At 65.0% G+C, this 901091-nt stretch carries 870 protein-coding genes, 20 tRNA genes, 1 other RNA gene and 16 pseudogenes (1 of these 907 running past the window's edge); 307 read left to right on the top strand and 600 right to left on the bottom strand.

The window, feature by feature from the left end:
* The 4 genes in view from RS901_RS15690 to RS901_RS15705 are tightly spaced (at most 51 nt apart) and all read right to left on the bottom strand, a layout consistent with a single transcriptional unit that may run on beyond the window.
* Nucleotides 1-485: the start of a tripartite tricarboxylate transporter substrate binding protein gene (locus RS901_RS15690; RefSeq protein WP_316149713.1), read on the bottom strand. Its footprint begins 520 nt before the window's first position; the window shows 485 of its 1005 coding nt (coding positions 1-485); the start codon lies at nt 483-485; its stop codon lies off the left edge, out of view.
* 51 nt (nt 486-536) lie between these two features.
* Nucleotides 537-1157, bottom strand: a complete 621-nt coding sequence (locus RS901_RS15695; protein ID WP_316149714.1) for an NAD(P)H-dependent flavin oxidoreductase — start codon at nt 1155-1157, stop codon at nt 537-539.
* Nucleotides 1078-1686 carry a nitronate monooxygenase gene (locus RS901_RS15700; RefSeq protein ID WP_316149715.1) on the bottom strand — a complete coding sequence of 203 codons (609 nt, stop codon included), beginning with the start codon at nt 1684-1686 and terminating at the stop codon, nt 1078-1080. Before RS901_RS15700 ends, RS901_RS15695 begins: the two co-directional genes overlap by 80 nt.
* Nucleotides 1683-2912 (bottom strand): acyl-CoA dehydrogenase family protein, encoded by a 1230-nt coding sequence (locus RS901_RS15705; RefSeq protein WP_316149716.1) that lies wholly within the window; start codon nt 2910-2912, stop codon nt 1683-1685. Before RS901_RS15705 ends, RS901_RS15700 begins: the two co-directional genes overlap by 4 nt.
* A 148-nt stretch (nt 2913-3060) precedes the next feature.
* Here RS901_RS15705 and RS901_RS15710 point away from each other — a divergent pair, with 148 nt between their 5' ends.
* The 3 genes from RS901_RS15710 (at nt 3061) to RS901_RS15720 (ending at nt 6700) form a co-directional block, all read left to right on the top strand.
* On the top strand, nt 3061-4008 hold the full coding sequence (locus tag RS901_RS15710; RefSeq protein WP_316149718.1) for a LysR family transcriptional regulator: 948 nt from the start codon (nt 3061-3063) through the stop codon (nt 4006-4008).
* 242 nt (nt 4009-4250) lie between these two features.
* Entirely contained in the window at nt 4251-5678 is a 1428-nt protein-coding gene (locus RS901_RS15715; RefSeq protein ID WP_316149719.1) for an amidase, read from the top strand.
* 68 nt (nt 5679-5746) lie between these two features.
* On the top strand, nt 5747-6700 hold the full coding sequence (locus tag RS901_RS15720; protein ID WP_114135356.1) for a Bug family tripartite tricarboxylate transporter substrate binding protein: 954 nt from the start codon (nt 5747-5749) through the stop codon (nt 6698-6700).
* A gap of 30 nt (nt 6701-6730) precedes the next feature.
* Here the strand turns inward: RS901_RS15720 and RS901_RS15725 are convergent, their stop codons facing one another.
* Nucleotides 6731-8890, bottom strand: a complete 2160-nt coding sequence (locus tag RS901_RS15725) for a PQQ-dependent dehydrogenase, methanol/ethanol family (RefSeq protein WP_316149720.1) — start codon at nt 8888-8890, stop codon at nt 6731-6733.
* 299 nt (nt 8891-9189) lie between these two features.
* On the opposite strand from RS901_RS15725, the gene RS901_RS15730 reads away from it, so the two are divergent.
* The gene (locus RS901_RS15730) at nt 9190-9987 is read left to right on the top strand and encodes a crotonase/enoyl-CoA hydratase family protein (RefSeq protein WP_316149721.1); all 798 of its coding nucleotides are present in this window, start codon (nt 9190-9192) and stop codon (nt 9985-9987) included.
* A 14-nt stretch (nt 9988-10001) separates the two neighbouring features.
* Here RS901_RS15730 and RS901_RS15735 read toward each other — a convergent pair whose 3' ends face one another.
* The 3 genes from RS901_RS15735 to RS901_RS15745 form a co-directional block, all read right to left on the bottom strand.
* Complete coding sequence (locus RS901_RS15735; RefSeq protein ID WP_316149722.1) at nt 10002-10880, bottom strand: acyl-CoA-binding protein; 879 nt, start codon at nt 10878-10880, stop codon at nt 10002-10004.
* The gene (locus RS901_RS15740) at nt 10853-11788 is read right to left on the bottom strand and encodes an MASE1 domain-containing protein (RefSeq protein WP_316153531.1); all 936 of its coding nucleotides are present in this window, start codon (nt 11786-11788) and stop codon (nt 10853-10855) included. Before RS901_RS15740 ends, RS901_RS15735 begins: the two co-directional genes overlap by 28 nt.
* A 114-nt stretch (nt 11789-11902) precedes the next feature.
* Entirely contained in the window at nt 11903-12718 is an 816-nt protein-coding gene (locus RS901_RS15745; RefSeq protein ID WP_316149723.1) for an IclR family transcriptional regulator, read from the bottom strand.
* A 216-nt stretch (nt 12719-12934) separates the two neighbouring features.
* Between RS901_RS15745 and RS901_RS15750 the strand changes: the two genes are divergently transcribed.
* The 6 genes from RS901_RS15750 to purT all read left to right on the top strand — a co-directional run bounded on the left by RS901_RS15750 (nt 12935) and on the right by purT (nt 19735).
* Nucleotides 12935-14113 carry a thiolase family protein gene (locus RS901_RS15750; protein ID WP_114135306.1) on the top strand — a complete coding sequence of 393 codons (1179 nt, stop codon included), beginning with the start codon at nt 12935-12937 and terminating at the stop codon, nt 14111-14113.
* A gap of 45 nt (nt 14114-14158) precedes the next feature.
* The gene (locus RS901_RS15755; RefSeq protein WP_013956840.1) at nt 14159-14923 is read left to right on the top strand and encodes an SDR family NAD(P)-dependent oxidoreductase; all 765 of its coding nucleotides are present in this window, start codon (nt 14159-14161) and stop codon (nt 14921-14923) included.
* A 43-nt stretch (nt 14924-14966) separates the two neighbouring features.
* A complete protein-coding gene (locus RS901_RS15760) occupies nt 14967-15731 on the top strand; it encodes a crotonase/enoyl-CoA hydratase family protein (protein WP_316149726.1) in 765 nt (254 codons plus the stop codon).
* A gap of 118 nt (nt 15732-15849) precedes the next feature.
* Nucleotides 15850-16842 carry a tripartite tricarboxylate transporter substrate binding protein gene (locus tag RS901_RS15765; RefSeq protein WP_316149727.1) on the top strand — a complete coding sequence of 331 codons (993 nt, stop codon included), beginning with the start codon at nt 15850-15852 and terminating at the stop codon, nt 16840-16842.
* 181 nt (nt 16843-17023) lie between these two features.
* Entirely contained in the window at nt 17024-18268 is a 1245-nt protein-coding gene (locus RS901_RS15770; protein ID WP_410054122.1) for an MFS transporter, read from the top strand.
* A 261-nt stretch (nt 18269-18529) separates the two neighbouring features.
* On the top strand, nt 18530-19735 hold the full coding sequence (gene purT, locus RS901_RS15775) for a formate-dependent phosphoribosylglycinamide formyltransferase (RefSeq protein ID WP_316149728.1): 1206 nt from the start codon (nt 18530-18532) through the stop codon (nt 19733-19735).
* Nucleotides 19736-19749: 14 nt separating this feature from the next.
* Here the strand turns inward: purT and RS901_RS15780 are convergent, their stop codons facing one another.
* Both RS901_RS15780 and RS901_RS15785 read right to left on the bottom strand, forming a co-directional pair.
* Complete coding sequence (locus tag RS901_RS15780; protein ID WP_316149729.1) at nt 19750-21081, bottom strand: mechanosensitive ion channel family protein; 1332 nt, start codon at nt 21079-21081, stop codon at nt 19750-19752.
* 94 nt (nt 21082-21175) lie between these two features.
* Nucleotides 21176-21493, bottom strand: a complete 318-nt coding sequence (locus tag RS901_RS15785; protein WP_018313582.1) for a DMT family transporter — start codon at nt 21491-21493, stop codon at nt 21176-21178.
* Nucleotides 21494-21610: 117 nt separating this feature from the next.
* On the opposite strand from RS901_RS15785, the gene RS901_RS15790 reads away from it, so the two are divergent.
* A complete protein-coding gene (locus RS901_RS15790) occupies nt 21611-22519 on the top strand; it encodes a LysR family transcriptional regulator (protein ID WP_316149730.1) in 909 nt (302 codons plus the stop codon).
* 17 nt (nt 22520-22536) lie between these two features.
* Here the strand turns inward: RS901_RS15790 and RS901_RS15795 are convergent, their stop codons facing one another.
* The gene (locus tag RS901_RS15795; RefSeq protein WP_316149731.1) at nt 22537-23760 is read right to left on the bottom strand and encodes an HD-GYP domain-containing protein; all 1224 of its coding nucleotides are present in this window, start codon (nt 23758-23760) and stop codon (nt 22537-22539) included.
* Between the two features lie 224 nt (nt 23761-23984).
* Between RS901_RS15795 and RS901_RS15800 the strand changes: the two genes are divergently transcribed.
* Nucleotides 23985-24278, top strand: a complete 294-nt coding sequence (locus tag RS901_RS15800; RefSeq protein WP_010812104.1) for a putative quinol monooxygenase — start codon at nt 23985-23987, stop codon at nt 24276-24278.
* A gap of 115 nt (nt 24279-24393) precedes the next feature.
* Nucleotides 24394-25395 carry a cysteine synthase A gene (locus tag RS901_RS15805; RefSeq protein ID WP_316149732.1) on the top strand — a complete coding sequence of 334 codons (1002 nt, stop codon included), beginning with the start codon at nt 24394-24396 and terminating at the stop codon, nt 25393-25395.
* A gap of 13 nt (nt 25396-25408) precedes the next feature.
* On the opposite strand, the gene prpR is transcribed toward RS901_RS15805, so the two are convergent.
* Entirely contained in the window at nt 25409-27373 is a 1965-nt protein-coding gene (gene prpR / locus RS901_RS15810; protein ID WP_316149733.1) for a propionate catabolism operon regulatory protein PrpR, read from the bottom strand.
* A 281-nt stretch (nt 27374-27654) separates the two neighbouring features.
* Between prpR and prpB the strand changes: the two genes are divergently transcribed.
* From prpB to RS901_RS15840, 6 genes are all read left to right on the top strand, one after another.
* Nucleotides 27655-28563, top strand: coding sequence for a methylisocitrate lyase (gene prpB / locus RS901_RS15815; RefSeq protein WP_013956854.1), 909 nt, complete (start codon nt 27655-27657; stop codon nt 28561-28563).
* A gap of 87 nt (nt 28564-28650) precedes the next feature.
* Nucleotides 28651-29808 (top strand): bifunctional 2-methylcitrate synthase/citrate synthase, encoded by a 1158-nt coding sequence (prpC, locus tag RS901_RS15820; RefSeq protein ID WP_316149734.1) that lies wholly within the window; start codon nt 28651-28653, stop codon nt 29806-29808.
* Between the two features lie 122 nt (nt 29809-29930).
* Nucleotides 29931-32543 (top strand): Fe/S-dependent 2-methylisocitrate dehydratase AcnD, encoded by a 2613-nt coding sequence (gene acnD / locus RS901_RS15825; protein WP_316149735.1) that lies wholly within the window; start codon nt 29931-29933, stop codon nt 32541-32543.
* Between the two features lie 60 nt (nt 32544-32603).
* Entirely contained in the window at nt 32604-33794 is a 1191-nt protein-coding gene (prpF, locus tag RS901_RS15830; protein WP_316149736.1) for a 2-methylaconitate cis-trans isomerase PrpF, read from the top strand.
* Between the two features lie 26 nt (nt 33795-33820).
* Entirely contained in the window at nt 33821-35275 is a 1455-nt protein-coding gene (locus RS901_RS15835) for a bifunctional 2-methylcitrate dehydratase/aconitate hydratase (RefSeq protein ID WP_316149737.1), read from the top strand.
* A 227-nt stretch (nt 35276-35502) separates the two neighbouring features.
* On the top strand, nt 35503-36627 hold the full coding sequence (locus RS901_RS15840) for an asparaginase (RefSeq protein ID WP_316149738.1): 1125 nt from the start codon (nt 35503-35505) through the stop codon (nt 36625-36627).
* Between the two features lie 28 nt (nt 36628-36655).
* On the opposite strand, the gene RS901_RS15845 is transcribed toward RS901_RS15840, so the two are convergent.
* The gene (locus tag RS901_RS15845) at nt 36656-36916 is read right to left on the bottom strand and encodes a hypothetical protein (RefSeq protein WP_316149739.1); all 261 of its coding nucleotides are present in this window, start codon (nt 36914-36916) and stop codon (nt 36656-36658) included.
* 441 nt (nt 36917-37357) lie between these two features.
* Here RS901_RS15845 and RS901_RS15850 point away from each other — a divergent pair, with 441 nt between their 5' ends.
* Entirely contained in the window at nt 37358-38380 is a 1023-nt protein-coding gene (locus RS901_RS15850; RefSeq protein WP_316149740.1) for an NAD(P)-dependent alcohol dehydrogenase, read from the top strand.
* A 230-nt stretch (nt 38381-38610) separates the two neighbouring features.
* Here the strand turns inward: RS901_RS15850 and RS901_RS15855 are convergent, their stop codons facing one another.
* The 10 genes and pseudogenes from RS901_RS15855 to namA form a co-directional block, all read right to left on the bottom strand.
* The gene (locus RS901_RS15855) at nt 38611-39621 is read right to left on the bottom strand and encodes a LysR family transcriptional regulator (RefSeq protein ID WP_316149741.1); all 1011 of its coding nucleotides are present in this window, start codon (nt 39619-39621) and stop codon (nt 38611-38613) included.
* Nucleotides 39622-39655: 34 nt separating this feature from the next.
* Nucleotides 39656-40573, bottom strand: a complete 918-nt coding sequence (locus tag RS901_RS15860; RefSeq protein WP_316149742.1) for a LysR family transcriptional regulator — start codon at nt 40571-40573, stop codon at nt 39656-39658.
* 53 nt (nt 40574-40626) lie between these two features.
* A complete protein-coding gene (locus tag RS901_RS15865) occupies nt 40627-41601 on the bottom strand; it encodes a quinone oxidoreductase (RefSeq protein ID WP_316149743.1) in 975 nt (324 codons plus the stop codon).
* A 228-nt stretch (nt 41602-41829) separates the two neighbouring features.
* Nucleotides 41830-42105, bottom strand: coding sequence for a YciI family protein (locus RS901_RS15870; RefSeq protein WP_316149744.1), 276 nt, complete (start codon nt 42103-42105; stop codon nt 41830-41832).
* 94 nt (nt 42106-42199) lie between these two features.
* Entirely contained in the window at nt 42200-43729 is a 1530-nt protein-coding gene (locus RS901_RS15875; RefSeq protein ID WP_316153535.1) for a CoA-acylating methylmalonate-semialdehyde dehydrogenase, read from the bottom strand.
* Nucleotides 43730-43834: 105 nt separating this feature from the next.
* Nucleotides 43835-44776, bottom strand: a pseudogene (locus RS901_RS15880) (MFS transporter); the annotation flags it as partial.
* Between the two features lie 15 nt (nt 44777-44791).
* Nucleotides 44792-46141 (bottom strand): IS4 family transposase, encoded by a 1350-nt coding sequence (locus RS901_RS15885; protein ID WP_425476451.1) that lies wholly within the window; start codon nt 46139-46141, stop codon nt 44792-44794.
* A 137-nt stretch (nt 46142-46278) separates the two neighbouring features.
* A pseudogene (locus RS901_RS15890) lies at nt 46279-46947 on the bottom strand (MFS transporter); the annotation flags it as partial.
* Between the two features lie 232 nt (nt 46948-47179).
* Entirely contained in the window at nt 47180-48070 is an 891-nt protein-coding gene (gene mmsB / locus RS901_RS15895) for a 3-hydroxyisobutyrate dehydrogenase (RefSeq protein ID WP_316149745.1), read from the bottom strand.
* 712 nt (nt 48071-48782) lie between these two features.
* Nucleotides 48783-49829: an NADPH dehydrogenase NamA gene (gene namA, locus RS901_RS15900; RefSeq protein WP_316149746.1), complete on the bottom strand. Its 1047-nt coding sequence runs from the start codon at nt 49827-49829 to the stop codon at nt 48783-48785.
* 124 nt (nt 49830-49953) lie between these two features.
* Here namA and RS901_RS15905 point away from each other — a divergent pair, with 124 nt between their 5' ends.
* Nucleotides 49954-50337: a helix-turn-helix domain-containing protein gene (locus RS901_RS15905; RefSeq protein ID WP_316149747.1), complete on the top strand. Its 384-nt coding sequence runs from the start codon at nt 49954-49956 to the stop codon at nt 50335-50337.
* A gap of 363 nt (nt 50338-50700) precedes the next feature.
* Here the strand turns inward: RS901_RS15905 and tnpC are convergent, their stop codons facing one another.
* From tnpC to RS901_RS15925, 3 genes are all read right to left on the bottom strand, one after another.
* A complete protein-coding gene (gene tnpC, locus RS901_RS15915) occupies nt 50701-51051 on the bottom strand; it encodes a Tn3 family transposase post-transcriptional regulator TnpC (protein ID WP_316149748.1) in 351 nt (116 codons plus the stop codon).
* Nucleotides 51052-51080: 29 nt separating this feature from the next.
* Nucleotides 51081-54080, bottom strand: coding sequence for a Tn3 family transposase (locus RS901_RS15920; RefSeq protein WP_316149749.1), 3000 nt, complete (start codon nt 54078-54080; stop codon nt 51081-51083).
* A 109-nt stretch (nt 54081-54189) separates the two neighbouring features.
* Entirely contained in the window at nt 54190-55152 is a 963-nt protein-coding gene (locus RS901_RS15925) for a site-specific integrase (protein WP_316149750.1), read from the bottom strand.
* Nucleotides 55153-55346: 194 nt separating this feature from the next.
* On the opposite strand from RS901_RS15925, the gene RS901_RS15930 reads away from it, so the two are divergent.
* A complete protein-coding gene (locus RS901_RS15930; protein ID WP_316149751.1) occupies nt 55347-56369 on the top strand; it encodes a DNA-binding protein in 1023 nt (340 codons plus the stop codon).
* Nucleotides 56370-56451: 82 nt separating this feature from the next.
* Here RS901_RS15930 and RS901_RS15935 read toward each other — a convergent pair whose 3' ends face one another.
* Nucleotides 56452-57333, bottom strand: a complete 882-nt coding sequence (locus tag RS901_RS15935; protein WP_316149752.1) for a LysR family transcriptional regulator — start codon at nt 57331-57333, stop codon at nt 56452-56454.
* 183 nt (nt 57334-57516) lie between these two features.
* On the opposite strand from RS901_RS15935, the gene mmsB (RS901_RS15940) reads away from it, so the two are divergent.
* Nucleotides 57517-58422 carry a 3-hydroxyisobutyrate dehydrogenase gene (gene mmsB / locus RS901_RS15940; RefSeq protein ID WP_316149753.1) on the top strand — a complete coding sequence of 302 codons (906 nt, stop codon included), beginning with the start codon at nt 57517-57519 and terminating at the stop codon, nt 58420-58422.
* Nucleotides 58423-58438: 16 nt separating this feature from the next.
* Entirely contained in the window at nt 58439-58729 is a 291-nt protein-coding gene (locus RS901_RS15945; RefSeq protein WP_316149754.1) for a DUF1330 domain-containing protein, read from the top strand.
* A gap of 184 nt (nt 58730-58913) precedes the next feature.
* On the opposite strand, the gene RS901_RS15950 is transcribed toward RS901_RS15945, so the two are convergent.
* Nucleotides 58914-59819, bottom strand: coding sequence for a LysR substrate-binding domain-containing protein (locus RS901_RS15950; RefSeq protein ID WP_316149756.1), 906 nt, complete (start codon nt 59817-59819; stop codon nt 58914-58916).
* A 121-nt stretch (nt 59820-59940) separates the two neighbouring features.
* Here RS901_RS15950 and RS901_RS15955 point away from each other — a divergent pair, with 121 nt between their 5' ends.
* Complete coding sequence (locus RS901_RS15955; protein ID WP_316149757.1) at nt 59941-60720, top strand: alpha/beta hydrolase; 780 nt, start codon at nt 59941-59943, stop codon at nt 60718-60720.
* Nucleotides 60721-61330: 610 nt separating this feature from the next.
* Here the strand turns inward: RS901_RS15955 and RS901_RS15960 are convergent.
* Nucleotides 61331-61746: pseudogene (locus RS901_RS15960) on the bottom strand (Tn3 family transposase); the annotation flags it as partial.
* Nucleotides 61747-61897: 151 nt separating this feature from the next.
* Entirely contained in the window at nt 61898-62368 is a 471-nt protein-coding gene (locus RS901_RS15965) for a PaaI family thioesterase (protein WP_316149758.1), read from the bottom strand.
* A gap of 168 nt (nt 62369-62536) precedes the next feature.
* Here RS901_RS15965 and RS901_RS15970 point away from each other — a divergent pair, with 168 nt between their 5' ends.
* Complete coding sequence (locus RS901_RS15970) at nt 62537-62788, top strand: DUF1289 domain-containing protein (RefSeq protein WP_316149759.1); 252 nt, start codon at nt 62537-62539, stop codon at nt 62786-62788.
* Nucleotides 62789-62799: 11 nt separating this feature from the next.
* On the opposite strand, the gene RS901_RS15975 is transcribed toward RS901_RS15970, so the two are convergent.
* The 4 genes from RS901_RS15975 to RS901_RS15990 all read right to left on the bottom strand — a co-directional run bounded on the left by RS901_RS15975 (nt 62800) and on the right by RS901_RS15990 (nt 68371).
* A complete protein-coding gene (locus tag RS901_RS15975) occupies nt 62800-63519 on the bottom strand; it encodes an MOSC domain-containing protein (RefSeq protein WP_316149760.1) in 720 nt (239 codons plus the stop codon).
* Nucleotides 63516-64223 carry a glutamine amidotransferase gene (locus tag RS901_RS15980; RefSeq protein ID WP_316149761.1) on the bottom strand — a complete coding sequence of 236 codons (708 nt, stop codon included), beginning with the start codon at nt 64221-64223 and terminating at the stop codon, nt 63516-63518. The genes RS901_RS15975 and RS901_RS15980 overlap by 4 nt, the downstream gene beginning before the upstream one ends.
* A gap of 120 nt (nt 64224-64343) precedes the next feature.
* Nucleotides 64344-66806 (bottom strand): penicillin acylase family protein, encoded by a 2463-nt coding sequence (locus tag RS901_RS15985; protein ID WP_316149762.1) that lies wholly within the window; start codon nt 66804-66806, stop codon nt 64344-64346.
* A gap of 131 nt (nt 66807-66937) precedes the next feature.
* On the bottom strand, nt 66938-68371 hold the full coding sequence (locus RS901_RS15990; RefSeq protein WP_316149764.1) for an aldehyde dehydrogenase family protein: 1434 nt from the start codon (nt 68369-68371) through the stop codon (nt 66938-66940).
* A 206-nt stretch (nt 68372-68577) separates the two neighbouring features.
* Here RS901_RS15990 and RS901_RS15995 point away from each other — a divergent pair, with 206 nt between their 5' ends.
* Nucleotides 68578-69207 carry a hypothetical protein gene (locus tag RS901_RS15995; RefSeq protein ID WP_316149765.1) on the top strand — a complete coding sequence of 210 codons (630 nt, stop codon included), beginning with the start codon at nt 68578-68580 and terminating at the stop codon, nt 69205-69207.
* A 46-nt stretch (nt 69208-69253) separates the two neighbouring features.
* Here the strand turns inward: RS901_RS15995 and RS901_RS16000 are convergent, their stop codons facing one another.
* The 6 genes and pseudogenes from RS901_RS16000 to RS901_RS16025 all read right to left on the bottom strand — a co-directional run.
* Nucleotides 69254-70876, bottom strand: coding sequence for an ABC-F family ATPase (locus RS901_RS16000; protein ID WP_316149767.1), 1623 nt, complete (start codon nt 70874-70876; stop codon nt 69254-69256).
* A 274-nt stretch (nt 70877-71150) separates the two neighbouring features.
* Nucleotides 71151-72110 (bottom strand): muramoyltetrapeptide carboxypeptidase, encoded by a 960-nt coding sequence (gene ldcA / locus RS901_RS16005; RefSeq protein ID WP_316149768.1) that lies wholly within the window; start codon nt 72108-72110, stop codon nt 71151-71153.
* Nucleotides 72107-72709: a tRNA adenosine(34) deaminase TadA gene (gene tadA / locus RS901_RS16010; protein ID WP_316149769.1), complete on the bottom strand. Its 603-nt coding sequence runs from the start codon at nt 72707-72709 to the stop codon at nt 72107-72109. The genes ldcA and tadA overlap by 4 nt, the downstream gene beginning before the upstream one ends.
* 9 nt (nt 72710-72718) lie before the next feature.
* Nucleotides 72719-73195 (bottom strand): 6-carboxytetrahydropterin synthase, encoded by a 477-nt coding sequence (locus tag RS901_RS16015; RefSeq protein WP_316149770.1) that lies wholly within the window; start codon nt 73193-73195, stop codon nt 72719-72721.
* Nucleotides 73196-73318: 123 nt separating this feature from the next.
* The gene (gene queE / locus RS901_RS16020) at nt 73319-73954 is read right to left on the bottom strand and encodes a 7-carboxy-7-deazaguanine synthase (protein ID WP_035816887.1); all 636 of its coding nucleotides are present in this window, start codon (nt 73952-73954) and stop codon (nt 73319-73321) included.
* Between the two features lie 366 nt (nt 73955-74320).
* Nucleotides 74321-74564: pseudogene (locus RS901_RS16025) on the bottom strand (LysR substrate-binding domain-containing protein); the annotation flags it as partial.
* Nucleotides 74565-74710: 146 nt separating this feature from the next.
* Between RS901_RS16025 and RS901_RS16030 the strand changes: the two are divergent.
* Nucleotides 74711-75919, top strand: coding sequence for an MFS transporter (locus RS901_RS16030; protein ID WP_316149771.1), 1209 nt, complete (start codon nt 74711-74713; stop codon nt 75917-75919).
* A 169-nt stretch (nt 75920-76088) separates the two neighbouring features.
* On the opposite strand, the gene RS901_RS16035 is transcribed toward RS901_RS16030, so the two are convergent.
* From RS901_RS16035 to RS901_RS16060, 6 genes are all read right to left on the bottom strand, one after another.
* On the bottom strand, nt 76089-76454 hold the full coding sequence (locus RS901_RS16035) for a Bug family tripartite tricarboxylate transporter substrate binding protein (RefSeq protein ID WP_316149772.1): 366 nt from the start codon (nt 76452-76454) through the stop codon (nt 76089-76091).
* A gap of 89 nt (nt 76455-76543) precedes the next feature.
* Nucleotides 76544-77029, bottom strand: coding sequence for a hypothetical protein (locus tag RS901_RS16040; protein ID WP_316153537.1), 486 nt, complete (start codon nt 77027-77029; stop codon nt 76544-76546).
* Between the two features lie 135 nt (nt 77030-77164).
* Nucleotides 77165-77938, bottom strand: coding sequence for an anti-sigma factor (locus RS901_RS16045; RefSeq protein ID WP_316149773.1), 774 nt, complete (start codon nt 77936-77938; stop codon nt 77165-77167).
* On the bottom strand, nt 77935-78456 hold the full coding sequence (locus tag RS901_RS16050; protein WP_316149774.1) for a sigma-70 family RNA polymerase sigma factor: 522 nt from the start codon (nt 78454-78456) through the stop codon (nt 77935-77937). The genes RS901_RS16045 and RS901_RS16050 overlap by 4 nt, the downstream gene beginning before the upstream one ends.
* A 474-nt stretch (nt 78457-78930) precedes the next feature.
* Complete coding sequence (locus tag RS901_RS16055; RefSeq protein WP_316149775.1) at nt 78931-79437, bottom strand: DUF1993 domain-containing protein; 507 nt, start codon at nt 79435-79437, stop codon at nt 78931-78933.
* 104 nt (nt 79438-79541) lie between these two features.
* Nucleotides 79542-79721: a hypothetical protein gene (locus RS901_RS16060; protein WP_316149776.1), complete on the bottom strand. Its 180-nt coding sequence runs from the start codon at nt 79719-79721 to the stop codon at nt 79542-79544.
* Nucleotides 79722-79801: 80 nt separating this feature from the next.
* On the opposite strand from RS901_RS16060, the pseudogene RS901_RS16065 reads away from it, so the two are divergent.
* Nucleotides 79802-80131: pseudogene (locus RS901_RS16065) on the top strand (tripartite tricarboxylate transporter substrate-binding protein); the annotation flags it as partial.
* Nucleotides 80132-80363: 232 nt separating this feature from the next.
* Complete coding sequence (locus RS901_RS16070; RefSeq protein ID WP_316149778.1) at nt 80364-80765, top strand: hypothetical protein; 402 nt, start codon at nt 80364-80366, stop codon at nt 80763-80765.
* An 18-nt stretch (nt 80766-80783) separates the two neighbouring features.
* Here RS901_RS16070 and RS901_RS16075 read toward each other — a convergent pair whose 3' ends face one another.
* The 3 genes from RS901_RS16075 to RS901_RS16085 all read right to left on the bottom strand — a co-directional run bounded on the left by RS901_RS16075 (nt 80784) and on the right by RS901_RS16085 (nt 85066).
* A complete protein-coding gene (locus RS901_RS16075; protein WP_316149779.1) occupies nt 80784-81404 on the bottom strand; it encodes a DUF2239 family protein in 621 nt (206 codons plus the stop codon).
* 94 nt (nt 81405-81498) lie between these two features.
* Nucleotides 81499-83112, bottom strand: coding sequence for an ABC-F family ATP-binding cassette domain-containing protein (locus tag RS901_RS16080; RefSeq protein ID WP_316149780.1), 1614 nt, complete (start codon nt 83110-83112; stop codon nt 81499-81501).
* Nucleotides 83113-83293: 181 nt separating this feature from the next.
* Nucleotides 83294-85066 (bottom strand): alkaline phosphatase family protein, encoded by a 1773-nt coding sequence (locus RS901_RS16085; protein ID WP_316153539.1) that lies wholly within the window; start codon nt 85064-85066, stop codon nt 83294-83296.
* 674 nt (nt 85067-85740) lie between these two features.
* On the opposite strand from RS901_RS16085, the gene RS901_RS16090 reads away from it, so the two are divergent.
* Entirely contained in the window at nt 85741-87117 is a 1377-nt protein-coding gene (locus RS901_RS16090) for an MFS transporter (RefSeq protein ID WP_316149781.1), read from the top strand.
* A gap of 191 nt (nt 87118-87308) precedes the next feature.
* On the opposite strand, the gene RS901_RS16095 is transcribed toward RS901_RS16090, so the two are convergent.
* The 5 genes from RS901_RS16095 to RS901_RS16115 are packed head-to-tail and all read right to left on the bottom strand — an operon-like array spanning nt 87309 to nt 93711.
* Nucleotides 87309-87626, bottom strand: a complete 318-nt coding sequence (locus RS901_RS16095; RefSeq protein ID WP_316149782.1) for a DUF1330 domain-containing protein — start codon at nt 87624-87626, stop codon at nt 87309-87311.
* Between the two features lie 40 nt (nt 87627-87666).
* The gene (locus RS901_RS16100) at nt 87667-88647 is read right to left on the bottom strand and encodes a quinone oxidoreductase (RefSeq protein ID WP_316149783.1); all 981 of its coding nucleotides are present in this window, start codon (nt 88645-88647) and stop codon (nt 87667-87669) included.
* Nucleotides 88644-88946, bottom strand: a complete 303-nt coding sequence (locus RS901_RS16105; protein ID WP_316149784.1) for a DUF1330 domain-containing protein — start codon at nt 88944-88946, stop codon at nt 88644-88646. Before RS901_RS16105 ends, RS901_RS16100 begins: the two co-directional genes overlap by 4 nt.
* A gap of 9 nt (nt 88947-88955) precedes the next feature.
* Nucleotides 88956-90161, bottom strand: a complete 1206-nt coding sequence (locus RS901_RS16110) for a PLP-dependent aminotransferase family protein (RefSeq protein ID WP_316149786.1) — start codon at nt 90159-90161, stop codon at nt 88956-88958.
* Nucleotides 90162-90195: 34 nt separating this feature from the next.
* Entirely contained in the window at nt 90196-93711 is a 3516-nt protein-coding gene (locus RS901_RS16115) for an indolepyruvate ferredoxin oxidoreductase family protein (protein WP_316149787.1), read from the bottom strand.
* A 140-nt stretch (nt 93712-93851) separates the two neighbouring features.
* Here RS901_RS16115 and RS901_RS16120 point away from each other — a divergent pair, with 140 nt between their 5' ends.
* The gene (locus RS901_RS16120) at nt 93852-94322 is read left to right on the top strand and encodes an Lrp/AsnC family transcriptional regulator (protein ID WP_022534295.1); all 471 of its coding nucleotides are present in this window, start codon (nt 93852-93854) and stop codon (nt 94320-94322) included.
* Nucleotides 94323-94334: 12 nt separating this feature from the next.
* Here RS901_RS16120 and RS901_RS16125 read toward each other — a convergent pair whose 3' ends face one another.
* Nucleotides 94335-96011, bottom strand: a complete 1677-nt coding sequence (locus tag RS901_RS16125; protein WP_316149788.1) for a sigma-54 interaction domain-containing protein — start codon at nt 96009-96011, stop codon at nt 94335-94337.
* A 314-nt stretch (nt 96012-96325) separates the two neighbouring features.
* Here RS901_RS16125 and RS901_RS16130 point away from each other — a divergent pair, with 314 nt between their 5' ends.
* The 10 genes from RS901_RS16130 to RS901_RS16175 are packed head-to-tail and all read left to right on the top strand — an operon-like array spanning nt 96326 to nt 106353.
* The gene (locus RS901_RS16130; RefSeq protein WP_316149789.1) at nt 96326-97510 is read left to right on the top strand and encodes a CoA transferase; all 1185 of its coding nucleotides are present in this window, start codon (nt 96326-96328) and stop codon (nt 97508-97510) included.
* A 12-nt stretch (nt 97511-97522) separates the two neighbouring features.
* Complete coding sequence (locus tag RS901_RS16135; RefSeq protein WP_316149790.1) at nt 97523-98302, top strand: enoyl-CoA hydratase-related protein; 780 nt, start codon at nt 97523-97525, stop codon at nt 98300-98302.
* A 17-nt stretch (nt 98303-98319) separates the two neighbouring features.
* On the top strand, nt 98320-100002 hold the full coding sequence (locus tag RS901_RS16140) for a class I adenylate-forming enzyme family protein (RefSeq protein WP_316149792.1): 1683 nt from the start codon (nt 98320-98322) through the stop codon (nt 100000-100002).
* 2 nt (nt 100003-100004) lie between these two features.
* Nucleotides 100005-100775 carry an enoyl-CoA hydratase/isomerase family protein gene (locus tag RS901_RS16145; RefSeq protein WP_316149793.1) on the top strand — a complete coding sequence of 257 codons (771 nt, stop codon included), beginning with the start codon at nt 100005-100007 and terminating at the stop codon, nt 100773-100775.
* Complete coding sequence (locus RS901_RS16150) at nt 100768-101520, top strand: SDR family oxidoreductase (protein WP_316149794.1); 753 nt, start codon at nt 100768-100770, stop codon at nt 101518-101520. The genes RS901_RS16145 and RS901_RS16150 overlap by 8 nt, the downstream gene beginning before the upstream one ends.
* A 14-nt stretch (nt 101521-101534) precedes the next feature.
* Nucleotides 101535-102701 (top strand): acyl-CoA dehydrogenase family protein, encoded by a 1167-nt coding sequence (locus tag RS901_RS16155; RefSeq protein ID WP_316149795.1) that lies wholly within the window; start codon nt 101535-101537, stop codon nt 102699-102701.
* Between the two features lie 9 nt (nt 102702-102710).
* Nucleotides 102711-103586 (top strand): 3-hydroxyacyl-CoA dehydrogenase family protein, encoded by an 876-nt coding sequence (locus RS901_RS16160; RefSeq protein WP_316149796.1) that lies wholly within the window; start codon nt 102711-102713, stop codon nt 103584-103586.
* Nucleotide 103587: 1 nt separating this feature from the next.
* Nucleotides 103588-104244 carry a 3-hydroxyacyl-CoA dehydrogenase family protein gene (locus RS901_RS16165; protein WP_316149797.1) on the top strand — a complete coding sequence of 219 codons (657 nt, stop codon included), beginning with the start codon at nt 103588-103590 and terminating at the stop codon, nt 104242-104244.
* Nucleotides 104241-105353: a CaiB/BaiF CoA transferase family protein gene (locus RS901_RS16170; RefSeq protein WP_410054123.1), complete on the top strand. Its 1113-nt coding sequence runs from the start codon at nt 104241-104243 to the stop codon at nt 105351-105353. Before RS901_RS16165 ends, RS901_RS16170 begins: the two co-directional genes overlap by 4 nt.
* Nucleotides 105322-106353 (top strand): NADPH:quinone oxidoreductase family protein, encoded by a 1032-nt coding sequence (locus tag RS901_RS16175; protein WP_316149799.1) that lies wholly within the window; start codon nt 105322-105324, stop codon nt 106351-106353. Before RS901_RS16170 ends, RS901_RS16175 begins: the two co-directional genes overlap by 32 nt.
* A gap of 179 nt (nt 106354-106532) precedes the next feature.
* Here the strand turns inward: RS901_RS16175 and RS901_RS16180 are convergent, their stop codons facing one another.
* The 5 genes from RS901_RS16180 to RS901_RS16200 all read right to left on the bottom strand — a co-directional run bounded on the left by RS901_RS16180 (nt 106533) and on the right by RS901_RS16200 (nt 111291).
* Nucleotides 106533-107507, bottom strand: coding sequence for a branched-chain amino acid ABC transporter permease (locus RS901_RS16180; RefSeq protein WP_316153541.1), 975 nt, complete (start codon nt 107505-107507; stop codon nt 106533-106535).
* A gap of 68 nt (nt 107508-107575) precedes the next feature.
* Nucleotides 107576-108460, bottom strand: coding sequence for a branched-chain amino acid ABC transporter permease (locus RS901_RS16185; protein ID WP_316153543.1), 885 nt, complete (start codon nt 108458-108460; stop codon nt 107576-107578).
* 14 nt (nt 108461-108474) lie between these two features.
* A complete protein-coding gene (locus RS901_RS16190) occupies nt 108475-109200 on the bottom strand; it encodes an ABC transporter ATP-binding protein (protein WP_316149800.1) in 726 nt (241 codons plus the stop codon).
* Nucleotides 109201-109220: 20 nt separating this feature from the next.
* Nucleotides 109221-109991 carry an ABC transporter ATP-binding protein gene (locus tag RS901_RS16195; protein ID WP_316149801.1) on the bottom strand — a complete coding sequence of 257 codons (771 nt, stop codon included), beginning with the start codon at nt 109989-109991 and terminating at the stop codon, nt 109221-109223.
* Nucleotides 109992-110091: 100 nt separating this feature from the next.
* Nucleotides 110092-111291 (bottom strand): ABC transporter substrate-binding protein, encoded by a 1200-nt coding sequence (locus tag RS901_RS16200; protein ID WP_316149802.1) that lies wholly within the window; start codon nt 111289-111291, stop codon nt 110092-110094.
* A gap of 78 nt (nt 111292-111369) precedes the next feature.
* Here RS901_RS16200 and RS901_RS16205 point away from each other — a divergent pair, with 78 nt between their 5' ends.
* Nucleotides 111370-111861, top strand: coding sequence for a hypothetical protein (locus tag RS901_RS16205; protein WP_316149803.1), 492 nt, complete (start codon nt 111370-111372; stop codon nt 111859-111861).
* 66 nt (nt 111862-111927) lie between these two features.
* On the opposite strand, the gene RS901_RS16210 is transcribed toward RS901_RS16205, so the two are convergent.
* The 6 genes from RS901_RS16210 to RS901_RS16235 form a co-directional block, all read right to left on the bottom strand.
* Nucleotides 111928-113718, bottom strand: coding sequence for an acyl-CoA dehydrogenase (locus RS901_RS16210; protein ID WP_316149804.1), 1791 nt, complete (start codon nt 113716-113718; stop codon nt 111928-111930).
* Nucleotides 113719-113833: 115 nt separating this feature from the next.
* Nucleotides 113834-114604 carry an enoyl-CoA hydratase/isomerase family protein gene (locus tag RS901_RS16215; RefSeq protein ID WP_316149805.1) on the bottom strand — a complete coding sequence of 257 codons (771 nt, stop codon included), beginning with the start codon at nt 114602-114604 and terminating at the stop codon, nt 113834-113836.
* Nucleotides 114601-115422 carry an enoyl-CoA hydratase-related protein gene (locus RS901_RS16220; protein WP_316149806.1) on the bottom strand — a complete coding sequence of 274 codons (822 nt, stop codon included), beginning with the start codon at nt 115420-115422 and terminating at the stop codon, nt 114601-114603. Before RS901_RS16220 ends, RS901_RS16215 begins: the two co-directional genes overlap by 4 nt.
* Before the next feature lie 5 nt (nt 115423-115427).
* Nucleotides 115428-116195, bottom strand: a complete 768-nt coding sequence (locus RS901_RS16225) for a glucose 1-dehydrogenase (RefSeq protein ID WP_316149808.1) — start codon at nt 116193-116195, stop codon at nt 115428-115430.
* Nucleotides 116196-116218: 23 nt separating this feature from the next.
* The gene (locus RS901_RS16230; RefSeq protein ID WP_316149809.1) at nt 116219-117862 is read right to left on the bottom strand and encodes an AMP-binding protein; all 1644 of its coding nucleotides are present in this window, start codon (nt 117860-117862) and stop codon (nt 116219-116221) included.
* 25 nt (nt 117863-117887) lie between these two features.
* Nucleotides 117888-119909 carry an NADPH-dependent 2,4-dienoyl-CoA reductase gene (locus tag RS901_RS16235; RefSeq protein WP_316149810.1) on the bottom strand — a complete coding sequence of 674 codons (2022 nt, stop codon included), beginning with the start codon at nt 119907-119909 and terminating at the stop codon, nt 117888-117890.
* Between the two features lie 377 nt (nt 119910-120286).
* On the opposite strand from RS901_RS16235, the gene RS901_RS16240 reads away from it, so the two are divergent.
* Nucleotides 120287-120808: a MarR family transcriptional regulator gene (locus RS901_RS16240; RefSeq protein ID WP_316149811.1), complete on the top strand. Its 522-nt coding sequence runs from the start codon at nt 120287-120289 to the stop codon at nt 120806-120808.
* 90 nt (nt 120809-120898) lie between these two features.
* Here RS901_RS16240 and RS901_RS16245 read toward each other — a convergent pair whose 3' ends face one another.
* Complete coding sequence (locus RS901_RS16245) at nt 120899-121693, bottom strand: enoyl-CoA hydratase-related protein (protein ID WP_316153545.1); 795 nt, start codon at nt 121691-121693, stop codon at nt 120899-120901.
* Between the two features lie 433 nt (nt 121694-122126).
* On the opposite strand from RS901_RS16245, the gene aspA reads away from it, so the two are divergent.
* Nucleotides 122127-123554, top strand: a complete 1428-nt coding sequence (aspA, locus tag RS901_RS16250) for an aspartate ammonia-lyase (RefSeq protein WP_316153547.1) — start codon at nt 122127-122129, stop codon at nt 123552-123554.
* Nucleotides 123555-123670: 116 nt separating this feature from the next.
* On the opposite strand, the gene RS901_RS16255 is transcribed toward aspA, so the two are convergent.
* The gene (locus RS901_RS16255) at nt 123671-124570 is read right to left on the bottom strand and encodes a LysR family transcriptional regulator (protein ID WP_316149812.1); all 900 of its coding nucleotides are present in this window, start codon (nt 124568-124570) and stop codon (nt 123671-123673) included.
* Nucleotides 124571-124718: 148 nt separating this feature from the next.
* On the opposite strand from RS901_RS16255, the gene RS901_RS16260 reads away from it, so the two are divergent.
* The 8 genes from RS901_RS16260 (at nt 124719) to RS901_RS16295 (ending at nt 132178) form a co-directional block, all read left to right on the top strand.
* Complete coding sequence (locus RS901_RS16260; protein WP_316149813.1) at nt 124719-125153, top strand: VOC family protein; 435 nt, start codon at nt 124719-124721, stop codon at nt 125151-125153.
* Nucleotides 125154-125260: 107 nt separating this feature from the next.
* Nucleotides 125261-126682 carry an acetyl-CoA carboxylase biotin carboxylase subunit gene (locus RS901_RS16265; RefSeq protein WP_316149814.1) on the top strand — a complete coding sequence of 474 codons (1422 nt, stop codon included), beginning with the start codon at nt 125261-125263 and terminating at the stop codon, nt 126680-126682.
* Complete coding sequence (pxpB, locus tag RS901_RS16270) at nt 126679-127467, top strand: 5-oxoprolinase subunit PxpB (protein ID WP_316149815.1); 789 nt, start codon at nt 126679-126681, stop codon at nt 127465-127467. The genes RS901_RS16265 and pxpB overlap by 4 nt, the downstream gene beginning before the upstream one ends.
* Nucleotides 127464-128438 carry a biotin-dependent carboxyltransferase family protein gene (locus RS901_RS16275; RefSeq protein ID WP_316149816.1) on the top strand — a complete coding sequence of 325 codons (975 nt, stop codon included), beginning with the start codon at nt 127464-127466 and terminating at the stop codon, nt 128436-128438. The genes pxpB and RS901_RS16275 overlap by 4 nt, the downstream gene beginning before the upstream one ends.
* Complete coding sequence (locus RS901_RS16280; RefSeq protein ID WP_316149817.1) at nt 128431-129204, top strand: 5-oxoprolinase subunit PxpA; 774 nt, start codon at nt 128431-128433, stop codon at nt 129202-129204. The genes RS901_RS16275 and RS901_RS16280 overlap by 8 nt, the downstream gene beginning before the upstream one ends.
* 43 nt (nt 129205-129247) lie before the next feature.
* Nucleotides 129248-129487, top strand: coding sequence for an acetyl-CoA carboxylase biotin carboxyl carrier protein subunit (locus RS901_RS16285; RefSeq protein ID WP_316149818.1), 240 nt, complete (start codon nt 129248-129250; stop codon nt 129485-129487).
* 510 nt (nt 129488-129997) lie between these two features.
* Entirely contained in the window at nt 129998-131341 is a 1344-nt protein-coding gene (locus RS901_RS16290) for an MFS transporter (protein WP_316149819.1), read from the top strand.
* Nucleotides 131342-131368: 27 nt separating this feature from the next.
* Nucleotides 131369-132178: a putative hydro-lyase gene (locus tag RS901_RS16295; protein WP_316149820.1), complete on the top strand. Its 810-nt coding sequence runs from the start codon at nt 131369-131371 to the stop codon at nt 132176-132178.
* 169 nt (nt 132179-132347) lie between these two features.
* On the opposite strand, the gene scpA is transcribed toward RS901_RS16295, so the two are convergent.
* Genes scpA through RS901_RS16340 form a run of 9 tightly spaced genes read right to left on the bottom strand, consistent with a single transcriptional unit; the run spans nt 132348 to nt 141052 of the window.
* Nucleotides 132348-134441: a methylmalonyl-CoA mutase gene (gene scpA, locus RS901_RS16300; protein ID WP_316149821.1), complete on the bottom strand. Its 2094-nt coding sequence runs from the start codon at nt 134439-134441 to the stop codon at nt 132348-132350.
* On the bottom strand, nt 134438-135274 hold the full coding sequence (locus RS901_RS16305; protein ID WP_316149822.1) for a Pnap_2097 family protein: 837 nt from the start codon (nt 135272-135274) through the stop codon (nt 134438-134440). Before RS901_RS16305 ends, scpA begins: the two co-directional genes overlap by 4 nt.
* 1 nt (nt 135275) lies before the next feature.
* A complete protein-coding gene (locus tag RS901_RS16310; protein ID WP_316149823.1) occupies nt 135276-136562 on the bottom strand; it encodes an MSMEG_0569 family flavin-dependent oxidoreductase in 1287 nt (428 codons plus the stop codon).
* A 35-nt stretch (nt 136563-136597) separates the two neighbouring features.
* Nucleotides 136598-136885, bottom strand: a complete 288-nt coding sequence (locus RS901_RS16315; RefSeq protein ID WP_316149824.1) for an MSMEG_0570 family nitrogen starvation response protein — start codon at nt 136883-136885, stop codon at nt 136598-136600.
* An 8-nt stretch (nt 136886-136893) separates the two neighbouring features.
* Entirely contained in the window at nt 136894-137889 is a 996-nt protein-coding gene (locus RS901_RS16320) for a sll0787 family AIR synthase-like protein (protein ID WP_316149825.1), read from the bottom strand.
* Nucleotides 137886-138440 carry an MSMEG_0567/Sll0786 family nitrogen starvation N-acetyltransferase gene (locus RS901_RS16325; protein WP_316149826.1) on the bottom strand — a complete coding sequence of 185 codons (555 nt, stop codon included), beginning with the start codon at nt 138438-138440 and terminating at the stop codon, nt 137886-137888. Before RS901_RS16325 ends, RS901_RS16320 begins: the two co-directional genes overlap by 4 nt.
* Nucleotides 138437-139540 carry an MSMEG_0568 family radical SAM protein gene (locus tag RS901_RS16330; protein WP_316149827.1) on the bottom strand — a complete coding sequence of 368 codons (1104 nt, stop codon included), beginning with the start codon at nt 139538-139540 and terminating at the stop codon, nt 138437-138439. The genes RS901_RS16325 and RS901_RS16330 overlap by 4 nt, the downstream gene beginning before the upstream one ends.
* Nucleotides 139533-140549 (bottom strand): Nit6803 family nitrilase, encoded by a 1017-nt coding sequence (locus RS901_RS16335; protein ID WP_316149828.1) that lies wholly within the window; start codon nt 140547-140549, stop codon nt 139533-139535. Before RS901_RS16335 ends, RS901_RS16330 begins: the two co-directional genes overlap by 8 nt.
* Before the next feature lie 20 nt (nt 140550-140569).
* The gene (locus RS901_RS16340; protein WP_022537350.1) at nt 140570-141052 is read right to left on the bottom strand and encodes an MSMEG_0572/Sll0783 family nitrogen starvation response protein; all 483 of its coding nucleotides are present in this window, start codon (nt 141050-141052) and stop codon (nt 140570-140572) included.
* A gap of 415 nt (nt 141053-141467) precedes the next feature.
* Between RS901_RS16340 and RS901_RS16345 the strand changes: the two genes are divergently transcribed.
* The gene (locus RS901_RS16345; protein WP_316149831.1) at nt 141468-142859 is read left to right on the top strand and encodes a PLP-dependent aminotransferase family protein; all 1392 of its coding nucleotides are present in this window, start codon (nt 141468-141470) and stop codon (nt 142857-142859) included.
* Nucleotides 142860-142945: 86 nt separating this feature from the next.
* Here the strand turns inward: RS901_RS16345 and RS901_RS16350 are convergent, their stop codons facing one another.
* The 6 genes from RS901_RS16350 to catA form a co-directional block, all read right to left on the bottom strand.
* Nucleotides 142946-143641: an alpha/beta hydrolase gene (locus tag RS901_RS16350; RefSeq protein WP_316149832.1), complete on the bottom strand. Its 696-nt coding sequence runs from the start codon at nt 143639-143641 to the stop codon at nt 142946-142948.
* 109 nt (nt 143642-143750) lie between these two features.
* Nucleotides 143751-144536, bottom strand: a complete 786-nt coding sequence (locus RS901_RS16355; RefSeq protein WP_316149833.1) for a 1,6-dihydroxycyclohexa-2,4-diene-1-carboxylate dehydrogenase — start codon at nt 144534-144536, stop codon at nt 143751-143753.
* 17 nt (nt 144537-144553) lie between these two features.
* Nucleotides 144554-145573, bottom strand: a complete 1020-nt coding sequence (benC, locus tag RS901_RS16360; RefSeq protein WP_316149834.1) for a benzoate 1,2-dioxygenase electron transfer component BenC — start codon at nt 145571-145573, stop codon at nt 144554-144556.
* Between the two features lie 21 nt (nt 145574-145594).
* On the bottom strand, nt 145595-146110 hold the full coding sequence (gene benB, locus RS901_RS16365) for a benzoate 1,2-dioxygenase small subunit (protein ID WP_316149835.1): 516 nt from the start codon (nt 146108-146110) through the stop codon (nt 145595-145597).
* Nucleotides 146107-147531, bottom strand: a complete 1425-nt coding sequence (benA, locus tag RS901_RS16370) for a benzoate 1,2-dioxygenase large subunit (RefSeq protein WP_316149836.1) — start codon at nt 147529-147531, stop codon at nt 146107-146109. The genes benB and benA overlap by 4 nt, the downstream gene beginning before the upstream one ends.
* Before the next feature lie 104 nt (nt 147532-147635).
* Nucleotides 147636-148559 (bottom strand): catechol 1,2-dioxygenase, encoded by a 924-nt coding sequence (gene catA / locus RS901_RS16375; protein WP_316149838.1) that lies wholly within the window; start codon nt 148557-148559, stop codon nt 147636-147638.
* A gap of 146 nt (nt 148560-148705) precedes the next feature.
* Here catA and RS901_RS16380 point away from each other — a divergent pair, with 146 nt between their 5' ends.
* The 5 genes from RS901_RS16380 (at nt 148706) to RS901_RS16400 (ending at nt 152883) form a co-directional block, all read left to right on the top strand.
* A complete protein-coding gene (locus RS901_RS16380) occupies nt 148706-149623 on the top strand; it encodes a LysR family transcriptional regulator (RefSeq protein WP_010811734.1) in 918 nt (305 codons plus the stop codon).
* 113 nt (nt 149624-149736) lie between these two features.
* Entirely contained in the window at nt 149737-150882 is a 1146-nt protein-coding gene (locus RS901_RS16385) for a muconate/chloromuconate family cycloisomerase (RefSeq protein ID WP_316149840.1), read from the top strand.
* A 45-nt stretch (nt 150883-150927) separates the two neighbouring features.
* Entirely contained in the window at nt 150928-151206 is a 279-nt protein-coding gene (catC, locus tag RS901_RS16390; RefSeq protein WP_316149841.1) for a muconolactone Delta-isomerase, read from the top strand.
* A gap of 13 nt (nt 151207-151219) precedes the next feature.
* A complete protein-coding gene (gene pcaD, locus RS901_RS16395) occupies nt 151220-152002 on the top strand; it encodes a 3-oxoadipate enol-lactonase (RefSeq protein ID WP_316149842.1) in 783 nt (260 codons plus the stop codon).
* A 26-nt stretch (nt 152003-152028) separates the two neighbouring features.
* Nucleotides 152029-152883 (top strand): 3-keto-5-aminohexanoate cleavage protein, encoded by an 855-nt coding sequence (locus RS901_RS16400; RefSeq protein ID WP_316149843.1) that lies wholly within the window; start codon nt 152029-152031, stop codon nt 152881-152883.
* A 241-nt stretch (nt 152884-153124) separates the two neighbouring features.
* Here the strand turns inward: RS901_RS16400 and RS901_RS16405 are convergent, their stop codons facing one another.
* Complete coding sequence (locus RS901_RS16405; protein WP_316149844.1) at nt 153125-153820, bottom strand: TetR/AcrR family transcriptional regulator; 696 nt, start codon at nt 153818-153820, stop codon at nt 153125-153127.
* Between the two features lie 291 nt (nt 153821-154111).
* Between RS901_RS16405 and RS901_RS16410 the strand changes: the two genes are divergently transcribed.
* The 5 genes from RS901_RS16410 to RS901_RS16430 all read left to right on the top strand — a co-directional run bounded on the left by RS901_RS16410 (nt 154112) and on the right by RS901_RS16430 (nt 161713).
* Complete coding sequence (locus tag RS901_RS16410) at nt 154112-155836, top strand: AMP-binding protein (RefSeq protein ID WP_316149845.1); 1725 nt, start codon at nt 154112-154114, stop codon at nt 155834-155836.
* 71 nt (nt 155837-155907) lie between these two features.
* On the top strand, nt 155908-157089 hold the full coding sequence (locus tag RS901_RS16415; protein WP_316149846.1) for an isovaleryl-CoA dehydrogenase: 1182 nt from the start codon (nt 155908-155910) through the stop codon (nt 157087-157089).
* Nucleotides 157090-157153: 64 nt separating this feature from the next.
* Nucleotides 157154-158761 (top strand): carboxyl transferase domain-containing protein, encoded by a 1608-nt coding sequence (locus RS901_RS16420; protein WP_316149847.1) that lies wholly within the window; start codon nt 157154-157156, stop codon nt 158759-158761.
* 18 nt (nt 158762-158779) lie between these two features.
* Entirely contained in the window at nt 158780-160795 is a 2016-nt protein-coding gene (locus RS901_RS16425; RefSeq protein ID WP_316149848.1) for an acetyl/propionyl/methylcrotonyl-CoA carboxylase subunit alpha, read from the top strand.
* A gap of 21 nt (nt 160796-160816) precedes the next feature.
* The gene (locus RS901_RS16430; RefSeq protein WP_316149850.1) at nt 160817-161713 is read left to right on the top strand and encodes a hydroxymethylglutaryl-CoA lyase; all 897 of its coding nucleotides are present in this window, start codon (nt 160817-160819) and stop codon (nt 161711-161713) included.
* A 163-nt stretch (nt 161714-161876) separates the two neighbouring features.
* Here RS901_RS16430 and ftrA read toward each other — a convergent pair whose 3' ends face one another.
* Nucleotides 161877-162887, bottom strand: coding sequence for a transcriptional regulator FtrA (ftrA, locus tag RS901_RS16435; RefSeq protein ID WP_316153549.1), 1011 nt, complete (start codon nt 162885-162887; stop codon nt 161877-161879).
* 244 nt (nt 162888-163131) lie between these two features.
* Between ftrA and RS901_RS16440 the strand changes: the two genes are divergently transcribed.
* From RS901_RS16440 to RS901_RS16480, 9 genes are all read left to right on the top strand, one after another.
* Nucleotides 163132-163479 (top strand): DUF3088 domain-containing protein, encoded by a 348-nt coding sequence (locus tag RS901_RS16440; RefSeq protein WP_316153551.1) that lies wholly within the window; start codon nt 163132-163134, stop codon nt 163477-163479.
* 195 nt (nt 163480-163674) lie between these two features.
* On the top strand, nt 163675-164676 hold the full coding sequence (gene trxB, locus RS901_RS16445) for a thioredoxin-disulfide reductase (RefSeq protein ID WP_316149851.1): 1002 nt from the start codon (nt 163675-163677) through the stop codon (nt 164674-164676).
* Nucleotides 164677-164806: 130 nt separating this feature from the next.
* A complete protein-coding gene (locus RS901_RS16450) occupies nt 164807-165040 on the top strand; it encodes a DUF6356 family protein (RefSeq protein WP_013956919.1) in 234 nt (77 codons plus the stop codon).
* A gap of 66 nt (nt 165041-165106) precedes the next feature.
* Nucleotides 165107-166333 (top strand): pyridoxal phosphate-dependent aminotransferase, encoded by a 1227-nt coding sequence (locus RS901_RS16455; RefSeq protein ID WP_316149852.1) that lies wholly within the window; start codon nt 165107-165109, stop codon nt 166331-166333.
* A 5-nt stretch (nt 166334-166338) separates the two neighbouring features.
* Nucleotides 166339-167517: a cystathionine beta-lyase gene (metC, locus tag RS901_RS16460; RefSeq protein WP_316149853.1), complete on the top strand. Its 1179-nt coding sequence runs from the start codon at nt 166339-166341 to the stop codon at nt 167515-167517.
* Between the two features lie 45 nt (nt 167518-167562).
* The gene (locus RS901_RS16465) at nt 167563-168363 is read left to right on the top strand and encodes a transporter substrate-binding domain-containing protein (protein WP_316149854.1); all 801 of its coding nucleotides are present in this window, start codon (nt 167563-167565) and stop codon (nt 168361-168363) included.
* Nucleotides 168364-168444: 81 nt separating this feature from the next.
* Nucleotides 168445-169104, top strand: a complete 660-nt coding sequence (locus RS901_RS16470) for an amino acid ABC transporter permease (protein ID WP_013956923.1) — start codon at nt 168445-168447, stop codon at nt 169102-169104.
* Between the two features lie 52 nt (nt 169105-169156).
* Nucleotides 169157-169882, top strand: coding sequence for an amino acid ABC transporter ATP-binding protein (locus RS901_RS16475; RefSeq protein WP_316149855.1), 726 nt, complete (start codon nt 169157-169159; stop codon nt 169880-169882).
* A gap of 107 nt (nt 169883-169989) precedes the next feature.
* Nucleotides 169990-171006 carry a D-cysteine desulfhydrase gene (locus RS901_RS16480; RefSeq protein ID WP_316149856.1) on the top strand — a complete coding sequence of 339 codons (1017 nt, stop codon included), beginning with the start codon at nt 169990-169992 and terminating at the stop codon, nt 171004-171006.
* Nucleotides 171007-171128: 122 nt separating this feature from the next.
* Here RS901_RS16480 and guaA read toward each other — a convergent pair whose 3' ends face one another.
* The 3 genes from guaA to guaB form a co-directional block, all read right to left on the bottom strand.
* Nucleotides 171129-172748: a glutamine-hydrolyzing GMP synthase gene (gene guaA, locus RS901_RS16485; RefSeq protein ID WP_316149857.1), complete on the bottom strand. Its 1620-nt coding sequence runs from the start codon at nt 172746-172748 to the stop codon at nt 171129-171131.
* Complete coding sequence (locus RS901_RS16490; RefSeq protein WP_316149858.1) at nt 172723-173346, bottom strand: hypothetical protein; 624 nt, start codon at nt 173344-173346, stop codon at nt 172723-172725. Before RS901_RS16490 ends, guaA begins: the two co-directional genes overlap by 26 nt.
* 196 nt (nt 173347-173542) lie before the next feature.
* Nucleotides 173543-175006: an IMP dehydrogenase gene (gene guaB, locus RS901_RS16495; protein ID WP_316149859.1), complete on the bottom strand. Its 1464-nt coding sequence runs from the start codon at nt 175004-175006 to the stop codon at nt 173543-173545.
* Between the two features lie 135 nt (nt 175007-175141).
* Here guaB and RS901_RS16500 point away from each other — a divergent pair, with 135 nt between their 5' ends.
* A complete protein-coding gene (locus tag RS901_RS16500) occupies nt 175142-176101 on the top strand; it encodes a DMT family transporter (protein WP_316149861.1) in 960 nt (319 codons plus the stop codon).
* A 203-nt stretch (nt 176102-176304) separates the two neighbouring features.
* Complete coding sequence (locus RS901_RS16505; protein WP_316149862.1) at nt 176305-176826, top strand: DUF4124 domain-containing protein; 522 nt, start codon at nt 176305-176307, stop codon at nt 176824-176826.
* Between the two features lie 54 nt (nt 176827-176880).
* Here the strand turns inward: RS901_RS16505 and RS901_RS16510 are convergent, their stop codons facing one another.
* Entirely contained in the window at nt 176881-177228 is a 348-nt protein-coding gene (locus tag RS901_RS16510) for an RnfH family protein (RefSeq protein WP_013956940.1), read from the bottom strand.
* On the bottom strand, nt 177215-177652 hold the full coding sequence (locus RS901_RS16515) for a type II toxin-antitoxin system RatA family toxin (protein WP_010809580.1): 438 nt from the start codon (nt 177650-177652) through the stop codon (nt 177215-177217). The genes RS901_RS16510 and RS901_RS16515 overlap by 14 nt, the downstream gene beginning before the upstream one ends.
* Before the next feature lie 177 nt (nt 177653-177829).
* Here RS901_RS16515 and smpB point away from each other — a divergent pair, with 177 nt between their 5' ends.
* The gene (gene smpB / locus RS901_RS16520) at nt 177830-178282 is read left to right on the top strand and encodes an SsrA-binding protein SmpB (RefSeq protein WP_013956942.1); all 453 of its coding nucleotides are present in this window, start codon (nt 177830-177832) and stop codon (nt 178280-178282) included.
* A 39-nt stretch (nt 178283-178321) separates the two neighbouring features.
* On the opposite strand, the gene RS901_RS16525 is transcribed toward smpB, so the two are convergent.
* From RS901_RS16525 to ppsA, 3 genes are all read right to left on the bottom strand, one after another.
* Entirely contained in the window at nt 178322-179254 is a 933-nt protein-coding gene (locus RS901_RS16525; RefSeq protein WP_018309910.1) for an SPFH domain-containing protein, read from the bottom strand.
* A 105-nt stretch (nt 179255-179359) separates the two neighbouring features.
* The gene (locus tag RS901_RS16530) at nt 179360-179782 is read right to left on the bottom strand and encodes an NfeD family protein (RefSeq protein ID WP_316149865.1); all 423 of its coding nucleotides are present in this window, start codon (nt 179780-179782) and stop codon (nt 179360-179362) included.
* A 152-nt stretch (nt 179783-179934) separates the two neighbouring features.
* Nucleotides 179935-182319, bottom strand: a complete 2385-nt coding sequence (ppsA, locus tag RS901_RS16535; RefSeq protein WP_316149867.1) for a phosphoenolpyruvate synthase — start codon at nt 182317-182319, stop codon at nt 179935-179937.
* Between the two features lie 413 nt (nt 182320-182732).
* Between ppsA and ppsR the strand changes: the two genes are divergently transcribed.
* The gene (ppsR, locus tag RS901_RS16540; protein ID WP_010809585.1) at nt 182733-183536 is read left to right on the top strand and encodes a posphoenolpyruvate synthetase regulatory kinase/phosphorylase PpsR; all 804 of its coding nucleotides are present in this window, start codon (nt 182733-182735) and stop codon (nt 183534-183536) included.
* A gap of 50 nt (nt 183537-183586) precedes the next feature.
* Here the strand turns inward: ppsR and RS901_RS16545 are convergent, their stop codons facing one another.
* The 16 genes from RS901_RS16545 to rpsB all read right to left on the bottom strand — a co-directional run bounded on the left by RS901_RS16545 (nt 183587) and on the right by rpsB (nt 199811).
* Nucleotides 183587-184369: an RNA methyltransferase gene (locus RS901_RS16545; RefSeq protein ID WP_316149869.1), complete on the bottom strand. Its 783-nt coding sequence runs from the start codon at nt 184367-184369 to the stop codon at nt 183587-183589.
* Between the two features lie 25 nt (nt 184370-184394).
* On the bottom strand, nt 184395-185111 hold the full coding sequence (gene rnhB, locus RS901_RS16550; RefSeq protein ID WP_410054124.1) for a ribonuclease HII: 717 nt from the start codon (nt 185109-185111) through the stop codon (nt 184395-184397).
* On the bottom strand, nt 185111-186319 hold the full coding sequence (lpxB, locus tag RS901_RS16555; protein ID WP_316149872.1) for a lipid-A-disaccharide synthase: 1209 nt from the start codon (nt 186317-186319) through the stop codon (nt 185111-185113). The genes rnhB and lpxB overlap by 1 nt, the downstream gene beginning before the upstream one ends.
* A gap of 12 nt (nt 186320-186331) precedes the next feature.
* Nucleotides 186332-187135, bottom strand: a complete 804-nt coding sequence (gene lpxA, locus RS901_RS16560; RefSeq protein ID WP_013956949.1) for an acyl-ACP--UDP-N-acetylglucosamine O-acyltransferase — start codon at nt 187133-187135, stop codon at nt 186332-186334.
* 132 nt (nt 187136-187267) lie between these two features.
* The gene (fabZ, locus tag RS901_RS16565) at nt 187268-187717 is read right to left on the bottom strand and encodes a 3-hydroxyacyl-ACP dehydratase FabZ (protein WP_013956950.1); all 450 of its coding nucleotides are present in this window, start codon (nt 187715-187717) and stop codon (nt 187268-187270) included.
* Nucleotides 187718-187728: 11 nt separating this feature from the next.
* Complete coding sequence (lpxD, locus tag RS901_RS16570) at nt 187729-188820, bottom strand: UDP-3-O-(3-hydroxymyristoyl)glucosamine N-acyltransferase (RefSeq protein WP_316149873.1); 1092 nt, start codon at nt 188818-188820, stop codon at nt 187729-187731.
* 53 nt (nt 188821-188873) lie between these two features.
* Nucleotides 188874-189401 carry an OmpH family outer membrane protein gene (locus tag RS901_RS16575; protein WP_013956952.1) on the bottom strand — a complete coding sequence of 176 codons (528 nt, stop codon included), beginning with the start codon at nt 189399-189401 and terminating at the stop codon, nt 188874-188876.
* Between the two features lie 23 nt (nt 189402-189424).
* The gene (gene bamA, locus RS901_RS16580; RefSeq protein WP_189374630.1) at nt 189425-191758 is read right to left on the bottom strand and encodes an outer membrane protein assembly factor BamA; all 2334 of its coding nucleotides are present in this window, start codon (nt 191756-191758) and stop codon (nt 189425-189427) included.
* A gap of 100 nt (nt 191759-191858) precedes the next feature.
* A complete protein-coding gene (gene rseP / locus RS901_RS16585; protein WP_316149876.1) occupies nt 191859-193262 on the bottom strand; it encodes an RIP metalloprotease RseP in 1404 nt (467 codons plus the stop codon).
* A gap of 107 nt (nt 193263-193369) precedes the next feature.
* Entirely contained in the window at nt 193370-194551 is a 1182-nt protein-coding gene (gene ispC / locus RS901_RS16590; protein ID WP_316149877.1) for a 1-deoxy-D-xylulose-5-phosphate reductoisomerase, read from the bottom strand.
* Nucleotides 194552-194562: 11 nt separating this feature from the next.
* Nucleotides 194563-195384: a phosphatidate cytidylyltransferase gene (locus RS901_RS16595; RefSeq protein ID WP_316149879.1), complete on the bottom strand. Its 822-nt coding sequence runs from the start codon at nt 195382-195384 to the stop codon at nt 194563-194565.
* Between the two features lie 36 nt (nt 195385-195420).
* Nucleotides 195421-196191: an isoprenyl transferase gene (locus tag RS901_RS16600; protein ID WP_316149880.1), complete on the bottom strand. Its 771-nt coding sequence runs from the start codon at nt 196189-196191 to the stop codon at nt 195421-195423.
* Between the two features lie 44 nt (nt 196192-196235).
* Nucleotides 196236-196796, bottom strand: coding sequence for a ribosome recycling factor (frr, locus tag RS901_RS16605; RefSeq protein ID WP_010809598.1), 561 nt, complete (start codon nt 196794-196796; stop codon nt 196236-196238).
* 110 nt (nt 196797-196906) lie between these two features.
* Entirely contained in the window at nt 196907-197617 is a 711-nt protein-coding gene (pyrH, locus tag RS901_RS16610; protein ID WP_316149882.1) for a UMP kinase, read from the bottom strand.
* A gap of 271 nt (nt 197618-197888) precedes the next feature.
* Complete coding sequence (gene tsf / locus RS901_RS16615) at nt 197889-198767, bottom strand: translation elongation factor Ts (RefSeq protein WP_010809600.1); 879 nt, start codon at nt 198765-198767, stop codon at nt 197889-197891.
* Between the two features lie 297 nt (nt 198768-199064).
* A complete protein-coding gene (gene rpsB / locus RS901_RS16620) occupies nt 199065-199811 on the bottom strand; it encodes a 30S ribosomal protein S2 (protein WP_013956961.1) in 747 nt (248 codons plus the stop codon).
* 333 nt (nt 199812-200144) lie between these two features.
* On the opposite strand from rpsB, the gene map reads away from it, so the two are divergent.
* The 3 genes from map (at nt 200145) to RS901_RS16635 (ending at nt 205515) form a co-directional block, all read left to right on the top strand.
* A complete protein-coding gene (map, locus tag RS901_RS16625) occupies nt 200145-200963 on the top strand; it encodes a type I methionyl aminopeptidase (protein ID WP_316149883.1) in 819 nt (272 codons plus the stop codon).
* Between the two features lie 87 nt (nt 200964-201050).
* The gene (locus RS901_RS16630) at nt 201051-203633 is read left to right on the top strand and encodes a [protein-PII] uridylyltransferase (protein ID WP_316149884.1); all 2583 of its coding nucleotides are present in this window, start codon (nt 201051-201053) and stop codon (nt 203631-203633) included.
* A gap of 22 nt (nt 203634-203655) precedes the next feature.
* A complete protein-coding gene (locus RS901_RS16635) occupies nt 203656-205515 on the top strand; it encodes a pseudouridine synthase (protein WP_316149885.1) in 1860 nt (619 codons plus the stop codon).
* Nucleotides 205516-205604: 89 nt separating this feature from the next.
* Here RS901_RS16635 and def read toward each other — a convergent pair whose 3' ends face one another.
* Genes def through smc form a run of 4 tightly spaced genes read right to left on the bottom strand, consistent with a single transcriptional unit; the run spans nt 205605 to nt 213132 of the window.
* Nucleotides 205605-206138, bottom strand: a complete 534-nt coding sequence (gene def / locus RS901_RS16640) for a peptide deformylase (protein WP_316149886.1) — start codon at nt 206136-206138, stop codon at nt 205605-205607.
* A 14-nt stretch (nt 206139-206152) separates the two neighbouring features.
* Nucleotides 206153-208282: an NAD-dependent DNA ligase LigA gene (gene ligA, locus RS901_RS16645; RefSeq protein WP_316149887.1), complete on the bottom strand. Its 2130-nt coding sequence runs from the start codon at nt 208280-208282 to the stop codon at nt 206153-206155.
* 12 nt (nt 208283-208294) lie between these two features.
* The gene (locus RS901_RS16650; RefSeq protein ID WP_316149888.1) at nt 208295-209620 is read right to left on the bottom strand and encodes a cell division protein ZipA C-terminal FtsZ-binding domain-containing protein; all 1326 of its coding nucleotides are present in this window, start codon (nt 209618-209620) and stop codon (nt 208295-208297) included.
* Entirely contained in the window at nt 209617-213132 is a 3516-nt protein-coding gene (gene smc / locus RS901_RS16655; RefSeq protein ID WP_316149890.1) for a chromosome segregation protein SMC, read from the bottom strand. Before smc ends, RS901_RS16650 begins: the two co-directional genes overlap by 4 nt.
* 433 nt (nt 213133-213565) lie before the next feature.
* On the opposite strand from smc, the gene RS901_RS16660 reads away from it, so the two are divergent.
* Nucleotides 213566-214393 carry a ferritin-like domain-containing protein gene (locus RS901_RS16660; RefSeq protein ID WP_316149891.1) on the top strand — a complete coding sequence of 276 codons (828 nt, stop codon included), beginning with the start codon at nt 213566-213568 and terminating at the stop codon, nt 214391-214393.
* Nucleotides 214394-214407: 14 nt separating this feature from the next.
* On the opposite strand, the gene RS901_RS16665 is transcribed toward RS901_RS16660, so the two are convergent.
* The gene (locus tag RS901_RS16665; RefSeq protein ID WP_316149892.1) at nt 214408-215376 is read right to left on the bottom strand and encodes a DMT family transporter; all 969 of its coding nucleotides are present in this window, start codon (nt 215374-215376) and stop codon (nt 214408-214410) included.
* Nucleotides 215377-215570: 194 nt separating this feature from the next.
* On the opposite strand from RS901_RS16665, the gene dapC reads away from it, so the two are divergent.
* The 6 genes from dapC to prmB all read left to right on the top strand — a co-directional run bounded on the left by dapC (nt 215571) and on the right by prmB (nt 220616).
* A complete protein-coding gene (dapC, locus tag RS901_RS16670; protein WP_316149894.1) occupies nt 215571-216770 on the top strand; it encodes a succinyldiaminopimelate transaminase in 1200 nt (399 codons plus the stop codon).
* 69 nt (nt 216771-216839) lie between these two features.
* The gene (dapD, locus tag RS901_RS16675; RefSeq protein ID WP_316149895.1) at nt 216840-217667 is read left to right on the top strand and encodes a 2,3,4,5-tetrahydropyridine-2,6-dicarboxylate N-succinyltransferase; all 828 of its coding nucleotides are present in this window, start codon (nt 216840-216842) and stop codon (nt 217665-217667) included.
* A 92-nt stretch (nt 217668-217759) separates the two neighbouring features.
* The gene (locus tag RS901_RS16680; protein ID WP_011615476.1) at nt 217760-218143 is read left to right on the top strand and encodes a hypothetical protein; all 384 of its coding nucleotides are present in this window, start codon (nt 217760-217762) and stop codon (nt 218141-218143) included.
* A 22-nt stretch (nt 218144-218165) separates the two neighbouring features.
* Entirely contained in the window at nt 218166-218513 is a 348-nt protein-coding gene (locus RS901_RS16685) for an ArsC family reductase (protein WP_316149897.1), read from the top strand.
* A 19-nt stretch (nt 218514-218532) separates the two neighbouring features.
* Nucleotides 218533-219696, top strand: a complete 1164-nt coding sequence (gene dapE / locus RS901_RS16690; protein ID WP_316149898.1) for a succinyl-diaminopimelate desuccinylase — start codon at nt 218533-218535, stop codon at nt 219694-219696.
* 26 nt (nt 219697-219722) lie between these two features.
* A complete protein-coding gene (gene prmB / locus RS901_RS16695) occupies nt 219723-220616 on the top strand; it encodes a 50S ribosomal protein L3 N(5)-glutamine methyltransferase (RefSeq protein WP_013956975.1) in 894 nt (297 codons plus the stop codon).
* 255 nt (nt 220617-220871) lie between these two features.
* On the opposite strand, the gene RS901_RS16700 is transcribed toward prmB, so the two are convergent.
* Complete coding sequence (locus tag RS901_RS16700) at nt 220872-222230, bottom strand: IS1182 family transposase (RefSeq protein WP_316153348.1); 1359 nt, start codon at nt 222228-222230, stop codon at nt 220872-220874.
* A 345-nt stretch (nt 222231-222575) separates the two neighbouring features.
* On the opposite strand from RS901_RS16700, the gene RS901_RS16705 reads away from it, so the two are divergent.
* Entirely contained in the window at nt 222576-223838 is a 1263-nt protein-coding gene (locus tag RS901_RS16705) for an MFS transporter (RefSeq protein ID WP_316149899.1), read from the top strand.
* 6 nt (nt 223839-223844) lie between these two features.
* Here the strand turns inward: RS901_RS16705 and RS901_RS16710 are convergent, their stop codons facing one another.
* Nucleotides 223845-225167 carry a HipA domain-containing protein gene (locus RS901_RS16710; RefSeq protein WP_316149900.1) on the bottom strand — a complete coding sequence of 441 codons (1323 nt, stop codon included), beginning with the start codon at nt 225165-225167 and terminating at the stop codon, nt 223845-223847.
* Entirely contained in the window at nt 225160-225480 is a 321-nt protein-coding gene (locus RS901_RS16715; protein ID WP_013956979.1) for a helix-turn-helix domain-containing protein, read from the bottom strand. The genes RS901_RS16710 and RS901_RS16715 overlap by 8 nt, the downstream gene beginning before the upstream one ends.
* Before the next feature lie 326 nt (nt 225481-225806).
* Here RS901_RS16715 and RS901_RS16720 point away from each other — a divergent pair, with 326 nt between their 5' ends.
* From RS901_RS16720 to RS901_RS16730, 3 genes are all read left to right on the top strand, one after another.
* The gene (locus tag RS901_RS16720; protein ID WP_316149902.1) at nt 225807-226823 is read left to right on the top strand and encodes a tripartite tricarboxylate transporter substrate binding protein; all 1017 of its coding nucleotides are present in this window, start codon (nt 225807-225809) and stop codon (nt 226821-226823) included.
* A 65-nt stretch (nt 226824-226888) separates the two neighbouring features.
* Nucleotides 226889-228439 (top strand): class I adenylate-forming enzyme family protein, encoded by a 1551-nt coding sequence (locus RS901_RS16725; protein WP_316149903.1) that lies wholly within the window; start codon nt 226889-226891, stop codon nt 228437-228439.
* Between the two features lie 84 nt (nt 228440-228523).
* A tRNA-Val gene (locus RS901_RS16730) sits at nt 228524-228600 on the top strand.
* 64 nt (nt 228601-228664) lie between these two features.
* Here RS901_RS16730 and RS901_RS16735 read toward each other — a convergent pair.
* Genes RS901_RS16735 through RS901_RS16745 form a run of 3 tightly spaced genes read right to left on the bottom strand, consistent with a single transcriptional unit; the run spans nt 228665 to nt 231848 of the window.
* Nucleotides 228665-229813, bottom strand: coding sequence for a CoA transferase (locus RS901_RS16735; protein WP_316149904.1), 1149 nt, complete (start codon nt 229811-229813; stop codon nt 228665-228667).
* Between the two features lie 14 nt (nt 229814-229827).
* Nucleotides 229828-230841 (bottom strand): NADPH:quinone oxidoreductase family protein, encoded by a 1014-nt coding sequence (locus tag RS901_RS16740; RefSeq protein WP_316149905.1) that lies wholly within the window; start codon nt 230839-230841, stop codon nt 229828-229830.
* Nucleotides 230842-230852: 11 nt separating this feature from the next.
* Nucleotides 230853-231848 (bottom strand): tripartite tricarboxylate transporter substrate binding protein, encoded by a 996-nt coding sequence (locus RS901_RS16745; RefSeq protein WP_316149906.1) that lies wholly within the window; start codon nt 231846-231848, stop codon nt 230853-230855.
* A 241-nt stretch (nt 231849-232089) separates the two neighbouring features.
* Here RS901_RS16745 and RS901_RS16750 point away from each other — a divergent pair, with 241 nt between their 5' ends.
* A complete protein-coding gene (locus RS901_RS16750; RefSeq protein ID WP_316153555.1) occupies nt 232090-232989 on the top strand; it encodes a LysR family transcriptional regulator in 900 nt (299 codons plus the stop codon).
* A gap of 12 nt (nt 232990-233001) precedes the next feature.
* Here the strand turns inward: RS901_RS16750 and RS901_RS16755 are convergent, their stop codons facing one another.
* From RS901_RS16755 to RS901_RS16830, 16 genes are all read right to left on the bottom strand, one after another.
* Complete coding sequence (locus RS901_RS16755) at nt 233002-233964, bottom strand: phosphatidate cytidylyltransferase (protein ID WP_316149907.1); 963 nt, start codon at nt 233962-233964, stop codon at nt 233002-233004.
* Complete coding sequence (locus RS901_RS16760) at nt 233961-234587, bottom strand: lysophospholipid acyltransferase family protein (protein ID WP_316149908.1); 627 nt, start codon at nt 234585-234587, stop codon at nt 233961-233963. The genes RS901_RS16755 and RS901_RS16760 overlap by 4 nt, the downstream gene beginning before the upstream one ends.
* Before the next feature lie 6 nt (nt 234588-234593).
* Complete coding sequence (locus tag RS901_RS16765; protein WP_316149910.1) at nt 234594-235019, bottom strand: hypothetical protein; 426 nt, start codon at nt 235017-235019, stop codon at nt 234594-234596.
* Nucleotides 235009-236394 (bottom strand): phosphatase PAP2/dual specificity phosphatase family protein, encoded by a 1386-nt coding sequence (locus RS901_RS16770; protein WP_316149911.1) that lies wholly within the window; start codon nt 236392-236394, stop codon nt 235009-235011. The genes RS901_RS16765 and RS901_RS16770 overlap by 11 nt, the downstream gene beginning before the upstream one ends.
* Nucleotides 236391-238160 (bottom strand): bifunctional alpha/beta hydrolase/class I SAM-dependent methyltransferase, encoded by a 1770-nt coding sequence (locus tag RS901_RS16775; protein WP_316149912.1) that lies wholly within the window; start codon nt 238158-238160, stop codon nt 236391-236393. The genes RS901_RS16770 and RS901_RS16775 overlap by 4 nt, the downstream gene beginning before the upstream one ends.
* Nucleotides 238161-238164: 4 nt before the next feature.
* Nucleotides 238165-238791 (bottom strand): CDP-alcohol phosphatidyltransferase family protein, encoded by a 627-nt coding sequence (locus RS901_RS16780; RefSeq protein ID WP_316149913.1) that lies wholly within the window; start codon nt 238789-238791, stop codon nt 238165-238167.
* A 240-nt stretch (nt 238792-239031) separates the two neighbouring features.
* The gene (locus RS901_RS16785) at nt 239032-240102 is read right to left on the bottom strand and encodes a M14 family metallopeptidase (protein WP_316149914.1); all 1071 of its coding nucleotides are present in this window, start codon (nt 240100-240102) and stop codon (nt 239032-239034) included.
* A gap of 63 nt (nt 240103-240165) precedes the next feature.
* Entirely contained in the window at nt 240166-240930 is a 765-nt protein-coding gene (locus tag RS901_RS16790) for a hypothetical protein (protein ID WP_316149915.1), read from the bottom strand.
* 79 nt (nt 240931-241009) lie between these two features.
* Entirely contained in the window at nt 241010-241828 is an 819-nt protein-coding gene (locus RS901_RS16795) for a M55 family metallopeptidase (RefSeq protein ID WP_316149916.1), read from the bottom strand.
* Complete coding sequence (locus RS901_RS16800; protein ID WP_316149917.1) at nt 241828-242874, bottom strand: P1 family peptidase; 1047 nt, start codon at nt 242872-242874, stop codon at nt 241828-241830. Before RS901_RS16800 ends, RS901_RS16795 begins: the two co-directional genes overlap by 1 nt.
* Nucleotides 242875-242890: 16 nt before the next feature.
* Nucleotides 242891-243805, bottom strand: coding sequence for a glutathione ABC transporter permease GsiD (gene gsiD / locus RS901_RS16805; RefSeq protein ID WP_013956996.1), 915 nt, complete (start codon nt 243803-243805; stop codon nt 242891-242893).
* Nucleotides 243806-243812: 7 nt separating this feature from the next.
* Nucleotides 243813-244733 carry a glutathione ABC transporter permease GsiC gene (gsiC, locus tag RS901_RS16810; RefSeq protein WP_013956997.1) on the bottom strand — a complete coding sequence of 307 codons (921 nt, stop codon included), beginning with the start codon at nt 244731-244733 and terminating at the stop codon, nt 243813-243815.
* A gap of 158 nt (nt 244734-244891) precedes the next feature.
* Nucleotides 244892-246448: a glutathione ABC transporter substrate-binding protein GsiB gene (gene gsiB / locus RS901_RS16815; RefSeq protein WP_013956998.1), complete on the bottom strand. Its 1557-nt coding sequence runs from the start codon at nt 246446-246448 to the stop codon at nt 244892-244894.
* A gap of 38 nt (nt 246449-246486) precedes the next feature.
* Nucleotides 246487-248370, bottom strand: a complete 1884-nt coding sequence (locus RS901_RS16820; protein WP_316153559.1) for a dipeptide ABC transporter ATP-binding protein — start codon at nt 248368-248370, stop codon at nt 246487-246489.
* A 56-nt stretch (nt 248371-248426) separates the two neighbouring features.
* Nucleotides 248427-249401, bottom strand: coding sequence for an isoaspartyl peptidase/L-asparaginase (locus RS901_RS16825; protein ID WP_316149918.1), 975 nt, complete (start codon nt 249399-249401; stop codon nt 248427-248429).
* An 8-nt stretch (nt 249402-249409) separates the two neighbouring features.
* On the bottom strand, nt 249410-250372 hold the full coding sequence (locus RS901_RS16830; protein ID WP_316149919.1) for a MurR/RpiR family transcriptional regulator: 963 nt from the start codon (nt 250370-250372) through the stop codon (nt 249410-249412).
* A gap of 284 nt (nt 250373-250656) precedes the next feature.
* Between RS901_RS16830 and RS901_RS16835 the strand changes: the two genes are divergently transcribed.
* Entirely contained in the window at nt 250657-252591 is a 1935-nt protein-coding gene (locus RS901_RS16835; RefSeq protein ID WP_316149920.1) for an ATP-binding cassette domain-containing protein, read from the top strand.
* A gap of 87 nt (nt 252592-252678) precedes the next feature.
* Here the strand turns inward: RS901_RS16835 and RS901_RS16840 are convergent, their stop codons facing one another.
* The 4 genes from RS901_RS16840 to alr all read right to left on the bottom strand — a co-directional run bounded on the left by RS901_RS16840 (nt 252679) and on the right by alr (nt 256451).
* Nucleotides 252679-253164 (bottom strand): disulfide bond formation protein B, encoded by a 486-nt coding sequence (locus RS901_RS16840; RefSeq protein WP_316149921.1) that lies wholly within the window; start codon nt 253162-253164, stop codon nt 252679-252681.
* Nucleotides 253165-253305: 141 nt separating this feature from the next.
* The gene (locus RS901_RS16845) at nt 253306-253869 is read right to left on the bottom strand and encodes a GNAT family N-acetyltransferase (protein ID WP_316149922.1); all 564 of its coding nucleotides are present in this window, start codon (nt 253867-253869) and stop codon (nt 253306-253308) included.
* A gap of 3 nt (nt 253870-253872) precedes the next feature.
* Complete coding sequence (gene radA / locus RS901_RS16850) at nt 253873-255234, bottom strand: DNA repair protein RadA (protein ID WP_010810633.1); 1362 nt, start codon at nt 255232-255234, stop codon at nt 253873-253875.
* Between the two features lie 95 nt (nt 255235-255329).
* Nucleotides 255330-256451, bottom strand: coding sequence for an alanine racemase (gene alr / locus RS901_RS16855; RefSeq protein WP_316149923.1), 1122 nt, complete (start codon nt 256449-256451; stop codon nt 255330-255332).
* A gap of 570 nt (nt 256452-257021) precedes the next feature.
* On the opposite strand from alr, the gene lplT reads away from it, so the two are divergent.
* On the top strand, nt 257022-258341 hold the full coding sequence (lplT, locus tag RS901_RS16860; protein WP_316149924.1) for a lysophospholipid transporter LplT: 1320 nt from the start codon (nt 257022-257024) through the stop codon (nt 258339-258341).
* A 48-nt stretch (nt 258342-258389) separates the two neighbouring features.
* On the opposite strand, the gene RS901_RS16865 is transcribed toward lplT, so the two are convergent.
* From RS901_RS16865 to tsaB, 4 genes are read right to left on the bottom strand one after another with little or no spacing between them, the layout of a single operon-like run.
* A complete protein-coding gene (locus RS901_RS16865) occupies nt 258390-259529 on the bottom strand; it encodes a DUF1853 family protein (RefSeq protein WP_316149925.1) in 1140 nt (379 codons plus the stop codon).
* Entirely contained in the window at nt 259504-260373 is an 870-nt protein-coding gene (locus RS901_RS16870) for a uracil-DNA glycosylase (RefSeq protein ID WP_316149926.1), read from the bottom strand. Before RS901_RS16870 ends, RS901_RS16865 begins: the two co-directional genes overlap by 26 nt.
* Entirely contained in the window at nt 260370-260930 is a 561-nt protein-coding gene (gene rimI / locus RS901_RS16875; RefSeq protein WP_316149927.1) for a ribosomal protein S18-alanine N-acetyltransferase, read from the bottom strand. Before rimI ends, RS901_RS16870 begins: the two co-directional genes overlap by 4 nt.
* The gene (gene tsaB, locus RS901_RS16880) at nt 260927-261685 is read right to left on the bottom strand and encodes a tRNA (adenosine(37)-N6)-threonylcarbamoyltransferase complex dimerization subunit type 1 TsaB (protein ID WP_316149928.1); all 759 of its coding nucleotides are present in this window, start codon (nt 261683-261685) and stop codon (nt 260927-260929) included. Before tsaB ends, rimI begins: the two co-directional genes overlap by 4 nt.
* A gap of 130 nt (nt 261686-261815) precedes the next feature.
* Here tsaB and RS901_RS16885 point away from each other — a divergent pair, with 130 nt between their 5' ends.
* The gene (locus tag RS901_RS16885; RefSeq protein WP_316149929.1) at nt 261816-262085 is read left to right on the top strand and encodes an acyl-CoA-binding protein; all 270 of its coding nucleotides are present in this window, start codon (nt 261816-261818) and stop codon (nt 262083-262085) included.
* Between the two features lie 25 nt (nt 262086-262110).
* Here RS901_RS16885 and RS901_RS16890 read toward each other — a convergent pair whose 3' ends face one another.
* Together RS901_RS16890 and RS901_RS16895 are read right to left on the bottom strand one after the other, a co-directional pair.
* The gene (locus tag RS901_RS16890) at nt 262111-263592 is read right to left on the bottom strand and encodes a DHA2 family efflux MFS transporter permease subunit (protein ID WP_316149930.1); all 1482 of its coding nucleotides are present in this window, start codon (nt 263590-263592) and stop codon (nt 262111-262113) included.
* Complete coding sequence (locus RS901_RS16895) at nt 263589-264065, bottom strand: SRPBCC family protein (protein ID WP_316149932.1); 477 nt, start codon at nt 264063-264065, stop codon at nt 263589-263591. Before RS901_RS16895 ends, RS901_RS16890 begins: the two co-directional genes overlap by 4 nt.
* Nucleotides 264066-264200: 135 nt before the next feature.
* Here RS901_RS16895 and RS901_RS16900 point away from each other — a divergent pair, with 135 nt between their 5' ends.
* The 6 genes from RS901_RS16900 (at nt 264201) to RS901_RS16925 (ending at nt 267330) form a co-directional block, all read left to right on the top strand.
* Nucleotides 264201-264875, top strand: a complete 675-nt coding sequence (locus RS901_RS16900; RefSeq protein ID WP_316149933.1) for an SGNH/GDSL hydrolase family protein — start codon at nt 264201-264203, stop codon at nt 264873-264875.
* 114 nt (nt 264876-264989) lie between these two features.
* The gene (locus tag RS901_RS16905) at nt 264990-265397 is read left to right on the top strand and encodes a VOC family protein (RefSeq protein ID WP_316149934.1); all 408 of its coding nucleotides are present in this window, start codon (nt 264990-264992) and stop codon (nt 265395-265397) included.
* 154 nt (nt 265398-265551) lie between these two features.
* Nucleotides 265552-265800, top strand: a complete 249-nt coding sequence (locus RS901_RS16910) for an AbrB/MazE/SpoVT family DNA-binding domain-containing protein (protein ID WP_013957016.1) — start codon at nt 265552-265554, stop codon at nt 265798-265800.
* A complete protein-coding gene (locus tag RS901_RS16915; protein ID WP_316149936.1) occupies nt 265794-266114 on the top strand; it encodes a type II toxin-antitoxin system PemK/MazF family toxin in 321 nt (106 codons plus the stop codon). Before RS901_RS16910 ends, RS901_RS16915 begins: the two co-directional genes overlap by 7 nt.
* A 203-nt stretch (nt 266115-266317) precedes the next feature.
* Nucleotides 266318-267130: a MetQ/NlpA family ABC transporter substrate-binding protein gene (locus tag RS901_RS16920; protein ID WP_316149937.1), complete on the top strand. Its 813-nt coding sequence runs from the start codon at nt 266318-266320 to the stop codon at nt 267128-267130.
* 113 nt (nt 267131-267243) lie between these two features.
* Nucleotides 267244-267330: transfer RNA gene (locus RS901_RS16925), tRNA-Leu, on the top strand.
* A gap of 377 nt (nt 267331-267707) precedes the next feature.
* Here RS901_RS16925 and RS901_RS16930 read toward each other — a convergent pair.
* Nucleotides 267708-268532, bottom strand: a complete 825-nt coding sequence (locus RS901_RS16930) for a substrate-binding domain-containing protein (RefSeq protein WP_316149938.1) — start codon at nt 268530-268532, stop codon at nt 267708-267710.
* Between the two features lie 120 nt (nt 268533-268652).
* Between RS901_RS16930 and RS901_RS16935 the strand changes: the two are divergent.
* A pseudogene (locus RS901_RS16935) lies at nt 268653-269569 on the top strand (LysR family transcriptional regulator).
* Between the two features lie 103 nt (nt 269570-269672).
* Nucleotides 269673-269759 (top strand) — tRNA-Leu (locus RS901_RS16940).
* 213 nt (nt 269760-269972) lie between these two features.
* On the opposite strand, the gene RS901_RS16945 is transcribed toward RS901_RS16940, so the two are convergent.
* The gene (locus RS901_RS16945; RefSeq protein ID WP_316149939.1) at nt 269973-270191 is read right to left on the bottom strand and encodes a DUF1484 family protein; all 219 of its coding nucleotides are present in this window, start codon (nt 270189-270191) and stop codon (nt 269973-269975) included.
* A 356-nt stretch (nt 270192-270547) separates the two neighbouring features.
* Here RS901_RS16945 and RS901_RS16950 point away from each other — a divergent pair, with 356 nt between their 5' ends.
* Complete coding sequence (locus tag RS901_RS16950; protein ID WP_316149940.1) at nt 270548-272098, top strand: serine hydrolase; 1551 nt, start codon at nt 270548-270550, stop codon at nt 272096-272098.
* 41 nt (nt 272099-272139) lie between these two features.
* Nucleotides 272140-273003 (top strand): cytochrome c, encoded by an 864-nt coding sequence (locus RS901_RS16955; RefSeq protein ID WP_316149941.1) that lies wholly within the window; start codon nt 272140-272142, stop codon nt 273001-273003.
* Between the two features lie 25 nt (nt 273004-273028).
* Here the strand turns inward: RS901_RS16955 and RS901_RS16960 are convergent, their stop codons facing one another.
* The 6 genes from RS901_RS16960 to RS901_RS16985 all read right to left on the bottom strand — a co-directional run bounded on the left by RS901_RS16960 (nt 273029) and on the right by RS901_RS16985 (nt 280676).
* Nucleotides 273029-274015, bottom strand: coding sequence for a tripartite tricarboxylate transporter substrate binding protein (locus RS901_RS16960; RefSeq protein ID WP_316149942.1), 987 nt, complete (start codon nt 274013-274015; stop codon nt 273029-273031).
* A gap of 53 nt (nt 274016-274068) precedes the next feature.
* Complete coding sequence (eno, locus tag RS901_RS16965; protein ID WP_316149943.1) at nt 274069-275355, bottom strand: phosphopyruvate hydratase; 1287 nt, start codon at nt 275353-275355, stop codon at nt 274069-274071.
* Between the two features lie 10 nt (nt 275356-275365).
* Nucleotides 275366-276784, bottom strand: coding sequence for a pyruvate kinase (gene pyk, locus RS901_RS16970; protein WP_316149944.1), 1419 nt, complete (start codon nt 276782-276784; stop codon nt 275366-275368).
* Nucleotides 276781-278031: a glycerate kinase gene (locus tag RS901_RS16975; RefSeq protein WP_316153561.1), complete on the bottom strand. Its 1251-nt coding sequence runs from the start codon at nt 278029-278031 to the stop codon at nt 276781-276783. The genes pyk and RS901_RS16975 overlap by 4 nt, the downstream gene beginning before the upstream one ends.
* Nucleotides 278032-278082: 51 nt before the next feature.
* Complete coding sequence (locus RS901_RS16980) at nt 278083-279438, bottom strand: dicarboxylate/amino acid:cation symporter (RefSeq protein ID WP_316149945.1); 1356 nt, start codon at nt 279436-279438, stop codon at nt 278083-278085.
* A gap of 149 nt (nt 279439-279587) precedes the next feature.
* Entirely contained in the window at nt 279588-280676 is a 1089-nt protein-coding gene (locus tag RS901_RS16985; RefSeq protein WP_316149946.1) for a tartrate dehydrogenase, read from the bottom strand.
* Nucleotides 280677-280789: 113 nt separating this feature from the next.
* Here RS901_RS16985 and RS901_RS16990 point away from each other — a divergent pair, with 113 nt between their 5' ends.
* A complete protein-coding gene (locus RS901_RS16990) occupies nt 280790-281713 on the top strand; it encodes a LysR family transcriptional regulator (protein WP_114131015.1) in 924 nt (307 codons plus the stop codon).
* A gap of 47 nt (nt 281714-281760) precedes the next feature.
* Here RS901_RS16990 and RS901_RS16995 read toward each other — a convergent pair whose 3' ends face one another.
* On the bottom strand, nt 281761-282426 hold the full coding sequence (locus RS901_RS16995) for a response regulator transcription factor (RefSeq protein ID WP_316149947.1): 666 nt from the start codon (nt 282424-282426) through the stop codon (nt 281761-281763).
* Nucleotides 282407-284077, bottom strand: a complete 1671-nt coding sequence (locus RS901_RS17000; protein ID WP_316149948.1) for an MASE1 domain-containing protein — start codon at nt 284075-284077, stop codon at nt 282407-282409. Before RS901_RS17000 ends, RS901_RS16995 begins: the two co-directional genes overlap by 20 nt.
* 436 nt (nt 284078-284513) lie before the next feature.
* On the opposite strand from RS901_RS17000, the gene RS901_RS38865 reads away from it, so the two are divergent.
* A complete protein-coding gene (locus tag RS901_RS38865; protein ID WP_410054181.1) occupies nt 284514-284732 on the top strand; it encodes a hypothetical protein in 219 nt (72 codons plus the stop codon).
* Nucleotides 284733-284996: 264 nt separating this feature from the next.
* Here the strand turns inward: RS901_RS38865 and RS901_RS17005 are convergent, their stop codons facing one another.
* The 6 genes from RS901_RS17005 to RS901_RS17030 form a co-directional block, all read right to left on the bottom strand.
* Entirely contained in the window at nt 284997-286112 is a 1116-nt protein-coding gene (locus RS901_RS17005) for a CaiB/BaiF CoA-transferase family protein (protein ID WP_316149949.1), read from the bottom strand.
* A 129-nt stretch (nt 286113-286241) separates the two neighbouring features.
* Complete coding sequence (locus RS901_RS17010) at nt 286242-287234, bottom strand: tripartite tricarboxylate transporter substrate binding protein (RefSeq protein WP_316149950.1); 993 nt, start codon at nt 287232-287234, stop codon at nt 286242-286244.
* A 25-nt stretch (nt 287235-287259) separates the two neighbouring features.
* Complete coding sequence (locus RS901_RS17015; RefSeq protein ID WP_316149951.1) at nt 287260-287670, bottom strand: Zn-ribbon domain-containing OB-fold protein; 411 nt, start codon at nt 287668-287670, stop codon at nt 287260-287262.
* A 3-nt stretch (nt 287671-287673) separates the two neighbouring features.
* Complete coding sequence (locus RS901_RS17020; protein WP_316149954.1) at nt 287674-288969, bottom strand: acetyl-CoA acetyltransferase; 1296 nt, start codon at nt 288967-288969, stop codon at nt 287674-287676.
* 254 nt (nt 288970-289223) lie between these two features.
* Nucleotides 289224-290243, bottom strand: a complete 1020-nt coding sequence (locus RS901_RS17025; protein ID WP_410054125.1) for a hypothetical protein — start codon at nt 290241-290243, stop codon at nt 289224-289226.
* Between the two features lie 29 nt (nt 290244-290272).
* Nucleotides 290273-290860 carry a hypothetical protein gene (locus tag RS901_RS17030; protein WP_316149955.1) on the bottom strand — a complete coding sequence of 196 codons (588 nt, stop codon included), beginning with the start codon at nt 290858-290860 and terminating at the stop codon, nt 290273-290275.
* Nucleotides 290861-291067: 207 nt separating this feature from the next.
* On the opposite strand from RS901_RS17030, the pseudogene RS901_RS17035 reads away from it, so the two are divergent.
* The 10 genes and pseudogenes from RS901_RS17035 to RS901_RS17075 form a co-directional block, all read left to right on the top strand.
* Nucleotides 291068-291199, top strand: a pseudogene (locus tag RS901_RS17035) (lactate/malate family dehydrogenase); the annotation flags it as partial.
* Nucleotides 291200-291248: 49 nt separating this feature from the next.
* Complete coding sequence (locus tag RS901_RS17040) at nt 291249-292016, top strand: lactate/malate family dehydrogenase (RefSeq protein WP_316149956.1); 768 nt, start codon at nt 291249-291251, stop codon at nt 292014-292016.
* A 115-nt stretch (nt 292017-292131) separates the two neighbouring features.
* Nucleotides 292132-292206, top strand: a complete 75-nt coding sequence (locus tag RS901_RS38870) for a hypothetical protein (protein ID WP_410054182.1) — start codon at nt 292132-292134, stop codon at nt 292204-292206.
* Between the two features lie 88 nt (nt 292207-292294).
* A complete protein-coding gene (locus tag RS901_RS17045) occupies nt 292295-292429 on the top strand; it encodes a hypothetical protein (protein WP_316149957.1) in 135 nt (44 codons plus the stop codon).
* Complete coding sequence (locus RS901_RS17050; RefSeq protein ID WP_316149958.1) at nt 292420-292659, top strand: anion permease; 240 nt, start codon at nt 292420-292422, stop codon at nt 292657-292659. The genes RS901_RS17045 and RS901_RS17050 overlap by 10 nt, the downstream gene beginning before the upstream one ends.
* Before the next feature lie 247 nt (nt 292660-292906).
* Complete coding sequence (locus RS901_RS17055; protein ID WP_316149960.1) at nt 292907-293182, top strand: hypothetical protein; 276 nt, start codon at nt 292907-292909, stop codon at nt 293180-293182.
* 127 nt (nt 293183-293309) lie between these two features.
* Complete coding sequence (locus RS901_RS17060; protein WP_316149961.1) at nt 293310-293573, top strand: hypothetical protein; 264 nt, start codon at nt 293310-293312, stop codon at nt 293571-293573.
* The gene (gene mdtN / locus RS901_RS17065) at nt 293570-294619 is read left to right on the top strand and encodes a multidrug transporter subunit MdtN (protein ID WP_316149962.1); all 1050 of its coding nucleotides are present in this window, start codon (nt 293570-293572) and stop codon (nt 294617-294619) included. Before RS901_RS17060 ends, mdtN begins: the two co-directional genes overlap by 4 nt.
* The gene (locus RS901_RS17070; protein ID WP_316149963.1) at nt 294600-296579 is read left to right on the top strand and encodes an FUSC family protein; all 1980 of its coding nucleotides are present in this window, start codon (nt 294600-294602) and stop codon (nt 296577-296579) included. The genes mdtN and RS901_RS17070 overlap by 20 nt, the downstream gene beginning before the upstream one ends.
* On the top strand, nt 296566-298131 hold the full coding sequence (locus RS901_RS17075; RefSeq protein ID WP_316149964.1) for a TolC family protein: 1566 nt from the start codon (nt 296566-296568) through the stop codon (nt 298129-298131). The genes RS901_RS17070 and RS901_RS17075 overlap by 14 nt, the downstream gene beginning before the upstream one ends.
* Nucleotides 298132-298216: 85 nt before the next feature.
* Here the strand turns inward: RS901_RS17075 and RS901_RS17080 are convergent, their stop codons facing one another.
* The 5 genes from RS901_RS17080 to RS901_RS17100 form a co-directional block, all read right to left on the bottom strand.
* Nucleotides 298217-298681: a ferritin-like domain-containing protein gene (locus tag RS901_RS17080; protein WP_114131028.1), complete on the bottom strand. Its 465-nt coding sequence runs from the start codon at nt 298679-298681 to the stop codon at nt 298217-298219.
* Between the two features lie 69 nt (nt 298682-298750).
* On the bottom strand, nt 298751-299182 hold the full coding sequence (locus RS901_RS17085; protein ID WP_114131029.1) for a universal stress protein: 432 nt from the start codon (nt 299180-299182) through the stop codon (nt 298751-298753).
* A 133-nt stretch (nt 299183-299315) separates the two neighbouring features.
* A complete protein-coding gene (locus RS901_RS17090) occupies nt 299316-300299 on the bottom strand; it encodes a tripartite tricarboxylate transporter substrate binding protein (protein ID WP_316149965.1) in 984 nt (327 codons plus the stop codon).
* Nucleotides 300300-300518: 219 nt separating this feature from the next.
* Nucleotides 300519-300908, bottom strand: coding sequence for a hypothetical protein (locus tag RS901_RS17095; RefSeq protein ID WP_316149967.1), 390 nt, complete (start codon nt 300906-300908; stop codon nt 300519-300521).
* A gap of 314 nt (nt 300909-301222) precedes the next feature.
* Complete coding sequence (locus RS901_RS17100) at nt 301223-302140, bottom strand: LysR family transcriptional regulator (protein ID WP_316149968.1); 918 nt, start codon at nt 302138-302140, stop codon at nt 301223-301225.
* Between the two features lie 242 nt (nt 302141-302382).
* Between RS901_RS17100 and RS901_RS17105 the strand changes: the two genes are divergently transcribed.
* From RS901_RS17105 to RS901_RS17115, 3 genes are all read left to right on the top strand, one after another.
* Complete coding sequence (locus RS901_RS17105; RefSeq protein WP_316153564.1) at nt 302383-304146, top strand: ABC transporter ATP-binding protein/permease; 1764 nt, start codon at nt 302383-302385, stop codon at nt 304144-304146.
* 85 nt (nt 304147-304231) lie between these two features.
* Nucleotides 304232-305269 (top strand): transporter, encoded by a 1038-nt coding sequence (locus RS901_RS17110; protein ID WP_316149969.1) that lies wholly within the window; start codon nt 304232-304234, stop codon nt 305267-305269.
* 75 nt (nt 305270-305344) lie between these two features.
* On the top strand, nt 305345-305827 hold the full coding sequence (locus tag RS901_RS17115; protein WP_316149970.1) for a DUF4440 domain-containing protein: 483 nt from the start codon (nt 305345-305347) through the stop codon (nt 305825-305827).
* A 77-nt stretch (nt 305828-305904) separates the two neighbouring features.
* On the opposite strand, the gene phbB (RS901_RS17120) is transcribed toward RS901_RS17115, so the two are convergent.
* Both phbB (RS901_RS17120) and phaP3 read right to left on the bottom strand, forming a co-directional pair.
* Nucleotides 305905-306648 (bottom strand): acetoacetyl-CoA reductase, encoded by a 744-nt coding sequence (gene phbB, locus RS901_RS17120; RefSeq protein WP_316149971.1) that lies wholly within the window; start codon nt 306646-306648, stop codon nt 305905-305907.
* 267 nt (nt 306649-306915) lie between these two features.
* A complete protein-coding gene (gene phaP3 / locus RS901_RS17125; RefSeq protein ID WP_316153566.1) occupies nt 306916-307473 on the bottom strand; it encodes a TIGR01841 family phasin PhaP3 in 558 nt (185 codons plus the stop codon).
* Between the two features lie 393 nt (nt 307474-307866).
* Between phaP3 and RS901_RS17130 the strand changes: the two genes are divergently transcribed.
* On the top strand, nt 307867-308352 hold the full coding sequence (locus RS901_RS17130; protein ID WP_316149972.1) for a DUF5625 family protein: 486 nt from the start codon (nt 307867-307869) through the stop codon (nt 308350-308352).
* 141 nt (nt 308353-308493) lie between these two features.
* Here RS901_RS17130 and RS901_RS17135 read toward each other — a convergent pair whose 3' ends face one another.
* On the bottom strand, nt 308494-310911 hold the full coding sequence (locus RS901_RS17135) for a heavy metal translocating P-type ATPase (RefSeq protein ID WP_316149973.1): 2418 nt from the start codon (nt 310909-310911) through the stop codon (nt 308494-308496).
* A gap of 261 nt (nt 310912-311172) precedes the next feature.
* Complete coding sequence (locus RS901_RS17140; protein ID WP_316149975.1) at nt 311173-311616, bottom strand: CzcE family metal-binding protein; 444 nt, start codon at nt 311614-311616, stop codon at nt 311173-311175.
* A 307-nt stretch (nt 311617-311923) separates the two neighbouring features.
* Here RS901_RS17140 and RS901_RS17145 point away from each other — a divergent pair, with 307 nt between their 5' ends.
* Nucleotides 311924-312226: a hypothetical protein gene (locus tag RS901_RS17145; RefSeq protein WP_316149976.1), complete on the top strand. Its 303-nt coding sequence runs from the start codon at nt 311924-311926 to the stop codon at nt 312224-312226.
* A gap of 505 nt (nt 312227-312731) precedes the next feature.
* A complete protein-coding gene (locus tag RS901_RS17150; protein ID WP_316149977.1) occupies nt 312732-312941 on the top strand; it encodes a hypothetical protein in 210 nt (69 codons plus the stop codon).
* 70 nt (nt 312942-313011) lie between these two features.
* Here the strand turns inward: RS901_RS17150 and RS901_RS17155 are convergent, their stop codons facing one another.
* Together RS901_RS17155 and RS901_RS17160 are read right to left on the bottom strand one after the other, a co-directional pair.
* Nucleotides 313012-313395, bottom strand: coding sequence for a YybH family protein (locus RS901_RS17155; protein ID WP_316149979.1), 384 nt, complete (start codon nt 313393-313395; stop codon nt 313012-313014).
* Between the two features lie 151 nt (nt 313396-313546).
* Nucleotides 313547-313984: a YciI family protein gene (locus RS901_RS17160; RefSeq protein WP_316149980.1), complete on the bottom strand. Its 438-nt coding sequence runs from the start codon at nt 313982-313984 to the stop codon at nt 313547-313549.
* A gap of 267 nt (nt 313985-314251) precedes the next feature.
* On the opposite strand from RS901_RS17160, the gene RS901_RS17165 reads away from it, so the two are divergent.
* Entirely contained in the window at nt 314252-314572 is a 321-nt protein-coding gene (locus RS901_RS17165; protein ID WP_316153567.1) for a YnfA family protein, read from the top strand.
* A gap of 28 nt (nt 314573-314600) precedes the next feature.
* On the opposite strand, the gene arsB is transcribed toward RS901_RS17165, so the two are convergent.
* Genes arsB through RS901_RS17185 form a run of 4 tightly spaced genes read right to left on the bottom strand, consistent with a single transcriptional unit; the run spans nt 314601 to nt 317014 of the window.
* Entirely contained in the window at nt 314601-315677 is a 1077-nt protein-coding gene (arsB, locus tag RS901_RS17170; protein ID WP_316149981.1) for an ACR3 family arsenite efflux transporter, read from the bottom strand.
* A gap of 16 nt (nt 315678-315693) precedes the next feature.
* Nucleotides 315694-316188, bottom strand: coding sequence for an arsenate reductase ArsC (locus RS901_RS17175; RefSeq protein ID WP_316149982.1), 495 nt, complete (start codon nt 316186-316188; stop codon nt 315694-315696).
* Between the two features lie 15 nt (nt 316189-316203).
* Complete coding sequence (locus tag RS901_RS17180) at nt 316204-316686, bottom strand: ArsI/CadI family heavy metal resistance metalloenzyme (RefSeq protein WP_316149983.1); 483 nt, start codon at nt 316684-316686, stop codon at nt 316204-316206.
* 13 nt (nt 316687-316699) lie between these two features.
* Nucleotides 316700-317014, bottom strand: a complete 315-nt coding sequence (locus RS901_RS17185; protein WP_316149984.1) for a metalloregulator ArsR/SmtB family transcription factor — start codon at nt 317012-317014, stop codon at nt 316700-316702.
* Between the two features lie 211 nt (nt 317015-317225).
* Between RS901_RS17185 and RS901_RS17190 the strand changes: the two genes are divergently transcribed.
* A complete protein-coding gene (locus RS901_RS17190) occupies nt 317226-317870 on the top strand; it encodes a glutathione S-transferase family protein (protein WP_316149985.1) in 645 nt (214 codons plus the stop codon).
* A 26-nt stretch (nt 317871-317896) separates the two neighbouring features.
* Here the strand turns inward: RS901_RS17190 and RS901_RS17195 are convergent, their stop codons facing one another.
* From RS901_RS17195 to RS901_RS17205, 3 genes are all read right to left on the bottom strand, one after another.
* Complete coding sequence (locus tag RS901_RS17195) at nt 317897-318592, bottom strand: hypothetical protein (RefSeq protein ID WP_316149986.1); 696 nt, start codon at nt 318590-318592, stop codon at nt 317897-317899.
* A gap of 101 nt (nt 318593-318693) precedes the next feature.
* Nucleotides 318694-320082 carry an alkaline phosphatase gene (locus tag RS901_RS17200; RefSeq protein WP_316149987.1) on the bottom strand — a complete coding sequence of 463 codons (1389 nt, stop codon included), beginning with the start codon at nt 320080-320082 and terminating at the stop codon, nt 318694-318696.
* 26 nt (nt 320083-320108) lie between these two features.
* Nucleotides 320109-321560 carry an alkaline phosphatase gene (locus RS901_RS17205; protein ID WP_316149988.1) on the bottom strand — a complete coding sequence of 484 codons (1452 nt, stop codon included), beginning with the start codon at nt 321558-321560 and terminating at the stop codon, nt 320109-320111.
* Between the two features lie 242 nt (nt 321561-321802).
* Between RS901_RS17205 and RS901_RS17210 the strand changes: the two genes are divergently transcribed.
* From RS901_RS17210 to RS901_RS17230, 5 genes are all read left to right on the top strand, one after another.
* Complete coding sequence (locus tag RS901_RS17210) at nt 321803-322201, top strand: hypothetical protein (protein ID WP_316153569.1); 399 nt, start codon at nt 321803-321805, stop codon at nt 322199-322201.
* A 69-nt stretch (nt 322202-322270) separates the two neighbouring features.
* A complete protein-coding gene (locus tag RS901_RS17215) occupies nt 322271-323572 on the top strand; it encodes a TolC family protein (RefSeq protein WP_316149989.1) in 1302 nt (433 codons plus the stop codon).
* A complete protein-coding gene (locus RS901_RS17220; protein ID WP_316149990.1) occupies nt 323569-325113 on the top strand; it encodes an efflux RND transporter periplasmic adaptor subunit in 1545 nt (514 codons plus the stop codon). The genes RS901_RS17215 and RS901_RS17220 overlap by 4 nt, the downstream gene beginning before the upstream one ends.
* Nucleotides 325110-328280 (top strand): efflux RND transporter permease subunit, encoded by a 3171-nt coding sequence (locus RS901_RS17225; protein ID WP_316149991.1) that lies wholly within the window; start codon nt 325110-325112, stop codon nt 328278-328280. Before RS901_RS17220 ends, RS901_RS17225 begins: the two co-directional genes overlap by 4 nt.
* Nucleotides 328277-328621 (top strand): copper-binding protein, encoded by a 345-nt coding sequence (locus tag RS901_RS17230; RefSeq protein WP_316149993.1) that lies wholly within the window; start codon nt 328277-328279, stop codon nt 328619-328621. Before RS901_RS17225 ends, RS901_RS17230 begins: the two co-directional genes overlap by 4 nt.
* A gap of 136 nt (nt 328622-328757) precedes the next feature.
* Here RS901_RS17230 and RS901_RS17235 read toward each other — a convergent pair whose 3' ends face one another.
* Nucleotides 328758-329636 carry a LysR family transcriptional regulator gene (locus RS901_RS17235; RefSeq protein WP_316149994.1) on the bottom strand — a complete coding sequence of 293 codons (879 nt, stop codon included), beginning with the start codon at nt 329634-329636 and terminating at the stop codon, nt 328758-328760.
* Nucleotides 329637-329757: 121 nt separating this feature from the next.
* Between RS901_RS17235 and RS901_RS17240 the strand changes: the two genes are divergently transcribed.
* Complete coding sequence (locus RS901_RS17240) at nt 329758-330828, top strand: alkene reductase (RefSeq protein ID WP_316149995.1); 1071 nt, start codon at nt 329758-329760, stop codon at nt 330826-330828.
* Between the two features lie 42 nt (nt 330829-330870).
* Nucleotides 330871-331458 carry an isochorismatase family protein gene (locus tag RS901_RS17245; RefSeq protein ID WP_316149996.1) on the top strand — a complete coding sequence of 196 codons (588 nt, stop codon included), beginning with the start codon at nt 330871-330873 and terminating at the stop codon, nt 331456-331458.
* 126 nt (nt 331459-331584) lie between these two features.
* Here the strand turns inward: RS901_RS17245 and RS901_RS17250 are convergent, their stop codons facing one another.
* Nucleotides 331585-331911 carry a hypothetical protein gene (locus RS901_RS17250; protein WP_316153570.1) on the bottom strand — a complete coding sequence of 109 codons (327 nt, stop codon included), beginning with the start codon at nt 331909-331911 and terminating at the stop codon, nt 331585-331587.
* A 277-nt stretch (nt 331912-332188) separates the two neighbouring features.
* Between RS901_RS17250 and RS901_RS17255 the strand changes: the two genes are divergently transcribed.
* A complete protein-coding gene (locus tag RS901_RS17255; RefSeq protein ID WP_316149998.1) occupies nt 332189-332443 on the top strand; it encodes a hypothetical protein in 255 nt (84 codons plus the stop codon).
* A gap of 1 nt (nt 332444) precedes the next feature.
* On the opposite strand, the gene RS901_RS17260 is transcribed toward RS901_RS17255, so the two are convergent.
* From RS901_RS17260 to RS901_RS17270, 3 genes are all read right to left on the bottom strand, one after another.
* Nucleotides 332445-332861 carry a TraR/DksA family transcriptional regulator gene (locus RS901_RS17260; protein WP_316150000.1) on the bottom strand — a complete coding sequence of 139 codons (417 nt, stop codon included), beginning with the start codon at nt 332859-332861 and terminating at the stop codon, nt 332445-332447.
* Between the two features lie 236 nt (nt 332862-333097).
* Nucleotides 333098-333430 carry a glycine zipper domain-containing protein gene (locus RS901_RS17265; protein WP_316150001.1) on the bottom strand — a complete coding sequence of 111 codons (333 nt, stop codon included), beginning with the start codon at nt 333428-333430 and terminating at the stop codon, nt 333098-333100.
* A 327-nt stretch (nt 333431-333757) separates the two neighbouring features.
* Nucleotides 333758-334336: an elongation factor P gene (locus RS901_RS17270; protein WP_316150002.1), complete on the bottom strand. Its 579-nt coding sequence runs from the start codon at nt 334334-334336 to the stop codon at nt 333758-333760.
* Between the two features lie 329 nt (nt 334337-334665).
* Here RS901_RS17270 and RS901_RS17275 point away from each other — a divergent pair, with 329 nt between their 5' ends.
* Nucleotides 334666-335103 (top strand): universal stress protein, encoded by a 438-nt coding sequence (locus tag RS901_RS17275; RefSeq protein ID WP_316150003.1) that lies wholly within the window; start codon nt 334666-334668, stop codon nt 335101-335103.
* Between the two features lie 303 nt (nt 335104-335406).
* On the opposite strand, the gene RS901_RS17280 is transcribed toward RS901_RS17275, so the two are convergent.
* A complete protein-coding gene (locus RS901_RS17280) occupies nt 335407-336471 on the bottom strand; it encodes a VWA domain-containing protein (RefSeq protein ID WP_316150004.1) in 1065 nt (354 codons plus the stop codon).
* A 75-nt stretch (nt 336472-336546) separates the two neighbouring features.
* Here RS901_RS17280 and RS901_RS17285 point away from each other — a divergent pair, with 75 nt between their 5' ends.
* The 4 genes from RS901_RS17285 to RS901_RS17300 are packed head-to-tail and all read left to right on the top strand — an operon-like array spanning nt 336547 to nt 340625.
* On the top strand, nt 336547-337488 hold the full coding sequence (locus RS901_RS17285) for a S1C family serine protease (RefSeq protein ID WP_316150005.1): 942 nt from the start codon (nt 336547-336549) through the stop codon (nt 337486-337488).
* Between the two features lie 56 nt (nt 337489-337544).
* Nucleotides 337545-338558, top strand: coding sequence for a MoxR family ATPase (locus RS901_RS17290; protein ID WP_316150006.1), 1014 nt, complete (start codon nt 337545-337547; stop codon nt 338556-338558).
* A complete protein-coding gene (locus tag RS901_RS17295) occupies nt 338536-339570 on the top strand; it encodes a DUF58 domain-containing protein (RefSeq protein ID WP_316150007.1) in 1035 nt (344 codons plus the stop codon). The genes RS901_RS17290 and RS901_RS17295 overlap by 23 nt, the downstream gene beginning before the upstream one ends.
* Nucleotides 339567-340625, top strand: coding sequence for a VWA domain-containing protein (locus RS901_RS17300; protein WP_316150008.1), 1059 nt, complete (start codon nt 339567-339569; stop codon nt 340623-340625). The genes RS901_RS17295 and RS901_RS17300 overlap by 4 nt, the downstream gene beginning before the upstream one ends.
* A gap of 398 nt (nt 340626-341023) precedes the next feature.
* Here the strand turns inward: RS901_RS17300 and RS901_RS17305 are convergent, their stop codons facing one another.
* The 6 genes from RS901_RS17305 to RS901_RS17330 form a co-directional block, all read right to left on the bottom strand.
* Nucleotides 341024-342604, bottom strand: coding sequence for an isocitrate lyase (locus tag RS901_RS17305; RefSeq protein ID WP_316150009.1), 1581 nt, complete (start codon nt 342602-342604; stop codon nt 341024-341026).
* Nucleotides 342605-343167: 563 nt separating this feature from the next.
* Nucleotides 343168-343323: a hypothetical protein gene (locus tag RS901_RS17310; RefSeq protein WP_316150010.1), complete on the bottom strand. Its 156-nt coding sequence runs from the start codon at nt 343321-343323 to the stop codon at nt 343168-343170.
* Nucleotides 343324-343976: 653 nt separating this feature from the next.
* Nucleotides 343977-344351 (bottom strand): cupin domain-containing protein, encoded by a 375-nt coding sequence (locus RS901_RS17315; RefSeq protein ID WP_316150011.1) that lies wholly within the window; start codon nt 344349-344351, stop codon nt 343977-343979.
* Nucleotides 344352-346057: 1706 nt separating this feature from the next.
* Nucleotides 346058-346300 (bottom strand): DUF1214 domain-containing protein, encoded by a 243-nt coding sequence (locus tag RS901_RS17320; RefSeq protein ID WP_316150014.1) that lies wholly within the window; start codon nt 346298-346300, stop codon nt 346058-346060.
* A gap of 28 nt (nt 346301-346328) precedes the next feature.
* Entirely contained in the window at nt 346329-347753 is a 1425-nt protein-coding gene (locus RS901_RS17325; RefSeq protein ID WP_316150016.1) for a DUF2252 domain-containing protein, read from the bottom strand.
* A gap of 237 nt (nt 347754-347990) precedes the next feature.
* A complete protein-coding gene (locus RS901_RS17330) occupies nt 347991-348872 on the bottom strand; it encodes a transporter (RefSeq protein ID WP_316150018.1) in 882 nt (293 codons plus the stop codon).
* Between the two features lie 373 nt (nt 348873-349245).
* On the opposite strand from RS901_RS17330, the gene RS901_RS17335 reads away from it, so the two are divergent.
* Nucleotides 349246-350517 (top strand): patatin-like phospholipase family protein, encoded by a 1272-nt coding sequence (locus RS901_RS17335; protein WP_316150019.1) that lies wholly within the window; start codon nt 349246-349248, stop codon nt 350515-350517.
* 342 nt (nt 350518-350859) lie between these two features.
* Complete coding sequence (locus RS901_RS17340; protein ID WP_316150020.1) at nt 350860-351306, top strand: hypothetical protein; 447 nt, start codon at nt 350860-350862, stop codon at nt 351304-351306.
* A gap of 265 nt (nt 351307-351571) precedes the next feature.
* On the opposite strand, the gene RS901_RS17345 is transcribed toward RS901_RS17340, so the two are convergent.
* Nucleotides 351572-351817 (bottom strand): DUF1484 family protein, encoded by a 246-nt coding sequence (locus RS901_RS17345; RefSeq protein WP_316150021.1) that lies wholly within the window; start codon nt 351815-351817, stop codon nt 351572-351574.
* Nucleotides 351818-352344: 527 nt separating this feature from the next.
* On the opposite strand from RS901_RS17345, the gene RS901_RS17350 reads away from it, so the two are divergent.
* On the top strand, nt 352345-352956 hold the full coding sequence (locus RS901_RS17350) for a nitrogen fixation protein NifQ (RefSeq protein ID WP_316150023.1): 612 nt from the start codon (nt 352345-352347) through the stop codon (nt 352954-352956).
* A gap of 101 nt (nt 352957-353057) precedes the next feature.
* Here RS901_RS17350 and aceB read toward each other — a convergent pair whose 3' ends face one another.
* Both aceB and RS901_RS17360 read right to left on the bottom strand, forming a co-directional pair.
* Nucleotides 353058-354644, bottom strand: a complete 1587-nt coding sequence (gene aceB, locus RS901_RS17355; protein WP_316150025.1) for a malate synthase A — start codon at nt 354642-354644, stop codon at nt 353058-353060.
* Between the two features lie 50 nt (nt 354645-354694).
* Nucleotides 354695-355396 carry a haloacid dehalogenase type II gene (locus tag RS901_RS17360; protein WP_316150026.1) on the bottom strand — a complete coding sequence of 234 codons (702 nt, stop codon included), beginning with the start codon at nt 355394-355396 and terminating at the stop codon, nt 354695-354697.
* Between the two features lie 281 nt (nt 355397-355677).
* On the opposite strand from RS901_RS17360, the gene RS901_RS17365 reads away from it, so the two are divergent.
* Nucleotides 355678-356628 carry a LysR family transcriptional regulator gene (locus RS901_RS17365; protein WP_316150027.1) on the top strand — a complete coding sequence of 317 codons (951 nt, stop codon included), beginning with the start codon at nt 355678-355680 and terminating at the stop codon, nt 356626-356628.
* 176 nt (nt 356629-356804) lie between these two features.
* Nucleotides 356805-357239, top strand: a complete 435-nt coding sequence (locus tag RS901_RS17370; RefSeq protein ID WP_316150028.1) for a universal stress protein — start codon at nt 356805-356807, stop codon at nt 357237-357239.
* 82 nt (nt 357240-357321) lie between these two features.
* Here the strand turns inward: RS901_RS17370 and RS901_RS17375 are convergent, their stop codons facing one another.
* The 10 genes and pseudogenes from RS901_RS17375 to RS901_RS17420 all read right to left on the bottom strand — a co-directional run bounded on the left by RS901_RS17375 (nt 357322) and on the right by RS901_RS17420 (nt 366520).
* Nucleotides 357322-358083: a M48 family metalloprotease gene (locus RS901_RS17375; protein WP_316150029.1), complete on the bottom strand. Its 762-nt coding sequence runs from the start codon at nt 358081-358083 to the stop codon at nt 357322-357324.
* 204 nt (nt 358084-358287) lie between these two features.
* Nucleotides 358288-359292 (bottom strand): type IVB secretion system protein IcmH/DotU, encoded by a 1005-nt coding sequence (icmH, locus tag RS901_RS17380; RefSeq protein ID WP_316150030.1) that lies wholly within the window; start codon nt 359290-359292, stop codon nt 358288-358290.
* Nucleotides 359279-359560 carry a PAAR domain-containing protein gene (locus RS901_RS17385; RefSeq protein WP_316150031.1) on the bottom strand — a complete coding sequence of 94 codons (282 nt, stop codon included), beginning with the start codon at nt 359558-359560 and terminating at the stop codon, nt 359279-359281. The genes icmH and RS901_RS17385 overlap by 14 nt, the downstream gene beginning before the upstream one ends.
* 26 nt (nt 359561-359586) lie before the next feature.
* The gene (locus tag RS901_RS17390) at nt 359587-361614 is read right to left on the bottom strand and encodes a DUF2235 domain-containing protein (protein WP_316150032.1); all 2028 of its coding nucleotides are present in this window, start codon (nt 361612-361614) and stop codon (nt 359587-359589) included.
* Nucleotides 361615-361629: 15 nt separating this feature from the next.
* On the bottom strand, nt 361630-361827 hold the full coding sequence (locus tag RS901_RS17395) for a hypothetical protein (protein WP_316150033.1): 198 nt from the start codon (nt 361825-361827) through the stop codon (nt 361630-361632).
* Entirely contained in the window at nt 361824-362441 is a 618-nt protein-coding gene (locus RS901_RS17400; RefSeq protein WP_316150034.1) for a DUF3304 domain-containing protein, read from the bottom strand. Before RS901_RS17400 ends, RS901_RS17395 begins: the two co-directional genes overlap by 4 nt.
* A gap of 124 nt (nt 362442-362565) precedes the next feature.
* A complete protein-coding gene (locus RS901_RS17405) occupies nt 362566-362787 on the bottom strand; it encodes a hypothetical protein (protein WP_316150035.1) in 222 nt (73 codons plus the stop codon).
* 21 nt (nt 362788-362808) lie between these two features.
* Nucleotides 362809-362892, bottom strand: a pseudogene (locus tag RS901_RS17410) (DUF3304 domain-containing protein); the annotation flags it as partial.
* A 295-nt stretch (nt 362893-363187) separates the two neighbouring features.
* Nucleotides 363188-364048, bottom strand: a complete 861-nt coding sequence (locus RS901_RS17415; protein WP_316150036.1) for a DUF4123 domain-containing protein — start codon at nt 364046-364048, stop codon at nt 363188-363190.
* A gap of 21 nt (nt 364049-364069) precedes the next feature.
* On the bottom strand, nt 364070-366520 hold the full coding sequence (locus tag RS901_RS17420) for a type VI secretion system Vgr family protein (RefSeq protein WP_316150037.1): 2451 nt from the start codon (nt 366518-366520) through the stop codon (nt 364070-364072).
* A gap of 739 nt (nt 366521-367259) precedes the next feature.
* Here RS901_RS17420 and RS901_RS17425 point away from each other — a divergent pair.
* Both RS901_RS17425 and RS901_RS17430 read left to right on the top strand, forming a co-directional pair.
* On the top strand, nt 367260-367511 hold the full coding sequence (locus tag RS901_RS17425; RefSeq protein ID WP_316150039.1) for a hypothetical protein: 252 nt from the start codon (nt 367260-367262) through the stop codon (nt 367509-367511).
* A 7-nt stretch (nt 367512-367518) separates the two neighbouring features.
* Entirely contained in the window at nt 367519-367869 is a 351-nt protein-coding gene (locus RS901_RS17430; protein WP_316150040.1) for a hypothetical protein, read from the top strand.
* A 377-nt stretch (nt 367870-368246) separates the two neighbouring features.
* Here the strand turns inward: RS901_RS17430 and RS901_RS17435 are convergent, their stop codons facing one another.
* From RS901_RS17435 to RS901_RS17560, 26 genes are all read right to left on the bottom strand, one after another.
* Nucleotides 368247-368483, bottom strand: coding sequence for a hypothetical protein (locus RS901_RS17435; protein ID WP_316150041.1), 237 nt, complete (start codon nt 368481-368483; stop codon nt 368247-368249).
* Between the two features lie 62 nt (nt 368484-368545).
* On the bottom strand, nt 368546-369007 hold the full coding sequence (locus RS901_RS17440; RefSeq protein ID WP_316150042.1) for a pilin: 462 nt from the start codon (nt 369005-369007) through the stop codon (nt 368546-368548).
* 271 nt (nt 369008-369278) lie between these two features.
* Nucleotides 369279-369740, bottom strand: coding sequence for a lysozyme (locus RS901_RS17445; protein WP_316150043.1), 462 nt, complete (start codon nt 369738-369740; stop codon nt 369279-369281).
* Nucleotides 369737-370207: a hypothetical protein gene (locus RS901_RS17450; RefSeq protein ID WP_316150044.1), complete on the bottom strand. Its 471-nt coding sequence runs from the start codon at nt 370205-370207 to the stop codon at nt 369737-369739. Before RS901_RS17450 ends, RS901_RS17445 begins: the two co-directional genes overlap by 4 nt.
* A 76-nt stretch (nt 370208-370283) precedes the next feature.
* Nucleotides 370284-370508 carry a hypothetical protein gene (locus RS901_RS17455; protein WP_410054127.1) on the bottom strand — a complete coding sequence of 75 codons (225 nt, stop codon included), beginning with the start codon at nt 370506-370508 and terminating at the stop codon, nt 370284-370286.
* On the bottom strand, nt 370498-372402 hold the full coding sequence (locus tag RS901_RS17460; RefSeq protein WP_316150045.1) for a hypothetical protein: 1905 nt from the start codon (nt 372400-372402) through the stop codon (nt 370498-370500). The genes RS901_RS17455 and RS901_RS17460 overlap by 11 nt, the downstream gene beginning before the upstream one ends.
* A complete protein-coding gene (locus RS901_RS17465) occupies nt 372399-372812 on the bottom strand; it encodes a hypothetical protein (protein ID WP_316150046.1) in 414 nt (137 codons plus the stop codon). Before RS901_RS17465 ends, RS901_RS17460 begins: the two co-directional genes overlap by 4 nt.
* A complete protein-coding gene (locus tag RS901_RS17470) occupies nt 372809-375472 on the bottom strand; it encodes a DUF2341 domain-containing protein (RefSeq protein WP_316150047.1) in 2664 nt (887 codons plus the stop codon). The genes RS901_RS17465 and RS901_RS17470 overlap by 4 nt, the downstream gene beginning before the upstream one ends.
* A 12-nt stretch (nt 375473-375484) precedes the next feature.
* Entirely contained in the window at nt 375485-376687 is a 1203-nt protein-coding gene (locus RS901_RS17475; protein WP_316150048.1) for a hypothetical protein, read from the bottom strand.
* Between the two features lie 12 nt (nt 376688-376699).
* Nucleotides 376700-377899 carry a hypothetical protein gene (locus tag RS901_RS17480; protein WP_316150049.1) on the bottom strand — a complete coding sequence of 400 codons (1200 nt, stop codon included), beginning with the start codon at nt 377897-377899 and terminating at the stop codon, nt 376700-376702.
* A gap of 9 nt (nt 377900-377908) precedes the next feature.
* Nucleotides 377909-381574, bottom strand: a complete 3666-nt coding sequence (locus RS901_RS17485; protein ID WP_316150050.1) for a hypothetical protein — start codon at nt 381572-381574, stop codon at nt 377909-377911.
* A 3-nt stretch (nt 381575-381577) separates the two neighbouring features.
* The gene (locus RS901_RS17490) at nt 381578-381976 is read right to left on the bottom strand and encodes a hypothetical protein (protein ID WP_316150052.1); all 399 of its coding nucleotides are present in this window, start codon (nt 381974-381976) and stop codon (nt 381578-381580) included.
* Entirely contained in the window at nt 381973-385755 is a 3783-nt protein-coding gene (locus RS901_RS17495; RefSeq protein ID WP_316150053.1) for a tape measure protein, read from the bottom strand. Before RS901_RS17495 ends, RS901_RS17490 begins: the two co-directional genes overlap by 4 nt.
* Before the next feature lie 92 nt (nt 385756-385847).
* On the bottom strand, nt 385848-386615 hold the full coding sequence (locus RS901_RS17500; protein WP_316150054.1) for a hypothetical protein: 768 nt from the start codon (nt 386613-386615) through the stop codon (nt 385848-385850).
* 84 nt (nt 386616-386699) lie between these two features.
* Nucleotides 386700-387155: a hypothetical protein gene (locus RS901_RS17505; RefSeq protein ID WP_316150055.1), complete on the bottom strand. Its 456-nt coding sequence runs from the start codon at nt 387153-387155 to the stop codon at nt 386700-386702.
* Nucleotides 387148-387882, bottom strand: a complete 735-nt coding sequence (locus tag RS901_RS17510; RefSeq protein ID WP_316150056.1) for a phage tail protein — start codon at nt 387880-387882, stop codon at nt 387148-387150. Before RS901_RS17510 ends, RS901_RS17505 begins: the two co-directional genes overlap by 8 nt.
* Entirely contained in the window at nt 387882-388193 is a 312-nt protein-coding gene (locus tag RS901_RS17515; protein WP_316150057.1) for a hypothetical protein, read from the bottom strand. Before RS901_RS17515 ends, RS901_RS17510 begins: the two co-directional genes overlap by 1 nt.
* 1 nt (nt 388194) lies before the next feature.
* Complete coding sequence (locus RS901_RS17520) at nt 388195-389238, bottom strand: major capsid protein (protein WP_316150058.1); 1044 nt, start codon at nt 389236-389238, stop codon at nt 388195-388197.
* Between the two features lie 33 nt (nt 389239-389271).
* Entirely contained in the window at nt 389272-389625 is a 354-nt protein-coding gene (locus tag RS901_RS17525; RefSeq protein WP_316150059.1) for a head decoration protein, read from the bottom strand.
* Between the two features lie 3 nt (nt 389626-389628).
* The gene (locus RS901_RS17530) at nt 389629-390717 is read right to left on the bottom strand and encodes a head maturation protease, ClpP-related (RefSeq protein ID WP_316150060.1); all 1089 of its coding nucleotides are present in this window, start codon (nt 390715-390717) and stop codon (nt 389629-389631) included.
* Between the two features lie 36 nt (nt 390718-390753).
* Complete coding sequence (locus tag RS901_RS17535; protein WP_316150061.1) at nt 390754-390951, bottom strand: hypothetical protein; 198 nt, start codon at nt 390949-390951, stop codon at nt 390754-390756.
* Nucleotides 390948-392453, bottom strand: coding sequence for a phage portal protein (locus tag RS901_RS17540; protein WP_316150062.1), 1506 nt, complete (start codon nt 392451-392453; stop codon nt 390948-390950). Before RS901_RS17540 ends, RS901_RS17535 begins: the two co-directional genes overlap by 4 nt.
* Nucleotides 392453-392662: a phage head-tail joining protein gene (locus RS901_RS17545; protein WP_316150063.1), complete on the bottom strand. Its 210-nt coding sequence runs from the start codon at nt 392660-392662 to the stop codon at nt 392453-392455. The genes RS901_RS17540 and RS901_RS17545 overlap by 1 nt, the downstream gene beginning before the upstream one ends.
* 72 nt (nt 392663-392734) lie before the next feature.
* The gene (locus tag RS901_RS17550; protein WP_316150065.1) at nt 392735-394867 is read right to left on the bottom strand and encodes a terminase gpA endonuclease subunit; all 2133 of its coding nucleotides are present in this window, start codon (nt 394865-394867) and stop codon (nt 392735-392737) included.
* Nucleotides 394860-395249, bottom strand: a complete 390-nt coding sequence (locus RS901_RS17555) for a DUF1441 family protein (protein WP_316153574.1) — start codon at nt 395247-395249, stop codon at nt 394860-394862. Before RS901_RS17555 ends, RS901_RS17550 begins: the two co-directional genes overlap by 8 nt.
* Before the next feature lie 5 nt (nt 395250-395254).
* On the bottom strand, nt 395255-395500 hold the full coding sequence (locus tag RS901_RS17560) for a hypothetical protein (protein WP_316150066.1): 246 nt from the start codon (nt 395498-395500) through the stop codon (nt 395255-395257).
* Nucleotides 395501-396222: 722 nt separating this feature from the next.
* Between RS901_RS17560 and RS901_RS17565 the strand changes: the two genes are divergently transcribed.
* Nucleotides 396223-396678 carry a nuclear transport factor 2 family protein gene (locus tag RS901_RS17565; protein WP_316150067.1) on the top strand — a complete coding sequence of 152 codons (456 nt, stop codon included), beginning with the start codon at nt 396223-396225 and terminating at the stop codon, nt 396676-396678.
* A gap of 386 nt (nt 396679-397064) precedes the next feature.
* Here the strand turns inward: RS901_RS17565 and RS901_RS17570 are convergent, their stop codons facing one another.
* The 16 genes and pseudogenes from RS901_RS17570 to RS901_RS17645 all read right to left on the bottom strand — a co-directional run bounded on the left by RS901_RS17570 (nt 397065) and on the right by RS901_RS17645 (nt 406403).
* Nucleotides 397065-397535 carry a helix-turn-helix domain-containing protein gene (locus tag RS901_RS17570; RefSeq protein WP_316150068.1) on the bottom strand — a complete coding sequence of 157 codons (471 nt, stop codon included), beginning with the start codon at nt 397533-397535 and terminating at the stop codon, nt 397065-397067.
* 7 nt (nt 397536-397542) lie between these two features.
* Nucleotides 397543-397959 carry a recombinase gene (locus tag RS901_RS17575; protein WP_316150069.1) on the bottom strand — a complete coding sequence of 139 codons (417 nt, stop codon included), beginning with the start codon at nt 397957-397959 and terminating at the stop codon, nt 397543-397545.
* Nucleotides 397960-397970: 11 nt separating this feature from the next.
* Nucleotides 397971-398498, bottom strand: coding sequence for a hypothetical protein (locus RS901_RS17580; RefSeq protein WP_316150070.1), 528 nt, complete (start codon nt 398496-398498; stop codon nt 397971-397973).
* A gap of 126 nt (nt 398499-398624) precedes the next feature.
* Nucleotides 398625-399167: a hypothetical protein gene (locus tag RS901_RS17585; RefSeq protein WP_316150071.1), complete on the bottom strand. Its 543-nt coding sequence runs from the start codon at nt 399165-399167 to the stop codon at nt 398625-398627.
* Nucleotides 399168-399206: 39 nt separating this feature from the next.
* Nucleotides 399207-399425: a hypothetical protein gene (locus RS901_RS17590; RefSeq protein WP_316150072.1), complete on the bottom strand. Its 219-nt coding sequence runs from the start codon at nt 399423-399425 to the stop codon at nt 399207-399209.
* On the bottom strand, nt 399422-399802 hold the full coding sequence (locus RS901_RS17595; protein WP_316150073.1) for a hypothetical protein: 381 nt from the start codon (nt 399800-399802) through the stop codon (nt 399422-399424). The genes RS901_RS17590 and RS901_RS17595 overlap by 4 nt, the downstream gene beginning before the upstream one ends.
* Nucleotides 399803-399820: 18 nt before the next feature.
* Nucleotides 399821-400342 carry a hypothetical protein gene (locus tag RS901_RS17600; RefSeq protein WP_316150074.1) on the bottom strand — a complete coding sequence of 174 codons (522 nt, stop codon included), beginning with the start codon at nt 400340-400342 and terminating at the stop codon, nt 399821-399823.
* 1 nt (nt 400343) lies between these two features.
* A complete protein-coding gene (locus RS901_RS17605) occupies nt 400344-400802 on the bottom strand; it encodes a hypothetical protein (RefSeq protein ID WP_316153620.1) in 459 nt (152 codons plus the stop codon).
* The gene (locus RS901_RS17610; protein ID WP_316153622.1) at nt 400799-401239 is read right to left on the bottom strand and encodes a hypothetical protein; all 441 of its coding nucleotides are present in this window, start codon (nt 401237-401239) and stop codon (nt 400799-400801) included. Before RS901_RS17610 ends, RS901_RS17605 begins: the two co-directional genes overlap by 4 nt.
* A gap of 52 nt (nt 401240-401291) precedes the next feature.
* Nucleotides 401292-401522, bottom strand: a pseudogene (locus RS901_RS17615) (metallophosphoesterase); the annotation flags it as partial.
* Nucleotides 401470-401757 (bottom strand): hypothetical protein, encoded by a 288-nt coding sequence (locus tag RS901_RS17620; RefSeq protein WP_316153624.1) that lies wholly within the window; start codon nt 401755-401757, stop codon nt 401470-401472. The pseudogene RS901_RS17615 and the gene RS901_RS17620, both read right to left, overlap by 53 nt.
* On the bottom strand, nt 401754-402830 hold the full coding sequence (locus tag RS901_RS17625; protein WP_316150076.1) for a hypothetical protein: 1077 nt from the start codon (nt 402828-402830) through the stop codon (nt 401754-401756). The genes RS901_RS17620 and RS901_RS17625 overlap by 4 nt, the downstream gene beginning before the upstream one ends.
* 2 nt (nt 402831-402832) lie before the next feature.
* Nucleotides 402833-403252: a Ref family recombination enhancement nuclease gene (locus RS901_RS17630; RefSeq protein WP_316150077.1), complete on the bottom strand. Its 420-nt coding sequence runs from the start codon at nt 403250-403252 to the stop codon at nt 402833-402835.
* Between the two features lie 103 nt (nt 403253-403355).
* Nucleotides 403356-404327: a phage Gp37/Gp68 family protein gene (locus RS901_RS17635; RefSeq protein ID WP_316150078.1), complete on the bottom strand. Its 972-nt coding sequence runs from the start codon at nt 404325-404327 to the stop codon at nt 403356-403358.
* Nucleotides 404324-406042: a DNA cytosine methyltransferase gene (locus RS901_RS17640; protein ID WP_316150079.1), complete on the bottom strand. Its 1719-nt coding sequence runs from the start codon at nt 406040-406042 to the stop codon at nt 404324-404326. The genes RS901_RS17635 and RS901_RS17640 overlap by 4 nt, the downstream gene beginning before the upstream one ends.
* 13 nt (nt 406043-406055) lie before the next feature.
* Entirely contained in the window at nt 406056-406403 is a 348-nt protein-coding gene (locus RS901_RS17645) for a hypothetical protein (protein ID WP_316150080.1), read from the bottom strand.
* Nucleotides 406404-406533: 130 nt separating this feature from the next.
* Here RS901_RS17645 and RS901_RS17650 point away from each other — a divergent pair, with 130 nt between their 5' ends.
* Complete coding sequence (locus tag RS901_RS17650) at nt 406534-406713, top strand: hypothetical protein (RefSeq protein ID WP_316150081.1); 180 nt, start codon at nt 406534-406536, stop codon at nt 406711-406713.
* Here RS901_RS17650 and RS901_RS17655 read toward each other — a convergent pair.
* The 3 genes from RS901_RS17655 to RS901_RS17665 form a co-directional block, all read right to left on the bottom strand.
* A complete protein-coding gene (locus RS901_RS17655) occupies nt 406697-407203 on the bottom strand; it encodes a hypothetical protein (protein WP_316150082.1) in 507 nt (168 codons plus the stop codon). The two genes, RS901_RS17650 and RS901_RS17655, sit on opposite strands and share 17 nt — an antisense overlap.
* 34 nt (nt 407204-407237) lie before the next feature.
* Nucleotides 407238-407603: a hypothetical protein gene (locus tag RS901_RS17660; RefSeq protein ID WP_316150083.1), complete on the bottom strand. Its 366-nt coding sequence runs from the start codon at nt 407601-407603 to the stop codon at nt 407238-407240.
* Between the two features lie 108 nt (nt 407604-407711).
* Entirely contained in the window at nt 407712-408008 is a 297-nt protein-coding gene (locus tag RS901_RS17665; RefSeq protein WP_316150084.1) for a YdaS family helix-turn-helix protein, read from the bottom strand.
* Nucleotides 408009-408091: 83 nt separating this feature from the next.
* Between RS901_RS17665 and RS901_RS17670 the strand changes: the two genes are divergently transcribed.
* The 19 genes and pseudogenes from RS901_RS17670 to RS901_RS17760 all read left to right on the top strand — a co-directional run bounded on the left by RS901_RS17670 (nt 408092) and on the right by RS901_RS17760 (nt 418601).
* Nucleotides 408092-408883 (top strand): S24 family peptidase, encoded by a 792-nt coding sequence (locus RS901_RS17670; protein ID WP_316150086.1) that lies wholly within the window; start codon nt 408092-408094, stop codon nt 408881-408883.
* Nucleotides 408884-409087: 204 nt separating this feature from the next.
* Nucleotides 409088-409498, top strand: a complete 411-nt coding sequence (locus tag RS901_RS17675; RefSeq protein WP_316150087.1) for a hypothetical protein — start codon at nt 409088-409090, stop codon at nt 409496-409498.
* A gap of 8 nt (nt 409499-409506) precedes the next feature.
* A complete protein-coding gene (locus tag RS901_RS17680) occupies nt 409507-409785 on the top strand; it encodes a hypothetical protein (protein ID WP_316150088.1) in 279 nt (92 codons plus the stop codon).
* Nucleotides 409782-410123 (top strand): hypothetical protein, encoded by a 342-nt coding sequence (locus RS901_RS17685; RefSeq protein WP_316150089.1) that lies wholly within the window; start codon nt 409782-409784, stop codon nt 410121-410123. The genes RS901_RS17680 and RS901_RS17685 overlap by 4 nt, the downstream gene beginning before the upstream one ends.
* Nucleotides 410124-410231: 108 nt before the next feature.
* On the top strand, nt 410232-410357 hold the full coding sequence (locus tag RS901_RS17690) for a hypothetical protein (RefSeq protein ID WP_316150090.1): 126 nt from the start codon (nt 410232-410234) through the stop codon (nt 410355-410357).
* 118 nt (nt 410358-410475) lie between these two features.
* Nucleotides 410476-410703 carry a hypothetical protein gene (locus tag RS901_RS17695; protein WP_316150091.1) on the top strand — a complete coding sequence of 76 codons (228 nt, stop codon included), beginning with the start codon at nt 410476-410478 and terminating at the stop codon, nt 410701-410703.
* A 25-nt stretch (nt 410704-410728) separates the two neighbouring features.
* A complete protein-coding gene (locus tag RS901_RS17700) occupies nt 410729-411979 on the top strand; it encodes a hypothetical protein (protein WP_316150092.1) in 1251 nt (416 codons plus the stop codon).
* Complete coding sequence (locus RS901_RS17705) at nt 411976-412218, top strand: hypothetical protein (RefSeq protein WP_316150093.1); 243 nt, start codon at nt 411976-411978, stop codon at nt 412216-412218. Before RS901_RS17700 ends, RS901_RS17705 begins: the two co-directional genes overlap by 4 nt.
* A 1-nt stretch (nt 412219) precedes the next feature.
* Nucleotides 412220-412867 (top strand): ERF family protein, encoded by a 648-nt coding sequence (locus RS901_RS17710; RefSeq protein WP_316150094.1) that lies wholly within the window; start codon nt 412220-412222, stop codon nt 412865-412867.
* Nucleotides 412867-413112, top strand: a complete 246-nt coding sequence (locus RS901_RS17715) for a hypothetical protein (protein ID WP_316150095.1) — start codon at nt 412867-412869, stop codon at nt 413110-413112. Before RS901_RS17710 ends, RS901_RS17715 begins: the two co-directional genes overlap by 1 nt.
* On the top strand, nt 413100-413738 hold the full coding sequence (locus RS901_RS17720) for a lambda exonuclease family protein (protein WP_316150096.1): 639 nt from the start codon (nt 413100-413102) through the stop codon (nt 413736-413738). Before RS901_RS17715 ends, RS901_RS17720 begins: the two co-directional genes overlap by 13 nt.
* Nucleotides 413739-413756: 18 nt before the next feature.
* Nucleotides 413757-414644: pseudogene (locus RS901_RS17725) on the top strand (recombination-associated protein RdgC); the annotation flags it as partial.
* Complete coding sequence (locus RS901_RS17730) at nt 414645-414905, top strand: DNA translocase FtsK (RefSeq protein ID WP_316153575.1); 261 nt, start codon at nt 414645-414647, stop codon at nt 414903-414905.
* Entirely contained in the window at nt 414902-415615 is a 714-nt protein-coding gene (locus RS901_RS17735; RefSeq protein WP_316150097.1) for a hypothetical protein, read from the top strand. The genes RS901_RS17730 and RS901_RS17735 overlap by 4 nt, the downstream gene beginning before the upstream one ends.
* Nucleotides 415612-415740: a hypothetical protein gene (locus RS901_RS17740; protein ID WP_316150098.1), complete on the top strand. Its 129-nt coding sequence runs from the start codon at nt 415612-415614 to the stop codon at nt 415738-415740. The genes RS901_RS17735 and RS901_RS17740 overlap by 4 nt, the downstream gene beginning before the upstream one ends.
* Nucleotides 415737-416744: a hypothetical protein gene (locus RS901_RS17745; protein WP_316150099.1), complete on the top strand. Its 1008-nt coding sequence runs from the start codon at nt 415737-415739 to the stop codon at nt 416742-416744. Before RS901_RS17740 ends, RS901_RS17745 begins: the two co-directional genes overlap by 4 nt.
* A gap of 114 nt (nt 416745-416858) precedes the next feature.
* Nucleotides 416859-417215, top strand: a complete 357-nt coding sequence (locus tag RS901_RS17750; protein ID WP_316150100.1) for a hypothetical protein — start codon at nt 416859-416861, stop codon at nt 417213-417215.
* A 96-nt stretch (nt 417216-417311) separates the two neighbouring features.
* On the top strand, nt 417312-417509 hold the full coding sequence (locus RS901_RS17755; protein WP_316150101.1) for an excisionase: 198 nt from the start codon (nt 417312-417314) through the stop codon (nt 417507-417509).
* A gap of 6 nt (nt 417510-417515) precedes the next feature.
* Entirely contained in the window at nt 417516-418601 is a 1086-nt protein-coding gene (locus tag RS901_RS17760) for a phage integrase Arm DNA-binding domain-containing protein (RefSeq protein WP_316150102.1), read from the top strand.
* Nucleotides 418602-418781: 180 nt separating this feature from the next.
* On the opposite strand, the gene aceA is transcribed toward RS901_RS17760, so the two are convergent.
* The 3 genes from aceA to RS901_RS17775 all read right to left on the bottom strand — a co-directional run bounded on the left by aceA (nt 418782) and on the right by RS901_RS17775 (nt 422386).
* A complete protein-coding gene (aceA, locus tag RS901_RS17765; RefSeq protein WP_316150103.1) occupies nt 418782-420077 on the bottom strand; it encodes an isocitrate lyase in 1296 nt (431 codons plus the stop codon).
* A gap of 336 nt (nt 420078-420413) precedes the next feature.
* The gene (locus tag RS901_RS17770) at nt 420414-421367 is read right to left on the bottom strand and encodes an alpha/beta fold hydrolase (protein ID WP_316150104.1); all 954 of its coding nucleotides are present in this window, start codon (nt 421365-421367) and stop codon (nt 420414-420416) included.
* Between the two features lie 122 nt (nt 421368-421489).
* Entirely contained in the window at nt 421490-422386 is an 897-nt protein-coding gene (locus RS901_RS17775; protein ID WP_316150105.1) for a LysR family transcriptional regulator, read from the bottom strand.
* Between the two features lie 122 nt (nt 422387-422508).
* Here RS901_RS17775 and RS901_RS17780 point away from each other — a divergent pair, with 122 nt between their 5' ends.
* Together RS901_RS17780 and RS901_RS17785 are read left to right on the top strand one after the other, a co-directional pair.
* Nucleotides 422509-423495: a zinc-binding dehydrogenase gene (locus tag RS901_RS17780; RefSeq protein ID WP_316150106.1), complete on the top strand. Its 987-nt coding sequence runs from the start codon at nt 422509-422511 to the stop codon at nt 423493-423495.
* A gap of 62 nt (nt 423496-423557) precedes the next feature.
* Complete coding sequence (locus RS901_RS17785) at nt 423558-424016, top strand: SgcJ/EcaC family oxidoreductase (protein ID WP_316150107.1); 459 nt, start codon at nt 423558-423560, stop codon at nt 424014-424016.
* A gap of 84 nt (nt 424017-424100) precedes the next feature.
* Here RS901_RS17785 and RS901_RS17790 read toward each other — a convergent pair whose 3' ends face one another.
* From RS901_RS17790 to RS901_RS17935, 30 genes are all read right to left on the bottom strand, one after another.
* A complete protein-coding gene (locus RS901_RS17790; protein ID WP_316150108.1) occupies nt 424101-424517 on the bottom strand; it encodes a gamma-glutamylcyclotransferase family protein in 417 nt (138 codons plus the stop codon).
* Nucleotides 424518-424519: 2 nt separating this feature from the next.
* Nucleotides 424520-425017, bottom strand: coding sequence for a ribonuclease E activity regulator RraA (rraA, locus tag RS901_RS17795; RefSeq protein WP_316150109.1), 498 nt, complete (start codon nt 425015-425017; stop codon nt 424520-424522).
* Between the two features lie 48 nt (nt 425018-425065).
* The gene (locus RS901_RS17800; protein ID WP_316153576.1) at nt 425066-426799 is read right to left on the bottom strand and encodes a thiamine pyrophosphate-binding protein; all 1734 of its coding nucleotides are present in this window, start codon (nt 426797-426799) and stop codon (nt 425066-425068) included.
* A gap of 63 nt (nt 426800-426862) precedes the next feature.
* The gene (locus RS901_RS17805; protein ID WP_316150110.1) at nt 426863-428128 is read right to left on the bottom strand and encodes an MFS transporter; all 1266 of its coding nucleotides are present in this window, start codon (nt 428126-428128) and stop codon (nt 426863-426865) included.
* A 132-nt stretch (nt 428129-428260) separates the two neighbouring features.
* Nucleotides 428261-429085 carry a LytTR family DNA-binding domain-containing protein gene (locus RS901_RS17810; RefSeq protein WP_316150111.1) on the bottom strand — a complete coding sequence of 275 codons (825 nt, stop codon included), beginning with the start codon at nt 429083-429085 and terminating at the stop codon, nt 428261-428263.
* A 99-nt stretch (nt 429086-429184) separates the two neighbouring features.
* On the bottom strand, nt 429185-430363 hold the full coding sequence (locus tag RS901_RS17815) for a sensor histidine kinase (protein WP_316150112.1): 1179 nt from the start codon (nt 430361-430363) through the stop codon (nt 429185-429187).
* A 63-nt stretch (nt 430364-430426) separates the two neighbouring features.
* Nucleotides 430427-430795: a terminase gene (locus RS901_RS17820; RefSeq protein WP_010810506.1), complete on the bottom strand. Its 369-nt coding sequence runs from the start codon at nt 430793-430795 to the stop codon at nt 430427-430429.
* A 267-nt stretch (nt 430796-431062) separates the two neighbouring features.
* A complete protein-coding gene (locus RS901_RS17825) occupies nt 431063-432007 on the bottom strand; it encodes a CysB family HTH-type transcriptional regulator (RefSeq protein WP_010810505.1) in 945 nt (314 codons plus the stop codon).
* A complete protein-coding gene (locus tag RS901_RS17830) occupies nt 432004-433113 on the bottom strand; it encodes a sulfate/molybdate ABC transporter ATP-binding protein (protein WP_114134211.1) in 1110 nt (369 codons plus the stop codon). The genes RS901_RS17825 and RS901_RS17830 overlap by 4 nt, the downstream gene beginning before the upstream one ends.
* Nucleotides 433110-434039, bottom strand: a complete 930-nt coding sequence (gene cysW / locus RS901_RS17835) for a sulfate ABC transporter permease subunit CysW (protein ID WP_316150113.1) — start codon at nt 434037-434039, stop codon at nt 433110-433112. The genes RS901_RS17830 and cysW overlap by 4 nt, the downstream gene beginning before the upstream one ends.
* A gap of 1 nt (nt 434040) precedes the next feature.
* Nucleotides 434041-435003 carry a sulfate ABC transporter permease subunit CysT gene (gene cysT / locus RS901_RS17840; protein WP_316150114.1) on the bottom strand — a complete coding sequence of 321 codons (963 nt, stop codon included), beginning with the start codon at nt 435001-435003 and terminating at the stop codon, nt 434041-434043.
* Between the two features lie 158 nt (nt 435004-435161).
* A complete protein-coding gene (locus RS901_RS17845) occupies nt 435162-435833 on the bottom strand; it encodes an alpha/beta hydrolase (protein ID WP_316150116.1) in 672 nt (223 codons plus the stop codon).
* Complete coding sequence (locus RS901_RS17850; RefSeq protein ID WP_316150117.1) at nt 435830-436681, bottom strand: EAL domain-containing protein; 852 nt, start codon at nt 436679-436681, stop codon at nt 435830-435832. The genes RS901_RS17845 and RS901_RS17850 overlap by 4 nt, the downstream gene beginning before the upstream one ends.
* A gap of 187 nt (nt 436682-436868) precedes the next feature.
* The gene (locus tag RS901_RS17855) at nt 436869-437786 is read right to left on the bottom strand and encodes an ATP-binding cassette domain-containing protein (RefSeq protein ID WP_316150118.1); all 918 of its coding nucleotides are present in this window, start codon (nt 437784-437786) and stop codon (nt 436869-436871) included.
* Nucleotides 437787-437821: 35 nt separating this feature from the next.
* The gene (gene ssuC, locus RS901_RS17860) at nt 437822-438625 is read right to left on the bottom strand and encodes an aliphatic sulfonate ABC transporter permease SsuC (RefSeq protein ID WP_316150119.1); all 804 of its coding nucleotides are present in this window, start codon (nt 438623-438625) and stop codon (nt 437822-437824) included.
* Between the two features lie 13 nt (nt 438626-438638).
* Nucleotides 438639-439802 (bottom strand): FMNH2-dependent alkanesulfonate monooxygenase, encoded by a 1164-nt coding sequence (ssuD, locus tag RS901_RS17865; RefSeq protein WP_316150122.1) that lies wholly within the window; start codon nt 439800-439802, stop codon nt 438639-438641.
* A gap of 35 nt (nt 439803-439837) precedes the next feature.
* Nucleotides 439838-440866: a sulfonate ABC transporter substrate-binding protein gene (locus RS901_RS17870; RefSeq protein WP_316150123.1), complete on the bottom strand. Its 1029-nt coding sequence runs from the start codon at nt 440864-440866 to the stop codon at nt 439838-439840.
* A 158-nt stretch (nt 440867-441024) separates the two neighbouring features.
* On the bottom strand, nt 441025-441648 hold the full coding sequence (ssuE, locus tag RS901_RS17875; RefSeq protein WP_316150124.1) for an NADPH-dependent FMN reductase: 624 nt from the start codon (nt 441646-441648) through the stop codon (nt 441025-441027).
* A gap of 73 nt (nt 441649-441721) precedes the next feature.
* The gene (locus RS901_RS17880; RefSeq protein ID WP_316150125.1) at nt 441722-442726 is read right to left on the bottom strand and encodes a sulfate ABC transporter substrate-binding protein; all 1005 of its coding nucleotides are present in this window, start codon (nt 442724-442726) and stop codon (nt 441722-441724) included.
* A gap of 418 nt (nt 442727-443144) precedes the next feature.
* Complete coding sequence (clpB, locus tag RS901_RS17885; protein ID WP_316150126.1) at nt 443145-445733, bottom strand: ATP-dependent chaperone ClpB; 2589 nt, start codon at nt 445731-445733, stop codon at nt 443145-443147.
* 222 nt (nt 445734-445955) lie between these two features.
* Entirely contained in the window at nt 445956-446837 is an 882-nt protein-coding gene (locus RS901_RS17890) for a MaoC/PaaZ C-terminal domain-containing protein (protein WP_316150128.1), read from the bottom strand.
* Entirely contained in the window at nt 446837-448993 is a 2157-nt protein-coding gene (phaZ2, locus tag RS901_RS17895; RefSeq protein ID WP_316150131.1) for a D-(-)-3-hydroxybutyrate oligomer hydrolase, read from the bottom strand. Before phaZ2 ends, RS901_RS17890 begins: the two co-directional genes overlap by 1 nt.
* A 122-nt stretch (nt 448994-449115) precedes the next feature.
* Complete coding sequence (locus tag RS901_RS17900) at nt 449116-450660, bottom strand: long-chain fatty acid--CoA ligase (protein ID WP_316150132.1); 1545 nt, start codon at nt 450658-450660, stop codon at nt 449116-449118.
* Between the two features lie 14 nt (nt 450661-450674).
* Nucleotides 450675-451751: a branched-chain amino acid ABC transporter permease gene (locus RS901_RS17905; protein ID WP_316150133.1), complete on the bottom strand. Its 1077-nt coding sequence runs from the start codon at nt 451749-451751 to the stop codon at nt 450675-450677.
* A gap of 11 nt (nt 451752-451762) precedes the next feature.
* Complete coding sequence (locus RS901_RS17910; RefSeq protein ID WP_316150134.1) at nt 451763-452788, bottom strand: branched-chain amino acid ABC transporter permease; 1026 nt, start codon at nt 452786-452788, stop codon at nt 451763-451765.
* Nucleotides 452789-452803: 15 nt separating this feature from the next.
* A complete protein-coding gene (locus RS901_RS17915) occupies nt 452804-453544 on the bottom strand; it encodes an ABC transporter ATP-binding protein (protein ID WP_316150135.1) in 741 nt (246 codons plus the stop codon).
* Nucleotides 453537-454298 (bottom strand): ABC transporter ATP-binding protein, encoded by a 762-nt coding sequence (locus RS901_RS17920; RefSeq protein ID WP_316153578.1) that lies wholly within the window; start codon nt 454296-454298, stop codon nt 453537-453539. Before RS901_RS17920 ends, RS901_RS17915 begins: the two co-directional genes overlap by 8 nt.
* Nucleotides 454299-454390: 92 nt before the next feature.
* On the bottom strand, nt 454391-455578 hold the full coding sequence (locus tag RS901_RS17925; RefSeq protein WP_316150136.1) for a substrate-binding domain-containing protein: 1188 nt from the start codon (nt 455576-455578) through the stop codon (nt 454391-454393).
* Nucleotides 455579-455655: 77 nt separating this feature from the next.
* Nucleotides 455656-456438: an enoyl-CoA hydratase/isomerase family protein gene (locus tag RS901_RS17930; protein WP_316150138.1), complete on the bottom strand. Its 783-nt coding sequence runs from the start codon at nt 456436-456438 to the stop codon at nt 455656-455658.
* Nucleotides 456435-457088, bottom strand: a complete 654-nt coding sequence (locus tag RS901_RS17935; protein ID WP_316150139.1) for a TetR/AcrR family transcriptional regulator — start codon at nt 457086-457088, stop codon at nt 456435-456437. The genes RS901_RS17930 and RS901_RS17935 overlap by 4 nt, the downstream gene beginning before the upstream one ends.
* Before the next feature lie 241 nt (nt 457089-457329).
* Here RS901_RS17935 and RS901_RS17940 point away from each other — a divergent pair, with 241 nt between their 5' ends.
* On the top strand, nt 457330-458238 hold the full coding sequence (locus RS901_RS17940; RefSeq protein ID WP_316150140.1) for an alpha/beta hydrolase: 909 nt from the start codon (nt 457330-457332) through the stop codon (nt 458236-458238).
* Here RS901_RS17940 and crcB read toward each other — a convergent pair.
* From crcB to RS901_RS17975, 7 genes are all read right to left on the bottom strand, one after another.
* Nucleotides 458188-458568, bottom strand: a complete 381-nt coding sequence (crcB, locus tag RS901_RS17945; RefSeq protein ID WP_316150141.1) for a fluoride efflux transporter CrcB — start codon at nt 458566-458568, stop codon at nt 458188-458190. The genes RS901_RS17940 and crcB overlap by 51 nt on opposite strands.
* Nucleotides 458568-459086, bottom strand: a complete 519-nt coding sequence (locus RS901_RS17950) for a molybdenum cofactor biosynthesis protein MoaE (protein WP_316150143.1) — start codon at nt 459084-459086, stop codon at nt 458568-458570. The genes crcB and RS901_RS17950 overlap by 1 nt, the downstream gene beginning before the upstream one ends.
* 1 nt (nt 459087) lies before the next feature.
* Entirely contained in the window at nt 459088-459345 is a 258-nt protein-coding gene (moaD, locus tag RS901_RS17955) for a molybdopterin converting factor subunit 1 (RefSeq protein ID WP_010810478.1), read from the bottom strand.
* 32 nt (nt 459346-459377) lie between these two features.
* Nucleotides 459378-460616, bottom strand: coding sequence for a gephyrin-like molybdotransferase Glp (gene glp / locus RS901_RS17960; RefSeq protein ID WP_316150145.1), 1239 nt, complete (start codon nt 460614-460616; stop codon nt 459378-459380).
* Between the two features lie 173 nt (nt 460617-460789).
* Nucleotides 460790-462235, bottom strand: a complete 1446-nt coding sequence (gene thrC / locus RS901_RS17965) for a threonine synthase (protein ID WP_316150146.1) — start codon at nt 462233-462235, stop codon at nt 460790-460792.
* Nucleotides 462236-462256: 21 nt separating this feature from the next.
* Nucleotides 462257-463567, bottom strand: a complete 1311-nt coding sequence (locus tag RS901_RS17970; RefSeq protein WP_316150147.1) for a homoserine dehydrogenase — start codon at nt 463565-463567, stop codon at nt 462257-462259.
* A 49-nt stretch (nt 463568-463616) separates the two neighbouring features.
* Nucleotides 463617-464852: a pyridoxal phosphate-dependent aminotransferase gene (locus RS901_RS17975; RefSeq protein WP_316150150.1), complete on the bottom strand. Its 1236-nt coding sequence runs from the start codon at nt 464850-464852 to the stop codon at nt 463617-463619.
* A 344-nt stretch (nt 464853-465196) separates the two neighbouring features.
* Here RS901_RS17975 and RS901_RS17980 point away from each other — a divergent pair, with 344 nt between their 5' ends.
* The 5 genes from RS901_RS17980 to RS901_RS18000 all read left to right on the top strand — a co-directional run bounded on the left by RS901_RS17980 (nt 465197) and on the right by RS901_RS18000 (nt 469635).
* Nucleotides 465197-465580: an Mth938-like domain-containing protein gene (locus RS901_RS17980; RefSeq protein WP_018309168.1), complete on the top strand. Its 384-nt coding sequence runs from the start codon at nt 465197-465199 to the stop codon at nt 465578-465580.
* 126 nt (nt 465581-465706) lie between these two features.
* Nucleotides 465707-466171, top strand: a complete 465-nt coding sequence (locus RS901_RS17985; RefSeq protein WP_316150157.1) for a peroxiredoxin — start codon at nt 465707-465709, stop codon at nt 466169-466171.
* Between the two features lie 428 nt (nt 466172-466599).
* Nucleotides 466600-468303 carry a PhoH family protein gene (locus RS901_RS17990; protein WP_316150160.1) on the top strand — a complete coding sequence of 568 codons (1704 nt, stop codon included), beginning with the start codon at nt 466600-466602 and terminating at the stop codon, nt 468301-468303.
* Nucleotides 468304-468439: 136 nt separating this feature from the next.
* On the top strand, nt 468440-468901 hold the full coding sequence (locus tag RS901_RS17995) for a hypothetical protein (RefSeq protein WP_316150163.1): 462 nt from the start codon (nt 468440-468442) through the stop codon (nt 468899-468901).
* Between the two features lie 47 nt (nt 468902-468948).
* A complete protein-coding gene (locus RS901_RS18000; protein WP_316150166.1) occupies nt 468949-469635 on the top strand; it encodes a C40 family peptidase in 687 nt (228 codons plus the stop codon).
* 60 nt (nt 469636-469695) lie between these two features.
* On the opposite strand, the gene RS901_RS18005 is transcribed toward RS901_RS18000, so the two are convergent.
* The 8 genes from RS901_RS18005 to RS901_RS18040 all read right to left on the bottom strand — a co-directional run bounded on the left by RS901_RS18005 (nt 469696) and on the right by RS901_RS18040 (nt 475724).
* On the bottom strand, nt 469696-470703 hold the full coding sequence (locus RS901_RS18005; protein WP_316150168.1) for an anion permease: 1008 nt from the start codon (nt 470701-470703) through the stop codon (nt 469696-469698).
* Between the two features lie 13 nt (nt 470704-470716).
* The gene (locus RS901_RS18010; protein ID WP_010809517.1) at nt 470717-471343 is read right to left on the bottom strand and encodes a DUF47 domain-containing protein; all 627 of its coding nucleotides are present in this window, start codon (nt 471341-471343) and stop codon (nt 470717-470719) included.
* 191 nt (nt 471344-471534) lie between these two features.
* Nucleotides 471535-472926: a replicative DNA helicase gene (locus RS901_RS18015; RefSeq protein ID WP_013957138.1), complete on the bottom strand. Its 1392-nt coding sequence runs from the start codon at nt 472924-472926 to the stop codon at nt 471535-471537.
* A gap of 168 nt (nt 472927-473094) precedes the next feature.
* Nucleotides 473095-473547: a 50S ribosomal protein L9 gene (gene rplI, locus RS901_RS18020; protein WP_316150239.1), complete on the bottom strand. Its 453-nt coding sequence runs from the start codon at nt 473545-473547 to the stop codon at nt 473095-473097.
* A gap of 32 nt (nt 473548-473579) precedes the next feature.
* Nucleotides 473580-473858: a 30S ribosomal protein S18 gene (gene rpsR, locus RS901_RS18025; RefSeq protein ID WP_006163606.1), complete on the bottom strand. Its 279-nt coding sequence runs from the start codon at nt 473856-473858 to the stop codon at nt 473580-473582.
* Nucleotides 473859-473861: 3 nt separating this feature from the next.
* A complete protein-coding gene (gene priB, locus RS901_RS18030) occupies nt 473862-474161 on the bottom strand; it encodes a primosomal replication protein N (RefSeq protein WP_013957140.1) in 300 nt (99 codons plus the stop codon).
* A 77-nt stretch (nt 474162-474238) separates the two neighbouring features.
* Nucleotides 474239-474613, bottom strand: coding sequence for a 30S ribosomal protein S6 (gene rpsF / locus RS901_RS18035; protein WP_010809513.1), 375 nt, complete (start codon nt 474611-474613; stop codon nt 474239-474241).
* Between the two features lie 118 nt (nt 474614-474731).
* Nucleotides 474732-475724 carry an asparaginase gene (locus RS901_RS18040; protein ID WP_316150246.1) on the bottom strand — a complete coding sequence of 331 codons (993 nt, stop codon included), beginning with the start codon at nt 475722-475724 and terminating at the stop codon, nt 474732-474734.
* Between the two features lie 257 nt (nt 475725-475981).
* Here RS901_RS18040 and lexA point away from each other — a divergent pair, with 257 nt between their 5' ends.
* Together lexA and RS901_RS18050 are read left to right on the top strand one after the other, a co-directional pair.
* A complete protein-coding gene (gene lexA / locus RS901_RS18045; RefSeq protein WP_013957143.1) occupies nt 475982-476635 on the top strand; it encodes a transcriptional repressor LexA in 654 nt (217 codons plus the stop codon).
* Nucleotides 476636-476745: 110 nt separating this feature from the next.
* A complete protein-coding gene (locus RS901_RS18050; RefSeq protein ID WP_316150247.1) occupies nt 476746-476916 on the top strand; it encodes a hypothetical protein in 171 nt (56 codons plus the stop codon).
* Between the two features lie 39 nt (nt 476917-476955).
* Here RS901_RS18050 and RS901_RS18055 read toward each other — a convergent pair whose 3' ends face one another.
* The 4 genes from RS901_RS18055 to dusA form a co-directional block, all read right to left on the bottom strand.
* Complete coding sequence (locus RS901_RS18055; protein ID WP_316150248.1) at nt 476956-477300, bottom strand: hypothetical protein; 345 nt, start codon at nt 477298-477300, stop codon at nt 476956-476958.
* A 91-nt stretch (nt 477301-477391) separates the two neighbouring features.
* A tRNA-His gene (locus tag RS901_RS18060) sits at nt 477392-477467 on the bottom strand.
* Between the two features lie 107 nt (nt 477468-477574).
* The gene (locus tag RS901_RS18065) at nt 477575-477883 is read right to left on the bottom strand and encodes a hypothetical protein (protein WP_410054184.1); all 309 of its coding nucleotides are present in this window, start codon (nt 477881-477883) and stop codon (nt 477575-477577) included.
* 969 nt (nt 477884-478852) lie between these two features.
* A complete protein-coding gene (gene dusA / locus RS901_RS18070) occupies nt 478853-479917 on the bottom strand; it encodes a tRNA dihydrouridine(20/20a) synthase DusA (protein ID WP_316150249.1) in 1065 nt (354 codons plus the stop codon).
* A gap of 285 nt (nt 479918-480202) precedes the next feature.
* Between dusA and RS901_RS18075 the strand changes: the two genes are divergently transcribed.
* Entirely contained in the window at nt 480203-480388 is a 186-nt protein-coding gene (locus tag RS901_RS18075; protein ID WP_316150250.1) for a hypothetical protein, read from the top strand.
* Between the two features lie 80 nt (nt 480389-480468).
* On the opposite strand, the gene RS901_RS18080 is transcribed toward RS901_RS18075, so the two are convergent.
* Nucleotides 480469-481371 carry a reverse transcriptase domain-containing protein gene (locus tag RS901_RS18080; protein WP_425476452.1) on the bottom strand — a complete coding sequence of 301 codons (903 nt, stop codon included), beginning with the start codon at nt 481369-481371 and terminating at the stop codon, nt 480469-480471.
* Nucleotides 481372-481683: 312 nt separating this feature from the next.
* On the opposite strand from RS901_RS18080, the gene RS901_RS18085 reads away from it, so the two are divergent.
* Both RS901_RS18085 and RS901_RS18090 read left to right on the top strand, forming a co-directional pair.
* On the top strand, nt 481684-481848 hold the full coding sequence (locus tag RS901_RS18085; RefSeq protein ID WP_316150252.1) for a hypothetical protein: 165 nt from the start codon (nt 481684-481686) through the stop codon (nt 481846-481848).
* A complete protein-coding gene (locus RS901_RS18090) occupies nt 481838-484054 on the top strand; it encodes a recombinase family protein (protein ID WP_316150254.1) in 2217 nt (738 codons plus the stop codon). Before RS901_RS18085 ends, RS901_RS18090 begins: the two co-directional genes overlap by 11 nt.
* A 14-nt stretch (nt 484055-484068) precedes the next feature.
* Here RS901_RS18090 and RS901_RS18095 read toward each other — a convergent pair whose 3' ends face one another.
* On the bottom strand, nt 484069-484722 hold the full coding sequence (locus RS901_RS18095; protein ID WP_425476453.1) for a reverse transcriptase domain-containing protein: 654 nt from the start codon (nt 484720-484722) through the stop codon (nt 484069-484071).
* A 653-nt stretch (nt 484723-485375) separates the two neighbouring features.
* Between RS901_RS18095 and RS901_RS18100 the strand changes: the two genes are divergently transcribed.
* The gene (locus RS901_RS18100) at nt 485376-485669 is read left to right on the top strand and encodes a hypothetical protein (RefSeq protein WP_316150257.1); all 294 of its coding nucleotides are present in this window, start codon (nt 485376-485378) and stop codon (nt 485667-485669) included.
* A gap of 438 nt (nt 485670-486107) precedes the next feature.
* Here RS901_RS18100 and RS901_RS18105 read toward each other — a convergent pair whose 3' ends face one another.
* The 5 genes and pseudogenes from RS901_RS18105 to RS901_RS18125 all read right to left on the bottom strand — a co-directional run bounded on the left by RS901_RS18105 (nt 486108) and on the right by RS901_RS18125 (nt 490485).
* Nucleotides 486108-486293, bottom strand: a complete 186-nt coding sequence (locus RS901_RS18105) for a hypothetical protein (protein WP_316150258.1) — start codon at nt 486291-486293, stop codon at nt 486108-486110.
* Between the two features lie 470 nt (nt 486294-486763).
* A pseudogene (locus RS901_RS18110) lies at nt 486764-486913 on the bottom strand (DUF2514 family protein); the annotation flags it as partial.
* A 169-nt stretch (nt 486914-487082) separates the two neighbouring features.
* A complete protein-coding gene (locus RS901_RS18115) occupies nt 487083-487643 on the bottom strand; it encodes an NAD(P)H-dependent oxidoreductase (RefSeq protein WP_316150259.1) in 561 nt (186 codons plus the stop codon).
* A gap of 77 nt (nt 487644-487720) precedes the next feature.
* A complete protein-coding gene (locus RS901_RS18120) occupies nt 487721-488809 on the bottom strand; it encodes an enoyl-CoA hydratase/isomerase family protein (RefSeq protein WP_316150260.1) in 1089 nt (362 codons plus the stop codon).
* 110 nt (nt 488810-488919) lie between these two features.
* Complete coding sequence (locus RS901_RS18125; RefSeq protein ID WP_316150261.1) at nt 488920-490485, bottom strand: methyl-accepting chemotaxis protein; 1566 nt, start codon at nt 490483-490485, stop codon at nt 488920-488922.
* Nucleotides 490486-490722: 237 nt separating this feature from the next.
* Here RS901_RS18125 and RS901_RS18130 point away from each other — a divergent pair, with 237 nt between their 5' ends.
* From RS901_RS18130 to RS901_RS18140, 3 genes are all read left to right on the top strand, one after another.
* The gene (locus RS901_RS18130) at nt 490723-491586 is read left to right on the top strand and encodes a sterol desaturase family protein (RefSeq protein ID WP_316150262.1); all 864 of its coding nucleotides are present in this window, start codon (nt 490723-490725) and stop codon (nt 491584-491586) included.
* 186 nt (nt 491587-491772) lie between these two features.
* Entirely contained in the window at nt 491773-492816 is a 1044-nt protein-coding gene (locus RS901_RS18135; RefSeq protein WP_316150263.1) for a hypothetical protein, read from the top strand.
* Entirely contained in the window at nt 492797-493156 is a 360-nt protein-coding gene (locus RS901_RS18140; protein WP_316150264.1) for an autotransporter outer membrane beta-barrel domain-containing protein, read from the top strand. The genes RS901_RS18135 and RS901_RS18140 overlap by 20 nt, the downstream gene beginning before the upstream one ends.
* A gap of 75 nt (nt 493157-493231) precedes the next feature.
* Here the strand turns inward: RS901_RS18140 and typA are convergent, their stop codons facing one another.
* The gene (typA, locus tag RS901_RS18145; protein ID WP_153953615.1) at nt 493232-495052 is read right to left on the bottom strand and encodes a translational GTPase TypA; all 1821 of its coding nucleotides are present in this window, start codon (nt 495050-495052) and stop codon (nt 493232-493234) included.
* 188 nt (nt 495053-495240) lie between these two features.
* Between typA and RS901_RS18150 the strand changes: the two genes are divergently transcribed.
* The 9 genes from RS901_RS18150 to RS901_RS18190 all read left to right on the top strand — a co-directional run bounded on the left by RS901_RS18150 (nt 495241) and on the right by RS901_RS18190 (nt 504757).
* Nucleotides 495241-495729, top strand: a complete 489-nt coding sequence (locus RS901_RS18150; protein WP_316150265.1) for a MarR family winged helix-turn-helix transcriptional regulator — start codon at nt 495241-495243, stop codon at nt 495727-495729.
* A 107-nt stretch (nt 495730-495836) separates the two neighbouring features.
* Nucleotides 495837-497381 carry an efflux transporter outer membrane subunit gene (locus RS901_RS18155; RefSeq protein WP_316150266.1) on the top strand — a complete coding sequence of 515 codons (1545 nt, stop codon included), beginning with the start codon at nt 495837-495839 and terminating at the stop codon, nt 497379-497381.
* A 44-nt stretch (nt 497382-497425) separates the two neighbouring features.
* A complete protein-coding gene (locus tag RS901_RS18160) occupies nt 497426-498682 on the top strand; it encodes an HlyD family secretion protein (RefSeq protein WP_316150267.1) in 1257 nt (418 codons plus the stop codon).
* Nucleotides 498683-498684: 2 nt separating this feature from the next.
* The gene (locus tag RS901_RS18165; RefSeq protein ID WP_316150268.1) at nt 498685-500298 is read left to right on the top strand and encodes a DHA2 family efflux MFS transporter permease subunit; all 1614 of its coding nucleotides are present in this window, start codon (nt 498685-498687) and stop codon (nt 500296-500298) included.
* Nucleotides 500299-500495: 197 nt separating this feature from the next.
* Nucleotides 500496-501278, top strand: coding sequence for an IclR family transcriptional regulator (locus RS901_RS18170; protein ID WP_316150269.1), 783 nt, complete (start codon nt 500496-500498; stop codon nt 501276-501278).
* 18 nt (nt 501279-501296) lie between these two features.
* A complete protein-coding gene (pepE, locus tag RS901_RS18175) occupies nt 501297-502001 on the top strand; it encodes a dipeptidase PepE (RefSeq protein ID WP_316150270.1) in 705 nt (234 codons plus the stop codon).
* A 60-nt stretch (nt 502002-502061) separates the two neighbouring features.
* Entirely contained in the window at nt 502062-502985 is a 924-nt protein-coding gene (locus RS901_RS18180; protein WP_316150271.1) for a DUF1177 domain-containing protein, read from the top strand.
* Nucleotides 502982-503680, top strand: coding sequence for an AroM family protein (locus RS901_RS18185; RefSeq protein WP_316150273.1), 699 nt, complete (start codon nt 502982-502984; stop codon nt 503678-503680). The genes RS901_RS18180 and RS901_RS18185 overlap by 4 nt, the downstream gene beginning before the upstream one ends.
* A gap of 84 nt (nt 503681-503764) precedes the next feature.
* Nucleotides 503765-504757, top strand: coding sequence for a tripartite tricarboxylate transporter substrate binding protein (locus tag RS901_RS18190; RefSeq protein WP_316150275.1), 993 nt, complete (start codon nt 503765-503767; stop codon nt 504755-504757).
* Between the two features lie 37 nt (nt 504758-504794).
* Here RS901_RS18190 and truB read toward each other — a convergent pair whose 3' ends face one another.
* The 8 genes from truB to RS901_RS18230 form a co-directional block, all read right to left on the bottom strand.
* Nucleotides 504795-505742, bottom strand: coding sequence for a tRNA pseudouridine(55) synthase TruB (truB, locus tag RS901_RS18195; RefSeq protein WP_316150277.1), 948 nt, complete (start codon nt 505740-505742; stop codon nt 504795-504797).
* Between the two features lie 97 nt (nt 505743-505839).
* Nucleotides 505840-506208 (bottom strand): 30S ribosome-binding factor RbfA, encoded by a 369-nt coding sequence (gene rbfA, locus RS901_RS18200; protein ID WP_010809484.1) that lies wholly within the window; start codon nt 506206-506208, stop codon nt 505840-505842.
* A gap of 60 nt (nt 506209-506268) precedes the next feature.
* Complete coding sequence (gene infB, locus RS901_RS18205; RefSeq protein WP_316150281.1) at nt 506269-509157, bottom strand: translation initiation factor IF-2; 2889 nt, start codon at nt 509155-509157, stop codon at nt 506269-506271.
* 91 nt (nt 509158-509248) lie between these two features.
* The gene (gene nusA / locus RS901_RS18210; RefSeq protein ID WP_316150282.1) at nt 509249-510724 is read right to left on the bottom strand and encodes a transcription termination factor NusA; all 1476 of its coding nucleotides are present in this window, start codon (nt 510722-510724) and stop codon (nt 509249-509251) included.
* Nucleotides 510721-511209: a ribosome maturation factor RimP gene (gene rimP / locus RS901_RS18215; protein ID WP_013957170.1), complete on the bottom strand. Its 489-nt coding sequence runs from the start codon at nt 511207-511209 to the stop codon at nt 510721-510723. Before rimP ends, nusA begins: the two co-directional genes overlap by 4 nt.
* Nucleotides 511210-511510: 301 nt before the next feature.
* On the bottom strand, nt 511511-513424 hold the full coding sequence (gene rluB / locus RS901_RS18220; RefSeq protein ID WP_316150284.1) for a 23S rRNA pseudouridine(2605) synthase RluB: 1914 nt from the start codon (nt 513422-513424) through the stop codon (nt 511511-511513).
* A gap of 5 nt (nt 513425-513429) precedes the next feature.
* Nucleotides 513430-514284: an SMC-Scp complex subunit ScpB gene (gene scpB / locus RS901_RS18225; protein WP_316150286.1), complete on the bottom strand. Its 855-nt coding sequence runs from the start codon at nt 514282-514284 to the stop codon at nt 513430-513432.
* A 569-nt stretch (nt 514285-514853) separates the two neighbouring features.
* A complete protein-coding gene (locus RS901_RS18230; RefSeq protein WP_316150288.1) occupies nt 514854-515612 on the bottom strand; it encodes a sulfite exporter TauE/SafE family protein in 759 nt (252 codons plus the stop codon).
* Between the two features lie 78 nt (nt 515613-515690).
* On the opposite strand from RS901_RS18230, the gene fnr reads away from it, so the two are divergent.
* Entirely contained in the window at nt 515691-516416 is a 726-nt protein-coding gene (gene fnr, locus RS901_RS18235) for a fumarate/nitrate reduction transcriptional regulator Fnr (protein WP_316150291.1), read from the top strand.
* Nucleotides 516417-516478: 62 nt separating this feature from the next.
* Here the strand turns inward: fnr and RS901_RS18240 are convergent, their stop codons facing one another.
* The 18 genes from RS901_RS18240 to ugpB form a co-directional block, all read right to left on the bottom strand.
* Nucleotides 516479-516724 carry a hypothetical protein gene (locus tag RS901_RS18240; RefSeq protein WP_013957176.1) on the bottom strand — a complete coding sequence of 82 codons (246 nt, stop codon included), beginning with the start codon at nt 516722-516724 and terminating at the stop codon, nt 516479-516481.
* Nucleotides 516721-516930 carry a hypothetical protein gene (locus RS901_RS18245; RefSeq protein WP_316150295.1) on the bottom strand — a complete coding sequence of 70 codons (210 nt, stop codon included), beginning with the start codon at nt 516928-516930 and terminating at the stop codon, nt 516721-516723. Before RS901_RS18245 ends, RS901_RS18240 begins: the two co-directional genes overlap by 4 nt.
* A gap of 44 nt (nt 516931-516974) precedes the next feature.
* Entirely contained in the window at nt 516975-518447 is a 1473-nt protein-coding gene (gene ccoG, locus RS901_RS18250; RefSeq protein WP_410054128.1) for a cytochrome c oxidase accessory protein CcoG, read from the bottom strand.
* Between the two features lie 49 nt (nt 518448-518496).
* Entirely contained in the window at nt 518497-519414 is a 918-nt protein-coding gene (ccoP, locus tag RS901_RS18255; RefSeq protein WP_316150297.1) for a cytochrome-c oxidase, cbb3-type subunit III, read from the bottom strand.
* A gap of 2 nt (nt 519415-519416) precedes the next feature.
* The gene (locus RS901_RS18260; protein WP_010809472.1) at nt 519417-519581 is read right to left on the bottom strand and encodes a cbb3-type cytochrome oxidase subunit 3; all 165 of its coding nucleotides are present in this window, start codon (nt 519579-519581) and stop codon (nt 519417-519419) included.
* A 3-nt stretch (nt 519582-519584) separates the two neighbouring features.
* Entirely contained in the window at nt 519585-520247 is a 663-nt protein-coding gene (ccoO, locus tag RS901_RS18265; RefSeq protein WP_316150300.1) for a cytochrome-c oxidase, cbb3-type subunit II, read from the bottom strand.
* A gap of 18 nt (nt 520248-520265) precedes the next feature.
* Nucleotides 520266-521714, bottom strand: coding sequence for a cytochrome-c oxidase, cbb3-type subunit I (gene ccoN / locus RS901_RS18270; protein ID WP_316150302.1), 1449 nt, complete (start codon nt 521712-521714; stop codon nt 520266-520268).
* 155 nt (nt 521715-521869) lie between these two features.
* A complete protein-coding gene (ccoS, locus tag RS901_RS18275; RefSeq protein WP_010809469.1) occupies nt 521870-522016 on the bottom strand; it encodes a cbb3-type cytochrome oxidase assembly protein CcoS in 147 nt (48 codons plus the stop codon).
* A gap of 3 nt (nt 522017-522019) precedes the next feature.
* Nucleotides 522020-524590 carry a heavy metal translocating P-type ATPase gene (locus tag RS901_RS18280; protein ID WP_316150310.1) on the bottom strand — a complete coding sequence of 857 codons (2571 nt, stop codon included), beginning with the start codon at nt 524588-524590 and terminating at the stop codon, nt 522020-522022.
* 105 nt (nt 524591-524695) lie between these two features.
* The gene (gene zapE, locus RS901_RS18285) at nt 524696-525793 is read right to left on the bottom strand and encodes a cell division protein ZapE (RefSeq protein ID WP_316150311.1); all 1098 of its coding nucleotides are present in this window, start codon (nt 525791-525793) and stop codon (nt 524696-524698) included.
* Between the two features lie 104 nt (nt 525794-525897).
* Nucleotides 525898-527322 carry a dihydrolipoyl dehydrogenase gene (gene lpdA, locus RS901_RS18290; protein ID WP_316150312.1) on the bottom strand — a complete coding sequence of 475 codons (1425 nt, stop codon included), beginning with the start codon at nt 527320-527322 and terminating at the stop codon, nt 525898-525900.
* A 103-nt stretch (nt 527323-527425) separates the two neighbouring features.
* Nucleotides 527426-528673 carry a 2-oxoglutarate dehydrogenase complex dihydrolipoyllysine-residue succinyltransferase gene (gene odhB, locus RS901_RS18295; RefSeq protein ID WP_316150313.1) on the bottom strand — a complete coding sequence of 416 codons (1248 nt, stop codon included), beginning with the start codon at nt 528671-528673 and terminating at the stop codon, nt 527426-527428.
* Between the two features lie 90 nt (nt 528674-528763).
* Nucleotides 528764-531616 (bottom strand): 2-oxoglutarate dehydrogenase E1 component, encoded by a 2853-nt coding sequence (locus RS901_RS18300; protein WP_316150315.1) that lies wholly within the window; start codon nt 531614-531616, stop codon nt 528764-528766.
* A 328-nt stretch (nt 531617-531944) separates the two neighbouring features.
* A complete protein-coding gene (gene ugpQ, locus RS901_RS18305) occupies nt 531945-532715 on the bottom strand; it encodes a glycerophosphodiester phosphodiesterase (RefSeq protein WP_316150316.1) in 771 nt (256 codons plus the stop codon).
* A 2-nt stretch (nt 532716-532717) separates the two neighbouring features.
* On the bottom strand, nt 532718-533818 hold the full coding sequence (locus RS901_RS18310; RefSeq protein ID WP_316150318.1) for a sn-glycerol-3-phosphate import ATP-binding protein UgpC: 1101 nt from the start codon (nt 533816-533818) through the stop codon (nt 532718-532720).
* Between the two features lie 39 nt (nt 533819-533857).
* Nucleotides 533858-534706 (bottom strand): sn-glycerol-3-phosphate ABC transporter permease UgpE, encoded by an 849-nt coding sequence (gene ugpE, locus RS901_RS18315; RefSeq protein WP_013957190.1) that lies wholly within the window; start codon nt 534704-534706, stop codon nt 533858-533860.
* Between the two features lie 12 nt (nt 534707-534718).
* Nucleotides 534719-535600 (bottom strand): sn-glycerol-3-phosphate ABC transporter permease UgpA, encoded by an 882-nt coding sequence (ugpA, locus tag RS901_RS18320; RefSeq protein ID WP_316150320.1) that lies wholly within the window; start codon nt 535598-535600, stop codon nt 534719-534721.
* 153 nt (nt 535601-535753) lie between these two features.
* A complete protein-coding gene (gene ugpB, locus RS901_RS18325) occupies nt 535754-537070 on the bottom strand; it encodes a sn-glycerol-3-phosphate ABC transporter substrate-binding protein UgpB (RefSeq protein WP_316150322.1) in 1317 nt (438 codons plus the stop codon).
* Between the two features lie 195 nt (nt 537071-537265).
* Between ugpB and RS901_RS18330 the strand changes: the two genes are divergently transcribed.
* Nucleotides 537266-538057, top strand: a complete 792-nt coding sequence (locus tag RS901_RS18330) for an HAD-IIB family hydrolase (RefSeq protein WP_316150323.1) — start codon at nt 537266-537268, stop codon at nt 538055-538057.
* Nucleotides 538058-538129: 72 nt separating this feature from the next.
* Here the strand turns inward: RS901_RS18330 and ntrC are convergent, their stop codons facing one another.
* The 4 genes from ntrC to RS901_RS18350 form a co-directional block, all read right to left on the bottom strand.
* On the bottom strand, nt 538130-539677 hold the full coding sequence (gene ntrC / locus RS901_RS18335; RefSeq protein WP_316150325.1) for a nitrogen regulation protein NR(I): 1548 nt from the start codon (nt 539675-539677) through the stop codon (nt 538130-538132).
* Between the two features lie 88 nt (nt 539678-539765).
* On the bottom strand, nt 539766-540944 hold the full coding sequence (gene glnL / locus RS901_RS18340) for a nitrogen regulation protein NR(II) (RefSeq protein ID WP_316150326.1): 1179 nt from the start codon (nt 540942-540944) through the stop codon (nt 539766-539768).
* A gap of 4 nt (nt 540945-540948) precedes the next feature.
* Nucleotides 540949-541524 (bottom strand): DUF4124 domain-containing protein, encoded by a 576-nt coding sequence (locus RS901_RS18345; protein WP_316150327.1) that lies wholly within the window; start codon nt 541522-541524, stop codon nt 540949-540951.
* A gap of 141 nt (nt 541525-541665) precedes the next feature.
* The gene (locus tag RS901_RS18350; RefSeq protein WP_010809454.1) at nt 541666-543081 is read right to left on the bottom strand and encodes a 3-hydroxylaminophenol mutase; all 1416 of its coding nucleotides are present in this window, start codon (nt 543079-543081) and stop codon (nt 541666-541668) included.
* Between the two features lie 461 nt (nt 543082-543542).
* Here RS901_RS18350 and RS901_RS18355 point away from each other — a divergent pair, with 461 nt between their 5' ends.
* Nucleotides 543543-544007: a rhodanese-like domain-containing protein gene (locus RS901_RS18355; protein ID WP_114132567.1), complete on the top strand. Its 465-nt coding sequence runs from the start codon at nt 543543-543545 to the stop codon at nt 544005-544007.
* A 71-nt stretch (nt 544008-544078) separates the two neighbouring features.
* Here RS901_RS18355 and RS901_RS18360 read toward each other — a convergent pair whose 3' ends face one another.
* From RS901_RS18360 to hrpA, 6 genes are all read right to left on the bottom strand, one after another.
* Nucleotides 544079-544903 carry a competence/damage-inducible protein A gene (locus RS901_RS18360; RefSeq protein ID WP_316150328.1) on the bottom strand — a complete coding sequence of 275 codons (825 nt, stop codon included), beginning with the start codon at nt 544901-544903 and terminating at the stop codon, nt 544079-544081.
* 12 nt (nt 544904-544915) lie between these two features.
* Complete coding sequence (locus tag RS901_RS18365) at nt 544916-545815, bottom strand: EI24 domain-containing protein (RefSeq protein WP_316150330.1); 900 nt, start codon at nt 545813-545815, stop codon at nt 544916-544918.
* 129 nt (nt 545816-545944) lie between these two features.
* Complete coding sequence (locus tag RS901_RS18370) at nt 545945-546919, bottom strand: sterol desaturase family protein (RefSeq protein WP_316150332.1); 975 nt, start codon at nt 546917-546919, stop codon at nt 545945-545947.
* Nucleotides 546919-547779 (bottom strand): polysaccharide deacetylase family protein, encoded by an 861-nt coding sequence (locus RS901_RS18375; RefSeq protein ID WP_316150333.1) that lies wholly within the window; start codon nt 547777-547779, stop codon nt 546919-546921. Before RS901_RS18375 ends, RS901_RS18370 begins: the two co-directional genes overlap by 1 nt.
* Nucleotides 547780-547798: 19 nt before the next feature.
* Nucleotides 547799-548797 (bottom strand): cytochrome D1 domain-containing protein, encoded by a 999-nt coding sequence (locus tag RS901_RS18380; RefSeq protein WP_316150334.1) that lies wholly within the window; start codon nt 548795-548797, stop codon nt 547799-547801.
* Nucleotides 548798-548950: 153 nt separating this feature from the next.
* A complete protein-coding gene (gene hrpA, locus RS901_RS18385; RefSeq protein ID WP_316150335.1) occupies nt 548951-552988 on the bottom strand; it encodes an ATP-dependent RNA helicase HrpA in 4038 nt (1345 codons plus the stop codon).
* A 23-nt stretch (nt 552989-553011) separates the two neighbouring features.
* Here hrpA and argA point away from each other — a divergent pair, with 23 nt between their 5' ends.
* Nucleotides 553012-554478, top strand: coding sequence for an amino-acid N-acetyltransferase (argA, locus tag RS901_RS18390; RefSeq protein ID WP_316150336.1), 1467 nt, complete (start codon nt 553012-553014; stop codon nt 554476-554478).
* 99 nt (nt 554479-554577) lie between these two features.
* Entirely contained in the window at nt 554578-554850 is a 273-nt protein-coding gene (locus RS901_RS18395) for an oxidative damage protection protein (RefSeq protein WP_010809445.1), read from the top strand.
* 68 nt (nt 554851-554918) lie between these two features.
* Here RS901_RS18395 and rpiA read toward each other — a convergent pair whose 3' ends face one another.
* Nucleotides 554919-555605: a ribose-5-phosphate isomerase RpiA gene (rpiA, locus tag RS901_RS18400; protein WP_316150337.1), complete on the bottom strand. Its 687-nt coding sequence runs from the start codon at nt 555603-555605 to the stop codon at nt 554919-554921.
* A gap of 121 nt (nt 555606-555726) precedes the next feature.
* Nucleotides 555727-557427, bottom strand: a complete 1701-nt coding sequence (gene ltrA, locus RS901_RS18405) for a group II intron reverse transcriptase/maturase (RefSeq protein WP_316150338.1) — start codon at nt 557425-557427, stop codon at nt 555727-555729.
* A gap of 1305 nt (nt 557428-558732) precedes the next feature.
* Between ltrA and tal the strand changes: the two genes are divergently transcribed.
* The gene (tal, locus tag RS901_RS18410) at nt 558733-559689 is read left to right on the top strand and encodes a transaldolase (protein ID WP_013957205.1); all 957 of its coding nucleotides are present in this window, start codon (nt 558733-558735) and stop codon (nt 559687-559689) included.
* A 51-nt stretch (nt 559690-559740) separates the two neighbouring features.
* Here tal and RS901_RS18415 read toward each other — a convergent pair whose 3' ends face one another.
* The 3 genes from RS901_RS18415 to rnr form a co-directional block, all read right to left on the bottom strand.
* Complete coding sequence (locus tag RS901_RS18415; protein WP_316150340.1) at nt 559741-560508, bottom strand: NAD-dependent deacylase; 768 nt, start codon at nt 560506-560508, stop codon at nt 559741-559743.
* 4 nt (nt 560509-560512) lie between these two features.
* Complete coding sequence (gene rlmB / locus RS901_RS18420) at nt 560513-561256, bottom strand: 23S rRNA (guanosine(2251)-2'-O)-methyltransferase RlmB (protein ID WP_010809441.1); 744 nt, start codon at nt 561254-561256, stop codon at nt 560513-560515.
* Between the two features lie 80 nt (nt 561257-561336).
* Nucleotides 561337-563940 (bottom strand): ribonuclease R, encoded by a 2604-nt coding sequence (gene rnr, locus RS901_RS18425; RefSeq protein ID WP_316150342.1) that lies wholly within the window; start codon nt 563938-563940, stop codon nt 561337-561339.
* A gap of 70 nt (nt 563941-564010) precedes the next feature.
* On the opposite strand from rnr, the gene RS901_RS18430 reads away from it, so the two are divergent.
* The 3 genes from RS901_RS18430 (at nt 564011) to RS901_RS18440 (ending at nt 565597) form a co-directional block, all read left to right on the top strand.
* Nucleotides 564011-564097, top strand: a tRNA-Leu gene (locus RS901_RS18430).
* Nucleotides 564098-564484: 387 nt separating this feature from the next.
* The gene (locus tag RS901_RS18435; RefSeq protein WP_013957208.1) at nt 564485-564919 is read left to right on the top strand and encodes an Rrf2 family transcriptional regulator; all 435 of its coding nucleotides are present in this window, start codon (nt 564485-564487) and stop codon (nt 564917-564919) included.
* A 66-nt stretch (nt 564920-564985) separates the two neighbouring features.
* On the top strand, nt 564986-565597 hold the full coding sequence (locus tag RS901_RS18440) for an NAD(P)-dependent oxidoreductase (protein WP_316150343.1): 612 nt from the start codon (nt 564986-564988) through the stop codon (nt 565595-565597).
* A gap of 48 nt (nt 565598-565645) precedes the next feature.
* Here RS901_RS18440 and RS901_RS18445 read toward each other — a convergent pair whose 3' ends face one another.
* From RS901_RS18445 to ndk, 16 genes are all read right to left on the bottom strand, one after another.
* Entirely contained in the window at nt 565646-566212 is a 567-nt protein-coding gene (locus RS901_RS18445; RefSeq protein WP_010809437.1) for a phosphoribosyltransferase, read from the bottom strand.
* Between the two features lie 125 nt (nt 566213-566337).
* On the bottom strand, nt 566338-567678 hold the full coding sequence (locus tag RS901_RS18450; RefSeq protein WP_114132552.1) for an adenylosuccinate synthase: 1341 nt from the start codon (nt 567676-567678) through the stop codon (nt 566338-566340).
* Between the two features lie 85 nt (nt 567679-567763).
* Nucleotides 567764-568915 (bottom strand): ATP phosphoribosyltransferase regulatory subunit, encoded by a 1152-nt coding sequence (locus tag RS901_RS18455; RefSeq protein ID WP_018309238.1) that lies wholly within the window; start codon nt 568913-568915, stop codon nt 567764-567766.
* Nucleotides 568916-569114: 199 nt separating this feature from the next.
* The gene (hflC, locus tag RS901_RS18460) at nt 569115-570023 is read right to left on the bottom strand and encodes a protease modulator HflC (RefSeq protein ID WP_316150344.1); all 909 of its coding nucleotides are present in this window, start codon (nt 570021-570023) and stop codon (nt 569115-569117) included.
* A gap of 10 nt (nt 570024-570033) precedes the next feature.
* Nucleotides 570034-571395 (bottom strand): FtsH protease activity modulator HflK, encoded by a 1362-nt coding sequence (gene hflK, locus RS901_RS18465; RefSeq protein ID WP_316150345.1) that lies wholly within the window; start codon nt 571393-571395, stop codon nt 570034-570036.
* Between the two features lie 163 nt (nt 571396-571558).
* Nucleotides 571559-572821: a GTPase HflX gene (hflX, locus tag RS901_RS18470; protein WP_316150346.1), complete on the bottom strand. Its 1263-nt coding sequence runs from the start codon at nt 572819-572821 to the stop codon at nt 571559-571561.
* Nucleotides 572822-573046: 225 nt separating this feature from the next.
* Nucleotides 573047-573286, bottom strand: coding sequence for an RNA chaperone Hfq (gene hfq / locus RS901_RS18475; protein WP_010809431.1), 240 nt, complete (start codon nt 573284-573286; stop codon nt 573047-573049).
* A 211-nt stretch (nt 573287-573497) separates the two neighbouring features.
* Complete coding sequence (gene der / locus RS901_RS18480; RefSeq protein ID WP_035816329.1) at nt 573498-574841, bottom strand: ribosome biogenesis GTPase Der; 1344 nt, start codon at nt 574839-574841, stop codon at nt 573498-573500.
* A 219-nt stretch (nt 574842-575060) separates the two neighbouring features.
* A complete protein-coding gene (gene bamB, locus RS901_RS18485) occupies nt 575061-576236 on the bottom strand; it encodes an outer membrane protein assembly factor BamB (RefSeq protein ID WP_013957216.1) in 1176 nt (391 codons plus the stop codon).
* Nucleotides 576237-576304: 68 nt separating this feature from the next.
* On the bottom strand, nt 576305-576937 hold the full coding sequence (locus tag RS901_RS18490) for a tetratricopeptide repeat protein (RefSeq protein ID WP_013957217.1): 633 nt from the start codon (nt 576935-576937) through the stop codon (nt 576305-576307).
* Nucleotides 576938-577006: 69 nt separating this feature from the next.
* The gene (hisS, locus tag RS901_RS18495) at nt 577007-578377 is read right to left on the bottom strand and encodes a histidine--tRNA ligase (RefSeq protein WP_013957218.1); all 1371 of its coding nucleotides are present in this window, start codon (nt 578375-578377) and stop codon (nt 577007-577009) included.
* A gap of 39 nt (nt 578378-578416) precedes the next feature.
* Nucleotides 578417-579709, bottom strand: a complete 1293-nt coding sequence (gene ispG / locus RS901_RS18500) for a flavodoxin-dependent (E)-4-hydroxy-3-methylbut-2-enyl-diphosphate synthase (protein WP_114132548.1) — start codon at nt 579707-579709, stop codon at nt 578417-578419.
* Nucleotides 579710-579757: 48 nt separating this feature from the next.
* The gene (locus RS901_RS18505; RefSeq protein ID WP_316150349.1) at nt 579758-580726 is read right to left on the bottom strand and encodes a RodZ domain-containing protein; all 969 of its coding nucleotides are present in this window, start codon (nt 580724-580726) and stop codon (nt 579758-579760) included.
* On the bottom strand, nt 580719-581498 hold the full coding sequence (gene pilW / locus RS901_RS18510) for a type IV pilus biogenesis/stability protein PilW (RefSeq protein ID WP_316150350.1): 780 nt from the start codon (nt 581496-581498) through the stop codon (nt 580719-580721). The genes RS901_RS18505 and pilW overlap by 8 nt, the downstream gene beginning before the upstream one ends.
* Complete coding sequence (rlmN, locus tag RS901_RS18515) at nt 581495-582649, bottom strand: 23S rRNA (adenine(2503)-C(2))-methyltransferase RlmN (protein WP_013957222.1); 1155 nt, start codon at nt 582647-582649, stop codon at nt 581495-581497. Before rlmN ends, pilW begins: the two co-directional genes overlap by 4 nt.
* Before the next feature lie 53 nt (nt 582650-582702).
* On the bottom strand, nt 582703-583128 hold the full coding sequence (gene ndk / locus RS901_RS18520; protein WP_316150351.1) for a nucleoside-diphosphate kinase: 426 nt from the start codon (nt 583126-583128) through the stop codon (nt 582703-582705).
* A gap of 374 nt (nt 583129-583502) precedes the next feature.
* Between ndk and RS901_RS18525 the strand changes: the two genes are divergently transcribed.
* A complete protein-coding gene (locus tag RS901_RS18525) occupies nt 583503-584207 on the top strand; it encodes a Bax inhibitor-1/YccA family protein (RefSeq protein ID WP_114132543.1) in 705 nt (234 codons plus the stop codon).
* 70 nt (nt 584208-584277) lie between these two features.
* On the opposite strand, the gene rlmD is transcribed toward RS901_RS18525, so the two are convergent.
* The gene (gene rlmD, locus RS901_RS18530; RefSeq protein ID WP_410054185.1) at nt 584278-585606 is read right to left on the bottom strand and encodes a 23S rRNA (uracil(1939)-C(5))-methyltransferase RlmD; all 1329 of its coding nucleotides are present in this window, start codon (nt 585604-585606) and stop codon (nt 584278-584280) included.
* A 227-nt stretch (nt 585607-585833) separates the two neighbouring features.
* On the opposite strand from rlmD, the gene RS901_RS18535 reads away from it, so the two are divergent.
* The gene (locus RS901_RS18535; protein WP_316150352.1) at nt 585834-586688 is read left to right on the top strand and encodes an endonuclease/exonuclease/phosphatase family protein; all 855 of its coding nucleotides are present in this window, start codon (nt 585834-585836) and stop codon (nt 586686-586688) included.
* A gap of 27 nt (nt 586689-586715) precedes the next feature.
* On the opposite strand, the gene RS901_RS18540 is transcribed toward RS901_RS18535, so the two are convergent.
* The 5 genes from RS901_RS18540 to surE are packed head-to-tail and all read right to left on the bottom strand — an operon-like array spanning nt 586716 to nt 591298.
* Nucleotides 586716-587555, bottom strand: a complete 840-nt coding sequence (locus RS901_RS18540) for a 3'-5' exonuclease (RefSeq protein WP_035816316.1) — start codon at nt 587553-587555, stop codon at nt 586716-586718.
* The gene (rpoS, locus tag RS901_RS18545) at nt 587552-588730 is read right to left on the bottom strand and encodes an RNA polymerase sigma factor RpoS (RefSeq protein ID WP_316150353.1); all 1179 of its coding nucleotides are present in this window, start codon (nt 588728-588730) and stop codon (nt 587552-587554) included. The genes RS901_RS18540 and rpoS overlap by 4 nt, the downstream gene beginning before the upstream one ends.
* 6 nt (nt 588731-588736) lie before the next feature.
* Nucleotides 588737-589588: a peptidoglycan DD-metalloendopeptidase family protein gene (locus RS901_RS18550; RefSeq protein ID WP_316150354.1), complete on the bottom strand. Its 852-nt coding sequence runs from the start codon at nt 589586-589588 to the stop codon at nt 588737-588739.
* An 8-nt stretch (nt 589589-589596) separates the two neighbouring features.
* Complete coding sequence (locus tag RS901_RS18555; protein WP_316150355.1) at nt 589597-590517, bottom strand: protein-L-isoaspartate(D-aspartate) O-methyltransferase; 921 nt, start codon at nt 590515-590517, stop codon at nt 589597-589599.
* Nucleotides 590518-590545: 28 nt separating this feature from the next.
* Nucleotides 590546-591298, bottom strand: coding sequence for a 5'/3'-nucleotidase SurE (gene surE, locus RS901_RS18560; RefSeq protein ID WP_013957231.1), 753 nt, complete (start codon nt 591296-591298; stop codon nt 590546-590548).
* Nucleotides 591299-591505: 207 nt separating this feature from the next.
* Here surE and RS901_RS18565 point away from each other — a divergent pair, with 207 nt between their 5' ends.
* On the top strand, nt 591506-592480 hold the full coding sequence (locus RS901_RS18565) for an NADPH:quinone oxidoreductase family protein (RefSeq protein WP_010814246.1): 975 nt from the start codon (nt 591506-591508) through the stop codon (nt 592478-592480).
* A 196-nt stretch (nt 592481-592676) separates the two neighbouring features.
* Here the strand turns inward: RS901_RS18565 and RS901_RS18570 are convergent, their stop codons facing one another.
* Entirely contained in the window at nt 592677-593735 is a 1059-nt protein-coding gene (locus tag RS901_RS18570) for a porin (protein WP_316150357.1), read from the bottom strand.
* A gap of 220 nt (nt 593736-593955) precedes the next feature.
* Here RS901_RS18570 and RS901_RS18575 point away from each other — a divergent pair, with 220 nt between their 5' ends.
* Together RS901_RS18575 and RS901_RS18580 are read left to right on the top strand one after the other, a co-directional pair.
* On the top strand, nt 593956-594630 hold the full coding sequence (locus RS901_RS18575; protein ID WP_013957233.1) for a response regulator: 675 nt from the start codon (nt 593956-593958) through the stop codon (nt 594628-594630).
* On the top strand, nt 594627-596039 hold the full coding sequence (locus tag RS901_RS18580) for a sensor histidine kinase (protein ID WP_316150358.1): 1413 nt from the start codon (nt 594627-594629) through the stop codon (nt 596037-596039). The genes RS901_RS18575 and RS901_RS18580 overlap by 4 nt, the downstream gene beginning before the upstream one ends.
* A 62-nt stretch (nt 596040-596101) precedes the next feature.
* Here the strand turns inward: RS901_RS18580 and RS901_RS18585 are convergent, their stop codons facing one another.
* The 11 genes and pseudogenes from RS901_RS18585 to RS901_RS18635 all read right to left on the bottom strand — a co-directional run bounded on the left by RS901_RS18585 (nt 596102) and on the right by RS901_RS18635 (nt 609475).
* Nucleotides 596102-596893, bottom strand: a complete 792-nt coding sequence (locus tag RS901_RS18585; RefSeq protein WP_316150359.1) for an ABC transporter permease — start codon at nt 596891-596893, stop codon at nt 596102-596104.
* Nucleotides 596894-596925: 32 nt separating this feature from the next.
* On the bottom strand, nt 596926-597738 hold the full coding sequence (locus RS901_RS18590) for an ABC transporter ATP-binding protein (protein WP_013957236.1): 813 nt from the start codon (nt 597736-597738) through the stop codon (nt 596926-596928).
* A gap of 133 nt (nt 597739-597871) precedes the next feature.
* Nucleotides 597872-598915, bottom strand: coding sequence for an ABC transporter substrate-binding protein (locus RS901_RS18595; protein WP_013957237.1), 1044 nt, complete (start codon nt 598913-598915; stop codon nt 597872-597874).
* Between the two features lie 182 nt (nt 598916-599097).
* Nucleotides 599098-600114, bottom strand: coding sequence for a tripartite tricarboxylate transporter substrate binding protein (locus RS901_RS18600; protein ID WP_316150362.1), 1017 nt, complete (start codon nt 600112-600114; stop codon nt 599098-599100).
* A 48-nt stretch (nt 600115-600162) separates the two neighbouring features.
* Nucleotides 600163-601131, bottom strand: a complete 969-nt coding sequence (locus tag RS901_RS18605) for a hydroxymethylglutaryl-CoA lyase (RefSeq protein ID WP_316150364.1) — start codon at nt 601129-601131, stop codon at nt 600163-600165.
* The gene (locus RS901_RS18610) at nt 601128-602324 is read right to left on the bottom strand and encodes a CaiB/BaiF CoA-transferase family protein (protein ID WP_316150365.1); all 1197 of its coding nucleotides are present in this window, start codon (nt 602322-602324) and stop codon (nt 601128-601130) included. Before RS901_RS18610 ends, RS901_RS18605 begins: the two co-directional genes overlap by 4 nt.
* Nucleotides 602325-602503: 179 nt before the next feature.
* Nucleotides 602504-603409, bottom strand: coding sequence for a LysR substrate-binding domain-containing protein (locus tag RS901_RS18615; RefSeq protein WP_010814256.1), 906 nt, complete (start codon nt 603407-603409; stop codon nt 602504-602506).
* Between the two features lie 76 nt (nt 603410-603485).
* The gene (gene recR, locus RS901_RS18620) at nt 603486-604100 is read right to left on the bottom strand and encodes a recombination mediator RecR (RefSeq protein ID WP_010814257.1); all 615 of its coding nucleotides are present in this window, start codon (nt 604098-604100) and stop codon (nt 603486-603488) included.
* 8 nt (nt 604101-604108) lie between these two features.
* On the bottom strand, nt 604109-604441 hold the full coding sequence (locus RS901_RS18625; protein WP_013957243.1) for a YbaB/EbfC family nucleoid-associated protein: 333 nt from the start codon (nt 604439-604441) through the stop codon (nt 604109-604111).
* 69 nt (nt 604442-604510) lie between these two features.
* Nucleotides 604511-606871 (bottom strand): annotated as a pseudogene (locus RS901_RS18630) (DNA polymerase III subunit gamma/tau).
* 120 nt (nt 606872-606991) lie between these two features.
* On the bottom strand, nt 606992-609475 hold the full coding sequence (locus RS901_RS18635) for an adenosylcobalamin-dependent ribonucleoside-diphosphate reductase (RefSeq protein ID WP_316150371.1): 2484 nt from the start codon (nt 609473-609475) through the stop codon (nt 606992-606994).
* A 167-nt stretch (nt 609476-609642) separates the two neighbouring features.
* Between RS901_RS18635 and ffs the strand changes: the two genes are divergently transcribed.
* An RNA gene (ffs, locus tag RS901_RS18640) (signal recognition particle sRNA small type) lies at nt 609643-609741 on the top strand.
* A 161-nt stretch (nt 609742-609902) separates the two neighbouring features.
* Here the strand turns inward: ffs and RS901_RS18645 are convergent.
* From RS901_RS18645 to RS901_RS18655, 3 genes are all read right to left on the bottom strand, one after another.
* Nucleotides 609903-613532, bottom strand: a complete 3630-nt coding sequence (locus tag RS901_RS18645; RefSeq protein WP_316150372.1) for a UvrD-helicase domain-containing protein — start codon at nt 613530-613532, stop codon at nt 609903-609905.
* Nucleotides 613529-616396: a PD-(D/E)XK nuclease family protein gene (locus RS901_RS18650; protein WP_316150373.1), complete on the bottom strand. Its 2868-nt coding sequence runs from the start codon at nt 616394-616396 to the stop codon at nt 613529-613531. Before RS901_RS18650 ends, RS901_RS18645 begins: the two co-directional genes overlap by 4 nt.
* A gap of 138 nt (nt 616397-616534) precedes the next feature.
* Nucleotides 616535-616807: a hypothetical protein gene (locus tag RS901_RS18655; RefSeq protein ID WP_013957248.1), complete on the bottom strand. Its 273-nt coding sequence runs from the start codon at nt 616805-616807 to the stop codon at nt 616535-616537.
* A 443-nt stretch (nt 616808-617250) separates the two neighbouring features.
* On the opposite strand from RS901_RS18655, the gene trxA reads away from it, so the two are divergent.
* From trxA to RS901_RS18685, 6 genes are all read left to right on the top strand, one after another.
* Nucleotides 617251-617577, top strand: coding sequence for a thioredoxin TrxA (gene trxA / locus RS901_RS18660; protein ID WP_010814265.1), 327 nt, complete (start codon nt 617251-617253; stop codon nt 617575-617577).
* 179 nt (nt 617578-617756) lie between these two features.
* Nucleotides 617757-619019: a transcription termination factor Rho gene (rho, locus tag RS901_RS18665; RefSeq protein WP_010814266.1), complete on the top strand. Its 1263-nt coding sequence runs from the start codon at nt 617757-617759 to the stop codon at nt 619017-619019.
* Between the two features lie 98 nt (nt 619020-619117).
* Entirely contained in the window at nt 619118-619969 is an 852-nt protein-coding gene (locus RS901_RS18670; RefSeq protein WP_316150380.1) for a zinc-dependent peptidase, read from the top strand.
* A gap of 201 nt (nt 619970-620170) precedes the next feature.
* Nucleotides 620171-620431: a type B 50S ribosomal protein L31 gene (locus tag RS901_RS18675; RefSeq protein WP_010814268.1), complete on the top strand. Its 261-nt coding sequence runs from the start codon at nt 620171-620173 to the stop codon at nt 620429-620431.
* A 245-nt stretch (nt 620432-620676) separates the two neighbouring features.
* Nucleotides 620677-622464 (top strand): glycosyltransferase family 39 protein, encoded by a 1788-nt coding sequence (locus tag RS901_RS18680; protein ID WP_316150382.1) that lies wholly within the window; start codon nt 620677-620679, stop codon nt 622462-622464.
* Nucleotides 622465-622576: 112 nt separating this feature from the next.
* Nucleotides 622577-623929, top strand: coding sequence for an MATE family efflux transporter (locus tag RS901_RS18685; RefSeq protein WP_316150384.1), 1353 nt, complete (start codon nt 622577-622579; stop codon nt 623927-623929).
* Nucleotides 623930-624016: 87 nt separating this feature from the next.
* Here RS901_RS18685 and RS901_RS18690 read toward each other — a convergent pair.
* From RS901_RS18690 to gltX, 7 genes are all read right to left on the bottom strand, one after another.
* Nucleotides 624017-624093 (bottom strand) — tRNA-Asp (locus RS901_RS18690).
* Between the two features lie 68 nt (nt 624094-624161).
* Nucleotides 624162-624237: transfer RNA gene (locus tag RS901_RS18695), tRNA-Glu, on the bottom strand.
* Between the two features lie 105 nt (nt 624238-624342).
* Nucleotides 624343-624418, bottom strand: a tRNA-Ala gene (locus RS901_RS18700).
* Between the two features lie 198 nt (nt 624419-624616).
* Nucleotides 624617-624693 (bottom strand) — tRNA-Asp (locus tag RS901_RS18705).
* A 69-nt stretch (nt 624694-624762) separates the two neighbouring features.
* Nucleotides 624763-624838: transfer RNA gene (locus RS901_RS18710), tRNA-Glu, on the bottom strand.
* Nucleotides 624839-624905: 67 nt separating this feature from the next.
* Nucleotides 624906-624981: transfer RNA gene (locus RS901_RS18715), tRNA-Ala, on the bottom strand.
* 275 nt (nt 624982-625256) lie between these two features.
* On the bottom strand, nt 625257-626657 hold the full coding sequence (gltX, locus tag RS901_RS18720) for a glutamate--tRNA ligase (RefSeq protein WP_316150385.1): 1401 nt from the start codon (nt 626655-626657) through the stop codon (nt 625257-625259).
* Nucleotides 626658-626904: 247 nt separating this feature from the next.
* Between gltX and RS901_RS18725 the strand changes: the two genes are divergently transcribed.
* Entirely contained in the window at nt 626905-627828 is a 924-nt protein-coding gene (locus tag RS901_RS18725) for a patatin-like phospholipase family protein (protein ID WP_316150386.1), read from the top strand.
* A gap of 74 nt (nt 627829-627902) precedes the next feature.
* Here RS901_RS18725 and RS901_RS18730 read toward each other — a convergent pair whose 3' ends face one another.
* The 5 genes from RS901_RS18730 to RS901_RS18750 form a co-directional block, all read right to left on the bottom strand.
* Entirely contained in the window at nt 627903-628583 is a 681-nt protein-coding gene (locus tag RS901_RS18730) for a C40 family peptidase (protein WP_316150389.1), read from the bottom strand.
* Nucleotides 628584-628973: 390 nt separating this feature from the next.
* A complete protein-coding gene (locus RS901_RS18735) occupies nt 628974-630635 on the bottom strand; it encodes an ABC transporter ATP-binding protein (protein WP_316150391.1) in 1662 nt (553 codons plus the stop codon).
* Nucleotides 630632-631768, bottom strand: coding sequence for an ABC transporter permease (locus tag RS901_RS18740; RefSeq protein WP_013957256.1), 1137 nt, complete (start codon nt 631766-631768; stop codon nt 630632-630634). Before RS901_RS18740 ends, RS901_RS18735 begins: the two co-directional genes overlap by 4 nt.
* Entirely contained in the window at nt 631765-632814 is a 1050-nt protein-coding gene (locus tag RS901_RS18745; RefSeq protein WP_010814276.1) for a microcin C ABC transporter permease YejB, read from the bottom strand. Before RS901_RS18745 ends, RS901_RS18740 begins: the two co-directional genes overlap by 4 nt.
* Before the next feature lie 40 nt (nt 632815-632854).
* Nucleotides 632855-634756 (bottom strand): extracellular solute-binding protein, encoded by a 1902-nt coding sequence (locus RS901_RS18750; protein ID WP_316150394.1) that lies wholly within the window; start codon nt 634754-634756, stop codon nt 632855-632857.
* 212 nt (nt 634757-634968) lie between these two features.
* On the opposite strand from RS901_RS18750, the gene fabI reads away from it, so the two are divergent.
* Nucleotides 634969-635757, top strand: coding sequence for an enoyl-ACP reductase FabI (gene fabI / locus RS901_RS18755; RefSeq protein WP_013957259.1), 789 nt, complete (start codon nt 634969-634971; stop codon nt 635755-635757).
* A gap of 100 nt (nt 635758-635857) precedes the next feature.
* Here fabI and RS901_RS18760 read toward each other — a convergent pair whose 3' ends face one another.
* The 3 genes from RS901_RS18760 to RS901_RS18770 form a co-directional block, all read right to left on the bottom strand.
* The gene (locus RS901_RS18760) at nt 635858-637102 is read right to left on the bottom strand and encodes an MFS transporter (RefSeq protein ID WP_316150395.1); all 1245 of its coding nucleotides are present in this window, start codon (nt 637100-637102) and stop codon (nt 635858-635860) included.
* Nucleotides 637103-637268: 166 nt separating this feature from the next.
* Nucleotides 637269-637439 carry a hypothetical protein gene (locus tag RS901_RS18765; RefSeq protein WP_316150396.1) on the bottom strand — a complete coding sequence of 57 codons (171 nt, stop codon included), beginning with the start codon at nt 637437-637439 and terminating at the stop codon, nt 637269-637271.
* Complete coding sequence (locus tag RS901_RS18770; protein WP_316150397.1) at nt 637436-637570, bottom strand: hypothetical protein; 135 nt, start codon at nt 637568-637570, stop codon at nt 637436-637438. The genes RS901_RS18765 and RS901_RS18770 overlap by 4 nt, the downstream gene beginning before the upstream one ends.
* A 227-nt stretch (nt 637571-637797) precedes the next feature.
* On the opposite strand from RS901_RS18770, the gene RS901_RS18775 reads away from it, so the two are divergent.
* A complete protein-coding gene (locus tag RS901_RS18775; RefSeq protein WP_018309283.1) occupies nt 637798-638049 on the top strand; it encodes a DUF1488 domain-containing protein in 252 nt (83 codons plus the stop codon).
* A gap of 93 nt (nt 638050-638142) precedes the next feature.
* Here the strand turns inward: RS901_RS18775 and RS901_RS18780 are convergent, their stop codons facing one another.
* From RS901_RS18780 to RS901_RS18805, 6 genes are all read right to left on the bottom strand, one after another.
* Nucleotides 638143-638469, bottom strand: coding sequence for an EF-hand domain-containing protein (locus tag RS901_RS18780; protein ID WP_316150398.1), 327 nt, complete (start codon nt 638467-638469; stop codon nt 638143-638145).
* 249 nt (nt 638470-638718) lie between these two features.
* Entirely contained in the window at nt 638719-639168 is a 450-nt protein-coding gene (locus RS901_RS18785; RefSeq protein ID WP_316150399.1) for a potassium channel family protein, read from the bottom strand.
* Between the two features lie 11 nt (nt 639169-639179).
* A complete protein-coding gene (locus RS901_RS18790) occupies nt 639180-640229 on the bottom strand; it encodes a DUF2955 domain-containing protein (RefSeq protein ID WP_316150401.1) in 1050 nt (349 codons plus the stop codon).
* The gene (locus tag RS901_RS18795) at nt 640219-641346 is read right to left on the bottom strand and encodes an HlyD family secretion protein (RefSeq protein ID WP_316150403.1); all 1128 of its coding nucleotides are present in this window, start codon (nt 641344-641346) and stop codon (nt 640219-640221) included. The genes RS901_RS18790 and RS901_RS18795 overlap by 11 nt, the downstream gene beginning before the upstream one ends.
* Nucleotides 641347-641366: 20 nt before the next feature.
* Nucleotides 641367-642911: a TolC family protein gene (locus RS901_RS18800; RefSeq protein ID WP_316150405.1), complete on the bottom strand. Its 1545-nt coding sequence runs from the start codon at nt 642909-642911 to the stop codon at nt 641367-641369.
* A 17-nt stretch (nt 642912-642928) separates the two neighbouring features.
* Nucleotides 642929-644032 (bottom strand): AI-2E family transporter, encoded by a 1104-nt coding sequence (locus RS901_RS18805; protein ID WP_316150407.1) that lies wholly within the window; start codon nt 644030-644032, stop codon nt 642929-642931.
* Between the two features lie 278 nt (nt 644033-644310).
* Here RS901_RS18805 and RS901_RS18810 point away from each other — a divergent pair, with 278 nt between their 5' ends.
* Entirely contained in the window at nt 644311-645735 is a 1425-nt protein-coding gene (locus tag RS901_RS18810; protein WP_316150409.1) for a patatin-like phospholipase family protein, read from the top strand.
* A gap of 29 nt (nt 645736-645764) precedes the next feature.
* On the opposite strand, the gene RS901_RS18815 is transcribed toward RS901_RS18810, so the two are convergent.
* Both RS901_RS18815 and RS901_RS18820 read right to left on the bottom strand, forming a co-directional pair.
* Nucleotides 645765-645841, bottom strand: a tRNA-Arg gene (locus RS901_RS18815).
* Nucleotides 645842-645892: 51 nt separating this feature from the next.
* Entirely contained in the window at nt 645893-647152 is a 1260-nt protein-coding gene (locus RS901_RS18820) for a GGDEF domain-containing protein (RefSeq protein WP_316150411.1), read from the bottom strand.
* A 409-nt stretch (nt 647153-647561) separates the two neighbouring features.
* On the opposite strand from RS901_RS18820, the gene RS901_RS18825 reads away from it, so the two are divergent.
* Nucleotides 647562-647638: transfer RNA gene (locus RS901_RS18825), tRNA-Pro, on the top strand.
* Nucleotides 647639-647841: 203 nt separating this feature from the next.
* Here the strand turns inward: RS901_RS18825 and RS901_RS18830 are convergent.
* The 43 genes from RS901_RS18830 to RS901_RS19040 all read right to left on the bottom strand — a co-directional run bounded on the left by RS901_RS18830 (nt 647842) and on the right by RS901_RS19040 (nt 677715).
* On the bottom strand, nt 647842-648285 hold the full coding sequence (locus RS901_RS18830; RefSeq protein ID WP_316150412.1) for a lysozyme: 444 nt from the start codon (nt 648283-648285) through the stop codon (nt 647842-647844).
* Entirely contained in the window at nt 648282-648755 is a 474-nt protein-coding gene (locus RS901_RS18835) for a hypothetical protein (RefSeq protein WP_316150414.1), read from the bottom strand. The genes RS901_RS18830 and RS901_RS18835 overlap by 4 nt, the downstream gene beginning before the upstream one ends.
* Before the next feature lie 30 nt (nt 648756-648785).
* A complete protein-coding gene (locus RS901_RS18840; RefSeq protein WP_316150416.1) occupies nt 648786-649037 on the bottom strand; it encodes a hypothetical protein in 252 nt (83 codons plus the stop codon).
* 63 nt (nt 649038-649100) lie between these two features.
* Nucleotides 649101-649274: a hypothetical protein gene (locus RS901_RS18845; RefSeq protein ID WP_316150417.1), complete on the bottom strand. Its 174-nt coding sequence runs from the start codon at nt 649272-649274 to the stop codon at nt 649101-649103.
* Nucleotides 649275-649324: 50 nt separating this feature from the next.
* Nucleotides 649325-650371, bottom strand: a complete 1047-nt coding sequence (locus RS901_RS18850) for a hypothetical protein (protein ID WP_316150418.1) — start codon at nt 650369-650371, stop codon at nt 649325-649327.
* A gap of 11 nt (nt 650372-650382) precedes the next feature.
* Nucleotides 650383-651099, bottom strand: coding sequence for a hypothetical protein (locus RS901_RS18855; protein WP_316150420.1), 717 nt, complete (start codon nt 651097-651099; stop codon nt 650383-650385).
* Nucleotides 651100-651101: 2 nt separating this feature from the next.
* Nucleotides 651102-654302: a phage tail protein gene (locus RS901_RS18860; RefSeq protein WP_316150421.1), complete on the bottom strand. Its 3201-nt coding sequence runs from the start codon at nt 654300-654302 to the stop codon at nt 651102-651104.
* 2 nt (nt 654303-654304) lie between these two features.
* Nucleotides 654305-654730, bottom strand: a complete 426-nt coding sequence (locus RS901_RS18865; protein ID WP_316150423.1) for an NlpC/P60 family protein — start codon at nt 654728-654730, stop codon at nt 654305-654307.
* The gene (locus RS901_RS18870; protein ID WP_316150425.1) at nt 654731-655825 is read right to left on the bottom strand and encodes a DUF2163 domain-containing protein; all 1095 of its coding nucleotides are present in this window, start codon (nt 655823-655825) and stop codon (nt 654731-654733) included.
* A 4-nt stretch (nt 655826-655829) separates the two neighbouring features.
* Nucleotides 655830-656705 carry a DUF2460 domain-containing protein gene (locus tag RS901_RS18875; RefSeq protein ID WP_316150427.1) on the bottom strand — a complete coding sequence of 292 codons (876 nt, stop codon included), beginning with the start codon at nt 656703-656705 and terminating at the stop codon, nt 655830-655832.
* A complete protein-coding gene (locus RS901_RS18880; protein WP_316150428.1) occupies nt 656705-659416 on the bottom strand; it encodes a phage tail tape measure protein in 2712 nt (903 codons plus the stop codon). The genes RS901_RS18875 and RS901_RS18880 overlap by 1 nt, the downstream gene beginning before the upstream one ends.
* The gene (locus RS901_RS18885; RefSeq protein WP_316150430.1) at nt 659406-659843 is read right to left on the bottom strand and encodes an HK97-gp10 family putative phage morphogenesis protein; all 438 of its coding nucleotides are present in this window, start codon (nt 659841-659843) and stop codon (nt 659406-659408) included. The genes RS901_RS18880 and RS901_RS18885 overlap by 11 nt, the downstream gene beginning before the upstream one ends.
* Nucleotides 659836-660141 (bottom strand): phage tail assembly protein T, encoded by a 306-nt coding sequence (locus tag RS901_RS18890; protein WP_425476455.1) that lies wholly within the window; start codon nt 660139-660141, stop codon nt 659836-659838. The genes RS901_RS18885 and RS901_RS18890 overlap by 8 nt, the downstream gene beginning before the upstream one ends.
* Complete coding sequence (locus RS901_RS18895; protein ID WP_316150432.1) at nt 660132-660551, bottom strand: hypothetical protein; 420 nt, start codon at nt 660549-660551, stop codon at nt 660132-660134. The genes RS901_RS18890 and RS901_RS18895 overlap by 10 nt, the downstream gene beginning before the upstream one ends.
* Nucleotides 660552-660564: 13 nt before the next feature.
* Nucleotides 660565-661206: a phage tail tube protein gene (locus RS901_RS18900; protein ID WP_316150433.1), complete on the bottom strand. Its 642-nt coding sequence runs from the start codon at nt 661204-661206 to the stop codon at nt 660565-660567.
* A 78-nt stretch (nt 661207-661284) separates the two neighbouring features.
* Nucleotides 661285-661656: a DUF3168 domain-containing protein gene (locus RS901_RS18905; RefSeq protein WP_316150435.1), complete on the bottom strand. Its 372-nt coding sequence runs from the start codon at nt 661654-661656 to the stop codon at nt 661285-661287.
* 173 nt (nt 661657-661829) lie between these two features.
* Nucleotides 661830-662195, bottom strand: coding sequence for a phage head closure protein (locus RS901_RS18910; protein ID WP_316150437.1), 366 nt, complete (start codon nt 662193-662195; stop codon nt 661830-661832).
* Between the two features lies 1 nt (nt 662196).
* Entirely contained in the window at nt 662197-663045 is an 849-nt protein-coding gene (locus RS901_RS18915) for a head-tail connector protein (RefSeq protein ID WP_316150439.1), read from the bottom strand.
* A gap of 47 nt (nt 663046-663092) precedes the next feature.
* Nucleotides 663093-663542, bottom strand: a complete 450-nt coding sequence (locus RS901_RS18920) for a hypothetical protein (protein WP_316150440.1) — start codon at nt 663540-663542, stop codon at nt 663093-663095.
* Between the two features lie 67 nt (nt 663543-663609).
* Nucleotides 663610-664899 (bottom strand): phage major capsid protein, encoded by a 1290-nt coding sequence (locus tag RS901_RS18925; RefSeq protein ID WP_316150442.1) that lies wholly within the window; start codon nt 664897-664899, stop codon nt 663610-663612.
* A 111-nt stretch (nt 664900-665010) separates the two neighbouring features.
* Entirely contained in the window at nt 665011-665922 is a 912-nt protein-coding gene (gene sppA, locus RS901_RS18930) for a signal peptide peptidase SppA (protein WP_316150443.1), read from the bottom strand.
* Nucleotides 665919-667469 (bottom strand): phage portal protein, encoded by a 1551-nt coding sequence (locus tag RS901_RS18935; RefSeq protein ID WP_316150444.1) that lies wholly within the window; start codon nt 667467-667469, stop codon nt 665919-665921. The genes sppA and RS901_RS18935 overlap by 4 nt, the downstream gene beginning before the upstream one ends.
* The gene (locus tag RS901_RS18940) at nt 667469-667645 is read right to left on the bottom strand and encodes a hypothetical protein (RefSeq protein ID WP_316150445.1); all 177 of its coding nucleotides are present in this window, start codon (nt 667643-667645) and stop codon (nt 667469-667471) included. Before RS901_RS18940 ends, RS901_RS18935 begins: the two co-directional genes overlap by 1 nt.
* A complete protein-coding gene (locus RS901_RS18945; RefSeq protein WP_316150446.1) occupies nt 667642-669183 on the bottom strand; it encodes a terminase large subunit in 1542 nt (513 codons plus the stop codon). Before RS901_RS18945 ends, RS901_RS18940 begins: the two co-directional genes overlap by 4 nt.
* Nucleotides 669156-669608, bottom strand: coding sequence for a hypothetical protein (locus RS901_RS18950; RefSeq protein WP_316150447.1), 453 nt, complete (start codon nt 669606-669608; stop codon nt 669156-669158). Before RS901_RS18950 ends, RS901_RS18945 begins: the two co-directional genes overlap by 28 nt.
* 131 nt (nt 669609-669739) lie before the next feature.
* Nucleotides 669740-670006: an HNH endonuclease signature motif containing protein gene (locus RS901_RS18955; RefSeq protein ID WP_316150448.1), complete on the bottom strand. Its 267-nt coding sequence runs from the start codon at nt 670004-670006 to the stop codon at nt 669740-669742.
* 44 nt (nt 670007-670050) lie between these two features.
* Nucleotides 670051-670215, bottom strand: a complete 165-nt coding sequence (locus tag RS901_RS18960; RefSeq protein ID WP_316150449.1) for a hypothetical protein — start codon at nt 670213-670215, stop codon at nt 670051-670053.
* Nucleotides 670216-670552: 337 nt separating this feature from the next.
* A complete protein-coding gene (locus tag RS901_RS18965) occupies nt 670553-671128 on the bottom strand; it encodes a DNA-binding protein (RefSeq protein ID WP_316150450.1) in 576 nt (191 codons plus the stop codon).
* The gene (locus RS901_RS18970; RefSeq protein ID WP_316150451.1) at nt 671125-671430 is read right to left on the bottom strand and encodes a hypothetical protein; all 306 of its coding nucleotides are present in this window, start codon (nt 671428-671430) and stop codon (nt 671125-671127) included. Before RS901_RS18970 ends, RS901_RS18965 begins: the two co-directional genes overlap by 4 nt.
* Nucleotides 671427-671864 (bottom strand): hypothetical protein, encoded by a 438-nt coding sequence (locus tag RS901_RS18975; protein ID WP_316150452.1) that lies wholly within the window; start codon nt 671862-671864, stop codon nt 671427-671429. Before RS901_RS18975 ends, RS901_RS18970 begins: the two co-directional genes overlap by 4 nt.
* 253 nt (nt 671865-672117) lie before the next feature.
* Nucleotides 672118-672384 (bottom strand): hypothetical protein, encoded by a 267-nt coding sequence (locus tag RS901_RS18980; protein WP_316150453.1) that lies wholly within the window; start codon nt 672382-672384, stop codon nt 672118-672120.
* Nucleotides 672381-672614, bottom strand: a complete 234-nt coding sequence (locus tag RS901_RS18985; RefSeq protein WP_316150454.1) for a hypothetical protein — start codon at nt 672612-672614, stop codon at nt 672381-672383. Before RS901_RS18985 ends, RS901_RS18980 begins: the two co-directional genes overlap by 4 nt.
* Entirely contained in the window at nt 672611-673732 is a 1122-nt protein-coding gene (locus RS901_RS18990) for a hypothetical protein (protein WP_316150455.1), read from the bottom strand. Before RS901_RS18990 ends, RS901_RS18985 begins: the two co-directional genes overlap by 4 nt.
* Complete coding sequence (locus tag RS901_RS18995; protein WP_316150456.1) at nt 673729-674001, bottom strand: hypothetical protein; 273 nt, start codon at nt 673999-674001, stop codon at nt 673729-673731. Before RS901_RS18995 ends, RS901_RS18990 begins: the two co-directional genes overlap by 4 nt.
* Nucleotides 673998-674177 carry a hypothetical protein gene (locus RS901_RS19000; RefSeq protein ID WP_316150457.1) on the bottom strand — a complete coding sequence of 60 codons (180 nt, stop codon included), beginning with the start codon at nt 674175-674177 and terminating at the stop codon, nt 673998-674000. The genes RS901_RS18995 and RS901_RS19000 overlap by 4 nt, the downstream gene beginning before the upstream one ends.
* The gene (locus RS901_RS19005; RefSeq protein ID WP_316150458.1) at nt 674174-674521 is read right to left on the bottom strand and encodes a helix-turn-helix domain-containing protein; all 348 of its coding nucleotides are present in this window, start codon (nt 674519-674521) and stop codon (nt 674174-674176) included. Before RS901_RS19005 ends, RS901_RS19000 begins: the two co-directional genes overlap by 4 nt.
* Nucleotides 674518-674889 carry a hypothetical protein gene (locus RS901_RS19010; RefSeq protein ID WP_316150459.1) on the bottom strand — a complete coding sequence of 124 codons (372 nt, stop codon included), beginning with the start codon at nt 674887-674889 and terminating at the stop codon, nt 674518-674520. Before RS901_RS19010 ends, RS901_RS19005 begins: the two co-directional genes overlap by 4 nt.
* A 7-nt stretch (nt 674890-674896) precedes the next feature.
* Complete coding sequence (locus RS901_RS19015) at nt 674897-675172, bottom strand: hypothetical protein (RefSeq protein WP_316150460.1); 276 nt, start codon at nt 675170-675172, stop codon at nt 674897-674899.
* Nucleotides 675169-675702, bottom strand: coding sequence for a hypothetical protein (locus RS901_RS19020; RefSeq protein ID WP_316150461.1), 534 nt, complete (start codon nt 675700-675702; stop codon nt 675169-675171). The genes RS901_RS19015 and RS901_RS19020 overlap by 4 nt, the downstream gene beginning before the upstream one ends.
* Complete coding sequence (locus RS901_RS19025) at nt 675699-676844, bottom strand: hypothetical protein (protein ID WP_316150464.1); 1146 nt, start codon at nt 676842-676844, stop codon at nt 675699-675701. Before RS901_RS19025 ends, RS901_RS19020 begins: the two co-directional genes overlap by 4 nt.
* A gap of 10 nt (nt 676845-676854) precedes the next feature.
* Nucleotides 676855-677049, bottom strand: a complete 195-nt coding sequence (locus RS901_RS19030) for a hypothetical protein (RefSeq protein WP_316150465.1) — start codon at nt 677047-677049, stop codon at nt 676855-676857.
* A 79-nt stretch (nt 677050-677128) separates the two neighbouring features.
* Nucleotides 677129-677374 carry a hypothetical protein gene (locus RS901_RS19035; RefSeq protein ID WP_316150466.1) on the bottom strand — a complete coding sequence of 82 codons (246 nt, stop codon included), beginning with the start codon at nt 677372-677374 and terminating at the stop codon, nt 677129-677131.
* Nucleotides 677375-677505: 131 nt separating this feature from the next.
* Complete coding sequence (locus RS901_RS19040) at nt 677506-677715, bottom strand: hypothetical protein (RefSeq protein WP_316150467.1); 210 nt, start codon at nt 677713-677715, stop codon at nt 677506-677508.
* Nucleotides 677716-677809: 94 nt separating this feature from the next.
* Here RS901_RS19040 and RS901_RS19045 point away from each other — a divergent pair, with 94 nt between their 5' ends.
* Entirely contained in the window at nt 677810-678313 is a 504-nt protein-coding gene (locus tag RS901_RS19045) for a helix-turn-helix domain-containing protein (RefSeq protein ID WP_316150469.1), read from the top strand.
* A gap of 369 nt (nt 678314-678682) precedes the next feature.
* Here RS901_RS19045 and RS901_RS19050 read toward each other — a convergent pair whose 3' ends face one another.
* Complete coding sequence (locus tag RS901_RS19050) at nt 678683-679357, bottom strand: hypothetical protein (RefSeq protein WP_316150470.1); 675 nt, start codon at nt 679355-679357, stop codon at nt 678683-678685.
* Between the two features lie 199 nt (nt 679358-679556).
* Here RS901_RS19050 and RS901_RS19055 point away from each other — a divergent pair, with 199 nt between their 5' ends.
* From RS901_RS19055 to RS901_RS19135, 17 genes are all read left to right on the top strand, one after another.
* On the top strand, nt 679557-679688 hold the full coding sequence (locus RS901_RS19055; RefSeq protein ID WP_316150472.1) for a hypothetical protein: 132 nt from the start codon (nt 679557-679559) through the stop codon (nt 679686-679688).
* A gap of 10 nt (nt 679689-679698) precedes the next feature.
* Nucleotides 679699-679842: a hypothetical protein gene (locus RS901_RS19060; protein WP_316150473.1), complete on the top strand. Its 144-nt coding sequence runs from the start codon at nt 679699-679701 to the stop codon at nt 679840-679842.
* An 11-nt stretch (nt 679843-679853) separates the two neighbouring features.
* Nucleotides 679854-680201 (top strand): hypothetical protein, encoded by a 348-nt coding sequence (locus RS901_RS19065; protein ID WP_316150475.1) that lies wholly within the window; start codon nt 679854-679856, stop codon nt 680199-680201.
* On the top strand, nt 680198-680488 hold the full coding sequence (locus tag RS901_RS19070; protein ID WP_316150477.1) for a hypothetical protein: 291 nt from the start codon (nt 680198-680200) through the stop codon (nt 680486-680488). Before RS901_RS19065 ends, RS901_RS19070 begins: the two co-directional genes overlap by 4 nt.
* Before the next feature lie 145 nt (nt 680489-680633).
* Entirely contained in the window at nt 680634-680768 is a 135-nt protein-coding gene (locus RS901_RS19075; protein WP_316150479.1) for a hypothetical protein, read from the top strand.
* On the top strand, nt 680765-681106 hold the full coding sequence (locus RS901_RS19080) for a hypothetical protein (protein ID WP_316150482.1): 342 nt from the start codon (nt 680765-680767) through the stop codon (nt 681104-681106). Before RS901_RS19075 ends, RS901_RS19080 begins: the two co-directional genes overlap by 4 nt.
* Nucleotides 681103-681339: a hypothetical protein gene (locus RS901_RS19085; protein ID WP_316150483.1), complete on the top strand. Its 237-nt coding sequence runs from the start codon at nt 681103-681105 to the stop codon at nt 681337-681339. The genes RS901_RS19080 and RS901_RS19085 overlap by 4 nt, the downstream gene beginning before the upstream one ends.
* Nucleotides 681340-681392: 53 nt before the next feature.
* Nucleotides 681393-681737 carry a hypothetical protein gene (locus RS901_RS19090; protein ID WP_316150484.1) on the top strand — a complete coding sequence of 115 codons (345 nt, stop codon included), beginning with the start codon at nt 681393-681395 and terminating at the stop codon, nt 681735-681737.
* A gap of 36 nt (nt 681738-681773) precedes the next feature.
* On the top strand, nt 681774-682625 hold the full coding sequence (locus tag RS901_RS19095; RefSeq protein ID WP_316150485.1) for a DUF2303 family protein: 852 nt from the start codon (nt 681774-681776) through the stop codon (nt 682623-682625).
* A 47-nt stretch (nt 682626-682672) separates the two neighbouring features.
* Nucleotides 682673-682903 (top strand): hypothetical protein, encoded by a 231-nt coding sequence (locus tag RS901_RS19100; protein ID WP_316150486.1) that lies wholly within the window; start codon nt 682673-682675, stop codon nt 682901-682903.
* 112 nt (nt 682904-683015) lie between these two features.
* Complete coding sequence (locus tag RS901_RS19105; protein ID WP_316150487.1) at nt 683016-683204, top strand: hypothetical protein; 189 nt, start codon at nt 683016-683018, stop codon at nt 683202-683204.
* On the top strand, nt 683201-683554 hold the full coding sequence (locus tag RS901_RS19110; RefSeq protein ID WP_316150488.1) for a hypothetical protein: 354 nt from the start codon (nt 683201-683203) through the stop codon (nt 683552-683554). Before RS901_RS19105 ends, RS901_RS19110 begins: the two co-directional genes overlap by 4 nt.
* Before the next feature lies 1 nt (nt 683555).
* On the top strand, nt 683556-684086 hold the full coding sequence (locus tag RS901_RS19115; protein ID WP_316150490.1) for a hypothetical protein: 531 nt from the start codon (nt 683556-683558) through the stop codon (nt 684084-684086).
* The gene (locus RS901_RS19120; RefSeq protein WP_316150492.1) at nt 684083-684643 is read left to right on the top strand and encodes a hypothetical protein; all 561 of its coding nucleotides are present in this window, start codon (nt 684083-684085) and stop codon (nt 684641-684643) included. The genes RS901_RS19115 and RS901_RS19120 overlap by 4 nt, the downstream gene beginning before the upstream one ends.
* 376 nt (nt 684644-685019) lie before the next feature.
* The gene (locus tag RS901_RS19125) at nt 685020-685544 is read left to right on the top strand and encodes a DUF1643 domain-containing protein (RefSeq protein ID WP_316150495.1); all 525 of its coding nucleotides are present in this window, start codon (nt 685020-685022) and stop codon (nt 685542-685544) included.
* Nucleotides 685541-685759 (top strand): DUF4224 domain-containing protein, encoded by a 219-nt coding sequence (locus tag RS901_RS19130; protein ID WP_316150497.1) that lies wholly within the window; start codon nt 685541-685543, stop codon nt 685757-685759. The genes RS901_RS19125 and RS901_RS19130 overlap by 4 nt, the downstream gene beginning before the upstream one ends.
* A gap of 43 nt (nt 685760-685802) precedes the next feature.
* The gene (locus tag RS901_RS19135; RefSeq protein ID WP_316150499.1) at nt 685803-686858 is read left to right on the top strand and encodes a tyrosine-type recombinase/integrase; all 1056 of its coding nucleotides are present in this window, start codon (nt 685803-685805) and stop codon (nt 686856-686858) included.
* 385 nt (nt 686859-687243) lie between these two features.
* Here RS901_RS19135 and RS901_RS19140 read toward each other — a convergent pair whose 3' ends face one another.
* From RS901_RS19140 to RS901_RS19150, 3 genes are all read right to left on the bottom strand, one after another.
* Entirely contained in the window at nt 687244-688083 is an 840-nt protein-coding gene (locus RS901_RS19140; protein ID WP_316150501.1) for a sterol desaturase family protein, read from the bottom strand.
* A gap of 240 nt (nt 688084-688323) precedes the next feature.
* Nucleotides 688324-689067, bottom strand: a complete 744-nt coding sequence (locus tag RS901_RS19145; RefSeq protein WP_316150503.1) for a DNA polymerase III subunit epsilon — start codon at nt 689065-689067, stop codon at nt 688324-688326.
* 177 nt (nt 689068-689244) lie between these two features.
* Nucleotides 689245-689763, bottom strand: a complete 519-nt coding sequence (locus tag RS901_RS19150; RefSeq protein ID WP_316150505.1) for a hypothetical protein — start codon at nt 689761-689763, stop codon at nt 689245-689247.
* A gap of 611 nt (nt 689764-690374) precedes the next feature.
* On the opposite strand from RS901_RS19150, the gene infA reads away from it, so the two are divergent.
* From infA to RS901_RS19165, 3 genes are all read left to right on the top strand, one after another.
* Nucleotides 690375-690596 (top strand): translation initiation factor IF-1, encoded by a 222-nt coding sequence (infA, locus tag RS901_RS19155; protein ID WP_008641674.1) that lies wholly within the window; start codon nt 690375-690377, stop codon nt 690594-690596.
* A 245-nt stretch (nt 690597-690841) separates the two neighbouring features.
* The gene (locus tag RS901_RS19160; protein ID WP_316150507.1) at nt 690842-691318 is read left to right on the top strand and encodes a SixA phosphatase family protein; all 477 of its coding nucleotides are present in this window, start codon (nt 690842-690844) and stop codon (nt 691316-691318) included.
* A 344-nt stretch (nt 691319-691662) separates the two neighbouring features.
* Nucleotides 691663-692505 (top strand): GNAT family N-acetyltransferase, encoded by an 843-nt coding sequence (locus tag RS901_RS19165; protein ID WP_013957276.1) that lies wholly within the window; start codon nt 691663-691665, stop codon nt 692503-692505.
* 57 nt (nt 692506-692562) lie between these two features.
* On the opposite strand, the gene ppx is transcribed toward RS901_RS19165, so the two are convergent.
* Complete coding sequence (gene ppx, locus RS901_RS19170) at nt 692563-694095, bottom strand: exopolyphosphatase (RefSeq protein WP_013957277.1); 1533 nt, start codon at nt 694093-694095, stop codon at nt 692563-692565.
* A gap of 154 nt (nt 694096-694249) precedes the next feature.
* Here ppx and ppk1 point away from each other — a divergent pair, with 154 nt between their 5' ends.
* Nucleotides 694250-696376: a polyphosphate kinase 1 gene (gene ppk1 / locus RS901_RS19175; RefSeq protein ID WP_316150511.1), complete on the top strand. Its 2127-nt coding sequence runs from the start codon at nt 694250-694252 to the stop codon at nt 696374-696376.
* Between the two features lie 50 nt (nt 696377-696426).
* Here ppk1 and phoR read toward each other — a convergent pair whose 3' ends face one another.
* The 11 genes from phoR to RS901_RS19230 all read right to left on the bottom strand — a co-directional run bounded on the left by phoR (nt 696427) and on the right by RS901_RS19230 (nt 708629).
* Nucleotides 696427-697812: a phosphate regulon sensor histidine kinase PhoR gene (phoR, locus tag RS901_RS19180; RefSeq protein WP_316150512.1), complete on the bottom strand. Its 1386-nt coding sequence runs from the start codon at nt 697810-697812 to the stop codon at nt 696427-696429.
* 135 nt (nt 697813-697947) lie between these two features.
* The gene (gene phoB, locus RS901_RS19185; protein WP_013957280.1) at nt 697948-698655 is read right to left on the bottom strand and encodes a phosphate regulon transcriptional regulator PhoB; all 708 of its coding nucleotides are present in this window, start codon (nt 698653-698655) and stop codon (nt 697948-697950) included.
* 28 nt (nt 698656-698683) lie between these two features.
* On the bottom strand, nt 698684-699388 hold the full coding sequence (gene phoU / locus RS901_RS19190) for a phosphate signaling complex protein PhoU (protein WP_018309301.1): 705 nt from the start codon (nt 699386-699388) through the stop codon (nt 698684-698686).
* Between the two features lie 47 nt (nt 699389-699435).
* Entirely contained in the window at nt 699436-700224 is a 789-nt protein-coding gene (pstB, locus tag RS901_RS19195) for a phosphate ABC transporter ATP-binding protein PstB (protein ID WP_316150516.1), read from the bottom strand.
* A 52-nt stretch (nt 700225-700276) separates the two neighbouring features.
* The gene (gene pstA, locus RS901_RS19200; protein WP_316150517.1) at nt 700277-701176 is read right to left on the bottom strand and encodes a phosphate ABC transporter permease PstA; all 900 of its coding nucleotides are present in this window, start codon (nt 701174-701176) and stop codon (nt 700277-700279) included.
* Complete coding sequence (gene pstC, locus RS901_RS19205; protein WP_316150519.1) at nt 701173-702141, bottom strand: phosphate ABC transporter permease PstC; 969 nt, start codon at nt 702139-702141, stop codon at nt 701173-701175. Before pstC ends, pstA begins: the two co-directional genes overlap by 4 nt.
* Before the next feature lie 118 nt (nt 702142-702259).
* Nucleotides 702260-703291: a phosphate ABC transporter substrate-binding protein PstS gene (gene pstS, locus RS901_RS19210; RefSeq protein ID WP_316150521.1), complete on the bottom strand. Its 1032-nt coding sequence runs from the start codon at nt 703289-703291 to the stop codon at nt 702260-702262.
* Nucleotides 703292-703522: 231 nt separating this feature from the next.
* Nucleotides 703523-704866, bottom strand: coding sequence for a phosphoglucosamine mutase (gene glmM / locus RS901_RS19215; RefSeq protein WP_316150522.1), 1344 nt, complete (start codon nt 704864-704866; stop codon nt 703523-703525).
* A 58-nt stretch (nt 704867-704924) separates the two neighbouring features.
* Nucleotides 704925-705791 carry a dihydropteroate synthase gene (gene folP / locus RS901_RS19220; protein WP_410054130.1) on the bottom strand — a complete coding sequence of 289 codons (867 nt, stop codon included), beginning with the start codon at nt 705789-705791 and terminating at the stop codon, nt 704925-704927.
* A 135-nt stretch (nt 705792-705926) separates the two neighbouring features.
* Nucleotides 705927-707810, bottom strand: coding sequence for an ATP-dependent zinc metalloprotease FtsH (ftsH, locus tag RS901_RS19225; RefSeq protein WP_316150523.1), 1884 nt, complete (start codon nt 707808-707810; stop codon nt 705927-705929).
* Nucleotides 707811-707963: 153 nt separating this feature from the next.
* Nucleotides 707964-708629, bottom strand: a complete 666-nt coding sequence (locus RS901_RS19230) for an RlmE family RNA methyltransferase (RefSeq protein WP_316153597.1) — start codon at nt 708627-708629, stop codon at nt 707964-707966.
* A 298-nt stretch (nt 708630-708927) separates the two neighbouring features.
* Here RS901_RS19230 and RS901_RS19235 point away from each other — a divergent pair, with 298 nt between their 5' ends.
* The gene (locus RS901_RS19235; RefSeq protein ID WP_010814317.1) at nt 708928-709431 is read left to right on the top strand and encodes a YhbY family RNA-binding protein; all 504 of its coding nucleotides are present in this window, start codon (nt 708928-708930) and stop codon (nt 709429-709431) included.
* Between the two features lie 88 nt (nt 709432-709519).
* Here the strand turns inward: RS901_RS19235 and RS901_RS19240 are convergent, their stop codons facing one another.
* From RS901_RS19240 to gloB, 15 genes are all read right to left on the bottom strand, one after another.
* Nucleotides 709520-710023 (bottom strand): DUF4149 domain-containing protein, encoded by a 504-nt coding sequence (locus tag RS901_RS19240; protein ID WP_211979910.1) that lies wholly within the window; start codon nt 710021-710023, stop codon nt 709520-709522.
* Between the two features lie 54 nt (nt 710024-710077).
* Nucleotides 710078-710554, bottom strand: a complete 477-nt coding sequence (gene greA, locus RS901_RS19245) for a transcription elongation factor GreA (protein WP_316150524.1) — start codon at nt 710552-710554, stop codon at nt 710078-710080.
* 248 nt (nt 710555-710802) lie between these two features.
* Nucleotides 710803-714051 carry a carbamoyl-phosphate synthase large subunit gene (carB, locus tag RS901_RS19250; RefSeq protein WP_316150525.1) on the bottom strand — a complete coding sequence of 1083 codons (3249 nt, stop codon included), beginning with the start codon at nt 714049-714051 and terminating at the stop codon, nt 710803-710805.
* Nucleotides 714052-714151: 100 nt separating this feature from the next.
* Nucleotides 714152-714829, bottom strand: a complete 678-nt coding sequence (gene leuE / locus RS901_RS19255; protein WP_316150526.1) for a leucine efflux protein LeuE — start codon at nt 714827-714829, stop codon at nt 714152-714154.
* Between the two features lie 36 nt (nt 714830-714865).
* Nucleotides 714866-716002, bottom strand: a complete 1137-nt coding sequence (gene carA / locus RS901_RS19260; RefSeq protein ID WP_114132500.1) for a glutamine-hydrolyzing carbamoyl-phosphate synthase small subunit — start codon at nt 716000-716002, stop codon at nt 714866-714868.
* A 348-nt stretch (nt 716003-716350) separates the two neighbouring features.
* The gene (locus RS901_RS19265) at nt 716351-716761 is read right to left on the bottom strand and encodes a RidA family protein (protein ID WP_013957294.1); all 411 of its coding nucleotides are present in this window, start codon (nt 716759-716761) and stop codon (nt 716351-716353) included.
* Nucleotides 716762-716809: 48 nt separating this feature from the next.
* A complete protein-coding gene (locus RS901_RS19270; protein ID WP_013957295.1) occupies nt 716810-717235 on the bottom strand; it encodes an acyl-CoA thioesterase in 426 nt (141 codons plus the stop codon).
* Complete coding sequence (locus tag RS901_RS19275; RefSeq protein ID WP_316150527.1) at nt 717232-718932, bottom strand: AMP-binding protein; 1701 nt, start codon at nt 718930-718932, stop codon at nt 717232-717234. The genes RS901_RS19270 and RS901_RS19275 overlap by 4 nt, the downstream gene beginning before the upstream one ends.
* Before the next feature lie 59 nt (nt 718933-718991).
* The gene (locus RS901_RS19280; RefSeq protein WP_316150528.1) at nt 718992-720161 is read right to left on the bottom strand and encodes an acyl-CoA dehydrogenase family protein; all 1170 of its coding nucleotides are present in this window, start codon (nt 720159-720161) and stop codon (nt 718992-718994) included.
* A 6-nt stretch (nt 720162-720167) separates the two neighbouring features.
* Nucleotides 720168-721019, bottom strand: a complete 852-nt coding sequence (locus RS901_RS19285) for an enoyl-CoA hydratase family protein (protein ID WP_316150529.1) — start codon at nt 721017-721019, stop codon at nt 720168-720170.
* 34 nt (nt 721020-721053) lie between these two features.
* Complete coding sequence (locus tag RS901_RS19290) at nt 721054-721857, bottom strand: SDR family NAD(P)-dependent oxidoreductase (protein WP_316150530.1); 804 nt, start codon at nt 721855-721857, stop codon at nt 721054-721056.
* Nucleotides 721854-724208: a bifunctional salicylyl-CoA 5-hydroxylase/oxidoreductase gene (locus RS901_RS19295; RefSeq protein WP_316150531.1), complete on the bottom strand. Its 2355-nt coding sequence runs from the start codon at nt 724206-724208 to the stop codon at nt 721854-721856. The genes RS901_RS19290 and RS901_RS19295 overlap by 4 nt, the downstream gene beginning before the upstream one ends.
* A 173-nt stretch (nt 724209-724381) precedes the next feature.
* Nucleotides 724382-726274 (bottom strand): propionate--CoA ligase, encoded by a 1893-nt coding sequence (locus tag RS901_RS19300; RefSeq protein ID WP_316150532.1) that lies wholly within the window; start codon nt 726272-726274, stop codon nt 724382-724384.
* A 185-nt stretch (nt 726275-726459) separates the two neighbouring features.
* On the bottom strand, nt 726460-728142 hold the full coding sequence (locus RS901_RS19305; RefSeq protein ID WP_316150533.1) for a transglycosylase SLT domain-containing protein: 1683 nt from the start codon (nt 728140-728142) through the stop codon (nt 726460-726462).
* A 142-nt stretch (nt 728143-728284) separates the two neighbouring features.
* A complete protein-coding gene (gloB, locus tag RS901_RS19310) occupies nt 728285-729085 on the bottom strand; it encodes a hydroxyacylglutathione hydrolase (RefSeq protein ID WP_316150535.1) in 801 nt (266 codons plus the stop codon).
* Between the two features lie 12 nt (nt 729086-729097).
* Here gloB and RS901_RS19315 point away from each other — a divergent pair, with 12 nt between their 5' ends.
* The 7 genes from RS901_RS19315 to RS901_RS19345 all read left to right on the top strand — a co-directional run bounded on the left by RS901_RS19315 (nt 729098) and on the right by RS901_RS19345 (nt 733724).
* Nucleotides 729098-729898: a methyltransferase domain-containing protein gene (locus RS901_RS19315; protein WP_316150536.1), complete on the top strand. Its 801-nt coding sequence runs from the start codon at nt 729098-729100 to the stop codon at nt 729896-729898.
* A 71-nt stretch (nt 729899-729969) separates the two neighbouring features.
* Nucleotides 729970-730407, top strand: coding sequence for a ribonuclease HI (gene rnhA, locus RS901_RS19320; RefSeq protein ID WP_013957305.1), 438 nt, complete (start codon nt 729970-729972; stop codon nt 730405-730407).
* A 49-nt stretch (nt 730408-730456) separates the two neighbouring features.
* Complete coding sequence (gene dnaQ, locus RS901_RS19325) at nt 730457-731197, top strand: DNA polymerase III subunit epsilon (protein WP_316150537.1); 741 nt, start codon at nt 730457-730459, stop codon at nt 731195-731197.
* Between the two features lie 89 nt (nt 731198-731286).
* Nucleotides 731287-731361, top strand: a tRNA-Val gene (locus tag RS901_RS19330).
* A 269-nt stretch (nt 731362-731630) separates the two neighbouring features.
* Nucleotides 731631-732335 carry a hypothetical protein gene (locus tag RS901_RS19335; protein WP_316150539.1) on the top strand — a complete coding sequence of 235 codons (705 nt, stop codon included), beginning with the start codon at nt 731631-731633 and terminating at the stop codon, nt 732333-732335.
* Between the two features lies 1 nt (nt 732336).
* Nucleotides 732337-732981 carry a hypothetical protein gene (locus RS901_RS19340; protein WP_316150540.1) on the top strand — a complete coding sequence of 215 codons (645 nt, stop codon included), beginning with the start codon at nt 732337-732339 and terminating at the stop codon, nt 732979-732981.
* Between the two features lie 113 nt (nt 732982-733094).
* Nucleotides 733095-733724 (top strand): hypothetical protein, encoded by a 630-nt coding sequence (locus RS901_RS19345; protein ID WP_316150541.1) that lies wholly within the window; start codon nt 733095-733097, stop codon nt 733722-733724.
* Here RS901_RS19345 and RS901_RS19350 read toward each other — a convergent pair.
* Nucleotides 733721-734326, bottom strand: coding sequence for a cysteine hydrolase family protein (locus RS901_RS19350; RefSeq protein WP_316150542.1), 606 nt, complete (start codon nt 734324-734326; stop codon nt 733721-733723). The genes RS901_RS19345 and RS901_RS19350 overlap by 4 nt on opposite strands.
* Nucleotides 734327-734651: 325 nt before the next feature.
* Here RS901_RS19350 and RS901_RS19355 point away from each other — a divergent pair, with 325 nt between their 5' ends.
* On the top strand, nt 734652-736649 hold the full coding sequence (locus RS901_RS19355) for a sensor domain-containing diguanylate cyclase (protein WP_316150543.1): 1998 nt from the start codon (nt 734652-734654) through the stop codon (nt 736647-736649).
* Between the two features lie 40 nt (nt 736650-736689).
* Here RS901_RS19355 and RS901_RS19360 read toward each other — a convergent pair whose 3' ends face one another.
* The 6 genes from RS901_RS19360 to RS901_RS19385 all read right to left on the bottom strand — a co-directional run bounded on the left by RS901_RS19360 (nt 736690) and on the right by RS901_RS19385 (nt 742827).
* Nucleotides 736690-738417, bottom strand: coding sequence for an ABC transporter substrate-binding protein (locus RS901_RS19360; protein ID WP_316153599.1), 1728 nt, complete (start codon nt 738415-738417; stop codon nt 736690-736692).
* 119 nt (nt 738418-738536) lie between these two features.
* On the bottom strand, nt 738537-738845 hold the full coding sequence (locus RS901_RS19365; protein ID WP_013957313.1) for a DUF2160 domain-containing protein: 309 nt from the start codon (nt 738843-738845) through the stop codon (nt 738537-738539).
* A gap of 39 nt (nt 738846-738884) precedes the next feature.
* A complete protein-coding gene (locus tag RS901_RS19370; protein ID WP_316150544.1) occupies nt 738885-739715 on the bottom strand; it encodes a carbohydrate ABC transporter permease in 831 nt (276 codons plus the stop codon).
* Nucleotides 739708-740592: a sugar ABC transporter permease gene (locus RS901_RS19375; protein WP_316150545.1), complete on the bottom strand. Its 885-nt coding sequence runs from the start codon at nt 740590-740592 to the stop codon at nt 739708-739710. The genes RS901_RS19370 and RS901_RS19375 overlap by 8 nt, the downstream gene beginning before the upstream one ends.
* Nucleotides 740589-741695: an ABC transporter ATP-binding protein gene (locus RS901_RS19380; protein WP_316150546.1), complete on the bottom strand. Its 1107-nt coding sequence runs from the start codon at nt 741693-741695 to the stop codon at nt 740589-740591. Before RS901_RS19380 ends, RS901_RS19375 begins: the two co-directional genes overlap by 4 nt.
* A 1-nt stretch (nt 741696) precedes the next feature.
* Nucleotides 741697-742827, bottom strand: a complete 1131-nt coding sequence (locus RS901_RS19385; RefSeq protein ID WP_316150548.1) for an ABC transporter ATP-binding protein — start codon at nt 742825-742827, stop codon at nt 741697-741699.
* A 158-nt stretch (nt 742828-742985) separates the two neighbouring features.
* Here RS901_RS19385 and RS901_RS19390 point away from each other — a divergent pair, with 158 nt between their 5' ends.
* Nucleotides 742986-743756 (top strand): DeoR/GlpR family DNA-binding transcription regulator, encoded by a 771-nt coding sequence (locus RS901_RS19390; RefSeq protein WP_316150549.1) that lies wholly within the window; start codon nt 742986-742988, stop codon nt 743754-743756.
* A 91-nt stretch (nt 743757-743847) separates the two neighbouring features.
* On the opposite strand, the gene purU is transcribed toward RS901_RS19390, so the two are convergent.
* Together purU and RS901_RS19400 are read right to left on the bottom strand one after the other, a co-directional pair.
* Nucleotides 743848-744714, bottom strand: a complete 867-nt coding sequence (purU, locus tag RS901_RS19395) for a formyltetrahydrofolate deformylase (protein ID WP_316150550.1) — start codon at nt 744712-744714, stop codon at nt 743848-743850.
* 96 nt (nt 744715-744810) lie between these two features.
* Nucleotides 744811-745686, bottom strand: a complete 876-nt coding sequence (locus RS901_RS19400; protein WP_316150551.1) for an NUDIX hydrolase — start codon at nt 745684-745686, stop codon at nt 744811-744813.
* A 56-nt stretch (nt 745687-745742) separates the two neighbouring features.
* Here RS901_RS19400 and glpK point away from each other — a divergent pair, with 56 nt between their 5' ends.
* The 4 genes from glpK (at nt 745743) to RS901_RS19420 (ending at nt 749866) form a co-directional block, all read left to right on the top strand.
* The gene (gene glpK, locus RS901_RS19405; protein WP_316150552.1) at nt 745743-747314 is read left to right on the top strand and encodes a glycerol kinase GlpK; all 1572 of its coding nucleotides are present in this window, start codon (nt 745743-745745) and stop codon (nt 747312-747314) included.
* 41 nt (nt 747315-747355) lie between these two features.
* Nucleotides 747356-748960, top strand: coding sequence for a glycerol-3-phosphate dehydrogenase/oxidase (locus tag RS901_RS19410; RefSeq protein ID WP_316150553.1), 1605 nt, complete (start codon nt 747356-747358; stop codon nt 748958-748960).
* Nucleotides 748961-749038: 78 nt separating this feature from the next.
* Nucleotides 749039-749416, top strand: a complete 378-nt coding sequence (locus tag RS901_RS19415; protein ID WP_316150554.1) for an MliC family protein — start codon at nt 749039-749041, stop codon at nt 749414-749416.
* A gap of 69 nt (nt 749417-749485) precedes the next feature.
* Nucleotides 749486-749866: a hypothetical protein gene (locus RS901_RS19420; RefSeq protein WP_114132477.1), complete on the top strand. Its 381-nt coding sequence runs from the start codon at nt 749486-749488 to the stop codon at nt 749864-749866.
* A 55-nt stretch (nt 749867-749921) separates the two neighbouring features.
* Here RS901_RS19420 and RS901_RS19425 read toward each other — a convergent pair whose 3' ends face one another.
* From RS901_RS19425 to RS901_RS19450, 6 genes are all read right to left on the bottom strand, one after another.
* Entirely contained in the window at nt 749922-750203 is a 282-nt protein-coding gene (locus RS901_RS19425; RefSeq protein ID WP_041228006.1) for a hypothetical protein, read from the bottom strand.
* Between the two features lie 77 nt (nt 750204-750280).
* A complete protein-coding gene (locus RS901_RS19430) occupies nt 750281-750505 on the bottom strand; it encodes a hypothetical protein (protein WP_010814355.1) in 225 nt (74 codons plus the stop codon).
* Nucleotides 750506-750618: 113 nt separating this feature from the next.
* Nucleotides 750619-751026, bottom strand: coding sequence for a hypothetical protein (locus tag RS901_RS19435; protein ID WP_316150557.1), 408 nt, complete (start codon nt 751024-751026; stop codon nt 750619-750621).
* Nucleotides 751027-751136: 110 nt separating this feature from the next.
* Nucleotides 751137-751340, bottom strand: a complete 204-nt coding sequence (locus RS901_RS19440) for a hypothetical protein (RefSeq protein ID WP_316150559.1) — start codon at nt 751338-751340, stop codon at nt 751137-751139.
* A gap of 67 nt (nt 751341-751407) precedes the next feature.
* Nucleotides 751408-751812, bottom strand: a complete 405-nt coding sequence (locus tag RS901_RS19445) for a lysozyme inhibitor LprI family protein (RefSeq protein ID WP_316150561.1) — start codon at nt 751810-751812, stop codon at nt 751408-751410.
* Nucleotides 751813-751876: 64 nt separating this feature from the next.
* A complete protein-coding gene (locus tag RS901_RS19450) occupies nt 751877-752338 on the bottom strand; it encodes a CopD family protein (protein ID WP_316150563.1) in 462 nt (153 codons plus the stop codon).
* Nucleotides 752339-752643: 305 nt separating this feature from the next.
* On the opposite strand from RS901_RS19450, the gene RS901_RS19455 reads away from it, so the two are divergent.
* The 3 genes from RS901_RS19455 to RS901_RS19465 are packed head-to-tail and all read left to right on the top strand — an operon-like array spanning nt 752644 to nt 755035.
* Nucleotides 752644-753243 (top strand): YfiR family protein, encoded by a 600-nt coding sequence (locus tag RS901_RS19455; protein ID WP_316150565.1) that lies wholly within the window; start codon nt 752644-752646, stop codon nt 753241-753243.
* The gene (locus RS901_RS19460; protein ID WP_316150567.1) at nt 753240-754505 is read left to right on the top strand and encodes a diguanylate cyclase domain-containing protein; all 1266 of its coding nucleotides are present in this window, start codon (nt 753240-753242) and stop codon (nt 754503-754505) included. Before RS901_RS19455 ends, RS901_RS19460 begins: the two co-directional genes overlap by 4 nt.
* 8 nt (nt 754506-754513) lie before the next feature.
* Complete coding sequence (locus tag RS901_RS19465) at nt 754514-755035, top strand: OmpA family protein (RefSeq protein WP_316150569.1); 522 nt, start codon at nt 754514-754516, stop codon at nt 755033-755035.
* Nucleotides 755036-755051: 16 nt separating this feature from the next.
* Here RS901_RS19465 and RS901_RS19470 read toward each other — a convergent pair whose 3' ends face one another.
* Nucleotides 755052-755327, bottom strand: a complete 276-nt coding sequence (locus RS901_RS19470) for a hypothetical protein (RefSeq protein WP_013957332.1) — start codon at nt 755325-755327, stop codon at nt 755052-755054.
* A 51-nt stretch (nt 755328-755378) separates the two neighbouring features.
* On the bottom strand, nt 755379-756227 hold the full coding sequence (locus tag RS901_RS19475) for a D-amino acid aminotransferase (RefSeq protein ID WP_035818312.1): 849 nt from the start codon (nt 756225-756227) through the stop codon (nt 755379-755381).
* A gap of 201 nt (nt 756228-756428) precedes the next feature.
* Between RS901_RS19475 and RS901_RS19480 the strand changes: the two genes are divergently transcribed.
* On the top strand, nt 756429-757715 hold the full coding sequence (locus RS901_RS19480) for an IS701 family transposase (RefSeq protein WP_316150576.1): 1287 nt from the start codon (nt 756429-756431) through the stop codon (nt 757713-757715).
* Between the two features lie 213 nt (nt 757716-757928).
* Here the strand turns inward: RS901_RS19480 and RS901_RS19485 are convergent, their stop codons facing one another.
* Together RS901_RS19485 and RS901_RS19490 are read right to left on the bottom strand one after the other, a co-directional pair.
* On the bottom strand, nt 757929-758420 hold the full coding sequence (locus RS901_RS19485; protein WP_316150577.1) for a GNAT family N-acetyltransferase: 492 nt from the start codon (nt 758418-758420) through the stop codon (nt 757929-757931).
* Nucleotides 758421-759256: 836 nt separating this feature from the next.
* On the bottom strand, nt 759257-759847 hold the full coding sequence (locus RS901_RS19490) for a helix-turn-helix domain-containing protein (protein WP_316150578.1): 591 nt from the start codon (nt 759845-759847) through the stop codon (nt 759257-759259).
* A gap of 228 nt (nt 759848-760075) precedes the next feature.
* On the opposite strand from RS901_RS19490, the gene RS901_RS19495 reads away from it, so the two are divergent.
* The 5 genes from RS901_RS19495 to RS901_RS19515 all read left to right on the top strand — a co-directional run bounded on the left by RS901_RS19495 (nt 760076) and on the right by RS901_RS19515 (nt 764664).
* Entirely contained in the window at nt 760076-760240 is a 165-nt protein-coding gene (locus RS901_RS19495; protein WP_316150579.1) for a hypothetical protein, read from the top strand.
* Between the two features lie 463 nt (nt 760241-760703).
* The gene (locus RS901_RS19500; RefSeq protein WP_316150580.1) at nt 760704-761585 is read left to right on the top strand and encodes an HAD domain-containing protein; all 882 of its coding nucleotides are present in this window, start codon (nt 760704-760706) and stop codon (nt 761583-761585) included.
* A 748-nt stretch (nt 761586-762333) separates the two neighbouring features.
* A complete protein-coding gene (locus tag RS901_RS19505; RefSeq protein ID WP_316150581.1) occupies nt 762334-762753 on the top strand; it encodes an S-adenosylhomocysteine hydrolase in 420 nt (139 codons plus the stop codon).
* Nucleotides 762754-762759: 6 nt separating this feature from the next.
* Entirely contained in the window at nt 762760-763239 is a 480-nt protein-coding gene (locus tag RS901_RS19510; protein WP_316150582.1) for an HAD domain-containing protein, read from the top strand.
* 957 nt (nt 763240-764196) lie between these two features.
* Nucleotides 764197-764664 carry an RDD family protein gene (locus RS901_RS19515; protein ID WP_316150583.1) on the top strand — a complete coding sequence of 156 codons (468 nt, stop codon included), beginning with the start codon at nt 764197-764199 and terminating at the stop codon, nt 764662-764664.
* A gap of 537 nt (nt 764665-765201) precedes the next feature.
* On the opposite strand, the gene RS901_RS19520 is transcribed toward RS901_RS19515, so the two are convergent.
* The 7 genes and pseudogenes from RS901_RS19520 to RS901_RS19550 form a co-directional block, all read right to left on the bottom strand.
* On the bottom strand, nt 765202-765918 hold the full coding sequence (locus RS901_RS19520; protein ID WP_316150585.1) for a hypothetical protein: 717 nt from the start codon (nt 765916-765918) through the stop codon (nt 765202-765204).
* Between the two features lie 285 nt (nt 765919-766203).
* Nucleotides 766204-767181 carry a hypothetical protein gene (locus RS901_RS19525; protein WP_316150586.1) on the bottom strand — a complete coding sequence of 326 codons (978 nt, stop codon included), beginning with the start codon at nt 767179-767181 and terminating at the stop codon, nt 766204-766206.
* Between the two features lie 180 nt (nt 767182-767361).
* Nucleotides 767362-767748 carry a hypothetical protein gene (locus tag RS901_RS19530; RefSeq protein ID WP_316150587.1) on the bottom strand — a complete coding sequence of 129 codons (387 nt, stop codon included), beginning with the start codon at nt 767746-767748 and terminating at the stop codon, nt 767362-767364.
* A gap of 15 nt (nt 767749-767763) precedes the next feature.
* Nucleotides 767764-768732: an IS1595 family transposase gene (locus tag RS901_RS19535; protein ID WP_316150588.1), complete on the bottom strand. Its 969-nt coding sequence runs from the start codon at nt 768730-768732 to the stop codon at nt 767764-767766.
* 38 nt (nt 768733-768770) lie between these two features.
* On the bottom strand, nt 768771-769217 hold the full coding sequence (locus tag RS901_RS19540) for a hypothetical protein (RefSeq protein ID WP_316150589.1): 447 nt from the start codon (nt 769215-769217) through the stop codon (nt 768771-768773).
* Between the two features lie 381 nt (nt 769218-769598).
* Nucleotides 769599-769745, bottom strand: a pseudogene (locus RS901_RS19545) (IS3 family transposase); the annotation flags it as partial.
* A 21-nt stretch (nt 769746-769766) separates the two neighbouring features.
* Nucleotides 769767-770944, bottom strand: a protein-coding gene (locus RS901_RS19550; RefSeq protein WP_316149557.1) for an IS3 family transposase whose coding sequence is annotated in 2 segments (ribosomal slippage) — nt 769767-770677 and nt 770677-770944 — 1179 coding nt in all. Because the reading frame shifts where the segments join, the coding sequence is not laid out codon by codon here.
* 616 nt (nt 770945-771560) lie between these two features.
* On the opposite strand from RS901_RS19550, the gene RS901_RS19555 reads away from it, so the two are divergent.
* Nucleotides 771561-772646: a hypothetical protein gene (locus RS901_RS19555; protein WP_316150590.1), complete on the top strand. Its 1086-nt coding sequence runs from the start codon at nt 771561-771563 to the stop codon at nt 772644-772646.
* 199 nt (nt 772647-772845) lie between these two features.
* The gene (locus RS901_RS38875; RefSeq protein ID WP_410054186.1) at nt 772846-773196 is read left to right on the top strand and encodes a PKD domain-containing protein; all 351 of its coding nucleotides are present in this window, start codon (nt 772846-772848) and stop codon (nt 773194-773196) included.
* An 82-nt stretch (nt 773197-773278) separates the two neighbouring features.
* Here RS901_RS38875 and RS901_RS19560 read toward each other — a convergent pair whose 3' ends face one another.
* Nucleotides 773279-774082, bottom strand: coding sequence for a hypothetical protein (locus RS901_RS19560; RefSeq protein ID WP_316150591.1), 804 nt, complete (start codon nt 774080-774082; stop codon nt 773279-773281).
* A gap of 424 nt (nt 774083-774506) precedes the next feature.
* Between RS901_RS19560 and RS901_RS19565 the strand changes: the two genes are divergently transcribed.
* From RS901_RS19565 to RS901_RS19580, 4 genes are all read left to right on the top strand, one after another.
* Entirely contained in the window at nt 774507-774995 is a 489-nt protein-coding gene (locus tag RS901_RS19565; RefSeq protein WP_316150592.1) for a hypothetical protein, read from the top strand.
* Nucleotides 774996-775566: 571 nt separating this feature from the next.
* The gene (locus RS901_RS19570; RefSeq protein ID WP_316150593.1) at nt 775567-775791 is read left to right on the top strand and encodes a DUF2188 domain-containing protein; all 225 of its coding nucleotides are present in this window, start codon (nt 775567-775569) and stop codon (nt 775789-775791) included.
* Between the two features lie 172 nt (nt 775792-775963).
* Nucleotides 775964-776491 carry a DUF4142 domain-containing protein gene (locus RS901_RS19575; RefSeq protein ID WP_316150594.1) on the top strand — a complete coding sequence of 176 codons (528 nt, stop codon included), beginning with the start codon at nt 775964-775966 and terminating at the stop codon, nt 776489-776491.
* 15 nt (nt 776492-776506) lie between these two features.
* Complete coding sequence (locus tag RS901_RS19580) at nt 776507-776881, top strand: cupredoxin family copper-binding protein (protein ID WP_316150595.1); 375 nt, start codon at nt 776507-776509, stop codon at nt 776879-776881.
* A gap of 256 nt (nt 776882-777137) precedes the next feature.
* Here the strand turns inward: RS901_RS19580 and RS901_RS38880 are convergent, their stop codons facing one another.
* On the bottom strand, nt 777138-777356 hold the full coding sequence (locus RS901_RS38880) for a hypothetical protein (RefSeq protein WP_410054187.1): 219 nt from the start codon (nt 777354-777356) through the stop codon (nt 777138-777140).
* A gap of 383 nt (nt 777357-777739) precedes the next feature.
* On the opposite strand from RS901_RS38880, the gene RS901_RS19585 reads away from it, so the two are divergent.
* Together RS901_RS19585 and RS901_RS19590 are read left to right on the top strand one after the other, a co-directional pair.
* Complete coding sequence (locus RS901_RS19585; RefSeq protein WP_316150596.1) at nt 777740-778333, top strand: RBBP9/YdeN family alpha/beta hydrolase; 594 nt, start codon at nt 777740-777742, stop codon at nt 778331-778333.
* Nucleotides 778334-778716: 383 nt separating this feature from the next.
* Nucleotides 778717-779946: an ISAzo13 family transposase gene (locus tag RS901_RS19590; RefSeq protein WP_316149395.1), complete on the top strand. Its 1230-nt coding sequence runs from the start codon at nt 778717-778719 to the stop codon at nt 779944-779946.
* On the opposite strand, the gene RS901_RS19595 is transcribed toward RS901_RS19590, so the two are convergent.
* The gene (locus RS901_RS19595) at nt 779907-780461 is read right to left on the bottom strand and encodes an HD-GYP domain-containing protein (RefSeq protein ID WP_316150597.1); all 555 of its coding nucleotides are present in this window, start codon (nt 780459-780461) and stop codon (nt 779907-779909) included. The genes RS901_RS19590 and RS901_RS19595 overlap by 40 nt on opposite strands.
* 693 nt (nt 780462-781154) lie before the next feature.
* Between RS901_RS19595 and RS901_RS19600 the strand changes: the two genes are divergently transcribed.
* Nucleotides 781155-783170 (top strand): diguanylate cyclase domain-containing protein, encoded by a 2016-nt coding sequence (locus tag RS901_RS19600; RefSeq protein ID WP_316150599.1) that lies wholly within the window; start codon nt 781155-781157, stop codon nt 783168-783170.
* Nucleotides 783171-783274: 104 nt separating this feature from the next.
* Here RS901_RS19600 and RS901_RS19605 read toward each other — a convergent pair whose 3' ends face one another.
* From RS901_RS19605 to RS901_RS19635, 6 genes are all read right to left on the bottom strand, one after another.
* Nucleotides 783275-784792 carry a diguanylate cyclase gene (locus tag RS901_RS19605; protein ID WP_316150600.1) on the bottom strand — a complete coding sequence of 506 codons (1518 nt, stop codon included), beginning with the start codon at nt 784790-784792 and terminating at the stop codon, nt 783275-783277.
* A gap of 389 nt (nt 784793-785181) precedes the next feature.
* The gene (locus RS901_RS38885; protein WP_410054131.1) at nt 785182-785619 is read right to left on the bottom strand and encodes a c-type cytochrome; all 438 of its coding nucleotides are present in this window, start codon (nt 785617-785619) and stop codon (nt 785182-785184) included.
* Nucleotides 785620-786735: 1116 nt separating this feature from the next.
* Entirely contained in the window at nt 786736-787332 is a 597-nt protein-coding gene (locus tag RS901_RS19620; protein ID WP_316150601.1) for a GNAT family N-acetyltransferase, read from the bottom strand.
* Nucleotides 787333-789051: 1719 nt separating this feature from the next.
* Nucleotides 789052-789327: a hypothetical protein gene (locus tag RS901_RS19625; RefSeq protein WP_316150602.1), complete on the bottom strand. Its 276-nt coding sequence runs from the start codon at nt 789325-789327 to the stop codon at nt 789052-789054.
* Nucleotides 789328-789785: 458 nt separating this feature from the next.
* Nucleotides 789786-790529: an acetoacetyl-CoA reductase gene (gene phbB, locus RS901_RS19630; RefSeq protein WP_316150603.1), complete on the bottom strand. Its 744-nt coding sequence runs from the start codon at nt 790527-790529 to the stop codon at nt 789786-789788.
* Nucleotides 790530-790662: 133 nt separating this feature from the next.
* Nucleotides 790663-791229 carry a phasin family protein gene (locus RS901_RS19635; protein WP_316150604.1) on the bottom strand — a complete coding sequence of 189 codons (567 nt, stop codon included), beginning with the start codon at nt 791227-791229 and terminating at the stop codon, nt 790663-790665.
* A 1110-nt stretch (nt 791230-792339) separates the two neighbouring features.
* Between RS901_RS19635 and RS901_RS19640 the strand changes: the two genes are divergently transcribed.
* Together RS901_RS19640 and RS901_RS19645 are read left to right on the top strand one after the other, a co-directional pair.
* Nucleotides 792340-792714 carry a PHA-granule associated protein 4 gene (locus RS901_RS19640; protein WP_316150605.1) on the top strand — a complete coding sequence of 125 codons (375 nt, stop codon included), beginning with the start codon at nt 792340-792342 and terminating at the stop codon, nt 792712-792714.
* Nucleotides 792715-792946: 232 nt separating this feature from the next.
* On the top strand, nt 792947-793150 hold the full coding sequence (locus tag RS901_RS19645) for a cold-shock protein (protein WP_316150606.1): 204 nt from the start codon (nt 792947-792949) through the stop codon (nt 793148-793150).
* A 138-nt stretch (nt 793151-793288) separates the two neighbouring features.
* Here RS901_RS19645 and RS901_RS19650 read toward each other — a convergent pair whose 3' ends face one another.
* The 3 genes from RS901_RS19650 to RS901_RS19665 all read right to left on the bottom strand — a co-directional run bounded on the left by RS901_RS19650 (nt 793289) and on the right by RS901_RS19665 (nt 795502).
* Nucleotides 793289-793720 (bottom strand): GNAT family N-acetyltransferase, encoded by a 432-nt coding sequence (locus RS901_RS19650; RefSeq protein ID WP_316150607.1) that lies wholly within the window; start codon nt 793718-793720, stop codon nt 793289-793291.
* A gap of 330 nt (nt 793721-794050) precedes the next feature.
* Nucleotides 794051-795109 (bottom strand): J domain-containing protein, encoded by a 1059-nt coding sequence (locus tag RS901_RS19660; protein ID WP_316150608.1) that lies wholly within the window; start codon nt 795107-795109, stop codon nt 794051-794053.
* 120 nt (nt 795110-795229) lie between these two features.
* Entirely contained in the window at nt 795230-795502 is a 273-nt protein-coding gene (locus RS901_RS19665; RefSeq protein WP_316150609.1) for an H-NS histone family protein, read from the bottom strand.
* Between the two features lie 127 nt (nt 795503-795629).
* On the opposite strand from RS901_RS19665, the gene RS901_RS19670 reads away from it, so the two are divergent.
* Complete coding sequence (locus RS901_RS19670; RefSeq protein WP_316150610.1) at nt 795630-795953, top strand: DUF190 domain-containing protein; 324 nt, start codon at nt 795630-795632, stop codon at nt 795951-795953.
* On the opposite strand, the gene RS901_RS19675 is transcribed toward RS901_RS19670, so the two are convergent.
* The 5 genes from RS901_RS19675 to RS901_RS19690 all read right to left on the bottom strand — a co-directional run bounded on the left by RS901_RS19675 (nt 795902) and on the right by RS901_RS19690 (nt 798147).
* On the bottom strand, nt 795902-796129 hold the full coding sequence (locus RS901_RS19675) for a hypothetical protein (protein ID WP_316153601.1): 228 nt from the start codon (nt 796127-796129) through the stop codon (nt 795902-795904). The two genes, RS901_RS19670 and RS901_RS19675, sit on opposite strands and share 52 nt — an antisense overlap.
* Entirely contained in the window at nt 796090-796338 is a 249-nt protein-coding gene (locus tag RS901_RS38890; protein ID WP_410054132.1) for an HIT family protein, read from the bottom strand. Before RS901_RS38890 ends, RS901_RS19675 begins: the two co-directional genes overlap by 40 nt.
* A 3-nt stretch (nt 796339-796341) precedes the next feature.
* A complete protein-coding gene (locus RS901_RS19680) occupies nt 796342-796710 on the bottom strand; it encodes a DUF190 domain-containing protein (protein WP_316150611.1) in 369 nt (122 codons plus the stop codon).
* A gap of 362 nt (nt 796711-797072) precedes the next feature.
* The gene (locus tag RS901_RS19685; protein WP_316150612.1) at nt 797073-797366 is read right to left on the bottom strand and encodes a hypothetical protein; all 294 of its coding nucleotides are present in this window, start codon (nt 797364-797366) and stop codon (nt 797073-797075) included.
* 337 nt (nt 797367-797703) lie between these two features.
* Nucleotides 797704-798147, bottom strand: coding sequence for a hypothetical protein (locus RS901_RS19690; RefSeq protein ID WP_316150613.1), 444 nt, complete (start codon nt 798145-798147; stop codon nt 797704-797706).
* Between the two features lie 364 nt (nt 798148-798511).
* Between RS901_RS19690 and RS901_RS19695 the strand changes: the two genes are divergently transcribed.
* The 3 genes from RS901_RS19695 (at nt 798512) to RS901_RS19705 (ending at nt 800104) form a co-directional block, all read left to right on the top strand.
* Nucleotides 798512-798829 carry a hypothetical protein gene (locus tag RS901_RS19695; RefSeq protein ID WP_316150614.1) on the top strand — a complete coding sequence of 106 codons (318 nt, stop codon included), beginning with the start codon at nt 798512-798514 and terminating at the stop codon, nt 798827-798829.
* A gap of 81 nt (nt 798830-798910) precedes the next feature.
* Complete coding sequence (locus RS901_RS19700) at nt 798911-799342, top strand: GNAT family N-acetyltransferase (protein WP_316150615.1); 432 nt, start codon at nt 798911-798913, stop codon at nt 799340-799342.
* Nucleotides 799343-799582: 240 nt separating this feature from the next.
* Complete coding sequence (locus RS901_RS19705; protein ID WP_316150617.1) at nt 799583-800104, top strand: GNAT family N-acetyltransferase; 522 nt, start codon at nt 799583-799585, stop codon at nt 800102-800104.
* A gap of 218 nt (nt 800105-800322) precedes the next feature.
* Here the strand turns inward: RS901_RS19705 and RS901_RS19710 are convergent, their stop codons facing one another.
* Both RS901_RS19710 and RS901_RS19715 read right to left on the bottom strand, forming a co-directional pair.
* A complete protein-coding gene (locus RS901_RS19710; protein WP_316150618.1) occupies nt 800323-801189 on the bottom strand; it encodes a CHAD domain-containing protein in 867 nt (288 codons plus the stop codon).
* Between the two features lie 582 nt (nt 801190-801771).
* Nucleotides 801772-802218, bottom strand: coding sequence for a hypothetical protein (locus RS901_RS19715; RefSeq protein WP_316150619.1), 447 nt, complete (start codon nt 802216-802218; stop codon nt 801772-801774).
* Between the two features lie 1408 nt (nt 802219-803626).
* Between RS901_RS19715 and RS901_RS38895 the strand changes: the two genes are divergently transcribed.
* Nucleotides 803627-803965, top strand: coding sequence for a DUF3562 domain-containing protein (locus RS901_RS38895; protein ID WP_410054133.1), 339 nt, complete (start codon nt 803627-803629; stop codon nt 803963-803965).
* 139 nt (nt 803966-804104) lie between these two features.
* On the opposite strand, the gene RS901_RS19720 is transcribed toward RS901_RS38895, so the two are convergent.
* The 3 genes from RS901_RS19720 to RS901_RS19730 all read right to left on the bottom strand — a co-directional run bounded on the left by RS901_RS19720 (nt 804105) and on the right by RS901_RS19730 (nt 806995).
* Complete coding sequence (locus RS901_RS19720) at nt 804105-804428, bottom strand: hypothetical protein (protein ID WP_316150621.1); 324 nt, start codon at nt 804426-804428, stop codon at nt 804105-804107.
* Nucleotides 804429-804559: 131 nt separating this feature from the next.
* A complete protein-coding gene (locus RS901_RS19725; RefSeq protein WP_316150622.1) occupies nt 804560-806392 on the bottom strand; it encodes a phosphodiesterase in 1833 nt (610 codons plus the stop codon).
* Between the two features lie 54 nt (nt 806393-806446).
* Nucleotides 806447-806995 (bottom strand): hypothetical protein, encoded by a 549-nt coding sequence (locus RS901_RS19730; protein WP_316150623.1) that lies wholly within the window; start codon nt 806993-806995, stop codon nt 806447-806449.
* 219 nt (nt 806996-807214) lie between these two features.
* Between RS901_RS19730 and RS901_RS19735 the strand changes: the two genes are divergently transcribed.
* Nucleotides 807215-807790, top strand: a complete 576-nt coding sequence (locus RS901_RS19735; RefSeq protein WP_316150624.1) for a TetR/AcrR family transcriptional regulator — start codon at nt 807215-807217, stop codon at nt 807788-807790.
* A gap of 240 nt (nt 807791-808030) precedes the next feature.
* A complete protein-coding gene (locus RS901_RS19740) occupies nt 808031-808366 on the top strand; it encodes a GNAT family N-acetyltransferase (protein WP_410054134.1) in 336 nt (111 codons plus the stop codon).
* Nucleotides 808367-808784: 418 nt separating this feature from the next.
* On the opposite strand, the gene RS901_RS38900 is transcribed toward RS901_RS19740, so the two are convergent.
* From RS901_RS38900 to RS901_RS19760, 5 genes are all read right to left on the bottom strand, one after another.
* Nucleotides 808785-809459, bottom strand: coding sequence for a GNAT family N-acetyltransferase (locus tag RS901_RS38900; RefSeq protein ID WP_410054135.1), 675 nt, complete (start codon nt 809457-809459; stop codon nt 808785-808787).
* 91 nt (nt 809460-809550) lie between these two features.
* Nucleotides 809551-810618 carry a porin gene (locus RS901_RS19745; protein WP_316150626.1) on the bottom strand — a complete coding sequence of 356 codons (1068 nt, stop codon included), beginning with the start codon at nt 810616-810618 and terminating at the stop codon, nt 809551-809553.
* 672 nt (nt 810619-811290) lie between these two features.
* Nucleotides 811291-811584, bottom strand: a complete 294-nt coding sequence (gene hfq, locus RS901_RS38905; RefSeq protein WP_410054188.1) for an RNA chaperone Hfq — start codon at nt 811582-811584, stop codon at nt 811291-811293.
* Nucleotides 811585-811775: 191 nt separating this feature from the next.
* On the bottom strand, nt 811776-812000 hold the full coding sequence (locus tag RS901_RS19755) for a hypothetical protein (RefSeq protein WP_316150628.1): 225 nt from the start codon (nt 811998-812000) through the stop codon (nt 811776-811778).
* 827 nt (nt 812001-812827) lie between these two features.
* Nucleotides 812828-813142, bottom strand: coding sequence for a hypothetical protein (locus tag RS901_RS19760; protein WP_316153603.1), 315 nt, complete (start codon nt 813140-813142; stop codon nt 812828-812830).
* 175 nt (nt 813143-813317) lie between these two features.
* Between RS901_RS19760 and RS901_RS38910 the strand changes: the two genes are divergently transcribed.
* The gene (locus tag RS901_RS38910; protein ID WP_410054136.1) at nt 813318-813650 is read left to right on the top strand and encodes a hypothetical protein; all 333 of its coding nucleotides are present in this window, start codon (nt 813318-813320) and stop codon (nt 813648-813650) included.
* A gap of 359 nt (nt 813651-814009) precedes the next feature.
* Here the strand turns inward: RS901_RS38910 and RS901_RS19765 are convergent, their stop codons facing one another.
* Nucleotides 814010-814336: an H-NS histone family protein gene (locus tag RS901_RS19765; protein WP_316150629.1), complete on the bottom strand. Its 327-nt coding sequence runs from the start codon at nt 814334-814336 to the stop codon at nt 814010-814012.
* A 251-nt stretch (nt 814337-814587) separates the two neighbouring features.
* On the opposite strand from RS901_RS19765, the gene RS901_RS19770 reads away from it, so the two are divergent.
* Complete coding sequence (locus RS901_RS19770; RefSeq protein ID WP_316150630.1) at nt 814588-814962, top strand: PHA-granule associated protein 4; 375 nt, start codon at nt 814588-814590, stop codon at nt 814960-814962.
* 41 nt (nt 814963-815003) lie between these two features.
* On the opposite strand, the gene RS901_RS19775 is transcribed toward RS901_RS19770, so the two are convergent.
* The 7 genes and pseudogenes from RS901_RS19775 to istA all read right to left on the bottom strand — a co-directional run bounded on the left by RS901_RS19775 (nt 815004) and on the right by istA (nt 824771).
* A complete protein-coding gene (locus RS901_RS19775; RefSeq protein ID WP_316150631.1) occupies nt 815004-815633 on the bottom strand; it encodes a DUF429 domain-containing protein in 630 nt (209 codons plus the stop codon).
* 80 nt (nt 815634-815713) lie between these two features.
* Nucleotides 815714-816025, bottom strand: a complete 312-nt coding sequence (locus RS901_RS19780) for a hypothetical protein (RefSeq protein WP_316150632.1) — start codon at nt 816023-816025, stop codon at nt 815714-815716.
* A gap of 543 nt (nt 816026-816568) precedes the next feature.
* Entirely contained in the window at nt 816569-821185 is a 4617-nt protein-coding gene (locus RS901_RS19785) for a hypothetical protein (protein WP_316150633.1), read from the bottom strand.
* A gap of 279 nt (nt 821186-821464) precedes the next feature.
* Nucleotides 821465-821577: pseudogene (locus tag RS901_RS19790) on the bottom strand (transposase); the annotation flags it as partial.
* Between the two features lie 32 nt (nt 821578-821609).
* Nucleotides 821610-821936 (bottom strand): hypothetical protein, encoded by a 327-nt coding sequence (locus RS901_RS19795; protein WP_316150634.1) that lies wholly within the window; start codon nt 821934-821936, stop codon nt 821610-821612.
* A gap of 432 nt (nt 821937-822368) precedes the next feature.
* The gene (gene istB, locus RS901_RS19800; RefSeq protein WP_316150636.1) at nt 822369-823136 is read right to left on the bottom strand and encodes an IS21-like element helper ATPase IstB; all 768 of its coding nucleotides are present in this window, start codon (nt 823134-823136) and stop codon (nt 822369-822371) included.
* Between the two features lie 117 nt (nt 823137-823253).
* Entirely contained in the window at nt 823254-824771 is a 1518-nt protein-coding gene (istA, locus tag RS901_RS19805) for an IS21 family transposase (RefSeq protein WP_316150637.1), read from the bottom strand.
* Nucleotides 824772-825025: 254 nt separating this feature from the next.
* On the opposite strand from istA, the pseudogene RS901_RS19810 reads away from it, so the two are divergent.
* Nucleotides 825026-825220: pseudogene (locus RS901_RS19810) on the top strand (Arm DNA-binding domain-containing protein); the annotation flags it as partial.
* A 54-nt stretch (nt 825221-825274) separates the two neighbouring features.
* Nucleotides 825275-826219: a site-specific integrase gene (locus RS901_RS19815; protein ID WP_316153605.1), complete on the top strand. Its 945-nt coding sequence runs from the start codon at nt 825275-825277 to the stop codon at nt 826217-826219.
* Nucleotides 826220-826267: 48 nt separating this feature from the next.
* Here RS901_RS19815 and RS901_RS19820 read toward each other — a convergent pair.
* The 3 genes from RS901_RS19820 to acs all read right to left on the bottom strand — a co-directional run bounded on the left by RS901_RS19820 (nt 826268) and on the right by acs (nt 830576).
* Nucleotides 826268-826358, bottom strand: a tRNA-Ser gene (locus RS901_RS19820).
* Nucleotides 826359-826441: 83 nt separating this feature from the next.
* The gene (locus tag RS901_RS19825; protein WP_316150638.1) at nt 826442-828493 is read right to left on the bottom strand and encodes a VC_2705 family sodium/solute symporter; all 2052 of its coding nucleotides are present in this window, start codon (nt 828491-828493) and stop codon (nt 826442-826444) included.
* A gap of 100 nt (nt 828494-828593) precedes the next feature.
* Nucleotides 828594-830576: an acetate--CoA ligase gene (gene acs, locus RS901_RS19830; RefSeq protein ID WP_316150639.1), complete on the bottom strand. Its 1983-nt coding sequence runs from the start codon at nt 830574-830576 to the stop codon at nt 828594-828596.
* A gap of 299 nt (nt 830577-830875) precedes the next feature.
* On the opposite strand from acs, the gene RS901_RS19835 reads away from it, so the two are divergent.
* The 4 genes from RS901_RS19835 to murI all read left to right on the top strand — a co-directional run bounded on the left by RS901_RS19835 (nt 830876) and on the right by murI (nt 835124).
* Entirely contained in the window at nt 830876-831835 is a 960-nt protein-coding gene (locus RS901_RS19835; RefSeq protein ID WP_316150640.1) for a DMT family transporter, read from the top strand.
* A 113-nt stretch (nt 831836-831948) separates the two neighbouring features.
* Complete coding sequence (locus RS901_RS19840) at nt 831949-832491, top strand: TIGR00645 family protein (protein WP_316150641.1); 543 nt, start codon at nt 831949-831951, stop codon at nt 832489-832491.
* Between the two features lie 202 nt (nt 832492-832693).
* Entirely contained in the window at nt 832694-834217 is a 1524-nt protein-coding gene (locus RS901_RS19845) for a fumarate hydratase (protein WP_010814713.1), read from the top strand.
* A 97-nt stretch (nt 834218-834314) separates the two neighbouring features.
* Nucleotides 834315-835124 (top strand): glutamate racemase, encoded by an 810-nt coding sequence (gene murI, locus RS901_RS19850; RefSeq protein ID WP_316150643.1) that lies wholly within the window; start codon nt 834315-834317, stop codon nt 835122-835124.
* A 278-nt stretch (nt 835125-835402) separates the two neighbouring features.
* Here the strand turns inward: murI and RS901_RS19855 are convergent, their stop codons facing one another.
* Nucleotides 835403-837703: an AAA family ATPase gene (locus RS901_RS19855; RefSeq protein ID WP_410054137.1), complete on the bottom strand. Its 2301-nt coding sequence runs from the start codon at nt 837701-837703 to the stop codon at nt 835403-835405.
* A gap of 486 nt (nt 837704-838189) precedes the next feature.
* Between RS901_RS19855 and RS901_RS19860 the strand changes: the two genes are divergently transcribed.
* The 4 genes from RS901_RS19860 to RS901_RS19875 all read left to right on the top strand — a co-directional run bounded on the left by RS901_RS19860 (nt 838190) and on the right by RS901_RS19875 (nt 840646).
* Nucleotides 838190-838849 (top strand): energy transducer TonB, encoded by a 660-nt coding sequence (locus RS901_RS19860; RefSeq protein ID WP_316150645.1) that lies wholly within the window; start codon nt 838190-838192, stop codon nt 838847-838849.
* A 62-nt stretch (nt 838850-838911) separates the two neighbouring features.
* Complete coding sequence (locus RS901_RS19865; protein ID WP_013957343.1) at nt 838912-839640, top strand: MotA/TolQ/ExbB proton channel family protein; 729 nt, start codon at nt 838912-838914, stop codon at nt 839638-839640.
* Between the two features lie 21 nt (nt 839641-839661).
* Nucleotides 839662-840075 (top strand): biopolymer transporter ExbD, encoded by a 414-nt coding sequence (locus tag RS901_RS19870; RefSeq protein WP_316150646.1) that lies wholly within the window; start codon nt 839662-839664, stop codon nt 840073-840075.
* Between the two features lie 241 nt (nt 840076-840316).
* Nucleotides 840317-840646, top strand: a complete 330-nt coding sequence (locus tag RS901_RS19875) for a hemin uptake protein HemP (protein ID WP_316150647.1) — start codon at nt 840317-840319, stop codon at nt 840644-840646.
* 271 nt (nt 840647-840917) lie between these two features.
* On the opposite strand, the gene RS901_RS19880 is transcribed toward RS901_RS19875, so the two are convergent.
* From RS901_RS19880 to RS901_RS19890, 3 genes are all read right to left on the bottom strand, one after another.
* Nucleotides 840918-841325 carry a heme-binding protein gene (locus RS901_RS19880; RefSeq protein ID WP_041228012.1) on the bottom strand — a complete coding sequence of 136 codons (408 nt, stop codon included), beginning with the start codon at nt 841323-841325 and terminating at the stop codon, nt 840918-840920.
* A 158-nt stretch (nt 841326-841483) separates the two neighbouring features.
* Nucleotides 841484-841777, bottom strand: coding sequence for a hypothetical protein (locus tag RS901_RS19885; RefSeq protein ID WP_316150648.1), 294 nt, complete (start codon nt 841775-841777; stop codon nt 841484-841486).
* Nucleotides 841778-842050: 273 nt separating this feature from the next.
* The gene (locus RS901_RS19890; protein ID WP_316150649.1) at nt 842051-842398 is read right to left on the bottom strand and encodes a hypothetical protein; all 348 of its coding nucleotides are present in this window, start codon (nt 842396-842398) and stop codon (nt 842051-842053) included.
* A 162-nt stretch (nt 842399-842560) separates the two neighbouring features.
* On the opposite strand from RS901_RS19890, the gene RS901_RS19895 reads away from it, so the two are divergent.
* Nucleotides 842561-842647: transfer RNA gene (locus RS901_RS19895), tRNA-Leu, on the top strand.
* 94 nt (nt 842648-842741) lie between these two features.
* On the opposite strand, the gene RS901_RS19900 is transcribed toward RS901_RS19895, so the two are convergent.
* Nucleotides 842742-843836 (bottom strand): YeiH family protein, encoded by a 1095-nt coding sequence (locus RS901_RS19900; RefSeq protein WP_316150650.1) that lies wholly within the window; start codon nt 843834-843836, stop codon nt 842742-842744.
* A gap of 98 nt (nt 843837-843934) precedes the next feature.
* Here RS901_RS19900 and RS901_RS19905 point away from each other — a divergent pair, with 98 nt between their 5' ends.
* A complete protein-coding gene (locus RS901_RS19905; RefSeq protein ID WP_013957350.1) occupies nt 843935-844864 on the top strand; it encodes a LysR family transcriptional regulator in 930 nt (309 codons plus the stop codon).
* 18 nt (nt 844865-844882) lie between these two features.
* On the opposite strand, the gene RS901_RS19910 is transcribed toward RS901_RS19905, so the two are convergent.
* The 6 genes from RS901_RS19910 to uvrC all read right to left on the bottom strand — a co-directional run bounded on the left by RS901_RS19910 (nt 844883) and on the right by uvrC (nt 849888).
* Nucleotides 844883-846115 (bottom strand): cation:proton antiporter, encoded by a 1233-nt coding sequence (locus RS901_RS19910; protein WP_316150653.1) that lies wholly within the window; start codon nt 846113-846115, stop codon nt 844883-844885.
* A gap of 394 nt (nt 846116-846509) precedes the next feature.
* Nucleotides 846510-846583, bottom strand: a tRNA-Cys gene (locus tag RS901_RS19915).
* Between the two features lie 120 nt (nt 846584-846703).
* A tRNA-Gly gene (locus tag RS901_RS19920) sits at nt 846704-846779 on the bottom strand.
* A 60-nt stretch (nt 846780-846839) separates the two neighbouring features.
* Nucleotides 846840-846915 (bottom strand) — tRNA-Gly (locus tag RS901_RS19925).
* A gap of 172 nt (nt 846916-847087) precedes the next feature.
* Nucleotides 847088-847687, bottom strand: a complete 600-nt coding sequence (gene pgsA / locus RS901_RS19930; protein WP_316150654.1) for a CDP-diacylglycerol--glycerol-3-phosphate 3-phosphatidyltransferase — start codon at nt 847685-847687, stop codon at nt 847088-847090.
* A gap of 116 nt (nt 847688-847803) precedes the next feature.
* Entirely contained in the window at nt 847804-849888 is a 2085-nt protein-coding gene (gene uvrC / locus RS901_RS19935; RefSeq protein WP_410054138.1) for an excinuclease ABC subunit UvrC, read from the bottom strand.
* A 110-nt stretch (nt 849889-849998) separates the two neighbouring features.
* On the opposite strand from uvrC, the gene earP reads away from it, so the two are divergent.
* Both earP and efp read left to right on the top strand, forming a co-directional pair.
* Nucleotides 849999-851159: an elongation factor P maturation arginine rhamnosyltransferase EarP gene (earP, locus tag RS901_RS19940; RefSeq protein ID WP_316150655.1), complete on the top strand. Its 1161-nt coding sequence runs from the start codon at nt 849999-850001 to the stop codon at nt 851157-851159.
* Between the two features lie 209 nt (nt 851160-851368).
* Nucleotides 851369-851929 carry an elongation factor P gene (efp, locus tag RS901_RS19945; RefSeq protein ID WP_114132453.1) on the top strand — a complete coding sequence of 187 codons (561 nt, stop codon included), beginning with the start codon at nt 851369-851371 and terminating at the stop codon, nt 851927-851929.
* A gap of 88 nt (nt 851930-852017) precedes the next feature.
* On the opposite strand, the gene nagZ is transcribed toward efp, so the two are convergent.
* The 23 genes from nagZ to RS901_RS20060 form a co-directional block, all read right to left on the bottom strand.
* Entirely contained in the window at nt 852018-853067 is a 1050-nt protein-coding gene (nagZ, locus tag RS901_RS19950) for a beta-N-acetylhexosaminidase (RefSeq protein WP_316150656.1), read from the bottom strand.
* Nucleotides 853068-853096: 29 nt separating this feature from the next.
* Complete coding sequence (gene acpS / locus RS901_RS19955; RefSeq protein WP_114132452.1) at nt 853097-853504, bottom strand: holo-ACP synthase; 408 nt, start codon at nt 853502-853504, stop codon at nt 853097-853099.
* Nucleotides 853501-854283: a pyridoxine 5'-phosphate synthase gene (gene pdxJ / locus RS901_RS19960; protein ID WP_316150657.1), complete on the bottom strand. Its 783-nt coding sequence runs from the start codon at nt 854281-854283 to the stop codon at nt 853501-853503. Before pdxJ ends, acpS begins: the two co-directional genes overlap by 4 nt.
* Before the next feature lie 41 nt (nt 854284-854324).
* Nucleotides 854325-855212 (bottom strand): DNA repair protein RecO, encoded by an 888-nt coding sequence (gene recO, locus RS901_RS19965; RefSeq protein ID WP_316150658.1) that lies wholly within the window; start codon nt 855210-855212, stop codon nt 854325-854327.
* A gap of 19 nt (nt 855213-855231) precedes the next feature.
* Entirely contained in the window at nt 855232-856170 is a 939-nt protein-coding gene (gene era / locus RS901_RS19970) for a GTPase Era (protein ID WP_013957360.1), read from the bottom strand.
* Nucleotides 856167-856937, bottom strand: a complete 771-nt coding sequence (rnc, locus tag RS901_RS19975; protein WP_010814690.1) for a ribonuclease III — start codon at nt 856935-856937, stop codon at nt 856167-856169. Before rnc ends, era begins: the two co-directional genes overlap by 4 nt.
* Before the next feature lies 1 nt (nt 856938).
* A complete protein-coding gene (locus RS901_RS19980; RefSeq protein WP_316150665.1) occupies nt 856939-857331 on the bottom strand; it encodes a DUF4845 domain-containing protein in 393 nt (130 codons plus the stop codon).
* Nucleotides 857332-857381: 50 nt separating this feature from the next.
* Nucleotides 857382-858281 carry a signal peptidase I gene (lepB, locus tag RS901_RS19985; RefSeq protein ID WP_316150667.1) on the bottom strand — a complete coding sequence of 300 codons (900 nt, stop codon included), beginning with the start codon at nt 858279-858281 and terminating at the stop codon, nt 857382-857384.
* A gap of 95 nt (nt 858282-858376) precedes the next feature.
* Nucleotides 858377-860170: a translation elongation factor 4 gene (gene lepA / locus RS901_RS19990; protein ID WP_316150668.1), complete on the bottom strand. Its 1794-nt coding sequence runs from the start codon at nt 860168-860170 to the stop codon at nt 858377-858379.
* A 208-nt stretch (nt 860171-860378) separates the two neighbouring features.
* Nucleotides 860379-860663, bottom strand: a complete 285-nt coding sequence (locus RS901_RS19995; protein ID WP_316153607.1) for a glutaredoxin family protein — start codon at nt 860661-860663, stop codon at nt 860379-860381.
* 15 nt (nt 860664-860678) lie between these two features.
* Entirely contained in the window at nt 860679-862163 is a 1485-nt protein-coding gene (locus RS901_RS20000) for a DegQ family serine endoprotease (protein WP_316150669.1), read from the bottom strand.
* Between the two features lie 133 nt (nt 862164-862296).
* On the bottom strand, nt 862297-863376 hold the full coding sequence (locus RS901_RS20005; RefSeq protein WP_316150670.1) for a MucB/RseB C-terminal domain-containing protein: 1080 nt from the start codon (nt 863374-863376) through the stop codon (nt 862297-862299).
* An 8-nt stretch (nt 863377-863384) separates the two neighbouring features.
* Complete coding sequence (locus tag RS901_RS20010; RefSeq protein WP_316150672.1) at nt 863385-864014, bottom strand: sigma-E factor negative regulatory protein; 630 nt, start codon at nt 864012-864014, stop codon at nt 863385-863387.
* A gap of 115 nt (nt 864015-864129) precedes the next feature.
* Nucleotides 864130-864729 carry an RNA polymerase sigma factor RpoE gene (gene rpoE / locus RS901_RS20015; RefSeq protein ID WP_010814682.1) on the bottom strand — a complete coding sequence of 200 codons (600 nt, stop codon included), beginning with the start codon at nt 864727-864729 and terminating at the stop codon, nt 864130-864132.
* A 111-nt stretch (nt 864730-864840) separates the two neighbouring features.
* Nucleotides 864841-865386 (bottom strand): hypothetical protein, encoded by a 546-nt coding sequence (locus tag RS901_RS20020; protein ID WP_316150685.1) that lies wholly within the window; start codon nt 865384-865386, stop codon nt 864841-864843.
* Nucleotides 865367-866599: a beta-ketoacyl-ACP synthase II gene (gene fabF, locus RS901_RS20025; protein WP_013957369.1), complete on the bottom strand. Its 1233-nt coding sequence runs from the start codon at nt 866597-866599 to the stop codon at nt 865367-865369. The genes RS901_RS20020 and fabF overlap by 20 nt, the downstream gene beginning before the upstream one ends.
* A gap of 190 nt (nt 866600-866789) precedes the next feature.
* Nucleotides 866790-867029 carry an acyl carrier protein gene (gene acpP / locus RS901_RS20030; protein ID WP_008644813.1) on the bottom strand — a complete coding sequence of 80 codons (240 nt, stop codon included), beginning with the start codon at nt 867027-867029 and terminating at the stop codon, nt 866790-866792.
* 170 nt (nt 867030-867199) lie between these two features.
* A complete protein-coding gene (gene fabG / locus RS901_RS20035; protein WP_316150737.1) occupies nt 867200-867949 on the bottom strand; it encodes a 3-oxoacyl-ACP reductase FabG in 750 nt (249 codons plus the stop codon).
* A gap of 16 nt (nt 867950-867965) precedes the next feature.
* Nucleotides 867966-868895, bottom strand: a complete 930-nt coding sequence (fabD, locus tag RS901_RS20040; RefSeq protein WP_316150739.1) for an ACP S-malonyltransferase — start codon at nt 868893-868895, stop codon at nt 867966-867968.
* An 83-nt stretch (nt 868896-868978) separates the two neighbouring features.
* Nucleotides 868979-869959 carry a beta-ketoacyl-ACP synthase III gene (locus tag RS901_RS20045; RefSeq protein WP_316150741.1) on the bottom strand — a complete coding sequence of 327 codons (981 nt, stop codon included), beginning with the start codon at nt 869957-869959 and terminating at the stop codon, nt 868979-868981.
* A 52-nt stretch (nt 869960-870011) separates the two neighbouring features.
* The gene (gene plsX, locus RS901_RS20050) at nt 870012-871091 is read right to left on the bottom strand and encodes a phosphate acyltransferase PlsX (RefSeq protein ID WP_035818382.1); all 1080 of its coding nucleotides are present in this window, start codon (nt 871089-871091) and stop codon (nt 870012-870014) included.
* Between the two features lie 165 nt (nt 871092-871256).
* Nucleotides 871257-871436: a 50S ribosomal protein L32 gene (gene rpmF, locus RS901_RS20055; protein ID WP_010814675.1), complete on the bottom strand. Its 180-nt coding sequence runs from the start codon at nt 871434-871436 to the stop codon at nt 871257-871259.
* A 119-nt stretch (nt 871437-871555) separates the two neighbouring features.
* A complete protein-coding gene (locus tag RS901_RS20060; protein ID WP_013957374.1) occupies nt 871556-872146 on the bottom strand; it encodes a DUF177 domain-containing protein in 591 nt (196 codons plus the stop codon).
* A 207-nt stretch (nt 872147-872353) separates the two neighbouring features.
* On the opposite strand from RS901_RS20060, the gene RS901_RS20065 reads away from it, so the two are divergent.
* Nucleotides 872354-872953: a Maf-like protein gene (locus RS901_RS20065; protein ID WP_013957375.1), complete on the top strand. Its 600-nt coding sequence runs from the start codon at nt 872354-872356 to the stop codon at nt 872951-872953.
* Between the two features lie 16 nt (nt 872954-872969).
* Entirely contained in the window at nt 872970-873701 is a 732-nt protein-coding gene (locus RS901_RS20070; RefSeq protein WP_316150744.1) for an SAM-dependent methyltransferase, read from the top strand.
* Between the two features lie 57 nt (nt 873702-873758).
* On the opposite strand, the gene RS901_RS20075 is transcribed toward RS901_RS20070, so the two are convergent.
* From RS901_RS20075 to RS901_RS20090, 4 genes are all read right to left on the bottom strand, one after another.
* Nucleotides 873759-874940 carry a S49 family peptidase gene (locus RS901_RS20075; protein WP_316150745.1) on the bottom strand — a complete coding sequence of 394 codons (1182 nt, stop codon included), beginning with the start codon at nt 874938-874940 and terminating at the stop codon, nt 873759-873761.
* 79 nt (nt 874941-875019) lie between these two features.
* Nucleotides 875020-875418, bottom strand: coding sequence for a Rieske (2Fe-2S) protein (locus RS901_RS20080; RefSeq protein WP_316150746.1), 399 nt, complete (start codon nt 875416-875418; stop codon nt 875020-875022).
* Nucleotides 875411-876070 carry an HAD-IA family hydrolase gene (locus RS901_RS20085; RefSeq protein ID WP_316150747.1) on the bottom strand — a complete coding sequence of 220 codons (660 nt, stop codon included), beginning with the start codon at nt 876068-876070 and terminating at the stop codon, nt 875411-875413. Before RS901_RS20085 ends, RS901_RS20080 begins: the two co-directional genes overlap by 8 nt.
* A gap of 30 nt (nt 876071-876100) precedes the next feature.
* On the bottom strand, nt 876101-877105 hold the full coding sequence (locus RS901_RS20090; protein WP_316153609.1) for an RluA family pseudouridine synthase: 1005 nt from the start codon (nt 877103-877105) through the stop codon (nt 876101-876103).
* A 793-nt stretch (nt 877106-877898) separates the two neighbouring features.
* On the opposite strand from RS901_RS20090, the gene RS901_RS20095 reads away from it, so the two are divergent.
* The 5 genes from RS901_RS20095 (at nt 877899) to RS901_RS20115 (ending at nt 884730) form a co-directional block, all read left to right on the top strand.
* Nucleotides 877899-880994, top strand: coding sequence for an Rne/Rng family ribonuclease (locus RS901_RS20095; protein ID WP_316150748.1), 3096 nt, complete (start codon nt 877899-877901; stop codon nt 880992-880994).
* Between the two features lie 219 nt (nt 880995-881213).
* Nucleotides 881214-882338, top strand: a complete 1125-nt coding sequence (gene moaA, locus RS901_RS20100; RefSeq protein WP_316150749.1) for a GTP 3',8-cyclase MoaA — start codon at nt 881214-881216, stop codon at nt 882336-882338.
* 20 nt (nt 882339-882358) lie between these two features.
* The gene (gene mobA / locus RS901_RS20105; RefSeq protein WP_316150750.1) at nt 882359-882958 is read left to right on the top strand and encodes a molybdenum cofactor guanylyltransferase MobA; all 600 of its coding nucleotides are present in this window, start codon (nt 882359-882361) and stop codon (nt 882956-882958) included.
* 6 nt (nt 882959-882964) lie between these two features.
* Nucleotides 882965-884254, top strand: a complete 1290-nt coding sequence (gene glp, locus RS901_RS20110; protein WP_316150751.1) for a gephyrin-like molybdotransferase Glp — start codon at nt 882965-882967, stop codon at nt 884252-884254.
* 194 nt (nt 884255-884448) lie between these two features.
* Nucleotides 884449-884730: a hypothetical protein gene (locus tag RS901_RS20115; protein WP_010814663.1), complete on the top strand. Its 282-nt coding sequence runs from the start codon at nt 884449-884451 to the stop codon at nt 884728-884730.
* 81 nt (nt 884731-884811) lie between these two features.
* Here the strand turns inward: RS901_RS20115 and rmuC are convergent, their stop codons facing one another.
* The 6 genes from rmuC to RS901_RS20145 form a co-directional block, all read right to left on the bottom strand.
* On the bottom strand, nt 884812-886299 hold the full coding sequence (rmuC, locus tag RS901_RS20120) for a DNA recombination protein RmuC (RefSeq protein ID WP_316150753.1): 1488 nt from the start codon (nt 886297-886299) through the stop codon (nt 884812-884814).
* A 27-nt stretch (nt 886300-886326) separates the two neighbouring features.
* Nucleotides 886327-887322: a D-glycerate dehydrogenase gene (locus RS901_RS20125; protein WP_316150755.1), complete on the bottom strand. Its 996-nt coding sequence runs from the start codon at nt 887320-887322 to the stop codon at nt 886327-886329.
* 4 nt (nt 887323-887326) lie between these two features.
* Nucleotides 887327-888751: a sodium:proton antiporter gene (locus tag RS901_RS20130; RefSeq protein WP_316150756.1), complete on the bottom strand. Its 1425-nt coding sequence runs from the start codon at nt 888749-888751 to the stop codon at nt 887327-887329.
* A gap of 157 nt (nt 888752-888908) precedes the next feature.
* A complete protein-coding gene (locus tag RS901_RS20135) occupies nt 888909-889595 on the bottom strand; it encodes a lactate utilization protein C (protein ID WP_316150757.1) in 687 nt (228 codons plus the stop codon).
* A 108-nt stretch (nt 889596-889703) separates the two neighbouring features.
* Nucleotides 889704-890882: a nicotinate phosphoribosyltransferase gene (gene pncB, locus RS901_RS20140; protein ID WP_316150758.1), complete on the bottom strand. Its 1179-nt coding sequence runs from the start codon at nt 890880-890882 to the stop codon at nt 889704-889706.
* 75 nt (nt 890883-890957) lie between these two features.
* Entirely contained in the window at nt 890958-891530 is a 573-nt protein-coding gene (locus RS901_RS20145; RefSeq protein WP_316150759.1) for a hypothetical protein, read from the bottom strand.
* Nucleotides 891531-891845: 315 nt separating this feature from the next.
* On the opposite strand from RS901_RS20145, the gene fdxA reads away from it, so the two are divergent.
* From fdxA to RS901_RS20160, 3 genes are all read left to right on the top strand, one after another.
* On the top strand, nt 891846-892169 hold the full coding sequence (gene fdxA, locus RS901_RS20150) for a ferredoxin FdxA (protein WP_010814656.1): 324 nt from the start codon (nt 891846-891848) through the stop codon (nt 892167-892169).
* An 87-nt stretch (nt 892170-892256) separates the two neighbouring features.
* On the top strand, nt 892257-893366 hold the full coding sequence (locus RS901_RS20155) for an NAD(P)/FAD-dependent oxidoreductase (protein ID WP_316150760.1): 1110 nt from the start codon (nt 892257-892259) through the stop codon (nt 893364-893366).
* 242 nt (nt 893367-893608) lie between these two features.
* Nucleotides 893609-893684 (top strand) — tRNA-Asn (locus tag RS901_RS20160).
* A gap of 105 nt (nt 893685-893789) precedes the next feature.
* Here the strand turns inward: RS901_RS20160 and RS901_RS20165 are convergent.
* The 7 genes and pseudogenes from RS901_RS20165 to RS901_RS20195 form a co-directional block, all read right to left on the bottom strand.
* Complete coding sequence (locus RS901_RS20165) at nt 893790-894557, bottom strand: IclR family transcriptional regulator (RefSeq protein ID WP_316150761.1); 768 nt, start codon at nt 894555-894557, stop codon at nt 893790-893792.
* Between the two features lie 69 nt (nt 894558-894626).
* Nucleotides 894627-895790 (bottom strand): CoA transferase, encoded by a 1164-nt coding sequence (locus RS901_RS20170; RefSeq protein ID WP_316150762.1) that lies wholly within the window; start codon nt 895788-895790, stop codon nt 894627-894629.
* Between the two features lie 12 nt (nt 895791-895802).
* Nucleotides 895803-896969, bottom strand: a complete 1167-nt coding sequence (locus RS901_RS20175; protein WP_114132425.1) for an acyl-CoA dehydrogenase family protein — start codon at nt 896967-896969, stop codon at nt 895803-895805.
* Nucleotides 896970-897028: 59 nt separating this feature from the next.
* Nucleotides 897029-898006, bottom strand: a complete 978-nt coding sequence (locus RS901_RS20180) for a tripartite tricarboxylate transporter substrate binding protein (RefSeq protein WP_316150763.1) — start codon at nt 898004-898006, stop codon at nt 897029-897031.
* 50 nt (nt 898007-898056) lie between these two features.
* Complete coding sequence (locus tag RS901_RS20185) at nt 898057-898446, bottom strand: cupin domain-containing protein (RefSeq protein WP_316150764.1); 390 nt, start codon at nt 898444-898446, stop codon at nt 898057-898059.
* A gap of 172 nt (nt 898447-898618) precedes the next feature.
* Nucleotides 898619-899314, bottom strand: a complete 696-nt coding sequence (kdpE, locus tag RS901_RS20190) for a two-component system response regulator KdpE (RefSeq protein ID WP_316150765.1) — start codon at nt 899312-899314, stop codon at nt 898619-898621.
* Nucleotides 899315-899345: 31 nt separating this feature from the next.
* Nucleotides 899346-900920: pseudogene (locus tag RS901_RS20195) on the bottom strand (DUF4118 domain-containing protein); the annotation flags it as partial.
* Nucleotides 900921-901091 lie beyond the last annotated feature (171 nt).

Below are 901091 nucleotides of genomic sequence, written 5' to 3' on the forward strand. Positions count from 1 at the left end.
CGGCCGGGCCGTTCGCGCGCCCAGGCGACAAACTCCGCCAGCGTCCTGGCCGGCACCGATCCCGCCACCACGAATATGGCCGGCACCGCGGCCACGGCGCCGATGGCGCGGAAGTCCCTGACCCGGATCGAGGTCTGCGGATACAGGCTCTCGCTCACCGACAGCACCGGCGTGGCCGCGAGCAAGGTGTAGCCGTCCGGCTCGGCCCGCGACACGGCCTCAACGCCGATCTTGCCATCGGCGCCTGGGCGGTTTTCCACCAGGATGCGCTGCGGCATGGCCAGCGACATGCGGTCGGTGGCGGCGCGGATGGTGATATCGACCACGCCGCCGGCCGGATATGGCACCACGGCATGCACCACGCGGCCCGGGTAACCAGCCGGCGGAGGCGGCGCGGACGCGCGCGCCGCCGCTGGCAGCCATGCCGGCACGGACAGTCCCAGTGCCGCCTGCATTGTCGAAATGGTGAATTGTCTGCGGTTCATGCGGGTCTCCATGCGTGTCACGGTCTTTGCCGTTTGAAGGTCTGCGGGACGTCAGGCGCTGCGGGCATCCAGGTAAGGCCGCAGTGCCGCCAGCGCCTCGCGCGTCTGCTGCACCAGGCGGTGCATCACGGTTGCCACCGGCTCAACCTGGCGGACCCAGGCCACGCTCTGGCCGGCTGCCTCGTACATCAGCGGCACCACCGAGTGCTGTTCAACGGCTGCCAGCAGCCGCCCGGTGAGCGCCTGCTGGTATGGCATCTCCAGCGGGGCAGGCGCGCCCGGCTCCTCCCACGCGTCCGAGAAGGCGCTGCGCACCACGCGGCAAGGCTTGCCGCTATGCGCGCGCGTAATGACGGTGTCTTCGCTGCCAGCGGCGATCAGCTTGTCGGCCAGCGGGCCGGCCAGCTGTTGCTCGCTGGTGCCCAGCCACAGCGTGCCCAGCCATGCGCCTTGCGCACCCATTGCCAGCGCCGCGGCAATCTGCGCTCCGGTGCCGACCCCGCCGGCGGCCAGCACCGGCCGCCCCTGCGCCGCGGCAATGATCTGCGGCACCAGGGTGAAGGTGCCGATCGGGCCGGTATGGCCCCCGGCGTCATAGCCCTGTGCCACCAGGATATCGACGCCGGCCTCGATGGCCTTCTGCGCATGCCGCGCCGAGCCGACCAGCGCCATAGTGGTCCTGCCGGCCTTGCGCACGCGCGCCAGCGTGCCGGACCGGCGTCCCCACGCCGGCGGCAAAGACTTCGATGTCGCTCTGCGCCACGGCCTCGACCTGCTCTTCGAAGAGCGCCTGCGAGCGGACATACTGCGAGAAGAAGTTGCCCTGCGTGGCTGGCGGCACCGCGAAGCGGGCAAACAGGGTGTCGATGAATGCCTTGTGCCCTTCGGGCACCGCCGCGGCGACTGTGTCCGCATCCACCGCGCCCGGCAAGGCGGTGGGCAACAGCAGGTCCACGCCGACCGGGCGATCCGGGCACAGGCGGCGCAGGTCGCGCAGCTTGCCGGCCAGTTCGTCGGGGCCGTCGCGCGCGGCCGCGTAGACGCCAAGCCCGCCCGCATTGGAGATGGCGGCGGCCACTTCGATGCTGTGTGCCAGCCCATACACGGGCCAGCGGATGCCCAGCCGCCGGCACAGGGGATTGGTGAGCGGATCATGGCCGGCGCCCTGCTGCCGCACTTGCTCAGGCGTGTGCGTCATCATGCGGCTCCGAACAGGTCGGGTTCCAGGTCCAGGCACGGGTGGCATGGCATCGCCGCCGCGGTCTTCATCAGGTAGCGCCCGATCAGGTTCTTGTGCACCTCGCTGGTCCCCTCGCCGATCTGGTTCATCTTGGCGTCGCGCATGAAGCGCTCCAGCGGATAGGCCTTCAGGTAGCCGTTGCCGCCGAGCAATTGCAGGCAGTCCACCACCACCTTCATGCACAGGTCAGTGCTGTGCATCTTGGCGATCGAGGCATGGATCGAGGTATCGGGATCCTGCCGGTCGTAGCGCTGCGCGCAGGCATAGACCAGGCAGCGGGCGGCCTCGATGCGTGCGCCCATGTCCGCCAGCATCCACTGGATGCCCTGGTGCTCTCCCTCCGCGCGCCCGAATACCTGCCGCATATCGGCGTACTGGGCGGCGATCTGCAGCGCCCCGCTCATGCGGCCCAGCGCGATGGCGGCGTGCCCGATGCGCGCCCGCACCAGCGTGTCCTGCGCCAGCGCCATCCCCTGCCCTTCTTCACCCAACCGGTTCCCGACCGGCACGGCTACCTCATCGAAATACACCTGGGCGATCGGCACGCCGTTCCAGCCCATCTTGGGGATGGTCGGCGACACCGAGATCCCGGCGCTGGCGCGCGGCACCAGGAAGGCGCTCAGCCCCTTGCTGCCGGCCGGGCCGTCCGCCAGGCGCGCCACCACCACGTACATGTCGGCCACGCCCGCGCGGGTGATGAACTTCTTGGTGCCGTTCAGTACATAGTGGCCGCCGTCGCGGCGGACCGTGGCCTGCAGCCCGGCCAGGTCCGACCCGGCACCCGGCTCGGTCAGCGCAAAGGCCGCCTGCAGCTCGCCCGATGCCAGTTTCGGCACCACGGCACTGCACAGCGCATCCGAGCCGCCGGCGACGATCGGCCGCGACGACAGGTCCGTGCCGGTGACCAGCGACGCGGCCGTGCTGCATGCCCGCGCCAGTTCCTCGATGATGCGCACGCGCAGCAGCATCGAAGCCCCGGTGCCGCCCAGGCTGCGCGGAAAGGCGGTGGCGATGATGCCCTCGGCCGCCAGCAGCCGGAACGTGTCCCAGGCAAAAACGTCCTCGCGCCCGACCTGCTCGGCCTGCGGCCCGATCTGCTCCCGGACCAGGGCCTGGACCCGCGCCAGCATGTCGGCTTCCGGGGCTTCCAGTGAGATAAGCGGATGATGTTCGGCGTGGATTGGCATGCTGCATGTCTCCTTTTGGTCTGGCCATCGGGCACGGCCATGGCGTAGAGGGGACGATAGACGCCCCCGATGGCATCGATCAATGTCTACAATGCATAGCAGAATTCCACTGACAGCAAATCCAGGCTGACCTCGAAAACGCTCCAACATGCAAGACGAACTTACCCTGAAGGCACTTGGCATCTTTGTGGAGGTGGCCCGCACCGGCAGCGTCACCAGCGCCGCGGCACGGCTGGGGCTGGCGCAGTCGGTGGTCAGCCGGCAGGTCGCGGCGCTGGAGCGCCTGATCGGTGGCGCCCTCTTTTATCGCAACGGGCGCGGCGTGGCGCTGACTTCGCTCGCCGGCCAGTTGCTGGCGCAGGCCGTGCCACTGCTGGACGGCGCGACCGAGCTGCTGGACACCGCGCGCGGCCACGCCGGCCATGTCAGCGGCGTGGTCACCATCGGCCTGGTGCCAGCGGTGTCGCCAGCGCTGTCCAGTGCACTGCTGGCCGAGATCGGCACGCGCTATCCCGGTGTGCGTCTGCGCATCGTGGAGGGATATAGCGGCGATATCGAAACGCGCCTGTCGCAGGGCGAGATCGATCTCGGCGTGGTCAATCGCTACCGCGCCGCCGGGCGCAACAGCTACCGGCGCCTGTTCGAGACTCCGCTGATGCTGGTCGGGCACCGCGAGCGGCTGGCCGAACGGTGCCGCGAGCTGGGCATCGGGCCAGGTCCGCTGGCCACGCGGCAGCTGGCGCGTTTTCCGCTGGTGCTGCCGGTGCCGCCCAATGCCATCCGCACGCTGCTCGACGACCTCGCCACGCGGCAGAAATTCAGCCTGGCGGTGGTGATGGAAGCCGGCTCCTCCGCCGTGATCAAGCGGATCATGGCCGATCACATGGCCTTCAGCGTGCTGCCTTACCACGCCGTGGCGGAAGAACTGGCCAGCGGCCTGATGGATGCCCTGCCGCTGGGCGAGCGCGCCATGCGCCAGTCGGTGGTGCTGGCGGCCAGCAGCCTGCGTCCGTTCACCCAGGCTGCGCGCACGGTGGCGCAGTGCATCCCGGAGCTTGCCGAACGCTTCCTCGTCGATGGCACCTGGCGGCGATAGTCCCCGCGTGCGCGGGCCGGTTGTAAGATGGCTGTTCCAGGGCCTGTTCACATACCGGCGCATGGCGTCGTTGCCAGCCGCTTGCTTGGAATGACCAAGCGGCGCGACTGGCGCCTAGCCCTGCGCCGCGTATCCCCCTTGCGCGCGCACGTTTTATATGTGAACAGGCCCTGGCTTACCGCCATCACGCCTGCGCGCGCCGAAGCCGGCACGCGCGGCCATCTTCAGGAGACGCCCGTCCAATGAGCGAAGCGCTTTGTCTAGCCAGCGCCGCCGAACTGCAGCAGCGCATCCGGCGCAAGGAAATCTCGCCGGTGGAACTGACCGCTGCGGTGCTGGCGCGCGCCGAGCGGCTGCGGCCGGTGCTGAACTGCTTTATCACGCTGTGCGCGGACGAGGCCATGGCCGCGGCGCGCGCGGCGGAAGCGGAAGTGATGTCCGGCCGGCCGCTGCCCCCGCTGCACGGCATTCCCTTCACCGCCAAGGACATCGTCAACACCCGCGGCGTGCGCACCACCTTTGGCGCCGTGCCGATGCGCGACAATGTGCCGGCCGAAGACGCCGTGGCGGTGGCGCGGCTGCGCGCGCAGGGCGCGATCCTGGTCGGCAAGACCACCACGCCGGAATTTGGCTCCAAATGCCTGACTGATTCGCCGCTGTTCGGCCGCACCCGCAATGCCTGGCACGCCGGACGCACCAGTGGCGGCTCCAGCGGCGGCGCCGCGGTGGCGGTGGCCAGCGGCATCGCGCCGCTGGCGGTGGCAACCGATGGCGGCGGCTCAACGCGCATTCCTGCCGCCTGCAATGGCGTGGTGGGCATCAAGCAGAGCCAGGGGGTGATTCCGCACAGCCAGGCGCAGGACCTGTTCGGCAACCAGACCTACGTGACGCCGACCACGCGCACGGTGGCCGACACCGGCCTGATGCTGCAGGCCATGGCCGGCGAGCATGCTTGCGACCCGTGGTCGATCGGCGTGCCCGCCGCCGACTACGTGGCCGCAGCGCAGCCGCAGGGCGACCTGCGTGGCCGGCGCATCCTGTATTGCCTGGCGCCGCCGGGCCGCCCGGTGTCGGCGGACGTGGCGCACGCCTTCGAGGCCAGCCTGGACAAGCTGCGCGCGCTAGGCGCCGAACTGGAGCCGTTCGGCGGCGAAGGGTTCGACGTCGAACCCATCTGGCGTGCCATCAACCACACGGTCTGGCGCACGCGCTTTGCGCCGATCGTGGCGCAGCACCGCGCGGCGCTGAGCCCGACCTTCGTGCGCCAGGTGGAATCCGCCGCCGCATTCACCGCCGTGGAATACCAGCAGGCGATGTTCGAGCGCTCGCAGCTGTTCCTGCGCGTGCAGGCGCTGCTGGGGCGCGCCGACCTGCTCGCCATGCCCACCATCACACGCACCGCACTGCCACTGGAGCAAGACCTGTTCGGCCAGATCGAAATCAACGGCCAGGATTATCCCGATGTGCGCGCGAACTGGTTCCCCTGGACCATGCCGTTCAATATGACGGGGCATCCGGCCATCAGCCTGCCCTGCGGCTTTGGCAGCGACGGGCTGCCGATCGGGCTGCAGCTGGTCGGGCAGTTCCGTGGCGACGCGCAGCTGCTGCGTGCGGCGGCCTTGTACGAATCGGTCCATGACCTCACGGGCCAGTGGCCCACCCTGCCCTGACACCCTCTCAACATCGTTCCCTGACTGCCATGACTCATCACCTCCGATTGACGCGCCGGCTGCTGGCCATGACCGCTGTCGCCGCCGCCACCTTCGCCATGACCGCGCCGGCCGGCGCGGCCGATGCCGAGCCGATGCATATCATCGTCGGCTACGCCCCCGGCGGCGCCGCCGACAGCCTGGCGCGCCTGTATGCCGAGCAACTGCGCCAGGACGGCCACGGCACGGTGGTGGTCGAAAACCGCCCCGGCGCCTCGGCGCGCCTGGCGCTCGACTACGTGAAGCGCGCCAGGCCCGATGGCAAGACCGTGTTCATCGGCCCCTCGCCCCTGTTCACCATCTTTCCGCTGACCTACAAGAAGCTGTCATACGATGCCGACAAGGACCTGGTGCCCGCGGCGGTGCTGACCGATGTGCCGACCGCGGTCGCGACCGGCGTGCAGCAGCCTTACCAGAACATGAAGGAATACGTGAGCTGGGCCAGGCGCAACCCAGGCGGCGCCAGCCTGGGCCTGGCCACCATCGGCAGCGCCGGCCACCTGGGCACGGTGGCACTGGGCAAGGCCGAAGGCATCGCCATCACGCCCGCGCCGTATCGCGGCGCGTCGCCGATGCTGGTGGATGTGGTCAGCGGCAATGTGTCGATCGGCTGGGATGCCGTGGCCAGCATGATGCCGCTGTACAAGGGAGGCAAGCTGCGCTTCCTTGGGGTGAGCGGCACGCGCCGCGCCAAGGCGCTGCCCGAAGTGCCCACCATGAAGGAACAGGGCTTCAGCCAGTATGACCACGCCACCAGCTGGTACGGCGTGTTCGTGCCTGCCGGCACGCAGCCTGACGTGGTGGCGCAGGTGGAAAAGATGTTCCTCGCCGCCTCGGCCAACGCCGCCACCGTGGCCAAGCTGGAAGCGCTGGGCCTGGAAGTGGTGGCGCGCCCCGGCCAGGAAGGCCGCCGCCGCATCCAGCTGGAACGCGCCGCGTGGAAGCCGATCGTGGAGGCGACCGGCTTCCAGGCCGAGGACTGAGGCCCGGCCCAGCCCAGCCCAGCCCAGCCCTCAGGGCTTGGGCCGCACCGCGTCAGCGGTTCCCTGGATAAAGGCCTTGATCTTCTCGACATCGTCCGGCGTCAGCTTGCCGGTGAAGTCCGGCATGCCGCGCGCCATCGCCGGCCCCTTGAAGACCACCTTGTCCAGGTTCTCGATATAGGCGGCATCGATATAGCCCAGGTTGGGGATATTGCCGCCGCGGTCCACGCCGGGCACGCCGTGGCACAGGGCGCAGTTGCTGACGTACAGGCCGGTGCCCGCCTTGACCTGCGCCGGGTCATATTTCACGCCCTGCAGCAGCCTGGCGGCGCGGTACTCGGCAAAGGCCGGCAGCGGCGCCTTGCCGCCGAGGGCGAAGGTGTAGACCGTGCCCGGCCCCTGCCGGTTGGTGGCGCGCTGGGCCTGCCCGTAGACCCCGCCCCAACCCACGGCCACCGACACATACTGCTTGCCGTTCAACTCGAAGCTGACCGGCGCCGCCACCACGCCTGTGCCAGTGGGCGACTCCCACAGCTTGTCGCCGCTGCGCGCGTCATAGGCGACAAAGCGGCCGTCGGCGGTGCCCTGGAACACCAGGTTGCCGGCCGTGGTCAGCGTGCCCCCGTTCCACGGCGACACATGCTCCTGCGTCCACGCGGCCTTCTGCTGCACCGGATCCCAGGCGATCAGCCGGCCAAAGGGCTTGCTCTTGGGCGGCTCGGCATTCAGGAACTTGGCGGTGTTCCAGCCCACGTTGCCATGCGGGGTGCCGGGCTTGCCTTCATTGAAGTTCCAGGTCTTGTCGTCCATCAGGTTGATCGGCACGTTCTGCGCCGGCAGGTAGACCAGCCCGGTCTGCGGGTTGAACGACATCGGATGCCAGTTGTGCGCGCCGTACGGCCCGGGGACCGAGTCATAGGGCTTGTCGGTGGCGCGCGCCTCGGGCCGCTCGATGGGGCGGCCATTGGCGTCATAGCCGGTGGCCCAGTTCACGTCGACAAAGTTCTTTGCCGAGATGAACTTGCCGTTGGTGCGGTCGATGACGAAGAAGAAGCCGTTCTTGGGCGCGTGCAGGATGACCTTGCGCATCTGCCCGTCGAGCTTCAGGTCGGCCAGGATCATCGGCTGCGCCGAGGTGTAGTCCCAGTTGTCGCCCGGGGTTTCCTGGTAGTGCCAGACATAGTTGCCGGTATCCGGGTTGAGCGCGACGATCGAGGCCAGGTACAGGTTGTCGCCACCGGCCGGACTGCGCTTGCTGTGCGACCACGGCGCGCCGTTGCCGGTACCCACGTACATCAGGTCCAGTTCGGGGTCGAAAGCCAGCGTGTCCCAGGCCGTGCCGCCGCCGCCCGCTTCCCAGTACTTGCCGCTGGGATCCCAGGTCTTGGCCGCCGTGGCCATCGACTCATCCTCGAACGGCCTGGAGGGGTCGCCCGGCACCGTGAACCAGCGCCACTTCTGCTCGCCGGTGCCGGCGTCATAGGCGGTGATGTAGCCACGCACGCCATATTCGGCGCCGCCGTTGCCGATGATGACCTTGCCCTTGAACACGCGCGGCGCGCCGGTGATGGTGTACGAGTACTTGCGGTCGATGATGGTGTCCTTCTCCCACAGCTTGCGGCCGCTGGCGGCATCCAGCGCGATCAGCCGGCCATCGTAGGCGGCCACGAACACCTTGCCCTGGTACAGCGCCACGCCGCGGTTGACCACGTCGCAGCAGCCGCGATAACCGAGCGAGCGGTCCACCTTGGGATCGAAAGTCCAGAGCCGCTTGCCGGTGCGCGCATCGACCGCATGCACCACGCTCCATGACGCGGTGACGTACATCACGCCGTCCACCACCAGCGGAGTTGCCTCCACGCCGCGGGTCGACTCCAGGTTGTAGGTCCACACCAGGCCCAGGTCGCGCACGTTGGCGGCATCGATCTGCCTGAGCCGGCTGAAGCGGGTCTCGGCATAGTCCAGGCCGTGGCTGGGCCAGTCGCGGGCGGTGCTGGCGTTGGCACTGATGAAGGCGCCGTCAACCCTGGCTGCCGCATTGCGCGGCGCCGCCGCGCCGGCGGGCAAGACCTGCATCACCAGCGCCAGGGCCGCTGCCAGGAGGCCTGTGGCGCGCCTCATGGTGCGGCCGGTGTGCATCGCAACATCGGGGGCAACGGGGTCCGTCGCCTGCTTCAACGCATGGCTCATGTCGTCTCCTGTAGGGCATTCTTGTTGGAATTCGGGACTGCAGGATTACGGAACTGCGCGATGCCGGGCGGTGGCCGGGGCCTATAGATAATCGGTGAGCGATCCGATTATGGGTACAGGGATTACCCGCGGAAAGCCGTGCCGCCGGCGCAAGGCGGCTGGCGTCCCAAGCCTGCCGAGCGATATGTGCCGGATATTACTGATGAAGAAATGAATATTGGACGGTGTAGGCACGCCTCGCTTAGCCTTGGCGCCAAGGCAGGCAGCCAGCCCGCATCCCCGTATCCGGAGACACCAGCATGAGCAACTTCCTTCTCTACGAGCAGCAGGACCATATCGTCACCCTGACGATGAACGAGCCCGAGCGCCGCAACCCGCTGACCGGCAATACCGCCGTGGCGGAGTTCCTGGCCGCGATCGAGCGCATCCACGGCGACCGCAGCGTGCGCGCGGTGGTCATTACCGGCGCGGGCACGGCGTTCTCGTCGGGCGGCAATATCAAGGACATGGAACGCCAGGCCTCCGGCGCAGTGCCGGGCATGGAAATCCGGCAGGACTACCGCTGCGGCATCCAGCGGCTGCCGCTGGCACTGTTCAACCTGGAAGTGCCGGTCATCGCCGCGGTCAATGGCGCGGCCATGGGCGCGGGGCTGGACCTGGCCTGCATGTGCGACATCCGCATTGCCTCGGAGCGCGCGCAGTTTGCCGAATCCTTCGTCAAGCTCGGCATCATCCCCGGCGATGGCGGCGCGTGGCTGCTGCCGCGCGTGATCGGCCTGTCGCGGGCGGCGGAAATGACATTCACCGGCCAGCCGATCGATGCCAGGCTGGCGCTGGAATGGAACCTGGTGTCGCGCGTGGTCGCGCCCGAGGCGCTGCTGCCCACGGCCTATGAGCTGGCCGGCCGCATCGCCGCCAACCCGCCGCACGCGGTGCGCCTGGCCAAGCGCCTGATGCGCGAGGCCATGCATACCCGCCTGGATACGCTGCTGGAACTGTCCGCCGGCTTCCAGGCGCTGTCGCACCAGACTGCCGACCACCGTGAGGCGGTGCAAGCGTTCCTGGACAAGCGCACGCCGGTGTTCACCGGCAACTGAGGGTCAACTGAGCGTCAGGCGGACTGCGTCTCCGCCGACTTCAGCTGGTTGACCAGCGCCACGTAGTCGCGCATGGCCTGCTCGCGCGCCAGCCCGCGGCGCGCGGCCCAGGCGTCGTTCTTGGCGCGCCCGACCATGTCCATCATGCCCGGCCGCTCGCCGCTGACATCGCCCACGCTGCCCTGCTTGTAGAGCGCATAAAGGTCCAGCAGCGTGTCGTTGCCAGGCGCATGGCGCAGGGTCTTCGACAAGGCTGCTGCGGCTTCGAAGGCCTGCTTGGCGGGGCCTGGCCCCTGCGCCGTGGGCACGCCGCCGAAGTGCGCGTCTTCCAGCGCGATCTCGTCCGGGAACCAGCGCCCCTCCAGCAGCTTGCCGTCGCGCAGCGCAAACGCCAGCACGCCTTGCGAGGCCAGCGTGCCGCTGCGCAGCGTGGCCGGCACCACCGCCATGCCGGTATTGAGCACCGGTGCGCCGAACGCCGTAAACGCCACCCCCGTATCCGCCCACGCGCGCAGCCGCGGCAGCGCACGGCCGCTGGCGCGGTTGCTGCCGGGCTGGAACCACGCAAAATCGCCCTTGCCGCGCGCATACAGCACGCCAAAGTCGCCGCGTTCCAGGTCGGCGCGCGCGGCGGCGAGCAGCTCCGTCATCTGCGCCGGGCTCATGCGGGCGTCGTCGCTGGGCATGCCGAGCGAAATGGGGACGCTGGCCTCGAAGAATTCCAGCACGCTGCGTGCCACCAGTTCGCGGTCGTTGTCGACGCAGACCATGTGGTAGCTGTCTTCCAGCACCAGCATGCGCGCCTGGCCGGCACGCTTGCCCTGCCCGATCTGCTCGACCAGGTAGTTGGCCGAGCGCAGGCTGGTCAGCTCGTCCAGGCGCGCATGGACCACCAGTGTCGGGCAGGCGATGCGCTGCAGTCCCCCTGGCGCACGAAGCCGCGCAGGCGATCCACCTCGCGGATGCAGGCCAGCGGCACCCAGCGGTAATGGAAATTCTCGCCGCGCGCGAACTTGGCCTTGACGATCTCGCGCAGCTGCTCGTTCTTAATGCCGTACGGCTCTTCCTCGTCGACCTTCATGCGGTCGGGCACGCCGGGCACGCGGTAGAGCAGCGTGCGCAGCGCGCGGTACCAGGGCGTGGCCCAGCCGTCGATATAGACCGGCGGCGCCAGCGCCACCAGGCGGCCCTTGGTGTACTGCTCGCGCTTGGCCGTTTCCACCGCCAGCAGCGCGCCCATGCACATGCAGATGATGAAGGCGAGCCCGCCGGCGGCGAACTGCTGCATCGGCATGCCGCCCGAGCGGCGCACGCGAAAGCCGCGGAAAGCTACCACCACGGGGGCCACCAGCAGCAGCCCCGCGGCGGTGGAGAAAAACCAGGCACGCCACTCGATCGGCAAATCCAGCCCGGGCCGCTGCCAGCGCCACAACTCCACCGCCAGCGTAGCCCCCAGCGCGGCGCCCACCAGCGCGCCCGCGATCAGCAGCGTGGCACCGAGCGGGCTTTGCGGGTCGCGCCGGCCATAGGTGGCAATCCAGCCCGCCGTGCCCAGGCTGATCACCTCGATCAGCCCGAATGCCGCCGCGCCGGGCAGCGGCAGGCCATGGATCACCGCGCCCCACCCCGCCAGCGCGATGCCGGCGCCGGCCAGCACCGCCGGCCACGACCAGCGCGCGCACACCAGTAGCGCGGCAAGCGTGACGCCGCTGCCCAGCCACACCGGCACGGTCTCGGTGGCGGCGTGCCCGAGCATGCGCGACACGCACGCAGCCAGCAGCACCAGTACGCCAATCGTCACCGCCAAGCGAATCTGCTGCATCGGATTCCCCCCCCATGGCGCATGCGACTCAGAATAGTCGCAGGGCATGGCATGGGCACGTTAAGTCACTCGGAGCAAGCCAAGCCGTGGCGATTATCCGGCTACTCCCAGCGCCCCCTCTACATTGCGCACCAGGCTCACCAGGCGCGGGCCGATGTCCTCCTCCATCTGCTTGCTCTGCTGGCTGAACACCGGCACCGAGGCGGCAAAGATCCACGCCTCGCCGTCGCGGCGGGTGCGCATCGGCACGGCGACCGATTCCACCTCGCGGTGCAGGTCGCGGTGGCCGCGGCAGAAGCCGTGGTCTTGCAAGTCGCGGGCGGCATCGGCCAGGCGCTCCTGCAGCCAGTCGGCGCGCTGCGGATCGGCGGCGCGGAGCTGGGCGAGATAGGCCTCGCGCTCGGCCTCGGTCAACAGCAACAGGTAGCCGCGTCCGGAACCCGTGCGCGAGACCGACACGCGCGTGCCGACCTCGGGCCGGAACACATGGCTGCCCACGCCCTGAGCGATTTCGACGTAGGTCAGCGCATTGCCGCTGCCGACGATCAGCTCGACCTGCCCGGCGATATGGTCGGCCAGCTCCTGCATGGCCGGCCGCGCCAGCTGGCGGATCGTCATGCGTGCCAGCGCGGGCGCGGCCAGGTTGATCAGCCCGACCCCGGGCACGTAGCGCGACAGGCGCTCCGAATAATGCAGGAGGCCCAGTTCGCACAGGGTGTCGAGCAGCCGGAACAGGGTCGGCTTGGCCAGGCCTGTGCGCTCCATCAACTCACGGCTGCTGAGCTCCTGCATCGTCGGCGAAAAGCAGTTGAGGATCGAAATGCCCCGCGCCAGCGCGCTGACAAGGCGCGCCTCGCCGTCGGCATCGGCGGGCGGTGGGGTCAGGGAGGCGTGTGGTGCATTGGTCATATTATTGCCCAAATTCAAGGTTTTTTGATACGAGCGTCTCAAAACCCGGATGTTGCCCTTCGTTTTTTCCAAAGTCAAACCGGCTTATTTGGGTTTACACGACTCTTTTCCGAAGCCAGAATCCCAATTCATCGTATTGGACGATCACATTTCGGTACGGACGTCTCAATATCCCAGCCACGACTCGCAACGCTCAGCCTTTTCAGGAGACACCGCATGCAACAAGCCGTCATCGTCGACGCCATCCGCAGCCCGATGGGCCGCTCCAAGCCGGGCTCGGCCTTTACCGAACTCCATGCCACCGAACTGCTGGCCCAGGTGCTCAAGGGCCTGGTCGAGCGCAACAAGCTGGACCCGGGTTTGGTCGACGACGTCATCACCGGCTGCGTGACCCAGGCGGGCGAGCAATCCGCCGGCCCGGGCCGCGTGGCGTGGCTGGCGGCAGGCTTTCCTGACCACGTGCCGGCCACCACCATCGACCGCAAGTGCGGCTCCAGCCAGCAGGCGGTGCATTTCGCCGCGCAGGGCATCATGGCCGGCGCCTATGACATCGTCATCGCCTGCGGCATCGAGTCGATGAGCCGCGTGCCGATGGGCTCGGCCCGCATTGGCCAGAACCCGTACGGCCCGTCGATGGAAGCGCGCTATGCGCCGGGTTTGGTGTCACAGGGTGTTGCGGCCGAGCTGGTTGCCGCCAAGTACGAACTGTCGCGCCACGACATGGACAGCTATTCGGCCCGCTCGCACGAGCTGGCCGCCGCCGCGCGCGAAAGCGGCGCCTTCCGCCGCGAGATCCTGGGCATCAGCACGCCCAACGGACTGGTCGAGCAGGATGAGACCATCCGCCCGGGCACCTCGGTGGAGAAGCTGGGCACGCTGCAGGCCTCGTTCCGCAATGACGAACTCAGCGCGCGCTTCCCGCAGATCGGCTGGAATGTGACCGCGGGCAATGCCTCGCAGATCAGTGACGGCGCCTCCGCCATGCTGCTGATGAGCGAATCGATGGCGCAGCGCCTGGGCCTGAAGCCGCGCGCACGCTTTGTCGCCTTCGACGTGTGCGGCGACGATCCGGTCATGATGCTGACCGCCCCGATCCCCGCCAGCCAGCGCGCAATCAGGAAGAGCGGCCTGAAGCTCGACCAGATCGACCACTACGAGATCAACGAAGCCTTTGCCTGCGTGCCGCTGGCCTGGCAGCGCGCGCTCGGCGCCGACCCGGCACGCCTGAACCCGCGCGGCGGCGCCATTGCGCTGGGCCATCCGCTGGGCGCGTCCGGCGTGCGGCTGATGACCACCATGCTGCATGCGCTGGAAGACAGCGGCCAGCGCTATGGCCTGCAGTCGATGTGCGAAGCCGGCGGCATGGCCAACGCCACCATCATCGAGCGCCTGTAAGCGGCGCCTCCTACCGAACAACGTATCCAGTCAAGGAGACACAGCATGAAACTGACCAATATGTCCGCCGTCGTGACCGGCGGCGCTTCCGGCCTGGGCCTGGCCTGCGTGCGGCGCCTGGTGGAACGCGGCGTCGACGTCGTGATCGCTGACCTGTCGGAAGAGCGCGGCAACGCCGCCGTCGACGAGTTCGGCGGCAAGGTCCGCTTCCTCAAGGCCGACGTGACCGACACCGACCAGATGAACGCCGTCTACGACGCCGCCGAAGCCATTGCCCCGCTGCGCGCGCTGATCCATTGCGCCGGCCTGGGCGGACCGGTGCGCGTGGTCGAGAAGGACGGCTCGCCGGGTTCGCTGGAAAAGTACGAGTCGATCGTGCGCATCAACCTGATCGGCACCTTCAACGCGCTGCGCCTTGGGGCCGCGCGCATGGCCAAGAACGAACTGATCGACGGCGAGCGCGGTGCCTGCGTGCTGACCGCGTCGGTGGCGGCCTACGAAGGCCAGATCGGGCAGATCCCTTACGCATCGGCCAAGGCCGGCATCGTCGGCATGACCCTGGTGGCCGCGCGCGACCTGGCACAGCGCGCGATCCGCGTCTGCACCATCGCCCCGGGGCTGTTCGACACCCCGCTGCTGGCCAAGCTGCCGGAGAACGTGCGTGCCTCGCTCGGCGCCATGGTGCCGCACCCGCCCCGCCTCGGCGCACCGGATGAATACGCGTCCACCGCGCTGCACATCCTGGAGAACCCCATGCTCAACGGCGAAACCATCCGCCTGGATGGCGCCATCCGCATGGCACCGCGCTGAGCCGCGCGCTGCACCGATACCGACCAGTGACAAGGAAACCCGCATGAGCGACACGCTGCAACTGGAAACCCGCGGCAATACGCTGCTGATCACCATGAACCGGCCCCAGGCGAAAAACGCCATGGACTTCGAGACCGCGACCGCGCTGGCCGCCGCCATCGACCAGTTGGAAAGCCGCGACGACCTGAGCGTGGCCATCCTGACCGGCGCCGGCGGCACCTTCTGCTCGGGCATGGACCTGAAGGGCTTCCTGGAAGGCAAGCGCCCCAGCCTGCCCGGCCGCGGCTTTGGCGGGCTGACCGAGAAGCCGCCGCGCAAGGTGCTGATCGCCGCGGTGGAAGGCTATGCGCTGGCCGGCGGCTTCGAGCTGGCGCTGGCGTGCGACCTGATCGTGTCGTCGAAGGCGGCCAAGTTCGGCCTGCCTGAAGTCAAGCGCGGGCTGGTGGCCGGCGCCGGCGGCCTGATGCGCCTGCCGCGCCGGGTGCCGTACCACATCGCCATGGAATACGCGCTGACCGGCAATATGCTGGGCGCCGAACAGGCCCACGCCTTTGGACTGATCAACCGCCTGACCGAACCGGGCCAGGCGCTGGCTGGCGCGCTGGCGCTGGCCGACGAGATCGGCGCCAACGGCCCGCTGGCGGTTGCCGTCAGCAAGCAGATCGTGGCCGAGTCCGCCGACTGGAGCACCGAGGAGATGTTCGAGCGTCAGCGCCCGCTGCTGGCGCCGGTGTTCACCTCGGCCGATGCCCGCGAGGGTGCCGCCGCGTTCGCCGAGAAGCGCAAGCCGGTGTGGACGGGCAAGTGATGGCCCACGCCAGGCGGAGGGCATCGATGTCATCCGCCCTGGGCTAGAGAACGGCCGGCCGCAAGCCGGCCGTTCGCACATTCCAAGCAGCACACAGACCAGAACATGGAGGAGACCCATGAAACACAAGCTGCCAGAATCGCTGTTCAACACGTCCGCGGCCCTGCTGCTGGCGACCGCCGCCGCCACGCTGCCGCTGGCGGCCAGCGCAGCGGCCTGGCCCGAGCGCCCCATCACCATCATCGTGCCCGGCGCGCCGGGCGGCACCACCGATATTCCGACACGGCTGGTGGCGCAGAAGCTGGCGGCCATCCTGGGCCAGCCGGTGGTGGTCGACAACAAGCCCGGCAGCGGCGGCATCATCGGCACGCAGGCCTTCATGCGCGCGGCGCCGGACGGCTACACGCTGCTGGTCGGCAACACCGGCTCGCACGCGATCAACTACAGCGCCTACAAGCAGTTGTCTTACCAGCCGCAGGACTTCCTGCCGCTGACGGACCTGATCTCCTTCGCCAACGTGCTGGTGGTCGGCGCGCAGGCGCCGGTGCGCAGCGTGGCCGAGCTGGTGGCGCAGCTCAAGCAGTCCCCGGGCAAGTATTCCTATGCCTCGGCCGGCATCGGGCAGACCACGCACCTGACGGCGGAGCTGTTTCGGCTGCGCACGGGCACCGAAGTGATTCACGTGCCGTACAAGGGGTCGACGCCAGCCACGACCTCGGTGCTGGCGGGCGAAACCACCTTCATGTTCGACAACCTGACGCAGGCGCTGCCGCAGATCCGCGCCGGCAAGCTGCGCGCGCTTGCGGTGACCAGCGCCGAGCGCCTGCCTGCCCTGCCGGACGTGCCGACGATGGCGCAGGCCGGCGTGAAGGATTTCGTGGTGATGGGCTGGCTGGGCTTCTTTGCGCCGGCCAAGACCCCGCCGGCCATTGCCGCCACGCTGCAGGAAGCGCTGGGCAAGGCCATGCGCGACCCCGAGGTGGTGGCCAGGTTCCGCGACATGGGCGGCATCCCGGGCGGCGAACCGCAGCCGAAGTTCGCCGCGCTGGTAGGCGGCGAGATCAAGCGCTGGGGCGAGACCATCCGGGCATCCAAGGTCAGCCTGGACTAGCCAGGTGCGGGCCCGCCTTTGGCAAAGCGGAAGGCGGACCCGCCCAAAGCCAAATTGACACGGTGGGACCTGGGGCATACCCTCGCCTTACCCTGCGGTATATTCAGCGCACGCTTAAATGCAAAGACATGGAAAGCGCCCCGGGCGCTCACAACGATAACGACAGCGACGAGACCACACCGTGCCTACCCCCACCGCGCCTTCCCGCTACGAAGCCCTGCGCCCGGCCTTGCCGATCCTGATCGGCGCCTCCTTGATGCTCAGCCTGGCCATGGGCCTGCGACAGAGCCTTGGCATCTTCATGCCGCCGCTGACGCGGGATCTCGGTATCTCGGTATCGGATTTCACCATCGCCATCGCGGTACAGAACCTGGCGTGGGGCCTGCTGCAGCCGCTGGCCGGGGCCTGGGCCACGCGGATCGGCTTCCGGCCGCTGATGCTGGCCGGCTCGCTGCTCTATGTGACCGGACTGGTGCTGCTGGCGAGCGCGCACAGCATGGTCGGCGTCACGCTGGGCGCGGGCGTGGCCATTGGTGCATCGATGGCCTGCACCGGCAGCGCCCTGGCGATGGCAGTGGCGGCGCGGCCGGTGTCGGCGGCGCTGCGCAGCACGGTGCTGGGGCTGGTGTCTGGCGCGGGCTCGCTGGGCGCGCTGCTGGCGGCGCCGATCGGGCAGATGGTGACGCAGGCCTACGGCTGGCGCACCGGGCTGGCAGCGTTCGTGCTGCTGGCACTGGTGATGCTGCCGGCGGCGTGGTTTGCCGGGCGCGTGGACCGGCTGCCGCTGGTGTCGCCCGCAGGGCGCGGCCAGGACAGCGCGCGTGAAGCGCTGGGCACCGCGCTGCGGCACGCGCCGTTCGTGGTGATGGCGCTGGCGTATTTCGTCTGCGGCATGCAGCTGGTGTTCCTGACCACGCACCTGCCGTCATATCTGGACGTATGCGGCATGGACCCGATGCTCAGCGCGCAGGCGCTGGGCGTGATCGGCGGCTTCAACGTGCTGGGAAGCATCTTCTTCGGCTGGGCCGGCGGCCGCTTCAACAAGCTGATGCTGCTGGGCGGCATCTATACGATTCGCTCGCTGGCGCTGACCTGGTACTTCTCGTCGGCGCCCACGCCGCAGAGCACGCTGGTGTTCGCCGCGGTGATGGGCTTCCTGTGGCTGGGCGTGGCGCCGCTGGTATCGGGCTGGATCGCCGAGACCTTCGGCCTGCGCTGGCAGGCCATGCTCGGCGGCGTGGCGTTCTTCAGCCACCAGATCGGCAGCTTTCTCGGCGCCTTCGGCGGTGGGCTGGTCTACGACGCGCTGGGTTCCTACACCGTGGCGTGGCAGGTCGGCGTGACGCTGGGGCTGGCCGCGGGCCTGGCGCAAATTGCATTTGCCGTGGCGACGCGGCGGCAGCCGCCGCTGATGGCCACTTCCTGAAATACTGTGCCGGGCCGCCCCGAACGGGGGATGCGGAGGGCGCGCTTAGCACCTAGCATTGACCCTGAGCGGTCCGGTCTTGGATCCTCAGGCCTTTTCAAGCCCGCCCCCGCGCGGGTTTTTTTATGGTGCTTCGCTGAATTGGGTGACACGCCCGCCAGGCGCCCTTCCCTGGCCCATACCAATATGCGCCCCCGCCGGCGCCACAGACAGCCCCCAACACGTACAATCTCGGCTTTCCTTTCCGTCCCACCCGCTGCCATGACCACCCTCGGAACGCCTCTCTCCCCCTCTGCCACCAAAGTGATGCTGCTCGGCTCCGGCGAGCTGGGCAAGGAAGTGCTGATTGCATTGCAGCGCCTGGGTGTGGAAACCATCGCCGTCGATCGCTATGACAATGCGCCCGGCCATCAGGTAGCCCACCACGCGCGCACCATCGCCATGAGCGACCCGGACCAGCTCAAGGCGCTGATCGAGGCGGAAAAGCCGCACCTGGTCGTGCCCGAGATCGAGGCCATCGCCACGCCCATGCTGGAAACCCTGGAAGCCGCCGGCACCGTGCGCGTGATCCCCACCGCCCGCGCCGCGCGCCTGACCATGGACCGCGAAGGCATCCGCCGCCTGGCCGCCGAATCGCTCGGCCTGCCGACCAGCCCGTACAAGTTCTGCGATTCGCTGGATGAACTGCAGGCTGCCATCGACGGCGGCATCGGCTACCCGTGCGTGGTCAAGCCGGTGATGAGCAGCTCCGGCAAGGGCCAGAGCAAGATCGACGGCCCCGAGGGCGTCAAGGCGGCCTGGGACTACGCCATGGCCGGCGGCCGCGTCAGCCACGGCCGCGTGATCGTGGAAGGCTTTATCGATTTCGACTACGAGATCACGCTGCTGACCGTGCGCGCCATGGGCGCCAGCGGCCAGGTGGAAACGCAGTTCTGCGCCCCGATCGGCCACGTCCAGGTCAGCGGCGACTACGTCGAGAGCTGGCAGCCGCAGCCGATGCACCCCGCTGCGCTGGAAACCGCCCAGCGCATCGCGCAGGCGGTCACGGCAGACCTGGGCGGCATGGGCCTGTTCGGCGTGGAGCTGTTCGTCAAGGGCGAGCAAGTCTGGTTCAGCGAAGTCAGCCCGCGCCCGCACGACACCGGCATGGTCACCATGGCCACGCAATGGCAGAACGAGTTCGAGCTGCATGCCCGCGCCATCCTGGGCCTGCCGGTCGACACCACGCTGCGCAGCCCCGGCGCCAGCGCCGTGATCTACGGCGGCGTGGATGCCCAGGGGGTCGTCTTCGATGGCGTGGACCAGGCGCTGAGCGTGCCCCAGACCGAGGTGCGCCTGTTCGGCAAGCCCGAGAGCTTCGTCAAGCGCCGCATGGGCGTGGCACTGGCCTACGCGGACGATGTCGACACCGCCCGCACCCGCGCCAAGGAAGCCGCCAGCCGCGTGCGTCCGCGCGCGGTCGGCTGAGCATCAAGCGCTGGTCAGATCGGATGGCTGCCCGCGGCGGCGGCGTGGGCAGGCGCATGATGGACGCTGGCCTGTGCTGCCGCCACCTGCGCCGCGGCCAGCACTGGCGAGATGCGCACGCCGCTCAGGTCGGCGCCTGACGGCGCCTGGTACAGGCGCAGGCCCAGCTCAGGCAGGATCGCCAGCAGGTGGTCGAAGACATCGCCCTGGATGCGCTCATAGTCCATCCACGCAGTCAGCGCGGTAAAGCAGTAGATCTCCACCGGGATGCCCTGCGAATCGGGCTCCATCATGCGCACGTTCAGCAGCAGGTCGTGGTGGATCTCCGGGTGCGCCTTCAGGTAGGCAATGCCATAGGCGCGGAAGGTGCCGACATTGGTCAGCCGGCGCCGGTTGACCGGGTCATTGCCGGCGGCAGTCAGCAGGCGGTTGGCCTCGTCGACCTCGGCCTGCTTCTCCTCCAGGTAGTCGTGCAGCAGCCGGAAGCGCATCAGCGCCTGCACTTCGCGGTCCTCCAGGAAGCGCACACTGCCCGCATCCAGCCGCAACGTGCGCTTGATGCGCCGCGCGCCGGATTCAAACATCTGCCGGTAGTTGCGGTAGCTCTCGGAGAACAGCTTGTAGGTCGGGACCGTGGTCACGGTGTTGTCCCAGTTCTGCACCTTGACCGTATGCAGGGCGATGTCCTTGACGTAGCCGTCGGCATTGCACTGGGGCATCTCGATCCAGTCGCCGATGCGCAGCATGTCGTTGGAGGTCAGCTGGGTACTGGCCACCAGCGACAGCAGCGTGTCCTTGAACACCAGCAGCAGCACCGCCGACAGCGCGCCCAGGCCAGACAGCATCCACAGCGGCGAGCGGTTAATCAGGATCGACAGCACCAGCACCGAGCACACCAGCCCAAGCCCGAGCCGCCCCACCTGGATATAGCCCTTGATCGAGCGCGTCTGCGCCTCGCGGCTGCTGGCGTATACGTCCTGCCAGGCGCTCAGCACGCCGCCAAGCATCAGGAAAAAGCAGATCCACAGGCCGGCATGGGCCAGGCGCTCGATGGCCAGCGCATAGCGGCCCATGTGCGGCACTTCGCCAATGCCGACGGTGATCACCGCGAACCCGACCGCATAGCCGAAGCGCCGATAGGCACGATAACGCGTCAGCGCCTTGCTCCAGGGCGCCTTGCCCCATACCGTCAGCAAGCGATGGGCGATGCGCGACATCACATGGCCGAACAGCCACTGCGCCACCACGGCGATCAGCACCAGCACCAGCAGGTACAAGGCAATCTGGGCCCACGGATGGGCCGGAATACGTTGCTGGAACAGCTCCAGCAGGGCATCGAAACTCATGGAGGGGCGACTTGATAGCCAGTGGCTTGGCCAGATAGTGTACAGAACGTGCTTCCGCCACACCCCGAATCCGTAACGGATTCCCCCCAAGGTCCTACGCCGGCAGCAGCTTCAACCCGCCAATTCCCACAAAGATCAACCCGATCAACACCAGCCGCATTGGCGCCGCGCTTTCGCCCAGGAACAGGATGCCGATCACCGTCACCCCGATCGCCCCGATCCCGGTCCAGATTGCGTACGCCGTCCCGACCGGCAGGTGCCGCAGTGCCGCGCTGAGCAGGAAGATACTGGCCAGCGCCGCCCCGATGCCCAGTGCCGTCGGCCCGGGCCGCGTCCAGCCGTCGGTATGTTTGAGGGCCAGCGCCATCACGATCTCGATCAGGCCCGCCAGCACCAGCAGCATCCACGCCATTGCCATGTCTTTCATCCAGGTCCGCCGCCCGACACCCATTGCCGGGCACGCCATGCCACTGTAGGCTGTGCAGATCAGCACGAAAACTGGCGAATTCTGCAAAAGGGCTATGCAAACATGCAGGAAGCAGACTGGGACGACCTGAAGTACTTCCTTGCCGTGGGCCAGTCCGGCTCGCTCGCCGGCGCCGCGCGCGCCCTGCACGTGAACCATTCCACGGTCCTGCGCCGGCTGGCGCGGCTGGAAGAGACCCTGGGCACCCTGCTGTTCGAACGCCATGCCACCGGCTATGCCATGACCGCCGCCGGCGAGGCGCTGGCGCAACGGCTGGCCGGCGTCGGCGAGCAGATCGATGCGGCCCAGCGCCAGCTGTCCGGCCTCGACAGCCAGCTGAGCGGCCCGTTGCGCGTGACCACCACCGACACCCTGCTGGGCGGGTTGCTGATGCCGCTGTTCGCGGCGTTCCGGGCCATGCACCCGCGCATCCAGCTGCAGATCGTCATCAACAACAGCTTCCTGAGCCTGAGCCGGCGCGAGGCCGATGTGGCGATCCGGCCGGCGAATGCGCCGCCGGAGTACCTGGTGGGCCGCCGTATCGGGCGGCTGCAGACGGCGCCGTATGCGGCACGGCGCTACCTGGCGCAACTCGGGCTGCCAACGGAAGCCGACCATCCGCGGCTGTCGGACTGGCCGGCCTATGACTGGGTCGTGCCGGACGATGCGCTATCCCACCTCGCCCAGGCGCGCTGGGTACGCGACCACGTGCCGGAACCCCGCCGCGCTGTCAGCGCCGACAGCCTGGTGGCCATGGCGGATGCCGTGCGGCACGGCATGGGCGCCGGCATGCTGCTGTGTCTGCTGGCCGGGGGCGATCCAGACCTGGTGCGGCTGGCGCCAGTCGATGAAGCCATGGATACCGATTTGTGGGTGCTGACGCATCCGGATCTCAGGCACAGCGCGCGCGTGCGGGTGTTGGGCGATTTCCTGTATGAGCGGCTGAGGCAAGGGGGATGGGTGGCGGGCTGAACACTTGCCCCCCGGGTTCAGGCCGCCGCCGCATACATCTCCATCAGCTGCTCATCCGCATACCCCCAGTCAGCGGCATTCTCGAACGCCACCACAGTCTCGTCGCTGTGGCGCAGGTCGATCAGTTCGGTGGGCGTCGGTCTTGACTGCGATACGGAATAGAACGCCATCACCTTCGGCCGCAGCGGATCGGCCTCGTTCTGCGCGCAGACCACCGCCAGCCGGTTCGAACGCAGCCGCAGCACGGTGCCGAGCGGGTAGATGCCGACGGTGCGGGTGAAGGCCTTGAACACGCGCCGGTCGAACAGTGTGTCGACACGCACGGCCATGTATTCCATGGCGCGGGCCGGCGACCACGGCCGGTGGCCCGGGCGGCTGGAAGTGAGCGAATCATAGGCATCGCAGATCGCGCCGATCTTGGCGTGCACGCTCAGTTCGTTCCCCGCCAGGCCGTATGGGAAGCCACGCCCGTCCACGCGTTCGTGATGATGGACGCAGACATCGAGCGGGATGTTCGAATAGAGCCGGGCCTCGTTCAGGATGCGGTAGCCAGCCGACGGATGCCGGCGGTAGATCTCCTCTTCCTCGGGCGTGCGTTCGCTGGCCTTGTGCACCGGGGCCGCGGGCAGTGTCAGCTTGCCGATGTCGTGGACCAGGCCGGCCAGGCCGAGCTCGCGCACCTCGTCGTCGGGCAGGCCCAGCGTGCGGCCGACGGCGATCATCAGCGCGCAGACGGCGAAGGCGTGCAGGTAGTTGTCGTCGCCCCGCGCCTTGAGCCGCGCCAGCGCCAGCAACGCCTGCCCATGGCGCGACAGCGAGCGCGAGGCGGAATCGACCAGCAGCAGCGCGCCGCTGACCTCCAGCGCCCGGCCCATGCGGATGTCGGCGAACATCGAGCCGATCACGGCCTTGCCGGATTGCAGCAGCTCGCGCGCGCGGACGATCTCGGCATCAAGCGTGGCGGCGGGTTGCAGCGCGGTGGCCGGATCCATGGGCTCGGGTGTCGACTCCGGGGCCGGGACGGGTCCGGGTATTTCCGGCGTGTCCGGCCCCGGTACGTTGCGGCCCTTCAGGATGTCGATCCAGACCTCCTGCACCCCTGCCGACTGTATCTGCCGGACCTGGTCCTCAGTGGCGACCAGGAACTTTGCGCGCCAGAACGGATGGCTGATCCACGGGCCGCCAAGCCTGGCGACAAACATCCCGACCTGCAGTTGTTCCGACCGTATGCGTCTCAACATGCGTTACCCCCTCGGATGATGGTTTTCTTGTTGTCGATCCGGTTATCGGCGGCCGCCGGCAGGAGTTTAGCCCCATTGCGGGGAAGAACCGTGCCGCCCGCCCTTGTCAAGCGCCGCCCGAATGCCCGGACGGTGTCCTCGGGCATTGCCGGGGGGCGGTACCGCCGGCGCTACAATGGCCTGCCCAGTGCTCACAGACGCCAGCCAGTCGCCCCCGTTCACCCATGTCCGGAACGTACACGCTAGTCGGCATCGCCCGTGCCAAGACCCACCGCCGCGAGGCGCTGGTATCCCAGCTCACCACGCTGCGCTCGCGCGGGCTGACCGAGCCCGGCTGCCTGGACTACCACGTCGGGCAAGACGCCGAGGATGCGCGGGTCTTTGTGATCTATATGGTCTGGGATTCCAAGCGCGCGCTCGAATCGCACCTGAACCGGCCCTATATGCGCGATTTCCACGCCTCGCGCGCGGACTTCGTCGAAGGCGATTTCAGTTTCCGCTGGCTCAACGCCGCCTGATCCGCCTGGTCACGGGCAATCCCGGTCACTTCCGGCCGTCCCCCTGCTTGTCATTCCCGCCGCACCGATCTATCACTCAATGTGACGCCCGGAGCGGGCACGGCAGGAGTGCACCATGGAAGTCAGGGATGGATTTGCCGGCACCATCGGCCACACCCCGCTGATCCGGCTGGCCGGCCTGAGCGCCGAAACCGGCTGCGATATCTACGGCAAGGCGGAATTCCTCAATCCAGGCGGCTCGGTCAAGGACCGCGCGGCACTCTACATCATCCGCGATGCCGAACGGCGCGGGCTGCTGACGCCCGGCGGCACGGTCATCGAAGGCACCGCCGGCAATACCGGCATCGGCCTGGCCCACCTGTGCGCGGCGCGCGGCTACCGCTGCATCGTCGTGATACCCGACACGCAGTCGCCCGAGAAAATGGAGCGGCTGCGCATGCTCGGCGCCGAGGTCCGCGCGGTGCCCGCCAAGCCTTACGCCGATCCGGGCAACTACCAGAAGATTGCCGGCCGGCTGGCCGACGAAACCGACAACGCGATCTGGGCCAACCAGTTCGACAACCTGGCCAATCGCCAGGCCCACTACGAGACCACCGGACCCGAGATCTGGCACGCCACCGGCGGGCATATCGATGCCTTCACCTGCTCCACCGGCACCGGCGGCTCGCTGGCCGGCATCGCGCGCTGCCTGAAAGAGCACAAGCCCGGCGTGCGGATCGTGCTGGCCGACCCGCACGGCAGCGCCCTCTATAACTTCGTCAAACACCGCGAGCTCAAGGCCGAGGGCAGTTCGATCACCGAGGGCATCGGCACCAGCCGCGTCACCGCCAACCTGCAGGACACGCCCATCGACGACGCGGTGCGCATCGACGACCAGACCTGCGTGGACATGGTCTACCGCCTGCTGCGCGAGGAGGGGTTGTTCCTGGGCGGGTCGTCGGGAATCAACGTCGGCGCCGCGGTGGCGCTGGCGCGCGAGATGGGGCCAGGGCATACCATCGTCACGCTGCTATGCGACCGCGGCGACCTGTACATGGCACGGCTGTTCAATGAGGCCTGGCTGGAGGGCAAGGGGCTGCAGCCGATTCCGTTCCGGCGTGCCGGCCCCGCCGGGTAAATGCCTGCGCGGCTCACGCCGCCTTGAGCCGCCGCCACAGCGTGGTCGGGCTGATGCCAAGCACATGGCAGGCCGCGGCGCGGTCGCCGCCGCACTCGGCCAGCACGCGCCGGATATGCTCGACTTCGCTGGACTGCTTCACACCGGCCAGTGAACGGCGCGGGCGTGTTGCCGGCGCGGCGGGTTCAGCGCCGGCCTCAGCCGGCGCCAGCATGCCATCGCCAAACAGCTCAGGCACGGCTGCCTGCAGCTCGCGCTGCAGCGCGTCGCTGTCCAGCCGGCGCCCGGCCACCAGCACGGCGATCCGTTCGGTCACGTTTTCCAGCTCGCGGATATTGCCCGGCCAGCGGTAGCGCGCCAGCCGCGCGCGGGCCGCGGCGGGCAGGCGCTGCGGCCGGTCCATGCCCAGGCGCTCCTGGGCGCGCCGGTACAGCAGTTCGGCCAGTTCCTGCAGGTCTTCGGAGCGGTCGCGCAGCGGCGGCATCTCGATGCGCAGGATATTGAGGCGGTAGTACAGGTCCTGCCGGAATGAGCCATCGCGCACCATCGCGGCCAGGTCGCGGTGGGTGGCGCCGATCACGCGCACGTTGACCGGCACGGCGTCGAGCCCGCCGATCGGCAACACCTGCTTTTCCTGCAGCACGCGCAGCAGGCGCGTCTGCAGCGCGGACGGCATGTCGCCCACCTCGTCGAGGAACAGCGTGCCATTGTGGGCCGACTCGAACAGGCCGGCCTTGCCGCCGCGGCGCGCGCCGGTGAAGGCGCCCTCTTCATAGCCGAACAGCTCGCTCTCCAGCAGTGCCTCGGGGAAGGCCGCGCAATTGACCGCCACGAACGGGAAGGCGCGGCGCGGGCTGGCGTCGTGCATGCCCTGCGCCAGCACCTCCTTGCCGGTGCCGCTCTCGCCGCCGATCAGCACGGTGGAATCGACCGCCGCGTAGCGCCGCGCCAGCTCGCGCAGCTCGGTCATGGCCGCGGAGGTGCCGGCCAGGTCGTCCAGGCTGTAACGCACCCCGGCCGGCCGCGTGCGGGCGCGCGAGCGCAGGTTGCGGTCCACGCGCTGGATCGCGCTGGCGTCCTGGATGGTCAGCACGGCGCCGGTGGTGCCGGCCTCGCCGATGATGGGGATGCGGTTGACCACCACCATCTTGTCGCCGAGCTTGTGGATCGCTTCCAGTTCCTTGTCGCCGCTCTGCATCACGCCTTCGAGCGCCAGGTTTGGCGCCAGCGTCTGCAGCTTGCGCCCGACCGCGGCGGCGACGGAAGTGCCGAGAAAACGCTCCATCGCCGGGTTGAACGACTGGATGCGCCCTTCGGCATCCACCGCCGCCACGCCCTCGTTCAGGTGCGCCAGGATGGTGTTGACGTAGTCGCGCCGGGTGGCCTCGATGCGGCGCAGGCGGGCGGCCTCGATTGCGTCTTCCAGCGCCATGCGCACCGAGTTGCCGGAGTACAGGAACACGCCGGTCAGGCCATAGCGGTCGGCCAGGTCGGTCACCAGGCCGGGGCCGACCACGACCTGGATGCCCTCCTGCTTGAGCGCCTTTACGCGCGCGACGGCGTCGTCCTCGGTCAGGTAGGTATAGGCCGGGACCGACAGCGAGAACGCGCGCACGAATTCGTCCACCTCGGCATACGTCGACGCGTGCGTGACCAGCGCCACCCGCGGCGAAATGCGCCGCGCGGTGGCCAGTGCGCTCATCACGTCAAAACCCGTGACCTTGACCAGCACCACCGGCACATCCACGTGCTGGCGCAGGTAGGCGCCGTTGGAGCCGCCCGCCACCACCACGTCGAGCCGGCCCTCGCGCGCCTCGCGCGCCACGGCGCTGGCGGCGGCCTCGAAACCCTTGCCGACGATGCGGAATTCGGCCCGGTCGGCGTATGCCGGAATCAGGTCGGCGAAGGCGCGTGCCAGGCGGCTGATGCCGATGGCCCAGATGCGCGGACGGGCTTGCGTGGAAACGGGAGGAGCCATGGTGCAATGCGGAAAGAATGCGTGGTGAAACCCGGGACGAACAGGCGTACAGTGCTGGCACATTGTCCGCCACGCAGCCACGGATTTCAACTTTGAATTCCAAACTTGTTATTTTGAAATTCAATTGTGCTGAAAAGATGACATGAAATCGGCTGCGAGGCCAGCCGCCCTACCCGCCAGCCCAGCGCTGACAAGGGCTGGCCGATTTTCCGTGGGCTCGCCCAAGGGCTTGGCACACCCCTTGCAGTATTAGGCCCGTCCTGTTCACCAACGCATACGCCATGACCTACTCCGCTTCCGACCTCGCGCGCTCCGCTGGCGCCCGCTTCCGCCAGGCGCTTGCCGACGAGCATCCGCTGCAGGTAGTCGGCACCATCAATGCCAACCATGCCCTGCTGGCCAAGCGCGCCGGCTACCGGGCCATCTACCTGTCGGGCGGCGGCGTTGCGGCCGGCTCGCTGGGCCTGCCGGACCTGGGCATCTCGAACCTGGACGACGTGCTGACCGATATCCGCCGCATCACCGACGTGTGCGACACGCCGCTGCTGGTGGACGTCGACACCGGCTTCGGCGCCTCGGCCTTCAACGTGGCCCGTACCACCAAGTCGCTGATCAAGTTCGGCGCGGCGGCGATGCACATCGAAGACCAGGTCGGCGCCAAGCGCTGCGGCCACCGCCCCAACAAGGAAATCGTCACGCAGGGTGAAATGGTCGACCGCATCAGGGCCGCCGTCGACGCCCGCACCGACGAGAACTTCGTCATCATGGCCCGCACCGACGCGCTCGCCGTCGAAGGCCTGGACAAGGCCATCGAGCGCGCCGTCGCGTGCGTGGAAGCCGGCGCCGACGCCATCTTCCCGGAAGCCATGACCGACCTGGCCATGTACCGCAAGTTTGTCGATGCGGTGAAGGTGCCGGTGCTGGCCAATATCACCGAATTCGGCGCCACGCCGCTGTTCACCACCGAGGAACTCGGCGGCGCCGGCGTGTCGATGGTGCTGTACCCGCTGTCGGCCTTCCGCGCCATGAACAAGGCGGCGGAGAACGTCTACGCGGCCATCCGCCGCGACGGCACGCAGAAGAACGTGGTCGATACCATGCAGACCCGCGCCGAGCTCTACGAGAGCATCGGCTACCATGACTTCGAGCAGAAGCTGGACGCGCTCTTTGCACAAGGCAAGGGCAAGTAAGCAAGACTCACGCGCGGCCGGGCTTTGTCCCGGCCGCTTGCACGACAACAGACAGGCAATACCAGGCATCACACAAAGGAGACCCAGATGTCCGAAGCGCAACCGCTCGTCACTCCCAAGCCCAAGAAATCCGTCGCCCTGTCGGGCGTGACCGCCGGCAATACCGCGCTGTGCACCGTCGGCCGCACCGGCAACGACCTGCACTACCGCGGCTACGACATCCTCGACATCGCCGAGACCTGCGAGTTCGAGGAAATCGCCCACCTGCTGGTGCACGGCAAGCTGCCGACCAAATCCGAACTGGCCGCCTACAAGGCCAAGCTCAAGAGCCTGCGCGGCCTGCCCGCCAATGTGAAGGCCGCGCTCGAATGGGTGCCCGCCAGCGCCCACCCGATGGACGTGATGCGCACCGGCGTGTCGGTGCTGGGCACCGTGCTGCCGGAGAAGGAAGACCACAACACCCCGGGCGCGCGCGACATTGCCGACCGCCTGATGGCCAGCCTCGGCTCGATGCTGCTGTACTGGTATCACTACAGCCACAACGGCAAGCGCATCGAAGTCGAAACCGACGATGACTCCATCGGCGGCCACTTCCTGCACCTGCTGCACGGCGAGAAGCCGTCGGCGCTGTGGGAGCGCGCCATGAACACCTCACTCAACCTGTACGCCGAGCACGAGTTCAACGCCTCGACCTTCACCGCGCGCGTGATCGCCGGCACGGGCTCGGACATGTATTCGTCAATCAGCGGCGCGATCGGCGCGCTGCGCGGCCCCAAGCACGGCGGCGCCAATGAAGTCGCGTTCGAGATCCAGAAACGCTACGACAACCCGGACGAGGCCCAGGCCGACATCACCCGTCGCGTCGAGAACAAGGAAGTCGTGATCGGCTTCGGCCACCCGGTGTACACCACCGGCGACCCGCGCAACCAGGTGATCAAGGAAGTGGCGAAGAAGCTGTCGAAGGACGCCGGCTCGATGAAGATGTTCGACATCGCCGAGCGCCTGGAAACCGTGATGTGGGACATCAAGAAGATGTTCCCGAACCTGGACTGGTTCAGCGCGGTGAGCTACCACATGATGGGCGTGCCGACGGCGATGTTCACGCCGCTGTTCGTGATCGCGCGCACGTCCGGCTGGGCCGCGCACATTATCGAGCAACGCATCGACAACAAGATCATCCGCCCGAGCGCCAACTACACCGGCCCGGAGAACCTGAAGTTCGTGCCGATCAAGGATCGCAAGTAAGACCGGCTGCCGGTTTGCTCCGCGTCGGGTTGCATTGATCCGGGCCTGCGGGCAAGGGGGTAGTTGGTCGCTGACATGGGACCACTACCCCTTTTTCATACCTATATTGATTTCCCTACACCATGAATTCTGCAAACCGCAAACCGCTACCGGGCACCAAGCTGGATTACTTTGACGCGCGCGCCGCGGTCGAGGCAATCCAGCCGGGTGCCTACGACAAGCTGCCGTACACGTCGCGCGTGCTGGCAGAAAACCTGGTGCGCCGCTGCGATCCCGCCACGCTGACGGATTCACTGAAGCAGCTGATCGGGCGCAAGCGCGACCTCGATTTCCCGTGGTTCCCGGCGCGCGTGGTGTGCCATGACATCCTGGGCCAGACCGCGCTGGTGGACCTGGCCGGCCTGCGCGACGCCATCGCCGACCAGGGCGGCGACCCCGCCAAGGTCAATCCGGTGGTGCCGGTGCAGCTGATCGTCGACCACTCGCTGGCGGTGGAGTGCGGCGGCTTCGATCCCGATGCCTTCGCCAAGAACCGCGCCATCGAAGACCGGCGCAATGAAGACCGTTTCCATTTCATCGACTGGACCAAGCAGGCGTTCAAGAACGTCGACGTGATCCCGCCGGGCAACGGCATCATGCACCAGATCAACCTGGAGAAGATGTCGCCGGTGATCCACGCTGATAGCGGCGTGGCCTACCCCGATACCTGCGTCGGCACCGACAGCCATACCCCGCACGTGGACGCGCTGGGCGTGATCGCCATCGGCGTGGGCGGCCTGGAAGCCGAGAACGTGATGCTCGGCCGCGCCTCGTGGATGCGCCTGCCGGATATCGTCGGCGTGGAGCTGACCGGCAAGCGCCAGCCCGGCATCACCGCCACCGACATCGTGCTGGCCCTGACTGAATTCCTGCGCAAGGAAAAGGTGGTCGGCGCCTATCTGGAGTTCCGCGGCGAAGGCGCCTCGAGCCTGACGCTCGGCGACCGCGCGACTATTTCCAACATGGCCCCGGAATATGGCGCCACTGCCGCGATGTTCTTCATCGACGAGCAGACCATTGACTACCTGCGCCTGACCGGCCGCACCGACGAGCAGCTCAAGCTGGTCGAAACGTACGCCAGGACTGCCGGCCTGTGGGCGGATTCGCTGAAGAACGCCGAGTACGAGCGCGTGCTGAAGTTCGACCTGTCGAGCGTGGTGCGCAACATGGCCGGCCCGTCCAACCCGCACAAGCGCCTGCCGACCTCCGCGCTGGCCGAGCGCGGCATCGCCGTCGACCTGGACAAGGCCCGCGCGCAGGAAGCCGAAGGCCTGATGCCGGACGGCGCGGTCATCATCGCCGCCATCACCAGCTGCACCAACACCAGCAACCCGCGCAATGTGATCGCCGCCGCGCTGCTGGCGCGCAACGCCAATGCGCGCGGCCTGGCCCGCAAGCCGTGGGTCAAGTCGTCGCTGGCGCCTGGCTCCAAGGCTGTCGAGCTGTACCTGGAAGAAGCCAGGCTGCTGCCCGACCTGGAAAAGCTCGGCTTCGGCATCGTCGCCTTTGCCTGCACCACCTGCAACGGCATGTCCGGCGCGCTGGACCCGAAGATCCAGCAGGAAATCATCGACCGCGACCTGTACGCGACGGCAGTGCTGTCCGGCAACCGCAACTTCGACGGCCGCATCCACCCGTACGCCAAGCAGGCCTTCCTGGCCTCGCCGCCGCTGGTGGTGGCCTATGCCATTGCCGGCACTATCCGTTTCGATATCGAAAAGGACGTGCTGGGCACAGACCAGGACGGCAAGCCGGTCTACCTGAAGGACATCTGGCCGAGCGACGAAGAGATCGACGCGATCGTGGCAAAGAGCGTCAAGCCCGAGCAGTTCCGCAAGGTCTACGAGCCGATGTTCGCCATCACCGCGGCCAGCAGCGAATCGGTCAGCCCGCTGTACGACTGGCGCCCGCAGAGCACCTATATCCGCCGCCCACCCTACTGGGAAGGCGCGCTGGCCGGCGAGCGCACGCTCAAGGCACTGCGTCCGCTGGCGGTGCTGGGCGACAACATCACCACCGACCACCTGTCGCCGTCCAACGCGATCATGCTCAACAGCGCCGCGGGTGAATACCTGGCCAAGATGGGCCTGCCGGAAGAGGACTTCAACTCGTACGCCACCCACCGCGGCGACCACCTGACCGCGCAGCGCGCCACCTTTGCCAACCCGACGCTGATTAATGAGATGGCCGTGGTCGACGGCCAGGTCAAGAAGGGTTCGCTGGCGCGCATCGAGCCGGAAGGCAAGGTCGTGCGCATGTGGGAAGCCATCGAGACCTACATGGACCGCAAGCAGCCGCTGATCATCATCGCCGGCGCGGACTATGGCCAGGGCTCGTCGCGCGACTGGGCCGCCAAGGGCGTGCGCCTGGCCGGCGTGGAAGTCATCGTCGCCGAGGGCTTCGAGCGCATCCACCGCACCAACCTGATCGGCATGGGCGTGCTGCCGCTGGAGTTCAAGCCGGGCGTGAACCGCCTGACGCTGGGCCTGGACGGCACCGAAACCTATGACGTGATCGGCGAGCGCCAGCCGCGCGCCACGCTGACGCTGGTGGTGAATCGCAAGAACGGCGAGCGCGTGGAAGTGCCGGTGACCTGCCGCCTCGACAGCGACGAGGAAGTGTCGATCTACGAAGCCGGCGGCGTGCTGCAGCGCTTCGCGCAGGACTTCCTTGAGTCAACCCGTGCGGCTGCATAAGCTGTGACATGGGCCCGGGCGACATGCGTGCCGCCCGGGCCAACCAGGACAAAGATTTCCATGGCTCACGTACCCCAGATCAAGATTCCCGCCACCTATATCCGTGGCGGCACCAGCAAAGGCGTGTTCTTCCGCCTGCAGGATTTGCCGGAAACGGCACAAGTGCCCGGCCCGGCCCGCGACGCGCTGCTGATGCGCGTGATCGGCAGCCCCGACCCCTATGGCAAGCAGATCGACGGCATGGGCGCGGCCACATCCAGCACCAGCAAGACGGTGATCGTGTCCAAGAGCAGCCGGCCCGACCACGATGTCGACTACCTGTTCGGCCAGGTTTCGATCGACCAGCCCTTTGTCGACTGGAGCGGCAACTGCGGCAACCTGTCGGCAGCGGTCGGCCCCTTTGCCATCAGCGCCGGCCTGGTCGATGCCAGCCGCATCCCGCAGAACGGCGTCGCCGTGGTGCGCATCTGGCAGGCCAATATCGGCAAGACCATCATCGGCCACGTGCCCGTCACCAAAGGTGAAGTGCAGGAAACCGGCGATTTCGAGCTGGATGGCGTGACCTTCCCGGCCGCCGAAGTGCAGCTTGAGTTCATGGACCCGGCCGCCGAGGAAGAAGGCGCCGGCGGCGCGATGTTCCCCACCGGCAACGTGGTCGACGACCTCGAAGTGCCGGGCGTGGGCACGCTCAGGGCCACCATGATCAACGCCGGCATCCCGACCATCTTCGTCAACGCCGAGAGCATCGGCTACACCGGCACCGAGCTGCAGGACGCCATCAACAGCGACACCAAGGCGCTGGCGATGTTCGAGACCATCCGCGCCTACGGCGCGCTGCGCATGGGCCTGATCAAGAACGTGGACGAGGCCGCCAAGCGCCAGCACACGCCCAAGGTTGCCTTCGTGGCCAAGCCGGTCGACTACACGGCCTCCAGTGGCAAGAAAGTGGCCGCGGCCGACGTGGACCTGCTGGTGCGCGCGCTCTCCATGGGCAAGCTGCACCACGCCATGATGGGCACGGCGGCAGTGGCGATCGGCACCGCCGCGGCCATTCCCGGCACGCTGGTCAACCTGGCCGCCGGCGGCGGCGAGCGCAACGCAGTGCGTTTCGGGCATCCGTCCGGCACGCTGCGCGTGGGCGCCGAGGCGCAGCAGGTCGATGGCGAATGGGCGGTCAGGAAGGCCATCATGAGCCGCAGCGCGCGCGTGCTGATGGAAGGCTGGGTGCGCGTGCCCGGCGACGCATTCTGAGCTGAGCCACACCCGCGAGGCCGTTCATGTCCACCGACACGCCGTCCGCGCAACGCCCCGATCCGGACCAGGTGCTGGTCGACATCGTCGACTATGTCACCCGGTACGAGATCAAGAGCGGCCTCGCCTACGACACCGCCCGCAACTGCCTGATCGACACGCTCGGTTGCGGGCTCGAGGCCCTGTCCTACCCGGCCTGCGCCAAGCTGCTGGGTCCCATCGTCCCGGGAACGGTCGTGCCCAACGGCGCGCGCGTGCCGGGCACCCAGTTCCAGCTGGATCCGGTCCAGGCCGCGTTCAATATCGGCGCGATGATCCGCTGGCTGGATTTCAACGACACCTGGCTCGCGGCCGAATGGGGCCACCCGTCGGACAATCTTGGCGGCATTTTGGCCACCGCCGACTGGATCTCCCGCAATAACGTCGCCGCCGGGCGCCAGCCGCTGACGATGAAGGCGGTGCTGGCGGCAATGATCAAGGCGCATGAGATCCAGGGCTGCATCGCGCTGGAAAACTCGTTCAACCAGGTCGGCCTGGACCACGTGGTGCTGGTCAAGGTGGCCTCCACGGCCGTGGTCGCGCAGATGCTGGACCTCACGCGCGACGAGATCCTCAATGCCGTGTCACTGGCCTGGGTCGACGGCCAGAGCCTGCGCACCTACCGTCACGCCCCCAACACCGGCAGCCGCAAGAGCTGGGCCGCGGGCGACGCCACCAGCCGCGCGGTGCGCCTGGCGCTGATCGCGCGCACCGGCGAGATGGGCTATCCGTCGGTGCTGACGGCAAAGACCTGGGGCTTCTACGACGTCTTGTTCAAGGGACAACCGTTCCGCTTCCAGCGGCCGTACGGGTGCTACGTGATGGAGAACATCCTGTTCAAGATCTCGTACCCGGCCGAGTTCCACGCGCAGACCGCGGTGGAGGCAGCCATGCAGCTGCACGGTGCGCTGGCGCTCGCGGGGCGCAGCGCCGCGGACATTGCCGCCATCACCATCCGCACGCACGCGGCCTGCCTGCGCATCATCGACAAGCAGGGGCCGCTCGACAACCCCGCGGACCGCGACCACTGCATCCAGTACATGGTGGCCGTGCCGCTGCTGTTCGGCCGCCTGACCGCCGCCGACTACGAAGACAAGGTCGCAGCCGACCCGCGCATCGACGCGCTGCGCGGCAAGATCACCTGCGTGGAGGACCCCGCACTGACGCGCGACTACCACGACCCCGGCAAGCGCTCGATCGCCAATGCGCTGACCGTGACGCTGGCGGACGGCACCGTGCTGGACGAAGTGCTGGTCGAATACCCGCTCGGCCACAAGCGCCGCCGCGCCGAGGGCATCCCGCTGCTGGTGGAGAAATTCCGCACCAACCTCGCCCGCCGCTTCCCGCCGAAACAGCAGGCCGCCATCCTTGCCGTGTCGCTGGACCAGGCCCGGCTGGAGGCGGTACCGGTCAACGAGTACCTCGATATGTATGCGATTTGAGTTATCGCCCCGCCCTGTTCATGCCGAATCGGCATAACCCTCGCACGGCACCTCCCGCGCAAATTTCTCCTCACGTATAGTTTCTGCCGCTGCCCGAACCGGGCCCTGCACCACAGGCCCGGTTTGGTCAGCCACTGACTGAACACGGACGGCACCATTCCGCCCATAAGGTATGGCGCGCCGATTCCAGTACGGGCCACACGCTCGTATAGATACCGAGGAGAACCATGAAACCTATCGCCCGCGTCACCACGCTGGCCGCTGCCCTGTTGTCGGCGAGCCTGATCACCGCCACCGCCCACGCGCAGCTCGCACCCGCCGCCCAGCCTGCCGCCGCCGCTGCCACGGCCCCGGCGGAAGCCCGCAAGGCCAATATCGTCATCATCGGCACCGGCGGCACCATTGCCGGCGCCGGCGCGTCGGCGACCAACACGGCGGCCTACCAGTCCGCCGTGGTGCCGGTCGACAAGATCATCGCCTCGGTGCCCGAGATCGCCAAGGTTGCCAACGTCAAGGGCGAACAGATCTTCCAGATCGGCTCGGAGAGCTTCAACAACGAGCGCCTGCTGAAGCTGGGCAAGCGCGTGTCGGAACTGCTCAAGCAGCCAGACGTGGACGGCATTGTCATCACGCACGGCACCGACACCATCGAGGAAACCGCCTACTTCCTGAACCTGACGCTTAAGAGCGACAAGCCGGTGGTGGTGGTGGGCTCGATGCGCCCTGGCACCGCGCTCGGCGCCGACGGCGCGCTGAACCTGTACGACGCCGTGCTGGTCGCGTCCAACCCGGCGTCCAGGGGCAAGGGCACGCTGGCGGTGCTGAACGACGAGATCCACACCGGCCGCGACGTCACCAAGAGCAACACCTTCAAGGCCGAGACCTTCCGCTCGCCGTTCGGCCCGCTGGGCTACGTTGTGGAAGGCCGCACGCTGTTCTACCGCCTGCCGGCGCGTCCGCACACGATGCAGACCCAGTGGGATATCGACAAGATCGACAAGCTGCCGGAAGTGGCCGTGGTCTATGCCTACGGCAACGCCAACCCGGCAGCGGTCGACGCTGCGGTGAAGAGCGGCGCCAAGGCGATCATTTACGCCGCCACCGGCAACGGGAGCGTCGGCGACTACATGGTCGAGCCGCTCAAGGCCGCGCGCGCCAAGGGCGTGCAGATCGTGCGCGCCTCGCGCACGGGCAGCGGCGTGGTGGTCCGAAACGCCGAGCAGCCGGACGACAAGTACGACTGGATCGTCACCGAAGACCAGCTGCCGCAGAAGGCACGCATCCTGATGGCGCTGGCGCTGACGCAGACCAGCGACACCAAGGCGCTGCAGCAGGTTTTCTGGAAGTACTGATGGTGTCGTGGGGCAAGCGGTCTCGCCGCTAGACGCTCCTGCGCTCACCCCCAGCCCCTCTCCCGCCCGCGGGAGAGGGGCACAAACCGGCGGCTGCGCCGCCCGGCAGCAATTTCCCGGCCTCCCCGGCTTTTTCCCCTTCCTTTACAGCGGGGTCGTCCAGCACGATCTGGCGCATCGCCAGCGCCATCGCCTTGTCGATCCCTTCGTCCACCAGCGGGCTGCGGCTTTGCACGATCAGCAACGGCATGGCGTCAGCCAGCCGGCGGCTGCGTGCCATGCCTACCATGGGTCCCTTTGAATTCTCCGCAATTTACCGGTGTAGCGACTCCTGGCATTCATGCGGGTTTCCGGGCGATGCCTGCCTGAAATCCCCGTCAGATAAGGCATTTGCTGACTGGTCCTTTCCGCGCCGTCACCCAACGTTGCTGAGGCCTCCGCGGAGGCCTGGCACGGCTCGCCAGCGCTTCACGGCCCGTTTTGGTCAGATAACAGGGCGCGGGCAGCGCCGACGGTCGCGGCGATCGCACACGCCGAACGCCGCTGGCCCAGCCCTATTCGAGCATCCCATGCAGTTAACATGTGCACGTAACCGATCAACATCAAGTTGAATTTCCCCGGCTATGAATCCATGATGAATTCATGCCGCCCTCCATCGCAGCAAGCGCGAAGTGCCGGCTCATCCGAGACCCTCACGACAGTTACAGTCAGCAGAGAACCAGGAGAAGCCATGCGGGTATGCCAGATCGAAGGTGAATGGAAGAGGGAAAACATTCGCATTAGTGAACGTCCACTACCAATACCAAGGGACGGCCAGGTCCGGGTCAAGATCTCGGCGAACGCATTGAACTATCGGGACTTAATCATCCCACTTCGCGGCTACGGCAAACGCATGCAAGCGTTACCCCTGGTGATGCTAAGCGACGGTGCCGGCAGTATCGACGCAGTAGGGCCCGGCGTCTCGCAGGTTCAGGTGGGCGAACGCGTGTGTCCGGTCTTCTACCAAAGCTGGCTGAGCGGTGCGCCCGACAATGCGCGCTTCCGATATAGCCTGGGCTGTGAGCAAGATGGCACGATGGCGGACTATATCGTGCTCCCGGCAGAGGGAGTCTGTGCAGCGCCGAACCATCTGACTGACGTCGAGGCTGCAACGCTCCCGACTGCGGCGGTAACAGCCTGGCGGGCTTTGGTCACGGAAGGGCGAATCAAGCCGGGGGACACGGTGCTGGTCCAGGGGACCGGGGGCGTTTCGCTTTTCGCCCTGCAGTTCGCCAAGCTCCTGGGGGCTCGTGTCATTGCCACGTCTTCGAGCGATCAAAAGCTTGCGAAAGTGCGTGCGCTGGGTGCGGACGAAACCATTAACTATCGTGAGAACGAGCAATGGGGAAAAGCCGCACGAGATATCGCCGAAGGCACTGGCGTTGACCACGTCATTGAGGTTGGAGGTGCTGGAACTCTCGAGCAGTCCCTCCGTGCAATACGTACCGGGGGAACGATCAGCTTGATTGGTGTGCTCGCCGGCTCAGATTGCAAGGTGCCATTGGGGCAGGTCGTGACGCGTCACATCCGACTACAGGGCATTACCGTCGGCAGCCGGGATGATTTCGAAGCGATGGCCACCGCTATCGCCCAGCACAAGCTCCGCCCGGTGGTTGACCGAGTGTTTGCTTTCGATGAATTAGGCATGGCGCTTGATTACCTTGCCAGCGGGCAGCATTTCGGCAAGGTCTGCATACAACATGCGAAGGCCTAAATACCCTCGCATCGCATACGCGCTTATGGTGCTCGGCGCCCGCAGAATCCAAGACTTTCGATCATGACTCCGGTCAGGCACATCTATGTGGCAACCATGATTGCGGGCCTCGCTATCCTGGATTGCTGCTCCAGCCGGTCATCGTCCGCGGCACTGGTTGAGGTAACTGCTGCAAAAAAGATAACCGTGCAACGCCCGCAGCTATCTGGACGACGATCGGGATGCCACGATCATGCGTCTCGCATGAACAACGCGACGTTGTCCTGGACCAGTTTCGCGACAAAACTGGCCACCACGCGAATATGCGCCGCCTTGCGGTGGTCCTCGTGCACATGCATATGGAATGACCGTGTCAGGCTGAACTGCCCGGGCAGCACGGCAACGAGATCTGGAAACGACGCTGCAATATATGCTGGGAGGATCGCCAGCCCGTGTCCGCCCGCCGTTGCGAAAACTTGAGGCAGCAACGCCGAGCTCCGGATGCGTGGCTGAATACCTGCATCTATGGCGTGCAGATAGTTGAGTTCCGGAGCAAACAGTCCCTCCTCGACGTAACCGGCAAAGGGATGGTCTTTGAGGTCCTGCATCCCCCTGATCGGCGCCGCGTGACGCAGATAGGTGCTGGAGCCATACACAAACATGCGGTAATCGGTGAGCCGTCGTGACGCCACCCGCAGATGTTGTGCTCCGGAAAGGCTGATTGCGATATCCGCCTCCCGCTTCGACAGGCTGAAGATCCTTGGCGCGGCGAAGATTTCAATCTCCAGGCGCGGATTTGCTTCGGTCAGTTCATGAACCCGCGGTGCGAGAAAGTGTGAACCAAATCCGTCAGGCGCGCCGATGCGCACGACGCCTTCCACTTCATTGGTTTCAGCACCTGCCATCGCGCGAGAGGTGTAGAACGCGCTCTCGATGCCTTGCACGATTTCAAGCAACCGCTCTCCTTCTGGCGTGAGAACGTAACCTGTCGTGCTCTTATGGAACAGCCGGTTGTTCAGTCCACTTTCCAGTGAGCGAATACGCCGGGACACCGTCGTGTGTTCGGTGCCGAGCCGCTCTGCGGCCGCCGACAGCGTTCCGGTCCGCGCCACCGCAAGAAAATAGCGGTAGTCGTCCCAGTTTTCCGATAGCTTTCTGGATACCACGATGCACCTTCGATGGCTGTGTTGGTCTCCTGTAGTAATTCTGATCTGTGCAACACAAATCGAATAACTATGCTTCGACCGCATCTTCAAAATCATCGCCCGTCGTGAACGTCCTCACCGGGTTCCGTACTCAGGCCCATGGTGGCTTCTGAGCAAACCTCTCCTCAATCCATTGCTTGAAGAGCTTCAATTTTGCAGGAGTGTGCTTGATCGACGGCGTGACCAAATAAATGCCGGAGCGCGCATCAAGACGCCATTGTGGCAACACTCTGACGAGCTGCCCCGATGCGATATCCCGACTCATCAACCAGTCGCCACCCGCAATGATGCCGACCCCTCGCACCGCTGCCAGAAGCAGTGTTGAATTCTCGTTGCTGGAAAGGTTTCCGCGAACGGTAACCGTCTCCTTATGGCTTCCATCCGAAAGCTTCCACGCAGGATACGTGGCAAGCCCGGTGAACCCGAGGCAATTGTGACGGACCAGGTCAGCCGGCGTTTCCGGCATGCCCCGCTTGCGCAAATAGTCTGGCGAAGCACAGAGGATCCTTTGGTGGTCACATAGTTTCCTGGCCCGTAGCCGGCTGTCGCTCAACTCACCCACACGAATCGCCGCGTCGAAACTCTCACCGATGAGGTCCACGAACTGCTCGGAGTATTCCGCATGGACGATCAGATCAGGATTCATTGACGCGAACTCGGCAATCATGGGAGCCAGCCACATCCGCCCAAGCGCACCCGGCAGAGCGAGACGAAGCGTTCCCGTTGCCTGCACTGCGGATTCAGACACCTCGCGCTCGGCATCCGCCAGTACCGCCTCCGCTTCGCGCAACCGCTGGATGTACCGGATTCCCGCTTCGGTAAATCGGACATGACGCGTCGACCGTTCGACCAGGCGGACGCCAAGCCGTGACTCCAGTTCCGCGATACGCTTCGAAATCACGGTCGGATGTCGTTGCAGAATCTTGCCCGCCTGGACAAAAGTACCGCCCTCGTGCAAGGCAAGCAGTGCCCCGATTTGGTCGGCATATTGACTTTCGAATGCGCTCATTGTTGCGGCCGGCTAGACGGCATGCGCCGTCGTCAGCTCGGCTTCCCGTGACATCAGGGCTTCAGTATAACGGCCCCCTCTGCCTTGCCTTGCTCCAGCAGCGCATGAGCTTGGCGCACGTCGGCAAGGGAGAATGTGTGGCGGGGATCAGCGCGGATAACTCCTGCGTGGAGAGCGCGCAGCACCTCATGCGCGCGCTGCTGGTACACCTCTGCCGACGCTGTATGCGCCGCCAGCGAGGGGCGTGTCAGGTACAGGGAACCCTTTGCATTCAGCGTCGATACGCTGACGGGGGATGGAGCGCCTGAGGTCATGCCAAACGACACCATGAGGCCGCGCGGGCGAAGGCACTCCAGCGAGGCATCGAAAGAAACCTTGCCCACGCCGTCATACACCACGTCCGCCTTCCGGCCCCGCGTGATGTCCGCCACCTGTTCACCCAGTGTGGCTGCGTCAAATACCAGCACATGATCGCAGCCCGCCGCACTGGCCCGCTCGACACTCGCGGATCGCGATACCACGCCGATGACATGCGCGCCCAGATGCCTGGCCCATGGGACCATGATCTGCCCCAGTGCCCCGGCTGCGCCGTAGATGACCACCACTGTGTCATCCCCAACCGGGTAGGTAGTGGTCAGCAGATACTGCGCAGTAATCCCTTTGAACAGCACGGCAGCCGCCTCTTCAAAGCTCACGGCGTCCGGCAGCCTGACCAGCCGCTCGGCCGGATATCGTCTGCCGCTCGCATACGCGCCCAGCGGGCCCGTTGCATAGCCCACGCGATCCCCCACCCGGAAATCCGTGACGCCCTCGCCCACGGCACCAACGGTACCAGCGCCCTCGAGCCCGAGCCCCGACGGAAGTGTCACTGGCGCGTCTCCCCGGCGTTGACTGATATCGAGCGGGTTGACGCCGATCGCCTCCTGGTCCAGCCAGACTTCGCCAGGTGCCGGACTCTCTCGGCCGACCTCGCGGCATTGCAGCACCTCCGCGCTACCTGTTGCGGATATCCGAACCACTACAGCCATTTCGACTACTCCTTGTATTCCGGGAATGAAACTGTCTGTCCCTTACAGTAGGCGCTCGCGAGTTGCCTCGCAATAGCATCTCGCGCATCGATGAGCTGCACATGTTGCAGCAATCGGGAGTGAGTGGGGTTCACCGCCTCTGTCCGCGCCGGGTCAGGCTGAAGGGGTGCAGGACAAAAAAAGGGGCCGCGATACCATCGCGGCCCGAAGGACACCAAGTGGAAAAACTCAAATCGCCTTGATAAAGGGATGCACGTTCACGTCCTTCCAGACCTTGTTGATGTAGAACGGGTCGCCATGCCCAAAGGCGCGCGCTTCTTCCAGATCGCGGGCCTCGACGAGCAGCATGCTGCCGATGCGCCGCTCTCCCCGTGTATCGGTCAGCGGGCCCGCAGCAATGATGGGGATAGGCGCCGATGAAAGATAGGCACGATGTGCAGCATAGTGCTGGTCGCGCGCTTGTGGCGTCGCCGGGTCGTCCAGGCAATAAATGACGAAATGCATGAAATCTCTCCTTGTCCCTACCAGTTTGCCGGACTGGCGCGGGGCCCGCGAAAGCGATTCGGGCCATACCTGCCGCGCCGCCCGGCCATTCCTCCTATCGCAGGGCAATGGTGGTGTTTACGCCTTCATTGACGGTCGCATCGTCAAACCAGCGCGCCGTCACCGTCTTCGTCTGTGTGTAGAAGTGGACCACCTGCTTGCCATACGCGCCCAGATCGCCAAGCTTCGAACCGCGCGAACCGGTGAAGCTAAAGATGGGGACCGGCACCGGAATGGGAATGTTGATGCCGACCTGGCCCACATCGATCTCACTCTGGAACTTGCGCGCCGCCGCACCGCTTTGGGTAAAGATGCTGACACCATTACCCATCGGATTGCGATTGATCAGTTCGATAGCGTCGTCCAGCGAGTCCGCCTCCATCACACAGATCACGGGGCCAAAGATCTCTGTCTCATAGACGGTCATGCCCGGCTTCACATCCGAGAAGATCGTCGGACCGATGAAGTTGCCTTCGGCGTAGCCGTCGACCGCAATATCGCGCCCGTCGAGCGCGAGGGTCGCGCCTTCCTTCACGCCGGCGTCGATCAGGCTGAGGATGCGCGCCTTGGCCGCGCGGGACACGACCGGCCCGACGTCGGTACCCGGCTCCGTGCCGGCATTGACCTTGAGGCCGCGCGCACGGTCGACAAGATCCGGCAGCCATCCTTTAGACGCACCGACCAGCACCACCACCGACGTGGCCATGCACCGCTGTCCCGCGGCACCGAAGCCCGCACCAGCCAGTGCATTGAGGGTCTGCTCCTTGTTCGCGTCCGGCAGAACCACGGCATGGTTCTTCGCGCCCATCATCGACTGGACGCGCTTGCCATGCTGGCTGCCAAGGTTGTAGACGTGCGTGCCAACATGCGTCGAACCGACGAACGAGATGGCCTTGATGTCGGAATGCGTGCAGATGGCATCCACGACTTCCTTGCCGCCATGCACCACGTTGAGCACGCCAGCCGGGACGCCGGCCTCGAGTGCAAGCGCTACCAGTTCCATCGTGGACAAGGGATCTTGCTCCGACGGCTTGAGGACGAAGGTATTGCCGCAGACGATCGCCATCGGGAACATCCACAGCGGAATCATCGCCGGGAAGTTGAACGGCGTGATGCCGGCGCAAACGCCGATCGGCTGTCTTAGCGTATACGTGTCCACCTTGCCAGCGACATTCTCCGCGAATTCTCCCAGTTGGAGCGTGCCGACTGAGCACGCGTGCTCGACGACTTCGAGACCGCGGAAGATGTCGCCCTCGGCGTCCGGAAGCGTCTTTCCCTGCTCCGCGGTCAGCGTCTGCGCGATGCGCTTCATGTTCTGACGCACCAGGTCCTGGAACTTCAGCATCACCCGCATGCGCGTACCGATCGGTGTCACGCTCCACGTACGGAACGCCTTCTGCGCGGCCTCCACGGCGGCGTTCAGTTCGCCCATCGTGGCATACGGCACGCGGCCAATCACCGCCTGCGTCGCCGGATTGACGATGTCGCGCCATTCTTCACTCTTCGATTCGACGAAAGCGCCGTCGATCAGCAGCTTTGCGGTACGCAGGCCTTGCACGCCATGGACGTTTCTTTCAACAGCGATATTCACAGATCACTCCTTTTGATTGAACCCTCTTTCTCAAGCCTGGGCGGACACAGCGCAAGCAAGTTCCGCCCGCTGGCCTGCCGGACCAGCCGTACACAGCGGCTAGTCGACGCTGGTGCCGCGCGTTTCCCGCACGAAGAACAGGCAAACCACGCAGCTCATCGCCGCGATCACGATCGGGTACCACAATCCCGAATAGATGTTGCCTTGGGCCGCAACGATCGCAAAGGCGGTGGCAGGCAGGAAGCCACCGAACCAGCCATTGCCGATGTGGTACGGCACGGAAAGGCAGGTGTAGCGGATGCGCGCGGGGAAGCACTCCACCAGCATGGCTGCCATCGGCCCATACACCATCGTGCCGTACAGCATGAGGACTACGAGGATGAGGATGGTCATCGGCACATTGACGCGAGCAGGATCAGCGGCACGCGGGTAGCCTGCCTCGGTCAATGCCGTCACCAGTGCAGCGTTGAATGCAGCCGCCTTGGCTTTGGCGTTCTCCGAAGCCGCATCGTAGGAGGCAATCTGGACCGAGCCCACCACGATCGTTGCCGTCTGCGGTGCTGTTGCAGCCTGGTTTTCATAGCTCAATCCTGCTTTCGACAATGCGGCTTTTGCCACGTCGCAGGAACTCGTGAACTTTGCCGTGCCAACTGGATTGAACTGGAATGAACACTCCTTGGGATCAGCGATCAGGACAATCGGCGAGTTCTTCTGCGCGGTTTCCAGGGCAGGATTGACGTAGTGCGTCAATGCCTTGAACAGCGGCATATAGGTCAGCACGGCAAGCAGACAGCCGATGAACATGATCGGTTTGCGCCCGATCCGATCCGATAGCGTCCCAGCGACGACGTAGAACGGGGCGGAGATCAGCAGCGCAGCAATGAGGATCGTGTTCGTCATCGACCCTTCCAGCTTCAATGTTTCGGTAAGGAAGAACAGTGTGTAGAACTGGCCGGTGTACCAGACCACCGCTTCCCCGGCAGTGACACCGAACAGGGCAATGAGCATGAGCCGGACGTTTTTCCACTGCCCGAAAGCCTCCTTGACGGCATGCGGTTATACACAATTGTCCCCATCATCGACGACTCGTAATCCTCGCAAAGTCTTCGCAGCGACATGAACTTCTTTCAGGCCAAGCCAAATCGTCTTCACGCCGGGCTCCCCATCGCTCTTCCGGCCGAGGAAGCCGCCAAGGCGTGCAATCAGGCGAAGCACTTCATTCAGCGTTGGCTTAGCAGGCTGTTTGACACGGGTCAGCAGATAGGCGCCGCGTATTTCATCCGGGTCGAAGAACAAGTCAGCGTCCAGGTCCGGGCAAGTGCGTCCGAGCCGCATCAGATGCGCTATGCGCCAAGCGACGACCATGAACAGTGCCAAAGCGCGCTCAAGGCGTTCTATCGCCGACAACTGGAGCGCTTCAACGCGACAGGCGTTCTTCAGGATGTTGAACAGCGTCTCTATCTCCCAGCGCGCGCGGTACCAGTCAATAAGCTCAATCGCATCGTCCAGACTAGCTGCGCTGCGATTTGTCAGGAGGCGCCACTCGATTGGCTTGACGCCGGCAGGCGCATCAAACTCGCGTGCGACGATGCTCGTCGCCGCGACCGTCTTGCCCTTACCTGCTGGCAGATCAACCCGTTGCACCCAGAGTTGCTGACGCACGGTGCGGGCCTTGACGCCATGGCGCGATCCCATCGTGAAAGCGATCTCGCCAATAGGCTTGCCGCTGATGGTGCGCTGCCACAGCTTCTCGCCATCCGGCAGGCAGCGATTGTGGGCCGCACGTATGAGCCAGTCGGCGGGCGTACCGAGTTCTTGAGCATGCAGCATCAACGCCATCAAGTCGGCTTCGCGGTCTGCGACATAGACCAAGCGCGTGCTGGGGAGCTCCAGGGCCATTTCAGCGATGCGCTCGTAACCTTCAATCCAACGCAAGCTTTCCTTTGGCCCACCGCGTTTGCCGAATTTATCCCGCTTCTCACGCGCCCACATCCACGCGTCCAGCACACCAAGCGGTTCGCGTTGCGGCGTGACGGCGTAGGTCGGATGGAGATACATACCCCGCTGCGCCTCATAGCTCAGCGGCCCCAGACCGATAGCCCCTTGACCGTTAAAATCAAGTTCCGTCGTATCCTGAAGACACAGCACGACGGGTTCAGCCCCCATTCTCTGCCGGGTCTGCTGCCAGTGCGGCGCCAGAATATCGCGCCAGTCAACGCTGTCGTTGCCAAAGAAGCGATACGCTCCCATGGTCTCGCTCCAGCCGTGGCAAGCCTTCGGTACGCTGGCCATCGGATCGGCCGCAAATCGCTCCATCAACATCCTCGCTCGCTTGTCGAGGCGCGCATCACCGAGATCCAGGTGGGCAAACTCAGTCGCTGCCCAGTGTGTCGATTCAATCGTCAACGCGTCACCCAAAATGCGACAGTAAACGCGAGACTTAGAGAGTTTACAAGGGGCGCTTCAACTCGTTGAAAGTAAACGCTTTTCCCGGGCGCTCTGGTCGCTTTGGAAGGTCAGAGATGTGTAAAACCGCATGCCTTGACGGGTGCCTTGGACGTTTTACCTTCATCCACCATCTTCTGGAATGCCGGCGACTCGCTGAGCTTCAGGCGGATCCACACCGAGATTCCCAGCAGTACGATCGACAGCAGGAACGGGATGCGCCATCCCCAGGCACTGAATGCCTCTTCGCCGATAAGCGTCCGCACACCGAGAATGACAAGCAGCGAAAGAAACAGCCCCAGAGTTGCGGTCATCTGGATCCATGAGGTCCAGCCGCCCCGCTTGCTTGCTGGGGCATGCTCGGCCACGTAGGTTGCAGCGCCACCATACTCCCCGCCCAGCGCCAGACCTTGCACCAGCCGCATCGCCACGAAGAAGATTGGCGCAAAAATGCCGATCGTGGCGTAACCAGGCAGCAAACCTACGAAGAACGTCGAAGCACCCATCAGCAGGATGGTCACAAGAAACGTGTACTTGCGGCCAAGCATGTCGCCCAGGCGACCGAACACTACAGCACCAAGAGGCCGCACGGCAAAGCCGGCAGCGAAGCTTAGCAGGGTAAAGATGAAGGCGGCGGAGGGGCTCACCCCCGCGAAAATGGCCTTGCTGATAAAGGGTGCGAGCGCGCCGGCAAGGAAGAAGTCATACCATTCAAAGATGGTACCCAACGAGGACGCGAACACTACTGTGCGGCTGCGGCCCGTCATTTTCTCGGACCGCGCGGACTCTTCGATAGTTGTGGTTAGCATGGAATGTCTCCGGATTGGAAGTGGTTTTCATGAACCACTTTCCTATGGATGCAGCGTCGCAATTGGCACAGAATCGCCGGTATCGACCACGCGAACGGACTGAAGCTCGCGACCGATGCCCGGTGAGTGCCAGTGGCGACGGCGGCCCGCGCATGCGTGGCCGGCCGCGGCCATTGGCGGTGCGGGGTCCTCAGGCGTTTCTGGACAGGTGCAGAACCAGCGACGTTGCGTCGAGATCCGCACCACCGGCTTCCGCGTGCCTGGTCATCAGCGCGTATGCGGTTTCAGCGGTTTCCAGGCGGGCACCAACCTCGCGTCCTGCTTCGACGGCGAGGCTCAGATCCTTGGCCAGGAGCCAGGTCTTGAAGCCCGGTTTGTAGCCATTCGATGCCGGCGATGCCTCGACGACACCCGGTGCCGGATTCCAGAGGCGGAAGGACCAGTTGTCGGCAGACGACCGCGTAGCGATCTCGAAGAACGCCTTCATGTCGAGGCCAAGCCGTTGCCCCAGGGCCGTAGCCTCGCAGTTGACCGTGACGCTGACTGCCATGATCAGGTTGTTCACCACCTTGGCGGCCTGGCCTGCGCCCGGGCCACCCACGTACGCGATGTAGTCGCCAAGCGGTTGCAGCAATTCGGTCGCCTGCCCCGCATACATCTTGTCGCAGCCGATCATGAACGTCAGCGTGCCATCGCGGGCACCCTCGGTGCCGCCCGAAACCGGCGCCTCGACAAATACAACACCAGCCTTCTCTGCGGCGGCATGCAGCTTGCGCGCATAGTCGATGCCGATCGTCGAACAGTCGATCACGATTGTGCCGGGACGCGCGCTTGCAAACACGCCATTCGCCGACGTCATGACTTCGTGGACATCTGCGCCGGAAGGCAGCATGCTGTACACCACGTCAGCGTCCTTGCACGCCGCGGCGATCGTTTCGGCAACCAGCACGCCATTGGCAGCGGCGTTCTCGCGTGCCGTGGCGTCAATGTCTACACCGCGGACGGTGTAGCCCGCCTTGATCATGTGTTTGGACATGGGGTTACCCATCAGGCCGAGGCCAATCCACGCAATAGTGGGCATGGCGATGCTCCTTTTCTAACGATGTTTGGTAGTGGCAATGAAGTCCGATGCGTTGGAGCCCCTGCGTCTCCTGGACAGTGGCGGGCTCCTGGACTGCGACGAATCTTAGGATCCGGAATGCCGGAGGCACAGCGCACCGGCGGCCAATGGCTGTGCAAAAATGTGGGAACCGTGGAGCGCTGTGGAGCGGGGGATCAAATCAGACGCTCGCGTCGCGTACCGACACCCTTTTCATGCGCCGGTACGCTGCGTGGCGCTGGACATGCGGGTCGCCGCGTTCGATCCCGCACTGGCTGACGCCGCAGCGCGCCCCCGAAGGCCATAGCGATGGCGAGCATGCGCTGCTGCATCGCCAGTTATGCCAAGCTACGGGAGAGCAAGCACTCTGCCGCGTGTGCACCGTGAGATACTCGCCTGAATCGTTGTGAGACAGCTTCGGTGACAGGACGGACGTTCGGCAACCATTCCGGCGCCAGCGCCGGCTTACGCTTCAGCAATGCACGGCGATTGCAAAACTAGCGAGCGATCACCCGCATATCATTGCCGATATCGCGTGCCGCCTCGCGAACGCGCCTTCAGGAGAAATCTTGCTCGCCGATTAATTTGGCTGCGCGCTGACATTGTCGGTAATACCGGCCATAGGCGAAAAATGGCTCGCCAATTCATTGGCGAGCCATTTAAAGAGCCAATGGATATCTTGGCCTTATTCGGCTTACGCACTCAATCTGGTGTCTAGCCAGACCGAGCCGTAGCGGGTGTAGGGAGGAGGAGTTTCGATGTGTTCCTTCAAATCGTCAGCAGCGCTACGCACCCAGAATGGGTCCCGGAGCATCTGCCGGCCCACGAACACCAGATCGGCGCGGCCATTTTGCAGGATCTCTTCAGCCTGACGACCATTCTGGATCAATCCAACTGCGCCCGTGGCAATGCCTATCTCCCGCCGAAGCAGTTCGGCGGCCGGCACCTGGTACCCAGGATAAGCCTGTACCTTGATCATCTTGATACCGCCTGAACTGCAATCGATCAAGTCCACACCCTGCTCTTTCATCCAGCGGCCGTATTCGAGGAACGAATCCGGAGTGTTGCCCCCTTCGCTGTAATCGGTGCTGGAAATCCGGACGAACAGGGGACGGTCTCCCCAATGCCGTTTCACCTCTTCGATGATCTCACGCACGATTCGATAACGGCGCGCCGCGTCGCCCCCATATTCGTCATCGCGCGTGTTCGCCAATGGCGAGAGGAACTCGTTCAGCAGATAGCCATGCGCGGTGTGGAGTTCCAGCACGTCGAAACCGGCGTCGCGGGCACGGCGTGCTGCGCGGCCAAAGGATTTGACAAGCTCTGGGATTTCCTCCACCGCAATCTCGCGAGGGACAGGACTTTGCGGAGTGAATGGAATCGCTGAAGGGGCGATACGAACGACACCTGGCAAGTCCGCGTTACGGCCCGCATGACCAATCTGGGCGCCAACCTTGGCACCTAAGCTGTGCAGCAGATCGGTCAGGCCGCGCAGGCCCGAAACATGATCATCACTCCAGATCCCGAGATCGCCCTGACCAATTCGCCCGTCCTCGTGGACGGCTAAGGTTTCAAAGAAAATCAGACCCGCCTGGCCCAGGGCACGAGCGCCGTAGTGGACGCGATGCCAATCCGTAACCAGGCCGTCTTCCCCAGCGCTATGCATGCACATCGGGGACATGACGACGCGATTTTTCAGTTTGAGGCCTTTGATTTCAAAGGGGGATAACAACAGACTCATCTTGACGCTCCGTTAGGTTCTGATGTGAGCCGATGCTAAACTCAACCTGCGATTTTCGTAAGTTACGCACAATTTTGTGCAGTAGGCACATTTTTTATACCACTATCTGGGCGAGGCGCTTGAGATGAAGCTTGGAATTCCCCATGGAGAGGTCGAGGCATTCGCCTGCCCCGTTACATTTACAGTGGATGTGATTGGGGGAAAATGGAAATCCCTGATCCTCTTTCATCTCATGTCCGGAACCCGTCGCTTCAACGAATTAAGACGTCTGATGCCAGAAGTGACTCAGCGGATGCTTACGCTGCAACTGCGTGAGCTCGAGGCCGACAACATCATCACCAGGGAGATCTATCGGGAGGTCCCGCCAAAGGTGGAGTACTCATTGACGGCGCTTGGCTTGACGCTAGTACCTTTGATTAGCGCGATGCGCGACTGGGGAGCCGCCCATGAGCAGGTAATCGTGGCCCGCCGACAAGCCCTCAGGGGCGATAGCGGAGACGAAGCGTAGGCATGCAAGCATGCGACTCGACTGAGTTTCCATCGCCGCGCAGCAGCCGGCATTGGTGCCGGTCCTGTCCCCGGCGTTGGTGGTGACGCGCCAGTTCCGGCTGAATTGGCGTGAGGACCTGTACAAGCCCGGGGCGCATCACGGCATGATGGGTCTACCTGCGGACGGCCATTGACGAAAACGCGGCGCTACTGGCAGGCAATCGGCAGAGCTCAAGCTCGGCGAGAATTCATGGTACGCGTCCCGCGCCGCTGGACTACGCGACAGCAATTCATCGTTCACTCAGATTACGGGGTCATGCCGGGATAAAGCCGGAAATGACACTTAACACTAAAAGTAATATAGAACGCCGCTCTTATGCGATTAGTTGCGTGGCGTCAACTGCTCCAACGGCTCGATCTGACGGAGCCAGCCTTGCAGCATCGTGACGATTCGCAGCACTTCGGATAGCGTGTCGAACGCCAATTCCGGCAAACTTTCCTCGCCGGTTGCGACCGTCATCCCCGCGCCGTTGATGACGGTATGCGCCATCCCGTGCAGGCGCAGCAGCATATCGCGCAGCCCATCTTCGCCGCGGGCTTCGCTCAACATGGCGTCGAGATCGTCCACCATGCGCAGTAGGCTCGTGGTGTCATAGGTTTGCTGTGCTTGCACCAATGCTGCCCGGTCCAGGCGACCGTAGGCCGTCTCGACCGTATCGTCGGAATCGCTCATATCAAATCCTCCTGATTTGTTGTTGCTGCTCAACCATTGCCGGCGTCGGCGCGCGCTCGTTTCACGGCTTGGCGGAACAAGGATTCCTTGAGCCACGGCTCCGGCGGCCGCTTCAAATCGAGGTGGTAGTTGCCGAACCGCTTGACCCCGGTCGTGCCATACGGGCTCATGAAGGCGGCATCGGCCGCGGAAACCGGTTCGCCGGCGGCGTGAAGGTCTTGCATGATCCGCATCATGTCGACCGTATTCTGCAGAATCACGGCCGAGGCCACCAGATCGATATAGCGCACGCGCTTCTGCTGCTCGTTCGGATCGTTTTCGGTAATGACGTCGCCGCCGAAATCGAGCCATTTGGTGAAGGCGTGATACGACTCGATCTTGTTGGTGGTCGCCGTCACCTCCTGCCGCATGTCCTTCTGCGAGATCCAGCGCAGCAGGTAGACTGTGCGCAGCACGCGACCGAGTTCTCTTGCCGCCGCAAACAGTCGGTTGTGCCGGCCCTCGTGGCTCAGCTTACGCAGCAGCATCGGCGACATGACGCGGCCGGCCTGGATTGAAATCGCCACCTGCATCAGATCCTTCCAATGGCTGCGGATCAGCTGCCAATCGATGACATCGCTGAACAGACGGTCGATGTGCTTGTAGCGGATGCCCTTCTCCGCCTTGTAGAAGCGCAGATCCTTCCAATTGCGGATGCGCGGCATCAACTGGATGCCGTTCAGGTAGGTGAATGCAAAGACGGCTTCGGATTGGCCGTGCGTATCCGAATAGACGGTGTCGGCCTGGACACTCAAGCCGGCTTTCAGCAAGCCCTCGATGACGTAAATGGCCTCCAGCACGCCTGGCGGGATGAAGTGGCGGAACACCGCGATGTAATTGTCGGCCACATGCCGGTAGGCCACGGCGCCCATGCGGCGGTAGCGGAAATGCATGCCGACCAGAAGGTTCTGCTCGTAGAAGTCGTACTGAGTGCCGTCGGCGGCCACCTTCTTGCCTTCGCCCCACAGCTTCGGCAAATCAAGGCGTAGATACAGCTCGGTCAGGTCGCGGCAGGCATTGTCCAACTGCTCGAGGCCCATGTGGCGCTGATTCACGTACGACAACTGATGTGGCGTCACGCCGTTCGACAAGTGCCGCGCCGCCTGGTTGGGGCCGAGGTTGCAACCCATGGCAAAGACGGTAAGCAGATAGCGTTCGCGCGCGTTGCGCAGTTTCGGATCGTCGCCGGATTGCGGGCCAAAATGGCGGGTGAACCCCGTCCAGTGCTCGATGTTGGCGAGGATGTCCAGCAGATTGCGCGGCACGAGCCGGCTGTCGATGGCGGCTTGCAAGGCAATGGCCGACGGCGGGACTTCGCGCGCCGTGACACGCGTGAGCGTAGGCTCGCCGCTGGGGCTGATCGTCACGTCGCCGGCATGCTGTGGGAATTCACTGTCGACCTGTTCGGCCGTCTGGGTCAGCAGCTGCTTGAGGTCGTTGACAAAGCCTTGCGCATCGGACGCCAGGCCGATCCGGTCGCAATAGTCCTGAAGCAACGCCTGACATTCTTCCCACGGCATCAATTGCTGACGAAGGTCGGCAAAGTTACCCGATCCTTCGATGCAAACGTCGCCGCAGCGCAGATCGCCGGCGAGATGGGAAAACACGCACACCTCCAGGTAGCGCCGATTCGTCGGCTTGCCCAAGGTCTGCGAGCGGCGCACCAGCTTGCGCCAGCGCTCGGATGCGAACGACAGGTCCACCTCGTCGGCGAGCCAATCGGTCTTGCGGTGCTCGTTCTGCAGCACGACGTCCAACGCCTTGAGCAGTCGGCGGTCTTCGGTCGCCGCGACAAAGCGCAAGCCCTTCGCCATCTGGAACATCGCCGCACGCCATGATTTGAAAGGCTTCCACAGCAAAGGCAAGTGATTGCCGTCGCTCCAGACGCGGATCGCTTCGCAATCGGCCTGCAGCTTGTCCAGATCGCCATGCGGCGCCAGCAGCTCGCGCACGCGCTGTCCGGTATGGGCATCGTCCAGGTCTTCGGCCAGAATGCCGATGACCAGCTCGAGCGCGGCGACCAGCTCTTCGCTCAATTCGCGCTGGCGCGCCTGGATGATGTCAAGTTCTTCCTTGGCACTCTTGTGGATCGCCCCCATGCGGCGGATGAACATTTCCGCGATGTCGTCGCGCGCGCCGATGCGCATCTGGCGCACCAAGGCCAGGATCAGTGCGTGTCGCTTGGCGGGCCGCAAGTCCTTCATGTCGCCGGCGTCGAGGGCGGATGCCATGTTGGCCAAGTGTTTTAGTTTGGTCGCCGGAACGCTGTCGAGTAGCGTGTCGCTGTCAGGCAGCGATTCGAGCCACTCCAACTGGTCCAGCACCAGGTCGAGGTGTTTGCGCGTCGCCTTCTTTGCGGATCGCTTGATCTGCTGATAGAGCGAGCGCCGCGCCGGCAGCTCGGTTTCCAGCAGTTGATCGAGCCATTGGCGCTGGTCGGCGGACAGGCGCTGCGCGATCTGGCGATGGAGCGCGGCTTCGGCCATGGCATGGGCCTGCTCCGCGATCTCGTCGAGCGTCCTGAAGGCAGGCAGTTCGTAGCCCAGCCGAACCAGTTCCTCGATCGTGATGTTGATGATGTCCACGCGTGTGTCCACCACGCCGGCGGCTTCCTCGGTGAGTCGGATTGCGACGAGGCGCGTCTGGGCATCGGTGTAAGGCTTGATGCCCAACAAGGTGCGGATCACCTTGTGATGCCGATAGCGCGCGGTATGCGCGGCGGGATAGGTGATCTGCCGTACCGGCGCCATGCCCAGGCAGGCCGACACGTGCTCGATGACTTCCGGGGGAACCGCCTCCACCGCCGGAAAGTGGCGCAGGAACTGGAAGCACTTCAGGTTGACCAGAAGCGCGAGGCGCCGCTCCGCGGTGCGGGCGAAGCCTTGCGCCCACTCAATTTCCTCCGGCCGCGGGGTGAACGAGGTCTGCAGATCCTTGAGCGTGAGCGTACGCGGAAAACGCGGATAGGCGGTGCGTTCGATGCTGGCCATGCAAGGGACTCCCCAACATGCGTTCCTTGTTCGCAACGGCTCGTTGCGCGGATCGCGCGCAAAGGCGCCAGCATATTCTGCCGCTGCCTGAATGCCAAGCCTGCTGCCATTACGCGGGGTTGGGGCCTGGTAGCGCGCCCGGCAGCGCCGATTCGATCCGGCGTCGGGCAAACGGGTCGGCCGCTTCGACATAGCGCATGGCCGAGTGGACATCCTTCCAGCCGACATATTCCATCAAGGTTTTGAGGTCCCAACCGTTGGAGGTCGCCCAATTGGCGAACCCGCGCCGCAGCGAATGCCCGCTATACAGCTCAGCCGAGGCGATACCGGCGTGCGCCAGGATCGAGCGCAGCAGCGGCACCAGGCTGTCGGCATGCAGCCCCGCCTCGCCGACATGGCCCCAGCGATCAATCGCGCGAAACACCGGTCCGGACGTCAGCCGCGCCGCTTCCACCCAGGCCGCATAGGCCTCGACCGGGCACAGCCGCGACAGCGCCGGCGCCTTGAAGGTGGTGCCCTGGTAGTGGCGGTCGCCCTTCGTCTGCGGGAAATAGCAGGTCATGCCTTCTCCGGGCGCGATGGCGACATGCTCGACCAGCAGGCGCGTCAACTCGTCGCCACGGAAGCCGCGCCAGAAACCGAGCAGGAGCAGCGCCTTGTCGCGCCGGTGGCGCAACTCGGCGCCGCGGTCACGCTCGGCGCGTGCCGTCTCGCTGGCGGCATCGAGCCAGCGCACGACCTGGTCCAGCTGCGCGAGCTGCAGCGGTTTAGCGCGCTTTTCCTGGGCGGGGTGCAGCGCCTGAATGCCGCGGAACACCTTGCGCACCACCGGCGCCTTGGTGGGATCGGGGAAGCCCTGCTCGAGATGCCATTGCGCCAAGGCGGCCAAGCGCTGCCGTAGCGTGTTGACCGACAGCGTCTCGGCTTGGTCGGCCAGGTAGCGCGCGATGCTGTCGGCGGTCGCCGGCAGGAAGCCGCCCCAACCGACCTCGAAGTGCCGCACGGCCGACTGGTAGCTCTGCCGCGTGTTGTCGCGCGTGGCGGCCCGCAGGTACTGGTCAAGCTTGCTCATCGGGGGGGCTCCTGTCGCTGGGCGAAGGCCGTATTACGGATCAAAGGGGCCAAAGCTGGCCGAATTTGCGCATGATACCGGATAACGCCGCCTTATCCGGTGTGAGTTTCCTCCCAAATCGTCATTGTCATGTGCGGTATTTTGCTATGTAATTACGTGGTATGTAATCTATTACGATATTTCGAGGACGCCCGATGGCCCGCACCGGACTCTACAAATCCGAAGTGAAAAAGGCGCGCGACGCGCTCATCGCGCAAGGCAAGCACCCGTCGGTCGACGCCGTGCGCATCGCGCTCGGTAATACTGGCTCGAAGACGACCATCCACAAGTACCTGCGGGAACTCGAGACCGAGGACGGCGGTGCCGCCGGCCGCAAGGCTTCTATCAGCGAGGCGCTGCAGGATCTGGTGGAGCGGCTGGCCGCGCAATTGCAGGAGGAAGCCAATGCGGGGATCGATGCCGCGCGCGCCGAACACGCGGAACAGGAGCGCCGGCACACGGAGCATCTGGCCGCCGCACACCGCGACGCCGAGCAATTAGGCGGGCACGTGCAGCGCGTCGAGACGGCCCTGCAGCAGGAGCGAGACGCGCACGGCCGCGCCCGCGAGACGCTGCAGCAAGAAACGATCGCGCGCCACACGGCCGAGCAGCAAGTCGCCGACCTCAAGGAGCGGCTGGCCGAGAACGAAGCCCACCGGCGCTCCCTCGAGGAAAAACACCAGCACGCGCGCGAAGCCCTCGATCACTACCGCCAAGCGGTCAAGGACCAGCGCGACCAGGACCAGCGCCGGCACGAGCAGCAACTCCAGCAACTGCAGGCCGAATTACGCCAGGCGCAGCAAACCATCGTCGTCAAGCAGGAGGAAGTCACCCGTCTGAACCAGGACGGCGCGCGCCTGGTGGCCGAACTGTCCCATACGCGCCAGGCTCTTCAGCAGGCTCAAGAATTCAGTCGACGCCAGACGCAAAAGCTCGAAGCGCTGCAGCCGATCGAGCAGCGCAACGGCGTGCTGGCGACGCAGCTCGCCGACAAGGATGCCCACGCCCAAGCGCTGCAGGAACAATTGGCGGCAGCGTTGGCACAAGCTGGCAGCCTGTCGACGCAGGTGCGCGAGCTTGAGCTGGCCTTCGCGCAGTCACAGGCCAAATGCGAGGCGCAGCAAGACATCGTAGCCGAGTTGCGCACCTATCTCGTGGCCAGTGGGCGACCGACATAAAGATGCCGTTCTTTATTACTTTTGGGCTTATGTGTCATTTCCGGCTTTATCCCGGCATGACCCCATTACCGACAGCCTTGGCTTACGGGAGCAGCAGATGTTGGTCCCGCTGGGCGTAATCGCGCAACAGTTGCCAAGCCTTTTTGAATCGTCCGACATTCTTCAGTTCGGCATGCATGGTGATCCAGTAGCTTTTTCGGATCGCAATCTTGCCGTCAAGTACTTGAACCAATCCCATGTCAGCCGTCACCAGGTATGCGGGGAGAATGGCAATGCCCAGTCCCGCCTGTGCGGCAGAACGTTGGGCCAGGATACTCGTGCTGCGAAACCTGGTACTGCCGGGCCGCGTCAGATGGTTTGGATTTGGCACATCCTTTGCCAGCACCATCCCTGCAACATAGTCGATGAACGCATGGCCTGCGAGATCGTCTGTCTTCGCAATCGTCGGGACGGCCGCAAGGTATTGCGCAGAGGCGTACAGACCCAGGCTGTAATCAGCGAGCTTCGAAACAATGTAGGGACCACGCTGCGGCCGGTCGATGGTAATGACAATGTCAGCTTCGTTCCGGGGCAATGGAATCGCTCTAGGCAGGGCCAGAACATCGACAGACAGGTCTGGAAATTGGCGCATGATCTCCGCAGCATGCACGGGCAGCAGCGAAGTCCCATAGCCTTCATTGCAGCCAACCCGAATCAAGCCATTGATATCCGATGAAGGCAGACTTGCCTCCACAACGGCATAGGCTCGCTCCATCTCTTCCACTTTGGCCAGCAGCGCGATACCTCTATCCGTTAGTTCAAAGCCAGCCGCTGTCCGGACAAAAAGTGGGCTTTCGAGCGCCTTCTCCAAAGCGTGAATCCGCCTCGCTACCGTGGTGTGCTCCACGCCAAGCCTCCTGGCAGATACGGTCAGCTTTCCCGTACGTGCAAGCTCCAGAAAGAATCTGAGGTCATCCCAATTCATCGTGCGTTCCACATGGAGACATGTGCAAGTCTGCACAGTGAGTGTGCATGATACATGACGGATTCCGGAGCACTTGTCGTGATACGTTTAAGTCCTCGACGGGGCAATGCCGGCATCTATCCGTAATTGCGAAAAGTCGCTTAGTGTTGTCAACCGATAAATTCAACGAGCGGAGGCAGATTTATGTCAGTAATTGGTTTCATAGGGCTCGGCAATATGGGCCTGCCCATGGCGACGAATTTGCTCAAGGCTAACCATGCTTTGAAGGTCTTTGATCTAAATCCAGTTGCACTGGAGACGATCGGAAAATTAGGTGCCACGGTGTCGGCGCATGCCATCGATGCTTCGCAGGATGTGGATGTTGTGATCACCATGCTGCCGAACGGCAGCATCGTTGAGTCGACGTACCTCGGCGAGCATGGGATTCTGCAGCAGGCCAACCGTGAGCCAATCTATATTGACTGCTCCACCATTGCTCCGGAGTCGTCAAAAAGGATTGCCGAGGCAGCGAATCGACATGACCTCGAAGTCGTCGACGCGCCGGTTTCCGGTGGGATCATGGGTGCGCGCGAAGGAACGTTATGCTTTATCGTTGGCGGCGAAGCGGGAACGGTAGGAAAGATCAATCCGATACTTCGCGCAATGGGCAAGACAGTCATCCATGCCGGCGGACATGGCTCAGGGCAATTGGCGAAAATTTGCAACAACTTGCTCGCAGCCGTATTGATGACCGGCACCGCGGAGGCGCTGGCACTGGGAGTCAGGAACGGGCTGTCACCTCGCATCCTGTCGGATGTGATCCGGAACAGCAGCGGACGCAACTTTATGGTGGAGCGCTGGAACCCGTGGCCTGGCATCCTGCCAGATGTGCCATCAAGCCATGATTACAACGGTGGCTTCCAGGTCAATCTCATGCTCAAGGATCTGGGTCTGGCATTGGACTGTGCCCAAGCTTCACAGGCGAGCGTTCCACTCGGAGCCCTGGCCAGAAACCTTTTTACCCTGCATGGCGAGGCGGATGAAGATAATCCGCTTTCTGACATATCCAGTATCCAAAAATTGTATTACCCGAATCCTCAACAGAATTAAGGAAAGGCTGACTAAAATGACCAAAGCTTATTGGGTTGCACATGTAGACATTTTCGACGCAGAGGCCTATTCCATCTACGCAAAGGGAGCGACAGAGAGCTTTGAAAAATATGGTGGAAAGCCGCTGGCCAGGGGCGGATTTACGCAACATCTGGAGGGGGAAATCCGGCCAAGGAACGTAGTGATCGAGTTTGACAGCATGGAAGCTGCATTGGCGTGCTATAACTCGCCAGAATATCAAGCGGCAAAATCTCATCGTGAAGGTAAGGCTGTCGCCGATCTGATGATCATGGAAGGAACGGAATAACGGACGGCGAACGACGATTCAGGGCGGGCCGCAGAAGGCCCAAGAAGTCCAATTGTGGTGTCGCGGACAGTCAAAAGGCTAAGCACTCGCCAAGAGTGAGGGACCACGGCCGCGGCCGACCGTTAAGAGTCGCCCCCCCGAGCAGAAATACCGTTTCGTTCAACTTTTTTCTTTCGTGAGCCTCTCACGCTTCAGGCTCCATCCGATTCGCACCGAACTTCTGCACTGCAAAGTCCAGAAAACTCCGCAGCTTCGGCGTCATTCGTCTGTCAGACGCATACAGTGCATGCAACGGACGGGCAGCCGGCTCATACTCGGGCAAAAGTCTTACTAACCGCCCGGCCTCGATCTCTTCAGACACCAGCTCGTGCGGCTGCAGAAGTACACCCATACCTGCAACTGCAGCCGCACGAAGTGCCTCGCCGCTGTTGGTCGAGAATCTGCCGCTAATCGGCACGGACACGCGCCCGCGGGGCCCGTCGAACGACCAGTGCGTGCGAAGCGACGTGTGCGAAAAGACCAGGCATTCATGATGTCGAAGATCTTCTGGCGTACGCAGCTGTTCCGCTGACTTCAGATAGTCGGGTGACGCGCACAGGAGCAAACGATGCGGCGCCAAAGGTCTTGCGAGCAAGGAGCTGTCTGGGAGCGCCCCAGTCCGGAAGACAACATCGAAGCCCTCGTCCACCAGGTCTACCGTGCGGTTGGTGAGACATAGGTCCACGGAGACGTCCGGATGCTGCCTGAGATACCCCGGGATCTCAGGTGTAAGCGCGTGACTGCCAAAGGTAATCGGCGCGCTGATGCGAAGCCGGCCCCGCGGTTTCGAGCGAGTCTCCGCAATCATTGATTCGGCCGCCTCCATTTCCGCCAGGATGTTCTTCGCCTGCTCGTAGAAGACTTGACCGCTGTCCGTCAGGCTCTGACTGCGTGTCGTGCGGTTCAGCAGCTTGACGCCCAAGCTTTGCTCCAGCGCCCGTATCTGCTTACCCGCGAGCTGCGACGACAAGTTCAATTCGTTGGCAGCAGCGGAGATGGAGCCAGCTTCCACGGCTCTCACAAAGACCTCCATGCATTTCAGTCTGTCCATTTGAAACGTTCCGTTTATTGTCTTGGTCTTTTTTCATCATTTTACCCGCAACGTTTCATGCGTACACTCATCACGTCGAAACCTGCTGACCTGGGTCAGCTCAAACCTGGAAGAGAAACTGATGCAATCCATCTCTAAAAATGCAATCCTTGCGGCGACTTTGGGAACTGCTGCCTTGGCCTCGACTGCTGCACCGGTCAGCAACGACGACGTCCAGAAGCCTACTGTCGTGCTCGTTCATGGCGCATTTGCCGACGGTTCGTCGTGGAACAAGATCATTCCGATCCTTCAGGAAAAAGGGCTGCGGGTGGTGTCGGTCCAAAATCCGCTGAGCTCTCTGGCCGCCGACGTTGCTGCGACACGGCGCGCTCTTGACATGCAGACTGGTCCGGTGGTCCTCGTGGGACACTCGTGGGGTGGCGTCGTCATCACCGAGACGGGCCAGCATGAGAAGGTCAAGTCGCTGGTCTACGTCGCTGCGTTCGCTCCGTCAGTAGGGCAATCGGTGATCGACATGTCCAAGGACTATCCGACTCCCTCAGGTTTCAACCATATCGTCACGGACAAGGAGGGTTTTCTGACCCTCAGTCCTGAAGGTGTTGAGAAACACCTCGCCCAAGACGTTACGACGGAACAAGCAAGGCTGATGGCCGCTACACAAGGTCCCGTGCGCGGAACAAATTTCGAGGAAAGGGTTTCTGCCGCTGCCTGGATGACGAAACCTTCATGGTATGTAGTGAGCGAGCAAGACCGCATGCTGCAGCCGGCGCTACAAACAGCGATGGCACAGAAGATCTCGGCTCATGTCGTGAGCCTGCCGGCCGGGCATGTGCCGCAGCTGTCCCGGCCATCTGATGTCGCGAAAGTGATCCTCGCAGCCGCGGCGCACATGTCAAAGTAGCAGTGTGTTGAGGCGCTCGGATCGACATACGTCGGCCGTCGCGTGTGTTCAGAAGAATGAAGGCATCAGAATGACAGGCATGATCGTCGGACTACCCTGACGGTTCTCAGGTGGCGGGCTGGCGCGATGCGCTAGCGCTCTGATCCCTGCAGCTTGGACCGGGGCGACGCATACCAGCAAAACGATGCGGCAGATTGCTTACGGCGCGCGCCGTCAGGCGCGGCGGGACACGAGGTGCTCGCCCCGCCAACCATGCTGTTCAAAGGCTGAAAGTACCGGAGAGCCGGCTTCTGCGAAATAGTGGTGCGGTGTCCGGGAATGCGGAAGAATGCGTCCCTAATCGCCGGCGAGTCGATGCAGATGCATCCCGACACGGTGATCCATCGCTGTCAGGGCTATCGCGATCTCCGTGAATCTCAGTGACGATCTGGACTAGCGGCGTCCCTGGCCCATAGATGCCGAGGACGCCTTCTAGCCCCAGGGCGCGCCGCTGCGCCTCCGGAATAATCCCACCGACAAATACCCGGCACGATATCTCCGCGCTGCCGCAGGGCATCGAAGATCCCTGTTGGGTTCTCAAATTGTGCAGCAAGTGGGGGGCTGCGCAGCGCTAACCAGTCTGGATGCGACGCTGGGCTTGCTCCCCCGGCCCCGTCGCGCTTGGCAGGAGCCGGTGGGCGTAGCGAGCGATCGGAAACTCGAAGGTGCCCCGAAAATTGATGCCGTCGAGATGGGTCGGGCCGATCTGACGTAGGTCTTCGGTGCGCATCCTTTCTCCCCCGATGGCCCGATCGCATCCAGCGCACGTTGCATGTGCATCGTATTCCAGGCCATCAAAGCATTGGAGAGCAAGGTCAGGGCCGACGACACGGCCGCCAGCGATGCGTCATGTCGCGCCAGTTCGACCGGGATCTTGCCCTGATGGATCGCCCGCTGGATCACATGGAGGGCCTCGCCGCGGTTCAACGCGTGCTGCATCTCATGGCGGAACGCGGGAATGGTGAAATAGTCGATCAGGAAGATCGGTTTCAGGCACATGCTGCATCGCATTCCTTCAGGATCCAGCCTGGTCTCTGTTGGCAGATCGCGCCAGTGTGCTGGCGCGCCTGGATGTGGAGGTAAATTTATGGCGGTTAATTGCGTTTTAGTTGAGCAGTGCACCGGGCGCCGCACAATCCTAGAACATGGCGCTGCTCATCAACGCCTTGGCCACCAGCACACCCTCATCCGGCACTGCGGCGTACACCGAGACGTCCGTCACCACCTGCCTGCGGCCGCGCCGAACCACCATCGCCACGGCCCGCAGCGCCGTGCCCTGGGCCGGCGCGAGGTACTGGATCGACAGGGAACTGGTCGCCCCACCCTTCACCTCATCGGCGCTGGCACCAGACGCCGCCGCAGCCGCCCCGGCAATATCGACCAGCGTGGCTATCACGCCGCCATGCACGATGCTGCCGTGGGTCACGTTGGTCGGCAGGAACGGCATCTCCAGCTCGACATGATCGGGGGCCAGGCTGGTCAGCCGCACGCCGAGGGCGCGCGCCACGGGGGAGCCAATCAGGACGTTGTCGACCATAATGCGCATGCGGGGGTCGACCGCGGCGTGGCGATCGTGTTGGCGGGGCAAGGTGGCGAGGGCTTGGGACATGCTGGGCTCCTGTGAGCGGCTTAAGTCATGCCTGCAGCGTAACGGCATGGCCTACACAGCTCAATTACGTCAGACGTAATCCTCGCCAGCCCAGCCCGGCATTCCGACTGCCTGTCGCTCGTACCCGATATAATGGCCGGCCGTTTCACCCCAACCCCTCCCGCCACCATGCCGTCGCCCTCAGAATCCGCCCCGCTCCGCCCCGAACCGGACCACGGCACCACGGATTCCACGCTGTCCGAGCGCCCGGACAGCCCCTGCATCGGCATCTGCTCTACGCTGTTCGACGAGATCTGCCAGGGCTGCGGCCGCACCGCGGCCGAGGTCAGCAACTGGGTGTTCTTCAGCGAAGAGGAAAAACAGGTGGTCTGGGAGCGCATTACCCGCGAAGGCACGGGGAAGCGGTTCCGCCAGGGCTAAGGCTGCGGCGATCAGCCGCCCGCCAGCCGCCGCTCCATATCTTCGATTTCGCGCCGTTCCACGCGCTGCCGGGCAAGCTTGCGCCAGTTCACGGCCAGCGGTGCCAGCTCTGACATTTCCGCGAGCGCGGCATAGTCCAGCCGGTCGACATACAGCACCTGCAGCAAGCGCTGCAGCGACCATTGCGGACAGGGGCGCGCCACCAGTTCCAGCGTATCGCCCGCCGCCACGTCGCCAGTCTCCAGTACACGGTAGTACCAGCCGGTGCGCAGGCTTTGCTGCACGGCGCGCGACATGCCGGCATAGCCAAATCGATAATTGAGTTTCCAGCATGGCTGGCGGGCCTGCGATACCTCCACCAGCGCCGTGCCCAGACGGAAGCGGTCGCCGATGCAGACGGCGGCCTCGGTCAGCCCGGTGGTGCTCAGGTTCTCGCCGAAGGCGCCCGCAACATCGAGCACACCGTTGCCTTGCGCACCTTGCGCAGCCAGTTCCTCGCGCCACGCCGGGTAATGATCGAAGGCGTAGTGGTGCAGCGCCTTTTCCGGGCCACCGTGATGGCGCGGATCGCCCTGCCCGTCTCCTTCAAGTCCAAGCGCCGTCACGCGAATCCGCTCGCCAGCCGCGGTCTTGGCGATGCCGCTGGGCACGCCCTTGGGCCCGAACGGACGCACCTGTCCCGTCAACACGGCGCCGATCACCGCGCGCACAGGCGATGCCGGCTGGCTCATAGCCCGGCTTCCTCCAGCCAGCGCGCGAACATGCGCTCGCCCGCGGCCGCCACGGTGGCGCCGACTTCGGCGGTGCGCGTGCGGATGGTGCGCGGATCGACGCCGGCCTTGGCCAGCTCGACGGTATGGCCGATCAGCCAGGCCTCGATATCGCGCGGCATGACCTCAGGGTGGAATTGCAGCGCCAGCACCTGGCTGCCGATGGCATAGGCCTGGTTCTGTACCGCGGCGGTGGACGCCAGCAGTTGCGCTCCGGGCGGCAGGTCGAAGGTATCGCCATGCCAGTGCAGCACCTCCCAGTGGGCGGTGGCCAGTTCGGCCAGCGCGGAATCCTTTCCCGCCGGCGTGGGCGAAATCGGCGCCCAGCCGATCTCGCGCGTGCCCGCGTAGACGCGCGCGCCGGCAGCACGCGCGATCAGCTGCGCGCCCAGGCAAACCCCGATCATCTTGCCGCCAGCCGCCAGGCGTTGGCGGATCAAGGCGATCTCGGCCTCCAGCCAGGGATAGGCTTCGGTTTCATAGACACCGATGGGGCCGCCGAGGATCAGCAGCAGGTCGGCCGGATTGTCCGCGATAGGTGCCAGGTCATCGACACCGGCCTGGAACACCTGCAACGCGTGCCCGCGCGCGCGCAAGGCATTGCCGATCACGCCCGCATGTTCGAATGCGACGTGCTGGATCACATGGGTGGTACGCGTTGCCATCGGGGCTCCTGCCGGTCGAAAGGGGTCCCCATGGTAGCGTCAATTGCTGCGCCCCGCGAAGACCATGGCAGGATCTCGCCTAATTGCGAGCATTCTTAGCACGGCATGTCATGCCCTGCGCTATTTGGTCGCAGCCGGCACCAGGATCAGCGTATCTGGCGCAACCTGCTGCGGCGGCGATGGCACGGGCGGGATGGTCACGTACTCGACCGCCGCCCATTTGCCGGTCCAGTCGCGGTAGCGCGGCAACAGCGCGTTGCCTGACTGCCCGGTGGAGTCCATGAACCGAGACACCTCCAGGTCCGCCAGGTCATAGAGCGCACGCACGCTGGCCGCGTGGGTGTTCTCGAACGGCGCCTTGTCGTCGCGCAGGTTGTGCCGGCCGACATTGACCGTATAGGTATCGCCGCCGGTCGGCACGCGCAGGTTGAACAGCGGCGACAGGTACGCGACCTTGCCGAAGGGCTTGTGCTCGGAGCGGGCGGTGTGCGCCTCGCCCCAGCGCCAGCGGGCGGCGTCGTCACCATAGCGGCGCGACAGGTCCGCCATGGCCTGGGTCCAGGCGTCTGCGATGGCGTCGTCGCAGGTCTCGGCCGGGCGCGTATGCTGCCGGTCGCACCAGAACGCGCCCAGCGTACGCGGATCGCGCAGGATATTGAGCATGGGCTGCTGCACGTTACGCTGGTCCCACAGGCGGACAAAGATCGCCTCGCCCGCTTTTTCCTCGAACAGCCGCCGCGACAGCTCGCGCAGCCAGGCGGTGACCACCAGCGGCTCGGCGCGCGCCGGGTCCATGGTGCCGTCCCACTTGCGCAGCGCTTCCAGCAAGGCGCGTTCGCGTTCGGGCCGCGCTGCATCCCGGCTGACGGGCGCGGCCAGCAGCAGCGGCAAGGCATCGCGCACGGCCAGCGAGACCACGTCTTTCTGGATTGCCGCAAAGCTGTCGAAGCTGTGCCTGGGCGTGGCCGCCAGCAGCGACTGGATCCGGTCAAAGCGATACGGCACGGTCCATTCGCTGGTGATGAAGTACGGGTAGTCCGGCGCAACGACGCGCTGGTTGGCCGTCACGATCACGCCTTCGGCCGGGTTGTAGCGGTGCGGCAGTGCCTCGAACGGAATAAAGCCGGTCCAGTCGTAGCGCGCATCCCAGCCGGGCGCCGGCGCCAGCCCCTTGAGGTCGTTGTCGGCCCGGCGCAGCGGCACGCGTCCGGGCGCATAGAAGCCGATATTGCCGTCGACATCGGCATAGACAATGTTCTGCTGCGGCGAATGGAAGTCGCGCAGCGCCGCGGTGAAGCCGGCCCAGTCGCGCGCCTCGTTCATCCGCAGTCCCGCCTGGAAGGTGCGGTCGTCCGGGCGCAGCGCGGTCCACTGGAAGGCCACCACATACTGCGCGCCCAGCGGTCCCGCGGCAGCTGAAAGCGGCTCGGCCACATCGGAAATCACCGGGCCGTGGCGCGTGGCGCGGATCTTCAGCACCACGTCCGGGGCGCCCTTGACGCGGATGGTCTCGGTGCGGGTCTCGAAAGCCGCCCAGCCGTCCGGGGTCTGGTACTGGGTGTCGTTGCCGGGGCGCAGCCGTTCGATATACAGGTCCTGCACGTCGGGCGCGGTATTGGTCAGCCCCCAGGCGATGCGGTCGTTGTGCCCCAGCACCACCAGCGGCATGCCGGGCAGCGTGGCGCCGGTCACGTCCAGGCCGGGCGCCGTCATCCTGGCGAAATACCACAGCGCTGGCGCCTGCAGCCCGAGATGCGGGTCATTGGCCAGCATCGGCTTGCCCGATTGCGTATGCGCGCCCGACACCACCCAGTTGTTCGAGCCCATGCCCTCGACATACCCCGGCGGCGCCTTGTCGCCGACGCTGGCCATGGCATTCGCCAGCGGTGCCAGTTGCTTGTACAGATGGCCGTAATCCATGGTGCGCACCGGTTGCTCGCCCGGATACGGCGCCAGCAACTCGCTGATGCGGGCCACCGGCAGCACTTGCGCCAGCCGCATGCGCAGGGTTTCCTGGGTCCAGTTGCCGCCCAGGTCCCAGGCCATCATGGTCTGCCAGCCCAGCGTATCGGCCGGCTCCCAGCGCTCGGGCTGCGCGCGCAGCAGCAGGAATTCAGGCGGCAGCGGGCCCTTGCGATGGTCGATCCAGGCATTGACGCCGTCGGCATAGGCCTGCAGCGCGGCACGGGTCTCGGGCGAGGCCTGCGCCAGGATGGCCTCGGCATTGCGCCGCACGCCCAGCGTGCGCAGGAACTTGTCGGTATCGAGCGCGGACGGCCCCAGGATCTCCGCGAGCCGGCCTGCCACGACGCGCTTGTTCATCTGCATCTGCCACAGCCGGTCCTGTGCATGGACGTAGCCCAGCGCAAACCAGGCGTCCGCCTTGCTGGCGGCGCGGATATGCGGCACGCCATGGCCGTCGCGCACGACCGTGACCTGGCCGCGCAAACCCGCCAGCGCTTCCTGGCCGGAAGCCGGCGGCTGCGCCGCATGGCGATACCAGACCAGGGCCCCGGCAGCGCCGGCCACCGCCAGCACCAGCAGCACCACCACAAACCTGGCCAGCCGACCGAACCAGCGCATCGTTGCTCCTCTCTTATCCTTGTCGTCGTTGTATTGCTCGTGCCGCCCCGCCGGCAGCGCCGCGGCACGATTATCTCCATGAAAAAATGCCCGGACCAGCCGGGCATTTCCCATGTTGCACCAATGCCTCGTCAGGCGGCCGGCTTCTTGAGCTGCAGCGACTTGTACTCCAGGAATTCCTCCAGGCCGTACTTGCCCGCTTCGCGCCCGTTGCCGGACTGCTTGTAGCCGCCGAACGGCGCCTGCATGTTGAACGGACCGCCGTTGATATCGACCTGTCCCGTGCGAATACGGCGCGCCACGCGGATCGCGCGTGCCTCGTCACCGGACCAGACCCCGCCGCCCAGGCCATAGATGCTGTCATTGGCGATGCGCACCGCGTCTTCCTCGGTGTCATAGCAGATGATCGACAGCACCGGCCCGAAGATCTCTTCCTGCGCCACAGTGGCACGCGGCTCCACGTTGCCGAGCACGGTCGGCTTGACGTAGAAGCCCTTGTCCAGCCCTTCCGGGGTGTCCGGACCGCCAGCCACCAGTTCGGCACCCTCGTCCAGGCCCCGGCGGATATAGCCGGTCACACGGTCCTTCTGCACCGCGGAAATCAGCGGTCCCAGCTTGCTGGTTTCCTGCAGCGGATCGCCCACGGTAAAGCCCTCGACCACCTTCTGCGCGATCGCCTTCACTTCATCGTAACGGGCCCGCGGCACCAGCATGCGGGTGTGCGCCGAGCAGGTCTGGCCGGAATTCAGGAAGCAGGCATTGATGGTGCCCTTCACCGCCGACGGCAGGTCGGCGTCGTCCAGGATCACCGAAGCGGACTTGCCGCCCAGCTCCAGCGCCACGCGCTTGACGGTCTGCGAGCCCAGTTCCGACACGCGCTTGCCGGCACGGGTCGAACCCGTGAACGACACCATGTCGACTTCCGGGTGGCTGGCCAGCACCTCGCCCACCACCGGGCCATAGCCGGTCACCAGGTTGAACACGCCCGGCGGCAGGCCGGCGGCCTCGATCACCTCGGCCAGCACGAAGGCATTGAGCGGTGCCACCTCGGAGGGCTTGAGCACCACGGTGCAGCCAGCGGCCAGGGCCGGCGCCACTTTCAGCGTGATCTGGTTGAGCGGGTAGTTCCACGGAGTAATGGCACCCACCACGCCCACGGGCTCGCGCACCACCAGGGAGTTGCCGACCTCTTCCTCGAAGTGGAAACCGTCCAGCAGCTTGGCGGCCTGGCCCCAGTTGTAGACCGGCCCGCCCACCTGGATCGCGCGCGCCAGCTTGATCGGCATGCCGACTTCGCCGGCGATCAGCTGGGCCAGCTCTTCGCTGCGCGCCTTCAGGCCTTCAGCGATCTTGGTGATATAGCCGGCACGCACCGCCGGCGGCGTGGCCGACCAGTTGTCGAAGGCCGCGCGCGCCGCCTGGATGGCATCCTCGGCGTCGCGCGCCGAGCCTTCGGGGATGGTGCCCATCACCGCCTCGGTGGCGGAGTGGATGACGTCGATCTTGCCGTTGCCGTGGGGAGCGACCCACTTGCCGTTAATAAAGAGTTTGTCTCGTTGTTGCATGGCCACAGTTCTCGGTTTGGTGAATTGGCGATTGCAATTTTTTGTTACTTTTATGGTGCACGCACATTGTAGAGCGGATTCGGGACTATGTTTTTGCGCCGCGGAAAGCCGCGCATACCGCTCTGGACAAGAAGATGGCGATAATCGGCCGCACCACCTGACGGGGACTCTCGCCAAAGGGGGCCGGACATAACAAGGGGTGAGACATGGTCGATCCGATCTACCGCAAGACGGATGCGGGACAGGACGAGATCCGGACGCGTGCGCGCAAGCTTGACCACAAGCTGCGCGCGCTGCTGCTGATGGTCAACGGCGAGCGCCGCGGGCAGGAATTGCTGGCGCAGGTAGCCGGGATGGGGGTGGCCCCCGAGGCCATGGACACACTGGTGGCACAAGGCCTGGTCGAAGCCGTCCCGGAGCCGGCACAACCGCCCGCTGCAGTGACGCAGACGCGGGCACCGGCGCGTGTCACCCCTGCTGCCGACACCAACATGTTCTCCGTATATGCAATGCGGCACGCGCCCGCCACCGAGGTGCCGGAAGCGCCGCAACCGGCCGATACCGCGGTACATTCCCCCGCGGACATCGCGGCCTTCGAGAGCCTGTATCACTTCTATACCGACGTGATCGGGCAGCATCTCGGCCTGCGCGGCTACATGCTCCAGGTGAAGGTCGAAAAGGCCACCGACCTGCCCGCGCTGCTGGCGCTGCGCGAACCGCTGCATGCGGCGCTGCTCAAGGCCAAGGGCGACATCACCGCGCGTGCCATCACGAGCCAGCTCGACCAGATCGCCGATCGCATCGCCGCCGGCTGGCATTCCGGCGCAGCAATGTAAAAGGCCGCCCGGAGGCGGCCTTCCTGCATCATCAACGTCCCGACGCTCAGCCGTCGATACCCTGCGACTGCAGGTACTCGTCATACGTACCGAGGTAGTCCGTCAGCGTGCCATCCGTGCGCACTTCGATCACGCGCGTCGCCAGCCCGCTGATCAGCTCGCGGTCGTGCGAAACGAAGATCAGCGTGCCCGTGAACTTGTCCAGCGCGATCTGCAGGGATTCGATCGACTCCATGTCCATGTGGTTGGTCGGCTCGTCCATGGCCAGCACGTTGTGGCGGCCCAGCATCAGCTTGCCCCAGATCATGCGGCCCTTCTCGCCGCCGGACAGCACCTTGACCGACTTCCTGATGTCGTCGGCCGAGAACAGCAGGCGGCCCAGCGTGCCGCGCAGCGAGGTCTCGTCGTCGCCGGCCTGCGTCCACTGGCTCATCCAGTCCATCACGTCGCGGTTGTCCGGAAATTCCTCGTAGGTATCCTGCGGCATGTAGCCTACGTTGGCGTTCTCGGCCCACTTGACCGTGCCGCGGTCCACTTCCACGCCGCGCTGCACGCCGGTCTGCACCGCGCCGTTGAGCAGGCTGCGCAGCAGCGTGGTCTTGCCGGCGCCGTTTTCGCCGATGATCGCCACGCGCTCGCCGGCCTGGATCGCCAGCGACAGGCCGTCGACGATCTTGCGGTCGTAGGTCTTGGTGATGCTCTCCACTTCCACGGCCAGGTTGTGCAGCTTCTTCTCGAACTCGAAGCGGATGAACGGGTTCTGGCGCGACGACGGCTTGATGTCGTCGACCTTGATCTTCTCGATCTGCTTGGCGCGCGACGTGGCCTGGCGGGCCTTGGACTTGTTGGCCGAGAAGCGGCGCACGAAGTCCTGCAGCTCGCTGATGCGCTCCTTGGCGCGCGCGTTGGCGGATACCTGGCGCTCGCGGGCCTGCATCGAGGCTTCCAGGTAGTCGTCGTAGTTGCCCGGGTAGACCTTGAGCGTGCCGTAGTCCATGTCGGCCATGTGGGTGCAGACCGAGTTCAGGAAGTGGCGATCGTGGGAGATGATGATCATGGTGGAATTGCGCTCGTTGAGCACGGTCTCCAGCCAGCGGATCGTGTTGATGTCCAGGTTGTTGGTCGGTTCGTCCAGCAGCAGCACGTCCGGGTTCGAGAACAGTGCCTGCGCCAGCAGCACGCGCAGCTTCCAGCCCGGGGCCACGTCGCTCATGTTGCCCTGGTGCTGGGTGGTGGGGATGCCCACGCCCAGCAGCAGTTCGCCGGCGCGGGCCTCGGCGGTGTAGCCGTCGTATTCGGCGTACTTGGCCTCCAGCTCGGCGGCCTTCATGTAGTCTTCGTCGGTCGCTTCCGGGTTGGCGTAGATGGCGTCGCGCTCCTGCGCGGCGCCCCACATCTCGGTGTGGCCCATCATCACCACGTCCAGCACGCGCATGTCTTCATAGGCGAACTGGTCCTGGCGCAGCTTGCCCAGGCGCACGCCCGGCTCCAGCATGACGTTGCCCGACGACGGTTCCAGGTCACTGCCCAGGATCTTCATGAAGGTGGACTTGCCGCAACCGTTCGCGCCGATCAGGCCGTAGCGGTTGCCCTCGCCGAACTTGACCGAGATATTCTCGAACAACGGCTTGGGGCCGAACTGCATGGTGATGTTTGCGGTAGAAAGCACGTCTTGAACCTTGTCTGGAGATTGTGGCGCCGCGGCGCTGGCCGCGGCTTGCCGGTTTTGCACACGAGGCGCACCCCATGCCGCTTAGGGACGGGCCTTGCCGGAGATGCATCGCGCTGGCCCGGAGTACTCCGGCGGCCATGGCTGGCGATGCGGCACGGGCCGCGCCCGGTTCATGTGAGAACCCGGCAGGAAGTCAGGAAATAACCGCATATTCTATCATCCGGACGCATTCTTTGCGACCCGGATGCGCGGCATCGGACGATGCGGCCGGTCAGGCCAGTGCCGGCAGCACCGGATAGCCGGAAAACGCCATGCTGAAGCCATCCGCACGTGCGGCCAGCCGCACCTGCGCGCCGACCGGCAGCGTCAGCTTGCGCGCGCAGTGGCCGAACGGCAGCCCGGTCAGCACTGGCACCGGCAACTGTTCTCGCAGGTAGGCCACCACGGCGTCCATGTCGTAGCCGTTGTCGTAGTCGGTGACGCGGTAATTGGAGAAATCGCCCAGCACGATGGCACGTTGCGCGCCCAGCACGCCGGCCTGCTGCAACTGGATCAGCATGCGCTCCACCCGGTACGGCGGCTCGTTGATGTCTTCCAGGAACAGCACCCCGCCCCCCACCTGCGGCATGAAAGGCGTGCCCAGCAGGCTGCACAGCATGGCCAGGTTGCCGCCCCAGAGCGTGCCTTCCACGCTGCCGGAAAACGGTTGGCCGCCCGGCTGCGGCGCGGCCACGTCGACGCTGTACGCAGGGTTGCGCAAGATGCCTTCGAAATGCTCCCACATGAAGGGATCCACCACCTCGGCACCAAAATCCGCCAGCAGCATCGGCCCGGCAAAGGTGACGCCACCCGTCGCCGCCAGGTAGGCCAGCTGGAACGCGGTGAAGTCGCTGTGGCCGACGATGGGCGTGCCGCTGGCGCTGGCCTGCGCGGCGATGCGGGCAAAATCGACTTGCGCCAGCAGCCGCGCGATGCCATAGCCGCCGCGCACCGCCAGCGTCAGCTCGCGCGGCGCGCCAGTGCCGATGGCATGCAGATCGGCCAGCCGCTCCGCATCCGTGCCGCCAAAGCGCAGGTAGCGCCGCGCCAGCACGTCGGGGTTGGTCATGTGGTAGCCATGATGCTTGAGCCAGGCACACCCGCGCGCGGCGATGGCGACGTCGTGCGGATACCCGGACGAGGCGATCAGTCGGACTTCGGTATGCGGCGGCCTGCTGTTCGGCGTGCTCATGCTTCGGTGTCGTTGTTCTTGTCGGGATCGGTGACAGGCGCGGCGGCGTCCTGCTGTGCCGCCTTCTGCGCGGCTTTCTGGGCCCGGCGGCGCGCGCCGAAGAAATCCTTCAGCATCTGGCCGCAGGTGTCGGCCAGCACCCCGCCGGCAATGGTGGTCTGGTGGTTGAGCTGCGCCTGCTCGAACAGGTTGAGCACGCTGCCGGCGGCGCCGGTCTTGGGGTCGGTTGCACCGAACACCACGTGGCGCAGCCGCGCGTGCAGGATCGCGCCGCTGCACATGACGCACGGTTCCAGCGTCACGTACAGCTCGCACTCGGGCATGCGGTAGTTGCCGATCACCTGGGCGGCGGCGCGCAGCGCCTGCATCTCGGCATGGGCGGACGGGTCCACTGAGCGGATCGGCAGGTTGTGGCCGCGCGCGATGATGGTGTCGTTCCAGACCACCACCGCGCCCACCGGCACTTCGCCGGCGGCTTCGGCCAGGCGGGCTTCTTCCAGCGCGGCGCGCATGTAGCGCGCATCGCGCTCGGCAGCCTCGGCCGGGTCTTCAGGCAGGGCGCGCAGCGCGCGCATCGGCAGCGGTGGCGTCTCTGTCATCGTCCCCGCTCAGTCCTGCGCCGGCAGCACGGCGGGCGCGCTCACTTCCGCCCAGCAGTTGGGCGTTTCGAACAGCACCAGCCTGGTCAGCTGCAGGTGGTGGCCGAAGCAGTCCTTGAACACCGGCGCCAGGATGTCGAACGCGACCTGGGCCAGGTTCTCGACCGTCGGGATCGCGTCCAGCACCACGGTCTTGTGTCCTTCCATCGATTGCAGGAAGTTCAGCAGCGCGGTGTCGCCACGGTAGACCAGGAAGGCATGGTCCCACTTGTTGACCAGGTGCTCGTTGGCGAGCGCCTTGATGTCGCCGAAGTCCAGGATCATGCCGTCATCCGACGCGCCCTCGCGGTGCAGGACCTCGCCCGACAGGGTCAAGTCCAGCCGGTAGCGGTGGCCGTGGATATTGCGGCACTGGCCGCAGTGGTTCGGGATGCGGTGGCCGGAGTCGAACTCCAGCCGGCGGGTAATGGAAACTTGTTTGCTCATGTGTACCGGCGCCGGTGCCGGCCGCCTGCGTTGGAACGGACACTGCGCGCGCGTCCGAAGCCTGTATTGTGTACGTTTTGCCGCCCGTTGGGCGACCTGTCGATACCGTGGATGCCGCGCCGCTCAGCGGATGCCCAGCAGCTTGTGGGTCTGCAGCGACAGCCGCCAGCGCGGATGACGCTGGCAGAACGCCACCGCGGCGGCGGTATTTTCCCTCGCCAGCGGGCCATCCATGGCCTGCACCAGGAAATGGCGGAAATCAAGCTGCTCGTATGCGGCAAAGTCCTGGCCCTCTTGCGGGATCACGACTTTCAGCTCGTCACCACGCGTGACCACCAGTTCCGAGCCCATCTTGGGGCTGACGCAGACCCAGTCGATCCCCGGCGGCACGGCGATGGTGCCGTTGGTTTCGATCGCGATCTCGAAGCCCTGCGCATGCAGCGCGTCGATCAGCGGCGCGTCGAGCTGCAGCAACGGCTCGCCCCCCGTGCAGACCACCAGCGGCTGGCCGCCGGCGCCCTGTGGCCATTCCGACGCGACCACCGCGGCCAGCTCTTCGGCCGTGCGGTACTTGCCGCCGCGGGTGCCATCGGTGCCGACGAAATCCGTATCGCAGAACTGGCACACCGCGCTGGCGCGGTCGTCTTCACGGCCGCTCCACAGGTTGCAGCCGGCAAAGCGGCAGAACACCGCGGCGCGGCCGGCGTTGGCGCCTTCGCCCTGCAGCGTATAGAAGATTTCCTTGACGGCGTAAGTCATGCGTGGGGTCTCTCTGGGACCGTTTTTGGACCGTTAACGGGCATTCGGCCGCCCTTGGGCTGGCCGGGGTTTCAACAGGTATTGGGCAAAGGCCGGATAACAAGTATCACGGATCCGGGCTCGGGCTCCCGGATCGGCGCCGCATGGCTGGCAGCGCGGGCGGTGTGCACCGGGTATTCCGTGCAGGGCTCCGGGCACTGCCGGAGGAACCGCCTGTGGCCTGTCGCAGGCTGCGTCCGGCCGGTCCGGACGTATTGCAAGTATACCAGAGGGGTCAGGGTTTTCGCTTAGATGCTGGCGGGACGCGGCCCCGCCGCCGGTCAGGTGTGCGGCCAGGAAATCGAGGAAACAGGCAATCCGCGCCGACATGAAATCCGCCAGGCACACCAGCCCCCGGCCGGCCAGGGCCAGGTGGCGCAAGGTTTCGCCGCTGCATGCCGCCAGATGTGGCCGGATCGGCAACTCCAGGCCGTCGTCGGTACGCAAGGGCCAGCGGTTGAACCCCTCCGGCTGGGTAAAGCCCAGCAGCGCATGCCCGGCCAGGTCGGCCACGCTGCGCGGCCGCCCGTGCGCCCTTCAGGTAGGCGGGGCTGGCCACCACGCGCAGCCGCGCGATCAGGCAGGGTCAGCTTCATTCTTGAATTTTAGTCAAATATCTTCTGCAGATCACCGGGTTTTTCTGCAAAAGCATCCCAGGCACACTCCGCCCAGTTCCTGGCTCCTTTTGCCATTGTTGCCCTTACCGGAGGCTGCATCATGCCCATTGCCCTGTTCGCGCTGACCATCAGCGCCTTTGCCATCGGCACGACCGAGTTCGTGATCGTTGGCCTGATTCCCACCATTGCCGCCGACCTGCAAGTTTCCCTGCCATCGGCCGGGCTGCTGGTCAGCCTGTATGCGCTAGGCGTAGCCATCGGCGCCCCGGTGCTGACCGCGCTGACCGGCCGGCTGCCGCGCAAGCTGTTGCTGTTGTCGCTGATGGCACTGTTCACGCTCGGCAACCTGCTGGCGTGGAAGGCGCCCGGCTATGAATCGCTGGTGCTGGCGCGCGTGCTGACCGGTCTGGCGCACGGCGTGTTCTTCTCGATCGGCTCAACCATCGCCACCGGGTTGGTCTCGCGCGAGAAGGCCGCCAGTGCCATCGCCATCATGTTCACGGGCCTGACCGTGGCGCTGGTGACCGGCGTGCCGCTGGGTACCTTCATCGGCCAGCACTTCGGCTGGCGCGAGACCTTCCTGGCCGTCTCGGCGCTGGGCGCGGTGGCCTTTGTCGGCAGCTTGCTGTTCGTGCCGCGCACCATCGCGCATACGCCGCCGGCGTCGCTGCTGCAGCAGGCCCGCGTGCTGGCCGAGCCGCGGCTGCTGCTGGTCTACGCCAAGACCGCGATCGGCTATGGCGGCTCGTTCATCCCTTTCACCTTCCTCGCCCCGATTCTGCAGGACGTGTCTGGCTTTGACGCCGGCGCGGTCGGCCTGGTGATGCTGGTGTATGGTGTCTCGGTTGCCGGCGGCAACATCTGGGGCGGCCGCCTGGCCGACCGCCACGGCCCGATCCCGGCGCTGAAGCTGGTGTTCCTGCTGCTGGCCCTGGTGCTGTTCGTGCTGACCTTCACCGCGCCACATCGCTGGCTGGTGGTGGCGACCGTGCTGGCCTGGGGTGCCGTGGCCTTCGGCAACGTGCCCGGCTTGCAGGTCTACGTGGTCAAGCAGGCCGAACGCTTCACGCCTGACGCCGTGGATGTCGCATCCGGCCTGAATATCGCCGCCTTCAATCTCGGCATTGCCGGCGCGGCCTGGGCCGGCGGGCTGATCGTGACCCACCTGGGCCTGATGCAGACTCCGTGGATCGGCGCGCTGGTGGTGCTGGTGGCACTGGCCCTGACCGAGCTGAGCGGGCGCCTGGACCGCGCCGCGGGCTTCGATGCCCGCAGTGGCGGCGTTCCGGCCAGTGCCATGACGCACTGATCTGCCCCCTGCACCGACTCTTCCCGAACACCCCGAAAGCTGAGGAGAACCCCGCGCAGATTCCCGCCATCGGGAAGTCGGCCAGGCCATCGCCGGCAGCGGCGTGCCGCGCCAGGACCTCTTTGTCACCAAAATGACTTGACCACTACGGTGAGCAGCATGCCGCCGCTCACCGCCCCTCCCGCGCGCTACCCCTATACGGGCCGGCAACCAGCACGATCGGCACCGTGGTGGTCTGGCCGGTCGGCGCGAAGCCTTTGTTCACGTCGTAGTTCAGGTGCGGATAGATGGTCTGGCTGATCGCGTTCGGACCGACATTCGCCATCAGCAGCGTGCGGCCGTCCGCCGGCGATTTCGCCACCATTTCCGCAGCGATGTTGCCGTTGGCGCCAGGCCGGTTTGCCACCATGAAGTTGCCGCCGGTGACTTCCTTGAGCTTTTCGCTCAGCACACGTGCCGTGGTATCGGATGCGCCGCCGGGCGGATACGGCACAACGATGCGTACCGGCTTGTCCGGGTACGCTGCCGCGGTCATGCCGGACGCCAACGATGCGCGCCTGACCCGGGTTTGTGGTGGACTCCCCCCTGCTGGATCACTGGCTCGGCCGGTCGGATCACCCCTCCTCAGTGATGCATGCCGCCACCATGCGAGCCACCATGAGAGCCGCCATGCGAGCCACCTCCACCCCCACCGTGGAACCCCCTATGGAAACCGCCATGGAAGCCGGAATGAAAGCCGCCATGGAAACCACCACGAACGATCACGCCCGGCCTGCGGACGAACACATGGTGCATATGGTGGAAGTGATGGAAGCGGTCAACAAAGATCACGCTGGCACCAAAGCCCACGCCGACCGGCGCCCAGTACCAGGGATCATAGTAATAGGCCGGGGCCGCATAGGTGACCACCCCGCTCGCTCCGTCGACCAACTGCCACGTCCCGTCCGGCTGCAAGCAAGCCACCCCCGAGATCACCTGCAGCACGCCGTCAATCTCGGCCTGTCCAACCACTTGCTGGCAGGGCGCCGACACCAATTCCTCGGCCGGCGCGGCCACGCCAAAGCTGAGGCCTGCGCACACGGCCGCTGCGGCCGCCAAAACCTTGCCCATGATTGTCACCCTGACCTCAAAGTCCCGACGTATGTCCTCGCGGAGCGCATGGCACATCGGTTTGCCGCCGGCCCGCACTGCATGAAGTAAACGGATTAGCGGCACGTTTTATTCCACAGGCGGTGAGGTTGCGCCTCACTGCCATCCCTGCGGATTTCCGCCCACGCTGCTGCAGACGTCCATCGCGATCTCGCGCAGGCGCGGCTCGCTGCGCTGGCCCGAGAGCGCGTAACCGGCACCCGCACTGGCCCAATAGAACGTGCGCCGGTCCTCCTGGCGCAGCAAACGGAAGGAGGCGTGCTGCGGCGCAGCCTCGGTGATATACAGCGTGAGGCGCCCGCCCGCCTGGTTCTGATACATCAGCTGTGCCGCCGGACCGGCCGCGCCGGGCAAGAGCCGCCCACCCATCAGCGTGTAGCCGTATTCGTTCAGCGCTGGAATCGTCAGCGTGCGCGCCAGCCGGCGCGACAGCCACTCCACCAGGTGCGCCTGATCGGTGGCAGCCACTTCTACCGGGTGGCGCTGCTCCGGCGCGTAGACCGCGTAGGCAAGGTCGGCATGGCGGGAGAAAGCCCAGGGATCGGCCTCGCGCTCCGACAGCCACACGCCGCCGGTGCCTAGGATCATCCCCGCGCCGGCGCAGGCCAGCGCAGCCGACACGCGCCGCCACCACGCGCGGCGCGGCAGCACCAGTACATAGCGCATATCCGTCGGCAACGGAAACAGCGACCTGAGTGCGGCACCCTGACGCCTGTAATCCTCCACACGTGCGCAGGCCTGTACATCGTGCGCCAGCGCGGCCGCGACCTCGGCCTGCTCGTGCGGCGCAAGCTCGCCATCGACCAGCGCCGAGAGCCGCTCCAACTCCGGCCCTGTCGTCAGCGCGGTGGAACTTCGATCGTCAGTCATGGCCTCTGCCTCACGACTTTGAAAATCTCGGGCCAGCTTCCAGCATCGCTGCCGAGCAGCACGCGCAGGTGCTCGCGTGCCCGCGACAGCCGCGACATCACCGTCCCCACCGGCACCTGCAGGATGGCGGCGGCTTCCCGGTAGCTCAGTTGCTCCAGCGCCACCAGCAGCAGGACGTCGCGCTGCTCCAGCGGCAGGCGGTACAGCGCGCGCTGCAAATCAAGCAGTTGCAGCCCGCCGACCTCCCCGACCGGCGCTTCCAGCCTCTGCCACACAGGGTCATCGGCATCAAGCGCTAGCTCGCGGTGCTTGCGCAACTGATCGATATAGAGGTGACGCAGTATGGTCATCAACCAGGCGCGCGTATTGCTGTGGGCGCGCAGCATCGAGGTGCGCGCGAGCGCGCGCTCGAGCGTGTCCTGTACCAGATCGTCCGCCCATGCGGCATCACCCGTCAGCGCGCGCGCGTAACGGCGCAGCTGCGGCACGCAGGCGGCGAGGTCGTCGCGCAAGCTCACCGGGATGGACATTCCTCGGGCTGGCGGCCAGGACCAATTAGTAGCCGCCGCGATACATTGCGCCGCCAGAGCTCCGGCTACTGCCACTGCGAGATGAGGACGAACCGCCCGGTGGATCCGTGCCACTGTCGGTGGAGCACGCCGCCACCGCCATCATGGCAAGCAGCAGGCCAGAAATCAGATGGGGCACTTTCATTTCAGTCTCCAGGAGGCAGGCCGCGGCGCAGCATTCTCCACGTCGGGAACGCCGCGCCCGGGCAGCGCGATGTTGCTGCCGCCGGAACCCTGTCAACTGAGTAAACGCGCCGCGGCGGCGCTTTATTCCACTGTCATGGAGTATGTTTAAGCGGTGCCGCCCCAGAGTCGGCAGATTCCCGTCGCCGAAGCACCGGGCTGCCACGGGAAAGACCCACAAGCCCCGCGGCGTGGGAGGCTTCGCGCCCGGCATTTTTCCTATTGGCCCTGCTCGGCTTCTTACTTCAGCCCCAGATAGTCGCGCTTGCCGATCTGCACGCCCTTGTGGCGCAGGATGTCGTAGGCCGTGGTCACGTGGAAGTAGAAATTGGGCAGTGCAAAGCCCAGCAGGTAGGACTTGCCGTCGAACGTCATCGGCCCCTGGCGCAGCTTCAGCTCGATCGCGCGCTGCTCGCTGCCTTCCAGCTGCTCAGGCGAGATCTGCTCCAGGAACACGATGGTGCGGGCGATACGCTCCTGCAGTTCGGCAAAGGTGGTTTCGGTGTCGGCAAACGACGGCACCTCGATGCCTGCCAGCCGCGCGGCGCAGCCCTTGGCGGCGTCGCTGGCGCGCTGCACCTGTGCCGACAGCGCATCCATGTCGGCGATCAGCCGGGTCTGGATCAGGTCGGCCGGGTCCATGCCCTGCGCCTGGGCGTGGGCCGCGCCCTTGTCCAGGATCGCGGCCAGGTTGCCAAGCGCGCGGATGAACAAGGGAATCGAAACGTCGTACATCGAGAGTGCCATGGGAGTCTCCTGTGCAGGCCCTGGTTGGAAATTCTTGTTGTCGGGGGCCGTGTCGGGCCGCACCGCTGCCGCGAGCATAGACCGGATCGGCATTTGCTGCCGGACTACCCCTGCGCGCACGCGGCAGGCGGCTGGATGTCGCGCAGCACCTTGCCGACCGAGGCCAGGAAGCGGCGCCCCGCCAACGGCAGCGGCGCCAGGCTGGAATGGGTCGCCCGGATTTCCAGGCTGACTGCGGGCAACACCGGCCGCACCGCCAGCGCCGCGCGCATGGCCGGCGTCACGCTCCGCGCGCAGCTGCGCCAGCGCGCGCGGCACCAGCTGCTGCGCGAACGCGGCGCTGGGCACCACGCGCAGCGTGCCAGCCAAGGTACGGCCGCTGGCGGTCAGCAGCCTGAAACGCCTTGCGCTGCTGCCCGAGGTGCCGATGCTCGACGAGTCCGGGCTGAAGGGCTACGAGACCGTGGCCTGGGGCGGCGTGGTGGCACCGCGCGGCACGCCGGCGCCGGTGGTCGACAAGATCAACGCCGCGCTGCAAGCTGCGCTGCAGGCGCCGGACGTGCGCAAGGGCCTGGCGGCGCTGGGCGCCGAGCCGGCCGGCGGCTCGCCCGCGCAGTTCCGGAAGCTGATCGATGCCGAGACCGTCAAATGGCGTGCCCTGATTAAGTCGGCCCAAATCGAGCCGCTGGACTGAACCATGCCCGCCCGGCCAGGCATTGCCAGGGGCCCGGTGCGGGCCAAAGGCCAACAGGTGTGGGATAGCCGCGAATCCGGCGGGGCGCGGCCGGGCCAGGTGCCGCGGCCGGAGACCTGAGGGGCGGCGGGCAAGATGGTGCGCCCGCAGCGGGCAACCGGCGACCGGCAACCTGAATTAACATATCCGGTCATCGCCCCCGCTATCTTGCGGCCTTGTGGCCGCGCCCCACATGAACGCGCCGCACCCTCTTCGCACGGAATGCCCGCCCGGCGCCTGCATCTGCGGGCGCGAAGCCTTGCTGAGTGACCCCAACGCCGACTTGCGCGTGCTGCGGCTCACCCGCGCCGAGGAAAAGCGGCTGGTCGAACGGCTTGAGAGCCTGACCAGCCTGGCTGAATTGCAGCGCATGGAAAGCCTGATGCAGGCCCAGCTGGGCATCGTGCTGACCATCACCCCCAGCGCCCGCGGCGTGCGCACGGTGCGCGGCATCAGCATCCAGGTGCAGGAGCAGCCCGGCCTGTGCCGCAAGATCCGCCAGTCGATCCCCGCCGCCATCCGCCGCAGCATGGAAGAGCATCCCGAGATCGCCTATGCGATCGTGGATGCGCAGGACCTGCTGGGCGGCATCTGAACGGGACCGCGGAGCCGTTCAGGCATTGCTGTCCGCAAGGCGCATCGCGTGCTCGCGGATATCCACCGGCCATGCCTCGATCCGCTGGGCAAAGCCCGCCACATCGCCCGCGAACAAGGCCCGCGTGGCTTCCTCGAAGCCGGGCAGATCTCCCCCCATCGCCACCATGAAGTGGTAGGCCCGTTCGCTGGCGCGGCGGCCGCGGTCCTTGTCCGCGTTGTCCCGGCGCGCCTGCTCGACCAGCTTGCGCAGGGCCACGGATGCCCCGCCTGGCTGGGCGGCCAGCCATTCCCAATGGCGCGGCAGCAGCGTCACCTCGCGCGATACCACGCCAAGCTTCGGGCGCCCTCGGCCCCGCGGCTCGGCCACATCCGCTGCTTCGTCGTTGTCGCCGGCTGGCTGCCGCAGGGATTCGAGCTGCGCGGCACGCTCGGCAGTCCGCTCAAGTACGGCGGCCTCCGTCCCGCTCGTATCCAGGTCGATCGAGCGCCCGCTGCTGTCGTCGAAAACCAGCACGGGTCCGCCCGCGCCGGCTTCCAGCGCGCCCTTGAGCGCCAGCGCATTGACTTGCAGTGAACCCGTGGCGATACGCCGGTGGCCGTCGAAGGTGGTGTAGCTGTGAAGCGTTGCGTTGATCATGGGGATGCCCCTTGGAGACGATCCCTAAATATTACCCGGATAAAATAAGATGTCAATATCATCCGGGTATAAATAAAACCACCTCGCTGTCGGGTCACCAGGGTTCCAGCCTCCACCCATCCGACGTTGCCGCCAGGCGATGGGTCAGCCCAAGGCTGGCCATGAACACGTCGTCGTGGGACACCACCACCAGTGCGCCCTGATAGCCGCGCAGCATCGTCCCTACCGCCTGCACGGACGGCAGGTCCAGGTGGTTGCTGGGCTCATCGAACAACAGCAGCTGTGCCGGCGGATCGGCATACAAGGTACAAGCCAGCGCGGCCTTCAAGCGCTCGCCGCCGCTGAGCAGGCCGCTGGGTGCGGTGACCTTCTGCGCATCGAGATCCAGCAGCGCCAGCCGCGTGCGCAAGGCCGCCTCCCCGGCGGTGTGGTTGGCGGCCAGCATCTGTTCGATGGCTGAGCGCTGCGGCAGCAGGGCGGCCAGTTGCTGGTCGAGGTAGGCGCCATCGACATGCACCGCGCAGCGGCCAGCCAGCGGCTGCAACTGGCCGGCCAGCAGCTTGAGCAAGGTGGATTTGCCGCAACCGTTGGGGCCGACGACGCCCACGCGCTGCTGGCCAGTCAGCACCAGGCTGATGCGGCGCGTGGCGGCCGGCACGAACGGCAGATCGACCTCCTCCAGTTCAGCTACGCGGCGTTGCGCGGCCTGACTGACAGGCAAAGCGAGCAATACGATGGCGGCATCGTCCTCCACCTGTTGCGCGGCGTCGCGCACGCGCGCATCCAGCGCTTCGCGCGTGGCGGCTTGCTGCAGGCGCTGCCTGCCCGCCGATGCCTGGCTGCGCTCCTTCTGCCGGCCCAGCAGGATCCTGGCCTGGTTGGCATCGCGCGCCTGCCGATTGCCACGGGCCTGCCGCCGCTCCTGGCGTTCACGCTGCGCACGCAGCGACTGTTCTTCCCGCTTGCGTTCGAGCTTGCGCTGATCCAGCTGCTGCAAGGCGTTCTCTCGCTCCTGCGCCTTGCATTGCGCATAGAACGAATAGCCGCCGCCATAGCTGCGCAACCCGAGCGACGACAGTTCGACGATGCGCGCCATGCCCTCCAGCAACTGCCGGTCATGGCTGACCACCAGCAGGCCGCGCTGCCAGCGTTGCAGTTGCGCGATCAGCGCCAGCCGGTTCGGCCGGTCCAGATGATTGCTGGGTTCGTCGAGGATCAGGAAATCGGCATCCGACAGCAACGCGCCGATCAGTGCCACGCGCATGGCTTCGCCGCCGCTCAGGGTGCTCGCCGGGGTGTCCGCCTGCAGGTGGCCCAGGCCATTGCGTTCCAGCTCCTGCCGCAGCCGTTGCGGCATGTTCCAGTGCTCGCCGACGTCATCGAAGTCTTGTGCCGCGGTGCTGCCGGCCTCAAGGCGTTGCAGCGCATCCAGCACCGCTTGCACGCCAGCCAGCCCCGCCACCGACGTCTGCACGGCATGCGCAGCCTGCTGGGACAGGTAATGCACGCTGCCCGACCGCACGCAACGCCCCGCGGAGGGCTCAAGCTCCCCGCCCAGGATGCGTGCCAGCACGGACTTGCCGATACCGTTGCGCCCGACCAGGCCGGTGGGGCGACCGTCGAATTGTTCGGACAGTTCAGAGAAGAGCGTCCGGCCGTCGGGCAGGACGTAGGAAACGCTTTCCAGCGTCAGATTGGGATTTGACATGCAAGATTCCACGGATGCCAGGAACTCCCCCTGCTTGGGGGCGGTGGAGACTGGCCGTCATGCAGACGGCGGCATCAATGGCGCATGGTTTGAATCCTCCGCGGATGGGGTTTGAATCGGCGAGGCATGGGGACGCATGCCTGAGTACGTTGCCCCGCCCTATTCTCTGACTCGGCTAAAATTATAAGTTCACCGGATCGGTAGCCAGCAGGTGATTGGTGAACGCCGCCTTGGTCTCGCACCGCCACGTCGCCCACAGCTTGCAGCCGTTCGGGTTGTCCGTGCCCCGGTCCAGCTCGATGGCAAGCCAGTTCCTGGCCGGCATCACATACCGGTTGGATCCGGGAAAGAGCATCATTTCCGCAGACAGGTTGACATCCAGCGCCTGCTTCGACTGGGCAACGTTGTTCAGCACATGGAAGAACAGACGCTCCATGACCCCGACCAGCGAGGGATGCACCACGGCCGTACTGGTCAGCTGCTGTATCTGCGCCCAGTTGTCCTTCGGCCCCACGTCTTTCCTGTAGGCGACACCCCAGGCCGCGACATGGACATCACCGGAGATAATCGTCACGCGCAGCTGCTTCTGGCTGGCTGTCTTGAGCAACGTCTCTACCAGGCGCTTCCTCTCGCCCTCGTGATCGTCGTGGGTCCAGTGGTCCTTCAGGTCATCGGCACTGCTGTCGAGCACATGATCCTGGCCAAAGTTGTCCAGGAAGGCTTCTGCCAGCGACAGCTTGGGATGGACCACCGGCACGGAGGACAGCAGCAGCAGATGCTGGCAATTGATGCCGCCAGGGTTGGCGGCGTGGCCCGATTCGATCCCCGACAGCCACCGCTGCAGTGCGCCCCAGGTACCGGGTCCAAGCACCTGCTCCTGGGATCGTTCGGTCCTCAGGTCAGCAACGATCAGACTGACCGGGCCAGCCGAATGCGTGAACGTGAACCCCGGCTGCTCGTCCAGCAACGGCAGCGCAAGCTTGTCACCAGACAGCACCTGAGACCACTTGACCGGTTCGAACAATGGATCGTCAGACCGGACCCTGACGTCAGTGCGCGGCACCAGGTCGGGAAGCTGTTCGACGGCATGCTGCATCTGGAAGACCCAGAATGCCCGGCGCGCATGGAAGAACAGCCGCTGGAACAACGGACTGCGCTGCATCTCGGGGCTATAGGAACCCCAGCCGTCGAAGATGTCATGGTCATCCCACATCATCACCGTGGGGATCCGTGCCATGGCCTGGGCAGCGTCGAGCGGCTTGTCTGCACTACCCCACCCTGACCTGGCATGAGGCAGCCAGCGCTCACTGTAGAGCCTGAAATAGTAGTCCTCGATTTCTTTCTCGAGGTCAGCGTCCACCGGGTACTGCAGCTGCTCCTCTCGCGTCAACCCGATCCAGCGCTTCAGCAGCTTGATGTCTTCCCAGATCGAATCGAAGTAGATCTGGTCGCCGCCCATCAGCATCAGATGGAAGCGCTGATTGCCCTGGTCATGGGTACGCGCCTCGTGCCAGAGCTGCTCCTTGTCCAGCTCATAGCCTGCCGGACGGACTTCCTTGTCGTGGTTGCACAGCAAGTCCGCCCATACCGCATTCTCAGCCTTGACCAGCTTGCGCATGCCGCTCGGGTCGGAGAATCCGTTGCACGAAACATAGGCCATGCGCGGCGCGTAGCCCTTGCCGGGCACGGTAAAGTGCCACGCCTCTCCGACACCTTCGATGCTGTACGGTACCCGCCGTTCGTTCTTGCGCAGCTTGCAGGACAAGTCGTAGCGCAGATAGGTGCGGCCCGCATGCTGCAGCAGGGTCACCGGCTTGCCGGCCTTGCGGCCTTCCACGGTGACCTGAGGAACCCTGGCTTGATCTTCTATGCCAACGAGCGCCGTCACCTTCCATGAGCCATCCGTTCCGAGGCCACGAAACGACAGCACGGGTCCGAGCAGTAGCTTGCTCATTGTGATGGTCTCCCTTTGGTCACCCTTTATTGTTCGCTCGCGGGCTGCGCTGGCGCGATCGCTGCACAAAGCCTGGCGCCGGCAATGGGACGCCCGGCCATCCATGCCGGGGACATAAGGTGAACGAAGAGAGAATGCGCGTCAAGCGCCACCTGCTGATTGCGCCAGGCGCCAGCGCTTCAGGCCCGCCAACGTCTGTTCCAGCTCGCGACGATCCGCCTGCCGCGACGCGTCCGGTTACTTGGAGGAGTTTGGTCCGAATAGCAAACGGGAGGGTCCTAATCCGACCTCCAGTTCTTACCGCCACTTCTATCGCCAACCTGTTTTGCCAGCCGGCGATCTTCTCGGGCCATTGGAGCAGATTGGAGCGGTTCCCGCCTGATTTCGCGGCGCCTATACAGGCTCGCTGAGCCTGCCCGCCATCAGTGCCCCACTCGTCACAACCCGACGAAATCCGGCTGGATTAGTATCACCATGGTGATTTAATTGTCATACAAACAATGCATTAATACGGGAATTACCCGTATACGACACTGATATATAGATCATGATATTGACGCATCTCCGTCCATCAACCATATTTCGCTCCATCGGCGTGAGCGTCGTTGCCCGGCGGCGCCACGCTGGGACGTCATGAACGATTCCAAGGGCATAACTGGTGGAGGAGACACACAATGCAGCACATAGACGTGCATAAATTGGCCGATGAGGCCAGATTCAACAGATTTCATGCGCGGGTCCTGGCCTGGTGCCTGCTGGTGATCATTATTGATGGCTACGACATTGCCGTAGCGGGCGCCGCGCTGCCGTCGATCATGAAGGAAATGGGCGTCACTGCCTCGACGGCCGGCTTCATGGCCAGTTCAGCGCTGTTTGGCATGATGTTCGGCGCCATCTTCCTCGGTGCCCTGTCCGACAAGATCGGCCGTCGATGGACCATTTCGCTGTGCGTGTTCCTGTTCAGCGTGTTCACCGCGGCAGCGGGTCTCACCAGCGACCCGGTCACGTTCAGCGTGATGCGCTTTATCGCAGGCCTCGGGATCGGCGGCGTCATGCCGAACATCGTTGCGCAGATGACCGAGTATTCGCCGCGGCGGATCCGCAGCTTCATGACGACCGTGATGTTCTCCGGCTATGCGATCGGCGGCATCCTGGCCGCCGTGATCGGCAAGCAGTTCATCGCCGGGTTCGGCTGGCAGGTCGTCTTCTTTGCCGCGGGTGTGCCGGTGCTCCTGATCCCCTTCATCCTGAAGACGATGCCGGAGTCGCTGTCGTTCCTGGTGTCGCGCCAGAACGAGCGCGACCTGCGTCAAGTGGTGCGCCGCATCGATCCGCAACTGAGGCTCGATCCCGGCGTCACCTTCCAGCCACCGCGCCAGGACCGCGCCGCCGGCGCACCGGTGGCGCGCTTGTTCCAGGATGGCCGCGGGGTCAGTACGATCATGTTCTGGATCGCCTTCCTTACGGGCTTGTTCATGGTCTACGCGCTCAGCACGTGGCTGACCAAGCTGATGGCGATGTCGGGATACAGCCTTGGCTCCGCGCTGAGCTTTGTCATTGCGCTGAACCTCGGGGCGGTGGTCGGTGCGATCGGTGGCGGCTGGCTTGCTGACCGCTTCCACATCAAGTGGGTGCTGGTGAGCATGTACGCGCTCGGCGCATTCTTCCTGTACCTGATGACGTTCAAGGCCTCGACTGACGTGCTCTACCTGCTTATCGGTGCCGTCGGCGCTTGCACCACTGGCGCGCAGATCGTGGCCTATGCCTACAGCGGACAGTTCTATCCCATGTCGATCCGCTCCACGGGTGTGGGCATGGCTTCGGGTATCGGGCGGCTGGGTGCCATCGTGGCACCGGTGTTGATCGGCCTGATCGTCTCGCTCAAGCTGCCGTTGGAACAGAACTTCCTGGTGATCGGCGCGGCGGGCATCGTGGGTGCCCTGGCACTGGCCTGCATCAACCATCGGCTGTCCGCATCCGGGCAGCATGCCGATACGGCGATCAGCTTGAACCCGGCGCCGGCACCAGCGGCCGCGGACGCACGGATCTGAGCAGGGTGGCGCATCGCGAGGTGCGCCGCTCCGCCGAAAGAAATGCCAGGGGCAACGCGTCTTGCGTCAGGACCGCGAAAGCGAGCTTGAGGCCCGCACCGCTTCCGCATCGGAAGCGGCCCCCTGGCTGCCGCGTCGCCCTTGCGTGAGCGAGTGACGCGGGAAGAAGACAACTACACCGCCTTGACGCTTTACAGGCTCACGTCCTCCGGTTGCACGCCAGCGTAGCCTTCGACCACCACGACGTCTCCGGTCGATCCAGCCTTGCGCAGGCTGGCTGCGATCTGATACGCCGGTGACCGGTAGCATGCGAGTGCGGTTTCGTAGTCCTCGAACTCGATCACCACCAGGCGCGAGCGGAAACTGCCTTCCACCACGTCGGCATTGCCACCCCTGATCAGATACCGCCCCCCATACTTCCGATAGGCGATCCGATTGGCCTCGCTATACGCCGCGAACTTCTCCGGGTCGGTAATCTCTACCTGACCGATCCAATATCCCTTGGGCATCTGTTGCTCCTGGCTGTTTGCGGTTGGATGTTGCTGGTGTCTACGGAATCAATATGCTGGATCCGGTAGTTTTCCTGGCCTCGAGGGCGAGGTGAGCCTGTACGGCATCGGCGAGTGCATGGCGATTGCCGATGTTCGCCTTCACCGTTCCACTTTGCATCATGGAGAACAGGTCGGCAGCCATCTCGTCGAGGTCGCTTCGGCGGGCGGCATAGTGAAACAACTGCGGCCGCGTGAAAAAGAGCGAACCTCGCTTGGTGAACTCGAATGCCTCAATCGGCGGCAACGGCCCGGACGAGTTCCCGAAGCTGACGAAGGTGCCGAGCGGGGCCAGGCAATCGAGCGATCCGACATAGGTGTCCTTACCGATGGAGTCATAGACCACCGGCACCCCTTCCCCGCCGGTGATCTCACGCACTCGGCCGGTGAAGTCTTCGCGGGAATAGACGATGGGAAAGTCGCACCCGTTTGCGCGGGCCAGTTCCGCCTTCTCATCGGAGCTGACCGTGCCGATGACCCGCGCGCCCAGCGCCCTGGCCCACTGGCAGACCAGCAAACCCACCCCTCCTGCGGCGGCATGGATCAGGATCGTGTCGCCGGCCTTCACGCGATATGCCCTGCGCAGCAGGTATTGCGTCGTCAGGCCCTGCAGCGTCACCGCGGCAGCCTCTTCGAAATCCACGCTGTCCGGGATATGGATCAGTTCGCCCTCCGGAACCGCGCTTTCCTGCGCGTACGAGCCCGGCACGCTGCCCGCATAGGCCACCCGATCGCCAACGCGGAAGCTGGTCACGCCATCGCCGACGGCGGTGACCACGCCCGCTGCCTCCATGCCGATGCCGCCGGGAAGCGGCATCGGATACAAACCCGTGCGGAAATACACGTCGATGAAGTTGACCCCTACGGCGTGATGCCTGACCTGGACCTCGCCTGCGCGTGGCTCGCCAAGGTCCACGTCTACCCACTCCATGACTTCCGGCCCGCCGGTCTCGCGGATCCTGATCGCCTTTGTCTTGCTCATGCCGGCAGCCCCTCATATCCTTCGATCACGACGATGTCTCCCTGCGAATACGGCTCGCGCAGAGCCATCGCTGCCCGATACTCGGGCGACCGATAGCATGTCAGGGCCGTCTGGTAGTCCTTGAACTCGATCACCACCACGCGCGAGCGAAGCGATCCCTCCACGACCTCCTTCTCGCCGTTGCGGATGATGAAGCGCCCGCCGAATTTCTCGAACACGGCCTTGTTGGCCGCGATATAGCCTTTGTAGCCGTCGACATCGGTGACGTCGACCAATGCGATCCAGTAGCCTTTACGCATGGCTTCTCCTCACTGGACTGCCGCGACCGCATCAGCCGGCTGCAGCGCGCGGAGATGGCTCGCGACCAGCTCGCCGAGCCTGGCGATGCCCTCTTCGATCTTCTGCGGCGGCACCGTGACGAAGGCGAGCCGCAGCGTGTTGTTGCGTGGCGTGATGGCATAGAACGGCGCGCCGGGAACGAAGGCCACGTTCCTGGCCACCGCTTCTTCAAGCAAGGCCATGGTGTCGATGGCCGCCGGCAGTTCGACCCAGATGAACATGCCCCCTTCCGGCCTGCTCCACCGCACTCCCTCGGGCATGTGTCGCGACAGCGCATCCAGCATGGCTGCGCAGTGCTTGCCATAGAGATCGCAGACCGAGGCGATATGGCTGTCGAGCATGCCGGTCTTCAGAACTTCGTAAGCGACGCGCTGCGTGAAGCTGGGCGTGTGCAGGTCGGAAGCCTGCTTTGCCTGCACCAGCTTGGCGTGGATCGCCGGCGGCGCCAGCATGTAGCCAAGGCGCAGGCCCGGCGCCAGGACCTTGGAGAACGACCCCATGTAGATCACGCCTTCCGGGTTCAGCGAATGCAGCGACGGCAGCGGCGAGCGGCTGTAGCGCAGCTCGCCGTAGGGGTTGTCCTCGACCAGCAGCACACCAAGCTCCCCGGCTCGTGCCACCAGCTCCTTGCGGCGCTCGAGCGGCAGCCGGCGCCCCGTCGGATTCTGGAAATTCGGGATCGTGTACAGGAATCTGGCGCCGGTCGCGAGCGCTTCGGTCAGCGCCTCCGGCTGCAGGCCATGGTCGTCGGTCGGCACCTCGGTGTAGGCCGGTTCGGAAAGCGAGAACGCCTGCAATGCGCCAAGGTAGGTCGGCGCCTCCACCAGCACCTTGCTGCCCGGATCGATAAAGACCTTCGCCAGCAGGTCCAGTGCCTGCTGCGAGCCCGTGGTGATCAGCACATGGGCAACATCCACGCCGTGCTTCTCCGCCACCCACTGGCGCAGCGGCTGCAGCCCCTCGGTCGGCGCATACTGCAATGCCGCAGCGGGAGCGTCGGCAAACAAGCGCTCACATGCAGCCTGGAGAGCGTCCACGGGGAAGGTCTGCGCGGACGGGAGACCGCCGGCGAAGGAGATGATTTCCGGCTTCTCCGTAAGCTTCAGGACTTCGCGGATGACGGAGCTGGTCAGTGCCTGCGCCCGGCGCGAGAACTGGATGTCGTTGCTTTTCATGTCGTGGTTTTCCTTGTTTCCTTGGCCGCCTTGGTCAAGCAGCATTGATGCTGCTGAGTTGTTGCCTGCCGCTTTCACTGCCGGCACCGTCCATCAGCCCCGCCAGCGCCGCGGCACGCCGCGCGGCATGGGCCTCCATGGCCTGCGCCTTCACCGGGCCGAAGCCGCGAATCTCCATCGGCATTGCCGCAAATTCGACCGCCTGCTGGAGCGTCTGCGGCGTGAGCCGCGCGCAGACCTTACGGACATCGTGGAAGTACTCTGCGATGAGGCGTCGCTCCGCGCGTCGCTCGGCGGTGTAGCCGAAGACATCCAGCGGCGTTCCCCGCAGCCCTCGAAGACCGGAAATCGCCTTGAGCACAGGAAAGATCCACGGCCCGAACTTGCGCTTCTGCGGCCGCCCGGTCTTCGGATCGGTACGGGACAGCAGCGGCGGTGCCAGCCAGATCGATACCTTGTCCGCCTGCGAGAACTGGTTCTGCAACGATTCCCGGAAAGCCGGCGCGGTGTACAGGCGGGCCACCTCGTACTCGTCCTTGTAGGCCATCAGCTTGTAGGCGCTGCGGGCCACGGCCGTGGTCAATGCTTCGCTGCCCGGCTTCGCCTGGGTCTCGGCGGTCTTCACCAGGGCAATCAGGTCGAGATACTTCTTGGCATAGTCGTTGCCCTGGAATGCGATGAGCTGACGTCGATGCAGATCGATCAGCGCGTCCAGCGAGTCCGCTTCCGCGTTCGATGCAAGCGGCTGCTGCCCGATGGCATCCAGTGCATTCGGCCTGGCCGCGGCAATACGTCCCCAGTTGAAGGCCGACTTGTTCATCTCGACAGCCGCGCCATTGCGCTCGATCGCCTGTTCGATCGCTCCGCGGCTCAACGGCACCAGCCCCTGCTGCCACGCATAACCGAGCATCACGGTATGCGTCGGCAACGTATCGCCGAAGATGCGCTGCGCCAGCGCGCCGGCATCCATGGCATGGAACGATTCGCTGTGGCACCGGCTGCGGACCCGGTCATGCATCAGCCTGACCGGCAATGCGGCGTCCCGGTTGCGGATCACAACCGGCGTGGGCGTTTCCGCCAGGTTGAGGACGGCGGCGGTGCGGCCCGGCGCCAGCCGGGTCAGCGAGTCGACCGCCGCGGACACCACCAGGTCGGCGCCCAGCAACAGGTCGGCCTTGCCTTCGCCGATGCGCGACGCCGGGATCTGGAAATCGGCCATGGCGATACGCACCTGGCTGACCACGGCGCCGTTCTTCTGCGCCATGCCGGTGAAGTCGAGCACCGTAGCCGCCAGGTCGTCGAAGCTGGCCGCCGCGCCGAGCAAGGCGCCCATCGTCAGGACGCCGGAGCCGCCGATGCCGGTGATGTAGATATTGAACGGCTCGTCCGGCGCGGGGATCGCCGGTGCAGGCAGTTGCGCAACCAGCTCCGCCTCCGTGGCGGCGAGCCGCCGCCTGTCCGGCTTGCGCAGCGCGACACCTTCCACCTCGACGAAGCTGGGGCAGAAGCCTTTGACGCAGGAGAAGTCCTTGTTGCAGGCGCTCTGGTTGATGGTACGCTTGCGCCCGAACGGGGTCTCCAGCGGCTCGATGGAGATGCAGTTCGACTGCACCGAGCAATCGCCGCAACCCTCGCAGACCTGGTGATTGATAAACAGGCGCCGGTCCGGGTCCGGCATCTCCTTGCGCTTGCGGCGCCGACGCTTCTCGGCCGCGCAGGTCTGCTCGTAGACGATCGCCGTGACGCCGGCGATCTCCCTGAGCTGGCGCTGCACTGCATCGAGCTGGTCGCGATGGAAGACCTCTACCCCTGGTGCCAGCGCCTTGTTGCCCTGCCAGCGCGCGGGATCGTCGGTGACCAACGCAATCCGTCCCACACCCTCCGCGTGCAGTTGCCGCGTGATGCGGGCGGGATCGTTCACGCCTTCCGCGGGCTGCCCGCCGGTCATCGCGACCGCGTCGTTGTACAGGATCTTGTAGGTGATGTTGGTCTTCGCGGCGATGGCGGCACGGATGGCAAGCAGGCCTGAATGCTGGTAGGTGCCGTCGCCGAGGTTCTGGAACACGTGCGCCGTTTTGGAGAACGGTGCCGCGCCAACCCACTGCGCGCCCTCGCCCCCCATGTGGCTCATCACCTTCGTCTTCAGTTCCGGCTGGGAGATCGCCATCACGTGGCAGCCGATCCCGCCGCTGCTGATCGAGCCGTCCGGCGTGCGCGTCGAGGTGTTGTGCGGGCAACCCGAGCAGAAGTATGGCCGGCGGATGGGGATGACGGCGGCGGAAGGCTTCTTCGCAGCGGCGTCAAGGACGGCAAGGCGATCCTGCATCCAGGGCGCGTCGATGCCGTTGGCCAGCACCCGCCGCACCAGCACGCCGGCAACCAGGTGGGCACTCAGCTCCGATATCTCCGGAAGCAGCGCCGCACCATCTTCGTCGGTCTTGCCCGTTACGACGGGGCGTTCCGACGCGGGCCGGTGGAACAGCGCCTGCTTGAGCTGGGCCTCGACGTTGGCGCGCTTCTCTTCCACCACGAGCACTTCCCGGTGCCCCGCCGCGAAGGCGCACGCGCCCTCGGTTTCCAGCGGCCAGCTCATCGCCACCTTGTAGACGGAGACGCCCATGGCGCGCAGGTCGGCATCGGCCAGGCCAAGGTCGCGGCACGCCTGCATCAGGTCCTGGTGTGCCTTGCCGACGGTGATGATCCCAAGCCGCCTGGCGGGCGCTTTGACCACGACCCCGTCGAGCCGGTTCGCCCTTGCCCATGCGCGCGCGGCGGGAAGGCGTTCTTCAATGAGGCGGCGCTCAAGTTCCGCACGCTGGCCCGGCCATGCCACGCTCGGATCCCAGTTAAGTCCGTGCGCGGGCACGGTGAAATCGGCAGGTTCGACGAAGGCCGGCCAGGCACCCAGGTCGACGGTGGCAGCGGTTTCAACCACCTCCGCGATCGTCTTCAGCGATACCCACAGCCCGGAGAAGCGCGACATCGCGATGCCGGCGAGCCCGAGTTCGATGACCTCCCGCACATTGCCCGGCTGCAGCACGGGAATCGATGCCGAATGAAAGATGCCGTCGGTCTGGTGCGGAAACGTGGACGACTGCGCGGCGTGGTCATCGCCGGAAACGGCGAGCACGCCGCCCAGTTTCGAGGTGCCAAGCATGTTGGCGCAGCGGAAGACGTCGCCCGTGCGGTCTACGCCGGGTCCCTTCCCGTACCAGATGCCAAAGACGCCGTCGGCCTTGGTTTCGCCGAAGGCCCGGTGCATCTGCGCCCCCCACAGCGCGGTGGCGGCAAGGTCCTCATTGAGGCCCGGCTGGAACACCACATCATGGGCAGCGAGTTGCTTCGATGCCTTCCACAGTTGCTGGTCGTACGCGCCGAGCGGCGACCCGCGGTAGCCCGATACCAGGCCGGCGGTGCTGAGGCCGCGCGCACGGTCGAGCTCGCGCTGTATCATCGGCAGGCGAACAAGTGCCTGTATGCCAGTCAGGAATGTTCGTTGCTCGGCTGCTGCCGAACCCGATGCGCTGGGCAACGTCGCTTGATTAACCACGCGTGTCTCCGGGGGGATTTCATCTTGAAAATGGATGAGTTAGTTTAGGTTTCGGTCCGGAGCGATCTGCACCAAAGTGAATTACATTTGAGTTGTTTTGTAGTACGTTTGAACTATTGCAAGATGAGCGCACAGAGCAAATGAACTATGTCCACAATCTCGACAAACCCGACCTGCAGATCCTGCGGGAACTGGCGCGCGACGGGCGGCTGAGCTGGCGGGAACTGTCAGAACGGATCGGGCTGTCGCTGACCCCTACGCTCAAGCGCGTCCACAGGCTGGAGGAACAGGGGTATATCCGCGGCTATGTGGCGCGGCTGGACGAAGGCAAGCTGATCGGCGAACTCAATGTGTTCGTATCCGTCACGCTGGAGAACCAGTCGGAGGCCGCGATCGCCCGCTTCGAGAAGGAGATAGTTGTCGCACCGGAGGTCATGAGCTGCTTCACCATGACCGGCGATGCGGACTTCATTTTGCGTGTGGTGGTACCGGATATGGGCTCGTATCAGAACTTCCTGACCCGGACGCTGACGCGCATCAAGGGCGTCGAGCACATACGGTCCAGCTTCGCCCTCAAGGCTGTGCTGAACCGTACGTCTCCGATGCTATAGCCGGGTGAGCGGTCAGCGGGAGGCCGGCTCGTCGTCGCGAGCCTCCTCCATCATGCTCAGCCGCTTATAGAGGTAAGAGCGGGAGATGCCGAGCTCTTCCGCCACGCGCTTCTTGTTGCCACCCGTGCGCCGCATGGCCTCGAGGATCAGCTCGCATTCCACCCGCTCCTTGGCCTCCCGGATGTCCGCCTTTCCCTGTCCGGCCAGGCTGTCGGTGCCTGCCGGGCGCCTGCCCGGCGGCTGGTCGGCACCTTCGAGGCTGCCGAAGTCAGCGATGGACAACGCAGGACCATCGCAGAAGATCGCCGCACGCTCGATCGCGTGCTGCAACTGCCGGATATTGCCAGGCCAGGCGCAAGACTGCAGGTAGCGGATGGCCGACTCGGAAATGGCCTTCTTGGGGGCACCGTGCCGCGACGCAAATGCCTCAAGGAAGGTGTCGGCAAGTTCCGGAATGTCCTCGAGGCGATCGCGCAGCGCGGGCAGGCGCAAGGTGACAGCACTGATCCGGTAGAACAGGTCCAGCCGAAAAGTGGAGCTGGCGATCATGGACTTGAAGTCACGATTGCTGGCTGAGATGAGGCGGAAGTCCGAGTGCCGGGCCCGTTCGCCGCCGATGCGCTCGAACTGGCCGTCCTGCAGCACGCGCAGCAGCTTCACCTGCATGTCGATCGGCATGTCGCCGATCTCATCCAGGAACATGGTGCCGGTATCCGCCGCCTCGAACTTGCCCTTCCGCCCCTTTCGGTCCGCACCCGTAAACGCGCCGGGCTCATAGCCGAACAACTCGCTTTCCACCAGATTCGGGGGCATTGCCGCCGCATTGACGAGGATGAGCGGTTTGTCACTGCGGGGGCTCAGCATATGGATGGCATGGGCGACCATCTCCTTGCCTGTGCCGCTCTCGCCGGCTAGCAGTACCGGCACGTCAAGCGGCGCGACCCGCAGGATGTCCTCCTTGAGCCTGCGGACCGCATCGCTGCTGCCCACAATCTGGTCCAGGCCGTAGCTGCGATTGCGGATGCCGGAGAGCTCGCGCTTGTAGAAGTCCAGCTCCTGCTTGACGCGCGCCAGCTCGCCGGTCAGCTCCCGCATCGCCTCCGGCCCTTTGAACATCACCTGCCCGATGGCGGCCACCACCCGTTTGTTGCTGTCGAAGATCGGCAGGCGGGATACGACGCGCGTGACGCCATTCATCTCCTGCAGCTGTGCGACCTGCGCCTTGCCAGTCTTCACTACCTCCTGGAGCTTGGTGTTCTCGATGACCTCGGTCACCGGACGGCCGATTGCCTCGCCATGCTTGAGTCGGAAGAACCGCTCATGGACGGGGCTCATGTAGGTAATCTTGCCCGCGGTATCGACCACCACCATGGCCTTGTAGGGGTCGGTCACAAAGTGCCTGAGGATGTCCTCGGCCGAATCCACGCTGGCCAGGAATTCCGTCAGTTCGTCGGCTTCCTGCACGGCAAAGATCAGGAAGCAGACGGCATCGCGGGTAGGAATGGCCGCTACCGTCAGCGGGCGTTCCAGTTCCGTCATGGCGGAAAGCCGCTTGACGGGAACGCGGGCACGATTCTGCCACATGCGGCTCAGCGAACCGGAGACCAGCGTGTCGCGGCCCAGTCCGCTTGCAAATGTCGTCTTGCCCTCGTTGTCCAGTACGAGGATGCCTTCCGATTCTCGTTTCATGTCTCCACCACAAGGTGAGCCTTGCCGGAAGCCAAGTGTCTTCGCCGACGACACAAGTGCCTTTCCGACTACGCTCGAGTACAGCACGAATACAGTCCAATTCTAAGTCCTGCCGCAGCTGTCTGCCGCAATGATGCTGGCCCCTGGCGGCTTCCAGGCCAAGCAGGAATTGGGTCTCGGGAACTCGCAAGGGATCACTGCAAAGTGCATGCCAAAACACTGGCACGCCCTTTGCGGTTATCGGTGCGACCTTGTTCAACCGACCCGAAATGGACGCCCTGAATACACTCCCGCTGATGCCCCCGGGCCCTGGCATGCGCTGCCTCGAAGGCGTACGCGTGCTGGACTTCACCACCTCAGTCGCTGGCCCCTACGGCACCTTGCTGCTCGCCGACCTTGGCGCGGAAGTCATCAAGATCGAAAAGCGCGCGGGCGGCGACGATACGCGCAGCTGGGGGCCGCCGTTCCTGGATGGCGAGTCGCTGTGGTTCCTGAGCATGAACCGCAACAAGCAGAGCATGACGGTCGACCTGACCCGAGCCGAGGGTCGCGGCATCGCCCATCAACTGGTGCGCCAGGCCGATGTCGTCGTCCTGAATACGACGCAGCGGGTGCAGGAAAAGCTCGGGCTGGACTACGCCACGCTCAAGGCGATTCACCCGGCGCTGATCCATGTGTCCGTGACCGGCTTCGGCCTGCAGGGCGAGCGTGCCGACCTGCCCTGCTATGACCTGATCGCCGAAGGCTACTCCGGCGTGATGCATCTCACCGGTGAGGCAGGCCGGCCCGCACAGAAGGTCGGCACCCCCGCGGCCGATCTGCTGGCGGGCCAGGATATTGCCATGGCCACGCTCGCCGCGCTGTTCGAGCGGCAACGCACCGGTGCCGGCAAGCAGGTCGATGTCTCGATGGTTGCCACGGCCACGCGCTTCATGGCACCGCGCATCGTCCCGTTCCTCGGGTCCGGTGAGCCGCCGATGCGCTCGGGCGGCACCGACTCGGTCATTGCCATCTACCAGGTGTTCGAGACGGCCGACTTCCCCATCACGCTCGGCCTGGGCAACGACGCCATCTGGCAGCGCTTCTGGGACGCGGTCGAACACCCCACTTATGGCAAGCAGGCCGGCTTTGAAACCAACTCCCAGCGTCGCCAGGCACGAGACTCGATCGTGGCAGCTATTGCCGAGATCCTGGCCACCCGATCGCGCGAACACTGGCTGGCACTGTTCGCACGGCTCCGAATCCCGGCCGGCCCGATCCACAGCATCGACCAGCTGGTTGAGGACGCGCCGTTGCGCGCCGCGGGCATGTTCTTTGCCGGCCAGGGTGCCGCGGGCCGCGTCCCGCAGGTTGGCCTCGGCATCAGCTTCGACGGCGCCAGCGCTGTCTATCGCACCCCTCCTCCAACCCTCGGGCAGGACACCGAACGCATTCTCGCGGAACGTCTTGCCATGTCCGCGACGTGTATCGCAGGCCTCATCGACTCAGAAATCGTCTAACCAGGAGACAAAATGAGCTACTCGGAAATCCTCTACGAAGAAGACGGCCCCATCGGCACGATCACGCTGAACCGGCCGGAAGACGGCAACATGTTCACGGAAACCATGTGCCACGAGATCCGCGACTGCATCAACGCGATCCGCCGTGAAACCCGTACGCGCGTGATCGTGATCACCGGCGCCGGCGACAAGTTCTTCTGCACCGGCGGCCGCAAGGACGGCATGCAGGACACCACGCTCTATGCCGGGGTGCTGCCAACGCTGGAGATGTACGAGAGCATCGACCGATTGCAAAAGCCCGTGATTGCATCGGTCAATGGCTTCGCCGTCGGCGGGGGCAATGTGCTGCAGGTCGTCTGCGATCTGACCATCGCGAAGGAGTCCGCCATCTTCCGCCAGGTGGGCCCGATGGTCGGCAGCTTCGACGCAGGCTATGGCACCTGGTACCTGGAGGACCTGGTCGGAAAGAAGCGCGCCAAGGATATCTGGTACCGCAATCCCAAGATCAGCGCAAAAGAGGCGCTTGAGATCGGCCTGATTAACCGGGTCGTACCGGATGACCAGCTTCGTGCCGCCACGCGCGAGTATGCCCTTGAGGTCGCCGAGCGCGGCGCGTTCGCCCTCGCCTCGCTGAAGAGCGCCTTCAACGCGCGCCACGGCGGCGTGAGCGGCCTGTCGCGGATGGCGCACGACCTGCTGCTGCGCGGCTACCTCGAATCGGACGAGCACGACGAGCTGGCAGCCGCCTTCGCCGAGCGTCGCAAGCCCGATCCGTCGAAGTTCGGACATTGAAGTACGGGGTGACCATCATGCAGAACATCCTGACCCTTCACAACCCGCAGAATGCAAGGGACTACTACCTGTCTGGCATCTGGCAGCAGGAGACGCTGTACACGCTGGCCCGGCGCCATGCGCGCGAGCGTCCCACCTCCTGCGCACTGCGCGATGCCGATGTCAGGCTGACCTGGCGCGAAGTGGTCGACTGGGTCGACAGCGTCGCCGAAGCGCTCCATCGCCAGGGTATGAAGCCCGGCGACCGCGTCGGCATCTGGCTGCCCAACGTCGTGCAGGCGACCATCATCTTTCTGGCGTGCTCGCGCAATGGCTACGTCTGTTGCCCGTCGCTGCACCAGAACTACACCGTCGACGAGATCTGTACGCTGCTGAACCGGATCCAGTGCCGCGCGCTGTTTGCGATGCCGGGCTATGGCGCCGACTCCGACCGCAACTCCATCTTCGCCAGGGTGGCGGATATCCCGACGCTGGGGTGCGTATTTGCGCTGCCCAATCCGGCTGCCGGCAATGCCGCGTTGCCGGAGGGCGCCCTTCCGTTCCCGGACAGGCAGCCCCCTTCTGCCCTCTCCACGCCGGACCTGAACCCGGACAAGATCGTCTATCTGGCCTTCACATCTGGCACCACTGGCCTGCCGAAGGGCGTCATGCACAGCGACAACACGCTGCTGGCGAATGGCCGTGCGCTGGTAGAGGACTGGGGCCACACGGCCGATACCACGCTGCTGACGCTCAGCCCGATGAGCCACCACATTGCGACGGTCGCGATGGAGCAGATGCTGGTGGCCGGGCTGGAGATGGTGATGACCAACCTGCGCGCCGGCAAGCACGCGCTCGACTGGATCCTGGAAACGGGGGCGACCTACGTGATGGGCGTGCCCACCCATGCGATGGACATCCTGCAGGCGGTACGCGACCGCAGCATGACGTCGCTGGGCGAGGTCCGCACCTTCTACATGGCCGGCGCGGCCATCCCTCGCGAAGTTGCGCAGAAGTTCGTCAGCCTGGGCGTGACGCCGCAGAACGTGTATGGCATGACCGAGAACGGGTCGCACAACTACACCGTTCCGACCGACACGCAGGACACCATCGTGTCCACCTGCGGACGCGCATGCCGGGGCTACGAGGTGAAGCTCTGGAAGCAGGACAACATCGATGAAGAAGCGGAGGTCGGCGAAGTCGGTGAGATCGGCGGGCGCGGCGGCCTGCTGATGCTCGGGTACTTCAGCAACCAGGTGGCTACCGAGACCTCTTTCAACATCCATGGCTGGTTCATGAGCGGCGATCTCGGCATCGTCGACGAGAACGGCTGCGTGGTGATCGTCGGACGCAAGAAGGACCTGATCATCCGCGGCGGCCACAACATCCACCCGGCACGGATCGAGGAACTCGCCATGCGCCATCCCAAGGTGGAGCGCGCCGCGGCCTACCCGGTGCAGGACGAGCGCCTGGGCGAAAAGGTCTGCCTGGCGGTCATCGTGCGCGCCGGGCAGGAGCTGCCCGCGAACGACATGCTGGAACACCTGGCTGGCTGCGGCTTGTCCAAATACGACATGCCGGAGTACTTCCTCGGACTCGACAGCTTCCCGCTGACTGCCAGCGGAAAGATCCTCAAACGCGAACTGGTCGAGTTGACCCTGCGCGGACAACTGAAGCCGACTGCCGTCCGCTATCGGGCGCGGGCCGTCGCGGGAGCATAACCATGGCGATTGACATCAAGTATTCCGGCCCCTACGCGGTCCTGACGCTGAACCGGCCCGATGCACTGAATGCATTGCAGTTCACGATGATCGAGGCCCTGTCCTACACCCTCGACCAGGTGGCCGCATCCGACGCGCGCGCGCTCATCGTCACCGGCGCCGGCCCCAAGGCCTTCTGCGCCGGCGCCGACATCAAGGAGCTGATGGACAGGGACCTGATGGCACAGCGCCTCGGCGCCCAGCTGGGCCAGCGCACCTTCGCCAAGCTGGCCGCGCTGCGGATTCCGTCCGTGGCGGTGCTGCATGGCTACGCCTTCGGTGGCGGGCTCGAACTCGCCATGGCCTGCACCTTCCGCATCGCCACCATCAAGGCGCGCATGGGCCTGCCGGAGATCAAGCTTGGCCTGATTCCCGGCTACGGCGGCACCCAGCGGCTGCCGCGCCTGGTGGGCGAAGCGCGCGCCACCGAGCTGGTGATGTCGGGTAGGACGGTCGATGCGATCGAGGCCGAGCGCTGGGGCCTGGTCAACCGTGTTGTGCCGGACGGCCCGCCGGAGGAACTCGGCAAGGCCTTTATGGAGGACTTCATCGGCTACAGCCGGTGTGCGTCGCTGTTTGCCCGCGAGGCCGTGGCGCGTGGCATGGCGACCACGCTGGACGAGGGCCTGGACATCGAAGCCGACCTGTCCACGCTTGCCTACCAGACCGCCGATGCGGCGGAGGGCATGCGCGCCTTCCTGCAAAAACGCACTCCGGAGTTCAAAGATGCCTGAGATCAACGGTACGGTCATCGTGACGGGCGGCAGCCGCGGTATCGGTGCATCCATCTCCATCGAGCTTGCCAGCGCCGGCTTGCAGGTGGCATGCCTGTCCCGCTCCGGCGAGCTTCCCGATCTGCAAGGACTGGACGAGAAGGCGCAAGGCCGGCTGCGCGCCATGCGCTGCGATATCACTGACCCGGACTCGGTCCAGGCTGCGTTCGCCGCGGTGCCGGGGATGTTTGACAAGCCAGTGGTGGGCCTGGTCAACAACGCGGGCATCCATCTGCAAGGCGCGTCCGCAACCTTCCCGGTTGCAGACTTCGAGCGGGTGATGACGACCAATGCCACCTCGGTGCTGCTCGCCAGCCAGGCCGCCTATCCCTACCTATGCGAGAGCGGCTCGTCGCTCATCGTCAATATCGGATCGTTCTACGACAAGCTGGGCGTCAGGGGCAACGCCGCCTACTGCGCGTCCAAGGCCGCGGTGGGGGCGATCTCGCGCTGCCTTGCAGTGGAGTGGGCCCGCAACGGCATCCGCGTTCTCAATATCGCGCCCGGGTATATCGAGACGGACCTGAACCGGGAGGAGCTGAACGGGGAGGCGCTGCAAGCGTTCCTGAAGAAACGCATTCCCGCCGGCGGTCCGGGGCAAGCCGCAGATATCGGCCGGCTCGTCGCCATGCTGTACCGGCTGCCCGGACGCTTCCTGACCGGCGAAACGCTCTATGTCGACGGTGGCCAGGGCATGGCCCTTTGATCAAGGATGCAAACATGAACATTCTGGAACGACTGGACGCCCGGCTGCCCCTCTCCGAAGAAGAGCGGATGATCCTCGACAGCGCCAAGGATCTCTGTGCAACGCAGATCGCACCGCGTGCTGCGGAGTACGACCGCACCGGCACCTTCCCATGGGAGAACGTGCAGGCGATCAATGCGCTGGGACTGAACGCGATGTTCATTCCCGACGCCTATGGCGGCGCGCAACTCTCCTATCTCTGCTACCTCGCTTGCGTGCGGGAGATTTCCAAGGCTTGCGCCTCGACCGGCATCGTCTGGGCGACGAATTTCCATGCCATCAAGCCGCTGATCGAATACGGCAGCGAAGAACAGAAAGCCCGCCTGCTGCCGCGGATTGCCGAGGGCGGTCTCGCTGCGCTGGCGATCACCGAGCCGTCGGCCGGCTCCGACGCGACCGGCATGCGCACCAGCTTTACCCCTGACGGCGACGACATCGTCATCGACGGTGGCAAGACCTTTATCACCAACGGCGACGTCGCCGACCAGTACCTCCTGTTCGGCAAGTGGTCGGAGATCAGCGATCCGAAGGCAGCCATTTCGGTGCTGATCCTGGAGAAAGGCACCGAGGGGCTGCGCGTGCTGGGCACGGAGCACAAGATGGGCACGCGCGCCTCCAGCACCGCCAGCCTGGCGTTCGATGGCTGCCGCGTGCCGCGCGCCAACCTGATCGGCAATCCCGGGGATGGCCTGCGCATCCTGTTCGGCTCGCTGAACCGATCCCGGCCCAGCGTCGCGGCGCATGCGCTGGGCATCGCCCGCGCGGCCTTCGAGGATGCGGTTGCCTATATCAACGAGCGCCGGCAATCGGGCAAGCGGATCCTGGAATTCCAGGGCATCCAGTTCATGCTGGCCGACCTCGCCTCGGAACTGGCGCTGTGTGAATCGTGGCTATGGCGCGTCGGCGAGATGGTCGACGCGGGCGAGCAGGACTTCGGCGTGGAGGCCTCGATGCTGAAGCAGCGCGCATCGGATGCCGCCATGCGGATCACGACGGACGCGGTGCAACTGCTGGGTGGCTACGGATATTGCAACGACTATCGCGTCGAACGGCTGATGCGCGACGCCAAGATCACGCAGATCTGGGAGGGCACGAACCAGGTGCATCGCCAGCTGATCGGACGCAGTTTCTTGAAGAAGTAGGAGACAACGGTGACAACTATCCAAACCGTCGGCGTGGCCGGCGCCGGCACCATGGGGGCCGGGATCGCCATTGTGGCGGCCCGCGCGGGATTCCGGACCATCGTGTTCGATGCCAGGCAAGAGGCGCTTGACCGTGCCAAAGGCCAGACCGAGGCTTTCCTGAAGAAATCGGAGGAGCGCGGCAAGCTGCCGCCGGGCGCCGCCGCCGCCGCGCTGGACCGGTGGCAAGGCACCACCGAACTGGCGAGACTGGCAGAGTGCGACATCATCATCGAGGCCGTCTTCGAGGATCTTGCGGTCAAGCACCAGTTGTTCCAGGCGCTCGACCCGGTCTGCCCGGAGCGCACCATCTTTGCGTCGAACACCTCCACGATCTCCATCACCGAGATCGCCGGCGGCTCAGGCCGGCCGGACCGCTTCGTCGGCATGCACTTCTGCCTGCCGGCGCAGCTGATGAAGCTGATCGAGATGTCCCCCGGGCTGGCCACATCCGATGAGACCTTCCAGCGTGCCTGGGCCTTTGCCGAAGCCATGGGACAGAAGCCTGTGACCACGCAGGACACACCGGGCTTCATCCTCAACTACTTCCTGATCCCGTTCAACAACGACGCCATCAGGCTGGTCGAGCAAGGCGTGGCCGAGCCCGCCGATATTGACCTGGCGATCAAGACCGCGCTCGGCTATCCGATGGGCCCGCTCGAGCTGCTCGACCTGGTCGGCATGGATACCCAGAAGCTGCTGTGCGAGGCCATGCATGGCCTGACCCATGAGCCGCGCGCTGCCTGCCCGCCGCTGGTACGGCGCATGATCGCCGCCAACCGCCTTGGCAAGAAGACCGGCAGAGGTTTTCACGTCTACGGCGATACCAAGATGTTCGGAGCCTGATATGCGATACGAGATTGTTCGTGCCGGCGAGAGCCGCTCCTTCCCTGCCCCGCATGCCTTCCTGGAACAATCCACTGCGGATGGCGAGGGCCTGGTCTACCTCGGTGCCAACGCCGGCGCAGCCTATGCCGGCGGCACCGGCCATGAGGCCCGGATCTTTGTGGCCATTGAGCTCGATACCGAGTGCCTCGGGTTCCATACCGGCGAGAGCCGCGGCCTGGAAGGGTCAAACGTCGTTGGTTTCGCCCGCTTCCGGCTGGGCAATACCGACCCCAGCCCGCTGGTCGAACTGGTGCGGCAACCGGGCACGGATGCCGCGGCGATCGAGGCTGCCAAGGCGGCATTCCAGGCCAGCGGCCTGGTGGTCGCGGTCTGCAATGACTTTCCGGGACGCATCGTCGACCGGCTGATCCGGCCCTACTTCAACGCGGCACTGCGGCGCCTGGACGAAAAACTGGCCACCGCCGTGGACCTGGACAAGACCCTGTGCCTGGGCCTCGGCTATCCGGAAGGGCCGATCTCGCTGCTGGAGCGCACCGGGCTGGCACAGCACTACGCTGTCACCCAGGCGCTGTACGAGGCGCTGGGTCAGGAACCTTATGCGCCTGCACGCCGCGCCCGCGTCGCTGCCGAACGCGCCAAGGCAGGCACGCCATGACACAACCATTGACTGGGGTGAAGGTGCTGGACTTCAGCACCCTGCTACCCGGGCCGCTGTGTTCCTTGCTGCTGGCCGAGGCCGGGGCCGAGGTCATCAAGTTCGAGCGGCCCGGCCGCGGCGACGAAATGCGGTCGTACGAGCCCAAGGCCGATGCGGACAGTACCAACTTCGTGCTCCTCAATCGCGGCAAAAAGTCCGTCGCCATCGACCTGAAATCGCCGGCCGCGATCGACAGCCTTGTGCCGCTGATCCAGGAGGCCGACGTCCTGCTCGAGCAATTCCGGCCGGGTGTGATGGACCGGCTGGGGCTAGGCTACGCGGATGTCACGAAGATCAATCCTCGACTGGTCTACTGCTCGATCACCGGTTTTGGCCAGCACGGTCCGAGGGCGAACGAGGCTGCGCATGACCTGAATTACGTCGCCGCTGCGGGCATGCTGTCGCTGACCGCCGGCGCTGACGGCAAGCCGGGGCTGCCGCCGGCGCTGATCGCCGACATTGCCGGCGGCGCGTATCCGGCCATGATCAATATCCTGCTGGCCCTGCGCCAGCGCGAGCAGAGCGGCAAAGGCATCCATCTGGACATCGCCATGGCCGACAACCTGTTTGCGTTCCAGTACTGGGGGCTCGGTGCCGGTACGCGGGGCCAGTGGCCCCGCCCTGCCTCGGACCTGGTAACCGGGGGTTCGCCGCGGTATCAGGTCTACCGGACCGCTGATGGCGCTTTCCTTGCCGCAGCACCGATCGAAGAAAAGTTCTGGGGCAACTTCACCACGCTGATCGGACTGGACGCAGCGGCACTCGACCGGCTCTCGCCGGCAGAGGCGACCGAGGCCGTCGCCGCCGCGGTGGCAGAGCACACGGCTGACTACTGGATGGACCGCTTCGCGGGACAAGACGTTTGCACCAGCCGCGTGGTCAGCCTGGAGGAAGCGACCGCGGACCCGCATTTCGCTGCACGGCATCTGTTTGACCGGACCGTGAAGACCGCGGCCGGCACCACATTGCCCGCGTTGCCCGTTCCGGTGGATGCGGCATTCCGCAGCGCGAGCCCCGGGCAGACCTCGCCCGCCCTTGGCGCCGACAACCATCTTCTCGAACCATAAGATCGTCGACATGAAAGCTATCGTTATCCAGGAGTTCAATGAGCCCGAGCACCTGTCCATTGGCGAGCTGCCGGATCCGGTGCTCCCTGCCGATGGTGTCCTGATTGAAGTCCGCGCCGCCGCGGTCAACTATCCCGACCTGCTGGTGGTGCGCGGGAAATACCAGATCCTGCCCGAGCGCCCGTTTGCACCGGGCAAGGATGCCGCAGGGGTCGTGCGTGCGGTCGGCAGCGATGTCAGGAAGCTGCGTCCCGGCGACCGCGTGGTCGCGCAGCTCGAATACGGTGCCTTTGCCGAACTCGTCAGTGCCAGCGAGAACGCCTGTTTCCGAATCCCGGACAGCATGTCGTTCGAAGACGCCGCGGCGATGGGACTGGTTTACCAGACCGCATACTTCGCCCTCGTCGAACGAGGGGGATACCAGGAAGGTGAAACGGTACTGGTGACCGGCGCCGCCGGTGGCGTCGGCTCCGCGGCGCTCCAGATCGTGAAGGGACTTGGCGGTACCGCGCTCGCCGGCGTCAGCGGCGCCGGGCATGCGAAGGCCGTGATGGAGATGGGCGCGGACGCTGTTATTGACCTGGCGGTGCCGAACCTGCGGGATGCCCTGCGCGACCAAGTTCGCGCCGCAACGCAGGGGCACGGAGCGGATGTTCTGCTCGACACGCTTGGCGGCGACGTGTTCGATGCGGCCTTGCGCTCGATGGCGTGGTGCGGTCGGGCGGTGGTCATTGGCTTTGCCGCCGGCCGCATCCCGGAGATCAAGGCCAACTATCTGCTGGTCAAGAACATCAGCGTTGGCGGGCTGCAGTGGAGCGACTATCGGGAGCGGCAGCCCGGGAAGGTCCAGGCGGTGCAGGAAAAGCTCTTCAGCCTGTATGAGCAAGGGGCGATCCGGCCGCCGATTGCCGGCGTGCTGCCGCTGGGCCGTGCTGGTGAAGCGCTGACCAAACTGGCATCGGGGCAGGTCGCCGGGAAGTACGTTCTTACGCTCTACTGATCTCCAGCTTCAAGATCCGAGGCCGCCATGCATTGCATGGCGGCCTCGATTGCTGTTGGCGGCCGACGGCTGACAAACTGTCTACGTCGCCGGCGGTTTGCCCCCCCTCTCCCATAAATGGGAGAGGGGGGAAACACTCTCAGTTGCCGCCGCAATACCGCAGCCAATGGCGCAAGCGCCTAGCCCTGTCCCGACCCGCGACGCATCCACGCCTGCACCTCCCCCATGATCCCGCGGCGGAACGTGAGCACGCACAGGATAAAGATCACACCGGTCACCAGCGTGACCGACTCACCCAGCGCTGCAAACCACTCCACCCCCGTCATGCTGGCCAGCCCGGTGCCGATATCTCCAAGCTTGTTCTCCAGCACCACAATGACCAGCGCGCCAATCACAGGCCCAGTCAGCGTACCCAAGCCCCCCAACAGCGTCATCAAAATCACCGTCCCCGACATAGTCCAGTGGACATCCGTCAGCGTCTCAAAGCCAAGCACCAACGCCTTCATCGACCCCGCCAGGCCAGCCACCGCCGCCGACAGAACAAAGGCCAGCAGCTTGAAACGGTTGGCGTCGAAGCCCAACGACACCGCACGCGCCTCGTTGTCCTTGATCGCCTTGAGCAATTTTCCGAACGGTGAATGAACGATGCGCACGATCAGCGCAAAGGCAGCCACGAAGACCGCGACGACAACGTAATAGAACGTCATGTCGGAGGCCAGTGGCAGTGCGCCGAACAGGCTGCCACGCGGAATGCCCTGCATCCCGTCCTCGCCGCCGGTAGCCGGCGTCTGCAGGCACACGAAGAAGAACATCTGGGCCAGCGCGAGCGTAATCATCGAAAAGTAGATGCCCTGCCGGCGAATGGCGAGCGAGCCCATCAGCAAGCCAACCACAGTCGCGGTCGCGACGCCGGTCAGCAGGCCGACTTCCGCGGAGACGCCCCATGTCTTCATCGCATAGCCGGTTGCATAGCCGGCACCACCAAAGAATGCGGCATGCCCGAAGGACAGCAGGCCAGTGAATCCGAGCAGCAGGTTGAAGGCCGCGGCGAACAGTGCGAAGCAAAGGATCTTCATCACGAACACCGGATAGACGCCCGCCTGGGGCGCCAGCACCAGCATTGCCAGCAGCATGACGCCGAGGTACCTGGACATGCGCGTCGCGGCGCCCGGTGCGGCCCCGGTCGGCACTGCGAGACGGGAGGTGGAGAAGTATCCGCTCATCATTTTTCCTTCCCAAACAGTCCTGCCGGTTGAAATAGCAAGACGATGACCATCACGAGAAACACCACGGTCGAGGAGGCTTCCGGGTAGAACACCCTGGTCAGGCCCTCGACGACACCCAGGCCGAGCCCGGTCAGCACGGCGCCAAGAATCGAACCCATGCCACCGATCACCACCACGGCAAACACCAGGATGATCAGGTTCTGCCCCATCAGCGGGGATACCTGCGTGACCGGTGCGGCGAGCACGCCGGCGAGGCCGGCCAGCGCCACCCCGAAGCCATAGATCGCCGTAATCAGCAGCGGCACGTTGACGCCGAACGCCTCGACGATCTTCGGGTTCTCGGTTCCCGCGCGCAGCACGGACCCGAGCCTGGTCTTCTCGATCAGGAACCAGGAACCCAGGCACACCGACAGGGATGCACCGACGACCCAGGCGCGGTAGTTGGGCAGGATCATAAAGCCTAGGTTTGTCCCGCCGGAGAGCGCTTCCGGGGTCGAATACGGCAGGCCGGAGACCCCGTAGGCCGAACGCAATACACCCTCCACCACCAGGGTCACGCCGAGCGTCAGCAGCAAGCCATAGATATGGTCCAGTTTGTAGATGCGCCGCAGCAGCAGACGCTCCAGCACCACGCCCAGGATGCCGACTGCAAGCGGGGCCAGCAGCAGCATCGCCCAGTAGGACAGTCCCAGGTAGGTCGTGCCCATCCATGCCAGCACCGCGCCCAGCATGAACAAGGCGCCATGGGCGAAGTTGATGACGTTCAGCAGCCCGAAGATCACAGCCAGGCCGAGGCTGAGCATGGCGTAGAACGCGCCGTTGACCAGGCCGAGCAGGATCTGCGAGAGCAACGCCGGCAGCGGTATTCCGAGGATTTCAATAGGCATCGTCAGCCTCACACTCCAAGTAGTTCGTGCAGCACGGGCATCTTGACCTGCAGCTCACTGGCCGCGAAGCGCTCGACGATGCTGCCGTGCTCCATCACGTAGAAGCGGTCCGCCAGCGGCGCGGCAAAGCGGAAGTTCTGCTCCACCATCACCACCGTGTACCCCTTCTGCTTGAGCATCAGGATCATGCGCGCAAGCGCCTGCACGATCACCGGTGCCAACCCTTCCGAGATTTCATCGAGCAGCAGCAGGTTAGCGCCGGTGCGCAGGATGCGCCCGACCGCCAGCATCTGCTGCTCGCCGCCGGAAAGACGCGTGCCCTGGCTCTGGCGGCGCTCCTTCAGGTTCGGGAACAACTCGTAGATATCGGTCTCGCTCATGCCCTTGCTGGTGTCGGCGCCCTTCAGCACCGGCGGCAGCATCAGGTTTTCTTCGCATGAGAGGCTGGAGAAGATCGCCCGCTCTTCGGGGCAATAGCCAATGCCGTAGTGCGCGATCTTGTGCGTGGGCAGGCTGATGGTCTCGTGGCCATTGACCTTGATCGAGCCCTTGCGCGCGCCGGTCAGTCCCATGATCGCGCGCAGCGTGGTGGTGCGGCCAGCGCCGTTGCGGCCCAGCAGCGTGACCACTTCGCCGCGGTTCACGGTCAGGTCCACGCCGTGCAGGATGTGCGATTCGCCGTACCAGGCGTGCAGGTCCTTGATCTCGAGCGCGGGTGTGTTGGATGTCGTCATGTGTCGTTCCCCCGGCCGTCTCAGTGCGCGCCCTGCAGTTCCGCGTCGGCGGTGCCCATGTAGGCCTCCATCACGCGCGGGTCCCTGGACACTTCCGCATACGGCCCTTCGGCCAGGATCGCGCCACGCTGCAGCACGGTGATCTTGTCGGCGATCGACGAGACCACGCTCATGTTGTGCTCCACCATCAGGATGGTGCGGCCCGCCGAAACCTTCTTGATCAGCTGCGTGACGCGGTCCACGTCTTCGTGGCCCATGCCCTGCGTGGGTTCGTCGAGCAGCATCAGCTCGGGCTCCATCGCCAGCGTGGTGGCAATCTCCAGCGCGCGCTTGCGGCCGTACGGCAGGTTGACCGTCAGCGTCTGCGCGAACTCGGTCAGCCCCACCTGTTCGAGCAACTCCATGGCGCGGTCATTGAGCACGTCGAGCGAGCGCTCGCTGCGCCAGAACTGGTACGCCGTGCCGAGCTGCCGCTGCAGGCCGATGCGCACGTTCTCCATCACCGTCAGGTGCGGGAACACCGCCGAAATCTGGAAGGAACGGATCACGCCGCGGCGCGCAATCTGCGCGGGCTTCTCGCCAGTGATGTCGATGCCGTTGAAAAGGATGGTGCCGGTGGTCGGCTCCAGGAACTTGGTGAGCAGGTTGAAGCAGGTCGTCTTGCCGGCGCCGTTGGGGCCGATCAACGCATGGATCGATCCGCGGCGGACTTGCAGGTTGACGTCGCTGACCGCCGTAAAGCCCCTGAAGGCCTTCGACAGCTGCGTTGTCTGCAGGATGAGATCTGACATGGGGAAGTGGAAGCGCTCGGGTGAAGGACAAAGCAAGGGCCTCCGGTGGCCTTGGCCACCGGGATTCCCTTCAAGCGGGGTCAGGAGGCGACGCGGCGCGTCAGCCCTTCAGCGGGCAGGCGCTCTGTGCCAGCGGTTCGAACGCCTTGTCCTTCGGAATCACTTTCCGGATCTTCATCAGGTCCCACTCGCCCTTCGACTCCGCCGGTCCCTTGGCTTCGGCGAGGTACATGTCGTGGACCATCTGCCCGTTGGCCTGGATACGGCCGCCCTTGGCAAAGAAGTCGTTGACCGGCGTCTCGCGCATCTTCGCCATGACCTTGTCGGCATCCGCGCTACCGACGGCCTGCACGGCCTGGAGGTAGTGGATGACGGCGGAGTACATGCCGGCCTGGACCATGGTCGGCATCATCTTGGTCTGGGCGAAGTACTTCTTGCCGAAGGCCCGGGTCTCGTCGTTGTAGTCCCAGTAGAAGGCCGTGGTGAACTGCAGTCCCTGCGACGCCTTCAGGCCCATGCCCTTCAGGTCGCTATCGAAAATCAGCAGGGGTGCGACGACCTGCTTTCCTGTCCCCAAGCCAAACTCCGCCGCCTGGCGCACCGCGTTCTGGGTATCGCGCCCGGCATTGGCCAGCGCGATGACCTGGGCCTTGGACGACTGCGCCTGCAGCAGGAACGAAGCAAAGTCCGATGCCGAGAGCGGGTGCCGGACCTTCCCGCTCACCTTGCCGCCGGATTGCTCGACCACCGCGACGGCGTTGGCTTCCAGCGAATGACCGAAGGCGTAGTCAGCAGTCACGAAGAACCAGTCCTTCTTGCCTTCCTCGACGATCGCCCGCGCCGTGCCATTGGCCAGCGCATAGGTGTTGTAGACGTAGTGCACACCGTAAGGCGAGCACTGCTTGCCCGTCAGTTCGGTCGTGGCGGAACCCGCGAAGATGGTGATCTTCTTCTTGCTCGCGCCGAGCTTCTGCAGTGCCAGCGCCGACGCCGAGTCGGTGGACTCGATGATCATCTCGACGTTATTGCGGTCATACCACTCTCGTGCCCGGGTCGCGGACACATCGACCTTGTTCTGGTAGTCCGCGCTCAGGACCTCGATGGGCCTGCCGAGAACCTTGCCGCCGAAATCCTGGACCGCCATCTTGACCGCGGCGACCCCGCCCGGCCCGCCAATGCCTGAGTACACGCCCGTCATATCTACGAGGGCACCAATCCGGAAAGGCTCCTCCGCCAGCGCCGGATGGCAGAGCGTCGCCAGGCAAGCAAGCGCGCATGTGCGCAGCACCTTAGTCTTCATTGAATGTCTCCAGTCGTACGTTATCGTCGTGGGCTGCCGCTGGGGACAGGGCAGCCTTCTTCTTTCTCTGCAACAACGATGCCAGCCCTGGAACGCCTGAAAACCGGCAGAAATTGGCGTTTCATGTGTCTTCGCTGGCTTGGCAAGGACATTCGTGACCACGCACATGTCCTCGGAAACTACAGTCCTGGTGTTCTCGGAGGCCGTGACAGCGGCTCAGGACTCAACGACAAAGCGCCGGTGTCCGGCGCCGCCAGCGCGGGCACACCGATGGCGTACCGCCCAGACCACGGCGCGCATTGCCTTGCCACCACGGCGCTGGACCGTGCGCGTGCAACGCTCGAAGGCCACATCATCGGGAAAATACCGAAGCTCCGCGGCACTGCCGAGGATGACTGCAATGTCGAGGGGGGACTCCTGCTGGATAGCCAGCGCCAGCAGGCGGCTAAGCCGCCGCGTTACCGCATTGCCGTCGTCCGGCCTTTGCTGCCTCGCTTCAGACTGGATGGCACGCACCGCGGCCCGGATGTGGTGGAGCATCTCGGCAACACCCATCTCGGACTGCGTTGACTGTATCGATTGCCGTGCGCCTGCCACCGTCCACTCCTTGTATTGCAGCGCCTCGCCTGTGGGTTGTCAGAACAGCTCGGGCGGGATGGCCAGCACGCTGTCCGCCCCATGCAGAATGCGATGCCGGTGTGCACCGGCCTGTGCCAGTACGTGCTCGGCGAAGAAACGCGCTGTGGCCACCTTCGCCTCCATGAATGCCTTGTCTTCGCCACGCGCCAGGCAATCGTCGGCAACAAGCAACGCACGTGCCAAAAGCCATCCTGCCACCAGTTCGCCCGCCAGCGTCAGGTAGGGCACGCCTCCGGCATAGACCGCATTGGGAGCTTGTGCGCCCTCGCGCACGACATATTCGACGACATCGAGGAAGGCCTCCCGCGCATGCGCCAGCCCTGCCCTGACCGAGGCGGCGGCCGCGCCATCCCGTTGCGCGAGTTGCGCCTCGGTCTGCTCGATCTGCGCGGCGATCGCCCGCGCCGTCGCACCGCCATCGCGAATCGTCTTGCGGCCCACCAGGTCGTTGGCCTGGATGGCAGTGGTGCCTTCATAGATCGGCAGGATCCGCGCGTCGCGGTAATACTGCGCGGCGCCGGTTTCTTCGATGAAGCCCATGCCGCCATGGACCTGGATATTCAGCGACGTGACCTGCACGCCCATTTCCGTACAGTAGCCCTTGATCAGCGGCAGCAGGAACTCATAGAACGCGTGCTGGGCCTGCCTGACCCCGGCGTCAGGGTGGCGGCAGGCCTGGTCGTCGGCGGCAGCCGCGACCAGCAGCATCGCTCGGCAGCCCTCGATGCGCGCCCGCATTTCCATCAGCATCCGGCGGACGTCCGGGTGCCGGATGATGGGGACACTGCCCGCGGCCGATCCATCCACCGGACGGCCCTGCACGCGCTCGCTCGCATACGCCACGGCCTGCTGGTACGCGCGTTCGGCAATGGCGACGCCCTGCACGCCGACGGCAAAGCGTGCGGAGTTCATCATCTGGAACATGTACTCCAGGCCGCGGTTCTCCTCGCCAATCAGGTACCCGGTTGCGCCGCCATGGTCCCCGTACTGCATCACCGCCGTCGGACTCGCCTTGATGCCCAGCTTGTGTTCGAGGCTGGCGGCGTGCACGTCGTTGCGTTCGCCCAGGCTCCCGTCCGCCTGGACCAGGACCTTCGGCACCATGAACATGCTGATGCCCTTGATGCCCTCGGGCGCGCCCGCGACGCGCGCGAGCATCAGGTGCACAATGTTCTCGGTCAGGTCGTGGTCACCGTAGGTGATGAAGATCTTGGTGCCGAACAGCTTGTAGGTCCCATCCTGCTGCCGCTCGGCACGCGTGCGCACCAGCGACAGGTCACTGCCCGCCTGCGGTTCGGTCAGGTTCATGGTCCCGGTCCACTGGCCCGAAACCAGCTTGTGCAGGTAGGTCCGACCCATCGCCTCCGAGCCGACTGCGGCCAGCGCGGCGATGGCGCCGTCGCTGAGCAAGGCGCACAGGGCGAAGCTCAGGTTGGCGGAGTTGACCATTTCCGAGCACGCTGCGCCGATCACCTTGGGCAAGCCCTGGCCGCCGTATTCAGCAGGATGCTGGACGCCCAGCCATCCGGCTTCCGCGTACTGGCGGAAGGCCTGTCGCATACCGGGGCTCGTCTTCACTACCCCATCAACCAGGGTCGCCGGCTCGCGGTCGCCGCTGGCGTTCAGCGGCGCGATCACCTCCTCGTTGAAACGGGCGCACTCGTCCAGCACAGCGGCTGCCGTCTCGATGCCGGCGTCCTCGAAGCCATCCAGCCGGGCAAGCTCGTCCAGGCCAGCCAGGTGCTCGATGTTGAAGAGGAGGTCCTTGAGCGGCGCTACGTATGTCATTGGGGTCTCGGATTATCCTGGGACGCACGTGACCGACGCAGTGCCGTCGGCAGAGAAGTCCTGGATTTGGGTGAAGAAAGGCGCGGGGCGATATCGCCCCGGCTCAAGAGAGATTTCAGCGGCCCGTGAAGCGCGGAGCCCGCTTTTCCAGGAAGGCGTTGATGCCTTCGCCGGCGTCGCCTGTCTGCGTGGCCTGGACAAAGAGTTCGGCTTCCGCTCGCAGGCCGGCTTCAAGATCCAGCGTTGCCGCGCGCCGGACCGCCTCGCGGGCGAGGTGGATGGCGGCCGGCCGCCCATCGGAGAGCGAAGCGAGGAATGCCAGGCCAATGCTCACGGCATCGCCATCCTCGAACAGCTTGTCGACCAGGCCGATCTCCAGCGCCTCGTCAGCAGAGACAAGGCGACCGGAAAGGATCAGCTCCATCGCCTTGTCGGTTCCGACCAGGCGCGGCAGGCGCTGGGTCCCGCCATAGCCGGGTATCAGGCCGAGCTTGATCTCCGGCAAACCCAGCCTGGCGCCGGCAATCGCCACCCGATGGCTGCAGGACATGGCCAGCTCCAGGCCGCCGCCCAGTGCCGCGCCGCGGATCACCGCAACGGTCGGCACCGGCAATGCTGCCAGTTTGGAGAACGTGCCCTGTCCCAGCGCGGCACCATCAAGATGCTGCGACGCGGTCCTGCCGCACAGCTCACCGATGTCGGCACCGGCACAGAACGCCCGGTCGCCGCCGCCGACAACCAGCACTGCCTGGACGTCGGAATCGGCGATGGCATCAATGCACTTCGACAGTGTCTGGATCATGCTGGAGTTCAGCGCATTGAGCGCCGCCGGCCGGTCGAGTGTCAGCACCGCCACGTCGCCGGCATAGTGCAGGCCGATCGTCATGACTTGTTCTCCCCACTGTCGCCAGCAACCTTCCCCTGGTAGACGTCACGGAAACGCGGCCTGCGCTTCTCCAGAAAGGCATGCACGCCCTCCTGCGACTCGGCGGTGCCGTAGTACAGCGCCAGTGCCTGCATGCCCAGCCCGCCGATACCGCGGATCGAGTCCGTATCGGCATTGAAGGAGCGCTTGGCGATCGCCAGTGCGGTCGGGCTCATGGCGAGGATTTCCTGGCACCACTTGTCCACCTCGGCATCGAGCTGGTCGGCAGGTACCACGGCATTGATCAGGCCCATGGCCAGCGCCTCGTCGGCGGTGTAGCGCCGGCACAGGAACCAGATCTCGCGGGCGCGCTTCTCGCCGACGACGCGAGCCAGCAAGGCCGTACCGAAGCCGGGATCGACCGAGCCAACCTTGGGGCCGACCTGGCCGAACTGCGCGGTGTCCGACGCGATGGCCAGGTCGCAGCAGGTCACCAGCACGTTGCCGCCGCCGATGGCATAGCCATTGACGCGCGCGATCACGGGCTTGGGACATTCCCGGATGATGCCCTGCAGCTCCTCGACCGGCAGGCCGATCACGCCGCGGCCGTCGTAGCCACCGTCGTGCGCGGACTGGTCGCCGCCAGTGCAGAATGCCTTCTCGCCGGTACCGGTCAGCACGACCACGCCGACCGACTTGTCCCACGACGCCGCATTCAGCGCGTGGATCAGCTCGTCACAGGTGCGGCCACGGAAGGCGTTGTACTTCTGCGGACGGTTGATGGTGATGCGCGCCACACCTTCGCGCACTTCATAGAGGATGTCGGTATATTCGTTCATGGTTGTCAACCGTGCATGGTCAGGCCGCCAGAGACGCTGACAACCTGGCCGGTAATGAAGTTGGCGTCGTCACTGGCGAGGAATGCCACGATGCCGGGAATGTCGTCGGGCTGGCCCAGGCGCTTGAGCGGGATCGCGCGCTTCAAGCCCTCATAGATCTTCTGGCCAAACTCGCCCTCGCCCAGGAAGGACTGCAGCAGCGCCGTGTCGGTCGGGCCGGGGCACACCACGTTGACGTTGATGTTGTTGCGCGCGCATTCGCGGGCAATGGTCTTGCTGAAAGCAATGACGCCGCCCTTGCACGCCGAATACACCGACTCGCCCGACGAGCCGACGCGGCCCGCGTCCGAGGAGATATTGACGATCTTCCCCTGCTTGCGCTTGACCATCCACGGCAGCACGGCGTGGTGCAGGTTCAGCGGCCCCAGCAGGTTGATGCCGATCACCTTCTGCCAGAATTCCGGGGTGGTCTCCAGGAACTGCATGGCGACGTCCCAGCCAGCGTTGTTGACCAGCGCATCGATGCCGCCGTGCTTCTCAGCGACCTTGCCGATCGCCTCGGTCACGGCCGCGTGATCGGTAATGTCGAGCTGCAGCTGCGTGAGCTGCTTGCTGTGTTCCTTCAGCTCGGCGCTCAGATTCTCCAGCGCGCCCGCATTGACATCGACCGCGACCACATGCGCGCCTTCGTCGCAGAAGCGCTTGCACAATGCCTTGCCGATGCCACCGGCCGCGCCGGTGATCACGACGACCTTTTCGTTCAAACCTCGCATACTGTTACCTCCTGCTTCCATTTCTACTGAATTCGATTCGACAAGATTTCCGCGGCCATCTTGCGCAGCGCAAACTTCTGGAGCTTGCCCGTTGCCGTACGCGGCAAGGGTTCGAATACGACGTGACGGGGCGTCTTGAATCCGGGCAGCCGCTGGCGGCAGTACTGGATGACGTCCTCCGCGTTGAGCGTGCCGGCGTATTCGGGCTTGAGTTCCAGCATCGCGCACGGCACCTCGCCCCACTTCGCATCGGGGACGGCCACGACCGCCGCGTTCTGCACTGCCGGATGGGTATAGAGCACCTCCTCGACCTCAAGCGAGGAAATGTTCTCGCCGCCGGAAATAATGATGTCCTTGGCGCGATCCTTGATTTCGATATAGCCGTCGCCGTGGACGACAGCCAGGTCACCGGTGTGGTACCAGCCGTCGGCGAACGCTTCCTCGGTGGCCTCGGGATTCTTCAGGTATCCCTTCATGGCCAGGTTGCCGCGGAACATCACTTCGCCAATGGCCTTGCCGTCGCGCGGGATCTGGTTGAAGGCGGCATCGACCACCATCATCTCTTCCATCACCACGCTGCGCACACCCTGGCGCGACAGGTGCGAGAAGTAGCCGTCCTCGCCTTCGCCTTCCCATTCCCGCTGCGGCTGGCACAGGGTGTTGACGCCGTGCATTTCCGTCATGCCGTATACGTGCAGCAACGCAAAGCCGAGGGCCGAGATCCTGCGCAGGACCGCCGTCGGCGGCGAGGCCCCGGCACAGACGATCCGGATCGGCCGCGACGGCTTCGACCAGCCTTCAGGCTTGCCGTCGATCAGGAAATCGAGCACGGTCGGCGCGCAACACAGGTGCGTCACGCCATGCGTGGCGATGGCGTCGTAGATATCCGTTGCCACCACCTTGCGCAGGCAGATATGGGTGCCGCCCATGGCGGCCATGGCCCAGGCAAAGCACCATCCGTTGCAGTGGAACAGCGGCAGCGTCCATAGGTAGACCGGGTCGGCGCCGGCCAGTCCGGCATTGATCGATTGGCCCAGGGCGTTCAGGTAGGCACCGCGATGGTGGTAGACCACGCCCTTGGGGCTGCCCGTGGTACCGGAGGTGTAGTTCAGCGCAATGGCATCCCATTCGTCCTCCGGATATCGCAACTCGACGTCAGCTGCCGATGCCAGGAAGGCCTCGTAGTCGACGGCGCCGACCGTGTCTTCCGCGCCGGAGGCCGGATCCCGGATGTCGATCACCTGGATCGGCATGCCGGTCTGCGCCACCGCCTCCCGCACGGTTGCGGCGAATTGCGTATCGGCCAGCAGGATGCGCGTTTCCGAATGCTGCAGGATGAACGCAATGGCGGGCGCGTCAAGGCGGATATTGATGCTGTTCAGCACGGCGCCCGAAAGCGGCACGCCAAAGTGGGCCTCCAGCATCTCGGGAACGTTGGGGGCAATGATGGAGACCGTATCGCCCCGCTCCACGCCGGCGGTGATCAGCGCCCGGGCCAGCTGGTAGCACCGGTCCGCGTACTGGCGCCACGAATAGCGCCGGTCCTGGTAAATGACCGCATCCCGGTCGGGGAAGACATCCGCCGCGCGGCGCAGGAAATGCAGCGGTGTCAGGGGTACGAAGTTCGCCTGGCGTTTATGCAGGCCTTGATCGTATTTCGTCAGCATTGGTGTCTCCGGCTGCTGTTTTTACTTAAACTGCGACGGCAAGTCGGGTGGCCTGGTCGATGGCCCGCAGGGCATCCAGCTCGCTGGCGACATCGGCGCCACCGATCAGCCTTGGCGCTGCGCCCCGGGCCTTGAGCTGGTCGTAGAGATCGCGATTGGAGTTCTGGCCCGCGCACAGCACCACGTGGTCCACCGGCAGCACATGCGCCTTGCCATCGACCGTGTAGTGCAGCCCTTCATCGTTGATGGCGTCGTAGGTGGCACCGGCGGTCATGGCGATATTGGCCTTGCGCAGCTTCGCCTTGAGGATCCAGCCGGTCGATTTGCCGAGGCGCTTGCCAAGCGGCTCCGCCTTGCGCTGGAACATGTGGACGCTGCGCCGCGGTGCGGGATGGTCCGCCGCGGGTGCGAGTCCGCCGGAGTTCGAATTCGATGCGTCCACGCCCCAGGCGCGGAAGAATGCTTGCGCATCGAGCGACTCCTCGGCATCTCCCAGCAGGAACTCGGCGACATCGAAGCCGATGCCCCCTGCCCCGATGATCGCGACCCGCCGGCCGACCTCGACCTTGCCGGACAGGACATCGATATAGGACACAGCTTTCGGATGGTCGACACCAGCGAAGTCCGGCACGCGCGGCCTGACGCCGGTCGCCAGCACGATCTCGTCGAACGCGCCCCCGATCAGGTCGTCCGCAGTGGCCGGCTTGCCCAGGCGCAGCGTGACGCCAAGCTTTTCCAGCCGGACGCGGAAGTACCGCAGCATTTCGTGGAACTCGGCCTTGCCCGGCACCGACTTGGCCAGGTTCAGCTGGCCACCCAGTTGCTGGTCGGCTTCGAACAGCGTGACGTCATGCCCACGCTCCGCGGCATTGATCGCGAAGGCCATCCCGGCGGGGCCACCGCCGACCACGCCGATCCGCTTGCGCTTCAACGCCAGCCCGATCGGGAACTCGATCTCGCGGCCGGCGCGCGGATTCACCAGGCAGGTTGCGGTGCGCTCTGTGAAGATGCGGTCAAGGCAGGCCTGGTTGCAGGCGATGCAGGTGTTGATTTCGTTGGTGATGCCCAGGCGCGCCTTTTTGGCAAAGTCCGGATCCGCCAGCAGCGGGCGTGCCATGGAGACGAGGTCCGCCACCCCAGACGCAATCAGCTCCTCGGCCACTTCCGGCGTGTTGATGCGATTCGATGCCATCACCGGAATGCCGACCGATTGCTTGACATTGCGGATGGCGTCGCGCCATGCCGCGCGTGGCACGGTGGCGCCGATCGTCGGCACTGCGGATTCGTGCCAGCCGACGCCGGTATTGATCATGTCCGCGCCCGCCGCTTCAACTTGCCTGGCGAACGAAGCGATCTCCGCGCCGGTCATGCCGCCTTCGACCAGGTCAATCGAGGAGATTCGATAGATCAGCATCGGGGCCTGCCCGAGGCGTTCGCGGACTGCGCGCACCACCTCGAGCGGGAAGCGGATGCGCCCCTCGAGGCTGCCGCCGAATTCGTCGCTGCGCTGGTTGGTCAGGGCCGCGGTGAATTCATTGATCAGATAGCCCTCCGATCCCATGATCTCAACGCCGTCGTAACCCGCCTCAACAGCAAGCGCCGCGGTGTTGACGAAGTCGGCGACGGTGCGCCACACCTCTTCGGTGCTCAGCGCGTGGGGCGGATAGGTGTTGATCCGCGCCTTGCCCGGCGACGGCGCGACACAAGTCGGCACCTTGGCATAGCGGCCGGCGTGAAGGATCTGCAGGATGATCTTGCCGCCGGCCTGATGCACTGCCTGCGTCACCGCCCGGTGCTCATCGAGCTGATCCGGGCTGTTGAACATCGGGCCGCCTTCTTCCATCACGCCTTCCGGGTTCGGGGAGAAGCCGCCGCTCAGGATCAGGCCGATTTCTCCCGCAGCCCTGGCAGCGTAGAACGCTGCAAGTCGTTCATCGGGGCGATCCAGCGTCTCAAGTCGCGTATGCATCGCCCCCATGACCATGCGGTTGGCCAGCACGGTCGAGCCGACGGTCAGCGGGGTAAGGATCTTGTCGAGCGTCTGCATGGGGTGTCTCGTTATGTTTTGAGAGGGTTGAACACATACTAGGCACGCCCGGAATATACGTCAAGATCTTGATGTATTTTTATGGCAGAGCTGGGGGAATTCCCGATCTATTCCGCGTTATAAGGCGAAACACGACGCACCTCATATCACTTACATGTCATACTTTGGAGAACGGATATTGCGTAATGAGCACATGGATGCAGTGCTGCCGTCCCGCGTCTGGCACCCGTACGTACCGCCAGCCGAGGCCGAAGCGCGCTGGCACGGCCCCGGCGTGACCGCCGGGCCGGCATCAAAATAGGTGCGCGCCTCGCGGCGCCTTAAAATAGACGGCGTTACGGCGCTGCGCATGACCGGCGCCGGCCTCGAGCCAATCCATGACAAACATCGACCCCTCGTACGACCAGTCCGTCTCGTCAGTTCACAACCGGCTGTTCTTTCGCTTGTTCCAGGCGGGCAATACGCTGGACAGGCAGACGATCAAGGCGCTTGGCATCACCACGGTCCAGTGGTCCGTGCTTGGCGCGCTGTCGCGCTCGCAAGTGGCGGACGGCATGTCGTTCTCAGATCTTGCGGAGTACCTGGTCGTGAGCCGGCAGAGCCTGGATGGCGTGCTGAAAAGGCTGGAGCGTGATGACCACGTTATCCGCGTGGCAGACACGGTGGACAGGCGCGCCAAGAAGGTCGTGCTGACGCCCAAGGGGCGGGAATTCTGGAACAGCCTGCAGCCGAAGATCTATGAGTTCTATCGCCAGGCGCTGACGAGTTTCCGCTTCGACGACAAGGTGTCACTGGTTCACTTCCTGAACCAGCTCAATGCAGGGATGACGAGCGTCAGCCTTGACGAAGAGAGCTCCGGAGACAAACTGGACCAGCCGGTTACCTCGGGGCAAGACTGAGCACTCCGGACTGCTCCGCGCGGGCGAATGCTTTTCGGCCGTGCGGATGACATCCGGACGGCCGAAAAAAGACGGGATAAATGAACTAGCTCAGCGGCCCGTGAATCTGGCCGGGCGCTTCTCGGTAAAGGCGCTTACGCCTTCCTGGTAGTCCTCACTCCAGCCCATTTCGCGAATGTAGGTGGCCTCCATCGAGAGCTGCTGCTCCAGGGTGTGGCCGCGGGCCGCGTGCATCAGCTGGCGCGTGCGCACCAGTGCCTTGGTGGGCATGGCGGCCACCTGGGCAGCAAGGCGATCCACCTCCGCGCTGAACTGCCCGTCGTCGAATACCTGCCAGATCAAACCCCACTCCGCTGCTTTTTCAGCGGGGAGCTTGTCAGCCAGGCAAGCGAGACCGAGCGCCCGCTGCATTCCCACCTTGTGCACCAGGAACCAGGTGCTGCCGGTATCCGGTGTCAGCCCGATCCGGGAAAACGCCTGCAGGAAATAGGCCGATTTCGCCGCCACGACCAGGTCGCACGCCAGTGCCAGCGATGCGCCGCCGCCGGCCGCGAGGTCGTTCACCGCGGCAATGGTCGGGACCTGCAGGTTCTGCAGGCGCATGACCGTCGGCTTGAAATGCCGCTCCACCAGCGCGCCGATGTCAGGCAGCTTGCCATCAACCACCTGCATGGCCGGATCGGCCAGGTCCTGGCCTGCGCAGAAGGCTCGCCCGGCTCCGGTCAGGACCAGGACCCGCACTTCAGGACTTCCCTCCACGATGGCCAGCGCCTGGCCAAGCTCGACCATGGTCGCTTCATCGAGGCTGTTGAGCTTGTCCGGCCGGTTCAGCGTGATCGTCGCCACGCCCTCTTTTAGAGTGAACTCGATGCTGGTGAATTTCATCATGACCCCCGTGGGAATGCTGTGTCGATTTGCCAGTTAAGTCGCTCAGGTCGTCGCCGAGCAGGCGCTCGGCTGGAACGCGGCAATCGTAAGAGACCCAACCAATTATGTCAATATCTTTACTTACATTGAAAACACTGAACCTATCTTCGACCAATACCTTCGATCAATGTCGACTATTACCGACATCATGTTGTCACATATGCTGGATCGAGGGCGGACCATTGCACGGCCTTCAGGACAGTTTTGGCTACGCGGCTCTCGCAAGTGCGCAGGCGGCCGGTAGAACCGAATCCCGGTTATGCCATTTCCGCATAACCATGCACTGCGCTGCGACACCCATGAAATCTTGGCATCGAACGTGGTGCAGGTGCGGCCGATTCCCTAGACTTCGGCAGCAGTGCTGAAACAAATTTACGCGAGGAGCGTAACCATGACTGCCGGACCCTTCAGAACCGAACATGACCTCCTGGGCGACCGTGAAGTCCCTGTCCAGGCCTACTATGGCGTGCATACGTTGCGCGCCATCGAGAATTTCCCTATCACGGGCACCCCGATCTCCATCTACCCGGAGCTAATCAAGGCGCTGGCCGCGATCAAGCAGGCCGCGGCGCAGGCCAACCATGAGCTGGGCCTGCTCGACAAGGCGCGCTGCGATGCAATCGTTGGCGCCTGCCAGGAGCTGATTGCCGGAAAGCTGCACGACCAGTTCGTCGTCGATGTGATTCAGGGCGGCGCCGGCACCTCGACCAACATGAACGCCAATGAGGTGATCGCCAACCGCGCGCTCGAACTCCTCGGCCATCAGAAGGGCGAGTACCAGCACCTGCACCCGAACGAGCACGTCAACATCGGCCAGAGCACCAACGATGTCTACCCGAGCGCGCTGAAGGTCGCTACGTGGTTTGGTATCGCCGGTCTTGTGGACGCCATGGCGGTGCTGCGGCGGGCCTTCGAGGCGAAGGCCGACGAGTTCGCACACATCATCAAGATGGGCCGCACTCAGCTGCAGGATGCCGTGCCAATGACGCTCGGCCAGGAATTCAGCACCTACGCCGTGATGCTCGGAGAGGACGAGGCGCGCCTGCGCGAAGCCGCGATGCTGATCTGCGAGGTCAACCTTGGGGCCACCGCGATCGGCACCGGCATCACCGCGCATCCATCGTATGCGCCCGTGGTACTGCGGCGTCTGCGCGAGATCACCGGCATCCCGCTGGAGACCGCACCCAATCTGATCGAGGCCACGCAGGACTGCGGCGCCTTCGTGCAGCTCTCCGGCGTGTTGAAGCGCGTTGCCGTGAAGTTATCGAAGACCTGTAACGACCTGAGGCTGTTGTCCAGCGGTCCGCGCGCTGGCCTGGGCGAGATCAACCTGCCGCCGATGCAGGCCGGCTCCAGCATCATGCCCGGCAAGGTGAATCCGGTGATCCCCGAAGTCGTGAATCAGATCGCCTTCGAAGTCATCGGCAATGACGTCACCGTCAGCTTTGCGGCCGAGGCCGGCCAGCTCCAGCTCAATGCGTTCGAGCCGATCATCGCGCACAGTCTGTTCAAGAGCGTCAGCCATCTGCGCAACGGCTGCCTGACGCTCGCCGATCGCTGCGTCAAAGGCATCACCGCGAATGCCGACCGGCTGCGCGCCACTGTCGAGAACTCGATCGGCGTCGTGACGGCGCTAAACCCCTACATCGGCTATGCGAACGCCACCGCCGTTGCGCAGGAAGCGCACGCCACGGGCGGCAGCGTCTATGAAATCGTCTTGCGCAAGAGCTTGCTGTCGAAAGAGGAGCTCGACCGCATCCTGCGCCCCGAGACGCTGACCCAGCCGGTGCCGCTGGACTTTCGTGGGAAGGCGCACTGAGCAGGATTCCCTTGCTCTCCGTGCAGAATGAGATGTCCGACAGGGCGATGTCGAGCACCGACAGCCCATAGAAGATCGCCCCGCCGCGCCCGAAGACACGGAACCTGCGCTGCAGGTCAGGGCCGATCGCTTCGATCCGACGCCACCATCGCCTGCGCCGCCTTGCCGATATGGTCGGCAAGCCGGCTCGCGACTGGCTGCCGGCTGTGCCGCGCGCGCTCGACGAGTCCCACCTCGCGATAGAACGTGTCGTCGCCAAGCGGTAGTGCCGTCACGCCCGGCGGCCGCGCGCCACCGGCAAGCATGCGAGGCAACAGGCCCACGCCGAGCCCGCGCGCCACCAGTTGCACGATGCCTTCGAGTTCGTCGAGCTCGATGGCTTCCTGAGGCACGATTCGTTGCTTGCGCAGGAACTGGTCGACCAGCCTGCCGCCGAACGAAGCCCGGTCATAGCGGATAAAGGGCGCCGTGGAAATTGCGTCCCTCCAGTCCATGCTGGCCTGCGCGGCGGGCGCCAGCAGTTCGAAGGGCTCTTCCAGCAGCGGGCGCCATTCCAGTTCGGCGGGCAACGCATAGGGCGGCCGGATCATGACGGCGATGTCGATCTCGCCGGCGTCGACCTGGCCGAGCAGGTTGAGCGAAACGCCGGGCACCATGCGCACACGGCAGCCGGGCAGTTCGGCCCGGAACGCGGCAATGGCATCGGCCAGGAAGGTGGCTTGCGCCGAGGCGATGGCACCGATGCGCACCATGCCCGAGCCCTGGATGTCGAGGCCCTGGTGGCCGATCCGCTCGTAAAGCACGACCAGCTCCTCGGCCAGCGCCAGCGTTTCGCGCCCGGCGGTGTTCAGGCGCGCTGAACGGCCGGTGCGGTCGAACAGCGCGAAACCGAGCTCTGACTCCAGCCGCTGGATCTGCGCGCTGACGGCCGACTGCGTCAGGCCAATATGTGCGCCGGCGTTGGCGAAGGTCCCGTGGCGGGCGACGGCGATAAAAGTGCGCAGTTCTCGCAACATGTCGATTCATCAATTTTCGTGGAGCTAAGCTCAAAAATATATCGCTTTTATTAATTTTTTGCCATGCATAGACTTTGGTTCCAGGGCGGTGCGTTGCCACGCGCCGCACGCCCCCCACCACACATCCATTGCCAAGAGTCTCCACACCATGAGCGAATCCACCGCAGTCCTGCCCCCGTTCCACCTGGCCTTCCCGGTCCACAGCATCGCCAGCGCGCGCGAATTCTATGGCGAGTTGCTGGGCTGCCCCGAAGGCCGCAGCTCGGAAGACTGGGTCGACTTCAACTTCTACGGCCACCAGATCGTGGCCCACCTGGCGCCGGAAGAATGCGGCCATCGCCATACCAGCGCCGTGGATGGCGATGCCGTGCCGGTGCGCCACTTCGGCGTGGTGCTGCCAATGCACGACTGGCAGGCGGCTGCCGACAAGCTCAAGGCCGCCGGCATGCAGTTCATCATCGAACCGCATATCCGCTTCAAGGGTGAGGTTGGCGAGCAGGCCACCATGTTCTTCCTGGACCCGTCGGGTAATGCGCTGGAGCTGAAGGCATTTGCCAATATCGCCTCACTGTTCGCCAAGTAAGTCTGCAAACGCGCGGCCACGCCGCGCCCCGACCGGCCCGCAGGCCGGCATTCCACGCGGCGCCAAAGCAGCGCCGCGTGTCCGCCCCCAAGCAGCAAGAGTCTGACATGCGAAGAATCCTGGTAGCCAATCGCGGCGAGATTGCCTGTCGCATCATCCGCGCCGCGCAGGCGCTTGGCATCGAGACCGTGGCCGTGTGTTCCGAGGCCGACACCGGTGCCCTGCATTGCCAGATGGCCGACGTGGCCGTGCCCATCGGCCCCGCCCCCGCGGCACAAAGCTATCTGAATACCGAAGCCGTCCTGGCAGCCGGGCTGGCGCATGGCGCCGACGGCGTGCATCCGGGCTACGGCTTCCTCTCCGAGAACACTGCCTTTGCCCAGGCCGCCGAGGCCGCCGGCATGCGCTGGATCGGGCCTTCGGTCGAATCGATCGAAAACATGGGGGACAAGAACCGCGCGCGCGAGATCGCGGCCGCCTGTGGGGTGCCGGTTCTGCCGGGCAGCATCCGCTTCCTGCCCGGTGAGCTGGCCGGGTTGGAAGACGCTGCCGCGCAAGTCGGCTATCCGCTGCTGGTCAAGGCCGCAGGCGGTGGCGGCGGCATCGGCATGAAACGCGTCGATAGCCCCGACACGCTGGCAGCCACGGCGGCCTCCACGCAGGCGCTCGCGCTCAAGGCCTTCGGCGACGGCAGCGTTTACCTGGAGCGCTACGTCGCGCGCGCACGCCATATCGAAGTCCAGGTATTTGGCTATGGCGACGGCACGGCAGTGCATCTGTTCGAGCGTGAATGCTCGGTGCAGCGCCGCTTCCAGAAGATCATCGAAGAAAGCCCGGCACCCGGCCTGCCGCCCGCAGTGCTGGCACGCATGACTGCCGCGGCCGTCGCGCTGGCCGAATCGCAACGCTACCGCGGTGCCGGCACGGTCGAGTTCATCGTCGATGCCGACAGCGGCGAGTTCTTCTTTCTCGAGATGAATACCCGCATCCAGGTCGAGCACGGTGTCACCGAGGCGGTCACCGGCTGGGACTTGGTGCAGGCGCAGATCCGGCTTGCAGCCGGCACCCTCGCGCGGGTTGCGCAAGCCGACATCCGCCGCCAGGGCGCGGCGATCGAGTGCCGGCTATATGCCGAAAACCCGGCCCGCCATTTCATGCCGTCGCCGGGCAAGCTGTCGGCCTTCGCGCTGCCAGCGATGCCGGCGTTGCGCGTCGACACCGGCGTGCGCGCGGGCGACACCATCACGCCCTACTACGACCCGATGATCGCCAAGCTGATCACGCACGGCGCCGGGCGCGAGTCTGCGCGCCAGGCGATGCTGGACGCGCTGGCGCAGACGCGCATCGAAGGGATTCGCCATAACGTCGAGTTCCTTGGCAACGTGCTGGCGCACCCCGACTTCCGCGCGGGCCAGGTCGATAACGGCTTCGTCACGCGCGAGAGCGCCCGGCTGATCGGCGCGAGCGCGGCGCCGCACGCGGCTGCGCCTGCCGTCGCCAGCGAGGTGCAGCCCGAGGTGCAACCATGAACGCGCTGCCTCTCGACATGGCACCCGCCGCGGCCATCCCGTGGCGCATCGAACCGTCGGGCGATCGCCTGCTCGTGGTTGCATTCGAGGCCGGCCGTGATGCCACCGCATTGAGCACTGCCAATCGACAAGCCTGCGCCGCGGCGGCGCGCATTGGTGCCGCCGCATTGCCGGGCGTGACCGATGTCGTGCCCGCGCTGGCGACCGTGGGCATCCACTACCGTCCGTCCGCCGTTAGCGCCGCGCCAGGCACGGCACCGTTCCAGGCGCTGAGCGCAGCGCTGTCCGTGCTGCTTGCCGAGCCACTCGGCGCCTTGACCGCCTCCACTCGCGTGTTCGAGATCCCGGTCTGCTACGGCGGCGACCACGGGCCTGATCTTGAGGAGGTGGCCGCAAGCTGCGGGCTCGCGCCCGATGCTGTGATCGCGCTGCATAGTGCGGCGCCGGTCGATGTGCTGATGCTGGGTTTCGCGCCCGGCCACCCGTATGTGGGCAAGTTCGACGCACGCCTGGCCCCGCCACGGCGCACCACGCCGCGCACCGCCGTGCCCGCCGGCTCGATCGGGCTGGCCAACTGCCAGTCCGTGATCTATCCGATGGTGCTGCCCGGCGGCTGGAACCTGATCGGGCGCACGCCACTGGCCTTGTTCGATCCGCACCGCGATGCGCCTTGCCTGCTCAATGCAGGCGACCAGGTGCGCTTCGTGCCGGTCTCGGCCGCACAGTTCGACGACATTGCCGCGTCGCAAGGCACCCCCTCACCGGCCCATGGAGCGATTCGATGACCACTACACCGGTACAACCAACCGGCGCCGCCATCGAGGTGATCAAGCCCGGTGCGCTGAGCACGTTCCAGGACCTCGGCCGCGTCGGCTACCAGCAGCTCGGCGTGCCCGCCAACGGCGTCATGGACGAGCGCGCGCATCGGCTGGCCAATGCGCTGGTCGGCAATACGCAGGACACCGCGACCCTGGAGATCACACTGATGGGCCCCACGCTGCGCTTTGACGCGGCCACTGCCGTGGGGGTCTGCGGCGCCGATCTCGACGCAAGCATCGACGGCACGCCGCTGCCCACCGCGCAGGCATGCGTGGTGCCGGCCGGCGCGACGCTGAGCTTCGGCAAGCGCAAGAGCGGGCTGCGCGCCTACCTGGCAGTGGCAGGCGGCTTTGCGCTGGATCCGGTCATGAACAGCCACAGCACCTTCGTGCGTGGCGGATATGGCGGCTTGCAGGGCAAGCCGCTGCGCAAGGCCGATGTGATCGGCTTGTGCGCCCCGCGTGCCGCGCTGCCCGAGGCTCTGCCGCAGGCGCGCTTCGCCGCCGGCATCGTGGCAGCGCCCGAGGCCCCGCTGCGCGTGGTGCGCGGGCGCGAGTGGGATGCCTTCAGCGCCGCCGCGCTGGCGGCATTCACCAGCGCGGAGTTCCGTATCGGTGCGCAGTCCGACCGGATGGGCTACCGCCTCGAAGGGCCGGCGCTGGCCCTGTCCTCGCCGCGCGAGATGTGGTCCGAAGCGGTGGCATTCGGCACGATCCAGGTGCCGCCCGACGGCCAGCCGATCGTGCTGATGGCAGACCGCCAGACCACCGGCGGCTATCCCAAGATCGCCCATGTCTGCGCCGTGGACCTGCCGCGGCTGGCGCAGCGCATGCCCGGTGAGAGCGTGCGCTTCACCGTGGTCGAGCTGGAGGAAGCGCAACGGCTCGCGCAGTTGCAGGATGCGGCCTTCGCGGCGTTGGAGCGCGGCCATGGCTAAGATCGATTTCAACAGCGACCTGGGCGAAAGCTTTGGCATCTACCGCCTTGGCGATGACGCGGCGGTGCTGCACCATATCAGCTCCGCCAACATCGCCTGCGGCCTGCATGCCGGCGATCCGCAGACCATCGCCGCGACGGTGCGGGCCGCGGTGGCCCGGGGCGTGGCGGTTGGCGCGCATCCCGGCTTTGCCGACCTGCAGGGCTTCGGCCGCCGCGCCATGACGCTGTCGGCAGGCGAGATCTACAACCTGACCGTCTACCAGGTCGGCGCGGTGCAGGCCTTTGCCCGCGCCGCCGGCAGTTGCCTCGCCCATGTAAAACCCCACGGCGCGCTGTACAACATGGCGGCGCGCGACGACGGCATGGCGCGCGCCCTTGCTGAAGCCGTGCGCGACGTGAACCCTGCCCTGCTGTTCTTTGGCCTGGCCGGCTCGGCAATGGTGCGCGCCGCACGGGAGACCGGCCTGGCGGTCGCCGAGGAAGTATTTGCCGACCGCAGCTACCAGGCGGACGGATCGCTGACGCCGCGCGGACAGCCCGGCGCGATGATCACCGACGTCGGCACCGCGGTGGCGCAGGTGCTGCGCATGGTCCGCGACGGCGTGGTGCGCTCGCAGCAGGGCACCGACGTGCCGGTGCGCGCCGACACGCTGTGCATCCATGGCGATCAGCCCGGCGCGGCCGGCTTCGCGCGCGATATTCGCGCCGCTCTGGAGGCCGAAGGCATCACGGTCCGCGCCCCGCGTACCACGGCGGTTCGCTGACTGCCTCCATCCCTAATCCAGATCAACAAATCAAGAGCCCCCAATGCCAGACCAACCGAACGCCTTGCCCATCGTCGCGGAGACCACCGGTACGTTGTGGAAGATCGTGGCCGCGCCAAATGTTGCGCAAGCGCGCGATGCCACGCTGGTGATTATTGAATCCATGAAAATGGAAATTCCCGTGGAAGCGCCCGCCGACGGTTATGTGGCTGAGTACCTGGTTGGTGAGGGTGAGCCGGTCGAGGAAGGGCAGGTATTGGGCGCGTTTATTCCGGCGGGCTGATTTAACCACCGTCGTTCCCGCCTTCGCGGGAATGACAGTAGCTGTTGATGCGTTATCTGAACGGGAGCACGCGAATTACCTCGTTAATGAGCTGCCCGTACTGAAGCAATGAACAGGCAGTAATACGGCGGCAGCAGTGCATGCCGTGCCCCGCAAGAGAACACGGCATGCACCCAGACAGTTCATTCTGGCGCAACCGAATAAAAGGAGACAGCAAAATGGATGGTCATCACCGACCAGGACAAGTCGCGCTTATTCCCACGGAATTTCACAGTTGATTTTGACTGGCACGCTTGTTGCTGAATAAAACCAGCGCTTCCATGCGTGCATTAAGGCTGTGAATGCAGCAAGGACTGACCTGACAAAGCAGGCAGTCCATTAACAACAACAGGTACACAGCCGCGATTACAGCGGCGCAGCGTACCGGTATTCATGCTCAGACCCCGGGATCCGCAGGCTGCCACCGGCAGCCGGCGCGGCTTCTTTCACCCTGTTTCTGGAAACGTGATCATGTCCAACGCCCCCACTTCCACGCTGCCGCTGGCGGATGCCCCTGCCTCGGCCCCCATCTCGGCCCCAGTCACCGGCGATGTCGCCGTGGCCCGCAAGGCCGCGGTGGCCGCCGCTGCCGGCACAGCCATCGAGTACTACGAATTCGGCATCTATGGCTACCTGGCCGCCACCATCGGGCCGCTGTTCTTTCCGGGCGACAACGCCACCGCGTCGCTGCTGGCGATCCTGGCGGTTTTCGGCAGCGCCTTCCTGATGCGCCCGATCGGCGGCATCGTGCTGGGCCGGCTCGGCGACCGCATCGGCCGACGCGCCGTGCTGCTGGTCACCGTGATCGGCATGGGCGTTGCCACTGCCGCCATCGGCGTGCTGCCCGTTGCCGCGAGCGCGGGCCTTGCGGCGCCGCTGTTGCTACTGCTGATCCGGCTGGTGCAAGGGTTCTTCGCCGGCGGCGAAGTCACGGGCGCGGCGGCATACGTGGCCGAATCGGCACCATCCGGCAGGCGCGGCTTCTTCGGCGCGTTCACGCCGGTGGGTGTGGCCATCGGCGGCGCACTGGCGGCAACCGTGTGCGGGCTGACCACCTCCATCCTCGGCAGCGAAGCCATGACGGCATGGGGCTGGCGCATCCCGTTCCTGAGCGCCATCCCGATGGTGATGATCTCGTTCCTGGTGCGTAAGCGCGTGGAAGAGTCGGTGGCATTCCAGCATTTCCAGCAACACAACGAACCGCCCAAGGCACCGCTGAAGGAAGTGTTCAGCCAGCACACGCCCGCGGTGCTCAAGGTGCTGGTGTTGTCCTTCGGGCAGAATGTGGGCTACTGGGTGGGCCTGGTGTTCATGAACATCTACATGACCACCTACCTCAAGTACGACAAGGCTAGCGTCTACTGGATCATGGCCTTCGTCAGCCTCACCATGGCGGTGCTGATGCCGTTCTGGGGCGCCCTTTCCGACCGCCTGGGCCGGCGCAAGGTGCTCGCCATCGGCTTTGTCGGCTACATCGTGCTGGTGGTGCCGATGATGACGCTGATGGACCAGCAGAATATCGGCCTGGCCCTCCTCGCCATGCTGATCGTGGCGCTGCCGATGCCGATCGTGCAGTCCGTCGGCTATCCCACCTACGCCGAACAGTTCCCGACCCGCGTGCGTTATTCCGGCATGGCCTTCAGCTTCAACCTTGGCGCCATCCTCGGCGGGGGCGTGACGCCATATGTGGCTACCGCGCTGATCGGCGCCACCGGCAACCTGCTCTCGCCCGCGTACCTGCTGATGGGCGGCTCGGGCATCGCATTGCTTGGGCTGCTGCGCGTCAGGGAAACCGCGCGCGAGGCGCTGCGCTAATGCGCCACCGGCCTGGAGCGACCTGACATGCATGACGCTACCGTTGCGCTGCCCGGCTGGGCAGCCAGCCCGGCCACCGCGCGCGCCGCCATCCGCAGCGGTGCCTGGCACGGGCACACTGCCGGCATGGCGCCCGGCCGCGTGCAGGGCAACCTGATGATCCTGCCACGCCAGTGGGCCGACGATTTCCTCGGCTACTGCCGTGCCAACCCCGTGCCCTGCCCGCTGATCGGCATGACCGAGCCTGGCTCGCCGCTGGTGCCGGGGCTGGGCGAAGATATCGACCTGCGCACCGACCTGCCGCGCTACCGGATCTGGCGCGATGGCAAGCTGGCCGGAGAGTGCAGCGACATCGGCGCGTTGTGGCGCGACGACTTTGTCGGCTTCGTGCTGGGCTGCTCGCTGTCCTTCGAAGATGCGCTTCAGCGCGCCGGCCTGGCCGTGCGGCATGTCGATGAAGGCAAGGTGGTGCCGATGTACCGCACCAGCATCAAGACCACGCAGGTGGGGCCGTTCCGCGGGCCGATGGTAGTGTCGATGCGCCCCTATACGCCGGCACAGGCCGCGCGCGCCAGCGAGATCTGCGCAGCGTTGCCGGCAGCGCATGGCAAACCGGTGCATGCCGGCGATCCGTCAGCGATCGGCATTGCAGACGTCAACCGTCCCGACGAAGGCGAGCCCACCGCCATCCTGCCAGGCGAGATCCCGGTATTCTGGGGCTGCGGCGTGACGCCTCAGGCCGCGGCCGTGCAGACGCGGCTGCCGCTGTGTATCACGCATGCGCCCGGCTACATGCTGGTGGGCGACGTGGCGATCGAGGACGTCACGCTTATCTGAGGTTTCTGTTGGCGTTTTCGCGCTTGCCGCTCCCAGCACCGATCTCAGGAAGTGCATCGGCGCCAGTACGCAGATCATGCATCCCGCTGCGTGGTCCCGGGAAAGCTACAGAAACTCAGCTCAATGAGGAGATTTTTACCGTCATGGTCTGGATAGCAAACGGGAGGCGTCAATGGAAAGGCGCGGACGCCGTAAGCATCCTCGACAACGTGAGCGCAGCCACGATGGTGCTCACGATGATCTCCATCGGCGTGCCCGGTCCGAAAATCCCCTGCACACCGCACTGGCGCAGCAAGCGGCTGTGGGCTGCCGGAACAATGCCGCCGACGAAGACCGGCACATCGGAGTCGCGCTGCCGCAAGGCGTGTAGCAGCGCCGGCAGCAGATCCAGATGCGCGCCGCCAAGCGTGGAGATGCCGATGGCATCGAAGTCTCCATCGCAGGCGGCAGACGCAACCGCATCGGCGGACTGGAACAGCGGCGTCAGTTCGACGACGAACCCGGCATCGGCAAGCCCGGCCGCCACCGCTTTCGCACCGCGGTCGTGGCCATCCTGGCCGAGCTTGGCCACGAAGATCCGGGGCGCGCGGCCGAGCCGCTCGCGCAGCGCACTGACGCACTCGCAGGCCGCCAGCCATTCCTTGTTGCCGGCGCGAGTCGTGCCGTACAGCGCAGCGTCGTAGGACGCCCGGACCGTATGGCGCGGCCAGACCTGGAGCAGCGCCCGGGTACATTCCCCGACCGTGGCGCGGCAACGCATGGCGTCGATCGCACAGGCTAGCAGGTTGGGGCCGCCGTGCCTGGCGGCCTCGGTCAGCGCCGCCAGCGCATGCCTGACCGCGGCGTCATCGCGGCGGCCGCGCAGCGCGTCCAGGCGGCGTGCCTGTTGCACGCGCACCTGGGTACCGTCGATCTCCAGGCATTCCTGGCCATTGTCGTCGGGCTCCTGGTAGCGGTTGACACCCACCACGACCTCTTCCTGCGCATCGAGCCGAGCCTGCGTCCGCAGCGCATTCTGGTGGATGCGCCGCTGCACCCAGCCGGATTCGAGGGCTGCCAGAATGCCACCCTGAGCATCGATGCGCGCCAGCACCGCGCGCACCTCCGTCACCATGCGGCCGGTCAGCGACTCGATCAGGTAGGAGCCCGCCCACGGGTCCGCCACCTCGCACAGCCCAAATTCATGCTGGAGGATCAGTTGAGTATCGCGAGCCAGCCGCGAGGCCTGCGCGCCCGGCAATGCCAGCGCCTCGTCAAAGCCGTTGGTGTGAAGCAACTGCGTACCACTGAAGATCGCGGCCATCGCCTCGATCGTGGTGCGCGCGATATTGTTGAGCGGCTGCTGCGCGGCGAGGGTCCAGCCCGAAGTCTGGCAATGCATGCGCATGGCGGTGGCGCGCGCGCTGGTGCCGCCCAGCTCGCGCACGATGTCATGCCACAGGAGCCGCGCGGCGCGCAGCTTGGCGATCTCGACGAAGAATGGCTTGCCGACGCCGAAGAAGAAGCTCAGTCCGCCGCAGAACGCGTCGACATCAAGGCCGCGCTCGCGCAGCAGGCCGACATAGGTCCTGGCATTGGCCAGTGTCAGCGCCAGTTCCAGCACCGGATCGGCGCCCGCTTCCTGGAAGTGATAGCCCGAGATCGACATGCCGTTGAACTTCGGCGCATGCGCGGCCAGCCATTCGACCACGTCGGTGGCGATGCGCAGCGATGGCTGGGGCGCATGGATCCAGGTGTTCCGGACCATGAACTCCTTGAGGATGTCGTTCTGGATGGTGCCGCGCAGTTGTTCGAACGCAACGCCCGATTCCTCGGCCGCGACCAGGAACGCTGCCAGTATGGGAAGCACCGCACCACTCATGGTCATCGATACCGACACACGGTCCAGCGCAATGCCTTCGAACAGGCGCCGCATATCGTCGACCGAGTCGATGGCCACGCCGGCCATGCCGACATCGGCCTGCGCCTGGGGGTCGTCGGAATCGTAGCCGCGATGGGTCGGCAGGTCGAAGGCCACCGACAAGCCCTGCGCGCCCTGCTTCATGGCCTCGCGATAGGCGAGGTTCGAGGTCGCGGCGTCGCCGTATCCCCCGTACTGGCGGATGGTCCATGGCCTGCCGCGGTACATGGAGGGATAGGGGCCACGAACGAACGGGGCCTCGCCGGGCATGCCCCCCAGGTGGCCGAGGCCAGTCAGATCGTCGGGCCCGTAGACCGCCTTCAGCTCCAGGGCGCCTGCCGGGTCGTCTCCTTTCGCGTTCATCGTTGCCTCCAGCGTTTCCGCGTGACCACATCGGCGATCTTCTCGCCGTCGCGGCTGCGCCGGATCTCACACCAGTGCGTCAATCCCTCCTCGTCCTCGCGCAGCGCGGAAAAGGTCAGCTCCAGCGACTCGCCGACATTGACGTTGCCATGGAAGAACAGGTCCCGCGCGAACACCGTGGGCGGATCCGCGTCGCGGCGCCATTGCCATTCCGCGCGATCGACCATGGCCTGGAAGCTGGCGAAGTACAGCAGGTCGGCGCCGTTGAAGTCGTTGCAGGGGCACGGCAGATACTCGGCCGCGTGGCAGACGCGATGCCGGGCCTGATCGAGCCCGAGATGCGTGCCCCAATCCCCGCAGCGAAAACGCCGTGCCAGCAGCGACAATTCCGCCGCCTGTGCCGGCGGGCCGGCGCCGGCCCACCGCGCGGCCACGGTCGGCATGGTGCGCACGACCGAGCGGTTGTCCCGCTCACGCGTGCGACGGATGAAGGTGGACAGCATCGTCACGCTGGCGCGGCGGTCCCCCTGCATGTCGACCACATGTTCGCTGAGGTGCTTCACGCCGCCCGCTGGCACGATGCGCGAGCCGATGCTGAACTCGGCGTGCTCGCCGATCGTTTGCGGCGCGGCATCGCGCACGCGGATCGCGGTGAACGCCGCATACACCGGATTGCCCTCGGCATCCCGGAAGTCCGGCACCGCCAGGCCGACGCCGGCGGCCAGCTGGCGCCAGTGCAGGTCGCCGCAGGTCTTCAGCAGCCAGTTCTCTGACAGGCCGGTGTATGCCAACTGGGGCATGCCGGCGACATGGCGCGAGACAAGGGCTTCCATGTCAGGCGGCCAGCGCGGTGTCGTCCCGGCCTGCGGCGATCAGGGCGGCCAGGTACTCGGCGTCGCGGGCGATGCCGGAGAATCGCCCCGATCCCCACGTGTGCAGCCAGGGCAGGCCAAGGAAGTACAGGCCGGCGTGTGCGGTCACGCCGCGTTCGTGACCCGGATAGCCGCGGCCGTTGAACACCGGCACTTCGAGCCAGCTGAAATCCGGTCGGAAGCCGATGCACCAGATGATCGAACCGATGCCGGCTGCCTGGGGATCGAGTTCGGTGCGCTCGGCCGGCGGCGTCCATACGGGCGCATAGACGCTCGGCGGCGGCGCCTCGATGCCTCGCTCCGCGATGAACTTGTCGATGCTCGCGTTGATGCGGTTGTAGGTCGCATCGGCGTCGTCCAGGCTGCGACGCAGGTCCGGCGCAAAACGCAGTCGGCCGTCGAGGTAGTCGTCGAGCACGCCGTAGAGCTCCATGCCCTCAGTGGCAAACCTGCGCAGGTCGATATCGCGCCCGCCGTCGCGGCCGGTGACATAGTGATTGGTGTTGTCGCGCACGCCCTCGCGCAGCGGATGCTCGGTGACCGGCAGGTCGTAGTATTTCATGTCCGCGAGCCAGTCCACGACGTCCCGCCCGCGATAGAAGCGCGCGCAACGCGGCGCCTCGCCGACGGCCAGATACACCTTGCGGCCGGCCAGGTGCAGGTCTTCGGCAATCTGAGCACCCGACTGGCCCGAGCCGACCACGAGCACCGCGCCCTCGGGCAGCGACTCGGGATTCCTGTATTCGGACGATTGCAGCTGCCGGATCGACGCCGGCAGGCGCTCGGCCATGCGCGGCACGATCGGCGTGTGATAACCGCCCGAGGCCACCACCACCTGGTCCGCGGTGAATGCACCCTGGCTCGTCACCACGGAAAATCCCCCCTGCGCGCGCGCCTTAACTTGCCGCACCTCGCTATGCTCGAGCACCGGCGCGCCGACGGTCCGGATAAAGCCATCGAGATAGGCCGTGATTTCATCCTTCTTCATGAAGCCGTGCGGATTGTCACCCCGGTAGGGATAGCCCGGCAGCGCGCATTGCCAGTTCGGCGTCACCAGGCAGAACGCATCCCAGCGTTGCGTGCGCCAGGTATGCGTGACGGAGTGCTTTTCGATGACGAGATGATCGATGCCGGCCTGCTTCAGGAAGTAGCTGATTGATAGTCCGGCCTGGCCGCCGCCGACAATGATGACGCCGTAGTGCCTGGGCTCTGCGGCCTGGCCCGGATTGGTGTTGATGACGTGGGACATGTTGGATCCTTTGAGGCGAGGTATTTGAAGAACGGCTAGCTGCCAAAGCCGAGAAACCGGACGGTGGCGTCGTCCTGGCCCTGGAACCGCTGCGCGGCGACTTCCAGGATGCGGAGCTGGTCCATTGCGGAGGAGCAGGCGTAGCCATATCTGGCACGCACCCGCTCGGAAGCGGCGCCCAGCGCGGTACGCGCGCGCTCGACGAACTCGTCCAGCGGATACGCCGCCCCGGCGGCAAAGTGCTCCGTGACGATGGAGGATGGGGAATAGCAGGCCATCTCGGTCTGGTCAGGCCAGCGGATGCGGAAGTGGGTAACCGGCATGGCAGGTCTCAGGTTGGGGAATCGATCGGTGTGGCCAGGCGCGTCGGCAGGATGAACCCCGCCTCGCGGAAGTCCCACAACGTGGCCCGTTCGCCGGCGTGCGTGAGCGTGGCGACACGGGAATCGTCGATGGCGCCGATCTGGGCGCAGGCAATGCCGCGATCGAGGAAGCGGTGTTCGACCGCCTGCGCATCGTCGTCATCGACGGCCAGCAGGAAGCCATAGCTGGGGAATGCCGTCAGCCACCGCTCCAGCGGCACGCCATCGGGCCGGGGAATGCGCTCCAGCGCGATGCTGGCGCCCACCCCGGAGCATTCGAGCAGCATCAGCGCGGTGCCGAGCGCACCCGCCATGCTGATGTCCTTGGCCGCGGCGCAAAGGCCGTCTTCGGCCAGCACAGGCAAGAGTTCGAGATCCGCGCGCAATTGTTCGCCCGGTGCGCCCGTCGAGGCGTTCCAGAACGGGTACGGCTCCGCGAATGCGCCGCGCAGGTCCACCGCCATCAACAGGCGCTGCCCGGGACGCGCGGCGAAACTCGACAGCAGCTTGCGCGCCCGGCCAACGATCGCCACGGCAAGCTGGCTTTGCTCGCTGCGCGCGTTGCTGTGACCGCCGACGATCGGCACGCCATAGGCGGCAGACGCCGCGGCCATGCCCTTGAGCACTTCGGCGGCGTCGGCGGCGCCATGGCTCCATAGCGCATCGACCACGGCCGTCGGCCTGCCGCCCATCGCATAGATATCGCTGATGTTGACCATGACCGCGCTGTAGCCGGCGAACCACGGCATCGTGCGGATGAAATCGCTCACCAGTCCTTCGATGGCGAACAGCAGGTAGCCGTCGCCATCCCGCCATGCCGCGCAGTCGTCGCCAACATCGACAGCCATGGCCGCGTTGCGTCCGGTGGCCGCGGCGCCGAGCGGCGACAACATGGCCGGGATATCGGTCTTATGCGCAAAACCGCGGCTGCTGCGCAGGGTGTGTACGAGGTCGTCGAGGCTCATCGCACGGCCCTGCCTTCGGTAATCAGGCCCGCGTGCGGGGTATGGCAAGGCGGGTAATGGTTCAGGTCTGCCTGCATCAGGTGGTGAGGCCGCCCGAGCAGCGTCTCCTCTGCCAGGACGTGCCAATGCAAGCGCCTGAACAAGGGCACGTTCTGGCTCTGCACGTGCGCAAGGAAGCGCCGGCAGCCGATCGCGTGGGCGCTGCTCACCGCCAGGCGGATCAGCGTCGCACCGATCTTGCCCTGGCTGCGGTATGCCGCATCCACTGCCAGGCGCGAGCCGAACCACACGCCCGGCTCGCTTTCATGGATGCGCACGGTGCCCACCACGGTGCCGGGATGGCCCGGCAACTCCGGCTCGAAGCGCACCGCCACCAGCAGTTGCGCCACGTCGTCCACCGCGTCCCGGTCGTCGCCCGCGAAGATGCCCTGCTCCTCGCAGAACACAGCCTGGCGCAGGCGATAGGCCTGCTGCGCCTCCCAGGCGTGCTCCGCCCAGCGGATGCGGAACATCGGGATGCCCGGCACCTCGACGCAGAGATCGCTTCTCATGATGTCGCTCCGTCGGTCGCCAGTGCCGCGTCGCGCTCATAGGTGGCCAGCGACGAGCACGCGCCGCACTTGCCGCAACCCGCCTTGATATCGGACGAGCGCATGCCGGCGGCACCCAACATGGCGCCGAGCGGCTGCAGGATCGACTGCATGAAGGCCGGCGAGGGAGCCGGGTGGTCCTCCAGCGGCGTGCCGGAGATCGGCACGAAAGGCACCACGAACGGATACACCCCGAGTTCGATCAGCTCGCGCGAGATCGCCAGGATGGCTTCCGCGGTGTCGCCGAGTCCCGCGAGGATGTACGTGCTGACCTGCCCCCTGCCGAACACGGCAACGGCAGCCTTGAAGGCTTCCATGTAGCGGCTCAGCGGCACCGACGCCTTGCCCGGCATGATGCGTTCGCGCAGCGCCGGCGTGACGACCTCGAGGTGCATGCCGAGCGTGTCGATGCCGGCGGCCTTCATGCGCTCGAACCAGCGGTCGTCGTCGGGCGGCTCGCACTGCGCCTGGATCGGCAGGTCGACCGCGGCCTTGATGGCGAAGGCGCTCTCGCAAAGAATAGCCGCGCCCCGGTCCGGCGTCGGCGGCGTGCCGGTGGTCAACACCATATGCCTGACGCCATCGAGCAGCACTGCGGCGCGTGCCACTTCGGCCAGTTGCTCGGGCGTCTTGCGCGCCACCGTACGGCCTGCCGCCAGCGACTGCCCGATCGAGCAGAACTTGCAGGTCTTCTTGCGGCTCTCGTACCGGATGCAGGTCTGCAGGACGGTCGTGGCCAGCACGTCGGCGCCATGCAGCGTGGCGATATGCGAGTACGGAATACCCTCCAGGGTCTGCAGCGCCTGGAAACGCGGCGCCTTCGGAAAGCTGATGCTGGCAATCGGGATGGTTCCGCGCATCAGCGCGCTGCGCCCCGTTCCGTCGGGCGCCTGCGCCACGAACGGCGAGTGCCACGCCGTGCTGGTATGCACCGGCACCATGATGGTCACGCCGTCGATGGTGACCGCCTTGTGGTCGGACGGGCCCGCCCCGCCGCGGCGGCTGGCCGCGCCGGCATTCGGGTCTTCCAGGCGCAGCCCGACGGACTGCAGCTCAGTCATCAATTGCCGGCTCGAAGCCGGCACGGTCGCACTGGATGTCATCGCGGATGCTCCCATGGAAGTTGGAGAAGGCGCCTGCCATCGGCACTGCCGTCGCCGCCGGCCGCTCGTTGATGGCCAGGCTTAGCAGTTCCGGGCGCGCGTAGTGGCCCACCGAATCCATCATTCGCTTGCGCTTGGTGATGAGCGACATGTCGAGGTCGGCAATGACCATGCCCTCGCCCTCGCGCAACGGCGGCGCCAGGTGCTGGCCCTCCGGCGAGATGATTGCGGTGTTGCAGCCGCCACGCAGCGCCTTCTGCAGCGCCGGATCGGTGGTCACGGAGGCGATCTGCGCTTCGGTCAGCCACCCGGTGGCGTTGACGACGAAGCAGCCGGATTCCAGCGCGTGATGCCGGATCGTGACTTCGATCTGCTCGGCAAAAATCGGCCCGACCAGCGAACCCGGGAACTGGCTGCAGTGGATTTCCTCGTGCTGGGTCATCAGCGCATAGCGGGCCAGCGGGTTGTAGTGCTCCCAGCACGCCAGCGCGCCGACGCGGCCGATCGCGGTGTCCGCGACCTTCAGGCCGGCCGCATCGCCCTGCCCCCAGATCATCCGTTCGTGGAAGGTGGGTGTGATCTTGCGGCGCTTGACCGCGAGATTGCCCTCGGTGTCGAAGATAAGCTGCGTGTTGTACAGGCTGCCGTGGTCGCGCTCGTTCACGCCGAGCACCACGACCATGCCGTGCCGGCGTGCGCGCCCGGCGACGGCATCGGTAACCGGGCCGGGCACCACCACGGCCTGCTCGTACAGCCGCATGTGGTCGCTGCCGGAGTGCACCGGCGGCCGTACGAAGGAGAAGTACGGGTAGTACGGCACGAAGGTCTCGGGGAAGACGATCAGCTGCACGCCTTTCCCGGCAGCCTCGTCGATCGCCTCGCAGACCTTGGCCAGCGTGCCTTCGCCGCTCTCGAGGTCGGGCGCGATCTGGACCGCGGCCGCGCGCACAATGCGTTTCTGTGACATGGTGGCACCTGCCCTTTTTCTCAGACGGTCCAGGTGTCGATGATCAGCGCGTTCTCCTTGCGGTGCAGCAGCTTGAGGTCGAGCACATCGAGCGGATTGATCGGGCGGATGCCCTCGATCAGCGAGGCCTCCCCATGGCCGTACAGGGCCTGCAGGGCGAAGCGGCAGGCGTAGACCTTGCCGCCCTCTTCCATGAACTTGGTGAGTTGCTTGTTGAAGTTCATGTGGCCGGGAAACGCCTCGTCGCCAAGCGTCGGGAAGCCGCGCTGAACGCCGAGGTTGACGCCGGGGCCATACAGCAGGATCGAGGTCTCGAAGCCCTTGCGCAGCAGGCGCGTGGCCTGCAGCATGTTGACGAAGCCGATCGAGCCTTCGAAGGCGACGGTATGGAAGGTCACCAGCGCCTTCTCGCCGGCTTCGGCCTTTACGTCCTCGAATACCTTCTCTTCATAGTCGACCAGGAAATCGCCCTTCTTGTGGGCCGGTTTGCTGACAGCAGGCATGCTTCTCTCCGTTGCGTTGATGGGGCAGTGCGGTCGATCGATCCCATGCCGATCGACCGTCCGGCGCCAGGCCGAACACGCCAACATCCGCAACCGATGTGCCACGCAATGCCCGCAGTCATGCGATCAATCTCCAATCAAGCCGAAGCCGACCAAATGATCGGCCCAATGATCGCAACGGCTTTGGCCGTGGATGCCACCAGAGGCGCACAGCGCGCACCATGACGGCTTCGCCACAATGCACGTTTTTGAACGGGAGCAAGCCGCCCGGGTGCGCACGCGTGGTGCATGAGCGTTGATATCGCACCATCATTGAGAACTTCAGATGCGATCGCTTGAGCGGCTTGGTTAGCGATCATTCGGGTGCTACCCTCAGGGCACTGAATTCCATCGCATCGCGCAGCGGGAGACCACGGTGTCCAACCTGACCAGCCATTGGGTAAAACGTATCGCCGGCAGTGCCAAGCCTGCCTATCTGCTGATTCCGGACCTGATCGAGGAGGCACTGGCCGACGGCCAGCTGCGCGCGCGCGACCGGCTGCCGCCGCTGCGCGACCTGGCCGAAGCGCTGCAACTGAACTACACCACCGTGGCGCGCGGCTACAGCGAAGCGAGGAAGCGGGGATTGATCGACACCAAGGCAGGAAGTGGCACTTACGTGCGCGGACGTGCGCCCGCGATGCCGCTGCGCGGCGGTACGGGTGCGGAGATGACCATGAACATGCCGCCGGAGCCGCCCGCGATGACAGCGCGGCTTCGTGCCGCCATGGCGCAACTGCTGGAAGCTGCCGATCCCTACACGCTGCTGCGCTACCAGGACTTCGGCGGAACCCCGGCCGATCGCTCGGTCGCCGCGAAATGGCTGCGCCGCTGGGTGCCGGCATGCAGCGCGGACACCGTGCTGGTCACGCCCGGCATCCACAGCGCGCTGGTCGCACTGCTGTCGCAGCTCGCGCGCCCGGCGCAGACCATCTGTGCCGACGCGCTGGCCTACCCCGGCATCAAGGCCATCGCCGCGCAGCTCAATATCCAGCTACAGGCGCTGCCCGGCGACGAGGATGGCCCGTTCGCCCACGCTTTCGAGGCCATGTGCAGAGCACAGAAGCCAGCGGCGCTCTATTGCAACCCGACCATCCAGAACCCGAGCACGCGCACCATGCCGCAGGCACGCCGCGAGCAGCTCGTCGAAGTCGCGCTGCGCTACAGCGTGCCGATCATCGAGGACGATGCCTACGGCATGCTGCCGCTGCGGGCACCGCAGACGTTTGCCGCGCTCGCCCCGGAACTCACGTATTACGTCACCGGCCTGTCCAAATGCCTGGGCGCGGGGTTGCGCATAGCATTCCTGCACGCCCCCACCGCGCGGCAGGCGCAGCGCCTGGCTGGCACCCTGCGGGCAACGACGGTGATGGCGAGCCCCATCAACACACTGCTCGCTACATCCTGGATCAAGGACGGAACGGTAGACGACATGCTCAAGGCCATCCGCGCCGAAAGCGCGGCGCGGCAGTTGATTGCTCGCCATGTGCTCGAGGGCCTGGCCTATGACGCGGACCCGGAAGGCTTTCACCTGTGGCTGCCGGTGCCGGCGGCTTCAGCGTGGAGCCCGTCGGAACTGGCGCTGCACCTGCGCTCGCGCGGCATCGGCGCGGTATCGGCCGCCGCCTTCTCGACCGACGGCAACCCGCCCGATGCGATTCGTGTCTGCCTGGGCGGCCCGGGCGAGCGCGATGAGATCGAGGAGTCGCTGCGGATCATCGCGGAAACGCTCGACAATCCGCATCACTTGCATTCAGCGATGCTGTAGCCGGGGGCTCCCCTCGATTCCCGCGCAGCTTTCCGCTGTTCGGCGCACCGGGCAGCCTGGTCCGGCGGGCGCCGGCGTTCAGGGCGCTATCCCCTGACCGAGTCGGTCGCGGCTTCGTCGATCAACGCTGCAACCTCGGCTGGCTTCGAAGCCAGCGAAGCATGGCTTGCCGCCAGAGTCATGACCTTCCGGGGATTGAGCCGGGCCGACATCTTCAGTTGGTTTTCGGGGGCGATCATTCTGTCTTCGCTGGAAATCTGGTACCAGGACGGCTTCTTTTTCCAGGCCGGCGTCGTGATGACGTCGCCGAAGGTGCTTGCAAGCGGCGCCTTCTGCGTCACCGCCATCACCAGCGCGTCGTCGGGCGAAAGATCCTGGCAGAAGCTCTCATGGAACTTATCGGACTTGAGCCACAAGTAGCCGTCGCTGTCGGGTTCGAGATTGGGAGCCGCAACCGGAAGATGCTGCTGCGTAATGCCACCGGGGCTCTCCCCCGCATCTGGCGCAAACGCCGCGATATACACAAGCCCCACCACATTGGGCTGGTCACCCGCCTGGGTAATCACCGCACCACCGTACGAATGCCCCACCAGGAGGACCGGCCCTTTCTGCTGGGCAATCATCTTGCGGGTACGCTCGACATCGTCAGAAAGCGATGTCAGCGCCATTTCAACGGCGCGGACGCTCGAATACCCCTTTCGCGCCAGTTCAACGATGACTTTTCCCCAATGCGCGGCACCTCCCCAGAAGCCGTGCACCAGAATGATTGAGGGCTTGCTCATGAGCTGACTCCTATCTGCCAATGAAAGCGTTAAGCCGAACAATGCAACACGCTGCAGTCCCTCGGCGGTTGGACCGCGCTCCAATCGATGCCACCCAGACGCTGGCTCGTCAGCCCTGATCCCCGCCGCCAACTGGCAAGACCGTGCCGGTAATGTACGAAGCCTCGTCCGATGCGAGAAACAGGATGGCATGGACCTGCTCGTCGATCGTGCCATAGCGGTGCATCAGGCTCGAGGCTTTGGTCTGGTCGACGATGGCCTGGTACCAGATGGCCTCCTGCTCGCTCTGCGCTGCCATGTTGCGCGGAATCCTGCGCGGCGGCGCCTCGGTGCCGCCGGTCGCCACCGCGTTGACGCGCACGCCTTCGTGCGCATGCTCGAAGGCGAGGCTGGCCGTCAGTGCGTTGACGCCACCCTTGGCCGCCGCGTAAGGCACACGGTGGATGCTGCGCGTGGCAATCGACGACACGTTGACGATGACGCCCTGCCGGCGCGCGACCATGCCGGGCAGCACCGCCCGGCAGCACCACAGCGTGGGGAACAGCGAGCGCCGGATTTCGGCTTCGATCTGGTCCTCCTCATAGGCCTGGAAGGGCTTGGCCCAGATTGTGCCGCCCACGTTGTTGACGAGGATGTCGATGCGGCCGAAGGCGGCTTCGGCCGCCTGCGCCATTTGCGTGGCGCCGGCATAGCGCTCCAGGTCGGCGTGCACTGCGATGGCCTGCCCGCCTGCAGCGACGATCTGCGCCGCGACTTCATCGACCAGCGCCGAGCGGTCGACCAGCGCCACCGAGGCGCCCTCGGCGGCGGCGGCCAGTGCGACGCCGCGGCCGATGCCTTGCGCGGCTCCGGTCACGATCATGGCTTTGCCGGCAAAGCGTGTAGCAGTTCTCATGTTGTCGTGCTCCTCGCTCATGCCGCGTTGCTGGCCGAGAACTTCTCATAGTAGAAGCCGGCGGGCGTGATGCCGCTCTGCTGCAGCCAGCCGCGCACGGCCTCCACCATCGCCACGGGGCCACACAGGTAGATGTCGACATCGCCGCCGTTGAGCCATTCCGGCTCCACATGGGCTGTGACATAGCCCTTGCGGGCGTGGTTGCTGGCAGCGTCAGCCACGCAGGTACGGTATTCGAAGCCGGGCAAGGCACCCTGGGCCGCATCGATGCGCGACAGCGCCACCAGGTCGATGTCGTTGGTGACCCCGTAGACCATGCGCACCGGCTGCGCACAGCCGCTGGCAGCCAGCACATCGAGCATCGACAGGAAGGGGGCAATGCCAGTGCCGCCGGCCAGGAACAGCACCGGCCGCGCCACCTCGCGCAGGTAGAAGCTGCCGTAGGGGCCCGAAAACGCCACGCGCTCGCCTGATCTGGCCTGGCTGGTCAGCCACGTGCTCATCCGGCCTTCCGGCACGTTGCGCACCACGAAGCCGGTGCGCGCGCTGCCGGGCGCGGAGCTGAAGGAATAGGAGCGCGTCTGGCCGGTGCCCGGGATCTCGACATTGACATACTGGCCGGGCAGGAAGTCCAGGCCGGCGGCCTCGTCCAGGTCGATGGCAAAGCCGATGGTCGAATCGGAGAGCTGTTCCAGCTCGGCCAGCGTCCCCTGGTAGGTGGTGACGCCGGTCTTGCACGCGGCCGACGAGGCGGGCACGCGGATCACGCAGTCCGAACGCGGGCGGGTCTGGCAGGCCAGCACGTAGCCCTCGGCAGCTTCCTCCGCGGTCAGTGCATCCTCGATATAGCTCGACGCCGGCAGGTCATAGCTGCCCGACTCGCACAGCCCGCGGCAGGTGCCGCAGGCGCCGTCGCGGCAGTCCAGCGGGATATTGATCTGCTGGCGATAGGCGGCATCGGACAGGGTCTCGTGCTCGCCGCAGGTGATGAACCTGGTGACGCCGTCCTCGAATTGCAGGGCAATGGTGTGTTCCATGGCGCGTTCCTCCAGCCTGGATCAGATGTGATAGATGTCAATGACCTGGTTGATGTAGTCGTTCTTGAGCACGACATACTTGTCCAGGATGCGCGGCTGCCCGCCGGAGAGGTCGAGCGTGTAGCGCGACATGCCGAAGTAGCCGTAAGTGGTCTGGTAGCGATGGCTCAGCGTGTGCCAGTTGAAACGCACGGTGCAGGTGTCGCCCGCCACCCCGAGCACTTCGACGTTGCTCAGGTTGTGGCTGGTGCGCGTGTCCGGAATGGTGGCGCTGGAGCGCTCGGTCTTGATGCGGAACACGCGATCCTCCAGGCCCTGGCGGGTCGGGTAATAGATCAGTGAGATCTCGCGCTGCGGGTCGGTGATCAGCTTGCCGTCGTCATCCCAGCAGGGCATCCAGAACTTTGCGTCGGGGTGGTAGCACGCAAGCCATGCGTCCCACTCTTCGTCATCCAGCAGCCGTGCCTCGCGGTACAGGAACGACTGGATGGCCGCAAGGTCGACCGGTTTGTCGAGGATGGTGTCGGCGGTGCTCATGCTGCGCTCCCTGCGGCGGCGTCGGTGGCTTCATTCGCGGCTTCGGCGGATTGCTCTGCCACGGCCTTCTTCATCACGTCCAGCCAGTAGCGGTGCTGCACCGTGTAGAGGCCCTCGTCCTCGGTACGCACCCCGCTCATCACGGGCTTGAGTCCGATGCGCTGCGCGGCCTCGTCGGCACCGTCGATCCAGTGCTTCGCGCCGCGGCACATGTCGTTCCAGGCCAGTGCCTGCCCGGCGTAGCCCTGCTGGCAGGCGCGGAACTCCTCGAGGTCGTCCGGGGTGGCCATGCCGCTGACGTTGAAGAAGTCCTCGTATTGGCGGATGCGGCGCGCGCGCGCCTCGTCGGACTCGCCCTTCGGCGCGATGCAGTAGATGGTGACCTCGGTCTTGTCGACGGCCAGCGGACGCAGCAGGCGGATCTGCGAGCCGAACTGGTCCATCAGGTAGACGTTGGGATAGAGGCACAGGTTGCGCGAGTTCTGGATCATCCAGTCCGCGGTCTCCGCGCCGCAACGCTCGGCGAATTCCTCGCGGCGGCTGAAGTTGGGGCGGTCCTCCGGGTTGGCCCAGCGCGTCCACAGCAGCATGTGGCCATGCTCGAAGGCGTAGAAGCCGCCGCCCTGCTGCCCCCACTTGCCGGCGTCCATGGCGCGGATCTTGTCTTCCTGCGCGTTCTTCTGCTTGCGCTGGCTGGTGGTCGCGGCGTAGTTCCAGTGCACCGCCGACACATGGTAGCCATCGGCGCCGTTCTCGGCCTGCAGCTTCCAGTTGCCCTCGAACGTGTAGGTGGACGAGCCGCGCAGCACCTCAAGCCCGTCGGCCGACTGGTCGACGATCATGTCGATGACGCGCGCCGCTTCGCCGAGGAAGTCCTGCAGCGGCGGCACGTCCGCGTTCAGGCTGCCGAACAGGAAGCCGCGGTAGTTCTCGAAGCGCGCCACCTTCTTCAGGTCGTGCGAGCCTTCCTTGTTGAAGCAGTCAGGGTAGCCGGCGTTCTCGGGGTCCTTCACCTTCAGCAGCTTGCCGCTGTTGTTGAAGGTCCAGCCGTGGAACGGGCAGGTGTAGGTGGCCTTGTTGCCGCGCTTGTGGCGGCACAGCATGGCGCCGCGGTGGCTGCAGGCATTGATGAAAGCGTTCAGTTCGCCCTGGCGGTTGCGCGCGATCACCACCGGCTGGCGGCCAATATGGGTGGTGTAGTAATCGTTGTTGTTCGGGATCTGGCTTTCGTGCGCCAGGTAGATCCAGTTACCCTCGAAGATATGCTTCATCTCGAGTTCGAACAGGTCTTCGTCGGTGAAGGCCGCGCGGTGCAGCCGGTAGTCGCCGCTTGCCTTGTCTTCCACCAGGAAGGCGTCGAGGTCGAGGCGCCCGGCGCTGGGGCGAACGGGGGCCTTGCCCTCCGGATAGATGGGGATCATGGAGTTGTCTCCTGCCGATGTCTTGTCTGCGGGGCGGCGCTACGCATGGCGCTGCCGCCCGGACTGGATCTGCCGGCCCGCGCGGCGGGCGGCATTGCGGAAAATCAGGCGGCGGCGCGCTGGCGCTCCACCTCGGCGGCGGGGGCGCCGGCCTGCTCCGGCAGCAGCCGGAAATCGAAGTCGATCGAGGCAAACGGCTTGTCCACGCCGTGTTTGTCGAGCGCGGCGGCTTCGGTGACGCGGGTCACCGCCGGCACCAGCCCATCGCGGCTGGCGAAGGCGAAGTCGTCCCACAGGTATTCGTCGCCGTCGATGTTGATCTGCGTGGTCAGCTTGCGGTGGCCGTCCGCCGACACGAAGAAGTGGATGTGGGCCGGGCGCCGACCGTGGCGCGCGAGCTGGTCCAGCAGGCGCTGGGTGGTGCCTTGCGGCGGGCAGCCGTAGCCGTTGGGCACGTTGCTGCGGAACTGGTAGCGGCCATTGGCGTCGGTGACGATGGTGCGGCGCAGGTTGAAGTGCGACTGGGTCTTGTCGAAGAACGAGTAGTTGCCCATCAGGTTGGCGTGCCACACCTCGACCCTGGCGCCGGGCAGCGGCTTGCCGTCGGCGCCGTACACCGTGCCTTGCATGAACAGGACCTCGCCCTTGCCGTCGTCGCTACCGTCGTCGAGCCGGGCAAAGCCGGTGCTTTCCGGGGCGCCGGCCACGTAGAGCGGGCCTTCGATGGTGCGCGGCGTGCCGCCGGTCAGGCCGGCGCGGGCTTCGGCCTCGTCGGCGCGGACGTCGAGGAAGCGTTCCAGCCCCAGGCCGGCGGCGAGCAGGCCCAACTCCTGGGTGGCGCCCGCCTCGGCGAAGTACTCGATGCCCTTCCAGACTTCGCTGGCGCTCAGGTCGAGGTCCTCGATTGCCTTGAACAGGTCCGCGGTCAGGCGGACTACCACCTGCTGCACGCGCGGGTCGGGGGTGCCTTGCGTGCCGGTGGCGACGATAAAGCTGTGGACCAGGGCGTCGATTTCCGAGTGAGTCATGGGGGTCTCCATAGTTGTGGTTGGGTCCCGGACCATGCTTTGCAGGTATCGAGCTTGTCTTCCGGGTATGGATGGAGCATAGTCAACGCCAGTTTTGGCAGTCCAACACTGATTTAGTATCTGCTTGATACTCAGGAGGTATAGTCGTGGAATTGCGGCACCTGCGTTACTTCGTGGCCGTGGCAGAGGAACGCAACTTCACCCGGGCGGCCGAGCGGCTGCATATCGCACAGCCGCCGCTGTCGCGCCAGATCCAGCAACTGGAGGACGACCTGGGTGTGCAACTCTTCGAGCGCCACTCGCGCCCGCTGAAACTGACCGACACCGGGCGCTTCTTCTATACCCACGCGCTGCAACTGCTGGCCCAGACCGCGGAACTGCAGGCGATGACCAAGCGGGTCGGCAAGATCGAGCACAAGATGTCGGTCGGCTTTGTCGGCTCCACGCTGTACGGGATGCTGCCGCGCATCATCCGGCGCTTCCGGCAGATGCACGCCGATCTCGAACTGAGCCTGCACGAGATGTCGACCATGGACCAGATCAAGGCGCTCAAGGAAGGGCGCATCGACGTGGGCTTCGGGCGCATTCGCCACGAAGACCCGTCGGTGCGGCGCGTGGTGCTGCGCGAGGAGCGCATGATCGTGGCGCTGCCGGTCGGCCATCCGCTGGCTGACGCCAAGCCCGAGCTCGCGCTGCACGACCTGGTCGGCGAGCCGCTCATCATCTTCCCCAAGGCGCCGCGCCCGAGCTTTGCCGACCAGGTGCTGGCCGCCTTCCACGACCGCGCCCTGAAGCCGCGCCGCCTGCACGAGGTGCGCGAGCTGCAGATCGCACTCGGGCTGGTGGCGATGGGCGAAGGCATCTCGGTGGTGCCCAGCAGCGTCTACGGGCTCAAGCGGGGCGACGTGACCTACAAGGAACTGGACGATCCCAAGCTGGTGTCGCCCATTATCATGAGCACGCGCATGCTGGACGAGTCGGCCGACCTGCGCTCGCTGCGGGACATGATCTACCAGCTCTACGAGGATGAGGGCATGGCCTACCTGCCGCCGCCGAAGGAATAAGGCGCAACGGGCGCTCCATACTCTGGAGGTATGGAATCAGATGCCAACGGTCTTGGACACCCAAAAAATGGCCATCCATACTCCGATGCAACATCCAACTGCATCAGGAAGGTATGAAAGTGGCGACGCAGCAAAGCATCACGGCCATCGAGTCCATCGAGGCCATCCTGGTCGATCTTCCGACCATCCGGCCGCACCAGCTCGCCATGGCGACCATGCAGCGGCAGACGCTGGTGATCGTCCGGCTGCGCTGTGCCGACGGCATCGAAGGCCTCGGCGAGGCGACCACCATCGGTGGTCTTTCCTACGGCGACGAGAGCCCCGAGGGCATCAAGCTGACCATCGACAGCTACCTTGCACCGGCGCTGCTGGGCCAGGATGCGGCCAACGTGCATGGCGCCATGGCGCGCCTCGGCAAGGTCGCACGCGGTAACCGCTTCGCCAAGTCGGCGCTCGAGACCGCGCTGCTGGACGCGCAGGGCAAGCGTCTCGGCGTGCCGCTGGCGACACTGCTGGGCGGCGCCGTACGCGACACCCTGCCGGTGCTGTGGACGCTGGCCAGCGGCGACACCGCGCGGGATATCGACGAGGCGGAGCGCCTGCTCGCCGAGCGCCGCCACGACACCTTCAAGCTCAAGATCGGCCGGCGCAGCGTGCGCGAGGACGTGGCACACGTATCCGCGATCAAGCGCGCGCTGGGCGAGCGGGCGCGCGTCACGGTGGACGTCAACCAGGCCTGGAACGAAGCGGATGCCGCCACCGGCATCGCCACGCTGGAGGCCGCCGGCATCGACCTGATCGAGCAGCCCACGCCACGCGAACAACGCGCCGCGCTGGCGCGTCTGGCGGCGCGCTTCGTGGTGCCCGTCATGGCCGACGAAGCCGTGTGCGGGCCCGAGGACGCGATGGAACTGGCCCGCATCGGCGGCGCCGACGTGTTCGCACTGAAGATCGCCAAGTCGGGCGGCATCTTCGGCATGCTGCGCACGGCCGCGGTGGGCGATGCGGCCGGCATCGCGCTGTATGGCGGCACCATGCTCGAAGGCAGCATCGGCACCATAGCCGCCGCCCACGGCTTTGCGACACTGCCGCAACTGGCGTGGGGCACCGAACTGTTCGGCCCGCTGCTGCTGAAGGACGACATCGTGGCCGAGCGCCCCGTCTACCGCGACTTCGCGTTGCACCTGCCGCAGGGCCCCGGCCTCGGCATGGCGCTGGACGAGGACAAGCTCGCCCACTACCGGCGCGACCGCGCCTGAATCCCTGCAATCAGACCCCATCAGAATCGAGACGAGGAGACACCAATGCTGTATCTGGTACGAATGGATGTAAACCTGCCGCACGACATGCCCGCCGCGCAGGCGGAGGACATCAAGGCGCGCGAGAAAGCCTATGCGCAGGACCTGCAGCGCCAGGGCAAGTGGCAGCAGCTCTATCGCGTGGTCGGCGAGTATGCCAACTACAGCGTGTTCGACGTCGAGTCCAACGAGGCACTGCACACGCTGCTGTCGGGGCTGCCGCTGTTCCCGTACATGAAGATCGCCGTCACGCCGCTGGCGCCGCATCCTTCATCGATCCATTGAGGGAGCCCACGTCATGCGCTTTGCCACCCGCGACGGGCTTCGCCTTCACTATGAACTCCACGGTCCGGCCGGCGCGCCGGTGCTGGTCCTGTCCAACTCACTGGGCACCACCCTGTCGATGTGGGATCCGCAGATGCCGGCGCTGCTGGAGCGCTTCCGCGTGCTGCGCTACGACACGCGCGGCCATGGCGCCTCAGGCGTGCCGGCAGCGCCGTTCGGCATGGCCGAGCTCGGTGCCGACGTGCTGGCGGTGATGGACCATGCCGGTGTCGAGCAGGCCCGCTTCTGCGGCCTGTCGATGGGCGGCATGACCGGCATCTGGCTGGCACGCCATCATCCCGAACGCTTCGGCCGCTTCGTGCTGGCGAATACCGCGGCGCTGATCGGCCCGGCGTCCGGCTGGAACACCCGCATCGAGCGCGTCCGGAACGAGGGCATGGCGGCGATTGCCGAGGGCGTGCTGGCCCGCTGGTTCACGCCGGCCGCGCTGGCAGGCGATCCGGCGCACATCGCGCCCGTGCTCGCCATGCTCGCCTCCACGGATCCCGACGGCTATATCGCCAACTGCGCCGCCGTGCGCGATGCCGACCTGCGCGGCCTGCTGCCAGGCATCCGCTCGCGCGTGCTGGTGATCGCGGGCGTGCAGGATGCCGCCACCACGCCGGAACAGGGCCGCGAGCTGGCGCAAGGCATTGCCGACGCCGAATACCTCGCGCTCAACGCCGCGCATTTGTCCAACTGGGAGTTGCCCGAGGCGTTTTCGCACGCGGTGATCCGCTTCCTGTCACAGGCGTGATGCCATACATCCTTACCGGAGCCGACATGACCCAGCCCTGCATCATCTCCGTCGCCATCACCGGCTCGCTGCCGCGCAAGCGTGACAACCCTGCCGTGCCGATCACGGTCAGCGAGCAGATCGAATCCACCCAGGCCGCCTTCGAGGCGGGCGCCACGCTAGTCCACCTGCACGTGCGCAATGACGACGAGACGCCCTCCTCCGAGCCGGACCGCTTTGCCCGCGTGCTGGAGGGCATCCGCAAGCATGCGCCGGGAATCATCACGCAGGTCTCCACCGGCGGCCGCTCCGGCGCGGGAAGGGAGCGAGGGGGGATGCTGTCGCTGCGGCCGGACATGGCATCGCTTGCCACCGGCTCGGTCAATTTCCCGACCCGCGTCTATGACAATCCGCCAGACCTGGTGGACTGGCTCGCCGCGGAAATGAAGGCCTACGCCGTCAAGCCCGAGATAGAGGCCTTCGACCTGTCGATGATCTTCCAGGCGGTGGCCATGCAACAGGCCGGCAAGATCGGCGGCGCGCTGCATATCCAGTTCGTGATGGGGATCAAGAATGCGATGCCGGTCGATCGCGAGGTGCTCGCCTTCTACGTGCACACCCTGCGGCGCCTGGCACCCGATGCGACCTGGACCGGCGCTGGCATCGGCCGGGACCAGTTGACGATGGCGCGCTGGTCGCTAGAACTGGGCGGCCATTGCCGCACCGGCCTGGAAGACAATGTGCGGCTTGACAAGCAGACACTGGCGCCCTCCAACGCCGCGCTGGTCGGCCAGGTAGCGGCCTTGTGCGAGGAATATGGGCGCCCCGTGGCGACAGTGGCCCAGGCGCGCGCCCTCCTGGGGCTGCCATCAATGGAAATCGACGGGCGTTCGCCCTGGTAGATTAAGGCCTATTCGATGACGTGCAGGGCCGCTGCGCCTTGCTGGCAGACCAGCAACCCCGCCGCGTAGCTCGACACGCGGGTTTCCCGTTCAACGCGTCCCCGTTGCTCTGCAGGGAGGTGTCGCGCCCACGGCGCTTCCAGCAGGCGATCGCGCATGGCGGCGCATGAATCCGGCAAGGGTCCCTCGCAAGAACCAGATCAGTGGATTAGTGGACCGGCGCTTCAAGGCGCGCCGCACGTCAACCGTTGCCCGCCCTTCTCAACGCCGCGCCGACTTCTCCATGGAATGCGCGCAATTTCTCCACCTCGACGTCTACAGGCAGCAAGGCGGGCCACAACAACGCCACCATATCCCTGGCCGTCTTCTCGATATCCACTTGCCGCTGCCGGGCGATCGCGTCCCACAGGATGTGCTCCATCGGGCCGAGGATTGCCGAGCGCAGCAGGCTCAACGGCAGGTCATCCCGGATCTCGCCGTTGTCCCGCGCCCGCGCCAGCAAGTCCATCAACGGCGCCGTATAGCGGCGCTGCAGCGGTACGAACACCTCTCCCAGCCCCGGCCCTTTGGCACGCCCCTCCGACAACACCAGCGCACACAAGCCCGTCCCCTGGATCAGGAACAACCTCAGGTGTGTCCTGACATAGAACTCCAGCTGCACCTTTGTGCTCTGCCCGTGCGGCATGCCTTGTTCCACGGTGCCGATGATCTCGTCATACCAGTCCTCGATCACGCGTGCGCATAGCTCGCGCTTGCCATGGAAGTAGGTGAACACCGTGCCCTCGGAGATGCCCAGGCGCTGGGCGATCTCGGTGGTCGTGGTCCGCTCATAGCCGAGCTCGGCGAATACCTCGCGGCTGACGCGCAGGATGTCCCGGATGCGTTGTTCCGCCTTGGCGCCCGCCGGCACACGGCGGGGCGATGTGACGTCTTCCATCTTGATTGAGTCCTTGCTTGCCCGAAGGCGAGATTATAGGGCCGGCTCAACCCTGACTTGAGCTTTACTCAATTTTAGGTTGCCATTTCGATTGGCACCATGTATTTTTCGATCATCGCAGCAACGGGCGTCAGGCGAGCCTCGAAGAAATAGCTCAAAATAAGGCAAGCGAGCCGCAACTATCCGGGAAAACCCGGAGACGCCACCCCAGAATCCATCGATACGCTGTTTATTGAGTAACACTCACAAATATCCAACGTGACGAACCACAACCGGGCTTTGGAGACAAGTATGACGATGCAGGCCGAGTCCTCTCCCACCATCCTGCCGATCGGCGGGCTTTCGCATGTGAGAGGGGACACCACCATTCCGCTGTCGGAGCAAACCGTGCCGGAGTTGCTGGCGCAAGCGGTGGCTCGCTACCCCGAGCGGGAGGCCGTTGCCTTTCGCGAGCAAGGGGTGCGCTGGAACTGGCGCGAATTCTGCGACGCCGTGGACGCGCTGGCGGCAGGCCTGCACACGCTGGGGCTGGAGAAAGGCGACCGGGTTGGTATCTGGTCTCCCAACCGGGTCGAGTGGCTGGTCACCCAGTTCGCCACGGCGCGGCTGGGGCTGGTGCTGGTGAACATCAATCCCGCCTACCGCCTGTCCGAGCTGGAATACGCGCTGAACAAGGTGGGCGTCAAGGCCATCATCGCGGCGGAAGCTTTCAAGACCTCACGATACCTGGAGATGCTCCAGGTACTTGCTCCGGAACTGGCCACCTGCGCGCCGGGCGAACTTCAGGCGGCGCGGCTGCCGGCCCTGCGCTGCGTCATCCGCATGGGCGACGACCATACACCCGGGATGCTCCGCTATGCCGATGTGATTGCGCGCGGCACGGGCGTGGCGCGGTCGACGCTGGATGCCATCACGGCACAGCTGGACCGCCATGACCCGATCAACGTGCAGTTCACCAGTGGCACTACCGGTGCGCCCAAGGGCGCCACGCTGACCCATCGCAATATCGTCAACAACGCACGCTTCATTGCCATGGCGATGCGTTTCTCCGAGCAGGACAAGCTCTGCATTCCGGTGCCCTTCTATCACTGCTTCGGCATGGTCCTGGCGGTGCTGGCCTGCGTGTCCTCCGGCGCGGCAATGGTGTTCCCCGGCCAGGCCTTCGAGCCGGAAGCCACCATGCAGGCGGTCAGCGAAGAACGCTGCACGGCACTGCATGGCGTGCCGACCATGTTCATTGCCCAGCTCGATCACCCGAACTTCGCGAACTACGACTTCTCTTCCCTGCGCACCGGCATCATGGCGGGGTCACCCTGCCCGATCGAGACCATGAAGCGCGTGGTGTCACAGATGCACATGTCCGAGGTGACCATCGCCTACGGCATGACGGAGACCAGTCCGGTTTCCTTCCAGAGCAGCACCACCGATCCGCTGGACAAGCGCACCACCACGGTGGGCCGCATCCAGCCGCACCTCGAGGTCAGGATCGTGGACGCGACAGGTGCCACGGTCCCGGTAGGCGAAACCGGCGAGCTTTGTACCCGCGGCTATTCGGTGATGCTGGGCTACTGGGATGACGAGGCGCGTACCGCCGAAGCCATCCGCGACGGCTGGATGCACACCGGCGACCTCGCCACCATCGACGCGGAAGGCTACTGCAACATCGTTGGCCGCGTGAAGGACATGCTGATTCGCGGCGGCGAGAACATCTACCCGCGCGAGATCGAGGAGTTCCTGTTCCGTCATCCGAAGGTCCAGGCGGTCCAGGTGTTCGGCGTTCCCGACCAGAAGTACGGCGAGGAAGTCTGCGCGTGGATCGTGCTCAAGCCAGGCGCGAGCGCCACGGAGGACGAGATCCGCGATTTCTGCCGCGACCAGATCGCGCACTACAAGATCCCGCGCTACATCCGCTTTGTCGACGAGATGCCCATGACCATCACCGGCAAGGTACAGAAATTCGTGATGCGCGAGCGCATGACGCGGGACCTGAAACTCAGCGAATCCAGGACGGCCTGACGCGCTGGCGCCGGTGCACGGCGCCAGCCAATCCCACCGCTCCCACAGACAACACCAGAGACAACACCGCTATGAACACCCTCCCCGGCCTCAAGTTCGACCTCGGCGAAGACATCGAAATGCTGCGCGATTCCGTGCGCGACTGGGCCCAGGCCGAGCTGGCCCCGCGCGCCGCCGAGATCGACCGCACCGACCAGTTCCCGATGGACGCCTGGAAGAAGATGGGCGACCTAGGCGTGCTCGGCATCACCGTGGCCGAGGAGTACGGCGGCGCCAACATGGGCTACCTGGCGCACATGATCGCGATGGAGGAAATCAGCCGCGCCTCGGCCTCGGTCGGCCTGTCCTACGGCGCGCACTCCAACCTGTGCGTGAACCAGATCCACCGCAACGGCACCGCCGCGCAGAAGGCCAGGTACCTGCCCAAGCTGGTGTCGGGCGAATGGATCGGCGCGCTGGCGATGAGCGAACCCAACGCCGGCTCCGACGTGGTCAGCATGAAGCTGCGCGCGGAGCTCAAGGGCGACCGCTATGTGCTCAACGGCACCAAGATGTGGATCACCAACGGCCCGGACTGCGACGTGCTGGTGGTCTACGCCAAGACCGAGCCCGAGCTGGGCGCGCGCGGCATGACCGCCTTTATCGTCGAGAAGGGCATGAAGGGCTTCTCGGTGGCGCAGAAGCTGGACAAGCTGGGCATGCGCGGCTCGCACACCGGCGAGCTGGTGTTCCAGGACGTGGAAGTGCCGGTCGAGAACATCCTCGGCGCCGAGAACGGCGGCGCCAAGGTGCTGATGAGCGGGCTGGACTACGAGCGCGCGGTGCTGTCCGGCGGCCCGGTCGGAATCATGCAGGCGTGCATGGATGTGGTTACCCCGTATATCCATGACCGCAAGCAGTTCGGCCAGAGCATCGGCGAGTTCCAGCTGATCCAGGGCAAGGTGGCCGACATGTACACCACGCTGCAGGCCGCACGCAGCTATCTGTACACGGTCGGCAAGAACCTGGACGGGCTGGGCAGCGACCATGTGCGCCAGGTGCGCAAGGACTGCGCCGCGGTGATCCTGTACACGGCCGAGAAGGCCACCTGGATGGCGGGCGAGACCGTACAGATCCTGGGCGGCAACGGGTATATCAATGAATACCCGGCCGGCCGGCTGTGGCGCGACGCCAAGCTGTACGAGATCGGCGCCGGCACTTCGGAGATCCGCCGCATGCTGATCGGCCGCGAGCTGTTCTCCGAAACCATGTAAGCGCGCCTACCTTCGCCATCTGCCGACCGACAGCACCATCTCGCGGCACACCCGGAAGCACGATATGCCAATCATCGAAACCAAACTGAACGCCCGCTCCGAGTCCTTCAAGGCCAACGCCGAAGCCATGCAGGCCCTGGTAGCCGACCTGGAGGCCAGGATCGCGAAGCTCGCCGAAGGCGGCGGCAAAGACGCGCGCGACAAGCACCTGTCGCGCGGCAAGCTGCTGCCGCGCGACCGCGTGCAGCAGCTGCTGGATCCGGGCACGCCGTTCCTGGAGCTGTCGCAGCTGGCCGCATACGACATGTACGACAATGCCGCGCCGGGCGCGGGCATCATCACCGGCATCGGCCGCGTGGCCGGGCAGGAGTGCGTGATCGTCTGCAATGACGCCACTGTCAAGGGCGGCACCTACTACCCGATGACGGTCAAGAAGCATGTGCGCGCGCAGGAGATCGCCGAGGAGAACAACCTGCCGTGTATCTACCTGGTCGATTCCGGCGGCGCCAACCTGCCCAACCAGGACGATGTGTTCCCCGACCGCGACCACTTCGGCCGCATCTTCTACAACCAGGCCAACCTGTCCAAGCAGGGCATCCCGCAGATCGCGGTGGTGATGGGATCGTGCACCGCCGGCGGCGCCTACGTGCCGGCGATGAGCGACGAGTCCATCATCGTCAAGAACCAGGGCACCATCTTCCTGGGCGGCCCGCCGCTGGTGAAGGCCGCGACCGGCGAGGAAGTCAGCGCCGAGGACCTGGGCGGCGCCGACGTGCATACGCGCCTGTCTGGCGTGGCTGACTACTTCGCGCAGAACGACCACCATGCGCTGTCGCTGGCGCGCAATATCGTGCAGCACCTGAACCGCCGCAAGCCGGACCAGATCCGCCTGCACGAGCCGGTCGAGCCGCTCTATCCGGTGGAAGAACTGTACGGCGTGATCCCGACCGACACGCGCAAGCCCTACGACGTGCGCGAGGTGATCGCGCGCCTGGTCGACGGTTCCGAGTTCGACGAGTTCAAGGCGCGCTACGGCACCACGCTGGTGTGCGGCTTCGCGCGCATCTGGGGCTACCCGGTCGGCATCATCGCCAATAACGGCATCCTGTTCTCCGAATCCGCACTGAAGGGCGCGCACTTCATCGAGCTGTGCTGCCAGCGCAAGATCCCGCTGGTGTTCCTGCAGAACATCACCGGCTTCATGGTGGGCCGCAAGTACGAGAACGAAGGCATTGCCCGCAACGGCGCCAAGATGGTGACCGCGGTGGCCACCGCGCAGGTGCCCAAGTTCACCGTGATCATCGGCGGCTCGTTCGGTGCGGGCAACTACGGCATGTGCGGGCGCGCGTATTCGCCGCGCTTCCTGTGGATGTGGCCGAATGCGCGCATCTCGGTGATGGGCGGCGAGCAGGCCGCCAGCGTGCTGGCCACGGTGCGCCGCGACGGCATCGAGGGCAAGGGCGGCAAGTGGAGCACGGAGGAGGAAGAAGCCTTCAAGCAGCCTATCCGCGACCAGTACGAACACCAGGGCCACCCCTATTACGCCAGTGCGCGCCTGTGGGACGACGGCGTGATCGATCCCGCGCAGACCCGCACCGTGCTGGGCCTGGGACTGTCCGCGAGCCTGAATGCGCCGATCGAGGACATGAAGTTCGGCGTGTTCCGCATGTAATCACGACAAGGAAGACCGATGTTCAACAAGATCCTGATCGCCAACCGCGGTGAAATCGCCTGCCGCGTGGCCGCCACCTGCCGCCGGCTCGGCATCCGCACCGTTGCGGTGTACTCGGACGCCGACGCCGACGCGCGCCACGTCGCCTTCTGCGACGAGGCCGTGCATATCGGCGGCTCGGCCGCGCGCGACAGCTACCTGCGCGCGGACCACATCATCGAGATGGCGAAGGAGACCGGCGCCCAGGCCATCCACCCGGGCTATGGCTTCCTGTCCGAGAATGAAGCCTTTGCCGAGGCCTGCGCCGCGGCGGGGCTGGTCTTCATCGGCCCGCCGGCGTCTGCCATCCACGCGATGGGCAGCAAGAGCGCGGCCAAGCAATTGATGGAGAAGGCCGCGGTGCCGCTGGTGCCGGGCTACCACGGCGAGGACCAGGGTCCGGCGCTGCTGCGCCGCGAGGCCGACCGCATCGGCTACCCGGTGCTGCTCAAGGCCAGCGCCGGCGGCGGCGGCAAGGGCATGCGCGTGGTCGAGTCGGGCGATGGCTTCGACGCCGCGCTGACCTCGGTCAAGCGCGAGGCGTCGGCCAGCTTCGGCGACGACAAGGTGCTGGTGGAGAAGTACCTGACGCGCCCGCGCCATATCGAGATCCAGGTGTTTGCCGATACCCACGGCAACTGCGTCTACCTGTTCGAGCGCGACTGCTCGGTGCAGCGCCGCCACCAGAAGGTGCTGGAAGAAGCCCCCGCGCCGGGCATGACCGAGGAGCGCCGCCGTGCCATGGGCGAAGCGGCGGTGGCCGCGGCCAAGGCGGTCGGCTATGTCGGCGCCGGCACGGTCGAGTTCATCGCCAACCAGGACGGTTCGTTCTACTTCATGGAGATGAACACGCGCCTGCAGGTGGAGCACCCCGTCACCGAAATGATCACCGGGCAGGACCTGGTCGAATGGCAGCTGCGCGTCGCCGCCGGTGAAGCGCTGCCGCTCACGCAGGACCAGCTGCGCATCGACGGCCATGCGCTGGAAGCACGCATCTACGCCGAGAACCCCGACAAGCAGTTCCTGCCGTCCACCGGCACGCTGCGCTTCCTGCGCACGCCGCCGGCGGTGCAGTTCATGCGCGGTGAGGATGCACACGGCCCGGCGGGTATCCGCATCGATGCCGGCGTGCGCGAGGGCGACACCATCAGCCCGTTCTACGACCCGATGATCGCCAAGCTGATCGTCTGGGGCAAGGACCGCGACGAGGCGCTGGCGCGCATGCGCCAGGCGCTGGCGGCCTACCACGTGGTGGGGCTGTCGACCAACGTGGCTTTCCTGCAGCGGCTGGTGTCGTCCCAGGCGTTCCGCACCGCCGATCTCGATACCGGGCTGATCGAGCGCAACGAAGCCACGCTGTTCCCGCCCGCCGCCCCGGTCGGCCTGGAAGTCATTGCGCTGGCGGTGGCCGCGCTGCTCGACCGCGAGACGCGCGAGCGCCGCGTCGACGCCGCCGACCAGCATTCGCCGTGGACCCATGGCGGCGCGTGGCGGCTGAACAGCGGCGTGTCGCGCACGCTGCGCTTCGGCTATGGCGAGCAGGTGCTGGAGGTGACGCTGAACACCGAAGCACGCGGCAGCACGCTGATCTACGCAAACCAGGTTGTGTCCTTCGCCTCCAACTGTCAGGGAGATGAGATCCGCGTCGACCTCGGTACGCGCCACGCGCACGGCCAAGTGCATGCCGACGGCGAGGTGTTTCATGCCTTCCATGCCGGTCGTCACCTAAGCCTGACCTGGCTCGACCCACTGGCGCACGCTGGCGAGGCTGAAAGCGAAGACGGCAAGCTGACCGCGCCGATGCCCGGCAAGGTTATTGCCGTGATGGTCGAGGCGGGCAGCATCGTGACGCGCGGGGCCCCGCTGCTGGTGATGGAGGCAATGAAGATGGAGCACACCATCAGCGCGCCGGCCGATGGTGTGGTCAGTGAAGTGCTCTATGGGGTTGGCGAGCAGGTGGCTGAAGGGTCGCAGCTCCTGGCGTTTGAAGCCTGAATCGTGGGGAGATTTCCGGCAATGCAACCAGACAAAGTCAAGATCGTGGAAGTCGGTCCACGGGATGGCCTCCAGAACGAGAAGGCGTTAGTGCCGACCGAGATCAAGGTCGCGTTGATCGACCAGTTGACCGAGGCAGGCTTCACCAATATCGAGGCAGCATCCTTTGTGTCGCCGAAGTGGGTGCCCCAGATGGCCGACGGCGCGGAAGTGATGGCGCGTATCAGACGGCGCCCTGGCACGCTTTACTCGGCACTCACCCCCAACATCAAGGGCCTGGACGCGGCACTGGCTGCCGGCGCCGATGAGGTCGTCATCTTCGGCGCTGCCAGTGAAGCGTTCTCGCAGAAGAACATCAATTGCTCGATCGCCGAGTCGATGGCCCGCTTTGAGCCTGTCGCGGCTGCAGCGAAGGAGAGAGGTATACGCCTGCGTGCCAGCGTGTCTTGCTCGCTGGGCTGTCCCTATCAAGGGGACGTGCCGGTCGGCGCGGTTGTTGATCTGGTGCGGCGCATGCGCGAGCTGGGCTGCGACGAGATCGATATTGCCGATACGATCGGCGTGGGTACACCTGACAAGGTTCAGGAAGTCATGCGAGCGGCTTCGACGGAGTTTCCATTAGAGCGGCTGTCGGGACACTTCCACGACACCTATGGCCACGCCCTCTCCAATGTCCGGGCCAGCCTTGAGGTGGGCATTCGCATCTTCCATTCGTCCGTGGCCGGGCTTGGCGGTTGCCCTTATGCCAAGGGCGCCACCGGAAATGTCGCTACCGAAGCGCTTCTCCGGATGATGCAGAGCCTGGGCGTCGAAACCGGGATCGATGCCGGCAAGGTAGCGCAGATCGGGGAGTTCATTTCCAGGGCCGTCGGCAACCGTGGCGCAAGAAGCACGCTGTCAGCGAACCAGGCGAGCTAGTACTCGTTTCAGGCAACAAATACGTGGGTTCGGGCAAGCGAGGCCGCACCCATGTCGTCAGCCGCACGTCACACCAGCTTTTCGATCGTGGCCGATAGTCCCCGAAGGACCCGATTTCACTCCCACTCCATCATCAACAGGTCGTCCGAAGCCGCGTGGGTGATCAGTGTGCATCGGATGCGCTGAACCGTCGCCTGTAGTAACCCGGGCTGGTTCCAAGCCGAGTCCGGAAATGATTGCGCAACGTGGCTGCAGCACCAAAGCCGACTTGCACCGCGATTTCGTCCACGGACAAATCGGTCTCTTCAAGCAACGTCCTGGCCCGGCCCAGGCGCTCGGTAAGCAGCCATTCCCCTGGCGGCATCCCCATCGTACTGACAAAGTGCCGCTGAAAGGTTCGGGCACTCATCGCCGTTTGCCTTGCCATTCTGACAATCGACCAGCCCTCGTCCAATGTGGCGCGCACCGCGTCCACCAAGGGTGCCAGCGAAGAGCCGCTACGCTTTGAGACCGGCTCGTCGATATACTGGGCCTGCCCGCCTTCGCGGTGAGGTGGCATGACCAGTCGGCGTGCGACCTGATTGGCTGCGCGCGGGCCAAGGTCCCGGCGAATCAGGTGGAGGCACAAGTCGATTCCCGCCGCACTGCCGGCGGACGTGAGGACATCGCCGGCATCGACGTAGAGCACGTCCGCTTCCACGTGGACGTCCGGATATCGCGCCGCGAGTGCTGCGGCATGGCGCCAGTGCGTAGTCGCACGCTTTCCGTCGAGCAGCCCCGCTGCCGCCAGGACAAAGGCGCCCGTGCAGATTGACATGACGCGCGCCCCGCGTTTGTTCGCCTTCCTCAACGCGCGGCAAAGTTCCGGCGGGACGTCCGCTTCGATACCGCGCCACCCCGGAATGATGATGGTCTTCGCTTTGGCCAGGAGTTCGAGGCCACCGTCAGCGTGTACCTGGATGCCACCCGAGCCGCGCAACCTCCCCGATTCGGCGGAACAGGTCGTGAAGCGGTACCAGCTGTCGCCCATTTCAGGTCTTGGCAGACCGAACACTTCAACGGCGCAGCCATATTCAAAGAGGCTCAGGCCGTCATACACGACGACGGCAACCAGTCCTGCATTGACAGACGACTGTGATTTGGTCTTTGGCACGATATGGACGGAAATGGGCATTGATGCCACCAGCGATTGATTTTGCCCCATCTGCTCTGCGTCTAGCAAGACCCTCCCTCATGTCGGTTGCGTGTGCTGCGATCCCGCTCGCCGCCACTCGCATCAAGTTGGCACGATCCTTACGCAAATTGTCGTTCGTGCCACTGGTGGGGTCTATTTGCACTGCTTATCCTGTGGTCGGTGGTTCGCGATACGGCAAGCGACGCGCGTCCGCCAGCAATTTCAACCCGCAGAGAGAGTGAAAGTGAAAGACAAACTATTCATGCTTCGCCCCGGCTTTTTTTCAGGCTCGGAAGGTCCGTTCTATTGTGGAGATTCCGTTGCCGTTGAAGGCCTGCTCGGCTTCTTCCCGCAGTTGCGCAATGAAGTGGATGTCGAATACATCGATGCGCCCCGCCCTCGCATGGCAATTGTCGAACTGATCGGCGAGGCGAACCAGTCCGCCCCCGTCCTGGTGCTCGGCGCCGGGTGCGCGCCGGTCGATGACGGTGTGGAGATTCACGTGAGCGGCCAGACGCGTTTTATCGATTCGCCCGACCATATCCGTCGATACCTGTCGTCGCAGTACGGTGTGGCGCATCCCGCCTCCTGACTACAGGCCAACCCGGCCCATGCGTGAAGAGGCCTTCCATGCAGCCCCGAGCGCCGATCGCAACCATTGCGATTGGCGGCATCGCCTGCCGCAACTTTGGCGGTGCCCATGCGTGGCGGGCCTCGACTTCGAACCTGCTCAGTAATCGCTTCCGGCAATCGCCTGAAGTCTCTTGAATAAGCTATGGATTCTCCAATGTCTTGGCCCAAGCACGCCAAGGTCCTGATTCTCGGTTCCGGCCCTGCCGGCTATACCGCCGCCGTCTATGCAGCGCGCGCCAACTTGTCGCCGGTGCTCGTCACGGGCCTGGCGCAAGGCGGCCAGCTGATGACCACGACCGATGTCGAAAACTGGCCGGCGGATGCAACGGGGGTGCAGGGCCCAGAGCTGATGCAGCGCTTTCTCGACCATGCGGAGCGCTTCAACACCGAGATCGTGTTCGACCACATCCACACGGCAAAGCTCGACGGGAAGCCGATTCGCCTGATCGGCGAATCCGGCGAGTACACCTGCGACGCGCTGATCATCGCGACAGGCGCGTCCGCACAGTATCTCGGCCTGCCGTCCGAGGAATCCTTCATGGGCCGCGGCGTGTCCGCTTGCGCGACCTGCGACGGCTTCTTCTACCAGCAGCAGCATGTAGCCGTGGTTGGCGGCGGCAATACGGCGGTCGAGGAAGCGCTGTATCTGGCTGGCATCGCGAAAAAGGTCACGGTGATCCACCGCCGCGACAAGTTCCGCGCCGAGCCGATCCTGGTCGACCGTCTGCTCGAGAAGGCGAAGCAAGGTGTTGTCGAGATCAAATGGAACCACGTGCTCGACGAAGTGAATGGCGACGAGGCCGGCGTGACCGGCCTGCGCATCAGGCATGCGCAAACCGGCGAGACCACCGAACTCGCACTGCAAGGCGTTTTCATCGCCATCGGCCACAAGCCGAACACCGATCTCTTCAGAGGCCAGCTCGAGATGACGAATGGCTACATCGTCACCAACGGCGGCCTCTCGGGCAACGCCACAGGTACGAGTGTGCCGGGCGTGTTCGCGGCAGGCGACGTGCAGGACCACATCTATCGGCAGGCGATCACCAGCGCCGGCACGGGCTGCATGGCCGCGCTCGATGCGCAGCGATATCTGGAAAATACGCCGGAGCCTGAATTTCTACATTGCACCATCCCAGTAGAAAATTCTTCTAATTAGAAGCGAGATGGTGGGTGCCTTTGGAAGCCTTTTGCAGAGATCGAACACTATGATTTCTCTCACAAACAGCGCGAAGCCGGCTTTCCAATCCAGGATCGGACGATGCGCAATACCGGATTACGCCCCCACCATGAGAACAATATTCCGGCTCTTCCAAGAGCACCCGGCATCGGTTGGCGAGAGCTATCTGCAGCATATGTCGTCGTCGTTTTCATTTGGCGCGTCGATGCTGTTCGCATCGATGGCGGCGCTCGTGCACGGCATGCTGCCTTTTCTCTTCGTCGCCACAGGCAGCAACACAATCTCCCGGCTGCATGAGCGCATGGTCACCCATCGCAACCGCGTGGCGTCGCGTCACCGATAAACAAGCCCCTTCGACAACAACATGACAAGCTCACTAGCGTCTTCCCTGCTACGCCCGGTTCCCTATATGGGCGTGATTCACGTCGTTCACGAAGCCGTCAAGCTCGGCTTCCGCAACGGTCATCCCGACTGGTGCAACCTCGGCCAGGGGCAGCCTGAAATCGGGCCCATGGCAGGCGCGCCGGAGCGGCTGGCTTCACTGCAGTTCGACGTGGCCGATTGCGCCTACGGGCCGGTCGGCGGCATCGATGCGCTGCGTCAGGCGGTCGCGGACGATTACAACCGTCGCTATCGTCGCGGCAAGGCATCGCAGTACACGAAGGACAATGTCGCGATTGCGTCCGGCGGGCGGCTTGCGCTGTCGCGCCTGCTCGCCACCCTGGGCGAAATTCGCCTGGGCCACGTCGTGCCCGACTACACCGCCTACGAAGATCTGATCGCTTACCATCGCCATCGCTTCACCCCGGTCACGCTGCCCGTGGGGCCCGAAGATGGCTTTGCCATTCCGGCGCAGGCGCTCGAGGGACTGATCGCAAGGGAAGAGCTGGACGCGCTGCTGTGGAGCAATCCCAACAACCCCACCGGGGCCGTGGTACGTGGTGAAGCACTGGCACAGTATGTGGCGGCGGCGCGCAACACGGGCTGCTGGATGCTGCTCGACGAGTTCTATTCTCACTTCGTGTTCGAAGATGGCCATGCACCCGCGGACAAGCCGGTGTCCGCCGCCGAGTTCGTCGAGGACGTGGAAACGGACCCGGTCGTCATCGTCGACGGCTTGACGAAGAATCACCGTTACCCCGGCCTGCGCGTGGGCTGGGTGGTCGGGCCGACCGAGGTGATCGACATGATCAGCCGTGCCGCAAGCGCCATCGACGGCGGCCCGCCGACGATCGTGCAACGGCTTGCCGTGCAAGCACTGCAAAGCGATCGTGCGGATCAGGAAACGTCCGCATTGCGGAAGATGTTCGCCAGGAAGCGCCGCATCATGCTGGACGCGCTGACCGACATGGGTGTCGAGATCCCATGCCCTGGCAACGGCACGTTCTATCTCTGGGGCCGGGTGCATCGGCTGCCCGCGCCGCTGAACACCGCGGACACCTTCTTTACGGAGGGTCTCAAGCGCAAGGTCATGACCGTGCCCGGCAGGTTCTTCGACGTCAATCCGGGCAACCAGCGCGCCACCGAATACATCGACGCCAGCTGGGTGCGCTTTTCGTTCGGCCCGCCCGAGCCCAATCTCCGCATGGGACTGGAGCGTCTGGGCGACATGGTCAACAGCGCCAGGCGAGGGTAATCCGGATGTCCCCCGATACCTACCTCTCGCACGGCGTGATCGATCCGGACGATTTCGGCGGCGTCGTCAATCCGCCGGTTTTCCATGCGTCGACCGTGACGTTTCGCAATCTCGACGACATGGAAGCGCGCGGGCGTGCCATGTCGGGCGCCGACACGGATGTCATGTGGTACGGCCGCAAAGGCACGCCGACCACCTTCGCGTTGCAGAACGCCCTGGCGCAGCTCGAAGGCGGGCACCGCTCGCTGTTGGTGTCGTCCGGCCTGGCGGCGTGTACGAGCGCCATCATGGCATTCGTCAAAGCCGGCGATCACATCCTGGTGAGCGACAGCGTCTATGGCCCGACGCGCCACTACGTCGAAACAGTACTGGCCCGCTGCAACGTGTCAGCGACGTTCTACGACCCCACGCTTGGGTCCGACATCGCGGCCTTGTTCTGTCCGACCACGACGCTCGTGTTCGCCGAGTCACCGGGTTCGCAGACGTTCGAAATGCAGGACATTCCTGCCATTGCGAAGGTCGCACACCGGCATGGCGCGGTCGTCGTCATCGACAACACGTGGGCCACGCCCTTGTTCTTCAAGCCATTCGAGCACGGCGTGGACGTCTCCGTGCATGCGGGAACGAAGTACATCGTTGGGCATTCGGACGCCTTGATGGGTGTGATCACGACCAACCGTGCGTCATGGAACACGGTGCGCGACTATGTCTTCGCCACTGGCCAGCACGCGGGCCCGGACGACGTCTATCTCGCGCAGCGGGGCTTGCGCACGATGGCCGTGCGCCTTGAGCGGCATCAGCGTAGCGGACTGGCAATTGCCGATTGGCTGGCGGGCCGCCCGGAGGTGGCCCAGGTATTGCACCCCGGGCTACCTGGTGCGCCGGGCCACGCCCTTTGGCTTCGGGATTTCACGGGGGCTTCAGGATTGTTCAGCGTCGTACTCAAGCCCGGATATGGGCGTGAGGCGTTCCGTGCCTTCATCGACGACCTGAAGCTGTTCCGCCTGGGCTTTTCCTGGGGCGGATTCGAGAGTCTGGTGATGCCCTTCGATCCCAGGGAGGAGCGCCCCGCAGCCGCCTGGCCGTATGCCGGCCAGGCATTTCGATTGCACGTGGGCCTTGAGGCCAAGGAGGATTTGATCGCCGACCTGGAAGCCGCGTTCCGCAGACTTGCCGTGCAGTAGCAGTGCCCCTCAAAAAAATACCTATTCCTACATTGGAGACAAGACATGAAATCCCTGAAGTTGCTGTTGCAAAGCGCGTGCATCGCGACCCTCCTGATTGTCACGGCGCCCGCCGTGCATGCTGAAGATCTGCTGGATTCGGTCAAAGTCAGCGGTGTCCTGAAAGTCGGCATGGAGGGCACTTACCCACCCTTTGGCTATCGCAATGGCGACGGTCAGCTCGACGGCTTTGACGTGGCCGTAGCCAAAGCCGTGGCCGACAAGATGGGGCTCAAGGTCCAGTTCATCACCACCGAGTGGAGTGGCATCATTGCCGGCCTGCAAGCCGGCAAGTTCGACGTCATCGTCAACCAGGTGGGCATCACGCCTGCGCGCCGCCAGGCTCTGGATTTTACCCAGCCATACGTCTATTCCGCGGTCCAGGTACTTCAGCGCAACAATGACAAGCGCGAGTTCAATTCGCTTGAAGAGTTGAAGGGAAAATCCGTCGGCGTCACGCTGGGCAGCAACTATGCCGAACTGGCGAAATCCGTGCCGGGTATCCTGGTGCAGACCTATCCGGGTACGTCGGAAAACCTGCGTGACCTGGCGGCCGGGCGCATCGATGCGGCCCTCAATGACCGCCTGATGCTGCCATACCTGATCAAGAACTCCAAGATGCCGCTACGCACCGGCGCGCTGCTCGCCGGCACGAAGCTTGAGATGGGCATCCCGTTCCGCAAGGGCAATCCCAAGTTTGCCAAAGCCATTGACGACGCACTGAACGCGTTGCAGCAGGATGGCACGTTGCGCAAGCTGTCCATCCAGTGGTTGGGTACCGACGCCAGCAGACCCGTCGCCCAGTAATCGCTGCCACGCCGGCCGGCTCCTTCCATCGCTGCAGGCATCGGCCTGGCCGGCCACGCGGCCACTTCTACGGATCGAATCATGGAATCTCTTGATCTAGTCATTCATGCATCGCCGGTACTCCTGCACGGAGCGGTGATCACCGTGAAATTTGCCCTGGCTTCGATGGTGTTCGGCCTGCTGGTCGGGATCGTGGTCGCCATCATGGGTATCAGCACCAGTCCAATCCTCGGCGGCATTGCCCGCACCTATGTCAGTGTCATGCGCGGGACGCCGCTGCTGGTGCAGATGTTCGTCGTCTACTATGGCCTGCCAGACCTCGGCATTTCCCTGGACCCCACCAGCGCCGGCATTCTTACCCTCACGGCCAATGCCGGCGCGTACCTGTCGGAAAGCATGCGCGGCGCGATCCTCGGTATCGGCAGAGGGCAATGGAGCGCCGCGCACAGCCTCGGCCTGAGCCATCTGCAGACGCTGCGTTACATCGTCTGCCCGCAGGCCTTGCGGCTTGCCGTGCCAAGCCTCGGCAACACGCTCATCAGCCTGATCAAGGATACGTCGCTGGTGTCAGTCATCACCGTGACCGAGTTGCTCAGGTCGTCCCAGGAAATCATCGCATCAACGTTCCAGCCGCTTCCCTTGTATCTGTCGGTAGCAGCGATCTACTGGCTGTTCAGCACCGGATTGTCATGGGCACAGCGTCGCCTCGAGGCGCGTCTGACACTGCCTGTGACGCGTTGATCTAACGGGTCGGAAACCCGAAGAAAGCAATCTGCAAGTAGGAGACAAAACGATGATCGCGCTCGAAGGCGTATCGAAGTGGTACGGTCAGTTCAAGGTGCTTGATGCGTGCAGCACCCAGGTAGAAAAAGGCGAGGTCGTGGTCATCTGCGGCCCTTCCGGATCAGGAAAATCCACGCTGATCAAAACCGTCAACGGCCTAGAGCCGATTCAGCAGGGCCGGATCAGTGTGGACGGGGTGATGGTCGGCGATCCGAAGATCAAGCTCGCCCAGTTGCGTGCGCGGGTTGGCATGGTGTTTCAGCATTTCGAGCTGTTCCCGCATCTGTCCATTCTCGACAACCTGTCCCTGGCCCAGGTCAAAGTGTTGAAACGCCGCAATGAGGAAGCACAGGAGAACGGCATGCGCCTGCTCGAGCGCGTCGGCCTGAAAGCGCATGCGCGGAAATACCCCGGGCAGCTTTCGGGCGGGCAGCAACAGCGCGTTGCCATTGCACGCGCGCTGTCGATGGATCCGATCGCCATGCTGTTCGACGAACCGACATCGGCGCTCGATCCCGAAATGATCAATGAGGTGCTGGACGTCATGGTCGAACTGGCGCGCGAGGGCATGACGATGATCTGCGTCACCCATGAAATGGGGTTCGCGAAGAAGGTCGCCAGCCGCGTAATTTTCATGGATGGCGGCGCCATCGTCGAGGATGCCGGCAAGGACGCCTTCTTCGGCGACCCGAAATCGGCCCGCGCGAAGGAATTCCTCGCAAAGATCCTGCATTGACTCACACCCGCTTGCATGAAGGCGGGGGCGGTCGGGAGCGATCAAGGTCCCCGCTGACAACGCCCGCCGCCGCCCCGTCCTGGTCCACCTCCCCCAAAGTTGAAATCATGAAGATCTCGGATCGCCTTGCCGCTTTCTCCCGCCTCGATCTGGTCGGCGCGGCCACGCCCGTGCAAAAGCTTGACCGCCTGTCCGGGATGGTCGGGCGCGATATCTACGTCAAGCGGGATGACACCACACCACTTGCGTTTGGCAGCAACAAACTGCGCAAGCTTGAGTTCCTGGCGGCTGACGCCTTGCGCCAGGGCGCCGATACGCTGGTAACGGCCGGAGCCATACAGTCGAATCATGTCCGGCAGACGGCCGCGCTGGCGGCCCGTCTTGGGCTACGCTGCAGCGCGTTGCTGGAAAACCCGACCGGCACGGCAGACGGCGACTACCTGCACAGCGGCAACCGCCTGCTGCTCGATTTGTTCGACGCACAGGCCGAGCCGGTTACCAGTCTCGACAACGCCGACGCACAGTTGCAAGCCCTTGCGGAACGGCTGCGTGGCGAGGGGCACAAGCCCTATGTCATCCCGATCGGCGGGTCCAATCCTCTGGGGGCATTGGGCTATGTACGTGCCGGCCTGGAGCTGGCGCAGCAAGCCGAGGAGATGGGTCTTGCATTCTCGGCGGTCGTGCTGGCGTCCGGCAGTGCCGGAACCCATGGCGGGCTTGCGTTGGCGCTCGCACACGCGATGCCGGATACACCGGTCGTCGGCGTCACCGTGTCGCGCAGCGTCGCGGCGCAAACGCCGAAGGTGGCTGGGCTGATCGAAGGGACTGCCGCGCTGCTCGATGTCGAGGTGCCGGCAGGGCTGAAGGTCGAGCTGTGGGACGAGTACTTCGCACCTCGCTATGGTGAGCCCAACCAGGCGGGGCTGGAGGCCATCCGCATCCTGGCAGGAACCGAAGGTGTGTTGCTCGATCCCGTCTATACGGGGAAGGCGATGGCTGGCTTGCTCGATGGCGTCGCGCGCGGGCGTTTTGCTTCGGCTGGCCCGGTGTTGTTCCTGCATACCGGTGGTGCGCCGGCGTTGTTTGCGTATCGCAATGCAATCAACACCGGCCCGAGGGACTAAAGCGGGGACGGAGGGGGAGTCGACACCACCGCCCAGCCCCAACGCGGCAACGCGAAGCGTGGAGCGAAAAGACAAGGCGCCTCGAGGGCGCCCTGTATGCTCGATTAAAAGCGGATTACACGTTACTCCCACTCAATCGTCGCCGGCGGTTTCCCCGACACGTCATACACAACCCGGTTCAGGCCACGGACTTCGTTAATGATCCGGTTCGAGCAACGGCCCAGCAGCGCATACGGCAGGTGTGCCCAGTGCGCGGTCATGAAGTCGGTGGTCTGCACGGCGCGCAGCGCGACGACGTAGTCGTAGGTGCGGCCGTCGCCCATCACGCCCACGGACTTGACCGGCAGGAACACGGCGAAGGCCTGGCTGGTGAGGTCGTACCAGCTCTTGCCGACCTGGTCCGGCTCGCACAGGCCCGCGGCGGCGTCCTGTTCGGTGGCGATGGTCTTGCGCAGTTCTTCGATGAAGATGGCATCGGCGCGGCGCAGCAGGTCGGCGTAGTCGCGCTTGACCTCGCCCAGGATGCGCACGCCCAGGCCCGGGCCCGGGAACGGGTGGCGGTAGACCATTTCCGGCGGCAGGCCCAGGGCCACGCCCAGCTCGCGCACTTCGTCCTTGAACAGGTCGCGCAGCGGCTCCAGCAGCTTCAGGCCCAGCGTCTCCGGCAGGCCGCCGACGTTGTGGTGGCTCTTGATGGTGGTGGCCTTCTTGGTCTTGGTGCCGCCTGACTCCACCACGTCCGGATAGATCGTGCCCTGCGCCAGCCACTTGGCGTTGGACAGCTTCCTGGCCTCGGCCTGGAACACTTCAACGAACTCGCGGCCGATGATCTTGCGCTTCTGCTCGGGATCGGTCACGCCGGCCAGGTGGCCGAGGAACTGATCGGAGGCGTCGATATGCACGACCTTGGCGTGCAGGCGGCCGGCGAACATGTCCATCACCATCTTGCCTTCGTCCAGGCGCAGCAGGCCGTGGTCGACGAACACGCAGGTGAGCTGGTCGCCGATGGCGCGGTGGATCAGCGCCGCGGCCACCGACGAGTCGACGCCGCCGGACAGGCCCAGGATGACTTCTTCATCGCCGACCTGCTCGCGGATCTTGGCGACGGCTTCCGCGATATGGTCGTGCATGACCCAGTCAGGCTTGCAGCCAGCGATGCCGAGCACGAAGCGCTCCAGCATCTGGCGGCCCTTGGCGGTATGCGTGACCTCGGGGTGGAACTGCACCGCGTAGTAGCCGCGCGCCTCGTCGGCCATGCCGGCGATCGGGCAGCTGGGGGTGGAGGCCATCAGCTTGAAGCCCGGCGGCAGGCCGGCAACCTTGTCGCCGTGGCTCATCCAGACCTTGAGCATGCCATGGCCTTCCGGCGTGCGGAAATCCTCGATGTCCTTGAGCAGGTTGGTGTGGCCATGGGCGCGCACCTCGGCGTAGCCGAATTCGCGGTGGTCGCTCCACTCGACCTTGCCGCCCAGCTGGACGGCCATGGTCTGCATGCCGTAGCAGATGCCCAGCACCGGCACGCCCAGGTCCCACACGGCCTGCGGCGCGCGCAGCTGGTGGTCTTCATAGGTGCTGGCGTGGCTGCCCGACAGGATGATGGCCTTGGGGGCGAACTCGCGGACGAAGTCGTCGGAGACGTCGTTCGGGTGGATCTCGCAATAGACGTGCGCCTCGCGGACGCGGCGGGCGATCAGCTGCGTGACCTGCGAGCCGAAATCAAGAATGAGGATTTTGTCGTGCATGATGGGCCGATGGCGTGTCTTCCGGGATGGGCTCGGTCACGACTTCCGTGCCGGGGCCATAGCCCGGCGGCGGCGTGATGACCGGCTCGCGCCGGTATTCTGGGGTATTCGTTGGGCGCGCCGCGGGGGCGACGCCGGGTTCCTTGCGGACTTCCTTCTTGTTTTCCTGTTCCTGCAGTGCGCGCTCGGCCTTCAGCTGCCTCTCGCGATTGCGCACGCGCCTGGAAGCGGGAATCTGCACCAGCGCGAAAAACGCCAGCACCACTGCCATCACCGGCAGCCAGATCTTGCCCGCGCCGACCAGCGGCAGTTCCATGAACACTATCCAGGCAATGATCAGCACTGCGCTTGCCAGGTTCACATAGCCGGCCGTGCGCGCCACGGGCACCGTCAGCTGGCCGTTGAACGTTGCCTGCCACAGCAGCACGGCCAGGCCTACCAGTGCCACGCCCAGCAGCTGCCCGAACAGGGCGGGTTGCGGCTGCGGCAACTGCAGCGCCGCATACAGCGTGGTGAACGGGGACATCAACAGCAGGATGCCCAGCAGCAAATCCACCAGGGCATCAAAAAACAGCACGGCTCGCAGCAATACCTTCATTGGCGCTCCTCGTCATGGGCCTGGCCGATGGTGCGGCCGGCTGGTGTGGCCCACGTTCAGGCAACACCGGCGTGGCGAGCGGCCGGGCCGGATGGCATTCCGGTCAGGCGAAGGCGCCGCCCGCGGCAATGCGCCCTCGCCCCGACGATCTTGCGGCCGCGCACCGCCGCGAGGCGACGGGCGCAGCCGCTGCGCGTCAGTCGATATGGTAGTTCGGCGCTTCCTTGGTGATCTGCACGTCGTGCACGTGCGATTCACGCATGCCGGCTGCCGTGATCTGGACGAACTGGGCGCTCTCGTGCCAGTCGGCAATCGACTTGCTGCCGCAATAGCCCATCGAGGCACGCACGCCGCCGGTCAGCTGGTGGATGATCGCCATCACCGAGCCCTTGTAAGGCACGCGGCCTTCAATGCCTTCGGGGACCAGCTTGTCGACATTGGCGGTGTTGTCTTCCTGGAAGTAGCGGTCTGCCGCGCCATCCTTCATCGCACCCACCGAACCCATGCCGCGGTAGCTCTTGAACGAACGGCCCTGGAACAGGAAGGTTTCGCCCGGTGCTTCCTCGGTACCCGAGAACATGCCGCCCATCATCACGGTGTGGGCGCCGGCCGCCAGGGCCTTGGCCACATCGCCGGAGTAGCGCACACCGCCGTCAGCGATCAGCGGCACGCCGGTGCCCTTGAGGGCTTCGGCCACGTTGGAAACCGCCGTGATCTGGGGCACGCCCACGCCGGCAACGATACGCGTGGTGCAGATCGAACCCGGGCCGATACCGACCTTGACGCCGTCGGCGCCATGCTCGACCAGCGCACGCGCAGCATCGCCGGTGGCGATATTGCCGCCAACCACCTGCACCTGCGGGAAGTTCTGCTTGACCCAGCGGACGCGGTCAAGCACGCCCTGGCTATGACCGTGCGCCGTATCCACCACAATCACGTCGACGCCGGCCTTGACCAGCAGTTCGACGCGCTCGTCGTTGTCCGGGCCCACGCCGACCGCGGCGCCTACGCGCAGCTGGCCGTGGTCGTCCTTGCTGGCCAGCGGATTGTCCACGGCCTTCTGGATGTCCTTCACCGTGATCAGGCCGCGCAGCTCGAAGGCCTGGTTGACCACCAGCACGCGCTCAAGGCGGTGGCGGTTCATCAGGCGCTTGGCTTCTTCCAGCGTCGCGCCTTCGGCCACGGTCACCAGCTTTTCGCGGGGCGTCATCTTGGCGCGCACCGGGGCGTCGAGCTCTTCCTCGAAGCGCAGGTCTCGGTTGGTGATGATGCCGACCACGGCCTTGCCTTCCAGCACCGGGAAGCCGGAAATGCCGTGTTGCTGCGACAGCGCGATCACATCGCGGACCTTCATTTCCGGCGAAATGGTGATCGGATCACGCAGCACGCCCGATTCGTAGCGCTTCACGCGCGCAACTTCGCGGGCCTGGTCGGCGGGCTTCAGGTTTTTGTGGACGATGCCGATACCGCCGGCCTGCGCCATGGAAATCGCCAGGCGGGCTTCCGTCACTGTGTCCATCGCCGCGGATACCAGCGGGATGTTCAGTTCAATGGAGCGGGTCAGGCTGGTGCGGAGGGAGACATCCCGGGGAAGGACGGCCGAATAGGCCGGGACAAGCAGCACGTCATCGAATGTGAGTGCTTTCTGGACAAGACGCATAGCAAATCCTCTAGGCGCAAAACCGAATTATACAGGAATGCGCGCTTTGCTGATGCACTGCAACGGGCTTTCCTGCGGGCTTTCCTGCAAGCGGTCTGCTATGCTCGTCGTCCTTTTATTCGGGCGAAGCGAAGCATGGGAATCGGCGTATTGTGCGGGCTGCTGGCGGGCGCCTTCTGGGGCATGGTCTTTATCGCCCCCAAGCTGCTGCCCGTGTTCTCGCCGTGGGAGCTGGCCATCGGCCGCTACCTGGCCTACGGGCTGGTCGCCTTCGTGGCCGCGCTGCCGCTGATGAAGCGCATCGCCCGCAAGCTGACCCGGGCGGACTGCGTGGCGCTGCTGCGCCAGGCCTTCACCGGCAACCTGCTCTACTACGTGCTGCTGGCCTTCGGCGTGCAGCTCGCCGGGGTGGGCCCCACTTCCCTGATTATCGGCATCCTGCCGATCTCGGTCACCATCATGGGCCGGCGCGACCACGGCGCCGTGCCGCTGTCGCGGCTGGTGTGGCCCCTGCTGGTGGTGGTGGCCGGCATCGCCTGCATCAACATCGACCTGTTCGGCGGCGGCCAGAGCGCCCACGCGGCGGCAGCCGGTGCGGCAGTCCGGCCGGTCTGGCAGAAACTGGCCGGCGTTTGCTGCGCGGCCGGCGCGCTGGTCTGCTGGACGCTCTACGCGGTCGATAACGCACGCTACCTGCAGCGCAACCCGCAATACAGCGGCAATGAATGGTCGGCGCTGTACGGGTTGTCGACCGGCGCGGTGTCAGCGGTGCTGGCCGTGATCGGCTGGCTGCTGGCGGGCGACACGCTGACCGCGGGCGACAGCGGCCGTGACTGGCAGTGGTTCTGGATGGTCAACGCCGCGGTCGCGCTGGGCGCGTCGCTGATCGGCAACAACCTGTGGAATATTGCCAGCCGGCGCCTGCCGCTTACGCTGTCGGGCCAGATGATCGTGTTCGAGACGCTGTTCGCGCTGGCCTACGGCTTTGTCTTCGATCACCGCTGGCCGCGGCCGCTGGAAATCGCCGCCATTGTGTTGCTGATGGTCGGCGTGGCCTGGTCGGTGCGCTTGCACGCCACCGACAAGTCTGCGTAGACTAGCGAACGATGGCGCGGGGATCACACACGCCACGAACAACAGCTTCACCAGGGTCAAACCGGCGCTACGCACCTGATACCAGGCGGGCGCCAAGCCATCGCCGCGGCTGTCCTGCCGCGGCATCGCCATGCGCGCAGCCGGCGGCCCAGCACGATTCAAGCCGCACCAGTTACTTCCAAGTCACTTTAAGACGCCTCGCCATGAAACGATCGTCCGCGCTGTGCCTGCTTGCCGCCGCCACTCTCGCCGTTCCCGTCCAGGCCCTTGCCTACTGGCAATGGCGCGACGCCAACGGCCGCATGGTCTACAGCGACGTGCCGCCGTCGGCGGCGGCAGCCAAGGTGCTGCGCGCGCCGGGCCGCTTTGCCGGCGAGTTCCAGCCGGTGGAGGCCGCCAATCCCACGGCGCCCGCCCCTGCTGCCCCCGCTCCGGCCAAAGCCGCGGCCAAGCCCGCCGCGGCCCCGGCGCCGACGGCCGAAGAAGCCTTCCAGAAGCGCCGCGAGGCCAGCCTGAAAGCCGCCACCGAAGAGGCCCGCAAGGAAAGCGAGGCGGCCGAGCGCGAGGCCCGCTGCGCCCAGCTGCGCAGCTACGCCAACGGCCTGCAGCAAGGCATGCGCGCCGCGGTGGCGGGTCCGGACGGCTCGCTGCAGCACCTGAACAGCGACCAGCGCCAGGCCGAGATGCTCAAGACCAACGCCAGCCTCGAGAAGAACTGCAGCTGAAGTCAAAGAAAAACGGGGCGCACCGGCCCCGTTTGCATGCCTGGCAAGCTCGGCTCAACCGCTGCCGCGCAACCACTTCTGGCCTTCGCGCGTGCCGCCCGCGCGCTGCTTCTGCACCCGCTTGCGGCGTGCCTGCTTGGGATCGGCGGTCAAAGGCCGGTAAACCTCCACGCGGTCGCCTTCGCGCACCACCGTCTCCGGCGTCTTGAGCTTGCCGAAGATACCCACCCGCATGGTCGACGGGTCCACCTCCGGACAGGCCTGCTGCAGCCCGGAGCCGACGATGGCCGCGGCAATCGTGGTGCCGGCAGGCACGTCGATCTCCTTCAGGAAAACGGTATCGGGCCGCGCATAGCAGACCGCGATATGCACCGTCCCCGCGCCGGCGTCAGTTGGCGACATAGACCACCTCGGCCCGCTTGACGAAGGCGTCGACAAAGGTATTGGCAATCATGCTGAAGACCGGGCCGATGATTTTTTCCAGCAGCAGGCTGGAAAACTCATAGTGCAGATGGAATTCGATCTTGCAGGCGTCTTCGCGCAGTGGCGTAAAGCGCCACGCGCCGTTGAAGGTCTTGAACGGCCCGTCGGCAAAGGTCATGTCGATGCGGGTGGGGCGTTCCTGCGTATTGCGGGTGTGAAAGAACTGCTGGATCCCTTTGAAGTGGATATGGATCTTGGCGTCGAGCATGGTATCGGTCTGCTCGAACACCTCCACGCCACCGCACCATGGAAGGAACTTGGGATAGTCCTCCACGCGCGTGACCAGGTCGTACATCTGCGCGGCCGAGTAGCCGAGCAGTACGGATTTATGGACGTCTGCCATGTATGGGAAAATCTGGCTTGCGGCCATGCCGCACGCTATGCGCGGCAGCATGAGCCGGTACCGGGGCTGGTTTGCTAAAATGCCAATTTTAGCCGACGCTGGCGCATGGCGGCACCTCGCCATGCGGCACTGCAGCGATCCGGCCGGATTCCACTCATTGTTCCCCCACCCGCACGCATGACCATCGCAGACAACAAAAAGGCCTTTTTCGACTACTTCATCGAAGAGCGATATGAGGCCGGGATCGTGCTGGAAGGCTGGGAAGTCAAGGCGATCCGCGCCAACCGCGTGCAGATCAAGGAGGGCTACGTGGTGGTGCGCGACGCCGAGATGTTCCTGATCGGCGCCCATATCAGCCCGCTGCAAAGTGCCTCCACCCACGTCAATCCCGACCCGGTGCGCACCCGCAAGCTGCTGCTCAAGGCCGACGAGATCAAGAAGCTGATCGGCAAGGTCGAGCAGCGCGGCTACACGCTGGTCCCGCTGAACCTGCACTACACGCGCGGCCGCGTCAAATGCGAGATCGGCCTGGCCAAAGGCAAGAAGCAGTTCGACAAGCGCGAGACCGAGAAACAGCGCGACTGGCAGCGCGAGAAGGCCCGCATCATGAAGGGCGACGCCAAGGACTGAGCCCGGCGCCGCGCTGCCGCGGCGTGTCCGTCAGCCCCCTCAGGCAGCCTTCTGCTGCCCCTTCACGATCTGCAGGGCGGACGCGATCATGCTGCTCATCTCGCCCATATTGCCCGGCACGATCAGCGTATTGCCCTGCTTGGCCAGGTTGCCGAACGCGGCCACGTATTCCTCGGCCACCTTCAGGTTGACCGCATCCATGCCACCTTCGGTGCGGATCGCATTGCCGATCTTCTGGATCGCCTGCGCATTGGCCTCGGCCACCGCCAGGATCGCGCTCGCCTCGCCCTGCGCCCTGTTGATGGCGGCCTGCCGCTCGCCCTCTGACTTCTGGATCGCCGCCTCGCGCGCGCCCGTGGCCAGGTTGATCTGCTCTTGGCGCTTGCCTTCCGACGCGGCGATCAGCGCGCGCTTTTCGCGCTCGGCGGTAATCTGCGCCTGCATCGCGTGCAGGATCTCCTTGGGCGGGGTCAGGTCCTTGATCTCGTAGCGCAGCACCTTGACGCCCCAGTTGGCGGCAGCCTCATCCAGCGCGTTGACCACGCTGTGGTTGATGAACTCGCGCTCCTCGAAGGTCTTGTCGAGCTCCAGCTTGCCGATCACCGAGCGCAGCGTGGTCTGCGACAGCTGCGTGATCGCCACCACGAAATTGCTCGACCCATACGATGCCTTCATCGGGTCCGTGACCTGGAAGTACAGCACGCCATCGACCTGCAGCTGGGTGTTGTCCCTGGTGATGCAGACCTGGCTGGGCACGTCCAGCGGGATTTCCTTGAGCACGTGCTTGTAGGCGACGCGGTCGACGAACGGCACCACGATCGACAGCCCCGGCGTCAGCGTCGCATGGTAGCGGCCGAGGCGCTCGAGCACCCAGGCATGCTGCTGCGGCACGATCTTGATGCCCTTGGCAATCAGCACGATAACGGCAATGAGGATGATCAGCGGCAACAAACCAAGCTGAAATGCGAGCATGTAACGACCCTCCAGACAAAAGACAGCAGTACGGAGCCGCCAGGCGGCGGCAGGCGGATCGCAGCGCAGCAATTGCCGCGCCGCGCCGCGCAATAAGACAGGGTTTCAGCGGGGAGACACGACCAGGGTGCTGCCGCGCACCGCGACGATGCGGTAGCGGCCTGGCGCGGCGGCACAATCGGGCGCCAGCTCCACGGTCCAGTCAGCGCCGCGGTACGGCACGCGGGCACGCCCGTTGGCGTCCCAGCCGGGCACGTCGAGTTCCTGGCCGATATCGAGATTGACGTTGGGATCGGCAGCGGCGTTGCCGCGCCGCAGCTTGCCAAAGCGGGTACGGCGCAGCCCGGCGATCAGCACCGCCGCGACCAGCGCTGCCACCAGCGCCTGCGCGGCCGGCGACAACCCCAGCAGGGCCCCCACTCCGCCCGCGGCCAGCCCCACCGCCACCATCAGCAGGTAAAAGGTGCCGGTGTTCAGCTCTATGATCACCAGCGCGACCGCTGCCACGAACCAGATGTAGTACGCCATCCAAGCCCCCGTTCGTCCAGAGACATCCCGAAAAGTAAAAACCCCGCAGCGCCTTTCAGCGTCTGCGGGGCAGTAGCAACACCTGACGCAGGGCCGGTGCCTGCCGGCTGCCAGAAGGCGCCGGCAATATCGTTATTGTGACGTCAAATGCTTCAGGAAGCCAGCTTTTGCCAGGTCTCGACCACCGAGTCCGGATTCAGCGAGATCGACTTGATGCCTTCCTTGGTCAGCCACTCGGCAAAGTCCGGATGATCCGAAGGGCCCTGGCCGCAGATGCCGACGTACTTGTTCAGGCGGATGCACGCCTCGATGGCGCGCGACAGCATGAACCGCACTGCCGGATCGCGTTCGTCGAAGTCCTTGGCCAGCAGTTCCATGCCCGAATCGCGGTCCAGGCCCAGCGTCAGCTGGGTCAGGTCGTTCGAACCGATCGAGAAGCCGTCGAAGTACTGCAGGAACTCTTCAGCCAGGATCGCGTTGGACGGCACCTCACACATCATGATGACGCGCAGGCCGTTTTCGCCGCGCTTCAGGCCGTGCTTGGCCAGCAGCTCGATGACCTTGGCAGCCTGGCCCAGCGTACGCACGAACGGCACCATGATCTCGACGTTGGTCAGGCCCATTTCGTCGCGCACGCGCTTCATGGCCTTGCATTCCATCTCGAACGCTTCGGCGAAGTCGTCGGCGATGTAGCGCGAGGCGCCGCGGAAGCCCAGCATCGGGTTTTCCTCGTCCGGCTCGTAGCGCGAACCGCCGATCAGCTTCTTGTACTCGTTGGACTTGAAGTCCGACAGGCGCACGATCACGGGCTTCGGGTAGAAGGCCGCGCCGATGGTGGCGATGCCCTCGGCCAGCTTGTCGACATAGAACGCGCGCGGGCTGGCATGGCCGCGGGCCACGCTTTCCACGGCCTTCTTCAGGTCGGCATCGACTTGCGGGTAGTCGAGGATGGCCTTCGGGTGGACGCCGATGTTGTTGTTGATGATGAATTCCAGGCGGGCCAGGCCGACGCCGCAGTTCGGGATCTGCGCGAAGTCGAAGGCCAGCTGCGGGTTGCCCACGTTCATCATCAGCTTGACGTCGATTTCCGGCATGTCGCCACGCTGGACTTCGGTCACTTCGGTTTCCAGCAGGCCGTCGTAGATGCGGCCTTCATCGCCTTCGGCGCACGACACCGTCACCAGCGTGCCGTCCTTCAGCACGTCGGTGGCGTCGCCGCAGCCGACCACGGCCGGCACGCCCAGTTCACGCGCGATGATGGCCGCGTGGCAGGTACGACCGCCACGGTTGGTGACGATGGCCGAGGCACGCTTCATCACCGGCTCCCAGTTGGGGTCGGTCATGTCGGCCACCAGCACGTCGCCGGGCTGCACGCGTTCCATCTCGGACGGGTCGTTGATGACGCGCACCGGGCCGGTGCCGATCTTCTGGCCGATGGCGCGGCCGCTGGTCAGCACGGGCGCGGTGCCCTTGAGCTTGAAGCGCAGCTCTGCCTTGCCCGCGGACTGGCTCTTCACCGTTTCCGGGCGGGCCTGCAGGATGTAGATCTTGCCGTCCTTGCCGTCCTTGCCCCACTCGATGTCCATCGGGCGACCATAGTGCTTCTCGATGATCATCGCGTACCTGGCCAGCTCGGTCACGTCGTCATCGGTGATCGAGTAGCGGTTGCGCAGTTCGGTGGGCACGTCGACGGTCTTGACGCGGCCGGCTTCGCCCGGCTTGGTGAATTCCATCTTGATCAGCTTGGAGCCGATCGAGCGGCGGATGATCGGGTACTGGCCGGCCTGCAGCGTCGGCTTGAAGACGTAGAACTCGTCCGGGTTGACCGCGCCCTGCACCACCGTTTCGCCCAGGCCGTAGCTGGAGGTGATGAAGACCACGTCGGGGAAGCCGGATTCGGTGTCGATGGTGAACATCACGCCCGAAGAGGCCAGGTCCGATCGCACCATGCGCTGGATGCCGGCCGACAGCGCCACCACGTCATGGGCAAAGCCCTTGTGCACGCGGTAGGAAATGGCACGGTCGTTGTACAGCGAGGCGAACACGTGCTTGATCTTGTCGAGCACGTCGTCGATGCCGCTGACGTTCAGGTAGGACTCTTGCTGGCCGGCGAACGAGGCGTCGGGCAGGTCTTCGGCGGTGGCCGACGAACGCACCGCGAACGAGGCCTCGGCGCCTTCGCGCTCGGCCACGCGGGCGTAGGATTCACGGATTTCCTGTTCCAGGCGCGGCTGGAACGGCGCGGAGGCGACCCACTCGCGGATCTCGGCACCGGCCTCGGCCAGGGCCTTGACGTCGTCGACGTTCAGGGTCTTCAGGCGCTGGGAAATGCGCTCGGTCAGGTTGTTGTGGGCAAGGAAGTCGCGGAAGGCGAGCGCGGTGGTGGCAAAGCCGCCGGGAACCCGGACGCCGGCTTCCGCCAGCTGGGAGATCATCTCGCCCAGCGACGAATTCTTGCCGCCGACGATTTCCACGTCAGCCATGCGCAACTGCTCGAACGGCAGCACATAGGCGCCGTTATCTGCCTGGTTAGTCATGAGAGCCTCAAAACAAAGTAGAAAACTTGTTGCGCATGGCCCGGTTGTTGTTGGCGTTCTGTTCCCGGACCAATGATCGCTTGGCTAAGCAACCCCGAACTGGCGCTGCGGACCTGGCGCTACGGCTCTCATCGCGTAGCGCACATTGTCAACAATTCCGAGGCTGTTTGTTGCACGCGCGTGCACCCCGCAGAATTGCTTAGCGAAAAGATCGCCGCTATTCTACCGTGCTGCGCCGCACTTTTCTGCGGAAGATTGAATCTATTTATTAACGCGCCATCCCCATGTGCGCCATCCCCATGTCCCTGCCAGAAGCGCCCGGAACGGCGACACCCGGGTCCCAGCCTGGAACGCAGCCTGAATCTCCCTCCGCTCCCACGCCCCAGCCCAGCGAGCGCCCTGCGGTCCGCACCGTGTTCATCGTCTCGGATGGCACCGGCATCACGGCGGAGACGTTCAGCCACTCCATCCTGGCCCAGTTCGAGATGCGCTTCCGCAAGGTGCGCATGCCCTTCGTCGATACCCCGGAAAAGGCACATATCGCCGTCGGCAAGATCAATGAGGCATTCCACAACGAAGGCGTGCCGCCCATTGTCTTCACTACGCTGGTCAACCAGGAAGCGAACAAGGCACTGCGCCGCGCCAAGGCGATGATCCTGGACATGTTCCAGACCTTCATCGAGCCGCTAGAGAAAGAACTGGGCCTGAAGTCCACCCATGCCATCGGCCGCTTCCACCAGAATGCGGACACCGAGGCCTACAAGAACCGGATCGAGGCGATCAACTTCTCGCTGGCGCATGATGACGGCCAGTCACACAAGAACCTGGAAGAAGCCGATGTGATCCTGGTGGGCGTGTCGCGCAGCGGCAAGACCCCGACCAGCCTCTACCTGGCCATGCAATACGGGCTGAAGGCGGCCAATTACCCGCTGATTCCCGACGATTTCGAGCGCGGCCGGCTGCCATCGGCGCTGTATGCGTTCAAGCCGAAGATCTTCGGCTTGTCGATCGATCCGCAGCGCCTGACCGAGATCCGCAACGAGCGCCGCCCCGGCAGCAAGTATGCAGCGCTGGAAAACTGCCGCTATGAGGTCAACGAGGCCGAGGCGATGATGCGGCGCGAAGGGATCAAATGGCTCTCTTCCACGCACAAATCGATTGAAGAGATCGCGACCACGATCCTGCAGGAGATCAAGGTCGATCGCGACAACTACTGAGCAAAAAGCGGCCGTTCAGGCCGCTTTCTCCTTGCGCTGCCGGCGCAGCCTCAGGCGGCGCGCCGCTGGCGCACTGCCTCGAACAGGCAGATCGCGGTCGCCGCCGCCACATTCAGCGATTCCAGCCCGCCCGGTTGCGGGATGCCCACCTTGCACGTGACGTGTGCCATCCAGCCGTCGCTGACCCCTGCCCCCTCATTGCCGACCACCCAGGCCACCGGCCCGCGCAGATCGGTATCGAACACCGCGGCATCGGCATGCGACGAAGTCGCCAGCAGCGGCACCGCGAGGCGGGGCGCCAGCGACTCAAGCGTGCAGTGCTCGACGATATTCAGGTGAAAGTTGGCACCCATGCCGGCACGCAGCGTCTTGACCGACCAGGCAAAGGCACAGCCAGTGGCAAGGAAGGCATGCTCGATGCCGGCGGCGGCCGCGCTGCGCAGGATCGACCCGACATTGCCGGCATCCTGCACCCCGTCCAGGATGATGCAGTCTTGTTCGATGCGCGCCGGCAGGTGGCCGACCGGCGTCTCGATCACCAGCATCAGGTCGATGCCATTGACCACGCCGCTGATCTGCGTGAACAGTGCATCGGCCAGCACAACCACGCGCTCGGCCTCGATCAGCGCCAGCACTGGCGCCACCTCGGCGTGGTCATAGTGGCGCTCTGACACCAGGCAGGTGACGGGCTGGCCGCGTGCTGCGACGTAGGCCTGCGCCAGGTGCACGCCGTCGAGCAGCGACTGCCCGGCCTTGCGGCGTTGGTGCGTGGAAGTGGCCAGGGCCTTCAAATGCTTGAACAGCGCGTTGTCGCGCGAGGTGACGTGCTTCACGATGCGGGGATGAGGTAGGTGCGCTTCACTGCGCGACCGTGACCGAAACCGAGGCGGTGACCTCAGTCACTTCGGCCACTGCGGTCATGCCGGTGAACATGGGCCGCTGCTCCAGCGCCTCGCGCACGGGCGCAAATGATCGGCGGTGGTGCGGCGTGGCGCCGAACTCAGCCAGCGCGGCCAGGTGCTGCGGCGTGCCATAGCCGACGTGCGAATCGAAGCCGTATTGCGGATAGCGCTCGTGCAGCAACATCAGTTCGCGGTCGCGCGCCACCTTGGCCAGGATCGACGCGGCCGAGATCGCCCTGACCAGCGCATCGCCCTTGACGATGGCTTCCACCGGGAACGGCACCTGCGGGCAGCGGTTGCCGTCGACCTGGACCAGGTCCGGCACGATGCCGCTGGCGGCCAGTCCCTGCACGGCACGCTGCATTGCCAGCATGCTGGCGTGCAGGATGTTGAGCGCGTCGATCTCCTCGACCGTGGCGAAGGCAATATGCCAGCCCAGCGCGCGTTCGCAGATCTTGTCGTAGAGTTGCTCGCGCTTGGCGGCGGTCAGGATCTTGGAGTCAGCCAGGCCGCGGATCGGACGCTTCGGATCCAGCACCACGGCGGCGGCATAGACCGGCCCGGCCAGCGGTCCCCTGCCCGCTTCATCGACGCCGCACAGGCGCTGCACGGCGGCAGCGGCCGGGGCAAGATCCAGCCCCATCTGCGGCGATTCAGCATCGCGACGCGCCATCAGACGGTCCCCCGGCTGTGCATCAGGTCCACCACCACATCGGCGGCCAGTTGCGCGGTATTGCACTTGAGCGTCTCGTGCATGCGGGTGAAATGCTCGTAGAGGAAGGCGGTGTTGCCCTCGTCGTTGAGCTGCAGCAGCGTTTCGCGGGCCAGCGCCTCGGGCGTGGCATCGTCCTGCAGCAGTTCCGGCACGACGAAGCGCCCTGAAAGGATATTAGGCAATCCCACGTACGGCAGGTAACCCTGCCGCTTCATGATCTGCGCGGTCAGCCAGGGCACCTTGTACGAGATCACCATGGGCTTCTTGTACAGCGCCGCTTCCAGCGTGGCGGTGCCGCTGGCCAGCAGTACCACGTCGGCCGCTTCCATCGCCTGGTGCGACTTGCCGTCGACGATGGTCAGGCGCAGTTCGGGATACTGCGCGTGCAGCGCTTCGATAATGGCGCGCAGCGGCGGGCTCGCCGCGGGCAGCACGAACGCCAGGTTCGGGTCCATGCGCTGCATTTGCGCCATCGCCGCAAAGAAGGTGGCGCCAAGGTTGCGTACCTCGGACTGGCGGCTGCCCGGCAGCACCGCCACCACCCGGTGCCCGGCGGGCAGGCCGAGCTCGGCGCGGGCACCGGCGACGTCAGGCACCATCGGGATCACATCGGCCAGCGGATGGCCCACGTAGGTCGCGGGAATGCCGGCCTTGGCGTAGATCTCCGGCTCGAACGGGAACAGGCACAGGATGTGGTCGACCGCGCGCGCGATGGTGCGGATGCGCCCGCCGCGCCAGGCCCAGATCGACGGGCTGACAAAATGCACCACCGGGATGCCGGCACGGCGCAGCGGCACTTCCAGGCCGAAATTGAAGTCCGGGGCGTCAACCCCGATAAAGCACTGCGGCGGATTGGCCAGCAGCCAGTCGCGCACCGCGCGCCGCGTGGCCAGGATCTCGCGCAGCGAGCCCAGGACCTCGACATAGCCGTTGACCGACAGTGTCTCCATCGGCCAGCGCGAGGTGAAGCCCTGCGCCATCATGCGCTTGCCGCCGATGCCGGCGTACTCGACCGTATCGCCCAGGCGGGACTGCAGCCCGCCCATCATCAACGATGCCAGCAGGTCGCCTGAGGCCTCGCCGGCCACCATGGCAATGGTGCCGCGCTGGTCCGCGGCGCTACCGTTGCCCGTGGGCAAGCCACCCCGAATTGCGGCGTCGACCATTGCGGTCCGGCCTCAGCGTACGATGCCGCGCTGGGTGGCGGCAAGGAAGTCGACAAACGCTTGCAGCGGCGCTGCCGTGCCTGCATCAGCCTGGCCCAGCAAGGCCACGATCTCGTTGCGCGCCTCGTCGAAGCTGAGGTCGGACTTGTAAAGCAGCTTGTAGGCCTGGCGCAGCGCGGCGATCTGGCCCGCATCGAAGCCGCGGCGGCGCAGCCCCTCGACATTGACACCGTGCGGCGTGGCCTTGTTGCCGCTCTTGTCGCTGGCGGCGATCACGAACGGCGGCACGTCCTGCACCAGCGCCGAGGCGCCACCCAGCATCGCATGGGCGCCGATGCGCACGTACTGGTGCACGCCGCTCATGCCGCCCAGGATCGCCCAGTCGCCCACTTCCACATGGCCGGCGATCTGCGCGTTGCTGGAAAACACGGTGTGGTTGCCGACCGTGCAGTCATGTGCGATATGCACGTAGGCCATGATCCAGTTGTCGTTGCCAAGGCTGGTCAGGCCGCGGTCCTGCACCGTGCCGGTGTGGATCGTGGTGAATTCGCGGATAGTGTTGCGGTCGCCGATCTCGAGCCGGGTCGGCTCATTGCGGTACTTCATGTCCTGCGGCACGCCGCCGACCGATGCGTAAGGGCCGATCGTGTTGCCCTCGCCGATCGTGGTGTAACCCTCGACCGTCGTATGCGAGCCGATCCGGGTACCGCTGCCGATCCGCACATTGGCGCCAACGATGGAGAACGGGCCGACGGTCACGTCGGATGCCAGCTCTGCCTTCGGGTCAACCAGTGCGGTGGGATGGATTTGCGTCATACGTCTGTCCTCTGGTGTGTCTGGTGAAGGATGGGCCCATGCGCGGGGCAAAGGTTCCCGTCCGGGCCGCTCGCACCCGTCAAACGGGGCGCGGCGGACGGCCTGCGGCGGTGCCGCGGGCCGTGCTCGGCCTCACTCGGCCTGCTTCACGGTGCACATCAGCTCGGCCTCGCAGGCCACCTTGTCGTCCACCGTGGCGAACGCCTTGAACTTCCAGATGCCGCGGATATAGCGTTCGACTGTCACGTTCATGTGCAGCTGGTCGCCCGGGTACACCACCTGCTTGAAGCGGGCCCCGTCGATGCCGACAAAGTAGTACAGCGCGTCTTCCTTGCGCTCCATGTCGGCGCCGAAGGTCAGCAGGCCGGCCGACTGCGCCAGCGCTTCCAGGATCATCACGCCAGGCATCACCGGATGCCCCGGGAAATGGCCCTGGAAGAACGGCTCGTTCATGGTGACGTTCTTCAGCGTCTTGATGCGCTTCTGCGGATCGAACTCCAGCACGCGGTCGACCAGCAGCATCGGATATCGATGCGGCAGCAGCTTGAGGATCTTGCGAATGTCGATGTCGGCTGCGGTCATGATGATTTCTCTTAGTCTTGTGAGGGTTGGGACCCGGCGGCCTGGCCGCGCAGGCGGCGTTCCAGCGCCACCACCCGTTCGCGCAGCCTGGTCAGGCCGCGCACGATGGCTGCATTGCGTTCCCACTCGCCGTGCGGCAGGAACGGGAAGACGCTGGTGAAATGCCCCCCGGGCTTGGTAATGGATTTGGTGATCGAGGTGCCGCCCGACACCGTGGTGCGGTCGGCAATATTCAGGTGGCCGGAAAAATTGGCCGCCCCGCCGATCACGCAGAAGCGCCCGATGCGCGTGCTGCCCGATACCGCGGCGCAGCCTGCGATGACCGTATGGGCCCCGACACGCACGTTATGCGCGATCTGCACCTGGTTGTCGATCTTGCAGCCGTCCTCGATCACGGTGTCGGCCATGGCGCCGCGGTCGATTGCCGTATTGGCGCCGACCTCCACGTCATTGCCCAGCACCGCGCGTCCCGTTTGCGGGATCTTGACGTATTCCACGCCGGTTGTGCTGATGTCCGGCGCAAAGCCAAAGCCGTCCGCGCCGATCACCACGCCGCTGTGCAGGATGGCGCGGGCGCCGACCACGCAATGGTGGTAGACCGAAACATTGGCATAGAGCAGCGAATCGTCGCCGATCTCTGCCTGCGCGCCGACATAGCCGTTGGCCAGGATGCGCACCCGCTCGCCCAGGCGCGCGCCGCGCTCGATGACCACGTTGGGGCCGATGTAGCACGAAGCCGGCACCACCGCGTCGGGCGCAACGGTCGCGCGCGGATCGATGCCGGTGCGGGTATCGGTGTTGGCCGCGCGGTCGAAACGCTGCGCCACGCGGGCAAAGCATACGTAGGGATTGCGCGCCACCAGCCAGTTGCGGCCGTCCGCCCTGCCCTCGGCGCGAACGCGCTCGAGGTCGGCTGCCGAGACAATCACGGCGCCGGCCTGCGAATCCAGCGCCTGCTGCAGGTAGAGCGGATTGGACAGGAACGAGAGCTCGCCCGGTCCGGCCTGGTCCAGGGGAGCCAGGCCGACGATCGCCAGGTCGGGGTCACCCACAACCTGCGCGCCGTTCTCGGTGGCGAGCTGACCCAGTGTGGGTGTCTGCATGGCGGTACTTCCTAAAAAAACGAAAGACGAAAGAACGTGAGAACCGGTGCGGCTTAGCGGGCGCCGGCGTTCAGCGCCTTCATCACGTCGTCGGTGATGTCGATGCGCGGGTTCACGTACACCGCTTCCTGCACGATCAGGTCGTACTTGCGCTGCTCGGCCAGCTGGCGGATCACGCGGTTGGCGCGCTCCAGCACCTGTGCCAGTTCTTCATTGCGGCGCTGGTTCAGGTCCTCGCGGAACTCGCGCTGCTTGCGCTGGAACTCGCGGTCCATGTCAGCCACTTCGCGCTGGCGGCGCTGGCGGTCGGAGTCGGCCAGCACGGCCGTGTCCTTGTCGAGCTTGTCGGCCATGCCCTTGATCTTCTGGGCCATGTCCTGCAGCTCGCGGTCGCGCTTGGAGAATTCCTGCTCCAGCTTGACCTGGGCAGCCTTGGCCGGCTGCGAGTCGCGCAGGATCCGTTCGGAGTTCACGGCGGCAATGCGCGCCTCCTGGGCCGAGGCCGGCACCGCGGCGCAGATGGCAGCCGTGGCGAGCGCGGCGGCGCCCAGGGATTTGACCAGTTTGGATGTTGTAATCATTTGAATCAGATCCTTTATCAGAATCAGAATGCCGTGCCGATCTGGAACTGGAAGCGCTGGACCTTGTCATTGGTGTCGCGTTTGAGCGGGAAGCCCATGCTGATCTTCAGCGGGCCAATCGGCGACAACCACGACATGCCAAAGCCGGTCGAGTACTTCAGCTCGCTGAAGCTCAGCGGCTGACCTTCCTGGTAGACATTACCGAAGTCAAAGAACGTGAACAGGCGCAGCGTGCGGTCCACGCCCGAGCCCGGCAGCGGGAAGATGAACTCGACGTTGCCGATCATCTTCGAGGCACCGCCCACCGGGTTGCCATTCTGGTCCTTCGGGCCCAGCGTGCTGGTCTGGTAGCCGCGCACCGAGCCGATACCGCCGGCGTAGAAGTACTTGAACACCGGGAACGGAGTGTTGCCATAGCCGTGGCCATAAGCGACTTCGCCGTTCAGTGCCAGCGTGAAGGACTTCGAGATCGGATAGAAGTACTGCTGCTGCACGCTGGCGCGGTAGTACTGCGTATCGCCGCCCGGCAGGCCGACTTCCAGGTTGGCCTGGGTGTACGGGCCCTTGGTCGGCACCAGCGCGCTGTCGCGGCGGTCACGTGCCCAGCCGATGGTGAACGGGAAGTTGTTGATGCCGTCGCCGCTCTGCTTGCCGATCTTGTTCAGCCAGTCGGTGTACTGGGTCGGCGTGTTGACCGACGTATATACCTGGGTCCGTTCGTAGCCGATGCCGAAGAACACCGTATCGACTTCCGAGAACGGCACGCCGAACTTGAAGCCACCGCCGGCGGACACGATCTTGTAGTCCTGGTCGCCGGTGTAGTACAGCGGGCGCGAAGTACGGTAGTAAATGTCGGTCGAGCGGCTGATGCCGTCCACCGTGAAATACGGGTCGTACTGCGTCAGCGCGATGGTACGGAACGACTTGGCGGTGTTCACGTCCAGGCCCAGGCTGGTGCCGGAGCCGAACACGTTGTCCTGGCGCAGGCCGGCCTGCAGCACCAGCTTGTCGGTGGACGAGAAGCCCACGCCCAGGCTGATCTGGCCGGTCGGCTTTTCAGTCACGTTGACGTTCACATCGACCTGGTCGGGCGCGCCCGGCACGTCTTCGGTGGTGATGTTGGTGTCGGTGAAGTAGCCGGTACGGTTGATACGGGCTTGCGACTGCGTGAGCTTCTCGCTGTCGAACCACGAGCTTTCCATCTGGCGCATCTCGCGGCGCACCACTTCGTCGCGGGTCTTGCTGTTGCCCACCACGTTGACGCGGCGCACGTAGACGCGGCGGCCCGGGTCGACCATCAGGGTCAGCGCGACTTCACGCTTTTCCTTGTCGATCTGCGGTTGCGGGTTGATGGTGGTGAACGCGTAGCCGTAGGTGCCCAGCAGGTCGGTGATGGCCTTGGTGCTCTGCGTCAGCTTCTCGGACGAGAAAATATCGCCCTTCTTCAGCTGCAGCAGTTTTTCCATTTCCTCCTGCTTGCCGAGCAGCTCGCCCGCCAGGCGCACGTCGGACACCTTGTACTGGTCGCCTTCCTTGATGTTCAGCGTCAGGAAGATGTCCTTCTTGTCCGGCGTGATCGACACCTGGGTCGATTCGATCGCGAACTCCAGATAGCCGCGGTTCAGGTAGAACGAGCGCAGCGCTTCCAGGTCGGCGGTCAGCTTCTGCTTGGAATACAGGTCGTTCTTGGTGTACCAGGACAGCCAGTTCGGCGTGGACAGCTGCATCTCGTCGCGCAGCGCGCTTTCCTTGAAAGCCTTGTTGCCGACGATATTGATCTGGCGGATCTTGGCGACCGGACCCTCTTCGACGTTGAACACGACCGAGACGCGGTTGCGGTCCACCGGCGTGATCGTGGTCTGCACGTCGGCGGCATAGTAGCCGCGCGCGACGTACTGGCGCTTGAGCTCCTGCTCGGCCTTGTCGATCAGTGCCTTGTCGTAGTAACGGGCTTCGGCCACGCCAACGGCACGCAGCGAACGGCGCATCGTGTCCTTGTCGAATTCCTTGATGCCGACGAATTCGAGCTGCGAGATCGCCGGCCGCTCTTCGACCTGGACCACCAGCACGCCTTCCTCGGCGCGGATCTGCACGTCCTTGAAGAAGCCGGTATTGTAGAGGGCACGGATGGCGTCGGCGCCCTTGTCGTCGGTGAAGGTTTCACCGACACGCACCGGCAGGTAGCCGAACACGGTACCCGGCTCGACGCGTTGCAGGCCCTCAACGCGGATGTCCCTGACGACGAACGGATCGGCAGCCCAGCCCGCCGGGCTCCAGGCTGCAATAACGGCACTCGCCAGCAAGCCCAGCGAAATGCGCTTATGTCTGATCAATGTTGATCCCCTCTTTGATTCCATCCAGGATTGCGCTCCGATGCCTTATTGGACTGCGCCTGGCAAATGGCGTCCCTGGCGACGGTGCCCGACGACACCACCGCCCCCTTGCCGACACACGTTTCTAGCCGTTCGCCAGAAACATTCGGCTGACGTCATTGAACAAAGCGAGCGAAGTCAGGAGCAAGATGCAAGCGATGCCAACCTTCTGCAGCATTGCCTGCCAGTGGTCTGGGACGGGCCGGCCAGTCAAAAATTCCACGCAATAATACAGCAAATGCCCCCCATCCAGAACCGGAATGGGTAACAAATTGAGTACACCAAGGCTTACGCTGACCAGTGCCAGGAAGCTGACAAAGGCCTGCAGGCCAAGGTTTGCGGCACGCCCCGCGTAGTCCGCCACGGTCAGCGGACCGCTCAGGTTCTGCAGCGAAGCCTGCCCCACCAGCATCTTGCCCAGCAGCTTGAGCGAGAGCGCGCTGGTGTCCCAGACCTGGCCGGCCGCGCGCACCAGTGCTTGGTCCGGCCGGTAGCGCACGGTTTCCATCTGCACCGCCTGGCTGAGCGCCGCGCCGAGCTTGCCCGCCGGCACCGGGGTGGCGCCGCTCGCGTGCTTGGCGCCATCACGCGCCACGGCGGTGTCGAGCGTCACCGGCACGTCCAGGCGCTTGCCGTCGCGCTCGATGCCCAGTGTCACGGTCTGGCCGGGCTGGCTGCGCACCGCCTTGATCAGCGCGCTGGCCTGCGTGAGCGGGCTGCCCTGCCAGGCAACGATGCGGTCGCCCTGTTTGAGTCCGGCGCGCTCGGCGGCCGAGTCCGGCAGCACCTCGGTGATCGTCACCGGCCCGCCTTTCAGGTTCAGGCCGAGCGTGGCCAGCGGATCCTGTTCGGGATTGCCGCCGGTATTGGGCAGGCGCGGCAGCGCGACGTCGCGCTCTGCCCCGTCGGCGCCGCGCACGCGCAGCACGGCGCGCGTATCGCCAAAGCCCTCGGCGAATACGGCCATGCGCAGGTCATTCCAGGAGCGCACCGCTTCGGTATGGCCATTGGCGGTCAGCGACAGCACCCGGTCGCCTTCGCGCACGCCGGCCTGCGCCGCCATGGTGCCTGCCGCGGGCGCGGCCACCACCGGCACGGGCTCGCGCATGCCGCCGGCAAAGAGCGCGAAATACAGCACGATTGCCAGCGCAAAATTGGCCAGCGGGCCAGCCGCCACGATCACGAAGCGCTTGCCGACCGGCTGGCGGTTGAAAGCCCGCGGCAGGTCGGCCGGGTCGATCGGCGTATCGCGCTCGGGATCGACCTCGCGCTCGTCCAGCATCTTGACGTAGCCGCCCAGCGGGATCGCCGCCACCGTCCATTCAGTCCGGTCGCGGCTCTTGGAAATCCAGCGCACCAAGGGCCGCCCGAAGCCGATCGAGAAACGCAGCACCTTCACGCCGCAGGCGCGCGCGGCGAGGTAGTGCCCCATTTCGTGCACATAGATCAGCACGCACAGGGCAACGATGAAAGCGAGTACGGTTTGCATGGAGTCGGGACGTCGGTAACGATGGCTGGACGGGCGCGCCGGACCCCGGGGGACCCGGGGCCGCCGCAGCCGCTATTGTCGCAGATGCGGCAAGCCGCCCCGCCGGATCAGCGCTTTGCAGCCAGGGCGGCCACGCCGGCGCGTGCCGCCTTGCGCGCCAGCGCGTCAGCTGACAGCACCGCTTCGAGCGTATCGGCAGGCCCTTGAGGTGCTGCCTCAAGCACCTGCCGGACGATGCCGGCAATGTCCGTGAAGCGCACTTTGCCGCCCAGGAATGCCTCGACCGCCACCTCGTTGGCCGCATTGAGGGCCGCCGGCGCCACTCCGCCAGCGCGCAGTGCATCGAAAGCCAGGCCCAGGCACGGGAAGCGCACCAGGTCCGGCTTCTCGAAGTGCAGGCCTCCGGCCACCGTCAGGTCCAGCGGCGTCACGCCCGCGTCGATCCGCTCCGGATACGCCAGGCCATAGGCGATCGGCGTGCGCATGTCCGGGTTGCCCAGCTGCGCCAGCACCGAGCCATCGGTGTAGGCCACCATCGAATGCACGATGCTCTGCGGATGGATCAGTACCTCGATGCGCTCGGCCGGGGCGCCGAACAGCCAGTGCGCCTCGATGACCTCGAGGCCCTTGTTCATCATGGTGGCGGAGTCGACCGAGATCTTGCGGCCCATGACCCAGTTGGGGTGGGCACAGGCCTGGTCGGGGGAAATATCGTGCAGCGTGGCCGGGTCGCGCGTGCGGAACGGCCCGCCCGACGCGGTCAGCAGCACCTTGGCCACGCCCCGGCCGTAGCGCGGATCGTCGGCCGGCAGGCACTGGAAGATGGCGTTGTGCTCGCTGTCGATCGGCAGCAGCGTGGCGCCGTGCTCGCGCACCGCATCCATGAAGATGCGGCCAGACATCACCAGCGCTTCCTTGTTGGCCAGCAGCACGCGCTTGCCGGCACGTGCTGCCGCCAGCGTCGGGCGCAGGCCGGCGGCGCCGACGATGGCGGCCATTACCGAATCGGTCTGCGCATCGGCGGCCACGGATTCCAGCGCGGCTTCGCCGTGGCTGACCTCGGTCTTCACGCCGGCATCGCGCAGCAGCGTTTCCAGTTCGCGCGCTGCCTCTGCAGTCCCCACCACGGCGCGGGCCGGGCGGAATTCAATGCACTGGTCAGCCAGCTTGCGCACCTGCCGGTGGGCGGTCAGCGCATGCACCGCATAGCGGTCGGCATGGCGCCTGATGACGTCGAGCGTGCTTTCGCCAATGGAGCCGGTGGCGCCCAGGATGGTAATGCGATGCATAGCAGACGGCTTCAGAGAAAAATCAGCATCAGGGCGGCCAGCGGGAACACTGGCAGCAAGGCGTCGATCCGGTCCAGCACGCCGCCATGGCCGGGCAGCAGCCGGCTGCTGTCCTTCCTGCCGACCTGGCGCTTGAGCAGCGATTCGAACAGGTCGCCGACCACGCTCGCCGCGACCAGCAGCGTGGTCAGCACCGCCACATAGGCCAGCCCGCCACGATCGCCCATCGCGGAGAACCACGTCGGTGCAAAGGCATGGGTGGCGGCGAGCGCCAGGCCGATCACCAGCGCCAGCAGCCAGCCGCCGATGGCGCCCTCCCAGGACTTGCCCGGGCTGATGCCAGGCGCCAGCTTGCGCCGGCCGATGGCCTTGCCGGTGAAATACGCGCCGATATCGGCCGCCCACACCAGCACGGCCGCGGTCAGCAGCACGCCGATGCCGGCCCCGCGCAGGATCATGGTGGCATGGGCGAACGCGGGCAGCATCACCAGCCCCAGCAGCGCGCCCAGAGCGGTAAACGACGGCGTCGCGGTGCGCACGCCGCGCGCCAGCAGCACCACCGCGACGCCCCAGCAGACCACCGCGGCTTCCAGCAGCCAGGTGATGGCGTGGCGCAGCGGCAGGTCATGCCAGGCAATGGCCGCGATCAGGCACGCCAGCGCATAGACATAGGGCCACGGCCCGCGCAGCCCGATCAGGCGGCCGAATTCCCAGCCGGCCAGCAGCACGATCACGGCCACCAGCCCGGCCAGTGCCGCGGGCGGCGCCAGGAACAGGATCGGCAGGATCAGCAGCAACAGGCACAGTGCGGTGATGACGCGGGTGAGGAGCATGCGCTGCAGTCCCGTGAGAGGTTGGAGTTGCCAGGGTCAGGCGGTACCCGATAGACCCGGGGCGACCAGCTGTGCGCTGGTGCGGCCGAAACGGCGTTCGCGCTGGCGGTACGAGGCGAAGGCCTTGTCCAGTTCCGCGGCGTCGAAATCCGGCCAGAAAACGTCGGTGAAATACAGCTCGGAATACGCCAGCTGCCACAGCAGGAAGTTGCTGATGCGCTGTTCGCCGCCGGTGCGGATGAAGAGATCCGGCTCCGGCGCATAGGCCATCGCCAGGTGCGGCGCCAGCGCCGATTCGTCGATCGAGGCCGGGTCGAGCATGGGCGAGCGCGCCAGCATCTTGCGCATGGCCTGCAGCAGGTCCCAGCGGCCGCCGTAGTTGGCGGCGATGGTCACGGTCAGGCCGGTGTTGCCGGCCGTGCGCGCCTCGGCATCGCGGATCATCTGCTGGATGCGGGGGCTGAAGCGGTCCAGGTCGCCCACCACCCGCAAGCGGATGTTGTTGGCGTGCATCTTCACCACTTCGCGCCGCAGGGCCATCATGAACAGCCGCATCAGGAACGAGACCTCGTCCGCCGGGCGCCGCCAGTTCTCGGAACTGAAGGCGAACAGCGTCAGGAACTGCACGCCACGGGCGGCGCTGGCTTCGACCACCGCACGCACCGCGTCCAGCCCCCGGGAATGCCCGGCAACGCGCGGCAGGTGCCGCTGGGTCGCCCAGCGGCCGTTGCCGTCCATGATGATGGCAACGTGGCGGGGGACGTAGGAGGTATCGGGTACGTCGAGCGTTGAACTGATGTGCTGCATGATGGCAGACGGTCGTTGACTGCCCCGGCCATGCCGGGACGGGGTCAGACCGTCATGATCTCCTTCTCTTTCTCGGCGACCATCTTGTCGATCTCGGCCACGTACTTGTCGGTCAGCTTCTGCACTTCGTCCTGGCCACGGCGCTCGTCGTCCTCGGAGATGGTCTTGTCCTTGACCAGCTTCTTGAACTGCTCGTTGGCATCCCGGCGCAGGTTGCGCACGGCAACCTTGGCGCCCTCGGCCTCTCCCTTGACGACCTTGGTCAGCTCCTTGCGGCGCTCTTCGGTCAGTGCGGGCATCGGCACGCGGATCACTTCACCCATGGTGGCCGGGTTCAGGCCCAGGTCGCAGTCGCGGATGGCCTTCTCGACCGCGCCCACCATCTTCTTTTCCCAGGGCTGTACCGTGATGGTACGCGCATCGGCCAGGCCGACTGCCGCGACCTGGCTGATGGGAACCATCGAGCCGTAGTAGTCCACCTGAACGTGGTCGAGCAGGCCGGTGTGGGCACGGCCGGTGCGGATCTTCGCCAGATCGGCCTTGAAGGCTTCGATCGACTTCTGCATTTTCTGCTCGACGCTCTTCTTTGTGTCGGCGACGCTCATTTTTACCTCCGGAAATCAGCCAACCATGATCCCCCTGGCGGGGATCGAAAATGAATCATTCTACTCTTTGCCCGGCCAGATACCAGCAGCCCGGCGTCTGGCGCCCTGCCTCAGACGTGCACCAGCGTACCTTCGTCCTCGCCCAGGATGATGCGCTTGAGCGCGCCCGGCTTGACGATCGAGAACACCCTGATCGGCAGCTTCTGGTCGCGGCACAGGGCGAAGGCGGTGGCGTCCATCACTTGCAGATTGCGCGAGATGGCCTCGTCGAAGCTGATAGTGGTGTAGCGCGTCGCGCTCGGGTCCTTCTTGGGGTCGGCGGTGTACACGCCGTCCACCTTGGTCGCCTTGAGCACGACCTCGGCACCGATTTCCGAACCGCGCAGCGCGGCGGCGGTGTCGGTGGTGAAGAACGGGTTGCCGGTGCCGGCGGCGAAGATCACCACCTTGCCCTCTTCCAGCTGGCGGATCGCGCGCGGGCGGATATAGGGCTCGACCACCTGGTCCATGCGCAGCGCGGACTGCACGCGGCCTTCGATATTGGCATGGCGCATCGCGTCCTGCAGCGCCAGTGCGTTCATCATGGTGGCCAGCATGCCCATGTAGTCCGCGGTGGCGCGGTCCATGCCGGCGGCGCCGCCGGCGACGCCGCGGAAGATGTTGCCACCGCCGATGACCACCGCGACCTGCACGCCGAGCTTCACGATCTCGGCAATGTCGTTCACCATCGCCTCGATGGTGGCGCGGTTGATGCCGAAGGCATCTTCGCCCATCAGGGCTTCACCGGACAATTTCAGAAGGACGCGCTTGTAGGCTGGCATGTTCACCCTCGGACAGGAGCAAATCGCTCGGTTGAGACGATCTTGAGTCGTATGTTTTGGCACCGGCGGCACGGATCCTCGTGCCGCCGGCGGAAGAAAGCCGGTTTTCGGGGTGCCCCGGACTGCCGGACCACCACGGAAACTGGCTGCTGCAGTGCAACGCGGCATGCGCGGCGTCGCACTACTTATGCAGAGGGGCACCTTACGGCGCCCCTGCGGCATTATAGGCGCCCGGACCAGCCCGAACGGGCAGTCCGCGGCGCCCCGGACATCAGCCCTTCTGGGCAGCGGCCACCTGGGCGGCCACTTCAGCGGCGAAGTCGTCCTGCTTCTTCTCGATGCCTTCGCCCACCACGAACAGGGTGAAACCCTTCACGGTCGTGTTGGCGGCCTTCAGCATCTGCTCAACCGTCTGCTTGTCGTTCTTCACGAACGGCTGGTTGAACAGCGAGACTTCCTTCAGGTACTTCTGCACCGAACCCTCGACCATCTTGGCGACGATTTCGGCCGGCTTGCCCGACTCGGCAGCCTTCTGCTCGGCAATGCTGCGCTCCTTGGCGATCAGGTCGGCGGGGACCTGCTCGGCGGACAGCGACACCGGCTTCATGGCGGCCACGTGCATGGCCACGTCCTTGGCGGCGGCTTCGTCGCCATCGAATTCGACCATCACGCCGATGCGGGTGCCGTGCAGGTACGAAACCAGCTTGCCGCCGTTGGCGTAGCGGGCAAAGCGGCGGATCGTCAGGTTCTCGCCGATCTTGCCGATCAGGGCGGTGCGGGTGGCTTCAACGCTCACGCCGTCGATTTCCAGCGCCGACAGGGCGGCCACGTCGGCCGGGTTCTGCTTGGCGATCAGTTCGGCGACCTTGGCCGAGAAAGCCAGGAAGTCGTCATTCTTGGAGACGAAATCGGTCTCGCAGTTCAGTTCGACCAGCACGCCGGTGGTACCGTCGATGAACGATGCGACCACGCCTTCAGCGGTCACGCGCGACGCGGCCTTGCTGGCCTTGTTGCCCAGCTTGACGCGCAGCAGCTCTTCGGCCTTGTCCAGGTCGCCGTCGGCCTCGGTCAGGGCCTTCTTGCATTCCATCATCGGCGCGTCGGTCTTCGCGCGCAGTTCTGCAACCATGCTTGCGGTAATTGCCGCCATTTGTCACTCCTTGAATGTTTCACGCCGGCTGCCGGCAGTCGCCCGCGGCACCCGGTCGGTGGGTCTACAGCACACCCGCGGCAGATACTGCCTGCGGCGGATGACAACAATTCAAATTCAAAAAAAGGGGGCGCCAGATGTGCCCCCTTTCTTATTGCCCTTCTTGCCCGGCTGCCGGCGTACCCCGGCTTTCGCCTTGCGCGCAGCCCGTGGTGACGGGCGGCAAGCGTTGCTTGTCTGTCGTGCGGTGACGTTGCGCGCTAGCGGGTTCCTTTCCGGCAATCAGGCGGCGGGCAATCAGCCTTCCTGCACTTCGACGAATTCGTCGTCGCCGCCGCGCGCGGCCTCGACCACTTCCTGCACGGCGTTGGCACGGCCTTCCAGGATCGCGTCGGCCACACCGCGCACGTACAGGGCCACGGCCTTGCTCGAGTCGTCGTTGCCCGGGATCACGTAGTCGATGCCTTCCGGCGAGTGGTTGGTATCAACCACGCCGATCACCGGCACGCCCAGCTTGTTGGCTTCGGTCACGGCAATCTTGTGGTAGCCGACGTCGACCACGAAGATCGCGTCCGGCACGCCGCCCATATCCTTGATGCCGCCGATCGACTTTTCCAGCTTCAGCATCTCGCGCTCGAACATCAGCGCTTCCTTCTTGCTCATGGTGTCCAGCGCGCCGGCTTCCTTGGCGGCTTCCATGTCCTTCAGGCGCTTGATCGAGATCTTGACCGTCTTGAAGTTGGTCAGCATGCCGCCGAGCCAGCGGGCGTCGACGTAGGGCATGCCGGCACGGCCAGCTTCTTCAGCCAGGATTTCGCGCGACTGGCGCTTGGTGCCCACGAAAAGGATGGTGCCACGATTGGCTGCCAGCTGACGCACGTACTTCATTGCGTCCTGGAACATCGGCAACGTCTTTTCGAGGTTGATGATGTGGATCTTGTTGCGATGGCCGAAGATGAAGGGGGCCATCTTCGGGTTCCAGAAGCGGGTCTGGTGGCCGAAGTGGCAACCGGCTTCCAGCATTTCGCGCATGGTAACGGACATGTAAATCTCCAAAGGGTTAGGTCTGAAGCCCGCCCCGACATTCCTGAAAAGGAACACCCCGGATAGGCGGGCCAGCGATTTCAAACAGCAACAGGAATATCCTGCAAAATTCCGGCCTGGCGCACGCAATACTGCACTGCAACCAAGTCAGCCCGCTATTGTAGCAAAAAAAGTGCGGCCCGCTCAAGCCGCCCGGTGCCCTGGCGCCCTGCGGACTCAGCCCGGGACGGCCGCACACAGGCTGCGATCCGGCCCCGATGGTGCGATAATCCTACATTGACTTTCGATTTCGGCGCGGCCAGTGGCCTCGCCATCACTTTTTGGCGACGCAGCATGAGCATTCACCTGAACACCGCCGAAGACATCGCCCAGATGCGTGTGGCTTGCCGCCTTGGGTCCGAGGTCCTCGACTACATCACGCCCTTCGTCCAGCCAGGTATCACCACCGGCGAAATCGACCGCCTGTGCCACGCCTACATGCGTGAAGTGCAGGGCACGGTGTCGGCGTGCCTGAACTATGCTCCCCCCGGCTATCCGCCCTTCCCCGGCGCGATCTGCACCTCGGTCAACGACGTGATCTGCCATGGCATTCCGGGCGAACGCGTGCTGAAGAACGGTGACGCGATCAACCTGGACATCACGGTCATCACCAAGGAAGGCTACTACGGCGACAACAGCCGCATGTTCATTGTCGGCGAGGGCTCGATCCTGGCCAAGCGCCTGTCGCAGGTGACCTATGAATGCATGTGGAAAGGTATCGCGCAGGTTCGCCACGGCGCCCGCCTGGGCGACATCGGCCACGCCATCCAGGTACACGCCGAAGCCGCCGGCTACAGCGTGGTGCGCGAGTACTGCGGCCACGGCATCGGCAAGAATTTCCACGAAGACCCGCAGATCCTGCACTACGGCCGCCCGGGCACCGGCGCCGAGATCAAGGCCGGCATGATCTTCACCATTGAGCCGATGATCAACGCCGGCAAGCGCGATATCCGCACCATGCCCGACCAGTGGACGGTCAAGACCCGCGACCGCAGCCTGTCGGCGCAGTGGGAGCACACCGTGCTGGTCACGGAAACCGGCTACGAGGTCCTCACGGTATCGGCCGGGAGCCCGGCACCGCCGGCCTTTATCACCGATTCCGTCGCGGCCTGAGGCCGCACCGAAGCCAGGGGCGCCTGACCGGGCGCCTTTCTTTTTCCAGCCGTGCCCACCAACCCGCTCCCCGAGCCCGCCATCTCCATGGACACCACGCCGGAACTGCTGCTTGCCGCGCGCGTGCGCGATAAGCTCAAAACCGACAAGCAGGCGCTGTTTGCCGACTTCAACCTCAGCGCCAACGTCGGCACGCTGATCACGCGGCTGCGCCGCGCTGTCGACGCCGCGCTGGTGGAAGCCTGGCGCGGCCTGGAGATGCCCGCGGGCGCAGCGCTGGTGGCGGTGGGCGGCTATGGCCGCGGCGAGCTGCTGCCGTACTCCGACGTCGACGTGCTGCTGTTGCTACCCGCCGAGCCCGACCAGGACACCACCGGGCGCCTGGAGCGTTTTATCGGCCTGTGCTGGGACCTTGGGCTGGAGATAGGCTCTTCGGTGCGCACCGTGGACGATTGCATCCGCGAGTCGCGCCAGGACGTCACCATCCAGACCTCGCTGCTGGAAGCGCGGCTGCTGACCGGCAGCCGCAAGCTGTTCGAGTCGATGCGCACGCGCTACCTTGCAGACCTGGACCCGGCCGCGTTCTTCCAGGCCAAGCTGCTGGAAATGCGCCAGCGCCACGCCAAATACCAGGACACGCCCTACGCGCTCGAGCCCAACTGCAAGGAAAGCCCGGGCGGCCTGCGCGACCTGCAGGTGATCCTGTGGATGACCAAGGCGGCGGGCCTGGGCGACAGCTGGAAAGAACTGTTCGAGCGCGGCCTGCTGACGCAGCGCGAAGCGCAGGAGCTGGCGCGCAACGAGCGCCTGCTCAAGACCATCCGCGCGCGCCTGCACCTGGTGGCCGGCCGGCGCCAGGACGTGCTGGTATTCGACCTGCAGACCGCGCTGGCGGAGTCCTTCGGCTATCGCCAGACTACCAACAAGCGCGCCAGCGAACAGCTGATGCGCCGCTACTACTGGGCGGCCAAGGCAGTCACGCAGCTCAACAGCGTGCTGCTGCTCAATATCGAGGCGATGCTGTTCCCGAGCGAGTCACAGGTGACGCGCGTGCTCAACGAACGCTTTGTCGAGCGCCAGGGCATGCTGGAGATCACCAGCGACGACGTCTATGAACGCGACCCGCATGCGATCCTGGAAACTTTCCTGCTGTACCAGCGCACGCCCGGCGTGAAGGGACTGTCGCCGCGCACGCTGCGCGGGCTGTACAACGCGCGCACCGTGATGAACGCGGGCTGGCGCAACGATCCGGAGAACCGCCGCCTGTTCCTGGCCATCATGCAGGAGCCGCAGGGCATCACCCACGCGCTGCGCCTGTTGAACCAGACCAGCGTGCTGGGCCGCTACCTGATCAACTTCCGGCGCATCGTCGGCCAGATGCAGCACGACCTGTTCCACGTCTACACGGTGGACCAGCACATCCTGATGGTGGTGCGCAACATGCGCCGCTTCGCCATCGTCGAGCACACCCACGAGTTCCCGTTCTGCAGCCAGCTGATGGCCAGCTTCGACAAGCCGTGGGTGCTGTCGGTGGCAGCGCTGTTCCACGACATTGCCAAGGGCCGCGGCGGCGACCACTCAAAGCTTGGCACCGTGGATGCGCGCCGCTTCTGCAGGCTGCACGGCATTGCGCGCGAAGACGCCGACCTGATCTGCTGGCTGGTCGAGCACCACCTGACCATGAGCCACGTGGCGCAGAAGCAGGACCTGACCGATCCCGACGTGATCCACGCCTTTGCCCGCGTGGTCGGCAGCGAACGCTACCTGACCGCGCTCTACCTGCTTACCGTGGCCGACATCCGCGGCACCAGCCCCAAGGTATGGAACGCGTGGAAGGGCAAGCTGCTGGAAGACCTGTACCACATCACGCTGCGCGTGCTGGGCGGCGCGCGCGTGGATTCGCATTCGCTGTGGTCGCAGCGCAAGGAGGACACTATCTCCGAGCTGCGCCTGAAAGCCTTCGACCCGGCGCTGGGCAAGTCCCTGTGGGCACAGCTCGACGTGGCCTTCTTCCTGCGCCACGATTCGCACGATATCGCCTGGCTCACGCGCCACCTGTACAACAAGGTGGACAGCCCCACGCCGGTGGTCAAGGCACGCGTCTCCCCCGCCGGCGAAGGCCTGCAGGTGGCGGTCTACGTCAAGGACCAGCCCGACCTGTTCGCGCGCATCTGCGGCTATTTCGAGCGCAAGGCGTTCTCGATCCAGGACGCCAAGATCCACACCACGCGCCACGGCTACGCACTGGACACGTTCCAGGTCACCGACCCGGGCATGGCCGGCGACGGCGGCAACTATCGCGACATCATCGCGCTGGTCGAGCACGAACTGTGCGAGCGGCTGCGCCTGCAAGGCGCACTGCCCGAACCCACGCAGGGGCGGCTGTCGCGCCAGTCGCGCAGCTTCCCGATCAAGCCGCGCGTGGACCTGCGCCCGGACGAGCGCGGCCAGTATTACCTGCTGTCGCTGTCCGCCAACGACCGCACCGGCCTGCTGTACGCCATCGCCCGCGTACTGGCACGGCATCGCGTATCCGTCCACACGGCACGCATCAACACCCTGGGCGAACGCGTCGAAGACGTGTTCCTGGTCGACGGCAGCCGCCTGGCTGCCGACAACCGATTGCAGATTCAGCTTGAACAGGACTTGCTCGCCGCCCTCGCCATCTGAGGCGGGCGGGCAGCATCAACATATGACCGACAGCAATTCGCCGAAGCGCAAGACGCTAGGTATCAAGGCCGCCAGCGACACCGGCACGGCCGCGCGCAAGACCGGCACCCGCCCCGTGCGCGTGTCCGACCTGAACCGCAAGCGCGTGCAAGCCGTCTCCGAAGGCATCAAGCGCGCCCAGGAGCGCGCCGGCGGCAAGACCGGCGGCCGTCCGGCCCAGGGCGAGTCGCAGGCCGGCGCAGCCCAACGCGCCGCGCCCCGCGCGCCGCGTCCCGCTGACGGCGAACGCCAGGCACGCCCGCGCCGCCCGGAAGGTGGCGAGGCGCGTCCGCGCCGCTTCGGCGATGACGAAAGCCGTCCCCGCCGTTATGGCGACGACCGGGGTGAGGCACGTCCGCGCCGTTTCGAAGGCGGCGAAGCGCGCCCGCCGCGGCGCTTTGGCGACGACGACAACCGCCCGCGCCGCACTGGCGACGATCGCGGCGAGGCACGTCCGCGCCGTTTCGAAGGCGGCGAATCGCGCCCGCCGCGCCGTTTTGGCGACGACGACAATCGCCCGCGCCGCACTGGCGACGATCGCGGAGAGGCACGTCCGCGCCGTTTCGAGGGTGGTGATTCGCGCCCGCCGCGCCGCTTTGGCGACGATGACAACCGCCCGCGCCGCACTGGCGACGATCGCGGCGAGGCACGTCCGCGCCGCTTCGAGGGTGGTGATTCGCGCCCGCCGCGCCGCTTTGGCGACGATGACAACCGCCCGCGCCGCACTGGCGACGATCGCGGCGAGGCACGTCCGCGCCGCTTCGAAGGCGGCGAAGCGCGCCCGCCGCGCCGTTTCGAGGGCGGTGATTCACGTCCGCCGCGCCGTGCTGGCGAGGACAACAACCGTCCCCGCCGCTTCGAAGGCGCCGACTCGCGTCCGCGCCGTTATGGCGATGACGACCAGCGCCCGCGCCCCGCGCCGTCGGGCGAGCGCCGCCGTGAAGGCACCGCGCCGGCACGCCGCTTCAGCGACGCCGCCGACCGCATCCGCACCGCCGGCCCGGCACGCCAGCAGGCACCGGCCGCGCGCCAGGAAAAGCCCGCGCCCGCCCGCGCCGAGTCCAGCCACGACGACGGCCTGGTGCGCCTGTCCAAGCGCATGTCCGAACTGGGCCTGTGCTCGCGCCGCGAGGCCGACGAATGGATCCCGCACGGCTGGGTGCTGGTCGACGGCAAGCCCGTGACCGAACTGGGCAGCCGCATCCGCCCCGACGCCGAGATCGAGATCAAGCAGGAAGCGCGCTCCGAACAAGGCGAGCGTGTCACGGTGCTGCTGAACAAGCCGGTGGGCTACGTCTCCGGCCAGGCCGAAGACGGCTACGAGCCGGCCGCGGTGCTGTTTACCCCCGAGAACCAGTGGGAAGGCGACCCCACGCGCAAGCGCTTTGCCCCGTGGCAACGCAAGAGCCTGGCCCCGGCGGGCCGCCTCGATATCGACTCAACCGGCCTGCTGGTGCTGACGCAGGACGGCCGCGTCGCGCGCGCGCTGATCGGCGAGGATTCGACTGTCGAGAAGGAATACCTGGTGCGCGTGGTCTGGCACTCGCCGCAGGGCGTGGTCGAGCGCAATATCAGCGCGGAATTCCCGGCCGATGATCTCGAGCTGCTGCGTCACGGCCTGTCGCTGGATGGCGTGCCGCTCAAGCCGGCCAAGGTGAGCTGGCAGAACGAGGAGCAGCTGCGCTTCGTGCTGCGCGAAGGCCGCAAGCGCCAGATCCGTCGTATGTGCGAACAGGTCGGGCTGCAGGTGGTCGGCCTCAAGCGCGTGCGCATGGGACGCGTGGTGCTGGGGGATCTGCCGCCGGGCAAATGGCGATTCCTGGGACAGTTCGAGAAGTTCTGATTCCGGAATTTTCCGACGCAAAAAAACCGGTCCCCAGGACCGGTTTTTTTTGTGCCTTGCGCGGGTTCGATACCGCGCCGCACCGCGCGTCAATCGTCACTATTCGGCGGCAGATCCGGAAACAACACCTCGGTAAACCCAAACTGCCTGAAGTCCTTGATCCGCATCGGATAGAGGATGCCCTGCAGGTGGTCGTATTCATGCTGCACCACGCGCGCATGGAAGCCCTCAGCCACGCGTTCGATGCGGTTGCCCATCAGGTCGTGGCCGCTGTACTTCAGCCGCAGGTGGCGCGGCACCACGCCGCGCAGGCCGGGGACTGACAGGCAGCCTTCCCAGCCGTCCTCCATCTCGTCGGACTCCATTTCCAGCACCGGGTTGATCAGCACTGTCTTGGGCACGGTGGGCGCGTCCGGGTAACGCGGGTTGCGGTCGAAGCCGAAGATCACCACCTGCAGGTCCACGCCAATCTGCGGCGCGGCCAGGCCAGCGCCGTTGGCGTGGTCCATGGTGTCGAACATGTCTTCGATCAGCGTGCGCAGCTCCGGCGTATTGAAGCGCTCCACCGGCCGCGCCACCTGCAGCAGGCGCGGATCGCCCATCTTGAGAATCTCGCGGATCATGGTTGTTTCCCCGGTTATTCCTGTGCCGGCGCGGCGCCGGCTTCAGCCAGCAGCGCCAGCATGCCGGCCTCGTCCAGCACTGGCACGCCCAGCGCCTCGGCCTTGTCGAGCTTGCTTCCTGCCTCGGCGCCAGCGACCACGTAGTCGGTCTTCTTCGATACCGAACCCGCCACCTTGGCGCCGGCGGCTTCCAGCAGTTCCTTGGCGTCCTCGCGCGACATGGTGGGCAGCGTGCCGGTCAGCACGAAGGTCTTGCCCGACAGCGGCGCCGGGGCCTTGGCCACCGGCTCGCTTTCCGCCCAGTGTACGCCTGCGGCGCGCAGTTGTTCGATGACCTCGACGTTGTGCGGCTCGGCAAAGAAGTGCGCGATCGACTGCGCCACCACCGGGCCGACGTCGTTCACTTCCAGCAGCGCGGCTTCGTCGGCTGCCATCAGCCCATCCAGCTTGCCGAAATGCCTGGCCAGGTCCTTGGCGGTGGCTTCGCCCACATGGCGGATGCCCAGCGCGAAAATAAAGCGGTTCATGGTGGTCTCGCGCGACGCGTCGATCGCAGCCACCAGATTGGCCGCCGATTTGTCGGCCATGCGCTCCAGCGCGGCCAGCTTGGCCACGCCCAGCTTGAACAGATCCGCAGGCGTGCGCACGATGCCCTGGTCGACCAGTTGCTCGACCAGCTTGTCGCCCAGGCCTTCGATATCCATAGCGCGCCGCTGCGCGAAATGTAGCAGCGCCTGCTTGCGCTGCGCGGCGCAGATCAGGCCGCCGGTGCAGCGCGCGATGGCTTCGTCCTCGAGCTTCTCAATATGCGAGCCGCACACCGGGCAGGCGGTCGGCATCACGAAGGCGCGCGCGTCGGCGGGACGGCGCTCGGTCACCACGCCGACCACTTCCGGGATCACGTCGCCGGCGCGGCGCACGATCACGGTATCGCCGATATGCACGTCCTTGCGGCGGATCTCGTCCTCGTTGTGCAGCGTGGCATTGGTCACGGTCACGCCGCCGACGAAGACCGGCTTGAGCCGCGCCACCGGCGTGATCGCGCCAGTGCGGCCGACCTGCACTTCGATGTCCTCGACGATGGTGGTCATTTCCTGCGCAGGGAACTTGTGCGCCAGCGCAAAGCGCGGCGCGCGCGAGACAAAGCCCAGGCGCTCCTGCTCGGCCAGCGCGTTGACCTTGTAGACGACACCGTCGATGTCATACGGCAGCGCGTCGCGGCGCTGGCCGATATCGCGGTAGAAATCCAGCAGCCCCTGCGCGCCCTTCACCACCGCGCGGTCCTTGCACACCGGCAGGCCCAGCGCGGCAAAGCCGTCGAGCATGGCGCTGTGGGTGGGCGGACGGTCCACGCCCTGCAGCTCGCCCAGTCCGTAGGCGAAGAATGACAGCGGCCGCTTGGCGGTGATGCGCGGATCGAGCTGGCGCAGGCTGCCTGCGGCGGCGTTGCGCGGGTTGACGAAGGTCTTCTCGCCGGCCTCGGCCTGGCGTTCGTTGAGCTTGTCGAAGTCGCCGCGGTACATGAAGACTTCGCCCCGCACTTCAAGCACGGCGGGAGCCTGGCCGCGCAGCTTCAGCGGGATCGCCTTGATGGTGCGCACGTTGACGGTGACGTCCTCGCCGGTCTCGCCGTCGCCGCGGGTAGCGGCCTGCACCAGTCGGCCATCCTCATAGCGCAGCGACATGGCCAGGCCGTCGAACTTCAGGTCGCAGGCGTACTCGACTGCGTCGGCGGCGCTGAACAGGTCCTGCTCGCCGGCGGCGGGCGCGGTGCGGCCCAGGCCTTGCGCGCAGCGGCGGTCGAAGTTCAGTACGTCTTCATCCGCAAAGCCGTTGTTGAGCGACAGCATCGGCACGCGGTGGCGCACCGAGTCGAAGGCCGACAGCGGCTCGCCGCCCACGCGCTGGGTGGGCGAGTCCGGCGTCTGCAGTTCGGGATGTTCCAGCTCCAGCGCCTGCAACTCGCTGAACAGCGCGTCGTACTCGGCGTCGGGAATGGTCGGCGCGTCCAGCACGTAGTACTGGTAGTTGTGGCGATCCAGCTCGTCGCGCAGCCAGGCCACGCGCTTGGCGGCAGCTTCGGGCGGCAAGGCGCCGACGGGCGCGGAGGCATCTGCCTGCGCGCCGCGGTGTGTTGCGGTCATGACAGGCTCCGGCTAGATGCTGAACAGGCGCTGCGCCACCAACGACCCGGCCGGCATGCCGCGCGCTTCCAGCTTGTTGTACAGCGTTTCAAGCTGGCTGAAGATCGCGACGAACGAGGCTTCGGTCAGCGGCCGCATATTGTCGTCGACCAGTTGCGCGCCCATGCGCTGGGCCAGCGTGTGGCCGTACTCGCACATGGTCTTGAACGGCTTGGCGGCCTGGTCGGCCACCGGCACGTCGAGCAACAGCGTGATCTGGCGGCCGGCCTTGACGGTCAGGTCGTCGCGCAGGAAGTTGGTGTCGCCGAACTGCAGCGTGAACAGCGGACGCTGCACGCCCTCGGCGTTGGCCTGGTAGCGGATAAAGCGGGTGCCGTCGCGCGACAGCACCAGCCCGTCCTGCGTGGCCACGTTCTGCACGTACGCCGCCGACCACGGCGCGCCATCCGAGATCACGTTGACGCCCAGCTGCACGTCGCAGCCGGCGGCAAAGCTATCCAGCTCGCGCGCATTGGCGACGGTCTCGCTCATGTCCGGCAGGTCGGCCGAAGCATCGAGCGACTCGGCCAGCGACTCCACCGCGGTGATGAATTCCGAGAACTCCAGCGCGTTGAGCGGGCCGCCGCGGTTGGCCAGTTGCACGCCGACCTGCAGGTCTTCGTACTGGTGGCCGGCGGTGACCGGCTCCCATGCATTGGCTTCGGTGCGCAGGCCCTCGATATGGACCTGCTTGGTGCCGGCGCGGCGCAGCCGGCCGGTCAGCGGCAGGATGCGGTCACCGGAGGCCTTGCGCTCCAGGTGCAGGGGCACGATGCAGTCGATCAGGGGGTCGATCAGGGCTGGCGTGGGCTGGCCATCGGGCACGGCGGCCACCGGAGCCGGGGCCGGCGCGGGTGCAGGCGCGGGAACCGGGGCCGGAGTGGCCTCGGCTTCGGCCTCGTCCTCGGTGGCCTCGGCATGCGTCGCGGCGGCCGCGACGGACACTTCTTCGGCGACGACTTCGTCGGCGTCCGCGGTGCTTGCGGCGGCCGCTGCGGCCGCCGCCGCGTGGTTGTTGCCAGTCGCCACCGCGGCACCAGCCGTGGCCGTCGCCGGGGATAGCGTCGGCTCACGCCGCGGTGCCTGCTCGGCAGCGGCTTCGTGCAGGCGCGCGGCGGTTTCCGGCGCGGTGCTCTGGCCGACCACCGGCTCGCGCATCGGCGGCAGGTCGTCTTCGGGGCTGAGCTCGCGCGGGCGGCGCGCCTTGCGGATCTGCCACTGGTTGTAGCCGAACACCAGTACCACGAAAACCAGGCCCGCGACGATCAGCGCGGTCTGCAGGTCCATGTTCAGTTTCATGCTGCCTCCGCCATCGAAACCGCCGCGTCCATATCCACGGCCACGATACGCGAAACGCCCTGCTCCTGCATGGTCACGCCAATGAGTTGATGAGCCATTTCCATGGCAATCTTGTTATGTGAGATGAAAACGAATTGAGTCTTGTCCGACATGCGCGCCACCATATTGGCGTAGCGCTCGGTGTTGGCGTCGTCCAGCGGCGCGTCCACCTCGTCCAGCAGGCAGAACGGTGCCGGGTTGAGCTGGAACATGGCAAACACCAGCGCGATCGCGGTCAGCGCCTTCTCGCCGCCCGACAGCAGGTGGATGGTCGAGTTCTTCTTGCCCGGGGGCTGCGCCATCACCTGCACGCCGGCGTCGAGGATCTCCTCGCCGGTCATGATCAGGCGCGCCTGGCCGCCACCGAACAGCGACGGGAACAGCTCGCCGAAATGATGGTTGACCTGGTCGAAGGTGCCCTGCAGCAGCGCGCGGGTTTCCTGGTCGATCTTGGCGATCGCGTCTTCCAGCGTGTTGATGGCGTCGTTCAGGTCGGCCGACTGCGCATCGAGGAAGGTCTTGCGTTCGCGCGCCGCGGCCAGCTCGTCGAGCGCGGCCATGTTGACCGGGCCGAGCGCGTTGATGGCGTTGTTGATGCGCGTGACTTCGCCCTGCAGGTACGACGGCTTCAGGTCGCCGGTCAGCTTGTCGGCCAGCGCGGCCTCGTCCACCTCGGCCGTGGTCAGCTGCTCGCTGAACTGCTCCTGGTTCAGGCGCGCGGCCTGTTCCTTGAGCTGCAGCTCGGTGATGCGGTCGCGCAGCGGCTGCAGGCTGCGCTCGGCGGCCAGGCGCTGCTCGTCGTGCTGGCGCAGCTGTGCCGACAACGCATCGAGTTCGGTGCGCGCGATGGTGAGCTTTTCTTCCTTCTCGGCGCGGCGCTCCAGCGCTTCCTGCAGGCCGGTATGGGCGGTCTGCTCGTTGATGGTCTCAAGCTCGGCGCGGGCGTTTTCCAGGGATTCGGAAATGCGTTCGGCCTGGTCGGCGGCCACCTGGATATTGCGGCGCAGCTCCTCGATGCGGCTCGCCAGGTTACGCTCGGCAAAGAGGGCTTCCTGCGCGGCGCGCTCGAAATCGCGCAACTGGTGGCGCGCGCCCGAGAGCTTGCTGTCCAGCGCCTCGAAGGCCATCTGCTGGTCTTCGTGGGTGGCTTGCATCTCGGCCAGCGCGGCGTCGTGCTGCTCGAAGCTGGCTTCGGATTCGGCGCGGATGGCGCGCTGCTCTTCGATCTGCGCGTGGATCTCGTCCAGTTCCTCGCGGATCTGGCCGCTGCGGGCAGAGTAGCGCTCCATCGCCTGCGACAGCTTGAGCACGTCCATCTGCAACGCGTGCACGCGGCGGGTAGCCTGCTCGGCGCGCGCGCGGGCATCGCCCAGCCCCTGGCTGGCCTGGGTGTAGGCCGCTTCGGCGCGCACCGCCTGGGTCTTGGCTTCGTCAGACAGCAGCAGCTGCGCGCGCGCCTGCTTCTGCAGGTTTTCGATTTCCTGCTCGCGTGCCAGCATGCCGGCCTGCTCGGAATCGGCGGCGTAGATCTGGATGGCGTTGCGGCCCACCAGGTGGCCCTCGGCCACGACGAACGACGCACCGTCAGGCAGGGTGTTGCGCGCGGCCAGCGCCTGCGCCATGTCGGTGGCGACATGGATATCGGCCAGCCAGTCCTGCATCACGGCGCGGATGCCCGGCTCGGTGATCTGCACCAGCGACATCAGCGGGCGCAGGCCGGCAGGCGTTTCCAGCGGACGGGCGGCGGCCGGCGGCGAGTAAAAAGCCAGCTTGGCCGGCGGCGCGTCGGACAGGAATGCCTTGACCCAGTCCAGGTTCGACACTTCCAGCGCGGCCAGCTTCTCGCGCAGCACGGATTCCAGCGCGTTTTCCCAGCCCGGCTCGATATGAACCTTCTTCCACAGGCGCGGCAGCTCGGCCAGCTCATGCTTGGCCAGCCACGGCTGCACCTTGCCGTCGGTCTGCACGTTCTCCTGCAGCTGGCGCAGCGCCGACAGGCGCGCCTCCAGCGTGGCAATGGCGGAGGCTTCGCTGTGCACGCGCGCCTGCGCGGCGCGGCGCTCTTCGTCCAGGCGCGGCACGCTCTCTTCCGCGTCGGCCAGCACGGCCTGGGCTTCTTCGACCAGTGCTTCCTGCTCGGCCAGCTCGGCGCGAGCCTGTTCCAGGCGGGTTTCGTCGGGACGGTCCAGGCCCTTTTCTTCCGCCGACAGGCGTTCGCGGCGCTGTTCCAGCTGCTGCAGCATCTGGTCGGCGCTGCGCTGCTGCGCGGCTTCGAGCTTCAGGGCCTGCTCGGCCTGCATGATGCCGGCGCGCTGCTCGTTGAGCAGTTGCTGCGCGTCGCGCCATTGCGCTTCCAGCGTCGGCAGTTCGTCGTTCTTGTGGGCGACGGCTTCCTGCGCCTCGACCGTGCGGCCTTCGGCCACGGCCAGGTTTTCTTCGGCCTGCGCCAGCTCGTCGGTGGCCTGTTCGGCCTTGCCCTGCCACTGCTCGCGCTGCCCGGTCAGCGCGGCGATCTGGGCCTGCACACGATTGCGCGATTCCACCACGTAGCGGATCTCGGCTTCGAGCTTGCTGACTTCGGCATTGGCCTCATACAGCGCGCCCTGCGCGGCGTGCATGCCATCGGACGCCGCGTAATGCGCGGCGCGCATGGTTTCGAGCTCGGCTTCGACATGGCGCAACTGCGCGGTCTGCGCTTCCAGGTCGATCTGGGCCTGCTCGATGGCGCGCTGGTGGCGTTCCTGCTCTTGCTGGGCCTCGCGCTTGCGCAGCAACCACAGCAGGTGCTGCTTTTCCTCGCCGTCGGCGTGCAGCGTCTTGAAGCGCTGCGCCACCTCGGCCTGGCCTTCCAGTTTTTCGAGGTTGCTGCCGAGTTCGCGCAGGATGTCCTCGACGCGGGTCAGGTTCTCGCGCGTGTCGGACAGGCGGTTTTCGGTCTCGCGGCGGCGTTCCTTGTACTTGGAGACGCCCGCGGCTTCTTCCAGGAAGATGCGCATGTCATCGGGCTTGGCCTCGATGATGCGCGAGATCATGCCCTGCCCGATGATGGCGTAGGCGCGCGGGCCCAGGCCCGTGCCCAGGAAGATGTCCTGGATGTCGCGCCGGCGCACCGGCTGGTTGTTGATGTAGTAGGACGAAGTGCCGTCGCGGGTCAGCACGCGCTTGACCGCGACTTCGGCGTACTGGCTCCACTGGCCGGCGGCGCGGCCTTCGGCATTGTCGAACACCAGTTCGACACTCGCCCGGCCGGCCTGCTTGCGCGCGGTGGAACCGTTGAAGATGACGTCCTGCATGGATTCGCCACGCAGCTCTGACGCACGTGACTCACCCAGCACCCAGCGCACCGCATCGATGATGTTCGATTTGCCGCAGCCGTTGGGACCTACGATGCCGACCAGTTGGCCGGGCACTTGAAAATTGGTGGGATCGACAAATGACTTGAAGCCCGCCAGCTTGATCGAGGATAGTCGCACGGTTTCTCGTGTGGTATCGGCCACTCCGGTATGGGAACCGGGGTCGGCCTGGTATCGGGGCTATTGCAGTGTTCAGAAAGCCGGGCTGCGCGGGAGCCGGCGCGGCGTGACGCCAGCACCTCAAAATACCCCTCGGGCCCGAGAATTGGGGCTAATCATACCATCGCAGATGCCTTCGCCGGCCCGTTTGGCAGTCGCCCCGGCGTCATATCCCATGGCCGATTTCCCTTGCTATTCCGCCCCTTACAAGCGATTCCGCATGCACTTTGACAGGCGCGGCAGGCGCTGTCAGCCATCCTTGCCGGCCAACCGTTGGGAAACTAATTAGGGTAAATGCTAGTCTCTGATCTGTCGGCGTGACCTCGGATGCCCTCCGGGCCGCGCACCCATGAACGCGCCCCTCGCAGCCCTTGGCCAACCAGGAGGACAGAGCATGAGTGAACCGTCAGCGGCCGCCCGGCCGTGGTCTGTCAGCGACATCAACTACCAGGCGATCGACGTGGAACGCGTACGCGGCGACCGCGACCTTTTCTACCTGCTGGTGTCAGCCTCGTTCATCGAGAGCGGGTCCGACACCTATGCCGGCAACCTTGCCACCTATTACGCCCGTGTGCCCGACGCGGCCGACTGGCTTGCCGAGCACTGGGAGACCGAGGAACTGCAGCACGGGCTGGCGCTGCGGCGCTATGTCGAGCATGTGTGGCCGGAATTCGACTGGGAGCGCGGCTATGCGCGCTTCTTCGACGAGTACAGCAAGACCTGCTCGATCGACCAGTTCGAACCGACCGAGGGCCTGGAAATGGCGGCCCGCTGCGTGGTGGAAACCGGCACCGCCGCCTACTACCGCGCGCTGGAACAGGCCAGCGACGAACCGGTGCTGCGCGACCTGACGCGGCGCATCTCCAACGACGAGGTGCGGCATTACAAGCACTTTTATCAGTACTTCAACCGCTTTGCGGCATCCGAGCGGCTGGGCCGGCTGCGCGTGCTGGGCGCGCTGGCGCGCCGGCTGCTGGAGATCAAGAACGAGGACGCCGCGATCGCATTGCGCAATGTGCTGCGCATGGAGCGCGGCGTAGAGGCCGTGTCCGAAACCGAGGTGCGCGCGCTCAATGCGCGCGTGTCCGGCGTGATCCGGCGCAACATCCCTATCGAAATGACCGTGAAGATGCTGCTGCGGCCGCTGCACCTGCACCGCGGCGTGGAGCGCGCGGTGCGGGCGCCGCTGGTGGCAGTGGTGTCGCGGGTCATGCTGCACTGAACCGCGTACCGGCTTCAGTTACAGGCCGCTGCCTCGGCACCTGCTGCGGCTGGCGCCGGCGCGCGGCTGCGGTGCACCAGCCCGGACAAGGCGCCGGCGGCGATGATGCACAGGCCGCCGGCCGCTTCCTTCCAGCTCAGCACCTCGGTCGCCAGCCACCACGACGACAGCGCTGCAATGACGATTTCGAACAGCATCAGCAGCGACACGCGGTTGGCCGGCAACCGCTGCAGCCCGTATTGCACCACCGAGTTGCTGACCACCAGCATCGCCGCCAGGCCCAGCACCAGCATACCCACGCTCACCTGTGCGCCCTGGACGATGGTCACCGACGTGCCATCCAGCAGCAGCGCGGCCGGCACGCCCACCACGGTGCAGCCCAGGTAGACCACCACCGTGCGCACGCGTGCGTCCATGTCCGGGAAGCGCTGGCCGGCGCGGCGCGACAGCACATTGTTGACGGCAAAGCCCATGCCGCCGATCAGGCCCGACCATTCCGCGGCAGAGCCTGGCAGCGGCACACCGACCTCGGGCGTCCACAGCATCAGCCCGGCGCCGAACAGGGCCAGTGCCACCAGCGACAGCCCTGCCGCCGACAGCCGCTCGCCCAGGAACAGCCGGGCAAACAGCGCGGTCCAGACCGGGGTCAGGTAGAACAGCAGCAGCACGCGCATCACATGGCCGTTGACACTGCCCCAGACAAAGCCGGCGTTGGTCACGCCCGCCGCCAGCCCGATGGCGACAAACAGCCAGTGCGGGCGCAGGCCGGCCAGGTGCCGGCGGAAGGCCAGCAGCGACAGCACCGCCGCGACCGAACTGACCAGCGCCGCGGCGTGCATGCCGCCCAGGCCCCAGCCCGCCAGCACGCGGTACGGGAACCAGGCGATGCCCCAGACCGAGGCGCCGATCAGGATGGAAAGCGATGCCTTGACCGCATGGCGGTCGGCCGGCGCATGCTGCGCCGCAACAGTATTTGTGCTCATAAAGGGAATCCGTGTGAGGCGAGCCGGGCCTCCGGCCGGTGACAGGCAGGCAGCGTCCGGACGGCGCCGGCGGCATCACCAGGGCGTGATGCCCGCCATCCGTGCTCGTGGCCGGCCGCGCGGGCCGGGCCGGCGCACGGAAACCCGCGCCGTTCCTCTATAATGCGTCGTTTTAACCGGCCCCGACTGACACTGTGAATCCGCGCCTCGACCTGCTCCAGCCCTACCCGTTCGAGAAGCTGCGGGTGCTCTTTGCGCAGGTAAAGCCTGCCGACAAGCCAGCCATCAGCTTTGGCATCGGTGAACCCAAGCATCCGACGCCTGAATTCATCAAGCAAGCGCTGGCAGAGTCACTTGCGGGGCTGGCGAATTATCCCACAACGGCAGGTTCTGATGCACTACGGCAGTGCATCGCCAGCTGGCTGGAACGCCGCTATGGCCTGCCCAAGGTCAACGCCGCCACCGAAGTGCTGCCGGTGACCGGCTCGCGCGAGGCGCTGTTTGCCTTTGCCCAGACCGTGGTCGACGGCACCCGCCCGGGCGCGCTGGTGCTGTGCCCCAACCCGTTCTACCAGATCTACGAAGGCGCGGCGCTGCTGGCCGGCGCCACTCCGGTATTCGCCAACAGCGACCCGGCGCGCAACTTCGCCCCGGCCTTCGACCGCATCGCCGACGATGTCTGGCAGAAGGTGCAACTGCTGTTCGTGTGCACGCCCGGCAACCCGACCGGCGCGGTGCTGTCGCTGGAAGACTGGAAGCAGTTGTTTGCGCTGTCGGACCGCTACGGCTTCGTGATCGCCTCGGACGAGTGCTACTCGGAGATCTATTTCGACGAAGGCCGCGCCCCGCTGGGTGCGCTGGAAGCGGCGCACAAGCTGGGCCGCGGCTTTGACCGGTTGGTGATGTTCTCCAGCCTGTCCAAGCGCTCCAACGTGCCGGGGCTGCGCTCGGGCTTCGTGGCCGGCGATGCCGCGCTGCTGAAGAAATTCCTGCTATACCGTACCTACCACGGCGGCGCCATGAACCCCGCGGTGCAGAGCGCCAGCATCGCCGCCTGGAACGACGAATCGCATGTGCGCGAGAACCGCGCCGCCTACGTGCGCAAGTTCAGCGAAGTCACGCCGATGCTGGCCGAGGTGCTGGACGTGGCGCTGCCCGATGCCGGCTTCTACCTGTGGGCCGATGTCTCGCGCACCGGCCTCACCGATACCGAATTCGCCGCGCGCCTGCTGGCCGGGCAGAACGTGACCGTGCTGCCCGGCAGCTACCTGGCGCGCGAAGCCGACGGCATCAACCCCGGCGCAAACCGCGTGCGCATGGCCCTGGTGGCCACGCCCGAGGAATGCCTGGAAGGTGCGCGCCGGATCGTTGAATTCTGCCGCGCGCTCGGTTGAGCGCCAACCCATGACCGCGGCGCAGCCTGACCGCTGCGCCTTTATCCGATAACCACTGAAAAAACGCATATGACGCAAGCTCTGCAAGCCCTGATCGACCAGGCCTGGGAAGACCGCACCAGCCTGTCGCCCAAGTCCGCCCCCAACGACATCCGCGAGGCCGTCGCCAACGTCATCAGCCAGCTGGATTCCGGCGCGCTGCGCGTGGCCGAGAAGCAAGGCAAGGACTGGATCGTCAACCAGTGGGTCAAGAAGGCCGTGCTGCTGTCGTTCCGCCTGGAAGACAACGCGCCGATGAGCGCCGGCGGCTTTGCCCAGTTCTACGACAAGGTGCCGACCAAGTTCGCCAACTGGAGCGCCGACGACTTCGCCCGCGCCGGCTTCCGCGTGGTGCCGCCGGCCGTGGCCCGCCGCGGTTCGTTCATCGCCAAGAACGCGGTGCTGATGCCGTCGTACGTCAACATCGGCGCCTACGTCGATGAAGGCACCATGGTCGACACCTGGGCCACCGTCGGTTCGTGCGCGCAGATCGGCAAGAACGTCCACCTGTCGGGCGGCGTGGGCATCGGCGGCGTGCTGGAGCCGCTGCAGGCCAACCCGGTCATCATCGAAGACAACTGCTTTATCGGCGCACGCTCGGAAGTGGTTGAAGGCGTGATCGTTGAAGAGAACTCGGTGATCTCGATGGGCGTGTACCTGGGCCAGTCGACCAAGATCTATGACCGCGAAACCGGCGAGATCCACTATGGCCGCGTGCCGGCGGGCTCGGTGGTGGTGGCGGGCAACCTGCCGTCCAAGGATGGAAAGTACAGCCTGTACTGCGCCGTGATCGTGAAGAAGGTCGACGCGCAGACCCGCGCCAAGACCAGCCTGAACGACCTGCTGCGCGGCGACTGAGCGCGCCTGGCGCAGCCCGCAACGGCTGCGCCGCCCCGGGGTCCGGCCCCGGGGCAGTATTTCCGTTGTCACCCCGCCTGGCCAGGCTGAACATGCCTTCCCTCCGCAAGCGACTCATGGCCCTGGATCCCACCACCGTCAGTACCGTGCTCTCCCTGCTGCCCACCATTCTCGAGCAGGCCAACAAGACCATCGAGAAACTGAAGAAGAACAAGCGCAAGGATGGAACGCCGGAAGGCGCGGTGGCCGACACGCGCGATCCCGCGGCCCGCATCGCCGAGCTGGAAGCCGCTGCCGTGCAGCAGGCCGAGGCCGTCAAGCTGCTGGCCGAGCAACATGCCATCACCATCGACGCGCTGCGCAAGGAAGCCGCCCGGCTGGACCGCCGCCTGCGCCTGATGACCGCGGTGGCCATGGGCGGCGTGGCGCTGGGCCTGGGCGGCCTGGTGATCGCGCTGAACCTGCTGTTCCGCTGAATCCAATCCATCAAGACTAGCCATGAACGTCCTGCTCTACGGCATTCCCAACTGCGATACCGTCAAGAAAGCCCGCACCTGGCTGGATGCCAACGGCGTGGCCTACAGCTTCCACGACTTCAAGAAGCAGGGCGTGGATGAAGCCATGCTGCGCGGCTGGCTGAAGCATGTACCGCTGGCGACGCTGCTCAACCGCAAGGGCACCACCTGGCGCGCGCTGCCGGACGCCGACAAGGCCCGCGCCGAGCAGGAAGCCGGCGCGATCGCGCTGATGCAGCAAAGCCCGTCGCTGATCAAGCGCCCGGTGCTGGCCCACGATGGCAAGGTGATGGTCGGTTTTTCCGCCGACCAGTACGCCGGCCAGTTCTGATTTCCATTTCCGTAGTCCGATGACCGCCACCCTCGCCGCCACCCTCGCCCTCACCGAAAACCTGATCCGCCGCCGCTCCGTCACGCCCGCCGACGAAGGCTGCCAGGCCATCCTGGAAACCCGCCTGAAGGCGCTCGGCTTTGACTGCGAAGCGCTCGTCAGCGGTCCCGACGATTTCCGCGTGACCAACCTGTGGGCGGTCAGGCGCGGCACGCAGGGCAAGGACGGCAAGCTGCTGGTCTTTGCCGGCCATACCGACGTGGTGCCGACCGGCCCGCTGGAGCAGTGGCATTCGGACCCGTTCGAGCCGACGCACCGCGATGGCAAGCTGTACGGCCGCGGCGCCGCCGACATGAAGACCTCGATCGCCGGCTTCGTGGTGGCGGTGGAAGAGTTCGTCAAGGCGCACCCCGCGCATGCCGGCTCGATCGCCTTCCTGATCACCAGCGACGAGGAAGGCCCGGCGCATGACGGCACCATCAAGGTGGTCGAGGCCCTGTCCGCGCGCGGCGAGCGCCTGGACTACTGCGTGATCGGCGAGCCGACCTCGGTCGACACGCTCGGCGACATGGTCAAGAACGGCCGCCGCGGCTCGCTGTCGGGCAAGCTCACGGTCAAGGGCATCCAGTGCCATATCGCCTACCCGCACCTGGGCCGCAACCCGATCCATGAAGCCGCGCCGGCGCTGGCCGAGCTGGCCGCCGAGGTCTGGGACCAGGGCAATGAGTACTTCCCGCCGACCAGCTGGCAGATGTCGAACATCCATGGCGGCACCGGCGCCACCAACGTGATCCCGGGCCACGTCACCATCGACTTCAACTTCCGCTTCTCGACCGCCAGCACGCCTGAAGGCCTGAAGGCGCGCGTGCATGCGATCCTGGACCGCCACCAGCTGGAATACGCGCTGGACTGGACCCTGGGCGGCGAGCCCTTCCTGACCCCGCGCGGCGAGCTGTCCGACGCGCTGTCGTCGGCGATCGAAGCCGAGACCGGCGTCAAGACCGAGCTGTCGACCACCGGCGGCACTTCTGACGGGCGCTTTATCGCCAGGATCTGCCCGCAGGTGATCGAGTTCGGCCCGCCCAACGCCAGCATCCACAAGATCGACGAGCACGTCGAAGTGCGCTTCATCGAGCCGCTGAAGAATGTTTACCGCGGCGTGCTGGAACGTCTCGTCGCCTGATTTTTTTCGCCGAAAGACACCCATACATGGCAACGCCCTCTCCCCTGCGCACCGTGCGCGACCTGCTGCGTCTCGCAGTCTCGCGCTTTACCGCCGCGCGCCTGTCCTTCGGCCACGGCAGCGCCAATGCCTATGACGAAGCCGCCTACCTGGTGCTGCATACGCTGAACCTGCCGCTCGACACGCTCGATCCCTTCCTGGACGCGCGCCTGCTGCCCGAAGAAGTCGATGCCGTGCTCAAGGTCATCGACCGCCGCGTCAATGAGCGCGTGCCGGCCGCCTACATCACGCACGAGGCCTTTATGCACGGCCTGCGCTTCTACGTCGATTCACGCGTGATCGTGCCGCGCAGCTTTATAGGCGAACTGCTGCAGGACGGGCTGGAGCCGTGGGTCGGCGAGACCGACAGCATCGGCCCGGTGCTGGAGCTGTGCACCGGTTCCGGCTGCCTGCCGATCGTGGCCGCGCACGTCTGGCCGAACGCGAAGATCGACGCCGTCGACATCTCGCCCGACGCGCTCGCCGTGGCACGCCGCAATGTGGCCGACTACAAGATGGACGACCGCATCCGGCTGTATGAAGGCGACCTGTACGCGCCGCTGCCGCATGGCGCCACCTACGACGTGATCCTGACCAACCCGCCCTACGTCAACGAAGGCTCGATGCAGGCGCTGCCGCCGGAATACCTGGCCGAGCCGCGCATCGCCCTGGCCGGCGGCGACGACGGCATGGACGTGGTGCGGCGGATCATCGCCGGCGCCAAGGCGCGCCTGAACCCGGGCGGCGTGCTGGTGGTGGAGATCGGCAACGAGCACGCCAACGTGGAAGCTGCGTTCCCTGAACTGGAAATCGTCTGGCTGCCGGTCAGTGCGGGCGATGAGCAGGTGTTTTTGCTGACGTATGACGCGCTGCCGGGGTAATTGATCCGGGCCGTTGTTTGCTCCCCTCTCCCGCTTGCGGGAGAGGGGCTGGGGGAGAGGGCAGGAGCTTCCGGATGCGTGGTGCCTTGCTAGGAGTCCGTCGGACTTGAGCCCGGGCGAATCCGAATGATCGGTGCGACGAGATTTTTGGACGGCAATCGCGCTGATCGAACGCTCTTGATGGTTGACGAGGCACTGTGATGGCACATTGGAGCGCCTTAGGGGCTCGGCTTTGGGTAGTCGAGGCGCACTTTGCTATCCAACCGCTCGCAGAACGTGCATGCGCTTGATGTTCCAGGCCATGGTCACAAGACTCCATTCGCCTTGCGCCTTGTCCAGCCCGCGCATGCTCATCTGGCGCCAACCCATTACCCGTTTGATGATGCCGAACACCGGCTCCACCGTCTGCTTGCGCAAGCTGTAGAGGGCGCGCCCGGCTTGTGTGCCCAGTCGGTGCGCCATCTGCACAACCGGGTCCGTGGTCTGGGGCTGCGGCACATCGGGGGCAAAGCGCTCCAGCACAGGGGCATGATGCGGCTCCCGCCTTAGCGCCAGCAGCGGCTCGATCCCTGCATCGTGGCACGCGATCACGTTGGCCTGACTGAAGAAGCCGTTGTCCGTGATCAGCGTGCGCACCTCGCCCAGCACCGCAGGCAACGCCGCGATCTGCTCCAGCGTGGGCACGACTTCGCGCTTGTCGTTGCACGCCTGGCTCACGTGCTGGGTGACCACCATCATCGTCTCTGTGTCTACCCCGGCTTGCGCGTTGTAGCTTTGTTCGAAGCCACCCCCCGAGACGGGCATGATGCGTGACTCTTCATCCGTGAGGTTCACCTGATCGCCATCCTTGGGCCCCGCCTCTGGTGGCTCGGGATCCTTGCCGCGCGGCTTCTTGCCAGCGTCCCGCTGAGACTTGCGCTTAGCCGTCTTGGCCTCGTACTCCTGCTGTTCGAGTTGATGACGCTCGGCGGCGCGCTGCTCGATCTTTGCCTTGGCCAGCGCCATCGCGCTCAAGCGGTCTTCGCGTCGAGCGATCTCCGCCGGCACGTCCATGCCATCCGGGATGGCTGCGCGGTCGCTGTTCTCGGCCAGCGCAAGCAGGGCCTGCACTTCCTGTCGTAACTGCGCCTCGATCTTTTGGGCATGACCCCACGACAGGGCGCGGTGCTTGCTCGCGTTCGCGTCGATCTTGGTGCCGTCCAGCGCAATGTGCCCGAGCTTGAGCAGTTTCATCTCGCGCGCCAGCACCAGCACCTGCACAAACAGCGCCTCCACCTCCTTCAGGAATCGACGCCGGAACGTCGCCAGCGTGTCGTGATCCGGGTGGGTGTTGGCTGCCACATAGCGGAAGGCCACCGAGTCGTAGGTCGCGCGTTCGAGCTTGCGGCTCGAGTGCACGCCATTGGCATAGCCGTAGATCAGCAAGCCCAGCAACACGGCGGGATGGTGCGCCGCCGAACCCCGGCCCGCGTATTGGCGTGTCAGTTCGCTCAGATCGAGCTGCTCGATGACTTCGACTACGAAGCGCGCCAAGTGATCATCGGGCAGCCATTCGTCCACTGAGGGCGGCAACAGGTACGCGGTATCTCGGTCTACGGGAACGAAGCGGCTCATCGGGTAGGTCTTTGGTTGTGCGCCAGCGATTATCTCGGACAACGTCATCTTGCGGAAGACTGCAAAGCCCGACAAACTCCTAGACCACCCCTCTCCCCAACCCTCTCCCACTGAAGGGAGAGGGAGCCGGCCTGTGGTCCGTGATGCGACGCCGGCTTGGACAAGCCACGCAACCGCCACCACGCGCAAACTGGGCGAACACCGGCCATCCCCCGGCCATGAATACCGCGCCCGCTCTACACTCGCTGCAGATACCACCTCAGTTCGTGGGGTGCCCGCCAGGGCATTCCACCCCAACCATTGCGCCTTCGCCCCGCAGCCAGTGCGGCGGCAAAGCCTGAAGCCGTGACCCCGAGCAACGCCCGCCTCCCCGCAACGCCCGACGCCCTGCCCGCCCATGCCCCGGCAGCGCACGCCGCGCGCGGTATCGCCCTGCTGACGTTCGCCTTTGCGCTCAGCCAGTTCTTCCGCTCCTGCCTGGCGGTGATGGCGCCTGAGCTGCAGCATGATTTCGGGCTGTCGCCGGCGGGCTTCGGCGCACTGTCTTCGTCGTTCTTCCTGGCCTTTGCCGTGGCGCAAATCCCGGTGGGCATTGCCTTCGACCGCTACGGTGTGGGCCGGCCGACCGCGCTGCTGCTGGCGGTGGGCGCCGTGTCGTCGATCCTGTTCGTGCTGGCGCCCAACGGTGCGGCGGCCACGCTGGCGCAGGTGGGGCTGGGGCTGGCGTGCGCGCCGGTCTTCATGGGCCTGCTGCATTTCGCCTCCGAGCAGCTGTCTGAGCGCGACTACACCCGCGTGGTCAGCCACTCCAATGCCATGGGCATGATTGGCGCGCTGTGTGCCACGGCGCCGCTGGGCTGGGCCATCTCGCTGATCGGCTGGCGCCCGTCGATGGCGGTATCGGCCCTGGGCATGGTCGCGGCCTGCTATGGCGTGTGGCGCTTCGTGCGCGACCAGGGCCATGCCGAGGCCCGCAGCGCGTCGTGGCCGGCGATGCTGTCGGAAAGCCTGCAGCTGCTCAAGCTGGCGCCGCTGTGGACGCTGATTCCGCTGTGCGTGGCGATGTCCGCCGGCACCGCCTTCCGCAATGCCTGGAGCGGCCCCTACCTGGCCGACGTGTTCGGCCTGGGCTCGGCGCCGCGCGGGGTGGCGCTGGCGCTGCTGAGCCTGGCCGGCTTCCTGACCGCCTTCCTGCTGCCGGTGCTGGTCCGGCGCAACACGCTCAAGACCACCATCGCCGGCTGGTCGTGCTTTGCCATGTCGGGCTCGTTCTTGCTGGCGCTATGGCCGGACAGCGGCATCGGCTACGGCGTGGCGATGATGGCGCTGCTGTCGACCATCGGCATGCTGCACCCGCTGGTGATGGCACAGGGCCGCGGGCTGATCCCGCCGTCGCGGCGCGGGCGCGGGCTGGGCCTGCTCAACACCTTTGTGTTCCTGGGATCGGCGCTGACGTCATGGGCCTACGGGCTGATCGCCAATTCCGGCCATGTGCGCGGCTGGCCGCTGCCCTCCACCTATGCGGCGATCTTCCTGTCCGCGGGCGTGCTGATTGCCGCCGCAATGGTGCCCTACTTCTTCAGCCAGCCGCATCCCACCAATCATTAGCCTGACTCAGGCCGCGGAAAGCGCCCGCACCATGTCGGCGATGATGGTGAAGCGGATCACGCGCAGGCAGGCCAGTTCGCCGGCAAACCCGCCGGTGAGTGCCGGGCGCTCCCGCGCCATGGCCGGGTTCTGTTGCTCGGCCTGCTCATGGAGCGCCTGCGCGGCCGGCCCGATGCCGCGTAGCATGGCGTCCAGCCGCCGCTCCGCGGTCACGCCGGTCAGGCCCAGCGCGCGCCCTGCCTCCAGCACCAGCGTGCGCGAGAAATCGCTGTAGAACTCCACCCCCAGCACCGGCCAGGCAAAGCGGTGCGCCTGCGGCCAGCCGGTCTTGTCATAGGTGCGGGTGGCGTAAGCCGCCTCGCTGAGCAGGTCGTAGAACGGCGCCAGCGCAATGCCGGCATCGGACACCAGGAAGCTCAGGTTCTTCAGGTGCGCGTCCGAATTGCCCACCAGGATGTTGAACACCAGCCAGTCGAACAGCCGTGCCCGCGCCACCGCCGGCGCGCGGCATAGCGTTGCCAGTTGCGCCAGCCGCTCGACGCTGCCCTGGTCGTACTTGAAGGTGCGCGGCAGGTTCAGCAGCTGGCAGGCATCGATCGCATGCAGCCGCTGCCACTGCCCTTGCTGCGTGAGCTGGCGATCGAAACGGTCGATCAGGTAGACCGGCGACGGCACATAGCGCCGGTGCACCGGCGGCACATCGAGCTTCAGCCGCGCGGCCAGCGACATCACAAACCACTCGTTGATGACCGAATGCGGATAGATCTCCTGCATCTGGTGGGTCGGCTTGAGGATATGCGTGGACGGCGTATCCGCGCCGGGCTCGAACAGCGCGCCGTCCTGCAGCACCACCGCCAGCTTGTGCTGGGCGCCGGCCAGCGACATGCGCTTGACCGCGCCATGCGTAAGCGGCACGCTGGGCAGGCTGTGGATGCGGGCGTCGAGCGCGGCGTCGCTCAAGGGGCGCAGGGCCGGCGCGGTGGCCGGCCCGCGGCCGGGCGGCAGCAGCGTCAGCGAGCCCGCCGATTCCGCCCCATAGTGCGCCAGCAGGGCGAAGGCATCGGCCTCGTTGCGGATGCTGGCATCGCGTGCCAGCAGCGCGCGCTGGCCGTCCTCGGGCAGCAGATTGTCGAAGTACCACTGCACCGGCCGCAGCGTGCTGCCATCGGCGAGCGCCTCCGGCTGCAGCGGCAGCGCCGGGCTCAGGGCGAAGGCGTGCGGGTTGCCCAGCCACGCCGCGTCATAGCGGAACGACCAGGCATCGCTGGCCTCATGCAGCTCGCCCACCGGCGTGCCGTTGATGCTGGCGACCAGTACGCGCTCAGCCATGCTGATCGCCTCCCTTGACCGCTGCGCGCCGGTTGCGGCTGCGCGCCTGGCGCTGCCTGAGCTTGGCCAGTTCGGCCGCTACCAGCGGCGCCGCTGCCTCCGGCATGTCGACCACCACGCGCAGGCCAAGCCCTTCCAGCACCTGGAACAGCTTGCCCCACTGGATGCCTTCGGCCCCGTTCTCTACGCGCACCATGAAGTTCTCGCTGACGCCGATGGCGCCTGCGGCATCGTCCTGCCGCAGGCCTTGCGCCTTGCGGGCAGCGCGCACGAAGGCGCCGATATCGCCGGGTTCGGTGAGGGTCACTGGCACAAAAATCTCCTTGATTGCAAAGACTTTAGTGTCCCCGGGCGGGAAAATCAAGAAATCTCCCTGATCACAAAGATTCTAGCCTCTGAACACGACCAACAGCCAAAATCTCCTCATTCACAAAGATTTTCGCTGTAGCCGGCCACCAGACACAACAATTCGCGCCGGTGCCGCCGTACCGCTTCGCTTGCAAAAAGCCAGACTTATCGATTTAAGAATTCCGCTGGCGGGCTTACACCTTTACCGTTTGTGACACCAACATCCCAGCCCGACCTGGCGACAAGGGAAAACGGCTGCGCCCGCGGCCGGCACAACAAGGAGACAAGCTGATGGCATCCCTGATCGCATCCCGTCGCCCCGCCTGGGGCCGCCGCGCATGGCTGGCCGGCATGCTGGCCACGGCCGCCATGGTCACCACCGCCGCCTTGCCGTCCGGCGCCAGCGCCGAAACCTGGCCATCGCGCCCGATCCAGCTGCTGATCCCCTACCCGCCGGGCGGCAGCGCCGACCTGCTGGCGCGCCCGGTCGCCGCCAGGCTGCAGGAGCGCCTGGGCCAGCCCGTGGTGCTGGATTACCGGCCCGGCGCCGGCGGCACCATCGCCAGCCAGGCGCTGGCGCGCGCCAAGCCCGACGGCTACACCCTGATCATGGTGCTGGCCGCCCATGCCATCAATGCCAGCCTGTACCCGAAGCTGCCCTATGACACACGCAAGGACTTCGCGCCGGTCTCGCTGGTGGCCAACCTGCCGATGATCCTGGCCGGAAGCCCTTCGCTGCAGGCCACCAACGTGAAGGAGCTGATTGCCGAGGCCAAGGCCGCGCCCGGCAAGCTGACCTTCGCCTCGGCCGGCAACGGCAATACCGGTCACCTGGCGGGCGAATTGTTCGATTCCGTGGCCGGCATCAAGATGACCCATGTGCCCTACAAGGGCAGCGCACAGGTGGTGACGGCAATGCTGTCGGGCGAGGTCCAGCTGACCTTCGACAGCATCTCCACCACCCTGCCGCATGTGAAGAGCGGCAAGCTGCGCGCACTGGCCGTGACCGGCAGCCAGCGCGCCGCGGTCGCGCCCGAGGTGCCGACGCTGGCCGAGGCCGGCGTGCCGGGCATCAGCATCACCGGCTGGTACGCGGTGCTGGCACCGGCCGGGACGCCGCAGCCCGTGATCGACCGGCTCAGCACCGAGATTGCCACGGTGCTGCGCCAGCCCGAACTGAAGGCCACGCTTGCCGCCAACGGCTATGAGCCGGTGGGCTCGACACCCGCCGCGCTGCGCACCCACATCGACGCCGAGATCAACCGCTGGAGCAAGGTGGTGAAGGACTCCGGCGCACAGATCCAGTAAGTCTGCTTCGATCCATCATCGCTCTTCGGGTGCGCCACACTGGCGCCCGCATCCCCTTGCCGAACATGACCCAACCGACCCCGCTCCAACGCCCCTTCACCACCATGTCCGTGCTCGTGCGCGAGCACGCCACGCAGCGCCCCGCGCAGCGCGCCCTGATGCATGGCGAGCGCGTGCTCGATTATGCCGGCCTCGATGCCGCCATGGACCGCATCGCCGCGGCGCTGGCCCGCGACGGCGTGCGCCCCGGCGAGGCCATCGCCATCTGCGCGTCGTCCTCGATCGAATACGCCGCGGTGTACCTGGGCGCGGTGCGCGCCGGCGTGGTGGTGGCGCCGCTGGCGCCGTCATCCACGCCGGACAGCCTGGCCGGCATGGTTGCCGACGCGGGCGCGCGCATCCTGTTCGCGGATGCCAGCGTGGCCGACGTGCTGCAGCCCGTGCGCGACAAGCTGGCCGCCACGCCCATCGTCACGCTGGACGGCAGCGACGCAGGCCAGCCGTACCAGGCCTGGCTGGCACCCGCCGGCACGCCGGTGACCGAGCCCGGGATCCGCCCGGAGATGCCGCTCAACATCATCTATTCCTCCGGCACCACCGGCACCCCCAAGGGCATCGTGCAGTCGCACGGCATGCGCTGGGCCCATGTGTCGCGCGGCGCCGCCACCGGCTACGGCACGCATGCCATCACGCTGCTGTCGACGCCGCTGTACTCCAACACCACCCTGGCCAGCTTCTTCCCGACCATCGGCCTGGGTGGCACGGCGATCCTGATGACCAGGTTCGATGCGGGCCAGTACCTGGCGCTGGCGCAGCAGCATCGCGCCACGCACACCATGCTGGTGCCGGTGCAGTACCAGCGGCTGCTGGCGCATCCGGAGTTCGACCGCCATGACCTGTCGTCCTTCCAGCAGAAGTTCTGCACCAGCGCGCCGTTCAGCCCCGCCCTGAAGGCCGAAGTGCTGCGGCGCTGGCCGGGCGCGCTGACCGAGCTGTACGGCATGACCGAAGGCGGCGGCGGCTGCCTGCTGTTCGCAGACCAGTTCCCCGACAAGCTGCATACCGTGGGGCGCCCCGCCACCGGTGCCGACGTGCGCATCATCGACGACGAGGGCCGTGAACTGCCGCCCGGCAGCACCGGCGAAGTGGTGGGCCGCTCGGCGGCGATGATGAACGGCTACCACAACCAGCCCGGGAAGACGGCCGAGACCGAATGGCACGACGCGCAGGGCCAGCGCTTTATCCGCACCGGCGATATCGGGCGCTTTGACGAAGACGGCTTCCTGGTGCTGATGGACCGCAAGAAGGACATGATCATCTCCGGCGGCTTCAACATCTACCCGAGCGATCTCGAGGCGGTGGTGCGCGAACACCCGGCGGTGGCCGACGTGTCGGTGGTGGGGGTGCCGTCGGAGCGCTGGGGCGAGACCCCGGTGGCCTTTGTCGCGCTGCGCGCTGGCGGCGGCGCCACGGCGCAGGACGTGCTGGCCTGGGCCAACCAACACCTGGGCAAGACCCAGCGGCTGGCCGCGATCCATGAGGTGGAGAGCCTGCCGCGCAGCGCCATCGGCAAGGTGCTCAAGCGCGAACTGCGCGACCGCATCACCGGCGCCTGACGCGCTGCGCACGGCACACGCGCAAAAAGTTGGCGGGGGTGCTTGCACAATCGAAAAGGCGTCTCTATAATTCGCGCCTTCGCTAGGCTCGTAGCTCAGCTGGTTAGAGCACCACCTTGACATGGTGGGGGTCGTTGGTTCGAGTCCAATCGAGCCTACCAACGCACAACGGAACACGGACGGTACGCATTGCGCACCGTCCGTTTTTCTTTTCCGGCGCCGGTTTCAGGTGCCGATACCGAACTCCGCAAGCACCGCTTCGGTATGCTGGCCCAGGGCCGGCGCATTCCCTGCCGGCCGTTCCGATCCTGCCATGCCTGGCAGGTTGGCCCACGGCACTTCGCCGATCCCTGCCAGCGGCAGTCGGCCGAACACGCCCGCCTGCGTGCATTGCGCGCTCTCCAGCAGGTCCCGTGCATGGCCCACGCGCGCGAACAGCACATCGTGCTCGGTCAGCAGCGCCTCCCAGTGCGCCAGCGGCTGTGCGGCAATGGCCTGTGCCACGCGCCGGCCCAGCTCCGCCGCGCGCGGCAAACGGCCGGCGCTGGTGTGCAGCGCCGGATCGGCCAGCCAGTCGTCGAAACCCAGCAGCGTTGCCAGCCGCACGAACATGGCGTCGTTGAGCATGCTGAGGTACAGCCGGCCATCGGCCGCATCGAACAGCCCGGTGGGCGCATTGGCCACGGCCAGCTCCGCATCGGGGAACATGGCGTCATCCACCATCAGGTAGGACTGCAGCGCGGCACTGGTCTCCAGCAGCGACAGCCGCACGTGCCGGCCGCGGCCGTTGCGCGCGGCCTTGTACAGCGCTGCCGACGCATGCTGCGCCGCATAGAGCCCGGTGCTCAGGTCGACCATGTAGAAGGCGATGCGGCGCGGCTGGCCGGCGCTGTCGCGGTTCAGCTGCATCAGGCCGCTGAAGGCCTGCATGGTGGTGTCCACCGCCGGCATGTTCGCCATCGGGCCGGCATGGCCGTAGCCCGAGATCGAGACATAGACCAGCGCCGGGTTGCGCGCGGCCAGTGCCTCGTAGCCAACGCCCATGCGCTCGGCCACGCCGGGGCGGAAGTTCTGGATCACCACGTCGGCCTGCTGCGCCAGCCTGGCGATGGCGGCCCGGCCGCTGCCGCTGCGCGCGTCCAGCAGCACGCTCTCCTTGCCCGCGTTGCAGGCGACCGCAATCGCGGTCTGGCCGGCGCGGATGCGCCCCATCTGCCGCGACCAGTCGCCGCCCGGCGGCTCCACCTTGATCACGCGCGCGCCCTGCTGGCGCAGGATCAGGCCGCAGTACGGGCCGGCGATGCCCTGGCTCAGGTCGAGCACGGTCAGGCCGTCGAACATGGCATCGCCCGTTGTCGCTTGTGCATGGTGCATGTCGTTCTCTCCGTTCAGATATCCAGCATGACCTTGCCGATGGCGCGGCGCGACATCGTGGTGTCGACGGCGTTGAGCCAATCGCTCAGCGGGAAGTGCTGCAGCACGGGCGGCGCCAGCTTGCCGCTGGCTGCCGCCTGCATGATCTCGGCCACCATCGCCTGCACCGGCTGCGCAAAGCGCCGGCGCTCGTCGGTCAGGCCCCAGCCGATGTAGTAGCCGTAGTTGAAGCCGATCAGGCTCAGGTTCTTCACCAGCAGCAGGTTGGCCGGCACCTCCGGGATGCGCCCGCTGGCATAGCCGATCGACAGCAGCCGCGCGCCCGGCGCCGCGCAGCGCAGCGAGGCGTCGAAGAGATCGCCGCCGACCGGATCGAACACCACGTCGGCACCGCCCGCGGGGCACAGCGCCTTGACCGCCGCCACCAGCGTGGCCGCGTCGGACGGCAGCGCATGCGCGGCGCCGTTGCGCAGCGCCGCCTCGCGCTTGGCCCCGGTGCTGGCGGTGGCGATCACGCGCGCGCCCATCAGCCGGCCCACCTGTACCGCGGCCGTGCCCAGCGCGCCGCTGGCGCCATGGACCAGCATGGTTTCGCCCGGCTGCAGCGCGGCGCGCCACGCCAGCGCCGCCCAGACCGTGCCATAGGTGACGGGCAGCGCCGCCGCATGCGCCAGCTCCAGCCCGTCAGGCACCGCATAGACCGTGTCGGCCATGGCCACCGCTTCCTCGGCAAAGCCGCCCCAGTCCAGCGCCGCGGCCACGCGCTGGCCCGGGTGCAGCCGCGTGACATCAGGCGCCACCTCGATGATCTCGCCCGCGGCCTCGGTGCCGGGCGTGAACGGCAGCGGCGGCTTGCGCTGGTACTTGCCGGACACAAACAGGCTCAGCGCAAAGCCCACGCCGGCATGCCGCACGCGGATGCGTACCTGGCCCGGCGCCAGCGGCTGGCGCGGGAGGCGTTGCAGTGCCAGCTCGCTCCAGTGGCACCAGCGGGAGCAGACCAGCCCCAGGTAATCGTTCTCTTGCATCGGCACTCCTGTCATTCGAGCGTGATGCCGACATCGCTGATGATGCGGCTCCATTTGTCGCGGTCGTTCTTCATCACCGTGGCGAAGGCTTCCGGCGTGCTGCCGATCGGCACCAGGTTCAGGTCCTGCATCTTCTTCGCGATTTCCGGCAGGCGCACGATGCGCGCGACCTCGCGCGACAAGGCATCGACCCGTGCTTTCGGCACGCCGGCGGGGAACAGCAGGCCCATCCACGCATCAGGCTCGAAGCCCTTGTAGCCGGCCTCCCGGAAGGTCGGCACCTTGGGCAGCAGCGCCGAACGCTCCGCGCCAGCGATCGCCACCGGCACCAGCTTGCCGCCCTGCAGCAGCGGCATGGCCGTGCCCACGGCAATAAAGCCCAGCTTCACATGGCCGGCCGCCAGGTCGGTGGCCAGCGGCGCGCCGCCCTTGTAGGCGACGTGCTCCATCTGCAGCCCGGCCTCGCGCTTGAGCAACTCACCCAGGATATGGCCGGTCGTGCCCGCGCCATACGACCCGTACGGATACTTGCCGGGATTGGCCTTGAGCAGCGCCGCCACCTCCGGCAGCGTGCGCGCCGGCAAGTCCGGCGACACCGCCAGGATGGTGGACGAGATCGCCACCTCGCTGACCGGCGTGAAGTCCGCGAGCGGGTCATAGCCGATACCCCGGTACAGCGACGGGTTCTGCACGTGCGCGGTGAAGGTCAACAGCGCGGTGTAACCGTCCTTTGCCGCGCGGGCGACGTACTTGGTGCCCGTGGTGGTGCCCGCGCCAGGCTTGTTGTCGACGATGACCGGCTGGCCCCAGCTCCTGGTCAGCTCCTGCCCGATCAGCCGCGCCACGGCATCGTTCACATTGCCCGCCACCGACGGCACCACGATGGTCAGCGGGCGCGAGGGATAGGGCTCGGCAGAGGCGGGATCGGCGGCGCAGACTGCCGCCGGGATGGCCGCCAGCAGCATGGCGGCTGCGGCTGCGCGCAGCCGTGCGGAACGGTGTTGCATCGGTGTGTCTCCTGTCCTGGCTCCCTTCTGTGGTGCCCGCGGGAGTGCGGTGCGCGAGGGACGCCAACGCAGTCTAGGCCAGCACCCCGCCTGGCGTGATTCCCGCGCGGCGCGGGTCAAGTCCTGTCAGGCATGGCGCAGCGCCGCATTGCCCTACCCCCTCCCCGCTGACACGGCGAAGGCGGTGAGCGGCGCTACAATGACCCACCCCCCCTGCGCCACCCCGGCACCATCACGCCCCATGCGATTCGAGGATCTTGAAGCCTTCCTGGTTGTCATCGAGCAAGGCAACCTGCACCGCGCCGCCGACACCCTCGGCATGACCCAGTCCGGCCTGTCCAAGACGCTGGCGCGGCTGGAAGGCGAAGCCGGCATGCCCTTGTTCGAGCGCACCCCGCGCGGGCTGGTGCCGACCAGCGTGGGCCGCACCCTGGTCGCCCATGCGCGCCGGATCTCGCTGGCTGCGGGGGACATGCGCAACGAACTGGCCGAGCAGCGCGCGGCGCGCGCGGGCACGGTGCGCCTGGGCGCCATCCCTTACCTGCTGCCATCGCTGCTGTCGCCGCTGCTGGCCCGCTTCTTCCTGAGCCGTCCGCTGGCCACGTTTTCGATCGAGACCCACCTGAGCGCGCGCCTGATGGCGATGCTGCAGAACGGCGAGGCCGACCTGATCCTGGGCGCGCGCCCGACCAGCCTGCCGCCGGATATTGCCTGGCTGCCGCTCGGTCCGCTGACCATGCAGATCGTGTCCCGCACCGGTCATCCGCGCCGCGAGGGCTTCCGCACGCTGGCCGACCTGAGCGGCGAGCGCTGGGTGGTGCCGGCCAGTTCGCTCTACCTGCGCCAGTGGCTGGAGGAAAGGTTTACCTCGGTCGGGCTTGCGCCGCCGCGGGTGGCAGTGGAAAGCACCGCGTCGCCGGTGGCCTTCGGCGAACTGCTGCGGCACTCGGACCTGCTCGGCATCATGCCGCCGCGCATGCTGCACCAGGCCGAGGGCCAGGGGCTGGCCGCGATCGAGGCGCCGGGCATGTCGTGGCAGCATGAGCTGGCCGTGCTGTGGCGCGCCGATGGCTACCTGTCGCCGATCTGCCAGGACTTCCGCGATGCGGTGGTAACGTGGTGCGAGGAAATGGAGCTGTGAGGGCCGGGGTGCTCAGGGCACCCACCAGTAGCGGGTGATATGGAAGAACACCGGCGCGGCGAACACCACTGAATCCAGCCGGTCCAGCATGCCGCCGTGGCCCTGGATCATATGGCCCCAGTCCTTGATGCCGCGGTCGCGCTTGATCGCCGACATCACCAGCCCGCCCAGGAAGCCCATCAGCGCAATCACCAGCGCAATCGCGCCGGCCTGCCACGGCGAGAACGGCGTGATCCACCACAGCGCCGCGCCCAGCGCGGTGGCGCTGGCCACGCCACCGACAAACCCCTCGACGGTCTTGGACGGCGACAGCAGCGGCGCGATCTTGTGCTTGCCGCACAGCTTGCCCCACACATACTGCAGCACGTCGCTGCCCTGCACCACGATCACCAGGAAGGCGATCAGCAGCAGGTTGCGGCCTTCGAAGCCCGGGATCGGCAGCGTCAGCAGCGCCGGCACGTGCGAGATGCAGAACACGCACACCATCACCGCCCACTGCACCCCGGCGCAGCGCTCCAGGAAGCGCGTGGTCTCGGACGACAGCGCCGCCAGGATCGGCAGGATCAGGAAGGCATAGACCGGGATCAGGATCGAGAACATGCCGTACCAGCCGATATAGACCAGCACGTACTGCAGCGGCAGGAACACGAAGAAGGCGGCGACGATGGCGTGATGGTCGCCGCGCCGCGTGGTGATGATGGTGACGAACTCGCGCAGCGCGAAGAACGACAGCAGGTAGAACAGCACGATCACTGCGGTGCGCCCCAGCGCGAAGGCCGCGCCCATGATGCCGATCATCCACCACCAGGCCCAGACGCGCTGCGCCAGGTTGTCGATCACCGCGTGCTGGTCGCCGCCCGCCACCCGCCAGCGCAGCAGCGCGGTCACGGTGGAGGCCAGCAGCAGCACGCCGAACAGGCCGCCGAACAGCAGCCAGGTCTCGGGGCTCCAGTGCAAAGTGGGCATGGCGGTCATTCCAGCTCCGGGGCAAGCGCGAGCAGGCCGTCGCGGCAGCGCGCAAGGAAGGCTTCCTTGCTGTCCTCGGCGGCCAGCAGCACCGGCTGGCCAAAGGTCACGGTGCACAGCAGCGGCACCGGCACGACTTCGCCCTTGGGCATCACGCGGTTGAGGTTATCGATCCACACCGGCACGAACTCCACCCCGGGGCAGGCCCGCGCCAGGTGATAGATGCCGCTCTTGAACGGCAGCAGGCGCGCGTCGGTGGTATTGCGCGTGCCTTCGGGAAACAGGATCAGCGAGTCGCCGGATGCCAGCGCGCCGTGCATCAGCGCCACCGGGTCGCTGCCCGGTTCGCTGCGGGTGCGGTCGATCAGCAGCGCGTGGAATACGTCGCGACCGATAAAGCGCCGCAGCGGCGAGCGCTCCCAGTAGTCGGCACCGGCCACCGGGCGCGTGACCGTGCGCAGGTCGGGCGGCAGGCAGCCCCAGATCAGCACGAAGTCGCCGTGGCTGCTGTGGTTGGCAAAGTAGACGCGCTGCACCGCGGCGGGGATGCAGCCTTGCCAGTTGGCGCGCATGCCGGTCAGCAGCCGGGCGAAGACGATGATGGCGCGCGCGGTCGCGCGGGCAAGCCACATGGTTGGTTACCTCAGGATCAGGATCAGCAAGGCCAGCGCCAGCTGGCACACAGTCAGCGCGGCGCTGGCGCGCACCAGCCGCAGCGCGCCGCGGGCGCGGTCCAGCAACGGACGGCCGGCGCGTTGCGCCGGCATCCAGCCCAGTTCAAGTAGCGCGGCGTCCAATCCCGCCAGGTCGGGCTGGCCCGCGGTCGCGAGCGCAGCGAACAGCCGGCGGTCAATGGCAACGCGCAACAGCAGCCAGAGCTGGGGCAGCGCCAGCAGCAGCGACGCGGCCGCCAGCACGCGCGCGACCGGCGTGGCCACCCCCAGCCATGCCGTGGCGACGGCGAAAGCCAGCCCGGCCCCGCCGATCCACACGGCGCCCGACAGCGCGCCGGTGACGGCGTGCGCGATCCAGGCATCGGTGCGTTGCGTGAACTCAGCGCCCATCGTCGGGCTCCGGCATGGCAGGACGGTCCAGGCAGCGTTGCAGCGCCTCGGCATGTTCGCGCCCGAGCACCACCGCCGGCCGATGCTGGCGCAGAGCGGCCAGCGCAGCGCCGGCGTCACGCAGTCCCTGCCGGCGCGCCAGCCATGCGGCGGCAATCAGTGCACTGCGCGAATAGCCGAGCGCGCAGCTGACCAGCACGCGGCGGCCCTGCCGGTGCCAGGTGTCGAGTTGAGCCACGGCCTGGTCCAACTGCTCCGGCGTCGGCACGGTCAGGTCCAGCACCGGCACGCAACGATACGCAAGCGCGGGGCCGGTGGCTGCGCGCGGCAGCTCAGCCGTCAGGTCGAGCACGGCGTCCGCCCCGATCGCGCGCAGTTCGGCGCGGGTCGGGAAGCGGCCAACCCAGATGCCGTCTGCGATGGCACTGGGCTGCGGCGCGCGCCGCGTCCACCAGCGCGAATTGAGGAAGGCGCCCAGCAGGTAAGGCGCCAGCACCCAACGCGCGCCCGGCGCCATCGACCCGTCGCGGTCCTTCTGGAACCACGCCGGCGCGGCCAGCGCGTAGATCCTTGCGACGCAGGCCAGCGCCAGCGCGGCCCACAACAGCAGGAACGCCAGCGTCACCGATGCGCCCACCGCCAGCACCGCGCACAGCAATGCCACCAGCGCGCCCACGGTGTAGCGGCGTGACAGCTGGCGCGCGCGCGCATCCGGCGCGCCGGCAGCGGGCCGTTGCATCGGGAACAGGTAAACGCACAGCCATCCGACCAGCGCGCCGGTGGGCACATCGATCAGGTGGTGCTGCCAGGTGGTCAGCACCGAGACCCCGATCAGCGCAAACCAGCCGTGCAGCAGCCAGCGCCAGCCGCCGCGCAGGTGCGCCGCAAAGGCAACCCACAGGATCACCAGCAGGCTGATATGCAGCGACGGCGCCTGGTTGAACGGCAGGTCGAAACCGCCCAGCAGCGTGAACAGCTGACCCGGCAGGCCGTCGGCCTCGGGCCGGGCAAAGCTGAAGCGCAGCGGGAAGGCGATAAAGCATGCCACCGACACCAGCTGCGCCAGCACCAGCCGCTTGACGTGCGTGAGCAGCGCCGCGCGCGTGCGCCACAGGAAGAAGGAGATGCCGTACAGCAGGTCGATCGACCAGTACGGCAGGATGGTCCACGGCAGGAACGGAATCCCCCGCTCCCATTCGAAATAGACCGCCGGCACGTTGGCACGCTGGCTCGCCAGCCAGTTGGCAAAGCCGTAGCTGGAGAAAAAGAACGCGCCGGCCAGCGCCAGCAGCAGGCAGGCCAGCCCCCAGGGCCGCTGCCCCGCCGGCCGCTCCGGACTCGCCCCGGCGCCAACCTCCGTCGGCACCGTGCTCATGCGCCGCGCCTGCGCGCCAGGCTGACGGTGAAGATGCCCCACGGGTCGATGCGCTGGGTCACCTTGTCGAAGCCCGCGGCCCGCACCAGTTCGTCCATCTCGGCCTGCGAGCGGCGGCGCATCACCCAGGCGGCGCCGGCGCGGTGGCTGGTGAGCGCGCGCGCAATGAATTCCAGCTGCGGATGCCAGGGCTGGCCGGTGTAGACCAGGTAGCCGCCCGGCGGCACCGCGCGCGCCAGGCCATCGAGCGAGCGCCGCACCATCGCGTTGTCGGGGAACAGTTCGTACAGGCCGGAAACCACCGCCAGTGTCGGCGCCGGTGCCAGCGCCGCCAGGCTGTCGCCGTCGAAGGCATCGCCCTGCTCGAAGCGGGCCACGTCCGCCAGGCCCTTGGCGGCGATCAGGGCGCGGCCCTGCTCGACGTTCAGCGGGCTGTAGTCGCGCAACAGGATCGACTCGACCGCGGCCGCGCCGCCATCCAGCACGCCCAGGGCCTCAAGCACATAGCGCCCGTGCCCGGCGGCGATGTCGACGATGCGCACCGGCATGCCGGCCGCCCGCAGCCGCAGCACGGCATCGGCGATCAGCGCCTCGGCGTGGACCTTGCGCTGGCGGATGCCGCGCCAGCCGATCGCGTCCAGGTACTGCTGGTCGGCCAGCCGGCCCAGCTTGCCGCGGCCCGAGGGGGCGTTGCGGTAAACATAGTCGAGCGTCGAGCCCGAGTCGAAGCCGGTCTCATGGCCCAGCCGCACCCCGTCCGACAGCATCCCGCCCAGCTTGAGGTTGGCCCGCGCCGCGCGCCAGTACCAGGCGGCCAGCCCGGCCGGCGCCGACGCCAGGCGGTCGGATTCCTCGCGGAACGGGCCGATCTGGTCGGCATCGAGCAAGGAGCGCGGCGCCGACGGCGTGTCGAATTCGCGCAGGATAAAGCGGCGCGCGGCATCGACCGCCAGCTTGCGGTCGCGCTCGCCAAGCGTGTCGTGATAGAAGCCGTCCAGCACGATGCGCTCCTTGGTGCGCGAACCCAGGCGCTCATAGAAGCGGTCCTGCGGCCCGCGATGCACGACCCAGTCGGCGCCGGAGATCAGCAACTGCGTCGGCACCGTGATCGCCGCGGCATCGGCCACGATGCGCTCCGCGGTCTCGTACAGGTCCAGCAGGATATTGACCGCGATCGGGCGCGTGATCAGCGGATCGCTGTCGTAGCTGGCGATGCGCTCGGGATCGTGCGTGAGGAATTTGGCCTTGACGTAGCTGTTGACGAAGAACTTGCCGCGCAGGCGCTGCATCAGCTTCAGCCCCGGCCGCGCAAAGGGCACGTAGAGCTTGACCTTGAACGCCGGCGAGGCCAGCACCAGCGCGCGGATCGGCGGCGCGTAGTCGTGCACCCAGGTGGAGGCCAGCACCGCGCCCACGCTCTGCGCGATCACCGCGGTGCGTTCCAGCGGGATGCCGTGGACCTCGGCGATATGGGTGGTGAAGGTCTGGATATCGCGCACCGAGTCCGCCAGGCTGGGGCTGTAGCCGCGCTCGCCGGGCGAGCGGCCATGGCCGCGCGCATCCCAGGCAAAGATCTCGTAGCCGGGCAGGTTCAGTTCGTCGGCCAGGTGGGCGACCCGGCCGGAATGCTCATGGCCGCGATGGAACAGCACCACGGCGCCGCGCGCCGGGCCCTCCACGGCCGGCCAGTGCCGATAGAACAGTGTCTGGCGGTCGTGGGTCTCGAATTGACGCTCTTGCGGCTGGCGGGTCGACGCTCGGTCCATCGCGCTACTCCACAGTGCGGGACTGGGCCTCGGCGACACCGCGGCGCACCCGGTTGGCAATCGTGAACAGCGACAGCAGCGACAGCACCAGCCACAGCCAGCTGGCGACCGCGCCAAAGCCCAGGCCGACACCGGCCCACAGCGCGATCGCGCCGACCGCGAAGGCGCGGTCGCTCTTGCCCAGCGGGCCGTCGTAGCGCCGGCTGGCCCCGGCCAGCGGGCCGATCAGCCCGGCGGCCTCGACGATCACCGCCAGCAGCGCGAAGGTGCCGACCTGGCCCAGGCTGAAGTCCGGCAGCGCGGCCAGCGGCAGGATCAGCGCCAGGTCCGAGGCAATGTCGCCAAGCTCGTTCAGGTAGGCACCCAGCACGCTCTGCTGGCCGTGCTCGCGCGCCAGCATGCCGTCGACCGCGTTGAGCGCCATGCGCAGGAACAACCACAGGGGAAACAGCAGGAACAGCGCCGGAGACTCGGCCACCAGCATGCCCAGCGTGGCCAGCACGCCCACCGCCAGGGAGCCGGCCGCGGCGGCCAGCGTCACCTGGTTGGCAGTCACGCCGCGCTGCGCCAGGTCTTGCACCATGGGGCGCAACCAGGCCTGGAACCTGGGCTTCAGTTCATAGAGGGTCATCGCGCCGGCCTCCCTGCCGAGCTGATGCCGGAAGCGACGCCGTGCGCCAGGCCGCGGCGACGCGCAGGATCATGCGCCCCGGCCTGCCCGACCTCTTCCGTCTTGCTCCTGGTTATTTTCTGACTGCGGCCCGGCTGCGGCACGTGCCGGCCAAGGCATGGCGGCAGTGCCTGGCTCTGCACTCTACCGCCAACATCAAGACATTACCAGAAGGCGCTTGCTGCCAGATGCCGTTGCCGGCTAGACCGAGGCAATGGTGTCCCGCACTGCGCCGGTCACCTGCGCCACCACGCCCTCGCGCCAATCGTCGGCATCGCCATAGAAGGCACGCCACATCGCCTGGCGGACCAGCGCGCGCTGGTTTTCGTCGGCTTCAGGGTGCTGGTGCAGCCAGTGGTCGCCGCGCAGCGCCTCCAGCACCTCGCCCACCGGCAGCGTGCCGAACTCAAGCGCGATGCCGGCATAGTCCGTGGTGGGCAGGGTCTGCAGCACCGCGTGCCAGGCCAGCCCGGTGAGGTTGGCCGAGGTCGACGAGCCATCGTAGATCGAGGTCACCCGCCCGCCCCAGATCGCGCGCGTGCGCGTGAGCGATTCCGGCGTGTCCGGGCCCATGTGGATGGGCTCGCCATAGCCCCAGGGGCCCAGCCCGGTATGGACGTCGATCCAGCGCAGCGCCTCGCGCCCGGCGCCGAAGCGCGCCAGGATGCGGCACAGCGTGTAGTTGCTCCAGGTGGCCTTGTCGCCGCCGTAGAACATGCCGCCCGGGTCCTGGTACTGGCCGCGGCTGACCGCGGCCTGGTACCACGCCATGCCGCGCTCCGCCACGGCCTTCATCAGCTGCGCCTGGCCGGTGTCGGACGGCGGCCATTGCGCCGGCAGCAGCAGCGGCGCGATCTCGGCATAGGCTTCGTTGTGCGGCAGCGGCTGCGTGAAGTCCATGAAATTGCGGTTCAGGTCGACGTTGTCCTCGTTGACCCGGCGCAGGTGGGAAAAACCGTAGGGATTGATTGCATGCACCAGCAGCAGGCTGGTGTCGGCGGCGGCGCAATCGGCAAGCAGCGCGGCGTCGTGCAGCATCGCCACCTGCGCGCCGGAGCCGGCAAAGCCCTCGGCGCCGTGCGTGCCCGAGGTCACCATCAGGCAGCGTCGGGCCTCGGCCGGGCCGGCCAGCGCCACGTCGATCGCGAGGTCCTCGCCGGCACTGCCGCGCTTGGTCGGGTGCGGGAACTGCGCCAGCGCGGCCCCTGCCGTGCGCGCGGCGTCAAGAAACTTCTGGCGGGCTTCGGCGTAGCTGCGAGAAAAATGGCTCATGACGTGACCGGCGGATGCGATGCAGGCATTAGACGCCAAATCCGCAGGTCTTGCCACCCGCCGCTAGAACAGCGATCCGGATGCATGCCCGGGCGAAGCCGGCGCGGGCTCCGTCCCTGGCCCCCAGATGCCAGGCGAGGTGAACGCCTGCGGATGCATCTCGATCCCGGCCGCGGCCAGCTGGCCGGTGGTCAGCACCAGGTGACGGGCCAGCCAGTCGTGCAGGCTGCGCAGGAAGCGGATGTTGTCGACGCTGTTGGACCCCGCGATCAGCCATTCCAGCTTGACATGCGCGGTATAGACGTCCAGCAGGTTGGTGGCGCGCAGCCGCGGCGGGGTGGACGGGCTGCGCTCGATCGCCAGGATGCGGCGCGCCTGCGCCATGCCGATGTCGCCGGTGCGCTGGTACTGCTCATAGACGCCCTCAAGCGCCGGGAAGCGCACTGTCGGCTGCACGCGCGGCACCGCGGCCACCTTCTCCATGCGCAGCACCAGGTAGCGGAGCGCGGCGGCGCGCTCGGCGGCCTGCGCCTGGGCGGGATCGCGGCGGCGGGCCGGGGGCGCCACCTCGGGCAAGGCCGTGCGCGGCACCACATCGCGCTCGGTGTAGTCCGGCACCTGCATCAGCAGGCCCGGATGCGGCACCGCGGCGCGCGCGCAGTCGTCGCCAAAGGGATATTCATGTCCTGCGGCGTCGCGCAGGATGTAAGCCTGCCCGCCCGGAAAGCCATGGTGGCGGCGGCTCGCGCCCCGCGCATGGCAGCGCGTGGCGGGGTCGACGAAGTCCTTGCGTACGGGGATCCAGCCCCCGTCGTGTGCCTGGGTCATGCGATGCGGGTCATGCCTGTATTGCTAGACCCGCCATTGTCGCCGATCTGCGCGATCGCCCCGGCGAATCTGCCCTGCCCTACTTCAGCATGAACGACATCGCCGACAGGCAGTTCAGCATGCGCACCGCCGCCTGGACCGAATCAGCCTGGAAGGACAGCGTCACGCCGTCGCGGCGCTCCAGCGTCGGCCACTGGCAGAACAGGTCTGCATGCGCGGGCGTCAGGGTCTGCAGGGTGCAAGTCACCGGCGCGGCGATGCGCAGGCATTGCGCCTGCGCGCGTTCGCGCACCGCGGTTGCCGCCGCCGCGGCAATGGCCTCGCGCGCCGCCGCCGGCGACAGCGAGGTGCCGCTCCCGAAACCGCTTGCGGACTTGGTCTCGACATAGCGCACCCATGGCATCAGCGCATGGGTTTCCTGCACGAAGACATCGTCGCCGCTGGCCATCAGCACCGGCGCGCCGAACTCGCCCGCCAGCGCGGCGTACAGCCCCGCCTCGCCCAGCTCCTTGCCGTTGAGCCAGACCCGCGCAAAGGCGCCGCTGTTGATGGTGTGCGCCAGCACGCCGCGGCTCTGGGCGCGGCCGTGGTAGCCGATCATCAGCACGCCGTCGACACCGGCCTCGACGCCGGCCATCATGCCAAGGTAGCGCGGCTTGCCCAGCACCACCCGCGCGCGCGGATCGAGCTGGTCCGGCAGCAGGTTGCGGAAGCCGCCGTGCGAATCGTTGACCAGCACCTCGGTGGCCCCGCCGGCAAAGGCGCCTTCGACCGCAGCATTGGCTTCGCCGGTCATCCAGGCCCGGGCGCGTTCGTATTCGCCGTTGCCGGGGCGCGTCTGTTCGGCGTGGAAGACGCCAGCTACGCCTTCGATATCAGTGGAAACAAGGATCTTCATCAGGCGGTTCGGCCCAGTCCGGGCATCACGTCCAGCAGTGCGCGCCGGCCGTGGCCATCGCGGCCCTGCACCGGTGCGGCATGCCACAGGGCATGCAGGATGGCTTGCTCGACGCTGTCGGCCGCGGCGCGGAACAGCGGGTCGAGATGGGTTTCATGCAGCATGGCGACGGCCGGCATCGGCCGGGCGGCGTCGTGCGGCACGGTATACGCGGTCGAGAACGCGAGTGCGATATCGCCCGAACCATGCCCGAACACCGAGCCGGTACGCGCCAGCCCGGCGCCGGCGCGCAGCGACAGCCGGCGCAACTGGCGCGCGTCCAGCGGGGCATCGGTGGCGAGGATCATGATGATCGATCCCTTTTCCGGTTGCGCCGCGGTGTCGGGCTGCGCCAGGCGCTGCACCAGTTCCGGACCGGCCAGGCGGCCGGCCACGGTCAACGATTCCGGCGTGCCGAAATTGGCCAGCACCAGCGCGCCCACGCGATAGCCACCGGCCAGGCGTGAGGCGGTGCCGATACCGCCCTTGACGCCGAACGCCGACATGCCGCGCCCGGCGCCAACCGCTCCCTGCGCAAGGTCCTTACCGGCACCGGCCAGGGCCGCCTCATAGTGGCTGCCCTCCACCGCCATGCGCTGGATATCGTTCAGGTAGCCGTCATTGCACTCGAACACCAGCGGATTGACTGTAGGCAGCGCGCGGCCGATCTCCGGGTTGGCCGCCACCGCCGCGCGGATCTGCGCCTGCGCCACCGCGCCGACCGAAAAGGTATTGGTCAGCGCCAGCGGCGTTTCCAGCACGCCCAGTTCGTCCACCTGCACCAGCCCGACGCTCTTGCCAAAGCCGTTGAGCACGGTGGCCGCGGCGGGCACCTTGTCGCGGTAGGGATCGCCTCCATGCGGACGGATCACGGTGACGCCGGTCTGCACGGCGCCGTCCGCCAGCGTGCAATGGCCGACGGTCACGCCGGCCACGTCGGCGATGCTGCCCAGCGGACCTGCCGGCAGGCTGCCGACATGCGGCACGCCCGTTGTCGATGCGGTCATGTTCAGCGGCTCAGGTTCAACGGCGGTCGATCTTGGGGTCGAGCGCGTCGCGCAGGCCGTCGCCCAGCAGGTTGAAGGCCAGCACGGTCAGGAAGATCGCCAGGCTCGGGAAGATCGCCACGTGCGGCGCGGTCACCATGTCGGCGCGGGCTTCGTTGAGCATCGCGCCCCATTCCGGCGTGGGCGGCTGCGCGCCCAGCCCCAGGAACGACAGGCTGGCCGCGGTGATGATCGAGGTGCCGATGCGCATCGAGAAATACACCACGATCGACGACACCGTGCCCGGCAGGATATGGCGCATCAGGATGGTCCAGTCCGACGCGCCGATGCTGCGCGCAGCCTCGATGTAGGTCAGCCGCTTGAGCATCAGCGTATTGCCGCGCACCAGCCGCGCGAACGCCGGGATGCTGAAGATGGCCACGGCGAAGATCACGTTGGTCATGCCGTTGCCGAGGATCGCGACGATGCCGATCGCCAGCAGGATGCCCGGGAAGGCGAAGAGCACATCGGAAATGCGCATCACGATGCGGTCCCACCAGCCTTCGTAGTAGCCCGCCAGCAGGCCCAGCACGGTGCCGATCAGCGCGCCGATGATCACCGACAGAAAGCCCGCCGCCAGCGAGATGCGCGCGCCGGCCAGGATGCGGCTGAAGATGTCGCGCCCGAGCGAATCCACGCCCATCCAGTGCGCGGCCGACGGGCCGGCGTTGAGCGCGTCGTAGTCGAAGAAGTTCTCCGGGTCGTACGGCACGATATGCGGCGCCACGATGGCAATCACCACCAGCACCAGCACGAACGCACCGGCGCCCAGCGCCAGGTGCTGCTTGCGGAATTTGCGCCAGAACTCGGTCCAGGGCGTGCGCACGGCCTCCGGCACGGGGGCGGTGGCGGGTGCCGCTTCACTTGCGGCGGGCGTGGAAAGCTCAGTCATGCCGGCCTCACTTGTAGCGGATGGTTGGGTTGATCACGGTGTAGAGCATGTCCACCACCAGGTTGATCAGGATGAATTCGAGCGAGAACAGCAGCACCTCGGCCTGGATCACCGGGTAGTCGCGCATCTCGACGGCATCGACCAGCAGGCGCCCCAGGCCCGGCCAGTTGAACACCTTCTCGACCACGATCGAGCCGCCCAGCAGGAAGCCGAACTGCAGGCCCATCATCGTCACCACCGGGATCATGGCGTTGCGCAGGCCGTGCTTGGTCACCACCAGCGTCTCGCGCACGCCCTTGGCACGGGCGGTGCGGATAAAGTCTTCCTGCAAGACCTCGACGAACGAGGCCCGGGTAAAGCGCGCCATCACCGCGGCCACCGCCGCGCCCAGCGTGATGGACGGCAACACATAGTGCTTCCAGCTGTCGGCGCCGATCGACGGCAGCCAGCCCAGCTGCACCGAGAACACCTCCATCAGCAGCATGCCCAGCGCGAAGGCGGGAAACGAAATCCCCGACACCGCCAGCGTCATGCCGAAGCGGTCCGGCCAGCGGTTGCGCCACACCGCCGAGCCGATGCCGATCACCATGCCGAACACCACCGCCCAGGCCATCGACGTCACCGTCAGCAGCAGCGTGGGCATGAAGCGGTCGCCGATCTCCTCGCTTACCGGGCGCTTGGTACGCAGCGAATGGCCGAACTCGCCGCGGACCGCATTGGAGAAGAAGTTGACGAACTGCTCGTGCATGGGCCGGTCCAGCCCAAGGTCCTTGCGCACCAGTTCGACCGTGGCCGAGTCGGCCTCCGGGCCCGCCGCCAGCCGCGCCGGATCACCCGGCAGCAGGTGGACGAACAGGAACACCAGCACTGCCACGATCAGCAGCGTGGGGATCACGCCCAGCACACGTTTGAGGAAGTAATTCAGCATGACACACCAAGAGGAAAGGCCGCGGGCCGCCCGCCTGCGAACCCCGCGTCGCGGGCAGGCGGCTGTCTGTCGGCTTACTGCTTTACTGCTTACTGCTCTGGGATGGAGTAGCTTGGATCGGGCGGCGTGGGTAATGCAGGCGCCCGACCATCTACCCATTACTGCTTGATATCGATCTCGTCGAAATTGAACGAGCCGTCCGGCATCACATAGGCACCGGTCAGTCGCTTGCTGCGCGCGAACAGCACCTTCTCGGTCACCAGGAAGGCCCACGGCGCGTCCTTCCAGATGCGTTCCTGGGCGTCCTTGTACAGGCGCGCCTTTTCGCCACGATCGGTGGTGCGCAGCGCGCCGGCGATATCGGCGTCGACCTGGTCGTTCTTGTAGTACGCGGTGTTCAGCAGCTTGGGCGGCATCGACTCGGAAGCCAGCAGCGGACGCAGCGCCCAGTCCGATTCACCGGTCGACGACGACCAGCCTATGTAGTAGATGCGCACGCCGGCATCTTCCGGCTTCGGCACGCTCTCGACCTTCTCCACGCGCTGGCCGGCCTCGAGCGCCTGCACCGAGGCCTTGATGCCGACCTGCTGCAGTTGCTGCTGCACGAACTGGATCACCTTCTGCGCGGTGGTGTGGTTGTAGGCCGACCACAGCGTGGTCTCGAAGCCGTTGGGGTAGCCGGCTTCCTTCAGCAGCGCGCGCGCCTTGGCCGGGTCATACGGCCACGGGCCCAGCTTCTCGGCATAGTCCACGCCCGGCGGCACCACGCCTTCGGCCGGCACGGCGTAGCCCGCAAAGGCGACCTTGGCCAGCGCGTCCTTGTTGATGGCATAGTTGATCGCCTGGCGCACCTTGGGGTCGTTGAACGGCTTGACCATGGTGTTCATGGACAGGTAGCGCTGGATGATCGACGGCGACGCGATCAGATCCACCTTGGGGCTGTTCTTCAGCACCGCGGCCTGCTCGAACGGGATGCTAAAGGCGAAGTCGGCCTCGCCGGTCTGCATGATCGCGGCGCGGGTGTTGTTGTCCACCACCGGCTTCCAGGTAATGGTGTCGATCTTCGGGTAGCCGGTCTTCCAGAAGCCGGCGAACTTCTTGCCCTTCAGGTGGTCGGGCTGCTTCCATTCAACGAACTCGAACGGGCCGGTCCCCACCGGGTGGAAGGCAATGTCCTTGCCGTACTTCTGCAGCGCGGCCGGCGAGATCATCACCGCCGACGGATGCGCCAGCACGTTGATGAATGGCGAAAACGGCTCTTTCAGCGTGACCTTGACGGTATTGGCATCGACCACGTCGGTCTTGGCGACACGGTTGAACAGCGTGTAGCGCTTGAGCTTGTTGGCCGGGTTGGTCACGCGGTCCAGGTTGGCCTTGACGGCGGCGGCATCGAAGGTGGTGCCGTCGTGGAACTTGACGCCCTTCTTCAGCTTGATCGTATACGTCAGGCCGTCCTTGCTGACCTCGTAGCTGTCTGCCAGCACATTGACCAGCTTCATGTCCTTGTCCAGGCCGAACAGGCCCTGGTAGAAGCTCTTCCCGACCGCCTGCGACAGCGTGTCGTTCGAATCGTACGGATCCAGCGAGGTGAAGGTCGAGCTCACCGCCATCACGGCATCCTTGGCGGCGAAAACAGGGGCCGAAGCCAGCATGCCCAGCGCGCCGGCGGCAAAGGCGCCGGCCATCCATCGGGGCGAAACCATACGTGCAGACATCGTCGAATCTCCTTGGTAACTTCTTGACTTCGAGGACTTCAATAAGCGCCGCCGACGGCATGCCGGGCGACATAATGGCCGAGCGACCCGCTGCCGGCGACCTTGACCAGCGGCTGCACCACCGGTTCGTCGCCGACCACGCGGATCGGGCTGGGGATCTCGTCGTTGAGCGGCTCGCGCCGCAGGTGGCGCCGCGCCGGGTCGGCGATCGGCACCGCCGACATCAGCTTCTTCGTGTAGGGGTGCTGCGGGTTCTCGAAGATCGCGCGGCGCGGGCCGATCTCGACGATCTGGCCCAGGTACATCACCGCCACGCGGTGGCTCACGCGCTCCACCACCGCCATGTCGTGCGAGATGAACAGGAAGGCGATGCCAAGCTCGCGCTGCAGGTCCAGCATCAGGTTGACGATCTGCGCCTGGATCGACACGTCCAGCGCGGACACCGATTCATCGGCCACCACCACCTTGGGGTTCAGCGCGAGCGCGCGCGCAATGCAGATGCGCTGGCGCTGGCCGCCGGAGAACTCATGCGGGTAGCGCGCCGCGTGCGAGGGGTCCAGCCCCACCTTGTCGAGCAGCCAGGCCACGCGCTGCTCGGCCTCCTTGCCACTGGCCACCTTGTGCACCAGCAGCGGCTCCATGATCGAATAGCCGACCGGCACGCGCGGATCGAGCGAGGCGAACGGGTCCTGGAAGATGAACTGGATATTGCGGCGCAGGGTCTGCAGCGCCGGCCCTTCCATCTTGCTGATGTTCTGCCCGGCGAACTCGATGGTGCCGCTCTGGCTTTCCACCAGGCGCAGCAGCGAGCGGCCCGTGGTGGACTTGCCGCAGCCGGACTCGCCCACCAGCGCCAGCGTCTCGCCGGGATAGAGGTCGAAGCTGACTTGCTCGACCGCATGCACGCGCCGCGTGACGCGGCCGAACAGGCCGCCGGGCACGTCGAAGCGCGTCACCAGGTCCTGCACGCGCAGGATGGGAGCAACGCCCGGGGTAACGGTGTCCTGCGGCGCGACTGGCTCGGGGTTGGCGCTGTCCAGCTGCAGCAGCGGGAACTTGGCCGGCAGGTCGGTGCCGCTCATGGCGCCAAGGCGCGGCACCGCCGACAACAGCGCACGCGTGTACGGATGGGCGGGGGCACGGAACACATCGTCCGAGGTGCCCTCTTCCACCTTCTCGCCGCGGTACATCACCAGCACGCGGTCGGCGACCTCGGCCACCACGCCCATATCGTGGGTGATGAAGACCACGCCCATATGCATCTCGGCCTGCAGGCCGCGGATCAGCTGCAGGATCTCGGCCTGGATGGTCACGTCCAGCGCCGTGGTGGGCTCGTCGGCGATCAGCAGCGCCGGCTTGCATGACAGCGCCATCGCGATCATCACGCGCTGGCGCATGCCGCCGGAGAGCTGGTGCGGATAGCGCTCCAGCACACGGCGCGCCTCGGGGATGCGCACCAGCTCCAGCATGCGCAGCGCCTCGGCGCGCGCCGCCGCACGGCTCTTGCCCTGGTGCAGGCGGATCGATTCCGCGATCTGCTCGCCCACCGGGAACACCGGGTTGAGCGAGGTCATCGGCTCCTGGAAGATCATCGCCACGTCGGCGCCGCGCACGCTGCGCAGCGTGGCGTTATCCGCACGCGCCAGGTCGAGCACCTCGCCGCCGCGCCGGCGCAGCGCCATATTGCCGGAGACGATCTTGCCGCCGCCATGTTCGACCAGCCGCATCAGCGCCAGCGACGTCACCGACTTGCCCGAGCCCGACTCGCCCACCACCGCCAGGGTCTCGCCGCGGTCAACATGGAAAGACAGGTTGCGCACGGCCTCGACGGTGCGCTCGGACGTGGCAAAGCGCACGGTCAGCCCGTTCACCGAGACCACGCGCTGCGGTGGCAGCACGATGCCGGACTGGGAGGCTTGCATAGGGGAAGTGGCCACTGGAACTCCTTGTATTGCCGGGTGATGCAGGGGGATGGCGCTCAGCCGTAGATCGACACGTTCACGGCCTCGCCCACCCGGGCGAAACCGCGGTACATGCCTTCGGTGTTGAACGGCAGCGTGACGTTGCCGGCGCGGTCCACCGCGATCAGGCCGCCGCGGCCGTTGATGGCCGGCAGCTTTTCCATCACCACGCGCCGCGCCGATTCCTCAAGCGACAGGCCCGCATAGCGCATCTGCGCGGCCACGTCGTGCGCGGCCACGGTGCGGATAAACATCTCGCCGGTGCCGGTGGCAGACACGGCCGCCACGTCGTCCGCATAGCAGCCCGCGCCGAGCACCGGGGTATCGCCCACGCGCCCCACCTGCTTGTTGGTCACGCCGCCTGTGGAGGTGGCCGCGGCCAGGTTGCCGCGGCCGTCGCAGGCCACCGCGCCGACGGTGCCGAACTTGCTGTCCGGATCGATCGGGTCGCTCGCCTGCGGCTTGCCTTGCGCCACCAGCGCAGCGGCATCGTGGTCCAGCAGCGCCATGCCGGCGTTGCCCAGCGCACGCTGCCACTGGTCGTGGCGGGCCTGCGTGAAGTAGTAGTCCGGGCTCACCAGTTCCAGCCCCTGCGTCTGCGCAAAGGCCTCGGCGCCGGCGCCGGCAAAGAGCACGTGCTCGCTGTGGTCCAGCACGGCGCGCGCGGCCAGCACCGGGTTGCGCAGGCGCGTGACGCAGGCCACGGCGCCGGCTTCCAGCGTGGCGCCGTCCATCACCGCGGCATCGAGCTCATAGGTGCCGGCATGGGTCAGCACGGCGCCCTTGCCGGCGTTGAACAGCGGGCATTCTTCCAGCAGGCGCACGGCCTCGGTGACCGCATCGAGCGCGCTGCCGCCCTCGGCCAGGATGCGCTGGCCGGCTCGCAGCACGTGTTGCAGCGCTTCGATGTATTCGCGTTCGCGGGCGGCGTCCATGGCCGCGCGGGTGATGGTGCCGGCGCCGCCGTGGATGGCAATGACTGCTGGTTGCATGTGGATGCTCAGGACTTGCGGGTGTTGGAGGATCGGCCGCGCTTGGCGCCAGCCGTGGGTTCGGTGGACTGCGGGGTGCCGGGCGCGGCACGGCCGGCGGACTCCGCGGCCGGCGCACCGTACAGCCACGGCAGCAGGAATTCAGTCATTTCCGCGGCGGCCTTGACCGGGCGCTCGGCCCGGTGCGCCACCGCGCCGCACAGCGCCTCGATCAGCGCCAGCACGGTGGCATCGGAGTTGGCCGAGAGCCGGTTGCCGGCCTGCGCGTAGAGCGCGATATCGGCCAGCGGGGCCAGCGGTGAGGTCGGCCCGTCGGTCAGCGCCAGCACCTGGCCGCCCTGCGACTTGGCCCGCTCGGCCAGTTCGATGGTGTCCGTGACATAGCGCGGGAAGGCAATCACGATCAGCAGGTCGCTTGGTTGCTGCTTGAACAGCTGCCGCGCCGCATGCGAGGCGCCGCCGGCGCCTGCCACCGAGGTCACCATGCGGCAGTGCATTTCCAGCCCGTGCTGCAGCAGGCCCGCCAGGAAACCGCTGGCGCCGAAGCCGGCCACGTAGACACGCTGCGCCGCCAGGATCGCCGAGACCGCGCGCTCGCAGGCCTCCGGGTCGATGCCGCGCCGCGTGGCTTCCGCGTTGGCCGCGGCATCTTCCAGCGAGGCGGCGAAGACTTCGGCCGCGGTCGCGGGCCGCTCCAGCTCGCTGCGCAGCCGCTCCACCGGAGCCAGCGTGGCTTCGAAACCGCGCACCAGCTCGGCCCGGAACTGCGGATAGCCGTCGAACCCCAGCGCCCGCGCAAAGCGGTTGGCCGTGGCCACCGACACCTCCACCGCCGCGGCAAATTCGTCGATGCGCATAGTCGCCGCGCGGAACAGATTGGCCAGCACGTATTCCGCCATGCGGCGGTGCGCCGGCGTCAGCGTCGGCAGGCTGCGCGCAATGCGGTCTGAGATCGAATGGCCTTTTGGCATGGTGGAAGCGGTTGGTCTGGACGTCGTCTAGTGCACGCCGTTTTCGTGAAAATGAATTTACACGCAACGCACGAACAAGAAAATAGAGTTTTGCGAGACTAAGGGTAATTCCTTAATCGCCGAGGCACGAAGGCACATTGGCGGTGCACGTTGCCGAGCTGTTTTGCACCGCCACGGCGTGCGCCGCACCGGAAACGCTACAATGCCGGCCAGCGCACCAGACCCGGCGGTTGCCCGCTTTCCCCGCGCTTTTTCTGTTTTTCACTCAGGCATTTCCCCCTCTCGTGATCCGAATCGACCAGCTAGTCCTCCAGCGCGGCACCAAGGTGCTGTTCGACCACACCAGCGTGACGCTCAACCCGGGCGAGCGCGTGGGCCTTGTCGGCGCCAACGGCAGCGGCAAGTCGACGCTGTTCGCGCTGCTGCGCGGTGAACTGCATCCGGACGGGGGTGATGTCATCGTGCCGGCGCAGTGGCGCGTCGCGCACGTGGCGCAGGAAACGCCTGCCGTCAGCCGCACCGCCGTGGATTACGTGATCGATGGCGACACCCGCCTGCGCGAGATCGAAGCCGCCATCGCCGCCGCACAGGCCAGCGGCGACGGCAGTGCCGAGGGCGAAGCCCACGCCGCCTTTGCCGACGCCGACGGCTACACCGCCCCGGCGCGCGCCGAGGCCCTTCTGCTGGGCCTGGGCTTCACGCTGGCGCAGGTGTCGCAGCCGGTGGCCTCGTTCTCCGGCGGCTGGCGCATGCGCCTGAACCTGGCGCAGGCGCTGATGTGCCCGTCCGACCTGCTGCTGCTCGACGAACCGACCAACCACCTGGACCTGGACGCCATCGTCTGGCTGGAGGACTGGCTGGCGCGCTACCCCGGCACACTGGTGATGATTTCGCACGACCGCGAATTCCTCGACGCGATCTGCAACGTCACCGTGCATATCGAGAACCAGCAACTGCGCCGCTATGGCGGCAACTACACGCTGTTCGAGACCCTGCGCCTGCAGCAGATGGCGCAGCAGCAGTCCGCCTACGTGCGCCAGCAGAAGGAAATCGCGCACCTGGAATCGTTCATCACGCGCTTCAAGGCCAAGGCGACCAAGGCGCGCCAGGCACAGAGCCGCGTCAAGGCGCTGGAAAAGATGGAGCGGCTGGCGCCGGTGCACGTGGCCGCCGGCTTCGCTTTTGAGTTCCGCGAACCCGACGCCGCGCCCAACCCGATGATGGTGCTCGACGCCGTCGACTGCGGTTATGCCGAGGCCGAGCCGCCCGTCACCATCCTGCACAACCTGGCACTGTCGATCCAGAACGGCCAGCGCATCGGCCTGCTGGGCGCCAACGGCCAGGGCAAGTCCACGCTGGTCAAGACCCTGGCCGGCACGCAGGACCCGCTCACGGGCAAGCTGCGCCTGGGCAAGGGCCTGCAGATCGGCTACTTCGCCCAGCACCAGCTGGAGACGCTGCGCGACCACGACTCGCCGCTGCAGCACCTGGCGCGCCTGGCGCCCGACACCCGCGAGCAGGAACTGCGCGACTTCCTCGGCAGCTTCAACTTCCGCGGCGACATGGCCACCGCGCCGATCGAGCCCTTCTCCGGCGGCGAGAAGGCCCGGCTGGCCCTGGCGCTGATCGTCTGGCAGAAGCCCAACCTGCTGCTGCTGGACGAGCCGACCAACCACCTGGACCTCGACACCCGCGAGGCGCTGACCATGGCGCTGGCGCAGTTCGAAGGCACGCTGATCCTGGTCTCGCACGACCGCCACCTGCTGCGCGCCACCGCCGACCAGTTCATGCTGGTGGCCGACGGCACCATCAAGCCCTTCGATGGCGACCTGGACGACTACCGCGACTGGCTGCTGCAACAGGCCGCGGCCAAGCGCAATGCCGCCACCGCCGCGCACCTGGCAGAGAACGCCGGCGATGCCGCGGCGGCGGTCAACCGCAAGGACCAGCGCCGCGCGGAGGCCGACGAGCGCCAGCGGCTGTCAGCACTGCGCAAGCCGCTGACGAAGGAACTGGAAAAGGTGGAAAAGCGCATGGCGGTCCTGCAAACCGCCAAGGAGGAGATCGACCAGTTCATGGCCGATGAAAGCAGCTATGCCGAAGCCAACAAGACGAAGCTGATGGAGATGCTCAAGCGCCAGGGCGAGGTCAATAGCGAGCTGGAGACGCTGGAAGAGAAGTGGCTGGAGTTGCAGGAGCAGATCGAGCAGATTGCGTAATCTGGTTCGAGCCCCCTCCCTCGCACCACCGCAAACAATAAACGGCGCCACTGGCGCCGTTTATTGTGTCGATGGCTTGCTCTCGACTCAGCGGAAATTCTTCTCGCGCCGGATCAACCCCACCGCCAGCGTCAGCGTCAGGATAAACAGCCAGATCAGCGACCATGCCGGCACCGACAGCCCCAGCACCGGCGGCAGCGGCGCGGTGCACAGGCCATCGGCATAGAACACTTCCGGCAGCACCTTGGCGGTCGGCAGCGCGTTGACCCAGTTTTCCAGCGGGTCGATGCCGCAACTCGCCTTGGGATTGAGCAGCAGCGACACGTGGTAAACCGCCACCGCAATGCCGGCGATGCCGGACAGCATGCCCAGGCCCTGCCACAGCGAGCGCGTATTCTGCGCCACCACGGCCAGCAGCGAGAAGATGCCGATGCCGATAAAGGCGAAGCGCTGCATTACGCAGAGCGGGCAAGGCTGGTAGCCCTTTTCAAACTGCAGGTAGAGCGCAACGCCGACCAGGCCGAAGGAAACGAGGGCGATCAGCAGGAAATAGGCGCGTGAGTTGGCTTGCATAGTGGGTGATCAGGTAATCCGGTAAGCGGTGCCGTCGGGGTGGCGCGGCATTGCTGCGCATTATTACCTATTTTGCGGCGCCTGCAGTTGGCGTCACACTCAGCGCAAGCCCCCTACCCTGTGGCGGATTGACGCAGGCTGCTAGGCGCCGGCTGCCTGCCACGCCTTGCGCGGCAAACGGTACAGGCAATGGGGCCGCAACGGATGCCCTGGCGGCAATGCGGGATGCTCGAAGCCCACGGCATCCTCGCGCATGCCGAGCCTCTCCATGACCGCCCGCGAGCGGGCATTGGCGAGTGTCGTGAAGGACACGATCTCATCCAGCCCCAGCCGCTCAAAGCCCCAGGCAAGCGCGCCGCGTGCCGCCTCGGTCGCGTAGCCGCTGCCCCAGGCGTGCTGCGCCAGGCGCCAGGCGATCTCCACGCAAGGCGCGAACGGCAGCGCCGCGGTGGGCTCGTGCAGTCCGACAAACCCCAGGAAAACACCGTCCGCCTTGCGCTCCGCTACCCAGACGCCCCATCCCTTCGCTGCGATCAGGCTGCGGCAGTGGTCGGCCATCGCATCGCTTTCAACACGCGTCAGCGGCGCAGGGAAATAGCGCATCACCTGCGCATCGGCATTGAGCGCGGCAAACGGCGCATAGTCCACCTCGCGCCACTGGCGCAGCCGCAGGCGTTCCGTCTCGAAGGCGATGCCGTCGTCCATGGCTCAGTCCAGATGGCGCACGCGGTCGATGGCCTGCTCGATGCGTTCCACCGCGATCACTTCGAGCCCGTCGATCTTCTGTTTGGGCGCGTTCGCCTTGGGAATCACGGCGATCGTAAAGCCCAGCTTGGCGGCTTCCTTCAGGCGCTCCTGCCCGCGCGGACTGGGACGGATCTCGCCGGCCAGGCCGACTTCGCCGAACACCACCAGGCCGCGCGGCAGCGGCTTGTTGCGCATCGACGAGTGGATCGACAGCAGCACCGCGAGGTCGGCGGCGGGTTCGGTGATCTTGACCCCACCCACCGCGTTCAGGAACACGTCCTGGTCAAAGCAGGCAATGCCCGCATGCCGGTGCAGCACCGCCAGCAGCAGCGCCAACCGGTTCTGTTCAAGGCCCACCGCCAGCCGGCGCGGGTTGGGTACATGGGCGGTATCGACCAGCGCCTGGATCTCGACCAGCAGCGGACGCGTGCCCTCCTGCGTCACCAGCACGCATGAGCCCGGCACGGTTTCCTCATGCTGCGAAAGGAACAGCGCCGACGGATTGCTGATGCCGCGCAGGCCGCGCTCGGTCATGGCAAACACACCCAACTCATTGACCGCGCCGAAGCGGTTCTTGAAGGCGCGGATCAGCCGGTGCGACGAATGGGTATCGCCCTCGAAATACAGCACAGTATCGACGATATGCTCCAGCACGCGCGGACCCGCCAGGCTGCCTTCCTTGGTCACATGGCCGACCAGGATGATGGTGATGCCGCTGCTCTTGGCAATGCGCGTCAGCTGCGCCGCGCATTCGCGCACCTGCGCGACCGAGCCCGGTGCGGAGGTCAGCGCCTCGGAGTACAGCGTCTGGATCGAGTCGATCACCGCGACTTCGGGCTTTTCCACTTCCAGCGTGGCCTGGATCTTCTCCAGCTGGATTTCGGCAAGCAGCCCCAGCGACGGGCTTTCCACGCCCAGCCGCTGCGCGCGCAGCGCGATCTGCGCACCGGATTCTTCGCCGCTGACATAGAGCACGCGGCGCTGGCCCGCAAGGTTGGCCAGGGCCTGCAGCAGCAGCGTGGACTTGCCGATGCCGGGATCGCCGCCGATCAGCACCACCCCGCCCGACACCAGGCCGCCGCCCAGCACGCGGTCGAATTCATCGATGCCGCTGGAGAAGCGCGGCACGTCAGCGGCATCGATCTCCGACAGCTTGCGCACCGTGGCCGAGGCGGCCAGCGGCTGGAAGCGCTTGTTCGCGGCGGACTCGGCCACCGTCTCAACCAGCGTGTTCCACTGCTGGCAATGCGGGCACTGGCCGGCCCAGCGCGGCGTGGTGCCGCCGCATTCAGTACACGTATAGACAGTCTTGGTCTTGGCCAACGGATGTCCTTGCAGGAAAAAACGAGCCGGGCCCACAAGTGGCCCGGCCGGCAGATGGTAAGTGCGCGGGCCTGCGCCCGCACCAACGCCCCGGATCAGGCCACGGCAGGCGCGGCGCTGTCCGAAGCCGTGATCGTCGCGACCGAGGTCGGCACGCGCGGCGCCAGCGCACACATCAGCTCATAGCCGACCGTGCCGCTGGCCTGCGCCACCTCGTCGATCGGCAGGCCCTGGCCCCACAGCGTGACCGGGCTGCCGACCTTGGCCTTCGGGCACGGGGTCAGGTCCACGCACAGCATGTCCATCGACACGCGCCCGACCAGTTCGGTGCGCACGCCATCGACCAGCACCGGTGCGCGCTGCTCGCCCCAGCCTGACGCATGGCGCGGGTAGCCGTCGGCATAGCCGCACGCCACCACGCCGATGCGCATCGGCCGCTCGGCGGTGAACAAGGAGCCGTAGCCGACGGTATCGCCCGGCTGCAGGTCCTGCACCGAGATCAGTTCGCTGTGCAGCGACATGGCGGGCTGCAGGCCGGTTCCGGCAATATCGGCATCGCGCCCGCTCGGCGAGGCGCCGTACAGGATGATGCCGGGGCGCACCCAGGCGCGGTGCGCCTGCGGGTGCCACAGCACCGCGGCCGAGTTCGACAGGCTGGCCTCGCCCGGCAGGTTGGCCGTGGCGGCATCGAAAGCCTCGATCTGGTGGGCGACGCCTCGGGCACTATCCGCATCGGAAAAATGCGTCATATGGACGATACTGCCTACACAGGGCATGGCGCGGGCGCGCTCCCACGCGGTACGGTAATCCGCCGGATGGAAGCCGAGCCGGTTCATGCCGGTGTTGAGCTTGAGCTGGATTGCCAGCGGCCCCTTGGCGCGTGCGCTTTCCAACATGCGCAGCTGCTCGTCACAATGGATCGCGGTGGTCAGGCGGTATTGTTCAATGACGGCAACATCCTGCGGCTGGAAGAAGCCCTCCAGCAGCAGGATCGGGCCCTGCCAGCCAAGGTCACGCAGCAGCACGGCCTCGTTCAGGTCCAGCAGGCCGAAGCCGTCGGCACCCCGCAGCGCAGCAAAGACGCGGCGGATGCCGTGGCCGTAGGCATTGGCCTTGACCACCGCCCAGATGCGCGAATCCGGCGCCTTGCGGCGGATGATGTCGAGATTGTTGGCCAGGGCGGGTTGATGGATGACAGCGTGGATGGGTCTTGGCATGGGAGTCACATCTCAGGAAGCGGACGAGCAAGCAGGCGGCGCTGGCGGCATGGGCGGCCGGCGCGGGCGCTGGAAGGACGGCTCTGTCTCAGTATCGATGGCGCAAACGTCACCTGTCGGTGTGCAGCAGCATGTTGCGGCGACCAGCATGCGGGAATGTGCGGAATTGGCACGCCCTTGCATCCCAGTCACCATATCGGTTCGACCACGCACCAGATCAGGGAAGACCCGGTCGACTGGTCGCGATCACAGTCGTTATTTGAACACATTCAGGTGCCGTTGCCGGGGGTCGTTGGGGAATCGGCGCGGCAATCTGCTGTCAAAAAGAGCCCTTGCCGGGGTTCGGGAATGTCATGTTTTCGTGATATAAAGCCGGACGCTCCGGCCATGTTCTAAAAGCGAAGCATTATGTCAATGACTGTCAGGCAAGCCTCAAGGCGCCGCAGCGCAGCACCACAGACACAGTTCGACACGGCCGCGGCACAAGGTTCCCTGCAAACCATGGCCGCCCCGGTTGGCGCTAGCCTGGCCAGCCTGAGCGGAGTTCGCGATGGAGAAAAAGTCGACAGCATGAAGAAGGGTTTTTACACCATCATGGCCGCGCAGTTTTTTTCTTCGCTGGCCGACAACGCCTTACTGATCGCCGCGATCGCCCTTCTCACTGAATTGCATTCCCCGCAGTGGATGACCCCGCTGCTCAAGCTGTTCTTCGTTCTCTCCTACGTCGTCCTCGCCGCCTTCGTCGGCGCCTTTGCCGACTCCATGCCCAAGGGGCGGGTGATGCTCATCACCAACGCCATCAAGGTGGTCGGCTGCGCCATCATGATGTTCGGGCTGCACCCGTTGCTGGCGTATGGCGTGGTGGGATTCGGCGCGGCGGCGTACTCGCCGGCCAAGTACGGCATCCTGACCGAGCTGCTGCCGCCAGAGAAACTGGTGTTGGCCAACGGCTGGATCGAGGGGCTGACGGTAGGTTCGATCATCCTGGGCACCGTGGTGGGTGGCGCGCTGATCTCGGTGCATATCTCCAGCCTCCTGCTGCGCTTTGACGTCCCCTTCATCAACACCGGCATCGACACCCCGGCCGAGGCCGCGATGGTGGTGATCATGCTGTTCTACGTGATCGCCTCGGTCTTCAACCTGTTCATCCCCGAAACCGGCGCGCGCTACCCGCAGCAGGAAAAGAACCCGATCAGGCTGATCGCAGAGTTCGGCGACTGCTTCGTGGCGCTATGGCGCGACAAGCTCGGCCAGATCTCGCTGGCGGTGACCACGCTGTTCTGGGGCGTGGGCGCCACGCTGCAGTTCATCGTGCTGAAGTGGGCCGAGAAATCGCTGGGCCTGAACCTGTCCCAGGGCGCGCTGCTGCAGGCCGTGGTGGCCGTGGGCGTGGCCGTGGGCGCGATCCTGGCCGCGGCGCGCATCCCGCTGCGCAAGTCGCTCTCGGTGCTGCCCTTTGGCGTGGCCATGGGCGCCACCGTGATGATCATGGCGTTCTACACCAAGGATGCGATGCCCCATGTCACGCTGGACGTGCTGGGCATGCATATGCCGCTGTACATGGCCATCGCCTATGTGTTCCTGATGGTGGTGGGCGCCATGTCGGGCTACTTCGTGGTGCCGATGAACGCGCTGCTGCAGCACCGCGGGCACGTGCTGCTGTCGGCCGGCCACTCCATCGCGGTGCAGAACTTCAATGAGAACGTCTCGGTGCTGCTGATGCTGTGCCTGTATGCGCTGCTGATCAAGCTGAACGTGCCGATCGGCGTGGTCATCGTCGCACTGGGCCTGTTTATCTGCGTGACCATGGCGCTGGTGCTCAAGCTGCACAAGTACAACGTGCGCACCTTCAACTCGCTGGCGATGATCGGCGAGGACAAGCACCACTAATCCTGCGGCGCCCTGTTCCGCGTCCTGCCTGCAGCCGGCGCGGGATGCTCAGGCCGTGTCGCCCGGCGCGGCCAGCTGCCCTGGTCTGGACGGCTCCGCCGCCCGTGCCAGCGCCCGCTCTTCCCACCCCGGTGGCACCACGAACCCGCGCGAGCATTCGCGCCACCAGCCCGCCGCCTCTGGCCCGGCCGGTTCCAGTTCGCAAAGCATCACCGGCGATTCGCGCCGCCATCCGTGGTCATGGCGCGGGTCGGCAAAGCGCTGCGCCAGCATCGCATGCAGCGCGCCGACATCTTCCGTGCCGGATTCAGGCACCAGCGCGCCCGACAGCCACCCGGTACGCGGCAGGCGGCACCAGCGCAAGCCGGGCCGCGCGGCAGCGCGGGCGGCCCAGCCGTCGAGCGTGGACCACCAGCCGTGCAGATGGTCTGGCGCGATTCCCAGCGCATCCAGCCCCGGCGGCACCCGGCCATCGCGATAGAACAGCCAGCCCAGCAGGTAGACCTCGCTGCGGTCCACCGTATGTCCCAGCAGGGCCTGTGCCTCCGCGGTGCAGCCCAGCGGGAGCTGGCGGTGCACGATGTGGCCCAGCTTGTCGCCAAGGCGGTCGACCAGGTTCGGGCCGACGAAATCCTGCGCCCGCGGCACCTGGCTATTGCCCGGGGCCATCAGGTAGAACTTGGCCGCCATCTCCCAGTGCACCACGGCGCCCGACGCCTGCTCGCGCCAGATAAAGTCCAGTTCGCCCAGCGTGCGGATACCCTGCCGCCCTGCGCGCCGCACCGGCACGTTGGCAGCCAGCAGGGACAGCCCCTGCATATGGCGCAGCGCAAAATGCAGCAGCCGCTCGGCATGGCGGCCCAGGCGCAGGCTGCGGCTGGCGGGGTCCTGGTCGGGATCGTCGGCGGAGGGGGCGGCGTGGCCGCCGGCCAGTTCGTCGATGGTGGCGGGCAGCGTGGCGGGGTCCGCGCCTTCCAGCCAGTGCTGCCAGGCGGCCAGCGTGCCGGCGGGCCAGCGCGCCGGGGCCGCGCCCGGCACCGCCGCCAGCAGCGGCGGCGATAGCGTGGTCCAGGCCAGGTCGCGCGTGCGTGCCGACGCGGCGCGGCGCCACAGCGGCGGGCCCGACGGCCCATTGCCGTCGCCGCCGCGGGTCAAGGAGAGATCAGGCCCCAGCTCCCCCACGGTCATGGACCTCCCTGGCCAGGCACAGGTCTTCCCAGGCGCGCGCCTTGTCGGTCAGGGTGCGCAGCAGGTAAGCCGGATGGTAGGTCACCACCACGGGGATGCCTTGATAGGTATGCACGGTGCCGCGCAGCTTGCCGATGGGCGTGGTGGTGCACAGCAGCGACTGCGCCGCAAAGCGGCCCAGCACCACGATCACCCTGGGCTTCACCAGCGCGATCTGGCGGCGCAGGAACGGCTCGCACTGCGCCACTTCCTCGGGCTCCGGGTTGCGGTTGCCGGGTGGGCGGCACTTGAGCACGTTGGCGATAAATACATTGCGTCCGCGCGCCAGCCCGAGCGAGCCGAGCATATTGTCGAGCAGCTTGCCGGCCTGGCCCACGAAGGGCTCGCCCTGCAGGTCTTCGTTCTCGCCGGGGGCTTCGCCCACCAGCATCCATTCGGCCTGGCGGTCGCCCACGCCGAATACGGTGTTGGTGCGGTTCTGGCACAGGCCGCAGGCGGTGCAGCCGGCCACGGCGGCGTCCAGCGCCGGCCATTCCATGCTGGCGATGGCAGCTTCGCGGCCCGCCTGCGCCGAGCCGGGCCCCGGGCCGGCGGGGACCAGAGCAGGCGCAGCCGGTGTCCGGGAGACAGGCGGCGCCACTGGCGCCGGCACCGGCACGGCGGCTTCCGCAGCCGGTGCGGCAACCACTGCGGCAACCTCGGCCACAGGCGCCTCGGCAACAGGCATCGCTGCCTGCGTCACGGCCGCCTCCGGCGCGGCTTCTGCCTGCGCATCCGCGCGCTCGCGCGGCACCCATTCGGTCGGGATGCCCAGGACTTCCAGGAACTGTGCGCGGCGGCTCATGCCCTGCCCTCCGTGCCTTCATTGGCGGCGGCCTCCGCCGGCCAGTTGCGGCGCAGCACCAGCGCGTCCTCGCGCTTGCTGCCCAGGGCCGGGTAATAGCCCTTGCGGCGCCCGATCTCGGCAAACCCCGCCGCCTGGTACAGCGCGATCGCCCCGGTATTGGACGGCCGCACTTCCAGCAGCATGGTATGGATGCGGTGCGCGTGCGCGGTGGCCAGCACCACGGCCAGCATCAGCCGCCCCAGCCCCTGGCGCTGGCGCTGCGGCTCGACGGTGATATTGAGCAGGTGCATTTCATCGACTACCGGCATCAGCACGGCATAGGCCACCAGCGTGCCGGCCGGGTCGCGCAGCGTCAGGCCGAGATGCCCGGACTTGACCGAGTTCTCGAAATTGCCGCGGGTCCACGGATGGCTGTAGGCACGCGCCTCGATGCCCGCCACGGCCCCCAGGTCGAGCGCGCTCATGCGGCCCAGCGCCCAGCCGTCCGGCAGCGCCGGCATGGCGGGCACGGCCGGCCAGTCGTTGCGGTGATCGAGCGGATAGGCTGCACTCACGATGCGCTCCCGGCCTGGGCCGCGGCACGGGCGGCGGCGGCGGCTTCGCGTTCGGCGATGGTCTGCGCGACCTTGTCGCGCAGGTAGATCGGCATGGCCTGGTCGGCGTCGATGGCCTCGCCGCGCGCCAGTGCGCGCAGTGCAATCGCGACCATCGGCTGCGCATGAGGCATCGCCTCCGGCAGCACGCGCGCGGCGCGCGCCAGGCCCGCCAGCCGCTCGCCGAAGACGGTGGCTGCGTTGCCGGCCAGCCAGAAGTCGCCGTCGGGCAGCGGCACGGTTTCCGGCGCGCTGACCTGCATCGGCGTGACTTCTGCCCATTCCCGCGCACTGGCATGCCAGCGGAAAGCAGCGGAATAGGCCTCATCCATGCGCGCGTCCAGCGCCACCAGCATCGCGGTATCGTCCGGCAGCGCCGGCGTGGCGGCCCGCGCGCGCTCGGCGCAGGTCATCAGGGTATTGACCGGAACCACCGGCAGCCCGGCGCCGAAGGCCAGCCCCTGTGCCACGCCGCAGGCGGTGCGCAGGCCGGTGAACGAGCCCGGGCCGGCGCCAAAGGCAATCGCAGCACAGTCCGCCAGCGCGATGCCGGCTTCGGCCAGCAGCTCGCCGGCAGCCGGCAGCACGCGTGCCGACGAGCGTGCGCCAGTGTGCTCATGGCGCACCAGGCACTCGACCCCGGCACCCGGCACCGCACGTCCGAGCGCGACCGAGCACCACTCTGTAGAAGTTTCAACAGCAAGAATCCAGGACATGGCGCGATTGTATCCGGTGACGCCCGGAATCGAGGGCTTCTTCAGTTTTATACGGACGGCGCGGCGCCGCCGGGCGGCTATCATCGGCCTGCACTTTCGCAATCCAGACAGCACACACGGAGGAACCCCCATGAGCGACCTGCAGGCACGCTTCGACCAGGCCCAGATCGACGTCAAGCAACTGAGCGAGCGCCCCAGCAACATGTCCCTGCTGCGCCTGTACGCCCTGTTCAAGCAAGGCAGCGAAGGCGATGCCCACGGCGACAAGCCCGGCATGACCGACTTTGTCGGCCGCTACAAGTTTGAAGCCTGGGAAGCCCTGCGCGGCACCGCGCGCGAACAGGCGATGGAGCAGTACGTCGCGCTGGTGGAAGAACTGCGCAACGGCGTAGCCAGCTAAGCCAGGGCAGCCAGGCCCGGCGGCTTCAGGCCGCCGGCACCGGCCGCGGCCGGATCCGCCACGCCGCGAACATCGCGCTGGCGATCACCACGCCCACGGCCAGGAAGGTTTCATCGAAGGCCCGGATGCGCGCCGCTTGCACGGCGGCGTCGCCGGCCTGGCCCAGCACCGCGCCGTGCTCCGCCAGCCGCCATTGCAGCCCCACGCCCGCCAGGCTCACGCCGATGGCGCCGCCCAGCTGGCGCAGGAAGTTGATGCAGCTCGAGCCCTGCGCGATCAGCGTGAAGTCCACCCCCCGCATTGCCCCCAGCGTCAGCGACGGCAGGATACAGCCCAGCCCGATCCGCCCCAGCACCGCCAGCGCCACCAGCACCAGATAAGGCGTGGCGCGCGACCCCAGCGCCATCAGCAGGAACGACAGCGACAGCAGCGCCAGCCCGAACGACACCTGGACATGCGGCGCGATCCGGTGCGTGAAGCGCCCCGATACGGCAATCGTCAGCGCCAGCACCACGCCCGCCGGGAACAGCACCAGGCCCGCGCGCGACGGCGTGTATTCCAGCGCCATCTGCATATAGACCGGCAGCAGGTAGGTCGAGCCGAACAGCCCCGCACCGTAGATAAAGGCCACCACCGCCCCGGCCGCAAACTGCCGGTAGCTGTAGAGCCGCAGATTCATCAGCGGATAGGCCGCGCGCAGCTGCCACAGCACGAACGCCACCAGCATCAGCACGCCAAAGCCCGACAACGCCAGGCCTGCGGGCACGCTGTCGCGCATCTCGACCACACCATTGAGCAGGCTTACCGTGGCAATGCCGGCCAGGCCCAGCCCGCGCCAGTCCAGCGGCTGGCGCTCGCCCATCATGATCGAGTCCACCGCCATGAAGCGCCGCGCCAGCAGCACGCCGATCAGCGTCAGCGGCACCACCACGAAAAAGATCGAGCGCCAGCCGAAGGCCTCGACCAGGAAGCCGCCCAGGCTGGGCCCCAGCGCCGGTGCCAGCACCACGCCAAAGCCGAACATGCTGATCGCCTTGCCCTGCTCACGCTCTTCGAAGACGCGCAGGATCAGGATATTGGGCAGCGGCTGCATGATGCCCGCGGCCATGCCTTCGGCCACGCGCATCGCGATCATCACGCCGTAGGTCGGTGAAAAGCCGCCAAAGAGCCCGCCCGCGCCCAGCAGCAGCGAGGCCCCGAGGAAGGTGCGGCGCAGCCCGTAGCGGTTCAGCAGCCAGGGCGTCAGCAGCATCGACAGCGTCATCGCAATCATGAAGCTGGCCGCCACCCATTGCGCGCGCTCCTGCCCCAGCACGAAGTGCCGGCTCAGGTCCGGAATTGCTACGTTGATGATAGTGGACGAGACGATCGACGAGATCGTGCCCAGCATCAGCGTCACCAGCACCAGCCAGCGCAGCCGCTCGCCGTAGCGCGCACGCAGCGCCAACCGGGTCGGCAGACCCGGCCGCTGGCCGGAACCCTCCGGCGTGGCGGGGCCCTCGCTCACCCCAGCCGTCCGGTGTCAGCGATCTCGCGGATCTTGCGGACGGTGTCGATATCGGCCTCGTGGTAGGCGGATTTGACGATCTCGGCGTAGCGGTCATCGCCGCTGGCGTCGACCGCCGGCATGGTGGTGTCGTAGACAAAGCGCAGCAGCAGCGCGCCCGGGCCCGGGGTCTCGATCGCCATGGTCAGCGTGCCGCCGGCATGCTCGGCCGTGGCCGCGGTTTCATAGCGCACCTGGCGGCGCGGCTCGAACACCACATGATCCTGGATCGACGCCTCGCCAAAATGCAGCACGCGATCGATCCAGTTGTCGCCACGGCCGACTACCTCGGCGCGGTCCAGCCCCAGCACGAAGAGTTCGGGCGACTCGGCGCGCAGCACCAGCCCTTGCCACAGCTGGTCAGGCGTCAGCGGATCCAGTTGAGGATTGCCCGGATCGTTGATCTCAACCAAGTGCTCGAAACGCAACTTCATTCTCCCTGTCTGCAGTAAGTCGATATTATGAAGTCTCCGCGTGTTCGGGAGACCTTTTTGTCTGCGCAGTGCAACATGGCTTGACACGGGCCATTGCCCTTTATCGACCAATATCCACGCCAACTGGAGTCCCGCATGACCGCCGCGCCGCTGGCCGAAACCGATCCCCCGCAGATCCTTGTCTACGCCGACTCGCTGTCATGGGGCATCGTGCCTGGCACGCGCCGGCGCCTACCCTTCCCCGTGCGCTGGCCCGGCCGGCTGGAACTGGGCCTGAACGCCGACGGCGGCACCCCGGTGCGCATCATCGAAGACTGCCTGAACGGCCGCCGCACGGTCTGGGACGATCCCTTCAAGCCCGGCCGCAACGGCCTGCAGGGGCTGGCACAGCGCATTGAAATCCACTCGCCGCTGGCACTGGTGGTCCTGATGCTGGGCAACAACGATTTCCAGTCGATGCACCCGCACAACGCCTGGCACGCCGCCCAGGGCATCGCCACGCTGGTGCAGGCCATCCGCAGCGCGCCGATCGAGCCGGGCATGCCGGTGCCGCCGGTGCTGGTCGTCACCCCGCCCCCGATCCGCACCCCGCGCGGGCCGCTGGCGCCCAAGTTTGCCGGCGGTGAGCATAAGTGGACGGGCCTGCCGCAAGCGGTGGCCGAGGTTTGCGCGCAACTGGGATGTCCGCTGTTCGATGCCGGCACCGTGATCCAGAGCAGCGAGGTCGACGGCGTGCACCTGGATGCCGACGCGCACCTGGCACTCGGCGACGCGCTGCGCCCGGTCGTGCGGGAGCTGTTGCGCGGCTAGCTCGCTCCTGACACCTGCCTGCGGCCGGCTGAAACATCACTCCTGACAGCAGGTGTCAGGAGACCCGGCGCACAATGCGGCCGCTCTCACACGGAACGCCGCCAGGAGGCTGTCATGGAGTTGCTGATCAATATCGATGTCGACGATCTGCCGCGCGGCATCGACTTCTACGCGCAGGGGCTTGGCCTGAGGCTGAACCGCAAGCTGTTCGACGGCACCGTCGCCGAAATGCTGGGCGGCAATACCCCGATCTACCTGCTCGCCAAGCCCGCCGGCACCCGCCCCACCACCCGCGCCGACACCCGGCGCGACTACCGCCGCCACTGGACCCCGGTCCACCTCGACTTTGTCGTCGCCAACCTGGAACAGGCCATCGAACGCGCGCTGGAAGCTGGCGCCGAGATCGAGGACTGGCCGCAGGACTTTGACTGGGGGCGGCAGGCAACGCTGTCAGACCCGTTCGGGCATGGGTTGTGTTTTATCGAGTGGAAGGGCGCGGGGTACGAGGCCGTAGCCGGCTAAGCCCGCCGTACCTGCGACGTCTAGCGGTTTTCGGACTATTCGCGTATCCGCGGCCTGGCCCGGATGTCACATTTCCATGCGGCATCGCGCTTGCCTGTTTCTCTGACACCCGTACTGTAATAACATTGTGCTGCCACGCAATGAGGAGCGAGAAATGAAAGCGACGATCCGCAAGATGGGCAATTCACAAGGTGTCCTGATCCCCAAGGCAATCCTGGCGCAGCTAGGTCTGGAGAATGAGGTGGAAATGGAAATCGTAAATGACGCACTGGTGCTCCGGCGCCCCAGGCAAGCACCGCGGCAAGGCTGGGCGGAAGCCAGCCAGGCCATCGCCGCGGCCGGTGACGACGCCCTTGTATTGGGCGACTTCCCCAACACCGACGACGCGGAGCTGAAATGGTAGCGCGCGGCGACGTCTGGCTGGTTGCGCTTGACCCGACCGTCGGCAGCGAGATCGAGAAGACACGCCCCTGCGTCATCCTCTCGCCGCCGGAAATGCACGACTACCTGCTCACCGTCACCGTGGCGCCAATGACCACCAGCAGCAGGCCCGCACCGTTTCGCGTCCCGGTGACCTTCCAGCGCAAGACTGGCCTGATCCTGCTGGACCAGCTCCGGACCGTGGACAAGTCCCGGCTGGTCAGGCGGGCCGGCGGCCTGAGTGACAGGATCGTTGAAGACACCTTGCGGACATTGCGCGAAGTCTTTGCAGACTGAGCAGTAACGCAGAGGCATTTAATGCCGGCAATCTGGCGTCACTTGGATTCATAAGCATATGAAAAAGAAATAGACGCCAGTTTCATTCCCACTGCGCCATCTGGACGCAATTGCGTTAATCTGTGGCCCTCGCTCCGGTCAGGCGATCCCTGCCCAGGCGACTGTCTCACTCGCCACATAACCAGAATATCTCCAGAACTCCTATGCGCAGCACGTCTCTCATCAAGCGTCTGGCGGTCGCAGTGTCCGCCCTCGGTCTTATCGCCGCCGGCAGCGTCTCGGCCCAGGAACAGACCATCCGCGTCGGTACCGTCAGCGGCCCGGACGCCGAAGTCTGGCAAGTCGTCCAGAAGGTGGCCAAGCGCAATGGCCTGAACGTCAAGGTCGTGGAGTTCAACGACTACGTGCAGCCCAACGCCGCACTGGATGCCGGCGACCTGGACGCCAACAGCTTCCAGCACCAGCCCTACCTGGACAGCCAGGTGAAGCAGCGCGGCTACAAGATGCAGAGCGTGGGCTACACCTATATCTCGCCGCTGGGTATCTACGCGAAGAACCTCAAGTCGGCGAAGGACCTGCCGCAAGGCGCCAAGGTGGCCGTGCCCAACGACCCGTCCAATGAGAACCGCGCGCTGCTGCTGCTCCAGTCGCAAGGCGTGATCAAGCTGAAGGCAGGCGCCGGCACCAACGGTGTCAACGCCACCCCGCTGGACGTGGCCGAGAACCCGAAGAAGCTGAAGCTCGTGGAACTGGATGCAGCCCAGCTGGCCCGCGCCCTGCCCGATGTCAGCGCCGCCGTGATCAACACCAACTACGCGCTCGCCGCCGGCCTGCAGCCGACCAAGGACGCGATCGCGCTGGAAGACATCCACAGCCCGTACGCCAACATCATCGTCGTGCGCACGCAGGACAAGGACAAGCCGTGGGTCAAGAAGCTGGTGGCAGCGTACCAGTCTGAAGACGTGCGCCAGTTCATGAAGGCCCAGTTCAAGGGCGCGATGGTGCCGTCGTTCTGATTGCCCGTGGCACATCCGGATCGCCGTAACGCAGTCCGGCCGGCGATGCTGCGTGTGCCCGCCGGAGGTGCTTGCAAATTTGTGAGCCTTCGGTAAAATGCGCCGCTCACCTTGCCCAGGTGGCGGAATTGGTAGACGCACTAGGTTCAGGTCCTAGCGGTGGCAACACTGTGGAGGTTCGAGTCCTCTTCTGGGCACCAGTATTTTGAAAGGCTCGCGTAAGCGAGCCTTTCTTCGTTTCAGCCCGGAAAGGGAAGTCCTTGAGGACTTCCCGCGAGGACGAGAAAAGGCAACGCTTGCAAGCGTTGCCCGGGGTCGCGCCTGGGTGACCGAGTCCTCTTCTGGGCACCAGTATTTAGAAAGGCTCGCGTAAGCGAGCCTTTCTTCGTTTCAGCCCGGAAAGGGAAGTCCTCGAGGACTTCCCGCGAGGACTAAAAAAGGCAACGCTTGCAAGCGTTGCCCTGGGTCGCGCCTGGGTGACCGAGTCCTCTCCTGGGCACCAGAGATTCAAGCAAAAAGCCCGCACGAAAGTGCGGGTTTTTTGTTTTTTGCGGCCGCCAACGGATATTGAAGCGGTTCAGCGTTTTTGCGGCTGCCCCAGGACCGGCGGCGCCGGCGGCGGCAGCGGCGTGGCAACCGGCTCCAGCCCGGTCGTTCGCACGATCGTGGCTGCCGCCGGGGACGCCAGGAACTGAACAAACCGCGAAGCCGCCGCGCTCTGGTGGCCCGCCACCATCCCGGCGGAGAAGAAGACCCGCTGCTGCAGCTCGGCTGGCAGCGGGCCGACGAAATCCAGCTCCTTGAAAGGCAGCAGCTCACTGACTTGCTGGAAGCCGATTTCCGCATCGCCGCGGGCCACCACGGCGCCGACGCGCTCGCTGTTGATCTTGCGGGCCTTGTCCTTGATCTGGTCCGCGACGCCGAGCCGGTGGAACAATTCACCGGACAGATAAGTCCCGCTGGCGCTGGCTGAATACGCAATCGATTTAGCGTTGAGCAAGGTCAGCTTCAGGCCCTCCACGGTGCTGATATCGGGCTTGGGCGTGCCTTTGCGGACCGACATGCCGATCAGCGACTGCGCCAGGTCCACCCGGCTGCCCGCTGCCACCTTGCCCTCCGATATCAGCTTGTCGAGACCCGAGTCCGCCAGGATCACCACATCAAAGGTCTCGCCGCGCGCCAGCCGGCTGGGGATGGAATCGGGCGCGTTGCCCATCGACGCGCCGTAGGCGGTGATGATCCGGTCCTGCGTGGCGGCTTCATACAGCGGCACCAGTTGCTGGTATGCCGCAGTGAAACCGCCCGAGGTAATCACACGGATATCGTCTGCCCAGGCGGGCGCGGCCAGCCATGCCAGGAAAACCAGTGCGGCCTTTCTGGCGGCCAGGGCGGTCAGCTTCATTTCGTCTCCGTGATTTCGTTGCTGGCGCCGCAAGAGCGCCAGTCTTCTTCGTTCTTCTGCATTGCCAGAGTATTCGCGTAACACTATTCTGTGAATTGCAATGTTCTGATGATTTCATGCATGTCACGCATCAATTTCGCGCTTGAGGATTTGCAGGCATTTGTCGCCACGGCGGAGAAAGGCAGTTTCCGGGTGGCCGCCGAGGCCCTGCATATTTCGCAACCCGCGCTGAGCCGCAGGATCGACAAGCTTGAAAAGACGCTCGGCTCACGCCTGCTCGAACGCACCACCCGCCGCGTGGAGATGACACACGTCGGCAGGCAGTTCCTGGAGGAAGGGAAGCGCGGACGGCCCTGGATATTCTCGACAGCGCCGTGTTCCGCCTTGGTGACGAAGCCGCGCTCCGGCGCGGGCTGGTGACGGCGGCGGCGATACCGTCTGCCGCGGCGCATCTGCTGCCCGATGCCATCAGCGTGTTTGCAGCCCGTCATCCTGGCGTGCGCGTGCGCGTGCGCGTGATCGACGAAAGCGCCAACGCGGCGCTGTCCAGCGTGCTGTCGGGCGAATCGGACTTTGGGCTCAACTTCATGGGTTCCCAGGAACCCAATATCGAGTTCCGCCCGATCCGTACCGAGCCCTATCTGCTGGTGTTGCGGCGCGACCATCCCTGGGCCGATCGCAAGTCGGTCGCATGGGCGGACCTGGCGGGGCAGCGCATGGCCGGCGTGTCCAAACAAAGCGGCAATCGCGCCCTGATCGAGAATGCCATCGCCCATCTTGAACAGCGCCCGACCATCTATTACGAAGCCAACCACGTCGCTGGCGTGCTGGCGCTGGTGGAAGCCCGCCTCGGCATGGCCGTGCTGCCGGGCCTGGCACTGCCACGCGATCATCCCCGCCTGTGCGCCATCCCGCTGACCGAGCCTGCCGTGGACCGTGTCCTGGCGCTGATACGCCGTCGCGACCGGGCGTTGCAGCCTGCGGCCAAGGCGCTGTTTGACATCCTCACCTCTGACGCTGAAATGCCCACCGATTGATCAGCAACAGCGGCCCACCGCATCTCAACCGGATTTCTTGCGCCAAAGCCGGCCGAGGGACTTGCAAAATCCGCAGCGCGCTGTAAAATCCGGCGCTCACCTTGCCCAGGTGGCGGAATTGGTAGACGCACTAGGTTCAGGTCCTAGCGGTGGCAACACTGTGGAGGTTCGAGTCCTCTCCTGGGCACCAATATTTAGAAAGGCTCGCGCAAGCGAGCCTTTCTTCGTTTCAGCCCGGGAAGGGAAGTCCTTGAGGACTTCCCGCGAGGACGAGAAAAGGCAACGCTTGCAAGCGTTGCCCGGGGTCGCGCCTGGGTGACCGAGTCCTCTCCTGGGCACAAAGGTTTCAAAGCAAAAAGCCCGCACGAAAGTGCGGGCTTTTTGTTTTGCTTCGACGGACTCGTCATTCATCCGTGCACAGCTTTGCCGCCGTCTGGTCCAGCTGCGCCTTCACCATTGCCAACAGCGAATACACGTTGTGGCAACCCTCCGAACGCCCGCTCTCGATTTCAACCAGCAACAGGATGGCACTCAGCCCGGCGCTGACTTGCTCAAAGGACTCGATCGTGCCGGCCGGGACGATATGCCGGACATCTGCGGGGTGATGGGTAGACATTGGCATCGCGCTTTTCTCCTTTTGAGAACGCCCGCCTGCCCAAGTATGAAGAAGGTGGCGGGCCAGACAACGAGGGTGACATTGCCGGTGCAACAGTGACGGAAAACCGGCCAGCCATAAGGCTGCCACGCCCGGCCCGCCGTGGAAAACGGCCTGCTCGCGGATTTTTTATCTGGTCATTGTTGCTTTGCCGGGTTGTCACCCCCGCTCACCGAACCCTTCGGTAAGGCTTGCAGTTTCCCGCCCCCGCCATCGTGCAGCGATAAGACGTTTCGCATTCGCCACTCCGCCATCGATCGCGTAGTATTCCTATCCAAAGGCGCGGCCGGGCCGCCTGACAAAAATCACTACGGAGAACTACCGTGGGCAAACTACAAGACCGTCGCCATTTCCTGGGAGCCGCGCTGGGCGGCCTGCTTGTCCCCGCCCTGCCCGCCTGCGGCGGCGGCAATGACGATCCGCCCAAGCCTCCCGAGCCGGTTCCCGAATCCCGGATCACCCAGGCCATTGCCCAGCTCGACAAGCTGGCCGCCGACCTGATGGCCAGTTCCCGCGTGCCGGGCATGGCCGTCGCCGTGGTGCGCGGCAACCAGACCGTTTACGCCAAAGGCTTCGGCCGCCGGCTGGTGACAGACCCCGCGCCGGTCGATGCCGACACCGTGTTCCAGCTGGCATCGGTGTCTAAATCCGTCGGCGCCACCGTGGTGGCACGCCAGGTCGGCCGTGGCGGCATCGGCTGGGATACGCCGGTGCGCGCGCACCTGCCCTGGTTTGCGCTGTCCGACGCCGAGGTCACGCAGGCCGTCACCATCGGCGACCTCTATGCCCACCGCTCCGGCCTGCCCGACCACGGCGGCGACCTCCTTGAAGACATGGGGTACGACCGCCGGCAAGTATTGACGCGACTGCGCTACCTGCCGCTGCATCCGTTCCACGCGGTCTACGCCTACACCAACTTTGGCCTGACCGCCGCCGCCGAGGCGGTCGCCACCGCGGCCGGGACCGACTGGGCCACGCTGTCCGAGCAAGCCGTCTACCAGCCCCTGGGAATGACCCGCACCAGTTCGCGCTACGCCGACTTTGCCGCACGCGACAACCGCGCCCTGGGCCATGTCAGAGTCAATGGCAACTGGGTGCAAGGCGCTGGCCGGATGCCGGATGCGCAATCCCCCGCCGGCGGCGTCAGTGCCTCGGTCAACGACATGGCGAAATGGCTGGCGATGCTGCTCGCCAAGGGCGAGTTCGCCGGGCAACGCGTGGTCGACGCCGCCGCGCTGGCCCCCGCGCTGAGCCAGCAGATGCAGAGCAGCCCGCCCGTCGACGGACGCCCTGCCGGCTACTACGGCTATGGCTTCAATGTCGGCACCACCGAGCTTGGCCTGACCTCCTACAACCACTCCGGCGCCTTCGTGGCCGGCGCGGCCACCAACTTCACCGCGTTGCCGGCGCTCAACCTGGCCATCGTGACGCTGACCAACGCGCAGCCCATCGGCGTTCCGGAAACCCTGAGCGCACAGTTCTTCGACCTGGTGCAATACGGCGCCATCCGGCGCGACTGGGGCAAGATCTACGGCGACGCATTCGCGCCGCTGCTGGCGCCGGAAGGCCGGCTGGTCGGCCAGCCGCGCCCCGCCAATCCGCTGCCGGCGCGTGCACTGTCGGCATACACCGGCACCTACCAGAACGACTACTACGGCCCGCTTCAGGTCGCCGACCAGGGCGGCACGCTGGTGATGACGCTGGGCGCCACCCCGCTGGTGCTGCCGCTGAGCCACTGGGACGGAGACGTCTTCACCTTTACGCTCGACAACGAGAACGCCACGCCCGGCACGATTTCGCAGGCGGCGTTCTCCAGCGACCGCGTGTGGCTGGAGTATTACGACCACGAAGGCTTGGGCATGTTTGTCCGCTAGCACTGCAAGTTGCCGGGCCAATTCACCCAGGAGAATGACGCATGAGTAGCTGGCTGGCAAAGGCCGTTGGCGCGCTGGGCTGCGCCCTGGCGTTCCTGGCAGGTCCGGCGTGCGCCGCGGACCCGGCGACCCTGACCATTTCGGCAGGCACGCAGCAGCGCAGCTGGACCCGCGACGAACTGCTGCGCGATCCGCGCCTGGCCGAGGTGACGGTGGATGACGACAACCTGAAGCGCCGCCTCACATTCAAGGCCATCCCTCTGACGGCCCTGCTGCGGGGCATGCCGGTGAACGACAGCGCCAGTGCCACGACCGCGGCCAGCGATGGCTATGTTGCCCACTTGCCGATGCGACTGTTGCTGGCCGAGCGCGCCGACGGGCCACGCGCGTGGCTGGCGGTCGAGAATCCTGCCGCGCCGTGGCCAACGCTAAAGGGCCAGGACATCGGCCCGTTCCGCCTGATCTGGACCGTGCCATCCGGCCGCACCGCCGCAGCGATCAACGAGAGTCACTGGACCTACAGCATCGTGCGCATCGACATCACCGCGTCGCCCGCCGAGCGCTATGCAGCCATCCGGCCCGCCGCTGGCCAGCCTGCCGATGGACCGGTCATGCGCGGCTTCGTGACCTTCCAGCGCGTCTGCTTCTCGTGCCACTCCCTCAACCGGGTCGGCGATGCCAACCTCGGCCCCGACCTGAACGTGCCATACAACCCGGTGGAGTACCTGGGCGACGACAAGCTCACCAGGCTGATCCGTGACCCGCAGTCATTGCGCTGGTGGCCGAACTCGCGCATGTCGGCCATCGACGAACAGACGCTATCCAACGCGGACCTGAAGGATCTGCTGGCGTACCTGCGCCATATGGCCGGGCGCAAGGCAGCCGCGCCTGGCGGCGGGTCCTGACTGCCTTGCCGGCGGACGCTGCCGACTACTCGATCGTCACCTTCCCGTCCTTCACCAGCTTGGCGAACTTGACCGTCTCGTCCTGGATCCGCCTGGCAAACTCCTGCGGGGTGCTCGCCATCGGCTCGGCCCCAACCGCCGCCATGCGCTGCTGGAAGTCCGGCGATTTCACGATCTTGACGATCTCGGCGTTCAGCCGCGTCACGATGGGCGCCGGCGTGGCGGCCGGCGCCAGCACGCCGAACCAGGTGCCGATATCAAAGCCCTTCAGCCCCGCCTCTTCCAGCGTCGGCACATCAGGCAGGACACTGGAGCGCCGCGCGGTGGTCACCGCAAGGGCGCGCAGCTTGCCCGACTTGATGTGCTGCAGCACCGGCGTCAGGGTATCGAACGACATCGTCACCTGTCCGCCGAGCAGATCGGTCGTCAGCGGGCCACTGCCCTTGTAAGGTACGTGCAGCAGCGGCGCACCCGTCGCGGCCTGGAACTGGGTGCCGATCAGGTGCTGCGCGGTGCCGTTGCCATTGGAGCCATAGGCAAACTCCGGCGATGCCTTCTTCGCCAGGGCCACCAGTTCACTGACGTTCTTCGCCGGCGTCTTCGCAGCATTGATGACCAGCACGTTGGGAACCATGGCGACCGTGGCGATGGGCGCCAGGTCCTTCTGGAAGCTGTAGGGCAGCTTTTTGTAGACGCTGCTGGCAATCGTATGGTGGACCGCGCCCATCAGCAGGGTGTAGCCGTCTGGCTTGCCCTTGGCGACGTAGTCCGCGCCCACGGTGGCGCCGGCGCCGGGCCGGTTCTCGACGATCACGGGCTGGCCCAGGCTTTTCGACAACTGGTCGCCCAGCGCGCGGGCCAGCACGTCGGTAGTCCCGCCGGACGGGAACGGCACCACCAGGGTGATCGGCTTGGCCGGCCATTCCTGTGCCAGGCACGTGCCGCTGAGGATAAAGCCGGCTGCCAGCATGGCCACACCGGAAATACGACGTACGAGTTCAGTACCACGCATGATTTGTCTCCTGAATATTCTATGTTTCCCGCCAGCTTCGGCGGGCTGACGCTCTAATTCACCTGCGAAATTGCCTGCCTCCCCGCAAAGGTCGCCGCGCACCCCAGCTCGGCCTCGATAAACAGCAGCCGGTTGTACTTGGCCACGCGGTCGGAGCGGCTCAGCGAGCCGGTCTTGATCTGCGTGGCCGCGGTGCATACGCTCAGGTCGGCGATGGTGGTGTCTTCCGTCTCGCCGGAGCGGTGCGACATCACCGATGCGTAGCCGGCCCGCTCCGCCACCGTGATGGCCTGCAGGGTCTCGGTCAGCGTGCCGATCTGGTTCGGCTTGATCAGAATGGCGTTGGCCACGCCTTGCGCGATGCCTTCCTCGAGGATCGCGGCATTGGTCACGAACAGGTCGTCGCCCACCAGCTGCACGCGCCCGCCCAGGCGCTCGGTCAGCAGGCGCCACCCTTGCCAGTCCTGCTCCGCCATGCCGTCCTCGATGGTGACGATGGGGTACTGGCGCACCCAGCTGTCCAGCAGGTCGACAAAGCCGTGCGCGTCATAGCTGCGGCCTTCCGACTGCAAGGCATAGCGGCCGCCGTCATAGAACTCGGAGCTGGCTACGTCCAGGCCCAGTGCAATGTCACGGCCGGGTCGGAAGCCGGCGGCTTCGATGGCCTGCATGATGACCTCAAGCGCTTGCTCGTTCGACGCCAGGTCCGGCGCGAATCCGCCTTCATCGCCCACCGCCGTGGCTAAGCCGCGCGCCTTCAGCACGCCCTTGAGCGTATGGAACACTTCCACGCCCCAGCGCAATGCCTCGGAGAAGCTTGGCGCGCCAACCGGCAGGATCATGAACTCCTGCATGTCGACGCTGTTGTCGGCATGCGCACCACCGTTGACGATATTCATCATCGGCAGCGGCAGGCGGGTCTCTGTCCTGCCGGCGCCAACCGACCGGTACAGCGGCACCCCGGCCGAAGCCGCCGCCGCCTTGGCGCTGGCCAGCGAAACGGCCAGCAGCGCGTTGGCGCCAAGGCGCGACTTCTCTGGCGTGCCATCGAGGCGGATCAGGCAGGCATCCACCTCGGCCTGGTCCGCGGCGTCCAGGCCGTTGAGCGCTCGCGCGATATCGACGTTGACGTGCTGCACCGCCTTCTGCACCCCCTTGCCGAAATAGCGTCGCTTGTCGCCGTCCCGCAGTTCCAGCGCTTCACGCGATCCCGTGGATGCACCGGACGGCGCGGCAGCGAAGCCCTCCGCGCCATCGGCCAGCACCACCTGGGCCGCCACCGTCGGGTTGCCCCGGGAATCGAGCAGCTCGTAGCCGCGGACTTCCCTGATTGCAGTCATGTGGATCCCCTTACTGGACCTGCGCGATACGCAGCAGGTTGGTGGTGCCGGCCACGGTGAACGGCAGGCCGGCCGAGATGACGATCTGCTGCCCGGCCACGCCGAACTGCTCCTTCAGCACGGTGCGGCTGGCCAGCTCGGTCATCTCCAGCACATCGACCACTTCATGACAGAGCACCGCATGCACGCCCCAGGCCAGCGCCAGCCGGCGCGCGGTGGCCACGCGCGGCGTCATGCCCAGGATCGGCACTTCGGGCCGTTCGCGCGCCATGCGCAGCGCGGAGTAGCCTGAGCTGGTGTAGGTGACCGCGGCAGGCACGCGCAGCAGGTTCGCCACGTGCCGGACGGCATAGCCAATGGCGTCGGCGGCTTCCGCGCGCGGCTCCGAATGCGAGGCCTGGATGGCTTCGTGGTAGTACGGATCCGCTTCGGTGCGCGTGATGATGCTGTCCATCATCTGCACAGCTTCGACCGGATAGCTGCCCGAGGCCGATTCGGCGGACAGCATCACGGCGTCGGCGCCGTCGTAGATGGCGGTCGCCACATCGGAGGCCTCCGCGCGCGTCGGCACCGGCGCGCTGACCATCGACTCCAGCATCTGGGTGGCAACGATCACCGGCTTGCCGGCATTGCGGCAGGCGCGCACGATGCGCTTCTGCAGCGACGGCACCTGTTCCGCCGGCATTTCAACGCCCAGGTCGCCGCGTGCGACCATGACCGCATCCGACGCCGCCACGATCGCTTCCAGGCTCTGGATGGCTGCGGGCTTCTCCAGCTTGGCGATAATGCCGGCGCGGCCGTCCACGATCTGCCTGATCTCTTCGATATCCTCGGCGCGCTGCACGAACGACAGCGCAATCCAGTCCACGCCCAGCGACAGGCCAAAGTCCAGGTCGCACCGGTCCTTCCCGGTCATCGCCGACAGGGGCAGCACCACGCCCGGCACGTTGACGCCCTTGCGGTCGGACAGCGTGCCGCCGTTGATCACGGTGGTTTCGGCGTACTCCGGCCCGCACCGCTCCACGCGCAGGCGCACGCGCCCATCGTCGACCAGCAGTTCCGCGCCCGGCTGCAGCGCGGCGAAGATCTCCGGATGCGGCAGGCTGACCCGCTCCACCGAGCCCGGCACGCTGGCATCCAGGTCCAGCCGGAATGCCGCCTGTGCGGCCAGTTTCACCCGACCATCGGCAAAGGTGCCGATGCGCAGCTTGGGTCCTTGCAGGTCCAGCAGCACGCCGATGGGGCGGCCGCGCTCCTGCTCGATGGCGCGGATGCTGTGCAGCCGCTGCTGGTGGTCGGCATGGGTGCCGTGGCTGAAGTTGAGCCGGAACACATCGGCACCGGCTTCAAACAGGCGCTCGATGGTGGCCGGGTCTGTACTGGCGGGACCGAGCGTGGCCACGATCTTGGCGTTGCGAAGGCGTCTCATGCGGATGCTCCAGATGCGCGCGTCAGCAAGATCGCGCGAAAGTCGTTGACATTGGTCAGCGTGGGACCGGTAACTACGGCATCCCCCAGCGCCTCGAAAAATCCATGGCCATCGTTGGCCGCCAGCGCATCCTGCGGGCACAGGCCGGCGCGCCAGGCACGTTCCAGCGTGTCGGGGCCGATCACGGCACCGGCTATTTCTTCCTGGCCGTCGACGCCGTCGGTGTCGCCCGCGATCGCATGGATGCCGGGCTCGCCGCGCAGCGTCAGCGCCAACGACAGCAGGAACTCCACGTTCCTGCCGCCCCTGCCCGCGCCCCGCACAGTGACCGTGGTCTCGCCGCCTGACAGCAGCACGCACGGCGTGGCAAACGGCTGGCCATGCCTGGCGGCTTCCAGCGCGATGCCGCCCAGGACCTTGCCGACATCGCGGGCTTCGCCTTCGATGGCGTCGCCCAGCATGTGCACGGCATAGCCGGCCTCGCGGCCCACCTGCGCAGCCGCTTCCAGCGCCAGCCGGGGCGTGGCAATGAACTCGGTGCGGATGCGCGGCAAGCGCGGGTCGCCGGGCTTGAGCGTCTCTGCTGCGTCGGACGCCAGCACTGCCATCACGTTGGGCGGCAGGTCGATCGCATACCGTTTGACGATGGCCAGTGCATCGGCGCGCGTGGTCGGGTCAGGCACGGTCGGACCCGAGGCGATATCGATCGGGTCATCGCCCGGCACATCGGAAATCAGCAGGTTCAGCACCCGCGCCGGATAGCAGGCCGCGGCCAGCCGGCCGCCCTTGATGGCGGACAGGTGCCGGCGCACGCAATTCATCTCCGAAATCGTGGCGCCGGACTTGAGCAGCGCGCGATTGACGCGTTGCTTGTCGTCAAGCGTGATGCCGGCAAGCGGCAGTGGCAGCAGCGACGACCCGCCGCCCGAGACCAGGCAGATCACCAGGTCGTCCTCGCCCAGGCCCGCCACCAGCTCCAGCATGCGCTGCGAAGCGGCCAGCCCGGCATCGTCCGGCACGGGGTGCGCGGCCTCCACGATCTCGATGCGCGAACACGGCACCGCATAGCCGTAGCGGGTGACGACCAGGCCTTCAAGCGGCCCGGGCCATGCCGCCTCCAGCGCGTTCGCCATGGCCGCCGACGCTTTGCCGGCACCAATGACGATGGTGCGTCCGCGCGGCGGCGGCGGCAGGTGCCGCGCCAGGGTCCTGGCAGGCTGCGCGGCGGCGACCGCCGCTTCGAACATGCGCTGCAGCAGCACGGTGGGCTCGGAATATGGCTTGGTCACGTCGGCCCCTTAGTGCATCAGATTGGCGTGGGCATCCGCCGTGGCGGCGATGCGCGCGCGTACCGGGGTTTTGCCCTGGCTCGGCGGCACCGCATCGGCTTCGTCTTCGAGCTTGCCGTCCAGTGCATCGGCCAGTTGCCGGCGGTCCACCGCCCCAACCCATCGTGCAATGGCCAGCGTGCCCACGGCATTGCCGATCGTGTTGGTGATGGCGCGCGCCTCGGACATGAAGCGGTCGACACCGAGCAGCAGCACCATGCCGGCAACCGGGATCTTGCCCAGCGACGCCAGCGTTGCCGCCAGCGTGATAAAGCCGGAGCCGGTTACGCCCGCCGATCCCTTGGAGGTCAGCAGCAGCACGCCAAGCACCACCAGCTGGTCCGTCATGGTCAGCGGCGTATTGGTCGCCTGGGCCACGAAGATCGCAGCCATGGTGTAGTAGATGCACTGCCCGTCCGGGTTGAAGGTCAGGCCGGAAGGCACCACCAGCCCCACCACTGGCTTGCTGACGCCGGCGTTCTCCAGCTTGCGCATCAGCTGCGGCACCACCGACTCCGACGAGCTGGTGCCGAGCACGGTGAACAGCTCATCGCGGATGTACTTCAGGAACTTCCACAGGCTGAATCCGGACAGCCGGGCCACGCCCCCCAGCACGATCACCACGAACAGGAAGCAGGTGATGTACATCGTGCCCATCAGCTTGCCCAGCGAGACCACCGAGCCCAGGCCGTATTTGCCCACGGTAAAGGCCATCGCGCCGAACGCCGCGATCGGCGCCAGCCGCATGATCATCCCCACGACAGTGAAGATGCCGTGCGTAAAGGAGTCCAGGAAATCCACCACCGGCTTGGCGCGCGCCCCGATATGCGACAACGCAATGCCGAACAACGTGGCAAAGACCAGGATCTGCAGGATGTCGTTCTTGGCCAGCGCGTCGACGATGCTGGTCGGCACCAGGTTCATCATGAAGTCGATGAACGTGTGCGGTTTCTCCGCGGCATGCGTGTAGCTGGCGATGGCCTTGGTGTCCAGGTGCGCCGGATCGATATTCATGCCATGGCCTGGCTGGACCACGTTGACGACGAGCAGGCCCAGGGCCAGCGCAAACGTCGACAACACCTCAAAGTAGATCAGGGCCCGCACGCCGACGCGGCCGAGCTCCTTCATGTTCTCCATGCGCGCGATGCCGAGCACCACCGTCGCAAAGATGATGGGCGCGAACACCATCTTGATCAGCTTGATGAACACGTCGCCAAGCGGCTTCAGGTCACTCGCGGTATCGGGCGCCCACACGCCCAGGGCAACGCCGGCGCCAACGCCTAGCAATACCTGGACATAGAGCTTGCCAAGCAGCCTATGAATCATTGCTGTCTCCTGCTGTGTCTTTAAGGCAAAGCGCTCCCGGCGCAGCTCTCAGCGGCTGCTCTTCATGCCCGGAAGGCTGTACGGGCCGTGCAGGCCCGCAGGATGCGCCCCGGCCGTGGCCGGGACGCGCGGCTGGCGTGGCCTGGCGCTCAGGCCGCCTTCGCCTGCTTGCCGGCGGCGAGGAGGTCGCACACGGCTTTGGTCACTTGAGCGGTGGTCGCCTTGCCGCCCAGGTCGCCGGTATGCAGCGCCGGGTTGGCGGTCACGGCTTCGACGGCCTGCATCACGCGCTGCGCCGCCTCGTTCTCGCCGAGGTGTTCCAGCAGCATGACCACCGACCAGAAGGTGCCGACCGGGTTGGCCAGGCCCTTGCCCATGATGTCGAAGGCCGAGCCGTGGATCGGCTCGAACATCGACGGATACCGGCGCTCCGGATCGATATTGCCGGTCGGAGCAATGCCCAGGCTGCCGGCAAGTGCCGCTGCCAGGTCGCTCAGGATGTCGGCATGCAGGTTGGTGGCGACGATGGTGTCCAGCGAGGCCGGACGGTTCACCATGCGCGCGGTGGCGGCATCGACCAGTTCCTTGTCCCAGGTGACGTCCGGGAATTCCTTGGCCACCTGCACGGCCACCTCGTCCCACATCACCATGGCGTGGCGCTGCGCGTTGGACTTGGTGATCACGGTCAGTTGCTTGCGGGGGCGCGACTGCGCCAGCTTGAAGGCAAAGCGCAGGATGCGTTCCACGCCAACGCGGGTCATCATGCTCACGTCGGTGGCCGCTTCGATCGGGTGGCCCTGGTGCACGCGGCCGCCCACGCCCGAATACTCGCCTTCGGAGTTTTCGCGCACGATCACCCAGTTCAGGTCCTCCGCGGCACAGCGCTTGAGCGGCGCGTCAATGCCGGGCAGGATGCGCGTCGGGCGCACGTTGGCGTACTGGTCGAAACCCTGGCAGATCTTCAGGCGCAGGCCCCACAGGGTGATGTGATCCGGGATATGCGGGTCGCCGGCCGAGCCGAACAGGATGGCGTCCTTGTCGCGCAGCGCGTCCAGGCCGTCGGCGGGCATCATCACGCCGTGCTGGCGATAGTAGTCGCCGCCCCAGTCGAAGTCTTCGAATTCAAAGCGGAAGTCTGCGCCGGCAGACGCCAGGGCCTCCATCACTTCACGGCCGGCCGGCACCACCTCCTTGCCAATGCCATCGCCGGGGATCGTTGCAATGCGGTACGTCTTCATCTGTGTCTCCTGGTCTGAATCGCGTTGAGTGCGTGGAGCGGATTCTGGGCCGTGGACAAGGTATTGGATCGCTTGTAGAGTTAAACCATTCTTAACCTGAAATTAAAGATGGAATGGCGTCATCGTCCGGTATTCAGCCTTCCGAGCTGGGCTTTTTCACCTCTGTCGCCACCGCAGGCAGCCTGAGCGCGGCCGCACGCGACCTCGGAATCACAACGGCTGCGGTCAGCAAGCGGCTGGCGCAGATGGAGGCGCGCATCGGCATGCCGCTGGTGACGCGCACCACGCGGCGCATGAGCCTGACGCCCGAGGGCGAGGTCTATCTGGAGCACGCCCGGCGCATCCTCAGCGACATCGACGACCTGGACCAGATCCTGACCCGCTCAAAGGGCCGGCCGAGCGGCCTGCTGCGGGTCAATGCCACACTGGGGTTCGGGCGCATGCATGTGGCGCCGGTGATTTCCGAGTATGTCGCCACCTACCCTGAGGTCGATGTCCAGCTCCAGCTGTCCGCCGACCCGCCGCCGCTGACCGAAGATGCCTTCGATGTCTGCGTCCGCTTCGGCCAGCCGCCCGACGCCCGCATCGTGGCCAGGAAGCTGGCGCCGAACCGGCGCCTGCTGTGCGCCTCGCCCAAGTACCTGCGCAGCCACGGCACCCCGCACACGCCCTCCGACTTGCGCCAACACAACTGCATCGGGATCCGCCAAGGCAGCGACGCCTATGGCGTGTGGCGCCTGACCGCCGGCAAAGGGGCAAAGGCGCGGACCGAATCGGTCCATGTGCGCGGCAACCTCACCACCAATGACGGCGAGATCGCGGTCAACTGGGCGCTGGAAGGCCACGGCATCCTGATGCGCGCCGAGTGGGATATCGAGCGGTTCCTGCGCAGTGGCCGCCTGGTGCAGGTACTGCCGCAATACGCGACGCCGGAGGCGGACATCTATGCCGTCTACCAGCAGCGGCACCAGCTGTCGTCCAGGATCCGGCTGTTCGTGGAGTTCCTGGCGGCCAAGTTCAGTGAGTTTGGGAAGTAGCGGCGGCAAGCAGTCGGGCGTTCACGCAGGCGAAAGAAACGCAACGCCTATTGGCTCTCGATCCACTGAATTGCGAAGCGCATCAGCTCCTTGCCGTTAGGAATGTCCAGCTTTTCCTTGATGTTGGCCTGATGTGCCTCGATGGTCTTGACGCTGCGATTCAGTTTCTCGGCGATCTGGCGGGTACTGAAGCCGAGTCCGATCAGGTGCAGGACTTCGAACTCCCGTTCCGACAGGCTCGCGATCGAGCCCGCCGGGATTCTTTGAGGTGCCGTCAGGGCCCGCGCCAGCTTTTCATGCATGGCGGCACTCAGGTAGACATTGCCTGCCAGCACCTCGCGGATGGCATTCACAATATGCTCCGTGGCCTCGAGCTTCATCAGATACCCGTTGGCACCTGCCCGCAGTGCGCGTTCGGCAAACAGTGTTTCGTCATGCATGCTGAGGACAAGGATTGCCAGCTTTGGATAGTGTTGCCGGAGCGTCTTGACAAGATCCAGGCCGGAGTTCGAGTGCAGACTGAGATCCACAATGGCCATGTCAGGCTGGCAGGTCATCAACGCCAGCGCATCTTCGGCACTGCCGGTCGCACAGCAGACGCGCAGGTCCTCATGCAGATTCAGCATCTGGCTTAACCCCTCCCGGATGATGGGGTGGTCATCCACGATCAGGATCCGGGTTGCTCGGCCCGGGCTAGATGGCTTCTGTTGCATGGCCCGGACTCTCGGGTATCGGATAACTGATGGCAACCGTGGTGCCACCCAGAGCATTGCGGGTGATCGTACAGGAGCCGCCCAGGAGGCTCGCCCGGTGACGCAGATTGTGAAGCCCCAGCCCCGAGGCACGCTCCATATTTTTTGGGTCGACCCCCACCCCGTCGTCACTGATGGAAAGCCGCTGCATCCCGCCTTCGCGCGCCAGGTCGATCCCGATGTGGTGTCCCCCGCTATATTTCAGCGCGTTATTCACGGCTTCCTGTGCCGCACGGTAAAGGTTGATCTGCATCGGCGGATCCAGCAAGTCCACGTCGGATCCGATGCGCAACGTGCAGTCTATGCCGTCCAGCGCGCAGGTCGTCTGCGCCAGGCCTTGCAGTGCCACCGCAAGGCCACCAGATTCCATGGCGACCGGGTCCAGGCCATGGGCAATCTTGCGAGTCATCAAGGACGCCTGCTTCACCAGTCCGACGATGGTAGCCGCGTCCGCGGCAGCCGGGTGGCCATGCTTCTGCAGTGTTTGATTCAAGGTGGAGCAGTAGAAGCCCAGGCTGGTGAGGTGCTGCCCGAGGCCGTCATGCAGTTCCCGGCCGATAAGCCTCTGCTGCTGATCGCCGATCCGGATCAGTTCCGCTTCCAGCAGACGACGACGCGCCATCTCCTGCTTCAGCTCATGGTTTGCTCGCTCCAGGTCCCGGGTTCGCTCTTGCACGCGCCGCTCCAGTTCGATGTGGGATGCCTGCATCAGGCTATGGACGCGCTTCTCCTGGGCATGCGCCGCCACCAGCAGCAGCCCGGTTACTGCCACCACATTTGCGAAGGCGCACCATCTCACCAGGCTATCCACTGGAGACTCGGCGGCAAAGGGACCGGTGCCGTTCGTGGTGCCCCAGATGGCCACGATTGAGACCATCAGGGTTGCGAAGGTGGTACCCAGGTGATCGAAGCGCAGAGCCGCCCAGATAATGAACGGAAGAATCGCCAGGGCTGAAGGATAGTAGCCGTGCCCGGCAAGTTCGGGAGCGCCGAAGATGAGGTAACTCGCCCAGAGGATGGCAGCGGCCAGTCCGCACGCTTCCACGGCCTGCTTTGCGGAGTGCACAGGGCTGGAACTCGCAATCAAGCTGAGCAGGGGCGGCGCCACCACCAGCACCCCCATCATGTCACCGAGCCACCATTCCAGGACTGCCTTGCCGTACTCGGAAGCCGACACCCGGCCTGCGCCAAGGAGGGCGGTCGCGCCAATCATGGCACTCACTGCCGTGCTGGCCGCCGCAGCCAGGATGATGAAGGCCAACACGTCCCTGATGCGGTCGAGGGTGATCTGGAATCGGGCCACGCGTGTCAACAATAATGTGGCCGTCAAGGCCGCAGCCGTCGCGCCGACGCCAATCAGCGCGGCCATTGGCAGTGGCACGCCGACCGACATATTGGCAAGAAAGGAGCCAATGGCAATTCCGGGGGCAGCCGCGAAGCCCATGACAAGGAGCGCAACCAGGGCCACGCCGCTGGAAGGCCACACCAGAGACACTGCACCGCCCACTACCGCATAAGCCAGTCCCAGCTTTGCACTTGCGTAATACGCCAAAGCGACAAATCCGGTATGAACGAAAAGTCTGAGCCTTAAGTTGCGCGGGATAATAAACATTGTTCGCTTCAAACCCTCGGGAACAGACACTGTCACATCCAGTCATTTCTATCGTTAAACGGAATGACGACACTCTTGCGAAAGTGAATGTTCCATGCACCTGCGGCAAATCACGAGCCTGCACCGAATCGATGCCAGGCGAAGTGCTGCAAAACCATGGTGCCGCAACACTACTATGAATCTACTTCAGAACTCCCCCGCGCGGTAAGCGTTGCCGGACGGATTCGATCGCCACCGTGCAGTAATGCAGGGTGAGTCTGCCCTGCCCACCGGCTAGGGCAATCCCCTAGCCTCTTTTCGGAAAAAAGCCTTATTCATATGCTTGCTGTCAGGGCCTACATTTCATTGCACTTGTGCGAAGTTGCGACCTGCAAGCTGAAGCGAAAGAAGAATCGTTTCGGTGTTTTTGCAACGACCTGAAATGGAGGTAAGAAAAATGGTAAAGACAATCATATTGCTCGCTGCGGCGAGTGCGGCGCTTAGTGCCGGAGTTGCCTATGCCGGCATCGGGGCGCGGGATGTCTACACTGACGGCGCCAGCACGATGGGGCCGCGAGACCCATATACCGATGGGGGGAAGACCACAAAGTTTGACGTCTATTCAGATGGGGCGAAAGTCACGGATAGACGCGACTCGTTCACCGATGGCTCGTGAATCATCAACCGCGATCGACTCGTTGGCGACAGCATGTAAGGAACTACAGAAAAAGGTCCCCTGAAAGAAATACGTGGCCGGCTCTCAGCCTCCTCGGCCACAAACCAGCAGCTCCCCCGAGTCACAGCCTCGGGGGATTTTATTTGCAGGGAGCGCAGCGTCATTGCCGACGGGGCTGAGCAGCCGACAGCAAAAAAAAATCCGACCGATGGCCGGAGCTCAATCGCTGCGGCGGGATCCGACCCTCGCCGCGCGCATCAACCCTCAGTCAGTTGTCCAGAATGCGCCGGGCTGGCCGGATTTCAGTATGGCCATAATCTCGCCAGTGTGCTGGCCGCGCCGTGGAATCGCGCCCGCCGCCATGGCCTTGCCATCAAAACGCGGCGCGGGCGCAGCCTGCAGATGGCCCTCCGCTTCGAAGTAGACGCCCCGCGCGACAAGGTGCGGATGCCCGGCGGCTTCTTCGGGGCTCAGCACCGGGCCGAAACACACGTCAGTGTTTTCCAGCAGTGCGCACCATTGCGCGCGAGTCCTGGTGGCAAAGAGTTCTTCAAAGTGCTGATGCAGCTCCGGCCAACGCTCGCGGTCCCATTGCCGGGCGAAACGCGGATCCTCGGTCAGACCCAGCTTTTCCAGCAGCAGCGCGTAGAACTGCGGCTCGATCGAGCCGAGCGTGACAAACTTCCCGTCCGCGCAACGGTAGGTCGAATAGAAATGAGAGGCATCGTGGATGTTGTTGCCGCGCTCGCCGGTGATGAAGCCCTTGCGGCGCGTGGACAGCAACAGCTGCAGCATATTGGCCGAGCCATCCACGATGGATGCATCCACCACGGTTCCCTTTCCGGTGGCGCGGGCGCTGAGGATGCCTGACAGCAGCCCCACCGCCAGGTAAAGCGCGCCACCGCCAACGTCGCCCACCACGGTAATGGCCGACGATGGCGGCTCTGCCGGCGTGCCGTGGTAATACAGCGCTCCGGAAAGCGAGATGTAGTTGTTGTCATGCCCCGCGGCCTGCGCCATCGGGCCGCTCTGCCCCCACCCTGTCATGCGCCCGTAGACCAGGCGGGGATTGCGTTGCAGGCAGACATCCGGGCCCAGCCCCAGGCGCTCCATGACGCCGGGGCGCATGCCTTCGATCAGCGCGTCGGCATCCTGGATCAATGACAGCACCAGCTCACGCCCTTCGGCCGTTTTCAGGTCGGCAACCACAGAGCGCTTGCCCCGGTTCAGCACGTAGCCTTCCGTGGACGGCGCTGCCCCGTTGGCCGGTGCCGCGCGTTCCACCGCGATCACATCGGCGCCGAGATCGGCGAGGTGCATGGCGCAGAACGGGCCTGGACCGATTCCGCAAATCTCGACAACTTTTACACCGGAAAGCATGAACGATCCCCCTGATTCAGCATGAAAGTCTTCCGTACAGTACGTTGGAGCTTCGGAGGCTATCAGCCGTCCGGCCAGGCCCGGCCTCCCCGAAACAGGGAGGGGGGCAGCCCCGGCTGGCGACACCGATCAGTCAAGCGTGATGCGCGCGTTGGCCGCGATCCGTCCCCAGATCTCGGCATCGCGCCGCATCAGCTTCAGGAATGCATCTGGTCCCAGCGTTCCCGGTTCCAGCCCTTGCTCACGAATCGCCGTTTGCATGACCGGCTTGGCCAGGATTGCCAGCACCGCCGCGGAAAGCTTGTCCTTCACCGCCTTCGGCGTGGCCGCCGGCACGAACAGGCCATACCAGCCGTTTGGCTCGAAATCGCGGTAGCCCAGTTCGGTAAAGGTCGGCACCTCCGGCAGCAGCGCCAGCCGGCGCTCGCCCGTGACGGCCAGTACCTTGATCTTCGGGGAGCTGAGCGCGGCCTTGCCGCTGGCCACATCCACAAACCCGGAACTCACCTGCCCACCCAGCAAGTCCTGGATCAGTGGCGTGCCGCCCTTGTAGGCCACGTGGGTCAGGTCGACGTCCCCCTGCATCCGCAGCAACTCCCCATGCATGTGGGAGGAAGTGCCGTTGCCGTAGGAGCCGTAGCTGATCTTGCCAGGCGTGGCCCTGGCCGCGGACAACAGCTCACTCACGCTGCCAGCGCGAGTGGATACCGGTGCGGCGAATACGTCCGAGGAGAGCGCCAGGCGTGCCAGCGGTGCGAAGTCACGGAAGGTGTCATAGGGCAGTGACTTGTAGACGCCTTGCAGCTGCACCAGCGGCGTGGCGCCCAACAGCAGCGTATAGCCGTCCGGCGCAGTCTTCGCGACCGCCCCTGTGCCAATGGTGCCGCTGGCGCCGGGCTTGTTCTCGACCACCACCGGCTGGCCCCACATCGCCGTCAGCTCGCGGCCGAGCAAGCGGGCCACGGTGTCGGATCCGCCTCCGGCCGGGAATGGCACGACCAGCCGGATGGGCTTTTGCGGATAGGCAGAATCGTCCGCGGCGTGCGACAAGTCCGGCAGTGCGGCGATGCACGCCAGCGCGGCCAGGGCAGCACGCCGCCGCGGCGAAGTGATGATGGGCATAGGCTCTCCCTGGGGCAGGATTGGGTCAGTCGATCATCTCGAACTGCGGCAGGCTCACGTCGTCACTCGCCTTCTCGAACACCACTCGCACGCGCTTGCCGATAGCGATGGCCTCGGGCGACGCGTTGAGGATGTTCGCCATCATGCGCACCCCTTCGTCAAGTTCAACGATGGCAACGGCGTACGGCAGCCGCGCCTTCATGAAGGCATGGAGTGCGCGATGGTTGATCGTGAAGGTATAGATCGAACCAAAGCCGCAGACCTCGGTCCAGTCGACCTGGTCCGATTCGCACGCAAGGCACAGCGTGCGCGGATAGAACTGGCGGTGACCACAGGCGCGGCAGCCCTGCACCACCAGCCGGCCCTGCGCCGCCGCATGCCAGTAGCCTTCGGTGATCTCGGTGGGACGCGGCAGGGGACGTTGTGCTTCGCTCATGCTTCAGACTCCGAGGATCATGGTGGTGTTGCAGGAGAAGACCAGTCCGGGCGCATGGCACAGCGCCAGTTCTGCATCGGGCAATTGCCGCTCGCCGCACTCCCCGCGCAACTGGCGCACGGCCTCGATCAGCACGAACATGCCAAACATGCCAGGGTGGCCGTAGGAAAGGCCGCCGCCGGAGGTGTTGATGGGGAAGCGGCCGCCCGGGCCCAGGGCACCATCGGCGACGAAGGCGCCGCCCTCGCCTCGCTGGCAAAAGCCCAGCTCCTCCAGCGACTGGATGACACCAATGGTGAAGTGGTCATAGATCTGCACCACGTCGATGTCTTCGCGGGTGACACCGGCCACGCGGAACGCTTCGTCCGCGGTCTCGGCTACGCGCGTATCCAGCCAGTCGGCCGTGCTGAACGGGGTGTAGTGGTGCGAGAAGGTCTCGGCTGCGCCCATCACATAGACCGGCTTCGACTTCAGGTCTCGGGCACGATCGGCGGAGGTGATGACCAGTGCGCCACCGCCATCCGTGACAAGGCAGCAGTCACGCGTACGCAGCGGCGATGCGATCACGGGCGACGCCATGACCTCCTCGATGCTGGTTTCCTCGCGCCGGTACGCCTTCGGGTTCAGCTGCGCCCAGCGACGCGCCGCCACTGCCACCTCAGCGAGATCCCTGGACGTGGTGCCGTAGCGATGCATGTGCAACTGGGCAACCATTGCGTAGTAGCCGATCGGGCTGAGTTGGCCATAAGGTGCGATGAACTGGCCACGCGGCGAGTCCGGCGTATCCGCGGCGACGGCGCCACTCTTGCGCGAGCCGTCGGACAATTGCGTACTGCCATAGGTCACCAGCGCCACCGAACACATGCCGGCGGCAATGGCCGCAATCGCATGGCGGATGTGCATCAGGTTGGACATGCCACCGACGTTGCTGGAGTCGACGTACCTTGGCTGGATACCGAGGTATTCGGCCAGCTGCACGGTGGCAAACCGGTCATCGGTATGCGCGAAGACGGCATCCACATCGCGCAGCTGCGGCGGCGCGTAGTCAAGCAGCCATTGCAGCGCCTGCCAGATGCGGCCGTCCTCGATATGGTGGACGTCGTCAAGCATCAGGGCCAGGTCGCGCGGCTGGCTGGCAATCGCCTCGATCAGCGTCACCACCCAATGCTCTACCCGGGAAGCGTCGCTGCCGTCCCCGGTCAGATCGGCGGCTTTGGCCGCGATATCGGCGTCGACCAGCGCAATGCTGGCGAGCAGGCAGTCGAAGAAGCGCGCGGGTTCATTATCCTCCTCGGCCACCGGCGCGGGGGCACCAGCTTGGTACCGGCAATCGGCTCTGGATGATGCGAAGACATGTGTGGGTTGCGCCGGCCTGATCACCCCAGCAGCGCTTTGCATTGGGAACGAAGCATTATAGGGCTGCGGTCTGCGGGGGAGCCATCAGGAGGATTGCGGTGGCGTCGTCCGCATAGCCCACGCAGAGCGACTGCAGCGCAGGTGCGTTCCCTGGGGCCTGAAGGGTCCGGGCCTCCGCAAGAGAACCAGCCTCGCTTTCACAGCAGGCGCTCCGCCTCCTCGATCAGGGCGGTGGGCGACAGCATGTCGCCACGCGCGAAACGCACCAGTGCGACGGATCGCACCAGCGGCGGATCGCCCGGGACGTGGGCAGTGAGCAGGTCGATGTCGTATGCCGGCCCCGCGCTGTCCGCCGCGAGCAGCACGTTCATGGCACTAAGCCGCAAATGTCTTTGCTCGATGGAAAAGCAGGAGCGTGCGTCCGCCAGGACCTCGGCCAGGCATTCCAGCTGAAGGTCAAGCGCCCCGGTTTCGGGGCCGAGCTGCGCAAGTTCCTGCTCGTTCGCGGCAATCTGTTCGCTCAGGCCGGCCTGCTCGCCGGGACTTGCGTCGGCATCGCCGCCGAGCACCGAACGCATGCCGGTGCCTTGCTGCTGGAGCAGGCGCAGGCGCGCCACCAGCAGCGCCTGCTCGCGCGCGAGCACGTCGCGGCGCGACTTGCCGGCAGCGAAGCGTGCCAGACCCTCCATGCTGAACTGATCGAACATGCGCCGGACAATTTCCTCGCGCAGCGCTGTCTCGCTGCGAGCGATGATCCTGACCTTGTGATCGCCGAAACTGACGGTGGTTTGCGGCACTTCCGTGCGCATGACATTCCCTTCCAGCGCAACCCCGAGCGTGCGCCGCTCGGTCATCGCCATCCCCAGCACCGCAAACGCCTGCGGCGTGTCGGGCGACTGTTCGAAGAACGCTCGCAGTTCAGGAGAGCGGCTGAAGGCCAGCTGCACGTCACGCGGCGTGCCGAAGAAGGCGTGAATATAGGGATCATCACCCCATGCCTGCATGCTGGCCTCCCGCGGCGCGGGAAGACCCTGGGCGAGTTCGCGCACGTAGTCCTGCGCTTGCTCGAGCGCAGGCCGAAGCCGCTGCTGGTAGCGTGACACCAGCCGCAAGCGCGGATAGATCCGGGTCACGCGCTCGGTCAGCTCGGCAATCTCTTGCCTGTCGTGCGCGTGGACTTGCGCATTGCGCCGGCGCAACCACCCCAGAAAACCCATCGGCATGCTCCCACCCGGCGCCGCCTTACTCAGCGGGCATGCTTGGGCGTGACAGAAATGGCAAGGGCCTCGGTGTAGACGGCCTGCACCTGGTCACCGCGTCGAACCGCCTTCAGTTGCTTCGGGTCCTCGACATGCACGTCCACCGTCTTGCCTCTTGGCCCCTTGAGCGTCACCATGCCGGTCTTGGCGTTGACGGCTACCACATCGGCAGTGACCGTCACCTCGCGCCCGACCATGCCGCCGGGCTTGGCACCAGGAGCGGCCCGGTCGGCGGTCTCGCGTTCGATGCTGGAGCGCATGCCACTCTGCCTGGCGAGGGTCACTGACAGCGCCTGCGTGTACTCGACGGTGACCATGTCGCCCACGCGGAGCTGCTCGAAGTTGCGCACGTCCTCGCCGACCTGTACGTCCGTGACCTTGCCCTGCTTGTTCTCGAGCGAAATGGTGCGCGTGGCGGCATCGATGGCCACCACCGTGGCAGTGGCCTTGACCGTGCCGGTGGTCTTGGTAGCCCCCACGCCCGACACCGTGTCCACGCGAGTCTCGGGCTGTGCCAGCACCGGAAGAGTTGCCGCGGCAAGTATCGCCGCCACGATTAGCTTGCTGGGATGCATGACGTCTCCTCGAGCCCCGTCTGGTGGCATGCCGTCGTTCGGCGGCGCCGGCACGACGCCGGCGCTTCTACCTGAGAGGTCTATAAACCATAGCATACGGACGGTTATTCGCCTGCCCCGCGCCCCTCACTCCACATTTGCGTTGGCGTTCACGGACTGGGCCCTGGTTCAGGTATTCGACTACCCAGGCACGTGGGAGGCATGCCAATGCATCAACCCAAGATCGTCGTGGTCGGCGCAGGACTGGTTGGCGGCTCGGCGGCCCTGTTTGCGGCCGTGGCCATCCCGAGCGCGGAGGTGGTCATCATCGATATTGCCCGAATCCGGGCCGAAGGGCAGGCGCTGGACCTCGCCCACTCCGCCGCATTCTGGGGAAACAATGGTTTCTATGCGGGCGACTACGAGAACGCGCCTCGACGCGGACGTCGTCGTCATCACCGCCGGCGTCGGCGTGAAGCCGGGGCAGACCCGCCTGGAGCTGGCCAAGACCAATGCGGCCATCGCGGCGGAAATCGTGGATCGCATTGCGCCACTGGCGCCGGATGCCATCTACGTCATCGCGACCAACCCCTGCGATGTGTTGGCCGGCGTCGTTTTTGACCGCCTGCGCTGCGCGCGGGAGCGCGTCATCAGCACCGGCACCTCTCTCGACACCGGACGGCTGCGATCGCTTCTGTCCGAGCGGCTGGGCGTCGTGGCGCCGGGGATTCACGCCTACGTTGTCGGCGAACACGGCGAATCCGCGGTCATCGCATGGTCCGGTGCAACGGTCTCCGGCATGCCGCTCGAAACCTTCCTGTCCAGGACCGGCAAGGAGCTGGGGCCAGCCAGCCGCGACCTGGTCCTGCGCTCCGTGCACGAGGCGGCCAAGCTCATCAAGGAAGGCAAGGGCGCTACCCACTATGGCATCGCCAGTGCGATCGGGCGAATCTGCCAGGCCATCGTGCATAACGCCGACCTCATTCTCACGGTTGGCATCGTGCATCCCGAAGTCGAAGGCGTGCCAGAGGTGTGCGTGTCGCTGCCGATGGTGGTCAATGGCGGCGGAGCGCAGTTGCTGGCTTACCCGGAACTCAACCCCACCGAACGCGAGAGCCTGCGGCGCAGCGCGCGCATCGTCAAGGAGGCAACCGACAGCGTGCTGCTGGACCGGTAGGGACATTGCGCACGCTCCAGAGTACCGAACCACGCCGCCGCCAGGAGGCGCATCACCAGCCAGACCAGGTCCGTGCCCGTGGATTTGGTGACGTCGGCAAAGGCTCGCCTTCTTCATTTCCCGAGGCGTGATCAAGACCGGGCTGGGGCGCCGCATTGCACTGCTGTTCATGCGGCTGCTGGGCAAGTGAACCGTGGGACTTGGTTATGAGCTGGCACTGACCGAACTCATGATCTCGCCCGCCATGCCAAGCATCACCGCCCGCGCCGGCGGGGTGATTGCTGCCGATTACCAAGGCGATCGCGGAAGTCCTTTACAGCCATGCCGATGACCCGGCATCCCGCGGCAAGGTGGGAAGCTATCTGATCCTCTGTGCCTTCCACGCGAACGTCATTACCGCAGCATGGCGCTGATGGTCGCGGCCGGCATCCCTCCATTCACCGCGGCGGTCGCCCTCGGCGTCCTGAGCAATGTCAACGGTTGCCTGACCCAATATGGCATCGGCTCCGGACCGGCCATGTTCGGCGCGGGCTACGTCACCCAGGGGGAATGGCGCAAGGCTGGCTTTCTGATGAGCCTTATCTACAGGTTCGTCTGGCTGGTGATCGGCCCGCTTTGGTGGCAGTTCCTCGGGCACGTCTGACACCGCACCGGGGCAGGAAAATGAGCCAGCCCCCTGATCGGAGAGCTGGCTCCGGACGGCATCAAGTGCGCGCCATGAAGCACTTTTATCCATTCCGTGATTGTTGGAAAATCTCGCGCCAATCACGCACCCCTACCCGACTGCCGGCGTCGCTAACAATAGCTTACATACACGGACATCCGGTTGAATTACCCTCCGCTGCCTGAACCTTGCCCGCCCGGGCCCACCACACGAAAAACAGGCACTTATGAAAAAGATCCACGCGTACCCGCTGATGGCAATGGCCATGCTGACTACGGCCTCGGGGGCCGTCTCGGCGCAGCATGTCGTCGGGGGGATGGGCGAGGAAGTCAGGATCGGCGCGTTCGCCGGTCCGACGCACCGCACCGACAGCAATCGCGGCGTGCCCGCCGGGCGCAGGTTCAATACGGCAAAGCCAGGGCAAGCCGCCGACCCGCGTAGCGCACGCCCGGTCAGCGCGCGCGGAGCTGCACCCACGCTCCCCGGCAAGCATTTGCCATAGCCGCGCGCATGCGTTCGCGATCATCCTTGATCGCCGACCCAACAACCCGCGCCCCCCGCTGGCCGCGCCTTGGACAAGCGAGAATCCACGCTGTTATATTGCGTGGATCGATCCTGGTCCAACCTTTATGGCACGCATGCTTTTGCCCGCCGTGCTGGCCGCATCGCTCTACGGCTGCGCCGGCGCCCCGTCCTTCAGCCTGTTCGGTGCCTATTTCCCGCTCTGGCTCCTGAGCGCCGTGCTTGGCATTGCAGGCGCGGTCGTGTCCTATCGGATCTTTATCATGACGGGCTGGGCGGAAACGGTCCGCTACCAGCTTCTGGTCAACACGGCGATCGGCGTCATGATTGCTGAAATCGTCTGGCTTCTGGGTACGGGACACGCTCTATGAAAATGGCCGGCCTCCGCAAAAGCCCGCTGCGCGGCAAACTGATCGCCCTGGTCATCGTCCTGCTGGCCGCCCTGCTGTCCTTCTACGCCTACCATCGCACGCTTCGCTTCCCGGCATCGGACGATGCCTCGCTCGATGCCGACCTGGTCCACGTAGCGTCGCCGGTCGGCGGCCGGATTGCGCGCATCCATGTGGCGGAGAACCAGCTGGTGGCCAAGGGCGATGTCCTGTTCGAGATTGATCCGGTGCCCTACCAGCTGGCCGTGGACCAGGCCCGTGCCGACCTGGAGCTGGCGCAGGCAACCCTTGGCACGCGGCGGCGCACGATTGCCACCGAACAGGCCACCGCGGCGGTGGCGTCGGACCAGATCGCCCGGGCCGAGCAGAACTACGCGCTCACGGCGCGCACGGTGGAACGGTTGCGCCCGCTGGCTGCGGACGGCTACGTGCCCAAGCAGCAGCTGGACCAGGCGCAGGTGGCGCAGCGCGACGCCGCGGTGACGCTGAAGCAGGCCAACGTGCAGCGCGCCGCCACGGCGCAGGCGGTCGGTGATGAAGCCGGCGCCATCGCCACCGTGCATGCGCGCGAGGCGGCACTGGCGATTGCGCGGCGTGCGCTGGACGACACCGTGGTGCGCGCCCCGCATGCCGGCCGCGTGAGCGGGCTGACGGTGCTGTCCGGCGAGGTCGTGCTCCCCAACCAGTCGCTGTTCCTGCTGGTGCATACCGGGGAATGGTTCGCGGTGGCGAACTTCCGCGAGACTTACCTGGCTGATATCCATGTCGGCGACTGTGCCACGGTCTACTCGATGATCGACCGGCGCCAGGCCATCCGCGGGAAGGTGGAAGGCATCGGTGTCGGCATCACCGATACCGACCGCGTGAACCTGCCGCGCTCCCTGCCCTATGTCCAGCCGTCCGTGAACTGGGTACGCGTGGCCAAACGCTTCCCGGTGCGCATCAAGCTGGCAGATCCGCCGGAAGCGCTGGCCAGGGTGGGCGCGAGCGCAACCGTCGAGATCCGGCATGGCGCAGCCTGCAGCTGACAAGTTGCGCCTGGGCCTGGCGGATATCCGGGCCCTGCTGGCGCCGCTCCCCGGCCGTGCGGCGGCCACCACGCGCATCACGGTGGCCTGTACCCTGACGGTGCTGGTGACCAGCATCTACAGCACCCCTGAGGCGGCCATCTCCGCCTATATGATCTTCTTTGTCAACCGGGCCGACCGCACCTCCAGCATCGTCATGAGCGTGGCCGCGCTGGTGCTGGTCAGCATGATCATCGGCCTGGTGATATGGCTCGCCGATTTCAGCGTCGACGACCCGCTGCGCCGCGTGGCGTGCATGGCGGTGGTGTCGGCGGCCGTGCTGTTCCTGGCCTCGGCGAGCAAGCTGCGGCCGGTCGGCGCCATCGTGGCAATGATCATCGGCTTTGGGCTCGACGAACTCGGACTGGTGCCGTCAGGCGAAATCGCCACGCGTGCCCTGCTCTATACCTGGCTGATGGTGGCGATTCCCCTCGGTGTCAATGTGGTGGTCAACCTGGTGCTGGGCCCGGCGCCGCGCCGGCTGGCGACCGACCGCCTGGCCCATTGCCTGCGGCTTGCTGCACGCAGCCTGCAGGCTCCCGATGGCGACCCCGAGGCGCTGCACGAGGCCTTGCGCGATGGCGTCCAGCCCATCGCAGGCTGGCTGAAGCTGGCAAAGATCGAAGGCAGCGTCGACGCGCAGGACCTGCTGGCACTGCGGCAGGCCTCGTCGTCGACCATGGCGATCCTGCTGGCGGCAGATGTCGCACGCCGGCAGCCCGGGGGGCAACTGCCGGCAGCCGTTGCCGTGCCCATCGCCACCATGCTCGACGACATGGCGCGCATGCTCGATGCCGGCGGCTATCCGGTGGAAATCGGGCTGAGCGTGCCCGCTCTTGCAGGGCTGCCGCCCGTGCAGGCAGCGGTTGCCGCGGAACTGGTCGGCGCCATCAACCGCTACGCGGAGCCAGGCGACCCCGCGCCGCAGGAGCAAGCCGACAAGGCGCATGGCGGCTTCCTCGATGCCGACGCGTTCTCGAATCCGGCCCATGTCCGCTACGCCCTCAAGACCACTGGCGCGGCAATGTTCTGCTACTTGCTGTATCAGCAGCTGAACTGGCCCGGCATTCATACCTGCTTTATCACCTGCTACCTGGTGTCGCTTGGCACCGCGGCGGAAACCGTGGAGAAGCTGACGCTGCGGCTGGCCGGCTGCCTGGTCGGCGCGGTGATCGGCACGGCAGCCATGGTCTACGTGGTGCCTTCACTCACCTCGGTGGGCGGCCTGATGCTGCTGGTGTTTGCCGGCACGTGGATATCGGCATGGGTGGCGCAGGGCTCGCCACGCATTGCCTACGCAGGCTTTCAGGTGGCCTTTGCGTTCTACCTGTGCGTCATCCAGGGTTCCGGACCGGGCTTTGACCTGACCATTGCGCGCGACCGGGTGATTGGCGTGGTGCTGGGCAATCTGGTTGTGTACCTGGTCTTCACGCGGATCTGGCCAGTCAGTATTGCCAGCCGCATCGAAGCGGCACTGGCGGCACTGGTCACGCAATGGCGGCAACTGACCGAGGCGCGCCAGTCCGACGCACGACGCAGCCATGCCGCGGCCGCCATGGCACGGCACGGCGAGATCACGCAGGACCTGATCCTGGCCAACTATGAACCCGCATCGGTCGGCCCGGGGCGGGACTGGATCGAAGACCGGCGCCGGCGCCTGGCCGCGCTCGATGCGATTGCGGGGCCCATGTTCCTGCTCGCGGAACGCTTTCCGGGCGACCCGGAAATTGCACGGCGATTGCACACGCTGCAGGCAACCGACGCAGTAGCGCCAACCGCGCACGCTGCCAACGGCTCCCACGATGCACAAGCTGACAAGGTCCGTCACGCCCTGCTGGCCCTGGTCGACCGGCGCCTGGCGGATTCGCCCGTCGAGGCACCGGCTGCGACCTCTCCAACTTCCATTCATGCGCAAACCTGATTCGCTGGCGATCCCGCTGACACTGGCCGCCGCCGTGACGCTGGCCGGCTGTGCCACCGCGTCGCTCGACCTGGCCCCGCCGGCCTCCGATCAGCCGTGGCAGCCCGAGACCACCGCATCCGGCGAGATCGTGCCGGGCACGGCCAGCAAGCCGGCGCCGGCAGCCCGGCCATCCGACTACACGCTGCCGGCCAACACCGCGCTGGCGTCCGTGCCCCCGCCTGCCGCACTCGATACCACGCACGCGTACACGCTGCCCGAGCTGATCGACCTGGCCGAATCCACCAACCCGCTGACCCGGATTGCCTGGAACGACGCGCGCAATGCCGCACTGGCCGCCGGCATCGCCAGGAGCAGCTACCTGCCGTACATCTCCGCGGCAGCGATGGGCGGCTACCAGAACGGACACAGCGCCTCGTCCACGGCGCTGGGCACGCTGGGCGCGAACGCGTCGACGCATGGCGCGGTCTCGGTGCTGTCGCTGCAATGGCTGCTGTTCGATTTCGGCGAGCGCGCGGGCATTGTCGATGCCACTGAACAGGCATCGATTGCCGCGAACATCGGCTTCACCGCGACGCACCAGAAGATCATTCACGAAGTCAGCACGGCGTTCTATCGCTACCAGGCCGCGCGTTCGCGCGCGACCACCGTGCAGCAGGCGATGCGCAACGCCGATGCCGTGCTTGCCGCCGCCAAGGCACGCTACCAGCGCGGCATCGGCACCGTGGTGGAAGTCGCCCAGGCCACGCAGAATCGTGCGCAGACCAACCTCGCCACGGTGCAGGCGCAAGGGGCCGAGACCGATGCCTACCTGGCACTGGTCACGGCCATCGGCATCTCCCCGCTTTCCAGGCCCCAAATAGCCGAGATGCCGGTGCGGCCGCTGTCGCCGGCCATGCGCAGCTCGATCGAACAGATCGTTGAACGTGCCATTGCAAGCCGGCCAGACGTGCTGGCGGCCTATGCCATCGAACGCGCCAGCCAGGCCAGGGTCAAGGCGGCCGAGGCCGGCTTCATGCCGAAGGTATTCATGTCGGCATTCACGTCGTACGCGTCCGGCGGCTCGTCAATCACCGCGATTCCGCCGATTGGCCAGCAGCCGCCCACGGTCAACCTGAACGGCTACCGCTACGGCGCCAGCGTGTTCCTGGGCGTGACCGTACCGATCTACGACGGCGGGGTGCGCTCCGCGGTGCTGGCGCAGGCGCGCAACGACGCCGACAGCGCGTCGGCCAGGCTGACGCGCGCCAAGGAAGAGTCCGTGCGCCAGGTCGTGGTCAGCCAGAGCGCGCTCGAATCGAGCCTGGCCGCCTACGATGCGGCCAGGGCACTGGCCGAGGCCGCGCAGACCACCTATGACGCAACCTTCGCCGCGTATAGCAAGGGCGTGGGGTCGGTCACTGAAGCCAACCTGGCGCAGAACCAGTTGCTGCTGGCGCGCAATGCGTCTGCCGACGCCTATAACGGGGCGCTCGCGGCTGCGGCGACATTGGCACTGGCGACGGGGTCGATTGGCACGGTGCGCGATGGGGGTGGATGGCCGGTGCGGTGACACCGCCTGGGTGTACGGGAACGCGGGCACAGCCGCATCTGCAGCACCTGACCGTCAGGCAGAGGCGCGGCCCAGACGGGCCAAGTCAGCCCTGCCGCGGTGGCACCGTCGCCGCAAGTCCGGGCTTGCGCAGCATTTTCTCGACCTCACCCGCATGCAGTTCCTCCAGCTGGATCAACTGCCGCGCATACTCCTCCAGGGCGACGGAGCGACCCTCGACCAGGCTTAGCAGCTCACGGTACAGGTCCAGGGCCCGCATCTCCGTCGCAAGCGATTCACGCAGGATCGCGCCGATATCGGTAGTGTGGCTGTCCAGAAGCTCGCCGATGCCAAGCGAAGGATAGGCGCCGAGGGTCGTGATCCATTCGCCGGCCTGGTGCGCGTGCAGCAGCGACTCATTCGCCTGCTCACGCAGCCACGACACGATGGGAATGCGGCCGAAGCCGAATATCAGGAACGAATAGTGCGTGTAGCGCACAACACCGGCAAGCTCGGCTTCGAGTATTCGATCCAGCACGCCGACGACCTTCTCCTGTTCGATTTCCGTCATGGCAGATTCCTCCCTGAGGTGGGTTCGAGAGCACGCCAGCACCCGCGGCCGGAGCGCCGCGCAGTGTCACTAGCGGTAAACGAGGACAGGAACCCGGCAGTGGGTAAGAACCTTCTGGGTTTCACTGCCCACCAGCAGGCCCTCCAGGCCCCTGCGGCCGTGCGACGCCATGAAGATCACGTCACACCCGTGCCTCGCGGCGGCATCGATGATGCCCTTGTAGGGTATCGAGGTCGTCATATCCGTTTCGCATGTGACTCCCGCAGCCTTGGCTGCAGCGACAACCTCCTCAAGCCTGGCGCTTGCATGTGCAGCCTCCTGCTCTTCGAAGGCCTTGCGCCTGGGATGGCCGGAATCGCCTGATGCCACGTACGGATACTCTTCCATGCACGTATAGGCCGTCAGCCTGGCGCCGCCGGCTTTGACAAAGCCAATGGCCGCCTCCATTGCCATTCTTGAAAGTTCTGAGCCATCGGTGGCCAGCAAAATGTGCTTGAACACGATTCTTCTCCTTAGGCGATTGATCCCGGCGGGCAGCAACAGCCCACTAGTCAAGGTTCAGTATGGACAAGAATCCGCCTCTCGCCACCCACGCAAATGCACCTGCGCACGCGCCGACGCAGCCGCGGCGCCCTCACCCATCGATCTTGAAGCCGATATCCTTGATGAACTGCCCCCAGCGCGCATGATCGGTACGGATCTGCGCGGCGAAGGCCTCAGGCGTGACCGCCTGCGGCGGCAGCACGCCAACGCCTGCCAGCCGCTTCTGGTAGGCCGGATCGGCCAGCACCTTGCGCACCGCAGCAGAGACCGCATCGACCGTGGGCTTGGGCATGTCCTTTGGGCCAAACAGCGCGAAATAGCCACTGAGCTGCTCCATCTCAGGAAAGCCCTGCTCCCGGAAGGTAAGCGCCCCGGGCGCCAGATCGGAGCGCTCCGCGGTGGTGGTGGCCAGTACCTTGGTCTTGCCGGCCTGGTATAGCGGCACGCCGGTGGTCAGGCCGTCGATCATCAGCGGCACCACGCCGCCAACGAGGTCCTGCGTGGCCGGCGCCGAGCCCTTGTACAGCACCGGTTCAAGGTTGGTGCCGGCCAGCCGGTTGAACAGCAGCGGGCCGAAGTGCGACGATGTGCCCGGACCGTATGAGGCCGAGTGGATCGGCCTGGCCGGGTTCGCCTTGGCATAGGCGATCAGTTCCTTCAGCGTGGAATACGGCGCATCCTTGTTGGCCGCCAGCAGCACCGGGGCGCGGCCAAGTTCCGCCAGCGCGGTGAGGTCGGTCAACGGGTCATAAGGGACGCGGTTGATATGCGCACCCGAGGTGGCCGACGAACCCAGCGTCACCAGCAGCGTCTGCCCGTCGTTCTTGGCGCGGATCACGTCCTGCGTGGCGGGAATGGTAGCCCCGCCGGGCTTGTTCTCCACCACCACCGATTGCCCGGTCACACGCGTCAGGTAGTCGGCAAACAAGCGTGCCACCACGTCGGTGCCGCCACCAGGCGGATAGGCCACGACCAGCCGGATGGCACGCGCCGGCCACTGCTGCGCCATCGCGTGCGGCGCGATGCCGGCGGTCGCCGCGATGGCCGCGGCGCTCAGGAACTGTCGACGATCCATGTTTGAAGTCTCCGCGTCATTGTTGTGCGCCGCGCAGGCGGCGGGTCCTTCATGTTAGAGGGTGTTGCGCCGTGGGACAGGCCCGGGTTTTCCACCATGCAGCGGAGCCGGGCACGGACTGCGTCGAGCGTGGCGTGCAGCTCGCCGCGGGCTACCTGCCGGCCTTCGCGTACATCCAGGCCGCACTGGGCCGGGCCCGCGCCACGCTGGTCGTAGATGTCAAGACTTGTGCGACAGCAAGACCGTTACTCCCCGGCCCAGATCCAGATGACCTCCGCCTCTTGCGACGGCAATGGCAATCCCACTGAAGGCATACCGGCGCCCCCTTGGCCGTCTGCGCGAATATTTGGTCTCACCGTTCTTCCCGCCTTCCAGACGCTCTCCAAACATCGCGCGGAAACGATCCACGCAATCGAGCATCCCCTTTCGCACGTCCGGTTGCGAGCCGCGTTCGAAGAACAGGGTCCCGATCAGCGCGGGCCGGATCACAACGCGATTGCCGTCAGAGGGGTCGGTAAAGGTCAGTTCGCGGCTGTAGCGCTCAATGGCCTCAGTGGGCGTGAGCGGGGTAAAGGAATTGGCTGTTTGCATGTTGGAATAGAACAGCATTGGCGGTCAGGCCGCAGCCAGGGCGCCGCGCTGCCACAGCAGGCGTGGCCGGCGCGTGCCTGCGCCCCGCACGGAACGGTGGCCTGTGCTGTCGTGGTGGTGGGATCGCTTGGATGAGTTCGTGGAAGGATTCCTGTGCATGTGGAGAAACCGGCTTGGCCCGGCACGCAGTGAGTCTCTCGGTCGCCCAGGGCAGGCGGACGCGATCGCTGACCGGCATGACACTGCCGGTCAGCGATCCGGCGCAAACAGCACCCGCGCCGGCACGGCCTCTGCCGCGCCCCGCGGCGGCCTGATTGCGGCGCGCTCGTGCCTCAGGCCGCCCCCCGGAGCGGTCCGAACCGCTCCACGTACAAACCCGCCACCCAATCGACAAACACCCGCACCCGCGGCGCCAGCTGCCGGTGGAACGGATACAGCGCTGACACCGGCAGGTCCGGACAGGGCCAGGCCTCAAGCACCGGCACCAGCCGCCCCGCGCGCAGATTCTCTGCCACGCGAAAGCGCGGCACCTGGATCAGGCCGCAGCCGGCCAGGGCCGCGCTGGTATAGCACTCGGCATCACTCACCGAGATCCAGCCGCGCGCCTTGAACTCCTGCACCTCGCCATCGACGGTCAGCGTGAAGGGATAACGGTGGTCATGGTTGCGCGAGAAGAACCCCACGCCGATGTGTTGCGCCAGTTCCGACGGGCGTTGCGGCGTGCCGTGCGCGGCCAGGTATCCGGGGCTGGCGCACAACACCTCCGGCATATCCGCCAGCCGCCGGGCCACCAGCGAGGAATCGCGCGGCCGGCCGGCACGCACCACGCAATCGATGCCCTCTCCGACCAGGTCGACCAGCCGGTCGCCGCTGCTGACGATCAGGTCGATATGCGGATAGCGCTCCCGGAACTCGCCGATGCGCGGCAGGATGATCATGGTGGCGTGGGTGCCATGCAGGTCCAGCCGCAGCGTGCCGCGCGGGTTGGCCACCTGCGTGCTGAGCGAGGTCTCGGCGTCTTCCAGATCCTGCAGCACGCGCTTGCTGCGCTCATAGAACGCCTGGCCGTCCAGCGTGGGGCGCACCTGGCGCGTGGTGCGCTCCAGCAGGCGTGCGCCGACGCGGGCCTCAAGTTCCTTGATGGCGTGCGTGGCGGTCGCACGCGGCATGTCCAGCGCGCTGGCGGCGCCGGTGAAGGAGCCCAGTTCCACGATCCGGGTAAAGAGTTGCAGCGCGTCGAAGCGGTCCATGCGGGGGCAGTCATAGCGAAAGGGTCACTTCCGGATTGGAATCAGGTTCCGGGCCTGCGTCAAGCCGGATCTCCACTCGCCAGTCCAGGGTCAGTCCCTGACGCCGGCCAGGGACCACGAATCAGTCAGGCATCAATTCTGCTGGCCTATATTTCATGAATAGTCTTCTGCCGTTCTCCCGCGTGTCCCGTGGCGGGGCCATGTGGCGAGTATGCAATCCGGTTAGTGCTGGGAGATGGGATATGAGCGCCGTTCCTGAGTCGCGGGTCACCGGCACCACTTCGGCCCCAGGGAAACGCCCCGTCACTTTCACCCGGCACGTGTGGACCCGATACTGGGCCATTGCAAAACCTTACTGGTTCTCGCGTGAAAAATGGAAAGCCTTCGGCTTGCTGGCCCTGCTGATCCTACTGCTGTTGGGCCAGACCCAGACCGAGGTACTGATCGTCCAGCAGACCGGTGAATTCACTTCGGCCCTGGCGGCGCAAAACGCGGATCGCTTCTGGGCCTCGATCAGGAAGTGTCTTTATATCCTGATGGTGGCAGTTCCCATCTACGCGGTTTATTACTACCTGAGGAATAAGCTGGGCCTGCTCTGGAGGCGCTGGCTGACCAATCACTATCTGGACCGGTATTTCAAAGGCCGGGTCTACTACAAACTCAACTCAAATGCCGCGATCGACAACCCGGACCAGCGCATCGCCGAGGACATCAATACCTTCACGCGGCAGTCCCTGTTTTTCCTTTCGATCGGTATCGGCGCGCTGCTGCAGCTTATTGCATTCAGCGCCGTCCTGTGGTCGATCTCCAGGGAGCTGGTCTACTTTCTTGTCATCTATGCCATCGCCGGCACATTCATCTCCATCTTCTTCTTCGGCCGCGTCCTGATCGGCCTGAACTTCTTCCAGCTAAGGCGGGAGGCGGATTTCCGCTTCAGCCTGATCCGGGTGCGTGAGAACGCCGAGTCCATCGCGTTCTATCGCGGCGAAGCGCTGGAGTCATCCCATGTGATCGGCCGTTTCGGCAAGGCCTTCCAGAACTTCGACAGGCTCATCAAGTGGCAGCTGAGCCTGAACATGTTCCAGTATGCCTACGGCTTCCTGACCATCCTGCTGCCCAGCGCCATCGTCGCTTCACGCGTGCTTTCCGGCGAGCTTGAAGTCGGCAGCGCCATCCAGGCGGCCGGCGCGTTCGCCGCCATACTGAACGCGCTGACCGTGATCGTTGACAACTTTGAAGACCTGAGCCGGTTCGTGGCGGGGCTGGATCGACTGGACACATTCTCCATCTCGCTGACCGGGACGGCAGCAAGCTCCGTGAAGCCGGCCACCACGATCGAGTCCATCCATGACTCCCGCCTGGCGCTGGAACATGTCACCTTGCGCACGCCGAATCAAGAGCGAACGCTGGTCACCGACCTGACGCTGTCGGTCAATCCGGGAGAGGGCCTGCTCATCGTCGGCGCCAGCGGCGGCGGCAAGAGTTCGCTGATGCGCGCGATCGCCGGATTGTGGAACAACGGCACGGGATGCATCGTGCGGCCAATGCCGCAGGAAATGCTGTTCCTGCCCCAGCATCCTTACATGGTGGTCGGCAGCCTGCGCAGCCAGCTGCTGTACCCGAACCACATTGGCCAGCGGATCCCGGACGAGGAGCTTCTGCAGTTGCTGGAGACGGTCAACCTGAAGGACATCGCTGGCCGCTTTGGCGGCCTGGACACGGAAGTGGACTGGGGCAAAGTCCTGTCCCTTGGCGAGCAACAACGGCTGACCATCGCCCGCGTACTGCTCTCAAAACCGCGCTATGTCATGCTGGACGAAGCGACCAGTGCCCTGGATATCCGCAATGAGGAAGGCATGTACCAGTTGCTGGCCGACCTGCAGGCGACGCTTGTCAGCGTCAGCCACCGGCCCACGCTGCTGAAATTCCACCACCAGGTCCTGGAACTGCCCGGGAACGGAAAGTGGTGGCTGCATCCGACCAGGGACTATCGCCTGGGCTGGTAGGCGTCCAGCTGCCTTGTAGCGGCCCCAACCATCATCGTGCTGTGCTAACGTCGCGCGAGGCACATTTGATGTGGAGGGCGTTTGCATGCAAGCGGGCATTGTCGAGGCCGGCTATGGCTCGGACCCGGTCGGTCTGGTCAGCGGTTTCCTGTTCGAACCCGGCGGGCCGGTGCGCGAGATTGATTCCCGCGCCGCAGCGGCATGGCTGCAGCAGATGCCGTCAGTACCGCCGGACGCCGCGCACCATCGCCCCTTCCTGTGGCTGCACTTCAACCTGTCGCACAGCGCATGCGAACGCTGGATGAAGGGCCAGCTGGCCCTGCCGGACGAATTCTTCGAGGCCCTGCGGCAGGGTTCGCGCTCGACGCGGATCGAGCGCCTGGACGCCGCCCTGCTGGCCGTGGTCAACGACGTGATCTACAACTTCGGCGTCACGTCGACGGATATCTCCACGCTCTGGGCCCACGCCGACCACCGCTTGCTGGTGACGGCCCGCGCCAGGCCGCTGCGTTCCGTGGACCGGCTGCGCGAGGCGGTGCGGCGCGGCGAGGCCTTCCGCTCGCCACTGGACCTTGTGGTGCACCTGTTGCGTGACCAGGCCGACGTGCTGGTGCAGATCGTGCGCGAGACCGGTGTGAACGTCGACCAGATCGAGGACCAGTTGCTGTCGCAGCGCCTGCAAGGCAACCGCGCCGACCTGGGTTCGATGCGGCGCGGGCTGGTGCGGCTGCAACGGCTGCTGGCGCCCGAGCCCGGCGCCCTGTTCCGGCTGCTGAACCGGCCGCCGGCCTGGCTGCAGGAATCGGACTTGCAGGAGTTGCGTGAATCGACCGAGGAATTCTCGCTGGTACTCAACGACCTGGCCGCGCTGGTCGAACGCATCAAGCTGTTGCAGGAAGAAATTGCCGCCAAGCTCAACGAGCAAACCAACCGCACGTTGTTCACGCTGACGCTGGTGACTGTGCTGGCGCTTCCGATCAATATCGTGGCCGGCTTTTTCGGCATGAATGTGGGCGGCATTCCGCTGGCCGAACACCCGCACGGCTTTTGGGTACTGGTGGCGCTAGTGGCAAGTTTCACGGTGCTGGCCGGGCGCTGGGCCTTCCGCAAGCAGGCCGGGTAGGTAACGCTTGCGGGATGTACCATACTTCAGGCAGTGTCCCCTGGCTCTCAACACCCTAACCTGAGGAACCCGGCCATGAAGCTACTTCGCATTGCTGCCCTGGCGTTCGTGCTTGCGGGATGCGCCATGAACCAGGGCACGCCAGGCACCGCGCAGGCGTCGCGCACAGAAAGCTGCAAGATGACGTCGGAGCAGGAGATTGCGGCGTTGTTTGATCGATGGAATCGGTCACTGCAGACAGGCGATCCACACAAGGTGGTGGCCAACTATGCGGAACGGTCCATTCTTCTTCCGACGGTATCCAACAAGCCCCGCTTGACCGTCGCGGAGAAAGAGGACTATTTCCATCACTTCCTGCAAAACGGTCCGTCCGGGAAGATCGACTTCCGCAGCATTGAACTGGGATGCAATTCCGCGGTGGATTCCGGGCTCTACACCTTCACCTTCGCACGAACGGGAGCCGTGGTGAAGGCCCGCTTTACCTACACCTATCACTGGGATGGCAAGCAATGGCTGATTACAAGCCATCACTCGTCCGCCATGCCGGAGAAGACGTAACTGAGGCCTGAGCCTCAGTTACCGGGGGCGAGGACCCGCCGCCGCGCACTCACTTGGCGGCACCTGGCCCAGCGCCCTTACTGCATGTGCTGCCCGCCGTTGATGGCGATATTGGACCCGGTCACGTACGCCGCATCCTCCGAGCACAGGTAGGCAACCAGCGCGGCGACTTCTTCCGGCTTGCCGACGCGGCCGACCGGGATCTGCGGCAGGATCTTGGTCTCCATGATTTCCTTGGGCACGGCGTTGACCATCTTGGTGGCAAGGTAGCCCGGAGAGACGGTGTTGACGGTCACGCCCTTTCTTGCCACTTCCAGCGCCAGGGACTTGGTGAAGCCGTGCATCCCGGCCTTGGCGGCGGCATAGTTGGTCTGGCCAAAGGCGCCCTTCGATGCGTTGACCGACGAGATGTTGATGATTCGTCCCCAGCCGCGTTCGACCATGCCTTCGCAAAGCGGCTTGGTGAGATTGAACACCGAGTCGAGATTGGTCCGCATCACGGCATCCCAGTTCGGCTTGTCCATCTTCTTGAAGGCCATGTCGCGGGTAATGCCGGCATTGTTCACCAGGATATCCACGCGGCCTACGTCAGCCAGGATCTGCGCCGCGCAAGCCTGGCAGGCATCGTAGTCGGAGACATCCACCTCGTAGGCACGCATCTCGCGGCCGCTGGCGGCCATCGCGGCAAGCCAGTCCCGGGCGGTCGCATTGCCCGGCGAGTGCGTCACCACCACGGTATGGCCTGCGTCGTGCAACTTGACACTGATGGCTTCTCCCAGCCCACCCATACCACCTGTTACCAGTGCAATTCTCTTCATCATCCTGCCTGCTTCATTCTCGTAAAGTTGAAAGACCCCTGCCTTGCCGGGACGGGCTTTTGCCCTGACTATCCCGAGCCAATTCCCACTGCCCTGCCGCGAAAAAAGCGAGGGCGAGCCGGGCCAGATGATTCCGGTCCCGGCTTGTATGCTGATGCGGGAAGATTGGCGTCGCAGTGCTGCAAGCCAGGAGAGCTGATGCCCATGGCCTGCAAGCCTGCGATCTCTGTTCAGCGCGCTGGCCTGGCCTGCATGGCCAGCCGCACGCCGTTACTGCCTGGAAGCGCGGGGCGCCGCCTGCTGGGCCGTGCCGGAGGCAGCTGCGGCGGTCTTGGCAAAGTTGGCCTTGGCGACTTCAGCCGTCTGCTTTGCGGCGTCCTGGAAGGATTGAAAGGTGCTGCTGGCGGCTGCAACGCTCGATTGCAGCAGCGCGGTGATCGCTTCAGACCCGGCCGGCGCGTTCTTCACGAAGGTGTCGACGAAGGCTTGCACATTGCGGTTGTGCTGTTCGTACTGGCCCTCGACTGCCTTGGTCAGTTCCACCTGCGTGTTCGATGCAATTTCGTACACATGGCGTGCATACGCAACCGCTTTCTCAGCGGCGGGCTGGGCCAGATTGCTTTGCACGGCGAACACGTCACGCAGGTCCTTTCCGGCCAGCACCGCTTCGACATTGCCCTGGCCTTCGGCAAGCGTCGTCCTGACTGCCTGCAGGTTCAATTCGGTCAACTTCTGGAAGCCGTCAAAAGCCATGTTCGTCAGCGCGAACAGTTGGTTCAGACTGGACTTTTGCACTGCAGCAAATTGCTCGGGCATAAGAGGGGACATGCGAAATCTCCTGTGGATTGATCGAAACGGATTCGCGCAAGAATGCTGCAAAGTGAATCCGCCACGGTATGGCTTGCGGATTGGCAGCGCCACCAATCCTGCAGCGCACCATCCAAGTGCGAATCCTAGAGGCTTTCCTCTAATTTGATCCCTAGGTATATACCCAAAAAGTCTTTAAAACATGACAATAAAAGTGCCTCATAAGGCTCTAAAATTACATGTGCTTACGTAGAAATGTTGCGGTGCATGACGCGTGTGGGACACACCTCTCCCCAGACGCTTGAAACGGATCGCCGAATACAACAAGAGGGAGAAACAGAAATGGGATCGAGGCAACAGGATCGCGGCACTATGCGTCTGCTCTTGATGCTCTTGCTAGCCTGGTTGGCAGTAATGAAAGTCGATATCGCTCAGGCTGCTTTCGGCACTCCGCCTTTCACTGTTCCCCTGGATCCGAGCAAGGCTGGCAGCCGTATCGAAAAAGAATTTCGAATCGCAGAGCGACAGCTTTATGCCTGCATCGTTGGATTCAAATACAGGGAAGGTGACCAAGCGGACCGAGCCAGGGCCAGGAGACTGTCGGGCAGCCATGAACGCGACAAGAATGGCAAGCCCATCACCCCCGGCGTTGCTTTTGCGCTGCGAGTAACCGTAGTCAAAACCTCGCCAGATGGTGAAAGCACGGTCTTTGACCGCGAAATCAACGTCGAGGAGGTTGCGCCGTTCTCGTGGAGCAAAGACAGATTTGACAAGGAAATCGCCGCCATCCCATTAGAAAAGGGGCGCTACCGGATCGTCGTTGAAACCATCAAGGCTGCACCGGAAACGACAGGCGCACCCATCGTCTTTTCAGTCCACCGGGCTTACCGTGGAAAATGAGGAAGCCACGTCGCCAACAACCCTGGAAGACCCGCTGACCGTTATACGGCCGATGAGTGAGCATCCGGGCGCGGCCTTCCAAAGGCCCAGTAAGCGCCCCTGAGCGGCCACACAAGGGTCGCCCCGAGCTGGCGGCACGTCTCACGTAGCCGCCTTCCTGAGCCGCAAGGCATTGGTAATGACCGAGGCAGAACTCAGGCTCATCGCCAGCGCCGCAATCATCGGCGACAACAACAGGCCTGTCATTGGATACAGAACGCCCGCCGCCAGCGGAACGCCCAAGGCGTTATAAATGAACGCAAAACCGAGGTTCTGCTTCATATTCCGAATGGTCGCTTGCGAGAGTTGCCGGGCACGGGCAATGCCGCGCAAATCCCCTTTGACCAGCGTGACCTGAGCGCTGTTCATCGCGACATCAGTGCCCGTGCCCATGGCAATACCAACGTCCGCCTTCGCCAGCGCCGGCGCATCATTGATACCGTCGCCCGCCATGGCCACCACCGCGCCTGCCTGTTGCAGGGAACTGACAAGTTCAAGCTTGTCCGCCGGCTTCACTTCGCCGTGGAACTCGTCAATGCCGAGTTTCCCGGCCACCGCCTTTGCCGTTGCAATCCCGTCACCGGTCGCCATCACGACACGGATACCTTCTTCCCTGAGATGCGCCAGCGCCTCCGGCGTGGTGGCCTTGACCGGATCCGAGACGGCGAGCAGGCCAGCAAGCGCGCCTTCGACGGCGAGATACATCACGCTGGCGCCTTGCACACGCAGCTCATCAGCCTGCGCCACGAGCCGATCGATAAGAATTCCTTCAGCTTGCATGAGCGCCGTGTTTCCGATCGCGACCTTCCTGCCGCCCAGCTTGCCTCTTACCCCGATCCCGGAGCTCGACTCGAAGCCCTCCGGATTTTCCAGCTGCAGGCCGCGCTTACGGGCTGCTTCAACAATCGCGGCAGCCAGAGGATGTTCGCTGCCCTGGTCCAGGCTGGCAGCTAACCGCAGCACGTCCTCCTCGGCATAGCCATTGGTGCCGATCGCGCGTTCAAAAGCCGGCCGACCCTCGGTGAGCGTCCCGGTCTTGTCGACAATCAGGGTATCGACCTTGCGCAGGTTCTCGATTGCAGCGGCGTCGCGGAACAGCACGCCGTTGGAAGCGCCCTTCCCGCTTGCGACCATGATGGACATCGGCGTGGCGAGACCCAGCGCGCACGGACATGCGATGATCAGCACCGCGACGGCATTGATCAGGCCGAACACCCAGCTCGGCTCGGGGCCGAAGAGTCCCCATGCGACAAAGGTCAGCACGGCAACGCCGATGACACCGAGGACGAAGACGCCGGCAACCTTGTCCGCCATCCGCTGCATCGGCGCCTTCGATCGCTGCGCTTGCGCCACCATCTGGACAATCTGGGACAGCACGGTCTGGGAGCCGACCTTTTCGGATTGAATGACCAGGCTGCCCGACGTGTTCATCGTGGCGCCGATGACGCGGTCACCGACGCGCTTGGTGGTCGGAATGGGCTCGCCAGTTATCATCGATTCGTCGACCGCGCTGGTGCCTTCCGTTACCACGCCATCTACCGGCACCTTCTCGCCGGGCCGCACGCGCAGCAGGTCGCCCACGTGGACATGGGTGAGCGGCACGTCCTCTTCAGCTCCGTCGGGACCGATACGCCTCGCCGTCTTGGGCGCCAGTCCCAGCAGCGACTTGATGGCGGCGGAAGTCTGGGAGCGGGCCTTGAGTTCAAGCAACTGACCCAGCAGCGTGAGGGAAATGATCACCGCCGCTGCCTCGAAGTAGACACCGATGCGGCCATGCTCGGCGAACACCTGCGGAAATGCGCCAGGCATGACGGTCGCAATGACGCTGTAGGCATAGGCCGCACCTGTGCCGATTCCGATCAGCGTCCACATGTTCGGACTACGGTTGACGATCGACTGGAAACACCGCACGAAGAACGGCCAGCCCGCCCACAGCACGACAGGCGTCGCCAGCGCAAGCTCGACCCAGCTCTGGGTCGACACCTCCATCCAGCCAAAGCGATGCCCGAACATGGCCATGACGAACACCACCCCGGTGAGCGGTAGCGTCCACCAGAAGCGGTGACGAAAATCCACCAGCTCGGGGTTCTCGCCTTCATCCAGTTCCGGCAACAACGGTTCCAGCGCCATGCCGCACTTGGGGCAGTTGCCCGGGTGTTCCTGGCGGATCTCCGGGTGCATGGGACAGGTATAAATCGTTCCCTCGGCAGTTGGCGGCTCCGGCGGGGCCGTGTACTTGCCCGGATCGGCCTCGAATTTCTGCTGGCAGGACGCGCTGCAAAAATAATAGCGAGCCCCGGCATGCTCGGCCTGGAATCTGGAATCGGCCGAGACGGTCATCCCGCAGACCGGATCCTTGAGGGCCTGCGCCGCCAGAGTGCCGGTGCCAGCCTGTTCATGAACATGGTCATGGTGATGCGCATGCTCGTGATGATGGCCAGGATCGGACTGGTCCTGAGCCGAAGCATGTGCACCGGCGCGGTGGCGGCCTGCATCGCGTTCGTTGCTTGTCCTGTTCATCCTGGCTTCCTTCAGTTGTTGGGTCGGGCATCCACTGCGTCATCCGGCTTGCCTTTTACCTTCATGACACGCTCCTTACGCGAAGATGACGGCCATTCGAGGTGGCACGTCCATGTCACGCCTGATGACGCCAGCTTATAGGTTCCCATCGTTGGAAGGTCAAGGTCAAGGAGGCACCGTGGCAGGACTGTTCTCAAAGGCCAACGCGCTTGGGTCCGGGATGAGTTGGCCGCCAATGAGAAGTCGCCTTCAGGGGCGAGGTCAGCCGCCGGTAAAGAGATGACTACGGTCGACATAGACGCGTACACCTTGAGCATTCGGCACGCCCGGCAAGAGGACACCCAGGTCTACGTTCGTTCCGCGAATCGATTCGGCAAACTTCCACGTTGCCTCCTGCTCGCCACTCCGGAACGTCACGGTATCGCCGGACGCAACGTTGATGTACTTCATGCCGGGGGTCACCGCCACGGTGCGGGAAGCTGTTCCTGCAGCTACCTGGCTGCCAAAAATGGCGGCCTGCGAACCGACTCGCGTTGCGCTTGCCTGCCCTGCTGCCGGAGCCGCAGCGGGTTCTGCGGCCTGGCGCTGAACATGCTGCGCCACGTCGTCGCCGGCGTTGGTCTTCGATTTATCGGTGCTCCATGCTGTGGAGATGGACAACGCCGAAAGAACCAGCGCGACGGCCACGGACTTGTTGGTTTTCATGGTGGACTCCATTGAAGTTTCGAGGCATCGACCTCTTGAATCAATGGTATGAGGCTATCTCTCACCGGGGCGTTACGCAGCCATTACATGCCGGTAAGCTGTAGTGCCACTAGCCTGTCCAGTCGGCGATGCCGTTCACGGATGAGCACGTCAGAAGGCAGGCATTCATGCTCGCCGTGAAGAACAGCCGGCGTTGCTTGACCTTCCCCCCATGGGAAGGTCCATAGTTTCGGTAGGCGGACTGCAACGTCCGTCGTGCAAGGGGCGCCAGTCAGGGAGCGAGCCCTTTTCGTGCGGAGGTGACGCCATGACTGCGACTACACAGACCTTGAATGACGATGTCCTTGCCGTGTTCAGGCGGGCATGCGAGCAAGAACAATATGTCGTCGCCGATTTTCTCCTGAGCGCCCTCGAAGCCATGGCTGGTCAAGGCCAGGAAAGCCGGCAACTGGACGAGGCGTACCTAGTTTTGGCGAACGGCTGCGCGCCTGAAAGCCGCGGCAATGCGTGGGATACCGCCCCCGCCTCGCAGACAAGCGCCTCCCATACTGAAGGCATGCAAGGACTGACGGTACCTGCTTCAGGTCGTACGTCTGGCATGAGCGCGTGAGCATATGAACCGACTCTGGCGAGTTGTCCTGCTGGTGATGCTGGCCGTAGCGCTCCCGTTGCGCACCATTGCCATGTCTGCAGAGCGCTGCTGCACGTTCGGCGTGGCGGGTGGTCAGGCGTATGCAGCCCAGAACGACGGTGAGCGGGCTGGCATCGGGGATGATTGCGATACGCCAGGCCACTGTGCCGCCGGCGCGCCGTCCGGCAACTCCGTTCACTCGACGTGCACTGCAATCTGTGCCTCTGCCGCCGTCACGCCGGCAATTGCGGGGAGCGCTGCCAGCCTTTGGGAATCTATCCTGCTCGCTCATCCGGAGCTCCCTTACTTCTCCGTTGTATCGCCGCCCCTTGAGCGGCCACCTCAGGCGATAGTCTCCTGAGGTATCCGAACGCGGACAGAGCTGGTCCATGGCGAGCGCCTGTCCGGCACCAGTAGCAGCGACTGCCGCCCGCCGTTTCCGGCATCGACGACACCATGCTGCTCGCAGTCAACGGGGAATATCATGAAGACGATCTTGCTCACTATGGCCTGCGCCGTAACCGCAACCGTGTCCCTCGCGGCCATGGCTGGCCCCGACTGGAGTGTGATTGAAAAGGCGCGAGCCGCAAAGCAAGCCCAAGCGCAAAAAGTAACAGCTCATCAGCCGATGATGATGGAAGACCACGCGGCAATGATGAAGGCATGCCGTGAAATGATGGCGCAGCCTAAGTAACAGGTCGGTTTGCCCCGACGCGCCGCGAGCCGTTCGCGGGCCGTCGGGGCCATGCTTCATAGCGCAGGGTTCAGCCGAGGATGCTGATGCCCCAAGGGTTATCAATCACGAAGAGCCAAGTGCCGTCGCTCTGCCTCCGAAGTACATCCGATGCGGTACCGTTCATCTGGACGGGTTGACCCTCGGGGTCCGTGCCAGAAAGGGACCACTTGGCGAGCGAGAGCGCGATGTCTCCTGCTGTGACGATAGAGTGCGTCTCCAGTGTCAACCTGGACTTCATCGCCAGGAATCCTCGAAGGGCCTCGCGCAATGCAGCGTGGCCTCTGGCGAATTCACTCGCCCCTGCAACAAAGGTTGCCTGCGGTTCGTAGTGGCCCACGGCGGCCTCGAGATCTCCGCGATTGAATGCAGAGAAGAATGAAAGTACAGCCTCTTCCGGAGTATGTGCTGACACAGTTGCTCTCCTTGGGAGAAGTGGAATCTACGCTCTTGCAGCCAGCTCAGCGTCGGGCGGCTGAAACTGGCTGATTTGCGGTCATTGGTCAGCGCTGGGTGCGGTGCAACCGCCTCGTCCTGTGTGCTCTCTACGCATGCGTAGGCTCGCCTCAGCGCGCCTTGTTCGCAAGCCCTTCCACTTCAGCGCGCAGCCGCTCTTCCTGCTCCCGCAGTTCTGGCGTGAGTTCAGCGCCGAAGTCCTCGACCTCGAACAGCGGGCGAATTTCGATTTCGGACTCGCTTTCCATGGGGTTGGGGCAGCGCCTGACCCATTCGACAGCCTCATCCATTGACTCGACTTGCCACAACCAGAATCCGGCGACGAGTTCGTTGGTTTGCGGAAACGGCCCATCCGTCACAGTCCGCTGATCGCCCGAAAAACGCACCCGCTTTCCCCTGCTGCTCGGGTGCAAGCCCTCGCCGGCAAGCATGACGCCTGCCTTGACGAGCTCTTCATTGAACTTGCCCATTGCCGCAAGCAACTCCGTGCTTGGCATCTTGCCGCTTTCTGATTCGCTCGTGGCCTTCACCATCACCATGACACGCATTGTGCTTCTCCTTGAAGGAATCGTTGGCGCCAGAAGACCCCGAGGCGGGAGCCGCGGCGGCGGTGGGCGCCGGAACCAGGATCCAATCAGAATAGTTGAATTCGACAGCACCTGACTTGCGCGGACCGCGCCAGTGCCTCTACAGTTCGACCGATGAAGAATGAAACCGCCGTAGCAGCGCTCGCTGCATTTGCCCAGGATTCCCGATTGGCGATCTGCTCCTGGACCGGAGGACATTGCACCGATGTGGAGCTACTAATCTTGATTGTGAAAACGACAGGGCTATTCATCGCAACAGCGCTTGCCGAGATCATCGGCTGCTACCTGCCGTACCTCTGGCTCAAACAAGGCCGGTCCGCCTGGCTGCTGTTGCCGGCGGCCCTTAGTCTGGCGCTCTTCGCATGGCTGCTGACGCACCACGAAGCGGCGGCAGGTCGAGTGTACGCCGCGTATGGCGGCGTCTACATCGGTGTCGCGATCGCCTGGCTTTGGGCGGTCGACAAGGTGCGGCCGACGCACTGGGATGTCGCGGGCGTGCTTGTCGCCTTCTGCGGGATGGCCATCATCATGTTTCAGCCACGCGCCTGACGCGCTTATCCGCAGCAAATCGAAAGCGTCAGGCCCTCCGCCCTGCTTCATACCAGCCTTGGGTCCGATTGACGATGCCGACCACCAGCAGCATGACCGGCACTTCAATCAGCACGCCGACCACCGTTGCCAGCGCCGCCCCGGACTTGAAGCCGAACAGGCTGATCGCCGTCGCCACCGCCAGCTCGAAGAAATTGCTGGCGCCGATCAGCGAGGAAGGGCCCGCCACGCAATGCGCCACACCCAGCTTCCGATTCAGCAGATACGCCAGGCCAGAATTCAGGAACACCTGGATCAGGATGGGCACGGCCAGCAGCGCGATCACCAGCGGTTGCTCGATGATGGCCTGGCCCTGGAAGGCGAACAGCAGCACCAGCGTCAGCAGCAGCGCGGCGATGGAATACGGTCCGAGCTTGCCCACCACCTGCTGGAAATGCGCCACGCCCTTGCTCAGCAGCAGCTTGCGCAGCACCTGCGAAATCGCCACCGGCACCACGATATACAGCGCCACCGACGTCAGCAGCGTATCCCACGGCACCGTGATCGACGACAGGCCAAGCAGCAGCGCCACCACCGGCGCGAAGGCCACCACCATGATGGCATCGTTCAGCGCCACCTGCGACAGCGTGAAATAGGGGTCGCCCTTGCAGAGCTGGCTCCACACGAACACCATCGCCGTGCACGGTGCCGCAGCCAGCAGGATCAGCCCGGCGATATAGCTGTCGAGCTGCTCGGCAGGAAGCATGGGCGCAAACAGGTGCCGCACGAACAGCCAGCCTAGCAGCGCCATCGAGAACGGCTTGACCGCCCAGTTGATGAACAGCGTCACACCGATGCCGCGCCAGTGGGATTTCACCTGGCCCAGTGCGCCGAAGTCGATCTTCAGCAGCATCGGGATAATCATGATCCAGATGAGGATGCCGACCGGCAGGTTCACCTGGGCGTACTCCATGCTGCCGATCGCCTGGAACGCGGCCGGCATCGCCTGCCCCAGCGCAATCCCGACGACGATGCACAGGGCAACCCAGATGGTCAGGTAGCGTTCAAAGAAGCCAATGGCGGGCTTCGTCGAAATGGGAGCGTGGGTGGTTGCGTGCTGATTCATTAGAGTTTCGGCGCCTTCAGTGCTTCGCGATCGCGTTGAGCGCGTCTTGCAGCTCCGCATTACTCATGCTTTCCAGCGGCAACGCCAGCAGTTGCAGCATGCGGTAGCCAATGGCCTCGCGCGTCAGCTCGAATGCCAGGCGCTTGCCTTCGTCGCCGCCCAGGGCGTTGGACGGATCGGCATAGCCCCAGTGCACCTTGACCGGGCTGCCAGGCCAATAGGGGCACTGTTCCGCCGCGGCGCTGTCGCAGACCGTAATCACGATCCGCATTTCCGGCGCGTTGTCGCCGACGAATTCGTCCCAGCTCTTGCTGCGGTAGCCGGTCACGTCGGCGCCGGCATTGGTCAGCGCTTCCAGTGCGAACTGGTTCAGGCGCCCGCTCGGTGCGCTGCCGGCGCTGAAGGCGCGCACATCCTTGCCGAGCTTCCTGGCCCAATGGTTGAGCATCCCTTCGCTCAGCACGCTGCGGGCGGAGTTATGGGTGCACAGGATCAGAATGTTGGTGGTCATGGAGAGAAGGCTTGCTCAGCAGCACGACGAGTTGGAGTTCACCGCAATCCCGATCGGCTTGCCGCGCGGGGCACGCGGGGTACAGCAGGCGGAGCCTTCGGCGGACGTCGGTTCAGGCTTGCCTTCGCCAAATACCGGGACGTTGCCCAGCGTATGGAAGTGCTCCCATGCAATGCCCTGCGGATCGGTGACCCAGTGCTTTTCGCTGCGGGCATAGCAGCAGGTGGTCTCACCCTGGTCCAGCAGTGCCATGTCGGCCGCTTCGGCGCGTGCTTTCAGTTCAGCAAGCTCGGCGGCGTCGTCGGTCTGGAAGCCGAGATGGTCGACGCCCGCCCCCTGGCCGCGCGTGGAGATCGCGAAGTTGATGCGCGGATCCTCGAGCATCCATTTGGCGTAGTCGCTCTCGACTCGCGTCGGTTCAGCGGCAAAGAGCTTCGAATAGAAGGCAATACTCTTGCCAAGGTCGTCGACGTGGACGTGAACGTGAAAGCGCTTCATCGGAACATCCCCATTAGCAGTGACAGGAAACCGCCGCTTCCTCGACGCCTTCGCAGCAATTGGCGGTCAGGTAGCCGAGCAACGCATTCATATGCGCGAAAGCGGCACGGTAGATCAGGTTGCGTCCGTCCCGCTCCTGCGTCACCAGGCCGGCGTGCGCCAGTTCCTTCAGGTGGAACGACAAGGTCGCCGCAGGCACGCCTAGCCGCTCGACCATCGCGCCGGGTGTCATGCCACCCGGGCCGGCGACGACCAGCATCCGAAAGACCTGGAGGCGCAGCCCGTGGGCCAGTGCTGCAAGGGAGCGGACAACATCATTCTTCTCCATATTTCTACAATACTGGAAATATAGTATTGATGCAATACCTGATCCGGCGAAGCGCTGCCGGCGCCCTGCCCGCCGTCCGCGTCGTTCCGCAGGCTACCGGGTCCGCGATACCAGCGGACTAGTGCCCGCTAGCGTAGCGAGCGTGCCCGTCGCCGGCGCTAGAATGTCGGTACTCTTCGCAGCAGGGCAGCTTCAACGAAGGAGCGTCACCATGCTCAGGCTCTACGGCTTTTCGAAGGTCAATGCTGGCGCGCGCGGCCACACCCGCGACCTGCGCGTGCTGTGGGCGCTCGAAGAGATGCAACTGCCGTTCGAGCTGGCCGGCATGGACCACCCCGCACACGACCTGAACACCGAAGCCTATCGCCGGCTCAGCCCCTTCGAACAGATCCCGTCGATCGATGACGACGGGTTGGTGCTGTCCGAATCCGCCGCCATCCTCGTCTACCTCGCGAAGAAGTCCGGCCGCCTGATCCCCGGCGACCGCGCCGGCGAGGCGCAGGTGGTGCGCTGGTGCTTCGCCGCGATGAACTCGGTCGAGCCGCCGCTGCTCAGCCTGCTGGTGCTTGACTGGACGGCGGATGGCAGCTGCGGCAAGCACCGCGAGTTCCTGGTCGGCTGGGCCAATCGGATGCTGACGAACCTGGAGCGCTGGTTCGCTGACCGCGACTTTGTCGCGACAAAGGATTTCACCGTCGCCGACATCCTGATGGCGCACGTGCTCCTCTCGGGCATCAGGGGCCAGGGATTGATCGCGCCGTATCCGGCAGTCGTGTCGTATCGGGACCGGTGCCTGGCTCGGCCCGCGTGGAAGCGGACCATCGAGGCTTACTGCGCGCGGGTCGAGGCAGGATAGATCGTCATCGTCGGCCAGGGCGCGTCCTAGTCCATCAGATCCGTGTACTCACCTTTCGCATAGGGCCGTGTGCGGTTCCACGGAGCGGGTTGCGGCAAGGCAGCGGCGGTCACCCGCGTGATCTTCTTCTGCGTGCCGCTGGCATTGCGCGACTGGACCAGCCGTGGATATTGGCCGACCACGTCCCACTGGACCGTCACCTGTTCATCGCCGCGCTTTGCGCGGTACTCCTGCACACCGCCGCGCGCAGGGCCGCTTGCGCTCATGGTCTTGAGCGCTGCCGGATCCAGCAGGTGGTAGGCGGTCGCCCACGAGCCGTCGAAGCCGATGTTGCCGTATTCGGCCGGGCTGACTTCGAAGGTCTTGCGCATGGCGTCGCTGACCAGCCGCACCGACAGCTTGCCGGACGGCTGCCGCTCGATCCAGCGCGCCGCGGCCGACATGTCCATGTGCTTGTGGCCCTTGTCTGCCTTGGCGTGCTCGGCTTCGTCATGCGCCCCGTGCGGGATCTCGCGCTCGATCCAGACTGTGCCGCCCTCGCGGTAGACACGTTCGGTGAAGTAGATGTCGCGGCGCACGCCGTCGGCCCCGAGCGCCGACAACTCATGCTGCACGCGCAGCGCCAGGGGGCCGGAGGCCTTGGCCGGTTCTGCCGCCACGGCGGTGAAGGCCGCCGAGACCAGCAGCAGTGCGAGGACGGGAGTGGCTTGCTTGGTTTTCATGAAATCCGTTCAGAAAGCGAAAATGCGCACGCCGGCAAACCGGCGCGCGCATGGCATCAAAAGACACTGTACTCAGTCGTGCAGCAGGGCCGCCGCCGGCATCACAGGCCCAGCGCGGACTTCACGACGCTGAAGACCTTGGTGTTGTCGATGGTGCCCTTGAGCGCGGCATTGCCCGGCCCCGTCGAGAACAGCATCACATCGCCGCCGCCGTGGGTTTCCGAGCCCGGCGAGCCGAGGTTCACGCCGACTTCCTGCAGGTAGCCGTCGGCCGTGGTGTCCACCAGCGCGGGGTTGTCGCGCGGGGACTTGCGCGGACCGCCGCCGTTGCCGAACACCAGCGTGGTGTAAGGCAGGCCGTCGGCCGCCGTGGCCGGCTGCTTGGTCTTGATGTCCGTCACCGTGCCCAGGATCGGGTTGCCGCGATGCGAGTAGCCGTTGATCGTCATCGTATGGTCGTGGTCGGCGGTGACGACGATCATCGTGTTCGACAGGTCCACCATCGACAGCGCACGCTTGATGGCATCGTCAAACGCGATCGCGTCCTCCAGCGCGCGCTTGGCGTTGGTGCCATGCAGCGCATGGTCGATCCGGCCGCCCTCCACCATCAGGAAATAGCCGTTGCCGTTCTTCTGCAGGATGCGGATGGCCTTCTCGGTCATGTCGGCCAGGCTGGGCTCGTCGACATTGTTCTTGACGCGGTCCAGCTCGTAGTTGAGGTGGTCCATGTTGAACAGGCCTAGCAGCTTGTTGGTGGATGCCGGGTCCACGGCCTTGAACGCGGTGCCGGTGGTCACATAGGTGTAGCCCGGGAACTGCGTGGTCAGGTCGACGCCATCCGTGCGCTTGCCACCCGCGGCGCTGGGCAGGAACTGGCGGCGGCCGCCGCCAAGCAGCACGTCCAGGCCGTCCTTGAGCGCGGTGTTGTAGCCGGCGTTGCCCGGCGTTGCCTGCGCGGCGATATTGTTCTCGCCGTCGCGGTGGCAGACGTGCGAGAAGGTGGCCGCCGGCGTTGCGTGGGTCACGCGCGTGGTGGTCACCGCGCCGACCGACTTGCCGGCGGCCTTGGCCAGCTCCAGCACGGTCACGACCGGCGTGCCGTTGCCGCTGGCGGGACAGGTGCTGTCACCGGCGCTGGTCACATAGGACTTGCCGGTGCCATCGCTGGCCTTGGTATCGGCCGACATGGAGATGACTTCGTTGTTCATCTTCACGCCGGTCATGTAGGCCGCCATCGACGGCGCGCTGTCGGTGGTCTGCGCGTCGTTCGAATACGTCTTCACGCGCGCGGTGCGCTTGAGCGACTCCATGTTGAGCTTGCCCGTCTCGCCATACTTGTAGATGCGCGACGCGGTGACGGTGGTCGGGCCCATGCCGTCGCCCAGGAAGAAAATGACATTCTTGGCCTCGCCCGCGGCTTGCGCAGGGAGGGCAATGCAGGCGCAGGCAGCCGCAACTGCGGACAGGCCGGTTCGGATGATGAGTTTCATGGCGTTATTCCGTCAGCGATAGTGGCTTAGAGGCCGATGGCCGTCTTGATCAGGCCGAACACCTCGGTGTTGTTCATCACACCGGTGAAGGATTCGGCACCATTGCCCAGTGCGCCGATAAAGACATCGGTGCCGCCATGGGTCTCGCCACCTGCCGCCATCGGGATCGCGGCTTCCTGGTGATAGCTCTTGTCGTAGACCTGCGCATCGGTCAGCGCGGTGCGCGTGGCCGGGCGGTTCTCGCCGTTGCCGAAACCGATGATGGTGAAGGGATTGCCGCCGGAGTCCGTGGACAGTGCGCCGGTCACGTAGTTCTTCAGCAGGCCCAGCACGCCGGGGTTGCTGTCGCTGGTGGGGCCGGTGCGCTTGGCATAGCCATTCAGCACCAGCGTGTGGTCATGGTCGGCGGTGACGACGATCAGCGTGTTCTTCAGGCCCGGGTCGATCACGTTGAGCTTGTCGATGGCGGTCTTGATCGCGGTGTCGAAGGCCACGGTGTCCTGCAGCGCCTTGCGCGCGGTGGTCTCATGCAACGCGTGATCGATGCGGCCGCCTTCCACCATCAGGAAGAAACCCTTCTTCTTCGCGGCAAGCACGTCGATGGCCTTGCTGGTCATCTCCGCCAGGCTCGGCTCGTCGCCGGGCACACGATCCAGGTCGTAGGCCATATGGCTGGATGTGAACAGCCCTGCCACCTTCTTGGCGCTGGCGGCGTCGATCTTGTCGAACTCGGCCTTGCTGGAGGCGTAGGTATAGCCGGCCTTCGTCAGCTCGCCAACCAGGTCGCGGCCGTCAGTGCGGGCACCGCCCGCGGCCTTGCTCTGGAAGTACTTTCGGCCGCCGCCGAAGATCACGTCGACGCCGTCGCCGAGCGCGCTGTTGTAGCCGGCGCCGTTCGGCACCAGTTGCGCGGCGATGGTGTTCTCGGCATCGCGGTGGCAGACGTGCGCGTAGGTCGTGGCGGGGGTCGCGTGCGTGATGCGGGTGGTGGTGACCACGCCGGTGCCATAGCCTGCCGTCTTCATCTGCTCGAGCAGCGTCGGCACGCCCTGGCCGTTGCCGGAAGCCGGGCAGGTGCTGTCCGCGCCGGACAGGTAGTCCTTGCCGCTGGCATCAAAGGCACTGGTCTCCGGCGTCATCGAGATGACTTCGTTGTTCATCTTGACGCCGGTCATGTAGGCCGCCATCGACGGCGCGCTGTCGGTCACCTGCGCGTTGTTCGAATAGGTCCGGATGAATCCGCTCTCGGGAAGCGTGTCCATGGTCAGCTCACCGTCCTCGCCGACCTTGTAGATCCGCGCCGCGGTCATGGTCGTCATGCCCATGCCGTCGCCGAGGAAGAACACGACGTTCTTCGTGGGCGCGGTGCTGCCGGCAGCCGGCGGCTGCGTGACCGACGCATTGTTGTCCTCATCGCTGCCGCACGACGCCACGGCCAGCGCCAGCAGCGGTGCCGCCAGTATTGAAAGACGCCTCATATTTCCTCCCCGTTGGTTTTGGCGGGAGGATGCACGACGAATATTTCGGTACCGTGACGCGTCACATGTGGACGGCAATGTTGTCATTGCAGCCAAACATCGGAAAGTGCAGCATCAGGCGGTTCGCCATGATCAGTCTGTTGAAGGCGAACTGCCCGCCTGTGCGACGAGTTGCCGCACTGGTGAAGCTGCCTGGTGGCGCTGAACACTGCTATATTGTCGCCAAAACAGGCACCGCTCTCGTGGGTAGATCGCATCGCCGGCCATGGTTCGCCGGCTTCCTCCTCGTTGTCTTCCTGGCAGCCCAGCTGGCAGCGGCGGCGTACGCCTGTACCGGCAGCCGCTACCAGGAGGAACACAGCGGCACGATGGCGGCGATGACCGAGTCCTGTGCCGATATGGCCGCCATCGACAGCCAGCAGGGCATCGACCAGAGCGGGTTTTGCCTGGCGCATTGCCAGGCCGATGCCAAGAACGCCGACCATGCTTCGCCGCAGCTTCCGGCCTTCATGCCGGTGCTGATGCGCGTGATTGAGCCAACGCGCGTGGTCCTGGCAGAGGTTCGCGTTGCGCTGCGCGCCGAGGCAGAGGCGCGCGCACCGCCGCCCCTCACCATCCTTCACTGCAGTTTCCAGACTTAGCCTCCGGTTCGACGTCACCTGGTGCTGCCCGCTTCCATGCGGGCAGTAGTCGTCGTTCCTGGAGGCTTTATGCTTTATCTACGTCACCTGACCGTGGCGCTGCTCAGCGCGCCCGCAGTGGGCCTGGCTGCGCCGCAAGGCGCGCCCGGGCAATCCGCCCCTTCCCTCTCCCTTGAGGAAGCCGTCGCGATCGCAAGCGCCCATGCCGGCGACGCCGAATCGTCGCGCGGCGCCGTGGAGGCCGCCGGGCAAATGGCGGTAGCCGCCGGCCGCCTGCCGGATCCCGTGCTCAAGCTCGGCGTCAACAACGTGCCGGTCAACGGCTCGGACGCGTTCTCGCTGAGCCGGGATTCCATGACCATGCGCTCGATCTCTGTGATGCAGGAATTCACGCGTGCGGACAAGCGCCGCGCCAGGGCCGCGCGCTTCGAAGCCGAAGCCGCCGCTGCCGACGCGCAGCGCGCGGTGGGGCTGGCAGGCGTGCAGCGCAATGCGGTCAATGCCTGGCTCGACCGGTGGTATGCGGAGCAGGCCGGCGTGCTGCTCGGCCATCACAGCCATCCGCTTGAACTGGCACTGCAGGCCGCCACCGCGGCCTACCGCAGCGGGCGCGGCTCGCGTGCAGACGTACTGGCGATGGAGCTGGAAGTCCAGAAGCTGCACGACCGCGAGGACGAGAACCGCGCCGCGCTGGCGACCGCCACGCTGAACCTGGAGCGCTGGGTCGGCGCCGCTGCGGGGCGTCCGCTGTCGGAGCGGCCACCGCTTGAAGTGCCGCCAGGCACCCGGCAACTCGCCAGGGGCGAGTTCGATGCCGTGCCCGAACTGTCGGCTGCGCAGCGCGACGTGGCACTGGCCGAATCGGAGATCCAGGTGGCAACGGAAGCCCGCAAGCCGGACGTGACGGTCGAGCTGATGTACAGCCAGCGCGGCTCGGCCTACTCGAACATGGGCTCGCTCAATGTCAGCTTTCCGCTGCCGTGGGACCGGGGCAACCGCCAGGACCGCGAAATCAGTTCGCGGCTGGCGCAGGCCAACGACGCGCGGGCCAGGCTGGAAGTGGTCCGGCGCAATACCCAGGCCATGGTCGGCGCCAGGCTGGCCGAGCTGCAGCGCAACCTTGACCGGCTGCGGCGCTACGACGACAAGACCTTGCCGCTCGCGCGGGCACAGGCAGATGCGGCACTGACGGCGTACCGCGCCAACACCGGCACCTTGGTGGCCGTCGCCGAAGCCAACCATCGCGCCATCGACACCGCCATGGATCGCCTGTTGCTTGAGGCAAAGACGGCGAAACTGTGGGCGGACCTGAACTACCTGGTGCCGTTGCCGACCGCCCAGACCGAAGCCGCAGCGAGAGTAGCAAAATGAACAAGCACGCCATTGCAGCAGCCGCCGGGCTGGTCGTCGTCTGCATCGCGCTCTACGGCGCCTACCACTTCGGGTACACGCGCGGCACGCAAACTGCGCAACCGTCGAGCACGCCTGGCGCGGAATCCACCGTGCTCAAGGCCGGCGCCATCGATCCGAAGACCGGCAGGAAAATCCTGTACTGGCACGATCCCATGGTGCCGGGCCAGCGCTTCGACAAGCCGGGCAAGTCGCCCTTCATGGAGATGCAACTGGTGCCGGTCTACGCGGACGGCGATGGCGGCGGGAGCGGTGTGACCGTCGACAGCCATGTCGCGCAAAACCTCGGCATTCGCACCGCCGAGGCAAAGCCTGGACGGCTGACCGCGATGCTGCAGGTTCCCGGCAATGTCGCCATCGACGAACGCAGCGTGCAGATCATCCAGGCGCGCACCAACGCCTTTGTGCAGCACGTCGCGGTCAGGGCGACCCTTGACCCGGTCCGGCGCGGCCAGGCGCTGGTCACCCTGTACTCGCCCGACTGGGTCGCGGCGCAAGAGGAATACCTGGCCGTGTCACGCATGGCCGGAAGCGAGCATCTGGGCGACCTGCGCGGCGCGGCGCGAACCCGCATGCTGCAGGCGGGCATGACGCCGGGCCAGGTCAGTGCGGTCGAGAAATCCGGCGAGCTGCAGCCCGGTGTCGCCATCGCCAGCCCGGTCGATGGCCTCGTGACCGAGGTGGCGGTGCGCGAGGGCATGACCGTGTCGCCGGGCATGACGCTGTTCCGCCTGGCTGATCTGAGCCAGGTCTGGGTGATTGCCGAGGTACCAGAGGGCCAGGCCGGCACCATCCGGGCCGGCGCGGCTGCCACGGTGCTGCAGGGCGGCACGGCCGGCCCCCTTGCCGGCAAGGTCGACGCCATCCTTCCCGACGTCAACCCGGCGACCCGCACCATCAAGGCCCGCATCGTCCTGCCCAACCCCGGCAGGCGCCTGCTGCCGGGCATGTTTGTCACGGTCAGCTTCGACAGTGGCGCACAGAAGGAAGCGTTGCTGATCCCGTCGGAGTCGGTCATCCGCACCGGTCAGCGCAATATCGTCATGGTCGATGCCGGCCAGGCAGGGTTCGTTGCCACCGAGATCAAGACCGGCCGCGAGGCCGATGGCATGGTCGAGGTGCTGGACGGACTGGCGCCGGGACAGAAAGTGGTCACGTCCGGCCAGTTCCTGATCGACTCGGAAGCCAGCCTGCGCGGCAGCGCGGAACGGATGACGGCCACACCAGCAGCGTCTGCACCTGCCGCGCCGGCCGCCGAGCATGAGGGTACCGGCCGCATCGAAGCCGTGAACGGCAGCGAGAGCCTGACCATCTCGCACGGCCCGATCCCGTCGGCACAGTGGGGCGCGATGACCATGGACTTCGCCGCGCCGCCAGCAGGCCTGCCCAAGGGCCTGAAGCCTGGCGACCGCATCCGCTTCCGCTTCCACCTGGACCGCGATGGCGCGGCCATGCTGTCGTCGGTCGAGCCCGCCGGCACCGCCCAGGGAGCCAGGCCATGATCGCGCGCCTTATCCTGGCTTCGATCCGCCACCGCTTCCTGGTCCTGCTGGCCACGGTGATGCTGACCGCATGGGGCCTGTGGGCGGTGCGGAGCACGCCGCTCGACGCCCTGCCCGACCTGTCCGATGTGCAGGTGATCATCCGCACGCCCTTCCCCGGCCAGGCGCCGCAGATCGTTGAGAACCAGGTCACGTATCCGCTGACCACCACCATGCTGTCGGTACCCGGCGCCAGAACGGTCCGGGGTTACTCCTTCTTCGGCGATTCGTTCGTCTACGTGCTGTTCGATGATGGCACCGACCTGTATTGGGCGCGCTCGCGCGTGCTGGAATACCTGAACCAGGTGCAGTCCCGCCTGCCCGCCGCGGCCAGGCCGGCGCTGGGGCCGGATGCCACCGGCGTCGGCTGGATCTACGAGTACGCGCTGGTGGACAAGACCGGCCAGCATGACCTCGGCCAGTTGCGTGCGCTGCAGGACTGGTTCCTGCGCTTCGAACTGAAATCGCTGCCCAATGTGGCCGAGGTCGCTTCGCTGGGCGGCATGGTGAAGCAGTACCAGGTGGTGCTGATGCCGGACCGGATGCGCGCCTACAACCTGTCGCAGGGCAAGGTGCTGGCGGCGCTCAAGGACGCCAACCAGGAGGCCGGCGGGTCGGTGCTCGAAATGGGCGAGGCGGAGTATATGGTCCGCGCCAGCGGCTACCTGAAGACGCTCGACGATTTCCGGCAGATCCCGCTGGTGACCAGCGATGCCGGCATTCCGGTGCGGCTGGGCGATGTCGCCGTCGTGCAGCTTGGCCCGGAGATGCGGCGCGGCATCGCCGAACTTGACGGCCAGGGCGAGGTGGCCGGCGGCGTGATCGTGATGCGCTCAGGCAAGAACGCGCTGGAAACCATCGAGGCGGTCAAGGCGAAGCTCGCCACGCTGCAGAAGAGCCTGCCTGCCGGGGTGCAGATCGTCACCACCTACGACCGCTCCGCGCTGATCAAGCGCGCCGTGGAAAACCTGACGCACAAGCTGGTCGAAGAGTTCGCCGTGGTCGCGCTGGTGTGCCTGCTGTTCCTGTTCCACCTGCGTTCCGCGCTGGTGGCTATCGTGTCGCTGCCGCTGGGCGTGCTGGCCGCCTTCCTGGTGATGCGCTACCAGGGCATCAATGCCAACATCATGTCGCTGGGCGGCATTGCCATTGCCATTGGCGCCATGGTCGATGCCGCGGTCGTGATGATCGAGAACGCGCACAAGCAGCTGGAGCACTGGCATGCGGACCATCCCGGCCGGGCGCTGACAGGGAACGAGCGCTGGGGCGTGATCGGCCGGGCCGCCACCGAGGTCGGGCCGGCGCTGTTCTTCTCGCTGCTGATCATCACGCTGTCATTTATCCCGGTCTTTACGCTGGAGGCGCAGGAGGGCCGGCTGTTCTCGCCGCTGGCCTTTACCAAGACCTATTCCATGGCCGCGGCGGCGGGCCTGTCGGTGACGCTGGTGCCGGTGCTGATGGGCTACCTGATCCGCGGCAGGATTCCTTCGGAGCAGTCCAACCCCTTGAACCGATGGCTGATCCGCGCCTATCGGCCGGTGCTGGCACGGGTGCTGGCCTACCCGAAGACCACCCTTGCGATCGCCGCGGTGCTGCTGGCCGCGACGGCGTGGCCGATGATGCGTACCGGCGCCGAATTCATGCCGCCGCTTGACGAGGGCGACCTGCTCTATATGCCGTCGGCATTGCCAGGCCTTTCCGCCGGCAAGGCGGCGCAGCTGCTGCAACAGACCGACCGCCTGATCAGGACCGTGCCCGAGGTGGCGACCGTGTTCGGCAAGGCCGGCCGCGCCGATACCGCGACCGATCCGGCGCCCCTCGAGATGTTCGAGACCACCATCCAGTTCAAGCCGCGCGACCAATGGCGTGCCGGCATGACCACCGACAAGCTGGTGGAAGAGCTGGATCGCGTGGTCAAGGTGCCGGGCCTGTCCAACATCTGGGTGCCGCCGATCCGCAACCGCATCGACATGCTTGCCACCGGCATCAAGAGCCCGGTCGGCATCAAGGTGGCGGGCGCGGACCTGAAGGAGATCGACCGCCTGGCAACGCGCATCGAGGAAATCGTCAGGACAGTGCCGGGGGTGACATCGGCGCTGGCCGAGCGGCTGACCGGCGGGCGCTATGTCGATATCGATATCGACCGCGTGGCGGCCGGCCGCTACGGGCTGAACATCGTGGATGTGCAGAGCGTGGTGTCGTCGGCCATCGGCGGCGACAACGTGGGCGAGGTCGTCGACGGGCTGGCGCGCTTCCCGATCAACGTCCGCTACCCGCGCGATTACCGCGACTCGGTTGAGCAACTGCGCAGCCTGCCCATCGTCACGGACAAGGGCCAGCAGATCGTGCTGTCCGACGTGGCGCGCATCCAGGTGGTGCAGGGAGCGCCGATGCTGCGCAGCGAAAACGCGCGCCTGTCGGGCTGGGTGTATGTCGACATCCGTGGGCGTGACCTGCGCTCGGCCGTCCGGGATATGCAGGCCGCCGTTGCGAAAGCGGTGCCAATGCCGGCTCGCTATTCCCTAAGCTGGTCGGGGCAGTTCGAATACCTGGAGCGGGCCGCCGCAAAGCTGAAGGTGGTGGTGCCGTTCACGCTGCTGATCATCTTCGTGCTGCTGTACCTGGTGTTCGGCCGTCTCGATGAAGCCCTGCTCATCATGGGCACGCTGCCGCTGGCGCTGATCGGCGGCTTCTGGCTGCTCTACCTGCTGGGCTACAACCTGTCGGTGGCCGGCGTGGTCGGCTTCATCGCGCTGGCGGGCGTGGCGGCGGAATTCGGCGTGATCATGCTGCTCTACCTGAAGCAGGCATGGACCGCGCGCGCGAACCAGGGCGATGCCAGCCTGTCCGCGCTGCTTGAGGCCATCCAGGAAGGCGCGGTGCTGCGCGTACGCCCCAAGGCAATGACCGTCGCCGTCATCCTTGCCGGTCTGGTGCCGATCATGTGGTCGCATGGCACCGGCTCCGAGGTCATGCAGCGCATTGCCGCGCCGATGGTGGGCGGCATGCTCACCGCGCCCTTGCTTTCGCTCTTCGTGGTGCCGGCGGTGTATTTGCTGATGCGCCGGCGCCAGACCAGAACTCAAGCTGTTTCCGTCCACCCATCACTGCAAAAGGAACCCCAATGAAATCCATCAAGACGCTCGCACTCGCCCTCGCCCTTGCCTTGACCGCCACGCCGGCCGCATTTGCAGCGGGCTCGATGGACGGCATGGACATGAAACCGTCCGCACCCTCGCAGCAGGCGCCGCAACCCGTGGCGGCCGAGATCAGGAAGATCGATGCGCAGGCCGGCAAGGTCACGCTCAGGCACGGACCGATCGCCAACCTCGGCATGGGTCCGATGACCATGGCGTTCCCCGTCAAGGATCGCGCATCGCTGAAGGACTTCAAGGAGGGCGAGGCGGTATCCGTGACGTTCGACAACGTTGATGGCAAGCCTACGGTCGTGCAAATGCGGCGCAAGTGAGGCGGACCTTCGCGGAAGGTGATTGCGCGTTCGATGCGCAATCACCGCCGATCCGCAAGCGATGAGCGAAAGCAGACGCTCAAACCTGAGCGCGCGCGCTTGGGTCAGGGCCGGGAACAGATTTGCATTTCCGAGCTCACGTCTTGGCGCCCAGACGCTCCTTCAGGAACTCGATAAAGCGCTGCGTCTTTGCCGGCAGCAAACGTGTCTCGGTCAGGGCATAGACCGGCGTCGGGCTGGCCTGCCAGTCCGGCAGTATCCGGCGCAGGCGGCCGGCCGCCAGTTCCTCTGCCGCCACCTCCTCAGCCAGCAAGATCACGCCCAGGTCCAGCGTTGCCAGCCGTCGGAACATGCCAACGCTGTTGACATAGAACCTCCCCCCGACTTCCACCTCAACGGTCTCCTCACCGCGATGCAGTGCCCACTTCCCTGCCTTGGGAAAACCTATGCACTGATGCCGCGCCAGGTCAGTTGGATGGGTTGGCTCGCCGGCGCGTTCCAGGTAGCGCGGTGAGGCATAGACCTGCACCGACAAGCGGGCTAGCAGCCGCGCGATCAGGTTCGAGTCCGTCAGCTCGCCCATGCGAATGGCCACATCGAAGGGTTCGGCCACCAGGTCGACGCGCCGGGGCGTGAGGTCGAAATCAAAGCTGATGCCCGGGTAGCGGGCCGCGAACTCTGCAATCAGGGGCGCCATGTAGATCATGGCGAAATCGACCGGCAGCGATGCCCGCAACACGCCGCTCGGCTGCGCCAGCATCTCCCCGAGTTGCTCGTGAGCGATCCGTGCTTCGTCGACGATGCGCTTACAGCGCTCGTAGTAAAGCTGCCCCGCCTCGGTCAGCTCGACCTTGCGCGTCGTGCGATGCAGCAGCCGCAGGCCAATAGCCTTCTCCAGGGCGCTGATGCGCCTGGATAGCGTGGAATTCGGCACCCCAGTGGCAGCAGCCGCGCCACGAAAGCTCCGCGTCTGCGCGACCTCCACGAACAGGGCCATGTCATTGAGCAGTTCCATTCGGATTGCGCCATTTTTGGATCAATGATTACCAATCTAACACCTTTATCTCGCCAATGAATTAATCGACGATACGCACATGGGCTTTCCCCTTCGCCCCCGACATACACAGGAATTGACCATGAGCCAACTGTTCACCCCCGTCCGCATCGGCCGCCACATCGCGCCGAACCGCCTCGTCATGGCCCCGATGACCCGCTCCCGCGCCGACGCCGAGGGCGTTCCCGGCGACATGACTGTCACCTACTACACGCAACGCGCCAGCGCCGGCCTGATCATCACCGAAGGCGTGTTTCCGTCCGCCATGGGCAAGGGCTATGTGAATACGCCCGGCATGGAAACCGAGGCCCAGGTGACTGGCTGGAAAAAGGTGACTGAAGCCGTGCACGCGCGTGGCGGCCGTATCTTCATGCAGCTGATGCATTGCGGCCGGATCTCGCACCCGTCGCTGCTTGAGGGCGCAACGCCCGTGGCACCGTCGGCCATCAAGCCCGAAGGCCAGGCATGGACGCCTGCTGGCCAGGTCGACTTTGTCACGCCCCGAGAGCTCACCCTGGCCGAGATCGCCGGCGTCATCGACGAATATCGCCAGGCCACCCGCCGCGCCATCGACGCCGGCTTCGACGGAGTGGAACTGCACACGGCCTCCGGCTACCTGCCCGAGCAGTTCCTTTCGTCAGGCACCAACCACCGCCAAGACCAATACGGCGGCTCGGTCGAAGGCCGCGCCCGCTTTGTGCTGGAAGTGCTGGCCGCGATGGTGGCCGAGGCCGGCGCCGACCGGGTCGGCATCAAGATCTCGCCGGAGATGAACTTCAACAGCATCACCGATGCCGCGCCCCAGGAGACCTACACCTACCTCGTCGACAAGCTGCGCGGCCAGGGCCTGGCCTATCTGCATGTCGCGCTGTTCGGTGCCACGGTCGACTACCACGCCCTGCTGCGCCCGCGCTTCGACGGCACCTACCTGATCGGCGGCGGGTTGACGCAGAACAGCGCCGCAGCCCTGCTGGCCGAGGGCAAGGCCGACGCCACCGTCTTCGGCAGCGCCTTCCTCGCGAATCCCGACCTGCCGGAGCGCTTCCGCCAGGGCGCCGCGCTCAACGCGCCGGACCGCAACACGTTCTTTGCGCCGCCGACGGCCAAGGGATATATCGACTATCCGGCGCTGGCTGAGGCCGAAGCGGCTTGAGGCAAGGAGCGTTTGCCCCATTCACTTCCAAGGAAATGCATCATGAAGTTCGAACGACTGACTGCAGACACCGCCGCCCTGCTCCTGATCGACCATCAGGTAGGCACCATGAGCTGGGTGAAGTCCATTCCCATCGACGAAATGAAGCGCAACGCGCTGATGCTGGCGAAGACCGCGGCCATCCTGAAAGTCCCTGTCGTGATGACGTCCAGCATGGAGGAGTACGCCCAGGGGCCGCTGATCAGCGAGCTGGCGGACATCTTTCCGGCTGAATTCGCCGCGCGCATCAGGCGCGTTGGGGTTGTGAATGCGATGGACGATGAGAACTTCGCGGCGGCGGTAAAGGCTACCGGACGCAGGAAACTGATCATCGCTGGCGTGACCAATGACGTGTGCACGGTGTATCCGGCGTTGAGCCTGGTGTCGCAAGGTTATGAAGTGCAAGTCGTCGCGGATGCTGGCGGATCGCCGAGCAAGATGGCTGACGATATTGCCTTGCGGCGCATGGAGAAGAATGGTGTCACGCTGACCAGCACCAACCAGGTGATTGCGGAACTGGCTGGAAGTTGGGCTACGCCGGAAGGCAGCCGCATTGTGCAGGAGGTGATTATGGGTGCGCTGCAGGGCTGAGAGGGGCCGCCTATGTTGGCTGGGTGCAGGTGCAACCTGGCCTTGCCTGCGGCCTGCGATCGTGCACGCCTTGACCGCGGCGCATGCAATCAGCCCCGGCGGGTTGGACCGGGGCTGTCAGATCTGTTAGTGCAGTTGGCGCTTCAGGTCAGCAAGTTCCGTATGCATCGAACTGACTGCATCCTTGACCTTTGCATCGAGACCGCCGGCCTGCTGGCAAGCGCGGTCTGCACGATCACCGATCCGTTCGAGATCATCAATCCACTGCCGGATCCGATCCTCATCCTTGGAGGACACAACCTTCGATGCCGATTTGCATTCCTTGTCGAGCTCATCCACCCAGTTCATCAAGTCTTGTGGAATCCCCGTATCGGCATGACAAGTTCGGGATGTCTCGCTGATGGTTTGCTGCAGATGACTAAAACGTTGCTGCATTTCACTGGCTTGCAACATGATGCCCCCTTCGTGAACATCAATCCACATGAATTCAGGTTGCCTGTGCCATTGTCATTCGCCCGCATTATCGGCTGCCAGTGAAGTTCCATTGCGCAGCCCCGAAGCGCGCGAAGGGCACTTTTTCAGTCTAGGTCAAAATCGACCGCGCGCTCCGATGTGATCCCGGGGTTCCGCGGCATTACTAGGCATTGGCCGCGCCTCGCTATATCTTGAACTCAAGACAGTCCGGCGCTCAGACCGAGCCACGGACCTGCGTAAATTGCCGGAGGCTGAAATGCTGGAAAGAAAGCGGACTTACAAGGGATTCCACGTTGCCCTGTTCGTGCCGGAGGTGATTGAGCCAGGCAAGCCAGGCGGGCGAGTCCAGATCTCCACGCGCAATGAGGACATGGGCATCCGCTTTACGCCGGACTGGTCCCACCCGCCCGCAACGCTGCAGGAGGCAGAGGACTGGCTTTTTGCCTACGCCGCCGGGATCGTCGATTGTGAACTGGCTGGCGGCTTCGGCATTGATCTCAGGAACGAGTAAGTCAGCTCGGCGACGAAAGATCTGCGGAATCCGGTTGGCGCGTCTCCCGCGCCTGGCGGGGATGGCGGTGTTCGTGGAGATTCTGGCATGCCGTGCAGCGCACGGCGGTTGGGTACACCTGCAGGCGGGCGAAAGGGATAGCCTGCTGGCAGTCGATACAGACGCCATACTGGCCACTCCTCATCCGTGACCGGGCTGCTTCAATGTCGGCCAGTTGCCTGCGATAGTGTTTCAGCATCGCGTCGCCCTGGCGCTGCATGGTCTTTTCGTCCGCCACTTCACCATCATCAAGGTGTTCACGTTGTGTTGGTGCCACGACAGGCGAATCCGCGGTTCCGGCGACGGCACGTATGCGCAACTCCTCAGCGTCCATTTGGGCCGCCAGCTTCGCCAACTCTTCCTTTGTCAGCCCTTCCATGACTGGCCTCCTGGATAAGCATCCTGCGGGTCGCACGTAAGCAGACCGTCCAGCGTAGCGCGCCTGAGCAATCGCATTTGGCAGGCATAGTTGCTGTATTGCCGCTCAGATGTGTCGCCAGTCAGATCGGGGTTCCCGCAAGGGGCCGTGGCCATTTGCCGGCATGGCAAAAACCACGTGTCCCTTGCGGGACCGGCACGTGTCACAGCCGGTGCCGGCGCCGCAGTCGCGAGTGCCTAACGGTGGCTGGCAGCCAGCGCGACGATAGCGCCTGTGGTTGCCGCGATGGCGGCCACGGTACCCATACTTTGCCACGGATGCTCATGTACGTAGCGATCGGTCGTTGTCGCCCACTCGGAGACCTTGGCGCGGCTTTCTTCGCGCAGCGTAACGATGCGCTCCTGCAGCGCGCGCTGCCGGGCCTTGAGTGCATGGCGCTCAAGGCTGGTCCCTACGCCGGTTTCGGCTTTGACATCATGAAGAAGTGCCTGAACGTCGGCCATCAGCTTATCGACGTCGCGGGCCAATGCGTCCTTGCGCATAGGGAAATCGGATTGGATGTCGTTCATCTTGCCCTCCTGTTAGCGAAATCATCGCGGTGCGTCGCGCAGCACGATTGGCACTGTGTCAAATATAGGATTGGGTTGACGGCCCGGCATGACAAACAGCAGGCCACGACGAAGCGGCGCGGAAGGGGGCAAGAGGACCGTGGCACTCCTGAGCGACGACGATGGTCATGCGCCACGCATGGCATGCGCATACTTGCATAATATGCACACACGAGGCGCAAAGTGAAGGACAGGTGCCGGATACGGTACTGCCGACACTGCCGGCCCCGTCTCAGCGGGACCGTACGTGGCGCTGCGCATGCAGGGAGCGATGGCGCGGCACTGGCGTCACGCCTTTCGCGTGCCTCGCCTTATCCGCTCCAGATATTTTCCTGAAGCGACCTCGATTCGCACCGTGTCCCCTTCCTTGACGAACTGAGGAACGAGAACTTCCATACCGTTATCCAGCGTGGCAGTCTTGAAGGTAGAGGTTTCATGCTCGTGCAGGCCCGGCGGCGTGGACATGATGGTTAACTCGACCGCAGGGGGGAATGCGATGGTGACTGGCTCGCCCTCATAAAGCTGCACCGGGATTCGCATATTGGGTTGAAGAAATTTCTGGTACGCGCCCATGGTTTCCGCAGGAAAACTGATCTGCTCGAAGGTGTCGGGATTCATGAAGAAAAAGGCGTCACCATCGGTGTACAGATATTCCATCTCCTGGTGATCAAGCTCGACCTCTTCGAGCTTGTTGCCCGGGTGTAACCGCAACTCCTTGATGTGACCAGTCTTAAGGCTCTTGAACTTGGCGAAAACTGCGCTCCCCTGTTGGCCGCCGCCGGCGTGGTACCCGGCGCTGATAACGCTATGAAGTTCACCTTCAAGCATGATGACCATGCCCGACTTCAGTTCGGAAGCTTCGACCATTGGTGTCTCCGCCTGGGCGGCAAGATTTCGCCTTCAGCCTAGCACCGCAGCGCCCCTTCAACAAAGGGCCGGCGGCAACAGCGGTGCGCTGGAGCGAGAAACCCTACGGCGCCGACCGCATTGGGAGGATTGCGCACCTGCGACAGCGTATGTTGCAGCGCCACATGCACAAGGCTGACAAGGGGCCAGACCGCCACGGGTCGCCCTGCCCCCCGATCAGGGAATCGAGAAGCGCATCACGCCAGAGCACGAACGATTGTCATACCATTAAGTTCGTAGCGCGTGCCAGGGCCGAGGTGGATGGCCCCGTCGGCCGCGAGGAGGCCAACATGTTTCAGCATATCTTGATACCCACCGATGGATCGGTACTCTCCGACGCAGCCGTTCGCATGGCGGTGAAACTCGCCAAGGCATTTGAGGCAAGGGTCACTGGATTGCATGTCATCCCGGAATTCCATGTCCTCACGCATCGGGTTGACATGCTCGAGGATACCCAGGAGCGCTACGCACAACTTGCCGAAATGCATGCGGAGCGATACCTGGCAGTGGTCGCGCAAGCGGCAAAGGAAGCGGCGGTGGCATGCGAGACGCTCAGCGTTACCCACAATCACCCCTATGAGGCCATCATCCGGACCGGGGAGGAACGTAGCTGTGACCTGATTGTCATGGCGTCGCATGGCCGAGCCGGCCTGCAGGGGCTACTGATCGGCAGCGAAACCCAGAAAGTCCTGACGCATTGCCGGATCCCGGTTTTCGTGTTTCGCTAGTCAATGCTGCAGACCAGCCGCACGCGGCGCGGCGGCGAACGCCAACGCGACTCGGCCCTTGACCTGAGCCTTCGTACCTGCCGCATCGAAGCCCTCCGCGGTTTCCCTCCATCGAGGATTGTTCGACGCCTGCTGGAGGCGGTGCGGAGAACTGGCGTAGTCCATGCGCGAGACTGCATGAATCAGCGGCCATTGGAGTGTGGCGTCTCGGTTCCCACATGAGAGCCAGGCTGGAAATACACCCGCTGCGCCTATGGATGGCTCAGGGAATGAACCCGGCAGCTTCATCAACCGTGCTTCAGGTCACCGCCGGAACCACAGCATCGAGAGCCCGCACGCCACCCCCAGCAGCAGGACCGCTGCTGCCGAGAACAATGCACTGATCTCGGTTTCCTTGCGCTCGAGCGCGAAGCGGGCGCTGAGCTGGCGATACACCTGGCTCAGGTCCGCAGCCGAGCCTGCCTGGAAGTACTCGCCGTCCGTTATCGCCGCTACCGCCCGCAAGGCGGGTTCATCGAGCTGCATGTAGTAAGACAGGCCCGACTCTGCCGCGGCTTCGCCCTGCGGCGTACCGAAGCCCACCGTATAGACGCGCACGCCGCGCTGGGCGGCCATGCGCGCGGCGTCCAGCGGGTCCGGGCCAGTGGTGCGGCGGCCATCGCTGAGCAGGATCACCGCACCGTGCCGATACGAGCCGGGTTGCGCCGCCGGCCGTTCCTGTTCGCGCTTGCGGACGGCGTCCGCCGCGGCGGCCTCTGTCAGCGATCTGCCGCCGGGCCCGGGTGCGAGCGACTCGCCGCTGAAAAGGATCGCTTCCAGGTCGATGCCATCGTCGGGGAACAACACTGCCAGCGCCTGGATCAGCCCGCTGCCGGTCGCCGTGCCGTGCTGGAGCTGGAAGCGATCGATTGCGTCGAGCATGTCCTGCCGGTTGTCGGTGGGGGGCAGCACCACGGTCGCCGTGGCGGCAAAAGAGACCATGCCCAGGCGCACGCTGGCCGGCAGCCCGACGATGAGATCCCGGGCAGCCTGCTTGGATGCGCCGATCCGGGTGGGTGCAACGTCGGTCGCCGCCATGCTGCGGGAGGTGTCCATGGCCAGTACCAGGGTGATGGTGTCGGACGGCAGCGTGATCGTCGCAGTAGGACGGGCGCAAGCCAGCAGGGCCACGCCCAGCGCGAGCAGGAAGAGCAGCGGCGGGATGTGACGCCGCAGTCGTTGGCCGGGACCCAGGGCGGCGCGCGGCAGCGCAAGGCTGGCATACAACAGGGCGATTTTCTTGCGCCGCGCAATCAGGTACAGGTAAGCGGCTGCCAGCAGGGGCAGCGCGAGTAGCAGCCAGAGCATTTGCGGCCAGAGAAACTGCATGCCCCTGCTCCTTGGCGCGTGGGTAAGACGATGGTACTGTATTTTTCACGGCGGGACGGGACCTCGGGGGCGGCAATGAAACGGGTAACGATCTACGGATGGGTCTCGGCAGCGGCGGCGCTGGTTCTTGCGGCGGTCGTGGGCTCTGCCTGGCTGTTGCAGCCGGCGCCGCGCGTCCTCAAGCAAGCCGACATCGACTCGGCCGTGCTGCACACGCTGGAAACCAAGCGTCTGCCTTCGCGTACAGCCAGGGCGGCGGAGGCGGTTCGCGAGTCGGTGGTGGAAGTTCGCAGCTATGCGCCAGCGGAAAAGGCGGCGGACAAGCTGACGAAAGCGGCATCCGCCCCACACGCCAAGCGTGATCCCCCTGCCACACGCCCCAAAACCAAATCGCCCCCGCCAGCCCCGCCGCCCTCGCGCGATGAACTCGCAAAAGGCGACCCACCGGGCGGCAAGGGCGAGTCCGGCGGCAAGCGCAAAGACCGCCACATCGGTTCGGGCGTGGTCGTGACCGAAAGCGGCATCATTCTCACCAGCTACCACGTCGTCGCCGACGCCCTGCGCCTGGAGGTCAGGTTCCACGACGGCCACACGGCCGAGGCCTCCGTGTTGCAGGCGTTCCCGGAGAAAGACCTCGCCGTGATCCGGCCCGGCTCCATCCCCGACGACCTGCCGCCGGCGACGCTCGGTTCCAGCCGGAACCTCGCGCCAGGCACCGAAGTCATCGCGGTCGGCTTTCCGTTCGGCATCGGCCCGTCGGTGTCTGCCGGCGTGGTGTCGGGGCTCGACCGCAGGTTCGTTTCGCCGGACGGCAAGCGGGACCTGGACAAGCTCATCCAGTTCGACGCCGCCGCCAATCCGGGCAACTCCGGCGGACCGCTGGTGAATCTGGATGGCGAGGTGGTAGGGATCGTCATCGCCATCCTCAACCCCAACCAGAGCGGCACTTTCCTCGGCATCGGCTTTGCTGTCACGATCGAAAGTGCCGGCGTTGCCATCGGATCCTCTCCTTTCTAGACGCGGGGGCCTTTGACATCCTCGCTAAAGGGGCGAGGTTTCTTGGAGCAAGTCTGATGAACGACCAAGCCAGGGGCGCTGGGGACAGCGCCGACTTGATGGAACGCCTGCTGTATGAGGTGAAGCGCGTGGTGGTGGGGCAGGACCACTTCCTCGAACGGGTGCTGGTGGCGATCCTTGCGGGTGGTCACCTGCTGGTGGAAGGCGTGCCGGGCCTGGCCAAGACGCTGACCGTCAAGACGCTGGCCAGGACCATGAGCGGCTCCTTCAAGCGCATCCAGTTCACGCCTGACCTGCTGCCGGCCGATCTGATCGGCACGCGCATGTATAACCAGGGCACGGGCGAATTCTCCACCGTGCGGGGCCCGGTCTTCGCCAACCTGCTGCTGGCCGACGAGATCAACCGCGCACCGGCCAAGGTGCAGAGCGCCTTGCTGGAAGTCATGGAGGAAAAGCAGGTCACCATCGCCGGCGAGTCACATCTCGTGCCCACGCCCTTCCTCGTCATGGCCACGCAGAACCCGATAGAAACGGAAGGCACTTACCCCTTGCCTGAGGCGCAGGTCGACCGTTTCATGATGAAGGTCCTGGTGGGCTATCCCAGCGAAGAGGAGGAAGCCGTCATCGTCAACCGTGTCACCGGCCCCCGCATCAGCGTGAGCCCCATCGCCACGCCCGAGCGCCTGGCAAGCCTGCAGGAGGAATGCGGCAGGATCTATGTGGATCCGAGCCTGGTCCAGTATGCGGTACGCGTGGTGGCGGCCACCCGCAAGCCGGGAAGCTACGGGCTGGAAGAGCTGGATCGATACATAGCGTTCGGTGCCAGCCCCCGCGCCACCATCGGCCTGATCGAAGGTGCGCGCGCCCTGGCGTTCCTGCGCGGCCGGCACTATGCGCTGCCCGAAGATGTGGTTGACCTCGTGCCGGATGTCTTGCGCCACCGCCTGGTGCTCTCGTACGAGGCCATGTCCGACGGCGTGACTGCCGACCAGCTCGTCACCCGCATCATGCAGGCGCTGCCGGTCCCGGAGCGCCCATTGGAATCCCATGTTCGGGCGCCTGCGCGATAGGCGCCGGAGCGGCCCGGAAGCCGCACCCGGTAGCGCACCCACCGGCACGCCTGCCGGCACGGCGCTGGCCAGCGTCGACGCAAGGCAGACCGAGGCCTTGCTGCGCCGCCTGGAATGGACCGTGGTGCGCCGCCTCGACGGCCTGCTGCAGGGCGACTACCGCACGCTGTTCCGCGGCTTCGGGCTGGATCTTGCCGACCTGCGCGAATACCGCCCCGGCGACGACGTGCGGCACATCGACTGGAACGTGACGGCGCGGCTGCAGACGCCGCACGTGCGTGAGTACCAGGAAGACCGGGAGGTCTCCGTCTGGTTCCTGCTGGACCTGAGCGGATCGGTCGGTTTCGGTTCCGGCAGCGTAAGCAAGCGCGACCTGCTGAGCGACTTCACCACGGTCATGGCGCTGCTGCTGACGCGCTATGGCAACCGGGTCGGCGCCCTGCTCTACGGCGGGGCCACAGACGCGGGCGCGTCGGTGGTGCCGGCGCGCTCGGGGCGCCGGCATCTGCTGCACCTGCTCGACCGCATGCATGCCACACCCGCCGCGTTGCCGGGCGACACCCGCTTGCGCGACCTGCTGGAGCGCGCACGGGCGGTCGCGAAACAACGATCGGTGCTGTTCGTGGTCTCCGACTTCATCAGCGCTCCGGGCTGGCAGGCATCGCTCGGAATGCTGGCCCGGCGCCATGAGGTCGTCGCGGTGCGGCTGGTCGACCCGCTGGAGATGGCCTTGCCCGACCTGGGCCTGGTCGTGCTGCAGGATGCCGAAACCGCGGAGCAGATGTTCGTCGACACGAACGACCCGGCCTTCCGCAAACGCTTCGCCGCCGCCGCCCAAGCGCGCGAGGCCGAGTTGCGCCTGGCCTTCACCCAGGCTGGCGTGGCGTGCCTGACGCTGTCGACCTACGCCCGCCTGGACCTGGCCCTGCTGCACTTCACCCGCCGGCGCCGCCACCGTCAAGAAGCCGCTGCGGTAGCAAAGCAGGAGAACGGGCCAAAGGGGGCAGCATGACCGATGCCATAAGCCGGCTACCCGTCTTCAGCTTCCTGTGGCCAGGCATGCTGTGGTTGCTCGCGCTCGTCCTCGTGCTGTCCGCTGGCTACGTATGGCTCGATGGGCGCCGGCGCCACGCGACGGTGCACTATCCCGCCCTGAAAACCGTCGGCGTTGCCATCAAGGGCGGCGCGACCTGGCGCCGCCACGTGTCGCCCATGCTGTTCCTGCTGGCCCTGGCCGCGCTGATCTTCGCCATCGCCCGCCCCCAGGCGGTGATGCTGCTGCCCTCGCGCATCGAGACCGTGGTCCTGGTCATCGATCTGTCCGGCAGCATGCGCGCGCAGGATATCCAGCCCAGCCGCATCCGCGCCGCCCAGCAAGCGTCCAAGGTTCTGCTCGACGCACTGCCCGCGGGCGTCAGGGTGGGAGTAGTCGCGATGGCCGGCACCGCCGCCGTGGCACATGCGCCCAGCCGCAGCAAGGATGCCGCGGCCACGGCCATCGACCGCCTCAAGCCGCAACGCGGCACCGCGCTGGGCAATGGCCTGCTCATCGCGCTGATGACGCTGCTGCCGCAGACGGCTGATGACGCCGAGCGCCTCATGAACGGCGACACTACGCCGCTGCAAAAGCCGGACGCATCCCGCAGCGGCGAAGCCGTGATGCCCGGCTCTTATCCCTCCGGGGCGATCGTCCTGTTTTCCGACGGTGAAAGCAACACCGGCCCGGCCGCGACGCAGGCGGCGCAGCTTGCCGCCGCGCACGGCGTGCGCGTTTATACCGTCGGGGTTGGCACGACCGAGGGTGTGGTGCTCTCGGTCGATGGCTGGTCGGCGCGCGTCAGGCTGGATGAGAAGGTATTGAAGGAAGTCGCCAACGCGACGGGGGCAGAGTATTTCCCGCTTGAGGATGCCGCGCAACTGAAGCGGGTGTACCGGGCGCTCAATATGCGGCTGGCATTTGGCAAGCGCGAACAGGTTGAAATTACTGCGTTCTTTGCCGCGCTGGGGGCGTTGCTGGCCACGTGTGCGGGGCTGCTGTCGTTGTGGTGGTTCGGGCGTGTGATGTAGGCAGGGACTGGCTCTGGCAGAGGAAACCCGGGTGTCCCTTTGCCGCAGCTGTGCCCCACACTCAAAACCACACAGCCACCGACCCCAGCCCCCCAACCTGGGCGCTGGCCCGCGTTCCTCGCCGAGGCAAACAGAAGCGCGGTGCAGGTACCGGTAGTCACCACCTACCCGGCTTTCAGCCCGAAGCCGCGCGGCATAGTGGTTGGCCAGCCAGACGAGCAGTGCCCCAATGTCCGGAATAATGTCTAAAGGCGTGGAAGCCCTTCCGGTCGGAACCTCCACCTGGCGCTCCTTAGAGCAGCACGAAAATGTTTGATGAGAACCCCGCGAGCTATCTCGCCGGACAAAAAAAACGCCAACCCGTATGGGTTGGCGTTTTGCTTGGGGTATTACCGGTATCAGAACTGGTTCATGGTGTTGTCTTTCCCAGCCGCTTTCAGGGCCGCTTCGCCGCTGAAATACTCCTTGTGGTCGTCGCCGATGTCCGAACCGGACATGTTCTGGTGCTTGACGCAGGCGATGCCCTGACGGATTTCCTTGCGCTGCACGCCAGCCACATAACCCAGCATGCCCTGGTCGCCGAAGTATTCCTTGGCCAGGTTGTCGGTCGACAGTGCGGCAGTGTGGTAGGTCGGCAGCGTGATCAGGTGGTGGAAGATACCTGCTTCGCGCGACGCGTCGGCCTGGAAGGTCCGGATCTTTTCGTCGGCGAGCTTCGCCAGGTCGGTCTGATCATATTCCACGCTCATCAGCTGGGCGCGGTCATATGCCGACACATCCTTGCCCGCGGCCTTCATCGCGTCATACGCCTGCTGGCGGAAGTTCAGGGTCCAGTTGAACGACGGGCTGTTGTTGTACACCAGCTTGGCGTTCGGGATGACCTTGCGAATCTCGCTGACCATGCCGCCGATCTGGGCGATATGCGGTTTTTCGGTTTCGATCCAGAGCAGGTCAGCGCCGTTTTGCAGTGCGGTGACGCAATCCAGTACGCAGCGCGCTTCGCCCGTGCCGGCGCGGAACTGGAACAGGTTGCTAGGCAGGCGCTTGGGACGCAGCAGCTTGCCGTCGCGCTTGATGATGACGTCACCATTACCCAGTGCGTCGGCCGACAATTCTTCGCAATCGAGGAAGGAATTGTATTGGTCGCCCAGGTCGCCCGGCGTGTTGGTCACGGCGATCTGCTTGGTCAGGCCGGCACCCAGCGAGTCGGTACGGGCCACGATGATGCCGTCGTCCACACCCAGTTCCAGGAAGGCGTAGCGGATGGCGCGGATCTTGGCCAGGAAGTCCTCGTGCGGCACGGTGACCTTGCCATCCTGGTGGCCGCACTGCTTCTCGTCGGACACCTGGTTTTCGATCTGAATGCAGCATGCGCCCGCTTCGATGAACTGCTTGGCCAGCAGGTACGTTGCTTCGGCGTTGCCGAAACCCGCGTCAATGTCCGCGATGATGGGCACGACGTGGGTGACGTGGTTGTCGATTTTTGCCTGGATGGCGGCCTTGGCAGGACCTGCGGCAGCGTCCAGCTCGCGGAACAGGCCGCCCAGTTCACGGGCGTCGGCCTGGCGCAGGAAGGTGTACAGCTCGCGGATCAGCGCGCTGACGGAGGTTTTTTCATGCATCGACTGGTCCGGCAGCGGGCCGAACTCGGAGCGCAGCGCGGCCACCATCCAGCCGGACAGGTAAAGGTAGCGGCGGTCAGTGCTGTTGAAGTGCTTCTTGATGGAGATCATCTTCTGCTGGCCGATGAAGCCGTGCCAGCAACCCAGCGACTGGGTGTACTTGGACGAGTCGGCATCGTAGGCGGCCATGTCGGCGCGCATGATCTTGGCGGTGTACTTGGCGATGTCCAGGCCCGTTTTGAACTTGTTCTGGGCACGCATGCGGGCGGCATACTCGGGATTGATGGCATTCCACGCGCTGCCGTGGTTCTCTTTCAAACCAGCAACTGCCTTGATGTCGTCTTGATACTGGGCCATGGGAATTTCCTAAGAAGAAAGCGCGTTTAAAAAATAGTTGAGTGTGCTGGCGGATGTCGAGGCAAGCAGCGTGGACTTATTGTAGGGCTTCCTTGATGCGTCGCGGCAAGGTCTTATATAAGACATAAGAGTTGATTTTTCCTTATTTTTCAATGAGATAGACGTCATATTTTGCAATGCGGAACGCCTTTTCAAAGAACGAAACATCGCGCAGGGGGAAACACGGAGCGAATTCCGCAATGTGAAACGCGCTTTCAGTTGTCGAAGCCAGGGGCGAGCACGGATGGCTCGAGCAACGATAGCTGGGGAATTTTGTAGACGTCTGTTCCGACGAACGGTTTCATGAGCCGGCGCAGCAACGTGTGGCTGCCTTCGTGTCCGCTTCGGTCATTCGATCACGAGCGATGGCCGTCGGAAACTGGCCGAATCCAGTCAACAAATATGGGGTCGGCGGCGCTTCGTGTCCCCACGAGCCTCCAGACGCGAGGGCTTGCCCCATCTGGTGGTTACGCACGCAGGTCTTCGAGCTGTTCTTCGAGTAGGCACCCAGGCCGGGCATCGGCCTAGTGTGGCCACTGCATGCCGAGATGCGACGCGCGCAGCGTCTGGCTGGGCAGCACGCCGAACAGCCCGCGGTACTGCATGGCGAACCGGCCGATGTCCCAGACACCGAAGCGCACGCAGATGCTCGTGACCGTCTCGCCTGCCTTGGCATGCAACAGAGAAGAGCAGGCGCCGGGTCAGCGCTAGCAAGGCGCCCAGGCGTGGACCGCCGGTCAAGACAAGATTGCGAGCGAGACATGACAAGTCGGCACTGTCGGCATGTGCCGACATCCACCGGCAGTCGAGCTCGCATGACATGGAGATTGTCATCCAGCTTGCCGGGCGGCTGGCATCTATATGGAACATGCGGTCCGGCGCCATCCAGCCGATTGCGTGGCGGTCGAACCGGCGGCCCGTCAACCACCGTGCATTCATGTCCGCTCAGCGGCAGGAACAGGTTGAAGCATCCCGGCATGCCTGCGCCACTGTAGATCGTCGCGGCGCCTTCCTGTCCGGCCATCAAGGCAACGCCATTCAGTTCGAGCACACGCAGGCGCCAGTCCCGTCGCTGCGCCGAGCGCAGCATGTACCGGCCGTTTACGCCATACAGGGACGCTTCGAATTCATCGAACTCCGCATAGCTGGCCTTGGTCATCGTCGTGTGTTGCATCGACCGGTTGAATCCACAGCCGGTTACGGCCCTTCGATGCCCAGTGGACTGATCTGCGCAAGTTGCCCAGTACCCAGGGAACCGCGTCGGATCGCCGCTCGGGGCACTCTCGAAATCCCTGGTCCCGACCAACTCTGGCAGGGACCATGTGTTTCACCATTAAGCCTTGGCGTAGGTGTCAGCGGACATCACCTCCAGCGCAACGAAGGGTTGGTCGCCTTCAACCCAGGCTTCGTGTCCTGGCGGGATCGTGTACGAATCGCCAGCGCTTATCGTCTTCTCGGTTCCGTCTTTCATTCGAACAGTAAGACGTCCGGACACCGCATAGCCCACGTGGGAGGCCTGACAATGGTCGGTCTTCACGACCGGCTTGATGCACTCCGACCACCGCCAGCCGGGTTCGAAATTGAATCGTCCAATCGTGAAACCTTCGAGCTGGACGACCTCGATTCGGGTCTTCGCAGGGGCGCGAACTTCGTCAGGCGACGCGTGGGATTTCACTTCAAATTTTGTTACGGTGACCGGGGATCCCATGTCTTCACCTCCATCTATCCGAAATGATCAGTTGCCATCCACCTGAACTGCACCGCCAAAGAAGCTGTTGTATGTCCGACTGGCACTGCCCGGCGGCGACAATCCAAATTTAGTACAGACCGCAAGCAGGCGCAGATTTCAGAATTTCGGCGATCGTGATCGTGTCTACAGCGCCCACGGCAGACGACTAGCACATGGCCTTGCACTGGGGGTGGCGCTTCCTGGGTAAGCCCCGATCCATTTGTGCATGCTGCAGCACTCCAGGCGCGCACCCCGAATTCCAGGCAGTCGCCCGAAGCTAAGTGCAATGGCTGGAAGTCTAGTCGCCATGCGCGGGGAAGAGGGCTTTGAAAGGATTCCGCTGGTCGGCGCATCATCCAGTGGCTATGCATGGCGGCGCCCCTATATCAGCACGGCATTCTTCGGTCGACATGCAACTTTGGCCTGCGCACTAGGGGGGACCCATCTCAGCCATTTCCGACGACAAGCTCGAATGACCGTTGCCGGTAGGACTGCGGTCGTTGCACTGGGCGTCTTAGGTTGATTCCAGCCCTTGAGTGTCTGCATCCCTACCCTCAGCGGAAGGGCTGGTGCCGCGGAACCGGCCCACGGTGGTTATTTGACCTGTTTGTCGGAAATGGAAAGGAACCGCGAGGGCAGCTCCGGGGGTAAGGTCGCCGCGAGCGACCGATGGAGGGTACCGCACCGGCGATTCACCCGAGGGATGTTGCCAGCTACAGCGTTGAAACATACTTATATTTCTACGCTGTAGACACTATGGTTGGTGCCAACTTTGATGACCATCGTCCAGCATTGATTGGTGGGCGATGTGTTGTGTCTCCCCGCGTTGGCCCTCCGGACACCCCCAGGACCAGGAGGACTTTCTTCGCGGGGATGTGTAGCGTCTCCCGCGTTCGGCCTCCGGGAAGCCCCCGGACCCGGAGGCGTTTTTTCCGTTCGGATTTCCAGAGCGTCCGGTCTGCGACTGGGCCTAGTCTGTTGGACAGCGCCCATCGTTGGCACGAGCTTTGCGCGCGCGGCGCATCTGTCGCTGCCTCTTCCTCGCGGAGACCCTAGGACCTCGAGGCCTCAGCGCTCGGAATGACATTCGAGATCTGGCTGCTTTTTTCGCGGATCCAAGGGGTGCAAGCTGACGGCTATGGAGTGGTTATTATGAACTCCTCGAATCGTGTGTTGCGGCCCTGCCCGTAAAGCCGGCGAATTGCGCCCCTTATTTCACAGATGAAACCACCACCCATTGCGGCTCGGGTTATCCGTTTGGCAGGGGGGACTTCTTTCCATGAAATCAAGCGGTTACCACGCTTGGCACCGTTTTCGCTTGGACTTAACCTTGCTACGGCTGGCGCCGTCTTCGCCTTGCAAACCGTGCCAGATGATCTCCCAGGACAGTGAGCGCGGATCGCGAAGCTAGGCAAGGGGCCGCATGACAGGAAACCTCTCCTGAGCTAGAGCGACATACGAGGCCTTCGATCATCCACTGCAAATCAGCCAGCTTCAATTGCCGCTAGCGCGGCCGCTCTATGCAGAGGTTTGCATAACGGACGCCTCTCCGATTTTCACTCTATCACCCAGAACAACTGCAGATCAGGTCAGTCGGAGCGCCTTTGCGGCCAGATCGCGAGATGGAACAGCGTGTAGATCATGAGATCGTAAGAGCGGGGCGCGGCTTCGTTGACGAATCCTCCTTACTTCGCCTTCACAACCGCCGGAGGCGTCCATTTGCCGCTCGTGATCGCCTCCTCGGGCCAGTAAGCGCGGACGTAGAGCGAGAAGTCCTCGCCCTTCGGCGCGGGCAGCCAGTTGGCGTGCTGCACGGGATCAGTGGGCTCGGCGACCTGCACGTAGATCGTCACCGAGCGGTCGGCGGCGGTCTTCAAATCCTTGTTCTTCGTGCCAGCGGAGGGAGCCCGGGGACGGCCCGAGGGCACCTGTGGTGATCCTCGCAATTAGGCCTAACTATTTTTCTTCGAGTACCACCTTTATCCGCCCCTCTCTGATCGCACTGAGGAATGCACGGTAATCGCTCTTGTTCTGGGAACAGTACTCGGTCGCGAACTCGCAGATCGCGTCGTCGAAAGTCTGCCCGGAGCCCATGTACCCCGCGATCATCGCGGCATCACCCGAGCGGGCATGCGCGCGGGCCAGAGCGTGCGCGCACATCCGGCCATATTGTCTTAGCATGCTCGCATCCCAGTCTCCGATGATCGCGGACAGCTTCATGTCGCGCAACTGCCGGACGTAGAAGTCGCGTCCATTCTTGCCCCGGGTCCACCCAAGAAAGACGTCGCTCGCCGCCTGCATGAGGCGCTGACCCACGATGACACGTTGGCCATGGTTGGGGTGCCGGCTCGTTCCTGCATATGGCTCCAGCACAGACGACCGCGCCTCCTTCACCTGCAGGAACAGCGGGTCGTTGTCCGCGGCCATGAACAGGCCCACGCCGCACATTGTGCCAACGCTGCCCACGCCGACAACCTTGAATGCCATGTCGAAGAAGTGGAACCGGTCGAATAAGATCCGCGTATGTTCGGGCAGGCTCTCCCGGTACGAAGCAATGGCTTCGGTGTACCCCGAAGCCAGGCCGGGCGCCTGCTCCTCGGTTGGATGGAAGATCAGCGGGGGCTCGTCCTTGATCCTGGGCCTTTCCCCTTCCTCCGAAACAAGTTTCGGATACAGATGTTCAGGTACCGACTTGCGCTTCTCTGCTTCGATACGTTCTGCCAGCCGCTTGCGCGCCGCGGCAATGATTTCAGGGTCGCCTGTCTGGCCCAGGTATTTCTGCAGATCGATCCGGTCGTACCAGACATCCAGGGCACGCATCCATCCGTAGTTAAACATCCGTTCGCGATATTCGCGGACGAGATCGATGGCCACACGTGCCGCATCCCGCTTCGGGAGGGCCAGATGCTCGGCTGCGATGACCACGCTCGCCGCAAGTCGCTTGACATCCCACTCGAACGGAGCCGGCAACGTCTCGTCGAGATCGTTGATGTCGAAGATCAGGTTGCGCTCTGGCGTCGCGAAGCCGCCGAAGTTCATCAGATGCGCGTCTCCGCACGCCTGCACCCGGATCCCGCTGCTGGGGGTATTGGCGAGGTCGGCAGCCATCAGTGAAGCCGCCCCGCGGTAAAACGCGAAGGGCGAGGTGGACATGCGTCCGAAGCGAATCGGGATCAGATCCAACAGCCGGCCTGCGTTGGATTCCATCAGGAGCTCGACCGGGTCGCGGCGGTTCGGAGGCGGCATCCATCCCGCCTGCGATGTGCGCGGGACTGCATCTCGCAACGCCCGCCCTTTCGCTGCGCGCTCTTCTGCGGTCAGGTAAGTCGCTCCGGCCTCGAGCGCGGAGGCCAGGTGCTTACGTGTGTCGGGCTTGTTCATGGAGATTCCCTTCTGCATCGCGTGAAGCGGCTCGTATTGTCATCTTGGTATCAGTTCACCGCGTGAGTTCAGGCGCGCGGTAGCGTTGTCACCCTGAGGGTTGGGCGGTGTCCGGAGATACGCAGGGAAATCCAGCGATCACACAACAACCGCATCGACACGAAGAGGCGCCGATGGTGATGGCGCCATGAAGCGCTACGCTCGGGTGCAGAGTTCATGCCGCCTCTCCGCCTCCGCTCAGTGATCAAACCAACGGTACTGAATTGTCAGCGAGACTGCCTTGTAAGCGCCGCCGAACCTGGTCGAGAGTCCCTTCGACGCTGCCAGTTTGGCGGACCAGCCGCCTGCCAGCGGTAGGGAAAGCGTGACGCCATAGCGGGAGTTTTGCTGCCTGTCTCCGTTGGTGCTGCTGTCAACTGCCGTCTCGCCACCAAAAAAGTAGCCGAGATCGGCGGCAATCCATAAGCCTGGCCGGAAGTCATAGCCGCCGTGAAGCTGCAGCGCGGCAAGCGGTGCCTGGCTGCGGCGGTGGCTGCGAAGGAATGCATCGTTGTCCGAATAGAACCATACCCCAGCGTCAACCTCGACGAACCAATTGCCAATCGGATGCGAGACACCGATTTCGGGCTTGATCGCCCATCGGTTAGTGCCCAAATTGATCAGGCGTGCCGGGTCATACTGACCAGTGGGCGCTATGACCTGCAGGCTCGCACCAACAATAGTGCCGGGGGTACGCTGGGCGAATTCCTCACGCGTCATTGCCGGTCCGCCAACCAAGTCCACTGCCAACCGCAGCCGGATGTCCCCAAGTCCCGCGCGATGTACCTGATTTGGCGCATCGAAGACTTTACCGGCCACGTCTCCATCAGCAAACGGTACAAACAGGCCAATGGAAGCACTACGGCCGACAAAATCGAACACGCGGGCATAACCGATCCCAAACAGATTGAACCTCGCGCGAATATCGGAGATGGGCAGAGATGGGTCCGTGAGTGCTTGTCCGGTTTGCCGGGCGTAATTGGCAAGTAAGAAGTTTGTCCCCGTCGGCGCCGCGGAGTAGGCGCGTGCTTCCAGCTCCTGTGCGTCGGCAACCACCCAGCAGTGCAACAGCACAAACACCAAACAGCTCTTGACTGACCAATGCTGATGGCGATGTCGCTCGCACCGCCCCGTCAGCGCAAGGCCGGTGCTACGTATCCTCTGGGTTTCCCATGGTGAAATCAGAGGAATCACATTCCGCACCAATTCCTTGTGCATGCCGACAAAGCAAGGTTAGGCCAGAGCAGTGCAAAACTAGGCGCCTTTTGTGTGCAGTCTCACACTTGTGCGACGTCCCGTCGTGTCAAATGGACTCCTTGCAGGCCGGGCCGGACCAAATCCCGATCGGTCAGCGTGTAGCCTATAAATGGGTAGGGCCCCGATGGAAGCTCACACGCAACTATTCCGCCGTCCGCGGCGCAGATGACCAACTCAGCGCAAGGAGGACGACATCATGAGCAGACTGTTCGCGGCAGCGGAGTTACTGCGGGGTAGTGCCGGCAGCGGAATGAACCTGGCATCTGCTGTTTTCTGCCTGATCGCTGCTGCCATGCTCGTACTGCAGGGGTGCTCGACTACCCCGGCACGCTTACCGGCAGTCCCCGCCGAAGCAACAGCGAAGGCTGAAATTCCCGGCATGCCCGGCGTACGCTACACGGCAGGGATCGACATTCCGGAACTCAGGGAAGCGGCTTTCCAAGCATTAAAGCGCGAACAGAATTACCTTGCGCAGCAGGGGAAAAAAGGCCCGATGCCAACAGCGGTGTTCGTCGCGATCTCGGGTGGTGGGGACAATGGGGCATTTGCCGCCGGCCTACTGAATGCGTGGAGCGCGACCGGAACGCGACCGGAGTTCAAGCTCGTTACCGGCATAAGCACCGGCGCTCTGATTGCACCGTTCGCCTTCCTCGGGCAGAAGTACGACTCGACGCTGAAAGAGGTCTACACAACCATCTCCCCAAAAGACGTATTGGAACCGCGTAGCATTCTCGCGGGCGTGCTGAGCGACGGGATGGCCGATAATGCGCCGTTGGTAAGGCTGACGCGAAAATCCGTGACCGAGGACTTACTGAAAGAGATTGCAGCGGAGTACGAAAAAGGCCGAATGCTGTTGGTTGCCACTGCCGACCTCGATGCACGCCGTCCAATCATTTGGGATATGGGCAAGATCGCAAGCTACGGGGGTCCCAAGGCATTGGATCTGTTTGTAAAAGTCATGGTGGCGTCGGCGTCGATTCCTGGAGGCGTCCCGCCGATGATGATTGATGTCGAAGTCGACGGAAAGCGCTATCAGGAAATGCATGTTGACGGGGGCATCGTCGCACAGGTATTCGCCTACCCGGCGGGGATACGCATTAAGGACGAGGCGGCTTCGGTCGGCGTCAACCGGGAGCGCAAACTCTATGTGATCCGCAACGCCAGGCTCGATATGGATTGGGCGCAGGTTCAGCGCTCCACTATGAGCATTGCCGCTCGCGCGGTCTCTACGCTGATCCAAAGCCAGGGTGTTGCCGACCTTTACCGCATCTATGCCACTACGGAGCGTGATGGCGTTGATTTCAATCTTGCCTTTATCCCGGCGAGTTTCAAGGCGCCGCACAAGGAAGAATTCGACACCGATTACATGCGAGCACTCTATGACACTGGCTATAGCATGGCGTCGAGGGGTTACCCTTGGGTTAAGGCACCACCTGGGTTCGCCTTGCCGGCTGCTACGACGAAATAGCCTCACATATCGGGTTCCGTTGATTTGGGGGCATCGGCGGCAGCGCCACTTCCCAGGTCGAGGGCCATCGGCTGCCGATTGCATTGTGGCTAACGCCTGAGGCCGTGCCAATCGGTTCTGCTGACGAATGATGTCGGCCTGCGGCCAAGATAAGGCCTTATCCTCTGCAGGGCATAAGCCCTTATCCTCAGGCCGTGAACTGCCTGCCGTGACCGTACGGGCTTCCAGCGACGACGCGGCGCAGGCCATCCCAGCCACGGCGGCAAACCAGGGCTACGTCACGCGCGAACAACTGGCGATCCGCGTCTGGTCAGCGAGGGGCAGAACATCGGGATTGCCACGATGTGCGCGTCGCTCCTTTTATTTGCCTGCCTGGGTGACCGCATCGCGTCTCGGCACTGGCATCGGCTCGGGACGATCCTGATGCTGGCAGGGAGCTACCCATTCTATGCACTGCTTACCGCCCAGAGGCTCGACGTGATCGCGGCCTTCACGATCATTGGGGCCGTGGGCGGACTGGTGAATGGGTCCTACGCATTCCTGTTGGCGGCTCTTTTTCCCACTGAAGTCCGCTTCAGCGGCATTGCACTTTCGCTTAACCTTGCCACGGTCATTTTCACGGGCGCCACCCCCTTCCTTGTGCCGCAGCTCCTGCATGCGACAGGATCCCTGGCTGCACCAGGCCTCTATCTGACTGGTGTCGCCGTTGTCGCTCTGGCTGCCGGCATCGGGCTGAAGGCGATGGGAGGCAGCATCGATCGCCCCAGTAGGGACGCGGGGACTTCTTGACTCGCCACGAACGTCGGCCACGCAGCGACCGAAGCGGCCGTCACGGGTGTGCAGGGCTGCCCATGCGTGGCTGTTGGGCTCCCAAGGACCCATACTGGAACGACTGCAATCGAGCCAAGTCCAGCCCTCGAGATTCTGAGTCCGATTGACTCAGACTGGCCAGAGTCGGTCAGCCGCGTTGCAAACAGACCCACTGTTGTTCGCGAATAGCCAGAGGGAAAGACCGCAGCCGAAGCTGCAGTCTTCCATCCGGCCGGAGCATTTCTCATGCAGCGGCAACATCAGAACCAAATTCACTCGTCCGGAGAAGCTCCTCCGCAGTCTGATCAAGCTGCGCTTTGAGCATCGCCACTAGACAATGCACGCCGTGGCACACCTCTGACCGTTTGCTTTCAACTTCCAGCAGGGGCAGGACACAGCCCAGGCCGGCGCTGACGCGTCCAAGCGAGTACAGGCAGTCTGGAATGGCGGCCAGGATGATGTCTTGTTTCGATGCAGTTTGGTCTTGCATTGCGAGCTCCTAGGGAAGGTTGGAGGACCCGCCTGATGCACTCAGTTGGAGGGTGGCGGGCTTGACAGCGGGGGCAGCAATGCCGGTAACCCAGCAGAAAACCCGGCCAGCCTTACGGCTGCCCCGCCCGGCCCGCCATTGATTGGCATATGGAGACGCTGGCCCAGACCGTCAGAAACGGCACCTGCTGATTGTTCGGGTTGCTACGCCCGGTCACCGTTGTTTCGGCGACGGGCCTAGTGTTCCCTTCCCTGATGCCTGCGGCGATAAGAGGAATCGCAAAGCGTTCGCTTTCGGTCTGAAGGCCCGCAACAGTGGCGGTGTGGTCATGCGCACTGCCGAATGATCACTATTCCCCCCGCAGAGGCCAGCGCCACTTCCAACTCGTACAAATCGGGATCTGATCGTCGGCGTGGATGGCTGAGCGGTCCCTGGCCGGCGTCCGGCCAGAAGCTTCAGCACCCCCTTGATTTCGTCCGGAGCAAGGAGCGTTTGACTAGCGTTATATACGGCTCTATATTTCGCTAATGAATCGCTCCCTTCTCCTGCTCGATGCCTTTGCCGCTCACCCCGGCGATGCCGTGTCGCGCGCGCTGTCGGGTGTGCTGGAAAGCGCCGCCGCGGGCTGCCTGCCCCGGTTCGCCCAATGGCTGGGGCTGCCGCCAGACGAATTCAGGTTGATGCTGGACGCCTGCTTTCCAGGCGCCGCAACGGCGGGCTGGCAGCCCGACGCGGCACCTGCCGATCCCGGCGCCCTGCCCTGTGAGTTCGGCGATCTGGTGGAGATGCTCTGGAGTGGACAGTCCGCCGGGGCCGATCCCCGGCTCGTTCGCTGGGCCGCGCATGCGCTTGCCTGCGGATGCTTTGGCCGGACCCACCTGTGGCAGGACATGGGGTTGTCAGGGCGCGAAGACGTTTCGAACTTGCTGCGCCAGATGTTCGAGCCGGTGTTCCTTGGCAACACGACAGACATGAAATGGAAGAAGTTCTTCTACCACCGTGTTTGCGAGCGGCTGGATCTGCATCCGTGCCCGGAGCCTTCTTGCAGTGGTTGTGACCAGTTTGAAAACTGTCATGGGTCGGAAGCTCGCGTGGGCGCCTCGCAGCCGGTTTCCATGCTGACCTCCGCGAAGCCCTAAGGCGTCGGTGCCGGTCGCCTCGGCGATACCCGAGTTGAACTTCAAAAGAAAAAACCGCAGCCAAAGCTGCGGTTTTTTCATCCTGCTAGAGCCCTACCCGCTCAAACTTCCTCATACAGCGGCAGCGTCAGGAACTCAGCAAAGTCCTCCGACGTGGACATCTGCTCAAAGATCTCGGCAGCCCGGTCATACGTCTTGGTGTCGCCACCCACCAGTTCCTTCACCTTGGCCAGCTCTTCCGGAATCAGCTTGCGCACCAACTCAGCCGTCACCTTGGTGCCGTCTTCCAGCTTGCCCTTCGGCGAGCGGATCCACTGCCACACCTGCGAGCGCGAGATCTCGGCCGTAGCAGCATCTTCCATCAGGTTGTGGATCGGCACGCAGCCGTTACCGTCCAGCCAGGCGCCCAGATAGTGGATGCCGACGTTGATGTTCATGCGCAGGCCGTGCTCGGTGATCGGCGTTTCCGGCTTGAAGTCGAGCAGGTCGGCGCCCTTCACTTGCACGTCCGGGCGTTGCTTGCCGAACTGGTTGGGCTTGTCGCCCAGCACTGCCACGAATTCCTTCATGGCCGGCTCGACCAGGCCCGGGTGGGCAACCCAGCCGCCGTCGTAGCCGTCGGTGGCGTCGCGGCGCTTGTCGCTGATGATGCCTTCCATGGCGATGGCGTTCTTCTCCGGATCGTTCTTGATCGGGATCAGTGCGCTCATGCCGCCCATGGCGGGAGCGCCACGGTGGTGGCAAGTCTTGAGCAGCAGCAGCGCGTAGGCACGCATGAACGGCGCGGTCATGGTGACCTTGGCGCGGTCGGCCAGGCAGAAGTCCTTGTCGTTCTTGAACTTCTTGATGCACGAGAAGATGTAGTCCCAGCGGCCGGCGTTCAGGCCGGCGCTGTGCTCGCGCAGTTCATAGAGGATTTCGTCCATCTCGAACGCCGCCAGGATCGTTTCGATCAGCACGGTGGCCTTGATGGTGCCTTGCGGCAGGCCGATTTCGTTCTGCGCCATCACGAAGATGTCGTTCCACAGGCGCGCTTCCAGATGGCTTTCCATCTTGGGCAGGTAGAAGAACGGGCCGGCGCCGCGGGCGATCTGCTCCTTGGCGTTGTGGATCAGGAACAGCGCGAAGTCGAAGATGCCGCCCGAGACGCGCTTGCCGTCGATGGTGACGTGCTTCTCGTCCAGGTGCCAGCCGCGCGGACGCACTTGCAGGGTGGCGATCTTGTCGTTCAGCTTGTATTGCTTGCCCTTGGATTCCAGGGTCAGCGTGCGGCGCACGGCGGCCTTCAGGTTGACCTGGCCCTGCAGCTGGTTGTGCCAGTTGGGGGTGTTGGAATCCTCGAAGTCGGTCATGTAGCTGTCAGCGCCCGAATTGAAGGCGTTGATGACCATCTTGGCCTCGACCGGGCCGGTGATTTCCACGCGGCGGCATTCCAGGGCCTGGGGGATCGGGGCAACTTTCCAGTCGCCTTCACGGATGCTCTTGGTTTCCGGCAGGAAGTCGGGGATCTCACCGGCGTCCAGGCGCTTGGCGCGTGCCACGCGCGCGGCCAGCAGTTCCTGACGGCGCGGTTCAAAGGCGCGGTGCAGCTTGTCTACCAGGGCCAGGGCTTCCGGCGTGAGGATATCTTCGTAGGCCGGCAGGATCTCGCCGGTAATCTTCATGCCCGCGGGCAGCGTGATAGCCATCAGTCTTCTCCTGTGTTCGATAGCGATAAGGCTTGGTTGAAGGGACCCTGCTACACCGCCACGCCACGGGCGCGGACGAATTCCAGCAGGTCGTTCATGTCATGCCCGGTGCCGGAGGGGGCTACGTCGAGCCGCTCCGCCGGATGGCCGGCACGGTTGATCCAGAACGTGGTGTAGCCGAACCAGGTGGCGCCACAGGCGTCCCAGCCGTTGGACGAGACAAAGAGCATCTCTTCCGCGGGCAGGCTGAAGGCTTGCGGCCCCAGCGCGTAGGCGGCCGGCGCGGTCTTGTACTGGCGCACGGCGTCCACCGACAGCACATGGTCGAACAGGCCATGCATGCCGGAGCTCTTGACCGAGATGTCCAGCATCTCGGCATTGCCGTTGGACAGGATGCCCAGCGGCAACCCGGCGCGGCGCAAGCGCTTGAGCGCTCCCAGGTTCTCCGGGAACGCGGACAGGCACGCATATTCCTTGAGCAGCTGCGCTTCGGCGGCTTCGTCCAGCGTCAGGTTCAGGCGCTCGGCGGCGTAGCGCAGCGCGTCCACGGTGATCGCCCAGAACGGCTTGTAGCGCGAGCCATCGGGGGCGGCCATGGTGCGGATGCGCGTGTAGTCGATCTGCCGGTCCCGCCACAGCAGCGCCAGCGCCTCGCCGCGGCCCGGGAACAGCTGTTCCGCGCGCGCGGCGACGGAATACACGTCGAACAGCGTGCCGTAGGCATCGAAGACGACTGCGCGGATCTTGTTCATGAGGGCCTGGGCAACCTGCAACGGTACGGGCGACTGGGTGGATGGACGAGCAGACCACAGCTGCGTGGCTCTGTACACCGTTGAATGCATCGAATTGTAGGGAGACGCTGCAGTGCGGCAAAGTGGTCGCGGGTCACTTGATCTTTTACTTTTACGCCACTAATCTTGGCTGACTAAAACAGAACTCCGCACCAAATCCTCCTCACTGCCGGCCATATGGACGCAACGCCACCGATTGTGTGACCATGCCGGCACACCGCAGGCACATCGGGCAAACATTTGTGGACCATTTCAAACAACTGGAGACCTTTGTATCCGTCGCCTCGCGCGGCAGCCTTTCCGCGGCGGCGGCGGCTGAAGGCGTGGCGCCGGCCATCATCGGGCGGCGCATCGACGCGCTGGAGGAGCGCTTGGGCGTCAAGCTGCTGGTACGGACCACGCGCAAGATCAGTCTGACCTTTGAAGGCTCTGCCTTCCTGGAGGACTGCCAGCGCATCCTGAACGACCTGCACAACGCCGAGGCCAGCGTCTCTGCCGGCGGGGTCAAGGCCAGCGGGCACCTGCGCGTGACCGCCCCGGCGGGCTATGGCCGCAAGCACGTGGCGCCGCTGGTGCCGCTGTTTATTGAGTCGCACCCGGACGTTTCGATCACGCTGGACCTGTCTGACCGCGTGGTCGACCTGGTCAATGAAGGCTTCGACTGCGCCATCCGCCTGGGCGACCTGCCCGATTCCAGCCTGGTATCGATCCGGCTGGCCGAAACGCGCCGCGTGGTGGTGGCCTCGCCCGAGTACCTGGTGCGCGCCGGGCGCCCCACGGCGCCGGAAGACCTGCAGCGCCACAACTGCCTTGCCTTTGGCGCCAGCGCCAATGTGCAGCGCGGCTGGGTATTCCAGGAGGAAGGCCGCGCGGTCACGGTCAAGGTGGGCGGCACCATGGAATGCAGCGACGGCGCGGTGCTGCATGAGTGGTGCCTGCAAGGCAACGGGCTGGCGTGGCGCTCCTGGTGGGAGGTGGGCAGCGAGATCGCCAGCGGGCGGCTGGTGACGGTGCTGGATGAGTTCCAGGCGCCGCCGATCGGCATCCACGCGGTGTTTCCGCAGCGCAAGCACCTGCCGCTGCGGGTGCGGCTGTTTATCGATCACCTGAAGAACACCTACGGCAACCCGTCCTACTGGCGCCGGGCCGAACAGGCCGCGGCCATGCCGGTTGCGGAGGTTCTGGCGGACTGAAGGATGGGGCCGCTGCCGGTGTGCTGAGACACTTTTATTGCAATTGATTCCGCGCAATGCCCTTCTCGGCACACTGACTACAATGGATTCGTGACAGGCGCTTCCCGGCGCCCCGGCATCCGCCGATGCCAGCTGGCTGCCCTGCCCCGATCCCCAAGTCAGAAAAGGAGCCCCGCATGTTCCAACATATCCTGCTACCCACCGACGGCTCGGAACTCTCCAAGAAAGCCATCAACGGCGGGCTGGAGCTCGCCAAGGCCATCGGCGCTCGCATCACGGCCTATGTCTGCCTGGAGGAGTACCCCTACACGCCGTTCAGCGAAATCGTGGTCGAGGCCCCACAGGCCTTCAAGGACCGCATCGAGAATCAGGCCAAGCTGTATCTGAAAGAGATCGAGAACCTGGCCACGGCGGCGGGCGTGATTTTTGATGCAGATATGTCGACCTTTGCGGTGCCCTACCTGGGCATCATCGACGCGGCCGAGCGCCATGGCTGCGACGTGATCTTCATGGCGTCGCACGGCCGGCGCGGGTTGTCCGGCCTGCTGCTGGGCAGCGAGACGCAGAAGGTGCTGACGCATACCGACATCCCGGTGATCGTCTACCGCTGACCCCCGGCGCGCAGCGCCAGCAAAGCAAAACCGCCCGCACCGGTCATGCCGGTGCGGGCGGTTTTTTGCTTGCGCAGGCCGCTTACGAAGCCTTGCTGATGCGCTGCTCGATATGCTTGGCGCGGTCTTCCGAGCCCGGGTGCGACGAGAACATGCTGGACTTGCCGCCGTCGAGCTTGGCCAGCTTCTGGAACGCCGTCACCAGGCCGCGCGTGTTGGCCTTGTTCTTGGTCAGCAGGTCGAACGAGTAGTCATCCGCCGCGCTTTCCTGCGACTGCGAGAACTGCGCGTTGATCAGCTGCTCGCCCAGTTCACCCAGTTGCGACTGCGACAGCGCCGCCACAGCGCTGTTGCCGGCAGCTGCCGCCGCGCCGCGCGCGGCCGTGGCCGTGTACGCAACCTGCATGGCCTTCTTGGTGTGGCCCAGCGCCACGTGGCCCAGTTCATGGCCCAGCACGCCGCGCACTTCGTCGTCGGTCATCATGTCCATCAGGCCGCTGTAGACGCGCACGCAGCCGTTGGCCATGGCCCAGGCGTTGACGTCCTTGGTCATGTAGACCTTGGCGTTGACGTTGGGCACATCGCTGTTCTTCAGCCCGCCCATGATCTTGACCAGGCGCTTGCTGTAGGTGGTGTTGGCAGCGGCGATCTTGTTGGTCTTGTCTGACTCGGCGCAAGCCTGGTCGGACAGGCTCTTGACGTCGGCGTCGGACAGCGTGGCAGCCTTGGCCAGCGAAGTGCCGGCGCTCATCACGCCATCGAGATTGGTGGGCATGCCGCCGGAACAGCCGGCCAGCAGTGCCGCCGCGACGGCGCAGGAAGCGAGCGAGAGAGATGCTTTCATGATGTTGTTCTTGGTGAGTGGCTCGGAAGTGCCGATAAAGGCCCCGGCACTTTAAGCCATCTCTCTTACGGCGGGAATCACCCAAATGCTGCAAGTTGCCAAAAGTGACAATTTATTGCGTTCCAGCAAATTCGCGCCCGCCGCAGGCCCAGCGCTTTGATGCCGGCGATGCGGGGCCGCGCCCCCCAACCTGTTCGCGGGCAATCACTGTTTGCGACTGCCATCTCCCGATTCGTTGCCGCCAACCTTGACATCTGCTGGGGGTAGCGCCCGAGGCAGCGCTGACGCCGCTGCGTCCCCAATCGCCTCGATCTCCCGCGCGACTTCGTGCGCGCGGGTCGATAGTTGATATTTGAAATATCCAAAAGCGACAAGCGCCGCAAGCGCGTATGCGGTGACTACCATCCATACTGGAATACCCCACAGCGGCCGGAAGTTCCGTTCTTTAGAGACCTCCAGATCGCCGGATAGTGCATCCCGCACCGGCGGATGTTGTGACTTCAATCGTTCGTAGAGCTTCTGCCGGATATGCTCATGCTGCCGGTCTCCTCCGGCTTCCACCCGATAGCGGCCCATGAACCCAAGGCTCATGACGAGATAGAACAACTCTATCAGGTCGTATTTGCCGTGCGGGTCCTCAATGGCGCGTGCCAGCAGTTGGTAGACCTTGATGCCGCCTTCGCGGTCTCCATGGAACTGGCTGGATAACGCCATCTGTGCCCAGACGCCGGCGCCATCTTTTCCGCCGCCCCATTTCGAATGCTGTGCCGCCTCGTCCAGTGCCGAACAAAGCGTGTAGCTTGCAATGGTGATCTGGTCGGACTCGATGTTCGCCTGATGGCATAGCGTCTTGAATGCGTGAACTTCGCGCTCCAGCAAGGCGCGCAACTGCTCCACCTGCCTGCGCCGAAGCTTCATCTTCGGCTTCAGGTCACACATTGCCCGCAGTAGTGGCCGAGCTGCCTCACGGAGCGGATTGGGGGCGGCCTGAATGGCCTTAAGTCGCTTCGCAAGCGCCGCGTCATCGTAGGGGGCGACCGTGACCGGTTCCGTATCCTTGCCCTGAATGGCCGCATCGATGTCCTGGGCGGATTTCCGCTTTGCCTTCGGCTTCTCCCTGGGGCTCGGTGATGGCTTGCCGCCCGGTTGGCTGCCCTGTTTCGGCAACCAGGACGGGGCTTTGCGAGGGGTGGGATTAGTCTCCAACATGTGCCGTTACCGATCCGATCAGGGTGCAGCCGCATTGGCAGCGGTGCCCGTGCAGGGCCACCGGCTTGCCGCCCACCATCATGGAAGTGTCGCCTTCGACAATCGGGTTGGTACCGTGAGGACGACCGTCCGGATATTTGCCAGGACAGGCCACCAGGTCGCCCAGGCGGGCGATCGGCCGGCCGTCAATGGTGTCTGCACTGGAACCCGTAATGACCGGGCCGTTGCTCGAATTCACGTCGCCGACGACGATGACTGATTTTGTCATGATCGATTTAGCCAATCGCTGTATTGTTAATCATGCATCGCCATTTCCGCAGGCGTAGGCTTTGGACCCGTATTGACACTCTTGACCAGCGCACCCGTGCCGAATCCCAGATGCCGCACGCAGTTGTCATGGCCGATGAAGAACACGCGCGCCCATCCATAACCACCGGGCGCATATTCATGGAAGTCGGGCACGCGGAACCAAGCCCGGCTGTCGTGGATATAGTTGTCGAACAGGGCAATGGCTGCCTGCTCCTGGCGCGCGAATTGGTCGACCACCGCTGGCGCCGTCCAGGCGCGCAACTGATCGAGCATGTCTCTGGCTGGCAGCACCAGGACATCGAATTTCTCCGCGTCGAATTCTGAAAATACCGCGGTCTGGACGTAGAAATCCTTGGGGATCAATAGCACTCGCTTGCTGTCGGGGTTGCTCTCGCGCGGCACGCAGAGGTATTGACCGGTAGGGTTGGTATATGCCGCCAGCGGAACGCGTAACGGGCAAAGCATGTGAACGTCTACCGCAGGCAGTCGCGGCGTCATGGGCGATAGCTCCACGCCGAGGCTTGCCCGCTGCTCGGGATGAAGATAGCCCAGCAGCAGCCGGAATTCCTCGGCAGCTTCGCGGAGATCGTGCTGGTCGTTGGTCACCGTCTCAGCGGCCCCCTCTCCGGGGCGGGTCTTATCCTTCGCTCGTGCAACCTCCTGGTACTTCTGCTCTCGACGCCGCTGGAGCGCATCCCAGGCCTGCCTTGCCTGCTTGTCCAGCTTCTCGCCCTCCTTCATCTGGTCTGCGCTGATGTATCCTTCCTGCGCCATCCCGGCCAATCCAAGCACCGTGCGGGCAGCGGCCAACTCATCGATGCGCTTGCGAATCTTGATCGCCTCGGCATCGGTTTTCATGGCCTTGTCGACCTGCTGCTCCAACTGGTGCGGCGTCATGCCGTCCTCATGCGCTGCCAGGAAGAACGGCTGGTTGGTCACATAGCCGCCCTTGTTCCATCGGGCACGCAGGGTGCGCCACGCAAGGCTCTGGCGCATGCCGAATCGCAAGGCATCTTCCACGCGCGAAGTTTCGACGGTCCTGTCTAGCCAACGGTTGAAGGCGTCGATCAAGGGCTTATTCAGCACCAGATCATGCTGCTTACCGTGCACGCGAATGATTTCCTCCTCTAATTGCAAAGGCACTCCGGCCCGCAACGCTTCGATATACATCTGGTGCAGCGGAATCTGGCTGAGCTTGTCGCCATCCCCATCCCGCGCCTTGCCTTGGTCCCCTGGCGGATAGCCGCCTCCGACATCGGAATGCACCCCCGGAAAGGCAACCTCAAGTCGCTGGCCTGAGCTTCCCGGATAAGCGCCGCCTTCCCGGATGGTGTCCAATGGGAAACTCATGCGCTGCTCATGGATGGAAAAGAAATGCACGCAACGCTGCACGTCCTTGGGAATGTTCATCAGCGCGTCATTCGACCAGGCGAAATGCCCGTCAAACACGCTGATATCGAGGGCGGACTTGAACGAATCGGGCGGCCCCACCGACGCCACTGTATCGAACAACCCCATGAAGTTGACCCTGTACGGAATCTCTCCGGCGATCTTGCCGCCTGGAGCCCAGTCGCGGGTCAGCTTACCGATGAACGAGCGGGCTCCGGCAGCGCCACGCGAAAAGCCGAAGACGTTGATCCATACCTGCTTGACAACCTTGTTGCGCTGGCCGTCGCGCTTGCGATCGCGCTGCCACCCGACCAGCTTCTTATGCTTCATGTCGAACACGCTGGAAAACGAGCGGTAGCTGTCAGCCGCAGCCAGGCAGAGCGTATTGGCTTCATCATCGGAAATTAGAGCGGCGTCAGGGGCTGCAATCGACTGATAGATGGAATTCAGCAACCTTGTATAGCCCCAAACACAGCGGCGCCCGTAGCCGACGGCAAACGCTTTTCCGGACGAGGAGTACTCCATTTCGCCGATTTTCTTGAAGATGGTTCCGACGCCGGCAATGTAGTGTTTGTAGATACCTTTCGCCTGGATATCTTGCGCAACCGTAAAGAGCCTCGCCACATTTGTGTGGGCTTTCTATTTGGAATCCTGAAAAGCTTGATTGTCTTTGTCGTCGTTGTTGTTGGTGCCGTCGAAGAAGAAGCTGACATGCAGCGTCTGCTCGCATCCTGCGTCGCAGTCGCGGACCTTTCCTTTGCCGAGGTCATAAGCCGCTTTGCCTTTTGCCAGCAGGCCGCCGTCCGGCATTTTCTCAGGCCATCGCAATACGTTCATCGTTTCACCTCTCCAACCGATGGGTCCGCCTTGATTACCTCCCCAAATCTAACCAGGCGTGCTTTCTCTTCCTCACGATTCGCCTCATCGTCCACCTTACCAACGGCAAGGTAGGGATCATCATCTGCCGGCCGAATTGCAACGCTGTTATGGCCGTTCGCATTTCCGTCCCGTACCATGACCTTGATGCGGTCCCCTGGCAGGAAAATGACAAACATGCCGCCTGTGCGCGGGCCATACTCTGCGATCTCGGCATCAGCCTTGTACCAGGAACCCCACGCGTAACCGTCGAGCTTCTTGTTGGCAATCCAACGGACACTAACCTTAATGCCGCGCCGCCATTTCTTCGGGTACGAAATGCAGCACTGTTCTGCCCCTCCACCCGCTGGTGTGATGTCTGGAGTCGCCGGTGATATGTTGGGGCCGCCGCCTGATATGCCGTTATCTCCGGTAATGTCAAAGGTAGCAATGTAGTACGGGGAATAGTTCAGCCCACTAACGCCGCCCGAGAGCATCTCCTCCGGATCAGCAGCTGTCTGCACCGCACGGGGCTCGCAGCCTGATAGGCAGGCCAAGCATCCCGCCATCAATGTCGACACGAGTCGCAATTTCATACTTTGGCACCCCCTTCGGCATGCTTCGTCAGTTAATCACAGACGGATGGATGCACCCCATCCGCGCAAGCGATCATGGTTTGCCCGGCCGTCCTGCGGCGTTTTTCAGACCCTCGCAATACACTCATTGTTTCAAATCTCCGATAGATGGGTCTGCTTTAATTACGCTGCCAAAATTTCTGAGGTGTCTTCCCTCTTCCTCACGATTCGCTTCGTCGTCCACCTGCCCGACTGCCACGTATGGATCGTCGTCAGCAGGCCGAGCCATTACCCTGTTTTGGCCATTTTCATTCCCGTCCATAATCATGACCTTGACGCGATCACCTGGCAGGAAGATGACCCACATGCCATAAGTGGTCGTGCCATATTCGGGAATTTCCGCCTCAGCCTTGTACCAGGAACCCCATGCGTGCCCATCAAGTTTCTTGTTGGCAATCCAGCGGACCGTGACCTTTAACCCCGGGCGCCAGTGGACCGGAAACGTGCCACAGCAGGCGCCACGCTCTCTGTCGGTATATAGTCGGGTCTTACCGGATCAATGTTTGGACCGCCGCCTCCGATGCCGTTGTCGTGCCCCGCTATGTAGAACCTGTCAACGTAGTAGGGGGTGTAGTTCCGGCCCTCAACATCGCTTGACATCATGGCGTCAGGATCGTCGCTTGGGAGATTTCCAACAACCGAGCTTTGATTGCAGCCCGGCAGAACGACGAGGCACACCGCCATCAAAGCCCACACGAACAAGAATTTCATGCGTTGACCTCCCGGTTTGCATTTTTCGCCAACTGTTCCCAGACGGATGGATGCACCCCATCCGCGCAGGCGATCATGGTTTGCCCGGAACTGGCACGCTCTTCCAATGCACGTCGCATGTCATGGTGGGCATCGAAGTCGGCGCCGTATCGGTATGAAAGTTCGCAGAAGTACATTCGATCCGCTGGCTCTGTCAGCCCCCACCCGGCGGCACGCTGGTAACGGGGCAGAAAATCCATGAAGCGCGTGAGATAAGGATCTGCCCCATCAACCACGCCGCCCTCCACAAGTGCCGCAAGCAACTGATCCGGCTCGCAGTGTTCGGTCAGTCGGTCCAGTTGCTCCTGGCTGAGCTGGATGGAAAGCGGCGTGTCCTGCGTGCTCTCACCCTCCATCGGCCCATCAATGCACTGCCATTCGTCGCTGTAGCCACGGTATTTCCATTGCTGAATGGGTCGCATGATCCGTTCCACGATGTCGTCGCCCCAGACTTCCATCGTCACCAGCAGGTTGCGCGGGTCGTAGTAGCGAATCAGGGCGGTCATGCCTTCGCCAATGTCCGCGACGAGAAACTGATGCAAATGACGGGCGAGGCGGTCAATGTCCACCCGGCTCCAGATGAGCGTGATGCATGGCGCCCGCAAATCCATCGCGTCGAATTGCGCTAGCCAGGGCGCTTTGGGATCGTCCACCCGCGCCAGGAATACGCAGGCGTCGCCAGCATCGGCTTCGGGCAGGCCGGCATACACATTTCGAAAGTCGGCGCCCGATTCACGCAGCAATGCACCAATGCGAGTCGGGTGCACGGCGCCATCGGCCAGCACGTAGATATGAACTGCGCTTTCTTCTTCTGTCATCGAGCTGCTGTTCCTGGCTATTTATCGAGGAACCACGGCGGCATTGCGTGCGGCCGCCTTGAGCAGGCATTCCAGGCAAACTTGTCTGGCCTTTAGCTCCACCGGAAGACTGCTGGGGCCGGTCAGGTTCTTGCTGGCCGCGTGCACGACCCACCCGCCATTGGTGCCGTTCTCAATGCCGCCTTCGGTCAGCTTGATGTAGCTGCCGCCGCCGTCGAGCAGCACTTCCTTTGCCTTTAGGCTGATCTTTTCGGCAGTGGCGTTGATTTCAAGCTTTGCCAACAGGTTGATATTGTTCTTGAGGGCTTGCAGGTCGATATCGCCCATGTTGGCAACCAGCTTCATGCCGGCTTCATATACGAACAGACGCAGTGCCTTGCGAATGCTGGCAAAGAAGCCCCCGCCCGTGGTCACGGACAGGTGCTCCCCGGTAGTCAACGCGGTATGCGTGCCGCTGGCGATGTGCGTGGAACCCGCTGCGGTGGAAACAATGCCAGCGGGGCTGGCTGATACCAGGTGCGGCGCGGTGAACTCCTTCAGCTCGCCACCGCCCTTGATTTGTTCAAGCTGCTTCTCCAGCAATTTTGCGATGTCGGGCTGTTCGCCATCTTGCGCCTGCGCCTCGGTCGCCTTGTCGCCCATGGTGCTGGCGATATCCAGGGCCTTTTGCATCAGTTGAATGACATCGCTGACATTGATCATGTTGCCTTCGGCGTTCCGGCGCGAGAAGGTGGTGATAAGCATGCCAAGTGCGGCGCGCAGTGCTCCATGCGCATCGGTTCGAAGCTCAAACCCTTCGCCGCGCTTGTCCTTGCGCCCCTTCCAATCGTTGACGCGGACGTTGTGGCCCAGCGCCAGCAGGCTGTTCTGGTGGGCCGACGCGACCTGCACCTGCTGCTGGCCTTGGGTATCGTCGTACAGCGTGTGGTTGCGGCCTTCGCCGAACAGTTCCTTGCTCTGGTAGCCGGACAAGGCATGCTGGCTCGGCAGAGCCCACGGCGGCAGGTTCAGCCGGTTGTTGACCGGTCCCATGATGAGGGGCCGGTCCGGGTCGCCACCCTCGTAGATGACAATGACTTCCTGGCCGATGCGAGGCAGGTGCGTGTTGCCGAAACGGTCGCCGGAGGAAAAGCCGGTGACGCGAATCCAGCAGGAGCTATTCTCGTCGTAGGTGCCATAGCGGTCCCAGACAAATTGACAGCGCACCCTTCCCAGGTCATCACACCAGATTTCCTGATTGGCTGGACCGACGACCCTGGCTTTGTGATGACCGCCGATGTAAGGCTTTTCGACCCGCTCAGGCCGGAAGATTTCGCTAGTGGGCTGCGCCTCGAATTCGACCTCGCAGCGCCAGGACTGGCTGCTGCCAGCGAACTCGCCCACGTCCTCGATCAGCAGGTGCGTGGCAAAAATCAGGTACTCGCAGTTTGCCTTGGCGCGCAGGAAGCGCTTAAGGGTGAAGGTGTGGCCCGACGCCATCGCGCGCACATTGCCCTTGCCGCGCGCCCGTACGCCGTGCTGCCGCAGGCGTTCCATGTTGATGCGCGCCAGCATGTCGCCTTCCTTGCGGGCGTCGTTGCCGCTCTTGGGTTCGGCGTAATCGCCCGGCCAGTGATACAGCTCATAGGTCGCGTGGCTGGTGTCGCGCGGGTCGGTGGCGCAGACATTGAGGTCGGCGCGCGGTTGGTTGTGGTCGTAATCGCCTTGCGCCCAAGCCCCTGAGACGAGCCGGTCGCGCACCTCGAATTCGTGAAGGTGTTCCTCGTCCACCCGGTCCGAGGACGGGTACCAGCTGATGGCATGGTAGGCAGGGCTGGGGATATTCCGGAAAGCGCCATTGCCATCGGTCAACACCATGCGGTGGTGGCCGTCCGAATGCTCCCAGTGGAAATTCACGCCCCATTCCGCGAGCAGGCGACGCACGAACTGGTAGTCCGTTTCGCCAGCCTGCATCTGAAATCGGCGCTTGGGATACTGGCTATCCAGCAGGCGGCGCTCGACCGGGAAGATGTATTTGCTGAGCACCGCCTCCACGATTTCCAGCACAGTCATGTTCTGATAAGGCCGGATGGTGCTGGTGAGCGTGGCCAGCCACAGCCACGGGCGCAGGGTCAGTCGGTACAGGATGCGCTCGTGTTCGTAGTAGGGGCCGCGCACGTCCGTGACGAGGCCGGTAATCTCTCTCCTTCCGCTGCCGAAGCCGCCATCCAGACCGGTGCCGGAGCCGTCCAGCTCGATGCTGACGGTCAACTCCTTGCCTTGCATGGCCTCCATATCGAAGTCACCCGCCGGCCCGTATAGCACGTTGCGGTCGTCGGGCGTCTTCAGTTCCAGTTCGTATTCGAACAGGGAATTGATACCCTCAGATCCAGACAGTTTGGAGAACAGCAGCAGTGGCTGTCCCAACAGTTCCGGCAGACCGTCGCCGGAAACGGTGACGGTACGAAAGGAAAACCGCAATCGGCTACCCATGCAATCAGGCTCCATGGAAGTGGACTGTCGCCGCCGTCAGCAGCCAGTGGCCCGATCGTTCATCGACCAGCCAATGAGAGCGCAGCAACCCGGCCTCGATAATAGGAGCAGCGAAGTGGGGAAATAAATCAGACGAATCCTAATTTCGCAGCCCAAGACGCTTGAAAGCAGGATTAAGCAAGACTGAAATCGCGCTGAAAGCCCTTTTCCGCAAAGGCGCGTGGGCACATGGACTGTGCTGACGCTTCAGAACTTTCCAATTGTGAAGAATTGAAAAGGCGGTAAGGCACGAAGCAAAAAGGGGCGGCGCACAGAACTTGAGAACGCGCGCCGTTCAGGAAGATGCGGGCATTGACCTGCCCCGCGTCAGGCTTCTAAAGACCCGGCGTGAACCTGGCCAGGCTTGGTAGGTAACTCTGCATAGAGTTTGAGTTTTGAACACCCGTTGAACAGCTACCCGCTAACCCGCGCCAGCATTGAGAAACAAAAAAACCGCGCCGTCCCTGAGAGAGAAGGCGGCATCTACCGTCATTTTCCTCAATAGAATCAAAGCGATACCCCTCGAATGAGCATGCCAAAACAAGGGCAAAAGCAGGCTGACACGTCCTAATAGAATCAAAGGGTTACGGGACGTTATGAACAACAGGCGAGCGCGGCTTGGACGGCTTTGGTACTGTCTCGATGGGCAGGTTATACTGTATATCCGTACAGTACACACCAACCTGTTCGCCGCTCCCCTATGGCCGCCACCACCATCTTTCTCGAATCCCATTACTTCGGCGAGGACAGCGAAGAATTGCGCCTGCCCTGCGATGTCGTGGCCGCCACGGCCGGCGGCTTGGTGGTATCGGGCATCGAGGTCCGCCACCTTCGAGCACTGAAGTGGCGGCCTGACTATCTATCGTATTGGGACGACGGGCAACTGCTGCGCTTGGCGGTCGGGCCGTGGATCACCCTGGACGCGCTGACGGTGCGCTTCACATTGCGCTGAGCTTGCCATGGGCTCCGACTATTCCATCCCCGAGGACTGGGATCGGGTCTACATCCTGGACGCCAGCTGCGCCCCTGTCCGGGTATTCGACTTCGGCGTAGAGGTCGACTGGCAGATCACCATCGGCAAGCAGTATGAGTTGTACGACCGGCTGCCGGAGTATGGCGTCGAGGTACGAACCCGGTTCTCGTGCTGGGCCAGCATGAACGATGACAATCCACCGACGTTTTGGACCACCATCCGTGGCAATGGCCTGGACCACCTCTACCACTCCGCAACATGGGACGAGGCTCAGGACAAGCACCGGCGCGTCGTGGAGAAAGTGCGTCGCACGTTGCCGAGAAACGATGTGCTGTAGTGTTTCCCAAGGTTTCGGTCACCCACGAAAGGGGGATGTCAGCAAGCACCATCCGTGTGACGATGTCAGCGACAGGTCTGCGAATGCCCGTCAACACTCATAGCCCCCGACCGCATGGCCGGGGGCTTTCTTTTGTCGGACAGCGCCTGATGCCGGCCGCCAGTCGGTGCGCAGAGGCTGGTCGCATGCCAGAACCTCTACTGCCGTTACCATTCCTTCTACTGGTGTGGTGGTGACTCACAGAATCACTACGTCGGCGCAGGAGATTGACGCCGATCCAGAAAGCGCGGAATAATACCTGCGCCGATTCGTCGGCGGCTCGCCGTACTACATGACCCCTCGAAGAGTGATGTGGTGCAATGGCGGGCCTTTTGCTTTTACGCGCCCTTGAACTGCTTCCGTGCCTCAATCAGCGCGAGCGCCATCGCTTCACCGAGGTCCGGCGGCACCCGGTAGATCGCGGCCAGGTTGCGCATGCGCAGCACCTCGCGCGCAATTTCTTCTGGAGTCTCCAGCGGCGGCAGATCAGCGGCCAGCTTCAGACGCTCATAGAGAAGATCGACCAGTTCCTCGTCTAGCGAGGCGACGAGTTCTGGTACGGTAGGAAGGGACAACGTATTTCTCCAAAAACGACAAAAAGCGCCCGAAGGCGCTTTCAATAGGCTACGAGGCTAGATTACGATGCCTTGAAGTAGCCCAGAACCAGCGCATCGGCACTAGTGGTGCCCGGAACCCACGTAACGTTGGTGCTATTGACGGTCGGAGTCAGCGTCAGCGTCTTGGTGTCGATACCAGTCTTGATACCTGCCATCGTAATCACTACGGCACCGGTCGTCGCAGTAATCGAGTAGGCCGAGCATTCACTCGTTGTCGTGGGCGCTGCCTTGAGGCCGTAGCCGGTCCAGTCGTCCACCGTCGCAGAGAATGCACCATTCGTCTGCGCGTAAAGCGCAACCGCCAGCTTAAGCGGCTCGGCGCACGCAGCAACCTTCGACAGCTTCGATTTAACCGTGTAGTCCTGATACTGAGGGATTGCCACCGCAGCCAGGATACCAATGATCGCAACCACGATCATCAGTTCGATCAGTGTGAAGCCCTTCTGTACCCGTTGTTTGATTCCCATCCGTTGCTTTTTCATGATTGACCCCCGGAGTTAGTATTGCGCAGCAAAAGTGCTGCTGTGAGCGTAAGAGCAGGAGGCGTGCCAGATACCTCGAATGAGGTAGAGGCGGCGAAAAAGTGACAATTTTTGTCACCTGCCGGTGTTGTGGGAAATGCATGTGACAATTTCTGTCACATTCCAATGATGGGAAGGTGGCAAATTTTGTCACCTGCTTTGCCGGATGGGTGACAAATTTTGTCACCTCATAAAGCACAATTTCAATTAGATGTTAGCGGCGCGATACTCACTATATCAGCGCCGCCTCCGCCTCGCGCCGCAGCACCAGGCCGCGCAGCACGCGCCCGCCGCCGCGGTTCCATTTCCGGATCTCGGCCGGCACGTCGGCCCACCGACCCGCGTTGACGCGCTTGCGCAGCGTGCTCGCCTTCAGGTTGCCGGCCCCGAGGTTGAACGTCCAGTCGATGATCGCGGCCAGGCGGCCGGGCGTGTCGATACCCGGGCACAGCTTCAGCACCGCCGGCAGGTAGATCGTGCGCACCTGGTCGAGCAGCATCACCTCCGCGACCACCCGGGTGATGGGTGGATCGGTCAGCTTCACCACGCGTCCGTCCAGGTACCGCGTCGCCCCGTAGCCGATGGTCGGGACGCCGGCCGGGCACAGATAGGGGCGCAGATACAACCCCTCGAAGCGCCGAGCCAGTGCTGCAGCAACCTGGACTGCCAGCGCGCGAAACTCGGCGACCGTCATACCTTGCTCCGCGACGACAGCACGCGAACGGCGAAGAAGAAGCCGAGGATCACGCCCACCAGCTCGCGGTCCCAATCGCCCATCTTAAAGCCCTGCGCGTTCAGCGCCACACACCACAGCAGCAGTGCGATGGTCGCGGCAGCGGGCCTCACCAGGCCATTCCAAAGGTCGACGAGCCAGATGCCCGACGGCTTCATGGATTCGGCTACAGCCTGACCAAACGTCGTGGCATCGAGGCGCGCGAGATCCGCTTCGGCCTGCACGGCGATGGTCTTGACGCCGAGGTCGGCCTGCAGCTTGATCGACGCCAGGTTGCGCTCGTGCGCGGCGGCGTCCAGATCGCCCTGCAACCGCATGCGCTCGATCTCGTGCTTCTGTTCCTGGTGAGCGGTCCACATCTGGCTGATCTGTTCCCAAATCAACCGGAATGCGGAGCCGCCAAGGAATGAAAGGATTGCGCTGAACATCGGTGTCCTCCTGAAAGTTGTCCAGGTCAACACCGTAGGGTGAGCGGCAGAACGCCGCCTGTGGACGGATTTCGCCTTATACGTCGATGAGCACGACGGTGAGATCCGGGGCAGTACCCTCGATCAAGCCGTCGCGCACGAACACCCGGGTGCCGACCGTCGTGTCACCGCGCGCCTGGACGAGCCCGCCACCAGGTAGCTGGACGGCCGCGACGCCGCTCGTGATCGACACCACCGTGCCTACCTGCAGCGGCGGGTCCGGCATCAGGTCGCGCAGAATCTTGTAGGGGTTACGCAACATGGGTTTCGACTCCGATCGTTTGGAATACCTCGGGCATGCTCACGTCCACCGCGGTGCTGCGCACGATGCCCAGTCGCGTGACGCCGCCGTCGACGTAGCGGACGAACTTGCCCGGCGGGATGACGCCTGTTTCGGCCAGTACCGGCAGCCGCAGCGAGACGTGCGCCTGGCGCCCGGTGTCACCGAGGATGGACAGGCCGCGCTGGCGTGCCGCGTCGGCGTGCGTGATGAGCGCGTCGGTCACCATCGGCGCGAGGATGTCGCCGGCCGTGCCGCCGCGGGTGACCTGGCCGAGCACGCCCTGCCCCGCACCGCTCACGAACACGCGGTTGTAGGCCGGGCGCTGCAGCCACTCGATACCCTCGCGCATAGTCACGTCCGCAGGCAGTTCAAAGTCGGGGGTGACCGAGCCCCAGTTCCACGGCGCCGTCGGGTACTTGGACAGCACGTTCAGCGTCTTCTGGCTCGGGTGCGGCTGGATGTACGCGCCGGCCGCGCCAGCGATGGCGTTCAGCGCGGTGATGTAGCTCCCCTGGTGCGACCAGGCGCCGGTCGGAACCAGCCAATCAGTCAGCCCCCAGTTGACGGTCCAACCGATGCTCGCGCCGTTGATGGTCAGTGCGTCGTTCATCAGTTGCTGTGCCGTGCGCGCCTGCGAGTTGCTGAAATTCTGGACCGGCGCATACGGGGCGCCGAGCATGGCCGATTTCCCCTTGCCGCTCACGCGGATGGCGGACCGGCCGAACGTGCGCTCGCGGCTGATCTGTTCGGCCAGCACCCGATAGGCCGTGCCATTGATGACGGCTTCGAGCTCGACCGGCGTTCCGTCGGAGCCGGGCTCGATCGCGTCGAGAGTCGTGTCCGGCAGGGCCGCGTTGAAGCCCCACGTCCAGGAATCCGCGTCGATGCTCATTGAGAGCGAGAAGGTGGGCAGATCGACGTTACCGTCGACGCGCCGCAGCAGCACGTTGTTGATCACGATATAGACCCTTTTGACGGGAACGATGACAGTTTCGACAGGCTCGGGCGGCTTTTCCTCATCGCAACGGTACTTCGCAAAGTTCAGCTTGATGTCATTGCCCGCATAGTCCAGCCACGGGCAGATGAAGTTCAGCAGCGTCGACGGCTGGTACTCGGGTGGCTGCGGCGGCACCACGATCTGCTCGTGGCCGTAGCCTGGGCGGCGGGCCTCCTGCCAAGGCACCTTTGTCGTGTGCGGGGCGTGCCGGCCCGGCTGGTAGTAGCTACTGATGCGGCGATATACCGGCTTTGCCTCCTGATGGCGCTGCTTCACCACGGGCTTGACGGGTCGACCGTTCTCGAACAGCGAGGCCTCCATCCGCTTCAGCGGTGCGGCCTCCTGCCACCGGGTGCCAGCGCCGACCTTGATGTGCGGCGCGTACTTGAAGGCCGACTTCAGCGCGCGTCGGAGCGGGGCGGATTCCTGATACGGCAGCTTCGTGATGGCGCGCTGCTTGGCGGCCTGCTGGTGGATTGCGGCCCTGCTGGCCTCCAGCCGGCGACCGTCCTGCCACGGCTCGGCGCGCACGGGCTTCAGGTTGACCGCGTTCTCGTACCGATGGGTCTTGCCCGGCTTGATGTGCGCCCCGTCCTGGTAGGCCGCGTTCGTGGCGTGGCTCGGCCCCCGGAACACGCGGTTATCGTAGTTGGCCTGGACGTGCAGCGTCTGTGTCGTGTGCAGCGTCATCGTCAGCGCGGCGCTGACCGGGTGCGCCTTCTCGGCGTCGCCGACGATGTGCAGGGTCGGCGCAGCCTTGACGAGTTGAACCGTGGCGACCGTAGCGACGCCATCCGGGTTCAACGTGAAGTTAAGGTCTACATGGTTCCCCGCTGGCGGGGTGTAAGCCTTGTGGAAATTCAGATCGACGCTCACGCTTCAACCAGCGATGCCACCGACGCCGACACGTCGCCCCCCTCGTAGAGTTGAGTGGTAGGCGTACCGCCTGCCGACAATGCAACCTCCGTGCCGACCCCCACATCCATGTCGGCGATCCAAGTGCCATCGCTGGCGGTGATGCGCGCCCACGAGGCTGTGCCGGTCTTCAGCGCCAGTTGTGACGCGCCGATCAGCAGCGGCAACGTGGTGCCCGAGATCGTGCCGGCCGACGGATAGGCGAACGGCAGCGCCGCGAGCTTGACCTGCGAGGTAATGGCGTCGCCGCTATTTGCCGGGCGCGTGCCGGAGTAGATGTTCAGCGTGCCGGCCGCACCGCCACCGTCGATAGCACGGGTCAACGCCTTGAGGCGGTCTTGGATCACAGTGGTGGAAAGGGCGAGCGTCACAGGATTTCCTCGACAAAGGGGAGCATAACGGGAGGCCCTGACGGGATGCACTTGCGCACGGCCGCCCAGTCAAGCAGGTGGCTGCCAGAACCGCCAACGGCCCCTCGGTGAATCGACAGGTAAGCTGCCGCCGTACTGGCCCCGGTGCGAGACGACACCACCTGATCGTTGACCTTGGCGACGACACTACCGTCGCTGTTGCGCGCCACGGCAAGCCGCCCGGAGTTGGCGATGGAAACCGCGTTCAACTGGGGGGTGAAGCGGCCATTGGTGCTGGTGGTGGCCTCCGCGCCGATGTTCAGTCGGGATTGTGTGGTGATGTCGCCGGTGTTCTCGACTGCCGCCACGGCTGCGTTGTTGCCGGCGCCACTCGTCCACCCGAACTGGCTGCTAACCGTGCCGGCGCTGGTGGCGATACCGAAGGACGCATAGGCAGCCAGCGCCTCCAAGCCTGCGGCGAAGGTGGCGACCGACTGGGCATACCATACGCTCCCGTTGCCAAGTAGCCATATGGTAGTTCCGGACAGGCCACCCCCACCCCCGTTGTAAAACCACCGGCTGTTCAGCGTCACGGTCTCGAAGTCATCGAACAGCGTCGGGAACACGGCGGCGCCGTTGCTGGTCTTGGTGGGACGCACCCCCGTACCGTAGTTGAGGTAGACATCCACCGGGCCAGCGTCGAGGTCGCCCGGCAACTTGACCCAGTAGTAGGCGACGCGATCCCCAACGCTGCCGATCACCTGCTCCAGCCAGAAGTCCAGTTCGTTGCCGCTGGTGTCAGTGAACTTGATGTCGGAGTCGCCATTCTTCAGCAGCGGGAACGCCTTGGCGGTCACGACAACATCGGCCAGCGTGGCGCAGTTCGAGGTGGGATTGAGCGGGGTGGCGTTCTCGCCCACGCGGATCAGAGCCGGGTAGCCCGTACTCAGGCCAGTGCTGCCTGCCGTGAAGCGTAGTTTCTGCCGCGCCGAACGGGCCGAAACGCCGCCCACCGCCGTGATGTTGTCCTGCACCACGGCGTTGTAGGTCTTGCTGTAGTCACGCCCAAGCACCAGATAGCTCTTAGTCGGGTCGATCCCCGAGAACGAGTAATTGCCGCTGGCATCGCTCCACGCAGCGCGGATTCGCGTCATCGACGCGAGTTCGAACAACTGTACGCGACGCTGTGCCGGCACGTTATTGACGGTCACCCGGCCGGCCACGGTGCCGACCCCACCCCAAACCATGTCGCGCAGTTTGGCGAAACTGGGCATTCCCCGACGCTGGAAGTTCGGGATGGCGCGGCTGTAGATGCGCGACAGCTTCGGCTGCGTGACGCGCTGCGGGGCGGCGTCAGCAAACGGCGCGACTGGCGGAGTGAAGTTGCCGGTATAAGCGGCGCCGCCGTTGAGGATGCGCAGTTCGTCCATGTAGCCGGCGTAGTAGCCCGTGCTGCTATCGCCACCGATGTAAAGCGGCTGTGACGAACCGGTTGCCAGGGCGGCGGCGAACGACACCGAACCGATGGCTGTGCCATTCAGGTACAACGTGATCGTACCGTTGTAGCGCACCAAGGCAACGTGGTAGGTCGTGTTGGCAACCAGTGTGCCTGCGGCGGCGATGGTCTGGTCCCACGAGGTGCCGTTGGTCGAGAAGTCGGCCTTCAACTGCGCGCCGGTACGGTATAGGTTGAACCCTGCGAAGGCTCCGTTGTTGGCTTTCTTCAGCAGGTAGGCGTTGCCTGCCGCCACCGTGGTCGGACGAATCCACAGTTCGATTGTGAAATCCCTAGCACCAAAGTTCAGCTCCCACGAATCGTTGAGCGAGAAGTAGGCCGGGTTGCCGGTGAAATACGCGCAGCCGGCGCCAAACTGTTGCACCGAGGCGTTGACCGTGATCGGATAGCTCGGGCTGCTCGCCAGAGTGCGACCGAACGGGCTACTGTCCTTGAAGTACAGCCCCGTTGCCGTGTCGAAGTGCATCAGCAGCACGGGATCGGGTAGCGGGTTATCGAACGCGGCTGCAGGCGGCGTGAACGCGGCGGTATAGCGCGCCACCCCCTTCGTGATGCGCACCTCGTCGTAATAGGCTTCCAGCCATGTCGCCCCCGCCGTGAAGTTCGACTGGCCGAGCACCACGCCAAGTCCAGCGGTCCAGTTGATCGAATAGCCGGCTGCCAGCGTGGCGCTGCCCTTGGCAACCCCACCCACCCACACTTGCAATTGATTGCCAGCGCGGGTCAGCGCCACATGCGCGAACGCGCCGGTCGGCAGGTCGCCCGCTGCGCCTGCAATCAATTGCACGCCGTTGGCGTACACCTGCACCTCGCCGTTGGCGCCGCGCTGGATCAACCAGTCGGTGCCGGACCCCGCGCCATCCCACCGCCCGATGATCGCGCCACCGTCCGCCCCCTGCGACACCGGCCACACGAAGGCTTCGACGGTGAAGTCGCCGCTGCCAAAGTTGAACGCCGCAGAGGGAGGCACCAGCAGATAGTTCCCGTTGGCATTGCCGGTTTTCAGCGAGGCCGAGCCGAACTGCTTCTGCACGGTGCTCAGGGCCGCCGTGCCCTTGCAGGTTGGCGAGAAGGTGTATAGGGAGGCGTCCGGTACGCTGGTGCTAGCGTTGGTGCCGTCACAGTGCAGCAGCAGTGAGACGTTGTTCTGGTATTGGTCAGCCATATCGTCTCGTCCTTAGCGCCACGGGCCGGTAACGTCCAACAAGGTCACGCCCCACAGGGTGCCAACTGCGGACGTAGATGCGGCGTGAGATACCGCCATCCCTTGGCGACCCGGCAACGCATCGAGGGTAGCGAACCTGTACCGATTCGGAATCGGCCAGCCGGCACCAGACATATTCTGCGTAAAGTGGTAGAAGCCGGGAAACTGGCCCCGAATGCCGCCATCGTGAACCACGTTCACGGCAGTGATCAGCACCCCATTGTCGTGCGGGCCGGGGAAGGTATTGCCGACATACAGGTACGACGTACCCCCGGAAGCAGTCTGCGTTCCCTGCTGCTGATGCATGGCACCGCACCTATAGGCATTGATAGACGACACCTGCCGGTTCGCCTGTCGGGGCAGGTAGACACCCCCGGCTGTGACACCCCAGCTCCACGACATGTCGTTGCCATTTACTGAGCCGCTGGCGGTGTAGTCGGCGGCGAACCCCGCCAACGCCATCGCGTAGACATCGGCCCCGCTGGTGTTCTGCGGCAGCAGGTCGCCAAAGAACCACATCTGGCCGTTGCCCGCATTGAGCGCTTCGACCCACATGTAGAAGCCGCGCTCGTCTCCGAACAGCATCCAGTTGCGCGCCGTCGCGTTGGCGGTGTTCGACTTGGGGAAGTACAGCCCCGGCGACGCCATCTGCGCGGTGCTCGGGAACTGATTCACCCCCGTGTTGATGTCCGTCATCGACTCGTAGGCATAGCCGCGAGCATTGGTGGTGCCGGTATCGTCCAGCCGTAGGTAGCCGCCGAAACTGCCCGCTGCGGTCAAGGTGTAGGCGGCAAGGTTCGTACCGGAAAACGGCTTGCTCCAGCCCTGCCCGAGCGGCGACACCTTGGCGGTGATGGTGCCGGTCGCGGTCTGGTCCGCGATGCCCGGCGCGGCGAACTTGATCTGCGTGGTGGAGACATAGGTGACCACCTTGTCCCCGTTCAGGCCGGCAGGCGTCGCCCCGGCGATCAGTGCGGTGGAGCCGAGTTCAAAGCTGTGGCCGGCGTTAATCGTCACCGTCGCCACGTTGCCGGCGACCACGATGGAATCGACGGTCTTCAGCCCATAGCCGTTGATCAACACCGCGTCCAGCAGTGAGATCAGTGCCCCTGCGGTGCCACTCAGCACCGGGTGCCCGCCGCCTGCTGCGTAGCTACTGTAGATTTTGACTGACATTCTCGTTTTCCTTTACGTGCGCCACGGCCCGATGTTGTCCATCAACACGCAGCCCTCGTAGAGGGTGCTCGCGTTGCCCGGGGTTCCCACCTTGACCGCCTGAAGCGTCTTGCCCGGCAGGGAGTCGATACCGGTCACCGCATCGATATGGCTGGTTGCGTTTAGGAACGCACTAGCGCCGTTGATCACGTAATACATGCCGGGATAGGTGCCGCGCAACCCCCCGCCCTCAAACAACGCAACCGCTCCAACAAACAACGCCCCGTCGATGGGGTTGGGGTAGGCGGTCAGGCTGGGGTGGAGTGCCGCAGCCCCGGAGTAGGAGAGGGCGCTGGGGCTTCCCCCTAACGGGGATCGAGTCGGAGCCACCGCCGATCCGAGTTGGGTGTAACTCCGAGCGAACCAGCAGGTGGTGTCGGCATTGGTGCTGCAACAGCCTTGTAGGTAACTGGCACCACCCGCTGAGGTCTTGTCTGACGTGGGGCCGGCAATATGTACCGCCCACTGATCGGTGCCCCCCTGCGCCAGAATGTCGCCAAAAAAGTGGAGGACGCCGTGAATTACGCTGGTGGGATTCGGCGCCATCCACAGATAGAAGCACCGTTCGTCACCCATGACGATCCACGGGCGGGACACGGCGTCCTGCGTACTGGACTTCCCCCAATATGCCCCCCCACTAACTTGGGTGGCAGTGGGGAACAGGCCGGAGTAGGAATTGATGTCCGTCATCGACTCGCAGCCCCACACTCGCGCAATGCGGGCCGTGCTGCCGGTGTCGTCCACACGCAGATAGGTGCCATAACTCTGCGGGTCGTTCGACTTGTACGCCGCGAGGTTGGTGCCGGAGAACGGCTTGGCCCAGCCGAGCGGCGTCAGCTTGGCCGTGATGGTGCCGCCGATGGTGCCATCCGCCACGCCGGGGCATGCGAACTTGAACGTGGTGGCGTTGGCGAAGGTGATGCGCCAGTCGGCGTTCAGTGCGCCCACGGCTGCACCGGCCAAGGTCATCACTTGGTTGAGCGAGTAGCCGTGACCGGCGCCGACCACGGCGGTCGCCACGCCGCCAGCGACCACCAAGGAATCGAGCGTCTTGGGGTTGAACCCGTCCTTCAGGCAAGCGTCCAGCACTGAGATCAGCGACCCGGGGTTGCCGTGCAGGACTGGGGCGCTGCCGTTGAAACTGTAGAAGGTTTTTACCGAGGTTGCAGGCATCCCTTGTCCTTATGCGTCAATGTCGCCACGGATTTGCAGCCGGAACGAATCGCTCTGCCCCGTTGCACTTGATTGCAAAACCGTGCGCGCCAGCCACAGGGGGTAGTTGGCGGCTGCAGTATTGAACCGCAACACGTTGCCGGCGGCCCATCCACCCCCAAAACCGAGCGCCTTCAGCGTGAAATAGGGTTGCCCGGTAGACGGGTTCGTGGGGGAGCAATCGGTGTTGACATTACCCACCGCAATCTGGCCGACAGACTCACCGATCACGCGGAAGTTGATCGTGTCGGTGAATACGATTGCCCACCGCTCCTGGATGCAGCTCTTGTCGGTCAGCACCAGCGGGTAGCTGGCAAAGTTGTAGTTAGCCGACGGCGAGCCGCCCGACGCCGTATCGGCGAACACCGAGGACCAGGTGGTCTGCGTGAAGTTCAGCGACATCCGCGCCTGCAGGTCGCCAAAGATCAGCGCCGAACTGACCTTCGACTCGTTGGCCGGGTAGGTGTGCGTGAGCTGCTTGGTGAACGCCAGCTTGCCGGTGATCTGCACGTCCGACAGCAGCGCCATGTCCTCGATGCGGTTCTCGACGTAGATCGGTGCGGTCATGCCGGCAGTGCTAACGGTCGGGCCGAACGTGAGCTTGCCGCCATCGAGGTCGGTGGTGTACATGGTCGGGTCCATCACCACCGGGTTGGTCGGGGTGCTGTCAATCACCCGCATCGCGGCGACGCGCACGCGACCGACATCGACCACCAGGCCGTTGCTCGGCGTCACCGCCTGCTTGGCCGTATGGTGGATCACCGCGACATAGCCCTTCTGGAAGATCGGCACCCGGCCGTCGGTCGGCAGCCGCACCGGGTCCAGGCCCAGGATCGAAGCGTCGAGCGGTAGATACGAATAGGCCACCGCGTTGAACGTGATCGTGTCGGCAAACACCGGGTATGGTTTGAAGATCTTGCCGTCGGTGCCAACCGCCGCCACGTTGTACCAGATCGCGCTTTCATTGCCGGCGGCGGTCACGCGCTGGCCGAAGCGCAGGCTGACCACGCCGGTCTGGTAGTTGACCGAGCCGATCACGTTCGTGCCGGTGATCGTGCCGTCGGCGTTGGCGGTTACGCTGGCCGTGCCGCCTGTCACCGGGCTGTACGAGATCTGCAGCGAGCCAGTCACCACCGGCGCCTGCGGAATCCGGAAGCTCACGAAGTCGACCGGCTGGCCGGTGACCTTGGTCAGCAGCGACGCGAGCACGATGGCGTTGCTGGCGCCCGGCGTCCAGTTGGTCAGCACCATGTCGCCGGTCGCGTAGTTGATGCTGCCGGCCAGCGTGCCCGAGTTGGTCGCCGAATTGAAGTCCGTGTACAGGCTGCCGTTGCCGTTGCCGTCGTAGAAGGTCTTGCCGCCCCAGGTGAACATCACCGAGCCCGGGATCACCGGCTCGTTGTACAGATAGGTCAGGTCGCAGCCCCACTGCGCGAGCGTAACCTGCTGCTGGAAGGCCGTGCCCTGCGTGGTCATGTACTCCACGTCGACCACCCCTGTCAGGTCGTTCGGGTAGGTCGCGGCAGCGTTGTAGTACGTGATGCCGGTCATCGCGTTCTGATAGACCGGTTCGTTGATGTTCACGCCAAAGCCGTTGGCGTTCTTCATGAAGCCGATCCGCTGCGACGAGTAGGTCGGTTGCGGCAGGCTGACCGTCATGTCGGGCTTGAACGTGATCGTGCCGGCCGTGGAGTTCACCACGCCGTTGGTCACCGCCGTGCTGGTGCCGTCCGCGTTGTAACGCTTCAGGTTGCCGGCGCCGTCTCCCTGCGCAGTGATGTACGGGTCGATCTTCACGTACTGCATTTGCGCCGGCACGTTCGAGATCACGCTGTAGTCGCTGATCACGACGTTCCAGGTGACCTTGGTCGTGCCGGGCACGATGTTCTGGTCATTCAGCGTCAGGTTCAGGTTGCCGCTGCCGTCGCGCGCCGGCGCGGCGAAGTGCTGCGTCTTCTTGGTGCCCAGGTTGTAGTTCAGCGTGAACACCGTGCCGCCTGCCGGCACCGCATTGGGCGTCAGCCGGATCTCGTACTGACCGTTGATCCAGCGGATGAAGCCAGTGCCGTCGCCGCTGAACTGCTGCGTGGCGACGTTCAGCGTCGCGGTGTTAGTGCCGGACGGCAGCTTGGGCCAGGTCACGGTCACCGTGCTCATCACCAACTGCTGCGTATTGTCGCTCGGCGTGATCAGGAAGCTCACGTATGGCGCGAGCGGCGTCGTGTTCGAGCGGTTGAAATACTGCGGCGCGCTGGCCCAGGCGAACAGGATCGACGAGGCATCGTCGGGCAGTGCGCCGAGCGTGACCGTCACGTCGCCGGTGGCGTAGTTCACGGTGCCGACGCCGAGGCTCGGGTCGCTGCCCTTGATCGAGCCAATACTGCCGCCGCCCTGGTCGGTCAGCGTGTACCAGTTGCCCTGCGACATATAGGCGACCTGCAGCCGGCGCGGCGCCGGGGCCGGGTACAGCCGCTGCACGAACACGTTGACCCGGTTGGTCTGGTCGATGTCGATGGTGGCGGTGTTCATCGCCATGACCGGCACGCCAGCCGGCATCCAGGTCATCGTCACGTTGCCGGTGGTGCCCATGCCCTGCGACAGCAGCACCGTGTTGGTGGCATATGAAACCGTGCCGACCACCACCCCCGAGGCCGTGAGCACCAGGTTGCCAGCACCGTCATCCTTGGTCGGGCCGAACACCAGCGTGCCGGGCTGGATCGCGGTCGGCACATAGATCGTCTGCGGATAGGTGCCGGGCACCGATACCGTTTGCTGCTGCAGGGTGGTGCCCGACTGCACCGCCGGGTTGGTGTTGCCGGCCGCGTTCAGGTTAGTCAGCGGCGTCTGCTGCTGGGCGCTTGGCACCAACTGCGAGAAGATCGACGCGGCCTGCACGTTCACGTCGCCCGGGTTGGCCTGCTGCGTCAGCGGGGTCACGCCGTAGTAGTTGGCCGCGTTGGCGACGATGGTGTCACGGCAGATTGCCTGGTTCGACGCTGTGGTGTCGTACGGGCTCGGATCGGGACCGTTGAACGTGTACAGCAACTGCGAGCTGATGGTGCAGGTCACCATCACGCCAGTCCACTTGTAGCCCGACGACAGCGTGAACTCGCGCTGCACGCTGGTCACGGTCTGCACACGCACGTACTGCAGGAACTCGGTGCTCAGGCCCTCGTTCTGCACCAGCACCAGCGTGCCGCCGACCTTGGGCGTGGCATCGCCGATCTTCAGCAGCAACTGGATGCTACGCTGGCCGGCGAGCTGGTTGCCGAGCAGTTGACCCGGCCACTTCACGGACTTCGCCAGGTAGCTCTGCACCGCGTTGGCTGCGTCGCTGCGGTGGTCGGTCCAGCTCTTGGTGCTGAACATCGTCATCGAGATCGCGGGATCGTCAGGCGCCTTGAGCACGATGGCGTGCGCGCCCAGGTAGGTGTCGGTCCCGGTCACCTGCACCGACGGATATGCCTTGCGCAGCGCGATCCGGCCGTAGGTGCGGTCCAGCTCCGACACGTCGGGAAACAGGTTGTTTGAGGCGCCGTCGACCACCTCGTTCGCCGTGATACGGCCGCCACCGTTGTCGGTGTCGAGCAGTACCTCGGATTGCATCAGTTTGATGTCGCCGCTTTGAATGGGCATCCCTTAAATCTCCATGATCCGCAGGGTGGCGAGGTAGAAGTCGGCGCTAACCACGTCGCTGTAGTGAACCACCGGATGGGCCTCCAGCCCTGCCCCGTCGTGGTGTCGGAAGATCACCGTGCGAGCTTGCCCGCGCAGTGTAAGAGTCATTTGCTGCCCAGCGACTGCGGCCCAATTTCGCAATTGATCGATCACGTCCCGGCTCATCCAGCCGCTTTCGTCATCGGCGGGCTCGAGGGTGATCGGGCGCCCGGCGATTCGGGTGGAGGCGCTGACGATGAGCGCCCCGGTGATCGTGCGCTGTGCCGTCTGCTCGACCGGCGCCCAGTTGTTTTCGTCCGACCAGTACAGATCGGGGCTCAGGTCGACGGACGTTGCGCCGACCGCGAGGGTGATGCTCATGTGTTGGACCTCCCCGAGAGGCTTTCGAGTTGCCGCATGACTGCGGTCAGGTTTTGGGCGTCGTCCTCACCTTGCACGTTGACCGGCGTGTTCTTCCCGTTCACGTTGATGTGGACAGTCTTGGCGCTAGCCGTCTTCTGCGTGTCCGCTTTCTTCACCAGGGCCTGCACGGCTTCCAGGGCGTTGCGCGCCTGGTTGTAGGCCGTATCGACACTCCGCGCGCCCTCAAGCGAAAACTGGGCTCGGTATTGCTCCATCACCTGCCGGTTGAACGATGCCGCCTGGAACGCCGCCTGCGCCGTCTTCAGGTCACCAGCCTCAAGCGTTCCGCGGGCCTGCTTGTCCGCGAGCACGGCGATGGCATCGTTCTGCGAGGCGGTCACCAGGTGCGGGTTCGCGTTGTTGCCACCCTGCCCATGCCCCGAGGCGGCGTTCTGCGCGTTCGTCACCTCGGTGTTGCGCAGACGGATGGCGTCGATTTCGAGCTGCAACTGGCGGACCTGTTCCTCGCCGGCCTGCGCCTCCTGCAGCTTGGCCTGCGCATTGCGGATGCGCAGTTCAATCTCATCCTTCTTAGCCGGCAACAGTTGGCCGGAAGCCTCCAGGCTGGCGCGCTCGGCCTCGGCTGCGGCGATGGTCTGCTTCGTCTCAGCCTCAACGGCGGCGATGTGATTGCGCACCCCGGTGATCTGGATTTGCTTCTGGCGGATCTGGTATTCCTGCGCCTCGCCGACACGCCCGTACATCAGGGCTTCCTGCTCCATCGTCTTGTAGTGCGCGAGGTTGGCGCGGGTACCGATTTCCGTCTCGGCGGCGTCCTGGCGCAGCGCGGCGATCTTGCGCTCTGCGGCACGGGCGGTGTCAGCCAGGGCGTCGCGGTACAGACCCTCGGCGGAGGCGGCGTCGGCGGCCGACTTGGCAACGTTGGCGTGCGACTCGTCGTTGTTGACCTCCTGCGCGCGCATCAGGGCGAGTTCCCGACGCGCCGCCTCGGCAGCCGCCCGCAGTTCTTCCAGGCGTGCAGCGTTGTCCTTGTACGTCTCGGCAGCCAAGCGGCGTGCGACCTGTTCGACATCAGCCTGCGCGGCGGCCTGCTTGGACCGTTCCGCTTCAGCCTGTTTCTTCTCGATCAGGTCGTTCAGCGTTTTGATCTGGTCCTCTTGATCCTTGCGCAGATTCGCGGACCCGCCAGCGGCGATAATCAGGGACTCGGCCTGCGCCTTGAGGAATATCACCTCCTGCTCGCGCGCGGCCGACAGCGTGCGGAGCGCCGCAGCGTCGCCATCTGCCGCCGTCACGGCAGCCTTGCGCATCTCGATTTCGTTGCCGCCGAGGTTGGTCAGCGCCACCAGGGCCTCGCCTTCATGCTTCTTCGCTAGGGCGAGCTTTTCCGCGACCAGCGTGTTCTGCTCGGCCGTCTTGTTGACCTCCAGGTAGGCGCCCTGGATGGCGACCCAACCCTGCGCCGCGCCGACCGCCTGCGTTCCTGCGGCAGCTGCTGCCGCGCCGGCACCGGCCTGCGCTTGGGCATTCCCTGCTGCGGCCCCGGCAGCGGCGGTGTGCGCCTGCGCATTGGCTGTCACGCCGGCAGATGCACCTTGTGCTGCGGTGCCCGCCTGCTGTGCTGCCGCACCCATACTGCGCTGTGAATCGGCAACGCTGTCACCGCCACCGGCCATTTCCTCCAGGGCGCGGCCGAGCTTGGCCTGGCGCTCGATCATCTGGTCGAACAGCACCCCCGTCTCTTTGTATGCACCCGCGATGTCCCCGTGGATGACGCCGGCCGTAAGGGTCGCCGTCTGCTTGACCGCGGTGAACACCAGGTCGAGGGTCGTCGACACGCCCATCATCACCGAACCAGCCACCACCCCGAGGGCGCGCAGCGCGGTCGTCAGGACGGTCATCGCGCCGGTATCGCCGATGGTCTGCGAAGCGAGGGTCATCGTGTTCTTCAGGCGCGCCCACGTCGCCTGAAAGCCCTCGACCTGCTCGGTACCCTTGGCGATCGTCTTCGTCAACTGATCGGCCAGCGCGGGCAGCATGTCGGCAGCCATGAGCTGGCCCGCCTCGACCATCTTCGTTAATTGCTTGACCGACAGGCCCAGGCCGTCTGCGGCCACCTTCAACGCGCCTGGCAGCGAATCCCCGAGCTGCTGCCGCAGTTCTTCCATTGACACGGTGCCCTTGCCCGCCATCTGCGAGAGGGCTTCCAGGGCCAGGGCGGCGCGCTCGCTCCCCTGCCCCATCATGCCGGTTGCGCGGGTGACCGCGGCGAATACCGCTTCGGTGGTGCTTGATGCGATGCCGGCCTGCTGCATCGAGACGGCGAACCGCTTGTAGGACTCGCTGATCTCGCCGACGGCCACGCCCGAGCGGTTCGCCGTCTCGCGCAGGAACTCGATCTGCCGTGCCGCCTCCTGCGTGCTGCCCGTCGTGATGGCGAGCGTGCGGCGCATCGACTCCAACTGGATGTTGGCGTCCAGGAACTTCTTCGCCAGTTCGATGCCGCCGTAGGCTGCGGCGAGTTGCCCGAACGCACTGGATACCAGTCGGCTCGCCGTCGACGTTTTCTGCGCAGCCTCGCCCGTCTCGTTCAGGGACTGCTTCAGCGCCTCGATGCGCCTCTGGCCGGATGCAAAGGCGCGATCAAACTCCGCGCCACTCACCGAGGCGTCGTTCGCCAGCAGGTGCAGCGCGCCGTTGATACGGTCAATCTCCAGGCGGACCGACTGCGCAGCCTTCACGCCCGTCACAGCGAACGCATCATCGAGCGCCTTGCGGGACTCCGCAGCACTCTTTTGGAAGGCGACGTACCGCTGCTCCGCAGCGATCTTGGCCTCCGCAGCGGTCTTCGCCAGGGCTTGCGACTCGGCGTACTGGCGCCGCTCGGCGTCCAGTTGCTCGCGCGCTGCGGCGCCCAGCTTGTAGCGATTGTTGATCTGAAGGGTGGTCAGGCGGTCTTCTTCCGCCAGGGCGGCGCGCTTGCGCTCTGCGGCGTCAGCTTCAGCCTGGCGCAAGGCGACCACGGCGGCCTGCTGCTGCTCGATCGAGCCGACAGTCTCTGCGAACGCGCGGCCTAGCGCGCCCTGCGCCTGCGTCATGTCCTCGGTGGCGACGCCGGTAGCCTGTAGCGCCTCGCGCGAATCGTTCAGCGACGCGGTGCGCCGGGTGAGTTCCTTTGTGGCCGCAGCGACTTCGGTGTTGGCGAGTTTCGACTGCGCGGCCAGTTGCTTTTCGGCCTCGGCGGCATCGCGGGTCGCCTGCTGCGCGGACAGCAGCGCGTCCTTCTTCTCGCGCAGCGCGGCGCGCGTATCGAGAACGGCGTTGCTGAGTTCCTGGACCTTCAGTTTGTAGTCGGCACTGGTCTTGCTGGCCTCGTCGTAGTTCAGCTTGAGCCGGGCCAGTTCCTCGCGCTTCTCGGAGAGTGCGCGCTGTGCATCGCGCACAGCCTGCTTGGCTTGGTCCTCAGACTCTTGGAACTTCGCGGTGCTGCCGGAGAGGTCGGACAGTTCCTTGCCAAGCGCCGCTGCGGCCTCCTTGGCCTTCACCTGGTCGACGGCCAGCTCGTCGACGGCCGTTTTCAGGGAAACAAACTGGTCGATTGCGTCCTGTTGCGTGGCGAGCTTGTCCAGCTCATCGCCAAGGCGCTTGAATTCGGGTGCTGCGTCGCCGCCCTGCTTCGCCAAGTCCTGAACGTCTTTGGCAAGGTTGCGGATGCTCTCGGCGCCGACGGTCGAGGCAGTAACCTGTAGGGAAACGTCGCGGTTGTTGTCTGCCATGTGGGCCCTGCGCGAGAAGTGGATTGATGTGGGGGAGCGTCAGCGCCCTCCCCCGGCACCCGTGACGAACGCCACGGGCTGGCGCGCTTCGATTACGACGCGCTGTCGCGCAGTTCGACAGTGAACGGCTCGGTCTTGCCAACCGGGGTCTTCAGACGACCCGGCATGGTGACCTTGGCGAAGTCGTTCTGCAGGAAGTCGAACGCGCTGTTCGACGCGATCACGGCTTCGTACACGTCGACGATCACCGGCAGGTTGTCGGCGAAGTTGATGCCGTCCAGGCGCAGACGTGCGCGCACCATCGGGCTCGTCACGCCGCGGATCAGCGAGCCGGTCACGGCGTTATACGAGCCGGTCACCTTGAGCGGCTGAGCGTCGGTGATGGCACCGCCAACCTTGGCGCGAATCCAGCCCATGCGCCAGTTGACCTCGTAGTCGGTATCGAGCACGTAGGTCGTGCTACCCGCCGCGTTCTTCACGAGGAAGCCCGTCGCCGAGAAGTTGTTCTTCGACAGCTCCACCCATCCGTTGAGCTTGGCGGTCACGGCTTCGTCGGTGATCGTGCCGGCAGCGCGGTTCACATCCACGTCGGTACCGAGCAGCGCGGTAGCCAGCGATTCTCGGTTCACCTCGGACAGTTCCAGTGTGAATTCCGTCGGCTTCGGCAGCGCGACGGTTTCCAGGATCTGACCGTAGGTGTTGCGGCCACGGGAGGTGTTGTCCTTCAGGTCGGTCGAGGGCTTGATCTCGAACTTGTTCGCCTCATACGGACCCTTGAAGGTGTCGAATTGGGCGGTAGTAGGGTTGTAGCGGGCGATGTAGAGGTCGCCGGCGCCGATAAAACCACGAGCAGCAGTCATAGATGTTCTCCAGGGAGTTTAGCCAGCACTGGCACGTCAGCAGTGTGTCGATCCGCCGCACGCCGCGCCTGTGGATGGATTTCGTCAGGGGTTGGTCAGATCCTCGACGTACAGCACGTCGATGTGAATGCCCGCGAAGACCGTTTCGGCACCGTCCTCGCGCGGACCGATCACGCGGCCCTTATATGTCATGCCCTTGGCCTTGCCGTTCAGGCGCATGCCGTGCTTCGGTTCGCCGGTGAAAATGGCGCGCTTCATGTCGGCGATGAGCAGGTGCGCCGCGTCGTTCGGGTTGTTGGGGTCGCACGCGGTGTGTGCCTCCATCATGTACCGCTGACTGATGCTAACTGCGGTCAGCGCATCATCCTGCGGCGTGTCGTTGCCCTCGACCAGCACGACGCACGGCACGTCCGTCTCGGCGTCCAGGGCGCGCTTGCCGCGGTACACCTTCGCGCCGATGTCCGTGTGGAAGCCGTTTGCCACCGTGATCTGCGTGAGCCGGTTGTACAGTTCGAGCGCGATGTCGCTGGCCTTAGTCATTTCCGAGTGCCTTTTTCAGTTCGTCCGCAGTGAGCGCCACCACGGTCTTGCCGAGGCGGTCGGCCACGTCGTCCAGGAACGCTTCGTCCAGGGCGGCGCGGAACAGTTGGTAGACCGACGGGCCGTAAAGCGACCGCAGATCGCCGCGCTTCTTCCCGCTGGTGCCGGGCTTGCGCGTCATCACCAGCAGGTTTCCGCTTTTCTTCGCGCGGAGGAAGAACGACTGCACCTTCGTGATCGGCTTGCGGGCGCCTCGGGTCACCTCCACCGAGATCCCGTCCTGCTTCATCCCGACCGGGATGCCGAGTTTGGCGTTCCCGATGCGCAGCTTCCACTCAAGCGACTTGCCGGGCTTTCGCGGATTCATCCCATATGCGCCGGCCTTGAACGAGTCGTTCGGGTACTTCACCGGGCGCGTGAGCTGCGTGGCGCCGTACTGCGTGAGCGTGGTGCTGCGCCCGCGCGCCAGGATCTTCGCCGTCGGCTTCGCCGGGTCGGTGGCCGGTTCGACCGACATGCGATCATCGAGGTAGCTGTCGGGCAGGTTGATGCCGGCGTTCATCTTCTGCCGGGCATCTGCATACGCTTTGTTGGCGACCTGGTTCACCGCCGTGACTGCGGCGCGGCCGAGCGTCGCATCGTCCAGGTGCGCGAGTGAGTCCGCCACCTCCTGCAGCGTGGCAGTTTCGATCGTGACCTGAAACGCGGACGCGCGACCGCCTGCCATCAGGCGCTCCGAAGCACGTACCGTGCGGTGTAGCCGTTGTCGTCAAACGGCGGAGAGTCGATCACGTAGGATTCGCCCGGGACAGGCTGGCCGTCTGCGTCGACGAGATTCAGGGTGTTGCCCTTGCGCGCCGCGAGCGACGTTTGCAGGGTCGCCACTGTGCGCAGGTAGGTCATCGGACCTTCTGTACCCATCACCTCGACGTTCCGCTCGATATTGACGCGGCATGCCGTCGAAGCGCGCAAAACCGCATCCTCACCCAATCGAGCGAGGATGCGGTCCGAGAGGCGTTGAAACGCGCTCAGTGCCACGTTACGAGATCGAGAGTTCGATCACCGCGTCCGGGCGGGTGCAGAGATGGATCGGGTTCGACTGCGCCTCGATCTCCACGCCCTTGTTGAAGTCCAGCAGCTCCTGCTTGGCGTAGTACGGCAGGCCCATCGTGTTCACCGTCTCCATGTAGTCGGCAGGCACGAAAGTGGTGCTGAACAGTGCCGGCACGCCTTCCGGCACCATGTGAGCCTTGCCGTCAGCAATGAAGTCGACGCCGCCGATCTTGCCGCGGTATTCCTCCCACACCACGCCGGCCCACATGAAGCCACCGCTCGGAGCACCGCCACCGCCGCCCTTGCCGTTGTTGGCACCGGGCCCGCGCAAGTCCTGTTGCAGCATCGCACGGTCCTGGAAGTTGTCGTAAGCGCGCTGCACGGCCGGATGGTCGACGAAGGCGTCGAAGAAACTGGCCGAGCACAGCACACGGATGCCGCTGTACTCTAGGGCGCCGAGCTTTTGTTCCATCGTGCGCTTGACGCCAACCACCTTCGAGCGCAACTTGGTGGCATCGACGTTCAACGCCAGTGCGGCAGTCGTCTTGCTCAGGCCAAAGGTCTGGAACAGGTCGAGCAGCACCGAACCGTCGGCGTCCAGCACTTGGCCTTTGATGGCACCCATTCGCTGGTATTCGATCGTGGTGTCGATGTTGCGACGCAACTTCATCAGACGTTTGCTCACGAGCGTGGTGACCAGTTGCTCGTCCGTCTCGCTACCGAATGCGCGGACGTTCTGCACCTCGTCAGCGTTGATCGTGTCGCGCTGCGGCAGGTGGATGGACGGCACGGCCACCAACTTGCGCTTGTCACGCGGGACGTTTTGGCCCGGGGCGCCGCGGGAGCCGGCGGGGACCAGGGTGATCGTCTCGCCCTGACGCTCGATCATCATTGAGGTCGTGCTGACGCCATCCTCGGCGAACCAGCCCAGTTGCTGGATACGCTTCGGCTGGAAAGGCACATCGTTGATGGCCTTCGTCAGCGATACGACGCCGAATGCGTCGTTGTTGAAAATATCGAGTGCCGGCATGTGCGGATCTCCTATTTGATGGTGGAATTCCGCTTAGTCGCGGATGACGATGCCGGCGGTTGCCAGGTCTGCACGGGCCGGGGCATCGAGGCCGACCAATGCGGCGGAATAAACTTCTGCGGCGCGGGCGATCACGGTGACCTTCTGGTCGGCTGCCAGGTCGGGCGCGGCGGCGTACAGGATCGCCACAGCAACCTGCGAGCCGTCGGTGGCGCCGTCGGCATAGGCTACGTACTTGCCGGTGGCGGTAATCTTGCCGAGCAGGGTGCCGGCGGTGAGTGCGGCGGCAGCGGCGGCCAGGGTGACCTGCTCACGGCTATACATGCCCTCGGCTTCCGAGAGCAGGAATTCCGCCGTGTGCAAACCTTCGGTGTAGGTCGTCGGCATGTCTTAGACTCCTTGATTAACTTTGTGGCGCGCAGCCCAAATGCTGGAGGTCGAAACCGCCTCGGGCTGCGCGGCATTGGCGGTCGAACGGGAAACAGGCTTCGTGGTGTCGACGTGCGACTGCTCGCTCTGCGCGGCCAGGCGGGCGCACAGTTGCTCGCGGACCTTCTCGATGGATGCGCTCGCATAGATGAACGCGGCAGCGTCGTCCGGCCGGCTGGCGACGGCACACAGCGCGGTGATCTCGCGGGCCGTCTCGATGTGCGCGCGGGCAACGTCGAGCGAGGCTGCTTGCACAGCCCAGTGCGCGGCGTAGGTCTGCAGGCCGTGCTCGGTAGCCAGCGCGAGGATCTGATCGGCGACGGTGGCCGTCGGCGTGTTCACCGGATCAGGCGTCGGCGTCGGCTCGGGGGTCGGCGTCGGCTCGGGGGTCGGTTCCGGGTCGGCGTTCGCCGCAGGCTTGAACAGCGCCTGGACGTTCTGCGGCAGGCGGTCGAGGTCGTACACGGCGGCGGCCACCTTCAGCGCCGGCTCCATTTCATCCGCGAAGCCCTGCGCCACTGCGTCGGCCGCGCTCAGCCACGTTTCTGCGGCGAGCAGCGCCTTCACCTCGTCCTCGGTGCGGCCGGTGCGCGCGACGTAGGTTCCGATGAGCGAGGCGCCGATCTTGTCGAGCACGTCGGCCATGTCGCGCATCTCATCGGCGTTGCCATAGATGCCGTTGATGGGGTTGTGGACCATCATGAAGGCGTTTTCCGGCATGACGATCTTGTCGCCAGCCATCGCCAGCAGGCTCGCAGCACTTGCGGCCACGCCGAGCACCTTCACGGTGATCTCGGCACCGCTGGCGCGCAGGGCGTTGTACATCGCCAGGGCGTCGAATACCGAGCCACCCGGCGAGTTGATGTCCATGTCGATCTTTTTGACATCGCCGAGCGCCTTCAGGTCGGCGATGAACATTTTGGCAGTGACACCCCACGCGCCGATCTCGTCGAATACCGAGATTTGCGCAGGCTTGTCGCCGGCCTTGGCGGTGATCTTGTACCAATCTTTCATGGCTTTGAATCCTTTTGATGTGCGGATTTTCGTCATCCGCAAGCGTTCCCGCCTGTGGATAGATTTCGCGGGTCAGCCAGCGTCCGTATCGACGGCTTTATCTCGGCGCCGCAACTTGTCCCGGATGAACACGTAGAGCTGCAAGCACGCGAGGATGAACGTCACCCACAGCAGCGCGGCCGGCAATGCATTCGTGATGATCTGAATGACGCCGACGACAGCCGCCCCCGCGGCTTTGCTCAGGTCCGTGAACAGTTCTGTCAGGGTCATTTCTTCGCCTTTTTGGAGTCGGGGTACTGACCCGGCGAGACGCCACCGGAGTTGTCACCAGCGGGGCCATTGGCCCCCTGCACCGGTGCGGTCGGAAGACCAAGTTCTTCTTCCCGCTTCAGATCGGCCGCGCGCTCGACATCGGTGTGCTCCGCGTCGTCACCCTGCTGTGCAATGACGCTGGACCGGCTGCGGAAGCCTGCGGCGACTTCCATCTGTTTTCCCTGCACGTCCTGTACTGGGTGGATGTACTGCCAGCCGTGCGGCGCCCATTCGACCGCCTTGGCGTCGTCTGCGATCGACATCGGCAGCGCGCCGACGAGCACAGCCTGGTCAACCCAGGCGTCACGCACCTTTTGGCAGAACATCGGGATGATGACGTGCCACTGGCGCTGCTCGACGAAGCGACGGAACTCCTGAATGACTACGCGCAGCGTGCGGTCGCTGACGTTGATGATGTCGCCGGACAGCAGTTCGTATGGCACGCCCTGCCCCGCGGCGGTTGCCAGGTGCTGCGTGCGCATGTACTCGGAATAGGTCGTTCCGGCCTCGGGCGGGTTGCTGAATACCACCTTCTCGCCCGGCAGAAGTTCCTGCGAGATGCCCGGCTGCATGGCGACTACCGGCGTCCCGTCGGCTTCGGTCTGCACAGCCTCCCCCGTGATAGGGTTAATGCCGTCCGGCGCAGTCGGCACCTGTTTTTCGACAAAAGCCGCGAACAGGTTGGCGATCTTCTGGCGCTCCAGCACCGCGTCGTCGAAGTCCGCGACATTGCGTAGGCGGGCCAACACCGACGCGAACTCGGCCACGCCGCGGAGCTGACCCGGGCGCTTCGGCTCAAATACGTGCAACATCTCGTCGGCCGGCACGCGCACCAGTTGCGATATGTTGATGTTGCCGGCAGCGAAGTCGGTTGGGTGAGCCTTGTATATCCAATACGCGACCCGTGCGCCGAGGCGGTCGATCTCGATGCCCTGGCGGATCTTGTTCCCGACGGGCAGGCCCGGCCACGAGTCCGTGTCCAGTTGCGGAACGAAGTCGGACTCGATGACCTGGACCTGCAGCGGCACCTCCATTGAGCCCTTTCGGCGCCAGCGTAGGCGTGCAAACACCTCGCCCGACTCGATCCACGAGCGCGTGACCAGCGCCTCCTGCGCATAGAAGTTCAGCACACAATCGGCATCAGACTGCGCGGTCCACCGATCCCACAGCGCCGCAGCGGCCTCCTTCTTTGCCTTGTCTTTGATCCGCTTGGCGCGCGGCACGATGCCGGTACCGATAAGGTTCGTGACCCACCGCTGACTGCCCGCGCTGGCCGTCCAGTCGTTGCGTGCGGCATCGCGCGAGCGGTCGCGCACCTTCGGTGCCAGCGATATGGCACGGTTCGGGCCGGTGGAGGGGGCATTCCACCCGCGCATGCGCCGACCAGATCCGCCTGCGTCGTAGCTGGCAACGACCGACAAGACGGCGCGGCTGACGGTGCTTTTGATACGATCAAACATCAGTACCCCCGTCCGCCGTAGTACATCTGTGTGCGCCGGCGCGGCGCCTGCGGGCCGGACTGGGTGAGTTGACGCTGCATGTCGTCGCGCGCCTGGATCAACTCGGGGATGCTGGCGTAGGTGATGCTCTGACTGCCGAGCGTCACCCGGCGCTCGCCTGCGGCGATGGCCTTGTTGAGCGCGTCGATGTCGGATTGGGTGACCGGCATGGGGTGACCTTGGATGGATGCACGCCGATTCTCGGCGGCACACCATCCATGCGCCTGCGGTCAGATTTCGTCTCACCCAATGTACGGCGAACGCGAGACGCGGCGGCGTCGGGGCTGCTGCGTCGGCGCTGGGGCGACGGCCGGTGCGATAGGGGAGTTTTCCTGCATCTCCCGCCGATCTTCCCGCGTGATCAGGTCGCTGTTCTCGGCTAATGGCCGTGCCCACGGCGGGGCCTTGTCCCAATCCTTTAGCTTGTCGAGCGACAGCCGAAGGCAGCCGGCGCGGATGTAACCGGCCAGGTCGAACGCCTCATTCCGCTTGCGCACCTGCTTCCAAACCCCATTCGGCAGACGCACTTCCGACCGGAACATCTCATCGTAGAAGGCCGGCGACAGCCAACTCGGCAGGTGGATGTATCCGGGGCCCGCTTTCTGCCGCTTCAAACCGGTGGAAACCGCGTCTTTCAGTAGGTTCGGGTTCAGCATGTAGAGCGGGATGTCCCCCTCTTTCCCCTTCTTCCCGCCCACCAGCGACTCGCGGATGATGGGCGCAGTCTTGGTGGAGGCGCCCTTCACGAGCATTACGCGGGAGGCGTAACCCTGAATGCGGATGCGACGGTACCAATCGTAGGCCTTGTCCGTAACGCCGTCCTCGCCGCCGGAGTCAACGATGGCAAGCTTGACCTGTAGTTCCTTGCCCTCGACGCTCGTGCGGTACGTCGCGCGCACGACCCGCTCTGTGAGCAGATCCCAGTCTTCGGCATAGGAAGCGGGGTCGATCGGCGCGAACTCCTCTCCCACGCCAGGCCTGGCGGACTCTGTGATGGAGTAGCGGTCGATCAGCCATTGCTCCATGTGAGGGCCGATAGCGTGCGCCTGCACCACGAACCGGGCGTTTGCGCCGCCCTGGACGTCGACCGACACCATCACGCAGCGCGCCTCATCGGGGATGATATACCGCTGCAGGTCGTCTTCCTTGCGGCTGGACGGGTCCGCGCTGTTGCGAGCGGCTTCGGCCAGCAGTCGGGACATATAAGGCATGCCCTGGTCGACGTTGACCGTGTTCTTGATCTGTTCCTCGTCGCCGCTGAGCTCATATTGGCGCAGCGCGGTAAAATAGCGCAGCAGCAGCGACTTCCACGACTGGTATGCCGCAGCCACACCGCCCATCCAATAGCCGACGACTGGGGTGACGAATCCCTCCCCTATCAATTCGTCATCAGCAGTGAGGCGCTGCCCTTCGGCCAGCCACCGTCCGCCTTTATTGAAAGCCGGCTTCTTTTCCGGCCCGTGCAACGCGCCGCAGTGCGGGCAGATGATCCGGTTGTACTGGTCCGCCAAGGCGTTTATGTCTCCCTCGCGTACCATCTGCCCGAGTTGATCGTCTGGCGGCAGACCGAACAGGCTCATCCCGGGCGCGGCCTCGAACCATTCGCTGCAGTCGGGGCACTTCCAGTACCACCGGCGGCGGTCGGTACCGTTGTAAAGCCCGAGGATGCCTTTCGTCGGCGGCGCCTCGTGCGGCGTGGCCGGCTGCCAGTTCGGATCTGTAAGGTCGCGGCCCGGTGAGGACTCGGCCATCGCCATGCCGCGGGACATGAACGTGGTCGTTCGCTTCACGACGAATGGGAACAGCGCACCCTCGCCCCCGATGTCATCGGCAATGCGGTCGTAATCGGTCACCGCGCCGTAGCGGTACGTCGAGCCCGACACGTTGGATACCGTGGGCCACGCAATGCGTAGCCACATGCCGTGCTTGAACTGCTTGTCGTGCACGGTATCGTCCTGGCTCGCCGTAGACTTCATGGCCGCGAGGTTCGGCGAGTGACGCAGCGCGCGGTCGATGTCCGTCTTGGAGAACTCGCGCGCCTTGTCCTGCGACATTTGGATAACAAGCATGTCGCCCGGGTCGTTCACCACGGCGTGCGACATCCACCCCAGAAGCAGTCCGCCTGTCTTGCCCGTGCGTGCGGGGCCGACGAACACCAAGGCCTCGTGCCGTCGACTGGCGAGCATGTCCATCGGCTCGACCATGTAGGGCGTCTCGTCGGGGGACCAGGGTGTCGCCGGGCCGCCGGTTTGCTTAATGATCAAGTTCTGCGCTGCGCCCTCGCTCACGGATACCCGCTTCGGCGGCCGGAAGGCGGCATAGGGGCTGATGACATCGGCCAGCGCCACGTCGTAGTGTTGGGAGTCGTCAAGCATCGGTGGCCTCCATCCGTTCAAAGACAGCAGCCAGCTCGCCAAGCGCCTCATCAATCTGTCGCCCCACTTCCTCCGCGACTTCCGGCGCCAGAGCGAGACGGCGCTCGAGGTGATCGGGCAGCGAGCGCAGGGTCTGGGCGATGGTGGCGTAGGCCGTAGCGGTCGCCTGAATGACCGCAGATCGCGCCACGTATTCGCCACTCTTGACCTTGAACTCCAACTCGTTCAGGTCGGCCTTCGCCGATTCGTTGCGCGCCCGGGCCTCCTCGAAATCTTCGATTGCCTCCGGCTTCACGTAGTCTTTCGGCTTCCGGCCAGCGCCGGGGCGGGCGCCGCCGTGGCCATTACCCCTAGTTGCGCGGGGCTGCATCGTCTCGCTCATCAGCGTCAACCCCCTGCGCCAGTGCCGCCAGCCGGGGAAAGGCTGGCCACAGGACCGGTCAGCCAGGCATGCAACTCGGCCGCGCGCACAAAGACAAGCCCGCGTTCGCCCAGCTTGATCAGATTGACGGGAATGTCTCCCCGCTTGATTGACGCCTCCAGCAGGTCAACGGAAATGCCGACCACGGCGGCGGCAGCGGCGATCCGGTAGAGCCCAGGCGGCGCGGACGGCGCAACTTGATTAATTTCCATGCCCGCATGGTGCGATTTCCAGTGCTGGAGCGTCCTGCGGCTGGATTTCGGGGGCTGGCGAGAACGTTTCGGGGTTAGAGCGACCGTTTCGCGGCTGGCCCATGGGAATGCCCGCCGGAATCAAGATTGAAAACCCGAAAAACTCCCGAAGGTCGCGCCTCTTCGGCCCCGCACGTAGCCCGACCTCGTCGGGGCCCCCGCCTGCCTCGGGGCCGTCGCCGCTGGTTCCACCTTGCACGGCGCGGGTCTGAGCCACCGATGGGCTGGCGGCCTGCCCTCACCTGTCCGGCATGAGGACCGGCCCGGTGCTGGTGCCGTGGCAGGCGGTACACCTTGCGTCGACGACGGGACGAGGCATTGAATCACCTCTCTATCTATATAGAGAGGCGCCCTCGAGGCAGGGCAGTCAATGACCCATGGGTTCATCGCCGATCTGCGGGGGGGGCTGAGGGTCGCAGAACGACCCATCTCGGTCATCCGTGCTTCTCCTTGCGAACGGCCGAAGATCGGCACATAGCGGACTCGAGCAACCGCAAAGGTGACTTGTCGCTTGGTGGCACTATCCAAAGAAGTCCCCTTGTTACGTGCGAGGACGTACATACGCGGCTGCATGGCGGCATCATAGATTGGCCTGGCTGCACGTGAGGTACCTTCGTCACCCTCGGCGGAGTAGCCCAGGAAAGCTGCCTTCTTTTCGTACTGGAGTCCCACGGAGCATGCTCATGAGAATAATCAATCTCGTTGTGTCGGCATTCATCTCGGCCTTGACGCTGGCTGCACCGCTGGCGTTAGCACAAGACGGTAACGTCAAGCAGCAAATCTCTGCGTTGTCAGATGAGATGATCCAGGCAAACCTGAAAGGCGATGCCAGCTTCTATCAGAAGTACTACGCCGACGACGCCACAATCATCCACGGCAACGGCAAGCTGTTCACGAAGGATCAGGACATCGCGGATCTCAAGTCCGGTGCTCTAAAGTACGAATCAATCGACGTGCGAGAAAAGACGATTCGTGTGTACGGCGATACGGCGGTCGTTCACCTTCTGCTCACCTTCAAAGGCTCGCTCAGCGGGCAAGCGTTTGATCCGATCAACCTTCGCAGAACGGTGGTTTGGGTCAAGCAGCAGGGAAACTGGAAGGTTGTCGCGTGGCAGGTAACGCGAGCAGAGAACAAGTAAGCATTTGGCTGACATTTGCCGGGTGTTGGGGGGGCACCGGGTCCAGTCAGCCATCGATGTCACCCGGCCTCCAGGGCTGGTCAACGAAAGGTTGCGGCGACGCGTGCGCACCCTCAGCGCTACCGATCTACATGTCCGCCACTCGGCTGAAACGGTCAGTGGCTCGTCATATGTTGACCGTCTAAAACTGGCCGGATTGCGTCGTTCTCGACCGGCCGAGGCCGACCGAGGCTCGGCCATCGACTTTCCTCCGGCCGGACGATGGCCTTTGGCCCATCTCGGTCGGATGTTCCCGATCCGGGCGACCGTCCCCGGAATTCGGCGATGAACCAAAAAGAGCCGCTGGCTGGTGAACTGGGGGAACTGCGTCGGGTAGAGCGCTGGACTTAAGAGAGTGGCAGCGCCAGTTGGACGGCAGAGATGGATTGGCTGGGGCGTTGGGATTGGGCCTTGGCGCGCTGGCTGCGCCCCCGAGCCCGCAGGACGCTAGGGATCAGCCCCTTGCTCTGGACGTGGGTGCGGAGTTGCTGTACCCGGCGCTCGGTGATACCGAATTCGGCGGCTATCTCGCTCGTACCCGCGCCGCGCGCCAAGCGTTCGGCGATCAAGCGGTCACGACGCTCCATCGCGTCGAGGTGTCCGCCGGGAATCCAGAGCGTCTCGCTCCCATATGCGGCAACCAGGCGGCGGAAGGCAGCATGCCCGATCAGGCGGGCGACGGGGTGGTTCTCGTCTGCCGTGGCCGGGATGTACAGGTTGGCACCGCCGAACCAGGCCACCAGAAGCGAGGTGGCGGTGTAGCCGATCTCAGCACTCACATCCTCCAGCACTCCGTTTGCCTTGGTTCTGTCCATCATGTCCCCGTCAGTCAAAGACAACCCCGTAGGTGGAAGCGGCATGCGCCTCGACCTGCCTCATGTATTCCGCCATCGCGCCGACAGTGATCTCGCCGCGGGCGATCGATGGCTCGACCAGCACGATCCGGCCGTCCGACAGGCGATGCTCCTTCGGCGGCAGGAACATCTCCTTCATGGCCTTGTGCCACGTCGCCTTGGTGAAACGACAGCCAGCGACCACCGCCTGCTCGGCGATCGGCTCGATCACCGCTTTCCAGTAGAAGCGCACCTGCTCTTCGGTGCGGTCCGCACCGTCATCCACCAGTATCACCCGGAGGGGTCGTCCGTCGCCGGCCATCGCCGGGGCGGCCGCCTTGACGGTGTCAACCACCGCCCGCCAGTCGGCCCGGCCCCGCAGGGTGAACTCCCGATAGATATTGGTCACGCTGGCTCGTCTTACTGGCGCTGCGCGAAGCTGGCGGAGCAGTTGATCGCGACGGCGTTGGTCTTGTCGCCCGGGCCAGCAGTGCCACCAGATGTCCACGAGATGTACCCGTTGCAGGCAATGGCCACGTCCAGGTTCTCAGGCGGATCGCTCAGCAGCGCGAGATTGGCGTCGACGTTCGCGAGGATGGCTTCGCGGTCGCGCTCGTGGACCGGCTGCTGCGCGACGACCTTGTCGAGCTCGGCGACGAGGACTGCGCGGGCTGCGGCTTTGGTTGCGGCTTTGGCGGAGATGGAATAGATCATTTGCATGGTTCCTGTGGTGTGGCCGCGCTTCGGTATGGGCGCGCGACCTATGCCCGGTTCACTTTCCTTTGCTGCTTCGGCGCGTGCCTTAGTCAGGGTGGGCGTCTTTGCCACTGCGCACGCGATCTGCTGGCAGCGCATCCGGCTGATTCCGTAAGCGGCGGCCGCGACCGCCAAGGATTTGCCATCAATGACCAGCATGTGGTGGATGGCGCGGTTTCGATCTGCTTTCATCTCTGCTGCAGGTAGACATCGATCGGACCGAGCTCGAGTACGGCGCGACCGCGAGGCGCGCGCCAGTATCCGAAACCCCAGCGGAGCGGGTTGAATCCGCGGAACTTGATGCGCATGGCGGTTCCTTCAGCGCCGCGGGCTGTAGCTACCCGGGCGGGATGTATAGGTCGGCATCGACGGGCGCGGTGCTGGTGCTGGCGCTGCCTTGGCCTGGCTGAATCCGGAGCCATAGGTCACCTTCGGCGTTGGCGCGGGCGGCGCGCCGTAAGCGAACGGCTTTGCGGCCGGCGGCGTAGCGGGTGCGGCCTTGGGCGGCGGGCTGGCTGGTGCGGCAGCAGCCACAGGTGCCGGAGCCGGGGCCGCGGCAGGTGCCGGCAGCGCGGCTCGCTCGCGCACGTAATAGCGGCGCTCGATCACCTGCTGGGCAGGCGAGGCAGTGGCATGGTTGCTGCGGGCCGAGCCCATCATGTAGCCCAGCGCACCACCCAGCAGCATGTCCTTGATGCCGCTGTCGGCCGGCGCTGCTTGGTTGTTCACGATAACTGGCTGGCCCGGTGCGGCTGCAACGGCCGGCGTTGCCTGCGCGGCTTGCGGAGGGGCCGGCGGTGCCGGATGGTCGCTGCAAGCGGCTGCCACCAAGGCGAACAACATCACGAAGAGGCGTTTCATCTCATTTCTCCTATTGTGGCGCCGGTCTGGCGCCGAATCTTATGGAAGTACCTTGTCCAGCCAGTACCGATATGCCGCCGGCCAAATATGGCCACCCAACACATCGCACACGGTCTTGTAGGGGATGCCCATTTGGTGTGCGATCGTCGGCGCGGCCTGGGTACGGCCCTCGACAAAGAATCGCTCGAAGATCTCCATGGCCTGGGCATAGGTCACGCCCTCGCGCTGCTCTTGGCGCGCCGGCAGCGCGGCTATCACTTGAGTTCGTAATCGTTGATTAGCGTCGACGGCTTGAACACCACGCGGTAGTGGTAGACGTTGGCCGGGGCCGCCTCCATTTGCTCGATGAAATACGTCACGTTGTCGGACAGGCCCAGCAGGTGGCGCTTGAACGTGCCCGCGCCGGTCTTACAGGTGATCGACAGCTTGCGGTCGGTGCTGGTGTCATCCTTCGAGCACAGCCCCTCAATGGTGAGCATGTAGTCGTTGGTGATGCCGTTGTAGAAGACGATGCGGCGGTTCAACTCGAAGTTGTCGGCAGCCGTGGCCAGGTTGCGCGAGGCGACACGGGAATCGTTCTGGCCGCAGGCAGCCAGGGCGAATACAGCAGCAGCAAGGATTAGGGTTTTCTTCATGTTCTCTCTATGGTTGGGTTATGCCGCCAGCGCAAAGCGCTTCGTGCCTTCCTTCTGAACCTTCACCACTGCACCAGCCTCCAGCCGGCGCACGGCCTCTTGTATCGCCCACGTGTACTGGCGCTTGGTCACGCGCTCCAGCAGCATTTCGTACAGGCGCATGCCCTCGTTGAGGTCCGGCAGTTCGCCGATACCGAAGCCGAGGCGGCAGTAGCCGGGGCTATCCGGGTTCTTGCAGCGCTCGGCCACGCCGATCATCGCGTTCTGCGCGGCATAGACCACTTCCAGCGCTACTTCCTTGTTGCCGGCGTTCTCGCACAGCATCTGGGTGGTGTTCAGTGCATTGACGATGGTGTGCCAGTCCTCGGGGCAGCCAGTGCCTCGGGTCATGGATCGGATGGCGCCATGCAGGGAAATGAGGATGCTGGCGCGCTGGTGGTCGGGCAGCGGGCGGTCGCTCTCGTAGAGCAGCGGCAGCACGTCCTTGCGGATCTCACGCGGCTGGTACTTCTTGTCGCGCTTCTTCTTGGTCGTGGCCATATCAGATTTCCTCTTCAATCCAGCCTGCGTCACCCTTGCCTGCCGGGTAGACGAACTTGAAAACCAGCGGGTAGAGCGCGGCGGCTACCTTCATCTTGGCCCGCGCATCGTCCTCGATCATTGCCTTGGCACCCTTCACATCCCGCATCTCCAGGATCCCGGCGTCAGTCATCACCGCGAAATCGACCGTGATGGAAGTGTTCTTGGCGAGCATCAACTTGACGCCCTCGAAGTTCCACCACAGCACGGCGCCGGCCAGCTTCTGCTGGTCGAGATAGACGGCATACCGGGTCTCGGTTTTATTCATCGTGCCGCGCGGCAGCCTGCCCTTTGCCTGATTGCGCTTCAGCACCGCGGCGGCGCGGTCGGCTTTCGACTGAGCGGCCGGCGCCGCCGGCCTGGGCTGGCGCGCCTGGTGCGCGGCCAGTTGTTCTGGCGTCCAGCGAATGGCGGCTGTCATGCCTTGGTTTCCCATTGCAGGCGCTTGCGGAGGTCGACCGGCCGGAGGGTGGCCGCGTCCAGAATGGTGAAGTCCCGCCCGCGCAGCCAGCCGCCTGTATCGATGTAAAGCACGTTGCCGAGGCTCGTGAAGCGCTCCACCGGCGTATGACCGACCACCACCGCAAGCACGCCGCCCACGGTCTCGTGCTCCATTGCCGTGATGCGGTCGCGCGACCACTGCGCCAGGTCGATGATGCTGTCGCGCACGTTCTTGGAGAGGGTCCGATCCTCCAGCGCGCCCGTGAACTGCTGCCATGACGGGAACGGGCAGTCTGCGTGGACGATGCCCACCAGGCCGGCGTCGGTCTTGATCTCGATAGCGATCGGCAGCGCAGCGAAGGCTGCGGCGATCTCCAGCTGAGTCTCGCGCGGGTTGGCGACGTTCCACCCGCTCACCGTTCGCCGCGTAGTTGCTGGTCATCATGTGGCCGTTCGGCCAGCGGATTGCCATATCCTCATGGTTGCCGCACACAGCATGGAACCAGGGCCGTGCCAGCCACTCGAGCGCGAGGTCGCTTTCCGGGCCCCGGTCGACCAGATCGCCGACGCTGAACAGCCGGTCGCGAGCCGGGTCGAAGCCGATGTCGTCGAGGTGCGCCTGCAGGCGGCTGAAATGGCCGTGGATGTCACCGACGATGAGATCGCGCCCTCTGGTGTTGCGCTCGAAATGTTTGATCATGCTCCCTTGCTCCTATCCACTGACGGCGCTGGGCCGCCTGCTCTTCCGATACGGCCACGTGCTTGTCGCAGGCCCGCGCTTCGGCGCCGATCCAGCGCAGCGCCAGCGTTTCTTCCAGGCACCGGCCCATTCCAACCCGGGCATGCGCCCTGTCGCTGGCCTCCAGGTGCGCCTCTCCGGCACTGGTGCGGGGCTTCAAAGTGAAGTGCTGGCACGTAATGCATTGGTTGCTCATGCCGCCTCCTGCTCTGATGGGTAGAAGAAAGCGAGGATCCGGGCATGCATGGCTTCGTCGCACTCTGTCTCTCGCAGGAGCTGCTGGCGCCATGGGCCTTCCCCGGCGCGCTTGAAGACGCGGACCTTGAACGACATGAACAGCTCGCCCTCGCCCTCCTTCCAGACGAGGCTCAGTTCGGCGGCTTTCGCCTTGATCCCCTCGATGCAGTTCCACCACTCGGCGGCAGCCTGCGTCGGCATGGCTGGGCCGGCCGGCTTGCCGGCGGCAGCGGCAGCAGCCTTAGCGGCCTGCTCCCGCGCCGTGCGAATCATCCCGAGGATGTAGCCCGCATTGGGCTTGTCACCCGGCTTCTTCATCCCGAACACTTCCACCGCCTCGGCGATCTCCTGGTCGGACACGGCGAGCCGGACCATCTCGATCACGTCGGCGTGGTTGCTGGTCACGGTCATGCCGTAGGTCTTGCGCAGCAGGATGGCCAGCTGCACGGGCCGCGGGTTTTCCTCGCCAGTCGTTGCGTTCAGCAGGTGTGATGTGGCGGCGAGCGCAGGCTCGCCGGGGATCATCACATCAGGAATCCGGGTAGGGGTATCCGGTATCAGGGATCCGGAATCAGGAATCAGCCCGGCTTGTTCCTGCGAAGGTGGTGCCTCGTCTGGTGCCGGCACCGGAAAATCCAGTGCTGGCACCAGAGCCTGCGCCGGCGCTGGAACAGAATCCGGTACCTGCACCGGAATTTCCGGTGCTTGGCCCGGTGCAGGGATGGTGCTTGCCGCCTCCTTGATGTGCGGATTCTGGTGCTTGCCCCAGTTCACCACCTGGATATACCGCTTTCCACCGACCTCGTAGCGCTCAATGAAGCCGCTGGCCGCCAGCATCGTGAGCGCCTGCTCGCAGTCCACGCTGTCGGCGGGGAATATCTCCATCTTGATCTTCTTCGGGCGGTCCTCCAGACGGCCTTCCCGGTCAGCAATAGTCCATAGCCCAATAAACAGCAGGCGTACCTCGAACGGCAATTCGACCAGTTCGTCGTTGCTAAAGAACCCCGGCTTGATGTTTCGTGCCCTAGCCATAATCAATCTTCCAATGCGGGCAGGTACGCCTTCAGGAGCGCCTGCGTCTCGGCAACCAGATCGGCCTCATCGAAGCCATACGCGGCGGCGAAGGCCTTGACGCCCATGCCGTGGATGCCGGTGTTGCCGCGGTGGTGCTCCGGGCAAAGTGGGATGGCATCGCGGTGCGCGGCGCGCTGGCCCATGCCCGTGCCCTTGCGCGGGTGATGGATCTCGGCAGGCGTCGCACCCAGGCCCAGCCGGCGGCAGCAGGCGCAGCCGAGGGCGGCGACGTGGTCGAGGTAGGTGCGCTCCGCCTTCTTCGCGCGCTTCTTCCCCTTCTTCTTGAAGGGGCTGGGAACCAAGCCGGCGGTCTGCCTCAACCAGGTGGTGGACCTGAGCGGCGTGCGGCGCTGGATTGGCTTCGAGCTGCGACCGATCACGATGCGTCCTTGACCTTGCGAGCGCGCGGCGGGCGCATCCAGGCGCCCGTCATGAAGTCCATCCAGGCGGCGTAGCCCATGAAGGTCCAGATCTGAGCGAAGATCATGCGACGCCCTCCGGGAATCCATCGTGCTGAATGCCGTCCAGCGAACGGCCCGCGGCCTTCTTGCCAAAGCGATATACGTCAGGCGCATCGTCGACGTGCATCTGCTCGCCTTGCTTAGGCGTGATGCCACCGAAATCCCACTCATTGGCGAAAAACCACGCGGCCTGTTCGGTGCGTGTCTGCGGGCCGGGAGCGTTTTCGCCCGGCGCCCACTCACCCCATTGCTTGAACAGGAACGGCACGCCGGCGGCCGAGCACTGATCGCGCAAGCTACGGGCCCAGTCGGGGTGCATGGGCCGCGCGCCAGGGCCGCTCTCGCCACCGACGATCACCCAGTGAATGCCCTGCGGCATGCCGACTGCACGCCCTTCGCGCGTGATGTGCTTCGGGAACCCGAAGGCACGGCGCATCAGTTTCAAGTCGACCGGCCCCAGCAGCGGCTCCATGGACAGGAACCGCACGCGCGCCGGCGCGTCCAGCAGCTTCGGGATGTCGCGGTCGGCCTCGGCCTGGTTGACGATGGTCGCGCCAAGCCAGACGTGCGCCGGCCAGTCGCCGTTCAGCCAGTCGATCGGCACCATGCTGCTGACGTTGCCGATGCGCTTGGTCAGCAGCAGCCAGTCGAGGTTCGGCGTGTGATTGATCAGCTCAAGCAGATCCTCGCGCCACGCCTGGTCGACCGCGTTGTCGAACACGTCGGCCAGGCTGGAGCAGAAGACGCGCTGCCGGCGGCCATGCTCGGCGAAGAACTCGGCATGCCGGTCGCTCCACGCCAACGGCTTGCGCCAGTTGGCGGCCGACGTGCGGCGCCGCGGTGCGCCCGGGCCCCAGTTCACCGCAGTGCCGCCGGCGAAGCGCGCATTGCGCGTCTCGGCGTAGCAGTGGTCGCAGCCGGGGCCGACCTTCTGGCAGCCTTCCCAGGGATTAAATGTGTGGTCTGTCCACTCGATCTTGCTGTTCTCGCTCATGCTGCGACTCCGATCTTGACTTCGCGTTTCGTCCAACTCGCCATCTCCGGCACATTGGCGCGCACCAGAGCGGCCGCCATCGGCGGGCTGACGCTGTTGCCGCACATGCGCACTTGCGCGTGCTTTGGCAGCCGCCGACCGTTGATCTCCGGCGCGATCACGTAGGAGGTCGGGAACCCCTGGGCTGCGTAGAGCTCGTGCGGCTCCAGCATGCGCATTCCGATGTCGGCGATCTGGTACTGCTCACCGGCCACGGTCACCAGGCCGAGCCGGTCCTTGGTCGGGATGGTGTGCATCGGGTCGCGGCAGTCCTGATCCTGGCCGCCCTCGCTGTAGTACTTCACAAGGAAGGCGCGGACATCGCCGATGTGCGTGCCGCCGCCGGTGATCGTGGCCACCGGCTCATCGGCAGCGCTGCCCGTGCATTCGCCGCGCAGCTTCACCAGGTTGGAGGCAACCAGACACGTGTCAGCTTTGGCTGTCAGGGTCTGCGCAGGCTCGCTGGTGTCGCGTGGTCGGCTCTGGCCGGCTCTGCCGCCGCAGCCGACTAGCTGAGCCGCAACCAGCGCGTGGTGGTCGACGGTGGTAACTGTGCTGGCCGGATCGCGCAGATTGACGCCAGGACCTTCATAGTTGCCGCCATAGTGCTTCGCCATGAAGGCGGAAACGAGCGCGTGCTTAGCGCCACCGGCGACCACTGTGCCGAGCGGCTTATCCAATCCGGGCGCGCGCGGCGCTTGGCCAGGCCGTTCGCCGTAGCCCGTCTGGACCAGCGTGGCGGAGGCCAGCGCGAAGTGCCCGCCCTTGACCTCGGCGCACTGCGTGCGCAGCGGCTCGTCGGCGCGGAAGCTGCGCTGGCCGGACGCGTTGGCGCACTCGGTCAAGATCGGCGCCGCGGCGCTGGCCGGCAGCTTCACCACATACGGATCGGCGGCATCGATGACATACCGGCGCAGGCCGCGCGCGATCCGGCGCTGCGTGGCCTCGGCCAGCGGGCGGGCGCGCTCGAAGATCGACGGGCAAGGGATCGACCAGTCTATGCACTCGGCGGCAGTGCGCCACGGCTTGCGCTGCTTCGCCTTCACCGTGGCACTGTCCGGCGCACCGTGCGTCGGCTCCGGCCAGACGATCGGCTGGCCGTCGCAGCGCGCGATCAGGAACAGCCGCTTCCGGATGGTCGGCGCACCGAAGTCGCAGGCGCGCAGTTCGCGCCATTCGACGGCGTAGCCCTTCTCATGCAGCTGGCGCACGAAAGAGCGGAAGGTGTCGCCCTTGCGCTTCGGGCACGGGTTCCCGTTGGCCAGCACCGGGCCCCACGTCTGGAACTCTTCGACGTTCTCCAGAATGATCACGCGCGGCCGGACTAGCGCGGCCCAGCGCATGGCCACCCAGGCCAAGCCGCGAATCTTCTTGTCGCGCGGCTTGCCACCCTTGGCCTTGCTGAAGTGCTTGCAATCGGGGCTGAACCAGGCGAGGCCAACAGGCCGACCCTTCACCAGGTCGAGCGGGTCCACGTCCCACACGCTTTCGCAGTGGTGTTCGGTCTGCGGGTGGTTCATGGTGTGCATGGCCACCGCCTCGGGGTCATGGTTGATGGCGATGTCGACGTGCCGGCCGAGTGCGAGTTCAATGCCGCAGCTCGCTCCCCCGCCACCGGCGAAGTTGTCCACGATGATTTCGGGCGCGATGTCGAGCAGGAATTGGTCGCGAATCATGCTGCTGCCCTCGTTACAGAGCTACGGCCGTGGCCGGAGCAGTGTTCGAGGGTTCGGCAGCCAGCTTCAGCAGTTCCTGCCACTTGCCGGTGTAAATGTCCTTGATTCTGCCGCAGACGACTAGGCGATTGGCGTCGAGCAGTTCGCGCACGCGACCGCAGACACTGGACATCTTCATGTTCGTGCGACGTGAGATTTCCTCGCGCGTCAGGCGCGTCTCCCTGGCGCTAGTAGCGCCATCGAATGCGTCGATCACCATCTGCTGGGTCGCGCTGAGATCCTTGACGGTCAAGGAGTGGTACGAGTCGAACTGCGTGCCCGAGACACGGCGGCCCGAGCGGGTGCTGTAAATTTGTTCCATCAAATCCCCCGGAATTTCGGCAGCGATACCCCACCTATTGGTGGGGCCGCCGCCCTGTTTGGTGCGTACCCGCTTCCATGGAACAATTGAGAGCCCTCACCTTCTCAACAGCCCAACGAAAGGGGTACGCATGGAAATCGAAAACGCTCGGTCCACCGCAACCAAGCTTCTTGCTCTCTTGCTTGAGCGCCAACCCAACATGCTTGATGCCCAGTCTGGTGTCGGCATCGGCAATGGCGCCGACGTGGCAAAGTTCTGCTCAGACTTTGTAGAGGCCTACGCGACGTACTTGGTCAATCGAAGCAAGTAACGGCGTTCAGCGCCAGGAAGGCCTCGGTCAAGATCTTCCTGGCACTGTCAAGCTCTTCATTGCTCGCGGGCCCACGCGCGAGATCGCAGAGCAGCCCCGCAATCAGTGAACTCTGCTGCGTCGTCAATCGGTCCGCAGCCGTCCAAGTCTTTGCCCCGGTGAGCGGATCCACCTCACGCTGGACATCCGCTCGGCCCAAATGGATATGCACTTCCTTTGTTGCGGACTTTTCTCCCGATGCGAGCGGGGAAGGATTGAGTCCGATCTCTCCGTAGTTGCGCGGGACCTTCGTGCCAGTTGCGAGGCACTCGACCAACACCTGCAGTGCCTCGCTCGTACGGCACGAGTACGTCTCGATTGGATGGGCCTTCCTGCCGGGCGCGAACAGTGCGATACCGTAGGACGTGCCCTGAATGTCGATGGCAATCGTGCAGCCGTCGCGAGGGAAATCGTCGGTGAGGTAGATCGGGTGGGGCTTCTTTACTGGCATTAAAAACTCCTAAACAGGTTTCGGCGCGCTGCGGTCAGGCAGCCTTCATTGCCTCGATTTGCGATTCCAGCTCGCGGATGCGGCGCTCTTCGCTCGTTTCGCGGCTGGTGACGAAGCCGCAGACGCTGTCTTCGTACTGGCGAATGGCCCAGTTGCCGCAGAGGGCCTGGAACTTGATGCGGAAGTCGAACGGCAAGTACTTCTTCCCGCTCAGGATGTTGGAGAGGTGCGATTTCGGCATGCCCAAGATGGCCGCTGCGTCCGAGATCGAATAGCGGACGCGACGCTTCGCCCAGCAAAGGACCGTTGCATCTGCCTCGTGGCGCAGGCGTGCGATCAGGAAATCCGCAACCATCTGAGGCTCTCCCACGACTTCGAAAAACGGCATTTCTCGTTGCATCGTTCGCTCCCCCACACAAGTTCCACTTGTTCCGCCTAGCGTTCCACGTACCCACCAGCGTCAAATGAAGGCGTCACATCGGACGCCTCAATGAAAACTGCGAACCGCCTACTTCTTCCGCGTTCTGCTCGACGTGCCGACTGGCGGCTGGGTGTCGTCGGATTTGGTGGTTGGATCGTTACTAGTTGCGAGTTCCGGCCAGACGGCTGCCCAATCGTCCCGGAGGTCTTTGCGCCGAACCGCTCCATGCGATTCGCGCTCGATGGCAACACACAGTTCGCAGCGGAACTTCTGTTTGGCGCTACGGGCCTTTCGCATGTAGCCCTCAGACGTGCCACAGCGCGCCGCAAAGTCGGCGCGATCACGCTTGTCTAAGCTGTTGAGGTAGAAGATGAGCTTGTCCATGCACCGTATATTACTTGATGGTAATGGCAAGTCAATACCTTTTGGTGTTTTACCTTGAGGTAATTGATTGAGACAATTTCGGGATGACTGAATCCGACATGAACCCGCGTAGCCTCAGGCTTGCAGAGTTGATCCGACTGCACTTCGATGACACGCAAGCCGCCTTTCTTGACGTGATCGGCGGCAATCAAGGGGAACTTTCGCTTCTCGTCAAAGGCAAGAAGTCGTTTGGCGAAAAGAAGGCAAGGAAGATCGAAGAGAAGGCTGGACTGGTGCCGATGAGCCTTGACGCCCCCGCAGGGGCGCCTTTCTACGCATCAGAAAAAGTCAATCCCAAATCTGGTGCAACTCAGATTGAAACAAGACTTAATGAGTGGTCTGCAGCAGCCGCTTACAATGGCCCGGGCGGCACATCGGGGGCATTGGAGTCCACGGTCGGGGAGCCGCTTCGGTTACGACAAAGCAGGGATATACCAGTGGTTGGGGAAGCGCAGGGCGGGCCAGATGGTTACATCAGCATCAACGATTACCCGGCTGGCCACGGAGAAGGCTGGATCACGCTCTATAGCGCAGACCCGGGAGCCTATGGGTTGAGGGTTCGCGGCGACAGCATGCGGCCACGGATCAAGAGCGGCGAACACATTGTTGTCGAGCCTGGGATGGAAGCTCAGCCGGGCGATGACGTGGTCGTCAAATTCCTTGATGGAAGCGCCGTGGTCAAGGAGCTTCTATGGGTCAGGGATGACGAAGTCTGCCTCGGCTCCATTAACAACGGAATCCCGCCGATTACCAGGACGATAGACACAATCCTGTCGATCCATCGTGTCGCCGCCATCATCCCGCGCGGCTCACCTCTGTACCGATCGGCAACCTAAGCTGCTGTAGCCCCTCCCAGCCAAGCCCACCCTTAGCGGTGGGCTTTTTGTTGCGCGGAAGATACGCATTGCTCGATCAATATTACTGCGCCATCTTCGTCCCTCGAAAATAAATTACCGTTTGGTATTGCAAAGTAAATTACTGTCAAGTAATCTACATCCATCGACGCACCACCCGGTGCGTCTCAGCAGATGGAGAGCAGCATGTCGCCGTCCGAGATTGTCAGCAGGATCCCCCCAGGTGAACGGACCCGCCTTCTGATTGCTTTCATTGCGATCGATCGCGAAGACCGTGGCATGGCGCAGGACGCGCGCCAGCTGATGCAGTTGGCTCGATACACCGATCTGCGTGACTCGACCGTTGTGCAAGCCAACGGAACTGTCGAACAAGACCAGGCTGCCAAGCCGGGCGCCGCCCCCATCCGCCAAAGTCACCGAGCCATGGGCTCCGGGGGCATCCACACCCTGCGCGGGCGCGATTTGGCCGCGCTGCAGGAGCGAGCCCGTGCGCTGGTCAGCAAAATCGACAGCCATCGCAGCCCGAGTGTTGGTCGGCCGCGGGCGAACCCGGCCACGGGCGAGCACATCCTTGAAGTCCGCTACTACGGGGTGTGAGGCGCGCCATGGCAACCGTAACCATCAATCACAACGGCACCACCCTCACGGTGTCCGGCTGCTACTGCCGCGGCTATGACGCCACGCTCGAGCAGCCGGGCGAGCCCGAAGCCTTCTGCGTGGACAACATCACCGACTCTGGTGTCGATGTCACCCACCTGCACGACCTGGAAGAGATTGCTGGGCTGGCGCTGGAAGCCCACTTGGACAACGAGGCCTACGAAGCGAGCGAGGCAGCTGATCGCCAGCGCGAGGAACGCCGATTCTTCTGCGGGGCGACGGTATGAAGGCGGCAATCACAAAGGGGCCATGGCGCGTCGAGCCATTCGTCGTCGACGGCGAAACCATCTCCATCCAAGTTCGCGGCCCCGCCAGAGACGACAACGCGCGCGGGCTCATCTTGGCCGGAATCTCGTTTGCATCCGATAAGTCGCAGCGGATTTGCTATGTCGAAACCGAGGCTGAGGCGCTGGCAAATGCGCGCGCAATCGCCGCATTTCCCGAGGTTCTGGCCGCGTTGATTGCCATGCTCGGCCACCACAGTGGCGTGCCAGTGGCGGCGGATCAGCAATTGCTCGACGCTGCCGAAGCTGCCGTTGCCAAAGCCTTGGGAGAACAGCGATGACCGCAGAACAAGCAGCGATCCGCCCAGGCCATTCGCGAAAGCCTGCAGCGCGAACTGCTGCGCGAACTCCAACTGGCCCACCGGATCATCCTCAACGCGCTCGCAGTCATGACGCCCGAGCAGAAATCGGAGTGGGCCGCCAGGAACATCCTGAGCGGCAATGACAGCGAAGGCACCACCCGCGCCCACGAGCGCGAGGCCGTCATCGCCAAGGCTCTCGGGAGAGCAGCGTGAATCGGAACAACCTGCGCGAGATCCAGGCTCGGAACCGCGCCCTCCTCTACTACGTGCTCGGCTTGTTCGCGGTGGTCGCGGCAGCGCACGAAATCACTTTCTATCTCGGAGGCTGAGCATGATCGCAAAGAACACGGACCTGACGAAGATCAGCACGGGAGCAAAGCTGACCCGCGCCGAGCGCGTCGACGCCGAGCTGCGCCACCTGGCCGCGATGAACCACGCGAAGTTGCGCGCCGCCCAGGCCGACCACCAGCGCCGCGGCATCTCGCCGCGCGTCGCAATCGGCTGCGCCCACATCCCCGCCGCCGTCGCCCAGACGTTCGCCTATATCAAAGTGGCCTGACCACCCGCCATTCAAAGAGGAATCCATGGGAGCACCCGAAATCGAAGTTCTGGACCCGGTCCGAGCTGAGCCGGCTACCGGCCTTACGCTGTATGACGCCATCGAAGCTGGTCTGGCTGAGTTGCGCGTGGCCAGTGCTGAGGTCTTCGACGTGAAGACCCCGGTCGGCAACAAGGCTGCCCGTGAGTTCGTGCGGCGCTGCGTGACCACGCGCACCGCAGCGGACGAGGCCTACACGGCCTGGAACCGGCCGATGTTGGACGCGCAGAAATGGGTACGCAACAAGCGCGACGAGATCGTCGCAGCAGTGAGGGCGATCGAGACGCCCGTCTACGACCAGGTCAAGGCGGATGAGCGCCGTAAGGACGAAGAGCGCATCGCCAAGGCCCGCGCCGAGAGCGCGCGGATCGGGACGCACCAAGCCTGCCTGAATGCGATCACCACGCTGCCGAAGGAATACCTGAGCGCCTCTGTGGCTGACGTGGCCGCCACGATCCGCGATCTGGAATCGCCGGAATACCTGGGCCAGCGCAACTGGGAGGAATACGCCGACCAGGCCAAGGAGGCAGTCGACACCGCCCTCTCCACCCTTCGCGTACACCTGGAGAACGCCAAGGCACGCGAGGAACTGGCTGCCATGCGCGCCCGGCAGGAAGCAGAGGCCGCCGCCCGCCGCGCCGAGGAAGCCAAGGCTGAGGCCGAGCGCAAGCGCGCGGCCCGCCTCAAGGAGCGCATCCACGCAATCGAGACTGCCCCGACGACCTGCATCGGGCTGGGCGTGAAGCAGATCCAGCAGCGCATCGACGCGCTCGCCGCCGAAGCCGCGGACGACTTCGCCGAGTTCCAGGCCGAGGCCGGCGCCGCCATCGAAGCCGCGCTGGGCAACCTGAACACCATGCTGGAAGCCGCGCGGGATGCCGAGGAACTGGCCCAGTTACGCGCCGACAAGGCCCGCCGCGAGCGCGAGGAAGCCGAAGCCATCGCCGCTATCAAGCGCCAGCACGAAGAAGCCGAGGCCCGCGAGAAGGCCCGCGCCGCAGCAGAAGCGGAGCAACGCCAAACCGAAGCCCGCGCCGCCGAGGAAAAGCGCCAGCGCGAGGAAGCCGCAGCCCGCCGCCGCGAGCAGGAAGCCGCCGCGGCCGCCGCGCAGCGCGTGCGCGAGCAGGCCGGTTCGCTGCTGGCCCTGCTGGTCGAAGCTCGCGCCCATGTGCCGGCCGGCGACCTGGCCGACCGCATCGACGCCACCATCGCCGCCGCGACCGGAGCCCAGCAATGACCTCCATTCCGATGAAGAAAGTGCTGCTGCCTGAATCGCGCCTGTCCGCAGCAAAGCCGTTGCTCGGCTTCGACTACGACGGGCACCTCTACCACGTGCTGGCCTTTGACTTCGGCGACGACGGCGCCGCCCTTGGCATCTGGCGCGAAGGTGACAACTTCTGCGCGCGCATCACTCTCGACTCGCTGGCCGCGTTCCACGCCGAAGCCCGCGCAATGCATATCGACGGCAAAGCCTGACATGACCACCAACCAAGTCCCGCACGTAGAGACCACCCTGACGCCGGCGCCGGCCGGCGGCATGGGCCCGATGTACACCGCGCTGGCTAAGGCGCAAGGCGCCTTCCAGCCCATCGAGAAAAACCGCTCTGTCACGATCGAGATCAAGGACAAGGACACCAACAAGCGGATCGGCTCCTACGATTTCCGCTATGCAGACCTGCAGGAGATCCGCGCCAAGACCACGCCGGCGCTGTCCGAGAACGGCCTGTGCCTGTTCCAACTGGTGACCGAGGAAGGCGGAGGCACGGTCATTCGCACGGTGCTGGGCCACTCGACCGGCGCGGAGATCACCGCAGTGGCGCGCCTGTACCGCGACGACCGCGACATCAAGAAGTTCGGCGCCGCCATCACCTACCTGCGCCGGTACATCGTGAGCGCCATGCTGGGCGTGGCTGCTGACGACGACCTCGACGAGGACCGCGAGCCGAACGCAGGCACCAACGCGTTGCCGGCGGCGGAAGAGCACCCGGGCATGCGCGACGCGACGACCATCGGCGAACTGAGCAAGGTCATGGGCGCGCTGGATAAGGCGGAGAAGGCCAAGTACTCCGACTATTTCAACCAGCGCATGCAGGAACTGCGCGCGGCTACGCAGGAGGCAGCGTGATGGGCACCCGCATCCATCTCGCGCTCGACGTGAAGGGCTTTCTGGCCAACGCACCGAAGCGCCAGTACCGCGGCATGTTCCGCGACGACGACGGCCGGCAAATGACGCCGGACGAGGCGAAGCACCACCTGCTCGACGCGCTCGCCGCCGGCAATGAGTTCCTGCCCATCGGCAAATGCGACAACTTCGACCCGAAGAGCGGATGCCTCGGCCACCCGGTCACGGAGGAAGCATGCGGATCGTAAATTGCAGTCAGGGGAGTCCTCAATGGCTGGCCGCCAGAAGCGGAGTTTGCACCGCCAGCATGTTCCGCGTCGCTCGGTCCAAGCTGCGCAACACGCAGCAGCCGACCGAAGCCGCGCTGGACTATGCCTTCCGCCTGGCGGTCGAGATCCTGAGCGGCGAAGCCCTGGACGACAACTTCGAGACTTGGGCCATGCGCCGCGGTCATGAACTGGAGCCGGACGCGCGCATCGCGCACCAGGCCGACATTGGCGTCTACGTGCAGCCGGTCGGGATGGTCCTGTCCGACGACGGCAAGTTCGGCGCCAGCGCCGACGGCTGGATCCAGGGCGACGGCGGCGCGGAATACAAGTGCCTGATCGCGCCGGGTGAGCTGCGCACGACGCTGATCGGCCACGACCTGGCGAAGTACACGGACCAGGTGCAGGGAAACCTGTGGTTGTCCGGCCGTGCCTGGTGGGACTTCTGCATCTACTGCCCGCCCATGAAGGCCGCCACCGGCAAGGACTTCTTCCGCTGGCGCATCCAGCGCGACGAGGAATACATCGAAGCCATGGTTGCCGACCTTCTGGAGTTCGACTACCTGGTGCAAGACAACGTGGCCGAGCTGCGCAAGCTGGCCGCCTGAACAACACGGAGACCGAATATGTGGTTTCGCAATCTCACCCTTTACCGCCTCACTGACTTCCAACTGAGCGCCGAAGAACTGGCAGAGGCATTGGAACAGCACGCCTACACGCCGTGCACGGATCTGGAAATGTCCTCGCAGGGCTGGATTCCGCCTCGCGACGGCGGCAGCCTCGTACACAGTGTCAACGGCCAGATGCTGATCACCCTGTGCATCGAGAAGAAGCTGCTGCCGGCGGCCGTGGTCAAGGAAGCCGCGCAGGCGCGCGCCGCAGAGGCTGAAGAGCAGCAAGGCTACAAGCCTGGCCGCAAGCAACTACGCGAGATCAAGGATGCCGTCACCGATGAACTGCTGCCCAAAGCATTCAGCATCCGGACGAAGATCGCGGCCTGGATCGACCCGGCCAACGGCTGGCTGGCGATCGACGCGCCGAGCAGCACGAAGGCTGACGCGCTGACGGGCTACCTGTTCAAGTCTGTCGACAAGCTTGAACTGGTGACCCTTCGAGTCAAGCATGCACCGGTAGCCGCCATGACGGAATGGCTCGCGACCGACGCGGCCCCGGCCGGCTTCACGATCGACCAGGATGCTGAACTGCGCGCCACTGGCGAGGGCCGCGCCACGGTGCGCTATGTGCAGCACACCCTGGAATCAGAGGACGTGAGCCGCCACATCGCCGCCGGCAAGCGCTGCACCCACCTGGCCATGACGTGGAACGACCGCGTCTCTTTCGTGCTGACTGAAGGGCTCACGCTCAAGCGCGTTGCCGCACTGGATGTCCTGAAGGAATCGGCCGGCTCGGCAGAGCAGACCGCAGACGAGGCCTTCGATGGCGATTTCCTGCTGATGGCAGGCGAACTCGCCCGCCTGCTGTCTGATCTCGTGTACGCGCTGGGCGGCGAGCAGGTGCCCGAGGCGCCAGACGACCTGGTATCCGCCGCGGAGGACGCTGAGTCGCCGGCCGCCACCGACGCGGACCCGCTCTACCCCCAGGCTGTGGAGGTGGTCCAGAAGGCGAAGCGGGCCAGCATCTCACTGGTACAGCGGCATCTGCGCATTGGATACAACCGCGCAGCACGCTTGCTCGAGCAGATGGAGGGCGGCTGCATCGTGTCACCCATGGGCTCGGATGGATCTCGCAAGGTACTGGCGGGAGCCCCGGCATGACGACGAAGCCCTGGAAGGTCTGGACACCCGAGGAAGATGCTTTGCTGCGCCAACACTGGGCGGACAAAGAGCCCACCAAGCGGCTAGCCGCTCGATTCCCTGGCCGGACCGCCGCCGCCATTTTGAAGCACGGCTACGTGGCCCTCGGGCTGGGCCCGCGTGACTGCGGACGCGAGAGCTTCTCCCCGGTCTGGGAAGGTGTGAAAGGCGTGCTGGCCGGCGGCAAGATGATGACGTCCCGAGAACTGGCCGAAGCACTGAAGGTCACGCCGCACGCGGTGCAAGAGTGCATGCGCGATCGCCACGGCACCGACGTTCACGTCGGAGGCTATGCCAAGGTGGCTGCCCATTCCACGCGGGTCAACCGCTGGAAGCTGGGCGCTGGCCCGGACGCGCCCCTACCACACCGCAAAACGAAGAACGAGGTGAACCGCGAGTACTCGCGCCGCATGCGGAAAGACCCGGAGTACTGCGCACGTCAGAACCAGCTCGCGCGCCTGCGCTACGCCGAGAAGAGGGGGAAGCTGATCCGCCCCGACGCCGCGGTCGTTTGGCTGAAGGAGGCGCCCCAGCACGACGCTCAGCCGCTCCGGGCAGACGACTACCGGGATGCCGCCTGCCTGGCGCATGTGCGCGCCGGCGCGGCCTTCCCTCAGGCCGGCGCCGGACTGCTCAATGCGCGGCGCGCCACGCTACACGGTGCGCCATGAGCGTGTGCCTCATATCCCTGATCGTGACCGCGCTGGGCCTTCTGATCGCCATGGCGGCCGGCCTGAGAGCCCAGCACAACTTCATGAAGAAGTTGGCCCAACCCATCGAGGACAACAAACAATGACCAAGAAGAACGAAAAGCAGCCAGATCGCGAGGCGCTTCTGCTCCAGGCTGCGGACTATCTGAGCATGGATGGCGCCTTCATGAGCTTGGCCGACGCGCTGCGGGCAGCTCGCATGATCAGGAAACTGGCAAGGGGAGAAGCCCTGGCGCAGCAACCGCAAGGCGAGGCGAGGCAGGCGCCGAAAGACTGCCAGCATGGCTATGGCGACATCTGTGCGGCCGGCGCGCGCGATGGCGTGGTGTGCCCGGAAGATTCGTGCGACATCGACGATGGCATCCGCGCCGCCCCGAGCGCCAGCGCGCAACAGGCGGATGACATGGAAGCCTTCGATGCATGGGCCGAAGACTTCGTGTGGTTCGGAAAGCAATCGAAAGCGGCCGCACGGGATGCGTGGATTGCTTGCGCTTCTCGATACGCCGCCCCTGCGCCGAGCGCATCGCCTGCCGCGCTGACGGTGCGGGTACAGCACGACATGATATTCATCCTCAATGTACTGGAGGACGTGAGCGCGGCCATGCCGCCGTCGGCCGCTCACCGCATCACGACCGGCAAAGCCATCGAAAAGGCCCGCGCCCTGCTCGCCGCAGCGCCTGCCGACCAGGATGCGCGCGATGCGGCGCGGCATCGGGCGACCATACCGGAAGGGTGGGACATTGAAACGGTCAGCGGTGCGTTTTCGACTGTGCGCTATGTCCTTGGCGTCCCCGCTGCGATGGCCGGAACCACGCCGAATCAGCATTGGCAGGAAATCATAGCCGCCATTGCCGCATGGCCCCTTGTCGGGGACGTTCTGAACCGAAAGCGGGGGGAAGCGGCACTTCGCGCTCAGTCCATTCCCCTCAATGAGAATGCCAAGCGCTTGTCCGGCCTACCCTATCAGGTGCTGTTCAACGCCATAGCTGCGGCGACAACGGCGAAGGGCAATATTGGCATTTCCATCATCGAATTCCGCAAATCCATCGACGCCGCCATGAGCGCCAAAAAGGAGGGGGGATATGTATGAATGGCACGAAGTAGCTTTGTTGACGGTCTTCTTCGGCGGACTTGGGTTCGTCTTCGGATATTCGTATGGTCGCATGAGCGCCAGCAAGGAGGGTGCGTGATGCGACGGCGAGCAATGAGCCGGCAGGAAGTCCGTCACGTGGTGGCGGCGGTCATCATCAATGGCCCGACACATCGCCAACAGTTCCGCGAAGCGTGGGAGATGTTGTGCCTGATGGCTGGCAGCGTCGGCGGCGCGATCGGCCTCATCTGCATTGCGCTTCGGTGGATCTGGCGCGTTGTGCGACTGTTGGCGCTTCCAATCACGCTGCCAATCCTGACTTGGCACTACAGGCATGTCCGCATCAGGTCCATCAAGAAGGCGCGCGCGGCTAGAGATGACTGGAAACGAACAAGAGCAGAAATGCGCGCACGAATCCACAAGTTTGGAGACGAACTGAGCGCCACGCCACCAGCGGGAGAGCCGCGTTGACGGCCCGCGCCTACTACAACCTATCGCCTGTATGCAGCAGCAAGCAGAACGAATCATTGAATTGACCCGCCATACCTGGCGGATTGGAGAGAGCAAATGAAGAAGCGCCTGGACGAATGGCTGAAGTCGCAGTTCGACCCACCCCCAGCTATCCGCACTGCGCGTTTGTGGGTCCGCGACGGCAAGATCTACCCGCCACCGGTGAAGGTCGGCCGGGCCTACTACGTGGAGGAAAATGCCGTCTTCCAGAACGGCATTGCCCGCCCTTCTCTCGCCAGCCGCATCCCACAATAACAAGCCATGGCAGCCCGTCCACGCATCCGCAAGCGCGCACACTTCCCGCCCAACCTCCACGAGCCCCGGCCTGGCTATTACGTTTGGCGCGATCCGCGCGACGGCAAGACGCACGTGATCGGCAGGGTGCCGGCGGCGCAGGCCATCCACGAGGCTCTGGAGGCGAACTTGGTGGTCGAGCGGGGTGCGGTCCAGCGCTCCCTTGCGGAGCGAGTTTCAGCTGGCAAGGAAACCGTCGCGCAGTTGATCGAGAAGATGCCGACCGACGGGGTGAAGCACTCCACTGTGGTCGCGCGGAACGGCTTTGACCGGGTGATCAGCAACGCCATCGGGCACATCGAATGCGCAGCGCTGACCACCAAGGACATTGCCGACATGCTAGAAGCCATCAAGGGAAAAGGCACGTTGGCCTATGCCAAGAAGATCCGGACGCGCATCACCACGATTTGCACGAAGGGCATTGCCCTCGGCTGGATGGACAGGAACCCGGCCGCGGTGACCGAGAAGATCAAACACAAGGTGATCCGGCGCCGTATGACACTGGCCGAGTTCCACGCGATCCTGGCCAAGGCGCCGGAGGTCGCGGACTGGCTGCCGAATGCGATGCTGCTGGCGCTGGTTTCGGGCCAGGATCGATCGACCGTGGCGCGGTGGGAACGCACTTTCGTCAAGGGTGATGTCGCTGTACTACAGCGGTCGAAGACCGAGGTGCGGATTGCCATCCCTACGGCATTGCGGATGGATGTCATCGGCATGTCGCTGGCCGACGTGATCGTGCGCTGCAAATCGACAGGCGTGGTCAGCAAATACCTGATCCACCATCTCAGGTCTATCGGCGGCACAAAGCGGGGCGACCCGGTGCGCCTCAGCACCGTCTCGACTGCCTTTGCCGAAGCCAGGGAGCTGGCCGGCATCCATGGAGACGACGCGCCGACATTCCATGAAATCCGCAGCCTCTGCAAGCGGCTCTACATGGAACAGGGTGGCATCGATACCAAGGCGCTGCTCGGGCACATGAGCGATGCGATCGCGGATCTCTACGCCAACAATCGCGGCTTGGAACCGATCAAAGTGAGCATCAATGCTGCGTAGGTTTTGAACGAATTTTGAACAACTGTTGAACAGCTACCCGCTAACCCGCGCCAGCATTGGGAAATAAAAAAACGCGCCGTCCCTGAGAGAGAACGGCGCGGCGCCTAAATCAGAAAGCGTGATGGTCGCACGCCTTCTTTAACCGCCGGACCCACGTCCCGGCGGGGGTGACCAGGAGAGTCAGGCCACTTTCTTGTCTTCGAAGAACTGCTCATCTTCGGTCGATCCCTTCAGCGCGGTCGTCGACGACTGGCCGCCTTCGATGGTCTGGGTCACGGCGTCGAAGTAGCCGGTGCCGACTTCGCGCTGGTGCTTGACCGCGGTGAAGCCCTTCTCGGCTGCCTTGAACTCGGCTTCCTGCAGTTCCACGAACGCGCTCATCTGGTTGCGGGCGTAGCCGTAGGCCAGGTTGAACATTGAGTAGTTCAGCGAGTGGAAGCCAGCCAGCGTGATGAACTGGAACTTGTAGCCCATGGCGCCCAGTTCCTTCTGGAACTTGGCAATGGTGGCGTCGTCCAGGTTTTTCTTCCAGTTGAACGACGGCGAGCAGTTGTAGGCCAGCATCTTCCCCGGGAACTTGGCGTGCACGGCTTCGGCAAACTTCTTGGCGAACTCGAGGTCCGGCTTGCCGGTTTCGCACCACACCAAATCCGCCACTTCAGCGTAGGCCAGGGCGCGCGAGATCGATTGCTCCAGGCCGTTGCGCACGCGGTAGAAACCTTCCACGGTGCGCTCGCCGGTGCAGAACGGCTTGTCGTTCTCATCCACGTCCGAGGTCAGCAGGTCGGCGGCCTCGGCATCGGTACGGGCGATCACCAGGGTCGGCACGCCCGAGACGTCGGCGGCCAGGCGGGCAGCGGTCAGCTTGGCCACGGCTTCGCGGGTCGGCACCAGCACCTTGCCGCCCATGTGGCCGCACTTCTTCACCGAAGCGAGCTGGTCTTCGAAGTGCACGCCTGCGGCGCCCGCTTCGATCATCGACTTCATCAGCTCGAAGGCGTTCAGCACGCCGCCGAAGCCGGCTTCAGCGTCAGCCACGATCGGGGCGAAGAAGTCGGTGTCGCCCTTGCCTTCGCTCCACTGGATCTGGTCGGCGCGCTGGAAGGTGTTGTTGATGCGCTTGACGACTTGCGGCACCGAGTTGGCCGGGTACAGCGACTGGTCGGGGTACATCTCGCCGGCCAGGTTGGCGTCGCCGGCAACTTGCCAGCCCGACAGGTAGATGGCCTTCAGGCCGGCCTTCACTTGCTGCATGGCCTGGTTGCCGGTCAGCGCGCCCAGCGAGTTGACGAACGGCTCGGTGTGCAGCAGGTTCCACAGCTTCTCGGAGCCGCGGCGTGCCAGAGTGTGTTCGACCTGTACCGAACCACGCAGGCGCACCACGTCTTCGGCGGTGAAGTTGCGCTTGATACCCTTCCAGCGGGGATTGGTATCCCAGTCTTTCTGCAGGGCCTGGATCTGTTCTTGGCGGGTCATGGTCACTCTCCTGATGATCGGGGGATGGCTGAGAATCTCTTGATCACCTGGCCTGGGTTGCGTCGCGGTGCTGCTGCGTGGGTCGCTGTTTTCGCGTCTCAGATCATGTGTCTTATATAAGAGTGTAGAGAACGCTCCCGCGTTGCAACAACCTCGATCTGCAGTTGGCGCTTAGTTTTTTTACTTCAATGATTCAATGACTTAGCAATTTTATTTCACGATGCGGGACATGATCTTCCATCATGAGAAATGGTCTTGTGCTACGCAAACCATGTATTTTTGCGGTCCAAAACATCTTTCCACATCATGAAAAATGCGCAGGATGCGCCGCGGCCGCTAGCGCAGGCGCGCGGCTAGTAGCGCCGGTGAGGCCGGCTCCCCTTCCATATGTTCGATAAATTCCCGCACCATGGCGGCAAACCCCTCGGCGTCGGCCAGCGGCAGCCAATGGTGCGAGGGCACCGTGCGGCGCCAGAGTTGCGTGGTCCATCGATGCAGGTCTTCGGTCAGCGCCGGCTTCACATAGCGGTCATGCAGCGGCACGATCACCTGCACCGGCGCATGGGCATGACGCTGGCGTGGGGCGCGCAGCACGGGCAGGAAGTTGGCGCGGTACAAGCGCACACCGTGGCTGCCGTCGGCGCTTTGTGTGGGACTGGGCGCCGTGCGCAGGTTCTCGGTCAGGCGCAGGTAGCGCGGCCACGCACGGCCCAGCCACAGCCGCCAGGTCAGTTCCGGCAGCCACGGCAGGTGGAAGGCGCCGATATACCAGGATGCCGCCAGCTGCCGCAGCGTCTTGCCCAACGCGGCCAGCGACCGCTGCCCGCGCAGTTCGCGCAGGCCGATTGCCGCATGGTCCAGGCATGGGCCGGAGCAAGAGGTAAATGAGGCGATGCGCCCCTGCAGCCGTGCATCGGTGACGAACTCCCAGCTCTGGATCGACCCCCAGTCATGACCCACCAGGTGCACCGGGCGCTGCGGCGAGACCGCGTCGATGACTGCGATGAAGTCATCGGCAAGCTGCTGCAGCCGGTAAGCGTCAGTCGCACGCGGCGCGGTTGAGCGCCCCGCCCCGCGCACGTCATAGGCCACCACATGGAAGCGCCCCGCCAGTTGCGCCGCCACGCCGTGCCAGACCTCGCTGCTGTCGGGATAGCCGTGCACCAGGACGATGGTGGGCCGCCCTGGCCCGGGCTCCCCCCAACTTGTGGCGGACAGCCGCACGTCGCCGGCGTGGATAAAGAACTGCTGGGGAAAGACCTGCGGCTGCAGGGATTGCGGAGCATTCATGGCCGTCGATTCCATTGGTCGATGTCATCGCCGGTGATGCTACGCAAAAGCAATCAGCGCCGCGAATGGGCGCCGTCTGTTTGAAACGAGCCGGGGTTCAGGTCGTTGGACGGCCGCGCTCATCACCCGGAAGCAATTGTGCTGGCGTCGACCAACATGGAAACCTGCTCCTGGCAGAACCCGAGGTAGGCGCGGACGATCGCGGACGGGTGGCGGTGCGAGGGATAAAGCAAGCTGATCTGTTGTTCTGGCATCGGCTCTCCGGGCAATAGCACAAGCAGTCTTCCGGCGCGAATCGCCGACGCGGCAAGGAAAGGCGGAAGCTCGGTGACGACCTCGCCCGCAAGGGCGCGGCTGCGCAAGTGCGTGTATTCGTTTGTGGCCAGCACGCTCCTGGGCGCGACCGTCTGCTCGCCCAGGCGCCACTCGCCGGGCGCATTGGCGCCCAATGCCCAGACCGCGCAGGGAAACCGGTGCAGCGCCTCGACAGACTCGGGCATGCCCAGCCGGTCAATGAGCCCTGGGCTGGCAACCAGGACATGGCGATAGGACAATACGTGCCGCGCAACCATGGACTCATGGACAATCGGGCCCACGCGCAGGGCCACATCGATGCCGTCTTCGACCAGATCCACGCGCCGCTCGGTCGTGTAGACATGTGTGCGGATATCCGGATAACGCTGCTGGAATGCCGACAGCAACTCCCACCACGGCTCAAACCCCGGCGGCAACGACAACCGTAGCCGCCCCTTCAGCCGGGCCTGGTCGCTGATCACGGCCTGTTCGGCCTCCACCAGGGCCTCGATGCCGCGGCCCGCGTGCTCGTAAAGGCGTGCGCCGGCATCGGTCAGCCGTGTGCCGCGCACGGAGCGCTCCAGCAACTGCACGTTCAGCTGCCGTTCGAGCTCCCGGATCCGGCGGCTCAACGTCGGCAACGGAACACCCAGGCGTTCGGCCGCCGCCGACAGACTACCCGCCTGCACCACGCTGACGAACATCTGGACGGCATTGAGGTCCATGCAATCCTCTCATTTGTGAGAGCAAGATTCTAATTGATCCGCATTTTATTTCATAAATGATTGCCCCACACTGGGTTCAACGGCTGCCAACGGGGCAGCCTCAAACCAGAGGAGTCATTGCCATGAAAGCCTATGTCATCGAACAGCCGGGCGGGCCCGAGGTCCTGCAGATGCGGGACATCGCGTCGCCCGAACCGGGGGCCGATGAAGTGCAGATCCGCGTGCGCGCGTTTGGCGTCAATCGGGCCGAGGTCTATCGGCGTACCGGCAAGATGGGGCCGATCTCCGGACAGGTCGTTCCGGGCATCGAGGCTGTCGGCGAAGTCATCCACGATCCGGCTGGCGTGTTCCGCACCGGCCACCCGGTGGCCACGGCAATGGGCGGCCTGCAGTTCAGCCGCAACGGCAGCTATGCCGAGCAGATTACCGTGCTGCGCAGTAACGTGATCTCGCTGGACGGCACTGCACTGTCGTGGGAAGAGCTCGCGGCATTGCCCGAGGCGTACCTGACCATCTGGGGCGCGCTGGACAAGAGCCTCGCCATCGACCAGGGCCAGACGCTGCTGGTACGCGGCGCGACGGCTTCGGTGGGCCTGGCGGCAGTGGCTTATGCAAAGGCAAGCGGGCTGCGCGTGATCGCCACGACGCGCTCTCCGGCGAACCGGGAACGGCTCGAACAGATGGGCGCCGATGACGTCGTTATCGACGCCGGCGAGGTGGCAAACGCCGTGCGCGAGCTCGTGCCCGATGGCGTCGATGCTGTGCTCGAAGTGGTGGGTGCGGCCACACTGCGGGATTCGATCAAGACACTGCGCCCGTTCGGCGCGGCCACAGTGATCGGGCTGCTCGGCGGCGCGCCGGTGCTGGAGCAGTTCCACCTGACGCAGGACTTGCCCGCGGCCACGCGCTTGAACTTCTTCCCGAGCGGGCTGTTTGGCACGCCCGCGATGCCACTGGCCGATACGCCATTGCGGTGGGTCGCGCAGGAGACTGCTGCCGGACGCATGCCATCGCTACGCACCCAGACCTTTGACTTCGATGACGTTCGCCGTGCGCACAGCCTGCTGGAAAGCGACCGCGCCCTCGGCAAGCTGGTCGTCCGGATCTGATGCTGACCGGGAGAACATCTGCCATGGGTACCTTCACTCCACACCTGCGATCCGCCGCGTTGTTGGCCACGCTGCTGCTGCCGCTGGCCGCCATGGCAGGAAAGGCCGACGCGAACGAGGCGGCCAGGGCCGCCATCACACGGCAGCTGGAACGATATGAGCAGGCACTCAATGCCTCGGATATCGACGGCGTCATGCAGCTCTACGCCAGGGATGCGGCGTTCATGCCGCAGAACAGCCAGCCCGCCGTTGGCCGGGACGCGGTGCGCGACACCTATCGCCGCGTGTTTGACACGATCAAGCTCAACATCGACTTCAAGATCGACGAGATCCGTCCCGTCTCCCGCGACTGGGCCTATGCCCGCACGCGTTCCACCGGCACGGCAAAGGTTCTGGCGTCCGACCAGCCGCCGGGTCCGGAAAGCAACCAGGAGCTCTTCCTGCTGCAACGTGAAGCCGATGGCCAGTGGCGCTTCGCGCGCTACATCTTCTCGACCACCAGTCCCGCCAGGCAGCCGTGAGGAGCCGGCCGTGAACCATTGCGGCCGTGGCGCCAGCCGGTGCCAGGGCGTGGGACCGTCTTCCCATGTGGAAGACGGTCTGGATCAGGCCGCAGTCGTATCGCGTGCGCGGCGATAGGCTACCCAGTCGCCGCTGTCGATGCGCGGCAGCGTGGCCACGGCCGACTCGGCCACTGGATACAGCAGGCAGGCAACCGGCTGCCCGTCCTGCAACACGGCCCGTTCCTCGCGCACGAACAGCGTGGCCTGGCCGGGATAAACCTCTTCGATCTCGTCGAGCACCGGCAACAGCGCGTCGGCAATCTCGTAGAGATCGCCCACGACCGGCCCGCCACTGGCGTCCAGCACCAGGCCGGGATAGGTGCCGAAGTCATAGAGCCTGCCGGCCACCGTACCCGTGCCCAGCAGCGTGGGCGCGGCGATGCCGTGGCGCTGGGCGGCGGCGTTCAGGTCGTTGACCTCGCCGGCACGCAGCGTGCCGTAGACAAAGACGCGCGGCATGCTCAGTTCTCCAGCTTTTTGTCCGAGACCAGCACGCCGTCGGCATCGACGTAGATCCAGTTGCCCGGGCGCACCACGGCGCCGGGCATCAGCACCGTGACGTCGCTTTCGCCGACGTTGCGCTTCTGGCTTTTCTGCGGATGCACGGCCAGCGCGCGGATGCCGATATCGCACACGTCCAGCTCGGCGGTATCGCGGATGCAGCCGTTGACGACGATGCCGACCCAGCCGTTCTTCTCGGCCAGCAGGCCAAGGTTGCCACCCACCAGCGCGCAGCGCAGCGAGCCGCCGCCGTCGATCACCAGCACGCGGCCCTGCCCCGGCGCTTCCAGCGCGGTGCGCACCAGCGAGTTGTCTTCGAACACCTTGAGCGTCGCGGCCGGGCCGGCAAATGCGCCCTGCTTGCCGAAGGCGCGGAACACCGGCGCCATCACGCGCAAGGTGCCGTCGGCAAGGCGGTCTTCATGCGCATCGCACAGGTCGGTGGTGACGGGCTTCATCGATGGTCTCCTGATAGGTAAGAAAGAATCCGGTCGGGCCGCTCGGCCTCACTGTTGCTGGCTGGCCAGCGCCTGCGCGCGGATGGCGCTCAGCGTGGTGCGCGGCGTGATCACGTCCGGGTCCACCTGGATCTCGATCAGCGTGGATACCGGCGCGGCCAATGCCTCGCGCAATGCCGGGGCAAAGGCTTCAGTCGTGGTCACGGTGGCGCCGCGCGCGCCATAGGCGCGCGCCAGCGCGGCAAAGTCGGGGTTGTGCAGCTCGGTGCCCGAGACATGGGTCGGGTATTCGCGTTCCTGGTGCATCCGGATGGTGCCGTACATGCCGTTATTGACGACGATGAAGATCACCGGCGCCTGGTATTGCATCGACGTAGCCAGTTCCTGGCCATTCATCAGAAAGCAGCCATCGCCGGCCAGCGCCACCACGGTGCGTTGCGGGAAGGCGATCTTGGCGCCGACCGCCGCCGGCACGCCATAGCCCATCGCGCCGCTGGTCGGGGCCAGCTGGCCGCGGCCGCCGCTGGTGAACGGGCGATAGTGGAAATAGCGGTGCAGCCAGCCGGCGTAGTTGCCGGCGCCATTCGTCACGACCGCGTCAGCCGGCAGCAGCTGATCCAGCGCGCGGATGACTTCGGCCATGTCGACCCCCTGCCCCGTGAACGCGGGCGGCTGCAGGTAGCGTTCATAGTCGGCATGCGCGGCTGCAGTCCACGCCTGCCAGCGCGGCGCGGCGGCGGGCTGCAGGCCGGCCAGGCGCGCGGCGATGGCCGGCATCGACGCCTGGATCATCAGGTCGGCCTGGTACACGCTGCCCAGCTCCTCGGCGCCGGCGTGCACGTGGATCAGCTTTTGCGCGGGCCGCGGCGCGGCGATCAGCGCGTAGCCGCCGGTGGTCATCTCACCCAGGCGCGGGCCGATGGCCAGCACCAGGTCGGCGTTGCGGACGCGCTCGGCCAGCGCCGGGTTGATGCCGATGCCGACATCGCCGGCGTAGTTGGGATGGCGGTTGTCGAACAGGTCCTGGCCGCGGAAGGCGCAGCCCACCGGCAACGCGAAGCGCTCGGCAAAGGCCTGCAGGTCGGCGCAGGCCTGCGGCGTCCAGCCGCTGCCGCCGGCCAGCACGAAGGGGCGCTCGGCGGCGTTGAGCATCTCGGCCAGCCGCGCCAGGTCGGCCTCGCCCGGCCAACTCATGACGCGCTGGTACGCCTGCAGCTGCGGCACCACCGCAGTCTGCGCCAGCATGTCTTCGGGCAGCGCCAGCACCACCGGGCCCGGGCGGCCGGAGGTCGCGGTCTGGTAGGCGCGCGCAATGTATTCGGGGATGCGTTCGACCCGGTCGATCTGCGCCACCCACTTGGCCATCTGGCCGAACATGCGGCGGTAGTCGATTTCCTGGAAGGCCTCGCGGTCCATGAAGTCGGTGCCGACCTGGCCGATGAACAGGATCATCGGCGTCGAGTCCTGGAAGGCGGTGTGCACGCCGATGCTGGCATTGGTGGCGCCCGGCCCGCGCGTGCAGAAGGCCAGCCCGGGGCGCCCGGTCAGCTTGCCGTAGGCCTCGGCCATGACGGCGGCCCCGCCCTCCTGGCGGCAGACGATGAAGCGTAACTGATCGCGGCGGCGGTGGAAGCCGTCCAGCACGGCCAGGTAGCTTTCGCCCGGCACGCCGAAGGCCAGCTCGGCGCCGTGCGCCAGCAGCGCATCGACCAGGATATGGCCGCCCGGCAGCGTGGTGCCGTGTTCGGAATCGTCAGGCTGGGTGGCATTGGCCGGCGTCATTGACATGAAAGCATCCTCAGGCAATCGAATTCGGAAGGCGGTGCTTGGGTGGCCCGGCCCGGGCTAGGCGGCCTCCGCCTGGCTCGCCGCCGCGCCGCGGCGCGAGCGGTTGCCGTTGCCCACCGTCACCGCGGTGAAGATCGACAGCAGCTGGAAGCCGCCGATCATGAAGAACACCCAGGCCGGCAGCTTTGCATCCATCAGCGCACCGAAGAACAACGGGCCGCACGCCAAGCCGATATCCAGGCCCGAGTAGACCACGCCATAGACGCGCCCGGTGGCGCCGGCGGGGGCGGCCGCGCGCACCAGCAGGTCGCGCGACGGCCCCGCGGTGCCGGCGCCAAAGCCGATCACTCCCATCAGCACCGGCACCAGCAGCGCCGGCACCAGGTTCAGCCCGACCAGCACCGCCATCAGCCCCGACACCGTGAAGCTCACCGCGATCAGCCGGTCATGGTTGCTGGTGCGGCTGGCGGCAAAGCCGCCGACGATCATGCCGCCGGCGCTGCACAGCATATAGATGGTGTAGGACGCGGTCGCCAACGTGAACGGCATGCCGTACAGGTAGGTCAGCGCAGTCGGCGCAAAGCTCTGGATGCCGGCGGCGGAGAACGTGGTCAGCAGGAAGAAGGCCCAGCACACCCATACTTGCGGCAGGCGCAGGAAGCCCAGCACGCTGCCGCCCGCCGCCGCAGCCTTGGCCGCGGGCCGGCCCACGGCGCCCTGCACTTCGCGCGGGTCCAGCACATGGCGCAGCACCACCAGCACGGCCAGCACGATAAAGGCCACCGCCGAGGCCGCCGCCAGCGCCACGCGCCAGCTGGCCAGGTTGGCGATCGCCACCAGGAACAGCGGCGCCGCCGCCCAGCCCAGGTTGCCGGAAATGCCGTGCACCGAGAATGCGTGGCCCAGCCGGGGCTGCGACACATGCTTGTTCAGCAGCGTGAAGTCGGCCGGGTGGAATACGCCGTTGCCCAGCCCCGCCACGGCCGCGCCGAACAGCAGCGCGGCATAGCCGGAACTGGTCGACAGCAGCAAGGCCGCGGCGCCCAGGAAGGCCAGCCCGGCAAACAGCACCGGCCGCGCGCCGAAGCGGTCGACCACAAAGCCGGACGCGGTCTGCACCACCGCCGAGACCGCGAAGAACACCGTCATCAGCAGTCCCAGCTCGGCATAGCTCAGGCCGAATTCCGCCTTGATCCACGGGAACAGCGGAGCCAGCAACAGGTGATAGAAGTGGGAAACCCCGTGGGCCAGGCCAACCAGCCCGATCACCTGGGCATCATGACGAAGGGGATTGCGCGTGGGATCGAGTGCGGCAGTGGACATGGCGCTGGTGGCAGAGGCTATGCGGCAGGACGGGAGGCGGCAGCCAAAAAAATACGGGCCGAAGCCCGCATCATAGAGGAAAACCCCTGCCCCCTGCAGCCAGGTGGCGGCCACGCCGCCCGCCGACCGCGCTTACATCTGCTTGAACAGGTGCGCGTACTGGCGCGCCACCGGCAGCAGTTCAGGACGGTCGCGCAGCCGCAGCGATAGCCGGCCCAGCGACTGATTGACCGCGCTGGCCACGCAGGTGATGTTGACCACGGTGCCGCGGTGCACCTGCCAGAAGCGCTCCGGGTCCAGCTGCTGGGTCAGCTCGCGCAGGCTGGTGCGGATCAGCGCTTCGCCGGCGCCGGAGACCACGTTCACGTACTTGTCGGTAGCCTCCAGGTAGATGACTTCGTCCACGGGGATGATGCGCACCTCCTGTCCCACCAGCGCCTTGATAAAACGCAGGTACTGCCGCTGCGGCGCACCGCCCGAGCCTGGCGTGGCGTTCTCCAGCGATTCCAGGCGCGCCAGCAACTGGCCGAGCCGGTCCGTCTCCGCGATCGAGGCTTCGGTCTCGGTGTCTTCATCGTCGGCGGGGCCGGCCAGGCGGTCCTTCAGGCGCTGCACCGTCGCCTCCAGCCGCTCGCGCTGCACCGGCTTGAGCACATAGTCCACCGCGGCGCGCTCGAACGCCTCCAGCGCAAACTGGTCGTAAGCGGTCACGAAAACCACCAGCGGCGGGGTGTCGAACTCAATCAGTTCGCGCGCCACGTCCATGCCGCTCATGCCCGGCATGCGTATATCCAGGAAGGCCACGCGCGGCTGGTGCTCGCGCGCGGCCGCCAGCGCGGCCACGCCGTCGTGGACCACGGAAACGATACGGGCCTCGGGCCACAGCGACTTCAGTTCGGATTCCAGCACGCGCGCCAGCAGCGCTTCGTCATCGGCGATCAGAAGGGTCGGGGTCATGGGGGCGTTGGGGTGGTGGATGGGTCCTGGCGTTGTCAGCGGCACCGCCGCGGGCGGTGCCAGCCGTTCTTCCTGTCAGGCGTGTTGGCAGGCGGGCGCTCAGAGCCGCTGCATGGCCGGGGCCGATACTGGCATGCCCTCCGGCACGCTGGTGACGACGGTCTGGGTCAGGGTGGGCGCTTCGGCCGGGCGCTCCAGCGGCAGCGTCAGCCGCACTACCACGCCGCGCGGGGTGTTCTCTTCCATCTGCATGGAGGCCGCCGCGCCAAAGATACGCGCCAGCCGCTCGCGCACATGGGTGATGCCCAGGCCCGAGCCCTTGCCCGAGGCATGGCCGAAGCCCACGCCGGTATCGGCGATGATGACCTGCACCGCATTGTCGCCGGCCGCGCGCGCCGACAGCCGGATATGGCCGCCGATCATGCAGGGCTCGATGCCGTGCGTGACCGCGTTTTCCACCAGCGGCTGGATCAGCATGGGCGGGATCTCCACCTTCGCCAGTTCCCGCGGCAGGTCGATGTCGAACGAGAGCCGCTGGCCGAAGCGCATGCCCTGGATGTCCAGGTAGCTGCGCAGCAGCTCGAACTCCTGCCGCAGCGTGCATTGCTCGGCGCGGGTATGCGCCAGCGACATGCGCAGGAAACCGATCAGGCGCTGCAGCAGCTGGCGCGCGGCGGGCGGGTCGGTGGCGATCAGCCCGTCGAGGTTGGCCAGCGAGTTGAACAGGAAATGCGGTTCGATCTGCGCCTGCAGCGCCATCAGCTGTGCGCGCACCAGCTGCTTTTCGGCTTCCTCGCGCTGCAGGGCGTCCAGCGCGGCCTGGCGCTCGAGCGAGGCCAGCTTCTCGCGCGACCAGTAGAAATAGATCATCGAGGCCGCGGCCAGCATGCCCACCACCAGGCACATGCGCAGCATGCCGCCGGCTTCGTCCGCCGATTTGGGCGGCAGGTCCAGCGCCACGCGCGTGGCCCAGCTGCCGAACACCACGCCCGCGGGCACCGCGGCGGCGGCCAGCAGCAGGAAGGGCCAGCGACGCGGCCGGTCGTTCCACCAGATCACCACGCGCGGAATGTCGATCAGCACCCAGATCGACAGGCCGATCAGCTGGCTGTAGACAAAGTTGTGCCACAGGCTGCCGCCGGTCTGGAAGCCGTAGTTCAGGCTGATGGCGATCACCGAGTTCATGCACAGCACGAACAGCAGGTCGCGCCCGAGGATATTGAGCCGGGAGGGGATGGCGGTGGCGACGTTGGATAAGCAGCGGTCCATGGCGTTCATGTTAGCGCGGACTGAGCCTGGCGCAATGCGGGAATGTGATGAGGCGGGCAGCGCGGGGTCACCTCAGCCGCCCTGCCCGGCACGCCGGCCGGCCAGCGCGCGCCACCATTGGCCGGACAGCACATAGCGCGGGAACGTGATCCACTGCTCGGCCAGGATGCGGCCGGCGATGTCCGCCGGCCCGGCAAACGGTTCCGGCGCGTGGGCTTCCAGCCGGTGCCCGCGGCCCTGCAGGGCCATCGACATGCCCATGCACACCAGCCCCAGCGCCACCGCCGGCAGGCTCAGGCGCAGCAGGCCGTAGAGGCCCAGCACGGTGCCGGCCATGAACATCGGCACGGCCACGATATGCAGCAGCAGGTTGCGGGGATGCTGGTGGTTGCGGGCATAGCCGCGCCACTGCCAGCGCAGCAGCGGTTCGTCGTCGCGCATGATCGTCTCTGTCTCCCTTGCCCGGCCCTTGCAGACCGGCGGCCGCGCGCAAGCTTTGTTGCGCTGCGGTACACGTGCGGCGCTCGCCGGACGGCAAGCCGCGGGCACGTGCAAGGACTGTACCCCTCACCCGGGCACGAAGAAAGCATCTTGCGACGAACGGCGGGCACGGGGCGCGAACGGCACCGTGCCGGGGCGGATGGCGCAGGCCGGCGGCGCTCGGGTGGCCCCTGCGTCGCCTGGCAGCCGCCCGCGATCAGGCCAGAATCAGGCCGCCAGGGCCTGGCGCTCCTGCTCGGACAGCGCGCTGCTGACGGTGTCGGGCGACAGGTGCGGCGCGAACATGTTGATAAAGGCGTGCGCATAGCCGCGCAGGTAGGCGCCCCGCCGCACCGCCACGCTGGTGGTGTTGGGCGCGAACAGGTGGTCGGCCGAGATCCGCACCAGGCCGGAATCCTTGCGCTCGTCATAGGCCATCGAGGCAATGATGCCCACGCCCAGGTCCAGTTCGGCGTAGGTCTTGATCACGTCGGCGTCCAGCGCGGTCAGCACGATCTCCGGCTGCAGGCCGGCCTCGGCAAAGGCGCTGTCGATCTTGCGGCGGCCGGTGAAGCCCGCGTCATAGGTGATGAGCTGGAAGCCGGCCACGTCTTCGAGCGTGGGCTCGGGCAGGCGCGTGAGCGGGTGGCCGGGCGAGACCACCAGCACGTGCTGCCAGCTGTAGGCCTCGAACGAGGTCAGCCCGGCCTCGGTGGCCAGGGCCTCGGTGGCGATGCCGATATCGGCCTGCCCCGTCAGCAGCAACTCAACGATATGCGTTGGCGACGCCTCCTGCAGTGCCAGCGTCACATGCGGGTATTCGCGGCGGAATGCCTGCACCACGCGCGGCAGTGCATAGCGTGCCTGGGTGTGGGTGGTGGCAACGGTCAGGCGGCCGGTATGGCGGCCGGCGTATTCGTCGCCGGCCTGGCGCAGGTTCTCGGCCTCCAGCAGCAGGCGTTCGACGATGCGCACGATCTCGCGCCCCGGCTCGGTCAGCCCGGTCAGGCGCTTGCCGTAGCGCTCGAAGATCTCCACGCCCAGTTCTTCTTCCAGCTCGCGGATCTGGCGCGACACGCCAGGCTGCGAGGTGTAGAGCGCATTGGCGACTTCGGTCAGGTTGAACTGGCGGCGCACCGCCTCGCGGATCGATCGGAGTTGCTGGAAGTTCATGTCGTCGCCTTTTCTTGTTGGGTGGACGTGGTACGCGGTTGCGTGAACACGCGCAGCTGGCGCGGGCGTACCGCAAGCAACTCGCCTTCGCGGAAGCCCGCATGGCGGAAGCGCTCCAGCGGCAGCGCGACTTCAATCACGTCCTGGTTGTCTTCACGTTCGAGTTCAAGCTGCGCCACCGGGCCCAGCGTCAGCGCGCGGCGCAGCGTCACGGCGATGCCGTCGGCGCCGGGCGAATAGCGTTCCAGGTCGAGGTCATGGGGGCGCACATAGGCCACCGCGTCGCCGGCGGTCTCATGGCCGCTGCCGACCACCGGCAGCACCGCTTCGCCGGTATGCAGCAGGCCGCCGCTCTCGCCCACTTCCAGCCGGCCGTGGAACAGGTTCACGTTGCCGAGGAAGCCGAACACGAAGGGCGTGGCCGGATGGTTGTAGACGGCCTCTGGCGAGCCATACTGCTCCACGTGGCCGCGGTTCATCAGCACCACCTGGTCGGCCACTTCCAGCGCTTCTTCCTGGTCATGGGTGACGAAGACGCTGGTCACGTGCAGTTCATCGTGCAGGCGGCGCAGCCAGCGGCGCAGTTCCTTGCGCACCTTGGCGTCGAGCGCGCCGAACGGTTCGTCCAGCAGCAGCACGCGCGGCTCCACCGCCAGCGCGCGGGCCAGCGCGATACGCTGGCGCTGGCCACCGGAGAGCTGCGACGGGTAGCGGTCCGCCAGCCAGTCAAGCTGCACCAACTCCAGCAGCGAACGCACCTTGTCGCGGATCTGCGCTTCGCTCGGGCGCTCGGCACGCGGCTTGACGCGCAGGCCGAAGGCCACGTTCTCGAACACGCTCATATGCTTGAACAGCGCATAGTGCTGGAACACAAAGCCCACCTGGCGCTGGCGCACATGCTGGTCGGAGGCATCGCGCCCGGCCAGCACGATCTGGCCCGCGTCGGCGCGCTCCAGGCCGGCGATGATGCGCAGCAGCGTGGTCTTGCCGCAGCCGGACGGCCCCAGCAGCGCGGTCAGCTCGCCCTCGTCGAAATCGAGCGAGACGTTGTCCAGCGCGACAAAGTCGCCAAAGCGCTTCTCTACGTTCTTGACCTGGATGCTCATGATGCTTGTCCTTGCAAACTTGCCAGCGGCCGCTCTGGTGCAGCCTCTTCGGTTTCCTTGCGGGCACGGAATTCCACCAGCGTCTTGATGCCGAGGGTGACCAGTGCCAGCAGTGTCAGCAGCGAGGCCACCGCAAAGGCCGCCGCGAAGTTGTACTCGTTGTAGAGGATCTCCACATGCAGCGGCATGGTGTTGGTCAGCCCGCGGATATGGCCCGACACCACCGACACCGCGCCGAATTCGCCCATCGCCCGCGCGTTGCACAGGATCACGCCGTACAACAGGCCCCAGCGGATATTGGGCAGCGTGATATGGCGGAAGGTCTGCCAGCCCGAGGCGCCCAGCACGATCGCGGCCTCTTCCTCTTCACTGCCCTGCGCCTGCATCAGCGGGATCAGCTCGCGCGCCACGAAGGGGAAGGTGACGAAGATGGTGGCCAGCACGATGCCCGGCACCGCGAACATGATCTTGATGTCGTGCGCTTCCAGCCACGGCCCCAGCCAGCCCTGCGCGCCGAACAGCAGCACGTAGACCAGGCCGGAGATCACCGGCGACACCGAGAACGGCAGGTCGATCAGTGTGATCAGCAGGTTCTTGCCGCGGAAGTCGAACTTGGCGATGGCCCACGCCGCCGCCACGCCGAACACCACGTTCAGCGGCACCGCGATCGCTGCCACCGTCAGCGTGAGCTGGATCGCGGCGAGTGCGTCGGGCTCGATCAACGCTTCCCAGTAGGTCTGCACGCCCTTGCGCAAGGCTTCATAGAAGACCGAGGCCAGCGGCACGAACAGGAACAGCGTGAGGAACAGCACTGCCACCGTGATCAGCGTGTAGCGCACCCATGGCGCCTCGCCGGTGGCGTCAAACCTGTGATGGGCCGGGGCGTTGGCTTGCCCGCCCAGGCGTCCCGCAACTGCGCCGGCCATGTCAGAACTCCTTGCCCGTGGTGGGCGCTTCAGGTGCCAGCGCGGCGCGCACACCGGATTGATGGCGGCGCGTCCAGGCTTGCAGCAGGTTGATCAGCAGCAGCAGCCCGAAGGAGATCACCAGCATCACCACTGCCACCGCGGTGGCGCCGGCGTAGTCGTATTGCTCCAGCTTGGAATAGATCATCAGCGGCGCGATCTCGGACACCATCGGCATGTTGCCGGAGATAAAGACCACCGAGCCGTACTCGCCGGTGGCGCGCGCGAACGACAGCGCAAACCCGGTCAGCAGCGCCGGCAGGATGGCGGGCAGGATCACGCGCCGGAAGGTCTGCAGGCGGTTGGCGCCCAGGCTGGCCGCGGCCTCTTCCAGTTCCTGCTCCACGTCCTCCAGCACCGGCTGCACCGTGCGCACCACGAACGGCAGGCCGATAAAGGTCAGCGCCACCACCACACCCAATGGCGTGAATGCGACCTTGATGCCAAGCGGCTCAAGATAGCGGCCGATCCAGCCATTGCCGGCAAACAGCGCCGTCAGCGCGATACCGGCCACGGCCGTGGGCAGCGCGAACGGCAGGTCCACCAGCGCATCGATCAGGCGCTTGCCCGGGAAGCGGTAGCGCACCAGCACCCAGGCCACCACCAGCCCGAACACCGTATTGACGATGGCCGCCACCAGCGACGCGCCAAAGCTCAGCTGCAGCGAGGCCACCACGCGCGGCGCCGTGACCGAGGTCCAGAAGGCGTCCCACGTCATCGTGAACGTCTTCAGGAACGTGGCCGACAGCGGGATCAGGACGATCAGCGTCAGGTAGAACAGCGTGAAGCCGAGCGACAGGCCGAAACCGGGCAGCACGGTAAAGCGCTGCCTGGACGGGCTGCGCGGTGCGCGCGTGGCGCCGGAGTCAGGGGCGCGGGGAGCGGCTGGCGGCGGGGTGTCCGCCAGGGAAATGGATGGAGGCATGTCGTCTCGTCTGTGAGCGGTGCGCCGCCGGACCCTGATGGCTGGCCCCGGCGGGCCGTTCTTTATGACGCCAGCGCATATTGCGCCGGCCTACGAGACAGATTCTGCAGAGCCGCCCTTATAAACAGAACGAATCTTTATGAATTTTCTTAGACGGTTTAGATATAAGGGACGGTAGACACCACCTCGATGCACGACTCCCAGGCGGCTGAAGATTCACTTACGGAGCCAGCATCACCTGCCTGCGCGATGCGCTGGACCAGGGTATCGAGCAGCGCGAGACCCTCAGGCCACTCGCCCATCCCGGAATCGGCATTGATGTGGCCCAGGCTGCCCGCATCGACCAGTTCACTGCCCCACAGCGTGCCCCAACTGAAAGCGGTGCGCTGCGGCATCCAGGGGTCGTTGCGGCTGGCGACCAGGATGGTCGGGAACGGCAGCCGGTAGGCCGGCAGCAGCGCCGCCACGCCAAATTTGTCCGGATCGGCCGGCGCCACCAGCAATGCGCCGGCAATGCCGACCGGATCCAGCGCCGCCTGGCGCAGCGACGCCAGGCAGCCAAAGCTGTGCGCCACCAGCACCGCGCCGCGCGCGGCCACGCGCTGGGCGCGCATCACGCCTTCGGAGACACGCTCGGCCCACAGCGGCAGGCTGGGGCGCGACCAGTCGTGCTGCTCCACCCGCTGCCAGTCCGGGAAGCGCTGCTCCCAGCGGCTCTGCCAGTGTCCCGGGCCGCTGCCGTGCAGCCCCGGCACGGTCAGCACCTGCAGGTGCCGCGGGATTTCCAGGCGCGTGCCATGACCGCCGGACAGCCTGTTCGCTTGCGTCATACCACCTCCTTGTCCAATGCATGCGCTGCGCTCACCAGGCCTGCGCGCAGCCCGGCCGCACTGACCGGCGCGCCGGCGAAGGCGCCCTGCCCCAGGCCGATGCCCGCGGCCTGCAGGCGCTCGATGCTTTCGGCGTTCTGCAGGCGCCGCCCGATCAGCGTAACGCCGGCATTGGCCGCGCTGGCACGCAGGCCCGACAGCTGCCGGTCGGTCCAGGTGCGGCGCATGTCCAGCTTGAGCCAGTCCGGCAACGCATGCGCCATCAGCGCACCGGCTTCCGCCGGATCCGACGCCTGCAGGCTCACCGCGAAACCGTTGCGCCGATAGTTGCCAACGACATGCAACAGCAGTGACAGGTCGTCATTGGCGCTGGCCGGCACCTGGATCACAAAGCGCTCCAGCGGCAGGCCCAGCGATTGCAATGCGCGCCGGAAGGCAGCGCCGTGGTCGTCGGTGACCGCAGCCAGCAACCGGTTATGCACGTTCAGCACCAGCTTGTGCTCGCCCTCGGCGGCAAAGTAGTTGATGGCATGCAGCAGGCGCGAAAGCCGGTCCAGCGACACCAGGGTGTTGTCGTCGGCCGCCATCGCAAACAGCTTCCATGCCGCCAGGCCCACGCCGTCCTCTGCGTAGGTGTGGATCGAACCCTCATGCGCCACCACCTGCCGGTCGGCCAGCGTCACCAGCGGCTCGAACGCGCTGGTCAGCGAGCAGTTGAAGAACTGGCCCTGCACCTGCCCGCGCGCGTCGCGCCACAATTGCCGGTCAGCCAGCGGCTGGCGCGGCAGCGATTCCAGATAACGTTGGAGCGCAGGCACTGCGCCCGCGGGTTCATGCACGCCTGGCATGGCATTCCTTCGGTTGACCGGGCCCCTCGGCCTCATGGTCGGATTAGTGATGACGGGCGCTCCATGCGCCCTCTGTGCTGTCGCACCGCATCGGCCTGCCTGCTCATGATAGGAGGTCAGCGGGCGCGAGCGAATGAAGATTACGGCCTGTCGATATGCGCGGCGCACATTGCCGCAGGTGGCACGGTCACGCTGCCCAGCTCACGTTCAGCGGCGCGGCCGTGGCGGCGGGGTCGGCATGCGCGCCTGCATGCGACGGTACCTGCCCCTGCGCCTGCGGCGCTTGCCGCATCACCCGCTGCAGCACCTTCGCCTCCAGCTGCGCAAATCCTGCGGCGCCGCGTTCCCGCGGGCGCGCCAGCGCCACGCGCTCATCCATGGCGATGCGGCCGTCCTCGATCAGCACGATGCGGTCGGCCAGCGCCACCGCTTCGGACACGTCGTGCGTGACCAGCAGCGCCGTGAAGCCAAGGCGGCGCCACAGGGACTCGATCAGCCCCTGCATCTCGATGCGCGTGAGCGCATCCAGTGCGCCCAGCGGCTCGTCCAGCAGCAACAGCTGCGGGTGGTGGACCAGCGCGCGCGCCAGCGCCACGCGCTGGCGCTGGCCACCGGACAGCCGCGCGGGCCAAGCCTGCGCGCGGTCGGCCAGGCCCACCTGCGCCAGCACATTGGCGGCTTCACTGCGGCGTGCGCGCGGCAGGCCCAGCGCGACGTTGTCCAGCACCCGCTTCCACGGCAGCAGCCGTGCATCCTGGAACATCACGCGCACGTCGGCGTGCCGCGCGCGGCCTTTCGCGGCGGATTCACCATCGACGGTGATGCTGCCGCCATCAGCCGCTTCCAGCCCCGCCACCAGCCGCAGCAGCGTGCTCTTGCCGCAGCCGCTGCGCCCGACGATCGCCAGGAACTCACCCGGCGCCACGTCCAGCGCCACGTTGTGCAGCACTTCGCGGCCGTCATAGCGCTTGACCACCTGGCTGACGTGCAACGCCACGCCACGCGCCGTGTGCGGTGCCTCGGCCACCGGACGGGCCGCCTCGCGGCGCGCCAGGCCTGCTTCCAGCTCGGCCAATGCCGCTTGTTCCACCGGATACATCTGCATCTCGATCTCCTTGCTTGATTGGGGCGACGGGCCGCTCAGGCCGCGGCGTAGCCCGGATGCCAGCGCAGCCAGTAGCGCTCCAGCCCGCGCGACAGCCAGTCGGCCAGCTTGCCCAGCAGCGCATAGAGCAGGATGCCCACCAGCACCACGTCGGTTTGCAGGAACTCACGCGCGTTCATGGTCATGTAGCCGATGCCCGATTGCGCGGAGATGGTCTCCGCCACGATCAGCACCACCCACATCAACCCCAGCGCGAAACGCACGCCCACCAGGATGCCCGGCAGCGCGCCGGGCAGGATGACCTCGCGATACAGCTGCCAGCCGGACAAACCGTAGCTGCGCGCCATCTCCACCAGCCCCGTATCGACCGAGCGGATGCCGTGATACGTGTTCAGGTAGACCGGGAAGAACACGCCCAGCGACACCAGGAACAGCTTGGCTGTCTCGTCGATGCCAAACCACAGGATCACCAGCGGGATCAAGGCCAGGGCCGGGATGTTGCGCACCATCTGCAGCGTGCTGTCGAGCAGCGTGGCCGCGGTGCGGAAGGTGCCGGTCAGCAGCCCCAGCAGCAGGCCCAGCCCGCCGCCGATGGCAAACCCCACCAGCGCGCGCCAGGTGCTGACCCCCACGTGCTTCCACAACTCGCCCGAGCGCGCCAGTTCCCAGGCAGCCTGCACCACGGCCAGCGGAGCCGGCAGCACGCGGCTGGAGAGCCAGCCGTTCTGCGAGGCCAGTTGCCAGACGACGATCAGCAGCACCGGCACGATCCACGGAGCCAGCGCGCGCGCCAGTGCCAGAGGTGCCTGGCGCGGCGGCTGCGATAGAGGAGCGTTCATGGTTGCCCTCCCCTCAACTCTGCGCGGCGCGCGGCACGATGCCTGTCGCCATGACTTCACCGAACGGACCCGACAGCACCTTGCCCGGCAGCTTGTCGCGCACCGAGCGCGGCAGCAGCGGGAACACCAGTTCGGCAAAGCGGTAGGCCTCTTCCAGGTGCGGGTAGCCGGACAGCACGAAGGTGTCGATGCCCAGCTCGGCGTATTCGCGCATGCGCTCGGCCACGGTGTGCGGATCGCCCACCAGCGCGGTGCCGGCACCGCCGCGCACCAGGCCAACGCCGGCCCACAGGTTGGGGCTGATCTCCAGCGCCTCGCGCGTGCGGCGCGCGCCGCCCGCGTGCAGCGCGGCCATGCGGCGCTGCCCTTCGGAATCCATCTTGGCGAACACGGCTTGCGCACGCGCCACGGTCTCGTCGTCAAGCCGGCTGATCAGGTCATCGGCCGCGGCCCACGCGGCGGCTTCGGTCTCGCGCACGATCACATGCAGGCGGATGCCGAACTTCACCGTGCGGCCATGGCGCGCGGCCTGGCGGCGCACGTCGTCGAGCTTCTGCGCCACGTCGGCGGGCGGCTCGCCCCAGGTCAGGTAGGTATCGACCTGCTCGCCGGCCAGCGCATGCGCCGGCGCCGACGAACCGCCGAAGTACACCGGCGGATGCGGCTGCTGCAGCGGCGGATAGAGGACGGTGGCACCCTTCACGCTCAGGTGCTTGCCCTCGAAGTCCACTTTGTCGCCGTCATGGCTGGCCGCCAGCACCTGGCGCCAGATACGCAGGAACTCGGCCGAGGCCTCGTAGCGCGCGGCGTGGTCCAGGAACAGGCCGTCGCCTTCCAGCTCGGCGGTATCGCCGCCGGTGACCAGGTTGATCAGCAGCCGGCCGTTGGAGATGCGGTCGAAGGTTGCCGCCATCCGTGCGGCCAGCGTCGGCGCCATCAGGCCGGGGCGCACCGCGACCAGGAATTTCAGGCGTTGCGTGACGGCCGCCAGCGCCGATGCCGCCACCCATGGGTCTTCGCACGAGCGCCCGGTCGGGATCAGCACGCCTTCGTAGCCCAGCGTATCGGCGGCCACGGCAACCTGCTTCAGGTAATCGAAGCTGACCTCGCGCGCTCCTTCCGAAGTGCCGAGGTAGCGGCTGTCGCCGTGGGTGGGGATGAACCAGAATACTTGCATGTCGTTGTCCTTTTTGTTCCTGGCGATGGAGGTGGCTATCGCTTCGCCTGCTGCTGCGGCACGTCCCAGCGCGCATCGGCCACCTTGACTGGCTTGGGGATCAGCCTGAGCGAGTGGAAGGCGTCGGCGATGCGTTGCTGCTCGGCCAGCACCTCGGCGCTGACCGGGCGTGTGCCGTAGGAGAAGCGCGAGACGGCAAGCTCAAGCACATCGGCCGGCAGCCCGGTTTCGCCGGTCAGCACCGTGGTGGCCTCCTTGGGGTTCTTTTGCGCCCAGGTGCCCAGCGTGGCCAGTTCGTCCAGGATCAGGCTGACGATCTCCGGCTTTGCTTGTGCATAGGGGCGCGAGGCCAGGTAGAACTGGTGGTTGCTGACCACGTTCTTGCCGTCCGCGCCGCGGCCATCGGCAAGCACGCGCGCGCCCAGCTGCTTCTCGGCTGCCGCGAGGAACGGGTCCCAGATCACCCAGGCATCGACCGCGCCGCGCTCGAAGGCTGCACGCGCATCCGCCGGCGGCAGGTAGACCGGCTGGATCTCGCTGTAAGGGATGCCGGCCTTCTCCAGCTGGCGCACCAGCAGGTAATGCACGTTCGAGCCCTTGTTCAGCGCCACGCGCTTGCCGCGCAGCTCTGCCACCGAACGGATCGCCGAGCCCTTGGGCACGACGATGGCCTCGGCCACCGGCGCCGGCGGCTCATTGCCGACGTAGACCAGTTGCGCGCCCGCGGCCTGCGCAAAAATCGGCGGCGCCTCGCCGACGGTGCCGAAATCGACGGCGCCGACGTTCAGCCCCTCAAGCAGTTGCGGCCCGGCGGGGAACTCGGTCCATTTGACGGTGATGCCTTGCGGCGCCAGGCGTTTTTCCAGCGTGCCGCGCGCCTTCAGCAGCGTCAGCGTGCCGTATTTCTGGTAGCCGATGCGCAGCACCTTGGGGTCGATGTTCTTCGACTGCGCTTCGGCGCGTCCGGGCAGTAGTCCGTAGGCCAGGCCGGTGGCAAGCACCAGCGCGGCGGTAATCAGGCGGCGGCGCTGGCTGGCCGCGCGCAACGGGTTGGTCAGTGTCATGCGATGTCCTCCATGGCCCGGGGCAATGCCCTGCTGGCCGGATTGATGTCCAGGATGGTTCCGGCAGCACGCATCCCTGCCGACCCCGCGTGGCGGGTGGCATGGCGTTGCTGCCGTTGCGCCGGGCAGGCCGGCGCCACTTCAGTCAATCAGTCAGTTCAGGCGGAACATCGCTCGGCCACCGCGATCGCGGCGGCGCGCTGGACCAAGGCGCCGGGCACCACATCGAGCGGCACCTCGATGCGGGAGTGCGCCAGCGCATCGCGCACGCGCAGCACGCCCTCATCCAGGCGCGCGGACAGCGCGGCATCGAAGCGCGCCTGGCGCACGCCGGCGGCTTCAAAGGATTCGATCTGCTGGTCCACGGCAAAGATGCCGGGGAGGACCTGGCGCGAGCCCAGCGCGGACAGTACCGGGCGCAGCGCGTAGTCGATCGCCAGCGCATGGGCCAGACTGCCGCCGGTGGCGATCGGCAGCACGATCTTGTCGCGCAGGCCGGTCTGCGGCAGCAGGTCCAGAAAGGCCTTGAGCAGGCCGCTGTAGGCGGCCTTGTAGACCGGCGTGGCCAGTACCACCACCTGCGCCTCGGACACGGCATGCGTGGCGGCGGCGATGACGGGGTCGTCCACGCGTGCCGCCAGCAGCGGGCCTGCGGGCAGTTCGCGCAGGTCGAGGTGGCGGGTGCGTTCGCCGGCAGCCTCGAGCGTGGCACGCAGGTGCGCCAGCACAAGGCCGGAGCGGGACTGGACCGACGGGCTGCCGGAGAGCGTCAGGATGGACATCGGGCTTCCTTCTTCTGATGGACCGGTCGGCGCCGCGGCCGCCCCACGCGGCCCGGCGCGCCGGCCTCGTGGTTTATTTCTTGCCGGGCTGGTAGATCTGGTCGAAGGTACCGCCATCGGCAAAGTGGGTCTTCTGGGCTTTCTGCCAGCCGCCGAAGGCTTCATCGATGGTGAACAGCTTTACCTTCGGGAAGTTGGCCGCGTACTTGGCAGCCACCTTCTCCGAGATCGGGCGGTAGTAGTTCTTGGCCGCGATCTCCTGGCCTTCTTCGGTGTACAGGAACTGCAGGTAGGCCTCGGCCGCCTTGCGCGTGCCCTTCTTGTCGACCACCTTGTCGACCACGGCCACCGGCGGCTCGGCCAGGATCGACACCGACGGCGCGACGATATCGAACTTGTCCGGGCCCAGCTCCTTGATGGCGAGGATGGCTTCGTTCTCCCACGCGATCAGCACATCGCCCAGGCCGCGCTCGACAAAGGTGGTGGTAGCGCCGCGCGCGCCGGAATCCAGCACCGGCACATGCTTGAGCAACTCGCCGACAAACTCGCGCGCCTTGACGTCATTACCGCCCGGCTGGCGCTGCGCATAGCCCCACGCCGCCAGGTAGTTCCAACGCGCGCCGCCGCTGGTCTTGGGGTTGGGCGTGATCACCTGCACGCCCGGCTTGACCAGGTCGCCCCAGTCCTTGATGCCCTTGGGGTTGCCCTTGCGCACCAGGAACACGATGGTCGAGGTGTACGGCGAGGCGTTGTGCGGCAGGCGCTTCTGCCAGTCCGGCTTGATCAGGCCCTTGTCCGCGATGGCGTCGATGTCATAGCCCAGCGCCAGCGTGACCACGTCGGCGTCCAGCCCGTCGATCACCGAGCGCGCCTGCTTGCCCGAGCCGCCGTGCGACTGGCGCACGGTCACGGCGTCGCCGCCGTGCGCCTTCCAGGCCTTGGCAAAGGCGGCATTGACGTCGACATACAGCTCGCGCGTCGGATCGTAGGAAACGTTCAGCAGGTTGGCGGCCGCTGCGGTCTGCGCCGCGCTCAGGGCGCCAAGTACGGCCAGGCTGATGGCCAGTTTGCGGATCATCTTGTGTTGCTCCCGTCAGTGTCGTGAATGGGCGCGAAGCGCCTCTTGCCTTGTCCGCCTCGGCTGGCGGACTTGTGTCAGGAGCAAGACTACCGAGGGGCCTATCTGAACGGAACGAATGGTTTCGCCGATCCTTCGCTGTTTTTTGCATAAGATCGGACAGAAATATGGGCATGCCCGCGGGCGCAGGCGCGGCGGGCGCGCGTGGCGCACGCAGGTGGCGCAATCGGCACGCACAAAAGAAAACGCCCGCACCGGCAAGCCGGTGCGGGCGAAGTTTCCATTCTGGAAACGGGTAGACAAGTCATGAAGAGCGCCCCCGCATCTCCATGACAGGACGAATCTTATCGGGCAGGCCGCTGGCGCAGCTTGACCAATATCAAGTGCGTGGCGATCCGGTCAGCCGCCGGACCTTCGCTCAATGCAGCTTCCGCCCGAACGTGAACTCCCCGTCGACATAATCCACCGGCACCACATCCTTGGCGGCGAACTCGCCTTCCAGGATCGCCCGCGCCACCGGGTTCTCGATCTGCTGCTGGATCGCGCGCTTGAGCGGGCGCGCGCCAAACACCGGGTCGTAGCCCGCGCTGGCGATCTTCTCCAGTGCCGTCTCGCTCACCTCCAGCGTCATGTCCATGCGGGCCAGGCGGGCCTGCAGGCGATGCAGCTGGATGCGCGCGATCGACTCGATATGCTTCTGGTCCAGCGCGTGGAACACCACCACTTCATCGATCCGGTTCAGGAACTCCGGCCGGAAATGCGTGCGCACTTCCTGCCAGACCGCGCCCTTGACCGCTTCCTGCGGCTCGCCGGCCATCGACTGGATGATCTGCGAACCCAGGTTGGACGTCATCACGATCACCGTGTTCTTGAAGTCCACCGTGCGGCCCTGGCCATCGGTCAGGCGGCCGTCGTCCAGTACCTGCAGCAGCACGTTGAAGACGTCCGGGTGGGCCTTCTCGACTTCATCGAGCAGCACCACGCTGTACGGCTTGCGGCGCACGGCCTCGGTCAGGTAGCCGCCTTCCTCGTAGCCGACGTATCCCGGCGGCGCGCCGATCAGGCGGCTGACGCTGTGCTTCTCCATGAACTCGCTCATGTCGATGCGGATCAGGTGCTCTTCCGAATCGAACATGAACTCGGCCAGGGCCTTGCACAGCTCGGTCTTGCCGACACCCGTCGGGCCGAGGAACAGGAACGAGCCATAGGGCCGGTTCTCGTCCGCCAGGCCGGCACGCGAACGTCGGATCGCATCGGACACCAGCCGCACGGCCTCGTCCTGGCCCACCACGCGCGCATGCAGGCGCTCTTCCATCTTCAGCAGCTTCTCGCGCTCGCCCTGCATCATCTTCGATACCGGGATGCCCGTGGCGCGGCTCACCACTTCGGCGATTTCCTCGGCGCCCACCTGGGTGCGCAGCAGCTTGTTGGGCTGCTTCTGCTCGCTGGCCTCGGCGACGGTCGCGGCCTTGAGCTTGCCTTCCAGGCCCGGCAGCTTGCCGTACTGCAGCTCGGCCACCTTGTCCAGCTTGCCTTCGCGCTGCAGCTTGGCGATCTCCAGCTTGACCTTCTCGATCTCTTCCTTGAGCGCGGCCGTGCCTTGCGCGGCGCCCTTCTCGGCCTTCCAGATTTCATCCAGGTCGGCGTATTCCTTCTCCAGGCGCGCGATTTCCTGCTCGATCAGATCCAGGCGCTTCATCGACGCCTCGTCGGTCTCTTTCTTGACCGCCTCGCGCTCGATCTTCAGCTGGATGGTGCGGCGCTCGAGCTTGTCCATCGACTCCGGCTTGGAGTCGATTTCCATCTTGATGCGGGCGCCCGCCTCGTCGATCAGGTCGATGGCCTTGTCGGGCAGGAAGCGGTCGGTGATATAGCGATGCGACAGCTCCGCCGCGGCGACGATGGCCGGGTCGGTGATCTCCACGCCGTGGTGCAGCTCATACTTTTCCTGCAGCCCGCGCAGGATGGCAATGGTCGCCTCAACGCTCGGCTCGTCCACCAGCACCTTCTGGAAGCGGCGCTCCAGCGCGGCGTCCTTCTCGATGTACTTGCGGTACTCGTCCAGCGTGGTGGCGCCGATGCAGTGAAGCTCGCCACGCGCGAGCGCCGGCTTGAGCATGTTGCCCGCGTCGATCGCGCCCTCGGCCTTGCCGGCCCCGACCATGGTGTGGATCTCGTCGATGAAGACGATGGTCTGGCCCTCGTCCTTGGCGACGTCGTTCAGCACCGCCTTCAGGCGTTCCTCGAACTCGCCGCGGTACTTGGCGCCGGCCAGCAGGCCGGCCATGTCGAGCACCAGCACGCGCTTGTTCTTCAGGCTCTCGGGCACTTCGCCGTTGACGATGCGCTGCGCCAGGCCCTCCACGATCGCGGTCTTGCCCACACCCGGCTCGCCGATCAGCACCGGGTTGTTCTTGGTGCGGCGCTGCAGGATCTGGATGGCGCGGCGGATTTCGTCGTCGCGGCCGATCACGGGGTCGAGCTTGCCGATGCGGGCGCGCTCGGTCAGGTCGATGGTGTACTTCTTGAGGGCCTCGCGCTGGCCCTCGGCTTCGGCGCTGTTGACCGAATCGCCGCCGCGCACGGCCTGGATGGCCGATTCGAGCGACTTGCGGTTCAGGCCGTTTTCACGCGCGATGCGGCCGGCGTCGCCCTTGTCGTCGGCGACGGCCAGCAGGAACAGCTCGCTGGCGATGAACTGATCGCCGCGCTTGATGGCTTCCTTCTCGGTGGCGTTGAGCAGGTTCACCAGCTCGCGGCCGATCTGGACCTCGCTGGTGCCCTGCACTTGCGGCAGGCGCTTGATGGCGGCGTCCAGCGCCGTCTGCAGGCCCTGCACGTTGACGCCGGCGCGCGCCAGCAGCGCCTTGGCGGCGCCGTCGTCCTGCGCCAGCAGTGCGCGCAGCAGGTGCTGCGGTTCGATATATTGGTTGTCGTTGCCCAGTGCCAGGCTTTGCGCATCAGCCAGCGCTTCCTGGAACCGGGTGGTCAGCTTGTCAAGACGCATAGGAATCCCTCTCTCGGCTAAGGTCGTGTCCTGATGCGGGGGCGTCGGCGCCGGTCTTCGCTGCCGGAGCGCCCGTATGCCCTGCCGGACACTGGATGTCTTTCCGAAAGATAAGGCTTTGTCGCGACATTTCAAGGCCGCGCCGGCAAGCAATGACCCCGATCCGCTGCTGTGTCAACAACCCCGGCTCTCACGCTCGCAAGTGCCGCAAGCGATACGCGGCTAGGCGGCGTGGCAGGCGCCCTTGTCCGCCAGGTTGCGCACCAGCACGAGTGATTCGCCCTGCACCACCACGCGCCCGTCCACGCCCGTGACCACGCTGGCCAGATTGACCAGGTCCTTGCCGGCGCGCAGCCGCACGATGCGCACGCATGCCGTCAGCGGCTCATCCAGCCGCGCGGCTGAAGCGAGGCGCAGCGACTGCTTCATCCACCCTGTGCCCCGTCCGGGCAGTTGCGTGCCGAGCAGGTCCGAGAACATGCCGGCCAGCAGCGGCAACGGCACCACCGGCCCGCCAAACCCGCGCGCGCGGGCAAAGGCCGGATCGGCGTGATGGGGGTTGGCGTCGCCGGTCAGGGCGATGTATTCGTCCAGGTCTGCCAGGGCGAAGGCGCGCGTCGCACGGGCTTCCTGACCGGGGCGCAGGCCGTACAGGATGGCGTCGCCCGCCTCTGGCGCCCGCGCCGCCTCGCCGGGCAGCCGGGCCAGTGCGTCCGGCCCGGCATCCGGCAGCCAGAGCGATTCGCCTACGGCCGTGACGCGCGGCGCCTCGCCCGGCCCGCCCGCGCTGCCCACGGTGGTGCCGTAGTGCGCCAGTCCGGCTGGCGCGTGCTGCGGCGCCAGCGCGATCTGCACCGTATCGCCAACGAAGGCCGGCGTCGGGAACATCAGCGTCTGCCCGACCGGCAACGCCGGCCCGGGCAACTGCCGCCAGGTGTGGGCGCACAGCAGCGAAAACAGGAACATGCCGTGCGCCACGGTGGCACCGAAATGCGTGCCACGGGCAAAGGACGGATCGCAGTGGATCGGGTTGTCGTCGTGCGACAAGGCGGCGAAGCGGTCAAAGTCGCGCTGCGACAGCACGCGCGGCAGGGCATCGTTCATCAGTCAGGCACCTGTACGGTATTAGCGTTGACGGTAATCGCATTGCCGGCCGCAGGCGACGCGGCGAACGGCGGCACGTTGGACGGCAGCAGCGTCGGCGCCGGTGTGTTGAGGGTGCCGCCGCGCGGCGTGGTGCGCACCACCTGCGACGGCGGCAGCGCCTTGCCCGCGGTGAGGTTGTCGTAGACCGCGTCCAGGGCCCGGTTCAGGTAGACGTGCAGCGGCACGTAGCGGTTGCTGTAGCCCGGCACCAGCCCGATGAAGGCATCGAAGTGCTGGGCGTTCTCGACCTCCACGTATGACAGCTTGCTGGTCACGCCCTCCTGCTGTCGGTTCAGCCCGAGATACGGGCGCGAGGTATGGTTTACCGGCAGCAGCCCGTCGCTGCGCCCGTGCACGATCACCGCCGGCTTGCCGCGCAGGTTGCCGTTGCGCAGCGTCAGCGCCTGGCCGGCCTGCAATGCGCGCGCCGCGGCGTCGGAGCCGGCCAGCAGGCTGCGCAGGCAGTTGGCGCCGTCGTAGTTCAGGTCTTCACGCAGCGTCAACGGTGAAACCGACGCCAGGTTCAGGTACGGGCCATGCTGCGGGTCGAGGTCATTGATCAACTGGACCGGCGGCAGGGGAGGCACGCCGCTGCCGGTGGCGAACATCGACGCCAGCGCCGCGGGCGCGATTGCCGCGGGCTTCAGGTCGGTCAGCGTGCTGGCAAAGCTGTAGCCGCACAGCCGGTCGGTGACGCTGGCCTGCGCATAGGCGTTGGCATAGTTGACCGAGATCGCGGCGGCCACGTCGAACACGGCCAGCGTTGGATGCAGATCGTCTGATTCCGCTTCCCAGCCGGCGGCACGCAGCGCCTGCAGGGCGCTGGCGCTCTGTTCGTCCGTGTTCGTGCCGCTCACCAGGCCCTTTTCCGCCAGCGTCTGGCAGCGGTTGGCAAAGAACGTCGCCGTCGAGGGGTTGGTGTAGAACGGCGCCTGGGTCAGCGCGGTGGCACGCGCGGCGCAGTGCTGCAGCAGGTTGGCCGTGGTGCTGTAGTCGTACAGCGTGCGGCCCGAAGCCGCCACCGGCGTCGCACCGCGTTGCACCACGATGCCGGTATTGGGCGGCATGTTCAGGTTGGGCTCGCCCACCGCCACGCCGTCGATCAGCCCGCCGGCATCCTGCTCGGCCGCCGCCACCGCGGCACCGCCGCCGTTGGACACGCTGGAGGCGATCACCACGATCCTGTCCTTGTCCAGGGTGCGCTGGCGGGTGCCGTTGGCCGACACGGCGCCGAAGCGGTCATTGATCGCCCAGATCGCAAATTCCACTGCCTGCAGCGTGAACTTGCCCCAGTCCTTCTCCGGGTTGCGCTGCGAATGCGCGTGCTTGAACGCCAGCCGGTGCGGGTTGGCAGCGGTGAACTCCGCCAGCGAGGTGGCCCCCGCCGGCGCGGCAAACTGCGCGTTCTTGCCGGCCGCCGCGCGCGTGGCGCGGGTGCCGTCGATCAGCGGCACGGTGTCGGTATCCAGGTCATGCGGCGCGGCGCCGGTGCCCTTGTCGGTATAGGCCACAGCGCAGCCGCGCTTCAGGCCCCACTCGCCGGTGGCGATGGCGCCATAGACGCCGCGCGAACCGGACGAGGTGGCGGTGATCACGCACGGCTTCGACGTGTTGAACGACGCGGGGATCTGCACCAGCATGGTCACGTTCTGCTGGCCCGAGCCATCGTCCGAAAAGGCCAGGTACTCCACGCCGGCCACCTTGCCTTCGGAGCCGGTGACATTGCCCTGCGCGTCGACATTGGGGCCGTAGAGCGAGCCGTAGCCGCCGCTGGCGGTGGTGTCGACGATGGCACGATAGTTGGTATGGATCGCATAGCGCCGCAACTCCGCCGCAGTCGGCGCGGTGGGGTTGGCCGGCAGTGGCGCGGTGGCGCTGGCCAGGCCGTCCTTGCCCAGGCCCGCGGTCAGCAGGTCGTCGGTGGTGCCGTTGTAGCTGTTGATGGTGACCGTGCCGATATTCGCCGGCTTGGTATTGGGGTTGCTGCCGTTGCCGTTGTTGTTGTCATCGCCCGAGCCGCAGGCGGCGGCCAGCATCGATGCGGCGGCGGCCAGCACCGTGAGCCTGAGGCGGCGTTTCTTTTTCTGCTGCGGCGGGATCTGCGTGGAATGCATGTCAACCTCCTCCTGTCGCACCCGGATAGCCGGGGCTGTCGAGTTGTCTTCAGATCGAGGACTGCGGAGACTGCGAACTGCGGAAATCGAAAACACGGCAACGGCTGGCGCGGCCATGCCCCTCAGCCAGAGAACTTTGCGCGCAGCTTGTGCTTTTCCACCTTGCCGGACGGCGTGCGCGGCAACGCATCGAGAAAGCGCACATGGCGCGGCACCTTGTAGCCGGCCAGCTGCGCCTTGCAGTGGGCGATCACGGCATCGGCCTCCAGGGTGGCGCCCGGGCGCAGCACCACCAGCGCGATGCCGACCTCGCCCCAGCGTGCATCCGGCGTGCCGATCACCGCGGCCTCGGCCACGCCCGGCAGCTGGAACAGCACGTTCTCGACCTCGGCCGGATAGACGTTCTCGCCGCCCGAGATAAACATGTCCTTGGCCCGGTCGACGATGTAGTAGTCACCATCCTCGTCGCGGTAGGCGATATCGCCGGAATGCAGCCAGCCGTCGCGGATCGCAGCCGCGGTGGCCTCCGGCAGGTTCCAGTAGCCTGGCGTCAAGCCGGGGCCCTTGATCAGCAGTTCGCCACGCTCGCCCGGGCCCACATCCGCCCCAGCCGCATCGACGATGCGCGTCAGCATCGACCCCACCGGCTTGCCGATGGTGCCGATCTTGCGGCGCGCGGTATCTTCGTCGCAGACAAAGACCGTGGGGCCGGTCTCGGTCATGCCGAAGCCGAAGCAGATGGTCACGCCCTTGGCCAGGTAGGCCTCCAGCAGCGGCCTGGGCACCGGCGAGCCCCCCGCCGACATATTGCGCACACCGGCGAAGTCCGCCTGCGCGAAGCGCGGGTGCTGGCTCAGGAACAGGTAGACCGCCGGCACCGCAAAGAACATGGTGATGCCCTCGCCGCTGGCGCGGTCGAGCTTGCCCAGCACCACCTGCGGCTCGAACTGCCGCATGATGTGCACCGTGCCGCCCGCGTGCAGCACCGGGTTGGCATACAGGTTCAGGCCGCCGGTGTGGAAGAACGGCAGCACGTTGAGGAACACGTCGTCGCGCGTGATCTTGTTGGCCAGCATCGCGTTGACGGCGTTGAAGAAGACCATGCCATAGGTCTGGATCACGCCCTTGGGCTTGCCGGTGGTGCCGGAGGTGTAGAGCAGGTGCCAGGCCTCGGACTCATCGCGGCACGGCATCTCGATGATGCGGCCGGAGGCGGCGTCGAGCACCGCCTCGTACTCGGTCCAGCCGCCGGGCACGTCGGCGGCCTCGTCGTCGGCGAGGTGCAGCACCGCGCGCAGCGGGAAGGCGCGCGCCAGATCCGCGGCCACGGCCAGGAAGCCGTCGCCGGCCACCAGCACCTCGGGCGTGCAGTCCTGCAGGATCGGCAGCAGCTCCGCCGCCGGCAGGCGCCAGTTCAGGCACACCATCACCATGCCGGCCTTGGCGCAGCCATACAGCATCTCGAAATAGTCCGAGCTGTTGTGCGCCAGCACCGCCACGCGCGTGCCCGGCGCCAGTTGCAGGTGGTCACGCAGGTATTCCGCGAAGCGGCTGGCGCGTTCGTCGAAATGGCGATAGGTCACCTGGCGGCCGCTCTCCACGTCCACCAGCGCGACCTTGTCGGGGAAATGCTGCGCGTTCTTGTGCAGCCAGTCGATGACGTACATGCACTAGCCTCCGCTCAGCTTGCCACATCCTGCACGGGCCCGGTGCCGCGCAGCCGCCCCACCACACCCTGCGGGAAATAATAGACGCTCAGGATAAACAGCAAACCCAGCCACAGCAGCCAGCGGTCCGGATGCAGCAGCGACGACAGCAGCGGCAGCGCGGCGGTGGCGTCGCTGGCCAGTTTCATCACGTCCTGCAGGTAGGTCTGCGCCACCAGGAACAGCACCGTGCCGATCACCGCGCCATAGAGCGTGCCCATGCCGCCGATCACCACGATCAGCAAGATGTCGACCATGATCTCGAACGACAGCGAGGTATCGGGCCCGTTATAGCGCAGCCAGATCGCCATCAGCACCCCGGCCAGCGTGGCGAACATCGCCGACAGTACCGTCGACACGGTGCGGTACACCACGGTGCGGTAGCCGATCGCCTCGGCGCGGAAGTCGTTCTCGCGGATCGCCTGCAGCACCCGGCCAAAGGGCGAGTTGACGATGCGCAGCAGCACCAGGAACAGCACCACCGCGCCGGCGAACACCAGGTAGTAGCTGAGCAGCTTGCCGCTCAGCGGCACGCCCAGCCATTCGGTGTCGCCCAGCGTAAAGCCGGGACGCAGCACCTCCGGCACCTTGAAGGTCAGCCCGTCCTCGCCGCCGGTCCATTCGGACAGTTGCGATACCAGCGTGGCGAAGGCGGTCGCCACCGCCAGCGTGATCATGGCAAAGAAGATGGCCCGCACCCGCAGCGAGAACAGACCAATCAGGAAAGCCAGCAGCGCCGACACCGCCAGCGCGCCGACGGTGCCCACCAGCAGCGCACCCCAGCCTGGCTCCATGCGCGACATGGCGATGGCCACGCCGTAGCCGCCGATGCCGAAGAACATGGTGTGGGCAAAGGAAACGATGCCGGTATAGCCCAGCAGCAGGTCATAGCTGGCCACCAGCACCACGAAGATGCAGATCTTGGCCGCCATGTTGAGCGCACGCGCGCCGGGGAAGGCAAACGGGGCGCACGCCAGGGCCACCAGGATCACCAGCAGGATCACGGTCAGCACGCGGCTGCGCGGCAGGTCGCCTGAGAGAAGTCGGATCATGATCGTTGCCCTCAGCGCCGCGCCACCGGGAACAGCCCCTGCGGGCGCCACAGCAGCACCAGCATCATCAGCAGGATGTTGGAGAACAGAGCCACCTTGGGTAACAGGAAACCGGTGTAGTTGGCCATCAGCCCTACCAGCAGCGCACCGACAAAGCAGCCCGTGGTCGAACCCAGTCCGCCAATGATGATCACAATGAAGATCAGCACATTCACCTGCGCACCGATCGCCGCGGTGATGTTCTGCTGGTACAGCCCCCACAGCACCCCGCCCAGCCCCGCCAGCCCCGCGCCCGCGACGAACACGCCGATAAACAGGCGCCGCACGCGGTAGCCAAGCGCCTCGACCATCTCGCGGTTCTCCACGCCGGCGCGGATCAGCAGGCCGATGCGGGTGCGGTTGAGCAGCAACAGCATCGCGATAAAGATCACCAGCCCCAGCGCCATCGCGATCAGCCGGTATTTCTCGATGGCGGCGTCGCCCAGCAGCACCGCGCCGCGGAAGGTGGTGGGCACCTGCAGCGCAATGGTCTCAGGGCCCCAGATCGCCTTGATCAGCTGCTCGGCCACGATCATGCCGCCCATCGTGATCAGGATCTGCTTCAGGTGCTGGCCGTAGACCGGGCGCACCACCACGCGTTCGAAGAACAGCCCGACCGCGCCGGCTGCGACCATCGCGGCTACGATCGCCAGTGCAAACACCGACAGGTTCAACGCCAGGCTGTCGGCCTCGACCCAGCCTGCCAGTGGCAGCAGGACCGAGGCGGCCACATAAGCGCCCAGCGCAATGAAGGCGCCGTGGCCGAAGTTGAGCACATCCATCAGGCCGAACACCAGCGTCAGGCCGGACGAGACGACGAAGATGATCATGCCCATCGCCAGGCCGGCGATGGTCAGCGTGAGCCAGGTCGACGGGCTGCCTACCAGCGGAAAGGCCAGCAGCATCAGCAGCGGCGCCAGCGCCAGTGGGGTCCAGTCGAGCCGGACCTTGGGCAGGTCCGACGGCGCGGCGGCCGGCAATGTCGTTGAAGTGGTCATGTGTGTTGTCCCGCGTTACTGGTGCGCCGCCAGCGACAGCCCCAGCAACTTCTGCTGCAGCCCGTCGTCTTCAGCCAGCGCCGCCATCGTGCCCGTGTGTACCGTGCGGCCATCGTCCATCACCGCCACCGTATCCCCCACCGACTTCGCCATATGAAAGTTCTGCTCCACCAGCAGGATCGACACCTCGGTCTGCTTCAGCTCGCGGAACACATGGATCATGTTCTGGATGATGGCCGGCGCCAGACCCTTGGTGGGCTCGTCGACGATCAGCAGCTGGCGCGGCTCGATGATGGCGCGCGCCACCGACAGCATCTGCTTCTGCCCGCCCGACAGCACGCCGGCACGCTGCTGCCAGAAGGTCTTCAGCGCCGGGAACATGCGGAACACCCAGTCCAGCCGGCGCTCATCGATGGCGCCGGTGCGCGCTGCCAGGCGCATGTTCTCGGCCACGGTCAGGTCGGAGAACACGCTCATGTTTTCCGGCACGTAGGCAATTCCGGCCTGCGCGATCGCGGGCGTGCTGTGGCGCGTGATGTCGGTGCCGTCAAAGGTCACCGTGCCGGCGCTGGCCTGCCACAGGCCCATGATGGTGCGCAGCGTGGTGGTCTTGCCGGCGCCGTTGCGCCCCAGCAGCATGGTCACGCCGCCGCGCGGCACCTCGAAGCTCACGCCGTGCAGGATGTGGTAGGGGCCGATATGGGTCTGCACGCCTTGCAGCTGCAGGATCGGCCCGGTTGCTAGTGCGTCAGCCATGGCTGCCCTCCTCTTCCGGCATGCCCAGGTAAGCCTGCTGCACCACCGGCGAGGCGATCACCTCGGCCGGGTCGCCGTCGGCCACCAGGGTGCCGTTGTGCAGCACGATGATGCGGTCGGCCAGCGAGCGCACCACGTCCATCTTGTGTTCGACCAGCAGCACGGTCTTGCTGCGGTCCTGGCGGATCTCGCGGATCAGGTCAAGGATCACCGGCACTTCATCCACGCTCATGCCCGCGGTGGGCTCGTCGAACATGAACACGCGCGGCTGCAGCGCCAGCAGGATGCCGACCTCCAGCTTGCGCTGGTCGCCGTGCGGCAACGAGGCCACTGTCAACTGGCGCTTGCCGGCCAGCGCCACGCGCTCCAGGATCGCCATGGCCTGGGCCTGCACGTCGCGGTGGCTGGTCCACATCGAGAACAGATCGATGCCGCGCTGCTGGCGCGCCTGCACCGCCAGCCGCACGTTCTCCAGCACCGACAGCTGCGGGAACAGGCTGGTCAGCTGGAAGGCGCGGCCAATGCCGCGGCGCGTCTTCTGCGACACCGGCAGGCGCGTCACGTCCTCGCCATCCAGCAGGATCTGCCCGGCCATGGGCGGCAACTGGCCCGAGACCAGGTTGAAGTACGTGGTCTTGCCGGCGCCGTTCGGGCCGACGATGCAGGTCAGCTCGCCGGGCCGGAACGCGCACGACACCGCATTGACGGCCACGTGGCCGCCAAAGCGGATGGTCAGGCCGCGCGTCTCCAGCAGCGGCTGCGCCCCGGCAGCAGTCGCGCCGGCGTGCCCGGCGGCCGGCTGCGACGGCGCCGGCGCGGACCGGGCGAAAGAAGCTGGCGCGTTCATCAGCGGTGGTTGCGCACGGGCACGGCCATCTCTTCGGGCTTGATCTCGCGCACGAGCTCAGGCACGCCCCAGGCGAAGGCCGGATCCACCTTGATCTTGAAGTGGTACATCGACTGCATGGCCTGGTGGTCTTCCTTGCGGAAGGTCATCTTGCCCTTGGGCGTGTCGAACGACATGCCTTCCATCGCCGTGATCAGCTTCTCGGTGCCGGTCTCGCCGCTGGTCTTCTTCAGCGCCTCCACCAGCGCGATGCCCGCGGTCATGCCGCCGGCCGTGAAGAAGTCGGGCGGCGCCTTGAACTTGCTGTAGTGGTTGGACACCAGCCACTCATTGGCCTTGTTCTTGGGGATGCCGAAGTAGTAGTACGTGGCCCCTTCCATGCCCGGGAAGTTCTTGTAGCTGGCCATCGCCGGCAGGATGTTGCCGCCGGTGGCAATCTCGATGCCGTAGCGCTTGGGATCGAGATCGGCGATCTTGAACGGGTTGCCGGCACCGGCCCAGATAATGAAGATCACCTTGCGGCCCGGCTTGTCCTTGAGCGAATCAAACAGCCGCTGCGCGCCGGCAGTGAAGTCCGTGGTACTGGTCGGCAGGTATTCCTCATGCACGATCTTGGCATTCTTCAGCGCGCCCTTGAAGGCCTTGACGCCGTCGCGGCCAAAGGCGTAGTCCTGCGCCAGCGTGGCGATCTGCACGCCCGGCTTGTCCAGCGCCACGGCGTTGGAGATTGCGTCCTGCGACGAATTGCGGCTGGTGCGGAAGATATAGCGGTTCCACTTGTCGCCGGTGATCGAGTCAGCCACCGCGGGCTCGACCAGCAGCACCTTCTTGTATTCCTCTGCCACCGGCAGCATCGCCAGCGCGGTGCCGGAAGAGGTGGGGCCGACCGCGATATCGGCGCGGTCGTCGCTGTAGGCGGCGGCCAGCTGGGCCTTGGCCACGTCCGGCTTGCCCTGGGTGTCTTTCTCGATCACCACCAGCTTGTTGCCGTTGACGGTCATGGTGCCGTTGGTGGCGTACTCCAGGCCCATCATCAGGCCGGTCTGGGTCTGCTTGGCGTAGGCCTCGAGCGCGCCGGTCTTGTCATAGACGTGCGCGATGCGGATGTCCTTGGCCAGCGCGGTGCCGGCGGCAAGCAGGCCGGCGGCCATGACCAGGGCACGTACGGCGAGTGGGTTGCGTTGCATTGCTGTCTCCTGTGTTCGGTCTCGTTTGTGTTTGTCTGGATGAAACCTGCTGCAACTGCTTTGGAATGCTGTACGGACTATTCGCGCGCGCGCCCTGCCAGGAAGCACCGCATGCCGTCGGCGGTCTCGGCGCTGGCGATCTGTGCGACAAAGGCCGCGCGCTCTCGCTCAAGGCCGGCCGCCAGGGTGTCGGCGTCCCAGCGCAACAGCGCGCGCGTGCGGGCCACGCTGCCCGGCACCTTGCGCGTAACGCCACGCGCCAGCGTCACGGCATCGGCCTCGGCCGCACCCGGCGCGGCCAGCGCAGTCGCCAGCCCGAGCGCCGCCGCCTCCGGCGTGGCAACGATCGTATTGTTCAGCTGCCAGGCACGCGCCCGCGGCGTGCCGACCAGTTCCGGCAGCATCGCGGTCCAGCCGCCGTCCGGGCTGAAGCCAACCACCGTGTAGTACGGCGCGATGCGCGCATCCCGCGCCAGCACCGCCATGTCGCACGCCAGCACCAGGCCCAGCGAGCCGCCCGTCAGCCACCCCTCCACCGCCGCCACCACCGGGCAGCGCAGCGCGGCCAGGCGCAGGATCGAACGGTTCAGCAGTGCCAGCAGCCGGTCGGCGTAGCTGGCTATCGCATCGCCCTGCGCAGCGAATGCCGCGACGTCGCCGCCGGTGGAGAAATTTTTTCCGGCATGCGTCAGCACCACGGCATGAATCGCGGGGTCGGCTTCAATCTCGTCCAGCGCGGCCAGCAGCGCTTCCAGCAACTCGGGCACCAGGCTGTTGTGCCGCTGCGGCCGGTTCAGGCGCAGCAGCGCCACGCCATCGGCGCGCTCCCACTGCACCAGGGGTTCTGCGTGGGCGTTCATCGCGGCTGCAGGCCGTGCGAGATCAGGTCGAAGGCGGTATCGACCACCTTCTCCATCGAAGGCGGGCGCTTCCAGCGCGCATAGCGCATGCCCAGGAAGTTGCTGATGCCGATCAGGCACCAGGCGCGCACCTCGGCATCGCCGGGCACGATCTCGCCCTGCTCTTCGGCGCGCGTCAGGCGCCGGCTGTAGAGCTCGGCAAACACCTGGAAATAGCTGCTGTAGATGGTTTCGTCCACCGAGTACGAATCCAGCACGATCCGGTACAGGTTCTTGTGGCGCGAAACGAACGAGAGGAAGGCCTTCAGGCCCAGGCGCTCGGCTTCCATCTGGGTGGCCGCGGCGGCAACGTGCTTGCGCAGGTGGGCGCGCACCAGTTCCAGCATGTGCGCGACCAGCGCGCGGAAGATGTCTTCCTTGTCCTTGAAATACAAGTAGAAGGTGCCCATCGCGACCTTGGCTTCCTGCGTGATCTCGGAGATCGACGCGGCGTAATAGCCTTTCTCACCGAACACCTTCTCGGCCGCGCGCAGCAGCGCCTCGCGCGTCTTCTGCCCGCGCGCGGTCTTGGGCGGGCAGATGCCGCCGGCGTGGCCGGGTTCGCGGATTGCGCCGGTTTCGGGCGGTGCGTCCGTATCGGTCTGGGACATCTTGTCTCCGGTGGCGCTGCGCGCCTTGTCATTGGAATGCCAGCCGCTTCCTGTCATGCCGGTGCAGGCAGGCGCCTCCTCCGCGCCTGCCTGCGCCGGGAATCGCCACTCAGGCAAAACCTGATAGCTGATTCATGTTTCATCGTATAAATTGCCCCCCATGGATGTCAATAGAGAGGCACCCTCATCCGGTGGCATACAGGCCGCTTCCCTTTACCCTCCTGCCAGGAGAGAACCGTCGTTGGACGCTCCCGATTCGGCACCTGCCGGCCCCGCTCCGCTGCCCTTCGCCAGCTACCCGGCGCGCGGCGCCTTGCCAGGCTGGCGCGAAACCGGCCAGGGGCGGCCGCTGCTGTTGCTGCACGGCTGGTCGGTCACCGGCGAGGCCTTCGACGGCCAGCGGGCGCTCGCACTGGCGGGATTCCGCGTGATCGCGCCCGACCATGCCGGCCACGGCCTGTCGCGCGAACGCGACGGCACCACGATCACGGCGCTGGCGCGCGACGTCGCCGGACTGGTTGTGCACCTCGGGCTGACAGACGTGGTGGTGGCTGGCTGGTCGATGGGGGCGATGGTGGCATGGGCGCTGCTGCGCGACCATCCAGGTCTTCCGCTGGCAGCGGTCGGCAGCATCGACATGACGCCCAGGCTGGTGACCGATCCGGCCTGGCCGCATGGCCTGCACGGCCACTATGAGACAGCGCACGCCGCGCAGATGGCGGCCCGCATCCGGGCCGACTGGCCCCGGCTGGCGCCGTCGGTCGCGCTGGGAATGTGGTCGGCGGGAAGCCGCCCGGAAGGCGCCGCAATGCAGCGCATCGCGCACATGGCAAGCCAGTGCGATGCGGCGGCGCTTGCCGCGCTATGGGAAGACATGGCACGCCAGGATTTCCGGGAGACACTGCGCGGCACCGGGCGGCCGCTGTTCCATTTGTACGGGCAAGCCAGCCGGCTCTATGCGCCCGCGGTGGTCGCCGCCACGCTCGCACTGCGGCCCGAGGCGGGATTCAGCGTGGTGGCCGGCGCCGGCCACAGCCCGCACATGGAGCAGCCGCAGGCGTTCAATGCCGCGCTGCTGGACCTGATCGCCCGGGCCGCGTCAGGCCAGCAGGCGGTAAGTCCAGAGGCCGAACGCGGTCAGCAGCAGTGAGCCGCCCAGGTGCAGCAGCAGGTGCAGCGCCGCCCAGCCGTAGTCGCCGGCAATCAGGTTCGCCAGCACCTCGCTGGAAAAAGTCGAGAACGTGGTCAGCCCGCCAAGGAAGCCGGTGATGGCCAGTAGGCGCCACTCTGGTGACAGGGCGGCGTGCGTATCGAAGAATCCCACCGCCAGCCCGATCAGGTAGCCGCCCAGCAGGTTGGCCGCCAGCGTGCCATAGGGTAGCGCGGGATTGATCGCGTTCCACAGCACCGCGAAGCCCCAGCGCAGCCACGCACCCGCCGCGGCGCCTGCGCCCACGGCGACAAAGCCGAGCGGCCCCATCAGGGCTGGCTCCCGTCCTGCTTCTCCGGTGGTGCGCCAGCATCGTCGCCGCTGGCATTGAACGATGCGATCCCCCAGCGCTGGAGGGCGGCTTCGTCGGTCACGCGGGCGTCGACCCAGCGCGCGCCTTCCGGGGTGTCTTCCTTCTTCCAGAACGGCGCTTCGGACTTGAGGTAGTCCATGATGAACTCGCACGCGGCAAAGGCATTGCCGCGATGCGCCGACGCCACCGCGACCATCACGATCTGGTCCAGCGGCTGCATCGGCCCGACGCGGTGGATGATGGTCACGCCCAGCAGCGCCCAGCGCGCGCACGCAGCCGCCTCGATCTGCGCCAGCGCCTTTTCGGTCATGCCCGGATAGTGCTCCAGTTCCATCGCGCTGACTGCGCTGCCGTCGCTGACATCGCGCACGGTGCCGATAAAGCTGGCCACCGCGCCGACCGCCGGATTGCCGGCACGCAGCGCCGCGACTTCCGCGCCGAGATCGAAATCCTCACGCTGCACCCTGACGCTCATCTCAGCCTCCGGTCACTGGTGGGAAAAAGGCGACTTCGCAGCCGTCGGCAATCGCCGTATCGGGGCGCGCCACCGCATGGTCGACGGCCATGCGCAGCGCGCGGCCTTCAGCCAGGGTCTCGGCCCAGGCGCCGCCGCGCTGGCGCAGCCACTGGCGCAGTTCGCCCACGGTGCGCACGTCGGCCGGCACCTCGGCGCGCTCTTCGGCCACGCCCAGCTGCTCGCGCACGCTGGCAAAGAATCGGAGTTCGATGGTCATCACAGCTTCTGTGTCCTGGTAACGCTGGCCGGCTATGCGAGCAGGCCGTCAAACGGAATGAACTGCACGGTATCGCCGCGCGCGATCGGCTGGTTGGGCGGGTTGTCGATCAGGCCGTCGCCCCAGACGGTGGAGGTCAGCACGCCCGAACTCTGGTTGGGGAACAGGTCCAGGCCGCCCTCGGCATTGATGCGCGCGCGCAGGAACTCATTGCGGCGGTCGCCCTTCTTCAGCTCGAAATCCGCGCGCAGCGGCAGGCGCCGCGGCGTCACGCCGGCCACGCCCTGCAGGCGCAGGATGAACGGGCGCACGAACAGCAGGAAGGTCACGAAGCTGGACACCGGGTTGCCAGGCAAACCCAGGAAGAACGCCGGCTCAGCATCGTTGTTGACCTGCCCGAACGCCAGCGGCTTGCCCGGCTTGATCGCGATCTGCCACATGTCGAGCCGCCCTTCGGCCTCGACCGCGGGCTTGATATGGTCTTCCTCGCCGACCGAAACGCCGCCCGAGGTGATGATCAGATCGTGTCCCTGCGCCGCGCGGCGCAACGTCTCGCGCGTGGCGGCCAGCGTGTCGGGCACGATGCCGAAGTCGCTGACCTCGCAGCCCAGGTTTTCCAGCAGGCCGCGCAGCGTGAAGCGGTTGGAGTTGTAGATGGCGCCCGGCTTGAGCGGCTCGCCCGGCATCGCCAGTTCATCGCCGGTGAAGAACACGGCGACGCGCACGCGCCGCACCACGTCCAGCTTCGCCTGCCCGACCGATGCGGCCAGGCCCAGCGCCTGCGGCGTCAGCCGCGTGCCGGCCGGCAGGATCACGCTGCCGGCTTCGATATCCTCGCCCGCGCGCCGCACCCATTCGCCGGATTGCGGTACGTGGCTGACGATCACGTCCTCGCCCTCGGCGGTGCATTGCTCCTGCATCACCACGGCGTCGGCGCCCGGCGGGATCAGCCCGCCGGTGAAGATGCGCGCGGCGGTGCCGGGCTCCAGCGCGGTGCCGACATGGCCGGCGGGAATCCGTTGCGATACGCGCAGCCGCGTGCCGGCAGCGGGCACATCGGCCGCGCGCATGGCGTAGCCGTCCATCGAGGTGTTGTCGGCCGGCGGCACGCGCAGCGTGCTGGTCACGGGCGCGGCCAGCACGCGGCCGTTGGCGTCGAGCGTATCGATGGATTCAACCTGCGCCAGCGGACGGGCGGCGCCGAGCAGCGCGTCGAGCGCCTGGGCCATGGTCAGCATCGGGGGGCGGGAAGGTGCTGCGGCTTGGGTCATGGTGCGATGTGGGAAAGAGTTGGCCCACGAAAAACGGCCCGCGCATTGCCGGCACCCACTTGGTTGGGGCAGGCAATCCGGGGGCCGAGGATCGGGCCCGCAGCCTGATTGTAGCGAGTTGGCGCGGGCCCGGCATGCGGCAGCGCCGCAGCGGGCTACACGCACCCGCGCGCTTACAGGCCGGTGTGGCCGGCGATGTAGGTCTTGACCTGCGCGGCGTCGGCCGGCATCACTTCAAAGCGCTGCGGCAGGCTCTCGATGCCCTCGAACCTGGCCGGGCGCTCCGGCTCGTGGCCGAGCGCTTCGCGGATGGTGTCGGCGAACTTGGCGGGCAGCGCGGTTTCCAGCACCACCATCGGCACGCCGGCGCTGAGATGCTCGCGCGCCACCTTGACGCCGTCGGCGGTGTGGGTATCGATGGTGATGCCGTAGCGCGACGACAGGTCGCGGATGGTGGCAAGCCGGTCCTGGTGCGTGCTGCGGCCCGAGACAAAGCCGAACTGGCGGATGCGGTCGAATTCCGGCGTGCCCGACAGGTCGAAGCCGCCCTTCTCTTCCACGTCGCGAAACAGCGCCGCCAGCTTGCCGGCGTCCTGGCCCAGCAGGTCGAACACGAAGCGCTCGAAGTTCGAGGCCTTGGAGATGTCCATGCTGGGGCTGGAGGTGTGGTACGTCTCGGCCGACTTGCGCACGCGGTAGGCGCCGGTGCGGAAGAACTCGTCGAGCACGTCGTTCTCGTTGGTGGCGACCACCAGCTTGTCGATCGGCAGGCCCATCATGCGCGCGATGTGGCCAGCGCAGACGTTGCCGAAGTTGCCGGACGGCACGCAGAACGACACCTTCTGGCCGGGGCCGCTGGTGGCCAGCAGCCAGCCCTTGAAGTAGTACACCACCTGGGCCACCACGCGTGCCCAGTTGATCGAGTTGACCGTGCCGATCTTCTGGCGCGCCTTGTACTCCAGGTCGTTGGAGACCGCCTTGACGATGTCCTGGCAGTCGTCGAACACGCCTTCGACGGCGAGGTTGAAGATGTTGGCATCCTGCAGGCTGAACATCTGCGCGGTCTGGAACGCGCTCATCTTGCGGTGCGGGCTCAGCATGAACACGCGAATGCCGCGCTTACCGCGCATCGCGTATTCCGCAGCGCTGCCGGTATCACCCGAGGTTGCGCCCAGGATGTTCAGCTCCTGCCCGGCGCGGCCGAGCGCGTACTCGAACAGGTTGCCGAGCAGCTGCATCGCCATGTCCTTGAAGGCCAGCGTCGGGCCGTTGGACAGGCCCAGCAGTTGCAGCTTGGTACCGCCCTCTTCACCGAGCGTGCGCAGCGGCGTGATGTCGGCGGTGTTGTCGCCCTCGCGCGCGTTGCAGTACACCTCGCCGGTATAGGTCTTGCGCGTCAGCGCGCGCAGGTCCTCGGCGGGAATATCGTCGCAGAACTTGCGCAGGATCTCGTAGGCCAGGTCGGCATACGACAGCTTGCGCCAGGCTTCGAGCTCATCGGCCGTGACTTGCGGGTACTCGGTGGGCAGGTACAGCCCGCCGTCCGGCGCCAGGCCGCCCAGCAGGATCTCGGAAAACGATTGCGGCATCTCATGGCCGCGGGTCGACTGGTATTTCATGTGAATCGGCTGGTCCGGCCCTTAGTTCAGTTCTTCCATGCGCAGGCGCGTCACGTCGGACAGCACGGTGGGCAGCGCCTCGATCTTGGCGATCGCCGCGTTGACGTGCTTCTCGCGCGTGATGTGGGTCAGGATGATGATGTCGGTCTGCGGCTCGCCTTCGCGAGATTCCTTCTGCAGCATGGCGTCGATCGAGATGCCGCCTTCAGCCAGGATGCGGGTGATCTCGGCCAGCACACCGGTCTCGTCGGCCACGCGCATGCGCAGGTAGTACGAGCTGTTGATCTCTTCGATCGGCAGCACCGGCACGCTCGACAGCTCATCCGGCTGGAACGCCAGGTGCGGCACGCGGTGGTTCGGATCGGCGGTGTGCAGGCGGGTCACGTCGACCAGGTCGGCGATGACGGCCGAGGCGGTCGGCTCGGCGCCGGCGCCCTTGCCGTAGTAGAGCGTCGCGCCCACGGCGTCGCCCTGCACCAGCACCGCGTTCATCGCGCCTTCCACGTTGGCGATCAGGCGCGAGGCCGGCACCAGCGTCGGATGCACGCGCAGCTCGACACCATCGTCGCGGCGGCGGCTGATGCCCAGCAGCTTGATGCGGTAGCCCAGTTCCTCGGCGTACTTGATGTCGGTGGCCGACAGCTTGGTGATGCCTTCCACGTGGGCCTTGTCGAACTGCACCGGCATGCCGAAGGCGATCGCGCTCATCAGCGTGACCTTGTGCGCGGCGTCGACGCCTTCGATGTCGAAGGTCGGGTCGGCCTCGGCGTAGCCCAGTTGCTGCGCTTCCTTCAGGACCACGTCGAAATCGAGACCCTTGTCGCGCATCTCGGACAGGATGAAGTTGGTGGTGCCGTTGATGATGCCGGCGATCCACTGGATGCGGTTGGCGGTCAGGCCTTCGCGCAGCGCCTTGATGATGGGGATGCCGCCGGCCACTGCAGCTTCGAACGCCACGATCACGCCCTTGCGGCGCGCGGCTTCGAAGATCTCATTGCCGTGCACGGCCAGCAGCGCCTTGTTGGCGGTGACCACGTGCTTGCCGTTCTCGATCGCCTTGAGCACCAGCTCGCGCGCGATGCCGTAGCCGCCGATCAGTTCGATGACGATATCGATGTCGGGGCGGCTGACCACCTCGTTGGCGTCGCTGACGATCTCCACTTCCCCGTTGGTCAGTTCGCGCGCGCGTTCGGTGTTGAGATCGGCCACCACGGCAATCTCGATGCCGCGGCCGGCGCGGCGACGAATTTCTTCCTGATTGCGCTTGAGCACGTTGAACGTGCCGCTACCGACGGTACCGATGCCGAGCAGGCCAACTTTGATGGGGTTCATGGACAATCTTCTGAGTTGCTAAGGATGAATTGCGGCGCGGCCCGCGGAATCAGGCCGCTGCCTTGCCGTGGCGTTTTCGGTACGCCTCGAGGAAGCGCGCGATGCGGCTGATGGCCTCGCGCAGGTCTTCCTCATGCGGCAGGAACACGATGCGGAAATGGTCGGGACTGGCCCAGTTGAAGCCCGAGCCCTGCACCAGCAGCACCTTGGATTCCTGCAGCAGTTCATAGATGAACTCCTGGTCGTCCTGCACCGGGTACATCGACAGGTCGAGCTTGGGGAACAGGTACAGCGCCGCCTTGGGCTTGACGCAGGTCACGCCCGGAATCGCGGTGATCAGATCGTAGGCCAGGTCGCGCTGGCGGCGCAGGCGCCCGCCTTCGTTGACCAGGTCGTTGATGCTCTGGTAGCCGCCCAGCGCGGTCTGGATCGCCCACTGGCCCGGCACGTTGGCGCACAGGCGCATCGACGACAGCATGTTCAGGCCTTCGATATAGTCGATGGCCGGACGCTTGTCGCCCGACACCACCATCCAGCCGGCGCGGTAGCCGCACGAGCGGTAGTTCTTCGACAGGCCGTTGAAGGTCACGGTCAGCACGTCGGTCGAGAGCGAGGCGATCGAGGTGTGGGTGTGGCCGTCGTACAGGACCTTGTCGTAGATCTCGTCGGCATAGATGATCAGGCCGTGCTCGCGCGCGATGGCGACGATCTCGAGCAGCAGTTCGTCCGAATACAGCGCCCCGGTGGGGTTGTTCGGGTTGATGATGACGATGGCCTTGGTATGCGGCGTGATGCGGGCGCGGATATCGGCCGGATCGGGCATCCAGTCGTTGGACTCGTCGCAGATATAGTGCACCGGCGTGCCGCCCGAGAGGCTTACCGCGGCGGTCCACAGCGGGTAGTCCGGCGCCGGCACCAGCACTTCGTCGCCGGCATTGAGCAGCGCGTTGACGGCCATCACGATCAGTTCGGAGGCACCGTTGCCCACATAAATATCGTCCAGGCCAACGCCTTCGATATTTTTTTGCTGGGTATAGTGCATGATCGCCTTGCGTGCGGCGAAAATACCCTTGGAATCAGAATAACCTGCCGAATTCGGCAGGTTTCGCATCATGTCCTGCTGAATCTCTTCCGGCGCATCAAACCCGAACACGGCCAGGTTGCCGATATTCAGCTTGATGATCTTGTGCCCTTCTTCCTCCATCTGCTTGGCCTTTTCCAGCACCGGTCCGCGGATGTCGTAGCAAACGTTATTGAGTTTGTTGGATTTCTGGATGGGTTTCACGGCGATGTCGGGCAAGCGTAGCGTGCCGCGCAGGCGGCACCGGACAGGGAATCTGGGCGAATCTGAATTAATGCCGAAGCCCCGTGCGGAAGCCCCGCGCCGAGGCGCCGTCCGCTGCAATGCAACGCGAACGTGGCAGACAGGGAGGCAAAAGCTATAATTTATCGGATTATGACAGACTTCGGCAGGGATTCTTGCATTGCAGCGTGCGCTTGCCGCGCGCACGCCAGGCGCCTGCGCACTGTCGTCCATCCTGTCGTCCACACCGTACCCGCCCGGGGTGCCGGCCATCCGCCCCACGGGCCGGCCCGCCAGCCCGCGGCGGCCGCCGCAGAGGCCTCCAAGTGAAACTCCACGCCGACCAGCCCCAGTCGCTCAATACCGTCACGGCCTACGGGCCGGGCTACATCGAGATCAACCTCGTCCGTCACACCAACTCGGTCCTGGTCATGCCCGAGGGCGAAGTCCGGCCCTGGCCGGTCAGCCGCTTCGAAGACCTGGAGCCCGCCCATTTCGAGCAGCTGGTGGAACTCGGCCCCGAAGTGGTGCTGCTCGGCACCGGCTCGCGGCTGCGCTTCCCGCACCCGCGCCTGACCGCGTCGCTGTCGCGCCGCCATGTCGGGGTGGACGCCATGGACCTGCAGGCCGCCTGCCGCACCTACAACATCCTGATGGCAGAAGGCCGCAAGGTGGCGGCGGTGCTGCTGCTCGAACCCGAAGCCGCCTGACCTTTGCAAAAGTTGAGCCGGCGCCACGCTTGAAGTCCGGCAGGGCGCCCCAATCTGCCCCGCCAAGGTGGCAGCCCCCTCACCCGATTCTCCCGATCCCCTGCCCCTCCCCCAGGAGCCACAAGCATGACCGTCAGTCTGAACAAGGCCGTACCCGACTTCAGCGCGCCGATGACCGGCGACGCCACCTTCAGCCTTGCCGATTGCCGCGGCAAGGCGGTGGTGCTGTACTTCTACCCGAAGGACAACACGCCGGGTTGCACCACGGAGGCCATGAACTTCCGCGACCAGTATGAGGATTTCCAGAAAGCCGGCGTGCAGGTGTTCGGCATCTCGCGCGACAGCATCCGCTCGCACGAGAACTTCAAGGCCAAGCTTGAACTGCCCTTCGAGCTGATCTCCGACGCCGACGAAGCCGTGTGCACGTTGTTCGATGTCATCAAGATGAAAAAGCTCTATGGCAAGGAGCACCGGGGCATCGAGCGCAGCACCTTCATCATCGACGGCAAGGGCAGCCTGCGCCACGAACTGCGCGGCATCAAGGTGCCGAACCATGTTGACGAAGTCCTGGAAATCGTGCGCGGGCTCTGAGGTATCGCGTCGGTATCGGCCTTGCCTCGACACGGACGCCAAGCCGGACGTGCCGTGTCGCAACAAGCCGTTGGCAAACCCAATTGCCAAACCCAAAACCTTCGGATACATTGGCCCGTAATGAGTTCAGATTCCGGATGCCACGCTGTTTCGACTCCCCGGCCCAGGCGGTTCGCGCCACAGGCCGGTAGCGGACCTGCCGTGTCGGCAGTCCGCCAAAGAAGCCGCCGGATCCCAGCCGCCAACCCTGTTCAGCAGGCATGGCGGCTTTTTTGTTTGCAGCCGCGTCTGTCCTCATGCCTGTCCGCGCCGGGAGCCTCGCGCATGCATGCCCCGGCCATCGGCCGCCACGCCGTCTCCGACGTATCGCGGCGTCGCGGCACGGACACCCTCGCCCCCTTCTTGTCCCCCTGAAAGGAAAGCCAAGCATGCCGCTGCCTACCATGCCCGCCAAGCCTGCCCAATTGCTGGATCCGAGCGAGTTTGCTCCGGTCTCCGCGGTGCCCAAGGCCAAAGCCGCCACACAGGGCAAGAAACCTGTGCCGGCGCTCGAGCGCGTGGCATTGCTGGAAACCGGCGACACCGAGGTGCCTGAGGTCCGGGCCCGCGCCGCCGGTGGCACCCGCGCCCGCAGCACCGAGACCCCGGCCGTGTCGACGCCTGCCGTCACTGCCGCACCGGTCAGCCTGGTCAAGCCGTCCACCGGCCCCACGCGCCGCGCCCGCAAGTCCGAAGGCCCGAGCAAGCTGTTCGTGCTCGACACCAACGTGCTGATGCACGACCCGGCCTCGCTCTTCCGCTTCGAGGAACACGACATCTATCTGCCGATGATGACGCTCGAAGAACTGGACAACCACAAGAAGGGCATGAGCGAAGTCGCGCGCAACGCGCGCATGGTCAGCCGCACACTCGATTCGCTGGTGGGCGGCACCGACGGCGTGCTCGACGAAGGCCTGCCGCTGGCCAAGCTGGGCAACCGCGACGCGCAGGGCAAGCTGTTCTTCCAGACGCGCCTGAACGACATCAAGCTGCCTGAAGGCCTGCCGCAGGGCAAGGCCGACAACCAGATCCTGGGCGTGGTCAGCGCGCTGCAGCAGCAATACCCGGAACGCCAGGTCGTGCTGGTGTCGAAAGACATCAACATGCGCATCAAGGCGCGCGCACTGGGCCTGCCGGCGGAAGACTACTTCAACGACCAGGTCCTGGAAGACAAGGACCTGCTCTACGCCGGCGTGATGCAGCTGCCCGGCGACTTCTGGGCCAAGCACGGCAAGGGCGTGGAAAGCTGGCAGGACCCGAAGTCCGGCGCCATGTTCTACCGGCTCACCGGTCCGCTGGTGCCGTCGTTCCTGGTCAACCAGTTCGTCTACCTGGAGCCGGTCGATGGCAGCCTGCCGCTGTACGGGCAGGTCAAGGAGATCAACGGCAAGACCGCGCTGCTGCAGACGCTCAAGGACTACACGCACCACAAGAACAATGTGTGGAGCGTGACCGCGCGCAACCGCGAGCAGAACTTCGCGCTCAACCTGCTGATGAACCCCGACGTCGACTTTGTCACCCTGCTCGGCCAGGCCGGTACCGGCAAGACCCTGCTCGCGCTGGCGGCGGGCCTGGAACAGGTGCTGGACCAGAAGCTGTACAACGAGATCATCGTCACCCGCGCCACCGTGCCGGTGGGCGAGGACATCGGCTTCCTGCCCGGCACCGAGGAAGAGAAGATGCAGCCGTGGATGGGCGCGTTCGACGACAACCTCGAGGTGCTGCAGAAGAGCGACGACAGCGCTGGCGACTGGGGCCGCGCGGCCACGCAGGAACTGATCCGCTCGCGCATCAAGGTCAAGAGCATGAATTTCATGCGCGGGCGCACCTTCGTCAACAAGTTCGTCATCATCGACGAGGCACAGAACCTGACGCCCAAGCAGATGAAGACGCTGGTGACGCGCGCCGGCCCGGGCACCAAGATCATCTGCCTGGGCAATATCGCGCAGATCGACACGCCGTACCTCACCGAGGGTTCATCGGGCCTGACCTACGTGGTCGACCGCTTCAAGGGCTGGAGCCACAGCGGCCATATCACGCTGGCGCGCGGCGAACGCTCGCGCCTAGCGGACCACGCCGGCGACGTGCTCTGACACTGGCAGCCTGCGGGCGCGCCCTGCCGGTGGCGGGGCGCGCCCGCAGTGCCTGAGCGCCGTCGTCAACGACAAGCACTTTGGGGCTATGATGGCCCATGTTTGCCGTTGCCCCGCATCCCCACTGGAGGCGTCGATGAATATCCAGCATCTGCCCGGCACGCATGCGCCTGCCGTCGCCCGCAGCCAGCACAGGCAGCGCCTTGTGCTGGCCGTGCTGGCTGCCGCCGGCATCGCGCTTGCCGCCAGCTGGCGCCCGGCCCATGCCGCCGAAGAAGAAATGGTGATCCGCACCATGGGCCCGGTCAGCTACGTCTGCGGCGGTGTCGCCGAGGACGAGCGCCAGGCGCTGGCCGCGAAGGAAAAGGACTTCAATATAGGCATCCTGTTTACACAGGGTGCGAACGGTGAATTCCTGTCGGACGTGGCGGTCAGGCTGGTGCGCGACGAGCAAGAAGTCGCCAGCTTCCGCGCCGCCGGCCCGCGCTGCCTGATACGTGCGCCCGAAGGCAGCTACAATATCGAGGCCAGTTACAAGGGCCAGGCCAAGTCCATCAAGGTCAGCACCGGTACGCGCAACGCCCAGCTACGCTGGTAGCGGCAAGGCTTCCGGTGCGCCGGCAGGCCGGCGACCGGAAACCCAGGATGCCATTGCGCCGTACCCGAATCTCTTCCCATCCATCGCGTGCGCAGGGCCTGCTTGCCCAGGTCCGGCTGCCGCTGCTCTGCGCCACCGCCCTGCTGCTGGCGGCCTGCGCCAGTTCCCCGCCTTCGCGCCACGCCGGCCTGCCGCGCACGCCGGGCAAGCCCCTGGTCGACCCCAGCGCCGGACTGGAAGAAATTTCCATTCAGGCGATGTCGCTGGTCGGCACACCCTATCGCTACGGCGGCAATACGCCGGACTCCGGCTTTGACTGCAGCGGGCTGGTGCGCTACGTGGTGTCGCGCGCGGCCAATGTGAACCTGCCGCGCACGACCGAGGCGATGGGCGCCCGCGGCAGCTCGCTGGACCGCAGCGAGGTGGCGTCCGGCGACCTGGTGTTCTTCAACACCACCGGCCGCGCCAATTCGCACGTGGGCATCTACGTCGGACAGAACCGCTTTGTCCATGCACCGTCGTCCGGCGGCACGGTCCGGCTCGAAGACATGGGCAAGCCTTACTGGGCCTCGCGCTACAACGGCGCGCGCCGCGTGGTCGCGGTAGTCAACCAGCCGCCCGTGCCGCCAGCGCCGGTGGCACCCCCGGCCGCGCAACCGCTGCCTGAGCCCGCGCCGGCCCCTGCACCGCTTCCGGTCGACGACGATCCCATCGCTGCCTTCGCCAACCAGTGAAGCGCCCAAACAAAAAGCCAGGCATCAGCCTGGCTTTTTGTTGGTACGGCGGCCCCTGCCTTACAGGATATGCCGCCCGATCCACCATGCGATCGCCGCCATGAAGGCCGATGCCGGAATCGTCAGCACCCAGGCCCAGACGATATTGCCGGCCACGCCCCAGCGCACCGCCGACATCTTCTGTGCCGAGCCGACGCCGACGATGGCGCCGGTGATGGTATGCGTGGTCGATACCGGCACGCCCAGCGCCGAGGCAAAGAACAGCGTGATCGCCCCGCCCGTCTCGGCGCAGAAGCCGCCGACCGGCTTGAGCTTGGTGATCTTCTGGCCCATGGTGCGCACGATCCGCCAGCCGCCGAACAGCGTGCCCATGCCGATGGCCACGTAGCAGCTGACGATCACCCAGGTCGGCGGCTGGCCGCCGGCCACCACATGGCCGCTGGCGATCAGCAGCATCCAGATGATGCCGATGGTCTTCTGCGCGTCATTGCCGCCGTGGCCCAGGCTGTACAGCGAGGCCGAGACCAGCTGCAGCCGGCGGAACCAGCGGTCCACGCGCGACGGCGGCGTGCGGAAGAAGGTCCAGCCCACGATCACCATCATCATCGAACCGAGGATGAACCCCAGCAGCGGCGAAATCAGGATGAACGCCACGGTCTTCAGCAGGCCGCTGCCCACCAGCGCGCCCGTGCCGGCCTTGGCCACCGCCGCGCCCACCAGCCCGCCGATCAGCGCGTGCGACGACGACGACGGGATGCCGTAATACCAGGTGATGACGTTCCAGGCGATCGCCCCGACCAGGGCCCCGAATATCACGTAGTGGTCGACGATATTGACGTCGATGGTGCCGGTCCCCACCGTGGCCGCCACCTTCAGGTGAAAGACAAAGATTGCGACAACGTTGCACATCGCCGCCATTGCCACCGCATGGTGCGGCTTGAGCACGCCGGTGGACACCACCGTGGCGATCGAGTTGGCCGCGTCGTGGAAGCCGTTCATGAAGTCGAACAGCAGCGCGAGCGCCACCAGCAAGGCGATCACCCACAGGCTCATTTGTATGGTCTGCATGCCGATTGCCGCCTCAGGCGTTTTCCAGGACGATGCCTTCGATGATGTTGGCGACGTCCTCGCACTTGTCGGTGATCGTCTCGAGCTGTTCGTAGATGGCCTTCAGCTTGATCAGGCGCTTGACGTCGGTCTCGTCGCGGAACAGCTTGGACATCGCCGAGCGCATCACGCGGTCGGCTTCCGACTCAAGCTGGTCGATCTGCTGGGCGGTCTTCAGGATGGTGCTGGCGTTGCCCATGTCCTCGAGCAGGCCCACCGCGATCTTGACCTGGTCGCAGCACTGCACGCAGATGGCCGCCAGGCGCAGCGCCTCGTCGGTCAGGTTGGTCACGTCGTACAGCGAGATGGTCTCGGCCACGTCTTCCATCAGGTCCAGGATGTCGTCCATGGTCGTGATGAGCTTGTGGATCTCGTCGCGGTCCAGCGGCGTGATGAAGGTCTTGTGCAGCAGGTCGATGGTGTCGTGCGTAATCCGGTCGGCCTTCTTTTCGGTGGCCTGGACGCGGCGCGCATGGGCCTCGGCGTTGGGCAAGTCGTTGACCAGTGCCTGGAGCTCATGGGCGGCGGTCACCGCGCAGTCGGCGTGCTGGTTGAAATATTCGAAGAACTTGCCCTCCGTGGGCATGAATCGGCCGAACATGGAATGTTCCTTGTGGCAGCGTGGTAACGCTGCTGATTGTGTTGCAGGATTGAGCGGGCGCGTTGCATGACAGTCGCGGGTGGCGACTGTCATCAAAGCGCAATATTTTACAGGGTTACAGGGACATTGCCCGCGAATTTGGCGCAAACAAGACGGCGCCGCACAGACTATTGCAGGCTGGCTTGACTTCGTCAGGTGTCGTTGTCGAAGAAAGCCGGGCCGCCGCTGAAGTTGTCGAACTTCGTGAACTGGCCCAGGAAGGTCAGGCGCACCGTGCCGATCGGGCCGTTACGCTGCTTGCCGATAATGATCTCGGCCGTGCCCTTGTCCTGGGAGTCCGCGTTATAGACTTCGTCGCGGTAGATGAACAGGATCACGTCGGCATCCTGTTCGATAGCGCCGGACTCGCGCAGGTCGGACATCACCGGACGCTTGTTGGGGCGCTGTTCCAGGCTTCGGTTCAGCTGCGACAGTGCAATCACCGGGCAGTTGAGTTCCTTGGCCAGGCCCTTGAGCGAACGGGAAATTTCGGAAATTTCCGTGGCGCGGTTCTCGCCGCCGCCGGAACCTGACATCAGCTGGAGGTAATCGATGATGATCAGGCCAAGCTGCCCGCACTGGCGCGCCAGGCGCCGCGAACGGGCACGCAGCTCCATCGGGTTCAGCGCCGGCGTTTCGTCGATGAACAGCTGGGTGTCGTTCATGCGCTGGATCGCATGCGTCAGCCGCGGCCAGTCTTCATCCAGCAGGCGGCCCGTGCGCAGCCGGTGCTGGTCGAGGCGGCCTACCGAGCCGAGCATACGCATGGCCAGCTGGGTGCCCGCCATTTCCATCGAGAACACTGCCACCGGCAGGCCCTGCTCCACCGCCACGTGCTCACCGATGTTCAGCGAGAACGCCGTCTTGCCCATCGACGGGCGGCCGGCCACGATGACCAGGTCGCCCGGCTGCATGCCGCTGGTCATCTTGTCCAGGTCGATGAAGCCGGTCGGGACGCCGGTGACGTCGGTGGTGGAATCGCGGTGATACAGCTCGTCGATGCGCTCGACCACCTGGGTCAGCAGCGGCTGGATTTCCTGGAAACCCTTCTGGCCGCGCGAGCCTTCTTCGGCAATCGCAAAGACCTTGGACTCCGCCTCATCCAGCAGCTCGCGCACCTCGCGGCCCTTGGGCGCGAACGCGGCCGAGGCGATATCGTCTGCCGCCGTCACCAGCTTGCGCAGCACCGAGCGCTCACGCACGATCTCCGCGTAGCGGCGGATATTGGCCGCGCTGGGCGTGTTCTGCGCCAGCGAATTCAGGTACGCCAGGCCGCCCACCTCCTCGGCCTTGCCGGCGACCTGCAGCATCTCATAGACCGTGATCACGTCGGCCGGCTTGGTGGCCGAGATCAGCCGGGCGATGCTCTGGAAGATCATCCGGTGGTCAAAACGGTAGAAATCCGCCTCGGAGATGAAATCCGCAATGCGGTCCCAGGCGGCGTTGTCCAGCAGCAGGCCACCCAGCACCGATTGCTCGGCTTCGATGGAGTGCGGCGGGACCTTGAGGTTCTCGAGTTGGGGATCGGCGACAGGCGCGTTCATGGGGAGGGATTATACCGGCGCGTGGACGCACTTCGCCGTACATTTGGCGACGGGGCCCGCAAACACGAGCGAACAACAAAAAAGGCAGGAGCCAGGGCTCCTGCCTTTCTTGCTTGCAGTGCTTGCGGTGCTTCAGCCGGCGCAGCGCGCCGGCGAGGCGGCACGTCCTTAGACGCTCTCGCCCACGACCGACACGGTCACGTCGACCACGACGTCCGTGTGCAGCGCAACGCTGACCGGGTGGTCGCCCACCATCTTCAGCGGGCCATTCGGCATGCGAACCTGGGCCTTTTCCAGCTTGAAGCCTTGGCCAGCCAGGGCTTCAGCGATGTCGGCGTTGGTCACGGAACCGAACAGGCGGCCGTCCACACCCGACTTCTGGGTGATCTGCACGGTCAGGCCGTTCAGCTTCTCGCCTTCGGCTTGCGCGGCGGCCAGCTTCTCGGCAGCGGCCTTTTCCAGCTCGGCGCGCTTGACTTCGAATTCGGCGATCGCGGTTTGCGTAGCACGGCGGGCCTTCTTACCCGGGATCAGGAAGTTACGGGCGTAACCGTCCTTCACCTTGACGATGTCACCCAGGTTGCCCAGGTTGACGACTTTTTCCAGCAGAATAATTTGCATCGTATTCTCTCCTTAACGGACCTAGGGCCTGATCAGTTCTTGTGCAGGTCGGTGTACGGCATCAGCGCGAGGAAACGCGCACGCTTGATGGCCGTATCCAGCTGACGCTGATAGTGAGCCTTGGTACCGGTCAGGCGGGCCGGCGTGATCTTGCCGTTGTCGCCGATGAAGTCCTTCAGGGTGTCCAGATCCTTGTAGTCGATCTGTTCCACGCCAGCCACGGTGAAGCGGCAGAAGCGCTTACGCTTGAACAGCGGGTTCTGTTGCTGGAAGCGCTTCTTGTTCTTGTTGTCACGTTTGACGAATGCCATGATTCAATCCTTTTCGAATGCTTTACATCCAGTGATGTGAAAGACGAGAGCCTTGCTGTTGCGGTGCCTGCGGGCCAGGAATCCTTCGCAGTCGAGCAGCGTGCCGAGCGGTAACCGCTCCAGACGCTGGCCAACCTGTCCGATCCCCATCGCTGCGATTGCAAACTCGACCTGCCGCGGCGTTTGCGCCTCGACGGCCTCGCCGCTGTACTGCAGGATGCAGTTCACGACGGGGACCCCGGCCGGGGTATAGCGCAGGGCATCGCGTTCCGCCAGGGTGGCGGCAAGCCGAAGCTGGTTCAACGCGGAGCCTCTTGCTGGTTGCAATCCATGCTGCCGCGGCCGACGCTGTCAGCCATGGCGCGCACCGCAGTCCGCACTCAGGCGGCCTGGCCTTCGGTGGTCGTTTGCGCGGCCTTGCGGGCTTCTTCGCGCTGCACTTCCTTCATCATCGGCGAAGGTGCGGTCTCGGCCTTCTTGGTCTGCACGATCAGGTGGCGCAGGACGGCGTCGTTGAACTTGAACGCGTGTTCCAGTTCAGCCAGCGTTTCCTTGCCGCATTCGATGTTCAGGCAAACGTAGTGAGCCTTGGCCAGCTTCTGGATCATGTAAGCCATCTGGCGACGGCCCCAGTCTTCCACGCGGTGAACGTTGCCGTTCTGCGAGGTCACGAGCTGCTTGTAGCGCTCGATCATGGCCGGCACTTGCTCGCTCTGGTCCGGGTGGACGATGAAGACGATTTCGTAATGACGCATTGACGCTCCTTTTGGATTAGCCACCCGGGCGTCACGAGTCCGGTGTGGCAAGGTTGAATAGCTTTAAATTATAGCGCGCATGTCAGCAATTGCGCAAGCCGCTGTTTACACAGGCAAATCAGGCGTTGGCAAACAAAGTCTGCAGCCTTGCCGGATCCCGCGCCAGTCCTGCATCGGCTGCCAGCGCCAGGGCCAGCAGCACGCGCGCCTTATAGGGATTGAGGTCCGTTGCGGAAACAAAAGCCCCATCCGCCGGGCTGAGCTGGGGTGGAATCGCCACATGGCCGGCCCCGGTGCGGGAACTGCGCACCACGGCCACGCCCGCGGCAGCGGCATCGGCCAGCGCCTCGGCCAGCACCTCATGCACCGAGCCATTGCCGGCGGCAGCCACCACCAGTCCGGCAATGCCCGCGCGGACCAGCGCATCCACAGCTACCCTGCCCGGCTGGGCGTAGCTGGCCACGATCTCCACCATCGGCCACGCCGCCGGCATCGGCCCAATCACCCAGGCCGCGCGCGGCGCGCGCGCGAAGCGCACATAGTCATCCTGCACGAAACCCAGCGGCCCGCAGGCCGAGACAAAGGCATCCACCGCCGACGTGTGGGCCTTGGCCACATCCCGCGCAGCGTGGATCTGCTGGTTCAGTACCACCAGCACACCCTTGCCGCGCGCATCGGGATGAGCGGCCACGCGCACCGCATCCAGCAGATTCAGCGGGCCATCGGCCGACAGCGATGTCGACGGGCGCATTGCCGCCGTCATCACCACGGGCACCGGGCACGATTGCGTCAGGTGCAGCGCCATCGCGGTTTCTTCCAGCGTATCGGTGCCGTGCGTGATCACGATGCCGGCCACGTCGGGCTGCGCGGACCAGTGCTCAACCCGCGCCGCCAGCGTTTGCCAGAGCGTGAAGGTCATGTCCTTGCTGTCGACCTGGGCCACCTGCTCGGCTTCAATGCGGGCCGCCGACTGCAGCGCTGGCACCGCTGCCAGCAACGACGACACCGGCACGGTCGCCGCCTGGTAGCGTGCGCTGCTGGCGGAGTTGCCGGCCGCGCCAGCGATGGTGCCGCCGGTGGCCAGTACGATGATGCGAGGCAATTGGGTCATGGAGGCGTGCAAAGAATATGGGAAAACAGGAATGCCGATTGTAGCGGGCGCGCCCGGCCTCGCCGCGAGCCCGCGCTGGCGATCCACATTCCGTCCATGCGACACGCCCGAAAAATTCTGCTTGCGCTCAGGCCGATACTGTATAAAATCACAGCATACTGTTTAAACATACAGTGCCCGGCCAGCCGGATGCAGGATAAGGGATCGACCGACCCCTTACCCGGAATCCCCGCGGCCCTGCACGGAACGGCGATCCCATGGCGACCCTGACACCCCGGCAGCAGCAGATTTTCGATCTGATCCGCAACACGATCCGCCGCACCGGCTTTCCGCCCACGCGCGCCGAAATCGCCGCAGAGTTCGGCTTCTCCTCGCCCAATGCCGCAGAAGAACACCTGAGGGCGCTGGCACGCAAGGGCGTGATCGAACTGACCCCGGGCGCCTCACGCGGCATCCGCCTGAAGGTGGCACGCAGCGATTCGGAAATGCCCGACCAGTTTTCGTTGCCGATGGCCGGCGTGATGCAGCTGACGCTGCCGCTGGTGGGCCGCGTTGCCGCCGGCAGCCCGATACTTGCCGCCGAGCATATCGACCGCCAGTACCAGGTCGACGCCTCGGTCTTCGACGAACGCCCTGATTACCTGCTGCGTGTGCGCGGCCTGAGCATGCGCGATGCCGGCATCCTCGATGGCGACCTGCTGGCCGTGCGCCGCGCCAGCGAAGCCGCCAACGGCAAGATCGTGGTGGCGCGCCTGGGTGATGACGTGACCGTCAAGCGCCTGCAGCGACGCGGTGGCCATATCGAACTGATCGCAGAAAACCCGGACTTCACCAACATCATCGTGGAGCCTGGCGAGGAGTTCTCGCTGGAAGGCATCGCCGTCGGTCTGATCCGATCTTCCGGCTTCTAGCCGGGCACCGCAGGCAGCGAGCCTGCGCGGGCCCACCCGCTTCCATTGCTTTGCAGACGCCGCCCGGCTTGCCGGGTGTTGACCCCGCTTTGCCTAAAAGAGGTGCCACCATGCCGCAAATCCACCAAGTCGCCGCCCGTCACCCGGTCAAGCCCGTGCCGTTCCGCCAGAGCAAGGGCGTACGCGTCTACCAGGGTACGCAGCGCCGCACCATGGTCGGCAGCATGGCGGCGATCTGCCGCATGCTTGAACTCGAAGCCGCCGAAAAGCTGGCTGCCTGAACCCTGCGGGCGCAGCCCGCGTAGCCGTGGGCCCTGCCCTCAGCTACGCGCGCACGCCTTGGTTTCGGCTTCCAGCTCCTGCGGCGTCAGCTGCGGGAACCACGTATCGCTCTTGCGCAGTTCCAGTGCCGTACCATCCGGCTTCGCCGTCAGCGAAATCAGATAGGCGTATCGGTATTCACCGCCAGACGTGGCCTGGCCGATGCGGATCTCAGTCTGGTTCTTCGCCGGATAGTTGACGACCGCCGCGTCATCGCCCAGATTGTTGCGCAGGCATTTCGCAACATCGCCCATCATGGCGGGCGTGAACAAGCGCATGGGCGCACGCGCGCGAATGGCCTTTTCAGAAGTTCCGGTGGCGCACCCTGCCACCATGGCTGCCATCGCTACGCCAATCACTGCCGCTCGAACAGACATACCACCCCCGGGGAATGCAAAACGGCGCCCTCGCGAGGCGCCGTTCTGGAAAATGCTTTGGGGTGGCTGATGGGACTCGAACCCACGACGACAGGAATCACAATCCTGGACTCTACCAACTGAGCTACAGCCACCGTAGAGGTCATCAGCGCGTTACGTTGCTGATCGACGAAAACCAAGATTATACAAACAGTTTCCCGGGATGGCTAGTATCCCGCACAATTTTTTTTGAGATAAGAGCTCAGGTTCGGGACGGGCTCCACTTTGCCTCAAGCAGCACTGCCTGCTTGATGGCCTCGACGGTCTCGGCTTCGGTATCGAACTGCCCCAACAGGCGGCGCGACTTGCCATTCAGCACGGCTTCCTGCAACGCCTTGCCAGCGGCTTCCGAAGTGCCGGGGTGCCAGCAGTAGCGTGCCGTCCATTTGCCGTCCTGCAGTTGCTCGGCGACCCAGACCACCCTGAAGTCTTCATAGACAACACCGAACGGCGCTTCGTTTTCCACGTTTGCTTTTTCCACGCTGCTCCCCCTGCCGGCATCGGTCCGCATGCCATGCCTTGTCTCGCCTAGGGCAATGCGAGGGATCGTATCACGGCCGCCGACCAGGGCGCCCGGCTGGCCGGCACCTTCGCGCATGCCGTCGATCGTTCGCGGAAATATGCTGTGCACAGCCCCTACCTCTGCAGGGTTCATGCCGCAAATGCGCGAAGCGATACTTGTGCCTGAGGGACATTGACCCCCCTCGACCTTCCCGTCAGGCGGCCCGCCCCATCGGGCCGCCTGCCTCTTTTTGGCCACCCTGCCCTCTCATTGTCGTGGCGCCAGCACTTGGCGATGGAACCTCACGAGCGGATGCGAGCCCAATCGACATCATCGACACGTCAACGAACGCAGGGAACGGGAATGCAAATCAAGTGTAGATGGCCTGCGCGGATTCTTGCGCTGATGGCATTGGCGGCCTTGCTCGGCGGATGCGCTGCCGGCGGGGTCGACGGCAGGGAATCCAGCATCACGACATATGGCACGCTGGACGTAGGCATCAGCCATACGCGCTAGCCTGCCAGCGTGACCGATGGAACTCTTTGCAAAGCCGAGCGTCTAATCCCCTCGTCTGGCGCATGCAAAGCGAGCGCGCAAAAAAAGAGTCCGCAGCGCGGACTCTTAAATTTAGCGATCTCAAATGCCCTGAAGGCGGTTGCACTGTAACTGTCATGCCGGGAATGCACCATTCGGGTAAACGAAGAGCAACAAGCCTGGCGTAGCAGCAAACAACGCCGACGAAAAAAAGCCCGCCGAAGCGGGCTAATAATCAGTTGAAGAAAGCCCTGTATTCAAGGGCAGGCACAGTGTATGGAAGTGCCCTGCCTCAGCGAATTAGGGGAATCCCTTTCCTGGCGCCGGTTTCCGGGCGATCAGGAATTGCAAGTGCGGCGCGCGGTACCCCCGCGCAGCCATGCACATTTCCACGATTTTGAGTTAGAGCGCGGCCTCGGCAGTGCGCGCACGGCCCGCGCTCGCTTACGCGGCCAGTGGCTCTTGTGCCTGCGGCCGCAAGTGCGCGCGCGCCTCTTCGAACAATGCATCCACATCGGCACGCGTGCGTGCCGCATTCATGCGCTTGGCATCCGACAGTACGCGACGCCAGCCGCGCCCGCCCGCAATGCCACGATGCAGGCCAAGCATGTGGCGCGTGACCGCACCCATATATCCACCCCGCTCCACCAGGTCGCCGATATAGCGCTGCATCGCCAGCTCGACGTCGAGCCGCGACGGCGTCGGCGCACTCGAATCGCCATAGAAGCGCGCATCCATTTCGGCCAATACATAGGGCTGATGGTATGCCTCGCGACCGATCATCACGCCATCGACGTGCTCGAGGTGGGTCGCCATCTCGTCATAGCTGACGATGCCGCCGTTGATCAGGATTTCCAGGTCCGGAAACTCCTGCTTCAGCTGGTACGCCACCTCATAGCGCAGCGGCGGAATCTCACGGTTTTCTTTCGGGCTCAGGCCCTTCAGGATCGCATTGCGCGCGTGGACGATAAACGTGCCGCAACCCGCCTCGGCCACCCGGCCGACGAAATCACGAACGAAATCATAGTGCTCGATCTTGTCGATGCCGATGCGATGCTTGACGGTGACCGGGATGTCCACCGCATCGCGCATCGCCTTGACGCAGTCGGCCACCAGTTGCGGCTCTGCCATCAGGCAGGCGCCGAAGGCCCCGCGCTGCACGCGCTCGGACGGGCAGCCGCAGTTCAGGTTGACTTCCGCATAGCCCCACTGCTGGCCCAGCTTGGCCGCCATGGCAAGGTCGGCCGGCTCGCTGCCGCCCAACTGCAGAGCGACCGGGTGTTCGGCCGCATCGAAATCCAGATGGCGCGGGACGTCGCCATGCAGCAGCGCGCCGGTGGTCACCATCTCGGTGTACAGCCAGGTGTGGCGGCTGAGCTGGCGGTGGAACATGCGGCAATGGCGGTCGGTCCAGTCCATCATCGGGGCCACAGATATTCTGCGCGCCCTTATATTTCCTTGCTTCCCGCCTGTAGCCTCAGTTTCCGGGGTGCCGTGAGTACGTTCCATTTCCTGCCGATTCCGCCTATTTCGTCCTATTTTCCGTCCCAGGCGCTACGATTTAGCACCATCTCAACTCTTGTAGCACCGAGAATATGGGGACGATCACGCAGCGCGCGCGAAAGGACGGAAGTATAGGGTACACCGCGCAGGTTCGCCTGAAGCAAGGCGGCACCGTCGTGTTCAACATGGCGCACCTGAGCTCGGTCTTCTCGATCGCCCAGAGCTCGCCGAGCTGGACGAGCTGATGAAGTACTTTGGCCTGATCCGGGCAAAGCGAAAAGACAGCATGCCATGCAGGCCATCACTGCGTTCGCCATCTTCTCGACCCGCCGGCTCGACGAAATAACCCGTAGGCTGGCAGCGGCAAGCCTGCAGCGCTATACCCATCTTCGGCACACTGGCGACCGCTTCGTCGACTGGAAATGGCTGGAAATTGTGGCACCGGCTAGCGAGGATTCTGGCGCCGCCGAACAATAGGCCATGCAGGGGTAGCCACCCTGAAGAAAATGACCGATGGCGATTCCGTTCAGCGCGCTATGTCGCGGTAGGAATGCCCATTACTGAGCACCCCCCGCACAGATCCCGGCGTGCGCGATTCGCGCACCGGGCTCCTGCCTCGGGTGTTTGGCGGTGAACCGCACAACCGGCCAAGGATGAAGGACCCGGGCTGGAGGCAACCAGTCCCTTTCCAGCCTTTTCATCAAGGCCCACGTTGTCCCGTCTTTCTGGCTGCGGCGCCGTAGCGCTCGCCGCCATAGGTCGGTTACGTGTGCCCGGAAGGTCCGAAGGGCTGGGGTATTTGTCGGCACGGCGTGGTAGTTAAAGTACCCTTGCACCACACGCCGCAGCCAGCGCCCCTGCTCCGAGATTGACTGATGCCATCTGCGTCTCAACTCCTCTTTGATTTCCCGTAGCTTGGCCTGCATCCGGTCTCGCCGGGATCGCCGCCTGAGCATGAACTTGCCATCTTTGGCCCGTCCACTGATATGGGTGAACCCCAGGAAGTTGAAGGTCTCGGGCTTGCCCAGTCCGCGCCCGGCTCGGTTCTCGGCCGCGAAGCGGCCGAACTCGATCAGGCGGGTTTTCTCCGGGTGTAGCTCAAGCGCAAACTGCTCCAGCCTTTGCTGCATGTCCCGCTTAAAGCGCTTGGCATCGTAGGCTTTGGCGAAACCGACAACGATGTCGTCGGCATATCGCACGATCACGACGTTTCCCTCGGCGCGGCGGTTTCGCCACCGGTTCGCCCAGAGGTCGAAGACGTAATGCAAGTAGATATTGGCCAGCAAGGGCGAGATGACCGACCCCTGTGGCGTACCTTCCTCGGTGGCTGTCACCACCCCATCTTCCATCGCACCAGCCGTCAGCCATTTGCCGATCAGGCGTAACACGCGCCGGTCGCCGATGCGGTGCTCCAAGAACCGAATCAGCCAGTCATGGCTGACGGTATCGAAGGAAACCACCACAGACTACCCCTCTCCACCACGTTCCTGAATCCGTTGTCATCACACGATCCGGCCACCCGTTCGAGGGCCGGCGCCTCCAGGTCATCAGCCGACGGCAACGGGCCGGCAGATTGCACCTTCTGCTGACGCTTCCCGACCAATCACGTGGGCTGATTCCCGCCGACTGGACCGATTTCCCTGCCGCCTCCGGCAGCGTTCCCACAGCTACCGGCGCCCCAACATCCGACGCGCTGGGCTCGATTGCCGACCTGCTCCACGCTCGCCTCATCATTGACGCTTTGCTGCGCCACACGGAACAGGAGAGCAACAATGCAACTGAACCTACCCCTTGCGGATCTGCCGTCCGGCGACGACAGCCTGTGGGAACAACTCGATCCAACGACACGCGAGGCGGTAATCAACGGCCTCGCCCGGGCGATCGCGAAGCTCGTGACCTACAACAACCCGCTGCCCCGGGAGAACAATGATGATTGACGCCTCCAACAAGATCGGCCCCAGCCATTTGCAGCGCACCGCCTTCGTCTACATCCGTCAGTCCAGCGCCAGCCAGGTCGAGCACAATCGCGAATCGACGCAGCGCCAGTACGCGCTCGCACAACGGGCCACCGCCCTCGGTTGGCCCGCGCAGCAGGTCAGCGTGGTCGACGAGGATCTGGGCCTCTCCGGCGCCAGCGCCGCGCACCGTGGTGGGTTCGCCCGTATGACCGCCGAAGTCGCGCTCGGACACGTCGGCATCATTCTCGGACTGGAGGTCTCCCGCCTGGCGCGCAACAATTCCGACTGGTACCGGCTGCTGGACCTGTGCAGCATGACTGATACGCTCATCGGCGATGCTGACGGCGTGTATAACCCGGCGCTGTTCAACGACCGCCTGTTGCTCGGCCTGAAGGGCACCATGAGCGAAGCCGAACTGCACATCCTGCGCGCGCGTCTGGACGGCGGCATCCGCAACAAGGCTGCCCGCGGGGAGTTGCGCCGCGGCCTGCCCATCGGACTGGTGTGGGGTGAGGCAGACGGCGAAGTCAGGCTGCATCCGGATGAAGCCGTCGTCGGTGCGCTGCGCACCGTGTTCGAGCGTTTTAGCGAGCTCGGCTCTGCCCGCCGCGTCTGGCTGTGGTTCCGCGCCGAGAATCTGTCATTCCCGCTGCAGCTCAATCACACCGCGCAGATCCGCTGGGTCGCCCCGACCTATACCGCCATCTACAATGTCCTCACCAATCCGGTTTATGCTGGCGCCTACTGCTACGGCAAGACCCGGCAAGAGCGCTACGTCGATGAACATGGCGTGCTCAAGACCCGATTGCGCCGGCTGCCCCAGTCGCAATGGGCCGTGCTCATCCGGGACCACCACGAAGGATATCTCGATTGGACGACCTATGAAGCCAATCAAATGCGCCTGGGGGCCAATACCAAGCCCCGGCCTCATCAGGCCGGAGGCGCCGTGAGGGAGGGGGCCGCCTTGCTGCAAGGCCTGGCCTGCTGTGGTCACTGCGGCCGGCGACTCAAGACGCACTATCGCGGAACCAACCAGACGCCCGGGTACCATTGCTCCAACAAAGGAATCGAGAATGGCCGCGGCGTCTTCTGCCTCAATGTTGGGGGCCTGCAGATCGATGCCGCCGTTGGGCAGGCCTTCTTGCAAGCCGTGGAGCCGGCCGGCATCGCAGCAGCCGTGCGTGCGGCCGAACGCCTCGAGAACGATCACGACGCGGCGCTTGCACAGTGGCGACTGAACGTTGAACGTGCCCACTACGAGGCACAGCGCGCCGAACGGCGGTACCACGCCGTCGACCCCGAGAACCGCCTGGTGGCACGCGGTCTCGAAACGCAGTGGGAGCAGCAGTTGCGTGAGCTCGAACAAGCTCAGGCGGAACTTGCTCGGCGTGAACAGCTTCGTCCACGCACGCTGAGCGCTGAACAGCGCAAGAGCTTGCTTGCGCTCGGTAAAGACCTCAAGCAGTTGTGGGACGCGCCGACCCTCACCCTGCGCGACAGGAAGCAATTGCTGCGCATGCTGCTCGAGGAAGTGTGTATTACCGTCCATCGCGAAGAATACCGGGCGCATCTGAAGCTGCGTTGGCGCGGCGGCAAGCTTACCGATTGCGAGGTCGCGTTGCCGCGCTCGCGACCCGCGACCATTCGCACCGACGAAGACACGATTGCCCTGGTCCGCCGTCTGGCTGAGCACTATCCCGATGCCACCATCGCCGGCATCCTCAACGCACAGGGCCGGGTCACTGCGCGCGGTTTGCGCTTCAACCAGAACCTCGTAGGCAACCTACGGCGCCATTGGCATATCCCTTGTTTCGAGCGCCCCACGGAACTTCCTGATGGCGAGTTGCTCAGCATCCGCCAGGCAGCACGCGTGCTGGGTACCGCGCCGTCCACGCTACACCGCTGGGTCAACGACGGCTTTATCGCCGGCGAACAGACCACGTCCGGTGCGCCCTGGCGTATCCGTATCACCGATGCGCTGCGGCAACAATTCGTCGCGCACAGCCCCGATGGCTACGTCGTCATGCAGGAAGCAACCAAGCTGCTCGGCGTGTCCCGCCAAACTGTGTTGCAGCGTGTAAAGCGCGGCGAACTCGATGCCGTCCTGGTCTGCCAGGGACGGCGCAAAGGCTTACGCATCAAGGCTGTCAGCGAGCAACCCGATCTCTTCGAACACTCCTCATGAACCAAAGGGCATTCTCATGCGCGATCCAAGAACCGACTGATGTCGGCGTCCAGAATCCAGCTCACATTTGTACGCGCTATCCCGGTGGCCAGTGCATCCAGCGCATCGTGTTGACTGCGCTTTGGCCGGAACCCATACGAGAACCCGAGGAAGTCCGTCTCATAGACCGCGTTGAGCACCTCCACCACTGCGCGCTGGACAATCTTGTCTTCCAGCGCGGCAATGCCCAATGGTCGCAGCTTTCCATCCGCCTTCGGTATGTACTGACGGCGGCTGGGCTGCGGCCGGTAGGCTTGGCGGTGTAGGCGCCCGTGCAAGTCGCTCAGGTTTGCCTCTAGGTCTTGCTCGTAGTCGCTCCATGTCACCCCATCGACCCCCGCCGCCGCCTTTCGTTTCAGCCAGAAGAACGACGTCTGTAGCAACTCAAGATCGATCAGGTGGAACAGCGCTGTGAACCGCTCCTTCTTTCTTTGCCTTGCGGCTTCCCGCACACGGACCAACCGCTGGGACACGCTTATCCGGCTCAGCGTCCGGGACGTGTGTGACCAGTCCGTGTTCCCCTTGGCCCTCCCCCTTGGCTCCACCGACTCCGCCTCCGGTTGCCCGGATTTGTTCGCCAGCTTCGTCGCTACTATGGGGAGGTCCGACTTCTCTTGACCGTTCATCATCGGCTTCGGCTCCTCGCCTTCCCGATGCGGACCGCACGGCAATACCGCCACCGTGGGCCAGTCAGGAGATCTCCCGGTTCCCGCACAAGGAGCGTACGCACATGCCAGGGTCTAAGACCGCGCCGAGCCGGCTGGGCGCTCGCGCAAGCGCGCCCAACCGTGTTGCCTTCCGCATACAGTAGTACGTCGGCACTCGGGTCTAAATATGCTTTTCGCGGCTCAATGGCTGGCCTATACGCACCCCTGTCAACGCTTCGCCGTGCGCCTCGCGGCGCACAGCGCATGACTCGGGGACAGCGTGATTCGCTAAATCTTCTGCTGTCAGGGACTTTCACCCTTTACTCCTTGCCGGTTAGCCGGCGCGCACTGTATATCCATACAGTACTCATCCACGCCCTCGCCATGTCGCCCGAACCTGCAAACTGCCCCATCTGCGGCGCTGCCGCTGAGCGCACTCGCGCCCCATCTCATGGCTACCTCTACCGTTGCCCGAGCTGTGGCACCTTCCTCATCACCAGCAGCGCACTGGTCCGTAGGAAGGACATTCCGAGTTCCGCCCGGGAAAATGTCCGGCTGTTGCGGGCTTATGGCCACCAGCCGCAGATCGAGGTTTCTCGGGACGGCGTGCGCATCGTCCCCGGTCGGGGCTGAGCATGGGCAACAGCAAACGCGCGGCACGCTGCCATCTTCCGGCCACAACCCCCGAGCCGTTCCCCGCTCCCGGCGCAAACGGCATTCTCGGTCGAGTTCAGGGGCACTACATTGCCGCTGGCCTGCAGACGCTGCCTCGTGCCACGCTCGACGGGCCCAGCCACCATGAGGTCCTGGTCGAGGCTGGGCACCTCGGCACCGTCCGACTTTTCATCGAGAAGAAGCTGGCCCGCCACAACCGACACAGCCACTACTACTGGTCGGCCTATCGGGCTGAGCCAACTGAACAGCAATAGCACGGCCAGGAGGTAGTTGGGCTCAGCCCATCGGGCTTACTCGTTCATCCGACCGAGCTCAGGATGCCTGACGGCCGACCGCGATCACGCTCGGGCTTCCTTTAGTGTCCTCGATGCGTGGAAGGATGCCCGAAGCAATGCTCTGCCTAACCGCGGCTTTCAGCTCAGCAACATCCCAACGCCCCTGTTCGATGGCGCCCAGCGCATCGCCAGCGACTGCGAATCGCCCGCCACAGGCAGCGCAACGGTAAATGCGGCTGCCATGCAGGGGATCTTGTCGGTCGAGCCAGCGTCGCGCCAACGCGGTGCATAGTAAGCAAGGTACGGCTTCGGTTGTACTCACAGTCTAACCTTGGTCGATTGCCCGACCCGCCTGAATGCCGGCCCAGCGTGTTGCAGCCGATTTTCGGCTAGGGCGCGCATTGTGGAATGCATGCCTCATCGCCCTACTCGGGTGGCCAGCGCAAAAAATGCGAAGACTGCCGGCATGCACTTGGCCAGCACCCCAAAGGCGATCAACTCCCTAAATAATGGCGCCCGCAGCAGCCATGGAACCCATAGTTCAGGGGTCAGCATCAGGGACAGCAAGACATAAGTGGTCAATCCTGAGGCATAAGTGCGCATGACCGTGTCCTCGTAGTCGCAGTAGCGTCGACTTAAGTTTCAATTAAGAAACATCCCTTTGGAGGGTAGAACTGTTCGCAATACAACAGAACCAACCGGCGCAGCCGGGGGCAGCGCCCCCCCTAATTCGAGGGATGTCCTGACTGAGGGATAGCGTCATGCTGACGGGAGCGCGCGACTGCGACTCACGCGCTTCCACTTTCCGCCCTCGCCAACCCTGGCCGAGGGTTTTTCTTTTGTCGAACGGCGCCTGATACCCGCGCCCGTTCGCCGCGCGGAGACTGGCCGCATCCCACCCGATGGGGCTGATGCCGGAAACCCCACAGCCGCTACCAATCCTTCTACTTTTTGGGGCTGGCGCTGCCCGGAATGCCGCAGGCGTATGGCGAGGAACGCCGCCAAGGTGCAAAATCCGCCAGCGGGGCTCGTCCTGAACTCCGCCCTGGCCGTGTCAGATGGGAGTTGGACACTCAAAATTGGGTCAGCGCATCATAGGCGCGCTCGCAGGCCTGCCCCGCGACGCGGGCGCGGTCGGCGTACTCAGCCAACTCTCCCGCTCGTTTGTCAGCCTGGCCGAGCACGTCGGCAAGCACATCGAGGGGACCTCCGGCTGCCGGGCTGTGCTTCTCCTCTGGGTATGGATGGCACTCGACGGCTCTCGACTCGACCCCTGACCGTTCGCTGACAGGAACCGGGGCGGATGCGCACGCCTTCGTAACCTGGCACGCCCACCCCCACCGGAGTTGCAGGCTACCGCGTCGAGGTACGCAGCGCCCCGCCCTGGCAGTATCAGCGCGGCGCGGTCCGCTCGATCCAGCCTGCAAACGTCGCCAGGAATTTGCCGAGAAAGCCCTTGGTCGATTCATTGGCGATACCGCCCTGCTCATCTAACAGCTTGTCGACGCCGCTGATATATGCCTCAGGCTGCTGCAGCATCGGGACATTGAGGAACACCATCGACTGGCGCAGGTGCTGGTTGGCACCGAAGCCACCGATGGCGCCGGGCGAAGCGCTGATGATGGCGCCAGGCTTGCCGTCCCAGACGCTGCTGCCATAGGGCCGCGAGCCCACGTCGATGGCGTTCTTCAGCGGCGCGGGCACGGAGCGGTTGTATTCCGGGGTCACGAACAACACGGCGTCGGCGCGGCGGACGCGGTCGCGGAAGGTGGTCCAGGCCTGGGTAGGTTTGTCGTCCAGATCCTGGTTATACAGCTGCAGCTCACCGATCTCGACGATCTCCAGCCTGAGCTGCGGCGGCGCCAGCGCGATCAGCGCTCTGGCCAGCTTACGGTTGTATGACTCCTTGCGCAGGCTTCCCACCAGTACAACGACATCACGATGATTGCTCATTGCGGCTCCTTTGACTGTGCGCCGGTCCAGCCGCCACTCTACCCGAGTCGGCGCCGGCATGTCCTGCGCAGGAATCGTCAGGCAGCGATGCCCAGCGACGCCAGCGGATGCTCCTCGGCGCGCCACGGGCTGTCGAAGAACGACAGCACCTTCTCTCGGCTGACATCATCAAGCCGGGCGTGTTGCCAGCGCGGCTTGTGATCCTTGTCGACGGCCAGCGCACGGATACCCTCGACACCATCGCCCTTGCGGAACACGCAGTACATCATGTCCAGTTCCATGCGCAGTTCAGCTTCGAGCGACATGCTGCGCGCACGGCGGATCTGCTCCAGGGTCACGCACAGCATCAGCGGCGAGCGGCTGCGCAGCATGGCTGCGGTCTGCGCGGCCCAGTCACCCGGGGCGTCGCTGACAGCGGCAAGGATGTCCGGCATGGTGTTGCCCGCGAACAGGCTGTCGATCTGCGCCGACAACCCGCCCAGCGTGCTTTGCGCCGGCACGCAGTCATCGCGGTGCGCATCGGTAAAGCCTTCGATGTGCGCCAGCACGGCGTCGCCGCTGACAAACTGCTGCGTGCGCAGCGAATCGACCAGCTCGGCCAGCCGGTTGGCCGGCAGATAGGCGTCGGCCAGTCCGGCGTAGAGCGCGTCGGCTGCATGGATCACGGCGCCGGTCAGCCCCAGGTACTCGCCGATGCGGCCCGGTGTGCGCGCCAGAAACCAGCCGCCGCCCACATCCGGGAACAGGCCGATATTGGTTTCCGGCATCGCCATCTTGGTGCGGTCGGTGACCAGGCGCAGCCGCGCCCCTTGCGAGATACCCATGCCGCCGCCCATCACCACACCGTCCATCAGTGCGATATAGGGCTTGGCGTAGCGGTGGATCAGGAAGTTCAGCGCGTATTCCTCGACAAAGAACTGGTCGAGCAGCGGATCGCCTTTGTGCGCGGCCTTGTGGAAATAGCGGATATCGCCACCAGCGCAGAAGGCCTTGCCGCCGGCACCGGCGACCACCACCGCCGCCACCTCGGGTGCGGCGGCCCAGGTCTGCAGCGCCTGGGTGATGGCGCGGATCATGTCGAGCGACAGCGCGTTGAGCGCCTGCGGGCGGTTCAGCGTCAGGTATCCGATGCCACCGCGGACCTCTGTCGTGACGAATTCAGTCATGTCGTACTCCTCCAATGCAACTCGCGATTTTACGCCAGTCGCATCGGCAAGCGCACCCCTGCGGGCAGCTTGCGGCGCATGCGCAGCCACCGCGCATGCGCCCTGCACCGTCAGGCCAGCCGGAACGTCGCCACCAGCGAGGTCAGGCGCTGCGCCTGGTCTTCGAGCGCCGCCGCCGCCGCTGCCGCCTGCTCCACCAGCGCCGCATTCTGCTGCGTCATGCTGTCCATCTGCGACACCGCCACGTTGACCTGCTCGATGCCATTGGACTGTTCGTCCGAGGCCGCGCTGATATCGCCGATGATGGCGCTGACGCGCTGCACCGCATCGACGATGTCCTGCATCGCCCGGCCGGCGTCATCGACCAGCCCCGAGCCTTCACGCACATTAGCCACCGAGGCGCCGATCAGCGCGCGGATCTCCTTCGATGCGCCGGCGCAGCGCTGCGCCAGGTCGCGCACATCGCCGGCCACCACGGCAAACCCCCGGCCGTGCTCGCCGGCACGCGCGGCTTCCACGGCCGCGTTCAGCGCCAGGATATTGGTCTGGAACGCAACCTTCTCGATCACGTCGATAATGTCGACGATCTTGCCCGAGCTGGCATCGATCGATTGCATGGTGTTGACCACGCGCAGCACGGCCTCGCTGCCGCGCTCGGCCAGGGTCGCGGCATTCGTTGCCAGCCCGCAGGCCTCGCGCGCGCTGTCGGCATTCTGGCGCACGGTACTGGTCAGTTCCTCCATGCTGGAGGCGGTTTCTTCCAGCGAGGCCGCCTGCTGCTCGGTGCGCTGCGACAGGTCGGCGTTGCCGCTGGCGATCTGCTTGCTGGCCGAGGCAATCGAGTCCGCGCCGCCGCGCACGTCGCCCACCATGGCCACCAGGCTGGCCTGCATCCGGCCCAGCATGCCGAGCATGCGCGCGGTCTCGTTGCGCGCTGACTCGTCCGCCAGCACCTCGCCGCCCGAAGCGGCGACGCTCAGGTCGCCACCCGCGATCTTTTCGAAACGCCCGATCGCCGCATCCAGCGGCTGGACGATCGAACGGCGCAGGCGCCATGCCACCACGGTGCTGAAGGCCAGGCCCACGGCCAGCACGCATGCCGACAGCGTGAACAGGTTGCGATAGCGTTGCTGCGACGCCTCGTAGACCTGCTTGGCGCTGGCCACCTGCAGCTTGTTCAGTTCGGCATTGACGGCGGTGAAAGCGATGTCGAGCTGCGGGATGGTTTCGAGCACGGCCTTCATCACGCCATCGCGGTCGCCGGCATGCAGCGCGGCGATCATCGGCGCGACGCCCTGCTTGAAGAGCGCATCGCGCTTGGCGGTGACATCTTCCACCGCCCTGGCTTCACCAGCCGAGCGCGGCAAGGCGAGATAGGCCTGCCAGGCTTTCTCGGAATCGCGCGCAAAGCCTTCCGCGGTTGCGGCGCGCGCCTTGGCATCGGCGGGGTCCGTGGCAAAGGTCGCCTGGTCCAGCAGTACGCGCACGAGCAACTGGTTCGAACGCGCTTCGGCCAGGTTGACCGCGGCCGACAGCTGCTGCCCATAGATCTGGTGCGTCGCCTCGTTGCTGCGCGACATGCCGAGCCAACCCACTGCGCCGACAATCAACAACAACAGGTTCGTGACGATAGTGAGGAACCACAATCTGGCTCCGATGGTAGTGTTCTTGAACATGAAGGCTCCGGGGGAAGAGGAATCGGGGAAATCGGGAGCGCGCGCCGCGCCGCCGCCCTGTTCAACTACGGCGCGCTGGCTGCGTCCTTTACCGGTATTGGCCGACTTCACACGCGTGACAGAATTGCGTGGCAGTACAGCAATCCATCATGTGGCGGATGCGCCGCGAAAGCTCCGCAGGCACCGTTTGGAGGAACCCCTCGTGGCAATTCCATGCGGAATATGCAAACTGGCGAGATGAACACTGAATCGCTCGATCCCGGACTCGTGCTGCTGGCCTTTGCGCCAGTGTTCCTGCTGACCATCGGCGCCGAGGCCTGGTACTGGGCCCGCCGCGACCCAACCGTCTACAGCCTGCGCGACACCGTATCCAACGCAGCGCTGGCGCTGATGCACCAGGCGTCGGATGCGTTCTTCCTCTGGCTGATGATCCGCACGGTCTACACGTGGTGCTACCAGCACGGCCTGCGCGCCATGCCGGAGACCGTGTGGTCATTCGCGCTGTTATTGCTGCTGCAGGACTTTCTCTATTACTGGTTCCACCGCGCCAGCCACCGCGTGCGCTGGCTGTGGGCTTCGCACGTGACGCACCATTCGTCGGAAGGCATGAATTTCTCGACAGCGTTCCGGCAGAGCCTGACGTATCCGCTCTCAGGCATGTGGCTGTTCTGGATTCCGCTGGCGTGGATCGGCTTCACGCCGGACTGGGTGATCCTGGCGGTAGGCGTGAACCTGGCCTTCCAGTTCTTCGTGCATACGCGGCTGGGGCAACGCTGGCCGCTGATCGAGTCGCTACTGAATACGCCATCGGTTCATCGCGTCCACCATGCGAAGAACCCGCAGTACATCGACCGCAACTACGCCGGTGTGCTGACGATCTGGGACCGCCTGTTCGGCACCTTCGTGCCGGAGCAGGAAGCACCGGTCTATGGCATCACGCGGCAGGTGCGCACGCACAACCCGCTGACGCTGACCTTCCACGAGTGGCGCGACATGTTTGCCGATGCCTGGCGCGACCGCGACCTGCGCTACCTGTGGAAGCCGCCCGAGTGGTGCAGCCCGCGCGCACCGGCGCTCGAAGTCGTGCCTGGCGCGCAATAGCCATCGCCTTCACAAATTTCCGCAAGAACCAGATCATTGACTTCTGCGCAGAAAATACGAAATTGACCGGCCGCTGGCACCGGCATTTACTTCCATCCGGTGCCCGTGCCGATGCAGCGCGTTGCTGCACATCGCAGCGATCCTCGACATGGGGCAGGCAAAGCACCCGATTTGGAGATCGCGGCAATGGCATGCGCATGGTCGAGATTCACCGCCGTAACGATGGGCCCGCTCGCGGTGGCCGCCGCCCAGTTGCTGCCCTGCCCTGCCTCCGCGCAGAAGGCCATCTCAGGTGATGGCATCGCACAGATCGACCTGCGGCAGCCTGCGTCGTTCAGCACCTATACCGTCACCGGAGACCCGGTCTCCACGGACGTGACATTTATCGGCAGCGCCTTCGTTGCGGATACCGATGCGGTCACCGACGGCGGTTCCGCCAGGTCCTATGTGTTCCGTAATCGCGGCACGATCCGCACCAGTGGCACCAAGTCGGCGGGGGTCTTGCTCGGCTCCGCCGACGCGGGCAGCACAGTGGTAAATACCGGCCTGGTCGAAAGCGACAGCACTGGCGATGGCATCCGGATCCTCGGCACGGCCGGCGTGGTGCTGAACCAGGGCGGCGCCATCCACGGCGGCACCACTGGCGTGCTGCTGGAGCGCGGCGGCACGGTGACGAACCTGGCTGGCTCAGTGATCGGAGCCAGGAGCGGACACGGCATCAGCATCGTGAGCAATGGCGGCAGCGTCGCCAACGCAGGTGCGATCTCAGGGGAACTGATCGGCGTCCTGCTGGACAGCGGCGGCAACGTGGCCAATGGCTCGACAGACGGCGGCACTACCATCGCCACCGTTGCGCAGATCACCGGCGGCACGTACGGGCTGTGGATCGGCGGCAGCGGCGGCAACGTGGTCAACTATGCCGGCAGCACGATAAGGGGTAACGGCAATGCAGGCGTCCTGATAGCCGGCGCGTCCGGCACGGTCGACAACCGTGGCACCATCGACGGCCTGGAACACGGCATCCGGCTGGAATGCGGCGGCACGGTCATCAACCGCGGCATCGTACGTGGCGGTACCACGGCCGGCATAGCGCTGGCCAACGGCGGCACGATGGAACACCTGGGCTGCCAGATCGTGGCGCAGGCCGGCAGTGGGGTGCAGGCCACCGGTGGCGCCATCATCAACAGCCAGGCAGGCCCAGCTCGTCTACGTGAAGTACGGCGCCGATGACGTCACCGAGCCCAACGGCACGCGCATCACCGGCGCCGACTCCAGCGGCGTGGTCACGCGCGTGGGTGCGCGCGTGCACCACACTTTCCTGCGCGTCGACGGCCGCAAGATACAGCCATACGCGACGCTGAACTGGTGGCACGCCGGCATCGACAGCAATATCTCGTTCAACCGGTTGCCGCTCGGCAGCCTGTACCCGTCCAACCGCTATGAGCTCAAGCTCGGCATCAACGCCGACATCGGCAAGCGCTGGAGCGGCTGGGCCAATGTGGCCGGCGCGTGGGGGGCACAAAGTTTCTATCAGTACGCGCTGCGTGCCGGGGTGAAGTACGCATGGTAAGCAGGTGTCTCATTGCCCCGCTGCCAACAAAAAACCGCGCTCACGGGCGCGGTTTTTTGTTGGCACAGCCAGCGCTTATGCGCCTTCGCGCGAAGCGCGCTTGCGCTCGTGTTCCTTCAGGTGGCGCTTGCGCAGGCGGATGCTCTTGGGCGTGAGTTCGACCAGCTCGTCGTCGGCGATGAATTCCACCGCATATTCGAGCGACATCTGGATCGGCGGCACCAGGCGCACGGCTTCATCGGTACCCGAAGCGCGCACGTTGGTCAGCTGCTTGCCCTTGATCGGGTTGACCACCAGGTCGTTGTCGCGGCTGTGGATGCCGATGATCATGCCTTCATACAGCGCATCGCCCGGCTTGACGAACATGCGGCCGCGGTCCTGCAGCTTCCACAGTGCGTAGGCCACGGCATCGCCGTCGTCCTGCGAGATCAGCACGCCGTTGTGGCGCTCGCCCAGGCCGCCTTCGCGCACCGGCGCGTAGTCGTCGAAGATATGGCTGATCAGGCCGGTGCCGCGCGTCAGCGTCAGGAACTCGCCCTGGAAGCCGATCAGGCCGCGGGCCGGGATGCGGTATTCCAGGCGCGTGCGGCCCTTGCCGTCCGAGGCCATGTCGAGCAGTTCACCCTTGCGGCGGCCCAGCTCTTCCATCACGCCGCCCTGGTGGCTGTCTTCGACGTCCACGGTCAGCAGTTCGTACGGCTCATTCTTGACGCCGTCGATTTCCTTGAACACCACGCGCGGACGCGACACGGCCAGCTCGTAGCCTTCGCGGCGCATGTTTTCCAGCAGGATGGTCAGGTGCAGTTCGCCGCGGCCAGACACTTCGAAGATGGTGTCGTCGCCGGTATCGGCCACGCGCAGCGCCACGTTGGACTTCAGTTCGCGGTCCAGGCGCTCGCGCAGCTGGCGGCTGGTCACGAACTTGCCTTCGCGGCCGGCCAGCGGCGAGGTGTTGACGCAGAAGTTCATGGTCAGCGTCGGCTCGTCCACCTTCAGCATCGGCAGCGCGTCCTGGGCGTCCGGCGCGCACACGGTGCAGCCGATACCCAGTTCTTCGATGCCGTTGATCAGCACGATGTCGCCGGCTTCCGCTTCCTGCACGATCTCGCGCTCCAGGCCCTGGAACTTCAGCACCTGGTTGATGCGGCCCTTGATCGGGTTGCCTTCCGGGCCGAACTTGACCACCACGTCCTGCAGCGGACGGGCGCGGCCACGCGAGATGCGGCCCACGCCGATCTTGCCGACGTAGCTGGAGTAGTCCAGCGAGATGATCTGCAGCTGCAGGGGGCCGTCCCGATCGTCATCACGCACCGGCACCTTGTCCAGCACGGTTTCGAACAGCGGCTTCATGTCGCCGCCGCGCACGTCCTCGGTCAGGCCGGCAAAGCCGTTCAGGCCCGAGGCGTAGATCACCGGGAAGTCCAACTGCTCGTCGGAGGCGCCCAGCTTGTCGAACAGGTCGAAGGTCTGGTTGATCACCCATTCCGGGCGCGCGCCCGGACGGTCGATCTTGTTGACCACCACGATCGGCTTCAGGCCCAGCGCCAGCGCCTTGCGCGTGACGAAACGGGTCTGGGGCATCGGGCCTTCGACTGCGTCGACCAGCAGCAGCACGCCATCGACCATCGACAGCACGCGCTCCACTTCACCGCCGAAGTCGGCGTGGCCCGGGGTGTCGACGATATTGATATGGGTGCCGTTGTATTCGACGGCACAGTTCTTCGCGAGAATCGTGATCCCGCGTTCCTTTTCCAGGTCGTTCGAGTCCATCACCCGTTCGGCGACTTGCTGGTTGTCGCGGAAGGTGCCTGCCTGGCGCAGGAGCTGGTCGACCAGGGTGGTCTTGCCATGATCGACGTGGGCGATGATGGCGATATTTCGGATGGCGCGGGTCATTGCTGCGTCTCGCTTTGGAGAATCTGAGGTAACCCAATATTCTAGCATGTTGCAGCGCAAGATGCGCTGATCGGAACCGCCACTTACTCAATGAATATCATTGTGAAAAGTGGAATAACCAATTTCCGTTCTTGCGCATCGTTAAACGTGAACATATATTTGCCTAAGCAAAGATTGCAAAGGCAAAGATGTCACGGCTTCCTTCCTCCGATCAGCCAGCCGAATCCACGGCCGGCCAGTTCGACCCCGCCCAGTACCAGATGTCCGACAGCGTCGGCTACCTGATGCAGCGCGCCAAGAACATGCTGGCGCATGGGGTCGAGCAGGAAGTCAACAACCTGGACATCACGCAGGCGCAAGCCAGTTGCCTGATGATGCTGGCCACCGGCCGCGCCTCCACCGTCACCGACCTGGGCCGTGAACTGAATACCGATATGGGTTCGGTCACGCGCCTGCTCAGCCGCATGGAAAAGCGCGGGCTGATCGAACGCCGGCGCCGCGACGCCGACCGCCGCGTGGTCGACCTGTCGGTCACGCCACAGGGCCAGGAACTGGTGGAACGGCTGCCCGCCATCTTCTGCAAGGTACTTGCCCACCACTTCCGCGGTTTTTCCGAGGGCGAAATCCAACTGCTGCGCAGCATGCTGCGTCGGATCATCGATAACAACAGCGGGTAGCGGGCTGTACGCCGGCTTCCGGCACACCAGATCGTCCGGTCAGTCCGGTCAACCGGACACCGTATCAGCCCGTAGAAACCGTAAGGCTCCGGCAACGGAGCAACACCATGAAACAAGCTCTCTCCCCCCAATCCCCCCGGCGCGCCACCCCAAGCGAGCTGGCGCGCCGCGCCAGTTCGCTTGCGCTGACTGCCATGGCCGCGGCGGTGCTGGCCGGTTGCGCGGCACTCGGCAATTCGCACAGCACCCAGACCGTGGCCGACCCGGCCACGCTGGCCACCTCGCAGACTTTGCCCGACGAACACGGCCAATGGCCCTCGCAGGACTGGGTCGCGCAGTTCAAGGACCCCCAGCTGAGCGCCCTGGTCGATGAGGCGGTCAAGGACAACCCGAGCCTGCAGGCCGCGTTCGCCCGCGTGGAAGCTTCGCGCGCCATGGCCGATGCCACCCGCAGCGCACTCTATCCGCACCTGGAGTTCGAAGGCAGCCTGCTCCGCCAGCGCATCTCCGAGAAAGACCTGTTCGAAGGCACCCCGCTGGCGGGATCGTGGCAGAACCAGTCGCGCCTGCAGGTGGGCCTGTCCTATGACTTCGATTTCTGGGGCAAGAACCGCGATGCGCTGGAAGCGGCGCTCTCCGACGACCGCGCCGCCGAGGCGGAAAGCCAGGCCTCGCGCCTGATCCTGGCCACCTCGATCGCCCGCAACTACGCCCGCCTGGCGGCGCTGTACGCCCAGCGCGACGTGGCCGAGCGCGCCATCGCCCAGCGCAGCGACCTGACCGAGCTGTCGCGCCAGCGCCTGGCCGCCGGCCTCGACACCCAGGTCGAGACCACGCAGGCGCGCGGCACGGTGGCTGCTTCGCGCACCGACCTGCAGCGCGTGGACGAGGAAATCGCCCTGGCGCGCAACCAGCTTGCAGCGCTGCTGGGCAAGGGCCCGGACCGCGGGCTGCAGATCCAGCCCCCGGTGCTGCTGGCGCAGGCCACGCCGACGCTGCCCGACAACCTGACCATCGGCCTGCTGGGCCGCCGGCCGGACCTGGTGGCGGCACGCTGGCGCGTGGAGGCGGCGTCCAAGGACATCAATGTCGCCAAGAAGGAGTTCCTGCCTGACGTCAGCCTGACCGCCTTTGCCGGCCTGGCCGCGCTGGATCCGTCCAACCTGCTGATGAGCGTCAGCCGCACCTTCGGCATCGGCCCGACCATCCGCCTGCCGATCTTCGAAGGCGGCAAGCTGCGCGCCAACCTGAAGGGCAAGTACGCCGGCTACGACATCGCCGTGGCCAACTACAACCAGGCCCTGGTCGATGCGCTGCGCGAGACCGCCGACACCATGACCAGCATCCGCAGCGTCGACAAGCAGATCCAGACCCAGCGCGAAGCCCTGGACCTGGCCGAGCACGCCTATGCACTGGCCACCACCCGCTACAAGGCCGGCCTGGGCACGCAACTGACCGTGCTGAACGCCGAAAGCAACGTGCTGCAGCAGCGCCGCCTGGCGACCGACCTGCAGGCACGGCGGCTGGACCTGCAGATGGGCCTGATGAAGGCGCTCGGCGGCGGCTACCAGGAGCCTGCGGAAGGCCACGAGAGCGCGGGCCACGACCCGGCGCGGCAACAGCACAACACCCAGGCGGGCGCCCGCGGCTGATCCGCGCACCCAGTGATCGAACACAAGATTATTCAGAAGACATCATGAGCAACAACCAGCAAGCGGCCGGCCCCAACACCCCCCAGCACCCTGCCCAGCAAGCGCCGGCCACCACCAACAACAACGGCAAGCGCAAGCGCATGCTGCTGTCGCTGACCGCGGCAATCGTGGTCGCCGGCATCGGCTATGGCGTTTACTGGGGCATGTACGCCCGCCACTTTGAAAACACCGACGACGCCTATGTCGCCGGCAACGTGGTCCAGGTCACGCCGCTGGTGGGCGGCACCGTGGTGTCGATCGCCGCCGACGACACGCAACTGGTCACCGCCGGCCAGCCGCTGATCCAGCTTGACCGCGCCGATTCGCAAGTGGCGCTGGAACAGGCCGAAGCCCAGCTGGCCCAGGCCGTGCGCGAAGTGCGCACGCTGTACGTCAACAACGGCTCGCTCGCCGCCAACGTGGCGCTGCGCGAAGCCGACGTGGCCAAGGCCGGCGACGACCTGCGCCGCCGCCAGGCCATCGCCGGCTCGGGCGCGGTCTCGAATGAAGAGATCTCGCACGCGCAGTCCGCGCTCAAGGGTGCGGAGTCAGCGCTGCTGGCCGCGCGCGAGCAGTTGGCGTCGAACAAGGTGCTGACCGACCAGACCACGGTGGAGAAGCACCCCAACGTGCAGCGCGCCGCCGCCAACCTGCGCTCGGCCTACCTGTCGTTCGCGCGCTCGTCCATGCCAGCGCCGGTGACCGGCTACGTTGCCAAGCGCTCGGCGCAGGTCGGCCAGCGCGTGGCCGCCGGCGCGCCGCTGATGGCCGTGGTGCCGCTGGACCAGGTCTGGGTCGACGCCAACTTCAAGGAAGTGCAGATCACGCATATGCGCATCGGCCAGCCCGTGACGCTGGAAGCCGACGTGTACGGCTCCAAGGTGGAATACCAGGGCAAGGTCGCCGGCTTCTCGGCCGGCACCGGCTCGGCCTTCTCGCTGCTGCCGGCGCAGAACGCCACCGGCAACTGGATCAAGGTGGTGCAGCGCCTGCCGGTGCGCATCGCGCTTGACCCGCAGCAGCTCAAGGACCACCCGCTGCGCGTGGGCCTGTCGATGACCGTCAAGGTCGACGTGCGCCGCGAGGAAGGCGCCGCCATGGCCGCCGCCGCGCCGGCCAGGCCGATGCAGACTGATGTCTATGAAAAGGTTGCGCAGGACGCCGACCAGCTGATCGCGCGCATCATTGCCGCCAACAACGGCGGCCGCAGCACCGGCCTGCCCTCGGCCAGCGCCGCCAACGCCAAGCCTGCCAACACCTGATCATGGCGAACTCCCTCACCGCCGCGCAGTCCGGCGGCAGCCAGGCACCGGCGCGGCCCGTCCCGCCGCTGGCGCCGCAGCAGCCGAGGCCGCTGACCGGCGGCAAGCTGGTGGTCGGCACCATCGCGCTGTCACTGGCCACGTTCATGAACGTGCTCGACTCGTCGATCGCCAACGTATCGATCCCGGCGATTTCAGGCGACCTGGGCGTGGCGCCCAACCAGGGCACATGGGTCATCACCTCGTTTGCGGTGGCCAATGCGATCTCGGTGCCGCTGACCGGCTGGCTGACCACGCGCTTCGGCGCGGTGCGGCTGTTCATCACCTCGATCCTGCTGTTCGTGCTGGCATCGTGGCTGTGCGGCGTCGCGCCCAACCTCGAGACGCTGCTGGCCGCGCGGGTCCTGCAGGGCGCGGTGGCCGGGCCGATGATCCCGCTGTCGCAGTCGCTGCTGCTGTCGAGCTATCCGCCGCAGAAGAGCACCATGGCGCTGGCACTGTGGGGCATGACCACGCTGGTGGCGCCGATCATGGGCCCGCTGCTGGGCGGCTGGATCTCCGACAACATGACCTGGCCGTGGATCTTCTACATCAACGTGCCGGTGGGCATCATCACGGCCTATGTCACCTGGGCCATCTACAAGGACCGCGAAACCCCGACCAAGGTACTGCCGATCGATCGCATCGGCCTGGCGCTGCTGGTGATCTGGGTCGGCTCGATGCAGCTGATGCTCGACAAGGGCAAGGAGCTGGACTGGTTCCACTCGACCGAGATCGTGGTGCTGACGCTGGTGGCAATTGTGGGCTTCCTGTTCTTCCTGGCATGGGAAACCTATGAGAAGCACCCCGTCGTCGACATCAGCCTGTTCAAGGGCCGCAACTTCAGCTCCGGCGTGGTGGCGATCTCGGTCGCGTACGGGTTGTTCTTCGGCAACCTGGTGATCCTGCCGCTGTGGCTGCAGACCATCGTCGGCTATACCGCGACGGATGCGGGCATCGTGATGGCGCCGGTCGGGATCTTCGCGATCCTGCTGTCGCCGGTGATCGGGCGCAACCTGCCTAAGATGGACGCGCGCTGGGTCGCCACCGCGGCCTTCATCACCTTCGGCATCGTCAGCCTGATGCGCTCGGGCTTCACCACGCAGGTGGATACCTGGACGCTGATGGTGCCCACGCTGATCCAGGGCGCGGCCATGGCGATGTTCTTCATCCCTCTGACGTCGATCATCCTGTCAGGCCAGCCGCCAGAGAAGATTCCGGCGGCCTCGGGCCTGTCGAACTTCGTGCGGATCACCTTCGGCGGCATCGGCGCCTCGATCTCGACCACCGTGTGGGAAAGCCGCTCGGCCCTGCACCACGCGCAGCTGGTGGAACAGGTCAACCCGTACAACCCGGCCTACCACGACCAGCTCAACCACCTGATGCAGATGGGCATGAGCCAGGCCCAGGCAATGGGCGTGATCGAGCGCAACATCTCCCAGCAGGCGGCCATGCTCGGCGCCAACGATATCTTCTGGATCTCGGGGATGCTGTTCTTCGTGCTGATCGGCTTTGTCTGGCTGACGCGGCCGGCCAAGGGCGGCGGCGGGTCGGCGGATGCGATGGCGGCGCACTGACCCAGCCTCTCCGGTTTTCAAGACTTGGCCCTGATCGGGGCCATTTTTTTTGCTTCGCCGCCGGGTTGCTGCGCCGGGAATGCCCCCTTGTGTTCCTGTCTTAGTGCCTCTATTATTTTCAAACCGAATTACGGAACCTTAGTTCCGAAAAACGGAACCAAAGAGAGTAAGAGAAATGCGGAGCGTGGAGTGGCGGAGTGAGCATTCTTGAAGGCGTGGAAAGCGTGCTGGACATGTTCGGGCATCACCGGCACGAGATCACTTTTAACGATGTCCTGGACGAACTTAGCCTTGCCAAGAGTTCGGCCTCGCGCCTGCTCGCCCAGATGGTGCGCTACCGCCTGCTGGAACTGCAGCCGTCCACGCGGCGCTACCGCCCTGGCGCGCTGCTGATCCGCGCAGCGCAGGCCGCTGCACAGGCGCATCCCTTCGACGAGCAATGCCGCGAGATCCTGGCCACGCTGTCCGATGCCACCGGCTTCACCGCCTATCTGTCGATGCTGGACGGCACCGACACCGTCGTGCTGCAACGCCTGAATGGCAGCAACCCGGTGCAGGTGCTGTCGCCGCCCGGCGCCCGCCGGCCGGCATTCACCACGGCGATGGGCCGGGTGCTGCTGTCGCGCCTGCCCGAGCCTGAATTCAGTGCGCGCTACGGCGCCGCCGGCGCCCGCAAGCTGCCGGATGCCCCCGCCGGCTGTCCTGCCACGGTTGCCGAGCTGCGCGAACGCGTGGCGACGGCCGGCGCCGAGCGCAGCGCCATCGCCGTGAACGAAGGCATGCCGGGCATCGGCGCCGTGGCCACCACGCTGGCAGACCCGCTTTCAGGCGACGTGCGCGGCCTGTGCCTGTCTTTCACCGCGATGCAGGTCAGCCAGGCCCAGGCCCAGGCGCTGCGCGCGACACTGGTGCAGGCCGTGGCACCCGTGGGACAGCGCATCGGCGACCCACTGTGGCTTGACGCCGCCCCACTTATCTAGACTTTGCCGCAACGACCCATGGAACTCCTGTTACTCAGCAACTCCAGCAGCGACGCCGGTTACCTGGTCCACGCCCAGGCGGCGATCCGCGACCTGGCCGCCGGCCGCAAGACTGCCTGCTTCATCCCGTTCGCCGGCGTCACGCGCGACTGGGACACCTACGAGACGCTGGTCCGCGACGCCTTCGCGCCGGTCGGCATCGCGGTGCAATCACTGCACCGTCTGGCCGAGCCGGCTGCGGCCGTGCGCGCCATCGAGGCGGCCGAACTGATCGTCGTTGGCGGCGGCAACACGTTCCGCTTGCTGCAGTGCCTGCGCGAGCGCGGCTTGCTGGCGGCGATCTCAGCGCGGGTGCGATCCGGTGCGGCGCGCTATATCGGCTGGAGCGCCGGCGCCAACCTGGCCTGCCCGACCATCCGCACCACCAACGACATGCCGGTGGCTGATCCAGGCGGCCTGGACGCTCTGGCGCTAGTCCCCTTCCAGATCAACCCGCACTACTTCAACCTGGTCGTGCCCGGCTTCCGCGGCGAAACGCGCGACCAGCGCCTGGCCGAATTCACCGTGCTGCAGCCCGACATGCCGGTGCTGGGCCTGCCCGAAGGCAACTGGGTGCGGGTTTCGGACGATCGCCTCGAAATGGGCGGCGCCCATGCCGCGCGATGGTTCAGGGGCGCGGACATTGCCGACGTGCAGCCCGGCGCGCTGTCGCTGCCGCGCTGAATTTGCTGGCCTGAGCCCCAGCGTACGGAACCCCACCCCAGCCCCAGGAAGTCAAGCAAGATGTCTATCAAGCAGGTTATTGAATCGATCGAGCTGCTGTCGGCAGCAAATGTCGACGGCGCAGCTGTCGCCTCACTTCTGCGCTCGCGCGGCCTGGACGATGTCACCGTCACGCGCGTGGAAGAGAACGGCCTCTACACCGATTTCCTCGCCTGCACGGTACCCGGACAGAACCCGGATGCGCCCGCACTTGGCGTGGTGGGCCGGCTGGGCGGCGTCGGCGCGCGCCCGGCCGTGACGGGCCTGGTGTCCGATGCCGACGGCGCCATCGTGGCCGTCGCCAGCGCCCTGAAGCTGGCCGACATGGCCGCCACCGGCGACGTGCTGGCCGGGCCGGTGCGCATCCACACCCATATCTGCCCGCACGCCGCCACGCGGCCGCACCATCCGGTGCCGATGATGAAATCGCCCTTTGCGATGCGCACAATGATGTCGCATGAGGTGCACCCGCGGATGGCGGCGATCCTGTCGGTCGACACCACGCGCGGCAACCGCTTCGTCAACCGCCGCGGCGTGGCGCTGACACCGGTGGCCAAGGAAGGCTGGCTGCTGCGCCTGCCGGAACGGATGCTGGACCTGATGGGATGGGTCAGCGGCGAACTGCCTATGGTGTTGCCGTTGACCACTCAGGACATCACGCCGTATGAGAACGGCCTGTGGCATGTCAACTCGATCATGCAGCCGGCCATCGTGACCCCTGCCCCGGTCGTGGGCGTGGCGCTGACCGCGCAGACCACTGTGCCAGGCTGCGCAACCGGCGTCACCAACGCCTTCGACATCGACGTGGCGACGCGCTTCTGCATCGAGGTGGCGAAGCAGTTCGGCCAGGGCCAGTGCGACTTCTATGACCCGGTTGAGTGGGCCAAACTGCAGCGCCGCTACGGCTCGCTGGCCCATCTGCAGACCGTGGGCACCGAAGCATGAACACGCCTGCCGCACACCAGCCACGCGTGGCCTTCGTCACCATCGGGCAGGCGCCCAGGACAGATGTGGTCCCGCAGATCATTGCCGACCTGGGGCTGCCGGCCACGGTGGAAGAGTTCGGCATCCTGGACGCGCTGGGCCCGCAAGACATTGCCGCGCTGGCGCCCGCGCCCGGCGAGTACCGTTTTGCCAGCCGGCTGCGTGACGGCACGCAGGCGGTGATGGGCAAGCCGGTGGCCGAGGCGATGCTGGGCCGGCTGATGACCTCGCTGGACGACGGCCGCTTCGACGCCCTGGTGCCACTGTGCACCGGCACCGCCCTGCCGCCGATGCAGACCCTTGTCATCGAACCGCAGCAGGTGGTGGACCACCTGACTGTGGCGCTGGCGCAGGGCTGCAAGCGGCTCGGCATCGTGTTGCCGCTGGAAGCCCAGGTGAGCGGCTTCCACCTGATCCAGCCGGTGCCCTGCGAACTGCGCGTCACGCATGCCTCGCCCTATACCGACACCAGCACCGGTCGCTTCGCGCAGGCGGGCGAGACGCTGCGCGGCTGCGACCTGGTGGTGATGCACTGCATGGGCTACACCGAGGCCATGCGGGCCGAGGTGGCGCGCCATGCCGGCGCACCGGTGCTGCTCTCCAACCGCATGGTGGCAAGGCTGCTGGGGCAGGTGCTGGCCGGTGCCGCGGCCTGAATCAGGGCAGGAAGCGAACGCATTTTCGGGTAAGGGCAAGCCCGCTGACAGATTGCCCATGACACTGCTGGAGTGGAAGTAACAATGGAAAAGGTGGCAAAGTGGATGGGGCCGCTGGTGCGCGGCATGATGTGGATGAGCGTGGGCGCGGCGGTGATCCCGGGCGCGCAGGCACAGGAGTGGAAGCCGGCCAAGCCGGTGCGCCTGCTGGTGGGCTTTGCGCCCGGCGGTTCGGCCGATCTGCTGGCGCGCCTGGTACAGGCGCCGCTGTCGGAAAGCCTGGGGGTGCCGGTGGTGGTGGAGAACGTGCCGGGTGCGGGTGGCAATATCGCCGCCGACAAGCTGGCCAAGGCCCCGGCTGACGGCTACACCATCGGCATGGGCGCCGCCGGCGCGATGGCGGTGACCCACCTGCTCAACCCCAAGGGCACGCCATACAAGGCGGATGATTTCACGCCCATCGCCATGCTGGCCACCCAGCCGAATGTCGTGATCATCAATCCGGCCCTGCCGGTCAAGACCATGGCCGACTTCGTCGCCTACGTCAAAAAGACGCCGCAGGTCACATACGGCACCGCAGGCGTCGGCACGTCGAATCACCTGATTGCCGAAACCATGCTGCACCGCCTTGGCATCGACATGGTCCATGCGCCGTACAAGGGTGCCACCCCGGTGATCACCGACCTGATGGGCGGGCATATCGCCATGACGGTCGACAACATCACTACCGCGGCGACGCTGGCCAAGACCGGCAAGGTCAAGGCGCTGGCGGTCACCGGCAGCAAGCGCTCGCCCTTGCTGCCGGAGGTGCCCACGCTTGCCGAGAGCGGCCTGAAGGACTTCAACATGCCGACCTGGCAAGGCATCTTCGGGCCGAAGGACCTGCCGAAGGCGATCGTGGTCCGCTACAACCAGGCGCTGCTCAAGGCCTTGGCGAACCCGGAAGTCAGGAAGAAAATGGCTGAATTCGGCTCCGAGCCCGTTGGCGATACCCCGGAGCATTTCGCCGGGTTCCTCGCCCAGGATCGCAAGATGTGGGCCGATGTCATCAAGACGGCCAGGATCACGCTCGAGTAATTGCTGACGGGGCGGCCGCTTACGCCCCTCACGCAATTTACAGCTTGACCAGCCGCTCCGGCCGCAACGCGCCTTCGCGCATGCGCGCCACGCCCAGCAGCCGGGCCGGCTCTCCGGCATAGACGCGCGCCAGCGCATCCTCGGCCAGCCCGGTGCCGGCCGGCAGGTCGCGCTGGGCGATGCGCTGGCCCTGCAGGAAGCGCGCTGCCGCGGCGTCATCCAGATGCACCGGCGCACATTTCTGCAGCAAGGCGTCCACAGGTGCCAGCATGGCCGGGCGCTGCGCGTCGTCGTGCTGTTCGATCTGCTCCAGCGTCACCGCACCGTCCAGCGTCAGGTCGCCCACGGCGATGCGGCGCAATCCGGTCAGGTGCGCGCCGCAGCCCAGGGCTTCGCCGATGTCCTCGGCCAGCGTGCGGATATAGGTGCCCTTGCTACACGTCACCCGCATCGTGAACGACGGGGCATCGGGCAAGGCGCAGTCCAGCAGCGCGATTGAACGGATGGTGACGCCGCGAGCCGCGCGCTCCACGGTCTGGCCGGCGCGCGCGTATTCATACAGCGGGCGGCCGTCCTTCTTCAGCGCCGAATGCATCGGCGGCACCTGTTCGATCTCGCCGAGGAAGCTTGCCAGCGCCTGCTCCACCGCGGCGCGGTCGCAGGTGACCTCGCGCACGTCGAGCAGCTCGCCTTCGGCGTCGCCCGTGCTCGAGCGCGCGCCCAGCCACACGACGGCGTCATAGGTCTTGTCCGCTTCCAGCAGGTCTTGCGAAAACTTGGTGGCCTCGCCGAAGCACAGCGGCAGCAGCCCCGTGGCAAGCGGATCCAGCGTGCCGGTATGGCCGGCCTTGGCCGCGCGCAAGAGGCGCTTGGCGCGCACCAGCGCGTCGTTGGACGACAGGCCCAGCGGCTTGTCGAGCAGCAACACACCATGGACCTCGCGGCGCGGCAGGCGCGGCGGACGGTTGGCGTTGGAATCGGTCATCGGGAGAAAGCGGGAGGCGGGACGGCGATGCGGCGCGGATGGCGGCAACGTAAATCGTGCGGCCGCGAAACCCATGCCGGGCGGCATGGGCGCCGCTTCAGTCGTCTTTCGAACGCGTGGCGTTCGCTTCGTTGATCAGCTTGGACATCTCGATCGCATGTTCGACCGAGGTATCGTGGAAGAAGCGCAGCGTCGGCACGGTATGGATGTGCAGGCGCTTGTACAGCAGCGAGTGCAGGTAGCCGGCCTTTTCGTTCAGGATGGCTTCCGCCTCGGCGGCTTCGGCGCCCAGCACGGTGAAGTACACCTTGGCGTGCGCATAGTCGGGCGTCAGCGCGACCGACTGCAGCGTGACCAGGCCGAGGCGCGGGTCGCGCAGTTCGCGCTGGATCATCTCGGCCAGGTCCTTCTGGATCTGGTCGGAGATGCGGAGATTGCGGGAGGAGATGCTGCCTTTCTTGGCCATTCAATACTGTCTAGTCGAGATGACAACGGCAGGCCGAAGCCTGCCGTTGCTTGCGACGCCTTACAGCGTACGCGCCACCTCTGTGATTTCGTACACCTCGAGCTGGTCGCCTTCCTGAACATCATTGAAGTTCTTGATCGACAGACCGCACTCGAAGCCTTGCTTGACTTCCTTGACGTCGTCCTTGAAGCGCTTGAGCGAATCCAGCTCGCCGTCGTGGATGACCACGTTGTTGCGCAGCACGCGCACCAGCGAGTTGCGCTTGACCAGGCCGTCGGTAACCATACAGCCGGCCACCGCACCGATCTTCGGCACGCGGAACACCTGGCGCACCTCGACCTGGCCGATGGTGGTCTCGCGCTTCTCCGGCGCCAGCATGCCCGACATCGCCGCCTTGATCTCGTCTACCGCATCGTAAATGATGTTGTAGTAGCGGATATCGATGCCGTTGTGCTCGGCCAGCTTGCGCGCACCAGCGTCGGCACGCACGTTGAAGCCGATGATGACCGCCTTCGAAGCCGTCGCCAGGTTGACGTCGGACTCGGAGATGCCACCCACGCCGCCATGCACGATCTGCACGCGCACTTCGGCGGTCGACAGCTTCTGCAGCGACTGCACCAGCGCTTCCTGCGAACCCTGCACGTCGGCCTTGACGATCAACGGCAGCGTCTGCACTTCGCCTTCGGCCATCTGCTCGAGCATGTTCTCCAGCTTGGCGGCCTGTTGCTTGGCCAGCTTCACGTCGCGGAACTTGCCCTGGCGGAACAGCGCGATTTCACGTGCCTTGCGCTCGTCCGGCAGCACCAGCACTTCTTCACCGGCGGCAGGCACTTCCGACAGACCCTGGATTTCCACCGGGATCGACGGGCCGGCTTCCTTGGTCGGCTTGCCGTTCTCGTCCAGCATGGCACGCACGCGGCCGTAGGCGCTGCCAGCCAGGACCACATCGCCACGCTTGAGCGTGCCGCTGCTGACCAGGATGGTTGCGATCGGGCCCTTGCCCTTGTCGAGCTGGGCTTCCACCACCAGGCCCTTGGCCGGGGCATCCACCGGCGCCGTCAGTTCCAGCACTTCGGCTTGCAGGAGCACTTGCTCGAGCAGGTCTTCCACACCGGTACCCATCTTGGCGGAAACCGGCACGAACGGCGAATCGCCGCCGTATTCTTCCGGCACCACCTGCTCCGCCACCAGTTCCTGCTTGACGCGGTCCGGGTTGGCATCGGGCTTGTCGATCTTGTTGATCGCCACGACGATCGGCACACCGGCAGCCTTGGCATGCGCAATGGCTTCCTTGGTCTGCGGCATCACGCCGTCGTCGGCGGCCACCACCAGGATCACGATATCGGTCGCCTTGGCACCGCGGGCACGCATGGCCGTGAAGGCCTCGTGACCCGGGGTGTCCAGGAACGTAATCACGCCGCGGTCGGTTTCCACATGGTAGGCACCGATGTGCTGCGTAATCCCGCCGGCTTCGCCCGCGGCCACCTTGGTGCGGCGGATGTAGTCCAGCAGCGAGGTCTTGCCGTGGTCGACGTGACCCATCACGGTCACAACCGGCGGACGCGGCAGCAGCTCGGCGTCGGTGTGTTCCTCACCACCCACCACCAGCAGCGCTTCCGGATCGTCCAGCTTGGCGGCATACGCCTTGTGGCCCATTTCTTCCACCACGATCATGGCGGTTTCCTGGTCCAGCACCTGGTTGATCGTCACCATCTGGCCGAGCTTCATCATCTGCTTGATGACCTCGGACGCCTTGACGGCCATCTTGTGCGCCAGGTCGGCCACGGAGACGGTTTCCGGCACGTGCACTTCACGCACGACCGGCTCAGTCGGCGCCTGGAAGCTGCTGCGGCTGTCGTCATGCTGCTGCTGCCTGCCGCCGCGGCCACGCGGGCCACCGCGCCAGCCGCCCACGCCACCCGAGGTATCGCCGCGGGTCTTCAGGCCGCTGCCCTTCTTGCGGCTGCTGTCATCCTGCCAGCCCGCCTTCACGACCTTGCCCTTCTTGTCGGCGGTTGCCGTGGTCGTGGTCGTGGTGACCGGCTTCTTTTCGTCCTTCTTCGCTTCCGTGGTCGCACCGGCCGGCTTCACCGGCTTGTGCAGCGTACCGGTCTGCTCGGCCTTCTTCTCTTCAGCCTTGCGCTCGGACGGCGCCTTCAGCACGCGGGGCGGGGCGTTCAGCATCTGCTGGATCGCACGGGCCTCGGCTTCGGCAGCCTCGCGGCGCTTGCGCGCAGCGACTTCCTGCTCGGCGCGGGCCTTGTCGGCGGCAGCCTTGGCCTCGTCGGCAGCCTTCTGCGCCTCGGCGCGTTCGGCGGCGACGCGTGCCTTCTCGTCCTCTGCCTTCTTGCGCGAGGAATCCTCGTTGGCCTCGGTCACGGCGCGCGATGCGGCAGCCTCTTCCTCCGCCTTGCGGGCGGCGAGTTCGGCCTGGCGGCGCTGTTCAGCCTCCAGCGCTTCCTGGCGGGCGCGGCGCTCGGCTTCTTCACGCTCGGCTGCCTCGCGGGCGGCCTTGGCTTCAGCTTCCTGTCGCGCCAGCAGTTCAGCCTGTTGGCGTTCTTCCTCGTCGCGGCGTGCTTCCTCGACAGCATCGGCGACAGGCGCCTGGGCTTCCACCCCGTCGGCCTTGGCATCGGGCGCAGCTTCGTCGCGCTTGATCAGCACGCGCTTCTTGCGCACTTCCACCTGCACCGTGCGGGTCTTGCCGGTGCCATCCGACTGGCGGATCTCGGAGGTTTCGCGCTTTGTCAGTGTGATCTTCTTGCGGGAGCTGTCGTCGGCCTGGCCGTGCGAACGCTTCAGATAGTCCAGCAGCCTGGTCTTATCCGATTCCGTGATGATGTCTTCTGGCGTCGCTTTGCCCACCCCAGCCGCCTGCAATTGTTCCAGCAGGGCAGCTGCGCTGCGACTCAGTTCTGCGGCCAGTTGGGCAACTGTTGTGCTTGCCATTCAAACCCTTTCAATGCTTGGTTTCTACGTCGGGACAAATCGTTGCGGAAAGCGCGCCCGGGCCAGGTGTAGGCCGGCCCGGCCGTGTCCCTCAGTTGAACCAATGTTCCCGTGCTTTCATGATCAGCGACTTGGCTTCTTCCTCGCTGACACCGGTCATCTCGACCAGCTCGTCCACGGCCAGTTCGGCCAGGTCGTCACGCGTATGGATATCGCCTTCGGCCAGCTTGCCGATCAATTCCGGGTTGAGGCCGTCGAGCGAGCGCAGGTCCTGCGACACCTCTTCCACCTTTTCTTCCCGGGCCAGTTCCATCGTCAGGAGCGCATCACGCGCGCGATTGCGCAGCTCGTTGACGGTGTCTTCGTCAAAGGCCTCGATCTCCATCATTTCACTGATGGGGACATAAGCCACTTCTTCCAGCGTGGAGAAGCCTTCCTCGATCAGGATGTCGGCAACTTCCTCGTCCACGTCCAACTTGGCCATGAACAGCTTGCGCACGACATCGCTCTCTTCGGCCTGCTTCTGCGCCGATTCTTCCTGCGTCATGATGTTGATCTGCCAGCCGGTCAGCTCGGACGCCAGGCGCACGTTCTGACCACTGCGGCCGATGGCGACGGCGAGGTTTTCCTCGTCGACCACCACGTCCATGCTGTGCTTCTCTTCATCCACCACGATCGACTGCACCTGCGCCGGCGCCAGCGCGCCGATCACAAATTGCGCCGGGTCTTCCGACCACAGCACGATGTCCACGGCCTCGCCGCCGATCTCGTTACGCACCGCGGTGACGCGCGTGCCACGCACGCCCACGCAGGTGCCGATCGGGTCGATGCGCTTGTCATGCGCGACCACGGCGATCTTGGCGCGCACGCCCGGATCACGGGCAGCCGCCTTGATCTCCAGCAGGCCCTCTTCCATTTCCGGCACTTCGTTCTCGAAGAGCTTGATCAGGAACTCGGGCGCGGTGCGCGACAGTTCAATCTGCGGGCCGCGCGCGGCGCGGTCCACGTTCAGGATATACGCACGCACGCGGTCACCGGTGCGCAGGTTTTCCTTGGGGATGATCTGGTCGCGGGCCAGCAGCGCTTCCACGCGGCCGGACTCGACGATCAGGCCCTTCTTGTCGGCGCGCTTGACCGTGCCGGTCATGATCTTCTCGCCGCGATCCAGGTAGTCGTTCAGGATCTGCTCGCGCTCGGCGTCGCGGATGCGCTGCAGGATCACCTGCTTGGCAGCCTGCGCACCGATGCGGCCGAACTCGACCGACTCGATCTGCTGCTCGATAAAATCACCCAGCTCGATGCTGGGGCTTTCATCGCGGGCCTCGAACAGCAGGATCTGCTTATCCGGCTCTTGCAGGCCCAGCTCGTCGGGAACGACCAGCCAGCGGCGGAAGGTTTCATGCTCGCCCGACTCGCGATCGATCGCGACACGGATATCCACGTCTTCCTCGAAACGCTTCTTGGTGGCCGAGGCGAGCGCCGCCTCCAGGGCACCGAATACCACATCCTTGTCGACGTTCTTCTCACGCGCAAGCGCATCGACGAGCAACAGAACTTCGCGGCTCATTGCTTGTTCCCTTTTCTTTGATTTCCTTTGAAGTCGATCACCGGCACCAGGCGTGCCTTGTCGACATCGGATACGGCAAATTCCAGCAGCGCCGGGCCATCTTTGCCCTCGAACTCCAGGCCAATCTTCTCCTCGCCCGCCGCGCCGGTGGGCTCGCGCAGGATGCCTGTGAAGTTCTTCTGTCCGTTGACGGGCAGGCGCAGCGTCACGCGCACCTCCTCGCCGGCAAAGCGAACGTAGTCGGCCAGCTTCTTCAGCGGCCGGTCCAGTCCGGGCGACGAGACCTCGAGGCGTTCATAGTCGACGTTCTCGACCGTGAACACGTGGGTGAGCTGGCGGCTCACCTTTTCACAATCCTCGATGGCAATGCCGGTTTCAGGCTGATCGATATAGACACGCAGCAATCCGGCCGGGGCACGCTCGAGCTCGACCAGCTCATATCCCATGCCGCTTAGGGTGGTTTCGATCAAATCTGCCAGATGCACTGTTATCCCGAGTAATGGCCATCAACACCGTGGCAGGCAAACCCGCCGGTGCCGTCCGGGACGACCCTGCTGCAGCGCTGCCTGTCCGCCACCCCCCCGCCCCAGCGGAGAGAACCGAAAAACGGGCGAACCAAAAAAAAATGGGCGCAATGCCCATCATTCGCCCATCCTCGACGAGGATGGCTTTTTGAATAGACTTGAATTATACGCGGATTATGTCGAAAAGGCAAAAGCCAGACATTTCCGCGCACTGAACCCGGCGCCGGCGGGCATTCAGCCCGCCATGCGCCGCAATCAGCGCTTATCGGTTGCCGCCGCGGTTGCCACCACGGTTGCCGCCGCCACCGCCACTGCCGCCGCGCGGGGAACGGTTACCGCCCGGTTTCGACGCCTTCGGCATCACATTGCCGTTGGCTTCGCCACCGCCACGACGCGGCTTGCCCTGACCCTGGCCGCCCAGACCGCTCTGGCCACCCTGACCGCGCATGCCACCCATACCGCCCATGCCGGCGCCACCGCGCCCCTGGCGTGCGCCAGTGCCGCGCCCGCCACCCAGGTTGGCCGCGTGCGAGGTCAGCAAGGTGGGCCCGTGGCTGATATAGCCCATCGAGGTCTTCATCGGATCCGGTTGGCTGCTGCGGCCGCCGCCACCGCCCCGGGCACCGCCCTGGTCGAAGCGCGGCAGGCCGTCCATGCCCGTGGGCATCGGCATGCCGGCAATCGCGGCTTCGGTGCGCTGCTTGCGCCCGCCCACCTTGGTGGCGCCCTTGGGGGCCTGCTCGCCCTTGCCGGGCACCTTCAGGCCAACACCGGCCATCAGCGCCTTGACGTCATTGGGCTCGACTTCCTGCCAGCGGCCGCGCTTGAGGCCACGCGGCAGCAGGAACTGGCCATAGCGGGTGCGGATCAGTCGCGACACGGTCAGCCCGACCGCCTCGAACATGCGGCGCACTTCCCGGTTGCGGCCTTCGGTCAGGGCCACGTGGTACCACTGGTTGACGCCTTCGCCACCGCCGTCGGCAATGCGCAGGAAGTTGGCTTCGCCGTCATCGAGCTTGATGCCGTGCAGCAGGCGCTGGCGGTCGGCCTCGGCCAGCTCGCCCAGCGTGCGTACCGCGTACTCGCGCTCCACACCGTAGCGCGGGTGCATGAAGCGGTTGGCAATGTCACCCGAGGTGGTGAAGATCAGCAGGCCTTCGGTATTGAAGTCCAGGCGGCCCACCGCGACCCACTTGCCGCTCTTGATGCGCGGCAGGCTGTCGAACACGGTCGGACGGCCTTCCGGATCGGACTGGCTGACGATCTCGCCGGCGGGCTTGTGGTACAGCAGCACGCGCGGCGGCTTGGTCGACACCTTGCGGTGGATCAGCTTGCCGTTCACGCGGACCTGGTCCGCCGGCAGGATGCGCTGGCCGATATGGGCCGGCAGGCCGTTGACCGAAACGCGGCCCTGCAGGATCAGTTCTTCCATCTCGCGGCGCGAGCCCAGCCCGCCCTCGGCCAGCACCTTGTGCAGCTTGGGCGCGTCGTCGTCGGCCGACAGCTCGCGCACCGGCTTGGCCTTGGTGCGCGGGATGACGGTGTCTTCGGTGTCGTACTGCTCGGAGATCACGAAGCGGAACAGGTCTTCGCTGCTCGCCGCGGTCTTGTCCCCGCCGCCCTGGCCCTTGCGGGGCGCCTGCGGCTTGCCGCCATCCTTGCGGCGGCCCTGCTGCCGCGCGCCGGCGCCCTGCGCGTCGCCCGGCGCCGCCGCCTTGCCTGAGCGCTGGACCGGCTTGCGCTTGCGGCCGGGCTGCTCGGGCTTGTCCGTGCCTTCGGCTCTGGCCGCACGGTCCACCTTGTCGGCCTTGCTGGCGCCCTGGCCGCCCTGGCCGCCCTGGCTACCCTGGCTACCCTGGCCGCCCTCGCCCTGCCCCGTCTTGCGCTTGCCGCGGCCGCGCTGACCACCGCGCGCGCCACCTGCCGCCTGTGCGGCGCCCGGTTCACCGGCATCGGCCTGGCCGCCGGCGCTGGCGCCTTCGGCGCCCTCGCCTCGGTCCTGCGCCTGGCGGCGCGATGCGACCAGGTTCCTCAGCCCGCGGCGCAGCCCCTTGCGGCGGGGCGCGGCTTCGCTGCCCGATCCGGGTTCTGCGGCGCCGGTGTCGGCGGGTGCACCCGCATTGCGGGTGTCTTGCTCAACGGAATCAGACAAGATATTCACTATCGGATGTTGCATGTTGTTCAGTTCGGCACGCGCTCGTCGTGCTCGCTCGGGTGCGGCGGGGTGCCGTTGTCCGGCAAATCGCCCCGCGCCCCGTCCGGATTGGGTGCGGCTGGTTCGGTGGAAGCGGCCTCGGCGGCATCGTCGGCTGCAGCTTGCAGCAGTTGCACATCAAAGCCATCGGCGCCTTGGTCGACCGGTTCGGTCGTCTCGGCTTCGTTTGCGACGGATGCTTCAGCCACATCCGCTGCTTGCGCGGCGGGATCGGCAAATGCCTCCTCGTCGGCGCTGGCCGCCTTGTTTGCAGCCAGGTCTTCAAAATTGATGGCCTGCTGTTCCAGCAGGGTTGCCTGCGCCTGCGCCTGGGCGTCTTCCAGCGGCGGCAGCTCATCCAACGTACGCAGGCCAAGATCGTCCAGGAATGCCTTGGTGGTCGCATACAGCGCGGGCCTGCCCGGCACGTCGCGGTGTCCGATCACCTCGATCCAGCTGCGGTCCTCAAGCTTCTTGACGACTTCCGTGCTGACCGTCACGCCGCGGATTTCCTCGATATCGCCGCGGGTCACTGGCTGGCGGTAGGCAATGATTGCCAGTGTTTCCATCACGGCGCGCGAATATTTTGGCGGCTTTTCGGGATTCAGCCGATCGAGGTATTCACGCATTTCCGGCCGGCTCTGGAAGCGCCAGCCGCTGGCCAGGGCCACCAGTTCCACGCCGCGCGGTCGCCAGTCCTGGCATAGTTCCTCAAGCAGCACGCGGATCGTGTCTGCGCCGACGTCGTCGTCAAACAACCGCCGCAGATCATTGACGCGCAACGGTTCCTGCGCGCAGATCAGCGCCGTCTCGAGGACGATCTTCGCCTCTTGGGTATTCATGTTGATGGTGTGCAGCCTGTCTTTGCACCTGCTCCCGGACGGATCCGGGGCACCGGAGATTTTGGATACAGCGGTGCGAAAGCCACCGCCATCTCATTGCGCAGCTAGCCGGATACCTGCTGCATCCAAGCCGTGCACTTCCCTATCTTTGCATCGAGTTGCCGGGTCGTTCCGGCAGGAGATCGTTCGCGTGCCGTTATGGATCGGCCAGCAAACCTCTTGCGTAGCGCGCCCGCACATATCGGACGTCGCTGTCAGCGAACTGAAGGCCTCGGACGCAAGAAAAACGGGTATCGGGAGCAAGGCCGGCATCGCCAACACCGCAGTGCCAGCCGGACTTTTGAACCAGATCTTTTGAACCGGATGGACTGCGGGGACGGGACGGGCATCGAAAACCTTCCGCTTCCCCTGCCCTGAACGCGCCTTCTGGTAGGAAGGCCGCCTGGCGCTGCTCGCCCGCTGCTTACCGCGACTCATACTATGCCGCGCGATACCGCAATGTTGGCGATTGTATGGCATTCCCGCCCCCGCCTGCAACCATCATCCGTTGCCCGGGCGGCGCCGGCGCCTCAGAACACCAGGCAGAATCCATGCTCAGCCAGCGAATGTGGCAGCAGCACCGCTCGCGCAATGCCAAGGCCGCCGAACGCCATCACCGCCAGGCCGGCCCCAAGGCGCACACCGGGACGTCGCGACAGCGTACGCAAGTAGCCCGACAGGCCGGAAAGCACCAGCAGGTTAGGCAGTGTGCCGAGCCCGAACACGCCCATCACGAGTGCGCCGGAAGCCGCGTTGCCCGCCAGCAGCGCCAGCGTAAGCGCCCCATAGACCATGCCGCACGGCACCAGGCCCCACGCCAGGCCCATGCCATAACGCCGCGCCAGTCCGCCGCGCGCCCGCACAAACGCCGGCATGGCGCCTGCCAGGCCACCCAGCCGCCGCGCCACCGCTGCGCTGGCGCGCGCCGCCATGCGCTCCAGCCAGTTGACAGTAAAAGTATTGCCGCGCAGCAACCGCCAGCCCGACCACAGCAGCATGACGCTGCCCGCCCCGAACAGCCAGCGCTGCACCGGCAGGTAGTCCTGTTTCCACGCCGACGCACCGACCGCGCCTAGCGCGGCACCGAGCAGCATATAGGTCGAGATCCGGCCCAGGTGCATAATCAGCAACTCGCCCAGCCAGGCGGCGCGGCTGGGCATCAGACTGATCGTCGCCATCTCGCCGCGGCGTTGCTCCACGGCCAGCGCCACGCCGCCGCACATGGCGGCGCAGTGGACCCCGCCAAGCAAAGCCAGCAGAAAAACGCTGATCAGCACGCCAAATGTCAATTCTCACTCCCTACCACATCACATCGCACGGTAAAATGTTTTAATCGCGCCCACGCTGCCATTTCTAGCAGGTTCCAATTGCTCACCTCCATTCCCGTTACCGAGATGTCGCCCCGCTGCTCCACCTGTGCCATGGGGCAGCTGTGCCTTCCGGTCGGCATGTCGCAGCAAGACCTCGCCAAGATGGACACGCTGGTGCAGGAACGCATCCGCGTGCACAAGGGTGAAACCCTGTATCGCATGGGCGATCCGCTCACAGCGGTCTATGCCGTGCGCTTTGGCACGCTCAAGACCCACGTCACAACCGAAGACGGCCGCTCGCAAATTACCGGCTTCCACCTGCCCGGCGAAATCGTCGGTCTCGACGGGCTGGGCGAGATGCAGCATGCCTCCGATGCCGCCGCGCTGGAAGATACCGAAGTCTGCGTGGTCCGCATGAGCGAATTGCAGTCCCTCTCGGCAGACCTGCCATCGCTGCAGCAGCAGTTCCTGCGCCTGATGGGCAAGGAAATCACGCACGACCAGCTGATGCTGGTCACGCTGGGCTCGATGCGCGCCGAGGAACGCCTCGCCGCCTTCCTGATCAACCTCTCTGAGCGCCTGTCGGCGCGCGGCTATTCGGCGTCCGAGTTCGTGATGCGCATGAGCCGCGAAGAGATCGGCAGCTACCTGGGCCTGAAGCTCGAAACCGTCAGCCGCCTGTTCTCTCGCTTTGCTGAAGCCGGCCTGATCCAGATTCGCCAGCGCCACGTCAAGCTCGTGGACATCGACGGCATCAAGCAACTCTACAGCCGCTCCTGCTAGGTGGCCAAGGCGCTGCCAGTGCCGCATCCGGCCATGGCAGCGCAGACTTCACGCCAGTCCGCTCATTCCAGTTCGTCGGTATCGCTGAGCCGCGTCGGCATGGTGTAGAGCGTCAGTCCGCTGGACAACGCGCAGAACACCCAGGCCATCAGGAAGCCGATGGTGTAGACCGATTCGCGGGACGCTTCGATCGGCTGACCGAAGAAGTTCAGGTCACCGGGATCCACCACCGAAAACACCGTCGCGGTCGCAAAGCCAGCCATCAGGAACGCCGGCCAGAGTACCCACATCAGCCAGCGCAACCTCATGGCTGCCTCACTGCGGCAGCCTTGGGCTGCGCGGCATCGGCTTTCTCCACCACCAGGCCATGACGCGTTGCACCCTGCACCGGCATGTCCGGATGCGTGGACGCCAGCCAGATCGTCACGCCGCACGCCACCATCGCCACCAGCGGGCCGCTCATCAACAGCCACGGCCACGGCTCCTTCCACCACGGATTGCCTTGCTGACTCATATTGCCCCCTTCATCTTGACGACTACGTCCGCGTCTGCCTAGCTTTACAAATCGCGCGGCACGATGAAACTGGTGGATTGCCGGATTTCGGCCTGCCCCCGCTCCGTGCCTTCGCTCGTCACTGTCACGTTGATCTTGTGCGTGCCCTGCGCCGCGGCCTCGATCGGCACGCGGATCCGGATCGGCAGCAACCGGTTGGATGTCGGCGCCAGCGATTCGGCCTGCTTGTCGTATTCCACCTTCAGGTTCTTCAGCTCTTCGCTGTCGGCGCGCACGCTGATCTTCATCGGCGCTTCGGTGGTGTTGATCAACTGCAGGCGATAGACGTTCTCGATCCAGCGGCCTTCCACTTCACGGCCGAGCGCACCACGGTCGCGGATGATGTCGACCTTCAGCGGCGTGCGCAGCGCGATCGACGCCATGAAGCCGGCCAGCAGCGCTACCCAGATCACGGAATAGATGATGACGCGCGGACGCAGCAGGCGCTTGCGCGATGCCACTGCGGACAAGGCCTTGCGCATCGCGTTTTCCGAGGTGTACCGGATCAGGCCGCGCGGATAGTCCATCTTGTCCATGACCTGGTTGCAGGCGTCGATGCAGGCGCCGCAGCCGATGCAGTCGTACTGCAGGCCGTCACGGATATCGATGCCCGTCGGGCACACCTGCACGCAGATGCTGCAGTTGACGCAGTCGCCAAGCCCCGCCTTGTAGTGGTCGGTCTTGCGCGACCGGCTGCCGCGCGGCTCGCCGCGGCCGACGTCGTAGGTCACGACATAGGTATCGCGATCCACCATCACGCTCTGGAAACGCGCATACGGGCACATGTACTTGCACACCTGCTCGCGCATGAAGCCCGCATTGCCCCAGGTGGCGAACGCGTAAAACAGCATCCAGAACGACTGCCACGGCCCCAGCGACAGGCTGAGCACCTCGCCGCCCAGCCCGCGGATCGGCGCGAAATAGCCGATGAAGGTAAAGCCGGTCCAGAGCGCAATCAGCACCCACAGGAAGTGCTTGGTCGCCTTCAGACGGAACTTGCGCAGGCTCCACGGATCGCCATCGAGCCGGATGCGGGCGATGCGGTCGCCTTCGACCCGCCGCTCGATCCACATGAAGATCTCGGTATAGACCGTCTGCGGACAGGCATAGCCGCAGAACAGCCGCCCCGCGATCGCCGTGAACAGGAACAGCGCCAGCGCCGAGATCACCAGCAGCACCGCCAGGTAGATCACATCCTGCGGCCACAGCACCAGCCCGAAGATGTAGAACTTGCGCGCGCCAAGGTCGAACAGCACGGCCTGGCGGCCATTCCATTGGAGCCAGGGCGTGCCGTAGTAGACCAACTGGGTCAGGATCACCAGCCAGACCCGCCAGCTGGAGAAGGCGCCCGTCACCGAGCGCGGGTAGATCTTGCGGCGGACCTCGTAGAGCGTTTCGTCAGAGGTCTCGCCCGGCGCAGCGGCCGACCGTTGCAGGTCGGCCGCCCGGGCCATTTCTTCTGTCCCGGGTGCGTTCATGGGCATGCTCTCCCGCGAGCCAACAGCGCCCGCTCACATGAGTCGTCGGTCATTGCCCGGCTCCGCTTCCCGTGTTGGACAAACCCCAGATATAGGCCGTCAGCATCCGGATGCGTTCAGGCGTCAGGATCTCCTCATGCGCGGGCATGTGGTTGTTGTGGCCCTTCAGGATGGCGTCGACGATGCTGCCTTCCGAGCTGCCATACAGCCAGACGTTGTCCGACAGATTGGGCGCACCGAGCGCCTGGTTGCCCTTGCCGCCGGCGCCGTGGCATGCCACGCAGGTCGTCTTGAAGGTGCCCTCGCCACGAGACGCACGGATCGGGTCCGACGACAGCCCCGACAGCGAGCGCACGTATTGCGCCACGTCGCCCGCCTGCTTGGCGTCGATGGTCGCGGCAAACGGCGGCATCACGCCATTCCGGCCCTTGGTGATGGTCTGCTGGATGATGTCGGGTTCGCCGCCATAGAGCCAGTCGTTGTCCGTCAGGTTCGGGAAGCCGCGGCTGCCGCGCGCGTCCGAGCCATGGCACTGTGCGCAGTAGTTCAGGAACAGGCGCTGGCCGATCTCGCGCGCCTGCGGATCCGCCGCCACCTGCCTGACGTCCATCTTCAGGTACTTGGCGTAGATCTCGTTCTGCATCTTCTCCTGCGCCGCGCGGTGTGCGGCAAGTTCGCCCTGCGTGGAGAACTTCAGCACGCCGGCATACGAACCCAGCCCCGGGTACAGCACCAGGTAGGCCAGGCTGAAGATGCAGGCCAGCAGGAACATCCACATCCACCAGCGCGGCAGCGGGTTGTTCAGCTCGCGCAGGTCACCGTCCCAGACATGGCCGGTGTCTTCAGTGCCGCCGGCGGTCTTGGTGACCTTGCGTTGCGAGAACAGCAGCCACACGCACCAGACGATGCCGACGAGCGCGATGGCGGCGATGTAATAACTCCAGAATTCGGAAATGAAATCGCTCATGGCTAGGTGTTCCGGCTCGATGTTGTCGTAGTTTCGTCAGGCAGCGCGAACGGCAGCATGGCGGATTCCCGGTTGGCGGCCTGCCGGCCGGCGGACCAGGCCCACCAGCAGATCCCCAGGAAGACGACCATCGACACGACGGTCGCAATGGCAGTGATCATGGCCATGGCTTACTCCTTGGGTGCCGCGGCCGCGGCGGAATCCACGCGGACGTTGCGGCGGTTGGTGCCCAGGCCTTGCAGGTAGGCAACCAGCGCATCCTCTTCGGTCCTGCCCTTGAGCTCGTCCGGTGCCTTGGCGATCTCGGCATCCGTGTACGGCACGCCCAGGCGCACCAGCGCGCGCATGCGGGCCTGGATATCGTTGGTGGGCAGCTCGGCCTTTTCCAGCCACGGGTACGATGGCATCACCGATTCCGGCACCACATCGCGCGGATTGCGCAAGTGGATGCGCTGCCAGTCATCCGAGTAGCGCCCGCCCACGCGCGCCAGGTCGGGACCGGTGCGTTTGGAGCCCCACAGGAACGGGTGGTCGTAGACCGACTCGCCCGCCGTGGAGAAGTGGCCGTAGCGCTCGGTCTCGGCCTGCAGCGTGCGCACTTGCTGCGAGTGGCAGCCGACGCAGCCTTCACGGATATAGATATCGCGGCCCATCAGCCGCAGCGGCGAATACGGGGTAATGCCCGGATCCGGCTCGGTGGTGGAGTGCTGGAAGAACAGCGGCACGATCTGGACCAGACCCGCAATGCTGACCACGAGGATCGTGCAGATGATCAGCCAGCCGATGTTCTTCTCCAGCGTTTCGTGGGAAAAGAAGCGTTGTTTGTCGGACATCTTTCTATCCTGGATTGATCAGTGGGCAGAGGCAGGGATGCTGGCCGGGATCGGCGCATCCACGGCGGGCTTGCCGACGATGGTCTTGAGCACGTTGTAGGCCATCAGCAGCATGCCGGACAGGAAGCACAGGCCACCCAGCAAGCGAATCAGGTAGAACGGGTACTTGGCCTTGACCGCTTCGACGAAGGCATAGGTCAGCGTGCCGTCAGGCTGCGTGGCGCGCCACATCAGGCCTTCCATCACCCCGGCGATCCACATCGAGGCGATATACAGCACCACGCCGATGGTCGCGATCCAGAAGTGCCACTCGATCAGCCGGACGCTGTACATCTGCTTCTCGCCGAACAGACGCGGGATCAGGTAGTAGAGCGAGCCGATCGAGATCATTGCGACCCAGCCCAGCGCGCCCGAGTGCACGTGCCCGATGGTCCAGTCCGTGTAGTGCGAGAGCGCGTTGACGGTCTTGATCGACATCATCGAGCCTTCGAACGTGGCCATGCCGTAGAACGACAGCGCCACCACCAGGAACTTCAGGATCGGGTCGGTGCGCAGCTTGTGCCAGGCCCCCGACAGGGTCATGATGCCGTTGATCATGCCGCCCCACGACGGCGCCAGCAGGATCAGCGAGAACACCATGCCCAGCGACTGCGCCCAGTCCGGCAGCGCGGTGTACTGCAGGTGGTGCGGGCCGGCCCACATGTAGGTGAAGTTCAGCGCCCAGAAGTGGACGATGGACAGGCGGTAGGAGAAGATCGGGCGCTCGGCCTGCTTGGGAATGAAGTAGTACATCATCCCCAGGAAGCTGGTGGTCAGGAAGAAGCCCACGGCATTATGGCCGTACCACCACTGGATCATCGCGTCCTGCACGCCGGCATAGGCCGAGTAGGACTTCCACAGAGACACCGGCATCTCGATGTTGTTGACGATATGCAGCAGCGCGATGGTCAGGATGTAGGCGCCGAAGAACCAGTTGGCGACGTAGATATGCCGGGTCTTGCGCTTGACGATGGTGCCGAAGAACACGATCGCGTAGGCCACCCAGACGGCGGTGATCAGCAGGTCGATCGGCCATTCCAGTTCGGCGTATTCCTTGGAGCTGGTGATCCCCAGCGGCAGCGTGATGGCGGCGGCGACGATGACCAGTTGCCAGCCCCAGAACGTGAACGCGGCCAGCGGGCCGCAGAACAGGCGCGCCTGGCAGGTGCGCTGGACCACGTAGTACGAGGTCGCGAACAGCGCGCTGCCGCCGAAGGCGAAAATCACTGCATTGGTATGCAGCGGCCGCAGCCGGCCAAACGACAGCCAGGGTGTGTTGAAGTTGAGTTCGGGCCAGATCAGCTGTGCTGCCAGCAGCACGCCGACGGCCATGCCGACGATCCCCCAGACTACCGTCATGACAGCGAACTGTCTTACGACGCCGTAATTGAAGGTGTCGACGCGTGAAGACGCGGCAGTGACATCCATTCAGACCCCCAAAGCTTAGAGAAGAGAAAAAACCTACTGACAGTGTGACTTTAGAAAAACCATGCTGCGTGTGCGTTGATCTTTATCAAGTCGCTCAGGGCATGCATGGAACCTGCGTGCGGGGCCCCGGTCGGAGGGCGCGTCGCACGGCGGGTTCAGGGCTTGTCGTTGTCCAGCAGGATCGATTCGGCGGGCCGGTCCAGGTCGTCGTACTGCCCGGCATGTAGGGCCCACCACAGCGCGCCCGCGATGACCACGACAAGCACCAGGCTCATCGGCACCAGCAGGTAAAGCGTTTCCATCAGTCAGACTCCCTTGTGCCGCGGCTTGCCGGCGCGCAGCAGGCGCCAGGCATTGGCCACCACCAGCAACGACGACAACGACATGCCGACGCCGGCCATCCAGGCCGTGACCAGCCCAGTCGCTGCGAGCGGGATGGCCACCACGTTGTAGAAGAAGGCCCAGCCCAGGTTCTGGCGCACCACCCGGCGCGTCTGGCGCGACACCGCCAACGCGGTGGCGATCTCGCCCACGCCGCCGTGCGTCAGCACCGCGTCCGCGCCGGCCTGGGCCAGCGGCGCGCCGCTGCCGATGGCAATCGACACCTGGGCCTGCGCCAGCACCGGCGCATCGTTGATGCCATCGCCCACGGCCAGCACCACCGCCCCGCCCTGCTGCAGCCGCGCCACATAGTCGCGCTTGCCTTCCGGGGTGACCGCGCCGGCCACGCAGCCGATGCCGAAGTGCGATGCCCACCAGTGGACCGCATCGGCGTGATCGCCCGATACCAGGTGGCAGCGCACGCCCAGTTCGCGCAGCCGTGCGAGCAGCTGCGGCGTCTGCGCCCGCTCGACATCGGCCAGGACGAAGCGCGCCAGCGGGCCCGCTGGCGCGCCCAGCCACACCACGGTGGCGCCAGGATGATCTGCATCGCTGCGCCCGGTGTCCGGTGCATGGCCGCTGTCGGGTCTCAGCGCCGCGACAAAGTCGGCGCGGCCAAGCCGCAGGCGTCGGCCATCGACGATCGCCTCCAGGCCCTGGCCCGGGATGTTGCGCATGTCGGACACCTCGAGCGGCATGCCGACGTTGCCCTGTGCCGCGGTCACCAGTGCGCGCGCGATCGGATGTTCGCCACCGCGCTCCATCGCGGCGGCCAGTGCCAGGCATTGCGCCCGGTCGGCGTCAGCCAGCGGCTCGACCGCCGCCACCGCAAAGCGGCCTTCGGTCAGCGTGCCGGTCTTGTCGAGCACCACGTCGGTGACGCGCGCCAGCGTCTCCAGCGCGTGGCCGCGTGTCAGCAGCACGCCACGGCGCGACAGGGCTGCACCGGCTGCGGCCAGTGCAGCTGGCGTGGCCAGCGACAAGGCGCACGGGCAACTGACCACCAGCACCGCAATCGTCACCAGCAAGGCGCGCGACGGATCGATCCAGACGCCCCACACCAGCCCGGTCAGCGCCGCCAGCACCAGCAGCGTCGCCACGAACCAGCCTGCGACGCGGTCGGCCAGCGTGGCCAGGCGCGGCTTTTCAGCCAACGCGCGGTCCAGCACGGCGACGATCTCGGCCAGGCGGGTGCCGGCGCCGACGCGCGTGATCCGCAGTTCGAGCGGGCTTGCCGTATTGAAGCTGCCGGCTAGCACGGTCTCGCCGGCGGCGCGGCGCACCGGGCGGCTCTCGCCGGTCAGCATGGATTCATCGAGTTCGCTCGCGCCAGCCACCACCGCGCCATCGGCGGGAACGATCTCGCCGGCCTTGACGCGGATGAGATCGCCCGCGCGCAGGCGCGCGACCGGCACACGCTCGCCGGCGGCACCGGTGCCAGCCAGCCGCTCGCAGGTGGCCGGCAGCTGGCGCGCCAGCATCTCGGCGCCACTGCGCGAGGCCTGGCGCACGCACAGTTCCAGGTAGCGGGCCAGCAGCAGGAAGGCGACGAACATCGTCACCGAATCGAAATACACCTCGCCCACGCCGCGCACCGTGGCCAGCACGCTGGCGGCAAAGCCGGCGCCGATGCCGATCGCCACCGGCACGTCCATGCCCATATGGCGCTGGCGCAGGCTGCGCCAGGCACCGGCAAAGATCGGCGAGGCGGCATAGAACACCACCGGCAGCGTCAGGGCGAAGCTGGCCCAGCGCATCAGCTGGAGCTGACCAGGGTCGATGGTGGCCTCGTGCGTGTAGATCGGCCACGCATACATCATGACCTGCATCATGCCGAGCATGGCCACGGCCATGCGCATCAGCAGCCCGCGGCGCGCGCGGCGGTCCTGCTGGTCGGTGCGCGAGACTTCGAATGGCCAGGCCATGTAGCCGATCCCGGCCAGCGCGGCCAGCAGCCCCGCCACCGTCTGGGCGCCATCGCGCCAGCGCACCACCACGCGCCGAGTGGCGACATTGGCGACCGCGGACTCCACGCCCGGCTGGCGGCTCAGGTGCTGTTCGATCAGCCACGCGCAGGCGGCGCAGCGGATGTTCTCGGGCGCCAGCGTGATCTCGGCGCGGCCGCCGTCAAGCGGGCGGACAAACTGGGAGCGCAGCTCAGGAGTGTCGTAGGCGGCCCAGATCGGCTCGGCCTCGCGCCGGGCGTCGTCGTCGATGGGGCGGGCGAAGCGGGCTTCATCCCCGTACAAGTGGGCAAAGCCGGCCGCATGGAGGGTCTGCGCCAGTGCCTGGCAACCGCCGCAGCAGAACACCCGGCGGCGGCCGTCCAGCTCTGCGGCAAGCGGTTCGGTGTCGATGACGGGCAGGCCGCAATGGAAGCAGGCCAGCCGCGCACCGGCGCCGGACGCACCCGGGCCCGCGGCGTCACGGAGCGCGGCCGGCGGGTACGGTGCCAGCAAGCTGGCTGAAGGACTGGTGACTGGGGGCGACGACATGGGGACCTTTTTCTACCCAATGGAGGGTATATGCGGGTCCCCGAATCGACCTTGATATAGGTCAATGCGGCCCGGCTATTGTCGCGCCGGGCCGGAAAACAACGCTCAGGTGAGCGTGGTATCCATGGTGCGGCGCTCGGATTCCAGGTATTCGCGCGATTGCATCTCGATGATGCGCGATACGGTCCGATGGAACTCATTGGCCATCTGGCCTTCGGTGTAGAGCTCGTCCGCGGGCACTTCCGCCGACATCAGCAGTTTGACCTTGTGGTCGTAGAAGACATCGATCAGCCAAGTGAAGCGGCGTGCCTCGGACGACATGCGCGGCGTCATGCGCGGCACGTCGGACAGGATCACGGTATGGAACTGGGACGCCAGTTCCAGGTAGTCGTTCTGCGAGCGCGGGCCGCCGCACAGCGTGGCAAAGTCGAACCACACCACGCCGTTGGCCTTGCGCAGCGCACGCAGCTCGCGGTGCTCGATATGCAGCAGCGGCGACTCATCGGCCACACCGGCAATCGAGGTGAAGGCGTCGCGCAGCGCGGAACTCGCCTTGGCGCCGAGCGGCGTGTGGTACGCCTGCACCTGCTCCAGCGCGCGCTTGCGGTAATCGATGCCCGCATCGACATTGAGCACGTCGAGCTTCTGCTGCAGCAGCGCGATGGCCGGCAGCACGCGGTCGCGGTGCAGGCCATCCGGATACAGCAGGTCCGGGCGGTAGTTGGAGGTCATCACGAACTGCACGCCGTTCTCGAACATCTGCTGCAGCAGGCGATGCAGGATCATCGCGTCAGCGACATCGCTGACGTGGAATTCATCGAAGCAGATCAGCCGGAAGCGGCGCGCAATGCGTTTGGCCAACTCATCCAGCGGATCAGGACGGCCGCGCAGCTCTTCGAGCTGGCGATGGACCTCGCGCATGAACTCGTGGAAATGCAGCCGCGTCTTGCGCACCACCGGCACGCAGGTATAGAAGCTGTCCATCAGGAAGGACTTGCCGCGCCCCACCCCACCCCACAAGTAGACACCCTTGGGCACGTCGGGACGGACCAGTAGCTTCTTCAGGGCACTGTTGCGGCGGCTCTTGTAGGTCACCCATTCGTCGTAGCACTGCTGCAGCCGGGCCACGGCGCGCAACTGCGCCTCGTCGGACTGGTAGCCGCGCTCCTTCAGTTCCTTCTCGTAGTACTCAGTGACGTTCATGCTGGCGGGTTCATGCTGGCGGGTTCCCAGGGGACGCCCCGCAAGTGAAAACGGCGCGCCGCAGGTGCGGCGCGCCGGTACTCAGGCAACGGAAGGCATGCGCCTTACATGTTGAGCTGACGCTTGTCGACGGCCAGCGCGGCTTCGCGCATGACTTCCGACATCGACGGGTGCGGATGGCAGACGCGGCCGATATCCTCGCTGGCGGCCTTGAACTCCATCGCCACCACGGCTTCGGCGATCAGGTCAGAGGCGTTGGCGGCAACGATGTGCACGCCCAGGATTTCGTCGGTCTTGGCGTCGGCCAGCATCTTGACGAAGCCGTCGGCATGGCCCATGCCCAGCGCACGGCCGTTGGCCATGAACGGGAACTGGCCGGCCTTGTACTCGCGGCCTTCGGCCTTGAGCTGGGCTTCGGTCTGGCCTACCCATGCGATTTCCGGGAAGGTGTAGATCACCCACGGAACGCAGTTGTAGTCGATGTGCGGCTTCTGCCCGGCGATGCGCTCGGCCACGGCCACGCCTTCGTCCTCGGCCTTGTGCGCCAGCATCGGGCCGCGCACCACGTCGCCGATGGCCCACAGGCCCGGCACCTTGGTGGCGCAGTGGTCGTCCACCTCGATGAAGCCGCGCTGGTCCGCGGCCAGGCCGACGGCGTCCAGGCCCAGGTTGTCGGTATTGGGCACGCGGCCGACCGACACGATCAGGCGATCGACTTCCAGGGTCTGGGCCTTGCCGTCCTTGTCGGTGTACTTGACGGTCACGCCGTTCTTGCCGGTCGTCACTTCGTTGACGTTCACGCCGAGGCAGAACTTCAGGCCCTGCTTGGTCAGCTGCTTCTGCGCTTCCTTGGCCACGCCTTCGTCGGCGGCACCCAGGAATGCGGGAAGCGCTTCCAGCACGGTCACGTCGGCACCCAGGCGGCGCCACACCGAGCCCAGCTCCAGGCCAATCACGCCGGCGCCGATCACGCCCAGCTTCTTCGGCACTGCGGGGAACTTGAGCGCGCCCTCGTTATCGCTGACCAGGTCGTTGTCGACCTTGATGCCCGGCAGGTGGCGAGCCTTCGAGCCAGTGGCGATGATGACCTGCTTGGCGGTCACGACTTCACCGGCAACGTCGACCTGGAAGCCCTCGGCGGTCTTGCCGACGAACTTGCCGTAGCCCTTGAGCAGCGTCACCTTGTTCTTGCGGAACAGGAACTCGATGCCCTTGGTCATCTTGCCGACGATGTCGTCCTTGCGCTTGAGCATCTTGGCCACGTCGACCTTGACGTCGCCCACGGTGATGCCGTGGTCGCCCAGGTGGTGCTGGACGTTCTCGAACTCTTCCGAGGAAGCCAGCAGCGCCTTGGAGGGGATGCAGCCCACGTTCAGGCAGGTGCCGCCCAGGCGGGCTTCGCCCTTGGGATCGTCATACGGATTGCCTTCGCAGCAGGCCACGTTCAGGCCCAGCTGGCCGGCACGGATGGCGGCGATGTAGCCGCCGGGGCCGGCGCCGATCACCAGCACGTCGAATTGTTTGCTCATGGGAATTCCTTTGTGGGCGCCGGCGACAGCTTGTGCCGGCGCGCCTTCATCACGGGGGAAGCGCGCCCCGCGCACGGCAGACGTGCGCGGGGGGGACCGTCTATTACAGGTCCAGCAGCAGGCGGGCCGGATCTTCCAGCGCGTCCTTCATGGCGACCAGGCCCAGCACGGCTTCACGGCCGTCGATGATGCGGTGGTCATACGACATCGCCAGGTAGTTCATCGGGCGGATCACGATCTGGCCGTCTTCCACCACCGGGCGGTCCTTGGTGGCGTGCACGCCCAGGATGGCCGATTGCGGCGGGTTGATGATCGGGGTCGACAGCATCGAGCCGAACACGCCGCCGTTGGAGATCGAGAACGTACCGCCGGTCAGTTCTTCCAGCGACAGCTTGCCGTCACGGGCCTTGACGCCGAACTCGGCAATCTTCTTCTCGATGTCGGCCAGGCTCATCTGGTCGGCATTGCGCAGGATGGGCACCACCAGGCCGCGCGGCGAGCCCACGGCGATGCCGATGTCGAAGTAGCCGTGGTAGACGATGTCGTTGCCGTCGATCGAAGCATTGATCAGCGGGAACTTCTTCAGCGCGTGCACCGCGGCCTTGACGAAGAACGACATGAAGCCCAGCTTGACGCCGTGTTCCTTCTCGAAGCGGTCCTTGTACTTGTTGCGCAGGTCCATCACCGGCTTCATGTTCACTTCATTGAAGGTGGTGAGGATGGCGTTGGTCGATTGCGATTGCAGCAGGCGCTCGGCGATACGGGCGCGCAGGCGGCTCATCGGCACGCGCTCTTCCGGGCGGTCGCCCAGCGCGGCGAAGTCAACCGGGGCCGAAACCTGCTGCAGCGCCGGCTTGGCGGCCGGAGCCGGGGCAGCCTTGGCAGCAGGAGCCGGCGCAGCGGCTGCACCCAGCACGTCGCCCTTGGTGATGCGGCCGTCCTTGCCGGTGCCAGCAACCTGGCCAGCCGACAGGCCGGCTTCGGCCATCAGCTTGGCAGCCGACGGCATCGCCACGGCGCCGGCGGCGGCCGGTGCGGCAGCAGCCGGTGCGGGGGCGGCAGCGGCGGGGGCCGGAGCAGCGGCGGCCGGTGCGGCGGCGCCAGCGGTGGCTTCGGTGTCGATCTTGGCGATGATTTCATCGGCCACGACGGTGTCACCATCGTTCTTGACGATGATCGACAGGACACCAGCCGACGGGGCCGGCACTTCCAGCACGACCTTGTCGGTTTCGATCTCGATCAGGATTTCGTCCTGTGCAACAGCCTCGCCCGGATTCTTCTTCCAGTTGAGCATGGTCGCTTCGGCGACCGATTCGGACAGTTGCGGAACCTTGACGTCAACGATAGCCATGGTTGTGAATTCCTCGTGTTATGCGTGTTGTCTTTATGCGGGCAATGCCACGGCGTACGTCTGCGCGCGCCGCCGTGGCTGCCGCTTGATTTACTTGGTCAGAACAAAGCCCTTGAGCTTGGCGAAGGCAGCATCCAGCAGCGCCTTCTGTTGCTCGTTGTGCTTTGCGTAGTAGCCCACTGCCGGCGAAGCCGAAGCGGGACGACCGGCATAACCGAGCTTCTGGCCATCCGTCATGTTTTCCATGATGTAGTGCTGCACGAAGAACCAGGCACCCTGGTTCTGCGGCTCGTCCTGGCACCACACGATTTCGGTGGCGTTCGGATACTTCTTGAGTTCTGCTGCCACGGCCTTGTGCGGGAACGGATACAGCTGTTCCAGGCGGATCACCGCCGTATCGTTGGCCTCGCGTTCCTTGCGCGTGTTGACCAGGTCGTAGTAAACCTTGCCCGAGCACATGATGACGCGCTTGACCTTGCTGGCGTTGAGCTCTTCGTGGTCAGGGATGACCGTCTCGAAGTGGCCCTTGGCCAGGTCCGACAGCGGCGACACGGCGTCCTTGTTACGCAGCAGCGACTTTGGCGTCATGATCACCAGCGGCTTGCGGAACAGACGGATCATCTGGCGGCGCAGCAGGTGGAAGATCTGGGCCGGCGTGGTCGGCTGGCAGACCTGCATGTTGTGGTCCGCGCAAAGCTGCAGGAAGCGCTCGATACGGGCCGAGCTGTGTTCCGGGCCCTGGCCTTCGTAGCCGTGCGGCAGCATCAGGGTCAGGCCGGAGGCGCGGCCCCACTTCACTTCACCCGACGAGATGAACTGGTCGATCACCACCTGGGCGCCGTTGACGAAGTCGCCGAACTGGGCTTCCCAGATCACCAGCGCGTTCGGTTCGGCGGCCGAGTAGCCGTATTCGAAACCGAGTACGGCTTCTTCGGACAGCACCGAGTCGATCACCGTGAACGGTGCCTGGTTTTCCGACACGTTCTGCAGCGGCACGTAGCTGCCGGCATCCCAGCGCTCGCGGTTCTGGTCGTGCAGCACCGAGTGGCGGTGGGTGAAGGTGCCGCGGCCGGCATCCTGGCCGGTGATGCGCACCGGGTAGCCCGAGGACACCAGCGAGGCGAAGGCCAGGTGCTCACCCATGCCCCAGTCCAGCGGCTGGTCGCCGCGGCCCATGTTGGCGCGGTCCTTGACGACCTTTTCCACCAGCGGGTGCAGCTTCAGCGTCTCAGGCGTGGTGGTGATGCGTTCGGCCAGGCGCTTCAGCTCGGTCACCGGCACTGCGGTGTCGGCGGCGTCGGTCCACTTGCGGTTCAGGAACGGCATCCAGTCCACGGCGAACTTGTTCTTGAAGTTCGACAGGACGGGGTCGGCGGTGTGCTTGCCGGCGTCCATCGCGGCGCGGTATTCCTTGACCTTCTCGTCGCCGAACTCGGCCGGGACCAGGTTCTGCGCGGCCAGCTTGTCGGCGTACAGCTTGCGCGTGCCGGGGTGCTGGGCGATCTTCTTGTACATCAGCGGCTGCGTGACCGCCGGGGTGTCCTGCTCGTTGTGCCCCAGCTTGCGGAAGCAGATGATGTCGACCACGACATCCTTCTTGAACTCCATGCGGAAGTCCACGGCCAGCTGCATGGCGTACACCACGGCTTCGGGATCGTCGCCGTTCACGTGCAGCACCGGGGCCTCGATCATCTTGACCACGTCCGTGCAGTACAGCGTCGAACGCGCGTCGCGCGGGTCGGAGGTGGTGAAGCCGATCTGGTTGTTGATGACGATGTGCATCGAGCCGCCCGTGCCGTAGCCGCGGGTCTGCGCGAGGTTCAGCGTCTCCATCACCACGCCCTGGCCGGCAAAGGCCGCGTCGCCGTGCACCTGCACCGGCAGCACTTCCTTGTGGCCGACTTCGCCGCGGCGTTCCTGGCGGGCCTTGGCCGAGCCCTCGACCACCGGGTTGACGATTTCCAGGTGCGACGGGTTGAACGCCAGCGACAGGTGGACCGGGCCGCCCTCGGTCGAGACATCGCTCGAGAAGCCCTTGTGGTACTTGACGTCACCGGCCGGCAGGTCGTCGACGTGCTTGCCTTCGAATTCGGCGAACAGGTCGGCGGGCATCTTGCCCAGGGTGTTGACCAGCACGTTCAGGCGGCCGCGGTGGGCCATGCCGATCACGATTTCCTGCACGCCCTTGCTGCCGGCGTGCTGGATCAGCTCGTCCATGGCGGCGATGAAGCTTTCGCCGCCTTCGAGCGAGAAGCGCTTCTGGCCGACGTACTTGGTGTGCAGGAAGCGCTCCAGGCCTTCAGCCGCGGTCAGGCGGTCCAGGATGTGCTTCTTCTTTTCCAGCGTGAACACCGGCTTGGAACGCGTGGTTTCCAGGCGCTCCTGCCACCAGCGCTTCTGCGCCTGGTCGCTCACGTACATGAATTCGAAACCGATGGTGCCACAGTAGGTTTCGCGCAGGTTGTTGAGCAGCTCGCGCAGGCTCATCGACTCCTTGCCAAAGTAGGTGTTGCTGGCATTGAAGACGATGTCGAGGTCGGCTTCGGAGAAACCGTAGAACGCCGGGTCCAGGTCCGGCAGGGGCGGACGCTCCTGGCGCTTGAGCGGGTCCAGGTCGGCCCAGTGCGAACCGATGTTGCGGTAGGCGGCGATCAGCTGGGTGGCAGCGACGCGCTTGCGGCCCATGTCGGAATCGGCCGAGGCAACGATGGTCTTGATGGGGCCCTGCTTGGCGCGCTCGGCGAACGAGGCAACGATGGGAGCGTGGGCGATGTCCCGGCCGTTCGAGCCGTCGACGGCGGGAACATTCTGCATCGCGTCGAAATACGCGCGCCAATTGTCGGGAACCGAGGCGGGGTTCTGGAGGTAGGCTTCGTACAGTTCTTCGACATACGGGGCGTTACCGCCGAAGAGGTACGAGTTGCTCTGATACTGCTGCATCATGGGACGCTCACTATTCTCCGGGAATGCCGGAGTTCAGCGGGTTATTCAACCTTCCGCGACACGGCTTGACCGGTTAGCGGATCGCAAACAACTCTTGGGAGCCCGACTGAGACGCCTACGCAAACGGCACCGCCAGGGCGTCGCATGTGATGGCTTCCTCACGAGGCCCGAAAGGGCAAGTTGTGCGGGGAAGGACCTAAAGTCTTCACGGCGCTAAGAATAGCATGAATTGCCTTGGATCAATGTGGACTTTTCGCGATACGAAACAGCCACCCACGACAATTCGATGCGCAATCAGCGAATTAGCAACATCCGCACAACAATTTCATCAAGGCGATATCTGGTCGACGGCGTCGGTGATCAGCCCGTCCAGGCCCCAGGCCAGCAACTGCTCGGCACGCTCCGGGTCATTGACCGTGTAGCTGAGGACCCTGAAGCCGGCAGCATGCGCGTCGGCAATCACCTTGGCATTGAGCACACGGTGGTTGGCATCCAGCGCCACGCAATCGAGCTCGCGCAGCCGGTCCAGCCAGTCCACGGGCAGCTTGTCGAGCAGCAGCGCCCTCGGCAGGTCCGGCGCAACCCGGCGCGCCGCCGCCAGCGCGTCTTCGGAGAAGGACGACAGCAACGGGGGCACTGGCGCGCCGCGCCAGAGGCTCTGCGCGTCCAGCGCCACGGCTGCGCCGGTCAGGGTCTCCCGGCCCGGGACAGGCTTGATCTCGATATTGATGCAATACCCGTTGGCGCAGGTGTAGCGTGCGATTGCCCTGAGTGTCGGCACGGGTTCGCCCGCAAAGGTGGCGCTGTGCCAGCTGCCGGCGTCGAGCTGCGCCACTTCGCCCAGGGTCAGGCTGTCCACCCGTCCGCTGCCGGAGGTGGTGCGGTCCAGCGTGGCGTCATGCATCAGGACCGGCTTGCCGTCAGCCGTCAGTTTCACGTCGAACTCGAACATCCGGTAACCGAAGGACGCACCGTGGCGGAAGGCCGCAAGCGTATTCTCCGGCGCCAGCTTGCCCGCGCCACGGTGCGCGATATGGCGCGGATACGGCCAGTTGTCGGTGGTCACCGCGCCTGGCCAGGTTGTCTGTTCGTCTGCCATGATCAGGCCTCGATGCGCTTGCCCGTATCGGGCGCAAAGAAATGCAGGTGCTCCGCCGACGACGTCACCGGCAGGCGGTCGCCGGCGCGCACGTGCGCATGGCTGTCCAGCCGCACCACCACCGCCTGTCCGCCGAGCGAACCATAGGCGAAGGAATCCGCGCCGAGCGCCTCGACCACGCGCACATCGACTTCGGCGATGGCCTCATGCGCGGCGCACGGCTCGATATGCTCCGGGCGCAGTCCCAGCAGTGCCTGCTCCGGCAGGTGCAGCCCCATCGGCAGGTGCCCCATCGTGGCATTGGCGGCCTCGCCCTCCTTCGCCACTACGCGCATCTGCGCGCTGGTGTCGCCGCCGGCGTTGCGCGCCACCGGGATCAGGTTCATCGGCGGCGAGCCGATAAAGCCGGCCACGAAGGTGCTGGCCGGCCGCGAATAGACGTCCAGCGGCGTGCCGATCTGCTCGACGCGTCCGGCGTTGAGCACCATCATGCGGTCGGCCAGCGTCATCGCCTCGACCTGGTCGTGCGTGACGTACAGGCTGGTGGTGCCCAGGCGCCGGTGCAGCTCCTTCAGTTCCAGCCGCATCTGTACGCGCAGCTTGGCGTCCAGGTTGGACAGCGGCTCGTCGAACAGGAACACCGCCGGCTCGCGCACGATGGCGCGGCCCATGGCCACGCGCTGGCGCTGCCCGCCCGACAGCTGGCGCGGCTTGCGGTCCAGCAGCGGCGCCAGCTCCAGGATCCCGGCGGCATGGTTCACCCGCTGGGCGATCTCGGCCTTGGCCATGCCGCGGATCTTCAGGCCGTAGGCCATGTTGTCGTACACGCTCATATGCGGATAGAGCGCGTAGTTCTGGAACACCATGGCGATGTCCCGCTCGGCCGGCTCCAGATTGTTGACGACCTTGTCGCCGATATGGATCTCGCCGCCGGTGATGGTTTCCAGCCCCGCCACCATGCGCAGCAGCGTGGACTTGCCGCAGCCCGAGGGGCCGACGATGACGATGAACTCGCCGTCGGCGATCTCCATGTCGATGCCGTGCACCACCTTGACGTTGCCGGCGTAGGTTTTCTGAACGTTGCGTAGCGACAGATTTGCCATTGCTGTTGTCCTGCGTGCGCGCGGGTGGCGCGCCACGCCTTATTTTTCCGTTTCGACCAGGCCCTTGACGAACCACTTCTGCATCAGCACCACCACCACCGCGGGCGGGATCATCGCCAGCATCACCGTGGCCATCACCAGGTTCCAGTCAGTGGCGGCATCGCCAGAGCGCGAGATCATCTGCGTCACACCCACCACCACCGGCGTCATCGACTTCTGCGTGGTGATCAGCAGCGGCCACAGGTACTGGTTCCAGCCGTAGATGAACTGAATCACGAAGAGCGCGGCGATGCTGGTGCGCGACAGCGGCAGCACCACGTCCCAGAAGAAACGCAGCGGTCCCGCGCCGTCGATGCGCGCCGCCTCGGCCAGCTCGTCCGGAATGGTCAGGAAGAACTGGCGGAACAGGAAGGTGGCGGTCGCCGACGCTATGATCGGGATGGTCAGGCCGAAGTAGCTGTCCAGCATGCCGAGGTCCGACACCACCTTGTAAGTCGGCAGGATACGCACCTCCACCGGCAGCATCAGCGTGATGAAGATCAGCCAGAAGAAGGTCTTGCGCAGCGGGAACTTGAAATAGACGATGGCAAAGGCCGAGATGATCGAGATGGCGATCTTCCCGAGCGCAATGCCCAGCGCCATGATCAGGCTGTTCTTCATCATGGTCGAGACCGGCGATGCGGCCTCGCCCACGCCCTGGAACAGCACGGTGCGATAGTTCTCGATCAGGTGGCTGCCGGGGATCAGCGTCATCGGCGCGTCCAGCACCTCTTCGGCGGTCAGCGTGGACGCGACGAAGGTCAGGTACACCGGGAACACCACGATCACGATGCCCAGGATCAGCACCGCGTGGCTCAGGAAATCAAGGAAGGGGCGACGTTCTACCATGTGCTGTCTCCGTCAGTACTGGACCTTGCGTTCCACGTAGCGGAACTGCACCACGGTCAGCGCGATCACGATCACCATCAGCACCACCGACTGCGCGGCCGAGCCCCCGATGTCCATGCCGCGGAAGCCGTCATGGAAGACCTTGTAGACCAGCGTGTTGGTCGAATTGAACGGGCCGCCGTGGGTGACCGCGTCGATGATCGCGAAGGTATCGAAGAACGCGTAGACCACGTTGATCACCATCAGGAAGAAGGTGGTCGGCGACAGCAGCGGGAACACGATCGACCAGAAGCGGCGCCACGGGCCGGCGCCGTCGATGGCGGCGGCCTCGATCAGCGAGCGCGGGATGCTCTGCAGCCCGGCCAGGAAGAACAGGAAGTTGTAGCTGATCTGCTTCCAGGCTGCGGCCAGCACCACCAGCAGCAATGCCTGGTCGCCGTTGAGCAGGAAGTTCCATTCCACGCCGAGCTTGCGCAGCGCATAAGAGACCACGCCCAGCGTCGGGTTGAACATGAACATCCACAGCACGCCGGCCACGGCCGGCGCCACCGCATACGGCCAGATCAGCAGCGTCTTGTAGCCGACGGCGCCGCGGATGATGCGGTCGGCAAAATAGGCCAGCGCCAGCGCGGTGGTCAGTCCCACCACCGTGACGCCCACGGCAAAGATGGCGGTGGTCTGGAACGAATCCACGTACAGCGGGTCGTTCAACAGCATGCGGAAGTTGTCCAGGCCGACGAACTCCAGGTTGATGCCAAAGGCATCCTGCTGCAGCATCGACTGGTACAACGCCTGCCCGGCGGGCAGGAAGAAGAAGATCAGCGTGATTGCGATCTGCGGCAAGACCAGCAGATACGGCAGCCACGGCGAACGGAAAACGACGCGTTTTTCCATAAACGGATTCCGGCGAATGCCGCGGGTCGCGGCATCGGACTAGGTACGGAGTTGCGGGCGGTCCCGATCGGTGCGACGGGGCCGTCCACAATGCAAGCGGGCGGAGGTTTCGCCACCGCCCGCTTGTCACATCAGCTTGCTGGCAATGCCGGCTTACTCGCGGGCAGTCTTCTGGAAGCGCTCCAGCAGATCATTGCCGCGGGCCACGGCCGAGTCCAGCGCCGCCTTGGGCTCCTTCTTGCCGGCCCAGACGGCTTCCAGCTCTTCGTCCACCACGGTGCGGATCTGCACCATGTTGCCCAGGCGCACGCCGCGCGACTTGTCCGTGGTCTTGACCACCATCTGCTGCACCGACACATCGGCACCCGGGTTCTTGTCGTAGTAGCCCGATTTCTTCGTCATCTCGTAGGCGGCCATCGTCACCGGCAGGTAGCCGGTGGCCTGGTGCCAGTCAGACTGGATCTCGGGGCGCGACAGGAAATTGAAGAACTTGGCCACGCCCTTGTACTCGTCGGGCTTCTTGCCGCCCATCACCCACAGCGAAGCGCCGCCGATGATGGTGTTCTGCGGGGCACCCTGCACCTCCGGGTAATACGGCAGTTGCGCCACCGCGAACGCGAACTTGGCGTTCTTGCGGATATTGGCCAGCGATGCCGACGAACCGGTGAACATCGCGCACTCGCCGTTGTAGAACTTGGCCTGCGATTCGGCCTTGCGCCCGCCGTAGCTGAAATAGCCCTTCTTCACCATGTCCTGCAGGTTGGTGATGTGCTTGACGTGCAGCGGGCTGTTGAAGAGCAGGCGCGTATCGGTGCCGCCGAAGCCGTTGTTCTTGGACGCGTACAGGGTGTTGTGCCAGGCCGAGAAGCTCTCCAGGTGGACCCAGCCCTGCCAGTCGGTGGTATAGGCGCAGTTGGTGCCCGAGGCCTTGAGCTTGGCCGAGTACTGCATCACCTCGGGCCAGGTCTTGGGCGGCTTTTCCGGATCCAGGCCGGCCTTCTTGAAGGCGTCCTTGTTGTAGTAGAACACCGTGGTCGAGCTGTTGAACGGGAACGACAGCATTTCGCCCTTGGACGAGGTGTAGTAGCCCGCCACCGCCGGGATATAGGCCTTCTGGTCGAACTTCTCGCCGGCGTCCCTCATCACCGCCGACACCGGCTTGATCGCGCCCTTGGCGCTCATCATGGTGGCGGTGCCCACTTCAAACACCTGCAGGATGGCGGGCGAGCCGCCGGCACGGAAGGCCGCAATGCCCGCGGCCATGGTTTCGTCGTAGTTGCCCTTGTTGACCGGCACCACCTTGTATTCGGACTGGCTGGCGTTGAACTTGTTGGCGATCTCGTTCACCTTGTCGTTCAGGGCGCCCTGCATGGCGTGCCACCACTGGATTTCAACGGCGGCGTGGGCACTGCCGGCCCCGGTCAGGGCTGCCAGCGCTGCGAGTTTGAGCACGGTACGGGAAAAGGACATCGGTGGCTCTCCTTTGGTCTGTCTGTTCCGGTCGGTCGAAAATCCGACAGCATGTGATTCTTTTATGACAGCGGCATGTTACGCCTGTCGCACCTGCGCTAGCAAATCAGCAGATTCACCAGTATGGCCAGTACGGTGAGTCTTGCAGTGCAATAAGAGCAATTACCGCCAGATCCACGGTTACAATGGCCCGCCATGCAATCCCTGAACAAACTCTCTAATACGGCGCTGCGCAGCGTGCGCGGCGTGCTGACCGACATCGACGGCACCCTGACCACCGACGGGCGGCTGCCGGCCTCGACGTACCTGGCACTCGACGGCCTGCGCCGCGCGGGCCTGCACGTGATCCCGGTCACCGGGCGCTGCATCGCCTGGGCCGAGATCCTGACCCGGCTGTGGCCGGTCGACGCCATCATCGGCGAGAACGGTGCGTTCTACTCGCACCTGCACAACGGCCGCCTGCAAACACGTTTCCTGGACGATGCGCCAACGCGCGCACGCAACCTGGAGCGCATCCACGCGCTGGGCCAGCGCATCGTGCGCGAAGTGCCGGGCTGCGCGCTGGCCTCGGACCAGGCCTGGCATGCCGCCGACCTGGCTATCGACCATGCCGAGGATGTCGCGCCGTTGCCTGAAGACGCCGTGGCCCGCATCGCCGCCATCATGCGCGAGGCCGGCATGACCGCCACCGTCAGCTCGATCCATGTCAACGGCTGGTTCGGCCTGCACGACAAGCTGTCGATGAGCAAGCTGTGCGTGGCCGAACTGCTGGGCGAAGACGTGGACGAGCGCCGCGACGAATGGCTGTTTATCGGCGATTCGGCCAACGATGCCAGCATGTTCGCCCACTTTCCGCTGTCGGTTGGCGTGGCCAACGTGCGCGACATCCTGCCGCAGCTGCCGGTGCCGCCGGCCTATATCACTGCAGCGGCCGGTGGCGAAGGCTTTGCCGAGATGGCGCAGCGGCTGGTCGAAGCGCGCGGCTGAATACGTCACGCAAAACAAAAAACCGGCCGGGAAAATCCCGGCCGGTTTTTTTGTCGCCTGCCCTGCCCTGGCTCAGTCGAAGCCCAGCTCCTGCAGCTTGCGCGTGATGGTATTGCGCCCGATTCCGAGCCGGGTCGCCGCCTCGACGCGGCGCCCGCGCGTGACACCCAGCGCGGCCTCCAGCACCGCCTTCTCGAACCGGCGCGTCAGCACATCCATGACCTCCGGCTGGCCGGCTTCGAGCATCGCCCGTGCCTCGCCGGCGAGCAGGCTTTCCCAGCCGGCCGAGGCCGGGGCCGGGACCACCGTCGCCGCGGACGCGGGCCGGACTGCGGTGGCCGTGTCGGCCTCAGCCACCGTCGTCGCGTACCCGCCGTAGTCGGCCAGGTCAGGCGCGCTTTCATACTCGGGCGCGCGCACTTCGGCAACGCGCTCAGGCCGCGGCGTATTGACCGGCTCGCTGGTACCGGCCCCCAGCATCTCGCGCGGCAGGTCCTTGACCTCGATGGTCTGGGCCGGCGCCATCACGGTCAGCCAGTTGCACAGGTTCTCCAGCTGGCGCACGTTGCCGGGGAACGGCAGCGTGCTGACATAGGCCAGCGCTTCGTCGGACATGCGCTTGGGCTCGACGCCCAGTTCCTTGGCGCTCTTCTGCAGGAAATGACGCGCCAGCAGCGTGATGTCCTCCGGACGTTCGCGCAGCGGCGGCAGGCGCAGCCGGATCACGTTCAGGCGGTGAAACAAGTCCTCGCGGAACAGCCCTTCCTTGACGCGCAACTCCAGGTTCTGGTGCGTGGCAGCAATCACGCGCACATTGGCGCGCAAGGGGTTGTGGCCGCCGACGCGATAGAAATTGCCATCGGACAGCACGCGCAGCAGGCGCGTCTGCAGGTCGAACGGCATGTCGCCGATTTCATCGAGGAACAGCGTGCCGCCCTCGGCCTGCTCGAAGCGGCCGCGCCGCATGGTCTGCGCACCGGTGAAGGCGCCGCGCTCATGGCCGAATAGTTCGGATTCGAGCAGGTCCTTGGGGATGGCTGCGGTATTGAGCGCGATAAAGGGCCCGTTGGCGCGCGGGCTGTGCTTGTGCAGCGCGCGTGCGACCAGTTCCTTGCCGGTGCCGGACTCGCCGGTGATCATAACCGTCACATTGGACTGCGAGAGCCGGCCGATGGCGCGGAACACGTCCTGCATCGCCGGCGCCTGGCCGAGGATCTCGGGCGCATCGACCAGGCGGTCGTCCAGTTCTTCCTCGCGCAGGCTTTCTTCCAGCGCGCGGCGGATCAGCTCGACCGCCTTGTCGACATCGAAGGGCTTGGCCAGGTATTCGAAGGCGCCGCCCTGGAACGCAGCCACGGCGCTGTCCAGGTCCGAGTAGGCCGTCATCACGATGACCGGCAGGCCCGGATGCCGCGCCTTGATGGCCTGCAGCAGGTCCAGGCCCGATCCGCCGGGCATGCGGATATCCGATATCAGCACCTGCGGCTGGTCGTCTTCCAGCGCGGCCAGCGCATCCCGCACATTGGTGAAGCTGCGCGAGAGCAGGCTTTCACGGGCAAGGGCCTTTTCCAAGACCCAGCGGATTGATTGATCGTCGTCGACTATCCAGATCGGCTTCATGTGCGTCGCTTGTCTGCTCGGTGTCATTTTGGTCTTCCGCATGCCCGGCCACGGCGGGTGCACCATCGCTCGCGGACGCCAGCAAAAGCTAGTGCAGCGGCAACAAGATGCGGAAGTCGGTACAGCCCGGCCTGCTCTCGCATTCGATCAAGCCCTCGTGCTGCTGCACGAAGGTTTGAGCGAGTGTGAGACCGAGTCCGCTGCCGCCATCCCTGCCCGATACCAGCGGATAGAAGATGCGTTCGCGGATGTCTTCGGGAATTCCCGGGCCGTTGTCGATGACATGCAAGTCCAATGCCAGCTTGAACAAGCGCTTGGCAATCGTGACCTGGCGCGCCACGCGCGTGCGCAGCACGATCTGCGCATCGCCGCGCGCCATGCGGTCGGCCAGCGCCTGCGCGGCGTTGTGCACGATGTTGAGCACGGCCTGGATCAGTTGCTCCATGTCGCCCTGCAACTCGGGCAGGCTGGCGTCGTAGTCGCGCACGATCTCCAGCCCGTTGGGAAACTCCGCCAGCACCACCGAGCGCACGCGCTCCAGCACTTCGTGGATATTCAGGCTGGATACGATATGGGGATGCCGGTGCGGCTCCAGCAGCCGGTCCACCAGCGTCTGCAGCCGGTCCGATTCCTTGATGATGACCTGCGTGTATTCGCGCAGCGAGCGCTCCGGCAGTTCGAACTCCAGCAGCTGCGCCGCGCCACGGATGCCACCCAGCGGGTTCTTGATCTCGTGGGCCAGGTTGCGGATCAGTTCCTTGTTGGCAGAGGTCAGGTCCAGGATGCGCTCTTCGCGTTCGCTGCGCACCTTCTGTTCATTGGGCAGGATTTCCACCACCACGGTGTCGCCCACCGCTTCCAGCACGGCGATCACAACGTGCACATGGGCCGGCTCCTGCAGCGGCGGGTGCAGGATCAGGTCCTGCCGGCGCACGTCGAACTGCCGCGTGACCACGGTGTCGATCATGCTGTGCAGCTCATCGGAATGCCCGAACAGGTCAGGCAGCGTCAGCTCCACCATGCCCTTGCGCGACACGCCGAAGGTGGCTTCAGCCGCCGGGTTCGCAAAGACCACACGCAGCCCCGGCTGCCGCACCAGCAGCACCGGGTTGGCCACCACGTCCAGGCCGGCATGGAGCGCCACGGCGCCCATGGTCAGCACCTGGGCGCCGCCTTCGGCCGGTGCCGCGTCAGCCGCCGGCGATTCGCCACGGGCGCCGTCGGCACCGCTGACCTTGCGCGAAACTCCGCGAATCAGGCGACGCATAAGACTAGTCCTTCAAATTGCCAAGCTCGCGCCGCAGCGACGCCGCATTGGCCTCGCTGCGGGCGATGTCATCGCGCAGCGCCGCTGTGCGATCGAGGTATTTCTGATAGTTGCGCTCGTTGCCCTGGCGCTCCGGCTGGCCGTTGTTGTACTCGGCACGCAGCCCCTGCAGCTTGGCCTCTTCGGCCTGCAGCTCCTGCGCGAGCACCGCGCGGCGCTCGCCATCGCGGCTCTTCTGCGTGGCGCTGTCCACGCGCGGGAAGCTGGTGCTGCCAGCCGCCGCGCCGGCAGTGCTGCCAGCGCCTTTGGCCGGCGCAGCGATGCGCCCGCCCGGGACCGTCACCACCTCCGGCAGGTTCAGCTTCTTGCACCCCTTGCCGGCGTTGCCATTGCGATACTCGGGCACGCCATTGGGCCCGGTGCAGACATAGACGTCCGAGGACTGCGCGGAAGACTGCCCGGCCCACGTGCCCAGCGTCAGCGCCACGGCACTCACCAGGACAGGGAATCCGAGACGAAATTGGTGCAGAGATCGGGGCAAGGTCAGGGTCCGGCGAGCCGTGCGTGAAGAGGCGTCCATGAACATGGCGTTAGGTTTGAACGGGGGTGGAACACGATTCCCCATTCTAGCGAGCAAAGCAGAAAGGGGCAGCCGAAGCCGCCCCTTTCTGGTGCAACTGTTGCCCGGTCACAACCTGCGTCATTCCCGGGCAAGGGCCGCTTACAGCGAGTAGTACATTTCGAACTCGACCGGGTGCGTGGTCATGCGGAAACGCGTGACTTCTTCCATCTTCAGTTCGATGTAGGCGTCGATCATCGAGTTCGAGAACACGCCGCCGCGGGTCAGGAACTCGCGGTCGTTGTCCAGGTACTCCAGCGCCTGGTCCAGGCTCGAGCACACGGTCGGGATCTTTGCATCCTCTTCCGGCGGCAGGTCGTACAGGTTCTTGTCGGCAGCTTCGCCCGGGTGGATCTTGTTCATCACGCCGTCCAGGCCGGCCATCAGCAGCGCCGAGAAGCCCAGGTACGGGTTCATCAGCGGATCCGGGAAGCGGGTCTCGATGCGGCGGCCCTTCGGGTTGGCCACATACGGGATACGGATCGAAGCCGAGCGGTTGCGGGCCGAGTAGGCCAGCTTCACCGGAGCTTCGAAGCCCGGCACCAGGCGCTTGTACGAGTTCGTGCCCGGGTTGGTGATGGCGTTCAGGGCGCGGGCGTGCTTGATGATGCCGCCGATGTAGTACAGCGCGAATTCCGACAGGCCGGCGTAGCCGTTGCCCGCGAACAGGTTCTGGCCGTCCTTCCACACGGACTGGTGCACGTGCATGCCCGAACCGTTGTCGCCAACGATCGGCTTCGGCATGAAGGTGGCGGTCTTGCCGTAGGTGTGGGCGACGTTCTGGATCACGTACTTCTGCATCTGGGTCCAGTCGGCGCGCTGCACCAGCGTGCTGAAACGGGTGCCGATTTCGTTCTGGCCCTGGCCAGCCACTTCGTGGTGGTGGACTTCAACGGGGATGCCCAGCGATTCCAGGATCAGGCACATTTCCGAACGCATGTCCTGGAAGGTGTCGATCGGGGCGACCGGGAAGTAGCCGCCCTTCTTGCCCGGACGGTGGCCGCTGTTGCCGTGCTCGAACTCCTTGGCCGACGACCACGGGGCTTCTTCGGAGTGGATCTTCACGAAGCAGCCTTGCATGTCGACGTTCCAGGTCACGCCGTCGAAGATGAAGAACTCGGGTTCCGGGCCGAAGAAGGCGGTGTCGCCCAGGCCGGTGCTCTTCAGGTAGGCTTCGGCGCGCTTGGCGATGGAACGCGGGTCGCGGTCATAGCCCTTGCCGTCCGACGGCTCGACCACGTCACAGGACAGCACCAGCGTCGGCTCTTCGTAGAACGGGTCGATGTGGGCCGTGTTCGAATCCGGCATCAGCAGCATGTCCGAAGCTTCGATACCCTTCCAGCCGGCGATCGACGAACCGTCGAAGGCGTGGCCGCTTTCGAACTTGTCTTCATCGAAGTGCGACACGGGCACGGACACGTGTTGTTCCTTGCCTTTGGTATCGGTGAAACGGAAATCGACGAACTTGACGTCGTTTTCCTTCACAAGCTTCATCACGTCTGCAACGCTGTGGGCCATGCCAATCTCCTGGATATTCGGCGGAAGTCTGAGAAAGCCAATTCTTGGGCCTGTCGTCACCGGCGCCGATGCATGCTCTGCCGCGCCGTCCCGACCAGCCACGAAAGGACGAGGAATGTTAGCAGAAAGCGTGCCATGCAAACGCCCCACGACCACCGGCAGCCCGAAAAATGTGCAACGTCGGCGAACCGCGCACCGCGGCGGCGTCAGCGTCCGCTAGGCAAGCAGCGGCTCCGCTGCCGAGTGGCGCGCCGGTTACACGCATTCCCGCTTAGCGCACCCTAATAAAACACCATAATGGTGCATTCAGCAAGGATCAGCACTGTAACAGTGCATGCGCACCAAAACGAGCCATCCGACGCCCCGACAGCCGGCAATCAGGCTTCGAACCGGCCCGGCGCTATAGAATAGTATGTTGCGGTCTTGCCGCACCCATTTCATTCCTCAAATTTGTCACGCAGATGACCACCCGAGACGATCTCCTCCAGGCCGCCCGCCAGCGCCAGCAACAGAACCAGCTCCCGTATTTCGGCGCGCTGTCGCCGCAGGAAGCCTTTGCGCTGCTGCAGAACGACCCTTCCGCCGTGCTGGTCGACGTGCGCACCCAGGCCGAGTTGGACTGGGTCGGCGGCGTAGACGTGCCCGACGCGCAGTTCGCCCATGTCGAATGGATGTCCTATCCGGGCGGAGCGCAGAATGCCCGCTTTCTCGAAGAGCTGAGGGCACGCGTGCCGGCCGACGTGCCGGTGCTGTTCCTGTGCCGCAGCGCGGCGCGCTCCAAGCACGCCGCGCGCGTGGCCACGGAAGCCGGCTACCACTTCGCCATGGACGTGCTGGAAGGCTTCGAGGGCAACCGCGACGACCACCACCACCGCAAGACTGTTGAAGGCTGGTGCGTGCGCGGACTGCCGTGGCACGGCGCCTGATCGCGGTCTGGCCAGAATGAGAGAAGGGGCAGCCAAGGCTGCCCCTTCTTCGTTTTGCGACCCGTGGCGCCTTAAGCCTGCGCCGCTTCGCGCGGCGGCTGCTCCACGGTCTCGAACCCCATCGCCTGCACGCCTTCGAGCAGCATCGCGTAGGCCGGCGCCAGCAGATCGGCCGGGCCCTTGACTCCCAGGTCGATATGGCGGCGAGCGAAGCGGTCGCCGCGCTGCACGTCGCCGACCGACGGCAGGCTGAACACGCGGATGCCCGGATGCGCCGCTTCGACCTTCTCCATCAGCGGCGTCAGCGTGGACTCCGGCGCCTCGAACACGTAGAAGGCCCGCTCCTGCTGCTGCACCTGGTGGAACAGGTGCGCATAGTCGTGGTCCAGCACCCATTCCATCATCGGCCATGCCATCACCGGGAAGCCCGGCATGAAGTGGTGGTGACCGACCGAAAAGCCCGGGATGCGGTTGTAGCTGTTGGGGATGATGCGCGCGCCCTCGGGGAACTCGCCCATCTTGAAGCGGTGCTGGTTTTCCGGCTGGTTCAGGTCGGCCTTGACCGGGTCGCCGCCGGCGGTCTCGGCAATGCGCAGCGCGATCAGCTCGCGCGCCTCGGGATGCAGCACCAGCGGCACGCCCAGCGCGGCGGCCGCGCACTGGCGGGTGTGATCGTCCGGCGTGGCGCCGATGCCGCCGGTGCAGAACACCATGTCCGGGCCGGCCAGCGTGCGCCGCAGCGTGGCGGTGATGCGGGCGCGGTCGTCGCCGACGTATTCGGCCCAGTCCAGCGCCAGGCCGCGCGCGGCCAGCAGTTCGATGGTGCGGCGCAGATGCTTGTCTTCACGCCGCCCCGACAGGATCTCGTCGCCAATGACGATCAGGCCAAAACCCATATTGCCCTCGCTTCAGGAATTTTCGATGCGGCGCACGTCGGTCGGCGCCAGGTCGATGACGTCGCCGTCAAGCGCCGTCTTGCCCGGCTGAGGCGCCGGGGGCTGGGCCGGCACCGCCGCGCGCTCGGCGCGCAGCTGCGCCAGCGCGCGCAGGCAGAAGTGGCCGAACCACAGCGCCGAGAAGATAAAGATCAGCACATAGAGCCACAGCGTGCCGGCCAGCACGAACGGGAACAGGAAGATCACCGCCGCCGACGACACCCACAGCACCGTCGGCGCCGAGCCCAGCAGCCCCACCGCCACCCCGATCACCAGCAGCGGCGTGCGGTGACGCCGCACCAGCGTCTTGCGCTCTTCGGCGCTGGCGTGGTCGGCGAGCGCGTCATACGTCATCACGCGGTAGGTCAGCCAGCCCCACAGCACCGGCGGGATCAGCGCAAAGAACGGCGGGATCAGCCACAGCGGCAGCGTCACCAGCACCAGCACCAGGAACACCAGCGTACTGCCCAGCGACTGGAACACGCTGCCCAGGATGCTGCCGCCATGGGCCTTGGCCAGGTCCGGGTAGCTGCGCTCCAGGTGGCGCACCACTGCCGGCACCGAGAACACGCCGATAAACATCAGCATCGAGGCAATCACCAGCGGGATCGCCAGCGCCGCCACGAACAGCGGCGCCACGATGGTGCGCATCGATTGCAGGCCGAACCAGTCGAGGGCGCTGTAGATCCAGCTGGTCAGGATGGAGGTTTCCAGGAAGCTGCGCGTGGCGCCCATGATGGGGTCCCAGCCCCACCAGAGCAGGCCGCCCCACAGCAGCGTGGCCAGGACGAAAGGCAGCACGGTCAGCATCAGCATGCGGGGATGCAGCTGGCTGACCAGCGCGCGGCCAAACGAGCGGAAAATATCGTTCATGCAATCGAAGGCAAACAGGAGGAAGGGCGCCGGGCGCGGCAGAAGTCCGACTGGGCCGGACCGGCGGCAACCCGAAACACTAGCATACGCCACTTGCCGCCGCGGCGGACTGCCTCCAGACCCGCTGGTTCAGCGCAGCCGCAGCAGCCGCTTGATGCCGTACCACTGATGCGCCAGGAAGCCCGCGCCGTAGTCGCGGCCCTTGCCCAGCGGCGGCGGCAGCTGGTCGCGGATGCCGGTCGGGTGGTAGGTCTCGGTGAAGACCGCGGTGCCGAACAGCATGTCCCACCATGGGAAGATTACGCCGTAGTTGCAGCCGCCCAGCCTGGACGGTGCGCCTTCGGCCTCATGGCCGATGCCCACGGCGTGGTGGGTGCGGTGAAAGCGCGGCGAGATCAGCAGCCGCTCGCCGATGGCGCCGAAGTGCAGCCGCACGTTGGCATGCTGCAGGCTCTGCAGCAGCTGCGACAACGCCACCAGCAGCACGTACTGCGACGGTTCCACGCCCACGCCCAGCGCCACCAGCGCGAACACCAGGTCGCGCAGCATGTCGTCCAGCAGGTGGTTGCGGTTGTCGCTCCACAGCGTCATCTGGCGCTGGCTGTGGTGCACCGCATGCAGGTGCCACCACCAGCGGAACGAATGCGACAGCCGGTGGTACCAGTAGTCGAGGATGTCGAACAGCAGCAGGTAGACAAAGAAGCTGACCAGCGGCACCGAGGTCACGCCCGGCCACCAGTCTTCCACATTGATGCGGTGCCAGCCCATCAGCCGCAGGTCGCCTTCCAGGGCGTCGGTCAGCGGCGCCAGCAGGAAGAACATGGCCAGCCGGAACAGCCCGAGCCGGTGGATCACCGTGTAGAAGATATCGGTGCGGATGGCGGCGCGGTCGGATACCGGCTCGACCGGGCGCCATTTCTCCAGCGGCCCCAGGATCAATGCCATCACCACGATCTGCACCAGGCCTACCAGCAGCCATTCGGTGCCGGTGAAGGCCTCTTCGGCATAGCGGCCAAACCCGAGGTCGTAGACCACGGGCAGCACCACGTCCTGGAACAGCGTGCCCTCAACCTGGCCGATCCAGCCGTTCAGCGTCTCCCACATTACCGCCTGCCCTCCTTTTGTCCCACCGCCTGCGGCCTGGCGATCCAGTCGCGGTAGGCCGGGTGCTCGCGCAGCGTCGCGAAACAGAATCCCTTGCGCTCAAGACCGGCGAGCAGCGGCTCCAGCACGCCAGGCGCCCACGGATCCTTGCGCGACCAGATGCCCAGGTGCGCCATGGTGATATCGCCGTCGCGCAGGTTGGCCAGCGCGCGCTCCAGCAGCGCCGCGTTGGGATAGCGGTCGGACGACAGCTCATCGCCCAGGAACCCCGCCGGCGCCCAGCCGACGTGGCGGAAGCCACACTGTTCGGCCCATTGCACCGTCTGCGGCGCGGTGCGCCCGCCCGGGGCGCGCCACAGCGGCACCATGTCGGCGCCGGTCATGCCGTGGAAAGCGTCGGCGCTGCGCCGCAGCTCCTGGCAGAAGCCGGCCGCGTCCATGGCCATGTCCTTGCCCGCCTGCGCGCCGAACTGCGGCCGCATGGTCACATGGCCGGAGCGCACGCTGCGCAGGTAGACATGGTCGAAGGTATGCGTGCCGAAGGCGTGGCCGTCGGCCACCAGCATCTTCCAGTATGGCGCCCAGGATGGGTCCAGCGAACTGTCCTGGCGCACGGTCGGCTCATTGGCCAGGAAGAAGGTGGCGCGGATATGGTGGCGGCGCAGCGTGTCGGCGATCAGCTGTGCCTGGCTCATGCTGCCGGTGTCGAAGGTCAGGTAGAGCGTGCCGGCCGGGCACGCTTTGGCGGCAGACTGGGCGGCATCAGCCGCCTGCAGCGCGGATGGCAGGCTGCAGGCAAGCGCCAGCGCGGCCAGCAGCTTGCCCAGCCGTCCGGATCGCGATGCCCTGGTGTCATGCATGGTCCCTGCCCAACCCCGTTCAGTATAGCGGCGCGCGCGTGCGGAAATAGATGCCATGCGGCGAGCGCCCGACGCGCACGGTCTTGACCAGCTTGCGGCTGGCCACGTCGACCAGGCCGACCGAGCGCGCCCAGCGGAAGGTGACCCACAGCGTCTTGCCGTCGGCGGTCAGCTCCATATCGTCCGGGCCCGGCGGCAGCCCGGTGATGTCGCCGACCTTGGTCAGCGTCTGCTGGTCGATGATGCTGATGCTGCCCGTGACCCGGTTGCTGAGGAACAGATGGCGCTTGTCGCCGACCGCGCGGAAGTTGTGCGCGCCCTTGCCGGTCTGGATCTGCTTGACCACCGTGCGCGTGCGCCAGTCGATCACGGCCACGTAGTCGGCCCCGGTCATGCCCACCAGCAGGTATTTCTGGTCCGGCGTGACCCAGATGCCCGCCGGCGCCGAGCCGGTTTCCATGCGCCACATCACGTTCTGCGTGACCAGGTCGATGGCTACCACCTCATTGGAGTCCTGCAGCGTGATGAAGGCGATGCGGCTGTCGGCGGTAAAGGCGATATGGCTGGGGGTCTTGGCCAGCGGGAACTGCTTGGCCAGCTTTAGCGCCTTGCCGTCCCAGCGGTAGAGGTCGACACGGTCGAGCCGGTTGCCGGTGGCGACAAACCACTTCTGATCCGGCGAGAAGCCAATCTGGTACGGGTCGTCGACATTGGGCACGCGCTGCTGGACCTTGCCCGAGACCGGGTCCAGGAACACTAGGTCGTTGCCGACCGCGTTGGCAATGATCAGCGACTTGTCGTCCGGCGTGGCGATCAGGTGGTGCGGTTCCTTGCCGATCGGGAAGGTCTCCAGCACCTTCTGGGTATCCTTGTCGATCAGCGTGACGGTTGCATCACCTGAATTCAGAATCACCACCACTTCCGCCGATGCCGGTGCGGCCAGCAGGCCCAGCGCCAGGGCGCCCACCGTGAAACCACCAGCTACAACACGACGCAATGCCAACTGCAGCGCAAACATAAGACCTGCCAGAAGAAGACTGAACCGGCGATTCTAACGGTTGAGCATGAGAATCCGCTGACGTCCCGACTGATGCCCATCAAGATTTTGGCAGATTGTTGCGCCGGAGCGACCATTTGCGGTTCGCCCCGGCATTCCGCCCCGCGCCGGCGCTCAGCGCTGCATCGATTCCCACACTTTCTGCAGCCGCTTGACCGACATCGGCACCGGCGTGCGCAGTTCCTGGGCGAACAGCGCGATGCGCAGTTCCTCCAGCATCCAGCGGAATTCCTCCAGCCGCGCGTCCTCGCCGCCGCGGCCCTGGGTGCGCAGCTGCTTTTCGGCCCGCTGCCACTGCTGCACCAGCGGCGCCATCTCCTGCGTGCGCTGCGTGTCGCGCGCCGGGTCGCCCTTGAGCTTGTCCACCCGCATGGCGATGCCCTTCAGGTAGCGCGGGAAATGGACCAGCTGCGTGTACGGGGTCTCGTCAACAAAGCGCTTGCCCATCAGCCGCCCGAGCTGCGCTTCCATGTCCGCATGGGGCCCGGCGAACGGCTTGGCCTGCAGCAGCTTGCGCGGCAGCCCGGCATACTCGGCCAGGATGGTCCCCACCAGCCGCGCGATCTCCTGCGCCAGCAGCGACAGCCGGGTGCGGCCCTCGTCCTTGCGCGCATTGAACTCGGCCTCGTTGCGCGGCAGCGGCGCCTGCATGCAGGCGCGCTCCAGCGCCAGCATCACGATCTGCTCGCGTAGCATCTCCTGCGTGCCCAGCGTCATGTACTGCATCGCCATCTGCTGCAGGCCCGGGATGTTCTTCTCGATGAACTTGACCTGCTCGCGCAGCTGCAGCGCAAACAGCCGGCGCAGCCCCAGGTGGTGGACGCGTGCGGCTTCCTGCGGGTCGTCGAAGACTTCCACGTCGCAGTGCGTGCCGCGGTCGACCAGCGCGGGATAGCCGAACAGGGTCTGGCTGCCCTTGCGGATCTCCAGCAGCTCGGGCAGCTCACCGAAGGTCCACCCGGTCAGGCCCTCGTACTTGCCGGGCTCGGCCGCGGCCAGCGGCGCCGCCTGCTCCGGGGCCCGGGTTGCCGCCTGTGCCGCGGCTTGCGCGGCCACCCGCTGAAACGACTGCTGCGCCTGCCCGCCCAGCTCGGCGCGCAACTGGGCCAGGTTGCGGCCCATCTCAAGCTGGCGGCCGTGCTCGTCGACCACCTTGAAGTTCATCGTATGGTGCGCGGGCAGCGTTTCCAGCTTGAAGTCGGCCCGCTTGACCATGGTGCCGGTCTGCTCGCGGATATCGGCGATCAGCACGTCCAGCAACTCGCCCTCGCCAAGCGGCTGGCGCGCGACAAAGCCCGCGGCATACTCCGGCAGCGGCACGCAGTGGCGGCGCAGCTTCTGCGGCAGCGACTTGAGCAGCAGGTGCACCTTCTCCCTGATCATGCCCGGCACCAGCCAGTCGGCTCGATCCTGGCGCACCTGGTTGAGTGCGTACAGCGGCACGGTCAGGGTCACGCCGTCGCGGTGGCTGCCTGGCTCGAAGTGGTAGGTCAGCCCCATGTCCACCCCGGCCACGTTCATGGCCTTGGGGAACAGGTCGGTGGTGATGCCGGCCGCCTCGTGCCGCATCAGCTCGTCGCGGTTCAGGTACAGCAGCTTGCGGTCCCTGGCGCTCTCGGCCTGGTACCACTGCTCGAAGGTGGCCTGCTGGCAGATGTCGGCGGGAATCGCGCGATCGTAGAAGGCGTAGATCAGTTCGTCGTCGACCAGCACGTCCTGGCGGCGCGACTTGTGCTCGAGGTTCTCGATCTCGCGCACCAGGCGCTGGTTGTGCGCATAGAACGGCAGGCGCGTATCGAACTCGCCCTCGACCAGCGCGCGGCGGATAAAGATCTCGCGCGCTTCCTGCGGGTTCATCGGGCCGTAGTGCACGCGGCGGTGCTGGTAGACCACCAGCCCATACAGCGTGGCGCGCTCCAGCGCCAGCACCTGGCCCGCCTTCTTTTCCCAGTGCGGATCGCTCCAGCTGACCTTGAGCAGGTGGCGGCCCACCTGTTCCAGCCATTCCGGCTCGATGCGCGCCAGCGTGCGCGCGAACAGCCGGCTGGTCTCGACCAGCTCGGCCGCGACAATCCAGCGCCCGACCTTGCGCGCGATCAGCGAGCCCGGCCACAGGTGGAACTTGATGCCGCGCGCGCCCAGGTATTCGCGGCCCTTGCCGTCGCCGTCCTCGATGCGGCAGCCGACATTGCCCAGCAGGCCGGTCAGCAGCGCCTTGTGCACCTGCTCATAGGTGGGCTCGCTGTCGTTCAGGCGCCAGCCCTGCTCGGTCACCGTGGTCAGCAACTGCGAATGCACGTCGCGCCACTCGCGCAGCCGCAGGTGCGACAGGAAGTGAGCGCGGCACTGGTCCTGCAGTTGGCGGTTGGACTTCTTGTGCGCGACCGCGTCCTCGAACCACTTCCACAGCCTGACCCAGCCCAGGAACTCGGACTTCTCGTCCATGAACTTGCGATGCGCCTGGTCGGCGGCTTCCTGCGCCTCCTGCGGGCGGTCGCGCGGGTCCTGCACCGACAGCGCGCTGGCGATGACCAGCACCTCGCGCAGGCACTGGTGCTCGCGCGCGGCCAGGATCATGCGCGCCACGCGCGGGTCCAGCGGCAGCTTGGCCAGCTGGCGCCCGGTGCCGGTAAGCTGGTTGGCGTCGTCGACCGCGCCCAGTTCCTGCAGCAGTTGGTAGCCGTCCGCCACGGCGCGGCCCAGCGGCGGCTCGATAAACGGGAACGACTCGATCTCGGTCAGCCGCAGCGCCTTCATGCGCAGGATCACCGCGGCCAGCGACGAGCGCAGGATCTCGGGGTCGGTAAAGCGCGGCCGGCCGGTGAAATCGGACTCTTCATACAGCCGGATGCACACGCCGTTGGCAACCCGGCCGCAACGGCCGGCGCGCTGGTTGGCAGCGGCCTGCGAGATCGACTCGACCTGCAGCTGCTCGACCTTGTTGCGGTACGAGTAGCGCTTGACCCGCGCCAGCCCGGTATCGACCACGTAGCGGATGCCCGGCACCGTCAGCGAGGTTTCGGCGACGTTGGTCGCCAGCACGATGCGCCGTGCGTTGGACGGCTTGAACACACGCTCCTGCTCCTGCACCGAAAGCCGCGCAAACAGCGGCAGGATCTCGGTATGCGGCGGGTGGTGCTTGCGCAGCGCCTCGGCGGCTTCGCGGATCTCGCGCTCGCCTGGCAGGAAGACCAGCACATCGCCGGGGCCGACGCGGCACAGTTCGTCGACGGCCTCGACAATGCCATCGTACAGGTCGCGCTCGCGCGCCTGCGGGCTGCGCGGCGCGCCCGCGGGCACGTCCTCGGTGATCGGACGGTAACGCACTTCCACCGGATACAAGCGGCCGCTGACCTCGATCACCGGCGCCGGCTTGTCGCCCGCGGCGAAATGCTGGGCAAAACGCTGGGCGTCGATGGTGGCCGAGGTGATGATCACCTTCAGGTCCGGGCGCTTCGGCAGGATCTGGCGCAGGTAGCCGATCAGGAAGTCGATGTTCAGGCTGCGCTCGTGCGCCTCATCGATGATCAGCGTGTCGTAGGCGCGCAGCAGCGGATCGTTCTGGGTCTCCGCCAGCAGGATGCCGTCGGTCATCAGCTTGACCGACGCCCCCGACGACATGGTGTCGTTGAAACGCACCTGGTAGCCCACGTGCTCGCCCAGCGGCGTGCCGATTTCCTGCGCGATGCGCTTGGCGGTCGAGGTGGCGGCGATGCGCCGCGGCTGGGTGTGGCCGATCAGCCCCCCACCCTCGCGCCCCGGGCCGCGCCCGATCGACAGGCAGATCTTGGGCAGCTGGGTGGTCTTGCCCGAGCCGGTCTCGCCCGAGACGATCACCACCTGGTTGGCCTGCAGCGCCGCGGCAATCTCGTTGCGGCGGCCGGAGACCGGCAGGGCCTCCGGAAAGGTGATTGGCGGCAGCGGGTTGACCGGCCTTGGCGCACGCTGCGCACGCGCCTCGCGGGGACCGCGTGGCGGGCGCTGCCCGGCTTCACTGGCCGGCCGGGCAGCGGCTGGCTGCGGACGGACGTCCGGCTTCCTGACCGGGCCTGGGGCCGGCCGGGACTGGGTTGGGGAGGCGGACTGACCGGCACCGGCGCGCTGGCTCGGCGCGGCGGGTGGTTTAGGCTTGACGGGGCGTTGTTCTGACATTGGCCGGGATTATAATCCGCGGGATGAACGCCAGAACCGATGCGCCGCAGACGGCGCCTGCCTCCTCACCCGCCGCCCCCGTGCCGGCGGAGCCGCCTGCGGCTGAATTCCCCGCGCCTGCCCCGACCTCCCCCGTGCCCGCCGTCTCGGCGCCCACGGCGGCCGACCCTGAGCGCAGCGGCCCCGACCACCAGCAGTTCGTCGACTGGCTGCGCATGGTGGCGCCGTATATCCATGCCTTCCGCGGCAAGACCTTTGTGATCGCCTTCGCCGGCGAACTGGTCAAGTCGGGCGTGCTCAATGCGCTGGTCAACGATGTCGCGCTGCTGCACGCCATGGGCATGCAGATCGTGCTGGTGCATGGCTCGCGCCCGCAGGTGGAAGAACAGCTGGCGCTGCGCCATGTCGAGTCACAGTTCGTCGATGGCGTGCGCGTCACCGACAACGCCGCGCTCGAATGCGCCAAGGAGGCCGCCGGCGAGCTGCGCCTGGACATCGAGGCCGCCTTCAGCCAGGGCCTGCCCAATACGCCGATGGCCGGCGCCCAGCTGTCGGTGATCTCCGGCAACTTCGTGACTGCCCGCCCGGTCGGCATCGTCAACGGCACCGACTACCAGCACACCGGCCTGGTGCGCAAGATCGACGCCGAGTCCGTGCGCATGTCGCTGTCGCACGGCAAGGTGGTGCTGCTGTCGCCGCTGGGCTTTTCGCCCACCGGCCAGGCCTTCAACCTGTCGATGGAAGACGTGGCCAGCGCCACCGCCACCGCGCTCAAGGCCGACAAGCTGATCTTCATCACCGAAGTGCCGGGCGTGCCCGACCCGGTCGGCAAGATGATGCAGGAAATGTCGCTGCGCACCGCGGTGGAGCGCCTGCAGAACAAGCACCTGCCGCCGGACGTGGCCAACTACCTGCAGCACCTGGTAAAGGCGCTCAAGGGCGGCGTGCCGCGTGCGCACCTGATCCCCTATTCGCTCGACGGCGCGGTGCTGCTGGAACTGTTCCTGCACGACGGCGTCGGCACCATGCTGTCCGACACCGACCTGGAAAGCCTGCGCGAAGCCACGCTCGACGACGTCGGCGGCATCGTCCAGCTGATCGCCCCGCTGGAGCAGGACGGCACGCTGGTGCCGCGCGGACGCCACCTGATCGAGCGCGATATCTCCAACTTCTCGGTGATCGAGCACGACGGCGTGCTGTTCGGCTGCGCGGCGCTCTACGACTACCCGCGCGAGAACATGGGCGAGATGGCCTGCCTGACGGTATCGCAGGAAGCCCAGGGCACCGGCGACGGCGAGCGCCTGCTCAAGCGCATCGAGCGCCGCGCCCGCGCGCTCGGCCTGGAAAAGCTGTTCGTGCTCACCACCCGCACCGAACACTGGTTCCTGAAGCGCGGTTTCGTCCACGCCAACGTCGACGACCTGCCCGAGGACAAGCGCAAGCTCTACAACTGGCAGCGCAAGTCCATGGTGCTGATGAAAAAGCTGTGACGCCGTAGGGGCAATCGCCGCCGCGCTGCGGCCCCGTGCCCTGCTTGGCTACAATAGCGCCAGCGCCTCAGCACCTGACAAACAAACCAAGGAGTCCCCATGGCCCGCATGGTCCAATGCATCAAGCTGAACAAGGAAGCCGAAGGCCTCGACTTCCCGCCGCTGCCCGGCGAACTGGGCAAGAAGATCTGGCAAAGCGTGTCGAAGGAAGCCTGGGCTGGCTGGCTCAAGCACCAGACCATGCTGATCAACGAAAACCGCTTGAACATGGCCGATGCGCGCGCGCGCCAGTACCTGCTCAAGCAGACCGAGAAGTACTTCTTCGGCGAAGGCGCCGACCAGGCCCAGGGCTACGTGCCGCCGCAGTCCTGAACCGGACCGGCCAATGACGAAAGGGGTGCCTCAGGCACCCCTTTTTGCTTGGTAGCGGACGACGCCGCTCAGTAGTCCGTGCGCTGCACGCCGTCGCCGGTGCCCAGCAGCAGCACATCCGCGCCGCGCAGCGCGAACAGGCCCACCGTGACCACGCCCGGCATCTGGTTGACGGCCTGCTCCAGGCCGCACGGATCGTCGATCTTCAGGCCGACCACGTCCAGGATCACATTGCCGTTGTCGGTCTTGTAGATGCCGCCTTCCTTGGTCATGCGCAGGCGCGGCTGGCCACCCAGGGCCTGCAGCTTGCGCGCCACCGCGGCACGTGCCATCGGGATCACCTCGACCGGCAGCGGGAAGGTGCCCATGGTCTGGACCAGCTTGCTGCCGTCGGCGATGCAGACAAAGCGCTTCGCGACCGAGGCCACGATCTTCTCGCGCGTGAGCGCCCCGCCGCCGCCCTTGATCATGGCGCCGCTGGCGTCGATCTCGTCGGCGCCGTCGACATACACCGGGATCTCGTCGACTTCGTTCAGGTCCAGCACCTTGAAGCCGTGCTGCTGCAGGCGGCGCGTGGACGCCTCGGAGCTCGACACCGCACCGGCGAAGCGCTCCTTGAATGCCGCCACGGCGTCAATGAAGAGATTGGCGGTGGAGCCCGTGCCCACGCCGAGCACCGCCCCTTCGGGCACTTCCTGCTTCACGTAGTCGGCGGCAGCTTGCGCGACCAGCGCCTTGAGTTCATCCTGAGTCATGACAACAGCCAGATTGCGTTGGGGGAGGGTAGGAGAAGTCCATCACTGGACTCCTCCCCCCTAAGAACCGTACGTGCGAGTTTCCCCGCATACGGCTCAAGCCTTTACAAAGTGATTGAACTTATTCAAACACCGGTTTCACAGCAATTTTACCGTAGTGATGAACTTGGACATGGCAATCGGGGTGCAGCAATACGCGATTTCCTAGAGCATCTGAACCCCCAAGAATCCGGGGTTCGATGTGATGGTCATCCCATCCAGTCTCGTCGTTCAACGCGCCTTGACACACCGCGCACAAGCCCCGCTGAGAAACGTACAGCTTTGCCCATTGCTTTCGGTACGACATGCGATCTGCCATGCGTTCCTGCCGCAATTTCTCGCCATACATCTCCTGCGCCGGGTCGAAGGGATGGTAGTCCGCCCGCACCTTCTTGTGCCGCCGGATGAGCGTACTCGGAATCGAATACAACTCCATCCAGTAGCGTTCACCTGCCTTGTTCACAGCAGTGGTTCCGAACACCCAGTTCCGATCCCCAACTGAGGCGTAATACTTCTTTCGCACCCATTCGGAGTTCTTCCCTCGATGTCGCCGTTTTGCCCACCTCCATAGAGCCCTAAAAATCAGGTTTTCCATTCGGGTGAACGCCGCCTTCGCTACCACCGGGCAGTGATACTGCGCCCAGCCCCTTAGCATCGGGTTCAGCAGTCGAATCAATTTCTCCTGCTTGACCGTCTTGTTTGCACTGATGACCTCCTTCACCTTGCTGTAGAACGCTTTCACGTTCTTCTTGCCTGGCTTGATGAGCAGCTTTCCCGAATACTTCCGGAAATTCCACCCCAGAAAGTCAAAGCCGTCAGCGATATTGACGATCCGCGTTTTCTCCGTCGATAGCGTCAGCCCCCGTACTGCAAGGAACCGTTCTACCCACGGCTTCACTTCGTTTTCTAACACCTCCGGCGTATTACCGGTGATCACGAAGTCGTCCGCATAGCGCACAACATTTACTTTGAGCTTCTTTGTTTTGGCGACGCCCAGCTTAGTTCGGAAGAACTCCTCCAGTTGTCGTTCCAATCCATTCAGTGCCACGTTTGCCAGAGTCGGGGAGATGATGCCTCCCTGCGGTGTTCCAGCGTCGGTCGCCTGAAACTGGCCCTGAAATACCACGCCAGCCTTCAACCACTTCCGAAGGATTGCTTTGTCCATCGGGACATTGCGTTCCAGCCAGTCGTGACTGATATGGTCGAAGCACCCCTTGATATCCGCTTCCAGCACCCATTGGGCCGAAGCCTTCTGGGATAGGGATACGAATAGCTGAGACATGGCATCGTGAGTCGAGCGATTGATCCGAAACCCGTAAGAGTTTGGATCGCTCGTCCCTTCGGACACCGGTTCCAGCGCCAGCAGATACAGCGCCTGCATGGCTCGGTCGTGCAGGGTCGGAATGCCCAGAGGGCGCTTCTTCCCATTCGACTTGGGGATGTAGACCCTCCGTAAAGGCAGTGGCCTGTACCCCCGGCGCTTCAACCTCCCGATGGCTTCCCACCGGGCTTCAGACGTTTCCCACTTTACGCGATCGACTCCCGCCGTCCGCGCACCTTGGTTCATCGCCACTCGCCGCACCGCCGATGCCTTGGCGGACCACGAGCGGGTCAGGGACCTTTGCAAGGCTTTTACCCTGCGCCAATCCCCTTCCTGTGTTGCCTTCGCAATTCGAATCTGCATTACCCGAACGTTCCGGTCGACGCGGCGCCAATCAATGTCGCCCCATCTTTGCGGTACGCCGGAAGGCGCAGATTCATCCTTGCGGATCAATGCTTCCATGCTGCCCTCCTATCTTGAGGATCTTCCCCAACATCGAGAGACAACATGCCCCTTGAGGGACAGGTTGTCCCTCAAGGGAAGAAAAATTAAACAAGCGAGTTTAGTCAGCCGTCTTGCGACGAGAAGACCAGTTGGAAGTCTGCCCGCTTTCGCGTGGGATGATGTTTCAACCCCTATCCGAGCCATTACAGCCCGGCATTCGCTTTTTCCAACCTCCCATACCCGCACAGCCGACAGCGTTCCTTACGGTTCGCCTGCCTGAGTCGTACAGCACTCCGGCGGCCATACGGGCTTACCACGTTCCCCACGCGTTACAAGACTGGGTTAGGACCTGCCTCTTCGCCGATGGTCTACTGACGACGTATCCCGAGTTTCCAGCGGGATAACCGACCACATACCATTTTGGTTAGTGCCACTTAGTAGCGTAAGCACCGTACTACTCACGACGTTTATCAGCAGTTCACATATGTTGCCCTTACCAGTCAGCCTAGCTCCTCGACCGATGCTACTTCGGTCTGCTACCCACGGACCTCACGGCCCCTGAGCACCCTTGCGGGGGCTACATTGTCAGAAGAGCTTCACACCTCACCGTTACCAGTGACGCATGTCTCCCTAGGCTACTACCAGTCGCATGGCAGGTTCTCTATCGAGGCACCCTCACGGGCGTACTCGACCGAACAATAACGCATGGAGCCTTCGGCTCCGGGACCTCACTTCCTTACTCATGTGCCCGAATACGAGCGAGCACTTGACGATGGCCGAGCTCTTGCGAGCGCCAACCACCGTCCCAATGGCGTAGCGCCGATCCAATCCGGACCGGTTTAAAGCTATGTGGCGTTTACGCAACAAAATTGCCGTTGCACACCCGCCCGCACCCTCCGTGGAGGGGCGTTACAGAGAACTCGCCCAAAGGCGAGCGTCCCCGCCCTTGGGCAATGGCTGGAAATCCATCCAGCAAAAGCAAGCTGTGCGTCAGCCAGTACACCGGCCTTCGCACAACATATCGGACTCCCCCGGCTTTACCAGCCAGGCTTGTCGAAGCAAGTAATGGTTGGGATTGGACGGATCGGGCCGAGGCCCTATCCTTGTCCCAACAAAGGTCGATGCTCCTTACGTTGGAGCTACCCGGACACGAGAGTGCGTGTCGCACGGAAACGCGTAGTGTAGCGGATTGCGGCGGCAGGTCACGCGGGCGACGGTACAATGGATCAGGCCGGGGTGGCGGGTGCGCGACCCGTGTGCGACCTGCGCCCCCTGATGCCCGCGAACGATTTTGCAGACGCTCAAGCAGACCAACTAGCGACCATGAACCAGCTCGAACAACTCAGGCAGTTCACCACGGTGGTGGCCGATACCGGCGACTTCCAGCTGATGAAGCAGTACACCCCGCAGGACGCGACCACCAATCCGTCGCTGATCCTGAAGGCGGTGCAGAAACCCGAATACCGCCACCTGCTGGAGCAGGCCGTGCGCGACCACCACGGCAACGGCGGCGTCGATGCGGTGATGGACGCCGTGCTGATCGCCTTCGGCTGCGAGATCCTGGCGATCGTGCCGGGCCGCGTGTCAACCGAAGTCGATGCGCGCCTGTCCTTCGACACCGAGGCCAGCGTGGCCAAGGCGCGCCACCTGATCCAGCTGTACGAGCAGCGCGGCATCGCGCGCGAGCGCGTGCTGATCAAGATCGCCTCCACCTGGGAAGGCATCCGCGCGGCCGAGATCCTGCAGCGCGACGGCATCCGCTGCAACATGACGCTGCTGTTCTCGCTGGTGCAGGCGGTGGCGTGCGCCGAGGCCGGCGCGCAGCTGATCTCGCCCTTCGTCGGCCGCATTTTCGACTGGTACAAGAAGCAGGCCGGCGAGCAATGGGACGCGGCCGCCAACGGCGGCGACAACGACCCCGGCGTGCGCTCGGTGCGCCAGATCTACGACTACTACAAGAAGTTCGGCTACCCGACCGAGGTGATGGGCGCCAGCTTCCGCAGCACCGCGCAGATCCTGTCGCTGGCCGGCTGCGACCTGCTGACCATCAGCCCCGAGCTGCTCGAGCAGCTGGCCGCCGGCCAGGGTCCGGTGACGCACAAGCTGTCGGTGGACCAGGCCCAGGCCGCCAATATCGCCCGCATCGCGGCCGACGAGGCATCCTTCCGCTGGCAGTTGAATGAGGATGCGATGGCGACGGAAAAGCTTGCCGAAGGCATCCGCCTGTTTGCGGCGGATGCGGTCAAGCTGGAGAAGCTGATCGGCGGGATTGCAAAATAAGCGCCAGTTCAGCGCAAGACAGGCCCGGACGGCAACGCCCGGGCCTGAGGCTCAGCCGGCCGATGGCGCCAGCTGCGGCCACAGCAGCGGCAGGCAGGCGCCAGCCGCGGCGGACAGCACGATATCCGCGGTCTGGTCCAGCGCCGACGGCTGCGGATTGACCACGATCACCGGCGCGCCATGCTCGCGCGCCAGGCCCGGCAACCCTGCTGCCGGATAGACCAGCCCCGAGGTGCCGACCACCAGGCACAGGTCGCAGTGCTGCGCCGCATGCTCGGCGCGGTAGCGCGCCACGCGCGGCAGGTCCTCACCGAACCACACCACGCCCGGACGCATCAGCGCGCCGCACAGGTTGCAGCGCGGCGGCATGCCCGGCAGTGCGGTCGCCTCGTTGCAGCGTCCGCACCCGTCCAGCCATTTGTTGGCGAACAGGTTCCCATGCAGTTCGATCACGCCCGCGCTGCCGGCGCGCTGGTGCAGGCCGTCAACGTTCTGCGTGACCAGCGTGAAAGGTTTCTGCGCAGCCAGCGCGACCAGCGCATGGTGCGCCGGGTTGGGATGCACGGCTGCGACCAGCTCGCGCCGGTGCAGGTACCACTCCCAGACCAGCGCCGGCTGGCGGCGGTAGGCGTCCTCGCTGGCCAGCTCTTCCGGGTCGAACTGTTCCCACAGCCCGGTCATCGCGTCGCGGAAGGTCGGCACGCCGGATTCGGCGGAAATGCCTGCGCCGGTCAGCACGAAGATATTGCCGGCGGCCGCGATCAGCCGGCGTGCTTCCTCAAGCCCCGGCATTTCAAGGAGACCGGAATCAGCGGCCATGGACTTATCGCGGCAGGCGCCGCTGGCGCACGGCTTCGTACAGGCACACGCCGCTGGCCACTGAGACGTTCAGGCTTTCCACGCCACCCGCCATCGGGATGCCGACCAGCTCGTCGCAGGTTTCGCGCGTCAGGCGACGCATGCCCTCGCCTTCGGCGCCCATCACGATCGCGGTCGGGCCCTTGAAGTCGATGTCATACAGCGACTTTTCGGTGCCGTCGGCGGTGCCGATGACCCAGATGCCGCGTTCCTGCAGTTCACGCAGGGTGCGGGCCAGGTTGGTGACGGTGATATAGGGCACGGTCTCGGCGGCGCCGCTGGCGACCTTGGCCACGGTGGCATTGAGGCCGACGCTGCGGTCCTTGGGGGCGATCACAGCATGCGCGCCGGCGCCATCGGCCACGCGCAGGCAGGCGCCCAGGTTGTGGGGGTCGGTGACGCCGTCCAGCACCAGCAGCAGCGGCGTGCCTTCGATGCCGTCGAGCAGTTCATCCAGGTTCAGCGCCAGTGCCACGTCTTCGGCACGTGCGACCACGCCCTGGTGGCGGTCGGTGCCGGCCATGCCGCGCAGGCGCTCGGCATCGACCGGGTGCAGGCGCACGCCCAGGCTTTCGGCCAGGCGCACGAAGTCCTGCATGCGCCGGTCGCGGCGGGCGGATTCGATATAGACATCGGTCACGCCCTTGGCATCTTGGCGCAGGCGTGCGGTGACGGCGTGAAAGCCGATCAGGAGTTTGTTTTTAGCCATGGCGCGATTGTACTCGCCCTCTCGCCCCCGGCTGCCGGCCGGCGGGGCGAGAGGCGGCGGCATGGCGGCCGCCGCGGGCTTCAGCGCTTGCGCGGGGTGCGCGGGCTCTTGGCCGGCGTCTTGCCTGCCGGCTTGGCCTGGTGCGACTTGGAGGCCGGCTTGCGCGGCTTCTCCAGGTGCGAGGGCTTGGGCTTGGCCGCGTGCTTGGCCGGCTTGCCGCCGGTCTTCACATGCGGCCTGAGCGGCGTGATCACCGCCTCGAACACCGGCTGCTCCTCGATCACGCGGTCCAGCGTCTCGTCGAATGACTCTTCCGGCTTGGACGAGCCGCCCAGCAGCGCCGCCAGCTGGCGGCCCTTCTTGCGTGCCGGCACCGCATGGGCGGCAGGCACGCGCGGCTGGGTCTCGGTGCCCCCCGCGCGGGCGCGCAGGGTTTTCGCCGACGGCTCCTGCACCAGGCGGAAGTCGATCTTGCGCGCATCCAGGTCCACGCGCGACACCTGCACGCGCACGCGGTCGGTCAGGCGGTAGCGGATGCCGGTGCGCTCGCCGCGCAGTTCATTGCGGGCCTCGTCGTACTGGAAGTAATCGCTGCCCAGCTCGGTCACGTGGACCAGGCCTTCCACATACAGCTCGTCGAGCTGCACGAAGATGCCGAACGAGGTCACGGCGCTGATGGTGCCGGCGTAGTCGCTGCCCAGCTTGTCGCGCATGAAGTAGCACTTGAGCCAGGCCTCGACATCGCGCGAAGCCTCGTCCGCGCGGCGCTCATTGGCCGAGCAGTGCAGGCCGAGCTCGTCCCAGATGGCCTCGTTGCGCTTGGCGCGCGCCGCGGTCAGTTCCGCCTTCTGCTCGGCGTCCTTGGCTTGCAGCCGGCGCGCCTTGGGCGAGATCGCGGTATTCAGCTCGGTCCCGTGCGCAAACGCCGGCTGATACTTGGTATGCGCCAGCACCGCCTTGATCGCGCGGTGCACCAGCAGGTCGGGGTAGCGGCGGATCGGGCTGGTGAAGTGCGCGTAGGCCTCGTACGCCAGACCGAAGTGGCCGATATTGTCCGGGCTGTAGACCGCCTGCTGCATCGAGCGCAGCAGCATGGTCTGCAGCATCGGCGCGTCGGGACGAGACTTGATCTTGTCCATCACCTCGGCGTAGTCCGATGCCTGCGGCTTGTCGCCGCCGCCCAGCGACAGGCCGGTGGTGCGCAGGAAGTCGCGCAGGTTCTTCAGCTTCTCTTCGCTGGGGCCCGCGTGGATGCGGTACAGCGCCGGGTGCTTGAAGCGTTCGAGGAAGTCGGCCGCGCATACGTTGGCGGTCAGCATGCACTCCTCGATCAGCCGGTGCGCGTCGTTGCGCGTGCGCGGCAGGATCTGCTCGATCTTGCCCTGCGCGTTGCAGACGATATAGGTCTCGGTGGTGTCGAAGTCGATCGCGCCGCGCGCGCGCCGTGCCTTGAGCAGGACCTGGAACAGCTCATACAGGTTCTGCAGGTGCGGCACCAGCTCGCTGCGCTTGTGCGCCTCGGGGCCCTTGGTGTTGGACAGCACCGACCAGACCTCGTTGTAGGTCAGGCGCGCGGCCGAATGCATCACGGCCGGGTAGAACTGATAGCCCTTGAGCTCGCCCTTGGCGGTAATCACGGCATCGCACACCATGCACAGCCGGTCCACGTGCGGATTGAGCGAGCACAGCCCGTTGGACAGCTTCTCCGGCAGCATCGGGATCACGCGGCGCGGGAAGTAGACCGAGGTGGCCCGGTCCAGCGCATCCGCGTCCAGCGGCGTGCCGGGGCGCACATAGTGCGACACATCGGCGATCGCCACGATCAGGCGCCAGCCCTTGGCGCGGCCGATCTTGACCGGCTCGCAATAGACCGCATCGTCGAAGTCGCGTGCGTCTTCGCCGTCGATGGTCACCAGCGGGATGTCGCGCAGGTCGATGCGGTGGTCCAGGTCGGCCTGGCGCACCTCGTCGGGCAGCGCGGCGGCTTCCTGGGCGGCGGCCGGCGCGAATGCATGCGGCACGCCGTACTTGCGCACGGCGATCTCGATCTCCATGCCGGGATCGTCGATGTCGCCCAGCACCTCCACCACGCGGCCCACCGGCTGCACGTAGCGGTCGGGGAATTCGATCAGCTCGACGCTGACCACCTGCCCCACCCGTGCCTTGCCCTGCGCCTTGGGCGGGATCAGGATGTCCTGGCTGATGCGCTTGTCTTCAGGCGCCACCACCAGCACGCCGCCTTCGCTGAGCAGACGGCCGATGACAAAACGGTTGGCGCGCTCGATGATCTCGACGATCTGCCCTTCAGGGCGCCCGCGCCGGTCGTAGCCCACCACGCGCACCTGCGCGCGGTCATTGTGCATGGCCTTCTGCAGCTCGCGCTCGGGCAGGAAGATGTCGTCTTCGCCGTCGTCGCGGATCAGGAAGCCAAAGCCGTCGCGGTGGCCCTGCACCCGGCCGGTAACGAAGTTCGGCTGATGGGCCAGCTCATAGCGGCCCTTGCGGTTCAGCTCGATCTGGCCGTCGCGCTCCATGGCCGCCAGGCGCTTCTGGAAACCGTCATGCTCTTTGCGCGTGACGGAGAGGGCCTTGGCAATATCGCCGGCCGACTGGGGGGATCCCGACGTTCTCAACACGCCCAGGATTTCTTCCCGGCTGGGGATCGGATAGTTGTTCTGATTCAATTTTTTCTGGAAACTATTTGACAAAATTCTCGCGCTCTCTATAATGAGCGCTTCGGTTGTTTCGACACCTGCCCAGGTGGCGGAATTGGTAGACGCACTAGGTTCAGGTCCTAGCGGTGGCAACACTGTGGAGGTTCGAGTCCTCTCCTGGGCACCAGATCACCGGAAAACCCGCAGCGCTTTCAAGCCCTGCGGGTTTTTTGTTTTTGACGCCTGTTTCGCGCATCAGATCCGGCAACTTGCACTCCTTGCTTGGCGGCCATGCCGCGATGTCATACCTGCGAGCGTACGGGTTTTTTCCCGTCCGTGAAACCGCGCACCGTACCCCGCGCGGCAGCCGAACCACAACGGTACGGCAATGTCGAGGAGTGTAACAGCTTCAGTGGCGATTCCGGCATTCCACCGCCCATTGGCTGCCACATCGGCGTATCACCTCCTTCCCTCCCGGTACTCGGGCCACTTTGTACCCTGCCCGTGCTTGACATGCCCGACAATATGTAACTATCATGGTTTCACATTGCACCTGACATCCTGAGCACAAGCGTTGAGCACAAGCAGCCGGTTCGCCGTGGCAGTCCACATCCTGACCTTGCTCGCCAGTTCGGCCGAGCCGGTGCCGTCGTCGCTGATCGCCGGCAGCGTGGGCACCAACCCGGCCCTGATCCGGCGGCTGGTCGGCCAACTGGCTGAAGCCGGGCTGGTGGCGACCACCATGGGCAGCACCGGCGGCGCCACGCTGGCACGCCCGGCCGCGTCAATCACGCTGCTCGACGTGTTCCGCGTGGTGGAAACCACCGCGCTGATCACGCTGCACCAGAGCGCGCCCAATCCGGCCTGCCCGGTCGGGCGCGAGATCACCGGTGCGCTGCGCAAGGTCGCGGACCGTGCGCAGGCGGCCATGGACGATACCCTTGCGGGCATCACCATCGCCAGCATGCTCGCCGATGTCGAAGGCAGCAACCAGCGCCGCAAGCGCTGAATTTTTTTTGCCCCGATGTGTAACCACGATGGTTTCATATCAACCTGACCGAAAGAAGGAGTGACCATGAAGATCGCAATCATCGGCGCCACCGGCCGCGTTGGCACGCGCCTCACCGACGAAGCCCTGCGCCGCGGCCAGCAGGTGACCGCCATTGCGCGCCACGCCAGCAAACTGCCCGCACGCGACGGCGTGACCACCACGGACGTGGACGCAACCGACAGCGCCGCACTGGCCGCGGCGCTGGCAGGTAACGACGTGGTCATCAGCAGCGCGCGCTTTGCGCAACTGAACGCGCAGCAGGTGACCTCGGCCGTGCGCCAGGCCGGCGTGCCGCGCCTGCTGGTGGTGGGTGGTGCCGGCAGCCTCTATGTCGCGCCCGGGGTGCAGTTGGTCGACACCCCGACCTTCCCCGTTGCCTACAAGCCCGAAGCCCTCGCAGGCCGCGACTTCCTCAACGCGCTGCGTGGCGAACAACAGATCGACTGGACCTTCCTGTCGCCGTCGGCACTGTTCGAGCCGGGCGAGCGCACCGGCAAGTTCCGTGTTGGCGAGGAAACCCTGCTGAGCGACGCAGCAGGCAAGAGCTGGATCTCGATGGAAGACTATGCCATCGCGATGCTCGATGAGATCGAAAAGCCGGCGCATTCGCGCCAGCGTTTCACGGTCGGCTATTAAGCCGGCCGCCGGGGCCCGCCGGTAGCGGCAGGCCCCGGCGCAAGCGCATCAGGCCTGCGCGCCGTCGTCCTGGCTGGCACGCTTGCCGCGCTTGAGCCAGGCGGCCAGGTTGTGCGGGCGCAGCGTGTCGTACTCTTCGAACGGCTGGTGGATCCAGGGGTTCGACGGCAGGAAGGTCACGTGGTAGTCCGGCTCGACCTTCGAGCACGCTTTGTACCACAGCACGGCCGAACGCACCTCGGTCACGGCCGGATAGCGCTCCTTCAGGTGGCGGCCCACGCGCTCCAGCGTGATGCCCGAATCCACCAGGTCGTCGACCAGCAGCACCCTGCCCGTCAGCTCGCCGCGGGTCATGGTGATGTACTGCGCGATGTCCAGGTTGCCCTGCTGCGTGCCCGCGGCCTCGCGGTAGCTGCTAGTGGCCAGGATGGCCAGCGGCACGTCGAAGATGCGCGACATCTGGTCGCCCACGCGCAGCCCGCCGCGCGCCAGGCACAGGATCTTGTCGAACTTCCAGCCCGACTCATGCACGTTCAGCGACAGGCGTGCGATCAGACGATGGTATTCGTCCCAGGAGACCCACAGGTTCTCGTCATCGTTCGTTGGCAGGTTCATCGTTTTACTCTTTGCATCGTCGGGTCGATTGACCGATATGGCTCGGCCCGCTTGCGCGGGCCGATTTATTTCTGGCGGGCCGCAGCGCTCGTGGCGCCGCTGCCTTGTGGTGTGCTGCTGCCGGGTCAGGCCTTGTACGGATGACGCAGCAGGATGGTCTCGTCGCGGTCCGGGCCGGTCGAGATCATGTCGATCGGAATGCCGACCACTTCTTCCACGCGCTTCAGGTAGACGCGGGCCTGCTCGGGCAGCGCGTCCCACGTCTTCACGCCGAAGGTCGACTCGTTCCAGCCGGGGAATTCCTCGTAGACCGGCACGCAACGCGCCACGGCATCAGAGCCGCGCGGCAGGATGTCGACGGTCTTGCCGTCGAGCTCGTAGCCCACGCACAGCTTGATGGTTTCCAGGCCATCGAGCACGTCCAGCTTGGTCATGCACAGGCCGGACACGCCGTTGATCTGCACCGAGCGCTTGAGCGCGGCGGCGTCCAGCCAGCCGGTGCGGCGCGGACGGCCGGTGACCGAACCGAATTCCTTGCCGACGTTGGCCAGGCGCACGCCGACCGGGTCCTGGCGCGACGGGTTGTCGTTGTCGTACAGCTCGCTCGGGAACGGGCCCGCGCCCACGCGCGTGCAGTAGGCCTTGGTGATACCCAGGATGTAGTTCAGGCGGCCCGGGCCGACGCCCGCACCCGCTGCGGCCGCACCGGCCACGCAGTTGCTCGAGGTCACGAACGGATAGGTGCCGTGGTCCACGTCCAGCAGCGTGCCTTGCGCGCCTTCGAACATCAGGTTGCCGCCGGCGGCATTGACCGCGTACAGCTCGGCCGACACGTCGGCGACCATCGGCGCCAGGCGCGGCGCATAGGCCAGCGCTTCGTCCAGGGTCTGCTGGAAGTCCACGGCTTCGGCACCCAGGTACTGGGTCAGCATGAAGTTGTGGTAGTCCAGGTTCTCGCGCAGGCGTTCGGCGAACTGCTGCGGATCGAACAGGTCCTGCACGCGCAGCGCGCGGCGGGCCACCTTGTCTTCATAGGCCGGGCCGATGCCGCGGCCGGTGGTGCCAATCTTGGCGGCGCCACGGCGGGCTTCGCGCGCCTTGTCGATGGCAACGTGGTACGGCAGGATCAGCGTGGCGGCCTCGGAAATGCGCAGGCGGTTCTGCACCTGCAGGCCGGCGCCTTCGAGTTCTTCGATTTCACGGAACAAAGCTTCGGGCGACAGCACCACACCGTTGCCGATGTAGCAGACCGTGCCGTCACGCATGATCCCGGACGGGATCAGACGGAGAATGGTCTTCTTGCCACCGATGATCAGCGTGTGGCCAGCGTTGTGGCCACCCTGGAACCGCACCACGCCCTTTGCCTGGTCGGTAAGCCAATCGACGATTTTTCCTTTGCCTTCGTCACCCCATTGGGTGCCGATCACGACGACATTGCGTCCCTGGCCTACTGCGGATGCGGACATATTGCTTTGGTCAATAGGTTAAAAACGTATTCTACTCTTGTTGCCGGGCGATTCTCGATTTTTGGGCTCGCCCGGCGCCCAAGCGTCAGCGCGGCACCACGGCCCAGCCGGCGTCCTGGCGCACCAGTTGCCGGTCGCAGTTGAATTCATCGAGCTCGTGGGTATGGCCAGGCAGCGACTGGATCACGATCTCGCCGGCCGCACGCAGCGCGGAAATGGCGGCGCGGAGTGCCGGATCCGCATCCCAGGGCGCAAAAATCGCCTGGGCGCGCACTTCCACGGGCGACAGCGCCGCCACTTCACGCAGGTCCAGCGAGAAACCCGTGGCCGGGCGCGCACGGCCGAAGGCTTCGCCCACCTTGTCGTAACGGCCGCCACGCGCCACATAATTGGGCAGGCCGGCAACATAGGCCGCGAACATCACGCCACTGTGATAGTGGTAACCGCGCAAATCCGACAGGTCGATATTCACGCTCGCACCGCGCACCTGCACCGCCAGTGCCGCCAGCTCATCCAGCGCGCGGCCGATGGCCGGGCTGGCCGGCAGCGTCGCGCGGGCGCGCTCGATCACGTCCACGCCGCCGTACAGCGTCGGCAGCGCCAGCAGCGCATCGCGCTCGGTCTGCGGCATGCCTGCGGTCAGCTCGCGCAGGGCCGGCACATCCTTGGTTTCCAGCGCGGCAAAGAGCGCGTCCTCGATCTTGCGGATCGACGGCAGGCCCGCCAGCAGCGCTTCCAGGATGCCGGCATGGCACAGGTCGATGCGGACATCCGACAGCCCCGCCGCCTGCAGCGCGGCCAGCATCAGGTCCTGGATTTCGACGTCGGCCTCCAGGCCGGCATGGCCATAGATCTCGGCGCCGATCTGGATCGGCTCGCGCGTGGCGTGGAAACCTGCCGGGCGCGCATGCAGCACGTTGCCCGCGTAGCACAGGCGAGTCACGCCCGGGCGGTTCAGCAGGTGCGCGTCGATGCGCGCGACCTGCGGCGTGATATCGGCACGCAGGCCCATGGTGCGGCCCGACAGCTGGTCCACCAGCTTGAGCGTGCGCAGGTCCAGGTCATGGCCGGTGCCGGTCAGCAGCGACTCCAGGTATTCCAGCATCGGCGGCATCACCATCTCATAGCCGTAGGTGCGGAACAGGTCCAGCATGCGGCGGCGCAGTTCTTCGATCTTGCGCGCTTCCGACGGCAGCACGTCGGCAATGTTTTCTGGCAGCAGCCAATGGTTGGACATAGTGAATCTCTTCTCAGTCAATCTCGTCTCTGTCATTCGGTTTGCCTCGAGGCAATGCCCCCAAGGCGCCCGTGCCTGACCAGGAACTTCATTGCAGGCGCCGCGCGCCCGCGCCATCACTCAGCGAGGATGGCTCCAGCCGGACAAAACCCCGGCAAGCCGGGGTTTCGTCAATTCGCCACACGGACAAGCGACGGTGCTAGCGCTTGCCCCCGGATCCGCCCGAGGCGACCGCGGCGGCACCGCCGCTGGAACGCATGTAGCGGAAGAACTCGGAGTTGGGCTCAAGCACCAGCACGTCGCGCTTGTCGCGGAAGGTGTTGCGGTAAGCCTCCATGCTGCGCCAGAACTGCGCGAACTGCGGATCGCGGCCAAACGCGTCGGCATAGATCTGCGAGGCCTTGGCATCCCCCTGGCCCTTGATCACCTGGGCGTCGCGATAGGCCTCGGCCAGCACCACTTCACGCTGGCGGTCGGCATCGGCGCGGATCTTCTCGCCCTCGGCGGCGCCGGTGGAGCGCAGCTCGTTGGCCACGCGCTTGCGCTCGGCCTCCATGCGGCGGTACACCGATTCGCTGATCGCGGGCAGCAGGTCAACGCGCTTGAGGCGCACGTCCAGGATCTCCACGCCCACCGACTTGGCGTATTCGCTCATGCCGTTGCGGATGGCCTGCATCACCTGCTCGCGCTCGCCGGCAACCACGTCGGCCACGGTGCGCTTGCCGAACTCCTCGCGCGCCACCGAGTCGATGCGTTGGGTCATGCGGTCCTGCGCGCCGCGCACGTTGCCGCCGAAGGCGACAAAGAACTTGCGCGGATCGGTGATGCGCCATTTGACGAACCAGTCCACCACCATGCTCTTCTTCTCGGCGGTCAGGAAACGCTCGCTGGCGGCCCCGTCGATGGTCTGCAGGCGGCGGTCCATGAACACCACGTTCTGGAACGGCGGCGGCAGCTTAAAGTGCAGGCCGGGCTCGCGCACCACCTGCTTGATCTCGCCGAAGGCAAACACCACGGCGTACTGGCGCTGGTCGACCACGAACAGCATGGACGAGACCACGGCCAGCAGGATGAAAAAGCCAATCGCGAAGGAAATCAGTCGGTTCATGACGGTCTCCTCAGCGCGAGTCGCGATCGCGGTTGCGCAGCGATTCGCGCGAACGGATGTCCGTCGATGCATCCGGCGCGGGTGCCGGCGTGCTCGCGGCACCCGGCTGGCCCGGTTGCGGCGCGGCGCGGCCATCGGCCTGCGCCATCAGCTTGTCCAGCGGCAGGTAGAGGAGATTGTTGCCCTGGCGCGCGTCCACCAGCACCTTGGTCGAATTGCTGTAGATCTGCTGCATGGTTTCCAGATAGATGCGGTCGCGCGTCACCTGCGGCGCCTTGGCGTATTCGGTCTGCACCGAACGGAAGCGCGAGGCATCGCCCTCGGCCTGCGCCACCACGCGGGAGCGGTAGGCTTCGGACTCTTCCTTCAGGCGCGCCGCGGTACCCTTGGCGCGCGGGAGGATGTCATTGGCGTAGGCCTGGCCTTCGCTGATCGCGCGCTCGCGATCCTGGCTGGCCTTGTTGACGTCGTCGAACGCGGCCTGCACCTGCTCGGGTGGCTGCACGCTCTGCACGTTCACGGACAGCACGCGGATGCCGGTCTTGTACGCGGTCAGGATGGCCTGGATCGACTTGGCCAGTTGCTGCGCGATCTGTTCGCGGCTCTCGTACAGCACCGCGTCCATCTTGTTGCGGCCGACGATCTCGCGCACCGAGGTCTCGGCGGCCTGCGTCACCAGCTCTTCATCGCCACCGCGGTCGGTCTTGTTGAAGAACAGGAATTCGCTGGCGTCCTGGATCACGTACTGCACGGTAAAGCGCACGTCGATGATGTTCTCGTCCTGCGTCAGCATCGACGAGTCTTTCAGGTTGCTGTCCTTGATCGAGGTGGAGCGACCCACCTCGACCGAACGCACGGCCGACAGGTTGACGACCTCGGCCGACTGGACCGGCCAGGGCATGCGCCAGTTGATGCCGGGGCCGGTGGCGTACTTGAACTTGCCGAACTGCAGGATCACCGCGGTCTGGCCTTCCTGCACCATGAAGAAGCCGCTGGCCAGCCAGATGCCGACCACCGCTGCCACGATCACGCCAGCGCCCACGCCCGAGCCCTTGCCCGGCGTGCGCGGGCCGCCAAAGCCCTGGTTGCCGCCGCCGTTGTCCTTGCGGCCGAGCAGGCCGTTCAGGCGGCGATTGAAGTCGCGCCACAGCTCGTCCAGGTCGGGCGGGCCGCCGTCCTGCTGCGGACGCTGGTTCTGCTGGCGGTTGTCGTCGCGACCGTCCTTCTTGTTGTCGTCGTCGTCCTGACCGTCGCGACCCCAGCGCGGATCGTTCAGCGAGAAGATGGCGCGCAGGCGCTGCCAGCCCGCGCGCAGCGCGAAGCGGCCACCTGGTGTCAGGCTCGAATCAGCATTCCGGGGAAACTGGGGCATGAAGTGCACGGGTCCGGGGAAGTTTGTAACAGGGGGATTCTAGCAGTCATCCGAGCCACTTTTGGCCAATTCGCGCAATCCCGGCGGCAATCGCACCGGAATTGTGCATAAGCTCCGGAGGATTGGCGGCGAACTGGCGGCGAACTGACCGCGAATGAACGGGTTAAAGCCTGCCCGGATCCCCCGCGTCGGGGTCGTCGCTGCCGTCAGCCACGCCGCCATCATCGGCACCGTCATCATTGCCGGCATCGTCGTAATGCGGCACGCCGGCCAGGCGCGGATCATAGGGTTGCGGCTCGGGCGGGCGGCTGGCCAGCCATTGCGCCACCTCGACCACGGCCTCGCGCAGCGCATCCAGGCCCATCCCCTCGCGCGCGCTCAGGAACACGCGGGTGGGGATACCGTCCTCGTCGCGCTCCAGGCGCGGGCCCTGCTCCAATAGCTCGGGCGCGGCATCGATCTTGTTCATCACCACGATCTGCGGGATGTCCAGCGCGTTGATTTCCGCCAGCACGCGATTGACCTGCTCGATCTGCTCGTGGCGCACCGGGCTCGATGCATCCACCACATGCAGCAGCAGGTCGGCATGCACGGTCTCGTCGAGCGTGGCGCGGAACGCCGCCACCAGTTGCGTGGGCAGGTCGCGGATAAAGCCGACCGTGTCGGACAGCACCACATTGCCCAGGCCATCCAGGAACAGCCGGCGCGAGGTGGTGTCGAGCGTGGCGAACAGCTGGTCGGCCGCATAGGCGCCAGCCTTGGTCAGCGCATTGAACAGCGTCGACTTGCCCGCGTTGGTATAGCCCACCAGCGAAATGCTGAGCGTGTCATTGCGCGCGCGGGCGCGCCGCTGCGTGCTGTGCTGGCGCTGCAGCCGCGACAGATCCGACTTGAGCCGCTTGGCGCGCTCGTCCAGCATGCGCCGGTCCAACTCGAGCTGGCGCTCGCCAGGGCCCCCGCGCATGCCGATGCCGCCCTTCTGCCGCTCCAGATGGCTCCACGCCCGGACCAGCCGCGACGCGCGGTACTGGACCTGCGCCAGCTCCACCTGCACCTTGCCGACGTGGCTCTGCGCGCGCTGACCGAAGATGTCCAGGATCAGGCCGGTGCGGTCGATCACGTGGCGGTTCAGGAAGCGTTCCAGGTTGCGCTGCTGCGCCGGGCTCAGGGCGTGGTTGAACACGACCACGTCGGCATCCAGCGCGTCGGCGGCCTCCTTCAGTTCCTCGGCCTTGCCCGAGCCGATGAACAGCGCCGGATCCGGCCGCGAGCGGCGGCCCGTCAGCGTATGCACCGGCAGCGAGCCGGCGGTAGAGGTCAGCAGCGCCAGTTCGCTGAGGCTTTCCTGGAAATCATGCTTGCCGAAGTCGACGCCGACAAGGATGGCGCGCGAAGGGGCGGTATTGGAAGTGGCTCTGGGGTCCAAGGGAGGGCGCGAAAGCGCAGGGAAAAACGGGTTCAGGGGGAAGGCGGGCGAATGTCGGACACTGTCCTGGCCCCTGCCGGGACAGGCCGCCGCATAATGCGGAACGTGGCGGCAGCGGCGGCTGCGTAGGCAACCGCCGGGCCGCGCGGCACCGGGCGCGATGGCGCTCCGGCGCCGGGCATCAGTGCGGCGCCGCAGGGCGCCCGCACGATGCCCGCAAGGAGATCAGGCCTCGGCGGCGTCATCCACGCGGAAATTGACCGCGCGCGCAGGAACGACAGTGGAAATCGCATGCTTGTAGACCATCTGCGTCACGGTGTTGCGCAGCAGGACGACATACTGGTCGAACGATTCGATATTGCCTTGCAGCTTGATGCCATTGACGAGGTAGATGGAAACCGGCACGTGCTCTTTGCGCAGCGCGTTCAGGAACGGGTCTTGTAGCAGTTGCCCTTTGTTGCTCATGGCACACTCCAAATTTATAGGTTTAGTGATGAATGATGGGGATGGAAATCCCCGGTTCAAGTCAGTCGGCGCAAAAACGCGCCAGAAAAAAGATCAAAAACGGTACCAAGTCGGCGTCAATGCACAGGGAACCCCCTGCTACCGCAAATTTAGCCGCAGTTCCAAACGAACGCAAACGAAAACTTGCCCCGCCAGGGATCCGATTCCGGACTCAATCCTTCGAGTCCGCGTACGGATTTTTGTTCGTACGAAATTCGATGCGAAGAGGGGTGCCCTTGAGCTTGAATGCCGTACGGAAACGATTTTCCAGGTAGCGCCGGTAGGTTTCCGCAACGCCCGACAGCGCATTGCCGTGGATCACGATAATGGGCGGATTCGAGCCGCCCTGGTGCGCGTAGCGCAGCTTGGGCCGCGATGCGCCGACCCGCTTGGGCTGCTGGAATTCCACCGCTTCCTGCAGTACACGCGTGAGCTGCGGCGTCGGCAGCTTGACCATCGCCGCGGCGAACGCATCATCGACCGAACGCATCAGCGCGCCAATGCCGGTACGCTCGCGCGCCGAGACAAAATGGAAATTCGCGAAGCTCAGGAATTGCAGCTTGCGTTCCAGGTCGTGCTTGATGCGGTCGCGGGTATGGCCGTCGAGCCCATCCCATTTATTGACGCCCACCACCAGCGCGCGGCCCGACTCCACGATAAAGCCGGCGATATGCGCGTCCTGCTCGGAAATATCCTGTTGCGCATCGAGCAGCAGGATCACCACGTTGGCATCGGCGATCGACTGCAGCGTCTTGACCACCGAGAACTTCTCGATCGCCTCGAACACCTTGCCGCGCCGGCGCAAGCCCGCCGTGTCGATCAGCGTGTAGGGCTTGCCGCCGCGCTCGAACTCCACGTAGATGGCATCCCGGGTGGTGCCTGGCATGTCGAATGCGATCACGCGCTCTTCACCGATCAGCGTGTTGACCAGCGTGGATTTCCCCACATTGGGGCGCCCGACGATGGCAATCTTGACGCCCTTGCCTTCGTCCGAAATCTCCTCGGCCAGCTCGGGGCGCTCCTGGACCGCGAGCTCGATGGCCTCGTCGACCAGTTCGCTCACGCCATCGCCGTGGGCAGCGGAGATCGCGTACGGATCACCCATGCCCAGCTCATAGAAATCGGCCGCCACCGAGGTGTACTTCATGCCCTCGGCCTTGTTGACCGCCAGCATGATGCGCCGGCCGGTCTTGCGCAGGTAGTCGGCAATGGCGCGGTCCTGCGGCGCCAGGCCCAGGCGGCCGTCGACGATGAAGATCACCACGTCGGCCTCGACCACGGCCTGCTTGGTCTGCTTGGCCATCTCGGCGACGATGCCTTCCTTGACCACCGGCTCGAAGCCGCCGGTATCGATGGCGATGAACGGACGTTCGCCGATGCGCCCTTCCCCGTAATGGCGGTCGCGCGTCAGGCCCGGCAGGTCGGCGACAAGGGCGTCGCGCGATCGGGTCATGCGGTTGAATAGCGTCGACTTGCCTACATTGGGGCGGCCGACTAATGCGATAACTGGTTTCATGCAATAAACGGAAACGGGGGCCGGCACGCCGCCCCCCGGTAACTCCGGAGTCAATGGATCCGACGGCACGCCGCGCCACCTGGGCGCGGTCTGCCGCTTGTCCTGTCGGGCGCGGCGCCGGGTCAACGGACCCGCTGCAATTGCCGCGCTAAGGATCATGCTACCGGATTCGGCGCTGGACGTACCGACAGGTGTACGGCCGCGCGCATTGGATACCTGTCAGCCAGGCTGGAAACCGTAGACGTCGCCGTCGCGGGTCTGGATTACCATGGTCTGCCCCGCCATCACGGGCGCGGCGGTGATGGCACTGCCATCGGTCTTCATGCGTGCGATGACCTGGCCGTCTTCGCGCGACAGGAAGTGTACATAACCTTCAAAGTCGCCCATTACCACCGAGCGGCCCAAGGCCAGCGGCGCGCCCAGGCGGCGGTTGCGCAGGTCGTTGTTCTTCCAGCGCTCGTTGCCGTTCTGGCGGTCGAACGCATGCACGACCGACTGCTCGTCGCTGGCGTAAATCGCATTGTCATCTTGCGCCGGGCCGCTCGGTGACGAAAAATCCTTGCCCCACTGCGGCTGGCCGCTGGCCAGCTCCAGGCAGGCCACCCGGCCCTGGAAGGTGGTGGCGCATACCTGGCGCCCGCTCACCATCGGCAGGCCGGTGACGTCGTTCAGGCGCTCGATCTCCGACACGCCCTTCGGGTACGAGACCGCGCTCTCCCAGCGCAACACGCCGTTGCCCGGCGTCAGCACGCCCAGCTTGCCACCGGGGAAACCCATCACGATGCCGTCGCCGGCAAACACCATCCCCATCGACGCACGCAGGTTCAGCGGCGTCTGCGAACGCTGGTAGATCCAGCGGCGCTCGCCGGTCTCGGCATCCAGGCCAAATACGCGCGTATCGGTGGTGCGCACCACCACCAGCCCATTGCCGACCAGCGGCGCTGACAGCACCTCGCCGTTGACCTGCTTCTTCCAGATCTGCTTGCCGCTGGCGTCAAAGGCATAGATGGCGCCCTTCTCGCCGGCGACCGCCGTCACCGAGCCATCGCTGCCCGGGCCCGAGGTCAGGTCCAGGTCGGCCTTGGCCTTCCACAGCACGCGCCCGCTGGCGCCTTCCAGCGCCATCACGTTGCCGTTGTTGGACGACACGTAGACGTTGTTGCCCGCCGCGGCCGGCTGCATCGAATAGGGGCCGCTCTTGCCCACGTCGGCCTTCCAGGCCTGGCGCACCGACAGCGTGCCCGAGACCGGCTTGAGCTCGGCGGGCGGGTGCTTGTTTTCCTTGCTGAACAGCGAGCAGCCGCCCAGTGTGGCCAGGCAGGCAACCGCCACCAGCGCACGGGTCATGGCGCGGGCGGGCTGGCGATGTACGGCACGGGAAAGCACTGACGTCATAGGGTTACGGTCCTGTTTATACGATCCGCTGGATATGCGGTGTTTGCACGCGTTCGGGAGCGGCCGGATCAGGCCGTGCCCAGCGCATCGAGCTTGAACTGGATAATCTGGCGCATCGCCGGCTCGTCCTGGCCCAGCTTGTCCAGCGCCTTGCGATAGGCCGTGCGCGCATCGTCACGCTTGTCCTGCGCGGCCAGCAGGTCGCCGCGGCGGTCGGCATACAGCGCCACGAACGCTGCCGGCGGTTCATCCTTGAGCAGCGCCAGGCCCTTGTCGTAGGCCTTCTCGTCGAGCAGCACGCCGGCCAGGCGCACGCGCGCCAGGTGCGAGTAGGCTTCGTCGCCGTGGTCGATGGCCCACTGCAGCTGGCTCTTGGCCGCGGCCAGGTCGCCCGCATCGTACAGCACGCGGCTTGCTACCAGCGCGCTCATCTGGCCATAGGCGGTGCGGCCGTACTTGTCTTCCAGGTCGGTCGCGGCGCGCTTGATGCGCTCGATGTCGCGCGCCTCGGCGGCCTTGAGCACCTGCTCGTACAGCACCGCGGCCTCGCCGGCCTGCCTGCGTTCCCAGTACTTCCAGCCGTTCCAGCCGGCAAACGCCAGCAGCGCGACGATCAGCACCCAGGTCAGCGCATTGCCGTACTGGCGCCACCAGGCCTTCAGATTCTCAAGCTGTTCCTGTTCTTCTAGATCGTAAGCCATGTCGAGGCAATCACCTGCGTTGGGTTGGATACTCGTGTACTGGGGTGTTCCGGCTGGCCAGCGTGCGATTTATTCGCTGGCGCCGACCATGGCGTCGATCAGGTAATCGACCAGGCCTTCGGCCGGCACGGTGGCCTGTTGCCCACCGCCTTCGGCCTGCTCGCGCTGGCGAAGTTCCTTGACCTGGACCACACCGGCGGCCACTTCGTCCTCGCCAATGATAACGGCATAGGCCGCGCCGCTTGTGTCAGCGCGCTTCATCTGCGACTTGAAGCTGCCGCCCTTGCCGTCGGGGCTGGCATGCAGCACCACGTCCAGGCCCGCGTCGCGCAGCCGTTCCGCGGCGATCATCGCCTGCTGCGCGGCGGCTTCGCCCTGGTGCACCAGGTAGACGTCGCAGCCCGCCGCGTCGGGCACCACGCCCTCTTCGCGGATCAGCTCGATGATGCGCTCGATGCCCATGGCCCAGCCGCACGCGGGCGCGGACTTCCCACCCATCTGCGCGATCAGCGGGTCATAGCGCCCGCCGCCGGCGATGGTGCCTTGGGCGCCCAGCTTGTCGGTGATCCACTCGAACACCGTCAGGTTGTAGTAGTCCAGGCCACGCACCAGGCGCGGGTTGATCTTGAACGGGATGTTGTTGGCCTTGAGCAGGCGCTGCACGCCCTCGAAGTGCGCCAGCGACTCTTCGCCCAGGAAGTCGATCAGCTTGGGCGCGTTGGCCGCCATCTCCTGCAGCGCCGGGTTCTTGGTGTCGAGCACGCGCAGCGGGTTGGTGTACAGGCGGCGCTTGCTGTCGTCGTCCAGGATGTCCTGGAAGCCTTCCAGGTACTTGATCAGCTGTTCGCGGTGCGCGGCGCGTTCATGGGCCTGCCCCAGCGAATTGAGCTCCAGGCGCACGCCTACCAGGCCCAGGTCGTCCCACAGGCGCTGGCACATCAGGATGATTTCCGCATCCACGTCCGGGCCGGCAAAGCCCAGCGCCTCGGCGCCGAGCTGGTGGAACTGGCGGTAGCGGCCGCGCTGCGGGCGCTCGTGGCGGAACATCGGGCCGGTGTACCACAGGCGCTTGGGGCCGTCGTACAGCAGGTTGTGCTCGATGGTGGCGCGCACGGCAGCGGCGGTGCCTTCCGGGCGCAGCGTGAGCTGCTCGCCGTTGAGCGAATCGGTGAAGGAGTACATCTCCTTCTCGACGATGTCGGTGACCTCGCCGATGCCGCGCACGAACAGCTGCGTGTGCTCGACGATCGGCGTGCGGATCTGCTGATAGCCGTAGGCGCGCAGCATGGCGCGTGCGGCATTCTCGAAATGCTCCCACAGCGGCGCGTCCGCCGGCAGCATGTCGTTCATGCCCTTCACGCCCTGCAGGGCCTTGGCGGGGCGCACCTTCGGTTCGGTCTTGGCACCGCCTTCGGCGGCCACGTTCTCGGATTGCGTCATTCTGTTCTAGTCAGGCTGCTGGCACCCGGCCGGTCCGGCTCAGGCTGCCACTTCTTTGTCGGTCCGCGCAGCGCCCGGGCCGTAATGCGTGCGAACGTATTCATCTACGATCGCCTGGAACTCTTCCGCTATGCGCTCGCCGCGCAGCGTCTTCACCTTGACGCCGTCGACGAACACCGGCGCCGCCGGCGATTCACCCGAGCCCGGCAGCGAGATGCCGATATTGGCGTGCTTGCTCTCGCCCGGGCCGTTGACGATGCAGCCCATCACGGCCACATCCATTTCCTCGACGCCCGGGTAGGCGGTCTTCCAGTGCGGCATCTGCTCGCGCAGGTAGGTCTGGATGCTGGCCGCCAGCTCCTGGAACACCGTGCTGGTGGTACGCCCGCAGCCCGGGCACGCAATCACCATCGGGGTGAAGTTGCGCAGGCCCATGGTCTGCAGGATTTCCTGCCCCACGTACACCTCTTTCTCGCGCGGCGCGCCGGGTTCAGGCGTCAGCGAGATGCGGATGGTGTCGCCGATGCCTTCCTGCAGCAGCACCGACAGCGCCGCGGTCGAGGCCACGATGCCCTTGCTGCCCATGCCGGCCTCGGTCAGCCCGAGGTGCAGCGCGTAGTCGCAGCGGCGTGCCAGCTCGCGGTAGACCGCGACCAGTTCCTGCACCTGCGACACCTTGCACGACAGGATGATCTGGTCGCCCGGCAGACCGATTTCCTCGGCCTTCTTCGCCGAATCGATGGCCGAGGTGATCAGCGCCTCGATCATCACGCTCTGCGCCGGCCACGGCTCGGCGCGCCCGGCGTTTTCGTCCATGATCCGTGCCAGCAGGTCCTGGTCCAGGCTGCCCCAGTTCACGCCGATGCGCACCGGCTTGTGGTAGCGGCACGCCATCTCGATCATCTGCGCGAACTGCGTGTCGCGCTTGGCGCCCTGGCCGACATTGCCGGGGTTGATCCGGTACTTGGACAGCGCCTCGGCACAGGCCGGATAGTCCTGCAGCAGCTTGTGGCCGTTGTAGTGGAAGTCGCCCACCAGCGGCACATCCACGCCCATGCGGTCGAGCTGCTCGCGGATCGACGGCACCGCGGCGGCCGCCTCGGGCGTGTTCACCGTGATGCGCACGATTTCCGAACCCGCGCGCGCCAGTTCCTTGACCTGGATGGCCGTGCCGATGGCATCGACCGTATCCGTGTTGGTCATCGACTGCACGCGCACCGGCGCACCGCCGCCAATGGTCACGACATTGTCGCCCCACGCGACGCGCGCCTGGCGCGTCTGGCGGCGCGGCAGCGGACCGGGCAGGACCGGGAGACAGAGCTGTTGGTTCATAGCGTTACCACCTTGCAAAGACGCATCTTGCCGCACCTCGCGCCCGCGTCAGGGCAGCGTCAGGCGCGCCACGTTGTTGCGGTTGGCTACCTTCAGGTCGACCGGCGTGCCATTGCGCGTCAGCGACTCGACGCCCTTGACGTTGCCGATCACCACCTTGTACGGGGCCGTGCCGCCACCGGCCATGGTCTGGCCAGCCTTGGCGGTACCGCCCATGACGATCTTGCCGCTATTGTCCCGGATCTCATACCAGGTATCGGCGGCAAAGCGGATCTGCAGTTCGCCCTCGCCTGCTGGCGCAGCCGGTGCCGTGGCAGCAGCAGGCGCGGAAGCGGCGGCGGCGGGCAACACCGCGGCCGCGGGGGCTGCCGCAGCACTGGCCGAAGCGGTTTCGGCAGACGGCGCCGGCGAATCGCTGGCGGCCATGACCGGCGGCAGCGCCGCCGTCACGGTGCCGGCTTCCGTGCTCTGGATCACGGCAGGCGCTTCAGCCGCTACGGTCTCGGCCGCGCTGCTGCGCGCTTCGATCCATGCGCGGATATGGTCAAGCCCGAACCAGCCGCCCGCGGCCACCAACACGGCCACCAGCGCCAGCCAGACCCAGCGGCCGCCGCTGCTGCCCGAGCGGAAGCGGTTGCGGTCGTCGAAGGCCGCATTGATGCCGCCCTCGCGCTGCCGGGCAATTTCCGCCACCTGCGCCACCGGGCGCGGCTGGAAGCATGCCAGCAGCGGGTCGATGTCGACATGCAGCATGCGGGCATAGGCACGCATCACGCCCTTTGCGAAGGTCACGTCGGGCAGTGCCTGCAGGTCGCCGGCCTCGATCGCACGCAGCTTGCCTGCAGCCACCTTCAGCCGCGCGCTGACGTCTTCCACCGACATCCGCTGCGCCTCGCGCTCGCGCGCCAGCGCTGCGCCGATCTCGCGCGCGGCAGCTTCGCGTTCTCCTTCGTGCGCGCCCCCGCCGACTTGTTGCGTCGGTACGGCCTGGCCTGCGGCGCGGTCGTGCTCACTCATCCCATGCTCCTTGTTCGTAGGCGGTCAACTCACGCGAGTCGGGGAAGCGGCTGCGCAGTTGCGCCCCGAGCGCATCCTGCGTGCGGCTGTCGCCCTGACGGTGGGCAATGCGCGCTCCCAGCCAGAGGGATTGCGCATTGACAAATTGGCTGCTGTTGACGCGCTGGACATACTGCCGGGCCTGCGCGAAGTCGCCGCGCCGGTAGAAGACCAGCGCGAGGTTGGTGTTGGCCACCGGGTTGTTGCGGTCATGGCCGAGCGCGGCCTTCAGGTTCTTTTCCGCTTCGGCGCTGTGGCCCTGGCGCAGCTCGCACGCACCCAGGCTGATCAGCGGCTTGGCGGGGCCGCCTGCGGACGGCGCCGACATCGCGCGCTGCAGCATCGGCACGGCCTCGCCGTAGCGCCCTTCCTGGCACAGGAACCAGCCGTAGTTGTTGAGCAGGTCGCCGTCGTTGGCACGCATCGACACCGCCGTGCGGAAGCTGTCGTCGGCCAGCGTCCGCTCATTCATGTTCATGTAGATCAGCGCGCGCACATGGTAGGCGTCGGCGAGCGCCGGATCGATGGCAATGGCCTGCTTGATCTCGTCAAGGGCGACCGCGTTCTGGCCGGCCTCCAGATAGTTGGTGGCCAGCTGCAGCCGGATGCCGGCGCGGCGCCTTGCATCGGTCTGGTCGGAAGCGGTCTGGGGATCCTGCGCCGGCGCATGCGGCAGCTGGCAGCCGGACAACATCAGCAGCCCCAGCAGGGCCGCAGCGATCAGACGGATCATGCAGGGCGAACCTCCCGAGGCTGGCCGGAAGCAGTGACCGGCACCAGTGGCGTGATCTTGCCGAACTTGCCGCGCTCGGCCAGGCGCGTGCGGTCCTTCACTTCCCCGGCCAGCTGGCCGCAGGCGGCGTCGATATCGTCGCCGCGGGTCTTGCGGATGGTGGTCACGATGCCTGCATCCATCAGCACCTGCGCAAAGCGCCGGATCTGATCGTTGTTGGAACGCTTCAGGCCCGATTCGGGGAACGGATTGAACGGGATCAGGTTGAACTTGCACGGCACGTCGGCCACAAGCTTCAGCAGTTCCCGCGCATGCTCGACGCCGTCGTTGACGCCATCCAGCATGCAGTATTCGAAAGTAATGAAATCGCGCGGCGCGAATTCCAGGTAGCGGCGGCATGCCGCCATCAGTTCGGCCAGCGGGTACTTCTTGTTCAGCGGCACCAGCACGTCGCGCAGGGCGTCGTTGGACGCGTGCAGCGACACGGCGAGAGCCACCGGGAGATCCTTCGACAGCCGGTCCATCATCGGCACCACGCCCGAGGTGGACAGCGTCACGCGGCGGCGCGACAGGCCGTAGGCGTTGTCGTCGAGCATCAGGCGCATGGCCGGCACGACGGCGTCGTAGTTCAGCAGCGGCTCGCCCATGCCCATCATCACCACGTTGGAGATGACGCGGTCGTCCTTGGGGCCGCGGCCCAGTTGTTCGCGCATGGCGAACTCCGCCATCCACAGCTGGCCGATGATTTCACCGGTGCTGAGGTTGCGCGAAAAGCCTTGCTTGCCGGTGGAACAGAACCGGCAGTTGACGGCGCATCCCGCCTGCGAGGAAACGCACAGCGTGCCACGCGTTTCCTCGGGGATGTAGACTGTTTCCACCGCGTTGCCCTGGCCCACGTCGAGCAGCCACTTGCGCGTGCCGTCGGCCGACAGGTTGTCGGTGATGGCGGCAGGCGCGCGGATCTCGGCCCGCGTCGCGAGCTTTTCGCGCAGCGACTTGGCGAGATCCGACATGGCGTCGAAACGGCTGGCACCGTAGTGGTGGATCCAGCGTTGCAGTTGCCGCGCACGGAACGGCTTCTCGCCGAGCTCGCCGCAATAAGCGGTGAGCGCGTCCGCGTCGAGGTCGAGCAGGTTGACGAGAGCGTTCATGACGGCAAACTCAGCTTCGGTGTCAGTCTAGTCCTGGCAGCAGCGCCGGACAATCAGCGGCCGTAGACGTTCATGCCCGGGAAGAAGAATGCCACTTCCACGGCAGCCGTTTCAGCAGCGTCCGAGCCGTGCACGGCGTTGGCGTCGATGCTGTCGGCGAAATCGGCACGGATGGTGCCCTTCTCGGCCTTCTTCGGGTCGGTGGCGCCCATCAGGTCGCGGTGCTTGGCGATGGCGTTCTCGCCTTCCAGGGCCTGGATAATGACCGGGCCGGAAATCATGAAGTCCACCAGGTCCTTGAAGAACGGACGCTCCTTGTGGACAGCGTAGAACTGCTCGGCTTCGCCGCGCGACAGGTGCACCATCTTGGCAGCAACGATCTTCAGGCCGGCGGCCTCGAAACGGGCGTAGATCTGGCCAATGACGTTCTTGGCCACGGCATCCGGCTTGATAATCGACAGGGTGCGTTCGATCGCCATGAAAAACTCCGAAAAATGAAGGGGTTACAAATGGATTAAACGTGCGATTCTAGCACGAAGACTATGACCCTTTCGAGGGTCTTCCCTGCTCTGGCGTGTGTCGGGCCACCCTTGCCGCACAACCCGGCACCAAGTAGATCAAAGAGCACATTACAACCTTGTCATGCCAGGAACACGCCGCCCCGGCTAACATCCAATGTGAGCGGCACCGAACGGGCGCAAAGCATGTGCGAGGTGACTCCTGGGTTACCCCGCCCTTGCAATTCAGCCCCCCAGGTGCCACATTGACGATGGTTCCGTCCGGGTTCCATACGAATCTTCGCATCCGAAGCCTCGCAGCCCCGGCGCCTCACCGTTTTGAGACAGGAGTCACCATGGATAACAAGCTGAACACCTACGGTTTCGGCAACAGTGCGTCGACCGTCACTGACGTCGTCGTTCGCAACCGGGTCTTGCGCAACACTTACTGGCTGCTGGCCCTCTCGATGATCCCCACCGTGCTCGGCGCGTGGATCGGCGTGGCCACCGGCTTCAGCTTCATGGCGGGCAGCCCCGGCCTGTCGCTGATCCTGTTCCTGGGCATCGCGTTCGGGTTCTTCTACGGCATCGAGAAGACCAAGAACAGCAGCATGGGCGTGGTCCTGCTGCTGGCCTTCACCTTCTTCATGGGCCTGATGCTGTCGCGTCTGATCGGCGCGACGCTGCAGTTCTCGAACGGGCCGGCGCTGATCATGTATGCCTTCGGCGGCACGGCGGCGGTGTTCGGCACGATGGCCACCATCGCCACGGTCAGCAAGCGTGATTTCTCCGGCCTCGGCAAATTCCTGTTCGTCGGCGTGATCCTGCTGATCCTGGCCAGCGTCGCAAATATCTGGCTGCAACTGCCTTCGCTGATGATCACGGTGTCGGTGATCGCCATCGGTATCTTCTCGGCGTACATCCTGTTCGATGTGCAGCGCGTGGTGAACGGCGGCGAAACCAACTACATCACCGCCACGCTGGCGATCTACCTGGACGTGTACAACGTCTTCGTCAACCTGCTGGCGCTGCTGGGCATCTTCGGCGGCAGCCGCGACTGACGGCAACCTCCCCTGCCCCATGAAAAAACCGGCCTGATGGCCGGTTTTTCTTTTGGTGCATCCCGCGCAATCAGCTGCGATCGAACACCGCAATCGACTCCACGTGCGAGGTATGCGGGAACATGTTGACCACGCCCGCGCCGGCGAGGCGGTAGCCCGCCTCGTGCACCAGCAGGCCGGCGTCGCGCGCCAGCGTGGCGGGGCTGCACGAGACGTAGACGATGCGCTGCGGCAGCGCGTCGCTGCCCTGCTGCGCCAGCTCGCCCAGCGCCTTGCACACGGCCAGCGCGCCTTCGCGCGGCGGATCGACCAGCCAGCGGTCGAAGCGGCCCAGCGCGGCAATGTCCTCGGCCGTGACTTCAAACAGGTTGCGGCATGCAAACTCGGTCCTGGCCGCCAGCCCGTTGTATTCGGCGTTGGCCAGCGCACGCGTGGTCAGCGTTTCGCTGCCTTCGATGCCCATCACCGACTTGCCCTGCGTGGCCAGCGGCAGCGTGAAGTTGCCGATGCCGCAGAACAGGTCGAGCAGGCGGTCCTGCGGCTGCGCGTCCAGCAAACGCAGCGCGCGGCCGATCAGCACGCGGTTGATCTGGTGGTTCACCTGGGTGAAGTCAGTCGGCTTGAACGGCATGCGGATACCGAATTCCGGCAGCGTATAGGCCAGCTCGGCATCGGCCGGGTAGAACGGGTAGACCGTATCCGGGCCCTTGGGCTGCAGCCAGAATTGCACCTTGTGCTGGTCGGCGAAGGCGCGCAGCAGGTCCTTGTCGGCATCGGTCAGCGGCTCCAGGATGCGCAGCACCAGCGCGGTGACTTCCTGCCCCACGGCCAGCTCGATCTGCGGCATGCGGTCGCGGATCGACAGGCCGCCGACCAGTTCGCGCAGCGGCACCAGCATGGCCGACACATGCGGCGGCAGGATCTCGCAACGGGTCATGTCGGCCACATAGCTGCTCTTGCGCTCGTGGAAGCCGACCAGCACCCCGCCCTTCTTGGCAACGTGGCGCACGGTCAGGCGCGCGCGGTAGCGATAGCCCCAGTCCGGCCCGGCGATCGGGCGGAACACAACGTCGGGCTTCACCTTGGACAGGTGCCACAGGTTATCTTCCAGCACGCGCTGCTTGATCGCCAGCTGGGCGCGGGAATCCAGATGCTGCATCGAGCACCCGCCGCAGACCCCAAAATGCTGGCAGCCGGGCTTCACGCGCATCACCGATTCCTGCCGGACCTCGACCAGATGGGCCTGCTCATAGCTGGGCTTGCGGCGAAAGCTGCGATAGCTGACGGTCTCGCCGGGCAGCGCGCCCTCGACGAAGATCACCTTGCCGGGCGTGCCGTCCTCGTTCACCAGGCGGCCGACGCCGCGGGCCTCCATGTCGAGGCTATCGATCGACACCACGGGATCGGCCGCGGGGGCGCCAGCGTCGGCGCGGACACGGGACTCTTTTGCGGCGGAAGCAGCACCTTGATCGGCAACAGCGGCCGGGGCTGCCGGCGTTTCTTGTGGGGAGGACACGGCTTGGGACACCAGACGAAACCTGACGTATTGTTTTGCGAAAGCGGGATTGTATGCCAGACCGGGCCCGCACCGGTGGCAGCAGCCTGACGATGCGACGGAGACAGCAAATGGAACTGATTTCCTGGAATATCCAGTGGGGCCGAGGCGCCGACGGACATGTCGACCTGGGCCGCCAGGTCGACACCCTGCGCGGCATTGCCGACGCCGACGTCATCTGCCTGCAGGAGGTCACGCGCGGGTTCGGCGAACTGCGCGGCAGCCCGGGTGAAGACCAGGTGGCGGAGTTGACCGCCCTGCTGCCCGGCTACCACCTGCTTTACGCGCCAGGTGTCGACCGGCGCACCGCCGCTGGAGGGCGCAAGCAGTTCGGCAACCTGATCGCCACGCGCCTGCCGGTGCGCGAAGTCTTCCGCCACGCCCTGCCCTGGCCGGCGGACCCGCAGGTCGCCTCGATGCCGCGCGTGGCACTGGAAGCCACGGTCGAAGTCGGCACCCGGCCGCTGCGCGTGATCTGCACGCACCTAGAGTACTACTCATCACACCAGCGCGCCGCGCAGGCCGAAGCCTTGCGCACCTGGCACGCCGAAGCCTGCGACCATGCGCGCCGCCCGGGCCGCAGCGAGAAATGGCCGGGCCCGTTCACGCCCGAGCCGCGCCCGGCCGAGGCCGTCCTGTGCGGCGACTTCAACAGCAAACCCGACGATATCGCCTACCGCCGCGTGCTCGAGCCCTTTGACGATGCCACGCCGCCTTGGCGCGATGCCTGGCTGCACACGCACCCAGGCCAACCGCATGCACCGACCTGCGCCCTGTACGACAAGGAGCAATGGCCGGAGGCGCCGTTCGCCTGCGATTTCATGTTCGTGACGGAGAATCTCGCCGGGCGTATCCGGCGCTGCGAGGTCGATGCCTATACGGCCGACTCGGACCACCAGCCGATCCTGCTGTCGCTGGATCTGTGAATCCGTGTCGGCGCGTCGCCGGCGTCCTCAGTCTTCGAGGTCTTCGGCTTCGGGCGTGAGACGCTGCAGCCGGAATGCCTGCAGGTATTCCATCCACTGCTCGCCGGGCAGCTCGGCCAATGATTCCTGGACGAATTCCATTTCGACGTCGAACTCGCGCGGCGACATGCCGCCGCGCATCAGCTGGAAGCGGCAGTACATCAGGTAGGTGTTGACGACGTCGGTCTCGCAATAGGCGCGGATCTCGTCGAGCTGGCCGGCCTGGAAAGCCTGCCAGACCTTGCTGCCGTCCATCCCCATCTTGCCCGGGAAGCCGCACAGCTTGGCCAGGTCATCCAGCGGCGCGCTGGCGCGGGGCTGGTACATGGCCAGCAGGTCCATCAGGTCCAGGTGCCGCATGTGGTAGCGGCTGATGTAGTTGTTCCACTTGAAGTCGCGGCTGTCGTCCTCGCGGCCCTCGCCCATTTCCCAGTAGCGCGGCGCGGTAACGCCGTTGACCAGGCCGCGGTAGTGCAGCACCGGCAGGTCGAAGCCGCCGCCGTTCCATGAAACCAGTTGCGGACTGTAGCGCGCGATCAGTTCATAAAACTTCTGGATCAGCGTGGCCTCGCCGTCTTCCGGCGTGCCCAGCGAGCCGACGTGGAACACCGCCGAGCCGTCGCGGTGCGTGCGGCGCAGCACGCAGGAAATCGCGGCGATGCGCTGCAGGTAGTGCGGGAGAAAATCGCTGCCGGTCTTTTCGCGGCGGGCAGCAAACGCATGCTCGGCGACTTCAGCATCGCTCATCGCATCGGGATGGTCATGCAAACGGCGCAGGCCGGCAACATCGGGAATGGTCTCGATGTCGAATACCAGCACAGGAGTCATAGAACAGCGTCCTTCCTGACACCTTGCGAAGCGAAATGCCGCTTGAGCTTGACCAGCGCCTCCTGCTGGATCTGGCGCACGCGCTCGCGCGTGAGGCCCATTTCCTCGGCGAGCTCTTCCAGCGTGGCGGGCTCGATATGGTTGAGGCCGAAGCGGCGCTCCACCACATAGCGATGCTTTTCCGACAGGCGCGCCAGCCAGAGCTTCATCAGCCCTTCCAGCTCGCGGTGCGCCACCTCCTGGTCGGGGGCGGCGTTGTGCTCGTCGGAGAGGAAATCCAGGAGGCTCGAGCCGGGATCGAGATCGAACGGCGTATCGAGCGAGGTGGTATGTTCGTTGAGTGCCAGGACGTCCTGCACTTCGTCCGGCGTCTTGCCCAGCAGGTGGGCGATGTCTTCCAGGCTGGCGTCGCGCCCGTCGGTGCCACCCTTCTCCAGGTGGCGCTTGGCACGCAGCACCTGGTTGAGTTCGCGGATCACGTGGACCGGCAGGCGGACCGTGCGCGCCTGGTTCATGATGGCGCGCTCGATGCTCTGGCGGATCCACCAGGTCGCGTACGTCGAGAAGCGGAAACCGCGCGACGGATCGAATTTCTCGATCGCGTGCATCAGGCCGAGGTTGCCTTCCTCGATCAGGTCGAGCAGCGGCACGCCGCGATTGAGGTAGCCCTTGGCGATGCTGACCACCAGCCGCAGATTGCGCTCGATCATGACCTGGCGCGCGGCAAAATCGCCGTCCTTGGCCAGCGTGGAGAAATGCAGTTCTTCCGGCGCGGACAAGAGCGGCTTGATGCTGATGCGGTTCAGGTAGTGCTGGACGGTGTCCGCGGCCAGCTCGGTATGCAGCACGGTGCGGAAATCATCATGCTCGGGGGCGGCGCCGTCGGTGCCATTTTCCGCGCTCTCTTCTTCCTCGTCTTCCGACTCGTCCTCTTCGTCGTCGCGCACGGTGCGCTCGTTGTCGTCGGCAAGCAGGTCGGCCTCGCGCAGGCCCACCGAAGTGGACGTGGCGATGGGCTCGTCGGTCACGGGAATCAGTTCGGCGGCGAGATCAGGCTCGAAGCCTTCGACATCGGCGCGCGCGTCGGGATGTGCCACACCAGCCTTCACTTCCGGCTGCTTGGGACGGCGAGCCCTGCTGACGGTTCCGGAGGAGACAGTTTTCTGGCGTGGCATGAACCCTCACTGTGGCGGCAGGTACCGCATCGGATCAACCGGTTTTCCGTTCTTGCGAACTTCGAAGTGAAGCTTTACCCGGTCGGTATCGCTGTTGCCCATCTCCGCAATCTTCTGGCCCTTTCGGACCGCGGATTGCTCAGCCACGAGCACCTTGTCGTTGTGCCCGTAAGCAGTAAGAAATGTCTCGTTGTGTTTGATGATGACAAGATTCCCGTAGCCGCGCAAGGGGCCAACGTGAATCACCCGGCCATCGTCCGCGGCCAGCACCGCATCGCCCTTCTTGCCCGCAATATCGATGCCTTTATTGCCCTTGTCGTCGAATTTCCCGACCGTCTGGCCGGTTGCCGGCCAGGCCAGCTTCATCGCGCCATCGGCGACCGGCGCCGCGGCCGCGGCGGGCGTTGCCGCAGGCGCCGAAGCGGCCGCAGCCGGCGCCACCGGCGTGGCGGCCGGGCGGGCCTGGTCGATCGGCTGCGCCTGCACCGTGCCCGGCGCCACCGGCATGGTGGCCACGCCGGGCGCAGTGTTGACGTCGGCACCCGGCGGCACGATGCGCAGCAGCTGGCCGACCTCAATCTGGTTCACATTGCTCAGATTGTTCCACGTTGCCACATCGCGATACGACTGGCCGTTCTCCAGCGCGATACGGTAAAGGGTATCGCCTCGCTTGACCCGATAGTATCCGGGGGGCGCCGGTTCCAGCGTCGCGGCCGTGGCACCGGAAGTGGAGGTACGGTCAACCACGGGTGCCGGCATCGGCGAATTGGCGCAGGCGGCCAGCAGGGCCGTCAGCGCCGAGGCCGCAAAAAGTTGTCCGGCGCGTGCGAAATATTGCGATTTCACGATGTTGTGCATAGTTCGACTCAGATGGTGCCCGATTTTAAGGGCACAAAGAAAACGGCTTCAAGCGCGGTTCTGTGAAAGCGATGGCGGTTGCGCCGCTCGATCAGCAGCAGCTGCTGCGTGACGGTCTGGCCCGGCACGCCCGCCGGCGGCATCACCGCCACCGGGGCGATCAGGCGCCCGCCGATGGCCAGCTGCTCCAGCAGCGCCTCGGGCACCTCCATGCCGGCCGCGGCCAGGATGATCGCCGAAAACGGCGCCGCCTGGGGCAGCCCCAGCATGCCGTCACCGTAGTGCAGGCGCAGGTTGGGCACGCGCAGCGGCCGCAGGTTCGCCTTGGCCTGCTCGTGCAGCGGGCGGATGCGCTCGATCGAGAAGACTTCGCGCGCCACCTGGCTCAGCACCGCGGCCTGGTAGCCGCAGCCGGTGCCGATCTCGAGCACGCGCTCCAGCGGCGCGTCGGCGCCCAGGCCCTCGCGCAGCAGCTCGATCATGCGCGCCACCACCGATGGTTTGGATATGGTCTGCTGGTGGCCGATCGGCAGCGCGGCGTCCTCATACGCCTGCGATGCCAGCCCCGGCTCGACGAACAGGTGGCGTGGCACGGTGGCGATGGCCGACAGCACGCGCTCGTCGCGGATGCCCGCGGCACGCAGCCGCGCCGCCAGCGCCGCGCGCGCGCGCGCCGAGGCCATGCCGCCGCCGCCCGCGGTGGCCGCCGAGGCGCGTTGCTCGACCGCGCTTGCAGGCACCGGCGCGGGCGCCGGTGCGGCGGTGCGAGGCAGGCGCGGCTTGGCCGGCTTGGCTGGCGTGGGTGTGGGCGCGGCCGGCCGCGGCGTGCCCACGGCAGGCATGCCGGCAGTGCGGGCCGGTGCAGGCTTGCGCTCGACTACGGCATCGAGCGGCAGCGGAAACTTGTTGCGACGGGGCGTGGAACTCATCGGGGGCGCGACACTGCGGATCGGTGGCCTACTTCAACCACTGGTCGAGCGCGTCGAGCTGCCCGCGGTGCGTCAGGTCGAGCTGCAACGGCGTGAGCGAGACATAGCCGGCCGCGGTTGCATGGAAATCGGTGCCCTCGCTGGCATCGCGCGCATCGCCCGCCGGGCCGATCCAGTAGTTGGTGTCGCCGCGCGGATTGACCTGCGTGATCACCGGCTGCGACGGATGACGCTTGCCCAGGCGCGTGGCGCGGTAGCCCTTGATATGTTCGAACGGCAGGTTCGGGATATTGACGTTGAGCAGGAACGGCTCGGCCGGCGGCGTGCCAATGATGCGCTCCACCACGGTGCGCGCCACGCGTGCCGCGGCGTCCAGGTGCTCCCAGCCCTTGTCCACCTGCGAGAAGGCGATCGACGGAATGCCCAGCAGGTAGCCCTCGATGGCGGCGGCGACGGTGCCGGAGTACAGCACGTCTTCGCCCATGTTCTGTCCCTGGTTGATGCCGGACACCACCAGGTCGGGTTTTTCTTCCAGCAGGCCCGTCAGCGCGATATGCACGCAGTCAGTTGGCGTTCCGTTGACGAAGCGAAAACCTTTTTGCACGCCTTCGCGCGCTTCGTAGATCGACAGCGGCCGCTGCAGGGTCAGGGAGTTGGAGGCACCGCTATGGTTCTGCTCCGGCGCGATGACCGTGATCCGGCCCAGCGGCGCGAGCGCGGCATGCAAAACGGCCAGTCCCGGCGCGAGATAACCGTCGTCGTTGGCGAGAAGGATATGCATGGCGCGATTGTACCTGAGCGCGCGCGCGCAAGCGGCCCGCGCGCCGCCCTGAAAGCACGTTTCTGACGCTGTATGCAGGCCGCAAATAACCACCTCCATCGCTTGGGCATGGAACAGAACGACCGTGCTATTTCTGCGCTACACTTGCCCTGCCCGCCCGCATAAGCTTGACTGGCGTGAAATGCCACCAACATCACCGGAGACAAGATGAAAGCCGTACTGTGCAAAGCCTGGGGCCCGCCCGATTCGCTGACCATCGAAACCCTGCCCGACCTGGTGCCGGCCAAGGGCGAAGTGGTCATTGACGTCAAGGCGGCCGCCGTCAACTTCCCGGATGTGCTCATCATCCAGAACAAATACCAGGCCAAGCCTGCCCTGCCGTTCAGCCCGGGCTCGGAGCTGGCCGGCGTGGTCAATGCGGTGGGCGAAGGCGTCACCCACGTCAAGCCTGGCGACAAGGTGATCGCCTACCTGGGCAATGGCGCGTTCGCCAGCCAGGCCAAAGCGCCGGCGGCGTCGGTGGTGCCGATGCCTCCCGGCATCGACTTCGAGACCGCGGCGGCCTTCACGCTGACCTACGGCACCTCGCACCACGCGGTCATCGATCGGGGCGAGCTGAAGGCCGGCCAGACCATGCTGGTGCTGGGGGCGGCCGGCGGCGTGGGCCTGGCGGCAATCGAGATCGGCAAGGCCATCGGCGCGCGCGTGATCGCCGCCGCCTCGACCGACGAGAAGCTGGCGGTGTGCAAGGAGCACGGCGCCGATGCGCTGATCAACTACAGCACCGAAGACCTGCGCGAGCGTATCAAGGCGCTGACCGACGGCAAGGGCCCGGACGTGATCTACGACCCGGTGGGCGGCATCTATGCCGAACCGGCCTTCCGTTCGATCGGCTGGCGCGGCCGCTACCTGGTGGTGGGTTTTGCCAATGGCGAGATCCCCAAGCTGCCGCTGAACCTGGCGCTGCTCAAGGGCGCCTCGCTGGTGGGCGTGTTCTGGGGCGACTTCGTGCGGCGCGAGCCCAAGGCCAACCAGGCCAATATGGCGCAGATGCTGGGCTGGATGAAGGAAGGCAAGATCCGCCCGCATATCTCGGCGCGCTATCCGCTGGAGCAGGCCCCACAGGCGCTCAAGGACATGGAAGCGCGCAAGGTCACCGGCAAGATCGTGATCGTGCCCTGAGCGGCACGCACGCCGGCGGCGCGCTCTGCCCGCCGGTAAAAGAAGGGCGCAAGGCGTGCGGCTACGCCCTGCGCCCGGCTGAGGCAACGCGCCTCAACCTGCCAGCCGCCGTGGATGGCGCACACCCATGCGCCAGGCGGTGGGCAGTTCCCAACAGGCCAATGAGGCCATTCCGGCCATTCAGGCCGCCGTTCCCTCAGAAGCGATGCTGCAGGCCGGCCATGACGCCAGTCTGGTTGTTGGCGAAGCCGACCAGGTCGCGCGAGACGCTGACGTTCTGCCCGTTGCGCGCATCGGCATACCCCACCGACAGGTAGGCCGCCGTGCGCTTGGACAGCGCGTACTGGCCGCGCAGCGAGAACAGGATCGCGTCGGCATTATTACCGCCCTTGATGTTCTGCTTGTAGACCGCGCCGTACAGCGTGAAGGCCGGCGTGAAGTCATAGCTGGCGCCGCCCCAGTACATGTCACTGCGGTCCGTCGCCGCGCCGGTGGTGAAGGTGCGCTTGTAGTTGCGGTAGCCGGCAAACAGCTTCAGGTCGCCGAAGTCATAGCTGGCGCCGGCATGGATGCCCTGGATGTAGTCGGTGCTGTCGGCCGGCGTGGTGCTGCTGCCGGCGCCGTTCTGGCGGTCCCAGGTGGCGGCCGCGGCAAAGTTGCCGGCGCTGTAGCCCACCCCCAGCGCGTACTTGGACGAGCTCTTGAAGTCCCCCGCCACTTCGCCCATGGCCACGGTCGCGCCCAGCTTCAGGCCGCCAAAGCTGCCGTCGTAGCGGACCGCGTTCGAGGCGCGCGAGAACAGGCCATCCTTGCGGCCGCCGGTCGCGGTCGACGAGGTCGCCCACGAATAGGCCGGCGCGTAGCCCATCGGGTCAAACGGCAGCATGAAGTCGTAGGTCGTGGTGAAGGTGCGGCCCAGCACCACCTGGCCGTAGCGGCTTGCCAGGCCCACCGTGGCACGGCGGTCGAACAGCGTGTTGTCGGTGTCCAGCTTGCCGGTGTCGATGGCGATGCCGCTTTCCAGGGCGAAGATCGCCTTCAGGCCGCCGCCCAGGTCTTCGCTGCCGCGGATGCCCCAGCGCGAGGTGTTCTTGCCGCCCGAGGTCAGCTTGACCGCCGAGCCGTCCGGGCCCGCGTGGCTGACATATTCGATGCCGGCGTCCACCAGCCCATACATCGTCACGCTCGATTGGGCGGATGCCGACCCGGCTGCAGCCAGACCCATCGCTGCGAATGCCATTGCCGTACGCTTCATGCCATCTCCTTGCTTGTGCTTGTTGTGTGAATCGTTAGCCGGCCGGATGGTAGGGGACGCGCACTTTCAGTTCGCTTTCGGAATGCAGGCTTTTCGCGGGCGCGGCGCCGCTGCGGGGTTGGTGGTTTCCCTAACTTCTAAGCGGGCGCACTTCCCTGTATCTGTCTGGCCTCGGCCGTTCCGGCCGTTTTTCTGTATTGCCGCCTGACTGCCCTGCCCCATGCGTATCCTGCTAGCCGAAGACAATGTGATGCTGGCCAATTCCCTGAGCCAGGCCCTGGGCCAGGCCGGCTTCACGGTCGACTGCATGCACGACGGCCGCAGCGCCGACAACCTGCTCAGCACGCAGGACTACGCGCTGCTGATCCTGGACCTGGGCCTGCCCGGACTGGATGGCCTGGAAGTGCTGCGCCGCCTGCGCCAGCGCCGCAACCCGCTGCCGGTGCTGATCCTGACCGCGCACGGCTCGGTCGAAGACCGCGTGCGCGGCCTGGACCTGGGCGCCGACGACTACCTGGCCAAGCCCTTCGACCTGTCCGAACTGGAAGCCCGCGCCCGCGCGCTGATCCGCCGTGCCCACGGGCATGAGAGCACGCAGATCGCCTGCGGCCCGCTGCACTACGACAGCGTCAGCCGTGCCGTCCTGCTGCACGGCGAGCTGCTGCCGCTGACCGGGCGCGAGCGCGCCGTGCTGGAGGTGCTGCTGCTGCGCGATGGCCGCGCGGTGAACAAGGCGGCGCTGTCGGAGAAGATCTTCGGCATCGACGAATCGGTCAACCCGGACGCGATCGAGATCTACGTGCACCGGCTGCGCAAGAAGCTCGACGGCAGCGGCGTGGCCATCGTCACGCTGCGCGGGCTGGGCTACCTGCTCGAAGCGCGGCCGGTGGCATGAAGCGCCCACGACAGGCGCCCAGCCTGCGCCTGCAGCTGTCGCTATGGCTGCTGCTGCCGCTGATGGGCCTGCTCGCCTTCGATGCGTGGCTGACCTATGAGCGCGCCATGTCGGCCGCGCATATCGCCTTCGACCGCACGCTGGAGGCGTCGCTGCGCGCGATGCGCGAAGGCATCCGCCTGCGCGAGGGGCGGCTCCAGGTCGACGTGCCCAACCTGGCGCTGGAACTTTTCGACGACCAGGCCGGCCCGCGCATCTTCTACCGCATCCGCGACGAGGACGGCGCCACCGTGACCGGCTACGACGACCTGCCGATGCCGGCCGAGGCGCCGCTGCGGCTGTACCGCACCGAGTTCTACGACACCATCTTCCGCGAGCACCCGCTGCGCATGGCGGCCCAGGCGCTGCCGGTGCACGACGTGGGCTCGGCGCGCACGCGGCTGGTGTGGGTGCTGGTGGGCGAGACCATCGAGCCGCGCCAGCTGGTGGCGCGCGACATCCTGATCGGCTCGCTGCTGCAGGAGCTGATGCTGGTGACGCTGGCGCTGGGCATCGTCTGGCTCGGCGTGCGGCGCGGGCTGCGGCCGCTGAACCGGCTCTCCGACACTGTGGCGCGACGCGGCACGCAGCTCGACCCGATCGAGCAGAAGGACCTGCCCGCCGAGATGAAGCCGCTGGTGCAGGCGCTGAACCAGTACATGGACCGGCTCCACGGCATGGTGCACGCGCGCAAGCGCTTCTTCGCCGATGCCGCGCACCAGCTCAAGACGCCGCTGGCGATCATCCAGGCGCAGTCCGAGCTGGCACTGCGCGAGCGCGACGGCGAACGCGTGCGCGAGCATATGCGGTTGCTGCACGGCACCGTGCGCAATGCATCCAAGGGCGTGCAGCAGCTGCTGTCGTTGTCGCGACTGGAGCCTGATGCGGGGTATATGCCCACGCTCAGGCCGCTGCGGCTCGATGCGCTGGCGCAAGGCGTGGCACTGGACTGGGCGCCGGTGGCGCGTGGCAGCGAGGTCGACCTGGGCTTCGAGCAGGAAGGGCCGGTGGAGGTCGCCGGGCAGGCCGAGCTGCTGCAGGAATTGACGGGCAACCTGATCGACAATGCGATCCGCTATGCGGGACATGGCGCCGTGGTCACGGTGCGCGTGGCGCTGGACGGCTGCGTGCCGCGACTGCAGGTGATCGATAACGGCCACGGCATTGCGCCGGCAGAGCGCGATGCCGTGTTCCGGCGCTTCTATCGCGGCGAGAGCGGGCAGGCCGTGGAAGGCACCGGGCTGGGGCTGTCGATCGTGCGCGAGATCGCACGGCTGCATGGTGCAGCAGTGGTGCTGGGGGATACGCCGGGAGGCGGGCTGACCGTATCGGTCTGCTTTGATACACCTGAGGCAGGCGCCGCAGACTGAGCGCTGCCGGCAAAGCAAAAGGGCGGCCGCAGCCGCCCTTCCCTTCGATTCGGCGCTTCCGTTCAAAGCTTCTCCGTCTCCCCGCTCTGCGGCTGCCACTTCATCAGCCGCTTCTCACCCATGCCGACCATCCAGTCCAGCACCAGCGCAAACGCCGTCAGCACCACGATGCCGGCAAACACGGTATTGATGTCGAAGGTGCCTTCGGCCTGCAGGATCAGGTAGCCCACGCCGCGCGCCGAGCCCAGGTATTCGCCCACCACCGCGCCCACGAAGGCCAGGCCCACCGAGGTATGCAGCGACGAGAACACCCAGCTGGTGGCGCTGGGCAGGTAGACATGGCGCAGCAGCTGCTTCTGGTTGGCGCCCAGCATGCGCGCGTTGGCCAGCACCACCGGGCTCACTTCCTTGACGCCCTGGTAGACGTTGAAGAAGACGATAAAGAACACCAGCGTCACCGCCAGCGCCACCTTCGACCAGATGCCCAGGCCGAACCAGACCGCGAAGATCGGTGCCAGGATCACGCGCGGCATCGAGTTCATGGCCTTGACGTAGGGGTCGAGGATGGCTGAGGTCAGCGGGCTCAGCGCCAGCCACAGGCCCACGCCCAGCCCCGCCACCGTGCCGATGCCGAAGGCCAGCACGGTTTCGATCAGCGTCACGCCCAGATGCAGGTAGATATCGCGCTCAACGATAAACCAGCTCCAGATGCGCTGCGCCACCATCAGCGGTTCGCCGAAGAAAAAGGCAACCTGCTGCGAGCGCGTGGCCACATGCCACACGCCGAGGATCACCACCAGGACGAGCAGCTGCCAGACGCGCAGCATGCCCTTGGAGTCGTTACGGAATGCCATCGTGAATTCAGGTCTTGTTGTGATGGGAAGGCTCAGGCCACCTTGAGCTGCTGGGCATAGCCCTTGAGCACTTCTTCGCGCAGCACGTCCCAGATCGCGGCGTGCAGTTCGACAAAGCGCGGATGGTTGCGGATCTCGGCCACGTCGCGCGGGCGCGGCAGGTCGATGGCAAACTCGCCGATCGGATGCGTGCCGGGGCCCGCCGACAGCACCACCACGCGGTCGCTCATGGCGATGGCCTCGTCCAGGTCGTGGGTGATGAAGAGCACGGCCTTGCGCTTGGCGGCCCACAGCTCCAGCACCTCGTTCTCCATCAGCTGGCGGGTCTGGATATCCAGCGCCGAGAACGGTTCGTCCATCAGGATGATGTCCGGGTCCAGCACCAGCGTCTGCGCCAGCGCGACACGCTTGCGCATGCCGCCCGAGAGCTGGTGCGGGTAGCGGTCGCCAAAGCCGCCCAGGCCCACGCGGCGCAGCCATTCCTCGCCCTGCTGCACGGCCTCGGCGCGCGCCACGCCGCGGAACTCCAGGCCGGCGACGACGTTGTCCAGCGCGCTGCGCCAGGGCATCAGCGCCTCGGTCTGGAACATATAGCCGGCGCGGCGGTTGATGCCGCGCAGGGGCTCGCCGAACACGCGCACCTCGCCGCTGGAGGGTTCCAGCAGGCCGGCGCCAACGTTCAGCAGCGTGGACTTGCCGCAGCCGGTGGGGCCGACCACGGAGACGAATTCGCCGGGCTGGATCGACAGCGTGACGTCCTGGACCGCGGTATAGCGCTGGCTGCGGTCATCGCGCGAGACAAAGGTGCAGGTGACCTTGTCGAGGGAAAGTGCGGGAGTGCTCATGGTGAACCGTCTCGGTCCCGCCGTGGCGGCGCCGGGGGGCGCGGCGCGGGCGGGTGATGATGGATTGGCCGTCAAGGCTTCAAAGCAAAGGCCCGCTGCGGACAGCGGGCCGATGGCATCGACGGCGAGGGTCTTACTTGTACTTCGCGTTGGCCTTCTGCACGAAGGCGTTGGTGTAGGTCTCTTCCAGCTTGACCGGCTTGCCCTTGAGCTCGGCGTCGAACTGGCTCAGCGCGTTGAACGCGGTGCGCGGGCCGTCGGCCGGCATGGTGCCGTCCGGCGAGATCGCTTCCTTGACCTTGTCCCACGCGGCCAGGTACAGCGCGCGGTCACCCAGCAGGTAGCTTTCCGGCACGGTCTTGACGATATCGGACGGGCCCGCCTTCTGCAGCCACTTGAGCGCGCGCACCATGGCATTGGTCAGCGCCTGCGTGGTGTTGGGGTTCTGCTGGATAAACGCCTGCGACGCATACAGGCAGCCCGACGGCATGTTGCCGCCGAACACAGCCTGGGTGTCCTTGAGCGTGCGGGTGTCCGAGGCGATGCGCACTTCGTTCTTCTGCGTCAGCATCGACACCACCGGGTCCAGGTTGGCCATCGCATCGATCTGGCCCGAACGCATCGCCGCCACCGCGCCGGCGCTGGCGCCCACGCCGATGAACGACACATCGGACGGCTTCAGGCCGGCCTTGGCCAGCACGAAGTTGGCCATCATGTTGGTCGACGAGCCCGGCGCGGTCACGCCGATCTTCTTGCCCTTCAGGTCGGCGATCGACTTGAAGTTTGGCATGGTCTTGTTCGACACCACCAGCACGATCTGCGGGGCGCGGCCCTGCAGCACGAATTCCTGGTAGCGCTGGCCCTTGGCCTGCAGGTTGATGGTGTGCTCGTAGGCGCCCGAGACCACGTCGGCGCTGCCGCCCACCACGGCCTGCAGCGCCTTGGCACCTCCGGCGAAGTCGACGATCTCGACGTCCAGCCCTTCTTCCTTGAAGTAGCCGAGGCGCTCGGCAATGGTCAGCGGCAGGTAGTAGAACAGGTTCTTGCCGCCCACCGCGATGGTGACCTTGGTCTTCTCGGGCTTGCCCTGCGCCTGCGCCTGGCCGAAGGTGAACCAGCCGGCCAGGAACAGCGCCAGCGCGATCAGGAATTGCTTCCAGAATTTCTTGTTATACATGCGAGATCTCCTACCCGTGTGGACTGGCGCTGCGGCTAACATGCGCTCGAAGGGGGGCGCGCCGCGGTGCGGCAAGTTGCGATGCTACCGGATGGTGCGATGCACCGCATCGGTATCAACACCTAGCAAACCCGCCAGCTTAGCGCCCTTACCTTTCGATCACCTTGCCTCAGCCCTCGCCATCATTCCGCGTGGATGTCGGCGGACTTGATCACCTTGCCCCAGCGCGCCAGCTCCGCCTTCTGGTACTGCCCCAGTTGCTGCGGGTTCATGTACTTGGCCTCGGCGCCCAGGTCCTCGGCCTTCTTGCGGAAGGCTTCGGTGCGCATGATCTTGTCGATTTCGCCGGTCAGCTTGTCGATCACCGGCTTGGGCGTGCCGGCCGGTGCGTACATTGCAAACCATGACGACACGTCCAGGTCGGGGTAGCCGGCCTCGGGCGCCGACGGCACGTCCTTCAGGCTGGGCAGGCGGGTCTTGCTGGTCACCACCAGCGGACGCAGCTTGCCGGCGGCGATATGGGCCATCAGCGGCGGCGGCGTGGTGATGGTCAGGTCCACCGAGCCGCCCAGCAGGTCGGTCATGGCCGGGCCGGTGCCCTTGTAAGGCACGTGCGTGATTTTCGTGCCGGCCATCTGGTTCAGCAGCTCGGTCGATACGTGCTGCAGCGAGCCGTTGCCCGACGAGGCGTAGTTGAGCTTGTCCGGATTGGCCTTGGCGTAGGCCACCAGTTCCTTCAGCGACTTGACCGGCAGGCTCGGGCGCACCACCAGCACCTGCGGCGCCGACAGGATGTTGGCCACCGGCGCAAAGTCCTTGACCGGGTCCCACGACAGGTTCTTGACCAGCAGCGGCGTGATCACGTGGAAGCCCGAGTACTGCAGCATCAGCGTGTAGCCGTCCGGCTTGGCCCGTGCCACCAGTTGCGCGGCGATGCTGCCGTTGCCGCCGGGACGGTTGTCCACCACCACCGGCTGGCCGAGCGCCTTGGACAGCGGTTCCGCAATCATGCGCGCCGCGATGTCGGTGGTGCCACCGGCAGCGGCCGACACCACCAGGGTCACCGGACGGGTGGGATAGGTACCGTCCTGCGCCAGGGCGACGGGCGCGAACCATGCCACACCGAGTGCCGCCAGCGTGGCGGCTACGGCCTTGCGCCGTGCGGGCACGGTGGACTTGCGTTGAAGGGCTTGCTTCATGAGGGTCTCCGTTATCTGTTGGATGTGTTGTTCTTGTCTGGGTGCCGGCTATGCCTGCCCGGCGAAATGCTCTGCCATCCAGGCCGGCGGCTGGTGCGTGCGCAGGCGCGGGCCGGCGCTCAGCAGCTGGCTGTGGATGTCGCGCCCGACCAGCGCCGGCATGCCGGCCACCACGTCGAGCAGCGCGCCCAGGCCGACGCCGGTCTCGACGCCCATGCAGTCGAACATGTGGACCAGGTCTTCGGTGCTGACGTTGCCGCTGGCACCGGGGGCGTAAGGGCAGCCGCCCAGGCCGCCGGCGGCCGCGTCGAAGCGCGTCACGCCGGTCTGCCAGGCAGCCAGGGCATTGGCCAGGCCCATGCCGCGGGTGTTGTGCAGGTGGATGGTCAGGCCGGTATCGGGCAGCGCGGCCTGGAAGGCTTCGCACAGTGCCGCAACCTGGTTCGGGTAGGCCATGCCGGTGGTGTCGCACAGCGTGATGCCGGCCGCGCCGGCCTTGGCAAAGCGGGTGGCCAGTGCCATCACCGCGGCGCTGTCGACCTCGCCTTCGAAGGGACAGCCAAACACGGTCGACAGCGAAATGTTGACCGGCACCCCGGCGCCGCGCGCCGCCTCGATCATCGCCAGCAATTGCGCTTGCGACTGCTCGCGCGTCATGCGCAGGTTGGCGCGGTTGTGCGTCTCGCTGGCCGACATCACCAGGTTGACCTCATCCGGCTGGCACGACAGCGCACGCTCCAGCCCGCGCAGGTTGGGCACCAGCGCGGTATAGCGCACGCCCGGGTGGCGCCGCATGCGGTGCATCAGTGCCTCGGCGTCGGCCAGCGCCGGAATGGCGCGGGCCGAGGTGAAAGAGGTGGCTTCGATGCGGGCAAAGCCGCAGGCCGACAGCGCGTCGAGGAAGGCGACCTTGGCGTCGGTCGGCACCACCACCGGCTCGATCTGCAGGCCGTCGCGCGGCGCGACTTCGTTGATCTCGACGCGTGCCGGACCGCGCAGGTTGGCGGCGGCGCTCATGCGATCACCTTGCGCGCGCGCAGGTCGGCAATGGCGGCGTCATCGAAGCCAGCCTGCTTCAGCACCGCATCGGTATGCTCGCCCAGTGCCGGCGCGCGGTCATGGATGGCGCCGGGGCTGGCCGACAGCTTGGGCACCACGCCCGGCACTTCCACCGTCAGGCCGCCGGCCGAGGTCACCGACTCGATCACACCACGGGCGCGGTAGTGCGGGTCTTCGGCGATGTCCTTGACGGTATAGATGCGGCCAGACGGCACCTGGGCGTCGCGCAGCACCGCCAGCGCCGATTCCACGGTCTGCGTGCGGGTCCAGGCGGCGATGGCGGCATCGATCTCGTCGACGCGCTGCACGCGGCCATCGTTCTGCGCCAGCGCCGGATCGTCGGCCAGGTCGGGCCGGCCGATAGCCAGCATCATGCGCTTGAAGATGGCGTCGCCATTGGCCGCCACCAGCACGTATTCGCCGCTGGCGCAGGGATAGGCATTGGACGGCGCGATCCCCGGCAGCGCGCCGCCAGCGGGCTGGCGCACCGCGCCAAAGGCCGAGTATTCCGGCAGCAGGCTTTCGCTCAGGTTGAACAGCGACTCGTACAGCGCCACGTCGATGACCTGGCCTTCGCCGCCGCGCGCGTCGCGCTGGTACAGCGCCAGCAGCACGCCCATGGCGCCGTGCAGGCCGGCGATGGTATCGCCCAGCGACAGGCCGGCGCGCACCGGCGCGCGGCCCGGCTCGCCGGTCAGGTGGCGCAGGCCCGCCATGGCTTCGGCCACGGCGGCAAAGCCGGGTTCATCCTTCTTCGGGCCGGTCTGGCCGTAGCCCGACACGCGCAGCATGATCAGGCGCGGGTTGTCGGCATGCAGCACATCCCAGCCCAGGCCCCACTTCTCCATGGTGCCGGGGCGGAAGTTCTCGATCAGCACGTCGGCCTCGGCGGCCAGCTTGCGCACCAGTGCCTGGCCTTCCGGCTGGCGCAGGTCGATGCAGATCGACTCCTTGTTGCGCGACTGCGCCTCCCACCAGACCGAGGTGCCTTCATGCAGCATGCGCCATTTGCGCAGCGGGTCGCCCTGCCCCGGCGGCTCCACCTTGATGATGTGGGCGCCAAAGTCGGCCAGGGTCTTGGCGGCAAAGGGGCCGGCGATGAGTTGTCCGAGTTCGAGGACGCGAATGCCCTCGAGGATCTGTTGCGCCATGGGGTGTCTCCGTACGATGCGGCTGTCTTGTTGCAGTGCGGCAAGACCAATGACTGGCGTGCCATACATTGCGTTCGGACGGAGTGTGCCCCAGCAGGGTGCCGGCCAGGAATCGGCAATCGGTGAAGCGGGCTTTCTCGGAACGCGAAAGGCCCTGGGAAATCCCTAGGAAGCGCGCGTCAGAACGGCGCCCGGTCGCCGCACAGGTGGGTGATCAGCAGCCGCGCCGACACCGTCAGCCCGGCCGGGTCGCGCAGCCCGATCAGCAGCGAGCGGCGCGCCCAGGCGTCCTGCAGCGACACCAGCGACAGCCCCATCGACTTGACGTGCGGCTCGGCCGCGATGCGCGGCAGCACGCCCACGCCCAGGCCGGCCATCACCATGCGGCACATGGCGTCGAAGCTGCGCACCTGGATGCGCAGCCGGAACGGCCGGTCCAGCCGGCTGCTCTCTTCCAGCAGGCGAGCGGCCAGCGAGGTTTCCTGCGGCAGGCTGACGAAGTCGAATTCCAGCGTATCGGCATAGTGCACCGGGCCGCGCGCGGCCAGCGGATGGTTAGGCGGCGTGATGATGACCAGCTCGTCCTGCCGGTACTCGATCGTCATCAGCCCGGCCGCGGGGGTGCGGTCGGCAAAGATGCCGACGTCGGCCCGGTTCTCGACCAGCGCGGCGACGATGTCGCGGCTGTTCTGCTCTTCCAGCTCGATGCGGATGGTGGGATGGCGCTGCATGAACGACGCCAGGTCGTCGGGCAGGAACTGCGTGATCGCCGAGGTGTTGGCGCACACCCGCACCTGCCCGCGCACGCCCGAGGCGTAGTCCGACATCACGCCGGCCATGCGCTCTACGTCCTGCAGGATGGTCAGCGCATGGTGGAAGCAGGCCTGGCCGGCCTCGGTCAGCTGCACGCCGGCGGCATGGCGGAAGAACAACGGCGCGCCGACCGCGGTTTCCAGGTCGGAGATGCGCTTGCTGGCGGCGGCCACGGCCAGGTGCGACTGGCGCGCGCCGGCCGAGATGCTGCCCTGCCGGGCCACGGCGACGAACAAGCCAAGCGTGACGAGATCGAAGCGGGCCAGGTTCATGGGGCAGGCAGGTAGGCGGAGGAATCCGGTGATCGGCGCGCGGGCACATGGGGGCTCCGGCCCCGCGCGATCGGGCTCAGAGGTTGCGGCGGTCCATCACCGCGCGGGCGATGGTGCCGGCATCGACGTATTCCAGCTCGCCGCCCACCGGCACGCCGCGCGCCAGGCGCGACACCTTGAGGCCGCGCGCCTTGAGCATCTCGCCGATGTAGTGCGCGGTGGCCTCGCCTTCGCTGGTGAAGTTGGTGGCGACGATGACTTCGCCGACCGGGCCGCCCAGCTCAGGCTCGGTGGCGCGCGCGAGCAGCCGGTCCAGGTGGATCTCGCGCGGGCCGATGCCGTCCAGCGGCGAGAGCCGGCCCATCAGCACGAAGTACTTGCCGCGGTAGGTCAGGGTCTGCTCGATCATGACCTGGTCGGCCGGGGTTTCCACCACGCACAGCACCGAGGCGTCGCGGCGGTCGTCCAGGCAGGTCTCGCAGATCTCCTGCTCGGTGAAGGTGTTGCAGCGCTGGCAATGGCGGATATGGTCCGCCGCGCCGCGCAGTGCATCGCCCAGCTTGCGCGCGCCCTCGCGGTCGTGCTGCAGCAGGTGGTAGGCCATGCGCTGGGCGGACTTGGGCCCGACGCCGGGCAGCACCCGCAGCGCTTCGACCAGTGCCTGCAGCGAGGTCGGGGACGATGCCTTCACAGTGGCGTTCAGAACGGCAGCTTGAAGCCCGGGGGCAGCGGCAGGCCCGAGGTCATCGAGCCCATCTTTTCCTGCGAGGTGGCTTCGGCCTTGCGTACGGCGTCATTGAAGGCGGCGGCGACCAGGTCTTCCAGCAGGTCCTTGTCTTCGCCCTCGGCCAGCAGGCTGGGGTCGATGGTGACGCGCTTGACGTCGTTCTTGCAGGTCATGACCACCTTGACGAGACCGGCGCCGGACTGGCCCTCGACCTCGATCAGGGCCAGCTGCTCCTGCATCTTCTTCATGTTTTCCTGCATCTGCTGGGCTTGCTTCATCAGCCCGGCGAGTTGACCTTTCATCATGATGGAATGCTCCTGGATTCGGTAAGAAATTCGGTGAAGTAGTTCGGTAAAGCAAACGCAGGCCGCGGATCAGGCAGCGCGCGGCTGGATCGAGCCCGGCACGATCTGGCCGCCAAAATCGCGCAGCAGGCCCTGTACAAAGGGGTCGGCCTCGATCACGGCCTCGGCCTGGCGCTGGCGCTCGGCGCGCGCCTCGGCATCGGCCGCCGCCGCGGTGATGGAAACCCCGCCCACCTCGCAGACCACGCGCACCGGCTCGCCGAAGTGGTCACACAGCGCCTGCTGCAGCCGCTCGGCCACGCCGTTCTCGCCCAGGGCCGCGACCGGGATGCGCAGGTGGAAGGTACGTCCGACCACCTGGGTCAGTTCGCTCTGGTAGGCCAGCTGCTGTGCCAGGCCCTTCAAGGGCAGGCCGGCGGCCAGCACCGGCCATTCGCCGGTGAAGGCAGGCGGGGTGCCATCCTCGCCCGCCACAGGCGGGCGCGGGGCGACGAATTTGGCGGACTCTGCCGGCGCCGTGGCTGGCTGCACGGGAGCGGCCTCGCGCGCCGGCTCGGCCTCGCGCGCGGGCGCCCGACCCGGCCGGGCCGGGCCGTTGCGCTGCGCGGCGGCACGCGGTGCCGGTTCGTTGAAACCGTTGTCGCGGTAGCCGGGATCGCTGTCATAGGGGCCGATGACCGGCAGGTCAGGCGGCAGCTCTTCCCACGGCGGCACGTCGCTGCCACCCGCCAACTCCCAGGGCGGCACGGATTCCGGCTCCGCCTGGCGCGCCGCGGGCTGCGCGGCGGGCCGTGCCGCCGGCGCGGACGACTGGACTGGCGACTGCATGGGCGCCTTCGCAACCGGCGCCGGCGCTGCCGGCGGGCGGCTCACGGCTGCCGCGCCGGGTGCTCGCAAGGGCTGTGCCGGCGGGCGCTGCGCGGCAGCCGGCGCTGCCGGCATGGCCGGCGGCGGCGTCTTGCGGCCGCCACCTCAGGCGGCGGAACCCTGGCGGGCAGCAGCCAACGCGGCGGCGGCGGGCGACATGGCCCCGTTGCCAGCGGCTGCGGTCGGGCGCGCTGGCGCCGCTTCAGGGGATGCAGGAACTGTGGCAGGCGCTGCCGCAGCTTCGGCCACGGGCACGGGCTGTACCGCCCGTGCGGGCATAGCGGCAGGGGCAGGAGCAGGAGCAGGCGCCGCCGCAGTACCGGCATTGACCTGCGCTGCGGCGTTGGCACCAGCCGTCGCATAGCGGGTATCAACGGGCTGGGCGGCCTCCAGCACGGCGGCGCCGCGCTGACGCACAGGCGCGGCGGCACCGCCGCCCTGCCCTTGCGTCGTGGTGGGCTCCGACGACGGCCGGAACGCCAGCATGCGCAGCAGCGTCATGGTGAAGCCGGCGTACTCGTCCGGCGCGAGCGCCAGCTCGCTGCGGCCGAGGTTGGCGATCTGGTAGAACAGCTGCACTTCCTGCGCGTCGAACACGCCGGCCAGGCGCCGCACCTCATCGGCTTCGGGCCATTCGTCCTGCACCGAGGCCGGCACGGCCTGTGCCAGCGCCACCTTGTGCAGCAGCGAGCCCAGGTCCTGCAGCGCGCCGGCGAACGACAGGCTGCGGTCGGCCATGGCATCGGCAATCGCCAGCATGGCGGCGCCGTCCTCGGCGGCCAGCGCATCGAGCAACTGCACCAGGTAGCCCTGGTCGATCGCGCCCAGCATGCCGCGCACCGCGTCTTCCGACACCTGGCCCGCGCTGTAGGCGATGGCCTGGTCGGTCAGCGACAGCGCGTCGCGCATCGAGCCGTGCGCGGCCTGGGCCAGCAGCCGCAGCGCGTTGCCGTCGTGGGCAATGCCTTCCTGCGCCAGGATATGGTCCAGGTGCGAGACGATATGCCCGGGCGGCATCTGCTTGAGGTTGAACTGCAGGCAGCGCGACAACACCGTGACCGGGATCTTCTGCGGATCGGTGGTGGCGAGGATGAACTTGACGTGCCCGGGCGGCTCTTCCAGCGTCTTCAGCATGGCGTTGAAGGCGTGGTTGGTCAGCATGTGCACTTCGTCGATCATGTAGACCTTGAAGCGCCCGGAGGTCGGGGCGTAGACCGCCTTGTCCAGCAGCTGCGCCATCTCGTCGACGCCGCGGTTGGAGGCGGCGTCCATCTCGATGTAGTCGACGAAGCGGCCGCTGTCGATCTCCTGGCAGGCCTTGCACTGCCCGCACGGCTGGGCGGTGATGCCGCCGTTGCCGTCAGGACCGATGCAGTTCAGGGCCTTGGCCAGGATCCGCGACAGCGTGGTCTTGCCGACCCCGCGCGTGCCGGTGAACAGGTAGGCATGGTGCAGCCGCTGCTGTTCCAGCGCGTGCGTGAGCGCGCGGACCACGTGCTCCTGGCCGACCAGCGTGGTGAAATCCCTGGGGCGCCATTTGCGCGCTAGAACTTGATAACTCATGGCGGCGATTGTAGCAAAAGGCGGCCCCCCTCCGGCCGCCGCCGCCCCGACCTCGCGGTCTTTATTCGCCACGCGCCGCGCGGGCCGGCTCCGGTGGCCGCAGCCCGCCAGCGGCGGGGCTCAGCCGCACTCGCCCACGTAGCCGCAATTGGCGCATTTGGCGCATCCGTCGACCTTGTGCAGGGCGTGCGCGCCACACTCTGGGCACGGCTTGCCGGTGCCGACGCCAGGGGTGCCGGGGGCCCGGGCCTGGCTGGCGAGATCCGCCCCGGCGTCCAGCGCCTGCCCCCCGCCCTCGCGCTGCGCCAGCCTGGCGGCCAGCGCCGCTACCGGCACCTGGCCGCCCTCGGCATCCAGGAAGCCGCGCTTGATCAGGATGCGCTGCAGCGCGTAGCTGAGCGCGGCCACTTCGGAGTCATGGAAGCGCGGCACCTCGGTGCCGTCCTGGCGCACCAGCGTGCCGTAGCGCACCGTGCCCTTGTCCCACACCACGTTGCGCATGTCCGCCAGCGCCTTGGCCACCGAGCCGCCCGAGCGCGCCACCATCGACAACAGCCGCATGGTCGAGGTGATCCACTGCTGGCCCTCGCTGCGCTGCCCCGCCGGCATGAAGAACTCCACCGGCCGCTCGATTTCCACCGGCTTGCCATCGGCCACGCCGGCAACGCGCATGAAGTTGACGGTCAGGTAGACGGTCTTGTGGCCCTCGTAGGTCAGGTATTCGACCTTGGAGGTCACCCCCTCCAGGTCGCCCACCGGCCGGCTGCCGAAGGGCCGCACCAGCGGGTTGTCGTCGGCCACGGCAGCGGGCGCCGCCGCCGGCGCCTCTACTGACAGCACGGCCCCCAGCACCGAATTGGGGCGATAGGTCGCCAACCCCTTCAGGCCGGCCTTCCAGGCCTCCAGGTACAGGTTGCGGAAGGCCTCGTACGGGTAGTCCTCCGGCACATTGACAGTCTTGCTGATGCTGGTGTCGATATACGGCTGCACCGCTTCCAGCATCCGCATATGGTCCAGCGCCGACATCTGCAGCGCGGTGACGAAGGCATCCGGCAACTGGGCCATGTCGGCCCCCATGTGACGGTAAAGCCGCCAGGCATGATCCGCCACCTCGAAGCTGCGGTAGGTGTTGTCCGGCATCCGCTTCTTGCGGTTGTAGGTCCACGAGAAGGCGGGCTCGATGCCATTGGACGCATTGTCGGCAAAGGCCAGTGTGATGGTGCCGGTGGGTGCGATCGACAGCAGGTGCGAATTGCGCAGCCCATTGCGCGCAATGGCATCGCGCAAGCGTTCGGGCAGACGGCCGGCAAACCCGCTCTGCAGGTAGGCGTTGGCATCGAACAGGGGGAAGGCGCCCTTCTCCAGCGCCAGTTCGGTCGACGCCAGGTAGGCATCGTCGCGCATGCGTTCCGAGATCCGCGCCGCCAGCTGCCGCGCCGGCTCGGTGTCATAGCGCAGGCCCAGCATCACCAGCGCGCTGCCCAGTCCCAGGAAGCCCAGCCCGACGCGGCGCTTGGCGTGGGCCTCGGCCTGTTGTTCGGGCAACGGCCAGAAGGTCACGTCGAGCACGTTGTCGAGCATGCGCGTGGCCACGCGCACCACCTCGGCAAAGGCATCGAAATCGAATTCGGCCTGCGGCGAGAACGGCTGGCGCACGAAGCGCGTCAGGTTGATCGAGCCCAGGCAGCAGCAGCCATAGGACGGCAGCGGCTGCTCGGCGCAGGGATTGGTGGCTTCGATGCGCTCGCAGTAATAAAGGTTGTTGTCGGCGTTGATCTGCGACAGGAACAGGATGCCCGGCTCGGCATGGTCGTAGGTGGCCTGCATGACCTGGTCCCACAGGTTGCGCGCCGGCACGCGCCGGTACACCCACTGGCCATCGTCGCGGCGATAGGCGCCCGCGGCGATCATGTCGGCACCTGGCTCGGCCTCATGCACGAGCTCGACCTCGCCGTCGGCCTGCACGGCCTGCATGAAGGCGTCAGTGACGCCAATGGAGATATTGAAGTTGCTGAGGTCGCCCCTGTCCTTGGCGTGGATAAAGCTCTCAATATCGGGATGATCGCAGCGCAGCACGCCCATCTGCGCGCCGCGGCGGGCGCCAGCGGATTCCACGGTGGCACAGGATGCGTCGAACACCTTCATGAACGACACCGGCCCCGAGGCGCGCGAATGCGTGGCCCGCACCAGCGCGCCGGCGGGGCGGATCGCGGAGAAGTCATAGCCCACGCCGCCGCCGCGGCGCATGGTTTCGGCTGCCTGCGCCACCGCCGTGTAGATGCTGGGGCGGCCTTCGCGCGGCTCCGACACCGAATCGCCCACCGGCTGCACGAAGCAGTTGATCAGCGTGGCCTGGATGCCGGTGCCCGCCGCCGAATTGATGCGCCCGGCCGGCACGAAGCCGTTTTCCTGCGCCCACAGGAAGCGTGCGCTCCAGGCCTCGCGCTGGTCCTCGGGTTCGGCCTGCGCCAGCGCGCGTGCCACGCGTTGCCTGACATCGGCAATGCTGCGCTCTTCGCCCTTGGCGTATTTCTCTATCAGGACTTCGGTGGAGATTTCCTGCGGCGCCAGGGCGCCGCGAATGATCTGGTCGTTTGCGTTCATGTATTGGCTCACCACGGTCTGGGTCGGTGAATGGTCGGGCCCCCGCGGCCCGCGTTGCCTGCGCCAGATCAAGCCGACGCATTTGCCGCGGGCAATGACCCACCATTGCAAAGGGCATTCAACGCAATTTCTCCGCGGTATCGCGGTCTGGGGTACAATGCCGCTCGGACGGGCCTCCTCGCATGGTGGCGCGGTCAACCTGGTCAGGTCGGGAACGAAGCAGCCACAGCCGTTTTCCGCCAGTGCCGAGGGTCAGGCTCGTCCACCTCACACCCCCTCCTGCTGTACCCCTCCCGCTATATCCGCCCGCACGCAGTCGCTTGCAGCGCAGTCCCTGTCACTTTAGTACAGCCGGGCCGCGATCGCGCGCGCCGCACACCCCATTTTGCGCCGATTCTGGCACCCTGTCCGGGTGCCACGCCAGCCGTCAGAACAGCGAGCCCTGCTGCGGCATTGGCGACACCGGCGGCGCCAGGCGCTCGGCGGGAATCCATTCGCCGTCCGCAGTGGCCACGCCGGCCTCGATACGCTTGCCCGGGAACATCGGCGCAATCGCGGCCGCATAGCGGCCCAGCTGCGCGCGGTAGGCGGCATGCTCCTGCGGCAGGAGCCGCAGCTTGTAGTCGACGATCACCACGCGGGCGTCGAATTCCACCAGCCGGTCGATACGCAGCAGCCTGCCGCGCGCGTCATAGAGCTCGACTTCATTGCGCGCGCTGCGGGCGTCCCCTGCCCCCAGCAACGGCGCCAGCGCCGGCGCGAGCAGCATCGCAGCCACCGCCTCCAGCGCTTCTGCCACCTGTTGCCGCCACGCCTGCCGTGCCGGCCCGGTGTGCGCGCCCGTCAGCGGGAACCAGCGCAATACGGTGTCGATCCCTGGCACGCCGGCAAAGGCTTCGGGATAGCGCGTCAGGCGTTCCAGCAAGGCATGCACCAGCTCGCCGTGGCGGGCGGCCGCGGCGTTGAAGACGATGCCGTCGGACTCGTCTTCAGCTTCCGCCTCGCCCTCTTCTTCAAGCGCGATCCCCTGCCGCGCATCCACTGCATCGCGACAGCGCAGCCGGAAGTCGGTAAAGCGCACCGGCTCGCTCAGGCGCGCGGGCATCGGGGCCTGGTCCTGCGCATCGGCCAGCTCGCCCGGATAGGCCGGCACCATCTCGCCGACGCCTGCGGCCTGCAGCCGCACATACCAGCTGCCGGCGATCTCGGCATTGCCCTCGCCCGAACCGCTGCGGCTGGCCCGGCCCTTGACCCCGCTGACCAGCAAGCCCTGCTGCGCGCGCGTCATGGCCACGTACAGCAGGTTCCAGTTCTCGCGCTCGCCCAGCGCCGCCTCTGACTCGAACAACGACGCACGCGCCAGCCCGCGCTCGCTGCGCTTGCCGTAGCCCGAGAAATGCCGAGGCACCGGCGACGACGGCGGCCAGTCGACCAGGATGCCGCCCCGGTCCGCGGCCGGCTCACTGTGGTTGGCATCGAGCAGCACCACGAACGGCGCCTCCAGGCCCTTGGCCGCATGCACGGTCAGGATATGAACCGCGTCGAGGCCGGCAAACGCCGGATCGTCCTCGGCCGGCTCCACGTCTTCGGCGCTCTCGCCCATGCCGCCTTCGTCGGGACTTTCGCCCTCGTCGCCGCGGCGGATTTCCTGCAGCTCGTCGATAAACTTCGGCAGGCTCGGATAGCGCCCGCCGTCGAGGTCCAGCGACAGCTTAAGGAAGGCATCGAGGTTGGCCAGCACCTGTTCGCGGATATCCGGCGGCGCGGCCTCGGCATAGCGGCGCCGCACTTCGCCGCCGTGGAAGATCTGGTCGATCAGGTCATGCACCGGCTGATGCGGCGCGACGCGCAACCACTGGCGCAACCGCTGCACGCCTTCGCGCAGCGCATCGGATACGTGCCCGGGCAGGCCGCCTGACTCGATGCGTGCCCACCAGCTGCCCTCGCCTTCGATCCGGGCCAGCGCCAGCAGGTCGTCGTCAGTCGCCCCCACCAGCGGGCTCTTCAGTACATGCGCGAGATCCAGGTCCGATTCCGGCGTCATCAGGAACGCCAGCAACGCTGATAGGTCCAGCGCCTCGAGCGTGGCCAGCAGGCCGCCGCGGCGCGGGCTCAGGCACGGGATGCCGGCCTCGCGCAGCGCGCGCTCATAGTCAGCCAGATGGGTCTTGCGGCGCACCAGCAGATGCATGTCGCTCCAGCGCGCGGGGCGCTGCTCGCCGCCTTCATGGACCGGCACGGTGTCGCGCACCAGGCGCAGCCACGCGGCCACGCGCCGGCCTTCTTCCAGCCGCAGCGAATCGCCGGCCTGCCGGCGCGGCTGCAGCAGCGTGTCGCGATGGGCCGAGGCGGCCTGCGCCGGTTCGTCCTCGGCGGCGCCGTCCACGGCTTCAGCGGCCTTGTCGTCGGCCTTGTCCTCGGGCTCCACCAGCGGCAGCAGCCAGACCGGTCCGTTGCCGCCGGCCAGTGCCGTGGTCTGGGTCGCGTACAGCGGATAGCGGCCCTCGGCGCGCGCGCTGTCGAACACGGCGTTGACCCAGTCCAGCACTTCGGCACGGTTGCGCCGGGTGCGGTTGGTGCGCAGCACGGTGGCGCCGAACGCATCGCGCAGCATCTCGCCGGCCGCGCCGAACAACCGTGCATCGGCGCGCCGGAAGCGGTAGATCGACTGCTTGGGATCGCCCACCAGGAACACCGTCGGCCGCTCGCCCAGGCCCGCATAGCCGGCCAGCCAGCCCTGCAGGATGCGCCACTGCAGCGGGTTGGTGTCCTGGAACTCGTCGAGCAGCAGATGGCGGTAACGCGCGTCGAGCCGCACCTGCAGGTAGGTGGCGGTCTCTTCGTCCGACATCAGGCGCGCGGCCTGCCATTCCAGGTCGGCGAAGTCCATCGCGCGCTGCTCGTCCTTGTGCCGCTGGTAGCGCGTCAGCAAGGCATCGCCAATGCAGAACAGCGCGCGGTTGATCGCCAGCACCGCGGCTTCGCAACAACGCGCGCTGATGTCGTCAAGCATGGCGCAGATCGAGGCATGCTCGTCCAGCAACGCATCGACCATGCCTTCGCCGCCGGCGGCCTTGACCAGCGCCGCGGTGCGCCGCAGGGAACGCGGGCCTCCGGTGGTGGTGAAGAACGCGGCGCGCAACTGCGCGAACACCCGTTCGGCGGGCTTGCCGGGCGCCGCGCCCGCTTCGCGCCACGCGGTGATCGCCATCAGCGCATCGGTGATGCGGGCGGCGTGGGTCTGCTCGGTCTTGCCGGCCGCGCCCAGGCGCAGCGCCAGCGACTCGCAGGCATCGCGCCAGCCTTCGTCGGCCAACGCCTGCAGCAGCACGTCGCCCTGGGCGTCTTCGCCCAGGCAGTCGGACAGCGCCTGTAGCGGGTCACCGCCCTCCTGCATCGCCCACCATTCGCTGCGGGCATGGAACATCGCGTCCAGCAGCGCGCGTGCCTGGAAGTCGCCCACGGTATCGACCAGCGTTTCCCAGGCTTCGCGCAAGTCGGTGTATTGCGGCGTCGCCAGCGCGCGCCAGACCGGGGCCCAGGCTTCGCGCTTCATGCGCAGCGCATCTTCGCGCAGCGCCGCGCCCGGCACGATGCCCGAGGCCAGCGGTGCGCCGCGCAGCAGCGTGCCGAACCAGCCGTGGAAGGTATCGATGGCCATGCGCCCGGGCGCGGCCAGCACCTGCGCATGCAGGCGCCGCGCACGCGGCAGCGCCTCGCGCGCGGCGTCGGGCGTCAGGCCACGCTGCACCAGCGCGGCGATCACGTCGTCGTCGCTGTCGCGCGACAGCTGTGCCAGCACCTCCAGCAGGCGGTCGCGCATTTCTTCGGCGGCCTTGCGCGTGAAGGTGATGGCCAGGATCTCATGCGGCGCGGCGCCGGCCAGCAAAAGGCGCACCAGCCGCGCCACCAGCAGCCAGGTCTTGCCGCTGCCGGCACAGGCTTCCACCACGACAGAGCGTGCCGGATCGCAGGCGGCGCGCGTGAACTCGGGCTCGGAAACGGGCTCGCCGTCGCGCTGGTAAGGCTGGACGTGGTGCGGATCGTGAGGCGTCATGATGTCAGCGCCGGCACGGCGGTGGATTCCCAGAAGCCCTTGCGGCACAGGCCGCGGGCAGTGCAATACAGGCAGGCGGAGGCATCGCCGAAGGCCGGCAGCCTGGCGCCCTGGCGCAGGCGCATGACGTCGTCGCGCATCTGCCGTTCCAGCCAGATGACGGCGGCTTCAAAATCGGGCAGGCCGACTTCGCGCTGCGCCGCCGGTGCGCCCTCGCGCGCGCCTTCGAGCGATACCCAACTGCCCGCTGCCGCATCGGCGCGCAGCAGACCGTAGAACGGCAACTGGCAGTCTTCCTCGACCTCGGCCAGCTTGCGCTTGAGGCGGGTGGCGCTCTGCGTCTTGTAGTCGAGCACGGCATGCGCCCCGCCCGGGCCCTGGTCAAGCCGGTCGATGCGCCCGGTCAGGCGCAGCGGCTGGCCGTCGGGCATCGGCAGGTCGATGCCGGCGTCGAGCTCGCCGCCGCGCCAGAACCAGCCCTCGGCCTCGCGTGCGGATTGCCAGGCGACGTACGACGGCATCACCTCGCGCCAGCGCCGGTAGTAGGCAATGGCATTGCCGTCCTCGGCCATCAGCGCGCCGAACACGTCTTCGGAAATCTCGGCCAGGCGGGCCAGGCGCTGGTCTTCCGCCAGCGTCTCGCCGCGCTCGCGGCGCGCCTGCAGGTCCTTGTGGTAGCGCAGCAGCACCTGGTGCAGGTGTTCGCCGATCTCGCGCTTTTCCAGCTCGTCGCTGACTGTCTCCAGCCCGGCCAGGCCCAGCATGCGGCCGGCGAAGAACTGGTAGGGGCAGCGGCGCAGCATGTTGTAGGCCTGCGCGCTCCAGCGCACCGGCACCAGCGCGGGCTCTGCCGCCGGCGCCGGCATGCCCTGCGGATTGGCAAAGGTCTCGTGTGCCTGCGGTGCGGCGGCGGCTTCAATGGTGACGCCCGCGCGCGCGCAGCACGCCGCCAGCCGCTCGATCCAGCCCGACACATGATGCGGCTCGCCGCGGCTGCCGTAGCGTTGCCAGGTCAGCACCACGTCGTCGTTGTTCAGCAGCACCTCGGCCAGGTCGCGCGCCTGTTGCGCAAAGCGGGCCTCGCGGTCTTCCAGGTCCAGTTCGCGCCGCATCTGGTTGGAGAAGAACATCAGCTCGGCGGCGCTGGACGGCAGTTGCGCGTCATCGCAGCCGACGATCACCACGCCCTCGAAGCGGCGCATGCGCGCGCCGTTCAGCGGCAGGATGGTGATGCGCGCCGGGCCGCTGGCCGAGGGCTCCTTGTAGGCGACCGATTCCAGCAGCGCCGACAGCATCGCGCGGAACTCGCCCTGCGACAGGGTGGCATGGCCGCCGGTCTCGTCCAGCGGCAACTCCTGCAGCCGCGCCAGCGCATCGAGCAGCTGGCTGCCGGCATCGTCCGCGGCCAGCGCCGCGCGCATGCCGAGGCCGTCGAGCATGCCGTCGAGCCGTTCCAGCCAGGTTGCCAGCGGATGCTGCGCCAGGCCGCGCGGCCAGCGCGCGGCCTCGTCGGCGAGCACGGCGATGAGCGCACGCGCGGCGCGGCGCGGCGCTTCGGCGGCATCTTCATCTTCCGCGGCAGCTTGCTGCGCGGCGGTCGGTGCGTGACCGAACAGCTGGCGCAGGCGCGCCCAGCCGCCGGTGATGCCCTCACGCCGCACCTGGCGCTCAAGCAGCGCGATGGCCGCGCCGCGCCCGGCAACCTCCGGCAGGCAGAACGGGCTCTTGAGCAGGTCCAGCAGCGCGGCGGTGTCGCCGTCGCGCACCAGCAGATCGAACCAGCGCATCAGCGCGGCGGCGGCGCGCGTGGTGGAAAGCTTCCAGCCGGTCTCGTCGCGCACCGGTGCCCCGGCGCGCGCCAGCAAGGCGCGGGCGCGCCGTGCCACCACGCGGTCGTGCGCGACCAGCGCCACCTGGCGGCGGCCTTCATTGAGCCACTGCACCAGCTGCGCGGCTGCCGCGGCGGCTTCATCCTCGAAGCGCGCGCTGCCGACCACGCGGATCGCCGGACGCTGCGGCGGCAGCGCAGGCATGGCCGGCGGGGGGGCGGCGGCTTCGGCATCGTCGGCGATCCTCGCTTCCGGCCACAGCGCCAGCAGCGTCTGGTACCAGTCGGCATCGCTCTCGCCCTGCCCGGTCCAGTCATAGCCGACCTGCAGCACCGGCACCAGCTCGGCGGCATCGCGCAGGAACGCGGCTTCAAGCGGCGTGGGCGGGGTCGGGGCAATCCAGATCACTGGGCCGCGCAGCTGCTGCGACAGCTCGCGCAAGGCGCGGCGCCGTGCCGGCAGCGGATCGTCCGGCCCCGACAGCGCCTGCCAGAAAGCCAGCACGATGCGCGCCTCTTCGCCGAGGAAGCGCTCAGACAGATGCGAGTAGGTCCGTTCCAGCGCGCCCTGCAGCAGGCCGGCGCGATCGTCGCCGTCGATCTCGTCATCGTCGCGGATGGCAGCGTCTTCGAGCCAGCGCGCGTTGAGCTCGTCGCAGATCGACAGCAGCGTCTGCGACAGGCCCCATGCGGCGGTCTCGTTCTGGGCGCCGAAGGCGCGGCGCAGCCAGTCCTGCCCGCGCACCGCCTGCTGCACGGCCAGCAGGCGCGCGGCCGGGCTGCGCACCGGGGCGCCCTCGGGCGGCAGGTCGAGCAGCCAGTGGCCCAGCGTCAGCACGCGCGGCAGCAGCCGCGGGCGGCCCGCCGCACGGGCGGCGGCGTCCAGTGACTGGCGCACGCCCGGGATCTGCGCGGCGGTGGGCACGACCACGTGCCCGCCCGCCTCCGGCGCGCCGCAGCGGTCGAGGAAATACCAGGCAGCGGTGGCCGCCTGGTCGAGGAAATCAGGGCCAGGGCGAAAACGTAGCGACGTCATGGGCGCGTGGGGCGCAGCCCGGAATGGCTGCGCGAACTGCGTCGGTCGGCGAAAGCGTCAGGATGCAACGGAAACAATACGGGCGCCGCCGGCCTGAGCGGCTGGCGGCAAGTGCGATGCGGGACAGGCGCAGCCGGCTCAGTCCGAGCCGCTTTCCAGCCGGGCGCGGATCTCGCGCGCGGTCTCGAGCAGGCCCTCATAGCCGGAGCGCGCATGCTCGGGCAGGTCCGGGTCGCCCACCAGGGTACCGAGGGTCTCGATGATGCTGTAGACCAGGCCGCGTGCGGCACCGCTGGCGATGCTGTTGGTCTCCACGGCGCTGCTGATATGGTCCAGCGCATCGCTCAGGTGGTCCACGTCCGGCGCCTGGCCGGGCTCGGGCTGCGAAGGCTTGCGGGGATCGGTGTTCATGTCGATGACCTAGTCAGTGGCGCAGGATGCAAGATTGGCCCGCTGGCGCCGCCTGCGAACCGCTTTCTATTCTACGCGCACGCCACTCGCATCCGGCACCGCGACGCACGCATAAGTGCATTCTATGACACACCCTTTCGCGTGCCGCGAGCGATTGCCCGAATCTCTCGGCGCCATAGAAAATAAGCATTTCAATGAATCCCCCGATTGCAGCAGAATCATTTCCGTGCCGGCGCCCTTTCGAGTGTTTGCCAGGCCGGTCTTGAAAATCGGCAAACTGGTAACATATCGGCAGCACCGGGCGCGGCAGCGGCCCCCACAGCCTGTTTGCGGGCTGCGGAGGCGGCCCGACGGGTCCGCGCAATCTCGTGTAAGGTAACGGTTCGGCCCTCCGAAGTCTCCAGCCTTCAACATAAACAGAGCGAAACCAGAGGTTTTCCGCCATGAGCGAACAAATCAAGTATGTGAGCGACGCCTCCTTCGACGCTGACGTCCTCCAGTCCGACAAACCCGTCCTGCTCGATTTCTGGGCGGAATGGTGCGGCCCCTGCAAGATGATCGCGCCGATCCTGGACGAAGTCGCCAAGGACTACGGCGACAAGCTGCAGATCGCCAAGATAAACGTCGATGAAAACCAGCAGGTGCCGGCCAAGTTCGGCATCCGCGGCATCCCGACGCTGATCCTATTCAAGAACGGCGCGGTCGCGGCCCAGAAGGTCGGCGCGCTGTCCAAGTCGCAACTGACCGCCTTCCTCGACGGCAACCTGTAAGCTGCGCGCCGGGACCTGACCCACGGTCCCGGTTTTGTCACGATCCGACGTGCGTGCGCCACATCCTGGCGCGCCGGTCGGATTGTGCTAAGATGCCACCAACAACTCCCCGAGCGTTCGCTCATTTCCCCCCTTCCCTTTAGGTCTCGCCCGTCCGGGCCCATCTGTACCCCTCGTCTATGCACCTGACAGAACTCAAATCGCTTCACGTGTCTGCGCTTCTCGAAATGGCGGCTACGCTCGAGATCGACAACGCACAGCGGATGCGCAAACAGGAACTGATGTTTGCGATCCTGAAGAAGCGCGCCAAGATGGGCGAAACCATCTTTGGAGACGGCACGCTGGAGGTGCTGCCCGACGGCTTCGGCTTCCTGCGCTCGCCCGAAACCTCGTATCTGGCCAGCACGGATGACATCTACATCAGCCCGTCCCAGATCCGCCGTTTCAACCTGCACACCGGCGATTCGATCGAGGGTGAAGTGCGTACGCCCAAGGACGGCGAACGCTACTTTGCACTGGTCAAGGTGGACAAGGTCAACGGGCAGCCGCCCGAAGCGGTCAAGAACCGCATCATGTTCGAGAACCTGACGCCGCTGCATCCGAACCGGCCGCTCACGCTCGAACGCGATATCAAGGCTGAAGAAAACATCACCGGCCGCATCATCGACATGATCGCGCCGATCGGCCGCGGCCAGCGCGCGCTGCTGGTGGCATCGCCCAAGTCCGGCAAGACCGTGATGCTGCAGCACATCGCCCACGCGATTGCCAACAATCATCCGGAAGCGGACCTGTTCGTGCTGCTGATCGACGAGCGCCCGGAAGAAGTGACCGAGATGATGCGCTCGGTGCGCGGCGAAGTGGTTGCGTCGACCTTCGACGAACCGGCCATCCGCCACGTCCAGGTTGCCGAAATGGTGATCGAGAAGGCCAAGCGCCTGGTCGAACTGAAGCGCGACGTGGTGATCCTGCTGGACTCCATCACCCGCCTGGCGCGTGCCTACAACACCGTGGTGCCGGCCTCGGGCAAGGTGCTGACCGGTGGTGTGGACGCCAACGCGCTGCAGCGCCCGAAGCGCTTCTTCGGTGCCGCGCGCAACCTGGAAGAAGGCGGTTCGCTGACCATCATCGCCACCGCGCTGATCGAAACCGGCAGCCGCATGGACGACGTGATCTATGAAGAGTTCAAGGGCACCGGCAACATGGAAGTGCACCTGGAACGCCGCCTGGCCGAGAAGCGCGTCTACCCGTCGATCAACCTGAACAAGTCGGGCACGCGCCGCGAAGAGCTGCTGATCAAGCCGGAAATCCTGCAGAAGATCTGGATCCTGCGCAAGTTCATCTCCGACATGGATGAAGTGCAGGCGATGGAATTCATCATGGACAAGATGAAGGCCACGAAGAACAACGCCGAGTTTTTCGATATGATGCGCAGAGGCGGCTGAGCCCTCGCTGCAGCATCGCCGCAAGGCGGACAGGAAGGCGTGCCCCGGCACGCCTTTTTTGTTGCCCGATCGTTTTCACAGCGCACGGCGCTACGCCCATGCTCGGCAAACTGACCTCATTCCTGCGCACCCGCTCGCGGGCCCGCAAGCTGGAGCACTACGCCATCCCTGATGCGCTGTGGACGCGCACGGTCGCCACGCTGCCGTTCGTGCAGCGCTACGGCAGCGAAGACCTGGCGGCGCTGCGCGAGCTGGCCACGCTGTTCATCGCCGACAAGGAATACTCCACCGCGCACGACCTGCCGCTGGCCGACGACATGGTGGCGAGCGTTGCCGTGCAGGCCTGCGTGCCGATCCTGAAGCTGGGGCTGCCGTGGTACCGGGGCTGGCATGGCATCGTGCTCTACCCGGGCGAGTTCATCATCCGCCGGACCGTGCAGGACGAGATCGGCCTGGTGCACGGCGTGGTCGAGGAAGCCAGCGGCGAGGCCTGGGAGCACGGGCCGGTGATCCTGTCCTGGCCCGACGTGCACAGCCCCGGGGCCGGCATCGACAGCGACCACGAACTGCCGGCCGATACCTACAACGTGGTCATTCACGAGTTCGCCCACAAGCTGGACATGCTCGACGGCGAGCCCGACGGCGTGCCGCCCTTCTCGCGCGTGCTGCACCCGGGCATCGACGCGGAAGCCTGGGCCGAGACCTTCCTGACCGAGTACGACCGTTTTGCCGAGGCCTGGGACGCGCGCGACGAGGCCGACTGGGAGCATCCGGAGCGGCTGCCGCCGGCGCTGCGCATCATCGACCCATATGGGACCGAGGCGCCGAGCGAGTTCTTTGCCGTGACGTCAGAGGCATTTTTTGTCGAACCAACCGGGCTTGCGCGACACTGGCCGGTTGTATACCAGTCGCTGGCCGCCTTCTATCGCCAGGACCCGGCCTCCATGTGATGTTTTTGCCGCATTCCTGCGCAACACTTTCTGTGCCACACGTGGCGCAGGCTCTTCCCCAAGTATTTGTTTTTCTGCCATAATCCCAGTTTGCCCGTTACCGGCAAGTGGTTCGTTCGTCGCCGCGCCATGCACGCTCTCGCCCTCGGCAGAGAACAGCGGATTGCAACGGACTGGCTACCCAACCAGAAAGGACTCATCATGAAAGAAGGCATTCACCCGAATTATCGCGAAGTCGTGTTCCAGGACATGTCCAGCGACTTCAGCTTCATCACCCGCTCGACCATCCAGACCAAGGACAAGATCGTGAAGGACGGCAAGGAATACCCGCTGGCCAAGATCGAAGTCTCGTCGGAATCGCACCCGTTCTACACCGGCACCCAGAAGATCATGGACACGGCCGGCCGCGTGGAAAAGTTCCGCCAGAAGTTCGGCAACAAGCTGGGCAAGGCTGCGAAGTAATCGCTTTCAGCGAACCCCGCTTCGCAAGGCCTGCGGACAGATGCTCCGTGGCCTGTGCGAAACAGCAAAGAGGCAGCATCGGCTGCCTCTTTGCTTTTGTGCCGGACCATGACCGGTACCGCTGCATTCATTGGATTTACCCCACACCCCGTGAGGCTTCCACGCCATGCCACGGCCCGCGCGGCCGCCGCATGCGCGATACTGTGGCCTTCGCGCCATTGCGCCACGGCCCGACCTGAGCATCGATGCGTCAAGCCAATACCTCACCCGTCCAGTTGACCGCTGCCGCGACCGGCGCCTTGCCGCGCGCGCTGCTGCTGGCGATCTGCATCATCTATGGCCTGGTCGGCCTGTTCGGCCGCGACCCCTGGAAGAACGAGGACGCCGCCGGCTTTGGCGTGATGTGGCAACTGGCCACCGGCAACCTGCACGACTGGCTGATGCCGAATATCGCCGGCCGCCCGTACAGCGAGGACGGCCCGCTGGTGTTCTGGATCGGCGCGCTGATGATTCGCGGCTTCGGCAACTGGCTGGGCGCGGCCGACGCCGCGCGGCTGGCCACGGCGTTGTTCTTCTTCGCGACCTGCGCCTGCATCTGGTACACCACCTACCTGCTGGGCCGGCGCGACGAGGTCCAGCCATTTGCCTATGCCTTCGGCGGCCAGCCCAATGCGCGCGATTACGGCCGCACGCTGGCCGACGGCGCGCTGCTGATCTTCCTGGCCTGCGTGGGCCTGGCCATGCGCGGGCACGAGACCACGCCGCAGGTCGGCCAGGTCGCCTTTATCGCACTGGCCCTCTACGGCATGGTGCGCAGCCTCGACAAGCCCATCCAAGGCAGCCTGGCCTATGGCGCCGCGCTGGGCGGGCTGGCACTGGCCAGCGGACCCATGCTGCCGCTGGCGCTGCTGGGCGGCAGCGCGGTCTGCGCGCTGGTGTGCAAGCCGCTGCCGTGGCGGCGCCTGGCCGCCATCGGCATCCCGCTGGCGCTGCTGACGGTGTCGGCGTGGCTGGCGGCCGCCTACTTCGGCGCAGCTGACCGCGACGAGGCGGTGACCTTTATCCGCGAATGGTCGCGCTATGACCGCCGCAGCTACGGTTCGCCCAACATGGCGACCTTCGGCTTCAATATGCGCAACCTGTTCCTGTACACGTGGCCGGTCTGGCCGATCGCGGGCTGGGCCTGGATCGCGTGGACCGGCATGCGCCGCGCACCCCATGTGGCGGCGCCGCTGGCGCTGCTGCTGCCGGTGCTGGTGCTGCTGTTCCTGCAGCGCAGCGCCGGCGACGTGCAGTTCATCCTGCTGCTGCCGCCGATGGCCGTGCTGGCCGCATTCGCGCTGCCCACGCTGGCGCGCGGCGTGATCAACGCGATCGACTGGTTCGCGCTGCTGTTCTTCACCATCTTCGGCGGCACGGTCTGGTTCATGTGGATCGCCAAGACCACCGGCTGGCCGCCGCGCATCGCGCGCAATGTCTTCCGCCAGCTGCCCGGCTACCAGCATGAGTTCACCATCGCCGCGGTGGTGTTCGCGCTGGCGGCCACGGTCGCGTGGGTGCTGATCGTGCGCTGGCGGCTGTCGCGCGCGCCCAAGCAGATCTGGCGCCCGGTGGTGATTTCCGCCGCCGGCACCACCCTGATGTGGGTCATGGCCATGACGCTGTGGCTGCCCTCGATCAACTACGGCAAGACCTACCGCGACGTAGCCCAGGCCGCGGCGATGGCGCTGCCGCCTGCCTACCAGTGCGTCCAGCCGATCCGCATGGGCGATGCGCAGCTGGCGTCGTTTGCCTATTTCGGCCGTATCCGCTTTGGCGGCCCCAACGACGGCTGCGACGTGCTGCTGCGCCATGACTCGGTCGACTATGGCGAGCCGGGCAATATCTCGCATTTCGAGTGGCGGCTGATCTGGGAAGGCCGCCGCCCCGCGGACCGCGACGAGCGCTTCCGCATGTATCGGCTGGTCGATACCGCGCGCGCCGTCCATCCGCGCCCCGACCTGCCGCGGCGCCGCCTGCCGCGCCAGCCCTGAGCCCTTTCCGGCATCACCACCACCGCAGCGCCTGTCGCGCCATCGAACCATTCCGGCCGCAGGCGGCTGCGGGGCTGACCATCCAGCCCTGACCAAGCCTGCCGAGCCCTGAATGACCCTGTTCCAAGACCTTCGCCGTATCGCCAGCCTGGCCGGCCCAGTGCTGGCCGGCCAGCTTGCCGTTATCGCCTTTGGCGTCATCGATACCGTGATGGCCGGGCGCGCCTCGGCGACCGACCTGGCCGCCGTGGGACTGGGCGGCTCGATCTACGTCACCATCTATATCAGCCTGATGGGCGTATTGCAGGCACTGTCACCCATCGCCGGGCAGCTCTATGGCGCCGGCCGCATCGCGGCGATCGGCGCCGAGGTCCGGCAGGCCGCATGGCTGGGCGCCGCGCTGGCGATTCCGGGCGTGCTGCTGCTGGCCTTCCCGGCCCCGCTGCTCGCTTTCGCCAAGGCGCCGCCCGAACTGGTCGAGAAGGCCACCGCCTACCTGCATTTCGGCGCCTTCGGGCTGCCGGCGGCGCTGGGTTTCCGCATCTACTCGGCACTGAACAATGCGCTGTCGCGCCCGATCATGGTGACGGTGCTGCAGATCGGCGGGCTGGCGCTGAAGGTGCCGCTCAATGCCTGGTTCATCCACGGCGGCCTGGGCGTGCCGGCCATGGGCGGACCCGGCTGCGGCCTGGCCTCGACGCTGATCAGCTGGACCTGGTGCATCGCCGGGCTGCTGATCCTGCGCTACGGCGGCGCCTATCACCCGCTGCGGATCTTCAGTACCTGGAGCTGGCCGGCTGCCGCGCCGCTGCGCGCGCTGCTGCGACTGGGCGTGCCGATGGGCCTGACCTACCTGATCGAGATCACCTCGTTCACGCTGATGTCGATCTTCATCACGCGCCTGGGCACGGTGACGCTGGCCGGGCACCAGATCATCGCCAACCTGGGCGCGGTGGCCTACATGCTGCCGCTGTCGCTGGGGATTGCCACTTCGTCGCTGGTGGCACAGCATCTCGGCGCGCGCGACCTGGCCGGCGCCAGCCGCCTTGCCTGGCGCGGTATCCGCATGGCGGTGACGCTGGCGGTGCTGACCGGTGCCCTGCTGTGGCTGCTGCGCAAGCCGGTGCTGCATGCCTACGCGAGCGATCCCGCGGTGGTCGCGGCAGCGCTGCCGCTGGTGCTGTTCGTGGCGTTCTACCAGGCCTTCGACGCGGTTCAGGTGATGACGGCGTTTATCCTGCGCGCGTACAAGATCGCGCTGATTCCGACGCTGATCTACGCCGGCGCGCTGTGGGGCATCGGACTGGGCGGGGGTTATGTGCTGGGCTTCGGGCTGATCGAGGGCATGCCCGCCTTCACGCGCGGCGCCAGCGGCTTCTGGCTGGCCAACAGCATCAGCCTGGCGATTGCAGGCGTGCTGCTGGTGCGGTATTTCAGCCGGGTCAGCAAGGATCCGGAAAACTGACTCTGGCACTGGCCGCCCGCAAGGGCGGCGGCCAGCAATTTCAACAGCCGGAAAAGAAAAACGCCCGCTTGCGCGGGCGTTCTAATTTGGCGGAGTGGACGGGACTCGAACCCGCGACCCCCGGCGTGACAGGCCGGTATTCTAACCGACTGAACTACCACTCCATAGTCGGCGCCGACTGGAGCCTTGGCTCCGGACGACTGGCTGGGCGTTTGATTACGCCCTGCTGTTTTGGCGTCCCCTAGGGGATTCGAACCCCTGTACTCACCGTGAAAGGGTGATGTCCTAGGCCTCTAGACGAAGGGGACAGAAACTTGTTTTACAACGCGTTTTCTGTCTTGCGCTGGAAAGTCTGCCATCATAGCAGGCTTTTTCGCGCCTGGGAAACTTCTTTTCAGACGCTTCCCAAATTCTGGTGGAGCTAAGCGGGATCGAACCGCTGACCTCTTGCATGCCATGCAAGCGCTCTCCCAGCTGAGCTATAGCCCCGTATCCGGTACTGCTGGACGGTTACTGCTGGAACCACCTTCGCTGTCTGCCGCTTACCGCAGCATTTGCAGCGAAGACAGGATTATATAGCGAGTTTCGCAATGAATGCAACATTTTTTATTGCATTTGTGGCGATTAACGACATAATCCCTCACCCAAAGAAAAACCCGCATGGCGCAAACCATGCGGGTTTAGTTTTGGCGGAGTGGACGGGACTCGAACCCGCGACCCCCGGCGTGACAGGCCGGTATTCTAACCGACTGAACTACCACTCCTTAGTCGGCTGCCGCTTCAAGCTGATGCTTGAGACGACATGCTGGACGTCTGATTACGCCCTGCTGTTATGGCGTCCCCTAGGGGATTCGAACCCCTGTACTCACCGTGAAAGGGTGATGTCCTAGGCCTCTAGACGAAGGGGACAGAAACTTGTCTTTCAACACGTTCCGTCTGGAATCACCCGAATACAACCCGGATGACACCTAAATCTTGGTGGAGCTAAGCGGGATCGAACCGCTGACCTCTTGCATGCCATGCAAGCGCTCTCCCAGCTGAGCTATAGCCCCATGGTACTGCCATTTACTGCAACTTGCTGCGTTTTCGCCTGACTTAACTGCCGTTTCAAGCGAAGCCAAGATTATATATCAACTACTAATCTTTGCAAGCTCCCGTTTCAGCTTTTTTTCGCTTTCCCGTCACTTCAAAAATCAGTTCGGAGATTGCGAAGATCCTTGCGGATCCGCCAGCCCGCTTGGTCGGGGACCGCGCTGCAGGGAGAACGAGATTATGCGCAAGTCCGGCCCGGAGCGCAAGCCCCCGGCGCGGACTTTTTTACGACTTTTTATGCAGCTGCCGCCAGGCGGCGCAGCACCGTGTCACGGCCGAACAGTTCCAGCACCGCGTCGATGCCCGGCGTCTGCAGCTGGCCGGCCACCAGCAGGCGCACCGGCATGGCCAGCTTGGGCATCTTCAGACCGAACTCGGCCAACACCGCCTTGAAGGTGGCGTTGATGGCTTCGCGCTTCCATTCCGGCAGCGCGGCCAGCTGGGTGGCCAGCGCTGCCAGCGCGGGCTGGATCTCCGGGGTCAGGTGCTCGGCCTTGAGCGCGGCATCCGCCTGCGGCTCGCCGCGATAGAACAGCAGCGCCGCCTGCGCGACTTCCTTCAGCGTATTGGCGCGGTCCTTCACCAGCGCCACCACGCCGGCCAGGTCCGGCCCTTCCACCTTGCCGCCGAGCGCCTCGATGAACGGCTGCGTCAGCGTGGCCAAGCGCTGGTTGTCGCCGACCTTGATGTAGTGGTTGTTCAGCCAGGCCAGCTTCTCGGGGTTGTACTGGGCGGGCGACTTGCCCAGGTGCTCCAGGTCGAACCATTCAACGAACTGCTCGCGCGAGAAGATCTCGGCGTCGCCGTGGGCCCAGCCCAGGCGCGCCAGGTAGTTCAGCACGGCTTCGGGCAGGTAGCCCTCGTCGCGGTAGCCGGTCACGGCCATGGCGCCATGGCGCTTGCTCATCTTCTCGCCCTGCTCGTTGAGCACGGTCGGCAGGTGGGCGTAGACCGGCGGCGTGCCGCCCAGCGCGCGGATGATGTTGATCTGGCGCGGGGTGTTGTTGACGTGGTCGTCGCCGCGGATCACGTGCGTGATCTTCATGTCGAGGTCGTCCACCACCACGCAGAAGTTATAGGTGGGGGTGCCGTCCGGGCGCGCGATCACCAGGTCGTCGAGCTCGTCATTGGAGATCTCGATGCGGCCCTTGACCGCGTCATCCCACACTACGCTGCTGCCGATCGGGTTCTTGAAGCGGATCACCGGATCGACGCCCGCCGGCGGCTCGGGCAGGACCTTGCCCGGCTCGGGACGCCAGAAGCCGTTGTAGCGCGGCTTCTCGCCGCGCTCGCGCTGGGCTTCGCGCAGCGCGTCCAGTTCTTCGGTGCTCATGTAGCAGCGGTAGGCCAGGCCGGACTCGACCATCTGCGCCACCACCTCGCGATAGCGGTCCATGCGCTGCATCTGGTAGAACGGGCCTTCGTCGATATCCATCTCCAGCCAGGCCATGCTTTCCAGGATCACGTCGACCGCCTCCTGCGACGAACGCTCGACGTCGGTGTCTTCGATGCGCAGGATGAAGTCGCCCTGCATGCGGCGGGCGAAGGCCCAGGGATAGAGCGCGGAGCGGATATTGCCGAGGTGGATGAAACCGGTCGGGCTCGGCGCAAAGCGGGTGCGGACGCGTTGGGTCATGGTCAGGGGCAGAAACAAGAAAGCCCGCGCGCAGCGGCGCGCAGGCTGGTGTATGTGCAGGCCTTGCATTATACCAACGCACATCCCTCGCCCCGCCCGGCGTGCCGGCGCCCCACGGAATCATTTATGCTTGCTCCGGTCTGAGGTGATGCCGGTGATTCAGGCAATGCGATGCCAGCCCCCATGGAGGAGCGCCCGCATCACATCCCTGTATCCGCCGGTCCCACCTGGTTACTGATCCCGCTTCATGCAACGACGTCATTTCCTCGGCATCTCCGCGGCCGCCCTGCTGGCGGGCTGCTCGTTCGGCCCGCGTCCCGCGCCGCCGCTCGCCACCACCCCACCGCCCGCGCCGCGGCCCGTCAAGATCGGCCTGGCGCTGGGCGGCGGCGCGGCGCGCGGCTTTGCCCATATCGGCGTGATCAAGGCGCTCGAAGCGCAAGGCATCCATGCCGACCTGGTCACCGGCACCAGCGCCGGCGCGGTCGTGGCGGCGCTTTACGCCAGCGGACTGAATGGCTTCCAGCTGAACAAGCTGGCGCTGACCATGGACGAAGCCGCCATCGCCGACTGGGCCCTGCCCTTTGGCACCCGCTTCGGCGGCTGGCTCAAGGGCGAGGCGCTGCAGAACTACATCAACCGGCTGGTGCAGAACCGGACCATCGAGGCCATGAAGCTGCCGCTGGGCATCGTCGCCACCGACCTAAAGAGCGGCGAGAAAATCCTGTTCCGCCGCGGCAACACGGGCCAGGCCGTGCGCGCGTCGAGCAGCGTGCCCGGCGTATTCCAGCCGGTGTCGATCCAGGGGCACGACTATGTCGACGGCGGCCTGGTCGAGCCGGTGCCGGTGGATTCCGCGCGCACCATGGGCGCGGACTTTGTCATCGCGGTCAATATCTCGACCGACCCGTCGGCGCAGAAAAATGCCGGCCAGAGCGGCGTGCTGCTGCAGACCACCGCGATCATGGGCCAGTCGATCAACAAGGTGGCGCTGGCGCGCGCCGACGTGGTGATCCGCCCCGAGCTGCCCGATATGGGCGGCAGCGACTTCAACGCCCGCAACCGGGCCATACTGGCCGGCGAACAGGCCACCACGGCGGTGATGGCAACGCTGCGGCAGCGGCTGGAACAGGCCCGCCTGACGCCGGCCGGAACGGTCGCAGCGCAATAGCCCGGTAGATCACGCCCCACCAAAGCAAAAAGGACTGCCGCAGCAGTCCTTTTTGCTTGAAGCGTGCCGAAGCCTCAGCCGCCGTACAGCGATGCGCGGGCGACCTTGGGGTCGTAGCGCTTGAGCGTCTCGACCATGTCGCCGAGGCCATCGGCACCGCCCTCCTTGCCATCCTCGATGCGGCGGGCGCCGTTGTAGCGGGTCACCCAGTAAGCCGCACGCATGTCGTCGACACGGATCTTGCTGCCCGTGGACGGGGCATGCACGAACTTGTTGTCGCCGATATAGATGCCGACATGCGAGAAGGTCTGGCGCATGGTGTTGAAGAACACCAGGTCGCCCGGACGCAGGTCGGTGGCTGCCACGGTGGTGCCGACACGACTGATTTCGACAGAGCGGCGCGGCAGCATGAAGCCGAAGGTGTCCTGGAACACGTAGCGGACGAAGCCGCTGCAGTCCAGGCCGGATTCGGGGCTGTTGCCGCCGAAGCGGTAACGCACGCCAATCAGGCCCAGCGCATTCATGACCAGGTCGCCAGCCTTGCTGGCAACATTGCTGGTGGAATTCACCACCGACGACAGCAAGCCGCGCTTGCCTTCCGCATGCGAGTCCGCGGCCTGGGCCGAGGCATCGATACGGGCGTCGGCATCCTTGAATACCGTATCCGCCAGCACTCCATTCGACACAGTCGCACCGCAGGCAATGGCAATTCCGACGGCGGCATGCGCCAGGGAATGAAGTACCGATCGCTGCATTGGTTCTCCCGTTGATCGTTCCAAAACAAGCCCCGGCACAAGTCCGGGGCGGGCTGGGTATCTGTGAAATTCGCGTGAACTTCGCGAGGAATTCTTGTGAACCTGCGGGGCGAACCCTATGCAACATCCGCACCAGGCTTACCGGGCCTGTCTTGCACCGCAAACGTGCCGTGCACGATCCAATGCGTCGGACGGACCACCCCCAAAACTAGTTCTCGCGGGATGGTAAAGGGTTGTCATTCACATGTCAAAGTTCGTTACAAATTCGCCGGATTTGACTGGCGAATCAACGATATAGGCGGGATTTCGCATCTTGTTTGTCGGATTAGTCCGAGCAACCGGATGCTAGCCAGGCGGGGCCGCGGCGCTGCTGCGCCGCACACTTCCGGGTCAGGCCGCGCCGACCTGCGCCGCCGCCATCAGCTTGCGCGTATAGGGGTGCTGGGGTGCACCCAGCACCGCTTCGGTGTCGCCGACCTCGACCACCTCCCCCGCCTTCATCACGAGAACCCGATGCGCCATGGCACGGATCACCGCCAGGTCATGGCTGATGAACAGGTAGGTGAGGTTGTACTTGTGCTGCAGCTGGGACAGCAGCGCCAGCACCTGCTGCTGGATCGACACGTCCAGGGCCGAGGTGGGCTCGTCCAGCACCAGGATCTGCGGCTTGAGGATCAGCACCCGGGCAATGGCGATGCGCTGCCGCTGCCCGCCCGAGAATTCATGCGGATAGCGGCCCAGCGCGGTGCGGTCAAGGCCGACCTCGCGCAGCGCTTCGATCACGCGCTGGCGCGTGCCCTCGCGCGACAGCCCGGGCTGGTGCAGCGCCAGGCCTTCGCCGACGATCTGCTCGATGGTCATGCGCGGCGCCAGCGAGCCGAATGGGTCCTGGAACACCACCTGCATGCGCGCGCGCAACTGGCGGCGATCGTCGCGAGTGGCGGTGTCGAAGCTACGGCCCAGGAAATGGATGGTGCCGCCGCTCTTGCGCTGCAGCGCCAGCACGGTATGCGCCAGCGTGGTCTTGCCCGAACCGGACTCGCCGACGATGCCGACGGTCTCGCCCTCGCGCAGCTGGAAGTCCACATCCTTGACCGCCGCGAACTGGTCCTTGCCGAACCAGCCGGCCAGCCCGCGGCGCTTGCGCGCGTAGTTGACGCTCAGCTTGCGCGCCTCCAGCAGCACCGGCGCCAGCGGCACCAGCGGCAGCACCTCGCGCCTGGGGCGGCTGTCGATCAGCTTGCGGGTGTAGGGGTGCTGGGGGGCGGCAAACACCTGCGCGGTCTCGCCGGTCTCGACCAGCACGCCCTTCTCCATCACGCCCACGCGCTGGGCAAAGGAACGCACCAGGTTGAGGTCATGGGTGATCAGCATCACCGCCATGCCGAACTCGGCCTGCAGGTCGCGCAGCAGGTCCATGATCTGGGCGCGGATGGTCACGTCCAGCGCCGTGGTCGGCTCGTCGGCCAGCAGCAGCTTGGGGCGGCAGGCCAGCGCCATGGCGATCATGGCGCGCTGGCGCTGGCCGCCCGAGAGCTGGTGGGGAAAGCTGTCGAAGCGGTGCGCGGCGTCGCTGATGCCGGTGCGCTCCAGCAGCGCGATGGCGCGCTCGCGCGCGGCGCGGCGGTCCAGGCCCTCGTGCAGCGCCAGAGTCTCGACGATCTGGTTGCCGATGGTGTACAGCGGGTTGAGCGCCGTCATCGGCTCCTGGAAGATCATCGCGATCTCGGCGCCGCGGATGCCGCGCATCTCGCGGTCCGACACCGCCAGCAGGTCCTTGCCCTCGAAGCGGATCGCGCCGTCGTAGTAGGCGTCTTCCACAAGCCGCAGCATCGCCAGCGCGGTCACGGTCTTGCCCGAGCCCGACTCGCCCACCAGCGCGTAGCGCTCGCCCGCGCGCAGGTCGAAGCTGACTTCGCGCACGGCACGGGTGGCATGCTCGCCGTGGCCGAAGGTGACGGAAAGCTTGTCGACGCACATCAGCGTGGAACCGGGCGCCGGCGCCGCGGCCGGCGCCACGGCCGGCTGGATCACGGGAGACACCGCGGTCATGGCGTGGCCTCCGGTGCTGCCCCGGTCGGCGCGCCGGCCGGGATCTTGGGCTCGACCCGGCCGCGCAGCGCCGCCAGGCCCAGGCGGGTATCGAAGGCATCGCGCAGCGCGTCGCCCATGAAGGTCAGCAGCAGCAGCGTGACCACCAGCACCGCGAAGGTCGACAGCGAAATCCACCACGCATCCAGGTTGGCCTTGCCCTGCGCCAGCAGCTCGCCCAGGCTGGGCGTGGTGGGCGGCACGCCCATGCCGAGGAAGTCCAGGCTGGTCAGCGCCAGGATGGCGGCGCTCATGCGGAACGGCAGGAAGGTGATCACCGGGGTCAGGCTGTTGGGCAGAATATGGCGCCACATGATCTGCACGTTGGACAGGCCCAGCGCGCGCGCGGCCTTGACGTAGTCGAGCGAGCGGTTGCGATAGAACTCGGCGCGCACGTAGTCGGACAGGCCCATCCAGCCGAACAGCGACAGCAGGATGATCAGCAGCGCCAGGCTGGGTTCGAAGATCGAGGCAAAGATGATCAGCAGGTACAGCTCCGGCATCGAGCTCCAGATCTCGATGGCGCGCTGCGAGAACAGGTCGAAGCGCCCGCCGAAGAAGCCCATCAGCGCCCCGGTCAGCGTGCCCACCAGCACCCCGATCACGGTCAGCGCCATGCCGAACAGCACCGACACGCGGAAGCCGTACAGCAGCCGGGCCAGGATGTCGCGGCCGCGGTCGTCGGTGCCCAGCCAGTTCTCTGCCGACGGCGGCGCCGGGTTGGGCTCCTTGGCAAAGTAGTTGAGCGAGTCGTACGAATAGTGGTTCAGCGGGAACACCGCGAAGTTGCCGTTGGTGGTGATGCGGTCGCGGATATACGGATCGAGATAGTCCGCGGGCGTGGCGAAATCGCCGTCGAAGGTGGTTTCCGGGTAGACCTTGACGATGGGGAAATACCATTCGCCCTTGTAGTGCACCACCAGCGGCCGGTTGCTGGACAGCAGCTCGGCGCCCAGGCTCAGCACGAAGATGACCACGAAGATCACCAGGCTCCAGTAGCCGCGCCGGTTGCGGCGAAAGCGCTGCCAGGCGCGCTGGCGCGGCGAGGGCGAATGCGGCAGCCCGTTGGGGGCCGCGTGCGTGAACAGTTTCATCGGTGCAAGCCCTCGAAATGGATGCGCGGGTCCACCAGCACGTAGCAGACATCGGAGATCAGGCGCGTGACCAGCCCGATCAGCGTGAACAGGTAGAGCGTGCCCAGCACCACCGGATAGTCGCGCCGCAGCACCGCCTCATAGGACAGCAGGCCCAGCCCGTCCAGCGAGAACAGCGTTTCGATCAGCAGCGAGCCGGTGAAGAAGGCGCCGATGAACGCGGCCGGAAAACCCGTCACCAGCGGGATCAGCGCGTTGCGGAATACGTGCTTCCACAGCACGCGGCGCTCGCCCAGGCCCTTGGCGCGCGCGGTCAGCACGTATTGCTTGCGGATTTCCTCGAGGAAGGCATTCTTGGTCAGCATGGTGACCACAGCGAAGCTGCCCACCACCGATGCCGTGATCGGCAGCACCAGGTGCCACAGGTAGTCCATCACCTTGCCCATCAGCGAGAGCTGCTCCCAGTTGTCGGAGGTCAGCCCGCGCAGCGGGAACCACTGCACGAAGGTGCCGCCGCCGAACAGCACCAGCAACAGCACGCCCAGCACGAAGCCGGGGATGGCATAACCCACCAGCACGATGATGCTGGTCACCACGTCAAAGCGGCTGCCCGCGCGGATGGCCTTGGAGATGCCCAGCGGCACCGATATCAGGTAGGTCAGGAAGAAGGTCCACAAACCCAGGCTGACCGACACCGGCAGCTTGGACTTGACCAGCTCCCACACGCTGCGGTGCTGGAAATAGCTCTGGCCCAGGTCGAACTGGGCAAAGCGCTTGAGCATCAGGAAGTAGCGCTCCAGCGGCGGCTTGTCGAAACCGTACAGGGCCTGGATCTCCTTGATCTTCTCGGGGTCGACGCCGCGGCGCCCGCGGTATTCGGCGCCGCCGCCGCTGGCTTCGCCGGCGCCGCCCCGCCCTTTCAGTTCCATCATCATCTGTTCGACCGGACCGCCCGGCACGAACTGGATCACCACGAAGGTCAGCGTGATGACCCCGATCAGCGTCGGGATCATCAGCAGAATGCGCTTGAGCAGGTAGGCAAGCATCGGCCGGTCCTCTTCCTTGTCTTGGTCGCGGCGGGGCGCGTCAGCGCGCCTGCGCCTGCAGGTCCGTGCGCCACCAGTGGCTCAGGATCCAGCCTTCGGCCGTGTAGTAATACGGAAGGCGCTCCGGGTAGGCCAGCGTCTTGCGGTATGACACCCGGTGCGATGCGCTGTACCAGTTCGGCACGATGTAGTAGCCATGCATCAGCACCCGGTCCAGCGCCCGCCCGGCGGTGACCAGCTCCTGCCGGGTATGGGAGTGCAGAACGTTATCCACCAGCTTGTCGACCACGGGCGACTTCAGCCCGAACAGGTTGTCCGAGCCCGGCGTGCCGGCCGCCTCGCTGGAGAAGCGGTCGCGCAGTTCGTTGCCGGGGCTTTGCGAGTCCGGGAAGCGGATCGACACCATGTCGAAGTCGAAATCCTCCAGCCGCTTCTGGTACAACGCAAAGTCCGTGGTGCGCTGGTTCACCTGGATGCCGAGCTTCTCCAGGTTGCGCACATAGGTGGTGATGACGCGACTCATGGCGCCGCCGTCGTCGAGGAACTCGAACACCAGCGTCTCGCCCTTGGCATTGCGCAGCGCGCCATCCGTATAGGTCCAGCCGGCCTGGGCCAGCAGGCGCCGTGCCTCGCGCAGGTTGTCGCGCAGCGAACGCGGCGCCGCGGTGCTGGGCTGGACCACGTCCGGGCCGAACACCTCTGGCGGCAATTCCGCGCGCAGCGGCTCAAGCAGCGCCAGCTCGCCCTGGCCGGGGCGGCCGTCGAAGGTGGCGCTGGCGGCCAGTTCGCTGTTGGAAAACCAGCTGTCCAGCCGCTTGTAGGCGCCGTAGAACAACTGCCGGTTCAGCCATTCGAAGTCCAGCGCAAGGATCAGGGCCTGGCGCACGCGCACGTCCTGGAACACCGGCTTGCGCATATTCATCACGAAGCCCTGCATGCCGGCACCGTTGCGGTGCGGGAACTCGGTCTTCAGCAGCTCGCCGTTGCGAAAACGGGTGCCCTGGTAGCTCTTGGCCCAGTTCTTGGCCTTGTATTCGACGATGGCGTCGAACTCCCCTGCCTTGAAGGCCTCGAGCTTGGCGGTCTCGTCCTTGTACAGGCGGTAGGCCACGCGCGCGAAATTGAAGGTGCCGCGGCGCACCGCGAGATCCTTGCCCCAGTACTTCGGGTCGCGCTGGAAGATGATGCCGCGGCCGGCGTCATAGCGCTCGATCAGGTAGGGGCCGCTGGTGACCGGTGGCTCGAAGGTCAGCTTCTCGAACGGGACCTTGGCCGTCCATTTCTTCGAGAACACCGGCAGCGAGCCGACGATCAGCGGCAACTCGCGGTTGCGCTGCTTGAATTCGAAGCGCACCGTGCGCTCGCCGGCGACGATCACCGCCTTCACATCGGTACACATGCTGCGGTAGCCCGGGCTCGAGGCCTTGCTCATCAGCATGTCATAAGAATATTTGACATCCGACGCCAGCACCGGGTCGCCATTGGAGAAGCGCGCCTGTGGCCGGATGGTGAACGTGACCGACAATTCGTCCGGCGCCACCGTGATGTCCTCGGCGAGCAAGCCATAGGCGCTGGCGCTCTCATCGGCGCTGCTGATCAGCAGCGACTCGAACATCAGCGCGTTCAGGCCGGGCGCTGACGTGCCCTTCAGCGTGAACGGATTGAACTTGTCGAAACTGGTGCGCCGGTCCGGATTGGCGAGTGTCAGCGTGCCGCCGGCGGGTGCATTGGGATTGGCATAGTCGAATTGCCGGAAATCCGCCTGGTACTTCAGGTCCCCGTGCAGCGCGAAGCCATGCGCCGCCAGCGCCGGACTGGATAAGAGAGAGACCCCCGCCGCCAGCGCCATCGCCAGCCCGCTTGCGACCCAACCGCGCAGTACCGCATCCCGCCGGAAGCACTGCCATGCCGCCTGAAGCGGCCAACGTGCTTGAATAGGCATCCCGTTGGATTCCTCCACTATGACCTGTGGGGGCCCGGCATTCTGCGGCCGGGCCAAGTATGAGACAATTTTACATGCGTCGGGGGTGGCGCCAGCCATCCGGACATTCCCTCTGCGCGGCGCAATAAAAACGGCCGCAGGACAGCAAAGGCACGCGCACGGCCGCACGGCGGACGCACGAAGCGTGCCTGATACACCACCTTGGAGAATTTATGGGATTTCTGGCAGGTAAGCGGATCCTGATCACCGGCTTGCTCTCTAACCGGTCGATCGCCTATGGCATCGCATCGGCGTGCAAACGCGAAGGCGCCGAACTGGCCTTCACCTATGTCGGCGAACGGTTCAAGGACCGGATCAGCGACTTTGCCAAGGAATTCGGCACCGACCTGGTATTCGAGTGCGACGTCGGCAGCGACGAGCAGATCGCCGCGACCTTCGCCGCGCTGGGCCAGCGCTGGGAGAAGTTCGACGGGCTCGTGCACTCGATCGGCTTCGCGCCGCGCGACGCCATCGCCGGTGATTTCCTGGAAGGCCTGTCGCGCGAAGGTTTCCGCATCGCCCATGACATTTCTGCCTACAGCTTCCCGGCGCTGGCCAAGGCCGCGCTGCCGCTGCTGTCGGACAAGGCCTCGCTGCTGACGCTGACTTACCTGGGCGCCGAGCGCGTGGTCCCCAACTACAACACCATGGGCCTGGCCAAGGCCTCACTGGAAGCCAGCGTGCGCTACCTGGCCTCGTCGGTCGGCCCGCGCGGCATCCGCGCCAACGGCATCTCGGCCGGCCCGATCAAGACCCTGGCCGCCTCGGGCATCAAGGGCTTCGGCAAACTGCTCGGCCACTTCGAAGACGTCGCGCCGCTGCGCCGCAACGTCACCATCGAAGAAGTCGGCAACGTGGCCGCCTTCCTGCTGTCCGACCTGGCCAGCGGCGTGACCGGTGAGATCACCTATGTCGACGGCGGCTTCAACGTGGTCGGCGCAAGCGTCGCGGACGCAGAGTAAGCCCGTCCCGCCAGCGGGACGCAGATGAAAAAGGGGTGCCGCATCGGGCACCCCTTTTTTTGTTCCTTGCGGACCTGTGCGCGGACCAGGTCCGCCTGCATCACGCCTGCGCCGCGGCGGGCGCCCCGCCCATGCTCAGCATCGACCACGCATAGACCACCAGGCCGCCCAGCGCCAGCAGCAGGCCCACCCAGCCGGTGGACTCCCAGCCGTAGCCAGCGGCGATGGTCACCCCGCCCAGCCACGCACCGAGCGCGTTGGCCATGTTGAAGGCCGAGTGATTGAGGGCCGCGGCCAGCGTCTGCGCGTCGCCGGCGACATCCATCAGCCGGATCTGCAAGGCCGGGCCCAGTGCCACAGTGGTGCCCACCAGCAGCACATTGATGGCCCCCAGCCAGGGATGCGATGCGGTAAAGGTGAAGGCGCCCAGCACCAGCGCCGCCCACACCAGCACGCCGCCGATGGTCGGCATCAAGGCCTTGTCGGCAAGCTTCGCGCCGGCAAGGTTGCCCGCCACGGTGCCGATGCCGAACAGGGCCAGCACCACCGGGATGCCCGCCGCCGGCATATGCGCCAGCTCCAGCATGGTCGGCTTGATATAGCTGAACACCGAGAACATGCCGCCAAAGCCGATCGCGCCGGTGCCCAGTGTCAGCCACACCTGCTTGTGCTTGAGTGCCGACAGCTCGCGCAGCGGGCTGGCACGCCGGTCGGCCGGCACGAACGGCACCCAGCGCCATACCAGCAGCGCCGTCAGCGCGCCGAGGGCACCAACGATCAGGAAGGCCGAGCGCCAGCCCAGCCAGGTGCCGACCGTGGCCGCGATCGGCACGCCCACCAGCGTGGCGGTGGTCAGGCCCAGCATCACCAGCCCCACCGCCTGCGCGCGCCGTTCGCGCGGGACCAGGCTGGCGGCCACCAGCGCCGCCACGCCGAAATACGTGCCATGCGGAAAGCCCGTGAGCAGGCGCGCCACCATCATCGACAGATAGGAAGGCGCCAGCGCGCTGGCAATATTTCCGGCGGCAAACACCGCCATCAGCGCGATCAGCAGGTTGCGCCGCGGCCAGCGCGCGCCCAGCACCGCCAGCAGCGGCGCGCCGATGACCACGCCCAGCGCATAGGCGCTGATCAGGTGGCCGGCTTGCGGGATGGAGATGGCGAGGTCGCTGGCGGCATCGGGCAATAAACCCATGATGACGAATTCGCCGGTGCCGATGCCGAAGCTGCCGACCCCGAGCGCCAGCAGCGGCAGGCGGCCGGATGGATTGCTATCGCGGGAAGAAAGGGAAGTGTCCGCGCCGCGGACGGGATCCGCGGTGGAATGTGCATGTGGGGCGGCCATGTACAGGATTGCAGGATGTTCAACAAAATGCCGCCCGCTGACGGGCGAGGTCAGTGCCCTCGCCTCTGATCGATCCAGCGTGCTCCTGTGCGGCGCGCAGGCTGTATTGTGCGGCAAAACCGCAAATCTTGCCCGCACCGGCCTGATTGGCCGGCGTTGCGTTGGCTTACCTGGTCACGTGGACCAGCCGGTGCCACCAGTACCGAAGCGAATGCTTCGCTATGCCGAACACCGGCTTGTGGTGGATGCCCACCCGGATGATGTAGCCGTAGACCCCGACCAACACGGCCAGGAACACAAGGGACCAGACGATCCCTGCGCTGTCGGTCTCAGTCATTTCTTCTTCTTGGCGACCTCATCGTGCCCGCGCAACTGGACCGTGCTGAAGGGTGAGGCTGGCACCGATGGCTTCTTCGGTTGCTTGGGTTTCTTGGCTTCGCGGCTGCTGCGTAGTTGACTCTTGGCCATGATGGGCTCCTGAATGGCTTGCCTGGAGATAATGGCAACCCCAGCATACGCGCTAAATCGCCGGCAAAAGAAATATCTTTCGCGAAGAACGCGGGCCATGCGCTGCAGCAGCCAGCGCAGACAGATGCCCGGCTTGCGGGGAACGGGTGCATACTAGGGCTGGCAGCACCGGCTGGCGCCAGCAAGCCCAACATGCACGGCGTACCGTGACCGGACAGGAGTCTGCAATGGCACTGAACTTTCCCAATCCCAGCCGCAGCTATGATGCGGCGCGGCACTGCGTTTGTTTCTGGGGCTACGACAACGCGCGCGAAGTGGCATTCCAGGTCACTGACGACATTCTTCTGCGCCTGAGCCACCAGGGTGCCGCGGAAGAATCCGCCCTTCTCGCCACCTTCGACCATCATCGGGACCAGATCCTGCAATTGGCCAGGGACCTCTACAACCCCGGGGAACGTACCACCTACACGATTTCCTGAGCGGAGCCGGAAACGCAGCGCGGCGGTGGGGCCAGGCACAAGCCTGGCCCCACCGCCGCGCTGCCTAGTTCTGTCCGCCAGGCTTGCGCCCGGTCAGTTCAACCCACCCGGATTCTGCGCCGCGCTGCGTTGCTTCGCCTTGGCCGCCCAGAACGCGCCAATCTGCCTCTCAGTCACCTCGCCCTTCTTCTTGGCGTCGATCTGGTCAAACTGCTTGTAGACCTCCGGCATACCCGCCTGCGCCTCCTCACGGGTCAGCTTGCCATCGTGATTGGCGTCCGCCGCCTTGAACTTCTCCGAGAATTTCACCTTGGCTTCCTTGGCATTCATCGGCGGTTGCTGTTGCTGCGCACCAATGGATCCGGAGGCGAGGCAAGCCGCCAGCGCCAGGCTGGCAATCGAAAGTTGTCGCGCAATCATCTGAGTCTCCCTGGATAGTTGGATGGCGAGTGCAGCCGGCCTGATGGTCGTCTGCAACGGGCCAGTTTTCGCAGAGGTCGGGATACATCGATTGCCCGAACCCCGCCCGAGATCATCGTCGGCTTTCAGGGATTAGGGAATTTAGTAATTTCGGCATCCGATATTAAAACCCTCCCAGGAATGTGACCTGTACCGGGGCGCGACATCTCCCGTGGCCGAGCTGATGCCTGCAATAGCGCACCTCCATCCCTATGGTCCTTCGTTCTGCCGCAGCCTGGCCAGGTTGTGCTTGATCACGTCCAGCACCGCCGCGGTCATCACCGAAGTGGAGACGCCGAACATCAGGATGCCGTTGGCCGCCTCGAGCGGCCCCAGCAGGCGCCGGGGTTCCGACATGACGATATCGCCGTAGCCCAGCGTGGCAAAGTTCACGCCCGAGTGATAGAGCGCCGTAGCGAAATCGCCGAACTCGCCCAGCAGCATGAACAACACGGCCCAGATCGCCATCTGCACGAAATTGCCGAGCAACGTCAGCATCATCACGACCGACAACAGCAGGATGTCCTGCCCCAGCGATTCGCGGCCTTGCCGGGCGTTCTTGAAGCGCACGTAGTAGCGCAGGCAGATAGCGACGAAGACCGCCTGCAGCAGCAGGCAGAGCAGCATTACGGGAAGGCCGATCAGCAGGTTGCTCAGCACGACCGGCCTCTTTAGCTGGCGTGCCGTCGTGCGCTGCGCGGCTGGTCGAGCAACTCGATCATCAGCCAGGCATACAGCGTGACGCCGATAAACAGGCCCATGCGCACGGCGAAGGCGGTATAGACATCCTTTCCGGCCGCGCTGTCCTGCACCGATTGGCCCAGCAGGATGATCAGCGTCACGAGGGTGTTCACCCAGAAGCCTGGCGGGTACCGCGACGGGCTGAGGCCATACAGCTTGCGCGCCACCAGCAGGCCGAACAGCAGCATCCACAGGAAGTACATCCACAAATGCACGAACAGGCTGAGCGCGCACCAGAACAGGATGGCCAGCACGCCGCCGAACAAGGTCGAGCCAAGCAGTTCGCGCCCGGCGCCGCGTGCCGTGGTGGTGCAGCTTTGCCGGCCGAGGCTGACCGCTTTCATGATGATCGGGATGTACGCGGCCGGGTCGTTCAGCGCCAGCAGGAAGGCCGGCATCACCACCAGCGCAGCGCGCAGCGCAATCCAGGCGGCCTGGTCATCCGGCAGGGCCTTGGCCGCAGGCGGCGCCTGCGCGCCGGCCGGTTCGGGAAACAGCCAGTGGCCAAGTGCCAGCACCACGACCGCGACGAGCAGTCCCTTGACCAGGGCACCGATGACCGTGACCGCCAGACCGAAATCGAAGGTGCCCGCCGCCGAGATCATGGTCAGGCCGATCACCAGGAAGGTCGAGACCAGGTTGTTGCCGCCGCGCAGTCCGTAGCGAAAGGCGAGGAACAGGCACAGGCCGATCATCAGCACGCCGCTGACGGGGTAGTAGCGCAGCAAGGGGATCAGCAGCAGGCCGGTGCCGGTGGTCAGCATCACGACCAGCACCAGGCCCACCCCGGCCTTGGCTGACATCGGCTGGTTGACGCTGGCCAGCAGGAACACGCCGAGCACCGGCGCGAGCATGGGGACCGGCAGGCCCAGGCCGAAGCTGGCCGCCAGGCACAGCGCGGTGCCGCACGCCACGCGCAGCGAACGCTGGGCGCGTGGATCGCGCGCGGGCAACGGCAGCGCCGGGCGGTCAGTAGACATAGGAAAGCCAGCTCATCAGGTACAGGAATACGCGGCCGAGCGGATTGAGCGGGTTGCCCTGGGCGGGAAACGCCATGACCTCGGCCTGCCCACCCACGCGAATACCGCGCATCGAGGCCAGTTCGCCCTGGGCAAACTCGACCACGACCGGGAAGCGCTGCGCCGGACGCAGCCAGTCCCGGCTGTTCTGCACCGTCGGCAAGCTGCCCGGCGGCGTGCTCGGGCCGACGTTGACGCCAAAGCCGACGCTGCGCACTCGGCCTTCGAAGATCCTGCCCGGCAGCGCATCCAGCACGATGGCAACCGGCGTGCCGGGCTCGACACGGCCCAGGTTGTTCTCGGTCATCTCCGCGCTGATCCACAGATCGTGGATCGCGATCAACGTCATGACCGGGCTGCCGGCCGCGGCAAACTGGCCGACATCGGTGCGCAGGTCGGTGACCAGCCCGGCGGCGCGCGCCCGCACCTGCGTATTGGCAAGATCCAGCTCGGCCTTTTCCAGGGCCGTGGCGGCGCTGCGCAGCTTGGCGTTCTCTTCCTCGCTGCCCCCCTGCTGTTCGCGCGCACGCTGGACCTCGGCCTTGGCGGCGGCGACCTGGCTGACAGCCTGCTCGAGGCTGGCCCGCGCCACTTCCAGACGGCGCAGGGAAATGGTGCCGGGGTCATCGCTGTACAGGCGCTCCAGGCGGTCGCTGTCCTGGCGCGCCTTGAGTTCGTTGGCGCGTGCTGCGCGCAGCGATGCCTGCGCCGATTCGATGCCCGCAGTGCTGGCGCCGATCTGCCGGCGTGTCGACTCCAGATCGGCGCGGGCGCGGTCCACGGCGATCCTGTAGTGCTGGGGATCCACCTCGAACAGGACAGTGCCTGCCGCAACGTCCTGGTTGTTGCGCACATGCACCTTGGTCACGCGCCCGGACACTTCCGACGCGACCGGCACCACGAAGGCCTGTACCCGCGCCTGCTGCGTGTACGGGGTCAGGCGGTCGGCCAGCAGGTACCAGACCAGGCTGATGACGATCAGCAAGATCACCCAGCGCACGCCCTTCCTTGCCGGGTCGGCGGCGGGCGGCGGTGAGCCGGGCGCTGGGGCTGCGGGGGGTTGCGGGGCGTCGCTCATCGGCACTTGTTCAGGGGAATCTACCTCTGCTTCACAGGGAGGCTGGCACCGGCGGACGGCGGGCCTGGCTCATCCAGCAGCGTCCCCCAGTCGGTGCGTTGCTGCATCTGCTGACGGGTGGCCGGATCCACCAGTGGCTGCTCGCTGTGCCAGCCGCCGCCAAGCGCCTTGTACAAGGCGATCAGGTTGCTGACGGCATTGCTGCGGTTGACCAGGTAGGTGTCCTGCTGGGTAGCCAGCGCACGCTGGGAATCCAGTACGCGCTGGAAGTCCGAGTAACCTTCGCGGTAGAGCGCGTTGGCCAGCGTCAGCGAGCGCCTGGCAGCCAGCGCGGTGTCGCGCAGGATCTGCTCGCGCTCCAGCGCCTTGATCAGGGCACTGGCGGCATCGTCTGCCTCGCGCGCCGCCTGCCGCACGGCATCCTGGTAGGCGACGATCAGCTGCTGCAGGCGGGCGTCCTGCACGCGCACGGTGTTCTTGATGCGGCCGTAGTCGAACACGTTCCAGCGCAGGCTGGGGCCGCCGATCAGGGCCAGGCTGTTGGGCGTGCCGGCCAGCGTGCTGGCGGACCAGACAATGCTGCCCAGCAGCGTCAGCGACGGATAGAGATCGGCTTCGGCCACGCCAATCAGCGCCGATTGCGCGGCAATCTGCAGCTCGGCGGCGCGGATATCCGGACGGCGCAACAGCAGGCTGGCGGGCACGTCCTGCAGTACCGCGCGATCGATCAGTGGAATCACCCCTTCCTTGCCTGCCAGCTCCGGCAATTCCGGCAACGGGCCCGGCGGGCGGCCTATCAGCACCGCCAGGGCATTGCGGGTGCGCATGATCTGGCTTTCAAATTCAGGGATGCTGCTCAGGGTGCCCAGGTACTGCGTCTTCGCTTGCTGCAGGTCGAGTTCGTCGGTCTCGCCGCTCTTGAACAGCCGCTCGGTGATTTCAAGGCTGCGCTTTTGCAGCGCCGCGTTATCGCGGGCGATGCGCAACCGTGCCTCGGCCGTGCGCAGCGCAAAGTAGGTGTCAGCCACCTGGGCGCGCAGCAGCACCAGCACATCGTCGCGGTTGGCGCGGGCGGCAAAATAGGCGGCGTCGGCAGATTCGATGGCGCGGCTGAAGCGGCCCCAGAAATCGAGTTCCCAGCCGATGTCGAAGCCCGCGCTGTATTGCCAGAAGCGGCTATTCTGCGGGTTGAGGCCACCGGCCTGCCGGCGATCCGTGTACAGGGCATCGGCACTGGCCTGCTGCAGTTGCGGAAAGCGCCCGCTCTGGGCAATGCCCAGTTGGGCGCGCGCTTCCATCACGCGCAGGCCGGCAATCCGCAGGCTGGCATTGTGTGCGTCGGCTTCGGCGATCAGGCGTTCGAGGGTCGGGTCGGCAAAGACCTGCCACCACTCGCGGATGTCGGGCTGGGCCCGCTGCCAGGTCGCCTGCTCAAGCGCCGGGCTGTGCCACTGCTGCGTCCAGGGTTCATGCTGCGGCTGGAAATCCGGCCCCAGGCGCGCGCAGCCGCCAAGGCAGCAGGCGCCGGCCAGCAATGCGCGCAACGGAGGATTCCAGCGCGACATGAGCGGCCCGGACCACTTCAGGTCTGTTGCTGGTTGCCGGGATCCGCATGCGGCGGCGGGTCTTCCACCCATTGCCAGAACAGCTGATACCCGACCGCAAGCACCACCGGGCCGATGAACAGGCCAATCACGCCGCCGGTCACCATGCCGCCCAGGGCACCGATCAACACCACCGGCATCGGCACATCGACGCCACGCCCGAGCAGCAGTGGCTTGAGCACGTTGTCGGCCAGTCCCGCCACGAAGACATAGATGGCGAAGACGACAGTGGCAACGCTGGCACCTTCCGTGGCAAAGACATAGATGATCACTGGCACGGTGATCAGCGTGGCCGGCAACTGCGCGATGCCCAGCAGCAGCACGGCCATGGCCAGCACGCCCGCGGCAGGAACGCCCTTGATCACAAAGCCTATGCCGATCAGCAGCATCTGGATGAAGGCGATGCCGACCACCCCCTGCGCCACCGCGCGGATGGTCGCCGTGCATAGCGTGGCGATGCGCGGGCCCCGCTCCGGGCCGAAAATGCGCGAGGCAATCTGCACGGCGCTACGGTTGCCGGCCTCGCCGTAGGCCATGAAAATGCCCCCGATAATCAGCGCGAAGACGAAGATCAGCAGCCCCTTGCCGATGCCGGCGGCTGCGGCCAGCACGGCCAGGCTGATTTCCTTGATCTGAGGCGCCAGCGTCTGCACCAAGCTGGCCAGGTCCGAGGCGGCATGCAGCCAGAGGTCATACAGGCGCTGGCCAACCAGCGGCCAGCTGGCGACCGACTCATGCGGTGGCGGAATATGAATGCCTTCGCTCTTGACGATGGCGATCGCATTCTCCATCGAATCGACCATGGCGGCACCCAGCAGGTAGGCTGGCAGCGCAATGATGGCGATGGCGGCCAGCACGATCAGCGTGGCGGCGCGGCCGTCCTTGTTGCCCAGCCTGCGCCTGAGCCTGACCTGCAGCGGGTAGATGGTCACCGCCAGGATCACGGACCAGACAATGAGATCGAGGAAGGGGCGGAATATCTTGAAGCAGAAGATTGCCAGCACCGCGATCAGCCCGGCACGGATCAGCACATCGAGTAGTCCGCGGGACAGCGCTCTCTCTGAAGTGGGCGTGGGCAACATCGCTGGTCTCCCTGCAGATCACCGCAAAAGTACCGGATCGGCAACCTCATCGCCGCACATTCGCCAAGCCAGGTTACGTACCGATCTCTTGGACAGGTGAAATCCAGTCTAGACGAGTGACGGGGCCGGGACAACCTCAAAACGTACGCCTATCGCTACATTGGCCATCTAGTATTGGGGGAGTTGCAGGGCGCCGACCCGCCCGGTCTGGTTCGTCCTGCATTCGCCGCGGAGGACCTATGGCCAGATTGCCGACCTCAGCCTTGGCCGTCATTTCGATGCTGCTGCTTGCCGCCTGCGCCTCCCGGCCAGTCAATCCGCCGATCGCCCACGCGGACCAGAGTACCGGCTATCGATTCGTCACGCGACCCCAGTACGCCGCGGACAATGAGAACCTGGTCATCCTTGCCTTCTCCGGGGGCGGTACGCGCGCGGCGGCATTCTCGTATGGCGTGCTTGAGTTCCTGCGCAATACTGAAGTCGTCGGACCCAAGGGCAACCGGTCACGCCTGCTCGACCATGTCGGCGTCATCACCGGGGTGTCAGGTGGCAGCTTTACCGCCCTCGCCTACGCCTTGTATGGCGACAAACTGTTTGAACACTACGAACAGAGCTTCCTCAAGCGCGACGTGCAGGGCGAGATCACGTTCCGGACGCTAAATCCGGCGTATTGGCCGTCGTTGTGGTCGAGCGGATGGGGCCGTTCTGAACTGGCCGCCGACCTGTATGACGAAATCCTTTTCCATGGGGCAACCTTTGGCGACCTCTATCGGGGCAAGGGTCCGTTCATCATTGCCTCGGCCACGGACATCTCGACTGGCGCACGCCTGCCATTCACGCAGACCACCTTCGACGTACTCTGCTCCGACCTCAATGCGCTGCGCCTTTCCCGTGCCGCCGCGGCATCGTCGGCAGTTCCCGTGGTCCTGACGCCCATCACGCTCAACAACTACGGCGGCAATTGCGGCTACGTGCCTCCCGACTGGATCAAGCCATTTATCGATGCCAGCGACCCACCCCGGCCGGCCGCTCGCGCAACCCGGCACCTGAAGGAAGAAGCGGAATATGGGGACAGCATCAACCGGCCCTATATCCATGTCGTGGACGGCGGCGTCTCCGACAACCTGGGCATGCGCAGCGTGCTGGATTCCCTCGAGGTCCTGGAGGCCCTGCACCTGACCGGCCAGCCCTCGCCCCTGGTCCATATTCGCAGGATCGTTGTCTTTGTCGTCAATTCGCTGTCCACGCCCCGGACGACATGGGACAAGTCGGAGTCTGCGCCGGGTACGCTGGAGATTCTGGTGAAAGCCACCGGCGTGCCAATCGACCACTATTCCTATGAGGCGACCGAACTGTTGAAGGACAGCCAGTCCCGGTGGCAAGCCATGCGCCGGCTGCGGGAGTCCCGCGCCTTTGCCGCGAACAAGGATGCCGCCGTCACTGCGGCGTTGCGCACGCCGGACGCGACCATCTATGCCATCGATGTGTCGTTTGCCCGACTGACGGACAAGGCGGAACTGGATTACCTGAATGAGCTGGCGACGTCGTTCTCGCTGCCGGCCGAAGCCGTCGACCGCCTGCGCGCCGCCGCGGGAAAGATCATCCTGGAGTCGCCCGATTTCCAGCGCTTGCTGAAGGACGTCGGTGCCAGGATCGTGACAGACCCGGTGCCCGGGAATCGCCCGGCGGGGACGAGTCAGTAACCTGGATCGATGGAATGGCCCCTGGGGGCTGGCGCGTCCTAGAGGACTCGAACCTCTGACCGCTCGCTTAGAAGGCGAGTGCTCTATCCAACTGAGCTAAGGACGCGAAGGCGTGCATTCTACCGCAGCGCCGCAGCGCAGTGACAAGCGGCGCGGGTCAGGACGCGGCACGCGGCTGTCCGCGCGTGATGTAGTGGCCATCGACAGCGCCGCTATCGGCGCCCGCCTCGCTGCCGGCCGGATGCAGGGACACGCAGTTGCGCCCTTTCAGCTTGGCGTCGTACAGCGCGCGGTCGGCGCGGCGCATCAGCGCATCGGCGCCTTCGCCCGGCTGCCGCGTCGCCAGGCCGATGCTGACGGTATAGGCGATCGGGTCGGGCTCGGACGGGCATGGCGTGGCGCGCACCGCCGTGGCCAGCCGCAGGCAGGCCAGCCGGCCCTGCTCCAGCGCCGTATCCGGCATCAGGATGGCAAATTCCTCGCCGCCCAGGCGCCCCGCCACCTCGAGCTGGCCGAAACTCTTGCGCAGTTGCCCGGCGAAATGCCGCAGCACGCTGTCGCCCGCCAGGTGGCCGTAGACATCGTTGATCGCCTTGAAGTGATCGAGGTCGACAAACGCCACCGTCAGGGGCTTGCGCTGCCGTTCGGCGCGCAGGCAGGCTGCCTCCAGCTCCTCCCAGAACGCGCCGCGCAGCAGCACATCGGTCAGGTCGTCATGGCGCGCGCGCCGCTCCAGCACGCGGCGCAGCCGGTCATGCGCCATCAGCGCAAAACTGACCGACACGCCCACCAGTGCAAAGATGTTGAGCATGGCCAACTCGCCGTCCCACGGCATCGGCCGCGGCCAGGCGCCGCCCTGCATGACTGCCGCCAGCGGCAGCGCCACGGTCCATGCGTTGATGGCTGCCGCGGCGATGACGATCAATACCAGCGACAATGCCGCCAGCCGGCCGGTGCCGCGCGTGGCCGGCACCGACGGCATGGCGCTGCGGGCCAGGTCCAGCAGCAGTGCGATATGGCACATCGTCAGCAGCGGTGCCATCTCCGGCACCAGCGCCGGCACGGCAAGATACTGCGGCGCCAGGTCCTGCCAGGCCACCGCCGCTGCGGCCGCCAGGTTCAGCGCCAGCAACGGCGCGGCGCGGCCCGGCCGGCCCGCGAAGTGCCGCGCGCCCACGGCCATGACCGAGAGCGCCGCCAGCAGCGCCAGGTCGCTCGATTCCAGCACCAGCCAAAGCGGGCGCAGTTCCTGCACCGCCGCCAGGGCCGCGGCCATTGCCGCCAGCACACTCCCCAGCGCCCACGACGTCAGGCCGCTGCGATCCATGCCCGCCGAGCGGCGCAACACCACGCAAACCACAGCCATCTGCAGGGCAAACAACCCTGCGATGAGCACAACTATGTGCGACTGAAACATCTTCATTCCCGTCCAAGGCGACTAGCGGTGCTCCGCATGGCGCCGCTGTTACCTGCTCTTTACCGGTCCTGTGTCGGACCGTTGTTATCAATGCCGCATACCCGGTTTCAGGACGCCTGGCGCCGCCAGCCGGCAGACGCAAACCGGCCGAGGCGCCCGCCGCGGGCGGGAGCGCCGTTCTTGTTGTGGTGATCAGGTCAGTCCGGAAGGAAATAGGCAAACCGGGCGTTCCCAAAAGCACGCCGGTCGGACTGGTGCGGTTTGCGGATTATCCCAGCGCGCAAACCCAAGTCAAGCCAAAGCGCCCCCGCCAGAAGGGGGAGCAGGCCGGCAAGGTTGAGCGCGCCAGAGCGGGCATCATCACATTAGATTGACCGCAAGCCCGGAGCCCAGCTACAATCGCCGGCTTCGGAGCGTAGCGCAGCCTGGTAGCGCATCTGATTTGGGATCAGAGGGTCGTAGGTTCGAATCCTATCGCTCCGACCAGAAATATGTAATGGAATCAGCGGCTTAGACGGTGACGTCTAAGCCGCTTTTTTCTTTCCCTAATAGCCTCCCTAATTAATTTTGGGGCGTTCCCTAATATCCAGTGGTTTGGCCGATTTATCCAGTGCTGTATTAAATCACAGTGGTTGGGCAGCTAGACCGGGCGCTTCGAGCACATTTCTATTCAGATTTGGTGTGAGCGACTAGCCGCCTGCCGATAGGTAGAAGCCCCGCTCCCGCCGCCGGCGCAGGGTCAGCCCATTGACGACGCGGCCGCCAGACTTGTTCCATAGCAGGAAGGCGTTCGCCGCCAGCTCCCACTCGCCGGAGTTCGTTTTGCGCTTCACCGTGCTGGCGTTGAAAGCGCCCAGCCCAATGTTGTAGGCCAGGCTGCCGCACGCCGCGGCGCGCTCCGGTGGCTCCAGCCACAGCATTGGCGCCCGCTTGTAGACGCCCAGCAGGAATTGGGACACCCGCATGCGCAGCACGGCGTCAGCCTGGGCCTGCGTCCAGACCATCCCTTCCTTGACGCCGGCCGTCTCGCCCCACCCGATCGTCCAGATCCCACGCACGTCCCTATACGCCTTAAGGCGGCAGCCCTCAAAGCGCATGATCAGGCTGACCAGCAGCTCGAGCGCGGCTTTCATTGCTTCTTCTCGAATGTGCGACCCACAAACCAGAAGCCCAGGATGCCGGCGAGGATGTTCGCATCCTGGTCGGTGTATAGCTTCAGGATCGCGTCCCAACCACTGATGCCGCCCTGCAGCGCCAGCACGAACATTGCGACCTTTGCTGCGCCGTATAGGAGCAGGAAGTAGTACGTCGTCAATGGGCGCACCAGGAAATTCAGCCCGTCCACAAGCTTGTCTCCGGTGACCTGCATCTGGCTCTTCAGCGCCTCAGCCTGGGCATCGAACATATGCACGATCTGCTCGGCATTGAGCTGCGTCTCAACGAGAGCCTGCTGGTTCGCGCCCTTGAGTTGCTCAAGCGCGAACTGCTTATCCATCATGGCGAGCTCATGCTCGTTGTCGGTCTTCTTGTTCATGAAGGAGAAGACCTCGGGAAGCAGGCGCAGCAGGCCGCCGCCGAGCAGCGATAGGATCGATAGCAACATGGCAAACTCCGTTCCGGTTCCGTCAGAAAATTACTTCCACACGCCCTTGACTGCTGACCAGGCGCCCACGATTGCCGACACCGCGGCGGCCATGTAGGCCACTGGGCGCGCAATCTTTCCAATCCACTCCAGGGCCCTGAATGCCCCCGAAGCGGCCGCGAACGCTTGGACAATGTCGGCAGTGTTCACCTCGACGCGCGCCGTGGCCTCGCTGTTTCGTTTCAGTTCGGCCTCGAGCGTGTCGACTCGGCTCACCAGTTCCTGGAAATTCGCGTCACCCATTCAAACCTCCCAATGAAAGAAGCCGCCCGAAGGCGGCGCGACACTGATACTTGTTTTCCCCTGCTACGTGCATGCCATGATGACGGGCTTTGCGCTGGTCGCGCTCACTACGTCGGTGATGACTTCGATTGACAGAAAGCGGAGTCGCGAATTCGTCGCGCCGAAGTCGGCACTCCCTACAACCTCGGCGGCAATGCTCGTTACCCGCGTTGCCGCCGCAACGCTGGTCATGTCCATGATGACTTCTATGGGCGCATTTGAAACGCGCGTGTAATCGCCAGCCATGGTTAATCCCCGACGCCTGCAATCATTGCGTTCACGTTAGCGGCAGTCCACGCCGCGCCCGTAGCATCCACGCCCCATACTGTCGTGCTTACCTTGTTGACGCCGCCAGAGCCTAGCGTAAGCGTGGCGCCGTTCGAAGTGGTCGCGCCCGTCTTGAGCTTCGGGATAAGGCTCGCGCTTGCCGTGCCGGGGTTCTGAGCAAGGATCAATTGCACGACGGCATTAATGGTCGTTGGCGTGAAGGGCAGAGCGCCGAACGTGTACATATCGGCGTTGCCGGTGCCGCCGTCCTGCACGTAGTTGGCAGACGACCAGCCTCCATTAACCTGCGTATAGTGCGTCGTTCCGCTATTAGGCGTGAATTGCGACGGCGTGCTATCGCCCGCTGGCGAAAGACTTACGATGCGGCGCGGCCCTAGCGGGAACGTGTTAAAGGTCGTGCCCTGGTCATCCCAAAAAATAAAATCGTCAAAGATAGGCGCCGAGGCGACAAACGTGCCATTAAGACGCGCGGCAACAATCGGGTAATACGTACTAGAGACAACCGTTGCAATGCCGGTAACTGTCGCGTCGAGAACGCCGTCTACATAAATTGTGCTAGACCCCGTGGCGCCGGTTGCTAAAAGCCATTCAACCTCAATCCAATGGTATTGGCCGTCGCAAACGTTCGCTGTGCCCGTGGCAAGCGGGGTTCCGGTAGAAGATCCTAATTTATTCGTGCTGACCCGCCCAGACGGAGCGCTTACGTAAACGGCGGCAAAGCTTGTGCTTGCACCAGAGTCGAGCGTAAATATTGGATAGTTGTTTGCTGATCCCGAATTGTTCACTTTAAAGTAAAAGCCCGCGCGAACCTTGTTCCCAAGAGGAATAGACGGCGATCCATACATTGCAGCTAGCGACGAAGAGGCATTAGAAACCACTACCCCATTCCCGCCGAAACGACCAGCGCCACCCGTTTGAAGCGTCAAATTGGTATAGCCTACCCAACGGTTTGCCATTTGCGCCGAAGTCGTGTAGCTATCGAAGCCATCAGAAAAATAAAGCGTCATGGTTTCCCCTCTTAGCGGGTCGCGTTAAAGGTAAGGCTTACATTCGCAAGCGATGCGTCGGCGGTAGAGGGCGCGACGATGGTCAGAATATCGCCCGCCGCGAAAGTTACCGCACTGCTAAACGTCACGGTCGGCACTGTGGCCGCCGCCGCCCATAAAAGCGTGCCGATGCTTGATCCGTTCTTATTAAGCGTTACGGTCGTGCTTCCCGTGGCCGCATTCCCTGCGCTGAATTGCGAGCCGGTTAGGCTGATGGGAAAGTTTACGGAGCGCGTAAAGATGATTCGCGCAAGGATTTGGCTATTCGTCATCGTGCCGGGAAAGAACATCGGCATATCGTACGGATTGGTGCCCGCAGCAGGCACAAGCGCTACGGGCGCATATTGTCGGCGGTCTAAATAGTTCGTAACGCTCGTCGCGTTCGTCGTGATTTGATAGAGCGTAATAGAGCCCGCAGGGAACGAGCTAGTGCTTACGCTAACGGCTCCCGTAGAGGCATTCGCATAGACGTAATTTGTTGCGCTAGCGGTGAGCGTAACCGTGCCGTTTGCAATGGCGTTTCCGTTGAAATAGCCGCCGTAATAGCCCCACGTTAGCGCGCTGGTCGTCGTGTCGCGACGCCCCCAAGTTGTCGCGGGGCTTGCCGCATCGAACAGGCCATTCGCCGTAACCTCTTTGTTGCTTTGGTTCGCCGCGATTTGGTTAAGAAGCGTGCTTTGATCTGACATGCTTACCTCACGATAGAAGTAGTTACGGCGTGCCCAAGTACGCCTTGATCGCTGTTCTGTGCCACGCTGAAATTAATCGTGTTCCCTGCGACAAACCCATCGGCGGCGATGCTCGCGGCGGTATAGGTGTAGCTTGTCGCAGCGGTGACAGTGACGACGCGAATTTGCGTTCCGGTCGCCGTGCTGATGGTTAGCCGATAACTTTCAGTCGCCTGGTCAAGCGGCACGTTTGCGCCGTTCAGCCACGCCGCATTGACGCGCGCCCTGCGAACCCACGAAAGTGAGATATCGCTAACGCTCGCGGCGCTGCCAGAGAACGCCGAAAAGCAAACCGGCGACAGGGGGCGAATGCACGCTTCGCTAACGAATTCGCTAACCGGCGTACCCGGTACAAGCTTAATCGGCGCGATTGTTTGCGCTTCGTGATAAAGCGTCGTGCCGACGTCGGTAACGTTGACGGTTTCTCGAAACAGCGTAGACGGGTCGAGTAATACGAACGCTTCCCCGGTGCTATGCGACGACATGGCCCACTCTGTACCGACGCGCCCGCGAAGCAATCCCGACAGCGTGTACGTGTTCGTTCCGGTTAGCGTGGCGTTGCGAAAGAAGATTACTTCGCTGCCTACTACGCACGCGTTCACCTGATTGAGAAAGTCGGAATAGCTAACCGAAGACAGCGAGCCGTTATAGAGCTTCACGATTAGCGTGCTGCCCTCGTCGGGGATGTTGCCGCCCGTCCAATTCGCAAGCGCCGAAGTCGTTGCCCCCATCGTCGCGCCCTTGAACCATGCTTCGGCCTGCGCATAGGAATTGCCGTCACGCGACAAGAGCACGTTTGCGCCGCCCCAATTTGAAGCGAGGCCGCACATTGCAAGGTAGACGCCGGGGGTTGTGTCGGTATCGCGAAGCGGCGGCACGTCGAGAACCGCGAGCGCCGTTTGCCCGTAATAGCCGATGACTTGCGGCACGAACCCGGCAGGGGCGCCCCCGATGGGCGTATAGGTCGCGGGGTTCGGATAAATCGTCGGCTCTTCTGCGATGGCCGACCACTTCATAGCCGCTTGCCCGTCGTACTCGCATGACACAAGGCGAACAAGATAGGTAGAGCCGTCGTCGCGCGTCAGATAAACGACGTCGCTAGGTTCGTAGGCGATGTATTCAAGGCTCGTCGAAAACTCGAACGTTTGACGGCCTAGCCACTCCGCTAGCAACTGACTTTGCACGATGCCCGCCGCTTCGTTCGCGGTAAGCACAAGCGGGAAATCGTTTGCGGAGAACTTGCGCGCATGCGTGCCCAGACGCATTGCGGTTTGCGTATTCGTTTGGTAGTCGCTATCCCATTCGATGAAAGACAAGGTAAGTTGCGCGGATAAATCTAGGTCTTGCGCAATAACCTCTTTTATGGGGTTCTGCGCCTCTTCGTTCGTCATGGATTGCGAAACGCCTAGATCGGCGTACGGAATCGTGACGGCAGGCGCGGCGCCGCGCGGGACAAACTTAAGCTTTCCGCCCGTGTCGCTTACGTCGATAAAGTACGCCGCCAGTAGCCCCGCGATGTTGTTGCGCGCGTCGCTATGATTCGTGATGCCGTAGCCGTATGTTTTCTGCGTGACGGCGCTAACGTCGAATTGCGACGACGACAGGCCCGCGCGCGTACAAACGTCCGCGAGAATGTCGCTTACCTTTACCTGCGCGTCGCTGAATGACTGGTAGACAAAGACGAGCGTTGGCGAAGACTGCGAGTTATTCATAGTGCCGAACATGAAAACGCCCGGCGACACGACGCGCATTGAATGGGTATAAATCGGGCTAGGCACTGACGACGTTATGAGCGTGCTTACGCCGCTTGCCGTGTCGAGCTTGTAGAGCACGCCCCCGCATATGTAAAAGATCGTGCTGTCATCCTGCACACATCCGACGCACCCATAGTCGACTGCGACCCCTGGCATGGTGCCTAGAGTCGCGACGAGCGCGAGCGTATTGCGGTCAAATCGGCATATAGCAGGCGTGCCGGTTTTGTTGCCGCCATCCATGGCGTATAGGTACGAGGCCGTAACGCCAAGTAGCTTCCATGTGCCATTAACCGTGCTGCGCGTCGTAATGCTTGGGTTCGTTAGCGAGCCCTTATAGATCGCGGTCGGGTAATCGTAGTCTTCCGTATCGGTTACGTAGAAGTCGCCGCCGCTCTTTAGCCAGTAGGGCGTCTGTGTAAAGTTGTTAAACGCCGGGAAGTTGTAAATCTGCTGAAAGCCCGTGCCTAGCTGCGCGTCGAACCATCCGGCAATGATGCCGGTGCCGGGGTTATAGCGTGACACGAACCCCGGAACGTCGGCTAAACCGTAATATGGGCCGTTTGTGTTGGCATCCCCCGGCGTATAGCTAACGGCGTCATAGACCGTTGCGCCGTACGGATCAAGGCGCCAGAAGGTTTGCCGCGTGGTTCCGGCAAGATAGCCGGATTGAGTCGTGTAGCCGATTCCGCTAGTTCCGCTCAGATAGTTAAAGCCGCCGCCATACCCCGGCCCCAACCCTTGCGCGGCGCTAGCCGTGACGGTCGTATAGACGCCCGTAGCGCCGTTCATAACCTCAAACGAGAAGCTAGGCAAATAATTGCCGTAATTGCTCAGGTCGAAGTTATCAATTACGACATACGCGAGCCCGCGAAACGCAGGCGTATTCGCCGCGCCCTTGTCGGCCTGTATGGCCGCGTCTGGTTGCTGCGTTTCATCACCCAGGTAGATACGAAGCGAAAGGGCGGCCACGCCGCTAGCGATGTTTTGCCCGAAGCCGCTTGCCGTGCTTACGTCATAGATAAGCGTGTTGTTAGCCCAAATTCGACGCACGCCCTGAATCGGCCCTTCACAGAGCCCGACCGCGACGGACACGCTATAGCTGTATGTCGTCGAAGACGGGCCGCCCTTGCCTCCCTGGTTGTGCCCTACCTTTGTCGGCTGGCTCATCCATAGGACATTACCAGCAAGGCGGTACATGCCATACACGATTGGGATTGCGTTCCCGTAGGTGCTGGACTGAATCCTTAGATCGGCAGGGTTCGGCCCTTTCTGGTTCTCATGGAAGACTAGCCCGCCAACGCCAGCGCCGACAAGAAAGCCGACTTGCGCGCCCATCGGGTTGCCGCCCGATGCGTAGAACCCAACGACGGCGCCAACGATGCCTAGCGCTAGCTGCCCTACTTGACCCATGATTAGCGTTCCAATTCGTGAAACTCGAAGAAGCCCGCAATAGCGCCGCGCCAAGCATCGTCCAAGCGATGCTCTACGACCTTGCGGCTTTGTATGTACGCGTGCGTCATTAACCATTCGTCGCCGTCTACTGCGGTGACGATGCCTAGATGACTGGGGCGGCTCTGCCATTGAAAGAGAATCACGGCGCCGGGGGCGACGTCGGCGAGCGTGATTCGTTGCATATGCGCCTCGCAGAGCGGCAAAAGCGAACCATCGGGGTAGCGCCCATACCCCTGCATATCGAAATCAGTTAGCCCTAGCGCTTTACCGGCACAGACAAGCAGGCCGCCGCAATCGACGCCAACGCCCTTTAAACGGCCTTGGTGATGATATGGAGTGCCAAGCCATGTACGTACCTCTGCAACGAATTCGGCGCGGCTGACCATTTAAGATCCCTGTGAGCGGAAAATCGTATCTGGGCCGGGAATGAACGGCTCGCCCCTGAAATTCACGATGTTGTTAAATCGCGTGCCGCATGTTCCGGGGGTACGGTCGCAACCCGGAACAAGCGTGTACGTATCGCCCGGTTGAATGGCGCGGCTCATCGGCAGCGCGAGCGTCAGCGCGCCGACGCTTGAGGTTCGTACGTCCATGCTGTAGCCCGCGTTCAGGCCGCTGGTAAAAGTCAGCAGGCCGAAGGCGTAGAAGCCCTGCGCATAGCTGTAATTGATATGTACGAGCTTGCCCGCGTCGCCGGAAAAGAAGTCGTACACGCCGCCTGATAGCGTGTACTGGCTTGTGCCGGGAAGCGACCCCACTTGCGTCCACGTAGCCCCGTCCGCGCCGACGACCGATAGGCCCGATTGCCAACTTCCGCCGCCTGGTGCAACGACGGATATTTGCCACGGCGTCACGCTTGGGATAATTCGTCCTTGCGCGTCGTTGTAAGGGGTCGCAACGCCCACGGCGGTTAGCCCCGTGTCGCTGATGCCAGTGCGGCCCGTCACGGCGCCTACGGTGCCGCTATAGGTCATGGGGCCGATGGCAACCTTGCAGCGCGCGTCGCCCAGTGTGGCGCGGCACGTCGGGCTAAATTGCTGCCCCATTTCCTGCTGCATCAGTTGGGCGAGCCCGCGAAGTTCGGCAACGTAGCGACCGTTAAGAATCGTGAATTGCCCAAGTACGCCGGAAGAAAGAACGACCGTACCCATGGTCAAATTGGCGTAGTTGACGATAAAAATCGTTACCGCCGAAAAATTCCAAAGCCCCGCCTCAATGTCGTTGCGATTAACCGGGCCGTTCTCGCGGAAGAGCGCATTTACTTCCATGTTGTTCGTCGACAAGTCCGACGACATTTGCATTGCGCTGGCCTGATAGCCCGCAAAGCTGATGTACGTTTCGCCGTTGACGACGAGGGGCGTATCGTGATCGGTGAAGCCGAACATTGTTCCGTCTGATGCACGTTGCACCCGCCAGCACGTCGCAACCGTAAGCGCGTCCCCCGCGAGGTGCGCGGCCATCGCTGGCGTAATAGCTCGCATGTCGTTACGTCCGAATTTCGATAAGTTGAATGCTGCCCCAATCGACGAGTAAATCCCCGCTAGGGCCGTTGCGATCCACGATCTGCATTTTCATGTCGTCGGTGTCGAAGCGTACGGGCACGTCAAACTGCCCAGACCACGCGAGCACGTCGGACGGCTGCGGGTACTTGCTGCCGGTACCGCTCGAGGTGATGATCTTGCCTACCGTGCTCACGGCGAGCGTGTAGACGGCGCCAGCCACTCCAGAAACAGTGAAAGATTGACCATTCAGGACGCCTGCATCGGCGCCACTGAGACCGGATAGGGATAGCAAGCCGCCGACGGCCACACCAGCCAGAGCCGACGAAAGCGTGACCTGGGTCGCGCTGCCGAGCGCGATAGCGCTGATGCTGGCCGAGGAGTCCGCAACGAATGTAGCAAGGCCGGTCGTCGTGTCCAGGGCGTACTGACCGGCACCGGCGCCGGCGCTGATCGGCGTGCCGTTTCGGTAGAGGACGGCGGTCCCCGCGACGGGCTTGCGGATGTTGCGTGCTTCCGACAGTGTGCCAGCAATGTATTGCTTCGCCAGTTGGAAGACGCCGGCTGCCGACGTCGTGACAAGGGCGCCGTTCGCGGCGGTCACAGTGTAGTCCGTCCAATCCTTCAGACGAAAGCCATGCCCGCGGCCTTTGACGGAACGAAAGAAGGCATACAGCGCATCAGTATCGGACTGATTCATGACCCGCCGGCCCACGTCGTATCGGTTGCGCGCCTGCGACCAGGTAATGACCCGGCTCTCCGCGCCGCCGGTGGCCGTGGTTACGACGGTCGAATAGACCGGCCCGACGACGGCGCCGAACGCAATCTTGTCGGGGAAGCGAGGGGATTCGAGGAAGGCCACTATCCATTCCTCCGGATCGCCATGCCTAATTGCCGGGCGATACCGCTGCCCATTTGCGCGGCCGTCTGATGCCCTGTCAGCGGCGGCACGCGGATATCCATGTTGAAGGTCTGCTGAACACCGCTGCCGTTCCCGCCACCGCTGCCACCGTCCGTTGTGCGAAGTGCATGATTTGGCACGATATTTCCAGAAGAATTGGGTACGAAGAGTTCCGGACCGCGCTCGCCGACGAGGTATGGGCCACCGCCCGTCACTGGGCCGCCGTCCGCGCGAGCACCGAAGATGCCCGTGACGCCTGTCCCTGCGCCCATGGAGACTGAGCCAGCTGTGCCGAAGTAATCGCCTGCCAGAGGCGTCGCCATGGAAGACGACGCGCCGCTGACAGCGCTCGCCGCCCCACCGAATGAGCCAGCCCCGCCCATGTCGAGGGAGCCGCCGATGAAGGAGCCCACCATTTCGAAGAGCTTCGCCTCCATCGCCTTGATCGCCATCCGATTGATCTCCACGATGATGAAATCAGAGAGACTCTTGAAGTTCATCTTTCCGGTCGACACGAATTTGGTCAGGGCATCTTCCATGCCCTTGGCAAAGCCTGACACCACCGATTCGGTCTGCGCCGCCATGTTGCGCGCAGCGTCTGAATAGTTGGCAATCGCCTGGGTAGCGCCGTTGGTCCAGTCGGCCTGGCGCGCTTTCAGGGCCTCGTAGTAGTTGGTGTAGTCCTGCAAGGATTGCTGAAGGCCGGCGCGAATCTTCTCCTGCTCGGCGAGATAGTCCGAGCCACCGATCAGGTCCTTCGGCGTGGCCTTGTCCAGCTCGACCTGCATTCGCTGGTACTCTTTGTAGATCGATTTCACGGCCTCGGCGTTCTTCTGCGCCTCAGAGCCCATGCCGAACGCATCAAGCTGGCGGCCGTACTGCTCGCGCTGGCTATTCTGGTAGCTGGCAATCTGTGAATTGATCTGCGCAGACCGCTCCTCGAGCTTCTGAATCTCCTGCTTGAGTTGGAGCTTCTTCTCGTCGGCGACGTTCTGCGCGAGCTGCGCCTTGATCTGGTCCTGTGCCGCGAGCAGGCTCTTCTGCTCGGCGGTCAGGATGCTCTTGCCCTTGAGATCGGAAATCTTCTGCAGGAACTCGGCCTGCTGCTTCTCCGCCGCGGTGAGTTTGTCGCTCGATTCGAGCTGCGACCGGATCGCGGCGTCCTGGTCGCGCAGTTGCTGCAAGAAGCGCGTCGCGGCGTCGTCCTGATATGCCTTCGGCTTATGTCCCGCTTTGTCCTTGTACTTCTCGTTGATGCCTGCGACCAGCTTCTCATAGTCGGCATCCGAGAAAGTGCCACCCCCCGCAAGGATGGCCGACCGGTCCTTGGCGAGTTGAGCCAGTTCCTTCTCCCGGCGCTGGGCATTGGTCATGACCTGTTCGCGCACCGTTTCAACCCGCTTAGCCGCCTCGATTCCGTCCTGATTGATACGCGCAATCCGTGCCTGCGACTCAGCAGTACGCTGCTCCAGCCGCTGCTGCTCCTGCAGCAATGCCACTTGCCGGTCTATCTGAGCGACGCGTCCGGCAGCCAAGGAGTTGCCCTGGATATCCCGGCGCTCCCCCATCAGGGTGTCGATCCGGTTCTGCAGCGTGGGCCCGCTACTTAGGCCCTGCTTCAGATTCGCCCAGAACTCCTGCACGCCTGCGCTGAGGTTTTTCCATGCCTGCGCGGCAGTGGAGAGGTTTTTGATGGACGAATCAGCAACCTGCTTTGTTGCAGCGTCAATCACTGCCTGCACCGCCTTGTGCTTTTCGCCAGCCTCCTGCAATGCCTGGATGTGCTGGTACGTCGCAGTGTCCATGAAATGCATGGACTGGTTGTGCTCGTATGCCCACTTTGCAGGGTCTTCGGAAAGCTTGGAGTACTCCTTGCTTACGTCCTCCAGCGACTGGCCGGAAATCTTCGCCGTGCGGATGATGACGTTGGACAACCCCTCCATCTCTTGCGAGGTGTATCTGCCGCTCTGCGCCAGATCGAGCAAGACTTCTGTCGCCTTGCCGAGCGAGCCCCCCGACGTGCCGGCGACGCGCTGCTCCATCTCGTGCAGCGATTGCGCAGTCAGTCCGGCGTAATTGCTGGTCAGGACCAGCGCGGCGTTGAACTGCTTGGTTTCCTCTGCACCTTTGATGGCGGCGATTGCCAGCGCAGCAAGCCCTGCCACCAACATCCCGACCTGCAGGCCGGCGGCGCTGAACACGTGGCTCAACGCATCAGTTCGCTCGCCCAACACCAGCATGGAGCCGCCGAAGTTTTTCCAGTTCCCCTGGCTGGCTTCGTGAGCCAGCACAAGGAGTTCCCGACGAGCGCCGGCGGTCTTCAGGTTGAACTCCTCAGTGTGCTTCGACGCCTGCGCGATCTTGTCAATGTAAGACTGCGCGGAGTCGGAGACGCCTAGCGCAGCGGCCTTCATCTGCAGCATCTCGGCGCGGGTCTTGCCGGCCGTATCGGCTTGCTTGGCGAGCGTCTGGATGAACGCATTGACCGCTCGCGTGCTGGCCTGGCTACCGTTCGCGGTGGCTTCTTCGATGGCCTTCTGCGCCGCAGCCGTGCGCGCCGCCGCGGCATCCTGGGTCGCAAGGAAATCCTGGGCACTCCTCTTGGCCTTCTCCATCGCGGCGGCATAGCCGCTCGCATCTGCCGTTACGCGGACAACCGTTTCATTTGCCATTAGTCAGTTCCCCAGCTTTTGTCTGGATCACTTCGCCTACTGCGGCTGCCGCCGCCTGCTTCTTTGCCTCATAGGCTGGCCGAAGGAACGGGCGCGCAGCCATTTTCGACGTCCCGTACTCAAGGAACCTTCCGTAGAAGGCATCCTTGCTCCACGTCACGACGTACGACGCTAGCTTGCCCTCGACGGACTCCTCCTTGTCGAACGCAATCAGAAGGTGATCGCGCAGGAAACCCGGATATCGCTTCTGCTTGGCGGTCTCCCACGTCTGATTGCCCACAGGCGCGCGGATCTTCACCTCGGCGAAGATGACCCGTGCGCCGGCCACCGCAGCCTGGCGCAGCACCGACTCGCTCGCCACGTTGTCGAGCGCCCGCAGAGCGTCGGTGAGGCCCTGCGGGTTTTCAACGGTGAAGTTCTTAGCCATTGCGGGTCGGGAACATGGTCGAGAAGAGCAACTCGGCTTGAGCGTCAGGGTCATCCAGCAGGATCGGCTCCTGGGCCTTGGCGGCCTCACGGCGAAGGTCGTTCCACGGAATGAAATCGAGTGCGTCGAATGGTTCACGACGCACCTTCTCGTTTCGGTGGACGTTGGCGATCGTGGAAGCGATCGTTCCCGCGCGGAGGTCGTCGTAATGCGGCCCGCGCCCGTCAATCTGGTACAGCGCCATGTACTCGACGAACTCGGCGCTTGTGACCCGCTCTTGCAGCTCCCTTACTGGGATGCCGAAGTCGCAGGAAAGCTGGAGCCAGAATCGCCGCTCCGGGCGGCGTCGGAGTTTTTTGCCGCTTCGTCCACGGCAGAAGGGGCCATACCATTGATGCGCACGGCCACGGCAACGAGCCTATCAAGGGCCATTCCGCTCTGTGCACGCAGCGCGGCGATGTCGGACTCGTCCAACACCAGAGCGCCGGACTCGTCTACCACCGTGGCGATCAGTAGGTCGGCCTGCGACTCGCTGATGGAAACCTTGCCGACTTCCTTCTTCGCATAGAACGCGTCGCGCGCCACGCCGGACATTTCCGACACGATGACGGTTACGCCGTCACCCCACTCGGGGACATCAACGCGCTCGGTCTTGAGGTGCAGGGCCGCGAGAATGGCGGCCTTGGTATCGCGAGAGAATACGGTCATGTTTACCCCTGGATTATGCGTAGGTCACGGCACCGGTGATACGCAGCGTCACCCCGGTCACCTTCAGCACTTGGTCGACAGCGCCATCGAGCGGAGTGTTCTTCACGAACGCGTTGAAGGTGGCTGTCTTGCCATTCGAGGCGGTCAACTTGAACGACTTGACGGCGCTAGCCACCTTTGCGGCATCGCAGGCCAGTTGCCCAGCGTCCGTGAAGTCCTTGTTCACGTCGAAGGTGAAATGGCCGAAATCCTGCAGGCCGAGCATGTATTCCTTGGCCACGCTCGACAGGTTCGTGGTGTCGATTTCGTTGGCCTGCCCATCGAAGCCCTTGAACTGGGTGATATTGTTGATGGGAACCCAGGTCAGCGGCGTCGCCGTGCCGGCGGCAGTGATGGTCTTGCCCGTCGTATCGATATCCACGGCGAAGGTATTCGCTGTAACGTTCCTGATCACCACTTGCTGGCCGTTCAGCAGGCCTGCATCGGCGCCGGTCAGGCCCGCCAGCGTCACGACATCGCCGTTGCTGAGCCCGTGCGCCGCGGAGGTGAGAATCGTGGGGTTGCCGAGCGCGATTCCAGAAATGGTTTTCGCGGAACCGGCGGTGCTGGAGATCTGTAGCGTGGATCCCTGCGCGGAGATGGCGGTATTGGGCATTCGATTACCTCACAAAATGAAAAGCCCGCGCAGGGCGGGCGGTTGCAGAAGCGGAAGCGCCGCTCAAGGCGGCATGAGTCAGGGGTAATACCAGATGCTGAAATCTTGCCGGGAGCCGTACATCCGCGTATCCATCTCGAACGTGCTGACCGGCGCGCCGATCGATATTCCCTTGATCGTGGGCGATGTGAGCGCGGCAATCGCGCTCTGGATCAAAGTTGACGCGGTCAGCCGATCGTTGGCCCAAGCATTGACCTGCACTCGCGCGTTCTGCAGGTCTTCATTGCCATCGAGGATATTGAGCGACTGCCCGCCGACGGATTGATAGGTCAGATACGGACGCACCGCATTTGCGGGAGCAACATCCGGGTAACAGCGGTATGTGCCATCACCGTTGTCGACCAGACTCTTGAGCGCCCCGAAGACAATGTTTTCGATGAGATTAGCCATCGCTGTCCCGCTCGACTGCGTCGTATTCGCATTTCACTGAAATGACCTCATCGAGAGCGAAACGCACCTCGAAGGACTTGGTGTATTCCGGCACACCAAGTTCCTTACGTAGCAGATCACACAGCTCCCTTCCTTTGCCGGCCTGCGGAGTCAAGACTCTCATTGTCCTGCGATTAGCCATTGCTCATGCCCTCACTCACCATCAACGTCACCACGCGGTTGCGCTCGTCCTCATTCATGCTCGCCGCTATATTGAAGATGCGTGTGCCGTACAGAATGCGCATCGCGGCGACGACCTTCGGTACCGCCAGCTCCGAGCGATAGCGCACCGTCACTGTGTGTGTCACCTCGGACTGCACCGCCTGCGCGGCCAACAGTTCGCGGCCGCTAATCGGCTGGATCTCGCCCCAGCAGGTAAAGGCGGAAACCCAGGAATTGGTCTGCTGCCCGGACGCGTCCTGCGTTGCCTGGCGCGTCTGGAAGGTCAGGCGCTTGCGGAGCGTGCCACTACGCACCGAGAAGCTATTGATGCCGGACATATCAGAACCAGAACGTCTTGAAGGGATCGAGCAGCCGATCAACATACGGCAGCGGCTCGATCTTCCCGCGGTTCATGATCGCGACCTCTTCACGGTTCTCATAGATCGTCGACAGGCGAATCTTCAACCAAGCCTTGATCCCCTCCGGGATTACGCCCAGGAAGCTTTGGCCGGTGCCGGTGTTCGTCAGTGCGATGGGCGCGCCGCCAGCGGTCGTGGCTAGCGTATAGACGCCAGGCGAGACGATGCTCTGCACGTAGTAGTCGGTCATCGGCTGGAGCGGCGCCGGCAGCGCGCCGCCGGCATTCGACAGGCGAACCACGTCGCCAACCGCGAGGGGCTTCCAACCAATCACCGTGACGTTGTTGCCGGCGGCCGTCACGGGCGCGGCGTAGCCAGCGTCATACGTGACCCATACCGCGCCGATCTGCGGCAGCGGAATTGGCCAGATCTTGCCGAAAACGGGCGTGATGCGTACCGGGTCGGCGGAATAGTCCACCGTGTAGTCGGTGGGTGGCATCGTCTGGACGTTGCCGGCCATGTCCAGGTATTGGATCGAAACTACCTGCACCACCGGGCCGCGCTCGAGATAGATCGCATGACCAGGCAGCGTGAACGGCTGTCCATAAGGAATCCCGATGAGGGACGGCCCGGGAAAGCTATCGAGCACCTGTTTCCAACGCGCCACGCACAACTGCTTACGGGTTTCGCCCTCGGCATAGTCGCGCGCTGCGGATACCAAAGCGCCAATCAGCGTGTCATCGTCGGTAATGTCGACGCGGGCCCAAGACTTTGCCTCGGCCAGCTGCACCGGCTCGACGGTGGGCGGCGTGATGAGTTGCAGTGGCATGCGTGGAACGGGCGGCCGAAGCCGCCCTTCTCCCGGTCAGGTATGGATTAGCCGACGATCTGCTTGACCGAAGCCGCATTGGCGTCGGAGGCCGGCGCAAAGCGAGGCACGAACCCGAACAGCGATGCGGCCGTCAGGCTGGCCGCCGTGCCGACCGTCATCGACAGCTGGACGTAGGCAAAGCCGTTGGCGACGTCGAGCTGCTGCGCATCGAGGTTGATTTCGGCCTGGACGTTGTCGCCGGTGGCCTTCACGATCTGCGTGATCGCCGCGCCGGTGATGTCCTTGGCGCCGGTGCCGCTCGAATCGGTGGCCTGTTGGATCTTGGCATCCACAGTGGCAGAAGCGCCCAGTACGCCAGTCTGAATCAGCGCGAGGAACTTCTGGAAGGCAGCTGCGGACACCCAGGCGGTTGTCAGCGCGCCAGCGGACTGGCTAGAGGGCGAGATCTCGCCCAGGAGTGCCACCTGCTCGGTGGCTTTCACGTTCGGGTACATGACTTGATCCTCACAAATTGGTGAATGGAAATGCCGACGGCACTGCGGCCGCCGGCGTTCAGGTCAATCAGCGGGCGCCGAGCAGAAGGAACGGCGAGAGCGTGTTGCTGCCCTTGGCCTGGGCGATCGGATTGACGATCTTCGGCTGGCCATCGACCCGGAAGGTCGCCCGGAAGGCGGTCGCGTCGGCATCGAAGTAGAGATGCATCGACGTGGCCATTTGGACGCCTCCGGCCTTGGTGATGGTGCGGTAGTAATCCAGGTCCACGAGGGAGATGTCGCCCTGCGCGCTGAATGCTGCCGCGTGCTGGCTGACCATGATTGGCCGGCCCATAAGGGTGCCGTAGGGCGAGCCCTGCGCGCCGGCGGAGACCGGCAGATAGATCGGGTAGTTGCCGAGGGTCAGGCCGAACAGCGACGGGAGCGCATCGGGCGTAATCAGCCAGGTGGAGCGCGGGAACGAGCCGGGTGGCAGGCGGGCGATCATCTTGGTGATGTTCGCCAGAAGCACGGTTTGCGTGGCCTGACCGGATTCCTTCGCGACCACCACGGCAGCCGAGCCATTGAAAGCGCCCTGCGGCTGGCCCGCTCCCGTGCCGAACAGGATCGCCTCGTTGGTCTTCCAGCGGATCGAGCGCGCCATCAGGCCAGGCAGGTACGACTCGAGGGCGTTGGCGTCCGCCAGCAGCTCATCGGTCACCGGTGTCAGAGCCATGAGCTTGTGCAGACGCAGGGTGGTGACGCCGAACTTCGGCTTCGTCTGGTTTGCCGCCGTAGCCTCGGCTTGCCAATAGGCGCGCACGCCATCGGTGCCCCAGGGCGTCGTTTCGTCCTTCGGGAACACCATGCTGTTGCCGCCGATCTCGACGTCATCGGTCATTGGCAGCAGCGCGTCGTCCTCCAGGGACAGCGTGAAGATCTCGCTGGAGTACTGCGGCGGGATCAGAAAGCCGCCATCGACGCCGCCGGCCTCGTTCCCGAACGTCGTGGGGGCGGCAGCGCCGATGACCAAGCGCTGGTCGATCGCGGCCGGCTGAACCGCGGCCATGCGCGCAGCCTGGGCGAACTCGCCGAACGACCGGAAGCCGCGGCGCGGATCCTGCTCGACGTTCTCCGACACCGAAATTCGGGCATTGTCGGGAATATTCACGCCAATCGAGCGCTCGTGCTCAGCGAGCGCTTGCTCGCGCTCGATTGCGGCGTTGACGCGCTCCAGGGCACCTTTCTCTGCCTCAAAGGCCACGGCCTCGTCGTCGGTCAGGTCACGACCTTCGGCGGCGGCCTTGTCAGTGATGGCGCGCATGGCGGCCACGTGCTTGGACTTGCGAGCCAGCAGCTCGCGCATTTGCTTGGACATATCGGGCTCCAGAAATAGCAAAACCCGCACATGGCGGGTCAAAATGGTGGAATGCGCTCAGTCGTCGGACTGCTCGCTGGCGCCGACGGGCACCAGCGATAGGGCCTCGCGCTAGCCCAGAATCGAAATCTCACGTTGCGCCCGGGCCAGACGGCTGGCGCCGGCCGGCTTCGCTGCGCGGATGCTCTTCTGCATGCGTGCCACCACGTCATCGAACGTGGCGACGCCGTCGACCATCTTCTCGGCCAAGGCCTGGTCGGCGCCAAGCACCCGGCCCTGTCCCATGCTCTGCCTCACCTGGTCGACGGCGACCTTGCGGCCCTTGGCCACACCGCGCGTGAAGGCTGCGTAATAGTCATCCACACGCGACTGCATGAAGGCCTGGGCGTCCGCGTCGAGCGGCTGGTAGGGGTTTCCCTCGACCTTGAACTTGCCCGCGGAGACCAGGGTCGTCTTGACGCCAGCCTCGTCGAGCGCCTTGCTCCAGTCCTGGTGCGCCATCCACACGCCGATGGATCCGACCTCGCCACCCGGGGTGACAAAGAATTCGGATGCTGCGCTGCCGATCCAGTAGGCCGCGCTGGCCGCGAGGCTGTTGGCTACGGCCACGACCGGCTTTTTGGCTTGGGCGATCTCCGCGGCGATCTCCTGCACGCCATAGACGGAGCCCCCGGGGCTGTCAATGTCGAGCAGAATCTGCGCCACGGTATCGTCGGCCATTGCGTCGGCCAGGGCTGCACTGATCTGCTGCGTGCTGGTGCCGCCCTCACAGATGTCGATCTGGCTCGCACGCTGAACGATGGCGCCGTGCACCGGGATAACCGCAATCGCTCCGGCGCGTGGGCCGCCGGCGCGCGACTGGCGCGGGCCGGCACTCGGAGCATCATCGTCCGGGGCATGCGTGAAGCCGGCCGACGGTGCGCCGTACTTGCGTGCGAGCACGGCGGCGTAAGCGGCCATGCGCTCAGGCATCAGGGCCCAAGGGGTCGCCAGGCACCAAGCGATAAAGCGTTCATGTTTCATAGGTCACCTGTAAGGGCGAGGCGCGAGAGTTTTGCCAGAGCGGCGTCGTAAATGTCCTGTTCTTCATGGCCCGTGCGGATCAGGTCCTGTCCACGCGCCTTGCAGTATCGCTGCGCTGCCTCATCGGTAATCCCCAGCGCAGCCGCAACGAATCCCGCGTGGCTTCTCATCGCGGCTTCAACGGCTTCCGGCCAGTTTTCCGCCTTTAGCGCAGAGAGAAGCACGGCGGTCTCCTTGCGCGCCACCCGCTCGGCGACAGATGTGGATAGTGCTGCCAGGCGCGCATCCGCTGCGTCGTCTTGTTTCGGCGGCGGCACGCCATCGACCTGTCCCGGTTGCTTGGGCACGTCGACCTGGGTCTCGGCGTCAGATTCCTCAACCATATTGAGCGGCCGAAGCGGCTCATCGAGGCCGTCGATGGGCTCGTAGTTCTCCGACGCGCGCGCCTCATTGCGCGTCATCCAGCCGTCCATAATCGCGTTGTGGTAGAACGTCGAGCGCGCCTGCTGGTCGCCGCGCAGCAGGCCGGTAAAGTCGAACTCGACCTCGATTTCAGCGTCGTCCTCGAGGAGAAGATTCGTCTCGATCGATGATTCCCACCGCTCGGCCCACGGCGTCATCGTGTAGATGACAAAATCGAGCGACTGCTGCTCGATATTGCTGAACGTGGCCTTTGACAGGTCGCCCACCAGATGCGGCGGAATGCGGAACATGCGCGCAATATCGCCAACCTGGTACTGGCGCGCCTCAAGAAACTGGCTGTCCTTGTTCGTCAGGCCCAGCTCATGGAACTTCATGCCGTACTCGAGCACGGCAATCTTGCCCCGGTTCAGACCGGTCTGAGCTGCCTGGAACGACTCGCGGAAGGTGTCCCGCGCGGTCTTGTCCTTGAAATTTCCCGGGAATTCGATCCAGCCGCCGCCGGGCTTGGCATCGTTCTGGAAGAACCGCGCGCCGTAGTCCTGCGCGGCCAGGCCGAGGCCCACGGCTTCGCGCGCAAGCTCGATCGGGTTCATGCCGACAATGCCGTCACCGGAGAGCCCGCGGATATGCCAGAGCTCGCTTCGGCGGAAGATGCTCACTGTGCCGAATCGATCGGTGTACCGGTAGCGGTAATCAAACTCGTTGCCGTCGTTTAGTAGCTCAATGCTGATCCGGTCCGGATGGAGCGGGATCAAGTCGGTGATATTGCCGCCGCGGTCCGCCACAATCTGATTGAAAGCGTTCCCGCGCAACGCAAGATGCCCTTGCATCATCTCGCGCCACTCGAATGGTGTCTGCCACTGGTTCGGCCGTCGGCAGAGGAGGTCATAGAGCCAATGCTGCTCGACCGGCTTCTTGTTTTTGCCCTTGCCGCGGTATAGCCGCATCGGCAGCACGCCAAACGACTCGGCCAGCACGCGCACGCAGGCGAACACCACCGGCAGCTGCAGCGCCCGATCCGGCGACACTCGCATACCGGAGGCCGTGCGGGTCGTGACCGGCTCGAACCAGAACGAGCCCCACGGCGAGCGGTCCCCGTCGGCCTTGATCCGCGAAATAAACATCAGTCAGCGTCCTTTTTTGGGACATACACACCAGCCACGCGCGCCACCACAAACACCAGCGCGATCAGAAGCAGGCCGCCGCCCACGAGTCCGGCGCCGACGTTGAGCAGGCAACCGCCGACAAGCGCCAGCAGCCATCCCGCGAGCAAGCAGCCATTGAAAAGGTGTACGTTCATACGGTCATGAGTTCGTATTCGCCACCGATGATCGGCGCTTGCTCTTCCTGCGCCAGGTTTGAGGCGCCCATCGCCATCACCATGGCGATCAGACCATCGATCCGGCCGGTGGCCTTCGATTTGTCCAGTTTCCGGTTGCCGGCCGGGTCGCGCGTGGCGATCGCATTGGACGCGCACCAGGTCAAAATCGGGTTATTGCCGTGACGCACCTTGCTGTTCATCAGTTCGGCTTCCACCATGTCCAAGGCCGGCGACATGTCCTTGAACCCCTGGCCGAATGGCACCAGCGGCAGTTCACGCCCGAGGCGCTTGAGCTCGGCCTGCAGCACGTCGATGCGCCAGCGGTCGAAGGCCACCTGCACGACGTCATAGTCATCGCACAGGGAACAGAGCCGCATGGCCACCGTCTCGTAATCGACCGAAGCGCCCGCAGTGGCCGTCAGGTAACCCTGCTGCTCCCACACGTCGTACGGCGCGCGATCGCGTAGGGCGCGGTCTTTCAGGCCAACCAGCGGCGCGAAGAACTCGGCCTGGACATGCCAGGCGCGATCCTCGTCGACGGCCGCCAAGACCAGCGCCGTGAGGTCATTGCGGGCCGACAAATCCAGCCCGATATAGCATCGGCCGTAGGCAATCGAGGCAAAATCCGGATCCGCGCAGTTCTTCACCCAGATGGCCCGGGGAATGAACGGGCTGGTCTGGCTGATCCGCTGATTCAGGATCAGATTGCGGTAATTGGCCTCGCGCGACGGCATCCGACGCGCCGATTCGGCCTGGCTGCGCACTTCATCCTTATTCATGAAGGCATCGAAGTGCGGATTCGCCGCCCGGATTGCCTTTTCCGAGAACGGATCCAGCTCGAGCGGCGCCGTGTACAGCGCAATCTTGACGCGCGGATCTGCTCCCGTCAGCGCGTCGTCAATCAGCACCGAGAGCAGATCGGCATCGGTCGGCGACTGCGTGCTGATGATGATCGAGAGCGGGTTCTCATGCGCCGCAGACGCTGTTTCCAGTGCCTCGTACAACTCGTCGCGCGGCCCTTTCACCTGCCCGAGCTCGTCATGCACCACGAACGCCGGCGACAGGCCGTAGGCCGTCGAGGCATCCGCCGACAGCGCTCGATACAAGGTCCCCAACTCTGGGCAGAACAACTGCTTCGCCGTGTCGCGCACCACGACATATTGCGACAGGTCCGGCGACATGCGCGCCACCTTGGACGCATAGCCGAACAGAATTGCCGCCTGCTCCCGTGACCGCGCTGCGCTATACAACTGGCTGTTCGGGACGGCCTCCGGGCCGCACAGATGGAGCAGCAGCAGGAACGCCGACAACGCCGTCTTCGCGTTCTTCCGCGCCATGGACAGGATGAAGCGGCGCGTCTGTGAATCGTAGATCTGCTTGACCCACCTTCGCTGCTCGCGGGTAAGCACGACAGGCTTCCCGACGAGCTTGCCCTCGGGAATCCTGCAATGCGCCTCGATCCAGGCAATATTGCGGGCACCGCGGCTCGCTACCCTTTTGCGAGGGGCAGTTCCCACGGTTTCCTTGCTTTCGCCTGGTTGGTCAATTTGCGACCAACGGTGGTCGGGTGCTCGACAGCCTGGCGCGTGATGCGCAGGCGCGTCGCCAGTGACGACGCCGCCCGGCTTTCGCGCTCGGCCATTGCCAACAGCCGGTCGTATCGCTTCAGGCCATCATCGTCGGCCAACCAGGCACGGTCGAAATTCGCCATTTCATCGGCGAGGATACGAGCCTGAACCACGTGCCGGCAGTACAGCTCGAGCAGCGGCGCGTGCGTCGCGCTAAAGACGCCGGCCGGCTGGTCGTTCACCACCTCCAACCAGACGCAGCGCTCGGCGTCGCTGATATGCAGCGGCGGCGCGAGGCGCTGTTCGGTCTCGATGGGCGCAACGAGGGCCGCGACAGTCTGGGAAGCCGCCGATTTTCTGCCTCGCTGCGCCATTTTTTTGCCCTCGTTTTACCCTTTTTTGTCCACGTTTATGGTTTCAAGGGGGACCGGTCGGTGTCCCGCACTGCAACACCAGAGATGTGATGCCCCCTACCCTTTTGTGCGACGCAGCACGCCAGCCAGCCCTACTTTGTGCGTAAATCTGCATTCCAGTGGTGGCGCGCGCTGGTCGGCATGCCGCTTGCATCACACCCAGATCGCTCTTTCTGCCCGAGGTCACGCCTTGTCTTCTCGGCGTGGTGGTCGGCGCAAAGGCCTTGCCTGTTGGTCAGGTCGTCTGCGCCGCCATGCACCAAGGCCACCACGTGGTCAACCTCGGTGGCGGGTGATACCACGCCGAGCCTCTGGCACTCAACGCACAGCGGATTCGCCGTCAGCGTGATCGCGTTCATGGCTTGACGCTTCCGGCCTCGGATGCGCTTGGTCGGCTGGCCCATCATTCGATCACGATGCGCATGGCGCGCTTGATCTTGGCCTCGAGCTTCGCCTGGTCTGGCAGCCTGCCGGCGAGCACGCAGCAAAACGCCAGCAGCTTGAGATACGGCTTGAGCCACCAGGCAAACCGCACGCTGAGTTTCACCTGAGGCGTACCGGTCGGCATCGTCACCACCTACGCGGAGCGCGCCAGCAATACAGCGCCAGCACGCCCATCGAGAGCAACACCATCAACGGCAGCCACATGGCGAACTCCAAAAAAGAAAAAGCCCGCTGGGTCAGGGCGGGCAAATCCAGGCGGGATCCTGGAGGAGACACTGGGTTGCGGCACCTGGAGTCGTCACCAGGAACCTCGGGCAAAAGCCCGCGCGCTACTGTTGCGCCATGCCGCAGAAACGCAAAAAGCCCGCGTGTGCGGGCTTAGGGCGAATTTCGGTACGGTATCGAATTGACACGTATTTTAGCCATGAAATGGCAGGTGTGCAAATGGTTGACTGGTGGCGCTATGCGATGGCGCCTTCCGGCAGGAGCATTCCCCGTCCATCGACGGCCGCATCGAATGCTTCCCATGCTCGGCGCTCCAAGCCTTTCAGCATTTTCACGATCGCCTGGTTATGTGTGCTAACGGTGTGCCGATTCAAGCGGCAAAGATCGGCGATCTCCGTGAATTTGACCTTCGCGCCGAAATACCGCTCGACGCATCCGCGCCGCACGCGGTAGTGCGACAGCGTACCGCTCAGGGCGGTAAGCGAGTGCTCGGTGAGCTCGCGCACGGATTCCTCCCAGACCGGATTTAGACGTTCGCCAGCGCAGCAAGGCTGCCGGCATTCGCACCGGAGCGCACGTGGCGCGCACCGTGCGACCAGCGTAGCGCGCTCGACATGGGATAGCTCGCCCAGCTCTGTCAACACCATGCCAGCTTGGGCTGCGCCGTCCAGGCCAACCAAACCTCGACCGCCGCCAACACTCTGTCCCTTCACCATCTTGGACAAAGGCGTCATCGGATATTGCTGGCTGGAATAGTTCAGCGCGAATCTGAGCGCTTCATGCGAATGCTTGAAGATCCCCGGCTCTTTCACAGTCGTCCCCCATTAAGCAGCGCAAGCGCCGCGTCAAGCAGATCCAATTCGTTCATTTTCAGGATCCGCAAATATGTTTTGTCCCCGTGCACCCCGTTCTTACCTGTGTGACAATCATCATGGCAAAGCGGCAGTACTAGGTAATTGCCCGCCCGCTGCGCACCGCCTTGCCCTTCGCGAATATGGTGCACATCGGTAATGGATTCCTGTCGCCGACCGAGCAGGGTGCAACAGATGCAGGCCATTTGCTTGACACGGCCCATGTAAGCCGATTCGGCCTTGGTTGACACCTTCTTGCTCAATCTGCCCCTCCCAAGAGCAAGCCCGGGTGCTGCGGATGCAATGGTTCCACCACGATCTCGGCGCGGGGATTGGCGCGGTCGATGGCATGGAATACATGCTTCTCGCGCACCTGCCGGTCATTGGCATAGACGCCGCGCTGCACCAGCCGGCGTTTATCGCCTTTTCCGGCGTAGCGAGCCTGCAGAACATCAAGGAGCACGGATTCATCCAGGTCCGGCCGCTCGCTGGCATAGAAAAGGCGCAGCGTCACCCGCACCGGGCCCGCCAGCATCTGGCGCGCGGCCGGCGGGATCTGGCGCAGCGCGTCGCGCTCGAACTTCCGCGCCTTCTCGGACTTGATGCTGGCCGGCCGGCCTTTGATCGTGACGATCTCGCGGCTGTTGGCCTTGCTGGCGGCCTCGCCAAGGATGGTGAAGGCGATCCGGGTCGTCATGCCGCATGCCTTCGACGCGCAGCGAACCACCCACACCGGGCGCTCGTTTCATCCATCCATTGGCACGGCGCGACATCGGTCGGCCAAGTCGGCGTGCGAAACCAGGTCTCGAAGGCTTGCCAAGCCTCGGCCCGGCGCGCGGCCTCGCCGGCAATGGCCGCCTCGCACTTTCGCGCCTCGAGGCGCCGGATGCCATCGTCATCGCCGCAGTCGTTCAGGCAGCCGCAAACCCGAAGGTGGATCCATGGGCCCGTCATGCGCCGCCCTCGGCTGCTGGTGGCGTGGCGCTCATGGCGTCTGCCTTGTCGCGCTTGATGATGTCGGTGCAGCCTTGGTGTCCGTGAGCACACTCATCGGGCATCCCTTCCGGGAATGTCATACAGCAATCCGAACAGACCCACGAGCACTCGTCTCGGGCTGCGCGCATCGTCCAGTCCTGCGTGATTTTGTCCATCGCATCGAGGGTGTCTGACATACCGCCGGCGTGGCTGACGGCGAAAAAGATTCCCAAGCCGCTCATGCGCCCTCCTTGCTGGCGCTCATGTCGTCTCGGCGCACCAGTTCTTCGGCTTCCAAGTTCATCGGCTCGCCGTCGATCTGCGACCATCGTGAATATCGGATCAGCCAGCCCTCCGGCATGGCACGCAGCACCATACGATCAACTGGCGCACGAAGTTTCGCGGGCAACGCCATCAGCCCGAATCCGACGACTGACAAAGCGAATCCGGCGATAACGAATGCTTCCGTCATACCTTTCCCTCATTGCTGGCGCTCATGGCGGCGATGGATTCACGAGCCTCAATAACTTCCTCTCGCATTGCTTCCATAGCGGCTCGCAAACGTGCACCGGCAGCCTCCGCGCGATCCGCAACTTCCTTGGAGTGGCTCCGTTTCTGAAAGCGTGTTTCTGCATAGGTTGCGTTGTATGTTTCTCTCGCCGCATCCCATAGTTCAACCAATGGGGCCAGCACACGCGCCGCATCGCGCGCATCCTGGTCGGCAGGCGCTGCGGCGAGCAGGGCGATACTATCGAGACACTCGCGCACGATCTTTCTCAGCGATTTCGGCACTGGCAATGCGCCTTGGCCTCCTGCATCTAAGGCGAGGCGCTTGATCCGTTCGAATGCCTCCGTCAGCGCGGCAGGCGCTGCGCTCGGCGGCGCCTGCTTCGCGCTGGCCTGCTGTTTCAGCAATCGCCCAATTTCTTCGGCACTCTCTTCGCCCGGCTCCTTGCCGACAATCGGCGCGCTGTCCTGAATGATTCCGGCGAGGCAACTCACCATGCGCTTCCAAAACTCAATGCCCGGATCAACGGCCGCTTGTTGCGCGCTGGCGATTGGGGTGGCAGGCGCTGCGCTATCCAGAACGGCTTCCTCGACCTGCCGGGCAAACTGACGCCAGCCCCAGCCTTTCAGAAAGCCCTCCATTCCCCCCGGCATAGCGTCGGCGATGCCATCAATGCGCTCATCAGTCAGGCGCGGCATGTCTGCTAGAACCTCCACCATCCTCCAGTCGCTTTCTGTCATTCCGCATTCGTCGCGCTGCTCGGCGCCCGGCTCCGCCTGTTGCGCGCTGGCGCTTGGGGCGGCGCGGATGCCATCGTCGATGTCGCACGAATCTTCCGGGCACACCACGCCATCGCGCGCGCCGGCCGCACAGATGTCGCCATAGCCATGCTGGCAGTCTTTCGGCGCCTGCTTCGCCTCGCCTTTCGGTTGCTGCGCCAGGGCGGCGCGAATGGCATCTGCGAAGCGTCCGAGAGCCGCATCCCATGCGTTCGTACCAGGTGTCGCGCCCATCAAACCGCAGTCGCGCGCAAGATTCCAGTCTTCATCCCGGCACTGAGCCGGCTTAGTCGATTCGGTCATGCCGTCACCTCGTCCAGTTGCTCGTCATGCACCGGCACGCCGCTGATGGGGCGCAGGTCGGCGTCGCAGCAGTCGCCCGTGATGTCGAATATCGACTCCCAGGGGCGGCCTATCTGCCGCATGCGGAGCGGTGCGCCTTCCACCTCGCAGTGCCACGCGGCTGGGTCGCTTACCCAGCGCGCCGGGCCAACCACCCGCACCAGCCGCCCAATGTTCTCCGGGTGCTCGTCACGCACGATGAAGGCGAGATCTCCAATCTTGCAGTTCATGCTGACCTCTTGAGCTTCTTGGCCTTCCGCTCCCGTTTTGCCGCTGCGGCGGCGATGCGGGCATGGTCGTCCTGGGTGATTCGGCCCGGCTTGAGGGTCTGCGGCCGGGGCTGGTGGGCGGCGCCCATCGGCGCGAGCATGGCGGCCACTGCGGCAAAAATCGATTTCCCGATCATGCCGGCACCTCGTCGGAGCGGAAGTGGCGGCGCGCCGGCAGCTGGATATGCGCCAGGCGGATGCCGAAGAAGGCGAGCAGCTCGGCCGCCGCATTCCCGGTCTCCCGCTGCGGCTTCTCGACCACTGTGCGCTCGGCGACGGCCGGCAGTGCTTCCGGACTCGCAAGCGCCCACTCGCCCCGCACACCGTCGCGCCGACGCACCACGGCGCCCGCCCGCTCGAGCTTGACCAGTTCCATGTGCACGGCCTGCCTGGACACCCCCGCCACGCCGGCGAAGTGCGAGGCAATCACGGCTTCACCGCGCCGCAGGGCCTCGATCAGGTGCTGTCTCGTGGTTTTCATGCTGTTGCTTCCTCCGGTTCGTCGTAGCAGACGTGTAGCGTGGCCGGCAGCTGGAGCTTGGGCGCCTTCAGTGGCATGCCCCAGGCCTCCATCAGCGGCGTGATGTCGGTGCCCGAGCGGACGTGCTGGCCGGGCCTGAGCGGTCGGTATGCGGCCAGCGCCGCCAGATCGGTCGCCGTCCAGATCTTTAGGTAGAACTTGCCCCGCTTGATCTTCTTGGCCTTGACCAGCGACAGGGTCTGCAGTCGGCCAAGGACGTCCGCCACCGCCCCGCCGGTGCAGCCGGCAACCTTCGCGAATTCCGTCGCGATGACGCTGTCGCCCCTCAGCAATGCGGCGCAGACCTGCTCTCTCACAGTCACAGTCATGGCTGCCTCACTCAAAGCTGGCCGGGACATCCCAGCACGATCCGAACGAGCCGGCGTCCGCCGCGGCGCCCTCCGTGCTAAGCAGGGACAGAAGCATCGCGGCATGCATGGGTGACACGTTCTCGTCTGGCGCCGCGGTGGCCGGCCGGGCATGGCGCGGTACCGAGGCAGCCGCCCAGGCGCGGACGGTGCGGGCTGGCGCCGGCGTGACCACCGCGGCGGGCGTTGCAGGCACGACCGACTGGCGCAGCAGGCGCGCGATCAGGTTGCGAATGACTTTCATCTTCCGTCCCCCCCGAAGTTGGGAATGAGGTCGCGGACCGCCGTCGGCATCGGTACCGCCGCGGTGGCCACAGGCTTTGCCGGCTCGGGCGCGCCTTCCGCACATTCCCGCACCAGCGTCCTGAGCAGCCGGGCGACCCACAGCTGCGGATGATCACGTTCGTCACGCTCGATCGCGACCTCGACGGTCTGGCCGGTGAACCGGTCCCGTTTGAGGTGCTTCAGCGTGACGCGCGCCGGCGCCAGATCCGGCCGGCCGATCTTGCCCATGTACCCCGCCGCCACGTCCGGCTTCCAGTCCGCCGAGTTCACGTGCAATGCGCGGTGGATCGTGCGCAGCAGCGGCCGGCGCTGGTTCAAGCGATGCGTGATGTCCTGCCAGGCGCTTGGCGGCGCGAAGGCGTGGCAGCAGCAGGTCCAGTCCGGGCCGGTCTTGACCTCTGCCCACATCGGGCAGCCGTAGGCCACGCACTGGCCCGGGCGCTGCGCCGGAACGGCGGGAGCGTTTTGAGGGGTGCGGTGGAGCGTCATGCAACAGCCCTCCCCTGCTTGGCCGCTTGCGCGGTCTGAATGCGGGAAATGCACTCGGGGCGGGACCAGCCCGGCCGGAGCTCCAGGCCGACGCTATGGGCCGCTTCGTTGAGCTGCACATCCGTCATCGAGTGCAGCGGCACCGGCTTCGGCTTCGTGACCTTGGCGAGCTGCTCGTTCTGCAGCACCCGGTCGACGTAGGCCGGCAGGTTCATGATCGGCTCGGTGGCGTCAGCCTTGGCCTTCGTGATCGCGGCACGCATTTGGCCGATGGAGACCTGGGCGTCGATCCAACCGGTAGCCAGCGGCCAGAGCTTGGAGCGGCCTTGGATCGAGTACGTGTCGATCTCGATGCCGTGCTCGTTGGAAAAGAATTTTGCCCACTCAATCGCCGTCGTCGGGACGTGGTCGTCCAGGGCTTCGCGCGCGGGTTCTACGTTAACGTTTGACGATACTGAGGGTTTTAGATCGACTCCTCTCGACTCGACTCGACTCGACTCCAGGGGTGAGTCACCATCGAGACACCGGCGCGTCACCGGCGAGTCACCTTGCGTCACCTGTGCGTCACCGCTCCGGAGTTTTCGCTTGCAGGAGGTGCAAATCAGGCGAAAACCCGCTATATCTTGCGGGTTTTCAGCCGGTTCGCTGGTGACGCGCGCAATCGTCAGACTCGATGCGTCACCGCAAAGGTGACACGCGTCACCGTCGCGCTCGCGCAATTTTTTCAGGAGCAGTTGACGTTGCTTTCCGCCGAGCCTTTTTTGGTGACGCAGGTGACGCGCGTCACCTGCGTCACCGGTGTCACCTGCGTCACCACTCGTCGGGTGACGCAATGTCGGTTGGTCGATTCGCTGGTGACGCGCCCAGCCGGTGACGTGCCAGAACTCCTTGCCGTCCACCTCATACTCGGTGAGCAGCTGGGCCTCGATCATCTCGTCGATCCACTGCATGACCCGGGAGACCGTCGCGTCGTCATCGCCAGGGAAGACCTCAGCCTTGAGGGTCTTGGCGCTGGCAGGATGGTTGCCACCGTCGTCGCAGAACGTCCACAGGCCGATGAACAGCAGACGCGCGTCGCGCGACAGCTCCATGACCTGTTCGGACGTCCAGAATTCGGGCTTGATGCTGCGGATGCGGGCCATGACTACACCTTCAGCGACGGCGCCGGCCAGCGCCTGATGGCGCCGAGTCCGCGGGACGGTATTGCTCGCCCTTGAAGCCGGCAAGCCATTCCAGGTGCGCATCGGTGCCGGGCATGTGCGGGTTGTCGTCGGCCTCTTTGCCGCGGCGGAAAGCCTCGGCGCCGGCCGAACGCACTTGCACCCGGGGTGTAAGTTCGTGAATCACTGCGTCTCCCGTCCGAATGCTCAGTACAAGCGAGGCGTGAACTGCGGGGGTGTCAAAGCACCCCATTCACACCCCGTTCTCACCCCTTTCTCGCCACGACGCCGATGCGCTCGGCGTATATGCTCTTCATAACTTCCTCGCCGTGAGCGCTGATCATCAGCAACTCGCGCACGAATTCGGAGAGCGACATGCCCACCTCGGTAGCCCTGGCTTCCAATGTCTCGCGCGTTTCCCAAGGCACCTTCACCTTGGGAATCTCGGCCGCCATCTTTCCGAAGAGGTTGCTACGTCCGCTGCGCGCCATGCCGTCGTCCCGGTCTGTCATGCCGAAGTCCCCGTTGGTAACCCAAACCCGTTGCCCACTGATTTGTCTCGCAGGCTCTCGTCAAACCCAGGTGCACGGCCTTTCTTGGCAGTTGCACCCGCGACCACTCGTGTCGGTGGTCGCTTCAGTCTTTATGCAGCTGCTGCAGTGGCCGGCTCGTGGTTCGTAGGCGTGGACGCGCTACTGAATAGCTCGGGATACGCGAGCTTGATATACATGAGGCGAGCTGGCGGGATGCCGGTATGCCGCCATTCCGAGACAGAGCCCGGCTTGATGCCGAAGATCTGCGCCACGGCACTGGTGCCACCGAGCTTGTCGATGATCGCGTTCGGGTCGTGCATTTCGGCCTCAGAAGAAGGATTGCACCTTCATGTTAGGCATTCCTTCATTAAGAAGTCAAGGAATTCCTTAGTCGCATTGGTTTAGGATTGCCGAATGACAGACTTCGCTGACCGACTGAAATTGGCAATGGCTGGCCCACCAGAGGTGAAGCCGGCAGACCTCGCGCGCGCCTGCGGGATCAAGCAGCCGTCCGTCAGCGACTGGCTTAATCGGCGCACGAAGCAGATCAACGGCGCCAACCTCCTGGCGGCCGCCGAGGTGCTGAATGTGAATCCCTGGTGGCTGGCCTCAGGCGCAGGGCCAATGCGATCGGCCATACCGCAGCGCGAGATGAACGAGATCGTAGCCCTGCTCCAGTCGATGGATGAGGACGTGCGGCGCATCGCCATCGCGCAAATTAAAGCGCTCGCAGATCTGAATTCAGTAAGACCTAATTCGGCGGCCACTGAAAACGACGCGAACCGTGATAATGTCTCCTCCAGCACCTACAGCCGAAATGTCTCAGAACAAAGACAAGCGCTGAAGGGCGCGCTAAAGGATGGGGTCAGCCGTGCCGACAAACGTCACAAGTCTGGTGGTGGACAGGGAGGCCATTGAGATAGCTCAGGAGCTCCTCAGGAAGGCTATTGCTGGCGAGTATTGCGGTGTGGCGCTCGTCGCGCGGACCGTGAGGCGGGACTACGAGATCGTCTTGACGGGCGCATTTAAGACAAACCCCCTGGAGGCCGCGGGAGCATCCGGACTGCTCCGAACTCTGGCTGAGACACGCGCAATCGAGCAGATGTAGGCAGTCACCGCGCGTAAACCCTTATCCAAATTGCGGCAGGTTAAAAAAGGCTGGCGCCCGAGCCAGCCTTTGTTGTTCTTTCACACCCCCCCCACCCGAGAGGGGTACCGCCGGCAAGCGATAACTGCCAGACGTGCCCCCCCCGCGCTCTACGCCTGCTTGCGGCACTCGCCGTGAGCCTATTCCACCTTCCTGCAGTTTGACCCAATGCAAGCGTACTGTCGGAAATCCTTGCTGACGCAATCAACCTGGTAGATGTCGCCATATTCGCCGCTTCCGATAACCACGGCCGTTCCAACAGGCCTACAGGAATCGCTGTTTGCCATGGCCAACGCTATGCCGGACATCATCCCCGGCCGCGGCTCAGTGTTTATGCGGGGGATCTTGTACGCAACCGGCGTGGCAGTGGCGCTTTGGTTCGATTGCGCTTGCTGCTGACCATTCGGGACAAGTTGGGTCAGCTTCTTCATCTCGACGGTGATCACGTTCGGATATTCATAGGCCGCGCCGCTGCCCACATCAATTGCTGCCCCGATCAAACCACCAAAGATGATATTCCCGAAGGCCATGGGCTTCGTAGTCGACTGAACCGTATTCAGGCCAGGCTCCGAACCAGTCTTGGTGCAATTCACGTTCATTGCATCGTAGGAACGCTGCACGCCCACGCTGCCTGGCGTCGTTACAAACCACTTCCCTTTATCGTTGGTGAGGGTGCACGTCGCCCCTAACACCATCTGAGCGTCCTGGCGGGCATCGACCGATAGGGTCTGCATATTGCCGCCAACGATGGATGCGCACCCCGTGCATCCGATAGAAAGCGCCGCCGATGCGGCCATCAAGAAGCGTCCAGTCATAACCCCCTCCCCTCGTTGAAATTGTTCTGGCAGCGTAGACCGGGAGATCTCGGCGCCATATCACCCATATGGCTATCAAACTGTCGCACTACCCCAGCAGCGGCGGCCTGGGCCACGAAGAAATTAGGAATTCCTATTGCATTATGGCTTAGGCACTCCTAAGATACCTCCAACGGCACACCACCACACGGAGGTCATCATGCGAACCGGCACCATCTATCTCAGCTGCATCACCGCCATCCTCGTGGCCGGTGCGGTCGCCCTGGTGGTCCTGCCCACCATGACGGAGCTGCACCGCGCCCTGACCGCCGCTCTAGCCGTCGCTCGGTAAGGGGACAGCCATGGCCACCACCCTGCCCGCCTACGCCGTCGTCTACACGCTGCTCGGCTGCCGCTGCGTCACCCGCTTCGACAAGCTGACCGACGCCCTCACCTTCGCTGTCCGCGCTGAGATCGACGGCTGCACCGACATTTCCGTTCACTGAGGAGCCCAGCCATGAACCACCAACAGGCCCGGGCAGACATCGCCGCGCAGCTCGCCCTCGGCAACGTCGAATCCTTCTGCGAAGGCGACGACGCCATCAGCCACCTCAGCAAGCTCTTCGTCGTGCGCAACACCCGCCGGCGTGCCGGCGAGTCCGATACCGACTATGCGGTGCGAGTGGGCTCCCTGCTGACAGACATGCTCGACGCGATCGGGCAGGTGCTGGTCGGCGCCAACGTCAAGTACGTCTTGGCGGACGCCGCGGAGCAGCCCGTAATCTGCGCAACCCGTGAAGCCTCACTACTGGCTGTCAGCCGGCAATTGCAGCAGGACATCCTGCTGGCGCGAGGTGTGGCATGAAGCCCCAGCACACCGCGGGCCCATGGCACGCCGACCGCCGCGACATCCTCACCACGGAGAACCAGTGCATTGCCACTGTCTGGTCCGGCGCCGCTGCCTCGCTCGACGAAGCAGATGCCAATGAGCGGCTGTTCGCGGCTGGCCCTGACCTGCTTGCGGCGGCCATCGCGGCGGAAGCAATCTTCACCAGACAGCGCTGGCGCGCCGACTCCCTTGATCCCGAGGCCCTCGCCATGCGTGCGTTGCGCGCCGCCATCGCCAAGGCAATCGGAGGCACCAGGTCATGAGCCACGACCGGAAGAAATGGGTACGCGGCTGGTGGATCGGCTTCGCCGCGGCCATCGCCTGGTGCGCCTTGATCCTTCTGGCCACCGCCCTCGACAGCGCCGCAGCGGCTCCGAGCCAGGCTCCGGCCGCCGCACGGAGGTCCGCATGACCTTCCACATCTTCATCAACCGTCAGTGCGTCTATACGGGCTGCTTCGCCAGCTGGTGGGATGCCCATGACGCTGCCATCAATCGCGGCCTCCTGTGCGGCGCTCGCAATGTCCAGGTGAAATCAGCATGAAGCTCTCCGAACGCGTTCTCGAAATATTCGACGCTCAGGTTGCAATCGACCGGAGCAAGATCATCGAGCAAATCTCGGATCTCGATTCGCTTGGCGAGATCCTGGCCACTGCGCACTACGCCAGCGTGGAAATGAAGCCAGAACAGATTCATGCACAGGGCGACCGTATCTTGCTGACTGGCCCCCGGAGCGAAGCTAAGCTCGAATGGATGTTGCAAATTGGCTTCACTCTGCGAGCGGCCGACCGGTCCGGCCTCTACACGCACAACCGGCTCACCCATCCTCGGCTTCATTGCGAAGTCGTGATTCTGACGCTCCTCGTCGAGGAGCCGAAATGAGCATCCCTGGCTACCGCGTCCGCACCGCGGAGAACAATAAGGCGTTTGCCGAGAGCGCCAGCCGCGTCGGCAAAGCGCCAATTCCGCCCGGCCTGCCGTCGGCGCACCAGGTGGTCGCTGCCATCGACGGCGTCCTGAACTGCGAAAACTTCTACTCGGCAGCCGCGCAGGACGCGCTGGCCCGCCTGGTGATCGTGCGCGAGCAGTTCGCCGCCGCTATCAAACCGACTTGATTCAGCGCCATGCCGCCCGGCGCAAAGCGGGTGGCACCGATCGGGAGGAACCCGTGTCAACAAGACCCATCACTGACACCCTGCGCCACATCGGCGGTGGAGTGTTCATTGACCTGGCCAGCGACAAGATGAACGAGCTGGTCAACGCCGTCGATAGTTCTGGCAAGTCCGGAAAACTGACACTCGAAGTGAGCGTTAAGAAGGCAACCCGCGGCGGCGCCATGCACATCACCGGCAAGGTCACGCTGAAGAAGCCGGCCGAGGACGCCCTCGAGGCCATGCTCTTCGCCACGCCCGAGGGCAACCTCGTGGCCGACGACCCTCGCCAGCAGAAGCTCGACCTCAAGAACGTATCGAGCGCCAGCGACAGCCCACCCGCCAATCTGAAGACGGCGTAAAGCCGATACAGAGCTCACACGGAAGGAACCATGCAAATGGAACAATACCCAAACCTGGCTGACTCCCTTGCCAAAGAAATGAAAGCGCCCGCCGAGATGCTGATTGGCGCTCCCGGCCAAACGCGCCGCGTGGCCTTGCCGCCCGGCTGGACGCTGGAAGAACGCGACGACGAGAGCCGCCTCGGGGCTCCCCTGCGCAAGCGCGCAAAGGTACGCCTGCTTGACGCCGACAGCTTCATTGAATACGTGAAGCGCCACGGCTCCCTTGTCGACAGCACGATTTGGGGCAAGGCTGACTATCAGGCCGGCAAAGTCGAATTCGTCAGCATCATCAACGATCACGGCGAGGACGACAACAAACCTCAATGGCGCGATCACACTGCCCGCTTCAGCCCGGAATTCAGCGAGGAATGGCGGCGCTGGTTCGGCGGCAACCGAAAGCCCATGTCTCAGGCCGAGTTTGCAGCGTTCATCGAAGAGAACCTCAAGGACGTGGCCAGCCAGGACGGCGCAGGCCTGCCGACTGGCGCGCAGATGCTGGAAATGGCGCTCTCCTTCGAGGCCAGCCAGGACATGCGTTTCAAGAGCGCCATTCGCCTGGCCAACGGCGGCGTGCAAATGTCGTTCACCCAAGACGACGACGACCAGACGCTGCAGAAGATGCAGCTCTTCGAGCGCTTCGCCATCGGCATTCCCGTGTTCTGGAATGGCGATGCCTACCGCGTGGATGCGCGCCTGCGCTACCGCGTCCGCGAAGCGAAGTTGACCTTCTGGTACGAGCTGATCCGCCAGGACAAGACCCTGGAGGCTGCCACTGCAACCCTGATCACGAAGATCCGAGAGCAGACCGGCACGCCCTTCTTCTTCGGGGACCCATTCGCTCAGTAACCCACGCGCGCCCGCCTCGCGCGGGCGCCCCTAAAAGGGGAATGACCATGGCGATTGTTCATATGAGCTTGGACGTCAAAGGCTTCCTCGCCAACGCGCCCAAACGCCAATACCGCGGCATGTTCCGCCATGACGACGGCCGCCAGATGACGCCGGACGAGGCGAAGCACCACCTGCTCGATGCCCTGGCCGCGGGCAACGAGTTCCTGCCTTTCGGCAAGTGCGACAACTTCGACCCGAAATCCGGCTGTCTCGGCCACCCAGAGGAGTCGAAATGAGCTCCCTGATCGTGGCTAGCAGCTTGGCTGCATCTGCTTTCGCGCTCGCTGCGCTGGGCGCCTACGCCAACTACCGATTCATCAAGCGCATCACCGAGGGGGAGGACTCGCAATGAAGCTGGTCAGCACCACCACCATGATCAAGCGCCTGGCAGGCCTGCTTGGCACCCGCGACCTTAGCGAGTGGGAGCAGGACTTTGTCCGGAAACTGTCCGAACAAGCCGCCGCCGGCCAGGTCACCGGCCTCACCGGCGCCCAGGTCGACAAGTTGGACGAGCTCCACGGGAGGCACTTCGCATGACCGCCCTTGAACAACACGCCATCGAGGCAGCGCTGCGGAAAATGTTCGCCCAAGGCTATTTCAGCATCTGCACCATCGACAGCTGCCTCAAGCTTCTGGGCATCCCCCAGGGCGGCAAGACCTATCAGCTGCTGCACACCCTGCATTGCGTTCACTTCGCGGACATGGATCGGGACCTAGCACAGGCTGTACCTGGCATGCTCGCAGAGCTGTTTCAGGGTGTCTCGTTCGATTTCCCTTCCCTACTAGTCCGCCAGGCGCTGGTACCGGACGTCCCTGCCAAGGCAGAGATCGTTGAGCCAGTCGGCAAGCCCCGTCGCGGCTTCCTGCGTTTGCTGGGAGGGTGCTGACATGATCCGCCACCTGCTGCTCGCCTACTCCGCCCGCCGGCCCGTGAGGATCATCTCCGACGGCGACCGCCCGTACCTGGAACGCTATTTCGTCTGCGCGCTGTTCGGGATCCGCATCTACCTGCACCGCTTCGTCGGTTCTGACCCTGATCGCGGACTGCATGACCACCCGTGGCGCTGGGCACTGTCGTTGATCCTGCTTGGCTGGTACTACGAAGCCACGCGCCAGTATGGCGAGCCGCGCCCGGTGCGCTGGTTCAACTTCCTGACAGGCGATAGCTTCCATCGGGTGATTCTGCGCCCCGAGAGCGAGCGCACCGACGAGTTCGACCTCTGTACCCCTTCCGAGGTTTGGACGCTCTTCATCGTCCCGGCCAAAGATGTCAAGCCTTGGGGCTTCATGCGCGATAAGGGGCAACTCGGCCATGTCTTCACCCCTTTCGAGTACGGACCGGCGGGCAAGCCTGCCAAGTGGTGGCTTGATGCCCCCAAGGGCCGCGATGCCGCCGGCCGCAAAGGGGCTGCCCAATGAAAAAGACCTGGAAGGCATGGATTGAGGCGGATGACGCGCTGCTGCGTGAGCACTGGAAGGCGGATGCACCCGTCAAGGACATCGCGCGCGACTTCCCCGGCCGCTCCCCGGCAGCAGTCCAGAAGCACGCCATCGACATAGGCCTGCCGGCACGCGGCAATGTGCGCCGACCGAAATACTACCCAGTCTGGGAGGGCATCAAGCTCGAGCTGGCGAAGGGACGCATGCTCAGCGCCGACGAACTCGCTAGGCGGCTGAAAGTCACGCCGCGGGCAGCGCTGAAGAACCTGACCATTCGGTATGGCACCGAAGTCCGTGTGGCCGGCTATGGACCCGTGATGACACGGGCGCCCGCGCCGCGGCTCTGGAAGCTTGGCAGCGGGCCGGATGCGCCGCCTCCGATACGCAAGAGCAAGCGCGAGATCAACCGCGACTACAACCGACGCGTGCGCAAGGACCCCGAATTCTGCCTCCGAGAGGAGCAAACCCGGCGGCTGCGCTATGCAGAGAAGACCGGCAAGCTGATCCGCCGCGATCCGGCGGCGGCTTGGATCTAACGGAGTCCCCATGAAGGCAATCGACCTCTTCGCCGGCGCAGGCGGATTCTCAACCGGCGCCCGCATGGCTGGGCTGGAGGTTGCAGAGTGAACCCTAGTGGAGCACCCGCTCACCCGTTCTGGATGTCGGTACCTTGGACGCCTATCTCTACGATGCGAGTAATGAACTCAAGTGCCTCGCCTTCCGATAGCCCGCCAGCGAGCAGCGGCTTCAGATCGACCCATTCTTGGTGTCCCTTTCCAGAATGTGACTTGATAAAAACCATTGCTCTGTCCCCTGAATCGTCAAGAGTCACAGAGACGACGTGGTTGCGCGCTATCCGTTGCCTCTTAGGTGCGGTCATTTCAGTCCCCAGTTGTCTGGAGGAATCCTAGCATGAAGCATCTGACGACCCAGACCCTCGACGGCGAGGCCGGCTGCATCCTCTCTGACTGCGAGCAGTACCGCTACCGCCTCTGGCGCGAGTGGGATACCAGCCTGCCGGCACTGGGCTTCATCATGCTCAACCCGTCGACCGCCGACCACCAGGTCAACGATCCGACGATCCCGCGATGCCTGCAGCGCGCGCTGGCCTGCCGCTACGGGCGCCTGGAAGTGGTGAACCTGTTCCCGCTGCGCTCGACTGACCCAGGCGGCCTGCTGACACACCCGGCGCCGCTTGGCGACCGACCTGACCGCAACGAGGCAGTCATTATGGATGCCCTCGACCGATGCTCGATGGTCATCTGCGCCTGGGGCGCCCACAAGGCGGCGCCGGCGCGCGCCGCAGAGGTGCTGCGGATCATCAGGATGTGCGGGCGCGCCCCGCTGCTCTACCACCTTGGGCTAAACCTAGATGGCAGCCCTAAACATCCGCTCTACATTGCCGCCAAGGTGCGGCCACAGAGGTATGCGCCATGACCCAAGGCCTGATTACCGAAACGGAATTGGTCGAAATCACGGGCCTTAAACGGCACAATGCGCAGGCCGCGTGGTTCAAGCGGGTGTTCGGTTTCGAGCCAGCACGCCGCCACTGCGGCAGGGTCATCCTGACCTGGGAAGCCTTCAATGCGCTCCAAAAGAAAAGATGCGGCGTGCTCGAGCAAGAGCAGGACCGCCCAGAACTGTGCTTGTGAGGTTTGAATGAATGCAAGGCGCCGGCGCGAAGTCCCGGAGTGGATGCAGCGCGTCTATGAGAGCGACGGCAGCTGGTACTTTGTGCCGCGCGGCGGGAAATGGATCCGCCTGTGCCAGGTATCCGAGGGGGAATCCCGGCTGCTCGAGCGGCTGCGCGAAGAAAAAGGCAAGCTCGCCGCGATCGAGGGGATCGGCAACATGCCGCGGCTGGTGACGGCATACGTGGAGGCCTGCAAGGCGGACCACAAGGAGAAGGCCTGGCCGAAGTATGGGGACTACGTCAAGCCGGCCTTCAAGAACTTGAATGCCAACCAGGTCGACGCCGCCCACGTCGGCAAATTCCTGCGCACCAAGTACAAGGACAAGCTGCACATGCAGCGGATCATGCGCGCCTTCCTGTCCGGCTTCTTCCAATGGGCCATCGAGGAGCGCCATGCGAAGACAAACCCATGCCGCGACGTGAAGCTGAAGAAGCCGGCCGCGCGGACCGCCTACATCACCGACGTCGAGTTTGCGGCAATCCGCGGGCACATGCTGCGGGCCAAGAACGGACAAAAGGTGCCGGGCGGCGAAATGATGCAGTGCTTCGTCGACCTCTGCTACCTGACCGCCCAGCGCTCCACCGACATCCGGGACCTGCGCTGGCGAGTCGATCCTGCCGCCCCGGACGCATGCAACTGGGTCGACCAAGAGGCCGGCGTTATCCACTTCAAGCCCAGCAAGACCATCAAGAGCAGCGGCGTCGCCGTCGACTGGCCGATCACGCCTGAGATCGCCGCCGTGCTCGAGCGCGCCAAGAGCCTCGGCAAGATCAAGGGCGTGTACGTCATCCACACGCTACTCGGCAAGCCCTACGGTGCCACCGGTGCCCGCAGCGCCTGGGATCGCGCCTGCGAGCGGGCCGAGCTGGACGGCTACACGGTCAAAGACATCCGCGCAAAGGCACTGACCGACGCCCAGAAGGCCGGCTACAACATCGACGAGCTGATGGTGGCTGCAGCGCACTCGGACGTCAAAACGACCGAGATCTACATCAAGGAGCGGCAGACACCTTTGAGTGCCGTTCGCCTCACAATCCCCACCGGAAAACATCCCTAATAAGTTCTCCGGCATTCCCCGCAAACCCGCATGCTGCCGTGGTGCTATCCAGAAGAATGAATTAGGGATGAAGGCACGGAAAAGCGCGTCGGATAAGGCACTGCGGGAGGGGGTGGCGCTGATTTGGGATCAGAGGGTCGTAGGTTCGAATCCTATCGCTCCGACCAGAAATATGTAATGGAATCAGCGGCTTGGGCGGTAACGTCTAAGCCGCTTTTTTCATTCCCTAACGGCTTCCCTAATCAATTCCTGGCCGCTCCTAATATCCAGTGGTCGGCATGCCCTATACAGCACTGAATTAACGCATACAGTGGTTCGGGCCCATGCCACCCCTTCGGCAGAGCAACTCTGACCGACTGCATCCACTCTCGCTGGCCACCCAAAATCATGTCCTGGGCATCCGCTCCAAAGGCGTCGATGCCTGGCGCATACGGCACCATGGCCATAACAACGCCTGCCAGAGGCTATGAGGCGCGTCGCCTGAACCGAGCCCCACATCAACGAACTCGTCGCTCTCAGGCCGGCGTAGCGTGCCGAAGAGGATGTCCCAGAGGGGGAAGAGATTGGAGAAATTCTTATTGCGGTCCCGCTCGTGCCGAGAGTGGTGCAGGCGATGATATTGCGGATGCTGGATTAGCAAAGCGAACCTGGGTGAATAACGCAGATTCATGTGTGCGACGTGGTTATTGACGAGAAAGATGATCGCAGCAGCCGCCCCTACGCTCGGCGGGACCTTAAAGAGAACACCGACGAGCGGAAACAGGCAAGCGGCCCTGAGCAGCGGCTCGACCCAGAAATGACGGTACGTCAGCGTGACGTCGAAATGCTCGGCGCTGTGGTGCAGTTCATGCATCTTCCATAACACCGGGAACCTATGCTGGGCCCGGTGGATGAGGTACTCGAGCAGATCGGTCGTCAACAGGACCGCGAGCAACGCTAAGCACCACCCTGCGATACCCTCCTCAAAGGAGATCCAACCCGCGCCCAGCGTGCGAGTCAGCGTCAGCGGGACTTCCAGCAGCAGCGACTGCAGTGCGGAATTCAGGACCAGCATCACGATCCCATAGCGAACGTTGAACCAGGCAGGCCCGGACGCTCGTGGCCGGGCGGGCGTCACACGCCTTTCCAGCGAAACCATGATAAGCAGCATCACGCACATCGGAGCCACGCTTAACAGGGCGCGGATTGAGATTTCCTCGAGGAAGCGCATGAGTTCCGCGCTCATATCCCCCTCCATTATTCATTTCTGCAAGCGTAATTCTCCGACCCAGGGAGCCATATCAGGCTGAAGTATGTTTCGGACGTGAACGGTCGCCTCGGCCGTGTGGTGGTCGCACACCAAATATCTGGCAATTCACTATTGATTTTGCTGCTTTAGTGCTGGCCTAAAGTCCAGTGCCCCATGCGGCGCCGGGCGCCCATACAAAAGTCCCTCCCAGCGCTGCTGGCCTGGCAAGATCTGTTCTCACCACCGCAGCAAGCCGGGCCAGATCAGCGCGCCCGCGAACAGCATCAGCATCACCGCGACAATGACCAGCCCCCGGCTCGGGCCAGCATGGCCGGTCTCAACCTTTGGCATCCACGACTGGCCGGCGTCGGCCGGGACCTCAGGTGACGGCGGCGGCGCGGGTGGCGCAGGCATGCTGAGTGCAACACGCGGCACGAAGTCAGCCTCGGCCAGCAGGAAACCCATGGGCGTGGCCTGGCCGGCTGCACCCATGTGCTGGAACAGCAACTTGGACAGCGCCAGGCAATCATCCAGCGCAACCTGCGGGCGGGGCCGGAATATGTGCAGGTGCTCGCACAGCGTATCGAGCTTGTGATCGGGGGCGTGGAAGTACTGGGCCCAGCGGACCTGGCGCACCGAGCAGCGCCAGCGCTTGTGCTGGATGTCGGGAAACACTTTTCCCAGCATCCGCGCGTTGAATTCGGCGCCGTGGGCGACCAGCACATCCGCGTCGTCAACGATGGCGCGGATGGTATCGACGTCAAAGCGCCGCCCGCGCAGCATCTCGGCTGTCAACCCGTGCGTGCCGGTGGCGGCTTCGCTGATCGGCACGGTGGGCTCCTGCGAGCCGTAATAGTCAGTGATCTCCCGCAACAACGTGCCGGCCCGCGGCGCCACTTCGACAAGCAGCAGGCCGATGCTGACGGGCTCGTCCGCTGGCGTGAGCCCAGTGGTTTCGGTACTGACGATTGCGACCCGCATGGGCTCGGTACTCCGGTGTAGCCGTCCGCAGGCATGGTTGGCGGCGGCCGCTCTGGTCGTTTGCCTCTAGGTTAGTGCGAGCGCGTTAGACGTCATATCAACCAGATGGGCTAACCGAAAGCGCCAGCCGGGAGGATGCCGGCTGCTACCGCCCCTCCCTCATCTCCACCTCCTGGTTCAGGCAGGCTGCTGCTCCGTCTCGCCACGCCGCCGCTCGAGATTGCAATAGACGTCGGCCGCCACCAGCCCGAAGAGCGCATGGGCGAACAGGCTTTCCCAGCCGCGGGCCTCGTCGAACCAGTTGAAATAGGCCCCCAGCAGATAGAAATTGACCAGGTAGACCACCACGCCAAACACGATCCCGACCACCGAGGCAAGCGACAGGCTGGAATCGAAGCGGAATGACGACAGGATTATTGCCAGCACCGCCGCCAGGATGATCGACAGCGCGAAGTGCACTGTCCCCGCCGAAAGCACGACGGTCCAGTTGAAAGCATCTGCAGACAGGGCTTCACGCCCGAGGATGATGGCCGCGACCATCTTCACGGTGCCCCAGGCGCCCTGGTACAGCAGGAAGCGCGCCGTCAGCAGCTCCAGCACCATGTAGACCGCGCCGGCAATCAGCCCCGCCACCACGGCTGCCCGCCAGTCCGGCCGGCAGCGAACGTAGCGGTGCGATTCCAGATGGAGTTCCATGGCAGTCTCCTTGCGAGATCCGGCCCGGCAAGGCCGTACGAGTTAGTTCTAGCTCATATGGGACAAATACCAAGCCGGCCAGGCCACAATAAGCTAACTTTAAGTCACATTTATTGTGGACTTGCCCGGCGTGGTGCAACCGTCGAGGCCGGCCGTCCGCCGCAACGTGCCGACCATGCTGCAACTGCGTACGTGATACAATGCCAAAGTAGCCCCCGGGGTGTCCGTGCATCCCTGTAACCGGGCGTTCTCACCAGCGCGCTCTCGCGAGCGAACAGCAGCCGCCGGCGCGGGCCTTCCGCGACGACACCAAACTGGCGAACCACCGGGTACAACCTGCCCGCCTGCTCCGCAAAGCACACGGCCTCCCCGGCCGTCAGCGGCCAGGCCGTCGCCCAAGCCATCCGCGCCCATTGGGCGATACCGCTGACAGGACCGAGCATCAGGCGCCGCGCGCCGCAGTCCGCGTGAGCTTGCCCCGAGCAACCCAAGGCGCGCTTCGCCGCAATCGGCGAAATGTGCCGCGGTTCCGCGCCGTGCCGGGCGAACCGAACAGGATTTTTGAAATCGCAACCATGCAGCCTTCACGGGCTGCCGGAAAGGAAGACAGATTGGCTAAGGAAGAACTCATTGAATTTGGCGGCGTGGTGTCGGAAGCCCTGCCTGACAACCGCTATCGTGTCACGCTGGAAAACGGCGTCGAAATCTGGGCATACGCTTCGGGCAAGATGCAGAAGCACCGCATCCGCATCCTGGCCGGCGACCGCGTCACCCTGGAAATGTCGCCCTATGACCTGACCAAGGGACGCATCAACTTCCGCCACAAGTCCTGAGTTTCTGCACGGCCCCGGCGATACCGCATGCGCGGCTGTCGCCCGCGCCGCGGCCGTTGTGCGCCGACGCGCTGTCACGCCGCTGACACCGCGCCCGGACACACTTGCGGGCTGTCCGACAGGCAGCCCGCTTCCGTTTACGCGCTGCGTGCAGCCTGGTCTGCGCCACCGGCGCGGGCCCGCTGGCGCTTGCGCCGCTCGGACCGCTTCACCATACTCGAAGCACGCTCATTGCCCCGCCCGACATGAACCTGATCCTGTGGCGCCACGCCGAAGCCGAAGACCTCCCCGACGCGCTCAGCCTGAGCCGCCATGCCGACCTGCAGCGCCCGCTGACACGCCGCGGCCGCAAACAGGCGGAGGTATCCGCCAAATGGCTGCGCGCGCATCTGCCGGCCGACACCCGCGTGCTGTGCAGCCCCGCGCTGCGCACCCGTGAAACGGCGGCCGCGCTGACTGCCGAGGCAGAGATCGTTGATGCCCTTGCGCCCGGCGCCGACGTCAGCGCGGTGCTTGCCGCGGTCGAGTGGCCGGAACGCCCCGAGCATGTCGTGGTGGTCGGGCACCAGCCCTGGATCGGCCGCGTCGCCAGCCTGCTGCTGGCCGGCTCGGAAATGAACTGGAGCGTGCGCAAGAGCGGCATCTGGTGGCTGACCGGCCGAACCCGCGAAAGCGAGGCGCAGACCGTGCTGCGCGCCGTCATCAACCCCGAATTCCTCTGAGCCCTGCCTCCGGCATGCAAGGTGCCGCCTGACGGCATCTGCCCCATCCTGTCCCGCCAAAATCAGAGATAGCTGATGGCGGGCGGAATCTCCCGTTACTAGAGTGCCCTTGGCACCGCTTTCGGTGCCGATAGCAAGTGTCACGGAGATTCCCCATGAATGGCCCGGCCGATCGTCATATTGCTGGCGAGGAACGCAACTCACACCCTGACCCGTCGCCCGAAACCGCCCAACCGTCCGTCCTGGGAGGGGACGTCACGGAACGGTCATCCCCGGGTCACGGCACTGTCACCCGCCCTCACTACATTGCATCGCAACAGTTTCGTCACCAAAAGGACATACTGATGCGAGATCTGCCGACGCCCACCCAGCCGCTTTTCGACTCTCTGCCCAATGGCCTTGGTGGCCAGACGGCGCGGAGCCGTCTTCATCGCCAATCAGATACACCGGCACATGAATCGCCTGTTCTCAGCGTGGCGTGGGCGCGCCACCAGGACGAAGTAGTCGAAGCCCAGCGCCTGCGCTACAAGGTCTTTGCCGAGGAAATGGGCGCGCGCCTGACCTCTTCGGTGCCGGAGCTGGACATCGACATGTTCGATGCCTACTGCGACCACCTGATCGTGCGCGACATGGCCACGCTGCGCGTGGTGGGCACCTACCGCGTGCTGCCGCCGCACCAGGCCAAGCGCCTGGGCTGCCTGTACGCGGAATCGGAATTCGACCTGGTGCGCCTGGCCCACCTGCGCCCCAAGATGCTGGAACTTGGCCGCTCCTGCGTGCACCGCGACTACCGTTCGGGCAGCGTCATCATGGCGCTGTGGGGCGGCCTGGGCGAGTACCTGCAGCGCTGGGGCATCGAATCGATGCTGGGCTGCGCCAGCGTGCCGATGAACGACGGCGGCCACTACGCGGCCAGCCTGCACCGGCTGTTCAGCGAGCGCTCGCTGGCGCCGATCGAATACCATGCCTTCCCACGCGTGCCGCTGCCGGTCGAGGACCTGAACCAGCAGCTGGACGTCGAGCCGCCCGCGCTGATCAAGGGCTACCTGCGCCTGGGCGCAAAAATCTGCGGCCAGCCGGCCTGGGATCCGGACTTCAACGTGGCGGACTTCCTGACGCTGCTGCGCGTGAACGACATGAACCCGCGCTACGCCCGCCACTTCCTCGGCCTGAACAACGCCGCCTGAGCGGCGCCAGGCCCTGTCAGCGGCCGCCGCCCCTGGCGGCCGCCCTCCGCACTGCGCTCAGTCGTAGATGACCTTGTAGCGCTTGCCGATCCGCTGCCATTCGTCAGCCTCCTGCGCGAGGCTGTATTCGATCAGCGGATTGGCCTCGATCCACGCCTGCGGCAGGCGCACGGTGAAGCCTTCATCCAGCGCTTCGGCCAGCTGGCTCACGCGGATATCGGGCAGGGCCACGTCCGAGCGGCGCCGGCACAGCACAAAGGCCAGGCGCAGGCTGAACAGCATGCGCCAGTCGACGAACCTGCCGCTGCCCGACAGCTTGCCGAGCTTGCCGGCATGGCCCAGCAACAGCGTCGCCAGCCGCGCCTGGTCGGTCTTGGAAAAGCCCGGCATGTCGGCATGGGTGGCAATATAGGCCGAATGCTTGTGGTAGCCGCTGTGCGAGATCGTCATGCCGATCTCATGCAGGCTGGCGGCCCAGCCCAGCAGCGCCAGGTTGTCCTCGCGCCGTTCGTTGGCCGGCTCCGGGAACTGTGACAACAGCGTCTGCGCGGCGCGGCGCACGCGGCTGGACTGGGCCCGGTCCACGCCGTAGCGGCGCATGAACTGGTCCACCGTGACGGTGCGCATGTCCTCATGGTGGCTGCGTCCGAGCAGGTCATACAGCACGCCCAGCCGCAGCGCGCCGTCCGTGACATCCATGCGCTCGATATCGAGTTCGGCAAACACACCCAGCATGATCGACAAGCCGCCCGGCAGCACCGGGATGCGGTCCGCCTTGAGGCCGGTTAGCTTGACGCGGTTGGTATTCTCGGCCTTGATCAGCGCACGCTTGAGGCGCTCCAACCCTTCGCGCGTGATACCGTGCTCGGCGGTGCTGTCGTTCATGCCATTGAGTTCGATCAGCTCGGCCAGCGCGCGCGCCGTGCCCGACGAGCCGACCGCCTGCTCCCAGCCCGCGGCGCGGTACTGGCGCACCAGCACCTGGATCTCGCGGCGCGCGGCCAGCTCGGCCTGCTTCATCGCGTATTCATCGACGTTGCCGCTGGGGAAGAACTGGCGGCTGTGCGATACGCAGCCGATATACAGGCTTTCCATCAGCTTGGACTGGTAGCCGTTGCCGATGATGAACTCGGTCGAGCCGCCGCCGATATCGACCACCAGACGGTTACCCTGGCAGGCCGGGGCGTCGTGCGAGGCCCCGAGGTAGATCAGCCGCGCTTCCTCGCGCCCGGCGATCACTTCGATCGGGAAGCCCAGCGCGCTTTCGGCCTCGATCAGGAACTCGGACGCGTTCTTGGCCACGCGCAGCGTATTGGTGGCGACGGCGCGCACCTGGTTGGGCGCGAACTCGCGCAGCCGGTCGCCGAAGCGCCGCAGCGCATCGATGCCGCGGCGCCGCGCGGGCTGGTCCAGGTATTTGTCGGGAGTCAGGCCGGCGGCCAGCCGGACCGGCTCGCGCAGCGCGTCGACCTGGAAGATCTGGCTGGCCGGGCCGTTGGCCGTGGGGGTCTCGTCCACCCGCCCGATCATCAGGCGGAAGCTGTTCGAACCCATATCGACGGCAGCCAGCAGGCGTGGGGTGTTGTTCATCGTGTGCTAGGAGGGCTGGTTCGCGTTGGCGTTGCTTGGCGCGGCAGGTGCACTCTGGTGCCTGGGCCTGCCGGCGTTCGCGCCCGGGAAAAATATGTCCTTGTCATGTCTGCATCATGACAAAATCAAACTGTCATAAAAGTGACACGTTTTTATGAAAAAGTCGCCACATTACCAAAAGAAGGTCATGCTCATGTCGACGACTCCGTCCAGTACGCTGCTCAACCGCGAACTGGGCATCCTGGAATTCAATGCCCGCGTGCTGGCACAAGCGGCGGACCCGAAAGTCCCGCTGCTGGAGCGGCTGAAATTCATCTGCATCGTGTCCAGCAACCTGGACGAGTTCTTTGAAATCCGCATGGCGGGCCTGAAGGAACAGATGCGCGACAACGCTTCGGGCCTGACGCCGGACGGCCTGTCATTCCAGCAGACCTACCAGCTTGTCACCGAGCGCACGCAACGGCTTGTGGCTTCGCAGTATGACATGCTGCAGAACACCATTTTTCCACTACTTGAAAAAGAGGGGGTCTTTTTCCACCTGACCACCACCTGGACCGACGCCCAGCGCGAATGGGCGCGCGAATTCTTCCAGCGCGAGCTGGGGCCGGTGCTGACCCCGATTGCACTGGATCCCGCCCACCCCTTTCCCCGCGTGCTCAACAAGAGCCTGAACTTCGTGGTGGAATTGTCCGGCAAGGACGCCTTCGGCCGCGACGCCGACCTGGCCATCGTGCAAGCGCCGCGCGCGCTGCCGCGCGTGGTGAAGATGCCGGAAAAGCTGTCGGGCTACCCGTACGGCTTCGTGATGCTGTCGTCCTTCATGCAGGGCTTCGTGCATGAGCTGTTCCCGGCGATTGCCGTGCACGGCTGCTACCAGTTCCGCGTCACGCGCAACTCCGACCTGTTCGTCTCGGAAGACGAGATCACCGACCTGCGCGAGGCGCTGCAGGGCGAGCTGCCCACGCGCCATTTCGGCGACACGGTGCGCCTGGAAGTCTCGTCGGACACGCCGCCGCCGCTGGCGCGCCGGCTGCTGCTGGAATCGGGCCTGGCCGAGCAGGACCTGTACCGCGTTTCCGGCCCGGTGAACCTGGTGCGGCTGATGCAGATCCCCGACATGGTGGACCGGCCCGCGCTGAAGTTTGCGCCGTATGTGCCCACCCCGGTCAAGGCCTTCTCCGCCGGCGCGTCGATGTTCGACGTGATGCGCCAGCAGGACGTGCTGCTGCACCACCCGTACGAGAGCTTCAGTTCCGTGCTCGACCTGCTGCAACTGGCAGCGGCCGACCCCAACGTGGTCGCGATCAAGCAAACGGTCTATCGCACCGGCAATGAGTCGCTGGTCATGGAAGCGCTGATGACCGCCGCGCGCAACGGCAAGGAAGTGACGGTGGTGGTGGAGCTGCTGGCACGCTTTGACGAGGAAACCAACATCAACTGGGCCGAGCGCCTGGAATCCGCGGGCGCACACGTGATCTACGGCGTGGTCGGCCACAAGTGCCACGCCAAGATGCTGCTGATCGTACGGCGCGAGCCCACCGGCCCCAAGGCCAAGCAGGTCAAACTGCGGCGCTACGCCCACCTCGGCACCGGCAATTACCATCCGCGCACCGCCCGCCTCTACACCGACTTCGGCCTGCTGACGGCCAACGAGGAGATCTGTGAAGACGTGCACCACGTGTTCCAGCTGTTGACCGGCACCGCCGGCACCATCCGGCTGAACCACCTGTGGCAGTCGCCCTTCACCATGCAGAGCAACCTGGTCGACCATATCCGCGCCGAGGCCCGCAACGCGCGCGCCGGCAAGCCCGCGCGCATCATCGCCAAGATGAACGCGCTGCTGGAGCCGTCGATCATCGACGAGCTGTACAAGGCCTCGCGCGCGGGGGTGAAGATCGACCTGATCGTGCGCGGCGTGTGCGCGCTGATGCCGGGCGTGCCGGGCATGTCCGAGAACATCTCGGTGCGCTCGATCATCGGCCGCTTCCTGGAACACCACCGGGTCTACTACTTCCACGCCGGCGGCGAAGAGGTGCTGTACCTGTCCAGCGCCGACTGGATGGACCGCAACCTGTTCCGCCGCGTGGAAGTCGCCTTCCCGGTGCTGGACAAGGCGCTGAAGGCACGCGTCATCAAGGAAAGCCTGCAGGTGCACCTGCGCGACAACGCCTCGGCGTGGATCATGCAGCCGGACGGCAACTATGCGCGCAAGCAGACGCGCTCGAAGCGTCCGCATGTGAGCCAGAACGATATGCTGGTGATGTTTGGCGGCACACCCTGAGGGACCGCAGGCAAACAAAAACTCCGCCAAGGCGGAGTTTTTGTTTGGGCTCAGGCGGCACGCCGTGACGTGTCCGGCGACTGCGGCGGTGCCGCAGGGCCCACGCCTGGCGCCGGGGTGTCGGCATCTTCCCCGCCTGCCGAACGCAGGCTGCGCTCAAGCGGAAAGATCACGCGGAACACGCTGCCCCGGCCCTCCTCGCTGGTCACGCGCAGGTCCGCATGGTGGCGTGACAGCACGTGCTTGACGATGGCCAGCCCCAGCCCGGTGCCGCCGGTGTCACGCGAGCGGCTGCGGTCCACGCGGTAGAAGCGCTCGGTCAGCCGGGGGATATGCTCGGGCGCAATGCCCAGGCCGGTATCGGCCACCGAGAACACGGCATGGCCCTCTTCCCAGGCCAGGCGCATGGTGATACGCCCGCCATCCGGCGTATAACGCACCGCGTTCGACACCAGGTTTCCCAGCGCCGACAGCAGTTCGGTTTCCGCGCCGCGCACCCCCACGGTCGGGTCGATATCGGCCGAGACCTGGTGCCGTCCCTGCGACAGCGCCTCGGCGTCGTGGGTCAGGTGCACCACCATGGCACGGATTGGCACGATGTCATTGCCGGGCGGCTGCGCATCGCTTTCCAGCTTGGCCAGCGCCAGCAGGTCTTCGACGATGCTCTGCATGCGCACTGACTGCGCCAGCATCATGTCGATGTAGCGGCGCCGGTCGTCCTCCGACACCGGCAGGTCGCGCACTGTCTCCAGGAAGCCGGTCAGCACCGTCAGCGGCGTCTTCAGTTCGTGCGACACGTTGGCAACGAAGTCGCGCCGCATCGCCTCGGTGTTTTCGAGCTTGGTGATGTCCTGCGTGATCACCAGCTTGCGGTTGTCGCCATAGGGCAGGATCTGCACCGCGATCACGCTGTGCTTGTGTTCGCCCATGTCGCGCATCACCAGCGGATCGTCGAAGCGCTGCCGGGTCAGGTAGTGGACAAACTCGGGGCGGCGGATCAGGTGGGTAATGCGCTGGCGCACGTCGCGCCGCGCGTTCAGGCCGAAGTGCTGCTCGGCCACGTCGTTGCACCACTCGATCTGGTCGGCGTCGTCCAGCATCAGCACGCCGTTGGGCGAAGCCTGGATGGCCTGGATAAAGCGCGTGTGCTGCTGCTCGACCTGCAGCACCTGGGTGCGCCAGCGCTTGACCAGCCGGTGCAGCCGGTAATACACCTCGCCCCAAAGTCCGAGTGCACTGGGGATCTCGCCGTAGACCGGCGCATCGAGCACCTTCCACAGGCGGTTGATCTGGTACAGGTAGTAGAACAGCAGCCCGAGCAGCGATACGCATGCCAGCGCCAGCGCCGGCACCGGGCCCACGGCCAGGTAGACACCGGCGGACAGCACCAGCAGGCTGATCAGGATGGCCACGGAACGGGCCCAGATGACATTCATGCGCAGGATCCAGGCTCGCAGCCACGGACGGCTGCAGGGTTGCGACGGAGTGTGCCACGAATTCGCCGCGCCCTGCCAGCAGCGTGGGCCAGCCTGGCCGGGCAGTACGTCAGCCGCCCGGCCATGTCCGGCGCGTCAGGCGCCGGGCGTGCGCGCCAGGCGGTAGCCGCTGCCGCGCACGGTTTCGATCATATTGCTGTAGCCGCCGGGGGTGAGCGCGGCGCGCAGGCGCTTAATATGAACGTCGACGGTGCGTTCCTCGACAAAGACATGGTCGCCCCAGACCTGGTCGAGCAGTTGCGAGCGGCTGTGCACGCGTTCCGGATGCGTCATCAGGAAGTGCAGCAGGCGGAACTCGGTCGGACCCAGGTCCAGCTTGATCGCGCCGCTGTCGTCCTGGCCGGTGACGCGGTGCGTGGCCGGGTCCAGGCGCAGGCCGTTGATGGCCACCACGTCGTCGGTCAGCTGCGGTGCGCGGCGGCGCAGCACGGCCTTGATCCGCGCCAGCAGTTCCTTGGGCGAGAACGGCTTGGTGACGTAGTCGTCGGCTCCGGCCTCAAGCCCCATCACCTTGTCCTGCTCATCGCCGCGGGCGGTCAGCATGATGATGGGGATCTGGCGGGTGCGGTCGTTGGCCCGCAACTCCTTGGCGAAGTTCGCGCCCGACTTGCCCGGGAGCATCCAGTCGAGCAGCACCAGGTCGGGCAGCACATCGCTCATCAGCGACAGCGCCTGCTCGGCGTTGTAGGCCCGGATCGGATAGTGCCCCGCGTGCTGCAGGTTTACCGCGATCAGTTCGGCGATCGCCGGTTCGTCTTCGACAACGAGAATACTGCTTGGCATGTGTATTGTTCTCCGTGGGCGGCTGAGTTCAGCTCAGCGCTTCGCGCTCCATGTCCTCGCGCGAGACATGGCGGACGTCCGTCCCCTTGACAATGTAAATGATAAATTCCGCGATGTTCTTGGCGTGATCGCCAATGCGCTCCACCGCCTTGGCGATAAACAGGAAATCCAGCGCGACCGAGATCGTACGCGGGTCTTCCATCATGTACGTGATCAGCTTGCGCACGAAGCCGCGGAACTCCTCGTCGATGGCCTTGTCGTCCTTGACGATGCGCGCCGCCGCCACGGTGTCCAGGCGCGCAAAGGCGTCCAGCGCCTGGCGCAGCAGCGAGATCGCCATCTCGCCCGAAAGCTTGACCTCGGCATAGTTGATGCTGTGCGCCGATGCGTCTTCCATGATGTGCTTGGTGCGCTTGGCGATCTTCTCGGCCTCGTCGCCGGCGCGCTCCAGGTTGGTGATGGTCTTGGAGATGGCCATCACCAGGCGCAGGTCGCGCGCGGTCGGCTGGCGCCGGGCGATGATGTTGCCGCAGTCGGCATCGATCTCGACTTCCAGCGCGTTGAGCTGGATCTCCCGGGCGATGACCTGGTCGGCGGTCTCGCCGTCGAAGTCGGCCAGCGCGCGCATGGCGAGCTCGATCTGCGACTCGACCAGGCCGCCCATCTGCAGCAGCTTGGTGTTGATCGCGTTGAGGTCAGCGTCGAACTGGGTCGACAGGTGCTTGTCTGGCATGGGATTCTCCTGGCCGCTTATGGATATGCTACGCCCTGCGGTGACGATCAGCCGAAGCGGCCGGTAATGTAGTCTTCCGTTTCCTTGCGGTGCGGCTTGATGAAGATCTTCTCGGTTTCGCCGAACTCGATCAGCTCGCCCAGGTACATGTAGGCGGTATAGTCCGAGCAGCGCGCGGCCTGCTGCATGTTGTGGGTGACGATCACGACGGTGTACTCGTCCTTCAGTTCCGCGATCAGCTCTTCGATGCGGCCGGTGGAGATCGGGTCCAGCGCCGAGCACGGCTCGTCCAGCAGCAGCACTTCGGGGCGGATGGCAATGCCACGCGCGATGCACAGGCGCTGCTGCTGGCCGCCGGACAGGCCGTAGCCGGACTGGTGCAGCTTGTCCTTGGCTTCGTTCCACAGCGCCGCCTTGGTCAGCGCCCATTCCACGCGGTCGTCCATCTCCGAGCGCGACAGCTTCTCGAACAGGCGCACGCCGAAGGCGATGTTGTCGTAGATCGACATCGGGAACGGCGTCGGCTTCTGGAACACCATGCCGACCTTGGCGCGCAGCAGCGCGATGTCCTGGCTGGCGGTCAGCAGGTTCTCGCCGTCCATGTTGATCTCACCCTCGGCGCGCTGCTCGGGATACAGCGCATACATCTTGTTGAAGGTGCGCAGCAGCGTCGACTTGCCGCAGCCCGACGGCCCGATAAAGGCCGTGACCTTGCGGTCCGGGATCGACATGTTGATGTCTTTCAGCGCATGGAACTGGCTGTAGTAGAAGTTCAGGTTGCGCACGTCGATCTTGGCGCGTACCGAATCGGGAATGTCGATGACGGTGGAGGTCATTGCGTTTCTCGCTTGCAGTCTTTGGGGCGGGACGGATTACCGGCCGCGCCGCTTATTTCTTGAACAGGATGCGCGCCAGGATATTCAGGGCCAGCACGCCGAGCGTAATCAGGAACACACCCGCCCAGGCCAGCTGCTGCCATTCGGTGAACGGGCTCATGGCAAAGCGGAAGATCGTCACCGGCAGGTTGGCCATCGGCTTGTTCAGGTCGCTGGTCCAGAACTGATTGGACAGCGCGGTGAACAGCAGCGGCGCGGTCTCGCCGGCGATACGGGCGACGGCCAGCAACACCCCGGTCACAATCCCGGCGTAGGATGACTTCACGGTGATCGACAGCACCATCTTCCACTTGGGCGTGCCGAGTGCGAAGGCAGCCTCGCGCAGCGCGTTGGGCACCAGGTTCAGCATGTTCTCGGTGGTGCGCACCACGATCGGCACCTGCAGCAGCGCCAGCGCGCAGATCCCGGCCCAGCCCGAGAAGTGGCCCATGCGGGTCACCACCAGCGCGTAGACAAAGAGGCCGATCACGATCGACGGCGCCGACAGCAGGATGTCGTTGATAAAGCGGATAAAACTGGCCAGCGGCGAGCTCTTGCCATATTCGGCCAGGTAGATGCCGGCCAGGATGCCCAGCGGCGTGCCGAACAGCGTGGCCATGCCGACCATCACGAAGCTGCCGAAGATGGCGTTGGCCAGGCCGCCGCCGGCGGTATTGGGCGCCGGCGTCATCTGCGTGAACAGGTCCAGCGACAGGCCGCCCACGCCTAGCGTGATGGTGGTCCACAGGATCCACGCCAGCCAGAACAGGCCGAAGCCCATCGCCGCCAGCGAGGCGGTCAGTGCGTACAGGTTGGTGCGGCGGCGGCGCGCCTGCAGCCGGGTGCGGATGGCATCCGCGTCGGGGCGGACCGCCGGGATCGATACGGTAGACACGGCTTGACTCACGCTCATTTGGTTCCCTCATTCTTTGCCAGTCGAAGCAGCAGCAGCTTGGACAGCGCCAACACCACGAAGGTAATGAAGAACAGGATCAGGCCCAGTTCCATCAGCGCGGCGGTGTGCAGGCCGGCGCCGGCTTCGGCGAACTCGTTGGCCAGCGCCGAGGTGATGCTGTTGCCCGGCGAGAACAGCGAGGCGCTGTCCAGCAGGTTGGTATTGCCGATCACGAAGGTGACCGCCATGGTCTCGCCCAGCGCGCGGCCCAGGCCCAGCATCACGCCTCCGATGACACCGGCGCGGGTGTAGGGCAGCACCACGTTCCACATCACCTCCCAGGTGGTGCAGCCCACGCCGTAGGCGGATTCCTTGAGCAGCACCGGGGTGACTTCAAACACGTCGCGCATCACCGAAGCGATGTAGGGAATGATCATGATCGCCAGGATCACGCCCGCGCACAGCAGGCCGATGCCCAGCGGCGCGCCCTGGAACAGCTTGCCGATCACCGGCAGCTGGCCCACCGTGGCGGCCAGGGGCTTCTGGAAGTACTCGCCGAAGATCGGCGCGAACACGAGCAGGCCCCACATGCCGTAGACGATCGACGGCACTGCGGCGAGCAGTTCGATGGCGGTGCCCAGCGGGCGGCGCAGCCAGGCCGGCGACAGCTCGGTCAGGAACAGCGCGATGCCGAAGCTGACCGGCACCGCGATGATCAGCGCGATCAGCGAGGTCACGATGGTGCCGTAGATCGGCACCAGCGCACCGTAGACATCGGCGGGAGGATCCCATTCCGCAGTCCACAGGAAGCGCGCGCCGAAAGTCTGGATCGACGGCCAGGCGCTGATCGCGAGCGAGACGATGATGCCGCCCAGCAGCAGCAGCGTCACGATCGCGGCGCCCCGCGTCAGGCCGCCGAACAGGATGTCGCCCATGCGGCTCGGGGGCTGGACGTTGCGGATCTCGGAGGGGATAGTCGCCATGTCGGGAATTCAGGGTGGATCGCCGCTCCCGCCTGGGCGGGAGCCCGGTGTCCGGGCCAGTTGCGGGCAGCCCGGCCACCGGCCCCGCACTCACGCGAGGCCGGCGATGCCGTCAGGTTCAGTACAGCGCCTTGCCCGAGGCGTCCTTGACGCTGGTCTTCCAGGTCGAACGGATCTGGTTCACAACGTTTTCCGGCAGCGGCACGTAGTCGAGGTCGGCGGCCATGTTGGCACCGCTCTTGTAGGCCCAGTCGAAGAACTTCAGCACTTCGGCACCCTGCGCGGCCTTTTCCTGGTTCTTGTGGACCAGGATGAAGGTGGCGCCGGCGATCGGCCAGGCGTCCTTGCCCGACTGGTTGGTCAGGATCTGGTAGTAGGTCTTGCTCCAGTCCGCACCGGCGGCGGCAGCCTTGAAGGCGTCGTCACCCGGCTTGACCACGGCACCCGACGCGTTCTTCATGTTCAGGTGGGTCATCTTGTTCTGCTTGGCGTAGGCATACTCGACATAGCCGATCGCGCCGTTCAGGCGCTGCACGAAGGCGGCCACGCCCTCGTTGCCCTTGCCGCCGGTGCCGCCGCCCGGCCAGTTGACCGTGGTGCCTTCGCCCACCGCGCTCTTCCAGTCCGGGCTGACCTTGGACAGGTAGTTGGTGAAGATGAAGGTCGTGCCCGAACCGTCGGCGCGGCGCACCGGCAGGATGTCCTGGCTCGGCAGCTTGGCATGCGGGTTCAGCGCCTTGATCGCGGGGTCATCCCACTTCTTGATCTTGCCCAGGTAGATGTTGGCCAGCACTTCGCCCGTGATGGTCAGTTCGCCCGGCTTCACGCCCTGCAGGTTGATCACCGGCACCACGCCGCCGATCACGGTCGGGAACTGGACCAAGCCCTGCTTGTTCAGGTCCTCGTCCTTCAGCGGCGCGTCCGAGGCACCGAAATCGACCGTCTTGGCGCCGATCTGCTTGATCCCGCCCGACGAGCCAATGGATTGATAGTTGACCTTGTTACCCGTTGCTTTTTGGTATGCGTCGGCCCACTTGGAATACACGGGCGCCGGGAAAGAAGCGCCTGCACCGGTAATTTCCGCCGCGAACGCAGTACCCGCCACCACCATCGAAACGATGCCTGCCACGGCAGTCTTGACCAGCTTCATATGTCCTCCAGAGAACATTAGTTGGGAATGACAAATTTTTGACAAGACGAACTCTATGCTCCCTGTATGACAATTCCGTGACATCTTCAAATCTTCTTGAAACCGGCCTCCAGCAAGGGATCGCCGCTGCCATCCAGCTGTCATGCCGGCGCAATATGACGGCGGTTAATTGCGTTATTAGACAAAAAAACGCCGGGACTAGCCCGGCGTTCCTGGTCAGGGTGCGGCGTATCAGGCGCCCAAGGCATCCGCCAGCCGCCTGGCCGCGCGCTCGGCCATTTCGGCCTGCTCGGCCTCGACCATCACGCGCACCACCGGTTCGGTGCCGGAGGCACGGATCAGCACCCGGCCGCGGCCCTCCAACTCAGGCTCGACCGCCGCGCGTGCGGCCTGCAGGCCGGCATGCGACTGCCAGTCGAAGCCCTTCTGCACGCGCACATTGATCAGCGTCTGCGGGAACAGCCGTACGCCCTCGAGCAACTGCGCCAGCGTCTTGCCGCTGCGGCGCAGCGCGGCCAGCACCTGCAGCGCCGACACGATGCCGTCGCCGGTGCTGTGGCGGTCCAGGCACAGCAGGTGGCCGGAGCCCTCGCCGCCCAGGGTCCAGCTGCGCTTGTTCAATTCTTCCAGCACGTAGCGGTCGCCCACCTTGGCGCGCACGAATTCCACGCCCTGGCGCTTGAGCGCCAGCTCGACCGCCATATTGGTCATCAGCGTGCCCACCGCACCGGGCACCGCCTGGCCGGCGGCCTGGCGGTCGCGCACGATCAGATACAGCAGTTCGTCGCCGTTGTAGAGACGGCCGTCGGCATCCACCACCTGCAAGCGGTCGGCGTCGCCGTCAAAGGCCAGGCCCAGGTCGGCGCCATGGGCCTTGACTGCCTCAATCAGCTTGCCCGGCGCGGTGGCGCCGTAGCCGTCGTTGATATTGCGGCCGTCCGGCTGGTTACCGATAGAAACCACGTCGGCGCCCAGTTCATGGAACACGTGCGGCGCGATGTGGTAGGCGGCGCCATGGGCGCAGTCAACCACCAGCTTCAGGCCGTACAGGTCCTGCTCGTGCGGGAAGGTGCTCTTGCAGAACTCGATATAGCGGCCGGGGGCATCGTTGATGCGGCGCGCGCGGCCCAGGTCATCGGATGGCGCGCACACCATCGGCTCTTCGATGGCAGCCTCGATCTCTGCCTCGACCTCGTCGGGCAACTTGTCGCCGTCGGCCGAAAAGAATTTGATGCCGTTGTCGTAGTAGGGATTGTGGCTGGCCGAGATCACCACGCCGGCGGACAGCCGCAGCGCCCGCGTCAGGTAGGCGATGCCCGGCGTCGGCAGCGGGCCGGTCAGCAGCACGTGAACGCCGGCCGAGGTAAAGCCGGCTTCCAGCGCCGCTTCCAGCATATAGCCGGAAATGCGCGTGTCCTTGCCGATCAGCACGGTCGGCTTGCCTTGCCCGGTCTTGGCGCCGTGGGCCAGCACCTTGCCGGCCGCATGGCCAAGCCGCATCACGAAGTCCGGCGTGATCGGCGCCTCGCCGACCCTGCCCCGCACGCCATCTGTCCCGAAATACTTGCGTGTCATTCGCTGATTCCCTTTCTGTACTCTGATCGTTGTTCTGTCCGCAGTGGCCGCGGCCGATTCAGGCCGCGCCAACCGACTCATTGCGCACCGCCCACCAGGTCTTCACGGCATCCACCGTCTGCTCCACATCATGCACGCGCACGATAAATGCTCCGCGCTCCAGCGCACACACGGCGGCGGCAATGCTGGCCGCAACACGCTGCTGCGGCGGCCGGCCGCCGAGGACGGCGCCCAGCGTGGACTTGCGCGAGATACCCGCCAGCACCGGCAGGCCCTCCAGCGCCAGCCGCGGCAATTGGCCGAGCAGGCGCAGATTATGATCGGGTGTCTTGCCGAAGCCAAACCCCGGATCGAGGGATATGCGCGCATCGTCGATGCCGGCAGCGCGCAGCACGGCAATGCGCTCGGCAAGGAACCCGGCCACCTCGGCGACCACGTCATCGTAGTGCGGGTCTTCCTGCATGGTCTGCGGATCGCGCTGCATATGCATCACGCACAGGCCCGCCTGCCCCGCCGCCACGGCCTCGACCGCGCCCGGCATGCGGAAACCCCAGATATCGTTGATGAGATCGGCTCCGGCCGCAAGTGCAGCGCGCATGACCTCGGGCTTGTACGTATCGATCGACAGCGGCTTGCCGCAGTCGCGCAGCGCATCTACCACGGGGATCACGCGGGCCAGTTCGTCCTCAAGCGGCAGCGCGGCCGAGCCCGGGCGGCTGGACTCGCCACCGATATCGATGATGTCCACGCCCTCCTGGATCATATGCTCGGCATGGCGCAGCGCCGCATCGCGGCTGGCGTGCTGGCCGCCGTCGGAGAACGAATCGGGCGTGACATTAAGAATGCCCATCACCAGCGGGCGCTGGTCCAGCGCAAAGCGGAAACGTCCGCACTGAAAGTACCGGGTCTGAGGAGTCTGCTGCAAGGTCGGAATACTTGAGGAAAGTCTGTGCGCGAACCCGTCGCGCAAAAGGAAAAGCCGGTGCACCAGGCACCGGCTTCGGATACAGCCACTACACAGCCACCACCACTACGTCGTCAGCCAGACGAAGTCGCGGGATCAGGCCGTGGCGGGCGCGTTGGTCGGCGCCACCGGCGAGCCTCCCGAAGGCGTGCTGCCGCCACCGTTCTGGCCCGACGCACTGCGCGGCGGACGCGGCGGCTTGCCGGCCATGATGTCATTGACCTGGTCGGCATCGATGGTTTCCCACTCCATCAGCGCGTTGGTCATGGCTTCGACCTTGTCGCGGTTCTCTTCGAGCAGGCGCTTGGCCAGCGCATATTGCTCGTCGATGATGCGGCGGATCTCGGCGTCGACCTTCTGCTGCGTGGCTTCCGATACGGTCTTCGACGACAGCTTGCCGAACATGCCATCCTGCTCGGTATCCACGTAGACCATGGCGCCGAGCGAATCGCTCATGCCGAAGCGGGTCACCATGTCGCGGGCGATCTTGGTGGCGCGCTCGAAGTCGTTGGAAGCGCCGGTGCTCATGGCGTTGAGGAAGACCTCTTCGGCCGCGCGGCCGCCGAAGAGGATCGCGACCTCTTCCAGCATGCTGTCCTTGTACTTCGAATACTTGTCATGCTCCGGCAGCTGCCAGGTCACGCCCAGCGCCCAGCCACGCGGCATGATGGTGACCTTGTGCACCGGGTCGGCCTTGGGCAGCAGCTTGGCCACCACCGCATGGCCCGACTCGTGGTAAGCCGTGGCACGGCGCTCTTCCTCGCGCATGACCGTCGACTTGCGCTCCGGACCCATGTAGATCTTGTCCTTGGCGTCCTCGAAGTCCTGCATGTCGACCACGCGCTTGCTGCGGCGGGCGGCAAACAGCGCGGCCTCGTTGACCAGGTTGGCCAGGTCGGCGCCCGAGAAGCCCGGGGTACCACGCGCGATCACCGAGGCGTCGACGTCGTTGCCGATCGGCACCTTGCGCATATGGACCTTCAGGATCTGCTCGCGGCCGCGGATGTCCGGCAGGCCCACGTAGACCTGGCGGTCGAAACGGCCCGGACGCAGCAGCGCCTTGTCCAGCACGTCGGCCCGGTTGGTCGCGGCGATCACGATCACACCCGAGTTGGCCTCGAAGCCATCCATCTCGACCAGCATCTGGTTCAGGGTCTGCTCGCGCTCGTCGTTGCCACCGCCCATGCCGGCGCCACGATGACGGCCGACCGCGTCGATTTCATCGATGAACACGATGCAAGGGGCCTGCTTCTTGGCGTTCTCGAACATGTCGCGCACGCGGGCCGCGCCCACGCCAACGAACATTTCCACGAAGTCAGAACCCGAGATGCTGAAGAACGGCACCTTGGCCTCGCCGGCGATGGCACGTGCCAGCAGCGTCTTGCCGGTACCCGGAGGGCCGACCAGCAGCACGCCGCGCGGGATGCGCCCGCCCAGCTTCTGGAACTTTTGCGGGTCCTTCAGGAAGTCGACCAGTTCGACCACTTCTTCCTTGGACTCGTCGCAGCCGGCCACGTCCTGGAACGTGACGGCGTTCTGATTCTCGTCGATCAGGCGCGCACGCGACTTGCCGAATGAGAAGGCGCCGCCTTTGCCGCCACCCTGCATCTGACGCATCATGTAGAACCAGAACACGATGATCAGCAGGGTCGGCCCGAGGTAATACAGGGCCTGGACCAGCACGTTGGGCTCGTCGTCCGCCTTGCCGGTCACCTGGACGCCGTACTTCATCAGGTCGCCGACCATCCAGATGTCGCCCGGCGAAATGATGGTGTACTTGGCGCCTTCCTTAGGCGAGATCACCAGGTTGCGGCCCTGCACGTCGACACGCGACACCTTGCCGTTCTTGGCGTCATCCATGAACTGCGAATAGGTGACGCTGTCCTGCGCACGGGGCTTGTCGAACTGCTTGAAGACGGTAAACAGCACCAGCGCGATCACTAGCCAGATTGCCGCCTTTTGAAACAGGTTGTTATTCAAGGCCGAACTCCTTTGCAATTGCCTTGCCAACGGATAGCTGCATTGTAATGCAGCGCCCGCCCTCGGGGGGAAACAGAGAAACTAAGATGCCGATAGCACCGGGTGGGGCACTTTCCACGCTTCTTTTTTCGCCCTGGCTTGTATCGAGACCGGTCAATCCACTGCCTTGAGGTAGCGCCCAAGGATAAAGGTTTCGGAAGACTTGTCGCGAGACGCCTTGGGCTTGCGTTTCGCAACCACCTTGAAATGCCGCTTGAACTTCTCCACGATCTGGCTGTAGCCGCTCCCGTGGAAGCACTTTACCAGCAATGCCCCCTCCGGCTTAAGGTGGGCCTGCGCAAATTCCAGCGCCAGGTCGCACAGGTACTCGATCCGTGCTGCATCGGCGAAGGCTACACCGGACAAATTGGGGGCCATGTCGGACAAAACAAGGTCAATCTTGTTACCGCCGGAGGCGCCCAGCACCACGCTTTCCAGTTCGCGGAAGACCGATTCCTCACGAAAGTCACCCTGGATGAAAGTGACGTCGGCGACAGGCTCCATCGGCAGCAGGTCGATCGCGACCACGGCGCCATCGATCCTGCCGTCCTTGGCCCGGGGCGAGTCCGCCAGCTTGTTGCGGGCATACTGGCTCCAGCTGCCGGGCGCCGCGCCCAGGTCGACGATCACCTGCCCCGGGCGGATCAGCTTGTCCTGCTCGTCGATCTCCTTGAGCTTGTAGGCCGCGCGGGCACGATAGCCCTCGCGCTGGGCCATTTTCACGTACGGATCGTTGATGTGGTCGTGCAGCCACGAATGATTGAACTTGTTTTTTGCCATGCCAGATTCCAGCCTGTTCCCTGCCCCCGCCCGCCGGTCAATGCCCGCCGCGAAGGTTTTCCTACTGTTTTGATGATTTTGCTGCCCGACAGTGCCGGATTGACGGATAATACGCGCCAATCCGCATCCCGACCGCCGGCTCGCCTTATCAGCTGCCGGCTTGCCGCCCCCGGGGCGGCCGTCGGCAGCCTGTCCTTGCCCGACCCGCCGTGTCACGACCGGCGCGGGCTGCAGCGCCCGATTTCCAGCGCCCAGCGCTCTATCACTATTTCAAGCGCCAAATAATCAGCGCCAACCTATGCCCGCTCTACAACTAGTCCCCGCCCAGCGCTCTGACCTGCGCTCCCGTGCCCATGCCCTGAACCCGGTCGTGATGGTCGGCGCCGAAGGCCTGACCCGTGCCGTACTGGCCGAGATCGACCGCAGCCTGGCCGCCCACGACCTGATCAAGATCCGCGTGTTCGGCGACGATCGCGATGCGCGCATCGCCATCTACGAGGAAATCTGCGACCAGCTCAGCGCCGCGCCGATTCAGCATATCGGCAAGCTGCTGGTGGTCTGGCGTCCCGGCGAAGCGCGCCTGAAGGAAAACCAGGCCGAAGACCTGGGCCGCCACACCCCCGCCCGCCGTGGCGGCGCGGCCCCGCGCACGGTGACAGTCAAGAAGCCCAGCGCCGCGCCGAACCGCCGTCCGACCCGCAAGGAAGTCACCGTGCTTGGCAACGAGCGCGTTACCGCCGGCGGCAATGTGAAGCGTTCGCGCGCACGCCCGACCAGCCAGAAGAAGAAGGCACTGGGCTAAGCATTGTCAGCTGAAGCATGACGGGGTCGCCGCCAGGCGCCCCCGATACCGGCACTCCACGCCTGTGGCCGTGCCGGCGGCCGGTGTCTCACTCCCCGGCCGAACGCGGCGCCGAAGCGCGCCACACCAGCACCAGCGCCAGCAGGCTTTGCAGCAGGTAGAAGGCGCTCGACACGCCGTGCAGCATGCCGAACTGCGCCTTGTAAGGCGATTCCGAAACGCCGACACCCAGTGCCAGCGCCTTTTCCTTCAGGCCGGCCATGAACGGCTGGGTGCCGAAGTAGCCCGCCAGCACGCAGCACAGCATGCCCAGCACCAGCCAGCGCAGGCCGCGATAGCGGTGGGCGCCGCGCCGGATCATCACGTTGCACAGCACCAGCTGCAACACGCCGATGGTGACCCCGACGATGGCTTCAGTATGGAACAGGTGCCCGGCGATCATGCCCGCCGTCTCGCGGCTGGGCAGCACCGAAAACAGCGTCGGCGCCACCATGTAGCCGACGGTCCAGAGGCTGCCCGCCCACACCACCGTCAGCAGCAGGAAGATGCGGTGCGGCAGCGGCGGCAGATTGTTATAGGAATTGGAGAACACGTGCCGGTCTTTCCGGGGGCCTGGCCAGGTGCAAGCCTGCCGGCCGGGCCGGCGTCAGATATAGCGTACGGTAATGACTTCATACTCGCGCTCGCCACCAGGGGCCAGCACGGTTGCGACGTCGCCTTCGAACTTGCCGATCAGCGCGCGCGCGATGGGCGAGCTGACCGAGATCTTGCCGATGTCGATGTCGGCCTCGTCATCGCCCACGATCTGGTAGCTGACGGGACTGCCGGACTCCAGGTCCTCCAGGTCAACGGTCGCGCCAAAGACGATGCGGCCGTCGGTGTCCAGCTGGGTCGGGTCGATGACCTGCGCGGCCGACAGCTTGGCCTCCACTTCCAGGATGCGGCCTTCGATAAAGGCTTGCTTTTCCTTGGCGGCGTCGTATTCGGCGTTTTCAGACAGGTCGCCCTGTGCGCGGGCTTCCGAGATCGCATTGATCACCGCCGGACGCTCGACAGCCTTCAGGCGCTGCAGCTCCTCCTTCAGGAGCTCTGCGCCACGCTTGGTAATCGGAATGGTGCTCATGTCTTCGTTCAACAAAAAAATGAGCCGCAGCGGAGCTGGAGCCATCCCTGGCCAATGCTGCCAGGGCACTTCCGCTCAACCGCGGCTTTCAGACAGGACCGAACGCGGGCACGCCGCATCGATCGACGAATTTGACGTAGTTTAGGCCAGGAAGCCCGCCGGCAGCAACTCCGGCGGGCTTCCTGGCCTTGACCGGGCGCAACGCGCCCGGTCAGCGGCGATGTGCCGCTTGCCTTACGTACGGGGCTTCAGGCCAGCGAAGCGTGCAGGCTCTGCAGGTCGTAGACCTCCAGGCTCTGCATGTGCTTCAGGCCCTCCACTGCGGCGCGGGCGCCGGCGATGGTGGTGTAGTAAGGAATGCGGTGGGCCAGCGCCGAGGTACGAATCGAGCGCGAATCGGCAATCGCGGTGCGGGTCTCGTCCACGGTGGTGAACACCAGCGCCAGTTCGCCGTTCTTGATCATGTCCACGATATGCGGACGGCCGTCCTTGACCTTGTTGACCACCTTCACGGGGATGCCGGCGGCCTCGATGGCCGAGGCGGTGCCGCGGGTGGCAACGATCGGGTAGCCCATGTCGTGCAGCATGCGGGCCACGCCGACTGCGCGCGGCTTGTCGCTGTCCTTCACGGTGATCAGCACGGTGCCCTTCTCCGGCAGGCGGGAACCCGCGGCCAGCTGGCTCTTGAACAGCGCCTCGCCGAAGGCCTTGCCCACGCCCATCACTTCACCGGTCGAACGCATTTCAGGTCCGAGGACCGGATCGACGCCCGGGAACTTGTTGAACGGGAACACCGCTTCCTTGACGCTGTAGTACGGCGGGATGACTTCCTCGCCGATGCCCTGCTCGTCCAGCGACTGGCCGGCCATGCAGCGCGCGGCGATCTTGGCCAGCTGCAAGCCGGTGGCCTTGGACACGTACGGCACGGTACGCGAGGCGCGCGGGTTGACTTCCAGCACGTAGACGGTATCGACGCCGTCGCTCTGCTGGATCGCGAACTGCACGTTCATCAGGCCGACCACGTTCAGGGCGCGGGCCATGGCGGCGGTCTGGCGCTTCAGTTCGGCCACGGTCTCGGCCGACAGCGAGTACGGCGGCAGCGAGCAGGCGGAGTCGCCCGAGTGCACGCCAGCCTGCTCGATGTGCTCCATCACGCCGCCGATAAAGACGCGCTTGCCGTCGGAGATCGCATCGACGTCGCACTCGATGGCGTCGTTCAGGAAGCGGTCCAGCAGCACCGGGGAATCGTTCGAGACCTTGACGGCCTCGCGCATGTAGCGCTCGAGGTCGCGCGGCTCATGCACGATTTCCATGGCGCGGCCGCCCAGCACGTACGACGGGCGCACCACCAGCGGGTAGCCGATCTCTTCGGCCAGGCGCAGCGCTTCGTCCTCGGCACGCGCGGTGCGGTTGGGCGGCTGGCGCAGGCCCAGCTCCTGCAGCAGCTTCTGGAAGCGCTCGCGGTCTTCGGCCGCGTCGATCATGTCGGGGCTGGTGCCGATGATGGGCACGCCGTTGGCTTCCAGGTCCAGCGCCAGCTTCAGCGGGGTCTGGCCACCGTACTGCACGATCACGCCGACCGGCTTTTCCTTGTCGACGATTTCCAGCACGTCTTCCAGCGTCAGCGGCTCGAAGTACAGGCGGTCCGAGGTGTCATAGTCGGTCGACACGGTTTCCGGGTTGCAGTTGACCATGATGGTTTCGTACCCGTCTTCGCGCAGCGCCAGCGCGGCGTGCACGCAGCAGTAGTCGAACTCGATGCCCTGGCCGATCCGGTTCGGGCCGCCGCCCAGCACCATGATCTTCTTCTTGTCGGTCGGCTGCGCTTCGCACTCGCCATGCTCGGCCTCGTAGGTCGAGTACATGTAGGCGGTGTTGGTGGCGAACTCGGCCGCGCAGGTGTCCACGCGCTTGTAGACCGGGCGCACGCTCTGGGCGACGCGCGCCTCGCGCACGGCGCGGGCGTCGGTCTTCAGCAGCCTGGCCAGGCGGCGGTCGGAGAAGCCCTTCTGCTTCAGGAAGCGCAGCTCGGCGGCCGACAGGCTGTCCAGCGTGCGCGCCTTGACCAGGCCTTCGGTCTTGATGATGTCTTCGATCTGGGCCAGGAACCAGGGGTCGATGTCGGTCTCGGCATAGACCTCTTCCAGCGACATGCCCAGGCGGAACGCGTCGCCCACGTACCAGATGCGGTCGGGGCCGGCTTCCCCGATTTCCTCGACAACCTCATCACGGTCCGACGACTTTTCATCCAGGCCATCCACGCCCACTTCCAGGCCGCGCAGGGCCTTCTGGAACGATTCCTGGAAGGTGCGGCCCATGGCCATCACCTCGCCCACCGACTTCATCTGGGTGGTCAGGTGGCTGTCGGCCTGCGGGAATTTCTCAAACGCGAAACGCGGCACCTTGGTGACCACGTAGTCAATCGACGGCTCGAACGAAGCCGGGGTCGCGCCGCCGGTGATCTCGTTCTTCAGCTCGTCCAGCGTGTAGCCCACGGCCAGCTTGGCCGCGACCTTGGCGATCGGGAAGCCGGTGGCCTTGGACGCCAGCGCCGAAGAACGCGACACGCGCGGGTTCATCTCGATGACGATCATGCGACCGTCCTTCGGGTTGATCGAGAACTGCACGTTGGAGCCGCCGGTATCGACGCCGATCTCGCGCAGCACGGCCAGCGACGCGTTGCGCAGGATCTGGTATTCCTTGTCGGTCAGGGTCTGGGCCGGGGCCACGGTGATCGAGTCGCCGGTGTGGATGCCCATCGGGTCCAGGTTCTCGATCGAGCAGATGATGATGCAGTTGTCCTTCTTGTCGCGGACCACTTCCATCTCATACTCTTTCCAGCCCAGCAGCGATTCTTCGATCAGCAGCTCGCGCGTCGGCGACAGATCCAGGCCGCGCTTGCAGATCTCTTCGAACTCTTCGCGATTGTAGGCAATGCCGCCGCCGCTGCCGCCCAGCGTGAACGACGGGCGGATCACGATCGGGTAGCCGCCGCTGCCGGTTTCCTGGGCAATGCGCGACTGCACGGCCATGGCTTCGTCCATCGAGTGGGCGATGCCCGACTTGGCCGAACCCAGACCGATCTTGGTCATGGCGTCCTTGAACTTCTGGCGGTCCTCGGCCTTGTCGATGGCTTCCGGCGAAGCGCCGATCAGCTCGACCTTGTACTTCTCCAGCACGCCGTGGCGGTGCAGGTCCAGCGCGCAGTTCAGCGCGGTCTGGCCGCCCATGGTCGGCAGGATCGCGTCCGGGCGCTCCTTCTCGATGATGCGCTCGACCACTTCCCAGGTGATCGGCTCGATGTAGGTCACATCGGCCGTGTTGGGATCGGTCATGATGGTCGCCGGGTTCGAATTGACCAGGATGACCTTGAAGCCTTCCTCGCGCAGCGCCTTGCAGGCCTGGGCGCCGGAGTAGTCGAACTCGCACGCCTGGCCGATGATGATGGGGCCCGCGCCGATGATCAGGATGCTCTTGATGTCTGTGCGTTTTGGCATTGCACGCTCTCTTTGTTGGCCGGCCCGCTTGCATGCGGGCCGCGCCGGTAATCAGGGAATCCGTCCGGATTCGAAAATGTCAGCTTGTCCGCCGCCGCGCCTAGTTCATGGTGGCCGTCGCCAGCTTGGCGCCGAAGCCGATGAACATCGCCCCCACCCCGCTCGACATGCCGGCCGACAGTCGCCGGCGGCGCCGGAATGCGTCGGCCAGCTTCGCGCCCACGAAAATGATCGTGGTCAGGTAGGCAAAGCTGCAGATCTGGCAGACCAGCCCCAGCACGCCGAACGACAGTACCGGGTAAGCGAAGGCCGGATCGACGAACTGGATGAAGAACGAGATGAAGAACAGGATCGCCTTCGGGTTCAGCAGGCTGATCAGCAGCGCCTTGCGGAACGGGTCGGACTGGTCGGCCGTGCTCGCCGGCACGGTGGCGGCCGCGGCCGCATCGCCGCGCGCGGCCCAGTTGCGCACCGCGCCGCGCAGCATGTTGAAGCCGATCCACGCCAGGTAGGCCGCGCCGATGTACTTCACCACGTAGAACAGCGCCGGGCTGGCCTTGAGCAGCGAGGCCACGCCCGCCGCCGACAGCACCATCAGCACGAAGTCGCCCAGGAACACCCCGCATGCGCCCTTGTAGCCGGCACGCACGCCGCGCTGCGCCGCCACCGACAGCACGTACATCGAATTCGGCCCCGGCAGCAGCACGATAAAGATCGTGCCCAGCACATAGGTCCAGAAATCGGTGATGCCGAAAGCGGTATGCATGAAGGCGTTCATGGGATGTCCCTGTGTCTGCGCTGTTCCCGGCTGCGCTTACTTGCGCGCGTCGGTCATCAGCTGGATAAAGCGGTCGAACAGGTAAGCCACGTCGTTCGGGCCGGGCGAGGCTTCCGGGTGACCCTGGAAGCAGAAGGCCGGCTTGTCGGTCAGCGTGAAACCCTGCAGCGAACCGTCGAACAGCGACTTGTGCGTCACGCGCACGTTCGACGGCAGCGTGTCTGCGTCCACCGCGAAGCCATGGTTCTGCGACGTGATCACCACGCGGCCATCGTCCAGGTCCTTGACCGGGTGGTTGGCGCCGTGGTGGCCGAACTTCATCTTCAGGGTCTTGGCGCCGACCGCCAGGGCCATGATCTGGTGGCCCAGGCAGATGCCGAAGGTCGGGATGCCGCGCTCGATGAACTCGCGCGTGGCGGCGATGGCGTAGTCGCACGGCTCGGGGTCGCCGGGGCCGTTGGACAGGAACACGCCGTCCGGATTCAGCGCCAGCGCGTCGGCGGCGCTCGCCTGCGCGGGCAGCACCGTCACCTTGCAGCCGCGCTCGGCCAGCATGCGCAGGATGTTGTACTTGACGCCGTAGTCATAGGCGACCACGTGGAACTGCGGCTTGTCCTGCTTGCCGTAGCCTTCGCCCAGCTTCCACTCGGACTGGGTCCACTCGTACGGTTCCTTGACCGAAACCACCTTGGCCAGGTCCATGCCGGCCAGGCCGGGGAACGAGCGGGCCAGGTCGATGGCCTTCTGGACATTGTCTTCGCCGGCCAGGATGCAGCCGTTCTGAGCACCCTTTTCGCGCAGGATACGCGTCAGCTTGCGCGTATCGATGCCGGCGATGGCCACCACCTTTTCCTGCTTCAGGTAGTGGGCAAGGGTGTGCTCCTTGCGGAAGTTCGAGGCCAGGATCGGCAGATCCTTGATGATCAGGCCGGCGGCATGGACTTTCGTGGCTTCGACATCCTCAGGATTGACCCCGTAGTTACCGATATGCGGATACGTCAGCGTGACGATCTGCCGGGAGTAACTCGGGTCGGTGAGGATTTCCTGGTAACCGGTAATGGCGGTGTTGAACACCACTTCACCGATGGTATGGCCGGAAGCGCCAATGGAATAGCCACGAAAGACCGTGCCGTCTGCTAGCGCGAGAATGGCGGACGGAAAAGACGGTAACACGGGTAGGCTCCTGCTGGACTCACCCCGTGACCGACCAATCGACGCCTCGTGCCTCCCAGGCTGGATCCGTGACGGCGGCAGCGGCATTGCGCCGATGCGGTCGGATCCGGTTGCGGCATGCTCCCTGCGTCACATTAAATGCGGACAGCAAAGGCAGCGCGGCTGGGGGCGGCGGAAGGTGGAAAGCGGTTGGCGCTAGGGTGAAGGGTTCTGAAAGCGAAACTTTCGAATTATATCCCGCGCCACCCAATTTCTCAAGTTTTCAAGGACTTGCACGCGGCAGGCGGCGGCGCTGCCACGCCGCCGGCCACCATCCTGCCCTGCGCCTGCTACGTTACGCCTGCTACGTTACGCCTGCGGCGGCACGACCGCCGTGACCTCGATTTCCACCTTGGCGCGCGGCTCCACCAGGTCCGCGACCTCGACCGCCGTCATCGCCGGGAAGTGGCGGCCGATGATGGCCCGGTAATGCTGGCCGATCGCGCCGTAGGCGCCGACATATTCCGCCTTGTCCTTCACATACCAGGTCATGCGCACGATATGCTCAGGCAGCGCATCGCCGGCCGCCAGCACGGCAACCACGTTGCGCAGCGCCTGCGCCACCTGCAGGCCGAAGTCGTCGGTCTCGAATTCACATTTGCCGGTCCAGCCGATCTGGCCGCTGACAAAGAGCAGGCGGCTGCCGACCTGCATTTCGGTCATGGTGCCGTTGGCGTAGCCACGCGGGGGCGCCCAGTCGGGCGGCTGCAGGATGTTCATGATGCGTTTTCCTGTTGATATCTGTATGAGTGGATGGAATTCCGGGATTCAGGCCGTCGCGACCAGGTAGGACGACATGGCCTCGCGCACGGCATCGGGCAACGGCTGCGGAGCAATCGAGCCGGTATCGACGCAGACCAGCCGCTGCGTCACTTCCATGCGGGTATCGTCATGCGGGCCGGCGAAGCGGATCGCGAGGGTAAAGCTGGACTGGCCCAGCTTCAGCACGCGCAGCTCCCGCGTCAGCACCTCGCCCAGCCGGCTCGGCGCCAGGAAACGGCACTCCAGCTCAGCGGTCGGCACGCCCGCGTGGCCCTCGCCATGCATGGCATCGAAGGGCCAGCCCAACGCCTCGCTAAACCAGTCTTCGATCAGATCGTTGAGCATCTCGAAATAGCGCGGGTAGAACACGATGCCCGCGGCGTCGCAGTGCTTGAAGCGCACCAGGACGGTGCTGCGGAACACGGGGCTCATGGCTTCCCCGCCTGGTTGATGCCGCCATTGCCACCGCCATTGCCACCGCCATTGCCCTGCTCCGCCATCTGCCGCAGCCGGAAGCGCTGCAGCTTGCCGGTCTCGGTGCGCGGCAGCGCCGGCACGAACACAATGCGGCGCGGATACTTGTAGGGTGCGATCTGGCGCTTCACGTAGTCCTGCAGCGCTGTGCGGGTAGCGTCGTCCGCCGCCACGCCCTCGCGCAGCACCACATAGGCCATCACCACCTGGCCGCGCCCGTCGTCAGGCGCGCCGACCACACCGCATTCGGCCACTGCCTCGTGCTGCATCAGTGCGCTTTCCACCTCCGGCCCGGCGATGTTGTAGCCGGCCGAGATGATCATGTCGTCCGAACGCGCCTGGTAGAAGTAGTAGCCGTCCTCGTCGACGAAGAAGGTATCGCCCGGCAGGTTCCAGCCCGCCTTCACATAGTTGGACTGGCGCGGATCGTCCAGGTAGCGGCAGCCGGTCGGCCCCTGCACCGCCAGCTTGCCGACCTGTCCCGGCGGCAAGGGCTGCATGTTCTCGTCGACGATCTGCGCGACATAGCCCGGCACCACCCGCCCGATCGCGCCCGGCCTGACCTCGGCGCCGGCGCTGGAGATAAAGATATGCATCATCTCCGTGCCGCCGATGCCGTCGGTCATCTCGATTCCGGTGGCCGCCTTCCAGCTCTGGCGCGTGGCGTCCGGCAGGGCTTCGCCGGCCGACACGCTCTTCTTCAGGCTGGACAGGTCATAGCGCGACGCCAGCGCTGCCATCTGCCGGTAGAAGGTGGGCGCGGTAAAGACGATAGTGGCGCGGAAATCCTGGATCAGCCCGAGCAGCGTCTCTGGCGTCAGCTTCTCGGCCAGCACGGCGCTTGCGCCGATGCGCAGCGGGAAACACAGCATGCCGCCCAGCCCGAAGGTGAACGCGATCGGCGGCGTGCCGCAGAACACGTCGTCGGGCTGCGGGCGCAGCACGTGGCGCGGAAACAGGTCGCACATGGCCAGCACGTCGCGATGGAAATGCATGGTGCCCTTGGGCTGGCCGGTGGTGCCGCTGGTAAAGGCGATCAGGCAGACATCGTCGCTGGCGGTGTCGCAGGCCTCAAAGGCATCCGGCTTGCCCGCCATCGCCGCCTCCAGCGAACCCTCGCCTTCACCGTTGAAGTACAGCGTGCGCGACAGGCTCGGGCAGTGGAATTCGCCGCCGGCCTGCTGGTTGGCGTCGAGCTCCTCGCGCAGCCGCGCATCGCACAGTGCGGCACCGACCTGGGCCTTGTCGATGATCTGCTTCAGTTCCTTGGCGCGCAGCAGCGGCATGGTCGGCACCGCGACCAGGCCCGCCTTGAGCGTGGCCAGCCAGCTGGCGGCCATCATCAGGTTGTTGGGCCCGCGCAGCAGCACGCGGCTGCCGGGCACCAGCTGCATGTCCTCGACCAGCACATGGGCGATGCGGTTCACCAGCGCCGCCAGCTGCGCATACGTGACCGTCTCGACCTGTCCGTCGCGGCGATGGCGGATGGCGATGCGCTCGCCGCGGCCTTCGCGCACGTGGCGGTCTACCAGCTCCACCGCGGCATTCATCCGCTCCGGGTAGTCGGTATCGGCATTGAAGCGGAACACCGGCCACGTTTCGGGCGGCGGCAGGCGGTCGCGCGCGAAGGTATCGAGGTGGGCTGTGGTCGCCATGGCTTGTCTCCTGTCTGCTCTGTATCGGTACGGCAGTTCGTGGGTAGCTCGCGGGCGCGTCAGGCTTTGCGCCCGGCCAGCGTCTCGCGCGCAATGATCAGCTTCTGCACTTCGGTGGCGCCTTCATAGATACGCAGCGAGCGGATCTCGCGGTACAGGCTTTCCACCCGCGTACCGACCTTGACGCCAAGTCCACCGAACATCTGCACCGCACGGTCGATCACCTGCTGCGCGTTCTCGGTCGCCACCATCTTGGCCATGGCCGCCTCGCGCGTGGTGCGCTGGCCCTTGACATCGCGCAGCCAGGCCGCGCGGTAGGTCAGCAGCGCCGCGGCGTCGATCGCGGTGGCCATGTCGCCGATGGCGGCCTGGGTCAGCTGCAGGTCGGCCAGCACGCCGCCGAACATCGGGCGCGCGCAGGCGCGCGCCAGTGCATCGTCCAGCGCGGCGCGGCCAAAACCCAGTGCCGCTGCCGCGACCGAGGCGCGGAAGATGTCGAGCGTCATCATCGCCACTTTGAAGCCCTGCCCCGCTTCGCCCAGCCGGTTGCCCACGGGCACGCGGCAGTTGTCGAAACGCAGCGTGGCGAGCGGGTGCGGCGCCATCACGTCGATGCGCTCGGCGATGGTCAGGCCCGGCGTATCGGCGTCCACCACAAAGGCGGAGATGCCGCGTGCGCCCGGCGCCTCGCCGGTGCGCACGAACACGCAGTAGAAGTCGGCAATGCCGCCGTTGGAAATCCAGGTCTTGGCGCCGTCGATCACATAGTGGCTGCGGTCGTCCGACAGCCGTGCGCTGCACTGCATGGCGGCCACATCGGAACCGGCCTCCGGCTCGGACAGCGCAAACGCGGCAATCGCCTCGCCGCGGGCCACGCGCGGCAGGTAATGCGCGCGCAGCGCATCGCTGCCGGCCAGCGAGATCGCGCCCGAGCCCAGCCCCTGCATGGCAAAGGCAAAATCGGCCAGGCCGTCATGGCGCGCCAGGGTCTCGCGCAGCAGGCACAGCGAGCGCGAATCCAGCGCCGGCAGCGCGCCGCCGTGCGCGGCCGGCACGCAATAGCGCAGCCAGCCGGCCTCGCCCAGCTGGCGCACCAGCGCGCGGCAGGCGGCGTCGGTATCGCCGTGGTCGACATCGAGGTGTTGCGCACACCAGGCGTCCAGTTCGCGCTCGAGTGTGCGGTGTGCGTCGTCGAACAGCGGCAGATCGAGATAGGTCTTGTCGGACATGGCGCTTCAGTCCCCTTCGAACACCGGCTTCGTCTTGGCGACGAAGGCCTCGTAGGCGCGGCGGAAGTCGCGCGTCTGCATGCAGATGGCCTGGGCTTCGGCCTCGGCCTCGATGGCCTCGTCCAGCCCCATGTTCCATTCCTGGTGCAGCAGCTTCTTGGTCACGCCGTGCGCAAAGGTCGGGCCGGCCGCCAGCTGCGCGGCCAGCGCCTGCGCCTGGGCCAGCACCGCTTCGGACGGATGCAGCGCATTGAAGAAACCCCACTGCAAGCCCTCTTCCGCGCTCATCGAGCGGCCGGTGTAGAGCAGCTCACTGGCACGCCCCTGCCCGATCACGCGCGGCAGCAGCGTGCACGCGCCCATGTCGGCGCCGGCCAGGCCGACGCGCGTGAACAGGAACGCGGTCTTGGCCTGCGCCGTGCCCAGGCGCATGTCGGAAGCCAGCGCCATCATCGCGCCGGCACCGGCGCAGATACCGTCGACCGCGCTGACCACCGGCTGCGGGCAGGCGCGCATGGCCTTGACCAGATCGCCGGTCATGCGCGTGAAGTCGAGCAGCTCAGGCATGGTCATGCGCGTGAGAGGCCCGATGATCTCATGCACGTCGCCGCCCGAGCAGTAGTTGCCGCCGGCGCCCGTCACCACCACCGCCTTGATGTCGCTGGCATAGCACAGGCCGCGGAACAGGTCGCGCAGCTCGGCATAGGAATCGAAAGTCAGCGGGTTCTTGCGCTCCGGCCGGTTCAGCGTCACGGTGCCGACCTTGCCGTCGCCGGACACCGACCACAGGAAGTGCTCCGGCTGGTAGCCGGCAAAGCTGCGCTTGTGGTGGCGCATGTCGAGTGCGATCTCTGTCATGGTTTCTCTCGTTGTCTGTTGCAGTCGGTGAGGTTCAGCCCGCCATCACTTCGCCGCCGGCGACGGGGATCGCCTGGCCGGTGATCGCGCCCGCGGATGGCTGGCACAGCCAGGCCACCGCGTCGGCCACTTCCTCGGGCTGCACCAGCCGCCGTTGCGGATTGCGTGCGGCCAGCTCGGCGCGCGCCTGTTCCTCGGTGCGGCCGGTCTTGCCGACGATATTGGCCACCGCGTCGCGCACGATGTCGGTTTCGGTATAGCCCGGGCAGACCGCATTGACGGTCACGCCCTTGGCCGCGGTTTCCAGCGCCAGCGCGCGCGTCAGGCCGATCACCCCATGCTTGGCCGCGCAATAGGCGCTGACATAGCCATATCCGATCAGGCCGGCCGTGCTCGCCACATTGACGATGCGGCCCCAGCCGGCGTCGAGCATCGCCGGCAGCGCCGCCTGCGTGCACAGGAAGGTGCCGGTCAGGTTCACGTCCAGCATGCGCTGCCACAGCGCGGCGTCGGTCTTCAGGAACGGCGCGCTGTGCGCCTGGCCGGCGTTGTTGACCAGCATCGACACCGGACCGGCCTGCTCGGCGGCGGCGGCAAAGGCACGCGCCACGCTGCCGGCATCGGCGATATCGGCCGTGACAAAGGAGACCACGGCGCCTGCAGGAGCAAGCTCACGCAGCGCTTGCACGGTCGCCTGCAACGCGCCGGCATCGCGGCCCAGCAGCGTCACGCTGGCGCCGTCGGCCAGCAGTCGGCGCGCGATGGCCGCGCCGATGCCGCGCCCGCCGCCGGTGACCAGTGCGTGGCGCCCTGACAGTGAACCCGTGCTGCGCGTCATCCCTGCTTCTCCTGCGCCGCGGCGCGTTCCAGGTTGGTTTCCAGTTGCCGCTTGCCGGCCTGGTACTGCTTGGGCCAGGCGACATCGCGATAGCCGATGCGCGCCGCTTCCTGCAGCGTCCAGGCCGGGTTGGCCAGGTGCGGCCGCGCGATCGCGCACAGGTCGGCACGGCCCGCGGCGATGATCGAGTCGACGTGGTCGGCCTCGAAAATCGCGCCCACGGCAATGGTGGCGATGCCGGCTTCGTTGCGGATGCGGTCGGCAAACGGGGTCTGGTACATGCGGCCGTAGACCGGCGCCTGGTCCGGGCTGACCTGGCCCGACGAGCAGTCGATCATGTCGGCGCCGGCGGCCTTGAAGGCGCGTGCGATCTCGATCGCGTCGTCGGGGGTGATGCCGCCTTCGACCCAGTCGTGCGCCGAGATGCGCACCGACATCGGCTTGTGTTCCGGCCACACCGCGCGTACCGCGGCAAACACCTCCAGCGGGTAGCGCAGCCGCGCGGCCAGCGAACCGCCATATTCATCTTCCCGGGTATTGGTCAGCGGCGAGATAAAGCTCGACAGCAGGTAGCCGTGCGCGCAGTGCAGCTCCAGCCAGTCGAAGCCGGCCTCGGCGGCGCGGCGCGCGCTGGCGACGAAGTCATTGCGCACGCGCTCCATGTCCGCGCGCGTCATCTCGCGCGGGGTCTGAGATTCGCCCGGCAGGTAAGGCAGCGGCGAGGCCGAGATCACCGGCCAGTTGCCTTCCGGCAGCGGATGGTCCATTGCCTCCCAGCCGAGCTGCGTCGAACCCTTGCGGCCCGAGTGGCCGATCTGCATGGCGATGCGCGCATCGCTGTTGGCATGCACGAAGTCGACGATGCGGCGCCAGGCGTCGCGCTGTGCGTCGTTCCACAAACCCGGGCATCCCGGCGTGATGCGCGCATCGGGCGACACGCAGGTCATTTCCGCCACCACCATGCCGGCGCCGCCCAGCGCGCGCGAGCCCAGGTGGACCAGGTGGAAGTCGCCGGGCACGCCGTCGGTGCACGAGTACATCGCCATCGGCGACACCACCACGCGGTTCTTCAGCGTGACGCCGCGCAAGCGGAACGGCGTGAACATCGGCGGCAGCGGCTGGTGCTCGCGCAGCTGCAGGCTTTTCGGTTGCACGCCGGCCTGCCGCGCCAGCCAGTGCTCGAACTGCGCCACATAGTCCGCATCGCGCACGCGCAGGTTCTCATGCGAGATGCGCTGCGAGCGGGTCAGCAGGGAATAGGCGAACTGCTCCGGCGGCAGGCTGCCCGCGTAGCGCTCGACATTCTCGAACCATTCGGTCGAGTTGCGCGCCGCGTTCTGGATCTTCAGCACTTCCACGCCGCGCGTGGCTTCATAGCGCGACAGTGCATCGGGCAGGCCGTCATGACCCCTGCCACGGATCTCTTCGGCGAGGTCAATCGCATCTTCCAACGCCAGCTTGGTGCCCGAACCGATCGAGAAATGCGCGGTGTGCGCGGCATCGCCCATCAGCACCACAGGCACGCGGCGGCCGTCGGGCAAGGTGTTCCAATGCACCCACTGGCGGCAGATCACGCGGGGGAAGCGGATCCAGATCGCCGAGCCGCGCAGGTGCGCCGCATTGGTGATCAGCTTGTTGCCGTCGAGGTAGCGCGCGAACAGGCGCTCGCAGTAGGCCACGCCCTCTTCCTGGCTCATCTGCTCGATGCCCGCGGCACGCCAGACTGACTCCGGGGCCTCGACAATAAAGGTCGAGGTGGTGTCGTCAAAGCGGTAGGCATGCGCCTGGAACCAGCCGTGCTCGGTCTTCTCGAAGGCAAAGGTGAAGGCGTCGAACAGCTTGTGCGTGCCCATCCAGACAAAGCGGCACTGGCGCGTGTCGATGTCAGGCTGGAACGTGTCGGCGTAGCGGGTGCGGATGCGGCTGTTCAAGCCGTCCGAGGCGATCACCAGGTCGGCCTGGTATTGCATCGCCAGCGCCTGGTCGTCGGACACATCGGTCTCGAACACCAGCTTCACGCCCAGCGCCTCGCAGCGCGCCTGCAGGATATTGAGCAGGCGCTTGCGGCCGATGCCGATAAAGCCATGGCCGCCGGAGCGGATGGTGCGCCCGCCGATATGGATGTCGATATCGTCCCAGTGGTTGAAGGCCGCGTTGATCTCGGCGGCGCTGACCGGGTCGGCTTGCTTCAGGTTGTCCATGGTGGCGTCAGAGAACACCACGCCCCAGCCGAAGGTATCGTAGGGCCGGTTGCGCTCGACCACGATGACCTCGTTGGCCGGATCCTGCAGCTTCATCAGCAGGCCGAAGTACAGCCCCGCCGGGCCACCACCAATACAAAGCACTCGCATCTGTCGCCTCCTGCCGGCTGCGCCGGGCACCTTTGCCCAGGATCACACCGCCATCTAGATGATGTCTAAATATTTTATACTTCAAATATTAGACTGCATCACGGCCGATGGCAAGGGTGGGATGCGGAGTGCCCCGCAAGGCACCCGCATCGCCTCGCCCCTCAGCCCACCGTCTAGCCTTTCAGCGCCGCCTGCAACTGTTCCAGCGCACCCGGGTCCTCGATCGTGGTCAGGTCGCCCGGGTCGCGCCCTTCGGCCACTGCCTGCATGGCGCGCCGCAGCAACTTGCCGGAGCGGGTCTTGGGCAGCGCATTGACAAAGAATACGCGCGCCGGCCGCGCCACGGCACCCAGTTGCTGCTCCACCGTCCTCATCAGCTCGCCTTCCAATGCCAGCCGCGCTTCGGCCGTGGCCGTGCGCGCCGGATCGCGGGCGATGCAGAAGGCCATCGCCACCTGCCCCTTGAGCGCGTCCTGCACGCCCACCACCGCCACCTCGGCCACGGCGGCGTTGGACGACAGGCTTTCCTCGATCTCGCGGGTGCCCAGCCGGTGGCCGGCCACGTTGATCACGTCGTCGGTGCGGCCCAGGATAAAGACATAGCCGTCGGCGTCGCGCACGCCCCAGTCGAAGGTGGAATAGCACAGCCGGTCCGGCACCGCCTGCCAGTAGGTGCGCACGAAGCGGTCGTCATCGCCCCACACCGTGCTCATGCATCCCGGCGGCAGCGGGCCATCGATGGCGACCACGCCCTTCTGGTTGGGCGGGCATTCCGCGCCGGTGTTCTCGTCGACGATTTTCAGGTCATAGCCATAGGCCGGCACGCCGGGCGAGCCCAGCTTGGGCGGCAGCGCCTCGATGCCGCGCTGGATCGCGAGGATCGGCCAGCCGGATTCGGTCTGCCAGTAGTTGTCGACCACCGGCTTGCCCAGGCCGTCCTGGATCCAGCGCGCGGTGGGCTCGTCCAGTGGCTCGCCGGCCAGGAACAGCAGGCGCAGGCTGGACAGGTCGTAGCGCGTGAGCCAGGCCGGGTCCTGCTTCTTCAGCACGCGGATCGCGGTCGGCGCGCTGAACATCAGGTTGACTTTGTATTGCTCCACCAACCGCCACAGGATGCCACCGTCCGGGCGGATCGGCGTGCCTTCATACATCAGCGTGGTCATGCCGGCCAGCAGCGGGCCATAGACGATATAGCTGTGCCCCACCACCCAGCCGATGTCCGACGCGGTGAACATGGTGTCGCCGGGCTTGCCGCAGAAGATGTACTCCATCGAGGTGGCCAGCGCCACCGCGTAGCCGCCAGTATCGCGCTGCACGCCCTTGGGCTTGCCGGTGGTGCCGGAAGTGTAGAGCACGTACGACGGCTCGCTCGATTCCAGCCACACGCACGGCACGTGCACGCCGGCCACGCGCTCGCGCCAGGCGGCATAGTCCTCATCGCGGCCCTCGGTACGGGGCATTTGCGCCAGTTGCCGGTCCACCAGCAGCACCTTCTCGGGCTGGTGCGACGAGAGCCGGATAGCCTCGTCCAGCAGCGGCTTGTAGGGCACCACCTTGCCGGCGCGCGAGCCGGCGTCGGCGCTGACCACCACGCGCGGCCGGGCATCCTCGATGCGCGCGGCCAGGCTGACCGAGGCAAAGCCGCCGAACACCACCGAATGGATCGCGCCGATGCGCGCGCACGCCAGCATGGCAAAAGCCGCTTCCGGAATCATCGGCATGTAGATCAGCACGCGGTCGCCCTTCTGCACGCCCAGGCCTTGCAGGGTCGCAGCCATGCGGCTGACCTCGTCGTGCAGCTCGGCGTAGGTATAGGTGCGGGCCTGGTCGGTCTCGGTCGAGACCCAGTGCAGCGCCGGCTGGCTGGCGCGGGCCGCCAGGTGGCGGTCGACCGCGTTGTGGCACAGGTTGGTGCGCCCGCCGACGAACCAGCGCGTAAAGGGCGCGCGGCTGTTGTCGAGCACCTGGCCGAACGGGGTTTCCCAGTCGATGCGCGCCGCCTGTTCGGCCCAGAACCCCTCGGGGTCGGCCAGCGAACGGGCATGCACGGCATGGCTTGCCGTCATGTCTGTCTCCTCCGCGTCTGCGGTCATTGTGATGATGACCGTAGTTTGCCACCGGCGCGGGTGAGCGTGGACACAGATTCGGAGAGGGGCGTGGGCGCCGGGGCCTGGCACATGAAAAAAAGGGGCGTGCCAACGGCATCGCCCCTTCTTGCGCAGTGCGCCGGACCAGCCGGCGCCCGCATTCGTCAGCGGGCCTTGGCCCCCTTGGTGCCGGCCTTGGCCGACGCCTTGACGGTCGGCCCCGGCTTGGACTCGCGCGCCGCGCGCGCCGGCGCCGCCTTGGCTGCGGTGTGCCGCGACGAGGCCTCGACGGTGATGTGCTTGCGCGGCTCCGCCTTGCCCTTGGCCGAGGTCCGCACGATGCCGCCCTTGCCGCTTCGCTCGGCGCGCTCGGAATGCTCCGCGCGCTCGGCACGGTCAGCCTGTTCGGCCCGCGCCGCCCGCACCGCGCCGGCGCCGCGCACCGGCACCATCAGCACCAGGCTCTGCCCGGCGACCAGCTTGGTGCCGGAGAGCTTGTTCCACGACTGCACCTGCCCCGCCGAGACGCCATAGCGCCGCGCCACCGAGGCCACGGTGTCCCGCCGGCTGGCACGCACCACCACGCGGCGCGCATCCGGCAAGTCAGGCTCCATCGCCAGCATGGCGCTGTCGGCCAGGGTCGCGCTGATATCCTGGTCGTGGCGGCCCGAGCGCGGAATCATCACGGTCGAGCCGGCCTTCAGGCGCATGCCCTTCGGGATGCTGTTGATCTCGCGCAGCGTATCGGCGTCGACATTCAGCCGTGCCGCCAGCGCTTCGATGCGCTCGCGGCTGTCCACCGTCACCGCCGACCAGCTCGACAACCCGCCACGGTAGGTGTTCAGGTTGTACTGGAAGCGCTCGGCGTTATCGAACGGCAGCAGGATCTGCGGGTTGGACGCGCCCAGGATCACCGGCCGGTTGAACGACGGGTTGAGCGCCTTGAACTCCTCCACCGACATGTCCGCCAGCTTGGCCGCGAGGTTCACGTCGATATCGCGTGAGGTGGTCACCGTGACAAAGTACGGGTGGTCCGGGATCTCGGGCAGCTTGACGTTATACGCGGCCGGGTTGGCGATAATGTTCTTGACCGCCTGCAGCTTCGGCACGTAGTAGCGCGTCTCGTTGGGCATGGGCAGGCTGGCATAGTCGGTCGGCAGCCCGCGCGCCTGGTTGCGCGCGATCGCGCGCGACACCGCGCCCTCGCCCCAGTTGTACGCCGCCAGCGCCAGGTGCCAGTCGCCGAACATGTCATAAAGCCGCGCCAGGTAGTCCAGCGCGGCATCGGTCGAGGCCAGCACGTCGCGGCGCTCGTCGCGGAACATGTTCTGCTTCAGGTTGTACGACTTGCCGGTGCTCGGGATGAACTGCCACATGCCCGCTGCCTTGGCAGTGGACTGGGCCTGCGGGTTGAACGCGCTCTCGACGAACGGCAGCAGCGCAAGCTCGGTCGGCATCTTGCGCCGCTCCAGCTCTTCTACGATGTGGTACAGGTAGCGGCTTGAGCGCCCGACCATCCGCTCCATGTATTCCGGCCGCTGCGCATACCACTGGGTGCGGTCATCGACCAGCGTGCCCTCCAGGTCCTGCATGGCAAAGCCACGCCGGATGCGGTCCCAGATGTCGTTGGACGGGCCGCGCAGCCAGTCCAGGCCACCCTGGTCGACATTGATCGTGGAAGCGGAAGAAAGCGCCGATTTGTCGCTGAGCGAATTGAGCGGGTCCGGGCGCTTGGCGGTCTGGGCGGTCGCGGCGCCGTTGGCGCCATCAGGCGGCGTGGGGGTGCTGGCGCACGCTGCAAGCAGCGCGGCGCACGCGACCACCGCCAGTAATCGACCAATTTTCATTAAGTTCTCGAATCGTGACGCCAAAAGGATGCGTGATGCTAAAAAAAACCGCGTATCGCGTCAATCAGATTTTCCATATAGCCAATCTCCGGCGGGCAGCCGGAAAGCCTTGCGGCGCAAGGCCCGGCAAGCCGGGCAGCGCTCAGCGGAAATTGTCCTTCCAGCCGCGCAGCGCACCGAACGCCTGCGCATCGCCCGTGGCGGCCCCGCCTTGCGCCGCCACTGCCGCCCGTACCGCGGGCTCGCGCGAGCGCAGGAAGGGGTTGACCTCGCGCTCATGGGCGATGGTGGTCGGCAGCGTCGGCCGGTCCGCCGCGCGCAGCGCGTCAACCCGCTGCTCCCACGCCGCCAGCGCGGCATTGGCCGGCTCCACCGCCCGCGCAAAGCGCACATTGCTGCGCGTATATTCGTGCGCGCAATAGACGCGGGTATCGCCCGGCAGCGCCGCCAGCTTGTCGAGCGAGTCCAGCATCTGCGCCGGCGTGCCTTCGAACAGACGCCCGCAGCCACTGGCGAACAGGGTATCGCCGCAGAAGACCGCCGGACCCGCTTCGCCCAGGTGGCCCACATAGGCGATATGGCCGGCGGTGTGCCCGGGCACGTCCAGCACGCGCAGCGTCAGCGCCGGCGTCTCCAGCGTCACGACATCGCCTTCGCGCAGGGCCTGTGTGCGTCCGCCAATGCGTTCACCTGCCGGCCCCAGCACCGGCATCGGCGCGCCCAACGGCGTGCGCGGGTGCGCCGCCAGCAGCTCGGCCACCCCGCCCTGGTGATCGCCGTGGTGATGGGTGATTACAATAGCGCCCAGAGCCAGACCGTTTTGCGCCAGGAAGCGCTCCACCGGCGCGGCCTCGCCGGGATCGACCACGGCGGCGCTACGCCCGTCGTGGATGGCCCAGATATAGTTATCCTGGAACGCCGGGATCGGCTCAACCTTCAACATGCGCATGCTCCTATGTCCAATCGTCCCAATCATTCGATTGTAAGCTGGGAAGACTGGCTGGCCTCGCCGCCCGGTGAGTACATGCTGCGCTGGGAGGCGCAGCAGTACGACCGGACCGTGACCGACATCTTCGGCTACCACGCGGTTCAGATGGGCCTGCCCTATATCGACACCCTGCGCGAGAACCGGATGCCATTCTCGGCGCTGGCGCTGGACCCTTCCAGCGGACCACACGGGCCGCGTGCCGCACATCCCGACGCGCGCCAGCTGCTGTGCCGCTTCGACGAGCTGCCGTTCGACACCCAGAGCATCGACCTGGTCACCCTGCCCCACATCCTGGAATTCGCCGAAGACCCGCACGAAGTGCTGCGCGAGGTCTCGCGGGTGCTGATGCCCGAGGGGCGCGTGGTGGTCACCTGCTTCAACCCGATGAGCTTGTGGGGCGCGCGCCAGGGCATGAACCGGCTCGGCGCCACACCCTTCCTGCCGACGGACGCGCAGCAGATCGGCTTTGTGCGCATCAAGGACTGGCTCAAGCTGCTGGGCTTCGATATCATCCGCGGCCGCTTTGGCTGCTACTGCCCGCCCTACAGTACCGACCGCTGGCTGCAGCGCGCCGCCTTCATGGAAAAGGCCGGCGACCGCTGGTGGCCGATCTTCGGCGCGGTCTATATGATCTCGGCGATCAAGCGCGTGCGCAATATCCGCCTGGTCGGCCCGGCCTGGAAGAGCAAGCCGGCGCTGGCCCCGGTATCGTCGCCCGTGGCCACACCCACCGGCACGCACGGCAAGACCCCCGGCGAAGAGCGCTGACGCGGTCCAGCGCCCTTCTCCTGCCCCCTTCAATGCGCCACCCGCCCGGCGGGTGGCCACCATGGAATCACATGCAAGAAGTCACGATCTACTCCGACGGCGCCTGCAAGGGCAATCCCGGCCGCGGCGGCTGGGGCGCGGTGCTCATCGCCGGCACCAGCGAGAAAGAGCTGTTCGGCGGCGAGCCCAACACCACCAACAACCGCATGGAAATGACCGCCGTGATCGAAGCGCTGCGCGCGCTCAAGCGGCCCTGCGTCGTGCGTGTCTATACCGACTCGCAGTATGTCCAGAAGGGCATCAGCGAATGGCTGCCCGGCTGGAAGGCCCGCGGCTGGAAGACCGCCGACAAGAAGCCGGTCAAGAACGCCGACCTGTGGCAGGAGCTGGACACCCTGGCGCAGCCGCACCAGATCTCCTGGCACTGGGTGCGCGGCCACAACGGCCACCCCGGCAACGAACGTGCCGACGCGCTGGCCAACCGCGGCGTCGAATCGATCGGCCGCTGATCCCTTTCGCCAACAAGAAACCGCGGAGCGCCCGCGCCGCTCCGCTAGAATGCCCGCCATGCGACAAATCGTTCTCGACACCGAAACCACCGGCCTGAGTGCCGCCACCGGCGACCGCCTGATCGAAATCGGCTGCGTCGAGCTGATGAACCGCCGCCTGACGGGGCGCCACCTGCACTTCTACGTCAACCCGGAACGCGATATCGACGAAGGCGCGATCGCCGTGCACGGCATCACGGTCGAGTTCCTGGCCGACAAGCCCCGCTTTGCCGAAGTCGTCAACGACATCCGCGAGTTCGTCCAGGATGCCGAGCTGATCATCCACAACGCGCCGTTCGACCTGGGCTTCCTCGACATGGAATTCCAGCTGCTGGGCCTGCCGCCGTTCCGCCAGCATGCCGGCAATGTGATCGATACCCTGCGCGAAGCCCGCCAGATGTTCCCCGGCAAGCGCAACTCGCTCGATGCCCTGTGCGACCGCCTGGGCATCAGCAACGCCCACCGCACGCTGCACGGCGCCCTGCTGGATGCCGAGCTGCTGGCCGAGGTCTACCTGGCCATGACACGCGGCCAGAATTCGCTGGTGATCGACATGCACGACGGCACGGCAGGCGCAGGCGGCGCCGTCGCCAGCGCCGACCTGTCGCGCCTGGCCCTGCCGGTGCTGCGCGCCACCGATGAAGAACAACAGGCCCACCTCGCCCTGCTCAAGGGGTTGGACAAGGCCAGCGGCGGCAAGACCGTGTGGCAGGAGGCCCCGGAGGAAGCACCCGGAAGCCTGGCCGCCTGACAAAAAATTCAAAAAGGGCTTTACAAGATACAGCGACCTCTGCATAATCTCATTTCTCTGCTGCACGACGGCAACGACGACGCAGACAGGGGTGGTTAGCTCAGCGGTAGAGCACTGCCTTCACACGGCAGGGGTCACAGGTTCAATCCCTGTACCACCCACCAGACAAATGGCGAGCAACTGCCCAAGTTGCCAGGAAACCCAGACAGCGCAAGCTCTCTGGGTTTTTTGTTACCCGGCGTTTGCCCAGGTTTTCTACCCTCCCCGGAAAACCGGGGTTCACGACGCCAATCAAGGCAAGCTGGACTGGCATATTTGCGCCTGGCGCGCATACTTGCCCACAGGACGACGAGCCTGGCAGGCACAGTCGCCCTCGCCCCCCCCCCATCCCTATCGCCCATCCGATCATCGACGCAGCTTTCGGGAGTCCGCCATGCCCGATTCACCCAGGACGACGATCCATGCCGGCGCGACCGTGCCACCGGAGGATGCGCAGACACGGGAGCCGGTGCTGGACGTGGTCGACCGCGTCTCCGAGATGTGCTTCGGCTTGTTCATGGCGCTTACTTTTGTCGGCGCGGTGTCGAGCGGCACGGGCGGCCCGGATGCCAGCCGCACCATGATGCATGCCGCGCTGGGCTGCAACCTGGCCTGGGGCATGGTGGACGCGGTCATGTTCCTGATCCGTACGCTGGCGAGCCGCGGCCAGCGAATCTCCCTGGCGCGCGCCGTCAGGAATGCAGGCGACCAGGCCACTGCGATCAGCCTGATTCGCGATGCGCTGCCTCGCGCAACGAAGTCGCTGGTCACCGACAAGGAACTGGAAGCCATGCGGGCACGGCTCGCCGCCGCCCCGGCGCTGCCGCCCCGCCCCCGCCTGAACATGGCCGACCTGCTGGGTGCCGTGCGCATCTTCTTTATCGTTGTGCTGACCACGTTTCCGGTCGCACTGCCGTTCGTACTGCTGGACGACGTCAGACTGGCGCTACTGATCTCGCGCGGGCTAACCCTGGCCATGCTGTTCATCGCCGGGTGGGCGCTGGGCCACTATGCCGGCTTTGGCGGCTGGGTCACTGGCGCAGCCATGACGGCGCTGGGCGTCGTCATGACCATCGCCATCATCGCACTGGGCGGCTGAGATGCGAGGCGCGATCCTGCTGCTTGCCGCCGCCCTTGGCGCGGGCGCGGTCCAGGCACAGGAGCCGCCCCAGCCCGCACCGGATGCCGCCGGGCAGGCGGCCGGCTCACCCTGGACCTTCTCGGCAACAGGCTACTGGAACATGCCGCGCCAGAGCGGCGACTACCTCTCCGGCATCTTCATCGCGGAAAGGAAGCAGCTTCACCTCGAGGCAAGAAACAACTACGAGGCAGTCCATTCGCAGTCAGCCTTCATCGGTTGGACCTTCTCGGGCGGCGAAACCATCCAGTTCAAGGCGACACCCATCGCTGGCTTCGTGGGAGGCTCCACCCACGGCCTGATCGGCGGGGTCGAGGCCAGCGTGGCAGTGAGCAAGTTCGACTACTACATTGAAGCCGAATACCTGGACGCGCGCGGCGAGGATCCGGGCTATCTCTACGCCTGGAGCGAACTTGGCTTCCGCCCGGCCGAATGGCTGAGGCTGGGCCTGGTCGCGCAACGTACCCGGATCTACGGGGGAGACCGCGAACTCCAGCGAGGCGGCTTTTTCCAGGTCACGGTGCGCAGGTTCACGGCGGGCTTCTACTGGTTCAACCCGGGCTCGACGGACCAGGTCGCGATCCTTTCGCTGGGCGTGAGCTTCTAGGCCGTAGCCACGTCGCGACGCAACCTTTCCGTTGCCAGCGACAAGGCTTATCTCATTTCCGCCCACTCACTCGCCGGCTACCTTGACTGCTCCGACCCGCACCGGAGCACGACTTGCCAACCGCCTGCCTCCCCACCCCGACCGAGACAGAACCCACGCTGCCCTGGACCGGCCGCAACCCGGTCTGTGCCGGCTGGTTCGAGATGCGCCCGGCGCGCGTGCCGCGCGATGCGCGGCCGGTCTATGACGAAGACATGGATTGCATCATCGGCTACCACCGCAGCTTTGCCTCGGTGGCTTCCACCTATGACCTGACGGGCGAGATCGTGGCGCTCGATGCATGCGTGGATGCAGATGGCGCGGGGCGCGCACCGCTGCTGGTTGCCGGCACGCTGTGGCAGCCGCGTGTGCGCGGCATGACGCGCAGCGGCGCCGAGGGCGAAGGATTGGCAGCGCCTGCGACAACGCTGGCGCGGCTGCGCGGGCGCTTCATCGCACTGGCCCGGCAGCCGCTGCATTTCACGCTGGCGGCGCTGGCGGACATGCACGAGCCGGACCGGTTCGTGCCGCTGCATATCCTGCGGCTGGCGATGCGCTGCGGCACGCGGCTCGCTGCGGCAGCGGACATGACACGCTTTGTCGCACCGATCACCCGGCGAGGCGTGCCGACCGCGCTGGAATTGACGCTGCGCCCGCGCGACCACACGGTGCTGCGCGTGCGCACCTGGCCCGTCGCTGCTTAGCCGTGCCAGGCCCCTGCGTCTGCGACGACCGTGGCGAAGCGGTCATTCAGCGCGGCCAGCGTGCTGCGGTGAAGATCGGCCGCAGGTACGGCGGGGCCGCCCAGCGGGTCAGGCAGGTCGCGCGTGGCGCAGGCCGCGGCCACCACGGTGCTGCGATAACCGTGGTCGAGCGCCGAGCGCACCGTGGCGCTGACGCACATATGCGTCTGGAAGCCGGCCACGATCAGCTCCTTGCGGCCGAGCCTGGCCAGTTCGTCGGCCAGGGTGGTGCCGGCGAAGCTGTTGGGCAAGCCCTTGGTGACGGTAATCTCACCGGCCTGCGGCCCCGCCCCTTCGATGAAGGCGGCATACGGCCCGGTCGGATCGAACGCCATGCTGCCCGGCCGGCCGTGATGCGCGACATGGATTACCGGCGTACCGTGGCTGCGCGCCAGCGCCAGCAGCTGCGCGCAGGCAGCCACGGCCGCGGGCATGCCGACCAGCGGCAGGCGGCCGTCCACGTATTCGCGTTGATGGTCGATCAGGATCAGGACGGCGGCATCCCAGGCGGAAGGGGTGCGGCTGGCGCCGGCCAGGTCGAGCAGCGTAGTCGGTGTAATCATTGGCGTTTGGGCTGGAAAGAATCAAGAACGGCAATCAGGAACCGCGAGACGGGCCCGCCACATCACGGGCCATCCCGCATGCTAATGCCAAGCCGGAATCCGCACACAAGTGCGCGTGGCGATCTCGCCACCGGCCCCGCTCTTCCCTGTAGCGCGGCAGACACGTTGCGCATGCACCCGGCCACACGGTTGCAAACAGTTGCGAATTTCATCTTGACATCTGCTAATCTTGATTTCACGTCCCGGACAGGATCTCGGGTCGGCAACACGATGCGATGCGCCGGGACGGGAATACGGGTCAGTGCGCACAAGAAACAAGTCAATCATGCAGCACTCTTTGAAGTACAGGATGGCGTTCGCCACGGCGGGTGTGGTGACGCTGATCATCGTGCTGCGCGCGCTCTACGCGCAGTACTACGCCTACGACGGCCTGAAGACCCTGCAGCAGACGCAGCAGGACACGCTGGTCAAGATGGTGGCCGAGCAACTCGATGAAAAACTGCAGGGCCGGGCCGCCGTCCTGCGGCGCGTGGCACGCCAGCTCTCCCCCATGCTTTCGGCAAAGCCGGCCGAGCTGCGCCGGGCCGTGGAGGGCCTGGTGGAAATGCCCGAGGCCTTCAACGCCGTCTTCCTGGCCGCGCCCGACGGGCACCTGGTGTTCAGCACCGCCGTGCCGGATGGCGTGCGCCTGCGCGTGGACGACCGCGACTATTTCCGCGATATCCAGCAGGGCCAGGCGTTTGCGGTATCGGACCTGATCCAGGGCAAGCAGACCAATGCCCCCGGCGTGGTGCTGGCAGTGCCGCTGCACGGGCCGGCTGGCGAGCTGCGCGGCGTGGTCGGGGGCGTCCTGAACCTCGCGAACAGCAACTTCCTGCGCGAACTTGCGCACAGCCGCGTGGGCACTACCGGCAGCTTCTGCCTGGTTTCCGCCGGCGCCAATCCCCGCTATGCGATGCATCCGGACGTTGCCCGCGTGCTGAGCCCCGCACGCGCGATCGGCGAAGCCTGCGGCGCCGACCACGCCCCCGCCTTCCTGGAAGTCCTGACACCGACGCAGCCGATCGTGGCGCGCTACCTGCTGGCATCCAACGGCTGGGAGGTGGTGGCGGTCCTGCCGGCTGCCGAAGCCTACGCGCCGCTGGTTGCGGTGCGCCAACGGACCCTGGTGATCGGCGCCATCACCATGCTGCTTGCCGCCGCGATGATGTGGCTGGTCATGCGCCGGCTGCTTGAACCGCTGCAGCGGCTGCACCGCGCCGTGCGCCAGATCGGCACCAATCCGGCCGCGGTGGCGGACCTGCCCGCCGGCCGCGCCGACGAGATCGGCGAACTGGCCGTGACCTTCGCCGAGGTGGTGGCGCAGCTGTCGGAGCGCGAAGCCGCGCTGAAAGCGGCCAAGGACCGCGCCGCCGAAAGCGAGAAGCGCATCGAGGCGATCGCCAACCATGTGCCGGACTTTGTCTCGTTCATCGACATGCAGCAGCGCTACGTCTTCGTCAACCAGGCGTATGCGCAGCGGTACGGCGTGCCGGCGCAGCAGATCGTGGGGCTGTCGCTGCGCGAACTGTGGGGCACGCAGGAATACCTGGCCTGCCAGCCGTACCTGGAACAAGCCCGGGCCGGGTGGTCAGTGACCTTTGCGCGGGAAAGCGCTGACGGCACCGAATGCATGGAGATCACCTACCAGCCGGCCTGGAACGATGCCCAGGACACCGTCATTGGCCTGCACATGTTCGGGCGCAACGTCACCCATGAGCGCGAAAAACTGCGCAGCCTGGAAGCGCAGACCATCTCCGACTACCTCACCGGCCTGCTCAACCGCAAGGGTTTCGACCGGCGCCTGGCCGAATGCATGGCCCGCGCCAGCGCCGACGGGCGCTCGCTGGCGCTGCTGCTGGTGGACCTGGACGACTTCAAGGGCGTCAACGACAGTTTTGGCCATCCGGTGGGCGACCAGTTGCTGGTCGCCTTTGCGCAGCGGCTGCGCGCCTGCGTGCGCAAGGGTGACGCGGTCGCGCGCATCGGCGGCGATGAGTTTGCGGTGATCCTGGACGGCGTTGCCGACCGCCATGCCATGGCGTCCATCGCCAACACCATCGTGCAGGCCGCGCGCATGCCCCTCGTGATCGACGGTCACACGCTGGCGGCCTCGGCCAGCGTCGGCTCGGCCATCCATGACGCGCGCCACACCATGACCGCGAGCGAGTTGTTCATGCACGCCGACATGGCGCTGTACGAGGCCAAGCGGCACGGCAAGGCGCGTTATGCGGTGCAGGCGGCGGCAGAGGCCCAATCGGAAACATCGGACTTGACCACGTAAGGCATTCAACCGTCGCCGGCAGCATCAACGCCTCGGCGCCTCAGCGCACCTTCCCCTCCTTCCACGCCTGCAGCAGCTTGTCGTAGGGAATGGTCTCGCCCTTCGGCTTTTCGTCGGCCAGCTTTTTCCACGGCGCATGGTCGTTCGACAGCCACTTGCCCGGATCCCCCTTCGGGTTGAGCTTGGGCGCGCAGTTGCTCATGCCGGCGCGTTGCAGCCGCGCCATGACCTGGTCCATCTCTTCGGCCAGCGTGTCCATGGCGGCTTGCGGCGTCTTCTCGCCAGTCACCGCGGTGGCCACGTTCTTCCACCACAGCTGGGCCAGCTTCGGATAGTCGGGCACGTTGGTGCCGGTCGGCGTCCAGGCCACGCGCGCGGGGCTGCGGTAGAACTCGACCAGCCCACCGTACTTGGCCGCATTCTTGGTCAGGTACTCGTGGTGGATGTCGCTGTCGCGGATAAAGGTCAGCCCGGTCAGCGACTTCTTCAGCGAGACCGTCTTGGACGTGACGAACTGCGCGTACACCCAGGCGGCCGCCAGCTTGTTGGGGTCGGTGTTCTTGAAGAAGGTCCACGAGCCCACATCCTGGTAGCCGTTCTGCATGCCCTGCTTCCAGTACGGGCCGTACGGCGACGGCGCCATGCGCCACTTGGGCGAGCCGTCGGCACTGACCACCGGCAGCCCCTTCTTGGTCATGTCCGCGGTGAAAGCGGTGTACCAGAAGATCTGCTGCGCCACCTGGCCTTGCGCGGGGACCGGGCCGGCCTCGGAGAAGGTCATGCCCATCGCCTGCGGCGGCGCGTACTTCTTCATCCAGTCGATGTACTTGGTCAGCGCATAGACCGCCGCCGGGCTGTTGGTGGCACCGCCGCGCGACACCGAGGCGCCGACCGGCGTGCACTTGTCCTCGGCGACGCGGATGCCCCACTCGTCCACCGGCATGCCGTTGGGCAGGCCCTTGTCGGCGGTGCCGGCCATCGACAGCCAGGCGTCGGTGAAGCGCCAGCCAAGCGACGGGTCCTTCTTGCCGTAGTCCATGTGCCCATAGACCTTCTTGCCGTCGAGCTCCTTCACGTCGTTGGTGAAGAAGTTGGCGATGTCCTCATAGGCCGACCAGTTGGTCGGCACGCCCAGGTCATAGCCGTACTTGGCCTTGAACTTGTCCTGCAGGTCCTTGCGCGCGAACCAGTCGGCGCGGAACCAGTACAGGTTGGCAAACTGCTGGTCGGGCAACTGGTACAGCTTGCCGTCCGGCGCGGTGGTGAACTTGGTGCCGATAAAGTCCTTCACGTCCAGGCCGGGGTTGGTCCATTCCTTGCCGGCGCCGTTCATATAGTCGGTCAGCGGCAGGATCGAGCCATAGCGGTAGTGCGTGCCGATCAGGTCCGAGTCGGAGATCCAGCCATCGTAGATCGACTTGCCGGACTGCATCGAGGTCTGCAGCTTCTCGACCACGTCGCCTTCCTGGATCAGGTCGTGCTTGACCTGGATGCCGGTGATCTCCTCGAACGCCTTGGCCAGCGTCTTGGATTCGTACTCGTGCGTGGTGATGGTTTCAGACACCACGCTGATCTGCGTGACACCCTTGGCCTTGAGCTTGGCAGCGGCGTCGATGAACCACTTCATTTCGGCCTGCTGCTTGTCCTTGGCCAGCGACGAGGGCTGGAACTCATTGTCGATCCACTTCTTCGCTTCCGCCTCGCCTGCCCAGGCGGACCCGCAAGCCAGAGCAGCCGCGCAGGCAAGGGCTGACATCCCCAACTTCACGTGCACTTTCATTGGTGTCTCCTCAAGAATTCCCCTCCCCGGCTATGGTCCTGGTGGCGGCCCCGGGGCAGGGATAAGCCGCAAACCCTCCATCCAACCCTGATGCTTCCGATCACCGGCTAGCCCTTGCGCATGATCAGCGCCAGCACCAGCATCGATACACCGAAGCTGATCCAGACCGACGGCTCTTCGGACAGCGACAGCCACGCGGTGACCTTCTCGCCCAGTCCTACCCACGCCAGGTTGACCCAGGCGGCGCACATCAGCCCGATAAACAGCCGGTCGCCACGCGTGGTCGCGATCGGCAGGAAGCCCTTGCGCAGCACCGAAGGCGCGCGTATTTCCCAGATGGTCATGCTGATCAGCATGACCACGATGCAGCCGAAGAACACCGCTACCGGTGTGGTCCAGACCATCCAGCTCAGCATTGCGCCTCCTTGTGTTGTGATCAGGGTTGCGCCTTGCGCTTACACGCGGCCCATCGCGAAGCCCTTCGCGATGTAGTGCCGCACGAACCAGATCACGATGCCGCCGGGCACGATGGTCAGCACGCCGGCCGCGGCCAGCACCCCCCAGTCCATGCCCGAGGCCGACACCGTGCGCGTCATGGTGGCCACGATGGGCTTGGCGTTGACCGAGGTCAGCGTGCGCGCCAGCAGCAGCTCGACCCAGCTGAACATAAAGCAGAAGAACGCCGCCACGCCCACGCCGGCCTTGATCAGCGGCAGGAAGATGGTCAGGAAGAAGCGCGGGAACGAGTAGCCATCGACATACGCGGTCTCGTCGATCTCGCGCGGCACGCCCGACATGAAGCCCTCCAGGATCCACACCGCCAGCGGCACATTGAAGACCAGGTGCGCCAGCGCCACGCCCAGGTGGGTATCCATCAGCCCGATGGTGCTGTAGAGCTGGAAGAACGGCAGCAGGAACACCGCAGGCGGCGTCATGCGGTTGGTCAGCAGCCAGAAGAACACATGCTTGTCGCCGATGAACCGGTAGCGAGAAAAGGCATAGGCAGCCGGCAGCGCCACGCTGATCGAGATCACCGTGTTCATCGCCACGTAGATCATCGAATTGACGTAGCCCGAATACCACGACGGATCGGTGAAGATGGTCTTGTAATGCTGCAGCGTGAATTCCGCGGGCCACAGCGACAGCGTGGAGACGATCTCCTCGTTGGTCTTGAACGACATGTTCACCATCCAGTAGATTGGCACGATGGCGAACAGCAGGTAGACCAGCAGGAAGCCCGCGCGCCACCAGGTGGCGCGGTTGGCGGGGGTGCGCAATTCAGCCATGGGGCATGTCCTCGCTGCCGGCAGTGCCCGCGCGCTGCATCCAGTTATAGAGGATGAAGCACATGAGCAGTATGATCAGGAAATAGACGATGGAGAACGCCGCCGCCGGGCCCAGGTCGAACTGGCCCACGGCCTTCTGCGTCAGGTACTGCGACAGGAAGGTGGTAGCGTTGCCGGGGCCGCCGCCGGTCAGCACGAACGGCTCGGTATAGATCATGAAGCTGTCCATGAAGCGCAGCAGCACCGCGATCATCAGCACGCCGCGCAGCTTGGGCAGCTGGATATAGCGGAACACCGCCAGGCGCGAGGCGCCGTCGATCTGCGCGGCCTGGTAGTAGGCGTCGGGAATGGCGCGCAGGCCCGCGTAGCACAGCAGCGCCACCAGCGGCGTCCAGTGCCAGACGTCCATCACCAGCACCGTGACCCAGGCATCGAAGGCGCTGCCGGTGTAGTTGTAGTCGAAGCCCATTGTTGCCAGCGCGGCGCCCAGCAGGCCGATATCGGTGCGCCCGAAGATCTGCCAGATGGTGCCGACCACGTTCCACGGGATCAGCAGCGACAACGCGATGATCACCAGCACCGCCGATGCCTTCCAGCCCCTGGCCGGCATCGACAGCGCCAGCAGGATGCCCAGCGGGATCTCCACCAGCAACACCGCCAGCGAGAAGCCCAGCTGGCGCAGCAACGCGTCGTGCAGCTCGCCGTCACGCAGCACGGTGCGGAACCATTCGGTGCCGACAAACACGCGCCGCTCGGGCGAGATGATGTCCTGCACCGAGTAGTTGACGATGGTCATCAGTGGCAGGATGGCGGAGAACGCCACGCACGCCACCACCGGCAAGACCAGCAGCCAGGCCTTCTGGTTGACGGGCTTCATTGGACCAGTTCCTCGTTGACGTAGTAGCAGGTATGGCGGTTGAACACCGACAGCCAGGCCGTGTCGCCCGGGCGCAGATCGGCTGCCTCGATACCCAGCCGCGCGCGCAGCGTGCCGGCCAGCGCGCCCGCCTCCTGCACGCCGCCGGTCAGCAGCCAGTAAGTGCCGATGTCCTGCGCGCGCTCTACCCGCACCGGCACCGCCTGCGCGTCGCTCTCCGGCGCCAGGCGCAGATACTCGGGCCGCACGCCGATGCGGAAGCTGCCGGCCCCGCGCAACGCCGCTTCGACTGACGGCGGCAACTCGGGCATGTAGCGGCGCCCGGCCAGCTCGATCGCGCCGTCGCGCCACTGCCCGGGCAGGAGATTCATGCCCGGCGAGCCGATGAAATGCCCGACGAAGGTATGCGCGGGCCGCTCGAACAGCGCATCGGCCGGCCCCACCTGCACCGCCTTGCCGCGCGACATCACCACCACCTGGTCGGCAAAGGTCAGCGCCTCGGTCTGGTCATGCGTCACGTAGATCAGCGTCAGGCGGAACTCGTGGTGGATTTCCTTGAGCTTGCGCCGCAGCTGCCATTTGAGCTGCGGGTCGATCACCGTCAGCGGCTCGTCGAAGAGGATGGCCGACACGTCCTGGCGCACCAGCCCGCGCCCCAGCGAGATCTTCTGCTTGGCGTCCGCGGCCAGGCCGCTGGCGCGGCGATCGAGCGTGCCCGACAGGTCCAGCATCTCGGCCACACGCCCTACCCGCTCGCGCACCTGGGCTTCCGGCACGCCGCGGTTGCGCAGCGGGAAGGCCAGGTTCTCGCCGACGGTCATGGTGTCGTAGATCACCGGGAACTGGAACACCTGGGCGATATTGCGCGCCTGCGGCGTGGCAGCGGTCACGTCGCGGCCATCGAAGGCGATGGTGCCGTGCGAGGGCCGCAGCAACCCGGAAATGCAGTTCAGCAGCGTGGTCTTGCCGCAGCCGGACGGACCCAGCAGCGCATATGCGCCGCCGTCTTCGAAAGTGAATTGCAGCGGCAGCAGCGCGTAGTCCTCGTCGGTACGCGGATTTGGCACATAGGAGTGCGCCAGGTCCAGGTCGATGCGCGCCATCTCAGGCCCCTGCCCCGGCAGCCGCGGCCGCGCCGCCGGGCACGTCCGCGGCCAGCCCGCCCGGCCGGCGCGGCGCGTGGATGCGGCGCCCGTCGGCGTCGAAGAGGTAGATCTGCTCGGGCAGCAGGTGCAGCGACACCGGCTCGCCCAGCGCCAGGTCGAGCACGCCGGCGAACTGCGCCACCAGGTTGCCCACCGGGGTATCGGCGTGGACAAAGGTGTCTGAGCCTGACAGCTCGGCTAGCGCCACGCGCCCGGGCACCGCGACCGCGCCTGGCTCACCGGCCAGGCGCAATGCCGACGCGCGCACCCCCACCGTGACCGGGCCGTCGTGCCCGCCCGCGCCGGGCACCGGCACGGAGATCTCGCCGGCCAGCGTGACCCAGCCGCCCTGCAGCCTGCCCTCGACCAGGTTCATCGGCGGATCGTTGAACGCACGCGCCACGCGCAGCGAATCGGGATAGTGGAAGACCTGGGGCGTCGGGCCGTACTGCAGCAATTCACCCGCGTCCAGCACCGCGGTATGCCCGCCCAGCAGCAGCGCTTCGCCGGGCTCGGTGGTGGCATAGATCACGGTGGCGTCGCCATGCGCGAACAGCTGCGCCAGTTCCTCGCGCAGTTCTTCGCGCAGCTTGTAGTCAAGGTTGACCAGCGGCTCGTCCAGCAGCATCAGCGGCGCCTCCTTGGCCAGCGCGCGCGCCAGTGCCACGCGCTGCTGCTGGCCGCCGGAGAGCTCGGACGGATAGCGGTCCAGCAGGTGGTCGATATGCAGCCGCCCGGCCAGCTCGCGCACGCGCGCGGCAATCTCTGCGGCCGGCGCCTTGCGCCGCAGCCGCAGCGGCGAGGCGATGTTGTCGAAGACCTTGAGCGACGGGTAGTTGATGAACTGCTGGTAGACCATCGACACATTGCGCTCGCGCACCGGCATGCCGGTCACTTCGTGGCCGTCGACCAGCACGCGGCCGGCGCTGGGCCGGTCCAGCCCGGCCATCACCCGCATCAGCGACGTCTTGCCCGCCTGCGTGGCGCCCAGCAGGATGGTCACCGCGCCCGGAACCGGCGCGAGCGTCATCGGATAGAGATACGCCTGCGAACCTGCCTGCTGTGCGACGCCTTCCAAACGTAGCTGCATCCGGTCTCCATGTTCGATATGCTTCCCGCATCACAGCTTTGGCGACGATGCAGGCGCACAAATCTTGGCTTTGCGCTCGTTTTAGCAACAAAACGAACATAAAACAATAGTGCACCGCATCATTTTGTTTTCGTTTTTGTTTGAACTAGAATCCCGGCATGACCCTGAATCCCCGCCAGACGGCCCTGCTCGAAGAAGTCCGCACCCAGGGCTTTGCCTCCATCGACGAACTTGCGCGCAAGTTCGGCGTCACGCTCCAGACGGTGCGCCGCGACGTCAACCTGCTGGCCGAAAACGGCATGCTGGCGCGCTTCCATGGCGGGGTGCGGGTGGAGGGCTCCACCACCGAGAACATCGCCTACCGGCAGCGGCAGGTGCTCAACGCCGAGGGCAAGGCGCGCATCGCGCGCGCGGTGGCCGCCGCGGTGCCCGAGGGCTGCTCGCTGATCCTGAACATCGGCACCACGGTGGAAGAGATAGCGCGCGAGCTGATGCACCACCGCGGGCTGCGCGTGATCACCAACAACCTGAACGTGGCCAATATCCTTGCCGACAACCCCGATTGCGAGGTCATCGTCGCCGGCGGCGTGCTGCGCTCACGCGACCGCGGCATCGTGGGCGAGGCCACGGTGGAGTTCATCCGCCAGTTCAAGGTGGATATCGGGCTGATCGGCATCTCGGGCATCGAGACCGACGGCACGCTGCGCGACTACGACTTCCGCGAGGTCAAGGTGGCGCGGACCATCATCGAGCATTCACGCGAGGTGTGGCTGGCGGCGGACGCCAGCAAGTTCAACCGCCAGGCGATGGTGGAGCTGGCGCATGTGTCGCAGGTCGACCGGCTCTTTACCGATGAGCCGCTGGCAGCGCCGTTCGACCAGATCGTGGCCGACAGTGGGGTGAAGTGTGTGGTGGCGGAGCGGGACTGACCCGCTGGCCCGGCATCCTCGCGCCGGCGGGGATGCGGCAGCCGTGAACCGGCAGGATTCCCGCGGGCGCGGGAACCGGGGGACGGCGAGCTTACTTGAACACCACGGTCTTGTGGCCGTTCAGCAGGATACGGTGTTCGGCATGCCACTTGACCGCGCGCGCCAGTGCCACGCATTCCACGTCGCGGCCGACGGCGGTCAGTTGCTCCGGGTCCATGCTGTGGTCCACGCGCTCGATCTCCTGCTCGATGATCGGGCCTTCGTCCAGGTCGGCGGTGACGTAGTGCGCGGTCGCCCCGATCAGCTTCACGCCGCGGTCATGCGCCTGGTAGTACGGCTTGGCGCCCTTGAAGCTGGGCAGGAACGAGTGGTGGATATTGATCGCGCGGCCGGCCAGCTTGCGGCACAGGCCGTCGGACAGCACCTGCATGTAGCGCGCCAGCACCACCAGGTCGATCTTCTGCTCCTGCACCACGTCGAAGACGCGCGCTTCCTGCGCAGCCTTCTGCTCGGCCGAGGCGTTCATCAGCGGCAGGTGGAAGAACGGCACGTCGTACGACGCCGCCAGCTGGTAGAAGTCGCGGTGGTTCGAGACAATGGCCGCGATCTCGACCGGCAGGCCGCCGACCTTGGCGCGGAACAGCAGGTCATTCAGGCAGTGGCCGATCTTGGACACCATGATCATCACGCGCGGCTTGACGGCGGCGTCGTTCAGCTCCCACTGCATGCCGAACTGGTCGCCCACCGGCGCGAACGCGGCCTTCAGCGTGTCCAGGTCCGGGCCGCCGGCGGCCGGCGTGAAATGCACGCGCATGAAGAAGCGGCCGGCGTACTCGTCACCGTACTGGTCGGAATCGACGATATTGCAGCCGTGCTGGAACAGCAGGCCCGAGACGGCATGGACGATGCCCGGCTGGTCGGGGCACGAGAGGGTCAGGATGAATCCGGTGTTGCTCATGGTGTGTTGTTCTGTCGGAGTGGCGCGGCGCAAGGCCGGGAAAATCAGGTCAGCGAGGTCGGCAAGACCGGCACAGGCGGAACCCGCGGCGACGGCTCAGGCGCGCTGGTCAGGACCGAGCCAGCCGCGCCGCCCAAGGGCATCCAGCGTCACCAGTGTCGCATCGACCGTCATGGCGCCGGCCGACATGATAGCAAGCAATGCGGCCACATCGACGCACCGGTGCTCGCTGACCTCGCCATCCTGGTTGCGCGGCGTGAAGCCGGGCGGCAGCAGCAGGTCGTAGACGTAGACCTGCTCCCACTGTACGCCCTCAGGCAGGTCGCGCAGCACCTCGATCACGCCGTGGGCCTGCGCGCCCTGCGCCAGCGCTGGCGGGATGCCGGATTCTTCCTCGCATTCGCGCACCAGCGTCGACAGCGGATCGCTGCCGTGCGGCATGCCGCCGGCAACCAGGTTGTCCCACATGCCGGGGTCGACCGACTTGGCCGGGCTGCGCCGCGAAATCCACAGGGCGGGACCGCCATCGACAATGCCGTTCATGTGCGAGGCAAAGGTCAGCAGCCCGAGAAAGCGCGCCGCCGCGCGTTCCACCACGGCGAGTGCGGCCGCGTCCAGCGCGGGCGTGACCGCGAACAGTTCGTCGCGCCAGCCGCGCACGTGGCCGGCATCGGCCAGCTGGCGGGCCAGCGCCTGCAGCGCGGCGCTGCGCGCGTCGAAGTCATTGCGCCCGGGCAGCAGTTCAACCGCCGTGGTGCCATCGGCCAGGGGGTCGTCCGGGCCGAGGATGGCGCCCATGCCACGCAGGATTGCCGCATGGGCACGCGGCAGCCAGCCAACCTGCTGGCCGGCCACCATCAGGCGCAGCTTGGCGGCGGCATCGAAGCCGCTGCGCGCCGCCAGCGAGGCGGCGATCTGCGCGGCGAGGTTGCCCGCGGGGTCCGCGGGCGGCAAGGAAGACGTTTCAGCCATCAGGAATCCATGCGCCGGCCGGGCCGGCGTGCTTTGTCATTGTCAGGATTGAACGCATGAACCAGCCAGCCGCGCAGGCCCAGCGCCCTGCATCGTCCCAGCTTCCCACCGAGCCGCAATATGTGCTGGCGCTCGACCAGGGCACCAGCAGCTCGCGGGCCATCCTGTTCGACCATGCCGGCAACGTGGTGCGACTCGCGCAGCGCGAGTTCCGCCAATATTACCCACATCCCGGCCATGTCGAGCACGACCCTTACGAGATCTGGCAATCGCAGCTGGCGGTGGCGCACGCGGTGCTGGCCGATGCCGGCATCTCGGCCTCGCAGGTGCGCGCCATCGGCATCACCAACCAGCGCGAGACCACCGTGCTGTGGGACCGCAAGACCGGCGAGCCGGTCGGACGCGCGCTGGTCTGGCAGGACCGCCGCACCGCGCCCATGTGCGAGGCGCTGCAGGCCGCCGGCCACGGCGAGCTGTTCCGCGACAAGACCGGCCTGATCATCGATGCCTACTTCTCCGGCACCAAGCTGCGCTGGATGCTCGACAACATCGAAGGCGCGCGCGAACGCGCCCAGCGCGGCGAGCTGGCCTTCGGCACCGTCGACAGCTGGCTGATCTGGCAGCTGACCGACGGCGCGCGCCATGTCACCGATGTGTCAAATGCCTCGCGCACGATGCTGTTCAATATCCACAGCTTCAAGTGGGACGACGCGCTGCTGGCGCTGCTCGACATCCCGCACGCGCTGCTGCCCGAGGTGGTGGCGTCCAGCGGCGAGGTGGCGCGCACCTCGGCGCGGCTCTTCGGCATGCAGATCCCCATTGCCGGCATCGCCGGCGACCAGCAGGCCGCCACCTTCGGCCAGGCCTGCCTGTCGCCGGGCATGGCCAAGAACACCTACGGCACCGGCTGCTTCCTGCTGATGAATACCGGCTCGCAGCCGGTCACGTCGCACAACCGGCTGCTGACCACGATCGGCTGGCAGATCCGCGGGCAGACGCAATATTGCCTGGAAGGCGGCGTGTTCATGGGCGGCGCCACCATCCAGTGGCTGCGCGACGGCCTGAAGATCATCAACAGCGCGCCCGAGGTCGAGCCGCTGGCGCGCCAGTGCGACGACACCGGCGGCGTGGTGCTGGTGCCCGCCTTTGCCGGCCTGGGCGCGCCGCACTGGGACCCCTTTGCACGCGGCACGCTGGTCGGCATGACGCGCGGCACGGGCCGGCCGCAGATCGCGCGCGCGGCGCTGGAATCGATCGCGCTGCAGAGCGTCGATGTGCTGGAAGCCATGCAGAAGGACGCCGGCATCTCGCTGGCCGAGCTGCGCGTGGACGGCGGCGCCTCGCGCAGCGACCTGCTGATGCAGATGCAGGCCGACCTGCTCGGCACCCCGGTGGTCCGCCCGCGCGTGACCGAAACCACCGCGCTGGGCGCCGCCTACCTGGCGGGCCTGGCCACCGGCTACTGGAGCGATCCGGCGGAGATCGCGCAGCAATGGCAGGTGGAGCGGCGCTTTGAGCCGAACCTGTCGGCTGACGCGCGCAGCCACCGGCTGGCGCGCTGGCATCGCGCCGTCGACCGCGCGCGCGACTGGGCGCGCGAGGACCAAGCCAACGGCAGCCACGTCTGAGCGCCGGCCCACCCCGAACACACTCCCCAAAAAAAAGCGTCATGCAGAGAGTCTCCACCCCGATCCAGCCCCCCGACCGCGCCGCCCTGCTCGCCACCCTGGAGCGCGAGCCGCGCTGGGACGTGATTGTCATCGGCGGCGGCGCCACCGGCCTGGGCACCGCAGTCGACGCCGCCTCGCGCGGCTACCGTACGCTGCTGGTCGAAGCCGCGGATTTTGCCAAGGGCACCTCCAGCAAGGCCACCAAGCTGGTCCATGGCGGCGTGCGCTACCTGGCCCAGGGCAATATCAGCCTGGTGCGCGAGGCCCTGCACGAGCGTGGCCTGCTGGCGCGCAACGCGCCACACCTGGTGTGGCCACTGGGCTTCGTGGTGCCGGCCTACCAGCTGTTCGACCAGCCCTTCTACGGTATCGGCCTCAAGGTCTACGACATGCTGGCCGGCGACCTCAACCTGGCCGGCAGCCGCTGGCTGAACCACCGCGAGGTGCTGGCCGCGGCGCCCAACCTGGCCGAACACGTCGGCGGGCGTCCGCTGCGCGGCGGCAACCTGTATTTCGACGGCCAGTTCGACGATGCGCGGCTGGCGGTGGCGCTGATGCGCACGCTGTTCGACGTGGGCGGCACCGCGGTCAACTACATGCGCGTGACCGGGCTGAGCCAGCAAGGCGGCGTGATCAGCGGCGTGACCGTGCAGGATGCGCTGGGCGACGCCACCTTCCACCTGCGCGCCGACTGCGTGATCAACGCCACCGGCGTGTGGGTCGATGCGATCCGGCAGATGGAGGACGGCCGCGCGCGCGCCATGGTCGCGCCCAGCCAGGGCGTGCACCTGACGCTGCCGCGCAGCTTCCTGCCGGGCGAGCGTGCCATCCTGATCCCCAAGACCGACGACGGCCGGGTGCTGTTCGTGGTGCCCTGGAACGGCCACACCATTGTCGGCACCACCGACACACCGCGCCGCGACCTGCCGCTGGAGCCCGACGCCGGTGCCGACGACGTCGATTTCATCCTGGAAACCGCCTCGCGCTACCTGGCCAGGGATCCGACCCGTGCCGACGTCACCAGCGTCTGGGCCGGCCTGCGGCCGCTGGTGCGGGCCACCGGCGAGGCCTCTACCGCGTCGCTGTCGCGCGAGCATACGATCCTGGTGTCCAAGGCCGGGCTGATCACCGTCACCGGCGGCAAGTGGACCACTTACCGCAAGATGGCCGAAGACGTGATCGAGACCGCGATCCAGCGCCAGATGGTGCGCGCGGCCCCATGCGTGACCGCCGAGCTGCCCCTGCACGGCGCGGCGGGGCTGCCGGCCGGGCTGCCGCCGCCGGATTCCGGCTCGCCGGACCGCTACTACGGCAATGAGCTGGACCTGCTGCGCGCGCTGCCCGGATATGACCGGATGCTTGCACCGGCGTCGGGCCTGACCGAGGCGCACGTGCGCTTTGCGGCCCGGCACGAACTGGCCCGCCGGGTCGAGGACGTGCTGGCCCGCCGCAACCGCGCGCTGTTCCTGAACGCGCGTGCCGCCGTGGACGCCGCGCCGGCCGTGGCCGCGATTCTGGCCGAGGAGCTCGGCAAGAGCGAGGCCTGGCAGGCGCGTGAAATCGAGAGCTTCCGCACGCTCGCCGCCGGCTACATGCTCGGCTGACCCGGACGCCGGCGGAACCGCCGCCGGCGCCGCCCATCTCAACTGGCTGACACACCACCTATTGGCCAAGGCAAACCCATGACCACTCGCCCGATCCTGTCCTGCGCCCGCGCCGTGGCCCTGCTCGCAACCCTCGGCGCGTGCGCCGCGGCACACGCCGCCCGCGCGCCCGGCATCGAGGGCGTGCGCTTCCCGGACGTGCGCACCGTGCACTACCAGTGCGACGGCGGCAAGACGCTTTCCGTGCGCTATTTCAACAGCCCGGACAACCAGGCGGCGGTGTTCCGCATCGAAGGCAAGCCGGTGCTGGCGGTCAGCACCGTGTCGGCTTCCGGTGCGCGTTATGTCGGCGGCCGCTACGAATGGTGGACCAAGGGCGAGGAAGGCACGCTGCGCGACCTGATGCAGGCCGAAAACGCCGCGCCGGCGCTGGCCAACTGCCTCGCAAAGCCCTAAGCGCCACGTCACCGTTTGAGGTGGCGGCGTTCCGGGCGATAATGCGGAGATTGAATCAGGGAGAACACCATGGACGAGATTGAAGATCTGTCCGATCTGCCGATGCCCCGCTTTATCTGGGGCTTCGCCGTTATCGCAGGCAAAGGCGGCGAGGTCATGCACGACGAGTTCGAGTATCTGACCCACACCCGCAGCCCGCGCTTCACCTGCCGCGTAGTCGAGCTAGAAGACATGCCGGCGGAAAGCGAGGAAGACGCCATCGATGGCCGCATCGTCCATGATGACGATCCGAGCCGGATGTTCTATATCACCGATGCCGGCATGGCGCTGGTCAATTTCCAGCTGTTCGACAAGATGCCGGACAAGCAGAAATTCAAGCGCGTCTGCGACGAAGCCATCGCCAACTGGATGCTGCGCCGCGAATTCCTTGACGAAGAAGAAGAGGACTGACCCGCTCGTGACCTGATGGGTTCAGACAGGTGGCCGCGGGCGCGGCCACCATGTTTCAGCTCTCGGCCTGCTCCGGCGGCAACGCGCCCGCCAGCAGTTCATTGAGCAGCCCGGTCATGCCACCCGGGTGATCCACGGCAAGCGCCTGCAGGCGCTTGACCAGCGTGCCGTCCAGCTTGCACGCAAAGGGCACCAGACCTTGCTCCTGGTCCAGCCGGCGCTGTTCGCGCCGGTCCGGGCGCGCAGCGCCGCCGGGAATACCCCGCCCCGCCGTAGCCTGCTTCAGGCTGTTGGCGATCTTCAGGCCCTTGTTTTTTTCCAGGTCCGTTTTCTTCACGGCATTATCCGAAAGTCTGTAGAGGCCGGTATTGTACGCACCCGCGGCACCCACCGGCCGCAAGGCGACCGGCGCCGCTATTCGTTGCCGACTTCGATCAGTTCGGCGGCCACCCGCTGGATTTCCGCATAGACCGGAATGGCCTCCATCGGCCCGGTGCAGCCCACGGCCGTGGCCTGGCTGGCATCGGCGCCAGGCGGCAGGAACACAAAGGCCATGCCGGGCTGCCAGCCGGGATGCTTGCGCAGGCTGTCATTGAGGATGTCGAGATACTGCGCGCGCGTGAAAACGTGCTTTGCCATTGCTACCTCCGGTATCCGCCGCCGATGCGCCGCGCGGGCGCGGTTGTCATGGCGGCGATCGTAGCATGGCAAGGCCACCCGGCGTCACCGTGCGGCGCCGGGCGGCTGGCACATCAGCACTCGCCCTTCTTGGCGTGGCCGGGCGGGCAGTGATAGCCCTTGTCCTTGTGGCCCTTATCCTTGTGCCCGCCCTGGTCCCAGCGACCCGGTACCAGCACCCAGCCGTCGCGCGACTGGATCCAGCGCGGCGACTCATAGACATAGCCGGGGCGTTCACGTTCCCAGCGTCCCTTCTTCCAGGCGTGCTTGTGGTAGTGATCATCCCAGTCCCAGTAGCCCGGCACCCAGACATAGCCTGAGCGCGGCGCGGGCACGACCTCGTAGACCGGGGCCGGCGGCGGTACGCCGATGGCAATGTTGACCGACACCTGGGCCATCGACGCCGCACTGAACGTCAGGCCGGAAGCCAGCAGGGCCGCCAGCAGGAGGGCCCTGGCCGGCCGGAGCGCGCGAAGTGTCATGGGAGTCCTTTCTTGTGGAGGAACATGCCCACAGTCTAGCGCGCACCGATCCCGGCGCAATGTAAGAAACGGTATCCGTTGATCACAAAGATGCCGGCGCGCAACACTCGCTAGTGGTCTTCGGCCATCGCCTTGAGCTGGGCCTCGCCCGCCACCCGCGCGGCGTCCGAGGTGGTGAAGGTGTCGTCCGAGACGATGGCGCGCCGGATCTGCTGCGCGCCGAAGTCCACCTGCGCGATGACCCACACATAGCGCCCCGCCTGGGGCGCGGTTTGAACAAAGGCCTTCAGGTTGTTCCGCGATTCACTTGCCATGATCCATCTCCTGGTGAGACGTGCCGCAGCACAGGTGTCTGGGAACTCTAGCACATGGCTGGCCCGCTCACCGGGCGGCGGCCTCGGTGGCGAAGTCACGCAATTCGCGCGCCCGCGCGGCCGTCATCCGGGCCATGCAGGTCGCCCCGGCCACGCGCGCGGCCGTGCCGCCGGCCGGATTGGCCATATAGGCGCAATTGGCCTGGCGGAACTCCAGCCAGACACGCTGCGCCACCCGCAACTGGCCGGTGCGCGGCGCTTCCAGCCGCCGCAGCAAGGCTTGATAGGCGCTGTTCAGCGCCACGTCCTGGACCCGTGTTTCGGTCGCGGCGCAGCCGAGCATGTCGGCGGTCGACATGGCCTTGGCCATGCAGCGTTCATATTCAGCGCTCAGGCCATTGCTTTGCTCGGCGCGGGCCGGTGCGCCCGCCACTGCAAGACCAAGGACGGCAACACATGCGATGGCGCGCATAACGGCTCTCCCTTTGCCTGGTGGTGATACGACGATGCTGGGCCATGCCGGGGCATCGGGCCGCTCAGGCCAGCCAGCGCCCCAGCGTGGCCACGGCGATATTGACCAGCCCGAGCACCAGGTTGGTCCCCACCGCCTGCCGGATGCGGTTCAGCGCGGCACCGGCGGCCGGCCAGTCCTGGGCCTCCACGGCCCGGCCCAGCACGCGATACGGCCCGAACCACACGTAGCAGAAAATCGCCGTCATGACGAGGCCGATGCCCATCATCAGGTGCCAGTTGCGTGGGGCAGCGGACATGCCCACTGCGGCCATCATCGCCGCGCCGCTCAGCAGGATCGCGATCACCGCCGCCCACACCCACGGGAAGAAACGGGCAAACACGCCGCGCCAGAGCCGCAGCCGCGGCGGCGGTTCCAGCACGGTGCCGGCAACGGGCCGCAGGCACAGATAGGCGAAGAACATGCCGCCCACCCAGACGGCAACGCCGGCAACGTGCAGGAAGCGGAAAAGCGGGTCGGCAATCATGGCGGCATGCTGCGGCGAGGCGCGCGTTGGGGACGATGGCCCCATTCTAAGTGTTGTGTCCGCCACGGCGAAGCGCTGCGCGCGTTCCTGCCTGACTTCAGGAAAACAATGCAAAACCGTTAAACATTCCGTATCACGCCGCGTCGCAAACCGGCCCCATGGAAGCATGCCCACACAAGCGCGTTCCGGGGCCGGGCCCGCCCGTACCGAACGCTTGACCGCCCGGAACCCGCCCCCGGACAATAACCGCGGCTGCGGCCAGCCAGCCACCCATACCGGCCGTACCGAACCTCCTGCCCCAGACCATGGCTCCTGCCCCAGCCAGCGCCCTTCCCAGTGCCGATTCCGCCCGACGGCCCCCGCTGCTGCGCCGCGCGCTGCCGGCCCTGCTCGCCATGACGCTGGCGGTGCTGCCGGCCATGCTGCCGCCGGCGGTGACGGCGCAGCCCGCGCCGCAGCGCACCGACCTGGTCGCGCGCGTGGTCTTCAGCCTGCTGGGGTATGCACGCTGGCCGGTCGAGCGCGACCCCGTGCGGCTGTGCGTGGACAGCACCAGCCGCTACTCCGCACGGCTGATGGAAGGGGGCACTCTCGCCAACGGCCGGTCGGTGCGCACGCGCCAGGTCGACGTGCTGGCCGACATGCTGCACCCGGCCTGCGATGCCCTCTACGTCGGCGCCATGGACGAAGCCCGCCGCAAGCGCCTGTCGGGCGAACTGACCGGCCGCCCGGTACTGGTGATCGCCGAGGAAGACTTCGAGTGCGAGGTCGGCAGCATGTTCTGCCTGAACATCCGCGACCAGCAGGTCTCGTTCCGCGTCAACCTCGACACGCTCGCCCGCAGCGGCGTGCACGTGCACCCCGGTGTGCTGCAGCTGGGCCGACGCAAGGGAGCGCCGTCATGAGCGCGCACCAGCCGGCGCGCGGCAACGGCGCCCGCCCCACCCTCTATAGGGTGCTGCGCCGGATCCATCTGGGCGTGGCGCTGATCGCGGTGTTCACTGCCGGGGTGTCGCTGACCGCCCTTGGCCTGACCGCATTGCGCGTCTATGCGGAACACAACGTGCGGCTGGTGGCCCGCTCGATCGCCTACACGCTGGAAGCGCCGGTCGTATTCCGCGACCAGGCGGCCACCGGCGAGACGCTGGCGGCCATCGCCGCATCCGAGGACATCGCGCGCGCCACCGTCTACGACCACGACAACCACGTGCTGGCCGAATGGCAGCGCCCCGGCCAGGCGCCACTGACCGGCTTGCGCCACGTGCTGAGCGAGTGGCTGAGCATGGGCGTCGTGGAACAACCGATCCTGCACCAGACGCACCCGGTCGGCAAGCTGCGCGTCAGTGGCGACCCCCGCAACCTGCTGCATTTCCTGCTGCAGGGCGCGCTCGGCCTGCTTGGCTGCCTGCTGCTGACCGCCGTCGGCGCCCACTACCTGGCCAGCCGGCTGCTGGTCCAGATCGTCGAGCCGCTGCGCAACCTGATGCGCGTGGCGCACGCGGTGCGCTCCAAGCGCGATTTCGCGCAGCGCACGCCGCCGGCCAGCATCGCGGAACTCAATGCCCTCAGCGAGGACTTCAACGGGCTGCTGGACGAACTGCAGACCTGGCAGAATCAGATGCAGCACGAGAACCGCTCGCTCGCCCACCGCGCCAACCACGATGCACTGACCGGCCTGCTCAACCGCGCCGCCTTCGTCGAAGCGCTGGAGCACGCCGTGCGCCATGCCGCGGCCAACGACGAATACGCGGCCGTGCTGTACCTGGACAGTGACGATTTCAAGAACATCAACGACCGCCACGGCCATGCCGCCGGCGATGCCGTGCTGGTGGCCGTGGCCCAGCGCATCCGCGCCAGCCTGCGCGCCGGCGACACCGTGGCACGCATCGGCGGCGACGAATTCGCCGTGCTGGCCGCAGCGCTGCGCGCGCCGCGCGACGCCATCCATATCGCCGAGCATATCCTGCAGGCGATATCCGCCCCGATCGACCTGCCCGACGGCAGCACGGTGCAGGCGTCGCTCAGCATCGGCCTGGCCGTTTTCCCCGTCCACGCGCAAGGCAGCCAGGCGCTGCTGCACGCGGCCGACGCCGCCATGTACGGTGCCAAGCGGCGCTCCGGCGGCACCTGGCAAAGCGCCGAGCCACGCCTGGATGTCACGCAGTGAGAGCCCGCATGCCCGAACGCCCGACCCCGCCCTGCTGGAAGTCCCTGTGGAAACTCTGGCTCGCCGCCGTCGTGCTGACGGGGCTGTCGCTGGCCGGCTGCCAGACCGCGCCGCCAGCCACCGGGCTGTCTCCGGCCCAGGTCGCGGTGCTGAAGCAGGAAGGCTTCGCGCTGACCGATGAAGGCTGGGAACTCGGCCTGTCAGACAAGTTGCTGTTCGGATTCAATGAGGATCTGATCGACGCTGAGCGCGCCGCCAACGTGCAGCGCCTCGGGCGGGCGCTGAAGGGCGCGGGCATCGAGCGCCTGCGCGTGGATGGCCACACCGACGACGCGGGCTCGGCCGAATACAACCAGTCGCTGTCAGTGCGGCGCGCCGAAGCCGTGGCAAGGCTGCTGGCGGGCGCCGGCTTTGCGCCGGAACACATCGAAGTTCGCGGACGGGGCAAGAGCCGCCCGGTGGCCGACAACCGCACCGCCGCCGGACGCGCCGAGAACCGGCGCGTCGCCATCGTCGTATCGGTCGACTAGGACGGCGGCCGGCGCTTCAGTCCCCGAACGGATTGGGCGCGCGGTTCTCCGGCGCTTCGCTCAGGTCGAACTCGTCGCGTACCTTGTCGACCACCGCGCGGATGCTGGCCTCGTAGCCGGATGCATTACCGAAGCCCGTCATATTCCAGTTGCGCCCGCGGGCGTCGCGCGCGTGCGGCACAGGCGCCGGCACCCGGACCTTGGCGCCGTCCTCGCCGATTTCATAGATTTGCTGGATGCGCCGGCTAACCTCGTCCTGCAGGGCACGCCGGCCGCGCTCACGCTTGGCCATGGCTGACTCCTCGATGATTCCCGAGGCATCCTAGCACGCACGCAAATCCGCTCAAAGCGCAGCCTTGGCAGCCTGGTACGCAGCGTAAAGCCGGGCAAAGACCGGCCCCGGCACGCCCTTGCCGATGGCGCGGCCATCGATGGTCACCACCGGCAGCAGCTCCTTGCTGGCCGACGACAGCAGCACCTCATCGGCGGCGAACACCTCTTCCTTCGCGATGCGGCGCGCCTCCAGCGCAATCCCCATCGCGGCACAGACCTCTTCCATGAACCCGTAGCGGATGCCTTCCAGGATCAGGTTGTCCTTGGGCGGCGCCATCACGCGGCCATCGCGCACCACCCACACATTGGACGCCGACGCCTCGGTCAGCCAGCCATCCCGGAACTGGATCGCCTCGATCACTCCGTGCTCCACCGCATGCTGCGCCGCCAGCACGTTGCCCAGCAGCGACGTCGACTTGATCTGGCAGTTCAACCAGCGCCGGTCCTCCATCGTCACACACGCCACGCCCTGCTCAAGCATCTGCGCCGACGGCAACGCCATCGGGTTGGTCATGATCAGAACCGTCGGCACGACCTCCTTCGGAAACGCATGCGTGCGCTTGGCGACGCCGCGCGACACCTGGATGTAGACCAGCTGGTCCGACAGGCCGTTGGCCTGGACCACCTCGCCGACCAGCTCCAGCCACTGCCCGGCGCTGTACGGATCGGGAATCCCGATGCCCTCCAGGCTGCGGTGCAGGCGGGCCAGATGCTGGTCCCCGCGGAATGGCTTGCCGTTGTAGTAAGGGATGACTTCGTAGATGCCATCGCCAAAGATGAAGCCGCGGTCGAGGACTGGGATGCGGGCTTCGGAGAGGGGGGTCAGGGTGCCGTTGAGGTGGACGATGGGGTCGGACATGGGGGCAAGTGCCAGAGATTCGAAAGACTCAACTTTAGACATTCAGGCCCGCTCAACGAGCGGGTTGGAAACGGATTCAAGAAATCGAAAAATGCTTGACATGGGGCAATGATCGTGTGGCCGCCGCGCTGCTTGCGCGGGTTTTAGCGCAAGCAGCGCGGCGGCCAATGAGGATCGTTTTCGGTCCTCTTGCGATTGCCCATGTCTTTGTCCAACCGTGTACGACTGTGTCTGTCCGAATGGATCAACCTCCTGCTTCTGGCCGTGCCGATTCGCTCTCGCGCGAGCTTTATCGAACTGCTGTGCGGCTGTATGGTTTCGCCAGAAGGCTGGGTGACGCGCGCTATCAGCGCCATCGCGCGACGCAGGCACTGGACGACCTACTACAAGCTTCTCGAGCGCGGCAGCTTGCGCACCGTGCGTTTGGCCCGCCGATTGTTCTTGCTGGTGCTCACAGTGCTGCCATGCGATGTGCTGACATTGGTCATCGACGATACGCTGGTGCCGCGCTCCTCGGAGCAGGCGCCCGGTTGCGCGTATCGCCACGACCACAGCCGAAAGATCAATCGGCCGCAATTCATGCGGGCCCAGTGCTGGGTCACACTGGGCGTGAGCGCGCTGGGCAACGGAGGGGGAAATCTGGTGCTGCCAATTCTCTCGCGGCTGGTGCCAAACGCCGGCAACCGCAACAAGCTGAAGATTGCGCTGGTGCTGGTCCGCTCTCTGGCAGGGGTGGCCAACAAGCCGGTGCGCGTACTGTTCGATTCGTGGTTCATGCGCGCCCGCCTGGTATTGCCTTTGCTGCGCAGACAAATGCATGTGATTGGACAGGCGCGCATCGACACCGCACTGTTTCTCGTCCCGCCACCGCCAACTACACCCAGACGTGGTCGCAAGCGCATCTATGGCGAGCGCCTGAATGCCGAGGCCATCGAAGCACTGCCCGCGATCGAACTGCGCATGCCGCTCTATGGCAAAGACCAGCAGGTTCGCCTGCGCTCTGCCGAGGCCCGCGCTCGCTTCCTCAAGGGCGCGTTGGTGCGTGCCGTCTGGTGCCAGTTCTTCGATGCGAAGAAACAGGTCTGGACCAAGCCCCGTCTGCTGCTCGCGACCGAAACGGACTTGAGCGCCGAGGAGGTCGTGCAGTTGTACGCGCGCCGCTGGGGCATAGAACCGCTGTTCCACAATCTCAAGCGCTGGTTCGGCGTGAGCAATCTCTGGCAGCAAACGCGCACCGTGCTGGAGTTGTGGATGCAAATTCGCTCGATGGCCTGGACTTTGAACCAACTGCTGAGTCTGGTGCTTGCCGAGACCTTCCCGATGGACTCGGTCGCACCATGGCGCGTGAATCAGCCCGTCACAGCCGGCCTGGTCATGCAGTGGCTGCGCATGGAATTTACTGGACTTGCGTTTCGCGATGGCCTGAACCGCAAGTCCCAGAAATTCCAGTGGCCGACGCCACGCAACGACACGCGACCGACCTCGTAGGACTGCCCGCGCGCGCTTCTGACGGCGTCTCATTGCTGTTTCCATTGCCAAATCGCGTCGTTAACGACCACCATCGCAGCCGGCGAGGCGGCCGTTCGCATGTCTAATGTTGAGTCGAAAGAGATACCTGATTCTTTCACGAGCAGGCAGGCAGGTTCATGCAATTTGCGCATGAGGTTGGCTACCGTGCCATGTCGGCGCCGGCGCACAGGCTCAGGCTGGCGGCAGCGCTTTCGACAACAGCACAGTCATAAAGCCGCTGTCCCAGCTCTCGTCGGGATAGAAATCGATCTCGGCATAACCATGGCGCCGGTAGAACGCGCGGCTTTGCACGTTGAACGTGTCCGTCTCCAGCCTCGCCTCGCGATGCCCGGCGCGGGCAATGTCGCCTTCGGCATGGGCCAGCAGCGCCCCGCCCAGCCCCATGCGTTGCCATGTCCGCCCGACATGCAGGGCCCAGATGAAGTTGTTTTCCCAGTCCACCATGGCCGCGGGCACGCCATCCACGCAGGCTACGCGGAATGCCTGCAGGCGCGCTTCGACATAGCTTCGGATCTTGCCTTGCCGTTCAAAGGCGGCTGCCGCAGCAGCTGTCAGTTGCGGCTTCCAGGTGCCGAGGTAGGTGTCGGTCAGGATGTCTTCCACCGCTTGCGCGTCTGCGGACAAGGCGGGGCGGATTTCGAGTTGGAAGGTGAGTTTGGTCATGGTCGAGAGGATACCGGGCACCGGATACATGACGGAAGCCCTCTCACGGACATTGAATACTGGCGGACAGAACAACTGGATCGGCGCACTCAGTCAATCCGGCGCGCCGAGTTGGAAGGCATGCATTCGTCGTGATGACTGGCATAGCCATGTCGCCCTGCGGCAACACCTCTATTTAGAGGGATGCGCGATACAAGGTCCTATACGACCATCCTCACGGGCGATCCCGCGACTCGCCCACTACTACTTCAAGCCCTCGCCTACCCTGGCCGAGGGCTTTTCTTTGAGCCCATCAGGCATCACGGATGCCACCAGGGACTGGAAACAAAAAAAGCCGCCCAGACGGGCGGCTTCGCTTTGCACAGTGTTCTGGCGGAGAGAGGGGGATTCGAACCCCCCTCTCTCCTTGCTTCGCATGACGTTGCGGACCAACGCTGCGATATTAGTGCGATTCTCCGGACCAAGGCGCGGCAGCGAGGTACCCTAAACGCCCAAGAATTGAAAATTCTCCCAAAAAAAATGGCCACCCCTATGTAAATCCCCACATTTTGGGTCTACAATAGAAAAATTTGCCTGTTGACATTAGAACTTGTCCATCGGGCGCGCCCGTCCCCGAAGGATGAAACGAAGGGGCCAAGCAGCACTTCGTGACAGCGTTTCTTAGTAGGGCTCGAGTCACGACATCGGAATGTGTTTACACGTTCTACATTAACCACTGCGGGAAGCCGCCCGATATCTTCGCTCGAGAGCGCCCGCCCGGTGGTTCACTAATCTGAGCATGGAATCGATGCTCCGTCGTTCACGGACAGCATCAATACGAACACGCACGTGCGCCATCAGCGGGAGCGCCCCGCAATTCTATCCAGCGGAAGCTCCCGTTCAAACAGGACACTTATCGGAACGTCCAACACCGAAGCGAGCTTTTCAAGATGGCTCAGAGAGACATTCTTCTTATGAACTTCGAGGGTGGACACATAGTTACGCGATAACCCCGCAGTCTCGGACAGGGCATCTTGGGCGAACCCACCAGCGCTTCTAAGTGAAAAAATGTTTTGCGAGACAAGTTCCCGCAGCGGTAGTGATTCGGGAGCGCCACGGGGGACGGCGGGCCCGGTTTGCAGCAAAGATGCCGCTTCCACCCCTAGCGCGAGGGCGAAGCGTTCGATGGTGTCCACAGACAAGTTCTTGACGCCACGCTCGACCTGGCTGACCTGACTCCGGTGGCATCCGACGACCCGTGCAAAGTCATCTTGCGAAAGCAGTCTAGCCTCGCGAAGCTCCCGCACTCGGCATCCAATCTGAAGCAGGGTGTTCGCACTTTTGTTGGCCATAGCGCACACAACTTTGCGCGAAGTCTGATGCTCATGGCAACCCGTATTGAATCTCCACTCTTTGCGTTTCCCTGTTATGAGTCTACAATGGAACATTGCACGGACATCTTCCCAACTAGTCGGCCCAAGTGGGGCAGGACGCAACGCGCATGTCTACCCCCTTTGCGCTTTTACAAAGACGGAAAATGAAATCAATCCTTTTCTTAGGTTTCGACGGTTGCCTCCAGCCTGACGACATTCATCGCTTCGACGGGGGCCCCGCCCCTGCGGGCTGAGGTAGCAGGAGTGTTCGAACATGCCGACTAGCAAACGGTCGAGAGACTCATGGGTGCAAGAAGGGAAATTCCCAAAGAGAAATTCCGGCGAGAAGTTCCGCCAGAGGTGCTATTTCTCGACTACGACAATTGCGTGCATCGCTGCGACGCCTACGTATCAGGGCTCGGCGTTGCGGTGAGCGAGAACGAACTGGGATTGATGGGGTTGCTATGACGATATGGCGAGCTCGCTCGACTGACAATGTGCCAGAGGTCATCCTGGTGCGATGGGCGGGTATTCGAAACTGAAAGGGGCGAGCGCCATTTTGTGGGGACTCGCCGCGACCGCTGGACTGGACGTGTCAGTTCGGCAATCGTGGAGTTCGATATGGACAGCCGCACGGGCGTTACCCGTTCCGGGCGTAGGTACGTCCTCGAAGGGGCGTCAGGGATGTCTATCGACGCCGGCTACACGTGGGCCGCCTGGTGCCGTGCAAGCGGTGTTGCCATGTATAGGGACGTGACTGACAGCTTCTCGGATGACGACGTGGCCGATGCAAGATAGGGGATTCGTTCACGCGTGGATTTCCCGAAACAAAAAGGGGCGCAGCGGTGGCGAACCACAGAGTAATGAAGTTTTTTGGCGGCGCTGGCAAGAGGCTGGCGTTTGCTTTGTCGACAATCATAGCCTTATTCACATGCATCCAATCCTCTTCCTGGCTTACGACGGCTGCCTACATCCTGACGGCGTGCATCACGTCAATGGCGAACCTGAGATTCGCGTCCAGGGCCACGTTCTATTCGAGTATGCGGAACTGCTTGCACGGCTACTGGAACCTTACCCAGAGCTGCGAATTGTGCTCACAACCTCGTGGGCACGCGTCTATGGCCTGGAGGGAGCCCAAGCCTTCCTACCTGCCGCGTTGCAAAATCGCGTTGTTGGCACGACCTATGAGTTTGCTGGGGATATGGCTGACTGGGCCGAGCTCTCCGAATTCGACAAGGTCATGCGATATGTCGAAGCCTGTGGCGTTCGGACGTGGCTGGCTCTCCATTGCGAGAAATATGGTTGGCCAGAGGCATTCAAGAGGTTCGGTGTTTGGCTCTACAAAGGTCACGGCCTCGGGGACGACCGTGCTATCAAAGAACTCACGGAAAAGTTGGAGGGAATGAGCGGAAACATGTATCCGTTCGGCGCAAGGCATGTCGGCGAAGAATCTGACACCGTCCGCAGGCGTTGGGACATGGCATTGACTAAAGTCGCTGATGCCCGCATCAAGGCTCTCTCCACTTCGACGCGATTTCAAGCTGCATTCGATGCGCTCTGCTCCTGCGGAAGTATGTATTTCAACGTTCCGCTTCACGCTGTTCCATCGCAGCTGTCCCGGATGTTGGAGCAATTGCCCACAGGACAGCGAATGGCGGACGAAGCCGAGAAGCGCGCCGTTGGTCTACTGCAAGCATGGCAAAGCGATGACTACTGGGAGCCGAAGCACGTTGAGTCGCAAGATATCGATGTCGTTCTGAACTTTGTCGAAGCGTTCCTCAGTGCCATGCGGAGCCGTCTGCTGGCCACCTAACCGCGCACCGGAACTACGGCCTACCATGCCAATGTGGGAACACGACGCCGAAAACTCCGGGAAGGAAGTCATCCTATCCTCGGCGGAGCTGATGGAGATAGCGGCGGGCAGCCATCATTTGTTGGACTAACGGGACGCCACCGCGACGGGCGAGGCATGCTCTGCAATTGTTGCCGTTGACTCTGATGCCGGTGCCGGGACGACTCTGTTAAGTCGGCGTCGTCGGCTACGTGGGAAACAACGGGCTTGTGTCGATGCCGACTACGTCTGGCACGGTTAGACGACTGCAGACGTCAAAGCTGGTGCAATGTCCCCTGCTACGGGATAACACAACATTGGTTCAGGGGCTGGGGTGCGAACAGACGACGTAGTTCCGGACGAATTCCCGCGTGAGCCACATGCGGCATCACTGGCCGGCGCACAGCCAAAAATCGCTCTTCGCCTCGAGGGCGGCAGATATCACGCCGGACTCTCAGACGACGAACTCTTGGAACGATATCGGGCATGCGAGGACTTAGCTCTGCAGCTCGCGGCGTACTGTGTGCGCAAGGAATCCGAGAACCCATCATGGTCTCGCGAGTTCAACCTGGCTCGTACCCGCGATGCCGTCGCCCAAAAAGTGCGACGCGGACTGTGGGACGTGTCAGAAGCAGAACAGCGTTGGGTAATGACGCGAGTTCAGCAAATACTTGGCTGGTAAAAAAGTGCACCGCCGACGCGTTATGCGGACACCCTGACGACTATGCCCATGACGGTAGCCACGCGCTTGAAACGGTTCCTCGAAGAGTCGAGCGAGGACGTGTTCGTACGGTCGGAGTTCGCCAAATTTTGGAGCAGTACTCAGGCCAGCAGAGTTCTGCGCTCGCTGATAGCCGACGGCGTTCTTGTGCGGCTTGGTCTTCGTGTCTACGCCAAAGCAAAAAGGAGCATCCTCTCCGGCGCGGCCATACCCGTTAGGCCAGTTGAAATTCTAGCGCCGATTGCCCTCAAAAAGCTCGGCGTCGAAGTGGCGCCAAGCCAGGCCACGCAGAACTACAACAATGGCTCAACGACGCAATTACCAGCGGGCATCGTCCTGAACACTGGGCAGCGGCGCGTTTCACCGAGACTCGGATTCGGTAACCGGGTCGTTTCCTACGAGACCCTGCGCAGGGTCCGTCCCAGGTAGAGCTCCATGGCACGAAGCAACTCACGCGGCCTCGTTCTCTTCACAGATTTTGATGGTGTATTTCATTCGGCCGATGAGCCCGCTTTGGACGGCGCCGGTCGCTTGATTGCCAACAAAAGGTTGTTTGTCTGGCTGCCCATCCTCGTTGACGTTTTGGAGCCATACCCTGACGTGCGAATTATTGTGAGTTCTGACTGGCGACGCCTACTCGATGACGACGGCTTGAGACGGGTCCTCGGTCCGCTCGGACATCGATTCGCCGGTGTTGTCGAAACCTGGGGAATCTCCCGGGCAGACGAAATCCTGACCGAAGTACGGCGACGCCAACTCACCCGGTGGCTCGCAATCGACGACCATCCGACGGTCGCCATCGCGAGTCGACGCGATACACGATTCATTGCATGTGCGCCGGCTGTAGGGCTCAGTGCGGACACTGTACAGGCCACCCTGCGCTCAAGGCTCGCAGGATTGTCCGCACCAGACTGACGTCACGTCGGCGGCAATGTTATGCGCTGAGAATCCGACGCCGCCTTGGCGAGTAAAAAGTCGGCCCTATATTCGGGATGCAAACACTACTCAAATATCTCGACGCCCACGACCTGGCGGCAATGCTAGGCGCCAGCCCTGCCACCATCCGTCGGCGCCTACGCACCTGCCCGTGGACTTTACCGCCACCGGCTTACTTGGGCACAAAATTTCCCCTGCATTGGCGGCGAGCCGACGTCGCCCGTTGGCAGCAGGAGAACACCGAGCCGTTAGACTAGCCCAGCAGGCTCACAGCAAGCTCCAACTAATTGGCCTCCTCCTCGCTTTCAATCGTACCCAACGACTTCCTGCCGAAACTCCCATCCTAGCCCAATATTCAGCCGACGTCTCTGCGGCGAAATAGTCGGACTCAAGGGCTTAACCGGTTGATTCTTAAGCATTGGCCGTTCAAAAACGAAAACGCAAGAATCAACGGCCAAAGCCCACGATGGCTCACAGTCGGTGACCGCCACCAGCTTCTATCGCTCGACCACAAGGACCTCCCAGAGAGAACTGCTTCTCGCTGTCGGCCTGCAATCAACATCAGCCGTGGACGCCTTCCTGGCCGCGCGCGCCAAGCAGAACGAGGGCGCCCATCACCCCGAGAAGCTGGCGTGGACGCGGGACTCTATGACCACCCTGAAGGTCGCTGACTCCAGCGTCGGCGGACCGTCTCCGTCAGCCTCGGCCTATCGGATACACTTAACTAATAGGACTACAGACTTCCATGGGCGCCGACAACTAGAGTCTTGAGAAAGTTGGGTATGCCGACCTGCAGACCGAACCAGAGCTGCTTATAGGACGGCGCGCCGCACCGGTAGCTTCTCGGAAAGCGAAGGTCGGCGCCAACCGGCGACCACGTCCTCCGTGCACACAACCGGCGCGATGCCACGTTTTGAAGCGCCGTTGGACCTCGCAATGGTTAAGACAACAACGCAATACGCCACCTATTCCCGCCGCGCCCGTGCGCTGTTCATTGACAGCATATGGTGGGTGGTTCTAATGCTCTTCATCCCTGTCGGACCTTCGACCGAGGAAATCCTGAGCGCACCGGTGTCGTTGGGCCCATCGGTCGTTCTCTGGCTGACTGTGTTGCAGTGCGTCCCGCTCATTGTGACAGGCATCATGTGGGCGGTCTGGGGCACCTCCCCTGGCAAACGAGCATTGGGCCTGCGAATCGTCGACGCCGACACCGGAGAGCCGATGACAATAAGGCAAGCTGCCATTCGCACACTCGGATACCTGGTCTGTTTTGCCAGTTTTGGCATAGGATTTCTATGGATGCTGTTCAACCCACGCAGACAGGGGCTGCATGACCTGATGGCCAACACCGTGGTGGTCGATGCCAAGCAAAGCGATGCTGCCTGGCCCAGAGAGCGGCGTTAGTGCAAGCTTGGTCCTCTGTTGTTATCGGGAAGTAGATGAAGTGGTCCTGGCGCACATACAACCACGCCAGCATCATGCAATAGGCCAGTACAGCAATGCGCAGCGTGTTTTTTAGGGGCAGCCGAACTTGCATAAGAACAGTCTTCGCCAACGTGATTGTGCGCCCAAACTCGCAGCACCTTCTGAAGGTGAAGAGATTGTCGCGGATTAACGAATCGCTCTTTCGCGCCGTCGAGGCTCACCATATGCACGACCTGGGGGCCAAGCCGTGCTAAGAAAGAAAATGAAACGTCCGTCTGTCCGGTGAGAAGGTTGGCGAACTCAGTCCGGCCAAAGCCTTCAACGCCCTGCTTTGGCTCCCTGTGGTAGCGACCTTCGACTGAGCGGCGCCCCTGATGCGTCGGTTCCAATCACCCAGATTTGGTCTGCGCTTCTGAGCCAAGCGCCGTGTTTACCGTCTGGTGAGGCACCCTGCCGGCTGCGAACAAACGCAGTACCGTCAGGAGACGAAGTTGGGGTGCTAAGGTGCGCAACAAGCTAGCTCACCTTCGCAGCGCGCTTAATCGACTCCGCAGCAATCTCGGCGAGCCTGCGTGCAACGGACTCAGCCTCGTTGCGTACGGCCGTGTCGGCGGCCAGCCGGGCCGTTTCGCCGGCGTGTAACGCCACCGCAAAGTCTTCAGCCCACTTTTCGCCCGGGAGCGGACCTGGAAGCACCGAGACGCCGAGCGGGGGGACGGGAAGACCGACCCACCACCACGGGTTGTACCAGCGAGGAGGCTCTAGTTTTTGAAGCTCGACGTCGAACGCCAAGTCGTCGATGGTAGCGTACGGGTTGAAGGCCATGCCGTCTGGGCCAATCCCAACTAGGGACAGAGTTACGCTCGCAATGAATTTTCCCGGTGCGTTGACCTGTAATTGTGTATCACACGCATTGACCACAAGCTGTTGGGTTGTCCCGCCGAGGAGCGTTCCACTCGCGTCCCACGCCTCAAGGTGGCCCCAGGCCGTTGCTCCCTGCGGAGAGTTCCGGGTACCTGCCCAAAGGGCCACGTAAGATGGGCCGGTGAAGAATACTAATGGCTTCGGACTCCCGCCAAACAAGAAAAGGAAGTTGTTGCCTGAATGGGGTTTCCCCTCGGGGCTATCGCTATTAACAATTCCGCCCCAGGGGAAGACCACGCCCTTGCCAGCATATAGGTTCAGCACCAATGTGCCCGCTGGAAAATTCTCGAAATCAATCTGCGTGGGCATAGGAGGCCTCCTTGATAAGTGAGGTGGTCGAGCGACTGGAGGTGCTCGAAAGCAATCAGGAAAGCGAGCAATTGCCAAGACGAAGAATGCGGGTAAGTCAGGCTCGCAACTGCTGCTCGGGCTTTGTCTTGATGCGGTCCTTCAGTGGTGATGCCTTGAAGCATCACAACAGAGGAGAAGCACCATCGACCCACGCGGGTTTTCTTGCCACTTGGAATCCTCACCGCACACCCCCATGGGTCTAGAAAAGCCTCGACGGTGAGGCATGCTCTACCGAACAAGCCATCAAGGCAGGCAGGTGCCAAAGCTGCCCATAATTCCACATCTGTTGCTTGCGCAGTCAGAGTTCAGCGCGCACTGATGGCCCGTGGCGCACTGTGCGCAGTTCGGCCCTCCGCAATCGACATCGGTCTCCAGGCCGTTCTTGATACCGTCAGAGCACGACGGGGCCTGGCAGATGCCTTGCGAACAGACAGAACTTTGGCAGTCAGCACCAATCAAGCATATTTTGCTCGTGGCGCACTTTGCGCAGGTTGGCCCGCCGCAATCGACATCGGTCTCACTGCCATTCTTGATACCGTCAAAGCACGTAGGGGCCGGAGTGGCGACGTCGAAAGGATTTGCCCCTACCGTCACAGTGGACGAGACTGCATTTGTCGCTGTGTTGATGATGGACACCGTGTGGTCGCCCGCATTCGTCACGTAGGCGTTCACGCCGTCCGGTGTAATGACAACCTTATTTGGGAGGACGCCGACGGGAACGCTGGCGACGACGGTCTGCGTGGCCGTGTCGATAACGGAAACGGAATTGGCACGAGTGTTGGCGACGTACGCGTGTTTCCCATCCGGCGTGAATGCTGTACTCACGGGACCAGTCCCCACCACAATTGTGGCAACCACCGTATTGCTTGCCGTGGCGATGATGGAAACGGTGTTCGAGCCGCTGTTGGCGACATAGACCTGCGCCGCACTCGGGGTGACTACAACATCAACTGGAAAAGACCCAACCACAATCGTGGCCACAACCGCATGGGTGGTCCGGTCGATGACTGATACCGTGTTCGAACGGGCGTTGGCAACAAAAGCATGTGATTGCGCGGTCGCCTCTTCGGCGGTTGAGGCCAGCACGAGCAGCACCAGGATGATGCGAACCACGGCGCTGAACGTGCGTTGAGCCAACACCTCACGGCTTGTGGAGCCAAACGAGTTGCCGACGCTTAGCCAGGCGAGTGTTAGTCGCCGATACTTTCCATTGCGGTTCATATTCACGTCCACTGAATAATCACCCGGGTTGCCGCCCCAACTGAGCGGCCGACTTTCGAATCAAAGGATTCCCGTTCGAGGACGTGCAGGCCTCAAATTGCTACGGCATGCTGCACACAGTTCCCTAAGGCATTGAATCGAAGGTAGTAACGCCATCCCGGTCCGACGCACCAAATCCGCCTACGAACCCATCGTGATAAGCAGCGTGACGTCCTTCGGGATAGTCACGGCTTTGTGCCCTAGTACCCCTGCGGGAATACGAAACGTCCCGCCGTAGTGAATTGTGTGTGTGCCCGCCGACAGCGGCTTCAGCAGCAAAAAATAGCCGTCCGCGACCGCCGTACCGTTTCCGCCAACCTTGTTAAAAATCCACGGTGTTGGCGCAGAGAACGAGAATTGGTCCGTCGTTATCCGGTACGCCGTAACGTTGGTGACTGGCACCCCATCGATGGTGACGAACAAGTCCTGGATGTAATTGGCAAACTTCTGGGCAATCGCCAGTTGGTCGGCCGCCGTGGTGGCAAAGAATGGAGGCGCATCCAGTGATGAGGCCTCCAAATCAAGCATGGGGCGCTGTTCAGATTAAACGTTGATGACCTGCTTGCCGAGGGCTGACGCGATGACTTCGTCGGCGGAAACGCCTTCCTGGTTCCAACTCATCAGCCGTTGCCAAGCCAGGTAGTTCGGCAAGTACTTGGTGGCCACGCCCCTGAGTTGGCGCTGTATCCACGACTTGAGCCGTTCGTGATAGTTGTTGGCGGACTGGACGTGATAGACCTTGTCGAGCACAGGGCCGTGATAGCTGGCGACGAACGACTTGGTCTGCACGCCGAGGGTGCGCTGCAGATGAAGAAAGGCGGAGTGTCCGTCCGTGCAGAGGATGGTCTCGCCCGGCGTTACGGCGTCCTTGAGCGCGTCAGTTACCTCGGCGCCGGTCAGCCGGCCGAGCACCTTGTCGGCCGTCTGGGCCTGCCCGCGAGCGCGGCCTACAAGGACGGGAACCCAGTCCTTGCTTTTCCGGCCACGTCCTTCCGCCTTGCCGCCTCGTTTCCGCGAGGGTCTGGTGAGCTTCCTGGACCCTTTCTGTGACTCTCGGAAGTAGGTCTCGTCGACTTCGAGGATGCCGCTGATACCCTTCGGTTGATGCGCGACAACCTCACTCAGGAAGCGATGGCGCCACCGAAAGGCTCTGTCCAACGTTAGGCCAACCTCGTCCGCTGCTTCCCGCACCGTGAGGCCATTTTTCATGCATTGCGCGTACGCGTCGAACCGTTCCTTGTCGCGCAGCCGCGAGAGCGGCGTCCCGGATGCAGCGTTGAACGTCTTTCCGCAATCGCGGCACAGGAAGCGCTGCAGACCGTTCTGGACGCCGTTCCGGACCACCTTCTCACTGCCGCATCGGCGGCATACACATGGCCGCGCAGCCTCGATGGCCTGATAGCTGGCGCGCTCCGTATGCTCCGTAGTAAGCGCGCTTCGTACCTGCTCCAACTGGCCGGCGGTGAGCTTGGTCACCGACTCCAGGAATCTCTTCAACTGGCGGGCGTTCATCGACTGCTCTCGTCATATCAACGACCAAAGTCTAGCAGCTATCCACGCTTAACCTGAACAGCGCCAAGCATGGTCAGAAGGATGGAGGTCCCCGGCGGGATAATCGTCGCACTCTGGTTGCAGGTCAATGGCGCTTGGTCGGGTGCCGACCAGTACCAGACGTTTCCGGTTTGCCCCGCTGAGATTGGGCGGTTGTTGCAGTCTTGGAACGGATGCGGGTACGGACTGGCCGGCGGCAAGGGTATGGCGAGCGCCCATTGCCAGAACGAAACGACCCATTGCTGGTAGGTTTGGCCTCGATACGATGCATTGAGCGAGACGACGGGGCCGTCCGAGTTTGCGTTTGAAGCAATTTGTTGGACCACAGCCGAGCCAGTCATGCTGTCGCTGCCGTCCCCGCCACATCCGGCTAACGCCGTCGCGAGCGCGGTGGCGATTGCTGATGCGTGCAATACTTTCTTGATGAGTGAAATCAAATTTTTCATGGCGGACCTCCAACGAGCCAAATCATGTTTTTGGGGAGGACCGGAACCGCGTTGGGCTGTGTGCGAAGAGTTGGGCAGACAATGGCCAACGCGATGGCGGGCGGCACTGGCGCAATAGGAGGTTGGCCGAAGGTGTTTCAGGACTGCTAGTTGGGCGAATTGGCTTCTACGCTCCATGTTGGCTTCAGATTCCTGCCAACTGCGCAACTCAAGCAAGCGTCGCGCCAGGCGATTTAGGCCATTGATTTGGTTGGCTTAATGTGTGGCAGATGTACCTGACTACCTCCCTGAATTGCGCAAGTCGTTTCATTCTCGATACAGGAGGTAAGTGTAGTGAGATGGTGACAATTCGAATTATGAATTCTCGGCCCTTTGTGGTGGTCAAGTTATTTCGGACAGGCAGATAGGTTTTTTCACTGTCGATTTCGCCTCGTGAGCAGTGGGCGACAGATACCCCAGGGTTGAGTGCAAGCGCACCGGGTTATAGAAGCCAACGATGTACTGGGTGATGTCGCGTCGCGCCTCGTCGTGATTGGCGTATTGTGGTGGTCAAGTTATTTCGGACAGGCAGATAGGTTTTTTCACTGTCGATTTCGCCTCGTGAGCAGTGGGCGACAGATACCCCAGGGTTGAGTGCAAGCGCACCGGGTTATAGAAGCCAACGATGTACTGGGTGATGTCGCGTCGCGCCTCGTCGTGATTGGCGTATTGGCGCTGCCACACGCGCTCCATCTTCAGGTTCAGGAAGAACCGCTCCATCACCGCATTGTCCCAACAATTTCCCTTGCGGCTCATGCTGCAAACCACGTGATGCTGCCTGAGCAAGGCCTGGTATTCATCGCTTGCGTACTGGCTCCCCCGGTCCGAATGCAGGACCAGTCCCGGCGCTGGCCGGCGGTGCTGCAGGGCCAAAGTCAGCGCCGACATGACCAGGCCGGCTGGCATGGTGGGCGCCATTGACCAGCCCACCACCTTTCGTGAATACAGGTCCAGCACCACCGCCAGATACAACCAGCCCTGGGCCGTCCGGACATACGTTATGTCTGAAACCCAGGCGCGGTTGGGCTCTGCCACGTCGAACTGCCGGTCCAGCACGTTCGCTGCCACAGGCAGCGTGTGCCGGCTGTCAGTCGTTGAGACGAACTTGCGCTTCCAGCTCGCGCGCAAGCCCGCTTCGTACATCAGCGTACGCACCCGGTAGCGGCCAATGCGTACCCCCTGCTGCCGCAGCGCATGCATCACGCGTCGACTACCGTAGCTCGCGCCGCTAGCCACGAACGCTGCATTGACGTGCGTCTGTTCCTGCAAGCCCTTCGTGTTCGGCTTGGCACCGCGGTGCGCGTAGTAGCCGGAGCGGCTGACCTGCAATACCCGGCAAGCACTACTGACCGATACGGCCTCCTGTTGCAAGTGAGCCACCATGCGGTAGCTCACTTCAGTTCCCGTGCAAAGAAGGCCGACGCTTTTTTTAACAGCGTGTTGTCCTCGCGCAGTTGCCGATTTTCCGCCTCTAGTTGCCGGATGCGCTGCTGTTCCGCCGTCAGCGGCTTGCCCACGCCAGGACCGCCTGCGCACTCCGCGTCGTACTGCGCTATCCAGCGCCGAACGGCGGTCTCACCAAGCTCCATCGACCGGCAAACCTCGCTGACCGATAATCCCTGGTCTCGGATCATCCGTACCACTTCCAGCTTGAAGCTGGCATCAAACTGTCGCCGCCTTCTTGTCATCTACTTTTTTCCTCGTCGATTCCGGATTGTCCTCCTATCGACCTGTCCGAGGAAATTAGACCACTGCACTTGTCCCGCTTGTGACGGACGGCATGCCCATGAACCGACAAGGTGCGCCGCCGCCTCACGTGATTCAGGACCGAAGCACGTCCATCTGAGCGGCGGGTACCGCACTGAAGTGGCCGCCATCGTCAACATTGCAATTCTCGAATGAGTGGCCTATGTTGTGTAGCAACAATTAAGAAGAAGTAGTTCTGCCCACTTCCATCGTGGGCCTGGATTGTGTCCGGGGCGGCAAGTAGCTAACGAAGAATAAGAAGCCCTATGGACAGACACAAGCATGTGGCCCTCCATACCTCATCAGCAGCGACCTACCGCGCGCGCCGTCCGGGCGCATGCACAGTGCTTGTCGCGACGTGCCCTAATTCCACCGGCACCGCGTGATGCGATTGCGCGTCATTTCCTATGGAGGTTTCAGCGACGCCATGCGAAGCCGCGTCGCCCACACCGGGAAATTTCCGCAGCCCCCGTTCGTAGTCTCGACAGCAAAGCAGACGGCCGAGTCGCTATGGCATCAATTATTTCATCTCGCCCCCAGTCACAAGAGGAGAAATCAATGAAAAATTACCGTGACACATTGCGCACCTTCCTGCTGGCCACAGCGCTTGGCTTAGGTGCGCTGTCGATTAGCCAGTCTTCGAGGGCAGATGAGCTGCTCATTGGCGATGCCGGAGATAACTCCGTTAAGGCCTTCGATGCCGACACCGGGGCGTATCACGGCGCTTTCATCCCCTCTGGAACGGCAGGATTGAAGGGGCCGATGGGGATGATTTTTACCGATGGTCAACTGGTTGTCGTCAACCAGAATATCAACACTGACCTGTCCGGCGAGATTCTTCGCTTTAACGGCACGACGGGTACGTTTGACAACAAGCTCGTCGCCTCAAGCGACCGCGATGCCCCGTTTTTTCCTCAGGGCATTGTGCGAGGAGGGCCGAACAATAGCTTCTTCGTGGCCGATGTCGGTATCAAGAACCAATGCTCCAATCAAGGCAACATCAAGGAATATAGCGCTTCCGGCGCTTTTTTGGCAGACCTGGACCACCACAGAGTCACCATTCCGTTTCACCCACGTGGTGTGGTCTTTGGACCGGACGGTCTTTTGTATGTTTCGGTTATTGGCTGCCTCCTCGACCCCTCGGACCCTCACTTTGACCCCCTGTCCGGATATATTTTGCGTTTCAACGCCACAACCAGGGCCTTTGTCGACGTGTTCGTGTCCAACGCAACCGTTTCAGACCTACATCGCCCTGAGGGCCTGGTCTTCGACCGGTTTGGCAACCTGTGGGTGGCGAGCTTTCGGGCAAATCCGAACGACAGTGACAAAATTCTGAAACTGGACGGGAAGACGGGGCAGCTTCTCGATAGCATCGTGTTGTCGAACCCGCAGTCGACGCCGCCTGAAGCCCGAGCGTTCGCCCAAGCACTAATATTTGGGCCCGGGGGCAATCTATTCATCCCCATCACGAGCAACGGCCTCAACACTGCGGCGGCCGGTCAGGTGCGACGCTGCAACACCAAGACATTGGTATGCGACGTCATCGTGCCGGCCAACACAGCTGGTGGCGCGCTGGTGAACCCGTGGTTCATAATCTTTAGAAAGAGCGACCCTGCAACGCTCAACTACAGAAACAGGGATTGAGAACCGCAAGAGGGATGAACGGACTTGGGCCTAGCTCCTGGCCGGGCCCGCTTAAATGCTTTAGCCCTATCAACCTTGACGCAGGGCTGGTGAACCTTTACCCCGCCTCCAGAGAGGAAGGATAACTGTGCATCGACTTCAACCTTCATGGCTTGGCGCGCTGGCCCTCGTGATAGGCGTGCTGACGAGTGCAGCAACCATGGCTGGCACTATCGTGCTGGAGGGCCTCTCCGTGCCGATAGCAAATGCGGGCGCCAACCGAGAGGGGGAAGTCGGCGACCTCGTGGTACTCGACGGCCGAAGGAGCTACGCCCCGGCCTCGCCTCAGAAGCCATTGTCCTACGTTTGGTCGCAACTCTCTGGGCCGGCTACTGTGACACTGACAGGCGTGACCACAGTCAGCCCAAGCCTCACGCCGTCCGTGCCCGGGGTGTATGTCTTCTCCCTTGTGGTCAGCGACGATAACGTCAGGAGCACCCCATCCACTGTACAAGTCAATGTCCTGCCGGCGGACGGAGGTTGCCTGGGGTGTAATCCGTTCTCGAAATAAGGTTGCCAGATGTCGCCGGCGTAGCGTAGTTGTCCTTGATAAGCGCTCCAAGGCGAGTCCGTCTCGCCCTGGCAGGAACCCTTCAGTTTTTGGTGACAGTAATCGCAATGTTCTTCGTCGAGCCAATACTTCCACCCGTTGTCGCGGAGACGGGTAAGCCCAGAAGGGTGCCACTAAACGATGCGGTGACAAACTGCTCGGTACCAGTCACTGTCGATTTGGTATTTGCAAAGGTCTGAATCTGGGTTCCTGTCGACTGGTAAGTGGCTTCAGTGTTTTGCTTCCATGACATGGAGAGGCTCCCGCCCGTAAGAGGTGTTTCGTTGTAATAGCAACCAGCTATCCCGTCACAGCCGTAGGTGAATTGTACGCCGACAAGTTGACTACCGTTCGTGTTAAGGGTTGCATTCCGGCCATTCACGGCGAAGTCGGCGCTCGCAATTGCGCCAGATAACACCGTACCTGAGCAGGCATAGCCAGTGGTCGAATAGGAGCATGTTGAAGTGAGCAGGTACAAGTAATTAACCGCGTTTTGCCCTTGACCATTCTGGTACACCTGAATGTTCGCTGCCGTGAACAAATCATTGTACTGGGCTGAGGCAAAGCCGCCGGAGCCGTTGAAATGACTCACATCTGCGCCAAACGACGAAATGGCGATGAGAGCAATTCCAGCCATTGCGATACGCGCTGCTTTGGAACTACGGTTTGTTCTCATGGCATGTTCCCTCCTACGGGTCTTCGTTACATTGAAGCTGATGGCATAAGCAAGAACCGGAAAAAAGACTAACGCATTAAACGCCAGTATTGGTTGCACCAACGAAACGGCGATGAGCAGCCCTGAACGAAGCCTCGCGCCTTTGAGGCATGAAGTAAGCAATTTCGTCACCTTCTTCTGGTTCTTGGGACGATACCGGCATGTGTCGCCGGTTGCGAACAGAGGCGAGTATTTGAGTGCATGTTCGCTCCCCAGTAAGCGCAATATTTGTGCCACGCCCGATAGCTAAGCCTTGGACAGCCTAGTCATCAAAGATGACAACGGTGCTTTCAGTGTTAGTGCTTCAATTATGCAACTATGGCGGGTGTATATGTACCAGGAGCCTGTCGCGCACTAAGTCCACTTTGGGTTGAATACCAAAGCAGTTGCACTAAGCTGATGGCGGCCTCCTGTGCGGCGCTAGTCTCGACCACTCGGTCACAGGGTCGCGGGTCGGCGCCGGCCCGTCGCACAAAGGAAGCCAAACTGCATCGTCGCCAGCATGTGTCAATTGGCATAGCGAACTAACGTTTTCGAAAAAACAGGGAAGAAAAAAATGAAAACCTTAACATCAAGCATGACGAAGGCTGTTCTTGCGCTTATCCTGATAGCTGCTTCCTTTATATTTGCACCCATTGCAAAAGCAGGTGCCTTAAACGCTTACTCCGGCCCATGGCAGCCTTTTTTTACTGAAGGATTGAACAATTGCAATAATGAAACGTACACCCTTTCCGGACAAATTCTCGTTGAGGTTAAGACGGTAGCAGACAATTCTGGAGGCTTGCACGTCTCGACTTTCATTCGCATTCGCGGCATCGGAATAGGAAACAACACCGGGGCGCGCTATATTGATAACGAGGGTGGCCAAGCTACGGAGAACTATCTCCCCTCCGGCGCGTTTAACTACACGGCTGTGTTTAACGGCACTGTGATTGCGGTAGACAAAGGTGTCCCGGATTTGCACTATCTTGCCCTAGCACACATCACGGTTGATGCCAATGGCAACATGACAGTGAATATCGATAAATTCGAGATTTTATGCTAACAGGCCAGCCCATGGCGCCTTGTCACTGCACACAAGCACGCCTGTGTGGCTGTTCAGCCTGACACCATTAGTGGCCTATGGACTCGGCAGAAATTCCGGCTCCTGCTTGCCGGGCTGCCAAGCAAGTATGAAGGGTATGAAACGCATCATCGCCACGTTGTTTGCTGCGCTGCCCGCCGTGACGTTCGCTGGGACGACCGTCAACTTTGACGGCGATGCCGTCGGAGCACTCCCCCTGGGTGGATTGCCGGGTCAACGAACGGTGGCTCTCCGAAATGGTCTGTGGAATCAGACTCGACGGCCCCGAGTCCACCAAACGTCTTGAAGCAGATGGGAGCGGGAACGTATCGCATTTGTTTGGACCAACCCAAGTGGGCTTGAGCAGTTGAAGGCCTCCGGCATTCTACATCCCCGGCCCACCTGACCGAGTTGTTTCGCCACGTCGGAGGCCCCAGCTTATCAGACACAAGTCCGGAGAGCCCCGGCATGAAAATAGGACGTTGGCTGACGGCGCAAAGCCGCTATCTCTACTACAAAACAAGAATGACGGCTTCAAGCGAGGTGTACCTCAATGTCTACAACGAGTGTTCGGGTATTCCCGACAGAAGAAGGACTGTGGGCAGTGCAGTCCGACGCAACAGATAGTCACCACGTCACCTATCCTTCACGCGGCGCGGCCATTGCAGCAGGGGTTCACATGGCACTGGCAGACGACGCCATTTTGATGATTCACGGAATCGACGACACCCTCAGCGAGCTCGATTTTCGGGACGGCGTTTCAACTGCTGCCCTCTGAGGAACTCAGCAAGGTTACCTCGACGGATAACTCAATGTGTGCTGCACCTGCGCTCCGGGCTCGCGTGCGCGATGGCAGGTGTGTCCCTGAATCTAATTGAGCCTTCACCGCGAAGGCCTGGGCACATTCGGTCTGTGGATTCGCGGCTGGCTCATCACTTAGGAGCAAGACGATGAAGAACGTCTCCCTTACCTTTGGCGCCATACTGGCACTCGCCACCGCCGGAGTCGCGGCCCAGACACCCCCCAATGACGCGCAGATTGCCGCGATTGTCGTGACCGCAAACCAGGTCGACATCGACGCGGGGAAAATGGCGGAGAAAGCAGGTCACTCGCACGACGTGAAGGCGTTCGGCAAACAGATGGTCACCGACCATACCGCTGTCAACAAGCAGGCGGAAGCGCTGGTCAAGAAGCTGAAAGTCACCCCGGAAAGCAATCCCACGAGTGAGAGTCTGCGGTCCGGCGGCGACGAGAACGAAAAGACCTTGAAGGGACTGAAGGGAGCGAGCTTCGACAAGGTGTATATCGACCACGAAGTCACGTATCACCAACAAGTAATCGACGCAATTGATAAGACGCTGATTCCTAACGCGCAAAACGCTGAGCTCAAGGCGCTGCTGGTGTCCGTGCGCCCGGCGTTCGTGGGACATCTGGAGCATGCGAAGAAAATCCAGTCCTCGCTAGTTAAGTCTAAGTAATTCGCTTGCACGAGCATGGCATCCATCCGTTTACCGGCGGCTCGACGTGATGGTCGTCAGAAAAGGCGTCGGCTCGTGCTCGCACCGTTCGTTGCCTTAACCTTGTTCTTTGTGCTTCCCGGCTCAATCCTGGCCGGGAAGGCGGCTAGGCACACGGTGCGAATTCGGGGCGTGAAATTCGAGCCTGATACCATCGAGGTCAATCGAGGCGATACCATTGTGTGGGTCAACCAGGACCCGTATCCACACACGGTCACGGCGCCTGGCGTGTTCGATTCGCACAGCATCCCTGCCGGGGGTAAGTGGCAATATGTCGCTCGCAAGGCCGGCGACTTCTCCTATGTCTGCACGCTGCACCCGAACATGAAGGGCATGCTCGGCGTCAAGTAGCCGCCGGTCGGAGAGCGCGGGACGATGCCTCCTCTCTAGCGGCACACGCTTCGTCCCCGCGAGTACGCCGGCAACCTACCAGAATGGGCAGTTGGCCCAAGGATGCAGCTATTGCGTCCTTCCCTCGCACGACTCGCGCTTAAGGGCCTCTATTTGGAATTGCCAGGCCCCTGTCAGTCGTCGTCGTGCCCATGTCGCCCGTGTCCGTGGTGGCCGTGCCCGCGCCACCTCCGCTCGCCGCTGGTCGTCATCGTCATCATCGCGTGCGTCGCCAGTAGGGCGCATAGACCGGCGCAGGAGCAACAACAACTGGGCGAGGAGCGTACACGGGCCGGGGCTCTACATAAACGGGCTGGGGCGCAACGTAGCCCGGCGGCGGTTCCGCATAGACGATACCGGGAATTCCGTTGCGAATGTCTGGGTAGCAGACGACGCCTTTCTTGGCTTCGGTCAGTCGAATCGCCTGCTTCTCTATACCCTCTTTGCGCGCCCAACTTCTGTCAGCCCTTCACCTGTCTGGCCCTGGTCCCCAAAGGCTACCTTCACAGTTTGGCCACTTGGCCGCTGTACCTGCTGCACCTCGCAATACTCCTCCTCAGTCCCGCAGAACTGACGGGAGCGAATGCTACTACGTCACTTCCTGTCGAAACCGCGTGCGCTAGTCTCTGCGGTCAGACCCGTGAGCGCCTCACGGTTGCCCCGTTTCGCTCGGCGTCCTGAATTTGGATAATATGGACGGGCAGATGCGTGAAAGTCAGCGGCACCAAGTCATTGCCCCAAAGCAACTCGCAAGGGGCCTGAAATCGTGCATGCGACCGCCATATGAAGCTCGGCGGGCCAAGCAACTGGAGAACGGCAATGCTGGATATCAACCACTACGACATCCTAGTCCTCCCCGGCTTACACAATTCCGGACCTGAACACTGGCAAACGCACTGGGAAGCAGCGTTCCCCAATATGCGCCGAGTCGAACAGGACAACTGGGATGAGCCCGTCTATTCCGAATGGTCGCTTCGACTAACGGAAGCAGTCTGCGCCAGCAAACGCCCCATACTCATCGTCGCGCATAGCCTTGGAACAGCGCTTGCCGTGCGCTGGGCCCAAGAAGAAGCAGCAGTTACCAACGCAGTAGTAGGGGCTTTCCTGGTCGCGCCCTCTGATATTGACCGACTCACAACGATACCGGGATATCCCGCCCTCGGGTTCGACCCAGTCATCATGGAGCGCCTTCCCTTCCCATCTGTCGTTCTTGCCAGCCGTAATGACGACCGCGTAGCGTTGGAGCGTGCACAAGCGTTTGCTTCGGCTTGGGGCTCGTCTTTTATCGATATCGGAATGCAAGGCCATATCGGCTCGGCGGCGAAGCTTGGCCTTTGGCCGCAAGGACTTGTATGGCTTGGTCAGTTTATTGCCTCAATTAGTGAAGCCAATGCCCGACCATCTCTTCGATGAGGCCACCCTGCCATGTGTGAATCGCCGGGAACTCACTGCGGAAGGCCAGCCTTGCAGTCAACCTGCAGGCCCATACGTCCCTAGTCAAGCTTAGATTGCAGGTCAGAGCGATTCATCGCGATGACTCTGGTGACCGTGCAATTTTTTTGGAGCGAAAGTCCCTCGGGGCTAACCCATAGAACTTGGCAACCACGGCAGAGTCACTCCCGAGCGACAGTAATTCATTTGCCGCAAGCCGAGCACGCTGTATTTGCGAGAAGCCGTCCAGAAAAGCCGTTACGGCAATCGGGTCAAAATGCGTACCACTTTCGTCCGCTATCAGGACCTTAGGACCCTAGCAAAAATAACTTGAACAGTTGTCCTCGCGTCTATACGATGCGCACATGGATATCAGCGAGGCAGTCGAAGCGAAGTTTCGGGCCCTGCAGGCGCGCCTTGATGAGGCGACGTTGCGCCTATGGGCCGCCGCCGAAGCGCGCAGCCTGGGGCGTGGGGGCGTGAGTCTGGTGGCCAAAGCGATAGGCATCTCGCGCACCACGATCTATGCGGGACTGGCCGAACTCGAAGCGGCCGGTGGAGCGACGCGGGACATGACGGCCAAGCGCATTCGTGCCCCGGGAGGCGGGCGCAAGAGGCTAACTGAGCTCGATGCGAGGTTGTTGGAGCACCTGGATGCACTGGTGGAGCCGACCAGCCGGGGTGACCCGATGTCAGCACTACGATGGACGTGCAAGAGCACCACCCGTCTGGCCGAAGAGCTCAACCGGCTGGGGCATCGCGTGAGTCAGCGCACGATCTGCGATCTGCTGACGCAGACGGGCTACAGCTTGCAATCGGTGCGCAAGACACGCGAAGGCGCGCAGCACCCCGACCGCGACGCGCAGTTCCACTACATCGCCGACAAGGTGGCGCAGTATCAGCGCCAGCGTCAGCCGGTCATCTCGGTGGACACGAAAAAGAAGGAGCTGATCGGCGATTTCAAGAACGCTGGCCGCGAATGGCAGCCCAAGGGCCAACCCGAGCAGGCGCGTGTGCACGATTTCATCGACGATGAACTGGGCAAGGTTGCCCCGTATGGCGTCTATGATGTGACGGCCAACGAGGGCTGGGTCAGCGTGGGCATCAACCACGACACCGCCGAGTTCGCGGTTCAAAGCATCCGTCGCTGGTGGCTGGAGATGGGCCGTCCGTTGTATCCGAAAGCCAGGCGACTGCTGGTCACCGCCGACTGCGGTGGCAGCAACGGGTATCGTGTGCGGCTGTGGCGGGTGCAGTTGCAGCGACTGGCCGACGAACTCGGTTTCGCTGTGCAGGTGTGCCACTTTCCGCCGGGTACGAGCAAGTGGAACAAGATCGAGCATCGCCTGTTCTGCCATATCACGAACAACTGGCGCGGCCGACCGCTGTTGACGCGTCAGGTGGTAGTGAACCTCATCGGCAGCGTGAGTACCGCTGAAGGGCTGAAAGTGCGTGCGGAACTGGACGAGAACATGTACGACGCAGGTATCAAGGTCAGCGACGCCGAACTCGCTGCCGTGGCCATTGAGCGCGACGAATTTCATGGCGAGTGGAACTACCGCATCAAACCTCGAACATCTCGTCGCAAGACGTAATTGTTCAAGTTATTTTTGCTAGGATCCTTAGCCTCATTGTCCGACATTCTGGGGCGATAGCAGCGTACTTCTGTCATTGCGTCAAACGCGTCTGCGACCGCCACGATACGAGCGGCCAAGGGAACGTCCGGGCCGGCCAGGCGGTCCGGGTAACCGCTGCCATCGAAGCGCTCATGGTGGTGGCGGGCAATCTGGGACGCAAACTGAAGCAGTTCGTCGGAACTGCCGGCGAGCAAATCAGCCCCAATGCTCGAGTGCCGCTCCATGATGCGCCGCTCCGCCTGGTCGAGCTTTCCAGGTTTGAGCAGGACATAGTCCGGAACGGCCATCTTTCCGAGGTCATGCACTGGCGTTGCGATGCGTATGCGTTGCTGCTCACGAATATCCAGGCCCATCAAATCCGCCAGGCAGGAAGCGATGCAGGAGGTGCGGATGAGATGCCCGGCTGCCGCTGGATAGCGCGTACAACTCGCAACCGCTAGACTGGCCAGCGTGACAACGGCTCGGTAACTCATGCGGACTGCTCATCCTTGTTGCGGCGCCAGACAATAACTGCGATGCCCGTCTCTGCTGACTAGTAGTCGGCCGCCGACGTTCCTCTGGAGCCCTTCTTCGGCAGATTTCATCTCAGACTCCAACTCTTGGTGAACCCCGCTGCGTCCCGATTCAGCGAAGTCGAGTCTATCAATGGAGTGAGTACGCTGCCAATTAGCTGGCGGCCCCGCATTCACGGCTTGCTCGCCAAAGTGGGACATATTTTGACCGACATCAACGTTTGGCCAACTACCTACAAAAAAAATCCCGCGTCTACCGCTCCTGCGCTCCGTCGAAGCTGTCGTCGGGCGTGGCCGTATCGCAGGAGGAATCCCCCTTCCTTTCCGGCTCGGTGGACGTGGAAGGCGAGGGGGTGGACCTCAATACATGGCGGAAATGTCTACCCTCCCAGGGAATGCATAGATGTTCGCCTGATAGTTCATTTGCTCTGTGACGCCCACCGGCAGGCAGGATTCTCTGAGGCTGCTCGTAGCGTGAAAACACACTTGTAACCTCCGGAATTCCGCTAACATTGCGCATTCGATGCCCCATTCTGGTGAACAGCCAATGGCCGCTCCTGCCCCAATGTTCCGAACAGTACCGCTCACCTCCATGTGAGGCTGCAAATTGGACAGTGTGCAATTTGTCAGTGAAGAAGGCCAAAGGCTGAAGCAATGGTGCGCTGGTCGTTAAAGTCCCGGGTGGTCGCCTCCACAGTCGTTGTGGTCCTTCTCCTCGCGGTCCTGCTAATTCTGGTTGCACGCCATTACGTCTTCGCCAACCTGAAGGATTCCCTGCAGGCACAGCAGGACGCACAGGTCGAACTGGTCGCTGAGCAACTTGACGACAAATTCGAAGTACGTGCCCTCATCCTGCGCCGGCTTGCCGAGCAACTTGCTCCGCTGCTGGACCGTGGCCCGGCTGAACTGAAGCGCGTCACCGGCCAGGTCGCTCCTATTCCTGAATTGTTCGATTGGGTATTTCTCGCTTGGCCGGACGGTAAGCGGGTGTTCGATACCAGGCTGATAGACCAAAGTCCGGATATCTCGGACCGGCAGTACTTTCAGGACATTCTAGGCGGTGCGTCTATTGTCATTTCCGAGCCGGTGATAACCAAGGTAACCGGTGCACCAGGCATCGCCATGGCCGTCCCTGTGCGCTCGGCTGATGGACGAGTGCGGGCGGTTCTCGTGGGAAGCCTGGACCTCCAGCGCGAAAACTTCCTCATGGCGCTGTCTCGCAGTCGCATCGGCATAAGCGGAACCTATTGCCTTGTCTCTTCGGGGCAGTCCCCTCGGTACGTCATCCATGCTAACCCAGTAAAGACACTCCAGCCGGCAGATTCTGTAGGTGAGTCGTGTGGCAGCGACGAGGCCAGCTCCATATGGGTATTCGCTTGGCCAACGCGGCCCATTGTTGCTCGACATCGACTTGAATCAACAGGGTGGGAGCTGGTTGCCACACTACCGGCAAAAGAAGCCTTTTCGCCAATCACCCGTGCTAGGCCGGTGATTCTTACTGTGGCAGCAGCAGCCTTGGCTGTTGCGGGATTGCTGATGTGGCGGGTGGCCCGACGCCTGCTGGTTCCGTTGGAGAAGCTGGAACGGGCTATCCAGGAAAGCGCGGTGGACTTGTCAGCGCGCGCTGCGCTTCCCACATCGAGAGCCGACGAAATTGGCGCCCTAGCCAGAACGTTCTCGAGCGTCATGGGTCAGCTTGCCGAGCGCACGAGTGCCTTGATGGAAGCAAGGAAGCTGGCGGAGGACCGGGAAGCACGCATCCATGCGATTGCCAATCACATACCGGACCTCGTGGCCTACCTCGATGTGGATGAACGCTACGTGTTCGTCAACCAAGCGTACGAACAGCGATTCGGGATATCTGCCGATGAAATCATCGGCCTGACGCCCAAGCACCTTTGGGGCTACGACGTTTATTCGAAGGTGATAAGGCCTCACCTCGATAAAGCGCTTTTAGGCGAGTTGGTTACGTTTGACGCTGAGCATCACTTCGAAAACCAACCTGTTTGTTTCGAGGTCACTTATCAACCTGCCTGGAGCGAGGCGGCAAACACCGTGGTTGGAGTGCATGTCTTCGCCAGAGACATAACATCAGAGCGCCATCAGATGCGGCGCCTCGAGCAGAAGACATTGTCAGATTATCTGACTGGGCTGCTCAATCGGAAAGGCTTTGACCGGCGCCTAGCATCAGCCATGGAACAGTCCGTGGGAGGTGCACCGTTAATGGCGTTGCTTCTCGTTGACCTCGACAATTTCAAACGTGTGAACGACACCTATGGCCATGCGGTCGGCGATAAGCTCCTGAATATTTTCGCGATGCGGCTGAAGTCATGCGCTCGCGAATCCGATGCCGTCGCGCGTGTAGGCGGCGACGAATTTGCGGTGATTTTGGAGGACGTTCCCACCTCACGAATAGTGGAACGTGTCGCCGAAGCGATAGTCTCAGCGACCTCCGAACCCTGCACCGTTGATGGCCACCAGATTACATGCGGCGCGAGCGTCGGCGGCGTGCTCCACAAGCTCGGCGACGGCAATACTCGGAACGAGCTTTTCCTGAAAGCAGACGCCGCACTTTACGCGGCGAAACACGCTGGCAAAGGCAGATTCGTTGTTATTGGCACGTCGGAGATGGCTTCTCGAGAATCCAGTTCCCGCCCAGGTACAGATTGACACGACCTCGCTGGGAATGGGCGATGCGCCAGCCATGATGATTGGCTTACTGTAAGCATATGGCTCGCCTTTCTCCAGTGGCATGGTGGTGGCGTGACCCATCTTCAGGCTACCGCCAATTGAGGGGGTGCTTGCTGAGGCATTACGGTATTGCGCCCAGCAGCTTTTGCTTCGTACAGTCTCTGGTCGGCCAGATGCACAAGCTGTTCCGCCGTATCACCAGGCATGGGATTGCCGTCAAAAGCGGCGACGCCAATGCTTACACTCAGTCTTCCGCTTGCGCTGGCGAAGTTTGCTTGGTTGGTTGCAAGGACCGCAGCACGAAGCTTCTCTGCTACTTGCACCGCGCCCCGTAGGTCTGTATTGGGGAGCAGCACGCAGAACTCCTCGCCACCATAACGGCCGACGAAGTCGCCTGGGCGACGGATGTTCTCAACAATACAGCGAGCGATGGCTCTTAATGCACTGTCGCCGGTAGCGTGCCCATAATGGTCGTTGAAGCTCTTGAAGTTATCGGCATCTACCATCAATACTGAGAGGCCCTGCTTATTCCTGCTTGCACGTCGCCACTCGGCCTCGAGGGTTGAATCCAGAATGCGACGCGTGCCCACACCCGTCAGGCTATCGGTATTGGCGAGTAGATGAAGTTGCTGTTCCATCCAGAGCCGCCTACGAAATTGCCTCGCGAACATCACCGACATCACGACGATGAGAACATCAAGCACCGTCACAACGCTGCCGATGGCCCAAGCGCGCCGTTTCCACTCTGCATAGATGTCCTCGGTAGCGAGCCCCACGACGACTATCAACGGGTATTTTCCGATATGCTTGAAACTGTACAGGCGCTGGGCACCATCCAGCGCCGCAGTACCAATGTAACAGCCACTGTCGGATTGAATGAGCGGCTTGAACGATGGGACGCCTGCAATGCTTTGACCGATATCCCTTTGGTTGTAGGGGCGTCGCATCAGAACCGTTCCGTCGGGTCGGACCAGCGTGATGGAGCCGTGGTCGCCAAGAGTCATCCCATCAAACAGGCGGTGGAAGTAGTTCAGCCGAAGTGTCCCGACAACAATACCTGCAAATCGACCTTGGCTATCCGTCAGCCGTTGGCTTAGTCCAATCGACGTTTCCGTCTTCGTTAGATGCGGTGAGAATGGTTTGCTAATGAAGAGCCCGGCACCGGCCGACTGCTGGTGAATCGTGAAGTAATCTCGGTCACTGAGGTTGAGCTGTCGAGGCGGAACCGAGCGAGAATCAATGACAACCTCGCCCGCAGCGTTCGTGACCAAGAGCGAGCCCATATCCTGGGCGTTGGTTGACCTGTCGAAGAGGACACGCTGCCGAATCGGTGACGGCAGTCGCAATGTGGCCGGGTCATTGACGCCATCAATGACGGCCTGTATCGACAGTTCGTAGACCTCGATGTTGCGCTCGATATCACGCTGCAGAATCAGAGAGAGATTGTCCGCTGCGTCGCGGGCTCGCCCGAATGCATCCAACCGCATTTGGTAGAGCGCAATGGCGGTGATGCACGCCAGGGTCACGGCGGCCGCAAGCGCCCCTACGATGAAAAGAGTTGGGCGCGCAAGAAAGGCCCCCGCAAACTTCGTCAGCGCCACACCGACTCTACCAATATCAATCTAATCTCACCTCAGTTGTGCGCCGTCAAGCACACCCAAGGGAGGCTCGTGGCATGCTCGGAGCACGTTTGCGCGGATTTTAATGGCATATCCGGGACCGTCTTACGGCAAAGGGATTCAATACCCTGGCGGTTCCTTTCGCGGCACTTCGCTGTTGCGATTTGCCAACGATTCTACTATGCGACACTTACTGCACGTGCTTCCGCACGAGGTTGGAGGAGCCGACACAGGGTCAGTGTGCATCTCAGTCGGACACATCGCCGAGGCAACCGAGCCTCCGCCACCGCTCTCCTTTCACCTGAAAGAGCTGGCGCACCCCGGTCTGGTTACACCGAGACAGGAAAGAGGTTCGTTATTAATTCGGCCAACTACGCGACCGTGTGCGGACTCAACGCATTCCTGACCGAGAACTTCTGCCAAGGTGAGTTCTGCGCCGTAGCACCGGTTAATAATTGCACTGCCTGCGGAGATGTGGCGACGCGCCGTGGTAAGGCCGGGCAACGCGAAGTCAGCTGACAATGGACTCCGGGGGTGTGGCCGCTCGGGTCGTGCGGTGGCGCCGCCAATCGTCCGTTTGGTCGGCGATTCCGCCAGTCCGGCTGGCCCTCGAGATTCGCGCCGTGGCACGCGGCACAATGGCTTGCGTAGACAGGCTTCCCTCTCCTGACCAGCACTCTGTCGCGGGCATCTAGCCTTGGGATGGCCCTCTCCGCCGCCTTCCAGTTCAGGGTAGAAATCAAGGCAGCTATTACGCCCACCTTGGCTAGCGCCGTACTGGGGCATTTCAGTATGTGCCAGGCCCTCATGTGCAACACTTCTGCTTCCTTTCGAGGAGGCCCCAACTATGCCAAGCCCTAGCTGTCCTGGCTCATACGGGCTCTGAATTACCGCCGATAGCGTTCTACCCCGAACCAGATATGACTCTCAAGGCACCTTCCGCAGTTGTCACGAACGACGCTTTGGCGCAAGGCGTTAGCCGACCTGAGAACTTTACGATTTCTAAATATTGATTTTTATAGAACTCTTGCTGAGGAAGAAGTTTTTGGTAAACGTAGGTATCGAGTTTAGCCATTTCCCGCCCGAGTTAGCGCTTTCCGGCCTGTCACGAGCCCCGCCGGCGGCGCACGACCGCATCCCAATGGGGTCTCGCGCCACCTAATCGAAGCTGCTTCAGCGCAGTGCTTCCACCGCTCTCGCAAGTTCAATCACGGTCCAGTCCAAACTTTCACGGTCTTCCGCCAAGCCGGTGAGCAGTCGCGCATGCAGCAAGTCGGCCGATGGCACGGGCCCCGTGCCCCCCTCGCGTTGACAGCCACAGGCCTTAGCCTGACTCACCGGCCATCTGATGGGACGATTCCCAAGCTTGGTCACGTCTGTCATATCCCCCCAGCGAGCGCAACCAGGTACCTGTGGGCTCGCTCGGGCGCAAGCGGCGCCGATGCGACCGCTCTGGGTAGGCTCTCCCAATTGCACCTTGCCCCAATCGAGATAGTCCGAATGACCTAGCTTGCGACGATGAACTTGAGAGGTGAGTTCATACTCTGCTACCGTCCCCAAGATGGGCCCAGCTGCAAGCACGGGGGAAAGCGGCCATCAAATTCCCTAGCAGAGACATCCTCAAGGCGCGCACAAGATTCGGTGGGGAGGGCGATGCTTAATGCTTCGCGCCACAGCACCACACCAGTAAGCCGAAGTACACGGGTACGCACCTCCCTGGGCTCAGGGTACTCGGAAACATGCAAGGGAAGCGCCTCCATATAAACACGCCGCCGTACCTCATAACTGCGCGCCCCGTTCGTGTCGCGGCGAATTAACTCCGTGTGCGCAACCTGAAGATGCAGGTATAGGGCACGAATGGTCAGGCCGAGAACCAGCGCTGCTGCTATCAGCATCCCGAATGCTCGTCAGTAGCCAATGGACTATCAATCAAGATGACGGCACATGTAGTGCGTCCTTGCGCCAAATCGCCGAAGGAATTCCTTTGATAGCTTCATCTTCTGCTGCATCTCGTCCAACGCGGTGAGCGTGAACCCGAAGCGGGCAAAGAACGCGGGATGCTCGGCTGTGAGCACTGCAGCCCTAGTACAGCCACTGGCGCGGGCGCGCATCAAGATGGCCCTGACAAGATGCGTGGCAACGTGGTGGCCCCGGTACTCGTCTAGAACTGCAGCGGCTTGGACGATGACTGTCTCGCCATGCATTTCGCCGCAGGCACAGCCGATGACCATTTCACTTAGGACAGCCAGGCTGTAGAGGCGGGACGAGGGGTCTATATCACTGCTGGGCAAGCCGCAGGAGCGGAGCACCTGCGAGATAGCCTCCACGTCTGCCGACTGGGCAGCGCGAATTCGCACATCCTTTATCATTTCTTTATCCTGCACCTGCAACACCATGAGGCAGTATGTCGCAAGAATACTGGACGTGCCATCGGCTAACTGGATGAATGGCATCGATTCAAACGTAACCCTCGCCGCACTGCAATTCTCCTCGCGGCAGGCGCAGCCAAAATCCACCACCACTTAATTCTGATATAAGAAATATTTACTTCATCCAGGCGAAGTTCTGGGTACATCACGAGCTAGGCGAGCTTCCATTCACCGCGCACGAGTGGCAGTATTAGCGCGAGCCTCCTCGGCGCCATCGCCAAGCAATGAGCCAGCACAAACGGTATGGCGCAGTCTGTGCCCGAGGAGAGCAATCTCGACTTGGCGCTCCACACCTGCCTCTGATACGAACAGCTGAATGGAGCACAGCCCCTTGGCGAGGGATTTCCCGACTTCTCACACCGACGGCCTTCCTTTTAGACTCACGGCCCTTCTCCTGCCTAGGAAACATACATGAGTGTTTTCGCCAGCGTTGCTGCCCACATCTATCCCGAAGCCGGAACGATAAGCGGCCTGCATGCTGACGCTGCACAGATTCAAGGTTAACCCCCTGGCTCGCTGATATCTTCCCGTTCGCGCACAGGCCTGACACCAAATCGACATAAGGATTGTGTTCAATGCGCGGTCAGCTTCTGGCATGACCAAGAGGAATTCAGCGCGCAGCTACTGGCTGGCCTGCCCCTCAGGCCTACCGACTCAAGCGCCGAACTAAGAACGAACGTCCGGTCGCGATACCGCGCCACGCGACACAGGACCACACTACATTGAAGGGGACAATATGCATCAAACTCTTGCTTCTGCCATTGCGGCAAACAACACGGCACTGTTCCCCGCGAGCAATGAGCGAAGGACTCCCTGGACCGCTTCCGCTGGTATCCAAGCTCTACGCCAACAAGCGGCAAGCTTGCGGGCAGCGTGTCAGGCAAAAATGACACATACCATGGCAACTGTCTTGCCGAATAACGCTGCAGACTTGCTCCAGAAGGCCGCCATTCTCGAGCGGGGTGCTGATGTGCTGGCGCTCACTAGTAGCGCCTGAATCAGCTTGATACCAGCTCGAAAAAGGCCCTACACGTTGCCTCCCGCCAGCAAGTTCACGTTCCGAGCTGTTCGGCCCAATGAGGAGCCTGGTGAAGGCTGCAATACTGACACTGGTTCTGATTCTCGGCCCCGCCGCATCAAAGCAACCACTCCCCAATTGAGCATAGTTTCGCGTCAGTGCCCTTTACGCCTGCGTCCGGTTGCACAGCCCTCTAGTTCTCGCTATATTTTGGCGCACAGTGACTCTAGCGGCGAGATTCCCCTATGAGCGTATACGTCGCACGCAATCGAGCCAATGCGGTCGAGCACATCAGTTCGCGGGTAGGTAGTACGGTCGACTTGGACTATGAGACGGCTTGGGAAGATGCACTTGAGCTTGGACGACTTGGACAACAGTGCGGCGTCGTCGTGCAATTCAGAACTGCCGAGTATATCTCCGTCCAGACTCCAGAGGCACTGACTCGAGGGTTACGGGGAGAAAAGCTTACGTTCCGACAGCGGTACCTCTACTGCAAGTTCGATATGACTGCATTGTCAGAGGACTGCCTATGCGAACTGGAAGCACTTGCCATCCAGCACGGCGATTACATCCTACCTGGCCACTTGTTGCAGGAGGTCACGCTCACCTGGGACTAGCCAGTTCCCGCCTCACCCGGTCACACACCGGTCTAATCTTCGTTAGTGGTACCGATTAGGTTGAGCCAACGCGAAGCTCCACCGCACCGCTCCTTAACTCGTCAATCGAGCGGACGGCACATGTAGTGCGTTCTTGCGCCGAAGCGCCGAACGAACTCGTCAGCTTGGATATCACAATCAGACCCGAGTTAGAACGTGCAATCTTTCGTCGTCCTCCCGCTTTTGATATCCCCGTGTGAGTAAAACCCAACTCATATAGACGCCGTAGGCGCAGGCATGATTTCGTTGTACGTCTCTTGGCGTCATCATTGGCTCTTGCATAAGCCTGCGAATTTCCGCTTCTACAGTGGCCGTTATTTCATCATAGCCCCAGACCTTTTCTGCTGTGCTATTACCTTCATGGCCTACATGGTGTCCGGAAGCCTCTTTATTTTTGTTGGGTTTCGTATCCATGCGCTTTACTCCCATCGATGCTCTGCTTTCAAGCATAGAACACTTGCCGAGAGGGTGTGCCACCGAACCGAGGCCCCACGTCAGTGGGCTTTACGGGCCAGTCCGGAAGCGTAAGGCAGCAAGAATCATGGCACAACTCGGTATCAGGCGTGAGCTCGTACCCGGCTACCATCCCGGCCAAGCTGGAGCCACGGAGGGAAGCGGCCATCGTATTCCTGCGCGGAGATATCCCCGAGGTGCCCGCACGCCTCGCCAGGCAGGGCGATGCTGACTTCATGGCGCCAGAGCGCTGCTGCCGGCGTACAGGCTAGGGGCAATAACTTGGCCGAACCAGTGAGGGAGGTGCTTGCCGCCCCCCAACTCCCATTGGCTGCGTCTGCAGGCATGGAGGGCGGCATCAACTAATCTGCAGATTTTCGACACTCCGCCCAGCTACCAGCTCGACGGGGCATCAGAACTCACTGCATGTGCTGACCGCCGTTGATGGCGATGTTCGCGCCCGTCACGAATGCGGCCTCCTCCGAGCACAGGTATGCAATCAATGCCGCCACTTCTTCTGGCTTACCCAGACGGCCAACAGGGATTTGCGGGATGATTTTGGTATCGAGTACCTCCTGCGGCACGGCCATCACCATCTTGGTGGCAATGAAACCGGGCGAAACGGTGTTGACCGTCACGCCACTCTTGGCCACTTCGAGCGCCAGCGATTTCGTGAAGCCGTGTATGCCGGCCTTCGCTGCCGCGTAGTTGGCCTGTCCGAAGCCGCCCTTTGAGCCGATGATGGATGACACATTGACGATGCGTCCCCAGCCGCGCTTAACCATGTCGTCGCACACCGGCTTCGTCATATTGAACACGGAGTCGAGATTGGTTCGCATGACCGCATCCCAGTTGACCTTGTCCAGCTTTTTGAAGCTCGCGTCGCGCGTAATGCCAGCGTTGTTTATCAAGATGTCAACAGGGCCAAGTTCTTCCCGGATTGCTGCCACACACAACTGGCACGACTCGTAGTCTGCGACGTCAACGGGATACGCATGGAACCTGCGCCCGCTTTCCTCCATCTTACTCAGCCAGTTCGCGACGCCGCTATTGCCGGGGGAATGTGTCACTGCCGCTTCGTAGCCAGCGTCGTGAAGGCGGACGCTGATAGCCTCACCGATACCGCCCATCCCACCTGTGACTACGGCGATTTTTTTTGTCATCTCTCCAATCCTCTAAGCGAAAAGAATGCGCATTGGATGAGGCCGGGCTCAGCGACTTACCGAGGCCCGCCATCTCCCAGAATTTTGTTGCCCATCGGCACTGTGAAGCCGCGTAACGAGGGCCAAAGCCGAACTACTTTGCAGCTGCATGCGAGGCCTGTGCTGCACGACGTTGCTGGCCTTTCGAGGCCGCCTCCGCAGCAGTATTGAAGCTGTTCTCGGCCGCTTGCACGGCCTGTTTTGCCGTCGTTTGCATCGACTCAAAGAGGGTAGTGGTCGCGTTGACGGCCTCCTGCAAGGCAGCCAGCGGCGCCGCCGGGCCGGCTGGCGCCTGGTTCACCACACCTTCAAGAAAGTCCCGCAGCCCCTGTTTGCCTGCCGTGTATTGGACTTCGGCGACCTTCTCGAAGTCCGCCCGCGTAGCGGCCAGAATTTCGAACAGTTGACGGCGATACGCCAATACGTTGTCGGCTGCGGGTTGAAATAATTCGATTTGCAATTCGACGAATTCTTTCGGGTCCTTGACTGAAAGCGCTTTCCTTACGCAATCCTGTGTCTCAGTCAGCGCCGTTTTCATCGTCTGCAGATTCAACTCCAGCAGTTTTTCGAAGCCATCAAACGCCTTGCCCGTTAGCCCGGCCAAGGTTTCAATGCCTGCGATTTGCACCTTGCTGAATTGCTCGGGGGACCACTGAGTCATCTTGCTCTCCTAAGTGCGGCCCGCCACCTGAGCTATCCGATGACAGCTCTGATGGGGTGGGAACCGAATGAATATCGATTGCGGCATTGCGACTTTGGCCGAACGCGCCGCTAGGTAAGCCCGCGAGAACGCCAGCTCCGACAGTCTCTACGGGTTAGCGCAAGGCGCTTATTGAGAGGCTTGTCGTGCGCGACAATCCGTTGCTTGAACACGCCCGAGGGCTTGGAGAAAAGCGTAGCCTTGGGTTGTGACCCGAGGTCGGCTGTGATTTGGAGCAAGACGTTCGAGCGTAACCAGCTGATGCTCGAGCAGCGCTTCCACATCCGCGCAGTCCAGCTCTGTTGGGTCAGAGCTGTCGTTTAGCAGTACCAGGGTGGCGAACTCATGATGGCTCAGCACAGTTGTCTCCCAAGCTGTAGGTCTATTTTGGCTACGGGACTTTCACTACCGTCCGTGAAAGCTGGCCTGACTTGTACAGGTCGCTTCTTTCCTCTCGGACGCGAGGTCTGGCTGGTGGGCGCTTGGTCGCGCACCCGGAACGGTCATCTTAGCTGCTCGCCACCTTGTGTTCAATGCGACTAGCAGTCATGTTCGGGATAGTCCCTAGAACGCTTCTCGTTCGCCCCCCACCTGCGTGGGGTCTCCTTTTGAGCGGCCAAGGAAATATCACGACATGATATGCATACTAGTTCGCAAGCATCCATTCGCCGACCGACTGGACGGCATGTGTTAGGGCTACTCGCCGAGGTCCGCTAATGAGATGTGGTTGCTGACGGAGGGGATGAGCTTCAAGCCGAGAGAGAACGAACCCCTTTGTGTCAAAAAAAAGAACCCGCGTCGCCGGAGTGGTGACGCGGGTGGTAGCAGGACTTCAGGGCCAGTCTATATTGACTTAGAATTTTCTTACGTCAGAATTAAGAAACACTTTGACCTCAAATCTGAGGGAGACTGAACCACTCCCTGTGGTTGCAAGCAAGTTCGAGCATGATTGCACTTGTGGCTGTGGTACTGCCATTAGGCAAAGTGACCAGAACATCATTGAGTTGAGCTCAATGGGACGTAGAAGACGACCAGCGGCTCGCACGCCGGTAGATTTGAACGGGGGCAGAAATGACGACGGCACGGGCTGGAACCAAAGGGGAAGCCATCAGACTCCTCAATGCAGCAGGGGTTGGACTCGTCGAGCTCGACTACGAGTCCGGGTGGCAAGATGCTTCTGAACTCAGTCACCTGGGCGAGAAGGCTGGAGTCCGCGTAGAGTATCGCGGCCATGAGAGTATTGTCGTCAAGTCGCCGGCGGCACTTGCTGCCGGTCTGAAGCGCCCAAAGCTGACGTTCCGCCAGCGCAATCTTTATTGCCAGTTTGCGCTGACCGAGCTGACTGCCGAGGAATTGGTCTCCTTGGAGACCAAGGCAATGAAGCTTGGAGACTACATCCTGGCCGGGCATCTACTGCGGGACGTCGATACCGTTTGGACTGAATAGGTTCGGCTTATGCAGTTCCTCGAATTCAGCGGGTCCGCAGCGTGCGCACTCAGTCTGTCTCGCTACTCACCGCCCGCTATCGTCAGCCGTCTGGTCGAGAGGGAAACCCCCGAGATGCGGCCACGCATCTCTTCAGCTACGCTACTCGTATGCAGCGTCATACAGCAGAGCGCTGCGACAATTCTAGGGCGGGGCAGCACGAAACCTGTGCTCATTAAATTTCGAGGACGAGATGACGACCGGCACTGTGAAGTGGTTCAATAACGAAAAGGGCTTCGGGTTCATCACGCCAGACGATGGCGGCAAGGACTTGTTTGCTCATCACAGCGAAATCCAAGGCACCGGGTTCAAGTCGCTGGACGAAGGCGCGAAAGTAGAGTTCGAAGTCACGCAGGGCCAGAAAGGCCCACAAGCGTCAAGGATTCGCCGACTATAGTCGCCTGCGCACCTGAGTAGTTCGAACAACAGCCCTCCGCTAACGCGAAGGGCTTTCCTGTCTCCGGTGCGCGGCTCCTCCCTATTCGCAGCGCGGAATTGGCCGAAGCCAGTGTTTCCTGGCCCAGTGCTGCCTGCCTCAAACGTTGAGGTTTCTCCTACGGCGAAATCTCCGCAGGAGTGCATCTGACAACGACAACGCTTCCGGCATTGACTCAAGTTCAACTAGCGGAACGTCGTAGTGGCCCGGCAACCCAAACCGTCCAGCGGTAATGAGCACCGCCTTGGTACAACATTGTGCTCGGGCGCGTGTCAGTACACTGCCAATTAGGCTGGTCGCGATATCGTGCCCATGGAACTCTGTCAGCACCCCGACCGACCGAACGACAATCGTCTCTCCATATTGCTCAGCGCAGGCACAACCCACGACCTGCTCATTCAGCAGCGCAACATGAAAGAAGCATGATGTTTCTGCAGTGATGTCGCTGGGCAAGCCACAACTATCGAGCACATCCGCAATTGCCTGCCGCTCACTCGCTTCTGCCTCCCGAACAATCACACTGCTCTTCATTTCGGGCGCCTCTCCATATCCCGTGCGCATTGAGGACGAAAATTCGGGTTCTAAGGAATATGGTCCCCAGCCTATCACCTCCGTCGCTTAACGGAATATCGGGGAAAACCTAGTTCGTTCGCGACGACCACCCAGTAGCTGTGAGTGACTCTGCCTTGACCGATTACTGACTCACCTAATCGACGTGAAAATTCTCCGGAGATTGCCCAGCGTTCACCGCCCTTCGCAGCCAAGCTGGCATCTCGCCATCGCCATTCCAGTTGACCTTCCGCATTACGGTACTGCGGCGTCGGCTCAATGGTCTGCGTCGGCAGCCTTGAGGCCAGCCCTCTAAAACTCGTTCTCGCTGATTTCGTGAGTCCGTGTGTTACCGTTGAGTACCTTGTACAAGGTGAGCCGAATTTGGCTATATCGCGTGCCGTTGTATTCCTGGACTTCTTCGAGCTCGAAAGGCTCAGAGCGGGAGATTTTGCCCGTATCGAGATTCTGGTAGCGAACGTCAAAGTGCCCCGGCGCGATGTTGGCAAACTCGAACAGGGTCCCCGCCTTGATAAGGGCATATCGCACAGGGCTCTGTTCTCCCCCCTTCAACGAGAACACCTTCAGGAAAACATCTTCATTGTTGCGCGAGTTGTCTATCGTTAGGGTCGACAGTCCTCCGGTTTTGAGAACTGGATAGCCGGGAACATATGCCGTCCTTGCTGGCCATGGTTGACCATTGGGTGCGGTGGCCTTGCGGCTATAGGTCGGAGGAGTCCAGGTATTAGTCGGCGCAGGGCGTGGCACACGAGATACCGCTGCCGCAGATGGCGATACAACCGCTGGGGGCGCGACCGTAGCCTTTTGCTGAGGATAAGGAATTGCCGGCGTCTCTGGTTGATACGTTGGGACAAGGGGTTCGATAGGGCCACTATTCGGTCTGCTTGAGAGCTTCCCTAGCGCAAGAATAAATAGGCCAAAGAGGAACAGTACAGCTAAAATCTCCTTGATAGTCTGGACGGGGCCAAGCCCTTTTGCCGCCTTCACACTGGATGCCGCCCTCGGAGGCTGAGCGGCCTTCCGCGTAGCAGACGGTCGCGGTGGCACCGGGCGAGCTGTCGTGCCGGAATGACTAGCCGAGGCAGCCGAAGCAACGGCGGCAGCCGCACTCCGAGTTTCAACTTTTGCGGCCTTCTCCTGCGCCAGTATCCAGGCGTCATGCTTGGCACGCCTGACAGGGTCCATCAGTACCTCATAAGCCGTGTTGATTATGGTCATGTTCCGGTGCGACTCCGGAGAACCATCGTTCCCGTCAGGGTGATGCTTTTGACTCAGGGCCTTGTATGCGGCCCGGATAACCTCAGGCGGAGCTTCACGAGAGATTTTAAGATTATCGTAATGAGTGTGCATTCTCGATAGCGGCGCGAAGGTCGTCCGCTATTCTATGCTGCGCCCACATAGGAAAATTCCCCCTCAGTAGCAGGGTGCCATTTAACGTGTCGCAGCTGCGCCCCAGTCCCGTTTGGGCACCTAGCTAATGCGGAAATGCTGGGGAGATTGCCCTGCATTCACGGCCTTTTCCAGCCAAGCTGGCATCTCGCCGTCGCCATTCCACGTGTCACCTTCCGCATTGCGGTACTGCCGCGTCGGCTCAATGGTCTGCGCCGGCAAAGGAAGGACGTCATCCAAAGTCAGTCCATATCGCTCCATGGCGTCCCTCACCCAGACTATCGCTGCGTCCCTTTCATCATTCGAGGATGACTCCCCATCGGGACCGCTTCGGTAACGTGATGCTGTCTTCATCGATGGAGATTACACTTGTTGCAGTCGGCTTCTCACCAAGGCAATCTCGGCGTCCACGATTGCGTGCACCTCGAATGCTGCGGCGAAGACCTATGGCCGTGCGGACGTTTGGTTGCAGGAGGGAGCCATGCAAGGATACCAAGTAACCTTCTTTACCCAAGAGGGCCGTCGCTATCACGGTAAGCAACTCTCGCACTGGCTGATGCAAGTGATGCATGAGATGCCCGTCCGGGGGGCTACCCACCTTATCGCAGCGGAAGGCCTCGGGCATGACCACCGATTCCACTCCTGGCACTTCGTCGAACTGGCCGACCGACCGGAAGAGGTAACCATCGTGGCCACCGCCGAGGAGGTGGAGGCGCTGTTCGAACGGCTTGGCCGCGAGCAGTTTCACATTTTCTACGCCAAGACACCCGTCGAATTTGGCGTATTGGGCAAGGCAGACTCTTGAACTCCGCCCCTGGGGAGAATGGCGGCCGGAGGGGCTGGCAGCTCTATTACGGCGTCGACGGGTAGTCTTGCCGCTTCGAAATAACGCCCCGAAACGCCGCCGCGCGGATTCTCGGTGTCGCCAACGTAGCGCGGTATCAAATGCATGTGTACGTGCGGGATGGTCTGGCCGGCCACGGCGCCGATGTTGAAGCCGGCGGGCCGCGCATCTCGACAACAAGCGCATACATCGCGCTGCGCTCTGCCTCGGTGATATCGAAGAAGTACGGCACGTGCCTGTTGGGAATTATCAGTGCGTGCCCCGGCGTGACAGAAACCGGTCGTAGCGAACTTGTGCAAACTCGATGCTCAGGATGACGGCAGCATCGTCTTGGCAAAACGGTCACGCTTCATTCATCGGAAGTCGCTCCCTTAGCAAAGCTCGATTCGCTTGCCGACGGCTGCCCACCAACGATGCCAAACTCGACCTCGCTCTTCGCGTAGAAGAGTTGCAGCCCCTTCTCATCACCGAGGCGCTTGAACACTCGCTCCAGCTCTTCCTCGGTCAGCACCATAGTAATTTCCAAAGGCTGGTCGGGCAGCCCGAAGAAATGATAGCTATGGAAGCCATGGCTGTGACCAATGCCTTCCTGAGCGACCACCATGGTCGCCCCTTGCACGCCAATTGTTTTCAGCGTTTCCATCAACCACTCGTGGAGCAGAACGTGGCCGTGCTTGCGTCCCTGTTGAGTGAAAAAAATGAGCTGAAAGCCTTTCATTCTCGTGCTCCCTCACCGAGCTCCCTCAGTGCCCCACATCCAATCCTGCCCGCCAGCATCAACCCAACGGCGGCACAGAGTAGACCACATCCCAGATGCAGGGCAACAGCTCCCAATCTCAAGAGGAGCCGCCCTTCCTGAATCAACGTTATCACCTAAGGAAAATGTGGAAAACGTTGTGAATCCTCCGAGGACCCCGGTGATGACGCCTAGCCGCCACTCCGGGGTAAGTGGCGCATGCGACGCAAAAAATCCACTTTGACAACCCAATGAGGAAGCCCCCGACGGACGACGTTAGCGAGGAGGGTGCTCAGCGGTATCGCGGCCCCGTAGACTTTCCTGGCTCTCCTGCCACCCCAAACTCAGTGTTTCTGCGCGTGATTGCTCTTGTGATGCATGCGGTTTGCATGGGCCTTTTCGTGACTGGCCCCCTCCGAACTCCTCCGGTCCTCTGCACGCTGCAAGCCTTTGTCACGGTCGCTGGCAAATGAGCCATTGGAATTTGTCATGGCCTCATGGCTTGCGTGGCCTGACACTCCCCCATTGCCGCCGCCAAAACCACTCCCTCCGCCACCACCACCACCGTGCGCAGGGGCAGCAAAGCTCGAACCAATCATCAAACTTCCAACCGCAATTACAAGTGTCCTTTTGAACATGACTTCTCCTTAGATATTGATATATCGAGGATGCCCCTCGTCCGCGCCTATGTCGTCTCCGTGATACCCATTGCGTCCGTGATGTCAATGGCCCTAAGTACTACCCGTACGGACCATAGCCGTATCCGCTATCGTACGGTACCACGGCACAACCGCCGAGCAGCGTGGAGGCGGCAATCAGCAATGCGAGAATTGGTCGATTCCTCAATGACAAGCGCGGAGAGGCCAGGCTGGGTTTCCAGCAAACCAGCGCTCTCCGCAAAGCTCCTGCACTCAGGCTTCGTTGCAACGGCCTTCGCCCTGGCAACGGCCCCTCGGTTCGCCCGATGGGAGCAGCTTACTGCTTCTTCGTCTTATCCACGCTGGCTGTGGCCTTCGCGGCTTCGGGATGCGCCTCGGGCTTCACCACATCCGCCTTGGCCTTCACCTTGTCGGAATCATTCTTTGCTTCGGCCTTCGCCATACCAGTCTCCGTATGGGTAGCCTTCGTCTTGCTTGCCTTGTGGTGCGTGCCCTTGGCTGCGGACTTATTGGTGTTCGCTTTTATGGCAGCCTTTTCCTCGCCGGCGCTAGCTTGAGCCTTTGCTTCTTCGCCCTGCGCGCTGACACCCTTCTTGTCCTTGTCGGCATTTGCCTGCGTGGCGCTCTTTTCCTTGACCACCTTTATCTGGTTCCTTGTCGCCTCGGCTTGCGGCTGCGTCGCGGAAGCCGGTACACCAGTCTGCGCGAAAACGGTACCAACGAGGGCTGCGGAAGCGAGAGCAGCGAACAGCTTCTTCATGACTTGAACTCCTGAGGGATATTTGGCAGCTCGGCAATGCGCCGTGCATACCGGCAAAAACGGTACTGTCCCGAGCCGAGTTGACTCAGAACTCGTGACAATCCGTAAGTTCTGAAACAGGCGAACTTAACTCGCGCGCACGGCCGAATGCGCCTCCACCCCAGCCTGGGTCTTCGTCCTTTTGGAAGTACTCCGACTTCGGTCCACGCTGAAAATGCTCGGTTGTTTTGTTGCCCCAACAGTCCGGCTGGACACCTAGCCCCCCCCGACGTCGCGTTACAGAAAGTCACCGCTGTGCGAATCTGCTAATACACTGTCGACCCGTGCTGACCTAGATTCTCTGCAAGAGAAAAAGGAGAAAATCATGCGAAAGGCCGCATCGCTCTTGCTTCTAGTCGGCGTTACCGCGCTTGGCTCCAACATGGCTGAGGCGCGGGTGGACGTCGGCATTGGTATTGGCTTCCCTGTGCCAGCGGTTGTCGCCCCGCCGCCCGTCTACTACGAGCCGGCTCCGGTGGTCGTCCAGCCAGGGCCCGTGGTAGCGGCTCCGGCCTACTACTACGATGACTGGCAGGCCCGTGCCTGGAGAGAGCGCCAATGGCGCGAACAGCGATGGAGGGAGCACGAATTGCGAGAGCGCCGACGCGAATGGCGACGCTGGCATGACGACTACGATTACTAAGATGGGTGCGCGCTATGCTGGTGAGTAGCAGCCGGAACGCCGAGGCGCTGGTCATCACTCATTGGGTTCACATGTAACGCCATGAGGCCGCGCCGTGCGACCAAGGCAGACCTTCGTGATGTGGAAGCATTGCTTCGGTCGTGCTCGCTGTCCGTTAGCGGAATACATGGCGAAGCGGTGCAGTTTCATGTCAGCCGAGACCGGACCGGCCTCCTTGGGTGCGCCGGTATCGAAGAACTAGGCGGCAAGGTTGGCCTGTTGCGAGGGGTCGCCGTGGCGGAGCGCGCGAGACGTGCCGGCCTGGCCGCACTACTGGTTTCCGCACTGGTGACCGATGTACGTTTGCGCGGTATCGAATCCCTGGTCCTCAGAACTGAGACTGCCGCCGGCTATTTCTCTCGTCTTGGCTTCACGCCAGTCGACCGTGCGGCCATATCTCACAAACTGCTGGCTTCTCGTGAGTTCTCGGATACCGGGACCAGCACGGCGACAGTCATGAAAGCTGAGCTCTAGCGTCTGCTCCAGCATGTGTCGTTAGCCATCTCCGTGCCTCCGAGCGTTCGCGCCTTCGCTCAGCAACCGAGCGACCGTCCTTTCTTCAACGACAGAACTCTCACATTGTGTATTGGGGTCGACGTAGTGTCGAGAACGTCAATCGCAATCGCTTACAGACCGCCCCTTTGTTCGATGATAGCCTTTCCGAACTTCTATCGGCGGTGGTATGACCGCCGGATGACATTCCAGAAAGGCAACATGAATGCCTTCAATATTATTAGATGCGCGCCGCAGGCCTTCTTGGCCGAAGAGGACGCACACAGGAGTCACATCATCATGCTGACCGGCGTTGTTCTACGTTCGGCCTCTCGTTCAGATTGGCATCACATAGCTGCGTTGCTCGAACGCTGCGGCTTACCGACCTCGGATACTTCAAACATTATCGAGAGCTTCCAGGTTGCGCTGTATGAAGGCCGCATTATTGGATGTGCGGCAGCGGAACATCACAGCTCGAGTGTTCTAATTCGCTCAGTAGCCGTGGAACCAGCTTACCGAGACAGAGGCATCGCAGGGTGTCTGGTTGAAACACTATTGATGCGGGCACGCGGCACAGAAGCACGAGATGCTTATCTCTTCTCCACGGTGGCTCCCGCTTACTTCGCTCGCTGGGGATTCTCGCTCGTCGCGGATGAAAAGGTGCCACTGGAGGTGAAGTCATCGCCCGCAGTCCAGCGCGCGGCACAAGCATCGGCGCTTGGCATGCGATGTGAGCTGCAATAGCGAGAGTGTCTCGTTGGATGCCAATTCAACGTTACTAGCCTGAGGTCCCGCTGACTACAGCCCCTGCAACATACTACCAGCGAGGATGGCAAGGCAAACTGGTCTTCGCTGTTCTTACGAGGGAGCTTTATCCCCCTTGTTTTTAGGCATCCAGCTTGCGCTTGCTTTGCCAGCCAATTTGGTCGACTGTAGGAACAGTCGCAGTCTGGGGGCTCATCTCAGCGTTGTCGCGACAATTCCTGCAATGCACGTACTGCTTTTCGACGTCTGACCTTCTTTTCTTTTTGAAGCCATTGCATGAACAGCTCGCGTGCCGGCGCGTACTCCGTGAGTGCAGGCAGTTCGGATATAGACGTTGACGCGACGACGACGTCGTTCAGCGCACCAAGCGCTCCCTGGAGCTGCGCGAGACGCGCAATGCGCTTACGGTCCACCTTCTTGAGTACAGGCGAGAAATATTCAAGCAGATAACGCAGCCGCTTAATCTGGATTCGAGTCTTGTGTAGTACAGCCAGGTTGCCATTCCTAGCACGGGGCACCAGCCTGTCGAGCCGGCGGGACGCCGCTTTGACACGTGCCCGAGCGAGTTCCACAATGGACTTGGACTCCTTGGTTTGGGCCACCGGAACTTGGTCGATAGCGGCCGTGAAGGCAGAAAGCAGCTGACCGTGCGCCGGGGAGCTGATGGCCATGCGGCTTTCCTCGCGAGCACTGTGCCTGATACCCTCGAGGGCCTCAAGGAATATCAGCGCGGATGGATGGCTCGACGGAACTGCGGCGCGCAGTAGGTCGTCAATGATGACATCCCAGTTCCGTGGAGCGCCAATTCGGTTTGCCATGTCCCCAAGTTGTTCTCGCCAATGCTTGGCGAGCCCCTCTGGAAGTAAGGCCTGATAGGCCCACAGGAGCGCTCGGAGCCTGCGGAGCGCGACCCTTAGTTCATGGCCAACCTCGGGGTCATTACTCACGAGATAGTCTGAGGAAGAATGCTCTAATGTCGCTACATCCGAAGATATCAGTCGAGGAAGAACGGTGAGCGCAGGGGCTCCCGGGTGTAACTCGGATGACGCTGGGCGACTAGCCATCGGCTTCCCCGAGGAGGGCTCAATTAAGGCGCACGGTGAGCGCCGAACCGAATTTGTAGTCTAGTCGCCTGAACGGCTACTCGAGGCACGGCATCCGGTGATGTACCTCACGTACCTTCGAGGGACGTCCGCGTGGCGCCTAAGATTTCTGGGGCGACGCGGTCGGAGCCGGCATGGTGGGCCGGGCTTGCTAAAAGATGGCGGCGAGCCGTATACGGCACATATTGGCGCTGTTCGTAGAGATTCTTGTGCGACGGCTCGTGTTGACTCGAACGCGAATAATGTCCGCCATGAGCGTCATATTGTTGCAATAACAGGGCCGTATGATTGGGCCAAATCGAGTCGCAGCTACAGAATTACTAACAATTCGTTGCGTATGAACCGTTGAGGTGGGCCATATGCCGACTTGATGCACGTCGACCAGACGTAACTCTGCAGAAGGCACGGATGCCGGAGAGCGTTCGGCTTCAGGTGCAAGTTAGGTGGACGTGATTATTGTCGCGGGGGTTGTCGGAGCCATCCACATTGGATGGCTCCTTTGTTTCGGTCGCGCCTTCTGTGAAGGGGACCCGGAGCGCTAGCTTAGGATTTTGCAGGGCGTCCTGTCTTGACTGCCTCGACTTGCGCAACAACGCTGAGTAGCCTCTTTTCCGAGAGGGCTTCGAGGGCCAGGAGTCCCGCCCTTAGCAGCTCACTCTTCTTCACCTGGACGCCACCAGCCAAGCACTTCCGCTTCAGCTCAGCCAACTTTCCATAGTCGTGCTCCGGCATGGTGAAACTATCCCGGACAACCTTCGGCTTCTTGGGTGGTTTGTCTGCCGGCGGTGCCGCACCATTGCTCGGCTTCTTTGCCTTCTTCGAGCTGGAAGCCCCTCCATCAGTCGCTGCTGCCGCGTCAGCCGAGACCTTCGTGGCAGAAGCCGCCTTCTTTCCAGGCTTGCCGGCGCGGAGCTTGCTATCGGCCACTTCCTCGCCCTTTGCGTCCGGTGCTAACGACGCGGCCGCCTTCTTCCCTGATTCGCCTGACATCAAATCCTCCATTCCTATGCATCCTCATTAATACAGTATATATAGTATTTACGATTTCGACTTCGGTGGTCCGGTCAGGCCCGGCTTGGCTTTGGGACTCCAAGGAAGGAAGTCACGTGGGCAGTTGTTCTAGTCGACCTTTGAATCACGTCTAGGCAAGTCATCAGTCGTTCTCCGGCCGCTGTCTCGCCGGAAACGTAATGCAGCGGTGCCATCCGGCCAGTCGGCCAGCCCCGCGCCTAATTGTGTCCCGCCAGAACTCGCTGGCATTGTGCTGCCCGGCAAAAAGCAGGCAACAGGGCAGCGAGGAGCCGAGCATGCGCAGAATTCACGCCCCACCCAGTCGGCTATCCGCCCTCGCGGCGCCGCTGACCTCCCCCTTCTTCCGCCCGATTGAGCCGAGTGAATCGAATGTGCAATCGGTCAAGGGACCAGCCTCCCGAAATCCGGGCACCAGTGCGCCAAAGTCCAATCGGGAGTTTTCCGACGCCGCCATCCGAACGAGCCGAAGCTTCTGGTAGCGGACGTGGCGAGGTTCAGTGCTGCCTTCGCCAACGAGCAACTTGTATTGCGGGACTAGCCGCTATCGCCGCCGGCCTGGTGCTCGTACGCATCGTGAGCCTGGTCGGAACCGGCCACTGAGCATGACCGGTTCCCAGGACAGCGGCTTGCACGCATCGTCGGCGTCGTGCGGCCTCACTCAGTTCACGTTCATCCCTTCGCACACACGTGACCTACGATGGTCCAGTGCAATGTTCATCGCCATGGTGGCAAGCACTCCGTGCGGCGCGGTGAACCACTCCCTTGCACCCACTGCGAACTACTGCGCAGCCTTCTGCGACGCCTGTTCGTCTGAAGGCCGCCTAGCACTAGCGACAGCGTCGGCGGATGCCTGAAGGCTACTCTCAGCAGCTCGCGTCATTTGCTTCGAGGCATTTCGCATACTTTCGAACAGCAAGTCGGTGGCCCTGACTGCGGCTTGCAATACAGGGCCTGGTGAACCGACCACTGCGGCATGACCGGTGCCGGAACTTCCCAATGTGCTCGGGGTTGAAGGCACCACCTCTGCGTCGGGCCGCGCTACTACGTGCTCGGCGACACCTGTGCATATCTAGCCGCTGCGACTCCACGGGCCGCAGTCCACGGCGCCAAAAAAATCCGCATATGCGATTCGGTACTAAGTAAGCATTAACCGAAAAAGGACTGCCTATTTCCCGCTTTACTGATAAAGGGCCGACATTCGCTCCCGAAGTTGACTAGAGTAGTTATCCGTCTCGAGCGGCAGCGCACAGTTCGGGAAGCCGTCCCCGGAGCAGTGCTGCCGCAGACGTCACATCAAATCGATAACACGCGCATGAATAGGCACTAGTGCAGTCAGACGCGCAAGAAGAGAGTGGAAAGGGGAGTGATGAGAACAGAGGACCAAGACCATGTGGTTGCGAGAATCGCGGTCGACATGGGATTCCCTCCAGAGGTTGTCAGGGAATCCTACATTGCCGCTCTCGCGGAGCTAAGTGCGGATGCCAGTGTTCATATTTATCTACCGTTATTTGCCGCGAAGCGCACAATAGCTCGGCTTCGCAGTGCGAAATCCGAGTCTGCAAATCAAACTCACTCATCCAACCTGGATGCTGCTCGGGACGAGATTCTTTCTGGCGCTCAAGTGGCATTCGCAGCCACCCCGAACGACTGCTCACACCCCCGGCCGCGACAGACACGACAACAGCAAGGGGCAGTTTTGGCCTAAGTGGTGCAGCTGTCGTGCCCAGCGCAGCGGATAGGGTGGGAAATGGCATGTACGAATTGCCGAACAATCGGGGGGCTCTTGATGCTGCACCGCGTAGGCTAGTGGGGAACGCGAGCCGCCCCACGTCGACGGAATTCGCTCAAAGTTTTCGTGGCGCCATGAATTCAATGCTGACATCTTTCGTCTCGCCGATGGCGTACTGTTCAGCCAATTCCTCCCAAACACGCTCAGCCTCACCATCGAAACAGGGCCAGCCTGACAACAAATACCACCGGCCGCTTGAGGTCACGCCGACGCGTGCTCCAATATCGAAGGTCTGGATAGCGCTGCTCACGCGGCCCTCTTGGTTCTCAACGCAGTACCCCACGAAATGCCGGTAGCCCAGCATTGTTTCGCGGACCCGCCAGCGCTCAAGCGTTACGAGCGGTTGTACGTCGATAGGCGCAACGGTACTAAAAAACATGATGTTTCAACTATTGAAGCCAAAAGGTCCCCATCTAAAGTCGCTCGGCAATCTTTTACGAGGGCACGTTCCACAAGCTCAAGACTGAGCCACTACCTTCGGGTAGCGATATCCTAGGTCGCCCTCTTAAATCAAGTGCGAAGATTGTTTTTAAGCGGCTCGTTGCAGACATAGAAATTTCTTTCAGACCTCTTTGCCTCGCGTTTTGCAGCTGCGGCCAAGGTTGCAATGGTGTCAGCATCGACGCCTGCGCCCTGCCTAACTGGGACGACACCGACCGCGATTGACACGAAGCCGTAGAAACAAAGATTCCCGTGCCGGTCCTCACTCTGTATGCCACCTGCCTCGATATCGGCTGGTTTGTAAAGCTGCACTGCGTTTTCATCAAACTTTTTCATTGCTGCGCGGATGCGACTCTCCCAGTCGTCGCTTTGAAAGAGAATAAGAAAATCATCCCCTCCCACGTGCCCCAGGAAATCCTTTTGAGGGTCGCAGGCTTTGGCAAGGGTCGTGGCAGAAAGCTTTAGCATTTCGTCGCCCTGCCAATAGCCATATACGTCGTTGAACGGCTTAAAGCTATTGAGGTCGCAGTAGCAGGCATGAAAAGGAGCCTCGCTCTCAACGAGTCGCTTGATGTGAGCGTCGATTGGCATGTTGCCCGGCAGGAAGGTCAGGGGATTCGCATAGCGCGCGGCCTCGATGCGGACTTCTGTTACCGCTCGAACCAGGTCTTCGCCCGTCGCAATACCTACATACTGGCCCTGCTCGACGATGACTAGGCCGTCAGCTAAGTAGCGTTGGTCCTGGGCAGTCAAGAGATGCTCCAGCTGCTCCAGCGTGGCACTCTTCTCCACTACGACCGGGGATTCGTTGGCGAACTCCATGCAGCTCTTCTTACCGTAGAGTTCTCTGTGATAGGGAAGTGAATACGCGTCAGCAAAATTGCGACGATTAATCATACCCAATGGTCGTCCGTCTTTGACCACAGCGAGCGCGTGAAGCCTCGGATGCCTTGTAAATATATCGAGAACATCGTTGTTCCGAGTTTCCGGCGAAACGCTCGGCGCACTAATCAGCAGCCTGCTCGCAGAGAATGCACGAGGTGCTAGCCTCACTGCTTCGGGAAATACCGCGATGGAATCAGCGCGAACCACAGCTAATGCTTTCGCTTGGAGGGCGACGGGGGGAACAGCGCTTGGCTTGCCCAAAATGAAGCCTTGCGCATAGGTGATACCGATATCCCGACATACCATCAGGTCCTCCACCGTCTCGATACCTTCCGCTATCAGTTTGGTGTGTTCTACCTTTGCAAGCCCATGCAGATGACGCAGGACTTGGAGAAGGAAAGCTGACCTGGCTACACCGTCAACAATTGAGCGGTCAATCTTGATGTAGTCCGGCCGCAACGCAATCCAGAGGCCAAGATTCGCATTTCCTGTGCCATAGTCATCCAGTGCAAATTTGGCCCCCGCCTCGCGCATGATGCGGAGGGAAGCTACAAGGGACGACAAGGGCCGGGGGTCGGCTTGCTCTGTAAGCTCGATGACGATTCGTTCAACGGGAAATTGCATTGCCCCAAGGAACGCTCGCACATCGTCTTCGCAGCTAACGATTTCCCTGATGGCCTCGGCACTAAAATTCAGGAAAAGCTTTCCTGGTAGTTGCGCCTTTGCGAATGTGCCTACACTGAGCCTGCCCGCGAAACGCTCAAGTTGAACCATGCAGTTCTCACGCTGCGCTTGGTCAAAGAGGGCCGAAGGGCATTCCAGCGCCGACCCTTCCGGACCACGAATCAATGCCTCATAGCCCAGTATCTCTCCAGAGGAAAGGGTTCCGATGGGCTGGAACACTACATGTAGCAGCTGCTTCTCAATACAGTCGGCAATTGACGGGGTCATTTCTAAAATCACGAAAATGAGCCGCTGGAACGACTCCTGCCTTGCAAATTCGATGGCCGATAGCAAGCGTGGTGAAGGGGCGGAAGGTAGCTCCTCCTGCCAAAGCCTTCCTTGACTAACTCAGGCATCCGCGAGCGAACCATGCACCAAACTCTCTCCGCTAACGGGCAGAAGGTCGAGGAAGCTTTCCTCGATATGAGCCACCATGGACGGAGTGGCCTTCCCCCGCATTATCTGGAGAAACTCTTCGAGGGCTTGTTTGATAGATGCCAAGTCCGTCGCCTCAAGGAGACGCGTCTTGAAAGGGTTCCCTGTTGCGCCAAGCGTCCTCTCCGTTATATCCATTAGATACATCCGGGCTGCGGCAAGCGAGCGCTTCTGCACAGCCGCTTTCGGCGCAATGGATGCTGGCTCTTCACCTAGTGATTGAGCAGCAGTTGCATTGGTGGGCTCGGCAACAGGCCTGATGAATCCCCCTTGCAACAACTGGCGCAGCGTATCGGCATCAAGCCCAAGCTGCTCTGCACGGGCGAGAAGGTCCTGCGAGTCGGTCTGGCCATCCACCATGATAAGAAGCGCTCGGCTGCGACGGTCAAGCGTTCCATTTCGCCCGGTAATTTCCTGCCGACCGGCTTCTGTCTTCTCCAACCGCCCAACAATGCCTTCCATCGCGCCCCCTCCCCACGGGTCGCGGCCAAGCTAAGACGCGCGCATTACACGAGTGTGACAAGCCGATAACACGCACACAACGCTCAGGGGATGCTGTCGGACCGGGTGACTAGCGGCATGACTCGAGCCAGAAGCAGCTCCAGGAGGTCATGAAGAGCGCGTCACAATTGTTACATTCAATTTTGATACGCTCGGTTCAAATTTGACTGAGACTGATGAATGGCAGGACGACCATTGGAGTTCGACCGGGACGAGGCGCTGGGGTGTGCTGTGGACGCGTTCTGGTGCCACGGCTATGAAGGGCTTTCGACCACGGTCCTGGCAGAAGAAATGGGCGTGTCGAAGTCCTCGCTATACAACTCATTTGGGACGAAGCGGGAACTGCTGCTCGAGGCCGTCGCTGCATACGCCGATGCGAGGGCGGCAGCCATCCGGCAGATAGCCGCCTCGCCCGAATTGCTCAGCCAGATGCGCGCGCTGCTGCTTGATATCGCGCATAACAATGACGGCGGCATGGGTTGCCTTCTGGTCAATACGGCCGCTGAACTTGGTCTACATGACTTCGGCGTACGGCAACTTCTGCAGTCCAGCTTTCAGTCGGTTGCCGACGCATTCGAGCTGCTCGTGATTGCGGGGCAGCGGTCTGGAGAATTCAAGCGGGACCTCGACTCGACCAAAGCCGCACTCATGCTTGTTACCACTATCGCCGGATTGCGCGTACTCGCGAAGGCAGGAGTACCGGCTCACCAGCTCGCCACCGCCATCGAGCATTCCATGGCTTTCATTGCCGCCTGATATTTGCAAAACGCCCTGGTCGGCAAACCGATTAGCCCAGCCACGTTTACAATGCGAAGGCCAGCGCGTCTGCGTTGTCGGACGCCTCGCGGGGGCGTTACGGCATCATCAGGCACCTTCATTCCAGATTTCCAGGTAGTACCCATGCGACCCCGTCATGCAACCGAGGCAGACCTGCCCGATGTGGAAGCTTTGCTTCGGTCATGCTCACTGCCCGCTAGCGGAATACGCAGCCAGGCGGTGCAATTTCATGTCAGCCGCGACAAAAGCGGCCTCCTTGGATGTGCCGGCATAGAGGAATTTGATGGCAGTGTTGGCCTGCTGCGGGGGCTCGCAGTCGCTGAGCGCGCAAGGCGCGCGGGGCTAGCCGCCTTGCTGGTTTCCGCGCTGGTCGCAGATGTCCGCTTGCGCGGCATCGATACCCTGATTGTCGGAACTACGGTGGCAGCCGGCTATTTCTCCCACCTTGGATTCACGCCTGCTGACCGTGCCGCCATCCCACCGGAATTACTGGCCTCCCGTGAATTCGCTAACACCAGTATCAGTGAAACGACTCTACTGAAAGCTGAGCTCTAACTACGCGTACCTGTCAAGGGAATGGGACACGGCCAGCAACGATTCCATAAAACGAGCCTGACCGAGGATTCAAGACGGTGCAATTATTCCGTTGTGCCCAATTCTGGGCTGCCTTAAACACCTCCGGCTCCCGCTGACCCCAATCACTTTTCATCAGGGGCTCGGCGTCCTGTTCCGTCGTAGGATACACGGCTGCTTGGTGCAGAGGCGCCCGGCTCCGAGTTCCCGGGATGGTAATGGTACGAATCGTTACATGCATTTCATCGAGTCTGCTGGGATGTTCGCAGCGATTATGTTGGCAACCAGATGACGCTACTATGACGACCGTAGTGACAGAAAAACCCACCTGCGGCGCGAAGAACCTTGAGAAACACGTACTTTGAACTGTGACAGGAGGACAACTGTCAGGCTAGTCGGGTTAGTACGAACTTGGAGGTACCCAAGTGTGAGAGACCTGAGTCAAATCACAAGTCATGCAGATAGGTGATTGGCTAGCATGCCGCTGATAAGCCTTGGAAGCTTGCACCTCATTTGGTAGTGCACAACGCGGCGTCAGCAAGAATCCGTGCCGACTAAAGAAACTCGCGCAAAACGTTGACAGAATCACGGCCAGCCGACAGCCCCCAGCTCGCGCTCTCATTAGAGTGGCTTGAACCAGATGTGATGCGATTCCCCGCTCACGGTATTCGGGGAGCACGGCAACCGGCCCCACAACCGCTATGTGGCCGCGATGTTCGACGCCAGCGCATCCTGCAATGACCTTCTCTGCCAGGGCAATGTGGAACGTTGTCCCGACCGGGTCAACCTCGGCGGCGTCCAACCCGGTCTGCTCCAGGAGCCGGACCACGAACCCCCACTCCCCTGTCACCGCCGCACGAATCGAAATGTCTCTCTTCATGATTCCTCCCGCGACGGTGCGCGATGAGACTAACTGTCTGGCGGCCAGCGGAGCTCCGCGATAGCCACACCGCCACGCGTCCTTCCTGGCGGGGGGCGTTGACCTGGCTGCCCCCGCCAGATTGAGCCATCCCTTCATGACGGCTGCTAGCGCGTCAACGACAATCACAGCCACAGGCGAAAAAATGGCCGGCATCGCTGCCGGCCAAACGTCCTTGAGCCCAGTGACAAGTCAAGGTCGATATGAGCTGTCATTGGCACGCGCGAAGGGCGTGCCGCAAGGTAAATTAGAAGCGGTGGCGCACGCCGACCATGGCGCCGGTCTGGTTCTGACCCGGCAACGTATTGGCCGTGCCAGTCACCCCGAAGGTCCCATTGCCCTTGTTGTTCACGTAACCGAGCAGCAGGTACGCGTCGGTGCGCTTGGAAAAGGCATAGTCAGCGTTCAGCACGAACATCCACGAATCCTTGCTGTCAGTGCGGGCGTCGGTATAGTAAGCCGCGCCAGTCAGGGTGAATACCGGAGTGAACTTGTACAGCGCGCCAAGCCAGTACAGGTTGTCGTGACGGGCCGTACCGGTGGTCACTTCGTCGCGCATCCAGCGGTAGCCGGCAAACGCCTTGGCATCACCAATAGCATACGAGGCGCCAACCGCAGCACGCTTCGCGGTGAGGTCTGCAGAAGCAAGGGTGCTGCCCTGGAACTGGTCATAAGCGACGCCCACCGAGAACGGGCCGTTCGCGTAGGCCAGGCCACCGCCAAAGTTGGTGCCGACCTTGAAGTGGCCCGGCACTTCGCCACCTAGGCCTGAATTGACATCGCGGCCGAAACTGTAGAAGCCGGTTGCAGTCAGACCACCGAACTTGCCGGTGTACTTGATTGCGTTGTCGGCACGGCCGTTAAATTGGTTGTCGACCGAATTCAGCGAGTACATCGGGCCCACCGCCATCGGGTCGTAGGCCCCGAACAGGTCGTACAGCGCGTTTTGCTGACGACCGAGCGTGACGGCGCCGAAATCGCCTTGCAGGCCAACATAGGCCTGGCGCCCAAACAGGCGACCACCTTGGGCGGATTTGCCGGTATCGATATCGAAACCGCTTTCCAGCACGAAGATGCCTTTCAGGTTGTTGCCAAGGTCCTCGACCCCACGCAGACCCCAGCGCGAGCCTGAAAGACCGCCGGAGGTCACGCCGACCACCGAGCCGCTTCCGTTAGCGCCACCGTTTACGTGGCTTTGGAAAATGATGCCGGCATCAGCGATGCCGTAGAGCGTCACGTTAGACGACGATTGGGCAAAGGCGGCGCCGGACATGGCGCAAGCTGCGACTGCCACTGCGAAGAGAGCTTTTTTCACTGTCGATTCCAGTTTCTTTTTGAGTAAATGGTCCTGGCGGTGGCGTCACGGCCTGCAAACGAGCCGATTGCGCCTACCGACGCGGTCGCGAGATAGTGCGACAGGAATATGACAGGAAGAAGTAAACAATTATGCCGAAGAATAGATAATTATTTCACGACCACGAACAATCGCATCTTGGCCCTCATTGGGTACGCCGCCACCTCCGCGCACCGCTGCCGAGTTCGGTCGCAGTCGCGTCTGCGCGCCGGCGTGGCAAGCAATTGCCGAACGTCGGCCAGAGACTGAAGACCTCAATGCCTCGACTGGGACTGGCTTGCTCAATAAATGAGCACTATCGTCTCAGACGTACTGCCGCTTTTCTACGGCGATGCGCGCGGCTGTCGGCGAAGTGCAATATTTCTTGCCTAAACTCCCAAGGGAGGGGCATGGCTGATACTTCTCCAACTGGGGTGACAAATTTTTGACGAAATTCGTGTCGGCGTGCCCCTAACGATTCCCTTGGCTTTGTGCGGCATCCGTTACCAGCAATTCTCCAAAGGCTTCGACTGGCACAGGTAATTCTGGAAATGCAAACTCCGCGAAGGCTCTCGTGTGACACGTGTTCCTTGGCCGCAGCGCCTTTACTTAACCAACGGTCTGCGTCGTCTGCCGACGAGTGGCGGTGCAGGATTACTCTGCTTCGCCGCCAGGCGTCGCAGGACGACGTTTTCGCGTGACCACGCGAGGCGCCTGCGCTTCTTTGTCGGGGACTTCATCTCGCGCGGTACGCATTCTGGAGCCCGACTGACGCGCCGTCCCTTGGAACTGAATAGTCGATATCGCGCTCTTGTAAATGGCCTGCATGCCGCCGGACGCGCTCAGTACCACCACGAACCGGTCGAACGATGCAATTAACCCGACAAGCCTGACGCCATTGACCAGGTACACCTCGACAGGCTTCCGCTCCTTGCGCGTGGTATTCAGGAATTCGTTTTGCGGAGAGGATTGTTCAGGCTGCGTGAATGACTCGTCAGGCGCAGGCGATGTTGCCCGGCTTAGGCTTACACTGCTCCCTTGTCAGCGGGGCCAAACAAGACGACATGCAAAGCCAGGTATTAGATGCGGGAGAGGCCTTTCGCCTGGGCCGCTGCAGTTCGCTACTCTGCCCCAGTGCGTCACCGTTTGGTCGAGACGAGGCGCATGAGTTCAACGACTTTGCCTTCGGCTCTTGCGAAGGCGTCACGTTCTTCTAATGCCGCCCGCCCAGCACGAAGCACTGTTTGGACGGTTCCGACGAGCGTGTGGTGCCGGACGAGCACAAAGCCCTGGTATTTGCCACCGGCAAGACGCTCTGTATAGGCCTTGAAATCGTGATACCCAACTCGTCGAAAGCTCTCCATGCTCCCCTCAAGGCGACGGGGGAAATAGTAGCATCTGGGCGCTCAGTGCTCGGTAGTACTACTCTATGGCATCCACCCTAAATCTGCTCAGCCAAATAATGCCGGTAGGCGTATTCCACATCCGCATCTGCGTCCGATGAGCGTCAAGGGCGTTGTCCCGACATGTCTTCCCCGGCAAGCGCGTGGCCGAATGCGCGGACACAGACCGAGGACGCGAACTGCTCCAGGCGGACCATGCTTCCCCTGCCACGCGCCGCTCGACGGTATCCTACGCCTTTCACTGGCGACCGTTCCAGACCGCGAATCAGCGCATCAAAGGCCGCGCATAGACGCCGTTACAAGTCGTAACGGCTGTATATGTCCACAAATATTTTTCACCCAGCAGCGGCATAGAGTAGGAAGTGAGTTGAGGGGAGTATCACCATGCGCAAGTTCTACTCCATCTGCATATTGGCTGCTGGCGCGACCCTGGCATCTGGCACCGCTGAAGCGCACGTGGATGTCGGGTTGGCGATTGGGGTACCATGGCCGGCGGTAGTCGTTTCCCCGCCCCCGGCTTACTATGAGCCGCCCCCGGTTGTTTACTACGAGCCAGTGCCCGTCTATGTCGAACCGCGACCAGTTGTCGTTACGCCTGGGTATTACGGCAACTGGCAACAGCAGCAATGGAGAGAACGGCGCTGGCGGGAACTCCAATGGCGTGTCCATCATCGGGACTGGCGACGTTGGCATGATGCCAATGACGACTAAGAGAGATGCAGTCCGCTTAGAAGTGAGCGTCATGCGAGAAAAGCCGGCTTATGCCGGCTTTTTAGTGGGGCACGAAATCACATGCCGGCACCGGCCTCGCACTTCTTCAAAAATGACGCTTTAGCAGCCCCTGCAAGCGGCTTACCGTCTTTCCCCACGGCCTTGGCTTCGCAAGCGGCAGCCTTGTTACCAGCTTCGCATTTCTTTATGAAGGAGGCCTTAGCTGCTCCGGATAGCGGTTTGCCATCTTTGCTAACAGCTTGCGCTTCGCAGTTTGAAGAAGCTGCAGCGGGCGTTGCAGGCTTGGCGGCGGCAGCGGGCTCAGCCTTTTGCGCGTAAGCAACACCTGTTGAAAGCAACATTGCAACGGCTACTGCACAATATCTTCTCATCACGATACCTCCTCAAGGTGCGAGGCAGATTGCCCCCGACGTTATGAACGTTGGGAAAGCACTATCGTTGACAGCACTCCCGCATCACACAAACAGCCATTGCTCGCGTTACAGACTATTACAAGCCCCCTCCCGCGAGCCGGTAGAGTTACGCCCAATTCGCCTTGTGGATGACATGAAACAACTTGCAATCGTTGGCGCACTTGGCGGTGCGATGCTGGCTATCAGTCTTCCAGCCCAAGCGCATGTGAACGTCGACATCGGCATCGGAGTGCCGGGCGTCGTCTATGCCGAGCCCGCTCCCGTCTATGCACCCCCGCCGGTATATGTCGCGCCGCAACCTGTCTACGTTCCCCGGCCCGTGGTCGTGGCGCCTGCCCCCGTCTACGCTCCTTACTGGCGCGGGCGCGGGCGCGACGATGACGATGACGACCAAGGCGAGCGCCGTTGGCGCAGGCGCGGCCACCGAGAGCACTGGGACCACGGTCGGCACGGACGGGACGACTAAAGGCGGAGCCGCCTGCGAAGCAAGGCTGGAGGTCTACCAACTCCTGCTACAGGCAGGGCCGGTTGGAAGGTCAGCGGACACATCGCCGAGATAACCAACATCCCGGCATCCACAGTCTCTTTTCATTCAAAAGAGCTGGCGCGCGCGGACCTGGCTACATCGAGACAGGAAAGCAGGCTCGTTATACAAAGGCGCTGCTTATCGCTGCCGGGGACGATGATTTTTCACCCCCTGAGCTGGAATTGCCCGAAGAGGTAAGTCTGTCTGCCGATTTCGTGCGGAGGCTTGGTAGTCGAAAGTCGAAGCAGCCCGTCGACTAGCCCAACAGGTGTCCCTCCGCACGCAGTTGTGCGCCCCTCTCAGGCCTCGGCAATCAGGAATTTCGCCCGATTCTTACCCAGCCACGCTGGCGCGCGACCGCGTCCCGACCAAGTCGCGCCAGTCTTCGGGTCTTGATACTTCGGCGGCAGCGACGCCTTTTCCTTGGCTACGGCCTTCCCCTTCGCAGCACCGCCCGCCGGTCGCCCACGGCGACGCTTCGTCGCAATGTCGTCAACGGTCAACTCGTACTCTGCCATCAGAGTGCGGATTTTCTCGATGACACCAGAGATTTCGGTCGCACGCATCTCCACGAGCTTTGCTTCCAGCGCTTCTTTTTCTGCGACGAGTTGCTTATAGGTAGCCATTTTCTCCTCCAGTAATGTGTACGGCGCAATCCTAAATTATTTCTTTTTATGGCGCCACCTGTTTCGCATTACGCAAAAGTTTGAATAGCACCACTCCAATCAACTCGCCGAGCTAGTCTCAGCAAAGACGACCGTTCCTCCGCTTACAATGTTGCTCTGCAATATGTGGCTAGGACCAAGTTCGAGTCACGCGCCTTGTTTGAAGTGGACTGGTACGCCTGAGTTCGCTGAAAGATACGTTGGAGGACAGAATGGCGACAGCTCGAGCTGGCACCAAAGAGGAGGCACTGAGGCTCCTGGAAACGGACGGAGTAACGGTGGTGGAACTGGACTATGAGTCAGGTTGGCAAGACGCCATCGAGCTCGGCCGCCTTGGCGACAAGCGCGGAATACGTATTGAGTATCGCGGGCACGAGAACATTGCCGTCAGCTCGCCGGCAGCGTTGGTCGCCGGCCTGTCACGACCAAAGACGACGTTCCGGCAGCGGAATTTGTACTGCCAGTTTGAGCTCAGCAGCTTGCCAGCAAGTGAGCTAGAGAGCCTGGAGGCAAAGGCGGCAAGGCTGGGGGACTACATCCTCGCGGGGCGCCTGATGAGGGAGGTGGATGCAGAGTGGACTGAGTAAGCCCGTTGCGGCCTGCCTCATCGGCATTGGTCACCTTCAGTTCAGAGGGATTTGGCGACAGGAACCCAGATGTACCCACCCAAGGCATCGCCGTATGTGCGCGCCTCTCCCGTCAGCACATACTGGGCCGTCAGAGCACATAGAGCAGCATCGACAGCGTCAATTGACTTCAACATCTTTGTGTCAATTCCCAGCCCTTCTAGAAGCTGTCTACGCTGAGTGGACTTCAGCTTCGCAGATGCAGCATCCCTGCCGAGTAACGCACAGGTTATGGCATATGGGAACGTCTCGAAGCTTATGCGTCCTCCGGTATATGCTCTGCCCATCAGTAGCGGATACGTCGATGAGAGCGCTTGGTACACGCGTTCGCCGTTGAACATCCATCCATAGAAATTCGCAGTGTTCGAGAGAGCTAGTTCCCACGTAGGGGTTGAGAACGAGCTGATTCTCGCTTGCGCGAGTTCCTTTTCGGCCAAGCGAGCGCCATTCCCGGTCCTCCACTGACAAGGCGCATCAACGCCGACTGCCATGACGCCATGCTCGGCACAAACCTGCACAAAATCCTCTGGCTTTCTACTGTTGATGCTGCACAGAATCGACGTCCCTTGGAGGACGACCAAGTGGCAGCCTTTCTTGTCCCCACCCACATCGATGCCAGCAACGACACTCATCGACGGAGCTTCAGTCATTGTAGACGAGCGATTGCATCGGCATTACCAGCTAGGCTTCCGGAGTGCGCTAGGTAAGCTATTCATGCTAGCGACAGGTGCACTGCCTTGAAGTACTTTGTAACCGCCGCAGCCTTGGACGCAAATTCACTAGGCCGCTCCGCTACTTCCGCACCGACAAACGTACCGGCACAGTAGCCGTCGTACCGGAGTTCAACTCCGTGGGCAGCCCTTAGAATGTCCGCTGCGTCTCGCAAGCAATCCTCGATGCTGCTGCCATTGCCGGAGTCGAGCGTCGGCGGACCGCCGCCATCAGCCTCGGCGGCCCACTCGTACAGAGCGACGTCAAGCTTCTCGACGCGCAGCACAATAAAGAAGAACTGTCCGCCGCTCATATTCGAACATACTTCCAAGTTTTTAGACCCAGAGCCTGAGCCGCGAGCTTAGCCGTTTCCTTGTCGCCAAAGAGCGGGACTTGCTTTAGGTCAAGCTTGTCCAGGAGTTCAAACTGCCCAGGCTCCAGATTGCGGTCGTACTTGAACTTGTACCACCGCACGGTATCGTCGGTAGTGGCTAAGATGTACGTCATTCTCCCCCCCATGGGTGACTAGTTAGTGTAGAGGTCCATGAGCAAGCCTTCCACAAGACCGCTCCAACTCAAAAGCCTGTTCCCGCCGGATGCATTTATGCTAAAGCCAGCCCCTACCATTATGTGGCATGACCACGGCTGAGCGCGTCTCGTATTCGATTTAGATGAACACCATTGGAAACATTTTCGATGAGCTGCTTAGTTCATGCAGCTTGTTATTGTCTTTATCCCTTCTCAATGTTCGTAAGGCGCGCATCTAAGTTGAAAGCTATGTCTCCATCCCAGTCGTGTAGCAGTCAGTATCGGGTTGGGCGAGTATGAGTCGCACGGGGACGCCGTGCTTGTTGTGTCAGCACCCAATGGTCATCGCCTCAGTCCAACAGGCGCCATCTTCTGGGGCGGGATGTCTGGGCTCATCAGTTGGACGTCCATTTTCTCGTCTCTGACACTCCAGTTCCGCCAATAGATTACGGCAAGCGGAAGCAGAGATATGATTTTCTTTCGCGCGAAAATAGAGCTTTCGTCGCAACGGATTACTGGACTTCTGGTGTACTTCGTATTGGCCTGCAGCGCCCATTGGCACTTGCAACTGGAACTCAGCCAACAACATGGAATGGGCATAGTCGTGTGCAACTACGCCGGTATCGAGAGCTGCCAAGCCGTACTCAATACGAGCATCTTCGGCTCGCGTCAATGATTTCAGCACCGAACAGGCGAGGCATTCGGCCATGGGAGATGAGCGAGCATTGCAGGCAGAGAGGAATGCTCGCAGCAGTGACGCATCGTCCCCGATGACTCGACCGACAGGGTTAGCATTGCGCTCTACAGCCCAAGGATTTCCACACAGAACAAACCAACTTCCATCTTCTACGAGGCCCAGGAAGGAAGTGAAGGTTTCGCCGGTCAGTACGGAAGCGAGCGCGGAAGCAAGTTCCTCGGAGGAGCGCCCATGGGTAGACTCTTGCCGTGCTAGGGAAAGCAGAGAATTCCAACTGTCTGCTCCGGGAATCGCCCCCAAGCTGCGGACAATCTCACTCGGGTAGGAAAATCTCGACCACTCCACGAGGTACTCGCTCAACGGTTTTCCGAGAAGGGAGCTTGGCCTCACATAGTAGAAGAGCTGATTAAGCTCCAACATTACGTACCGCGTAGATTCGTGGGGCCACTTCTCCATACCTGTTTCCGCGTAGACAAGCTCCATCAACCGAACTACTGCAGGCTCTTCAATATAGGTGCCTTGCCGCACCAGCGCCTTCAAAGCGCCGACAACTCCGTAGACATCCGAGAATCCAGCTGCTAACGCTTGAGTGACCGGCGAGAGCGCTACAGGACTTGGGATGTTGGCTAGTGTGCCAATCCATACCTGTATGCGGTAGGCTGCTTGCTTACAGTTCCACTTAGCGCCGGCTTCGGTTTGCTCAGCCTGCATCTGTTGCACCAGTGTATTTAGCTTGGATGCGAGTGCCTGGGCGACAGCGTCAGTAACCTCCTGAAAGCTATCGTCCGGTTGCAGCAGGACGCGACTGACTGCCCGCCGTTGTTCCCCGGCCCGAATGTCCGACCCAAAACCGCTCTGCCAGCTAGTGTCCGTCAGCGCCCACGGCCCACGTACGATGCGCGCCATCGCTGGTAGAACAAGCTCGCTTGCAAAGGGGTGGTCGAGTAGTTCAAGAAGACCCTTCAACGCCCCGAAGCCCCAGTTCCCCAACGCCTCAATTAGGTAGTTTCCGTGATAGGGATTCGTCGGGCGTGGCCCGCTGGGCCTCTCAGCCCACGCAGTAACTATGTCATTGAACTTGACCCACGCATCCAGGTACAACAGAGAGACGTCAAGTAACAGCTGTTCAAACTCTCCAGGTGAGACCTTGCTGGCGATATAGCAGAGCAAGATTGGAACCTTGCATTGAGGCACGGACTCGGGAATGGCAGACTTGCCCAAGAATGACGAGATTAGGCTTCGCACATTATCAGTGGACGGCAACCATGACACTCTCTGCCGCGCAGAATCTCCATTGCGCCCAATTCGGGTGACAACAAGCTCGAGCAACTCGCTACTCACCTCGTATGAAGCGTCCAAACCGAGCGCGGTCACTACGCCCATTATGTCCTCACCCGGTGCGTTTGCCAGCAAATGGCCGAGCTCCCGTCCTCGTTCCCTTTCGCTGTGCTCCAAGTCCCCGCGACGGTCCTCGCAGTGCCTCAACCATGCTTGTACGCTTCTCTGTGTTTGCTCCCGGGTGGCCAGCGGCCCCAAGGCCTCCACGTTTAGGGTCACCTTTTCTGCTTGCTGGAGTTGCTTCCATGCAGACTCGAAGATGGCTGCACGCGTCTCAGCTGGAGCATTGCCAACCAACTCGCAGGCCCAGGTTGGTGCCGTTCGACCAGATAGCACGAGTTCTTTGGCCAGCTCCATGAGCCTATCTGGGGCATGTTTCTTGGCAAGCTGCAGAAGGGTATCATCTACGATGCCACGCTCTGTGTCGCCCAGCCGTGCCAAGATTGCGTCCATAGCTGTTGCGGCGAACTCATCCGGATAAACTCTGGCAAGCAGCAGCTTAAGACTATCTGTCCCACCGCTAACAGCTAGAGATTTCAATCGGCCCCGGACATCCTCACCGCCAACCCCTTGCTCCAGTGCGTACTCAACGACGCCAAGCATTCCATGCTCAGCTTGAACATCCATGGGAGCGGCAAGCCAAGCTTGCAGTGCCGCATCAGAAGCGGGAAAGTTCCATCCCAGCGAGAGGATTGCAGCCGCTCTTTCGTTAGCTTGAGCGGCATCGCTGTTAGCAATTCCTAATAGGAAGTTGTAGCTTTCCGGGCTCCGTGCAACCTCATGCATGAACTCGATTCGACGCTCAACCGGCCACGTCGATATACGGTGCTCCGCATTGTTTCCAAGCTGGGACAGCAAGATGCGGTCAGAATTCATGCGATAGGTGCTAAGCCGAAGCTGCATATCTTCGCTTTCCAACAAAGACCATAGCCTGCCGGCGAATGCGATGAAGCGGGTTGCAATCATGCAGCCTGTGCCGTAGGTTGACACCGCTGGGAGCGGTGAATCGCAGAGCTTTTTGACGCCTGCAATCAGGTCTGCGTACAACCCTGGGTCATCACATTCGGAAAGTGAGCATCCTCCGGCCAGGTCACACGCGAGCCCGAAATCGACTGCAAGTGCCGTGCGCACTAGATTAATCCGCCCTTTTGGCGAGCCCTCAACATCGCCCAACTTGCCACAGACTAGTATCAGTGCGTCAGTCCAAGAAGGCTGGTTTGCGGCCTCCTTCAACCACGGTTCGTCCGGATTATCGGCGGATTCGCACGCTCTCAGCAGCACAGAGGCAGTGAAATACTCTTGAAATCGTTGATGTGCAAATCGAATGACCCCTTCGTCAATGTGCAAGAGGTGGTGACGGCTCAGTGCCTCGAGAACGTCTGTCGGTTCGGGTGGCGTTTCGACATGCCCTTTACTGCGCAGTCGTTGTCCCGCATCTGCGATAACGGGCAGTACGAAATGCCGCAGCTCGGTAGTATCCTGTCCCTGCGTCAGCTTGCAGGCGATAGCCTCCAGGAAATGACGATGAAATCCGCGAAGCGGTGGTTCGCCGAGCAGAAGATGGCGCTGGCCGTCCCCTTCAAACGCATCTATGGCGGCACCTAAGAGGTCATACACACTCGATGACGCCACCTCACCCTTCCTCGCTTGAGCAATCAGGCCCTTCAGAATAAGAGGGCTCCTCGCCGCATACCTTAAGGGATTGTCTTGTGAGAGGCGCTCTATCAAGCCTTCCGCCGAGGCCGTCTCCAACTCTGCGCGAATGACAGCTGACTGCCCTTGCCAAGTTAAGCCCTGCGCATGAACCATCGTTGGGTTCCGAAGATTCGGGCTGTCGCTCCTAGAACGAGTTACTACAACAATGTTGAGTCGCTGGGCAGCAGCCATCAACTGGCCGATTCGGCCAAGACAGTCGACTTTATGCGCAGGCGGAATTTCATTCCATCCGTTTAGCAGGATGGTCACTAGTCCCAGTTCGGCAAGTTTTGCCAACTCACTCGCGGTCACCTCATGTAGGCGAGCTGCAGACCCATTGGCGATGTAATCAAGTATGTCCGAATTGCTTCGAGCCCAGAGAGACGCATCGACGTACAGTGGAATCCGTTTGTCTTTGCCATCTAGCAAGAACTTCGCCAATTCCAAGAGGAAGGTCGTCTTGCCGATGCCGCCCTCGCCAAACAGCATGACATTCCCGCCCGTGCGTACCAAGTGGCAGATAGTTGCAAGTCCAGCTGCCTTGGATTGGCTCTCCTCGGAAGAATGCGAAGTATCCCCGGGTTCAAGAATGGATAGCACGAGTGGAGCAACCAAACCAGGCACCGCCCAAGTTATCCTACCGGTCTCGAGGAGGCTTGTCGCGAGAGCACCACCGCGCGCCAAATCGGCATCGCCGGGAAAAGGCAATGGCCGCAACTGTTTGGAGATTGCATCGGCTGCCGCCGCGCTTGTTGCACCGAGAGCTAGCTGCAGTGCAGCGCGGCCTCTGTCCGTCGCCTGCAGTTGACCACAAACATAGTCAACGGCTAGATTTATGGACCCCAATGCGGTCTTCTTTGCTTCCCCAGTATCAAGCTCGTAGCTTTCAGCCAGTTCATCTAACTGATTACTCTCAAGCTGGTTACTTCCGCCCAATCTGGCAAGCAGGAGTTCCGATATTCTCTTGGCAGTGTCCCTGCGCTTGAGCCAACCCTTATAGGCTTCGCTCCCCGACGCCGAGCTCGACTCCCGAGCAAGACGCTCAAGCTCAGTCGCGACCAGCGCCGCCAGGGTTGCTTTTGCCGTCAAGTCTCCCCCAGCAATAGCCTTTTGAGCTGCGCGTTTCCGTGCATACCATTCCTTCGCTCCATTCCACCCGTACTGGCCCAGCTTCGTCGCCGCCAGCTTCTTGAGTGCTAGTATGTCAAAGGCCATTTGGTCGTGAATCCGCGCTAGAAACTGCCATTGGGACCGTCGTCGTGACGTCTTGGAAGCCCAAGTGTGTTGAGCTTTGCGACAGGGGCCAGACCTTCCAGTGGCCGCCTATTGTCACTCCATTTTACAACCCGCGATTTGCCAGTGGTCGCGGCGGTTTGCTTGCGCGGATGCGCAAGCGTCCTGACGGAACTGCGTGAATGGACGCCACCCCGGGGTCCAATAGCCCCCGCCGAGCTTGCCTTCCTGCTCAGCCTTGACCCAGTTGGAAATCGACTACCCTGGCACCCCTAACGCCGCAGCCGCTGCCGCAACGCTCTGCCCGGCCTTGACCAGCCGAACCGCTTCCAGCTTGAATCGAGCGTGTAGCGCGCCCGCTTCGTCTTGCTCATCTTCTTGACTCTCCTTGCTTGAGTTTAAACGCTCAGCAAGGGATTCGTTTTTCGGGGGCAAGCCCAGGCCTGCTGCCGGTCAACATTGCGACCGGCACAAATTTGGTGTCCTCAACGAAGCCAGCACCGCCTAGCAATTGCCTGTTGGGAGAAGGCGACTCTACAGGAATAGAAAAATAAAAGTAAATTTTAGCTTTTCTATTAGCTTTTCTATTCAAGCAGCCCCCTTTCTTATCGACTAGCATCCCGACCGGGACCGGGTTGCTCACAAACTTCCTTAGCGTTTTGCTGCGGAAGCCAGGACGCTTTGAAAACGTTGCAAAATCCATAAACCGCCCTAGCATTCGCTTCATGACCATGAGCGGTTCCTGAAAGAGGGGCGCGAGCAAGGCAGCGATGCGAGATACGCTTTGGCTCACCAATCAGTTTCGGCTTCCATATTGGATTTTCATGTTCTCAAAAGGGGGGGAGTAAGTGCTGCGCTACGTCACCATTGCCAAATTCTCGGAGGAATCCGGTTTTTCGGAGCATGCGATACGAACGAAGATTTCTCGCGGCGTTTGGCTTGAGGGTGAGGTATGGCGCTGGGCGGGTGGACGGCAACTGATTGACGTAGAGGGGTGCGTATTCCGGTGAATGTGACCGCCGATTCCGGCATCGTGACCACTGATTCCGTTTTATCGTGACCGCTGTGGCCCCGCAGTTTCCGGCTGATTGTGACCGGCCATTCCGGCGTCGTGACCGGTGATGGGTTGAGGGTGTTGCGCGGGGACGGATTCTACTCTGCCAAGCTAAGCAGTGTGGCTGCCGCTGGATGTCGTGCTCGTTTTTTGAGCAGACTTTCTGAGCGAATCGCCCGCCAGCGTGATGCGGTGAATGCGGTGCATCAGACGATCGAGGATCGCATCGGCGATGGTGGGATCGCCGATCCAGCCATGCCAGTGCTCGACGGGTAGCTGGCTGGTAATGAGTAGCCCACGGCTGCTGCCGCGATCGTCAATGAGTTCAAGCAGGTCATTGCGCGTGACCGCGTCCAGCGGCGCCACTGCCCAGTCGTCCAGCACGATCAGGTCAGTCTTGGCCATCTGCAGCAGCCATTTGCCGAAGCCACCGCTGCCATGCAGGATACGTAGCTCTTCGGCCAGCCTGGGCACGCGCAGATAAGCGACGGAATGCCCGCGGCGGCAGGCGTACTGCGCCAGCGCGCAGGCCAGCCAGGTCTTGCCGACGCCGGTCGGGCCACCGATCAGGACAGTATGTCCGGTTGTGATCCAGTCGGACAGCGCGAGACTGGTGACCTGTTTCCGATCAATGCCTCGGCCTGGACGGGCGTCAAGATCCTCGATCGTGGCGTGGGGGTACTTGAGGCGGGCACGCTGCAAGAGACGGGCAAGCTTGCGGTCATTGCGCCAGAGCAGTTCGCGGTCGATCAGCAGCGCCAGACGTTCCTCGAAGGCGAGCGCGCTGGCGCCGGGCTGGGCAAGCTGTTCTTCCAGGGCGGCGGCAAAGCCGTCGAGCTTGAGTGAGCGCAGTTGCGCGAGCGTGGTGTGGGTCATCATGAGATTGGGTTCCGGTTGTGAGCGCCAGGCAAGCAAGATCGGCTGCGGCCCAGCGGTAGCGGTGTGCGAGGGCCATTGAGGCGAATCGCGGGAGTTAGTGCTGCCTGGCAGACGGCGTTACTGGTAGTAGCTGGGGCCGCGCAGGTGTGCATGGTCGGGACTGACCCACTCGGCAGGAGGGGCTGTGGTCAGCCGATCGCGATCGGTTTCGAGCACGTTCTTGACGTGGCGGTACTGATAGGAGCCGAGCTCCAGCGCAATCGCACAGGCGGCTTCGAGGCGTTCCTTGCCATAGCGCTTGGCCAGGCTCAGCAACCCCAGACAGGCGCGGTAGCCGTGTTCAGGATGCTTGTGCTGCTCAAGCAGCCGGCGCACGACAGCACCGGTGGCGCCGCCGATCTGCTCGCCCCAGCGGATGAGTCGCTGCGGTGTCCACTCGAGGTGGGCGCGATGGGCGGCGGGCAGATGCTCGGGCACGGTGGTGAAGCCACCGGCGGCCGCGCGCGCATGGACAGCGACGCGCTGGCCACGGTGCAACAGTTCGACCGCATGAGCGGTAATGCGTGCATCAAGCATCTGGCCGACCAGTGCGTGCGGCACGCTGTAGCGATGCTTCTGGATCTCGATGTGATGGTCGATATGGACCTTGACGGTGCGGAACCTGGCGATCTCGTAAGGGACCGCCGGCAAGGGGCGGAGTGCCGGCGCATCCAGGGCCGCGAAGGCACTGGCACGGCTGCCTGGCAGCTTCTGGAAGGGGCGCTCATTGAGTGCGGGCAGCAACGCCGCAATCGCGCGGTCGACCGCATGCACGGTCTCGAAACGCTGATGGCGCAGTCGTGCGAGGATCCAACGCTCTACGATCTGCACTGCCACCTCAACCTTCGCTTTGTCCTGCGGGCGCCGTGCACGGGCAGGTAGCACCGAGGTGCCGTAATGGCGCGCGAAGTCGAGCACCGTCTCGTTAGCGCGCGGCTCATAACGGTCGGCGTTGGCAATCAAGGCGCGCGGGTTGTCTGGGACGATCAGTTCTGGGCTGCCGCCGATAAAGCTCAGGGCACGCACCATCGAGCCGATCCAGTCCACCATCGTCTCGCGCGGCGTGGCGCAGGCGAATGTGTAGCTGGACGCGCCGAGAGCCGCAACAAACACATGGGCGCGGCCGCCGTCGGCCACAGCGATGGTCGGCCCGGCATAGTCAACGAACAGCTTCTCACCGGCCTTGTGGGTCTGCCGCATCGAGCGCTTCAGGCTTTTTGCCCAGGCGTGGTAGCGCTCGCAGAATTGCGTGTGGCGATAGGTCTTGCCGCCGGGATGGGCCTCAACATATTCCTGCCACAGCAGGGTCAGCGTGACGCCCTTGCGCCGCAGTTCCTGGTGGATGCGGGCATAGTCCGGCGGCACATAGGCGCTGGCGCGTGCGCTGGGCAGCAGGTGCGCGGCAATCGCTGTTTCATCGAGATCGCGTAGCTGCTCCCATGTCATGCCGGCCTCAGCGGCCAGTGACACATACTTGGACACCACGCCCTTGGAAACTTGCAGCGCCGCGGCAATGCTGGCGTGCGACAGTTTGGACTCGTGCTTGAGTCGTAACACGTCTTTGATCATGCGTATCGTCATGGGCGGCTTGGGCATCGCTTCTCCGTGCAAAAACGCAGAAGGTTATCCACAGCCTGGGTTGAACAATACGCAACATCCCCACCCGGACCATCGCCAGCAGGACACCACCATATCAGCGGTGAGATGCCTCTCCGGCGGCCCGGTCACGATCGCCGGAACGGCTGGTCACGATAAACCGGAAATGCCGGTCACGATGCCGGAATCCGCGGTCACGATAATCCGGAATGACCGGTCACGATCGGCCGGAATACGCAAGAGGGGTACGAAAAATGGGTCGAGACGGGCGGGGAGTTACGGCGGTTTCGAAGAGCAGTATCCAAATCGCATTTACCTACCGGGGGGTAGTTTGCCGGGAGCGATTGCCAATCAAGCCCAGCCGGGCAGGCCTCAAGGAAGCGGAGAACATCCGGGCCGAGATTCTTCTTCACATCGCGCGAGGTGTCTTCAACTACGCCAAGAGATTTCCGGACTCTCCGCGAGCGCGTACGTTCGCGGAGTACCAGGGAGATACGCAGTCCATGGCGGACTATCTGGTGGCGTGGCTGGAGCGGCAGAAGAACCACCTCAAGGCTAGCACCGTGGAGGGCTACAGAGAAATCCTCGGGCGCCTCGTCATCCCTCGGTTCGGCAAGCTCAAGCTGACCGAATTGACGCGCACCGCGTTCCGGGGCTGGTTCGACAAGATGACGTGCGGAAACAAGCGACTTGCCAATATCCAGAGCGTCATCCGCAAGGCGCTAACCGACGCAGTACAGGACGGCTTGATTGAGTCGAATCCGCTCTACGGCTACAGATACAGGAAAGCGGAACCGCCCAAGGAGGACGACGACGTGGACCCGTTCGATGCCGAGGAGCAGCAGGCCATCATTGCCGCTGCTCCAGAGCAGGCCGGAAACATGTTCGAGTTCGCATTCTGGACCGGCCTACGCACCTCGGAGCTTGTGGCCGAGCAGTGGTCCGACGTGGACTGGCGCAAGGGCGAGGTCATTGTTCGTCGCGCGAAAACCTCGGCAGCGGAGGTAGCCGAAGACACCAAGACCAAGTCTGGTCGCAGAGCGGTAAAGCTGTTGGGGCCTGCCCTTGCGGCGCTGGAGGCACAGAAGCCGTACACGTTTCTGGCCAACAAGGAGATATGGCATGACCCGCGATATAACAAGCCGTGGGTCGGCGACGCCGCTATCCGTGTCGTGTGGACGAGCACCCTGCGCCGTGCAAAGGTCCGGTACCGCAAACCTTATCAAACCCGGCACACATACGCCTCGATGATGCTCTCTGCGGGTGAACATCCGATGTGGGTGGCGAAGCAGATAGGCCACTCGAGCCCGGACTTCACGATGCGCGTGTATGGTCGCTGGATACCGAGCGCCGACCCTGATGCGGGTGGTAAAGCAGTGGCGAAGTTTGCTGCGAAGAGCCTGCGATTGTCGTGCGATTCGAAGCCGAAAATAGCCAAAAACGGCTAAATAAATCGCAGCACCGAAACGCTAACCGCTTGATTTACAAGGAAATTCTGGCGGAGAGAGGGGGATTCGAACCCCCGATAGGCTATTAACCTATACACGCTTTCCAGGCGTGCGACTTAAACCACTCATCCATCTCTCCGGGAAGTCGGAGATTATAGCAGAGTTGTCTGGCGAATCCAGTGCTTCGTCGCCGTATCTAGCCTTATGCAACAGCCACCCCCCCTACCCCTTGCGCAGGTAGCTCACCAGCCGGTCGATCACGGGCGCATTGCGTGGCGTCAGCAGGCTGACGATGATGGCCACGGCGAAGCCAGCGGGCACGCCGAAGGCGCCGGAGGCGATCGGGTCGACGCCGAACCAGCGGTTGCCGAAGATGCCAGTCATGCGGGTGAAGAACGGGTAGTTGACGATGATGTAGTAGACCGCCATGCCCAGCCCGGCGGCCATGCCGGCGACGGCGCCGGCGGCGGTGGTGCGGCGCCAGAAGATGCCAAGGACCAGTACCGGGAAGAAACTGGAGGCGGCCAGCGAGAACGCGGCGCCGACCAGGAACAGGATATTGCCTGGGCGCAACGATGTGACGTAAGAGGCAAAAAGCGCCACGCCCAGCAACACGATCTTGGCGGTGGAGACGCGCCGCTGGTGGCTCGCCTGGCGGTCGACCATGTGATAGAAGACGTCGTGCGAGAGCGCATTGGCGATGGTCAGCAGCAGGCCGTCGGCGGTGGACAGCGCCGCGGCCAGGGCGCCGGCGGCGATCAGGCCGGAGATCACGTATGGCAGGCCGGCGATTTCCGGGGCGGCCAGCACGATCATGTCTGGCTGGAGCAGGATCTCGGCCCATTGCACTATGCCGTCGCCGTTGACATCGCGGATGCCGAACACCGGTGGATCGACCTTGCGCCATTGCACCACCCACTGCGGCAATTCGGCGTAGGAGGTACCCACCAGGTGCTGGAAAAACTCGTACTTCACCAGCGCAGCGAGCGTCGGCGCGGACACGTACAGCAAGGCGATGAAGAACACGGCCCAGGCCACGGAGTTGCGCGTTTCCTTGACCGACGGCGTCGTGTAGAGCCGCGTCAGGATGTGCGGCAGGCTGGCGGTGCCGACCATCAGGCAGAACACCAGCAAGACAAAATTCAGCCGCTTGGTCTTGCGCTCCTGCTCCGATGCCGCGGGATAGGGCTCGGTCGATGACAGCGAATGGCGGCTGCGGGCCAGCGCGTCGGCCCGCTGCTGGTTCCACTGCTGCTGTGCCGCCGCGGGGTCGCGCGGGAATTCCAGCCGTTCGCGCTCCAGCGACTTGATCTCGCGCAGCGGGGCATTGCGCGTGCGCAGGTCCTGCAGGCGCGCGTCGAGCGCGTCGCGCTCCTGGGCAAAGGAATCGGGCAGCCGGGCGATGCGCTCCTGCAGCAGGATGGCCTGCTGCCGGTAGTACTCGCGCACGGCCTGCTCGGCCGGCTCGCGCTCCAGTTGCTGCTCGCGCGCGTCGAGTTGCGACAGCAGCGTGCCGTAGCTGAGCTGCGGCAGCGCTTCGTGGTGATGCTTCCAGGCGATCATTGATACCGTGACCAGGAAGGCCACGATCATCATGATGTACTGCGCCACCTGCGTCCATGTGACCGCGCGCATGCCGCCAAGAAAGGAGCACACCAGGATGCCGGCCAGCCCGAAGAAGATGCCGACGGCAAACTCCACGCCGATAAAGCGCGTCACCACCAGCCCCACGCCCTGGATCTGCGCCACCAGGTAGACGAAGGAGCAGAGCGAAGCCGCCAGCACCGCAATCGCGCGCACTGGCAGGTTGCCGCCCGACTTGCCGTTGCCGTAGCGCGCTGCGAGGAAATCGGGAATGGTGTAGCCACCGTACTTGCGCAGGTATGGCGCCAGCAGGAAGGCCACCAGGCAATAGCCGCCGGTCCAGCCCATCACATAAGCCAGCCCTTCGTAGCCCGAGGCAAACAGGATGCCGGCCAGGCCGATGAAGGACGCCGCGCTCATCCAGTCTGCGGCAATCGCCATGCCGTTGAACAGCGCCGGCACGCGCCGCGATGCGACGTAATACTCGTTGAGGTCAGAGGTGCGGCAGATCAGGCCGATGCAGGCATAGATCGCGATGGTGATGAAGAGGAAGACGTAGCCGAGCCACAGCGCATCGGCGTTGGAGCGTTCCAGCAGCCCCATCATGCCAACGAAGCCGAACAACCCTAGCGTGAACAGGCCGTAGTACAACAGCAACCGTCGGCGAAAGCGCGACTGGGCTTCAGGCATGGGGGACGGTCCGTGGTCGGTGGGGGGCTATCGCAACAAACCCGCCGGCGCGGGAACGCGGCGGCGGGTTCAAGGGCTCGATCGGGCCGAAGCTAGACGATCACTGCGCCTGCTTGAGCTGCTCCAGGATCGCCGGATTCTCCAGCGTCGAGGTGTCCTGCGTGATCTCCTCTCCCTTGGCCAGCGACCGCAGCAGGCGCCGCATGATCTTGCCCGAGCGCGTCTTGGGCAGGTTATCGCCAAAGCGGATGTCCTTGGGCTTGGCGATCGGACCGATCTCCTTGCCGACCCAGTTGCGCAGTTCCGTCGCGATCTTGACGGCCTCTTCGCCAGTCGGACGCGAACGCTTGAGCACGACGAAGGCGCAGATGGCCTCGCCGGTCATGTCGTCGGGGCGGCCCACCACGGCGGCTTCGGCCACCAGCGGGTTGGACACCAGTGCCGACTCGATCTCCATCGTCCCCATGCGGTGGCCCGACACGTTCAGTACGTCGTCGATGCGGCCCATGATGGTGAAGTAGCCGGTGTCCTTGTCGCGGATCGAGCCGTCGCCGGCCAGGTAGAGCTTGCCGCCGAGCTCTTCGGGGAAGTAGCTCTTCCTGAAGCGCTCCGGATCGCCCCAGATGGTGCGGATCATGGCCGGCCACGGGCGCTTGACCACCAGGATGCCGCCGTTGCCGTTGGGCACGTCATGGCCGGTCTCGTCGACGATGGCGGCCATGATGCCCGGCAGCGGCAGCGTGCACGAGCCCGGCACCAGCGGCGTCGCGCCCGGCAGCGGCGTGATCATGTGGCCGCCGGTCTCGGTCTGCCAGAAGGTGTCGACGATCGGGCAGCGCTCGTTGCCGATGTTCTTGTAGTACCACATCCAGGCTTCCGGATTGATCGGCTCGCCCACGGTGCCGAGCAGGCGCAGGCTGGACAGGTCATATTGCTTCGGGTGGATCTTCTCGTCGGCCTCGGCGGCCTTGATCAGCGAGCGGATCGCGGTCGGCGCGGTGTAGAAGATGCTGACCTTGTGGCGCGCGATCATGTCCCAGAAGCGGCCGGCGTGCGGGTAGGTCGGCACGCCTTCGAACACCACCTGGGTGGCGCCGGCGGCCAGCGGGCCGTAGGCGATATAGGTGTGGCCGGTGACCCAGCCGATATCGGCGGTACACCAGAACAGGTCGTCGGGCTTGATGTCGAAGGTCCACTTCATCGTCATCAGCGCCCACAGCAGGTAGCCGCCGGTGCTGTGCTGCACGCCCTTGGGCTTGCCGGTGGAGCCGGAGGTGTAGAGCACGAACAGCGGGTGTTCAGCGCTGACGGGCTCGGCCGCGCAGGTATCCGGCTGGCCGGCGCAGACATCTTCCATCCAGCAGTCGCGGCCTTCCGTCCAGGCAACCTTGCCGCCGGTGCGGCGGTAGACGATTACGTTCTTGACGGCATCGCAGCCGCCCAGCGCCAGCGCATCGTCGGCAATCGCCTTCAGCGGCAGGGCCTTGCCGCCGCGCATCTGCTCGTCGGCAGTAATCAGCGCCACCGCGCCCACATCCACCAGCCGCTCCTGCAGCGACTTGGCCGAGAAGCCGCCGAACACGACCGAGTGCGTGGCGCCCAGGCGCGCGCAGGCCTGCATCGCGACCACGCCTTCGACCGACATCGGCATGTAGATCACCACGCGGTCGCCCTTCTTGACGCCGAGCGCCTTCAGGCCGTTGGCAAAGCGGCACACCTTGCCGTGCAGCTCGCGGTAGGTGACGCGGGTCACGGTGCCGTCGTCGGCCTCGAACACGATCGCGACCTTGTCGGCATTGCCGTTCTGCAGGTTGCGGTCCAGGCAGTTGTAAGAGGCGTTGAGTTCGCCGTCTTCGAACCACTTGTAGAACGGTGCGTTGCTTTCGTCCAGCACCTTGGTGAAGGGCTTGTTCCAGTGCAGCAACTCGCGCGCGTGGCGGGCCCAGAAGCCTTCATAGTCGCGCTCGGCTTCGTCGCACAGCGCCTGGTAGGCCTCCATGCTGGGGATCGCGGCTTGCCGGGCGAAGGTCTCGGGCGGGTTGAAGACGCGATGCTCTTGCATCACCGATTCGATGGTGGACATAGACTTGTCTCCTGATTTTGGACGGGCTTTGGCTGCCACGTTACGCCCGACGGCTTACTTAAACCTGACGGTAAAACCTGACGGTGGGCCTCGGGTGTGCATGCAACTTGTTGCAATGCAGCGGGAAAAGTCCACGCATGCGCCGGGAAAGTGCAGCCTTCTCCATTAGGCTAGCACAGCTATAATGCCGCGAGTTCCATACCTGAATGCGGCGCTTACCCTTGCCGCTCCCGCCGGCTCAGCATCTGCCGCGCCAAAGCGCCGCCGCGGCGCCCCGCCGGACGACCAAGGCCGTACCCGTGCCCGCCAATCCTTCACCATTCTCCCCGGTCTACGCCCTGTTCCTGATCGCCTCGATGGCGCTGGTCGGCAGCAACGTGGGCCTCGGCAAATCGATCATCGCCCATGTGCCGGTGCTGCTGTTCGCGCTGCTGCGCTTTGTCATTGCCATCGTCTGCCTGGCGCCCTGGTACCGGCCCGCGCGCATGCGCCGGGTCTCGCGCGGGGAATGGCTGAACCTGTTCCTGCAGGCGTTCTTCGGCACCTTCCTGTTTACACTGCTGATGCTCAATGGCGTGCGGCTGACCAGCGCCATGGCCGCTGGCGTGATCACCAGCACCATCCCAGCCACAGTGGCGATCCTGTCGTGGCTGATGCTGCGCGAGCGGCTGTCGCGGCGCACGGTGGCGTCGGTGCTGCTGGCGATGACCGGCATCGCGGTACTGAACATCGCCCGGGGCGATGCGCACGGTGCCGGCAGCGGCGGCCAGGCATGGCTGGGCAACCTGATGATCATGGGCGCGGTGGTATGCGAGTCGATCTACGTGATCCTGTCGCGCCGGCTCACGCAGACCCTGGCCGCGATCGAGATCTGCGCCTACACGCACCTGATCGGCGGGCTGCTGATGCTGCCGCTGGGGCTGGTCCCGCTGCTGAGCTTCGATGCCGCCACGGTGCCGTCGCAGACCTGGCTGATGGTGCTGTGGTATGCGCTCTCGGCCAGCGTGTTCTCGTTCTGGCTGTGGATGAAGGGCATCCGCCATGTGCCGGCGCAGCTGGCGGGGGTGTTCACCTCGGTGCTGCCGGTGGCGGCTGCCACCTACGGCATCGTCTTCCTGGGCGAGCAGCCGGGCTGGCCGCATGGGGTGGCGCTGGCGTGCGTGCTGGCCGGGATCGTGCTGGCCAGCTGGCCGGGGCGGATCGCGCGCGGCGCGTGGCGCGGCAAGGCGGCCGGCGCCGATCCTGGCGCCGCGGGTTGAGCCACGCCGGCGACTAACAGTAACCGTCTCCGGTTACGGTCGGTCACACGGCCCGGTCATCGGCGCTTGGTACAATCCACGCCGACTTTCAACTCGCCGACACCGCCCCGCCCATGGCTTCCAATCCAATGACCAGGCCGCAGACCATGCGGCCGATCCCGAGCATCATCTTCGCGTCGCGCTGGCTGCAGTTGCCGCTTTACCTGGGCCTGATCGTGGCCCAGGGCGTCTATGTCTACCACTTCCTGGTCGAAGTCTGGCACCTGCTCGCGCATGTGACCGAGTTCGACGAGAACAAGATCATGCTGGTGGTGCTGGGCCTGATCGACGTGGTGATGATCTCCAACCTGCTGATCATGGTGATCGTGGGCGGCTACGAAACCTTCGTCTCGCGGCTGGGCATCGACAACCACCCGGACGAGCCGGAATGGCTGGACCACGTCAACGCCGGCGTGCTAAAGGTCAAGCTGTCGATGGCGCTGATCGGGATTTCGTCGATCCACCTGCTCAAGACCTTCATCGATGCCGAGCAACGCACGACGCATACCATCATGTGGCAGGTGGCCATCCATATTGCCTTCCTGCTGTCGGCGGTCGCCATGGCCTGGGTGGATCGGATGGTGACGCACCCGGTCGGCGCACATGATAAGCACTAATCACATTAACGCACCATCGGACACCTAGTCCCAGCGAAACCGCGGCCATGTGCCGCGGTTTTTGCTTTTGGGCCCGCCCCGACGCAACCAGCGGCGTTTGCCGCACATCATCGACTGTGGACGGATGTATGCAGCCGGGCAGAGCGCCCCGGCTCAGTGTATGATTTCAGGCTGTGTTTCACCGCTGCCCTCCCCCCACAAAATGACTGTCATCAAGCAAGAAGACCTCATCCAGAGCGTCGCCGACTCCCTGCAGTACATCAGCTACTACCACCCGATGGACTACATCACCAGCCTGGGCCGCGCCTATGAGCTGGAGCAGAGCCCGGCGGCCAAGGACGCGATCGCGCAGATCCTGACCAACAGCCGCATGTGCGCCGAGGGCAAGCGCCCGATCTGCCAGGACACCGGCATCGTCACGATCTTCGTCAAGGTGGGGATGGACGTGCGCTGGGACGGCGCCACCATGGGCCTGACCGACATGATCAACGAGGGTGTGCGCCGCGGCTATACGCATCCCGACAACGTGCTGCGCGCGTCGATCGTCAGCCCGCCCGAAGGCGGCCGCAAGAACACCAAGGACAACACCCCGGCCGTGATCCACTACGAAGTGGTGCCGGGCAACACCGTCGACATCCAGGTCGCGGCCAAGGGCGGCGGCTCGGAGAACAAGTCCAAGTTCGTGATGCTGAACCCGTCCGACTCGATCGTCGACTGGGTGCTGAAGACCGTGCCGACCATGGGCGCCGGCTGGTGCCCGCCGGGCATGCTGGGCATCGGCATCGGCGGCACCGCCGAGAAGGCGATGGTGATGGCCAAGGAATCGCTGATGGAGTCCATCGACATCCAGGACATCATCGCCCGCGGCCCGAAGGACTGGGTCGAGGAACTGCGCGTCGAGCTGTACGAGAAGGTCAACGCGCTCGGCATCGGCGCGCAGGGCCTGGGCGGCCTGGCCACAGTGCTGGACGTCAAGATCATGGCCTGCCCGACGCACGCGGCGTCCAAGCCGGTCGCGATGATCCCGAACTGTGCCGCCACCCGCCACGTGCACTTCACGCTGGACGGCAGCGGCCCGGCCAAGCTGGAAGCGCCTGACCTGTCGCAATGGCCGAAGGTCGAGTGGGCACCGAACACCGAGACCTCCAAGCGCGTCGACCTGAACACGCTGACGCCGGAAGAAGTCGCCTCGTGGAAGCCGGGCCAGACCCTGCTGCTCAACGGCAAGATGCTGACCGGCCGCGACGCCGCGCACAAGCGCATCGCCGACATGCTGGCCAAGGGCGAGAAGCTGCCGGTGGACTTCAAGAACCGCGTGATCTACTACGTCGGCCCGGTCGATCCGGTGCGCGACGAGGCCGTTGGCCCGGCCGGCCCCACCACCGCCACGCGCATGGACAAGTTCACCGAGATGATGCTGGCCGAAACCGGCCTGATCTCGATGATCGGCAAGGCCGAGCGCGGCCCGGTGGCGATCGAGGCCATCAAGAAGCACAAGTCGGCCTACCTGATGGCCGTGGGCGGCGCCGCCTACCTGGTGGCCAAGGCGATCAAGGAGGCCAAGGTGGTCGGCTTCGAAGACCTCGGCATGGAAGCGATCTACGAGTTCGACGTCAAGGACATGCCGGTGACGGTTGCGGTGGACAGCGAAGGCACCTCGGTGCACAAGACCGGCCCCGCCGAATGGCAGGCCAAGATTGGCAAGATCCCGGTCGCCGCGCTGTAAGCCTGGCAAGACGGTAGAATCTGCAGTCGCGCTCGAAAAAAGAGCCGGGTTCCGACCCGGCTCTTTTCTACCTTGTTTCTTGTCGTCCCTGCCCCCCGTGAACCCCGCACCCATCGGCGTCTTCGATTCCGGCCTCGGCGGCCTGTCCGTGCTGCGCGAGATCCGCGCGCTGCTGCCCCATGAGTCGCTGCTGTACCTGGCGGATTCAAAATACGCCCCCTATGGCGAGAAACCCGAGGCCTTTGTCGAGGCGCGCACGCTGCAGGCCTGTGAATGGCTGCTCGGCCAGGGTTGCAAGGCGCTGGTGATCGCCTGCAATACCGCCACCATGCATGCGGTGCAGACGCTGCGCGAGCGGCTGACGGTGCCGATCATCGGCGTCGAGCCGGGCCTGAAGCCGGCTGCCGCCGCCAGCCGCAGCAAGGTGGTGGGCGTGCTGGCCACCGCCAATACCCTCAAGAGCGCCAAGTTCGCGCGGCTGCTGACATCGCTGGAAGGCGAAAGCCGCTTCCTGTGCGAGGCGGGCCTGGGACTGGTGTCGTTGATCGAACAAGGCGAGACCGACGGCCCGGCCGTGCGCCAGCGCCTGGACGCCTACCTGACGCCAATGCTGGAGGCCGGCGCCGACACGCTGGTGCTGGGCTGCACCCACTACCCTTTTCTCTCCGGCGCGATCCGGGCGATGGTTGGCGACCAGCTGGCACTGGTCGACACCGGCAGCGCCATTGCGCGCCAGCTGGCACGCAAGCTGGCCGAACACAAGCTCGCCGCCGCGCCCGATGCCACCCCGCACGACCGCTTTGCCTCCACCAAGGACGCCGCGCACCTGCGCGCGATGGCAGCCACGCTGCTGCAGGTGGAAGCAGATGCGGAAACGGTGGTGATCGAGCCGGCGCCGGCGCTCTGACCGGCGCCCTTAGAACCCATTTCATAATGAAGAAGGGGCGCGAAGGCTGCTGCCGGGCCGCAGGGCTAGGCGTGGCCGACGCCGCGTGGTTATTCCACGCAAGGAGGCCGCAACAACGCCATGCGGCCCGGCAGCAGCCTTCCCTTCGGGTTCAAGCCAGGCGCGGCGCATGCGTCGTTACGGGCCTTGACCTTGGAATCACCAAGGCCGGCGGCCCGCGCCTAGCCTGCGCCGCGCCTGGCTTGAACGCGTCCCCTTCTTCATTATGAAATGGGTTCTTACTGCAGGAAGCCCAGTGGCCGGTGCTCCCGCACCTCGGGCTTGATCGCGTGTTCCTGGCGCAGCTGCGCCAGGAACTCATCCGGCGTCAGCGCCTCGCCCAACAGCACGCACTGGCGCTTGACCGTGGCGAAGTCGCCAGGCGTCAGGCAATCCATCATATCCAGCTCACGGCGCATGCTGTCGGTCAGGCCGGCGGCGTCGCCGTCAAGCGCCTCGTCGACAAACATCGCCACGCGCTGCGCGGGCTTGAGCGCCAGGAAGCGGATCTTGAACGAGAAGCGGCGCAGCGCGGCCTCGTCGATGCGGTCGAACAGGTTGGTGGTGCAGATAAAGATGCCGTTGAAGCGCTCCATGCCCTGCAGCATCTCGTTGACCTCGGAGATCTCATAGTTGCGCACCGCCTGCTGGCGGCTCTGCATGAAGCTGTCGGCCTCGTCCAGCAGCAGCACCGCCCCATCCTCTTCGGCGCGCGCGAACATGGCGGCGATCTGCTGCTCGGTCTCGCCCACATATTTGCTCATCAGGTCGGAGGCGCGGCGGATCATCAGCGGCAGGTCCAGCTCGGCCGCGATATGCTCGGCCAGCGCGGTCTTGCCAGTGCCGGGCGGGCCGTAGAAGCACAGCGTGCCGCGCTGGCGCACGCGCAGCGCGTCGACGATCTTGACCACCTCGTAGCGGGTTTCCAGGTGGAGGTTCTCCAGCCGGTAGTGCGTGACCACCGGCCGCGCCTCGGCCTCGGGGCGCAGTCCCATGGCGCGGTCGGCGTGTTCCAGCTGGCGCAGGATCAGCGCCTCCACCGGCTCTTCCACGTCGGGCCGTGCCAGCTCGACGAAGCGCGCGGCCGACTGTACCTGCGCCGGCGTCAGCGTCTTGCGCCCGGCCAGCCCGGTGATGAAGGCATCGCTGACATCCAGCCCGCCCAGGTGCTTGCGGATGATGTTCTCGCGCACCAGCGGCGGCGGGATCTTCAGCTCCAGGTGGAACTGGAAACGGCGCAGGTAGGCCGGGTCGATCTGCCGGATCGAGTTGGAGATCCAGATCACCGGCACCGGGTTCTGCTCGAGCGTCTGGTTGACCCAGGCCTTGCCGTTCACCGATGCGCGCGTGTCTTCCTGGCCGAACAGGCTCATCAGCTCGCGTGCGCTGCCGGGGAAGACGTCTTCCACCTCGTCGAACAGCAGCGCGGTATGGGCACGCCCGCGCAGGAAGGCCTGCGACACCTGCAGCGAGCGGTAGCGGTCCTTGCCCGACAGGCTGTTGCCGTCGCGGTCCAGGCAGTCGACTTCGTACAACTCGCAACCAGCCTCGCGCGCCAGCAGCCGCGCAAACTCAGTCTTGCCGGTGCCGGGCGGGCCATAGATCAGCACGTTGACGCCGCTGGCGTGCTGGCGCGTGGCATTGCTCAGCAGCGCGCACAGGTAGCGCGCGTCGGTCTCGACATGGGGATAGTCGGCAGTGGTCAGCGTGGGCGGCGCGGCCGGGCGGGTGAAGACCGCCATCATCTCGGCCTCATTGGCGTAATTGCCCAGCAGCACGTGCAGCAGCCGGTCAGACAGCCGCATCAGGTCGCCCAGGTCGGTCACGCTGTTTTCCGGCAGCGGCTGCTCGATCAGGTTCAGCGTCTCCAGCCGCGAGCCGGGCCGCAGCGAGGCGGCCACGTCGGCCGCGCCGGCGCCGGTCAGCCCGGCCAGGATCTGGAACGCTTCCTGGCTGTGCGCCACCTTGCAGTCGACCATCACCGCGCGCAGGTCGCGCTTGTACTTGGCCAGCGCCGCGTACAGCAGCAGCTTGCGCTCGTGCTCGGGCAGGTCCAGCACATGGCTGAGCATGTCGATATTGCGCACCAGCAGCACGCGCTCGCCTTCCAGGCGCTGGGCAATGGCCGCGGCCGACGCGTCGAACACGGCGAACATGTCCTTGGCGTGGTGCTTGACGTACTCGTCCAGGTAATAGAACAGCGCGCTTTCATCGAAAGCGCTGTTCCACTGGCCGTGGCGGTCCAGGAATTCCTCAGGGGTCAGGCGGGCGGTGCCCTTCCAGGCGGGCATGTCGGCGCAGCGCGCGGCCAGGAAGCGCTGCACGCGCAGCACCACGCCATACGGCCAAACCATCTCCTGCGCGCTGACGGTCAGGACATCGTTGATATTGCTGCGCAGGTTGAAGCGCGGGCCCAGTGCGCAGACCACGCGCAGCGCAAACTGGGCGCACATCCAGTCCAATGCCGAACTGGACGATGTGCCAGGCATGGAGCGCAGAATCGTCGATCGGTCATCTTCAGCAAAACGTGTGAAGTCCATGGACGGGTCCCCGAGCGCGCTGTGCGCGATGGCGGGGCCGCGACCGGCGCACCGCCATGTCTGCAGTTTCTTCCTATGCTAGCGCGCTTTGGTGCCAACCGCGCATGCCTGTGCGCAACGGGCACCGGCGATTGTGGCCTGGGGCACCGAAGCGCAGCAAAGTGCCAGAGCGCGCCAGCGCGCGTGCACCACTGCATCACCTCCCGAAATGCTGCCTGGACTTGCCGGTATAACGTGCCGGGGCAGAAAATTCCAGTTGCGACGCACAAATCACAACAAATAAGAATCATTATCGTTTATACTGGCCAGCTGACACGCTGCCCCAGAGTGGCGCTCCCACGGCAACCCAGTTGAAGGAGCGTTTATCATGGAATTGCTGCTTAGCCTGCTGGTCGGTTGCGGCATCTCGCTGATACTGTTTTATCGCAAGTGACGGCGCACAGCGCCGCTGCAGTGCCACCGCTGGCAGACTTTTGTTGTTGACACATGTTCGACCAACGCTTCCTCAAGATTACGCTCGCCGTACTGCTGTTCCACGTCGGCCTGCTCTACCTGATCCAAAGCGGCCTGGGCCGCAAGCTGACCGAGGCGGTGATCTCGCCGGAAATCGTCGCGCGCATCATCCCGCTGGAGCCTCCCAAGCAGGAAGCCCCGCCGGAGCCGCCCAAACCCACGCCCAAGCAGGAAACCCCGCCCAAGCAGGTGAAGGTGACCACGCCCAAGCCCACCCCGCCGCAGCCCAAGCCAACCCCACAGCCGGTAGCCAGCCTGCCGCCGACGCCAAACGCGCCCGAGGCCCCGCCCGCGCCGCCAGCACCCCCGGCACCGGCCGCTGAGCCCGCCCCGGCACCGGTATCCGCCGCGCCGCGCGCAGTCGGCATCGGCGAAATCCAGTGCACGCCGCCGCAACCGAAGTATCCTTCCCAGTCACGCCGCATGGGCGAGACCGGCAAGGCCGTGGTGCGCCTGACCACCGACGAAAGCGGCAAGGTTGTGAAGACTTCCGTCGTATCCTCGAGCGGTTCGTCGCGCCTGGACCAGGCCGCAGTGGAAGCCGTGCAGTCCATGCGCTGCAAACCTTACATGGACAACGGTCGCGCCGTCGCCGTCACGGCGCAGCAGCCGATCGGCTTCGAACTGAACTGACCGCCCCAGACTTCCGATCTCTGATCTGACTTAAACCAAGCGAACTCACCAGGAACCAACACATGCAGGACCTCGGACTCTCCCACCTCTGGACGCAAGGCGACTTCGTCATGCGTGCGACCGCGATCATTCTGCTGATCATGTCGCTCGCCTCATGGATCGTGATCCTTACCAAGGCGTGGGATCTGGTGCGCCTGAAGAAGATGGCGCACGGCGCGGAAAAGCGCTTCTGGCACTCGGACGATTTCGACCACGCGCTCGAAACCCTGGGCGCCAGCGATGCCAACCCGTTCCGCACGCTGGCCATCGCCGGCAAGGAAGCCGCCCAGCACCATCGCGCCAGCCAGCCGCAACTGCACGACGTGATGGACATCTCCGACTGGCTGACCCGCTCGCTCAAGAGCTCCATCGATGATTCGGTGGCGCACATGCAGTCGGGCCTGGCAGTGCTGGCCTCGGTGGGCTCGACTGCACCGTTCGTCGGCCTGTTCGGCACCGTGTGGGGCATCTACCACGCGCTGATCGGCATCGGCGCCTCGGGCGTGCCGACCATCGACAAGGTTGCCGGCCCCGTAGGCGAGGCGCTGATCATGACCGCCTTCGGCCTGGCCGTGGCGATTCCCGCCGTGCTGGGCTATAACGCCCTTACCCGCGGCAACAAGTCGGTGATCTCGAAGCTCAACCGCTTTGCCCACGACCTGCACGCCTACTTCGTCACCGGCGCGCGCGTGCGCCCCACCGGCGCCCGCACCGAAGACGGCACCGTGCGCCTGGCCGCGGCACAGCGCTAAACCGCTAGCAAGGAAGTCATCATGGCATTCGGTACTCTCGACAGCGACGACGACGAGGTGATGAGCGAGATCAACATGACGCCGCTGGTCGACGTCATGCTGGTGCTGCTGATCATCTTCATCATCACTATCCCCGTGATCAACCACGCGGTGAAGATCGACCTGCCGCGCGCCACCAACACCCCGAACGAACCGAAGCCGCAGAGCATCAACGTCTCGATCGACGCGAGCGGCAAGGTCTTCTGGAACCAGGTGGAAGTGGACCAGGCCACGCTGGAAAGCAATATCGCGCTGGCAGCGCAGCAGCAGCCGCAGCCTGAGCTGCACCTGCGCGCGGACCGCGAGGTGCGCTACGAGCGCGTGGCCGAAGTCATGGCCGCCGCGCAGCACGGCGGCCTGGGCAAGATCGGCTTTATCACCGAACCCAAGCAGTAAGCGGGCGCCACCAGGCGCTCCGGAACGACAAAGGGCACCTCAGGGTGCCCTTTGTCGTTGATGCCGCCGATTCATGCGACCAGCCTGCGCTGCGTCGTCCCCGCGGCCCCTTCCCCCGCCGCTCATGGTCGTTCCGCGAATCTTGGTCGGAAGCTATTGTAATGATAACAATTCTCATTTAATATCTTTCCGTCGACTGCGCCATGACCGGCGCGCCCTTATTGCAGAACGGAGCCAGAAGATGAGCACACTTTCCCTGCCGCTGTCGCAACCGCGTGAAGTCACCCGCCGCCGGCTGTCGCTGCGCCGCGTCGAGGTCGCCGCGCAACCGCGCCGCGAGGCCAGCGCGAAGGCAGCACCGTCGACCATCGCATCCGTGAAGTCCGCGGTGGCGGCCCTGCCCGCCCGGCTGGAGGCACTGGTGCGCGACAGCCTGTCGCCGGCACCTGCCGGCGAGCCGGTGGCCCTGGACGCCATCATGCACGGCGCCAGCATCCTGCCAATCCTGCACAACGGTGAGGTCTACACGCTGCGCGTCACGCGCTACGGCAAGCTGATCCTGACGAAATGACGCGGCCCTGGGGCGCGATACCGCAAGGTTGAAGCCAGAGGGAAGCGATCGAGACCCGCGTTGGGCGGGTGCCACGTACGTGGCAGTAAAGACTTTTGTGGGGACCACCTCGGAACGAGGTGTTGGGCAGTAGCCAGGTACTGGTGTCGCGGGCGGGATTCAGACCCCACGCCGGACCGACCGTACCCAGCCATGCCCTCTTTTATGCCGCCCCGCAGGCCACGCCTGCGGGGCATTTTCATGCGCCGGCACAGTGGCCGGCGCAGGGGCTTTACAGGCCCAGCGCAGCGATGCCGGCACGCGCGATCTGCGCGTCCTCGGTCGACTTCACGCCCGACACGCCCACGGCACCGACCACCTGATCGTTGCAGACGATGGGCACGCCGCCCTCCAGCATGCCTTGCAGCACCGGCGCCGTCATGAACGAGTAGCGGCCATTGTTGATCATGTCTTCGTAGACCTTCGACTCACGACGGCCCAGCGACGAGGTACGGGCCTTCTCGCCGGCAATGTAGGCCGAGATCGGCGCGGCACCATCCAGGCGCTGCATCGCCAGCATGTGGCCGCCATCGTCCACCACGACGATCGACACGGCCCATTGATGATTCTTCGCCTCGGTTTCCGCTGCGGCCATGATCTTCTTCACATCGTCTGCCGTCAGAACCGTCTTTTGCTGCATGCCACTCTCCTGGTCATTCATTTGGTTGAGGCCGAAGTATAGCGCCGCACCCCGGCCATCGTCATGACAGACGCCCCGTTGCGGTGCGCCGGGGCACGGGCAAAAACAAGAATGGCCCGCGTTCAGCGAGCCATTCATCATGCACGGACAACAGCGATTCAGGCGCCGTCCGTGAACGGATCCGGCTTGCCCATGCGTGCGCCGTCGGTAAACGGATCGGGCTTGCCCATGCGCGCACCATCGGTGAACGGATCGGGCTTGCCGAGGCGGGCACCGTCGGTGAACGGATCAACCTTGCCCATCTTGGCACCATCGGTGTACGGGTCCGTCTTGCCGATCCTGGAGCCGTCCAGGTATGGATCGACCTTGCCGACGGCGGCAAATGCGGAGGTGGAAAGCGCGCCCAGCGCGGCCAGCGCTGCGACGGCAGCAACGGCTTGTGTGATCTTCATGGATATTCCCCTTGCTATTCTTGGTTGGCCGAGGCACCGTGCAGCACTTTGGGGTGCCGTCATCACGATGTCACAACAACAGTTTAGGGGAAACCCTTATATCGATAGGGGTGGCGCTTTGAGCAGTCTGTTCAAATAATTTGACTATGCTCAGCAAGGGGGCGAATTTCCGGGAACTGGCTCCAGCGCCTCATGTCGCAGTGCGGCAGGAAAAAGGAAAGGGCCCCGGAGGGCCCCTTCTCTTTCAAAAAGCTTGCGTAGGTCGAACGACGATCAGTCGTCACGCCAACGGCCGTGACCATGACCATGGCCACGATAGTATCCCGGCGGGCCATAGTAGCCGCGGTGGCCGCCGTAATAACGCGGCGGGCCGTAGTAGCCAGGACCGTAGTAGACCGGCCGCGGGCGTACCACCACCGGGGGCGGGCCGTAGTAGACCGGCGCAGGCGCCACCACGACAGGCGGCGGCGCATAGTATGCCGGGGCCGGCGGATAGTAGGCCGGCGCGCCAACCACCACGCCCGGCACCCCAATTGCCACGCCGACGCTCACATGGGCCATTGCTGCCCCGGACGCAAACCCGGCTGCGACACCGAATGCTGCGAGCCACCAACGTTTCATATCCGCCTCTCAATGTGAGATTTCTCTTAATCGGTATTGTAGAGGTTCCGAATTTTCCAGGTGCAACGGCGAGGTCGACATTGTTACCAGCCGTAACAGCGGCGTCACTTTTTTCGCGCTTGCATCCGGGATGCGGAGCCACCACAATACCGGGCTTGCCGTGCGGCCGTGGAGAAATTGGTAGACTCAGCAGACTTAAAATCTGCCGCCTTTCCAGGCTTACGGGTTCGAGTCCCGTCGGCCGCACCAGGGCGTACTGCCGCCCACCCCTTCCGCTCCCGGCCCCAAACAAAAAAAGGGGGCCATCGCCCCCTCTTCCGATGCCTTCAGGTCCGCGCGCGCATCAGGCCATCGCGTAGCACATCAGCGCACCCACCCCCATCAGGAACACGAACAGCACACCGGCCAGCGCCAGCGGCTTGCGTCCGGCGCGCACCAGGTCGCCGATGCGGGTGTGCAGGCCGATCGCCAGCATCGCGCAGGCCAGCAACCAGTTGTCCAGCGCGATCAGCGGCGCCTTCCAGGCAGTGGGCACGGTGCCGGCCGAGTTGACCGCCATCACCGCGACAAACCCCACCGCGAACCACGGCACCGACTTCAGGATGCCACGCAGGCGGCTGCCGCCGGCAGTGCCCTGCTCCGCTTGAGCGCCGCCCTGCGGCCACAGCGCCATCACCAGCAGCAGCGGACCCAACGCCAGCACGCGCACCATTTTGACCACCATGGCGGCATCGGCGGTCGGCTCGCTGATCATCTTGCCGGCGGCGATCACCTGGGCCACTTCGTGCAGCGTCGCGCCGGTGAAAATACCGAACATGCGCTCGCTGACGGCCCAGTGCCAGCGGCCTGTCGCCAGTTCGTACAGATAGGGATAAAGCAGCATGCCGACGGTGCCGAACAGCACCACCGTCGCCACCGCCACGGCGGTCTGCTTGTCGTCGGTGCGCACCACCGACGATACGGCGATGGCCGCGGCGGCACCGCAGATGGCGCTGCCGGAACTGACCAGGATCGCTTCGCGGCGGCTCAGGCCGAAGAACCTCGTACCCACCCAGGTGCCGAACAGCAACGTGGCCACCAGCATGGTCAGCGGCACCACGATGCCCGGCAGGCCCAGCGCGACGATCGAGGCAAAGGTCAGCCGCAGACCATACAGCGCCACGCCCAGGCGCAGCAGGTAGTGGCGTGCGACCTGCATGCCGGGTGCCAGCGGCGCCAGCCAGTGGCGCGGCAGCGTATTGGCCGCGACCATGCCGGCGCACATGGCCAGCGTCAGCGCGCTAAGGCCATAGCGCGCCACGGCCGGATGCTCGGCCAGCGCTATCGCCAGCCAGGCAATGCCGCCCAGCGGGACCAGCGTCAGCAGGCGCTGCGACCACGGCGGCGGCAAGGCCGGCGCGGCGGCCGGGGTGGTGCGGGGGGCGGAGACGGAGGACATGGCAGGCTCGGGTCGTGTTCTTTAGTGACTCAAGCGTACTGGCGCCCCGCTAACCCGTAAAACGGGTAATATCGTTATGCGTTATTGATTATATCGATATGAACCACCGCCCCGACCCCCGGCCTGAACACCGCCCCCTGCGCCTGACGCTGCGCCAGCTGTCCGTCTTCGTCGCCGTGGCCCAGCATGGCAGCACTATGGCGGCGGCGCAGGCACTCGCAATGTCGCAGTCGGCCGTCAGCGCCTCGCTGGCCGAGCTGGAGCGCGCGCTCGACAGCCCGCTGTTTGACCGCGTGGCCCGCCGGCTCAGCATCAACGAGACCGGCCGCCAGTTTTTCCCGCGCGCGCTGTCGCTGCTGGACCAGGCCCAGGAACTGGAGCGCTTTGCCACCCAGACCGGCGTGCAGCTGCGCATCGCGGCCAGCAATACCATTGGCAGCTACATCCTGCCGCCGCTGCTGGCCGGCTTTCGCCATTCGCGCAGCGGCCCATGCACGCTGGACCTGCGCATCGGCAATACCCGCGAAGTGCTGCAATCGTTGCTGCAGTTCGACGCCGATATCGGCCTTGTCGAAGGTGCCAGCCATGAGCGCGACCTGCGCAGCGTGCGCTGGTGCGATGACGAGATGGTGGTGGTGGTCGGCCCCTCGCATCCGCTTGCGGCAGTGCCGCATGACCTGGTGGCGCTGCGCGATGCCGAGTGGATCGTGCGCGAGCCCGGCTCGGGCACGCGCGAGGTCATCGAGGAACGGCTGGTGCCGCTGCTGGGCGAGTTGCGCTTCGCGCTGGAGCTGGGCAATGCCGAAGCCATCAAGCGCGCCGTGATGAGCGGCTTCGGCGTCAGCTGCCTGTCGCTGCATGTGGTGCGCGATGAACTGGAACGCGGCACGCTGGTGGCGATCCGCGATGGCCTGCCACGCATCGTGCGGCCGCTGCAGCTGGTGGTGCACCAGGACAAGTTTCCGACCCAGGGGCTGCTGGCCTTTACCGAATACCTGCGCACCATGGCGCCGAGGATCGGCGGCTGAGCCGCACCCGGGCTCCGGTCAGGCCGGCTGAGGATCCGCGCTGCGATTGCGCCGCGCCGTGTACAGGTCGAGCAGGTGGAACAGCACCGGATTGAGCATGATCGACAGCAGCGCCCCGGCCAGGATCAGCGCCTGGCCGCGCTCGGGCAGGATCTTCAGGTAGACGCCAAGGCTGGCGAGAATAAACGAGAACTCGCCGATCTGCGCCAGGCTCACGGCAATGGTCATGCCGGTCTGCCCGGAATGCCCGAAGGCACGCACGATGGCCAGCGCCGCCAGCGACTTGCCCACCACGATGATAAACACCGTCGCCAGCACGCCCCACGGGTCGCTGACCAGCACCATCGGGTCAAACAGCATGCCCACGGATACGAAGAAAAGCACGGCGAAGGCATCGCGCAGCGGCAGCGACTCTTCAGCCGCACGATGGCTGAACTCGGACTCCGCCAGCACCATGCCGGCAAAGAACGCGCCCAGCGCGAACGACACGCCAAAGAGCGCATAGGCGCCGTAGGCCACGCCCAGCGCCGTCGCCAGCACGCCCAGGCGGAACATCTCGCGGTTGCCGGTCCAGACGATGCGCTCCAGCATCCACGGGATAAAGCGCCGGCCGATCACCAGCATCACCGCGACGAAGGCGGCCACCTTGCCCAGCGTCGCGAAGATCGCGAACACCACGTCACCGGTAGCCGGCGCGGCCTCGCCCGAGGCTTCGCCGGCACCCGCCAGCAGACCTGCCATGGCCGGCAGCAGCACCAGGGCCAGCACCATCGCCAGGTCTTCCACGATCAGCCAGCCAACGGCGATGCGGCCCTGCGGCGACTCCACCAGGTCACGCTCCTGCAGGGCCTTGAGCAGCACCACGGTGCTCGCCACCGACAGCGCCAGCCCGTACACCAGCCCCTGCCCCCATGACCAGCCGAAGCCCCAGGCCACCAGCATGCCCATCAGCGTGGCGATGCCAATCTGCACCACCGCCCCCGGAATGGCGATGCGCTTGACCGCCATCAGGTCCTTGATCGAAAAGTGCAGTCCCACGCCGAACATCAGCAGGATCACGCCAAGCTCGGCCAACTCCGGCGCCAGGGCCTGGTCGGCGGTATAGCCGGGCGTATGCGGACCGACCACGATGCCCGCGCACAGGTAGCCGATCAACGGCGGCAGGCGCAGCCGGCTGGCAATGGCGCCAAGGATAAAGGCCAGGACGATACCGCCGACGATGGTACTGATAAGCGGGGTGGCGTGATGCATGCGTGCGGGATTCCTCGTGTCAGGGGCTGAACGGCTAACCCGCTCCCTGCCCTGGCAACCGCGACAGCGCATCCGGCGCGCACCAGCGGTCAGCGCGGGAAAGTCGCCGCAACAGTCGGCAGCAGCATCGGAACGGGGAAGAACGGGGAGTGCCGCAGCGGCCCCGGACACGCCGGCGGCGCGTCACGGATCGGGGATGGCGATTGACATGCGGCCCCGCTATCCATCACGCGGAGCCCCCCGAAAAGCGTACGACAGGAGTAATGTAACATGGCCGCCACGTGCCCGAGGCGCGGAGATGGCGGACGATCCGGTGCCTGCTTGCCTGAACGCGAGGTGAGGAACTGGCCCGGAAAACAAAAACGGCGCCGCGAGGCGCCGTTCTGCATGCAACTGGAGGCGGAGGTCGGAATCGAACCGGCGTACACGGCTTTGCAGGCCGCTGCATAACCACTCTGCCACCCCGCCAGGTGACGTGCTGCTGGATTGTATCCGCATTCAGCCGATGCTGCCGGAGCGCATCTTCCGGCAATGTCTTGCGGCGATTCAACCCAAACAAAAAGGGAAGCGGTGCTTCCCTTTGGGGATTGGAGCGGGAGACGAGTCTCGAACTCGCGACCTCAACCTTGGCAAGGTTGCGCTCTACCAACTGAGCTACTCCCGCATACAACTTTTTACTGCCAGCCCCGCATCGTGCGAGCACGCTGCCGGACCTTCTTTAACCTGGAGCGGGAGACGAGTCTCGAACTCGCGACCTCAACCTTGGCAAGGTTGCGCTCTACCAACTGAGCTACTCCCGCAGGGGCACCACCAAAATCCAACCAAGGTGTTTTATGCCGCAACACGCTGTTATCTCACAACATCTTGCGCCAAACCCACCTTATCTCGCTGCTTTCGTTTGCGTCGTCAGCAACGAGAATGAGATTATGCAAAGAACTGCTCTCGTCGTCAACACCTTTTCAAAAATTCTTTTCACTTTTGCGCGCCAGCGCGCGCCACCATCCCGCTGCGCTCGCGGATCTGCGGCCAGGCAAGCTTCATGTAATAGAACATCGACCACAGCGTCAGCACCGCCGCCACGTAGATCATCCACGTGCCGAGCAGGTGGGCATCGAAGCCGAGCAGGCGGTCGCTGTACAGCAGCAGTGGGATCGCCACCATCTGCACCGTGGTCTTGAGCTTGCCGAGGAAGTTCACCGCGACGCTCTTGGAAGCGCCGATCTGCGCCATCCATTCACGCAGCGCCGAAATGGTGATCTCGCGCCCGATGATCACCAGCGCGATCAGGTCCGTGACCCGGCCCAGCGCCAGCAGCGAAAGCAGCGCCGCCGTCACCATCAGCTTGTCGGCGACCGGGTCCAGGAAGGCGCCGAACGACGAGGTCTGGTTCCAGCGCCGCGCAAGGAACCCGTCCAGCCAGTCCGTGACCGCGGCAATGATGAAGAACGCCGCCGCCGTCAGGTTCTTGACGTGCATCGGCAGCCACGCATCGGGCAGATAGAACACGCCTACCACCAGGGGAATCATGGCGACGCGAAGCCAGGTCAGCAGGATCGGGAAATTGAAGGGCATGGAACTCGGGCGGCGGGGGACGGTAACCAATCTTGCGATTGTCGCCGATTTCCGGACCAATCGACCATCATTGGCCAATTTCCCGCTCCGCACCGCCCCCCCCCGGCTCCGCGCGCTCAGTGCAACTGCCGGTAGATCTCTTCGGCCAGGCCGCGTGAAATGCCCTCGACGCTGGCCAACTCATCGATGCTGGCGGCCATCACGCCGCGCAGCCCGCCAAAGCGGGTCAGCAGCTTCTGGCGCCGGCGCGCGCCAATGCCCTCGATCTCTTCCAGGCGCGAGGTGGTGCGCGTCTTGGCGCGGCGCGCGCGCATGCCGGTGATGGCGAAGCGGTGCGCCTCGTCGCGGATCTGCGCCACCAGCATCAGCGCGGCGCTGCCCTGCCCCAGCTCCAGCGAGGGGCGGCCATCGGCGAACACCAGCGTCTCCAGGCCGACCTTGCGGCCCTCGCCCTTGGCCACGCCGACCAGCAGCCCGATATCCAGTCCAAGCTCTTCGAACACCTGCCGCGCCACCTCGACCTGGCCCTTGCCGCCGTCGATCAGCACGATCTGCGGCACCTGCGCCGCGGCTTCGCTGCCGGCCTCCATGCCGCCGTCTTCCTGGATCTGCTCGACCAGCTTCTGGTAGCGCCGCGTCAGCACCTGGCGCATGGCCGCGTAGTCATCGCCGGGAATGATGTCCTGGATGTTGTAGCGGCGGTATTCGCTGTTCTGCATGTCGTGGTGGTGGTACACCACGCACGATGCCTGGGTGGCCTCGCCGGCGGTATGGCTGATGTCAAAGCACTCCGCGCGCAGCAGCGCCAGGTCTTCGAGGTCCAGCCCGATGGTTTCGGCCAGCGCGCGCGTGCGCGCCTCCTGGCTGCCCTGCTCGGCCAGCCGACGCGACAGCGCCAGCGCCGCGCCCTGCTGCGCCATCTCCAGCCAGACCTTGCGCTGGCCCTGCGGCTGGCGCACCAGCGTGACCTTGCGCCCGGCGTGCAGCGTCAGCGCCTCGAGCACCGTGGCATCGTCCGGCGCATGGCTGACGACGATGATAGGCGGCGCCGGCTGCTCCAGGTAGTGCTGCACCATGAAGGCCGACAGCACCCGCGTGGCGATGCGGTCGACGGTCAGCGGCAGCACGGCTGCGGCGCTGTCCGCCCCATCCTCGCGCTCCTCAGCGCGTTCATCGGCATCCTCGACGATCATCGCCGCTTCGTCGGCATGGGCCGGGAAGTAGGCCTTGTCGCCCAGATGGCGGCTGCCGCGCACCATGGCCAGGTTGACGCAGGCACGCCCGCCCTCCACCGCGACGGCCAGCACGTCGATGTCGCGCGCCTGCCCGCCCACCTCTTCCACCGCCTGGCGCTTGAGCACGGTCGACAGTGCCGCGATCTGGTCGCGCACGGCCGCGGCCTGCTCGAATTCCAGCCGCTCGGCGTGCTGTTCCATCTTGCCCTGCAGGCCTTCCAGCACCTCGGTCTGCCGGCCTTGCAGGAAGCGCGCCGCGTTGGCGACATCGCGCGCATAGTCTTCTTCGCTGATGGCATTGACGCACGGCCCGGTGCAGCGGTGGATCTGGTGCAGCAGGCACGGCCGCGTGCGGTTGTTGAAGACGGTGTCCTCGCAGGTGCGCAGCTGGAACACCTTCTGCAGGATCTGCATGCTCTCGCGCACCGCATAGGCGCTCGGGAACGGCCCGAAGTACTGGTGCTTGCGGTCGGTGGCGCCGCGGTAGTACGCCATGCGCGGGAAGCGGTGCCCGGTCAGCTTCAGGAACGGGTACGACTTGTCGTCGCGGAACAGGATGTTGTAGCGCGGCGCCAGCGCCTTGATCAGGTTGTTCTCGAGCAGCAGCGCCTCGGCCTCGGTGCGCACCACCGTGGTATCGATGCGGGCGATACGCGCCACCATCATCGCAATGCGCGGCGACAACTGGGTCTTGTTGAAATAGCTCGACACCCGCTTCTTCAGGTCGCGCGCCTTGCCCACGTACAGCACATTGCCGGCCGCGTCGAAATAGCGGTACACGCCCGGCAGGCCGGGCAGGCGGGAAATGACCGGGCGCGGGTCAAACGGCTCCGGCGGCGCTTCAGCAGTCGCCTCGGCAGTCGCCTCGGCAGTCGCCTCGGCTGGCCGGGCGGCCGGCGTTTCGGGCGGCATTTCGGCCGGAACTTCGTCGGCGGGTTTCGGGGAATCGGGTTGCTGGTCGGACATTGGGGACGGTGACCGCTACACGGCCTGCGCGCATCAAAACGGCATGGCCTCTAAAATCGCAAGTTTAGAGCAATTCAGCGCGCGCCCCGCCCGCGCGCCCCTCACCTGTCATGCTTATCCGCTCCTGGGACATCTTTTGCACCGTGATCGACAACTTCGGCGACATCGGCGTCTGCTGGCGGCTGGCCCGCCAGCTCGCGCAGGAGCATGGGCACGCGGTGCGGCTGTGGGTCGATGACCTGGCCAGCTTCGCGCGGCTGGCGCCGGAACTCGATACCGGCGCCACCGTGCAGCGCCTGGCGGGCGTGGAGATTCGTCCGTGGCGGCCGGGTGGCGATAGCGACGTGGATGACACCGCCGGGGTCGAGCCACACGATGCCGTCATCGAAGCCTTCGCCTGTGATGTGCCGCAAGCCTTCCTGGCCCGCATGGCCGCGCGTGATCCCAAACCCGCCTGGATCAACCTGGAATACCTGAGCGCCGAGCCGTGGGTACGGGAACACCATGCGATGCCTTCACCCCACCCGCGGCTGCCGCTGGTGAAGCATTTCTTTTTCCCCGGCTTCGAGCCCGGCACCGGCGGCCTGCTGCGGGAATCGATGCTGGGCGCGCACCGCGCCGCCTTCCTCGGCGGCACGGCCGTCCAGGCGGCCTTGTGGCACCGGCTGGGCGTGACGCCCCGGCCCGATGCGCTGCGCGTGAGCCTGTTTGCCTACCGCAACCCGGCCCTGCCCGCGCTGCTGGAGCAATGGCGCGATGCCGCCGAGGCGGTCCATTGCCTGGTGCCCGCAGGCCTGGCCGCGGACCAGGTCGCCGAATGGCTGGGCGCCCCGCTGCGGATTGGCGACCCGGCGGAACGCGGCAGCCTGTGCATGCAGCTGATCCCTTTCGTGCGCCAGGAGCACTTTGACGAACTGCTGTGGGCCTGCGACCTCAACTTCGTGCGCGGCGAGGATTCCTTCGTGCGCGCGCAGTGGGCGGCGCGGCCGCTGGTGTGGCATATCTACCCGCAGGACGATGCCGCGCACCGTGCCAAACTCGATGCCTGGCTCGACCTGTTTCGCCAGAGCGGCGTGGCGCCGGATGCGGCCAGCACGCTGACGGAGTTCTGGCACGCCTGGAACGGTTTTGGCGTTCCCCTCGACTGGCCGCGCCTGCGTGCGCACCTGCCGGCACTTGCTGCAATCGCACCGCACTGGGAGCGGCGCATGCAGCATCCCGGCGATCTTGCCGCCAACCTGGTGGCGTTTTGCGAAAATCAGGTAAAATGATCGGTTGATTCAAATGGCGACCGGGCCGGAGAACCAGGGCCTTTCCCAGGCGTCAGACCGACACTGGGCGAAGACCTGAATGCAAGCTGAGCACGGGGTCGCGAGCGCGTGAACGCCTCTCGTTGGGGCTCACAGGCTCACCGCAGGTGATGCCGGCAGCGCGCCTTCGCCATTCCAAATTCCTACTTTCTATTTCAGGAACAGTTCAGATGAAAATCGCACAGGAACTCCGCGTCGGTAACGTGTTCATGATCGGCGGCGATCCGATGGTCGTGCAGAAGGCCGAATACAACAAGTCGGGCCGCAACGCCGCTGTGGTCAAGATGAAGTACAAGAACCTGCTGACGGACGCACCGGGCGAGTCGGTGTTCAAGGCCGACGACAAGTTCGAAGTCGTGGTGCTCGAGCGCCGCGAATGCACCTACTCGTACTTTGCTGACCCGATGTACGTGTTCATGGACACCGACTACAACCAGTACGAAGTCGAGAAGGACAGCATGGGTGACTCGCTGAACTACCTCGAAGACGGCATGACCGTGGAAGTGGTGTTCTACAACGACAAGGCCATCTCGGTCGAAATGCCGACCACGCTGGTCCGTGAAATCGTCTACACCGAGCCGGCCGTCAAGGGCGACACCTCGTCGGGCAAGGTGCTCAAGGGCGCCAAGATCAACACCGGCTTCGAGCTGCAAGTGCCGCTGTTCTGCAACATCGGCGACAAGATCGAAATCGACACCCGCACCGGCGAATACCGCAGCCGCGCCAACTAAGGCGCTTGCTTCGCCCCGCTTCAGCGCGGGGCCGGTCAACAAAAATGGCAGCCTCGGCTGCCATTTTTGTTTCTGCACGCGACCCCGTTCAGGCGATCAGGTCGTGCTCTTTCAGCGTGCGCAGCGCGGCGCGGTACTCGCCTTCCTGGTGCAGCTTGTTCCAGTCCAGCGGCTTCCTGCGCGCGAACAGCTTGCGGATGCGGCGCTGCGAGGTCTTGTCGATGCCCACGTCCAGCTCGGTCAGCAACTGGTCGGCGCGCTCCGGATGGTTGCAGATCAGCACCATGTCGCAACCCGCGGTCAGCGCGGCGCGCGCGGCCTCGGTGACATTGCCGGCGACACTGGCGCCTTCCATGCTGAGGTCGTCGCTGAAGATCACGCCCTCGAAACCCAGCTGCGCACGCAGCACATCCTGCAGCCAGTAGCGTGAGAAGCCGGCCGGGTTCGGGTCGACCTTGGGGTAGATCACGTGCGCCGGCATCACCGATGACAGCGACAGCCCCATCCACTCGTACGGGCGCGCATCCTGCTTCAGGATCTCGTCCAGCGAGCGCTCGTCGACCGGGATTGCCACATGCGAATCGGCCTCGACGTAGCCGTGGCCGGGGAAGTGCTTGCCGCAGTTGCTCATGCCGGCCAGCAGCAGGCCGTGGTTCAGGTGGCCGGCCAGCATCGACACCACGCGCGGATCGGCGTGGAAGGCGCGGTCGCCGATCACGGCGCTGCGGCCGTAGTCCAGGTCCAGCACCGGGGTGAAACTCAGGTCGATGTCGCAGGCGCGCAGCTCGGCGGCCAGCACATAGCCGCAGGCGACTGCCGCCTTGGTCGCGGCCAGCACGTCGCGCTCCCACAGCTCGCCCAGGAGGTGCATCGCCGGCAGGTGGGTGAAGCCGTCGGTCTTGCAGCGCTGCACGCGCCCGCCTTCATGGTCGATGCAGATCAGCACGTCGTCGCGCACCGCGCGGATCGCGCGCGTCAGCGCCTGCAGTTGCGCGCGCGACTCGAAATTGCGCGCGAACAGGATCACGCCGCCGGTCAGCGGATGCGCGATGCGGCGCGCGTCCTCCGCGTCGAGCTGCTTGCCGACGACGTCGAGGACCACCAGGCCCGGCCGCTTGCCGGAGTTCTTCTTGGACATGGAAGTTGTTGGATTCACAAGGCTGTAGGTTAGGAAGCCGCCCCGCCCGCACGCTCGGCAATGGCGAAGGCGACGGCAAAGTCGTGCTCGTCACTGACACTGACCCGCACGGTGAGCCCGCGTTCCGCCAGCCATGCGGCCAGCTCGCCATGGCACACCGGCGTGGGCTCGCCGGACGGCAGGTTCATCAGCTCCATCGCGCGCCACGTCATCGGCCAGCGCATGCCCAGGCCGATGGCCTTGGAGAACGCCTCCTTGGCAGCGAAGCGCGTGGACAGGAAGGCCAGCCCGCGCTTTTCGGAACGCGCCTTGCGGGCGTGGTACTTGGCCAGCTCATCGGGGCCCAGCACCTTCTCGGCGAAACGGCCGTTGGTGCGTTCCATCACGCCCTGCACGCGGGCAATCTGGATGATGTCGGTGCCGACGCCGTAGATCACGCCGGGGCGCCCGCTGCAGGGTAGCGCGTGCCCAGGCGCGCGGCGACCATGATGGCCTTCATCTCGCGCACCGCGTTCTCCCAGCCCGCGAACACCGCATGCGCCACGATCGCGTGGCCGATGTTCAGCTCCTTGATGCCGGGCAGCGCGGCGATTGGCTGCACATTGGTGTAGTGCAGGCCATGGCCGGCGTTGACCACCAGGCCGTGCTTCTGGCCGGCATCGACGCCATCGGCGATGCGGCGGAACTCGAGCGCCTGCTCATCGGGCGTATGCGCATCGGCATAGCGGCCGGTATGCAGCTCGATCACCGGCGCGCCGCACGCGGCCGCCGCGGCGATCTGGTCGGCATCGGGATCGATGAACAGCGACACGCGGATGCGGGCGCCGGCCAGCTGCGTGCACGCCGCCTTGACCTGCTCGAAACGCCCGGCCACATCCAGCCCGCCCTCGGTGGTCACTTCCTCGCGGCGCTCCGGCACCAGGCACACGTCCTGCGGACGGATCTCACAGGCGATGTCGAGCATCTCCTGCGTGATCGCGCACTCCAGGTTCATGCGCGTGGCCAGTTGCGGACGCAGCGCGCGCACGTCGGCATCGCGGATATGGCGGCGGTCTTCGCGCAGGTGCAGCGTGATCAGGTCGGCGCCGGCCTGTTCCGCCAGCAGCGCCGCACGGATGGGATCGGGGTACACGGTACCGCGCGCGTTGCGCAGCGTGGCCACGTGGTCGATATTGACGCCAAGGTCGATGACGCCCGGATTTGCGTGGAAGATCATGCGAGCAGGTGCAGGAGTAAGTCGGATGGTTCTTGAGTCAGTCAGAGATACTGCAGGTCGATCAGTATCTGGCGCGTCTTCAGCGGCGCGCCTTGCAGATAATAATGCAGCAGGAACCGCATCAGCGCGCGGCTTTGCGCGGCGGTCTGCGCGCGGCTGTAATCGTCCTGCGCCATGTCCAGCAGCGTCTGGCCAGTGACCACCGGCCACGACGACGGGTCGCTCGGCTGCGCGCGGCGCACGCCGCGCTCTGGCTGGTAGACATAGTCCAGGCCTGGCTGGACCCGCTCGCCGGTGCTCAGGCACTGGTCAAAGGCCACCGCGAAGCCGGTTTCCTGCAGCAGCACGCGTTCAAAGCTGCGCAGCACCAGCCCGGCTTGCTCGCCGTGCGCCAGCCGCGTCAGGGTCGTCAGGTAATGGCGGAACAAGGCCGGATGCGCGTCCTCGCGCGGGCAGAAGCGCATCAGCAGCTCATTCAGGTAGAACGCCGACAGCAGCGCGTCGCCGGCCAGCGGCGGCATGCCGCCGACCCACTCGGCCTTGGTCAGGGTCTTGACCTCGCCGCGGCCGCTCCATGACACCGAGACCGGGTGGAAATGCTGCAACACCGCGCGCAGCGCCGAGTGCGGGCGCTTGGCGCCCTTGGCCACCATCGAGATCCGGCCGTAGTCGCGCGTGAACAGGTCCAGGATCAGGCTGGTCTCGCGATACGGCCAGGCGTGCAGCACAAAGCCGGGCTGCTCGGCCACGCGCGACTCGGGCCGCGCCGGCACGATGCGCATGGCGCGGTCCATCATCGCGCGCGCGGCCGCGTCGGCCATGCCCGGCAGCGCCTTGCTGTCGAGCAGTTCGGCGGCCTCGTCGACCACCGGGTCGGCGCGGCGGGCCCGTGGCGCCGGCGCGCGCGCGATGTCAGCCGTCTTGCTCACTGGGCGCTCGCGGTTGTGCTCACTCGTAGCCGTACGCGCGCAGCCCAGCTTCGTTGTCGGCCCAGCCGCTCTTCACCTTGATCCACATTTCCAGGTAGACCTTGCCGTCGAACAGCTTTTCCATGTCCAGGCGCGCCTCGGTGGAGATCTGCTTGAGCTTGGCGCCCTTGTTGCCGATGATCATGGCCTTGTGCGCGTCGCGCTCGACCAGGATGGTGGCAAAGACGCGGCGCAGGCGGCCTTCGGTCTCGAACTTGTCGATGATCACGGTGCTGGTGTACGGGAGCTCGTCGCCGGTCCAGCGGAACACCTTCTCGCGGATGATCTCCGAGGCCAGGAAGCGCTCGCTGCGGTCGGTCATGGCGTCGGCGTCGTACATCGGCTCGCCTTCCGGCAGGTAGGGCCGGATGATTGCGAACAGGCGTGCGATATGGTCGTGGGTCTTGGCCGTCATCGGCACCACTTCGCGGAACGGGAACTGCTGCCCCATCTTTTCCAGGAAGGGCATCATCACTTCCGAGCGGTTCTCGCCGTTGACGCGGTCCAGCTTGTTGGCGATCAGCAGCACCGGCGTGTTCTTCGGCAGCAGCGACAGCACCTTCTCGTCGTCGGCGCCGTAGTAGCCGGCCTCGACCACGAACAGGACCAGGTCCACCGACGACAGCGTGGACGTGACCGCGCGGTTCAGCGAACGGTTCAGCGCGCTGGCGTGGCGGGTCTGGAAGCCCGGCGTGTCGACGAACACATACTGCGCGTCATCCGTGGTCTGGATGCCGACGATGCGGTGCCGCGTGGTCTGCGCCTTGCGTGAGGTGATGCTGATCTTCTGGCCGACCAGCGCGTTCATCAGCGTGGACTTGCCCACGTTGGGGCGGCCGACGATGGCCACGGTGCCGCAGCGGAACGCCGCGGCCGGGGTATCCGCCGCGTCTTGCTGCGGATGGGTAGATTCGGTCATTCCTTCAACCTGAGAGACAGCTGTGGGTCTTGCGGCACGGGTTGCTTGCGGGTCTTGCCGGTGCGCTCGGCGCGGCTGCGCTTGAGCAGCTGCGGCACCAGCTTCTGGACTTCGTCCAGCGCCAGCTTGGCGGCGGCCTGCTCGGCGGCGCGCCGCGAGGCGCCGGTGCCGAACACCCGGACTTCCAGTTTAGGCACCGTGCACTCGACTTCAAACTGCTGGCTGTGCGCGGCCCCGTGTGTGGCGATTACGTTATATTGCGGCAGGGCAATCTTGTGTCCCTGCAGGTATTCCTGCAGCAGGGTCTTGGCGTCCTTGCCGAGCGTGCGCGGATCGACCTGCTCCAGGATCGGGATATAGAGCTTGCGGATCAGCGCCCTGGCGGCATCGAAGCCGGCGTCCAGGAACACCGCGCCGACGATGGCTTCCAGCGCATCGGCCAGGATCGACGGGCGGCGAAAGCCCCCGCTCTTGAGTTCGCCCTCACCCAGGCGCAGGGTATCGGACAACTGCAGCATCTGGGCGATCTCGTACAGCGCCTGCTGCTTGACCAGGTTGGCCCGCACGCGCGACAGGTCGCCCTCGTCGAGCTTGCCGAACATGCCATAGAGCATGTCCGCCACGGCGCAGTTGAGCACCGAATCGCCCAGGAATTCAAGGCGTTCGTTGTGCTGGGCGCTGTGACTGCGGTGCGTCAGCGCCTGTTGCAGCAATTCGGGCTTGCTGAATCGGTAGCCGAGTCGTTGCTGCAAGGCGTCAAGGTTCATATCAGTGCTGCGTTCCTGAATAGGTAATCAGTAGGCTCAGGGGTCCGTAGACGGGCACCTCGGTCCGGTACGAGAAATCGACCGACTGGATGGTGCCGTTCTCGTCTTCCCGGATCAGGAGGTCCTCGGCCTTGACTGCGGTAATCCGGTCGATGACTGCCTGTTTCTCAAAAAAATCGACCACTTCGCGCTTGTTGGCGGCGCGCTGCTTGGCATAGCTGGCCGCGCGCTTGACCGAAAAATACTCTACCAGGCTCGGGATCGCGCGCAGGGCCGGCAAGGCCACCCCGATCACGAACATCACGATCGCCAGCAGCGTCCAGACGGAAAACCCGCCCATGCCTGCCCGGCGTCGTACCGGATTCCTGCCCCCCACCTTCCCAAATTGACCCATGATGCGCTTGTCCTCGTTTTGCGTTGAGTGTTCTTGCGCCGCGGGGATTCTTATTTGAACGTTCCCACGCGTCCGAAATTGCCCAGGTTCATCCAGATCACAAACGCCTTGCCGACGATATTCTCATCCGGCACGAAACCCCAGTAACGGGAATCCAGGCTGTTGTCCCGGTTGTCACCCATGACGAAATAGTGACCTGCAGGCACCTTGCAGGTCACGCCCTGTTGATTGTAAGTGCAGTTTTCCCGGTACGTGAAATCCGGGTCCGCCCCCGCGACAAACGCCGGGCGGTCGGCGTCGTTCAGGATGCCATGATCGACGCTGCCTGGCAGCTTTTCGCGGAAATGCTTGGAATACGCCAGGCGCTCCTCGTCCAGGAAATCCGGCAGCGCGGTGTACTCGGCCGGCTTGCCGTTGATGGTCAGGCGCTTGTTGGCATACTGCACCACGTCGCCCGGCATGCCGATCACGCGCTTGATGTAGTCGAGCGACGGGTCCTTCGGGTAGCGGAACACCATCACGTCGCCGCGCTGCGGCTCGCCCATGTTCACGACCTTCTTGTTCACCACCGGCAGGCGGATGCCGTACTCGTACTTGTTGACCAGGATGAAATCGCCGATCAGCAGCGTCGGGATCATCGAGCCGGACGGGATCTTGAACGGCTCGACCACGAACGAGCGCAGCACGAACACCGCCAGGATCACCGGGAAGAAACTGGCCGAATACTCCAGCCACCACGGCTGGCGCAGCTTTTCCTCGGCCAGGCGCTTGCGCGTGGCGTCAGCTTCCGCCGCGCCGAAGCGGCCCTGCAGGTCGGCCTGGCGCGAATCGAACTCGGCCAGCGCCAGCCGCGCCGAAGAGCGGCGCTGCCGCTCGAACACGAGTTTGTCCGCAACCCACGCGACGCCCGTAATCACCACCAGCACAAAAAGGATCAGTGCAAAATTCATGACGGCTTCTGGTTTTTTGAAATCCTGGTACAGCCTGTTCTTTCACCACGGTGGCAAGCCGCCGCGCGTGGCACTGCCCTGCTCGCGGCGCCGTCCTACTTGTCGTCCACCTGCAAGATGGCCAGGAAAGCCTCCTGCGGGATCTCGACCGTACCGACCTGCTTCATCCGCTTCTTGCCGGCCTTCTGCTTTTCCAGCAGCTTCTTCTTGCGCGTGATGTCGCCGCCGTAGCACTTGGCCAGCACGTTCTTGCGCAGCGCCTTGACGTTTTCGCGCGCAATGATATTCGCGCCGATGGCGGCCTGGATCGCCACGTCGTACATCTGGCGCGGAATGATCTCGCGCATCTTGGCCGCGACTTCGCGGCCGCGGTATTGCGAGTTCGAACGGTGCACGATCACCGACAGCGCATCGACCTTGTCGCTGTTGATCAGGATGTCGACCTTGACCACGTCCGACGGGCGATATTCCTTGAACTCGTAATCCATCGACGCATAGCCGCGCGACACCGACTTCAGGCGGTCGAAGAAGTCCATCACGATTTCCGCCATCGGGATTTCGTAGGTCAGCTGCACCTGCTTGCCGTGGTAGCTCATGTTGATTTGCGAGCCGCGCTTCTGCGTGCACAGCGTAATCACCGAGCCGACATATTCCTGCGGCATATACAGGTTGACGGTGACGATCGGTTCCAGGATCGCCTCGATCTTGCTCGGGTCCGGCATCTTCGCCGGATTTTCCACGGTGATCACGGTGCCGTCGCGCATCTCTACCTGGTACACCACCGTCGGCGCGGTGGTGATCAGGTCCATGTCGAACTCGCGCTCCAGGCGCTCCTGCACGATCTCCATGTGCAGCAGGCCGAGGAAGCCGCAGCGGAAGCCGAAGCCCAGCGCCTGCGACACCTCCGGCTCGAACATCAGCGAGGCATCGTTGAGCCGCAGCTTTTCCAATGACTCGCGCAGCGCCTCGTACTGGTTGGCCTCGACGGGGTACAGGCCGGCGAACACCTGCGGCTTGACTTCCTTGAAGCCCGGCAGCGGTGCCTCGGCCTTGCGTTGCACAGTGGTAATGGTGTCGCCGACCTTGGCCGCCTTCAGCTCCTTGATGCCGGCGATGACGAAGCCGACCTGGCCCGCCGTCAGCGCATCGCGGGGGATCGACTTCGGCGTAAACACGCCCACCTGCTCGACCAGGTGCTGCGAGCCGTTGGCCATCAGCAGTACCTTGTCCTTGGGACGCAGGGTGCCGTTGACCACGCGCACCAGCATCACCACGCCAACGTAGTTGTCGAACCACGAGTCGATGATCAGCGCCTGCAGCGGCGCGTCGGCGTCGCCCTTGGGCGGCGGCACCTTGGCGATCAGCGCCTCGATCACGTCCTGCACGCCCAGCCCGGTCTTGGCCGAGCACGGCGTGGCGTCCTGCGCGTCGATGCCGATCACGTCCTCGATCTCCTGGATCGCGTTGTCGGGGTCGGCCTGCGGCAGGTCGATCTTGTTGAGCACCGGCACCACTTCCACGCCCAGCTCGATCGCGGTGTAGCAGTTGGCCACGGTCTGCGCCTCAACGCCCTGCGAGGCGTCGACCACCAGCAGCGCGCCTTCGCAAGCGGACAGCGAGCGGCTCACTTCATAGCTGAAGTCGACGTGTCCAGGGGTGTCGATCAGGTTCAGGTTGTAGACCTGGCCGTCGCGCGCCTTGTAGCTGAGCGCAGCGGTCTGCGCCTTGATGGTGATGCCGCGCTCCTTCTCGATATCCATCGAATCGAGGACCTGCGCTTCCATCTCCCGATCCGACAGCCCTCCACAAAGCTGAATGATCCGGTCGGCCAGGGTGGACTTCCCATGGTCGATATGGGCAATGATCGAGAAATTACGAATATGGTCCATCTAGTGTTCAGGGGGGCGCCGGCGTGAGAGCCCGCGCGGCAACAAGCGGTTGAGCGGCCCGGCGCCGCGCGCCGCAAGGCGTGCGCGGGCGTACCGCAGGTTCGGGGGGTGCAATTTTTGCGCCAATCCGCAATTTTACCGGATTTTCAATGACTTCCGGGTCGTCAAATGGCGGCGTGGCGCGGTTGGCGGCGGTTACCGGCAGGGATCAGCGGGTGGTGTGCGCGCAACCATGTGCGGCAAGCCACACCCTTACGGCCGCTTCGTCGAGGAAATAGTGGCAAAGCTCCACGGCGCTGCCTTGCAAGTCTGCTGGCGTGCCCGGCATCAATACCGGCACCAGCTCGCCAAAGCGGTCTTCCAGCCCCGCATCGGCATCGACATCCACCTCATGCAGGGTGAAAGAAAAATCGCGCCGGAGCGGCTCCAGCGCGACCTTCATGTCATCGCAAAGGTGGCAGTATGCCCGGCCGTACAGTGTCAGCGCGGGCATACCGACCATGGCGGATCAGCGGCTGGACGTGGCGCCTGGGCGCAGCGTCAGCACCTGGGTGGCGTCGCCGCGCCGCACGAACACCGCGGCAATCCGGTTCTTGTCCAGGCTACGCACCAGCTCGTTGAACTGGCGGGCGTTGGTCACGTCCGTATCGCCCAGGCGCAGGATGATGTCGCCCGGACGGATGCCGGCACGCAGCGCCGGGCCGTCGGCCACTTCCACCTCGACGCCCGACTTGAGCTTGAGCTCCTTCAGGCGCGCCTCGGGCAGGTCGGTGACCACCAGGCCCAGCGCGTTGGGCTTGCCGGCCTGTGCCGCGCTGTCGTCCTTGGGCGTTGCGCCGCTGCGGGCCTTGGCCTTGCCGTCTGGCTCCAGCTCGGTGACGGTGATCGTGACGTCGCGGGTCGCGCCCTTGCGCCACAGCTGCAGCGGCACGCGCGTGCCCGGCTTGGTTTCGCCCACCATGCGCGGCAGGTCCGAGGCCCGCTCGATATCGCGGCCGTTGAACTTGAGGATGATGTCGCCGGCCTCGATACCCGCCTTCTCGGCAGGGCCGCCGGGCTCGACGCTGCCGACCAGCGCGCCGCGCGCACGGCCCAGGCCCAGCGAATCGGCCACCTCCTTGGTGACGTCGCCGATCGCCACGGCGATGCGCCCGCGCGTCACGCGCCCGGAGGTCTTGAGCTGCTCGGACACGCGCATCGCCTCGTCGATCGGGATCGCGAACGAGATGCCCATGTAGCCGCCGCTGCGGCTGTAGATCTGCGAGTTGATGCCAATCACTTCGCCGCGCAGGTTGATCAGCGGGCCGCCGGAATTGCCGGGGTTGACCGCCACGTCGGTCTGGATGAACGGCAGGTAGTCGCCCGTGTCGCGGCCCTTGGCCGAGACGATGCCCGCGGTCACGCTGTTGTCCAGCCCGAACGGCGAGCCGATCGCCAGCACCCATTCGCCGGCGCGGACCTTGTTGGAATCGCCCAGAGGCAGGCGTGGCAAGCCGCTGGCCTCGACCTTGAGCAGCGCCACATCGGTGCGCTTGTCCGAGCCGATCAGTTTGGCCTTGAATTCGCGCTTGTCGGGCAGCGTCACATAGATGGTTTCGGCGTCGGCGACCACGTGCGCGTTGGTCATCACGTAGCCGTCCTGGCTGATGATGAAGCCCGAACCCACGCCGCGGCTCTGTTCTTCCTGCTGCGGCGGCTGGCCGCGGCGGGGGGCGCCGGGCGCCGGGGCACCGGGCATCGGCACGCCGAAGAAGCGCCGGAAGAATTCCGCCATCTCGTCATCGCCGCCGGGCGCACCGCGCTGGCGCACGAGTTCCGTGGTGCGGATATTGACCACGGCCGGGCTGGCCTTTTCCACCAGGTCGGTGAAATCGGGCAGGTTGTAGTTGGAGGCGGCAGCCTGGGCATGGCTGACTTCGGCAACAGTCGGGCCGAGCAGCATCATGGCAGCCATGACCACGGCCCGCGCCAGGGCTGGAGATCTGAACATCATCGACAACTCCCGGGATTCAGCAAATAGAAGAAAAACCGTCTGGATGTGATCCCGTGGCGGGGACCCCTGCGCAGGTTTCATGGAGCCGGCGCCGGGACAGAGTCCGGCGGCGTCGGCTGCACCTGCGTCAAGCTCAGTGTACCGCCTTGGGCGGGCGGTATTCCACGGCGGTCGCAAACTGCCGGACGGTGCTCGCCGGCACCTCGCCCACCACGGTAATCCAGAAATCGGCAATCCGGCGCACCACGACCTGGGTCGCGCCGAGCGCGGCCACGCCCTCGCGACGCACACGTTGCTCGGAAACCGGTTCAATGAAGACCGACAGGCCAGTCAGCCCGTCGCTGTAGACGACCTGCAGCACTTCGAAGACCTGGCCGCGCGCGTTGCCCGGCGCGGGCGCGCGCAGTTCGCCGAGCGGACGGCGCACTTCGCGGATCTTCTGGAAGCCCTTGAGCGGCACGGCAATCGACCAGCCCTCGTCGGCGATATTGGTCGGCTGGTAGGTCACCTCATAGCGATTCCAACTGCTGGAATTCTTGATCGCCCCGAGGATACGCTGCTTTTCGGATGGCACCCCGATCTGCACCTGCGAGAACGCGACCTGCTCCAGCACCTTGCCGCCGTCGCCAATGGTCTGCGCGCGCATCAGCAGGCCGGAGTTTTTCTCCGCCCACAGGTGCACCGCATAGCGTGCGGCATCGTGCGGCTCCAGCGCAAAGACCTCGCACTCCATGCCTGCCACCCGCTCGGCGGGCATCTTGCGCATGTCGTACAGGTCCAGCACGTCGTTCTTATTGGTGGCGAGCAGCGCCGGGAAGCGGTCCTTGGCTTCCTGCTTCTCCACCACCACCAGCTTGGCTTCGGGGATCAGGCTGTGCACCACGTCATTCTGCCGCAGCACCTCGCGCGGCTTGCCGTCGAGCGTTTCCAGGCGTTCGTACTCGTTGTGGACGAGATCGCTGTAATGCTGGATACGCGAGGCGTGCATGACGCTGCCGCGCTGGTAGATCAGCGTGCCGACATAGTTTTCGCGCTGTGCGGCTTTGTGGATCTTGTTGAGCCAGGCGGTGGCATCGCGTCGGTTCAGCGTACTGTCTGAAGGCTGTGCGGTGGCCGCGGCAGCGCTCAGACACAAGGCCAGAAAAAAGGACCTACGCAGGGCCCTGATTTTCTGCGCGCCCGCTACATAGGCGGGCGACCCTCCTTTATGCATGTCCGGCATTATTCCTGCGTATTTTCCTGAGTGAAGTTTGCACCGTTGGCAACCGTGCGCATGGTGGGCACGAACGCATCCGTTGCCACCGACGTGCGATGGGCACGCAGGTATTCGTCCAAGCGCGGGTCGCGGATCATCTGGGGATTTTCCGCCGCCACGGTGACGATGCCAGAGGCCGGGCCTGGCGCGGGCTGGTCGGCGCGCGCCACCACGGCATCGGGGGTGGCCAGCGTGGCGGGGCCGCGCATCTGCGGCACGACCACCCAGCTGACCGCTGCCACGGCGGCGGCGATCGCGGTGCCCGGCATCACGCGGCGCACCCACGACGGCCTGACCAGCAGGCGGTGGCGGGCGCTGGCCTGCGCCACTGCCGGCACCAGTACGTGCGGCTCGGCTTCCAGGCGCGCGGAGAAACGAGAGAGGAAAGCAGTGGTGGAACCCGCGTGCGTCAGGTCTTCCGAACGCAGCGTGTCGCCGATCAACTGGTAAGTGGCCCAGTCGGACATGCCGGCATCGCTTTTCGCGAGGCCCAGCACGGCATCGACTTCGTGCAGCGCCAGTTCGCCATCCATCAATACGGAGATCTGCTCCGCTGCTTCCACTACATGAACCGACTGCTTATGAGCCTGACCCATTTCCCACCCCAAGACATTCCATTGAACACCGATAATCCCGTCACTTCTGTCGCTTATCGATGCAGGAATACGCTGCAACGCTGGCCGCACGACATTCTTCTTGACTACCCGACTACTACCACCGCTTGCCCTCTGCCGTTCCCAGCAGCGGACGCAACTTCTCGGCAATCGCCTCGCGCGCCCGGAAAATCCGCGAACGCACCGTGCCGATCGGACATCCCATCGCTTCGGCGATCTCCTCATAGCTGAGGCCCTCGATCTCGCGCAGCGTGATGGCGGTCCGCAATTCCTCCGGAAGGGCCTCCATTGCGCGGTTCACCGTCTCGGCGACCTGGCGCGTGTGGAGCATCGACTCCGGCGTATTGATATCCCTTAGTTGCTCACCGTCCGCAAAAGTTTCAGCCTCTTCTGCATCGATATCGCTGGACGCTTCCGGGCGGCGGCCCTGGGTGGCCAGGTAGTTCTTGGCCGTGTTGACGGCGATCCGGTACAGCCACGTATAGAAGGCCGACTCCCCGCGGAACTGGGGCAAGGCGCGGTATGCCTTGATAAAGGCATCCTGCGCCACATCCTCAACCTCAGCGGGGTCCCTGACCAGGCGCGAAATCAGGCGAATGATCTTCCGATGGTATTTGGTCACCAGAAGTTCAAAGGCCCGCTTGTCGCCCTGCTGGACGCGTTCAACTAGGAGCTGATCGGCTTCGCGTTCGCTCACGTATGGCTCACCTGCAGTGTATCTCTTGGTTTGGTCGTCACGACAAACGTTGTATTTTACCTACGATTCTAAGCCCGCCCGGTGAAGCAACGCGCATCCTGTGACCGTAAGCTAACAAAATCGTTCCCCTGCCTGCCTATCAGGTTGCACCCGCAGTGCAACTCTGGCGGCGCGTTGCAACCGCCGCGCCATCTCGGGCGAATCCGCCTGCCAGGGAAGAAAGATGGCGCCCGGCATCCCGGGCGCTCCGGGGACCAGGCGCACGACAGCGGCGCCGCCGGCCTGCCAGCATTGCCTGACCCCAGCCTCGTGCCGGGCACCGCCCGGCCCTTGCAGGCGGATCCGCAATGGCCCCTTGCCATCGGGCGCGTGCAGCACCGCCGTGCAGCGCCAGCGCAGGCCGCGCCACCACGCCGGCCAGGCACGCACCGTCGCCGTGGCGGCTAGCGCGAGTCCCAGCGCCATGGCGGCATGCCCCCGATGGAAACCAGCCTGACTGCCGGCTACCACATCGGCCAGCGTCCGCGCCAGCAGCGCGAGCGCCAGCGTTTCGCCGGCACAAAACACGAACAGGGCCCACCGCAACGGGTGGACCCTGCCCTGGCGCAGCCCGCGAAGGGCCCGCCTCAACCACGGATCAGGCGCGGCGGAAAACAAGCGTGCCGTTGGTGCCGCCGAAACCGAAGTTGTTCTTCACCGCGACGTCGATCTTCATCTCGCGCGCCGTGTTGGCCACGTAGTCCAGGTCGCACTCGGGATCCTGGTTGTCGAGGTTGATCGTCGGCGGCGACACCTGGTTGTGCAGCGCCAGCACGGTGAAGACCGATTCCAGGCCGCCGGCACCGCCCAGCAGATGGCCGGTCATGGACTTGGTCGAGTTCACCACCATCTTGTAGGCCTGCTCGCCGAATGCGGCCTTGATCGCATCGGATTCGTTCTTGTCGCCCAGCGGCGTGGACGTGCCGTGGGCGTTCAGGTAGTGCACCTGGTCCGTATTGATGCCGGCGTCCTTGAGCGCATTGACCATGCAACGGCGCGGGCCGTCCATGTTCGGCGCGGTCATGTGATAGGCGTCGCCGCTCATGCCAAAGCCGATCAGCTCGGCATAGATGCGCGCGCCGCGCGCCTTGGCCGACTCGTACTCCTCCAGCATCATCACCCCCGCGCCTTCGCCCAGCACGAAGCCGTCGCGGTCCTTGTCCCACGGACGCGAAGCGGCCGCCGGATCGTCATTGCGCGTCGACAGCGCACGCGCAGCGGCGAAACCGCCGATGCCCAGCGGCGACACGGTCGACTCGGCACCGCCTGCCAGCATGGCGTCGGCATCGCCGGCCTGGATCAGGCGGGCGGCCAGGCCAATGCTGTGCAGGCCGGTCGTGCAAGCCGTCACGGCAGCCAGGTTCGGCCCCTTGATGCCGTGGATGATCGACAAGTGGCCCGCGATCATGTTGATGATCGATCCCGGCACGAAGAACGGCGAAATCCGGCGCGGACCACGCTCGGTCAGCACGGCGTGGGTCTCTTCGATCAACGGCAGCCCGCCGATGCCCGAACCGACCAGCACGCCGATGCGCTCGGCATTGGCGTCGGTCACTTCCAGGCCGCTGTCCTTCAGGGCCTGCGTACCGGCTGCAATGCCGAAATGGATAAAGGTATCCATCGCGCGGGCTTCCTTGGCGGGGATGTAGTCCTCGGCATTGAAACCCTTCACTTCACCGGCAAAGTGCACGGAAAGCGCGGAGTGATCGAATTTGGTGATGGTGGCGATGCCGGACTTGCCGGCAACCAGGTTGGCCCAGCCTTCGGCAACCGTGTTTCCGACCGGAGACACAAGGCCAAGCCCAGTGACGACGACGCGACGACGGCTCACTATGTTTTCCTACGGGTGCGTGAAACGGGAACGGAACGGAGATCAACCCGCCGCCGGCCTTGCGGGCCGCACGGCGAAACACATTCCATTCTGCTTCTTCAAACAGACGAAAGCCACAGAAAACAGCAAGGCGCGGCCGCAACGGCCCGCCCACCTGCCTTCTGTGGCTCGGAATGCAGAGACGACGGGCTTAGGCCTTGACGTGCGCGGTGGCGTAGTCGATAGCCTGTTGCACGGTCGTGATCTTTTCGGCTTCCTCATCAGGAATTTCCATGCCGAATTCATCTTCCAACGCCATCACGAGTTCAACCGTGTCCAGCGAGTCCGCACCGAGATCGTTCACGAACGACGATTCGTTCTTGATGTCTGCCTCGGCCACGCCAAGCTGTTCTGCCACGATTTTCTTGACGCGTTGTTCGATATTGTCCATGTAACCCTCCAGGGAAGTTCGACAAAAAGTGGGCGCATTTTAGCAGGTTTGAGGCGACAGAAATGCCGCCTGCCAAGCTTTGCAAGAATCGCGCCCGTTTGGTTCGGAAAACTACTACTTCAGGCGGCTTCTTCGGGCTTCTCCCCCGAAACCAGCCAACTAAAAACCCATTAATTCATGTACATCCCGCCGTTCACATGCAGCGTAGTGCCGGTAATGTAAGCGGCTTGCGGACCAGCCAGGAAGGCCACCGCGTTGGCGATATCCTCCGGCTGACCAAGGCGACCCAGCGGAATCTGTGTCTTGAGCGAAGCATGCTGCTCTTCGGACAGCGCCTTGGTCATGTCGGTGTCGATAAAGCCCGGCGCGACACAGTTCACGGTCACGTTGCGGCTGCCAATTTCCGCGGCCAGCGAGCGGGTCATGCCCGCCACGCCCGCCTTGGCAGCAGAGTAGTTCATCTGGCCGGGGTTGCCGACCGAGCCCACCACCGAAGTGATATTGATGATGCGGCCCTGGCGGGCCTTCATCATCGGGCGCAGCACCGCGCGCGACAGGCGGAACACTGAAGTCAGGTTGGTCTGGATCACGGCCAGCCAGTCCTCGTCCTTCATGCGCATCGCCAGCTGGTCCTGCGTGATGCCGGCATTGTTGACCAGCACGCCGATGCCGCCGTGGGTCTTGACGATCTCGTCGATGAGCGCGTCGCAAGCGGCCGCGTCATTGACGTTGAGCACGGCGCCCTTGCCCTTCAGGCCATCGGCGCCGAGGTAATCGGTGATGCCGGCCGCGCCGGCTTCGCTGGTGGCGGTGCCGATCACGGTGGCGCCCTGGCGGGCCAGTTCCAGCGCGATGGCGCGGCCGATGCCGCGCGAGGCGCCGGTGACCAGCGCAATCTGGTTGTCGAGAAGTTTGGTCATGCGGATGTCCTCTTGCTTACTTCAGCAGTGCCAGCGTGTCTTGCAGCGAGGCCGGATCGAAGATCGCGCCGCCGGTCAGGCTGCCGTCGATGCGCTTGGTCATGCCGGCCAGCACCTTGCCGGGGCCGCATTCGATCACGTGCGTGATGCCTTCGGCGGCCATCTTCTGCACGCACTCGACCCAGCGCACCGGCGCGGCGGCCTGGCGCACCAGGGCGTCCTTGATCGCGTCCGGATCATTGACGATGGCGACGTCGACGTTGTTCACCAGCGGGATCAACGGCGCCGAGAAAGCCAGGCCGGCCATGCGCTCGCGCAGGCGGTCCGAAGCGGGCTTGAGCAGCGACGAGTGGAACGGCGCCGAAACCGGCAGCGGCAGCGCGCGCTTGGCGCCCTTGCCCTTGGCGATTTCGCAGGCCTTCTCGACCGCGGCCTTGTGGCCGGCGATCACCACCTGCGACGGCGCGTTGAAGTTCACGGCCTCGACCACGCCCGCGGCCGATGCCTCGGCGCAAGCGGCGCGCACGTCGGCATCGGACAGGCCCAGGATCGCGGCCATGGCGCCCTCGCCCACCGGCACGGCTTCCTGCATGGCTTGCGCGCGGAAGCGCACCAGCGGCACCGCATCGGCAAACGGGATCACGCCCGCGGCCACCAGCGCAGAGTACTCGCCCAGGCTGTGGCCGGCAACCAGCGCCGGCGCCGGGCCGCCGGCGTCCAGCCAGGCACGGTAGACCGCCACGGCGGCGGTCAGCATCACCGGCTGCGTGTTGGTGGTCAGGTTCAGCTCTTCGGCGGGACCTTCGGCGATCAGGCGGCCGAGATCCTGGCCGAGCGCGGCCGAGGCTTCTTCCACGGTGGCGCGCACCACGGCGTTATCGGCGAAGGCATTGAGCATGCCGACCGACTGCGAACCCTGGCCGGGAAATACGAAAGCGAATTTCATCGGAATGGAACCCTAACAAGAAACGGGTGGCCGGCGCTGCGGCATGTCCTGCATGCGCGGCATGCCATGGCGCCGGCCGCGAATCACATGCGCAGCAGCACCGCGCCCCAGGTGAAGCCGCCGCCCACGCCTTCCATCAGCACGGTCTGGCCCGGGCGGATGCGGCCGTCGCGCACCGCGACGTCCAGTGCCAGCGGGATCGACGCGGCCGAGGTGTTGCCGTGCTCATGCACGGTGGCGACCATGCGCTCCGCCGGCAGGCCCAGCTTCTTCGCCGTGCCCTGCATGATGCGGATATTGGCCTGATGCGGAATCAGCCAGTCGACCTGGTCCGGCGTCACGCTGGCAGCCTCCATGGCTTCGCGCGCGACCTTGTCCAGCACATTCACGGCCAGCTTGAACACAGCCTGGCCGTCCATGTGCAGGAACGGGTTGCCGGTGATGTTGCCGCCGGCGACGTTGCCCGGCACGCACAGGATATCGACATGCCTGCCGTCCGAGTGCATCGCGGTGGACAGGATCCCCGGCTCCTCGGACGCCGACAGCAGCACGGCGCCGGCACCGTCGCCGAACAGCACGCAGGTGGTGCGGTCGTTGAAGTCCAGGATGCGCGAGAACACTTCGGTGCCGATCACCAGCACGTTGCGGTGCGAGCCGCTGCGGATGAACTTGTCGGCCGTGGCCAGCGCGTACACGAAGCCCGAGCACACCGCCTGCAGGTCGAAGGCCGGGCAGTGGTTGGTGATACCCAGCTTTTCCTGCACGATGCAGGCCGTGCTGGGGAACACAAAGTCCGGCGTCGAGGTGGCGACGATGATCAGGTCGATGCTCTGGCGGTCGATGCCGGCAGCTTCGATGGCCTGCTCGGCAGCCTTGACCGCGAGATCGCTGCTGGTCACATTCGGCTCGGCCCAGTGGCGTGCGGAAATGCCGCTGCGCGAGACGATCCAGTCGTCGCTGGTCTCGATGCCCTTTTCGGCAAGCTGCGCGGCCAGGTCATGGTTGGTCACGCGCCGCGGAGGCAGGTAGCTCCCGGTACCGATGATTTTTGCGTACTTGGTCATGTATTGTCGGATCGTATGGCCCGCAGGCACCCTCGACCGGCGCGCGTGGCGCTCAGGCGACGTGGGGGCTGGGATGCGCGCCAGGCACCTCTGTCTCCGGGGCGGGCTGTGCAGCGCCTGCGGCGCTGGATTTATCGGCAAAAGCCCGGGTGATGCGGGCGATCACGCCATTCTTGGCGGCATCATACCCGCGTTTGATGGCCCACTCAAAAGAATGGGCATCGGCCGAGCCGTGGCTCTTGATCACCAGCCCGCGCAGCCCAAGCAACGAGGCGCCGTTGTAGCGCGCCGGGTCGAGCCGCCTGGCCAGGCGCGACAGCACCGGCATGGCGACCGCGGCCAGCAGCTTGGTGAACCACGAGCGGGTGAATTCTTCCTTGATCATACTGCCGATCATCTTGGCCAGGCCCTCGGTGCTCTTGAGTGCCACATTGCCGACAAAGCCGTCGCAGACCACGATGTCGGTAGTGCCCTTGAAGATGTCGTTGCCTTCCACGTTGCCGTAGAAGTTCAGCTCCGAGGCGCGCAGCAGTTCACCGGCACGCTTGACCACCTCATTGCCCTTGATGACTTCCTCGCCGATGTTCAGCAGGCCCACCGTGGGGTGTTCCTTGTGGTCGACCACGGCCACCATGGCTTCGGCCATGCGCGCGAACTGCAGCAGGTGCTCGGGCTCGCAGTCGGCATTGGCGCCCAGGTCCAGCACGGTGGTGCCCCAACCTTGCTCGTTCGGGATGGTGGTGGCGATGGCCGGCCGCTCGATGCCTTCGAGCGTCTTGAGCACATAGCGCGACACCGCCATCAGCGCGCCGGTGTTGCCGGCGGAGATGCAGGCACCGGCCAGGCCTTCCTTGACCTGCGTGACGGCGACGCGCATCGACGAGTCCCTCTTCTTGCGCAGCGCCACCTCGACCGGGTCATCCATGGTGATGACCTCGGTGGCCTCGACGATAGTCACGCGCGGATGGTCCAGCGCGTGCAGCTTTTTCAGCTGCGTCCGGATGGGGTCGGGCAAGCCGACCAGCACCATCTCGGCGTCGTCGTGGCGGGAAAGAAAACTGATCGCCGCAGGCACCGTCACGGAGACTCCGTGATCGCCGCCCATGCAGTCGATAGCGATTTTGATCGTCATTGTTCCTGGTACGGATAGCGCGGCGGCGCACGCCACGCCCGGCGGGAAATCCGAGCGCCCAACAAAAAAGCGGCAACGATCTTGCCGCTTTTTTGTCTCTGACCTTTTAGTGTCCGACCTACAGGCATGCTCGAGCGAGACGCAACGTCACGCCGAACGAAGCTATCAGTCGTTCTTGGTCTTGATGACCTTGCGGCCACGGTAGTAGCCGTTCGGGCTGACGTGGTGACGCAGGTGGGTTTCGCCGGTGGTCGGCTCAACTGCCAGCGGCGCGGCCGACAGGTGATCGTGCGAACGGTGCATGCCGCGCTTGGACGGCGACTTCTTGTTCTGTTGAACAGCCATGATGACTCCTTCGAGAATTGTTCAATATTAACACACGCATCCCGCCCAAGGCGTAGCCGGGGCCCGGCCGGATGCTTCAGATTCACCTGCAAGACCTTGCGCACCGCCTGTCGGCGGCATCAATGCTTGGTCTTCAGGCCGGCCAGCGCCGCAAAGGGCGAAGGCCGCTTTTCTTCCTCAGGCTCAGCCTCTGGCTGCGCCTCGCCGTCCGAACCGGTCACGAGGCTTTCGTGCACCGTCGGGCAGACGTCATGCTTGGGGGCCACCGGCAACGCCAGCAGCACTTCATCTTCAATCAGGTCCAGCAACGAGAAATGCTTCGAGCCGGCGATCACGTCGACTTCGTCGTCGTCCATCGGCGCGGCGTCGGCCGCTTCCTCGCTTTCCACCACCTCGAAACGCGTTGCCGTATCGATCGGCTCGGCATAGGGGGCCAGGCAGCGTTGGCAATCCAGCCATATCCGGCCCTGCACGGTCACGTCGAGGAACAGCCGCCGCGCCACCGGGGCGCCCGGCTCGGCCGCCTCTTCACGCATGAAGCCAGTGGCCGTATAGGCAAACGTCTCATCGGGTGCCGAGGCTGGCGCTTGCGCGGCGGTCTCGGCTAAGATGCGCGGCAAATCCCGCACCGCCACGTCGCCGGCCAGGCTTTCACCCTTCCGGCACAAGGCGAAGAGATCAAGCGCGCGCAGGTCAATCGGCTGGGTCATGTGCGTGGCTCCGGTCGCTATACAATGACTGGTTCGCCACATTCCACGCCTGTCGGACTACGGGCCGCGCACATTGGCGGCACTGCGCCCGGGTGCGGATGCGGCAAAACGCGCGATTGTACGACGTAAACCGTGCCGAGGTCAAAGGTCTTGCAACGCGGGCCGCACCTTTTACTGCTTCGCTTCCTGTTTCGATTCTTCTTACTTATGTCCCCAGACCCCCGCCCCAGCCTGATCCTTGGCTCCGGCTCACCCTACCGCCGCGAATTGCTGGCGCGCCTGCGCATCCCGTTCGAGGTGGCCGTGCCCGACATCGACGAAACCCCGCTTGCCGGCGAAGCGCCCGAAGCCACCGCGCTGCGCCTGTCGCAGCGCAAGGCCGAAGCCATTGCCGCGCGCCATCCGGGCGTGCTGGTGATCGGCTCGGACCAGGTGCTGACCCTGGACGGCGAGCAGATGGGCAAGCCCGGCACGCACGAGAAGGCCGTGGCGCAGCTGCGCCGCATGCGCGGGCGCACCGCCACCTTCCACTCGGCCCTGTGCCTGCTGGACGCACGCACCGGTACCGTGCAGCTGGCCGACGTGCAGACCCGCGTGACCATGCGCGACCTGACCGACGCTGAAATCGAAACCTACCTGCAGCTGGAGCGCCCCTACGACGTGGCCGGCAGCGCCAAGTCCGAAGGCCTGGGCATCACGCTGCTGGAACGCGTCGAGTCGGACGACCCGACCGCACTGGTCGGCCTGCCGCTGATCGCGCTGACCGGCATGCTGCGCCAGGCCGGCTACCCCCTCCTTTCCGCATGACCCGCACGAGCCCATGATGAGCGGCACTCTTTACCTGATCCCCAACACTCTCGGCAAGCGCGACGAAGCCGACCCGCTGGCTGACGTGATCCCGGCCGGCGTGCAGCAGGTCGCGGCCAACCTGGACTACCTCGTCGCCGAGAACGCCAAGACCGCGCGCGCCTTCCTGAAGAAGCTGGGCGAGACCACGCCGCTGGCGCGCCCGATCCAGCAGATCGAGATCCGCGAGCTGAACGTCAACACGCGCGCCGACGCCCTGGCCGCGCTGCTGGTCCCGCTCGAAGCCGGCCGCGACGGCGGCCTGCTGTCCGAGGCCGGCGTGCCGGCGGTGGCCGACCCCGGCGCCGACCTGGTGCGGCTGGCCCATGCGCGCCGCATCCGCGTGCGGCCGCTGGTCGGGCCCAGCTCGATCCTGCTGGCGGTGATGGGCTCGGGCCTGAACGGCCAGAGCTTTGCCTTCAACGGCTACCTGCCGGTCGATGCCGGCGAGCGCGCGCAGCGCCTGCGTGAGCTGGAGCAGCGCTCGCGCAAGTCCAGCCAGACCCAGGTGTTCATCGAAACGCCCTACCGCAATGCGGCGCTGCTGGAAGCCATGCGCCAGCACTGCGCCGGCACCACGCTGCTGTCCGTGGCCGTGGACCTGACCCTGCCGGGCGAGACCATCGTCACGCTGCCACTGTCGGACTGGCGCCCCGAGTGGATCGACCTGCACAAGCGCCCGGCGATATTCTCGCTGCTGGCCATGTAAGCAACGGCAAAGGGGGCGCGAACGCCCCCTTTGCCGTTGCCGCAGCACCTTCCAGGCTCAGTGCATGCCCTGCATGCGGTTGCTCCACAGCATGGTCTTCATCGCTGCTGAGCCCACTGCCGCGCCAAAGCGCTTGGCCACGCGCTCGGCGATGTTTTCCTTGACGGTGTAGTCGACGATGTCCGCGGCCTTGAGCACATCGCGCGCGACATAGTCGGCACTGCCCAGCCCGTCGGCCAGGCCCAGCTCTATGGCGCGCTCGCCCGACCAGAACAGGCCGGAGAACACCTCCGGATCATCCTTGAGCCGGTCGCCGCGCCCTTCCTTGACCACGTCGATGAACTGCTGGTGGATCTGCTTGAGCATGGCCTCGGCAAAGGCCTTCTGCTTGGGCACCTGCGGCGAGAACGGGTCCAGCATGCCCTTGTTGGCGCCCGAGGTGTACAGCCGGCGCTCCACGCCCAGCTTGTCCATCAGCCCGGTAAAGCCAAAACCGTCCATCAGCACGCCGATCGAGCCCACGATGCTGGCCTTGTCGACATAGATCTTGTCGGCCGCCGCGGCCACGTAATAGCCGCCCGAGGCGCAGATTTCTTCCACCACCACATAGAACGGCTTGGACGGATGAAGCTTGCGCAGCCGCTGGATCTCATCGTTGATGATGCCCGCCTGCACCGGCGATCCGCCCGGCGAGTTGATCTTCAGGATCACGCCGGCGGCATTGTCGTCGGCAAATGCAGCCTGCAGCGAGGCATTGATCGATTCCGCGCTGGCCGGCGTGCCCGCGGCGATCTCGCCTTCCAGCGTCACCATCGCGGTGTGGCGGCCCGAGCCGATGGCCTTCTCGCCCTTGAAATCAAACAGCGCGATAAAGATCAGCGCCACGATGCCCAGGCCGACAAAGCGGAAGAAGATGCGCCAGCGCCGTGCCGCGCGCTGCTCGCGCAGCGATGCGGTCAGCACTTTTTCCAGCAGATCGCGCTCCCAGCCGGCGCCGCCGCCAACCGGGGGCCCCGCGGTGGCACCGGCCATGCGCGCCTCGCGCTCGCGCGCTTCACGCCTTGCCGCGTCGTCGCCGGCGCGCAATTCGTCTTCCAGCGGGTAGTCGGCGCGCGGTGCCGTGACCAGGCGCTCGGACTCCGCCTGGGGCGCTCCTTCGCCCGGCGCGCCTTCGCCGGCTGGCTTGTGCTCGTCCGGCTGACCCGATTCACCCGATGGCGGCTTCTGTTGTTCTGTCATGCAAATCGCTCGTGGAAACGCCTGGCAACCCAGGCCTGGAAATACAACGGCCGGCCTGACCGCCGGCCCTGCCCGTCATTCAGGCACCGTCCATGCGCGCAGCGATCCGGTATGGCGCTTCCGGCAACCAGTAGACGTGGCCGTCGCGCTCCTCGATGCGCAGCTTGGCCAGCGATGCACCGCGGCAGGGACCGCCGACGCACTCGCCGCTGTCCGGCGCATAAACCGCGCCATGTGTGGCGCACATCAAGTATAGGCCTGAGGCATCGAAGAACCGGCCTTCCTGCCAGTCCAGTTCCATCGGCACATGGGCGCACTGGTTCAGGTAACCGTGCGCGGCGCCGTCGAAACGAACCACGAAGGCGCCGATCTTGCGCTGGTCCAGCGTCACCGAGAAGCGCACGCCCAGGCCGCCTTCCTCCAGGTCCGCGGCAGCGCACAGCCGCACCGGCGCCTGGCCGGCCGCTGCCTCAGGCATGGGCCAGCAGCCAGTCGGTCAGGTCGGGGATGGAGGTCGCGCAATGCACCGGCGCCATCGCGCGCAGAGCATCCGCAGGATGTGCACCATAGCACACGCCAAGTCCCTTGGCTCCGGCATTGGCCGCCATCTGCAGGTCATGGGTGGTGTCGCCGACCATCACCGTGCGCTCCACGTCCTGGCCCAGCTCGCGGGTCAGTTCGTGCAGCATGGCCGGGTGCGGCTTGGAGAAGGTCTCATCGGCACAGCGCGTGGCGTCGAACAGGCGGGTCAGGCCGCTCGCGGCCAGCGCGCGCTGCAGGCCGACGCGGGTCTTGCCGGTGGCCACGCCAAGAAAATAGTGCTCGCCGCGCAGCGTCTCCAGCATTTCGCGCACGCCGTCGAACAGCACCAGGTCGGCGTCGCGAGCGAGGAAGTGGTAGCGGTAGCGTTCTGCCAGGCGCGGGTAGTCGGCGGGGTCCAGCGTCGGCACCGCGTAAGACAGTGCATCCTTCAGGCCCAGCCCGATCACGTGGCTGGCGGCGCTGTCATCCGGCACCGGCAGGCCCAGGTCGCGGCTGGCAAGCTGGATGCACTTGGCGATGGTCGGGGTCGAGTCCATCAGCGTCCCGTCCCAGTCGAAAACGATCAGGTCAAATTGTTGCCTGGCCATGGAAGTCCTTGTGACGTTTGATGCACCACCCTACTCCGGGGCATGCAGTTCACGCAATTGTTGCAGGAATCCGACGCACTCGTCGGGCAGCGGCGCTTCCACCGCCAGCGGCTCGCCCGTGGCCGGGTGGATAAACACCAGCCGGTGGGCGTGCAGGAACATGCGCTTGAGGCCCGGCTTGGCGCCGGAACGCGCCAGCGCCTTGTTCAGCGAAAAGTCGCCATATTTTTCGTCACCGACGATCGGGAAACCCGAGTGGGCCAGGTGGACGCGGATCTGGTGGGTACGGCCGGTCTTCAGTTCGGCCTCCAGCAGGGTGAAGCCCCGGAAGGCCTCGACCCGGTTGAACACGGTGTGCGAGGCCAGCCCGTCGGACTGCACCCGCACCCGGCGCTCGCCGTCCGGCGTGCTGTACTTATATAGAGGCAGCTTCACATGCTGGCGCGCGTTCGGGAATTCGCCGGCCACGCAGGCGAAATAGCGCTTGTCCATCGCGCTGCCGCGAATCTGCTCGTGCAGGTGGACCAGCGCCGAGCGCTTCTTGGCCAGCACCAGGATGCCGGAGGTCTCGCGATCGAGCCGGTGCACCAGTTCCAGAAACTTGGCCTGGGGCCGGGACCGGCGCAATTGCTCGATCACGCCGAAGGCCACGCCCGAGCCGCCGTGCACGGCCACGCCGGCCGGCTTGTTGATCACCAGCAGCTGGGCGTCCTCAAACAGCACCGGGAATTCGCCCGCCGGCACATGCTGGGCATCGGCCGATTGCGCCGAATTCGCCACCCGCATTGGCGGAATGCGCACTACATCACCCGACTGCAGGCGGTAAGTGGCATCGATCCGGCCCTTATTGACGCGAACTTCCCCCGAACGCAGCACCCGGTAAATATGGCTCTTGGGTACGCCCTTGGCCACCTTCAGCAGGAAGTTGTCAATGCGCTGACCTTCCGAGCCTTCGTCAATCGTGACATACGCCACCTGTGGGCTGGCCGGCGCAGCTTCGGCAGCCTTTTCAATTTGATGGCGTAACTCATTCATTTTCAATATAATTTCCTCGCTGTCCCGGCTTGTGGCCGGCAGCGCAAGACCTGTGTAAGCGATTGATCTTCGAGTTTTCTTGGATTTTTCGCATTCTACACTTGGGGTTGCCGCCAACCCCGCCCGTCTCCCGCAACTTTGCGTTCCGCCAAGCGCCAGACGGGCAAATGGCAGTAAAAAGCAGCACGCACGGTGCCGCCGGCATGCAGGAAGTCGCCCAAAGGAGGCTTCGGCGAGGCAGGCGGTGACGTGGGAACTGAGTGTTCAGGTAAAACAGAATTTAAAGGCGGATGCCACTGCCGGCATCCGCTTCGGTGAGAGAAGTCCTGCCAGCACCGGGAAACGGTGCCGGCCGGCAGGTTAGCCTGCCGCCTGACTGGAAATACCGGCGCCCGGTCGCAGAATTCCAAGAAGTAGTAGGTGCGCCCGCCAGGAGTAGTCAGGCAGCAACGGCAACCATGCCGTGTCCGAAAAATTTGCTCTTTGACGCGTCTAGGCCTTCCGCGGCCGGCCGCGATGCCGCCGGCGCCGGTTGCGCCGGCGTTCTGCATCGCCTCCGGCACGGGAACGCGCCGGATGTCTGCGCAAGAGCAGCCTCCGGTGTTCTCTCCTGCCCCGCGGACGTTACCCCGACGTCATCGCTCTCTTTCACCCGCGCCCAGCCGCTCGCCTATCCCGCGCAGCGGCGCTTTCCGGCAATTCTCGCGCCTCGCTCGCTCCCTCGCGTGCTCCATGGATCGCCGCGGACACCGCCCAGACGGTGCCACCCGCGACACTGGAGTGAGGTATTGCGATGAAACGCATGCTGTTCAACGCGACGCAACAGGAAGAATTGCGCGTCGCCATCGTCGACGGTCAGAAACTGATCGATATCGACATCGAGACTGCCGGGCGCGAACAGCGCAAGGGCAACATCTACAAGGGTGTCATCACCCGCATCGAACCCTCGCTGGAAGCCTGCTTCGTCAACTACGGCGAAGAACGCCACGGCTTCCTGCCGTTCAAGGAAGTGGCCCGCGCCTTCTTCAAGGAAGGCATCGACGTGCGCAACGCGCGCATCCAGGATGCCCTGCATGAAGGCCAGGAACTGATCGTCCAGGTCGAGAAGGAAGAGCGCGGCAACAAGGGCGCGGCCCTGACCACCTTTATCTCCCTGGCCGGCCGCTACCTGGTGCTGATGCCCAACAACCCGCGCGGCGGCGGCGTGTCGCGCCGCATCGAGGGCGAGGACCGCCAGGAACTGCGCGAAACCATGGCGCAGCTGACCGTGCCGGAAGGCATGAGCATCATTGCCCGGACCGCCGGCATCGGCCGCTCGGCCGAGGAACTGCAGTGGGACCTGAACTACCTGCTGCAACTGTGGAAGGCCATCGATGGAGCCGCCGGCGACAACAAGGCCCCGCTGCTGATCTACCTGGAATCCAGCCTGGTCATCCGCGCCATCCGCGATTACTTCCAGCCGGATATCGGCGAGATCCTGATCGATACCGACGAGATCTACGAACAGGCCCGCGCCTTCATGAGCGTGGTGATGCCTGACAACATGAACCGCGTGAAGAAGTATCGGGACGACGTGCCGCTCTTCTCGCGCTTCCAGATCGAACACCAGATCGAGTCGGCCTATTCGCGCATGGTGATGCTGCCCTCCGGCGGCGCCATCGTGATCGACCACACCGAGGCGCTGGTCTCCGTGGACGTGAACTCGGCCCGTGCCACCAAGGGCGCCGACATCGAGGAAACCGCGCTGCGCACCAACCTCGAGGCCGCCGACGAGATCGCCCGCCAGCTGCGCCTGCGCGACCTGGGCGGCCTGATCGTGATCGACTTCATCGACATGGAGTCCGGCAAGGCCCAGAAGGACGTGGAAACGCGCCTGAAGGACGCCCTGCGCCACGACCGCGCCCGCGTGCAGATGGGCAAGATCAGCCGCTTCGGCCTGATGGAACTGTCGCGCCAGCGCCTGCGCCCGTCGCTGTCGGAGGGCTCGCACATCACTTGCCCGCGCTGCAACGGCACCGGCCATATCCGCGATACCGAATCGTCCGCCCTGCAGGTGCTGCGCATCATCCAGGAAGAGGCGATGAAGGAAAACACCGCCGCCATCCACTGCCAGGTGCCGGTGGAGGTGGCCGCCTTCCTGCTGAACGAGAAGCGCCAGGAAATCAACCTGATCGAGCTGCGCTTCAAGGTCAACGTGCTGCTGATCCCCAACAAGCACCTGGAAACGCCGCACTACAAGCTGGAGCGCCTGCGCCACGACGATCCGCGCCTGGAAGAGAGCACCGCCAGCTACCGCATGGCCGAGGCTGCCGCCAAGGAACTGGAAGCCGACACCAGCTACAGCAGCCGCCGCAAGGAAGAAGCCAAGCCGCGCCAGGAAGCCGCGGTCAAGGGCATCACCCCGGAACAGCCGGCGCCGGTGTCGGTGCCGCGCCCCGAGCGCGCGCCCAAGCCGGAAGCCCCGGTCGCCCCGCCTGTGCCGGCTACCCAGCCGGTGGTCAGCGGCGGTTTCATCGCATGGCTGAAGGGCTTGTTCGGTGCCCGCCCGGCGACCCCGCCGGTGGTGGAGCCGGCCAAGCCGGCAGCTGCCACCGAGGCCCGTAGCGCCGAAGGCCGGCGCGAGCGCGGCCAGCGCGGCGAAGGCCGCGGCCAGCGTGGTGAGCGTGGCGACCGCGCCGAGCGTGGTGAGCGCACCGAGCGTGGTGAGCGTGGTGAGCGTGGCGAGCGCCAGGGCCGTGGCCAGCGCGGCGACCGTGCCGAGCGCGCGGAACGTGGTGAGCGCCAGGGCGCCGAGCGCGGCGAGCAACGCGAGGGCCGTGGCGAACGCCAGGGCCGCCAGCCGCGCCAGCAAGGTGAAGGCCAGGCCACCCCGGCTCTGGCCCGCCAGGGCGAGGCCGTGCAAGCCGAGCGCGCCCAGGGCGAGCGCGTGGAGGGCCGTCAGGAAGGCCGCCGCGACCGCAACCAGGAACGCCGCGAGCGCCAGCGTGAACGCCAGCGCGAACGCAGCGAACTGCGCGAAGCCGAAGCCGGTGAAGCACCGCAGCCGGAAGCCATCGCCGCCGCCCAGGCACTGGGCGTACTGCCGCAGGCAGTGACCGAAGAGACGCAAGCCGTCCGCGCCGAGCTGCCGGAAGGTGCCGAGAGCGCCGCCGAAACCGCTGAGGGCGAAGAGCGCCGCCGCCGCAACCGACGTGGCCGCAACCGCTATCGCCGTGAGCGCGACGAGTCGGCGCAAGGTGCCCAGGGTGAAGGCGAAGGCGACGAAGAAGCCGCCGCTGCCGAAGGCGTTGCCCCGGTGCGCGCTGAAGCTGCAGTGCCGGCCGAGCCCGCACCGCAAGCTGCCGTGGCCGTGGCCGCCGCAGCCGAGGCTGTCGAAGCGATCCGCATCGCCGTGCCGGAAGACGTGACGCCCGCGCCGGTCGCCGAGGCCGCCCCGGTGACCACGCCGGTTGCCGAGCCCGTGCCCCAGCAAGCTGCCCCGGTAGCCGCCGTCACGGAAGCCGTTGCCGCCGAAGCGATTGTTGAGACCACCGCAAGCGTGGCCGTCGAAGCGGCTCCGGTCATGCCGGCACCTGCCGCTGCGCCGGTCGCCGCCCCTGTGGCTGAAGCCGCACCGGCCGAGGTGTTCGCCCCGGCAGCCCCGGTCGTTGCTGCAGCGCCGGCCACCCCGGCGGCACTGGAGAACCTGGAACCGATGCTCGCCACCGCCGGCCTGCAATGGGTCCATACCGACAGCGACAAGCTGCGTTCGGCCCAGGAAGCCGCCGCCCGCATCGCGCCCGCCCCGCGCGTGCAGCGCGAGCGCAAGGCGCTGCCGCCGCTGCCCCACGGTCCGATGATCCTGGTGGAAACCGGTGGCCGCGAAGTGGAGATGGCATCGCAGCAGTAAGCATTGCCGCTGCACCGCAGCCAAAGCAAGAAGGGGACGGCCACGCCGTCCCCTTTTTTCATGGGCAGCCGGCCGGATGAATCCCCGCCATCACCGGGGATGCGGGTGCCCCGCCCCCGCCTCGGCTAGAATGGCAGCAGAATGCATCCGGCCCTCGAGCGCCCCTGATTTGGCCACGCCGCCATGCCGCTCCCCGGACGCCGTGCCCACCCACAGGCCATGACCGAATCCGTCATTCCGATTTTCGACCTGCGCGACCATCGCTACCGCTCGATGACGCCCAGCATTCCCGGCAAGCTGGCTGCCCCCACCGGCCTGGTGGCCGACACCCGCGGCCGGCCGCTGCATGACCTGCGCATCTCGGTGACGGACCGCTGCAACTTCCGCTGCGTCTACTGCATGCCGAAGGAAGTCTTCGACAAGGACTACACCTTCCTGCCGCATTCCGAGCTGCTGAGCTTCGAGGAGATCGAGCGCACCGCGCGCCTGTTCGTCGCCCACGGCGTCGAGAAGATCCGCCTGACCGGCGGCGAGCCGCTGCTGCGCAAGAACATCGAGCACCTGGTGGAGATGCTGGCGAAGATCGAGACCGTCTCGGGCAAGCCGCTGGACCTGACGCTCACCACCAACGCCTCGCTGCTGGCGCGCAAGGTGCGCTCGCTGCGCGACGCGGGACTGACGCGCGTCAGCGTCAGCCTGGACGCGATCGACGACGCCACCTTCCGCCGCATGAACGACGTGGACTTCGCCGTCGCCGACGTGCTGCACGGCATCGAGACCGCGCAGGCCGTGGGGCTGGCGCCGATCAAGGTCAACATGGTGGTCAAGCGCGGCACCAATGACCAGGAAATCGTGCCGATGGCGCGCCACTTCCGCCACAGCGGCATCATCCTGCGCTTTATCGAGTTCATGGACGTAGGCGCCAGCAACCACTGGCAGATGGATGAAGTGCTGCCGTCCGCCGAGGTGGTGAAGCGCATCGATGCGGAATTCCCGCTCGAACCGGTGCAGGCCAACTACTCCGGCGAAACCGCCGAACGCTGGCGCTACCGCGACGGCAGCGGCGAGATCGGCGTGATCTCCAGCGTCACCCACGCCTTCTGCGGCGACTGCAGCCGCATCCGCCTGTCCACCGAAGGCCGGCTCTACCTGTGCCTGTTCGCGACCGAGGGCTTCGACCTGCGCGCGCTGCTGCGCGGCGGCTACAGCGACCTGGAAATCTCCAATGCGATTGCGCAGGTGTGGCAGGGCCGCACCGACAATTATTCCGAGCAGCGCAGCGACCCGACGGTGCGCGCCAAGCGTGCCGAGCGCAAGATCGAGATGTCCTATATCGGCGGCTGACCCCGCCGCACACACAATCCATGATTGCACGCGACGACATCACCGGCCTGATCCTCGCAGGCGGCAGGGGCAGCCGCATGGGCGGCACCGACAAGGGCCTGCAGCCACTGCACGGCACGCCGATGGCCATGCACACGATGATGCGCCTGACCCCCCAGGTGGGCGGGCTGATGATCAATGCCAACCGCAACCTGGCCGCCTATGAGTCCTTCGGCGTGCCGGTCTACACCGATTCCGTGCCCGACTTCGCCGGCCCGCTGGCGGGGATGCTGGCCGGCCTGGAGCAATGCGCCACGCCGTGGATGGTGACCGCGCCCTGCGATTCGCCCTTCCTGCCGACCGACCTAGTGGCACGCCTGGCGCAGGCGATCGAGGCCGAAGGCGCGGACCTGGCGATCCCCGTCACGCTGGACGAGGACGGCCGGCGCCAGACCCAACCTGTGTTCTGCCTGATGCCGGTCAGTGCGCTGGACAGCCTGGTGGCTTATCTTTCCAGCGGCGGCCGCAAGATCGAGACCTGGGCCGCCTCGCACCGCCTGGCCGAAGTGCTCTTCGACGACGCCGCGGCCTTTGCCAATATCAACACCCTGGACGAACTGCGCACGCACGAAACGCGCTGAGCCACCATGCCCACCCTGCAATCCGTCATCTCCTGCCTTTCCGACTACGACCCCGCCGCCCTGCCCGTGGACCAGGCCAACCGCATCATCGGCGAGGTGGTCGAGCCGGTGCGCGGCGTCGAGCAGTTGCCGATCCGCAGCGCCCTGGACCGCGTGCTGGCCGAGGACATCGTCTCGGCCATCGACGTGCCGGCGCATGACAACTCGGCGATGGACGGCTATGCCTTCCAGGGCGCCGCGCTGGCTGCCGCGCAGACCGCCACGGTCGAACTGGAAGTCATCGGCAGCGCCTTCGCCGGCGGTGCCGGCGCGCTGGCGCCCACGGCGGCGCAGGCGGTGCGCATCATGACCGGCGCGGTGATGCCGGCCGGCTGCGACACCGTGGTGCCGCAGGAATTCGTGGAAGCCGTGGACGACGGCGCGCGCATCCGCTTTGCCGCCGACTGCGTGCGTACCGGCGACAACCGGCGCCTGCGCGGCGAAGACCTGGCACGCGGCCAGGCCGCGCTGCAGGCCGGGCGCATCCTCCAGCCGGCCGACCTGGGCCTACTGGCCTCGCTGGGCGTGGCCGAGGTGCGCGTGCGCCGGCGCCTGCGCGTGGCGTTCTTCTCCACCGGCGACGAGCTGCGCTCGATCGGCGAGCCGCTCGATCCCGGCTGCGTCTACGACTCCAACCGCTACACGCTGCACGGCATGCTGCACCGGATGAATGTCGACCTGCTCGACATGGGCGTGGTGCGCGACGACCCAGACGCGCTCGAAGCCGCCTTCCGCACCGCCTGCGAGACCGCCGACGCGGTCATCACCTCCGGCGGCGTCTCGGTCGGCGAGGCCGACTACACCAAGCAGATCATGGCGCGCCTGGGCGATGTCACGTTCTGGAAGATCGCGATGCGCCCTGGCCGGCCGATGGCCTTCGGCCGGATCAATTCCAACGGCCGCGACGCGCTGCTGTTCGGGCTGCCGGGCAACCCGGTGGCGGTGATGGTCACCTTCTACCACTTCGTGCGCGCCGCGCTGCAGCGGCTGATGGGCGCCAGCGTGCCGCCGCTGCCGCTGCTGCGCGTGCGCAGCGCGCAAGCCATCCGCAAGAAGCCCGGCCGCACCGAGTACCAGCGCGGCATCCTGGCGCGCGCCGGCGACGGCCAGTGGGAAGTGCGCATCACCGGCCAGCAGGGCTCGGGCGTGCTGCGCTCGATGAGCGAGGCCAACTGCTTTATCGTGCTCGGCCACGAACAAGACTCGGTCAAGGCCGGCGATGCGGTCGAGGTGATGCTGTTCGACGGACTGGTCTAGCCGGACCGGCAGGCGCCGCACGCAAGCGCTTGCCACACGCCGGTAGCAATGTGTCGTTTTTGTGCCGCACATTTGCGGCCGTAGCACTGCCGGCACGGGGCTTTCGCCTGCCCCCGCCGACGGCGGGCTATGCTTGGCATCGGCCAATCGCTACACTTGGCGCACGATTCAGAACCATTCGAGTATCCCCCGTCATGAATCAGGAGATCGCCTACCTCCACCCCGTCAAGACCGCCCGCGCGCTGGTGCTGGTCTACCTGTGCTTCTCGCTGCCGATCGTGTCGCTGGGCCTGTTTGTCACCTTCGTCCGCTACGGTGACCTGCCCGCCATCACGGTCTTCAGCGCAATCATCCTGAATGCGCTGATCGGCTTCGGCCTGCTGTGGCTGGCCTGCAAGGCCTACAACTGGGTGGCCGCCCGCTTCGGCGGCATTGAAGTCCACGTGCGCGAACTGGCGCCCGAAGACGAGCGCTGAGCCGCGCGCCGGCGCCCAGGCCGGCAGCAAACTCGGCAGCCCCCTGCGGGGGCTTGCCCTGCCTCCTTCCCTGCCACGCGTTCAGCCGCCGTTGTCTTCGGCGGCCTCCGGCGCGTCCGCCGCTTCTGCTGCATTGAGGCCAAGCACCTGCTGCGCGGCCTCGCCCGGCAGCGCTTCCACCGTGCGCAGCTTGCGCGCCATCTGGCGCGTGCGCACTTCGGCCTGCTCGATATTGCGCGCGGCGCGTTCCAGCGTATCGCGGGTCTTGGCCAGCACGTCGCCGAATTTGCCGAACTCGGTCTTGACCGCGCCCAGCACCTCCCACACCTCGCTTGAGCGCTTTTCCAGCGCCAGCGTGCGGAAGCCCATCTGCAGGCTGTTCAGCAGCGCGGTCAGCGTGGTCGGCCCGGCCACGGTCACGCGGTAGTCGCGTTGCAGCAAGTCGGTCAGGCCCGGGCGCCGCAGCACCTCGGCATACAAACCCTCGGTCGGCAGGAACAGGATGGCGAAATCCGTGGTCTGGGGCGGCGACAGGTATTTCTCGGCGATGGTCTGGGCCTCGCGCCGCAGCGCCACTTCCAGTTCGCGGCCGAAAGCGAGCACGCCGTCCGGGTCGCCCCGCTCCTGCGCGTCCACCAGGCGCTCGTACTGTTCCTTGGGAAACTTGGCGTCGACCGGCAGCCAGACCGGCGCATTGTCGCCACCCGCCGCCTTGCCCGGCAGCCGGATGGCGAACTCCACCCGCGCGCCCGAGTTGCGCACGGTCTCGACATTCTTGCCGTACTGCTCCGGCGTCAGCATCTGCTCCAGCAGCATTTCCAGCTGGACTTCGCCCCAGGTGCCGCGCGACTTCACATTGGTCAGCACCTTCTTCAGGTCGCCCACGCCCTGCGCCAGCACCTGCATCTCGCCCAGGCCGCGGTGCACCTGCTCGAGCCGGTCCGACACCAGCCGGAAGGATTCGCCCAGGCGCTGCTCCAGCGTGGCGTGCAGCTTCTCGTCGACGGTGCGGCGCATTTCCTCCAGCTTGGCGGCGTTGTTGGCCTCGATGTCCTGCAGCTTCTTCTCCAGCGTGGCGCGCACTTCGGCCAGGCGCCGCTCGTTGGCTTCGGACATCTGCGCCAGCTGCTGCTGCAGCCCGTCGCCGAAGCGGCGCAGCGTGCCGGCCTGCTCGTCGCGCGCCTGCTGGCCCTGCAGCATCATGTGCTGGCGCACCTGCTCGAGCTGCTGGGTGTTGGTCTCGGTCAGCTTGGCCAGTTGCTGCGCGAAGGTGTCGATCTGGTTGTTCTGCAGCGTGGCAATGCCCGTCAGCTGCGATGACAGCGCCTGCTGGAAGCGCAGCATCTGCTGCGCCGACTCGTCGCGGTTGCCGCGCGCGGCCCCGGCCACTTCGGTGCGCACCTCGCGCTCCAGCCGCTCCATGCCGCGCGCGCTTTCCGCGCGCATGTCGGCCAGTTGCCGGCCAAGCTCGGCCCCCGGCGAGGCAGCCTGCTGGCGCAGCAGGACGATAACCAGCAGGGCGACCGCGAGCAGCGCCACGGCCAGCGTCAGGAACGGAATCAGGGTCATGCAGCAGGAAACAGGTGGATGGCGGGCTTAGCGGCGCCGCGACATGACGTCGGGGTTGATCACGGTGGGCGGATGGCCGGCCTGCGGGCCCTGGTCGAGCGCGGCGATCAGGTTGTCGGCGGCCAGCATCGCCATCGCACGGCGGGTCTTCTCGGACGCGCTGGCGATATGCGGCGTGAGCACGACGTTGGGCACCGTCAGCAGGTCCGGATGGACGGCGGGCTCGCCCTCGAACACATCCAGGCCGGCGCCGAAGATGCGCTTGTCACGCAGCGCCTGCGCCAGCGCGGCGTCGTCAACGATGCCGCCGCGCGCCAGGTTCACCAGCGTCGCGGTCGGCTTCATCAGCGCCAGCTCGGCCGCGCCGATGGCATGGTGACTCTGCGGGCCATAGGGCAGCACCAGCAGCAGGTGGTCGGACTGGCGCAGCAGGTCTTCCTTGCTGACATAGCGCGCGTTGAGCGCGCGCTCGGCGTCCGCCGGCAGCTGGCTGCGGTTGTGGTACAGCACGCTCATGCCAAACCCGTTCGCGCGGCGCGCCAGCGTCTGGCCGATGCGGCCCATGCCCAGGATGCCCAGCGTGCTGCCGTACAGGTCCATGCCGACCAGCATGTCGTAGCTCCAGCGCTGCCACTTGCCGGCGCGCAGGTAGTGCTCGGCCTCGGTCACGCGGCGCGCGGTGGCCATCAGCAGGGCCCAGCCGAAGTCGGCGGTGGTCTCGGTCAGCACGTCCGGCGTATTGGTGGCGACGATGCCGGCGGCCGTCAGCGCCGGCACGTCCAGGTTGTTGTAGCCGACCGCCATATTGCACACCGCGCGCAGCGCCGGCAGCCCGGCGACCACGTCGCCGTCGATGCGGTCGGCGGCGTTGGCCAGCACGCCGGCCTTGCCCGCCAGGCGCGCCTTCAGCGCGGCGGCGTCCAGCACCGCGTCCTGCTGGTTGTCGTCGACATCGAAATACTGCGCCAGGTGCGCAATGACTTCGGGATAGATGGCGCGGGTGACCAGGACAGACGGCTTCATGGCATCAAACTCGGAAGAAAAGGAAGGTCATGATGACGAACAGCGGCATCAGGAAGATGCCCGAGTACAGCATGTAGCCGAAGAAGCTCGGCATGCGCACGCCGCGGTTCTCGGCAATGGCCTTGACCATCAGGTTGGGGGCATTGCCGATATAGGTATTGGCACCCATGAACACGGCCCCGGCCGAGATCGCGGCCAGCGTCGAGGCATCGCGCGTCATCAGCGTGGCCGCGTCGCCACCGGCGGTGTTGAAGAACACAAGGTAGGTCGGCGCGTTGTCCAGGAACGAGGACAGCAGGCCGGTGGCCCAGAAGTACATGCTGTCGACCGGCTGGCCGTTGCTGTCGCTGACCGCGCGGATCACGCCGGAGAAGGCGCCGTCGGTGCCGGCCTTGAGCATGGCGATGACCGGGATGATGGTCAGGAAGATGCCGGCAAAGAGCTTGCCGACTTCCAGGATCGGCTCCCAGTTGAATTCATTGCCGGCGCGCGCCGTCTGCGGCGTCACCAGCAGCGACACCACCGCCACCACCACCAGCAGCGCATCGCGCACAGCGGCCTGCAGCGCCACCTCGGTGCCCAGGATGTCAAACGAGATGCCCGGCTTCCACAGTCCGCTCATCAGCACCAGGCCGATCACGGCCAGCAGCAGCACGAAGTTGAACTTGCCCTCGATGGCGATGCCGCCCGAGTCCGGCGTGGGGTCGCTGCGCGGCGGCAGCTCCTCTTCCTTGTTGTGGTAGTAGTGACGGTCGAGCAGGTAGAACAGCGCCAGCAGCACCACGCAGATAAAGACCGTCTCCGGGAAGATGTTGCGCATGGTCCAGAAGAAGTCCACGCCCTTCAGGAAGCCCAGGAACAGCGGCGGATCGCCCAGCGGCGTCAGCGAGCCGCCGGCATTGGCCACCAGGAAGATAAAGAACACCACCACGTGCGCCACGTGGCGGCGGTTGTCATTGGCGCGCAGCAGCGGCCGGATCAGCAGCATGGCCGCGCCGGTGGTGCCCATGAAGCTGGCCAGCAGCGTGCCCAGCGCCAGGATGCCGGTATTGAGCCCGGGCGTGCCGTGCAGGTTGCCGCGCACGCAGATGCCGCCCGCCACGATATACAGCGAGGCGATCAGAACGATGAACGGGATGTACTCCGCCAGCAGCGCGTGCACCGCGCTGGCCGCGGCCGCATGCGTACCGAACGCTGCCGCGAACGGCAGCAGGAACAGCAGCCCCCAGCCCGCGGCGATCTTGCCGTAGTGGTGATGCCAGAACTTGGGCGCTACCAGCGGCCACACCGCGATCGACAGCAGGATGCCGGCGAACGGCAGGCCCCACAGCGAGGACAGCGACGCCCCGTCAAGGTCCGCGGCAAGGCCGACGGCGGGAAAGGCGGCCAGCACGGCCAGCAGTGGCAACAGCACGGAGGCACGTCGCATCAGGCAGGATCTCCTCGGGAATGCAGCATTCATTGGCGCACCGCCGGCACGAAGCCGCGGCACGCAGGCGAGCCTGCAAGTGTAATTCATGCACCTTCTTGCGCCGGGCTTGCGGCATCAGCGATGCAGCGCATTCCGTGCCGCGGAAGCCGCGGGTTCAGGCCTCGTCGACCAGGATCACATGCACGCGGTACGGGCCATGGGCGCCAAGCACGATGGTCTGCTCGATATCGCCCGTGCGAGAAGGCCCGCTGATGATATTGGTGGCGCGCGGCAGTTCGCCGCGCTCGCTGCGCACCAGCGCAAAGGCGTCTTCCAGGCCGGCAACGATGCGCGAGCGCGGCACCACCGCCACATGGGTCTCGGGCAACAGCGCGGCCGAGGCAAAGGTGGCCGGGCCCGACAGCAGCATCAGCGAGCCGGTCTCGGCAATCGCGCAGAAGCAGCCGGTGATGCCGACCAGGTCGCCATGCTCGCGGTCGGCCTCGACCTCGCGCACCGGCGGGCGGCATTCCACCGCCAGCCCCGCGGCCTGCCACGGCAGCGGGCCCAGCGCGTCCCACGCCACGGCACGATGGACCAGGTTCAGGCTGTCGAGGAAGCGCGCGGTGGCGGCGGGAACCTCGTCCATCGCCGCCACGCGGTCCACGGTCGAGGCCATGCGCTGCGCCTGCGCCAGGAAAGCCTCGGCCAGGTCGGCCGGCACCGCCGGGCGCGGGCCCTGCGGGTGGCGCGACAGGTAGTCGGCCACGGCTTCGCGTTCGCCCGCGCTCGGCCGGGTCGGTCTGCCCTGGGCAGCACGGATGCGGGCAAAGATGCGGTCGCGGGCGTCGTTGGTTTCCATAAGGACTGGCTGGGGGTCGCAAAGCGCGGCGAGCGCGCGATGCGCCGATTATAGTGGCGCCCGTCGCGTGCAAAGCATGCGATGGCCGGCGCAAGGTGTTGAATTTTGCTACGCCGCAGGCTGAACCGAGTACACCTGGCGCAGGTAGGACAGGTAGCCGACATCGTCGCACATGGTCTTTTCCGGTGTGTCCGACAGCTTGGCCACTGGCTGCCCGTTGCAGCGCACCATCTTGATCACGATCTGCAACGGGGTATAGCCCAGGTCGTTGGTCAGGTTGGTGCCGACGCCAAAGGCCAGCCGGCAGCGCCCATGGAAGCGCTCGTACAGCTCGATCACGCGCGGGATGTCGAGGCTGTCGCTGAAGATCAGCGTCTTGGTGCGCGGGTCGACGCGGTTGGCGGCATAGTGGGCGACCATGCGCTCGCCCCACAGCATCGGGTCGCCGGAATCATGGCGCACGCCGTCGAAGAGCTTGCAGAAATACAGGTCAAAGTCGCGCAGGAAGGCATCGAAGCCATAGGTATCCGACAGCGCGATGCCCAGGTCGCCGCGGTATTCGCGCGCCCAGCGCTCCAGCGCATACACCTGCGAATCGCGCAGCCGCGGGCCCAGCGCCTGGCAGGCCTGCAGGTATTCATGCGCCATCGTGCCCAGCGGCACCATATTGTGCAGGCGGGCAAAGTGGACGTTGCTGGTGCCGGCCAGCTGCGGCCCCAGCAGGCGCCGCATGGTCAGCAGCACCTCTTCCTGCCATTCGCGCGAAAAGCGCCGGCGTGTGCCGTAGTCGGCGATCACGCAATCGGCCAGCTCGGGCGTCTTCAGCAAGGCCAGCTTGTGGTCCAGCCGGCGGCGGCCTTCGGCCAGGTCGGGCCTGGGCTGGGTGCGGCGGAAATAGACCTCGTTGACGATGGCCAGGACCGGCACTTCGAACAGGATGGTATGCAGCCACGGGCCGATGATCGAGATCTCGATCTCGCCGTTGCCCTGCGGGGACGGCCGCACCGAGACATATTTCTCGTTCAGGTGGAACAGGCCGAGGAAGTCGACGAAATCGCTCTTGATAAAGCGCAGGCCGCGCAGGTAGGCGAGCTCGTCGTCGGTGAAGCGCAGCTGGCACAGGTGTGCCAGCTCGGTGCGGATCTCATCGATATAGGGCGTCAGGTCGACGCCCGGGTTGCGGCACTTGAAGCGGTATTCCACTTGCGCCTGCGGGAACTGATGCAGCACCACCTGCATCATCGTGAATTTGTACAGGTCGGTGTCGAGCAGAGACGGGATGATCATAGCGGGCCAGACGGCGATGCCGGGTCAGTACATCATGCTAACCGAAGTCTGGCCGCCTCCGGCCACTCTTGCCGCTCAACCACCATCGAGGAAGGGCTGTGGCTGCCGCGGCGCCTCCCTGCCCTTTGCCTTGCCCTGCAGGCACCACAACTGGCGGCCATCGGTCCCGGGGCACGACACCAGCGTGGCGGCGGCGCGCGGCACCCGCTGAGGCAGCGGCTCGGCAAAGGCGCCGTCGCCAGCCATGATGCGCTCGGTGTAGACCTGCGCCCCGGCGCGCTCGAAGCGCAGCACCTGCACCCGGTCGCCCGGCTGCGGCTGCAGCTGCGGCCCGCACGGCATCAGGCCGGCCCGGCCGCAATGGGCAATGGCATCGCCCGCGGGCGAATCGGTCACGCTGAAGTGGTCCCAGTCGAACGCGGTCAGCGCCGGCAACGCGACCGGCGCGTCAGTGCGCGCGCGCCACGCCACCAGGCGCGATACCACGCTGTCGGCCATGCCCGGCGACTGGACCAGGGTCTGGGCGCCAACGGCCCCGATCGGCGCCAGAAATGCCGTCAGCAGCACAGCAATGGGCGCGAAGATCCGGCATATCGCGGCGCTGCGCCGCAGGCTGGCACGGCTGGCAAGGCAAAGCTGGCGTGGCATACGGGTCTCCCGGCACGGATGCAAGTGACTGCTGGCGGCCTTCATCATGCCCGCTGGCGGGCCGACATGCCAGCAGGCCGCCATGCGTTAAATCAAAAGTACATAAAGAAATAAGAAAACTATCTGATCCGGCTATATAGACCCGCTATTCTTGCCAGAAGGCTCGGCTACAATATCGCTTTCCGAAAGGCCTCGGCCGGCGCTCGTCCAGCCCATGCTGCCATGCGGCACCATGCGGTAGATGCGGCGCGTCCGCCGGCAAGAAGCGGCCCCACAGTTTCCCATTAAAAGCCGACCTGTTTTCCTGGAACCGAAATGACTCACGTTGTCACCGAATCCTGCATCCGTTGCCGCTACACAGACTGCGTTGACGTGTGTCCGGTCGATTGTTTCCGCGAAGGCCCCAACTTCCTGGCTATCGACCCGGATGAGTGCATCGACTGCGCCGTGTGCGTGGCCGAATGCCCGGTGAACGCCATTTACGCCGAGGAAGACGTGCCGGGCGACCAGCAGCAATTCATCGACCTGAACGCAGAACTGGCCCGCAACTGGCCCTCCATCACCAAGACCAAGGCCCCGCTGGCCGAGGCCGAGGAATGGAAGGACGCCACTGACAAGCTGCAATACCTGCAGCGCTGACAGAACAAGAAAGCCGTCCCGGCGCGTTTTCCGCAATACCGGGCAATACTGGGCACAAGCGGCCCACGCAAACGTATCAGGACGAATATGGACTTGAGCATTCCAAATCCCGTCGCCGACACGACCAAGCAGGTCGACGGCGGCAGCCCTGCAGGCGGCCAGCCGCAGGAAATCGATGCGCTGATCGTCGGTGCCGGCCCGGTGGGCCTGTTCCAGGTCTTTGAACTGGGCCTGCTCGAGATCAAGGCACATGTCATCGATTCCCTGAAGGTGGTCGGCGGCCAGTGCGTGGAACTCTATCCGGACAAGCCCATCTACGACATCCCGGCCGTGCCCATCTGCACCGGCCAGGAACTGACCGACAACCTGCTCAAGCAGATCGAGCCGTTCGAGCCCACCTTCCACCTGGGCCAGGAAGTCGCCGTCGTGGAGCGCCGCGAAGACGGCCGCTTCTTCGTCGAGACCTCGCTCGGAACCCGCTTCATCACCAAGACCATCTTCATCGCCGCCGGCGTGGGTTCGTTCCAGCCGCGTACGCTGAAGGTCGAGGGCATCGACAAGTTCGACGGCAAGCAGCTGTTCTACCGCGTCAAGGATCCGAGCCGCTTCCATGGCCGCAACCTGGTGATCATCGGCGGCGGTGACTCGGCGCTGGACTGGACGCTGGACCTGGTCGGCAAGGCCGAGTCGGTGGTGATGATCCATCGCCGCGACGGCTTCCGCGCCGCGCCCGCCTCGGTCGCCAAGATGAAGGAACTGTGCGAACAGATGGAAATGCAGTTCCTGGTCGGCCAGGTCGGCGGCTATGAAGAGAAGGACGGCGTGCTCACCGAGATCAAGGTGACCGGCGCCGACGGCGTGACCCGCCGCATGCCGGTGGATGACCTGCTGGTGTTCTTCGGCCTGTCGCCCAAGCTGGGCCCGATCGCCGAGTGGGGCCTGGACCTGGAGCGCAAGCAGATCAAGGTGGACACCGAGAAGTTCGAGACCAATATCCCGGGCATCTTCGCGGTGGGCGACATCAACACCTACCCCGGCAAGAAGAAGCTGATCCTGTCGGGCTTCCACGAGGCCGCGCTGGCCGCTTTCGGTGCTGCGCCGTATATCTTCCCCGAGAAGAAAATCCACATGCAGTACACCACCACCTCGCCGAAGCTGCACAAGATCCTCGGCGTGGATTCGCCGGTGTTCGACTGAGCAGAGCAAGTGCCGCAGAAAAAAACCGCCGCGAGGCGGTTTTTTTCTGGCACAAACCAAAAACCGTAGCTATAATGCGGCCTCGCTGTTCGACACGACGGCACGAAGCCAGCAGAGATGCCCTTCGCACCGTACGGCAGGCAGCAAGCCGGAAGCTTCCAGACACCTTCTGACAAGAACAAAATGTCGAAAAGGTGTTGACGAAGAAAAGAGAAACTGGCTATAATTTCTTTCTCAGCTGTTCCCCGATAGCTCAGTCGGTAGAGCGACGGACTGTTAATCCGCAGGTCCCTGGTTCGAGCCCAGGTCGGGGAGCCAACCGATACGGAAGCCCGGTGCAAACGCACCGGGCTTTTTCGTTTTGGGCTTCGGCGCAACGCGTCACGGCAGACCGACTGCCGCAACGCCCTCCCTTCTTCTACATCATTCCTGCAGAGAAGCGCTGGCAACCTTCAGTGCCGCGACGATGGCCTCCGCATTGACCTCGACCCGATGCAGCGGTCCCGCCACCGACAGGCCATAGGTCACGCCACCCATCGTTACCGGCATGGCGATGGCCCCCAGGTCCGGGAACGACTCACCGAAATTCGGATACCAACCCTGCTTCTGCCAGGCCTGCATCATTGCTTCCAGTTCCTGCGCCGAACCGATGGTGCGCGGCGTGCGCGCGGCGAACGACAGGCCTGAGAGCAGCTCGCCACGCGCGCTGGCCGTCATTGCGCCCAGGATGGCGCGGCCGATCGAATTGACATGCGCATCGCGCAGCTCGCCCGGCGCGGCGATATAGCGCACCGGATTGGCGGATTCGCGCGCCTCCAGGTACAGCACGCGCCCGTCGTCCTGCAGCTTGCCGAAGATCACGGTCTCGCCGGTGGTGTCGCGCAGCGATTCCAGCACCGGCTGCACGCGCTCCAGCAGCGGGTCGTTGCGCGCGATGCGCTGGGCGATATCGAGCAGCCGGCGCGTCGGGTAGTAGCCCTGGCGGCGTCCGGTCTCGTACAGGTAACCCAGCGAGGCCAGCGTGCGGATCAGCCCCAGGCAGCTCGACATCGGCGCGCCCAGCAGCCTGGCCAGCTCGGTCAGCGTCAGCGAGCGCCCTTCGCGCGCATAGATCTCCATGATCTCGATCACGCGCAGCGCCGTCTTGACGCTGGCGTAGCCGGACTTCTCCGCTGCTTCGTTTTCTGCCATCGTAGGCTTCCTCGACTTCAGTATCTGTTGGCCGGGATTGTACGCGGCGGAGTCGGCCGGCAAAGGGCGTCAGCCGCCCTCCGCGCCACCTGACCCCGGCAACGCCTGCGGCCAGCTGCGGATATTGCCAGGGGTGCGCGAGAAGCGCGTCGGGATGCCGACCCCGCGCAGACGGCCTTCGCTGGGATGGTCGTATTCGAACATCATGCCGGTGGCGCGCAGGTGCGGGTCGTCGGCCAGGCTGTCGAAATGCGGCACTTCGCTGTGCGGGATATCGGCGTCGCGCAGCAGGTCCAGCCATTCGGCCGTGGTGCGCTGCGCGACGATCTCGGCCAGCGTGGCGTAGAGCGCGTCGATATTGGCGCTGCGCGCGGCCGGGGTGGCATAGCGCCGATCGTGGGCCAGTTCCGCATGGCCTGACACATCAAAAAAACGCAGCCATTGGGCGCTGGTATAGGGCAGCAGCGCAATATGGCCGTCGCGCGTGCGATAGGGCTTTCGGTGCGCCGACATCACGCGCGGATAGCCGGCCGGCCCGAGCGGCGGGATGAAGGTCTGCCCGGCCAATTGCTCGGTGGCGAGGAAGGACACCAGCGTCTCGAACATCGGCACCTCGATGGCCTGGCCCTGGCCGGAGCGCTCGCGCTCGTACAGCGCCATCGGGATCGCATAGGCCACGGTCAGCCCGGCCACCTTGTCGGCCAGGATAGTATTGACGTACTGCGGACCGTCGTTTGAATTGGCACCCTGGAATTGCGCCATGCCGCTGCGCGCCTGGATGATGTCGTCGAATGCCGGCGCGCCCGCGTAGGGACCCTCCTCCGAATAGCCATAAGCGCCGCAATAGATCAGCCGCGGATGGTCCGCGCGCAGCGACGCATAGTCCAGCCCAAGCTTGCGCAGCGACTGCGGCCGCACGTTAGAGACAAAGACATCGGCCGTGGCGATCAAGGCTTTCAGCGCGGCGAGGTCGTCGGGCTGCTTCACGTCCAGCACCACGAACTGCTTGTTGCGGTTCAGATTCAGGAAGCTGGCGCCCATGGCTGCGTGCCGCGCCGGCTCGGCATGGCGGAACACATCGCCGGCGGGCGGCTCGACCTTGATGACTTCGGCGCCCATGTCGCCGAGGATCTGCGTGGCATACGGCCCCATCGCGACCGAGGTCATGTCGATCACGCGGATGCCGGCCAGCGGCCCGGTCGCCGCCCTCGCCTGCGCTTGCTCTGCTTGCATCGTCGCTCCCGCTCAGTACGACTTGGGCAAGCCCAGCACGCGCTCGGCGATAAAGCACATAATCAGCTGCGGGCTGACCGGCGCGATGCGCGGGATATAGGACTCGCGCAGCAGCCGCTCGACGCGGTACTCGCGCGAGTAGCCCATGCCGCCCAGCGTCAGGATCGCGGTCTGGCAGGCGTTATGGCCGGCCTCGGCGGCGAGGTACTTCGCCGTGTTGGCCTCGGCGCCGCAGGACTGGCCTGCGTCATAGCGCGCGGCGGCCTTGAGCATCATCAGGTTGGCCGATTCCAGCTGCATCCAGGCTTGCGCCAGCGGATGCTGCACGCCCTGGTTCATGCCGATGGGGCGGCCGAACACCACGCGCTCCTTGGCGTACTGCGTGGCGATGGCCAGCGCCGCGCGGCCCAGGCCGATGGCCTCGGCGGCGATCAGGATGCGCTCCGGGTTCAGGCCGTGCAGGATGTATTCGAAGCCCCTGCCCTCCTCGCCAATGCGGTCTTCCTCCGGGATGAACAGGTCGTCGATAAACAGCATGTTGGTATCGACGGCGGCGCGGCCCATCTTGTCGATCTCGCGGATCTCGATCTTGCTGCGGTCGACCTTGGTGTAGAACAGCGACAGCCCTTCGGTCGACTTCTTCACCGCCTCCAGCGGCGTGGTGCGCGCCAGCAGCAGCATGCGGTCGGCCACCTGCGCGGTCGAGATCCAGATCTTGCGCCCGCTCACCGAATAGCCGCCCGGCACCTTGCGCGCAAAGGTCTTGAGCTTGGTGGTGTCCAGGCCCGCGTCGGGTTCGGTCACGCCGAAACAGGCCTTCTCCTGGCCGGCGATCAGCGGCGGCAGGAAGCGGCCCTTCTGTTCGTCAGTACCGAACACCACCACCGGGTTCAGGCCGAACACATTCATATGCACCGCCGAGGCGCCGGTCATGCCCGCGCCCGACTGCGAGATGGTCTGCATCACCAGCGCCGCTTCCAGGATGCCCAGGCCCGCGCCGCCGAAGGCCTCGGGCATCGCCACGCCCAGCCAGCCGCCTTCGCACAGCGTCTTGTAGAACTCGTGCGGATAGGTGCCGGACTTGTCCAGGCGGTCCCAGTACTCCATGTCAAACTGTGTGCAGACCTGCTGCACGGCCTCGACGATGGATGCCTGTTCTTCGGAGAGGTCGAAATTCATAGCGTTACCTGCCTGATGTCGTTGTCTTGTTCGTTGCCTGGTGGTTGCCCGAAGAGCGCCTACTCCGGCTGGATGCCCGCGTCTTTCACCAGCCGCGCCCACTTCTGCAGCTCGGCCACGACAAACTGGCTGAGCTCGGCCGGCGTGCTGCCGAACGGCTCGAAGCCCAGCGCGTGGAACTGCGGCGCATGCTGCTTGCTGGTGGCGATGGCAACCAGTTCACGATTGAGCCGCTGCACTACCGGCGCCGGCACCCCGGCCGGCGCGAACACGCCGTTCCATGAGGTCACGTCGAAACCCTTCAGCTCCGGCACGCTTGCCAGCGGCGGCAGGTCGGGCAGCAGCGCGCTGCGCTGCGCCGTGGTCACCGCCAGCGCACGCAGCTTGCCGGCGCGCACGTTGGCGATGCCCGCGGCAAAGTCGACGAACATCGCCTGCACCTGGCCGCCCATGACATCGGTCATCGCCGGCGGCGTGCTCTTGTATGGCACGTGCAGCATGTTCAGCCCGGCCATCTTCGACAGCGTGGCGCCCGACACGATGCCAGTGCTGTTGCCGCTGGCATAGCTCAGGCCCGGATGCGCCTTGGCATAGTCGATGAACTCACGCAGCGTCTTCACCGGCAGCGCCGGATTGACCACCAGCATGAACGGCAGGTTGCCCATGCGCGAAACCGGCGTGAAATCCTTGACCGGGTCATAGCGCAGCTGCTTCATCAGCGACGGGTTGGCCGAATGCGTGGTGTTGGTGGTCATGAACAGCGTGTAGCCATCGGCCGGGGCCTTGGCCACGAACTCGGCGGCAATGGTGCCGTTGGCGCCGGGCTTGTTGTCCACCACCACCGGCTGCTGCAGCGCCTCGCCCAGGTACTTGGCGGTCAGGCGGGCCACGGCATCGGTGCCGCTGCCGGCAGCGAACGGCACCACCAGGCGCAGCGGCCTGGACGGGAATTCATCGGCCGACAGCGCCGGGGTGGCGGCCAGCGCCGCGGTGCACCCGAGCACCAGGCTGGCAAAGGCGTTCCTGAAGGACTTCACGGTGGTTGTCTCCTGTAGTTGTTCAATCCCTTGCCGTGACCAGCCGCGTCTTATGCGGGCCGTATCACGCGCTCGGGGGATTCCTCGTATGGCGGGGAATAGATGACCAGAATTTTGGCCGGCTCGTCGCTGACCACGGTGAACACATGCATCTGGTCCGGCGGGAAGAAGCAGCAGTCGCCCGGGCCCAGCTCCTTGCGCTGGCCGCCGACCTCGGCCACGGCGCGGCCTTCCAGCACGTAGCAGACCTGCTCGATGCCGGGATGCGCATGCGGCAGCGCGCCCTTGCCCTTCTCGATGGTGCCGTGGATCACTTCCAGGTGCCGCGATCCCACGGTCTCGGGCCCGATCAGCCGGCGGTTGAGGGTGCCGACATGGTTGGCGGGGTGGTAACCCTCGACGTCGTCGGTCGAGATGAAATAGATGGGTTGGTCCTGCATGCGGCGCTCCTGCCTGAATTCATATTTATGAATAATAGTTTATTCCGTTGAATTTATCCGTCAAACGATTTCGACGCCGTTGCGGGTTTACCGGGAGTGGACGCGAGGGGCGAGCGCCAGCCTCACGCGGCGCGTGATCGGCAAGAAAGTGCTCCTTCAGGTGCCCCGGCGATCAGCCGGCGAAGCGGTAACCCACCCCTATCTCGGTCAGCAGGTAGGCAGGCTGGGCCGGGTCGGCTTCCAGCTTGTGCCGCAGGTGCCCCATGTAGACGCGCAGGTACTGGCTGCTGTCGGCATGCGACGGCCCCCACACCTCGCGCAGCAGTTCGCGGTGGGTCATGACCTTGCCGCGATGCGCCAGCAGCACCGCCAGCAGCCGGAACTCGATCGGCGTCAGGTGCACCGACTCCCCCGCACGCGTGACCTGCCGGTTGGCCAGGTCCACGGCGATCTCGCCGAAGGCCACCTGCGCCCGCCCCTGCGCGCCCGCACGCACATGGCGGCGCAGCAGCACGCGCAGGCGCGCCACCAGTTCGCCCACGCCGAAGGGCTTGGTCAGGTAGTCATCGGCGCCGGCGTCGAGCGCGCGGATCTTCTCGGCCTCGGCGGTGCGCGCCGACAGCACCAGCACCGGCACTTCGGTCCAGGTGCGCAGGTCGCCGATCATCGATACGCCGTCGCCATCGGGCAGCCCCAGGTCCAGGATCACCAGGTCCGGCTGGCGCGTGCCGGCCTCGATCAGTCCGCGCTGCAGCGACTCGGCCTCGTGCACGGTGCAGCCCTCGTCCTGCAGCGCCGCGCGCACGAAGCGGCGGATATGGGGCTCGTCTTCCACCAGCAGCACCGTGGGCGAGAACTCGAATGGCATGACGCGTCGGATCCTTGAAAGGCTGTCGGGTTCAGGCCGGCAAGCCGGCCGCTTCCGGTTCCAGCACCGGAGGGTTGCCGCGCGGCAGCGTGATCACGAAGCGCGCGCCGGTGCCTTGGCCCTGCGCCTGCGCATGCACCGGCTCGACGCGGATGCTGCCGCCATGCGCCTGCACAATGGCCTCGCACACGGCCAGCCCCAGGCCCACCCCGGTGGTGGCGGACTCGCGCTCGCCGCGGGTGAATTTCTCGAACACCTGCCGCGCCATCGCCGCCGGCACGCCGGGGCCGTCGTCCTCGACGAGCAGGTGCACGGCGTCATCGGAGACCTCGCCGCGCACGCGGATCTCGGTGCCTGGCGCGGTGTACTTGGCCGCATTCTCCAGCAGGTTGCACAGCACGCGCTCCATCAGCACGCCATCGCATTCCACCAGCGGCAGCGCCGACAGGTCGGCCACCACCACGCGGTGCCGCGCCAGCGCATCGCGCAGCGACGCCAGCGCCGCGCCGGCCAGCTCTTCGAACGACTGCCATTCCTTGCGCAGCGCCACACTGCGGCTTTGCAGCCGCGCCATGTCGAGCAGGTTGGCCACCATGGCGTGCATGCGGCGCGCCTGGTCGCGCATGGCGCCGACGGTCTCAGCCACCTCCGGCGCCAGCGGCGGCGTGCCGCGTTGCAGGGTCTCGGCCATGCCGATCAGGCTGGTCAGCGGCGTGCGCAGGTCGTGCGACACCGCGGCCAGCAGCGAACTGCGCAGGCGCTCGGACTCCATCGTCAGCAGCGCCTGCTGCGCCACCTCGACATAGTGCAGCCGCTCGATCGCAATCGCGATCAGCGTGGCAAAGACATCGACCTGGCGCCGGAGCGCGGGCTGCGCAAACGCGCGCCAGGTGCGCGGCTCCACTGCCAGCACGCCGCGCACCTGCATCGGTGCCTTCAGCGGCAGGTACAGCACCGTGCCGGAAGGCAGCGTGTCGGTGCCGGTGCCGGCCGGCTGGCCGTGGTTGAAGACCCATTGCGCCAGCACGTGGTCGACGGCATCGCTCTGTGCCGCGCCGCCGGCCTCGGGGTCGGTGGCCGCGGGCAGCAGCCGGCCGTCCGCGCCGACCAGGAAAAACGCGGCACGCGCATCGAACGCCGCGCGCAGGAAGCGGCTGCCGATGCCGACGATCTGCGCGTCGGTCAGCGCCGCCGACAGCTCGCGCGCCAGCTCGTACAGCGTGCGCGCATCGGTCTCGCGCTGCACCGATACCTGGGCCTGCTCGCGCAGGCCGGCCGTCAGCTGGCCGATCACCAGTCCCACCGCCAGCATCACCAGGAAGGTCGCCAGGTATTGCACGTCGCTGACCACGAACGACAGCTGCGGCGGCACGAAGAAGAAATCAAACGCCCCCACCGCCACCAGCGCGGCGAACGCCCCCGCGGTGCGTCCGTGGCGCAGCGCCACGCCGGCCACCGCCAGCAGGAACAGCATGGCGATATTGACCAGGTCGAACCACGGCCGCGCCAGCGCCGACAGCGCGGTGGCACCGGCGCACCAGGCCACCGCCCACAACAGGCCCGGCCACTGCGCAGGCCGGGCTTCTGCCTGCGGCGGCTCGGTGCCGGGCAGCATGGACGCATCACCGGGGGTGTCCTGCCGGACCCCCCCCCCCCCCCCCCCCCCCCCCCCCCCCCCCCCCCCCCCCCCCCCCCCCCCCCCCCCCCCCCCCCCCCCCCCCCCCCCCCCCCCCCCCCCCCCCCCCCCCCCCCCCCCCCCCCCCCCCCCCACCCCCCC

Origin of the sequence: Cupriavidus sp. BIC8F (genome assembly GCF_032465815.1) — a bacterium.
Taxonomy (GTDB): Bacteria; Pseudomonadota; Gammaproteobacteria; order Burkholderiales; family Burkholderiaceae; genus Cupriavidus; species Cupriavidus necator.

Coding starts and splice junctions, on each gene's coding strand:
- RS901_RS15695 (WP_316149714.1), bottom strand. CDS start 1,157: ATGGCGCTGGTCGGCTCGGCGCGGCATGCGCAGAAGGCCATCGAGGCC.
- RS901_RS15700 (WP_316149715.1), bottom strand. CDS start 1,686: ATGATGACGCACACGCCTGAGCAAGTGCGGCAGCAGGGCGCCGGCCAT.
- RS901_RS15705 (WP_316149716.1), bottom strand. CDS start 2,912: ATGCCAATCCACGCCGAACATCATCCGCTTATCTCACTGGAAGCCCCG.
- RS901_RS15710 (WP_316149718.1), top strand. CDS start 3,061: ATGCAAGACGAACTTACCCTGAAGGCACTTGGCATCTTTGTGGAGGTG.
- RS901_RS15715 (WP_316149719.1), top strand. CDS start 4,251: ATGAGCGAAGCGCTTTGTCTAGCCAGCGCCGCCGAACTGCAGCAGCGC.
- RS901_RS15720 (WP_114135356.1), top strand. CDS start 5,747: ATGACCGCTGTCGCCGCCGCCACCTTCGCCATGACCGCGCCGGCCGGC.
- RS901_RS15725 (WP_316149720.1), bottom strand. CDS start 8,890: ATGAGCCATGCGTTGAAGCAGGCGACGGACCCCGTTGCCCCCGATGTT.
- RS901_RS15730 (WP_316149721.1), top strand. CDS start 9,190: ATGAGCAACTTCCTTCTCTACGAGCAGCAGGACCATATCGTCACCCTG.
- RS901_RS15745 (WP_316149723.1), bottom strand. CDS start 12,718: ATGACCAATGCACCACACGCCTCCCTGACCCCACCGCCCGCCGATGCC.
- RS901_RS15750 (WP_114135306.1), top strand. CDS start 12,935: ATGCAACAAGCCGTCATCGTCGACGCCATCCGCAGCCCGATGGGCCGC.
- RS901_RS15755 (WP_013956840.1), top strand. CDS start 14,159: ATGAAACTGACCAATATGTCCGCCGTCGTGACCGGCGGCGCTTCCGGC.
- RS901_RS15760 (WP_316149726.1), top strand. CDS start 14,967: ATGAGCGACACGCTGCAACTGGAAACCCGCGGCAATACGCTGCTGATC.
- RS901_RS15765 (WP_316149727.1), top strand. CDS start 15,850: ATGAAACACAAGCTGCCAGAATCGCTGTTCAACACGTCCGCGGCCCTG.
- purT (WP_316149728.1), top strand. CDS start 18,530: ATGACCACCCTCGGAACGCCTCTCTCCCCCTCTGCCACCAAAGTGATG.
- RS901_RS15780 (WP_316149729.1), bottom strand. CDS start 21,081: ATGAGTTTCGATGCCCTGCTGGAGCTGTTCCAGCAACGTATTCCGGCC.
- RS901_RS15785 (WP_018313582.1), bottom strand. CDS start 21,493: ATGGCGTGGATGCTGCTGGTGCTGGCGGGCCTGATCGAGATCGTGATG.
- RS901_RS15790 (WP_316149730.1), top strand. CDS start 21,611: ATGCAGGAAGCAGACTGGGACGACCTGAAGTACTTCCTTGCCGTGGGC.
- RS901_RS15795 (WP_316149731.1), bottom strand. CDS start 23,760: ATGTTGAGACGCATACGGTCGGAACAACTGCAGGTCGGGATGTTTGTC.
- RS901_RS15800 (WP_010812104.1), top strand. CDS start 23,985: ATGTCCGGAACGTACACGCTAGTCGGCATCGCCCGTGCCAAGACCCAC.
- RS901_RS15805 (WP_316149732.1), top strand. CDS start 24,394: ATGGAAGTCAGGGATGGATTTGCCGGCACCATCGGCCACACCCCGCTG.
- prpR (WP_316149733.1), bottom strand. CDS start 27,373: ATGGCTCCTCCCGTTTCCACGCAAGCCCGTCCGCGCATCTGGGCCATC.
- prpB (WP_013956854.1), top strand. CDS start 27,655: ATGACCTACTCCGCTTCCGACCTCGCGCGCTCCGCTGGCGCCCGCTTC.
- prpC (WP_316149734.1), top strand. CDS start 28,651: ATGTCCGAAGCGCAACCGCTCGTCACTCCCAAGCCCAAGAAATCCGTC.
- acnD (WP_316149735.1), top strand. CDS start 29,931: ATGAATTCTGCAAACCGCAAACCGCTACCGGGCACCAAGCTGGATTAC.
- prpF (WP_316149736.1), top strand. CDS start 32,604: ATGGCTCACGTACCCCAGATCAAGATTCCCGCCACCTATATCCGTGGC.
- RS901_RS15835 (WP_316149737.1), top strand. CDS start 33,821: ATGTCCACCGACACGCCGTCCGCGCAACGCCCCGATCCGGACCAGGTG.
- RS901_RS15840 (WP_316149738.1), top strand. CDS start 35,503: ATGAAACCTATCGCCCGCGTCACCACGCTGGCCGCTGCCCTGTTGTCG.
- RS901_RS15845 (WP_316149739.1), bottom strand. CDS start 36,916: ATGGTAGGCATGGCACGCAGCCGCCGGCTGGCTGACGCCATGCCGTTG.
- RS901_RS15850 (WP_316149740.1), top strand. CDS start 37,358: ATGCGGGTATGCCAGATCGAAGGTGAATGGAAGAGGGAAAACATTCGC.
- RS901_RS15855 (WP_316149741.1), bottom strand. CDS start 39,621: ATGATTTTGAAGATGCGGTCGAAGCATAGTTATTCGATTTGTGTTGCA.
- RS901_RS15860 (WP_316149742.1), bottom strand. CDS start 40,573: ATGAGCGCATTCGAAAGTCAATATGCCGACCAAATCGGGGCACTGCTT.
- RS901_RS15865 (WP_316149743.1), bottom strand. CDS start 41,601: ATGGCTGTAGTGGTTCGGATATCCGCAACAGGTAGCGCGGAGGTGCTG.
- RS901_RS15870 (WP_316149744.1), bottom strand. CDS start 42,105: ATGCATTTCGTCATTTATTGCCTGGACGACCCGGCGACGCCACAAGCG.
- mmsB (WP_316149745.1), bottom strand. CDS start 48,070: ATGCCCACTATTGCGTGGATTGGCCTCGGCCTGATGGGTAACCCCATG.
- namA (WP_316149746.1), bottom strand. CDS start 49,829: ATGAGTCTGTTGTTATCCCCCTTTGAAATCAAAGGCCTCAAACTGAAA.
- RS901_RS15905 (WP_316149747.1), top strand. CDS start 49,954: ATGAAGCTTGGAATTCCCCATGGAGAGGTCGAGGCATTCGCCTGCCCC.
- tnpC (WP_316149748.1), bottom strand. CDS start 51,051: ATGAGCGATTCCGACGATACGGTCGAGACGGCCTACGGTCGCCTGGAC.
- RS901_RS15920 (WP_316149749.1), bottom strand. CDS start 54,080: ATGGCCAGCATCGAACGCACCGCCTATCCGCGTTTTCCGCGTACGCTC.
- RS901_RS15925 (WP_316149750.1), bottom strand. CDS start 55,152: ATGAGCAAGCTTGACCAGTACCTGCGGGCCGCCACGCGCGACAACACG.
- RS901_RS15930 (WP_316149751.1), top strand. CDS start 55,347: ATGGCCCGCACCGGACTCTACAAATCCGAAGTGAAAAAGGCGCGCGAC.
- RS901_RS15935 (WP_316149752.1), bottom strand. CDS start 57,333: ATGAATTGGGATGACCTCAGATTCTTTCTGGAGCTTGCACGTACGGGA.
- mmsB (WP_316149753.1), top strand. CDS start 57,517: ATGTCAGTAATTGGTTTCATAGGGCTCGGCAATATGGGCCTGCCCATG.
- RS901_RS15945 (WP_316149754.1), top strand. CDS start 58,439: ATGACCAAAGCTTATTGGGTTGCACATGTAGACATTTTCGACGCAGAG.
- RS901_RS15950 (WP_316149756.1), bottom strand. CDS start 59,819: ATGGACAGACTGAAATGCATGGAGGTCTTTGTGAGAGCCGTGGAAGCT.
- RS901_RS15955 (WP_316149757.1), top strand. CDS start 59,941: ATGCAATCCATCTCTAAAAATGCAATCCTTGCGGCGACTTTGGGAACT.
- RS901_RS15965 (WP_316149758.1), bottom strand. CDS start 62,368: ATGTCCCAAGCCCTCGCCACCTTGCCCCGCCAACACGATCGCCACGCC.
- RS901_RS15970 (WP_316149759.1), top strand. CDS start 62,537: ATGCCGTCGCCCTCAGAATCCGCCCCGCTCCGCCCCGAACCGGACCAC.
- RS901_RS15975 (WP_316149760.1), bottom strand. CDS start 63,519: ATGAGCCAGCCGGCATCGCCTGTGCGCGCGGTGATCGGCGCCGTGTTG.
- RS901_RS15980 (WP_316149761.1), bottom strand. CDS start 64,223: ATGGCAACGCGTACCACCCATGTGATCCAGCACGTCGCATTCGAACAT.
- RS901_RS15985 (WP_316149762.1), bottom strand. CDS start 66,806: ATGCGCTGGTTCGGTCGGCTGGCCAGGTTTGTGGTGGTGCTGCTGGTG.
- RS901_RS15990 (WP_316149764.1), bottom strand. CDS start 68,371: ATGCAACAACGAGACAAACTCTTTATTAACGGCAAGTGGGTCGCTCCC.
- RS901_RS15995 (WP_316149765.1), top strand. CDS start 68,578: ATGGTCGATCCGATCTACCGCAAGACGGATGCGGGACAGGACGAGATC.
- ldcA (WP_316149768.1), bottom strand. CDS start 72,110: ATGAGCACGCCGAACAGCAGGCCGCCGCATACCGAAGTCCGACTGATC.
- tadA (WP_316149769.1), bottom strand. CDS start 72,709: ATGACAGAGACGCCACCGCTGCCGATGCGCGCGCTGCGCGCCCTGCCT.
- RS901_RS16015 (WP_316149770.1), bottom strand. CDS start 73,195: ATGAGCAAACAAGTTTCCATTACCCGCCGGCTGGAGTTCGACTCCGGC.
- queE (WP_035816887.1), bottom strand. CDS start 73,954: ATGACTTACGCCGTCAAGGAAATCTTCTATACGCTGCAGGGCGAAGGC.
- RS901_RS16030 (WP_316149771.1), top strand. CDS start 74,711: ATGCCCATTGCCCTGTTCGCGCTGACCATCAGCGCCTTTGCCATCGGC.
- RS901_RS16035 (WP_316149772.1), bottom strand. CDS start 76,454: ATGACCGCGGCAGCGTACCCGGACAAGCCGGTACGCATCGTTGTGCCG.
- RS901_RS16040 (WP_316153537.1), bottom strand. CDS start 77,029: ATGGGCAAGGTTTTGGCGGCCGCAGCGGCCGTGTGCGCAGGCCTCAGC.
- RS901_RS16045 (WP_316149773.1), bottom strand. CDS start 77,938: ATGACTGACGATCGAAGTTCCACCGCGCTGACGACAGGGCCGGAGTTG.
- RS901_RS16055 (WP_316149775.1), bottom strand. CDS start 79,437: ATGGCACTCTCGATGTACGACGTTTCGATTCCCTTGTTCATCCGCGCG.
- RS901_RS16070 (WP_316149778.1), top strand. CDS start 80,364: ATGAACGCGCCGCACCCTCTTCGCACGGAATGCCCGCCCGGCGCCTGC.
- RS901_RS16075 (WP_316149779.1), bottom strand. CDS start 81,404: ATGATCAACGCAACGCTTCACAGCTACACCACCTTCGACGGCCACCGG.
- RS901_RS16080 (WP_316149780.1), bottom strand. CDS start 83,112: ATGTCAAATCCCAATCTGACGCTGGAAAGCGTTTCCTACGTCCTGCCC.
- RS901_RS16085 (WP_316153539.1), bottom strand. CDS start 85,066: ATGAGCAAGCTACTGCTCGGACCCGTGCTGTCGTTTCGTGGCCTCGGA.
- RS901_RS16090 (WP_316149781.1), top strand. CDS start 85,741: ATGCAGCACATAGACGTGCATAAATTGGCCGATGAGGCCAGATTCAAC.
- RS901_RS16095 (WP_316149782.1), bottom strand. CDS start 87,626: ATGCCCAAGGGATATTGGATCGGTCAGGTAGAGATTACCGACCCGGAG.
- RS901_RS16100 (WP_316149783.1), bottom strand. CDS start 88,647: ATGAGCAAGACAAAGGCGATCAGGATCCGCGAGACCGGCGGGCCGGAA.
- RS901_RS16105 (WP_316149784.1), bottom strand. CDS start 88,946: ATGCGTAAAGGCTACTGGATCGCATTGGTCGACGTCACCGATGTCGAC.
- RS901_RS16110 (WP_316149786.1), bottom strand. CDS start 90,161: ATGAAAAGCAACGACATCCAGTTCTCGCGCCGGGCGCAGGCACTGACC.
- RS901_RS16120 (WP_022534295.1), top strand. CDS start 93,852: ATGAACTATGTCCACAATCTCGACAAACCCGACCTGCAGATCCTGCGG.
- RS901_RS16125 (WP_316149788.1), bottom strand. CDS start 96,011: ATGAAACGAGAATCGGAAGGCATCCTCGTACTGGACAACGAGGGCAAG.
- RS901_RS16130 (WP_316149789.1), top strand. CDS start 96,326: ATGCGCTGCCTCGAAGGCGTACGCGTGCTGGACTTCACCACCTCAGTC.
- RS901_RS16135 (WP_316149790.1), top strand. CDS start 97,523: ATGAGCTACTCGGAAATCCTCTACGAAGAAGACGGCCCCATCGGCACG.
- RS901_RS16140 (WP_316149792.1), top strand. CDS start 98,320: ATGCAGAACATCCTGACCCTTCACAACCCGCAGAATGCAAGGGACTAC.
- RS901_RS16145 (WP_316149793.1), top strand. CDS start 100,005: ATGGCGATTGACATCAAGTATTCCGGCCCCTACGCGGTCCTGACGCTG.
- RS901_RS16150 (WP_316149794.1), top strand. CDS start 100,768: ATGCCTGAGATCAACGGTACGGTCATCGTGACGGGCGGCAGCCGCGGT.
- RS901_RS16155 (WP_316149795.1), top strand. CDS start 101,535: ATGAACATTCTGGAACGACTGGACGCCCGGCTGCCCCTCTCCGAAGAA.
- RS901_RS16165 (WP_316149797.1), top strand. CDS start 103,588: ATGCGATACGAGATTGTTCGTGCCGGCGAGAGCCGCTCCTTCCCTGCC.
- RS901_RS16170 (WP_410054123.1), top strand. CDS start 104,241: ATGACACAACCATTGACTGGGGTGAAGGTGCTGGACTTCAGCACCCTG.
- RS901_RS16180 (WP_316153541.1), bottom strand. CDS start 107,507: ATGTCCAGGTACCTCGGCGTCATGCTGCTGGCAATGCTGGTGCTGGCG.
- RS901_RS16190 (WP_316149800.1), bottom strand. CDS start 109,200: ATGACGACATCCAACACACCCGCGCTCGAGATCAAGGACCTGCACGCC.
- RS901_RS16195 (WP_316149801.1), bottom strand. CDS start 109,991: ATGTCAGATCTCATCCTGCAGACAACGCAGCTGTCGAAGGCCTTCAGG.
- RS901_RS16200 (WP_316149802.1), bottom strand. CDS start 111,291: ATGAAGACTAAGGTGCTGCGCACATGCGCGCTTGCTTGCCTGGCGACG.
- RS901_RS16205 (WP_316149803.1), top strand. CDS start 111,370: ATGCCAGCCCTGGAACGCCTGAAAACCGGCAGAAATTGGCGTTTCATG.
- RS901_RS16210 (WP_316149804.1), bottom strand. CDS start 113,718: ATGACATACGTAGCGCCGCTCAAGGACCTCCTCTTCAACATCGAGCAC.
- RS901_RS16215 (WP_316149805.1), bottom strand. CDS start 114,604: ATGACGATCGGCCTGCACTATGCCGGCGACGTGGCGGTGCTGACACTC.
- RS901_RS16220 (WP_316149806.1), bottom strand. CDS start 115,422: ATGAACGAATATACCGACATCCTCTATGAAGTGCGCGAAGGTGTGGCG.
- RS901_RS16225 (WP_316149808.1), bottom strand. CDS start 116,195: ATGCGAGGTTTGAACGAAAAGGTCGTCGTGATCACCGGCGCGGCCGGT.
- RS901_RS16230 (WP_316149809.1), bottom strand. CDS start 117,862: ATGCTGACGAAATACGATCAAGGCCTGCATAAACGCCAGGCGAACTTC.
- RS901_RS16235 (WP_316149810.1), bottom strand. CDS start 119,909: ATGCAGACGCTCGACAAGATCCTTACCCCGCTGACCGTCGGCTCGACC.
- RS901_RS16240 (WP_316149811.1), top strand. CDS start 120,287: ATGACAAACATCGACCCCTCGTACGACCAGTCCGTCTCGTCAGTTCAC.
- RS901_RS16245 (WP_316153545.1), bottom strand. CDS start 121,693: ATGAAATTCACCAGCATCGAGTTCACTCTAAAAGAGGGCGTGGCGACG.
- aspA (WP_316153547.1), top strand. CDS start 122,127: ATGACTGCCGGACCCTTCAGAACCGAACATGACCTCCTGGGCGACCGT.
- RS901_RS16255 (WP_316149812.1), bottom strand. CDS start 124,570: ATGTTGCGAGAACTGCGCACTTTTATCGCCGTCGCCCGCCACGGGACC.
- RS901_RS16260 (WP_316149813.1), top strand. CDS start 124,719: ATGAGCGAATCCACCGCAGTCCTGCCCCCGTTCCACCTGGCCTTCCCG.
- RS901_RS16265 (WP_316149814.1), top strand. CDS start 125,261: ATGCGAAGAATCCTGGTAGCCAATCGCGGCGAGATTGCCTGTCGCATC.
- pxpB (WP_316149815.1), top strand. CDS start 126,679: ATGAACGCGCTGCCTCTCGACATGGCACCCGCCGCGGCCATCCCGTGG.
- RS901_RS16275 (WP_316149816.1), top strand. CDS start 127,464: ATGACCACTACACCGGTACAACCAACCGGCGCCGCCATCGAGGTGATC.
- RS901_RS16280 (WP_316149817.1), top strand. CDS start 128,431: ATGGCTAAGATCGATTTCAACAGCGACCTGGGCGAAAGCTTTGGCATC.
- RS901_RS16285 (WP_316149818.1), top strand. CDS start 129,248: ATGCCAGACCAACCGAACGCCTTGCCCATCGTCGCGGAGACCACCGGT.
- RS901_RS16290 (WP_316149819.1), top strand. CDS start 129,998: ATGTCCAACGCCCCCACTTCCACGCTGCCGCTGGCGGATGCCCCTGCC.
- RS901_RS16295 (WP_316149820.1), top strand. CDS start 131,369: ATGCATGACGCTACCGTTGCGCTGCCCGGCTGGGCAGCCAGCCCGGCC.
- scpA (WP_316149821.1), bottom strand. CDS start 134,441: ATGAACGCGAAAGGAGACGACCCGGCAGGCGCCCTGGAGCTGAAGGCG.
- RS901_RS16305 (WP_316149822.1), bottom strand. CDS start 135,274: ATGGAAGCCCTTGTCTCGCGCCATGTCGCCGGCATGCCCCAGTTGGCA.
- RS901_RS16310 (WP_316149823.1), bottom strand. CDS start 136,562: ATGTCCCACGTCATCAACACCAATCCGGGCCAGGCCGCAGAGCCCAGG.
- RS901_RS16315 (WP_316149824.1), bottom strand. CDS start 136,885: ATGCCGGTTACCCACTTCCGCATCCGCTGGCCTGACCAGACCGAGATG.
- RS901_RS16320 (WP_316149825.1), bottom strand. CDS start 137,889: ATGAGCCTCGACGACCTCGTACACACCCTGCGCAGCAGCCGCGGTTTT.
- RS901_RS16325 (WP_316149826.1), bottom strand. CDS start 138,440: ATGAGAAGCGATCTCTGCGTCGAGGTGCCGGGCATCCCGATGTTCCGC.
- RS901_RS16330 (WP_316149827.1), bottom strand. CDS start 139,540: ATGACTGAGCTGCAGTCCGTCGGGCTGCGCCTGGAAGACCCGAATGCC.
- RS901_RS16335 (WP_316149828.1), bottom strand. CDS start 140,549: ATGTCACAGAAACGCATTGTGCGCGCGGCCGCGGTCCAGATCGCGCCC.
- RS901_RS16340 (WP_022537350.1), bottom strand. CDS start 141,052: ATGCCTGCTGTCAGCAAACCGGCCCACAAGAAGGGCGATTTCCTGGTC.
- RS901_RS16350 (WP_316149832.1), bottom strand. CDS start 143,641: ATGAGCAAGCCCTCAATCATTCTGGTGCACGGCTTCTGGGGAGGTGCC.
- RS901_RS16355 (WP_316149833.1), bottom strand. CDS start 144,536: ATGAGAACTGCTACACGCTTTGCCGGCAAAGCCATGATCGTGACCGGA.
- benC (WP_316149834.1), bottom strand. CDS start 145,573: ATGGAACACACCATTGCCCTGCAATTCGAGGACGGCGTCACCAGGTTC.
- benB (WP_316149835.1), bottom strand. CDS start 146,110: ATGAGCACCGCCGACACCATCCTCGACAAACCGGTCGACCTTGCGGCC.
- benA (WP_316149836.1), bottom strand. CDS start 147,531: ATGATCCCCATCTATCCGGAGGGCAAGGCCCCCGTTCGCCCCAGCGCC.
- catA (WP_316149838.1), bottom strand. CDS start 148,559: ATGACTCACTCGGAAATCGACGCCCTGGTCCACAGCTTTATCGTCGCC.
- RS901_RS16385 (WP_316149840.1), top strand. CDS start 149,737: ATGAAAGTGGCGACGCAGCAAAGCATCACGGCCATCGAGTCCATCGAG.
- catC (WP_316149841.1), top strand. CDS start 150,928: ATGCTGTATCTGGTACGAATGGATGTAAACCTGCCGCACGACATGCCC.
- pcaD (WP_316149842.1), top strand. CDS start 151,220: ATGCGCTTTGCCACCCGCGACGGGCTTCGCCTTCACTATGAACTCCAC.
- RS901_RS16400 (WP_316149843.1), top strand. CDS start 152,029: ATGACCCAGCCCTGCATCATCTCCGTCGCCATCACCGGCTCGCTGCCG.
- RS901_RS16405 (WP_316149844.1), bottom strand. CDS start 153,820: ATGGAAGACGTCACATCGCCCCGCCGTGTGCCGGCGGGCGCCAAGGCG.
- RS901_RS16410 (WP_316149845.1), top strand. CDS start 154,112: ATGACGATGCAGGCCGAGTCCTCTCCCACCATCCTGCCGATCGGCGGG.
- RS901_RS16415 (WP_316149846.1), top strand. CDS start 155,908: ATGAACACCCTCCCCGGCCTCAAGTTCGACCTCGGCGAAGACATCGAA.
- RS901_RS16420 (WP_316149847.1), top strand. CDS start 157,154: ATGCCAATCATCGAAACCAAACTGAACGCCCGCTCCGAGTCCTTCAAG.
- RS901_RS16425 (WP_316149848.1), top strand. CDS start 158,780: ATGTTCAACAAGATCCTGATCGCCAACCGCGGTGAAATCGCCTGCCGC.
- RS901_RS16430 (WP_316149850.1), top strand. CDS start 160,817: ATGCAACCAGACAAAGTCAAGATCGTGGAAGTCGGTCCACGGGATGGC.
- ftrA (WP_316153549.1), bottom strand. CDS start 162,887: ATGCCCATTTCCGTCCATATCGTGCCAAAGACCAAATCACAGTCGTCT.
- trxB (WP_316149851.1), top strand. CDS start 163,675: ATGTCTTGGCCCAAGCACGCCAAGGTCCTGATTCTCGGTTCCGGCCCT.
- RS901_RS16450 (WP_013956919.1), top strand. CDS start 164,807: ATGAGAACAATATTCCGGCTCTTCCAAGAGCACCCGGCATCGGTTGGC.
- RS901_RS16455 (WP_316149852.1), top strand. CDS start 165,107: ATGGGCGTGATTCACGTCGTTCACGAAGCCGTCAAGCTCGGCTTCCGC.
- metC (WP_316149853.1), top strand. CDS start 166,339: ATGTCCCCCGATACCTACCTCTCGCACGGCGTGATCGATCCGGACGAT.
- RS901_RS16465 (WP_316149854.1), top strand. CDS start 167,563: ATGAAATCCCTGAAGTTGCTGTTGCAAAGCGCGTGCATCGCGACCCTC.
- RS901_RS16470 (WP_013956923.1), top strand. CDS start 168,445: ATGGAATCTCTTGATCTAGTCATTCATGCATCGCCGGTACTCCTGCAC.
- RS901_RS16475 (WP_316149855.1), top strand. CDS start 169,157: ATGATCGCGCTCGAAGGCGTATCGAAGTGGTACGGTCAGTTCAAGGTG.
- RS901_RS16480 (WP_316149856.1), top strand. CDS start 169,990: ATGAAGATCTCGGATCGCCTTGCCGCTTTCTCCCGCCTCGATCTGGTC.
- guaA (WP_316149857.1), bottom strand. CDS start 172,748: ATGCACGACAAAATCCTCATTCTTGATTTCGGCTCGCAGGTCACGCAG.
- RS901_RS16490 (WP_316149858.1), bottom strand. CDS start 173,346: ATGAAGGTATTGCTGCGAGCCGTGCTGTTTTTTGATGCCCTGGTGGAT.
- guaB (WP_316149859.1), bottom strand. CDS start 175,006: ATGCGTCTTGTCCAGAAAGCACTCACATTCGATGACGTGCTGCTTGTC.
- RS901_RS16500 (WP_316149861.1), top strand. CDS start 175,142: ATGGGAATCGGCGTATTGTGCGGGCTGCTGGCGGGCGCCTTCTGGGGC.
- RS901_RS16505 (WP_316149862.1), top strand. CDS start 176,305: ATGAAACGATCGTCCGCGCTGTGCCTGCTTGCCGCCGCCACTCTCGCC.
- RS901_RS16510 (WP_013956940.1), bottom strand. CDS start 177,228: ATGTCGCCAACTGACGCCGGCGCGGGGACGGTGCATATCGCGGTCTGC.
- RS901_RS16515 (WP_010809580.1), bottom strand. CDS start 177,652: ATGGCAGACGTCCATAAATCCGTACTGCTCGGCTACTCGGCCGCGCAG.
- smpB (WP_013956942.1), top strand. CDS start 177,830: ATGACCATCGCAGACAACAAAAAGGCCTTTTTCGACTACTTCATCGAA.
- RS901_RS16525 (WP_018309910.1), bottom strand. CDS start 179,254: ATGCTCGCATTTCAGCTTGGTTTGTTGCCGCTGATCATCCTCATTGCC.
- RS901_RS16530 (WP_316149865.1), bottom strand. CDS start 179,782: ATGGCGTACTACATCTGGTTCGTGGCAGCGGTCGCGCTGGTGATCATA.
- ppsA (WP_316149867.1), bottom strand. CDS start 182,319: ATGACTAACCAGGCAGATAACGGCGCCTATGTGCTGCCGTTCGAGCAG.
- rnhB (WP_410054124.1), bottom strand. CDS start 185,111: ATGGCGCGTCGCGATGCTGAATCGCCGCAGATGGGGCTGGATCTTGCC.
- lpxB (WP_316149872.1), bottom strand. CDS start 186,319: ATGGTCGACGCCGCAATTCGGGGTGGCTTGCCCACGGGCAACGGTAGC.
- lpxA (WP_013956949.1), bottom strand. CDS start 187,135: ATGACGCAAATCCATCCCACCGCACTGGTTGACCCGAAGGCAGAGCTG.
- fabZ (WP_013956950.1), bottom strand. CDS start 187,717: ATGACCGCAGCCGACATCGACATTCGCAAGATCCTCAAGCTGCTGCCG.
- lpxD (WP_316149873.1), bottom strand. CDS start 188,820: ATGCAGACACCCACACTGGGTCAGCTCGCCACCGAGAACGGCGCGCAG.
- RS901_RS16575 (WP_013956952.1), bottom strand. CDS start 189,401: ATGATTACAACATCCAAACTGGTCAAATCCCTGGGCGCCGCCGCGCTC.
- bamA (WP_189374630.1), bottom strand. CDS start 191,758: ATGGAATCAAAGAGGGGATCAACATTGATCAGACATAAGCGCATTTCG.
- rseP (WP_316149876.1), bottom strand. CDS start 193,262: ATGCAAACCGTACTCGCTTTCATCGTTGCCCTGTGCGTGCTGATCTAT.
- ispC (WP_316149877.1), bottom strand. CDS start 194,551: ATGCATCGCATTACCATCCTGGGCGCCACCGGCTCCATTGGCGAAAGC.
- RS901_RS16595 (WP_316149879.1), bottom strand. CDS start 195,384: ATGCTCCTCACCCGCGTCATCACCGCACTGTGCCTGTTGCTGCTGATC.
- RS901_RS16600 (WP_316149880.1), bottom strand. CDS start 196,191: ATGCAGCACATCAGTTCAACGCTCGACGTACCCGATACCTCCTACGTC.
- frr (WP_010809598.1), bottom strand. CDS start 196,796: ATGAGCGTCGCCGACACAAAGAAGAGCGTCGAGCAGAAAATGCAGAAG.
- pyrH (WP_316149882.1), bottom strand. CDS start 197,617: ATGCCAGCCTACAAGCGCGTCCTTCTGAAATTGTCCGGTGAAGCCCTG.
- tsf (WP_010809600.1), bottom strand. CDS start 198,767: ATGGCGGCAATTACCGCAAGCATGGTTGCAGAACTGCGCGCGAAGACC.
- rpsB (WP_013956961.1), bottom strand. CDS start 199,811: ATGTCCGTTACCATGCGCGAAATGCTGGAAGCCGGTTGCCACTTCGGC.
- map (WP_316149883.1), top strand. CDS start 200,145: ATGAGCATTCACCTGAACACCGCCGAAGACATCGCCCAGATGCGTGTG.
- RS901_RS16630 (WP_316149884.1), top strand. CDS start 201,051: ATGGACACCACGCCGGAACTGCTGCTTGCCGCGCGCGTGCGCGATAAG.
- RS901_RS16635 (WP_316149885.1), top strand. CDS start 203,656: ATGACCGACAGCAATTCGCCGAAGCGCAAGACGCTAGGTATCAAGGCC.
- def (WP_316149886.1), bottom strand. CDS start 206,138: ATGATCCGCGAGATTCTCAAGATGGGCGATCCGCGCCTGCTGCAGGTG.
- ligA (WP_316149887.1), bottom strand. CDS start 208,282: ATGACCGCAACACACCGCGGCGCGCAGGCAGATGCCTCCGCGCCCGTC.
- RS901_RS16650 (WP_316149888.1), bottom strand. CDS start 209,620: ATGAAACTGAACATGGACCTGCAGACCGCGCTGATCGTCGCGGGCCTG.
- RS901_RS16660 (WP_316149891.1), top strand. CDS start 213,566: ATGAGTGAACCGTCAGCGGCCGCCCGGCCGTGGTCTGTCAGCGACATC.
- RS901_RS16665 (WP_316149892.1), bottom strand. CDS start 215,376: ATGAGCACAAATACTGTTGCGGCGCAGCATGCGCCGGCCGACCGCCAT.
- dapD (WP_316149895.1), top strand. CDS start 216,840: ATGACGCAAGCTCTGCAAGCCCTGATCGACCAGGCCTGGGAAGACCGC.
- RS901_RS16680 (WP_011615476.1), top strand. CDS start 217,760: ATGCCTTCCCTCCGCAAGCGACTCATGGCCCTGGATCCCACCACCGTC.
- RS901_RS16685 (WP_316149897.1), top strand. CDS start 218,166: ATGAACGTCCTGCTCTACGGCATTCCCAACTGCGATACCGTCAAGAAA.
- dapE (WP_316149898.1), top strand. CDS start 218,533: ATGACCGCCACCCTCGCCGCCACCCTCGCCCTCACCGAAAACCTGATC.
- prmB (WP_013956975.1), top strand. CDS start 219,723: ATGGCAACGCCCTCTCCCCTGCGCACCGTGCGCGACCTGCTGCGTCTC.
- RS901_RS16700 (WP_316153348.1), bottom strand. CDS start 222,230: ATGAGCCGCTTCGTTCCCGTAGACCGAGATACCGCGTACCTGTTGCCG.
- RS901_RS16710 (WP_316149900.1), bottom strand. CDS start 225,167: ATGGCTGAGCGCGTACTGGTCGCCAGCATCAACGGCACGCCGGTGGGC.
- RS901_RS16720 (WP_316149902.1), top strand. CDS start 225,807: ATGGCATCCCTGATCGCATCCCGTCGCCCCGCCTGGGGCCGCCGCGCA.
- RS901_RS16725 (WP_316149903.1), top strand. CDS start 226,889: ATGACCCAACCGACCCCGCTCCAACGCCCCTTCACCACCATGTCCGTG.
- RS901_RS16735 (WP_316149904.1), bottom strand. CDS start 229,813: ATGCACCATGCACAAGCGACAACGGGCGATGCCATGTTCGACGGCCTG.
- RS901_RS16740 (WP_316149905.1), bottom strand. CDS start 230,841: ATGCAAGAGAACGATTACCTGGGGCTGGTCTGCTCCCGCTGGTGCCAC.
- RS901_RS16745 (WP_316149906.1), bottom strand. CDS start 231,848: ATGCAACACCGTTCCGCACGGCTGCGCGCAGCCGCAGCCGCCATGCTG.
- RS901_RS16750 (WP_316153555.1), top strand. CDS start 232,090: ATGCGATTCGAGGATCTTGAAGCCTTCCTGGTTGTCATCGAGCAAGGC.
- RS901_RS16755 (WP_316149907.1), bottom strand. CDS start 233,964: ATGACCGCCATGCCCACTTTGCACTGGAGCCCCGAGACCTGGCTGCTG.
- RS901_RS16760 (WP_316149908.1), bottom strand. CDS start 234,587: ATGTGGCTTGCCCGCGCGACCGCGCGCGCCATCATCGTCTTCGCCCGG.
- RS901_RS16765 (WP_316149910.1), bottom strand. CDS start 235,019: ATGGGCGCTGAGTTCACGCAACGCACCGATGCCTGGATCGCGCACGCC.
- RS901_RS16770 (WP_316149911.1), bottom strand. CDS start 236,394: ATGAGCACGGTGCCGACGGAGGTTGGCGCCGGGGCGAGTCCGGAGCGG.
- RS901_RS16775 (WP_316149912.1), bottom strand. CDS start 238,160: ATGGACCGAGCGTCGACCCGCCAGCCGCAAGAGCGTCAATTCGAGACC.
- RS901_RS16780 (WP_316149913.1), bottom strand. CDS start 238,791: ATGACCCTCTATGAACTGAAGCCCAGGTTCCAGGCCTGGTTGCGCCCC.
- RS901_RS16785 (WP_316149914.1), bottom strand. CDS start 240,102: ATGAGCCATTTTTCTCGCAGCTACGCCGAAGCCCGCCAGAAGTTTCTT.
- RS901_RS16790 (WP_316149915.1), bottom strand. CDS start 240,930: ATGACCCAGGCACACGACGGGGGCTGGATCCCCGTACGCAAGGACTTC.
- RS901_RS16795 (WP_316149916.1), bottom strand. CDS start 241,828: ATGAAGATCCTTGTTTCCACTGATATCGAAGGCGTAGCTGGCGTCTTC.
- RS901_RS16800 (WP_316149917.1), bottom strand. CDS start 242,874: ATGACCGCATCGACAACGGGCGTGCCGCATGTCGGCAGCCTGCCGGCA.
- gsiD (WP_013956996.1), bottom strand. CDS start 243,805: ATGACTGAGCTTTCCACGCCCGCCGCAAGTGAAGCGGCACCCGCCACC.
- gsiC (WP_013956997.1), bottom strand. CDS start 244,733: ATGCTGAATTACTTCCTCAAACGTGTGCTGGGCGTGATCCCCACGCTG.
- gsiB (WP_013956998.1), bottom strand. CDS start 246,448: ATGTCTGCACGTATGGTTTCGCCCCGATGGATGGCCGGCGCCTTTGCC.
- RS901_RS16820 (WP_316153559.1), bottom strand. CDS start 248,370: ATGCAAGCCTCCCAGTCCGGCATCGTGCTGCCACCGCAGCGCGTGGTC.
- RS901_RS16825 (WP_316149918.1), bottom strand. CDS start 249,401: ATGCAACCAGCAGTCATTGCCATCCACGGCGGCGCCGGCACCATCACC.
- RS901_RS16830 (WP_316149919.1), bottom strand. CDS start 250,372: ATGCCAAAAGGCCATTCGATCTCAGACCGCATTGCGCGCAGCCTGCCG.
- RS901_RS16840 (WP_316149921.1), bottom strand. CDS start 253,164: ATGCAAGCCAACTCACGCGCCTATTTCCTGCTGATCGCCCTCGTTTCC.
- RS901_RS16845 (WP_316149922.1), bottom strand. CDS start 253,869: ATGGACGACGGCATCGCCTTCGAGACGGAACGCCTGCGGCTGCGCCAG.
- alr (WP_316149923.1), bottom strand. CDS start 256,451: ATGCCAAGACCCATCCACGCTGTCATCCATCAACCCGCCCTGGCCAAC.
- lplT (WP_316149924.1), top strand. CDS start 257,022: ATGAAGAAGGGTTTTTACACCATCATGGCCGCGCAGTTTTTTTCTTCG.
- RS901_RS16865 (WP_316149925.1), bottom strand. CDS start 259,529: ATGACCGTGGGGGAGCTGGGGCCTGATCTCTCCTTGACCCGCGGCGGC.
- RS901_RS16870 (WP_316149926.1), bottom strand. CDS start 260,373: ATGAGCCGCCGCGCACAGTTCCTGGAAGTCCTGGGCATCCCGACCGAA.
- tsaB (WP_316149928.1), bottom strand. CDS start 261,685: ATGTCCTGGATTCTTGCTGTTGAAACTTCTACAGAGTGGTGCTCGGTC.
- RS901_RS16885 (WP_316149929.1), top strand. CDS start 261,816: ATGAGCGACCTGCAGGCACGCTTCGACCAGGCCCAGATCGACGTCAAG.
- RS901_RS16895 (WP_316149932.1), bottom strand. CDS start 264,065: ATGAAGTTGCGTTTCGAGCACTTGGTTGAGATCAACGATCCGGGCAAT.
- RS901_RS16900 (WP_316149933.1), top strand. CDS start 264,201: ATGACCGCCGCGCCGCTGGCCGAAACCGATCCCCCGCAGATCCTTGTC.
- RS901_RS16905 (WP_316149934.1), top strand. CDS start 264,990: ATGGAGTTGCTGATCAATATCGATGTCGACGATCTGCCGCGCGGCATC.
- RS901_RS16910 (WP_013957016.1), top strand. CDS start 265,552: ATGAAAGCGACGATCCGCAAGATGGGCAATTCACAAGGTGTCCTGATC.
- RS901_RS16915 (WP_316149936.1), top strand. CDS start 265,794: ATGGTAGCGCGCGGCGACGTCTGGCTGGTTGCGCTTGACCCGACCGTC.
- RS901_RS16920 (WP_316149937.1), top strand. CDS start 266,318: ATGCGCAGCACGTCTCTCATCAAGCGTCTGGCGGTCGCAGTGTCCGCC.
- RS901_RS16930 (WP_316149938.1), bottom strand. CDS start 268,532: ATGAAGCTGACCGCCCTGGCCGCCAGAAAGGCCGCACTGGTTTTCCTG.
- RS901_RS16945 (WP_316149939.1), bottom strand. CDS start 270,191: ATGCCAATGTCTACCCATCACCCCGCAGATGTCCGGCATATCGTCCCG.
- RS901_RS16955 (WP_316149941.1), top strand. CDS start 272,140: ATGAGTAGCTGGCTGGCAAAGGCCGTTGGCGCGCTGGGCTGCGCCCTG.
- RS901_RS16960 (WP_316149942.1), bottom strand. CDS start 274,015: ATGCGTGGTACTGAACTCGTACGTCGTATTTCCGGTGTGGCCATGCTG.
- eno (WP_316149943.1), bottom strand. CDS start 275,355: ATGACTGCAATCAGGGAAGTCCGCGGCTACGAGCTGCTCGATTCCCGG.
- pyk (WP_316149944.1), bottom strand. CDS start 276,784: ATGAGACGCCTTCGCAACGCCAAGATCGTGGCCACGCTCGGTCCCGCC.
- RS901_RS16975 (WP_316153561.1), bottom strand. CDS start 278,031: ATGTTCGAAGCGGCGGTCGCCGCCGCGCAGCCTGCCAGGACCCTGGCG.
- RS901_RS16980 (WP_316149945.1), bottom strand. CDS start 279,438: ATGATTCATAGGCTGCTTGGCAAGCTCTATGTCCAGGTATTGCTAGGC.
- RS901_RS16985 (WP_316149946.1), bottom strand. CDS start 280,676: ATGAAGACGTACCGCATTGCAACGATCCCCGGCGATGGCATTGGCAAG.
- RS901_RS16990 (WP_114131015.1), top strand. CDS start 280,790: ATGGCGTCATCGTCCGGTATTCAGCCTTCCGAGCTGGGCTTTTTCACC.
- RS901_RS16995 (WP_316149947.1), bottom strand. CDS start 282,426: ATGCAACAGAAGCCATCTAGCCCGGGCCGAGCAACCCGGATCCTGATC.
- RS901_RS17000 (WP_316149948.1), bottom strand. CDS start 284,077: ATGTTTATTATCCCGCGCAACTTAAGGCTCAGACTTTTCGTTCATACC.
- RS901_RS38865 (WP_410054181.1), top strand. CDS start 284,514: ATGGTAAAGACAATCATATTGCTCGCTGCGGCGAGTGCGGCGCTTAGT.
- RS901_RS17005 (WP_316149949.1), bottom strand. CDS start 286,112: ATGCTTTCCGGTGTAAAAGTTGTCGAGATTTGCGGAATCGGTCCAGGC.
- RS901_RS17010 (WP_316149950.1), bottom strand. CDS start 287,234: ATGCCCATCATCACTTCGCCGCGGCGGCGTGCTGCCCTGGCCGCGCTG.
- RS901_RS17015 (WP_316149951.1), bottom strand. CDS start 287,670: ATGAGCGAAGCACAACGTCCCCTGCCGCGTCCCACCGAGATCACCGAA.
- RS901_RS17025 (WP_410054125.1), bottom strand. CDS start 290,243: ATGGGTTTTCTGGGGTGGTTGCGCCGGCGCAATGCGCAAGTCCACGCG.
- RS901_RS17030 (WP_316149955.1), bottom strand. CDS start 290,860: ATGCATCCCAGCAAGCTAATCGTGGCGGCGATACTTGCCGCGGCAACT.
- RS901_RS17040 (WP_316149956.1), top strand. CDS start 291,249: ATGCGGGCGACTACGAGAACGCGCCTCGACGCGGACGTCGTCGTCATC.
- RS901_RS17050 (WP_316149958.1), top strand. CDS start 292,420: ATGGCGCTGATGGTCGCGGCCGGCATCCCTCCATTCACCGCGGCGGTC.
- RS901_RS17055 (WP_316149960.1), top strand. CDS start 292,907: ATGAAAAAGATCCACGCGTACCCGCTGATGGCAATGGCCATGCTGACT.
- RS901_RS17060 (WP_316149961.1), top strand. CDS start 293,310: ATGGCACGCATGCTTTTGCCCGCCGTGCTGGCCGCATCGCTCTACGGC.
- mdtN (WP_316149962.1), top strand. CDS start 293,570: ATGAAAATGGCCGGCCTCCGCAAAAGCCCGCTGCGCGGCAAACTGATC.
- RS901_RS17070 (WP_316149963.1), top strand. CDS start 294,600: ATGGCGCAGCCTGCAGCTGACAAGTTGCGCCTGGGCCTGGCGGATATC.
- RS901_RS17075 (WP_316149964.1), top strand. CDS start 296,566: ATGCGCAAACCTGATTCGCTGGCGATCCCGCTGACACTGGCCGCCGCC.
- RS901_RS17080 (WP_114131028.1), bottom strand. CDS start 298,681: ATGACGGAAATCGAACAGGAGAAGGTCGTCGGCGTGCTGGATCGAATA.
- RS901_RS17090 (WP_316149965.1), bottom strand. CDS start 300,299: ATGGATCGTCGACAGTTCCTGAGCGCCGCGGCCATCGCGGCGACCGCC.
- RS901_RS17095 (WP_316149967.1), bottom strand. CDS start 300,908: ATGCTGTTCTATTCCAACATGCAAACAGCCAATTCCTTTACCCCGCTC.
- RS901_RS17100 (WP_316149968.1), bottom strand. CDS start 302,140: ATGGACCGCTTCGACGCGCTGCAACTCTTTACCCGGATCGTGGAACTG.
- RS901_RS17105 (WP_316153564.1), top strand. CDS start 302,383: ATGAGCGCCGTTCCTGAGTCGCGGGTCACCGGCACCACTTCGGCCCCA.
- RS901_RS17110 (WP_316149969.1), top strand. CDS start 304,232: ATGCAAGCGGGCATTGTCGAGGCCGGCTATGGCTCGGACCCGGTCGGT.
- RS901_RS17115 (WP_316149970.1), top strand. CDS start 305,345: ATGAAGCTACTTCGCATTGCTGCCCTGGCGTTCGTGCTTGCGGGATGC.
- phbB (WP_316149971.1), bottom strand. CDS start 306,648: ATGATGAAGAGAATTGCACTGGTAACAGGTGGTATGGGTGGGCTGGGA.
- phaP3 (WP_316153566.1), bottom strand. CDS start 307,473: ATGTCCCCTCTTATGCCCGAGCAATTTGCTGCAGTGCAAAAGTCCAGT.
- RS901_RS17130 (WP_316149972.1), top strand. CDS start 307,867: ATGAAAGTCGATATCGCTCAGGCTGCTTTCGGCACTCCGCCTTTCACT.
- RS901_RS17135 (WP_316149973.1), bottom strand. CDS start 310,911: ATGAACAGGACAAGCAACGAACGCGATGCAGGCCGCCACCGCGCCGGT.
- RS901_RS17140 (WP_316149975.1), bottom strand. CDS start 311,616: ATGAAAACCAACAAGTCCGTGGCCGTCGCGCTGGTTCTTTCGGCGTTG.
- RS901_RS17145 (WP_316149976.1), top strand. CDS start 311,924: ATGACTGCGACTACACAGACCTTGAATGACGATGTCCTTGCCGTGTTC.
- RS901_RS17150 (WP_316149977.1), top strand. CDS start 312,732: ATGAAGACGATCTTGCTCACTATGGCCTGCGCCGTAACCGCAACCGTG.
- RS901_RS17160 (WP_316149980.1), bottom strand. CDS start 313,984: ATGCGTGTCATGGTGATGGTGAAGGCCACGAGCGAATCAGAAAGCGGC.
- arsB (WP_316149981.1), bottom strand. CDS start 315,677: ATGAATCAGCACGCAACCACCCACGCTCCCATTTCGACGAAGCCCGCC.
- RS901_RS17175 (WP_316149982.1), bottom strand. CDS start 316,188: ATGACCACCAACATTCTGATCCTGTGCACCCATAACTCCGCCCGCAGC.
- RS901_RS17180 (WP_316149983.1), bottom strand. CDS start 316,686: ATGAAGCGCTTTCACGTTCACGTCCACGTCGACGACCTTGGCAAGAGT.
- RS901_RS17185 (WP_316149984.1), bottom strand. CDS start 317,014: ATGGAGAAGAATGATGTTGTCCGCTCCCTTGCAGCACTGGCCCACGGG.
- RS901_RS17190 (WP_316149985.1), top strand. CDS start 317,226: ATGCTCAGGCTCTACGGCTTTTCGAAGGTCAATGCTGGCGCGCGCGGC.
- RS901_RS17195 (WP_316149986.1), bottom strand. CDS start 318,592: ATGAAAACCAAGCAAGCCACTCCCGTCCTCGCACTGCTGCTGGTCTCG.
- RS901_RS17200 (WP_316149987.1), bottom strand. CDS start 320,082: ATGAAACTCATCATCCGAACCGGCCTGTCCGCAGTTGCGGCTGCCTGC.
- RS901_RS17205 (WP_316149988.1), bottom strand. CDS start 321,560: ATGAGGCGTCTTTCAATACTGGCGGCACCGCTGCTGGCGCTGGCCGTG.
- RS901_RS17215 (WP_316149989.1), top strand. CDS start 322,271: ATGCTTTATCTACGTCACCTGACCGTGGCGCTGCTCAGCGCGCCCGCA.
- RS901_RS17220 (WP_316149990.1), top strand. CDS start 323,569: ATGAACAAGCACGCCATTGCAGCAGCCGCCGGGCTGGTCGTCGTCTGC.
- RS901_RS17225 (WP_316149991.1), top strand. CDS start 325,110: ATGATCGCGCGCCTTATCCTGGCTTCGATCCGCCACCGCTTCCTGGTC.
- RS901_RS17230 (WP_316149993.1), top strand. CDS start 328,277: ATGAAATCCATCAAGACGCTCGCACTCGCCCTCGCCCTTGCCTTGACC.
- RS901_RS17235 (WP_316149994.1), bottom strand. CDS start 329,636: ATGGAACTGCTCAATGACATGGCCCTGTTCGTGGAGGTCGCGCAGACG.
- RS901_RS17240 (WP_316149995.1), top strand. CDS start 329,758: ATGAGCCAACTGTTCACCCCCGTCCGCATCGGCCGCCACATCGCGCCG.
- RS901_RS17245 (WP_316149996.1), top strand. CDS start 330,871: ATGAAGTTCGAACGACTGACTGCAGACACCGCCGCCCTGCTCCTGATC.
- RS901_RS17250 (WP_316153570.1), bottom strand. CDS start 331,911: ATGTTGCAAGCCAGTGAAATGCAGCAACGTTTTAGTCATCTGCAGCAA.
- RS901_RS17255 (WP_316149998.1), top strand. CDS start 332,189: ATGCTGGAAAGAAAGCGGACTTACAAGGGATTCCACGTTGCCCTGTTC.
- RS901_RS17260 (WP_316150000.1), bottom strand. CDS start 332,861: ATGGAAGGGCTGACAAAGGAAGAGTTGGCGAAGCTGGCGGCCCAAATG.
- RS901_RS17265 (WP_316150001.1), bottom strand. CDS start 333,430: ATGAACGACATCCAATCCGATTTCCCTATGCGCAAGGACGCATTGGCC.
- RS901_RS17270 (WP_316150002.1), bottom strand. CDS start 334,336: ATGGTCGAAGCTTCCGAACTGAAGTCGGGCATGGTCATCATGCTTGAA.
- RS901_RS17275 (WP_316150003.1), top strand. CDS start 334,666: ATGTTTCAGCATATCTTGATACCCACCGATGGATCGGTACTCTCCGAC.
- RS901_RS17280 (WP_316150004.1), bottom strand. CDS start 336,471: ATGCAGTTTCTCTGGCCGCAAATGCTCTGGCTGCTACTCGCGCTGCCC.
- RS901_RS17285 (WP_316150005.1), top strand. CDS start 336,547: ATGAAACGGGTAACGATCTACGGATGGGTCTCGGCAGCGGCGGCGCTG.
- RS901_RS17290 (WP_316150006.1), top strand. CDS start 337,545: ATGAACGACCAAGCCAGGGGCGCTGGGGACAGCGCCGACTTGATGGAA.
- RS901_RS17295 (WP_316150007.1), top strand. CDS start 338,536: ATGTTCGGGCGCCTGCGCGATAGGCGCCGGAGCGGCCCGGAAGCCGCA.
- RS901_RS17300 (WP_316150008.1), top strand. CDS start 339,567: ATGACCGATGCCATAAGCCGGCTACCCGTCTTCAGCTTCCTGTGGCCA.
- RS901_RS17305 (WP_316150009.1), bottom strand. CDS start 342,604: ATGGCCCAGTATCAAGACGACATCAAGGCAGTTGCTGGTTTGAAAGAG.
- RS901_RS17315 (WP_316150011.1), bottom strand. CDS start 344,351: ATGGGATCCCCGGTCACCGTAACAAAATTTGAAGTGAAATCCCACGCG.
- RS901_RS17325 (WP_316150016.1), bottom strand. CDS start 347,753: ATGAACAAGCCCGACACACGTAAGCACCTGGCCTCCGCGCTCGAGGCC.
- RS901_RS17335 (WP_316150019.1), top strand. CDS start 349,246: ATGAGCAGACTGTTCGCGGCAGCGGAGTTACTGCGGGGTAGTGCCGGC.
- RS901_RS17340 (WP_316150020.1), top strand. CDS start 350,860: ATGTGCGCGTCGCTCCTTTTATTTGCCTGCCTGGGTGACCGCATCGCG.
- RS901_RS17345 (WP_316150021.1), bottom strand. CDS start 351,817: ATGCAAGACCAAACTGCATCGAAACAAGACATCATCCTGGCCGCCATT.
- RS901_RS17350 (WP_316150023.1), top strand. CDS start 352,345: ATGAATCGCTCCCTTCTCCTGCTCGATGCCTTTGCCGCTCACCCCGGC.
- aceB (WP_316150025.1), bottom strand. CDS start 354,644: ATGGCTATCACGCTGCCCGCGGGCATGAAGATTACCGGCGAGATCCTG.
- RS901_RS17360 (WP_316150026.1), bottom strand. CDS start 355,396: ATGAACAAGATCCGCGCAGTCGTCTTCGATGCCTACGGCACGCTGTTC.
- RS901_RS17370 (WP_316150028.1), top strand. CDS start 356,805: ATGTTCCAACATATCCTGCTACCCACCGACGGCTCGGAACTCTCCAAG.
- RS901_RS17375 (WP_316150029.1), bottom strand. CDS start 358,083: ATGAAAGCATCTCTCTCGCTCGCTTCCTGCGCCGTCGCGGCGGCACTG.
- icmH (WP_316150030.1), bottom strand. CDS start 359,292: ATGTTGGAGACTAATCCCACCCCTCGCAAAGCCCCGTCCTGGTTGCCG.
- RS901_RS17385 (WP_316150031.1), bottom strand. CDS start 359,560: ATGACAAAATCAGTCATCGTCGTCGGCGACGTGAATTCGAGCAACGGC.
- RS901_RS17395 (WP_316150033.1), bottom strand. CDS start 361,827: ATGAACGTATTGCGATGGCCTGAGAAAATGCCGGACGGCGGCCTGCTG.
- RS901_RS17400 (WP_316150034.1), bottom strand. CDS start 362,441: ATGAAATTGCGACTCGTGTCGACATTGATGGCGGGATGCTTGGCCTGC.
- RS901_RS17405 (WP_316150035.1), bottom strand. CDS start 362,787: ATGTGGGTCATCTTCCTGCCAGGTGATCGCGTCAAGGTCATGATTATG.
- RS901_RS17415 (WP_316150036.1), bottom strand. CDS start 364,048: ATGACAGAAGAAGAAAGCGCAGTTCATATCTACGTGCTGGCCGATGGC.
- RS901_RS17420 (WP_316150037.1), bottom strand. CDS start 366,520: ATGGGTAGCCGATTGCGGTTTTCCTTTCGTACCGTCACCGTTTCCGGC.
- RS901_RS17425 (WP_316150039.1), top strand. CDS start 367,260: ATGGCCGCCACCACCATCTTTCTCGAATCCCATTACTTCGGCGAGGAC.
- RS901_RS17430 (WP_316150040.1), top strand. CDS start 367,519: ATGGGCTCCGACTATTCCATCCCCGAGGACTGGGATCGGGTCTACATC.
- RS901_RS17440 (WP_316150042.1), bottom strand. CDS start 369,007: ATGAAAAAGCAACGGATGGGAATCAAACAACGGGTACAGAAGGGCTTC.
- RS901_RS17445 (WP_316150043.1), bottom strand. CDS start 369,740: ATGACGGTCGCCGAGTTTCGCGCGCTGGCAGTCCAGGTTGCTGCAGCA.
- RS901_RS17450 (WP_316150044.1), bottom strand. CDS start 370,207: ATGTTCAGCGCAATCCTTTCATTCCTTGGCGGCTCCGCATTCCGGTTG.
- RS901_RS17455 (WP_410054127.1), bottom strand. CDS start 370,508: ATGTTGCGTAACCCCTACAAGATTCTGCGCGACCTGATGCCGGACCCG.
- RS901_RS17470 (WP_316150047.1), bottom strand. CDS start 375,472: ATGGCTGACCAATACCAGAACAACGTCTCACTGCTGCTGCACTGTGAC.
- RS901_RS17475 (WP_316150048.1), bottom strand. CDS start 376,687: ATGTCAGTCAAAATCTACAGTAGCTACGCAGCAGGCGGCGGGCACCCG.
- RS901_RS17480 (WP_316150049.1), bottom strand. CDS start 377,899: ATGCCTGCAACCTCGGTAAAAACCTTCTACAGTTTCAACGGCAGCGCC.
- RS901_RS17485 (WP_316150050.1), bottom strand. CDS start 381,574: ATGCCCATTCAAAGCGGCGACATCAAACTGATGCAATCCGAGGTACTG.
- RS901_RS17490 (WP_316150052.1), bottom strand. CDS start 381,976: ATGAGCATCACCCTCGCGGTCGGCGCAACGTCCGTCGACCTGAGCCCC.
- RS901_RS17495 (WP_316150053.1), bottom strand. CDS start 385,755: ATGGCAGACAACAACCGCGACGTTTCCCTACAGGTTACTGCCTCGACC.
- RS901_RS17500 (WP_316150054.1), bottom strand. CDS start 386,615: ATGACTGCTGCTCGTGGTTTTATCGGCGCCGGCGACCTCTACATCGCC.
- RS901_RS17505 (WP_316150055.1), bottom strand. CDS start 387,155: ATGACTAAGGCCAGCGACATCGCGCTCGAACTGTACAACCGGCTCACG.
- RS901_RS17510 (WP_316150056.1), bottom strand. CDS start 387,882: ATGGCAGGCGGTCGCGCGTCCGCGTTTCAGGTCACGATCGAAACTGCC.
- RS901_RS17520 (WP_316150058.1), bottom strand. CDS start 389,238: ATGCCGGCACTCGATATTTTCAACAACGACGCATTCGGCGTCGTATCG.
- RS901_RS17525 (WP_316150059.1), bottom strand. CDS start 389,625: ATGCCGACGACCTACACCGAAGGTTTGCACACGGCGGAATTCCTGCTC.
- RS901_RS17530 (WP_316150060.1), bottom strand. CDS start 390,717: ATGACGAAAATCCGCACATCAAAAGGATTCAAAGCCATGAAAGATTGG.
- RS901_RS17535 (WP_316150061.1), bottom strand. CDS start 390,951: ATGACCCTGACAGAACTGTTCACGGACCTGAGCAAAGCCGCGGGGGCG.
- RS901_RS17540 (WP_316150062.1), bottom strand. CDS start 392,453: ATGTTTGATCGTATCAAAAGCACCGTCAGCCGCGCCGTCTTGTCGGTC.
- RS901_RS17545 (WP_316150063.1), bottom strand. CDS start 392,662: ATGCCGGTCACCCAATCCGACATCGACGCGCTCAACAAGGCCATCGCC.
- RS901_RS17550 (WP_316150065.1), bottom strand. CDS start 394,867: ATGCTTGACGACTCCCAACACTACGACGTGGCGCTGGCCGATGTCATC.
- RS901_RS17555 (WP_316153574.1), bottom strand. CDS start 395,249: ATGAGCGAGACGATGCAGCCCCGCGCAACTAGGGGTAATGGCCACGGC.
- RS901_RS17560 (WP_316150066.1), bottom strand. CDS start 395,500: ATGGAAATTAATCAAGTTGCGCCGTCCGCGCCGCCTGGGCTCTACCGG.
- RS901_RS17565 (WP_316150067.1), top strand. CDS start 396,223: ATGAGAATAATCAATCTCGTTGTGTCGGCATTCATCTCGGCCTTGACG.
- RS901_RS17570 (WP_316150068.1), bottom strand. CDS start 397,535: ATGATGGACAGAACCAAGGCAAACGGAGTGCTGGAGGATGTGAGTGCT.
- RS901_RS17580 (WP_316150070.1), bottom strand. CDS start 398,498: ATGAAAGCAGATCGAAACCGCGCCATCCACCACATGCTGGTCATTGAT.
- RS901_RS17585 (WP_316150071.1), bottom strand. CDS start 399,167: ATGAAACGCCTCTTCGTGATGTTGTTCGCCTTGGTGGCAGCCGCTTGC.
- RS901_RS17595 (WP_316150073.1), bottom strand. CDS start 399,802: ATGAAGAAAACCCTAATCCTTGCTGCTGCTGTATTCGCCCTGGCTGCC.
- RS901_RS17600 (WP_316150074.1), bottom strand. CDS start 400,342: ATGGCCACGACCAAGAAGAAGCGCGACAAGAAGTACCAGCCGCGTGAG.
- RS901_RS17605 (WP_316153620.1), bottom strand. CDS start 400,802: ATGACAGCCGCCATTCGCTGGACGCCAGAACAACTGGCCGCGCACCAG.
- RS901_RS17620 (WP_316153624.1), bottom strand. CDS start 401,757: ATGAGCAACCAATGCATTACGTGCCAGCACTTCACTTTGAAGCCCCGC.
- RS901_RS17625 (WP_316150076.1), bottom strand. CDS start 402,830: ATGGCTAGGGCACGAAACATCAAGCCGGGGTTCTTTAGCAACGACGAA.
- RS901_RS17635 (WP_316150078.1), bottom strand. CDS start 404,327: ATGAGCGAGAACAGCAAGATCGAGTGGACAGACCACACATTTAATCCC.
- RS901_RS17640 (WP_316150079.1), bottom strand. CDS start 406,042: ATGATTCGCGACCAATTCCTGCTCGACATCGCGCCCGAAATCATCGTG.
- RS901_RS17645 (WP_316150080.1), bottom strand. CDS start 406,403: ATGGAACAAATTTACAGCACCCGCTCGGGCCGCCGTGTCTCGGGCACG.
- RS901_RS17650 (WP_316150081.1), top strand. CDS start 406,534: ATGGAAATCGAAAACGCTCGGTCCACCGCAACCAAGCTTCTTGCTCTC.
- RS901_RS17655 (WP_316150082.1), bottom strand. CDS start 407,203: ATGCCAGTAAAGAAGCCCCACCCGATCTACCTCACCGACGATTTCCCT.
- RS901_RS17660 (WP_316150083.1), bottom strand. CDS start 407,603: ATGCAACGAGAAATGCCGTTTTTCGAAGTCGTGGGAGAGCCTCAGATG.
- RS901_RS17665 (WP_316150084.1), bottom strand. CDS start 408,008: ATGGACAAGCTCATCTTCTACCTCAACAGCTTAGACAAGCGTGATCGC.
- RS901_RS17670 (WP_316150086.1), top strand. CDS start 408,092: ATGACTGAATCCGACATGAACCCGCGTAGCCTCAGGCTTGCAGAGTTG.
- RS901_RS17675 (WP_316150087.1), top strand. CDS start 409,088: ATGTCGCCGTCCGAGATTGTCAGCAGGATCCCCCCAGGTGAACGGACC.
- RS901_RS17680 (WP_316150088.1), top strand. CDS start 409,507: ATGGCAACCGTAACCATCAATCACAACGGCACCACCCTCACGGTGTCC.
- RS901_RS17685 (WP_316150089.1), top strand. CDS start 409,782: ATGAAGGCGGCAATCACAAAGGGGCCATGGCGCGTCGAGCCATTCGTC.
- RS901_RS17690 (WP_316150090.1), top strand. CDS start 410,232: ATGACGCCCGAGCAGAAATCGGAGTGGGCCGCCAGGAACATCCTGAGC.
- RS901_RS17695 (WP_316150091.1), top strand. CDS start 410,476: ATGATCGCAAAGAACACGGACCTGACGAAGATCAGCACGGGAGCAAAG.
- RS901_RS17700 (WP_316150092.1), top strand. CDS start 410,729: ATGGGAGCACCCGAAATCGAAGTTCTGGACCCGGTCCGAGCTGAGCCG.
- RS901_RS17705 (WP_316150093.1), top strand. CDS start 411,976: ATGACCTCCATTCCGATGAAGAAAGTGCTGCTGCCTGAATCGCGCCTG.
- RS901_RS17710 (WP_316150094.1), top strand. CDS start 412,220: ATGACCACCAACCAAGTCCCGCACGTAGAGACCACCCTGACGCCGGCG.
- RS901_RS17715 (WP_316150095.1), top strand. CDS start 412,867: ATGGGCACCCGCATCCATCTCGCGCTCGACGTGAAGGGCTTTCTGGCC.
- RS901_RS17720 (WP_316150096.1), top strand. CDS start 413,100: ATGCGGATCGTAAATTGCAGTCAGGGGAGTCCTCAATGGCTGGCCGCC.
- RS901_RS17735 (WP_316150097.1), top strand. CDS start 414,902: ATGACGACGAAGCCCTGGAAGGTCTGGACACCCGAGGAAGATGCTTTG.
- RS901_RS17740 (WP_316150098.1), top strand. CDS start 415,612: ATGAGCGTGTGCCTCATATCCCTGATCGTGACCGCGCTGGGCCTTCTG.
- RS901_RS17745 (WP_316150099.1), top strand. CDS start 415,737: ATGACCAAGAAGAACGAAAAGCAGCCAGATCGCGAGGCGCTTCTGCTC.
- RS901_RS17750 (WP_316150100.1), top strand. CDS start 416,859: ATGAGCCGGCAGGAAGTCCGTCACGTGGTGGCGGCGGTCATCATCAAT.
- RS901_RS17755 (WP_316150101.1), top strand. CDS start 417,312: ATGAAGAAGCGCCTGGACGAATGGCTGAAGTCGCAGTTCGACCCACCC.
- RS901_RS17760 (WP_316150102.1), top strand. CDS start 417,516: ATGGCAGCCCGTCCACGCATCCGCAAGCGCGCACACTTCCCGCCCAAC.
- aceA (WP_316150103.1), bottom strand. CDS start 420,077: ATGACCCGCCAAGAACAGATCCAGGCCCTGCAGAAAGACTGGGATACC.
- RS901_RS17770 (WP_316150104.1), bottom strand. CDS start 421,367: ATGAATGCTCCGCAATCCCTGCAGCCGCAGGTCTTTCCCCAGCAGTTC.
- RS901_RS17775 (WP_316150105.1), bottom strand. CDS start 422,386: ATGGACCTCAATGCCGTCCAGATGTTCGTCAGCGTGGTGCAGGCGGGT.
- RS901_RS17780 (WP_316150106.1), top strand. CDS start 422,509: ATGAAAGCCTATGTCATCGAACAGCCGGGCGGGCCCGAGGTCCTGCAG.
- RS901_RS17790 (WP_316150108.1), bottom strand. CDS start 424,517: ATGCCGCGCGTCTTTGTCTACGGCACGCTGCGTGCCGGCGAGGTCAAC.
- rraA (WP_316150109.1), bottom strand. CDS start 425,017: ATGAAGCCCGTCACCACCGACCTGTGCGATGCGCATGAAGACCGCCTT.
- RS901_RS17800 (WP_316153576.1), bottom strand. CDS start 426,799: ATGACGCCGGCCAATGCCACCCAGCCTGACGATTCCGAACACGGCACC.
- RS901_RS17805 (WP_316150110.1), bottom strand. CDS start 428,128: ATGTCCACTGCCGCACTCGATCCCACGCGCAATCCCCTTCGTCATGAT.
- RS901_RS17810 (WP_316150111.1), bottom strand. CDS start 429,085: ATGACCCCGACCCTTCTGATCGCCGATGACGAAGCGCTGCTGGCGCGC.
- RS901_RS17815 (WP_316150112.1), bottom strand. CDS start 430,363: ATGAACGCCATGGACCGCTGCTTATCCAACGTCGCCACCGCCATCCCC.
- RS901_RS17820 (WP_010810506.1), bottom strand. CDS start 430,795: ATGCGCGACGACGAACCGCTGCTGCGCTGGCAGTGGCGCGGCTATGCC.
- RS901_RS17825 (WP_010810505.1), bottom strand. CDS start 432,007: ATGAACTTCCAGCAACTCCGATCGATCCGCGAGGCGGTGCGCCGCCAG.
- RS901_RS17830 (WP_114134211.1), bottom strand. CDS start 433,113: ATGAGCATCCAGGTCAAGAACGTAGAGAAGCGCTTTGGCGACTTTGTC.
- cysW (WP_316150113.1), bottom strand. CDS start 434,039: ATGGCCGGCGCAGTTGCGGGACGCCTGGGCGGGCAAGCCAACGCCCCG.
- cysT (WP_316150114.1), bottom strand. CDS start 435,003: ATGCCTCCATCCATTTCCCTGGCGGACACCCCGCCGCCAGCCGCTCCC.
- RS901_RS17845 (WP_316150116.1), bottom strand. CDS start 435,833: ATGACGCAAGCGAACAGGCTGTCCGGCGGTCATGGCACGCGCCTGGAA.
- RS901_RS17850 (WP_316150117.1), bottom strand. CDS start 436,681: ATGCCAGGCGTGCATGAACCCGCGGGCGCAGTGCCTGCGCTCCAACGT.
- RS901_RS17855 (WP_316150118.1), bottom strand. CDS start 437,786: ATGCAGATGTATCCGGTGGAACAAGCGGCATTGGCCGAGCTGGAAGCA.
- ssuC (WP_316150119.1), bottom strand. CDS start 438,625: ATGAACGCTCCTCTATCGCAGCCGCCGCGCCAGGCACCTCTGGCACTG.
- ssuD (WP_316150122.1), bottom strand. CDS start 439,802: ATGCAAGTATTCTGGTTCATCCCCACCCACGGCGACAGCCGCTACCTC.
- RS901_RS17870 (WP_316150123.1), bottom strand. CDS start 440,866: ATGACACTGACCAACCCGTTGCGCGCGGCCAGCCAGCGCCGCCGCCTG.
- ssuE (WP_316150124.1), bottom strand. CDS start 441,648: ATGTCCATCCTGACGCTCTCCGGCAGCCCGTCGGTCCAGTCCCGCTCC.
- RS901_RS17880 (WP_316150125.1), bottom strand. CDS start 442,726: ATGATCCGCAAACTGGCCATCAGCCTGGCCGTACTTGGCGCCCTGAGC.
- clpB (WP_316150126.1), bottom strand. CDS start 445,733: ATGCGTCTTGACAAGCTGACCACCCGGTTCCAGGAAGCGCTGGCTGAT.
- RS901_RS17890 (WP_316150128.1), bottom strand. CDS start 446,837: ATGAACGATGCCCTGCCGCGCGTGCTGTCGCAGCGCGACTTTGACCGC.
- phaZ2 (WP_316150131.1), bottom strand. CDS start 448,993: ATGCATTCCACGCAGATCCCGCCGCAGCAGAAAAAGAAACGCCGCCTC.
- RS901_RS17900 (WP_316150132.1), bottom strand. CDS start 450,660: ATGTACGTCATCGACTGGCTGCACAAGAACGCGCAGCATTTCCCCGAC.
- RS901_RS17905 (WP_316150133.1), bottom strand. CDS start 451,751: ATGATCCGACTTCTCTCAGGCGACCTGCCGCGCAGCCGCGTGCTGACC.
- RS901_RS17910 (WP_316150134.1), bottom strand. CDS start 452,788: ATGACCACTTCAACGACATTGCCGGCCGCCGCGCCGTCGGACCTGCCC.
- RS901_RS17915 (WP_316150135.1), bottom strand. CDS start 453,544: ATGGCTGACGCACTAGCAACCGGGCCGATCCTGCAGCTGCAAGGCGTG.
- RS901_RS17925 (WP_316150136.1), bottom strand. CDS start 455,578: ATGCAACGCAACCCACTCGCCGTACGTGCCCTGGTCATGGCCGCCGGC.
- RS901_RS17930 (WP_316150138.1), bottom strand. CDS start 456,438: ATGAACGCCCACGCAGAACCCCTGGTGCAGTGGGAGCGCGCCGATGGC.
- RS901_RS17935 (WP_316150139.1), bottom strand. CDS start 457,088: ATGTCCCAGACCGATACGGACGCACCGCCCGAAACCGGCGCAATCCGC.
- crcB (WP_316150141.1), bottom strand. CDS start 458,568: ATGGGGCCGCTCGGCTTTGTCGCCGTGGGCGCAGGCGCCGCGGCGGGT.
- RS901_RS17950 (WP_316150143.1), bottom strand. CDS start 459,086: ATGAGCGTCAGGGTGCAGCGTGAGGATTTCGATCTCGGCGCGGAAGTC.
- moaD (WP_010810478.1), bottom strand. CDS start 459,345: ATGACCATCGAACTCCGATTCTTTGCCAGCGTGCGCGAGCAGCTGGGC.
- glp (WP_316150145.1), bottom strand. CDS start 460,616: ATGACCCAAGCCGCAGCACCTTCCCGCCCCCCGATGCTGACCATGGCC.
- thrC (WP_316150146.1), bottom strand. CDS start 462,235: ATGAAATACCAGTCGACCCGCGGCCATGAGATGCCGCAATCGTTTTCC.
- RS901_RS17970 (WP_316150147.1), bottom strand. CDS start 463,567: ATGAACCCCATCAAAGTTGGCCTGCTCGGCATCGGTACCGTCGGTAGC.
- RS901_RS17985 (WP_316150157.1), top strand. CDS start 465,707: ATGACCGTCAGTCTGAACAAGGCCGTACCCGACTTCAGCGCGCCGATG.
- RS901_RS17990 (WP_316150160.1), top strand. CDS start 466,600: ATGCCGCTGCCTACCATGCCCGCCAAGCCTGCCCAATTGCTGGATCCG.
- RS901_RS17995 (WP_316150163.1), top strand. CDS start 468,440: ATGAATATCCAGCATCTGCCCGGCACGCATGCGCCTGCCGTCGCCCGC.
- RS901_RS18000 (WP_316150166.1), top strand. CDS start 468,949: ATGCCATTGCGCCGTACCCGAATCTCTTCCCATCCATCGCGTGCGCAG.
- RS901_RS18005 (WP_316150168.1), bottom strand. CDS start 470,703: ATGCAGACCATACAAATGAGCCTGTGGGTGATCGCCTTGCTGGTGGCG.
- RS901_RS18010 (WP_010809517.1), bottom strand. CDS start 471,343: ATGTTCGGCCGATTCATGCCCACGGAGGGCAAGTTCTTCGAATATTTC.
- RS901_RS18015 (WP_013957138.1), bottom strand. CDS start 472,926: ATGAACGCGCCTGTCGCCGATCCCCAACTCGAGAACCTCAAGGTCCCG.
- rplI (WP_316150239.1), bottom strand. CDS start 473,547: ATGCAAATTATTCTGCTGGAAAAAGTCGTCAACCTGGGCAACCTGGGT.
- rpsR (WP_006163606.1), bottom strand. CDS start 473,858: ATGGCATTCGTCAAACGTGACAACAAGAACAAGAAGCGCTTCCAGCAA.
- rpsF (WP_010809513.1), bottom strand. CDS start 474,613: ATGCGTCATTACGAAATCGTCTTCATCGTCCACCCGGACCAGAGCGAG.
- RS901_RS18040 (WP_316150246.1), bottom strand. CDS start 475,724: ATGACCCAATTGCCTCGCATCATCGTACTGGCCACCGGCGGCACCATC.
- lexA (WP_013957143.1), top strand. CDS start 475,982: ATGGCGACCCTGACACCCCGGCAGCAGCAGATTTTCGATCTGATCCGC.
- RS901_RS18050 (WP_316150247.1), top strand. CDS start 476,746: ATGCCGCAAATCCACCAAGTCGCCGCCCGTCACCCGGTCAAGCCCGTG.
- RS901_RS18055 (WP_316150248.1), bottom strand. CDS start 477,300: ATGGCAGCCATGGTGGCAGGGTGCGCCACCGGAACTTCTGAAAAGGCC.
- RS901_RS18065 (WP_410054184.1), bottom strand. CDS start 477,883: ATGCGGACCGATGCCGGCAGGGGGAGCAGCGTGGAAAAAGCAAACGTG.
- dusA (WP_316150249.1), bottom strand. CDS start 479,917: ATGGAACGTACTCACGGCACCCCGGAAACTGAGGCTACAGGCGGGAAG.
- RS901_RS18075 (WP_316150250.1), top strand. CDS start 480,203: ATGCAGGCCATCACTGCGTTCGCCATCTTCTCGACCCGCCGGCTCGAC.
- RS901_RS18085 (WP_316150252.1), top strand. CDS start 481,684: ATGCAACTGAACCTACCCCTTGCGGATCTGCCGTCCGGCGACGACAGC.
- RS901_RS18090 (WP_316150254.1), top strand. CDS start 481,838: ATGATGATTGACGCCTCCAACAAGATCGGCCCCAGCCATTTGCAGCGC.
- RS901_RS18095 (WP_425476453.1), bottom strand. CDS start 484,722: ATGATGAACGGTCAAGAGAAGTCGGACCTCCCCATAGTAGCGACGAAG.
- RS901_RS18100 (WP_316150257.1), top strand. CDS start 485,376: ATGGGCAACAGCAAACGCGCGGCACGCTGCCATCTTCCGGCCACAACC.
- RS901_RS18105 (WP_316150258.1), bottom strand. CDS start 486,293: ATGCGCACTTATGCCTCAGGATTGACCACTTATGTCTTGCTGTCCCTG.
- RS901_RS18115 (WP_316150259.1), bottom strand. CDS start 487,643: ATGAGCAATCATCGTGATGTCGTTGTACTGGTGGGAAGCCTGCGCAAG.
- RS901_RS18120 (WP_316150260.1), bottom strand. CDS start 488,809: ATGACTGAATTCGTCACGACAGAGGTCCGCGGTGGCATCGGATACCTG.
- RS901_RS18125 (WP_316150261.1), bottom strand. CDS start 490,485: ATGTTCAAGAACACTACCATCGGAGCCAGATTGTGGTTCCTCACTATC.
- RS901_RS18130 (WP_316150262.1), top strand. CDS start 490,723: ATGAACACTGAATCGCTCGATCCCGGACTCGTGCTGCTGGCCTTTGCG.
- RS901_RS18135 (WP_316150263.1), top strand. CDS start 491,773: ATGGCATGCGCATGGTCGAGATTCACCGCCGTAACGATGGGCCCGCTC.
- typA (WP_153953615.1), bottom strand. CDS start 495,052: ATGACCCGCGCCATCCGAAATATCGCCATCATCGCCCACGTCGATCAT.
- RS901_RS18150 (WP_316150265.1), top strand. CDS start 495,241: ATGTCACGGCTTCCTTCCTCCGATCAGCCAGCCGAATCCACGGCCGGC.
- RS901_RS18155 (WP_316150266.1), top strand. CDS start 495,837: ATGAAACAAGCTCTCTCCCCCCAATCCCCCCGGCGCGCCACCCCAAGC.
- RS901_RS18160 (WP_316150267.1), top strand. CDS start 497,426: ATGAGCAACAACCAGCAAGCGGCCGGCCCCAACACCCCCCAGCACCCT.
- RS901_RS18165 (WP_316150268.1), top strand. CDS start 498,685: ATGGCGAACTCCCTCACCGCCGCGCAGTCCGGCGGCAGCCAGGCACCG.
- pepE (WP_316150270.1), top strand. CDS start 501,297: ATGGAACTCCTGTTACTCAGCAACTCCAGCAGCGACGCCGGTTACCTG.
- RS901_RS18180 (WP_316150271.1), top strand. CDS start 502,062: ATGTCTATCAAGCAGGTTATTGAATCGATCGAGCTGCTGTCGGCAGCA.
- RS901_RS18185 (WP_316150273.1), top strand. CDS start 502,982: ATGAACACGCCTGCCGCACACCAGCCACGCGTGGCCTTCGTCACCATC.
- RS901_RS18190 (WP_316150275.1), top strand. CDS start 503,765: ATGGAAAAGGTGGCAAAGTGGATGGGGCCGCTGGTGCGCGGCATGATG.
- truB (WP_316150277.1), bottom strand. CDS start 505,742: ATGACCGATTCCAACGCCAACCGTCCGCCGCGCCTGCCGCGCCGCGAG.
- rbfA (WP_010809484.1), bottom strand. CDS start 506,208: ATGGCCAAGAAAGGCAGCATCTCCTCCCGCAATCTCCGCATCTCCGAC.
- infB (WP_316150281.1), bottom strand. CDS start 509,157: ATGGCAAGCACAACAGTTGCCCAACTGGCCGCAGAACTGAGTCGCAGC.
- nusA (WP_316150282.1), bottom strand. CDS start 510,724: ATGAGCCGCGAAGTTCTGTTGCTCGTCGATGCGCTTGCGCGTGAGAAG.
- rluB (WP_316150284.1), bottom strand. CDS start 513,424: ATGCAACATCCGATAGTGAATATCTTGTCTGATTCCGTTGAGCAAGAC.
- scpB (WP_316150286.1), bottom strand. CDS start 514,284: ATGAATACCCAAGAGGCGAAGATCGTCCTCGAGACGGCGCTGATCTGC.
- RS901_RS18240 (WP_013957176.1), bottom strand. CDS start 516,724: ATGAGGTTGCGCTGGCTGATGTGGGTACTCTGGCCGGCGTTCCTGATG.
- RS901_RS18245 (WP_316150295.1), bottom strand. CDS start 516,930: ATGAGTCAGCAAGGCAATCCGTGGTGGAAGGAGCCGTGGCCGTGGCTG.
- ccoG (WP_410054128.1), bottom strand. CDS start 518,447: ATGAACGCACCCGGGACAGAAGAAATGGCCCGGGCGGCCGACCTGCAA.
- ccoP (WP_316150297.1), bottom strand. CDS start 519,414: ATGAGCGATTTCATTTCCGAATTCTGGAGTTATTACATCGCCGCCATC.
- RS901_RS18260 (WP_010809472.1), bottom strand. CDS start 519,581: ATGGCCATGATCACTGCCATTGCGACCGTCGTGTCGATGGTCGTCTTC.
- ccoO (WP_316150300.1), bottom strand. CDS start 520,247: ATGTCCGACAAACAACGCTTCTTTTCCCACGAAACGCTGGAGAAGAAC.
- ccoN (WP_316150302.1), bottom strand. CDS start 521,714: ATGGATGTCACTGCCGCGTCTTCACGCGTCGACACCTTCAATTACGGC.
- ccoS (WP_010809469.1), bottom strand. CDS start 522,016: ATGGAAACGCTTTACCTGCTGGTGCCGATGAGCCTGGTGCTTGTCGTG.
- RS901_RS18280 (WP_316150310.1), bottom strand. CDS start 524,590: ATGTCGTCGCCCCCAGTCACCAGTCCTTCAGCCAGCTTGCTGGCACCG.
- zapE (WP_316150311.1), bottom strand. CDS start 525,793: ATGAACGTCACTGAGTACTACGAGAAGGAACTGAAGGAGCGCGGCTAC.
- lpdA (WP_316150312.1), bottom strand. CDS start 527,322: ATGAGCAAACAATTCGACGTGCTGGTGATCGGCGCCGGCCCCGGCGGC.
- odhB (WP_316150313.1), bottom strand. CDS start 528,673: ATGGCTATCGTTGACGTCAAGGTTCCGCAACTGTCCGAATCGGTCGCC.
- RS901_RS18300 (WP_316150315.1), bottom strand. CDS start 531,616: ATGATGCAGCAGTATCAGAGCAACTCGTACCTCTTCGGCGGTAACGCC.
- ugpQ (WP_316150316.1), bottom strand. CDS start 532,715: ATGGCAGACGAACAGACAACCTGGCCAGGCGCGGTGACCACCGACAAC.
- RS901_RS18310 (WP_316150318.1), bottom strand. CDS start 533,818: ATGGCAAATCTGTCGCTACGCAACGTTCAGAAAACCTACGCCGGCAAC.
- ugpE (WP_013957190.1), bottom strand. CDS start 534,706: ATGGTAGAACGTCGCCCCTTCCTTGATTTCCTGAGCCACGCGGTGCTG.
- ugpA (WP_316150320.1), bottom strand. CDS start 535,600: ATGGAAAAACGCGTCGTTTTCCGTTCGCCGTGGCTGCCGTATCTGCTG.
- ugpB (WP_316150322.1), bottom strand. CDS start 537,070: ATGTCCTTTTCCCGTACCGTGCTCAAACTCGCAGCGCTGGCAGCCCTG.
- RS901_RS18330 (WP_316150323.1), top strand. CDS start 537,266: ATGCAATCCCTGAACAAACTCTCTAATACGGCGCTGCGCAGCGTGCGC.
- ntrC (WP_316150325.1), bottom strand. CDS start 539,677: ATGAAGCCGATCTGGATAGTCGACGACGATCAATCAATCCGCTGGGTC.
- glnL (WP_316150326.1), bottom strand. CDS start 540,944: ATGCGTCGCCTGATTCGCGGAGTTTCGCGCAAGGTCAGCGGTGCCGAC.
- RS901_RS18345 (WP_316150327.1), bottom strand. CDS start 541,524: ATGGACGCCTCTTCACGCACGGCTCGCCGGACCCTGACCTTGCCCCGA.
- RS901_RS18350 (WP_010809454.1), bottom strand. CDS start 543,081: ATGGCCCACAGCGTTGCAGACGTGATGAAGCTTGTGAAGGAAAACGAC.
- RS901_RS18355 (WP_114132567.1), top strand. CDS start 543,543: ATGACCACCCGAGACGATCTCCTCCAGGCCGCCCGCCAGCGCCAGCAA.
- RS901_RS18360 (WP_316150328.1), bottom strand. CDS start 544,903: ATGGGTTTTGGCCTGATCGTCATTGGCGACGAGATCCTGTCGGGGCGG.
- RS901_RS18365 (WP_316150330.1), bottom strand. CDS start 545,815: ATGAACGATATTTTCCGCTCGTTTGGCCGCGCGCTGGTCAGCCAGCTG.
- RS901_RS18370 (WP_316150332.1), bottom strand. CDS start 546,919: ATGTGGGAGACGCTGAACGGCTGGATCGGCCAGGTTGAGGGCACGCTG.
- RS901_RS18375 (WP_316150333.1), bottom strand. CDS start 547,779: ATGCATGACACCAGGGCATCGCGATCCGGACGGCTGGGCAAGCTGCTG.
- RS901_RS18380 (WP_316150334.1), bottom strand. CDS start 548,797: ATGTTTGCGCTGCAGTTGGCATTGCGTCGTGTTGTAGCTGGTGGTTTC.
- hrpA (WP_316150335.1), bottom strand. CDS start 552,988: ATGTCAGAACAACGCCCCGTCAAGCCTAAACCACCCGCCGCGCCGAGC.
- argA (WP_316150336.1), top strand. CDS start 553,012: ATGAACGCCAGAACCGATGCGCCGCAGACGGCGCCTGCCTCCTCACCC.
- RS901_RS18395 (WP_010809445.1), top strand. CDS start 554,578: ATGGCCCGCATGGTCCAATGCATCAAGCTGAACAAGGAAGCCGAAGGC.
- rpiA (WP_316150337.1), bottom strand. CDS start 555,605: ATGACTCAGGATGAACTCAAGGCGCTGGTCGCGCAAGCTGCCGCCGAC.
- ltrA (WP_316150338.1), bottom strand. CDS start 557,427: ATGGAAGCATTGATCCGCAAGGATGAATCTGCGCCTTCCGGCGTACCG.
- tal (WP_013957205.1), top strand. CDS start 558,733: ATGAACCAGCTCGAACAACTCAGGCAGTTCACCACGGTGGTGGCCGAT.
- RS901_RS18415 (WP_316150340.1), bottom strand. CDS start 560,508: ATGGCCGCTGATTCCGGTCTCCTTGAAATGCCGGGGCTTGAGGAAGCA.
- rlmB (WP_010809441.1), bottom strand. CDS start 561,256: ATGGCTAAAAACAAACTCCTGATCGGCTTTCACGCCGTCACCGCACGC.
- RS901_RS18440 (WP_316150343.1), top strand. CDS start 564,986: ATGAAGATCGCAATCATCGGCGCCACCGGCCGCGTTGGCACGCGCCTC.
- RS901_RS18445 (WP_010809437.1), bottom strand. CDS start 566,212: ATGAACCTGCCAACGAACGATGACGAGAACCTGTGGGTCTCCTGGGAC.
- RS901_RS18450 (WP_114132552.1), bottom strand. CDS start 567,678: ATGTCCGCATCCGCAGTAGGCCAGGGACGCAATGTCGTCGTGATCGGC.
- RS901_RS18455 (WP_018309238.1), bottom strand. CDS start 568,915: ATGTCCAACCATTGGCTGCTGCCAGAAAACATTGCCGACGTGCTGCCG.
- hflC (WP_316150344.1), bottom strand. CDS start 570,023: ATGAACCGACTGATTTCCTTCGCGATTGGCTTTTTCATCCTGCTGGCC.
- hflK (WP_316150345.1), bottom strand. CDS start 571,395: ATGCCCCAGTTTCCCCGGAATGCTGATTCGAGCCTGACACCAGGTGGC.
- hfq (WP_010809431.1), bottom strand. CDS start 573,286: ATGAGCAACAAAGGGCAACTGCTACAAGACCCGTTCCTGAACGCGCTG.
- der (WP_035816329.1), bottom strand. CDS start 574,841: ATGAAACCAGTTATCGCATTAGTCGGCCGCCCCAATGTAGGCAAGTCG.
- bamB (WP_013957216.1), bottom strand. CDS start 576,236: ATGACGTCAGTGCTTTCCCGTGCCGTACATCGCCAGCCCGCCCGCGCC.
- RS901_RS18490 (WP_013957217.1), bottom strand. CDS start 576,937: ATGGCTTACGATCTAGAAGAACAGGAACAGCTTGAGAATCTGAAGGCC.
- hisS (WP_013957218.1), bottom strand. CDS start 578,377: ATGACGCAATCCGAGAACGTGGCCGCCGAAGGCGGTGCCAAGACCGAA.
- ispG (WP_114132548.1), bottom strand. CDS start 579,709: ATGAACCAACAGCTCTGTCTCCCGGTCCTGCCCGGTCCGCTGCCGCGC.
- RS901_RS18505 (WP_316150349.1), bottom strand. CDS start 580,726: ATGAGTGAGCACGACCGCGCCGCAGGCCAGGCCGTACCGACGCAACAA.
- pilW (WP_316150350.1), bottom strand. CDS start 581,498: ATGATCCGTCTGATCGCTGCGGCCCTGCTGGGGCTGCTGATGTTGTCC.
- rlmN (WP_013957222.1), bottom strand. CDS start 582,649: ATGAACGCTCTCGTCAACCTGCTCGACCTCGACGCGGACGCGCTCACC.
- ndk (WP_316150351.1), bottom strand. CDS start 583,128: ATGGCGATCGAACGCACCCTGTCGATTATCAAGCCGGATGCCGTGGCC.
- RS901_RS18525 (WP_114132543.1), top strand. CDS start 583,503: ATGGATAACAAGCTGAACACCTACGGTTTCGGCAACAGTGCGTCGACC.
- RS901_RS18535 (WP_316150352.1), top strand. CDS start 585,834: ATGGAACTGATTTCCTGGAATATCCAGTGGGGCCGAGGCGCCGACGGA.
- RS901_RS18540 (WP_035816316.1), bottom strand. CDS start 587,555: ATGACTCCTGTGCTGGTATTCGACATCGAGACCATTCCCGATGTTGCC.
- rpoS (WP_316150353.1), bottom strand. CDS start 588,730: ATGCCACGCCAGAAAACTGTCTCCTCCGGAACCGTCAGCAGGGCTCGC.
- RS901_RS18550 (WP_316150354.1), bottom strand. CDS start 589,588: ATGCACAACATCGTGAAATCGCAATATTTCGCACGCGCCGGACAACTT.
- RS901_RS18555 (WP_316150355.1), bottom strand. CDS start 590,517: ATGAGTTCCACGCCCCGTCGCAACAAGTTTCCGCTGCCGCTCGATGCC.
- surE (WP_013957231.1), bottom strand. CDS start 591,298: ATGCATATCCTTCTCGCCAACGACGACGGTTATCTCGCGCCGGGACTG.
- RS901_RS18565 (WP_010814246.1), top strand. CDS start 591,506: ATGAAAGCCGTACTGTGCAAAGCCTGGGGCCCGCCCGATTCGCTGACC.
- RS901_RS18570 (WP_316150357.1), bottom strand. CDS start 593,735: ATGAAGCGTACGGCAATGGCATTCGCAGCGATGGGTCTGGCTGCAGCC.
- RS901_RS18575 (WP_013957233.1), top strand. CDS start 593,956: ATGCGTATCCTGCTAGCCGAAGACAATGTGATGCTGGCCAATTCCCTG.
- RS901_RS18580 (WP_316150358.1), top strand. CDS start 594,627: ATGAAGCGCCCACGACAGGCGCCCAGCCTGCGCCTGCAGCTGTCGCTA.
- RS901_RS18585 (WP_316150359.1), bottom strand. CDS start 596,893: ATGGCATTCCGTAACGACTCCAAGGGCATGCTGCGCGTCTGGCAGCTG.
- RS901_RS18590 (WP_013957236.1), bottom strand. CDS start 597,738: ATGAGCACTCCCGCACTTTCCCTCGACAAGGTCACCTGCACCTTTGTC.
- RS901_RS18595 (WP_013957237.1), bottom strand. CDS start 598,915: ATGTATAACAAGAAATTCTGGAAGCAATTCCTGATCGCGCTGGCGCTG.
- RS901_RS18600 (WP_316150362.1), bottom strand. CDS start 600,114: ATGAAGCAAGCCCTTCAACGCAAGTCCACCGTGCCCGCACGGCGCAAG.
- RS901_RS18605 (WP_316150364.1), bottom strand. CDS start 601,131: ATGAGCGCCGCCGCCAACCTGCGCGGTCCGGCACGCGTCGAGATCAAC.
- RS901_RS18610 (WP_316150365.1), bottom strand. CDS start 602,324: ATGGCGCAACAGATCCTCGAGGGCATTCGCGTCCTCGAACTCGGACAA.
- RS901_RS18615 (WP_010814256.1), bottom strand. CDS start 603,409: ATGAACCTGGCCCGCTTCGATCTCGTCACGCTTGGCTTGTTCGTCGCC.
- RS901_RS18625 (WP_013957243.1), bottom strand. CDS start 604,441: ATGATGAAAGGTCAACTCGCCGGGCTGATGAAGCAAGCCCAGCAGATG.
- RS901_RS18635 (WP_316150371.1), bottom strand. CDS start 609,475: ATGAACGCAAACGACCAGATCATTCGCGGCGCCCTGGCGCCGCAGGAA.
- RS901_RS18645 (WP_316150372.1), bottom strand. CDS start 613,532: ATGACGCCTCACGATCCGCACCACGTCCAGCCTTACCAGCGCGACGGC.
- RS901_RS18650 (WP_316150373.1), bottom strand. CDS start 616,396: ATGACGTCGCTACGTTTTCGCCCTGGCCCTGATTTCCTCGACCAGGCG.
- RS901_RS18655 (WP_013957248.1), bottom strand. CDS start 616,807: ATGAACACCGATCCCCGCAAGCCTTCGCAGCCCGAGCCCGGCCAGGCG.
- trxA (WP_010814265.1), top strand. CDS start 617,251: ATGAGCGAACAAATCAAGTATGTGAGCGACGCCTCCTTCGACGCTGAC.
- rho (WP_010814266.1), top strand. CDS start 617,757: ATGCACCTGACAGAACTCAAATCGCTTCACGTGTCTGCGCTTCTCGAA.
- RS901_RS18670 (WP_316150380.1), top strand. CDS start 619,118: ATGCTCGGCAAACTGACCTCATTCCTGCGCACCCGCTCGCGGGCCCGC.
- RS901_RS18675 (WP_010814268.1), top strand. CDS start 620,171: ATGAAAGAAGGCATTCACCCGAATTATCGCGAAGTCGTGTTCCAGGAC.
- RS901_RS18680 (WP_316150382.1), top strand. CDS start 620,677: ATGCGTCAAGCCAATACCTCACCCGTCCAGTTGACCGCTGCCGCGACC.
- RS901_RS18685 (WP_316150384.1), top strand. CDS start 622,577: ATGACCCTGTTCCAAGACCTTCGCCGTATCGCCAGCCTGGCCGGCCCA.
- gltX (WP_316150385.1), bottom strand. CDS start 626,657: ATGACCCAACGCGTCCGCACCCGCTTTGCGCCGAGCCCGACCGGTTTC.
- RS901_RS18725 (WP_316150386.1), top strand. CDS start 626,905: ATGCAACGACGTCATTTCCTCGGCATCTCCGCGGCCGCCCTGCTGGCG.
- RS901_RS18730 (WP_316150389.1), bottom strand. CDS start 628,583: ATGCAGCGATCGGTACTTCATTCCCTGGCGCATGCCGCCGTCGGAATT.
- RS901_RS18735 (WP_316150391.1), bottom strand. CDS start 630,635: ATGACCGCGGTGTCTCCCGTGATCCAGCCGGCCGTGGCGCCGGCCGCG.
- RS901_RS18740 (WP_013957256.1), bottom strand. CDS start 631,768: ATGAAACTGTTCACGCACGCGGCCCCCAACGGGCTGCCGCATTCGCCC.
- RS901_RS18745 (WP_010814276.1), bottom strand. CDS start 632,814: ATGCTTGCCTACCTGCTCAAGCGCATTCTGCTGATGATCCCGACGCTG.
- RS901_RS18750 (WP_316150394.1), bottom strand. CDS start 634,756: ATGCCTATTCAAGCACGTTGGCCGCTTCAGGCGGCATGGCAGTGCTTC.
- fabI (WP_013957259.1), top strand. CDS start 634,969: ATGGGATTTCTGGCAGGTAAGCGGATCCTGATCACCGGCTTGCTCTCT.
- RS901_RS18760 (WP_316150395.1), bottom strand. CDS start 637,102: ATGGCCGCCCCACATGCACATTCCACCGCGGATCCCGTCCGCGGCGCG.
- RS901_RS18765 (WP_316150396.1), bottom strand. CDS start 637,439: ATGACTGAGACCGACAGCGCAGGGATCGTCTGGTCCCTTGTGTTCCTG.
- RS901_RS18770 (WP_316150397.1), bottom strand. CDS start 637,570: ATGGCCAAGAGTCAACTACGCAGCAGCCGCGAAGCCAAGAAACCCAAG.
- RS901_RS18775 (WP_018309283.1), top strand. CDS start 637,798: ATGGCACTGAACTTTCCCAATCCCAGCCGCAGCTATGATGCGGCGCGG.
- RS901_RS18780 (WP_316150398.1), bottom strand. CDS start 638,469: ATGATTGCGCGACAACTTTCGATTGCCAGCCTGGCGCTGGCGGCTTGC.
- RS901_RS18790 (WP_316150401.1), bottom strand. CDS start 640,229: ATGTCTACTGACCGCCCGGCGCTGCCGTTGCCCGCGCGCGATCCACGC.
- RS901_RS18795 (WP_316150403.1), bottom strand. CDS start 641,346: ATGAGCGACGCCCCGCAACCCCCCGCAGCCCCAGCGCCCGGCTCACCG.
- RS901_RS18800 (WP_316150405.1), bottom strand. CDS start 642,911: ATGTCGCGCTGGAATCCTCCGTTGCGCGCATTGCTGGCCGGCGCCTGC.
- RS901_RS18805 (WP_316150407.1), bottom strand. CDS start 644,032: ATGTTGCCCACGCCCACTTCAGAGAGAGCGCTGTCCCGCGGACTACTC.
- RS901_RS18810 (WP_316150409.1), top strand. CDS start 644,311: ATGCTGCTGCTTGCCGCCTGCGCCTCCCGGCCAGTCAATCCGCCGATC.
- RS901_RS18820 (WP_316150411.1), bottom strand. CDS start 647,152: ATGTTTCAGTCGCACATAGTTGTGCTCATCGCAGGGTTGTTTGCCCTG.
- RS901_RS18830 (WP_316150412.1), bottom strand. CDS start 648,285: ATGAAAGCCGCGCTCGAGCTGCTGGTCAGCCTGATCATGCGCTTTGAG.
- RS901_RS18835 (WP_316150414.1), bottom strand. CDS start 648,755: ATGTTGCTATCGATCCTATCGCTGCTCGGCGGCGGCCTGCTGCGCCTG.
- RS901_RS18840 (WP_316150416.1), bottom strand. CDS start 649,037: ATGGGTGACGCGAATTTCCAGGAACTGGTGAGCCGAGTCGACACGCTC.
- RS901_RS18845 (WP_316150417.1), bottom strand. CDS start 649,274: ATGGACATGACCAGCGTTGCGGCGGCAACGCGGGTAACGAGCATTGCC.
- RS901_RS18850 (WP_316150418.1), bottom strand. CDS start 650,371: ATGACGCTTTATTTTTCTGATGGCTTCGATAGCTACACGACTTCGGCG.
- RS901_RS18855 (WP_316150420.1), bottom strand. CDS start 651,099: ATGTCAGATCAAAGCACGCTTCTTAACCAAATCGCGGCGAACCAAAGC.
- RS901_RS18860 (WP_316150421.1), bottom strand. CDS start 654,302: ATGGGTCAAGTAGGGCAGCTAGCGCTAGGCATCGTTGGCGCCGTCGTT.
- RS901_RS18865 (WP_316150423.1), bottom strand. CDS start 654,730: ATGGTCAGCCGCGCCGAATTCGTTGCAGAGGTACGTACATGGCTTGGC.
- RS901_RS18870 (WP_316150425.1), bottom strand. CDS start 655,825: ATGCGAGCTATTACGCCAGCGATGGCCGCGCACCTCGCGGGGGACGCG.
- RS901_RS18880 (WP_316150428.1), bottom strand. CDS start 659,416: ATGGCAAATGAAACGGTTGTCCGCGTAACGGCAGATGCGAGCGGCTAT.
- RS901_RS18885 (WP_316150430.1), bottom strand. CDS start 659,843: ATGGCTAAGAACTTCACCGTTGAAAACCCGCAGGGCCTCACCGACGCT.
- RS901_RS18895 (WP_316150432.1), bottom strand. CDS start 660,551: ATGACCGTATTCTCTCGCGATACCAAGGCCGCCATTCTCGCGGCCCTG.
- RS901_RS18900 (WP_316150433.1), bottom strand. CDS start 661,206: ATGCCCAATACCGCCATCTCCGCGCAGGGATCCACGCTACAGATCTCC.
- RS901_RS18905 (WP_316150435.1), bottom strand. CDS start 661,656: ATGGCTAATCTCATCGAAAACATTGTCTTCGGGGCGCTCAAGAGTCTG.
- RS901_RS18910 (WP_316150437.1), bottom strand. CDS start 662,195: ATGTCCGGCATCAATAGCTTCTCGGTGCGTAGTGGCACGCTCCGCAAG.
- RS901_RS18915 (WP_316150439.1), bottom strand. CDS start 663,045: ATGCCACTGCAACTCATCACGCCGCCCACCGTCGAGCCGGTGCAGCTG.
- RS901_RS18920 (WP_316150440.1), bottom strand. CDS start 663,542: ATGTACCCGAACGTGAAAGCCACCGAGCAGGTGGCACTCCTGGGCGAG.
- RS901_RS18925 (WP_316150442.1), bottom strand. CDS start 664,899: ATGTCCAAGCAAATGCGCGAGCTGCTGGCTCGCAAGTCCAAGCACGTG.
- sppA (WP_316150443.1), bottom strand. CDS start 665,922: ATGAAACATGAACGCTTTATCGCTTGGTGCCTGGCGACCCCTTGGGCC.
- RS901_RS18935 (WP_316150444.1), bottom strand. CDS start 667,469: ATGTTTATTTCGCGGATCAAGGCCGACGGGGACCGCTCGCCGTGGGGC.
- RS901_RS18940 (WP_316150445.1), bottom strand. CDS start 667,645: ATGAACGTACACCTTTTCAATGGCTGCTTGCTCGCGGGATGGCTGCTG.
- RS901_RS18950 (WP_316150447.1), bottom strand. CDS start 669,608: ATGGCGCAGCGAGGCAGAAAATCGGCGGCTTCCCAGACTGTCGCGGCC.
- RS901_RS18955 (WP_316150448.1), bottom strand. CDS start 670,006: ATGAACGCGATCACGCTGACGGCGAATCCGCTGTGCGTTGAGTGCCAG.
- RS901_RS18960 (WP_316150449.1), bottom strand. CDS start 670,215: ATGCCGACCGGTACGCCTCAGGTGAAACTCAGCGTGCGGTTTGCCTGG.
- RS901_RS18975 (WP_316150452.1), bottom strand. CDS start 671,864: ATGACGACCCGGATCGCCTTCACCATCCTTGGCGAGGCCGCCAGCAAG.
- RS901_RS18980 (WP_316150453.1), bottom strand. CDS start 672,384: ATGAGCGGCTTGGGAATCTTTTTCGCCGTCAGCCACGCCGGCGGTATG.
- RS901_RS18985 (WP_316150454.1), bottom strand. CDS start 672,614: ATGACGGAAGCATTCGTTATCGCCGGATTCGCTTTGTCAGTCGTCGGA.
- RS901_RS18990 (WP_316150455.1), bottom strand. CDS start 673,732: ATGACCGAATCGACTAAGCCGGCTCAGTGCCGGGATGAAGACTGGAAT.
- RS901_RS18995 (WP_316150456.1), bottom strand. CDS start 674,001: ATGAACTGCAAGATTGGAGATCTCGCCTTCATCGTGCGTGACGAGCAC.
- RS901_RS19000 (WP_316150457.1), bottom strand. CDS start 674,177: ATGATCGGGAAATCGATTTTTGCCGCAGTGGCCGCCATGCTCGCGCCG.
- RS901_RS19005 (WP_316150458.1), bottom strand. CDS start 674,521: ATGAAAACCACGAGACAGCACCTGATCGAGGCCCTGCGGCGCGGTGAA.
- RS901_RS19010 (WP_316150459.1), bottom strand. CDS start 674,889: ATGACTGTGACTGTGAGAGAGCAGGTCTGCGCCGCATTGCTGAGGGGC.
- RS901_RS19015 (WP_316150460.1), bottom strand. CDS start 675,172: ATGAAAGTCATTCGCAACCTGATCGCGCGCCTGCTGCGCCAGTCGGTC.
- RS901_RS19020 (WP_316150461.1), bottom strand. CDS start 675,702: ATGACGCTCCACCGCACCCCTCAAAACGCTCCCGCCGTTCCGGCGCAG.
- RS901_RS19025 (WP_316150464.1), bottom strand. CDS start 676,844: ATGGCCCGCATCCGCAGCATCAAGCCCGAATTCTGGACGTCCGAACAG.
- RS901_RS19035 (WP_316150466.1), bottom strand. CDS start 677,374: ATGACAGACCGGGACGACGGCATGGCGCGCAGCGGACGTAGCAACCTC.
- RS901_RS19040 (WP_316150467.1), bottom strand. CDS start 677,715: ATGCACGACCCGAACGCGATCATCGACAAGCTCGGTGGCACCAGTGCC.
- RS901_RS19045 (WP_316150469.1), top strand. CDS start 677,810: ATGACAGACTTCGCTGACCGACTGAAATTGGCAATGGCTGGCCCACCA.
- RS901_RS19050 (WP_316150470.1), bottom strand. CDS start 679,357: ATGACTGGACGCTTCTTGATGGCCGCATCGGCGGCGCTTTCTATCGGA.
- RS901_RS19055 (WP_316150472.1), top strand. CDS start 679,557: ATGCGAACCGGCACCATCTATCTCAGCTGCATCACCGCCATCCTCGTG.
- RS901_RS19060 (WP_316150473.1), top strand. CDS start 679,699: ATGGCCACCACCCTGCCCGCCTACGCCGTCGTCTACACGCTGCTCGGC.
- RS901_RS19065 (WP_316150475.1), top strand. CDS start 679,854: ATGAACCACCAACAGGCCCGGGCAGACATCGCCGCGCAGCTCGCCCTC.
- RS901_RS19070 (WP_316150477.1), top strand. CDS start 680,198: ATGAAGCCCCAGCACACCGCGGGCCCATGGCACGCCGACCGCCGCGAC.
- RS901_RS19075 (WP_316150479.1), top strand. CDS start 680,634: ATGACCTTCCACATCTTCATCAACCGTCAGTGCGTCTATACGGGCTGC.
- RS901_RS19080 (WP_316150482.1), top strand. CDS start 680,765: ATGAAGCTCTCCGAACGCGTTCTCGAAATATTCGACGCTCAGGTTGCA.
- RS901_RS19085 (WP_316150483.1), top strand. CDS start 681,103: ATGAGCATCCCTGGCTACCGCGTCCGCACCGCGGAGAACAATAAGGCG.
- RS901_RS19095 (WP_316150485.1), top strand. CDS start 681,774: ATGGAACAATACCCAAACCTGGCTGACTCCCTTGCCAAAGAAATGAAA.
- RS901_RS19100 (WP_316150486.1), top strand. CDS start 682,673: ATGGCGATTGTTCATATGAGCTTGGACGTCAAAGGCTTCCTCGCCAAC.
- RS901_RS19105 (WP_316150487.1), top strand. CDS start 683,016: ATGAAGCTGGTCAGCACCACCACCATGATCAAGCGCCTGGCAGGCCTG.
- RS901_RS19110 (WP_316150488.1), top strand. CDS start 683,201: ATGACCGCCCTTGAACAACACGCCATCGAGGCAGCGCTGCGGAAAATG.
- RS901_RS19115 (WP_316150490.1), top strand. CDS start 683,556: ATGATCCGCCACCTGCTGCTCGCCTACTCCGCCCGCCGGCCCGTGAGG.
- RS901_RS19120 (WP_316150492.1), top strand. CDS start 684,083: ATGAAAAAGACCTGGAAGGCATGGATTGAGGCGGATGACGCGCTGCTG.
- RS901_RS19125 (WP_316150495.1), top strand. CDS start 685,020: ATGAAGCATCTGACGACCCAGACCCTCGACGGCGAGGCCGGCTGCATC.
- RS901_RS19130 (WP_316150497.1), top strand. CDS start 685,541: ATGACCCAAGGCCTGATTACCGAAACGGAATTGGTCGAAATCACGGGC.
- RS901_RS19135 (WP_316150499.1), top strand. CDS start 685,803: ATGCAGCGCGTCTATGAGAGCGACGGCAGCTGGTACTTTGTGCCGCGC.
- RS901_RS19140 (WP_316150501.1), bottom strand. CDS start 688,083: ATGAGCGCGGAACTCATGCGCTTCCTCGAGGAAATCTCAATCCGCGCC.
- RS901_RS19145 (WP_316150503.1), bottom strand. CDS start 689,067: ATGCGGGTCGCAATCGTCAGTACCGAAACCACTGGGCTCACGCCAGCG.
- RS901_RS19150 (WP_316150505.1), bottom strand. CDS start 689,763: ATGGAACTCCATCTGGAATCGCACCGCTACGTTCGCTGCCGGCCGGAC.
- RS901_RS19160 (WP_316150507.1), top strand. CDS start 690,842: ATGAACCTGATCCTGTGGCGCCACGCCGAAGCCGAAGACCTCCCCGAC.
- RS901_RS19165 (WP_013957276.1), top strand. CDS start 691,663: ATGCGAGATCTGCCGACGCCCACCCAGCCGCTTTTCGACTCTCTGCCC.
- ppx (WP_013957277.1), bottom strand. CDS start 694,095: ATGAACAACACCCCACGCCTGCTGGCTGCCGTCGATATGGGTTCGAAC.
- ppk1 (WP_316150511.1), top strand. CDS start 694,250: ATGAAAAAGTCGCCACATTACCAAAAGAAGGTCATGCTCATGTCGACG.
- phoR (WP_316150512.1), bottom strand. CDS start 697,812: ATGAATGTCATCTGGGCCCGTTCCGTGGCCATCCTGATCAGCCTGCTG.
- phoB (WP_013957280.1), bottom strand. CDS start 698,655: ATGCCAAGCAGTATTCTCGTTGTCGAAGACGAACCGGCGATCGCCGAA.
- phoU (WP_018309301.1), bottom strand. CDS start 699,388: ATGCCAGACAAGCACCTGTCGACCCAGTTCGACGCTGACCTCAACGCG.
- pstB (WP_316150516.1), bottom strand. CDS start 700,224: ATGACCTCCACCGTCATCGACATTCCCGATTCGGTACGCGCCAAGATC.
- pstA (WP_316150517.1), bottom strand. CDS start 701,176: ATGAGCGTGAGTCAAGCCGTGTCTACCGTATCGATCCCGGCGGTCCGC.
- pstC (WP_316150519.1), bottom strand. CDS start 702,141: ATGGCGACTATCCCCTCCGAGATCCGCAACGTCCAGCCCCCGAGCCGC.
- pstS (WP_316150521.1), bottom strand. CDS start 703,291: ATGAAGCTGGTCAAGACTGCCGTGGCAGGCATCGTTTCGATGGTGGTG.
- glmM (WP_316150522.1), bottom strand. CDS start 704,866: ATGACACGCAAGTATTTCGGGACAGATGGCGTGCGGGGCAGGGTCGGC.
- RS901_RS19230 (WP_316153597.1), bottom strand. CDS start 708,629: ATGGCAAAAAACAAGTTCAATCATTCGTGGCTGCACGACCACATCAAC.
- RS901_RS19235 (WP_010814317.1), top strand. CDS start 708,928: ATGCCCGCTCTACAACTAGTCCCCGCCCAGCGCTCTGACCTGCGCTCC.
- greA (WP_316150524.1), bottom strand. CDS start 710,554: ATGAGCACCATTCCGATTACCAAGCGTGGCGCAGAGCTCCTGAAGGAG.
- carB (WP_316150525.1), bottom strand. CDS start 714,051: ATGCCAAAACGCACAGACATCAAGAGCATCCTGATCATCGGCGCGGGC.
- leuE (WP_316150526.1), bottom strand. CDS start 714,829: ATGAACGCCTTCATGCATACCGCTTTCGGCATCACCGATTTCTGGACC.
- RS901_RS19265 (WP_013957294.1), bottom strand. CDS start 716,761: ATGAACATCCTGCAGCCGCCCGACTGGGCGCCCCCGCGTGGCTACGCC.
- RS901_RS19270 (WP_013957295.1), bottom strand. CDS start 717,235: ATGAGCCCCGTGTTCCGCAGCACCGTCCTGGTGCGCTTCAAGCACTGC.
- RS901_RS19275 (WP_316150527.1), bottom strand. CDS start 718,932: ATGGCGACCACAGCCCACCTCGATACCTTCGCGCGCGACCGCCTGCCG.
- RS901_RS19280 (WP_316150528.1), bottom strand. CDS start 720,161: ATGTCCGACAAGACCTATCTCGATCTGCCGCTGTTCGACGACGCACAC.
- RS901_RS19285 (WP_316150529.1), bottom strand. CDS start 721,019: ATGACAGAGATCGCACTCGACATGCGCCACCACAAGCGCAGCTTTGCC.
- RS901_RS19290 (WP_316150530.1), bottom strand. CDS start 721,857: ATGACGCGCAGCACGGGTTCACTGTCAGGGCGCCACGCACTGGTCACC.
- RS901_RS19295 (WP_316150531.1), bottom strand. CDS start 724,208: ATGCGAGTGCTTTGTATTGGTGGTGGCCCGGCGGGGCTGTACTTCGGC.
- RS901_RS19300 (WP_316150532.1), bottom strand. CDS start 726,274: ATGACGGCAAGCCATGCCGTGCATGCCCGTTCGCTGGCCGACCCCGAG.
- RS901_RS19305 (WP_316150533.1), bottom strand. CDS start 728,142: ATGAAAATTGGTCGATTACTGGCGGTGGTCGCGTGCGCCGCGCTGCTT.
- gloB (WP_316150535.1), bottom strand. CDS start 729,085: ATGTTGAAGGTTGAGCCGATCCCGGCGTTCCAGGATAACTATATCTGG.
- RS901_RS19315 (WP_316150536.1), top strand. CDS start 729,098: ATGTCCAATCGTCCCAATCATTCGATTGTAAGCTGGGAAGACTGGCTG.
- rnhA (WP_013957305.1), top strand. CDS start 729,970: ATGCAAGAAGTCACGATCTACTCCGACGGCGCCTGCAAGGGCAATCCC.
- dnaQ (WP_316150537.1), top strand. CDS start 730,457: ATGCCCGCCATGCGACAAATCGTTCTCGACACCGAAACCACCGGCCTG.
- RS901_RS19335 (WP_316150539.1), top strand. CDS start 731,631: ATGCCCGATTCACCCAGGACGACGATCCATGCCGGCGCGACCGTGCCA.
- RS901_RS19340 (WP_316150540.1), top strand. CDS start 732,337: ATGCGAGGCGCGATCCTGCTGCTTGCCGCCGCCCTTGGCGCGGGCGCG.
- RS901_RS19350 (WP_316150542.1), bottom strand. CDS start 734,326: ATGATTACACCGACTACGCTGCTCGACCTGGCCGGCGCCAGCCGCACC.
- RS901_RS19355 (WP_316150543.1), top strand. CDS start 734,652: ATGCAGCACTCTTTGAAGTACAGGATGGCGTTCGCCACGGCGGGTGTG.
- RS901_RS19365 (WP_013957313.1), bottom strand. CDS start 738,845: ATGCTGAGCTGGATGGTCTGGACCACACCGGTAGCGGTGTTCTTCGGC.
- RS901_RS19370 (WP_316150544.1), bottom strand. CDS start 739,715: ATGGCTGAATTGCGCACCCCCGCCAACCGCGCCACCTGGTGGCGCGCG.
- RS901_RS19375 (WP_316150545.1), bottom strand. CDS start 740,592: ATGAAGCCCGTCAACCAGAAGGCCTGGCTGCTGGTCTTGCCGGTGGTG.
- RS901_RS19380 (WP_316150546.1), bottom strand. CDS start 741,695: ATGGCGCGCATCGACCTGGACCTGGCGCACTCCTATGTGCCAAATCCG.
- RS901_RS19385 (WP_316150548.1), bottom strand. CDS start 742,827: ATGCAGCTACGTTTGGAAGGCGTCGCACAGCAGGCAGGTTCGCAGGCG.
- RS901_RS19390 (WP_316150549.1), top strand. CDS start 742,986: ATGACCCTGAATCCCCGCCAGACGGCCCTGCTCGAAGAAGTCCGCACC.
- purU (WP_316150550.1), bottom strand. CDS start 744,714: ATGAGCAACACCGGATTCATCCTGACCCTCTCGTGCCCCGACCAGCCG.
- RS901_RS19400 (WP_316150551.1), bottom strand. CDS start 745,686: ATGGCTGAAACGTCTTCCTTGCCGCCCGCGGACCCCGCGGGCAACCTC.
- glpK (WP_316150552.1), top strand. CDS start 745,743: ATGAACCAGCCAGCCGCGCAGGCCCAGCGCCCTGCATCGTCCCAGCTT.
- RS901_RS19410 (WP_316150553.1), top strand. CDS start 747,356: ATGCAGAGAGTCTCCACCCCGATCCAGCCCCCCGACCGCGCCGCCCTG.
- RS901_RS19415 (WP_316150554.1), top strand. CDS start 749,039: ATGACCACTCGCCCGATCCTGTCCTGCGCCCGCGCCGTGGCCCTGCTC.
- RS901_RS19420 (WP_114132477.1), top strand. CDS start 749,486: ATGGACGAGATTGAAGATCTGTCCGATCTGCCGATGCCCCGCTTTATC.
- RS901_RS19430 (WP_010814355.1), bottom strand. CDS start 750,505: ATGGCAAAGCACGTTTTCACGCGCGCGCAGTATCTCGACATCCTCAAT.
- RS901_RS19435 (WP_316150557.1), bottom strand. CDS start 751,026: ATGACACTTCGCGCGCTCCGGCCGGCCAGGGCCCTCCTGCTGGCGGCC.
- RS901_RS19440 (WP_316150559.1), bottom strand. CDS start 751,340: ATGGCAAGTGAATCGCGGAACAACCTGAAGGCCTTTGTTCAAACCGCG.
- RS901_RS19445 (WP_316150561.1), bottom strand. CDS start 751,812: ATGCGCGCCATCGCATGTGTTGCCGTCCTTGGTCTTGCAGTGGCGGGC.
- RS901_RS19450 (WP_316150563.1), bottom strand. CDS start 752,338: ATGATTGCCGACCCGCTTTTCCGCTTCCTGCACGTTGCCGGCGTTGCC.
- RS901_RS19455 (WP_316150565.1), top strand. CDS start 752,644: ATGGCTCCTGCCCCAGCCAGCGCCCTTCCCAGTGCCGATTCCGCCCGA.
- RS901_RS19460 (WP_316150567.1), top strand. CDS start 753,240: ATGAGCGCGCACCAGCCGGCGCGCGGCAACGGCGCCCGCCCCACCCTC.
- RS901_RS19465 (WP_316150569.1), top strand. CDS start 754,514: ATGCCCGAACGCCCGACCCCGCCCTGCTGGAAGTCCCTGTGGAAACTC.
- RS901_RS19470 (WP_013957332.1), bottom strand. CDS start 755,327: ATGGCCAAGCGTGAGCGCGGCCGGCGTGCCCTGCAGGACGAGGTTAGC.
- RS901_RS19475 (WP_035818312.1), bottom strand. CDS start 756,227: ATGTCCGACCCCATCGTCCACCTCAACGGCACCCTGACCCCCCTCTCC.
- RS901_RS19480 (WP_316150576.1), top strand. CDS start 756,429: ATGTCTTTGTCCAACCGTGTACGACTGTGTCTGTCCGAATGGATCAAC.
- RS901_RS19485 (WP_316150577.1), bottom strand. CDS start 758,420: ATGACCAAACTCACCTTCCAACTCGAAATCCGCCCCGCCTTGTCCGCA.
- RS901_RS19490 (WP_316150578.1), bottom strand. CDS start 759,847: ATGTTCCATTGTAGACTCATAACAGGGAAACGCAAAGAGTGGAGATTC.
- RS901_RS19495 (WP_316150579.1), top strand. CDS start 760,076: ATGGGTGCAAGAAGGGAAATTCCCAAAGAGAAATTCCGGCGAGAAGTT.
- RS901_RS19500 (WP_316150580.1), top strand. CDS start 760,704: ATGCATCCAATCCTCTTCCTGGCTTACGACGGCTGCCTACATCCTGAC.
- RS901_RS19505 (WP_316150581.1), top strand. CDS start 762,334: ATGACGGTAGCCACGCGCTTGAAACGGTTCCTCGAAGAGTCGAGCGAG.
- RS901_RS19510 (WP_316150582.1), top strand. CDS start 762,760: ATGGCACGAAGCAACTCACGCGGCCTCGTTCTCTTCACAGATTTTGAT.
- RS901_RS19515 (WP_316150583.1), top strand. CDS start 764,197: ATGGTTAAGACAACAACGCAATACGCCACCTATTCCCGCCGCGCCCGT.
- RS901_RS19520 (WP_316150585.1), bottom strand. CDS start 765,918: ATGCCCACGCAGATTGATTTCGAGAATTTTCCAGCGGGCACATTGGTG.
- RS901_RS19525 (WP_316150586.1), bottom strand. CDS start 767,181: ATGAACCGCAATGGAAAGTATCGGCGACTAACACTCGCCTGGCTAAGC.
- RS901_RS19530 (WP_316150587.1), bottom strand. CDS start 767,748: ATGCTTGATTTGGAGGCCTCATCACTGGATGCGCCTCCATTCTTTGCC.
- RS901_RS19535 (WP_316150588.1), bottom strand. CDS start 768,732: ATGAACGCCCGCCAGTTGAAGAGATTCCTGGAGTCGGTGACCAAGCTC.
- RS901_RS19540 (WP_316150589.1), bottom strand. CDS start 769,217: ATGAAAAATTTGATTTCACTCATCAAGAAAGTATTGCACGCATCAGCA.
- RS901_RS19555 (WP_316150590.1), top strand. CDS start 771,561: ATGAAAAATTACCGTGACACATTGCGCACCTTCCTGCTGGCCACAGCG.
- RS901_RS38875 (WP_410054186.1), top strand. CDS start 772,846: ATGGCTGGCACTATCGTGCTGGAGGGCCTCTCCGTGCCGATAGCAAAT.
- RS901_RS19565 (WP_316150592.1), top strand. CDS start 774,507: ATGAAAACCTTAACATCAAGCATGACGAAGGCTGTTCTTGCGCTTATC.
- RS901_RS19570 (WP_316150593.1), top strand. CDS start 775,567: ATGTCTACAACGAGTGTTCGGGTATTCCCGACAGAAGAAGGACTGTGG.
- RS901_RS19575 (WP_316150594.1), top strand. CDS start 775,964: ATGAAGAACGTCTCCCTTACCTTTGGCGCCATACTGGCACTCGCCACC.
- RS901_RS19580 (WP_316150595.1), top strand. CDS start 776,507: ATGGCATCCATCCGTTTACCGGCGGCTCGACGTGATGGTCGTCAGAAA.
- RS901_RS19585 (WP_316150596.1), top strand. CDS start 777,740: ATGCTGGATATCAACCACTACGACATCCTAGTCCTCCCCGGCTTACAC.
- RS901_RS19590 (WP_316149395.1), top strand. CDS start 778,717: ATGGATATCAGCGAGGCAGTCGAAGCGAAGTTTCGGGCCCTGCAGGCG.
- RS901_RS19595 (WP_316150597.1), bottom strand. CDS start 780,461: ATGAGTTACCGAGCCGTTGTCACGCTGGCCAGTCTAGCGGTTGCGAGT.
- RS901_RS19600 (WP_316150599.1), top strand. CDS start 781,155: ATGGTGCGCTGGTCGTTAAAGTCCCGGGTGGTCGCCTCCACAGTCGTT.
- RS901_RS38885 (WP_410054131.1), bottom strand. CDS start 785,619: ATGAGGGCCTGGCACATACTGAAATGCCCCAGTACGGCGCTAGCCAAG.
- RS901_RS19625 (WP_316150602.1), bottom strand. CDS start 789,327: ATGGATACGAAACCCAACAAAAATAAAGAGGCTTCCGGACACCATGTA.
- phbB (WP_316150603.1), bottom strand. CDS start 790,529: ATGACAAAAAAAATCGCCGTAGTCACAGGTGGGATGGGCGGTATCGGT.
- RS901_RS19635 (WP_316150604.1), bottom strand. CDS start 791,229: ATGACTCAGTGGTCCCCCGAGCAATTCAGCAAGGTGCAAATCGCAGGC.
- RS901_RS19640 (WP_316150605.1), top strand. CDS start 792,340: ATGACGACGGCACGGGCTGGAACCAAAGGGGAAGCCATCAGACTCCTC.
- RS901_RS19645 (WP_316150606.1), top strand. CDS start 792,947: ATGACGACCGGCACTGTGAAGTGGTTCAATAACGAAAAGGGCTTCGGG.
- RS901_RS19650 (WP_316150607.1), bottom strand. CDS start 793,720: ATGAAGAGCAGTGTGATTGTTCGGGAGGCAGAAGCGAGTGAGCGGCAG.
- RS901_RS19660 (WP_316150608.1), bottom strand. CDS start 795,109: ATGCACACTCATTACGATAATCTTAAAATCTCTCGTGAAGCTCCGCCT.
- RS901_RS19665 (WP_316150609.1), bottom strand. CDS start 795,502: ATGAAGACAGCATCACGTTACCGAAGCGGTCCCGATGGGGAGTCATCC.
- RS901_RS19670 (WP_316150610.1), top strand. CDS start 795,630: ATGCAAGGATACCAAGTAACCTTCTTTACCCAAGAGGGCCGTCGCTAT.
- RS901_RS19680 (WP_316150611.1), bottom strand. CDS start 796,710: ATGAAAGGCTTTCAGCTCATTTTTTTCACTCAACAGGGACGCAAGCAC.
- RS901_RS19685 (WP_316150612.1), bottom strand. CDS start 797,366: ATGTTCAAAAGGACACTTGTAATTGCGGTTGGAAGTTTGATGATTGGT.
- RS901_RS19690 (WP_316150613.1), bottom strand. CDS start 798,147: ATGAAGAAGCTGTTCGCTGCTCTCGCTTCCGCAGCCCTCGTTGGTACC.
- RS901_RS19695 (WP_316150614.1), top strand. CDS start 798,512: ATGCGAAAGGCCGCATCGCTCTTGCTTCTAGTCGGCGTTACCGCGCTT.
- RS901_RS19700 (WP_316150615.1), top strand. CDS start 798,911: ATGAGGCCGCGCCGTGCGACCAAGGCAGACCTTCGTGATGTGGAAGCA.
- RS901_RS19705 (WP_316150617.1), top strand. CDS start 799,583: ATGAATGCCTTCAATATTATTAGATGCGCGCCGCAGGCCTTCTTGGCC.
- RS901_RS19710 (WP_316150618.1), bottom strand. CDS start 801,189: ATGGCTAGTCGCCCAGCGTCATCCGAGTTACACCCGGGAGCCCCTGCG.
- RS901_RS19715 (WP_316150619.1), bottom strand. CDS start 802,218: ATGTCAGGCGAATCAGGGAAGAAGGCGGCCGCGTCGTTAGCACCGGAC.
- RS901_RS38895 (WP_410054133.1), top strand. CDS start 803,627: ATGAGAACAGAGGACCAAGACCATGTGGTTGCGAGAATCGCGGTCGAC.
- RS901_RS19720 (WP_316150621.1), bottom strand. CDS start 804,428: ATGTTTTTTAGTACCGTTGCGCCTATCGACGTACAACCGCTCGTAACG.
- RS901_RS19730 (WP_316150623.1), bottom strand. CDS start 806,995: ATGGAAGGCATTGTTGGGCGGTTGGAGAAGACAGAAGCCGGTCGGCAG.
- RS901_RS19735 (WP_316150624.1), top strand. CDS start 807,215: ATGGCAGGACGACCATTGGAGTTCGACCGGGACGAGGCGCTGGGGTGT.
- RS901_RS38900 (WP_410054135.1), bottom strand. CDS start 809,459: ATGCCGGCCATTTTTTCGCCTGTGGCTGTGATTGTCGTTGACGCGCTA.
- RS901_RS19755 (WP_316150628.1), bottom strand. CDS start 812,000: ATGGAGAGCTTTCGACGAGTTGGGTATCACGATTTCAAGGCCTATACA.
- RS901_RS19760 (WP_316153603.1), bottom strand. CDS start 813,142: ATGAGAAGATATTGTGCAGTAGCCGTTGCAATGTTGCTTTCAACAGGT.
- RS901_RS38910 (WP_410054136.1), top strand. CDS start 813,318: ATGAAACAACTTGCAATCGTTGGCGCACTTGGCGGTGCGATGCTGGCT.
- RS901_RS19765 (WP_316150629.1), bottom strand. CDS start 814,336: ATGGCTACCTATAAGCAACTCGTCGCAGAAAAAGAAGCGCTGGAAGCA.
- RS901_RS19770 (WP_316150630.1), top strand. CDS start 814,588: ATGGCGACAGCTCGAGCTGGCACCAAAGAGGAGGCACTGAGGCTCCTG.
- RS901_RS19775 (WP_316150631.1), bottom strand. CDS start 815,633: ATGAGTGTCGTTGCTGGCATCGATGTGGGTGGGGACAAGAAAGGCTGC.
- RS901_RS19780 (WP_316150632.1), bottom strand. CDS start 816,025: ATGAGCGGCGGACAGTTCTTCTTTATTGTGCTGCGCGTCGAGAAGCTT.
- RS901_RS19785 (WP_316150633.1), bottom strand. CDS start 821,185: ATGGCCTTTGACATACTAGCACTCAAGAAGCTGGCGGCGACGAAGCTG.
- RS901_RS19795 (WP_316150634.1), bottom strand. CDS start 821,936: ATGGTCATGAAGCGAATGCTAGGGCGGTTTATGGATTTTGCAACGTTT.
- istB (WP_316150636.1), bottom strand. CDS start 823,136: ATGATGACCCACACCACGCTCGCGCAACTGCGCTCACTCAAGCTCGAC.
- istA (WP_316150637.1), bottom strand. CDS start 824,771: ATGCCCAAGCCGCCCATGACGATACGCATGATCAAAGACGTGTTACGA.
- RS901_RS19815 (WP_316153605.1), top strand. CDS start 825,275: ATGGCGGACTATCTGGTGGCGTGGCTGGAGCGGCAGAAGAACCACCTC.
- RS901_RS19825 (WP_316150638.1), bottom strand. CDS start 828,493: ATGCCTGAAGCCCAGTCGCGCTTTCGCCGACGGTTGCTGTTGTACTAC.
- acs (WP_316150639.1), bottom strand. CDS start 830,576: ATGTCCACCATCGAATCGGTGATGCAAGAGCATCGCGTCTTCAACCCG.
- RS901_RS19840 (WP_316150641.1), top strand. CDS start 831,949: ATGGCTTCCAATCCAATGACCAGGCCGCAGACCATGCGGCCGATCCCG.
- RS901_RS19845 (WP_010814713.1), top strand. CDS start 832,694: ATGACTGTCATCAAGCAAGAAGACCTCATCCAGAGCGTCGCCGACTCC.
- RS901_RS19855 (WP_410054137.1), bottom strand. CDS start 837,703: ATGGACTTCACACGTTTTGCTGAAGATGACCGATCGACGATTCTGCGC.
- RS901_RS19860 (WP_316150645.1), top strand. CDS start 838,190: ATGTTCGACCAACGCTTCCTCAAGATTACGCTCGCCGTACTGCTGTTC.
- RS901_RS19865 (WP_013957343.1), top strand. CDS start 838,912: ATGCAGGACCTCGGACTCTCCCACCTCTGGACGCAAGGCGACTTCGTC.
- RS901_RS19870 (WP_316150646.1), top strand. CDS start 839,662: ATGGCATTCGGTACTCTCGACAGCGACGACGACGAGGTGATGAGCGAG.
- RS901_RS19875 (WP_316150647.1), top strand. CDS start 840,317: ATGAGCACACTTTCCCTGCCGCTGTCGCAACCGCGTGAAGTCACCCGC.
- RS901_RS19880 (WP_041228012.1), bottom strand. CDS start 841,325: ATGCAGCAAAAGACGGTTCTGACGGCAGACGATGTGAAGAAGATCATG.
- RS901_RS19885 (WP_316150648.1), bottom strand. CDS start 841,777: ATGAAGATCACACAAGCCGTTGCTGCCGTCGCAGCGCTGGCCGCGCTG.
- RS901_RS19890 (WP_316150649.1), bottom strand. CDS start 842,398: ATGAAACGTTGGTGGCTCGCAGCATTCGGTGTCGCAGCCGGGTTTGCG.
- RS901_RS19900 (WP_316150650.1), bottom strand. CDS start 843,836: ATGTCCTCCGTCTCCGCCCCCCGCACCACCCCGGCCGCCGCGCCGGCC.
- RS901_RS19905 (WP_013957350.1), top strand. CDS start 843,935: ATGAACCACCGCCCCGACCCCCGGCCTGAACACCGCCCCCTGCGCCTG.
- RS901_RS19910 (WP_316150653.1), bottom strand. CDS start 846,115: ATGCATCACGCCACCCCGCTTATCAGTACCATCGTCGGCGGTATCGTC.
- pgsA (WP_316150654.1), bottom strand. CDS start 847,687: ATGCCCTTCAATTTCCCGATCCTGCTGACCTGGCTTCGCGTCGCCATG.
- uvrC (WP_410054138.1), bottom strand. CDS start 849,888: ATGTCCGACCAGCAACCCGATTCCCCGAAACCCGCCGACGAAGTTCCG.
- earP (WP_316150655.1), top strand. CDS start 849,999: ATGCTTATCCGCTCCTGGGACATCTTTTGCACCGTGATCGACAACTTC.
- efp (WP_114132453.1), top strand. CDS start 851,369: ATGAAAATCGCACAGGAACTCCGCGTCGGTAACGTGTTCATGATCGGC.
- nagZ (WP_316150656.1), bottom strand. CDS start 853,067: ATGTCCAAGAAGAACTCCGGCAAGCGGCCGGGCCTGGTGGTCCTCGAC.
- pdxJ (WP_316150657.1), bottom strand. CDS start 854,283: ATGATCTTCCACGCAAATCCGGGCGTCATCGACCTTGGCGTCAATATC.
- era (WP_013957360.1), bottom strand. CDS start 856,170: ATGACCGAATCTACCCATCCGCAGCAAGACGCGGCGGATACCCCGGCC.
- rnc (WP_010814690.1), bottom strand. CDS start 856,937: ATGAACCTTGACGCCTTGCAGCAACGACTCGGCTACCGATTCAGCAAG.
- RS901_RS19980 (WP_316150665.1), bottom strand. CDS start 857,331: ATGGGTCAATTTGGGAAGGTGGGGGGCAGGAATCCGGTACGACGCCGG.
- lepB (WP_316150667.1), bottom strand. CDS start 858,281: ATGAATTTTGCACTGATCCTTTTTGTGCTGGTGGTGATTACGGGCGTC.
- lepA (WP_316150668.1), bottom strand. CDS start 860,170: ATGGACCATATTCGTAATTTCTCGATCATTGCCCATATCGACCATGGG.
- RS901_RS19995 (WP_316153607.1), bottom strand. CDS start 860,663: ATGCCCGCGCTGACACTGTACGGCCGGGCATACTGCCACCTTTGCGAT.
- RS901_RS20000 (WP_316150669.1), bottom strand. CDS start 862,163: ATGATGTTCAGATCTCCAGCCCTGGCGCGGGCCGTGGTCATGGCTGCC.
- RS901_RS20005 (WP_316150670.1), bottom strand. CDS start 863,376: ATGCATAAAGGAGGGTCGCCCGCCTATGTAGCGGGCGCGCAGAAAATC.
- RS901_RS20010 (WP_316150672.1), bottom strand. CDS start 864,014: ATGGGTCAGGCTCATAAGCAGTCGGTTCATGTAGTGGAAGCAGCGGAG.
- acpP (WP_008644813.1), bottom strand. CDS start 867,029: ATGGACAATATCGAACAACGCGTCAAGAAAATCGTGGCAGAACAGCTT.
- fabG (WP_316150737.1), bottom strand. CDS start 867,949: ATGACCAAACTTCTCGACAACCAGATTGCGCTGGTCACCGGCGCCTCG.
- fabD (WP_316150739.1), bottom strand. CDS start 868,895: ATGAAATTCGCTTTCGTATTTCCCGGCCAGGGTTCGCAGTCGGTCGGC.
- RS901_RS20045 (WP_316150741.1), bottom strand. CDS start 869,959: ATGACCAAGTACGCAAAAATCATCGGTACCGGGAGCTACCTGCCTCCG.
- plsX (WP_035818382.1), bottom strand. CDS start 871,091: ATGACGATCAAAATCGCTATCGACTGCATGGGCGGCGATCACGGAGTC.
- rpmF (WP_010814675.1), bottom strand. CDS start 871,436: ATGGCTGTTCAACAGAACAAGAAGTCGCCGTCCAAGCGCGGCATGCAC.
- RS901_RS20060 (WP_013957374.1), bottom strand. CDS start 872,146: ATGACCCAGCCGATTGACCTGCGCGCGCTTGATCTCTTCGCCTTGTGC.
- RS901_RS20065 (WP_013957375.1), top strand. CDS start 872,354: ATGTCCCCAGACCCCCGCCCCAGCCTGATCCTTGGCTCCGGCTCACCC.
- RS901_RS20070 (WP_316150744.1), top strand. CDS start 872,970: ATGAGCGGCACTCTTTACCTGATCCCCAACACTCTCGGCAAGCGCGAC.
- RS901_RS20075 (WP_316150745.1), bottom strand. CDS start 874,940: ATGACAGAACAACAGAAGCCGCCATCGGGTGAATCGGGTCAGCCGGAC.
- RS901_RS20080 (WP_316150746.1), bottom strand. CDS start 875,418: ATGCCTGAGGCAGCGGCCGGCCAGGCGCCGGTGCGGCTGTGCGCTGCC.
- RS901_RS20085 (WP_316150747.1), bottom strand. CDS start 876,070: ATGGCCAGGCAACAATTTGACCTGATCGTTTTCGACTGGGACGGGACG.
- RS901_RS20090 (WP_316153609.1), bottom strand. CDS start 877,105: ATGAATGAGTTACGCCATCAAATTGAAAAGGCTGCCGAAGCTGCGCCG.
- RS901_RS20095 (WP_316150748.1), top strand. CDS start 877,899: ATGAAACGCATGCTGTTCAACGCGACGCAACAGGAAGAATTGCGCGTC.
- moaA (WP_316150749.1), top strand. CDS start 881,214: ATGACCGAATCCGTCATTCCGATTTTCGACCTGCGCGACCATCGCTAC.
- mobA (WP_316150750.1), top strand. CDS start 882,359: ATGATTGCACGCGACGACATCACCGGCCTGATCCTCGCAGGCGGCAGG.
- glp (WP_316150751.1), top strand. CDS start 882,965: ATGCCCACCCTGCAATCCGTCATCTCCTGCCTTTCCGACTACGACCCC.
- RS901_RS20115 (WP_010814663.1), top strand. CDS start 884,449: ATGAATCAGGAGATCGCCTACCTCCACCCCGTCAAGACCGCCCGCGCG.
- rmuC (WP_316150753.1), bottom strand. CDS start 886,299: ATGACCCTGATTCCGTTCCTGACGCTGGCCGTGGCGCTGCTCGCGGTC.
- RS901_RS20125 (WP_316150755.1), bottom strand. CDS start 887,322: ATGAAGCCGTCTGTCCTGGTCACCCGCGCCATCTATCCCGAAGTCATT.
- RS901_RS20130 (WP_316150756.1), bottom strand. CDS start 888,751: ATGCGACGTGCCTCCGTGCTGTTGCCACTGCTGGCCGTGCTGGCCGCC.
- RS901_RS20135 (WP_316150757.1), bottom strand. CDS start 889,595: ATGGAAACCAACGACGCCCGCGACCGCATCTTTGCCCGCATCCGTGCT.
- pncB (WP_316150758.1), bottom strand. CDS start 890,882: ATGATCATCCCGTCTCTGCTCGACACCGACCTGTACAAATTCACGATG.
- RS901_RS20145 (WP_316150759.1), bottom strand. CDS start 891,530: ATGCCACGCCAGCTTTGCCTTGCCAGCCGTGCCAGCCTGCGGCGCAGC.
- fdxA (WP_010814656.1), top strand. CDS start 891,846: ATGACTCACGTTGTCACCGAATCCTGCATCCGTTGCCGCTACACAGAC.
- RS901_RS20155 (WP_316150760.1), top strand. CDS start 892,257: ATGGACTTGAGCATTCCAAATCCCGTCGCCGACACGACCAAGCAGGTC.
- RS901_RS20165 (WP_316150761.1), bottom strand. CDS start 894,557: ATGGCAGAAAACGAAGCAGCGGAGAAGTCCGGCTACGCCAGCGTCAAG.
- RS901_RS20170 (WP_316150762.1), bottom strand. CDS start 895,790: ATGCAAGCAGAGCAAGCGCAGGCGAGGGCGGCGACCGGGCCGCTGGCC.
- RS901_RS20175 (WP_114132425.1), bottom strand. CDS start 896,969: ATGAATTTCGACCTCTCCGAAGAACAGGCATCCATCGTCGAGGCCGTG.
- RS901_RS20185 (WP_316150764.1), bottom strand. CDS start 898,446: ATGCAGGACCAACCCATCTATTTCATCTCGACCGACGACGTCGAGGGT.
- kdpE (WP_316150765.1), bottom strand. CDS start 899,314: ATGCCATTCGAGTTCTCGCCCACGGTGCTGCTGGTGGAAGACGAGCCC.